This is a genomic window from Bacillus sp. PK5-006, from assembly GCF_054161415.1.
Genome location: NZ_CP096414.1, coordinates 2,356,543 through 3,279,288, shown reverse-complemented (window position 1 = coordinate 3,279,288; position 922,746 = coordinate 2,356,543). Strand labels below are relative to the sequence as shown.

Here is a 922,746-nt window from a genome sequence, read left to right as displayed (position 1 = left end):
AATGCTGCGGCGATCGAAGAAATCACTGCATCCACAGACGAACAAGTGACAGCCATCTCAAATGTGGCAAAAGCAGCAGAAAGGCTCAATGAACTAAGCATGCGATTGAATCAGGACATTGCGCGTTATCGTCTTTAAATCATTTTGAAGATGTATCACTTGTCAAGTATGATGAAGTTAATCAAAACCTTGCTCACGCAAACAAAAGGAGTGTTCCGGTCATGAAAAAGAAGATATTGATGTTCTTACCTTGTGGCTATGGATACTCATTTTGGTTTTATTTTTCATTAATAAAAAAAGCTATCCATAATGGGACTGACCCCCGTTTTTGAGACAGGGATCAAAACACCTTTATACAGCCAATTGCCGATAGTTGATCGGTGATTGGTTGTTTAGTTTTGTTTGAATACGAATGTTGTTATAATAATAAATGTATTCTTTGACAGTGCGTTCTACGATGGTGGTCGTAGTTCGATCAATGCTGTTAAGATAGAACGTTTCAGACTTTAGCGAGGAATGAAACGATTCGATGGAGGCATTATCAGCGGGCGTCCCTTTACGGGACATGCTCATGGTAATGCCTTTTATATGAACAGCTTTCTGATACTCGTAAGATGTATACACAGAACCTTGGTCGCTATGTAACACACAGTTTTCAGGCAGTGCTGGGAGCTGATCAAGTGTGTTTAAAATAAAGTCTGTGTCCTGCTTATCACCAATCGTAAACGCAATCACTTCTCCATTATATAAATCCAATATACTGGAAAGGTACAATTGTTTCTGTCCATAAGGCAAATACGTGATGTCCGTTACTAGTTTTTCAAGAGGACGATCAGACTGAAAGTTCCGATCCAGTATATTACCGGCCACGGCATAGGGCTGCCCATTCTTCTTACGCTTTTTCATTTTAACCCGGCACTGCCACTGGTTTTTCTGCATGATACGTTGAACAGTTTTATGGTTAATACGCATTCTCACTTTTAGTAAGGCTGTGATTTTTCGGTATCCATATCGATACTTGTGCTCTCGGCACAACGTGCCGATTTGCTTCTCTAGTTGTTTTTTAGAATGATTCTGAGTCAGATCTTTTTTCCATCTATAGTACGAAGCGCGAGAGATGCTTAAATGGACACAAATGTCCTGTACTGTCATCATTTTGCACAATTCTTCTACTAGTTTGATTGACGTTTCCTTATCAACTTCCTTTCCAATTCGTTGTACTTTTTTAAAACTTCATTCTGTTGACTCAGATAGCGATTTTCTGCCTGCAGTCTCTCTAATTCGGAAGAGTACTCGGGACCCTTTCCATAGGTATATTGTTTTCCAACAGGCTGTTCGAACCGGTGTGTATCCCCAGCCTTATGCCACCTCACCCATGTCTGAACCTGCGTTTTATTTTTGATATTCAATTCCTGCATGATCTCTTTCATAGATACGCCTGCCAATCTCATGTCTACAGCCTTCTGCTTGACTTCAACCGGATAACTCACTCTTGTCCCCATAGAAAAAACACCTCCATGTTTTATTTCGGATTACAACGATCCGTTTTCAAACTTGAAGGTGTTTTTTATTTGTCTCATCTTATGGGGTCAGTCCCTAATAAAGGATAGCTTTTTTTAAGGATACGAATATCAATCGCTTATGGAAATATATTTAAAAATTTCCCTTGACTTGGTGTTCACTCCAAGTAGTAATCTGTGTTTACTATCGGAAACACAGAAAGGAAGAATAAAATGAACGAACAAAATAAAGTGGTATTGATTACAGGAGCCAACTCTGGGATTGGATTGGAACTGACGAAAAAGATTCTATCTCAAGGATGGGAAGTAATTGCTGTAATTCGTTCTGACTTTCCAAATGATCAACCAATAATTATTGATGCTCTTAAAAAGAAGCTATTAAGAGTATATAAAGCTGATTTAGCCGAATTCTCCAGCCTTAGAAACGTACTTAGCCAGATTAAGAAAAGCGAGACCAAAATTGACTTGATTTTTAACAATGCAGGAGTCAGTTTTGCTGAATACAAATATTCCAAACAAGGGCGTGAAATTCATTTTGAAGTTAATACATTAGTGCCTTATATCGTTACAATGGAACTTAAAGAACTGTTACTACATGGGCAGGAGAAAACGATCATTAATACGTCTTCCAATTCTTTATTATTTTTGAAGCGATTTGACTTAAATACAGTAATCGATCCTAAGACAATTCCATTTAAAAAGATTATAGGTCCATATGCGAACAGTAAATTAGCCCTTACCCTGTGGACGAATGGAATTGCTCCGAAGCTATTGACCGAGGGAATAAAAATTCGCAGTGTCTGCCCAGGACCAAACAGGACGAAGTTGACCAAAGGAAAAAGAATGCCCAGTTATATTCTTCCCATAAGGAACCTTATTTTTTCTCCTCCAAGCAAAGGGGCATCTCGCTTATATGAAGCTGCTTTCAATTTCAACAACGAAATTACCGGGATTTTTGTAAACAAGGGCAAAGAAACTGCAATCAAATTCTCTGGTTATGAGGCACAAGTACTTAATCAACTGATTGATATTTACCAAAACGAGTTTCTCGTTTAGATTTTAATTAATCTATCTGTAAACAAAATTAGTAGGTGATGATGTGAATGCTTATTCTATCAAGCAAGCTTCCAAGAAAACCGGATTAACTGAAGATGCGATCCGCTATTATGAAAAAATCGGATTGCTTCCTTATGCAAAAAGAAAACGAAATGGACATCGAATATACGATGAAGAAGACATAGAGCTAATGGAACTGATTATTTGTCTGAAAAAAACAGGAATGTCATTAAATGAAATGAAAAATATTTTACAATATCCTGTAAAATATAAACTTAGTTCTGTTCCCGAATTAAAAAGAACCCTTTTAGAATATAAAGAAAAAGTGATGAATCAAATACACGATCTTCAACGTATTGTGGAGTTTATTGATTCTAAGCTAGAAAACGATGAGACCCTTTTTCGGCCTCAAAAAAATAAAGGTAACAAAAACGGTTAGTGTATGATTGGTATTTTAACTGTAGTTTAGGTATGAAGCTACCCTTATGGGCTATTACTTAATATTTTGTTTAAATCAATAAGATGCTTCAATATAAGAGTATTTTAGTGCAAATTAGCACTTAAATGAAATGAAAAATAGCTCCTAAAGTGATAGACTGGGACCATCTATATCCTCAGTGGGATACGATCTTCAAAACAGCTTACCCATCAATGACGGTTGCTTATGTATCAGCTTTAGGATGGCCTGAGCTGAAAATTGAAATTGAACTATGGTGTGCGGATATATGATTCAAAAAAAGAACAGTGGAAACTGTTCTTTTTTACTTGAGCCGCTTTGTGATCCATCCAGCAAGGAACGTAAAGACGGTATAGACAATCACCCAAATGAGAAAGGATTCATTCCCGTCAATATAAGTGAACATGAAGATCATGCTCGCTAACAGCACAATCAAAGTAGGCATCCATACATTCTTCAAAAAGAGCGTGCCAAAAATGCCAATCAGCACAGAGAGAATAGGAAAGCCAAATACAATGAATAGAATAAAAACAGCCATAAGACTAACTCCTTTTAACAAGTGTTTACATCAAAACATAAAAGACCGACGCAGCCATGTGTGGAAGTGCAAAAATCATCACAAGAAAAGCCGTATCAAGGCGCCACATGCGGTGTTCTTTTGTTTCAGAATGATAGGCTGCTCGTGTCTCTTCTCCACTTGTCCAAGCACCCATTAGCACCCCAGACATCACGACCCCAATAATTGAGATGCCGCCACTGACAAACCCAATCCATTCAAGGTGCTGCAACAGGATAGCGGCGCTGCAAATCACAATCATTGAGCAAACACCGGCGAAAAAAGCATGTTTTTTTCTCATTCTGGTTCACTCCCTTCAAAGACAATTAGGAGACCGCATCACATATTTCAATGAAATGACCATCAGGATCAGACACATAAGCGACTGTTTGACCCCATGGTTTTTTTGCAGGTTCTTTGATGATCGGTACCCCTTTTTCTTTCATTGATGCAATCGTTTGCTCCACATCATCCACAACAAAGCCAATTTCAAACGTTTGAGATGTTTGATTTGTTTCAGGGACAGGCAATCCGAGTGCTTCTTTGACATCCTGGCGTGAATTAATCGATAACGTCACGTCTCCAGTGTCAAACTCAACATAGGATTCAACCCTCAATTTTATTGGGAAACCAAGTACATGCTGATAGAAATGAATACTCGCCTCCACAGCGTTTACATATAAAATGGTATATTTCATTTTCATGTGAAAAACTCCTCTCTTCATATACGTGTCAAAAACGGAAAGGTTTCCCACTCATTGTACCATATAGGATATAAGGTGTATTTCATGCCAAAAAAACCAAAATATTTAGCTCAATAGTCTTGAAAAACAAAAAGTGGTGACATATGATAAAAATGTAAAATTAGAAAAAATAGGGGGATTTTACATGTTGAAAAAAATCATGGTGGCTGTCCTGTCTTTAGGTCTTTTGCTAAGCTTTACACAAGTCGACACCCACACAGCAGATGCAAAAACGGTCAAGTCTTACAAAAACTGCAAAGCGCTGAACAAAGTGTATAAAGGCGGCGTAGCAAAAAGCAAAAACACGAAAAACAAAGGTGGAAAAACAAAGTACAAGCCTTATGTATCTAAAGCACTTTATCAAAAAAATAAGCACCTTGACCGCGATAAAGACGGCATTGCGTGTGAACGCTAAGCACATGTGAAAAAGACCTGCAACAAGGTCTTTTTTCTATGGGATCAAACTCGTCCCTTTGTGCCTTCTTCCTCTTTATATTAAAATAAAGATAGTTTCAAAAATCGATACAAAGTGGGGTACTCAATTTGTCAACACAAGCTCATAAGAAAGACATCCGATTGATTGCCATTGATATGGATGGCACGCTGTTAAACAGTGAGCACATCATTCCAGAGGAAAATAAACAAGCCATTAAAGAGGCTGAAGCAAAAGGGGTCCATGTGGTCATTAGCACAGGGCGGACACTGATGACATGCCGAGAGCTGGTTGAGCCGCTCAAGTTATCGTCTTACCTCGTGACAGCAAACGGAAGTGAAATCTGGGATTCAAACTTCCAGCTGATCGAACGGGATCTGCTGCATCCTGATCACGTCCAAATGATGTGGGATTTAAAAAATAGGTACGAAACCGATTACTGGGCTTCGACTGTGGATAAGGTGTGGAGAGGTGAATTCCCTGAACGAATTCATGACCATGAATGGCTGAAATTTGGCTTTGATATTCATGATGATGACGTTCGTGAGGAAGTCCTCAATACATTGAAAACAAATAAGCACCTAGAGATCACAAACTCAAGTCCAACGAATATTGAAGTGAATGCAGCCGGCATTAACAAAGCGGCAGCTCTTGCAAAAGTAGCTGAACGCATTGGCTGTACGATGGATAACGTCATGTCACTTGGCGACAGCCTCAATGATATGGCCATGATTCAAGAAGCCGGATTAGGCATTGCGATGGGAAATGCCCAGGAAGTGGTGAAAGAGGCCGCTGATTGGATTACGGCTCCTAACACAGAACACGGCGTGGCAAAAGCCATCCAACATTGGGTGCTGTCTAAATAAGGTGCATTTCATTACAGAAAAAGTGAGAGGACTTTACCTCTCGCTTTTTTTGTTTTCTCCTAGTTCGATTGTTATATTTTCTGACAATTTCATGTGCAGTCTATCCAAAGTTGGTATAATCAATATAAATTCGAATATTCGGACTTTATATTCCGTATTTCGGAACAACAAGGAGGGATTCTATGTATCAAGTGGATATCAACTGTGATTTGGGAGAAAGCTTTGGTCAATACACAATCGGTGCAGACGAACAAATCTTAGAATATGTCACCTCAGCCAACATTGCTTGCGGTTTTCATGCAGGAGATCCAACGGTTATGAGAAAGACAGTCAGAATGGCATTGGATAAAGGGGTCAAAATTGGTGCACATCCTGGTTTGCAAGATTTGGCCGGCTTTGGCAGACGTCCAATGGCTATCTCCGCAGAGGAAGCCTATGATCTTGTCATCTATCAAATTGGCGCTCTATCAGCCTTTCTCAAGGCCGAGGGCGGTACGATGCAGCATGTCAAACCACACGGAGCTCTCTACAACATGGCGGCTAAAAATACTGAATTATCTGAATCGATTGCGCAGGCTGTGTATGATGTGGACCCAAACCTTGTGTTATTTGGTCTGTCAGGCAGTGAACTTGCGTTAGCAGGTGAACGAATAGGTTTGCAAGTGGCACATGAAGTGTTTTCTGATCGGACGTATCAAACAGACGGGACGCTGACATCGCGCCGCGAACCACATGCACTCATTGAAGAGGATGAGCGGGCCGTCCAGCAGGTTGTTCGTATGGTGAGAGAAGGCAGGGTTCGTACAGTTCAAGGAGAAGATATCGAGCTCAAAGCAGATACGGTCTGCATTCACGGAGACGGCAGCCATGCGCTTCAATTTGCGAAAACCATTACAGCGAAGCTAAAAGAAGCCGGTATTCATCTCAAGGCCTTTCAATAAAAATTGTCATCAAAGGGGGAAACAGCATGAAAACAGAGAAAGTCAAACACATGAAGGCTCCAAAGGGGAATCGGTCTATGCTGATGGGCGCTGCCTTTTTAATGGCGACGTCCGCGATCGGACCGGGATTTTTAACACAAACAACCGTCTTCACACAGCAGCTTGCGGCTAGCTTTGGGTTTGTCATTTTGATCTCCATTTTATTAGATATTTTTGCACAAACAAATGTATGGCGCATCATTGCCGTTTCAGAAAAACGAGGTCAGGATATAGCGAATATGGTGCTCCCGGGTCTCGGCTATGTGCTGGCCTTTTTGATTGTCATTGGAGGACTTGCCTTTAACATCGGAAATATCGCTGGAGCTGGTCTCGGTTTCCAGGTGATCTTCGGAGTCGATCCGCGAATCGGTGCAGGGATCAGTGCTGTCATTGCCATTTTGATCTTTGTGATTAAAGAAGCTGGGAAAGCAATGGACCGTTTCACACAAATAGCAGGTTTTGTCATGATTGGCCTGATGCTGTACGTGGCGGTTTCAACAGCACCGCCCGTTGGAGAAGCAGCGCTCAGAACATTTGTCCCAGAAGAAATTGATATTTTATCAATAGTGACACTTGTCGGGGGAACAGTTGGCGGCTATATCGTTTTTGCTGGTGGGCATCGTCTATTGGATGCTGGCATTAAAGGAAAGGATGCACTTCCTCAAGTGACAAAAAGCTCTGTTTTCGGCATTCTCATTACATCTGTGATGCGTGTCGCTTTATTTTTGGCCGTTCTAGGAGTGGTCTCAAAGGGCTTACAGATTGATCCAGCCAATCCGCCTGCTTCTGTATTCCAATTGGCGTCTGGAAATGTTGGATATAAAATGTTCGGCATCATTATGTGGGCTGCGGCGATTACATCAGTTATTGGCGCGGCTTACACGTCTGTTTCCTTCTTTAAAACCTTCTCGCCAAAAATTGAACAAAATCAGCGTGGGATTATCATCGGCTTTATTGCTCTCTCGACTATTTGTTTTATTACGATCGGACGACCTGTGAACATATTAGTTTTAGTGGGGGCGCTCAATGCATTGATTTTACCGATCGCACTTGGCACTTTACTTGTAGCGGCTTATAAGAAAGACATTGTCGGGGATTATCGACATCCATTCTTTTTGACAGTATCAGGCGCATTTGTCGTTGTCATCATGGCATTGATGGGCGGGTATACCATTATCAATGAAATTCCAAAACTATGGAGCTGAATCGAATGAATATCTATCAAACATACGAGCCTTCACAGATCAGAGAGTTGATTCGTAAAAAAGAAATCACAGGACCAACGGCTGGCTTTGCAGAAGGGTTTGCTCAAGCCAATTTAATGATTGTCAAAAAGGAACTTGCCTTTGATTTTCTTTTATTTTGCCAGCGGAATCCGGCTGCCTGTCCATTGCTTGATGTACTGGACCCAGGTGATCCAGTACCAAGACGGTCGGCGCCTCAAGCGGATATTCGTACGGACTTTCCTAAGTACCGTATTTACCGAAAAGGGATTCTTGAAGAAGAGGTGACAGATATCACTGCTTATTGGGAGGATGATATGGTTGCCTTTCTCATTGGATGCAGTTTTACGTTTGAGCACGCGCTTATGCTGAATGACATTCCTGTCCGCCATATTGAAGACGGTCATAACGTACCCATGTATCAAACGAATATAGCTTGTGAAAAAGCAGGAGTCTTTCATGGCCCAATGGTGGTCAGCATGAGACCCATTCCGGCGCATCAAGTCACAAGAAGTGTTCAAGTGACGTCTCGATTTCCATCAGTCCATGGCGGGCCAATTCATATAGGGGACCCAGCGGTGATTGGCATTTCCGATGTGAATCAGCCTGACTTTGGAGAACCATCTGTGATCAAAGAAGGAGAAGTCCCGGTGTTTTGGGCATGTGGTGTGACGCCGCAAGCCATTGTCATGCATACAAAACCCGACATTGCGATCACTCATGCACCCGGGCATATGTTCATCACAGATCGAAGAGATCAAAAGCTAGGTGTACTGTAGAAAGAGAGGTGTCCTCAAGTGGCTTTTTTAACGATAAAAGATTCCATCACCTACCACCCGTTGGGAGATGCAGCGATCGTCATCCAAGCTGGAGCTGACATACGTGAGGAGATTCATGCACGTGTTGAGCAGCTGTTTGCATGTATTGAACAGCACCCATTTGAAGGATATGTAGAAGCGGTTCAAGCCTTTACAAACGTGACTGTTTTTTACGAGCCTTATACTGTTCATCAATCGGCCCGACTTCAACAACATGACCTGTCTCCGTATGAATGGGTCAAAGGCTATATTGAACAACTTCTTGAAGACAAATGGCAGGAGGGAGTTCAGGTAAAGCGCCGCATCGTTGACATTCCAGTCTGTTACGGGGGAGCGCTGGGCCCTGATTTAGAAGAGGTTGCCCGTATCAATGGTTTAACGCCAGAAGAAGTCGTGCGTATTCACACTGCCGGCACGTACCTTGTCTATATGATTGGATTTGCCCCAGGGTTTCCGTTTTTAGGCGGGCTGTCTGAAAAGATCGCAGCACCACGCAGAGAAACACCACGGATGTCCATTCCAAAAGGCTCTGTTGGTATTGCAGGAAAGCAGACAGGCGTTTATCCAATTTCCACACCCGGGGGCTGGCAGCTCATTGGACAAACCCCGCTGCCGCTTTTTCGCCCAGACGAGGAAATTCCGAGTCTATTGAAAGCAGGGGACGAGGTCAGATTTGTCCAAATGTCTGAAAAGGAATTTTTCAGCATGAAGGAGGCAGAACGTTGAGTATTCATGTCATCAAGCCAGGGATCTACACAACCATTCAAGATAAAGGGCGGCAAGGCTATCAAAAGTATGGCGTCTTAACGAGCGGCGGCATGGACCCGCTCTCACTTAGAATCGCCAACATTCTCACCGGCAACCAAGAAAACGAAGCCGTGCTGGAAGTGACGTTGATGGGGCCGGGGCCTGTGCTCACTTGTGAGAGGGATCAGCTCATTGCATTCACTGGTGCTGATGTTGAGATTGATATTGATGGAGAGCGGGCACCATTATGGAAGCCGCTCTTTGTCCGATCAGGAAGCACGATCACCTTTGGTCTTTGTAAGAGAGGCTGCCGCGTTTATCTTGCTGTGGCAGGTGGATTTGATGTGGAACCAGTCATGCAGAGCAAAAGCACCTATGTCAGAGCAGGGATCGGTGGACTGAAAGGACGACCGCTTGAAAAAGGCGACGTTCTGCCTGTTGGAGAGCCGTCTATCGTAGCGGATCATTTGTTTGATAGGCTGAAAAATAAAGTGAAACAGGCGGGATACGGCGCACCCGATTGGACAGTGAGTCGTGATCATTTTTTACCGCTGCGGAAATCACCAGTGATTCGTGTGCTGGCAGGGAGGCATTTTTCTCATTTTCAAGAAACATCTCAAACCGCATTTTTTGAGCAGCCTTATCAGGTCACACCTCAATCAGATCGTATGGGCTGCCGGCTAAAGGGAGAGCCGGTTCATTTAAAAGAAAAGCTGGAATTGATCTCAGAAGCGGTCGCCTTTGGATCTATTCAAATTCCTCCTGATGGCCAGCCGATTATTCTGCTGGCAGATCGGCAGACGACAGGCGGATACCCGCGTATAGGAGAAGTAGTGACTGTTGATTTGCCGCTTATTGCACAGGTGATGCCTGGGGCAAAGCTGTATTTTGAACAAATAGATCATCGGGATGCAGAGCAGGCGTTATTTAAGCAAGAAGCAGAACTGAGGGAGCTGGCCGCAAGAATCAAGCTGGAAGCATTCTCGTTTAGAAAAGGTGAAGAAGATGCAAAACACAAATAAAACGGTTGTGAAATCAATGGAGATTTTGCGGCTGTTTATCGCTCACGATCAATTAACATTAAATGAAATGATCGAGCTTTCCGGTATGCCGAAAACATCTGTCCATCGCATGGCGAACTCTTTAGCCGATATGGGACTGTTAGAAAAGCAAGAAACAGGTGTTTATCGATTAGGCTTAATGTTCCTTGAATACGGTCAGCTTGTGGCGGACCGCCTAGATATTCGAAGGATTGCAAGACCATTTATGGAAAGCTTACGGGATGAAGTAGGAGAAGCTGTACAGCTCATTGTTCGTGAGGCCGACGAAGCCATTTACGTGGAAAAGATTGAAGGTACGCAGCCTGTTCGACTCTACACCGCCGTTGGCAGACGGTCTCCCCTATATGCGGGTGCCTGTGCGAGAAGTATTCTTTCCTTTTTGCCAGAGAGCGAGAGACTTGCCTATATTGACTCAATTGAGCTGGGGAAGATCGGAATTGGGACCATCACAGATAAAGAGGTTCTAAGAAACATGCTGGAAGAATCAAATGCGCGGGGATATACGCTAAGCTATTCTGAGCTTGAAAACTATACAGCTGCGATTGGAGCTCCTATTTTCAATCATCTAGGGGAAGTGGCAGCAGGTATTAGCATTGCAGGATTTGAAGCAGGATATCAAAAAGAACGCTTACCTTACTTAATTAAACAGGTGAAAAAAGCCGCCAGTGATATTTCGAGAGAATTAGGTTTTTCTGAACAAATAAAAAGCCAATGACCGTAAAGATCATTGGCTTTTTGTGTGCAGTTGATTAGAAAGTTTTTCCTAAAGCTTTCGCACGTTCGATTGCATCTGCTTTAATTTGTTCTGCTTTCGCAGGCTCAGCATTGTGGCCTTCAACGATAAGACCTTCGAAAGAAGGAATTCCGAAGAAGCTAGCGATTGTACCAAGGTAACGATGACCTGCTTCAAGTTCAGCAGCAGGACCTTCAGAGTAGTATCCGCCACGTGCTTGGATGTGAAGAGCTTTTTTGTCTGTTAATAATCCAACAGGACCTTGCTCAGTGTATTTGAATGTTTTACCAGCTACAGCAACAGAGTCGATGTATGCTTTAAGAACTGGTGGGAATGAGAAGTTCCAAAGTGGTGAAACAAATACATATTTGTCAGCAGAAACGAATTGATCACTTAATTCGTTTAGACGAGCAACTTTCGCTTGCTCTTCAGCTGAAAGTGTATCGAAACCAGCGCCAGATTGAAGTTTGCCCCAGCCAGCGAATACATCTGCATCAATGTGAGGGATGTTTTCTTTGTACAAATCGATATGTACAACCTCGTCACTTGGATTTGCTTCCTTATAAGATTCGATAAATGCCTTAGCAGTAGCCATACTGTAAGAAACTGTTTCATCATGCGGATGTGCAGTGATGTATAAAACTTTTGCCATGTTCATTCAATCCTTTCTGTTTCGGTTATTTTTTTAGCGTATCCCAAAGGTACACTGAATATGTGGCATCTTTAATCATATTGGAATGCTATGAAAAAGATGTAACAAGCACAGTTACATGAAAACTGATATTTTCATTGTAATCACTATGTAGTTTGAAGTCAAGGTAAAAAGTCTCGAAATCAAGATAAAAAGTTTGTAAATTTTTCTGGAACGCGTAAACACGCAGTTTTCAGCGCAAAAAGCCTATTCTTATTGAACAAAAAATTGATCGATATCGCAAGTAAAGAGTTTGTAAAGGCGCTGCATCTCAAAAAAAGATGGATGCCCCTAAGTCATCTGCTACAAGCATCTGTTCTCCGGTTTCGTATATATAAGAGAAGGCAGGAGAGAGTGAGGGATAAGAGTGGGACGATCCTATGTTGCGATTGGAGATTCCTTAACAGTTGGTGTGGGGGCACGTTTATTTGGCGGAGGATTTGTTCAGCGGTTTTGGTGGATGCTTGAAAAAAAGACGCATGCACCAGTCGAACTGTCCGTATTTGCAAAATCAGGGTTAACGACCGAGCAGATTTTACAGCTCTTCAAACGGTCAGAGGTGAGACGTTCGATTGCGGCAGCTGACATCATCACCATCACAGGCTGTGGGAATGACCTTGTTCAAGCTGTTCAGCAGTATGAGGAAAGTGAAGATGAAAAGAAACTGCTGCAAGCAGTCATACATTGTCAGGCGAATTTTAGCAAGATGATTCAAGAAATCGCTCAGATCAAAAGAGGGCAGCATCAGCCCTACTACGTGTATTTCATGAATTTATATAATCCATTTCCGCAAATACCAATAGCCGGTCGGTGGCTTCAGCAATATAATCAACAGCTTCGTTTGCTTGCTGCGAATCCGCATGTAGAAGTTGTGGATGTGTACCGGGCGTTTGAAGGACATGAAAGAGCCTACTTATCGATTGATCAATTTCACCCGAATCCTAAGGGGTATGAAGCGATGGCAGAAGCATTGTTTAAGGCATACTGTAAACAGCTGTAATCCGGTGGGATTGCAGTTTTTTTCATCCTTTTCAATATATGACGGTTTCGATATGATAAAAGAAACGAAGGCGAAAGAGGTGTGCAGGCATGGAGGAAATCAGTGCGTTTTTTCAAAAGATGACAGGAACGGCTTATGAAGTAGGAAAACAGCAGGCTGTCTGGCTTAAGGAGAACCCGTTTCTAAAGACACAATATATTCGAACAGAACCGGTAACACAACAGGCTGTGAAAGAAACGAAGCAGTTGATCCGTCCCTTTCTTCCTCAATTAGATGAAGAGATTGCTGGATTTTGTGATGAAATGCAATTAGATGAGCGTTATTTGACCTTTTTCTATTCATCTCATCTTCAGCCTGGCTGTTCCCATTGCGTGAGGCAGGGGAATATGGCGGCAGGCCAACAAACGGTCATGCTGCGTAACTATGATTTCTCCCCGATTTTTGATGATATGCGTCTTGTGACGACACATGTGAAAGGCTCGGCATATCATACAGGCTCGTCGCTGCTGTTGTTTGGCAGATCTGATGGAATGAATGAGCATGGTCTTGCTGTGACTTTCTCTGCTTGCGGTCCGCCGGTTGGCAATGAACCCGGTTTAAAGCCTCCAGCCGTCGCCGGTTTGCAGGTGTATCATGTGATTCGCTCTGTTCTAGAATCCTGTCCAACGGTCGAGGAAGCCATTCGCTGTATCGAGGAAATGCCCGTTGCCTCAAATGTTCATATCATGCTTGCCGATCGAAAAGGAAAGGCGGCTGTGATTGAAATCATTGATGGTCAAAAAAGGGTGAGGAGACCGGAGAGAGGTTATATTGCCGCAACGAATCATCCGGTAGTTGATCAAACAGCAAAAGGGATGACCAAACATCATTCTGTTGTCAGATACGATATGTTAATGGAAGCTTTAAAAGAGCAACGATCAAGTGATTCTCTTGTGAAACTGTTCCAGACAGAATATCCTGATGGTCTGGCTGTGCACAATTATGAGGAGCTGTTTGGAACGATGCGAACCGTCATGTTCCGTCCAGAAGAAGGCACAATCGATTATTGCTTTGGCTCTCCCGTATACAATCCGACTTATTCTTTAAAAGCCGGAGGTTCACTGCCTTTTCAAGAACAAAAGGTTCAATTTCATCAAAAGGATTATGGACCGTCATTTTGGAGAAGCGTCTGATGAAACCCTTGTTTTTAATTTTGTCATAGCCGCTGTGCCAAAGTCAGATCAACTTAAGATTGCATCGCTTGTTGAAAGCGTTTTATATTAAGGTGTGACAATAGACCTATTTATGCAGAAGGAGGCATTTCATGTACATAACGGCACGAGAACAGAAAGTCATTAAATACATCATTCAGCAAAATCGTTATGTCACCATTCGTGAGATAGCCGATTCTGTTCAGGTAAGTACTAGAACGATCCATAGAGAACTAAAATCCATTAAACCAATATTGAAAGATTATCATCTTTCGTTAGATAAACAGCCGGGGAAAGGCTTGAAGGCAGTCGGCGAACAGGAGGATAAACAGCGGCTTCTTGCTCATATGTCAAATGAGGATCAAATCGAATATAGCTCAGATGAACGAAAGCTCTTAATTCTATGTGCGCTGCTTGAAGCGAAGGAACCGGTGAAATTATACACACTCGCAGCTGACTTGCAGGTCACAAATGCGACGATCAGCTATGATTTAGATGAACTAACGGAGTGGATTGCTCCATACGGTTTGCAGCTTATCCGCAAGCGCGGGTACGGCATTGAATTAAAAGGGCCGGAGGAAGCAAAACGAAAAATTGTCGGCAATCTCATTGTTGACCGGCTCGATATTCAATTATTTTTAGAAACGATTGAAATGAATATCAAACATCGAACGAAAGCAACGGAAAAGGTGTTTGGCGTTGTCAGCAGAGGACAGCTGCTAAAGGTAGAAAGGCTGCTCTTTCATTTGAAAGATCGACTGTCACTCTCATTATCTGATAGTGCCTATATTGCACTTGTTGTTCACTTAACCTATGCTATCGAACGTATTCAGCTTGGGGAAACCATTCGAATGGAAGAGGAAGAGCTGCTGGAATTAAAGAGGACGAAGGAATTTGAATCATCACTTCGAATGGCAAGGGCGCTTGAACGCATGTTTAATGTGGAGATTCCTGAAGCGGAGGTCGGATATATGACCATCCATCTTCGCAGTGCAAATCGCAGCTTTGGGGCAGAATACCGTATTGATGAAATTGAGCTGGATATAGCGCTGAGAACGAAAAAGCTCATTGATTTTATTTCAAATAAAACCGGCTATCATCTCAATGAAAATGATTCATTGTATGAGGGGCTCGTGTCTCATCTTGAGCCTGCCATGAACCGTCTAAAGGAAAAGATGAGAATCTATAATCCGCTCACACAACAAATAAAAAAAGACTACTTTTTGCTGTTTATGGCGATTGAAGAAGGAGTCGAGCGTTTCTTTCCAGAGATTGAATTTCCAGAGGATGAAATTGCCTTTCTTGTGCTTCACTTTGGCTCAGTGCTTGAAATCAAAAAAGAAGAAACAAAAATTCATGCGCTCGTTGTTTGCTCAAGCGGGATTGGTTCCTCGAAAATGCTTGCCTCCCGGTTGAAAAAAGAATTGCCGGAGATCGCCAAATTCGATCTATCCTCCTTGATGGAGCTAAAGGAAATCGATGCATCGAGCTATGACATGATTGTCTCGACCGTTCCGATTCCCTATGAGCATATCGATTACATTATGGTCAGCCCCCTCTTAAACGAGGATGATGCCATGCGTGTGAAGGCTCATATTAAACGGAAGATTCCTTATATCATCGAGAAAAAAAGAACAAAAGAATCTCCTAAAGAATTGGTGCAAGAAACCGTTGATATGATGGCGGTTGCAGAGCAGGTGACGAATTATATGTTTGTGATTCGCAGCATCCTGTCCCATTTTACCATCGAAAAAAGAAAGACGATGCCGCAGCATGATGAAACTATCAGGCAGCTGCTTCGTCAGCTTGAAGAGGAAGGGTTTATCATACATGCGGATGATGTGGCGGGCGGCCTTCTGGAACGTGAACAGCAAGGCGGCTTAGGCATACCTGGCACTGAGTTTGCTCTTTATCATTTAAAGCATACATTCATCAAGGAACCAATCTTTCATATTTATGATCTTGATGAGGCATACGAGGTTAAAAGCATGGATGGCGGGCAGCAGCAGATGTCACGAATGCTCATGATGCTTGCGCCGCAAGAGCTTGGCAAGGAAGGATCAGAAATGTTTAGTCTGATCAGCTCATCCATCATTGAAAGTGAAGAAAGCATGGCGCTTTATGGACAGGGGACAAAGGAAGACATTGAACAGAAATTACATCAGCTTTTCTATCAATTTGTCAAAGAGGCAAAGTGGTAAGAAAAAGGCCGAGAGCTTATTCGCTTCTCGGCTTTTTTGCTGTGACACAGACAGCAAGGGTAGGACGAATTTGTTCATACTCAATAGAAAATTGGTCAAACCCGGCAAACTGCAAGTCGTTTAATATGTTTTTACCCATCTCTTTTGTCCGCTTGGCGTCAGCTCCTTTTTCTCTTGGCTGCATCACAATAACGAGTGTTCCGCCTGGTTTCAAGGTGTGATAAAGATTGAGTAATCCCGTTTTTGGATCATCCCAAATCGTAAAATTGTTAACAGACAGCACTTTGTCATACTGCTCTCCGGGAAGACGTGTTTTCTCGATTTTTCCGACATACAGCCGAACTTGTTTGTCTTTTGCCCGTTTGCTGACGCGTGACTGTGCTTGCTCCTGCATGGTGGAAGAAGCATCAAGCCCATCAATGTGAAGATCTTCATAATGCTTGAGCATATGTTTAATGCTGTAGCCGGGTCCATAGCCAATTTCCAAAATGTTTTCACCATCTGTCAAATCTAAGTGGCGGATGGCCCACTGATTCAATGCTTTATTTTCATTTGCCATAATGAGTCCAGCAATGCTTCCGAGCCAGCCTTTTGGTCTGCTAAAGGTTTTCGAAATAGACAGCATGTGAGAACGCTCCTTTTTGATGATCATGTAACCGATTTTTCCCCTCTTCAAACATGCTGATTTTCGGGAACACATCTGTACAGCTTTATGATGTTTGAGTGAAAAAATGAGGTGGTAATGAAAGGATACATCAACAAATCAAGGAGGAGCTTACACATGGATTTACGTGAATATTTAACAAATGGCATTCCGCGCCAAACGCAGGATCAGCAGCCAGGCAGTGAAAGAGAAATGAATCCAGCGCCGATCTTTGAGGATGAATCATATCAAGGTTCTGGCAAGCTAAAAGGAAAAGTGGCACTGATTACAGGTGGAGATAGTGGAATTGGACGGGCAGTATCTGTTGCCTATGCAAAGGAAGGGGCACATGTTGCCATTGTGTATTTAAATGAACATGAGGATGCAGAGGATACGCAAAAACGTGTAGAACAGGAAGGCGTTAAATGCTTAACGATTGCAGGAGATGTCGGTGACGAAGCCTTTTGTGAGAAAGCAGTAGAAAAAACAGTTGAAGCCTTTGGTCAATTAGACATTTTAGTAAATAATGCGGCTGAACAGCATCCGCAAGAACGTATTCAAGATATTTCGAGTGAACAGCTTCACCAAACCTTTAGAACCAACTTCTATTCCTATTTCTATTTTACGAAAAAGGCACTGGATTATTTAAAACCGGGAAGCTCCATCATTAATACAACATCAATTAACCCATATCGAGGAAACCCAGTGCTGATTGATTATACGGCGACAAAAGGAGCCATTAACGGCTTTACGCGTTCTATGGCACAATCGCTTGTGAAAGATGGGATTCGGGTGAACGGTGTAGCGCCAGGTCCAATTTGGACGCCGCTCATTCCATCTACATTTGATGAAGACAGTGTGGAAAGCTTCGGCGCAGAAACCCCAATGGGAAGACCAGGACAGCCTGTTGAGCATGTCGGCTGCTTTGTCCTGCTGGCTTCTGACGAATCGTCTTATATGACAGGACAGACACTCCACGTCAATGGCGGTTCCTTTATGAATACATGATCTACCGCGGCACCGCCCAGCTTTGATTGGGCGGTGATTTTAGTATTTCTTGCGATTTTTCTGCACAGATATGACAGACCATACGATAATGCCTACAACAACTGCCGCAATGACAAGTGAACTCAAATGGAACATCGTTTCATGATGCATGTTCAATTTCTCCCTTCATTGAACCTGTTTTCTATAGCATCAGCCAGAAGGTCGCTTTTTATGAAAAACACATTTCTTTGTTTAATGAATGGGCTGTCGTGGAAACCTACGTATACGGATGAAATTTTGAAGGAGTGAAACGATATGTCTCAAGAAGAATTAAAACAAAAGGTATTAAACCTATTAGATGAACAAAAGGTCGGGACACTAGCGACTGTTGAACAGGATAAGCCGCATACCCGCTACATGACGTTTTTCCATGAAGGTCTGACGTTATATACACCAACGAGTAAAGAAACACATAAAGCAGATGAAATTGAAAAAAATCCGAATGTTCATATTCTTATTGGATATTCAGGCGAAGGATTCGGTGATACTTATGCAGAGATTGCAGGCACCGCAGCATTAACCGATGATCGGGAACTGATCGACCGTCTTTGGTCTGATGAGATGGAGAAATGGTTTAAAGGAAAAGAGGATCCGAATCTAGTGATTCTGAAGATTGAACCAACCTCCATTCGTTATATGAATGAAGGAAGCCGTACACCAGCAGAATTATCACTTTAACACTTGCGTAAGCAGGGGGAATGTGTTATAGTTTTATATTAGTGTTGAAATAAGCAAATAAATAAAGAAAGTAAACTTTCTTTTTTCTATGACATAATGAGAAGCAATAGAGCTTCTACTTGATAAGAACGAGACGCTGTCAAAGCGAACAAACTTATTCTTTTCCTTCTGCACCCGCCCCCTATAAAAGCGGAAGAATGGAAAAAAGACGTTTTGATTTACAATTCACACTGGCACGGCTTCGGAGCCGTAAGGACGAATGAGAGGTAGGGCTTTCGTTGTCTTGTTATCCAGAACTTCCATGGCGTTTACTTTCAAACGTAGGTTCACTCGGAACACATATGACACACTGATATGATCGAATCTTAATTCATACACTCCGTAACGGAGATTAAACATTGATTATTTATTTGCATGAAAAGAGTAAGGAACAGGCTGCCATCTATTTGGCAGCCTTTTTCATTAGGTCAAACAATAGAACCCCGAAACCAATGAGCACAAGAAAAGGAAAAACAAAGGTCGCAACCATTCGCATAGCGTCCGCTCCAAAAGGGTTTGACACTAACAGCAGGCCGATAAATGCACAGATCATCAGAGTGAATAAAGCGGGCTTCATGATCATTTACTTTGTCCTTTCTTCCTATACCGCCAAATTCGTTCAATAAAAAAGAACATGACCGCAAACAAAATAGAAAACATGAACATATCCAGCAGTGTCACGCCTCTATTTGGGTGCACAAGACCAAACCAAACGAATTGCAGAACAAAAGAGATCACAAAATAAAGAATGGATTTTTTCATTATTGTCCTCTTTTCACTTATTTTTTTGTCCCTTAAGCCACATCAGCCAAATGATAAAGGAACCAATCACACATGAGAGCAAAGTGACAGGCGGCAAGGTGTGCCAGCTAGTCAGCCCCTTTACAAAACACATATAAAAAAAGAAAATGGAAATGGATACGAGTACCCATTGCTTGAACCAGCGAGGGACACGCAGCCAAGCTGCTAGAATGATTGATGATAGCTTATCCAATGAGATAACTCCTTTTTTGAATCTGATTGGATTTTATCGTAAACAACAAAGTTTGTAAAATATGGATTTTAGGGGCTTTGATGGTATTCTTCTAGCATGAAACATTTTCGCTGTACTGACGTATAAGTGAAAGGAACCTCATGAAAGGAAGCGATCAAGTGAAAAGAATACCAGTCATTTTCCTCAGGTATATTGTCTTCTTTATTCCAGCAATCATTCTTAGTTTCTTGGTGTGGAACCACTACCAAGATGATTTGTCAGCAGGGAAAGCGACGCAATATGACGTCAGACGAATATTTACATTTGATGAAGGGAAACGAGTGGTGAGTGCTGTATCAAAAGACCAGCAACTCCATTTTGTAATGTATGATCCTCAATCAGGAAAAATAATCAGTGAATGGACCACGGAAAGCGATACGTTTAATGAAATGGTGCCATCCATTCAAGGTAACAATCTCTTACTTGCTTTAAAAAATAAAGAGGGGCAGCTTTTGATCGAGAAACTAACGCCTAGCGGAGAAAAAAAAGAGCTCATTAAACAAAACTTGCAGATACCCTCGTTTTTAAAAACGAATACATATCAATGGAATGGACGGCTTGTGTTTACAGGAGAAATGGAAGGTGCCGCTACAGTCCTAGGTGAGCTAAAGAATGGTCAGTTTTTTCATGTGCACAATCTCAACAAACTGAAGCTGCCAGCAAGACCCGTTTCCATCGATGCCGTCATGAACTCCTTTAGAGGCCAGACGCCTATACCTATATTTGAATTGACTTTAAAAAATGACCAGAAAGCATATGTCAGCGGAGTCTCAAACGATAAGCATCAGCTTGGGGTCTATGTCTCCAAAAACGCTGAACCGTTTAGCCTCATTAAAGATAAAGTGGAGAAGCAGCTAGCAAAAACAATCGGAACATCCCAAAACTTTGCCGTCGCTGTCGAATCTAACTATCCAAAAAGACCAAGGAAAGTGAATGCAGATGGAGGGCTTGGTGAAGTCGTCCCAACACCAAAACCGATTTATCAAACCTTTATTTACCAGCTTAATGAAGAAGAAGTTCTTCTTGCAGGCTCTACAGCAAAGGACGAAGCAAAAGGCAAGCTGATTGGTTATATTTACAACCACCGCACAAATAAGACGACGTCTGTCAGCAAGCTTTTTCAGTCGTTTTCATATGAAATTTTAAACAGAGAAGGACTATTTTTTCATAAAAATGTGAATAGTGATTGGATCTATTATTCATTCGAAAATCAATTAACGGGTGCATTTGAGACGAAAAGCAAACAGCTAAAGGAATTTCCTTTGCAAAAAGTCATCTCAATCGAAAACGCAAGCCCTGCTCACCAAACATCATTTGACACCTTTATGCAATATGTCATGAAAGGCGGACCGCTCATTCTCAACTGGGCAATATGGCTGTTTATTCCATTGCTGTTATTTGTACTAGCCATCTTCCTGCCGCCGATTTTGAGATTGGTAAGAAACAACAAAATCAAAGACAGTGTCACATTAGAAGCCAATATTGTATCTGTCAAAGAAACAGGCACCTACCTCAACGAACAGCCGATTATCAAAATGCAGCTGCAATTTCAATATGATGGGCAAAATATCGAGAAGACGGTTAAAACGGTTGTATCTTATACCCAGATACCACAGCCAGGTCAGCGTATCGCCATTCTCTATAATCCGCAGAAGAAAAAGGCAATGCTCTTAAAAGAGGGTGACTTCTCACAGCCAAGTCAGCCAAAGTTCATCAAAGGCGCTGTTTTAAGAAATATAGAATCATATGGAACTGTAGGACGAGGCACCGTCTTATCACTCACATTTGAATTGGACCAGAAAACGTATATCATTCCAATGATTCAAGCCGCTGGTTTTGAATTTACAACAGGAGAAAAAGCCGATCTCGTCGACATCAACGGCCAGCTCAAAATGGCAGCCTATGGCCATGAAGTGCGGAATCGATCGGGGAAAGATGTGACGTTAACAGGAACGATCCAGCGTGTGAAGCAATATCCAATTGCCATCCATGAACAAAAGCCTATTCAGCTTGATGTGACGGTTTCAAACGGAAATGAGTCCATCACAAAAACGGTCAGCCAGTTTATCCCTGATCATATGCAGGTCGCAGCGGGCACTCAAATCACGATCCAGACAAAGAAAGAAGAGCTGGATAGAGAAATGGGTCTCATGCAAGAGAAACAAGGAAGTGCAAAAGTGACCAATGTTGAATTTGGGGGCGTCATCGGCAATCTGCCGTTAGCGATCATTCAGGTTGAGAGAAATGGCATGATGTATGAAGTGAAGCAGCCAATCGATCCAATCACTAGCGTCTTGCCTGGTGATGAATTATGGGTGGCGTATCACGACATGACGCGTCGAGCAGCCATTGTGAAATATGCATCAATATAAAAAAGCGTTCCTTTATCAGGACGCTTCAGCGTGAAGACTAGGGGCTAAAACGAATGTCGTTTTAGCCCTTTTTGATTAAGCTTTTGTATCATATTGGCGGAGCACCTTATCGTAGGCGAAGTTACCGAAAGGAATGAAAGCCGCAAAAAAACCAGCGATGGACCATTTCAAATGCCAGCGAACTTTAAAAGTCACATATGCCAAAATGAGCATATAGATGACAAACAATGCGCCATGAAGAGAGCCTACAATAGTGACTGCCATCGGAATATCCGCAAAATATTTTAGAGGCATGGCAATTAAAAGAAGGGTTAAAAGAGACATACCCTCAATAAAACCCGCCTGTCGAAGACGGCTAATACTTGTATGCATATACAAATCCTCCTGTATAAAAGCTAGTTTCTCATCTTCTAATATAAACGAAAGATCGTCTGGACATGCTGAAATCTACGAAAAATTCAAAATATGTTCATGGAATGCTTAAAAAATGGGAAAAGTCCTTTACTCTTTGTTTGTTTTAGAGAGTACTTGCTTTAAGTGCATGACATCATGTAATAAATGCTCCCTCATTGCTTGAACAGCTTCTCTGGAGCGGCGCTCTTTTATTTCAGAATAGATGGCTGTATGCTCCCTTTGAATGGTTTCAGCACGGGCCCCGCCGCTAAAATGGAAGATGCGGCAATAGTGAATGAGTGCATTCACGTGCTTCAATTGTTTGGATAAACGGTCATTGTGACTCGCTAAAATGATTTTTTGGTGAAAGGCTACATGTAACTGGACGATCTCTTTAGATGGCAGCTGCTGCTTGATTGTTTCATCCGCCTGCGTGAGAACCTTCTCAATTTCATCCATTTCTCTTTGCGAGGCTTCCCTGCAGGCAAGCTCAACAGCAAGTGTTTCTAAGGCCACCCGAATTTGATAAAGCTCCTCAACATCTTTTTCTGTTAACGTATAGACGGAATAGCCTGAGCGATGATCCGCGATTAAAAGCTCGTCTTTTTCTAACAGCCTCATGGCCTCTCTTACCGGTGATCGGCTTACGCCAAATTGCTTGGCAAGCTGTGTTTCGTTGATGCGCTCGCCTGGCTGAAACTGGCCATCAAAAATCATTTGCTTCAGCTGTTCATAAAATTGCATGTGATACGGTGCTGGTTTTTCCAACTCGAATGAATTCATTCCATCGTTCCCTCTTTTATACATCATCTTTTGTCTCATGTTATCCAAGTTCTTCCCTCTAGGCAAGCCTGCATCGAAAAGTCAATATCGTACAATCCAAGAGAAAAAGGGTGTGCTACACTTATGATCAGTTCAGTGAAAAGAGGGATCGACATGAACACACAAGAGGAACGAACTGTACATTTTGATCAAAACTTGCAAATAGAAGCGTATCGCTTTCATGGCATCATGCAAAAGTTCCCGAATCATTTTCATACATATTATGTGATTGGATTTATTGAAGATGGTCAAAGACGTTTGATCTGCCAAAATCAAGAATACATCATTGAAAAGGGTGATATCCTTCTTTTCAATCCGTATGATAATCATGCATGTGAACAAATTGATCACAGGACACTCGATTATCGCTGCTTAAATATTGAAGCAGAGGTGCTAGAGAAGGTCTTTCAGCACAAACCGCATTTTAAAGCCCCTGTGTTTTCACAAAGTGAACTAACAAAGCCATTATATGATCTACATCAAATGATCACAGAAGAAGCTCCTGCTTTGAATAAACAGGAAACCTTCTATTTCTTTATGAAACAATTGATTGAAGCCTATGCTGATACATCAGAGGAAAAAGCATCACCCGCACGTGCCAACGAACAAAAAGTCCAAGACGTACAGCAATATATCGAAACTCACCTCACAGAAAATATCTCGTTAGATGAATTAGGTGAGCTTGTGTCTATGAACAAATATTCATTGCTGCGTGCTTTTACAAAGTTCAGAGGCATCACGCCGTATCGTTATTTACAGACAGTCAGGGTGAACTATGCGAAGGAGCTTCTTGCCCAAGGAGTAAAGCCTGTAGATGCGGCTGCCTCTGCTGGATTTTCTGATCAAAGTCATTTGACACATTTCTTTTCGGAATTTATTGGGCTTACGCCAGGGCAGTATCAGCAAATTTTTGTAAAGCAGGTAACTGCTGATGAAAAATAAACAGCTGCTTGGTCATTTGGCGGCCATGTTCACCATTTTTTTATGGGGATCTACCTTTATCTCTACCAAAATATTATTAACGGCTTTTTCTCCAACAGAGATTTTATTTTTCCGTTTTTTTATAGGGTACTTGGTTCTGATGATCATCTATCCAGTCACCATGAAGGTGCGAAGTAAAAAGCATGAAGGGATGTTTGCGCTGGCAGGTTTATGCGGTGTGGTCTTATATTACTTTTTAGAAAATGTCGCACTTACTTATACATTCGCTTCAAATGCAGGTGTCATCAGCTCCGTTGTCCCATTCTTCTCCTTTTTATTGGCTTATTTTTTATTAAAAGATGAGCCGCTGCACAGCCGGTTTTTCATAGGCTTTTTCATCGCAATGACGGGAATCGTGCTGATCAGCATGAATGGAATGACCACGTTTCAATTGAATCCACTCGGTGATGCGTTAGCTTTAACGGCTACCATCGTCTGGGCATTCTATTCCATTTTATCGAAGATGATCAACCAATATGGCTATCATATCATTCAGGTAACAAGGCGTGTCTTCTTTTACGGACTGCTATGGATGATTCCACTGATCTGGCATTTTAAAATTCGTTTAGACTGGGAACGATTGACGAATCCATCGTTTGCCTTCCATTTACTGTTTTTAGGCCTTTTCGCATCTGCCATTTGTTTTCTGACATGGAGCTTTTCTGTGAAAACGCTCGGTGTGGTGAAATCGAGTGTGTATATTTATGGAGTGCCCATTATTACGATGGTCATTTCAATAATCGTTCTTCACGAGAGATTGACCTTCATGTCTGCGCTTGGAACGGCACTGACCTTAGGAGGCTTGCTGCTTTCAGATAAAAAAAGTACGGGAAGAAAGAAACAGGAGCCCCGTATGCTGATGCAGGATAAAAAGGCGCTTTGATCAAAAAAGCGTCTTTTATCCATTGTAAGAACAGACACTCTCTAGTAAACTCGAATTAAATGGTCGACGGTCGACCGATGACGAAGGGGGAAAAATCAATGAAGCATGTTTCAATTGCAGCAATACCAGGAGACGGGGTTGGAAAGGAAGTTGTACCTGAAGCCATCCGAGTTTTGAAAGCGATATCAGATGTGCATGGCGGTCTGTCTTTCACCTTTCAGGATTTTCCGTGGAGCTGTGAATATTATTTAGAGCATGGCGAAATGATGCCAAAGGATGGATTGGAACAACTGAAAGCCTTTGACAGCATTTTCTTAGGGGCAGTCGGAGATGCCAATTTAGTGCCGGATCATGTATCGCTTTGGGGATTGCTGATTAAAATTAGACGTGAATTTGAGCAGGTGATTAACGTTAGACCTGCAAAACAGCTGAGCGGTATTCGCTCCCCGCTTGCTCAGCCAAAGGATTTCGATCTTCTTGTTGTAAGAGAAAACGGTGAAGGTGAATATAGTGAAATCGGTGGCCGCATCTATCAAGGGGAAGATCAGCTTGCCATTCAAAATGCTGTTTTCTCCAGAAAAGGGACAGAGCGAGCCATGCGCTTTGCTTTTCAATTAGCAGAAAAAAGACGAAAGCATGTGACAAGTGCAACCAAATCGAATGGAATCGTTCATACAATGCCATTTTGGGATGAAGTGTTTCAAGACGTATCCAAGGATTATCCAGAGGTGACAGCAGACTCGCAGCACATTGATGCGCTCTCAGCCTTCTTTGTGACAAGACCAGAGAAATTCGATGTGATTGTTGCCAGCAATTTATTTGGCGATATTTTAACTGATCTTGGGGCTGCGATTATGGGAAGTATTGGCGTGGCGCCTGCCGCCAACATCAATGTGAATGGCAAATATCCATCCATGTTTGAGCCTGTACACGGATCAGCCCCAGACATTGCAGGAAAAGGAATCGCCAACCCAATCGGTCAAATTTGGACCGCTAAACTCATGCTTGATCATTTCGGTGAGGAAGAACTGGGTACACACCTGCTTGAAATCATCGAGTCAGTCACAGCAGACGGCTTTTTAACGGCAGACATCGGCGGGGCTTATCAAACACAAGAAATCACAAACGAAATCATCAAGCGCTTGAAGAAATAATCCGTCATTAGAACCACATCTCCACGTCTGCTATAATAAAAGGATGGATAGAAGAAAGAGATGTGAAATTTAGTGTCAAAAACAGTTGTATTAGCAGAGAAACCTTCAGTAGGACGTGACTTAGCACGTGTACTGAAGTGTCATAAAAAAGGAAATGGTTTTTTAGAAGGAGATCAATACATTGTAACGTGGGCCCTTGGCCATTTGGTCACACTGGCTGATCCAGAAGGCTACGGAAAAGAATTTCAATCCTGGCGTTTAGAGGATTTGCCGATCATTCCAGAGCCGCTAAAGCTTGTCGTCATGAAAAAGACAGGTAAACAATTTCAAGCAGTAAAAGCACAGCTTACAAGAAAAGATGTAAAAGACATTGTCATCGCAACAGATGCTGGACGTGAAGGGGAGCTTGTCGCAAGATGGATTCTTGAAAAAGCACATGTGAAAAAGCCCCTAAAACGACTATGGATCTCATCTGTTACGGACAAAGCCATTCAAGAAGGCTTCAAACGACTAAAAGACGGCAGAGAATATGATAATCTGTATCGCTCAGCGGTTGCACGTGCAGAGGCAGACTGGATTGTAGGGATCAACGCAACAAGGGCGCTGACGACCAAATTCAATGCACAGCTTTCCTGCGGACGGGTACAAACACCAACGATTGCCATGATCGCCAAACGAGAAGAAGACATTCAGCAATTCCAGCCGAAGCCGTTTTATGGAATGACTGCACAAGTAGATGGACTCACCTTGACGTGGCAGGATGCCAAAACAAAGCAAAACCGCACATTCCAAGAGAATATTATAAAAGAGCGTTTGGCAGGCTGCAAAGGAAAACCAGCAGTGATCGATGCATTGAAAAAAACAGCGAAAAAAGCTTTTGCTCCAGGGCTGTACGACCTGACTGAATTGCAGCGTGATGCGCATAAACGCTACGGATTCTCAGCAAAAGAAACATTATCTACGCTTCAACGGTTGTATGAGCAGCATAAGCTTGTGACATATCCGCGTACAGATTCACGATTTATTTCAGCGGATATCGTTCCTACATTAAAAGATCGTTTAAAAGGAATGAACGTCAGACCGTACGCACAGCATGTGAACCGCATTTTACAATCAGGCGTGAAAGCGCACAAAGGCTTCGTCAACGATGCAAAAGTGTCAGATCACCATGCGATCATTCCAACCGAGGAAGAGCTGTATCCTGGTGCATTAAGTGATAAAGAGCGTAAATTGTATGATCTTATTGCAAAACGATTCCTTGCTGTACTCATGAATCCTTTTGAATACGAGGAAACAACGGTGATCGCCAAAATAGGCAGTGAAACATTCACAGCAAAAGGAAAAACCGTGCAATCAGCCGGCTGGAAAGCCGTGTATGATGAATCCTATGAAGACGAGGAATCAGCTGAAGCAGATCAGCATCTGCCGGTACTTTCTGAAGGGCAATCACTTGAAGTGCGCCAGCTGAAAGAAACAAAAGGAGAAACGAAACCTCCTGCTCGTTTTAATGAAGCAACCCTGCTATCTGCTATGGAGAACCCAGCGGCATTTATGCAGAATCAGGAAAAGGACTTAGTGAAAACCCTTGGTGAAACAGGCGGACTAGGGACAGTAGCCACAAGAGCCGATATCATTGAAAAACTGTTCAACAGCTTCTTAATCGAGAAAAAGGGCAAAGATATTTTCATCACATCGAAAGGGAAGCAGCTGCTCTCCTTAGTGCCTGAAGACTTAAAGTCTCCAGCATTAACAGCAGAGTGGGAACAAAAGCTTTCTAAAATCGCAAAAGGACAGCTGAAGGCTTCTCAATTCATGAGTGAAATGAAGTCCTATGCAAAACAAGCCGTATCTGAAATCAAACAGACGAACCAAACCTTTAAGCATGACAATGTCACTGGCACCCATTGTCCGGACTGCGGAAAACTTATGCTGAAAGTGAATGGAAAACATGGCACAATGCTCGTGTGCCAAGACCGAGAATGCGGCCACCGTAAAAATGTGGCGAAGAAAACAAACGCACGCTGCCCGAACTGCCATAAAAAGCTCGAGCTACGCGGAGAAGGCGATGGCAAAATCTTCGCTTGTGTGTGCGGCCATAGAGAAAAACTGTCTGTTTTCGAAAAACGCAAATCACAAACCAATCAAAAGAGAGCCAGTAAGCATGATGTGTCTAAATATATGAAGAAACAAAAGAAAGTGGAAGAACCAATCAATAACGCACTGGCTGAGCAATTAAAGAAATTAAAATTAGATCAATAGTATTATAAAAACCCATGCGGAAACGCATGGGTTTTCCAATGTAATCAAGCATATCGACATATTGTTTTTCTGAAAATGGGAATGTCTATGCGAAAAGACTCGTAATTTGGTATAAAATATTTATTTAAATTTAAACAGAAACAATCTATAATAAATCGTTGGAATGCTAAGAGAACGGGAGTTGAAAGGGGACACGAATGGTTACAGCCATACATCGCACGGCTATTGTTTTACTCATTGTTTTTTTATTAGGCGGATGTACCTGGGAACAGCAGAAGGAATCAGCTGATCCAGTATCTCCACAGCCTGTATTGCCTGGAGAATATTTTATCACTCATCACCTCATGACAGATCAAGGCATGATTCGCACTTCATTAGCAGAGCAGCATATCTACTTATCTGAATCGCTTGGGCTTTGGATGGATTATCTTGTTCGAAAAAAAGACCAAAATTCTTTTGACCAACAATTTGGTGTCCTGCAAGATGAATTTTTACTAGATGATCATCTTCTCAGCTGGCAAATCGAATCTGATCAAAAAAGTAAAGCCAATGCTCTAGTTGATGACTTACGGGTAGTGGCGGCACTTCAAAAGGCAGATCGTTTATGGAAGAATGCAGCGTATCAAACCACAGCAAAAGAAATCGCACAAGCGTTAAAAGACAAAAATATGTATAGAGGCATCTTGTCCGATTATTATGATGCATCAACAAATCGAACTTCACACACAATCACACTCTCATATTTAGACCCAAAAGCAATCAAAGAATTGGAATCCCTCAAAATATTCACGAAACAAATGACGAGTAACCAATTGACCATTCTAAAACAAGCAACGAGAAAAAAAGGATTCTTTCCTAAATCCTATGACATAAAGAAAAAAGCCTATTCATTTGATCGAGAAATCAATATGATTGATCAACTCTATACGGCTTTACATGCTGATCGTGCAAAGGTGAATACTTCCACGATCATGAAATGGCTTAAAACGACTTTTAAAAAAGAAGGAAAGCTGTACGGTAGATATAAACTGAGCACATTGCAGCCATCAGTGACGTATGAATCTCCTTCTGTATATGCGCTAGTCATTTTGTATGCTCTTAAACGAAACGAACCGGAATTCGCAAAAGAGGTGTATGACCGCATGAAAGAATTACAAATTCAAGATCCACTTAAGGATTATTATGGAGGATACATGAACGAAAAAGACACACACTCATTTGACAACTTATTGCCTCTCATTGCAGAAAGGGAGCTTTTTAATGAATCGGTTATTCAGTAATACGTATCGTTTATATTATACTCTGCTCCTCACGTTTGCAGGGCTTATTTTGTTTATGGGCTACCTAGGCGTACAGGATGCAGAGAGCTTTATGATGATTACACTGACTTTTGTCGTGTTAGGATGCGGGATTTTATTTGGCATCTTACCAGCATTAATTTTTACCTTGCTGATGTTGTTCTTTATAGGAAGTGCTATGTTCTTTACAGAGCTTGGCCACACAAATCCCTTCTTTTCCAATCAAACATTGCAGGATGTGGTGATTTGGGGTGCAGCTCTTCTCTTTTTCGCGATTTCAGCAGGAAGCTTGCATGAGCGAATCAAGACGATGCGTCACACCATAGAACAACAAAAGCAGGCGATGAAACAATTTGTGGCGATTGACTCGACAACTGGATTTGACAATGCAGATCGGATGAAGCTGGAATTATCCGAGGAAATGAAACGGGCAGAACGCTACAAACAGCCATTCGTTTTTATCCTTCTTCATATCCATTATGCAGCGGAATTTAAATCATTATATGGAGAAAAAGAAATGCAGCACCTATTTCAGCAATTAAGTATCAAGATTCGCGAAAGTGTCAGAGAAACCGATAAGAAATTTCGATTATCCGAAGAACGGATAGGCTTGCTGCTTACTCACACACCAGAAGAGAATGTCTCTGTCGTCCTTGAGAAGCTAAAAGATAAATTGCAAAAGCATGTGCTGTTAAACGGTCGTGAAGTCACCCTAACTTTTCATGTCTGTCATTTAACAAGCAGTTCAGATTATCGTACGCCAGAGCAATTTTTAGAAGAACTAGAAAAAGAGATGATGATGAATGAACTTTAATTCTTTGATGAAATGCTGTTTGATGATGGCTCTTTTTTTGATTCTTTCGTTTCGATACATGGCTTCAGCCGACGCTCTTGCCAAGCCAGATACCCTGATCGTTTATTCAACAGAATCGGGAGAAGCGACTCCAGCAGTGCATATGCTGGATCTACTCGCCGGACATTTTTCCAAACAGACGACGATTGTATCTGATGAACATTTGGCTGAAAAGAAGATCAGCGAATTTCAGCAAGTCATCTATCTAGGGGAAATAAAGAGAACCTTACCAAAACAGGCCATTCGTGTAATGAACGACGCACATAAGATCATAGCCATTGGATACAATGCGGACCAGCTGCGCCCATTTTCCAAGCTTACTTTTCATAAACAAGAACACACGAGTCAAATCAAATATACAGATGATTCCACTTGCCGTCAGCTAGAGAAAAGAATCAGTGCGTTAACGGTTCAAGGGGCAGACTTGCAAAGAGAATTTCTATTGAAGAAGCATGAAGCTGATCTTCCATTTGTGATTCAAACAAAGGAAGGTGCCGCCTATATTGGAATCTTAAATGTCGTGCAGCACAGCGAGCTTCTTGCAGAAGTGCTAGAAAAAAACCTGCCTTCTTCTAATCAGCTGACCACAAAGTACTTAAGCCTTGGGAACATCAGTCCTGTCACTGACGAAAAGAAGCTGCTTGAGCTTGGACAATATGCATCCACTCGGCATATCCCGTTTCTGATAGCGGTAACTCCTGTTTGGGTGGATCGAACTACAGGCGATGAAGTGACACTGAGTGACCGCCCGAAGCTCGTAAAAGTGTTAAAACAATTGCAAAGCGATGGAGCCAGCATTATTCTTCATGGATTTAGCCGTACGTATCGAACAGAGGATTCTGGTCAGGACTTTGAGTTCTGGGATGCAAAGAATGATCAGTCCATTACGTCAAATGACCCAAAAAAAGCCGAGAAGAAGCAAAGTGAAAGCCATTTTTCGAATGAGAAAGATTTCCATGCTTATACGAGATCGAATCAGCAGCAAGAAACCATCTATACAGAAGAAAAACTGACAAAAGGTATTGAGTTTCTTGCGCAGCAAGGTCTCTATCCACTGGCATTCGAGGTGCCGCATGATGCCATATCTCAACAAGGCTATGAAGTGATATCAAGGCATGTGTCCAGTCTGTTTGGACAGGTACAGCTGTCGGACCATACGTGGAAAACAGCCGGTGCTCCGCCACTCGTGACGAAACCCGCCATGCTTCATGGTATGACCTTATATCCTCAGCAATCAGTAGAGCCAGCGTCTGACCAAGAAGGTTCAAATATTTTAACAGAGCAAAAGATTCAATCCATCCAGCATCTTCAATCACCCGCAATCGGGCTGTCCTATGATGTGGAATCCGGAATAGATGGACTGCAGAATCTGATGACGCTGATGGATGCAATTCCTTCTAGTGAATGGCTGGATTTAAAGAAAACAAAACAAACAGTCCAAACACCACATGTACAAATCAAAACATCAGGAAATGGACATATTCAAGTAGAACAATCCAATAGAGCAGAAACCAAAACAGTTAAACGAAGCGGCATGGAAAATATGCTGCGAATTCTCACCGTCGTGGTGATGCTGTTTATTGCGGCATTTGCTTTTTACACATTGTATTTAAGGCTGACAATGAAAAAACGAATTTTTAAGGAGAGAAAATTAGGTGGCTGATGTCTTATTTTATCTTTCATTAATATTGATTTGGATCATGCTCCTATACCACATGTTTCTCATGCAGGGCGGCTTTCAGCACTACCTGACCTACGAAAAAGTGCTGCCTGAATGGACGAAACAAGGGAAAGAGCTGCCAACTGTCAGCATTCTAATTCCTGCTCATAATGAAGAAGTTGTCATCCGGCAAACGCTAAAAGCAATGGTCCAGCTATCCTATCCTAAACATCTTCTTGAAATCATTGTGATTAATGACAATTCCTCTGATGGCACAGGGGACATCGTGCAGTCATTCAGTGAGCAATATGATCATGTCCATATGATTGAAACGAAGCCGCCATTTGCAGGAAAGGGAAAATCCACTGCACTGAATGAAGGCTTAAAGGCTTCAACAGGAGAAGTCATCTGCGTATACGATGCAGATAACATGCCTGAACAAAAGGCCGTCTATCATTTGGTTCTTGGTTTATTGAATGATCCGAAGGCAGGCGCTGTTGTCGGGAAATTTAGGGTTATCAATGCAGCCAAAAATCTCCTGACCAAATTTATTAATATTGAGACCATCTGCTTCCAATGGATGGCGCAGGGCGGAAGATGGAAGTGGTTTGGAATTGCGACAATACCAGGCACCAACTTCGCCATCCGCCGGCACATTTTAGAAGAGCTTGGCGGCTGGGATGTTCATGCGTTGGCTGAGGACACCGAATTAACGATTCGAGTCTATAACCTTGGCTATGTCATTCGATTTTTCCCGGCTGCGATTACATGGGAACAAGAGCCTGAGACGTGGAAAGTCTGGTGGCGGCAAAGAACACGTTGGGCACGAGGCAATCAATATGTTGTACTCAAATTTTTAAAACAGTTTATGAAGCTGAAACGAAAACGAATGATTTTTGATTTGTTTTATTTCTTCTTTACGTATTTCTTATTTTTCTTCGGTGTCCTGCTCTCAAATGGGATCTTTATCGTGAACCTATTTGTTGACCTTCACTTATCTGTAGGAGCTGTTGCACTGATCCTGTGGGGATTGGCCTTCTTCCTCTTTCTAACAGAAGTGATGATTACACTAAGTATTGAGAAGACAGAGCTCACCAAACAAAATATACTCATTGTGGCGCTCATGTACTTTACTTATTCTCAAGTATGGATTGCGCTAGTCGTGTACTCCTTATGTGTAGAGGCAAAGAGCCGATTATTCAAACAAGAAGTAAAATGGTACAAAACTGAGCGTTACGATCAACAACAAAAGAAAAGCGGGTGACAAATTGAAATCGGTAAAATGGATGATTTTTATATTGATGCTATCCCTTGCCATTCAGCCTTTTTTCATGGCGGGTCAAGCAATGGCGCAATCAAATCGAGTACAAGTGAAAGATGACTGGATTCGCTCATCAAAAGGAAGCCAGACAGAAACGCAGCACTTATCAGAAGATGTAGTGACCTTGTATGGACAAGAAGACCGCACTGAATATTCTTATCAAATAGAAAAAGAAAAAGTAGAGTCTAGCACCCTTACATTGAATATAGAGGCTTCACCATTACTCATTTCGCCATCTTCGTTCACAGTCATGATCGATGGAGAGATTGAAAAGACCATTCCCGTATCAGGGAAAAACCAAAAGAAATCGATTCAAATCAAATTGCACAAATCGCAATTGAAAAAAGGTTCTCATCAAATTCAGCTCGCATTTTATGGCGTGTTAAAAGAAGGTGTGTGTATCAACCAAGAGACACCTGCCAACTGGCTGAAAGTATATCCTGAAAGTGAGCTGGCTTTCAAAGGAACTCAAACGAAAGACGTGACGTTAGACAGCTTCCCTTCACCTTTCATTCAAACAGGTGATCAGAAAGAACAAACAGATATTGTGATTCCAAGTTCACCGGAAGCAGCTGAATTAGAAGCGGCTATGAAAGTATACCGTACGTTGAAAAACAAAGACCGCCAAGCAGACCTCAAAATTGTCCAAGAAAAGGACATCAAGCAAATCGCGCATCCAACCATTGCTGTGGGAGCAAAAGGAAACTGGGATGGACGAGTGAAATCGATCGAGCAAGCAGCGAAAATGAAAACCGCAAGCGATCAGCTCACATTAGCGGTGAGAACCTTGACAGGAAAGAAAAAAGAACAGCCCATTTTATTTGTTACTGCTAAGCAGCCAAAAACAATTGCTGAAAAAATCAATGTCCTAACTCAACCAGAACTGACTGGTCAGCTCACTGGTAGCGATTTACTGCTTCAAAAGGTTACGGCTAAAGCATCAAAACCATCTCATCAAATTCGTTTAAAAGATTTTGGTGGTGATGATGTCACGGTTGGAACCAAAAAGACGGCATCTGATCATTACTATTATCCAAAGGCATTGATCGCTAATCAAAAATCAGGTGCAAAGCTAAATCTATCATTTAAAAAATCTGATATAGCGAACAAAGCGGAACGCTTAACAGTCATGATCAATAACGAGCCGCACGATGTACCGTTAACAAAACTAGGAAACAAAGATGAGAATGGATTCTATCATGTGTCAATTCCAGTAGATTCACAAGTACTCCAAAAGAACGAATATATTGATTTGCAATTTGTTACTACAGGCTTTAAAAACATGGAAACCTGCAGACATACGGATGAAGAAGGCTGGATTTACATTGATAAGAACAGCTCTCTTCAAATACCAGAAGGTACTACTAGTGATACACCGGATTTAGCCGCATGGCCGCTTCCTTTCACATCAAAAACTCAGCAAGGAAAAACATTGATCGTCATTCCAGATCAAATCAAGCAAGAAACGATCAATCAAATGGCGATGCTGACAGAATCATTTAGTCAGCCGGAAGCTGCCCAATATCATTTGATCAAAGCTTCAAATGTGACAAATGATCAATTAAAAGATCACTCTCTCATTTTCATCGGGGGCATTCAAACGTTCTCTCTTTTAAAAGAAAAGGCAGGCGATCTCATCGTTCCAGTGAAAAAGGATCAGTATGATGTATCCTCCTTTGGCATGATCAACGAAACGACTGCTCGTATCGTATGGACGCAGCCATCTGTATGGAATAAAGAACAGACAATGACCGTCTTTTCAGGAATGAATGCAGCTGACGCTGATCTTTCACATGAAGTGCTTCATTTCCTGCAAACAAATACGGAAACGGCAACAGTCGCAATCGAGAGCAAAAACAAAGACATGTTCTCTAATCATCAAACGGTCAGCAGCACAACAAATGATCTCCAAAAAGGTGAAAAGCAAGGCATCGATGATTCTTGGATTTACTTTGCATGTATCGCTGCATTGATTATTTTTGTGGTCGGGCTGATTATTTATTTCGTGCGAAAAAACCGCAAAAAGACTGATTGATAAACGATCAAAAGACCTTGAAAAAATGTCTTTACTTTGGTGTCAAACGGGAGTATGATCTCTTTTATAAAAGACCAATCGCTGAATCATTTCAATGAGCGGGGGAACCATTAGTGGTGCAGGACACCACGTGGGGTGAATCCTTTTTAGGTAGGGCAAAGTCTCATGCGCCCGAATCCGTCAGCTAACCTCGTAAGCGTTAAAGAGAGCAAAGACCAACCTGTGATCTAAACAATAGACGCAGGGGCATTCTATTGCCTCTGTGTCTTTTTGGCGATCCATCTTTTGTAACTTAAATCGTTTGACACTAAAGGAGCGGGCATCACATGTACAGTTTGATGAAGCGTATTTTAATTGGGAAACCATTAAAATCACAGGCAGCAGGAGAACAAAAACTATCAAAAATCAAAGCGTTGGCATTATTGTCATCAGACGCATTGTCATCCGTTGCATATGGTACAGAACAAATCTTGATTGTTCTTTCAGTCGTTAGTGCAGCAGCATTTTGGTACTCACTCCCGATTGCAGGTTGTGTATTAATTCTTTTAATGGCGTTAATTTTATCTTACCGCCAAATTATTTATGCTTATCCAGAAGGCGGAGGGGCTTATGTCGTCTCTAGCAGAAACTTAGGTGAAAAGCCAGGACTGGTCGCTGGCGGATCATTGCTTGTAGATTATATTCTGACTGTAGCAGTGAGTATATCAGCGGGTACTGATGCCATCACATCGGCTTTTCCGGCACTATATCCATATCATGTGTTGATTTCAATTGTATTGGTCATCTTGATTATGGTGCTTAACCTTCGTGGATTGACAGAATCAGCATCTATTTTGGCTTATCCCGTATACTTGTTTGTATTATCACTCCTTATACTAATTGGAGTCGGAGGCTTTAAATTGTTAACAGGAGGCATCCCGCCAGCACCTGAGCATACAGCGATCGGCACACATGTACCTGGCATTACATTATTTCTTTTATTAAAAGCATTTTCGTCTGGCTGTTCTGCACTAACTGGGGTAGAAGCCATTTCAAATACCATTCCATCCTTTAAAAAACCAGCTGCACAAAATGCAGCGAGAACATTATTGATGATGGGTGGATTACTAGCTGTTTTATTTGTGGGTGTAACATTGCTTGCATTTGGTTTTGGCATCTCACCAAAGCCAGAAGAAACGGTTGTATCACAAATTGCATCAGATACATTTGGACGTACATTTTTCTATTATGTCATTCAGGCTGTCACAGCTTTAATCTTGATATTAGCGGCAAACACCGGCTTTTCCGCCTTTCCTTTATTGGCGGTCAACTTAGCAAAGGATAAATATATGCCGCGCATGTTTACTGTAAGAGGGGATCGACTCGGTTACTCTAATGGCATTATCTTTTTAGGTGTAGCTTCTATGCTGCTCATTTGGTTGTTTGATGGGAAAACGGAACACCTTATTCCGCTATATGCTGTCGGTGTATTTATTCCATTTACCTTGTCACAGACCGGCATGTGTGTGAAGTGGATTCGTGAAAAACCGCAGGGCTGGAAAACGAAAATGCCTATCAATATAGTCGGAGCACTGATTTCTTTCACGGTTCTCATGATTCTCATTTTGACCAAGTTCCATCTTGTATGGCCAGTATTTGTTTTCATGCCAATTGTGCTATTGATCTTTCATTCCATAAAAAAGCATTATCTGTCTGTCGGAGAACAACTGCGTTTAATGAGTGAAACAGAGCCTGTTGAGATTAAAGGAAATGTGGTCATCGTGCCAATAGCAGGAGTAACACGTGTCGTCGAGCAATCTGTTCAATATGCAAAATCCTTATCAGAGCAAGTCATAGCAGTTCATGTATCTTTTGATAAAGAAAAAGATAAGAAAATTGAAGCGGATTGGGAAAAACTGAACAGTGGTGTGCGGCTTGTGATATTGCATTCGTCTTATCGAAGTCTTATTCATCCGCTTGATAAATTTCTTGAAACGGTTGAGGCTAAAGCAAATGCGCATCAATATAAAGTGATGGTGCTTGTGCCTCAATTTATCCCGAAAAAAAGATGGCATACGATCTTGCATAACCAATCTGCCTTTTTATTAAGATTCCGTCTATTATGGAAACGGGATATTGTGGTCGCCACCCTTCCATATCATTTTAAAAAGTAGCAGCAAGTTGAAACGTTTGATCAAAAGGGTGCGGTGGTATGGAGTAAGAAAAAAGGAGTTTTCTCACATGCCGCAAAGAACCGCAGGAAAAGAAGTAACAGCGCTACTGGAAGAGTGGGGCGTAAAACATATTTATGGAATGCCCGGCGACAGCATAAACGAATTGATTGAAGAGCTTAGGCATGAATCAAGCCAAATACAATTTATACAAACGAGACATGAAGAAGTGGCGGCACTCTCAGCGGCGGCTGATGCCAAACTAACAGGTAAGCTCGGTGTCTGCTTATCCATCGCTGGACCGGGTGCTGTCCACTTATTAAATGGACTATACGATGCAAAAGCAGATGGCGCACCCGTTTTAGCAATTGCAGGGCAGGTTGCATCGAATGAAGTAGGAAGAGACACATTTCAAGAAATCAAATTAGAGCGGATGTTTGACGACGTCGCTGTCTTTAATCAGCAGGTACAAACAGCAGAATCTCTGCCTGATTTATTAAATCAAGCCATTAAAGCAGCTTATACCCATAAAGGGGTGGCTGTTCTCACCGTATCAGATGACTTATTTTCTCAAAAAATTAAGCGTAAGCCAGTTTATACATCTCCTCTTTATGTTGAGGGAGAGGTACGGCCAAAGAAAGATCAACTGCTAAAGGCAGCACAGCTAATTAACAATGCGAAGAAGCCAGTCATCTTAGCAGGTAAAGGATTACGAAATGCAAAAGAAGAGCTTCTTTCATTTGCAGAAAAGGCTGCTGCACCTATCGTCATCACACTTCCTGCAAAAGGGGTTGTGCCAGACAGGCATCCATACTTTTTAGGAAACCTAGGTCAAATTGGAACGAAGCCAGCTTATGAAGCGATGGAAGAGTGTGATCTTTTAATTATGCTTGGAACTTCCTTTCCATATAGAGACTACTTACCAGAGGACACACCTGCCATTCAACTGGATATTAAACCAGATCAAATCGGTAAAAGATATCCAGTAGACGTAGGAATCGTGAGTGACAGCAAGAGTGGTTTGCAGGAACTGACCTCCTACATTGAATATAAAGAGCAGCGTGGTTTCCTTGAAGCTTGTACAGAGCATATGATGAAATGGCGAGAAGAAATGGATAAGGAAAAATCCGTTGCCACATCACCACTTAAACCGCAGCAAGTTATTGCTAGACTAGAAGAAGCAGTTGAAGACGACGCCATTCTTTCTGTTGATGTAGGGAATGTAACGGTATGGATGGCCCGCCATTTCGAAATGAAACAGCAGGATTTCATCATCTCCAGCTGGCTTGCCACAATGGGCTGTGGTTTGCCTGGAGCGATCTCTGCTAAGTTAAATGAACCGAATCGTCAAGCGGTTGCTGTCTGCGGCGATGGTGGCTTCACAATGGTCATGCAAGACTTTGTGACAGCGGTAAAATATAAACTGCCGATCGTTGTTGTGATCTTAAACAACAACAACCTTGGAATGATCGAATATGAACAACAGGTAAAAGGAAACATCAATTATGGTATAGAGCTGGAAGATATTGATTTTGCTAAGTTCGCAGAAGCATGTGGCGGCAAAGGAATCTCCGTGTCATCACATGAAGAACTAGCTCCAGCCTTTGATACAGCCTTTCAATCAGATAAACCCGTCATTATTGATGTTGCTGTCACCAATGAACCGCCGTTACCTGGGAAAATTACGTACACACAAGCAGCTGGTTTTAGTAAGTACTTACTGAAAAAATTCTTCGAAAAAGGCGAGCTGGATATCCCTCCACTTAAGAAAAGTTTAAAACGCTTTTTCTAAACAAAATGTAGTCGGTCCTCTCAAAAGAGGACTGACTTTTTTGTGATGAAAGGAAAAAACATTTCAATTATCACTTGTTTTATTTCCTCTAAAAATATATGGAAATTATTTTTGTAACTTATAGCCTATTTTTCCAATTCACTGAGAAAGGTAAAATAGACTTTATGATCAATAATGGAGGGAGTGACTTCTTCTGGGCAAGATACTTGATGCAAAAGCACTAACCAGTGCCATGGACACAAGGGCAAAACACTATCAGGAACTCCGCGAACAAATGGTAGATTTAAAAAAGGCATTACAAGGTGTGGCCAATCTCGGTGATGATTTCACTGGGAAAGGTGCAGATAATATTAAAAGTTTCTATAAAGAGCTGGCTGGAAATGTAGACATGTTTATCAGCTTCATTGATAAGCAAAAAGCCTTTCATGATGGTGTTCCTGGGACACTGGATGATACAAACTTTGGCGGCGATACCTTTGTAGAAGAACACTTTTTAGACAACGCAGTACATATGGGCATCAAAAACGCCAAAAGCATTGTGAAGGATCAAAAAAAGGCACTCAAAACGATTTTTCAAGACATTGATGACCTCATTTCCCTAGAGGTATTTGATAGCCAAACCTTTGATGAAAAAATAGAAGATGCGGAAGATGAACGAAAAAAGACGGTCAAAGAACTAAGAGAACTTGATCAAAATTTAAAAGATGAATATGCTTTGTCAGAGACGGAACAGCAAGCTACAATGGCATTGTACGCTGAAATGATGAATGCGACAAATGACGGAAAAGCGATTTCGCCTATGAATTTTGACAAGAAAGCGTATCAAAATAGCGAAATCTACAAGGCAAAAAACGATATTGAAAAACAAACTTCTGAATATCTGAAAATCAAAAAAGAACAAGAAGAAGCCCGCAAAATCGCAAAGGAACAAGAAGCACTCGCCAACCGCCCTTGGTATGAAAAAGCGCTCGATTATGGTGGAAACATCGTCAATGAACTGACTGGTGTGAACGATGCAAAACGTGCCGCAACAGGCGTTGATCCAATCACAGGGGAAGAACTCACCGCAGGACAGCGAGTCGCGGCAGGTGGCATGGCAGCAGCCGGTTACATCCCTATCGTGGGTTGGGCAGGCCGCATTTTCAAAGGCGGGAAGGCTGTCTATAAAACGACCCAAGCCACATCAGCCGCAGTCAGGGCAGTTGACATCTATAAGACATCACAAAAATCCTTTGACGCCCTGAAAACATCGCAAAAAGGTTTATATGGACTCACCGCCACCAACGGCTTCAGCGAAGCAATTACAGGCCGAGACATGTTTGGAAACAAGATCTCAAAAGAACAGCAGGAAGCGAGTATGAATGCGGCTCTTGGAATGCTTTTGCCGTTTGGGGCTAAAGGGTTTCATGGGAAGATGGGGATTAGGAGTACGAGAGAACTTAAGCATCCAGTTTTAGATAATCCACGAGTAGGTAGTGCTTTAAAAGATGATTTTTATCATAGCTTTAATGATATAATTGACAACTACGCAGTTCATTCTAAGAGATTTGATTTACCAAATAGAAAAGGCCATATGGATTCGTTGTATCAAATAGAGGGCTCGGTGGTTAAGTACGAAACCAAATATGTAAAAGTAAAGAACAACGCCCCAGAAATGTTACAGTCGAAAGAAATAAGGAATGGCGTGTTTGAATGGGTGGTAGATCCAACAACGAATACAGTAACCCATAGAACTTTTATACCTGGTGGCAAAGTGACAGGAAAAATAAATCAATGGGGGAAATAGAAAATTGTATAAAACGGATATAATCACGAAAAATGGTTTTGATTGTAACTGGTCTACACTGTTTGTTGGTAGACAGTTTAATTTAATTTCGGCAATAGAAGTAACAAACTATGCTGTTAAATATCTAGAAAACAACCCTAATGCTAACAATGAATTAATCCTTGAATTAGCTTGGGAACAAGAAGAAGTTAAAGTAGATCATATACTTGAAAGCATAGTCTCTGACAAATCATCGGAAGACATGAAGAGAGAGTATCATAAGTGGCTATATAGCACTATGAAAGAAGTTTATACTAATTCAACTGATGAAAACATATTTGAAGAAATTGAAAATATTTTTTCAATCTTTAATACACCCGAAAATATGTATGATTTTTTTAGAAAAGTTTCAGACGCATTTTATTACCCTCACGATTCACAAAATACAATTAAAGAACTTGTAGAAGAGTTTTTAGAAGATGAAAAGGAATTGATTTTATAACTAGAGAGTTTAATAGAACGATGGACTAATGGTCCATCGTTTTCTTTCATTCTTTGCTGGTAAAGAGATTGGTATGATAAAAAATAAAGTAGATTTGTTAGATCTCGAAAGCAATTGAGGAGAAAACAATGAGTGACCATAAAATAAGCATCCTGTCTGAGAAGTTTGAAAATGAAAATACTGGTGAACTCGTAGAAGGAATTACGATTATGATAGACGATAAATTAAAAAGATGCTAAAAAATACAACAAACCTGAATGAAACAGTCACCTTGATTTTTACCTGCACAAGCCATTCCATTCCCGTCAGAAATTAATGTGTTAAAATAAACCAATAAAAAGGAGCTAAAACCATGCTATGGATTTTCACACAAAACCAGCAAAGTTTCGTTCATGTCCACGAAATCACAGTAGCCGGCAAAAAGATTGAAGGGATGATCGCAGGAAGCGATACTTGGGTCAAGACGCTCGGTAAGTATGACTCAAACGATCGTGCAGCAGAGATCCTTGAAGACATTGTGAAAACAATTGAAGCCAATCAAGATGCCACCGCGACTTACAGAATGCCAAATCAATAAAAAAGAAACCACCTTTCCATTGCGAAAAGGTGGTTTTTGTTTATGATGGTGTTTTTGTAAAGGCTAAAAATAAAGGGATGCCTGTGCCGACAAGGGTGGTGGCAAATAGGAACATACCGCAAATGAATAGAAAATGACTGGCTGAAAAGACAAGTGCCAGAATAAGAAAAACGATGCTGAGTCCTGCCATGCTATATGATGGGACAAAGCGGCGTTTGTATGTGGCTTTCTTTGTTAAGAATGAGAAGAAAATGCCAAATAATAATGGGACAATCCATAAGTAAAATAAAATAATAAGAGACATACTTCATACCTCGATTTTTCCTTCTATTTTATCAGATGCTGATCGCAATCGATACTACAAAGCTTCACTTTGTAAAATAATTCATGCAATCGACACAATTACGTGGGCTGATTCATAGAATGCGTTTTTTCTTTCATATATTCAGGCTGCAAAAGGGCGTATACACAATGATCCGTAAAGCGGTCGCCCAGCCATTCACATTGTCTCAAAATGCCTTCAAGCGAAAAGGATAATCGCTCTGCGATGCGTCTGCTCTTCAGGTTATCGACAGCAGCCCTGATTTCAATGCGGTGCAGTCCACAATCTTCAAATAAATAATGAATGACTGCTTTGCACGCTTTTGTCATAATGCCTTTTCCTTGATAGCCTTCTCCGAGCCAATAGCCAATTGAAACAGTTCTGTCGATCCAATGAATTTGGTGGGTGCCGATGATCCCGACAAGTTCTCCATGTGACCAGATGCCCGCTTGAAAACCGTTGTTCTGCATGGCTTGCTGCATTGCGCCTTGAATGAACGCCATGCTGTCTTCTTCTGTTTTCGTTGAATCCACCCAAAGCATCCATTCACGTAAATGCTCTCTTGACCGCTGAATGAGCAAATATAGACTTCGTGCGTCTCTTGGCTCAAGCAGCCGCATGGATATCTCTTGATCTTGATAAAAAAACATGTGCCCACATCCTCTCAGGGGAATTTTACCATAACCATATGAAAAGAAAAAGACAGCATCACTACTGTCTTTTACATAAATGTATCCACAATTAAAAAGAGATTGAGTGCGACAACAAGAGCTGCTATCACCCAAGATATTCCTGTTACCCAGCGGGCATTCGTTAATTCGCCCATAATTCGTTTTTTACTTGTAAATAAAATGAGCGGAATTAAAGCAAAGGCAATACCAAAGGATAAGACCACCTGACTCATCACAAGTGCGGATGTCGGATTCACCCCAGATGCAATGATCACAATAGGGGGAATCATAGTAATCAGCCGGCGGACATACAGTGGAATGCGGTATTGAATAAAACCCTGCATAATGATATCGCCTGACAATGTACCGACAGAAGAGCTGGATAGTCCGGCTACAAGCAGGCCTACACCAAATAAGATAGCTGATACAGGACCTGCGAGTGTGCTAAAATGCTGGAACGCAACATCCAGATCTTCAACAAAGAGACCATTTTTATAAAATAGAGCGGCTGCCACAATCAACATACTGGCATTGATGGCTCCAGCGACTAGCATCGCAATGAGGATATCTAAAAACTCAAAGCGGAAAATCTGTTTTTTCTCCTTTTCCGTTCTGCCGACGACTCTTCTTTGGGTTAATGCTGAATGTAAATAGATCGCGTGCGGCATCACAGTGGCACCTAAAATTCCAGCTGCAAGCAGTACACTATCTGTGCCTTCAAATTTTGGAATGAAAAGCCCGCCTGCGACACTTCCTATATCAGGCTTGGCGACAAAGGTTTGCACAGCGAAAGCGATCACGACAACGAACAGCATGCCGGTGATGCCGGCTTCTAATGCTCGATATCCACGTCTTTGCAATTCTAAAATCGCAAATGATCCGATGGCTGCAATAATAGATGCTTCAAGCAAAGGAATCCGAAAGAGCAAGTATAAACCAAGTGCCGCTCCAATAAACTCAGCTAAATCTGTGGCAATAATAACGAGTTCTCCCTGAATCCATAAACCGATGGAGACGGGTTTTGGAAACTCTTCACGTGCGATTTCAGGTAAGTTTTTCCCTGTCGCTATTCCAAGCTTTGCGGATAAGGATTGGATGAGCAGCGCCATGAGATTTGATATGAGAATGACCCATAAGAGAAGATATCCATATTTAGAGCCAGCCGCAATGTTGGTGGCAAAATTCCCTGGATCAATATATGCAATGGCTGCGATAAAAGCAGGGCCTAGAAAAGGAAGAAGCCTTCTAAATCCTTTGACCTTACCTTCAAGTGCACGCTCAGCTGCCGCTGACATGTGTGCCTGTGCCTCGATGTATTTGTTTGTCATATGTCATCACCTAGATTCTACAAAGTTTTGCTTGGGCACAAAAAGTTTCCTTCATGCAATTTTTAATCATCATATGCCCATCTTCATGAAAAGTCAACTATCTGAACTAATAGGTTTGTTTATCATATGTAAGTGAAAAAAATAGATACCTTGTCAACGCGCAACATAAAAAACACCGTCCCTTAGACGGTGTCCCTACTGCTTCCTCTTTTATTTGTTTTTTTAAGATACCCTTGATCCCACGCTGCGGAAGATCAGGCTTAAAATAATGACAAAGATGGCTGCTCCTAAGATCGCTGGAATGATCGCAAAGCCTGCCAGACTAGGACCCCACGTTCCAAGCAATCCATGACCAATCCAAGCACCTGCAAGTCCTGCAATCATTGAACCGATCCATCCTCCTGGTACACTACCTCCAGCGAGTGCACTCCCAATGAGACCAATGACAATCGCCACAACTAATGAAATTAGAAATCCTAACATGTTGATCACTCCTCTTTTGTTTGTTTATTAAGCAATAACCGTTTTGAAAAAGATTAAAACCTTTCGGAACCGCTTCAATGTTCTATACGTATGATGGACAAGGATTGTGTATAATAACAGACAAATACTTCAGCGGCATCTAAGGAGGCATATGGCATGGAGGAAAGAGAATGGCTAAAAGCACAATTAAAGGAGATCGAAAAGTGGGAGAAAGACCAGCAAAAGGTATGGTTTTGGGAGAAACTCAGCCGCCTTCCATTTCAAATGCTGGACAAGCTGACGCCTGCTTTTATTCAGAAAAAAATCGGTGTGCTACTTGATGAAATGGGTCATTACATTCAATCTGGCGGTGCCTATTTGACATCGGAAAAAGGCATCATTCATCAATTTCAAAAGAAGTGTGCAGACGATTCCATTCAGCGTATAGAGGATATTGGAAAGGCCCCAATCGAAATGATGGATGCCATTAGTGAACATATGGGGAAAAACAGAACGAATCTCGCGACGGTGCAAGGGGCGACAACTGGTGTCGGCGGAATGTTTACGCTAGCCGCTGATATCCCTGCGGTCCTGGGTCTCTCCCTGAAAACATTACAGGATATTGCCGTTACCTATGGCTATGATCCTAAAAACAAAGACGAGCGGGTCTTCATCATTAAATGCTTGCAGCTGAACTCCGCGGATGTCGTTGGAAAGAAATCGATTCTAAAAGAACTCAAAAGCTATCATGCATCCGAAGGGAAACATGAAAACATGATTTCCCAAATCCAAGGGTGGCGTGAGGTCGTCTATAATTACCGGGATTCGTTCGGCTGGAAGAAACTATTTCAACTTGTTCCCATCGCCGGAATTTTGTTTGGTGCCGTTTCAAACCGCTCACAATTAAAAGGAATTGCCGAAACAGGCATGATGCAATACCGAAAGCGAAGAATTTTAACAAGATTAGAAGAGCTCACGCAGCAAGAACAGAGTGAGTCCGGCGCATAAAAAAATCCCATATCAAAGGGATTTTTTATTTGCTCTCATCCTCTTCCTGAAAAGCATGAATAGGTGAGTGTTCATAACGTGCACGCAGTTCGCGGATCTGTTTGATGAGGGTGGAGCCGATCGTTTTTTCGGCTTCATCATACAAAGGATCAAGGGCTTTCATCCATTTTTGTCTTTCAGCTGGCGTCAATTCATGAATGGCAATCGGCGATTCACGTTTAATGTCCTCCAGCTGATCTTTGTTCATCTGTTCTGCATGCTTTTCATTCCAAGCCGTTGTTTCCTCCATGGCTTCAAGTAAAATTCGCTTCGTTTCGGGTGTCTGGCGGTCAAAGAAGGATTGATCTGTTAAGACCACATAGCCTAAATACCCGTGATTGCTGATCGTCATATAGTCTTGTATATGATAGAATTTTTTTGAATAAATATTTGAAATGGTATTTTCTTCACCGTCTACTTTTTTGGTTTCTAATAGCTGAAACGTTGAATTAAATGATTCCTGATAGGGCTTTGCGCCAAGGAGTTTGAATTGTTTTTCAATCATGTCGCTTTGCATAATGCGGAGAGACTGTTTTTTTAAATCAGCCGGCTGTTTGATTGGCCCTTTATTAGAAGTAATTTGCTTAAAGCCATTTGTCCAATAAGCCATTCCCTTTAACCCATCTTTTTGCAGCGTGCCAAACAACCTTTGTCCAATTGCACCTTGCAGGCCTTCTTGAACCGCATTGTAATTTGAAAAAGCAAAGGGAAGATCAAGTGCCAGCCACTCAGGGGACAGCATGCCGAGCTTCGAGGTAGACGGAGCAATAAATTGAACTTGATTCTCTTTGAGTGCATTTATTTCTTCAATATCAGAATAAAGGCTTCCATTGGAGAAAATTTGAATGCTGATCTTTCCATCGGATTTTTCGTGCACGAGCTCAGCAAATTTCTTTGCGGCAAGTCCTTTAGGTGTATTGTCTGCCACGACATGACTGAATTTGAACACAAGCTGGTCCTTCAGTCCTGTCTGTTCATCATCAAAGGTTGTCGCTGATTTTGGCATCATATGATAAAAACCAAAGTATAAAGCGGTTACAAAACCGATCATGAGCAATAGTGTATAAGCGAGTAAATTCTTCATGCGTCAGATCCCCCTTATGTCAAGCATACTTGACAGAGGAAGAATCCGTAAAGATACAGGTGAAAAAAATGATGAGAAATCGATTGAAATTACAACAATTATCTATTAGATGGAAGCTTACCATCCTCACATATTTCGTTGTCATTTTCGCCCTTTTAATCGGAGGAATTGTTCTCGTTGGGGGAATTCAGCAGACAGAGGAACGGGAGCTTCGAAAAAGACTCATGAACACGGCGAGAACCGTGGCTGAGATGAATGAGGTGAAGCAGGCGTTAGCTGATCAGACAAAGGATCGTGATCAATTACAGCATGCAATCGAAGAGATTCGGATTATTCAAGATGCTGACTATATTGTCGTGATGGATATGGATCATGTGAGATTAACGCATCCAGTGAAAACGAGGATTGGCCAGCGCTCAGAAGGAACTGATGAAGAGCCGGCTTTTGCAGAGCATATTTATTTCTCAGAAGCAGAGGGAGAGCTTGGAACAGCCATCAGAGCTTTTTATCCAGTCAAGGATGATCAATTTAATCAAACTGGGGTTGTGCTTGTAGGAAGAACTCTGCCAAGTATGGCAGATATATTAGGAGAAATGAAGCAGGATATCCTCATGATCCTCCTGCTGACGCTCAGCTTTGGGCTTGTGGGTTCATTTTTGCTCGCCCGTCATATTAAACAGCAAATGTTTAAGCTGGAGCCGCATGAGATTGTCAGAATGCTAGAGGAACGCACTGCAACCTTTCACTCTATTAATGAAGGGGTCATCGCCATTGATAATCAGCACATGATCACCATTTTTAATGAGAAGGCGAAGCAGATTTTTGGCGTAACAGGTGATGTCGTGGGCCGGAATATTTGGGGTGTGCTGTCTGATACGAGACTTCCTGAGATTATTGATCGCGCAGAACCCGTCTACAATGAAGAAATTCATATGAGCGGAAAGCGGATCATGAGCAGCCGGATTCCGATTGTCATGAAAAAGAAGATCATCGGAGCGGTCGCCATTTTTCAGGACCGGACAGAAGCAGCAAAATTGGCGGAGGAGCTCACAGGGGTTAAGAACTTTGTGGACGGTTTGCGGGTGCAAAACCATGAACATATGAATAAGCTTCATACGATTGCCGGGCTGATTCAGCTTGGTAAAGCCGATCAGGCGCTCGATCTAGCCTTTCAAACGACAGAGGAGCAGGAACATGTGACGGACTTTCTTCATCGCGTCATAGAGCATGATGCTGTCGCAGGGTTATTGATGAGCAAAATCAGAAGGGGCAAGGAGCTTGGCATCATGGTCGAAGTAGATGAACATAGCTGTCTGCGTGATTTCCCTGAACGGCTTGATCAGCATGATATGACAAAGCTGCTCGGAAATCTCATTGAGAACGCCTTTGCTTCGTATGATACTGTAGAAAGAGACACAAAAGTCATTTCCATTAGTATCGATCAAACGGAGGATGTTCTCGCAATTTTAATTGAAGACAATGGATCCGGGATCGAAGAAGAAATGATTCCTTCTATTTTCGATAAAGGCTTCACACATGGCAAAGAGGGCGGAACAGGCTATGGCCTGTACATTGTAAAAACGATTATCGACAAAGGGATGGGAAATGTAGAGGTCACATCAAGCATCGGTATTGGTACCACCTTCTCAATCGAATTCCCAATGACCATAGAGGAGAGAGACAGATGACACAGATTAAGGTGCTGTTAATTGAAGATGACCCGATGGTGCAAGAAGTGAATAAAGAGTTCATTATGAGTGTTCCTGGCTTTCAAGTAGCAGCTGTCGCTGGGAACGGGGAGCAGGGCATCCAGCTGATCAAAGAAATTCGTCCAGACCTCGTGGTACTTGATGTCTATATGCCAAAAAAGGATGGCGTCAAAACGCTGCAAGACATCAGAAAACAGAAAATGAAAGTGGACGTAATTGTCATTTCAGCAGCGAAGGACAAAGAGACCATCGGAGTCATGCTTCAAAATGGCGCGCGGGATTATATTATTAAACCATTCAAATTTGAACGAATGAAAGAATCACTTGAAAGCTATAAGGCGTTTAAATCAAAAATTCGAACAGCAGCAGAATTTTCTCAAGAGATGCTCGATGATATCATACGAAAGCCTGCTGTTAAGCAGGAAGATACTTGGCTTCCTAAAGGGCTGAATGTGCATACGATGAACGAAATTAAAGCGTATATGGGCTTGCAGGAAGGCGCGCAGTCTGCAGAAGAAGTCGCCAATGCACTTGGCATTGCCCGCGTCACGGCACGCCGGTATTTAGACTTTCTCGTTAAAGAAGGCGAGCTGAAATTAGATATGCAATATGGCGGGGTAGGACGGCCTGTGAATAAATATATCGTACATTCTGACTAAAGACCAAAAAGACCAAAATGTACGATATGTCCATAAGCTTCACAGCCTTTTATGAAATCGCTATCATTTATCTACAGATAATAGTTAAGCGTTTACATAAAAGGGTGAGGGAGTTGATTTTTTATGAAAAGGATTTTGAAGAACCTGACATTTCAGGTAATTGCAGCTGTCATTATCGGGATCATTGTCGGGATGGTTTGGCCAAACGTCGGAAAAGAAATGAAGCCGCTTGGTGACACCTTTATCAATGCCGTTAAAATGGTCATTGCACCAATTATTTTCTTAACCATTGTTCTTGGTATTGCCAAGATGGGTGATATGAAAAAGGTTGGGAAAGTTGGGGGAAAAGCATTTATTTATTTTGAAGTTGTCACGACACTTGCTCTAGTCATCGGTCTTTTTGTGGTGAATATCATGAAGCCAGGTGCAGGTCTTGACTATAGCAAGCTTGAAAAAGGGGACGTTTCACAGTATACCCAAAATGGGGGACAGGGTATCGACTGGATGGAATTCGTCACACACATCGTTCCTTCTAACATGGTAGACGCCTTTGCGAAGGGTGATATTTTACAGGTCTTATTCTTCTCTATTCTATTCGGTGTCGCGCTCGCTGCTCTTGGCGAGAAGGGGAAAGGCATCATCGAATGGCTTGATAAGCTGTCACTTGTTTTCTTTAAAATCATTGGTTATATCATGCGTGCTGCGCCTCTTGGTGCATTTGGGGCGATGGCTTATACGATCGGACACTTTGGAGTGTCATCGATGAAGCAGCTGGGATTTCTCATGCTGTCTGTTTATATGACTATGTTTCTTTTCATTTTTGTTGTACTATTTAGTATTTGTAAATTATATGGTTTCAGCCTGTTTAGCTATCTGCGATTTATCAAGGATGAAATTTTGATTGTTCTTGGCACAAGTTCTTCAGAATCCGTGCTGCCAAGAATGATGGATAAAATGGAACGCTACGGGTGCTCTAAGTCTGTTGTTGGTCTTGTCATTCCAACAGGTTATTCCTTTAACCTAGACGGAACTTCCATTTATTTATCGATGGCCGTGGTCTTCTTGGCGCAAGTGTTTGGCGTAGACCTGTCCATCGGTCAGCAGATTACCATTATTCTTGTGCTGATGCTCACATCCAAGGGAGCGGCTGGGGTGACAGGAAGCGGATTTATCGTGCTCGCATCTACACTTGCTGCAATTCAAGTTATCCCCATTGAGGGGCTTGCACTGCTGCTTGGGGTTGACCGATTCATGAGTGAAGGAAGAGCAATTACAAATCTCATTGGTAATGGAATCGCAACAATTGTTGTCGCGAAGAGTGAAGGTGAATTTGACGAAGCGAAGAGCAAAACAGCACTTCAGGAAATGCGGAATATGAAGCAGGCTGTTTAGTATAAAAACAACCAAAAACCGAAACCTTATGTTCTACATGGGTTCGGTTTTTTTGTGTAAAAAAGAAAAACCGATAAAATTAATACAAATCGTAAGACCTCTTTGACCTTTTATTATATAATTTACAGAAAGATCCGATATAATGTATATCAGATACGATGAAAAATAGACTTTAGTCCTGGCAGGTGTGTAACGTAATGACGGCATTTTTAAAATTGTTCGAAAAACCCGGTGTTAAGCGGTTTTCAGTATTTGTAGTATTAGCCACAGCATTATATCTATTAAGAGGAATGATGAATTTAATTCTTTTGACCTTCATTTTCACCTTTTTGATGAATCGGTTGGAAGAGGTCATTAGAGGCTTTTTAAATCGCTTCCTGAAAATAGGACAGAAATCGGTCATTACCATTTTGTATATTCTTCTGGCTGGTGGATTAACATTTGGCGGATTCGTTTTTGTACCAATCATCGCCAAACAGGTAGAGCAGCTATTCCATTTAGGAAAGAAAATTGCAGATCACCCACAAGATTTACCCTTCTTTGACGTCATCACGAACGTATTCGGAGATTTCAAAATATCAGCTTTCTTTGAGAAAGGGTTTAATTTCCTCTATACATACATAACCGATTTCAGCACTTTCAGTATCCAGGTCATTATGTCCTTAATATTAAGCATGTTCTTCCTGTTCGAAAAAGAACGCCTCATTCAATTCATGAACAAGTTCAAAACGAGTAAAATCTCCGTATTCTATCATGAAATTGCCTTCTTTGGACGCAAATTTTCCCGAACGTTTGGAAAAGTACTCGAAGCACAGTTTATTATTGCAACCGTTAATTGTGTGCTAACGACCATTGCGCTAGGCATTATGGGCTTCCCGCAGTTATTTGGATTAGCGGTCATGGTCTTTTTGCTAGGCTTAATCCCAGTAGCGGGTGTGGTTATCTCTCTTATTCCACTCAGCATCATTGCGTATACACTCGGAGGCGGAATGTATGTCCTGTATATTGTGCTGGTGATTGTGATTATCCATGCTATTGAAGCATACTTCTTGAATCCGAAGCTCATGTCAGCTAAAACAGAACTCCCTATTTTCTTCACGTTTATTGTGCTGATCTTCTCTGAACACTATATTGGCATTTGGGGACTTATTATCGGTATCCCAATCTTTGTGTTTATTTTAGATATTCTTGAAGTGACAAATAGGGAAGAAAGTAATTAAAAAGTTCATATGAACCTGTTTACAATTTTCTAAAAATAAGGTATAAATGGTATGAAAATATCATATATCCACACGCTTAATCCTTCTAAAGGAATGGGGGACCCATGTTTTTGGGGTGAATTTTTCTTATCTGAGAAAAAAGGACATCTCTTCGTCCTAACCCGTCAGCTAACCTCATCAGCGTGAAGAGAGTAGACAGTGGTACACGTATGGACACGCAGGCCCGCGAGAAAACTCTCTCGTGGGTCTTTTTGACGAGGAAGGGGAGATTTTATTGAAGCTGGCGACAAAAATTATTATTGCCCTTATTGTAGGTGCAATCACGGGACTTTTGCTTAACATTTTCGCTCCAAATGTATTCAAAACGTTAGACCCTTATCTATTCACACCTCTAGGTCAAATCTTTTTAAATCTAATCAAAATGCTAGTTGTACCGATCGTCTTCTTTTCCATTACACTTGGTGTGGCAGGCCTCGGCGATCCAAAAAAGCTTGGCCGAATTGGCGCAAAAAGCATCTTATATTTTCTACTGACCACAACATTCGCTATTATCATTGCGATGTCTTTGGCATTATTGATCAAACCAGGTTCCTTTGGTTCATTCGATACGAAAGGGGCAGAATACAAACCTCAAGAAGCACCATCTACGACCGACACTTTATTAAACATCATTCCATCAAATCCAGTTCAATCTTTAGTCGAAGGAAATATGCTGCAAATCATTGTATTCTGTGTTTTCTTAGGACTAGGAATTGCAGTGTTAGGTAAAAAGACAGAAGGATTACTCAAAATATTAGAACAAGGCAATGAACTCATGATGTACCTTGTAGGTGTGGTCATGAAATTTGCTCCATACGGAACATTCGGCTTAATTGTGACGGCGATTGGGAGTCAAGGTCTTGATGCCATTAAAGCCATGGGACTTTATTTTACAGTGGTGTTAGTAGCGCTATTGGTGCATTTCTTTCTCACTTATGGCTCAACGTTAGCTATATTTGCAAAAAGGAATCCATTTACATTCTTTAAAGACTTTTCACCTGCGATGGTCGTAGCCTTTAGTACGTCCAGCAGTAGTGCAGTTCTCCCTGTATCAATGGAAACCGCTCAAAAGAAATTAAAAGTACCTGAGCCGATCTCTAGTTTCGTACAGCCGTTAGGCGCTACGATCAATATGGATGGGACAGCGATTATGCAGGGGGTTGCAACCATTTTTATTGCTCAAGTGTTTGGTGTGGAGCTAACGCTGATGCAAATGCTCACAGTTGTATTAACGGCAGTATTAGCCAGTATCGGGACAGCCGGTGTACCAGGCGTTGGCTTGATCATGCTTGCGATGGTCTTGAATTCAGTTGGACTTCCTGTCGAAGGTATTGCGCTTATTCTTGGAATCGACCGCCTACTAGATATGGCAAGAACCGTTGTCAATATTACAGGTGACGCAGCATGTGCGGTGATCGTGACAGAAACCGAGAAAAAACATGAGAAAGATACAGCTTCACCGAATCTATCCATGTAATGTGAAAGAAGGGCTGACTTGATCAGCCTTTTTTTCATGGAGTCCCTTGTCCTGCGTGATATACTTTTAACAGAATGAGTGGCCATACATGCCGACATAGGTTTACATCAGAAGGAGGAACCACTTTGCAGTCTGCTGTTTTAAAAGTAGAGAAAGTCGATAAACAAATTGGCCGGAAAATGATCTTGCAGGATATTTCTATAGACATTGGGCAAGGAGAAATTGTTGGATTACTTGGACCCAATGGGTCTGGAAAAACAACTTTGATTCGATTGATCGTTGGCTTGATGAAAAAAAACAATGGCAACATCATGATCAATGGATATTCACAAGATGAGGATTTTCTTAAAGCGATGTCATCTGTTGGTGCGATCATAGAAAACCCAGAATTTTATTCGTATTTAACAGGCTTTGAAAACCTTGAAATGTATGCAGCGATGCACGATGGCGTGACGGAGGAACGCATTCAGGAAGTGGTGGAAAGAGTTCGTCTTGAGGATGCCATTCATCAAAAGGTCAAGACGTATTCACTAGGGATGAAACAAAGGCTTGGGATTGCACAAGCTATTTTGCATCGGCCAAACCTGCTCATTTTAGACGAACCGACAAATGGACTGGACCCCGCAGGAATGAAGGAATTCCGGGAGCACTTACAAATGCTTGTAAAGGAAGAAGGAACCTCGGTGTTATTTGCGACGCATTTATTGCATGAGGTAGAGGAGCTATGTGACCGCATGATTATCATTCAAAAGGGACAGATCAAAGCCAGTACTCATCTCCGGGATATGGAGGGGAAAGAGCAGGTGCTGATGAATATTCAGCCAGTAGAAAAGGCGGTCTCATGGCTTGACGCACACGACTATACATATGAACGAAATGGAGCGCGTGTACTGCTTCAACTGAACAAAGAACGTGTGCCAGAGCTGAACAAACAGCTTGTGCTGGCGGGGTTTGATGTACTTGAACTGATGCCTCAAAAGCAGTCAATTGAAGAGGCATTTATGAAATGGACGGAAGGCGGGACGACAGATGCTTAACCTCATCAAGAATGAGCATAAGAAAATCATGAAGAAAAAGATCACATTCATTGCTCTTTTATTGATCGTTGTATTTCAACTGGCCATGGCTCTAACCTTGAAACGAGTCATATCAAGCTTTGGTGGACAAGACACAGTCGCGAACTATTTTGCTTATTCAACGAACGTCGTGTTTATTTTGCAGGTACTTGCTGTTGTTATTGGCGCGACCTTGATCTCAACAGAGTTTCAGAAAAGGACGATCAAGTTTCTATTGATCCGGCCAAAAACAAGACTGCACATTTTTCTGTCAAAATACATCACACTTGTGCTGACAGTCATTTATTTGTTTGTTTTTTATTATGTTTTGGCTTTTCTATTTGGTCTTATTTTCTTCGGTACTGATTTTGATGAAAGAACGGGGCAATTATTTCAGCATACGTTTGCCGTCATTGGATCTCAGTGGGTGGAAGTGATCATGATGGCAAGCTTTGCTTTTATGTGTTCCAGTTTGTTTAGAAACAGTCTTGTTGCCCTTGTGACCTCGTTTTTTGTTTTATATGCGGCGAAATCACTTGTACCCATTATGTCTCTCTTAGAAAATCAGTGGGGGAAAATCCTCCTTTTTGCGAATACGGACTTTACTCAGTACAGCTTTCAAGGACCGCCGCCTTTTCATGGGATGAGCATTTTGTTTTCTCTATTTATAGTAGGGGCGCATTTTGTTTTCTTTATTGGATCGGCTTGGATTCTTTTTTGGAAACGTGATGTAAATGTGTAAAAATTGTGTCAAATAACAAGAAAAATTCGTGACATCTTTGTGAAAACGAGTCTGTATTTCACGATAACCGGCTGATTTTGTCTTATAATAAGAAGGAGTCATGGAGGTGGCACTATCGTGAAAAATTTCATTACGGCTTTACCAATTTTGTTGCTGCTGTCGTTTTCGTTTGTGTCTTTTGCCTTCCAGTTTGATCACCTTGTTTATTTCAGACTAGCGCTGGGGATCTTTTCGTTAGCGGGTCTTTTCTTTCTGTATACACTTAAAAGAAACATGAAATGGTTCATGGTCTATTTATATGCGAGCTGGATCGTTCTTGCTGCCGTCACAACATTTGAGGAACCAGTCTTTTCTCAATTTTTCTTCGGTGGTTTAACGATGACAATGGGTTATCTCACATATATGCTCATTTATTTAGGAATGAAGCAGGACCGTGTAGCGAAATCACATTAAAACAAAAGCCGATAAAATCGAATAACAGATTTTATCGGCTTTTTTATTTAGTTGAAGCAGACAAAAGAGCAGTCAGTGATGACTGCTCCTCTAATAGTTATGATTCACGCCCAGCAGCTGCAAGCTGCTTCTGGTGTTTTTTGTCGATGGTTTCGTAAATACTTTCCATCATTTGAGGATCGCGCATGATGGCCTTTTTGTTCTCTTCAATCAATTGCTGGTAGGTTTTAATTTTCTTCTTAGACATGTGACTCATCGCTCCTTAATAAGAATGGACGTCTATAGGATTTCACATAGATGAAATTGATAATCATTTTCAATTAGCAACTCCATTATACAAAGACAAATGTCAGAAGTAAAGATTCAATTCAGAAAATTCACGTAACCGACATATTCCAAGCTGGTTCGACGCTGCATTCTTTCCCAGGAAATAATTTTGTCATGACTTGTCGTAAGTGAAACATCAATTTGAAACGTTTTGGCTGTGCAGCTCGTCTTATGAAGAGATTTAAAAAGAAAAAAGACATCAGCAAGTGTTTGCTGATGTCCTTCGTTTCATCAATTAAGAAACGTGTTCTTGAAGAAATTCTGTCACTTCTTCAGGCGATTTTGCATTTGCACTGTGTAAATGACCTGTTTTTTCACCATTTTTGAAAATTAACAGGCTTGGAATGCCCATTACCTGATACGTTTCAGCTAATTCTGGGAAATCATCTTTATTTATTTCAAACCATTCATGGTGAGCATAAGCTTCTAGGATGTCTGGAATGAACATGTCCATTCTTGTGCAGTCAGGACACCATGTTGCAAAGAATTTAACGATGACTTCTTTGTCTGATTGAATAATTTCATTGAATTGTTCAGTACTTGTGATTTTTTTCAATTTGTCACAACTCCTTTTCAATGTCATTTTAATATAAAATAAAGGCGAATGACATACAAATGCTCGGGAGGCGCTTACAACCTTTACAAATCATTTCAATTACGTAACAACAAAAATTAATTAGAGCATTTTTGCTTGAAAGTGATAAGATAGTAAAGATGAATTTTAGTGGGGGGAGTATCCATTGAAAATAAGTTTAGGATTGATTTACGGCGGAAAGTCAGCCGAACATAATGTATCACTGCAAACAGCCCTTGCAGTTACAAAAGCACTTAACACTGAGAAGTTCGATATACATCCAATTTATATTACAGAAGAGGGTGAATGGTTAAGAGGAGAAAAACTCACTGAACCAGTATCAAACGTCAAAATGCTTCAATTTGAACAGACCGCAAAGACGTTTTTACCAACTTCTTTAAATGAAAGCATGTTTCCACAGCCTGCATCGGCTGATGAGAAAATTGATGTTGTCTTCCCGTTGCTGCACGGACCAAATGGAGAAGATGGTACAATGCAAGGATTACTTGAACTGTTAAATATCCCGTATGTCGGCAACGGCGTTCTCGCGTCTGCCGCGGGTATGGATAAAGTCATGATGAAAGATGTTTTTGCACAAGCAGGACTTGCACAAGCAAAGCACCTTTCTTTCAATAAAAAAGACTACGAGAAAGCGACACGAGACAGCTTAGAACAGGTGGAAAAAGTACTGGGCTATCCATGCTTTGTGAAACCTGCCAACATGGGATCAAGTGTTGGAATTAGCAAATGCCGCAGCAAAGAAGAACTGCAGACTGCATTTGACCTCGCTTTCCAATATGATCGTCGTGTGGTCGTAGAAGAAGGCGTCATTGGAAGAGAAATCGAGATTGGTGTATTAGGCAATGATGAGCCGAAATGCTCTGTCGTTGGTGAGATTGCACCTAAAACAGATTTTTATGATTACAAAGCAAAATATGAAGATGGCGATACAGATTTGATCATTCCGGCGAGTGTGTCAGAGGATGAATATAAGACGATTCATGACATGGCGATTAAGGCATTTAAAGCCCTCGATGGATCTGGTCTCGTACGTGCAGACTTCTTCCTGACAGAAAAAGGTGAAGTGTTGATCAATGAAGTGAATACAATGCCTGGATTCACACCATTTAGTATGTTCCCATTACTTTGGAAGCACACTGGTGTAGAGTATCCAGAGTTAATTGAAAAGCTGGTGTCACTTGCAATTGAACGCCATCGAGAAAAACAAACCATTAAAACAACTTTTTAATGTGAGCAGCAAGCAGACACTATCCTTAGGTAGTGTCTCTTTTCCTTCAAACGTGAAATGAGAAAGAGAGGCGAAAAATCATGATCAAACGTACAGTGAAACAAATCGCCCAAATGGCTGGTGGAACCCTATCTAATCAAGCTTTTGGCGAAGAACAGATTCACGGAGTGACAACAGATACACGAAAAGTATCAAACGGCGCCCTGTTTATCCCGCTTATCGGAGAACATTTTAACGGTCACACATTTGCTTCAAAAGCAGTGGAGCTAGGAGCCTCAGCTGTTCTTTGGAATCAAAAAGAAGCCAATCCGCCAGAAGGCGTTCCAGTAATTCTTGTAGAGGATACACTAGCTGCGCTTCAACAGCTGGCGAAATCATACTTAAAAGAAGAAAACCCTCGTGTTGTCGGTATTACAGGAAGTAATGGGAAAACCACAACGAAAGACATGATTCATTCCGTCTTGCAAACAGCGTATCAAGTTCATAAAACAGACGGTAACTTTAATAATCATATCGGTCTTCCGCTCACCATTCTTGCAATGCCAGAAGGAACCGATATTGCGGTTTTGGAGATGGGTATGAGTGCAAAAGGCGAAATCGAATTTTTATCAGATCTTGCTGAGCCGGATGCGGCAGTCATCACAAATATCGGGGAATCTCATATGCAAGATTTAGGATCAAGAGAAGCCATTGCTGATGCAAAATGTGAGATCGTCAAAGGGTTAAAAGAAGACGGCATCTTTTATTACCTAGGTGATGAGCCTTTGCTTCGCGAAAGAGCAAGTTCACTCTCTCAGCGTGTAAAAACCTTTGGAGAAGCAGAGGACTGTAATATCAAGGTAACGCACATCAACCAGCTTGCAGAAGGAACAGAATTTCAGGTCGAAGGATATGCCCAAGGTTTTCTCATTCCTGTATTAGGGAAACATAATGTGAAGAATGCACTTGCTGCTATTGCTATTGGCCAGCATTTTGGGCTGAATGAAAGACAAATAGCCCAGGGACTGATGCAAACGAAGTTGACGGGGATGCGTCTTGAGCTGTTTAAAACAGATAAAGGAATCACTGTCATTAATGATGCGTATAATGCAAGTCCTACTTCTATGAAAGCAGCCATTGATCTTGTGGGAGATATGGACGGCTTCGCCAATCGTATTCTTGTACTTGGAGATATGCTCGAAATGGGCAGCGAAGAAGAAACGTATCATTATGAACTTGGCCGTTACATCAAGCCGGAATTTATTGATCATGTCATGACGTATGGCCGTCTAGGTGCATTCATTGCTGAAGGAGCGAAAAAATCATTCGGGGCTGAGCACGTATTCTCCTTTATGGACAAAGAGGATCTGAAGAAAAAACTAGCTGAAGTGGCAGGGCCTGACGATGTTGTGCTTGTCAAAGCCTCACGCGGTATGAAATTGGAAGAAGTCATTACTGCACTATAAAAGTGAGAAGGTGACAGAATGATTGGCTGTTTATGTATCCACGGTTTTACGGGTGCCCCTTATGAAGTAGAACCGCTGGCGCAATATTTAAAACAGACGGCAGATTGGGAAGTGCAGTCTGTCACGCTTCCGGGGCATGGGGATGAGCTTCAGTTAAAAGGCATTCTTTATCAAGAATGGATAGCGACAGCTGAACTCGAACTTCTATCCCTTTATCGAACTTGTGACACCGTGTATTTGATCGGCTTTTCTATGGGCGGAATGATTGCTTCTTACTTAGCAGCGAAGTACCCAGTTGCCCGTCTCGTCCTATTAAGTGCTGCGGCTAAATATGTGAACCCAAAACAAATGATGCAAGATACAAGGCAGATGGTGAAGGAGTCCCTGTCAGGGATCATTGATACAAACCCTTTATATGATCGATATCGCCATAAGCTCACAAGCACGCCGCTGTCAGCCGCGATAGAATTTATGAAGCTGGTAAAGCAAACGAAGAATTCGCTTGAGAAGCTTCATCTGCCTGTGTTAATTGTTCAAGGTGAAAGCGACGGAATTGTACCTGCTTCAAGTGCAGAATTTATTTATCATAAAGTCCCGTCTCGCCAGAAAGAAATGTTTTATTTGCCCGATTGTAAACATCATGTTTGTCATGAGCCATGTGCCCAGCAATTGTTTGAGAAAGTAGAACATTTTCTAAAAAAAGCAATTTAATATATAGAAAAGCTAAATTGTGGCTAAACTAATATAAATTGAATCCCACTTGTTAAAATTTGCATCATTTTTGTCGAATGAGTGACAGGCATATGGTACAATAGGAAAGAAAAGGTGGTTGATTCGGTTGTTTCAATATGACGGAAAAACCTTTATCCCGCAGTCTAATTCGAGTAACGGAGAAGTATCAGCAGGAACCATATTTCAATATCGTCAGGACGGGAATATATTAACGGGCACATATCAAGGCGGCAGTATCATATCTGGCGTACTTGTAGGAACTGTGAATGAGGATGGAACACTTCATTTTAGATACCACCATGTAAGCAAGGACGGCAGTATGAGAAGCGGGACTTGCAATTCCACTCCAAAGCAGCTGGATAACGGAAAAATTCAACTGTTTGAAAAGTGGAAATGGATGGACGGAGATCAAAGTGAAGGTGAATCTGTCATTGTAGAACAGTAGATATATCCATTTCTGTCTTGTTGAAAAACAAATAGTGTAATGGTAAGATATAAGGTAGGGTAATTCGGGCTTTGTATATAATGGACCTGTCCTTTCAGAAAAGGGCAGTTTTTAATGATCATTCACGAGATTACTGAAACAGCAATTAGAAGGAGTTTGAATAAATTGACTATAACGTTTCAAGATTTTCAATTAAGCGAAAGTCTCATGAAGGCTATTAACCGCATGGGATTTGAAGAAGCAACACCGATTCAAGCAGAAACGATTCCTCTCGGTCTTCAAAATAAAGATGTCATCGGACAAGCACAAACAGGAACAGGAAAAACTGCAGCATTTGGTATTCCTCTGGTTGAAAAAATCGACCCAGCGTCTCCAAATATCCAAGCGATTATCATTGCGCCAACAAGAGAATTAGCGATTCAAGTATCTGAAGAGCTATATAAAATCGGCCAAGACAAGCGTGCACGCGTACTTCCTATTTACGGTGGACAAGATATCGGCCGTCAAATCCGTTCGCTCAAGAAAAATCCTCATATCATCGTAGGGACTCCAGGACGTTTACTCGATCACATTAACCGTCGTACAATGCGTCTTCAAAACGTTGAAACAGTTGTGCTAGATGAAGCAGACGAAATGCTAAACATGGGTTTCATCGAAGACATTGAAGCGATCCTTTCAAATGTACCAAGTGAACACCAAACACTTTTATTCTCTGCGACAATGCCTGCACCAATTAAGCGCATTGCAGAGCGTTTCATGACAAACCCAGAACACGTAAAAGTAAAAGCGAAAGAAATGACTGTATCTAACATCCAACAGTTCTATTTGGATATTCACGAACGTAAAAAGTTTGATACATTGACTCGTCTTCTTGACATTCAATCACCTGAGCTTTCAATTGTCTTCGGCCGTACGAAACGCCGTGTTGACGAATTGACTGAAGCACTTAACCTTAGAGGGTATACAGCTGAAGGAATTCATGGTGACCTGACTCAAGCAAAACGTATGGTTGCGCTTCGTAAATTCAAAGAGGGTTCAATCGATGTGCTTGTCGCAACAGACGTAGCAGCACGTGGACTTGATATCTCAGGCGTAACACACGTGTATAACTTTGACGTACCGCAAGATCCAGAAAGCTACGTGCACCGTATTGGACGTACAGGACGTGCTGGACGTACAGGTATGGCGATGACATTCATCACACCACGTGAAAAAGATATGCTTCGTGCGATTGAGCAAACGACTAAACGTAAAATGGATCGTATGAAAGAACCTACACTAGATGAGGCGATTGAAGGACAACAGCAAGTAACAGTTGACCGTCTACGCACAATCATCAGTGAAAACAACTTGAACTTCTACATGACAGCTGCTGCCGAATTGTTGGAAGATCATGATTCTGTAACAGTGGTTGCAGCTGCGATCAAAATGATGACAAAAGAGCCGGATGCAACGCCTGTTCGTTTAACAGATGAAGCACCGATGATTTCTAAACGTCATCGTAACAACCGCAGCTCTTCTAAACGCAGAGACGGCGGCGGTGGCGGAGGCTACCGTGGAAAAGGCAAGAACAGCCGTTCATCTTATGGTGATAAAAAGCGTTCTTCAAATGACCGCAATCGTTCTTCTAGCGATCGTCGTCAAAAGAAATCTTATAACAACTAACATACAAGAGCGAATCCTTTGCAGGGTTCGCTTTTTTTTAACAGGCTGAAATTGAAACTTTTTAGGCTTTGTTACGTAATATATTGATAGAAAAGTAAGAGAATGGGGGAAGAATGTGAGAAAACAGCCGCAACGTCAAATTAGTTTAAATGGTTTAAAGGTATGGCGTCTTCAAAATGGAATTATCTCATTGATTTTCTTACTCATCATCATTGGGGTATTTGTTGCCAGCTACTATTTTCAATGGCCATATTGGATTGGAGCGATTCTTTCTGGTTTATGGGTCTTACAGGTCATTTTTGGCATATGGCTCATACCAAAAATCCGCCACCACATCTGGCGCTACGAAGTATTCGAAAATGAAATTGAAATACAGCATGGACTCATTCGCGTCACACGTGTCATTGTGCCGATGGTTCGTGTTCAGCATGTTGATACATCTCAAGGGCCGCTTTTAAGGCGCTACCGTTTGGCCTCTGTTCAAATTTCGACTGCTGCCACAGTTCATGATATACCGGCGCTAGAATTAGAAGAGGCAGATGAGCTTCGTGATTACATATCTCGTTTAGCAAGGGTGACGGAAGATGATGTCTGAACCAAAACGTGTACATCCCATTTCGATGTTCATTGATTTTATATCAGATGCTGTATCCATGATCAAAAACTTCATTATCCCTTTTTTCGTGTTGATTTTTGTGAACTCGAATTCGAGCATTCGCTTTTATGCATTTATCATTCTCGGTGTGCTTCTTTTATGGAAAGCCGTTTTTACCATTTTAGAATGGAGACGATTCACTTACCGGATGGAAGACGATGAATTTCGTGTGGAATCGGGTGTGATTACGAAAAAGAAAAAATATATCTCGTTAGAACGAATTCAAACGGTTAATACAAGTGAAGGCATTTTTCAGCGGATTTTCGGTTTAGTGCGGGTTCAAATCGAAACGGCAGGCGGAACGGATGGTCCAGAAGTGAGCCTGACCGCGATTACAAAAGCAGAAGCGGAACAATTAAAGCAGTCGATTTTCAACCGGAAGAAAAGCTTGCAGGAAGAAGAAATGACGGATGAAGCAGGTGATCTGATTGGCCATTTGACTGCGCAAAAACCTATGCAGGAAGAAATCAATGTCTCCTATCGTATGGGTGTGCCAGAATTGCTTTTGGCTGCGACCACTTCAAGCGGTATCGGTGTCATTATCTCAGGGTGTCTCGCCATCTACACGCAAATAGATGAAATTCTCCCTTTGGACGGGTTCTTCAAGCAGTTCTCTTTTTTAAGCCATGCGAGCATTGAAATCTATGCGATTTTGATATTTCTTGCCGTATTGATCGCTTGGATCTTGAGTGTTGGGGTAACAGCACTTCAGTATGCGAATTTTGCTGCAAAACGAAAAGGGAATGACATCATCATTACAAGAGGGCTCATCGAGAGACATCAAATGACCATTCCACTTGCGAGAATTCAAGCAGTGAAAATCAAAGAGAATATGATCCGTGAGCCTTTTGGTTTTGCGACAGTGATGCTTGTTAGTGCAGGAGGTTCGATTACAGAGAAAGAAACCTCTTCCGTCTTATTTCCGCTCATTCGGAAGAAAAAAATAAATGAATTGCTGACACAATTCACCGATCATTATCATGTAGCACCAGAAACAGAGCTGAAAAAAGTGCCAAAGCGTTCACTCAAACGCTACCTGATCTCATATGGCTTTGTGCCGTTACTTGCAGGTGTCATCCTGTCGGTACGCTTTCCGCCATGGGGGTATTTGGGACTCATTCCGTTACCGCTTGCTCTATTCTTCGGCTATTTAGCTTATAAACAATCAGGATATACAATCAAAGATTCATTGATTCAAATGACATCAAGAGGCATTGGCAAGACCACTGGCATTGTCCTTAGAAAACGAATGCAAAACTATACGATGACGCAATCTTTTTTCCAAAAGAAAGGCCGGGTCGCAAGTATTCACACCTTTGTGAAATCCTCTGCGCTGCTTGATTCCTTTGGTGTGCATCACCTTGAGGAAGAAGATGCGGCACGTGTATTTGATTGGTATTCATATGAAAAAAATCAATCGTCTTAAACGAAAAATGTCGATCAGCTCCAGCTTAAGGAGGATCGACATTTTTTATGAGATTAATAGCGTCTTTTTTTCGAATGGAAAAGCAGCGTAATCGGTGCTAGAAGCATACCGCCAATCAATCCAAATAAGTGAGCCATGATATTGATGTTCGAATTGACGAACGTCATGATAACAGAAACAGCAAGAATCGTTAAAATCACTTGTGAATTGCCGCGGTCCATCATGTGCGGTTTAAATAGGACAAGGTATAAATAAACCCCAAACAAACCGAAAATCGCACCAGAAGCGCCAACGTGTACATACTCCAAAGGCTCCACCCAATAGGTTCCGAGATTGCCAATGAACCCTGCACCAAGATAAATGATCAGAAATCGAACCTTCCCAAGCAAAAGTTCAAGCGCTGGGGCGAATAAGAAAAGGGACATGGAATTAAATAAAATATGCGTGAGACTTCCGTGAAGAAAAATAGGTGTAACGAGACGCCACCATTCCCCAGCCGCTACACCATAATTGAAACCGACGAGATGATCCTGTCCAAGCTGTATAATAGGGATAGGAACCGCAAATATAAGCCACAGGCCAATTTGTAAAGCAAGGATCGCTGTTACGATTGGATACGATCTAATAAATTGTTGAAAGCTCTCCGTTCGAATAAACATAACAAACCCCTTTTGACTAGATAATCGTAAGTTTATAGTAACACGTTTATGAAGCGAACACTTAAATTAGTACGAGTATCATAGGAGGTACCTCATGATTAAAGGAATAGGCATTGATATTGTAGAGATCGACCGTCTTTCGCGAGTGCTCAGCAGACAGCCTCGTTTACCGGAACGCATTTTGACTTTAAGTGAACAGGACGTCTTTCGTACACTGAGTGAAAAAAGACAGCTGGAATTTTTGGCAGGCCGCTTTGCGGCAAAGGAAGCTTTCGCTAAAGCATACGGAACAGGAATCGGTCAGCATTTAAGCTTTCATGACATAGACATTCTAAAAGACGATAATGGAAAACCCTTCATCAAAAGCGAGAAAGCGGAGGGAGATCAGGTTCATGTGTCCATTACCCATACAAAGGAATATGCTGCTGCACAAGTTTTAATTGAAAGGTTGTCAAGCTAGTCTGCATATTGTTTGTCCCCCCTTCATATATTGGGTAGTGCGATAAGGAAGGGCGAGTTGCTAACAGGCTTTGATGGTTCGCGGTACGCAGTTAACTCTTGAGGCGTACTGTTAAAGTCAAACAAGCGGTTTCTTCCTTTTAACACAATTAACGAAGGGGTTGAAAAGGGTGAGAAAAAGCTTTGTTTTGCTTGTAACGGGAATCCTTTTTGTACTGATTCTCTCCGCATGCGGTCAAAAATCTCAGCAAGATATCGTTGGAGATTTAAACAAAAAGGCAGAGGAAATGACATCATACAAAGCCAAAGCAAAAATGACCATTGAGACAGGAAATGACCCGCAGGAGTACCAGGTAGAAATTTGGTACAAAAAGCCGGAGCTTTACCGTGTCTATTTAGAAAATCCGAAAAAGGATCAGAGTCAAGTCATTTTAAGAAATGGCAATGGTGTGTTTGTGCTGACACCTTCATTGAACAAGAGCTTCCGTTTCCATAGTGATTGGCCGAATAATAGCAGTCAGGTCTATTTATTCGAATCACTTGTGAAGGATATTAAAAATGACAGCGCAGCTCAGTTCAAAGCGAAAGAGTCAAAGTATGTGTTCGAAACGAAGACCAATTATCAGCACAACCAAATGCTGCCTACCCAAGAGATTACCTTTCATAAGAAAACAATGGCGCCTGCCAGTGTGAAAGTGCTGGATAGCGACAAAAAGCCAATGGTGAAAGTGGAATTCTCTCACTTTGAATTCAATAAATCCTTTGACAAAGATGCATTTGATGAGAAGAAAAACATGACACTCTCTCAAATGGATGTTGCCACAAGTGCAGACCCATCTGACAGCTTTGCGGTGAAAACACCAGTTGATATGCCAGAAGGCGTGAAGAAGATGGAAGAGAAAGAAATGACGACAGATGCTGGGAAGCGTTATGTGATTACGTACGGCGGCAAGAAATCCTTCACACTCATTCAGGAAAAAGCGCGAGTAGCTGAAGCATCTACGCCTGTCACGATGAACGGCGAGCCGGTCGATCTTGGTATGACAGTAGGGGTTCTGACAGATCAATCCCTCTCATGGACATCTGACGGAGTTGACTACTTAATTTCCTCAAGTGATCTATCGAAAGAAGAGCTGTTGATGGTCGCAAAGAGTGTAGAAGGCCAGTCAGCTAAATAAATGAGATTCTCAGGCAGAAAGCCATGATAAATGAAGCATCAGCCCTGTGCAAGGGCTGATTTTCTTTGATTTGTTTCACATTATTCTTGATTTTTAGTATCATATGAAGGGATTGAATCATTCAATAGGGAAGTGTGACTGATGGACACAAATGCCTTTTATAGAGACACATGGGCAGAAATTAATTTAACCGCAATCAAGCACAATGTTTCACATATGAAAGATCATATCGGTCAAAATGTTCAATTGATGGCCGTTGTGAAAGCCAATGCATATGGACATGGAGATATAGAAGTGGCAAGAGCTGCCCTCAAAGCAGGAGCAGACTTGTTAGCTGTCGCCTTTTTAGATGAGGCCATTTCTTTAAGAAATCAAGGCATTAAAGCACCGATTCTTGTACTCGGCGCAGTACCGCCGGAGTATGTCAAAACCGCTGTTCGATACAATGTGATCATGACCGCTTACTCCATAGAGTGGCTGAGGGAAGTCGCCCATATGGTGAAAGGGCAGATGGGACAACCCATTCGTTTTCATTTGAAAATAGACAGCGGAATGAACCGTTTAGGTGTGAAAACTTTAGAGCAAGTCAGCGAAGTAAAGAAGCTTGTCAGCGAGCATTCTTATTTACAGCTGGAAGGTGTATTTACTCACTTTGCGACCGCGGATGAAAAGGATGAGAACTATTTTGATCGGCAGGTCGACACCTTTCAAACCCTGCTTCAGCCTCTTCATACGGAAAAGCTGCTCGTTCATTGTGCCAATAGTGCAGCGGGTTTAAGGTTTAAAGAAGTGTTATTTAATATGGTTCGCTTCGGCATCAGTATGTACGGGCTGTCACCATCAGAGGAAATCAAAGATGAACTTCCTTTCAAGCTGGAAGAAGCCATGTCTCTTCATACAAAGCTCGCCCATGTGAAGCTCATTCAAAAGGGTGAGAGTGTCAGCTATGGGGCGACGTATACAGCCAATCAAGATACATGGATCGGTACGGTACCAGTCGGCTATGCAGACGGGTGGATCCGGAAGCTGGCAGGCACGGAAGTACTTGTTGGCGGAAAGCGCCGGAAGATTGCCGGAAGGGTATGTATGGATCAATTCATGGTTGAACTGAAAGAGAACTTTCCAGCAGGGGAGCCAGTCGTTTTGATTGGTGGACAAGGTGAAGAAATGGTATCAGTCGATGAAATTGCAAAAAGGCTTGAAACCATTAACTATGAAGTCACATGCTCCATTGGCCACCGCGTCCCAAGAGTATATATAGAGGACGGCAAAAAGGTGCATGTGCGGAATCCGCTGCTTCAAGGCGGGTCAAGCTTTTTCTAAGCAGTTTTCACAGGAACGATCGTCAAACTGACATCGTTCCTTTTTATTCTACAAAGAAGGGGTAAACATTCTCCCTTTTTTAGAGATTTTGGAAATACCGTATGATTTTCGAAAAAAAGCGTATAATGTGAAAGAGGAACTCCATTATCATCTTTGATTTACGGGTGAACAGCCGCTTCATGTTCTAATAAGAAATCATGAAAAAACAGCTTTGCTTGCGCATTGAATAATGGTATGATTAGTCTTGGAATGGATCGAAACGGTATCCGTAAGTTTTGTGGAGGTGTATGTTTTTTGTCTGAATCCAGCGCAACAAACGAAATGAAGATTCGACTACCGGAGGCTTTGATGTCTGAAATCGAACGAGTAGCAGAGCAGGATAAGGTAACAAGAAATGAATTGATCTACCGAGCGACAAAAACGTATATTCGTGAACGTAATATTCGACAAAATCGTGAATCGATGAGACGCGGCTACATGGAGATGGCGAAAATTAATCTGAATATCTCTTCAGAGGCACAATACGCAGAATTTGAGGCTGAGAATACAGTTGAGCGATTAGTCAGCGGGGGTTAAACATTTGATTGTTAAACGCGGTGATGTTTACTTTGCTGATTTATCTCCTGTTGTTGGCTCCGAGCAGGGCGGGGTTCGCCCAGTATTGGTGATTCAAAATGACATTGGAAATCGCTTCAGCCCGACTGCTATCGTTGCAGCCATAACAGCCCAAATACAAAAAGCGAAATTACCGACTCACGTCGAAATTGATGCAAAGCGCTACGGCTTTGAGCGAGATTCTGTCATTCTCTTGGAGCAGATTCGTACAATCGATAAACAAAGATTGACAGATAAAATCACACATCTTGATGATGAGATGATGGAGAAGGTTGATGAAGCCTTACAAGTTAGTTTGGCTCTTATTGATTTTTAATATGGTGAGATTTGGTTGCTCTCTTGGGAGCAACTTTTTTTTGTGTTCAATTTTTATTAACGTTATAATGAAGAAAGACTAAAAGAAGTGCTGTTTATGTACGTAGGGGGTAAAACATGTCGAATCATATCGTGTTAGCTTTTGCAAGAGAGCATCGAGAGGAATTACAAAAAGAGTGGACGGACATTTTTAGACGACTCGGAGAAAAAGAAACGGACATGATGCTGAACGACAATATGTATGAAACCATCTGTTCGGAATATGTTCAATTAATCATTACATCTCTTTCAGAAGGGTATGCTGAAGATTTTGAAGAAAAAGTACAAACTTTTGCTTTAAAAATTGTTCAAATGGGTATATCACTTAAGTTACTGGCAAATGGTCTAACAGAAATCCGTTCACATTTATATCAAAAAATGAACGATGACAAAGATACAACAGAAGAAAGTCATGACCTCATCTGGCAAATTGATCGATTCATCACACCTATTCATAACGAGATCTTAAACCAGTATTCCATCTCATGGGAGAAAACAGTCAACCTTCAAAAAATCGCGCTGCAGGAACTTTCTGCCCCGCTGATCCCAGTATTTGAGCACATTACCGTCATGCCGCTTGTTGGAACAATTGACACAGAACGTGCCAAAAAAATTATGGAGAATCTGCTCAACGGTGTCGTCAAACATCGCTCACAAGTCGTCTTAATTGATATTACGGGTGTACCTGTCGTTGACACAATGGTGGCGCATCATATCATTCAAGCATCAGAGGCTGTGAGATTAGTAGGTGCGAAGTGCTTGCTTGTCGGTATTCGTCCAGAAATAGCCCAAACCATTGTGAACCTTGGAATTGATTTATCTCAAGTTACAACAAAGAATACCCTTCAAAAAGGAATTCAAACTGCTTTGGAAATGACAAATCGAAAAATTGTTTCATTGGAGGGATAACCCAGTGAGAAATCACCCGAAGATTCCAATCTTAAAACTATATAACTGTCTTCTGATTTCGATACAGTGGGAGCTTGATGACCAAACAGCTCTCCACTTTCAAGAAGACTTGCTGAATAAAATTCATGAAACAGGAGCAAACGGTGTTGTCATTGACCTCACATCCGTTGACATGATTGATTCCTTTATTGCAAAGGTATTAGGTGATGTGATCACGATGTCCAAGCTCATGGGGGCAAAAGTTGTATTAACAGGAATACAGCCGGCAGTCGCTGTGACGCTGATTGAACTTGGAATATCGCTTGAAGAAATTCAGACAGCACTAGATCTTGAACAAGGGCTTGAGACACTGAAGCGGGAATTGGGGGAATAGATATGAAAGACCAATCCTGTGTAAGAATATTGACGGAATGGGACATAGTCGCAGCAAGACAATTGGGGCGCAATGTTGCAAAAGAACTTGGATTTGGAACAGTTGACCAAGCAAGAATTACGACGGCCATTTCAGAATTAGCTCGAAACATCTATTTATACGCTGGTAAAGGTCAGATTTGTATAGATGAAGTGATGGAGCGCGGAAAGCGTGGACTCAAAGTCATCGCAGCCGATGAGGGGCCAGGTATCATGGATATACGTAAAGTAATGGAAGACGGATTTTCAACATCAGGCGGGCTCGGAGCAGGTCTTCCGGGCGTCAGACGACTGATGGATGAATTTAAATTAGATTCTGCACCAGAACAAGGAACGGAGATACAAGCTGTTAAGTGGCTTCGCTAGGAGGGAAACCATGGATTTTAAGGAGGTAATGGAGCAGCGGTACCATCAGCTGCTCAGTCGTTATATCAGTGATTTAACTGAAACATCGCTTTATCAAGCTCAAAAATTTAGCCGTAAAACCATTGAGCATCAAATACCTCCTGAAGAAATAGTGAGTGTTCACCGAAAAGTGATTCAGGAGCTTTACCCTGATTTGCCGGAAGATGTTTTTCATTCACTAGACTTCTTAATTGAAGTCATGATTGGGTACGGACTTGCCTACCAAGAACATTTAACACTCAGAGGCATCCAGCAAGAAATAAAATCTGAAATCGAAATTGCTGCAAATGTTCAGCAAACCCTTCTGGAAACGAAAATTCCAGAAGGAGATACCTTTGATATTGGTGCGATTAGTGTACCGGCAAAACAGATGAGTGGAGATTATTACCACTTTGTGACGGATCACGATACAATCAATATCGCGATCGCAGATGTCATTGGAAAGGGAATCCCGGCTGCGCTCTGTATGTCGATGATTAAATATGCGATGGATTCCTTGCCAGAGTCAGGGAGCGGCCCAACAAAGGTGCTGAAAACCCTGAATCGTGTAGTCGAGCAAAACGTAGACCCAAGTATGTTTATCACGATGTTCTATGGCAGCTATAATAAAGAAACGCATGAGTTTAAATACGCATCGGCTGGTCATGAGCCGGGCTTTTTCTATTGCAAAAAAGAGAACACATTTTACGATTTAGATGCAAAAGGGCTTGTCCTTGGGATCGCACCAGACTTTGACTACAGACAGTACGAGAAGCATTTGGACGCAGGAGACATGGTGATCTTATTCTCTGATGGGGTCACAGAATCCAAGTCAGAGGATGGTTTCTTAGAGCGGGAGGACATCAAAACACTCATATCTGAGCACCTATCCTACTCAGCTCAAGAAATGGTGGATGCCATCTACGCCAGCTTACTCAAACTGCAGGATTTTCAGCTGCACGATGACTTTACTTTACTTGTTCTCAAAAGAAAGGTTTAGAAAGTGAACATGCGGGTATATAAAACTTTAGGAAACAAGAATTTCGAGGTGAATGCATAATGAATATGTCTGTAAAAGAGCATCAAATAGATCAAAAAACGAAAATCAGTGTCAGCGGAGAAATTGATGTGTACTCCGCTCCTGAGCTAAGAGAAACGCTCATGCCTAAAGCTGAGGCGGGAGAGCATCTTGAAATCTGTCTAAAGGATGTTACGTATATGGATAGTACAGGTTTAGGTGTATTCGTTGGGCTGTTTAAAGCGGCTCAAAAAGCAGGTGGCACATTAAAGCTTGAGAACTTGTCAGAACGGCTTGTAAGGTTGTTTGAAATCACTGGATTAAAGGACATCATTGACATTTCTGCAAAGTCAGAGGGTGGGGTACAATGAACGAATCAGTAGATCTAATCGAGATGAAAATACCGGCGAAACCAGAATATGTAGGCATCATTCGTTTGACTCTGTCAGGCGTAGCGAGCCGGATGGGCTATGCCTATGAAGAGATTGAGGACTTAAAAATTGCCGTCAGTGAGGCCTGTACAAATGCAGTTCAGCATGCCTACAAAGGTGAAGACGGCGAAGATGGAGAGGTGGCTGTTCGCTTTCTTGTCTACGAGGATCGTCTAGAAATCATTGTCGCTGACAAAGGCGGTAGCTTTGACTTTAAGCAAAAACAGGAAGACCTCGGACCGTACACATCTGCTCATACGGTGGATCAATTGGCAGAAGGAGGTCTTGGTTTATACTTAATGCAAACATTGATGGATGAAGTCGAGGTGCAAGCAAACTCCGGAGTTACCGTAGCGATGACAAAGTTTTTAAACAGGGAGCGAGTTGACCATGACACAACCATCCAAAACTATGAAACTAACTAAAGATGAAGTAGACCGCCTCATCCAAAGCTATCAAACCAATCAAGACGAGCAGGCGCAGCTCACGCTGGTCGAATGCTATACAAACTTGGTTGATATGCTGGCGAAAAAATATTCTAAAGGAAAAAGTTTTCATGAGGACCTTAGACAAGTTGGAATGATTGGTTTACTTGGCGCCATTAAACGATACGACCCGCTCGTCGGTAAATCATTTGAAGCCTTTGCCATTCCAACCATCATCGGGGAAATCAAACGCTTTTTACGAGATAAAACATGGAGTGTCCATGTACCAAGGCGGATTAAAGAGCTTGGACCAAGAATTAAAATGGCAGTCGATCATTTGACAACAGAGACACAGAAATCACCTAAAGTCCAAGAAATTGCAGAATACCTAGATGTAACAGAAGAAGAAGTACTTGAAACCATGGAGATGGGCAAAAGCTATCAAGCACTGTCTGTTGACCAAGGCGTAGAGGCTGATTCTGAAGGAAGTACTGTGACGATTTTAGACGTTGTCGGCTCACAGGAAGAGGGCTACGAACGTGTGAACCAAAAATTGATGCTTGAGAGTGTGCTTCATGTGCTGTCGGATAGAGAAAAAGAGATTATCAATCTGACTTACTTGCAAAATAAGAGTCAGAAAGAGACAGGCGATTTACTTGGTATATCCCAAATGCATGTATCGAGACTGCAGCGGAAGGCAGTGAAAAAACTGCGAGATGCATTATCAGAAGATGCGTCTATGGAGCTAGGGTAATGAAGCAGATTGAACAGCATGAGCATGTAAACGCCATTATCTATCAATCGAATAAAGAAGGGAAGTCATGCTGCGGGGACAGTTTTTTTATTAAAGCAGATGATGAAGAACTAATTTGTGCTGTAGCAGACGGATTAGGCAGCGGCCAGTACGCCAATGAATCATCTTCTTTAGTCAGCGAAATTGTCGAAGAATATGGACATGAGGATGTGGCGGCCCTCATCGACAGATGCAATCAGGCTATGAAAAATAAACGCGGGGCCACTGTGGCCATATTAAAGGTGAATTTTTCCCAGCAGCAATTTACCTATTGTTCGGTTGGTAATATTCGGTTTATCTTGAATGCACCTTCTGGCGATTATATTTATCCATTTCCGACATCAGGATACTTATCAGGGAAACCTAGAAAATATAAAACATACACCTATTCCTACGAAAAAGGATCGATATTCATTATGTATTCAGACGGACTGAATGTGCCAAACATGCGCATGTGTTTAAAGCATGGACATTCAGTTGAAGACATCGCCAAACAGCTTGAAACATACACACAAGACAAAAAGGACGATCTCACCTATGTACTTGGTCAGCTTACGTAAAATAGCTGACCTTTTTTCTGTTTTGCCGGTTTTTTTGATACACTAAAAGAGAAGACACAGTGAGAGGATGCAAAGTATGAAGACATCTGACTTTTTATTGAAACAAATTGCGACAGAATTAAAGCTTTCAACAAAACAAATTGAAAGTGTGATCAAGCTTTTAGAGGATGGCAACACCGTCCCGTTTATTGCCCGTTATCGGAAAGAGCAGACAGGCTCACTGGATGAGGTGCAAATTCAAACCATTTCAGAGCGCTATACATATATCCAAAATGTCACGAACCGAAAAGAAGAAGTCATTCGCTTAATTGCTGAACAAGACAAACTGACCGATGAATTAAAACAGAAAATTGAACAAGCTCATAAACTGCAAGAGGTCGAAGATTTATACCGGCCATTCAAACAAAAGCGCAAAACAAAGGCGAATGTAGCCAAAGCAAAAGGGCTGGAGCCGCTGGCGGAATATTTACTCACGCTGCCAAGCGATCAGATCGAGAAGAAAGCAGCTGCTTTTATTAACGAAGAAAAAGAAGTGACAAATGTAGAAGAGGCACTTGAAGGTGCGCAGCACATCATTGCTGAACAGCTGGCAGATGATCCTGATATGCGAAAATGGATTCGCAGTGAAACGTACCAAAAGGGCAGTCTGGTCACATCAGGAAAAGACGTCGAAAGCGATGAGAAAAACGTCTATGAAATGTATTACGATTATCAAGAGCCAATCAAAAAGATTGTTCCGCACCGTGTACTAGCGGTCAACCGCGGGGAGAAAGAGGGCATTTTAAAGGCAGCCATCGAACCACCTGCTGAAAATATTCGCTTCTATCTCGACAAACAAGTTCTAAAAGGCAAACAGACGACGGCGAGACCGTTTATTGAAGCGGCAATCGATGATGCGTATAAACGCCTCATTCAGCCTTCCATCGAGCGAGAAATACGAAAAGAGCTGACAGAAAAAGCAGAGGAACAAGCGATTCATATTTTTGCTGAAAACTTAAGAAAACTGCTGCTTCAGCCGCCGATGAAAGGGAAGCGTGTACTTGGAGTCGACCCCGCATTTCGGACAGGCTGCAAATTAGCCGTCGTGGATGATACGGGAAAAGTTCATCATATTGGCGTTATTTACCCGCATCCGCCCGTGCAGAAAAAAGCGGAAGCGAAACAAAAAGTCAAAGAGATCATTCAATCATCAAACATCGAAGTGATTGCGATTGGAAACGGAACAGCCTCAAGAGAGACAGAACAATTCATTGCAGACTTGATTCAAGAGCTGGATCAGCCGGTGTCCTATTTGATCGTGAATGAAGCTGGAGCAAGTGTTTACTCCGCATCAGCGCTGGCGCGAGAAGAGTTTCCAGATCTGCAAGTCGAAGAGCGAAGCGCCATCTCAATTGCTAGAAGATTACAAGATCCTTTAGCAGAGCTCGTGAAAATTGATCCGAAGTCTGTCGGTGTGGGCCAATACCAGCATGATGTCAGCCAGAAGCAATTAAACAGCTCGTTAACCTTTGTGGTAGAAACAGTCGTCAACCAAGTCGGTGTGAACGTCAATACAGCTTCACAGGCGCTGCTGCAATATGTATCAGGCCTTTCAAAAGCCGTCGCAGGGAATATCATCAAGCGCCGCGAAGAGATTGGGAGATTCACAAGCAGAAAAGAATTGAAGGATATCCCAAGGCTCGGTGCTAAGACATATGAGCAGTGTATCGGTTTCCTTCGCATTACAGATGGACAAGACCCGCTTGATCGTACAGGTATTCACCCTGAGAGCTATAAAGAAACAAAACAGTTTTTACGCATGATCAACATGACGCCAGACGATCTTGGCACAGAGCAGTTAAAAGAGAAAATTGCTGAAGTGAAACTGGACGAAGCAGCCCAGCAGCTGGACATTGGGACAATTACACTTCAAGATATCATTGATCAGCTGACAAGACCTGAGCGTGATCCGCGGGATGAAGTGCCAAAACCGCTGCTCAAAACAGATGTGTTGAAATTGGAAGACTTGAAGCAAGGAATGGAGCTGCAAGGAACGGTGAGAAACGTCGTAGACTTCGGCGCATTCGTTGATATTGGCGTAAAGCAGGATGGGCTTGTGCATATTTCCAAACTAAGCAATCGTTTTGTGAAGCATCCGCTTGACGTTGTATCAGTTGGTGACATTGTGACCGTATGGGTGGACTCCGTTGACCAGGCAAAAGGCCGCGTTGCCCTCTCCATGCTGAAACCAGAGTAACAAAAAAACGAGGCGCACCTTAGGATGGGGTGTGCCTTGATGTGACTGAATGTTTTTTTCTATAGAAGTACCAGCATTGATTTAGCAATTTGATTTGATAATGATTTTTCTCATAAAATGCCTTCTGCATCTGATTTTTCAGCCAGTTGGGCATCGCCCATTCCTCCTTTGATCGAAACAGTGGATGTACCTTCAATGTATGCATAGGGGAAATTGTCCCGTTCGAGGTTTTTATAGAAAGGAACGATCTTGATTGAACGAGAGAGAGTTACAGCAGTTAACAGAGCACATTTCCCAGCAGTTCTTTGGCAAGGCATTCCGCCATCAGGCTGTTTTTAATGACCGTCTAAAAACGACAGGCGGGCGATATTTACTTGGTACACACAACATCGAACTGAACCGCCGATACCTAGAGGAGCATGGACGAGAAGAATTAATCGGGATCATCAAGCATGAGCTGTGTCATTATCATCTGCACCTTGAGGGAAAGGGCTATCAGCATCGCGACCGTGATTTTAAATCCTTATTAAAAAAAGTAGGAGCCCCGCGTTTTTGTACACCGCTAAAAACCGTACAAAATAAGCGCCGTGCGGAGAAACGCCATGAATATATTTGCACAGGATGCGGCCGGTCTTTTATAAGGAAAAGACGGTTTGATACCTCTCGTTATGTATGCGGCGTCTGCAAAGGGAAATTAAAGTGGCTGCGCACAACCGATTCATTGTGACAAGCATTCCTCTATGGGGATGCTTTTTTTGTTTCTATAGATGTGTGGACATATTGAGACAAAAAGAGACGCATGTCTCATTTTGTCTCTTTTTTCATCGGTATGATTCGTTCAAAACCTAAGTGTTCATGCGTCGTCATGTTGGCACGATTTTTGCTTGTATAGAAGTGCAAGCAAAAAAGATAGGAGGTTTTATCAAATGGAAATGGCATTGACTAAAGAAAAAGCCGTATGGATGTATCAAAAAATGCAGGAAATCCGCCAATTTGAAGACCGGGTGCACACGCTTTTTACAAAAGGAATCTTGCCGGGGTTTGTCCATCTTTATGCTGGCGAAGAAGCTGTTGCCGTAGGAGTCTGTGCTCATCTGAATGAAAAAGACAGTATTACAAGTACACACCGGGGCCACGGCCATTGTATAGCGAAGGGCTGTGATCTAAAAGGAATGATGGCAGAAATCTATGGGAAAGCAACAGGTCTCTGTAAAGGCAAAGGCGGATCCATGCACATTGCAGATTTTGATAAAGGAATGCTTGGTGCCAACGGAATTGTTGGAGGAGGCTTTCCTCTTGCGTGCGGGGCAGCCCTCACAGCTAAATATAAAAAGACAGAAAATGTAAGCGTTTGCTTTTTTGGGGATGGTGCAAACAATCAAGGGACTTTCCACGAAGGAATCAATCTCGCGGCCATCTGGAAACTGCCCGTTATTTTCATCGCAGAAAACAATGGGTACGGGGAAGCGACACCATTTTCCTATGCTTCAAGCTGTAAATCAATCGTAGATCGAGCCGCCGGTTATGACATTCCTGGGATTCAAGTAGATGGAAAAGATGTGATGGCCGTTTATCAAGCTGCAGAGCAAGCAATTGAACGAGCAAAAAATGGAGAAGGTCCGACATTGATTGAATGCATGACATATCGAAATTATGGCCATTTCGAAGGAGACGCCCAGCGTTACAAAACCAATCAAGAAAAAGCAGAACACCAAGAAGAGAGAGATGCGATCGCTCTTTTTAAAAATGAATTGATCAAGCAGCAGCTGCTGACGAATGGGGAGCTATCAAATATTGAAGCGGCTGTAGCAGAAGCGATAGATGAAGCCGTTACATTCAGTGAAGAAAGTGAATATCCAGATCAGACCGAATTATTGACCGACGTGTATGTTTCGTATCAATAAATCAAAGGGGGAGAGGAAAATGACAAGAGAAATCAGCATGTCTAGTGCATTAAATGAAGCGATTAAACTTGCCATGAGAAGAGACGAGGATGTCATTTTAATGGGGGAAGATGTGGCTGGAGGTGCTCATGTCGATCACTTACAAGATGATGAAGCATGGGGCGGTGTGCTTGGTGTAACGAAAGGAATCGTTCAGGAGTTTGGGCGTGAGCGAGTTCTTGACACACCGATTAGTGAAGCTGGCTATGTAGGTGCGGCCATGGCAGCAGCTTCCACAGGGCTAAGACCAATTGCAGAACTCATGTTTAATGATTTTATCGGCACCTGTCTGGATCAAGTGCTGAATCAAGGAGCAAAATTCCGATATATGTTTGGCGGAAAAGCAGAGGTACCGATCACGATCAGAACGACACATGGGGCGGGTTTTAGAGCAGCTGCTCAGCATTCGCAAAGCTTGTATGCGCTATTTACAAGCATCCCTGGATTGAAAGTAGTGGTGCCTTCTTCACCATACGATGCCAAAGGATTGCTGCTGGCAGCCATCGAGGATCAGGACCCTGTCATCTTTTTTGAAGACAAAACGCTTTACAATATCACAGGAGATGTTCCAGAGCGATACTACACGCTGCCGCTTGGCAAAGCAGATGTGAAAAGAGAAGGCTCAGATGTGACCATTTTTGCAGTAGGCAAACAAGTTCATACAGCACTCGAAGCGGCCGAGCAATTAGCTGCCCAAGGAATTGAAGCAGAGGTGATTGATCCAAGAAGCTTGTCACCGCTCGATGAAGAGGCCATTCTAACTTCAGTAGAAAAAACAAATCGGCTTGTCATTGTAGATGAAGCAAATCCGAGGTGCGGAATTGCCGCAGATATTTCTTCTCTGGTTGCGGATAAAGGGTTCGATTTACTTGACGCTCCAATCAAAAAAGTGACGGCTCCTCATACACCGGTTCCGTTTTCACCACCGCTTGAAGATATCTATTTGCCGACACCTGAAAAGGTTGTGAACACCGTATTAGAGATGGTTGGAAAGAGTCATGACAAGATCTTGAACTAAAGAAAGGAGAGAGGGAGATGGCTGTCGAGGTTGTGATGCCGAAATTGGGCATGTCAATGAAAGAAGGAACGGTATCTGTCTGGAATAAAGAGGTCGGAGAAACTGTAAATAAAGGGGAAAGCATTGCAAGCATCAACTCTGAAAAAATTGAAATGGAGATCGAATCACCTGCTGAAGGAACCATATTGGATATAAAAGTGCCTGAGGGAGAAGGTGTTCCGCCTGGCACGGTCATCTGCTATATCGGTGAAGGAAATGAACAGATCGAGGAAAAGAAGGAAAAAGACCTGACGCCAAAACAAAAGAAAGAGAGAAAGAAAATCTCCCCTGTGGCACGTAAGATTGCTCAAAGCGCTAATCTGGACATTCATACTTTAGTGGGAACAGGTCCAGATGGGAGAATCACGAAAGCGGATGTGCTTCGGGCACTTCCTGATGAAAAAGAAAAACAACACAATGAACCAACAAAGCCTCAGCCAGTCAGCATGATGCGGAAAACCATTGCCTCGCGAATGATGGAGAGCCTGCAAACAAGTGCACAATTAACAATAACGATGAAAGCGGATGTGACAAAGCTGACAGCATTACAGTCTGAGTTGAACGAAACAGCCGCAGCACGACACGATATAAAATTAACTATGACCGATTTTGTAGCCAAAGCAGTGGTTCTTTCCCTGCTAGAGCATCCTGCAATGAACAGTCAATATCAGAATGATAGAGTCGAAACTTTTGAGTATGTTCATCTTGGAATCGCTGCTGCTTTAGATCACGGTCTGGCAGTGCCTGTTATTCAGCACGCGGAAAAACTTTCACTTATTGAGCTGGCGAAGAGCATCAAATCGTATGGCAAAAAAGCACGTGAAGGCAGACTTCTCCACGATGAAATTGAAGGCTCTACCTTTACAATCACTAACCTAGGCGCCTATGGTGTGGAACATTTTACACCGATTTTGAATCCGCCGGAAGCAGGTATTCTTGGCGTTGGCAAAGCGGATCACATGCCTGTATATCATGGGAATGAATTATGTAAAGGGACGATCCTGCCACTCAGTCTGACATTTGACCATCGCGTGCTGGACGGGGCGCCGGCATCACAATTTTTATCAACTGTTAAAGCGTATTTAGAAAATCCAGTATCCATTCTTTTATAGGAAGAAGGTGAAATGAATGACGCTTGTCATTATAGGAGGCGGGCCAGCAGGATATGTGGCGGCAATAACAGCCGCCCGTTTTGAAAGAGAGGTTGTACTAATCGACCAAGGCCTGTTAGGAGGTACCTGCCTGAATGAAGGCTGTATTCCAACGAAAGCACTTTTGCAAAGCGCTGATATGTACGAGCATGTGAAATCAGCTGGACATTTTGGAATTGAGCTTCCAGGGAAGGAGCCTGTCATTCATTGGGATGCCGTTCAAAGGCGGAAGCGGTCAGTCGTCAAGCAGCTGACTGATGGCGTTCGTTATTTGATGAATAAAAACAAAATCAGCGTGTTAAATGGGAAGGCATCATTTCTTTCAGCACATGAGCTATTGATAGAAAGTGAAGGGAAATCTGAAATCATTCAGGCAAAACAAATCATTATTGCTTCAGGATCAGAACCTGCTGCTTTACCTTTCGCCCCATTTGACAGAGAGTGGATCATTGATAGTAAGGATGCGATGACGCTCCCTTCAATACCAGATTCGCTTTGTATCATTGGTGGAGGGGTGATCGGCTGTGAGTTTGCAAGCATCTTTAGCCGAATGGGATCAAAGGTTGTCATGGTGGAACAGGCAGCACACATTTTACCTGAAGAAGATCACGATACGGCTAAATGTCTTCACGATCAGCTTCAAAAAGCAGGTGTGGAGATTTTGACATCAACCGCAGTCAAACAGCTTGATGCAATTTCAAAAAAAGTGGTCATTGAGAAGGATCATGGGGAGTGCTGTGACATCCAGTCTGATCATTGTTTAGTCGCCATTGGCAGAAAGCCGAGGCTGGGAGAGCTGAATCTTGAGCAGATCGGCATTGAATTTGATAGGAACGGCATCTGCGTGAATGAGCATATGCAAACCAATCTTCCGCATATCTATGCGTGCGGTGATGTGACAGGCGGCGTTCAGCTTGCTCATGCTGCTTTTCATGAAGGAACGATTGCGGCATCACATGCATCAGGTGAAGATGTAAAGGTCAATGAACAAGTGATTCCAAGGTGCATCTACACGTCTCCAGAAATCGCGAGTGTCGGTTTAAATGAAGAGAGTGCTAGAAAACAATATGGGGAGATTCGGATAGGGAAATTCGCTTTTTCTTCTAATGGAAAAGCACTCATTTTAAATCAGCCAGCTGGTCAAGTAAAGGTCATTGTTGAACCGCAATATCAAGAAATTTTAGGTGTATCCATTATCGGGCCGAATGCAACAGAATTGATTGGACAAGCGGCGGTGATGATGCATACAGAGTTGACAGCTGATACATTAGAGCAGTTTATTGCGGCACATCCGACACTCTCTGAGGCGATACACGAAGCCTTGCTGCAAACAAATGGGCGAGCGGTGCACTGCTGATAGAGAAACTTTCTATCCGAATGACTTCCTGGGTCAGCCAATAATTGAAAGCGCTTTTATAATTATCTATAATGGATAAAAAGCCCCCAGAGGAGAGGATGGAATGAATCCGACGCCTTGTTATTTAAATACTTGGAAACGTTTTGTTCATGAAGGTTTGCTTGATAGGTCTCGTCTGGATAAGAGAGTGATGGAGTCATGGCACAGATGTAAACAGGCAAATGTGAATCCGTATTTAGATAAAGGACAGTCGTTGTTAGAAAAGGAATTATTCAGTGTTCAAAAAAAGAAGTACTCACTATTCCTAAATGCAGCTCTTCCTTACTTAAATAAAATCAGTCAGCAATTAAAAGAATCTGACATGATGGCATTACTTATCGATGCAGATGGTTATGTGCTAAGTCTGACAGGAAGTCAAAGGACGCTGGTCGAAGCGAAAAAAATAAATTTTATGGAGGGCGCGCGCTGGACCGAAGCCGATGTGGGAACGAATGCTATTGGAACGGCACTGGTCATTGGGGAAGCCGTAGCCATCAACGGAACTGAGCATTTTTCAGTCGCTTCCCACCATTGGAGCTGTTCAGCGGCCCCTATTCGTGATGCAGACGGCACGATCATAGGAGTCATTGATATCTCCTGTATGGCGGATCAAAATCATCCTTTTATGCTTGGAATAGCTTCAACAGTTGCATATGCCATAGAGAGAGAAATTCAGGTCCAGCAAAAAAGGAAAGAGATGGAGCTGATCAGTCATTGTCTCCAGCAGGTAGAAGCGGACGAACCATATGTTGTCTGTAATGAGAAAAAGCAGATTGTTTTGGCAAGTAAGCCGATTAGAGACCGATTTTCAGACTGGTACGGAATGGATGTTGAGCTGCTCATGGACGATACATTTGTTACACGGGACAAGCAGATTATTCAGTCAGAACAAGACGGAAAGCTGCTTGGGATGTCTTTTTCTCTTGAAGAAGCAGCGAAGAGTAATATAACCGTTTCTTTTTCTCAATTTCCCGGGGAATCTGGAACAAGTGCGGTATTTCAGCAGACGCTCAGCGAATTGAAACGAGCGGCACAAACAGATGCAAATGTCTATATTTGGGGAGAAACAGGTACAGGAAAAGAACTGGCCGCTCGAGCGATTCACTTAGCTAGTGAAAGACATAAAGGACCGTTTATTGCCGTGAATTGTGGAGCCATACCTGAAAGCCTGTTAGAAAGCGAACTATTTGGTTATGCTGAAGGGGCTTTTACAGGGGCAAAACGTCATGGAGCAAAGGGGAAATTTGAACAGGCGCATAAAGGAACGCTCTTTTTAGACGAAATTGGCGAAATCCCTTATGCGATGCAAGTGGCGCTTCTTAGGGTCATTGAAGAAAGGAAAGTCGTACCGCTCGGCGGGACACACGAAATCCCTTTGGATATTAGAATCATTACAGCGACACACCGGAATATGAACGAACTGCTGAGGGAAGGTAAAATACGAGAAGATTTGTATTACCGTCTTCATGTCTATCCAATCAACATCCCGCCGCTTAGGGAAAGAAAAGAAGACATTGTTGCTTTATATCGTTATTACCAAAAGAAACACCAATGGAATGCGACATTTCCTGAATCTTTTTTTCGTAAGCTGGAAGCGTACCATTGGCCTGGAAACATACGAGAGCTTTTTAATCTGTTTGAACATATAAGGGTTCTGTTTCCTAAAGGAGGATGGATTGGTGAATCGCAATATACGGCGGTATTAGAGACGATGGATCAGAAAAAGCAGAAGCTGCCTCCAGTAGAATGTACCGAGATTCCAAAAGAGCTCACGTTTAGGGAACGCATTCAAAAGCAAACAGTGATAGAAGCACTGCACAAAACAAAAGGTCATGTGTCAGAAGCAGCGAGGTCAGCAGGGGTGCCAAGAAGCACCTTTTATAAGTGGATGCGAAAGTATAAGCTGTCATGAACCTATAGGGAGCGCAGCAGCAAGGAGACCTTGGTCTTTCAGTTAGAGGTCGGGGTCTTTCTGTCATGTCTAAACAGAAAACAAAAAGGAAGGAAGAAAGGCTTGACTGTTATATTAGTATATGTTAAATTATAAAAGCCGTCGCTAATGAGACAGGAATGAAACACTTAAAAATTCTTGACACATTTTTCTGGCATAGATATAATGAAACATGTCTTATTATTCCGCAGTAGCTCAGTGGTAGAGCTATCGGCTGTTAACCGATCGGTCGTAGGTTCGAGTCCTACCTGCGGAGCCATAATGGAGAAGTACTCAAGTGGCTGAAGAGGCGCCCCTGCTAAGGGTGTAGGTCGCGTAAGCGGCGCGAGGGTTCAAATCCCTCCTTCTCCGCCATTATTGTATGGCCCGTTGGTCAAGCGGTTAAGACACCGCCCTTTCACGGCGGTAACACGGGTTCGAATCCCGTACGGGTCATGTTTTGTTTTTTGATTCGTTGGGCTATAGCCAAGCGGTAAGGCAACGGACTTTGACTCCGTCATGCGTTGGTTCGAATCCAGCTAGCCCAGCCATTTTTTATATATGTTTTTCTGCATAGCAGATGAGCCATTAGCTCAGTTGGTAGAGCATCTGACTTTTAATCAGAGGGTCGAAGGTTCGAGTCCTTCATGGCTCACCATTGTCACGCGGGTGTGGCGGAATTGGCAGACGCGCTAGACTTAGGATCTAGTGTCTTTATGACGTGGGGGTTCAAGTCCCTTCACCCGCATTGTTTTTTCAAACAGTGCACTTATGAATATATGAGCACATCATACACGCGGTCGTGGCGGAATGGCAGACGCGCTAGGTTGAGGGCCTAGTGGGTGAATAACCCGTGGAGGTTCAAGTCCTCTCGGCCGCATCAATGATACCAAGGGTTTATAGACCTTTGGTATTTTTATTTATTTATAGTATTTCACGTAAATGCCCAAAACGTGCCCACTTACTTTATCTAAGTGGGCATATTTTGTTTGAATTTGATATTTTTAAATAATGTCATCTAATTTATCAGCCATGGATTTTTGTTTGTTTGGAAATAAGTGTCCATATACATCTATTGTTGTTCTTATAGATGCATGCCCTAATCGTTCTTTGATTGTGTGATATTCCTCTCCTTGATCAATGAGTAGTGCAACATGTGAATGTCTTAAATCGTGTAATCTGATTACTTTTAAATTCTCATCTTCTTGACAGAAATATTTAATTTTTCGTGAGAAAATATCTTTTCTAGATGGTGTATCTTTATATTGAAAAATGAATGTTTCGTCTGAATGAGAAATACCTAGATCATCAAAAAGCTTTTCTTGTTCTTGTCTCCATTGATCTAATAAATCTAAAAGTTTCTTGTTTATGCTTATTCGCCTTATAGAGGTTTTTGTTTTGGGTTCAATTAAAACATGTTCTCCATTGATAAATGTTGAGGCTTTGTTGACATCTATCTCTTTTTTATATCTGTCAATATCTATCCATGTAAGACCCAACAACTCTCCACACCTCATTCCAGTTAAATAAGCTGTTGTATAGAATGTTTTGAATAGTAATTGATCTCCAGGGATTAGGCTAAGAAAATCTTTAAACTCTTGTGGAGTCCAAAATTTCATTTTTTTATGTTCTTTGGGTAATCTTTTTATATTGTCGCAAGGATTAGATGTCAAAGCCTCTTCTAAAATTCCAACGTTGAAGATTTGATTTAATATGGTCATGATATTGTTAATTGTTTTATTACTTAATTTTTTTTCTTTTTCTGTTTTAGATTGAAGGTGTTTTCTAAAGTTTAGTATGTCTTTTTTTCTTATTCTTTGTAGAATGCTTTTTTTAAAGTAAGGAAGAATATGCTTTTTTATAGAGTACATCATATTTTCGGGATAAGTTCCTTTGTGTGCAGCCTCACTATATTCATAAAACAGATTCAATAAATCGCAGAATTCCATTTTTTCTTTCTGAACAAAATGATCTTTTTCGTACTCGCTTTTGATTCTTACTTCTAAATCTTCAGCTTCTTTTTCTGTCAAAACTTTACGTCTTGTTCGAATTCTCTCACCAGTAATAGGGTCAATACCAAGACTTACATCTACAAGCCACTGACCATTATCGAGTTCTTTAATCAATAAAACCAACCTCCGTTAAAAGGCGAGGTTAAAATAATTGTTAGAACGGTTCTCAGTTCGTTTTTTCGATAACAATTGCATTTGTGAATATTTATATTGAATAGCTGTAATAGGTAATTTGTAAAAGGTTGCTGCTTGCTCTAGAGACCAGCTTTGAATTTGAGGATAAGCATTCATAACCATTTCATCTGTTAAAAGTAGCTCAGTAGCGAAAATGTCAGCCTGGTGTTCTAATTTATCTTCAAGTGCAGTTGAACAATTAGATATTCTAAAGGTGTTTAAGGTTTTATGAAGAAAATAGTGTCCGAGTTCATGAGCTATGATGAAATCTTTTTCTTCTAAATCGTTATTTATATGGATTAGATAGACATCTTGTTCCTTGTAGTATTGAAGGAATCCGTTCGCGTTTCCTAAAGGATGAGTAAGAATAGAAATATTTAATTGTTCGCAGATGGTATACACATTATTTGTTTTAAAATCTTTTAATAGCGAAATAACCTTGTGTTTAATTCCTTTAGTAGTATAGATATGCGATCACTCTTTCTTTTTCATTTCATCTACAAGTCTAATTCCATTTTTTAAAGCTTTTTTTATGAGAGTGGCTGTTTCAGCATCTATATTGCCACTTTTCATCAATAGTAATGTATCTTCATCCTTTAATTCCTCAATCGCTTCTTTAAAAGCTGCACTTAAGACCGGATCACTAATATCTTCATCTTCATCTCTGCCTAATAAAAAATCAGTTGAAACGTTATAAATTTCGCTTATTTTCTTTAATGTGTTTGTATCTGGGTCTCTGTAATTTCTTTCATAATTGGATAATACGGCTTTTGATATACCTATTTTTTCAGCAGCATATTCTTGACTCCATTTTTTTTGTGCTCTAACAAATTTTAATCTCTCACCTAATGTCATTATTTTCACTCCACGAAAAGTTGATTATGATTTATATAATACAACAAAACGTTTATTTTCCCATTAAAGTAAACGAAAAGTTTATAAAAAGTGTTGACGTAAACTAAAAGTTGTTTTATTCTTATTACATAGTCAACTAATCGTTTACAAAATGGGATGAAAAAACATATAAACTCCACGAAAAGTTGTTTTTTTATATTGAAGTAAACGATTAGTGTATTTTAATAAAGTATTTACACGAAGGGTTGATTTTATTCTGGAAGAGGTGAAAAAATGAAAGACTTTTTAACAGCCAAGGATATTCAACAAATCCTCAAAGTAAAACAAGCAAAATCTTATGAAATTATTAGAGAGTTAAATAGGGAAATGCAGAAGCAAGGTTATAAGGTAATTAGAGGTAGAGTAAATAAAGCTATCTTTGAAAAGGCTTATTTCTATAATGAGGAAGTAAAGACTGGGTGATAAACATGAAGTTACAAGATACTCACAAATTTATGAGTAAAGCTGTTTTACTCGCAAAAACTTTAGAAGGCAACTGGTCGGCAAGAATGAAAATGGCACTAAATAATGTGTACATAGACCATTATTTATCACAGCCATTGACACGAGAAGTAATTGAAAAGTTGTTACTAAAAGGGATGTCGTTTCGCAGAATCAAAAAACATTATAATGTCGGAATGCAAGAAATTTCTTCTCTTCTCGCTAAATGAATAGTGTGAGTTTACACCACTATAAAGCGTGAGAGATAAAAGAGAGGTTGTGAAGTAATTGAGCCTTTTAGAATTTTTCAATCAATCCTTAAAAAGGTTTGAAAATGAAAAAGAACCAATTACATTTGCTCTAGCAGCAGTAATTCAAAAAAAGATTGATGAGTCACTGCACAAAGAATATGAGGAATTTGATCAATGGTTTAGACAGACGTTTTATTCAGAGGGGAAGCCGACGAATTATTTTAGGATGCCTCTTGTTGACGAATCACCAGTCATATTTGGTGGTAAACCAAAAGTTATTCTTTTGAATGGCCCATATGTAAGTGGAGTATCTGTTTAAAAAGGAATGATGTTCCTTGAAAAATACATACAGACAAAAAAAGCGCCCTTGACTGAATCAAGAACGCCGATAATAAAACCTAGACAATTTTATTATAAGGCTTCTTGAATGAAATGTCATGCGTGAGTATTTGACGATTAACGGCAATCATGTTTAATAATGCCGCAGCAGGCTAGAAGAAGCGTGCGAAATAGCTGTAAGCAGCTTGATGATCATAAATGGTCTACTAGGTTGCCATGACTGGCTATGCTATGAGCGACTGATAAGCGCCATGATGACGAGGTCGGAGCGATTCTTTTTTAAAATAAAAAATCGTGATTAACACGTAAAATGAGGAGACTTATATAATGAAATTTAACTTTATCGTACCTAACGAAGAAATGACTTTTGGAAAATTAAGATTCATGGGATTAAACCGCGAGCGCTATACTTACGTTGATGGAAAAAGAACTGATACCATTGAATCAAGAGTGTACAATATTGCTTCTAGCGTGCAGGGGGGTCAAGTTGAGGTAACGTTACCTGGTCACATTGAGCCTAAAGATTTTACTGATTTTGTTGAAGTTGATCTTGTTGAACCTAAGATCACAGCAATGGCGATGAGTTCAGGAAACTTTGCTAGTGTTACTTGGAAAGTGGAAGCTGCTGACATTGTATTGAAAGGTTCATCATCCAAAGTTGCTTCAACAGCAAATAACGAGAAGAAGTAGCAATATGATGGAATTACATGAGAAGTATACATGTCCTCATTGTAATAATCCTATTATTTTTAAGGAAATTGAAACAACACTTGATTATTATGTTGATGAAGAAGGTAATAAATCCTTTATTGAGTCGTTCGAGTGTCCTTGTTGTGGAATTTTATTAAGCCAATAGAACAGGTGCATTAATAGTGTGCTTGTTTTTTAATTGGAGGGGTTTTAGAAATGATTTTTGAGTGGGTAATCTAAAATGTTGTGGAAATATAAAGGGATTAGGATAAGACCGAGGCATAAAAGAAACGTTTTGAAAACAGGTGCATTAATAAGTGTGCCTGTTTTTTTGTTGCTCATGATACTGTTTTGGAAAGATCACCTTTGGAGTTTATATGAAAAAGGGATAGAAAATACATTTCAACACTTCGCTTTTAATGTTCCTTTAATCGTTACAAGTTTATTAGTGTCAATTATAGTGCCTATTGCTTTGATATTAGTTTGGTATTTCATTTTTCATCAAAGTTACAAAAAAATTTATCACAGACAGAAAATAGCACGTATGATATTTTCCAATAAGTATTACGAATCAAAAAGTGTTAGGAGTAAGATTACAGAAAAAACCGTTCAAAAAATATCGTATTTCCCAAGATTCTATTATCGAGTAAAAGACAATCATATCATCATCAAAATTGCTATGGATATGAGTCGTTTTCAACAAAGATTTATGGAATTAGGTAGGGAGTTTGAAAACGGTTTATTTTGTGATTTGGTATCAACTGATATGGAAGATGGTTTTTTTACCTACAAACTGCTTTATGATGCAGGGAGAAACCGAATAGGGATCAATGAAGCATTAGCTGAAAAAGGGTCAATGACTTTAATGAAACATATTAAATGGGAGTTTGATAAACTGCCACATATGCTCATTAGTGGTGGTACAGGTGGAGGAAAAACATACTTCATTCTTACTCTTGTAAAGTCTCTGGTTGCATCTGGGGCAGATGTGCGTATATTAGACCCCAAAAATGCTGATTTAGCTGATCTTGAAGAAGTTTTGAAGGGAAAAGTGTATTCAAGAAAAAATGGCATCATGATGACTTTAAGGAAGTCTGTTGAGGACATGATGCAAAGAATGGATGATATGAAAAATCATCCGAATTATAGAACTGGTGAAAACTATTCCTATTTGGGATATGAGCCTGTTTTTATCATATTTGATGAGTATGTGGCGTTTATGGATATGCTTACTTTTCAGGAGCGAGAAACTGCAATACAGGATATTAAACAAATTATCATGCTTGGCAGACAGATGGGCTTTTTTCTCATTGCAGGCGCTCAACGTCCAGATGCGAAGTATTTTGCGGACGGAATACGGGATCAGTTTAATTTTAGGGTCTCGTTGGGTCAAATGAGTGAAACAGGCTACGGTATGTTGTTTGGTGATACTGAGAAGTCATTTGTAGATAAAGGTATTAAAGGCAGAGGGTATGCCTATGCAGGTACAGGAAACATAATGGAATTTTATAGCCCTTTAATACCCAACGGTTATGATTTTATAGAGGAAATCCGACTGGCTGCCAAAGGAACGCAGGGCGCGCAGGCGGCGACAGCCGCAAGCGGCAGCGATAGCGCCCAAGTGAACTGGGAGGAAGGAATGAGCGAAGCGAATGACGGGGAAAGTGAAACCCCCCCACGCTAACAGGGGGGTAGTACGCAATAATGAAAAAGATGAAGAAAATTTAACATCAATGGTCGACTATGTAAGAGTTAGTTTTAAGACTCATGATGTAGATCATATCATTCAAAATATCTTACATATTCACAAAGATTTTATGACAGAGAAGCCGAAAGGCTTTTATGGATATGTTGGAACGTGGGAAATGGATATGATCAAAGTCATGTACAGTGCTCCAGATGATGAAAGGGGCACACTGATTGAATTTTCCGGTAAGGGCTGTAGACAATTTGAATCTTTTCTTGAATGTAGAAAGAAAACGTGGTTCGATTTCTTTCAAGATTGTTTAAATGAGAAAGGAAGCTTTACAAGATTAGATATAGCAATTGATGACAAACGAACTTATTTCTCTATACCCTCTCTTTTGGAAAAGGCTCAAAATGGATTATGTGTTTCGAGATTTCGTAAATCTGATTATAATGGATCATTTGATATTGGTGATGGTCGACTTGGGGGAACAACGTTATATTTCGGCTCTAAAAAATCAGATGCTTATCTTTGTTTCTACGAAAAGAATTTTGAACAGGCTGAAAAATATAACATACCCTATGATGAAATGGAAGATTGGAATAGGTATGAAATAAGGTTAAAAAATGAACGTGCTCATTCTGCTGTCTGTGAACTAATTAAAGATAGGAATTTGACCAGTATCGGCATGGCTATCATAAACAACTATGTTCGCTTTGTAGAAGAAGATGGGCCAGAAGAAAAAAGGATGAGAGAAACAAGTCCTTTTTGGTTAGAATTTATCGGTGATGTAAAGAAGTTGAGGTTGTATACAAAGCCGCAAACAGATTTCTATGAAAAGTCTCGCAATTGGCTAAAAAATAGCTGTGCGCCAACTATGAAGATGATTCTTGAAGCTGATAGAGCCTTAGGGAAAAACGATTTATCAGACATGATCATCAATGCGGAATTGCAAGAAAAACATGAAAAAATGCTAGACACCTATTTAACGCCAATTCATGAAATGGTGGTTTGAATTTTAGGTGCTTGCTGCTATTAAACACAGGTGATGCGTATATGGCTTGTGTCAACGGTAAGCGCACCGCAGGGAGCATTAAGGAGTTGAAACAATCAGCGCCCCCAAACCCTTTTAAAGTCTCAAAAGGTCATCACACCTTTTGAGCTGCCTACCGGCGAGGGAGTCCCCCGAAGAATCGGGGGAATAGGGGGATGAGTTTTTCAAGGATAGTCAAAAGACTGTCCTTTTTGTTTTGATAAAAGGGAGGGATTATTTTGGATGAAACAGTACATGACCTTAAAATAATGCCGCAATATTTTTGGGCAGTAAAAACAGGGATAAAGGGTTTTGAAATTCGCAAAAATGACAGAGATTTTCAAGTAGGCGATATAGTACGCTTGCGTGAATATAAGGATGGACACTATACAGGAAGGCTTGTTTTGGGGAGGATCACTTTCATAACTTCTTTTGAACAGAAAGAAGATTATGTTGTCTTGAATTTTAAAAGACTTAAATTGGATCAAGCTGTGTGAGGTAATATGAGCCAATGGAAAGGGTTAGATCATAGGCTGAGTAATTTGGGTTTTATGGTTGGTGTTCCTTCTTTGGTGTATGAAAGGCAATTGAGTCGTGAGTGGTTTTTGATTGTAGAGGGGGAACGTATAAAAGGATTTTCGGAATATAGATACTCCTTCTATAAAACTAAGTTTATGAAAGATGGAAGGATGACCAGTACCAAGGTATTTATAGAAAGAACCAGTGTGAGACAGGTGTATAATAAGGTGCTAAATTACATCAATTATTTGGAAAAAAACTAAAGTTTTTGATGTAAAATACTACAAAAAATGGTATAATTGTATTAAGAGTAAAACGAAAAAAGAAGGAGTCGGGGAGACTATGAAAGCGAAAAAAGTTGTAATTAGTCTAGGGTTGGCGGGCGTCTTAGTTGGTGGAACTATTTGGGGGTTCTCTGCTGCTAACGCAAAGCAGGAGACACAAGATAAAAAGCAACCAAAAACAGCAATTGTAAAAGAAACAAAGGCAGAAACTAAGAAACCTAAACCGAAAAAAGAACAAGTGAAGAAGAAGGAAGTAAAAGAAATAAAAGAGGTAAAAGCAGCTAAGGAGAAAAAGCCTGAAAAGGTAAAGAAAGTTGAAAAACAGCAAAAACAGGTCGTTAGTGAGCAGCCGCAACAAAAAGAAAGAATTGTTGCTGCCAGTGAACCGAAAAAGAATAACAATAGTAGTGTTAGTAAAGCTCCTGTGAAAAAACAACAAACGAAAGTATATAGAAATACAACTGGTTCTTCTAGTCCTTCTAGTCCTTCAAAAAATGTTCAAACAAAAAAGAAATACGTGAGTAATGGCGGTTCAAATAGTAAATCCAGTGCGCCTAAAAAATCCACTGCTGCCCCTAAAAAGTCTCCTTCTGGTGGAACATCTGCAACCGGTAAAAGAACTGGTGGCGGAGACATTAAGAACCATGGAGGTGACCGTTCGGGAAGAACTTATAACGAGTACACTGTAGATGCAAATGATTTAGATGGTGTTCCGTGGGATGAACTGAATAAATAAACTTTCATGGAAAGGTATCTTTTATAAGATGCCTTTTTATTATGAGAAAAAGTGAGGTGTCATGATGAATAAAAATTCGCCAGTCTGGAGTAATAAATATCTGGCGGTCATACTACTTTTACTTGTTTGTGCGCTATTACCTCAAAACAATTCATTGAAGACTAATGAGGGAATAGAGAGTTTTGGTGTTAACAGCGAAGGCTTCTTGGAATTGAATGGTGAAGTTCTTTACATGTTGGTTGATGGTAAGCGTGAAAAGGCTACGATGGAAGGATTGATTAAAAAGGGTGACGCCAATCAAGTGCTTTTAGGGGAAAGTGATATTCAAACCCAAAATAGTTTTGTGTCTAGGTTATTTTCATTCTTGATGCCAATTTCAGCAAAAGCGGCAGATGTGAAGATAGAATATAAAGGTGCTATTTCCTTTCGTGGTTCAGTTGTCGGAGATTTTAGAGTGAATGGTTTGCAAGCTTTTTGTTTTCAACACTCTAAGCAGTCACCTCCTACTGGTTCTAAATATAAAGAAGCAACGCCATATGATAATGCCAGAGTGCAGAGGGCTTTGTATTATGGTTGGGGTGGAGAGGAAAACATCTTTAAGAATAAGAATGAAGGAATTGTTACTACTTCATTAATTCTGGATAGGATATATTCAGGTGGAGATTCCGGCAAAAATTTACCTAAATATGATAAGCTTTGGGACTTAGTGGTGAATGGTGAAAGTCTAAATTCAGATGTTGATTTTAGTCTTAAAAATCTGTCGGTTAGTGTTAAGGGGAATAAACAAATCTCTCAATCTACTACTTTAAAGGCCATTAAGAAAAATAGTGTTGAGTTGAATATTCCTAAGGGAATAACAATGGTGAATGAGACTACAGGTAAAAAGGTGACTGGTGGTAAAGCACGTGTCTATGGTGGTGAAAAAATTCACTTAGAAGCAAGTCTGAATAAAGCCTTGGCTTATACTATTGGAAAGTTAAAGAGTGATATGAAAACGTTTCAGCCTATGATTACAAAGCCGCAAGGTGGGAATACACAGGTTTTAGGTTTTATTAAAGTTTGGGATGATCCTGTCAAGTACACTTCTCTTTCAGCAAAATTTGAAGTGCGCCAGAAGAAAATCAATGTGCAGCACATTGATAAATATTCTGGAGAAGTCTTGGAAAAGGAGAGCTATACAAGAAACATAGGTTCAACGTATTCATTTACGCCTAAAGCGTCCATTGCAAAAGGGAAAGAAAAATTTATTCCTGTGAACACAAATAAGAAAACAGGCACATTAGGCAGCAAGGATGTGACCATCAAGTTTTATTACAATTTGGAGCGATCTATAACTGTAAATTATTTTGATGATCGCACAGGTGAAAAGATAAAAGAATCTAAGAAGTACAAAAAGGTGCGTGGTGAAAAGTATACTGAAAAACATCCTACAATTAAGGATGGTGAATACACGTATCGTTATGTAAAGACAACAGGAGACAAAGAAAGTGGAACGATTGGCGGTAAGAATATCGTTATCAATTATCATTATGATAAGCCATTAGTAAAGTTATCATTTGATAAACTACAAATTTATACAGCGCAATGGGAAAAGGGTCTTCCTGTCAAAGTGTATTTATCAAAGGAATTGAATTACAAGTCTAGCTTGAAAGATATGGCTGACAAAAAAATCACAGTAGGGCTATATCGTGGCTCAACAAAGGTCACGTCAAAAACGTATACTGCAAAAGATTTGCCTAAGAAGATTGAAATGACGGTTCCTGCGAAGTATTTAAAAGTGAATGACAAGGCTCATTACGCTGTGAAATTCACAGACTTCAACAAAAACGATTTTAAAATTACTGCTGCTGCATCCGAATTAAGTACGGATGGATATGCAGCAAGCGAAAAAACGATCAAGGCAACTTCTGAAAAGCAAAAAGAATTGTCATACAAAGGCGTTGTGATGACTGAAAAGACGCCATCAGCAGGAAAGGTCTATTATGAAACACTTACTTTCCCATTAGCGAAAATTGAAAAGAAGAAAACAGGCTATGGATTCGAGCGAAAGGTGAATCTTCATTATGAAAATGAAATTGGCGGCAGTATTAAGCCATCATTTGACTTTGAAGTTCCCACACGTTTAGTCGATAGTTATTTGTCGTATAAAAAAAGCGGCGATAACTCCATGATTACTATGGAGCAAACGAAAGCGACTAACAAAAAACAGGGCGAAACGTCAGTCTATGACCTTGTGTATGAGCTTCCGCATATAAACGTTGAGCGACACACAGGCAACCTATTCAGCGATCAACAGGTGAATGATAAAGACAAAAGAATTTCTTATGAATTGATTGACGGAGGTCGAAGATTTTACACGCCAATTTGGTCAGACTTGGGGAAATACGAAACGAAAATCAAGTCAAAGCCAATGGGTGTAAATTTAATAAAGACAGAAGTCACCGAACAATTGGAGCTTTATGCGTCCATGTATGCTCACATGGATTCAAAGACGAAGGATTTAGATGAAGTCCTTTTGAAGCCTGTGTATGCTGACAATCCATTTCCTAATGGTCTGCCAGAAGGATGGACTAAAAAGGATTTAGATTGGGTTATGTCTCGTTAAACTCTGACCACTAATAAACACAGGTGGTGCGAATGTGGCTTGTGTCAACGGTACCGGAACGAAGTGAGGATAAGGAGTTGAAACAATCAGCGCCCCCAAACCCTTTTAATGTCTCAAAAGGTCACCACACCTTTTGAGCTGCCTACCGGCGAGGGAGTCCCCCATGAGTGGGGGAATAGGGGGATGAGTTCTTTGAGGATAGTCAAAAGACTGTCCTTTTTTGTTTCTAAAAAAAAGGAGGAAAACCATTGGAAGTATACTTGGAAAACATGACACATTTTGAAGAAGATTTATCCGATATTGAAAAGAACACAGGTGTTATAAGCGAAAATATTTTTTTTGAAGTAGCTAAACAAATAATGTTTTCTAGCAGCATTGAAGAAAGTATTTCTGTTCTTAGGAAAATTATGCTGGAAGACCAAGAAAGTATTTTAAAGGTGGATTTTCAAGTTAAGTCTCCAGAACAAAGAGACGGAGTAATGTATGTAGGCGTACTCTATTCTGGACATGAAGTCCAAAAGTGATCTAAAGAAAGGAGAATAAAAATAAATGTCATTTGTTTTTGAAAACATATCTACTTTCCAAAAAGAGCTGCAAAGGGTTGGTTCTCAATCGCCTAGCGGCTCTTTTTTAAGAGCTTTACGGGAGAATGTTGCAAGTGGGGCTGAATCATTTGAGGTTGAGGGCAACTTGGAAGAAGGAGAAGACTCTTATGTTTTGCGAGTCTTCTTTACAATTGATGGCTCGAATGAAAATGCTGAAACGCCTATAGCTGCTTTACCAGTGTGTCGCTTTGATTGTTTGTGGCTGGAAAAAAAGAATGAAGATTAAAGATAAATAAGGAGGTATTGAAAATTGAGCTATGACTTAAAGAACCAAAATGACTTGGTAAACGAGTTAGAAAGAGTCGGATGTTTAGGAGTCTATCACAACATAATGATGGAACTCGATTATTTTTCGGCAGATGAGAATGCGACCGTTGTTGAATTTGTCAAAATTGAAGGAATTCGCCATAGACTAGCTGTCACTTTCGTACGCAATGAAGGAAAAGGAGATCATCTTTGGCGATCATGGTCATTTGATCATTTGATCTTAGAGAAAAGAGAGTGAGGGAGCTAGAAAGGAGATTAACGATTATGCAGCATAACTTTATCAATTACGGCGCTTATCAAAAACAAATGTCTGAAATCGGCTGTTCTTCCTTAGCAGATGATTTGTATATTCAATTTGTCGAACGTATAAAAGGTGGAGAAACTGGAGCTATTGATCTTACAGGAAACATCACTTTAGGTGATAAGGACAATGAAGGTAATTACAAATTAAGCCTTGTGACTGTTTCTTTCAATGCTCATATGAATGACGATGGGGTATGTGAAATGTCTTTTGAACGTGTCAATGTCTCGGAAGTTGATTGGTGAAAAATGTTCCTTGAAGGGAGGGAGGGGATTTGAAGGAATTACCCTTAAAAATGATCATACTGGTGTTTTCATTTTTTGTTGTCGGTGTTCTCGTCTATTACTATTCGACTGATTTTAGGCAACATAGCATTATAATTTCAATGAACGAATCAGCAACCATAGCAAGTCTTAAAAACGTGGACAACAGCATTAGAGTTGAAGAAGGAAAAGTTGAATTATCGGAAAGAGCTTTTGAATTGAATTTTGAAAGCTCGTTAAATGAAAAATCCAACGTGAATCTAGGTAAAACTTCTTTCAAATATCAGTATTTGAAAGATGCAGACGGAAAGATGAAAGCTGTAAAAATTGCTTTGACTGATGAAAAAAAGAAAACCTATCGAACAACATTGGTTGTTGATAGACCGAAAGGGGAACGTAAATGAATAATGCTGCGGTAGATGAACGAAAACAATTGGTGGATAAGGTGAGGACACATCTGAGACGAAACTATCCATCTGAATTTCTCAAAGCTTTTGTTGATGTGGGAGCTAGAAGGAAGATCAGTGAAAAAGTCAAAAATGATTTTTCTGCTCTTAATCAAGATGAAGTTTCTTATGTCGTAAGTGAAATCGTAGGTTTAGGCATCATTGAAACGATCGTTAAAGAATATGAAGATGTAACGGATATATCTTTTAATGGCACGCACCTTGAAGTTGAAACGCTTAGGGGAATGCATAGACATGGAGAAATGGATGAAAAAGATATTGTTAAGATTATCAAAAAATTTGCGAATGCTGTTGGAGAAGAATTTTCTCCAAAGTCTCCAATTATGGATGCCACCTATTCGAATTTGCGCTTGAATGCTGTTCATAAGGACATAGCTCAATATGGCACTACAATTGCATTACGTATTGTTGAGCCACGATTGGCGCTGCATGAAGATAATTTTGATGCATTTGCTCCCAAGGATGTTTTTAAATTATTTGAAGCGATTATTGCATCAAAATCGAATGTGACGATCAGTGGTGAGACAGGAACAGGAAAAACAGAGCTTCAAAAATTGTTACTATCACATGTGCCTTATAAAGAGAAGGTAATAATGATTGAAGATACGCCTGAAAGTCATGTGAAAATCTTATACCCTGAAAAAAATATTAAGTCATGGATAACTAATTCTTCTGTAAGTATTGAGGATTTGGTGAAAGCGGCTTTAAGAAATAACCCTACATGGTTACTTGTATCAGAAACTAGAGGACAGGAAGCCTATGAAATGATGCAAGGGATTTTAACTGGTCACAAAATTATTACCACGCTGCACGCTGTGAATGCACGTGCCATTAAATCAAGATACATTAATATGATGAAAATGGGTTACCAGATCAATGAAACATCCATGTTGGAAGACTTGAGCAAGTATTTAGGGTTTGGAGCGCATATTGAGAAAACAGAAGAAGATGACGGCTCTACTAGAAGGTATCAACAAGAAATCGTGGAGTTTTTGCCTAATGGCGAAACCTTGACGGTTTTTAGGTGCGATCTAACCAATGATGGTCTTAAGTATCACTATGGAAAATTGAGTGATCTTTTCTTCAAACGAATGATGGAAAGAAAAGTCCCTTTGGAACTTCAAGACCAGATTAAAGCAAGGTGGGGGGTTTATGAAACCATTTCGTAAGAAAAAACTGTATAGATTAGATGAAATCCATGCTATGTCCCAAGCGTTTGGGCGACCAATGAAAGGGGTGGCATATGCAAAATTCGCTTTAATTCCATTTCTTTGCTTTGGTGGATTTTCATATCTCTTCTTTCATTTTCTTTGGGCGGCTTTGATTTGCGGCTTTATTGGCAGCTTGTATGGTTGGTTCTTTTTATTGCAGAAGCAAGTAAAGAATGATTACGAAAAAGATGCCTTATATGAAAGAAACAGATTTCTAAATAACATCACGCAAATGCTAACCAATGAGAATATGACATTAATAGAAGCGTTTTCTATATCTTCTGGTTATGCAGAAGGGGAGTTGAAACAAAAGCTAATTGACTTACAGACTGTTTTAGTTGATGGGTCTGAAACAGAAATAATTGAGGCTTTTCGTGAATTGAGAGATTTTTATAAAAGTGATGTGCAATTCGATCAGTATCTAGAACAATTGGCTATTATGTTTGTAGAAGGACGTACACCTATAAAGTCTTTGAAAGATACTAAAGATCATCACAATCAAATTTTGATAAAGCAGGATAAATTTATTCAGTTGAAAAAAGCTCGTAAACGTGATTTCAATACAATGATCTTTTACTCTGTTGGGTTTATTGCTGCTTTAATGTTTTCGTTTACCTTGCAAAAATTCATCGACATTTATGCACATACTCCCTTTGGAATGATTACAAGTTCCTTGTATCTGTTGATCATCTTTGGAATCTATCACTCTTTTAACAAAAAATTCTTTGACGATTCCATAACGGAGGTGAAAATTTAAAACATGAAAAGTAAAAAAAAGAAACGAAATTCAGACGGTCGATCCAAGACGGTCTTTTCTTTTTGGGAAAAAATCGCAGAAAACGATTTAAAGGACATGGTTGACTACTTAAACGAAACCAATATTAAAACTTTCCAAAAGAAGCGTTTGTTTAAGGCAGGCATATTTTTGCTGTTGGGTATTCCTGTATTCCCTTTGAAACCATTCCTACCTTTGGTGTTTTTGGGTCTTGCTGCTGCTGTATATTACTTGGAGTATATGAAGGTTAAATCAAGATATAATGTTGCTCGCTTTCAAAAAGAGCTAGTCTTCATAAAGTTTTCTAAAGAGATTTATATTTATCTATTAGAAAACAAAACAACGATCTATAAGGCGTTTGAGAAGATGGAAGAGAGGGTGAAGGAAGGCTTTTTAAAAGGCGCTTTGCGAGACCTGTTAATAGACCTGCATGAGCGTCCCGATGATGTTCAACCATTTATTGATTTTGCCAAAAGAACGAGTGGCAGCGATAGGTCAAAGCTCTTTATGATAACGCTCTTTGAGTATCATCAAAATTCAAATGACGATACGATCATTTACCATCTTGGAAAGATGACAAGCGAACAATCCTTTATGGTGGTAGACGACATTATAGAGTTTAAACATAGCAAGTTCTTTAACTATCCAATGAAATTAACATTGCCTGTAATTGGTGTAGTGCTTGTCTTTTTTATCTCGCTTCTGGTGGATAGTATCATGTCTATGCAATTTGGGGGCGGTTAAATGATAGATGGGTTATTGATGACATTTGTAAAAATCTATATTGCGTGCATGTCAGTCATGTTGATTTTGGATGTAGCGGGTTATTGTATTCGATGGAACCAGACCAATGACTTCAAACAACAGGTTAACTATCAAATTGAAAGGAATGGGGGTTTGAACTCAAATGCTCTTAAGGAAATTGAGAAGAAGAACAAAGAGTCGTATGGGGGCAGTTTTCAAATTCAAAGTGATGCTTTGAATAAGACATTACCTCATGGAAGTGAAGTCTCTTATGAAATTAAAACAATCTATGTTGCGCAGATTTTCGGTATTAAAAAAGAAATCGAAGCAAAAGGAGGTGCGCTATCTCGAATTAGATAAGGGGTGAGGTAAATGGGTGGTCACATCATTAGAATCGGAATGCTCTCCGTTTGGATTAGCATTTTAGGAATATGTCTTTATATGTTAGAAATCCATTACCCTGATTTTAAAACAGGTATTCAAGTAATGGTGGAGCGTGTCACAGAAGGTATGTATTAAAAAAAGATAATTAAAGGAGAAATGAAAAATGACAGGACAACATACTACAGAAATTGGTTATGGAGCAGTAGCAGCGGTGTTAATCGGAGTCGCTTTGGTGGTATTAAAAGGTTTCTTCCCAGAATTTTTTGAAGATGCATTAGGCATGGCGAAGGATATGTTTTTAGGATTTTTTAAGAAATAATACTGTTTAGGGCAAGTCTTTCGGGGCTTGCTCTTATTTATTGAAAAAAGAAAGTTGGGTTATTATGACTTTTCCGAAGTGGATTGCCACCATTGCTAGGTATATTTCACTTGCTTTATTGTTTTTCATAATACTTATTGCTTTTGGTGGTTCTCTATATAAATTGTTTACTCATGAATCTATTGTTATACGTCACTTTGTTTATACTTCTGCTGGTTTTGCTTTGGTAATACTAGCTCTTTACTGCTTCATTTGTTTGCTCAAGTGGTCAATTAATGTAAAGGATGGAAAAAATGAAAAAGAAAAAGAATGACGGTAGGATATCCACTGAAAAAAATCCATTACTTTTAGCTTTTAAGAAGAAGCTAAAAGGTGTTAAAAAGCCAGAAAAGAAACCTAAATCAATTCCCAAAGATCGAACAAAGATGATTGCCATAGGTATATGGTCAATGATTGCAACACTCATCTTTTTTGCTTTCTTGGCGGTCTTACTGTCTATTAGCAATAGGTCAGCTTTGAACGATCTGGCGAGACAACAAGAACAAAATAGTAAGCAGAAAGAGGAAGTTTCTATTGTGGCAGGAGAACGCTTCTTATCTGGATTCATTGAGCAGTATATCAATGTGAAAAATGAAAGGTCTGCTGCTGAAAAACGTCAAAATTCCTTGATGAAATATCTCATTAAGGATGATGAGACAGATCAAGAAACATGGTTTGATACATCTGGTGCGCAGGGGGACCGAATTTTAAATGATTATGTCCTCTACAATGTTAAAAAAGGTGATGGAGATTCACTTTTTCAATATAAGGTGAATTATGCGAATGTTGTAAAGGTCAAAAAGAAAGAACACAAGATTGATAAATCAGCATTATTAAATATCCCAGTGAAACATAAAGGTGACGAATTTGCGGTGAGTGGTACGCCTTATCTTTCAGAAATATATGATCTTAAAGGTGATATTGCTAGTTCCATAGAGGAACGGGAACGTGAGGAATATGACGGGGATCAGTCAGCAACGATTAAAGAATTCTTGGGTACGTTCTTTCGAAAATACGCCGAAGAAACAAAAGACGAAATGTCATATGTCATGAAGAAACCAGAGACATTAAACGGTCATCTGGTATTTGGCGATGTCGAAAATATCCAAATTTATAAAAAAGGTGATGGATTTGAAGTGTCGTCCATTGCTGTTTTTAAGGAGAAAGAAACGAATTTACCAGTAAAAGAACGTTTTACATTATCCGTAGTGAAAAACAGCGGTCAATATTATGTGAATCAACTAAAACATCAATAGGAGTGGTATTTATGGAATTCTTAGATTTTCTTGTGTTAGGTGCAAAAGCAGGGTCAGATTTACCGACATTAGGTGACTTAAAAAGCTGGGCAAAGCAGGTTGTGGAACAGGCTATTTATATTGTTACCATCTTTGTTGTTTGTAAATTTCTAATCAAGATGAGTATTGGGAAAATCGTTGGCATTATTGCGCTTGCAAGTGCCTTAGTTTTTGCCGTTCGAAACTGGTCTATGGTTACTGGATGGGGTGGAGCATTACTTAAACTCTTATAAGAGGTGAAAGAATGACTAGAATGGTCTTTAATTACAGAAAGGCAATGCGCGAACCAAAGAAAATACAAAAGATTACGGATAATTTCAGTTTACCTTTCGCAATAGAGTTGATTCCTATGATCAACTACTTTATTTTTGTCGCAATTAGTTTCGGTTTTTTCTTAGGTGTTAGGAAGATATTTCCTAGCGCCTTTGAAAATACATTTTTAATCGTAATTTTTGGAATCCCTTTAGCTTTAACTATTTTTGTTAGCAAGGTTAAACCAGAGGGGAAAAATATTTATTTGTACTTCTGGGGGGTTTTTAAATATTTGATTATGATTAAGTTCCCAAAAAAGAAATTTTGTAATGATCGTGAAGTTCCATTTATTAACCAAAAAGAAATACGATTTAAACCATTAAGGGAGGTGCAGAATTTTGAATCTGGAAACACCAATGAAGAGTATATTCAACAATTTGATCTTGACGAGATCCGGTGATGTTTGGGCGTATTATCGGATCAAAAGCAGTTCCATTCCATCACAAAACCGAAGTAAGATAGAAGAATACAAGGATAAATGGACTTCATTTTATGAAGATATAACAGAGTATGAGGATTTTCATTTGATGATGTACCCAAGCGAATTTGACTTGGAAGGTCGTTTAAATGTTTTGAAAAAAGACATTCATGAAGATGCTTTTGATGTGGCTTCATACTATATGCAAGAAACAGTCAGTGTAATGGATCAGCGTTTAGGGAGATTGACCAAACCCGATTTCATTATTGGTATTAAGTTAAACAAAACACTTCTTAGTATGGATGCAGATATGAAAGACAACCTAGTTTCAATGTTTGATACGGCTACTGATACAGTAGTGAACATGTTGGGGTGGGAACAAGAAATTTCCTCAGAATTTTTTAAGAAATATATAGAAATTGAAGATGACTTGGCAAGTACAGTTACATCAGTATTTGCTGAGAGATTGAAGGAAAGTGAACTGAAATATATTAATCGCTATCATTTTGTTAGGGGTCTATATCATGATGTTGCCGAGGAAAGTGAAAGTGGAGACATTCAATCCATCACGAATACAGTCATTGATCCAACCATTCCAGGTGCGTTAAAACTCATGAGTGATCAAGATGAAGGCTATATATCTTTTGTTGTTGTTGATGAGTATTTTGATAATATGGTCAACAGTGATTTGTTTTTTGAAGTTCAAGCACTACCCTTTCCTGTAGAAGTTGATATTAAAGCGAAAGTTGAAGGCAAAGGAATGACAAAGGCTGCTTTAAATATCAAACATCAACAACTAAAGGAAGAGCAAAATGAAAAGCATAGTCTCGGTGACGAAAGTGATCAGTCAACAATGACAAGTGCATTTCTCGTCAAGGATTTACAAAACAAGATTAAGAAAGAAGAAGTGTCTTTAATCAACTGGCTTGCGGTTGTGGTTGTTGATGGAAGAAACAAAAAGGAATGCACTGAAAAGGCACGAGTGGTTGTCAGACACCTAAAAGGAGCTGGAATTAAATGCAGGATACCTATTGCTGATCAACTGTCTCTATTTTATAAAATGCTTCCTGCTCAAAAGCTCGATCTTATGGACAAAAACTGGATTCAAAAAACGACACAAAATGGACTCGCTGAATGTTTATTAGGTGTTGATTCTTTTGTTGGTTCAAAGATTGGCTTCTTTTTAGGATGGGGAGATAGATTTGATAAACACACTGACTTAGAAAGCGCTATTAGATCAAGTCGTGATTTTGTTCTTTATCATCCGTTCTTAGCGAACCAACAAATTAAAGGCTCTAAAACCCGATCACCGCATTGTTTAATCACAGGTGATACGGGGAACGGAAAGTCTTTCCTTGCGAAGCTACTGTTTCAATATATTTCGTTTATGGATGTTAAAGCGTTATATATTGATCCTAAAAAGGAAATGAGGAAGTGGATCACAAAAATTATTAACAATCCACAGACACGTAAAGACTTCCCACTCTATATCAATCATCTGGAGAAGTACCACTTTATAACGCTTGATCACGAGAAAAAAGAAAACTGGGGTGCATTAGACCCTGTATCATTTATGCCAGCAAGTAAAGCCAAAGATTTAATAGAAGTCATTTTTGAACAAATTTATAATTTTAAAGACAAGGATACTATAAGTACGGCTTTTTTAAGAGCGATCTCAAATGTTCTTGAAAGAAAAGAACGTGGTGAGCAAGTTGGGTCACTCCACATCATTTATGAAATGCAGCAGCACAAAAATGAGATTGTGAGAGAAGCAGGAGACAATCTTTTTGAATCTGTTAAAGACTCAATCATGAAATTACTTATTCACGACGGTTCGAATCCTTCCTTATCATTAACAGAGAGAATGACGATTTTAGAAATTGAGAACATGGATTTGCCGGAATTCGGTGAAAGAATTGAGAATTTCACGAAGTCACAAATGAAGTCTAGTGCGGTCATGTTTGCAGTCGGTAAGTTTTGCGAATTGTTCGGGATGAATGCAGATGAAAAAACAGCTGAGTTCATAGACGAAGCATGGATATTTACAGCTAGTCCTCAAGGTCGAAAAGTTGAGCGTCAAATGCGAAGAATTGGACGTTCTTATAATAATGCTGAATTCTTTATCTCACAATCAACAAAGGATACTTTACATGATGATGACAAAGGAAACTTTGGTGTCGCATTTGCATTTGATGAACCAAGTGAAAGGGAAGATGTTTTGAAATGGATGAATCTTGAGCCAAGTGAAGAAAATCAAAAGATGCTTGGATCAATGTTTCAAGGTCAATGCCTGTTTAAAGATATTTACGGGCGTACCTCTAAAATCTCAATTGAATGCCTGTTTGAAGAGTGGATGGGTGCTTTCGAGACCATCAATAAAAGTGAAGTGGCATATGCTGAAGAGATGTATTTGTAATTTGTTGTTTTGTTGATGTATTTATTTTTGCGTTATTTGTAATTTGTATTTTAATGATGCTATAATGAACTTGTATTAAACAAAAGAATTGCAATTTAAGCACAGCAAATAATTGCTCCTACACTTCCAATGAGGTCTGCTTTAAGTAGACTGAGGAAATAAAGAAAGACCCGATTATCGGGTCATCTTTGAAGACTATGCTTTCTTTCGTTTAAGTATAATGTATATCGTTGCAAGCGATGCAACTATACTTAAACATGTCGCAACAATATTTAAAGTAAGCATAGAATTTCACCTCCCTTATATGAGGTGTGGGAATACATGCTATTGCAGTAGCTTGTATTCCTTTTCTTATTGTACCTTTTTTCAGCTATAGTTGAAACCAAAAAAAATGTCTGTGTGATTAGCAGAATGTTATAACCGTAATTTGGTTTAAGAAAATGCAAATTTAGTTAGGAGAAAAAGGTGAAAATGGAGATTAATAGCTCAAACAAATGATGTTTGCTATCTCACAGATAAACATTATATTTCCTAACTAGAATTGGCCAATTTGTAATCAATAAGCTTGATCAGTAAAAATTAACATGCTACAATTTATTTAATTAGATTAGAAGAATTCAAAAGCCCAATTTAACTTGGCAGAGTTAAACTAGGCTGGTCTTACAGTTAATTCATTTTTTAAATGAAATATTGATGTTTATCGTTTTAATGTTTATTTGAATCAACAAAAGAATTACCATCCATGCAATAGACATATTGAACTCACCATTTCCTTTCCGAGACTATTCACGATAGTCTCTTTTTTTGATACTATGTAACTGTTACACTATATATAGTATATTGTATTTCATCAAAACACAACATATAGATATTCGAAACGAAAAAAATCAACCAATTAACACGAACAGAAGGGGCACAAGTACGGCGTTCAAAAATAATTTCATAAAAAAAGAGATTTGAAAATTAGTCGTTCATATTTGAGCGGCTTTTTTTATTGAGAATTTAGGAGGTTGAAATGAAGAAGAGAAACTTAATAATAACTTTCTTAGCTCTAGTGATGTTGGTTTCTTCTGTAACTTTGGTCTTTGCGGATGATAAAGAAGGAGACAAAACGGTTAAACCAAAGATTGAAAAGGTTGGAGGGGTCGATCTTGAAATAAGTCGTTTTCCGTTGGAGCATTACCAAGCTCACAATCAAGCGGAAGACGGAATGATAAAAGGTGCTATTGTTTCTCTATCCAATGTAATGCTAGGTACGACACAAATAATTGTTCTTGTCGTTGATAAGGCAATGGACTTGTTTATGAGTGCCGAACCAATTGATAACTTTAGTGATGCTATTACGAGTGTCTCTAAAGATATGTATAAAGTTTTGAAGAAAAGCTTTGGAGAGATAATTTTTGTGTTTCTGATAGGCTTTCTAGTCTATCTATTTTTCATAAGAGGTAATTTTAAGGAGGGCGTGAGACGTTTCGCTTTGTTTTTCCTTGTCATGATTGTGGCTGGGCTATGGGTAAATAAAGCGGGATATTGGGTTGAATCTCTTAATGCTTTGTCTATTGAGGGGCAAGGCAAACTTATTGCGGTTGGAAATAAATTAGTTGACTCCTTTTCTGGTAAAACCGATTCTTCTTTGAGTATGGATGATGTGAAAAAGGGGCAAGAACTCAAAGGAACAACAGCGGTTTTAAGAAATTTTTATTTTGATGCAGCGCTGAAAAGTCCATATTTGGTTACTAATTACGGTACGCCAAATGAAAAAACAATATTGAAAAAAGGCGATGGAAAAGGTGGTCTGGATCGTATAGACACGCTTCTTTCTTTCAAGTTGACAAGTGAGGGGCAAAGTGCAAAAAAGAAATTTATTAATGATAAGGAAGTCAAAGAATATAAAAATCAGAGTATTGCAGAGGGAAGTATTTACGCACAGTTAGGCTACTCGTTTATAGGCTTGCTTGCTGCTATTTCTCTAGGCGTACCATTCTTTCTAATTCCTTTTCTTAACTTCTTGATTCAGATTATTGTACTTGCGATTGCTTTGTTTCTTCCAATGGCGTTCATTCTTTCATATGTACCCCAATTTGCTTATAGCGGGTTCGTGTCGCTAGGGAGAATGCTTGCTTTATTTGTGATGAAAGCTATGCTCACATTTGTTTTGATATTTGTTTATGCAATTTGTGTCATTACAAATAAAACCATTCCGCCAACAAATTTAGGGATGTACTTTTTAAATGTGGCAGCTATATCAGCAATTCTTATTGTTTCTTTCTTGAAACGTGATAAGATTATCAAATTTGTGACTGCTGGTAAAGTTCAATCTGTGGATGCTAAACTTCTTGAAAATACAAGAAAACAGGTGGTACAGCCTTCATGGGAAGGTGCGAAAAAAGTTAGTAGTGGTATTGGTGAATGGAAAAAGAAACGTGATGCTGCAAATGCTTCTGCCGAACAATCTTTGGGAGATAATAAACGAAGTGCGCCGCACAATCAATCTGTTGGAGATTCTAAAATTGATAGGACTTCACAGAATAACCCTATTAAGGGGGATGCAGCGGCGAAAAAAGAACTTGAAAGAAAGCGTCAATTAGCAGCCTCTAATCAATTGGCGGAGGAAAACAAAGATAATACAGATGCTTCAAATGTTATGCCGAAAGTGGATGTTGAAAGAAGTGAACAGCTTGCTAAAGATCAACTGAAAGAGGAAGGTGACAGTAATACAAGTGCTTCGAATGTCATGCCAAAAGTGGATGTTGAAAGAAGTGAACAGCTTGCTAAAGATCAACTGAAAGAGGAAGGTGACAGTAATACAAGTGCTTCGAATGTCATGCCAAAAGTGGATGTTGAAAGAAGTGAACAGCTTGCTAAAGATCAACTGAAAGAGGAAGGTGACAGTAATACAAGTGCTTCGAATGCCATGCCGAAAGTGGATGTTGAAAGAAGTGAACAGCTTGCTAAAGATCAACTGAAAGAAGAAGGCGACAGTAATACAAATGCTGCAAATGTTATTCCTAAAATTGATGTAGAGAGAAGTGATCAAATTAAAGAACATATTGCCGAAGAAGAAAAGACCAATAGTCCGAATTCTTCAACATCAATTCATGAGGTTGATGTTGAAAGAAGCGATCAAGGCATTTCTGAAAAAACGTTAACAGAGGAAAATATCAGTAATCAAAATTCTGTGAGTCCTGTTCCTAATACTAATGTAGCAAGAAATGAACAAAGACAATCAGAAGAAAAAGTAAGTGCATCTGTTCCAAAAACTGAAAATGAAACAGTTAAGACGTCAAATACACAACCAAAAACTAGAGTTATTCAGCAGCAACCCAAACACGTAAAAATTGAATTAGATCAGATAGAGAGTCGTCAAAGCAAAAGTGATCGAGGTAATCGAACATGAAAAAGCTATTGACGGCTTTTTTTAGTTCACTCCCAATTATCTTTTTTGGGGGAATGCTGCTTGTTGTTGTATTGGTTTTTGGTGGGAGTAACCAGAACCAAGAAATTGAGGGTGGAGATGAAGAGTTTGTGACGAATGGCATTGCGCCAGAGATTGAGAGGCTCCGTCACGTCTTTGAAAAATATGCACGCAAAGAAGGTGTTTACGATCAGTTGAACATCATTATGGCGCTGACAATGCAGGAGAGTGGGGGCAGATACTTGGATATCATGCAATCAAGCGAATCAATAGGTTTGCCGCCTAACTCTATAACAAGTCCAGAGTATTCCATTCAAGTAGGGGTGAAACACTTTGCGGCTGTTTTTAAAAAGGCAGGCGGAGACGTTCGATTAACATTACAGTCTTACAATTATGGTGGCGGGTTTATTGACTTCGTAAAAAAACGTGGAGGAAAGTACACAAAAGCCCTTGCGTTAGAATTTAGCAGATTTCAAGCTCTTAAATTAGGTTGGCGAAGCTATGGTGATCCTAATTATGTTGATCATGTCATGCGCTATTTGAAGGGTGGAGGCACTGTAAAGCCTGTCAGCGGCGCTATGGAGGGATATGAAACTGTAATGAACGAAGCTCTTAAGTATGAAGGTAATCCATATCAATGGGCTGGTTCAAATCCTAAAACAGGTTTTGATTGTTCGGGCCTTGTGCAATGGGCTTACAGAAAAGCGGGTATTTCATTGCCTAGGACGGCACAAGAACAGTATGGTGCAACGAAAAAGATTGCAGAAAGTCAGGCAGTACCAGGAGACTTAGTCTTCTTCACAGGTACGTATCAAGGTAAATTTATTACTCATGTGGGAATTTATGTAGGAGAAGGAAGAATGTATAATAGTAATGATAGTGGCATCCAATACTCTGATCTTAAAAAGGGATATTGGCGTGAACACTTGGTGTCGTTTGGAAGAATAAAAAATTAGGGGGATTTTATGAAAAAAGTATTTTGGGTATTGGGTGGTGTGATTTTGATTTTAGGGATTACGAGTTATTACATGACATACAGCAAGTTAAGTGCTGAAAAAAATCAAGCTCTAAAAGAAAAACAAAGGATCGAGAATAAAGTGAATCATATGACGAATTCAGAAGCTGCGGACATGAATCAAAAGTTTTTTGAAGCGTTCTTTCAATATGAAGATGCGGATGATCGAGAAGGTGCAGTTAGAAAGCTAGCAACCGATAAGGCTATGAGTTATGCGTTTCCTTCAAAGAGTCCTGAAAAACATAGTGTAACAATGCAGGGAGATTTGTTATCTCTCGAAAGCTATTCAAAGAAGGTAGATGAAGACAGGGAGCTTTATTTGAATGAAGCAAAAATTGCGCTTACTGTGAATGCTGTGACAACTAAACAAGAATTGATTATTCAAACAGAATTGAAAAAAGAAAAAGATGGATGGATTGTTGATAACGTTCAAGTGAAAGGAAGTAATTGAAATATTTACATGAATGAGAACATGAATATGCTTAAAGTTTTACTAAAAATTTCATTTATGTAACTAAATACCCTTTTGGTGGATTCAATTATTTGTCATAATTCCGTTAATGACAGAAAATTCATTTATTTTAAGGGGGGGATTGCTTGATTTCTAGCAAAATTCCATATGATTTAGTGTCTACACGTTTAAATTTTTGGTATACGGCAATTAAAAACAACTTAATAAATGAAGCGAAAGAAATAAAAAGAGAAGTTGAGCAGCTGATAATTAATATGGAAGAAAACCAAGATGTATTGTTGTATTATCAGCTGTTGGATTTTAGACATGAATTAATGCTCTCTTATATGAATGCAAAGGGATTAAAAGAAGTTAATGAAACATACGAACAATTGCGGCAAAATGAAGGGAATCTCACAGGCATGTTGGAATACTATTTCTTCTTTTTTATGGGGATGTATGAATTCAGAAGGCGTGAGTTAACCACTGCCATAAGTGCTTACAGAATAGCGGAGACCAAATTAAACGATATTGAAGACGAGATTGAACATGCTGAATTCTACTTTAAAATCTCAGAAGTTTACTATTATATGAAGCAAACTTTCTTTTCTTTAAATTATGCAAAGAAGGCTCTAAGAATCTACAGTAAATATGATACCTACCATGATCATATTATCCATGTTCAATGCATTATAGCTGGAAATTTGATGGACATCTTAGATTATGAGGGAGCTCTTATTCAATTCAAAGAAAATCTGAGGATTGCCAGAAAAATAAACAAGGAGTATTTAGTAGGTACATCTTATATGAATTTGGGGATTTGCTGTAATGCTCGTGGAGATTATGAAGCAGCAGAAAGATATTTAAAGTGTGCACTTGAAATTTTTGAAGAAGGGAATCACAGCTTTTTGCCGAAAACAATATTTAATATGGCTCATGTTTTATGCAAGGATAACAGAAGGACTAAAGCTAAGGTTTATGTAAAAAAGGGTGTTTCTTTGGCTCAAATGAATAATGATGTTGAGTATATTTCTAAATTTAATATTCTTCAAGGTCTGTATATAAAAGAAGATAAGCATTTGTTAGACCAATGTTTTGGATTCTTTAAAAGTAGGCAAATGTATGGTGATATTGAAGACTTTGCATTAGAAGCAGCTGAACACTTTAGAAGAACTGGAAGATTTGAAATGGCTAGTGACTATTATCATATTGTCAATCTAGCTAGAATAGAAATTAAAAAAGGAGAAATCATATATGAAAATAAAAATGATTATCTTAGCATTGATGATAGTCGGGAGCGTAGCTATATCGGGTGAATTAACAAAAAGTGAAAATGCTTATTTTGAAAAGCCGTTTAAGGAGAATTTTAAAACATTAGCTGAGAGAGTGGGAAGTTAAAGTAAACCTGATCTTTATATAAAAATCTTAATGTCTTACTTCTGCCACTAATTATTGAATGCATCTTATTTTTAATAAGGTGCATTTTTATTTTGAAAATTTAAAAGCTCAATAAAATACCCGATATTAACTCTATGGAAGTTGTGATTTTTTTGAAAACTTTTATAAAGAGGGAGAAATTATTTAGAGCTTTTAAGGAATTTGTTAAGACATCACGTTTTTTAATTTCTCTTTCCAAATTTTTGGGAGGAAATGAATAATATGACGAATGTAAGAAGGTACTTTGATAGTATTCATCACATGGATATTAAACAAAAGGAAATTAGGGGTAAAGCAAATAACAATGCATCAATAGAGAGATTTTTAAAAGATCTTATGTACGATATTTTATCAAAAGATGACAAACGTTATTATATTTTTAACACTGAAACAGTAGAGGTATCCACGTTAATGTCTAGAGTTTTTAGCCTAGACTTAACTCAAGACTCTTTAGATACTGATATTCTCATAGATGTCTGTAATACTATTGCTCAACGAGCTCTTGAAAAACATATCGATGCTCAGGAGAAGCATAAGATGACAAATATTCAAGAAGGAAGCTTAATTCAATCTTTGATTGAGTATGAATCGGAATTATATTTTCTAATTACAAAAGTTGAGCATGAAAACTTTTTGGATGCAAATAATTTCGAAGAGTTTGAGGGGGTTCCTTACAATAAAAAAACAAGAAGTTTAAAATCTTGTTTAATAAAATTTGAGGATGAAATCACAGATATTATAGTTACTGATACAAATACAACAATTGCTTCATACTGGTATAGAGATTTTCTAGAGCTGAAAGAAGTGAATACAGATGAACGTAATACGAGTAAAGCTTTTACTGCTTTCCATAGTATAATTTCGAGAAATGTATCAAAACATTCAGAGGCTGATTATACTCAATTACACAATAGTCTACTTGGTTACTTCAGGAATCACCAAAATTTCTCTATAACAGGTGTCATAGATGAAGTTTTATCGGAATATGTACCAGAGAATAAACAAAAAATTAAGACGGAAGACCTGATTAAAAAATTTAAAGACGAAATGAAAAAAGAAAAATTTGATACAAAGTTTAAGATAGAGAAAAAAGCAATTAAAAACAGAATGAAGAAGACATATAAGGTGAGCGATAAAATTGAAATCAGAATTAGTGGATATATTGAAGATCTAAGTGATAAAATATACGCATCAAAAGATGACGATGAAAACAGAGTAATTGTTATGAAAGTTGAAGACGAAGAAAAATACAATGAAACGTATAGACGCTTTAAATTTCGTGAATAAGAAGGTGAAAGTTTGGATGTCATATTATATCTTAAAGAAAAATTTGACCTTTCAATTGTCAAAACATCTGAAGATTTTAATAGGTGCGAAGTTTATATAAAAATCGATTATGAAACAGCAGAAGAGAATCTGGGTTATTTGGAGGAATTTTTTTCTCGTGTAAATGAAAGGGATAAGGTCGTAATTGATCTTAAAGTGGATGGTAATACATTAGAGTCTGCACGGAGTACAGAAGAATTAGATGATTTGACCGATGTGATTAAATATGCAGCTAAATCGAGTAATGAGTCAGAATGTATTGTCGTTGTTACAATTAAAAAGAAAATTGTTGATGATTCAATTACTGTTTATAATTTTAATTCTTTTAGAGAATATTTAAGTAAACTGAATTTAAAAGCGACGTTTTCAAAACTAAATGAGTTAATAAAGCAAAAAAACAGATTAAAATTTGAAGTTCAAAATGAGGGAATTGAAGGTGGTACAAAAAGCTTTTATTTCTCTTCAACAAATAACTTTCCAAGCGAATTTTTATTGGAAAGAAATGAAATAACTTCTTTTAGAAATAAAATTAGTAACATTATTAACAATAATGCATTAGATTTAGTACCAGAGGATTTTAAATTAATACCAAATTCAACTGGTTTAGGGAAAATGGAAGAAATGTTCAATGATCTTTATTTAATATACTCATTTGCTTTTCTTGCTAATAAAGTCATTATGTTTAGCAATGACACAAACAGTGTTGATTTAGAGTTTTCAGGGCATAGAGACTTAACCTTCAAATTAAACTATAAAGATATGTCTGTAGATGCTGATATTGTAACTTCAATATATCAATGGGTTTATGGGGGATTTCATCCGTTTGAAAAGATTGGTTTAGCCAGAGATACAATTACAAAAGATTGCAAGATAGTAGAAGGAGAAATTAAACTTGATGAGGAAAGTTTCAGCTCATTGCAGACTAGTTACCAAATGTTCCAAAAAGAAAATTTGGAAGAGTATCTAAAGGCTAAAGATACATTATCTGAAATGCTTATTTCTTTGACTAATCAAACTAGCCAAATAGTAAGTGGTTTGGCTAACTCTTTAAAAAGTAATCAGTTGTTGATTATTACTTTTTTTACCTCAATTGTTATATTGAATGCATTCTCAGAGGGACGATTTGAAGGGATCTTCACAAAAGATATCACTGTCATTTCATATGCCATTTTATTAATATCATTTTTCTTTTTATTATCTTCAAAATGGTATGCATGGATGGAACACCATAGATATAAAGTGCAATATAAAAGACTTAAGAAAATGTATAAGAATATTTTAAGCCGAGAAGAAATCAAAGAAATCTTTGACTCCGATGAGCCTTATATGGAAGATTTAAGATTTGTGAGCTTTAAGATTTGGTTATTCACTATAACTTGGCTTTTGGAAATTCTGATAATTTTGGGAGTAATACTATACTTAAAAATCTGCTTTTAACTTCTCAATTTATTTAGGAAGTTTTAGCAGATTTTTTAAGTTCATAAGGTATAGGTTAAATTAATACACATCGATTTCAAAGATATTGTAATATAAAATTATAGACATGTTAAGAATGACCAAGAAATGTCCAAACTAAGTGAATACAAATGTAAGCTAACCAAATTAGGATAAATAAATGTAATACCATCAACTTTTCGGAAGTGACAACTTTTATGCTCTGGGTTGAGGGCCTAGTGGGTGAATAACCCGTGGAGGTTCAAGTCCTCTCGGCCGCATCTAAAAAACCAAAGGTGGTAGACCTTTGGTTTTTTTATTTTTTATAACTTCTAAATGAATCTGTCCACTGATCTTAAGTAAGTGGGCTTTTTTTGTTTGAGGTTGATATTTTTATATAATGTCATCCAATTTTTCTTCAGCCATAGCCTTTTGTTTGTTAGGAAATAAGTGAACATATACGTCTATTGTTGTCCGAATAGAGGCATGTCCTCTTTCTTTGATTGTATAATATTCTTCTTCTTGAAATTAATAAAGCAACATGAGAGAGCCTAAGATCATGCAGCCTAGCCTTATTTTCTTTGTTTTGGGCTCTATTAGTACATGATGTTCTCCATTAATAAATGTTGAGGCTTTGTTGACATCAATTTCTTTCTTATATCTATCGTGGTCTATTTTGTCACAAGAGTTTGCTGAATATCGTTACACATTTTACAAGACAAGTTATTTGCTGGATGGTCTAATGACGAGCTTAAAAATTTATATTGAGAAGCAAAAGATAAAAGGGTGTTACTTCGTGTAGCGTCCTTTTTATCTTGGAAAGAATGAAACAAATTGAAAAGAAGAAGAGTGGAAAAGATTTTAATTGTATTAGGGGACTTTGATAATAAATATTTATGATAAACTGATGTCATCAAAATTTTCTAATTGAAATGAATCTTAACGTAGGAGCAGTTGCTAGATAATGGAGGTATAACATGAAACAGATAGAAGCAATTTTTTTAGATAGAGATGGAACAATTGGTGGTGATGATACTATTCATTATCCCGGAAAATTTGAACTCTTTCCTTATACAGCAATTCAAATCAATAAACTAAAAAAAGATAATGTGAAAATATTCTCTTTTACAAATCAACCTGGTATATCAAGTGGATTTGCTAAAGTAGAAGATTTTAAAGAGGAATTGAAAGGTTTTGGTTTTGATGAAGTATATATATGTCCACACGGTCATAATGATGGATGCTCTTGTAGGAAGCCTGGCATAGGAATGTTAATGGAAGCTCAACAAAAACACGATTTAACTCTCGAAAATTGCGTCGTAATTGGGGACCGTTGGAGTGATATTGTTGCAGCTGATAAAGTAGGAAGTATTAAAATTTTGGTTAGAACTGGGGCTGGTGAATATTCACTTCGTGAACACTTTGATAAATTAAGTGGGATTAAAATAGATTATATAGCCAATGACCTTAATGATGCTATAAACTGGTTGTATAAAAATTCTTGTTTAAATAATCAAGTGTAATATTACCCTGCTAATGAGAGCTGTCAATACAAACAAGGTGTTTCAACATGTAGCATCTTTTTTTGAAATAAAAAGGTTACGAGTCCTTTCATAAACAGAGTGTTGAGGTCGTTGGAATTAAGGTAAACCAGTAGAAGTGATGGTGACGGAATTAAAACAGACCGAACTATGAAAAATGACAAGAAACATGAAAGCTAACCAGGGGGAAATTGCTTAGAAATCTATGAATGGAGAGTGAATCGAATTGCTCCATAAAAGAAAAACAAAAAGCACCTCGTGACCGGTCGAAGCTGATTGCAGTTACATTGTGGTCTTGTGTTGGGAGCCTGCTGCTGAAAACTTTCTGTCAGAGTTTATTAATGAAAACACCAGATTATGAAGAAGTAAAGGCAATAAGGACAAAGTTAGAGGAGTAGACCCACTTATCAAGGCCAAAATTAAAAAACATAGCATATAATTAATATGCTATGTTTTTTCTTGTTACACTAATGCACCCATTACTTTAATTGCTACATAAGGTTATCTTATGATGGAATAAAAACAAGTGTCAGTCAGCTTGTTGCCATCTGCGGATAAATCATCATTTCTTAAAGTGCCTTCAAATACAAAGCCAAGTTTTTCTGGGATAGCCCGACTTTTAAGGTTTGTAGATTCACACCTTATTTCAATTCTTCTAAATTTGATATTGTTTAATCCGAAGTCAGCTAATTTCTCCACTGCTTCTGTCATATATCCATTCCCACTAAATTTAGTATTTACCCAATACCCAATCTCACATTTAGGAATGGTCCAGTCAATCCTCTGAAGGCTAGTTGTCCCAATGAAGTGATTGCTGTTTTTATCAAAAATAAGAAAACGGAAACTTTCCCTCTTTAAAAAATTGATATGAGCATTTCTTAAATTGATCTCTGTTTCTTCAGCAGTAGGAAGTTTTTGAGCGAATGGCAACCACGCTTTTAATTCAGAAAAGGAATCCTTTATTGCTTGGTTTACAATTTTCCCGTCTCCTGTTTGGTGTGGTGCTCGAAGAATGAGTCTTTCTGTTTCTAACTGTAAAGGAATATCTAACAATAAAGGGTTCATTTCATTTCTCCTCTCGGAATTTTATATTTTAGCGTGTATGGAGAGTATTTAGTTCATACTGTTCGTTGTCAATTTATTGTAGCAGATACTTGATCGATTCTTTAGAATATGAAGGTGCATCTTAAGTAAGTGGAATTTTTGTTTGAGATTGTTCTCTGTTTAGTTATTTAAAATTTCCAACTGAACAACAAAATCATAAAGTGGGGTTGAGTAAATGCTTGGATTACCAAGAGGGGAAGTTTTTTTAGTTCCTTGGTTTGCTGAATGGGTCAAAGAATTTGATATGGAAAAGAAACGAATAGTAGAAGTTATCGGTCAGTACATAGTGAATGTCCACCATATAGGAAGTACAGCAGTAAATGGTTTGAGTGCGAAACCCATTATTGATATAGCGATCGAAATCAATCATTTTCTTGACGGAGAACAGTGCGTAACAGCTTTGCAAGGGCTGGGTTATTCTTATAGAGGGATCAATGTGTTACCTGAAAGACACTATTTCAGTAAAGGAGAACCACGTACACATCAAATCCATATGTATCAAACGGGCAATAGATATCTACTCGAACAAATAAATTTTAGGGATTACCTGAGAAGTAACGAACTAGCAAGAAGTGAGTACCAACAGCTTAAACTTAACCTAGCAAATGTAAATAAAAATGACAAACACAAATATGCAGAGGGAAAAACAGAATTTGTTAAGTCGATTTTAGATAAAGGTTCTCTTTAGGTGCTGAAAAAATTGATTTTATGCACAAGAAAAATCGCTGCAAAGAAGAGTTTCTTCTTTCTAATCAACAAATTGCAATTATTACCGATTCATGCTATAATGAAAAGTAATTATTTTTGTTCGGCGTAAAGGATAGTATGAAGATTGACTTTTCGTCTTGAGGGTACTTTGGGCAAGGATAGTATAATACATTGTGTGGTAAACGCACGAGGAGGCAACAATCATGGAACAAGGTACAGTAAAATGGTTTAACGCAGAAAAAGGTTTTGGATTTATCGAACGTGAAGAAGGCGACGATGTATTCGTACATTTCTCAGCTATCCAAGGCGACGGATTCAAATCTTTAGACGAAGGTCAAAAAGTATCATTTGACGTAGAGCAAGGTTCTCGTGGAGCTCAAGCTGCTAACGTTCAAAAAATTGCTTAATCTTCATTCTTTTAAAACAGGTTCTCTACGGAGAGCCTGTTTTTTTTGCATGAAAAAACCCTACTCAACGTACAAGTAGGGAGATGGTACAAGGTATTCGTAAAAATTTCATGCTTCAAAGGTTAGTTTAGTATAACATACTGGATTGACAATATGCGGAATTTCCATAAATTAATTTCTTTTATTTTCTTTATAAAGCGGACTGTTCAGTCATTCTGTTATTAAGAAAGATTGAAATGAAGTCATAATTTACTTATTAATCAATTAAATGAATATTTTTCCGGAGTGGAATATGGTAAAATCATTATGTTCTTTCTATAAAAATTGGAAATGTGGTGAATATATTGAAACGTATTTTGGGATCTTTTGTTTTTATATTTATCTTCAGTTTTTCTTTTGTTTTATTCGCAAGTGCAGAAGAGGTGAACATGTCATCTGGAGTCTCCATAAATGGAGAATTGAAATCCAAAAGTTCAATGAACCGATACAATTTTACAACGAATGCTGATGGAGAAGTATACATCAGGCTAGATAAGGCATCTGCCTCTTTTAGTATTACTCTATATGATTCGAAAGGGAATAAGATAGATTCTAATGAATCTTCATTTCCTGGTGAAGCTCTGGTTATCGATAATAAATTGAAAAAAGGGAATTATTATATTGAAGTTATGCCCAGTGAATGGGAAGGCGTAACTAAAGGTACATATCAACTAAAGGCGACATATCCAGGTGCTTTTAAGCGTAATTTAACAACCTTTGAACCAAACGACACTTTTGAAACAAGCATGAAGGTATCTAATGGTACCTATTATAAATCAACGATTGATAGTGAAATTGATAAGGATGTTTATCAGTTCACTTCCAACAAAGATGGTGAGTTATATCTTACTTTAGATCAGGAAACATCTGAATTAGAAGTCACTGTCTATAATGAGAACAAAAATGAAATTGTATCTGACTATACGTGGAATGCTGGAGAGAATATTGTCATTCACGAAAATATAAAAAAAGGAACCTATTATGTCAAAATAAAACCATACACCTCTAATTGGGAAGGAATATCAAATGCTAAGTACCGACTTAAAGTGACGTATCCAGGTTCTTTTAAAAGAGATTTAAATACTTACGAACCAAACGACACGTTTGAAACAGCAAGTCCGCTCATCTCAAATCAATATTACAAATCAAAGCACGAATCGGATTTGGATAGAGACGTATATCAATTTTCAACAGTGAAAGATGGAAAAGTGAAGATTAATCTAGATAAAATAACAGAAGGAGCCTCTATCGCTTTATACGACAAGAACGGTAATGAAATCACTAGGGAATATTTACCTGATATCTTTGGGACAAGTCCAGTTATTGATTTAAATCTAAAAAAGGGCAAATACTATATTGTTGTTGAGCCTAGACATTGGGATGGTGTATCCAGTCAAACATATCGTTTAAAAGCATCTTATCCAGATAAAACACCAAGCATAAACACAGTAACTGATCAATCAACAAATATCGTAGGTAATGCGGAAACGAATGCCAAAGTTTTCGCATATATTGGTCAGAAAAAATTAGGCTCTACAAATGCAAAAAAAGGGAAATATTCAATCAAAATTCCTAAACAAAAAGCTGGAACTTTAATCACTGTGTATTTAGTAGATTCTAATGGAGCGAGAAGTGGCAGTAAAACAATAAAAGTGTTAGATAGAACGCCTCCCGCTATACCAAGTGTTAATAAAATCACAAAAAATACAACGGTTATAACAGGTAAAGGTGAAAAATATGCTACAGTGTACGTTTATCATAAAAACAAGAAGTTAGGAACTGCAAAATTAAATAAAAATGGACAATTTAAAGTGAAAATAAAAAAACAGAAGAAAAATGCATTGATAACCGTTTATTTAAAGGATGCTGCCGGAAATAAGAGCAAATCTAAAGTGGTAAAGGTTTATTAGTGGACAATGTAAGACAACTTAAGGAGATATTGAAATGCTAAAACGATTCTTATTTATTTTTTCAACGCTCCTCATGGCGATTGCAGTATTGTTCATCGCCGCAAAGGATTCACCGGGTAGGAACACGATTTCGTTAGAGGACCCATTACCATTTATGCTGTCAGTAGGGATGGTGGTTTTCTTATTTATTCCTCCTTTGGTGATGTCGTTTTTTGATCATATTGTGGTTAGAGTAATATCTGGAATCTATCAATGTTTTATTGTGTTCTCATTCCTTGTCTTAATCCCTATAGGCTTTTTTATTCCGAACGGGGGAATGACTATTTTGATTTCAATTTTAGGCTTTTTGGTTAGCTTGTCCAGTATGGTCGTTACATTTATGCGAGGTCATCATAAAGAAAAAGGAGTTAGCATATAGCGATCCATAAAAAAGCCACGACTCAATAGAGAAGTGGCTTTTTTTACGTTTGATAAAAAATCATAGAATTCTCTTCGGTCAGTCATAAAGTAATAAAATACTGCCATTTCAAAGAATATCAATCATAACGTCGAAATATCAATCACAAACCGGTAACGCACATCACTTTTCAGCACCCGTTCATACGCTTCATCAACTTGATTAGCGTTGATGACTTCAATTTGTGGTGCGATGTTGTGAGCAGCTGCGAAATCGAGCATTTCTTGTGTTTCTTGGATGCCGCCAACGAGTGAACCAGCAATGCTGCGGCGGCCGGAAATTAATGAAAAGACGTGGAATTGATCCGGCTTAGGCGGTGCACCGACGTTCACCAAGGTTCCATCTACACGGAGTAAGGACAAATAGGCATCCACATTAATGTTGGCAGAGACCGTATTGAGAATAAGGTCGTACTGACCGGCTAGTGTCTGAAACGTATCAGGATCACTTGTAGCAAAGTAGTCTTTTGCGCCAAATGACAGTGCTTCTTCTTTTTTATTCAAAGAGCGGCTCAACACCGTCACTTCAGCACCTAGAGCGCTCGCGAATTGAATGGCGACATGACCGAGTCCGCCCATTCCGACGATAGCAACCTTTTTACCAGGACCTGCCTTCCAGTGCTTTAATGGTGAATAAGTTGTAATGCCAGCACAGAGAAGAGGGCTTGCGGCATCAAGAGGCAGTTGATCAGGAATGCTGACGACAAATCGTTCAGTTACGACAATTTTTTGACTGTAGCCGCCATAAGTCGGCTCCCCGTCATAGTCACGGCTGTTATACGTTTGGACGACTCCTTTTGTGCAGTACTGCTCGTCTCCATTTTGACAATATTCACAGGTGCCGCAGGAATCCACAAAGCAGCCAACGCCTACACGGTCTCCGATCTGAAACTTCGTCACATCATCCCCTACAGCTGCAACGACCCCAGTAATCTCATGACCTGGAACCATCGGGAAAATGCCGCCGCCCCATTCATCAAAAGCGCTGTGGATATCTGAATGACAGATCCCGCTAAATTGAATATCAATTAAAATATCATGTGGACGAAGTGCTCTTCGTTCAATGGTCGTCCGTTCAAAGTTTGCTTTGGCGTGTGATACACTTAAAACGTTTGATTGGTGCGTCTGACACATTCTTGATCATCCTTTCAAAAATAAGATTCGATTCTTTCTTCTATACTGTACGTCTTAAAGTGAACTCTAAGTCAATAGAAAACCCTCTCCAGGCTTTTAATATAAGAATTGAGCCAAAAGCATCTTGCTTTCTTTTTCAAAATGGAGATGATGAGGAAAGGGAGATCGGAAGGTAAGAGAAAGAAGGAGGGTACAATGAAAATAGCACAAGCAGCAAAACAGCTCGATTTATCCACTGCGACACTTAGATATTACGAAAATATTGGTTTGATTAGGGAAATCAAGCGTGACGATCATGGGATTCGTGATTATACAGAGGATGATCTTCAATGGATTGAATTTATCAAGTGTATGAGAAATGCAGGGCTCTCAATTGATGCGCTTAGAGAATATACAGCCTTATTTTTTGAGGATGATGATCATACGTTATCTTCGCGAAAAAACATTTTGGTCAATGAACGAGAAAGACTCGTCCAAAAACAAAAGGAAATCGAAGAGACCATTAAACGATTGGATTTCAAAATAGAAAGTTATGAAGATATTATCCACAATCATGAGAAAAAACTCGCCCATCAGCTGAAAACTCATTCTAATTAAACGAAGAAAAACCTGTGACTTGTCACAGGTTTTTTTGATAGAGTTATCTTTTTGTGTAACGCACCCAGTTATAATGTGCGTGGAGCGGGGTAACACCGTTGTAGGAGCCGAGCCATTCATCGACACCTGCACCATTCCACAGGTTCATCATAATTTTCCCTGGTGTTTGAGGAATTTGAGTGGTGGCGGTATGTTTTAATTGTCCATCGACATACCATTTAATAGAGTTTGGCTGCCAGTCAAATGCATACGTGTGATAAGAGTTCGCTGCATCGAAACCAAGGTTGACGATCTTTTCATGATTTCCTACACCATTGGTATAGTAGTTAAACTGTACCTTTGTCGTATCTTTTCCTAGAAATTCAATGTCAATCTCATCCCAAGGCGTGCCATCAGTCGGTCCCGTATAAGTGAAGAAAGAAGAGACGATCCCCACATTTTTGGCTGGCTTCATGTTGACTTCATATAGCCCATAGCCGTACGTTTGAACGGAGCGGTTTTCTCCGCAGTCAAACTTGTTATAGGCAGGACTTGTGAGCGATAAACGCATTTCACCTGATGATGTCATCGACACGTTATTTGCACGCCACGTACAGTTAAACATGTTTCCATTCGAGTATCCATCGGCTTTTTGCCATAACCCCGTATTATAGTTATTAAAAGGTTCATAAAACGATCCACCCGTTTGTGCCGAGGCACCCGCTGTAAATGTGGACAAACTCAAGACTAATCCAGTGACAACCAGCATCAACATTCGTTTCATACGGTACATATTCGCATTCTCCTCTCCTTTTATGGAAGCGCTTTCTTTATTGATCATACATGATTCTTTCAAAAGGGAAAATCGGTCTAATATATGATATTAAAAGAGACTTTTTGATAGATTCTTCTCTTCTTTCATGAGAAGTTATGAAAGAGAATAGTATAAACAGAAAAAGGCCAAAAACTCATAAAGGATAGTTGAGTTTTTGGCCTTTTTTATTTTAAAAAACTTTTGCTTTTTCTTTAGCTTGATCAACTGCCGCTGTTTTAATCTCTTCGGCTAAATGGGGTGTGTAAGACATGCCTTCTACTAAGATCTTGTCAAAGGAAGTTACACCGATGAAGTTTAAAACGGTTTGTAAGTGTCTGCTGCCAATTTCCTTGTCCTGCTGGGGTCCGGTCGTATAGATGCCCCCGCATGCCTGAATGTGAATTGCTTTTTTGTTATTTAATAGTCCAATAGGTCCATGTTCCGTATATTGAAAGGTTTTACCACGCATACAAATGGCATCAATGTAGGCTTTCATGACAGGTGGATGTGAAAAATTCCACATAGGATTGACGAACACGTACTTATCGGCCTGACAGAATTGATCAAGCAAATGTGCAAGGGCCTCTAGTTTTTTCTGATGATTTGGCTGTAATTCGTCAAATGATTGTCCAGATTGCAGCTTTGCCCAAGATTCAATCACATCTTGATCAATTTGCGGGATGTCTGTTTTATATAAATCAAGGCGAACCACTCGATCTTCTGGATGTGCTTCTTGATAGGCGCTGATGAATGCTTCTCCAACAGTTAAGCTGTATGATTCAGAAGGACTGCTTGGGTGTGCGGTAATATATAAAAGGGTACTCATAATGTTTCTCTTCCTTTCAAATGTAGTTTAAAGAGCAAATTGTGCAATTCCGTCTCCATAAGACCAGTTATCCTGGGTTACTTCGATCAAATTGATAAATAGATCTTCTGTTCTTACGTTGGCGGATTGGTGCAATTGTTTGCTTAATTCTTTATAAAATTCCTTTTTCATTTCTGTTGGACGGCCAATATTTAAAAATATTTGTACGATCAACAATTCGTCAGATCGTTCAATTTCTAAACAAGTCGGATGAAAATTGAAGTTTTCTTTCTCGAGTTCCTCTATAATTAAAAAACGATCATCACTAGGAACCTTTAGATGGTCAACAATGACCTGTCCAATTATGTCTCTTATTTCGTTTTTAGCCTCAAGGGAACGACCTTTGATCATAGATACACGGGTTAAAGGCATATTCATCACTCCTATTTGTTTGATGGGTACATGATGATGTTACCGCTAGAGAGGAATTTTAAGAATGTAGGTTAGTTCGTGTTTGTTCGTCTGAATAAAAGAAAATTGAATCTGGGTGATAAAATGACAAACCATGAAGCTTGGATTGATCAACTCATAAAACAATTAAGGACAAGACCGGCCCGTAATGCCAGTACAAAAATGAGGCAGATCGATTTAGCAAGGTTGATCGGTGTAGATACTAGAACTGTACAGTTATGGGAAAACGGTGACCGTATGCCAAGTGTAACGAACTTAAAAAAGCTCATTTATACCTTTTTGATAGAAGAAAAGTTTATAGAGGGTCAAGAAAAACAAGAAGCTCAACACCTTTGGGGAGCAGCAAAACGAGCGTTTGAGGCAAATTCTTTATCAAACCGCTCCTTTCCTTCATTCGATGATGTTTGGTTTGATCATCTGCTCACTCAGCCTGAGATAAGTGATCTGAACCTGATTGACACGCCAACGGAGACTTTACATACAGCTTCATTACAAACTGTGATGGGAAAAAGAATGGACCACTTTATCGGCAGAAACAAGGAAATAGAGGATCTACATCGTTTTCTAGCGACGCCTCAATGTGTAACGATTGTAGGTCCTGGAGGAATTGGCAAGACATCTTTAGCGATGAAAACAGCACAAACTCTGTCAAATCTATATGAAGATGGTATGTATGTATTGGAGCTCTCCTCACTTCAAGATGCAGCTTTATTCACACATTTTCTTTATTCACAGCTTGAAATAAAAGAAAGATCCAATCAGCCAGAATTACAATCAATCCTCGAGTTTATCGGGCATAAGAAACTATTGTTCATTTTTGATAATTGTGAACACCTAATTCAAAAATGTGCGGAACTCATTGATCAGCTTCTGTCTGCTGCACCAAATATCAGTATTATCGCAACGAGCCAGGAGCCGTTAAATATTCAGGGAGAGCGGGTATATCGGCTTTCTCCATTAACAAAACCAAAGAAAGATGAAAGCTATCAGATGGAACATCTACTAGAATTTGAAGCGGTTCGTCTTTTTATTGAACGTGCGAAATCCATTGTTCCTGATCTCGTTATCTCTCAACACAATATACAACTCATCGCTGATATATGTACTAGGCTGGACGGGATACCATTAGCTATTGAATTAGCTGCTTCCCGTCTGAATATTTTGACACTAGAACAGATCCTAGAGAGGTTAGATCAATTGCTCTCCTTCCTAACACAAGGAAAACGAACGGCAGCCCCGCGTCAACAGACTTTAAAGGCTGCGATTGAATGGAGTTATCAATTGCTGACACAAGAGGAGCAAAAATTACTTAGAAAAATAAGTGTGTTTGTAGGTAGTTTTACTTTAGAGGCCGTTGAAGAGGTTTGCGGATCATCTTCTCTAATAGAGGGAAAGAGTGACGAAGTGTTACATTTGGTTTCTAGCTTAGTGAATAAGTCATTGCTTTCGATTGAACAGTCAATTGACGGTCGTCGAGTGAGGTACTTTTTATTAGAAGGAATTAAACAATATGCACAAGAGCAGTTCAATGCATTAGAAAGTGAGGAATGTAGAAAAGTCATTCGTTTTCAATATGTGACGTACTATCAACAGTTTGTTCTTGAAATGGATAAGAAGTTTAGAACATCAAGCCGAGATATTATTCTAGCATCCATCAGAGATGAATATGCTCATGTTCTTCATATCCTCACATCCTGCTATGCACAGACTAATGAACAAGAGAAGAGAATAGGTTTGAGTATAATTGGGGCGATGTATTGGTTTTGGGTGCATGAAGGCAGCACAGATGAAGGAGCCCTTTGGTTTGAGCGTTTTCTTAGTGTACTGCCAGCAGGTGATGGGCATGATTCATTGCTGGCAAAAGTATATCATGGACAAGGCGTCCTGCTCTTTATTTTGGGGCAGGATCATCAGTCACTGATCAGTGCATCTAAAAGTTTAAAAATAGCCCGGAAATATAAAATGTCTTCTTATATTTCATCTTCTCTGCGCTTAATGACCTATATATCTTTAAAGACTCACTCCTTAGAGACAGCCGAACGTTATATTAAAGAAAGCATAGAGGTAGCTACAAGGGCAAAGGATGTATGGAATATAGCTAGTTCTTATAATGCGTATGGTTTGATTCAAATGAAGCAAGGAAATGATGAGCAAGCAGCTAAACTGTTCAAGAGCAGTATTGAGTACTTTGAAGAAGTAAACGATAAGTGGGAGCTGTCAGCACCATATGAGAACCTAGGTTATCTAGCTTTGAAACAAGGTCATACTAAACAATCTATTTTGTATTTTAAAAAGGTCCTGATGCTGGGATTAATGTATCAAGGTGCGTGGATTTTCACTCGTGGATTAATAGGAATCATTCTTTCATTAGTGGCAAGACAATGCTATCACGAAGCAAGTATCATGATTGGCGTGTTTCAAAAAATAAATAGAGCTTCATTTCAACAGCCTGTGACTGAAGATTATCAACAGGCACTCATTCTTATCAGACAGAACCATGATCACCATCTGATAGAAGAAGCAGTAAGGTATGGGGAACAGCTTCATAAGGAGGAGCTCATCACATGGTTGGTTGAATATGAGAATAAGACAAAGGGCTAAAATAAAGATCATTTAGCCCTTCATCAAATATCTGAAAAGGTCATTGTCTAAGGCCTTTTTTGTATGCTATTTCATGTTTTACTGTGGCTGGGCAATGTCAACTAGGCACTCCACAAACTCTTTCTTTCGCGAGTAGAAAGGAAAATGATCAGCATCAAGGGTATAAATACGTTCAAAAGATCTAGTGGCATACATCTGTCTTTGCAAGTCAATCGGAATGGAGCGGTCTTTTGTTGTTTCAATATATACGCTAGGCACATGTCCAAAGCGTATATTTGTTAGAGAGACCTTATCTTCAAAAGGCTGAACAGGCTGTGGGCGTATATTCCTTTTGAACAATCGCAGATCTTCCTCCGAACTTTCGTTGAGCATATCCTCTGCAATGAATTCTTCTATTAATGTAAGGGTCTGATCCTTTTCGTTCAACGCTGCTTTAGGACCACCTGATGCAATATCACTGACGGCTTGTCCATTCTCTGGGACAAAGGCGCAGACGTATACAAGTTTTTTGATCTTCTCTGGTATTTCCTCTGCTGCTTGTGATATGACCATTCCGCTCATACTGTGTCCTACTAAAATGACAGGCTGGTCTATTTTTTCAATTGTTGAAACAACTTTTTTTACATAGCTTTTTAGTGATACGTCCTGTGGAGGCGTAACATCTTCGCCGCTGCCAGGTAAATCAATAGCAACTACTTTATGACCTTTTTGTTGAAGAGCAGGTGTTATTTGGTCCCAGCACCAGCCACCTTGAAATGCACCATGAACGAATAGGAATGTATTCAATGAGATCACCTCTATTGTTTGATGTAACTATTATAGTTACACTTAGAAATACAGTCAAATGATATCGATTAAAAAAGAATGATTGACAAAGCGGACAGTTGTCCGTAAGATAATACCGTTACAATTGTCCTAAAGAGAAGCAAAGAAATTTGATTTAACACATAGAGATACGTGCAATGTGGATGAAGGTAAAGAAGGTGAGCATGGTGGAAAAGGATATTGGGGAGGAAATTGAAGAGATCGCATTCTCCTTGTTTCAAGAATTTGGTGTAGAAAATGTCAGCATGCATAAAATTGCGAAAACAGCTGGTGTTGGGCAGGGCACTTTATACCGCCGCTACGCCAATAAAAGTGATTTGTGCCTTTCTATCCTTGGGGAGAGATTTGAACAGCTGATCCCAGCTTTGCATCTTTACTTGAGCAAAATAAGTGATCAGCCGGTCCGTGAACGTTTGCGCTACGTTCTCGAAGAAATTCATCTGATCGTCGGTCACCATTTAGACTGGATTCGAATGCTCACAATCTCTGGGAATTTAGAGCAGACAAGTAAAGTGTATGAGAGTCATTACAGTCAATCACTTAGACAAATCATTCGTGATTTGCTTGAAGAAGCGAGAGAAAAGGGAGAAGCGAACATACAGGATATAGAACTGACAACGTTATGTATGTCCTCTCCAATGACGCCTGAGCTCATGTTTTATATACATGAATCTGGCTATTCAATCGAAAAAATTGCTCAATTTGCTGCAGAAAAACAGATTTTATCCGTCTTTCAATAGACATGAAAGTGGCTCATTTCTGACCACCCTGACTTCCTAAGGTTCATCTAAATTGAAAAAGAAAAGGAGCCAACTTAATATGAACAAACAGAAAGCAGCAGCTTCTGAAATTCGAACGCTGCCCATTATTATTTCTTTTATCACGGCTGGATTTATTGGCTTGTTCAGTGAAACGGCATTAAACATGGCGTTGAGAAGTTTAACGTTAGACTTTGGAATTGAAGCGACGACTGCTCAGTGGCTGACAACAGGATATTTATTAACACTTGGTATTCTCGTACCGATTTCAGGACTCATTCTTCAATGGTTTACGACAAGACAGCTTTTCATTACATCGCTCGTCTTTTCAATCATCGGAACATTTATTGCGGCGGTTGCGCCGGTCTTTAGTATTTTAATGGTAGCACGTGTCGTGCAGGCAGTCGGCACAGCATTGCTTCTGCCGTTGATGTTTAATACGATTTTGGTCATCATCCCGCCTCATAAACGAGGCAGATCGATGGGGATTATTGGTCTTGTGATCATGTTTGCACCAGCTGTCGGTCCAACCGTCTCTGGTCTTATTCTGAAATCGCTGACGTGGCATTGGATTTTCTGGATTTCACTTCCTTTATTAATTGCTGCACTCGTATTTGGTTATATCTTTATGCAAAATATTACAGAACCAACAAGACCGAAAATCGATATCTTATCAATTGTGCTTTCAACCATTGGTTTCGGCGGAATTGTGTATGGCTTTAGCAGTGCCGGAGAAGGCGGCGGCTGGAGCAGTATGCATGTCATCGTGGCAATTGTCGTTGGTGTCATAGGGATTCTCGTGTTCTCCTTAAGACAGTTGAACATGAAAGAACCAATGCTGAACTTAAGCCCGTTTAAATATCCGATGTTTGTCATTGGGTTACTTCTGATTTTAGTGTGTATGATGGTGATGCTGTCTGCTATGATGATTTTGCCATTGTATCTGCAAACGTCCTTGGCGCTTTCTACATTTACAGCAGGTTTAATGCTATTGCCAGGTGGAATTATCAACGGACTGCTATCCCCAATCATGGGTGGTCTATTTGATAAATTTGGTCCAAAATGGCTTGTCATTCCAGGTCTTGTCATTGTCGCAGCGACGATGTTTGGCTTTACGAATCTAAGTGTGAATACGTCGATTGGATTCATTGTAACCCTTCATATTACATTAATGATCGGAATCGCGATGATCATGATGCCTGCTCAAACAAATGGATTGAATCAGCTGCCGCCAGAGCTATATCCGCATGGTACAGCGATTATGAATACATTGCAGCAGGTGGCAGGAGCCATTGGTACTGCGATCGGTATCTCGATCCTTTCATCAGGAGCCCGCAGCTTTATGGAAAATGTGTCTGATCCCTCAAATCCGATGAATCAGCTGCTCGCCTTTACAAATGGCGTCCAGCATGCATTTATCTTTGCAGTGATCATGACGATCATCGGTTTGATTATTGCCTTCTTCATTAAACGAGTGAACGTAGAACAACAAGTATCATAAGAGAAATGAAAAGCACTGTGGACATAGCGCGGGACTGACCCCCGTTTTTGAGACAGGGATCAAAACACCTTTATACAGCCAATTGCCGATAGTTGATCGGTGATTGGTTGTTTAGTTTTGTTTGAATACGAATGTTGTTATAATAATAAATGTATTCTTTGACAGTGCGTTCTACGATGGTGGTCGTAGTTCGATCAATGCTGTTAAGATAGAACGTTTCAGACTTTAGCGAGGAATGAAACGATTCGATGGAGGCATTATCAGCGGGCGTCCCTTTACGGGACATGCTCATGGTAATGCCTTTTATATGAACAGCTTTCTGATACTCGTAAGATGTATACACAGAACCTTGGTCGCTATGTAACACACAGTTTTCAGGCAGTGCTGGGAGCTGATCAAGTGTGTTTAAAATAAAGTCTGTGTCCTGCTTATCACCAATCGTAAACGCAATCACTTCTCCATTATATAAATCCAATATACTGGAAAGGTACAATTGTTTCTGTCCATAAGGCAAATACGTGATGTCCGTTACTAGTTTTTCAAGAGGACGATCAGACTGAAAGTTCCGATCCAGTATATTACCGGCCACGGCATAGGGCTGCCCATTCTTCTTACGCTTTTTCATTTTAACCCGGCACTGCCACTGGTTTTTCTGCATGATACGTTGAACAGTTTTATGGTTAATACGCATTCTCACTTTTAGTAAGGCTGTGATTTTTCGGTATCCATATCGATACTTGTGCTCTCGGCACAACGTGCCGATTTGCTTCTCTAGTTGTTTTTTAGAATGATTCTGAGTCAGATCTTTTTTCCATCTATAGTACGAAGCGCGAGAGATGCTTAAATGGACACAAATGTCCTGTACTGTCATCATTTTGCACAATTCTTCTACTAGTTTGATTGACGTTTCCTTATCAACTTCCTTTCCAATTCGTTGTACTTTTTTAAAACTTCATTCTGTTGACTCAGATAGCGATTTTCTGCCTGCAGTCTCTCTAATTCGGAAGAGTACTCGGGACCCTTTCCATAGGTATATTGTTTTCCAACAGGCTGTTCGAACCGGTGTGTATCCCCAGCCTTATGCCACCTCACCCATGTCTGAACCTGCGTTTTATTTTTGATATTCAATTCCTGCATGATCTCTTTCATAGATACGCCTGCCAATCTCATGTCTACAGCCTTCTGCTTGACTTCAACCGGATAACTCACTCTTGTCCCCATAGAAAAAACACCTCCATGTTTTATTTCGGATTACAACGATCCGTTTTCAAACTTGAAGGTGTTTTTTATTTGTCTCATCTTATGGGGTCAGTCCCGCGCCGCAGTGCTTTTTTATTTGCTCAATGCTTGTTTCAAAGAGAGAGAAAAAGGGGAGATAGGTAAAAAGTGAACCAATGAAAACTGCTGCTGATTCAGTAGGAGGAAAAGAGGAAAAGGAAACGAATGAGTAACTAAGAAATGAATAAGATAGGAGTCTGAGATCATGAACTTAGAAGAACAAATCAAAATCGCTGCTTCATTACGCCAGCCATCTGAAGATTCATTAGCGAGTCAATCGGAACTAAAGCCAGTACATCCTCCTGAAGTGAACAAAATGGAATATGATATTCCAACAAGTGCTGGCGAAACAAAGGTGTGGGTATTTAAGCCAGTGAACGCATCCAAACAGCTGCTTCCTGTTTTTGTGAATTTACATGGCGGCGGATTTATCATGGGCAGTGCTGAAATGGATAATCCATGGTGTCCAGTCATTGCAGACCGGGCGCAATGTATCGTTGTCAATGTCGAGTATCAGCTTGCACCCGAGCACCCTTTCCCAGCCGCTCTTCATGAATGCTACGATGTACTGAAGTGGCTGTATGAACATCCTGATGAGCTTCAAATCGATCGGAATGCATTAGCCATTGGTGGACATAGCGCAGGAGGAAATTTGGCAACGGCTGCTTGTCTATTGAATATTCAAAAAGGAAATACACTCCCAATTGCCTATCAAGTGCTTGATTATCCGCCGCTTGATCTTGCCACTGATCCAGCACAAAAACCAGCGTTTGAAGAAGCGATCCCAGTTGAATTGGCGAGACTCTTTAATTCCTTCTATCTGCAAGGCCAAGATCCGCACAATCCGCTCGTTTCTCCGGTTTTTGCAGATCGTTCATCCTTAGCACAAATGCCTCCAGCTCTCGTCATCACAGCAGAGAGGGATTCGCTGGCTGAAGAAGCGGAGCAATATGCTGCCAAGTTAAAAGAAGCTGGGGTAGACGTCACGTACAAACAATTTAAAGGTGTCCCTCACGGCTTCACGCACGCCGGAGATTTAGCCATAGCTGAAGAAGCTTGGCATCTGATGGGGGATCAACTAAAGAAGGCGTTTGAATAAAAAAGCAGAGTGATTCAAAAGCACAGGAGACAATGGGCCTGTGCTTTTATTACTGTTTCTGAAAAAGAAAAGTGAATGTAAAAAGGGTCAGATATCTTTCCTCAAGGAATTATCCCTGGCTACTATATGAATAAGACTCATTGGAATTCCATTTACCTTGATGCAGACATTTGTAGAGGAGTTAATTGAACATTCCTACCAATTGGTTTTTCAAAAATGAACAAAAAAATCTCAACATGACCTCCTCCAAAATGATTCAAAAGGAAGTGACTGCGGAGTTGTATGTAAGTTAGACATAATGCCATCATTTGACTCTCTTCAAAATTGACTTGAGCGAAACGCTGTCGTTATAATTTAACCAGTTAGAAGACGCGAATAGGGGGATATAAAATGGGCTATACAGTCATTACAGGAGCAAGCTCAGGTATTGGATATGAGGCGGCTCTCGCCTTTGCAGCAAGAGGGAAAAATCTTATATTAGCTGCACGTCGGCTCGATAAACTCCAAGAATTGAAGAAGAAGATTCATGATCAATATCCCGATATCAAAGTAGTCATACAGTCAGTCGATTTAACAAACATAGAGCAAGTGTATTCATTTTATGAGTCATTGTCAGATTATGAGCTGGATACATTCATTAATAATGCAGGGTTTGGTCACTTTGGCTCTATAGGAGAACAAGATTTAAGTAAAATTGGGGCTATGCTTCATCTGAATATCGAAGCATTAACGATTCTATCCACCTTATTTGTTCGTGATTATGAGCAAGTAGAGGGAGCGCAGCTCATTAACATTTCTTCACGAGCCGGCTATACAGTCGTCGGCAATGCGGTCACCTATTCAGCAACGAAGTTTTACGTGAGCGCCTTTACAGAAGGGCTGGCCCTAGAGTTGAAAGGAAAAGGAGCCAAATTACAGGCAAAAGTATTAGCGCCATCCGCGACAGAATCAGAATTTGCAAAGCGTTCATTGGATGTAGACGAATTTGAATATGAAGGCAATTTCAAGAAATATCATACATCAAAAGAAATGGCAGCTTGTATGCTTGAGCTTTATGACAGTGAAAAAACAGTCGGTATTGTGGACGGAAAGACATTCGAATTTGAATTAAAAGATCCGATCTTTTCACATGCTGGTACAGTTATGAAATAAAGATTCCATCACTGAGGGAGATATCCTCAGTGATTTTTTTATGGTGTGATTGACTGTGTGGTCAAGCATAGGAGGAATGTAACAAGTGAAGGCGATGAAGCATCACAAAACAGAACAGGATTTTGTATGTCCTAGGAAGATCGCTCAAAATGGATTCCGACTATTTGATGAGAAAAAGATAGACATGCTTTAAAGAAACTAATGAAAAAACACCTTCGCATTAGGTGTTTTTTTCATACATTCTTTGATAAAACAAAGAATCACAAGTCCAGTAGATAAGACTGCTCATGATGATGATGGGTAAAGACGCCTTACTCCCAATTCCATCAATGAAAAAGAGCATGACAACCATTGCAATCAGTAAATAAGTAGCTAAATAAAGAGGATGGAAAGCCTTTGGCTGTAAAGAAAACAATAACTGCAAAGGAACCGCAAAGACGAAATAAAAAACAAAAAAGATAGGAATATAAAATATCAGAAACGCAGGCTCAGCTTGAATAGGTGGAAATAAGCAGACAAACAAGCCGAGTAAAATAGAGCTGATGAATAGTGTGATTAGGATTTTGTAAAAGGCTTGAAGCGAATGCAAAATGTATACTCCTTTTTTGTAAAATTCACTATATTTTATCATAAATTCATTATCAAGCATCTATTATTTTTAAAATACGCCACCTTCAATACTCAACTTAATTACAGCAAATTTAGGTAATAAGAATTGAATAAATCATTAATATAACGCCCTTTTTACCTTTATTTGGTTCTATATCTTTGGCCTCATGTCGATGAATGAAGGTATGGTATAAAGTAAAGCCTATAGAAAGAGATTTAGCCATGAAATCCATCAAATGAGGAAAAGAGATGATCCAATGAACATGACAAAATGGTTAGGTGCTGTCCTTCTTTCTGTTTTATTATTGGTGACAGCAGCCTGTGCGAACACAGGCACTCAAGAGAATACTCAAAGCGAAAAAGAAAACGTATCCAATGAAACAAAAGAGAAAAACAAGGCGGTTGAAACAGGGAATAAGTCCTTATCAAATATTAAGGTATTAGCCACGGGCGGGACGATTGCTGGCAGTTCAAACAGTGATACAGATACGACGGGCTATAAATCTGGTTCACTCGGCATTGATAAAGTCATTGCTTCCGTTCCACAGCTGAAGGATATTGCAAATGTCACGGGTGAGCAGGTTGTGAATGTCGGCAGTGAAAATGTTGATAACGCTCTTCTTTTAAAATTAGCCAAGCGAGTGAATGAACTATTAAAAGATGATCAAGTAGATGGCATTGTCATCACGCATGGAACAGATACACTTGAAGAAACAGCTTACTTTTTACATCTGGTTGTTAAAAGTGATAAGCCTGTGGTGGTCGTTGGCTCAATGAGACCAGCATCGGCAATCAGTGCGGATGGTCCGCTGAACTTGTATCATGCGGTGAAAATTGCATCAACCAAAGAAGCAAAGGGCAAGGGGGTCATGGTCACATTAAATGACCGAATTGCTTCGGCTCGATTTATTACGAAAGCAAACACGACCACAACCGATGCCTTCAAGTCTCTTGAACATGGCTATATTGGAGAAGTTGCGGGTGAAGTGGTTTCCTTTTATAACGAACCGATCAGAAAACATACATCAGAAAGTGAATTTGATGTTTCAAACATAAAAGAATTGCCACAAGTTGATATTTTATACGGCTATCAAAATGACCAAAAATATCTGTATGATGCAGCAGTAAAAGCAGGTGCGAAAGGAATTGTTGTAGCCGCAGCAGGAAATGGAACGATGTCAACAGAAGCCATCAAAGGGGCAACAGATGCAGTGAAAAAAGATGTGGTTCTTGTGAGATCAAGCCGCACGGGTAATGGAATTGTCACCCACGAAAAAACGGATGATGAACATCACTTTGTGTCGTCTGATTCATTAAACCCGCAAAAAGCACGTATTCTGCTCATGCTGGCACTGACGAAGACAAAAGATCCAGTTAAAGTGCAAAGGTATTATGAACAATATTAATGAAGAAAAAGACCCGAGGTATATTGGGTCTTTTTTTATGCATGTTCCTGATGTTCAGCACGCTCCTTTAAAGAGAGTAAAATATCTCGCCAAATATCGTCTACATCAGTAAGAAAGTGCCCTGCTTGATCTATATAATGGGTTTTGACGTTTGGAATCGCCTGAGCTATTTTTTCTATTTCTACAAATGGAGCCATTGTATCTTCTTTTCCGTGCCAGACATCAACAGGGATTTGAATATCTTTCATAGCGAATGCCCATGGTTTCGAGAGTAAAATGGGTTCACGAATACATTCATCCACCGATTGACGAGTCGCTTCGTATAAATGTGTCATCATCATCTCTAACTGCTCATCGGTTTGAAGGAATTGCCGATCCCACGGATGTAAATGCTTGTTCCCGTTTTTGGCCAGCTTCTTAAATTTCTCTGGTTTGTTCTCAATCATTTTCTTCTGGGAACGATAGCTTGCTTTCAATAGCCAAGGAAACTTCTTACTAAGGAAAAAGGCTAATTTATTTTCTTTCAGCATGTTTTTCGGCGGTTTCCCGTTCTGAAAATGGGTTGTACTTGAGATCAGAGCGGCTGAAAGGATGCGATCCGGCAATTGATAGGCACAACCAGCTGCGAATGCACCGCCTCCAGATACACCCATCACTGAAAAATGTTGAATACCAAGATCATCTGCCACTTCCAGCACGTCTTTTGCCCAGTCTAAAATTGTACGGTCAGGTAGAGGGGTAGATAAACCAAATCCAGGTCGATCCAAACAGATGAGACGAATGCCGAGTTCTTGAGAGATTGGATCATCATCTAAAAACATCACTCTTGATCCAGGTGTCCCATGAAAAAAGAATACTGGAAACCCCTCAAGATCACCGTATTGAGTCAAACCGATGTGACGGCCATCTTGTAAATGAATGCTTTGCATATTTTCATCCCCTTAATATTTTAGATAACTTAAATGTTGATGAGAGAAACACCGTATTAAGGCGTTTCTTTTGCAATCTGATAGATTTTTTCGTATAGAGATAGTAATGTTTTTAAATCTTCTTTTGGAAGCTTTGCATAATATTTTTGTATAAGGTGCAGTTGAATGTCTTCCGTATTCTTGTGATAGTCATGGCCCTTTTGAGCAAAATCAACAATAATTTCTCTTCGGTTATGTGGATTAATTTCTCGTTTGACATAGCCGAGCTTCTCAAGCTTTGATACAAGCTGGCTAGCTGCGCTGGCAGAAATCGAAAAGTAATCAGCTAATTCATTGATTGTTCTCGTTTTTGTGCGCAGTAGCTCAAGTGTCAGCTCTTGTTTGGCTGATAAATCTGCATACTCATGTTTTAAAAATCGCTGATACTCTTCTACATAAATTGAGCCTAGTGCATTCGAGTATTCAATGATCTTTTTACCGTAATGAATGATTTCCTCATCCAATGACATCACCTCTCTTCTATTATAGGTAATCTTTATATTTAAGTGAAGTTAAATATAAAGAAAAGTTAAATGAATGACGGATATACTGAAAGGGAGATCATCGGTATATCCACTTTTTCATCAAAAAGGGACAAAGAATACTTCCCATGATTCCCGCACATTCATAAAATGTCGTTGGCTTGAATTTGAACACGTAGTACGCCAAAGTAGCCATGAAAAGGTCGCAGAAGAAAAATACGTATAAGTCCTTTTTGGTGATAGCGCAAATGACTGTTCTGTTTGTTTTCACATGAATCACTCCTTATGAAGTCAATGCCTTTTTCATTGTATTATGAGGAAAATCCATTTATAATAAAAAAATAAACCAACTGGTCGGTTTTATTTTGTCCGTATGAAGAAATGCAGGGTAGAAAGGGATTGTGACACATGACAAGTACACAAAGCGGGGCTGGAAAGAGTGAGAAGACGAAGCAAAAAATCGTCACCGCTTCTCGTGATTTATTTGCGAAAAAAGGATATTCAGAAACATCCGTGCGCGATATTTTAGAGGCTGCTGAGGTGAGTAAAGGCAATCTCTATCATCATTTCAAAGGAAAAGAGTTTTTGTTTCTTCATATTATGGAAGAGGATCACCGTTTGATGATGGAAACATGGCATGAGGAGAAGAAAACACAGCACCGGGCTGTCGATAAGCTCGCTGCATTTGCAGAGATGCTCAGTCAAATGGGCATTAACTACCCATTAATGAGAGCGAGTGAGGAATTTTGTGCCAGTGCTTTTACATCAGACGAAGTCATGGAGCGGCTGAACAAGATTGATGTCGATTTTGATGATGTGATGAGAGATATCTTACTTGAGGGAAATGAAGATGGCAGCTGGTCGATCCAGCATGTGGAGTCAAAAGTAAAAATATTACTTTCCGTTTTTTATGGATTAGACGTGTTATATAAAAATGACACCATTGAGCAGAAGAAAGAGTTACAAAAAGAGGCGATCTCATTGTTTATTCACGGAATCAACCATCATGAGTAACAAGTGAGTCAGTAAAGGGGAAACAAACATCATGCAAAAACCGATTCGTGAGCAAAAAGCAGTACTCGTGATTTTATTAAGTAATATATTTATTGCGTTTTTAGGCATTGGTCTCATTATTCCTGTCATGCCGCTATTTATGAATGTGATGCATCTAACAGGGAGTACGATGGGATACCTTGTGGCGGCGTTTGCCGTTGCCCAGCTCATTGCATCACCTATTGCAGGGAGATGGGTAGACCGCTACGGAAGAAAGATTATGATTGTGTCTGGGCTGTTTCTATTCGCGTTATCAGAACTCGTTTTTGGTCTTGGTACACACGTGTATGTTCTGTATTTTGCAAGGCTTCTAGGCGGTATTAGTGCGGCATTTATTATGCCGGCTGTCACTGCATATGTCGCAGATATTACGACCGTTCAAGAAAGATCAAAGGCGATGGGCTATGTCTCTGCGGCTATTAGTACCGGTTTTATCATCGGCCCGGGAATTGGCGGGTTTATAGCAGAATACGGCGTACGCCTGCCATTCTTCTTTGCGGCAGGGATTGCGTTTATTGCCGTCATTTCGTCTATGTTTATGCTGAAGGAGCCTTTAACAAAAGAAGAGCGAGAGAAGCAAATGAATGAAGTGAAAGAATCGACTTTCTTTAAAGATTTGAAAAAATCAATTCATCCAAGCTACCTCATCGCCTTTATCATTGTGTTTGTCCTCGCATTTGGACTATCTGCATATGAAACAGTCTTTAGCTTGTTCACAAATCATAAGTTTGGATTTGGTCCAAAAGATATTGCCGTCATCATTACCGTCAGTTCGATTGTGGCAGTCATCATCCAAGTACTTGTGTTTGGTAAACTGGTAAATGCCCTAGGAGAAAAAAGAGTCATTCAGCTATGTCTGATTATCGGGGCTGTCCTTGCTTTCGTTTCAACCGTTGTTTCAGGCTTTTTGGTTGTTCTGATTGTCACATGTGTCATTTTCCTTGCGTTTGATTTATTGCGTCCAGCATTAACGACCTTCTTATCCAAAATCGCTGGCAACCAGCAAGGATTTGTCGCAGGGATGAACTCTACCTACACAAGCCTAGGTACGATTTTCGGGCCGGCACTTGGCGGCATTTTATTCGATCAAAATATTCATTTCCCATTTTTATTCGCAGGTGTTGTCTTATTTCTTGGATTAGGCTTAACCCTGATATGGAAGGGGAAGGTGACAGAAGAAGCATCAGCAGAATAATATTATCCAGAGTATAAGAGACCTTTTAAATGAGGTCTCTTTTTTTAAATGGCGCCTTTGATGCAAAATCCCTTTTTTGGCAAAGAATTCTCTATGTCAGCAGCTTTTTCTTTATAATGGAAGGAAAGGAGGAGAAATCGTGCATCTATTGAAGCAGCAAATGACACCATTAATGAAAAAAGGAATTCGGCAGATTGATCCGGCATATCCAGTGTTTGTAGATGCGGTCATGGATGGCATGATACAAGGACATCTTTATGTAGATGATGAAGCGCATCCGCTTGTTTATTTTCTCGAAGCTTCATGCGGCATTTATTATGTGGCAGGAAGGAGTGAAGCGGAGCTGTTGCGCTGTTCAGACTTCATTGTGGATGTGTACGAAAGGCAGAAAAGACAAAACGGCCGATTCACCTTATTTTCAGCAAATCCATTCACAGATGCGATGATGAAAAAATGTCTTGGGTTACATCTGAATGAAATGGAAAGACATGCGTACGTTTATTCACAGGCATATTCTCATGCCACTCAGCCTCATCCAGGCTATAGAGTAGAGCGGACAAATGAGCAGGTGATGACTGCAAGCAGTGCTTTCCCTTCTAGCTATTACGAAGCCTATTGGGGAGAAACAGCTCGTTTTCTATCAAAGGGAATCGGGATTGCCATTTTAAATGGAGAGAACGTGGTCAGTGAATGCGTCTCTATTTTTTCAAGTATGGATCGTGCGGAGATAGATATTTGGACAGATGAGTCTTATCGCGGAAAAGGTTTGGCGCTGCTGTCAGCTCAGCATATGATCAGCACCTGTCTTGAAAAAAAGAGGACACCGCATTGGGATTGCGATGTCCAGCACCTAGCTTCAATCAAACTGGCAGAGAAGTTAGGCTTTCAGAGGCTCAAAACCTATCGATTGTTTTATGGTTCAAGATGAGAAGGTTTTGAGATACCAAGCATCCATTGCAGAATGCTCAGAGCCTTCAAGCGGTTCTGAAAGAAGAGAAAAGCCATATCGCTGATAAAGGCCTATAGCTGCTGTTAATTCCCGGCGGGTTTCTAAATAACACGCTTCGTAGTATGCAGAGGCATATTCCAGCGCCGTATCCATCAGTTTTTTGCCCGCACCTTTTCCTTGTGCTTTTGGACTTAAATAAAGCTTTTGTAATTCACATACTCCCTTTGTAAATGGAGCAATCCCTACACCGCCCACAATCTCACTCTGCTCTTCAGCAATCCAATAGGCTGCATGAGTCAATGATTGATAGTATTCGAAAAGCTGGTCAAGTTGGGGATCAGTGTAGGCTGTTCCTTCAATCGCTAGATTCGCTGATTCTAGTGACTGGCGGATAATCGCTGCGATATACGGGTTGTCTTTTTGCTCAATGGGTCTAATGTTCATTTGAAGTACCTCCATTGTTATGGGTTAGGAGTTGATATCACATGTTCTGGCTGCAAACCGCCTTTTTTACAATCGTTGTCTTGTGTCTCTCATGGTGGGCAGGGAAAAGACGCCGGCAGCGCCATGCGGGGTTCATTGTCCCAATATGCTTGATTTTATTTGGTTTGGTTTTATTGATTGTTAGTTTTTTTATTGGCAGATGGGAAGGCATGGTGCTTAGTCTAGCGAGTATCTCTATCGTTCTCGCTTCCATCATTTGTTTAATCATCGTCACTGGAATTCAATTTTTTAAAAAAGATGACCCTTCTTAAGCAGGAGCATCTGTATTCATCATGTTTTTATATTCTTCACGAAGGATGCCCATGATGATGACATCTGAGTATGTACCGTTGAAATAGAGCGCTTGGCGTCTTTTTCCTTCGTATTGAAATCCGGCTTTCTCATAGCTTCGAAAAGCCCTTGGATTGTGGGAAAAGACTTCAAGCTCAAGCCGGTTGAGTTCTAATGTGTCAAAGGCAAATGCTTGAACCATCCGAACAGCTTCAGTGCCATAGCCTTTTTGAAAATACTCCGGCCCGTGAAGCGCAATGCGGAAGCTGGCCGTATGATTGATTGGATCAATGTCCACAATCGCCGCATCTCCAATCATCTCTTTCGTGTCCAGCAGACAAATGGCGAAATCTCGTCTGCTGTCATCCTGCAAAAAGCGGGTATAGGCGGAGCGAATTTCTTCTAGTGTGAACGTTTTGCGTGTGCCAGTCATATAAAGTGTTTCTGCATGCTGGCATCCTCTTTGAATACCAGGATAATCTTGCTCTTCAATCGGTCTCAAAAATATACGAGTCATGACGGATCACCCTCCTCTATATATCGAGAGATTTCAATTAAATTCAGATCAGGATCACGGATATAAACAGATTCAATTGGACCTAATGTACCTGTGCGTCTGACCGGCCCCTCTTCAATGGGGACCACTTGCTTCCGGAGGTGCAGCAGCAAACTGTCCATGTCTAAATCGGTGATAAAGCACAAATCATGAGATCCAGGAAGAGGATGAGCTGCTTTTGGCTCAAATTCATGACCAGCTTCATGAAGGTTGATCTTCTGTAAACCAAAACGAAGCGCTTTACGGCCTTCACCAAAAGTTTCTTCCTTCATCCCTAATACGTTTGTATAAAAGCGAATGGTGTCCTCCATATGTTGTACAGTCAACACGATATGATCAAGTCGTCGTATCATCAGTCTCTCCTCCAAGTATGATCATTGATTGAACTGACTCTATTATATCATCACCTGAAGAGGATACCTTATTTAATCACGGTTTTATAGCTCCAGCTTTCCAAGGACATTTCCTTTCCGCGCAGTACCCTTTCATCAAACTCCATCCAGCCATTTTTTCGGTAGAACTGACGATTGGCCTCGTTGTGTGTCATCAGTGTAAACAGTCCGCCGCCTTGCCGGGCGATAAAGGGAAAAAGGCATTGCTTTAACATGCGGCTTCCGAGTTTTTTTCCTTGCTGGTCTTTTGCCACGACAAGTGCTTCTAAATACCAGTAAGGCTGCTTTAAGGAAGAACATGCTTTTTTCGCCTCCTTTAACACACGGAACACATGCTGAACCGCCGATATACCGCCAATGAAGAGCAGCTTTAACCCACCTGATAACACATAATCCATGAAGCCTGGTTCAGGAAGACGCGGATGCTTTAAAAGGGCAGCAGACACAATGTTCTCGTTTTCAACCCCGACCAAACAGATTTGATGCTGAAAATACACCTTTGTATTGACCAAATGCAGCTGACGAGCGAAAGCAGAACGGTTTGAGACCTTTTCACATAATAGGTCAAAAAATGAATAGTCCTGAAACGAATCATCTAACAACTCTGCCACTTGAGGTAGTTCATCCTCTCTAGCAAGTCTAAAATGAAACATATAATGGTCCTCCTTTACTGAACACATATAGATTATTGAACATGTGTTGATTATAATAAGAAGTAAACCAATCGAACATCGGCAATGGATGAGATCCTGTTCATAAATAGACATTTGGCGCCTGATTGTTCAGCAATGGAGGGGATGTCATGAAGGACAGACGAACAATCAAAACAAAAAGAGCCATTCGTGAAAGCTTCCTTGAGCTGTTAAAGGAAAAGGAAGTGCAGCAGATTACGGTATCAGAGCTATCAAGGAAAGCGGATTTAGGCAGGGGAACCTTTTATTTGCACTATCAAGATGTGTTTGATTTATATGAACAGCTTGAGAAAGAACTATTCGATCAGCTCGGGGGGTTATATGATGAAACCTTTCCAAGTCAGGACCCTCTTGATATGCTTTCCTTTTTAAACAAAACGACGGAGTATTTGAAAGAGAATCAATATATGTTGACGTTATTTGTAAAACCAAATGGTCCAACGACAAACCAATTCAAAGCATTTTTCAAAGAAAAAATCATGAAAGAGTGGCAGCTTGATCAGCGGCCGATTACAGAGAATGAGCAAATAGAGGCCTCTTTTGTCGTGTCTGGTGTCGTGGGTGTACTCGAGGAATGGATTCACGAAGAAATGACCATTGATGCCGGCAAGCTCGCGCATAAATTATACGAACTTCTTCTCAAGGTGGAACAGGAATCGTAAAAAGTTATGTAGCCTTTGTCTTTCCTTTTTGATAAAATAGAATATATGTTCTTATTTGAAGTAAGGGAGTGGTGGGAGTGAGTGAGAAAAGGAAGCTGCTTTTTTATGGGGCGATGAGTATCGATGGATATTTAGCGAGAGAGGATCACCGGCTCGATTGGCTGATAGGGACAGAGGGCGAAGAAGAAACGAGCTACGACACCTTTTATGCGTCAGTCGATACGCTGATCATGGGGCGCAATACATATGAACAAGTGCTTCAGCTGTCACCAGATGAGTTTCCTTATGAAGGAAAGACATGTTATATCATGTCACGTACGTTACAAGACAGTCTGGAAGGAACCCATATCATTCGCGAAGATGTCTTATCATTTGTGAAAAAATTAAAGAATGAAACAGGCCGGAATATTTGGATTGTCGGCGGCGGGGGACTGCTTCAATCTTTCATAAAAGAAAGATTGGTTGATGAGCTTTTTCTTCAAATCGTACCTGTCATGATTGGAAGAGGAATTCCTCTCTTTTCGCCGGCGGATCTGGAATCTAGGTTCTCATTACAGGAAGTACATCAATATAAACAAATTGCTGAAATGCATTTTATCTTAAAAGAAGAGGATCACTGAACCAAGGTGGTCTTTTTTTTATGAAATAAACTCGTTGACAAGAAAATATCCTAGTGTTAGGATAAATTTATCCTAGTTTTAGGATTTCTTGAAAAAGGAGTAGTTGCCATGGTGCAGCATGATCATGAATTAGATTTAAGGCTATTCCGCGTGTGGATGAAAGCCTATCAAGCCCTTTTTACAAATATCCAAAAAGACATTGAACGTTATGATATCGGATTTGAAAACTTTCAGATCCTTGAATTGCTCTACAGTAAAGGGCCTCAGCCTGTTCAAAAAATTAGCGACATCCTGTCAATCCCAAGTGGAAGCATAACATATGTCGTGAACAAACTAGAAAAACAAGAACTGGTGAAAAGGCAATGTGCGCCTACAGATAAGCGGGTATTTCATGTACGGCTGACGGAAAAAGGGAAGCAATTGTTTGACGACATTTTCCCTAAACACACAGAGGTCATTTCGCAAAATCTAGCCTTTATTGAAAAAGAAGAAAAAGAGCAGCTCATTGAATTACTGAAAAAAATCGGTTTAGGTGCAAAACAACTTCGCGAAAAGGGGAAACAAGATGACACTCAGCTTTGATACGTTGGTACGTGAAAGACGATCCGCATCTAATTTTTTGCCAAATATCTCGATTTCGAGAGAAGAGCTTAACAGCATATTTGAAGAGGTCAAGCTGGCACCATCTGCTTTTAACTTACAGCATACACAATATGTTGTCGTCCAAACAGAAGAGCTGAAAGAACAAGTAAGAGAAGCGGCATTTGGACAATATAAAGTGCACTCTGCTTCAGCTGCGATCATCGTACTCGGAGACCCAAAAGCTTATGAGCACGCAGGGAACATATATGAAGGCCTAAAAATGCTAGGCATTATCAATGCGCAGCAATATGAAGAAATGGTCAGAGAGACCATGAGCTTTTATGTGCAGAGAGGAGCCGATTTCCAGAAGGAAGAGGCGATCCGCAATGCTTCCTTATCTGCCATGCTGTTTATGCTTGCCGCTAAAAATAAAGGCTGGGATACTTGCCCGATGATCGGTTTTGATCCCGAAGCAATGAAAAAGGTATTAAACATTCAATCAGATTTGGTTCCTGTGTTAATGATTACACTTGGAAAAGAAAAAGTAGAGAGCAGACAAGCGAGAGGCTACAGAAAGCCAGTTTCTGAATTTGTGACATATTTATAAGACAGGGGGTTCCCATCATGGAACTAGGAATTAGTACATTTGTTGAAACAACACCCGATTTTCAAACAGGAAAAACAGTCAGTCACGCACAGCGTATTCGAGAAGTAGTAGAGGAAATTATTTTAGCAGATCAAGTCGGTCTCGATGTATTTGGCGTAGGTGAGCATCACCGTGAGGATTTCGCCGCATCGAATCCAGCTGTCGTCTTAGCGGCTGCAGCCACACAAACAAAAAATATTCGTCTAACTAGTGCAGTGACAGTCCTTTCATCAGCAGATCCTGTTCGTGTATTTCAGGATTTTGCAACCTTAGATGGACTATCAAACGGACGTGCAGAAATTATGGCAGGCCGTGGTTCATTTATTGAATCATTCCCGCTCTTTGGCTATGACCTTGATGACTATGAAGAATTATTTGAAGAAAAGCTTGATTTGCTGTTGAAATTACAGCAGTCAGAGCGTGTAACATGGAGCGGAAAGCATCGCCCATCCATTCAGGATGTTGGGGTGTACCCAAGACCTGTTCAAGATCCGCTTCCAATCTGGATCGGCAGTGGAGGAAACCGTGAATCTGTCGTACGTGCTGGATTACTAGGGTTACCGCTTGTACTTGCCATTATTGGCGGAAGTCCTAGACAGTTCGCACCGCTCGTTCAGCTGTACAAGCAAGCGGCAGTGCACGCTGGACATGACCCTGAGAAATTAACTGTAGCATCACATTCTCATGGATTTGTTGCGGCAGAAACAGACCTGGCAGCAGATCAATTCTTCCCATCTACACAGCATGTGATGAACACATTAGCGAGAGAGCGCGGCTGGGGACCTTATACTCGTTCTACGTTTGATGCAGCGAGAACTTTAGAAGGCGCGCTGTATGTAGGAGATCCAGATACAGTGGCAGAGAAAGTCATTCACCTTAGAAAAAATGTAGGCATCACACGTTTTATGCTTCATGTACCGGTTGGTTCAATGCCGCATGATCAAGTGCTGAAAGCCATTGAGCTATTTGGAAAAGAAGTGGCTCCTAAAGTAAGAGAAGAGGTTGCCCGCTGGGAAGCAGAGCAAAAATAAATAAAAAGGCCGATCAAGAGAATAGGCTTGATCGGCCTTTTCTTATGCTTAAGGATCAATAACACATGGTTTCACTGTAGGGCATGAAGCAGCAGAAGCAAGTGGTGTGGTCGTCAAGGTGAAGAGGAAAACAAGTTGAAAACAGATGAGCCATTTTTTCATGAAATCACCTCCGTTCACAATTGTTTCACTAGATTGAGATGAGGATAAAAGCATAGAAGTATGTAACGCACTCTATCCAGCATAAGACAATGATATCATAATTTTCAAAAAAATGAAAAAATAAACTTACAAAAGTTCTAAATTATGGTATAGTTTATATGTTCAACAAAAAAGGGAGGGATTTTTTTATGAAAAAGGTCATGTCTTCTGTTTTGGTTGGAGCAATTGTCTTAACGGGTGCTGGAGTCACAACTGCCCCAGTGGAAGCAAAGGAGCAAACAAACAGTGAAATAACGGCTCAGGCCAGTCGAACTGTTTCAGTAACAAGAACATATACGACATCAAACATCCCAGAAAGTATTGTATATGCAGAGGATGGCTGGGTAGGGGTTTTAAAACAAACCTCTATTGAAGAATTAGGATTAGGAAAATATAGAGTCACATTTACTGGAACAGTGGTACGCGATCCGGGATTTAATTAAATAAAACGCAAAGCTGACAGGTGGACAAGCCTGTCAGCTTTTTTCATGAGGATAATAAAGAATCATTTGCATCCGTACCATTTGTTCTCCGGTTTGTTTATACGTGTGCGTCCGGTCCGCTTTAAAACGAATAGAGTCTCCGGCTTTTAAGGTGTATTGTTCATCACCAATGGATAAATCAAGGACTCCCTCAAAAACAGTGATCAATTCCTCTGTTCCCCCAATGTGTTCACTCGCACGAAGCGACCCGCCTCGATCAATTTCCACTCGGTACATTTCAAATTTCCCCCGGTCGTCAAAAGGGAAAGTCGTGTATACACGATATTTTCCATCATCTTCAGTTAAAACCTGTGCATCTTCCTTGCGTACTACCTTGATTTCAGGCTGTGGTGCGTGAATGAGCTCACTAAAAGATACCTTTAATCCGTTGGCGATTTTCCACAAAGTCGTGATGGTAGGGGTCGATTCTCCTCTTTCAATTTGTCCAATCATCGTCTTGCTGACACCAGTTAATTCTGCCATCTTTTCGAGGCTTAATTTTTTTTGATCTCTCAGAAGCCTCACATTTTTAGAAATAATCGATTGTACGTCTTCCATGAAAAAAGCTCCTTTCTCTATTTACTTTATAAAGACCGAACGTTACAATGAAACGTAATGTACGCAATAAAGTAATTAAAGTCTAAATAACGTATAAGGGAGGCGGCATTTTGATTGTATCCATGTTGATTTATGCTTTTGTTAGCAGCTTTAACCCAGGGCCCAACAACATCATGGCCATGGTCTTTACGAATAAATATGGGGTCAAGCAAACATTTCGATTTTGTTTAGGTGTAGGTATCGGATTTCTCGTCATTTTGTGTTTGAGCTGCTTCTTTAATCTCATCCTTTATCAAGTGATGCCGAAAATAGGATGGGTCATGGCGTTCATCGGAGCTGCATACATGATTTATTTAGCGGTCAAAATCATGAAAAGTAAAGGCGGGGATGACGAAACACTTGATCGCTACAATCATTTTATCCCTGGTATGATGCTGCAATTTATCAACCCAAAAGCGATTTTGTATGGATTGACTGTGATTTCAACATTTGTTTTGCCATATGGACAATCTAATATGCAGTATGTCATATGGACGCTGATTCTCGCACTCATTGGCTTTCTTGGTACATTCAGCTGGAGCTTATTTGGCTCTTTGTATAAGCGTTTTTTGACTGCTTACGAAAAACCGTTCCAGTATGTGATGGGGCTGCTTCTGATATACAGTGCGATTTCGATGATATGGGGCTATGTGATGTAAGTAGTCAGGAGCTTGGCAGCTGTCTGCCCATCACAACAGTATCATAATATAATCCGTCACTCAGCCGTTTATCGTTTTTTAATACGCCTTCAATCAAAAAGCCGTGGTTCTCATATAACCGAATAGCTTTTTTGTTCGTTTCCAGCACTTGAAGTGACATCTTCTGTATACCCTGCTGATCTGCCCAGTCGATTGAAGCGGCTAAAAGCTCTTTCCCGATGTGATAGCCCCAAGCATCTTTCTGGATGGCGACGCCAAATGTCACTTTGTGAGCAGAGCGCTTGAGTGAATGGCCCTCGCATCTTGAAAAACCGACAATTTTTCTTTCAATAGCAGCGACCAAAAATAAATGCCGGCTTTGCTTGCTATCCTCTTGAATCAAAGCCTCAAATGCTTTTTCATCAAGAAAGGCTTCGCCCGATTCACGGTCTAAATACTCTGTTTCACCATCGATTTTCAGTCTGAGAGCTGATAACTGTTTGGCATCGGCCGCTGAAGCGGACCGAATATGATAGGTCAACCCACGAACTGTGAATATTTTTTCAGAGACGATCATGAAATAGAACACCAACCCTTCTTCTAATGTCTATCATACCTGAAACGTGTACATCGCACACTCAGATGTTTTGTATCTTTCAAAAAGGCTAAATGAATAGTATCAAACGTGGAGGTGGAACAAATGAGTAAAGAAAAAGGACATATGGATAAAGCGAAAGGAAAAACAAATCAAGTCAAAGGTCAAGTCAAAGAAAAGCTTGGTGAAGCAACCGATCATCAAAACTTGAAAGCAGAAGGGAAAAAGGATCAAGCAAAAGGAAAGCTTCAAGATAAAAAAGGGGATGTCAAAAATAAGCTGAACGAGTAGAACCGAAACAAGTGCGTTGCTTCATGTATTCCTCATCACATGTCTTTCATCAAAAAAATGAATAGATGTGTGAAAAGAATTGATTATACGTTCTCACGATCATCATGTAGACTTGAGAGAGAAGACATGATCAAGGGAGATGGATGAAATGGAGCACGTGTGGGGAAAAGTTGACGAGTATATCACAGACAAGTTGATTCCTAAAGATGATGTATTGGAGCAAACCCTTACTCATAATAAGCAAGCGGGTCTGCCAGAAATTGATGTGTCACCAGCCCAAGGGAAAATGCTTTATTTATTAGCAAAAACGAAGAATGCAAAGCGCATTTTAGAAATCGGGACACTCGGTGGATACAGTACTATTTGGCTGGCCCGTGCTCTTGAAGAAGATGGGGAACTCATCACATTAGAGGCTGTCAGCCATCATGTACAGATCGCACAGCAAAACATCAGCAGAGCGGGCTTATCAGAACGGGTGAGCATTTTGGAAGGAAAGGCATTAGATACGTTATCTCAGTTAAAAGAGAAGGCTGCGCTTCCATTCGATTTCATTTTCATTGATGCAGATAAACCGAACAATCCGAAATATCTGAAGTGGGCGTTACATTTCTCGAAAAAGGGAACAGTCATTATTGCAGACAATGTCGTCAGAAATGGTGCAGTCCTTCATGACTCTGATGAGGATGAACGAGTACAAGGAACTCGTGAATTTTTCGATTTACTCAAACAAGAGCCGAGAATAGAGGCAACAGCGATTCAAACTGTTGGGGAAAAAGGTTATGATGGATTTGTATACGGAATCGTCAAATGAAACAAAGCTTAACCACATGTGGTTAAGCTTTTTCTTTTAGAAAAACCATCTAGCAGTGCCCATCAGCATGACGCCGGCAAGAACAGTAAGTGACAAGCTTTTTGTCCAAACAGCAATGAGTACAGTAGGAATCAAGACAGCAAGATACATCCAGTGAATGGTGACGCCTGTGCCTGTTGATGTATGGATGAAGAGATGCTCTGCAATCAAGGCTGTAAAGATACAAATAGGAATAAACGATAACCATTTCAGCACCACTTCAGGCAGCTGAATACTCCTTACAAATATAAAGGGTACGACTCTCGGAATGACGGTGACGATCATACAACCAACAATGAGCCATAACATAAAGCTGCTAATCATTTATCTGTCACCACCCCAATAGTTGCGACAAGTACAGTTGCTATGAGAACAGCCACATGTGATGGAACAAAATGAAGCAGAACAAACATAGCAATGACCATATACAACACAAGCGACAGGCGATGAGTTAACTTATTTTTGGGTACTGTCTGTAACGAAAGGACTAACAGTGCAGCAAACATCGCTGATAAAGCAAAATCAAGACCAAGCGCTTCAGGATTTGAAATCCAATGTCCAAAAATGCCGCCAAGTATGCAGGCCGCAATCCAGCATAAATACGCCGTTAAGTTCAGTCCGTGCATCCACCTGTTATTCAGCTTTCCTTTCTGCGCTAATTTATTTATCGCTACACCGAAGGATTCATCAGTCAGCAATAGACCGAATCCTATATTTTGTTTCACAGAGTAGCGTGTGAAATGAGGAGCAAGCGTCAGGCTGAGCAATAAATGCCGCAGATTGACAATAAATGTGGTGAAAATAATAGCGGAAAGGGGACTCCCTGTCACAAGCAGTGCACAGATAATAAACTGTGAAGCACCTGCGTAAATAAAAATTGATAAAAGCGCAATATCCCATATACTTAACTGTGCGCTAATTCCAACAATTCCGAAGGCAAACCCAATACTCATATAACCGAGCAGGGTTGGCACACAATCTTTTATTCCCTCGAGAAACGGTTCATGTTCCGTGCTGGGAATGTGTTTCCTCGCTTCAATATCCAACGTCCTCTACTCCTTTTCTCCGTGGCCACCTATAGTTTTACTTACTATATGAAAACGAATTCAGCATGTCAATACCCGTTTATCTTCTATTATATGAAGAAAAATGGTGACAAAAAAGGATTGAAGTCAACCAGAATTTGTTATAAAGTAGTCTGAAAATAAAAATAAATGAGGTGACGACAATGCTATGGAAGCCTTTATTTGAACATGATGTACCAAACACCCTCCGTCCATAACGGAGAGTGATCTCCGTTTGTGGATATGGCGATCAATATATCCAGTAACGGAGGGGAAAAGATGAAGGAAAAATATATAGGCGCCCTTTACCTAGCAATCGCTGCAAGTATTTGGGGCGGCATGTACGTTGTTGTCAAAGTAACAGTAACGGTGGTTCCGCCGCTTGAGCTTGTATGGATGAGATATGCTGTAGCAGGAATCGTGCTGGTATGCACCATTTGGCGGTTGGGCTATTCCTTTCGATTAGATAAAAAAGATATCCCGCTTGTTGTCATGATCGGATTGATCGGAAATTTCCTATCAATTGTGACCCAAGAAATTGGCACCATGTATACGTCGGCACAAATGGGGGCTGTGATTACATCTGCGACCCCTGCTTTTATGGTGCTGTTTGCGTTCTTTCTATTAAAAGAAGCCATGACTGTTCGAAAGTGCGCATCCATCCTGCTTGCGACAGCAGGTGTATGGCTCATGATTGGACCAGTCGCAGTGCACTCAGATGAATTTGTTGGCGGTCTTTCATTAGTTTTCGCTGCTTTAACTTGGGCACTGATGTCTGTTTTGCTGAAACGAGTTCCAGGAAAATACCCTCAAGTCGTGACGACCACATATGCGATCATCATTGCATTCATTGTCTTAACACCAGCTGTTTTATTTCGCTTACCTCATCTAGATGTGGAGCAGATGGCAAGGCCAGAGATTTGGGGCGGCATTCTCTATCTAGGCATCATCTCAACAGCTTTAGCATTCTTTTTGTGGAATAGAGGGCTTCAATTGATGGATGCCTCGAGCGGCGGTCTGTTCTTTTTCTTTCAACCGATCGTAGGGGCAGCTCTCGGCTGGCTGCTTTTAGGTGAAGAGATGGGGATACGCTCATTCATTGGGATTCTATGTATCTTTGCAGGAGTCTATACTGTACTGCGTCAAAAGGAATAAGAAGAGATGTCCCTTATAAAAGGGGCATTTTCTTTAAAATGGACAGGGGAGAGAGTAGAGGTTGGGGGGAAGCAGAATGATACAATTTCCGCATTTGCAAAAAGGACAAACAATTGGCGTTACAGCACCTTCCTCAGGTGTACAGCCATCTTTGCATGACATGTTTCAGCTTTCATGTGAACGAATGAAACATAGAGGATACGATGTCATATGTGGAGAGACGGTCTGGCAGCAGGAAAAGGCAAAATCTGCCCCTGCGATAGAACGAGCAAACGAACTTCAGTACATGATGACATGTGAGGAGATTGACCACATCATCCCACCATGGGGAGGACAGCTGCTTATGGAAGTGTTAGAGCACCTTGATTTCTCATCCATTCAAAAAAAGTGGATTCTAGGTTACTCAGATACGAGTGCACTCCTGCTGGCGCTCACATTAAAAACAGGCATTGCCACAGCGCATGGACCGAACTTAGTCGATCTAAGAGGAGAAGAGCTTGATCAAACGACTGCCATGTGGGAGCGAACACTTTCCGCAAAAGGGGAGACGGAGATAACCCAGTTTTCTTCATCTATGTATCAAAAGGAATGGCAGCATGACAACCCGAGTAAACATGTCTTTCATTTAACAGAACCTACCGCTTGGCATACGGTTGATCAACAAGAAAAGATGGTAAAGGGCAGACTGCTGGGTGGCTGCATTGATATTATACGTCACTTAGCAGGGACACCTTATGGGGACGTCAAAGCTTTTCAGAAAACATTCATAAAAGATGAACCGATTCTCTGGTATTTCGAAAACTGCGAATTAAATGCTGCAAGCGTGAAGAGATCGCTTGTTCAATTAAAACTAGCAGGTTGGTTTGATCACTGTTCAGGTATCATGTTTGGGCGTAGTGCAGTAAATGTGCCTGTTGAAGGGTATCAGTATCAGGATGTATATGAGGAATTACAAAAGGAATTACAAATCCCCATTTTTTACGACATAGATTGTGGGCATGTCCCGCCGCAAATGACGCTGATTAATGGGGCATATGCAGAAGTACAGCTGCATCCTCAAGGAAAAGCCGTACTAAAGCAAACATTTTTAGCATAAAAAAGGAAAGGGCGAACCCTTTCCTTCATATCACATTACATCCCTTTTGTTTCTTCACCTGCTTTTGGAACTTCCCACGCCGACTCACGGAATACTTTTTCCCATTTAGATACGACAATACATGCAACGGCATGCCCTGGAACATTCACGCCTGTTCGTGCCATATCCATAATTCGGTCAACACCGGCTATGATGGCAACGCCTTCTGCGGGAAGACCGACAGCATGAGCGGTTGCCAAAAGAACAACGAGTGAACCGGATGGCACAGCTGCAATACCTTTACTCGTTAACACAAGAACAAGCATCATTAAAAGCTGCTGTGACAGACTCATGTCGACACCAAACGCTTGTGCAAGGAATACGCAGGCAACCGATAAATATAAACTTGATCCGTCACAATTGAGAGAAAGACCAGATGGAATCACAAAGGAAACGATTCTTTTTGGACACCCGTATTTCTCCATTCGTTCCATCAATTGAGGAAGGACAGTTTCAGTACTCGTAGTAGAGAAGGCAACAAGGAACAAATCCCAAATCATTTTTAATACTTCGAAGTAGTTAAAACGGAAGATCAGTGCGACCAGAGGGAATAAAGCAAAGAGAATAATGAATAATCCTAAAAATACTGTTCCGACAAGCTTCATCATTGGGATTAATAAAACAATGCCATATTGGCCGACAGAAGCAGCCATTAATGCAAGAACCCCAATAGGTGCTGTCACCATCACCATCTGTGTGAGCTTAAACATAATTTGTGCCACTGATTCAAAGAAGGTGAGAACAGGAGCAGAAGCTTTACCGATGCCGCTTGCCGCTACACCAAATAAGATGGCGAAGAAAATGACAGCAAGTAAATCATTCTGAGCCATAACATCGACGATATTGGTTGGAATGATATCTAATACCATTTGTTTAAAGTCAACGACCTTCTCCGTATAACCATCTAATTCCCCAATATCTTTCTTAGCTAATTTAGAGAAATCGAGGCCAACGCCAGGCTTTAGCCCATTTGCCAATAATAGCCCGATCCCAAGAACAATGGTTGTGATGACCTCAAACCAAATGATCGTTTTTAATCCAAGGCTGCCCATTTTCTTCATGCCGCCGCTGCCGGCTGCACCAATAACAATGGTAGAGAACACGATTGGAACAACGATCATTTTAATCAGCCTGATGAATCCATCTCCAATTGGCCTGAGGGCCATTCCGAAGTCAGGGAAGAAATGGCCGATAAGAGCTCCTATCACCAAAGCGATCATGATTTGAAAAGCGATAAACTTTTTCATCATCTCTTACCTCCTTTAAATGCTTGGAAAAATATTAAGAATTTTCCAATAAATAAAAATTCTATGTGGCCATGTTTTGTCCTCCTTTGTATTTAGAAAGATTTTATTTAAGAATCATTGGAATTATGAAGAAAGAGAAGAAAATAGGGCTATTACATGTCTATTGATCTAAGAAAAAATCAATTTTAAAAAACATGAAACTTTTTTAGAAAAATGTATTGACCCTTTTATGTGATTCATGGTATATTTTTATTCGTCGCTGATGACGTATTTGAAACACAGACGTTCACACGCATGCGGCAAACAAATTTTAAAAAAGATGTTGATTTAATAAAAACGATATGTTAAGATAATTAAGTCGCCTGATTAAGCGCCCGTAGCTCAATTGGATAGAGCGTTTGACTACGGATCAAAAGGTTAGGGGTTCGACTCCTCTCGGGCGCGCCAATACAAACCACGCGGGTGTAGTTTAGTGGTAAAACCTCAGCCTTCCAAGCTGATGTCGTGAGTTCGATTCTCATCACCCGCTCCATTTTTGAACATGATCTTTGAAAACTAAACAAGACAAAACGTACCTGTTAATTCGAGTTTTTATAAAAAAATCCTATGATACTTCATAGGTAGTCAGTCAAACTGGCGAGGCAGGAAATGATCACATGCTAAGTTCGCTACATCGTGTAGCAACGCATGTGTGATATGCATCCTGCATACCTCGGAGAGTTTGATCCTGGCTCAGGACGAACGCTGGCGGCGTGCCTAATACATGCAAGTCGAGCGGACAGAAGGGAGCTTGCTCCCGGATGTTAGCGGCGGACGGGTGAGTAACACGTGGGTAACCTGCCTGTAAGACTGGGATAACTCCGGGAAACCGGAGCTAATACCGGATAGTTCCTTGAACCGCATGGTTCAAGGATGAAAGACGGTTTCGGCTGTCACTTACAGATGGACCCGCGGCGCATTAGCTAGTTGGTGGGGTAATGGCTCACCAAGGCGACGATGCGTAGCCGACCTGAGAGGGTGATCGGCCACACTGGGACTGAGACACGGCCCAGACTCCTACGGGAGGCAGCAGTAGGGAATCTTCCGCAATGGACGAAAGTCTGACGGAGCAACGCCGCGTGAGTGATGAAGGTTTTCGGATCGTAAAGCTCTGTTGTTAGGGAAGAACAAGTGCGAGAGTAACTGCTCGCACCTTGACGGTACCTAACCAGAAAGCCACGGCTAACTACGTGCCAGCAGCCGCGGTAATACGTAGGTGGCAAGCGTTGTCCGGAATTATTGGGCGTAAAGGGCTCGCAGGCGGTTTCTTAAGTCTGATGTGAAAGCCCCCGGCTCAACCGGGGAGGGTCATTGGAAACTGGGAAACTTGAGTGCAGAAGAGGAGAGTGGAATTCCACGTGTAGCGGTGAAATGCGTAGAGATGTGGAGGAACACCAGTGGCGAAGGCGACTCTCTGGTCTGTAACTGACGCTGAGGAGCGAAAGCGTGGGGAGCGAACAGGATTAGATACCCTGGTAGTCCACGCCGTAAACGATGAGTGCTAAGTGTTAGGGGGTTTCCGCCCCTTAGTGCTGCAGCTAACGCATTAAGCACTCCGCCTGGGGAGTACGGTCGCAAGACTGAAACTCAAAGGAATTGACGGGGGCCCGCACAAGCGGTGGAGCATGTGGTTTAATTCGAAGCAACGCGAAGAACCTTACCAGGTCTTGACATCCTCTGACAACCCTAGAGATAGGGCTTTCCCTTCGGGGACAGAGTGACAGGTGGTGCATGGTTGTCGTCAGCTCGTGTCGTGAGATGTTGGGTTAAGTCCCGCAACGAGCGCAACCCTTGATCTTAGTTGCCAGCATTCAGTTGGGCACTCTAAGGTGACTGCCGGTGACAAACCGGAGGAAGGTGGGGATGACGTCAAATCATCATGCCCCTTATGACCTGGGCTACACACGTGCTACAATGGACAGAACAAAGGGCTGCAAGACCGCAAGGTTTAGCCAATCCCATAAATCTGTTCTCAGTTCGGATCGCAGTCTGCAACTCGACTGCGTGAAGCTGGAATCGCTAGTAATCGCGGATCAGCATGCCGCGGTGAATACGTTCCCGGGCCTTGTACACACCGCCCGTCACACCACGAGAGTTTGCAACACCCGAAGTCGGTGAGGTAACCTTTATGGAGCCAGCCGCCGAAGGTGGGGCAGATGATTGGGGTGAAGTCGTAACAAGGTAGCCGTATCGGAAGGTGCGGCTGGATCACCTCCTTTCTAAGGATATATGGAGCAGCGTACGTTTTCGTCTTGTTTAGTTTTGAAGGATCATTCCTTCAAAACATGTCTCTAGCGAGACAGGATTGTTCTTTGAAAACTAGATAACAATAAGTAATACATTCACATTGAATGCAATGCAAAGTTCATCACACATAGTGATTCTTTCTAAAGTAAGAAATGGTTAAGTTAGAAAGGGCGCACGGTGGATGCCTTGGCACTAGGAGCCGATGAAGGACGGGACGAACACCGATATGCTTCGGGGAGCTGTAAGCAAGCTTTGATCCGGAGATTTCCGAATGGGGAAACCCACTGCTCGTAATGGAGTAGTATCCATACTTGAATACATAGAGTATGAGAAGGCATACCCGGGGAACTGAAACATCTAAGTACCCGGAGGAAGAGAAAGCAAATGCGATTCCCTGAGTAGCGGCGAGCGAAACGGGAACAGCCCAAACCAAGAGGCTTGCCTCTTGGGGTTGTAGGACACTCTATACGGAGTTACAAAGGAATGATATAAGCGAAGAGGTCTGGAAAGGCCCGCCAAAGAAGGTAACAGCCCTGTAACTGAAATGTCGTTCTCTCCAGAGTGGATCCTGAGTACGGCGGAACACGTGAAATTCCGTCGGAATCCGGGAGGACCATCTCCCAAGGCTAAATACTCCCTAGTGACCGATAGTGAACCAGTACCGTGAGGGAAAGGTGAAAAGCACCCCGGAAGGGGAGTGAAATAGATCCTGAAACCGTGTGCCTACAAGTAGTCAGAGCCCGTTAACGGGTGATGGCGTGCCTTTTGTAGAATGAACCGGCGAGTTACGATCCCGTGCAAGGTTAAGCAGAAGATGCGGAGCCGCAGCGAAAGCGAGTCTGAATAGGGCGCATGAGTACGTGGTCGTAGACCCGAAACCAGGTGATCTACCCATGTCCAGGGTGAAGTTCAGGTAACACTGAATGGAGGCCCGAACCCACGCACGTTGAAAAGTGCGGGGATGAGGTGTGGGTAGGGGTGAAATGCCAATCGAACCTGGAGATAGCTGGTTCTCTCCGAAATAGCTTTAGGGCTAGCCTCAAGGTAAGAGTCTCGGAGGTAGAGCACTGATTGGACTAGGGGCCCCTACCGGGTTACCGAATTCAGTCAAACTCCGAATGCCGATGACTTATCCTTGGGAGTCAGACTGCGAGTGATAAGATCCGTAGTCGAAAGGGAAACAGCCCAGACCGCCAGCTAAGGTCCCAAAGTATACGTTAAGTGGAAAAGGATGTGGAGTTGCTTAGACAACCAGGATGTTGGCTTAGAAGCAGCCACCATTTAAAGAGTGCGTAATAGCTCACTGGTCGAGTGACTCTGCGCCGAAAATGTACCGGGGCTAAACGTATCACCGAAGCTGCGGACTGTTCTTACGAACAGTGGTAGGAGAGCGTTCTAAGGGCTGTGAAGCCAGACCGGAAGGACTGGTGGAGCGCTTAGAAGTGAGAATGCCGGTATGAGTAGCGAAAGACGGGTGAGAATCCCGTCCACCGAATGCCTAAGGTTTCCTGAGGAAGGCTCGTCCGCTCAGGGTTAGTCGGGACCTAAGCCGAGGCCGAAAGGCGTAGGCGATGGACAACAGGTTGATATTCCTGTACCACCTCCTCACCATTTGAGCAATGGGGGGACGCAGGAGGATAGGGTAAGCGCGGTATTGGATATCCGCGTCCAAGCAGTTAGGCTGGGAAATAGGCAAATCCGTTTCCCGTAAAGGCTGAGCTGTGATGGCGAGCGAAATTTAGTAGCGAAGTTCCTGATTCCACACTGCCAAGAAAAGCCTCTAGCGAGGTGAGAGGTGCCCGTACCGCAAACCGACACAGGTAGGCGAGGAGAGAATCCTAAGGTGATCGAGAGAACTCTCGTTAAGGAACTCGGCAAAATGACCCCGTAACTTCGGGAGAAGGGGTGCTTCTTAGGGTGTTAAAGCCCCGAGAAGCCGCAGTGAATAGGCCCAGGCGACTGTTTAGCAAAAACACAGGTCTCTGCGAAGCCGTAAGGCGAAGTATAGGGGCTGACGCCTGCCCGGTGCTGGAAGGTTAAGAGGAGCGCTTAGCGTAAGCGAAGGTGCGAATTGAAGCCCCAGTAAACGGCGGCCGTAACTATAACGGTCCTAAGGTAGCGAAATTCCTTGTCGGGTAAGTTCCGACCCGCACGAAAGGCGCAACGATCTGGGCACTGTCTCAACGAGAGACTCGGTGAAATTATAGTACCTGTGAAGATGCAGGTTACCCGCGACAGGACGGAAAGACCCCGTGGAGCTTTACTGCAGCCTGATATTGAATGTTGGTACAGCTTGTACAGGATAGGTAGGAGCCTTGGAAACCGGAGCGCTAGCTTCGGTGGAGGCATCGGTGGGATACTACCCTGGCTGTATTGACCTTCTAACCCGCTGCCCTTATCGGGCAGGGAGACAGTGTCAGGTGGGCAGTTTGACTGGGGCGGTCGCCTCCTAAAATGTAACGGAGGCGCCCAAAGGTTCCCTCAGAATGGTTGGAAATCATTCGCAGAGTGTAAAGGCACAAGGGAGCTTGACTGCGAGACCTACAAGTCGAGCAGGGACGAAAGTCGGGCTTAGTGATCCGGTGGTTCCGCATGGAAGGGCCATCGCTCAACGGATAAAAGCTACCCCGGGGATAACAGGCTTATCTCCCCCAAGAGTCCACATCGACGGGGAGGTTTGGCACCTCGATGTCGGCTCATCGCATCCTGGGGCTGTAGTCGGTCCCAAGGGTTGGGCTGTTCGCCCATTAAAGCGGTACGCGAGCTGGGTTCAGAACGTCGTGAGACAGTTCGGTCCCTATCCGTCGCGGGCGCAGGAAATTTGAGAGGAGCTGTCCTTAGTACGAGAGGACCGGGATGGACGCACCGCTGGTGTACCAGTTGTTCTGCCAAGGGCATCGCTGGGTAGCTATGTGCGGACGGGATAAGTGCTGAAAGCATCTAAGCATGAAGCCCCCCTCAAGATGAGATTTCCCATTCCGCAAGGAAGTAAGATCCCTGAAAGATGATCAGGTTGATAGGTCTGAGGTGGAAGCGTGGTGACACGTGGAGCTGACAGATACTAATAGATCGAGGACTTAACCTATATTCTAATGTGAAGCTTGAACATTGTTATCTAGTTTTGAGAGAACATTCTCTCCATCAGGTTTGGTGGCGATAGCGAAGAGGTCACACCCGTTCCCATACCGAACACGGAAGTTAAGCTCTTCAGCGCCGATGGTAGTTGGGGGTTTCCCCCTGTGAGAGTAGGACGCCGCCAAGCTTGTTATCTTTATATCATCGCGGGGTGGAGCAGTTCGGTAGCTCGTCGGGCTCATAACCCGAAGGTCGCAGGTTCAAATCCTGCCCCCGCAACCAAAATGGTCCGGTAGTTCAGTTGGTTAGAATGCCTGCCTGTCACGCAGGAGGTCGCGGGTTCGAGTCCCGTCCGGACCGCCATTTTTATGACTTGTAAACGAAAACGTATAGTTTCGTTTTTTTTTATGTCTTTTTCTTTCTAGAAGTACCCAAGATGCAATGAAATGATGTGTGTTTGGATACAATATAAGAAAGAAAAGATAGATTATTTCAACTCAGCCTGGTTTTTTCACACCAGGCTTTCTTTATATCATTTTTAGTTGGAACTGAGACTTATATTCGCTACACTAATACTAACTGTGTTTGACCTCATGTCTACTTAACCAATTGATTGCAAGAAGGGGCTGTCTTTTTATGGATGAATTTGATCTTATTCGCCGAATCACACCTAAAGATACATATCAGCGCTCTTTGATCATGGGCATCGGTGATGATGCAAGTATTTATCAACCTCATTCACATTGTGAAGAGGTCGTTTGTGTTGATACAATGGTGGAGCATGTTCATTTTCGTTTTGACTTTTCAACACCATTTGAAGTTGGCTTTAAAGCACTGGCAGTCAATGTCAGTGACATCGCTGCAATGGGAGGGACCCCAAAATATTATCTTGTTTCAATTGCAATCCCGCCTCATGGTGATGAGACAATTGTTACGGAGCTTTACGAGGGAATGAAAGCGTTGGCTGACTCCTATCATATGGATTTGATTGGTGGAGATACAGTGGCCACCCGCAGTGACTTTGTCATTACCGTGACGGTCATTGGTGAGGTTTCAAAGGGAAAAGCTTGTTATCGTCACAGTGCTCAGACTGGAGACATTGTCTTTGTCACAGGTGAACTTGGTTCATCAGCTGCTGGGTTATCAATCTTAATGAACGAAGCAGCCCCTTCTAAGGCGGTCGATGCTGATTTTTTTCTTAAGCGTCATAAAATGCCTCAGCCTCATATTGCTGCTGGACACATTTGTTCAAGTTTCCCGCGTGTGTCCTTGAATGATGTGAGTGATGGATTAGCGAGTGAGTTAAATGAGATAGCCGAAGCGAGCTGTGTGATGATCGAGATAGAAGCTGATAAGCTTCCAATTCATCCGGATTTACAGGTGCTGCGCAAAGACTGGCTTGAATGGGTGTTGTTCGGGGGAGAAGATTTTGTTTTAACTGGTACGATACCAGAATGTGATTGGGAAAGCTTTGAATCGCAATGTCAAAAAGAAGGCATTCAGGTCACACGTATTGGACAAGTCAAAGATGATCAAGCAGCCAGTGTTATGTTAAAAGACAATGATCAACAAACAATGTTAATGAAAAAAGGATATAATCATTTTAAGAAATGAGGTGACATCAACGGTGAAATTAACATGGACGACAAAAGGTGCGGATGAGACGAAACGAATTGCCGCTGCATTGGCCAAACTTGTGATGCCAGGCGATGTATTGACATTAGAAGGAGATTTAGGTGCAGGCAAAACCACTTTTTCAAAAGGTTTTGCGGAAGGCTTAGGAATTACCCGTATCGTCAACAGCCCCACCTTTACAATTATTAAAGAATATACCGATGGCAGACTGCCACTATATCATATGGACGTGTACCGCATGGAAGATGCAGAAGAAGAGATCGGCCTCGAAGAATATTTTGAGGGTGAAGGTGTATGCTTGGTTGAATGGGCCCATCTTATTGAACCTCAATTGCCTTCTTCCTATTTAAAAATTGAAATGCTGAGAACAGAACGTGAAGAAGAACGGCATCTCACGTTTGATGCAAAAGGGGAGCGTTATGAGACCCTTTGTAAGGAGATGAAAAAATTTGACCATACTGGCCATTGATACATCAAACCATACACTAGGAATTGCTCTTGTAAGAGATTTCACTGTAATAGGCGAGAGCATCACATACTTAAAAAAGAACCATTCCGTCCGAGCGATGCCCACTGTTGAAGCATTGATGAAAGAATGTGGTGTATCACCAAGCGAACTAAGCAAAATCGTTGTGGCAAAAGGACCTGGTTCTTACACTGGCGTCAGAATCGGGGTCACCATAGCAAAAACACTTTCTTGGACGCTGTCTATCCCGATATCGGCTGTTTCGAGTTTAGAAACACTTGCGGCAAATGGTCAATATTTTGATGGGTATATTTCACCTCTATTTGATGCGAGAAGAGGACAAGTTTATACCGGACTTTATTCGTTTGAAAAGGGTAAGATCAAAGAGGTCGAACCAGATCAAAATATCCTGCTCACGGATTGGCTTCATGAACTGAAGCAGGCAGGAAAGCCTGTTCTATTTCTTGGACAAGATGTGCATCTTCATGTAGAGAGCATTCGCTCTATTTTAGGAGAAACGGCTGTACTGGCAGATGGGACATTTCATAACCCAAGACCTTCAGTGCTTGCATTTTTAGGCGCAGATCGTCCTGCTGAAGATGTCCATCAGCTTGTTCCTAACTATATTCGTTTGGCAGAAGCGGAAGTGAAATGGCTTGAAGGACAAAAATAATCTTCACATAGCAAAGATACGACAAATGACAGTAGCGGATATTCCAGAGGTGTATACGATTGAAGTGCATTCGTTTACAGCGCCTTGGAAAAAGGAATCGTTTGTCTATGAGATTCTTCATAACCAATACAGCCATTATTTCCTCATTGAAGAAGATAAGCAGCCTGTTGGGTATTGCGGGGTCTGGATTGTCATGGACGATGCACAAATTACGAACATTGCGATTCTCCCTGAACATAGAGGAAAAGGCTACGGGGAAGCATTGCTTCGATATGTCATGGAATTTTGCAAAGAAAAAAAGACAGATCATCTTTCTTTAGAGGTGCGGGTTTCAAATACACCAGCACAATCCCTCTATGAAAAGCTCGGTTTCAGACCAGCTTCTATTCGAAAGAATTATTATACGGATAATGGAGAAGATGCATTAGTCATGTGGGTGAATATAAATGAGTGAACAAACAGATCGATTCATATTAGGTATAGAAACAAGCTGCGATGAAACAGCTGCGTCCATTGTCAAAAATGGAAATGAAATCGTGGCGAATGTGGTGGCCTCGCAAATAGACAGTCATAAACGATTTGGCGGAGTTGTACCCGAAATTGCTTCAAGGCATCACGTGGAGCAAGTCACCATCGTATTAGAAGAAGTGATGGCACAGGCGGGTATGAGCTTTAAGGATTTAGATGCGATTGCTGTCACAGAAGGACCTGGCCTCGTGGGTGCCTTGCTGATTGGTGTCAATGCAGCAAAGGCACTGAGCTTTGCCCATCAAATTCCTCTTGTTGGTGTTCATCATATTGCAGGGCATATTTATGCAAACCAGCTTGTTGATGAATTGGAGTTCCCATGTTTAGCTCTTGTTGTCTCCGGCGGACATACTGAGCTTGTTTTAATGAAGGAGCATGGATCTTTTGAGGTCATCGGAGAAACTTTAGATGATGCAGCTGGAGAAGCGTACGATAAAGTGGCCCGGACGATGGGTCTCCCGTACCCAGGCGGACCTCATATTGATCGGTTAGCACATGAAGGAGAGCCGACAATTAAGCTTCCTCGTGCATGGCTTGAAGAAGGGTCTTATCACTTTAGCTTCAGTGGTTTAAAATCAGCTGTGATCAATACCTTACACAATGCGTCACAAAAGGGAGAAACGATTGCCCCAGAGGATTTGGCCGCAAGTTTTCAAGCAAGCGTCATTGAGGTGCTTGTTGGGAAAACATTGAAAGCGGCTGAAGCCTATGGCGTGAAGCAGGTCGTTCTAGCTGGAGGAGTCGCTGCCAATAAAGGACTAAGAAAAGCTTTAACCTCAGCATTTACGAAGCTGCCAGAAGTGAAAGTCATTATTCCGCCATTATCTCTTTGCACAGACAATGCAGCCATGATCGCTGCCGCTGGAACCATTGCGTTTGAAAAAGGAATCAGAAGCGATATGGCGATGAATGGCCAGCCAGGATTGCCGCTAGTCTCATATGAATAAAAACTCCTGTGGATGACAGGGGTTTTTATTTTTTATGAAAGCGATTTATTCACATGTAAACGTTATATATCCACAATTGTTAGAAAATTTTGTTTTAAAATGAAGAGGATGTGTATAAATATGATCTTTTTTGTGGATATGTGATTAAAACTCTGTGGATAAAGTGGATAAGTCTAATGTGTTTAAGAATAATCAAGAAGTTATTGTGGGTATCATTGTGGATAATAAATTTTCTTTGAAAGAAAAAGAGTACCTTTTAGGGCACTCTTTAAGCTTCTGAAAGCTCTTCCCACTCCGCAAAAAGTGATTCCAGCTCTTGATTGAGCGTATCATTTTCTGTTTGAATGGATTGGACCTTCTCGTGATCTTGAAAAATATTAGGATCACATAGCAGCTGTTCATTTTCACCGAGCTTGTCTTCGACGACAGCAATGCGTTCTTCAATTTCTTCGATTCTGCGCTGCTTTTGTCTTTCTTTCTTTTTCAGTTCTTTTTCTTCCGCATAAGAAAGCTTTGCCTTTTCTGCTGGCTGTGCAGCTTGTTTTTTAAGCGGCTCATTTTCTTGAAGTGCTTCCAGCTCTAATTGTTCATTTTTCTTTTCAAGATAGTAGTCATAATCACCGAGATATTCTCTTGTTTCTGTAGGCGACAGCTCAAATACTTTCGTAGCAAGACGATTGATAAAATAACGATCATGCGAGACAAATAAGATGGTTCCTGGATAATCGATTAGTGCATTCTCTAAAATTTCCTTACTATCTAAGTCCAGATGGTTTGTCGGCTCATCAAGAATAAGAAAATTGGCTTTTTGGAGCATCAGCTTTGCCAGTGCAAGGCGTGCTTTTTCTCCACCGCTTAATGCATGGACAGGCTTTAAAACGTCATCACCGGAAAAAAGGAAGTTTCCTAAACATGTCCGAATTTCTTTTTCATTCATATGAGGATAGTCATCCCAAAGCTCATTGAGCACTTTTTTCGAGGATGTCAGTTTGGCTTGCTCTTGGTCATAGTAGCCGATCGTGACATGAGATCCAAAAGTGATGTCGCCTTTTACTGGTGTTAATGTGTTCGTTAACGTTTTTAAAAGGGTTGATTTCCCGATCCCGTTAGGACCAATGAGTGCCACACTATCCTCGCGTTTAATCTGAAAAGAAAGAGAGGATAGGAGCGGTGTTTTTTCATCATAACGAATATCGAGATCATGTACCTTCAGCACATCATTGCCGCTTTGTCTCGTAATATCAAAATGAAAGTTTGCGGATTTTTCGTCACCTAAAGGCTTATCTAAACGATCCATTCGTTCGAGCTGCTTGCGTCTGCTTTGAGCGCGCTTTGTAGTTGAAGCTCTTGCCAGGTTGCGATCCACGAAATCCTGAAGCTTTGAGATCTCTTCTTGCTGCTTTTCGTATAGTTTCATATCCCGCTCGAGCTGCTCTGCTTTCAGCTCAAGATACTTACTATAGTTCCCTGCAAACTTTTTCATCGAAGTTCTTGAGACTTCATAGACGTGGTTTACGACTTTGTCTAAGAAATAGCGGTCATGGGACACGATGAGAATGGCACCTGTATAATTTTGCAAATACTGCTCCAGCCATGATAAGGTATCAATATCTAAATGGTTGGTCGGCTCATCCAGAATTAAGAGTTCTGGTTTCATTAACAAGAGCTTTCCAAGCGCTAGACGGGTTTTCTGACCGCCGCTTAAGGATTGGACGGTTGTCTCATCTTCAAAATGACTAAAGCCGAGTCCATGAAGAATGGAGCGGACATCTGCTTCATATTGATAGCCGCCTTGATCTTTAAATTCCTGCTGAAGCCTGTCATAGGTTTTCATAAGGGCTTCCAGCTCAGAACCTGTGGAGGAAGCCATTTTCTCCTCAATGGTTCTCATCTCTTGTTCCATTTCTTTTAAATGATCAAAAACCGATAATAATTCGTCTTTTAGCGTACGTGTAGACGTTACATCGGTATGCTGTGCTAAATAGCCGATCGATAGGTCTTTTGGTTTGATGATCTCACCTTGCTCGTAAGACATTTGACCGGCGATGATTTTCAAAAGCGTGGATTTGCCTGCGCCGTTACGACCTACAATGGCAATGCGATCCCTTGCTTTGACTTCCAATTTTATATTCGTTAAAACGGTATCAGCGCCAAACGATTTGGACAGCTGATTCACTTGTAGAATCATCATGTAACTTCACCTCTGCTATAATATGTTAAGTGTAGCTTATCAGCAGTAAACCGGCAAATGTTACATACAATCGCCATATTCAAATGAAAGACAGATAGGAAAAAATAGTGTATCATTTGAGTGAGGGAGCGTTGAAAGATGAGTCAATTTAGCCACTTTAACGAACAGGGAAGAGCAAAGATGGTCGACATTAGTGACAAATCGTCTACAGTGAGAACCGCCGTTGCTGTTTCAAGTGTTCGTATGATAAAAGAAGTGTTTCATAAAATAGAGCAACGTGAAATTGGAAAAGGAGATGTGCTGTCTGTTGCACAGGTTGCTGGCATCATGGCAGCAAAGCAAACATCTACCATCATTCCAATGTGTCATCCGCTTGCACTAAAAGGCGTGGATATCTCCTTTAATTGGGAGGAAGACGGAAATGCGCACATCCTGAACATACAAGTACAGGTAAAAACAAAAGGAAGTACGGGTGTGGAGATGGAAGCGCTCACTTCTGCTTCAGTATGTGCACTGACCGTTTACGATATGTGCAAAGCGATTGATAAAGGCATGATCATCGGTCCTACCTATCTAATTGAAAAGACAGGCGGGAAAAATGGTGATTTTCACAGAGCATCTGATATTTAAGTTGGAGGACCTTATATGAATATAGATCAGTCAAAAATTCCACAAGCGACAGCCAAACGTTTGCCGCTATATTACCGTTTTTTAAAAAATCTGCATGCATCAGGAAAACAAAGGGTGTCATCAGCTGAGCTTAGTGATGCAGTCAAAGTGGATTCTGCCACCATTCGCCGAGATTTTTCGTACTTTGGTGCACTTGGGAAGAAAGGGTATGGCTATAATGTCGATTATCTCTTGACCTTCTTCAGAAAGACCCTTGACCAAGATGAAATGACCAATGTCATGCTCATCGGTGTCGGGAATTTAGGGACTGCTTTTTTACACTATAATTTCATCAAAAATAATAATACAAAAATTTCAATGGCTTTTGACGTCAATGAGAGTAAAATAGGAAGTGAGATAGGCGGCGTGCCTGTCTATGATTTGGATAAGCTTGAAGAGCATGTTCAAGAGGTAGGAGATATCCCTGTTGCGATTTTGACAGTACCTGCCGTAGCAGCTCAATCCATTACAGATCGTTTGATTGCCCTTGGCATCAAAGGAATCCTTAACTTTACGCCGGCTCGATTGAATGTGCCGGAACACATTCGAATTCATCATATAGATTTGGCGGTTGAACTTCAGTCTCTTGTGTATTTCTTAAAGCATTACTCTGTTACGCAGGAGGACTGACGAAAAGGGGTAAAGGGGGTGGAGCAAATGGGTCCGATCGGTCCTGGGAGTTTGATTCTGATTGCGATTGTAGCGCTCATTATTTTTGGGCCGAAAAAGCTTCCTGAATTAGGAAGAGCAGCAGGAGATACATTACGTGAATTCAAAAATGCCACAAAAGGCTTAGCTGATGATCAGGAAGAAAAAAAGAAAAAAGAAGATCAGTAGAATAGGATGAGCTTCATGAATGTCAAAGATATGCCGCTTATGGAGCATATTGTGGAACTGCGAAAACGTTTAGTGATCATTGCGATGTTTTTTGTCGCCTTTATGGTGGCTGGTTTTTTTCTCGCTAAGCCGGTCATTGTGTATTTACAAAATACCGATGAAGCGGCAACACTCACGCTGAACGCATTTAAGCTTACAGATCCACTGTACGTGTTTATGCAGTTCGCATTTGTCATTGCTTTGGTTTTGACGTGTCCCGTTATTTTATATCAGCTGTGGGCGTTTGTGAGTCCTGGCTTATATGAGAAAGAAAGAAAGGTGACACTTGCTTACATTCCGATTGCACTGCTTTTATTTTTGAGCGGTGTGGCTTTCTCTTATTTTATTTTGTTTCCGTTTGTCGTCGACTTTATGATGCGAATGTCGAATGATTTAAATGTAGAGCAAGTCATTGGGATTCATGAGTATTTTACATTTCTGATGCAGTTAACACTTCCATTTGGCTTTTTGTTTCAGATGCCCGTCGTGTTGATGTTTCTCACAAGACTTGGCATCATCACACCGATGTTTTTATCAAAAATACGAAAGTATGCCTATTTTGTCCTCCTTGTCATTGCCGCACTCATTACACCGCCAGAGCTTGTTTCTCACCTCATGGTCACCTTGCCAATGCTCGTTTTATACGAAGTGAGCATTATCATTTCAAGAGTGACCTACCGCAAAATGCAGCAAACAGAGGAGAAAGAAAGTCACTATGTCTCATAAAAAAGCATCATGATCCAATGAGGGATCACGATGCTTTTTCTATTGCGTAAGAAATTGATTGATCGCATGAAAGAGGTGCTCATAATAGGCGGGCTCATGCTGGACAAAATCATGAACACCCACTTCGATGCTTTCCTCACGTCGTTCTTCGTTTGCATCAACTTGAAAGCCCTTGATTCGAATTCTTTCACATGTTCCTGTTAACAGCTGCTGTGCATCAAGCAGCTTGGCTCTGTACAGACCAGCGACTTCTTCTTTCTGTAGATAAACTTCCATGTGCTCTTCTTGATTCATATAAAGGTACACATGGCAGAACTCACGGTCGATGAACGAAGGCATATGGATTTCATCCTGTATGAGACCTGCAAAGGTGAGGTCCTCAAAAGGGATAGAAAGACCAAGTTCTTCCTCTACCTCTCTCAAGCCATCAGAAGGCTGTTCATCTGCGAGAAGATGGCCCGCTGCGGTGATATCAAACATAGAAGGAAAATCCTTTTTTGCGGGACTTCTTAGCTGAAAATAGAGATATACGGTGCCATGCTCTTTTTTAAGAAGCCAAAAATGAAATGTTTCATGCCAAAGACCTTGGGAGTGGACATCTGAACGAGCGGCAGTTCCAATCGTTTCATGTTGATCATTGAAGATGCGAAGTTTTTCATGTTCCATGAAGACACGTCCTCCATAAAAAAACCATTTTCCAAACGCGGAAAATGGTTTTTGATTTATTTTTGCTGCTGTTTTTTGAGTTTGACAGAGAAGGCAAACATTTTAAGCGCGATATTGATATTATAGGCCGCAAACACCATCAGCAAAATGCTGTAAAATGACCACATGTCACCTGGGTTTTGAATGGCCATATAGGTGAAAGCGACACCTACGGCAAAATAAATGATGCCCCATACGACTGGGTTTCTCATGAGAAAAAGCCTCCAATAATCATTTGCATGGTTTGAGATTGTTCTTCAATCATTTTTTTCACTGGCTCAATCTGCACAAGAACAACAAGTGAATTCATCAGCATATGAGCGCCGATTGGAACAATGATTCGTTTTGTTTTCGCATATAAAAAGGCAAAGGTAAAGCCCATTGCGGTATAGAGCAAGATATGGGGAAAATCATAGTGTACAGCAGCGAAAACCACTGAACTGGCAAGTGCTCCAAAGAAGAAATTTGTTTTTTCATAAATCACACCAAAGATGATTTTACGGAAAATGATTTCCTCTAAGATTGGACCAATCAGGGCGATGACGATCACAAGCCAAGGAACGGCATCCATAATGGATAAAATGGTTTGCGTATTTTCTGACTCACGGCCAATGCCGAATGCATATTGTTCAATCGCCCCCGCAATCGATTGTGCAAAGAGAGAAAGAAAGAAACCGCCAATGATCCATGCGATAGCAGAACCGATTGAAACTGGCGCTTCATTTCGCAGTGAAGCTTTTGGGACGGTTCGAAGGATGAGCAGAATAATGATCAATCCGATACAAAAACTGATGATTGTCCACGTTCCTGATAATTTTGAAAGCTCTGTTTGAGTCATCGGTGATTGAATGAATCCCAGCCATTTCATAATGAGCACATAAGGAAACGCAGAAACCTGCACCAATATATACGTTAAGATGATGTACCAATATTGTTTTTTCAAGTAACGAAAACCCCTTTACTAAAAGAACTAGATTTATTGTAACACAAGTCTCCTTTTTCGATGAAAAGGAAAGAATCTGAGACCAAAAAAGATCGTGAAAGCGTAAAAATTTTTAAAGGTTTTCACTTGAAATTGCAGAAGACATTCTTTATTATAATAAATGTGTTAGCACTCGCTGGTGATGAGTGCTAAAAAAGACTACATATAAAAATTGAGGAGGTTGTTTCTTATGTTAAAGCCATTAGGCGATCGCGTAATCATTGAACTCGTTGAATCTGAGGAAAAAACCGCTAGCGGTATTGTTTTACCGGATTCTGCAAAAGAAAAACCGCAAGAAGGTAAAATTGTTGCAGCAGGTTCAGGGCGTGTACTTGAAAGTGGTGAGCGCGTTGCGTTAGAAGTAAGCACAGGCGACCGCATTATCTTCTCAAAATATGCAGGCACTGAAGTGAAATATGAAGGCAAAGAATATTTAATCCTTCGTGAGAGCGACATTTTAGCTGTTATTGGTTAATCACATAAAAAACATTGAGATAAATTTTTAAAAAGACTGAGGAGGTTTCGTTATTATGGCAAAAGATATTAAGTTCAGTGAAGAAGCACGTCGCGCGATGTTACGCGGTGTAGATGCACTTGCAGATGCTGTAAAAGTAACTTTAGGACCTAAAGGACGTAACGTGGTTCTTGAGAAAAAATTCGGTTCTCCACTTATCACAAATGATGGTGTAACGATCGCAAAAGAAATTGAATTAGAAGATGCATTTGAAAACATGGGTGCAAAACTTGTGGCTGAAGTTGCAAGCAAAACAAACGACGTAGCTGGTGACGGTACTACGACTGCAACAGTTCTAGCTCAAGCGATGATCCGTGAAGGTCTGAAAAACGTAACAGCTGGTGCAAACCCTGTTGGCGTTCGTAAAGGGATCGAAGAAGCAGTGAAAGTAGCACTTGAAGGCTTGCACGAGATTTCTAAACCAATCGAAGGCAAAGAATCAATTGCTCAAGTTGCGGCTATTTCTGCAGCAGACGAAGAAGTCGGCAGCCTAATCGCAGAAGCAATGGAACGCGTAGGTAACGACGGAGTTATCACAATTGAAGAATCTAAAGGATTCACAACTGAGCTAGAAGTGGTTGAAGGTATGCAATTTGACCGCGGATATGCTTCACCATACATGGTGACCGATTCTGATAAGATGGAAGCGGTTCTTGAAAATCCTTACATCTTAATCACTGATAAAAAGATCACAAACATTCAAGAAATCCTTCCTGTACTTGAGCAAGTTGTACAACAAGGAAAACCATTATTGCTTATTGCTGAAGATGTAGAAGGCGAAGCACTTGCAACTCTTGTTGTGAACAAACTTCGTGGTACATTCAACGCAGTAGCAGTAAAAGCTCCTGGATTCGGTGATCGTCGTAAAGCAATGCTTGAAGACATCTCTGTTCTAACTGGCGGAGAATTGATCACAGAAGACCTAGGACTTGACCTGAAATCAACTGAAATCGGTCAGCTTGGCCGTGCGTCTAAAGTCGTTGTGACAAAAGAAAACACAACAATCGTAGAGGGCTCAGGAGATTCTGCTCAAATCGCAGCACGTGTGAACCAAATCCGTGCTCAAGTAGAAGAAACAACTTCTGAATTCGATAAAGAAAAATTACAAGAACGTCTTGCAAAACTAGCTGGCGGCGTCGCTGTCATCAAAGTTGGTGCTGCAACTGAAACAGAACTAAAAGAGCGTAAACTACGCATCGAGGATGCACTGAACTCAACTCGTGCAGCAGTTGAAGAAGGTATCGTATCCGGTGGTGGTACAGCACTTGTGAATGTATACAACAAAGTCGCTTCAATCGAAGCAGATGGTGACGTTCAAACAGGTGTAAACATCGTTCTACGTTCTCTTGAAGAGCCAATTCGTCAAATCGCTCACAACGCTGGTCTTGAAGGATCCGTTATCGTTGAGCGCTTGAAAAACGAAGAAATTGGCGTAGGCTTCAACGCAGCAACAAACGAATGGGTAAACATGATCGAAAAAGGAATCGTTGACCCAACAAAAGTAACTCGCTCTGCACTTCAAAACGCAGCTTCTGTAGCAGCAATGCTTCTAACAACTGAAGCAGTCGTTGCTGACAAACCAGAAGAAGGCGGCTCAGGCGGCGGAATGCCAGATATGGGCGGCATGGGTGGAATGGGCGGAATGATGTAACACCCTCGAAAACCCCTTGAAATATAGGGGTTTTTGTTATGTCTTCATGATTTTGGTCACATGCAATAAAAAGTATCAGGGATGATGAATTGAAACCCTTACTGTTTCTCAATCGTTAAAATATAATCAAGTGATTTCATGGGTCTTTACCGATATGGTATTTTAAAAAGAAAGCGGTGATCATATGGGCTTCACTACGTGGGTGGCGATTATTGTTGCACTGGCTGTCGTGTTTGGATTGTTTGGATCGAAGAAGCGTGATAAATAAGGAAAGAGTTGAAAACCCACTTCCAATTAAGGAGTGGGTTTTTGTTGCAAATACAACTTTTATCAGTTATATTAGCTATAATTAATTGTTGTAAATACAACAAAAGGAGTTGGAATACATGAAAGAAATATTGCGGGAGATCGGTGTGATAGCTCGCGCGCTTGATTCCATAAGTAATATTGAATTTAAAGAGTACGATTTAACGAAGGGGCAGTATTTATATCTTGTGCGTATTTGTGAGGAGCCTGGTATCATTCAGGAAAAGCTGGCGGAAATGATTAAGGTGGATCGAACTACGGCTGCTCGGGCTATCAAAAAGCTAGAACTGCATGGGTTTATTGAGAAAAAGAATGATCGTGTGAATAAAAAAATCAAAAAGCTGTTTCCAACTGAAAAAGGGGAAGCGGTCTACCCAATGATTAAACGAGAACATGATTATTCAAATCAAGTGGCGCTGGATGGCTTTTCTAAGGAAGAAGCGGAACAGATTTATGAGTATCTTCTCAGGGTGCGAAAGAATATAGAAAAGGACTGGGAAGGTGTGAAAAAAGGGATAAAGAGAGACTACTAATTAATAAGGAGGGACGACTTTATGACCGTCACTTTCATTCGGTGCAATGAACAACATGTAAAGGAGCTTCAGAAAATTGGAACCGATACATTTAAAGAAACCTTTCTGGATCAAAACAAAGTGGAACATATCGAAGCGTACGTGAAGACAGCTTTTCACCTAAACCAGCTGTTAAAGGAATTACAGCACCCTTCTTCACAGTTTTATTTTGTTCAAGTGAATGGGGAAGTAGCTGGTTATTTGAAGATCAATATGGATGATGCCCAATCAGAAGAGATGGGGAGTGACGCGTTAGAGATTGAAAGAATTTATATCAAGCAGTCCTTTCAAAAGCAAGGGTTAGGCAGATATTTAATCGATCAAGCCATTGAAATTGCGAAAAATCATCATAAACAGGATGTTTGGCTTGGGGTGTGGGAGCACAATAGAGCGGCCATCGCTTTCTATCAAAAGCTTGGGTTTGTTCGAACAGGGGTGCACGCCTTTCTCATGGGGGACGAAGAGCAAATGGATTTCATTATGACCAAAACATTGAGCTGATCAAAAAGGAGGAAGGGTAAATGCATATCCCATCATTTTTTCGAGTGAAAGATATGGAGAAAATCAAATCATTTATTCAATCTCATTCTTTTGCTACAGTTGTGACGACAATGAATGAAAAGCCTATTGCGACACATATTCCAGTGAGTTTTCATCAAGTTGGAGATTCGTATGTGATCTCAGGGCATATGGCGATTGGAAATCCTCAGTGGAAAACGTTTGAAGAGAGCGAGAAGACGCTCGTCATTTTTCAAGGGCCACATGCCTACATATCTTCTTCATGGTATGAAAAAGAAGCAGTACCAACATGGAATTACCAGGCTGTTCATGTTTATGGAAAGGCGGAACTGCTTGAAAAATCGGAACTGGTTAAGGAATTAACCACAATGCTGGAGACATACGAAAGTCACAGAGAACAGCCGGTGCTATGGGATACGTTGTCTGAGGAACTGTTAGAGAAGCAAATGAAAGGCATTGTAGGCTTTAAGATCATCATTGATGAAGTTCAGGCTGCTTTTAAATTAAGCCAAAATCGCCACGAAAGGGATTATATCCGCATCATTGAACAGCTGGAAGCAGAGGGTGAAGTGGAAATGGCTGAGGCGATGAAAAAGAGTTCCATTTAAGAGACTTCTCGAAAGATTAGTTATCCTTATGGAGTAATAAAAAGAATGAAACGTTACTTATAAACAAAAACACTTTCTTCTAGGAAAGTGTTTTTTAGTGGTGATAAAAAAAGCCCTCATCATTCAAGGGCATGAGTGAAAGTTTATTTTACTTTAACTGTGAATGTCACGTCTTTACTATTCATGTAATCGTCAGTTGTGACATTTCCAAATTTCAGTTTTAATTCTTTGATGTTTTTAATGTTGATCTCTTTGCCTTCAGGAGCTAAGAATTGAATAACACCATCCTGTTTAACGCCACCTTCAACTTCGCCACCAATATCACCGTCAGTCATAAACATATTCGCATCTAATTGCATGCTTCCAGCTACAACTTTACCTTGATCTGGATAGAAATTTAGGACTTTACCTGTCGTATTTTCGATATTCATTCCAACATTGATTCTATCCTTCATAATTTTAATTTCACCAAGGTTTACTTTCATTCCTTGAGCAGTTGTTTTGTGTTTGCTCGCATTTATTTTCTTTGAACCATCGTCTTTTTTGTTTTTTGATTGTGTTTTTGTGCTTGTAGACTCTTTTTCTTTAGATGCACCTGTAGACACATCTTCTGTTGAACCGCAAGCAGCCAGTGTAAATGTTAGCCCTAAAGCTAAAAATAAAGCATAGAATTTCTTCAAAATGAAAATCCCCTTTTGTTTAATTTATATAAGCGCCTTGTGCTTATACATTGATCATGACTATTATAATAGGATAAAAGTACTTGTAAATCAACAAAAAATGATAAAAATAGAAAATAATTGTTTTTGAGTGTTTTTTTATAAACCAGTTAGCTTAAAATTACATAAAATCCACTTCTTGTGACTTAAAACGAACTTGAATTTCCTTATAATAGAATTATTATAAGGGATTGGGAGTGATTGAGATGGAAGGTTCGTCAATCAAGACGGTTAATAGAGAGGATCAACATGAATTCTTGTTTCTGAATATATCTTCAAATACAGTTGGGGCTCTTTCAAAGGAATCTGCTGAGAGGATTCTAAGTGATAGGGATACCGATGAAATACACCAATTGATGTATGTTCCTATTGAAAATCATGAAGACCTCAAATGGCTGATTCATTCTTTGCATAAAGCCATCATGGATGAAAAAGATGTACGTGTCGTTCTTGAATTGGCTGATCTATTCTATTTCTTTGTTGTCCCTGCTTACAAAGAAGAATTGATGAGCCAAGAAGATTTGTCACACATGGTGAATGATATATTATTTATGTTGGATCTTTGGATAGATGAAAACATAATAGAGTTAGTTGATGCCATTCAATATGAATTACAAAGAGTAGAGAGAAAAGGCTTGTAGAGCAATCCCTACAAGCTTTATTCTCTATTCTTATGCAGTTGTGTTATTGACGACAGGCTCTTTTCTAAACACGCCCATGCAGCCTGCAATGATGATTAATACAGCTGGAAGGATGAAGAACATAGAAATAGAAATAATGCCGCCTACAGCAGATACTAATAATAAAATTCCACCAAGCTTTGCTTTTTTCTTTACGATGACAGATGCGACAATGGCAAGAATAGAGAAAAGCATTGCTGCCCAGCCTAACCCCGTAATTTCACTTGTGCCTGAATCGCTAAATGCCGCATCGATTCCTCCGAAAGCAAGAGCAAACATTGCGCCGAAAAATCCAAAAATACCTCCAATTAAACCTAAAACAAATTCTGTTGTTCTTTTCATAATACTTTCCTCCGATATGTAAATAAGAATTATTGGTACTTAAGAACCAACACAATCTTACTAATCGGCATTCTTTTCATAAAGTTAATAGTTTTGTTAAAAAAAACAAGAAAATCCATAAAGGATTTTCTTGTCCAATTATTGGGCTCTTTCCCAAGTAATTTTTGTTTCATTTGTTTTTTTCGTTCCCTTTGCCAGCATCTTGCCGTTTTCTTGTTTCACGGTGATGTTTAGGTCATAAAAGGAATAGAGGGCACCGAGGCTGTCATTTTCCGGTTTATGAAGATTGTTTTCTTTTTCAGTTGATGCTCCAATGGCCAGCGTTTTTGCAAAGTTTAAACCAATGACTTCAGCGTAATCACTATTGGTATCAGAGGAAGCTGTTACGTTTAAAGAAATGATTTTTTTCTTTTGATCAACGGTGATGTCAGTGTCTTTGATGAGCTTAGACTGCTCCATCACTTCTTTTGTTTCCTTTTGAATGCGTTCATTAATTGTTGGAAGTGCCTTCGTTTCTGTTTTTTGTTCTTTTGTATTTGAGCAAGCTGCTAGGATGCAGAGAATTGCAGCTAGACTCATGAAAACAAGTAGACTTTTTTTCACGTTCGATCTCCTTTTTTCTTCGAAGTATGTATGCTTATGTTACCACGAATCGTTGTTTTGATTAAAAGAGAAGTGTTGATAAGCTGTGAACAATAAAAAGCACCCAATGGAGGGTGCTTTATTTCTTATTGTGCTGAAAGGCTTGTACTTAATGGGATAGAAGAAATGACGGTGAATTTAGGAGCTGCGGCACCGGATTCTAAATTTTTACGTAAAAGTGACGATTTGATTGACCCGTCCCAATTTTTATAGACACTTCCTGATGTATTTGCACGAAGCTGTACATTCGAAAAGCTTGCTTGTGAATAGCTGTTTGCTCCATTATCCTGTACGCCATGTACCATTTTGACAACATCAAGGTTTTTCAGACGGCTAGGGTTGTAAACAGGCTGCTTATAGCGCAGTTTCCCGTTGACATATAGTGACACCGTGCCATCACCATTGTTGATGAGCTTTAAGTTGACACGTGCACCATCTTTAATACTTGAATCGTATTCGCTGTTCCAGTATTTACTGCCGCCTTGTGAGCCGCTGCCCAGAAAAACTTTATAGCCAGAAGACGTTTTTGAAATACCGCTCTCTACAACAGCAGAGCCGAGACCGAGATACCAGTCCGCATAGCCGTTTTTAATGGTGGCTGTTTTCGGCAGGACAATATCAGCAGAGATACCTGACCATTTGGCTTCATCTGTTTGCGTCACAATAGCGCCGTGACGAGGACTAGCCGCTGAGGCAGGAAGACTTGAAAACATCAAAACGAAGGCCAAACTTACAATCAAAACGGTGAAACACTTTTTCATGAAAATTCCCCCTTAAATTTGATTCACTTTTATTATATAAAATGAAAGAGGGGGGCTGCTTACAATGTTCTGACTGTTTATGGTAGTATTTATGAACTTTATCGGTCATAAAGTGGTCAACTTGTATTTGAATTGTAATGTGTCTGTAAAATAACTGGGTTCATCTTCATGTATAATGAGTGCAGAAACCAAAAACGGAGGATTTCTTAATGAATAAAAAGCTTATCACGACAATCGTAACAGTAGCTAGTTTATTTTTAGCATTCAGTTTCTCACATGGAGCAAGTGCAAAAAAAGTAAGCGGCAATATTACTTGGTATAATGGTGTCGGCAAAAAAGGCGCAGATGGAAAAAAACTCGGTCATTGGGATGCAGCAACTAAAATGGGCTTTGACGTACCGAAAAAAGGTACAAAACTAAGAGTGACAACAAAAGCGAAACCACATAAAGTGATTACAGTATATAAATATGATGTAGGCAGAATGCCAAATGCTGTATTAGACGTAAGTCCAAAAGCATTCAAAGCACTTGGGTATAAAACAAGTAAAGGTGTCGTAAAAGGGCATTACACTTATTAATACATAGGCATGCAAAGAAGCGGGAAAAGTTCATTTTCTGGCTTCTTTTCTTGTAGAGAGGGTCTGAAAGGCAATGAAAAAATCAACATGGTGGATCATCACAGTCATTGGCGTCGCAGTGATTGCGGCAGTTATTTTCTTCATGATGAAGCCTGGGCAAGAGGCGAAACATACAGGAAAGGTCAAAACAAATCAAGATGCAAAAGACGAATTGCTCGTTTCATTTACAGATCAAAAGTTAAACAATACTTATTACTTGCATGATCGGGCGCTTCATACGGAGAAACTGACAGCATATCCTTCGATTGCTTATGATTCTACGAAACAGGTTTTATATTACACGTATACGGATGAAGACACGCAAAAGGTGAGTATTCGGGAATTAAATGTGAAATCTGACGAAGAAAAAACACTGTTTACGAGTGATGATTCTATCGACAGTATGAGACTGACTGGTGACGGAAAGAAGTTATTTCTAAGGTATAACAAGGATTCTGGAGAGCAATTTTATGTCGCATCTTTTGATTTGAAAACACACAAAATGAAAGAGCTGTATCCGGAAAAAAGCAAGGATGATACGGTGAGTTCTTTTGCATATGATCCGACTTCAAATGATTTGGCAATCCAGCATTATTCTTTAAAAGAAGATTATCAAAAAACCGATGAAGCAAATGAAAAGGGCAGAGATCCTGAACCAACAACCATGAAGATCACCCTTCAAACAGGTGAGAAGGGGAAACGCATTGCACGTATCTCACAAACGATCAATGATATTTCATTTTCTCCAGATCATAAGAAATTGATTTATACAGAAGTAAAGGTTCGTAAAGAAAAAGAAATATCCTCGATTAAGTTGCTTGATGTAGAAACAGGAAAAACGACGACACTCGTTAAAAACAGCCAGGATGTTCATATTTTAAGTGCTGCACAGCCGCAATTTTCTACGGACGGGTCGTCTGTTTATTTCTTAGGTGTTGCAAAAGACGCAGAAGAATTAAAGGATGACACCGGACGAAAGGCGAAAGTAAGAACGATTTTTGAATACAATATGAAGAAGAAAACAGTGGAAGCCGCTTGGGAGAAGGATGGCGGAATCGTTAATAATTTCACTGTCAATCGATAAAGGAAACGTTCAGTTATTTATATAACTGGACGTTTTTTTATTTTGTCACTTGATATGCTGGAGAAATGGTGGATTTATAGAAGGAAAATCAGTTTTTATGCAGGGATACGAGTGCTATTTTCTTATTTTGCTTATGTGACAGAGGAAAAGAAAAAGAGTAATATGAGTGAACATAAAAAAACGAGAGGACTGATGACATCTCGTTTTCTCTGTTTTATTTGTTTTCATCTAATAAGTTTTGAAAGATAAACAGGGCATTAATGGAGTGAGGGAAGCCAGCAACCTTTGTACAGTGTTTAATAATCTCCATAATCTCTATAACAGAAAGTCCGATATGTAATGCTTGTTCAAAATGAGTCTTTAAGTCTTCATCACAATTGCCTTTTGTGATGAGGGAAGATAATGTGCTGATGGCCTTTTGTTTTTCATCTAATATGAAGTGATTGAATTCTTTTTGTTCACTGAGTTCAATGGTTAGTTGTTCAATGTTTGACCGAATGCTCTCGTTTTCATAAATTGAAAGCTTCTCTCTGTTACCTGCCGCTGTTTCTTGTTTGACCTGGCAAGTCTCTTTTTCTTCATTCAAATTGAACTCCTCCGTTTTTTATCGCAATTTTCCATTTGTTCGTTCATTATGGCTTATGTGCCTTTTGATAGATGTAATGGGTATATAGTAGTATTATCGGTTGCTGCGTCAACTTTTTAAGTATGGAACGCTCTTCAAAGGAATGATTCATGCGATTTATTTTTCCATTTTGAAATGGATCATAAAAGGGCTAATGACTGGATGTCCGTTAGCCCCTTTGTAATCAGCAGTTTCATAAGTTCTACGCATTTAGTGGAAGAGTGGTTTCATTTTTACTGAATGATATCCATAGGCCTCATCATGTCATAATCTTCATGCTCTAAAATATGACAATGCCACACATACCGGCCGCTGTATGGAACAAATCGAGCAACGATCCGAATGACTTCACCTGCATGCGCCTGAATGGTGTCCTTGTAGCCTTGTTCATGTAAAGGAGGCGCTTCGTTTGGTCCGGTATACACGATTTCTCCTGTCGATTGATAGACTTCTGTATCAAATGGTCTTCTGTCTAAAACCCTAAATTGAACAAGATGCAAATGAATAGGGTGTGTTCCTCTGGTTGGATTGACAATAGACCAAACCTCTAGACTGCCAAGACGAGGATTTTCTGTGACAGGGTCATTCCAAAATTGGTTATCGAGCAATAGGATAGGGCGGCCGTATTTATCCTGTGTGCCGGTAAGTGTGAGTGTACGCTCTCTATCAGCTCGACTTGGCCGAAGCGGCGGCAGCGGTTTGAAAATCGGACGTAATGTTTTAGGTACTCTCCCTTTTAGCGGACGTGTGACTTTGAATTGCATAATGTTCGCATCTGTTTCAGGGTTCACATCCTGTCCGCAGCCGGCTGTATTTTTGAGAGTGATCGTTTTGTTTTCGTAAGCTGAAAAGTCGATGATGACATCGAAACGTTCAGCAGGCGCGATGCTAAAGGATTGATGGCGAACGGGTCTTGGCAAAAACCCCCCATCGGAACCAATTTGCAAGATTGTAGCGTCATTATCTAGATGCAGCTCGTAAGTTCTAGTATTGGACGCATTTAAAATACGAAAACGGTATTTTCGCGGCTCTACTTCTAAATATGGCCATACTTTTCCATTGACTAAGATCGTTTCTCCACAAAAAAAGGGCACGATGGATGGGTCTGGTATGTCACTGTCCTCTGGTGTATCGTTTGGTCTGCTAGGATAAAACAGTGAGCCATCCTCCTGAAACGTCCGGTCCATAATCATTAAAGGAATGTCATAGTCATCTTTCGGAAGCTCTAAAGACTTTTCAAATGCATCTGAGATCAAATAAAATCCAGCTAAACCGGCGTACACATTTAGTCGTGTCAATGCCATCGCATGATCGTGATACCACAATGTGCAGGCTTGCTGATGATTTGGGTAGACGTAAGTCTCTCTTTCAAAAAAAGGGCCGGTTGCTTCAAAGTCCCGTGAAAACCAGGCCTCTGGGTAGCCGTCACTGCTTGCTGGCGTGACGCCGCCATGCAGATGAACGACTGTTTTGACCTCTGGTTCATCGTGATGACCGGAGTGGATGGTGTGATCGACAGGCAGAAAATGTTTCAATGGCAATTTGTTCATCCATTTCACTTTGACCTTTTCATTTCGATTGGCTTTAATGGTTGGTCCAGGCAAGCTGCCATTATAGGTCCATAGCTTGGTTGGGGGCAGGTCTCTATGAACTTTTAAGAATACCTCCTCCATAGCAATTTCATAATACGTTTGTCTTGGGTTCTTTTTGACGGGCTCCGCGACTTCTGGAATTGGAAGCTCGTCAACAAATTTTTCTAGGTTCATGTTGACTAATCCTCACTTAAATTCAATTTGATACAGTATAAGTGCGGACATCCAAATAGGTGAATAAAATAAAAAAACCCGCTTTTCAGCGGGAGAATTACGGGTGTTTATTTTCAAGCGCCGCATTTGCAGGCACTTTTTTATTCGGTTTAAAGATGAAATAAGCAGCCAGTACGCCAAAGGTAATGATACTCGTCAAAATGAGCTGTGGCCGCATGGATTCGATAAACAGCATCGATGCCAAGATGGCGCAAATGACCAAAATGGTAAAGTACGTGAGGTATGGGAACAGCCACATTTTGATTTTGAGCTGTTCTGGATTTTCTTTTTCGATTTTGCGTCGCATTCTTAATTGTGAAACGGCAATGACCAAGTAAACAAGAAGGGCAATGGCACCAGATGCGTTGACTAAGAACAAAAAGATGGTTTCAGGATAAAAGTAGTTCATCATGACGGCAATGTAGGAAAAGAAGGTACCTGCGACTGTAGCCGCTACAGGAACACCACGTTTGCTGATTTTCATAAAGCGTTTTGGCGCTTCGCCTCTTTCTGCTAATGAATAAAGCATTCTGGACGTTGTGTACAAACCGGAGTTTAAACAAGATAGAACAGCTGTTAAGACAATGACGTTCATGACTTGAGCGGCTGATGGAACACCAATGTATTCTAATACCGCAACGAACGGGCTTGTTAAAATACTTGCGGAATTCCAAGGAAGCAAGGTGACAACGACAGCAATTGATCCAACATAGAATACGATAATACGCCATACAACAGAGCGGGTGGCTGTCGTCACAGATTTGACTGGGTCTGCTGATTCACCGGCCGCTATGGCCACAATCTCCGTTCCCATGAAGGAAAAGATGACGACGACGATTCCGAGTAACACAGAGCTGAATCCATTTGGAAGAAAACCGCCGTTCCCTGTTAGATTGGCAAGACCTGAAGTATGATGACCGCCAAAACCAAAGATAAATGCAAAACCAATGAGTAGAAAGAGAATGATGCTGACGACTTTAATCAATGAAAACCAATATTCAAATTCGCCAAAAGATTTAACAGAAAAGATATTTGTTAATGTTAAGAGGATTGTGAGGATAAGACTTGTGAGCCAAACAGGTGCATCTCCATACCAATATTGAATAATGGCAGCACCGGCAATGGCCTCGATGGCGATGACGATCACCCAGAAGAACCAGTAAAGCCAGCCGATTGTAAAACCGGCCCATGGACCGATGGCATCGCTCGCATATTGTGAGAAAGAACCGCTTGTCGGATAGGCACATGCCATTTCTCCAAGCATTCTCATAATAAAGATCACCAGAAGTCCGGCAAAAGAATAGGAAAGAATGGATCCAGGCCCTGCAGAATGAATGACAGCGCCGCTACCAACAAATAGCCCTGCCCCAATGACCCCAGCAATGGAGATCATCGAAATATGTCTTGTTTTAAGGTTTTTTTGAAGACCGTTTGTCATGTTGGACATTTCTTTACCTCCAAACACTTCTCTTTAATAGAGAATTTGTTTTTAGAATATTTTAAATTTTATCACACTGAATTGTCATTCAGCATTGGACAGGTTATCAAACTGACATTTCAAACCTCTTAACATGATGTTAAAAAGTAGAAAGGATTTGAGAGATTATGTTCCCTCTTTTCCCTCTGTTTATTTTTAAAATAGCATAAAAAAGGAAGGGGGGAAGTTGTGTCTCAAAATAAAATTATTCTGATAATTTACCAGAGAAGAGTGATTTGACGATATGTCCATTTCGAAGAGAATTGGAAAAAGGTTGATGGGAGTAGGTCTTGAGGTCATTTGACCTTGTAAAAATAAGTTTACTTAGGTCAACACATTTCTATTTATCCTATTTTGCTGACATAAGCGAATCATGTTGCTGTAGACCCACACGGGCTTTGCTTTGTAAGATAAATAATAGAAAAGTGATGTGTGAGGAGGCGCGGTTCAACATGGAGCGCTATAACGAATTAAGACAAGGTGAAACAGGTGCTTGGGTCAGCATCATTGCCTATGTGATCTTATCTGCGGTCAAACTCATTATTGGGTATGTGTTTCATTCAGAGGCTCTTTCAGCAGATGGATTGAATAACACGACGGATATTATTGCATCCCTTGCTGTGTTGATTGGGCTGCGTATTTCTCAAAAGCCGCCTGATGAAGATCATCCATATGGTCATTTTAGAGCGGAAAATATTGCGTCTCTTGTGGCTTCCTTTATCATGATGCTTGTTGGACTTCAAGTTTTGCTGAGTGCAGGCCAGTCGCTCTTCTCATCTGAGCATCAAACGCCGGATATGATCGCGGCTTGGACGGCAGCAGGAAGTGCTGTTGTAATGTACGGTGTGTATATTTATAACCGCAATCTGTCCAAACGAATTAATAGCCAGGCTCTCCATGCGGCAGCTGCTGATAATAAATCAGATGCGTATGTGAGTATTGGAACATTTGTAGGAATTATGGCCTCTCAATTTCAGCTGGCATGGATTGATACGCTAGCAGCCTTTGTCATTGGCTTAATTATTTGTAAAACTGCGTGGGAGATTTTCAGAGATGCCTCTCATTCGTTAACAGACGGTTTTCATATCAAAGATATGTCTAAATATAAAGAGACCATTGAAGCAACACCAGGAGTAGGCGATTTAAAGGATATAAAAGCGCGTTATCTTGGAAGTACAGTCCATGTGGATGTAGTGGTTGAGGTCGAACCTAACTTGAACATAGCAGAAAGCCATGATATTGCAGATGAAATTGAACGAAGAATGAAGCAGGAGCATGATATTTTACACTCTCATGTTCATATGGAGCCAGCAAGTAAGTCAAAAGAAGAGAAGAAGTCTTTCCCATCGTGAGAAGGCTTCTTTTTTATACGTGCTGATGTTATATGCAAATGCGCGTTGTATGGTAAAGTTAGACTATATGAAATTTGACAGAAACGTGATAGGAGGATCAGGATGGCATTTGATGAACCGATGCATTCAGATTTACAAAAAATCGTAGATAACATCAATAAAGTCATGGTTGGGAAAAAAGACATTGCGATATTAAGCCTTGTTGCGATTTTGGCGAAGGGGCATGTGCTGCTAGAGGATGTGCCTGGTGTAGGGAAGACGATGATGGTTCGTGCTTTGGCAAAATCCATTGGCTGTGAGTTTAAGAGAATCCAATTTACTCCTGACCTTTTGCCTTCAGATGTAACAGGCGTGTCGATTTACAATAAAAAGACAAATGAATTTGAATTTAGGCAAGGACCGATCATGGGGCAGATTATTTTAGCTGATGAGATCAACCGGACTTCTCCTAAAACACAATCAGCATTGCTTGAAGCGATGGAGGAAGGCAGTGTCACAGTGGACGGAGAAACGATGCCGCTTGCGGATCCTTTTTTCGTCATGGCGACCCAAAATCCAGTGGAATATGAAGGAACTTATCCGCTGCCAGAAGCGCAAATGGACCGGTTTTTATTCAAACTGCAGATGGGATATCCGACCATGCTCGAGGAGCTGGAGGTGCTCAACTTGCAGGAGAAGCAATCCCCGATTGATACGCTCCAAGCTGTCATGACAAAGGAACATATCCATGCGTTGCAGCAGGCTGTTCAGACCATTCATGTGGATGCATCCATTAAAGAATATATTGTTGAAATTGCTCAAGCGACGCGTAAACACCCATCTGTTTATCTAGGTGTGAGTCCAAGGGGATCGATCGCCTTGATGAAAGCGGCACAGGCGTATGCACTTTTGAATCAGCGCGATTATGTGATTCCTGATGATGTACAGTATTTGGCGACTTATACATTACCGCATCGTATGATTTTGACATCAGAAGCGACATATGAAGGGAAGAAGGCGGAGACACTGCTGCGGCAAATGCTTGAGCAAATTGGCGTGCCAGTTCAAAAGTCGATGACTCAATGAAGTCACGTCATCGTGTAGCAATTTCATTATGGTTAAGGGTGATGATGCTCATCATTCTCACTGCGGCAGCCTTTTGTTATGCCATGTTTCAGGGAGGGTTTGTGAGTTGGTTCCTTTTTTATGCATTTTTACCATATGCTTTGTATGCATTGCTGTTTGCACTTATTCCGCTTCGCGCGACAGCCAAGAGGACAATACAGCAAACAAGCTTAAAGGCGGGGGATGTGCTGTCCGTTGACCTTGAAATCAAGCGGACACATCCATTTCCGTACGTTTACGTCATGATAGAGGATGCTCCGCCAGATACCTTTCACTTACAGGAACAGATTGAAATGAAGCAAATGCTTTTTCCTTGGTTTCGGAAAACTTGGCGATTTTCCTATCAATTGAATGATGTCATGCGGGGAGAGCATCATTTGACAGCGGTTAGAATCAAAACGGGTGATATGTTTGGGTTTGTTGAAAAAGAAATCATCATTCCGTTAGAGAAAAAGCTGCTTGTCTACCCAAAAGTGCTGGATATCCCTGTAGAGCCTGCTGAGTCAGTGAGTGAAAATGGAGGCAAAGCGGTTCACTCGTGGTTCAATGAACCGGCCCATGTGACAACAGGCGTACGGGAATACCAGCAAGGAGACCGTTTTGCTTGGGTAGACTGGAAGACAACGGCCAGAAGAGGCCAGCTGATGACGAAGGAATTTGAACAGAATCAAGCAAAGGACCTTGTCGTGTTTGCTGATTTTACTGATCAAGCTGTTTTTGAAACAGTCGTCTCTATTGCGGCATCTGTTCTTCAAACGGCTGTGAAAAAAGGCGTGCCGTCAGGTCTTGTCCCTCTAGGAGATCAGCATGCCTTTCGAGTCGATCAAGGAGAACTTCATTTACAGGACATGCTTTATTATTTAACAAGGGTGCAGCATCAGCCTTCCCGCGCACTAGAATATAAACCGTTAGCAGCGAGTGAGTACCAGCACTCAGGAAAATATGTCGTCACAGGTCAGCTGCAGGAGGAGCTTGCGGCAAGTCTCTTTGGAAATCGAAACAGAAAGAACATCACCGTGCTTTTAGTGAAGAAAGCCGTTGACCATTTCACGACAAAAGAAAAACAGCTTGTAGACCGGCTCAAGGCCTCTGGAATACGCATCACCCTTTTATTTGAAGACCGGCTGCACGAAAGAACTGTGAGGTGACAAACATTTATGCTGCATTCGCATCTGCGGCAAAGCCGTTTTGAATTGTTCATCTATTATGCTGTAGCTTTTCTGCTGCTATGGGAGTGGCTGCGTCCACTTCAGGATTTTACAGAGACGAGCCATACGTCTTATTTCATCATTTTTATCGGGCTTACGTGTTTGTTTACGTTCTTTCGTCTGAAGTGGTATGTGACGTTTCCTATTTGTGCTGGACTGATTTTGCTCGCCTTATATTTGATCTTTTATCAATCAGCGCCAGGTTATCCGGCTGCTTTGTTTGCTGATATCAAGGATAATATCACGTTAATGAGCATGGGTATGTGGAGTGATATGTACCCGTCTTTCCGCACATTGTTGTTTTATATTTTGCTGTGGCTGCTTGTCTACTTGCTACATTATTGGGTGGTCTATCAGCAGCGTATCTTTTTCTTTTTACTGATGACGATTGTGTATGTCACGATTCTTGATACGTTTACGCCATATGATGCGACTTTTGCAATTGTTCGTATTATGGTATTTGGCTTTTGTTTGCTTGGATTGCTGTATTTCGATCGACTGCGTTCAGCTGAGGGTGTTCGGGTGTCACAGAAAGCGCGTCTAAAGTGGTTTTTGCCCATGCTGGCGCTTGTCCTTCTATCAGCGACACTCGGTGCTTCTTTGCCAAAGTCTGATCCGAAATGGCCCGATCCTGTTCCGTTTTTTAAGGCGGTCACGAATCAAGATGGGACAGCCGGGCAGAATAAAGTGGGATATAGTGCAGATGATTCGGCGCTAGGCGGACCGTTTAGTGAGGACCGCACTCCTGTTTTTAAATGGAGCGGAAAGGAGCCATCTTACTTTCGTGTAGAAACAAAAAGCATTTACACAGGAAAGGGCTGGGAGGATGCTTCAAATGATACGAAGCCTACTCGGCTAAAGGACGACACTGTGCCGAATCGGTGGTTTACTGAGCGAGTGAAAACAGAGGAGCATGAAACAAGAATTGATATAGAATCGGATTATCGATTTAATCATGCTGTTTATCCTATTGGAACGATCATGCTGACGCCAATGGAAAACATTCCGTTGCAAATCATGGGCAAAACGGAGAAAATTGTCCCGTCTATGCAAAACCCACCCAAAAATTTAGGGAACTATCAAGTCAGCTTTTTATCTCCTACATTTATCCTGGAGGATTTGCAGAGAATCAAAGTACCGACAAAGAAGCAGGTGAATCAGCAGGTTGGCCGTGAATACTTGCAGCTTCCATCGTCACTTCCAGAGCGTGTGAAAACTTTGGCAAACAGCTTAACGGAAACGAAGGATAATATGTATGATAAAGCGAAAGCCATCGAGGATTATTTAGGATCTGCGAAGTTTTCATATGAAACGCAGAATGTCGCTGTGCCTGGTCGTAATGAAGATTATGTGGATCAATTTTTATTTGATACGATGATTGGCTACTGTGATAATTTTTCAACCTCTATGATTGTAATGCTTCGTTCGATCGGAATTCCGGCGAGATGGGTGAAAGGGTATACGTCTGGCCAGTTATATGAAACACAGATGGATGGAAACAATGTGTATGAAGTGACCAATAACAATGCGCATTCATGGGTAGAGGTTTATTTTCCAAACAGAGGCTGGGTCACCTTTGAACCGACAAAAGGATTTACAAACCCAGAGACATTTACGAATGAAGCTGTTTCAAGCGATCAAACGGATGATCAAAAGGAAGAAAAAGATCAGTCTAGTTCTGATGCAAGTGAAGAAAAGCAGCAAGACCAGCCGCAGCAGCAGGAGACAGAGCAGCCGGCACAACCAAAGGAACAAACAGCGCAGGCAAAGCCAAATATGGTGCATGTTGGTTGGGTTATAGGTTATGCCGCAGGAGCTATTGTCCTGCTTGGTTTCATCAGCTGGATGCTTTATCGATTTAGAACAAGATGGCTGCCATTCTTTATTGTAAGAAAGGTGAAACGTCTGCCAGAGGATGAAGCATTCTTCTATGCGTATGCAGCTCTATTAAAGCAGCTAGGGCGCAGAGGAATCGAGAAAAAGCCAGGTATGACACTAAGAGAATTCGCTTCTTTGATCGATGAGAAGGATGGAGATCATCACATGTCAGAGCTGACGCAGTTTTATGAACGTGCGCTCTACCGACGAGAGGATGCCTCGGCGCTTTGGCAGCAATCGGCAAAGTTATGGGAAAATTTAATAAACAGGAGATAGTCTTGACCGCGTACCTTCCTGTTGTTAGAATAGGTGAATATTAAAACCTTCTAAAATACATGAAATTGAAGCGTTCGGATGTGAGTCTGGGCGCTTCAAAAGCGTGATTCACTCTGAGAGCAGGTTTTCTCCTCTCATTTTTTCTGTGCGTTTATAAAAAAACTATATTGGACATAGAGGTGACACCATGACAAATTTAGTAAATGAAATGATTTTGGTTCTCGATTTCGGCAGTCAGTACAATCAGCTGATCACACGCCGTATTCGTGAATTTGGTGTGTACAGTGAGCTTCATCCGCACACTTTAACTGCTGAAGAAATTAAAGAAATGGCACCTAAAGGAATCATCCTTTCTGGTGGACCAAACAGTGTTTATGATGAAGGATCTTTCCGCTGTGATGAAAAGATCTTTGATCTGGACATTCCGGTTCTAGGCATTTGCTACGGCATGCAGCTCATGACTCACTATTTAGGCGGGAAAGTAGAAGCGGCCAGCCAGCGTGAATATGGAAAAGCAGATATCCATATTAACGGAACACCTGCTTTATTCAAAGACCTTCCAACTGATCAAGTCGTTTGGATGAGCCATGGTGACCTCGTTGTTGAAGTACCAGAAGGCTTTACAGTCGATGCAACAAGTGCACATTGTCCAAACTCAGCCATGAGCTTAGCTGAGAAGAATTTCTATGGCGTTCAATTCCATCCAGAGGTTCGTCACTCTGAGTACGGAAATGACCTATTGAAAAACTTTGTCTTCGGCGTGTGTGATTGTGATGGCAAATGGTCAATGGAGAACTTCATTGAAATCGAAATGCAGAAAATCCGTGAAACAGTAGGCGACAAGCAAGTATTGTGCGCACTAAGCGGTGGTGTGGATTCATCTGTTGTGGCGGTATTGATCCACAAAGCCATCGGCGATCAGCTGACATGTATTTTCGTTGACCACGGTCTTCTTCGCAAAGGCGAAGCAGAAGGGGTTATGAAAACATTTAGCGAAGGTTTCAACATGAACGTGATTAAAGTAGATGCGAAAGATCGTTTCTTAAACAAGCTAAAAGGTGTGTCTGATCCTGAGCAAAAACGTAAAATCATCGGTAACGAATTCATCTATGTATTCGATGACGAAGCGGACAAGCTAAAAGGAATCGACTACTTAGCACAAGGAACACTTTACACAGACATCATTGAGAGCGGAACAGCAACGGCACAAACAATCAAATCTCACCACAACGTAGGCGGTCTTCCAGAAGACATGCAGTTCGAATTGATTGAGCCACTCAATACGCTATTCAAGGATGAAGTCCGTGCCCTAGGTTCAGAGCTTGGCATTCCTGATGACATTGTCTGGAGACAGCCATTCCCAGGTCCAGGACTAGGTATCCGTGTACTAGGTGAAATTTCTGAAGAAAAACTAGAAATCGTCCGTGAATCGGATGCGATTCTACGCGAAGAAATTGCCAACTTCGGCCTTGAGCGCGACATCTGGCAATACTTCACGGTTCTCCCAGACATCCGCAGCGTAGGTGTTATGGGTGACGCAAGAACATACGACTACACAATCGGCATCCGTGCTGTTACATCTATTGATGGTATGACGAGTGACTGGGCAAGAATCCCTTGGGACGTACTAGAAAAGATCTCAACTCGTATCGTCAATGAAGTGAAGCATATTAACCGCGTGGTGTATGATATTACGAGTAAGCCGCCTGCTACGATAGAGTGGGAATAAATGTAAAAGAGCTAAAAACCTTTGTGTATCAAGGGTTTCTAGCTCTTTTTTATTTTTAACTGCACTTTTCCCTTCCATTTTAATGTGTTAATGAATCATTCCATCCCTTACACACATCAATCCATTGTGAATAACCGGAGTGTTTTTCTAATTGTTTTATTGTGAGTTCAATAGCACTGTTACTGCTTCCGCAGGCTGGATAGACTGTTTCAAAACGTTTGAGTGAAATATCTAAATAAACAGAAACGCCATTCTTTATAGCAAAAGGACATACTCCGCCAATTTCATGACCGACCAATTCAACGACCTCATGAGGAGAAAGCATTTTAGCTTTTGTTTTAAAATATTCCTTGAATTTTTTGTTATCAACTTTTGCATCGCCAGAGGTCACAATTAAAATAGCTTGTCCATTTATTAGAAAGGATAGTGTTTTTGCGATTCTTTCAGGTTCGCAGCCCAATGCAGAAGCAGCCAAGTCTACAGTTGCACTAGATACTGAAAACTCTTGAATTCGAGTATCCATATCATATTGTTTAAAATAATCTTTTACTTGTTTGATGGACATTATCATTTCTCCTCTTTATTATCTATTATTTAATCGATATTGATGTGGTGTTAGGTGATACTTTCTCTTAAATAAACGAATGAAATGCTCTACATTTTGATAACCAACGGCTGCCGCAATATGATCTACTTGTGAATGGCTGCCAGTGAGCATTTCGCAGGCTTTTTCCAATCTTATTTCTTGTCGAATCTCACTAAATGATTTGCCAAGCTTACGAGCTATATATTTTGACAGGTAAGACTGTGAAAGGTTAAATTCCTCTGCCATCTCCTGGATGGTGATATGCTCACAACATTGCTGAATATATTGGAGCATTTCAATAATACGTATATCACGATATTGTTTGACCTGATTTACGTTCATATGACTTGGTTTGAATCTTAATAAGAGACATAATAATATCTCAAACAAATTATTCACAATCAACTGGTAACTAGGGAACCGATTATAATTTTCTGTAAATAGTTGAAGAGAGCAGTCTAACAAATGTTTATCCAAGTGACTATGGAAAATAAGAATATTTTTATTTTCTTTTATATACAATGCATTCAAAAAGAACTCTGAAATGACATTATTTCCTTTTAACATTTTAAAAAACACTTTTTGAAAAGTACTCTTACGGATCATGATTTGCATGGCGATTGTATTCTCCATTACAATTGGCTTGTGTATGGTGTCAGGTGGAATAAAGGCAATATCTCCTGATTTTAAAGTCATTTTTTTATCTTCCACTTCTACATACATCTCATTTTCCAGAACATAGATCATTTCAAAGAAATCATGGATAGCCGACAATTGAGGCATAAAACGGCTATACTTTCTCACTTCGATATCTTTCTCCTGACCTAACCACATGGTATCTTCCTCTTCAAATTCGTTCTGCCCTTTTTGCAAAAATTCTTCTATATATATTTGCTTATGCATTAAATTGTGTTTATCATAATCCTTCAAAAATAATTGCAATGATTGATTGTCATGCTTTTTCTGTTGGTATTGTTGATAAAAGATTTCTTGCTCGTTATATTCTCTTAAATATTGCATCACTTCATGTTTTTCAAGTTTATCTTTTTCCATCTACATCCAAACCTCTAGTTTATTTACTGCAACCACCAGGGCCTTCACTGTTGCTTCTATAATATCTTTATCAATTCCAGCACCCCAATGCATTTTTCCTTGATATGAAATTCCAATTTGTGCACAGGCTTTTGCTTGGGAATCCTTGCCCAAAGAATTCTGTTCATAGACTTCCAAAACATATTCGAGATGAAAATATGCTTTTAACGCATTACTAATTGCATCTAAACTTCCAGTGCCAGTTCCTTGTATTTCAATTTGTTGATCATCTCTCAGCAAAGTTAAGGTAACTTCCTGCTTCTCTCCTTTATGAAATTGATAATCAAGCAGCTGGAAATGAGGGTGATAATCAACATACTGTTCTTTAAAAACATGATATATTTCTTCGACAGACAATTCCTTACTTGCCTGATCAGATACTTTCTTCGCTTCATATCCCATGGCTTCATTCATTTGATAAGGAAGTTGAATGCCATAATTTGTTTCTAGTATATAGCCTATGCCGCCTTTTCCAGACTGGCTGTTGATTCGAATCACATCCGCTTGATAATTCCTCCCCAAGTCAACGGGATCTACTGGGATATACGGAACGTCCCATTTATCAACTTTATTTTCTTTTCTATATTTCATACCTTTAGATATTGCATCTTGATGTGACCCAGAGAATGCGGTGAAAACCATCTCGCCAGAATATGGCTGTCTCTCAGGAACAGTGATTTTTGTTAGTTTTTCATATTTTTTACGAATCGCTTCTAGGTTATTGAAATTCAATTTTGGATTATAACCTTGTGAATACATATTCATCGCCAAGGTAATCAAGTCAACGTTCCCTGTACGTTCACCGATACCAAATAATGTACCTTCGACTCTTTCTGCGCCAGCCAGAACACCAAATTCTGCATCACTCACCCCAGAGCCGCGGTCATTATGAGGATGAACAGATAATGTCACACTGTCTCGGTAAGACAGATTTTTGTGTATATACTCAATCTGACTTGCAAAGATATGAGGCATTGAATATTCAACTGTTGTCGGAATATTGATGATGGCTTTATGAGTTGGTGTCGGTTTCCAAATATCTAAAACACTATTACAAATATCTAACGCATAATCAACTTCTGTTCCTGGAAAGCTTTCTGGACTATATTGAAAATAAATATCACTATTTGTTTTTTCGGCAAGTTCTTTTACTAAAATAGCTCCATCAATGGCAATTTGTTTAATTTCATCTTTTGTTTTCTTAAATACCTGTCTGCGCTGCGCTTCTGAAGTCGAATTATATAAATGAACAATCGCTTTCGGTACTCCCTTAATGGCTTCGAAGGTTCGGCGGATAATATGCTCTCTCGCTTGTGTGATCACCATAATTGTGACATCGTCTGGAATCATATGATGATCAATCAGTGTCCGTAACAGCCTAAACTCCGTATCAGAAGCAGCTGGAAATGCGATCTCAATTTCTTTAAAACCGATCTCTACTAATAACTGAAACATTTCCAATTTTTCTTCTAAGTTCATAGGAATAGGTAATGCTTGATTACCATCCCGCAAGTCCACACTGCACCATATCGGAGCACTTTCTAATGTTTCTTTCTTCACCCAATCATAAGTAAGCTTCGGTGGCAAAAAGTATTTCTTTTCGTATTTTTTGTGGTTAAACATCATCGATTCCTCCTAGAAAATAGAATATAAAAAAAGCCTTTCATCCCCAATATTTACCTTGGAGACGAAAGACTTCTTCTTACGCGGTACCACCCCTGTTTCATGATAACCATACATTATCATGCCCTTATTCGGATACAGATTGTTTGATCTGTATCCTTCCCATATAACGGTGGGGGGCCGTCCTTAACTACATCAATACTTTTCATTTCACTAAGGCTACTCTAAGGTGAGTTCCCTGCCTTTTTGTTATTGCTTCTCATCAGCCAGCAACTTTCTGAAAACATTTCGGCAAGTACTATTCCTTATCATCGCATTCTCATTTTTCTGATTTTTTCTATTATACCAAGTCTACAAAAAAGAGATAGTGATAGGGATATCTTTTTTAATTGATTTTTTATGTTCTATGGGTGCTTATCTTTAATCCTCTTCACCAAATAAAATTCCAAGGCCACAAATAAAGGTGAGTGAATTCATAGCGAACAATAAAATCGCACCAATTTTTTTCATGGCTTGAACCTCCTCTTAAATCAGTCTGCTAGCCTTCAAAATTTAAATTTACTGGTTCATCCTCTAAATGATCCACAGTATTTTCTTCTGTCACTGGCACACTTTCATCTACAATTTTAAAACTAAGTTCGTCCATCCAAATGTGACCTTGACCATGTAGTAATATGCCAAACGCAATGACTTCACTTTTGACTGGAACATCCAATACTACACTAAAATGATTCCAGCCGTTTGTTCCTGTAATGGGACGGTTCATCATGTTGTCAAACGCAAGAACTTCACCTGAAGAATGGTCAATCCTCATCCATAAACCAGCTGAACCTTTCACATCTTCGCTTTTGACAAAAGCGGAAAATTGAAGACGTTCTCCACGGTAACGATCAGACTTAATTTGCTGCATTAAGGTCGCGAATCCTCGTGCTTTTTCATCTTTTGATTTTAAATAAGCGGAGTTAGTACCACTGTGTACAATTCTGTTATCCAAACCTGTTTCATAGTCAGATGGGGTGTCCCCCGTCATAATCCAGCCAGTAGGTGTGTTCTGATTTGCAGCCATATTCGTTTCCTCCTTATCAATGACATTCCTTAGTAATTTCCGATAACGTGCGGGTGACATGTCATATATCTTCTTAAAGGCTCTAGTGAAGGATTCCTGTGAACCAAAACGATACTGCAATGCGATATCAATCGCCCGTTGGTCCGTATGAATTAAATCCTTCGCCGCTTGGGTCATTCGACGTTCCCGTATATAATCAACAACTGACTTCTTAATCACTTTTTTGAACATACGGTGAAAGTGAAACCTAGAATAACCAGCATGTTTCGCTAGAGTTTGGAGCGGTAAATCATCTTTCAGATGCTGTTCAATATAATTTAATGTTTCTTGAACCGTTTTCTCATGTTCTTGATAGGACAACCGAGCACCTCCTTGCCTTACGAGTTTAGTATAGCGGAAATGCTCTTTAGGAAACTTGACTTTTTGTGCTGTGTTGCAATTATAGAATGGACCTTATAGTCCTAGGTTCAGGACTGGGTATCCGTGTACTGGGTGGAGTTTCTGAAGAAAATCTAGAAATCATCCGGGAATAAGATTTAATTCTACTCGAAGAAATTTCCATCTTAGGCTTTGAGTGAGACATCTGACAATATTTTAAGGTTCTCCCAGACATCCACAACAAAGGTGCCATGGATGACGCCAGAATATACGACTAAACAATTGGTATCGGTGCTATCACTTTGATTAATTACAGTTTCAGCAGAACTGCAAAAAATATTTAATTAGATAAATGTAGGTTGAGGGATATTGAAGGAAAATCAGATGTGAAGGGGATACAATGAATGAACAACTTAAAATTATTATTGATCTCATAATTAAAGCAGATAATACAATTGAAAAGAATATCATATTCGAAAAATTTTTTAATAAATCAGATCATATAAAAATATTCAAATATTAATGAAAGTTTTAAAAATAGGGAAATTAACGGTTATAAAATATTTCTCCTGACTATACAAAAATGTGGATTCTTGATAGTAATTATATTGGAGGGGATTACCGAAAATAAAAGTTGGTAAAGTTGTACATTTTGATTTGAATATTTTGACGTATTTAAACAGGTTATTAAATGATTATAGACAAAATATTCAGAAGAATGAATTTCTCGATTATCTAAATTTTTTTAAAAATAATCAATTCAATTATAATATTACTACTGCATTAATGGAACGCTCAATGTCCGATATAAGTGGTGTTGATAAGAATATTTGGAGGGTACTCTAAAAAAACTGTTGAGCCCATTTTAAATACAGTTTGGGATATTTACCATGTAAGATTAATAGAACAATCTTTTTTTATAGATAATAGTAATAAGGAAGAGATATTTTTATCATAATTTCAGTTCAAGAGATGATGCTTTTAATGAGTTATCTAAAATAAATCAAATAAAGGTTTTTGTAATTAATGATGGAAGACCGCTTGCAATTCGAGATATAGGTATAAAAGATATTTGTAACGACGAATTTTACAATGAGCTTTCATTCTTCATTTTTATTGCTATTTTTGGGCATTCTTCTCTGTTTTGATTTATTAGCCATATCGATCCTACAAATATAGACATCCCAAACATCTTTAAAATAAAACTTGTCAAAAATGTATATCCTTCGATTTCAATACCTAGCATAATTGTGGCTATTATGATTCCTATAAAACCAGCTAAGAAATATAAAATCAAAAATACACCTCCTCTAAAAACATCCTACTAAAACATTGAAAAGAACCCCTAACCAGGAGTTCCTTTCTCTATTCAATATTTTCTTAATGGGATATTTCCAATAAAGTTTTTTAGTGAAATTTTATAATGTTGTTCAATGTCACGTCCAAGGTTTTCATGTAATACCTTCATTTGTTCAATTATATAATTAAGATCGAATACATTATATAACTGTTGAGTTTCCCAAATAGTGGTGAGTCGAGCCTTATTATCAAATGGTATTACTGAAATAATGGGGTCGTCTTCCTCATACTCCATTGTGTAATATCTATACTCTGTAACTTTGTTTTTTTTCTTTATCTTTTTAATCCAGTCGTGCAAAGATGCATAAAATTCTAATAAGGCGATATTTTCTTCAAAATATACTTCGCCATTTATAACTATTTTAAACTCTCCCTCTACTCTTAGAGCTGTTGATGGATCTTTCTTCATGTTCTTTGGAATATCTTTCTCATCAGATGTGAACATATAATCAAATTCTACTTGATTGGATAAGCTGTCCATATTTTACCATCCCAACCTATAACTATTTTTATTTTTGTCTCACCTTTTGTTCCGATTTTCTTTTTCAGATTTGCAGTGATGACAAAGGATAGTTTTTTATTATTGTTTATAGTAAACGAAACATTTTTAGATTGTAAAGCTTCTTTTATCCATTTATTTACTGTGCTCTTGCTTTTGGTATCAAATTTTCTGTATCTACCTTTTGCATTACTAAGATGTTTGTTGCTAACAGAAAACTTAGAAACTTTTTTTATACCTTGTTTAATTACCTGTTTTTTAAAAGTTTTTATTATTAGCTTCTTTCCGTATTTTTTAATAGCATATTGAATACCAAACCTAGAAACAATTCCAACTATTATTGCTGGAACAATTGATGACTGAGCTTCTATGGTGCTAACTTTATACTCTTTTCCTGTTTCATCATCCACAAAGGTTGCTGTAAAATCATTTCCTTCAATCTCTTCAATTAACACGTTGAATTTGTTAGTTTCTTTTTCCCCATTTTCTAACTCTGTAATACCATCAACTGTGATTTCACCTGTCTCATGATTAATTTTCATGTCAGTTTGGACATTCATACTCTCAGCTTCAAGCTGAGTAGATATATTAACTTCATCTAGGCTTTCCTTAACTTCCATTAACATATCTTGTTCTAGCTCTATCCCCAATTCTTTTTCAACATTCACTTCATATTCTTTACTAGCATTCTCTTCTATTCTTAAAGCATCAGAATCAATTTCGCCTGATTTTGCACTTGCAAATTCAGGAACAACTCCACACAAAAACAATGTTAACACAAGAATTTTTATTAAAACCTTTTTCAATCTAATTCTCTCCCTTGTTACAAATAATCATCCCATTGCCATACTCTCTGTCATAACCTAGCTTTCCAAGATCAACTGTATTTTTCTTGAGTGTTTGATGAACATTCTCTTTAGATTTGTATTTTTTAGAATACAAACAGCCTATAGCACCTGTTGCAAACGCAGTTGCAAAGGATGTACCTTTTACCTTTGTATATCCTCCGTGTATATCAGTTGTTTTAATATTTACTCCAGGCGCAGAAAAGTCAATTTTTCCTTTTGCTGAAATTGGATCAATTTTTAGTTTTTCGTTAAGTGAGGATATCGATAAGACGCCTTCATATTTTGCAGGGTATTCAACAGTTAGACCTAATGTATTTCCAGAAGCAGCTGTAATTGTTATATTGTTATCTAAAGCAATTTTTATAACATTTCGTAATTCATCGTAGTCTTTTCCAAATCCGAAACTTATATTAATTATGTCTACCTTTTGCTCAATACACCATTTAATCCCTTTGACAACATCTTCAACTTTTCCTTTGCCATTTTTATTTAGTACCTTGACATCATAAATAATGGGATTCTGTGAAATACCTTTTATTTCTTCACCAGTTGCAGCGATTATTCCGGCAATTGCTGTACCATGACCATAATCATCTTCGATAGATTTTTTTGGTTTAATAGCATTGTACTCATAAAAAGTTAAATCTTTAAACTCTTTATGTGACTTATTAATACCGCTATCAAGGATAGCAATTTTGACATAATTCTTATGATTATTAGGTTTTTCATGACCTATAACTTTATATCCCCATAGCAGGTCTTTTTCCTTCTCTGTCTTGTATGATTTACTATTATCCTCAGAAACATCGCCAGATAGTCCCCAACATAATACAATTGCAAGAATCACTAGGCACGAAACAAATAGTAATAAGGCTTTTGACTTTTTCATTCAAGCTTCCTTCTCACATGCAGTATTTAGAATTAATACAGAATATACCTCCCTTCCCTTTTTATGAAATGCAAGAATATATTAACCTATATTTATTTTGATGTAAATGTTATTTAAGGTAATATATCCTTATATATTTAAAATTTCCCATGCGTGTACTACTGTAAATATGCCAGTTCTTCTTCTTGACTCGTTTACTTAATAATTATCTATGATTTTTTGATTAAAAATGTTTTGCCACTGCCAACTATGACCTGATAACACAATGAGTTTATTCATTACTTGTTGTAACCTCACTCCAACTCCACATGTCCAACGTTCTCCAAAATTGAAAGCGAAACAAGTAAACGTAAAAATAATGTCACTAAAATAGATTTTGAAAATGAAAAATCTAAATTAATCAGTGAAATTGCAAATGGACAAAAGCTCTTTTTTTGGAATATGAATTATTCCAACTAAAACAGATTAAAGAATAGGCTATTTTTATTTGAATCTTGTACTTAGAAAAGAAAAGTAAGTGAAATAGTGTAATTACTTAAGTGTGGATCTGCATTTTGTTCAAAAATTTTTACTATTACTGATACTATAATTATAGAAAGGGTGTTGAATATTGCTGGAATTGTAAGTAAATTAGAAGGGTTACCATGCAAAGAAACTCTAGTCATAAACTTGACTAGAGGTTTCTTACTGGGTAATTGTGCAATTTTAATTCATTCACTTTAACGCTTCTGTTTAAAAATCATTCAGTTTATTTGAAATCCCTCTTCAAAATCGAATAAATAAACACATCATCAAACCCATTCTGACCAAGATCATACTCCCTCAATAAACCCTCTCGTACAAAATTAACCTTCTCCAATAATTGAACAGAAGACGTGTTTGCTGGATCAATAATCGCTTCAATCCGATTCAGGTTCATTTCCTGAAACCCGTATCGTAACACCGCTGCAATCGCTTCGCTCATGATGCCTTTTCTCCAATGATCGTGATGCAATTCATAGCCAATTTCCGTGCGGCAGTGCTGTTTTTCCAAGTTAAGAAATCCACAGCTGCCGATGATCGCAGGATCATCTTTTAAAGAAATGCCCCAGCGGATGCCTGTTTGTTCTTTGAAGATGTTGTCATACCACTTGATTTCTCCTTTTGTGTCTTCAATCGTTTCATGAGCATCAATGCCCATGTAGCGGCACACGGTTTCATTGGATAAGTAGATGTGCATATCCTCAGCGTCTTCGATTGTTGCTTGTTTTAAGATTAGTCTTTCGGTATGTATGGTTGGGAATGATTGCGGGAATATCAGTTTATGTCTAGTCATATTTTTCTCCTCGAGCAATTTTATTTAAATTATACCTGTACTGGTCGTTTTTGTGTAATGCTTTGGTATAATATGAGAATGTGATTGTGGGAATAATTCACAAACAGAATTCGATAAAAGCAAAAGAGGATAATTGAAATGGGCATTTTTCTAATTATGGTCGTCATCGTGATGATCATCGTATCTTTAGCGATCTATTTGTTTAAAAAGGGAATCATCCATTCTAAAGTTTTAGTGATTGTTGGGTCTATTTTAGGAGGAACCGCACTATTTGTTTGGGTGGCTATGTTTTTTAATTTTCACTCTGTATCTTTAACAAATGAATCGCTAGGTCATTTTAAGATCGGTGAGAAATTTGAGAGAGATCATACTTTTGTGGAGAATACTCAATTCTCCCATCCTAAACAGAGGGTCTATATGGAAAAAGAAAATCAAGATTTTGTAGTATCAGTTGATCAACATCATCGAGTTACATCTATTTACAATCAGTCAAAACAGAAAAAACTCAAAACATCTAAGGGAGTCACTATTGGAGACGATTATTCATCTGTGATACAAACATATGGAGATCAATTCAAGAAGCTCTGGTTTGTCGAAGGGTATAGCAAAGGTATACAATATCAAGATCAATCAAACGGTATCATTCTGGAGTTCTTTTTCAATGACAATAAACTAGCACTCATTGAACTTCGTAGTAAGCGGAAATAAAAAAGTAGAAAGTAAAAACAAGCATTTCAATTGAAATGCTTGTTTTTATGTTTCTTTTCCATAACATGTCTTACAATAAAAAACCCCTTCATTCCTGAGCCAAGCCTTTACCTCTGTCATTCCTTTTCTTTTTGGATAGACCAGCTTGACGTACACTTCTTCGTTTCCTTCTATCTTTTTCTGACAGCTAGCACACGTGGGTTTTTCAAATAGAAACAATCGACTTACTCCTTTTTGTACATATTTCTTCCATTATATCAAATGTTCGACATGTTCTTTGCGGCCCGTTATTCACTTTTTCTATTTTTGTCCGACATATGCTAAGGAAAAGAAATTTCCATTTGTTGAAACCGTTTGTGAGAAACCTTGCTCTAACAGGTGTAGGAGGTGTGGATGAGATGAAGCAAGTGCGTCTAATTAAAAAAGCACAAAAAGGGAATGTCCCGGCATTTGAGAAATTAATGCTGATGTATCAAGAGCGTTTATATAAAACGGCTTTTCTCTATACAAGAGATAAAGAGGATTCGTTAGATGTTGTTCAAGAAACGGTCATTAAAGCGTTTAAGCATCTATCTGGATTAAAAGAACCGGCTTATTTTTCTAGCTGGCTGACGAGAATTTTGATTCATACAATTTTTGCGATGAAGAAAAAACAGCAAGATGTTGTTCCGTTTGAACAGCAGCACGAAAGCGTTGAGCGCCATGATTTTTTGGAAGACAAGCTCGATTTAAAAAATGCACTTGAAGTGTTAGATGAGCAATACCAGGTGGTCATTCAGTTGTTTTATTTTCAAGATTATTCAATTTCGATGATTTCTGAGCAGATGGGTGTGCCTGAAGGAACGGTTAAAACTCATTTGTATCGAGCAAGAAAGTTATTAAAGCAAACATTGGAGAAGGAGGAGAGTGTTGATGGAACGAAAAGAAATGAAAAAGCTTTATGATGAGATTGATGTACCAACGGTGGAAGTGACCTCTGCGATTCGCCAAGCCATTGGGGATGTGAAAGCGGAACAGAAAAGACATTGGTTCAAATGGAACTGGAGAACGCCAATATACTCTGTCCTCGTTCTCATCGTCCTTTACTTTTCATCAGGTTTCCTTTTTCCTTCTCTTAATACAGCAATGGCTCGTGTACCGATTATTGGGCAGTTTTATATGATGTTTCACGATAAAGTAGGAATGTCTCTTTTTCAGAGTGATTTGGTGAAGCATGTCAATGAGGGGGCTGAATCAAGAGGGGTGACTGTGAAAGTAAACAGCGTGTACTATGATGCCGGGCGGCTTGTTTATACGTTCACGGTGGAGAATCTCCATACAAAAGAAGATTCTGTTTCGTTCAAAGTGAATGCAGAAAAAATCGATGGAAACTTCCAACTTAATTATGATAAAACAGAGTTGAAAAAATTAAAAGATGGCCGCTATGTTGGGCAGACGGAAGTCTATACAAATGGACAAACGATCAAACAAGGTCAGCAAGTGCCACTTGTCATTTCGAAGATTGGGGATATTGCAGGGAATTGGCGTTTCAAGTTACCTGTGGTCAAGCAAAAAACCACCTTACTAGCGGGACAAAAAGACGTGTCTATTTTAAATGGACGTTATCAAATAAGAAACGTAAAGGTAGAAAATGGAGTGAATGGCTCTGCTATTCAATATGCCATTGATTACAATGGTTTTGCCAAAGATGATAGAGTTAGTATTGATAGAATGAAGGATAATTTAGGGAATGAGTATGAGCTTGAGATTGGAACCGTTTTAAGAAAAAAACAACTGACTTCTGACAAAACTAGAAAAGATCATTTGACAATTTTGAATCAGCCGATCAATCCAAAGGCGACTGAATTGACATTTTACACAGATGTGAGATACGAACGAGAATACAGCCACATCATTCCTCTCAAGACAAAGCTGCCTGTTCAGTTCAAAACAAAACACCATGGCATCGGAATCAAAATCATTAAGATAGAGCAAAAAGACCGTTCTGTGATTGTTGATTATCAATTTACTGGGGTAGATCAAAAAGAATTAGATCAGGATGTGATGGAGAATATAGGTGAATTCATTGGATTAGGCGATGTTGAAAAGATGAAATCATGGCCCGATCCACAAGCAGACTATGAAAGCGGATATTACTTGAAGGGGAACCATGCGAAGATGACGAATTTAAAGACAGCTTCGATGCAATCCACCTTTGAATTTGATAATAAGGAGTTAGAGACTTTATCATTAAACCATTTTTCTTTTAAAGATTATGGGCTTTACCTTGATTTGTCAGAACTGAATATGTTGGCACCACAGAAAGAGATAAAGGTAACCATTCCAGTCAAAAAAGAAACTTCAAACGCTAGTCAATAAATAAGAGAGCGAACATGATTACACATGTTCGCTTTTTGTCTGTTGTTCCACCAGTCGATGACGATTAAACGAATACCGAATCAACATCAACGCCACAAAACTAGCTAATCCGCCAATCCAGCTTAAGTTCGTGACATTTGTATACTGTATAATCACACCGCCCATAGACGATCCAAGCATCATGCCGATGTTCATAATCGCTGTATTAAAGCTCAGCACGGTTTCTGATGCTTGGGGTTTAAGGGAGATCAGATAAAATTGCTTCGCTGGTGTTGTTGTCCATGTGGCGATGCCCCAAATGGCGAGTGTGATCAAGACGCTAATTGTAGAGAATTGCGTAAAGAATAAGGCAAAGAGAGCGAACATCTGGATCATGATGCTGATCGAGATGGTTCGGTTTGGTCCCCATTGATCGACGGCGAAGCCGCCAAAGCGTGAGCCAATAAAAGCAGAAATGCCTAAGACGAGCAAGGCCATGCTTGTCATTTCAAGTGAAAAGCCGGCGGTCTGTCGTAATAAAGGAGAGATATAAGCAAAGACCATCGTGTAGCCTAAGATCCAAAAGACCGTCGTGGCTAATCCGCTGATCACTCTGCGGTCTTGAAGGATGTGTAATTGCTGCTTCAATGGCAGATGAGAATGTCCCTCTATGCGTGGCAGCAATTGATAAAGAAGCAAGAAGAGACAAGCAGTACCTAGTGCAATGATGAGGAAAATATAGTGCCAATCCACGTGACCTGATAGAAATGTTCCAATCGGCACACCAAGTACCAGTGAAACGGTGAATCCTGTAATGACAGTCGCCATTGCGCTTCCCTTTTTTTCTGGCGGGGCGATCTGCGCTGCATAATTCGTGGCGACGACAATATATAAGCCGCCGCTCATGGCCATGATGATCCGAGAGAGCAGAAGCAACACAAAATGATGACTGAAAAAGGCGAGCATATTGCCTAAAATAAACACAAAAATAGCTGATAACAAAACCTTTTTTCGGTTCAGCTTCGACGTTGCCATGACTAAAAAGAGAGCGCCTACTGCATAAAAAAGAGAATAGACGGTGATGAGCTGTCCGGCAGCAGGAATAGAGATGTGTAAATCAACAGCAATGATATCTAGAATGCCTGACACGACGAATTCTGACGTGCCTGTGACAAAAGAACCGACAGCTAAAAGAACAATCAATAGCTGATGAGAAGTATTTTTCATTTTGAACCCTTCCTTCATGTTGATACGTTGTCTTTAGTTTAAATTCCGTGCTAACATAAGTAAAATTGATGTTTTTCATGAAGGAGATGAGTAAATACTCATGAGCTTTGTTCGCTTTGATATTATCGCAAAAGTAGTGGAGCTTGGCAGTTTTACAGCAGCAGCTGAAGCATTAAATATGACGCAGTCCGCTGTCAGTCATGCAGTGGCGAATTTAGAGTCAGAGTGGGGTGTGTCTTTATTCATTCGCGACCGAAAAAAGGGCATTATGCTGACGGACATTGGTCAAACGCTTCTCCCGCATATTAGAGAAGTGTTAAATAGAGTGGAGAAAATTCAGCAAGAAATTGCGTTAACGAAAAATATTGAAACAGGCTTGATTCGTATCGGCACATTTGCCAGTGCCTCGGCTTGTTTATTGCCTAAACTGCTTGTGAGCTATCAGAAAAAACATCCAAAAATTGAATTTAAATTTTATGAGGGAACGTATGAAGAAATATTGGAGTGGCTGGATTCTGGCATCATTGATGTTGGATTTGTTGTAAAAGGCCATGCGGATGAAGCCTTTGATTTACTGCCGCTTATGAAAGATGAGATGGTCGTCGCCTATCACCCAAATCATCGATATGAACAGCAGCCCATTGTAGATATAACAGATTTGGCGGGTGAACCATTTATTATGCCGACTGGCATGTATCAATCACATGTAGAGGATATTTTTTCGGAGGCGCAAATGAAGCCAGCTGTTTTATTTGAAGTTCATGATTGTACGACCATTGCCCGTATGGTAGGGGAAGGACTCGGCGTCACGATTGGTCCGGAGTTGTTTTTAAAAACGCAGCAGCTTGTGCATATTCGTCACCTGAATGTCTCTCATCATCGTGAGGTTGCGCTTGCCTGTCCGTCGCTCTCTCAAGCTTCTCCGGCAGTGAAAGAGTTTTTCCATGTAGCCGAAGCGGTTTTTGCAAAAGAGAAGGATTTGGGGAAGGGTGTATAAAGAACTAGATGTGAATTTCCAAATTCGTGTAATAAGACGAATGAAACGGACATTTCTTTGAAAAATGTTCGCTTTTCGTATTGTGTTTTAAAAATGAAGTTGGTACAATAGACACAGAAATCAAATAGATAGAAGTCGTATAATCGCGGGGATATGGCCCGCAAGTTTCTACCAAGCTACCGTAAATGGCTTGACTACGTCAATTCACACTCGTTTGATATAAATCATGCATTGTTCTTGTTTTATGTCACAGTCTGAATTCACATATGTAGTCAAGCGTCCCAAAATTGTTGGGGCGTTTTTTATTTGACTAGTGAATGGGGCAGGCTAAAGCAAAAGGACATGAAGGGAGTCAGTTGGCTTGAAACAGTTTTTTCAGTTTGATGAGTTAGGTACGAATTACCGCAGAGAGATCATCGGTGGTTTAACCACATTTTTGTCGATGGCTTACATTCTGTTTGTTAATCCGATCACACTTGCATTAGTGTCTGTGCCGGATTTTCCAGATAAATTACGAATTGATCAGGGGGCAGTCTTTACAGCAACGGCGTTAGCTTCTGCTGCAGGGTGTATTCTGATGGGATTGATCGCCAGGTATCCGATTGCGATTGCACCAGGTATGGGTCTGAATGCGTTCTTCGCCTTTTCGGTTGTACTTGGCATGGGCATTAAATGGGAAGCAGCACTTTCAGGTGTGTTTGTTTCAGGATTGATTTTCGTTGCTCTTTCTTTAACAGGTTTCCGTGAAAAAATCATCAATGCCATTCCGGCTGAGCTGAAGCTGGCAGTTGGTGCAGGTATTGGTTTGTTCATTACGTTTGTCGGTCTTCAAGGCTCTGGCATTATCGCCAATAATGATAATACACTCGTTTCGATTGGAAATATTCATAGTGGTCCGGTTCTGTTAACGGTGTTTGGTATCGTAGTGACTGTTATATTAATGGTTCTTCGTGTGAATTCAGGTGTCTTCATTGGGATGCTTGTGACTGCTATTGCCGGGATGATTTTTGGTCTTATACCAGTACCGTCTCAAATTGTGGGAAGTATTCCAAGCTTGTCTCCAACCTTTGGTCAAGCCTTGATTCACTTACCAGAAATATTCTCCATTCAAATGCTTATTGTGATTTTAACGTTCCTTTTCGTTGGATTCTTTGATACAGCTGGTACGCTTGTAGCTGTGGCAACACAGGCTGGTTTAATGAAAAATAATGAGCTGCCACGTGCAGGAAGAGCGCTTCTGGCGGATTCTTCGTCTATTGTTGTAGGTTCTGTTCTAGGTACATCTACAACCACATCTTATGTTGAATCTAGCTCAGGTGTTGCTGCTGGTGCGCGTTCTGGTTTTGCAGCTGTAGTCACAGGGATTTTCTTCTTGCTGGCGATGTTCTTCTCACCGCTTTTATCCATTGTTACACCTAATGTGACAGCACCTGCTTTGATTATTGTTGGTGCACTGATGGTCGCTCCGCTGGCGAAGATTGCATGGGATCGTTTTGAAATTGCGGTACCAGCTTTCTTAACGATGATTATGATGCCACTGACATACAGTATTGCAACAGGGATTGCGGTTGGCTTTATTTTCTACCCGATTACGATGATCTTTAAAGGGAAAGCGAAAGAAGTACATCCAATTATGTACGGATTGTTTGTCATCTTTATTCTATATTTTGCTTTCTTAAATCATTAATTGAACATTTGAAACAGCAGCTCATGGAAGCTGCTGTTTTTTGTTAAAAAAATCAAAACATAGTTGACTTATAGGAATTATGTGTTTATGATAAAAAGACATAATTCGCTGATTGGATCACCAAAGGCGCTTTGATTTCCTTTTTTAATAGAAGGTTTCAGGGTGCCTTTTTTTCTTGCAGACATTCAAAAGGGGAGGAGATGTCTTTTGTCACGCTGGCTTCGACAGGTGATTGAACGAAAAAAGCAGGTGCTGATTCAAAAGCTCCTTTTATGGGGGCATGAAGAAAAGCAGGAAGCGCTCATGCATTATACAATTCATGAGCTGGAAAATGAGGTTCTCTATTTAAAAGAGCGAAAACAAAAATAGGGGGATGAGCGATGGATGAACAAAAGCTGAATTATATTTTATCTGCCTTAAAAGGGATCGACTATGGATCAGTGGTCATCACCATTCATAATGGACATATTACACAGGTTGATACGACCAAGAAGACTCGGTTCCCCGCTCATCAGGAGAATCTCCGGGTCCAGCAAGGAAAGCGGAGTCAATATCGTTGACCATGAATTTCAACATTGATAAAAAGCTGATGGAGGCCGTCAGCTTTTTTGTTTTGTCTTATTTTCTCTCCATTTTAAAACCTCTGCTGCCTTTTATCCGTCTATTCGTATGAACGTCAAGGAATCTTGACTGAATAGAGAGACTCCGCTACTTTAAGAGGAGTCATCCGAACAGTTCATGCACTTTTAGCACTGTAAGGATTGGATAGGAGTTGATATGAGATGTTAGAGAAAGATCAAGATCAGGGGACATCTGAAAAGAAAAACGAAGAGTCATCAATAGATCAAGAAACAAGGCAATCCCGCCTCAGCCGCAGCGCTGCAAAACGAGGAAGAACCTCAAAAACAGCGGATGATGAGCGTTCAGCTATCCAGCGTATACTGCAAGGTGTAGGAGGCGCGTTTAAGCGTTATGGTTCATATGGACTGGCGATGTTAAAATCACCGAGCCGGGCCATTAATCAAGCGGAAACATTGCGTATGAAGTACGCCTGGATCTCGATTGTGTTATTCAGCGTGTTTTTTGCTTTAGGCAACTATGTTCAATTAAAGGCGTCAAAGACCCGTTTATTAGGCTTTGGCATTCATTATTCTTTTGGTGACGCCTTTTTGAGAGTGGCAGTCTTTACGCTCATTGTGTTGACATTGATGATGCTTACCGTCTGGCTGCTCGGAAAGTACATGCTAAAAGGAAACATATCACTGAAAGAAGTGATCATGAAGTTTGGTGCTGCGCTTGTGCCGGTGTTGGTTTTATCCATCCTTTGGCTTGTATTTGCCATGCTGAATATTCCATATGTGACCGTCATAATATCCGTAATGATGTTTGTCGGCCTCCAGTTGATTGCGGTCGTGCTCTTTCGCTCGATTCAATCGGAGCATGATGCCGTACGTGGAGATTTGATGTATGCAGGCTGGGTCTTTTTATTGGTTGAGCTTGTCATCATTGCGCTGCTCTGGGGCATAGTCGGGGAGTATTTGATTCCATCACTTGTTCCTGTTCGATTTGGATAAAACACACTGAAAACCTCCTTTTTTGAAAAAGGAGGTTTTCATGTTGAGAAAAGAAAAAAACGGGTAAACTCTTGGTAACAAAGACCACCCTTGTTGTCGAAAGATATATGTGTTTTGATCGCGTAAATTTGATTGTATCAAGGTATGTTCTCTAGTAGAATATGGGGTGCTTTATTTGATTTTTTAGTGCAGGGGGTTCGAATCGTGCTTCAACAACTTTTATCCAATGCGTTCACCATGGTTTTAATCATTTTAGTGATTAATATTGTTTATGTTTCTTTTTCCACCATGCGTTTGATTTTAACGATGAAAGGCAGACGGTACGCAGCTGCTTTTGCGGGTACGATCGAAATGCTCATTTATGTCATTGGGTTAAGTATCGTTTTAGATAACTTAGATCAAATACAAAATGTCATTGCGTATGCGCTAGGTTATGGGATGGGGATCATTGTCGGGATGAAAATTGAAGAGAAGCTGGCACTTGGCTACACAACTGTTAACGTGATCACAAAAGAATTGGATGTCGATCTCCCAAGACAATTGAGAGAAAAAGGATATGGTGTCACCAGCTGGGTAGCAGGCGGTCTTGAAGGAGACCGGACAGCATTGCAAATTTTAACACCGAGAAAATATGAACTGCAATTATATGAAACGATTAAGACGCTGGATTCAAAGGCGTTTATCATTTCATATGAGCCCAAATCGATTCACGGCGGCTTCTGGGTGAAGGCTGTGAAGAAAAGGAGAATTAAAGAATGACCGCAAAACCAAAGAAGAAAAAATTCTATGTGGAAGACAACATGACGATTGATCAAGTGTTGTCCCAGATGGCAGCGGAAGGCTACTCGCCTGTCCGTCGAATGGAGGAACCGATTTTTCAAGAAAAGAAGGAAAATGGGTCGATTCAGATCATTCCGATTGGGAAAAAAATCGTATTTGAAGGAAAAATAGTCTAAATCCGAACATTAAAACGACGACTTCATAGATTGTTCGATAAATCCGTTGACATCATGAACATCCGTTGTTAAGATAAACATGAAATCAAAACACGAGCCTCATATAATCTTGGGAATATGGCCCATAAGTTTCTACCCAGTTACCGTAAATGACTGGACTATGCAGGATAGTGAACAAAACTGACATGGCGTTTCAAAAGCGAACAGCGCTTACCATGGCCCGGTTTGTGTTGCTTCCTAACATTGCAATACAGACCGGGCCTTTTTGTTCGGCGTTTGACAAGCTGCTTAGGTTTGGGAAGCGTGTCAAACGATACAAAATCGAATAACAGCTTAAAGGTGGGGACAAAATGAAGCCGCTTGTAGGTGTCATCATGGGAAGTACATCTGATTGGGAAACAATGAAAAATGCGTGCGACATCTTAGAGGAATTAAACATTCCGTATGAAAAACAGGTAGTATCTGCACACCGGACACCTGACTTGATGTTTGAATATGCGACTGAAGCAAGAGGTAAAGGACTAAAAGTCATCATTGCCGGTGCTGGAGGCGCAGCACATTTACCGGGGATGGTCGCAGCAAAAACGACACTGCCGGTCATTGGTGTGCCTGTACAATCAAAGGCACTAAACGGGCTGGATTCCTTATTATCCATCGTTCAAATGCCAGGCGGTGTACCAGTTGCTACAGTAGCCATTGGCAAAGCCGGTGCAACAAATGCAGGCCTTCTTGCCGCACAAATGATTTCAGCATTTGATGAAAAGGTCGCAGCTCGCCTTGAAGAAAGAAGAGAGCAGACAAAACAGACTGTACTAGAAAGCAGTGATCAGCTTGGCTAAGCAGACCATTTTTCCAAACGCAACCATCGGGATCATTGGCGGCGGACAGCTTGGCAGATACATGGCTGTCAGCGCAAAGCAAATGGGGTACCGGGCAGCAGTTCTAGACCCAGTTGCACAATCTCCTTGCGGACAGGTTGCCGATAAAGAAATCACAGCCGCATATAGTGACCTTGAAGCGATTCGAAAGCTGGCAGACATCAGCGATGTAGTGACTTATGAGTTTGAAAATATTGATTATGATGCACTCAATCAGCTGAAGGAAGAAGCCTATTTACCACAAGGAAGCGACCTTCTCCTTTTAACTCAAAATCGTGAGACCGAGAAAAAAGGAATTGTAAACGCAGGCTGTGAAGTAGCGCCTTACCGCATCATTCATGATGAAAAAGAGCTAGAAGACGCAGTGGACGTGCTCGGTTTGCCAGCCGTGCTGAAAACATGCAGAGGCGGCTACGACGGAAAAGGACAGTACGTCATTAAAGAAAAAGAACAGCTTCAGGAAGCAGCTGCACTGCTCACACATGGAACTTGTATTTTAGAAAGCTGGGTTCCATTTCAAATGGAGCTCTCGGTGATCGTCACTCGTTCTGTTCATGGAGAGATTGCAGTATTCCCAGTCGCTGAGAACATTCATAAGCATAATATTTTGTTCCAAAGCATTGTGCCTGCAAGGGTAGAGAACCGCATTCAGGAGAAGGCGAAAGAATTGGCAACAACACTGGCTGAAAAGCTGGGGCTGGTTGGTACTCTTGCTGTAGAACTGTTCCTGACAAATGACGGAAAGCTGCTCGTCAATGAACTGGCACCGCGCCCGCATAATTCTGGTCATTATACACTCGATTTATGTGAGACAAGTCAGTTTGAACAGCACGTCCGCGCTATATGTGGTTTGCCGCTTGGCGGTACAGCCCTTTTATCAGAGGGAATGATGGTGAATTTATTAGGCGATGAAGTGGACATTCCAAAAGAGCATCCTGAGCTTCTCAAAGAAGCGAAGCTTTATCTATATGGAAAGCATGAAGTAAAAGCCGGCCGCAAGATGGGGCATATGACGTTTATGAAACAGCTCGATGATGAGTGGATGACAAACATCACAAAGATATGGACTGAAAGAGATGGAGGAAACGGGAAATGATCGAACGTTACGCACGACCAGAAATGTCAGCAATCTGGACAGAGGAAAACAAATTTAATGCATGGCTTGAAGTAGAAATTCTCGCATGTGAAGCTTGGGCAGAGCTTGGCGTCATTCCGAAAGAAGACGTTGTGACAATGCGCAAAAATGCAAACTTTGATATTGGACGTATTTTAGAGATTGAACAAGACACGCGCCACGACGTGGTTGCCTTTACGCGTGCTGTCTCTGAATCTCTAGGAGAAGAAAGAAAGTGGGTTCATTACGGGTTAACATCGACAGACGTAGTGGATACGGCGCTTTCATATCTATTAAAACAGGCGAACGATATCCTGCTCAAGGACATTGAGAGATTTGTTGACATACTAAAAGAAAAAGCAAAAGAGCACAAATATACCGTCATGATGGGCCGTACACACGGTGTACACGCTGAACCGACAACATTTGGCCTGAAGCTTGCTCTTTGGTACGAAGAAATGAAGCGTAACCTAGAACGTTTTAAACAAGCAAAAGCTGGCATTGAATATGGCAAAATCTCTGGAGCTGTTGGCACATATGCGAACATCGACCCGTTTGTTGAGCAATATGTATGTGAGAAGCTTGGCATCAAAGCTGCACCAATTTCAACCCAAACCTTGCAGCGTGACCGCCATGCAGATTACATGGCTACTCTTGCTTTAGTCGCAACGAGCATTGAGAAATTTGCTGTTGAAATTCGTGGTCTTCAAAAGAGTGAAACACGTGAAGTAGAAGAGTTCTTTGCAAAAGGACAAAAAGGATCATCAGCGATGCCGCATAAGCGTAACCCAATCGGCTCTGAAAATATGACGGGAATTGCCCGCGTGATCCGTGGATATATGCTGACAGCTTATGAAAATGTACCGCTTTGGCATGAGCGTGATATTTCTCATTCATCTGCTGAGCGCATCATTTTACCAGATGCAACGATTGCACTGAACTATATGCTCAACCGTTTCTCAAACATCGTGAAAAACTTAACGGTTTTCCCTGAGAACATGAAACGCAACATGGACCGCACACTTGGCTTAATTTACTCACAGCGCGTTCTTCTTGCATTAATCGATACAGGCATGGCACGTGAAGAGGCATATGACACGGTTCAGCCAAAGGCAATGGAAGCGTGGGAGAAGCAAGTGCCGTTCCGTTCATTAGTAGAAGCAGAAGAAAAAATCACGTCACGTTTAACACCGGAACAAATCGCTGACTGCTTCGATTACAACTATCATTTGAAAAATGTCGATATGATTTTCGAACGTCTAGGTCTTGCGTAAGAAATGGGCCGCCTGCTTGCCAGGCGCCCAATCCTGAAAATTGCCAACATTCAAATTAGGAGGCCAACCTGAATGACTGTGAAACAAGAACTTCTCTACGAAGGCAAAGCGAAAAGAATCTATCAGACCGATGACGAGCATATTTTATATGTCGAATATAAAGACTCAGCTACAGCATTTAACGGCGAAAAGAAAGCAGAAATCGAAGGCAAAGGCAGACTGAACAACGAAATTTCGAGCTTAATCTTTCAAATGCTTCATGAGAAAGGGATCAACAATCACTTTGTGAAACGCCTTTCTGAAACAGAGCAGCTCATTCAAAAGGTACAGATTGTTCCGCTTGAAGTGGTTGTACGAAATGTAGTGGCAGGCAGCATGTCAAAACGCCTTGGCATTCCAGAGGGAACGAAACTGGACACACCTTTGATTGAGTTTTACTACAAAGATGATGCGCTCGGCGATCCGCTCATTACAGAAGATCATATCCGCATTTTAGATGCAGCGACACCAGAGCAGGTCGAGGAAATGAAACAGATCACAAGACAAGTGAATGAAGAGTTAAAACAAATCTTCTCAGACTGCCATGTGAATTTAATTGATTTCAAGCTTGAATTCGGAATAGATCACGAGAATCGTATTTTGCTAGCTGATGAGATTTCACCTGATACGTGCAGGCTTTGGGACAAAGATACAAACGAAAGGCTTGATAAAGACGTGTTCAGACGAAACCTGGGCGGCTTAACGAATGCATACGAAGAAATTTTCAAAAGACTTGGAGGCCATAAACATGTATAAAGTGAAAATTTTTGTCAGCTTAAAAGAGAGCGTTCTTGATCCACAAGGAAGTGCCGTGCAGCACGCTTTGCACAGCATGTCTTATCAGGAAGTAAAGGATGTCCGTATCGGAAAATACATGGAGCTTGTCATTGAAAAATCAGATCGTGATTTAGACACAGTCGTCAAAGAAATGTGCGAAAAATTACTTGCCAACACGGTGATTGAAGATTACCGCTATGAGGTGGAGGAGGTTGTCGCACAGTGAAGTTTGCAGTGATCGTCTTGCCTGGCTCTAACTGTGATATCGACATGTACCATGCGATTCAAGATGAGTTAGGTGAACAAGTTGAATATGTATGGCACGACGAAACGAGTCTTGACGGATTTGACGGTGTACTCGTACCAGGCGGTTTCTCTTATGGGGATTACTTAAGATGTGGTGCGATCGCCCGCTTCTCAAACATCATGCCGGCGGTGAAAAAAGCAGCTGAGGAAGGAAAACCTGTTCTTGGTGTTTGTAACGGGTTCCAAATTCTTCAGGAGCTTGGCATTCTTCCGGGTGCGATGAGACGAAATAAAGACTTGAAGTTTATCTGTCGCCCAGTTGAACTCATTGTAGAAAACAACGAAACGCAATTTACAAGCGGTTATCAAAAAGGCGAATCCATTACGATTCCTGTAGCGCACGGTGAAGGCAACTTCTACTGTGATGAAGACACTTTAGCGAAGCTCATTGAACGCGGCCAAATCGCTTTCACCTATGGAGACGATATTAACGGCAGTGTGAATCGTATTGCAGGTGTAACGAATGAAGAGGGCAATGTACTCGGCATGATGCCGCACCCTGAGCGCGCGGTTGATTCATTACTAGGCAGCGCAGACGGACTTAAATTGTTTCAATCTATCGTGAAAAATTGGAGGGACACTCATGTCACTACTGCTTGAACCAAGTCACAAGCAAATTAAAGAAGAGAAATTGTATCAGCAAATGGGATTGAGTGATGAAGAATTCGCTTTAATCGAATCCATTATTGGCAGGCTGCCAAACTACACAGAAACGGGCATTTTTTCTGTCATGTGGTCAGAGCATTGCAGTTATAAAAACTCAAAGCCTGTTTTAAGCAAATTCCCGACAAAAGGAGAGCACGTCCTTCAAGGTCCTGGGGAAGGCGCTGGAATCGTTGATATTGGAGACAACCAAGCGGTTGTATTTAAAATCGAATCACATAACCATCCATCTGCGATTGAACCGTATCAAGGAGCGGCGACAGGTGTCGGCGGAATTATCCGTGATGTATTCTCCATGGGTGCGCGTCCAATTGCTGTATTAAACTCTCTTCGTTTTGGTGAACTGACTTCACCGCGCGTGAAGTACTTGTTTGAAGAAGTAGTGGCAGGGATCGCAGGCTATGGAAACTGTATCGGAATTCCAACAGTCGGCGGAGAGGTTCATTTCGATCAAAGCTATGAAGGCAACCCGCTCGTAAATGCAATGTGTGTTGGATTAATCAACCATGAAGACATCAAAAAAGGGCAGGCAAAAGGTGTCGGCAACACGGTCATGTACGTTGGTGCCAAAACGGGACGTGACGGAATTCACGGTGCAACATTTGCATCTGAGGAATTTTCTGATGAATCAGAAGAAAAACGCTCAGCAGTTCAAGTCGGTGATCCATTCATGGAAAAACTGCTGCTTGAAGCGTGCCTTGAAGTCATCAAAAACGATGCACTCGTTGGAATTCAGGATATGGGAGCGGCTGGCTTAACAAGCTCAAGTGCGGAAATGGCGAGTAAAGCAGGTTCTGGTATCGAGATGAATCTAGACCTTATCCCGCAGCGTGAAACAGGCATGTCAGCATACGAAATGATGCTGTCTGAATCTCAAGAGAGAATGCTTCTGGTCATTGAAAAAGGCCGTGAACAAGAAATCATTGATATTTTTGAAAAATACGATCTTGAAGCGGTATCAGTCGGACATGTGACAGACGATAAAATGCTTCGTTTACTTCATCAAGGTGAAGTAGTATGTGAGCTTCCTGTTGATGCCCTTGCAGAAGAAGCGCCGGTTTATCACAAGCCGTCAAGTGAGCCTGCATACTATCGTGAGTTTTTAGAAACAAAAGTTGAAGCACCTGCTATCACAGATGCAGCCGAAACGTTAAAGCAGCTTCTCCAGCAGCCGACAATTGCAAGTAAAGAATGGGTTTATGACCAATATGACTACATGGTTCGGACAAATACAGTCGTTGCACCAGGCTCTGATGCGGGCGTTTTAAGAATCCGTGGAACGAAAAAAGCCCTTGCGATGACAACCGATTGTAACGCACGTTATCTCTACCTTGATCCAGAGGTCGGCGGGAAAATCGCAGTCGCAGAAGCAGCACGTAACATTGTGTGCTCAGGCGCTCGTCCGCTTGCAGTAACAGATAACCTGAACTTCGGTAACCCAGAAAAACCAGAAATTTTCTGGCAAATTGAAAAATCTGCTGACGGTATTAGTGAAGCGTGCCGCAAGCTAAGCACACCAGTTATCGGTGGTAACGTCTCTTTATATAACGAATCAAATGGAACAGCCATTTACCCAACACCAGTTATTGGGATGGTTGGTTTGGTGGAAGATACAGCTCATATTACGACGCAGTCATTCCAGCAGGCTGGCGATGTGATTTTCGTCATTGGTGAGACGAAGGAAGAATTCGCAGGCAGTGAGCTTCAAAAGATGACAGAAGGCCGTATTTACGGAAAAGCACCAGAAATTGATTTGGATGTAGAGCTCACTCGTCAGGAAGCCCTTCTTGCTGCGATTCAAAACGGACTTGTTCAATCAGCTCACGATGTGTCTGAAGGCGGTCTTGGTGTTGCACTTGCTGAAAGTACATTTGGAACAGACGGTCTTGGCGCTCATATCCAAATTGATCTAAACAGCGAAGCTTCATTATTCAGTGAAACACAGTCACGTTTTGTCGTCACAGTGAAACCAGAGCACCGCGAAGCGTTTGCTGCGGCTGTCAAAGATGCGAAAGAAGTTGGAACGGTCACAAATGATGGGGTATTCACTGTCAAAAATCAAGAAGGACAACAATGGATTCATGCAGCGGTCAACGAGCTTGAACGCGCATGGAAAGGAGCGATCCCATGCTTGCTGAAATCAGAGGCTTAAACGAAGAGTGTGGCGTCTTTGGGGTTTGGGGACACGAAGAAGCCCCGCAAATCACATATTACGGATTGCATAGCCTTCAGCACCGAGGACAAGAGGGTGCGGGAATCATTGCAACAGATGGTGAAAACCTGACGGCACATAAAGGCCTTGGACTGATTACGGAAGTCTTTCAAAACGGTGAGCTAAAGGATTTGAAAGGAAAAGGTGCGATCGGACACGTTCGGTATGCGACAGCAGGCGGAGGCGGCTTTGAAAATGTGCAGCCCCTCTTCTTCCGCTCGCAAAACAACGGCAGTCTTGCCCTTGCTCATAATGGGAACTTAGTGAATGCAACGCAATTAAAGCAGCAGCTAGAGAACCAGGGGAGTATATTCCAAACATCTTCTGACACTGAGGTGCTCGCTCATTTAATTAAGCGCAGCGGCTATGTTGAATTGAAAGAGCAGATCAAAAATGCCCTGTCCATGCTTAAAGGCGCATATGCTTTCTTAATTATGACGGAAACAGAAATGATTGTGGCTCTTGATCCGAACGGCTTACGTCCGCTTTCACTTGGTATGCTTGGGGACGCGTATGTTGTTGCTTCCGAAACATGTGCATTTGATGTTGTCGGTGCCACGTATTTACGAGATGTGGAGCCTGGAGAAATGCTGATCATTAATGATGAAGGCCTCAAATCTGAACGCTTCTCCATGAACATTAACCGCAGCATGTGCAGCATGGAATACATTTATTTCTCAAGACCTGACAGCAATATCAATGGCATCAACGTGCATAGTGCGAGAAAGAACCTTGGCAAAAAGCTTGCCGAGGAAGCGCATGTCGAAGCAGATGTTGTGACAGGTGTACCAGATTCGAGTATTTCTGCAGCGATTGGATATGCCGAAGCAACAGGTATTCCATATGAGCTCGGTTTAATTAAAAACCGTTATGTCGGCAGAACCTTTATCCAGCCGTCTCAAGCATTGCGTGAGCAGGGCGTGCGCATGAAGCTGTCAGCTGTGCGCGGGGTCGTCGAAGGAAAACGTGTCGTGATGGTGGATGATTCCATCGTACGCGGAACTACGAGCCGCCGCATTGTGACGATGCTAAGAGAAGCGGGTGCGACGGAAGTCCATGTACGCATTAGTTCACCGCCTATCGCACATCCATGTTTTTATGGAATTGATACGTCCACACATGAAGAGCTGATTGCTTCTTCTCATTCAGTGGAAGAAATTAGACAGGAAATCGGTGCAGACTCCATTGCATTTTTATCCGTAGACGGTTTAATGGACGGGATTGGCAGGAAGTATGATGATCCGCAGCGCGGTCAATGTTTAGCATGCTTTACTGGGAAATATCCGACTGAAATTTATGAAGATACTGTTCTTCCGCATGTGAAGGAAACAGCACTGACGAAATAATCGAATAAAGGAGCAGCAGTCAAGATGATTTGATATGCTGCTCTTTCATTCTGCTGAAAATAAATGGAAGAGAAGCAGCTAAAAGGAGTGAATGGGATGTCAGAAGCATATAAAAACGCCGGTGTCGACATCGAAGCAGGATACGAAGCCGTCAAACGAATGAAAACACACGTAGAACGTACAAAAAGAGCAGGTGTCATGGGTGCTCTAGGTGGATTTGGCGGTATGTTTGATTTATCTGAGCTGCCATACAAAAAGCCCGTTCTTGTCTCAGGAACAGATGGTGTCGGAACGAAATTAAAGCTTGCCTTTTTAATGGATCAACATGATACGATCGGCGTCGATGCCGTGGCAATGTGTGTGAACGATGTGCTGGCACAAGGGGCAGAACCGCTCTTTTTCTTAGATTACTTAGCAGTTGGAAAAGCAGATCCGATAAAAATTGAATCAATCGTCAAAGGTGTGGCTGACGGCTGTGAGCAGTCTGGTTCAGCGCTTGTCGGCGGAGAAACAGCAGAAATGCCGGGTCTTTACACAGAAGATGAATATGATATTGCTGGTTTTTCAGTAGGCGTCGTTGAAAAGGATGAAATCGTGACAGGAGAGAGCATCAAAGAGGGGCACTTGCTTATTGGACTCAGCTCAAGTGGAATTCATAGCAATGGGTACTCTCTCGTTCGTAAAGTATTGCTGGAAGACGCTGGTCTGGATCTGCATCAAACGTATGAACCTTTTACAAGACCGCTTGGAGAAGAACTTCTTGAACCGACCAAAATTTATGTGAAGCCTGTTCTCAAACAAGTGAAAGCCGGCAAGATTGACGGCATGGCACATGTGACAGGCGGCGGCTTTATTGAAAATTTACCGCGTATGCTGCCTGAAGGGCTTGGCGTTGAGATTGATAACGGCTCATGGCCAGTACCGCCAATTTTCTCCTTTATTCAAGAAAAAGGACAGTTAAAGGCAGAAGAAATGTTCAACGTGTTTAATATGGGCATTGGTTTTGTCTTAGCGGTAAAAGAAGATGACCTTGTCGAAGTGATCAGAGGACTTGAAGAAGACGGAGAGAAAGCATTTCTCATCGGCCGTGTTAAAAAAGGAGAAGGTGTCACATTCGGCGGTGGAAGCCTCTCATGAAGAAGTTTGCGATCTTCGCCTCTGGAAGCGGGACGAATTTTCAAGCCATTATAGATACATTAAAAAAAGAACAGTGGCAGGCAGAGGCCGCCATTGTAATTTGTGATAAACCGGGTGCAAAGGTGCTGGAGCGTGCTGAGAAAGAGGGCATTCCCTCCTTTGCCTTTACACCGAAGGCTTTTCCGAATAAAGCCGCTTTTGAACAAACGATCATTGAACAGCTTAGGCTGCATGAAGTGGAATGGATTTTCCTTGCTGGGTATATGAGACTGATTGGTCCGACATTACTTGAAGCATTCAGAGGGAAAATTGTCAATATCCACCCGTCCTTGCTGCCAGCCTTCCCAGGGCTGGATGCCATTGGACAAGCTTATCAAGCAGGCGTCAAAGTGGCAGGCATCACCGTCCATTTTGTCGACGAAGGTATGGATACCGGCCCGATTATTGACCAAGCCGCGATTTATATCGAACAAGGGGAAGAGCTTGAATCGATTGAAAAAAGAATGCATGAACTAGAACACACACTATATCCAAAAGTGATCAAATCACTTTTAGAATTATCTTAATGAGGTGACGAAGGCATGACGATCAAACGCGCATTAATCAGTGTTTCCGATAAAACGAATCTTGTACCTTTTGTGAAAGAATTAACAGAACTTGGCGTTGAAGTGATTTCAACTGGAGGTACACATAAGCTTCTTCAAGAGAACGGCATTGATGTCATTGGAATTTCAGAAGTCACTGGATTCCCTGAAATCATGGACGGACGACTCAAAACACTTCACCCGAACATTCATGGCGGACTTTTAGCAGTGAGAGAAAACGATGAGCATATGGCACAGATTGAGAAGCATGGCATTCAGCCGATTGATCTTGTTGTCGTGAATCTCTATCCTTTCAAAGAGACGATCTCAAAAGACGATGTGACGTATGAAGAAGCGATTGAAAACATTGATATTGGCGGACCGGGAATGCTTCGTGCGGCATCAAAAAACCACCAAGACGTCACAGTGATTGTCGATCCTCGTGACTATGATACAGTCATCCAGCAAATCAAAGAAGGCGGCGTGTCACTCGAGAAAAAACGTGAGCTCGCTGCAAAGGTATTCCGTCATACGGCTGCATACGATGCTCTGATTGCGGATTACTTAACAAATTTTGTGGGCGAAACAGAGCCAGAACAGTTCACTGTCACGTTTGAGAAAAAACAATCCCTTCGTTATGGAGAAAACCCGCACCAAGCGGCGACTTTCTATGAAAATGCTCTTCCAGCCAAAGGTTCTTTGGCTACTGCAAAGCAATTACATGGAAAAGAACTTTCCTATAACAATATTAAAGATGCAGATGCAGCACTCCAAATCGTACGTGAATTCACGGAGCCGGCAGCTGTCGCAGTGAAGCATATGAACCCGTGCGGCGTTGGTACAGGAGAAACTATTGCAGAAGCATTTGACAGAGCATTCAAAGCAGATGAGACGTCTATTTTTGGCGGCATTGTGGCACTTAACCGTGAAGTAGACAAACAAACGGCTGAGGTGCTGCATACGATTTTCTTAGAAATTGTCATCGCCCCATCGTTCAGCCAAGAAGCGCTTGACGTGTTAACGGCGAAAAAGAATCTTCGTCTATTAACATTAGATGTAGAAGCGGATCTCGGGAAAAAAGAAAAGCAGCTGACAAGTGTCCATGGCGGACTGCTTGTTCAGGATATTGACACGTACGGCTTAGAGGAAGCAACGATTTCTATTCCAACGAAAAGAGAACCAACAGAAGACGAATGGAAAGACTTAAAGCTTGCTTGGAAAGTAGTCAAGCATGTGAAATCAAATGCCATTGTCCTTGCGAAAGATCAAATGACAGCAGGAATCGGTGCTGGTCAAATGAACCGCGTGGGCTCAGCTAACATTGCAATTGAGCAAGCTGGTGAAAAGGCAAAAGGAAGCGCACTAGGCTCTGATGCATTCTTCCCAATGGGCGATACAGTGGAAGCTGCTGCAAAGGCAGGCGTCACAGCGATCATTCAGCCAGGCGGATCTATTCGTGATGAAGAATCGATTCAAAAAGCAGATGAATACGGCATCGCCATGGTCTTCACTGGCGTTAGACATTTCAAACATTAAGGGGATGACAGTGTGAACGTATTAATTATCGGCAGAGGTGGAAGAGAGCATACCATCGCATGGAAAGTGAATCAAAGTGAACTTGTCAGCCAAGTATTTGTCGCACCCGGCAATGATGGAATGACAGATGCTGCGAAGCTTGTACCAATCGACGAAGGCGATCATGAGTCATTAATTCGTTTTGCAAAAGAAAACGAAATCGGCTTAACCATTGTCGGTCCAGAGGTCCCTTTAATCGCAGGTGTCGTTGATGCATTTGAAGAAGCAGGTCTAAAAGTATTTGGACCGAATGCAAAAGCTGCGGTCATTGAAGGCTCAAAGGAATTTGCAAAAGACTTAATGAAGAACTACGATATCCCAACAGCCGCTTACGCTGCCTTTACATCGTTTGAAGAAGCAAAGGCATATGTGGAAGAAAAAGGTGCGCCGATTGTCATTAAAGCAGACGGGCTTGCCGCAGGAAAAGGCGTCACAGTGGCTATGACGCTTGAAGAGGCGGTCGATTGTCTGCATGATTTCTTAGAGGATGAAAAGTTTGGCGATGCAAGTGCATCTGTTGTCATCGAAGAATTTTTAACAGGCGAAGAATTTTCACTCATGGCTTTTGTCAACGGGGAAAAGGTGTATCCGATGGTGATTGCGCAGGATCACAAACGGGCCTTTGAAGATGACAAAGGGCCGAACACTGGCGGAATGGGCGCTTATTCACCAGTTCCGCAAATTTCAGATGAAGTGGTTCAGAAAGCCGTGGAAGATGTTGTCAAACCGGCAGCTCGCGCGATGGTGCAGGAAGGGCGTCCATTTACAGGCATTTTATATGCAGGTTTAATGCTGACACCAGAAGGCTCAAAGGTGATTGAATTCAATGCACGCTTTGGCGACCCTGAAACGCAGGTGGTTCTCCCTCGTCTTGAATCAGATCTAGTCCAAGTATTCCTCGATATTCTTGATGGAAAAGATGTGGACTTACAGTGGAAAGACACTGCGGCTGTCAGTGTGGTTCTTGCATCAGAAGGATACCCAGAAGACTATGCAAAAGGCACACCGATCGGTGCCTTGCAAACGACTGTGTCTGATGTTGTGACCTTCCACGCAGGAACAAAAAAAGAAAACGATCAATTCGTCACAAATGGCGGCCGTGTAGCGAATGTAACCGCATTTGACGACACATTTGAAGCGGCAAGATCAAGAGTGTATGAAGCGGTTGAAGAAATCATTCAGCCAGGTCTATTTTATCGCCGTGACATCGGTGCCCGTGCACTGAAGGCTGCGGGGAAAAACGTTTAATCAAAACACCTTTCTATCTGACGAGATGGAAAGGTGTTTTTTGTTCATGAGAAGGGATGCCGGCGGAATATGAAGAAGTAGTATGGGATGACGAGTTTATGAGGAGGCAGCATGGTCATTCAAGGAATCATTCTATTTGCAATCGTGTTACTTATTTTATTTGTACTGTTCTCAAATCTCATCATGTATGAAGCGAGAAAGCAAAACAAAGCCAAAAAAGGCTCAGCCATTCGGTATATGATCATGTCGATTTTTTCTGGTATCGTCATTGTTTCATTTTCCATTTGGATTTTTTTTATTAGCTGATTTATAAGAGAGGATGAGTATATGGTGCAATTGAAGGAACTTGCGAACGAGCGTTTTTCTGCCTCGATCTGTATTGATTCATTTAATGAGCGAATCCGTTTGGATGACTACAGCGGCAGGGTGCGGGATGTGATTCAGTCGGTTCTTCAGGAAGCTGCAGACTCCAAGGCTTCTAAGGTCATTGTGAAAGTCAGGCGTGAGCATATGCCTCTTTTTTTAGAAAAAGGCTTTCGGCTTGAAGGCGTGTTTTCTCATTATTTTCTTGGAAGTGATGCGTACGGCATGTCGCTCTTTCTGACGGAGGATCGGATGAACAGCCCGTATTGGCTGAAGGAAGATGAAATTGTTGCGTCTATTCAGGAAAAGCCTCTCAAAAAAGACCAAGGCACGTGGCAGGATGAGTATGTGATGAGGAAAGCGGATACGCAGGATATTCACAAGCTGGCAAAGCTCTATGATACCGTTTTTGAAACGTATCCTACGCCAATGAATGAGCCAGATTACATCCAAAAGGTGATGGAGGAAGGGACCGTCTTTTATGCCGTTGAACATGACGGTCACATTGTGAGTGCAGCATCCGCTGAAATCAATGAGCCGTATGGTCATGCGGAATTAACAGATTGTGCGACCCTTCCATCATACAGAAAACTAGGATTCATGCATCATTTGATTCTAGCACTCGAAAAAGAACTTCAATCCATGCACATCTATGTCTTTTATTCTCTCGCACGTGCACTGTCCTATGGAATGAACCAAGTGTTTTATCAGCTCGGCTATACGTATACCGGGCGTTTCCAAAACAACTGCTATATTTTTGACAAAATTGAAGATATGAATCTATGGGTGAAAACGCCAAATGAATCATGAAATGGTTCTCATCTGATCAAGCAGACCAGATAGGCGGTACGCCATGATACTGAGCTGCAGCTTCATCCGATCATCTGTGGATTTGAGGCTGCAGCCTGTTCTCGTTTCAATTTGTTTCAGCCGGTAGCTTAATGTATGCCTGTGAATAAACAATTCTCCCGCAGATTTTTGAATATTTTCATTGTGTGCCAAATACACTTCGAGTGTATGGATCAGGTCAGCCCCCTGTTTTTTCGTATAAAGCAAGGGACTCAACAGCTCCACGTAAAAGTCATGCAAATTCATACCCGCTTCATTCATTTCAAGCAGCATCCCGTATAAGCCGAGCTTTTGATAATGAATGATGCATTCGTCTGTCTTTAAAAGCGGAAGAAGCCTTGCTGCATACTGCGCTTCCTTTGCGCTTTTTGAAAAGAGACCGATCTGGTCATAGGCTCTCCCAATGCCAATCACAATCGGATGGACGGGAAAAAAATAAGACCAAGTGCTCCGGCACTCTTCTGCTGCACGATACCACTCTGCTTCTTGAAACGCTTTTTTTTCTGCTGGTGTAAGAACAAAAATAGAATCGAGCCTTGTCTTTAGTAAAAAAGGAATATGTCTGCGTTCAAATATCGACGTGAGCAATTGAGATAGACGCTGCATCATTTGGTGATCGAGCTGTGTGTGCTGATGCTGAAATTGAAAGTAGATGACCACCTGCTCATCGCTCATATCGTATTGCAGCTTTGTTGCCTGTTCGACCACATAGCTTTCTTCTGTGTATTGCTGCTGCAAAATATCATCTAACAAATGACCTTGCATTTGGTTTTCTGTATCTTGAATGGCTTTTTGCTTCAGCCATTCAATCGCATACACCGCCCCGGCATGCTCGATGGCAATCGCATCGAGATGATGCCATGCTTCCTTTTTCTTCAAAGACACAATAAACCCGAAAATATCACCCATCGCAATCACCGGACATGCAGCAAGGACAAACGCACCGCACGTGTCATAAACGAGCCTTCCTTTCTCCTCAGCCTGCTTGAGAAGAGGCATCGTTTCGATTGGTTCATGATCTGTCAAAAAGCCAACAGCAGGAGAGTACGTCACTTCATCTTTTATGAGATGAGCTGCGGTTTGATGTAAAAAAACATCTAGCACAACGATGTTCGCCGAAGTGAGGTGTGCCAGCTCATCTGTAATTTGTGTGACATTTTTATTGCTGACATTTAAATGGGTTAGTCTTTGGTGAATGGCTGAAGAATATTTAAGCTGATGGAGCTGGCTGCTGACGATTTGCTCTAGGACGGCTTTTGTAATGTCTGAGAAGTTGACATGTGAAGGAATCTCGATGAGTGGAATGCCGCTGTTTTTGGCAGCTTCGATCAGTGATGCCGGAATTTCCGTTAAGTATACGCCTTTATAAATCGCAATGGCCGATAGACGTTGAGATTGAATCAGCTCCTCAAGCCGGGTGCGCCTTTCCTGATTGTCTGCAAGCCCAAAGCCGGTTGTGACGAGCAGTTCCCCTTCTGAAAGCCTTGAAGTATCTTCGATAATTTCCACGATGGTCACCCACTGAATGAGGCGGTCCAGTCCATTTTCCCCAGCAAGCAGCTTTGTTTCCTTCATGATATCGAGCGAGAGTGCATCTTTGACGAGAATCGCCATAGACTCATGACCTCCTTTTGAACACTCTTATACACGATGTATAAAAAATGCGTGTGAAATTCGGGCATGTGGCGAATGGAGGATGACTGCCCTCTTGATTAAGCTAATCTTATAACAAGTATACAAAATTTTCTTGCGATTCATGAAAAAAGAAAGATGCAGCTGCTGACGAGAGAGGGAGGAATGACAAAGTGGAGACCCGGGATTACTTAATCAAACCGATGTTGAATCAGCATTATCCTGTGGCTGTGAAAGGAGAGGGAATTTATTTATATGATCGGGACGGGAAAAAATATTTAGACGGCTCATCGGGTGCTGTCACGGCAAGTATTGGACATGGCATACGAGACATCATTGATGCCATGACAGAGCAAGCGGAAAAGGTGAGCTTTACGTACAGGTCACAATTCACAAATGAACCAGCAGAAGAACTTGCCTATGAATTGAGTACGCTCTGCCCAGGGAACCTGAACTGGTCTTTTTTTGTCGGAAGCGGATCAGAGGCAACAGAGACCGCCATGAAAATTGCCATTCAGCATTGGCAGGAGCAGGGGAAGGCTGAGAAGAATCACATCATTTCAAGATGGATGAGTTATCACGGCATCACACTCGGTGCGCTGTCGATGTCAGGTCATATTGCAAGGAGAGAGCGCTTTGAACCACTGCTCGAAAAACACCCGGTGCTGTCTCCGCCATACAGCTACCGTTCGTGGCTGCCAAAGGAAGAAAGCAAGCAGGTCGAATGGTATGTACAGGAATTTAAAACCGTCATCCAGCGTATAGGAAAAGAGAGGATTGCGGCTTTTATTGCAGAGCCGATTGTTGGAGCAGCGGGCGCGGCGCTTGTTCCGCCAGACGGATATTTTGCGGCGATGAAGCGAGTTTGTGAGGAAAACGATATTTTAATGATTGCAGATGAAGTCATGACAGGCTTTGGACGAACTGGGAAAATGTTTGCCATGGAACATTGGGGCGTCGTACCAGACATCATGGTACTCGGAAAAGGCATGAGCGCCGGCTATTCACCGATTGCTGCAGCTGTCTCAGCGGATCATGTGATTGCACCGATTCTCAGTGGTTCGGGCTCTGTGATGGCAGGCCACACTTATAGCGGCAATCCGCTTTCAGCAGCCGTCTCACTGGCTGTCATTCGATATATGAAAAAACATCAGCTTTCAGAACGGGCTGATCTGTCTGGCCGATATTTAATGAATGCTTTAAAGAATTTGCAAACAAAACATTCCATCATAGGAGATGTGAGAGGAAAGGGGATGCTCATTGGCATTGAATTTGTCGCAGACCGATTATCGAAAACACCATTTCCTGCCCATGCTCAAATGACACATTTAGTTGTGGAGACGGCCAAGCAAAATGGTTTGCTTGTTTACCCAGCAAGCGCTGGAGAGGATGGTGTGGGAGGTGCAGCGGTCATGATCGCACCGCCGCTTTCCATTACGCAGCAGGAGATGGATGAACTGATTCATTTATTCGGGCAGACAATGACGCAGGTCGAGCAAGAAGTCATCAATCGAGGGTTTTTCCCATCTGCCATGTAGGGAGGAAAGATGATGAACAAAACAGCGAACTTTGATCAAGTCATCACACATTTTAGAGACGGAATGACCATTATGTTTGGCGGGTTTGGCGGTGTAGGCTCCCCGCCATCATTGATCGATGCCATTCTAGAAGCCAATATTAAAGCCCTGACATTGATCGGGAACGATGCAGGCTTCCCGCAAATCGGTGTTGGCAGGCTGATCACAGAAGGAAGAGTGAAGAAAATCATTGCTTCACATATTGGCTCTAATCCAATTGCCGGGCAGAAAATGCAGGCAGGGACACTAGACGTTCTTTTTTACCCGCAAGGCATCCTAGCGGAAAAGATCAGGGCAGGCGGGATGGGTTTAGCGGGCATTGTGACAGATGTCGGCATGGATAGTCTCAATCTTGATGAGAAACAATTGGTTCAGCTGGATGGAAAGAAGTATATCCTTGAGCCTGCACTGACTGCGGATATCGCGATTGTGAATGCCCTCAAAGCAGATGAAGCAGGCAACCTGATTTTTGATAAAAGTGCACGGAATACAAACCCGATTGTGGCGATGGCAGGAGACTGGACCATTGCGGAAGTAGAAGAGATTGTGCCTGTGGGCGGGCTTCATCCAGAGGAAATCGTCACGCCAGGCGTATTTGTGAACCAGATCGTGCAATCAAAAGGAGTGAACTGGACATGGGCATGGGAGACATCGATTTAAGACACCGCATAGCCAAACGCGCGGCACAGGAAATTGAAGATGGCATGATTGTGAATCTTGGGATCGGCATCCCGACCCTTGCAGCTGACTACATCCCAGCACATTACGAGGTGTGGCTGCATGCAGAAAACGGCATTATGGGAGCAGGCGCTTCACCAGCACGAGGGGAAGAAGACCCGAATTTGTGCAATGCCGGGGGTTTTCCCATTACGTTAACAAAAGGCGGATCATATATGGACAGCACAACCGCTTTTGGCATCATTCGCAAAGGGATGCTGGATATGACCATTTTAGGTGCACTTGAAGTCAGCAGTCATGGGGATCTTGCCAATTGGATTGTGCCAGGGAAACGAGTGCCGGGTATGGGTGGAGCCATTGAACTTGCGCAAAAAGCGAAAAAGGTGGTGGTTGTGATGAGCCACCTTGATAAACATGGACAATCTAAGATAAAAGCAGCCTGCACGCTGCCTTTAACTGCTAAGTCTTGTGTAGATCTGATTATTACGGATATGGCAGTCATTGAGGTCAAATCACAGCTGCTCATTTTGCGTGAAGTCATGCCGCCGTTTCAGCCGGAAGATGTCATGAGGGCGACAGAGGCGCCGCTCATTTTAGCGCCTGATGTCAAATCTGTTGTGTAGAAAGGATGACCGACTTGCAGCCAACCACACGTATCAGAAGCTGGATGAAAGAGCATAAGGAGGAAGCCATGGCGCTTCTTCAGCAAATGGTGCAATGTGACAGCACACAAGGAAATGAGCAAGAAGTACAGCAAATCGTAGCAAATAAACTTTCTGCCATTGGCTTTGATGTTGACGTATGGGACATTGGCGGGGATGACTTGCTGAACCACCCGTATTTTTATTCCCCGAGGCGTTCCTTTAAAGGAAGTCCCAATGTCGCCGGACGATTGAAAGGTAAAGGCGGAGGCAAATCTATTTTATTAAATGGGCATGTGGATGTTGTCCCGGCAGGTGATCACAAACAATGGACATATCCGCCCTACAGCGGGCATATCATAAACGGGAGACTTTATGGACGCGGGGCAACAGATATGAAAGGTGGAAACCTTTCTTTACTCTTTGCACTTGAAGCACTGCATGCGCTTCAGATTCCGCTGAAGGGAGATGTCGTGTTTCATAGTGTTGTCGAAGAAGAGAGCGGCGGCGCAGGCACCCTTGCAGCCATACTGAGAGGATATACAGCAGATGCAGCCATCATTCCAGAGCCAAGTCATATGAAAATCTTTCCGATTCAGCAAGGATCTAAATGGTTCAGACTGCATATTAAAGGAAGGGCTGCTCATGGCGGAACAAGATATCACGGCGTTTCGGCTATTGAAAAGAGCACGATAGTCCTTTCACATATAGCGGAACTTGAAGAAGAAAGAAATCAGCGAATCACTGAGCCGCTGTTTCAGCATATCCCAATCCCGATCCCAATCAATATCGGGAAAATTCAAGGCGGTGATTGGCCATCCTCCGTAGCAGACCTTGTCACAATGGAAGGCAGGCTCGGGGTGATGCCGGGTGAAACGGTAGAACAGGCAGAGAAGGAATTAGAAAATTGGATGGCAGGACTCGGAGAAAAAGATGAATGGTTTCAAGAGCATCCTGTTGAGGTCGAATGGTTTGGTGCAAGATGGCTTCCGGGTTCAATCGATACGGATCATCCGCTTTTAGATTTATTGAAGGAACAATATGAAGCGGTCATGAAGCAGCCGCCGAAGATCGAAGCCGCCCCTTGGGGAACGGATGGCGGATTACTGTCACAGGCGGCTGGTATTCCGATCATCGTGTTTGGACCTGGAACAACGGAGCTTGCCCATTTTCCGAATGAATCTATCGACATTGAGCATGTGATAGAAGCAGCAGAAATTATTGCAGGGACAATAGTAGAATGGTGTGAAGCAGCGGAATGAGATGAAAATGATCACAAAAAAAGAAGGCTGCCTTACTCAGCCTTCTCTTTATGTGTGTCCTGCTGCTCACACATGTATGTCACTGGACAAAAACGAAGAATGCCAGATCCCAGTTTCATACCGCCAAACATGATGCCCAAAAGCAGCATTTTACTCCATGGTTTTCTAGCATATAAGGATCCAGCCGCAGTACATATTGTCATTCCGCAGGCAATTCTAATGAGCGCTTCCATTAAGCCGAGATTAGGTTTCATTGAAGGTGAATCTCCTTTTTTAAATTATTTTAAGTGTGATTTCAAGAAATTGTAACGTTTCATTAATGCGTAACGTAGTTCGTTATGTTACGATAGGGCTAATACAAATGAAGGAGAGTATGTGAATGTCCGAACGTACTTTTAATTGGAGAAACAATGACATCCGCACACAAATCGATGTAGTCGACTCAAAAATAGTTCCAACACTCCTTTTAACGAATGGACTCGTGCTTAACCCGTTTTTGAAGCAATGGGTGAAGGCAAATATTTGGATACATGATGATCGAATTGTTTATGTCGGAGCAGAGCTTCCTCAAAATAAATCAGCTAAACGTGTGATTGATTGTGAAGGGAAATACATTGTGCCTGGGTATATAGAGCCTCACGCGCATCCATTCCATATTTATAATCCCCAATCACTTGCAGAATATGTGTCTCAATTTGGCACAACAACGATGGTCAGCGATAACTTATTTCTTCTTTTGCAAAGCAATGAAAAGAAAGCGCTTTCCACTCTATGTGAATTAAAAAAGCAGCCATTTCAGTATTTCTGGTGGTCTAGATATGATCTTCAAACGGAAGTCAGATATGAAGATGAGATGCTGCCAGTCAACTACCGGAAGGAATGGATTGATCATCCTGACGTCCTCCAAGGCGGCGAATTAACAAGCTGGCCAAGATTGATGGACGGTGATGATCTCATTTTATATTGCATGCAAGAAACGAAGAAGCAGAGAAAACGAATTGAAGGGCATTTTCCCGGAGCTTCTGAGAAAACGCTAACAAAAATGAAGCTGTTTGGCGCGGACAGTGATCATGAAGCGATGAATGCGGACGATGTGTTAAAACGATTGTCCCTTGGCTATCATGTTTCATTGCGGCATTCTTCCATCCGCCCAGATTTAGTGAACATTTTAAGAGAACTGCATGAGCGTGATTTTAGACACTATGACCACTTTTTCTATACAACAGATGGTGCTGCTCCTCACTTTTATGAGGAAGGCATGATTAACCGTTTGATTTCGATTGCCCTTGAAGAAGGCGTGCCGATCATTGATGCGTATAATATGGCGACATTTAACATTGCAAAATACCATCAAATCGATGATTTATTAGGCGTTGTTGGCCCAGGCCGGCTGGCTTCTATAAATATTTTAGATGATCCAATGAACCCAAATCCTGAAACGGTCATATCTAAAGGGGTTATTCTCAAATTAGATGGCGAGAACCAGCATCAATTCCAAGAAACAAAATGGGAAAATGGCGGGCTTCTTCCATTAGATTTAAGCTACGACCTCACGATGAGTGATTTGCAATTCTCTATGCCGCTAGGTGTCAAGATGAGAAATGCCGTCATCATGGAGCCTTATACAGTGGAAATTGATAACTCAATCAACCAGCTCTCATGTGACCATGATCAAAGCTTCTTTAGCCTGATTGACCGAAAAGGCGAGTGGCGTGTGAATACGATGCTAAAAGGGTTCGCAAATAAAGTGCAGGGCTTTGTTAGCTCATTTTCGCTCACCGGTGACATTTTAGTGATCGGGAAAAATAAAGAAGATATGATGCTGGCACATAAGCGGATGAAAGAAATTGGCGGAGGAATCGTACTCACAGAGAACGGGAAAATTTTGCACGAAATCCCGCTGCAATTATCAGGCTGTGCATCGGCTGAACCATTTGAGACTGTTCTTCAGCAGGAACAAACATTACGCGAGCTGCTCATTGAGCGCGGCTATCCATTTGACTGTCCAATTGATACACTTGTCTTTTTCCAAAGTACACATTTGCCGTATATTCGAGTGACACCAAGAGGAATATTTGATGTCATGAAAAAAACTGTACTCTTTCCGTCTATAATGCGTTAAAATATAACAGAGTGGAGCTGTATCATCTTTGCTGGATTTCTGACTGCTGTTATAGGGCAGAAGTGAGCCATGGTTCTCTTCACTGCCATGTAAGTGATCATGATCTTATGTGGAGCTGTTGACAAAGCAGAGGGCTTTGACATGACGAATGAAGTACTCTAATTGTAAAATGAATTTGCCGGTTACGCTGACCGGCCAACATATTTTGAATAACCCGAGCAAGGCGGGGCGCATATTTGTGGTCTCGCCGAGCTTTCTGCAAAGCCTGTATATGAGGGCAGAAGACCTAACCAAGCAGAAGTCATCTTTATACTGGAAGCAAACAAGTTTGTCAGATTGTCATACAAGGAAAATGACAGAACTTGTCGAATTTGTTTACGATAAAGAAGCTTCGGCTTACGAAAGAACCTGACGGCATTTTCAGCGTAGAACCAAACCTGTCATGATCTGTTCAAAGCTCATTGCTAAGGTTTTAAAAAAATTAGTCAGGAAAGATACCGCTTTCTTAGAAGAAGATCGTGCGAAGCGGTGTGGCAATAGTAAAGGAGAAGATGTATTAAGATGCAAATTGATAAATTAAGGGGCAAAAGCTTAGATCAGTTATTCAACTCCATCTTATCCCTTAAAGACCTGGAAGAATGTTATCGATTCTTTGATGATTTATGTACCATCAATGAAATCCAATCTTTATCACAGCGTCTTGAAGTAGCGCGTATGCTTCGCGAGGGAAACACGTATCATAAAATTGAGACGGAAACAGGTGCAAGCACTGCAACTATCTCACGTGTCAAACGCTGCTTGAACTACGGAAACGATGCCTATACGATGGCTCTTGACCGCGTAGCAGAACAGCAGGAAAATAACGAAACAAAATAAAGCAGCTTTCACTGTAAACAATCCTTTTTACGAAAAATGGACTTGTTTGCAGTTTTTTTATGAAAAGGCGGGCAGGGGCTGATAAAGTGTCCCTGTTTTTTACTTTAGCTCGCCCATAAACCATCTTTCTCCCTCATAGGAGATGCCATCTTCGCTTGAGATGATTTCCTTAAACTCTACTGCTTGCTAACTTTATACGAAAAATGTCTATAAAAAAAGGTGCGTTTCCGCACCATTTCGAGCTAGACAGATGGCTGTGTGCCTGAGAACATCGGCACTTCGCTTGTTTCACCATTCTCTTGTCTAAAAATAATATGTTTTTCATTAAAATGAATAGGCGATTCTATTCCCGCAGCTGCGGATAAGTTAAACAAACCTTCTCTAAGAGACAGGATATAATTGCACACTCGGTATTTTTTTTCTTCAATTGATAAACCCTTTTGCAGCTTTGGATCAGTCGTGGCGACCCCGACTGGGCATTTATTCGTGTGGCAGACTTGGGCGCGAATACATCCAACTGAAAACATGAGACCTCTGGCAATATTCACAAAGTCAGCTCCCATTGAAAGGGCAATCGCAATTTTATCAGGCGAGAGAAGCTTGCCAGAAGCAAAGAGCTTCACTTGATCTCTGACACCGTATTCTTTCAATATTTGATGAACCATGGGGAGTGCCGTGAAAATCGGAAGCCCTGCGGAATCTGCCAATTCATGAAAGGACGCCCCTGTACCGCCTTCTCCGCCATCCACTGTAATGAAATCAGGGTGTTTTCCGCTTTTTTTCATATAGCTGGCAAGCTCTTCAATATTTTCTTTATGTCCGACAACAAGTTTGATTCCAACTGGCTTTCCGCCTATGCTTCGCAGCTGTTCAATGAAATCAAACATGTCAGGAATGGAGTGAAACATCTCAAAGCGGTTTGGGCTGTCAATGGATTGGTGAGGCGGTAATTTACGGATATTCGCTATTTCTTCCGTCACCTTTTCGCCGTCAATATGACCGCCGCGTGTTTTTGCTCCTTGTGCCAGCTTGAGTTCAAAGGCTTTGACTTCCTCGTGTTCGCTTTTTTTCTTGAATTCTTCAAAGGAAAATGCGCCATCCTCTGTTCTAACGCCAAATAAACCGGGCCCAATCTGGCAAATGATATCTGCGCCGCCTTTGAGGTGATAAGGAGAAAGCCCGCCTTCACCTGTGTTCATCCACGTCCCGCCGGCCATTTTTAATCCTGAGGATAGAGCTGTAATCGCCCTGTCGCCTAAGGAGCCGTAGCTCATGGCAGATTGACCGATCAGTCCTTTCACATGAAAAGGCTTTTGACATGTGTGTTCGCCAATGACTTGTACATCCTCTTGATGGAGAAAGTAAGGATTTGCTTCGACTTCTTTGAAATGTTCACTTCTTCGCAGTAAATTGTCTTGATCAATCTGATACACTTTTGTTTTGATTTTTTCTGATTGATCGATTCGTAGTTCATCTCGCTGCTTTGGAAACAGGACGTTTCGAATGTAATAGCCTGGCTTGTCAAAATCACGTTTTGATCCAAAGCCCATCGTCCGGCTTTTGTACTTCCCAGACATGACCGCCTGCTCGTATTCTCTTCTTGAGAAGGGCAGCTCCTCTCGGTCATTCAGAAACAGATATTGGCGAAGCTCAGGTCCTATTTTTTCAAAGATAAACCGCAGCTTTCCAATGACCGGATAATTTCGCAGAACTGAATGTTCCTCTTGTTTTTCATCCCTCATCCAAATCCAGATCAATAGAATGATTGGGATGATCAAACAAATGACTAGCAATGTGCCGATGACAATTAAAGTTGTTGTCACGAAGATCCCCTCTTTTCTCTTTCATTGCTGTTGTTATTCCACTTTTTAATGAAAGAGAAACCACACCAGCATATTGTGACGTTTAGAAATGAAAAGGCGGGGTAACTTACAAATAAGATCATAAGGGGAGGGAACATACATGAATAAGCGTCCAAATGCGTATGTACTTGCAGGATTAGGGGTTGGAGGAGCTGTGTTATTAGCGGTAAAAAATAAACAGCATCTGAAAAAATGGGCAAGCATGTTCCGGTCAGATGAAAAGATTCCTGAAAAAGCCGGCCACCCAGATCCATTAGATATCCAAGACAACAAAATGGTCGACGAAGGGGCCATGACATCCGTCCATTATTTTAATGAAGTGAGACAATAGTTTGAAAAAACCGTTTTGAAAGATCAAAACGGTTTTTTTCTTGTGATGTTATAGCGAAGAGGATCGACAATAGTAAAACCGATCAGCTCATTGTGATCAGGTGTTGAGAATTGGAATTCAACGCCTGACAGTTGATAGGTTGAGAGAATTTCCTGATCCGTCAAACGTAAAGAAAGCTCATCCTCATAAACCGGTACGTTCCGCAGCACTTCGGATTCTTGTGCAAATAACTCCAAGCCAGCCACTCGGCCCTCTTGATCGATATCTACATTGACACATTCATTGACATCTAATTCAATGGTTTCTTTGATTTTCATATGCTCCGCTTGCGGGGTGATATAGATGTATCCGATGTCTATATTTTGTTCATATGTAATCGTTCTTTTCAACTGAATCACCTCTGCTCAATAGATGGTTTTTAAATCTATAGTAAAATATTCCTTTATTGTATAATAGCATGTGACAAAGTGCCAAAATATCAACCTCTTTCAGCTCCTCTTCTAGTGGATTTTTTATCTATTCTCCAGCAATTTTATGTAAAGTCACAATCACCCATTTTCAAAAGAATGAAACTTTTAGCTAAAGGAGGTTACCCATTTTTTGCAGACACTGATTTTGTTATAATATTTAAATGGAATGAAACGAATGGAGGAACGTTTTTCATGTATGATGTTACCGAGTGGAAGCATGTCTTTAAACTCGATCCAAATAAAGAAATTTCTGATGAACAGCTAGAAGCGATTTGCGAATCTGGGACGGATGCCATATTGATTGGCGGAAGTGATCATGTGACAGAGGACAACGTGCTTCAATTGATGTCAAAAGTCCGCCGGTTTCTAGTGCCATGTGTGCTCGAAATCTCTACACATGAGATGATTGTGCCTGGCTTTGATCTGTATTTCATCCCAACCGTCTTAAACAGCTCTCACCCTGACTGGATTGTTGGGCTTCATAAAGACGCGATGAAGGAATTCGGTGATTTGATGTCAATGGAAGAGATTGTGCCTGAAGGTTATGTCATCTTAAATGAAGATTGTAAAGCGGCCAAGCTCACAGAGGCAAATACAGCGCTGGATATCGATGACGTCAGGGCATATGCAAGAGTGGCAGAGCATTTGATGAAGCTGCCCATTTTTTATCTGGAATACAGCGGAACGCTTGGAGACATAGAGCTTGTCAAAGAAACAAAAGCAGTGCTTGATGAAACAGTTCTTTTTTATGGCGGCGGCATTAAGAACGCTAAGCAGGCAAAAGACTTCTCCCAGCATGCAGACGTCGTGGTTGTAGGAAACGTCATTTATGACAATTTCAAAGAAGCATTAAAGACAGTCGAAGCAGTCAAAAAGTCATCATAGTCAAATAAGACGAAACGGGTTAAAATAGAACATAAGTTCGAATTGGCGGTGAATGGAATGAATGAAATATCGAATCATCTATTAGAAGGGCTGAATGACGCACAGAAAGAAGCAGTCAAAGCAACAGACGGTCCTTTATTGTTGATGGCAGGAGCAGGAAGCGGGAAGACACGGGTGCTCACACATCGAATTGCCTACTTAATGGCAGAAAAGCATGTGGCGCCGTGGAACATTTTAGCGATTACATTTACAAATAAAGCAGCACGTGAAATGCGTGAACGTGTCCAAGCTATTTTAGGGCCTGGCGCTGATGACATCTGGATCTCTACGTTCCACAGCATGTGTGTCCGCATTTTAAGACGTGATATTGACCGCATTGGTGTGAATCGCAACTTCTCTATTTTAGACACATCTGACCAGCTTTCAGTCATCAAAAACATTTTAAAAGAACGGAATATCGATCCTAAAAAGTTCGACCCGCGCAGTATTTTAGGATCAATCAGCAGTGCAAAAAACGAACTCATTGACGCAGAGGAATACGCCAAAACAGCTGGTGATTTCTATGATCAAGTGGTCAGCGATGTCTATACAGATTATCAAAAGCGTTTACTCAAAAACCAATCACTCGACTTTGATGACTTAATTATGATGACAATTCGTCTGTTTGAGCGCATTCCTGAAGTATTAGAGCACTATCAGCGGAAATTCCAATACATTCATGTGGATGAGTATCAGGATACGAACAGAGCACAGTACATGCTTGTGAAACTGCTCGCGCAGCGCTTTCAAAATATATGTGTTGTCGGTGACTCGGATCAGTCTATTTATCGCTGGCGCGGAGCGGATATTACAAACATTCTCTCCTTTGAAAAAGATTATCCATCCAGTGAAGTGATTCTGCTTGAGCAAAATTACAGATCGACGAAACGCATTTTGCATGCCGCAAATACGGTCATTCAAAACAATGCAAACCGGAAGCCGAAAAATCTTTGGACAGAAAATGATGAAGGAGCGAAGATTGCCTATTATCGTGCAGATAATGAATTTGGTGAGGGTCAATTTGTCGCAGGAAAGATTCGTCAGCTTCATCAGAGCGGAAAGCGCAAATTATCCGATTTTGCGATCCTTTACCGGACAAATGCCCAGTCTCGTGTCATAGAGGAAACGTTAATGAAAGCCAACATTCAATACAACATTGTCGGCGGCACAAAGTTCTATGACAGAAAAGAGATCAAGGACATTTTGGCATACTTACGCCTAGTGGCAAACCCAGATGACGATATTAGTTTTGCACGAATTGTCAACGTACCAAAGCGCGGAATCGGTGCGACATCTGTTGATAAAATTGCAGCATATGCAGAGATGAATGACCTGTCTATGTTTGAAGCACTTGGTCAGGTGGATTTCATTGGACTGAGTGCACGGGCAGCCAATGCGCTTGATGAATTCAAACAGCTCATTGATCAAATGACGAACATGCAGGACTATTTATCTGTCACTGAATTAACAGAAGAAATTCTAGAGAAAACAGGCTATCGTGAAGCGCTGAAGCTCGAAAAAACGATTGAAGCACAAAGCCGCTTAGAAAATATTGACGAGTTTTTATCCGTCACTAAGAACTTTGAAGAACAAAATGAAGACAAGTCACTTGTGACCTTCCTGACAGATCTCGCCCTCGTCGCAGACATTGATAAGCTGGATGAGAATGAAGAAGAAGATCAGGATGCTGTCATCTTAATGACACTTCACGCCGCAAAAGGTCTAGAATTCCCTGTTGTTTTCTTAATGGGAATGGAGGAAGGTGTCTTCCCGCACAGCCGTTCATTAATGGAAGATGCAGAGATGGAAGAAGAGCGCCGCCTCGCTTACGTAGGCATCACACGGGCTGAAGAAGAGCTTTATTTATCAAGTGCAAAAATGAGAACACTTTTCGGCCGGACAAACATGAACCTTGAATCTAGATTCATTCGAGAAATACCAGCCGATTTATTGGACAACCTAAATGAGAAAAAAGAAACAAAAACACCGTTTGGCCAAACAAGAGAAAGACCGCAAAGACGGGGACCTGTCTCACGTCCGCAAACACAAACGATTCAAAACACAGGCGGCGGCAGTATTGGCTGGGCTGTGGGCGATAAAGCGGCCCATAAAAAATGGGGCGTTGGTACGGTTGTCAGTGTGAAAGGCAGCGGAGACAGCACAGAGCTTGACATTGCGTTCCCAAGCCCTACAGGCATTAAGCGTCTTCTCGCAGCATTTGCACCAATTGAGAAGCAATAAACTGATAGGACAAAACGGATGAATTGAAAGGAAGAAGCAGATGGATAAAGAAGCAGCGAAACGCCGGATCGAGGAACTGCACCAGATTTTGAATCAATACAACTACGAATATCATACACTTGATCGTCCAAGTGTTCCTGACGCTGAATATGATGCGCGGATGCGTGAGCTGATCTCTCTGGAGGAAGAACACCCTGACTTAAAAGCAGCGGATTCTCCTTCACAAAGAGTAGGCGGCGCTGTTTTAGACGCCTTCCAAAAAGTGCGTCACGGCACACCGATGCTCAGCCTTGGGAATGCGTTTAATGAACAGGACCTTCTTGATTTTGACCGCCGGGTTCGTCAAGCAGTCGGTGACGATATCGCATACAATGTCGAGCTGAAAATTGATGGACTCGCTGTTTCTCTCCGTTATGAAAATGGCGTGTTTGTCCGAGGAGCGACACGCGGAGATGGAACAACGGGGGAGGATATTACAGAAAATCTCAAAACGATTCGTTCCATCCCGCTTAAAATCAAACGCCCTCTGTCGATTGAAGTGAGAGGCGAGGCATTTATGCCAAAACCTTCTTTTGAAGCATTAAATGAAAAAAGAATTCAAAACGAAGAAGAGCCGTTTGCAAACCCGCGTAATGCGGCTGCAGGTTCACTTCGTCAGCTTGATACGAAAATTGCAGCGAAACGAAACCTTGATATATTCGTCTACAGTATAGCGGAGCTTGATGAAATTGGTGTTGAAACGCAAAGCGCAGGACTGGATCTTCTCGACGAACTTGGCTTTAAAACAAACAAAGAAAGACGGATGTGCCAAACGATCGAAGAAGTCATCGACCTTATTGAAACATTAAAAGTAAAGCGTGCCGATTTTTCATATGAAATCGATGGAATTGTCATTAAAGTCAATTCACTGGCTCAGCAGGAAGAACTCGGCTTTACAGCAAAAAGCCCGCGCTGGGCGGTTGCGTACAAGTTTCCGGCTGAAGAGGTCGTAACGAAGCTGCTTGATATTGAACTAAGCGTCGGGCGAACAGGCGTGATTACACCAACAGCGATTCTTGAGCCTGTCAAAGTAGCAGGGACGACAGTGCAGCGTGCATCTCTTCATAATGAAGATTTGATCAAAGAAAAGGATATTCGCTTGTTTGATCAAGTGATTGTGAAAAAAGCCGGCGATATTATTCCTGAAGTCGCAGGTGTCCTTGTCGATCAGCGTACAGGCGAAGAAAAACCGTTTCACATGCCAACTGAATGTCCAGAGTGTCATAGTGAGCTGGTGCGAATCGAAGGCGAAGTAGCCTTGCGATGCATCAATCCAGAATGTCCTGCCCAAATACGTGAGGGACTCATTCACTTCGTTTCCCGTAATGCAATGAATATTGATGGGCTTGGCGAGCGGGTCATTACACAGCTCTTCAAGGAACAGCTAGTCTCTCGTGTGTCCGACCTTTACCGATTAACGAAAGAAGAGCTGATTCAGCTTGAACGAATGGGCGAAAAATCCGTCGACAATTTACTGCGTTCGATTGAGCAGTCGAAAGAAAACTCTCTTGAGCGTTTACTATTTGGACTCGGCATTCGATTTATTGGTTCAAAGGCGGCAAAGACCTTGGCGATGCATTTCGAAAACATCGATCAATTAAAGCAAGCAACGAAAGAACAATTACTTGAAGTCGACGAAATTGGTGAAAAAATGGCTGATGCCGTCGTCACGTACTTTGAGAAAGAAGAAATACTCGATCTGCTGAACGAACTAAAAGAGCTTGGAGTCAATATGACCTATACAGGACCGAAGCCGGTAAAAGCAGAAGAAAGTGATTCCTACTTTGCAGGAAAAACCATTGTGCTGACAGGAAAGTTAGAAGAAATGGCGCGAAACGATGCAAAAGCAGCGATCGAAGCGTTAGGCGGCAAGCTGGCAGGTAGTGTGAGTAAAAAAACAGATCTAGTCATTGCCGGAGAAGCAGCGGGGAGTAAGCTGACAAAGGCAGAAGAACTCAATATTGAAATTTGGGACGAAGCTAAAATGCTCGAGGAGCTAAAGAAATAAGAGGAGTGTTTTCTATTGAAAAAGTTGTTATTGCTGCTGACAATGCTCACACTGGTATTGTCAGCGTGTGCACCTTTTGGGGGAAAGGAAGAGGAAGAGGTCACACAAAAAACGGATGAAACGAAGGAAACAAAGGAAACAGCCATCATCCCGATGTACAATATCTCAGACTCCTATTACAAAATGGTGCTGCCGTTTAAACAAGGAGCTGCGAGAGGTTTAACAGCGGAGCGTCTCAACACACGCTTGGACATTGATGAATTTGAAACAGGACTCATGCGCCTCGCAACAGAGTCATTTAATACAAACGACTATCTTTTCCAAGAAGGACAGCATTTAGATGAGGACACCGTTCTCAGCTGGCTGGCACGCAAAAAAACAGGCAGTGATCTAAAAAAGGCAGAAAAAGAAGATAAAGACTTTAAGAATCTAGGCTTAAATCCTGCTCTTCCAAACTCAGGTTCAACAAAGTCTAAAAATGAAAATAGTCCCATCTACTTAGCTTCGATGCTAGAGCATAATTACTTAATTCGAAAAGACAAAAACAGCTTACAGCTTGGCGGAGTTGTCATTGGTCTTGCACTGAACTCTGTTTATTATTACCGTGAAAAGATCGGTGACCCGCAGCAAGAGGTGACCATCGACTCATCGAAAAATTCAAAGAAACTTTTGGCAGAGGGTGAAAAAATCGCTGAACAAGTGATCAAGCGCATTCGTCAAATGGACGGACTGCAAAAAGTGCCTGTCATGATTGCCCTTTATAAGCAAGCACCAAAATCATCTATCGTTCCAGGTAACTTTATCGCCAAAACGGATGTGAAAGCAGGCTCTGCTGATATCGGAAAGTGGGATACGATCGAAGAGGAGAATGTATTCTTCCCTTCAGATAATGCGAAAAGCAGCTACAAAGATGATTCAGAGCGATTTGACCGCTTCAAGACAAAGGTCGAAGACTACTTCCCGAATTACACTGGTGTTGTAGGAAAAGGCTTTTACAAAAACGGCAACCTGCAAAAAATGAAAATCGAAATTCCAATGCAGTTCTATGGAAAAACGGAAGTCGTAGCCTTCACACAATATTTAACCGGTGAAGTCATGGATTACTACAAGAGTACCAATATCGAAATCAACATTACATCTTCTGATCAACAAGAAGCCTTGATTACGAAAAATGCTGAAGACAAAGAACCGACTGTTCATATATATGACTAAATAAAAACCGCCTTTTGGCGGTTTTTTAAATTAGTAAAAATGTATCAAATTATGAAAATATTGTTATAAAAAGTAGAAGTGTAGAAAATAATGTATTATTATGGGTGATAATGAAGAGAAAATGGAGATAAATATGAAAAACAAATCATTTTACTTTTTATTAGGGGGACAATCCCTAGCTAATTTCGGGGATTCACTATATGTCCTCGTTCTGACCATCCTGACATACCAATTAACAAATTCTACACTAATTGCTTCAATGGTGGCTGTCTCCCAGTTTGTTGGACAAGCACTTGGAGCGGTACTCATTCCTTTCTTTATGTATCAATTTAAGCTGAAAAGACTCATTATCTATTTGCAAATGTGTCAAATTGCTTTCTTCGGTTGCTTGATTTTCATTTATATTTTACAACTATCAACATTTACTATTCCTCTCTTTTTTATCATTGTATTTTTCCTTTCTTTGATAGATGGGGGAACCATTCCTGTTCGAAATTCGATGATCCCGCGTTTAGTAGAAAAGAACTTTTTACTAAAAGCCAATAGCTATATCTTAACTTCTGACCAAATTGTCCTTTTACTAGGATGGCTTTTAGGAGGGCTGTTTATTGGCATTCTTGGACCGCAGTTTCTCCTCATTACGACACTTGTTTTATATAGTTTGTCGCTCATATCTATGCTCTTTATCATTGATACTGGGGCTGCAGCTAAACAAGAGCAACAGTCTGAATCATTTGGTACACGAATCTTTTCAGGCTGGAAGATCATGTATGAAAAGCCAACCATTCGAACATTAACGATTTTAGAAATGCTGTCCATGAGCGGCAGAAGTATCTGGACTGGTGCTATTATTCTTGTGTATGTCACTGAAGTCTTACACCAGCCTGAAACATGGTGGGGCTTTATTAACGCAAGCTATTTTGGCGGAACCATTCTAGGCGGTCTGCTCGTGCTGCGGTTCGCAAAGCATGTGGAACAGCGTTTGTTTGATCACATTTTTTACAGCTCGGTGATCGTAGCTCTGCTAACCCTTTGCTTAGGGTTGAATCATTCAGCATGGATGAGTTTATTGTTTGTCTTTTTATTAGGGCCGGCTTTTCAGCTTCGCAGTATTTCTATTCGTACCTATGTACAAGATACACTGAGTCAAATTGAATTGCCTAAAATACTATCAGCTCAACATACACTATCGACTTTTATATATGGAATGTCCATCCTCGTTATGAGCACCATGACCGATCTCTTTGGGGCAAGAGTCGTCTTTTTTATCAACGTTGTCCTGTTTACTGTGTCGGCTTTCCTAGCGTCTAGATTAAAAAATGAACAAATTTAGACAGTTTATCTCAATTATTTACAAAAATACCATTATGTGATTTAATAAGTTCGTAGAAATGTTAACTATATGAAAAGTAGAGGTGGCGTAATTGACTAGTAGTTTAGTATATTGGCCATTAACACATCCGCAGCGGCGCGTGATGAACATGGAAACATTTTATCCAGAAACACCAATTAATCATATTGGCGGTATTATTTTCGTCAATGGGCCGTTGCAGCTCGATAAACTGAAGCAGGCCATTGCAACATGTATCATGACGACAGAATCTCTTCGTCTCAAGCTAGTAGAGAAAGATGATGAGATGCTTCAATACGTTGATCCAAACGCCGATCATCATATTCCTGCCTATGAGTTTTCCACACATAAAGACATGCTGGAATGGGCTGAAAAAGCCTTCAAAACACCATTTCAATTACTAGAAACCTCTCTCGCCGAATTTGCTGTATTAAAAATCGGTGAACAACAATCCGGTTATTTCATCAAATGCCATCATACAGTAGCAGATGGATGGTCGATGAAAGTAATCATCGATAAAATTAGCCAGCTTTACACTGCTCTTACACAAAGCTCCTCTATTGAACAAGAAGCAGACAATCATTCTGTTTTTATTGATAAAGAATCAAAATATATGAACTCCCCAAGATTTAAAAAAGATCAGCAATTTTGGAAAGAAACATTATCTGATGTGTCTGACAGTTATTTGGTACAGGGAACTGACCAAATCAAAGGCCATCGGCAGAGCCATTACCTTGATCGACAACTCTCAGAACGAATCTATGAATTTATAGATACCCATCATTGTTCAATCAACTCTTTATTTACTTTAGGACTCTTCGTTTACTTGCATAAAAGATACCAGCAAAAAGATTTTATTATTGGGACGCCAGTTCTCAATCGTTCCGGGCAAAAGGAAAAAGCCACGTCCGGTATGACCGTTAGCACAATGCCATATCGAATGAAGATGAACCCTCATTTATCTCTATTAGAAAGTTTGTCAGACGTTCAAAAAAGCTATAAGACTTACTTCCTGCATCAGCGTTATCCCTATGATGCACTTGTCAAGGATTTAGAGCTTGCAAAGGCAGGATATGATCAGCTTTTTCAAATCTATATCAACTCCTACAGCACAAATATGGTGCAGGAGATGGAAGGATACAAAGTGGAATACATGGAGCTTTACAATGGATTCCAGCCATATGGCTTGCAAGTAGCTGTGAAAGAATGGGATGAAAAAGGGCAAATCGAGCTGCAATATGACTACAAAATCTCAGATTACAGCAATGAAGACATCAACTTTCTACATAAAAGGATGCTTCTCTTTGTCGAGAACATACTTACCCAGCCCAAGCAGCTCTTAAAAGACGTACTGCTTATGACAGAGGAAGAGGAACATCGAGAGCTATATCAATGGAACGACACAGGCGTGCTATTCCCACAAAAGCAAAAAATTCATGAATTAATCACAGACATGTCAAAGACTTCTCCTGATCGAATCGCGATTCAGGACGGCTCTCATATCATGACATACGGTGAACTTGAGAGAAAAACCAACCAAATGGCGCATTTCCTGCAAACACATGGCTTACAGAGACATGACTTTGTTGCAATATGTATGAATCATTCACCAGAACTGATTGTACTATTGCTGGGGATTTTAAAGGCTGGAGGTGCATATGTACCGATTGATCCTGAGTATCCGCAGGAACGCATTCAGTTTATTTTGGATGACAGTCAGGCAAAGCTGTTTTTTACAGATCATGCATCTGCATACCATTTTAATGGTGATACGTACAATATCTACAACGTGTGGGATCAGTTGGATCCGTATGATGTGGAACATTCATTCATTGGAGATGATGAAGACGTCGCATACATGATTTATACGTCTGGTTCTACAGGACAGCCAAAGGGAGTGATGATTGAGCATCAAAGCTTAGTGAACTATATCATGTCTGCCAAAACAAACTATACAGATTCAGAAGATGACCATTTTGCTCTGTATTCGTCCATTGCATTTGATCTAACCATTACCTCCATTTATACGCCATTGGTTATTGGCAGTACAGTAGTCATCTATCGTCAAGAGGATCAGCCAGGCTTTTTATTAGAACATATTTTGTTTGATCAAAAAGCAAAGGTGATCAAGCTGACACCAGCTCATATGGCACTGTTAACAGATGCTGCACTGTCTCAGTCAGTGGTTAAACGGATGATTGTAGGAGGAGAACAATTATCGACTTCTTTGGCTAAAAGAATTACTGAGGCAAGTGATGGAAGGATATCCATCTTTAATGAATATGGACCAACTGAAGCAACCGTTGGCTGTATGATCCATCAGTTCCATCAAGATGATGGCGGGACATCGGTGTCAATTGGAGTGCCGATGCCGAATACAGAGATTTATCTTTTAGATGAAAATCAGCAAGTGGTGCTGCCAGGGACGATAGGAGAAATATATATTTCAGGCGCGGGTGTTGGAAGAGGATACTGGCAAAGACCTGATTTGCAGAAATCACGTTTTCTGCCCAATCCATTTGTAAGTCATCGCCGCATGTACCGAACCGGTGACATTGCGAAACGTGCAAGTGATGGAAAGATTGAATACATTGGCCGGATTGACCATCAAATCAAGCTTCGGGGCTACCGGATAGAGCTGGGTGAAATCGAACTTGCGCTTATGGCAATCGATGAAGTGGATAAAGCAGCTGTCATTGATCTAACTGATGAATCTGGAGAAAAACAGCTGGCTGCTTATATTGAATTGAAAGATGAAGAGCTAACCTCCTTTTTACTAAGGAAGAAATTATCAGATCAGCTGCCAGCTTATATGGTACCTGCCTATTTTGTTGTATTACAAGAACTCCCGCTCACCCAAAATGGAAAAATCAATCGGGCAGCACTGCCTGATCCATTGTTGTCTCAAGTGGAAACAGCCGTTGAATGGTCGAAGGAAACAGCGGACATTGAAGGGATCATAGTAGATACAGCAAAAGCCATCTTAGGGCATGAAAAGGTCGAACCGGCTGATCATTTTTATCAGCTTGGCGGCGATTCCATAAAGGCGATTCAATTTATTGCGAAGTTAAAAGACAAAGGTCTCTATTTAAAAACCAAAGATCTATTTACTTATCCCATTTTTAGAGAAATGGCACAAGTCGTTCAGCAGGAACCAGTCTTACATATCTCACAAGAACAGGCTGTGGGCGATGTGAAATCGATCCCAATCATTGAATGGTTTTGGTCCCAGCGGTTAAAAGATAAACATTTCTGGCATCAATCTATCATTGTTCATTCAAAGAAAAAAATGGATGAAAGAATCGTGCAGAGTGCTTTAAAAGAGCTGGTCATTCATCACGACGGATTAAGGTTAAAAGTACATGAGGCGACAAATACACTCTATTATGATGAAAACATTCAGGATATCCCGCTGACGATACACGATTTTACGGCATTGTCAGAAGAGAAGGTGGAAGAAGCGCTGCAAGAAGTAGGATGTCAGATCAAGCAAAGGACTCATCTTTATCAAGGACCATTAATTCAGGCAGCGCTTTGTCAAACTGCTTCTCAATCACATCTCATTTTTGCCGCCCATCATCTTTTAGTTGATGGTATGTCTTGGCAAATTCTTGTGGAGGATTTGATTCAATTATTTCATGCAGAGAAGGGTTCAGCAGAAGTGCTTCCGCCAAAAACTCATTCATATCAAACATTTACAGAGCGGGTTAACGAGTATGCAGTATCAGAAGATGTAAAAGAGGCGTTCAACTATTGGAAAAATGCGGTGCAGGGTATTCAGCCTCTGTATCAAGTTTCTTCTAATGAGGGATATGTCAAAGACGAAGTCAAATTAACGAAGGCTTTATCAGTGGAACTGACGGATCAATTGACCAATCAAGCGAATAAAGCGTACCAAACGCAGCCTCACGAACTGTTAATTTCAGCCTTAACGCAAGCCTGTTATCAGCAAACGAATCAAAAACGGATTTCTCTGGAATTAGAAGGTCATGGCAGAGATGCTGTGGAGGAAAATATTGATGTATCTAGAACGTGCGGCTGGTTCACCACCATGTATCCTGTGAATGTTCATGTTTCTGAATCTCTCTCAGATCACATACGGGCTGTCAAAGAAACGATACGTGAGGTGCCGAATAAAGGTGCAGAATATGGGCTGTTGTCACTCATCAATAGGCAGCTTCCTGATCATTCAGCGCCGCAATTACGGTTTAATTATTTAGGTGAAATCGATCAGGTGCTTAAACAATCATCTGATTATGAGATGTCTTACTTTACATCGGGGATTGATTCGTCATTGGATAATCCGTTAACAACCGTCATCGATATGGTCGCTACCATCAAGGGCGGTCAGCTGATTTTCCATCTTTCTTTCAGCGAAAAACAGCTGTGTGAAACAGATATGATGCAGCTATTGCAAGAGATAGAACAGCAAATTGAGCGTATGGTACAGCATTGCTTAGAACAAGAAGGGATCGAATTTACACCGTCTGATTTTGAAACAGTTGATATGTCTCTTGAAGAAATGGATTCATTATTTACATGAGGAAAAATCAGCATGTTATCTACATTTCATTTTTGTTAGCTGTCTTATGGATAAGCGGCTTTGCCGGGGGGGCACATGCAAAAGCAGTGATTTCATCTAAAGCCATTGATCAAGTGATAGAGGAACAGATGGAGCTTGGGCGCATTCCCGGCATGTCCGTTGTGGTTGTGAAAAAAGACGAAGTGGTGTACCAAAAAGGGTTTGGCTATGCGGATCGAAAGAAAATGAAGAAAGTGACAGCCAGTACTTTCTTTGAAATTGGTTCTACATCAAAGGCGTTTACCGCTCTTGCTATTGTGGAGTTAGAAAAGCAAGGGAAACTTCATTTGAAAGAACCGGTGAGCAGCTATATTCCAGGCTTTTTTCCAACATACCATGGAAAGCCTCAGCGTTTGACGGTGGAGCAATTAATGCATCACACAAGCGGCATCCCCTTTCAATCCATTGCGCTTATCCAGCCAGATCATGCAAAAGATGCGCTAAAGAAAACAGTCCATCAACTGAAATCAATTGAGCTCCATCACAAGCCTGGCAGCTCCTTTGAATATGCCACCATCAACTATGATGTTCTTGGTCTCATCATTGAAAATGTGACAGGAACGTCATATGAGGCATATATGAAAGGACTGTTTAAAACGCATCATCTTAACCAAACAGAAGCTGGGCTAAAACGCATGAAATCTGGTGTTGTTTCAGAAGGATTTAAACTGCATTTCCTTGCTCCACATGCTTATGAAGCACCAGAATATCGAGGCAACACCCCTGCAGGCTATATTGTGATGAATAATCAGGATGTGGGGACTTGGCTGCAATATCAATTGACCGATTCAACTTGGTCTCGTTTTGTAAAAAATCCTGATCAGTTAACTGTGAAAGTCCCAGAAGAAGGGGAGCATGTCTATTACAATGCCGGCTGGTATATAGAAAAAATGCATGGGCAGGTGGAATCATTATTTCATGCTGGATCTAATCCGAATTATTCGTCATTTTTTCTGATCCAGCCAAAAGAAGACGTTGCTATCGGAGTGTTAGCCAACATGAATAGCAGCTACACAGAGAAAACGGCACGTCTTATTGCCAAAACGATGACGGGTACAAATGAAGAAGCAGAGTCATCCATGGATCCATTTCAGCTCATTGATCAATTGAGTGTGGCAGCCACATGTCTTTTTATTTTGCTGCAAATAGTGTCAGTCGTTCGTTTTATCAAATGGAGGAAACGTGTAAGAAATGGCGTTCTGGTTCGCAGGCACATTTCACTTGGCGTATGGCTGAAAAGTATCGGCTGGGTACTGCTCCTAATTGGGATATTGCTTCTGCCAATGATTCTTTCACAACTAGCCTTTAAGGGACTGCCTTGGAAAATGACTTTTGTATGGGGACCTTTCTCTCTCATTGAATTAGCGATTTCTTATTATTTGTTTTTCATTTGGTTTTGTACGATTGGTTTCATCAAAGGATTTATGGTGACATCTACTGCTGGAAAGAGAGGACAAGAAGATGACCGTCAAACAGATTTCAGGCATTCATCCTTATAATGATTTGTTTTATCGCAGCTGTTTCTTCAATTGCTTTTTTCCAATTGTGATGCTGCATGGTCAAGAAGTCGCTCCATATTTATTAAATGATCAATTTGCATATCGACTTACAGAAGACGGTTTGCTGCAGATTGACTGGATGTCGGCACACGATCCAGAAAAGATTATGAATTTACAGGGCATTCAAGTTGAAAAAATGACGCATTGTACCCATCTCATTGAAAAGGTCAAACAAGATGTGAGGCGTGACCGCCCGGTGATTGTATGGGTAGACCCTTACGTTCAGCGAGGTAGAAAAGAGTATTTGACAACACATAGCCGTCATTCGATTTTAATCACGGGTTTTCATGAAAATCAGCAAACCTTTCAGGTATTAGAGAATCGTCATTTAGATAATTTGTCGTATGAGCATCAAGTGCTGTCATATGGAGATGTGCAGAAAGGGTATGATACCTTTCATGATCATTTTCAGCCGAATGATCAATTCCATTCCTATGCGGCCTTCCACTTTGATCCGGTCAAGGTCTCGACTGAATTATTTGATCAAAAAACGGCTTATTTCCTGAGAAATATGCATGGTCAGATTGACGCAATCGAAAAAGGAATTACAGCTCTTGAAACATTTTATGAACAGTTTCCTCAATGGGATGATATCGAGAAGCTCGTAGCATCTTTCAATCAGATCATCAATACGAAGAAAGTAGAGATGTATCGACTGAGACTCATAAAAGGCGATCTACCTGAGCTGTTTCAATGGATGGAAACTATTTTAGCAGAATGGGAGAAAGCGAGGCACCAGGCAGCAAAACTCTTTTTTTCAGGGGAAATGTCTAGTCGGTACCAAGCCAACATTAAAGCTTCCTTACAACAAATCATCCAAGATGAAAAAAAATGGCTGGAAATGTTGAAAATCAAATGCAAAAGGGAGTGTGGCGTGTCGTGAAGTTATTTTGCTTACCGTACGCAGGTGGAGCAAGTACCGTATTCAGTAAGTGGAAATCATATATAGACCGGTCTATAGAAATTCATGCCCTTGAACTCCCTGGGCACGGGACAAGAATGACAGAGCCTGTGCTGACAAATTTACAGCAAGTCGCAGATGATCTTTATCTACAGGCGTCCTCTTCCTTAAAAGAAGGAGAACCCTATGCCATTTTCGGTCATAGCATGGGAGCTGTACTTGCATACGAATTACAAAAAAGAATGAAAACAAGATTAAACAAAGAGCCTGGCCATGTTTTTTATTCTGGACGCTTTCCACCACATATTCCAGAGAAGAAAGTCTATCATCAGCTGTCAGATGCCAAATTAAAAGAGGCGATTATTGCGATGGGGGGCGTTCCTGAGGAACTTGCCGATAACCATGCAGTGCTTGATTTCTTTCTGCCGATTTTAAGAGCAGATTTTCAGCTTTTGGAGACTTATCAGTGTGATGAAGTCGTTCCAGCTGCATGCCCAATTTCTATTTTTTATGGTACACGTGATCTGCCTTCTGTGCTGTTTGATTTAGACGATTGGGATCAATATACAAGCAAAGATTGTGCGTTTTTTGAATTCGATGGAGATCACTTTTTTATTCATTCATTAACAAATGAAGTCGTAGAAAAAATCAATGTCATTTTAAAGCGAATTGGAGTGTTGGAGAAATGAACACGAAACACGTAGGCGTGATTGGGGCAGGTGTGATGGGGGCTGATATGGCATTAGACCTTTCAGCAAATGGCTATCAAGTCACATTGGTTGATGTCACAGAAGAAAAACTAAACGAAGCACTAGAAAAGATCAAGAAAACCTATCAATTGGTGCAATTTGTGAGAAAAAAGAAAATCTCATTGTCCTTAGAAGACGTATTGTCTCAAATTCAGCTATCGACTTCATTTGAAGGCTTACATGACGCACATATCGTCATTGAAAATGTGACGGAAGATTGGGAGATAAAAAAACCCATTTATGAAGAGCTGCGAGATATTTGTTCGAAAGAAACCATCTATTTTGTAAACACGAGCTGCATTTCCATTACAAAGGTAGGGTCCCTGATGCATCATCCTGAAAAAGTTATTGGTGCACATTTTATGAACCCTGTTCCTCTTAAAGCGTTAGTTGAGGTGATTAGAGGAAAAGCAACTTCTGATGAAACAGTTGAAACGGCAAAAGGTTTCTTGAAATCCTTTGATAAAACACCTGTTGTGGTGCATGATCTTCCAGGGTTTGTTTCCAACCGTGTGCTCATGCTGACAATCAATGAAGCGATTTGGGCGGTGCAAGATCAAGTCGCGACACCAGCTGATGTCGATAAAATTTTCCGCGGGGGCTTCGGCCATAAAATGGGGCCGCTTGCGACAGGAGACTTAATTGGGCTTGATACGATTTTGAATTCATTGCTTGTTTTATACGAGAGCTACAAAGATCCGAAGTTCCGCCCATGTCCTCTGCTTGTCAAAATGGTCGATGCTGGTGAGTATGGCAAAAAATCAGGTAAAGGCTTTTTCCAATATGACATGTGAAAGGAGAAAAACAAATGGCTAAACAAATCAAGTGTGTTGTCTGGGATTTAGATCATACATTATGGGATGGAATTTTACTTGAATCAGATGAAGTGACGTTAAAGCCATCGATGAAGGAAGTGCTAACAGAACTAGATGAGCGCGGTATCCTTTTATCCATTGCAAGCCGGAATGATGAAGCTGCTGTGAGGGAAAAGCTCTCCGCCTTTGGGATCGAACATTTCTTTCTTTATCCAGAGATTCATTGGAATGCCAAATCTAGTTCATTAGAGAGAATCAGCGAGCGCTTAAATATTCATAAAGATACCATTCTCTTTATCGATGATCAGCCATTTGAACGAGAAGAAGTGAAGGCGGTTCATCCAGAGATTACTTGCTGGGATGCGGTGGATTATATGACATTGCTCACAGATGATCGACTGCGACCAGCTTTTATCACAGAGGATGCAAAACGGCGCAGAGAAATGTACATGGAAGCAGATCAAAGGCAGCAGGAAGAAGAGAAATATGAAGGGCCGCCTGAAAAATTTTTGGCCTCTTTAAATATGAAATTCGTTATATCAGAAGCAGGAGAACAAGATCTCCAGCGAGCCGAAGAACTTACCGTTCGAACCAATCAATTAAATGCAAGCGGGAAAACCTACGATTATGCAGAGCTTGATTATTTCCGTCAATCAGACAATCACTTGCTTCTCGTCTGTGAACTTGAAGATAAATTCGGTTCATATGGAAAAATAGGACTCTCTTTAATAGAAGAAACAGGTGATACATGGCATGTCAAACTACTGCTTATGTCTTGCCGTGTTATGTCACGTGGAGTCGGGACCATTTTACTGACAACGATTTTGCAAGAGGCGAAAAAGAGAGGGAAACGGCTTGTAGCTGATTTTAAACAAACCGATCGAAACCGCATGATGTATATCACTTATAAGTTTGCGAATTTCAAAGAGATCGAGAATGGGGAAGATGGCTATATTTTGTTCGAAAACGATTTAAGCATGATTCAGCCCTTCCCAGAATACGTAGATGTCAACATTGAGATAAAGCAGAAGGACCCTGCCAAATAAAAAAGCGAAAAGCGAGGAGATTGAATGATGAACCTACACGAACAAGTAAGAGCATATATCGAGCAAAACCTAGTGGTATTTGATGAGGAAATGGAGCTTGGAAATGATGATCATATTTTTGAACAAGGCTTTGTCAATTCACTATTTGCGATGAAACTAGTGAACTATATTGAACATGACTTTCACTTCCAATTAGACAATGAAGACCTCGACATTGCTAATTTTAGTACGGTCAACCGTATTGTCGCCTTAATTGAGAAAAAACAACAGGGGGCGGCTCTTCATGAAAACAGCTGAACAAACAATCGATGCCATTGAAGAAATACGACAATATTGCAATGAACATATCCGTCCATTTGCCAATGAATTCGATGAGACAGAACATTTGCCGGAGTCGCTGATTCGAGATATGGCGAAAAGAGGCTATTTGGCGGCAGGTATCCCATCCTCCTATCAAGGATTGGGGCTTGATCCGATTGCATATGGACAATTCACGGAACAAGTGGGGAAAGCTTGCTGTAACGTACGGACATTATTAACAGTGAATTCACTCGTAGGGGAAGCCATTCTTCGTTATGGAACAGAAGAACAAAAACAAGGCTGGCTCGTTGAATTAGCTAAAGGGGAAAAAATCGGTGCCTTTGCTTTGTCAGAGCCGAATATTGGCTCAGATGCCAATCATGTTGAAACTAGCTATCAAAAAAAAGGACAGTCCTATGTATTAAATGGGAAGAAAAAGTGGATTTCCTTCGGAGCGATTGCAGATTTCTTTATTGTGATTGCACGAGACGGCGAACAGGTCACGGCATTCCTTGTCGATCGAGATCAGACGGGTGTAGAGATTGAGAGAATTACTGGAATGATGGCAAATCGAGCATCTTATTTAGCAGAAATCACTCTTGATCATGTGCAGGTACACGAAGACTGTGTCTTAGGGCCAGTTGGGGGCGGTTTTAACCACGTAGTGTCTCTGGCTTTAGACCATGGAAGATACAGTGTTGCCTGGGCAGGGCTTGCCATTGCACAAGAAGCCGTTGATTCTCTCGTTACGTATTCACGCAAAAGAACTCAGTTTAATGAAAAACTATACAAGCATCAAATGATCAAAGGAATGATCGGAGATGCAGTCACTCAGCTCCATGCAGCGAGAGCTTTATGCCTAAAGGCTGGAGAAATGCGAGAAGCGAATCATCCTGATGCGATCACAGAAACATCCATTGCAAAATATTTCACCTCCAAAATTGCTGTCGACATTACAAATACAAATGTCCAAATCCATGGTGGGAGTGGATTTAGCCGGGAAAACTCAGCTTCAAGATTATATCGTGAAGCGAAGGTACTTGAAATTATTGAAGGGACTTCGCAAATTCAGCAGCAGGTCATTGCTAACTATGGTTTACGCCATTATTTCGTGAAACATTCTTAGAAAGAAAGGAGATGATCCCATGGCATTACAGCCGAAGAAGCTGGATAAACAGAACATTGAAAATATGTTAGGTATCACTACGATCCAAGAAGGACTGCTTTTTCATCATTTAATGCAACCGGACGGAACGGCTTATTTTGAACAACTGCTGATCCAAATAGACGGGCCGGTTGAGCGAGATCTCTTTGCACATTCATGGATGCATGTCACCAAACAGCATGAAATGCTTAGAACATTGTTTAGATGGCAGGAACTCGCAAGGCCAGTACAAATTGTGCTGAAGCAGCATCAGCCTGACATTCGATACCGTGATTTGACCCAAGCTGAGGAGCCTCTTCATTTGCTGAAAGAGGAAATAACAGCACAGGATCGAGAGGAACGATTTGATCTACAGGAAGTTCCATTTCGCCTGACATTATGTGAAGTAAATGAAGAAGTCAGCTGGGTTCTCATTAGCTTTCATCACATTTTATTGGACGGGTGGAGTCTTGGGATTGTATTAAGTGATTGGATGAGTGCATATGAGCGCTTATCAAATGAAGACCAACCTCTTCTTGAAAAAAGACCGTCCTATCAATCATTTGTTAAATGGCAGCAGCAAAATCTTCAACAGACAGAAGCGCAAGCTGTCTACTGGAAAAATGTTTTCGATGGCTGGAGTTATGCAGAACTGCTTCCAAAGTCAGGCGGTGCATATGAAGATTCAGGTGCTTTTCATCAATATGAACATCAAGTGGATGCTTCCATTGCGGAGAGGCTGAGCAAATTCACGAATCAACATGATGTGACATTGGCATCTGTCATGTATACGCTGTGGGGAGTTTTGCTATCTAAGTACGCCAACCAAGATGATATTGTCTTTGGAACAACAGTTTCAGGAAGAAATGCGGATGTTCCTCAAATTGAAAAGATGACAGGTTTGTTTATTAACACATTACCGCTGCGTGTCTCATTCGAACAGGATCGACCGATTGTTGAACAGATGCAGGAAGTGAGTCGGGAAATCGCAGTGAGAAATGAATATGAACATACTCCGCTATCCGACTTAAAGAAATATGCAGGAATGACGGCAGAGCAATCATTATTTGATTCAATCGTCGTCATTGAAAACTATCCACTAGATCGAATGCTCACGAAAAGCGATCAGCCTGTGCGTATTCGCAGATTTGAGATGAAAGAACAGACGGAATTCGATCTCACGCTTAGTGTACAGGCGTTTGATGAACAACTGCATTTTTCATTGGTGTATAACCCCGTCAGCTTTTCTGCTGAACAAATTGAAAAGTGGTGTCAGCATTTTCTTCATCTCCTGTCTGATGCTTGTGCTCACCCACAAAAATCTGCTGCTCAGTTACAGCTGCTATCAGAAGAAGAGATAGAAAAGCAGTTAACAGTTTTTCAGCAATATGGCGGGGCAACGTCTATCAATGAACCAACGGTGATTGACCTATTTGAAGAGCAAGTGGAGCGAACGCCAACGGCAGCCGCAGTTGAGTTTGGCGGTACGACGGTTACATATGAACAACTCAACAAGAGAGTGAATCAGCTCGCACGCTATTTACAAAATAAAGGGGTCAAACAGGAGCAGCGTGTCGGCATTTTAGCAGAGCATTCCATTGAAATGGTGATAGCATGCTTAGCTATTTTAAAAGCTGGCGGGGCTTACGTGCCAATTGATCCTGAATACCCGCAGGAACGAATAGAGTATCTACTAGAAGACAGCGGAGTAGAATGGCTCCTAACTCATCCGATTAAAGGACTCACCTATGCCTATAACGGAGAAAAAATTGATATCACACAGCCGGATCTATATACCGGATCATCAGATAACTTGGCAGAAGCCATCACCTCAGACCAAACAGCCTACTGCATTTATACATCAGGAACGACAGGAAGACCTAAAGGTGTACTCATTCATCATCTTGGTTTAGCCAACTATATTGATTGGGCGAAACAAGTATATGTTCGAGGAGAAACAAGGCATTTTGCTTTGTACACATCATTGTCATTTGACCTGACAGTTACTTCTATTTTCACACCGCTCATTTCAGGAAATACCATCATGATTTATCACCATGAAAACCGGCAGCTGCTTGTCGAAGATATCATAAAAGATAATCGCGTACATGTGATGAAACTGACACCATCTCATTTACAGTTTATTAAGCACCTGTCTTTCCCAGAAAGCCAAATGAAATGTTTTATTTTAGGCGGAGAACAGCTGGAAACATCTTTAGCGAAATCCATTCAGCAGTCATTCCCGCAGCCTATAGAAATTGTGAATGAATATGGACCAACTGAAACAGTGGTTGGCTGCATGATTCATCGATATGACCAGGACCTTGATCAAGACGTGTATGTACCGATTGGAAAACCTGCACAGCATACAGATATTCTTCTTTTTGACAGACATATGAATCTTATGCCGGAAGGAACCATCGGTGAATTATATATTGGGGGGAAAGGTGTTGCAAAAGGGTATTTGAATCGCCCAGAGCTGACCGAAGAGCGGTTTGTCGATCATCCTTTCCAGCCAGGTGAAAAAATTTATAAAACAGGTGATGCAGCCCGCATTCTGCCTAATGGGCTCATTCAGTTTTTAGGCCGAAATGATGATCAAGTGAAGCTGAGAGGCTATCGTATTGAAACAGGTGAGATTGAATTTTGGCTGAATGAACAGCCAGGGGTCAAAGCAGCAGCTGTTGCTGTAAAGCCAGATGTTTCTGGTACACCATGTTTAGCCGCATATGTTGTCACGACAGCCATACTCGATCAAGCTGCAATGAAACAAGCACTAGCCGATCAGCTGCCAGATTATATGATTCCAACTCACTTTGTTCAATTGGATGATATGCCGCTGACTGCCAACGGCAAATTAGATAAACGGGCTTTACCTGCTTTGAAACAGGGGCAACAAATGAAAAAGCAGGCGGGCTCTGACAATCTTTCTGATACTGAGAAAGTTATTCAAGACATCTGGAAAAAAGTCCTCGGCTTAGATGAGGTAAGTGTTCATGACAAATTCTTTGACATTGGCGGGCATTCTCTAAACCTGATTCATGTCAATCAACAGCTCGCTAAGCAATTGAATCAAAGCATTCCAATGGTCGAAATGTTCCGCCGTCCAACGATTAGAGAGCTAGCTGCATATTTAAGCGGTGCAACAGAGCAGAAGGGATCTGGCACACAGCCTGCGAACCAAAAGAAAAGAAAAGCCAACGAGCCGATTGCGATTATTGGAATGGCAGGTAAATTCCCTGGTGCAGAAAATGTTGAGACATTTTGGCGAAATTTGAAGAATGGAGAAGAATCGATTTCATTCTTTTCCGATGAAGAATTGCTAGAGGCTGGAATTGACCGCCAAACCTTTGAGCGTTCCGATTATGTAAGAGCAAAAGGTGTGATTGATGGACCTGATTTATTTGATGCATCCTTCTTCGGCTATTCACCAGGTCAGGCAGAAATGATGGATCCTCAAATACGGCTGCTGCATGAGTACGCCTATAAGGCGCTGGAAGATGCGGGGTATGTGCAGGAAGATTATCAAGGTAAGGTCGGTTTGTTTACTGGGTCCACATCCAACTTTCAATGGATTCAGCGTTTTGCATCTTCGCTTGATAGCAGCATGTCAGAGCTGTTTGAAGTGGGCTCGCTCAATGATACGTATACCGTGAGTACAAGAATTGCCCATAAATTGAATTTGAAAGGACCAGCGCTCACATTGCAAACCGCTTGTTCGACTTCTTTGGTCGCCTTGCATTTGGCCTGTCAATCCATTGCAAATGGTGATTCAGATGTAGCGCTTGCGGGAGGCGTGTCGATTTTACACCCAGTGAAATCAGGCTACATTTATCAGCAGAACATGGTGAAATCAAGCGATGGTCATTGTCGTGCCTTTGACGATCAAGCAGATGGAACTGTTGGCGGAGATGGTGTGGGTCTTGTTGCTTTAAAAGCACTTAGTGAAGCCATAGAAGATGGTGACCATATTTATGCTGTCATTAAGGGCTCTGCCATCAACAATGATGGTGATCAAAAGGTTGGCTTCAATGCTCCAAGTGTTGAAGGTCAGACAAGGGTCATCCAGGATGCCTTACATCAAGCAGATGTTTCACCAGATACGATTGAATATATAGAAACACACGGAACTGGAACGTCACTTGGAGATCCGATTGAAATAGAGGCGCTCACAAAAGCTTTCGACACAGAGAAAAAACAATTTTGCCGCATTGGGTCTGTGAAATCAAATATTGGTCATTTGGATGCAGCGGCAGGAGCAGCTGGCTTGATTAAAGCTGTGCTTTCTCTTCAGCATCACACATTTGTGCCTAGTCTTCACTTCAAAAAAGCCAATGAAAACATTGCATTTGAGCATAGTCCTTTCTTTGTAAACACTGAGCTGACCGACTGGAAGCAGCCAGTATCACATTTGCGGAGGGCTGGTGTGAGCTCATTTGGAATGGGCGGAACCAATGCGCATGTCATATTAGAAGAAGCGCCGCAAAGAGATCGTCAGCAAATGCCTCGTTCGGCTGAACTGCTTGTCCTTTCAGCAAAGAGCAAAACGAGTTTGGAACGAATGAAAGACAACCTTGTGAATCAGTTGGAAAACACGCCTTCTCTCAATTTGGCAGACGCAGCTTATACCTTGCAAACAGGCAGGCAGTCCTTTGGATTCCGTCAAGCCTTTGTTGCGGCCAGCAGAGAAGATGCATTGCGTGTATTAACAGAAAAGCAAGGCAAGGGTATTGGGAAGCTCATGCATTCACATGTGGAGAAACAAAAGATTATTTTTATGTTTTCTGGACAAGGCAATCAATACCTCAATATGGGATTAGATTTGTACCGGGAGGAGCCTTACTTTAAGAAGCAAATGGATGCTTGTTTTCAAGCATATGAAGAAGCAACAGGGCAAAGTCTTGCCCGCATTCTTTATCCATTAGCGGCTGAAACAGAAAAGGCACGCGAAAAATTGGCAAGCACTCAATATGCACAGCCAGCCATTTTTGCCATTGAATATGCCCTTTCCATGCTCTTCATTGAATGGGGGATTCGTCCTGATGCAATGATCGGCTATAGCTTTGGCGAATTAACGGCAGCCGCTATATCAGGCCTTTTCAGCTTAAAGGAAGCGATGTCGATGGTCGCCTGCCGGGCGAATGCGATGCAGTCGTCGCCAGCTGGCATCATGATGAGTGTTCCATTACCTGAAGCAGAGTTAAAACCGATGCTTCCAAAAGATATTTCTCTCGCTGTTGTCAATGATTCCTCATGTATCGTGTCAGGTCTTGAAGCAGCGATAAGTGAATTTGAACAAGAGCTGAAGAATAACAGATTGATGTGTATGCGATTAGGTGGAACCATTGCTGCTCACTCACATGTCATGAAGGAAGCAGCGGAGCAATTTGGTGAAAAATTAAAGGATATTAAAGCCAAGCAGCTACGTATTCCATTCATTTCGAATTTGACAGGAGATTGGATGACAAGTGCGAGTGCTCAGGATATGTCCTATTGGAAAAGGCATATGACCGATACGGTTCGTTTTGCTGAAGGCATCACAAATATTTTACAGCAGGACAATATTCAATTAATTGAGATTGGACCAGGTCAAGATTTAAGCGTGATGGTCAACCGGTCACTGAACGGCATGAATCAGCATGTATGTCATGTGCTCAGACATGCAAAACAAGATGTGACGGATACTGAATTTTTACTTGGGCAGATTGGACGTCTCTGGACACACGGAATAACCATCGACTGGAACAGGTTCCATCTAAACCGTCAGCCGCAGAAAATGCCGCTGCCAACGTATGCGTTTGATCAAACCTCCTATTGGTATGATGCATCAGACCGTGTAAAACGCGATAAACCTAAGCAGTCTGGACGAAAGGAGCAAATGGATGAATGGTTCTATACCCCTTATTGGGAGGCGGACCTTTCCCCTTATGTGTCATCAGATGATTCCTCTTTTGGAGCCTTGCTTTTGTTTGCGGATTCATCTGCCTTTGGAGAGAAGGTTGCAGCCGAGCTTCTGACGAAACGGAACGAGTTCGTAGTGGTTCAGAAAGGAAATGAATTTACGAAGCATGATGAAAAAAGCTACACCATTCGGTCACATAAGCCTTCTGATTATGAAAAGCTCATATCAAATCTGGCAGATGACCAAATCAACGTGTCAGAAGTTTGTCATCTATGGGGGCTTTCAGAACGACAGCCGTCTCAATCGGAAGAAGAATGGGTGAAACAAACGCAGCAAGATGCTTATTACTCCTTGCTTTATATCGGACAGGCTTTGAAAAAATCTGTTTTGGACCAAAAAGTATCCATTACAGTTCTTTCCTCATTGACGTATGCCGTTGGCGGTGAGTCTATCCTTTATCCTGAAAAAGCAATCCATCTTGGACCTGCCATGGTTATTTCACAAGAAACACCGAACTTGCGTTACCGCATTCTTGATGTCGATCGCCCGGTGGCAAATGGGGTGCAGGAAAAGAGGTTGCTGAAACAAATTAGCGATGAGTTAGATCGAACATCTGGACATCTTCTCACGGTCTATCGACGAAATAAGCGATATGTGAAAAAGTATGCCAAAGCTCTAGTTCCCGAAACAGGACATACTCAGTTGGCTAAAAAAGATGGTGTATACATTTTAATTGGCGGTCTTGGGTTTATTGGATTGAATATTGCACAGTCTTTGACCGAGCAAACGAAGGGAACGTTGATCTTAACGAGCAGGTCTGGACTGCCTGATAGAAGCAAGTGGCAAGAGTGGCTTGCTACGCACGATGAACAGGATCCAACTAAGAAAAAAATACAAAAGGTAATGGCACTTGAAGAGGCTGGTGCAGAAGTTCTCATAAAGAAAGTAGATGTTCGCCACAGGGAAGATATCCAGCAATTGATCAACACGGTGGATGCGGCCTATGGACAGATTGACGGTGTGATCTATGCAGCTGGAGTGACGGGTGATCAATCCTTCAGAGTGATGGAGCAAACAGATGTCACATTCTCAGAACCCCACTTTGAAGCGAAGATGAATGGTGTACTTCATCTTGATGCCGCCTTAGGTGACCGATCACTTGATTTCTGTTTTGTGCTGTCATCTTTGTCACCGATCTTAGGCGGACTCGGTTTCACAGCCTATACAGCTGTGAATCATTTCATCGATGCGTACGTGTATGAACGAAATCTTCGTTCAGAAATGCAGTGGTCTGTCATTAGCTTTGACGGCTGGGAATTTGAGCAAGGAAAGCAGCTCGATCTTCCAATCGGAGATGATGTCACCGAAACATTAATTACAGAAAAAGAAGGAAAAAGAATCTTTGAACGATTGCTTTCACTGGATCAAGTGGAACAAATGGTTATTTCAACAACGTCTTTACATGATCGAATTCACCGATATGTAGACCGTTTATCCCGTGAGGAAGAGAGTGCCGGAGAGCATGCACAAGATGGAAACTTATATTCTCGGCCAGCACTGTCAACGAATTATGTTGCACCTGAAACGGAGCTAGAGAAGGAACTAAGTCAGCATTGGCAAGCTTTCTTTAAAATTGATGAAATTGGCATAGATGATCATTTCTTTGAAATGGGTGGAGATTCTCTAAAGGCGATTACTTTCATTGGCATCATTCATCGCGCATTCAGTGTAGAGCTGACGCTGCCACAATTCTTCCAAATACCAACGATCCGATTAATGGCAGAATATATCGACCAAGCAGACACTGCTGCTTATCATGCGATTGAAAAAGCCGAAATGAAGAAGCATTATCCTCTGTCGTCTGCGCAAAAACGGTTGTATCTCATGCAGCAAATGGATGTAAGCAGCACAGGATACAACGAATTTAAAGCAGGACGAATTAAAGGAAGACTCGATATCAGCAGGTTGGAATGGGCATTTCAGCAGCTTATAAAGAGACACGAAAGTTTGCGGACAGCGTTTGTACTAGAGAATGGCGTCCCTTATCAAAAGATTGAAGAAGAGGTACCATTTGCAGTCACATTGTTTGACCTCACAGAGGGATCGACACAAGGATCTGAGGAAGATCAAAAACAAGTGATTGAACAATTTTTGACTGCCTTTACGTTAAGTGAGGCTCCATTGATGAGAGTTGGTGTGATGAAGCTGGCAGAAGAGGAATTCGTGCTCATGCTGGACATGCATCACATTATCTCGGATGGTCTTTCTCAAGATATTTTGGTCAACGACTTTATGCAGTTATACGACGGCAGGACGCTTGAGCCTCTCGCTTTGCAATATAAAGATTTTTCAGAATGGCAAAATGACATACTTGCGTCTGAAGCATTGAAAGAATCGAGTGATTACTGGAAAAACCGGTTAGAAGGTGCCCCGCTGCTTGATCTGCCAACAGATTTCGATCGGCCAGAGGTGAGACAATTCCGCGGCGGACATTATACGTTCCGTATAGAAGAAGCGGAGCTGAACGCGTTTAAGCAGGTGATTTTAAAGGAAGACGCAACATTGTTTATGGGTCTGTTAAGTCTGTATCAGATTTTGCTTCATAAATTAAGCGGACAATCAGATATCACGGTCGGGGTTCCGGTAGCAGGTAGAAAACAAGAGGAGCTGCAGCAAGTAATTGGTATCTTTGTCAATATGCTGCCACTTCGTTTATATCCTAAAGCAGAGCTGACTTATCAGCAATTCCTTCAGGATGTAAAGGCGCATGTGATCGATGATTTCGGTCATCAAGAATATCAATATGAACAAATGGTGCAAGACCTCCAGCTGAGCCGGAGTGTCAGCCGGAATCTATTGTTTGATGCTGTGTTCGCCTTGCAAAATATGAATCAGCCAGAACTGAAAGTTGGCGGTTTAACCTTTAGTGATTATCCATACGAGACAGGAACGTCGCGATTTGATTTACTCTGGATTGCGTATGAACAGGAAGACGGTCTTTCTTCAACGATTGAATATAATACTGAGCTTTTCACAGAGGAAACCATAGAGCGGATTGCAGGTCTGCTGAAAGACATCATGCGGGCTGTTTCAGTAGATGCGGTGAGAATAGAGGAAATTGAACTGACTTCTTCATTCAAGCAATTAGACGACGTATCTCTTTTCGAATTAGATGACTTAAAAATATAAGCAAAGAGGTGAATGGAAGAGTGATTGAACATGATGATTTTCAACTGAAAGCAGCGGCGAAGGAAAAGGTGAGGGAAAGAGCCTACTGGACATCTATTTTATCAGATGTTCAGCTGGATGGCCGCATTCCTCATACGGTTTCACAAGCCAAGCCTGCTGCTATGAACCGATCGCTTCATTCGTCCTTCCCGATGGCTGTAAACCATTCGTTAAAGCAATTATGTGGAGATTCTGATTTGCGCTTGTTTATCGTGCTGACCACAGCCGCTTTTGGCTTGCTTCAGCGTTATAGCGGAAAAACTGAGTTGATGGTGACTGTTCCTACAATGGAACAGTCCGCCAATCAATCCACTATTAATCATATGTTGCCGCTTAAGGCAGAGATTGATCCTCATATGAGCTTTAGCGCAGGGTTAGACGCAGTGAAACAATCGTTTCAGGAGGCAGTGCGTCATCAAAACTATCCTGTTCATATTTTAATGGATGAGCTTTGGCATTCAGTAGGAGATGACAAGAAGCGTGTCAATCTGGCATGTGCGTTTGAGACATTGCATGGGCATACGGACCGAGAGCAGCTGCACGCGGATGTGCTCATTGTTTGGAAGAAAGAACAAGATCACCTTCATGCTGAAGTTCACTGGGATGCTTCCATTTATGACGATCAAATGATGGAGCAGTTCTCTAGACATTTCATGACACTCACAGAGCAATTTCTTAAAACGCCTGAACAAGCGATGAGCACACACTCATTTTTATCTGATGTCGAGAAAAGTCAGCTGTTTGATTCGTTTCAAGGTGAGTCGCTCGCTTATCCAGTGGATCGTGATATTGTGTCATTATTTCAACAGCAAGTCCAATTGCATTCAGCACGAACGGCCGTTGTGTTTGGCACCACCTCCTATACATATGAAGAGGTTGATGATTTATCGGATCGCATTGCGCTTAGACTGTCTCAAAGTCAGATCACACGTGAGACCCCAGTTGGTCTCAGAATGAATCGGTCTGCTGAACTGGTCATTGCCATTCTTGGCATTTTAAAGGCTGGCTATGCTTACTTACCGATTGATGTCCATCTGCCGATTGAAAGAATCCGGTATATGCTCAAAAACAGCGGCGCTACAGCCATAGTATCGGACGAAGACGGACACGAAGGTTTGGATGTCGAGGTTCATGTTATTCAAGACATGCTTCAAGAATCCCCCATTACAGAGAATCTCACTTGGTCTATTTCGCCTTCGGATATGGCGTATGTCTTGTATACATCGGGTACGACTGGGCATCCAAAAGGGGTCGTTATTGAACATCGTCATGTCATTAATTTGGTATACGGAATGAAAACACGCTTTTTTGATCTACTCCCTGATGATTTGCAAGTAGGGATGCTCGCTTCTCATATTTTTGATGCATCTGTTCAAACCTTGTTCCCGGCATTGCTGCTAGGGCATACGCTGCATATTGCCAAAGATGAAGTCCGTATGGATGGGCATGCGTTATGGTCATTTTATCGAGACAACCACATTCAACTGTCAGATGTGACCCCCTCTCATTTAAAGCTGATGAACAAGGCAGCAGCGCAATCGAAACAAGACTTGCCTGCTTTGAACATGCTGCTTGTGGGCGGAGAAGTGTTCACAAAAGAGCTGATGGATCAATTTTTACAGCATGTATCAGGTGAAAAACTCATGATGATTAATGCATATGGGCCTACTGAATGTACGGTTCAGTCGTCATCCTTTTTGATTCCTCATGACTGGGATGAGCAAGTCATCCCTATTGGGCAGCCGATGCCAAATGAGCATATTTTCATATGTGACAAGCAAGGTGAGCCGGTGCCGATTGGTGTTTTTGGCGAATTGTATATAGCAGGTGCTGGTGTAGGCCGTGGGTACATCAATCATCCTGATCTCAACAAGGAGAAGTTTATCAAAAAAACAGAGCTGAGCAGCGGTATGTTATACGGTACGGGAGACCTTGCAAGATGGCGGTTTGATGGTTTATTAGAATTTGCTAAAAGAAACGACGGCCAAGTGAAAATCAGAGGATATCGAATTGAGCTCGAGGAAATCCGTAGAGCCCTTCTTGATGATCCAAGCATACAAGGACTGGTCCAAGATGTCATTGTCATCCCTAAGGAAACGAAGGATCAGGACCAATATATTTGCGCATATATCATGGCAAAACAAGTGATAGATCAGCGCGCACTTCGACAATCTTTAAGTAAAAGATTACCAGGTTATATGGTGCCGAGGCATGTCATTCATGTAGAGCAATTTCCTCTGAATCTATCAGGGAAATTGGATATTCAAGCACTGCCGAATCCAGAAGATCAGTTAGAAGGCAAATCAGAGCCGGTAACCATTCAAGTTCACAATGAAACAGAGCAGAAGCTTGTTCGTATTTTCGCGTCTATATTACAAGTCCCTGCTTCGCAGATTCGTATAGATGAACCGTTTTTTGATTTAGGCGGGAACTCTTTTAATATCGTTGAGCTGTCCAATAGAGTGAAAGAGGAATTTCAACAGGAGCTGACTGTGATGGAGCTGTTCCAATATACAACGGTTTCACAAATAGCTGCTCAATTAAAACACAAAGCATCAGGGCAAGAGCAACAAACAGAGGATGATGGAGAAAATGAAGCGGATGACTTAGAAAGTGCCGCACAACTGTTAGGCGGGATGATAGATGAGTAAGTTCACAGGATTAGAGGTTGCAGTGGTTGGGATGGCATGCCGTTTTCCGGGAGCGAAAAATATTCATCACTTCTGGGACAACCTTGCAAATGGGAGAGAGTCCATTACGTTCTTTTCTAAAGAAGAGCTGTTTGAGGCAGGAGTTGAACAAGAAGCATTAGATCATGATCAATATGTACGTGCCAAAGGAGCAGTCGATCAGCATGATCACTTTGATGCAGATTTCTTTGGTTATTCACAGCGTGAAGCAGAAGTAATGGACCCGCAAATCCGCATGTTTCATGAGGTCGCCTGGGAATCCCTAGAAGATGCAGGCTATAACCCTGAAACGTATCAGGAGCCGATCGGTTTATTTGGAGCTGCTTCTGCTAATTTATACTGGCAAGCTGCTTCCATGCTGATGAGATCCAATCACTCATCTGAACAATTTGCGGCTGTTCAATTAACGGATAAAGATTTCATGAACACAAAGGTATCCTACAAATTGAATTTGAAGGGACCGAGCGTAGCTATTGATACAGCTTGTTCTTCCTCTTTGACTGCAATTCATATGGCGGCCCGCGCCCTGATTACTGGAGAATGTAAAATGGCACTCGCAGGCGGCGTCACCATTACGATCCCTCACAAAAAAGGATACATGTATCAAGAGGGCATGATCATGTCGCCGGATGGGCACTGCCGGGCTTTTGATGAACAGGCGGAAGGAACCGTTGGCGGTGAGGGCTGTGGAGTTGTTGTGCTCAAATCATTAAAGCAGGCACTAAAAGATAAGGACCATATCTATGGCGTGATTAAAGGGTCAGCCTATAACAATGACGGTGGGCGGAAGGTTGGCTACACAGCGCCAAGCATAGAAGGACAAAGCGAAGTGATTAAAAAGGCGCTCAACATCAGTCGTGTAGAAGCTGAGAGTATTTCTTATATTGAAGCACATGGCACAGGGACGACTCTTGGAGATCCGGTTGAAATTGAGTCGCTGAAGCAAGCCTTTCAAACAGATAAAAAACAGTTTTGTGCGATTGGGTCTGTGAAAACCAATATTGGTCATCTTGACTCAGCCGCAGGGATTGCAGGTTTTATCAAAACAACACTTAGTCTGTACCATCAGATGCTGCCGCCAAGCCTTCATTATAAAAAACCTAATCCGAAAATTGATTTTGAATCAAGCCCATTTTATGTGAATACAACACCTGTACCATGGAAGAAATCAGAGACCCTACTGCGTGCCGGTGTCAGCTCATTTGGAGTGGGCGGAACGAATGTACACTTGATCATGGAAGAGGCACCCGCCGCCGATAAGCCGTCAGCAGACAGAGGTCATGAACTAATGGTGATTTCGGCAAGATCGAAGCAAGCGGTACAAAAGTCTGCTGAACAAATCACATCTTATTTAACAGAACAAACGAGCGTCTCACTATCCGATGCAGCATTTACGCTGCAAGAGGGACGAAAACATTTTCCTTATCGCCAAGCTTTTCTTGCAGGTCCTGACCGCACATTCCAGTCAGCCGGCCAGCCGCAAAAGGCCTTTCAACAGCCTGCGGTCGTTTGGATGTTCTCTGGACAAGGTGCTCAGTATGTGAATATGGGCAAGGATTTATATGAGAAAGACCCTGTATTTAAACAAACGCTTCAGAAATGTTTTGCCATCATTTTATCCTTATCAGGTGTTGAGATCGAGAACGTGTTATATCCAACAACCGAAGAAGAGTTTATAGAAGCTGAACAACTCATGCAGCAAACGTCATATACACAAATCATCTTGTTTAGTTTTGAGTATGCGCTTGCGTCGAAGCTGATGGGACTAGGCATACGTCCGCATTATTTCATTGGTCATAGTATTGGAGAAATCACGGCTGCCTGTGTGGCTGGTATGATCCATCTTGAAGATGCAATCCGTATCGTTTTAAAAAGAGGCAGTTTGATGCAAAAAATGCCTCCAGGTGAAATGGCCGGTGTGTCACTCCCTGCCGAAGAGATTAAACATGATCTTCCAGAAGGTGTCGAGCTTTCTGCTGTGAATAGCTCACAATTATCCGTTGTTTCCGGTCCGTCAGATCGGTTACAGGTATATATCGAACAAGCTGAAAAAAGAGGAGCTTCTGTCCAAATATTGAAAACCTCTCACGCCTTTCATACGAGTATGATGGCCGAAGCGTCCGAACAGTTGAAGAACGTTCTCTCAGAGATCACCTATCAGCAGGGAGAGGTACCGATCCTTTCGAATGTGACAGGGAGCTGGTTAACGAATGAACAAGCCGCATCACCTGATTACTGGGCATCTCATATCAGGCAGCCTGTTTTATTTAGTCAAGGATTAGAGACATTACTTGGACTCGGAGAGATGGTTTTCATTGAAGTGGGGCCAGGTCATACGTTAACTCAATTCGTGAGACGCCATGATCACTATGATGTGAACAAAGCAGCAGCTGTTTCATTGGTGAGACATCCAAAAGAACAAGCAGCTGATGATGAATATATGGAAAAGGCCATAGGGAAACTGTGGAGTTATGGAGTGGAGCTAAACTGGAGCGCTGTCAGAAAAGCAAAGGCCTCATATCGAGTTTCACTGCCAACGTATCCATTTGAGCATCAAATATTCCCTTCACCGCAGTTTAAAGCTGATCAGATGATGACTGCTTTAACGCCAGAAAAGATGAAGAAACGATCAGTTGATTTTCAAGACTGGTTTTACATTCCGGTATGGGAGCGCTCTTCACCTGTACTAAAGGAGCAACATCATCAAGGAAAACGCATCTTGGTATTTGAAAAAAATGGTCATATTGGCGCCTATTTGAAAGAACGGCATGCAGAAGTGATCAGCGTATGTCAAAGTGATCATACGATGAAAGAAAATGACCATTTGCTGAAGGCTGACGTTTATATGCTGTCACACTTAGAGTGGGTTATGGCTGAATTGCAGCAATCTGGATTTATACCTGAAGAGATCATCTGGATGCATGATGAACTGACGAAAGATACCGATGATCAGCCAAACTACTTATCTGTGCTCGATCTCGTCAGACTAATCAGCCAGTATCATAACACAAGCATACGTCTTCACCTCGTGACAAGCCAGGCACATGATGTGATCGGCATGGAGAAGGTCAATCCACTTCAAGCAACATTTACAGGGCTAGCTTTGACCATTCCTCAAGAATATCAGCATATTGAGTGTCAGCATATTGATGTATGTGAGGATACAAAGGCGAATTGGCCGCTATTCCTTTCATACGAGATTGCAATGCACGATCAAGAAGCAGTCGTTGCGTATCGCGTGAACAGCAGATGGATTCGAAAAGCTTCGAGAACACCTTTAAGAAAAGAGGGATCGTCCAAGCAGCCTTTCAGGTCTAATGGCGTTTACCTCATTACTGGCGGTATGGGCGGTATTGGCTTCACACTAGCTCAACATTTAGCAGAAACGTATCAAGCAAAACTTGTGATCATGAGCCGTTCGCAAATACGTGAACGCGCTGCCTGGCATGAGCTGCGTGATGCAAGTGGGAAAGAAGCTGAGATCGTGAAAAAGCTGATGACTCTTGAAGAGTTAGGAGCTGATGTACAAGCTGTACAAGGTGATGTGTCAGATAAAGATGCTGTACAGAAAGCGGTTCAGCTGGCTCATACGGCATTTGGTCATTTGCATGGTGTCATTCACGCGGCAGGAGAGGCAGATGGGAAAATCATTCAAGCAAGAACAGCAGACGATGAAATTCGTATGTGTCAGGCAAAAATCAATGGAACCTATGTGCTGAATGAAGCCCTCAAGGATGAAACGCTCGACTTCTTTTTACTTTGTTCCTCTCTTGTCTCCTTTCTTGGAGCGGCTGGACAAGTGGCTTATGCAGCTTCAAATGCTTTTCTGGACAGCTTTGCTCATGCAAAAAGGCAGAAAGGGCAGCCGGTTATCTCCTTAAATTGGGATCGGTGGGAGAAAGTCGGCATGGCACACGACTCGGCATTAGCGGCCAAAGTCAATGACATGATGGCGCTCGAGGAACAGGATGGAATTTCACCAGAACAAGGAATAAGGGCCGTCCAGGAAGTGCTGTGTCTAGATTATCCGCAAATTCTTGTATCCGTTCAAGATATGGGAGAGAGAATGAAACAACGCTTAACCTCTCTGCAGCAAGAAGAGCCGTCTCAAGAGATATCTCAGATCATAGATGATCGTCTAGAAGCATCCTTAAGTGATGTACTCAGCTCCTTTTTTCCTCATGAGCCGGATGTGAATGAGAATTTCTTTGAAATGGGTGCGACATCCCTTGATTTATTGCAGATGAGCGGTCAAATCAAATCAATTTATGGCATAGAGGTTCCGGTGGTCATGATGTACAGCCATCCGACCATCGCGGCATTGGCAGCAGAACTAAAGAAGATTCATGGAGTAGAAAAGCAAGAAAAGCAAGCTGTTACTGAATCAACCAATCTCCGAAAACAGGCGATGGCAGAAGGAAAAAATCGACGTAAACAGAGATTAAAACGAAAATAGATGGGAGAAATGCAGCGTATGTCTGATCAAGAGCAATGGATCGAATCTGGACTTGAAATTGCAGTCGTAGGATTAGCAGGTACGTTTCCCGGAGCACCGAATGTCCAATCGTTTTGGGAAAATATATCGCAAGGGAAAGAATCCGTTACGTTTTTCACTGATGAAGAATTAAAGGCAGCGGGTGTAGATGAGACGCTGTTAAAACGGTCTGATTATGTGAAGGCGAAGCCATATTTAGAAAATGCATCTTCTTTTGATGCAGACTTTTTTGGCTACTCTCCGCGAGAGGCATCCATTATGGACCCGCAAATTCGATTGATGCACGAATGCACGTGGCATGCGCTAGAGGACGCTGGCTATGAGCCTGAGCAATACGAAGGGTTAATTGGCCTTTATGCCGGGGCATCTAGCAATTTATCGTGGATGGGGCAGCATATGTCGTCTCTTGAAAAGAATGAAGATGTGTTTCAAATCATGCATCTCAATGACCCCTCCTTCGCTTCCCGGGTTGCCTATAAATTAAATCTAAAAGGCCCAAGTGTATCAGTGCAAACGGCTTGCTCCACGTCGCTTGTTGCTATCCATATGGCCTGCCAAGGATTAATCGGCGGCGAATGTGACCTTGCACTAGCGGGGGGCGTCACACTCCATCAGCCACAGATCACAGGATATCAATACCAAGAAGGAATGATTTATTCCCCTGATGGACATTGCCGTCCGTTTGATGAAAAGGCAAAAGGGACCATTTTTGGTGAAGGTGCAGGCGTTGTTGCACTAAAACGGTTAAAAGATGCGATAGAAGACGGAGATTTTATTTATGCCGTTGTAAAAGGATCTGCAACGAACAATGATGGAAGCAACAAAGTCGGCTATACAGCCCCAAGTGTCAGTGGACAGGCAAGTGTCATTGAATCTGCTTTAGAAATGGCCGAAACAGGGCCAGAGACAATTTCATATATCGAAGCACATGGAACAGGTACGCCTGTTGGAGATCCGATTGAGATTGAGGCACTTACTCGTGCTTTTCAAACAGAGCAAAAAGGCTTTTGCCGACTTGGGTCAGTCAAAGCTAATATTGGGCATTTAGATGCCGCCAGCGGTGTCGCTGGTTTTATCAAAACAGTCATGATGCTGCATCATCGACAATTTGCTCCAATGCCGCACTTTGAGAAGCCGAATCACCGTATTCCATTTGATCAAACGCCATTTTATGTTGGAACAGATAAAGAGGAGTGGAAGACGTCTCATTTGCCAAGGAGAGCTGGAGTCAGTGCCTTTGGTATAGGGGGAGCAAATGCCCATGTCATCTTAGAAGAGGCAAAGCCGAGAGAAGCAAACAGCACGACCTCGTCCAAAGAATTAATCGTGCTGTCAGCCAGATCAACGCATGATTTGAAGAACATGACAAAAAACTTGAAGGAATATGTCTCCTCACATCATGAACTCTCACTTGGTCAAGCAGCTTATACCTTACAAAGGGGAAGAAAAGCCTTCAAATATCGAAAAACGCTTGTCTGTTCCACACGTGATGAATTATTAGAACAGCTGCATGTGCTAAACGAAGAGACGCCAGGCAGAGAAAGTCTTCTTTATAAGCGGATAAACATGAGGCTGACTGGTTTTCATGAAGCAGGATTACGTGATTACATCAAGCTGTATGAGAAAGATCTTTCATTTAAAACAGAAGTGGATCGTTTAATGAGCCTCGTCCAATCCGTGATACCTATTAAAAAAGACGATCTGTTCCATTTCAAACAAAACGGTCACGCAGAAGTGGCTATGCTGATCATGACATCGGCTTTTGCCAGTCAGCTAAGATCACTCGGAATTGAACCAGACGTATGGATTGGAGAGGGCAGCGGGGTGTGGACAGCTTTATGTGCAGCAGATGGACTTGAGCTAACAGAGGCGGCATCTATTGTATACCGCCTTCATGACAACCAGATGATCAATCAAAAGCTGGCTGCATTGCCTCAGAAGACACTCCAACAGCCTGTTTACATTGCGCAGACAGGGGAGGAACTAACTGCTTTCGATCCATCATCTGCAATGCGTTTCCTTGATATAGAACAGCCTGTAAAATCGCCTTTGTTCAAGCAAGAATCAACAGCCTTGATGATTGATCTTTCAAAGAAACAAGGAATTGTGGTTGAAAAGGGAGCAGAAAAAACAACCGAACCACTTGATGGAGACCTGATGCAAGTCGCAGGTGTTCTTTGGGAAATGGGGGTCGACTTAGCTTTTCCTTTAACAGAGGAGAAGAATAGGCAGCGCATTCCGCTTCCAGGCTATCCATTTCATAAAACAGATTTCTCTGTACAAACAAAAACGATGGCAGCTATTGAACCACAAAAGCCGAAGGCTGTGAAGCGTGACTTTCCTTCACTCGCCTCTTTACAAAAAGATATTCACACCATTGTTCAAACTCATTTTGGATTTGATCAAATGGATGATGACTCGCCATTTTTTGAATTTGGTGCGACATCACTTGATATATCTCAGCTTGCAGCAAAAATCTCTGAGCGATTGGATCAACAAATTGACACTGTTCAATTGTATCGATTTGCTACAGTTGCAAGTCTTTCTGAATACTTATTTAAAGAACAAACGGAACGTGAGCAAACACCAGCTTCTTTCCCAAAAAGAAATACATCACAGGAAAATTCAGATATTGCGATTGTCGGAATGGCAGGAAGATTCCCAGGGGCTTCATCGCTAGAAGACTTTTGGCAGCGTCTTGTGAATGGCGAGGAAATGATTCACTTTTTCACAGAAGAAGAACTCAAGAAAGCAGGGCTGGATGCGTCAGTCTATCAGCATCCGAATTTCATTGGAGCAAAAGGACGTTTACAAGAAATTGAAGGTTTTGATGCAGATTTCTTCAACTATTCTGCTAGAGAGGCAGAGCTAATGGATCCACAATTCAGGCTCTTGCATGAATGTGCTTGGGAAGCGCTGGAGGATGCTGGCTGTGACCCTGATAGAATGGCAGGGAAAATTGGAGTTTATACAGGAACAAGCCCAAATCATGAATGGCTGACACGCTTTGCACATCAAATGGAAGCAACCGAGCAATTCAGCGCAATGCTGTTAAATGATCGTGAGTTCTTTAGTACGCAACTTTCTTATAAATTGAATCTACACGGGCCTAGTGTGACGATGCAGACAGCTTGTTCGACCTCACTTGTCAACATTGGCATGGCCTGTCAAGCATTATTGAATCAAGAATGTGATGCAGCACTGGCTGGAGGTGTGACGGTTAGTTCTCCAGAAAATATCGGCTATATTTATCAAGATGGAATGATTCAATCAAAAGATGGCCATTGCCGTCCGTTCGACCAAGAGGCGAGCGGAACCATTTTCGGAGATGGAGCGGGGATCGTTCTGTTAAAACGTTATGAAGATGCGATAAGAGATGGCAACCCGATTCATGCGGTCATCAAAGGGGTTGGCGTAAACAATGATGGCAGCCGAAAAGCTGGTTTTACCGCTCCGAGTGTGGAAGGGCAGGCAGAGGTATTAAAAGAAACGTATGAAAAATCAGGTATAGATCCCGCGTCTATCGGTTATTTAGAAGCGCATGGTACGGGGACAAAAATGGGAGATCCAATTGAAGTATCCGCCCTTAGCCAAGTGTTCAAAGGAACAGAGCCGCTGACAATCCCAATCGGTTCAGTTAAAAGTAATGTCGGACATTTAAATAGTGCGGCAGGGATTGCAGGTCTGTTTAAAGCCATTTTGGCTATTCAGCACAAAACGATCCCGCCAACCATTCATTATGAATCACCCAATCAGGAGATTCCTTTTAAAGATACACCGTTTTATGTGAATCAAAAGGCGCTGTATTGGAAGGAATCAGATAAGCCGAGAAGAGCAGGGGTTAGTTCTTTCGGTATCGGCGGGACAAATGCCCATATGATCATAGAAGAAGGCATACGAGTGAAACAAAAGTCAGCTTCTAAGCAAAAGCAGCTGCTCGTTTTATCTGCAAAAACGGATACCGCTTTAGCGAAAATGACAGATCAATTAAAGCAGTATGTGATACAGCATCCTGAAGTTCCGCTTGAAGATATTGCTTATACATTGCGTTATGGCAGAAAGCAATTTCCATACCGAAAAGCGATCGTGCTTGCGTCTGCTGATGAATGGCTGCAGCAAAAACAGCTTGAAACCAGTGTGTTCCGAAGCAAAAAATGGCGTAAAGCTACCTTTATGTTTTCAGGTCAAGGTGCTCAATATGCTGGCATGATGCGCGAATTATACGATGCAGAACCAGTGTTCAAATGGGAAGTGGATAGATGCTTCAAATATGTAATGGAGACGGAGCAAGTTGATTTAAAAGGCATTGTTTTTCCAGAGGATGAAACGAATGAAGACATCACAAAAACGTCAAATGCTCAGCCGCTTCTCTTTATATTTGAGTACGCATTAGCAAAATTACTTCAGCATAGCGGTGTTGAGCCAGAATCAATGATTGGGCACAGTATCGGCGAATATGTTGCCGCTTGCTTGTCAGGGGTCTTTTCTCTGGAGTCAGCATTAACACTCGTAATGGCAAGAGGCAGATTGATGCAAGGAATGGAAAAAGGCGCCATGCTTAGTGTGCAATTACCCGAGGCGGAGCTGAATTCGATCATCGATGAATCGCTTTCGATTGCTGCAGTCAATGCAAAAGACCTTTGTGTCGTTTCTGGTAAAGAAGAGCATATCACCGCTTTTGAAAAGAAATTACAGGACAAAGGAATTGTGACAAGACAGCTCCATACTTCTCATGCTTTTCATTCCTATATGATGGAGCCGATGCTTGAGGCGTTTCAACAATTCGTAGAGAAAGTAGAACTGCATGAGCCGACGATCCCGTTCATATCAAATGTGACAGGCACTTGGGCGACAAATGAAGAGGTGATGACAGCATCTTATTGGACCAACCATCTGCGTGGAACCGTTCGTTTTCATGAAGGTTTATCACAGCTGTTAACCGATGAAGTACGAGCTCTCATTGAGGTCGGACCTGGAAACAGCTTGACGGCATTAGCGAAACGTCATGAAAACAAAGAGTCTCATCATGATGTCCTAAATATGGTGAGGCATGCAAGGGAACAAGCGGATGACCATGCGTATTTCTTAAAACGTATAGGAGAGCTATGGGCAGGCGGTTATGAGGTCAAAACGCAGCCGCGTCCAACTCAAGAGGAACGACAGCTTGTATCGCTTCCCACATATCCATTCGAACGAAAACGATATTGGATTGAAGCAGGAAAGCCCGCTTCTCAGCAGCTGTCCATTCCTAAGGAAACGAAGAAAAAAGAGATGGAAGAATGGTTCTATCTGCCTTCATGGGAGCAGCAGCCGCTAAAACCAGTTTTCGAAAAAGAACCAGAAGAGCAAACGTGGCTCATTTTCAAGGAACAGGATGCCTTTCATGAACTGTTTGCACAATCATTCAAAGAACAAGGAATTAAGGTCATTTTTGTCACAAAGGGTGAGGTCTATCAAGAGCTGGAGCAGGCGTTTACGATCAATCCGGCAGAAGGTAAGCACTACAGAAACATGCTAGATTCATTGTCTAATAAAGGTATCAATATCAATCGGATTCTGCATTTATGGGAATCTGCGAAAGAAGAGGACGGATTGAATCGCCAAGCTGCCTTTCAGACGCACATTGAAAAGGGCTATTACAGCTTAATTTTCTTATCTCAAGCGATTGCTGCACAAAAAAATATTCGAGAATGCCGTTTGTTTACTGTCACTAGCGGAATTCAGCCAGTTACAGGGAATGAGATGATATGTGCAGAGAAAAGCGCAATGCTTGGGCCGGTTAAAGTCATTTCACAGGAATACCATCACATTAAATGCTGGAATATCGATGTGGAAGATGTGCCGGATGTTATGACTTGGAAGGAACAGGAGCTTGTCGATCTTATTGGACAGGAAATTATGCAGCCTGGAAAAGACCAGCTTGTAGCGTATCGCAATCGTCAACGCTGGGTGCAGAGCTACAAACGTTTGCCGCTGCAAAAAGATGATGGACTTCCGAAACTGATCAGGCCAAATGGTGTGTATCTCATCACGGGTGGTTTAGGCGGCATTGGATTTGTTCTATCAAAGATGCTGGCGAAAGAAGGAAATGTTCATCTTTATTTAACAGGAAGAACGGCATTGCCGCCAAGAGATGAATGGGCGTCATATGTTCAACAAGAGAATGCCGATGAAGCGCAGCGTACGAGAATTAAGAAGGTACTCGAGCTTGAACGATTAGGTGCAACAGTAGAAGCGGTGCAGGCGAATGCAGGAGATCTTAAGCAGATGAAACATGTTTTTGAAATCATTCGCAAAAAGCATGGCGGCGTTGATGGTGTGTTCCATGCGGCAGGATTACCAGGAAGTACATCCTTCCGAGCCATTAAAGATATCCCATCTACACTGGCGCAGGGAGAGGATCAATTCCAATCAAAAGTGAAAGGGCTCGATGTGCTAGAGCAGCTGCTGGAGCAAGAACAAGCGGATTTTTGTCTCCTCTTTTCATCCATAAGTGCACTGCTCGGGGGCTTAGGATTCTCTGCTTACTCAGCAGCTAACTTATATATGGACGCATTTGCAGCTAGACTCAATCAAAATAGTCAAACTCCATGGATGTGTGTGAACTGGGATGCGTGGAATTTCTGGGGTGAGCTAGAATCCACAATTGGTGAATCGATTAATGAGCTTGCGATTTTACCAGAAGAGGGTGCTGAGCTGTTCCAATATGTTCTGTCTAACCGGCAGAATCGTCACATGCTCGTGTCCACAGGAAATCTTGAAGAACGGATAGATCAATGGCTGTCATTAGAATCGAAGGCTGTAGTGAGTGCGGATTCATATGAAGTGTCTAAGCACGAAAGACCAGAGCTGGGCAATCCGTATGTGGCTCCTCGAAATGAAACTGAAAAAGTGATCTGTCAAGTGTGGCAGGATTTTATGGGCATGGAGCAAGTGGGCATTCACGACAACTTCTTTGATTTAGGTGCAAGCTCGCTGGATATTGTTCAAGTGACCAATCGGTTAAACCAAGCACTTCAAACAAATGAAGCCGTGGTGACCTTGTTTACGTACCCATCTGTCGCAGAGCTTGCAAAATATATTCAGCCTTCTGAGGAATCGAAGGAAGATACGATGGAAGAAGAACTAGCCGTCGTCACATCAGGTGATCGAAGAGCTCGTTTTAAACAGCAACGGAATAAAAGATTGAGAGGCGGAATCGAGAATGAATGATACAACGAATCACTATCATGGCGCAGAAATTGCTGTTATCGGTCTTGCAGGTCGTTTTCCAGGTGCCAAAAACGTAGATGAATACTGGGAGAATCTGAAAAAAGGAAAAGAAACAATCTCCTTTTTTACAGAGGAAGAATTACGAAGTGAAGGTACAGATGAAGCCTTATTGAAAAACCCTCGTTTTGTCAAAGCAAAAGGGATGCTTGACGATGTCGATTTATTTGATGCGGATTTCTTTGACTATACTCCGAAGGAAGCGGCTATGATGGATCCGCAGTTCAGACTGTTTCATGAATGTGTTTGGACGGCACTTGAAGATGCTGGGTATGATCCGTTTGAATATAAAGGGCAAATCGGTCTTTATACAGGTGCAGGAATCAATACAGAATGGGTCATGAGAGCACTTCAAGGGGCAGCTCAAGGTGAGGATTCAAAAACGCTGGAAGCTGCTGTTCTAAATATGCGTGACTATTTGGCGACGATGATTTCGTATAAATTAAATCTAAAAGGACCGAGTATGGTGGTGCAAACCGCCTGCTCGACCTCGATGGTGTCGATTCATTTAGCTGTTCAGGCTTTATTAAGCGGAGACTGTCATATGGCTGTTGCAGGCGGTGTGTCCATTCGCCTGCCGCAAAAATCGGGTTATCTATATCAAGAAGGAATGATCCATTCTTCCGACGGTCACTGCCGCGTTTTTGATAATAAAGCAGATGGAACCGTTTTTGGAGATGGTGCAGGAGCTGTTATTTTAAAAAATTTAGAGGATGCAATTGAAGACGGCGATCACATTTATGCTGTCATTAAAGGATCTTCTATTAATAATGATGGAAATAGAAAAGTAGGGTATACGGCACCGAGTACGAAAGGCCAAGTATCAGCTATTAAGACAGCACTTCGAATGGCCGAGGTTGAACCTGAATCCATTTCTTATATTGAAGCACATGGAACCGGAACAACACTAGGAGATCCGATTGAAATTGAAGCACTCAAGCAAGCGTTTGATACAGATAAAAAAGGCTTTTGCCGCATTGGTTCTGTCAAATCAAATGTTGGTCATTTGAATGATGCATCAGGTGTCGCTGGCTTTATTAAAACCGTATTAAGCTTAAAGCATCAAGTGATTCCGCCAACGATTCATTTTGAAACACCGAATGAAAAAATTGAATTTGCTGATTCTCCATTCGTTGTAAATACGGATTTGACGCCATGGAGCGAGCAGGCCTCTCCTCGCAGGGCAGGTGTAAGCTCATTTGGGATTGGTGGAACAAACGCTCATGTCATTTTAGAAGAAGCACCTGCTGCACGTGTCCCAGCAGATCGCACAGAAGATAGTGAACTTCTTTTATTATCTGCGAAAACACCGGCAGCCCTTGAAAAAATGACGGATCGCCTTGCTGACTATTTACTTCAGCATCAGCAGCATATCCGTTTAAGCGATGTCGCCTATACGCTGCAAACAGGGCGCCATCATTTCCCGCATAAACGTGTCATTCTTGGAAGTGATACAGCTGACATGTTACAGGCGCTGAATCAAAGGTCAAAAGAGGTGGTCAAGACGGCCAGCTCTCAAACATCGAGCCGGCCAATCGTCTTTCTTTTCCCAGGCCAAGGATCTCAGTATGTGGACATGGGGCGTCAGCTTTATGACAAGTATCCAGTTTTTAAGGAAGCGCTGGATCAATGCTTGAATCAATTCAAACAGCATGTCTCAGTTGACCCGTTCAGTATTTTATTCTCAACAGAAGCAAGTGATGATCCTCAATTGATTAACCAAACCGAATATACACAGCCGCTTCTGTTTAGTATGGAATACGCTTTGGCTAAATTGCTGATGCATTTTGGCATCAAACCGCAGGCGATGATCGGTCACAGTATTGGAGAATACACTGCTGCTGCCGTATCTGGTTTACTGTCTGTTGAAGATGCCGTAGATCTCGTCTGTTATCGCGGACAGCTGATTAGCCAGCTTCCAAAAGGCTCTATGCTGAGCGTACCTTTGAGTGAACAGAAAGTGCTGTCATATTTGACGGATGACCTTTCACTTGCGGCAGTAAATGGACCTGAGTTATGTGTGGTGTCTGGTGAGACGGCATCTATTGATGCACTCGCTGAGAAGCTGGAGGCAGCTGGACATGGGTGCAGAAAGCTTCACACCTCTCATGCCTTCCACTCAAAAATGATGGATGATATCCTGCCATCATTCAAAGAAAAGGTAGCTGAGTATCAATTGAATGCGCCATCTATCCCGTATATTTCTAACGTCACAGGTACGTGGATTGAACATGAAGCAGTGCAAGATCCAGCATACTGGGCTGATCACTTGCGGCAAGCAGTTCGTTTCCGTGATGGAGCAGAGACATTATTAACGGAGCTTGATCCCATTTTTATTGAAGTTGGACCGGGGAATACGTTAAGCGCCTTTATTCGTCAAGTCTCAAAGGATCACCATCAGCAGCCGATTCCATTGATGCGTCACCCGAAAGAAGAGGCAGCAGATGACCGCTACCTGCTGGGAAGATTGGGTGACATCTGGCTTCAAGGAGTGCCTGTGGACTGGACAAAATTACGAAAACAGAAATCGAATCAAAAAGTATCCCTGCCAACTTATCCGTTTGAACGACAAAGATATTGGATTGAAAAGGGAGATACAGCCGCGTTATCCTCGCCTTCAGGTGTGCAAATGGTTGTGCCGAAGGAAAACAAAGGGCAGGAAATAGAAGAAAGCAATCAATATCAATCCACTGAGGCGAATGGTATAGAAGCAACATTACAGCGGATGTGGAAAGATATTTTAGGTATTGAAAAGGTGGGAAGAGACGATCACTTCTTTGAGCTTGGAGGACATTCGTTAAATGCGACCGGTCTTATTTCTCAAATTCACAAAGAGTTTGGTGTAGAACTAACACTCACAGATATGTTCAACAATCCGACGATCGAGAAGCTCCAAGCATTCATTGAAAAGGCAGAGAAGCATCAATATTTCAAAATTGAACAGGTGGAACAGAAAGACACGTACCCATTATCCGCCGCTCAAAGACGAACATTCCTCATTCATCAGCGTATTGGTCAAGTGACTTCATATAACATGCCAATGGCTCTGAGATGTAAAGGTGAAATCGACGTCGAGCGCTTTGAACAGACCTTTAAGCAATTGATTGATCGTCATGAAACCTTGCGAACGACCTTTGAGTTAAAGGATGGAGAACCTGTTCAGCGGGTCCATGATGATTTTCAATTTGCTGTTGAAATGACTGAGGCTGATGAACAAGAATTAGAAGCACAAATCGATGAATTCATTCGTCCATTTGACTTAAAGGCTGCACCATTGATTCGTGTGCGTTTTGTGAAAATTGTAGAAGATGATCATCTTTTATTAGTTGATATGCATAATATTGTCGCTGATGGAGCGAGCATGAACATCTTTATTAAAGAATTTACTGAGCTCTATCGCGGGGAAACCTTGCCGGAACTTACTGTGCAATATAAAGATTATGCAGTGTGGCAAGACAAATATTTCCGCAGCGAGATGTTTCAAAAGCAGCAGGATTATTGGAAGGAGCAAATGGGCTCAAATGTTCCGACTTTGACAATGCCATATGATTTTGAACGAAAGGAACAATCCTTTTTGGGAAGAGCGATCAAATTTAATATTGAACCGCACATCGTTGAGAAAATTGAACAGCTCGCTGAACGATATCAGCTGACCAATAACGTCATCTTGTTCCAGCTTTATGGCCTGCTGCTCTCACGTTATGCCGATCAGCAAGAACTGATTGTCGGTTCTCTTGTGGCTGGAAGACGTCATGCAGATATTGAGCATACGATTGGGATGTTTACGAACTTCCTGCCAATCAAACTAGACATGGCACAAGAAGCATCCTTTATAGAACAATTGGTACAGACAAAACAAGTTCTACTCGATGCGTACGACCATCAAGAATACCCGTTTGACCAAATGGTCGAGCATTTGAATCCAAAAACAAGGCCGCATCGCAATCCATTTTTTGATACGATGCTTATCTATCACAATGAATACGATCCGAATATTAAAATTGAAGCTGATGGACTGACCTTTGAAACGCATGAGTTTGCAAAGGGAATTTCCAAACTCGATATGAAAATGGATGTTGTCAGAGAGGTAACGGGTGAGTTAAAGTGCGTCCTTCAATACAACCTTGCTCTGTTTAAACATGAGACGATGCAAGCTTTCGTCAAGCACTTCCAGCACTTGATCGAACAAGCTGTTCAAACACCAGATCAACTGCTCAAGGATTTCGCTGTGCTTTCACAGGAAGAAGAACAAGCAGCAAAAGAGAAAAGAGATCGTGCAGAGAAAAAAGAACCACTTGTGCTCACTATCAGCTCGACATTTACAGCAGATCCAGTTGCTCCTTACATTCAGTATTGGACCAAGCAGTTTGATGTGCAGTTCGATATTCAGTTTGCACCGTATGGGCAGGTGTATCAGGAGCTGTTAAATGAGCGTAGCCTTATCTCACAGAAGAAAAACGGTGCAAATCTTCTCCTCATTCGTCTAGAGGATATCGCTGGTCCAGCCCATCTCTCACTGGATGAAAAGAAAAAACTGGCTTCAGAGCATGCAGAAGAACTTGTAAACGTTCTGAAATCAAAAACAAAACATAACCTATATTTTGTTGGTATTCTCCCGATAAGTGCGGCTCTTAGGGACACGTTGCAAGACGTGGAAAAAGAGTGGATTGCTCAGTTATCTGAGATAGGCGGTGTTCAGTTGATCGACTGTCGTCAGCTTGCTCAGCAATATCAGCTCGATGACATTTTTGATGAAAAAACAGAGCAAGCCGCACATCTCCCATTCACTGAAGTCTTTTGCGGTGCCATCGGTACAAAAGTCGCGCGAGAGATTGTGGCATGGAAAGGTGCACCATTTAAAGTAGTGGCCATTGATTGTGATCATACGCTGTGGAGAGGTATTGTTTCAGAAGACGGTGTGGAAGGCATCGACATTACGCCAGAACATCAAATGCTTCAGCGCTTCTTAAAGCAAAAACAACAAGAGGGAATGCTGCTTGTGCTAAGCAGCAGAAATAATGAAGAAGATGTGTGGCGTGTGTTTGAAAACCACCCAGATATGGTCTTACAAAAAGACGATATTGTCGACTGGCGGATCAATTGGGAAAGTAAACCGGGACATCTAAAAGAAATGGCAGATTCACTGAACCTTTCATTATCTCAGTTTATTTTCTTAGATGATGACCCAGCTCAGTGCTTGCGAATGAATGAAGAGCTGCCAGAAGTGATGACATTGCTCTTACCTGCCAATGAAAAAGCCATTCCATTATTTGTTGAGCATGCTTGGGCTTTTGACCGTTATGATGTGACGGATGAGGATAGAGGGCGAACCATGAGCTACAAGGCTGAAAAAGCTCGTCAAAAAGAGAAAGCAGAGTCGCCGTCAATGGAACAATTTTTACAAGATTTGAACTTGCACTTGAATATAACAGAGTGGGGAGAGCAGCACCTTGCGCGTGTGGCACAAATGAGCAGCCGCATTAACCAATTCCGCTTAAATGATCAGCACTTTGATGAACAGCAGCTGAAAGAGCGGATGGAAAATGCGCATGTTCAGGGCTGGCTCATTGAGGCAGCAGATCGCTTCAGTCATGAAGGGATTGTAGGAGCGATCTTGGCTCATCATGCAGGCGACACCTTGAAAATTGATGCATGGATGCTAAGCTGCCGTGCTCTAGGGAAAGGGATTGAGCAAAAATGTCTGACATGGCTCGCCGAATACAGCCGTCAGCACCAGCTTTCTTCCATTGAATTTACGTTTGTATCGACCGGACGTAATGAACTATTCAAGTCATTTATGGAAGAGCAACAGATCCAGAAGATCGAGGGGCAGCAAACGTATCGTATACAAGTGGCGGAAATCGGTTCATTGAGTGATCACATTCAAATCGCCGGTCACCTGTCACCTCCTCAGCACTCGACTGAAGAAAAAGAGGGTCACAAGATGGAGGCAGCAAGTCATCTCGCTTCTAAAGGTTTTACATGGGAAACGGTTCAAACAGATCAAACGCTGCATAGCGGTTATGTAAAAGCCCTTGAGGTACATGATGAAGATAGTCTACGTTCATTATTAACGACAGAAGTTACACAGGATCAAGGACTTTATGCACAGCCAACCAATGAACGTGAGGCATTACTTTTAGACATTTGGTGTGACATTCTTCATGTGGAAAAAGTAGGAATTGACAACGACTTTTTCGATTTAGGAGGAAATTCTTTACTTGCTGTCAAAATGGAAGTAGAGATTGAAAAGAAGGGTTGGTATGTTGATGATTTGAATTTTGCTGAAAAACACACCATTCGCGAATTAGCAAAATATATGAAGAGGGAGAATCAGCATGCATAAAGATGTAAAAGCCATATATGAAGAATCAAAAATTTTAGATGAGGCTACTCATTTATACGGGGTCAAGCGAAGTGATATCCACTTTATCGCAGATGCAGAAAACTATGTGTATGAACTAAAAAAAGATGGAGAGTCTTTCATTTTAAAAATTACTCATACCATCCGCAGATCACCTGATTATATTTTAGGTGAAATGGAATGGCTGCATCACTTAGCGAAGGGCGGACTTTCCGTTGCGAAACCAATTGCTTCATTAAATGGCCGTGATATCGAGCAAGTAGACGATGGGCAGGGCGGCGCATTTCTGCTTCGAGTCTATGAAAAAGCACCAGGTCGTAAAGTCGAAGAGGCGGACTGGAACGATGAATTATTTTATGCCCTTGGACAGTACACAGGTCGCATGCACAAACTGACAAAAAGCTATCATTTGTCAGACCCGCGTTACAAAAGACAAGAGTGGGATGAAGAGGAGCAGCTGAAACTGCGTAAATATGTACCGGCAGATCAGACCCTTGTTTTCGAACAAGCGGATCGGTTGATGGCAAAGCTGGCAAAGCTTCCGAAAAATCAAGATACGTACGGATTGGTTCATGCGGATCTTCATCACGGAAACTTCCACTGGGATCAAGGGAAAATTACGACCTTCGATTTCGATGATATTGGGTACAACTGGTTTATGAATGACATTAGTATTTTGCTATACAATGTCTTGTGGTACCCAGTAATTCCATACGAAGACAAAGCTGCTTTTGCAGGAAACTTTATGAAACAGTTCCTAAAAGGCTATCGTGAAGAGAATGAACTTGGAGATGAGTGGCTTGCCTATATTCCTGATTTCCTTCGTTTACGTCACATGCTGATCTATGGCTTGCTGCATCAAGCATTTGATTTGGCTGACATCGGAGAAGAAGAAAAGGCGATGCTCGCCGGCTTCCGTTCCGACATTGAAGAAGCAGCACCTATAACGACGTTTGACTTTACAAAGCTAAGTCAATCTTAAAATGAACATCCCCGCCTATATGATGAGGCGGGGATTGTTTTTATGGACGATAGGTGGATGGTGATTCAATGATTTGGAACAGGTTCTTTCCTTGCTTTGTATTATCGATCCAGCCCTGGAAGGCTGTTTTTCCAGGTCCGTATGCATAGACAGGGACATCCTCACCTGTATGGGCAAAGGTTGTCCAGCCTGAGAAAGAACGCTGATCGAAAATATGTTGAATGCTGAGTTGGATCGTACTGGCCTTTCCTGACTGTGCTGCTTTTTCTACCTGTGAGATTTCACCTTCTGTGAGAGAAACTTCAATATAGGTCTGAAGGACATCACGTACAGATTGTCCGTCTACGATTTTCTTAGCCATATAAACAGGTGTTTTCTTAGCAGCTAAGATGGGCACTGGGTCCCATTTGTAGCCAGTCTCACTTGTCATCCCATCTGTGCCAAACGAAAAACCGCCAGTCGCATGATCTGCCGTGATGACGACAAGTGTTTCTTGATCTTTTTTCGCGAACTGGAGAGCTGTTTGAACTGCTTTCTCAAAATCCTCCATCTCACTCATTGCGCCAACCACATCATTTTCATGTCCTGCAGAATCAATGGTACTGCCTTCAAGTAGCATGAAAAAACCATGCTGATTATCTTGATTCAACTGGGTGAGTGCTGCCTGCGTCATGTCTTTTAACTTAGGCACATGCTTCGGACGGTCGATGGCTCGATCCAGCTCGTCCTCCTGGAATAAGCCGAGCATTTTCGAAGATGATTGAGAGGTTAGATCATCTTTTGATCGCAGAATGGAATACCCGCTCTTCTTAAATTCTTGAACTAGATTACGGTCTTTTCGGTCAAAATATTGCATTCCGCCACCTAGAAGGATATCAACTTTGTGCTCTCCTCCTATTTTCTCATCAAAAAAGTGGTCTGCAATTTGTTCTTTATTTTTTCGGGAGACGTTATGTGTACCAAAAGCGGCAGGTGTTGCATCGGTGATGTCAGATGAGACAACAAAGGCTGTTTTCATTTTTGCTTCCTTTGCTGCTTCAACGACACTTCTAAGAGGTTGTTTTTCATGATTGACGGCGATGGCATCATTGTATGTTTTTTTTCCAGTCGCCATGGCTGTTGCTGCGGCAGCTGAGTCAGTAATATTATCTCGAGGATCATCTGGATGTGTGGTCTGCATCCCGACTAAATAAGGGTCCCAGACGGTTTTTCCTTTTACAGAACCATGCTTTTCCTGCTTGAATGTACGGTAGGCTTTGATCATGGGCATCCCCATTCCATCACCAACGATAAAAATAATATTTTTTGGTGTTTTCGTTTGTTTCTTGTCTGCTGCATTCGTTGATACGGGAGTGACATAATGTGAGGTGAAAAGGACAGCTAATAAGAGTACTGCTAGAATTCCGCTGAAAAAAAATATACGTTTTTTACGATCCATAGAGCCCATGAAAAATCTCCTTTTATCATTTATTTCATAATTTGTATTTTATTTGAATGTTCAAAATGGTTCAACCCCTTATCCCATAAAAAAGGTGATGAGCCTTTTGTCTCATCACCTTTTATACCGTATCACACTTCACGCCAACGACGCCTTCTAGATCTTTAATATCAAAGTACACATCGGTTGTATAGCGGTCTTTATGCACACGTACGCGTACTTCCATGATCGGATAGTCCTTTTCTTTTAAATCATCAATTCGTACAGAATGAATGCGGATATTGAGGGCTTTCATTTCTTTTAAAATATCGGTCATGCGGTTTCGGTCAGAAAGAGACATTCTGATGCGGATTTCTTTTTCCTGCAGGCGAATCGGTCCGATCCGCTGGAAGAGCCATGGTAGAAATTCGACACTAATGAGAATAAAGAAAAGACTCAGGAAGGCTTCTTTATAAAACCCTGCACCTGTTGCAACCCCAAGTCCTGCTGCTCCCCAGATCATCGCAGAAGTCGTGAGTCCTGAGATGACATCATTGCTTTTTCGAAGAATTACACCTGCTCCAATAAAACCAACACCAGATATAATTTGCGCCGGTAACCTGAGTGGGTCCATTTGAAGCTTAGAGACTCGAGGGAAATTGTAGGCTGCATCAATGCTGATGATGGTTAAGACGCAGGAGCTGACAGCAATGACAATACACGTTTTTAAGCCGAGGGGCTTTTTCTTCAGCTCTCGTTCAAGCCCGATAATCAGACCGATTAAGGTGGCCACGGCTAATTTTAAGACTGTATCCCATTCAATTGTCCAAAACATGCGTATCGCTCCTTTCACTTCATGTACGTTTCACAACATGTATATGATCTTCTCACAGCCCATATGGCTGCACAACTCTTATTTTATTCAGTTTCTGAAGAAAGAAAAGCTTTTTATTTTATTTAAAAAGAGAGTCATCCGCATAGGGCAGATGACTCTTCATGTTCTTTATTTTGTTTCTTCTTCAAGATGATTTTCCATTTTGGTAAACAGCTTCTTAGAAGCTTTTGATGGTTTATTGGTCAAGAGGCTGACAATGATGGCAGTCAAACCACTCAAAATAAATCCTGGAACCATTTCGTACAAACCAGTTGTATTATTCAAGCCGGTTGAAATCCATGTTAATACTACAACTGCCCCTACAACCATTCCTGCAAGTGCACCGTGATGGTTCATTCGCTTCCAATATAGGCATAGAAGGATAACTGGACCAAATGAAGATCCAAACCCTGCCCAAGCATAACCAACAAGGTCAAGAATGGTATCACTTGGATTAAGTGAAAGACAAAGCGCGATAATGGCAACCACCAATACAGACATACGCCCAATCATCACTAGTTCTTTGTCTGACGCTTTTCTTCTAAAGAAGGTTCGATATAAATCCTCTGTCATTGCACTTGCAGTCACAAGCAGCTGTGAAGAGATCGAACTCATGATCGCAGCTAAAATAGCAGAGAGTAAAAATCCAGTAATATACGGATGGAATAACACCTTAGAAAACACAATAAAGATGGTTTCTGGGTCTGCTAAAGTGGTACTAGTCTCATGTACATAGGCTACACCGACTAATCCAACAGACAGTGAACCAATAACAGACACAATCATCCAGCTCATCCCGATTCGACGTGCTGGCTTTAAATCCTTTACAGTCGTAATGGCCATGAATCGAACAATGATGTGCGGCTGTCCAAAGTAACCAAGCCCCCATGCTAAGAAGGAAATAATGCCAATGACGCTCGTTCCTCTGAATATATCAAGCAATTTTGGATCAATTTGTTGGATATCTTGATACGTGGCAATTGGGCCACCTAATTGAGTAAAGGCAACGATCGGCACGAGCACTAATGCTAAAAACATAATGGCTCCTTGAACAAAATCAGTTAAGCTCACTGCCAAAAAGCCACCGAATAAAGTGTATAAGATCACGATACTAGAGGTTAAAATTAAACCAAAGATATAATTGGCACCAAACGCAGATTCGAATAAACGACCGCCAGAAACCATACCTGATGAGGTGTACAGTGTAAAGAAAATCATAATAATAACTGCTGAGACAGCTTTTAATAAAGTAGAAGAATCTTTAAATCGTTTGTCAAAAAAGTCTGGAATGGTGATCGCATCATCAGCAACCTCAGTATACGATCGTAAGCGGGGAGCTAAAAATAGATAATTCAAGTAAGCCCCACTAATCAAACCAACAGCAAGCCATCCTGACGAAAGCCCTGTTGTATACATCGCGCCTGGAAGTCCCATGAGCATCCAGCCGCTCATATCTGAAGCACCAGCAGATAGAGCTGTCACGTAAGGACCCAGCCCGCGTCCGCCCAGCATATAATCATTCAAGTCATTTGTTTTTCTAAATGCATACCAGCCAATCGCCAGCATTCCAATAAAATAAATAGCTAGAGAAATTCCAATCTCAATACTCATGTTTCCATATCACCTTTTTCGTATTAATTTGACATCACCTCATTCAAAATATACAAGAACATCCAATTCCTATGGTTGCTCACTGCTATGGTTACTTAACCTATCAGAGTATTCCCTGCTGATCAACCTTCTTAAACCTCATTCTTACGTAAAAAAATGCGTAAATGATTGATGAGAATCTATGTGTAAGCGCTACCAAAAACATTTAAAAGAAAAAATTTTCTGATAAATATTTAATCTCTGATACAAATTATTTTCATACTTTCTGGTTTGGGGTGAATGGCTACCTTCTCAAGCCTGTGTAAAGTTGCTTTAGAACAGTAAAATTTGATATGATAAAGTGTATATGACTTATGATCATGACCACGAGTAAGCATCATTTTTGGAGGTGAACCTGCATGTCAAGAATTTCAATAGAAGAAGTCAAGCACGTTGCGCATTTAGCAAGGCTTGCGATTACAGAAGAAGAAGCTGAGATGTTTACAGAACAGCTTGATAGCATCATTTCATTTGCAGAGCAGTTAAACGAGGTAGATACGGAAAACGTTGAACCTACTACACACGTATTAAAAATGAAAAACGTCATGAGAGAAGATGTTCCGAATAAAGGTCTTTCCATTGAGGCAGTCGTCAAAAACGCGCCTGATCATAAAGACGGCTATATTCGTGTGCCATCAATTTTGGACTAAAGGAGGCCCGAGACATGTCACTGTTTGATCACAAAATTTCTGAATTAAAAGAGCTTTTACATAAAAAGGAACTGTCTGTTTCTGATTTAGTGGACGAGTCTTATAAACGAATCAATGAAGTAGACGGAAAAGTACAAGCATTCCTTGCACTGGACGAAGAGAAAGCACGTGCGTATGCAAAGGAATTGGACGAGGCAGTAGGTGAAAAGGACGAGCTTGGCCTATTGTTCGGTATGCCGATCGGTGTGAAAGATAACATTGTTACAAAGGATTTGCGTACTACAGCTTCAAGTAAAATCCTGCAAAACTTTGATCCAATTTATGATGCAACCGTTGTGAACCGCCTAAGAGACGCTGAAGCAGTCACAATCGGTAAATTAAATATGGACGAATTCGCAATGGGATCTTCTACGGAGAACTCAGGCTTCAAAGCGACGAAAAACCCGTGGAATTTAAACACCGTTCCAGGCGGATCAAGTGGTGGATCAGCAGCTTCTGTTGCAGCAGGTGAAGTACCGTTCTCACTTGGTTCAGATACAGGCGGTTCAATTCGTCAGCCAGCATCATTCTGCGGGGTTGTCGGTCTTAAGCCGACATATGGCCGTGTATCCAGATACGGATTAATCGCATTTGCTTCATCATTAGACCAAATTGGTCCGATTACACGTAATGTAGAAGACAACGCATATGTTCTTCAAGCGATTGCAGGTGTCGATCAAATGGACGCAACAAGTGCAAATGTCGATGTCCCAGATTTTCTTTCTTCATTAACTGGCGACATCAAAGGCTTGAAAATTGCTGTGCCGAAAGAATACCTTGGCGAAGGCGTTGGCGAGGAAGCAAAAGAATCTGTTCTTCAAGCGTTAAAAGTATTAGAAGGACTTGGTGCTTCGTGGGAAGAAGTGTCTCTTCCGCATTCTAAATATGCGCTTGCGACTTACTACTTACTGTCTTCTTCAGAAGCATCTGCAAACCTTGCTCGTTTTGATGGCATCCGTTATGGCTACCGTACAGATAATGCAGACAACCTGATTGATTTATACAAAAATACTCGTTCTGAAGGCTTTGGAGACGAAGTGAAGCGCCGCATCATGCTTGGTACATTCGCGCTAAGCTCAGGATATTACGATGCGTACTATAAAAAAGCACAAAAAGTCCGTACATTGATCAAAAAAGATTTTGAAGATGTTTTCGAAAAGTATGATGTCATTGTAGGACCAACAACACCGACTCCTGCATTTAACATTGGTGAAAAGACAAGCGACCCGCTAACCATGTATGCAAACGATATTCTAACGATCCCTGTTAACCTTGCAGGCGTTCCAGGAATCAGTGTGCCTTGTGGATTTGCAAATGGCCTTCCGTTAGGACTGCAAATCATCGGCAAGCACTTTGACGAAGGAACAGTGTACCGCGTGGCTCACGCTTTTGAGCAAGCAACAGATCATCATAAAGCAAAACCTGAACTGTAAGGGGTGAATCAGAATGAACTTTGAAACGGTAATTGGACTTGAAGTCCACGTAGAGCTAAAAACACAATCGAAAATTTTCTCAAGCTCGCCGACACCTTTTGGTGCAGCTGCCAACACGCAAACAAGTGTCATCGACCTTGGATATCCTGGCGTATTGCCTGTACTGAACAAGGAAGCGGTGAACTTTGCGATGAAAGCGGCCATGGCGCTGAACTGTGAAATCGCAACAGATACAAAATTTGACCGTAAAAACTACTTCTATCCTGATAACCCAAAGGCGTATCAAATTTCTCAATTTGATAAACCGATCGGTGAAAACGGCTGGATTGAAATTGAAGTAGAAGGCAAAACAAAACGAATCGGTATTACGCGTCTTCATTTGGAAGAGGATGCTGGGAAACTGACGCACACAGGCGACGGTTACTCACTCGTCGATTTCAACCGCCAAGGAACACCGCTAGTTGAAATCGTATCTGAGCCAGACATTCGCACGCCAGAAGAAGCGTATGCTTACTTAGAAAAATTAAAATCCATTATTCAATATACAGGCGTTTCTGACTGTAAGATGGAAGAAGGCTCACTTCGCTGTGATGCCAATATTTCTCTTCGCCCAATCGGCCGTGAAGAGTTTGGTACAAAGACAGAGCTCAAAAACTTGAACTCATTCGCTTTCGTACAAAAAGGCCTTGAATTCGAAGAGAAGCGTCAAGAGCAAGTATTGCTTTCTGGCGGCTTGATCGAACAGGAAACCCGCCGTTATGACGAAGCGTCTAAAAAGACGATCCTGATGCGTGTCAAAGAGGGATCTGATGATTACCGCTACTTCCCAGAACCAGATTTGGTGGAACTGTACATTGATGACGAGTGGAAAGAACGCGTAAGAGCATCGATTCCAGAGCTTCCAGACGAGCGCCGCAAACGCTATATCGATGAGCTTGGACTCCCTGCATACGATGCAATGGTACTCACGCTGACGAAAGAAATGTCTGATTTCTTTGAAGCGACCATTTCAGAAGGTGCAGAAGCGAAGCAAGCATCGAACTGGCTCATGGGTGAAGTGTCTGCTTACTTAAACTCTGCTCAAAAAGAGCTGGACGATACAAAGCTAACACCGCAAGGACTTGCTGGCATGATCAAGCTCATTGAAAAAGGAACAATTTCCTCTAAGATTGCGAAAAAGGTATTCAAAGAGCTCATTGAAAATGGGGGAGATGCAGAAACAATCGTCAAAGAAAAAGGACTTGTCCAAATTTCTGACGAAGGTGCGCTGCTTAAACTCGTTACAGAAGCACTTGATAACAACCCGCAATCCATTGAAGACTTTAAAAATGGTAAAGACCGCGCGATTGGCTTCTTAGTCGGACAAATCATGAAAGCATCGAAGGGCCAAGCTAACCCGCCGATGGTGAACAAGATTCTCCTTGAAGAAATCAAAAAGCGCTAAATCGCAAAAAACCGCCTTATGTAATAGGCGGTTTTTTTTTGCTTGAAATGACAGGGTCTTATCATAGATTCAGACCACCGCCGTATATCAATTTAGAGAATCTTTTCTTATAATGAAGCATAAGCGAAAGTGCACATTCGAAGGGGAAAAGGTGAGCTAAATCGAAAACAGCACGTCATGTTACTGAAGAAACAGCTTCAATTGCTCAACTGCTCTAAGAACAGCAGGGTCCTCACACTTTTCTAAATTCGTCAGCATCCCTTTGATGACTGGCTTACGAGGTTCAGCTTTTGCCAGCTCTTCTTCAATCACTTCAATGGATACAACAGTATCATCTGAAAGCAGATGCTCAAGCTTTAACGAACGAAGCTCCTCTTGAAGGGAAGCAGCACTCGGCGCTTCATCATCCCAAATGGTTTGCTTCAAAATCGGCTTCGACTGAGAACGAAGCAAGCCGTGGACCAGATCATCAAACCGTTCGAGTATAAAGGATGAGAGCTCATCAAATGATAATTGCATTTGATCCTGTAAAAGCAGAACCTGCACATATGATTGGATAATGCCTTGGATCATGACTGACAGGTCAGTTACATATGGTTCGATCTCCTGTCCATAAGTGGTCAAGATGGAAATTTGAATTTCATCGTTCATTTGCTTTTTCACAGTTTTTGAATACTTTTTAATCTGCTGGTTTTCCGGAATAATGTTCTCGCTGAGGATCAGAATGATAAAATCCTTGTTCTCAGCAAAATGCTGGAACTGTTCAGCGATTTGTTTCTGAAAGATCTCTCTCGGCGCGAGATGCTGATTCTCTTTTCGAATCATTTCGATAGTTTGCATCGAAGTGTCGATATAATATTCAAACGCTCGGTTGAAAAGCTGTTCTTTTGATTTGAAATGTAAATAAAATGCGCCTTTTGATATTCCGCATTCATCTGCAATTTCCTGAATGGTCGTAGAAGAAAAACCCTTTTTCGCAAACAATTGGATGCTTGCTTTAATGATTTTTTCTTTTTTTTCGTTCATGAAATAAGGCCCCTTCAGCTTTAGAATGTTACGTCAAACGCAAGTGAAATGGTTGACGGCATTGTATATCACCGTTTATTATGATATAGAATGACCAGTCAGTCAATACATAAAGGAAAATGGAGGATATAATGAATTCGATCATCAATTTTGTATTAAAGAATAAGTTCGCTGTATGGCTCATGACGATTATCGTAACAGTTGCTGGTCTATATGCCGGATTGAATATGAAACAAGAATCAATCCCGAATATCAACACGCCAGTCATTACGGTTTCTACAACGTACCCTGGCGCAACGCCGGACGAAGTATCAGATAAGGTGACAGATCCAATTGAAAAATCGATTCAAAACCTCAATGGGGTCAGCGTGGTCACTTCTAATTCATTTGAAAATGCATCATCCATTCAAATCGAGTACGATTACAACAAAGACATGGATGAAGCAAAAAAGGAAATTGAAGATGCGATTAGCAATATCGATTTCCCTGAAAATGCAGAAAAACCTAAAATCGCACGCTTTAGTATTAATGCGATTCCAATCCTAGCCCTTAGTGTCTCTGGTGATAAAGAATCATTACAAGACCTTACACAAAAAGTAGAAAATGATCTCGTTCCTTCACTTCAAGGATTAGACGGTGTCTCTTCTGTCGAAACTTCAGGACAGCAAATCAAAGAAGTAGAATTTTCATTTAAACAAAAGAAATTGAAAGAATACGGTCTAGATGAAGATACCGTCCAAAACATGATCAAAGGCTCTGATGTGAATGTACCACTAGGTCTATACACATTTGGCAACAAACAAAAATCAGTTGTCGTGGACGGCAATATTTTAAGCGTCAAAGATTTGAAAAACATGCGTATTCCAGTCACACCAAGTGCAGGCGGCGGTGCGGGAAGCGCTGGAGCTGGAGCACCTTCTAACGGTTCAGAAAACCAAGGTGCGGAGCAGCAGGCTGGAAGTGCAAGTCAGCAGCAAGCAGGTGGAGGTGCAGCAAGCAGTCAATCTGTAGAGCTGCCGACGATCAAGCTATCTGAGATAGCAGATATTAAAGTCGTAAAAAATGCTGAATCGATCTCTAGAACGAATGGAAAAGACAGTATCGGTCTGCAAATTGTTAAAGGCTCTGATGCCAACACAGTGAGTGTAGCAGAAGAAGTGACAAAAGAGCTTGAGAAATTCAAAAAAGACAACAAAGGTATTAATGTAAGCACCACATATGATCAAGCAGAGCCGATTAAAGAGTCTGTCAGCACAATGCTGAACAAGGCGATCATCGGAGCGATCTTTGCGATCATTATCATTCTATTGTTCCTGAGAGATATCAAATCAACATTAATCTCGGTCATTTCCATACCGTTATCTCTGTTGATTGCTGTTTTAATATTAAATCAGCTGGATATCACGTTAAATATCATGACACTTGGTGCCATGACCGTCGCCATCGGGCGTGTTGTCGATGACTCGATAGTGGTCATAGAAAACATCTATCGACGAATGGCGTTAAAGGATGAACCGTTAAAAGGCAAGGCACTCGTCAGAGAAGCCACAAAAGAAATGTTTATCCCAATCATGTCTTCGACGATTGTGACAATTGCGGTATTCTTACCGTTAGCATTAGTAGGTGGAATGATTGGTGAACTATTCATCCCATTTGCCTTAACGATTGTGTTTGCGTTACTTGCTTCACTGCTTGTCGCTATTACAATTGTTCCAATGATGGCACACACTCTATTTAAAAAGAACTTGTACGGCACAGCGAAAAAGGTAAAAGAACATAAACCAAGCAAGCTTGCTGGCGGTTATAGACGTGTACTTAATTGGACACTCAACCATAAATGGATTACATCAGGGATTGCCATTCTTATGCTTGTCGGAAGCTTATTCTTAGCACCACTTGTCGGTGTCAGCTTCTTACCACAGGAAGCAGAGAAAACGGCCATGGTGACATATACACCTGAACCTGGACAAACGAGAGAGCAAGCAATTGATGAAACGAAAAAAGCTGAAGAATATTTGATGAAACGTGACCATGTCAATACAGTTCAGTATTCACTAGGCTCTTCAAATGCTATGACCGCAAGTGTTGGCGGTAACTCTAACGGTGCGTTATTCTTCGTACAATATGATGATGACACGCCAAACTTTGATAAAGAAAAAGACCGCGTGGTCAAAGCCCTTCAAGACAAAGCGTCTAAAGGGGAATGGAAATCACAAAACTTCTCATCTGCTGGTGCAAATAATACCGTGACATACTATGTGTACGGGGACAAAGCAAGTGATATTGAAGGCACAGTAAAAGATGTTGAGAACATCTTAAAAGATGAGAAAAACCTGAAAAATGTCAGCACAAGCTTATCTGAGAAATACGACGAATATACGTTTAATGCAGATCAAGGAAAACTGGCGAAACTAGGTCTAACTGCTTCACAAATCGCTCAAGCGATTGCACCTCAAAATAGTGAAACAACACTGACGAAAGTCACAGAGGACGGCAAAGAACTTGATGTGAAGCTTCAAACGGAAAAAGATGAATATAAGAGTAAAAAAGATTTAGAAAACAAAAAGATCACCACACCAACAGGGCAAGAAGTCCGAATTGGTGATGTCGTCAAAGTAAAAGATGGTACGACAGCAAATACGGTGACAAAACGTGATGGAAAGATCTACGCAGAAGTGTCTGGTGACATGACAACAGACGACGTCTCAAGTGTAACGCAGGATGTTCAGAAGAAAGTCGACAAGCTTGACCTAAAATCTGGCGTAACGATTGACACAGGCGGCGTAAGTGCGGATATCCAAGAATCCTTTACACAGCTTGGCCTTGCAATGCTAGCAGCGATTGCCATTGTGTATCTCGTTCTCGTCATCACATTTGGCGGAGGTCTTGCACCATTTGCGATTCTTTTCTCACTGCCATTTACGATTATTGGTGCGCTCGCTGGATTGTTTATAGCAAAAGAAACCATCAGCTTAAATGCCATGATTGGATTGCTCATGCTGATCGGTATCGTTGTAACTAATGCCATTGTCTTGATTGACCGAGTGATTCATAAAGAACAAGAAGGTCTCTCAACAAGAGAAGCGTTACTTGAAGCAGGTACAACAAGATTACGTCCAATCTTAATGACGGCACTTGCGACAATTGGTGCACTGCTGCCACTCGCATTAGGATTTGAAGGCGGAAGCCAAATCGTATCAAAAGGACTTGGTGTTACCGTCATTGGCGGTTTAACAAGTTCTACACTTCTCACATTGGTTATCGTTCCAATCGTGTATGAAATGTTAAGCAAGTTTAGACGTAAGAAAAAGTACGCAGAAGAAGAGTAAGAGGAAGCCCCGCCAATGAGCGGGGCTTTTTTTATTTTGAAATCTGACAAACAGCTTTTCTCATAAGCACTTCAAATGCGTGGAAAAAGGCATCACGATCGACATGGTCAATCACTTGAATTGATTTTCCATCTGGATGCTCTTCAGTGCGACCTTGTCTAGGCGTTTCGGTATAAACGATTGCGTTCACTTCTTTTGAGCGAGTAAATGAAGAGGAAGCAAGAGTGATCGTTGTCAGCACGTCCCATAAGTAGTAAGTCGAGTTCGTTTCATGATGAATGAGCGGCGGACAAAAGGCGTAGCACTGTCCGATAAAATCTATTCCAATATGAGAACGAAGAGAAGCCCAGCGCTGACGTACATCAAGTGTAAGCGGGACTTGATTTGTACTTTCAAGCGCGACCATTTCAATAGGAAACGGTTCCTGAAAGACAGTGCTGACAGCATAAGGGTCCCAAAAGGCATTCCATTCTGCTGTCCCATCATGCTCGGGTTCTTCAACATTGCCTTTTTCAAGGAACGTGCCACCCATCCACACCAATTTCTCAATTTTATTAGAGATCGCAGGATCTTCTTCTAAAGCGCGTGCAAGATCTGTGAGCGGACCAGTAAAGAGCAGGGTGACAGGTTCTTTTGCTTTCTTAACCGTTTCAATCAGGTGAAGGTGTGCTGGCAGCTTGGACAACTTTGTATCAACAGTACCTTTTTCATTTAAAATTGGCAGAGCATCTACATAAAAAGCATGCATACGCCACTCCTTTGGAAATGGATTGACGCCTCTAGAAGTTGAAGCAGCAACTTCAATTTCATAAGGACTAAAGCGATCAATGATTTTTTGAGATGCACTGAGAGCAGGCTCTAAATAACAATCAGCAGGAATCACAGACATTCCGATGACTTTCACATGTTCCATTTGAAGGAGAAGAAATAAAGAGACGAGGTCATCAACACCGCCGTCATGATTAAAATAGACAGGCTTTTTCATCGCATATCATCCTTTACAGCGTTTTCTTTTATCTTATCAGAATGCTTTCTTGCTGAGGGAGATTGGCTAGGAGATTTCACATAATTAGGTGGTTGTTTTGTTGCCATTTTCAAATCTCATAGTATAATTAAAGGTTGTTAGTGGTGAAAATAGATTGCATAATGAATATAGGATGATGATGAATGAAACGTGCTCGAATTATATACAATCCGACATCTGGGCGTGAACTCTTCAAGAAGAATTTACCGCAGGTTTTGCAAAAATTTGAACAAGCTGGCTATGAAACTTCTTGTCATGCGACGACATGTGCAGGAGATGCCACGCAAGCAGCAGAAAAAGCCGCACAGAGAGATTTTGATTTAATTGTAGCAGCAGGTGGAGACGGCACGATCAATGAAGTCGTCAACGGACTAGCACCGCTTGAAAAAAGACCAAAACTAGGAATTATTCCAGTTGGAACAACAAATGACTTCGCAAGAGCACTTGGCATTCCACGAGAAGGTGTTTTGAAAGCGACAGATGCCATTATTGAGGGTGTAGCGAAGCCGCTTGATATCGGTAAAGTCAATGGCCATTATTTTATTAATATTGCTGGCGGCGGCCGGTTAACAGAGCTCACCTATGAGGTGCCTAGTAAACTGAAGACCATGCTTGGACAGCTTGCTTATTATTTAAAAGGCATGGAGATGCTTCCTTCTATCCGCCCGACAGAAGTCGAAATTGAATATGACGGCAAATTGTTTCATGGAGAAATCATGCTGTTTCTTGTTTCACTCACAAACTCAGTAGGCGGCTTTGAAAAACTAGCGCCAGATTCCATTTTAGATGATGGGATGTTTGACCTGATTATTTTAAAGAAGGTCAATCTAGCAGAAGCCATCCGAGTGGTCAGCCTTGCACTCAGAGGCGAGCATATTCATGATAGCAATGTCATCTACGCAAAAGCGAATCGCGTGAAGGTAGATGTAAAAGATAAAATGCAATTAAATTTAGATGGTGAATACGGCGGCATGCTGCCAGGTGAATTTGAAAACCTGTATCGCCATATTGAATTTATTGTGCCAAAAGCAACAGCTGAAAAAATAGGGTGAAGACTGAACTTGGTTCCTTATGGCGGCCAAGTTTTTCTTTGCAAATGAGGTGATAAAGTTGGTGAAAATGAAACCGCCTGTTGAAAAGAATGAATACTACAATGTAACCTTCGAAGACTTAACGCATGAAGGTGCAGGTGTAGCAAAAATTGAAGGATTCCCTGTCTTTGTACCGAATGCCCTTCCTGACGAACAAGGGAAAATCAAAGTCACACGAGTCAAAAAAGGATTTGCTTTTGGACGACTCATGGAGCTGACAAAGGAAAGTCAGCACAGGCAAGATGCGCCATGTCCCATTTACAAACAGTGCGGCGGCTGTCAAATTCAGCATATGAGCTATGAAGGCCAGCTGCTATTTAAACAGAAACAAGTAAAGGACGTTTTAGAGCGGATCGGCAAGCTTGATATGAGCCGTGTAAAAGTTCATCCTGTACTCGGCATGGAAGACCCTTGGAATTACCGAAACAAAGCACAAGTTCCAGTTGGCGAACGAGAAGGCGGACTTGTTGCAGGTTTTTATCAGCAGCGTACCCATGAAATCATTGATATGGAAAAATGTTTGATTCAACAGTCAGAAAACGACGAAGTGGTACAGGCAGTAAAAGACATATGCAATGCGTTTGGCATCAAAGCATATAACGAAGAGCGGCACAAAGGATGGCTGCGTCATGTGATGGTTCGCTACGGAATGGCAACAGGTGAAATGATGGTTGTGTTTGTTACTAGAACGGCTGACTTTCCGCAAAAGCAGCAGGTGATTGAGCAGATTATAGCACGCTTCCCACATGTTCGGTCAATTGTGCAAAACGTGAATTCAAAGAAAACAAATGTCATTTTCGGAGACGAAACAACCGTTTTATGGGGCGAAGAATACATTTATGACATGATTGGCGACATCAAATTTGCCATTTCGGCCCGCTCATTTTATCAAGTGAACCCAGCCCAAACAAAGGTACTTTACGACAAAGCGCTTGAATATGCAGAGCTGCAAGGCGAAGAAACCGTCATCGATGCCTATTGCGGAATCGGTACGATTTCCTTATTTCTCGCACAAAAAGCAGGCAGAGTTTATGGGGTTGAAATTGTTCCAGAAGCAATTGAAGATGCAAAACGAAACGCTGCCTTAAACGGAATCGATAATGTTGAATTTGCAGTCGGCGAAGCAGAAACCGTCATCCCAAACTGGTACAAAGAAGGCATCAAAGCAGACACGCTAGTTGTCGATCCGCCTAGAAAAGGCTGTGACGAAGCACTGCTTGACACCATTTTAAAGATGAAACCAAACCGTGTTGTTTACGTCTCCTGTAACCCAGGAACGCTAGCTCGTGATTTGCGCATTCTTGAAGATGGCGGGTATGTGACAGAGGAAGTGCAGCCTGTGGATATGTTTCCGCATACCTCACATGTGGAATGTGTAGCAAGTCTTGTGATTAATCAGTAATGTATTGTGACATCCCGATTCTGTGAAAAACATTGATATCGGGATGTTTTTATTTTTGTATGTTCAATCGGCCTAAAAAATGATATTTGGAAGTGGAATTAATATTTTTATCCCGCAATTCATCTCCAAATGTCCTCTTTTGCAATTTTGCCCGGTTCATATTAAAGTATATATGATAAAAATTGCTGAAAGACTTTATAGAAGGACATGCCCTAAAAGGCGCTATGTCATGAGAGGAATTGGATGAAAGATGAGTAAAAATTTCTGGCGTGATTTACCGCGGCCATTTTTTATATTAGCACCAATGGAAGAAGTGACAGATGTTGTGTTTCGTCACGTTGTGAGTGAGGCGGCGAGACCGGATGTGTTTTTTACAGAGTTTACGAACAGTGAGAGCTATTGCCATCCTGATGGTATTCAAAGTGTGAAGGGGCGTTTAACGTTTACAGAGGATGAGCAGCCGATTGTTGCTCATATTTGGGGAGACAAGCCTGAGAACTTTAGACAAATGAGCATTGGAATGGCGGAAATGGGATTTCAGGGGCTTGATATTAATATGGGCTGTCCTGTCCCAAATGTCACGCAAAACGGAAAGGGCAGCGGCTTGATTCTTCGTCCAGACGTTGCGGCAGAGCTGATTCAAGCGGCAAAAGCAGGGGGATTACCTGTCAGTGTGAAAACAAGACTTGGTTTTACTGAGGTCGATGAATGGCGCGGGTGGCTTAGACATATTTTGGAGCAAGATATTGTGAATTTATCAATCCATCTTCGCACAAGAAAGGAAATGAGCCAGGTGGATGCGCATTGGGAGCTCATTCCTGAGATCAAAAAACTTCGTGATAAAGTAGCACCGGATACTCTTTTGACGATCAATGGTGATATTCCCGATCGTCAAACAGGCTTAAAGCTCGCTGAACAGTATGGAATAGACGGCGTGATGATTGGGCGCGGGATTTTCCATAACCCATTTGCTTTTGAAAAAGAGCCGAAGGAGCATACAAGTGATGAACTGCTTGGTCTTTTAAGGTTACATCTTGATCTCCATGATCAATACTCATCACTAGGCTTGCGTCCATTCAAAGCACTGCACCGTTTCTTTAAGATTTATGTAAAAGGATTCAGAGGAGCGAGTTTCTTAAGAAATCAATTAATGAACACATCATCAACAGATGAAGTGCGTGCCATGTTGGATGAATTTGAAGCGAGAAATCAAGAACAATCATGACCAACAAGAGGAGGAGGGGGAACCCTTCTCTTTTTTATTAAACAGGACTATTAAACTAGTTCTCTTAAATGGTAAAATAATATAGAAATAACAATTGGAGGTATTTTATTTGAAACCATTTTGGGATAAAGATAGAGAAAGCGAAGAAACATTTAAGAAAATCAATGAGAAAGGCATTGCAAAAGCGGAAAAGAAGCTAGGCGTTATCCTGCCTGATACATATAAGCAACTGATCCTCGAACAAAATGGCGGGTATACATTGCATAATGCTTTTCCAACGGATCATCCGAATGGATGGGCAGAGGATCATGTGTCATTTGATCATTTAAGAGGAATTGCCAAAGATGAAGGCATTATGGATAGTGATTATTTAATAGAAGAATGGGAATTGCCTGAGGGACTTGTACTCATTTGTGGGGATGGTCATACGTGGATTGCATTGGATTATAGAGAAACAAAGGAGCATCCGACGATTCACTACTTTGATCTAGAAGATGAGACGGATTTTAAATTAGCGGATTCGTTTGATGAACTGCTTGCTGGGCATTATAACGCTGAATAGCATGAATAGGAAAGGCAGCCGCAAGTAGATATATTTCATTAAAACCGTTGTTATACAGTATTTTTTGAGAGAGACAAAAGAGTCTCTCTTTTTTTTGTGAAGCAACATTGAATCTCTCTCCAAAACTGTATCTGTTATGTTTAAGTCTTATTATTCAATTGGTTCACTTTCCACTCACTAAATTTTCTGACGATAATATCTGCCACAATGTAAAATGGCAGAAAGCTGGAGTTGTCCACTTTGTTATATAAGTGAAACGGGGTGCTGCTTACATAGATGTTAAACATGGCATTTTGTGCAAGAAGGTTATTTCTTAATGTGGTCATGCTGATAAATTTGATATGTCTCGTTTTCACCAATTGAATGATTTCATCTAAATTCTTCGATTCACCCGATAAAGAAATGATAAATAAAAGGTCATCCTCACCAAATTCAATGATTCCATCTGTTAAGTCCCGCTTGCTTCGTAATACTTGAGATTTCTTATGCAGTGACCATAGCTGCCGCTGTATATCATTGGCCAAATCGAGCTGTGCTGTTCCTGTCCCATAAATATAAATATACGGTGCACGATCTATCAGTTGATTTAATTGATGAAAGTCGAGCTGCTCCATATATTTTCTTGTCTGGCGGATATCTTGATCAAGTAGCTGCATTAAATCCTGTGTGGTCTCTTCAGTGAAAGCATTTAATTTCACATAAGACTTTAAGTCACTGTAGCCGTCGAACCCTATTTTCTTGGCAAGCCGATGGATGGATGAGATGGAAGTATGAGCATAACGGGCAAGGTCCTGAATTTTCATTGTCTTCATTTCTTCAAGATGATCATGGATTGTTTTAATAATGTGCAGGTCATTCTTGTTTAAATCTTCGAAGTGTTTATTAACCAGCTTGTCCAGTATCATGCGATGTGCCCTCCAACATGAAAATATTTTCTTCCTGTGAAAATATAATCTAATGTTACAACTTGATTTCTAAATACGTCAAACCTATTGGTTTTTGTAAGCGCTACCTTTACAGTGATGATATGGATCAAGCAAAGGGGTTATGCTTATGAATGCAATCAAGCGGTTTGGCAGTGCTATGGTAGTTCCTGTACTTTTATTCGCGTTTTTTGGTATTGTTGTCGGCCTCGCGACTTTATGTAAGAATCCAGCGATTATGGGAGAAATGGCTGGAGAAGGTACGATGTGGTACAAGGTTTGGTCACTGATTGAAAGCGGGGGATGGACGATTTTCAATCATATGGAATTAGCCTTTGTGATTGGATTGCCCATCTCACTTGCAAAAAAAGCGCAAGCACGTGCGACGCTCGCAGCTTTGATGATTTATCTTGTATTTAACAATTATATTCATGCTATTTTGACACTTTGGCCGTCTACTTTTGGCGTTGATTTATCGCAAGGTGTCGAGAACGTAGCGGGTGTAAAAGAAATTGCGGGTATACCTACGCTGGATACAAGTATCATTGGTGCGGTGATGATATCTGGAATCGTCATTTGGATCCATAATCGTTTTTATGATCAAAAGCTGCCTGAAATGCTTGGGATTTTCCAGGGGCTTGTATTTGTTGTCATCATCGGATTCTTTGTGATGATTCCTATTGCTTTTATCGTTGCTTTTGTATGGCCCTATGTTCAGCAGGGGATTCAATCTCTCCAAGGGTTCATGGCACAGTCTGGTTATATTGGTGTCTGGCTGTTTCATTTCTTGGAAAGGGTGTTAATTCCAACAGGACTTCACCATTTTATTTATACACCTTTTGAGTTTGGTCCAGCGGCTGTAAATGGGGGGTTAAAACCATATTGGATTGCTCACTTAAATGAATTTGCGTCCTCCACTTCTGATTTGAAGGATCTTTATCCATACGGATTTTTATTGCATGGGAATATTAAGATGTTTGGCTGTTTAGGGATAGCTTTAGCCATGTATTTTTCAACACCGAAAGAAAACAGAAAAAAGGTTTTGGCATTGGTATTACCCGCCACATTAACAGCGGTATTTGCCGGAATTACAGAACCGCTTGAATTTACATTCCTATTCCTCGCGCCTTATTTATTTGTGATACATGCACTTCTTGGTGCGACCATGGTGACAATCATGAATATGTTTGGTGTTGTCGGAATGATGGGTTCCGGGTTTATTGAAATAGCTGCATTGAACTGGATTCCGCTCTCTTCAAATCATGGAGGGACTTATCTGATCCAAGCGATGATTGGACTTCTTTTTACAGCAGTGTATTTTGTCATATTTAGATGGATGATTGTGAAATTCGATATTCCATTACCAGGACGAAAACATGAGGAGGAGACGAGGCTATATACAAAACAAGATTATGAGAATGCTCATAAAAAAGGTCATGACCAAAAAGAAGCGCCCGTTTATGCGTCTGAGTATGAAGAGAAAGCCGTGTATTTCTTAGCAGGCCTCGGCGGTAAAGAAAACATTAAAGATGTGACAAACTGTGCCACACGTCTGCGTATTACAGTGATTGACCCTAGCTTGGTGAAAGATAGGGACTACTTTACAAAAAATAAACTGGCCCACGGCATGGCGAAGAGTGGTCAAAGCATTCAAATCATTGTTGGCTTAAGTGTACCGCAAGTAAGAGAGTCCTTTGAGACAAAACTTTCATTAGATTAAAAAAGGAGCTGGATATCATGAAAAAATTTAATATTACCATCGCTGGAGGCGGAAGTACATTTACACCGGGGATCATTTTGATGCTGTTAGACTATCTAGATGAGTTCCCAATTCATACAATTAAACTCTATGATAATGATGAAGCTAGACAAAAGACGATTGCAGATGCATGTGAGATTATGTTAAAAGAACGGGCACCAGAAGTGCGATTACTGGCAAGCACGGATCCAGAAGAAGCCTTTACTCAAGTCGATTTTGTGATGGCACATATTCGTGTCGGGAAATATGCAATGCGAGAATTAGATGAGAAAATTCCATTGAAGCATGGAGTCGTCGGACAGGAAACATGCGGCCCAGGCGGGATAGCTTACGGAATGCGGTCCATTCCAGGTGTATTAGAACTTGTCGATTATATGGAAAAATACTCACCTGAAGCTTGGATGTTAAACTATTCGAACCCTGCAGCGATAGTCGCAGAGGCAACACGTAAGCTAAGACCGAATGCCAAAATTTTAAACATATGCGATATGCCAATTGGCATTGAAGAATTAATTGCAAAAAATTTAGGCTTATCTTCGCGGAAAGAACTAGAAGTCGATTACTATGGTTTGAATCATTTTGGCTGGTGGACAGATATTCGAGATAAAGCAGGAAATAGCTTAATGCCTGAGGTAATTAAGCATGTAAGCCAGCATGGTTATGCAACAGATGGAACATCTGAGCTAGAACAGCAGAAGAGCTGGAACAGCACATTAAAAAAGGCCAAAGATATTCAAGCGCTTGATCCAAAAACGATACCGAATACGTATTTGAAATACTATCTATTTCCAGATGAAGAAGTGGCACATTCAAATATCGAGTTCACGCGTGCCAATGAAGTGATGGAGGGGCGGGAAGCTTTTGTTTTTAGTGAATGTCAGGCCATCATTGATAAAGGAACTGCAAAGGAAACAAAGCTGACCATTGATGAACACGCTTCCTATATCGTTGATTTGGCACGAGCCATTGCTTTTAATAAAAAGGAACGGATGCTGATGATCGTAGAGAACAATGGCGCTATTAGGAACTTTGATCCAACAGCCATGGTCGAAATTCCTTGTATTGTTGGCAGCAATGGTCCAGAAAAATTAGTAGTTGGAGAGATTCCTAGATTTCAAAAAAGTCTTATGGAGCAGCAAGTTGGCGTAGAAAAACTAGTAGTAGAAGCATTTGAAGAAGGGTCCTATCAAAAATTATGGCAGGCCATCACATTATCGAAAACGGTGCCGAGTGCTAAAGTAGCAAAAGATATTTTAGACGACTTAATTGTGGCAAATCAAGCATTTTGGCCAGAGTTAACATAACACGAGAATAAGCAATATGGGCGTGACAGCGCTCATATTGCTTATTTGTTTTTTCAACCGATGTATTGTAAAAAGCCTCCTTACCAAAAGGGGGCCGCCATTCCTTACTCTGCGGTCTCCTCAACCTCACGGCTATCCTCTGTTTCACCAATATAAATAGGGCCGTTTGCGTGGTCGATTCGGATTGGCCACTCGTACGGAATTTGAAGACGTCTAGCAATGGCTCTCCAGAATTTTGTGGAATCCATTTCGAATTCTTGAAAGTCTTTTAATAAGTCTTTGTAAGACGAGCCATCAAATTGAATGAACATATCTTGAAGGCGCATGAACGCGACATGTCTCACTTCAAGTGCTGCTGCGGCATCCATTTCTTCTTCTGTTGCTTCTCCGATGATTGTACCTGCGGGCGGAAGCATGTCGTATACGTTAAATTCCTCTTCTTCTTCGTGTGCTGCATTGTGCTGTTGATCTGACATTTTTCTTCACTCCTTCTAGTTCTCAATCAAAACTTTATTTCGTGCTTACTTCTATTATCGGAAGGAAATGTGAAATGTGGAATGAAAAGTGGAGCAGATTCACAACTCTTGCTTTTTTCTCTTGAATCATCTATGATCAATTACAGATATAAAAGGTCTATAATAGATAGAAAGGGGTTTCCTTATGAAATATTCTAAAGCAACCAACTATGCGCTGCATACGATGGTGTTTTTAACTCTTGCGTCAAAGGGTAAAGCGATTGGCGTTGAGCCTCTTGCTAAGATGCAAGACCTTTCACCAACCTATTTATCAAAAATTTTAACAAAGCTTGTGAAGGCGGGATTGATTGAATCAACTCCTGGTGCAAAGGGAGGTTATACCCTTATCAAACGAAAGGAGGACATTTCGTTTTTAGATGTCATTCAGGCTGTAGAAGGACAAACAAATTTATTTCGCTGCTCCTTAGAGCATGACTCCTTTATGCCTCATGATGGCTGTTTGATTGAACAAGTTATGCAGGATGTTGAAACGAAAATGCAGGAGACATTAAGTAAAAAACGGTTAATTGATATTGCGAGCCAAATTGAACAGACAGAAAAAAATCCATTTTTCAACATGTGATTTTTTTGAACTAATTATAGATATTAAGAGTCTTTAAAGTCTTGGATAGAAAAGGAGAGATTGATATGTTATTAGATTGTGCCATTATCGGAGGCGGGCCAGCCGGATTAAGTGCAGCACTTGTTGTAGGGAGAGGCAGAAAGCAAGTCATTGTATTTGATGATGAGCTGCCAAGAAATCGAGTGACGCAGGAATCACATGGATTTATTACAAACGATGGAATGACACCGATTGAGATCAGACGAGCGGGAGAGGCAGATCTTCAAAAATACCCTAATATCAAAATCAAACGAAGTCGAATTGTTGATATACAAAAGAAAGAGGAAAGCTTTACGTTACTGACACACGAGGGGGATACATTCGAAGCGAAAAAAATCATTTTAGCAACAGGACTTCAGGATATTCTCCCAGAGATCGAAGGAATTCATGATGTGTACGGAAAAACGTTGTTTAGCTGTCCTTTCTGTGATGGATGGGAATTAAAGGACAAAGCACTTGCCCTCATTGCAGAGAATCAGCGAGCCTTGCATATGGCTAAGCTTCTTTCCAATTGGACAAAGGATTTGATCGTGTTTACGAATGGGCACGTGTTGGCTGAAGAGGACAAGGTACTTCTGACCGCACATTCTATTCAAATCATTGATGTGCCAATTGTGTCGATTGATCATGACAATGGGCAGCTGCGCTCTCTCCAGCTTGCAAATGGGGAGACAGTGAAAAGGGAAGGCGGTTTTGTCGCAAGTGAATTCAAGCAGTCAGCCCCATTTGCCGAAAAGCTTGGCTGTCAAATGACGAAGAATGCGGGTATTGAAACAGATATCCTTGGACGTACAACCGTCAGTGGTGTCTTTGCATGTGGTGATAATCTAGGCGGTCCTGCTCAGTTAGTTCTCGCAGCAGCAGCTGGAAGCCAGGCAGGAATGGGTGTCATTCATGAACTTGTGCAAGAAGAGTTTCAAGATAAAACATCTCTATGAAAAGAGATGTTCAGCGATGAACGGTTTTCCGTTTTGCTAAGACGTGAGCTGTCCATTCAAAAAGTGCGTAGATGACAAAGAAGATCAGGATCCAGCTGCTGACATCGACTCATACATTGGTGATCTGAATGACGTTCGCCTGATCAAGTCCAGCCTGTATCCACATGGTGATCAGTGCTGTAAGGAACACTTGTAAAAACCATTTTGATGTTTTCAATTGACCACACCTCCATCTCTTTCTATCATATAAGAAATGACAGTTTATTTCCAATTTGTTTCCCTATATGTTTCAACGGTAAAATGAAAAATAAAACGAGTGAAAGGAAAGCAAATGAGTGATCAAACAAATAGATTTTTAAAAAATCATTTTCCTCATCTTATCCTCACGCCGCCTCTTTTTTATGAATGGCCTATTGGGCTTCGGTTTGAAGTGGCAGATTGGTCATTAGGAAAAGAATCGATTGTATTAGAAAAAGCGGGAGATCGTGCTTTAGAGATTGTGAAATATGCTTTTGATCCAGAAGACGAGATGCTGCTTGTGACGGATGTGTATACAGATCATGAACATGAATTAACGAAGCGTAAGCTCCTTGTCTATCAAAAATATGTGCATCGGCAAGTAAGGAACAGATTGCGCCACGAGCTTTTGACTTATGTACGTCCAGAAATAGAAGATTCACTGACATTAGAGAGATTTACACTCAAATGCCAGCTGCAAGACATTCGATTGCGTCCGCTTCTCCATGCGATGTGCCAGGAGGACTTCTATACGCCGAATCAAATCTTGAAGGGAAAACTAGGGTATGAAATTTACCTAATGAATCTCTCAAAAAAAATGATTTTTCACTTATATGATGATCGAGGCTGTGATCTCATTGCGGCAGATGCTGAGCGTCTACGCCCAGTCTATGAAGGCTTACAGCACTGGCTATTAGACTATGATCGTCCTAAGATGGACCGGCTGTTTGCAGCCAAATAAAAAAACCGCACTTTCGACAAGTGCGGCTTCTTTTTATGCTTCTACTTTATTGAAGAACTGTGGCAAATATTCTTTGTGTGCTTCGAGCATTTCATCGAGGATGCTTTTTGCAATGGCATCTGATGGAACAAGCGGGTTGATGGTCATTGCGACAAGTGCTGTGTTGTAATCGCCTGTCACGGCAGCTTCAGCAGCTACACGTTCAAAGGATTTAATTTGAGAAATAAGTCCTTTGACAGCGACCGGCATTTCACCAACAGCGATTGGTTTAGGACCGTCTTTTGTGATCACGCAGTTGAGTTCAACCGCAGAATCATTTGGAATGTCACTAATAGCCCCATTATTAATGGTGTTTACAGGCTGAATGTCATGCTTGTCGTTATAAATGGATGCAATCAAGTTACAAGCCGCATCACTGTAGTAGGCACCGCCTCGTTTTTCAAGCTGTGGCGGCTTGATGTCGAGATCAGGGTCTTTGTAAAGCTCGAACAAATCATTTTCTAATGCGCGAACGACTTCAGCACGAGTTCCTTCATTTGCTGCTGCTTTCTTTTCCTCAGCCAGCATATCACTTGTTTTGTAGTAGTAACGGTGATAAGGACAAGGAATGACGCCAAGCCCTTTTAAGAAATCAGCATCCCACGGAATCGCTTGAATGTTGTTCATCGACATGCTGGAGTTTGGATCAGCCATGTCTTCAATGACTTGATCCATGATGCTTTTGCCATCTAAGAATACATTGAGCCCAAAGACCATATGGTTTAATCCAGCAAAGCTGACTTCGACTCTGCTTGCGTCGACACCAAGCCCTTTGGCGATTCCCATGCGAATGCCGATCGGCACGTTACATAAACCAACGACTTTACGATGGTTTGAATAACGAAGAACGGCTTCAGTGACCATACCAGCTGGATTTGTGAAATTCACAAGCCATGCATTCGGGCAAAGCTCTTCAATATCTTTGACAATATCAAGAATGACAGGAATGGTGCGAAGTCCTTTGAATAGACCTCCTGGACCATTTGTTTCTTGACCTATGACATCATATTTTAAAGGAATGCGTTCATCCTTCATACGTGCTTCAAGAAGTCCGACACGGAATTGTGTTGTGACAAAATCAGCATCTACAAGTGCTTTCCTGCGATCTAATGTTAAATGAACCTCGATTGGAAGCCCTGCTTTTTTGACCATGCGTTTTGCAAGATTTCCGACGATCTCAAGCTTTTCTTTTCCCGCTTCAATATCAACGAGCCACAGCTCGCTAATCGGAAATTCATCGTATCGTTTAATAAATCCTTCTACAAGCTCTGGTGTATAGCTTGATCCTCCGCCAATTGTGACAACCTTTAATCCTTTTGCCATGTTCTGCACCTCCGAATAATGTAACGCGCAATGTTATAATAGAGAAAAGTCTTTTTTCTTGTTTGTACATCTATAGCTTATCGTGAGAGCATCATGTGCGTAAATGACTTCAGCGTCTTTAGGCAAGGGTGCCCTATTTAGAGATTTGTTACATAAAAGAAACACATTGTGACATGTAGTTGGAGAAAGGGGAAGTCAGATGTTTTCAAGTGAGGTCATTTCCAGCTTTAATGAACTAGAAAGCGCTTTATACCGATATATCATGGAAAACAGTGAAAAGGTCGTGTACATGAGAATTCGAGATCTTGCAGATGCTGCACATATTTCCACCTCGTCTGTCCTTCGCTTTTGCCGAAAAGTAAATTGTGAAGGCTTTTCAGAGTTTAAAGTGAAGCTCAAAATGTATTTAGAATCAGAGCAGACACCTTCTTTAAAAAGCACACAGCACTTTCTATATGAATTTATTGAACGAACATTGAAGGGAGACTTTGAGGGGAAAATTAAGGAGGCAGCGAAGCTCATTGCTGAGGCAAAAAATGTGCTGTTTATCGGAACTGGAAGTTCTGGCATTTTGGCGCAGTATGGGGCGAGGTACTTTTCCAGTCTTGAGAAATTTTCATTTTACATCAACGATCCGTTTTTCCCGATGAATATGCAGTATTTAGACAATAGTGTCACCATTGTGCTGTCTGTATCAGGGGAGAACAGTATTACGATTGATCATATTTCGAAGTTAAAAAGAGAAGGCAGCAAGATCATTAGTATTACGAATAACCAGCACTGCACGATTTCGCGCATTTCAGATTTAAATATTGCCTACTACGTCACAGATGAGCGGGTCCACAGAGCGAATATCACCACACAGACGCCAGTTGTGTATATTTTAGAAGCCATGGCCCGTGACATGTTTGCGATGTTAAAAGAAAAGTAAAAGAGCCGCTGCATACATCAGCTGCTCTCTTTTTTCTGCTTCATAAAAGCAAGGATGGCAATGCCGGAACAAACGAGCACAAATAGACCGCCCAGCAAATACACAGACCTCGCCCCGTATACATCTGCAATCAATCCAACAAAGAAAATAGATAAACCGACCGATACTGAAGAAAGGACGTAGTGAGCCGAATACACCTTTGATAAATCATCTACTGGCGTTTCCGTTTGAAGAATGGTTTGCTGCGAAACATCTCGGATTTGGTAGGCAGGCCCCATCAAAATACAAAGCACCAAAGCAAGCCACGGAAGGCTGTTCAGTGAATAGACAATGGTCAGCACTGCATAAATGAATGAACCAGCTGCCATATAGAGGAGAAGCTGTTTTTGAATAAACTGACTCATCCATGCAGCTAAGAGCCCGCCTATGATGGCACCTGTATAATAAGCGGCATTGATAAATCCCCACCATTCCTCACCTTGCTTTAAATCATGGCTGACAAAGGCAAGCGTAATCGCCCCGATCCACACAGCACCCGCAATATTTTCACAAACATCCATAAAGGTCAGGGTGCGCACCGTTTTATTTCTCCAAATGATCGTCCAACCATCTTTGAAGCTGTTCATCTTATTTGTTTTTCGAACCGTCTCTTCTTGCTTGAGAAGAGGAAAGACAGGGATGAATAATAGATAAGACAACACAATCATGACACAGGTGATCCACATTAAATAAAATGGCCCGATCCATAGGACGAGCATTCCAGTGAACGAATAACCGGCGATTTGAACCATTTGATGAAAAATGGAGGCTGTACTGTTTGCTTTCACAAGCTGATTTGCTGGTACAAGCATCGGCATGATGGCCTGCATTAAAGGACTGATGAACCCGCCTGTGAGGGAAATCAAAATAAGCGCACTAAACAACCAGACCATATGCTGCTGAAAGAAATGAAATTGGGCTGTAAACACGATGAGCATCCCAAGACGTAAAAGCGGGACCCATTTCAATAGCCGGCCAGCTTGAAAGTAATCGGTTAAAACAGGAGAGAAGAGCCCAGCCAATAGCTGGCATATTGTTCTAATCAGCGGAAAGACAGCCGCATAGGCAACAGATTGTGTATCTTGATAAATGACAAACGTGATCGTCATCACAAATAAAATATCACTCAGCATGAGAAGGCTTTTACTGCTTGTATAACACCAAAACTTGTTTCCCATATCAAACCGGCTCCTTTTCAAAAACAAGTTCAGTATAGCATGGTGATGGTGTGTCCAGAGGCTTTTCATTGAAAAATACATCTTAAGGATGAGAAGATTGTGATAAGCTAAATGAAGGACATTGTAAGGAAAGGGGTTCAATCGATTGAAAAAATTACCGGCACATGACTTTTTGGACAAACATGGCATCCCATATGAGGTCAAAACATTTTCTGCCGAAACAGAAAAGGGAGCAGCAAATGTAGCAGCAGCTCTTGGTTTTCGTGAAAGACAAATGATTAAAACATTGATTTTTGAAACAGGAGAAGGAGAGCAGCTGCTTGTGATGGTTGGCGCTGACCAGCATATTAAGTCAGGGAAACTCAAGAAAGCAGCCGGCTCCCGTAATATTAAAATGGCTTCACCGGAGAAGGTTCTTGAAGTGACGGGCTATCGAATTGGTTCGATTCCGCCGTTTTGCTGGCAGCCAGAAGGATTCCGCACCATTATTGAGGCTTCGTTATTAGAAGAGGAAATATTAGGTGTTGGGGCAGGCGAATGGGGAAATGAAATCCTCATCAACCCAGAACAATTGGTGAAAGCCTCAAAAGCTGTACCGTTTGACATCGTGCAGCCAGCTGAATAGAGAAAAAAAGTGCCTGTTTCAGAAGCAGGCACTTTTTTAATTGGCAGCAGGCGTAGTAAATGGACCGATACCTTTCATTTGCAGGAAGGCATCCACGGTTCTATTTTCTTCAAGATCATTCGCCCGTTTGCACACAACAACCGGTCTGACGATCTCAATGCCTTCAATGTACACGCGCCCAATTTCTTGCCGCTTGAGACTGCCATGAACCGCATCACGGGGAACAAGTGTGATGCCATATCCAGCTTTGATCATTTGAATCGCTTCATGAACACCGCTGAATTGTAAATCAACGGTCGGTTTTTTGATTCCTTTCGAGGTAAAAAGAGAAAAGAGCTTATCTCTTGTGGAACTGCCTTCTTCCCGCATCAAAAAAGGCTCCTGACTCAGGCGCTCCAGCGGGACCGTTTTTCCGTTCAACGGATGGTCAGCCGGCACAATAAAATCATAGCTTAAATTCGTTAAATGAGAAGTGAGGATCTCCTCATGGTGCAGATCCTCGATCACAGCGATGGCCACATCTGATTCATATTGAAGCAGGCTCTCTAAAACTTGAGCGGAGTTTCCGCTTTTTAATTCAATTTCTGTCTGTGGTGAAGATGTTTTAAAAGCAGCAAGCCAATCTGGCAGTAAAAAGTTGAGTGGTACATAGGTAGAAGCGATGCGGAGCCGCCCCTTTTTTCCGTTTTGTAAAAGTGTGATCTGATATTCTACTTCTTTTTCAGCCTCGAACACTTGCCGGGCATAAGGGTATAGAATTTTTCCCATTTCCGTAAGTGTAATGCCTCTGCCATTTCGTTTAAAAAGACGGAAACCGATCTCACTTTCAATGCTTCTAAGCTGAGCCGTCACAGCTGGCTGTGTCAAAGATAGCACGTCTGCTGTTTGTGTAACGCTTTTTGTCTCTGCGACCTTTGCAAAAATCCGAAGGGCATGTAAATTCAACTTTGCACCACCTATTAATTATTTTGATGGTTTAATCAAAAACATTCATTAGATTTATTATAAGGCATCCCTTATTGTAAAGATAGCGAAGGGGGAAGGAAAAATGGATCATCGTCAAAAGCAAGTGGTGTCAATATCGCTTATCACAGCATTTGCACTGATTGGGGATTCAATGCTTTATATTGTTCTTCCGATCTATTGGAAAGAGGTTGGTTTATCATCTATTTGGGAGGTCGGGCTGCTGCTGTCCATTAACCGATTCATCCGCATCCCGCTAACACCTGTCGTTTGGTGGCTCTATCGGTTTGTCCCAATGAAGACCGGTGTATTGATCGCTATTTTGATTGCATCAGTGACCACAGTGCTATATGGTGTGAGCGGTTTTTGGCTCCTGCTGATCTGCCGCTGCGCTTGGGGGCTGGCATGGACGTTATTGCGTATGAGTGGAATGAGATTAATTGCTGAGATGGAGGAAAGCTCTCAAGGGCATTATACGGGCATTTATAATGGCCTTTACCGGCTTGGCAGTTTATTCGGCATGTTATGTGGCGGAATATTCGCCAGCCTGATCGGCTTCCAGTTCATGACGCTTGTTTTTGGTTTACTCTCATTACTAGGAATCATTTTTTATGTCTCTTTGGATGAGATTGAAAAGGGAGAAGAGGGGCAGGTGTATCAAGTCATCAAACAGAGGTGGCTTGCACGAGATGTTGTAAAAGTATTAATGACAGGTATGCTGATCGCACTTGTGATCCAAGGGTTATTCGCATCAACCCTCAGTCATGTCATTGAAGCAAGGATCGGTCATGGTGAATTTGCTCTGTTCGGCTTTGTTATCGGAGCTTCGGCTTTAAGTGGAATCATTCAAGCGCTCAGATGGGGGTGGGAACCATTTGTCGCACCGAAAACGGGCAGATGGTTTGATGGGCTTGTAATGAAGGAACGAACGCTTTGCTGGATGTTTCTTTCATTTGGAGGTCTCAGTTTTCTGGCGGTCATGCTGAAGGTAAGCGGCTGGTTTCTTGTGATGCTGCTTTTGATCCAGCTGCTCTCAACAATCTTAACGACATTAACGGATACGCTTGCTTTTCAAAAAGCGTCTGCTCAAACAGATAAAAACCGCTTCCTCGCAAGCTATTCCTTTGTTCAAGATATGGGAGCGGCTCTAGGACCCTTGTGCGGATATACGATGATTCAGTTTTTTGGGTCAAGCAGCGTCTTTTGGCTGATGCTCATCATAAGCTTATTGCTTGTCAGCATGTGGGCAAGAGGCAGGGAGCTGCATGTTTCTTCTGATCCAGCGTAATAAATCAAGCGTTATACAAAAAAACTGCCTCATGCGCTGAATGCAAGAGGCAGTCGTGTGTTTTTATTCTAGATCTGAATCATAGGCTTTTTGCGTCAGCTGGCTGACCACCTCTTTTAACCCATTTGGTTTATGAAACTCAACAGGTGTGCTTCCTTTTTCGAAGACGATTTGATCTGCTTCAACGAGCACGACATATCGATTGTTGAGCTTTGCAATATGGATCGAGTGGCCAAAGTCTGCTAGAAGACCTTTGATTTCCGTTTCGCCTAGACGCATTTTCATTGTGATATCAGGGGTTTGTTCAACAATATGGGAGGCCGCTTGTGTGACCTGCTCTGTATCGAGTGTTTCTCTAATTTCTCGCTTTTCACTCGCTTCCCATATTTCAAGATCCTCTTCAAACTGCTTTAATTCTTCACTTTCATCCTGTAATGTTTCAAAAACCTGTTCCTGTACCATATTCATAACCTGTGATTTCATAATTTCAGGCATGGATTCACCGTATTCGACGAATTTCAAAAAGTCCTCAAAATAACGAGCGTGTGAAGATTGGTGAATTTTCACTTCAGCTTCCTCAGTCATTCCCTCTTCTGGCATAAACGGGTATTGAATCGATTTCATGTTTTTTGTCGTAATAGCCATTTCGACTTTTCTAATCAAGGTAGATGTATCAGCGATAGAAGCCACTTTTTGTTCGAAATCGCATTTCATAATAAAGACAAAGGAATCATCGAAATACTTTTTAGGAACAGCAGAAGCAACTAAAAAAACGCCGCCTCTGACAGCACTTGTATCTAAATATGTGCGAACAAACTGTTCACTGCATTCATTAAACAATTCTTTTGTATCTGCAAATCTCGTTTGATGAAATAGGTTGTAGTTTGGGTTTGAATCGAGCTCATGACCGGGTTCTACAATAAATCGGCCAATTTTGGTCGGTACTTGTTCAGATTTAGGGTGTCTGTCCACTTTTCGTTTGACGATTTTTTTCAGTTCACCGTCTAAAAAGTCCTTCAGCTCACTTTGTTCAAATTCTTCTTGATCTAGTGTTTGATAATGTTTAAATCGTTTATTTGCTTGTTCATCTTTGCCTTCGACTTCCACGACAAAGAATGATAGAAAACGTATCGTAAAATCCATTGATTGGTCACCACTTTTTCTTCTTCGGATATGTTGAGTATAGAAAAAGGAGTGAAAATCGTCAACGAATGGAGAAATATCGTGTCATTATTTCCCGAGAAATGTTTATTGAAAAACACTTGATAATAATTATCATTCTTGATAGAATGATAAAAGAAAAGAAGGAACCTGCCAGTTCCTTCATCTCAGAGAAAAATAGATTATTTTGTTTCAAATGTTTCGCAATCAGTTTCAGTATTGCGAGTCACTTCAGTCATCGTGTTTTTACCAATTTTAATGGTAGAAGCGGTACAGCTGTTTTCAGCCCAAAAACGGCAAGAGTTCACTTCACAAAGAACGTTTTGTGCCAAGGGAATTCACCTCCGTGATTCATATTGAGAATGAAACAAGCTGCCACTTGAATTCATTCAATCTAGTAGTCTCTTTGTAGAAAGAGGCTGTTTGTGCTGGTTATGCACATGTTTATCATACCATCTACCCTGAAAATATACAATTTAAACTTTGGAAGAGCGAGAATATGAATCTCGCTCTTTTTTTATTTGTAAAAATAGTTAAATGCTAGGTGGCACACTCTCTCATTTCGACATATGAATAGAGTAGATTCAAAACCTGATGTCGGACAAAGTATGGGGGTACATGTACTGACTTTCCGCATAAAGATAGGGTTTTTAATCAAAAAATCTTCATAGAGAGATGAGGGGAGAAGATGAAAGCAGTCATTCTCTGCGGAGGAAAGGGAACGAGAATGAGTGAGGTCACACAAGCGCTTCCTAAACCACTTGCTATGATCGGAGATCGGCCTATTCTATGGCATATTATGAAAATCTATCAGTATTACGGTGTAGACGAATTTATCCTATTGCTTGGATATAAAGGAGAGAAGATCAAAGAGTACTTTCTGAACTACGACTGGCAGCATCACAGCATGCAGCTCGATATGGCGACAGGAGAAATGAAGCTTTTAGGGAAAAAGGAGAACTGGAAAATCACCTTTTTAGATACAGGTGAAGATACGATGACAGGCGGACGTTTAAAGCAGGCACAGGATTACATTGGTGATGAGACCTTTATGATGACGTATGGTGATGGACTGGCCAATATCAATATGTTTCATTTGCTGAAACGTCATCAGGATCTTGGAGCAGCTGCGACTGTCACAGGCATTGAAAAGAAGTCCCAGTACGGGACACTGAAGGTGTATAACGGGATGGCACAATCCTTCTCTGAGAAGACAGACAGTATCGGGATGATCAATGGAGGATTTTTTGTGTTGTCTCCAAAGGTATTTGATTATTTGACAGATGATGATCAATGCGTGTTTGAAGCGGAGCCTCTTCAAAACTTGGCGGATGATGGAGAGCTTGCCGTTTATGAGCATCACGGATTTTGGACAGCAATTGATACGTATAAAAACCTGAAGGAAATCAACGACATGTGGACAGATGGAAAACAACCATGGAAGGTTTGGTGACAGCATGAGCGGATTTTGGAATGGAAAGAACGTATTTGTAACTGGATGTACAGGGCTGTTAGGGAGCTATCTCGTTAAGGAATTGATTGATCAAGGGGCAAACGTGACTGGACTTGTGCGTGATCAGGTGCCTCGATCGAATTTATATCAAGGCAGTCAGTTTGAAAAAATGAATGTGGTGCAAGGCGCATTAGAGGATATGCAGACGATTGAACGTGCGTTAGGAGAATATGAAATTGACACCGTCTTCCATTTGGCTGCCCAAGCCATTGTTGGGGTCGCAAATAGACATCCTGTTTCTACATTTGAAGCGAATATTTTAGGGACATGGAATGTGCTGGAGGCTTGCAGAAGACAGCCGCTGATCAAACGAGTGATCGTGGCATCAAGTGACAAAGCCTACGGTGATCAAGAGCAGCTGCCATACGATGAAGACATGCCGTTAAACGGGAAACATCCGTATGATGTCTCGAAGAGCTGTGCAGATCTCATTTCTCATACGTATTACAACACATATGGTCTTCCGGTTTGTATTACACGCTGCGGTAATTTATATGGAGGCGGAGATTTGAATTTCAACAGAATCATTCCGCAAACCATTCAGCTTGTGTTAGAAGGAAAGGCGCCGGAAATTAGAAGTGACGGGACATTTATTCGTGATTATTTCTACATTGAAGATGCAGTGAAGGCTTATTTGCTGCTAGCTGAGAAGATGGAGGAAAAAGGGCTGGCGGGAGAAGCCTTTAACTTTAGTAACGAGATTCAGCTGACAGTGCTTGAGCTTGTGGATAAGATTTTAAAGGCAATGGGAAGTGAACTGAAGCCTCGTATTCTCAACCAAGGAACACATGAAATTAAACATCAATATTTGTCAGCAGAGAAAGCGAGAAAGCTGCTTGATTGGAAGCCTGATTACTCCATTGATGAAGGCTTAGAGAAGACGATTGAATGGTACCGCGAATTCTTTCAAAAATAGAGGTGTAAAAAGATGAACAGCATATATTGTACGGTTCTTTCAAGTGGAAGACTTTATCAAGCCATTGCGTTTTTCTTATCGTTGAAGCAAGTAGAAGATGATGCTGTCATCAAGACGTTATGCATGGATGATGCTGCATTTGATTTGCTTCATCAAATGAATTTTCCGCATGTGGATCTTATTCATGTACGGGAGCTCGAAACACCAGAGCTGCTGGAGAAAAAAGAGGAACGGGATGCATCGGAATATTGCTGGACCTTAAAGCCGATTTGGATTGAGTGGTTATTTGAACAGGAGCAGGCAGAGAGCGTGACCTATCTTGATGCGGATTTGTTCTTTTATGAGAGCCCTCAGGTGATTTTTCAACATCAGCCGAATGCTTCTGTTTTAATTTCGAGAGGGGATATTGTCATTCCAAGCTTTGATGCAGAGGAAGTGAAGATGCTTCAGAAGCTTTTAGGACGCTATAACTCAGGCTTTCTGCATTTTAAAGGAGATGAAGCCGGACGAGAATGCCTCAGCTGGTGGAAAGAAGAATGCTTAAAAGAATGTAAAAATGCACCGGGAGAAGGCAAGTTTGGTGATCAAGGATATCTAGATCATATGCCGAGGCTGTTTGACAAAGTAGAAGATATTGAGACAAAAGGCGTGAATATTGGTCATTGGAACTATGGGCAGCATTCTTATCGGGAGGAGAATGGACGTATTCTTCTGGAGGATGGGCACCCGCTCATTTGCTATCATTACAGCGGCTTTCGGATTGTGAGCAAGGATGAGATGCAGCAAATTCATGAAAAAGGACGAAATGACCTGCCGTTTTTCCAAGAAGCCTATCGGCAAGTGCTTCGCCATGTGATTGAATCTGTGGAGCAGGTCGACCCGCTGTTTAACGGCTATGCCAAACGGGAGGAGGATGACGCATGAACGAAAAGCCAAAGGTAAGCGTCATTATTCCAAGCTATAATGCCAAAGAGCGTTTAGAAGGAAGCCTTTTTTCCTTAACGCTTCAGGAAACAGATATTCCATTTGAGGTCATTGTTGCCGATAATGGCTCAACGGATGGCACGATGGAAATGCTCGAGAATATTGAGGTGAACTTCCCATTTAAAAAGGTGCGTATTCCTGTCAATCAAGGGATTGCAAAGGGGCGTAATCATGCCATTCGCGAGGCGGAGGGAGATCTGCTCATTTTTCATGACAGTGATATGCTGGCAGAACCGAGATTTATTCAAAAGCATGCAGAGGCTCATGCTGACAGGGAGGATCTTGTCATTTGCGGTGTGTGCTGGAAGCGGATTTATCGCTATTTTTACAAAGCCTTTGATAAGGATCATATGAAGCGGTTGAAAAAGCAAGGACTGTATAAACGGAAAATGGAGGACAAAACACCTCTTTTATCATTGGAAGAAGTCGAAAATGGTGCATTTTTAGAGAAAAGCTTCGATTTGCAGTCTGAGTTTATTGATATTCTGAAAGACATTTTGGAAACGTACCACTATGATTTAGGTTCTTATGAGCTGCCATGGCGATTTTTTATTACAAATAACTCCTCTGTTAAACGTAAGCATGTCATGGCATTAGGGATGTTTGATGAAAATATCGTTCGGTACGGATTTGAGGATTATGATTTAGGGATTCGATTGAATCAGCTTGGTCTCTCCTTTGAATTGCGAGAGGATATCATGAGTGTGCATCAAGAGCATCCAAGTAATTTAACGTCATTTGATGACATCAAATACAACATTTTGTATATGTGTGAGAAGTATAACAATATTGATTCCATTGATGTCCACTTGGCTTTCTCTGGTCCGTTTTCTCACACTGTGACAAATGATATTGTGAAAGAAGTTCGGCAGCTGCGTGAGAATCCAGCATTTGATGACCTGTTATCCTATTTTTTAGAGCTGCTTCATTTGATCACAGAACGGAATGTAGGCATCAAGCGGGATAAAAAAGATATGCTGACAGCCAAGCATGTTCCTTTGAAAAAGCTGGCAGAAGCTGCGCAGCTTGCAAGGCAGGAATATGGCTGCACGGTACTTGTAGAAGCCATTCAAGGGCTGACGAAAGAGCTGTTGCGCGTTGATTTGTTCCAAGTGGATGTGTTGTAAATGGCGTCTTATCACTTTACAACCATTGTGTCGAATACCCATGTCTTTAAGCTTTTGGCGCTGATTCATTCGCTTGAGAAAAACGCCCATGCATTCAAGCTGTCGGTTTTATGTGCAGACCCTTTGGCTTACAAGGTGTTAAAGGAGTTCCCTCACCCGAATGTTCAATATGAACAGCTTGAAGACATTGAGGATGACTCCCTGCGCAAGGCAAAAGAGGATCGTACGTTTCATGAGTATTGCTGGACGTTAAAACCTGCTTTTCTGCTCAACATTCTTGAGTCCTCAGATGCGGATTATCTTGCCCATCTGGATACAGATTTGTATTTTTATCATGATCCAGAGGCGATTTTTGCAGAGAATCCAAGCGCTCATTTATTTTTAACGGATCATATGAATTCCAAGCGGTTCTATCATTTTTACGAGTTGTCTGGCCGTTTTAATACTGGGTTTGTAGGCTGTCGTAACACAGATGTTGCCAAACAGGCAGTCACGCAATGGAAAGAAAACTGTCTTGCACATTGTACAGTAGAAATGGATACAGAAAAAAAGACGTACGGAGATCAGCGGTATGTGGAAAGATGGGTTGATGATTTTGAAGGGGTTCATATCGTTGCATCTAAAGGAGCCAATGCGGCGATTTGGAACATTGAAAACTACAAGCTTTCAGTTGTAAAAGGAGAGATGTATCTCGACGAATGTCCACTCTTGTTCTATCATTTTTCTGCTTTTACGATCATTGACGAGAATACCTTTAACCTTAATTGGTATTACTATATGAAAGAACAGAAGATTGTGGATCATTTGTATATTCCGTATGCGGACTTGGTTCATCAAAAGATTAAACAGGTGCAAAAGGTATTTCCAGAATTTAAGCAAGGATTTATTGCGAAAAAGCATGTTCCTGACACGCATTTTTATGAGAGATGAAAAAACCGCTCATTTATTGAGCGGTTTTCTTTTTATGATTCATTCCATTTGGAGATGGTTTGGTCGCTGGGAAGTAAGAAGGCTAGGATGCCTAATATCGGTAAAAAGGCAACACCGATCATGGTAGGCGTTAAGCCGAAGGCATCAATGAATGAGCCGAGGGCAACCGATCCGATTGCGCCCATACCAAACGCAAGCCCAACAGTTAAACCAGACATTGTGCCAATTTTCCCGGGAAATAGTTCTTGGGCATAAACCACGGTGACAGAGAAGCTTGATGTCAAAATGAGCCCGATCAGCCCGAGTAAAACATAAGCAAAAACCGGTCCGGCAAATGGCAGCAGCAGGGCAAGCGGGAATGATGCCAATAAGGAAACTAAAATCACGTTTTTCTTGCCAAAGCGGTCTGCAAGCGGCCCGCCTAAAAATGTCCCAATTGCACCTAGAATAAGAAATAAGAAGATATAAGTCTGTGATTCTTTAATCGTCAAACCGTATTGTTCAATCGCATAAAACGCATAGAAATTCGAAATGGCATTTCCATACCAAGAGCGGGCGAAGATGAGAAAGACGATAATGCCAAGTGCAATGAGTGCTGATTTACGATGAATATCAGATCTGACAGCTTTTGCAGGAGCTTTTTTCGCTTCGGCCCGAATGGTTTGAAGCCTTCCTGCGTACCATCTTGAAATATAAAGAAGGAAACCAACCGCCAACATTCCAACAATCGTAAACCAAGCCACGCCTGTCTGACCGAGCGGGACGAGCATTAATGCAGCGATAAGCGGAGCAAAGGCTTGACCTGTATTCCCGCCTACTTGATAGATGGACTGGGCAAGACCTCGTCTTGGACCAGCTGCCATGTTGGCAACACGGGAGCCCTCTGGATGGAAGATCGCAGAGCCGAGTCCGATAAAGACAACGCAAAGCAGAATGGTGGCAAACGACGGAGCAAACGCGAGTCCGAATATACCGACTGCACTTGAAAATAAAGCAATCGGAAGTGCATAAGGCATCGGCCGTTTATCTGTGTACCACCCAATAGCTGGCTGCATCACGGAGGAGACCATATTTAATGTAAAAGCAATCAGCCCTAATTGTGTAAAGGTCAGCCCCATTGAGCGTTCCAAAATAGGGAACATCGCAGGAATAACGGCTTGCAATGTGTCGTTCAGCATATGACAAATACCAATAATCAGTAAGATGGGATAAACCGTTGAGCCGGTAACAGAATGTTGAGGTTTATCCTTTGTACGAGCAGCAATGGCCAATGAGACTTCCTCCCTTCATTTATCTGTTTTCTGTTTTTTTGCATTCTTCTCATTTTATTCATAAGGTGAACTATAAAACAATAGCAAATTGTCATGATTTAGAAAAAAAGAGACACAAGCGCTTGATGAAGCGTGTGTCTCTAAAGGGTTATTTATAAAAAGAAGCGATCACAGGCTTCATTTTTTGAACGACGAGTCCACTGCCGCCGCGGTTTTTCACACCTTCGATCATACCGACGAGGACGTAATCTTCTTTTTTAGGATTAAACGCAAGTAAAAATCCATTTTCAGTGCCGTCTGTTGCACCTTGTTTGCTCTTTAATTCTGCCGTTCCCGTTTTAGCGGCAATATCCGCTCCTTCGATTTGTAAGGAGTGGGCTGTTCCGTTTGGACTGGTCACGACCTTAGTCAATGCGTCTTTCACTGTGTTTGCCGAGCCTTCTTTGATGATTTGTTTTGGTGATGCTGTTTTTTCATCTTGAATCACCCGTGGGTAGACAAGCTTGCCTCCTGTGGCAAATGGAGAATAGGCATGTACTTGTTCAATCGGTGACATGAGTAATTCGCCTTGCCCATACGCCGAGTCAGCCAGTAAGATATCCGATTGAATGCCATCGTTCGATACTTGTGCAGGCTTCATTGTAAATGGCATGTGTAAGTCTTCGCCAAATCCAAATGCTTTCACTTTTTTCTCGTAGGTGTCTTTGCCGATTTCGAGTGCTTCCTGTCCAAAATAAATATTGTCTGAGTACACAAGGGCATCGACCATATTTACTTTTTCTTTATCGTGAACCCGTGTGATGCGATAATTTCCCCAAGATTGATCCTTCTGCCATTTCAGTCCGTGAATGGTGCGCACTTTGTCAGGCTTTGTGACACCTGTTTCCAGCCCAATGGCTGCTGTAATGGTTTTGAATGTGGACCCTGGCGCATACCGGCTCGCATATCGAGCTTGGAATGGAAGGTCTGGATTTTCACTGTATGCCTGATATTGCTTAGGTGTAATCCCGTTTGTCATGAGATTGACATCGTAGGAAGGGGTGCTGACAAGCGCTAATAGATCGCCTGATGATGGATTCATGATTGAGACGGCCCCTTTTTCGCCTTTCAACTGATCATAGGCTTTTTTCTGTAAAGAAGCATCAATCGTCAGCTTCACTGTTTTTCCATCTTTTCGATCTGATTTTTGCAATGTTTCTTCAATACCTGTTTCATCATGGACGATGAGAATGCTTCCGCCATCTTGTCCGCGTAAGTTTTTGTCAAATGTAAATTCAAGGCCGGTTTTGCCGATGATTTGATCTGCCTTTAATGCTGGATTTCTTTTGATATCATCCGCATTTGCTTTTCCGACATACCCGGTGAGATGAGCGGCGGCTTTGTTATATGGATAGTAGCGCATTTCCTTCGTTTGATAGGTAACGCCATTTACGTCCTTTGGAATCGGCTCCTGTTTTAACATCGATTTGAGCGGGACAAACGTGTCGTCTGTGACCCATGCTTGTTTCAATTGATTGTTGATTAGTTCTTCCTCTATATCAAAAGCTTTGCTGATCTTTTTGATATTGCGTTCTTTTTCTTCTCCTGTTCCGAGCTTTCCTGGGATGATGCCAAGTGCGTTTCCACCAGTTGTTTCTGCCAGTGTACGTCCTTTTCGGTCGACAATGTTTCCGCGGACAGCAGGGTCAGCTTTGACCTTGATGGTATCTCCTTTCTCCATTTGCGGGAAGATGAGATTTGGCTTCCAGTCCACTTTCCACTTGTCGTCCTCTTCGGAAAGAACGCCCTTGTAAGACAGCTTATGCAGCTTGCCAAGAGACGTTTTCATCGTTACATCATAGGAAAATTGATACCCATTTCCTTTGTCCTGTTTTTCAACGTTGAGCTTTGAAATGTTCAGGTCATAAGCACCAATACCGTTGAAAATATTGTCGTATTTTTCGGCTAGTTGTTTTTTTGAAAAGTCATTGGCTTTCAAAGATGCACTTGTCACCTCATCTGCCAGCTTCGTAAAGTCTTTCTTCTTCATATGTTCCGTAAAGTTTTGAGCGGCTTTTAAAGCTTCTTTTTCCTTAGAGAAAAGAGTATCTTTTAAGAAAAAGAAAGCAGCAGCAACTACGATGATGCTAAGAAGAGGGATGATGACTTTTTTCTGTTTCCAAAATGATTTTTTTTGATCCGTATACAATGAAAACACCTCAATTTTTGATTAGATCCTCTATATTTTACAGTGATTGGTCGTGATTTGTATAGTTTCTCCTATGAAAATAGACCAAGGGATCATGTCAAGGTTTGGGTAATGGGGTTAAAAAACAGCTATTTCTAATGAAATATATCTTCATTTTTTCTTTTGATTTAAAGGATTTATTAAAAGATCATCGAATGTGAAAAATTAGAAAAAATATGACAAGCGCTTTCATTAGGGGGAATTGTTATCGTTTATAAAAAGGTGAATTTGATTGGACTTGTTCTTGGACCGACACTCTTTTTGCTCATTTTTTTTCTCATACCTGAAGATGAATTGACCTATGCTGCGAGGGTAGTCTTGGGCATTACGGCTTGGACGGCCACATGGTGGGTGACTGAAGCACTTCCCATTCCTGCTACATCTTTATTGCCCATCATCTTGCTGCCGACACTTGGCGGGCTTTCTATGGAACAGGCATCAAGGTCTTATGGAGATCCGATCGTCTTTATGTACATGGGAGGATTTATGATCGCAATTGCCATTGAAAAATGGAAATTACATAGAAGAATGGCTTTACACATTTTAAGGGTGATTGGCACAAGAAGTGATCGCATTGTCTTAGGTGTCATGATCGCGACTGCATTTTTATCTATGTGGATTTCGAATGCAGCGACAGCACTCATGATGCTGCCAGTGGCCCTTGCAGTGATTAAAGAGGTCAAGACAAATGAAATCTTATCTGGCCCATCTCTTGATCGATTTAGTAAAAGCATTTTATTGTCGGTAGCGTATTCAGCGTCAATTGGAGGTTTGGCGACACTTGTCGGGTCTGTGCCGAATGCAGTGTTTGCTGCGATGTCAAAAAAACTGCTAGATCGAGAGATTATGTTTTTCGAATGGTTTTTGTTTGGTTTTCCTGTTGCGATGATTTTGCTTATTCTCTTATTTTTGTATTTGACGAGGGTACAGTTCAAGGTAGAACACAAAGGTGAAATGAGTGCAGCGTTCATTCAAAAGGGATTAGAGGATTTAGGAAAAATGAAAAGAGAGGAAAAATGGGTATTTGTTGTTTTTCTCATGACGGCGTTCTTATGGATTTTTAAGCTCTTTTTGTTTGGAGGGATGACCGTATCTGATACGTCTATCGCCATTTTCGGTGCCATGCTGTTATTTCTCATCCCAGCAACAAATGGAGAGAGAATATTAGAATGGCAGGATATGAAAGAACTGCCGTGGGGACTTTTGCTTTTGTTTGGAGGAGGGCTTTCGCTCGCTACGGGCTTTGCAGAAACCAATTTAACAGGATGGATCGGAGAAAATTTACAGCATTTAAACGGGCTTTCGTATATCATGCTGTTGATTATTTTAACGGGAGCGATTCTGTTTATGACTGAAATTATGTCTAATACGGCTGTCGCCAATATGATTATTCCGATAACGGTAGGGCTTGGTCTTGCGATTGGAATCGAGCCATATGGGTTAATGGCCGCGGCTGCTTTGGCTTCCTCCTGTGCGTTTATGCTGCCGATTTCCACACCGCCAAACGCCGCTGTCTTTAGTGCGGACGTGCTGAAAATATCTGATATGGTCAGGGCGGGTTTTTGGTTAAATATCATCAGTATTGTGGTGATTGTTCTTGCGGTCTATTTCTGGCTGCCGGTCGTGCTGAAAAGCTGAGCGCTTTAAGAAGATGAAGGCTTTGATCGAATCGAGACAACCGGTGTTTTTGTTTCTTTTGGTTTCGGTGTTTGTGTGGATTTTTTGATGCATGTGTCCTTTGGCGTGTAATAGGTTGCCCCAATATTGAGCCTGCCTTGAAGCTGGTCAATAGAAAGCTCCCCAAATTCTAAATGATAATCAATTTTGTCCACGCGCAGGGATTCAATATGGATGTGTGTATCCTCTGAGACAGGAGCAGCTGGTGCAGACATTTTTTGCTCAAGAGCGGCGAGTCTTTTTTCTAGCTCAATGACAGATGGGGATGGATTGGATTCAGTTTTTTTAAAGAGTGATTGAATGAAATATTTCAAGTAGACCACAACCTTTTCTTCCGCCTTACTCTAGTCTATGGAAAAGCTATCTGATATATACTTATAGAGATGACAAGAAAGGGGAGACGCACATGCTGCCTACTCAGATTCACATTGCTCATATGAAAACGAATTCGATTGGCACAGGATCATCTATGACGTTTGGCTCGACGTTTGTTCGCAATCATTGCAGTACGATCAAACGAAACAATGGCTTTGGGGAACAGAATGCTGAGGGCGTGATCACGATCCTGCCAATTGAAACAATTGATGATCGTGATCAAATAGACGCAGTGAGTATCAATATTCGTCATCTATGATGATAGCCGTCGCTTTTCCTTCATCTTTTTGCAGGCGGATGTAAAGTACACCGTCTTTAAAGGCAGCATTCATTTGACCGAGAATCATCTCTGGAAGGCGGATTTTCTTTTCAAACGGACCATACTTCCCTTGTTTTTGGCGAAAGTCCTGCTCGTTAAAAAAGGAAAAGCGCTGTCCTTTCACAACCAAATATTCACCATATGATAACACCTGAACGTCTTCCTTTCGGTAGCCAGGCAAGTAAATTAAGTATTGAATTTCTGCATGGGTTTCCACCATGTCGATTGGAGGAAACGACGCATCTGATCCCCGCTGATCCTGCTGTGTGAATGTAAATGGAGATGGACCGTTTGCCATAAAGGGGGATCTTTGCTCATCATCGAAGATCATTTTCCAAAAATCATCTCCATGCATTTGCTGGGCAATATCCATCCACTGCTTCATTTTTTCGAAGTCCATGTGAAGACCTCCCGTTAACATACTTGATGGGTGCTTGCATATACCTATAAAAAGGAGGTTTATCTGTGGTTCAACCAACTCCGTATATCAATATTAATATTTTCATGTTAAAAATTAATTCCTTTGAAAATGCGTCGGCGGTGAATGTCGGACAAAATTTGTTAGCAGAGTGGCAAAACTCAGATAAAAAAAATCAGGGTTACGGACAGAATTTTGGAGATGCCAGCGGTTTTGTCGGTACAAAAAGCCATGTAGATGATCGAGATCAAGTGGACTCACCTGCCTCTTTTTCGCCAGCAGCTAAACCCATTCAAAGGAAGTGATGTGTGATGTTATTTTCACCCTCAGTTGTCAATGTCGGTGCTTTTAAAATCAATACAATGGATCGGGGTGCATCACTGACGCTAGGACCTTATCAGCAGATTGATTATTTTCTCTCAATGAAATTGAACCAAGGTTTTGGTGAGGACAATGGAGATTGTTCACCGCTTGTCATTCCGATTTCAAGCGTGTTAGATCCAGATATGGTGGACTCAAATTCAGTCAAAAACAGCGTGATTTAAGCAAAAAAAAAGAGACCGGGAACCCCCCGAGTCTCTTTTCTAATGTGTTTCGTTGAGATGGCTTTTTCGTCTTGCATAGGTGAAATAGACAACAACACCGATGACGATCCAGATGAGGAAGGCTCTCCATGTTTCCCATTTCAGTGTGAAAGCCAAGATCATACAAATGACCGCACTAATTATAGGAAGGACAGGGACAAAGGGTACTTTAAAAGCTGTATTCATATTCGGATGTTTTTTCCGGAGTACGATCACAGCGATAGAGATCACCGTAAAGGCCGCAAGTGTACCGATGCTGACTAAATTAGCAAGTGTTGATAAGTTGACGAATCCAACGATACATGACGCAACAGCGCCTGTCAGCCAAGTGTTGGCAACCGGTGTCTTAGATTTTGGATGAACGTTTGAAAAGATTTTCGGCATGAGTCCATCTCGGCTCATGGCAAAGGTTAAACGAACCTGAGCGTAGACAAGTGCAATTAACACTGTCGTAATCCCGATAATAGCACCTGCGGATATAATACCAGCGACACTATTCAGGCCAACCACTTGAAGAGCAAAAGCGACAGGATCACTGACATTCAGCTTCGTATAGTGAACCATGCCTGTTAAGACGAATGAAACCCCGATGTATAAAATCGTACAAACACCGAGCGCACCGATGATTCCAATTGGCATCGCCTTTTGCGGGTTTTTGACTTCTTCAGAAGCATTGGCGATTGCATCAAATCCAAGGTAAGCAAAAAAGACAGTTGCGGCTCCAGCAATCACGCCATGGAAGCCCATTGGCATAAACGGTGTCCAGTTTTCAGGTTTGACGTAAGCAAAGCCTGAGATGATAAAGAGTAGGACGATGGCAATTTTGATCAGAACAATAATGTTATTCAGCTTTGTGCTTTCTTTGACGCCTCTTGAGACGATAAAGGTGATGAGCAAAATAATGAGTGCGCCTGGAAGGTTAAAGACGGCCCCGTCAGCGGCTCCAGGTGCAGCTGATAAAGCCTTCGGTATGTGCAGGCCAAATCCGCTGAGCAGTGATTGAAAATAGGACGACCATCCACTTGCTACAGCAGAGAGCGCAATAACATATTCCAGCATGAGATCCCAGCCCATTAAGAAGGCGAGAAATTCCCCAAGTGTTGCGTAGGAATACGTATAGACGCTTCCTGACACAGGAATGGATGAGGAGAATTCAGCGTAGCAAAAAGCAGCAAGGGCGCATGCGATCGCAGCCAAAATAAAAGATATAATAATCGCAGGTCCCGCATCATTTGCCGCAGCAACCCCCGTAATGACAAAGATTCCAGTCCCGACCACACAGCCAATGCCAAGCAAGATTAAATCAAACGTATTCAACGAACGGCTGAGCCGCTTTGTTTGACTTTCAAGCATGAGCTGGTCGAGAGATTTTTTTCGAAATAAAGAACTCATGTTGACCTCCTAATGGATAAATCTTTTCGTAAGACGAATGTTAGTATATGCGCAAATGACAATTTAGTCAATTGGTTGAAAAACGCTTTAAATCACTAAAGTGTTAAACGTCACAACCGAATAAGTGTATAAAAAGAGACATCCGCCGGGAAATCGAAGGCGGATGTGGTGACAGACGATCTATGTCTGTTCAGCAAATATTTTTTCATTGTACAGCACACTTGGATGAGTGGGATGATGGGCGAAGGAGGCATGGTGATGTATTTTGGCTTTTTCCAGGTCGCCGAGCTGATAATAACAGTAGCAAAGCTGAAGGTGAGGATACCACGTTTTATATTGTGTAAGTGTGAAGGCTGTTTCGTTTTCAGGCGCCTTCAGCGCCTGCTCATACCAAAAGATGGCCGCCTGATGTTTATTTTGTATTTTTAGATGATCTCCGATCCGGCAGCAAAACTCTGGCCGGGGCTGATCATATAAGAAGGATCGTAATAATGAGGATAAGGCCGATTCCTCGAAACCTACCGCATAATAGCAGTCCGCTAAATATTGGCATGTGCGAATTTCGTCCTCAATCCAGCACTGTTTTGTGTTTAAAAATTCATGATAAAAACGAATCGCCCTGACATGCTGCCCGTTGTCTCTTAATTCATTGGCAAAATAAAAGAGATCACGGGGTGTCATATCCTCTCCTTTTGCCAGCATGTCTTCATAAATTCGCAAGTTGCGCCCAGGCTCACCAGCAGTAGTTTTCTTGCGCTTTTGATGTGTGACAGCGATATCGGCTGAGAAAATGTTTCCATACACTTGAAGAAACTCATGAACGGCCCCGTACCACTGAAAGTTCAACGAACGCTTCACAAGGCGATTTCTTCTATATTTGAAATTGACTTGACCGTTTTCATCGAATCCCACATGATAAAACATTGAGACAGCATCCACCGAAGGATCAAGTGTTTTCTTAAGCTGAAGCAATTTTTGGCGGTCTTCTTCAAGCAGAACATCGTCAGCATCGAGCCATAAAACATACTCTTTCGTTGCATGTGAGAAAGCAAAGTTGCGTGCTTTTGCAAAATGCTGCACCCATTCAAAATCCAGTACCTTTGCTGAAAAAGAATGAGCGATCTCCTTCGTTTGATCTGTTGATCCCGTATCAACGATAATCATCTCATCGACAATGTCTTGAACAGAAGAAAGACAGTCCGCCAGCACTTCCTCTTCATTTTTCACAATCATACATAAGCTAATGGTTATCATCTTTAGATCACCTCTTCATAGTGTATCGAGCATCAAAAGGAAACATTCTTTTCAGCATCGGGTTTTTTAAAACTAGTTTTCTGCTACTGGCTGATTTAAAATAAAGGAAGAATCTATGTAAGGGCTGATAAAATGAGTTTATTGAATGTTGAAGGATTATATAAAACCTATGGCGAGAAAACGCTGTTTGATCATATTTCGTTTCATATAGAACCGAAGGAGCGCATCGGATTGATTGGACCAAATGGTACAGGGAAGTCAACGCTTCTAAAAGTCATCGCGGGACTTGAATCGTTTGAGGAAGGTGACATCACGAAAGCAGGGACACTTGATATCGAATTTCTTGAGCAAGATCCTGAAATGAGCGGAACTGAAACGATTCTTGACTACATTTTTTCTGGAACGGCACCAATGATTCAAACGATGAAGGCGTATGAACAGGCACTCGCTGATTTAGACCATGACCCGCAAAATGAGGCAAAACAAGAGGCGCTGATGCGCATGCAAAACCGAATGGATCAGGAAGACGCTTGGGATGCGAACCTTTCAGCAAAAATGATTTTGACAAAACTTGGCGTGAAAGATGTGAGCCGCTCTGTCCATGCATTATCAGGCGGACAGAAAAAACGTGTCGCCATTGCTAAAAATTTAATTCAGCCTGCAGGTTTGTTGATTTTAGATGAGCCAACCAACCATCTTGATAATGCCACCATTGAATGGCTTGAAGGATATTTAAGCCAATATAGCGGTGCTGTCATTCTCGTGACGCACGATCGTTATTTCTTAAACCGGGTGGCCAATCGGATTTATGAGTTAAATCAAGGTCAGCTTTATACGTATAAAGGAAATTATGAAGTCTTTTTAGAAAAAAGAGCGGAGCGGGAAGCAGAAGCTCAGGTGAAAGAAACGAAGCGTCAAAACTTGCTTAGACGAGAGCTTGCATGGCTGAGACGAGGGGCAAAAGCAAGAACGACAAAGCAGAAAGCACGTATCGGCAGAGTCGAAGAGCTGAAAGATCAAAAAGGGCCTGATGCGAAGGGAGAGCTTGATTTTGCCATCGGCTCGCACCGCTTGGGAAAACAAGTGATCGAGGCAGAAGACTTATCGATTTCATTTGCTGGCCAGACCCTTGTGGAGCGGTTTACAGATTTAGTCGTGCCGGGTGATCGTATCGGATTCATCGGACCGAATGGAGTCGGCAAAACCACTCTGCTGAACTGTTTAGCGGGTAAAATCGAACCGACCTCAGGACAATTGACCATTGGACAAACCGTTCGTATTGGCTATTACACGCAGGATCACAAGGAAATGAATGATGAGCTGACTATCATTGAGTATATCAAGGAAACAGCTGAGATCGTCAAGACGTCTGATGGCGCCATTGTCACAGCAGAGCAGATGCTGGAGCGCTTCCTTTTCCCAAGATCGATGCAGCGGACGTTTATCCGTAAGCTGTCAGGGGGAGAACGCCGCAGATTGTATTTATTGAAGGTCTTAATGGAAGAACCGAATGTTCTCTTTTTAGATGAGCCGACGAACGACCTTGATACAGAGACCCTCAGTATTTTAGAGGATTATTTAGAGCAGTTCCCTGGCGTCGTCATCACCGTGTCCCATGATCGTTATTTCTTAGACCGAGTGGTTCACCGCCTGCTTGTCTTTGAAGGAAATGGCCGCATTTCACACTTCCAAGGTGCTTACAGCGATTATATGGAACAGGAAAAAGAGCAGAAGCGGACAGAGGCAAAGCCTGCTGAAAAACAAGTAGAAGCTGCGCCGAAAAAGAGAAAAAAACTTTCTTATAAAGACCAGCTTGAATGGGACGGGATTGAAGACCGGATACAGGCATTAGAAGAAAAACATCAGCAGCTCGAAGACAGCATTGCAGAGGCAGGCAGTGATTTTGGAAAAATTCAAGAGCTGATGGACGAACAAAAAGCCGTTGCGGAAGAATTAGAACAAGCAATGGACCGCTGGACAGAACTATCTCTTATGATTGAGGAAATGAATGAATAAAGATGTGGAAATAAAAAACCTGTAGAGCGATCTACAGGTTTTTTTCATAAGAGCATTTGGCATACGCATCATGCTGGTGGATGGATTCCTCATTACGGCACTCAACTTGAATGCCTTTAATCCATGGCTGTTCATATAATTCAATGGCAATTAATCTTGTGATATCTTCTACAAAGCGCGGATTTTCATAAGCCTCTTCTGTCACTTTCTTTTCATCAGGTCTTTTGAGTACGGGATAAAGCGGTGCGCTCGCATTGGACTCAATGATATGTAAAAGAGCGGCCTTGATGTCGTCAGGAAGCGATGCTTGTTCAAACAACTCTACGTGAATGGAAACAGATCCGCGCTGATTATGTGCACCATATTCACTGATTTCCTTGGAACAAGGACATAATGTCGTGACCTGTGCATCGCAGCCCACATGACAGGTCCATCCGTCCTTTTCATGAAAATGGACGTCATATTTGATAGTCGCATGCATCAAGCCTGACTGCCCGGTGACTGGGCTCTGTTTTTCCATGTACCATGGAAAGGAAACTTGAACGGAAGCAGAGGGTTGACTCATTTTCCGGGCGATCGCTGCCGTCAATTCTTTTAGGGCATTCACATCAAGCGGCTTGCTGCTCTCATAAAACGAGTGCAGCTGTTCAGTGAGACGGCTCATATGAATGCCTTTTTGATGAGCTGGCAGGGAAGTACTCAGTGAAAATTCAGCAGTAGTTGTCTGGCGCTGTGGTGCTGTTTTAGATACGATATGCACCGGATAGGACATGCGGCAGATCCCGACTTGTTCAAGATGAAAATAAAAGTCCTGCTCTGTTTTTTGAATGTCCGTCATGTCCTCTTTTTGCCAAGGCTTTGTGCCAAGACTTGGCGGTACAGATCCGAATAGCTGGTGCCGCTCTTCTTTAGATGGAAATGAACGCATATATTACCTCCTATAAATCGTAATTATTACTATTTATTCTGCGATAAAACAGGAAGGAAATCAAGGGTTAAAACTTTAACGTTTACGTTAAGGTTATAAAGGTGTATAATAAAACATGAATTGATGAGCAGGAGGCACTGGTGATGGAATGGATGAAAATTGATCAAGTGGCGAAAAGAAGCGGACTAACAAAACGGACGATTCGTTTCTATGAAGAGATTGGTTTATTATCAGCACCAAAGCGGACAGAGGGCGGAGTCAGACTTTACTCAGAGGACGACATGGAAGAGCTAGAGAAAGTGATGCAGGCAAAAGAGGTACTCGGCTTTTCTTTACAGGAGCTTCAATCGTTTATGGAAATCGGAAAGCAGCTAGAGCTGAATAAAGAAGGCTACTTGCTGTCGCTTGATCCGAAGGAACGATTAGAGAAGCTGTTAGATATTGAGGCGCAGCTGACTGTGCAGCATCAATTGATTTCAAAAAAGCTTGAAACCATTCAATCCTTTAAAAAGGATCTTGAAGCGATGAAAGAAAGAGCGGCTCATGCAATTGAGCAATTACAAAAATAAACACCTCTGCGTGTTTATTTTATTTTGTCAACATTTGAAGGAAAGGTTCTGATGGAATGAAGGAAGAAGAAGTGTTGAAACAGCGTACAAGTTTGCTTAGGCAGCCAAAAGCCGTTTGGGCTGTTGCCTTTGCGTGTGTGATTTCGTTTATGGGAATAGGACTCGTGGATCCGATTCTGCCAGCCATTGCATCGCAATTACATGCATCTCCAAGTCAGGTGTCTCTTTTATTTACAAGCTACTTACTTGTGACCGGCTTTGTGATGTTTTTCACCGGCTTTATTTCTAGCCGGATTGGTGCGAAATGGACATTATTAGTAGGACTCATTTTTATTATTGTTTTTTCTGCTTTAGGGGGTACTTCTTCAACGATTAATGAATTGATTGGCTTTAGAGGCGGATGGGGCATTGGGAATGCTTTATTTATTTCAACTGCACTCTCTGTCATTGTCGGTGTATCTGTTGGAGGAAGTGCGAAGGCCATTATTTTATACGAGGCAGCATTAGGTCTTGGGATATCGGTTGGACCGCTGCTTGGCGGTGAGCTTGGAACAATTTCTTGGCGCGGGCCTTTCTTTGGCGTTGCCGTGTTAATGCTCATTGCTCTTTTAGCGATTACCTTTATGCTTCCACCTATGCAAAAGCCGCAGAAAAAAGTGAAATTTTTCGAGGCTGTTGGGGCGTTAAAATATAAAGGACTTTTAACGATGGCATCTGCCGCTTTCTTATACAATTTTGGTTTCTTTGTGCTTTTAGCGTATTCACCATTTGTGCTCCATCTTGATGAGCATGGACTTGGTTATGTCTTTTTTGGTTGGGGGCTATTTTTAGCTGTGACCTCTGTCTTCTCAGCGCCGGTCATTCATCGCAAACTTGGGACATTGACCTCACTTGTGGTTCTGTTTGCTTCGTTTGCTGTAATTTTATTCGGCATTGGGATATGGACGTCTCATGTTGTGGTCGTGATATGCGGAATTGTCATTGCTGGGGGAATTCTCGGTATGATCAATACAGTGCTCACAACAGCTGTGATGGGGTCAGCACCGGTTGAACGTTCAATTGCTTCATCCTCTTACAGTGCTGTACGGTTTATTGGGGGCGCGATCGCTCCCTGGATTGCCGGAGTTCTCGCTGAATCCTATACAGCAAGTACACCTTATTATGTCGGGGCTGCTGTTGTTCTTCTAGGCATGATTATTTTGCTCCTTGGACGTAAGCATTTGGTGAATATCCAAGCAGGTCATTAATTAGAAAAAGGCCTTATATCTTTTGAAGATATAAGGCTTTTTTGTCGTTATAATACTTTTGTCGTCCAAGATTCGCAATTCCAAGTTTCGGTTGCCACATCTTGATAAAATTCAGGTTCGTGAGAAATCAATAAGACGCTGCCTTTATATTCTTTTAAGGCGCGTTTTAGTTCTTCTTTTGCATCGACATCTAAGTGGTTTGTCGGCTCATCGAGAACAAGTAAGTTGGTTTCTTCGTTGATCAGCTTGCAAAGACGGACCTTTGCTTTTTCTCCTCCGCTTAAAACAGACACACGGCTTTCAATATGTTTTGTCGTTAATCCGCATTTTGCAAGAGCGGCTCTGACTTCATATTGCGTGTAAGAAGGGAAGGTGCTCCATACTTCTTCAATACAAGTATTGCTGTTTTGCTCTTTTACTTCTTGCTCAAAGTAGCCAATATGCAAGAATTCTCCACGTTCCACCTCACCAGAAATAGGTGTGATTTCCCCAAGAAGACTTCGGAGCAGCGTCGTTTTTCCGATACCGTTAGCACCGTACAACGCAATTTTTTGCCCGCGTTCCATTTTCAAATTCAATGGGCGAGAGAGCGGTTCATCATAACCGATGACCAAATCTTTCGTTTCAAAAATCAGTTTCCCAGACGTACGTGCCGGTTTAAAGTGGAATTCTGGTTTTGGTTTTTCTGCTGCCAGTTCAATCATATCCATCTTATCCAGTTTCTTTTGACGGGACATCGCCATATTTCTTGTGCTGACACGTGCTTTGTTTCTTGCGACAAAATCCTTTAGTTCAGCCACTTCCTGCTGCTGTCTTTTATAGGCTGCTTCAAGCTGCTGCTTCTTAACTTCGTACACTTGTTTAAATTGATCATAATCGCCAACATAGCGCGTGAGCTCTTGATTTTCAACATGATAAATCAAGTTGATGACACTGTTTAAAAACGGAATATCATGTGAAATGAGGATAAACGCATTTTCATACTCCTGTAAATAACGCTTCAGCCATTCAATATGCTGCTCATCCAAATAGTTGGTCGGCTCATCGAGAAGGAGAATTTCAGGTTTCTCTAACAGCAATTTTGCTAGCAATACCTTCGTACGCTGACCGCCGCTGAGCTCCGTCACATCACGGTCTAATCCAAGATCCGTTAACCCAAGACCTCTTGCAATCTCCTCGACCTTAGAATCAATGATATAGAAATCATTGTTTGTCAGTGCGTCCTGAATGACGCCAACTTCCTCTAACAGCTTTTCCAGCTCATCAGGATCGGCTTCACCCATTTTGCCATAAATGTCATTCATCGCGGCTTCCATTGAAAATAAATAATGGAATGCATCCTGAAGGACCTCACGGATCGTTCTTCCCTTTTCTAGCACGGTATGCTGATCAAGGTAGCCGACACGGACATTTTTCGCCCATTCGACTTTTCCTGCATCTGGCTCCAGCTTGCCAGTAATAATATTCATAAACGTTGACTTTCCTTCACCGTTGGCGCCGATTAAGCCGACATGCTCGCCTTTTAATAAACGGAAGGACACTTCGTGGAAAATGGCTCTGTCGCCAAAGCCATGACTTAAATCTTTAACAGATAATATCATTTTTTACACCTCAAATAGATTCAAAACGGCTAGTGCCTCTCATGATTATATCGAACTGTCCGGCTCGATAAAAGCATCAAAAGAAAAATTGCGTTTCAAAGCTGATTTTGAGATACTAAAGGATAGATTGAATGAGGATAAAGGAGATCGACATGACGGAAAATTGGGCATTTTTGAAAGAAGCAAAGCCATTTATTCAGGAAAATTTTCAAGCGGCTGGCTTCGAAAAACCAACAGCTATACAAGAAAAAACAGCAGAGTGGATTACGGAGAAGCGTGATGTGATCGCAGAATCGCCAACTGGGACTGGGAAGACACTTGCGTATGTACTGCCGCTTTTAAATAAAATTGATGTCAATATCAAGCATCCTCAAGTCTTAATCTTGGCACCTTCAAGAGAGCTTGTGATGCAAATCTTTGATGTCGTGCAAGAGTTCAAACAAGGATCAGACATCAAAGCGGTCTCCTTGATTGGTGGAGCGAACATCAAGAAGCAGCAAGAAAAACTAAAGAAACATCCGAACATCGTTGTGGCGACACCGGGCCGAGTACAAGAATTAATCAAAATCAAGAAACTGAAAATGCATGAAGTCAAAACGATTGTATTGGACGAAGCAGATCAGCTTCTTGTGCCAGAGCATATGAAAACGATCCAAGGGATCATTAAGTCCACATTAAAAGAAAGACAAATCCTTTGCTTTTCTGCAACGTTGAAAGAAGAAACCGTTCAGCTGATCAAAGAAATGACATCTGAACCAGAAGTATTGAAAATTGCTAGAAGCGAGGAAGAAGCGCAGAAAGTGGGTCACTATTATCTGTTATGTGATCAGCGTGACAAAGTGAAACTGCTGCAAAAGCTCTCACGGCTTGAGGACATGCAGGCGCTCGTTTTTGTGCGTGACATTACGAACTTAAGCATTTATGCAGAGAAATTAGCGTACCATCATGTCGACCTTGGTGTCCTTCATAGTGAAGCAAAAAAAGCTGAGCGTGCTGTGATCTTAAAATCATTTGAACAGCGTGAATTCCCGCTCCTCCTTGCAACAGATATTGCAGCAAGAGGAATCGATATTGATGATCTCCCATATGTGATTCATGCAGATATGCCAAATGAAGAGGGCTACATCCACCGTTCAGGCAGAACCGGACGCGCAGGAAAAGAAGGCGCAGTCATCAGTCTTGTCACACCTCAAGAGCAATCAATGCTGAAAAAAATGGCGAAAAAGCTGAATCTTTCGCTTGAAGAAATTGTGTATAAGCAAGGCCAGCTGCACCTTGCACCCAAGCAGGCATAAGAAAAGGACCCTCCATTATTGGCAGGGTCCTTTTTTGTTATGAAATTTTGACAAGCTGTTTTCCGACATTTTCTCCTTTGAATAGTCCAAGGAATGCGTCAGGAATGTTGTCAAAGCCTTCAATGATTGTTTCTTTATATGTGAGTTTGTCTTCTTTTACCCATTGTGCGAGATCCTTCGCTGCCTCTCCAAAACGATCGGAATAGTTGGCAACGATGAAGCCTTGCATCAATGCGCTTGTTTTGATGAGTTTTGTTTGCACACGCGGTCCGATGTCCTCGCTTGCGCTAATGTTATAAGAAGAAATGGCGCCGCATACTGGAATGCGTGCAAACCGGTTCAAATGATTCATCACCGCATCTGAAATCTCGCCGCCTACATTGTCAAAGTACACATCAACGCCGTTAGGACAGGCTTTTGCAATGGCATCATCTAAATCATTTGTTGTTTTATAATTAATCGTTTCATCAAAGCCCAATTCTTTTAAATAAGCGAGTTTATCGTCAGATCCGGCAATTCCAACGACGTGTGCGCCTTTGATCTTAGCGATTTGACCCACAACGGAACCAACGGCGCCTGCGGCTCCAGAAATGACAACCGTCTCGCCTTTTTTTGGCTGGCCAATCGTAAGCAGGCCGAAGTAAGCGGTTTGCCCTGGCATGCCCAAAATCCCTAAATAATAGGACAATGGCGCAATGGACGGATCAATTTTAGTCAGAGATTCAGCTTTGGCAGTGGAATATTCTTGCCATCCAAGGAATCCAAGGACAAAATCACCTTTTTCAAATTGAGGCGATTTCGACTCAACGACTTCTCCGACAACACCGCCCTGAATCACTTCATTTAGCTTGAACGGAGGTGTATAGGATTTTGTATCCTGCATTCGCCCTCTCATATAAGGATCTACAGAAACATATTTCGTTTGAATCAAGACCTCTCCATCTTGCGGCACAGGTATATCTACTGTTTCAAAATGAAAAACATCTTTTGTAGGTAATCCTTTTGGACGTTTGGCTAATTGAATTTGCTTTTGTTGACTCATGTCAAATCCTCCCTTTCACTTACAGCCTAGATTTACATTAACATGATGCTTCTTTTCGTTCAAAACATACGGACTTTTCAAAACCCACATAAAAAAGCAGCCGCCATCTTATCGAAGGGACTACTTTTTCTGAAAAGATACAGAGAGGAGCGGCGGGAGACAGCCAAACAGCTGATACACATCCGCATCACGTTCTTTTAACAAATATTCGTTTGCATTTTGCATGGAGGCTTTCATCATATCGCGCGTCACAAAAGGGAAAAGGATATTCAAGTATGAGGACAACAGGTCTTGTGGATCTTGTTCAATTGACTCGATATCTCCAATGTTAATAATGATGGAAAAGAGATAATCAATGGAGATGTGAAAGTGCTGTTCGGCAAACAATGTAAGCGGCTTTGTATTTGCTTCTTCAGGATTCCACTTTTGAAAAAGCTGTTTCACCAAATCACTGACAACCCAAGCATTAAACTGCTGCTCCGCTGAAAAGTAATACATCAGCTCTCCCTCATTTCTAGCCTCCAGTATAAGAATTGTACAACAAATCAACAGGATTGAACATAATAATTCAGAAAATTTAGTCATTTTTACAGGCTTTTTGTCAAAAATAAGTCGATAGACATGGTACGTCGATCAAGCAAATTGGATGTGCTCGTGGAAGGTTTAATGTCAAAAGTGACGGGTAAAAGATTCGTAAGACGTTAAAGGAGGAATATAAAATGAAACCTGTTGTAAGAGAGTATTCAAATGATGAAACACTTCAAAAAGATGTAGAGCAATTAAAGGCACTCGGTGTTGCAAGAGAGGACATTTATGTTCTGTCCCATGACGATGATCGAACAGAGCGTATTGCAAATAATGCAGATGCCAATACGATTGGCTCAAGAGAAGTTGGACTCAAACATGCGGTTGGGAACATCTTTAGTAAAAAGGGCGATGAGCTTCGCAATAAAATTCATGAAATTGGTTTCTCAAAAGAAGAAGCTGAGACATTTGAAGAACATTTAGACGAAGGGAAAGTCCTTCTCTTTGTCACAGATCATGAAAAAGTGAAAAACTGGGCGTAATCGCCAATCGAAAAAGCCTCTTACTTTTGTAAGGGGCTTTTTTTCATGCTTCTATGTCTAAAAGAGAGACATATATCTTTTTTACGATAATAAGTAAATACATAAGTATGGAATAAATAGTAAACTTTCTAATTGAAAATGCCGTTATACCAATGAAAATCATGAAGAATCAGAAAAAAATAGTCGAAATATCACAAAAAACCATTCGGGAAATAATTATTGTATCTTTCTATTTTGATTTAAAATTAAATAAAAAACTTGTGTAATTTAGTAGATAAATTTCTTAGTTCTATTGGTTTAAGTTGTATTTTTGTGTAGAAATAAGTATTTTAAGGTCAAAAAACCACGAAAATTACCTGTATTTTCAATTAGAAAATTCATTTTAATGTTTAGGAAATAATTTGTTGACAAAATAAACTAAAAACAATATATTTGGCTTAATCCAGTCATTATGGAATTAGTTGTTAAATTTCCGGCGGGTTTATTCGAAGCATAATCTAGTGAAAGGGGGTGGCAAGAACCAAAGCGTAAGCGCCTCTTAGATACAAAAATGTCTACTAGAACTGAACAAATCGTCGTTTACTTGAAGAAAAAATGATCGCCATTCTAAACAGTAGATTGATCTTTCTACTAAAAGCACAGTGTAAGAGATTGTCCAAAAGACGTTAAGTCCTTATAAAAAGAGAAAGCGGTTTCAATAAGAAATGTGAGTTGATCGAACGGTAAAGGAGGTGAACTCATATGAAAAAAAGAGAGAACAAGCTGAGGCGGTGCGGCCTTCGAAGGGCTGCATATGAGGATGAATGCTGAAAAAGAAGAGTAAACATGTGGGGTGCTTCTCTTCTTTTTCAGAAAAACAGATTTTCCTAAAAAATCCATCTTTCATTTTAACATAAGGTTTTTGGCTTGAAAACCACCTTTGCCCGAAAAGAAGATTGTGAATTGAAGGAGGTTTCATGATGAAAAAGGCTTTGTACCATGAAGACAGTGGATTGTATTTAGAAAAGATGCGCATGGCATTCCAAGAGCATTATGAGCAAAGAACAGATATGTGGTCTACTGATCCATCCTTAACAGACGCAGCAGTGATGTCATTAAAGGCATGGCGTTCAAGGGAAAAGAATGCACTTGCTTCTGTGCTGGATATCGGGTGCGGCAACGGCCGTGCACTAGAACATTTAAGCGGGCTTTCCGCATATGTCGGTATCGACCTGTATGAGCATGAGGAGTGGGAAGGGTTACAGAAAAGAGAAACAGTTCCTGTCCATTTTGTTCATCAAGATTTTATGTCATGGTCCATGGATCAGGGACGCGGGATGCAGTTTGATTTAATTTTAGATCATGGCTGTTTTCATCATCAACATCCTGATGATCATGAACGTTATTTAAAACAGGTCTCTTCTTTACTTCATGAAGGCGGTGTCTTTTCGCTTGTTGTCTGGGGAGAACAGTGGAAAACAGGATTAATCGGAGAAGATGGCCGTTTCCATTTTTCATTCTCAGATTCTCAGCTTGGCGAAAAAATTTGTACATCAGGTCTTGAGCTTGTATCCATATCACCGTTACAAGCGAAGGCTGGAATAAGCCAGCATCATGTCATTGCCGTCAAAATCTAGTACAAAGGTGAGTGATTCAAAGCTAGCAGAGGAGTTCATGGGAAGAAAGAGCGTCTGCCAATCAAGAGCGTTTGCTGCTCTGACAGAAAATAAAGCATATGAACCAAAATTTCTGCTCCTTTGTACTGGAAAAGGACAAGGTCTAAAGCAATGAGAGACATCGCACATCCATTTTCTTCTGCGGGAGCACACAAGCTGAGGGGTGCGTACACATATTCATCACTCCATCACTGCGCTATGGGAGTCGATTTGGGTGCAGTGATGAATAGGGGGGAGACTAATGAACAAGTTTGTAGATGAATTACAATCAATGATTCATCATTTTACCTTTCAAGATAAACACTATTTGCTCGTGGGGCCTGTGAACCTGCCAATTTCCATTCAACATGAAGAAGTGCCATTTAAGTGGTATGCCTTCGCGCCTGTTGAACGGGATACAAAACCAACGATCGAATCGATTGTCCAAATGAGTACCGCGCAGCAAACCTTTTCCTCTTGTCTCTTATTTGGCGACTTTGAAAATGAACGGCCGCCGCTTGTGCGAATCCATAGTGTCTGCCAAACAGGAGATGTGTTTGGGTCACTGAAATGTGATTGTGGTCCACAGCTTGCATTATCGCTGAAGAAAATCACCGATTACGGAAAAGGCATGCTTGTGTATATGGCCAATCAAGAAGGTCGGTCTATTGGGCTGATGGCAAAAGCGTTGACGTATAAATTACAGGAGATGCAGCTGGATACTTTTGAAGCCAACCGCCTGATCGGCTGCGGGGATGATGATCGGCATTACGAGGAAGCAGCAGCTGTTTTGCACTATTTAAACAAAGGAAAACCATTGCATTTACTAACGAACAATCCAGATAAAGTCGATTCTATTGCAGCTTATGGTCTTCCTGTTTTGCGGTTTGATCATACGGTCGAAGCCTCTCTCTACAATGAAGCCTATTTAAAGGCAAAAGCAGCCTCAGGGCATATGGTCGATGAGAAGAAATTAATTAATCAATAGACGAGTTTATTGAAAGAAGGCGGGAGAAAAGCGTGAAACCTGATATCAATTGGATTCAAATCCCAAGCGGCTATGCAACGATTGGAAGTAATGAAGAAGATATGAAAAAGGCAGCAGAATTCTGGAAGGACAAGCTGCTCAATCCAACCTACGGCCGTGAGAAAAAATTTCAAAAGTGGCTGTACAAAGAATTTCCATCCTATCAGCCGTATATCAACGAATTTTTTATCTCAGATACGGTCGTCAGCAATGAACTGTATCAAAGCTATTGTGATGAAACAGGCCAGACATACCCGGAGAGTTTAACGAACGAAGAGCTTGGCGGGGGAAAAGATCATCCAGCTTGGGGCATGGACATTGAGGATGCCTTCTCGTTCTGTCAGTGGCTGAGCGGGAAACTTGGGATTGATGTTTCGATTCCTACTGAAGAAGAATGGGAGTATGCTGCCCGGGGAAACACGAGAAATCAATACCCGTGGGGAGATGAGTTTGATCCTTCTTACTGCAATACGCACGAATCAAATATTGAAAAAACGACGCCTGTCCGTCATTACGAAAAGGGCCGATCCTTATTTGGTCTTTATGATATGGGGGGCAACGTCGAGGAATGGGTCAACACCAAATATCACGTTTATGAAGGCGGCATCGAGGTCGTCGATGATTTAACGGAAACACTCGGAAATGATTACTATATTTTAAAAGGCGGCTCTTTCGCAAGAGGTGGAGATTTATGCAGAGTCGCAAGAAGACACGGGAAGCACCCAGATCCCGTTTTTCGATTTACTGGTTTTCGTTTAGTGACTCGTCAAAAACAACATATAAAGGTGGGAGTGTAAAACTATGCATAGAGGACCAATTACATCTGTTTTATCAACTCAGCACGACCAAATTGTTTACACTGGCGGCTATGACCGCTGTATTTATCAGTGGAACCGGGCGACGGGAGAAGGAACGTTTATTGGCAGTCACGAGCATATCATTAACTCTTTATCTCTTTCTGAAAACGGAAAGTATTTAGCGAGTGCATCGTCAGACTATACGATTCAATTGTATGATACAGGCACACATACCCGAATCCGCACGTTGTTTGGTCATGCAGATGATGTAGAAGCCGTCGCTTTTGCGAAGCAGGATACTTTACTTGTATCTGTGTCCAGAGATAGAAGATGCTTAGTCTGGGATATCGAAACGGGCGCTATTTTAAGAGAATTCCATGGCCATAGCAAAGATGTATTAGCTGTATGGATACATGGTGATAAAGCTTATACAACAGGTGATGATGGATATGTCCTTGTATGGCTGTATGAAACCGGAGAAATTGTAGGGGAAATCGGCCCGTTTGATTATGAGCTCGATACGATCAGCGGCAGCAATCAAAAAGAAGTTTTCGCACTTGGCAGAGATGATGGCACCGTTATTATTTACGATGCAGCGACTTTACAGGAGAAGAAAATCATCAAAGCCCATTTACAGGGCGTCAAGCGCGTGAATTTTTCTCCAAGCGGCAATTACTTGCTGACAGCGGGCTACGACCATTTAATTAAGCTGTGGAATTATGAAACAGGTGATTTAGTCGATACACTGCTGCCTCATAAATATCAGTGGGAGCGCTCACTTGTCTGGACAGAGGATGAGAAGTCAATACTAGGAGCCAGCTTTGGAAAAACATATTGTGAATGGTCAATCGAAAAGGGCAAAGTCGTATCAGATGAGATCGAAATGGCGACACCATCTATCAATGATATTGCGCTGACTGATGCAGGTGATATTATTACCGCATCCGATGATGGAAAATTCAGAAAAAACGGGATTGAAATTGCCAAATCGACGGGCGTTTTAACAAATGGAGTAGCTGTTGCACGGGATGGAAGCTATTATGCGTGGGGAGACCATGCAAGTCAGGTGCATATTGTTCATGAGTCATTACAGCAAATGGTTTCGTTTGATCTCAACACAGGTCCGGTCAACAGCGTGTATTTCCACGAGGAGGATCGTCAATTTTATATTGGAACTTATGGCGGTTATGTCCATGTCATTTCGACAGAACACTTAAAGGAAATCGGCCGTTCCAAAGCACACGATTGTGCAGTTAAAGCATTAAAGGTAGAAGGAGATCTTATCATCACAGCAGCAGTTGAAGGAACCATCTGTCTTTTAGATAAAAAGAGTTTGTCCTTAAAAGCGGAATACATTGGTGCGACAGAGCTGTTAAATGATGTCTTTATTGATAGTAAACGAGACCGTATCGCCATTGTCAGCCGCGACAAGAATGTGAGATTGTTTGATTTGCATACAGGAAGAATTTTAGACCAGCATAACGAACACCAGTATTCGATTAAATCGGTCACAGTCACAGACTCAGGCTATATTGTAAGCGGTGATTATTGGGGCTATATCGTTGTGTGGAATCCAGAGCTGGATGTCAACACCGGCCCAATTAGAATTGCCCAAAATGGGATTAGTGCCATCAGACAATTAGGCAATGATGTATATGCAAGCTCATATGACGGCGGGATTTATCACGTTCGAGAAGATGGGACGCATACCGAAGTACTACGCTTATTTGAACAATTTCCGAAAGAAGTAATCTCTCATTAAGAAAAAGAATGTAAGCGGGGGATTCTCATGATAAGTGTTTGCAAGGAACATATGAAAAAAGGTCTGTCTGTACTCAATTGTCCGCATGTGCTCCTCATTAATAAATATGAATGTCGCAAATGCTGTTTTTGTAAACAACGAGCATCTTATAAACTTTTTTATTCCTTGCCTTACTATGATCGATCTGAAAAGAAACGGATGGAAAAAATATAGCACATGAGAATAGAACTCCTTCATTCCCTGAAGGAGTTCTTTCCCTTGAAAGAGAGGAAAGGAGACTTACATGAAAGACGATGTTTTTTATATGAAGCTAGCGATTGCCAACGCAAAAGCGATGAAAGGGCAAACTTCGCCAAATCCGCTTGTCGGGGCAGTGGTAGTCAAAAAAGGTGAGATCGTTGGAATTGGTGCTCACATGAAGGCGGGCGAGCCGCATGCTGAAATTCATGCGCTACAAATGGCAGGAGAAAAGGCGAAGGGGGCTCATATGTATGTGACGCTCGAACCTTGTTCGCATCATGGAAAAACAGGCCCTTGCTCAGAAGCCATTATAAAGAGCGGGGTGAAACGTGTGGTCATTGCCACTGGGGATCCAAATCCGCTTGTAGCAGGTAAAGGGGTCACGATGTTGAAACAAGCAGGGATAGAAGTAGAAGAAGGGGTATGTAAGCGGGAAGCGGACAGCTTAAATCTTCCTTTTTTTCATTCGATACAATCAGACCTTCCGTATGTCATATTAAAAACAGCCATTTCATTAGATGGGAAAATTGCAACAGCTCATCAAGAAAGCAAATGGATTACAGGGACAGAAGCGAGGAATGAAGTGCAGCAATTACGTCAAGAAGCAGATGCTGTGATAACAGGCGTTGAAACCATTATTCAAGATGATGCAGGTCTTATTGTAAAAGATTCAATCGTGACACAGCCCATTCGTGTCATTTTAGATTCCACATTAAGGATTCCGCTTCATGCGAAATGTTTAAATGATCATATGGCAGAAACCATCATTTGTACCTCAAACAAGTACGATCAAAAAAAATACCATCAACTGGTGCAAAAAGGACATCAAGTATTTGTCACAAGCGGAGAAAATCGGACAGATCTTCATGCGGTGTTACGTATGCTGAAAAGGCGCTCTGTGATGTCGGTGCTTGTAGAGGCGGGAGGCAGTGTGAGCGCATCCTTTTTAGAAGCGTCACTTGTGAACGAAGTCATTATTTATATGGCACCATTATTAATTGGAGGGAAAGATGCACCTACTTTCTTTGAAGGAGAAGGTACGAAATCATTAAAAGAAGCCATCCGTCCGGTAGATATGGATTATAGTATGGTAGGAAAAGATTTAAAAATGACGATGAGACTTTAATGAAAGAAGGACCTTGTGCATAAAGTGCAAGGTCTTTTGATTATCTTAAAAAAATAAAAGTGTACATACACCTTTCCCAGTCATGATGAATACGATGGATGGGGGTGATTCCATGAAAAGATGTAGGCAATGTGGTAAGACATATCCAACTCATTCGACAGACCACTACCAAAAAGGAAGCTGGTATGATGCGTATAAGGATGATGGCTGGGAATGTGATAGTTGTAAAAAAGGGATATCAGAAAAGCCTAGGAAACCAGTAAAAAATCCTTGCTGCGGAAAAGATCCTTGTGTTTGTGTGATTCAAGGTCCGCCAGGCGGGAGAGGAAGAAGAGGCCCAGCAGGTCCAGCGGGTGCAGTGGGTCCGGCAGGCCCAGCAGGTCCAGCAGGTCCAGCAGGTCCAATCGGTCCAACAGGCGTAGGTTTAACAGGCATCTTGGCATTTGATCCAGCAGTAGCACCAACCTACCCAGTAGGGCAAGTGGTGACATACGATGGCAGTACGTACGTCGTCAATTCAGTACCACCATTAGGTACACCGGATACGTCGGCAGATTATACATTATTAGCTGCAGCGGGGGAAACAGGTACAGGGCCAACAGGTGTCACAGGAGATCCAGGTCCAACTGGAGCCACAGGAGCCACCGGCGTGGGTTTAACTGGGGTTGTACCGTATGATGCTGCAGCAGCACCAGAATATCCATTGGGGCAAGTGGTGACATATGAAGGTGGAACGTATCTTGTGAATACAGCATCACCAACAGGTACACCAGATACATCACCAGATTATACGCTTTTAGCCGCTGTAGGCGCGACTGGCGTTACAGGCGCTACCGGTACGGGTGCAACAGGAGAAATTGGTCCAACCGGAGCCACCGGCGTCACGGGAGCAACAGGAGAAATTGGTCCAACCGGAGCCACCGGCGTCACGGGAGCAACAGGAGAAATTGGCCCAACCGGAGCCACTGGTGTTACAGGAGCGACTGGAGAAATTGGTCCAACCGGAACTACTGGCACAGGAGTCACAGGAGCAACGGGTACCACCGGTGCAACCGGAGCAACCGGTGTCACAGGTGCAACTGGTGATACGGGAGCAACCGGAGCAACCGGTGCCACAGGGATTACAGGAGCGACGGGAGTAGGTCTAGCCGGCGTCACAGCGTTTGATCCAGCGGCAGCGCCGACATATCCAGTAGGTCAAGTGGTGACATATGAAGGAGGAACTTACCTCGTCAATACGGCGCCGCCAACAGGTACACCTGATACGTCACCAGATTATACGTTATTGGCCGCTGCAGGAGCGACTGGCGTTACGGGAGCAACAGGAGAAATTGGCCCAACCGGAGCCACTGGTGTTACGGGAGCGACGGGGGAAATTGGCCCAACCGGAGCTACTGGCACAGGAGCAACAGGGATCACAGGCGCGACAGGAGCAACTGGTGCAACCGGCGTCACAGGAGCAACTGGTGCAACTGGGATAACTGGTGATACAGGGGCAACAGGAGTGACCGGAGCGACAGGTGTCGGTTTATCTGGAGTTGCAGCGTTTGATCCAGCAGTAGCGCCAACCTATCCAGTAGGTCAAGTAGTGACATATGAAGGTGGAACATATCTGGTCAATACAGCGCCGCCAACAGGCACACCGGATACTTCTCCAGACTATACGTTATTAGCAGCCGCAGGCGCGACAGGTGTCACGGGAGCGACAGGAGCAACTGGGATAACCGGTGATACAGGAGCGACCGGAGCAACCGGCGTCACAGGAGCCACCGGGGTAACAGGAGATACGGGTGTAACCGGCGTCACAGGCCCAACTGGAGCAACTGGGATAACTGGTGATACAGGGGCAACAGGAGTAACCGGTGTAGGATTAACTGGTATTCTGACATTTGACCCAGCAACAGCGCCAACCTATCCAGTAGGTCAAGTGGTGACATATGAAGGTGGAACCTATGTTGTGAATACAGCGCCGCCAACAGGCACACCGGATACTTCTTCAGACTATACGTTATTAGCAGCCGCAGGCGCGACAGGTGTCACGGGAGCGACAGGAGCAACTGGGGTAACCGGTGATACAGGAGCGACCGGAGCAACGGGCGTCACAGGAGCCACCGGAGCAACTGGGGTAACGGGTGATACAGGAGCAACGGGCGTCACGGGTACAGGAGCAACCGGTGCAACTGGAGATACAGGAGCAACCGGCGTCACAGGAGCCACCGGGGTAACAGGAGATACGGGTGCAACTGGAGTAACCGGAGCAACTGGGGTAACGGGTGATACAGGTGCGACTGGAGTCACAGGAGCTACAGGTCTCACCGGAGCAACTGGAGTCACCGGAGCGACAGGAGTGACCGGTGCAACTGGATTAACTGGATTAACTGGAGTAACCGGAGCAACCGGTGTCACAGGAGCCACAGGCTTAACCGGAGCAACTGGAGTAACAGGAGCCACGGGAGCCACAGGTTTAACCGGAGCAACTGGAGCCACAGGTTTAACAGGAGCCACGGGAGCCACAGGTTTAACCGGAGCAACTGGAGTAACCGGAGCCACGGGAGCCACAGGTTTAACCGGAGCGACAGGAGTAACAGGAGCCACGGGAGCCACAGGTTTAACCGGAGCAACTGGAGTAACCGGAGCCACGGGAGCCACAGGTTTAACCGGAGCGACAGGAGTAACAGGAGCCACGGGAGCCACAGGTTTAACCGGAGCAACTGGAGTAACCGGAGCCACGGGAGCCACAGGTCTAACCGGCGCAACCGGAGCAACTGGATTAACTGGAGTCACCGGAGTTACAGGTCTCACCGGCGCCACCGGAGTTACCGGCGCAACGGGTCTAACCGGTGCAACAGGCGCCACGGGAGTCACAGGTACAGGAGCCACTGGCGCTACAGGTCCAACAGGAGTGACAGGATCGAGTGCGATCATTCCGTTTGCTTCAGGTACACCTGCTGTCTTGACGACAGTTGCAGGCGGTCTTGTTGGAACATCCAGCTTGATTGGATTTGGTAACTCAGCGACAGGTGTCAGTATTGTAGGCGGAATCATTGATTTAACCGGCGCTGCAGGCACTTTACTCAACATGGCGTTCTCAGTTCCGAGAGCTGGAACGATCACGTCATTTGCAGGCTATTTCAGCACAACAGCAGCTCTTTCTTTAGTCGGCACGAGTATTACCGTAACGGCTAGTCTATTCGCTTCACCGACACCAAATAACAGCTTCACACAAGTAGCGAGTGTCACATTAGCCCCAGCTTTAACCGGAGTTTTAACACTGGGTGCTATTTCAAACGGTATTGCGACTGGTCTAAATGTACCAGTCACACCGGAAACACGATTGCTTGTTGTATTCTCCGCATCAGCTACAGGTCTATCCTTAGTCAATACCGTAGCAGGCTATGCGAGTGCTGGTTTATCGATCACGTAATAGGCATACAGGGACGACTCGATTTTGAGTCGTCTTTTTTCTTTGAAAGAATTTTCTCTTAACTTAGTAAGAAAAAATGATATCATTTTCTTAGAGTCTATTCGGGTGAATCTACTGAATTAGGGGTTGTAGCGGTGAGAATGGGCAAAAGGAAAGTCACTTTACAAACGAAAATTTTGGGATTAATTATCGGGCTTTTGCTTGTTGTCATTGCATTATTAACTATTTGTTTTGGTTTTTTGCAGACATCAGAAAGGCAGGCACAAGCTGAACAGCTGGCGGTGCAGACCGCTAGAACGATATCATATATGCCGCCCATTAAAGCATCGGTGGCTCTATCAGCGTCCCAAAATGAAGAACAGGCAGTGCTTGAGCAAATGAAGGAGCAAGTAAGAGCTCATGCCATCTTCATTACCAATCGAAAAGGAAAGGTCCTTGTTCATACGAATCATGAGGACGTAGGAAAAACCATCAGTGTTTCGGAAGGAAGAAGTACTCTCTTATTTGGAGGAACCTCCATATCAACTGATGATTCTAATGGTGAAACCGTTGTCAGAGGCAGTGCACCCATTATGAAAGAAACAGAGGGGCATGAAGAAATTATCGGCACAGTCACCGTCGAATTTTTAAAAAAGGAAATTGATCAAGCGACAGCTCATCAGCTATTGAAGCTTAGCTATATTGCCCTTCTCGTGCTTTTGCCTGGCATATTCGGTGCGATTTTTTTAACGAAGAGTATTCGCAAAGATACATTAGGGCTTGAGCCGCATGAAATTGCTTCGTTGTATCGAGAAAGAGAAGCGATGCTGCTCGCTATAAAAGAAGGGATCATTGCGTTTGATCAGAAAGGCGCGATTACGATGATGAATACATCAGCTGAGCACATGCTGCGCGTCTCATCAAAGCTGACCCTTCATATTGATCAAGTCTTGCCAAATGCCAAACTTCTTCTCTATTTAAAGGCAGAGACGATTGAACCTAACATCGAAACCGTCGTGAATGATAAAACCTATGTCTTAAATGTGAAAAAAGTAATGCAGGATCATCGAGTATTCGGAGGGATTGTGAGCTTCAGAGAGAAAACAGAGCTGACGAAGCTGCTGGATACATTAACAGAGGTCAGCCAATATTCAGAAGACCTGAGGGCCCAAACGCATGAATTCTCAAATAAGCTGTACGCCATCTTAGGCCTGCTTGAGCTGAAGCAAGTCGATGAAGCCATCGACTTAATTAAAGAAGAATATCATCTGCAAAACCGTCAGCACGATTTACTCATGAAGCAGATTCGGTCTCCTAAAATACAAGCCATCTTACTTGGCAAGTTAGGGAAAGCATCTGAGAAGAAAGTCCATTTCCACATTGATGAAAATAGCTCACTTGAGCCGCTCCCAGCTCATTTAAGTTTATCTCACTTTATCACCATCATTGGCAATCTCGTAGACAATGCTTTTGAAGCTGTATTAAATAAGGAGAAGCGCGAGGTAGACCTGTTCATCACAGATATTGGGTTTGATATTATCATAGAAGTGTCAGATTCAGGTGATGGGGTGAATAAAGAAGAACTGTCACAGATTTTCACAAGAGGCCATTCGTCAAAGGGAGAAGGACGAGGCTATGGGCTTGCGAATGTGAAAGAAGTATTGGACGAGCTTGGGGGCTGGATTGAAGTTGCGAACCAAAAAGAAGGCGGTGCCATCTTCACTGTATACATACCGAAAGGCACAAAGGGGGAATAGATGGTGATTAAGGTACTCATTGCGGAGGATGATTTTCGAATCGCTGCCATTCATGAATCTTATATACAAAAGATAGAAGGATTTAAGGTCGCTGGAAAGGCAAAGAGTGCAAAGGATATGTGGGAGGCGCTCCAGAGGGAACAAGTGGATCTCATCTTGCTTGATGTCTATATGCCTGATGAGCTCGGCACAAACCTGCTGCCGCTTTTAAGAGAACGCTGTCCTGAAGTAGATGTGATCATTATCACGGCTGCAACGGAAACGACGCTTTTAAGAGATGCGCTTCATTACGGAGTGGTTCATTATTTAATCAAACCGGTGACCGCACAAAAGTTTGCACAAGTTTTAACCGAATATAAAGAGAAGAAAGACATCATCAATTCAAAGGATGAAGTCAATCAAACGATGATCGATCTGTTTTTTGGACAGATGCAGGAAGAGCCAAAACAAAGGGATGACAGAGATCTCCCCACAGGCATCAATTCACTGACCCTGGATAAAGTGAAAACATTGATGGCATTAGAGAATAGCGGAATTACAGCAGAAGAACTCGGGGAAAAGATGGGCGCATCACGTACAACTGCGAGACGGTACGTAGAGTATCTCGTGACAACTGGGGAATGCCGGGCAGAGCTTGCATACGGAATTATTGGCAGACCTGAACGTAAATATTACCCTGCCAAACAAGCGGAGTCTTAAAAGATGAAAAAAGGAATACTTTTTGTGATCGTGCTCTGCCTATGTATGACACTCACCTTTAATGAAAAAAAAGCTGGAGACTCTTTCCTTCAGCAAAACTCCTTATATATTGTGGTGTCGGGTGTACCAGAGGGGGGATTTGACCAAACGGCCCAGGTGATGAAATCAGTGCTTGAACAAGAGAAGCTGGTGAACCGGCCTGTGAACATTCTTTATCAAAGAGGAGGAACGGTGGATAAAGGATGGACATACATGATGGAGCGAGAAGCCAACTATATCAGTTTAAATTCAAGCTTATTGTTAAGCCGTAATTTACTTGGCAGCAGTAACGTGACGATGAATGATGTGACACCGCTGGCAATCCTTGCAGAAGAGTGGCAGGTCGTCGCAGTCCCGATGGATTCTCCTTTTGCAAATGGGAAGGAGCTGTTACACGCCCTCAAGAAAAAACCAGATTCCTTAAAAATTGGGTTTGCGCCTGACTTTGGAAATGATGATCAAATCTCATTCGCCCGGGCAGCAGAAATGGCAGGGATTGATCCATATCGCATTCAATTTTTGAAATTTGACAGTGCAGATGATTTATTTCAGGCGCTCATCAACCATGAAGTGGATGCAGCAACGACTACCATTACAGAGGTTCGTCATGATTATGAAAAAAAGAGGCTGAAGCTCGTTGCGACGACAACCAGCCAGCGCTTAGATGGATTTGAAGATGTGCCGACATGGAAAGAGCAGGGCATTCCGCTCATCTTTTCCCATTGGCGAGGTGTGATGGGCCCTAAACAAATGAGTCAGCATGACATTCGTGAATGGGATCAGCTTCTTCAAAAAATGACGGAAACGAAGTCCTGGAAAAAGCGATTAAAGCAAAAGGGCTGGACAAGTCGTTATATGAACAGCAAAGAGGCAAAGATCTTTATGGAAAATCAATTAAGGCAATATGAGCAATTGATACAAGGAGAACAAGCGGTCGAGTGAGACCGCTTCCAGCGTGTAGACAAACCCTTGCATTCGTTGTCATTCCTGCGTGCCGGTGCTCACGAATCTCATATTCGCTCCGCTCCAGTACTCGTCTTTCCTAGACTTCAAAGGTTTTCTATCACGCTGAAAAGAAGACAAAGGGCTAAAATAAACCCTTTGTTTTTTTCATAGAATCAAAAAGCCCAATGTTTGAACAAAATGAACAAAAAGCATTTATCGACCGAAAAAGAATTAAAATTCATAATATTTACTTCAATTCTCACCTCAGATATGATGACAAAAAGGGTTGGAAATGGGATACCAACACATTAATGAAAGCGTATACAACATAAGGGGTGAACAATATGTTAGCAATCTTAGGATTTCTTATGATGATTGTATTTATGGTTTTGATTATGACGAAACGTATGTCTGTTTTAACGGCATTGGTGTTAACACCGATTGCATTTGCTCTTATTGCAGGTTTTCATTTTACTGAAATTTCAGACATGATTGTCAAAGGCGTGCAGCAAGTCGCACCAACAGCGGTCATGATCATGTTTGCGATTTTGTACTTTGGCATTATGATTGATGCGGGTTTATTTGATCCAATGGTGGCGAAAATTTTAAAAATCGTTAAAGGCGATCCATTAAAAATCGTGGTCGGAACAGCTGTCCTGACGATGCTTGTTGCACTTGATGGTGATGGAACAACAACGTATATGATTACAACAACAGCGATGCTTCCACTATTTACGCTGCTTGGCATCCGTCCAATTATTTTAGCGGGTATTGCCGGGGTTGGCATGGGGATTATGAATACAATTCCATGGGGAGGCGCTACACCTAGAGCGGCGAGTGCACTTGGCGTTGACCCTTCACTTTTATTTGGACCGATGATTCCAGTCATTGGTGCAGGGGTTCTCAGTATGATTATTGTTGCTTATTTTCTTGGAAAAGCTGAAAGAAAACGCCTTGGTGTGATTGAACTTGACCAGCCGATTCATGCAAATGAAATGGCAGCGGCACTGCAAGATGACATCAAACGGCCAAAGCTTTGGTGGTTTAACCTGGCATTGACTTTGTTATTAGTGCTGCTGCTTGTATCAGGTAAAGTCAGCTTAACTGTTCTATTTGTTCTTGCTTTCTGTGTGGCAATTATCGTGAACTATCCGAACTTAGATCAGCAGCGTGAGCGAATTGCCGCTCACTCAACAAACGTTTTAGCCATTGCTTCGATGATTTTTGCGGCAGGTGTTTTTACAGGTATTCTAACTGGAACGAAAATGGTCGATGAAATGGCGATTTCGATTGTATCTGCAATTCCAGAGCAGCTTGGCGGCTTTATTCCAGTCATTGTCGCATTAACAAGCGGGATCTTTACTTTCTTTATGCCGAATGATGCATACTTTTATGGCGTACTGCCGATCCTATCAGAAACAGCGGCAGCATACGGTGTCGATAAAATTGAGATTGCCAGAGCCTCTATTATTGGTCAGCCGATTCATATGTTAAGTCCACTTGTTCCATCGACTCATTTACTTGTTGGACTTGTTGGCGTATCACTGGATCAGCATCAGAAATTTGGGATGAAATGGGCTGTGCTGGCAGTCGTCGCTATGACTGTCGTGGCGGTTCTCATTGGGGCCATTTCCATCTGGTAAATAAAAAAGTGTCTGCTGCGGGCAGGCACTTTTTTTAGGTCATATTGCCGGGCAAGCTCCATTCATTTGCCCTAGACAAAGATATGCCTGTTCCTCCTCCAAAAGATTTATTTTTGAAAAATACTGACACTTTTGCTGTTTTTTTCTTTATAATGCAAATCAACGAAGGGAGAGGATAGCATGTCCAAACGAAAAGGCACGATTCTTTTTGCTGCTGTATGCTTCTTGGCAGGCAGTTTGTCGATGGTGAGCCCAACTTCAGCTCATGCAGAAACCCCTTATTATGGAAAGAGTTATGAACAACCGGCTTCAGTGAAAAAGCTATACCCTAAGCCTGGCGAGACGTTTGAAACCCCTGCCTTTCAGAAAAAAGGAGAAGCATTTACGACACAAGAAGAGCTTCAAGCTTTCTTAAAAGACATTGTCCGCAAAAGCCCATATGCCACGCAGAAACAGATTGGAACATCCATTGAAGGCAGATCCATTCCGGCCCTGTACTTTACAAAGGATCGCTCCATTACTCCACTTTCAAAAAAGCCAACCATCTGGCTCCAAGCACAAATACACGGAAATGAACCAGCCTCCGGTGAATCTGCTCTCGTCATTGCAAAACGATTAGCAGGTGAAGAAGGAGAGCGTATACTCAATCATGTCAATATCATCATTGTTCCAAGAATCAATCCTGATGGTTCTTATGCGTTTGACCGCAGACTGGCAAACGGATTAGACGGAAACCGTGATCATATGACATTAGAATCTCCAGAACTGGCAGCCCTGCATCAAGAATTTAATCGGTATGCGCCAGAGGTAGTTATTGATGCCCATGAATACGATGTGGGTCAAAAGCAGTTTGAAAATATCGGTTCATCAGGCGCTCTCAAATATCATGATTTGCTTATTCTTTCAGGGAAGAATTTAAACATTCCTGAAAGCATCCGGCTGACATCAAATGAGTTATACGTTAACGGAGTTCGTGAAACGCTGACGAATAAAGGATTTTCTAACGATTTGTATTATACAAACACAAGAGGAAAGGATGGAAAGATCGACATCTATGAAGGTGGTACGGATGCGCGAATTGGCCGTAATGCCCTTGCACTTTCGCCAGCCCTGTCATTTCTTGTAGAAAGCAGAGGGATTGGGATTGGAAGAGAGGATTTTGCCCGCCGCGTCGCTGCGCAAGTAGCCACCCATGAAAAAATCATTGAGACCACGGTGAAACATGCGAAACAGGTGAAGCAGCAAATGGTGACGGAGCGGTTGAAGCTGGTCAAAAAAGGACTGCAGCCAAATGATGATGATCAAGTGGTCATTCAAGATGATTTCCAAGCACCTGTCAATGACTCGCTGGAAATGGTTGATATTGAGAAGGGACAAACGACTCAAGTTCCTGTACGCTTTCACAGTGCGAGCGATGCTGTGCCTGTCTTAACAAGAGAACGGCCGACAGCTTATCTCATTCTTCCGGGGCATGAAGGAGTAGAAAAGAAACTCAGAACATTAGGATTAAAAAGTGTCACATTGCCGGCTGGCATGAAAGTGCCGGTACAAGCCTATCAGGTGACAAAGCGAGAGGAAAAGAGCAAAACAGATATTCAGCTTGAAACAAAACTCGTTGACAAGAAACGTCAGCTGCCAAAAGGAACAAAGGTATATGTCACGGCACAGCCGCAAACCAATTTGCTCTCACTTGCCCTTGAACCAGAATCAAAGGACAGCTATATGTCATCAGGGTTTATTGCTTCAAAAACAGGTGATGAACTGCCAGTCTATCGTTTCGTGCTTCCTCAAAAGACGCTCGGCATTCAATAAAAAAGGACTAAAATGATTTTAGTCCTTTGTCTTCTTTTCAGCGTGATAGAAAACCTTTGCAGCCCTAGAAAGGACGAGTACCGGAGCGGAGCGAATTGTACATTCGTGAGCACCGGCACGCAGGACTGACAAAGAATGCGAGGGTTTGTCTACACGCTGAAAGCGGCACTTGGCGTGCCGCTTTTTTATTTTCGTCCAGCTCTTATTTCATCTGTCATGCCTTCATATGGTGCTTCTGCGATAATGGTTTCGTCATTCACACCTGCATGATGGATATACGTAATGTCCGCAAATTCTGGGACAACATATTTCGGATAGGTTTCGTATTTTTCACGAGATTCTTTCATGAGATCGATGTAGTCATTTTGATAGCAGACGGTGATGTCTGGACGTTCATGCACCCATTTAGGGAAGAAGATGACGCCATGCATGCGTTTTTCTTCAGGCATAAAGTTCAGAGAGACGTCTGTTCCAGTTGGTTCTGTCCAAGAGACTTTGTATACGCCTTTTGTCAGCTTCACAATATTTACTTCTTGATCACGGACCCAGCGTCCTCCAACCATTCCGCTATGAATGCGGTAATCAATGGTGTGATCATTTTTAATGTAAATCTCATATTCCCAGCCATTTTCATACGTATAAATCATATGAAGTCCAACGAATTGATCCATGTTTATTCCTTCTTTCATTAGAATGATGTTTTTTCAAACATGTTGTGATTTACATGTTTATTTTAAAGTCTATGGTATACTATTGTCAAAGAATAAGCGTTGGAGGCCCATCATGAGAGTACTAAAATATGCCATTCTTGGCTTGCTGGATCAGCGTGAGCTGACGGGATACGATATCACGAAACATTTTAAGGATTCCCTTGGACAGTTTTGGAGTGCGAAGCACAGTCAGATTTACCCTGAGCTGAAGCGTCTCACAGAGGAAGGGTTTATTGAATTTGATATTCACATACAAGGAAAAAAGCTGGAGAAGAAGGTCTATCAAATCACAGCGGCAGGAAAAGAAGAATTGCGTCAGTGGTTAAGAACAAAAGATCCGATTCCGGAAACAACAAAGGATGAATTCATGCTCAAAACCTTTTTCATCTCCTCCATGGACAAAGAAGAAGCGGCTGACCTGTTTGCCTATCAACTTTTAGAGCGCACCAAGAAAGTAGATGTGCTGGAACAAAAGCTGCACGCTTTGACAGAGGAAGACCCTTCTGCTGAACAACTGCATTCAGCGCAATTTGGGCATTACTTAGTGCTGACAAGGGCAATCGAAAGGGAAAAAGGCTATGTCCGCTGGCTCCAAAAGACCCTTAAACGTATTGATTCATCTATGATCTAAGGACAATGGTCGGATGATTTGATAAAAAATGGTTTGAAACGAGTGAATTTATCAATAGAAACCGCTACAATGGATATATTCGTATTAAAGTGAGGCGAGTATGTTTGAGTAATCAAGAAGCGTTGTGGAATGAAGCAGAAGCTTTTATTTCTGTATGCTATGAAGAATTAAACAAGTCAAATGAAGAGAAAGCAGCACGTCTGCATGAAATAAAAAAAGAAATTGAGTTTGAAGGAATTTATACGCATACACTAGAGGAATTAGCTCACGGGGCGAAAATGGCATGGCGCAACAGTAACCGCTGCATTGGCCGTTTGTTTTGGTCGACCCTGCAAGTGCATGATTGCCGGCATGTAAAGACAGAGGATGAGGTGAAGGAGGCGCTCTTTCATCATATTGAGTATGCGACAAATGGCGGGAAAATCAAACCGTCCATCACGATCTTTCCCCCAGAGAAAAACAGACAGAAGGAAGTCGTCATTTATAATCATCAGCTCGTTCGTTATGCAGGCTATGAAACGGAATATGGCATCATCGGCGACGAGGCATCTCTTGAATTAACAAAATTATGTGAAGCACATGGCTGGAAAGGGGAGGGCACACATTTTGATATTCTGCCTCTCATGTTTCAGCTAAAAGGTCAGCCGCCTGTTCTGTATGAGCTTCCGAAAGAAATCGTCCAAGAGGTAGAGATCACCCATCCTGAATATGATGGATTCCGTGATTTGGGACTAAAATGGTATGCGGTCCCGATTATTGCTGATATGAAATTAGAGATTGGCGGTATTCATTACAATGCTGCACCGTTTAATGGCTGGTATATGGGCACAGAAATTGGCGCACGCAACCTAGCGGATGAAAACCGCTACAATATGCTGAAAAAAGTCGCTTCTCTTTTAGGACTGGACACAACCAAGAATGCGTCCCTTTGGAAGGATAAAGCCATTGTCGAATTGAACGTGGCGGTTCTCCATTCTTATCGCGAAGCAGGGGTAACCATTGTCGATCACCATACAGCAGCACATCAATTCAAGCAGTTTGAAAAGCAGGAAGAAAAGGCTGACCGCAAGCTGACTGGGGACTGGACATGGCTGATTCCGCCAGTATCACCAGCTGCTACCCACATATTCCACAAGCATTACGACAATACCATTGTGAAACCAAACTATTTTTATCAGGACAAGCCCTATCACAGGACAGAAAAAGCCTAGCGAGAGTTATATGTAATTCCATAAAAAGATGTCTTTTATCATAATACATGTGTCCTCTCATATGGTGTTGAACATTTAAATTGATTAAAAAAAAAGGGATAGATATCTATCCCTTTTTATTTATGATGACCACAAAAGATCTCTTCCTTACTACAACAATGGGCGAAAGTTTACGCTCTCGCATTCCACTTCTGGATGACTTTCTCACCCTGGGGCTGTTTATCCTTTTGCATTCCCTGCCAAGTTTGATCCCATGAGGACCATTCCTTGATATTAACAGTTGTTATAACATTCAACTCCAATTTTTATTTTTTGTTTGAATTGCTTGTACTCGGTTCATCCAATTGCTCAGAATATCTGAGTCGCAGACTTATAAATACTAAAACCAATGCAATGACCATTAGGAAAACCCCCAGCAATCGGAATCCTGTAAAGGTGAACGCACCTCCCATAATGACACCTGTCAACAGTGAAGATAAAATTGTTCCCAAGTATCTCGATGTATTAAATAGGCCAGATGCTACACCAGCAATTTCTTTTGGAGAGCTTTTAAACAAAGCTGCCTGCATACCAACAGCGTTTAGCCCGTTGCTAAAACCGAACGCGGCTAACGCCAGGCACACACTGATGACTGGTGAACTTTGCGTCCATGTCACGATCCACACTGCCCCTACTACCATCAGTAATGAGGATACAATCAATGCAGGTCTGGGTCCTGATTTACCGACCCATTTCCCTGCTATTGGCGAAGCTGCAATCGAGCTCAAGCCTAAGGTTAACATAAGAATCCCTGTGTGGAATGCACTGACATGACGTACCATTTGCAGGTATGATGGAATCCCAAAAAAGAGTGAATAATAAAGGAAGTTAACTAGCAAGTATTGTATATTGACCCAAGTCATCCCTGGATATTTGGCGAAGGTACGTAAAGGAATAAATGGCGACACTGTTTTTAGCTCATGTCGTACGAATATTCCCACCGCAACGAGCCCGATTAGCACAACAACGATATTCCACATAGAGAAATGCCCAGATGATTTCGCTGCCAGCAAGCCAACTAGAAGGGCAATCAGACCCACCGCAAAAAGCAGAATTCCTGGCACATCAATCACACCCAGTAATTTTCGAAACGACATGTCACATGAAACCGTTGCTGCTGGTCCATCATTAGGAATCATTTTCCAAGATAATATAAAGCTCGCCACTACAAACGGGGTATTGACGATGAAGATCGCTGGCCAGTCCCACCATTGAATAAGTACTCCTCCGGCAAAAGGTCCTATAGCTGCCGCACCGGATAGGAAAATTGATAAACCTGCTAAAGCATCTGATTGTTTTTCTGTAATATGAATGCGTATTATAGCTGTTCCAACTGCAATCAGCATACTAGTTCCGATGGATTGTACGATTCTGAACACAATAAGCCATCCGAAATTTGGAGAAAATGGAGCCAGAATAGAAGAAACTAAGGATACAACAAGACCAGCCAGAAATATCTTCCTCCGGCCGAATAAATCACTAGCCTTCCCCATGACAGGTTGGGCGATAGAACTAGCGATATAAAATGAAAACACAATCCAGGAAACAGCAGTAAAATCAATGCTATACACATGTTGCAACCTAGCAATAGCAACAGAAATCATTGATGAATTTAAAGGGTTTAATAATATTCCTAGTCCAACGGATATCATTAACCATCTGCTACGAGAATTCATTTTTTCTCCCCCTTTAAATTTGTTATATTGATATCTTACTTGGGATTTTACATTCATTCCAACGCATTTAAAGTTATGATATCATTGACCAAAAGGAATGATTGGAGAAAAAATGAAATGGAACTCCTTCAACTACAATATTTTCTAGAGGTAGCTCGATTAGAGCATGTAACCGAAGCTGCACGAAGCCTCCACGTTACGCAATCGTCGCTTAGCAAAACAATTCAGCGTCTGGAAGAAGATTTAGGGGTACCTTTATTTGATCGCACAGGCAGGAAACTGCGATTAAATGAATTTGGCAACAAATTCATTCGTCGCGCGGAAAGGGCTTTGTTTGAGTTGGAACAGGGAAAACAGGAGATTAGCGATTTGTCTAGAGGAGAATCTGGTACACTAAAGCTTGCGGTAACCACAGCAAGCACTTTGCCTCAGATGATGCGAGAGTTTCGTAAAAAACGTCCTAATATCCAATTTCATGTGCAAATGCTGACCACACTGGAAATGGTCACGCTTTTACATCGAGGCGAAGTCGATTTTTGCTTGTCGTCCTCTCCTTTTCAAGGGGAAGACATCGAATGTCAAGTTGTCTTTGTTGATCCCATTCTTGTAGCAGTTCCTAATGGGCATCGACTGGCAGACCGAACTAGCGTATGTTTAACAGAACTTAAGGATGAATGCTTTGTCGGTGTGAAAAGAGGATACGGCACTCGTGATTTAGTAGACTCTGTATGCAAATCGGCTGGAATTGACCTTAAATATGTGTATGAGGGCGATGAACCTACACGTTTGATCAGTCTTGTAGAAGCTGAAATTGGACTTGCCTTCATACCAAGCACAGCAAAAATATCATGGGGAAAGATTAAATATTTGCAAGTTGAGAATCATGAACTTGTACGTGATATCGCTTTATTGTGGCATACAAGTCGATACATGACGCAAGCTTCATTAGAATTCCGCAAAGTAGTTCTAGACTATTTTGAGGCAATATCGAACCAGTCCAATTAATCTTATGCATGACTCGTACCGATTCGATGTTATAGAAGATCTAAGTCCCAACCAGCCTCAAACATATTCCTACAAGTAGGTGGTGAACAGTTTACTTGAGAATCAATGTCCCACGCCTCCGTACGTTCTACCCTGGCTACTGATAGATTAAATCTAAATAAAAAAAGTTCAACCAGAAAATTCTGGCTGAACTATATCATACGAAAGCTCCGTCTAACTATCATGAATAGGAATAATGTTTACATATAGCTAGGTTTTTTATGACCGTATTCGAAAATCCTGATAATGAGCAAGCTCGGTGAGCGGCTCCATTTGCATGTCGGTGACTTTTGAAAAAGGACTTCCTTTCCGGACAGTCTCTAAGAAATCAATCACTTTCTGCTGCTCACCCTCTACCTTTAACTCGACATGACCTTCATCTGTGTTGCGTACCCAGCCTTTGATTCCACGATTGACGGCTTCTCCCTGAACAAAATAACGAAAGCCGACTCCTTGCACACGTCCTTTTATAATGGCGTGATAATGAATCATGGTCATCTCTCCTTTTTTCACATCGTACCATAGCCTGCATCTGATCTTCACGCCTCGACTATGATTTGATTGTCAAACGATGTAAAATAAAGGCCAGTAGACAACCAAAGGAGATGGCCATCGTGGGACAAAAGAGATACGACATAGAAGGAATCCAAGTGGGACAACCTATCATTACATATGCGAATGGAAAAGAAATCAAAACAGCCATCAACAAAAGGCGCATTCATGAGCCTGTGTATTTAAGTCAGATCAATTTTGAAGGAGATGGTCAAGGGGATTTGGTTCATCATGGGGGTTATGATAAAGCTGTCTGTGTCTTTCCGTATGATCATTATGCTCACTTTGAACAATTTTTAGGGGTACCATTACAGGAAGCTGCCTTTGGCGAGAATGTAACAGTACGCCAGCTAGTCGAAACGAATGTGCATATTGGCGATGTGTTTCAGCTTGGAGATGCATTTGTTGAGGTGAGCCAGCCAAGACAGCCTTGTGTGAAATTGTCTCTTAAGCATGGCAACATGAAGCTTGTAAAGGAAGTGCAAAAAACAGGGTATACAGGCTTTTATTTACGTGTATTGAAAGAAGGCATGGTGCCGCCTGATGCATCGCTTGTACTAGTAGAAAAAGCGTCCCATCACATTACGGTCCATGAGGTCAACGAAGTCAAATATCGTCAAACAAGTCCAGAGAGACTGAAAGCTGTTCTTGAAGTAGATGCTTTAGCAGATGTGGTGAGGAAGTCTTTAGAAAAACGAATTCAGCACATTTAAAAAAAAGCCGTACATCATCTTAAGATGTACGGCTTTTCAGCGTTTATGAGCTGCGTTTCTTTTGCTCAAGAAGATTTGCAAGGAAATATGTTTTTAAGCTTTGAAGCTTTCTTCCTTCATGCTTAGTCACACCAAGCTTCTTTAATTCTTCGACATACCAGCCTTTGCTACCATAATGCATGATAGAAAACTCCTTTCAATTGAAACTGCCTGCATTGTAACATCTCAAAAAAGGACGTGAAAAGCGTGCAGGTGTCAAGAAATGAAAACTGATTCTATCTGCCTATGATCCATGTATATGCTGGAAATATTGATTTATGAATTTGGCGGGTTGAGGGTAACGAGGATCATGCCGACCGTCATAATCATGATGACAACACCAAGATAGGTCATCATGGATTGTTTTTTCTTAATCCCTACAACCGTTAAGATAATACTTTCGATGAAAAAGATAACACCTATGATGATGAACCACATATCAAATAAGACCCCTTTCACATATCTTTGCCTATTTTACCACAGGCTTTTTTGTTTAGTCGTGACAGATTCGTGAAACGGGCATGAAAAAATCCCCTCTCAGTGAAGGAGGGGACCCGCTGCTTACAGCTTTGTTAAAATAATCGGTTCGTCTTTAGTGATCACAATGGTATGTTCAATCTGTGCGACTAGACTTTTATCTGGTGTTTTAAATGTCCAGCCATCATCAGCCTGATAAATCGATTCAGCATTTGTTGAAATGAAAGGTTCAAAGGCAATGACTGTGCCATTTTTAAACAAAGCATTATCGAATGGATCATAGTAGTTCAAGATATGGTTAGGTGCTTCATGCAGATTCTTCCCAATGCCGTGTCCTGTCAGGTTTTTAATGACGGTAAATCCTTGTTCTTTCGCTGTATTGTAGACCGCACGGCCAATTTGGTTTTGTCTTTTACCGGCTTTTGCATGTTTTAATCCTTCAAGGAACGCATCTTCCGCACACTTACATAATGCTTCAAGACGAGCATCACCTGTACCTAAAACGAATGAAATGCCCGTATCGGAATAATAGCCGTCCAGTTCTGCTGAGATATCAATGTTCACGAGGTCGCCCTCTTGTAAAATGGTTTTTTCACTTGGGATACCGTGTGCAACTTCATCGTTCACGCTGATACAAGTGGTACCAGGGAAGTCATATTCCTTTTCAGGTGCTGAATTGGCACCGTGCTCTTCTAATATTTTTTTCCCAATCAAATCTAATTCTTTTGTAGACATGCCTGGTTTCGCTTGGCTTTTCATTTCTTCTCTTGCCAAAGCGACAATTCGGCCGACTTTTTTTAAGGCTTCTAACTCATGATCATGTTTGACAATCACTGTTCATTCCCGCTTTCTATATCTTCATTCTATTCAATAGCTTACCACATTTTACGCAAAAAGAGTAAAGAGCGGAATTCAAATGGATGTGGACAAATTGGTATAGATAACTAGACGTGCATATGATATATTTTTTATGAACATCATGAATGCTTTGGTCATGATGATGACAAAGGGGGGAAATCAGATGGTGTTTCAGTTTTTTCAAAAGCTAGGAAAATCATTTATGCTTCCAATCGCTGTACTTCCAGCAGCAGGGATTATTTTGGCCATTGGGCGGGAGGATGTATTCAATATCCCGTTTATTCATGCGGCAGGGAATGCAATTTTTGCGAACTTGGCTTTAATTTTTGCAATGGGTGTAGCGATTGGTATTTCAAAGGATGGGAACGGGGCAGCGGCATTATCAGGAGCGATCTCTTATTTTATTTTGTCAGCCGGTACAACGTCGATTAACTCAACCAACAATATGGGTGTATTGGGCGGTATTTTATGCGGGCTTTTGGCAGGTTATGTTTACAATAAATTTAAGGATACGAAACTGCCGGAATACTTAGGTTTCTTTAGCGGAAGGCGGCTTGTGCCTATAATGACCGCACTTTTCACCATTCTATTAGCAGCCGTTTTCGGATATGTATGGCCGCCGATTCAAAGTGTAATCAATGATTTAGGAGAATGGATTTTAAGCCTTGGTGCAACAGGTGCAGGGCTGTTTGGTTTCTTTAACCGATTGCTCATTCCATTAGGACTTCACCATGTCTTGAATAACTTATTTTGGTTTCAATTCGGTGAATTCAGCGGGGCAACAGGGGATTTAGCGCGATTCTTTAAAGGAGATCCAAGTGCAGGTGTCTTTATGACTGGATTCTTCCCAGTGATGATGTTTGGTCTGCCAGCGGCATGTCTAGCCATGGTTGTAACTGCAAAACCTGAGAAACGAAAAGCAACAGCTGGTCTGATGATTGGGATGGCACTTACATCATTTATAACAGGGATCACTGAACCAATTGAATTTTCTTTTATGTTTTTATCACCACTTTTATATGGTGTCCATGCTATTTTGACGGGGCTTTCGCTTTTTATTGTGAACACTCTTGGGATTCATAGCGGTTTTGCCTTTTCAGCAGGTGCGATTGATTACGTCTTAAGCTTCGGTATTGCGCAAAAACCGATCTTGCTTCTTGTAGTAGGAATCATTTATGGCGTCGTGTACTTTGTCGTTTTCTATTTCCTCATTAAACTATTAAAGCTGAAAACACCAGGCAGGGAAGATGATGACATGGAAGATATCGCAACGGATGATGCGGTGACGGCAGGTGGGGCGAGTATGCTCGTAGAGGGGCTTGGCGGCAAAGACAATATCACCAACATTGATCATTGTGCCACACGTCTTCGCTTAACAGTAGAGGATACTAATTTATTAAATGAAGGTACATTGAAAAAAGCAGGTGCCAAAGGGGTGCTGACTTCTGGAAAAACATCCGTACAAATTATTATTGGAACGAATGTAGAATTTGTCGCAGACGATCTCCGTAAGGTAGTCGATCGAGATTAAAAAAAACGTTCAGCCAGGTCAAATGGGCTGAACGTTTTTTTGTTTACGCTGTTCGATCACTAGCACAATACTGATCACAACGAGTAAGAACCATGAGCTGATTTTCCCTAGATGAACAATGGACCAAGCATGCTGCTGATTTGGATATTGCCATGCGCCTAAAAAGGTGGTGACATTTTCGGCAATCCAAATAAAAAAGCCAATCAGGAGAAATGAAGCAACAAGCGGCATTCGAAAGGAAGATGGACCAACCTGAAACGAAACCGATGTTTTCCGAAACACAACAACAAGCAGACATGTCAGCCACCATCTGACATCATAGAGCCAGTGATGCGTAAAGAAATTGAGATAAATGCACAAACTGATGCCAATTGAAAAAAATGGATGAGGCCAGTCGGCCACTTTTACATGAAGTCGTAAAAATGCCTGATAAATATAACTAGCCACACTTGCATACATAAAGCCGCTATAAAGTGGAACCCCAAATATTTTTGTATAAGCTTCTTCTGGATAGGACCAAGAGCCCATATGTACTTTATACACTTCTAAACAGATTCCTATGAGATGAAATAGACAAATGACCTTTAGCTCCGCCCAAGTCTCCAGCCGCAGCGTCAGCATCAGGATCTGAGCCGTGAGGCAAAGTAGCAGAATGAAATCATACCGGTGAAGAAAAGTAATAGACACCGTCTTTGATAGGGCAAGCGCCGCAAAGATCATGACGGGGAATAGACATGAGATGGCCTGTAAATAAGCAAAATGAAATAGTGTTTTCATACAATATTAAACCCCTTTTTACGGTCTGAAATGACTTAGACGGTTTCAGCAAGGGAAAAGTTTACCTCAATTAGATATTCATGAACAATTTGTGAATATATATGTGAAAAAGATCACAAATTAGATATAGCATAGTATAATAAGATCATAAAGAAAATGTGAAATATTTCACATAATTTAAAAGGAGGCATCATCATGTTTACAAAATTCTTACAAACGAATGTATGGGCAGCCGTTATCCTTTTGGCAGCAAGACTTTATATCGGATGGACTTGGCTGACATCTGGTATTGGAAAACTAACAGGTGGATTTGATGCATCAGGCTATTTGCAATTTGCGATATCTGAACCTGTCGTCAAAGATGGTCATCTTGTGTATCCGTTATATGTATGGTTTTTAGAAAATGTCGCTTTGCCGAATGCCGGATTATTTAGTGCCATGGTCATGTGGGGAGAAATCTTAGTAGGCCTAGGATTAATTGTCGGATTATTCACAACAACGGCAGCCTTTTTTGGAAGCGTGATGAATGTCTCTTTCTTACTAGCTGGAACTGTCTCTGTGAACCCGCTGCTTCTTTTGATCGCAGTCTTCATCATGGCAGCGAAAGGAAATGCCGGAAAACTTGGTCTTGATTATGTAGCAGGTCCAGTCCTCAAACGAAAATTGAAAAGAAAGCCGCAATTAGAAGTGGCATCATAATAAAAGAAAAGCATCCTGAGTAAACGCTCAGGATGCTTTTTTATTTAAGAAGTGGCTTTTATCAAGTTGATATGCAGCACGGTGAGTTCATGCTGGCTGATATCAGGATCATGTCCAACGATAAATTCGAGCTCATAATCACCGGTTCGATACACATATTTTTTCTCTTTTGTCTGCGGAATGGTGCTCACTGAATCCGCTGGTCCAAGCTGTTTCTTTAGTAACGAAGGGGTCATACCGCCGATATTTGTTTCTTTTTCTACATTTGTACCGAAATAACGGATTTCATCAATTTTGCCTTTTGCATCATAGTGAAAAGCAAATCCGGGATTCCCCATTTCCGCATGATACAAATCAAAGCTGCTTTGACCTGTTTCTGGGTATGGATTTCCGAGCTTATGATGAACGTCTTTTTTTGTTTGAACGCCTATTTTCAGTCCCTGAGCATAGTAGGGCATTTGTCCTTTATGTGCCAGCTTATAAATGTTGTTAAGTGCGGCTTTTGGACCTTGAGGAACGGATTGCTCTGCGACCATGGCGTGTGCTGAGACAGCAGGGCTGAAAGCGAAAAGGGCAGACGAAGCAAGTGAGGCAGTCACGACAAAAGCTGCTGATTTCTTCATGATATATCCCTCCTTCTTCTCCTATACCCGGAGTAATCATGATCAAACGTAAAAAGAACCAGCTGATCAAGGATCGGCTGGTTCTTAGCATGAGAACGTTATTTTGAAGAAGAGCTGGATTCATCTTTGGCGGAAGAGGAATCCTTTTCATCCTGTACTTTCTTTGTATAGTCATAATCATTGCGGTCAATCGGTGTAAAGCCTTTAGGCTTGTAGAAACGGAGTAAATCTTCGGTGACAATCTTATCAGATGTCTCCAGCATCTTTTTCACCGTTTCATTTTCTTGGGATGCCTTATCAGTTGGCTCGATTTTCTCGCCTGTTTTGTTGCTGTAATAGTTATTGCCTACTTTCGTGTAGTCCTTAGACACGAAGTCACCATTTCTAAATGGCACAAGCTCTTTAAAGTTCTTCGATAAGATATCAGAACCAGACATTAAATAGTTCTTCGTATCATCGCCAAGCAGGTGCAGAAGAGTTGGTGCGACATCGACTTCACCAGAGTATTTATGAATCTGTCCGCCTTTTACGCCAGGAACATGGATAAAGAGCGGCACACGCATGAGCTGCGCATTTTCATAATCTCCAATTTTTTGTCCTGTCACTTTTTCCATCGCTTCATTATGGTTTTCAGAAATACCGTAATGATCTCCGTACATAATGACGACTGTGTTGTCATAAAGACCTGACTTTTTTAGATCATTGAAGAACTGTTCAATCGCTTCATCTAAATAATGAGCCGATTGGAAGTAGTTATCGACGACAGAGTCACCGAAATCACCAGGTTGGAAATCAGTATCACCTTCGTCCATTCCAAATGGGAAATGATTCGATAAGGTAATGAACTTCGAATAAAACGGCTGCTTCAAGTTTTCAAGCATTGGCATCGATTCTTTGAAGAACGGTTTGTCTTTCAGTCCATAGTTCTTCGTATCCTGCTCGTTCATATCGTAGTACTCAGAATCGTAAAATCTGTCATACCCAAACGACTTAAACATTTCATTACGGTTCCAGAAGGTTTTCGTATTGCCATGGAATTCTGCTGACGTGTACTGATCCTTCTTCAGAATGCCAGGAAGTGCTTGATACGTGTTTTGCGCTTTGTTAATAAAAACAGAGCCCTGTGATAATGGGAATAGCCCAGTATCCATCATAAATTCAGCATCAGACGTTTTTCCCTGTCCTGTTTGATGGAAGAAGTTATCAAAGTAAAACGTTTTGTTGTCGTGTGCCAATGAATTAAGGAATGGCGTTACTTCTTTTCCATTCACCTTATAATCAATGACAAAGTTTTGCAGAGATTCAAGAGAAATTGTAATGACGTTCATGCCTTTCGCTTTCCCGTAATAAGCAGGGTTAGGATCAGCACTGTTCGCTTTTAAATAGTTCTCTACATCTGTCACGTCATTTGAATTTGCCAGAGCACGCTGGCTGTTTGATTTCACATTTTGAATGGCATCAAACACAGTAAAGTTATAAGCACCTAAATATTTAACTAAATAATTGCGGTCGAACGATCTTGATAAAAGCTCTGGACGATCGATCTCTGCAGCAACTAAGTTTAAAACAAAGATCACAACAGAGGACACAAGGACGAGTCTAAACGATTTTGACTTTTGAACAGGTACAGTGGCTGTACTTGTTTGCTGCTGCCTTTTCATGCGGACTGCAAGTACAATCAAAATGATTGTATCAATAAAGTAAAACACATCAGTCCAACGCATGAGTGAAAATGCACTATCACCTAATTGTCCGCCATTCGTTCCTGCCTGCATCACTGTAGGCAGCGTGATAAAGTCATTGAAGAATCGATAGTACACGATGTTTGCGTATAGTAAAAAAGACATGAAAAAGTGAATCACAATGATAGCGGCAGGCTGCCATTTTTTCTTGAACAATAAAGCAAAGCCAAGAAAGAACAAGCTGGAGCTAATAGGATTCACGAAAAGCAAAATATGCTGAAGCACATTTGATATACCAAGTTTAAATTCGATTAAATACGCTGAATACGTTTTGAGCCATAGTAAGATGGCTGCAATCAGAAAGAAGCCGAGACCTCTTTTTTGAATAAATGTTTTCATATAAACACTCCTTTTCTCCGTTAAACGGAAGAGGCGGAACGAAAGAAAACGAACCATTAGAATATACCACGAAATGCACAAATAGAAAAGTCATAACCAGTGAAGAGCCTTTGCAAGCCTGTCCGAGCAATAAAAGGAGAGGAAATGAAAATATTCGCCCATCGAAAAACTTTTTATGAAAATTGACCTATTATTGACAGAAAATTCAGCAATTTTCCAGTTGCTATATCAATAAAACAGGTAAAAAGATACAAGTCTAAAGAATTAATTTAATTTCTACAATGGTCATTTAGAGAGTATTTCCATTGTTTATTAATGTTTATGCAGGTTAAACAAAAAAAATGAGCCATGTAATAGAATAAGACGATGGATAAAAATTCCTCCTATACAATATATCAATATATTTTTGTGTTTCGTGAACATAATGGTTTTCATGTGTTTTTTAAGGGTTTCATTTATTTTAATAAGTGAACAAATTATCTAAATATACTTAAGTGAACATATCGAGACTATAAACTTCTGAATTGGGGTCGATATAGACAGTGACAGGAAATCTTCCATTGAAAGGATTGATAGTATATGACTGTACGAGCAGAGAACCTCGTTCAGAACTGGTTTCCGAGTGAGGATGGAAATGCAGGAGAGCGTAAAGAACTCATCAAATTGATGGAGCAGATCATTTCAGGGGTCGATGACCTGAAAGATCCCAACCGTGCACACCTTAAAGGTGAAAAGAATCGTGGGGAGGATTTTTACAAAAAGCTCACTGAAACAAGTCAAATTCCGATGAACGGCCAGCAAGCGGAACTTGTGAATGAAGAATTACTGAAGCTTTTACATAACCATCCATACCACACCAAGTATTTCTTCACGAACATTTTGCCAATGGCAAGTACACCAGGAATTTTAGGCATGCTGACAGCTATGCTGGTAAACGGAAACAACCTTTGGGATGTTTATGGACCAGCAGGTGCGGAAGCTGAGGTCAGAGTGGTCTCAATGATGTCTAAGCTCATCGGATATGATCCAAATATGAGCGGGGGATATACAACATGGGGAGGTCAAGGAGCGATTTTTTCAGGACTTCGTTTAGCGATCGCAAAAGCTGCGCCGGAGTCACTGCGAAAAGGAGTTCCACAAAATCTTTATGCGTTTTGTTCTGATGCTGCACATTACAGCTTATTTAAGTCAATGGAAGCAACAGGACTAGGCACAAACAACTTAATCAGAATTAAGACGAATAAAGATCATTCAATGGATATGGAAGATTTGCGTTGTCAAATGGAACGTGTTGCACAGGGTGGCGGAATTCCCGTTTATATTGTGGCAACAACCGGAACAACAGATGCCATTGCAATTGATGATGTCAAAGGGGTACGTGAAACAGCAGAAGCGATTGCTGAAAAGTATGATCTGAAGGTGCCGCATATTCATGCAGATTCGGCGCTGGGTGGATTCTTTGCTTTCTTTAATGAGTATGATGTATCAGAAAACCCGCTGCAATTCTCAGTCGGTGTTCTTCGTATGCTAAAAGAAATCAAAGCGAAATTCCAGCATCTTTCTCTTGCAGACTCGATGTGCTTTGATTTTCAAAAGCTTGGCCAAACACCTTACACATCCAGTTTATTCTTAGTGAAAAACGCTGCTGACTTAAAGCGTTTGGACCTGGAGGAACAAGAGACACCATATGTTGGCCATAGAGGCTACGGTGAATACCATACGGGTTATACACTTGAGTGTTCAAGAATGGGAAGCTCAATCAGCATGCTGAGTGTGCTCTTAACGTTTGGGGTTGAAGGCTATCAGCGCTTGCTCGGTCAATTCTTAGAAGTGAACCTTGCCTTCAGAGAAGCACTTAGTCGAGAAATTCCGCAAGCAGAAGTCGTGAATGATGACAACGTCGGAATGGCTACATTATTTAGAATTTACCTAGACGGCTCACCGCGTTTTCAAGAAGAGATTTCTGGCGAAGCGACTTCAATGGAAATTGAGCGAAACAATGAATTGAACAAAATGCTGTTTGAAAAACTTGGAGAGAAAAGAGATGAGATGTTCTTTGGCGATACAACGAAGTTTTTACTTGTCAACTCAAAAGAAGGTCAAGAATTCTATCTAAGTGTTAGTAAGTTTTTTGTCATCTCACCTTATACGTTACCAGAGCATATCCCTCATATCGTATCTTATTTAAAAGATGTGATTGCATCTGTTTGTGGTCAATTTGAAAATGTACATGCTTAAATCAAATCTGAGAGTGGAGATGTAGGAAAAAATGGCGAAACAAAGGAAATTTGGAGGATACACGATATCCTCTAAAATCATGTCAGTCGTTACCGTAACATTACTCGCAACCGTAGCATTATTCGTTCTAACCTTTTATCTAGTGAGCCAGGATTTATCATCCCAGTTATTAAAGCAATTTGATTATCGATTAACAACAGATATTGATACCGCCAAAAAAGAAATCGATAACATCGATGGAAACGTACTCAGCATTAGCGGGAAGGATGATCCTATTTATGCTGAGATCAAAACGAAATTCGCAGAGCTTCAAAAAGATCATACGCTTGAGAACTTATACGTGTTATCTAATAAAGGCGGCAAAGAAAGAATTATTATACTAACCGGTGAAGAAAATGACTTTGATCAAGATTATGCTTTTTCAGAAGAGATGAAACAAGCGCTCTCTGAAGATAAAATGGTCAAAAGTGATATTTACAAAGATTCATTTGGTACACATAAATCAGTCTTTTTGCCAATCAAGGATTCAGGCGGTGAGCTGACAGGGATTTTAGGCATTGATTTAGATGCGTCTGTCGTGCCTCAAACAACGCAGAAGTTGATGATCTATATCACAGTGGCATCTGCCATTGTGCTTATCGGTGGATTACTCTTCTCATACTTCATGGGAAGAAGAATTGCAAAACCAGCACGTTCCTTGATGGAATCAGCGAATCGAATTGCTGACGGTGATTTAACTGGTATGGTAGAGGTTGAAAGTAAAGATGAGATCGGCCAGCTTGCCGCATCCTTCCAAAAGATGCAGGGACGGATTAAAGAGCTCATTTCGAAAATCTCAAACTCATCTAGTGAAGTGTCGAAAATGTCTTCACAGCTTCGTACGGTGACGACCGAATCAAGTCAAAGTGCGCAGCAAGTATCAGAAGCTATGACGAATATGAGTGAAGGAATCAATGATTCTGTCGCAAATATCACGGATTGTACGACATCCGTTGCAGAGATCGATACTCAAATCGAAGGCGTCACAAAAGAAGTCGACGAAATGAAATCTGTTTCATCTGACGTACAAAAGCAATCAGAATCTGGTCAAAAATTAGTGAACCATGTGCTTGATCATCTGAATATGCTACATGACAAGATGACCAACTCAAAGCAGGCAGCAGAAGAATTACAATCTCATTCAACGGAGATTGAAAGTGTCATCTCAATTATTACGGACATTTCAGCCCAAACGAATCTGCTTGCACTGAATGCTTCAATTGAAGCGGCACGTGTTGGAGAAGAAGGAAAAGGGTTTGCTGTTGTGGCAGATGAGGTGCGCAAGTTAGCTGAGCAATCAGCGGATGCGGCTAAAACCGTTTCAGACCTTGTCATCGGCACACAGGAAAACAGTCAGCGCGTTCTTGAAAGTGTAGAGGAAAGTAGTAAAGCAGTGGAAGAAGGACGTGAGCAAATGGAAGGCACGTCACAAAATTTCGCTTTGATTTACGACGGTGTATCTCAGTTTTCAAGAAGAACGAACAATTTGCTTGCTTCTATTAAGCAAGTTGAGCAAGCATATCAAACGATTTCTACATCGATTGAGCAAATTTCTGTTGTATCGGAAGAACATGCAGCCAGCTCTCAAGAAGTGGCGGCAGCAACAGAACAGCAAAGTGCTGGTATGCAGCAAATTTCAAGTGCGATTGAACAGCTCTCTGACATGTCAGAGGACTTAGCACAAATGGTCTCAACCTTCAAAGTCGACAATAAATAACGAGAAAGGGCTAAAATATTTTAGCCCTTTTTCTCTTTTCAGCGAAGAAGGGACGAGCACCTGAGCGCAGGATAGACACCGAATGCGAGGGAGTGTCTAGATGCTGAAGCTGACTCTTGTGAGAGAGCCAGCTTTTTTGCTATGCTTAATCAAATACTTGCGGCGAAAGGAGAAACGCTATGGATTTTGCGCAGAGATTATCAGAAGAACGGATCAAAAAAGCGATGGATAACGGGGCTTTTGAAGGATTATCTGGCTTTGGGAAACCTCTGCCAAAAGATGATGCTGCTCATGTACCAGAAGAACTTAGAATGGGCTACCGCATCATGAAAAATGCCGGATTTGCCGGGGAAGAAACAGCGCTGAAAAAAGAACTCATGACTGTCAAAGAATTACTTCAATCAAGCATAGATGGAGAAGAAAGAAAGAAACTGTCTCTTATCTGTGAAGAAAAACAAAAACGTCTGGATGAACTTACATCTAAGCGCCAAACTTTTGCCCGCCCAGCCTCCTCCTTTTACAAAAATAAGGTCTACGAGAAATTAACGGAGCATAAAAAAAGAGGATGACACGCTGCCTCTCCCTGAGCACATTGAGGGAGCTTTTTTTATGTAAGCGTTGCATTTTGTTGTTGACTACATGTATATACAAATATAAAATATAAAGTAACATGTATATACAAGTTTTTTGGTTCTTTTTTCTTATATAAAAAAACGATCTCGGAGGGGATAGTATGGCTGATTATCAGGCAGCAGCAGATCAGATTGTGAAAGCCATCGGCGGCAAAGAAAATATTGATCAAGCGACACATTGTGTAACAAGGCTGCGCTTTGTGCTGAAAGATGAAGGCAAGGTGGATGAGAAAGCACTTGAACAAATTGATGAAGTGAAGGGATCTTTCTCAGCGAACGGTCAATACCAAGTGGTTATCGGCCAAGGGGTCGTCAATCGAGTATATGCCGAAATGGTCAAAAGGACGGGGATTGGGGAAGCCACAAAAGAAGACGTCAAGCGTGCCTCTGATCAAAAATTAAATCCATTGCAGCGTGCTGTGAAAACGCTTGCGGATATCTTTATACCAATTCTTCCTGCCATCGTCACAGCCGGTTTATTAATGGGGATTAATAATATTTTAACAGCTCCTGATATTTTCTTCGATCAAAAATCGATTGTGGATGTGTATCCGGCATGGGCTGATTTAGCGAATATGATCAACTTAATTGCAGGCACTGCCTTCACCTTCCTGCCAGCATTAATTGGCTGGTCAGCTGTGAAGCGGTTTGGGGGAAATCCGCTTTTAGGAATGGTCCTTGGACTGATGCTTGTACATCCGGACTTGTTAAACGCATGGGGCTATGGAGCGGCTGAGAAGACCGGTGACATTCCTGTTTGGAACTTGTTTGGACTTGAAGTGCAGAAGGTAGGCTATCAAGGACAGGTTCTTCCGATACTCGTTGCTTCCTATTTACTTGCAAAGCTCGAATTATTTATCACAAAACGGACACCTGAAAGTATTCAGCTGTTAGTTGTTGCACCGATTACGTTATTAGTCATTGGATTTTTATCATTTATCGTCATTGGACCAGTTACCTTTGCAATCGGTAATGTTTTAACATCTGGACTTGTAGCCGTCTTCCAGCAATTCGCAGCACTTGGCGGTCTATTATACGGCGGACTGTATGCAGCATTAGTCATTACAGGAATGCACCATACGTTCCTTGCTGTGGATATTCAATTGATTAACTCAAAGCTGCACGGCACGTTCCTATGGCCAATGCTTGCACTGTCCAATATCGCACAAGGATCAGCTGCATTGGCAATGATGTTTGTCTTAAAAGATGAAAAACAAAAAGGACTTTCGCTGACATCAAGTATTTCTGCTTATTTAGGAATTACCGAACCGGCGATGTTTGGGGTCAACCTGCGTTATCGATTCCCATTTATTTTTGCACTGATCAGCTCAGGATTAGCCGGTATGTTTATCGCCTCTCAAGGGGTGCTGGCAAGCTCAGTTGGTGTTGGAGGCATTCCAGGAATCTTCTCCATTATCCCGAAATATTGGGGGGCATTTGCAATTGGAATGGTGATTGTACTCATCCTCCCATTCATCGGAACTCTTTTATATGCAAAACTAAAAAAGAAGAAGGATTTTTCAGAAGAACTTAACTAGTGGTGGTGAAGGAAATTGAATCAGCAATCAAATGAACCATGGTGGAAAAAAGCGGTGGTCTATCAAATTTATCCGAAGAGCTTTTTAGATACAACGGGCTCTGGTACAGGGGATATCAATGGCGTGACGAAAAAGCTTGATTACATTAAAGAGCTTGGGGCGGATTGTATTTGGCTCACGCCAATGTATGAGTCCCCGCAGCATGACAACGGCTATGACATTAGTAATTATACAAAAATCCATGACATGTACGGCACAATGACAGATTTTGAACGCATGCTGAAAGAAGCGCATGAGAGAGGAATACGAGTCATCATGGATCTAGCCGTTAACCATACATCCATTTTCCATGAGTGGTTTCAAGCCTCGCGTGAGTCAAAGGATAACCCTTACCGAGATTATTATATTTGGAAGGAGCCAAAAGCGGACGGATCTCCGCCGAATGATTGGCAGTCGAAATTTGGCGGCCCAGCCTGGGAACTAGACGAAGTAACAGGAGATTATTATCTTCATTTATATGATGTCACTCAGGCGGATCTCAATTGGGAGAAGGATGAGGTGCGCAGGCAAGTATATGACATCATGCACTTTTGGTTTGAAAAAGGAATTGATGGGTTCAGGCTGGATGTCATCAACAACATCTCAAAGGATCAGCGCTTCTTAGATGATGCCGGACAATCTGTGCAAGGCGACGGCCGCATGTACTATACAGACGGGCCAAGAATTCATGAATTTCTGCATGAAATGAACCAGGAGGTTTTTTCGAAATACGATAGCATGACAGTTGGAGAAATGTCTTCAACGAATATCGCAGACTGCATTCGGTATACAAGACCTGATCGGCAGGAGCTGGATATGACGTTCAATTTCCATCATTTAAAGGTGGATTATCCAAACGGCGAAAAATGGGCGATCGCACCATTTGATTTTCAAGAATTAAAGTCGATTCTGTCTGAATGGCAGACGAAAATGCATGAGGGCGGCGGCTGGAATGCGTTGTTCTGGTGCAATCATGATCAGCCGCGTATCGTCTCAAGGTATGGTGATGATGACACGTATCATCAGCAATCAGCGAAGATGCTGGCGACCACGATTCATCTGATGCAGGGGACTCCTTATATTTATCAAGGTGAGGAAATTGGCATGAAGAATCCTCGCTTTGAGGACATTTCGTCTTACCGTGATATCGAATCACTCAATATGTACGAAGTCATGCTTGAAAAGGGAAAATCAAAGGAAGAAGCACTCGCCATTTTACAGGTCAAGTCAAGAGATAATGCGAGAACACCAATGCAGTGGACCTCAGAGAAGAATGCAGGTTTCTCAACAGGAACACCTTGGATTGAGCCAGCCCATAACGACATTTCGGTCGAAGCTGCGTTAAAAGACCGGACGTCCATTTTCTATCATTACCAAGCCCTTTGCAGACTGCGTAAAGAACTTGATGTGATCACATATGGTAGCTTCTCCTTACTTTTAGCAGAAGATCCAAAGATTTTTGCTTATGTTAGAGAAAGCAAGGATGAGAAGCTCCTCGTGATCAATCACTTTTATCCAGGGGAGGCGGACTTTACGCTTCCTGATGAGCTTGTGCAGGCTGTAGATGAGATGGAGAGGCAAGTCCTGTTATCCAATTATGAGGATGTGCCGGCACATATCAAGGGATTTACGTTGCGCCCATATGAGTCAATCGTTTATCATTTAACCAAACGCTAGAAAATGGGGCGGAGGGAAAATGAAAGAGAATAAGTTTCGAGTGATTTATGATCAGCTCGCAAGACGAATTGAGCAAGGTGAATGGCAGGATAAAGGCATCCTCCCATCAGAACATGAACTTTCTATCATGTACGACACGTCCCGGGAGACGGTGAGAAAGGCATTAAATATTCTTGTACAAAATGGCTATATTCAAAAAATCCGCGGAAAAGGCTCTGTATTGCTGAATCGGGAGAAAATGCAGTTCCCTGTATCAGGTCTTGTCAGCTTTAAAGAGCTTTCCCAAACGCTTGGCCGAAAGACAGTCACAACGGTTCATGAATTTGGCTTAATTAAACCGGATCAGTATATTCAATCTCAGCTGAAAATTGATGAACAGACAGACGTTTGGAAAGTCATTCGATCTCGTAATATTAGCGGGGAAGAAGTGATTTTAGACAAGGACTACTTCTTGCAAAAGCATGTTGAAGTCTTGACTAAAGACATATGCGAAGGATCCATCTACGAGTATATTGAGGGAGAACTAGGTGTATCGATCAGCTATGCTCAAAAGGAATTTGTGGTAGAGCCATGTACAGAAGAGGATGCGAAGTACCTTGATTTGAAGGGATTTGACCATGTTGTCGTGGTAAAGAATTATGTGTTCTTAGAGGATACTAGTCTATTTCAATACACAGAAAGCCGTCACCGATTAGACCGCTTCAGATTCGTCGATTTTGCTAGAAGAGAAAAAACGGACAGAGCATAGGCTCTGTCCGTTTCAATTTTTGGAGAAGCGGGGATATACAACGACAAGATCATGATTTATAGGAGGAAAAATGATTAAACTGAATCGACCACTAAAATTACGGGATTTAGAAATTTTTAGCGTGATGAAAGATCATCGAATATTATGTTACGTGATCATTGAAGATACTCGAAAACCGTTTACGGAAGAAGATCGAAAACTAGAGCCATTATGTTATATGGATGAAGAAGATATACAAGCGATTTTGAATGTGTTTCATATTTCAATTATTAATGATGAAAAGTTAAGTGAAGAGGATTTAACTCTTGTAGAGGATTATTTTGCTGATTTTGTGAATAATACGAACTTAACGAATTTTATTATAAGAGATTATGTTCAAGAGGATTTATATGCCATCGATGATGAAGATGATATCACGTTCTTCAATAGAATGCTGCGTCATATAGGATCAGATAATGTGAAAGAATTTGATAAGCGCAATTGGATTTATTTATCCCAAGATTGAGATGAAAAGAAGACAAAGGGCTAAAATCAAGATCATTTTAGCCCTTTGTCAACAATATGAGGACAGAGCATACGCTCTGTCCTTTTTTAGGATGATACATTTTTTCTTGTACGCTTGCGCTGGTAGTAATATAGGATACCGCCTAAGGCAAGCATAAGTACACCAATCAATACAGCTGTATACATCATCGTTGCTGTATTAGGCAGTGTTCCGCCTGGGAGTCCGGTTCCATCTTGGTTTGGATCTGTACCTGTACCTCCGCCTGGCGCTGATGTACCGCCGTCTCCGCCAGTTTGATCTGGCGTTGTTCCAGCTGCCCCGCTTTGGTTGAGTACGGTATATTCGCTGAAGTGTTCAGTTTGACCTGATACGACCCCATTTTCGAACGATCCGTTACTTGTTTTGGCATAACGGTTTTTCTTGCGGTCTACATAATATACACCAGGTTTCTTCGCCTTTTGAGGCTCATCTAATGTAAAGGATAGTGTGACAGGATCTTTAAAGGTAGAAACCTTTTTCTGATCTTGTTTGATTTGGAAATCATACGTATCCGTTAATGCATTTTTCACCTTATTCGTCTTTTTCATCCATATATCTGCGCTATTTTCGGACAAATTAGAGAGCGGTAATGCGAGTCCCACTTTGTCATGATAGATGGTGACGTTTGGATCTTGCTCTCTTTTCTTCAGCTCGGCTACCTGCGCTTTTGATAGAGACAATTGAACGTTTTTCGCTTCGCTTGCTTTGTCTAAATAGAGCAATGCTTTGTTTGTATGCTGCACATACGTTTGGAATTTCTCATCATCTTGAATGTCATAGGCGCCTTTTCCTTTCGCACGCGGAAGGAACACTTCTTTCACTCGATGATCGATGACAGGAGAAATATGCCCGCCGTCTGCCTGTTCAATTTGCTCTTTGAAGATTTCATAGTCAACATAGCCTAAGTCTTCGCCGTGAGAAGCTTCTGTAAAGACGCTGTAGCCATCTCCGCCTGTGCCGACAAATGCGTTTGTCGCCACGCGGTATGTTTTCTGATCATCAATGTCTGTTAGTTTGCCGTTTTGGTCTTTCAGTTTGACATCAATGAGTCTGCTGCCAGCTGGTTTACTCAGTGTAAACGTATATTCAATGCCGGCTACATGAGGGAACGCGCCGCCGCCTTCTTCAATCCCTGAAAGCCCTTGTTCGAGTGCTTTCTTAATTTGGCTGCCTTTTAAATCTGCGACATAGAGTGTGTTTCCGAATGGCATGACCGTTAAAATATCACCTAATGTGATATCTCCTTTTTCAATGCTGCCTCGAATACCGCCGCCGTTTGTGATGGCAAGGTCAGCACCAGCAGATTCTTGTGCTTTTTTCAGCATGCCGTCAGCAATAAAGTTCCCAAGGTTCGTTTCCTTCGCACGGACATGCTCGCGTTGTCCATCTAAGAGGACATCGGTAGACCCGACTTTTTCCGTTTTTAAATCTTGAATATCTGCCTTGTACTGATCGAGGATTGCTTTTGCATCGGCATCTTCTTTGACGGAGTCATCGATGGTGATGAGGTCAAAAGAAGATTCCTTTGGCTGTACGACTCCTTTTTGATTAAAGGCCACGTCTACTTTTCCTAAGAATTGTCCGTAGTCTTTTACCTGTGCGACAATTGTTGGTTCTTTCTTATTGACGACCTTTAATTTTTCAACAAGGGTGTGCGTGTGACCGCCAATGATTAAATCAATCCCGTCTACTTTTTGAGCAAGCTCAAGGTCACGGTTATAGCCAATGTGTGTTAAAGCAATGATTTTGTTGATTTTTTCTTTTGTTTGAATGGTGTTGACTGTTTCTTTTGCTTTCTTGTACGCATCCTTGAATTGAATGTTAGGACCGCTGCTGGACGTAATGGCCGTGTCTTCAGTCGTTAAGCCGAATACAGCCACTTTCTCACCGTTTACATCAAGTAGGATGTATGGGTAAATCCCAGCTTCTTTTTTCTCACCAGCTTTAAATGTGGCTGGCTTTTTCACTAAGCCGCTCAATTGTTTTTCCTTAGAGACATCAACGTTTGATGACACAATTGGGAATGCAGGCTTTTCAAATTGATGACGGTTTTTCGCATCTACATCTGATGCATCACCTGTCAGGAATTGACGAAGAACAGAAGGACCTTTGTCAAATTCATGATTACCAAACGTCATGGCATCATATTTCATTAAGTTCATCAGTTTTAGGTCGGCAAGTCCTTGCCATTTTGTGAAATATAGGTCACCAGAGAAGACATCTCCAGCATCTAATAAAATGTTGTTTTTGCTTTCGGCTCGAACTTCTTTAATCTTTGTTGCACGTCTTGCCGCATCATCAAGGTGTGCGTGTGTATCGTTTGTATGCATCACCGTTAAATTCCAGTTATCTGATGCAGGCGGTTCTGTTGTGCCATCCTCTTTAAAGGCTAGCTTGTACACGCCAAGACCATCTGTGCTGGCGTTACGAACAAAATCTACGCTGCTTGATTTTTCAGCAAACGGCTTAGCTAAAAGAGAAGATTCGAATGTGACTGTTGCGCCCTTGACTGGTGCAATGGACCAGTTTTGATCCGCACTTGGATTGATGGTTTTTTGTTCGATAATATAATCCATCAGCACTTGGCGGTTCTCATCAGCTGAGGCAAGCACCACTTTATCTTGCGTCAGATGCGGGAAGCCCCCGCCGCCAGAAGCTCGATAGTTGTTCGTTACGACTAAAAATTCTTGATTGTCAGAGACTGGCTTCCCATTGTAGGACAAGTTTTTGATGCGGTTTGCATTCGCATTAACAAGAGTGCCTGTTGTGCTGTACTTAGCAGGCTGCGTCACATCGACTTGATAGGTGACACCATCGATCACATCAAAGTTATACGAGCGGTATTCTTCGTTTAAAATAGGCTGTTCATTTGAATTGTTTGGTTTGATCTGATTAAACTGTCCAGCAGACATCTCAAGCCAGTCTTTCAATTCACTGCCTTTCAGTTTGACAATCTGCACGGTGTTATCGTAAAGGTAGAGATCGCCGATGTTTTTAATGGCTAAATCACCTTTTGCGATATTTGTATAATAATTTACACCGTTTCGGCCGCCAGCTTTAAACGGGGCGCCTGCAGATAAAATCGGTAAGTTTTTGTATGACGTGTCCTTCATTTTTTCTTGTGCATACCATTTTTGTGCATCAGTCACAATTTGAATAGAAGGGTCATCCATCACTTGAGCAAAAAAGCTGTTAATGTCTGCTTCTGTTTTACCAACAGGTTTTCTCACATACTCAAGTGTGTTTTGATGCGTTGTTTGAATGGCATCTTTCACAGTGCTGTTTTGAGAGGTGACTCCTGCAACAGATTCAATCTTTCCTGTTCCGTCTGTGACCTTCCATTTGCTGCCGTCAGGCTCTAATGTTAAATCAATGACTCCGAGGTAGCTTCCCCAGTTTTTTGACATGACGACTGGAATGCCGTTGATGGTTCCTTTTGAGACATCGAATTTGTCGACGCCGCTATATTCAGCGCTTGGGAATGTGCCGTGCTGGTGGCCGGACACGATCGCATCGATGCCTTTCGTTTTTGTGGCAAGGTCAAAGATCATATTTTCTGATCCTTTAGGTGAAGCGGTTTTTTCAATTCCTGTATGGGCAAGAGCGACGATGATATCTGCGCCTTTTTCCTTCATTTCAGGAATGGTTTCATTGGCAGATTCGACGATATCCTGCACTTGAACTTGTCCATCTAAATGCTTTTTATCCCACGTCATGATTTGCGGTGGAACGAATCCTATGTAACCGACTTTCACAGTTTGTGAAGCTCCGTTTGCATCTTTAAATGTTTTTTCTTGGATCACATAAGGCGTAAAACGGTGTTCTCCATTTAACTTTTTGACGTTCGCATTGACAATCGGGAAGTTAGCCCCGGCAATAGTACCGTCAAGGAAGGATAATCCGTAGTTAAATTCATGATTGCCAAGTGTGCCTGCATCGTACTTTAGTTTGTTGAGTGTATGAATAATGGGGTGAACCTTTGTTTGATTGATGATACTGTCTTTTTCATTTTTGTAAACGTATTCTCCAAGAGGGGTTCCTTGAATCAGGTCTCCGTTATCAACAAGGAGTGTATTTGGATTTTGTGAACGGTGCTTTTCAATCAGCTCGGCTGTTTTTGCCAAACCAAATTCATTTGTTTCTTTGTCGCTGTAATAATCGTAATTCATCATGTTCGCATGGACATCCGTTGTGGCTAAGATGCTTACTTTTACGGCATCGCCGTTTTCTATTGCTGCATGAGTAGGTACTGCTGGGAGAATGAGACTAATCATCATAATGGAAGTGAGCAGAATAGACAGGTTTTTCCTTCGTTTAGACCTATGTGCTTGCTTCTTCACCTGATCTCCGCCTTTCTAATTTTTTTGACCACAATACCTATTGTAGAAATGTTTCGTTAACTTTTGTAGTTATTTTTTGCAGATTATTGTAAAGATAACATAAATCATACGAATTACCTTGTTGAGGAAATATAAATAAGTCTAAATACTTATTTTTATCATAAGGGGTTTTCTGATCGGGATAGGATGTTTGATTTCAATCTCCCCGGGTATAGTGTGTAGTGTAAACGATAATCAAGCAGGAGGGTTTCTACATGGGTAAGAAAATTGCAGTTGTATTAACAGATTACTTTGAGGATGTTGAATTCACCGAGCCTGCAAAAGCCTTTAAAGATGCAGGCCATGAGATCACAGTAATTGAAAACGAAAAAGGAAAAACAGTGAAAGGGAAGCAAGGAGAAGCAGAAGTGAGAGTGGATGCGTCCATTGATAACGTGAAGCCTGAAGACTTCGATGCACTGCTGATTCCTGGCGGGTTCTCACCAGACATTCTGCGTGCAGATGATCGCTATGTCCAGTTCACAAGAGCATTTATGGACGAGAAAAAACCAGTATTTGCGATCTGTCACGGGCCGCAATTGCTCATTACAGCAAAGACGCTGGAAGGCAGAGGCGCGACTGGATATACATCCATTCAAGTAGATATGGAAAACGCAGGCGCAAAATTCAAAGATGAAGAAGTTGTTGTTTGTCAGGATCAGCTTGTGACAAGCCGTACACCTGATGACATTCCAGCATTTAACCGTGAATCATTAAAACTGCTCGCAAAATAAGCAGTTTTGACAGGATAAACAAAGCCAGCACCTTGCGGGGTGCTGGCTTTTTCTGCGCATGAATGGAAGAAAGCGGCGTAAACCGCAATCTTAGTTTCCTTTGCACGATTATTTTCTTAAGTTTTTTAGCTCGCTTGCGATGGCTTGCATTTCACTTGGGCTGAATGAAGATTTTTTCATCACCATTTGGTGTAGAAATTCAATATCTTCGTACTTGTCTGGACTGAAGTCCTCGGCTTTGATGACTCCAATGTTCAGCATATTTAACTTTTGCGAAATGTCTTCAATCAGCTGATTGACTTCAGCCGCTTTTTGCTCTGACAAGGGCGGCACGTCCTTTCCTGCATATGTGTTGAATAATATGTCTATTTTAACAGAAAAGCAAAAGAATAAAAGGGCTATTAAGACGACACCGAGATGTTTTTCTCTTTTTTCTCCTGTTTAATTTTTTCAATGATTCGTTTTGATTCAAATACGACAACGCCCGATAAACCAATAAGGCCAATTAAGTTTGGAATGGCCATCAGACCATTCAACATATCTGCTACGCCCCATACGAAGTCATTCTTAAACACAGCACCAAAAAAGACAGCCATCACAAAGACGATGCGATAATACATGACGTACGAATCCTTCGCCAAATATGTAAAGCATTTCTCTCCATAATAGGACCAGCCAATGATGGTTGAATAGGCAAACAAGAGCAGTCCGATTGCCACAATGGTTGAGCCAGCCGGACCGAGGAAGTGAGCAAAGGATAACGAAGTCAGCGCATCACTTTTCACTGTTAAATACATATCTGCCATGACAATGGTAATGCCAGTGATAGAACAAACAATGATGGTATCAATAAACACTTGCGTCATAGAGACGAGTGCCTGGCGTGCAGGCATATCCGTTTTCGCAGCTGCAGCAGCAATTGGTGCTGACCCAAGACCTGCTTCATTGGAAAAAACTCCCCGTGCGACACCCCAGCGAATGACAGTCCCAATTGCACCCCCTGCTACGGCTTGACCAGTAAAGGCATCTGAGAAAATAAGACTGACTGCGCCTGGAACAAGATCAGCATTCATAACAAGAATGATTAGACCGCAAATGACGTAAAATAAAGCCATGACGGGTACAAAGATAGATGTGACCCGGCCAATGCTTTTGATTCCGCCTAAAATCACAAGTGCTGTAAAAGCCGTGATGATGATACCTGTTACCCATGTTGGAATTTGAAAAGTAGAATTCATGACGCCTGAGATGGAATTAGACTGGACCAGGTTGCCGATCCCAAAGGCAGCACTGGCGCCGAAAACAGCAAATAGCACCCCTAGCCATTTCTGTTTTAATCCATGCTCTAAATAATACATAGGTCCGCCAGACATTTCGCCTTTTTCATTTTTGACTCTGTATTTTACAGCAAGAACAGCTTCTGCAAACTTGGTGGCCATCCCGAAAAATGCAGCAAACCACATCCAGAAAACTGCACCAGGACCACCGGCTATAACAGCGGAGGCCACACCGACGATATTCCCTGTACCGACAGTTGCAGCAAGAGCCGTCATTAACGCTTGGAAATGTGAAATATCTCCTTCTGACATTTTGTCTTGTTTTGAAAAAGCGAGCTTTAAAGAATAAGGAAGTAATCTAATTTGAATGAAGAGAATGCGAAAGGTGAGGTATATTCCAGTACCAACAATTAAAATCAACAGGGGAGGTCCCCACAAAAAATTGTTCATCGTCGTGACAAACTGCTCAATTATTCCCATCTAATATCCCCCTTTGTTTGTGTAATTCTCCTAAAGTTTCTCCTGTTTTTGTGTATTTTGTCAATGGCGATGAGAGCTTTTCTTGCAAAGTTTCCAAAAGAAAAAGGGCTTGATATGATAGAGAAAAGGTTTTCGAAAGCAGTTCTTAGGGAAAAGATAGGAGGAGAATGAAGGATGATTCATGTATTATTCGTATGTCTTGGCAATATTTGCAGATCACCGATGGCAGAGGCCATGTTTAGAAAACGAGTAGAAGATGAGGGGCTAAGCGAGCACTTTGTCATTGATTCAGCAGGCATTGGCGGCTGGCATCAAGGCAGTCCTCCGCATGAAGGAACACGAAAGCTGCTTGATGAAAAAGGGATCAGCTATGAAGGGATGTCCGCAAGACAAATCATAGATGAGGACATCACAGCATACGACTATATCATTGCGATGGATGCTGAAAATGTAGGGGCACTTCGCAGTATAGCCGGCTATGGGAAACATCACTTTATTGGCCGTCTTCTTGACTTTGTTGAAGACGACGATCGAGATGATGTGCCAGACCCTTATTACACTGGAAACTTTGAGGAAGTACATGATTTAATTGAAAAAGGAATTGATCGTTTTTTGACGTATGTAAAAAAAGAGAAACACCTTTAACTGAAAGGAGATCAGACGAGATGGAAGAAAAAAATCAAATCATGCTTCGAGGAGCTGTGATAGGAGCAGCTTGCGGTGCACTGCTGACATTATTTCATCGGCCAACGAGAATCGCGCTCAAAGACAAATGGGATGACTGTCAGGAAAAGCTGGCGGAATACCGTCAGGAGCCAGCCAGAATTTCTGCTTGTATGAAAGAAAAAATGGAAGAAACGAAGCAGCTGATGCGAACAGTCTCAGATGATTTGTCATTTTTAAATGAACAAGTCAATCAGTTAAAGGAAACAACCCCAAAAGTATTAGAGATTATTGAAGAAACAAAGGATCACTTTCGATCGAAATAGAAAGATTGATCATTGGAGATGAGGCGTATGGGTTTTATCAAAGCGTTAATTGAACGCTTTTTGCTGCATGAAGGACCGGCAAAATCTGCTGAGCTTGCTTACTTCTTTTTGCTTTCATTATTTCCGTTTCTCATCTTCGTGCTGACGCTCGTTGGATATTTGCCGCTGACGTCGAAGGATGTCCTAAACGTCATCTCTGGTTATGCGCCAGAAGGAGCGCTTTCGATGATTGAATCCATTGCCGAAGAGACACTGAACAGCCGTAACGGCGGATTGCTGTCATTCGGGATTATTGCCGCCCTTTGGTCTGCATCTAACGGGATTAATGCCGTCGTCAGAGCATTTAACCATGCTTACGAAGTTGAGGAAAATCGTTCCTTCATTCTCGTACGTTTAACATCAATCATCTTAACCATCGCAATGGTTCTCACGATTATTTTTGCCTTAATGCTGCCTGTCTTTGGAAAAGAACTTGGCTTATTTCTCGCTGAACTAGTCGGGCAGTCAGATGCCTTTCTCACCATTTGGACGGCCATGAGGTGGATCATTAGCCCGCTGATTTTATTGATTGTGTTTACAGCCTTGTACTATTTCGCCCCAAACATTAGACTGAAATTGAAATTTGTTCTGCCAGGCGCGATTTTTGCATCGATTGGTTGGATTTTGGTCAGCATGCTGTTCTCATTTTACGTAGGCGAGTTTGCCAACTACAGTGCGATGTACGGAAGTATTGGGGGAATCATTATTTTAATGATCTGGTTCTATTTAACCGGCATCATGATTATCCTTGGCGGCGAGCTCAATGCGCTTTTACATAAGCGTAAAATCGTACCAGGCAAGGTGTGAAGAAATCCGGGCATCCTAAAGAAGAACGAACATGTTCAATCTTGATGGATGGGGGAATCACGTATGTCCAAACAATCGAAAAAAGGCGGAAGCAATACGAAACAAAACAAAGGCCATCAGCCAAAGCACAAAACAAGCGGAAGTGCGAACGGGCAAAATGGTTATCATTAAATGAAAAAACTCCTCTGCATAGGTGCAGGGGAGTTTTTTTAATTAGAAATGGATTCATTGGGACTTTCCAGCACTGCCTGCGTTCTCCCAAATCGAACGCAGCAAAACACAAATAATATCACGATGCTGACAAGGTAAAGTAAATTCATTCCTTCAAACGTTTGCACAAAGAATCCTCCGAGTACCGGCCCGAGAATACTGCCTGCACTAAACGCCATCCCGCACATCAAATTCCCGGCGGGAAGCAGATGCTTTGGCAATAAGTCGGTCATATAACTGATGCCAAGTGAGAAGGTAGAGCCTACAGCCATTCCGGCAATAAAGAAACAGATGGCAACAGCCAAAACGGATTGAATGAAAATACCTGCCAAAAGGAAAAAGAATGATCCAGCGAGTGTCACACATAAAATGATGCGGCGCCTGCCAAACCGGTCACTGAGCATCCCAAGAGGAAGCTGAAAGACAATGCTCCCTATGGCAAACGCAGGTAAAATAAATGCAACCGCATCTACTGTCACACCGCTTCTTAGCGCATATACAGGGAAGTTACTATTGAGCGTTGTTTCTAAAAAGCCATAGCAAAATGGCATCATAAAGGCAACCCAGCCAAATTGAAAGGCTTTTTTGAAGCGCTTTAAACTGTTTGTCTGCTCTGACGTTTGCACTTCGCCTGTATCTGGATATGTATTCTTTAAAACAAACACAAGCAGCCAAATACATAAACTAACGGCACCAGAAACAATAAAAGGCAAGGCTGGATTGATCTCAATGAGCGGCGTTAAAAAAGGGCCGGCGGCAAAACCGAGTCCAAATGATAATCCATACAATGAAATATTTCGTCCGCGATTTCTTGATGATGAAGCATAGGTCACCCACGTCTGTGTAGAGAAATGCAGCATATGGTCACCAATCCCGATCATGAGCCGGAGGAAGAACCAGACGACATAAGATTCAAAAAATACAAAGCTAAACAAGCTTAAAAAGACAGCGGCGCCTCCAATGACGATTAATGGCTTAAATCCAAAACGGCGAAGCGGGGCTTCCATAAAAGGAGACGCAAGCAGTACACCGAGATATAAGCCTGTGGCATGCAGGCCGTTTAACGTAGGAGAAGTACCGGCATGTTCAAAGATAATGGAAATGACAGGAAGTAATGCTCCCTGTGAAAAACCAGATACGGATACAAGTAAAATTAAAATCATAAAGTGAATTCTCGACATAAGATGCTCCTTACAAGTTCATGCTTTCATCGTACAATGGAACCATAGGGGTTTCAATAGAAAGGTGGAAAACGAATGACGCTGACATACAAAAAGGATCATTGGATCGCACATATTGAGGACAGGCAGCTGCCTATTTCAGGAACAGAAGAACTGGGGTTCCGCCCATCTCAATTGTTCACCTCAGCCATTGCAGGCTGCTTTGGAGAAATGCTTATTCATGTATGCCGTAAAAAGCGAATATCCTATGAAGGGCTGACGATCACACCTGAAACGACAAGGGCAGGAGCTGTAAACAAAATTTCCTGCATTCATTTACATATCTTATTTGAAGACATCAATACATCTGATGAACAAATCGATAAAGTGATCACCCTTGCATTGAAGCATTGCTCTATGGTGCAGTCCGTGAAAGGGAGTATTGATATCACTTTCTCACACGCGCGAATCTAAAATGTATACGATGCCGGCACTCACGAAAGAATAACAGTCAGACATATGTAAAGGAGAATGGCTGTATGAATCGTTTGTTTCTTGTAATTGTCGCAATCGGTGTTCCGCTATCGGTGATTGGCAGTTTTCTTCATTTCCCGCAGGTCATCATGTTTACCGTTTATTGTATCGCCATTATTGGTCTTGCTAGTTTTATGGGAAGAGCCACAGAAAGTCTTGCCATCATTGCGGGACCTAGAATTGGCGGACTTTTAAACGCCACATTCGGAAATGCAGTGGAATTAATCATATCGTTTTTTGCCTTAAAGCAAGGACTGACGGCCATCGTACTTGCTTCATTAACTGGATCAGTCATCGGAAATTTACTGCTTGTGGCGGGGCTGTCTTTTTTTGTTGGTGGATTAAAATATAAGCGCCAAGTGTTCAATGTCCATGATGCAAGGCACAATTCAGGCTTGCTCATGTTTGCCATCATTGTAGCGTTTGTCGTTCCAGAAGTGTTTTCGGTGGAGATGGCAGAGAATAAACAGTTTGTTTTAAGCATTGGGATCAGCATTGTGATGATTTTGCTTTATGTTGCGGCGCTTTATTTCAAACTAGTCAGCCACCGCGGTGTTTATGTTGCCAAGCAGGAGAGCGTGCAAGGTGAAGCGGAGACGGAAGAAGAAACACCTGAATGGTCTGGGAAGTTTGCCACCGTGATTTTGCTGCTTTCGACGATCGCAGTTGCGTACATTTCAGAGCGCCTTGTTCATACATTTGATACGGTAGGAGAACAGTTTGGCTGGAGTGAGCTGTTTATCGGTGTCATTATTGTGGCCATCGTCGGCAATGCCGCAGAACATGCCTCAGCTGTCATCATGGCGTATAAAAACAAAATGGATGTAGCAGTGGAAATTGCCTTTGGCTCCACGCTTCAGGTTGCCATGATGGTTGCGCCAATCCTTGTCATCAGCTCGCTATTTTTTGATAAGCAGATGCCGCTCATTTTCTCCTTGCCAGAGCTCATTGCGATGGCATCCTCTGTGCTGCTCACGGTGATTTTATCAAATGATGGGGATACAAACTGGTTTGAAGGCGCCACATTACTCGCTGCCTATTTTATTATGGCGATTGGATTTTTCCTTTTATAATCTTTTGTGGATAAGGGACGTCTTTGCGGAAAATACTATGGAAAAATGAATGAGAAAGAGTGATGATATGAAAAAGATGCTCCGCATCATGTTTGTTGTTCTCTTATCCTTAAGTTTTCTATACAGCTTTCCAGTAGAGGCGGCAAAGCCATTTAAAGTGCCATCCTCTGTCGCCAGTATCTCCAAGGAGAATACGTATCCAAACGCGTCACAGGATCAGCCGCTGCTCCAGCCGAGCGAGCTGACTGCTGAATTGTTCAAGACAACAAGTGTACCGATTGAGAATACTCATTTGATTAAAATGCTGAATGAATCCAGCATTTCAGGGACGCCATTAGCTGTTGGATACCGTGCGACCATTTTCCTTGGGAGATGGGCGCTGAGCTACGATTCAAATGAAACGGTCGCCAACTGGGAATACAAAAAAGTGAATACGAACCACATTGATAACAGAGGCGGCAACAAAACAGCCATTGGAAAATACGTTCAAAAGCAGCAAGTGAAAGTAAGCGGCGGCCTCACAGCAAAAGTGCCGAACCCAGAAGATGTGAAAACATTGATGATGCAAAAAGCGATTCAAAAAACAAAGCTGCCTCTCGCTTTTGACACCGTGATTGGTGCAGGAACAAAACGAGATCAGTCATACCACGTCTCTCCGAAAAAAGCAGCATCGCTTCATGCCTATGCACCAGCGATTAACGAAAAAGGTAAGGTCACATACGGGGAAGTGTACCTTGTACTAAAAGGAAATAAACGAAAACTCGTCGTAAAAAACGTGACCTCACAAGGAATCGGCGCTTGGATTCCTGTTCAGGATCACCTGACGTTTGGGTTTCAAGGGATGAATTAAAACAGTCATCTCCTCTTATCAATAGAGGAGATGACTGTTTTTTGCTAATAGGGTTTCTCTTTTTTTCTTTTTAGTTCATTTTTGTAAAAGTCAAAGGCGTTATATAAATACCAAATGATAAAAAGAAAGAAGATAACTTTAGTCAATATCGGTAAGTTGTTGAAAATAAGCCATAGGCCAAGATAAGGGATGATCATAAATCCATAATAAGAAAACCACCATGTTTTAAAAATGAAACTCATCTCCTTGAAACTTTGTAGACATTAACATCTTATACATATATTACATTTTTTCGAGAAAATAAAAAAGCCATAGTAGAAGTTGAATGAACTCAACGACTACTATGGCTTAAGTTTTTTATTCCCCTAAATCCACATTATGATAAACCTGCTGCACGTCTTCAAGCTCTTCTAATACATCGATCAGCTTTTCAAATTGTGCTTTCGATTCATCATCTAATGTCACTTCGTTTTGAGGGAGCATTGTGATTTCAGCGACAGTGAATTCTTCTACGCCGGCTTGTTTGAATGCTTCTTGTACTTGATGGAATTGATCTGGTTCAGCGTACACAATCACCGTTTCATCTTCTTCCATGATGTCACGTACATCAATGTCTGCTTCCATTAAAAGCTCAAGCGTTTCTTCTTCGCTTTTCCCTTCGACACCGATGACAGCTGTTTCGTCAAACATGTAGGCAACAGAGCCGCTTACGCCCATGTTTCCACCGTTTTTCCCAAATGCTGCTCGAACATCTGAAGCTGTACGGTTCACATTATTCGTGAGGGCGTCAACAATCACCATTGATCCGTTTGGACCAAATCCTTCGTAGCGCAGCTCATCGAAGTTCTCTTCCGCACCGCCTTTGGCTTTTTCAATGGCACGGTCCACAATGTGTTTTGGGACACTATATGTTTTTGCACGTTCTAGGACAAAACGAAGTGCTTGGTTTGATTCTGGGTTTGGCTCACCTTGTTTGGCAGCCACATAGATTTCACGCCCGAATTTTGCGTAAATACGACTTGTACTGGCATCCTTTGATGCTTTCTTTTCTTTAATGTTGTTCCACTTACGACCCATCTTATTCACTCTCTTTCACTTAGAAAATACACAGTATGAGGGTCCCCATGCTGCATGAAATCATTCTGCTATCTATTATACATGAATCAGTCAAGAGGATAGAAGTAAGAGGGCTGGAATGAAAAGAATTGTTAGCGAATGTTCAAGTGTTCCAAGTTTCTCGCAAGCCCGGGTCAGCGCGGCAACTTGTATATAAAAAAATAACCCCATCATAAATGAGGTTATTTTGCAGGCTGGGGATAAGCGAGATCCTCAAGCAATTTGACATCATGCTGATGAAGCTGTTTGATCATTTCTTTTCGCACAGCGAGGGCGGCTTCGAAGTAATTTTCGTCTTCGACCATTCCTTTTACTGTGATTTCAATCCCGCGATTCAGCTTATTCAAGCCCATAATTCCATGAACCTGAAAGGGTTCAATGGCGTTTTGGAATTCATCTTTTTTAAGAAAATCATGATGCATTTGATTTAAATTGTCACATGCTGATTCAAGTGCTTGGAAGGCGATATCTGGGTTTTGATTCGCGCTAATTAACACAGATTCCGTAATCCGCATGTAGTGCATGTTATAGTTTTGGATTTGACGGATATCCCCGTTAGAAATGGTTAACAGCTTGCCGCTCCATTCTCTAATTTGCAGAGAGCGGAGACCAATCTCTTCAATGGTTCCATTAAAGAGGTTATTCACCGTCACATAATCCCCTTTATGAATCTGTCGTTCATAAATGAGGAAAACACCTGCTAAAATATCACGAATCAGCGTCTGGGCGCCAAAACCAATGACGATCCCAGCGACACCAGCACCCGCAAGAATTTTCCCAAAGTCATGAAAGAAAAGAGAAATGACATAGAGCACAAAGCAAATCGAAGCGGTGTATTGCGTGACCGATTTGACCAAGCTCTCGATCGTTTGCTTCTTCTTGTCCTCGATAAACTCAGTTCGTTTAAAGAAAATTTGAAGAGCTTTGTTAATCATAAAGACGGCAAGCCAAAGAATGAGTCCAACAAGGAGAATTTCAATGTATTTGTTTTTGACCACTGTCAGAAATGTATCGTCCATCTATTGGTTACCCCCTGGCTGTACGAGAAGTAAAATCAACATCTTGATAATAGCTGTTTTTCACTAAAACATTCGGACCGAGGCACTGCACGCTTGGGCAATGACAATTCAGTTCTTTTGCTAATTTCGTGTCCATCCAGCGTGTATAGGCTGATTGCAATGTATCAGTTGCAATGTTTCCAAGCGGCGGAGTATCGCCAAAGTCTGTCACAATAATATTCCCATCAAAAATATTCACATTCAACCGTGAGCGTCCATCAGGGTCATTTCGTACCGTGACATTTTTCTCCTGGCGCAATCGGTTGAGGAGTCGCTGGTCTTCTTCATCTGTGCTGCATGAATAAAATGGCAGGGTGCCAAACAGCATCCATGTGTTTTGATCACGAATATCAAGCAGCTGATGAATCGCATCCCGCATTTGCGGAAGCGTCAATGATTCAAGGGCGCTGGCGAAATCACTTGGGTACATCGGGTGAACTTCGTGGCGCTGGCATTTCATTTCCTCGACGATTTGCCGGTGGATGTGTTCGATATATGGAAGCGTGCGCTTATTCAGCATGGTTTCAGCGGATACGGTTACGCCCGCTTTGACAAGTGCCTGACTATTTTCAATCATACGGTTAAATAATTTCTCGCGCTGCTCAAAGGTTGGTTTTCGATCCATCATGGCAAAACCGACCGTTGCAAACTCTTCGACAGTGCCCCAGTTATGTGAAATGTGAAGGACATCTAAGTATGGAATAATTTCTTCATACCGCGCCAAATCAAGGGTTAAATTTGAATTGATCTGTGTACGGACGCCGCGTTCATGGGCATACTTTAATAAAGGGACGACATATTCCCGTACAGATTTAAGAGAAAGCATGGGCTCTCCGCCTGTAATACTAAGTGAGCGCAGAAGCGGAACTTCATCTAAACGGCGAAGTAACAAATCAATCGGCAGCGCATTCGGATCCTTAGGCTGTAAGGTATAGCCGACCGCACAATGCTCGCATCTCATGTTACACAGCGTTGTTGTCGTAAATTCAATATTTGTCAGCTTCATTTCTCCGTAATCCTGCACATCGAGATAGGCTTCCCAGGGGTCGTATGCAGGTGTAATCGGACGAAGTGCTGTTTTTTGGTTCATGGTATCTATCTCCTTTTCATTCGGGCAAACGTAGACCCGCCAACAGTTAATTTTAAGCCTCATCACGGTTATACGCAAGGGGGACACAATTGATTTGCAAGGGAAAAAAAGATAAGCTATAAACAAACGCTAAAGGGAGTGTATCGATGGGTAAGGCAGCAGACAGCAAAGAGCAGCAGGTTGATTATTTAAAGAACCGATTAGATATGTTTATGAATGTGATTGATTCATTAGATCCCGAATCAACAGACGTTGAGGATATAGACAGACTGATCCAGATGATTGACGACCTGGAAGCGAAATATGAACGGTTTAAAAACGATTGGAAGGAAGAATAGCTCGCGTGATGCGGGCTTTTTTCTTTAAATTGGCAGGTGAATCGGTGTATGAGTCTCGGTCTTATTCTGCACAATAGAAGAAAAACCGGGAAGTGACGTAAATGAAAAAATACATGCTGATCTGTTTATGTGCGCTTTTTGTTTCCATGCCTCTCTCAGAAGCGGAAGCCGTGTCTAATAAGCCCATCCACTGGGGATTTGCGAAAAGTAAAGAGCACAGGCCGCCGGATGCGGGCAAAGAATTGACGGCACTGTTAAAAAAGTATGATGCGTTCTATTTAGGCAACACGAAAAAGAAAGAGATTTATTTTACCTTCGACAATGGCTATGAAAATGGGTACACACCCAAGATCTTAGACGTGCTGAAAAAACATCAAGTACCAGGCACCTTTTTTGTGACAGGTCACTTTGTAAAGGACCAGCCCGGGCTTGTCAAACGTATGGCAGAAGAAGGTCATATCATTGGCAACCATTCCTATCATCATCCAGATTTAACAACAAAGAGCACGAAAGAAATCAAAGAAGAACTGGACCGTGTCAATGAAGCTGTGTACAAAATCACAGGAAAACAAGATAACCTCTATCTTCGTCCGCCGCGCGGTGTGTTCAGTGAACGGGTATTAAAAGAAACAAAACAGCTCGGCTACCAAACCGTTTTCTGGTCAGTGGCATTTGTAGACTGGCACATCCATCATCAAAAAGGAAAACAGTATGCTTACGATCAAATGATGAAGCAGGCGCACCCAGGAGCCATTTACTTACTTCATACCGTCTCAAGAGACAATGCCGAAGCGCTGGATGATGCCATCACCGCTCTGAAAAAACAAGGATATTCCTTTAAAAGTCTAGACGATCTCATGCTTGAAAAAGTATGGCATCTGCCACAGCTATAGAAAGAAGCCTGCAGAAGACCTGCAGGCTTTTTGATTAACCCTCTCTGATTTTACGCTGAAACAAAAGAGGATGATGACGTGAAAAAGAGTCAATCAAGCCCTCGCCGAAAACTGTGATGCTTTGCTCCCAAGGATGTCCTAGCAGACCCCAATCCATTTCTTTTGATAAAAAGAAATAGTAATCCCCATTAGGGAGAACAGGAACTTTCCATTCTCCAAATTCATCTTTTTCAAACAAGCCATATGGTGTGATCCAGTAGCATTCGTGCTGCCAATCAAGTGCCAGCATATATTCGTCCGTTCCGGTGATATTCTCTTGAAAAGAGAGCAGTGCCTTTTTTTCAAGATCTTCATCTGTATGTAGAAAAGAAGAGTCCTCAAAATAAGCAGAGATATCATATGTGATGTAAGGAGAGGGTGCTTGAAAAGCGGGAAAGCGAGAGATGCTTGGTTTAAATTCGAACTCTCGAGCAAATGTCTTCCAGGCGAATTTTAATTCTTTGTCTTTCAGTGGAATCCAGTTTTCCATATGATCTTCCTCCCAAGCACTTCTCAAAACATTATTTAAAAATCCTAAACCACCCTTTATGTTTAAACCACAAAAGCATCCCCGAGACGAGGAGACCCATGAATATCAGCACGCCAAAATAGCCGTATTTCCAGTGTAATTCAGGCATGTTGTCAAAGTTCATTCCGTACACCCCAACAATAAAGGTCAGTGGAATAAAAATGGTCGACACAATGGTCAATGTCATCATAATCGCATTCATCCGGTTGGAATTCAGCGTCTGATAGCTGTCTCGTAAATCGGCTGTCATATCACGGTTTGACTCAACAATTTCGGTTAGTTTTAATAGATGATCATAAATATCATTAAAATACGCCTGGCGGTTTGTATCGCTTTTCATCATATTTGTGTTCACAATACGATATAAAAGGTCCCTCATCGGGATAATCGTTCTTCGCAGTTTAAGTAAATCTGAGCGAATCCCGAATACTTCGTTCATCAACGTGCCATACGTTTTATGCCCTTCTTCATCCTCAATTTCATTCAGCCTGTCTTCAATTTGATAAATAATAGGGAAATAATCATCAACAAGCTGATCAATCAGCATGTAGGCTATATGCTCAGGTCCGCTGTTTCTCGCTTTATCAGACCCTTTGAGCTTTCGAATCACACGTTCAACGTACGGTGCTTCCTTCAAATGAAAGGTCACGATATAGTTTTCACCAACAAACAGATCGACTTCCTCAGAACGAAGCGTTTTTTGATTAAGGGCATGCAGCACGAAAAACAAATACCCTTCATAAAAATCAAGCTTGGGCCGCTGTAAATAATGAAAACAATCTTCAATCGCGAGTGGATGGAAATGAAAATATTCCTTTAAAAGCGCTGCTTCCTTTTCCGTTGGCGCATGAAAATCAATCCAATACCAGGCGATATCGGGGCTTGAAAGCTGCTGCAATGTTGCATGTTCAATCAAGTCGCCGTTTTTTGTCACTGCAAGTTTTCTCAGCATGTGCACCCCTCCAGACTTGCATTATATCATGAAGCAGCACCGGTGAACTTATACGTTTTCTTCATAAAAAAAAGCCGATCTCATTTTTGAGATCGGTTCAATGTGCGTGTATGATTGATGGATAAAACCGAGAATTAAGGACGACGGAAGTTGACGAAACCACCATTACGGTCGAACCAGCCTCTAAATGCCCAGTTGATGTAGCCGCCGTCACCTTTGTTTGTGAAAGATCCATTTTCGAATACCCAGACTCCGTACGTAATACTTCCGTATTTCACAGTAGCAAACGTTTTGACGCCGTTGAAACGAGTCTCATAACCTTGGCTTAAGTTAAATACCATGACATTGTATTTTGCGCCAGCAGCATAGAAAGCAGACTCCATTAATCCTTTGACAAAGCCTTCACGGTTTGTGTTAGCATTTGCAGCATTAATTAATGCATTTGCAATACCAAGTACATCAAAGTTAATATTAACGTTTCCTGCAGTTGTAGATGCTTTACCTTCAGCAGCTTTGTTTAAGACAGTTTGCTGAAGTGTAGTAGAAACAGGTGCTGAAGTTTTTGGCTCAGCAGCGTCAGCGAATACTGGCAGTGTCGAAGAAACAGCAGTGGCAAGGGCAACAGAAAGAATTGTTTTTTTCATTGGTCGGATCTCCTTTGTTTTTAAATTTTGGGTCTTCTTTTTTGTAAAATGTGAAACTAAGTGAAGCCGGTCATCAATGAGGTAAATATGTTCCTGCAAGATAAAACAAATGATTGCCTAATCCGCTAATTTCTTTGTTCACCTCCTTGATATGTAATAATTATACAAATTTTTTTGGAATGGAAGATATCACCCAGAGGTTCTATTTCTAATTTAAGGAAAATGAGCCTAAAATGTTGTAGGAGGCTGTCGAATTTTAGCTGAATTCGACTAAAAACTTTCGTCTATCCAAAAGGAGAATGACCACAAATAAGGAAGATATAACTGATAAATTCTTGTACTCTTTATGTTTAAAAGTATTCAATCTAGAGAATCATTCATGCAAAATGAAACAATCACATCTGCGTATGTTTGCAGAAAGGAAGAGGACATGTATGTGGGAAAAACAGCTGGTGGTAGAGCCGCCGTATCATTTCGATCAAGTGCTTAGACGCTTATCAAGTGATCCATTAAAAGCAGTCGATTTGAATCAAAGAGAAATCAAAGTGCCGATCAGATTAAAGCAAAAACCTTATGTGGTCATCGTTCAAGCTACTGGAACAAAAGATGCGCCTACGTTCCGGGTGCGGGCAAACGGTCCCGAGGAACCCCTTCTTTCTGAGGTGAAACGGATATTTGGCATGGAGCATCAATTACACATAATTCAAGACCATTTTTCTCAAACCAATCTAGCGCCCATTTTTGAGCAGCATATCGGAACGCCGCTCATGCTGGATTTCCATTTATATCATTGTTTAATGAAATGTATCATTCATCAGCAGCTTAATCTTTCGTTTGCTTACGAGCTCACGAAACGATTTGTCCATACGTACGGAGAGCAAATAGAAGGTGTATGGTTTGATCCTTTACCAGAAACCATTGCCTCTCTTGAAACAGATGATTTGAGAAAGCTTCAATTTAGTCAGCGAAAAGCAGAATATGTCATCGATGTATCGAAACGAATTGTGAGCGGCTCACTTTGTTTAGAGGAATTACACGATTTATCTGATTTGGAGGTGGAAGAGCGATTGCTTCCGATTAGAGGGATCGGACCTTGGACGGTTCAAAATGTGCTCATGAATGGGCTTGGAAGACCAAATCTTTTTCCGATGGCAGATATCGGCATTCAAAATGCAATCAAACGGCACTTCGACCTGCCTGAAAAACCGACAAAAGAAGAGATGTCAGCGCTAAGCAAGGAATGGACCCCATATTTAAGCTACGCTTCTTTATATTTATGGAGAAGCATTGAGACAGATAAATAAATGAAAGGCATTTTCTCTCTTTGTCTAAGACGTGGTATACTAATGAGATGGAATAAAATGAAGACAACCTATTAAGGGTTCAAATAGAACGGAGAGAATAAAGTGAAAGAAAAACAGCAAGGTGCCCTTTTGCAAAAGGGACAGCAGTTCCCGCTTACCATTAAACGCCTTGGCATTAATGGTGAAGGGGTCGGTTATTTTAAAAAGCAAGTGGTCTTTGTCCCAGGTGCACTTCCAGGTGAGGAAGTGGTCGTTGAAGCAACGAATGTCCAAGCAAAATATGCAGAAGGTACAGTGAGGAAAGTGCGAAAGCGCTCCGAGCATCGAGTCAAACCGCCATGCCCAGTATACGAACAGTGCGGCGGCTGTCAGCTTCAGCATTTGGCGTATGAGCAGCAGCTAAATGAAAAGCGTGATATTGTCATTCAATCAATGGAGCGCCATACAAAGCTATCGGTTGAAAAGCTTGATATTCGGCCAACGATCGGTATGGAAGATCCGTGGCATTACCGAAACAAAAGTCAGTTCCAAGTAGGTCGTTCTCACAGCGGAGACATCATTGCAGGACTTTACGGATTGAATTCTCATAAGCTTGTTCCGATCAAGGAATGTATCGTGCAGCATCCAAAAACGAACAAAACAACGGGCGTTGTCCGCAAAATTTTAGAGAAATTCGGCGTATCTGTCTACAATGAACGGACAAGAAAAGGCGACGTACGCTCGATTGTCGTGCGTGTCGGCTTTGAAACAGGTGAAGTACAAGTCGTTCTTGTCACATCAAAACCTGAATTTCCAAAGAAAAAAGAAATCGCAGAAGCCATTCAAAAACGACTGCCTGAAGTGACGTCTATCATGCACAATATCAATGGTGAAAAAACATCAGTCATCTTCGGCCATAAAACATCTCACCTAGCCGGCAATATGGTCATCCAAGAATTTTTAGGAGACGTCTCCTTTGAACTAAGTGCACGTGCTTTCTTCCAATTGAATCCAAAGCAGACGCTAAAGCTTTACGATGAAGCGAAAAAAGCGGCCAAACTGACAGGAAAAGAAAAGGTTGTCGATGCGTATTGCGGTGTTGGGACCATTGGGATGTGGCTTTCAGATGGCGCCAAAGAAGTACGAGGAATGGATGTCATCAAAGAATCGATTGATGATGCCAAGAAAAATGCCAAAAAACACGGCATGAAAAACGCGACCTATGTAACAGGAACAGCTGAACATTGGCTGCCAAAATGGGTCAAAGAAGGCTTCCGTCCTGACGTCATCGTCGTCGACCCGCCAAGAACAGGCTGCGAGCGCACCTTCTTAGACACCGTCAAACAAGTCAAACCAAAACGCTTTGTCTACGTCTCTTGCAACCCATCCACACTAGCAAAAGACCTTCAATACATGTCAAAAGACTACAAGATCGAATACATGCAGCCAGTTGATATGTTTCCGCATACGGCGCATGTAGAGACCGTTGTATCAATGGTAAGAGTGTAAAAAAGTGAAGTGAATAAAACTGTCCGTGATTTGAATACTGGTGTCTAGCTGGTAGGATAATCACGGATTTTTTTATATACTGATCCGTAGGTGTTGATCAGAGTAAACCATATGAATGAGGTAGAGGAGGATGGAAATGAGTCAATTCGAGATTCTAACAAAATACATACCGATGCTCCGCGAGGACCATATCGGAGAATGGGTGATCGATCAAGAAAATGATGGAACAGCTGAACGCCCAATCCAGATGCCTTTTGTGCATTATTCTGAAACGGTCCAACGCTTTATCGAAGATGTCTATATCTTTGCGGAACAACATCAAGAGCTGGAGCTTATCCGCTACAGAGAAATCCTCAAAGAAAATGGCATTGAAGGTGGATTGAACGATATCGAGAATGTGGACCTCTCACATTTAAATGCGCAATGTATACTTGCCTTCATCATGGGAGTGGTGAGTGCTGAGCGGTTTTGCGATGGTGCCATATTGGGTTCTTTTAAAAGTGGAGACATGTTAAAGTATCTTGAAAGATTGGATTGTTTGGAGTAAGAGCGGTGAGCGGTTTATTTCAATTTTTGGAGTGATCATATGAAAAATAAAACAAATGTAGCCGATACTTTTCCTCCTATGAAAATAGAAGAAATTGATCAAATATTATTATATGATCTTGATGCAATAAAAATTGAAAAAGAAGATGAACGTATAAAATTCATCTTACAAGATCCCTATTGTCCTGATAAAAGTCATATTCACAGTGTGTATGTCATTTATAAGAAGTCTATACTCGATTTACTTGAAGGTAGGATTCGTTCTATTCATAGTCATGAATTCATTAATGCTAATAAAAAGGATCGAACGATTTCTAAAGAAGATATTGAGTATGTATTAGAGATGGCCACAGTTGTGGTTCTTGCAAGTGAAAATAGTGGAGTTCTGACAAATTATTTTTATAGTGGAGTCGGTGAAAGGTTAGATCGTATTTTTAATATATGCTTAGGTTATTCTACAGACTTACAAAAAGAGAATAAATTAAGTTTGGAACGATTTATGAATGATATGAAGATTGTTGAGCAGATGGGATTGTTAGAAAAAATTTTAGGATAAGAGGCAAAGCCTAGATTTTAGAGAAATCTAGGCTTTTTGCGCTTTTGAAAAATTTATTCAACTTCATCAAATGATTATGCAAATGAAATTCTTCTGTTGACTTTCCCCTTTACTGAAAGGTTTATACTTTGATCAGATCAACAAATCGGAGGAGATGCAGGATGTTTAAAATCGGTGATTTTTCTATGTTAAGTAAAGTCCCTGTCAAAACCTTAAGGTATTATGACCAAATAGATTTATTAAAGCCTAAGCAGATCGATCAAGATTCCGGATACCGGTATTATTCAGCTGAGCAGCTGCTTGAGGTCAATCGGATTTTTCTGTACAAGGAATTAGGTTTTACGTTAAAGCAAATGGGTCAGCTTCTTCGTGAAGATATTTCTGTCGAGCAGATTCAGGGCATGTTTCTCTTGAAAGAGAGTGAGATTCAGCAATTGATCGAGAGAGAACAACAGAAATTAGCGCGTATTAAGGAGCGGATGCACCTCATCAAACGAGAGGGGTGTGTTGAAAAAGAACAGGAGGTCATCATCAAATCAGTTGAAAGCAAACGTATCATGTGTTTTCAATCCCATGGAACTGTTGACGAAATCCCAACATTCTTTCAAACGTTTCATCATTTGTTACATAAACATCCGCAAGAATTGAACTCTGAGCCACAAATCGTGCTGTGGAGGGAATCACTTGCTAAAGAAAGTGAGTTCGAATTTGAGGTTGGGTATTCCGCGAAAGCGCTAAGGGGCTCTCTGCCTAAGGGCATCACGATACGTACGTTACCAGCTGAAGAAACCATGGCGACGCTCTTATTTCATTCAGATTCTCCATTTGCACAAACTGCTTGTGTTGATCTGGCGACATGGATTGAACATAACGGATACCGCGTGAAAGAAGATCAGCCGGGCCGAGAGATTTATTACCCGTTGGCTGAAAATGAAGAAGGCAGACTCATTGAAATTCAAATTCCTATAAAAAATGAAGTCAAATCGTAAACATTGTCCAAAGGAGAAAAGCCACGATGAAAAATAAAGCCGTTGTCTATTTACTTGCTTTAGCAGCCTTTTTAATTGGAACGATCGAATATATCATTACAGGCATTATTCAAATGGTCGCAGATGATTTACAGGTCACGACATCTGCTGCTGGTTTATTGGTCACATCATTAGCGCTCTCAGCAGCAATCGGCGCGCCGATTGTCATTGCACTGACCATCAATATCGACCGTAGAAAAATATTATCATGGATGCTGATCATTTTTGCTTTAAGTAATATCATCACAAGTGTCAGCCATTCGTTTGAAATGGTGCTGATGACTAGGGTTTTACAAGGAATTAGTGGGGGGACGGCCATTGTGGTGGCAATGGCAGTGGCCACTCGTCTTGTCGAACGAGAAAAAAGAGGAACAGCGATTGGCATCATTTTAATGGGATTAAGCAGCTCCTTAGTTTTAGGTGTGCCAATCGGGACATTTCTAAGCAGCATGATTGGATGGAAAGCATTATTTGCAGCCATTGGATTGATCACGCTCATTCCGCTGATAGTTGTGTATAGGCGCATCCCTTCTATGAAAGAACAAGAACCGGTGACGCTAGGTATGCAATTATCGATATTAAAAGATAAGAGAATTTTGCTTGCAGTGGCAGTTACACTCTTTTATGTAGGCGGATATTCCACTTTATTTACCTATTTAACGCCATTCCTGCAAGAATCAGCAAACCTTAGCATCACAGAAATCAGCGGCATTTTATTACTAGCGGGAATATGCAGCTTTTTGGGCTCTAGTCTTGGAGGGGTTGCAGCAGATAAAAAAGGCCCAACATTCACGATTTTCTCCGGAATTATTCTACAAATCATCATGCTGATGCTGCTAGCATTTGTGACAGGGAATCTCGTGGTCATGGTGGCGGTGATCATGATATGGATGATTGCTACATGGAGCACATCGCCAGCTCAGCAGCTGTATCTCGTCACACTTGTACCCAAATCTCCTGATATCGCATTAAGTGTCAATACATCGTTTATTCAATTCGGATTTGCTTTAGGCTCGGGGTTAGGAGGGCTTGTATTGAGCAGGACATCTATATTGAACCTGAGCTGGATTAGCGCTGGAACGGTTCTTCTCGCTTTGCTCATGACCGTCTTGATGGTGGCGTTTGACCGAATCTCTCAGCAGAAGAGTTTGAAGGTGATGGAGCAAGGAAGGTAACATATTCAGTTTTGTATTGTGGGAACTACTTCTTTCGGGTAGTTCCTTGGCCCATTTTGTGGGCTTTTTTTTATAAAAATTCTTATCTCTGCACTTCTGCTTTATTACTTCTGTAAATACCTGATCTCCTTGTCATACTTTTGAATGAAATTGACTCAATAGAATTGACGCAAGAACCATGAATAGGTGAAGATGAAATAAACTGTAAGATAAAGGGAGACGAATAATGATACATATCATATTTGGGGCGGCAGCTGCCGGTAGTTTAAAACAAGCAGTACGTGAAATGAAGCAAGATCAAATAGATGATATCATCGCTTTTGATGATATTTATTCGATTGGACCACTTCTACATTTACACGAAGATGAAGGACAAGCGAACCGTATAGAGTGGCTGCGTAACGTGATGTCAAATGAATATGGCTATTTTGACGACATGGTCAACGATCAGCACAGAATGCTTCAGCAAATAAAAGAGACAACAGCAGGCAGTCGTATTCTCATCTGGACAGGCAGTAATGCACATGAGCAAATTGGTTTGCGATATGCCGTCTATTTATTAAAAGAGAAAAGCATAGAATTGTCTGTAATCAATACAACGACTGCATTTGATCAGCTGTTCAATACTAATACAAGAAGAATGGATATTCGACATTCCGGGGAAATCACATCTGAAAAATTGAAGGTTTTGTACAGAAGTAAAGAGCATATTCACACAGTATCAACAGAAGAAAGAGAAAAATTACAAAACGAATGGCTTTCATTTGCTAAAGAAAATCATACGCTGCGGATATGGAAAAAAGGACAAACGATCAGCGTACCAGAAGATGAATTTGATGCTTATTTAGTGAAAATGGCTAAGCGGCTTCATCAGTCCGCGCCAGAAGACGAGTACATTGTAACTCCACGTTTAATAGGAGAAGTCATTGGTCATTTAGATCAGTATATCGGCGATGATTTTATTGAATATCGAATCAAGAAATTAATTGATCAAGAGATTTTTGATATGAAAGGTAAACTAACTTCCATGCGTTATTACTCAATTAAACTGACGGAGTTCGGTCAGAACTTCAAAAAATGGGTATGCTGTCGAGAGTTTGTAGATCATCCTTTTGTGAAAATTGAAGGAGATTACGGTGAACCTTTTCAGTGTGGGTATTGCGAATGTCATTTAGAAAGAGATGATGTACCAATGAGTGATACTCTTTTCTCAAAGATATGGAATTGGAACATACAGTATGGCCGCTGGTTTGACGAAGAGACCGATGATTTGCTGCCAAATGGCGTAGACATGGAAAGGAAGTTCAATCAAGAAGGAGAGCGTATCACTGAAGAAGTGAAACGAGCCTTGTCTCCTGCGTTTCAAATTGAATACAGCCCAAGTGAATACGCGCAATATTACATTTAAAGAATGAATTTTCTTATCACTGCACAAAATAAAGCTTTACACAATCCATCATCATCATGTAAGATATGGAGAAATTAAAAGCGAAGAAAAGGACATGAGCAATTTTTTACTGGTTACCAGAGAGGGAAGTGACGCTGAAATCTTCCTAACGCAGGAAAGTTGTCTTACCACCTTTGAGCTGTATTGGGGAAATCACAGTATCCAATATCGTTTACGCCACGTTACGGCACCAGAGCCATAAAGCGAATGCGCATTATGGGAATTTGGGTGGAACCACGGATATCACATTCGTCCCTTTATGAGGGATGGGTGTGTTTTTTTTGTACACTCATATAGGATCATTGCTTTGAAAAGGACATGAGCAGCTTTTACGGTTACCAGAGAGGGAAGTCACGCTGAAATCTTCCTAACGCAGAAAAGCGGTCTTACCACCTTTGAGCTGTATTGGGGAAAATTGCAGTATCCAATACCGTCAATGCCACGTTACGGCACCAGAGCCATAAAGCGAATACGCATTATGGGAATTTGGGTGGAACCACGGATTACACATTCGTCCCTTTACGCGGGATGGATGTGTTTTTTTATTTCAAAAAATAGGAAAGGTGTGTCGGTTATGAGAGAAAACATGGTGAAGATTCAATTTCCGGATGGAAAGATAAAGGAGTTTCCCGCAGGTACGACTGTCGCAGATGTTGCCTCCCATATTAGTCCGAGCTTAAGAAAAAAAGCAGTGGCAGGTAAGGTCAATGATCAAATGGTTGATTTAAGTGAGCAGCTATACAGCGATGTTCGGCTGTCTATTGTCACACTAGATTCAAAAGAAGGGCTTGAAGTGCTGCGCCATACATCTGCACACGTATTAGCTCAGGCTGTGAAAAGGTTATATGACAATGTCACACTGGGGATCGGACCGGTCATTGAAAATGGATTTTACTATGATATGAAGCTCGATCAATCATTAAGCGTAGAGGATTTAGCAGAAATTGAAAAAGAGATGAAAAACATCATAAATGAGAATCACCCTATCCAAAGAAAGGAAGTCTCTTACAAAGAAGCTGAAGCGCTGTTTGCACATGATCCATATAAGCTGGATATTTTAAAAGATTTACCCTCTCAAGAAGCCATCACAGTTTATCAGCAAGGAGAATTTGTAGATTTATGCCGCGGGCCGCATGTACCTTCTACAGGGTACGTAAAGTCATTTAAACTAACACGTGTTGCAGGGGCTTATTGGCGGGGAGACAGTCATCAGGATGTCTTGCAGCGAGTGTATGGTGTGGCGTTTCAACACCCAAAGCATCTCGCTGAGTATCTTCATTTCATGGAAGAAGCAAATAAACGTGATCACCGGAAATTAGGGAAACAGCTATCCCTCTTTATGTTTTCAGAAGAAGCGCCAGGTATGCCGTTTTATTTACCAAAAGGACAGATTGTCAGAAATGAATTAATGGCCTTTTCAAGAGAAGTGAGAGGCAAAGCGCAATACGAAGAAGTGAGTACACCGTTTATGATGAACCAAGAGCTTTGGGAAAAGTCAGGGCACTGGGATCATTATCATGAAAATATGTATTTCTCGGAAGTGGACCATACAAGCTTCGCTTTAAAACCGATGAACTGTCCAGGGCATATGCTCATGTTTAAAAACAGCTTATATTCCTACAGAGACCTTCCGATTAGAATGGCTGAGTTTGGTCAGGTGCATCGTCATGAATTTAGCGGAGCGTTAAATGGTTTGTTCAGGGTCAGAACATTTTGCCAAGATGATGCCCATATTTTTTTAAGAGAAGATCAAATCGAAGCTGAAATCAAACGGATTTTCCAATTAGTTGATCATGTGTATCGGACATTTGGATTTGAGTATTCAGTCGAGCTATCCACTCGTCCAGAAAAAGCATTAGGCAATGATGCTATTTGGGATATATCCGAAACAGCGTTAAAAAATGTGCTTGATCGTCTAAAGGTCGACTACCAGCTGAATGAAGGAGATGGCGCATTTTATGGTCCAAAGATCGATTTTCATATTAAAGATGCCCTGCAGCGGAGCCATCAGTGCGCCACAATTCAACTGGATTTCCAAATGCCAGAGAAATTTGGTTTAACATATATCAACGAAAAAAATGAAAAGGTTCGGCCAGTTGTGATTCACAGTGCCATTTTTGGTTCTCTAGATCGTTTCCTAGGTATTCTCATCGAGCATTTTGCAGGCGCTTTCCCATTATGGCTAGCACCGGTACAAGTGCAAATCATCCCTGTCTCAACTGTTCACCTTGATCACTGCTTAGAGGTGCAGCAGCAATTAAGAAGTATCGGAATAAGAGCCACAATCGATGAGCGGGATGAAAAACTTGGCTATAAAATGAGAGAAGCACAAATGCAAAAAATCCCTTATATCGCGGTCATCGGCGATAAAGAAATGGAAGACAACACACTAAATATTAGACAGCACGGAGAAAAGACGTCAAAAAAGCTGTCTATTGAGGACTTTAAACACATGGCTGCTAAGCAAATCAAAGACAGATCGGCTGCTCAGATATGATGTGATGATTTTATGAAGAAGGACCAGACGTTCATTGAATGATGGGCGTCTTTTCATTTGCGAAAAAAGCCGAATTGACAGTAGAAAGGGAAAATATTGAAACATTTTTTCGGTAAAATCGTAATAAAGATAGAGCGTTCAACAGAAACCGTTTAAAACGGAGAGGAGTATTGCATGGAACAAGCAGCACTGAAAAAGATGAGATCGAAACAAGTAGTTACCTCTAATTTACTATTCGGCATGTTGATCTTGATTTTTTTTATTTTGATTCAAAATGTTGAAATTCAATTTACATATTTCTTTCTTTGTTTAGGAATCTTCATGCTCCTTCAAGGTATTTACGGCTTGATCAAAAAAGGATCAACAAAGTCTATCATTCCCATATTTGAGCAGGTAGCCATTTATGAAAAAGAGAAATTGGGAAAAGAGTGGGAGAAAGAACAAAGAGTGGAGAATATTTGGAAATTGATATTGAGCGGGCTAATGTTCTTCCAATCATTTAGTTTTCAAACGATGCAAGATCCATTTTTTCATATAGAACCTAAGTTTCTCATTTTCTTATTTGTTATGGCTCTAGCCATTAACAATATAAGCATGCTTTTTCGCTTTAGAAAAATTGACCGGTCGACGGAAGCTCATGAATTAAAAGGCTTTACAAAGGAATCAAACATGATGGCAATGGCTTTAGGATTATTATCAGTGATTGTCATATTCGGATTTATCGTTATCTTTTTTCTTCCATAAAACTGAATTTTGAGGTGAAACAAATGAATGCAAACATTCAACAACTGATCGATCAGACAAAGGCGAAATTTGGTTTAGATCTTTACTATTTAAAAAGACACAGTTTTCATCGCTACGTCAATATGTTCAATGAAACGGTTTATACATTGAATATGGAATGGTTTCCCTCTCATGAAGCTGAACCCGAGGACGATGATCTAAACCCGGACGGCACAGCTGTGATTGACGTGAACTTAAATACAGGCCAGATTGAAACGGTCATTTTTGTCATGGACAAAACCTTCGCGAAGAATGGTGTCACATTTAAGAGGCCTTATCCAGCTCATGTCATTCAATGGATCGAACAAGAAACAGGATTGGTCTATGGTGAGCATTTTCATATGCATCAAAAGGAGGAAGGGGAACTTTTTTTCGAAGAAGCAATAGATGGTGTGAAAGTGACGCCTTCAGGCAGAATCGAAGTGAAATGGGATGAACATGGGCAGCTCATTCACTTTACACATCATGGGCCATTTATGGCAAAAAACCTACTAAGAGCTGAAGAATATGCGCTCTCTATTGATATGGTTGAGAATTTAGCCCAGCAGCAAGTGCAGCGGTTTGATTGGCCATCCTTCGAGCAGAATCGAATCCGCCCTATATATGCGTTAGAAGAAATTTATGTGAAGAACGATGGAACAGGAACGATACCGTTTGAAATTGGACGTGAAGAAACGCATTGTATCCACATGCATCAGGTCATGGAGTGGAATGAACCGTTAAACAAAGCTTTTGAAAAAAAGGAAATCGATATAAACGAGGACATTACTGCTGAACAAGCCTTCTCACTGGAGCCTTCACCGGATACATTCCCGATCTCAAAAGAAGAGCAGGCTGCGTGTATCAAAGCGGTTCGAACCTTTTTGGCGCAAAAATATTCAAAGGATACAGGGAAGTGGGTGCTAAAAACACTCCACCGTGATCATGGCTACATCGAAGCGATATTAAAAACGAATGAGCAAGAAGGCTGTGGTTTTATGGATAAGATCAAGGTCTTCATTGATGCCAGCACTTTTGAAGCTATTAATTACATAGATAAAAAAGAGATGTTTCAAGTATGCGGGATACTCAATCCATCTCAAACAGTTAGTGAAATCACCATATCTCAGAAAGAAGCCTTTGAAACATTGAGAGAACACCTCGAACTTACACCCATCTACGTCTATGACGATGTGCAAAAACAATATGTTTTATGTGGCAAGCTCGACTGTCATGATGGTGTTGATGCAGTGAGCGGTGAAGTGTTCTCTTTGACAGACCTTTCATAACTTTTAAAAGAACAGTGAGCAACTGTTCTTTTTTATCCCATTTTCCTCTTTTTAGAATAAAAATGGAATTTTGTAGAAGGAAGTTGTCGTTTCATCACGAAAGAAACAGATAAGAATATGATCATAGGTCCATCGATTGGAATTCGTATTTCATATAGTAAACGTCATACATATTGAAAACCCATTGCAGTCAAGTTGATCTACAAATCTTTTAGAAGAAAAAATGAAATCATGTCTCTAGTAGTAAGCGAAAATAGGCGGACTGAGATCATAGGATGAGTTGAACATGTTTGTTTTTAGGTAAGCTTAAAGCCATAAATAGAAGAAAGTGAGGATATCTACCTTGAGTACATTGGAAGTGTTTCGTCAGTTTTTGGTTGACCATTATCCTGCGTTACAAGATGAGCTTTGGCTAAAAGATGTTGATACCCTTCGAATTTCTCCTATTCTTCATCCTTTTCTGAAAAGCAAGCTGCCAGAAGGAATCGAAAAATTCACTTGTGTTCTATTCACGCAGCAGACAGATCAAACCGCTGCACCGCTCAAAGTCTACCTTTTATTAGATGAATATGAGCAATCGCTTTACGCCATTGATTTGATGAATGAACAAATAGCGCTTCATTAATACAGAAGCAAAAAAGCTGCTTGAGAGCTCCTCAGCAGCTTTTCTTGTGAATATTAGTTTGTCATATCAACCAATCTTGAGTGCAAGTTGTCCACTTCTTTCTTTGTTGGAAAAGAGCTGATCAGCAGAGTAGACCGTCCTAATTGATTAGGAAGCTCAGTATCGGTCACAACCATATCAATCCCAAGTTGATCCATTGTCAGTTCATTTAATGTATTTTCTGGACTTGTGAAAATATGAATGAGAGGAGGCAATCTTAATTTAATTAAATCCGCAATAAACAAACTATGATTATAACCTAATGTTGAAATGACAAAAATGTTCAACACGTTTCTCCGATCCATTTCCAAATGAACAAGCCCCCTCCAGTTAGAAGTAATGATACGAATCAATTCTCGTTCATTTTTCACAAAAGAAGCAAGTATATCGTCTGTTTTTAACTCTTGGATGATATGAGTAATCCTCGAATAGAAGTAAGGAAGCTGTTTTTTTACCTCTGATAAATACCTCGATTTCTTTTTGAAAAGGAATCCATCTCTTACGGTAATTTCCCTAGAATACACATAATATTGGAGCAGAATCAGTGTCATCGCCTTGCGATTAGCCACCTCTTGATGAAAAATCAACTCCAATTGATTGATAAAGGAATGAATGGCTTCGAAGAGGTGTGGTGTATGCGATTGAAAGAACGTCAATTTTTCTTCGACAGTTTCAATTGATTTATAATGGCCAATAGCTGGTTCAATCAATAGTAAAAAGACAAATTCGTGACGATCCAACGTAACACCAAAAGTGTCCTTTGTCATTTGGCAGACGTGTTCTTCTAAGTTTTTGATTTGTTTATAGATACCTTTAGCTGTAGATGTTTGTTTTTCCTGATCCATTGAGTATCTATAATTGCGTCGTATGGTAAAATTTTTCCTCACTCGGTGTATGGAAACGGCGAGCCATAGGCAAAATTTATCTCTAGCCACATCAGGTAGATTGACTTCGAGCACCTGAAATAGCTTTTGTAAAAAATCAACTGCATCTTGCTTTTGAATATCTTCGAATGGCCAAAGCCTGCTTCCATACACTTCAAACAAAAATTCCACAAAAAATTGACGAATCTCCTTCTCATTTCCATGGAACTGCATACTATCTGGTCGTAACTCAATGTCATACGAGATAAGAAGCGAATTGATTTTATGAATGGTGTTATACAATGTGGATCTACTGATATTCAGCGTGTCCATCCATTCATAGAAAGACCTGTTTTGTTCAAAGAAAACGCCGTCAATCAATCGAATTTCAATCGTATCTTTTAGAATTTCTTTGATATAGTAGTCGACTCGTATCGTCTGTGTATAACAAATGGATATGCCTTGTCTTGGCTTTATGTGGATTAACGGCTCTCCGTTCTCTGTTTGGAACGACTTCATTTGTTCTAAATCGCTTTGAATGGCACGAACCGAACCGATTTGTTCATTCGATATCTCTTGAAGGCTCCACCACTTATCTTTTGATACAAGCAGTTTTAAAATTTTTATCCATCTCTTTGATTTATTATCAATGAGCTCCATTAAACAACTAACTCCTTCCCTTGGCTTGCCTCTATATGATGAAGTTCACTTAAAGAACATTTGATTTTCTAAATAGGCATAAAATGATTTTAATGTTTAGGCTAAATCGTTTTGTCTTCACTTTTCATGATAAAAGAGAAAAAAATTAGACGAAAACAAATGTTATTCCCTGATTCTCCATATATTTCTTTTAAAAGGTGGTAAGTAAGCCATGAATCCTATAAAAATGGATCATTTTAGATATTTAAGTTTATTTTTTTGCTGATGAAACGGTAAATGTAAGAATAAAACGCAGCAGCTTTTTGATTACCATATGAAAGGGAGTAGAAAGGAAGGCGATTTATATAATGCTGAACTGACGCACCTTACATACGATATGATACATGCTTGTTTCATATGAACGAACAATATGTGAATACATGCTTATATATGCATGTACACATCATTTATTGTTCATTCCAGTATAAATATAAAAATTCACATTTAATCTTTTCACGATCCTCTCACTATTCCCCATTTCTATAGACCCCAATCCAGTTACTCTATCCACTACTCATGATGACCTTTCAAGCTCATGATTGATCAACTCATTTTATTCATAGGGTCTTAAGGTGCCATTTTTAGAAAATATTGATCAGAAGCGGAGTGATTGATCTGACAGTATACAAATGATTTTTTTATCGTTGTTGAAAAATAATTTTAGAAAAGGGTGGATGTATTGAAAAGAATATTGTCGCTGGCACTCATTACAGTGCTAGTCATACAGTCTAGTATATTAGGAGTCTTGCCTTTAGCAGGGGCACAAGCAAAAGAAATTCAAGAAAACATTTATGGGGATATTGAATTTGCTGATAGCGAAGGCAATAAGTTATCAAGCATGGAAGATCCGCAAGTAAGAAAGGCCACTGTGCATTGGTCTATAAAAGGAATTGATCTAAAAAAACAATATCCGTATGTTCTCACTCTTCCTTCAGCCATCCAGGTAGAGAAGGAGCAGAAGGAACCCATTACTGTGGGTGACATACCTGTTGGCGAGTATACCGTTTCAAAACAAAATGAAGTGACGGTGAAATTTAAAGAAGATGTTGAGATCGATCCAAATTTAGAAGGATCAATTGACATCGATGTCACCAGTATAACTCAGCAAGAAGAGAAAACAAAGCAAAATAAGGGTGAAGAAAGCCTTCCAAAAGATGACTCAATCTCATCTGAGAAAGATAAAGCTTCTAACAATCAAGAAGCCGCTCAAACGAAACAAAACGATGAAGATGAATTACTAAAAAACAAAGTGAGCGTGTCTAAGCGTGCAGGGCTGCAAAGTGTTTCAAAACAAATGCAGATACAAGAAAATCTCCTCACTGATGCGAAATTAATCTTTGAAGATCAGGAAGGAAATTCAGTTGAAAAGCCTGATATTAACTCGCTGATTTCCATTAACTATGAGTGGGCCATCCCGAACGGTCATAGCTATAATGGCGGGGATGAATTCCATTTCAAGGTTCCAGAGGAATTAGTGATTTATGAAAAAATCGATCGTCTTGAGATGAAATTTAATCAGGCAACCATTGGTTATTTTTCTGTAGATGAAAGCGGAAATGCCTCCATCGAATTCACTGATTTTATTAAACAATATTCAAATATCCATGGAACACTTCAAGTGTGGACGCAATTAGATAAAAAAACTGTCATTACTGAAGAAAAAGAAGTGGTCATTACCCCGATTGAAGGAAAGGATAAAATATCAATCCCGATTCAATACATTCCAAATGGCCCAAACGTCTCTAAAAAGGGAGAACCAAATCGTTCTTACAATGCTGAAACCATTCAATGGACAGTAGATTTTAATATGGATTTAGAAGATGTGAAACAAGCGAAACTGTTAGATCCGATTCAAGAAGGTCAAGCGTTAAAAAAAGATTCAATCAAGCTTTATCGTATTGATACAAAGCTAAATGGTGAAACATCGATTGGTCAGCTGCTTGACGAAAACCACTACACAATTGGCCAAACAGCAGATGGTCAAGATTTCACGATTGAATTTAAAGATGACGTGCATCTAGCTTACCGTTTAATGTATGAAACGGATATTACGAATCAGGATCAATCTGCGTTTCGTAATAAAGCGTCCCTTGTTTCTGGTGATAAAGTGATCAGTTCAGCAGAAGGAACAGTGAATGTGACAAGAGGCAGTCCTTTAAATAAAAAAGCCGCGCAATACGACCCAGTCACACAAACAATTACATGGGAAATTCGTTATAACTATAACGAAAAAAAGCTGGCTCAAAAGGATGCTTTGTTAGAAGACTTCTTTAACGGCACACAGGCGCTGATATCTGATTCCATTCAAGTCAAAGAAGTCACAATTGATCAAAATGGCAACGAAGCAGGAAAAAAAGCGTTTGAAAATTATGTGGTTCAACCTCAAAAAAAGGATGAACAAAACGGGTTTACCTTGCAATTCAATCAAGATATTCAATCGGCTTATCTCATCACCTATCAAACAAAAGCAACCGAGCGGATTTTTGAAGCTGAAGAGATTATCAATACGGTAACAGCTGGCAAAGAGAGCAAACAAGGGAAGCAAAGAATTGACCAGCAAATCCTAACGAAAAATCATGGAACACCGAATTACAAGTCCAAGACCATTCCATGGCGTATCACCTTCAACAAAGATCAACAAACGATGAACAATGTGACATTAAAAGATACGTTTACAAACGAAGGATTGACGCTGCAAAAAGATAGTTTAAAAGTGACGACAGGTAATACAGTGCTTGAAGAAGGCACAGATTATCAAATCGTTGAACATGCAAATGGATTTGATATTCAATTTACGAAAGAAATAAAGACAGAACATACCGTCACATATACAACGTCTTTTGATTATGAAAAAAGAGCAGATAAAGATCAAAAGAACTTGCGTAATCATGTAAAGCTCGAATGGGTAAATGAAGATGGCAAGGATTTGACGAAAGAAAATCAATCTGTCTTCACGCCTGACACATACACGCAGTCAAATGGTTTCAAAAACGGAACTTATAATGCAAAGAAAAAAGAAATCACATGGAATATCGGTGTGAACTATAACTTGAAACATTTAGAAGAGGCGAGAATCGAGGATTTCATTCAAGGAAATCAGCGTTTGCTTAAAGATTCGATCACTGTCTATTCGCTTGATTTACAAGGCGGGGAAAATGGTGCGGAAGAAAAAGAGGTATTAGCGAAAGAACATTATGACATCAAATTCCTTGAAAATGAAAAGGGAGAAACAGGCTTCGAAGTGATTTTCAAAAAAGCCATTGATTCTCCATACAAAATCACGTATCAAACAAGTGTTGAAGGAATGGATTTAGTACAGAAAACCTACGATAATAAAGCGACCCTTTATGATGGGCAGACAAAAGAATCTGATGTGAATGCAGTGGTGTCCATTCCAAATGGGGGGAAATACACGAGCAAATCAGGAAATCAGCAAGGGAAAGTCATTGATTGGAAACTGAATATCAACTTTGGTCAATCAACAGTCCAAGATGCGACGATTATAGACCATCCAAGCAGTAACCAAGCCATAATAGAAAACTCATTTCATCTCTATTCGACGACAATAGATGAAAAGGGGCAAGTGACAAAAGCAGAAGAGCTGGAAAAAGGGAAGGATTATGAGCTAGACCTTGAATTTGATCCAGATTCTTTTCAAATTAAATTTAAAGAAGAAATAACAAGACCATATATTTTAGAATACCAATCTCTCATTTTAGATAAAGTGGGAAGTACACTTCAAAACGAAGTAACGTTTAGAGGTGAAAATGTAAAAGAGATCAAAAAGGAATCTGAAGCTTCAATTGTGGTGAAACGCACCGCTGGTATGGGAGATGGCACAGGATCGATTGGTGCTTTAACCGTTAAAAAGGTAGATGCGAGTAGTGGAAAAGCGCTAAAAGGAGCAAGCTTCTCTCTGACAGATGCTGCGAGCGGCATCGTCATTGGTACAAAGACAACAGATGAAGAAGGAGCTCTTCGATTTGATCGTCTTCTGTATGGTGATTATATCGTGACAGAAGAGAAAGCACCTGATGGTTATATTAAAACGAAGGAACCGATCCATGTCACGATTGATCAGCCTTACGAATCAGGAGATCAAGCGAAAACAGGAAATAGCATGACGGTGCAGAACCAAGAAATCCGCCAGCATGTCAAGTTAACGAAAAAAGACAAAGAGACGGGTGCAGCATTAGAGAATGCAGAATTTGAACTGAAAAATGAATCTGGAGAGACCGTCCAAACCGATTTGAAAACGGACGAAAAAGGAGAAATCCTTTTCAAACATCTTGAGCCAGGTTCCTATTATTTTGTTGAGACAAACGCACCGAAAGGCTATCAATTAAATCAGCAAAAATGGCCGTTCACCATTAAAGAAAATCAAACAGAAACAACAATTGTAACTGCAGTAAATGACATCATCAAAGGCTCAGCAGAATTGAGCAAAATAGGTGAAGGCGGAGAGCGACTAGAAGGTGCACAGTTCAAGCTTTTAGATCAAGATGGGCAAGAGCTGCAAAAGTCGCTTGTCACAGGAGAAAATGGCAAGATCACGATAAACGAACTAAGGCCAGGTACGTATCAGCTCATTGAAACAAAAGCACCAGATGGTTATGTATTAGATGAAACGCCAATCAAATTTGAAGTACCACTTGATCCAAAGGAACCAGTCGTCATTTCGCAAAAGAACCTATATGAAACAAGTGCATTAGAAGTGATGAAAGAAGGGGAAGATGGCAAGAAGCTTCAAGGTGTTCGATTTGAAGTCTTGGATCAAAATGACAAAGTTGTGCGTAAAGATTTGACAACAGATGAAGATGGGAAGCTTTTGGTCGATAATCTCAAACCGGGCAAATATCAGCTCGTGGAGACAGAGAGTGTTGATGGTTACCAAAAGAATAATAAACCATATCCTTTTACCATCGAAGTCGCACAAAAAACACCAGCAGAGATCAAAGTAATCAATGATCTTAAAACTGGAGCTGTCCAGCTCACGAAGCTCGGTGAGAAGGATGATGTGCTTGAAGGAGCAGAATTTAAGCTTGTAGATGCAAATGGAAAAGAGATAAAATCAGGTCTCGTCACTGATCAAAACGGGAAGATCATCGTCAACGATCTGAAACCTGGAACGTATCAGTTTGTTGAAACGAAGGCTCCATTCGGTCACGAGCTTGACGAAACACCTGTCACTTTTGCTATTCCATTTAACCCTGAGAAACTGGTTAGTGTGACAAAAGAAAATAGCCGCATTACAGGCGGAGTGCTGATGCACAAAAAAGGCGAAGATGGGAAATCATTAGAAGGGGTTGTCTTTGACCTATCTGATGATAAAGGAAAGATAGTGGCAGGAGGAGAAGGGGTTACAACCAATCAGGATGGAAAGATCACCTTCACAGGGCTAAAACCTGGAACCTATCAATTTGTTGAAAGAAAGAGTCTTGAAGGCTATGAATTGAGTGCGAAACCACTTGTCTTTGAAGTTGAATTAGGTCAAAAAGAGTTGATTCAAGTGGAGGCGATCAATCAGCTCAAGAAAGGTTCTGTAGAACTCACAAAAATAGGGGAAGAAAAAGAAAGATTGAAAGGCGCAGAATTTACCCTTTTCAATGACGATGGTAAAGAATTGATGTCAGGTTTAACAACCAACGAGAAAGGCATCATCACTGTCAACGATTTGAAACCAGGCGCTTACCAATTGGTTGAAACGAAGGCTCCTTTTGGACATAAACTAGATGCAGAACCAGTAGACTTTAAGATTGATTTCAATCCAAAACAACTGGTGAAAGTGACAAAAGAAAATATTCGGACGACAAGTGCTGTGCAGCTTCAGAAAAAAGGAGAAGATGGTCAGTTACTCAATGGAGTGACCTTCGATCTGCTTGATGAGCACGATCAACGTATAAAGAAAGACTTAAAGACAGACAAAAATGGTCAACTAACAGTCGATCAACTGAAGCCAGGCACCTATCAATTTGTCGAAACAGCAAGCATTGCCGGCTATGAACTGGATCAGACACCTGTCTCATTTACGATTCGTTTAGGTCAAGACAAACCAGCAAAAGTAGAAATGATTAACAAACTGACGCCGGGAGCAGTGGAACTGACCAAAGTGGATGATGAGGGACACACGCTGGAAAATGCAGAGTTTGCTCTTCTGAGTAAAGAAGGAAAAACGTTGAAGAAATCACTTGTAACGGACCAAAAAGGAAAGCTTCACATCAATGATTTAAAACCGGGACAATATCAATTCGTTGAAACGAAAGCACCTCAAGGCTATCAATTGGATGATAAGCCGATCCTGTTCACAATTGAGAAAAATCAGCAGAAGCCGCTTCAATTAACAGCGAAGAATCACTTGATCTTAGGAAGTCTGCGTATCATAAAGGTAGACCAGCAGACAGATAGAACCTTAAAAGGGGCATCCTTTGACATTCGTACAAAAGCCGGGAAAACCATAAAATCTGTGACAACAGGAAAAGACGGAGAAGCTATTGTCAAAGGGCTTAAACCTGGAGAGTATCTACTCACAGAGACGAAAGCTCCAGATGGTTATGTAGTTTTAAAGAAGCCGCTCGCTTTTACAATTCAAATGGGCGAAGTGGAGATCAAGACAATGATTGTGAAAAATGCACCAGTGAAGAATGAAGAGGATCACACGAATCCTCCAGCCTCAGATAAAGGGGATCAGCATCCGCCTCATGGCTCAAACGGTGAGCTGCCAAAGACTGGTGAAGAATGGCTGCGTTATTTGATGTATGCAGGGATTTTACTAGTAGCTTCTGGAACTGTTCTTCTTGTTGTCAGAAGAAGAACCATTCAGTAAAAGGAAGGAACGAGTGTATTGATGAAAAAAAGAACCTTATTAGGCAGCTTTTTGGTGGTCACGGGGCTGATGCTCATCTCCGTTCCTTTTCTATATGAGTGGCGAACTTCTCAAGAGACAGCAGCAATGGAACAGGCATTAAAGATGATTGAAGAAAATGACAGTGATGCCCTTTCTTCTATTCCACATTTAACTGTGTCAGAAGAAGACCTGCGAGATGTGATGGAGCTAGAGATCCCGTCAATTAATTTAAACGAAAAAGTGCTTCCTGTTACATCAAAAGAAAATTTAGGTATAGCACTGACTCAAATTAAATCTCATCAAATGCCAGGTGAAGGTAATTTCACGATTGCAGGGCATAGAGGGTATAGAGGTGACCGGCTTTTCCGGCAGCTGCCAGAGGTGCCTAAAGGAGAAAAAGTTGTCTTACATCATCAAGCTGAAACATACGAATATAAAATTGTCAGCTCAGCTACAATTGAACCGACGGATGTGGATGTACTAAAGGATCGTGGGAAAAATGAACTGACATTGATCACCTGTACACTTGATGGTCAGAAACGATTTGTCTTAAAAGGAATACGAATCAACGCTTCAAAGGGTGAGCAGCCATCCGATGTATAACACCAACATACTAAATGATGGATGCGATGGAAAAGCAGCGCTCACGACCGATATGTTACACCAATTGTTATCAGAGCATTATCCAACTTTAAAAAACGAACGTTGGGAAGTTGATGTAGATACAATTCGGGCTTCACCTATTCTTCACCCTTTATTAAAAAGAAAGCTGCCAGTTGGTATTGAAAAATTCACCTGTGTTTTGTTCACGCAGCAGACAGCAGCTTTTGGAGAGCCTTTGATTGTGTACTTTTTATTGGATGAGAAGAGCGAATCGATTTACGCAATGGATCTCTTGCTCGAGCAGCAAGACACCCATTAAACGAGAAATAAATTAGCGGGTTCGATTTTAAGGTGGAAAAATAAAATCAGTTATATCATGAGGACTCTAATTCGTATATGAATTAGAGTTCTTTTATTTGTTTATATATAGTCGTCTTACTAACTTTATTATCTACTAAGAAGGCGCTGCCTAGCAGATAGTCTCCAATGTTTAGATGATAAAGATTTTATAAAATGGATTGAAAACAGAGGTCATAATCACGATTGGCGACCAAAGAAGATCATCTAGTTTTTATCCTTTCCCTGAAAGTGCTAAAGATAATCATGTGTTGACTCCAAAATACTGATAAAATTTATATAGATATTCCTTAATTATAGGTGTGGAGGTAAAAGCATGCGAAAAGAAGACCCCCAATATATTTTTCATCATGATAAACGACCAGAAGTTGTTCATGATTTAGCCGATGTAGATGAAAATTCCACTGAGTTGTTAATCACAGGAAAAACAAAAAATATTGAAAGGTTGAAATCTTTTTCTAACCTGACGAAATTGTGGATTTACAAAGTGAACCAAAAGGAGTTCAATACGATCTTAAGCTTAGTTAATCCCAAAATGCTCTTTGTGCATGAACTGAGAGTAGAAGATTTATCAATCATCAGTTCTCTTAAAGATGTTGAGGTATTGGCACTTGAATGGAATACAAAGGCACAAAGTTTATGGGATTTATCAAAAAACACGTTTTTAAAATCTTTATCCATAACAGATTTTTCAAAGTTGAATGACATAGCCCCTTTGCAAAAAAATACTGGTTTAGAATTTCTACAATTGTCAGGCGGGATTTGGAATACATTAAATATAAATACTCTTCAACCTTTAAGATACCTCAAGAATTTAACATATCTGTGCTTATCAAATATAAAAGTGAAGGACGAGTCTTTGGAGCCGATATCGGAATTAGAGGGACTCAAGGAACTTGAAATTTCGAACCAATTCCCGACAGAAGAATATGCCAGGTTATCCGTAACCCTCCCAAATACGAAGTGTGATCGTTTTGCGCCATACATCTTTTTATCAAGTCCTATTGTAGATAAAGATGTGATGGTGATTGGAAAGCGAAAACCGAAATTAAATTCAAAAGTTGATGGGGAAAAGTTGCAAAAATACGAAGAACAATTTAAAGCGTACCAAGAAAAGTATATAAATTAACTGAAAAAGCAATGGAAAATTAATTCCATTGCTTTTTCTTTCTTGTTATTCAATCAAGCAAACAACTTCAGCCCAACCACTCCAATGACAATCAGCAGCAAGCTGAGTATACGAATCATGTTTTTTGGCTCTTTAAATAGAATCATATTAAACAAGACAGAGCCCGCCGTTCCAAGTCCAATCCAGACCGTATAGGCAACAGATACTTGAACGGAAGAGAACGAGGCGTATAAAAACAAAAAGGATAAGGCAAACCCGCCGACAAATAAAATGCCTGTCGTGATTTGCTTTTTCTTACTAAACATATTGAGGCCAATGGTTCCGCCGATTTCGCAGGCAGAGGCCAACAGTACAAAAAACCAGCCCATTTATACCGCTTCTCCTTTCTGCTCATGGGCATCTCCATCAGACACTTTCAGTCCAATAATCCCGAGAATTAAAATGCCCATAAATAAGAGCTTTTCTAATGAAAACGAACCGCCGAACAGTGCATAATCCATCAAAGACGTACCAATCGTTCCAACTCCGGCAAACACGGCGTACACGGTTCCTGTCGGCAGCTTTTCGCAGGCTTTCATTAAAAAGTAAAAATCAACTGGGATCAGGCAGATAATGATCGCCCATTCCCACAGAGCATCTGCTCTATTTAAACCAAACACCCAAAGTAATTCGAATAAACAAGTGAGTGCAACATACATCCAGCTTTTTTTCATCGTATTTCCTCCTAAAACTTAAAAATGACGATTCGTCATTTTGAACCCAAAAAAGAGCGTACAGCAAGTGCTGTACTCAGATTGTCGACAAAGGGCTAAAATGAACTTGATTTTAGCCCTTTGTCTTCTTTTCAGCGTGATAGAAAACCTTTGCAGTCTAGGAAAGACGAGCACTGGCGCGGAGCGAATTTGACATTCGTGAGCACCAGCGCGCAGGACTGACAAAGAATGCGAGGGTTTGTCTACACGCTGCGTACAGCAAGTGCTGTACTAAGTTAATGTGTCTCTATGCCAAGCGCGTAAAGAAGAAATTGCTTCACCTCCCGCTTTTGAATCAGAACCTCTTCTGTATCTGTTTCCGTAAATAAGTACATTTGCTCAGCAGACGATTCGAGTAAACCGATAATGAATTTAGCTGCATATTGACAGTTCAAATTCGCACGGACTCTTTTGTCCTGCTTTGCTTTTTCTAGAAAAGCAGCGACCCATTTGTAAATCGGCTCATAAATATCTTCCCATTCCTTTAAATGCTCGGTGGCGGCTAAGCCTGAGTAGGTCAGGGCAAGGACATCACGGTATTGTCTTGTAAAAGCAAAGATGAATTCAACAAGCGCATCTGCTTGATCGAGGACATCTGCATGCTGAGTTAATTCCTTTTCAATTGCAGGCACCATCTGTGCGATAAGATGTTCTGCGATAGCAGGCATGACGGAAAGCTTTGAAGGAAAATATAAATAAAAAGTTCCTTGCGCTACTCCTGCTGCTTTCACAATATCCGAAATGGTCGTCTTTTCGATTCCTTTTTCTTTAAACGCATCAATCGCAGCAAGCATAATCTTTTCTCGTTTCGACATATCATCACCGACCTTAAATGACTGAATGTCATTCATTTTAGCGGGGGAATGACGATTTGTCAATATGGTTTTCTCTTCATTGAATGTGAGAATAAGTGATGAATAGATGCGGGCAAGCCTGAATAAGCTGTAAATATGGTCAAGCATCATCATATGAGAAAGGGGCAGCTCTCTGTATGACATCCAGTGCTATGTTTTCCATTGCTTATTTTCTCCTGCTCGTCCCGCTCTATTTACATATGAGATACAGACAGGCAAAAAAGCACAATCGTTTTATCTATTTGCGGACAGAATTGGTCCTTGCCAGTCTGTTTATTTATACGAATGTTTTACTATATTTGACGGTCTTTCCAAATCGTTTTTCCGCCTCTAGGGATCAGGTGAGTGTTAATCTCATGCCTTTGCAGTCCATTTATCAAAATCTTCACGCCTACCATCACGGCTATCCAAATCTCGTCTTTCTAAATTTAGCAGGGAACATTTTGTTATTTGTCCCACTCGGTTTTTTTCTTTATCAAGCCTTTCGAACTATGCGCTGGCAAAAGGCGGTTCTTGGGGGCTTTCTCCTGTCAACCATGATCGAATTGCTCCAATGGATGTTCTCTCAATCTGGTATCATTACAAGAAGCAGTGATATTGATGATATTCTCTTAAATACACTCGGCACAGCGCTAGGCTGTATCGTGTATCGGATGTATCGACGAAGGAAGGAGAAAATCAAGTGAAGCGAGTTTGTATCATTCCATGTGGCGCGAAGAAAATTTGGGATGTCGATCCAGAAGCAGGGAGCCAGCCAGCGAACCATGTCTATTTAAGTCCCCTGCATCAGCGTACGAAAAGCTATGCTCAAACGTTCTTTTCAGACTGGATGATCTTATCAGCAAAGCACGGCTTCTTAAAGGCAGATGATATCATTCACGAAAATTATGATGTGGCTTTTGGTACACCGCATGCTGACCAGATCACACGAGAAGAACTGAGCCAGCAATTTCATCAAAAAAATCTTTTCGCATATGATGAACTGGTGGTACTAGGTGGAAAGAAATATCGAAAAGTGATCGATCCTTTATTACAGCCTTATCAAAAAGCAAATTATCCGCTGGCTCCATATAAAGGAATTGGCTACATGCTTCAGGCGTTACATCAAGCAGTGGAATCAAAAATAGAACTTCCGCCGCATATTTAACACATTCACATCTACCGGTAAGCAGGGTTTTGATCATTAAAAAGAGAATAATTGAAATAGCGATGCTGATTGTTTCATATCTTTTCAGCAGCCACTAGGATGCCCGTATCGCTCGGGTGAAGTGGCTCAATGAAAAAGGAGGCGTATGAACATGACAACCATCTATTTAGCTGGTGATTCGACCGTTTCATCTTATCCAGATCGTCCTGTTCAAGGAGGATGGGGAGAGTTTTTACACCGCTATACAGCGCATGGGGTTAACGTCGAGAACCGTGCCATTGGTGGAAGAAGCTCCAAAACATTCATTGAAGAAGGACGCCTTGATGACATATTGGCTGACATTCAGCCAGGAGACTGGCTTTTCACGCAAATGGGGCACAATGATGCTTCCAAGGAAAAGCCTGAGCGGCATACAGATCCTTTCACAACGTATAAAAGCTACCTGTCTCAATATATTCATGGAGCAAGAGCAAAAGGGGCAACACCACTTTTGTTAACGCCAGTCTGCCGTTTTCATGAAAAAGACGGGGAATTTATCAATGATTTTCCTGATTACTGTGCCGCTATGAAAGAATTAGCCGATGAAGAAGAAGTTCTTCTCGTTGATTTAAATACCGCAAGCCTTCAGTTTTATCAAATTTCCGGCATAGAGAAAACGACCTCTTATTTTATGCTGTCAACAGGAATTGAGGATCGCACGCACTTTACAAAAGAAGGCGCAGATGCGATTGCAAGACTTGTTTCTCTTGAATTAAAAGACCTTGGTTTAACCATTGTGTGATGAATGACAGGACGAGTGAGCGCTCGTCCTGTTCTTTTTTTGCAGAAAGCTATTGATTCCCCTCACTAGAGTAGACTACAATAGATACATATGATAATGAGAATCAATATCACTGAAAAATAGATCATTCGATGGAATACTGGAGGGACTCAAATGACAGAGCAGCTTGAATTGTTTGACGTCACCATTATTGGCGGCGGTCCAGCAGGCATGTATACCGCCTTTTATAGTGGGATGCGGGACTTAAAGACGAAGGTACTTGAGTACAACGAAAGCCTTGGCGGGAAAATCCTTCTGTATCCTGAAAAGGTCATTTGGGATGTCGGCGGTTTGCCGCCAACAAGAGGAGAACAGCTGATACAGCAGCTGGAAACACAGGCGAAAACTTTTGAACCAGAGATTGCACTGAATCAAAAAATCACGTCATTTGAGCGAGATGAACATAATCACATCTTACTGACGGCTGAAAATGGTGATCGTCATTTGACAAAGACCCTCATATTAGCGATGGGTCACGGCATTCCAGTTCAGCGGAAACTTGAAATCGAGCATGCAGACCGCTATGAAGTGACAAACCTTTATTACACTGTCCAGGAGCTCAAGACATTTGCAGGGAAGCGGGTTGTGATTTCTGGAGGCGGCGACTCAGCGGTTGACTGGGCCAATGCCCTTGCACCGATTGCTGAAAGTGTCACCGTCGTGCATCGGCGTGACATGTTTGGCGGACATGAGAAAAACGTCGCCAACATGAAGGCAACTTGCAAACAAATTTTAACCCCGCATGAACTAACAGAGCTGCATGGTCAAGGCGACAAAATTGCTGCGGTCACCATTCAAAACATAGAGACAGGTGAAAAAGAACGAATCGAAACAGATGCTGTGATTGTCAATCACGGAATGAAAGGCGATCTAAGTGTGCTATCAGAATGGGGCCTTAAGCAAGGTGAATGGGGACTGATCGAGGTCAATGAAAAAATGGAAACCAATTTACCGGGCGTCTATGCGGTAGGCGACTTGTGTACACATAAAAGCAAGGTTCGCTTAATTGCCGGCACGTTTGTTGATGGAGTCAATGCACTGAATAGCGCAAAGCTGTACATCGAACCAGAAGCTGAAAAAGTGGCATACGTTTCCTCTCATAATGAACGCTTTAAAGAGAAAAACAAAGAATTACAAACAGCTGGAGCTCGTTGAAGCATTCAAATAACATAGCAAAGTGCTGCCCGTATGTGGCAGCACTTTTTATATGGGTCCATTAATTGCGAGGCGCAAATAACATCACACTGACTCCAGCCAAACAGATCAAAGCACCCATCCAGTCATATAGATCAGGTGTTTTTCGATCGACCCACCAGCCCCAAAACACAGCAAGAATGACAAAAACACCGCCATAGGCAGCATAAACCCGTCCGAAAGTCGGGAACTGCTGAAAGGTTGGAATGATGCCATATACAACCAAGATGAGGCTGCCGGCGATCCCGAAGCTGACAGGTTTTGCTTCACGCAGCCAAAGCCATACCAAATAGCCGCCGCCAATTTCTGCTAAACCTGCTAATAAAAAAAGAACAATCGTCACCATCATATACGGACACTCCAATTTCTCCAATTTACACCCTATTATGACATGAGGAAAGAATGCGTTCTACCTCAATTAAATGGAGAGGGAGATGAGAGTTTACTAAAATCAACTGATCAGAGAGTGGTCACACATGGATTCGGTGATCCAAATGGTCTGTTATGTCGTAAAGTAAGTACATTCTCATGAGGAGCACACTTCCTATTTCAGCGCTCTTTTTTTCTCCTTGAAAAAAGAGTAAAGTACAAGGTAGGCTTATTTCAGCAAATCGAGTGATAAGCAATACGTGAAGGATTTCATGATGGATGCGCATGCTCTTTCTCATGAAAAAGGAAGGAGATGACCATGGACACATTGCAAGATTTTGAGCTGTATCACAAGATCAAATATGATCGTCACAAGCCCTCGCTTGAAGTGCTGTACGATCGTTATGAACGTGTATTATATTCGTTTATTTATAAAATGACTGGCAACCGTGAGCTCGCGGAGGAAGTACTTCAAGAGGTCTTCATCAAGCTCTGGCGCGGCATAGGAGAATATCATACCGATAAAGGGAAATTCTCCTCGTGGTTATTCATGATGTCACGCAACACGGCCATTGACCTTTTAAGAAAGCATCGGAATGAAACGGCTTTGGAAGATGAGCATATTGAATATTTAGCTGATCATCAAGAAGATGTATCAAAAGAAGTGGAATGGAACGAGGAAAAACAGAACATACGTGAAGCAGTATCTACATTGTCAAAAGAACAGCAAACCATTATAGAAGATGTTTATTTTAAAGGGATGACACAAAAGAGCATCGCCGAAAAGCTGGGCATCCCTATTGGTACGGTAAAGGGAAGGGTTCGATTGTCATTGAAGCATTTGCGATCGAAACTGTCGCGCGGTGGAAAGGAGGAAGAGGCATGAATCAGTGTAAACATCAAGTAATTGATTATTTTAATGGGCATTTACAAGGAGAAGAAAAAACGCAATTTGAAGCGCACATCAAGCACTGCTCAGCTTGCAAAGAAGAGCTTGAAGAATTGACATCGCTCATGTCTGACATTCCATTTCTAGCCGAAGACCAAATACCTCCAGCAGGGATGAAAGACCGTATTTTATCCCAGGTGTTTGAAGAGGAGACAGTCGAAGAAAAGAATAGCCATAAAAAAGAGCTCAAGGCTGCACCTGAGCCAAACGAAATTAAAACGCTGCAAAAGAAACGAAACCAGTGGCTCTTACCGCTCGTTGCGGCACTGCTTCTCATATCAGCAGCTGGAAATGTGTATTTCTTATCGAATGGAAAAGAACAGGCGGAAGAACCTGTCAGGGTTGTTGCCACAAAATCACTGGCATCGGCCGCATCACCAAAAACGACGGGTGCTTTTTCAGTGATAGAGCATAACGGCAAAAAAGAACTTGTGGTGAGTGCAGACGGCTTAAAGGGTCAGCTTGATTCATCTGCTGTTTATCAAGTGTGGCTCATTAAAGGAGATCAGCCGGTTCCAGCCGGTGCCTTTAAAACAGATAACAAAGGGGAAGGAACCGTCACCTATGCGTTATCTGAAAAAGAAGCAAGCGAATCATGGGATACCGTGGCTGTGACCCTTGAACCAAAAAAGGATAACAAGCTCCCACAAGGTCCTGTCGTACTAAGCGCTGCTTTTTAAGCTTTATTCATGAAAAGGATGCCTTCTTGGGGCATCCTTTTTTTGATAGCGAAGGGGAACATTTTGGCAATTAAAACGTAGTACATATGGAGGTGAAACACATGAAAACATCTATAGAAAAAGACCTATTTCTCTTATCAGTCAGACACGCATGTATTGCCATTTATTTTCTTGTCATTCCATTTTTAATCCCATTCTTTTATCACCCATCGCCTTTATTCATTGCGCTCATTGTACTTTTTATCACTCATAACTTAGCGGAAAGTATCATTTGGTTTTATAAATCGAGAAAAATCAGAAAGCATCAGTCTGGTGATCTATCAAAACGAGGACATGGCTTGACCAAGATCGTGCAAAGGCTTGAACAGCTGATGATGATCAGTTTTGTGGTGTTTTTTATAAACGAATGGATCCAGGGGATAGCAGATATGTCTAACCTCTTTTTCATTACTTTTTTCATCATCATTGTTTTCCTGCAACACATCCAGTTTTACTACGTTCAGCTATTTTTTAAATCCAACAGTTGGTTTACTTATGTTCCTTCTTTGCAAAAAGCACGTCCTTCATACATCGCGAGGGAGCGAAAGGCCCTGAAAAGGTCATAAATGTGCCATCACTCGTTTGATCCAGCCATAAACATCAGAAAATTATGATAAAATGTGGAAAGAAAGAATAGAGAAAGGGAGTGCGAGCGAGTGAAAGCAGTTGGACTATTGGAGTATTTGCCGATTGAGCATGAGCAAAGCCTGATGGATCAGGAGGTCGAAAAGCCTAAGGCGTCTGGCAGAGATGTACTCGTGAAGATAAAGGCTGTGTCAGTGAATCCAGTTGATACAAAGGTGAGATCACCGAAGGATCAGAAGGAAGAAAAACTGAAAATTCTAGGCTATGATGCAAGCGGTACGGTTGTTGAAGTGGGCGAAGCGTGTACATTGTTTCAGCCAGGTGATCACGTATACTATGCGGGAGATATTACGCGTCAAGGATCGAATAGTGAATATCAGCTTGTGGATGAACGTATTGTGGCGAAAAAGCCTGCCAATCTATCCTTTGCAGAAGCAGCCGCGATGCCCCTTACAACAATTACGGCTTATGAGGCTTTATTTGACCGGATGCATATGAAGCGGAATGCTGAAGGTTCAACCTTGCTGATCATTGGGGGTGCAGGCGGTGTTGGGTCTATCGCCATTCAACTAGCCAAATTAGCGAAGGCAACTGTGATCGCTACCGCATCAAGACCAGAAACAAAAGAGTGGTGTCTGTCATTAGGTGCCGATCATATCATTGATCATCATCAGCCGCTTTTAGCGCAGCTCGAAGAAAAAGGAATCGGCGAAGTGGATTTTATTTTATGCTTAAATGATACAGATGGACATTTCAAAGGCATGGCAGAAGCGATAAAACCGCAAGGCACGATTTGTACCATTGTCGAAAATCAGCAAAACCTAGACATTCAATTACTCAAAAATAAAAGTGCGGCATTTGTATGGGAATTCATGTTTACACGTCCTATGTATGAAACAGCGGACATGATCAAACAGCATGAGCTTTTGACAGAGGCGGGTGAGTTATTTGAGCAGGGAAAAATAACGCATACCTTAACAAAGGTTCTCAGTCCGATCAATGCTGCTAACTTGAAGCAGGCACATCAAACGCTTGAGCAAGGAAAGATGATTGGAAAATTTGTGCTTGAAGGATTTGAGAGAGGAGAAAGCGTATGACGTCATTACAATATCCGATTGGCTTATATGAACCGGTTGAAACAAAAACGAAAGCACAGCTTGAAGCATGGATTGATCAGCTGGCTGCAATCCCCGAAGAGTATGAAGCGGTGACCGCACCGCTGACAGATGCTCAGCTTGATACACCTTATCGGCCGGGAGGATGGACTGTTCGTCAGCTCATTCACCACGTAGCAGACAGCCATCTGAATGCATACTTACGATTCAAGCTTGCTCTCACAGAAGATACACCGGACATACGTCCATATGATCAGGAGGGATTTGCCTCACTTCCTGACAGCAAGGCACCCATCAGTTTATCCCTGCCTTTGATCAGCAGTCTGCATCGCAGGTGGGTCACTTTACTGCGGGGAATGTCAGAGGAAGACTTCAACGCTTCTTATTATCACCCAGCCGATCAACAAACGGTGTCCTTATATGATGCAACGGGAATGTACGTCTGGCATTCAAAGCATCACCTTGCCCATATCACGGAATTAATCAAAAGAAATCAGTGGAATTAAAGGAGTAAACGCATGTCTGGAAGAAGAATTGTCGGCGCCATGTTTATCTGTATGGCGGGATTGTTTTATATAGCGAAATATGTTCTTTTTGAGATTCATTTTTTTAGAACGAGCTTTGATGATGAGGTAAGTAAATTTCAGCTTCTTGAAGAAGTGCTCCCTGGCAGTACGTGGATCAGCATTTTTTTCCTCATCATTGGCTTAGCCTATCTTTTATGGGATGACAGGGAAGTGATTCGTAAAAATCTTTTCACCCCAGATCGGCAAGTAGAAGAAACAAAAAAGACGGACTCCAAGTGACCGTCTTTTTTCCTTTTAACCGCGTTCAGGACGCAGTGCTTTTTCTAAGATAGCAAGGCCTTCATTGACTTTTTCTTTTTCCTCGTCATTGAGCCGCTGCAGGGAATTTTTGATTTTTTCGTGTCCTTTTTGATAAATACTTCTGAAAATATTTTTCGCTTCCTCTGTCAGTTCTACGACAATGATTCTCCGGTCACGCTCAGAGTGCTTTCGCACGACAAAGTTAGACTGTTCTAACCGGTCAAGCAGACCTGTCATATTGGACAAAGAAGCGCCCATTTTTTCAGCGATTTCGGATACTTTGAGAGAGCCATGGTTATTGAGCAGCATGAGCACCTTCATTTGAGGCATACTCATATCAAGCTTCATCCATTCAGAAACATCTCCAAGACCTGCAGCTGTGAGCACTTTCATATAAAGAACCCATGTCTTTTTTTCTTCTGGAGATAAAATCTCTTCTTTTAATACGGTGGTGTCATGAATATTATATTCCACGCTTGTTCACTTCCTTTAAGCGGCTCTTTTTCTTTATATTACTGATTTTTACTTCTAATTGAAAGGTTCGTCAAGCTTTTGAATGTTAAACTGCATGAATCAAGTGGTATTTGTTGTATAATAATGTTCAGTTGAAATAATGAAGCAACCTAGAAAGTTGGGAAAAACATGTGGAACAAAAAAACGGGTATGACGATCTTAAAAATGCTTTTTCCGATCGTCATTATCCTTGTCTTGATTTTTGTCGCGAAGCAGGAGCTGAGCGGACTTTCCATTAAAAAGACGTTTTATATTATTGACAGCTTGAACCGAATGGACTTGTTTATTCTTGTCTTTCTTGGACTTGTCGCGGTTTTATCGATGTCCTTATACGATTTTATTTTACGAAAAAGCCTTGATATGCCCATCAGCGGCTGGAAAACGATACGCATTTCCTGGATTGCGAACTCCTTTAACAGTGTTCTTGGATTTGGCGGTCTATCAGGAGCAGGGCTTAGAACGCTTCTCTATAAGGAGTACATAACAGATACGAAAAAATTGCTGAAAGGCATTGCCCTTTTGACTTCCTCTGTCCTTTTGGGCTTATCTATTTTCAGTGATTTGATCTTGGTCAGGGTGCTTCCAGTTGAAAGTATTATCAGCCAGGAGCCGTGGCTATGGGCATTTGTCATTATCTTTGCCTGTATTGTACCGATTTATATCGTCATGGCATCCATTCGAAAAAGCTCGATCGAGAACGGTGAAAATGGACTGAAGCATCCAATTTACGCTTATATCGGAGCATCGTTTTTAGAATGGCTGGCAGCTGGACTTGTCATGTACATGGCTGTCGTCTCCATGGGGATGAATGTCGATGTCCGAATAGTCTTAGGTGTATTTGCGATTGCGTCAATCGGCGGTTTAATCAGTATGGTTCCGGGCGGATTTGGTTCGTTTGACCTTATCTTTTTACTGAGCATGCAATACATTGGTTTTGATAAAGAGATGGTGCTGACGGCGCTCGTCTTGTATCGCTTCGTGTACTCGATTTTCCCGTTTATCTTAGGGCTTTGTCTAGCTGCTTACGATTTAACGGGAACGACGCTTAGACGTCTTGAAGGCAATCCGAAAATGGCCCCTGCCATTGAAACAACGAACGTTTTAATTGTTTTGCACCGTGCTTTATTAATCCGTTTATTATACGGATCTTTATCGATTTTAACCTTTGGAAGCGGCTTGCTTATCATGGCATCTGTTGTGCTTCCAGTCGACCGATTAGGTGTGATTACCAGCATTCCGCGCTTTTTGTTATCAGGATTTAATGGTCTTTCTTTAATGTTCGGAATCATTCTGATGATTTTGTCCATTGAAGTGTATAAAAGAACGAAAAGATCATACGTGCTGACAATGATCTCTTTAGCAGGCGGTTTTGTGTTTACTTTGTTAAAGGGGTTTAATCTCAGTCTGATCTTTATTTTGCCAGTCATCATGGCTGTGTTTTTCTCTCTTCGAAATCAATTTGTAAAGCAGCAGGCACCTTATTCCTTGTATCAGTTTGTGACGGCTGCCGCTGGTTATTTACTCGTGCTGTTTAATTATAATGTGATTGGCAACTTTATTTGGACAAAAATCGGGCATTTCTTGAGTAAGGATTACTTGGTGCATAATGAACGGCATATCACGATGACAAGCATGATTGCTCTCATCGGTGTCCCGCTTTTCTTCTTCATTAGTAAATTGATTTTTAATAAGAAAGCATTTCCGATTGGAGAAAAAGCAGATGAGGAAAAACTAAAAACGTTTTTAGAAGAAAAGGGCGGAAATGCCCTCAGTCATCTTGGCTTTTTAGGCGACAAAAAACTATTTTTCTCAAGTGATGGAGAAGCGATGCTTCAGTTTGGACGAATTGGCCGCTGCGTCATTGTGCTCGGAGATCCATCTGGACGTGAGGCGTCTTATCCGCTTGTACTTGAAGAGTTTTTACAGGAGACAGAAAAAGCCGGCTACCGCGTCGCTTTTTATCAAGTAGAACGAGAAGGGATGGCTCTTTATCATGACTTAGGCTTTCACTTCTTTAAGCTTGGGGAAGAAGCCATGGTCGATTTAGAAACGTTTACTCTGTCAGGTAAGAAAAAATCAAATTTACGAGCTGTGGCGAATAAATTTGAACGAGAAGGCTACACCTTTGAAATGCTGGAACCTCCCTTTTCAAATGAGTTGATCTCAACCTTAAAACAGATCTCTGACAGCTGGCTCGGAAAGAAAAAAGAAAAAGGATTTTCGCTCGGTTATTTTCAAGAAGACTATCTTCAAAAAGCACCGATTGCGATTCTAAAGGATGAACAAGGGCAGATCATTTCCTTTGTATCATTGATGCCGATGTATCAAGAAGGGGAGATTTCCATCGATTTAATGCGTCATATGCATGATGCACCGAATGGGATGATGGATGCGCTGTTTATCCACCTATTTCAATGGGCGAAAGAAAGAGGCTACAAATCGTTTAACATGGGAATGGCACCTTTATCGAATGTGGGGACGTTCCATCAGTCCTTTCTTACGGAGCGTTTGGCGAGTGTTATTTTCAACAATGTCAGATACATGTACAGCTTCAGCGGTTTACGGTCATTTAAACAGAAATATAAGCCTGAATGGCGCGGGAAATATTTAGCGTATAAAAAGAATACGTCACTGCCTGTCACAATGGTACTTGTCACCAAGCTGATCGGGATGGACCCAAATCGAAAGCGCCGTCCATAAACCAAAAGACCTTTACCTTTCACTAGGTGAAGGTTTTTTTAGACAAAAGAATAGCAAAAGTGGTAAAGTTGAAGGGTAAGGGGGATGTTCATATGACATTAAATGAATGGTTTACAAAGGGATTAGCTGAACGTACATATGTACACAACATGGAGAAAAACCGGGAAAATCTGCTCACGGTGTACAACCAGTATGCAATTCATCAAAAAGAAAAAGAGCTGCTCCAAAAGCTGCAAAAGAAAAAGCTCAGAGCACTTGTCATCACAGCGGATTGGTGCGGAGATGCGATGGTCAATGTTCCAATTTTCATGCGTATTGCAAATGAAGCACTCATTGATGCGCGCTATTTCATTCGAGATGAGCATCTAGACCTGATGGATCAGTATTTAACGAACGGGACCGCAAGATCGATTCCGATTATCGTCATCATTGATCAGGACGGGAATGAAGTGGGCAAATGGGGACCTCGCTCAGCAGAGGCGCAGCGCTTTGTCGACGAGAAAAAACCGGACAAAGATGCACCTGATTATGAAGAAGCTTTTCAAGTATTTGCGAAAGAAGCCGCACATCACTATACGACAGACCGCTACTTATGGAAAGATATTGAGAAAGAAATAGTAGAAGTTTTGGCAAAAATATAAACCAAAAGACTACTTCGCCGCAATGGGAAGTAGTCTTTTTTTATCTTGTTTTTGCGTTTTACCTACAAAACCACCGCATAAAGATGTAGAAAACCGCAGAATTCTATCAAATACCGCAGAAAACCGCAAAGCACCACGATTTTCCCAACCACTTTTAGTTGAAAAACCTCATATATGCTATGAAATCAATGATTTTGCCCTTATCCAAAGGCTCATATAACGCACAACGGTTGGCTTTTTCCCAATACAAGAGGCCCAGCAACTATAGTAATCTAGTTGTAATCTCCTTTGAACGAACTAAAAAAATGATGGAAAAGGACAGGCGATCAATTTATGAAAAAAATCATTTATCTCGATCAAGAAAAAAAGAAGCTCGCTGAATCGAAAAAAAGAGAACAGCGTTCCATTAAATCACTGAGGCTGCTTGTGTTTTATGACGGACAAAGCCCTGCATGTGCAAAAACGATTGATGTGTTAAGATCACTCGATTGGAAAAATCGGATTCACTTTGAATCCTTTAGACACTCCCAGCTGCTCAGGCTGAATAAAATCAGTGAAGAGAAGGCGGAAAAACGAATTGTGTCTATTTCCCTAGCCAAAAATCAAAAGAATTCAGGGATTTATACTTGGCTGCGTATGGCCTGCCATATCCCTGCTTTATGGGGAACGGTCCCATTCATCGTGCTCAGCATCTGGCTTGGCTTTGGACAGCATGCGTACGATTTCTTTGCAAAAAGACGGTATATTCATTCTGTCAAACGGGTGAACCATCATGATACAGATCAACAAGAGACCATTTAATAAATAGAAAAAGCATGACCTTCGATCGGCAGAAGGTCATGCTTTTTTGTAATAGGGAAGATATACTGTTAAATGATCGAGCAATTTCTTTGTATAGGACTTATAGGCCTGCTCATCAAGCTCAGCACCTGCGTAGGTAAGTAAGGTTCTAAGAGCAAACAAATATTCACTGTGCAGCTCATTGTGTTCAAAGTAAGGAAGGGCTGCTTCGACCAAATAGGTTTTCAAATCAAGAGGGTTTTCCTCAATCATCAATTTATAGATTTTGATCATATATAAACAGTTTGGCTGAATACGAGGCTGTTTTAACAACTCGTGTATGTAGGGAAGTGCTTTTTTGCGGTCATATTCAGCGTATAGTGTCGCAATTTCATATAGCGTTTCACAGTAACGATCTTCTATCTGTTCTTGATTAAAATAATTGAGTGAATCTAGTAAATAAGGCACAGCTGAAGAAAAATCACCTTCACGTTTTAAGAGCACCCCGTAATAAAAATAAGCGGACATTTTAATATAGGCATCAGGATGAAGGGACGTGTGCAAAATCACTTCCTTTATATATTTCTTCGCAGTTTGATAGGCTTTTAGTTCAAGTGAGATCACGCCGTGAATGAGTGTACAGTGAATAATCCGCTTGAAATTGTTCTTTTGTCTATATAAATCCATCGCTTGATGTGTCGCTTCAAGCGCATCACCCAGCTGTCCCATGTTTCCAAGTGCTTTTGCATAGTGATAATACAAATCACTTTGTTCGACTGAAGCGTAGGAAAAGCAGCTTTCAAGCTTTTTGAGCCCATCTTCAAGCTGACCAATTTTAATTTGATGAATGCCGTCAAGATATTCAAAAATTTCTTTTTCCGTTTCAATAAAGGTTTTTTCGAATTTTTTGAGCACGCGGTGTGTTTTTAAGGCAAGCGGCTGTTTATCCGTTAATAAATAAAATTGAAATAAGGACAAATGATACTGAATGCCTAAATCGAGCGAAAAGAACTGCTCCTCGTGCTGAATGATCATTTCTGCATTTTGTTCAGCCTGATCGAGAGCATAGAAATACATATTCATTTGAAACTCATCCAAAAGTGACAGCAGATGACGCGCCTTTTGTGACAGCTTTTCTTGGCTGATGCCAAGCCGCTCAAGCAGCAAATTGATCGTATCTTGATTGGCCTCCTTTGAGCCATTTTCAATTTTACTTAAATGAGAGACAGAACAAATTCCTTCTGCCAATTCAGATTGGGTCATATTTTGTTTATAACGGTAGAGTTTAATGATTTGTCCAATATTGATTTTCATTCCATCCAGAAGCCTCCCTTCCAATCATGGTTGAAAGCCTTTTGACAAAAAAACCAGATCAGACAAAATGGGAATACTTGAAAATCATTTCATCATCTTGGCTTTTTTCTCAAAATTTGTTTAAAACGTAATATGATTGTAACATTACTTGAAAAAGTCAAACAACTATTTAGCAGACGGGGAGGAGTGATACTTGATTTGCAACTGCACGCGATGACGTTTATAATGTGAATGAGAATCAATTTCAATTAAGTTGATTGAAAGGATGACATATATGCCAGAAACGAAACAACAAACAGAAGCGTTAACAGTTCGAGACGCTGTCAGATATAGACGATCGATTCGAAAATTCAAAGACACACCGGTGACGATTGAGCAGCTTCAGCCGCTATTAGAGGATGCAGTCTATGCACCTAATCATAAAATCACGGAGCCATGGCGCTTTTTATATGCGGTGACGGATGAAGCGAAAGCGACTTTTGTAGAGCGCTTTATTGCTTTCTTTCAGCGCAACAACCCAGATGCAAAAGAAGAAAAAATCAATCAATATAGAGATTACTTTTCTAAGGTCCCAGCGCTTTTACTTGTCGTACTAAAAGAAGACGAGAACCCTGTGGTGAGAAATGATGATTTTGCCGCCGTGAGCGCGCTCATTCAAAATCTCCAGCTGCTTGCGTGGGATCAAGGGATCGGTATGGTATGGAAGAGCGGACGTATTTTATACGATAAAGGCTTTCAACAAGACATGGGATTAAAGGAAAACGAACGGTTTGCTGCGATCCTTCATATAGGTTATCCAGAAGAGGTGCCAGAGGAAAAATCACGCCAGAAAGCATCAAGTCTTCTTACTGAAATCAAATAAAAGAAAAGCAGACCGCTGAATAAGGTCTGCTTTTTTACTTATTGTTTTTTGGCGCGCTGATCGGCCGCTTTCATACGTGCCATTGCTTTTACGTCATTCGGATCTGCAAGTTCTTTGGAAAATTCAACATATTCGCCATCCGTCTCTTGTGCCGCGAGCTCGTGGTTGGATTTTTTGTGTTGGTCTTTTTTCAAAGCCTTTCCCTCCTTTACAAGATCACTTTAGTTATGTGCTTGTTGGAGGGGAATATCCGTCTTATTTGTTTCTTTTTTCTGCTGCTCTTTCCGCTTTTTTGAATTCCTGCTGATACAGGACTTCTTGGGTTTTCTTCAGCTTCGAAGTTGGCTGGTGTTCTTTTTTCTTCATCAAAATCGCCCCCTCATATCATTTCTAATAGGATGGGTGTTTTTGACAACATTTATTCCTTAGAATGCAAAATCGCTTCTTTTAGTTCAGGGTGCAAAAAGTCATAAGAAGAGAGCAGTGCTTTTTTTGGCAGAGCACGCTGACCTTCTAAAACAAGTAATGACATTTCACCAAGGGCTGTTTTGATCACAAAAGATGGCACCTTCAGCCAATGGGGGCGGTGAAGGGCAGAAGCAATGGTTTGTCCAAGCTGTTTCATTTGAACAGGATTCGGTGATGTCACATTGAGCGGGCCTGAAAGGTCGTCATTATGAATCGCATAAGCAATGAGATGTGCCACATCCTCAACATGAACCCATGAAACCCATTGCGAGCCAGAGCCGATTGTCCCGCCGGCAAACAGCTTGTAAGGAAGTGTCATCAGCGGCAGTGTCCCTTTTTCGCCTAACACGACGCCAAAGCGGGTGTAGACTGTACGAATGCCGAGTGCTTCAATTTTTTGCGCCTCAGCTTCCCAAAGTTTTGATGTATGACTTAAGAAATCAGTATCTGCAGGAGGTGACTCCTCCGTAAAATCGCCTGTTTGAGATGTGCCATAAATTCCGACAGCACTTGCTTGAATCAGCACAGATGGTTTCGATTCCTGCGCTTCTATAATGCGTCTTACCTCTTGTGTTGATTTGAGACGGCTGGAGAGGATGCCTTCTTTTGCCTTATCTGTCCAGCGTGTAAAAATGGATTTTCCAGCAAGGTTAATCCATACATCGATGGCAGGCAATTCATGCTCGGGTGCAGCACCTTCAGTCAGCCACTGCACATAATGTAAATGATTTTGTTCGGATTCCTTTGGATTTCTTGTTAAAATATATAGATGATGTCCCTCAGCAGCGAGCACTTTTGTGACATGCTGGCCGATAAAACCGGTTCCTCCGGTAATGGCGATATTCAATTGACATCTCTCCTCTCATATACATACCTATATCTTTCACGATTTTGAATCAGAAGAAACATCCTGACTGTTTTGGAAAAGGAGTGATCACAGGATGCCCTATATTACAAAAATTTCTGCTCAGAAAAACAATACCGAGCGGGTCAACATCTTTCTTGATGAAAAGTACGCCTTTAGCGTTGATTTAGATGTGCTCGTCCAGCACGATTTGAAAAAAGGAAAAGAGCTGGACGAAGCAGATATCATTGAGATTCAATTCGGTGATTCAGTAAAAAAAGGATTTCAGCAGGCCGTTGATTATTTATCCTACCGCATGAGATCAGTGAAAGAAGTCACCGATTATTTAACGAAAAAAGAAATCCCTGCACCTGCTATTAGTGAAATTATACACAAATTGAAGCATTATAAGTATGTAAATGATCTTGAATTTGCAGAAGCCTATGTCAGCACCCACCGCAAAACGAACAGCAAAGGACCGTCCGTCCTAAAAAAAGAATTGAAGCTCAAGGGGATAGACGATGACACGATTGAACAGGCGCTATCCCAATACCCTGATGACTTACAGCTCGAGGAAGCCGTAAAGCAGGTTCTCAAGCTTGTCAAAAAAGAAAAAAATCGTTCTGCAAAAGAGATCGAGCAGCGCATCAAGCTGCAGCTGCAGCGAAAGGGATTTTCGTTTGAGATCATTGATAAAGCCCTTCAAGAAGCCTATGATGGACAAGAAGACGAAAAGGAAGAAGAAGCCCTCCTTTATATGCTGGAGAAGGCAAAACGCAAGGTAGGATATGACGGATCATTTGAAAAGAAGATGAAAGTAAAGCAATTTTTATTCAGAAAAGGCTTTGATCTCGATACAATTGATCACGTTTTAGACAAAGGGGAATGACAGATGGAAAAACGCTATAGTGAGATGACAGAATACGAATTGAAGCAGGAGATTGCCGCCCTTTCTGAAAAAGCACGAAAGGCTGAGCAGCTTGGCATTGTGAATGAATACGCAGTTTTAGAACGGAAAATCGATATGGCGAAAGCCTATTTATTAGATCCAGCCTTGATTCAAACGAAAACGACTTATCAAATCAAAGACACAGAAGAAGAGTTTTATGTGGAATATTTAAATGGCGTGTTTGCTTGGGGATACAGAGTATCAGCTCCAAATAAGGAAGATGCCCTGCCGATTTCAATGCTGACGCAAAAGGACTGATCCTAAAAGATCAGTCCTTTTCTTTACTTCGAACGCTGTTTACGGACGTTGTTCTGAAGTACGATGTCGTGCTGCGTTTGCTGCGTTTCTCCGTTGACCTGAGAGGCAGAATGCTTTGCATTTGCCCATGGTTGAGGGTAAGCGGTTGTCCTTAATTGAACAAAGTCTGCCATATACGATTTCCCATTTGAACTCATATCTCAAGCACTCCCTTTGGAAAAATTAGCGTTTCCCTGATGCCCTCATACGTTCCTGTGGACGTGTATTCGTTTCACCATTCGGCCGTTTAGACGCATAAGCATCTCTAGCGCCTGGTTCGCCTTCAAACTTGTGATTTACCTGATTTGGAAAGCCTTTTGCTTTATTACGCATATCGATTCCCTCCAAACAATACAAATCATTTGCGTCTTTTGAAGACGTAAGGGTAGTATATGAAAAAAGAAGTTTTTTTAAAAAGGCACTTTCTGCTAGATGAAGGAGGAATACACATGGAACAATACTTTGAGCGACTAACAGAACAACTTATGGAAAAAAACAATATGCTGACATATGACGAAGCACGTACATGGGTAGAGCTGCTTTGGAGTGATTTTGAAACGACTTATGCAAAGGCTGGCCGCAAGTATAAAGGACAGGAAACAACAGAACGAATTGTCCAAGAGTGGATCGAGAGCTACGGCGCGCAGCTGCATTTATTTCAAAATAAACAATCAAAGGCAAACGAGCATCTGCAACAAAACAATCGAGGGCTGCTTCACTAAAAGGTTGCCCTTTTACTTCCATTCATCTTTTTCAATAATAAGGAAAATATACAAATGAACAAATAACTTTATGAAACAATACCCAGTCTGTGATCGAAATTACAGGCTTTTTACAATGATTAAACTTAAAATTACATTAAATTCATCCTGCTGAAAATCACTGGAAATAAAACTCTGATATAATGAAACGATTGAAGAGACATGTAATTTATGGATAATAAAAAAGGGTTTCGTTTTCTGACAAAAAAGGAATAATGATCATATCAGACTATGTGAAAAAAGTGAAGAGAAGGTGCGATATGGAACGGGAACTGCTCTCTGTTATAATTCCTTCTTACAATGAAGGTGAAAACATCAGACGAATCTTTGAGGCACTCGAGGAAGAGTTTCGCGATTTTCATTATGACTTTGAAATCATCTTTGTGAATGATGGAAGCAAAGACAACACGCTTCAATACATGAGAGAGCTCTCTCGCAAAAGTGCAAAGGTTAAATATATTTCCTTTTCGCGTAACTTTGGAAAGGAAGCCGCTATTTTGGCAGGTCTTGAACATGCAAAAGGAGCCGCTGCGATTATTATGGACGCCGATCTGCAGCACCCGACGTATTTAATTCAGGACTTTGTCAGAGGGTATGAAGAAGGCTATCATCAAGTCATTGCCAAACGGAATCGTAAAGGTGACAGCAAGCTGCGCTCTTACCTGTCATCCATGTACTATAAGGTGATGAACAAGGTAGTAGAAGTGGACTTGCGTGATGGCGTCGGGGATTTCCGTTTAATTTCACGCCAAGCCATCGATGCACTTCTCCAGCTGAAAGAGGGAAATCGTTTTTCGAAAGGGCTTTTTTGCTGGATTGGGTTTGAAGAAAAGGTCATCTATTATGAAAATGTAGAAAGACAGCATGGTGATACAAAATGGTCACTGAAGAAATTATTTAACTATGGCATAGATGGCGTCATTTCCTTTAACAACCGCCCGCTGCGAATTTGTTTTTATACTGGCATACTGATCTTATTTCTCTCATTGATTTACATCGTGGCCACCTTTATTCAAATCGTCAGAACGGGCATTATGGTGCCAGGTTATTTTACTTTAATATCGGCTGTGCTGTTCCTCGGAGGTGTCCAGCTTTTGAGTCTAGGCGTGATTGGAGAATATATTGGCCGTATTTATTATGAAACGAAAAAGAGGCCGCATTATTTAATCCAGGAATCAAATGTGATGGAACAAGAGACAAGCTCAAAGGAACAAGACCGAGTGTTAACACAGTTATTTAAATAACGTGGAGTCAAATAACCGGCAAGCACGAATCGCTTGCTGGGTTGTTTTGTTTCAAAGAATAGTGGATCTTTTGTGGAAAGGATTTAGATGATGAAACGTAGATGGATACTAATAGGAATGTGCCTCATTCTCGCTTTATTAGGACACTCCTTTTTCTTATATGAATATACCCAAGGCCGGTACATGACAGGAGATGGAGACGGGATCTCACAAATGCTCCCATTTAAAAAGCTGCTGTACGATGAATACGTCAAAGGGAACTTCTTTTATTCCTATCAATTCGGTCTAGGCGGCGGTACATATACGCAATTAGGTTATTATTTCACAACGTCGACTGTCTTTATGGTCACGGTCGCTGTCGTCTGGCTGATGAATGCGTTTCATCTTATCCAGTCAACGGACATCCATTTCTGGGCAAATGCCGTCATTTGGCTGAGTGTGATCAAGCTGACGCTCATTCTGTTCATCGCTTACCGTGTGCTTCTTTCAATGGTTCAGCATAGGCTGAGCGCATTAACAGGAGCCGCAATTTACGGATTGTCTATTGTGTATTTTCGGCATCAAACGTTTTGGGAGTTTTTCACCGACAGTATGATGTGGCTCCCGCTGCTTGTACTTGGGGTTGAACGGATTTTCAAAACGGGTAAGCCGGCTTGGTTTATTGCGTCGTGCAGCCTGATGCTCATCAACAATTTTTACTTTGCTTATATTCATTTTATCTTTTTAGCGATCTATCTTGTCTTCAGATATATCATCAAGCTTCGAAGTGAGGAGAACGGGTGGAAGGTGTTCTGGACGCTGGCGGTCTCTACGCTGTTATCCTTTGGTATCAGTGCTGCCTTTTTTGTCCCGTCTGTCTATGGATTTCTTCATAATATAAGACCGCCATATGATCAATCTATACCTTGGTTTGATCTGCATGATCATCTGCTGTTTACAAGCAGGGTGTATTTATTACCTGTTATTTTTCTCATTTGTATGTTCCTCGTTCCGCTTTACCGGAACAGGTGGTTTTTCATGTTTACATCGATCAGCGTTCTGCTCATTGTTTTTCATTACAGTCCAAAGATGGCGAGCGTGTTTAATGGTTTTTCAGCACCACAGTACAGGTTTGAATACATTCTTGCCTTTACAGTTGGAGCGGTCGCAGCCATCACCATCAAGCATTTCTCGCAAATCGAGTGGAAGTGGAAAAAGCGTGCGGTCTTAGGCGCTTGGATCGTATTTCTTCTCGCAGTCATCTTATCAGAACGAGCAAAGGGAAATATGGATGTTGTTGTATTTACAGGCATAGGACTGCTTGTGATCAGCTTGTTTTTCCTTATGATTCATGCGGAAAAACGCCAGCATCTTCGTCTCTTTTCAGCTGTGCTCATCGCTTTCAGCTTACTGACAGCAGGCGTGTACCAGCAGGGCTATTTATCTGAAAGAAGCAATATTAAGAGCGTATCAGATACGTATCTGAATAGTGAGGCGTATGCTGGACATGAGCAAATGAAGCTCATTCAGCAGATTCAAAGCCGCTCCTCAAAAGATCCGCTTGCTCGGATTGATTGGATGAATGGCGTGCGCAACAATACCCCGTTATTTGAAGGCTTTCAAGGCATGAGTGCGTATTCAAGTATATTGAATCAGCATTTGCTCAATTTCTACTGGAATGACCTGCAAATCGATATGGGACGAGAAAGTGTCAGCCGTTATGCAACAATGGGGGACAGGGCGAATTTATACAGCCTGACCTACGGAAAGTATTATATGAGAGACAATACGATGCCTTACTCACCGCCAGCTTATTTTAAGCCAATATTGGAAAGCGAGCATTATAAAGTGTATGAAAATACACGGCCGCTGCCATTTGCAAGAACAACAAGCACCGTTTATTCAGAAAAATCCTTAAAAGATGCCTCAGCACTAGATAGGGAGCATGCGATGCTGCAAGGTGTGATTTTAGACAAAAAAGGAAACGCTGAAATTGAGCATGCGCCAGATCGAGTCAAGGATACAAAGATTCATACGGAACAAGCCGTATACGAACACGGCGTGCTTGATGTATACGGAGAAACAGGCGGTCTGAATATCACGCTGCCAGATGATATGGCCCGCGCTGGGGATGTGTATGTGAGCTTTTATGTGAAGCGGACAGACCGTAACGAAGGATTTCAGTTATCCGTTGACAACTACGTCACCTCACGAAAAAGCAATACATCCATCTACAAAACAGGCGTCAATGAAGTGACGATTCGAGTCCCTGCAGAAAAAATCCTTTCCATTCGAGTACCAAAAGGGACGTATGAGCTCAATCAACTGAGGCTGTATCAAGAGCCTTACCGCATCCTAGAAAAGGCATATGAAAAAGAAAAACAGGATGATGGCAGCCAGCAAGTAAAGCTCGAAAACAACCGCTTTACGATTTCATATGATAACAAACGCGGCGATGATTATATGGTTCTCCCAGTACCATATGAAAAAGGCTGGGAGCTCACGGTAAACGGAAAGCAGACCGATATTGAACAAGCCAATTACGCCTTTATCGGTTTTCCAATAGAAAAAGGCAAAAACGAGATTGTGCTAACCTACTATCCGCCTTATATCAGAATTCTCGCGTTGATTTCACTCGTCAGTTTGATCGGTGCGATCCTATATGCACGAAGACAACACAAGAAACACCACTTTTCATCATAAGTGGTGTTTTTTATCTTCCAAGGTCTGATCGAACACGATATCCATCATATGAAGCAAATCATTAAGCTTCTTTCTCAAACGAAAACGTCGCATAATCAAACAAAAAATGAAACAACCAAAGGCTTAGAGCAAAGAGGATTTCCTCAGAAGTAGACAGTAAAATGCCGCCTACCAATTCATCTGATAAATAGACAGCACCCCAAATAAACAAAAGATGAATGGAAATGGCATAGAAAACGATGGAGCGTTTTTTGGAACGGCATTTTCTAACAACTCTCATAAGCACATGCTCCACATGCTCAAAGGATATCCCAAGTACCACATAGATGCCCATAAATAAAAGCATCGATAAAATCGATTGATAAAAAGCACCCGTTAAATGAAAGAACAGTACACAAAACAACAAAAATATGTAACAGACAGCCGACGCCGCCATGAGCCATTTCAGCCCTTGCCATAAAGCGTGAACAGATTGCTGCATAGGTGAACAAACACTCCTTTACATGAAGATACCTGCAAAAAGGACAGCCTTTTTGCAGGAAGTTATATGTTAATCCTCTTTTTTAGGCGCAGCGATCACAGGATGTTTTTCAGTATCAAGCAGTTTTAAGAAATCTTCACCTTGATCTAAATGATCAAGAACAAGCTGTTTCGGTGTGACCGCAAGCCACTGATTGAGTGAAATGTCTGCATAATGATCGCTCTTAAAGATTTCTAAGAAATAAAGCGGTTCGTCGCCTGTATTTTCTACATAATGCCCCATCGCAAATGGGACATATCCAACGTCTCCCGCCTGATAGTTGAAGGTTCTCGCATGTCCATCAGAAGCAAATACCGTCATTCGTGCTTTTCCAGAAATGAAATATTGCCATTCATCCGTATTTGGATGCCAGTGCAGCTCGCGAATGGCACCTGGATCAACTTTCACAAGAGCAGATGCAATCGTTTTAGACGCTTTGAAATTGGTAGAGTCCGCAATCCACACTTGTCCGCCGCTTGACGTAATCGGCTCCTGTTTTAACAGCTCATATTTAAAGGAATTCGGGACTTCTCCTTGCTCTGTTTTTACCTTGTCACATTCAAGGGAACCAGGAATTCCTTTTTGGAAAATATACTTTTCTTTCTCTGGCAGCTTGTCAAACTGCTCCTTTGTCATACCGAAGTTCTTAAGCACGACTTCCTCTGGCGTATGGGCAAGCCAATCGGTTACTTGGAACGTACTATTTTCTGAGAATGACCCATCATCAAACACAAGCAAGAATTCAGCTCCCGGTTCAAGTGCTTGGATAGAGTGCGGCAGGCCAGAAGGGAAGTACCACAAATCACCCTCAGTCACATCCTCTGTAAAATTGCGCCCCTCTGCATCAACCGATGTAATCCGGGCTTCCCCATAAATCATGTACGCCCATTCCGCTTCCTTATGCCAGTGAAGCTCACGAATCGCACCAGGCTTTAACCGCATATTAACAGATGCAAGACTTTTAGAGATCGGCAGTTCGCGGACTGTTACCTCTCGGGCATAGCCGCCTTTTTCTAAACGATTGTGTGTATCAGAAAAAGAATATTTCAGGTTGGAGACCGTTCCATGATCGGTTTCTGGCGGCGTGAGCATATCTGGATTTTGTCTGTCCCGCTCGAGATTACGTGGAATTTTGACCGTTGCTCCTTTTTCTCCTCGAATCGGCTGTGGTATTCCATTTTGCTTTTCACTCATGATAAAATCCCCTTTCAACATCGTATTGTGTGAGGTGACAAAAGGCCTTTCATTTCGCCCTCGTTTTCATAAGGTGAAACGAATCAAGCAGATGTCAATCTGATTCATCATTTTTTTGAGCAGCGACTAATCGTTGGATGAGCTTGCTTAATTCATCAAACTTTCGTTCAAAGCGTGTCAGCAAGTAAACCGTCAAAATGGCAGGGAAGCCAGCTTGACCGAGCTGCTTCAACCATTCCTCTGAAAAAAAGGTCTCCATTTGTCTCACCTCCCAGCGGATACTCGTCTTCTATATAAGTGGTATGAAAGAAGAAAAAGGAAAGCAGAGGGGGAGAAAATGAATCATTAGACCCGTTTCACGAAGTTTACTTTTTTTAACTTTTGTCCACTTAATGCTAGTAGAGGGAACAAAGGGGAGGATGCACATGGATTATCGGCTGTTATTGAAAGCAAAATGGAAAGAAATCATTGATCACCCGCTCATTCAGCAGTTTTTAAGCAACCCGAAAAACGAGCAGCTGCTCCGGCAAGTCATGGAAGAGCCAAACGAGGAAAATGCCAAAAAACTAGATTCCGAGTTCAAACAGTTCTATCAGAAAATCCGCATCATCAAGTATATCTCCACAATGATACGCATCTTTTCAGTCGACTTTGACAAACGAGTAAAAAAGAAACAGCAGCGTTTTCCGCTCATACTCGATCATCCTGATACACAAGAAGTGAAAGACCCTGTTCAAACAGATACGTATGAAGCCGTGCTCTTCAACCAGCAAGACTTAGGAGAGCATCTGCAAGACCAAACATTGTACAAGGCCTACCAGCTGCTCACAGACAAACAAAAAATGGTCTTAACTCAAATTTATGTCGAAGGCCAAACGATGAAAGAAATAGCCGATCAGTTAGGCGAAACAAGACAAAACATCTCAAACATACACAAAAAAGCGCTCAACAAACTAAAAGAAGAAACAGGGGGAGATGTCCGTGCAAGAAGACAAAATGACCAATGGAGAAATGGAAGAACTCATTGAAACCTTCACACCCATGATCAAAAAGAAACTACAAAACACGGCATATCAAGAAAGAGAAGACCTCGAACAAGAACTCTATATCAAACTCATCGAAAAAATAGACCGGCTGATCTACCAAGAAGGACCTGGATTTTGGGAGTTTATTGTGGAATATATGACGAAGTTGTAAAAGTGAAGCACAAAAAAAGACTCGCTCACACAGAGCCGAGTCTTAATTTTTTTTGCAGTTTTTCTTCACTGAAAATCCAGCCGGTATAGGAATTTTTGATTTGGTGGTCCATGTCGATATGGCAGATTGCGACAAAAGGATAATGACCTTTGCTTCGGTATCGCAAATCAATGAACCGCACTTCATAATGATCCTTGAATTTATCCACTTCCCACCGATAGACAGGGGAGAAGGAGAGAAAGGCTGAAATGTTTTCATCTTGTTTGGCAATTTTCATAATTTCAGTATCCGGGACCGGCACACGGTTAAACGTGTCTAAAATGACGACTTCTCCATTCATGCTGCGCCCAACATGGAAAGAGGATTTACATTTCACGGCAATGCGCCATTGTCTGAACTTCATTGTAGGCGAAATGATAATCTCTTCAATTTCATCGAATCGTGCACGCAGTTGACGTTTAATTTGTAGCTGCATAATGACCCTGACGATATAGTAACAGAATATCACCGCGTACAGCGTTATGAACGTATAGCCGGGATGACCGCCAATCGCCCAAACGACAATAGCGACAAGGTGTGTAAAAAAGATAAACGGATCAAACGTATTAATGATTCCAAGTGCTACCCATTTCTTTGAAAATGGACGAATGGCCTGCGTACCGTATGCATTGAAAATATCGACAAACACATGAAGCACAACGGCTAATAGTGTCCATAACCAAAGGTGAAGTAAATCCGCCCCCGGCACAAATGGGAAAATCACAGCCGGAATCAGCAATGACCAGAACAGTACAGCCGGAATGGAATGTGTAAATCCTCGGTGATTTCTTATATAAACCGCATTATTTTTTAGTTTTAGCACAGTATCAATGTCTGGTGCTTGGGAGCCGGCGATTGTCGCGATCATCACGGCGTGTGCCATGTGTGGATCTGCGCTGACGGCTGGATCTAAAAGTGCAAGTCCCCCAAGAGAAATGCCCATTACTACATGAGTACCAGTGTCCAATTGATTACCTCCTAGTTGTCATGCTTAGGAACAATCATACAAAGTATACGTCTTCAATCAAGACTATGTGCAAAATCACTTTTGCTTTATCCCGATTTAATGTAACATGTTAACGTATCTACAAACAGTATACAACAAATAAGGTTCTATTCAGAACGTTAGCCCTCGGTCCAATGAGAAGGAGTATAGATATGAAAGACATTCAAGAAAAGCTGGACCGCAAAGATATTGCGGGCTTTCAGCATGATTTAATTGATTGGTATGAAAAAGAACAACGAACATTGCCATGGCGTGAAAATCAAGATCCATACCGCGTCTGGGTATCAGAAGTCATGCTTCAGCAAACGAGAGTAGATACGGTCATTCCGTATTTCAACCGGTTTATGGAGCAATTCCCGACGGTGAAGGATCTCGCTTTAGCTGACGAAGAAAAGGTCATGAAAGCATGGGAAGGTCTTGGCTACTACTCAAGAGTGCGTAATTTACAGGCAGCTGTGAAAGAAGTATATGAAACCTACGGTGGCATTGTCCCTGATACAAAAGAGCAATTTTCAAAGCTCAAAGGTGTAGGCCCGTATACGAGTGGCGCAGTGCTGAGTATCGCCTATAACAAGCCATATCCTGCGGTAGACGGCAACGTTATGAGGGTCATTTCTCGTATTTTGTCCATATGGGATGATATTGCAAAACCAAAAACGAGAAACATTTTCGAATTTGCGGTCGATCAGCTCATTTCCCGGGAAAAGCCGTCAGAATTTAATCAAGGGCTGATGGAGCTAGGTGCGCTCATTTGCACCCCAACATCCCCAGCCTGCCTCATTTGCCCTGTGAACATGCATTGCTCGGCATTCGAGGAAGGCGTTCAGCATGAGCTCCCAGTGAAAAGCAAAAAGAAAAAGCCGACTGCAAAATCAATGGCAGCAGCGGTGTTATTTGATGACGCAGGCAACCTATATATTCATAAGCGGCCAAGTACAGGCCTGCTTGCGAATTTATGGGAATTCCCTAACATGGAAACCATGAAGGGAAGAAAAACGGAAAAAGAGCAGCTGATTGATTTCTTAAAAGAGGAGGCGGGTGTACAAGCGGAGCTTGGTGATTTAGAAGGCACCATTCAGCATGTATTTACCCACCTCATCTGGAATATTTCTGTTTTCTTTGGACGAGTTACCTCTGTATCTGATGACACGAAGCTGAAAAAAGTCACAACAGAAGAATTTGAGGCATATGCTTTGCCAGTCTCACACCAAAAAATTTGGAAGCTGGCACTTGAGCAACCTAGTCGTATTTAACCGTTGTCCCGTGGGTATAATCAGCTTCATTTCGGTGCAGACCCCCGCGGTCTTCGATTTCAGAAATGATTTCTCGATACTTAGATTGCCCTTCTTCGTTCAAATAAGGTAAAATTTGTTGGAAAGCATGATGAAAGTAAGCAAGCTCAGTATCTTTCCATTGATCCTTGGACATCATGCCAAGCTGGCTTAAATCGCGTCCGACATACATGAATGTAACCTCCTAATAGGAACTTTCCTATTAGTGTGAAGCGAATGAACGAAAACTATTCAAATCAGGAGATGAACCATAATGAGTCAACGTAAATGTGCATTAATTACAGGAAGCAGCAGAGGAGTAGGGAAAGAAGTAGCCCTCCGACTCGCTGAAAAAGGATATGACATTGTCATTAACTATGCGAGAAGCAAAAAAGCCGCACTTGAAACAGCGGAAGAAATTGAAGCGATGGGTGTCAAGACATTGGTTGTTAAAGCCAATGTAGGCCAGCCTGAGAAAATCAAAGACATGTTTCAGCAAATCGACGAAACCTTTGGCCGTTTAGATGTATTTGTAAACAATGCGGCATCAGGTGTTCAGCGTCCAATTATGGACCTTGAAGAAAATCATTGGGACTGGACAATGAATATCAATGCGAAAGCCTTGTTATTCTGCGGACAAGAAGCGGCGAAACTAATGGAGAAAAACGGCGGCGGACATATCGTCAGCATTAGTTCTCTTGGCTCTATTCGCTACCTTGAAAATTACACAGTAGTCGGCGTATCAAAAGCAGCACTAGAAGCTTTAACACGTTACCTTTCTGTTGAGCTTTCACAAAAAAATATCGTCGTCAACGCTGTATCAGGCGGCGCGATCGATACCGATGCACTTAAGCACTTCCCGAACCGTGAAGAGCTTTTAGAAGATGCGAAGAAAAATACACCTGCCGGCCGAATGGTGGAAATTAAAGACATGGTCGACAGCGTGGAATTCCTTGTATCAGGCAAAGCAGACATGATTAGAGGCCAGACGATTATTGTAGATGGCGGACGTTCTTTGCTTGTTTAAAAAAATCATGAATAGGATGTACACCTTCTGCACAAATTAATGTGCGTGGAGGTGATAATGATGGATCAACAACAAAACAAAACAAACGCACAACAAGTGAAGAAACAAAACCAAGCTGCTGCACAAGGTGGTCAATACGGCACTGAATTTGCTAGCGAGACTGACGCACAGCACGTAAAAAAATACAACCAAAAAGCTGAGCAAAACAAACAACAAAACAGCTAATCACTGAAACAAAGGAAAGCACTTCATATACGAATGAAGTGCTTTTCTTTTTGCCTCTCACCACCATCCGACAAAACCTGTAAAACCTCTACATAAACAGTCAAAGGATTTCCTTCTTCTTTCAAGAAATGGTATACAGACAAAAAGTGGATTCGATAAAAAGGGAGGAGTTAGATGTCTGATTTCGATCAGCTTGTAAAAGAACAAATGCAGCTCATGGATCAGCTGCTCGATGTGCAGGGAGAACTCGATCTATGCTTAGAAACAGAAAAACAATTGCTGCAGGATGAAAAAAAAGAAGAGTGGCATAGGCTTTGTGATCAGATCAAACAGAAACGTGAGGAACTGCAAAAAGTGCAAACCTTATTTACAAAACAGACAGAAGAGGTCATCAACTCATATAAACAGATGGAAAAGAGTTCTAGCGCGATGTAAGTCAGTGTGCCGTTCAATTGGTTTGAATGGCTTTTTCATTTCATTTTTTAATGATGTAACGGTATAATATAATAGAGACATGTTTAGTTGGGAAATTAGGTCTTTGGACTGTTAGGTTTGTTTGTTATAGAAAGTAGGGGAGAAAATATGGGCTATCCCAAGGAAGGAGAAACCATCCAAATTCAAAGCTATAAACATAATGGCTTGATCCACAGGATTTGGAATGAAACCACCATTCTGAAAGCAACGGAATTGTGTATCATTGGTGCAAACGACCGTACAATGGTGACTGAATCCGACGGCCGTACTTGGATGACGAGAGAACCGGCTATTTGCTATTTCCATGCAAAACAATGGTTTAATGTAATTGGGATGCTTAGAGATGATGGGGTATATTATTACTGCAACATCAGCTCTCCTTTTGCGACAGATGATGAGGCAATTAAGTATATTGATTACGATTTAGACGTCAAAGTCTTTCCAGACATGACGTACAATATTTTGGATGAGGACGAATATGCAGATCATAAGAGGCAGATGAATTATCCAAAAGAAATCGATAGTATCTTAAGAGAGCATCTGAATACATTACTGCATTGGATTCACCAGCGGAAAGGTCCGTTTGCTCCTGAATTTGTGGATATGTGGTATGAACGTTTTTTACATTATACAAAATAAGCAAGAGCATCGAAAAACCTGTTTGGCTTTTTAGGCTAACAGGTTTTTGACTGCGTACGGATAAGAGGCACTGATAGATTGGGAAGGAGATTTACATGGGGGTCATTAAACGCTACATGGCTTTTGTAACACCGTATAAAAAACAGATTGCATTGACAATGGTCATCGGAATGATTAAGTTCTCGATTCCCTTAACCTTGCCTCTGCTTTTAAAATATGTCATTGATGATGTCATTCAAGGCTCGGGGTCAGCTGAAGAAAAGACATCAACTCTACTGATCATAATGGGAATCATGCTCGTATTATTTTTAGTGTTGAGGCCGCCTGTTGAATACTATAGACAATACTACGCTCAGTGGACAGGCAGTAAGGTTTTGTTTGATATTCGGGAGAAGCTGTTCTCGCATATTCAAAAGCTAAGTCTTCGTTATTATGCCAACACGAGAACAGGAGAAATTATTTCAAGAGTGATCAACGATGTGGAGCAGACAAAGGAATTTGTCATCACAGGGCTCATGAACATTTGGCTGGATATGATGACTGTACTGATCGTGATCGCTATTATGTGTACACTGGATCTGAAGCTCACCATCGTGTCTGTCATTATTTTTCCGCTATACGCGTTTGCAGTAAAGTATTTTTACGGACGGCTTCGTAAGCTGACAAAAGAGCGGTCACAGGCGCTGGCTGAAGTGCAAGGGCACCTGCATGAGCGAGTACAAGGAATGCCGGTCATTCGAAGCTTTGCGATTGAAGAATATGAACAAGAGAATTTTCATGATGAAAACAAAAATTTCTTAAACAAAGCAATCAACCATACGAATTGGAATGCAAAAACATTTGCTGTCGTCAATACCATCACTGACATTGCACCGCTGTTAATCATTGCATTTGCTGGCTACACCGTAATTAACGGGTCGCTTTCGATTGGGACCATGATCGCCTTTGTCGGCTATATTGACCGGATGTACAATCCGATTCGACGTCTCATTAACTCATCCACGACGTTAACTCAGTCCGTTGCATCAATGGATCGGATCTTTGAGTTTATTGATGAGCCATATGAGGTCACAGACCGGCCGAATGCAAAAGAAGCCAATCATTTAAAAGGAGAGGTAGAGTTTAAAAATGTGTCGTTTCGTTATGAACACACGCAGGAAGAGATTCTGCACAATATCTCCTTGAAAGTAGAAAAAGGACAAACAGTTGCCCTTGTAGGAATGAGCGGTGGAGGAAAGTCGACACTCGTCAGCTTAATTCCAAGGTTTTATGATGTCACAAACGGGTCACTTGAAATTGACGGCATTGATATCAAAGAGTACAAAGCAAGAAGCCTTCGAAATCAAGTCGGAATGGTGCTGCAGGATACATTCCTATTCAGTGACACGATTAAAGAAAATATTGCGGTTGGTGACCCTGAAGCATCTTTTGAAAAAATCGTGTCGGCTGCAAAAGCGGCAAACGCCCATGATTTTATTATGTCTCTTCCTGAAGGATATGACACGAAAGTAGGAGAACGGGGCGTGAAGCTGTCAGGCGGACAAAAACAGCGGATTTCCATTGCAAGGGTATTTCTAAAAAATCCACCGCTTTTGATTTTAGACGAAGCGACGTCCGCACTTGATTTAGAAAGTGAGCATTACATTCAAGAAGCGATGCAAAAGCTGGCGAAGGATCGCACAACTTTTATTGTCGCACACCGATTATCAACCATTACACATGCTGACCAAATTGTGGTCATGGAACAAGGCGAAATAGTGGAAAAGGGAACACACGAAGAATTAATGAATCAAGACAGCCACTATCGTCATTTATTTACCATTCAAACATTAAATTAGTAGAAGCCTATCCGATTCTAGCGGATAGGCTTTTTTATGCTTGTCAAAAACATGACATATTTCCCAGCTTGTCTCAATACAATTTTAAAAAGTATGACGGGGTGGTGAATATGTGAAAGAACAAGACGTGCTGCTAGATGTCAAACAGCTGTCCATTGCGTTTCAGCAGAAAAAGCAAAAAGTGCCCATCGTCCATCACATATCGTTCTCGATTCAAAAAGGGGAAACGTTAGGAATTGTGGGCGAATCTGGCTGCGGGAAAAGTATTACAAGCATGTCATTAATGGGATTGAATCAGCAAACCGAAACAACGGGTGAGGTTCATTTCGAAGGGCAAAATCTGCTGTCACTTTCAGAGAAAGAGTGGCGAGAGATAAGAGGAAATGACATTTCGATGATTTTCCAAGAGCCCATGACCTCTCTGAACCCATTAATGACCATCGGCAAACAAATGACGGAAGCCCTTTTCACACATCAAGCAATCGGTCAGAAAGAAGCAAAAGCGAAGGCAGTTGATCTTCTTGAAACAGTTGGGTTGAAGCAAGCGGAATCGTTACTTAAAAAATATCCACACGAATTATCAGGCGGTATGCGCCAGCGAGTCATGATTGCGATGGCAATGCTTTGTCACCCAAAGCTCATGATCGCTGATGAACCGACAACTGCACTTGATGTAACCATCCAAGCGCAAATCCTTCGTCTGCTCAAAAAACTGAACGAAGAATTGGATACTGCTATTTTATTTATTACCCATGATCTAGGCGTGGTGCGGCAAATATGCCAGCGAGTCATGATTATGTATGCCGGTCGAATTGTAGAAGAAGGAACCGTTGACCGTATTTTTCAAAAACCTCTGCATCCCTACACGAAAGGTCTTTTCGCCTCAGTCCCATCGTTTAAAGAGAAAAAAGAAAAACTCATCTCTATTGCAGGTCATGTGCCTAAGCCAGGGGCCATCCGGTCCGGCTGTCAATTTGCACCACGCTGCCCATATCAAATGGCGCAATGTCTTGAAAAAGATCCAGCCTTACAATCCATTGAACAGAATCATCGCGTGGCATGTTTTCTAATGGAAGGAGGAGAAGACACTGAGTCACCCACTCTTGCAAGTGAATCAGCTGACAAAACGGTATGACACAGCCGCTTTTTTTTCTAAACATAAACAATCGACTTTGGCTTTAAATCAAGTGTCCTTTCACGTGAAGGAAGGAGAAACGCTTGGCATTGTTGGTGAATCAGGCTGCGGTAAATCAACACTTGGCAAAAGCCTAATGAGATTGACTGAACCGACGTCAGGCTCTATTCAATTAAAAGGGCAGGAGATCACCCTTCTAAAAGAACGAGACATGCGTTCCTTAAGAAAAGATATTCAAATGATCTTTCAAGATCCATATGCTTCTTTAAATCCGAGAATGAAAATCAAAGATATTTTAGAGGAACCACTGATTGTCCATCAGCATGGGACGAAAGCAGAAAGACGGAAACGGGTAAAAGAGATGCTGCACATTGTTGGATTTGATCCTTCCTACGGGGAACGTTATGCGCATCAATTCAGCGGCGGACAAAGGCAGCGTATCGGTATCGCAAGAGCACTTATTACGCACCCAAGTCTTGTCATTGCCGATGAACCAGTTTCGGCTTTAGATGTATCCGTTCAAGCGCAAATTTTGAATTTGATGCTTGAATTACAAAAGACGCTTTCTCTGACGTATTTGTTTATTTCTCACGACCTTGGGGTTGTCAGGTATATGAGCGATCGGATCGCCGTCATGTATGCTGGGCGCATTGTCGAGATGGGGCCTGCCGAGGATGTGTTTCACAGCCCGCTTCATCCCTATACATCGCTGCTTCTGAAATCCATTCCACATATGGATCACGTACTAGAGGTGCAAGATGTGGCAGCAGAAGAGACCACAATGACGGAACGCGGCGGCTGTCCTTTCTACAAAAGGTGTCCAAAGAGATGGGAGAAATGCCTGAAAGCAGTTCCTGCTTTGTATGAGGAGGCACCGGGGCACGCGGCCGCGTGTTATTTATATCAAAAGGAGGAACACAATGAAGAAGACATGGTTATTCAGTAGTTTCATTTTTGTGCTGGCACTGGCGCTCTTTTTAGGGGGATGCTCGTCTTCACCGACATCAGAAGAAAAGGCAACAAAAGATACCCTCGTATTTGGCAGAGGGGGAGATTCCACTTCACTAGATCCAATCACAACAACAGAAGGCGAAACCTTCAAGGTCACAGAGAATATATTTGAAAAGCTTTTGAATTACGGTGAGAAAGACACGACCATCCATCCTGGCCTCGCATCAGAATGGGATGTTGCAAAGGACGGAAAATCATACACGTTCTACTTAAGAAAAGGTGTGAAATTCCACGATGGTACAGACTTTAACGCAGAAGCAGTGAAATTCAATTTTGAGCGCTGGATGAATGGAGACGCAGAAAAGTTTCCTTACTATGGTATGTTTGGCGGCTATAAAAAAGATAAAGGGCATGTCATTAAAGACATCATCGTCAAAGGCGAGCATGAAATTGAATTTCAGCTAAAGCGCCCGCAGGCGACATTCCTCAAAAACATTGCCATGTCACCATTTGGCATCGCCAGTCCAGCCGCAGTTGAAAAAAGCGGCGATTCATTTAGAGAAAATCCAGTGGGGACAGGGCCATTCAAGTTTAAAGAGTGGAAGCAAAACGACCGTATCGTGTTAGAAAAAAACGAGGATTATTGGCAGAAGGATAAACCAAAGCTGAATCAAATCATCTTCCGCTCCATTCCAGAAAACTCTGCTCGTTTAAATGCCCTTAAAACAGGCGAGATCGACTTAATGGATGGCGTGAATCCGTCAGATTTAGATGGCATTAAAACTGACAAAGCACTCCAGCTCATTGAAAGACCATCGATGAACGTAGGCTATATCGGACTGACCGTCACAAGAAAGCCGCTTGATAACAAGCTGGTTCGTCAGGCACTCAATTATGCGGTCGATAAAGAATCGATTATTGAGTCATTTTATGGCGGACTTGCTGAGCCAGCAAAAAATCCATTGCCGCCAGCTTTAGAAGGCTACAATGACGACATTGAGCCATATCCGTATGATCCAGAAAAAGCGAAAGAACTATTAAAAGAAGCAGGCTTCCCTGATGGATTTCGCATCAAGCTTTGGGCGATGCCTGTACCACGTCCATACATGCCAGATGGGATGAAGGTAGCAGAAGTCATTCAGTCAAATTTTGAAAAGGTCGGCGTCAAAGCAGAAATTGTCACATATGACTGGGCAACCTACTTAGATAAAGCAAGTAAAGGGGAAGCAGATGTGTTCTTATTAGGCTGGACAGGGGACAATGGTGATCCTGATAATTTCATTTACACATTGCTGGACAAAGACAGCATTGGCGGTAACAACTATACATTCTTCGAAAACGATAAAATGCATGACATTCTTATTGAAGCGCAAACAGACACAGATCAAAAGAAACGAAATGAGCTGTATAAAAAAGCGCAGGAAATCATTCATGACGAAGCGCCTTGGATTCCATTGGTGCATTCGATTCCAATGCTTGCCGCTTCTAATGATTTAAAAGGCTATCAGCCGCATCCAACTGGTTCAGAAGCTTTAACTGACGTGTATTTCGAATAAGCAAATAAGGGAGATCATGTATCTCCCTTATCAAACAAAGATAAAGGCGGTGAAAGCTGTTTGTTTGCTTATTGTATGAAGCGGGCAGGAATGCTCATCCCAGTACTGATCGGAATGACATTGGTCGTGTTTTCAATTATTCGTTTTATACCTGGAAATCCAGCGCAGGTCATCTTAGGACAGCGGGCAACGAAAGAGGCTGTAGAACAATTAACGATCCAGCTCGGTTTAGATCAGCCATGGTACGTTCAATACGGTCATTATATGCTTGGCCTTTTAAAAGGGGATTTAGGGACTTCCATTCGAACAGGAGCGGCTATTGCCCAGGAAATGAAGCCTTACTTATTTGCGACGTTAGAATTGACCTTTTTTGCCATGGTGCTGGCGATTGTCGTGGGAGTGAATGCCGGAATCATTAGTGCTTGGTTTAAGCATTCCTTCTTTGATTATGCCGCGATGTTTATTGCACTCATCGGAGTGTCCATGCCAATTTTCTGGTTAGGCTTAATGGGGCAGTGGCTGTTCTCGATCGAATTAGGTATTTTGCCGACAACGGGCCGAGAAGACGTAAGGAATCCAGTCGAATCGATTACGTATATTCATACACTGGACACGCTTTTACAAGGCCGGTTTGATCAATTCGCTGACAGCATCAAGCATTTGATCTTACCAAGTACAGCACTCGCCACAATTCCTGCTGCGATTATTGCGAGAATTACAAGGGCAAGTATGCTGGAAGTGCTTCATTCCGACTTTATTCGAACAGCAAAAGCAAAAGGAGTACGTTCATTTTTTATCATTTATCAGCATGGCCTGAAAAATGCGCTCATTCCGATCTTGACGATTATTGGTCTTCAGACAGGACTCTTGCTTGGTGGAGCGATTTTAACAGAAACCATTTTTGCTTGGCCGGGAATTGGGCGGTATATATATGACGCCATCAGTTATCGTGATTACCCAGTCATTCAAACAGGTATTCTCGTCGTTGCGCTTATATTTGTCCTGATCAATTTCATTGTGGACATCTTGTATGCGGTCATTGATCCAAGGATTAAATATTAGGGAGGGAGAGTGACAATATGGAAGCACAAAAAGAACTTGAACTACCTCAGCCAAAAGATGAACGCTCTCAATCATTGATTCTTGAATCAATGAAGCAGTTCTTTCAGCATAAGCTGGCGGTCATTGGTAGTGTGATTGTTTTTTTATTTCTGATCCTAGCGATCTTTGCGCCGCTCATTGCTCCTTATGGAATCAATGAACAATCACTCGGTGAGCGATTTAGTGCCCCTTCAGCTGCACACTGGTTTGGTACGGATGATTTCGGCAGAGATATATTTTCAAGAGTTGTGCATGGAGCACGGATTTCCTTATGGGTCGGTTTTTTCTCGGTCCTCGGGTCTGTCATTTTAGGTACACTGCTTGGATTGATAGCAGGCTATGGCGGAAGAGTGTTAGATGCTGTGATCTCCAGATTGTTTGATATTTTACTTGCTTTTCCTAGCATTCTATTAGCGATTGCTATTGTCTCCATCCTAGGCCCCTCCTTACAAAATGCCCTTATTGCCATTGCGATTATTAATGTCCCAACCTTTGGACGGCTCGTTCGTTCAAAAGTGCTGAGTATTAAACAAGAAGAATACGTGCTGGCAGCAAAGGCGGTGGGGATGTCACACCGCCGCATCGTTCTGCGCCACATCCTGCCAAATAGTATGGTGCCGGTCATCGTACAGGCAACGCTAGCGATCGGAACGGCAATTATTGAGGCAGCCGCTTTAGGCTTTTTAGGATTGGGGGCACAGGCGCCAAGTCCAGAATGGGGGAAAATGCTCGCCGATGCGAGGCCTTATCTCGTTCAAGCCCCTTGGACATTATTCTTCCCAGGAATAGCGATCATGCTGACTGTTTTAGGCTTTAACCTGATGGGGGATGGATTAAGAGACACATTAGATCCTAAAATGAAGAAAATAAAATAAGACCGATTCTCAGAATCGGTCTCAGCGCGCGGGCAAACCCTCGCATTAAGTGTCAGTCCTGCGTGCCGGTGCTCACGAATACTCAATTCGCTCCGCTCCGGTACTCGTTCTTCCTAGACTGCAAAGGTTTTCAAGTCACGCTGAAAAGAAGACAAAGAGCTAAAATCAAGATCATTTTAGCTCTTTGTCAACAATTTAAGACCGATTCTAGGAATCGGTCTTTTCTGTTTATGCTTCTTTTTCTTCTGTCTCAATTTCACTATCTTTTGGGTGATACGTCTGGAAGCTTGTAATCAATGTATCTAAATGCTCTAATTCATCACGGTATTCGATGATGCTGGACATGACATTCAGCATGTTGTAATCGAGCAGGTCATTTTCTTGGTTTTGCTGATGCTGAATAAATGATTTCGTTAACGTCTCAAGGCGAAGAGAGCATTCATTTTGAAATTCATCGTCCTGCGGTTTCATTTTTCCGACGAATTTCATCAAGGTGCGCTCATGCCAATACAGTAAATAATCAATTTCATCCGTTAAGCTTTCCCTGAAATGCTCTGGCATCAAATGAATCTCATTTTCTAATTTATGAAGCTTTTTCAGCAAATACAGAGCACGATTTGAAGTCATAATGGCCTGCCTGAACAAAACAAGCTTTCTTGATTTGACATAGGTGGTTTTCTTTAAATAGCTTCGTTCCTCTTTGTATAACAAGTAAATATGATCTAATTTGATCATGCGTTCTTTTATTTGATCGATGTCATCCTTTAATGTGGAATGATCAGTAGACTGTCTGGAGGTCAGACGAATCCATTTTAAAATCTCCTCCGTATTTTCCATAATGTGATGAACAAGCTTTGTTTCATACTTTGGCGGCAGGAAGATTAAATTCACTAAAAATGAAGAGAGAACCCCTAACACCACAGTAGCTGTTCGAATTAAGGCAAAGGAAAGGAAATGATCCCCTGCACTTTCTAAAATCGCGATGACTGTTACAAGTGCAATTGGAATTGTGTGTTCAATCTTCAGCTTTAAATTAATGGCGATGACCATGACGGCGGTTAAACCGATAATGACTGGTCCTGTGCCAAAAAGCAGACCGAACGTAATGGCAAGCGCTGCTCCAATAATATTGGCTTGCACTTGATCAACAATGGTTAAAAAAGATCGATAAATTGATGGCTGGATAGCAAATACAGCTGCAATTCCCGCGAAGACGGGCGTTGGCAACCCAAGCCATGTTGCCAGGTAAAGCGCGAGTACAATGGCAATACCAGTTTTTAAAATACGGGCTCCAAGTTTCATTGGTTTTGTCCCTGCATTCCTTTCTTTTCGATAATAGATGATCACTCGTCATTTATCATTCATATTTTGATGAAACAACTAAGTAATATACAGCGGTCTTCCGAAATATTCAAGTGATTTTTGAAAGTTCATGAAAACATCTAAAGAAGGTATTGAGAAGAAATGTAACAGATTCGCACGCTTTTGACAAACAAGAGTTGGTCAATAAAAAAACAGGCGCATGTTTTTACGCCTGTTTTTGGACTTCATTATGATTGTTTTAGCTGTGCAAATGCATGATCTACTGCTTTTAGCGTCTCAGAAATATCTTTTTCAGTATGTGCGATCGTTAAGAACCAAGCTTCATATTTAGAAGGAGCGAGGTTAATGCCTTGGGCGAGCATTAATTTGAAGAAACGGGCAAACATTTCGCCATCAGTATTTTCAGCCTGCTCGTAGTTCACAATCGTTTCTGTTGTGAAATAAATTGTGAGCGCTCCTTTTAAGCGATTCACTGTAATATCTACTTGATGCTTTTTGGCATGGGCTAAAATGCCTTCTTCTAACATAGCGCCAAGCTGATCAAGACGCTCGTAAACACCGTCTTCTTTTAACACTTCCAAGCAGGCAATACCTGAAAGAATGGATGCAGGATTTCCTGCCATTGTGCCAGCTTGATAGGCTGGTCCAAGCGGGGCAACTTGTTCCATAATTTCTTTTTTACCGCCGTAAGCTCCGATAGGAAGTCCGCCGCCAATAATTTTTCCTAATGCAGTGAGGTCAGGTTTTACTTGAAGCAAGTCCTGTGCACCGCCATACATAAAGCGGAAAGCGGTAATGACTTCATCATAAATCACAAGTGCGCCTTTTTCATGTGTGAGGTCATTGACCTGCTGCAAGAAACCGTCCTTAGGCTCTACGATGCCGAAGTTCCCGACAATTGGCTCGACAAGGACAGCTGCTACTTCATCACCCCAGCGATCTAATGCTTCTTTATAGCTGTCAATATCATTAAATGGAACGGTAATGACTTCATTAGCGATACTTTTTGGTACGCCCGCAGAATCAGGTGTTCCTAAAGTGGAAGGACCAGAGCCGGCTGCCACAAGCACAAGATCAGAGTGGCCGTGATAGCATCCGGCAAACTTAATGATTTTTGTTCTGCCTGTATATGCGCGTGCCACTCGAATCGTTGTCATCACCGCTTCTGTACCTGAATTGACAAAACGAACTTTGTCCAAAGCAGGCATGGCTTCCTTCAGCATTTTAGCAAAAGTGACTTCATGTTTCGTTGGTGTTCCGTAAAGGACACCTGTTTCAGCCGCTTTTGTGATGGCTTTTGTAATATGAGGGTGGGCGTGTCCTGTAATAATTGGACCGTATGCTGCCAGGTAATCGATATAGCGGTTTCCGTCAACATCCCAAAAATAAGCGCCTTCTCCTCTTTCCATCGCAACGGGTGAACCTCCGCCTACTGCTTTATATGAACGAGACGGGCTGTTGACACCTCCAACAATGTGCTCCAGCGCCTCTTGATGTAATTTTTCTGATTCTGTGAATTTCATAAATAGCCTCCTATCTCAACGTATCACGTCGTCTATCATTATTTTAACATGCCGATGCAAGCGTCCTTAGTTGAATATCCTTTCAAAATTGGATAGGCTAATTAAAAAATAGGTTGGAGGGATTGTGTCATGACAATCGAAGTAGGGCAGCAAGTACCTGACATTGAATTAACCGGTGACAACGGGGAGAAAGTAAAGCTTTCTGATTTTAAAGGAAAACATATTGTCCTTTATTTCTATCCAAAAGATATGACACCAGGCTGTACAACAGAAGCATGTGATTTCCGCGACCGCCATCAAAGCTTTGCAGAATTAGATGCTGTCATTATCGGTGTAAGCCCAGACAGTCAAGACAAGCACCAAAAGTTTAAAGAAAAACATGATTTGCCGTTTATGCTTCTTGTAGACGATGAACAGAAATTGTCTGAAGCCTTTGGCGTATGGAAGCTGAAAAAGAACTTTGGCAAAGAATATATGGGAATCGAGCGTTCAACGTTTCTAATTAATAAAGAAGGCACGCTTGTGAAAGAATGGCGAAAAGTAAAGGTGAAAGACCACGTAGAGGAAGCGCTTGAGGAATTGAAAGCTCACGCTTAATATCCTCACAGGATGAGATCGGCAGTCATGCCGGTCTTTTTTGTAAAGAAGAATAGGTAAAAAAGAGGATTGTAATTGACAAAGTTTCGGCTCTGGGGGTACACTATTTATAAAGATTATAATATAAGAATATTTTTGAAGAGAGGTGCATGATGAAATGGCTGCTCACGAACTAAAAGACGCTTTAGATGCTCTAAAAGAAACCGGTGTTCGAATTACTCCGCAGCGCCATGCCATCTTGGAGTTTCTCGTAAATTCTATGACTCACCCAACCGCGGACGATATATATAAAGCACTTGAAGGAAAATTTCCAAACATGAGTGTCGCAACGGTTTACAACAATTTACGAGTCTTCCGGGAATCTGGATTAGTAAAGGAATTAACGTATGGTGATTCCTCAAGCCGATTTGATTTTGCGACATCTGACCACTACCATGCGATTTGTGAAAACTGCGGAAAAATCGTGGACTTTCACTATCCTGGCCTTGATGAAGTTGAACAGCTTGCATCCCATGTGACAGGCTTTAAAGTCAGTCATCATCGCTTGGAGATCTATGGAACTTGTCAAGAATGTGCGAAAAAAGAAAATCATTAATGAAAAAAGCTGACCGGTTAAATGGTCAGCTTATTTTTATGACTTTTTTCGATTGTAGGATTCATCAAACTCTTTACCTTCTAATGCTGGATCAAGTGTAAGCGGCTCTCTGCAATGCATGCACATGTCCACCCGCCCAAGCACTTTTGTTTCCTTCTCACAGCCTGGACAAACGACACGTACTGCCTTCGTAGAAAGCATACCAATCCAAAAGTAAACGGCTGTACTTAATCCAATCGATAAGACGCCAAGCAGCATAAAGAAAGTCGACAGCCAGATCGATTCCTTGAAGAACACACCGATATACATGATCAGAAAGCCAACAAAAACCAAACTAAGTGCAAATGTTCTGATTTTATTAATCTTACTGGAGTATTTCGCCATCCCTAGTCCCCCTTATCTCCAATATAGCACATTTTACCTTTCCGTTTGAATTAGTTATAGAGTTTTGTGAATAAATTGCTTATAATGATTCAATGATCTTTTTTCATGTATTGAAGGAATTTTGATTCTATGAGGAGAAATACATAGCATTAGAGAAGAACTTTACACCCGAGTATTGGAGGAATCACTATGGAAAATCTTCTCCGTCCTATTTATCAAGAGAGAGCAAGCCATCCAGACACATTAGCTGTGATTATAGTAGAAAGAAGACATAAAGTATCTTCTGAGACGGATAACTTTGATGCAGCACTTTTAGTCATCGTAAAAGAAGCGGAAGAGCCGTTATTTATCAAGCACTATGAATCCGATCACCAAACAGCTTCTTTAAACGTTGTCACAGATGATCAACTGAAGGAATGGATTACCCTCGGTACTAACCGCCGAATCATCGATTGGATTTTGAATGGCAAAGTCCTGTTTGATCGAAATGAATATATCTTCAACTTAATTGATGAACTAAGTACATTCCCGTTTTCAAACCGCAAACTCAAAATCGGTTTAGAATATGGCAAGCTCATTCGCAGATATATAGAAGGAAAAGCATTTTTTGAGTCAAATCAATTCCTTGATGCATATAATTCCATTGTGCATGCCCTGCATCACTTAGCACGTATTGAAGTAATTGATAAAGGCTTCCACCCAGAAGTGACCGTTTGGAACCAAGTGCGTCATATGGAGCCGGAAGTATACAAACTTTATTCAGAACTGATTGAAAGCCATGAAAGCCTGCATAAACGTTTGGAACTTTTATTTTTAGCAAATGATTTTTTGATCCATTCAAAAGCAGAAATTGGTGCCGCTCATTTGCGTCATGTCATGGAACAGAAGGATATATGGCTTTTTGGTGAGCTTCTTGCACACCCTGATCTAAAGTATTTCACGCCTGACCTTAGCGTTATGATTGATTTCTTTGTGGAAAAAGGAATTGTTCAAGTGGAGCCGATTGAGACAAAGGGACAAAAAATCTATCATCGAGGATATTTTGTGAAAAAAGATATTGACGCATGAATATTATGATGGTATATTATTAAACGTCGCTAACGAGCAACTGAGTTGCTTTGAAAGAAAAGCTGACAAAAAGAAATTCTAAAAAACGCTTGACGCACACGGTGCTCAAATGTTATATTAAGAAAGTCGCCTCTGAGCGATAACGAAGATGATCTTTGAAAACTAAACAAGACAAAACGTACCTGTTAATTCGAGTTTTTATAAAAAAATCCTATGATACTTCATAGGTAGTCAGTCAAACTGGCGAGGCAGGAAGTGATCACATGCTAAGTTCGCTACATCGTGTAGCAACGCATGTGTGATATGCATCCTGCATACCTCGGAGAGTTTGATCCTGGCTCAGGACGAACGCTGGCGGCGTGCCTAATACATGCAAGTCGAGCGGACAAAAGGGAGCTTGCTCCCGGATGTTAGCGGCGGACGGGTGAGTAACACGTGGGTAACCTGCCTGTAAGACTGGGATAACTCCGGGAAACCGGAGCTAATACCGGATAGTTCCTTGAACCGCATGGTTCAAGGATGAAAGACGGTTTCGGCTGTCACTTACAGATGGACCCGCGGCGCATTAGCTAGTTGGTGGGGTAATGGCTCACCAAGGCGACGATGCGTAGCCGACCTGAGAGGGTGATCGGCCACACTGGGACTGAGACACGGCCCAGACTCCTACGGGAGGCAGCAGTAGGGAATCTTCCGCAATGGACGAAAGTCTGACGGAGCAACGCCGCGTGAGTGATGAAGGTTTTCGGATCGTAAAGCTCTGTTGTTAGGGAAGAACAAGTGCGAGAGTAACTGCTCGCACCTTGACGGTACCTAACCAGAAAGCCACGGCTAACTACGTGCCAGCAGCCGCGGTAATACGTAGGTGGCAAGCGTTGTCCGGAATTATTGGGCGTAAAGGGCTCGCAGGCGGTTTCTTAAGTCTGATGTGAAAGCCCCCGGCTCAACCGGGGAGGGTCATTGGAAACTGGGAAACTTGAGTGCAGAAGAGGAGAGTGGAATTCCACGTGTAGCGGTGAAATGCGTAGAGATGTGGAGGAACACCAGTGGCGAAGGCGACTCTCTGGTCTGTAACTGACGCTGAGGAGCGAAAGCGTGGGGAGCGAACAGGATTAGATACCCTGGTAGTCCACGCCGTAAACGATGAGTGCTAAGTGTTAGGGGGTTTCCGCCCCTTAGTGCTGCAGCTAACGCATTAAGCACTCCGCCTGGGGAGTACGGTCGCAAGACTGAAACTCAAAGGAATTGACGGGGGCCCGCACAAGCGGTGGAGCATGTGGTTTAATTCGAAGCAACGCGAAGAACCTTACCAGGTCTTGACATCCTCTGACAACCCTAGAGATAGGGCTTTCCCTTCGGGGACAGAGTGACAGGTGGTGCATGGTTGTCGTCAGCTCGTGTCGTGAGATGTTGGGTTAAGTCCCGCAACGAGCGCAACCCTTGATCTTAGTTGCCAGCATTCAGTTGGGCACTCTAAGGTGACTGCCGGTGACAAACCGGAGGAAGGTGGGGATGACGTCAAATCATCATGCCCCTTATGACCTGGGCTACACACGTGCTACAATGGACAGAACAAAGGGCTGCAAGACTGCAAGGTTTAGCCAATCCCATAAATCTGTTCTCAGTTCGGATCGCAGTCTGCAACTCGACTGCGTGAAGCTGGAATCGCTAGTAATCGCGGATCAGCATGCCGCGGTGAATACGTTCCCGGGCCTTGTACACACCGCCCGTCACACCACGAGAGTTTGCAACACCCGAAGTCGGTGAGGTAACCTTTATGGAGCCAGCCGCCGAAGGTGGGGCAGATGATTGGGGTGAAGTCGTAACAAGGTAGCCGTATCGGAAGGTGCGGCTGGATCACCTCCTTTCTAAGGATATATGGAGCAGCGTGCGTTTTCGTCTTGTTTAGTTTTGAAGGATCATTCCTTCAAAACATGTCTCTAGCGAGACAGGATTGTTCTTTGAAAACTAGATAACAATAAGTAATACATTCACATTGAATGCAATGCAAAGTTCATCACACATAGTGATTCTTTCTAAAGTAAGAAATGGTTAAGTTAGAAAGGGCGCACGGTGGATGCCTTGGCACTAGGAGCCGATGAAGGACGGGACGAACACCGATATGCTTCGGGGAGCTGTAAGCAAGCTTTGATCCGGAGATTTCCGAATGGGGAAACCCACTGCTCGTAATGGAGTAGTATCCATACTTGAATACATAGAGTATGAGAAGGCATACCCGGGGAACTGAAACATCTAAGTACCCGGAGGAAGAGAAAGCAAATGCGATTCCCTGAGTAGCGGCGAGCGAAACGGGAACAGCCCAAACCAAGAGGCTTGCCTCTTGGGGTTGTAGGACACTCTATACGGAGTTACAAAGGAATGATATAAGCGAAGAGGTCTGGAAAGGCCCGCCAAAGAAGGTAACAGCCCTGTAACTGAAATGTCGTTCTCTCCAGAGTGGATCCTGAGTACGGCGGAACACGTGAAATTCCGTCGGAATCCGGGAGGACCATCTCCCAAGGCTAAATACTCCCTAGTGACCGATAGTGAACCAGTACCGTGAGGGAAAGGTGAAAAGCACCCCGGAAGGGGAGTGAAATAGATCCTGAAACCGTGTGCCTACAAGTAGTCAGAGCCCGTTAACGGGTGATGGCGTGCCTTTTGTAGAATGAACCGGCGAGTTACGATCCCGTGCAAGGTTAAGCAGAAGATGCGGAGCCGCAGCGAAAGCGAGTCTGAATAGGGCGCATGAGTACGTGGTCGTAGACCCGAAACCAGGTGATCTACCCATGTCCAGGGTGAAGTTCAGGTAACACTGAATGGAGGCCCGAACCCACGCACGTTGAAAAGTGCGGGGATGAGGTGTGGGTAGGGGTGAAATGCCAATCGAACCTGGAGATAGCTGGTTCTCTCCGAAATAGCTTTAGGGCTAGCCTCAAGGTAAGAGTCTCGGAGGTAGAGCACTGATTGGACTAGGGGCCCCTACCGGGTTACCGAATTCAGTCAAACTCCGAATGCCGATGACTTATCCTTGGGAGTCAGACTGCGAGTGATAAGATCCGTAGTCGAAAGGGAAACAGCCCAGACCGCCAGCTAAGGTCCCAAAGTATACGTTAAGTGGAAAAGGATGTGGAGTTGCTTAGACAACCAGGATGTTGGCTTAGAAGCAGCCACCATTTAAAGAGTGCGTAATAGCTCACTGGTCGAGTGACTCTGCGCCGAAAATGTACCGGGGCTAAACGTATCACCGAAGCTGCGGACTGTTCTTACGAACAGTGGTAGGAGAGCGTTCTAAGGGCTGTGAAGCCAGACCGGAAGGACTGGTGGAGCGCTTAGAAGTGAGAATGCCGGTATGAGTAGCGAAAGACGGGTGAGAATCCCGTCCACCGAATGCCTAAGGTTTCCTGAGGAAGGCTCGTCCGCTCAGGGTTAGTCGGGACCTAAGCCGAGGCCGAAAGGCGTAGGCGATGGACAACAGGTTGATATTCCTGTACCACCTCCTCACCATTTGAGCAATGGGGGGACGCAGGAGGATAGGGTAAGCGCGGTATTGGATATCCGCGTCCAAGCAGTTAGGCTGGGAAATAGGCAAATCCGTTTCCCGTAAAGGCTGAGCTGTGATGGCGAGCGAAATTTAGTAGCGAAGTTCCTGATTCCACACTGCCAAGAAAAGCCTCTAGCGAGGTGAGAGGTGCCCGTACCGCAAACCGACACAGGTAGGCGAGGAGAGAATCCTAAGGTGATCGAGAGAACTCTCGTTAAGGAACTCGGCAAAATGACCCCGTAACTTCGGGAGAAGGGGTGCTTCTTAGGGTGTTAAAGCCCCGAGAAGCCGCAGTGAATAGGCCCAGGCGACTGTTTAGCAAAAACACAGGTCTCTGCGAAGCCGTAAGGCGAAGTATAGGGGCTGACGCCTGCCCGGTGCTGGAAGGTTAAGAGGAGCGCTTAGCGTAAGCGAAGGTGCGAATTGAAGCCCCAGTAAACGGCGGCCGTAACTATAACGGTCCTAAGGTAGCGAAATTCCTTGTCGGGTAAGTTCCGACCCGCACGAAAGGCGCAACGATCTGGGCACTGTCTCAACGAGAGACTCGGTGAAATTATAGTACCTGTGAAGATGCAGGTTACCCGCGACAGGACGGAAAGACCCCGTGGAGCTTTACTGCAGCCTGATATTGAATGTTGGTACAGCTTGTACAGGATAGGTAGGAGCCTTGGAAACCGGAGCGCTAGCTTCGGTGGAGGCATCGGTGGGATACTACCCTGGCTGTATTGACCTTCTAACCCGCTGCCCTTATCGGGCAGGGAGACAGTGTCAGGTGGGCAGTTTGACTGGGGCGGTCGCCTCCTAAAATGTAACGGAGGCGCCCAAAGGTTCCCTCAGAATGGTTGGAAATCATTCGCAGAGTGTAAAGGCACAAGGGAGCTTGACTGCGAGACCTACAAGTCGAGCAGGGACGAAAGTCGGGCTTAGTGATCCGGTGGTTCCGCATGGAAGGGCCATCGCTCAACGGATAAAAGCTACCCCGGGGATAACAGGCTTATCTCCCCCAAGAGTCCACATCGACGGGGAGGTTTGGCACCTCGATGTCGGCTCATCGCATCCTGGGGCTGTAGTCGGTCCCAAGGGTTGGGCTGTTCGCCCATTAAAGCGGTACGCGAGCTGGGTTCAGAACGTCGTGAGACAGTTCGGTCCCTATCCGTCGCGGGCGCAGGAAATTTGAGAGGAGCTGTCCTTAGTACGAGAGGACCGGGATGGACGCACCGCTGGTGTACCAGTTGTTCTGCCAAGGGCATCGCTGGGTAGCTATGTGCGGACGGGATAAGTGCTGAAAGCATCTAAGCATGAAGCCCCCCTCAAGATGAGATTTCCCATTCCGCAAGGAAGTAAGATCCCTGAAAGATGATCAGGTTGATAGGTCTGAGGTGGAAGCGTGGTGACACGTGGAGCTGACAGATACTAATAGATCGAGGACTTAACCTATATTCTAATGTGAAGCATGGACATTGTTATCTAGTTTTGAGAGAACATTTTTAAAATATCTCTTGATTTATTTTCAATACATAGTATAATATCTTTTGTCACTAAATTGTCTGGTGATGATGGCGAAGAGGTCACACCCGTTCCCATACCGAACACGGAAGTTAAGCTCTTCAGCGCCGATGGTAGTTGGGGGTTTCCCCCTGTGAGAGTAGGACATCGCCAGGCTTTCTTCATTCCGCAGTAGCTCAGTGGTAGAGCTATCGGCTGTTAACCGATCGGTCGTAGGTTCGAATCCTACCTGCGGAGCCAATTTGGAGAGCTGTCCGAGTGGCCGAAGGAGCACGATTGGAAATCGTGTAGGCGGTAACCCCGTCTCAAGGGTTCGAATCCCTTGCTCTCCGCCACAATTTACATAATAAAGGGCCCGTTGGTCAAGCGGTTAAGACACCGCCCTTTCACGGCGGTAACACGGGTTCGAATCCCGTACGGGTCACCATTTTTATAGAATACACACCAGCATTTTTTATTCGGAGGATTAGCTCAGCTGGGAGAGCATCTGCCTTACAAGCAGAGGGTCGGCGGTTCGAGCCCGTCATCCTCCACCATATCTTTTATATCGTCGCGGGGTGGAGCAGTTCGGTAGCTCGTCGGGCTCATAACCCGAAGGTCGCAGGTTCAAATCCTGCCCCCGCAACCAAAATGGTCCGGTAGTTCAGTTGGTTAGAATGCCTGCCTGTCACGCAGGAGGTCGCGGGTTCGAGTCCCGTCCGGACCGCCATTTTTCAAAAGAATACTTGGCTCGGTAGCTCAGTTGGTAGAGCAACGGACTGAAAATCCGTGTGTCGGCGGTTCGATTCCGTCCCGAGCCACCACTATTTGCCGGTGTAGCTCAACTGGTAGAGCAACTGACTTGTAATCAGTAGGTTGGGGGTTCAAGTCCTCTTGCCGGCACTGTTTTTCAAAAGTGGAGGGGTAGCGAAGTGGCTAAACGCGGCGGACTGTAAATCCGCTCCCTCCGGGTTCGGCGGTTCGAATCCGCCCCCCTCCACCATTTTTTGTTTTCATAGGGGCATAGTTTAACGGTAGAACAGAGGTCTCCAAAACCTCCGGTGTGGGTTCGATTCCTACTGCCCCTGCCAATTATATTTTATAATTCATTACATCTATGGCGGTTGTGGCGAAGTGGTTAACGCACCAGATTGTGGCTCTGGCACTCGTGGGTTCGATTCCCATCAATCGCCCCATTTTATTATTGGGCTATAGCCAAGCGGTAAGGCAACGGACTTTGACTCCGTCATGCGTTGGTTCGAATCCAGCTAGCCCAGTTGATATGCGGAAGTAGTTCAGTGGTAGAACACCACCTTGCCAAGGTGGGGGTCGCGGGTTCGAATCCCGTCTTCCGCTCCAATAATGGCGGCATAGCCAAGTGGTAAGGCAGAGGTCTGCAAAACCTTTATCCCCGGTTCAAATCCGGGTGTCGCCTTTTTTGAAAAGACTGCCGGGGTGGTGGAATTGGCAGACACACAGGACTTAAAATCCTGCGGTAGGTGACTACCGTGCCGGTTCAAGTCCGGCCCTCGGCACCATTGTTTTTTAATATAAGATGCGCTCTTTAATGATCATGCCGGTGTGGCGGAATTGGCAGACGCGCACGACTCAAAATCGTGTTCCTCACGGAGTGCCGGTTCGACCCCGGCCACCGGTATCTAGTTTTAGATATTCTTTATTATCGTCAATCACAGAAGAATTAAGGAATATCAACGTTTAAAACGTCTTTCTACAAATTGTAGGAGGGCGTTTTTTATTTGTTTTTTAGCTGATTTTTCACACGCAAAATTACTTCAAATCGTGTTCACTGCTGAAAGGGGACCTAGCTAAATGGCAAGACGTAAAAATATTTTAGACCAAGGTGAATTGGCAATTTTAGAAAAGGAAACTAAGTCTTATGTTGAATCATTTCGGGAAGCTATTGAATTATTTGTTTAGGACTGTGAGTAATAAATTTTTAAGGCGTTTCTTAATTCCCTAACAGCAAAAGGAATAAGTATTGCTGAATTAAAGCCTTACGATATGACAGAGGAACATATTAAGGAGATTACTTTTACTTTATTGATGGTTACCTTATGATTAAACTAAAGAGGCAGGATAATTGAAGAAGGATTGGATATAAATTGTACATAAGAGGTGTTGTCATGATTACGGTTAAAAATGCTGAACGTTATTTTAAAGATAGCATTGGTGAAGATACCGATGATATAAAAAAGGTTTGGGAAACATTTAAGGCTTTTTCAAAGGAGACAGTTGAGGGCGAAGAAGATAAAGAAATTTTATTTCAGTGTGGTGTCTATGATTTTACAGGAGAGGAACTATTTCATTTTGACTTTGTACGTCAGTTTACAGTTTATGAAAAAGATGATTATTCTCACATGGAACAACTACACTGTGAATTTTTATTTAAACCAACAAGCGAGTTAAAAAAGTTAAAGGTGGTAGAAGAATGGTCAATGGATTATGACGATATCGAGCATTTTTTTCATCATATTGAAAGTATTCATGAGTTTAAAATACCTTTGAATTTAAAGCCGATAAAATCAGAAATATATCAGGAAGAGCTTTAATTCTTAATTCATTAACGTGTGCTTTACTTTAAGAAGGTATACCTTGCCTTTTTGGAATAATTTATCACGGAGTGCAGGTTCGACCCCGGCCACCGGTATCTATTAAAAGTTTCATGATTGGTTTTACCATGAACCTAACGTTTCACCCTCGTGGTAAAACGTTTTTTTGTGGTTTAAATGAGTTGTTTAGATAAAAATAGAAACCTATAGAACATAATGAGTATGTACTTCTTTTAGCAGAATAATCTTTAGATGATTTGCAACATTTGATAAGATACATTTAACCATGTAAGGAAACAAAATGGAGCAGCACATTCACTTAAAACAGTTGTACTACCTTTGAGTAACTAAATGAATATTTGTGGGTACATACACATCTTTAGCTGACATCAACATGGTGACCCAGTTTAAGGGGAGAATTTATGAAAAAACAAAATGATCATGAAGAGTTATTGACAGGTGGAAATGTCTCGAACGTATATCGTTCGGGAGATACGGTTCGCCGAGAAGTAAAGCCAGACAATATCAATATACGAAAGCTGCTACAGCATTTAGAAAAAAAGAATTTCTCCTATGCTCCAAGGTATTTAGGGATTGATGAACAAGGTAGAGAGATATTGTCCTTCATTGAAGGCGTAGCCGGTCATGATCCTTTAAAAGAATACATGTGCTCTCACCATGCCTTAAAAGAAATAGCGAGAATGCTTAGACTGTATCATGATGCTGTTCGTGATTTTCCCATTTCAGACGATTGGGAACGAATGGACAATACGCCTGTCGAAATAGAGGTTGTGTGCCATAATGATTTTGCAATGTACAACATCATTTTCAATAATGAAAAACCAGTGGGTATCATTGATTTTGATGTAGCTGCTCCTGGTCCAAGACTTTGGGATATCGCATATACTTTGTATACATGTGTACCTATCAGTAGGTTTTTTCGCACCAAAATAGGAGACATCGTGAACTATCATTCATTAGACCATGCATACCAGATAAAGCATAGAGTGAAACTGTTTTTTGAAGCTTATGGTGAGGAAATAGCAGAAGATTATTTGGATATGGTGCTGCTGCGTTTAGAAGGATTATGTCAGTATATGAAACGAAAAGCGAGTGAGGGGGATATCGCTTTTCAAAACATGATTCAAGAAGGACATCTTGAACATTATCAAAAAGACATTCAATTTATTCATGAACATAGAAAAGAATGGATGTAAAAAGGCGGCGTTGTGATCATGCAAACGAAGACGATATTACAGGCTATCATTCAAGACGAGGGAGTAAATGATTATCCTCTTTTTAGACAGTACTGTGTGAGAAAAGAACAGGGTCTGCGTAAAGATGCGCTAAACGTTCTTCAGGCCTTTATTGAAGAGATGAAAGAGAACGATTTTGAAGTACAGCGGGAATTTGCTGCTTGGCTGTTTGAGTGGATTGAACGGTTTGAGGATGGTCATCATCTGCTTGTGTATCCGCTGGTAAATGGGGTAATCCAGCCTGTTTTTCAAACGTGGGAGAATGTTGATCCATTGGATGTGAGACCGTATCGCTGGCAAGGTTTGTTTGTACATCAGGGAGAAGGGCTGCCCTATTTATTGAAAGCGCTAGAGCTTGGAGGCAGAAGTGAGCAGCGTGTGATTGTTCAAATTTGTGAAGTCTATTTATCGGCATTGTGGTATTCGTTTCATCATATACATGAAGATCTTTATTTAAGCACCTATGAGAAGGATCAAGAGAGAATTCAAGGGATTGAACGTGTTATGATGCTGATTCAAGATCAAAGAACTCGTACGAATGTTCAAAAACAAGCTGTCTATTATGACCAGCTTTTAACGGACTGGATGACGTTTCAGCAGACGGAGACAAGGGGCTTTATGAAATGGTGTGCGGAGCGTAAGAAACCGTATGAGTGGGTAGAGTCCTTTTATTATCAGCAATAGATGAGAAAACGGCAGAGTTCATTCTGCCGTTTATTTATGCCATATTCGTTCTATTTCTACATGATTTGGTTTGAAATATCTCAGGGTATAGACATCTGGATTGCTTAGTTTCTTCCACTCCTCGAATCCAAGCGTTGGATCGGCATGTTTAAGAAGCAGGCTCATGATATTGCCATGTGTGACGAATAGGGTATGATCTGTTTCTAATTTTATTTGTTCGTGGAGTGCTTCTACAATACGATTCATGGCTTCTTGGCTCGATTCTCCGCCTTCACAGGTCATATGTAAGTCTGTAAAACTGAGCTTTAGTTTCTCATACCAATCGTCTATTGGTTTGCTGCTTAATACACGTTCAGAGAGGCGCTGATCGATTTTTATCTCGAGCTGTTTTGCATGAGCAAGTGGCTCAGTAGTTTGGATCGCTCGTTTATAAGGACTTGAGATAATTTGATTGAGATGAATGCTGGAAAAAAACTGTGCCAGTTCATGAGATTGAGTGATGCCTTGTGGTTTTAAAGCTGCATCTTTAGATTGTCCATCTGCTTGGCAGTGTCTGACGATATAATATGTTTTCATTGGATACACCTTTCATTGAGTATAAAAAAATCATCCAGTATTGGATGAGGATTTACGAAGATCTAGGTAAGCTTGTTCGTATCTGTTTCTTTATAGGGATCTATGAGCTTGGAGGTCAGGTCTAGATTGAACAAAAAATCATCGACGGTGTCTGTGCCAAAGGGAAGTGTGGAGAAGTCGATTGGGATGCTGTCTTCTTGCTTTTCTGAAGTGATTTGCTGTGCAGGCTGCTTTTTTCTCCAGTTCTTAAACAAGCGCATGTGAGGCCTCCTTTTCTTTGAAAAAGATGGATTTATACATAATATACGGGGAGAGTTGTCCAGGCGTCAAATGTTTTCTTCAAAAGGAACGATTCAATTGATAAAAAAGAGCCACAGGAAAGTGCGGCTCTTGTTGTCAGCTTACATTGCGCGTTGTAATGCTTGCAGTAATTTACGTTCGCATCTTAAGTTGTAGCGCTTCTTATGGAGTTTCTCCGTTTTAAACTTGCCTATGACACGTCGAACATCGGGATCATAAATGATGAGCTCTCTGCAAGTTTGATCATGTAATAGTGTTTGAAACCAGTAATATTTTTTGAGATGTGCTGCGTTCCTCGAGATATCCTCTTCATCCACTTGTAGAAAAGGGATATACACAGCAAGTGAACAGATGTCTAAAATGAATCCCATTTTGCTTCCTCCTTTCATTGTTATTCATTACGCTTAGGAGAAGGCAAGGTTTCATTCAATAAACGTTAAAAACAATCCCAGTGCATAAACCATTCTTTTGATTCTTTGTCATAATAGAAATACATCGTGCCGTTATCACCAATCATGAAACGAGGTTTTTCTTCTGAGGCGATTTGCAGCATGAATTCGCCTTGTTGTTGATGGGGCGGGGATTGAATATACGCCCCATATCCACCGATTTTTGTGAACGAATAATTTGTGTATTGATTAAAGAAGTGGTTTGTCGCTTCTTCACTTTCGTTGACTTCTGATAAATCGACGTATGACCATGCTTCTTCCCAGCAAGGGAAGTCCCTTTGCTCATTTTCGTTCCATTGGATTTGAAAGGCTTTGAGCCCTCTCACTTCTTCAGGAGTTTCAGCTACTTCTAAATCTTCGATTGATGCATATTCAATGAGCTTCCAGCCTTCTCCGTTTTTGGTGATATCAATCGGAAGTGTTTTCTGATTAAGAAAAATTTGAATCAGCTTACATTCATTGAAGCCGTTCATTCCTCCTGGCACTTCTGGTAAATAAATTTGTAAAATCGGAATCATGGCTCCATCTTGATCTGTCGGCCAGCCTTGATGAGGATCGATGAAAAAATGACCTGCAAACCAGCTGTGTACAGCTGGATCAGGACGGAAGCCGCCAATTTTGGCGATGGCTGGCGTTTTCCCGATTAGATTTAATTCTTGAAAAGCTTTGATTTCCATGGGTTATTCCTCCAGCCTTTAGCCTGCAATGTGTGCATCATGAAATGTGCCCTTTATATTTCCTGTGACAATAATGACATGACCCCAAAATAAATCACCGTCATGATAGTAGACTTCAAACTCTCCCTCAGGGTAAACATGCAGGCTTTCAAGTGAAATGCGGCTCATAAATTGATTCAGTGTGAGTTCTTCTTGCTTTTCAGCTGATTCGTCTTGTTCCTGCCAATCCTTTGCTAGATCTATCAGCTGATTCGCGGCAAATGATTTAATAGAAGAATCCCATTTGGCTTGCTCTTGCATGAGTCGGTTTGCTGTTCGAAGAGAGTCATTTATTTTTTCATCTTCTTCGAGGTTGAAGTAGAGAAGGCACTCTTCATTGCTCCATTGGATCGTTTTTTCAAATAAGTCTAGTCCTTTTACTAACTCAAAGGTTCCAAGTATGTCATCATGATAATACACAGGCTTTTGGGCTTCTTCTAAAATTTCTTGAAGCGCTTGATCCTTTGTGTCTGTATTGATCAAAGATACAAGCATGAATTCACCTTCGCCTTTTCGAACCTGAAGTGTAACGATTGATTCTTTATGTAATTGTGCCTGTTTTTCTCTTAATCCTTCGTCATCTGTTAGCCAGCAAAGTCTTACATTTTCGGTTATAATATGACCGTTTTCTTTCCAAGCAATCAGTGGAATAGAAGCGGTCCAAAGAGGTTCCTGTCCTGCTTTTCCTGCCCCTACGCCAGAAGGTCCTGTAACAGCAATGATAGTGACTACATCTTCTGAAAATCTTTCTTCAAAAGTGTTGATTTGTTTGTTAATCTTCATGTGATGTCCTCCAGCCTGATTTTTTTGTTATGAGCATATAAGTGTTGTGATCAAGTTCTACCTCTTTATCACACCGCACATCAGTAGGGGAAATCAAGCTTTTTTTGTTTAAAACTGTTTTTTTAGGGAGGTACATGGATTAATGGAGGTTGAGTCACAATAAAAGAAGCATGGATCGAATTTTGTATAAATTTGGGTAAATGAGTCGAAAAGCCTAGGTGATTCTTCCTTTTCTTTATAATTACTTTGACACGAATAGATGAAAAAAGTAAAGTAATACTGAGTGATTTACAAAACCTTCTTCATCCACTAAAACATGAAGTGTGCGTAAATTTAATGTAAATGGATATTTTTCCTTTTATTTACTCGTATTTTTTTTGAAACTTATGATGCCTCTCATTCGTTATATTAAAGGAGCGCATGTATCCGGCGGAGACAGAGCATCGGCATGCTTGGCGAAGAAGATTTACATTTGCAAAATGAATGTAAATTTTTTATGATTTCATTTATATCAGAACGATGATAAGAAAGAAGAGGTTTTATGAAAAAAATATTTGCAAACAAATATAGCTTTTTTGTTTTGGCTGTCCTTTTATTCTGGGCTAAATCGTACACAGCCTACAAAATGGACTTTAATTTAGGAGTAAAAGGTTCTTTTCAAGAGGGGCTTCTCTTATTGAATCCATTTAGTTCAGCCATCGTGTTTTTTGGACTTGCTCTCTTTTTGAAGGGGCGTAAATCTGCCATTGTTTTAATTGTTATTGATTTTATTATGACCGCACTTTTATATGCAAATGTAGCGTATTACCGTTTCTTTGATGACTTTTTGACTTTCTCAACAATGAAGCAGGCAGGAAATCTTGGGGGAGGCATGACTGGCGGTGTGCTAGCAAGCATTAAGCCGCATGACCTTTTATACTTCCTTGATATTATCATTTTGATTGCGATTGTCATTTGGAGACCAGAAGTGAAGAAGTTCCAAATGAAAAAGACGTTTGCACTGCTGATTGTAGCTGCAGGTATTGGACTGTTCTTTGTAAACCTTCATTTGGCTGAAAAGGATCGTCCAGAATTATTAACGAGAACCTTTGATCATAAGTATGTTGTCAAATACTTAGGTGTTTATAACTATACAATTTATGATGGGGTACAAGCAGCACAAAACGCAACACAGGTAGCCAATGCAAGCAGTGAAGATTTAACGGATGTTGTGAACTATACGTCCTCTCACTATGCGAAGCCAAATGCAGAGTATTTTGGTAAAGCAAAAGGCAAAAACATTATTAAAATTCATTTAGAAAGCTTCCAGTCTTTCTTAATTGACTACAAATTAAATGGAGAAGAAGTGACTCCATTTTTAAACAAACTGGCTCATGGGAAAGATGATTTTACGTATTTCGATAACTTCTTCCATCAGACTGGTCAAGGGAAGACATCAGATGCTGAGCTGATGATGGATAATAGTATGTTTGGCTTGCCAGAGGGAGCAGCATTTGTGACAAAGGGTGAAAATACCTTCCAATCACTACCTGCCATCCTAGATCAAAAAGCAGGCTATACGAGTGCAGTACTTCACGGGGACTATAAATCTTTCTGGAACCGTGACACGATTTATAAACATATGGGAATTGATCAATTCTTTGATGCTTCCTATTACAACATGGATGAAGAAAACCTTGTGAATATGGGTCTGAAGGATAAACCGTTCTTCAAAGAATCAATTCCAATGCTAGAATCAATGAAAAAGCCATTTTATGCACATTTAATGACACTGACAAATCACTATCCATTTAATTTAGATGAAAAAGATGCGACAATCGCTAAGGCAACAACTGGCGATAAAACAGTCGATAACTATTTCCAAACAGCAAGATATTTAGATGAGTCATTAGAGCAATTCTTCAAAGACTTGAAAAAATCAGGTATGTATAAAGACTCAGTCATTTTATTATATGGTGACCATAACGGTATTTCTGAGAACCATAACCGTGCAATGAGTGAAATTCAAGGGAAAGAAATTACTCCTTATCAAAATGCACAAAACCAGCGTGTTCCGCTCATGATTCGTATTCCTGGTAAGAAGGGCGGCGTGAACCATACGTATGGTGGTGAAGTCGACGTTATGCCAACACTTCTTCACTTACAAGGTATCGATTCAAATGAATTCGTGAATTTTGGAACAGACTTATTCTCTAAAAAGCATGATGAGACTGTTGCCTTCCGTAATGGAAACTATGTGACACCGAAATACACACTTGTCGATAATACCGTTTATGATACGAAAACGGGTAAAGTGGTGAAACAAAATAAAAAGACAGAGGCGATTAAAGCCCGTGTTGATAATCAGTTAAGTCTTTCAGATAAAGTGCTCTATAGGGATCTTCTTCGATTCCATAAGTTATCTGATTTCAAACCAGTGAATCCATCGGATTATTTCTATGGTAAAGCAAACAAAGAAAAAGAAGCGGATTCTTCTGCTAACTAACTGAGTTTTGGGCAAGCACAGAAAGGTGCTTGCCTTTTTCTCTCTCTTCGCTTGATTTGTTGGCAAAATATGTTTATATTTAGGGAGAAACAAGCGTGACGCCGGCTGGCAGCTGGTGACACACATTTCGTCCTTGGGGAATTCAGGAGGAGCTTATGACAACAAATACAAAAACACAAAAAAAGAAATCAGAATTATGGGGCTGGATCAAAGCCATCTTAATCGCATTTATTGCTGTTTTTATCATTCGGAACTTTTTATTCGCGCCATACATTGTCAAAGGATCTTCCATGTATCCGACATTGCATGATACAGAGCGGGTGTTTGTGAATAAAACGGTTGATTATTTCGGTGATTATAAACGGGGACAGATCATTGTTCTTGATGGGGAAGACCGCAGCACTCATTATGTCAAACGATTGATTGGTTTACCTGGTGATAAAATTGAAATGAAAAATGATCAGCTATATGTTAATGGAAAAAAAGTGGCGGAGCCTTACTTAGCGTCAAACAAAAAGAAAGCAGCTGCAGATGGCACTTTGCTGACACCTGATTTTGGCCCTCTGACTGTTCCAAAAGGAAAGTACTTTGTCATGGGGGACAATCGCCAAAATTCAATGGACAGCCGCAACGGCTTAGGTCTTTTTACAAAGCGTGATATTCAAGGAACTACCTCATTTGTATTTTATCCTTTCCAAGACATTCGATTACTCAATCATTAATAAACAATAAAAAAGCACACAGCCGTGTGCTTTTTTCTATGTCATTCAGACTGACTTTTTGTAATCGCCTGTTCAAGATCTGCAAGAATATCTTCAATCGCTTCTGTTCCAACAGATAAACGAATGAGCTCTGGTGTGACACCTGTCGCTTTTTGTTCTGCTTCGCTTAATTGCTGATGCGTTGTGCTGGCAGGGTGAATAATGAGGGATTTTGAATCACCCACGTTTGCGAGATGGGAGAAAAGCTGCACAGAATCAATGAGCCTTTTACCTGCTTCGCGTCCACCTTTAATACCGAATGTGAGGATTGCGCCTTGTCCTTTTGGTAAATAGGTTTGAGCAAGCTCATATGATTCGTGACTTTCAAGGCCCGGATAGCTTACCCAATCGACAAGAGGGTGATCCTGTAAGAATTGTGCTGTTTTCAAGGCATTTTCACTATGCCGCTCAAGACGAAGATGTAATGTTTCTAAGCCCTGCAGAAGTAAAAATGAGTTGAATGGCGACAGAGCTGCCCCTAAATCACGTAATAGCTGTACTCGTGCTTTTGTGATATAAGCCGCTTCTCCAATCGCTTCTGTATATGTCAGACCGTGATAGCTTGGATCTGGTTCAGTCAGTCCTTTGAACTTCTCACTGTCAGCCCAAGGGAATCGGCCGCTATCAACGATGACACCGCCAATTGATGTACCATGACCGCCAATAAATTTCGTCGCTGAGTGGACGACAATGTCTGCCCCAAACTCGATAGGTCTTAATAAATAAGGGCTGGCGAGTGTATTGTCCACAATAAGCGGGATATGATGCTTGTGTGCAATGGCTGAGATGGCTTCAATATGTAAAATGTCGCCTTTTGGATTCCCAATGCTCTCTGCATACACTGCCTTTGTTTTGTCTGTGATCGCCGCTTCGAGTTCTTCAAGGTTGGATGAATCGACGAATTTTACTGTAATTCCAAGTTTTTTGAGTGTATGGGCAAATAAATTGTAGGTGCCGCCATAAAGACTGCTTGAGGAAACGATTTCATCTCCGGCTCCTGCAATGTTTAAAATAGAATAAGTCGTCGCTGCTTGTCCAGAAGAAACAGCAAGTGCACCAATTCCACCTTCAAGCTCAGCGATACGCTTTTCAAATACGTCATTTGTAGGGTTCATAATACGTGAATAAATATTACCCGGTTCCTGAAGACCAAATAAATTCGCTGCATGCTCACTGTCTCTAAAACCAAAGGAGCTCGTTTGGTAAATAGGTACGGCTCTTGAATAGGTCGCTGAATCAAGTTCCTGACCTGCGTGAATGGCTTTTGTTTCTAAACGAAATGGACGTTCTTCTGACATGTGTGTATCCTCCTTTTGTTAGATAAAACCAACTGTTTTGATAAGAAATATTTAATAAGACTATAAATCTTGTTCCCTGCTCGGTCAATCATTTTTTAGATAAATCTGAAAAAACAATAAATATAGTTGACAGGTAGGAATAGTGTGTATTAACATGAGCATACTGAAAACACGAACAAGAATGGCTGATCGGTCAACCGAAGGCTCTATCACTCAAGCATGAGTGAAGAGCCTTTTTTTATTTGAATAAGAAAGGATGATGAAGATGGAAAAAAAGAAAAAACGAAAAAAGTACAGAAAACACATGGATCTCACACTAGACATCTTGATTGAGCGGAACAAATATGAGATTTACAGCAGCAAGGAACGAATAGAAGCGATTTACGATCGGATCGATGAAAAACATACAAGGACAAAATAACCATTTTATAAAATTGAGTTGATTTATATGATTAGTATGATTTAGGATGGTGCTAACAAATCAATATGATTAGCTGATCGGACAACGCGAAGGCTCTTATCTCTTTTTTGGGATAAGGGCCTTTCTGTGTATTTATCTGATCACAAGAGGAGTGAAGGTTTCAATGACGATTTCAATTGATATTGTGGATAAATCCTTTTGGAAAGACAAACAGACCATTCGGGTACTCGAAGACTTGAGATTGAACATCATTCCTGGTGAATTTATAACAGTAATAGGTCCGAGCGGATGCGGGAAAAGTACGTTGCTAAAAATCATAGGCGGGCTCGACACAGCGTATGATGGGCAAATTTTGATAGGAGACATACAGGTCACAGAACCAGGAATGAAACAGGGCTTTATCTTTCAGGAACACCGCCTGTTTCCATGGCTGACGGTCGAAGAAAACATAGCGGCCAATTTCAATTTAAAACAACAGGATGTACGCCGCAAAGTGGATGAACTGATTGAAATTGTTCGTTTAAAAGGATTTGCACACGCTTATCCACATGAGCTCTCCGGAGGAATGTCACAACGGGTTGCCATTGCGAGAGCACTCCTTCGTGATCCGGAGATCTTATTGCTGGATGAACCATTTGGTGCGCTGGATGCATTCACACGAAAACACTTGCAGGATGTGCTGCTGGACATTTGGCAGGAGAAAAAAACAACGATGATGCTTGTAACTCATGATATTGATGAATCGATTTATTTAGGAAATGAGATTGTGCTAATGCAAGCGAGACCTGGCCGAATCCATAAGATTCTTCCTGTGAATCTACCTTTTCCGCGTGATAGAACGTCAACCGCTTTTCAACATTTAAGGCAAAAGGTGCTTTCAGAATTTGAGAAAACAGATGAATTGTTACTAACCGATGGATCAGGGATTTAGGGAGGGGAAATTGCATGAAAAAGAACCAAATGATCGTTATCTTTTTGAGTCTTCTCCTTGTTTTAGCAGGGTGTGATCAAGCAGCAGACGGATCGGAAAACAAGGTGAAAGAAATTCGGATTGGGATTCAGCAAAGTTTGAGTCCGCTGCTTTTAGCAAAGGAAAAAGGTTGGTTTGAACAATCATTTGAAAAAGAAGGAGTGAAGGTAAAGTGGGTGGAGTTTCAAAGTGGTCCTCCCCAATTTGAAGGACTTGCTGCAAATCAATTAGATTTCTCGCAAGTTGGAAACTCACCTGTCATAGCAGGTCAGGCAGCCGGTATTGATTTTAAGGAAATTGGTTTATCTCAGGATGGGCTGAAAGCGAACGGTATTTTAGTGAATAAGAACAGTGAGATTCAAAAAGTAGAAGACTTAAAAGGGAAAAAAATCGCTGTCGCTAAAGGGAGCAGCGGCTTTGACTTTTTATACAAAGTATTAGATCAGGCAGGTTTATCTGCGAAGGATGTTCAGATTATTCAGCTTCAGCCAGATGAAGCGATATCAGCATTTGAAAATGGGTCCGTTGATGCTTGGTCGATCTGGGAGCCGTTCTTATCACTTGAAACGATAAAGAAAGGAGCAAAGCTGCTGGTGAATGGGGAAGCGACCGATTTATATTCTCCAGGTTTCACACTTGTTCGAACTCAGTTTGCTGATCAGCATCCTGAACTAGTAGTGAAATTCTTAAAGGTATATGACCATGCAGTGAAGTGGCAAAAAGCACATCCAGAAGGGGCTGTTACGCTATATGCGCGTTTAAAAAATTTAGATAAGAAGGTCGTCACACAAGTATTAAACAATACGGAACCACTTAATAAGCCCATTTCGAAGAAGATCATCAATGCTCAGCAGCATACCGCTGATTTTCAATATCAAACAAAAGCGATCCAGCGGAAAATTGATGTCAATCAGGTTGTAGATAATTCGTTTATTGAAAAAATGCTAAAAGAGGAGATGAATAAATGAAAGCTATTTCGAACCCGGCTTTAGCATCTAAAATTGAGCGGTCAAAGAAAAAAAGGAGAAAAGCTTCTTCTTTATATAAGTTAAAGGGATTGGTATTACCTCTCCTACTTATTGCAGTTTGGCAGATCATAACTGGTTCTCAATTCGTTTCTTCCACTGTACTTCCTTCGCCTGTCTTAATTGCAGAATCCTTTCGAGAGTTGATTCGTTCTGGTGAACTGTTTGGCCATCTATACATCAGCCTTTATCGAGCGATATGTGGATTTTTACTAGGGGGAGGCTTAGGTCTTTTGCTGGGCGTATGCGTAGGATTTTCTAAAAAAACAGAGCAGTATGTAGATCCGACATTGCAAATGTTGAGAACCGTTCCACATTTAGCGGTCACTCCTTTATTCATCCTCTGGTTTGGCTTTGATGAAACGGCGAAAATTTTATTGATTGCACTTGGGGCTTTTTTTCCGATTTATATTAATACTTTTCTAGGTATTCGCAGTGTAGATAATAAGCTGTTTGATGTGGCCCGCGCCTTAGAGTTTAATGTGTATCAAAGCATCACAAAGCTGATTTTACCGGCTGCTCTTCCTCATATTCTTCTGGGCGTGAGACTGTCATTAGGAATTGCTTGGCTTGGTTTAGTGGTAGCTGAGTTGATGGGTTCAAGCAGCGGGGTAGGCTATATGATTATGGATGCAAGGCAATTCTCTCAAACGGATAAAGTGTTTGTAGGAATTATCATCTTTGCAGTAGTTGGTAAGCTGACAGATTCATTTGTACGTCTGTTAGAAAAGCGTCTGCTCAAGTGGCGCACTAGTTATCAAGGTGAATAATAACAGGGGGCGATGTGATGAATATTTTATGGTTTATTCCAACGCATGGAGACGGCCGTTATTTAGGATCAGCAAAAGGGGCAAGACAGGCAGACTATCCATATTTTAAACAAATTGCTCAAGCAGCTGATCAGCTTGGTTATACAGGGGTCTTACTGCCTACTGGGAGATCATGTGAAGATCCATGGCTGACGGCAGCTGCTTTAGCTGCAGAAACCACTCATTTAAAGTTCCTCGTGGCTCTTAGACCAGGGCTGATGCAGCCGTCTGTTGCTGCTAGAATGACTTCTACATTAGATCGTCTTTCAGGCGGGAGACTGCTGATTAATGTGGTAGCAGGGGGAAGTAAAGAGGAGCTTGAAGGGGATGGGCTGTTCATTTCTCATGATGAACGCTATGAGGCAACAGAAGAATTTTTGACAATTTGGAAGCGGTTATTGAATGGAGAAAATGTACAATTTCATGGCAAACATCTACAAGCGGAAAATGGCCGTCTGTTATTCCCACCAGCTCAAACACCCCATCCACCAGTCTTTTTTGGCGGATCATCAGCAGCAGGAATTCAAGCAGCCGCCAAGCATACAGATGTCTATTTAACTTGGGGCGAACCGCCTGCACAAGTAAAAGAGAAAATTGCACAAGTGAAGAAACAGGCTGAAAAGGAAGGAAGAACGGTGAAGTTTGGCATTCGTCTTCATGTGATTGTGAGAGATACCGAAGAGGAGGCATGGGAGGCAGCGGAACATCTGATTCGTCATTTGGATCAAAAAACAATTGATGAGGCGCAAAAAGTGTTACAGGGGATGGACTCAGTAGGTCAAAGACGAATGATGGAATTGCACCAAGGGAGGAAAGACCAACTTGAAATCAGCCCAAATCTTTGGGCAGGCATTGGTTTAGTACGCGGCGGTGCAGGAACAGCACTCGTCGGAGACCCGCAAACAGTAGCAGAACGTATCCTAGAATATGAGTCTCTAGGCATTGATACATTTATATTTTCTGGCTACCCGCATCTAGAAGAAGCTTATTATTTAGCAGAGCTTGTTTTCCCGCTCCTTCCATTCAAGAGATCAGGGGCTACAGGACTCTCTGTGCCAGCTGGTGAAATCATTGGGAACAATCATTTCCCAGATGCAGCCTCTGCTGCTAGTTCCTCTTAAATATGAAAAAGCAAAGCAGTCTGCGATGGCTGCTTTGCTTTTTTTCATAGAATAGCGGGAGTCTTATGTTGTGTACTGCTGAACAAAGTAAGGGCTTTTTTCCCAATCGCTTTTCTTGTATATACACATTTATAGAGTCAAGAAAAGAAGGGAAATATGCCCACTCTTTTATCAGAATGATCAGTAAATTTTTCATAATTGGCGTTATTACGACATATAATCAGGACTTTTTTATCTGATATATCGGGGGAATTCTTTCTATCTCACAAAAAAGAAAGAATAAATATGATTGATGATAAATATGGACTATTTGAAAAAAAGGAGAAAAAAGATGGTGGAAATGACATTAAATGGGTATTGTGGTTCTTATGGGGTGTTAAAATCTAGTAAATAAGAGAGGGTTTAAACAGATGAAAGTGAATAATTGAATAAAAAGTCACATTTTAATCAAATGTATGTTCGGTCAAAAATGGGATGTTCTGTAGATGTTTGGAGTGTGACGCCTATGATACGATCATCATAAGCTGGGAGGTGAAAAGTATGACTTATGCAGCGCCGCAAGTTGACTATTCCACTATGGAACCTGCTATTATGGACCAAGCTTGGTTCTTAGTATTTGTTGCTGTCCTTCTTGGATTGGGAGCAACAGTTGTTCTAGGAGCAGCAGTTTGGTGTATCGCAAACGGCAAGGGTAGCTTTACAGGAGCCGTTCAGTGGGAAAGTGGCTTAAAAGTCCAAATTGAATGTAAGTAGCTATACTTAGGATTCATCTTTTTACTTCTTAGATAAGACACCAGGGCTAAACCGTCTGTGGCGGGCGGTTTAGCCTGATCTGTTTTTAAAGAATATGCAGACACTTGGAGGTTATATGTTTACGATCGAGAATTTAACCAAGACGTATAAAAATAACGTGACTGCTGTCAATGATTTTCATTTAAAGATCGACCCTCATCAAATCGTTGCTGTTGCTGGACCGAATGGTTCGGGTAAAACAACGATGATTAACTGTATACTCGGCATTATTAAGCATACAGAAGGAAGGATTCACTTGCAGGACGTCCCAAATGATGAACCATCCTTTAAAAAACAAGTAGCCTATGTTCCAGATGACCTGCTGCTCCCTGAAGCATTGACTGGTGCTGAATATTTAGATTTTGTTTCTTCTATGTATGAATGTAAAACAATTCACAGAAGAAATCAACTAATTGAACTGTTTGATATGGACTCGGCTTTATCAAGACCGATCGAAACCTATTCACATGGAATGAAAAAAAAGACACAGCTGATTGCTGCATTTATGCTTGATAGTCAATTGGTGATCATGGATGAGCCCTTTAGAGGACTTGATATTGAAGCGGTTATAAACACAAAGAAACTGATGAAGCGGTATGCCGAGCACCATGGTGCGATCTTGCTTTCAACGCATGATATGCTTTCAGCGGAAGAGCTGTGCCACAAAATCGCCATTATTTCTAAAGGAAATAAAATGGATGAAGGGACGGTCTCAGCCTTAAAGGAGAAGTATCAATCAAGCACACTGGAACAGGTGTTTCTGAAAGCTTCAATGTTAAGTGATAGGGGTGCACATTTTGATGAAATCATTAATCATTTCTAAAATGATGCTTAAAATGTGGCAGCAGGAGATGTATAAGCTCTTTGATACTCAAACGAAGCGGATCATTGTGGTCTTATTCTTTTTGTTTGCCGTCACAATGGGAGCCATTATTGGATACAGCTTTACAGGTGTCTTTATGAAGGCTTTCTTAAATGGAGATGAACATTCACTTGGATTACTTGTCGTGTCAATGGCGATCAATGCCTCTATTTTTACAAGCTTGTTATTCGTTTTGATCAAGGTCAGAACACCTGAACAAGACCGGTTTTCTATGCAGCTCAGCTGGTTCCCGCTCTCTACCTTTCAGAAAAGTTTTGGATACTTCATTCCGATGGTGACAGTGGTGGCAGGGCTTGTTTTATTTTTTATCGGCATCCTGCTTTTACCTAATTTTATTGCCCAGGGAATAGGTATTTTCTTTATCTTCACTTTCTTTTTGATGGTGCTTTTGCAGTCGCTTTTTGTCTTAATGCTGCTGCAGTTTATTTACAATATCACTTATTTGCTCGTTTTGAAATTAAGATTACCGTTGCAAAAATTTGCAGCGATATTTGTTTTATTGGCACTGGTTGTCACGTATGGATTGACGCACTTTGATATTAGCCAAATTCAGCAATCATATATTCAGTTTGATTATCATTTGATGTATTTGACAGCTCCGTTTTTCCTAGCGGCACAAGGAATGCCTCCTGAAGAGGTGAATTATGCCATCTTGATTCTGATCATCCTCTTATCGGCAGGCGGCGCATTTGTTTCTCTGGCGATGATGCCGATTATGGCAGAGAAAAAAGCGTTAACCTTTTTACACAAGCTGCCATTCTCTTCTTCAAAAAAGTGGTCACTTATTGTGAAGGAAATGAAATCACAGGTGCGAAATGAAGAAAATATTTTAAATTTTCTTATTCTCCTTATTGTGATCTTATTCGTTCGTTATCAGTTTGGATTCCGATTTGAAGAAGAAGCGTTTTTTGTTCTTTGCGCTCTTGCTGGATTAACAGCCTTCAATTCGTTTGGTAATGATAAACGAATGCTGGGCATGTATAAAACATTTGGTCTGAGATCGTGGGAAGTGGCTTTGTATAAGTTTATCGGCCTTCTGCTCGTAGGTGTACTGCAAATTGTTTTATTCATGCTGACAACGCTGACGCTTCCTGATCAGATTTGGCACGCATTGATTGGTGCCGCTGTGTTATGCAATGCGACTGCGCTCTTTTATATGGTAGGTATTTTACTTCCTCTTGATCGAAACAATCCCTATACAGGCATTTTTTCATTTGGAGCGCTTATTTTACTCATGATTCCGATTGTTTTTATTGGAAACTATGTCATAGGGGCGTCGAGTCAAACGCTTCAATGGCTGCTTGTGGCTGCATTTGAGGGTCTGCTCATCTTTGCCATATACAAAGGTTTTTCATGGAGGTATTCACATGATTCAACTTCTTAACAATAAGCTAAAGATTGAGCGGGTACCGGCACTAGCGCCGTATGTGACCTTACAAAAGAGGCATCTCACGGATACGCAGTATGGAAGCACACTCCCGATCAATGAAAGTGCCTATCATATGTTAACGAAAGTGGACGGTAAAAGAACAGAAGCGAGTATTACCGCAGAGCTCGCCGATTTGTTTCAGGTCGATGAGTCGGTGATTGCTCGTGATTTTTATCAGCTGATGATGGGATTGAATCAGCATCACTTGCTGTCTATTCATTATCATTCACCATATCGGATTGTGACAGCCTGCTGCCAATTTTTCAAGCAGTATCAAATCAAAATGAAGGAACGATTTGATTGTACTGGTCACTCGTTCCTTCACATTTTTGGGACGGCTTTGCTCATGGTGACGCGTAAAATCATCTTTTTCTGGATGCTTTTCATGGTGATGGCAGGGATCGCTTTTTTATTCATTCCTGATCCCTCGATTGCAGCCATTGCGATTTATTTTACGATTATTTATTTCGGGTTAATTACCGGAACCGCCTTACATGAGGCGGCACATGGCTATGCGCATCGAAAATTTGCAGGACGGGATGGTCCTCAAGGCTTTTTTGCGAGTGACATGATGTCAGTGAAGTTTGTAAGGCCCGTATTAGATCCATTTCAGAAAAAGCAGGTATGGATTACGCTGCTTGGACCGCTTGTTCCCGGTGTGATTGGCGCAGCAGGCATCATTGTGACCATTTTATTTCTAAAAGAAAACCCGGTTTCGACAGCTTTTTTCCTCTTTTCAATCACGTATTTTATTCAATTACTCTATCTTCTTCCGTTTATGGGGGATGGTAAGTCCATTATGAAGCAGCTATTGCTTGGGGGAATGGGAGGACAACGATCATGAACGTTCAGGCGATGAAACAAGGCGCGATAGTTGGTAGTTTTCTAGGATTCTTAGGCTTTCCGATGCTGACAATCGGTGTACTGTTCTATCATTTATTTCAATCAAAAACGAATGATGCTTTATTATTTAACAGTCTCGCTTTTGAGATGGAAGGCTCGTCCGCATTTACTTTTCAGATCAAGCCAAACTTTTTTATTTATATGATGGTGATTTTTGCTGTGAGTTTTCTCATTGTGGCATTCCTATCAGCCATGAAACAGAAAAAAGCAAAAGGTTAGGAGGATTCTCCTAACCTTTTTTGTATTCCGACCAAATTTTAGTATAATAAGAAATAAAAAACATCAAAGGGGATCACAATGTTTAAAAAATGGAGCATTCTTTTATTCACAGTTTTTCTATTAGCAGGATGCGGCGAGAAGGCCGAAGAAACCACGACAACCGAAAAGACGGTTTCGACAATAAAAACAGAGTCTGCCACTAAAAACCAAGTAACCATCGAACAAATGAAACTCTCAAAAAAAGAAAAGAACTTACTAGAAGCAGCAACGACTAATGAAAAGGTGGCTCTGACACTGAAAGGATTAACGAAGAAGAATAAGAGTATTACGTTTATCGGGAGTCATTACAAAAATGGACGATTAGTGAATAAGGAAGCATCATCTGCTACCTTTACTTTACACCAGGATGGAACCGACCAAACGGTGGATGTACTTCTTCAATTACATCATGAGAAAGATACATATGAATCACAATTTAGTATTTGGTCAAATAAAAAGAATGATGGAATGACGAAAGCGACATCAAGCTTTCCGTTCAAAGTAAGTGACTATGTATTTTCTGCACAATCTGAAACTGTCAAAGTTGCTTCTGGAGGAAAGGCACTGATTGCGTATACAGCGGCAATGGGGAAGGATGGAAGTTCACCAATGCTTGAGGAAATTCAGAAGAATCCAAAGCAAGCGCTGAAAAATAAGTCACAGGCATACTTATTTTATATCCAGCTAGATAAATAACTATCGTAATATATACGGAGAATATGAAATTTTTTGACGAAAAATCTTCATATTCTCTTGACGAATTGTTAAGAAAGTTGTAACATAATAAAAGTCAACGCGATGACGTTGCTTTTAAAAGATTGATGCGGGTGTAGTTTAGTGGTAAAACCTCAGCCTTCCAAGCTGATGTCGTGAGTTCGATTCTCATCACCCGCTCCAATACATAATTTTGTTTATAACGCAGTATTTCGTTTCTTAGATAAACGAAGTGTTGCGTTTTTTATTATGTCAGTATAATGTGAAAAAGCACTGTCAGGCTACAGTGCTTTTTCAATGAGTTCATATTTGCTTTCTCCGCCATGTATTTGTACAAACATCTTCGTCAAGGATTGAATAAGAGCTTCACTCTTTTCCCGGGAAATAGATGGCGGGAAAAGGATGATTTGAAGAATGTTCTTTGTGTCTTGAGAAATTTTTGCTTTACTTGCTTGAGAAAATAATCCATTCAGTCCTGCGCTGTCCTGCCATTCGATGTGACCAGCCTCATGTTTTGCCAGTGAAAGCGGTCCTTTGATGCGATCGGCATCTAAAGTCAGGATAGGTAAGAAATATTTTAGTGAGAAAAATATCGACAAATCCTGTACGGAATTGGTCGAGTCAATAAATTGTTCCTTTTGGATGTTAGAAAGAAGTGGAAGGAAAGGAACGTCTTTTAAAATATCCGTCCATTCTTTGATGGCTGGTACTTCTTCTAAAACTTTATCTTCGTATTCAAAAAATAAAGATTCTTGAAACAGGCGTAAGCGGCCTTTTAACATTTGAGGTGATGTACCCACTTCAATATGCGAATATTCAATCTGTCCAACATGGATAGACGGGTTTTGAGGATGAGAAATTTCCATATGTATCTTCACAGTGACTCACTCCAATCGGTCATGATACACTCGTATTATACTGAAAACAACAGAAGAAACAAAGAAAGGAGGTTTGCAAGGTGATTCATGTTGGAGAATTAAAAGAAGAATTGATTCAATATGCGAAAGAAATTGGTGTCGATAAAATTCGATTTGCAAGTGCCGATACATTTGATTCATTAAAGGACCGCCTCATCTTACATGAATCGTTAGGGTATTTGTCAGGCTTTGAAGAACCTGACATTGAAAAACGGACAAACCCTTCTTTGCTTCTTCCGAAGGCCAAATCAATTGTTGCGATAGCGCTCGCGTATCCTTCCAAAATGAAAGATGCTCCTCGAAGTACAAAGGATGCGAGACGGGGGATTTTTTGCCGGGCTTCATGGGGAACGGATTATCATGTTGTGCTGAAAAAAAAGCTTGATATGCTCGAAGAATTTTTGCGAAGCAAACATGTTGATATACGGACAAAATCAATGGTGGATACAGGAGAATTGTCTGATCGTGCTGTAGCAGAACGTGCTGGCATTGGTTTTAGTGCAAAGAACTGTATGATTATCACGCCAGAGTTTGGATCTTATGTGTATTTGGCTGAAATGATCACAAATGTCCCATTTGAACCGGATGAGAAAATTGAAGATCAGTGCGGAACTTGTAATAAATGTGTGGATTCGTGTCCAACGGGTGCGCTGGTGAATCCAGGGCAGCTGAATTCTCAGCGGTGTATTTCATTTTTAACGCAGACAAAAGGCTTTTTACCTGATGAGTTTCGTTCGAAAATAGGGAATCGATTGTACGGGTGTGATACATGTCAAACTGTCTGCCCGATCAATAAAGGAAAAGACTTTCATCTGCATCCTGAAATGGAGCCGGACCCTGAAATTGCGAAGCCGCTGTTAAAGCCGCTTCTGACGATCAGCAATCGTGAGTTTAAGGAAAAATACGGTCATGTTTCAGGTTCATGGCGGGGGAAAAAGCCCATTCAGCGGAATGCAATTTTGGCACTCGCTCATTTTAAAGATACATCTGCCTTACCAGTATTAATTGAGCTGATGCACAAGGATCCAAGACCGGTCATTCGGGGAACGGCTGCATGGGCAATTGGCAAAATTGGCGATGATCAGCAGCTCCCAGAGCTGGAAAAGGCCCTTGAGCGGGAAAGTGATGAAGAAGCGAAAGAGGAGATTGTGAAAGGGATTGAGCTCCTGCAGACACCTTTAAATACTAAATAACATCCCTGTGAACATAGAATGAACCAAACAAAGATTTTAAAAAATGTTTGGTGGTGTCTGTGTGAAACAATTATTAGAGAAAACTTTAGAAGACAGGCTGGCGTATTTAATCAATGACCGTGCAATCAAACAGCCGCAGCTTATGTCTGATGTGGAAGCAGTAGAGCGGAAAAAAGAGCTTTTTGCTAGAAGACAGGTTGAGATTGTGAAGGCGAAAGCAAAAACAAAACTTCTCGATTCAGCCCTTCAAGATGATGGGGCTCAGCATGTGCAGTACCTTGCTCATCTCACATATGTATGCAAGGATGTAGACGATTCTTTTTATTTAGAGGAACAGGTGGAAAAAAGAGAAGCATTTCTTTATAACAACATGCTTGTTAAAGATCGGATGATGTTAGAAGAGCGGCAAAGCGAAGAGCATATGGATGAGCGCTTTCAGACCGAAGATCAATTTGGGAGAGCCTTTCATTATGACCGGCGGGCTGCCGTGAAGTATGCGGAGACATATTGGAATAAACGGAATCCAGCCTATAAAAACTTTGAAGATAACTGTACAAATTTTATTTCACAATGTTTGAAAGCAGGGAATGCGCCAACGAGAGGGTATCCGAACCGCGGGTCTGGCTGGTGGGTGCGTCCGCATACGTGGAGCTATAGCTGGACGGTGGCTCATTCGATGAAAAATTATTTAGCGAATTCAAAAGCGGGTTTGAGAGCAAAGAAACTCAAAGAAGCGCACGAGCTTCAAATTGGTGATGTCATTTGCTACGATTTTGAAGGTGATGGAAGGTATAATCATACAACCATTGTCGTTGATCATGACAAAGGCGGAATGCCTCTTGTGAATGCACAGACGTATGACTGCCGCATGCGTTATTGGTCATATGAGGATTCGACTGCCTATACACCTGCTATTCGATATATGTTTTTTCACATTTTGGACGATGCCGCGAAGGATAGTTAGTGGTATAATGTTGAGCGGAAAAGAAAATTAGAGGTGAACTTTTTTGGGACTTCATGTCGTTTTATATCAACCAGAGATTCCAGCTAATACTGGAAATATTGCGCGTACATGTGCAGCAACAAATACAACCCTTCATCTGATTCGTCCGCTTGGTTTTTCGACAGATGACAAAATGCTGAAGCGTGCAGGACTCGATTATTGGAAATATGCCAATGTGGTCTATCATGATTCACTTGATGAATTGTTTGAGGCACATCCGAAGGGGCAATTTTTCTATATCACTAAATTTGGCCAAAAGCCGCACACAACATTTGATTACTCTCAGCTGGATGAAGACTATTTCTTTGTGTTTGGAAGAGAGACAAGTGGATTGCCGAAAGATTTGATTGAACAAAATATGGACCGTTGTCTTCGTTTACCGATGACAGAGCATGTTCGTTCTCTGAATCTGTCGAATACGGCAGCCATTCTTGTATATGAGGCACTTCGCCAGCAGCAATATCGCGATCTCACATAAGATCATGATAAAAGCCGAGATACTGAACTCGGCTTTTTTATGTGAAATCACTTTTTTTGACATGTTGAAAATGAAAAGGATGTTCCGCAAATGGAACATCCTTTTTTTCATTTACCAGTCTTGCCTTCGTAGCCAGCAGTGAAAATGGATACTAAAAACGTAATGATGACGCCCATCATAATGACCGTTCTCATATAAGCTCCCCCTTATCCCTTTGTTCCGTTCGCTGCCTGTTTCATATGATGTGAAGTTCACCTTGAAAAGCAGGAGAAGAAAATCATTTTTCTCCTATTTTTCCTTTATTATGAAGGGTCTTGCGGATGGTTGTCAATTCAGTTTGCCAATTCGTCATTTTGAAGAACGAAAGCATGTAATAGGACGCCTCCGCATAGATTGTAAAACAGTATCTGATTTCTAGCTTCAATCTTGAAAGAGGAGGTTCATATGGATATTTTAAAGAAAATCGAACAGCACAGAGAAGAAGAGCAGCGTCTCAAATGGGAAGGCACATTCAGCGATTATTTAGACATTATTAAGGAAAATCCACTTGTCGCTCAATCTGCTCATTCTCGCGTTTATCATATGATTAAAGACAGCGGGATTGAAGAGGAGAATGGGGTCAGAACCTACAAATTTTTTGATCAGGAGCTGTTTGGGTTAGAGGAATCACTCGAAAGATTAGTAGAGGAATATTTTCACCCTGCTGCAAAGCGGCTAGACGTCAGGAAGCGTATTTTATTACTGATGGGACCAGTAAGCGGGGGGAAATCGACGCTTGTCACTAGATTGAAAAGAGGACTTGAAGAATATTCATTAACAGATCATGGCGCAGTTTATGCGATCAAAGGCTGCCCTATGCATGAAGATCCGCTTCATCTCATTCCGCAAAATCTGCGGGAGGATTTCTATAGAGAATATGGGATTCGTGTGCAGGGGAATTTGTCGCCTCTGAACATGATGAGACTGGAAGAGGAATATGGCGGCAGAATTGAGGATGTAAAGGTCGAGCGGATCTTTTTTTCTGAAGATAAACGGACCGGCATTGGTACCTTTAGTCCGTCTGATCCGAAATCTCAGGACATTGCCGATTTAACAGGCAGCATCGATTTTTCAACCATTGCTGAATTTGGATCAGAGTCAGATCCCCGCGCCTACCGCTTTGATGGAGAACTCAATAAAGCAAATCGAGGGATGATGGAGTTTCAGGAGATGTTAAAGTGTGATGAGAAATTTCTCTGGCACCTGCTGTCATTAACGCAGGAAGGGAATTTTAAGGCAGGAAGATTCGCCTTGATTAGTGCAGATGAATTGATTGTCGCCCATACAAATGAAACCGAGTACCGGTCGTTTATTTCAAATAAAAAGAACGAGGCTTTGCATTCAAGAATTATTGTGATGCCAATTCCTTATAACTTAAAGGTCACAGAAGAAGAACGCATTTATCATAAAATGATTTCAGAAAGTGATGTCTCAGATGTGCATATTGCCCCGCATACGCTGAAGGTAGCTGCGATGTTCTCCATTTTGACAAGATTGAAAGAGCCGAAGCGTTCTGATATTGATTTGGTGAAAAAAATGCGTCTGTATGACGGAGAAAGTGTCGAAGGCTTCCAATCAGTCGACATTGATGAGATGAAAAAGGAATTTCATGACGAAGGGATGAGCGGAATTGATCCGCGGTATGTGATTAACCGAATTTCATCTACCATTATTCGAAAGAATATGGAATCGATCAATGCACTGGATGTTCTTCGCTCCTTAAAAGAAGGGCTTGATCAGCATCCGTCTATCTCCAGCGAGGACCGGGAGCGTTATTTGAATTTCATTTCAGTCGCGCGAAAAGAGTATGATGATATTGCGAAGAAGGAAGTGCAAAAGGCATTTGTGTATTCCTATGAGGAGTCTGCGAAAACGCTGATGGATAATTACTTAGATAATGTCGAGGCATACTGCAATAAAAACAAGCTGCGTGATCCGTTAACCGGTGAAGAAATGAATCCTGATGAAAAGCTCATGCGTTCAATTGAAGAGCAGATCGGTATTTCTGAAAACGCCAAAAAAGCATTTAGAGAAGAAATTTTGATTCGTATTTCGGCTTATGCGAGAAAGGGAAAACGCTTTGATTATAATTCGCATGAGAGATTGCGGGAGGCCATTCAGAAGAAGCTGTTTGCTGATCTAAAAGATGTGGTGAAAATCACGACATCGACGAAGACACCGGATGAACAGCAGCTGAAGAAGGTCAATGAAGTAGTGGCTAGATTAATTGATGAGCATGGCTATAATTCAACAAGTGCAAATGAACTTTTAAAATATGTAGGCAGTCTTCTGAATCGTTAATAAATGAAGGAGGCATTATTGGCGCATCAGCACCGGTAATGTCTTTTTTAGAAATGATCGTCAACTTGGATGACGAGCAGCATAGGATAAAGGAATCGATGGTTAGAAGAATTGTGCAAATAGGTGAGGAGGGGGATGGATGTCCCGGCAAGAAAAAAGTCAGTTTATTGTGTCTCAGGAAGACTGGTCCCTCCATCGAAAAGGCTATGACGACCAGCAGCGTCATCAGAAAAAAGTCAAAGAGGCGATTAAAAACAATTTGCCGGATCTTGTCACAGAAGAAAGCATCATCATGTCGAATGGAAAAGATGTTGTGAAAATTCCGATCCGTTCATTAGATGAATATAAAATTCGGTATAACTATGACAAAAATAAACATGTGGGTCAAGGCGATGGAGACAGCGAGGTTGGCGATGTAGTTGGGCGTGACGGCTCAGACAGCAAGCAGGGTCAAGGAAAGGGGCAGGGTGCTGGAGATCAAGCTGGTGAGGATTATTACGAAGCAGAAGTCTCATTAATGGATCTCGAGGAAGCACTGTTTCGTGAACTGGAACTGCCAAACCTCAAGCAAAAGGAGCTTGACGACATCATTGTTGAACAAATTGAGTTTAACGATATTCGCAAAACCGGGTTAACAGGAAATATCCACAAAAAACGAACGATGCTGTCGGCATTTAAACGAAATGCGATGACAGGCAGTCCCTCCTTTTATCCAATCTACCCAGAGGATATCAAGTATAAAACGTGGAATGAAGTGACCAAACCAGAGTCGAAAGCCGTCGTTTTGGCGATGATGGATACGAGCGGAAGTATGGGGCTTTGGGAAAAATATATGGCGAGAAGTTTTTTCTTTTGGATGACACGTTTCTTACGGACAAAGTATGAGACGGTCGATATTGAATTTATTGCCCACCATACAGAGGCAAAGGTGGTAGACGAAGAACATTTCTTCTCACGGGGTGAGAGCGGGGGGACCATTTGCTCGTCTGTCTATCGAAAGGCACTAGAGCTCATAGACGAACGATACCCGCCGTCGCGATATAATATTTATCCTTTTCATTTTTCTGATGGTGACAATTTGACCTCAGACAACGCCCGGTGTGTGAAACTTGTTTCTGAAATCATGAAAAAAGCCAATTTATTCTGCTATGGTGAAGTCAATCAATACAACCGGCATTCTACGTTAATGTCAGCATATAAGCACATTCAGGATGAGAAATTTAAGCATTATATTTTGAAGCAAAAATCAGACGTTTTTCTCGCACTAAAAAAATTTTTTCAGCAGGAAGAAGTTCTTTCATAACGAGCACATTTGAAAAAACCTTTCAGCATAAGGGCTGAAAGGTTTTTTGTGTGGAGAAGGAAAGGATCGCCAAAAAAAAAAGTAAAACTTTCTCTTTGACATTTCAATTTTCATTTATTAATATTTAATCTTGTTAAATATAAGTTTTTCAAAAAAGATGCCGATCGTCTTTTCTTCTTTTTCTGCTCTTTGCTCATAAGTGAACAATAAGTATAAATGGGCTGCACACCATGATAGGGGCGGGAGTAGATGAAGGGAAAAGGACAGATTGTTGAGCTTGTTTCATATTCTGTCAGATGATGGGCATTCTAAGTTTGCTAAAGCAGATGACACTATATTTTTATACATGAAAGGAGAAACAAAACATGAACAGAGGGCGTTTATTGCTAACGAACATTATTGGCCTTATTGTGATTCTTGCCATTATTGCCGGAGGTGCTTATTACTACTACGAAAGCACAAACTTTGTTAAAACAGACGAGGCAAAAGTGACAGGTGACATGTACCAAATTACAGCACCAGCAGCTGGACAAATCAAAGGCTGGGATATCAACGAAGGTGACGAAGTAGAAAAAGACAGCACAGTTGCAAAAGTTGAAGGACAAACAAAAACAAACATTAAAGCAGTGGCTGATGGCACATTAGTCAAAAAAGAAGTACAAAACAATCAACAAGTGCAGCCTGGTACAGTTCTTGGTGAAACAATTGATTTAAGCAAGCTTTACATCACAGCAAATATTAAAGAAACAGATATTAAAAACATTGAAAAAGGCGACAAAGTCGACATCGTTGTAGATGGAGATCCTGATACAACATTTGAAGGAACTGTTGAACAAATTGGTTATGCGACAAACTCAACATTCAATATGCTGCCAGCAACTAATTCAAGTGGCAACTATACAAAAGTAACGCAAAAAGTAGCAGTGAAAATTTCAATTAAAAACCCATCAGACAAAGTACTTCCAGGTATGAATGCTTCTGTCAAAATTTCATCTTAATGATGATTGATATCAAAAAATGAAAGGAGGTTGTCTGAGATGGCAAATCAACCTGCAGCGACAAAACAGGGAACAGGCTCCTTGTCTTTACTGATCATTTTAATGGCCGGTTTGTTCGTAGCGATTTTAAACCAAACGCTTTTGAACGTAGCCATGCCCCATTTAATGACAGAATTTAATGTGAGTGCAACGACGATTCAGTGGCTGACAACAGGCTACATGCTTGTCAACGGTGTGCTGATTCCGTTGTCTGCGTTTTTAATCACACGTTTTGGGCAGCGCAGCTTATTCCTAGTGGCTATGATCTCGTTTACACTAGGTACATTTATTTGCGGCATTGCGCCAAACTTTTCAACGATGCTCATCGGCCGTTTGATTCAGGCTGTCGGCGGCGGTATCTTACAGCCGCTCGTCATGACAACAATCCTTTTTATTTTCCCTCCGGAAAACAGAGGGAAAGGAATGGGGATTTTCGGTCTTGCGATGATGTTTGCTCCTGCAGTAGGACCAACATTATCTGGTTACATTATTGAACATTATTCTTGGCGTATTATGTTTTATGGACTTGTGCCAATCGGTGCGATTGTCATTATCGCGGCTTTCTTTATGTTTAAAAATATTGTAGAGCCTAAAAAAATCAAGCTGGACAGTCTTGGTGCGATTCTTTCAATCGTCGGTTTTGCTTCCCTTCTATACGGAGTGAGTGAAGCAGGAAGTGATGGTTGGACAGATCCGATCGTCTTATCTACGATAATTATTGGTGCGATTGCGATCATTCTCTTTATTTTCCAACAGTTGAAAGTTGATAATCCGATGCTTGATTTCCGCGTATTTAAATACAGCATTTTCTCATTATCAAGTGTCATTAACGTCATTATTACGGTTGCCTTATATACGGGGATGTTCTTACTTCCGATTTATCTGCAAAACCTCGTTGGGTTTACGGCATTGCAATCTGGGCTATTAATGCTTCCAGGGGCACTTGCGATGCTCATTATGTCCCCGATTTCAGGAATCTTGTTTGATAAATTTGGACCTCGTCCGCTTGCCATTGTGGGGATGCTCATTACCGTTGTCACGACATATGAGTTTACAAAGCTGACCATTGATACTTCCTATAGTCACATAGTGCTCATGTATGCAGTACGTGCATTTGGTATGTCACTCTTGATGATGCCAGTTATGACAGCAGGGATGAACCAATTGCCGCAGCACTTAAACAGCCATGGTACAGCGATGTCTAATACATTAAGACAAATTAGCGGTTCCATCGGTACGAGTTTGATCACAACGATTTATACGAATCGGACGACATTCCATTATTCCAATATGGCGGATCAAACAAATACAGCGGACCCGTTCTTTATGAATTCATTCCAGGCGGCTGTATCGAATGTGATGCATCATATGGGTATGACAGCAGAAGCTGCTCAAAAATATGTATCCACCCAGCTCTTTACGAAAGCACAGATCGATTCAAACGTGATGGGTATCAATGACGCTTATATGTGGGTGACATTATTCTGTGCGGCTGGTGTCATTCTCAGCTTGTTCCTGCGAGATGTTCGTAAGGATAAAAAGCGAAAAGAACAGCAGCATAAGAAACAAGAAATATCACTGCTTCCAGCACCTAAGGAAGCAAACCAAGATGCAAGATAAGTGTGGAGGGACCGTACATGAAAATTTATGTTGTATACGATAGTGAAGGTGACCATACAAAAGCACTTGCAGAAGCGATTGCAGCAGGCGCGGGTGAAACAGAGCAAGCTGAAGTATTCATTGATCACGTGAAAGATGCGGATATTCGCAAGCTTGATCAAATGGATGCGATCATTTGGGGCTGCCCTGGTCACTTTGGTACCATTAGTTCTGGGTTAAAGACATGGATTGACCGTCTCGGCTACTTATGGGCAGAAGGAAAACTAATCGATAAAGTCGGTGCTGTTTTCTGTACAACTGCTACAACACACGGCGGTTTAGAAATGACAATGCATAATTTGATCACACCAATGTTCCACCAAGGAATGCTTGTTGTCGGCCTTCCTGGAAATGTTCCAGAGAATGCTTTATACGGCTCTTACTATGGAGCTGGTGTGACATGTCCGATCGATTCAGATGAATTGATTTCGACTGAAGGCATTGAACTTGGAAAAGCACTAGGAAGACGTGTAGCATCAGTCACTGCATCATTTAAGCGATAAGGAGAGGGTTCTTTTGGCGACGATTATTGTAGCGTTAGTAGCTGCTGTTCTAGTCATTATTGGATTAGTAGCGTTCAATGTCAGACACGCATCAGCCGATAAGGAAGAGATCAAAGAAGATGTCTCCAATCAGCCTGACGTGCCGCATAGCGAGCCAGAAGCTGTGGCGAGACATGTAGAGCCTGAAGTTGAAAAAAAAGCGTCAGAGCCTTCTCAAACGGATGATGCTGCGTCTGGCGACGATTTCTATAGACAGGCGCTTCAAAAGTTTAAGCAGCCAGAACCACCTGTCAAAGAAGAAGAACCAGAGACAAAAATGAATGATGATATGTATCGTTCTGCTTTGCAGAAGCTAAAGCAGAAGGACAAATAAAAAAGAGAACCTCTCATCAGGTTCTCTTTTTTTATGGCACAAAAAAACCGCCGGCAGAAGCCGAGCGGTTTTCCTTCACTCTATAAAGTGCTAAAAGAGCAGATGCTCTTAAATTACGCTTTGTTAACGTTAGCAGCTTGTGGTCCACGGTTACCTTCAACGATTTCGAAAGAAACTGATTGACCTTCTTCTAAAGTTTTGAAGCCTTCGCCTTGGATAGCAGAGAAGTGAACGAATACATCGTCTTGACCTTCTACTTCGATGAATCCGAAACCTTTTTCAGAGTTGAACCATTTTACTTTACCTTCTAACATGAAATTTCCTCCTAAAGCGATCTTAACGCTTAAATTCACTATTCTTGCTCTTACACAAACTTCAAAGACGAAAACTCTTTCAAAACTTTCTTCTTAAAGATGATACGAACAAAAATAATTACCTTTACTTTACCAGTGTTTGCGGGAAAAAACAACTGTTATACGAAAACTTTTTTAAAAATAATTAGTGCTAACAAATTGAGGAAAATGCCTATGTCAAAAGGTCTTTTTTTCTCTCTGAAAAGCTCACTTGATTTCGGCCGGACTCCTTCGCTTTATAGAGCTCCTGATCAGCTATAATCGGTAATTGCTTGATGTCTGCACCAGTTCCATGAGAATAAGCACATCCAATTGATACCGTAGTGTGAATGGACAGACCGTTTTTTAAATAAATCGGCTGATCGGCTATTTTTTTTCGCAAGCGTTCTGCAATCTGCCATGTTTTTTCAATTGTACAATTTGGTAGAAGGACAGCGAATTCTTCACCGCCAATCCGACCAATATAATCAGAGCTTCTTGTGTTTTTAATCAGTCTTGTACCGATTTCTTTTAAAACAATATCTCCCTCATGATGCCCATATTGATCATTGATGGTTTTGAAGTAATCGATGTCTAGGTAAATAAGGGACATTTGATGGATAGGCTGCTTCAACTTCTTAGTAAAAGCATCACTTAATACCTCATCGAACTTCCGTTTATTTAAAACACCTGTTAAAAAGTCATAATGAGCTTGGAATTTATACAAATTTAACAGCTGATATGCTTTTGTTTGATGCTCAATGACATAAAAGTTAAACAATCCAGCAATATATGAGAAAATCCAATAAGTAGAATGCAGCTGAAATGATGTCTCATGCACGATCAAGATGAACAGGCTTGTGGCAACCACATTACCAATCGTAATGGATAACAGCATTTTCACAACATGATTCATATGACGCTCTGCAATCAAAAAAGAAGCGGCTGCGATAAACATCATGGAAAAAATATTGATGGAAGAAGCGATATTGGCTTCAATTAATAATCGGCCAATGATCACAACAAAAGCTGCAATCATTGTTTGGGCGATGCCTCCATAAAAGGCCGTTAAAATAAGGGGAATATGTCTTAAATCGATGATCGCTGGTCCTGTTTTAATAGAGAAGAACATTAAAAGGACACCGAGTAACCCAGAAAGCATGCCTTTGCATATTTGTCTGAGCAAGGTATCTTCTTTCTTTAGAAAATTCTCTTTAAACACAAGTATAAATAAGTAATGGAAAGTGACAAGAATTGTTAAATTAATAAAGAGGTCTCTTAGCAAAATAGAATCACCTTTTTAAAATTACTAAAATTTGTTGCAAAAGAAAAGGGGAAAAAAGATAATTAATAAAAATTTTAATGATGAGGAATTGAAGAAAATGCGAGGAAAACGCTTTCCAGATCAAACGGACTGGCTTTCTTTTTTTGAAAAAATACCAGATGCCGGATTTGAAAAAGAAATGCCGGTTGAATATCAAGATTTGACTTTTCGGTTCGAGAATCAAGAGGAGCGATTTGTTGTGAACATGTCGCTTGCTATGAAGGAGTTTAGCTTAAACGTCGTTCGAAAAAAGACCGAAGCTGTTTTGGGAATATATGATTTTAAAACAGTACAGCATGTAGAAATAAAAAAAGATCAGAAGGAAAAAAAGGAACTTTTGCTGATATTAGAGCATCATGACGACTTCATCACAACAATCGAAATGACATTTTTACCTTCCTTTTGTCTTATGGTCAAAGAACATTTTTCAGGAGAATAAACAGGAGCCTCTATTTATGAAGGCTCCTGTTTTTATTATTTGTGCTCAATGTCATTGATGACTTGCTGGATCGATTCATCATCCATCACATTCATCACATTTTCATCAATGTGAAGAGATTGCGCATAAGACTCTCTTGGCTGATGGGTTCTTGATGGTGATTGTTGCTGGTTCGATTGATTTGGCTGGACAGCTGTGAATGCTTGCTTGATCATTTGTCCAACTTCACCTGTTCCTTTTGATTCTTTGTGTGAGTGTGACTCATGGCGAGATGAGTCTTGGTGCTGATGGCTTGCGCCTTTCATCATTGAAGACATATTCATTTGTGTCATGCTTTTCAGCCTTCTTCGTAAAACCGGGGAGAATAATGCAATGATAGCTGTTGATACTGCGATCATTGCGCCAGTGCTCATACCTTTTCTTTTTCTAAACAAACGAATCCCTCCATTTGATCGTGATGATCTTTCATCAAGTTTAGGATGACCAAACAAAGCTGAATTATGAATTCATTTTGCGGAAACAGAGGATGTGTGCATAAAAACCCGGCTGGATGAAAAACCTATGAGCAAAAGGAGGGAATAATTGATGAATAAGAAATGGATGCTATCTTTACTGCTCGTGCCAACATTAATCACCGCTGGGTGTGGAATGAACAATCAAGGCGATGAGCGTAGAGGAACAATGAAAAGGCAATATGAAAATGTCACATATAAGAATGACAACATGAGACAGGATCAGCCAGATGTTCAAACACCTCAGAAGGTCAAAGTGGCAGATAAGGCGTCAGAACTTGTAGCGAATATGCCTGAAGTGAAAACAGCGAACGTGCTTGTCACAGGAAAAAACGCATTTGTTGCCGTTGTACTTGAAGGCAATAAAAGCGGTGATGTAACGGACGATCTGAAAAAGAAAATTTCAGACAAAGTCAAATCAACGGATCAACAAATCGACAACGTGTATGTATCTGCTAATCCAGACTTTGTCGATCGTATGAAAGGTTACGGAAAACGTATTAAAAGCGGAGAGCCAATTTCAGGATTCTTCGATGAATTTACTGAAACGGTTAGACGTATCTTCCCTGAATCAAAATAGCTACGACAAAAGCCGTATGTCATATGCGGCTTTTTTGTTTGGAACCGCACCTCGCGCACCTGACTGCATAAAGTAAAAAATATATCACCTCTTGTTGATCTTTGTTTCTTCATAGAAAGAGAAAGAGGGTGCAGGATGAATTCAGGTGGGGAGCAAATGAAAGCCAAGCCGTCATTGATTCATAAAAAACTTGTAGGCGGAATGATTGCAGCAGGTCTGATTTTTTATGCTTTCACCGCGTACTTGATTTATGTTGCGTTTCAGCTGACAGGCCAATATTTGGAGCAGTCTTCTCCTAAAACGGTTATCACGGAGGTACTCAATAAGCAAGTCTATGAACATATTCGAATCTACTATGCAGAGGAAGAGGATGCTTTTGTTGATCTGACCATAGAGGCCATGAAACAGGCAGAGAAGAGAACATCGTCAGTGTTTCAGTTTGAAGCTGACAGACCTTTAGACGTTATTTATTTTGATGATAAAGAGACGATCGAAAAAATGGCTGGAATTAAGCATATAACCGGATTTTACTCCGATCATGATCAAATGATTGGGTTATATCCAGATAAACGGGAAGCATTATTGAAGAAAGAGACACTTCCTTTATACTTTTTCAATTCGCTTTTTATTCATGAGTATGCTCATTTTGTTTTCTATGAAAAGGTCCATTCATATGAAGTATCTCCAGGCATTTTTCCGCTTTGGTTCCACGAAGGAACAGCAGAATGGACGGCCTATGACGTGTTAAATGCTACGTCTGAACGCTTCGATGTAATTCCTTTTCAATCTCTTCATTCTGATCAAGACTGGCAGAACTCCCGGGTAACGTATGAGACAGATGTCTATTTACAAAGCTATTATATGATCTATGAGCTGGTGCAGCTTTACGGACGAGATGTCATACATGAGATCATGGAGGAAACTGCGAAAACGGGCCAATTTGCTAGAGGCTTTGAACAGGCGACGGGGGAGAGGCTCACAGATTTTGAAGAACAGTTTAAAGTGATGTACCAAAGAAAAAACGGCTGACCAGAGAAGGGGTCAGCCGTTTTTTTAATGAAGCGGTTTTTGTTGATCTGCCTTGCTAGGAGGCATTTGAACCTGCCCCTGAAGCGGTGCAAAAGCTGACGTCATGGCTGTCATATCTTGTTTGGAAAGCTGAGGAACTTGATAGTAGCCATGCTTGTTTTGATACAAGAAAATTTCATAGGCCATTTCGATAAAGTTCGGGATCTGCGCAGCAAGCACACGTCTGACGACAGGGTTTGTAACTTCTAATGCGGACATGGAAAGTAACCCAGCGTGTGATTTGACTAGGCTGAGCATATGTCCTGTGATGCCTAAGTCTTTTACATCCTGTAAGGACTGATTCGGCTTCTTCGGCTGAGAAGGTTTGATTCCGTATGTCACTTGTGTGTGTTCTTTCATCATATAAGTAGCGGTTTCTTCACTAGGCTTTTGGCCTGTAGAAAAACAATCTACAGTGACATTGTACTGGGATAAAACGAATTGATATTGTCGATCCAGGATGTCGGATAATGCAGGATCTTGAATAAATTGCCGCAGGATCATATATTGATCCAAAATATTAATCGTGCCGGCTAAAATTTCATGTAAATCGAATAATTCATGCCCGCCATGGTTGAGTTCAGGCTGCTGAGCGCTTCCTTGAAACATTGGCTGCTGATCGTTTTGCATTGAGATTCCTCCTTTTGTTTATACATTCTGTTTTAATGTGAGGATGTTTTCTCGTTTTCATGCAAAAAACATTATTTACAATTAGAGGGTTTTCTTTCTTTTTGTCGAAAAAAAGTATCAGACGAATGAACATGGGGGTACCAGATGCAGGACAAAATCATTAATCGTTTGATAGAAGACGAACATGTGCAGGCACCAGTGATCGGCATCGGTGTTTCGCCGTTTGAACAGCATCATCTTGAGGCTTTTTTTCAATCGTTGCCACCTGAATTAAATGCCTCTTTTATTGTTGTACAAAATCATGTGACAGGCGATTGTATAACAGATTTAGAAGCACTTGTTTTACCGATTGGCTACCGGGCAAAAACGATTAAACATGGTGAGAAAGTCATGAAGAAGACCATCTATTTTTGTCCGCAGCATGCGGCTGTAACGTTAACAGAAGATCATTGGCTTCATGTATCAGAGCAGCTGCCAACAAACAAGGCATGCTCTGTCGACTCGCTTTTTAAGTCACTTGCCAGTGTTCAAAAGGAAGAGGCGTTTGCGATCTTTTTTCAAAAAGGCCATTGTGTAGGGAGTGGATTGCTTCGGTTGGTTGAGCAAGGCGGTACAGCCTTATCATGCAGTGAGGTAGAGAGTGGTTTTGACAGCATGTATCATCACACATTCAAAAATCCAACCACCCTTGCAGCTTATATGGCCAATATCATCAATGTCCCGCATGCGGATGAGACGGATCCAGCTTTACTAAGAATCATTGAACGTCTCGAAAGGTATAAAGGGATTGCCTTTTCAGCCTATGAAAAGAAAAGGCTGCTTTCTGTTATTCAAAAACGCATGCGCACTGCAAACGAACCGATGTCATTATTAACAGAGTACGATCGTTTATTAGAAAGAGAACCGGATGAGCTTGACCGCCTGCATGCCCAGCTCCTAAGCGGGACGACTGCTTTCTTTAGAGATATGGAGGCTTTTCGAGTATGTGAACAGAAGGTGATCCCGTCAATCATTGACCATTCGATGAACAACGGGAAATCTCGATGCCGAATTTGGATTGCGGGATGTTCGACAGGGGAAGAAGCTTATTCTTTTACGATTTTAGTTTTAGAAGAAATGAAGCGAAGAGATGTGTCCATTGAACTTCAAGTCTTTGCGACAGATATCAACCGAAAAGCCATTCAAATAGCTAGTAAAGGTCTTTATTCGATAGAGTCTATGGCAAGCATACCGGAAAAATGGCGGGCGCGATATTTCGAAAAAAAAGGTGACGCTTTTATTGTGAAGCAGTCGCTTAGAAAACATATTGTTTTTGCTCCTCACAATTTATTGATTGATTCACCTTTTATCCACCTCGATTTTATCAGTTGCCGAAATGTTCTGATGTACTTTGAGCCAGAAGTACAAAAACGAGTATTATCCCGATTCCAATATGCTTTAAAAGAGCAAGGGGTGTTAATCTTAGGGCCAAATGAAACTGTTCCCAATATTCCTCGATTGTTTCAATTATTCAATGAGAAGTGGAACATTTACACCTATTCAAATGTTCCTGCATCTAGTGTCCCTTGGGTATATGACGCTCGTGATGCCGAGTTAAAAAAGCGAGCTGCACAATATATGGAAGAAGTGAGCGGAGAATATGACGCATGCATGGTGATCAATGATTGTGACAAAATTCTGGCGATGTCAAATGGGGCCTATACCTTCTTAGACCGTACAGAAGTGTCAGATCAATCATGTGAATATGTCACACCTGATTATTTGAAAGAGATGTTGAGTCAAACCTTTCAAAAGGTATGGACGGACGAGACAGAGGTTGTGTTTCAGCATGTTCTCATTTCGGAAAAAGGAAAAAAGCAGTATGCGGATTTTATTGTAAAGAGTTTTGATCACCGTTTTAAAGGGGTATACGTCATTCTCATTCGAATGAATGAGAGAGGGAAAATTCAAAAGAACAGCAGGGAAAAAGGGATGCCAGATCAGAATTCAGTTTATCAACAGCGTATTGTCGATTTAGAAAATGAACTCAATGAAATTAAACAAAAAGAGCAGGAGGCAAGGACTCAATTAAAAGTGAAAAACACGCAAATAGCGGAGCTTGAGAAAAAACATGAACATTTTATTAATATCATAAACAACTTAAGGGTAACAAGGGAAGAACTGTATAGACCTTCTGTTAAGCCCCAGCTTGCGACGTTGTTTGTGGACCGGGACATGAATATTCGCTATTACACTCCTACAGCCGCCTCTTTATTTACTTCAGCTCAAATAAGGCAACAGCAATCCTTTCAGGCGATGGCTAAGAAGCTTACGCAGGAAACGCTCTATCATGACATACAATCGGTTATCTCGGACAGGCGCGTCATCGAACGGGAAATTGAAACGAATGAAGGAGAACAATTCACTGTTCACATCACACCTATCTTTGATCAAGATCATGAGGGAGCGGTGATGACGTGGATTAAAATGACGGAAATGACAAAAATCAAACAGTCACTCCATCTAGCGGTAACAGCACTGGATAATAGCCATATCCATATTGTTGTTGCAACTGAGGAAGGGGTCATCCAATGCGTGAATCAGCGCTTTTGCCAGTTTGTACAGCAGCATGAATATGACCTGATCGGCAAAGATATTTTTTCTGTCTATCATTCGCTGTGTCAATGTGATGATTTAGAAAAGCAATGGGACGTTTGTTTAAAAGAAGGCAGCTGGACTGGTGAGCTGTACTTTCAGGATTTATCAGGCCGTGAACGATGGGAGAGAGTCTCTCTACACCGAATTGATGATCCTGACAAAATGCAGTCAACCGTGATGCGGATTTCAGAGGACATTACCAATCAAAAGCAGTCAGAGAAGATGCTGATGAAGTCAGAGATGCTGTCCGCAGTTGGTCAGCTTGCAGCCGGCATCGCCCATGAGATACGGAACCCGCTGACGTCGTTAAAGGGATTTTTACAGCTGATGATTCAAAGTAAGAAATATCAGAAGGATTATGCAGATGTGATGATGTCTGAATTTAATCGGCTTGAAGCGATTATTAATGAATTCCTTGTGCTCTCTAGAAGCAAATCGGTGAAATTTGAGCCGGTACATGTCAATCTTCTGCTCGAAGAAGTGATCATGGTCGTTGAATCACAGGCGGTTTTAAAAGGCGTGTCTATTCAGAAGAATTTATCTCCGTCGCTGCCAAACATTCAAGGTATACCGAATGAGCTGAAACAAGTTTTCTTAAACATTCTTAAAAACGGTATTGAAGCGATGGATGGTGTGACAGGTGTCATTCAAGTCACATCCGTAATGGAACATAATCAGATGATGCTGATTTTTGAAGACCAGGGAAAGGGCATACCAGAAGACGAAATAGGGAAACTGGGTGAACCTTTTTATACAACGAAAGAAAAAGGGACTGGCCTTGGTTTAATGATGACGATTAAAATCATTGAAAGCCATGGCGGCAGCATTCGTTTTGAAAGCAAAAGCTTTGAGGGGACACGAGTGATTATTACGTTTCCAATGAGCTGACAGACATAAGATTTACAAGAAATCCATCTACCATCAATATTTACTTAGTACACTATGAGAGAAAAAGCTCGGAAGGGGAGGGTCTAATGAAACGTGTTCGATCCATTCGAATGATCTGCTGTCTGGTTTTAGTGATCTTTAGTCTGCAATCCTTACTGCCTGGCATGATCACAGCAGAACAAGCCATTGCGTCTGAAAAGAAGGAAACGGTTTGGAACCAAAAGAAGCCAATGAAAATCAAGAAAGCCCGTCAGCTGATCGGAGAGACGGTGACGGTGAGTGGAATTGTGACAGCAGACCAATCGGCTATAGGCAATGGGAAACTGTCAACGTACATTCAAGACAAATCAGCTGGAATCAATATTTATTCAGCACAGCAAAGCAATTTCCCAGAACTAAAAGCAGGCATGAAGGTGACAGTAACGGGGAAGATCACGTCTTATAAAGGATTGATTGAAATTGTGCCGGATCGAGACCGTCTGAAGATCGATGGTGTGAATCAAACTTTGCCAAAACCGAAGCGAGTCTCCGTGAAACAACTAGAAACGGATCAGGCACGTAAACATGAAGGAAAACTTGTGAAGGTCAAAGGCTATGTTGAATCAAAACCAGAGCAGCCGGCTGGCGGTGGATACAATGTAGTAGTCATTGATAAAAAATATCACAGCACCATCCTTAGAGTGATGGCGGATACTAGTGCCATTGATGAAGTAAAGACAGGGAAATGGTATGAGTTTACAGGAGTGTTAAGCAGATATGATACGCTGCAGGTGCTTCCAAGACACAAAGGTGATGTCAGTCTGCTGAAACGCCAGCCGAAGCCGCCAAAAATGAAGAAAGAATACGAGGCAACGATTGACCGGGTGGTAGATGGAGATACGATTCATTTAAAGAAGCCTGTGCTTGGTACAACAAAGGTGCGCTTTGTGAATATGGACACGCCGGAAACGTACCATAAGCCAAAAAATGAATTAGATCAAAACCAGCTGCGTTTTGGACAAAAGGCGGCGGACTATTTAAATACGCTTCTTTCAAGCGGAGATAAAGTCACATTAAAGATTGGTCCTGAAGCGAAGGACGCCTATGGACGTCTTTTAGCTCAAGTGAAAACTAAAAAAGGGGTCAATACGAATTTAGAGCTTGTGAAAAAAGGATATGCCCCTACGTATTTCATCTGGCCGGTTGGAGATGAAAAGGACTATCAGATGTTCCAAAAAGCTGTCAAAGAGGCAAAAGAAAAAGGGCTGGGTATTTGGAATGAAGCGGATCCGCTGCTGGAACAGCCGTTTGAATTTAGAGCACGTGAACAGAAAAAAGGACTGACACGCTACGTCGGTGATTCATCAGCGAAAACGTACGTATCGCCTGACAGCTGGAAAGAAATCGCTGTAGATAAACGCATCTTTTTTGCTTCAAAAGAAGAAGCAGAACAGGCTGGCTATCAGCCGGCAGAGGAAGCTGGGGAAGTCCCGTTAACCATTTTAAGCATGAATGATTTACACGGAAAAATTGATCAACAATACGAGCTGGATCTAAAAGGTGATGGCAATAAAGGAACGTACGGACGGATGGATTATGTGGCGGCTTATATGAAACAGAAACAAGCAGCAAACAAAAATACGATCACAGTCCATGCTGGAGATATGATAGGCGGCAGCTCTCCAATATCGTCTCTTCTGCAAGATGAACCAACAGTTGAACTCATGGAGAACATTGGCTTTGATGTTGGCACGGTCGGCAACCATGAATTTGATGAAGGGGTGGACGAGCTATTACGTATCATAAATGGCGGAGATCATCCTAAAGGCACAAAGGGATATGACGGGCAGAATTTTCCGCTCGTTTGTGCAAACTGTGAATACAAGGATACAGGCAAACCACTTTTACCTGCTTATGAAATCATGGATGTCGAAGGAATTCCTGTAGCATTTATCGGTGTTGTAACAAAGTCAGCCGCAGGAATGGTCATGCCAGAAGGGATTAAAGACATTCAGTTTACAGATGAAGTCAAAGCCGTAAATGAAGCCGCTCAGGAACTAAAACAAAAAGGGATCAAGGCCATAGCGGTTTTAGCTCATATGACAGCCTCACAAAATGGAGACACCATCACTGGAGAAAATGCGAAGCTTGCCAAAGAAGGCGATGATGAAATTGATGTCATCTTTGCGGGGCATAATCACGAAGTGGTAAACGGAGAGGTCAATGGGAAATTAATTGTTCAAGCCTTTGAATATGGGAAGGCCATTGGTGAGGTCAATGTAACACTTGACCGCAAAACGAAGAATATTGTCAAAAAGAGTGCAAATATCCAGTATGTAGACCAGTCTGGTATTGAAAAGGACAAGGAAGCAGCCGGCATCTTGGCTCATTACGGGAAAGAAGTTGAGCCGATTATTAGTGAGGTAGTTGGAGAAGCTGGTATCAAAATGGAAGGCGGCTATTCAAATGATGGAGACACGCCGCTCGGTAATTTGATTGCTGATGGCATGAGGTATTCTATGAAAAGTGATTTTGCCATGATGAATGGCGGCGGCATCAGACAAAACCTTGAAAAAGGGCCGATTACGTGGGGAGATCTGTTTAATATTCAGCCTTTTGGCAACGTATTAGTTAAACTTGAGATTAAGGGGAAAGACTTGGGTGAGATCATTGAAGCGCAAATTTCTCCTCAATTTGGACCAGATTATAGCATTTCGGGCTTTTCATATTCCTATGATCCGGTAACATATAAAGTAGTCGACTTAAAGCTGCCAGATGGATCAGCCGTTGCGCTCGATCAAACATATACACTCACGGTGAATAACTTTATGGCAACTGCAACTGGCAGTAAGTATGCACCGATAGGAAGGCTGGGGAAAAATCCTGAAACAGGCCCAGAGGATTTAGAAGCCACTGTCGCTTTTGTGAAGAGCTTTGAAGGAGCTTCCATTGTGTATCAAAAAGAGGGACGCATTCAAAAAGCAAAACAAGAAGAAAAAGCAGCAAGCTAAAGAGCGTATCATCTAAGAGAAATGTAACAGGTAAAGGAGTTTAAGCATGAAAAAGTGGCTTGCACTTACTGTGATGACAGCAGGAATTGTCTTGCTCGGCTGGGGAATTTGGCAAATCGCCTCTACGCACCTTCAAACAGCACAATCATTAGAAGACGCGAAGAAAGCGGTAGCGGACGATCAGGGGATGTCAAAGAAGCAGTTTTCTCCTGATGTGGGGAAAGCCTCTGGCATCCTGACGATTCCGAAATTAAAAGCAGACCTACCCATTGTCGAAGGGACAGATGCGGATGATCTTGCCAAAGGAGTCGGGCATTACAAAGGCAGTTATTACCCTGATCAAAAGGGACAAATCGTCCTATCTGGCCATCGTGACACGGTATTTCGCCGAACAGGTGAATTGAATATTGGCGATCAGCTGAAAATCACTGTGCCGTATGGTGAGTTTGTTTATGAAATCACACATACGAAAATCGTGGATCAGCATGATACATCCATTATTACTTTGCAGAATAAAAAGGAAGAGCTCGTGTTAACGACATGCTATCCATTTCATTTCGTCGGCAATGCACCAGAGCGGTACATTATTTATGCAAAAAGAGCATCTGTCTAATGAAGAAAGAGCCTGCATTTAATCAGCAGGCTCTTTTTTAATGAATGATCTCGTCCATGAGCTGGGACATATCTAGTGGAAGCGGTGCTTCTATGCTCAGTTGCTCACCTGTAAAAGGATGTGTCATGTCTACTTGTTTGGCGTGGAGAGCGCATCTGTTGATATGATGACGAGCTCCGCCATAAAGTGTATCTCCGGCTAAAGGGTGCCCAAGACTGCTAAGATGGACTCGAATTTGATGTGTTCTTCCCGTCTCAAGTTGCAGCTTGACGGCTGTCATTTGCAGGCGTTTATTGATGTCCATGACCTGAAAGTGAGTGACAGCATTTTGACCAGTAGGAGAGATTCTTCGTCTGACGGCATGATGCTTGTCACGACCGATCGCTGCCTCGATAGTACCTTTCTTTTTCTTGAAAAGTCCTTCTGCGATAGCGATGTAGGTTCGGCTGATCGTTTTTTTAGAAAGCATTTGATCAAGCACAGCATGAGCTAATCTGTGTTTGGCAAAAATGACCGTGCCGCTTGTGTCTTGATCTAGTCTGTGAATATGTCTCACTCGCTTTTCCTCGCCATTTGCTTGAAAATGAAAGGCCACAAGGTTTGCCAGTGTGCCCGTTTGTCCCTTTTCATTCGGGTGCGTTGGTCGTCCAGCGGGCTTTTGCACAATCAATAAGTGCTCGTCCTCAAAGAGCACCTCTAATTCACCATATTCTGGCGTCACATCACTTTCTTCCGTTTCAAATAAATCGATCAGGATGTGATCGCCTGTACTGACTTTTGCCGCGTGATGGGCAGGCTTTTGATTTAAACGTATTTTTTGATGCTCCATCCAAAAATGGATAATCGGTTTTGAGGCCGACACGGCTGTTTTTAAAAACTGACTCAGTGAAGTGTCATGATCCTGCTCACCTGCTTTTAGCGAGAGCGTGTGTCCGTTAATGTTCATGATATTCGTTCCTCTCTTTGGGTATATATAGGAAACACTTACCTTGGCGAACGCCTTTTTTTCTGTGCTATTCTGAATGGAGAAATAACGACAGAGAGGTAGATGCCACGTGAGAATAATGAAAGCTGCTACAGACCTGCAAGAGCAGGCAATTGAAGAAATATCAAAGGATGTTGAAGATCTTCTATCCCATGCTGTCGGTGAAAACCCAGCTGCGCGTCAACAAGAACGCCCGCTGACCTTTGTTGAAGGGGTTTATAACGGAACGATGGACGATGCTTTTCGTATTTTATCGGGACTTCAGCTATTACATACCATTATTGTAAAACCTAAACGCCATATTACAAAGCGTGATCGTGAGCTATTCGAGCGAAACCGTGAGCAGGTCAATGCATGCGGCTTTTCTTTTCCATTTGATTTAGACGATTTTGCCAGCCGCCGTCTTCAAAATGCGTAAAAGTTGGTGTGAACTTCCTTGTTAACTTACAAGGCTGCCGCACATACTATTTTTAAGGGAACGGAGAAACCTTTAGATCTGTAATACCAAACCCGCTCTTTTTCAACATTGCCTATTTCTCCACGAATCGGAGCGCTTGGATCTCTTGCAGAATAAACCGAACACGGGTAGGAGCCTGACAAAATTGGTACAGGCTCCTTTTATACATAATTATTTTAGCAGACATTCATCTTTGAAAGTCAATTTTATTCACGATATGATAGCATTGAGTATTATATTAAAGACTTTCGTAAAAAAAAGGAGTGGCCTCGTTGGTAAAGGCGATTATATTTGATTTTGACGGATTAATTTTAGATACAGAAACACATGAATATGAAGTTTTACAAGAAATGTTTGCAGAGCATGAGTCGGAGCTGCCTCTTTCTGTATGGGGCAACGTTATCGGGACGCAGGCAGGCTTTAAGCCTTTTGAATACTTAGAAAAGCAGCTAGGAAAGACGCTCGATCATGAGGCACTCACAGCGGACCGGCGTTCTCGTTTTCAAAAGAGAATGAAGGATGAATCAGCACGACCTGGCGTAGAAGCTTATTTACAGGCAGCGAAGGAGCTTGGAATCAAGATTGGACTTGCTTCCAGCTCAGACTATAAATGGGTGTCTGATCACCTGAAGCAAATTGGTCTTTTCGATTACTTTGAATGTATCCGCACGTCAGATGATGTGGAAGAAGTCAAACCAAATCCAGAGCTTTATTTGAAAACCGCAAGCTGCTTAGGTGTAGAGCCAAAGGATTGTGTGGCATTTGAGGATTCAGTGAATGGATCAATTGCTGCCAAACGCGCAGGCATGAAATGCGTCATCGTCCCAAACAAAGTGACGAGCACGCTGCAGTTTGAAGAATATGATGTCAGATTAGAATCCATGGCTGAAATCGAATTGCTCCAGCTATTCCATCAGCTTGAAAAAGAGGATCAGTAGGGGGGCAAAAACATCATGGCAGAAAAACTCGATTTAACGCGGTTTGAAAAAAGAATGGTGATTCGTAATATCCGGGAAGAAGATATTGACCGAATCATCGCCTTGCAGGAGGTATGCTTTCCGGGCATGGACCCTTGGAAACGAGAGCACCTTGAAAGCCATCTTGAGCATTTCCCAGAAGGTCAGTTTTGTGCTGAATTTGAGGGAGAAATCATTGGCTCTTGTTCAAGTTTATTAATTAACTTTGATGAATACGATGACCGTCATACTTGGCAGGACATCACAGATGATGGGTACATCACTAACCATAATCCAGATGGGATGAATATGTATGGAATTGAAGTGATGGTTAGTCCTGAATACCGCCGTATGAAAATTGGCCATCGTTTATATGAAGCAAGAAAAGACTTAGCGAGAAGATTAAATTTAAAAAGCATCATCATTGGCGGACGCATCCCGAATTATCATAAATACCAAGAGGAAATGACGCCTCGTCAATATGTGGAGCAGGTCATGCTTCACCAAATTTATGATCCTGTTTTATCTTTTCAGCTGTTAAATGAATTCAGCCTCATGCGGATCAATCCGAATTACTTGCCGGATGATAAGGCATCGAGCACATATGCAACGTTAATGGAATGGAACAACGTCGATTATCGTCCGCAATCGAAGAGATATTATAAATCGGCATTCCCAGTTCGTATTTGCGTCATTCAATATGCGATGAAACAAATTCATTCCTTCGAGGAATTCATGAATCAGGTGGAGTATTATGTTGATGTCGCTTCAGATGCGTCAGCTGACTTTGCCGTATTCCCAGAAATTTTTACAACGCAGCTCATGTCTTACTTAGAGGAGCGCTCCCCAAGTCTTGCAGTGCAAAGGATCACAGAATATACCGAGGACTACATTAATTTGTTCACAGACCTTTCTGTGAAGTACAACATTAACATCATTGGCGGATCCCATTTCGTTGAAGAGGAAGGGAAAATCTACAATATCGCTTATTTATTTAGACGTGATGGAACAATTGAAAAGCAATATAAGCTCCATATCACACCGAATGAAAGAAAATGGTGGGGGATTTCAGCAGGTGATCAGGTTCGGGTATTTGATACAGACTGTGGTAAAATTGCGATCCAAATTTGCTACGATATTGAATTTCCTGAGCTTGCTCGAATTGCAGCTGATAAAGGAGCGAAAATTATTTTTACTCCGTTCTGTACAGAAGACCGCCAAGGCTATTTAAGAGTGCGTTACTGTGCACAGGCTAGAGCGGTTGAAAACCAGATTTATACCGTTATCTCAGGAACTGTCGGAAACCTTCCGCAAACCGAAAATATGGATGTCCAATATGCACAGTCAGCGATTTTTGCCCCATCTGACTTTGAATTTGCAAGAGATGGGATTGTAGGAGAATGTAATCCGAATATAGAAATGGTTGTCGTTGGCGATGTCGATTTAGAAATTTTAAGAAGACAGCGGCAAGATGGAACGGTACGTCAGCTCAAAGACCGAAGAAGAGACGTGTACCATATTGAATATAAGAAATAATGAAAGGAAGTGCCTGTCACAAGGCGCTTCAGCGCACAGACAAACCCTCGCATTCGGTGTCAGGTCTGCGCTCCAGTGCTCACGAATGTTTCATTCGCTCCGCTCCGGTGCTCGACCTTCCTAGACTGCAAAGGTTTTCTATCACGCTGAAAAGAAGCGCCTGTCACAAGGCGCTTTTTTTTGATTAAGAGACACAGTAGCAGCACGAGCGCTGCTACCTGTTCAAGATTCATCATCATTTTTTGCTTAAATAAGGTGGAAAGCTTATTTTTTCATGCGATAAAGGGATGCCGGAGCAAAATCTGAATATACTGAAAGGAGATCATGTGTTCAAAAAGGAGAGGAACATGGGACGACAAGCTAAACATTTGTATATCAATTTACCGGTAAAGCATGTCAAGGAATCAAAGGCTTTTTTTGAGCAGCTGGGTTTTGACTTTCAAGAGCAGCTGACGAATGATCAGGCAGCTTGTTTGGTCATTGGTGACACCATTACGGTTATGCTGTTAACCCATAAGCATTTTCAAACCATCTCAGAAAAACAATTGGTGGATGCAAGGCAGGGATCAGAGGTCATTGTCTCAATGCGGGTTGATTCACGAAAAGAGGTCGATGAGCTGGTGGAGCAGGCGATGGCAGCAGGCGGGTCGCCGTTTAAGGAAAAGCAGGATCATGGGTTCATGTACGGTTGGAGCTTTCAGGATCTTGATGGTCATTTGTGGGAAGTGTTCTATTTGGATGAGGAGAGAAGCGGCCTTTCATAAGGGTGCTTCTTTTTTATTGTTTAACAGTGGTATGATTATGAGGAAGAATAGGAATTCATCTAGAGAAAAGCAGGTGCAGCATGGAGTTTTTACTTGTCTTACTGCCAGTGTTCGGTATTTTCCTTATCGGGTATATTGGGCAGAAGGCCATTGGTTTTGACATACATACGCTCTCATCAATGTCTTTATATTTAATGTCACCATTTCTTGCGTTTGAAACCTTTTATCAAAACAAAGTGTCGATGGACTATGTGTACCTATCTATTTTTGTCGTCGGACTTTGTCTTTCACTTGTCTTATGTGTCTTTATTTTATCTCGTATTTATGGTTATTCGAAGGAAATGTATTGTGCCATGATTCTGTCGTCAGCATTTATGAACAATGGGAATTACGGCACGCCTGTTGTCCTGCTTGTCTTCGGAGCAGCAGGTTTAGATATTGCCATCGTCTTAATGGTGCTGCAGCAGCTTGTCATGAGTACGATCGGTATGTATTATGCAGCAAAGGGCGGAGAGGATGCAGGGGATGGGAAGGTCGTGCTGAAAAAAGTGCTGCGTATGCCGGTTGCATATGGGGCACTCCTCGGTCTATTATTTCAGCTGATGGATCTTACACTACCTAAAGAGGTGATGACGGGTGTCCAGCTTGTGGGAGATGCCGCCATACCGACGATTATGCTTATTTTAGGCATGCAGCTCGCCGTCATTTCTTTTAAGCAAGTGGATTATCGCAATATTTCTTATGCTGTATTGCTGAAGCTGTTTATTTCACCACTCATCGCATTTGGCTTTACACTCATTTTACCGGTAGATGATCTAGTGAAACAAATTATGATCTTAGTTGCAGCCATGCCGACAGCAGCAAATACCACCCTGATGGCTGTACAATTTCGAACGAAGCCTGAGTTTGTCTCAAGCACGACATTTCTCAGTACCGTTTTAAGCATCGTGACATTACCAGTTTTATTATGGATTTTATCTATGCACCCTCTGGGATAGGGGATAGGCGGCAAACAAAGGGGGACATATCAATGAATGCAGATGTTCATTTTCAAGTGAGTGATGTGTTGAAAACAAAGTATTTTGCCCATGCAAAAGTGTTAGCAGGAGAAAAGGGATTGTTTCGGCAGGTCAAATGGGTCCATGTGCTAGAAGTGCCTGCTGTAGAAGATTTGTTAAATGGGGGAGAGCTCATCCTAACAACAGCCGCAGGCTTTCATGATCAATTGGATGTGTTTCAAGTATTTTTAAAACAGCTGATCGATTCTGGTGCGGCAGGCTTATGTATTGAATTTGTTCCGCTCAGATTCGATGTGCCGGAAGAACTGATTGCGTATGCAGAAGAAAGAGATTTTCCGCTGATTTTGTTTACAAAAGAAGTGAAATTCGTCAACATCACACAGCATCTCCATACGATGATGATTGAACGCCAGTATCAAATGATGGCTGATTTAGAAGCACTATCATCAAAGCTGAATGAGCTTTTGCTGACTCCCCATCCGCAGATGGATATTTTGGATCAAGTGTATCAGCACGTAAGGGGCATTCTTTTACTCATTCCTGTTCAGGGGGAGCCGATTATTTTATGTGATTCCTCCAAACAAACCGAAGAGCTGGTCATGAATTATTTACAGTTTGCTTCCTTGCCAAAAGGATACGAAGTGACCAAAAAAGAAGTGCTTGCACTCAAGCAGACATTTGCAGACCTTGTGCTCATTCATCAAACAAACACACTCTCAGAATTCGAACTGCTCGTAATGGATAAAGGGGCAAATGCTCTTGCCCAGCAAACGCTAAGAGAGCTTTATACAGAAGAGCTGAAGAAGACAAAAGAGAACGAATGGCTGCAAAAATGGTTCCAAGAAGAGCATACAGAAAGAGATGTTTTAGAGCATCTTGAAGAAACAGAAGGATTGAAAAAGCCAACCGGCTGTGTGGTGATGCTCTTTCAAAAGCATCATCAAATCGAAGAAATCGCAGGAAATCTTTATTTTCTCGTATCTTGCCGCTCTATCTTTCAGCGAGCGGGTTTCCATTTGATTCCTTATGAGCATCAAGGACAAACCTTGTTTATTTTATTGAACACGAGAAAGAAGGAGGATTGGAAAGAGCGTGCAGAGAGGGCTGCGAGCGATATCAAACAATTGTATGAGCGCGAGCAGCCCCGCGGAACTGTGATCAATTTTGGCATCGGTCCATATTGTGAACAGTTTCAGCATATGAGAAAAAGCTTTCAAGCAGCCAAAGAAGTGCTGCATTTAAAGAAAGTGATGCCCCAGCGTGTGGAAAGCCCATTTTATCAAGATTTGCATATGCTCCGTCTCATGCCTGTCATGAAGGAAAGCGGACTGCTTGAATGTATGGTGAAAGAGTATTTGGAGCCTGTCATTTTATATGATAAGCAAAATAGCGGCAGACTTTATCAAACGCTGAATATCTTTTTACAGACAAACGGTTCTAAAAAGGAAACTGCAAGCCAGCTCTATATTGTCAGGCAGACGCTTTATCATAGACTAGATAAACTGCAAGCATTGCTTGGCGAGGATATGATGCAGGCACCGAAACGACAGGCGCTTGAATTTGCGATTCTTGCATATGAATTCCTGCAAGGAAATGACCGTTAACGAGGTATGTTAGATTTGCTAAGCATCCGAGTAGAGTGTCTTACCGTTCTTTTCAATCAGTTGACGATCTGTCTAATGTAATGGGCCCGGCCCCTTTTTTATAATGAAAGTAATGGTTGGTTCTCTCTTACGGGCGGCCTAGTTTCAGTTTCATATGCCTCCCTTTTCAGCCATATAATGAATAGAGGGGCAATGTGCTGCTGAACCGGTTTAAGCTTCTTTAATGATGAAAACGGATACATGGGGGTCGGGAAGATGAAAATACATGAGCAGGCTCAAAATCTTCAGGCGAAAGATGATCAGTTGATCTGGCATCATATGAAAGGGACAAACAAGGAAAATGAAAGCATGGTCATTCACAAGGCAGAAGGCGCATGGGTGACTGATATTCATGGGAATCGCTATTTAGACGGGATGTCAGGTCTTTGGTGTGTAAATGCCGGTTATGGCAGAAAAGAGCTTGCAGAAGCGGCATATGAGCAGCTAAATACAATGCCTTACTATCCGCTGACGCAAAGCCATGTGCCAGCGATTCAGCTGGCTGAAAAGCTAAATGAATGGCTTGGCGGGGACTATGTCATCTTCTTTTCTAACAGCGGTTCTGAAGCCAATGAAGCCGCTTTTAAGATCGCCAAACAATATCATGCGCAAAAAGGAGAGAGCACAAGAACAAAGTTCATCTCCAGGTATCGGTCGTATCACGGTAATACCGCAGCAGCTCTTGCTGCAACGGGGCAGGCGCAGCGTAAATATAAATATGAGCCATTAGGTCAAGGCTTTATCCATGTCGCACCGCCTGATATGTATCGTCATCCTGAGGATCAAGAGACTTTGGCAAGTGCAACGGCAATCGATCAAGCCATGACGTGGGAACTAAGTGAGACCATTGCTGGGGTCATTATGGAACCGATTATTACAGGCGGCGGTATCTTAATGCCGCCAAAAGGGTATTTGAAGAAGGTCAAAGACATCTGTGAGGCTCATGGAGCGCTTCTCATTGTGGATGAAGTCATCTGCGGCTTTGGCCGGACAGGGAAGCGGTTTGGTTTTATGCATGAAGATGTAAAGCCGGACATCATCACAATGGCAAAAGGGATCACAAGCGGCTATTTACCTCTTTCTGCAACGTGCGTGAAACGAGAAATCTATGAAGCCTACGCAGGGGAAGATACGTATGACAGGCTGCGCCATGTAAATACATTTGGCGGTCACCCTGCTTCTTGTGCGGTGGCCCTTGCCAACCTAGAGATCATGGAAACCGAGAAATTAGTAGAACGGTCTGACACACTTGGGCAAGACATGCTTGAACGTTTGCAAGAGTTAAAAGAGCATCCATTTGTCGGTGATGTCAGAGGGAAAGGCCTGCTGTTTGGTATTGAACTTGTTCAGGATCAACAGTCTAAAAAACCGGCTGATCCACAGGTGGTCGGTCAATTGATTGCAGAATGTAAAAAACGCGGACTGATCATCGGGAAAAATGGTGATACGGTTGCCGGCTATAATAACGTTGCCCAGCTTGCACCGCCGCTAAATATAACAGCCGAAGACGCTTCATTTATTATCAACACGCTAAAAGAAAGCATGGCAAAGTTATAGCAGAGAGATTTCTCTGCTTTTTTCTATGGGAAGATCACATACATTAAGATCTGCTAGGTGCAATCGGCATTGGATACACTAGGTGTATTGAAAAATAGAAGAGATTCTATTACTGTTAGGAGAAGACTGAACCAATACACTTTAGAAGGAGACGGCATATGAGTTTTCATGATCAACCCATTCTACCTGCTGTTCGCAATATGAAGCAATTTGAGGAATTTTTAAAAAGTCCATTTACATATGGGGTCTTACTTGATGTGCATTTAGGCCGGCTAAAGGGCATTATGAATGAGGCAAATGCCCATCATAAAAAAATGTTTGTCCATGTCGATCTCATTCATGGGATCAAACATGATGAGTATGGAACGGAATTTATTTGTCAGGAAATGAAGCCGGCAGGAATTATTTCTACTAGGTCTTCTGTCATAGTAAAAGCCAAGCAAAAAAAGGTATATGCCATTCAGCGAATGTTTTTACTTGATACAAGTGCGATGGAAAAAAGCATGGAGTTCGTAGGAAAACACCGCCCAGATTTTATTGAAGTATTGCCAGGAGTCGTACCGGATTTAATTACAGAAGTGCGCGAGCGAGCTGGGATTCCAATATTTGCAGGCGGGTTTATCCGTACAAAAGAAGATGTAGAAAGAGCGCTTGAAGCGGGAGCTACAGCTGTGACAACATCGAATACAGCCCTTTGGAAAGCGTTCCAAAAGTGAAAAAGATAAAATGTGAAAATTGATTGACAACGTTTTCATCCTCTGATACTATAGCACTAAGTTAATATCATGTGATGGAGAAACGGAGATCCACAACAGCGCTTTACTAGGTGACAAATGACCCTGATGTAAAGTATGTTTGTTGTGGATCTTTTTTCTTTATCTTTTTTTACACATTCATAGGGGATGGCAACTGAACCAGAGGAGGAATTTTCATGACACCATTTTGGGGTGAAGTCGTAGGTACAATGCTTCTCATTATTTTTGGAGGCGGTGTATGTGCGGCAGTCAATTTAAAGAAATCGCTCGCATATCAGTCCGGCTGGATTGTAATCGCTTTCGGATGGGGATTTGCAGTAGCCATAGCAGCTTATGCAACAGGTGGAATCAGCGGAGCACATTTGAATCCAGCACTAACAATTGGGCTTGCACTAGAAGGAAGTTTTCCTTGGGCTGATGTACCAATGTATATTGCCGGTCAAATGCTTGGCGCATTAATAGGAGCTATTATTGTCTTTTTACATTACTTACCGCACTGGAAAGCAACAGACGATCCCGGTGCAAAGCTGGGTGTATTCTCAACTGGTCCTGCGATTCCGCATACTTTTGCAAACGTACTTAGTGAAGTCATCGGTACATTTGTATTGGTTCTAGGAATCTTAGCGATTGGTGCAAATAAATTCGCAGACGGAATCAATCCGCTGATTGTTGGATTCTTAATTGTCGCAATTGGTCTTTCTTTAGGTGGAACAACTGGTTATGCAATCAATCCTGCACGTGATTTAGGTCCGAGAATTGCACATGCGATTCTGCCGATTCCAGGTAAAGGTCCATCGAATTGGAAGTATGCTTGGGTGCCAGTCGTTGGGCCAATTTTAGGCGGCGCATTTGGCGGTGTTTTCTACAATGCAGCTTTTAAAGCGAACATCACACCAGCCTTTTGGATTGTAAGCGTTATTTTAGTTGTGGTATTGTTAGGACTCTATGTCTCTACGAAAAATCAAACAAATGCTGTAAATGAAAGTATGTAAGGGGAGGAAAACACCATGGCAAAAGAAAAATATATTCTCGCTTTAGATCAAGGGACAACAAGCTCAAGAGCGATCTTATTTGATCAAGAAGGCAAAATTGCACATACAGCTCAGAAGGAATTTAATCAATATTTTCCGAACCCAGGCTGGGTAGAACATAATGCAAATGAAATTTGGAGTTCTGTTCTATCCGTCATTTCAACTGCTTTAATTGAATCAGGCATTGAAGCAGATCAAATCGCCGGTATCGGAATTACGAACCAGCGTGAGACAGCTGTTGTTTGGGATAAACATACAGGCGCACCCGTTTATAATGCAATTGTTTGGCAGTCTAGACAAACGTCTGGCATTTGTGAAGAGTTAAAAGCGCAAGGACACAATGAAACGTTTAGAAATAAAACAGGTCTTCTCATTGATGCTTATTTCTCAGGGACAAAAGTAAAATGGATTTTAGACAATGTAGAAGGTGCTCGTGAGAAAGCAGAAAATGGCGACTTGCTGTTTGGCACAATTGATACATGGCTCATTTGGAAGATGACAGGCGGTCAATCACACGTCACAGATTACTCCAACGCGTCAAGAACGTTAATGTTCAACATTTACGATCTGAAATGGGATGAAGAATTACTTGAGATCCTTGGCGTACCTGCTTCTATGCTTCCAGAGGTGAAACCATCTTCACACATCTATGGTGAAACAACAGACTATCACTTCTTCGGCAGAAATATCCCGATTGCAGGAGCGGCGGGAGACCAGCAGTCTGCACTATTCGGTCAGGCTTGCTTTGAAGAAGGAATGGCGAAGAACACGTATGGCACAGGATGTTTCATGTTGATGAATACAGGGGAAAAAGCAATTAAGTCGGATCATGGTTTATTAACGACAATTGCATGGGGCATTGACGGTAAAGTTGAATATGCTTTAGAAGGAAGTATTTTCGTAGCTGGTTCAGCGATTCAGTGGCTGCGCGACGGACTGAGAATGTTTAAAGACTCAAAAGACAGCGAAGCCTATGCCGAGCGCGTTGAGTCAACAGATGGCGTATATGTCGTTCCAGCATTTGTTGGTCTAGGCACACCATACTGGGACAGTGATGTCAGAGGCGCTGTATTCGGATTAACACGCGGTACTTCTAAAGAGCACTTTGTCCGTGCAACGTTAGAATCACTTGCTTATCAAACAAAAGATGTTTTAGATGCGATGGAAAAGGATTCAAACATCTCATTAAAAACTTTGCGTGTGGATGGCGGAGCTGTAAAGAATGATTTCTTAATGGGCTTCCAAAGTGATTTGCTGGATGTACCAGTAGAGCGTCCAGAAATTAATGAAACGACGGCACTCGGTGCGGCCTATCTTGCGGGAATAGCAGTTGGCTTCTGGAACGACCGTTCAGACATTGCAAAACAATGGAACCTTGACAAGCGCTTTGACCCTAAAATGGAAGAGGACAGCCGTGACTCGTTATACAGCGGGTGGAAAAAGGCTGTAAAAGCAGCTCAAGCTTTCAAATAAACCAAAAGTATGGTATACTTCAAGTAAGTTAATAGAACGGTTGGAGAACTGGAGAGACCGCAGGCACCGAAGTGTAGAAATACGCTTTGGGTGTTTGCGGTCTCTTTTTCTTTACCGTACAACATGGGAGGAACAAGAGATGACTTTTTCTAGCTTAGAAAGAGAACAAATGCTTCAGGAAATGACAAAAAAACCATATGATGTGTTTATCATTGGTGGGGGTATAACAGGCGCTGGTACAGCACTTGACGCGGCTTCACGCGGAATGCGTGTCGGTCTTGCAGAAATGCAGGATTTCGCAGCAGGTACGTCCAGCCGCTCAACGAAACTAGTGCACGGCGGACTTCGTTATTTAAAACAATTTGAAGTAAAAATGGTCGCAGAGGTCGGTAAAGAGCGTGCCATTGTATACGAAAATGGTCCTCATGTGACAACGCCAGAATGGATGCTTCTTCCGATGCATAAAGGCGGGACATTTGGTAAGTTTTCAACCTCTATTGGACTGAGAGTGTATGACTTTTTAGCTGGCGTAAAGCATAGCGAACGCAGAAGCATGCTAAGTGCGAAAGAAACACTTGAAAAAGAACCGCTTGTCAAAAAGGACGGCTTAAAAGGCGGCGGCTACTATGTTGAATACCGTACAGATGATGCACGCCTCACAATTGAAGTCATGAAAGAGGCTGTGAAATTCGGAGCGGAAGCGGTCAACTATGCGAAAGTAAAAGAATTTATTTATGATAAAGGCAAAGTGGTTGGTGTAGTCATTGAAGATGTCATGACGCATAAAACATACGATGTGTATGCGAAGAAGATCGTCAACGCGACAGGTCCATGGGTAGATCAGCTGAGAGACAAGGACCACTCAAAAGAAGGAAAACACTTACAGCATACAAAAGGAATTCACTTAGTATTTGACCAATCGGTCTTCCCATTAAAACAAGCGATTTACTTTGACACGCCTGATAAACGTATGGTCTTTGCCATTCCAAGAGAAGGCAAAACGTACGTTGGAACAACAGATACAGTGTACAAAAAACAGCTGGAGCACCCGCGTATGACAAAAGCCGATCGTGACTATGTCATCCAAGCGATTCAGTACATGTTCCCTGACCTCAATATTACAGAAAAAGATGTAGAATCCAACTGGGCCGGTCTTCGTCCGCTCATTCATGAAGAGGGCAAAGATCCTTCAGAAATTTCTCGTAAAGATGAAGTGTGGACATCATCTTCAGGCTTAATCACCATTGCTGGCGGTAAATTAACAGGCTACCGTAAAATGGCTGAGCATATTGTCGATCTAGTACGTGATGGATTGAAACAGGAAACGGGCAAAGATTACGGACCATGTAAAACAAAGCATATGCCAATCTCAGGCGGCCATGTAGGCGGATCTAAAAACATGGCAGCCTTTGTTCAAGCGAAAACAGCAGAAGGCGCATCTGTTGGTTTAACAGAACCGATTGCACAAAAACTAGCTGAAAAATATGGTTCAAACGTCAGCAGTGTCTACAAACGAGTAGAGCAGCTTCAAGGGGAAGCAGACAAACGAAACATTCCAGCATATGTGCTGGCAGAGCTTGTCTATGCGATCGAAGAAGAACTAGCTGTAACACCTGTCGATTTCTTCTTAAGAAGAACAGGAAGCCTATTATTTAATATCAATTGGGCAAAAAAATACGCACAGCCTGTTGTTGACTACATGGCAGAGCGTTTTGGCTGGGATGAAGCAGCAAAACAGAAACATCAAACAGAATTAGATCAACTATTCCATGAAGCAGTCGTACCGCTTGATGCTGAATAAAAAGAAAAGCCGATCATGCATCGGCTTTTTTTATTTGTGCAACATTTTTTCCAACTGCTAATGATATAGCATGACATAAAGGATGATTCCATATAAAATAACAGTAGATGTTATTTTATTGATGATAAGAGCTGGGGAGGACGACCATGAGTTGGAAGACGAATTATGAGCGATGGATCAATGAGAAGCACCTGGATACTGAACTAAAGGAATGGCTGGAGACGCATCAAGATGACCACCAGGCACTTGAAGACTGTTTCTACAAAAACCTTGAGTTCGGCACTGGAGGAATGCGCGGTGAGATTGGTGCAGGCACGAACCGAATGAATGTGTACACTGTTCGTAAAGCATCAGCAGGTCTTGCTGCGTATATTGCGAAACATGGAGAGGATGCAAAAAATAGAGGCGTCGCGATTGCATATGATTCACGCCATAAATCGCCTGAATTTGCGATGGAAGCAGCCAAAACACTTGCTTCACAAGGCATTCAAACGTACGTATTTGATGAATTGCGTCCGACACCAGAGCTCTCCTTTGCGGTTCGTGAACTGCATGCATTTGCTGGAATCGTCGTGACAGCAAGTCATAATCCACCAGAATATAATGGCTATAAAGTGTATGGTGAAGATGGCGGGCAGCTGCCTCCATTTGAAGCAGATCAAGTCATTCAAGAAGTAGATGCAATTGAAAATGAACTGTCGATTTCAGTTGATTCTGAAGAAACGTTGAAACAGCAAGGGCTGATCAAAATAATCGGAGAAGAAATCGACCATGCTTATATTGAAAAATTAAAAACCATTAGTGTGCACCCTGAGCTGGCACATGAGGTCGATGTCAAAGTCGTGTTTACTCCGCTTCATGGGACAGCCAATCACCCTGTCAGAAACGGGCTGCAGGCTCTTGGATATCAGCATGTCACTGTTGTGCCTGAGCAGGAAAAACCAGATCCACAATTCTCAACAGTGACCTCGCCGAATCCAGAGGAGCATGCAGCATTTGAGTACGCCATCAAGCTTGGTGAAAAACAAAATGCCGATATCCTCATTGCCACAGACCCAGATGCTGACAGGCTAGGCATTGCGGTCAGAGATCATGAAGGAGAATTTACCGTCTTAACAGGCAACCAAACAGGCGCTCTGCTGCTTCATTATTTATTGTCTGAAAAACAAAAGCTGGGTCAGCTGCCGCCTCGTCCCGTTGTAATGAAAACCATTGTTACAAGTGAGCTTGGGCGCGCTGTAGCATCAGCTTTTGGTGCCGACACGATAGACACACTCACTGGCTTTAAATTTATTGGAGAAAAAATTAAGCAGTTTGAAGAGAGTGGAGAATACACGTTTCAATTCGGTTATGAAGAGAGCTATGGCTATTTGATTGGTGACTTTGCCCGAGATAAAGATGCGGTGCAAGCGGCACTTTTAGCCGTTGAAGTCGCTGCTTTCTATAAAAAGCAGGGCAAGTCCTTATACGATGCGCTTGTCGATATTTTCAAGCAGTTTGGATTTTACCGGGAAGGATTAAAGTCGTTAACCTTAAAAGGAAAAGAAGGAGCAGAGCAGATTTCAGCGATCCTTCATACCTTTAGAACAAATCCGCCAGCTGCCATCGCAGGGCAGCGCATCACAGTGATTGAGGATTATCAATCAAGTCAAAGACAACTTGTGGCTGAAAAGAAAGAGGAAACCATTCACCTGCCAGCATCAAATGTGCTGAAATATTTCCTTGAGGATGGTTCGTGGTTCTGCTTAAGACCTTCTGGCACTGAGCCTAAAGTGAAATTTTATATTGCAGTCAAAGGCACGTCTTTAACAGATAGTGAAGAAAAGCTAAAGCATTTGTCAGAAGAAGTGATGAAAGTCGTTTATGATATTGTGGAAGAAACAGCGAAATAACGAAAGACAAGGCCGTCGTGTATGAATACATGATGGCTTTTTCTCAGCCAAAAGGATGAGAAGAAATCATTCTTTTGGAGAAAGAGCGACGAGGGGGCTCATGGTATAATGAGCGTAATAATAAGTGAAGGCTGCAAATGCCGGGGGTAAACAGTATGGGAGAATACCAAGAGAAGGTTGAAACATTAAAAATGTTAAAAGAAATTGCTGAAAAGCTTAATGAAGGCATGGAAATGAAAGAAACGCTCCATGAAGTGCTCCATATGCTGATGGATGTCACAGGCTTTCATTCAGCATGGATTTATTTTATAGAAAAAGACGGGTCATATGAACTGATGGCAGAGGTTTCCTTACCTGAAGCACTTGCAAAGCATCAAAAGCAGCTCATGTGTCAAAATGATTGTTATTGCATCAACCGATATACAAAAGGTTCACTGCAATCAGCCACCAATATTATTAATTGCAAACGGATTGAAACGGCAATAGAAGAAAAGCTTGGGGATACAGAAGGAATTACTCATCATGCGACCGTACCGCTAAAAGCGTGTAAGCGTACGTTCGGCTTATTAAATGTGGCGGCAAAAGGAAAAGTCACGTTTACGCAAGAAGAGCTGAATTTGCTTGAAAGCATTGCACTTCAAATTGGCACCGCCATTCAGCGGATGAAGCTTGTGCAAAATGAACAGCAGCACGCACTTCTGGAAGAAAGAAACCGGCTCGCACAGGACTTGCATGATTCTGTCAACCAAATGCTGTTCTCTGTGAGTCTGACGGCAAAGGCTGCACGGCAAATGACAAGCGATCAGAATTTAGGAGAAATGATTGATTTTATTCAGCATTTGTCACAAGACGCTCTGATTGAAATGCGGTCACTCATTTGGCAGCTGAGACCAAGAGGCCTTGAAAAGGGGTTTACGACAGCAATTGAAGAGTATGCACAGCTTTTAGGATTACGCTGCAGCTTATCTTTATTAGGCTGTATAGAAATGGATCATTCACACAATGAAACTTTGTTTCGGGTATGTCAAGAAGCACTGAATAACTGTCAAAAACATGCGGAAGTAGAAGAAGTCGAGGTCAAGCTTGAGCAATCAAAAGACACGTTGGAGATGAAAATCATTGACCACGGAAAAGGTTTTCAATATGACGAGCAGATGAGCCTTCCTTCACTTGGGCTGAAAGGGATGTCTGACCGCATCCAAAGAGCAGGTGGTACATTTTGTATCCATTCAGAATTAGGTAAAGGAACCACGATTCATGTAAAAGTGCCATTTTCACAAGAAAGGAAGGGATCGTCATGAGAGTTGTCATTGCAGATGATCATCATATTGTGAGAAAAGGGCTTGTGTTTTTCTTGCAGACACAGTCTGATGTCGACATCGTTGGTGAGGCGTCCAATGGGCAAGAGGCATTAGAGGTTGTCAGAGAAACCCGGCCTGACATTGTCTTAATGGATTTGTCTATGCCTGTCATGAATGGCATTGAGGCAACGAAACAAATGACGCTGGAAATGCCTGACTCCCGTATTGTGATCCTGACAAGCTATGCGGATAAAGATTATGTCATTCCCGCCATTCAAGCAGGGGCGAAGGCCTATCAATTAAAGGATGTAGCACCAGAAAAACTGCTATCAACCATGATTGAAGTTCAAAATGGCACCTATCAGTTAGATGGTCATATCACGACCTTTCTCGTGCAGCATCTGACAGAGCCAAAAGAGCAGAAATGGGCATTGATGAAAGAGCTCACCAATAGAGAGCGAGATGTCTTATTTGAGATTGCAAAAGGCAAAAACAACAAAGAAATTGCCTCATCGCTGTTTATTTCTGAAAAGACTGTCAAAACGCACGTATCCCATGTATTATCAAAATTAGAGCTGGCAGATCGAACCCAAGCCGCTTTGTATGCAGTGGATTATCAAAAAAATCAGCCAAAAGAGCTGCTATGACAGACTAAAACTTTTAAGCGCACATTCAATTCAGTGAATTGAATAAAAAAGAGCACAGATGTTGGTTATTTGACGTGCCCTTTTGCGTAAAAAGAGAAGTATGAACAGCCTAATTTCTAATTGAAAAACAAATAAAAGACTTGATGAGAGTATGCTCATCAAGTCTTTTTTTATTTTAAAGGAGGTGATGAGCTGGTCAATCAAAGGTGAATGTAAAATCGGAGGGGATCAAGTGGCATATGAATTAGTAAGTGATGACAAATTAGAGCTTTAATAAGCTTGTGGTCCATACATTATCTCTAACGCTTCCGTCTATTTCATGTCAGCCACTTTATGTTTCCCATCACAGCGCACTGCTAATTGTATGGAAAAGGGAAGGGCTAAAAAAATTCATTTTAGCCCTTTTTCTTTATGTGTACATCGGTTGTGAATAAACTTCAGCGGCAGCAGCCTCTGAAGCATGGTCAATGTACTGCAGGAGCCCATATAAACATTTTTCAACATCTGCATCGTTCCGGTTAAATTGATACGCATGTAAGAAATGCTCAATACGTTTCGAGAGCAAATCATCTTGCGTACGTACCATAAGAATAAGTAAATTATCCCATTGCGAGCGATGCGTATAATAAAGTGCTTTATCATAATCCGCCACATTCATTAAACCTTCTCCTTTCCCTTGAGAAGTCCTCATTAGTTTGCTCGGATCATATCGACTTTTTCAGGGGAAAAGTTGGTGTCCGCATCAATCGTGTACCGGGAATTATAGGCTGAATAATTGCTTCATGTATGAAAAAGGACCGGCCAGCTAAACCTAAACAAAACATATATGAAAGTGAGTTCAATGATATCATGCAGCCGAAATGGTGGATGCTTATTGCAGCAGGAATCGTTTTGCTTGGCAGTTTGATGATTCATCCTGCATCAAAAGCAGCGGTGCAGCCGTTTGAAAATTGGGAAAGACTTGCGTACACAGCGCTGAAAGATGAATATAAAGGTGCCGCTTTAAACGATTATCATTACATTGGCCGTACAGAAGTGAATGATGAGCAGACAAAAGATGTGTTTCGCGTCACTGTAAAGGAAGGCTCAACTCGCTTTGCCGCACATGCAGAAATTTATTTTCATCCGGTGACCGGTCATTTGATTAGTATTAACGTGTTTCGATTATAAAAAAGCCCCTTTTTTTGTAAAGGGTGCTTGAGGCGTTCAGTCAAAAAAGACAAAGGGCTAAAATAAAGATCATTTTAGCCCTTTGTCCAACAATTTTTTTTCGAAATGGAATTACTTCATGCTACCTTGAAGATAAGCACGAATATCCACACCAAGTGAATCTGCTAATCGCTGGCCGTAATCTTCATCGGCACGATAGAAGTTGCAGATTGCAAGTAATTTTGTTTGGTCATTAACATCTTTCAAATCAGCTGTTAGGTTTTTAATCAATGCTTGTTTCTCTTCTTCAGAGTAGCTTCGATATTTTTCTCCAGCTTGTTTGAAATCGTTCGGTTTTTCAATTTTTTGTCTCACCATACGGTCACCGTGAAGAACTGGCTCACTTTCTTTGTAGTGAGGGTTTTCTTTTGGCTGATCGGCATAACGGTTTGGTTCATAGTTAATATGACCGCTTGGACGAGTCGTTGTCATAAAGCCATCCTGCTGGTTATTGTGTACAGGTGCATAAGGGCAGTTAACCGGAATGCGCATGTAGTTCGCACCAAGACGGTGGCGCTGCGTATCAGGATATGAGAACAGACGGCCTTGAAGTAGTTTATCTTCAGATGCCTCAATTCCTGGAACAAATGCACTTGGCGTGAAAGCAGACTGTTCTGTTTCAGCAAAGAAGTTCTCAGGATTGCGGTTGAGTGTCATGCGTCCTACTTTTTGAAGCGGGTAATCTTCCTCGCTCCACGTTTTTGTTGGGTCACATGGATCATAATCAAGGTCATCATAATCGCTAAGCGGCATAAGCTGAACATATAAGTCCCATGCTGGGAAGTTGCCTTTTTCAATGCGGTCATATAAATCTCTTGTCGCATGCTGGAAATCGTTTGCTTGAATTTCCGCTGCTTCTTCCATAGATAAGTTGCGAATACCTTCAGAAGGTCTCCAGTGATATTTCACATATTTTGCTTCGCCGTATTTGTTCACCCATCTAAATGTATGCACACCAGAACCGCGCATTTCAGCGTAGCTTGCAGGGATTCCTTCGTCAGAGAAAAGCCATGTGAGCATATGAGTGGATTCAGGCGTTAAGGTCATAAAATCCCAATAACGGTCAGGATCTTGAATATTGGTTACAGGATCTGGCTTGAGAGAGTGAACCATATCAGGGAATTTCAATGCATCACGAATAAAGAAGATCGGCAAGTTGTTACCAACGAGATCATAGTTGCCTTCTTCTGTATAAAATTTGACAGCAAATCCGCGCGGGTCACGCAATGTTTCAGGTGAACCTTTCGGATGAATAACGGTAGAGAAGCGAACAAAAACGTCTGTTTGTTTTCCTTCTTCACTTAAGAAAGCTGCTTTTGTATGTTTCTCCATGCTGTTTTCTACTTCAAACACACCGTAAGCGCCGGCGCCTCTTGCATGAACGACGCGCTCTGGAATACGTTCACGATCAAAGTGTGCGAGTTTTTCAATCAAATGGTAATCATCAAGAAAGGTAGGTCCGCGGTGACCAGCTGTTCTTGAGTTTTGGTTATCGCCAACAGGCACGCCTTGGTTCGTTGTCAAATTTTTATGATTTGAATTTGTCATTCTTTTCTCCTCCTGTAAACAAAAAAGTGTTTTCTAGCAATCTATATACCCTAATTATATTGAATCAAACATGATAGTCAATATTTATTTATAATAATTTTAAATAAATTATTATTACAAGAAGGTAAAGAAAAAGACGAAAGAATAAATTCTTTCGCCTTAAAGCAGGAGCTCTCTAAGAGCATCTTTGTTTTGTGTTAAATCGTTTAGTGTGTATCGGTCTAGAACGCTTAAATAAGCAGTGAGTGCTTCATGAAGTACATGCTTTAATGAACAAATTGGGGAGATGATGCAGCTGTTTTTCTTTGGATCAAAGCATTCAACCATGACTAAATCATCCTCTGTATAACGGACAACCTCTCCAATATTGATGCTTTCTGGGCTTTTTCCAAGCCTGATCCCGCCATTTCTTCCGCGAATTGTTTCCACATACCCGCGTTTTCCAAGATGATAAATCACCTTCGTCAGATGATTTTTAGAAATGCCATAAACATCGGCGATCTGCTGAATATTTGACAGTTCATTATTTTCTCTCGAAGCTAAATAAATGAGTACCCTTAATGAGAAATCTGTGTAATTCGTAAGTTTCATTTTGACGACCTCTAAACCTAATAGAGTTTTGTATCATCGTAACACATTTTAGACAAAAACTGTTCGAGAAAGTGTAAAATGTGACAACATTTAAAACATGTATTATAAATATTGCTTTTAGAGACTGTCATCTATTACGATAAAGATGTATTTAAAATACTTCTTTTGAAAGAAGGAATGACGATGTTATCTAAAGATCAAATGAATGCAATAAAGCAATCAGCTCCTCTACTAAAAGCCGAGGGAACCAAGCTTGTCACTGTTTTTTATCAAAATATGATTCGCCAGCACCCGGAGCTGCTCAATCAATTTAATAAAACAAATCTGATGAACGGAAGTCAGCCAGAGGCACTTGCTGCGACACTATATCAAGCTGCACTGCACATCGATCGATTAGAGGAATTACTTCCTGCGGTCAAACAAATTGCCCATAAGCATGTCAGTGTCATGGTCAAAAAAGAACAATACCCAATTGTCGGATATCACCTGATTGAAGCGATGAAAGAGGTGTTTGGTTTAAGAGAAGAAGATGCCACTTTATTAGCTTGGAAAGCTGCATATGACAACATTGCGAATATTTTCATGACCATAGAAGCAGAAATGATGGATAAAAATGTGAAACAGACAGGCGGATGGGCAGATGTGAAGCCGTTTGTAATTAAGAAAAAGAAGCAAGAATCTCCTTCGCTTATCTCTTTTTATTTAGTACCAGAAGATGAATCAGAGCTGCCAATGTATAAAGCAGGCCAATACATTACGGTTCAGGCAGATATGCCAGGAGAAGCCTATATGTGCAGCAGACAATACAGCTTATCAGACGAGCATCATCCATCTTATTATCGTATTACAGTGAAGCGTGACGGTCATGTGTCTACATTTTTGCATGATGAAATGGAAGAAGGGGACGTTCTTCAAGTGAGTATGCCGCAGGGAATGTTCTGTTTGCAAGATGACATAAAAGAGCCTGTTTATTTCATCAGTGCTGGGTCTGGTGTCACTCCAATGATTGGTTTAGTGAAAACTGCCGCACAAAACAGCCAGACATTCACGATGATTCATGCAGATCGATTAGAGGATGTCATCGCTTTTGAAAATGAGTTTGAACGCGTTCTAGCTTCAGCTTCCTATGGACGCATCATCCTATGTAACGAACAATTTCCGCAGTCTGGAAAGGGTGAACTTGTTGAGAAAGCGGCTTCCCGCATTGACCGTCCATTTCTTCAATCGGTAATCGGAGAAGGGAAAGGCCAATTTTATCTATGCGGTTCCCCGGTGTTTACACAGGAGATCATTCATCATCTAAAAGAGCTGGGAATTCCAGCACAACATATTCATTTCGAATCATTCGGCGGGCAATCCACGAAAGAAATAGAAGTCGTCTAAACGATTGGCGGAACATCATGTTTTTTTACATACGCTCATATAGTAGGGATAAGTCCGATGAGGAGGGATGGTTTCCTTGAGCGTATCTGAAAAACGTCTTTTACAAAGAGCGATTGATGAAATTACAGAAATTGCAGAAGGATTTGGTCTAGATTTTTATCCGATGAGGTATGAAATCTGTCCCGCGGAAATTATTTATACGTTCGGTGCATATGGAATGCCAACACGATTCAGCCACTGGAGCTTTGGAAAGCAATTTCATAAAATGAAGCTTCATTATGATTTAGGGTTAAGCAAAATTTATGAACTGGTCATCAATTCAAATCCTTGCTACGCCTTTCTACTTGATAACAATACGCTCGTTCAAAATAAATTAATTGTGGCTCATGTATTGGCACACTGTGATTTCTTCAAAAATAATTGCCGTTTCCAAAACACAAAACGAGATATGGTCGAAAGTATGTCAGCAGCGGCAGAGCGGATCAAAGAATATGAGCATATCCATGGAACAAAAGAAGTCGAGTCCTTTTTAGATGCCGTATTGGCTATCCAAGAGCATATTGATCCATCTCTTGTTCGATCAAAATTAAGCTGGAATATGGACGATGAAGAAAGTGAAGATGATAAACCAAAACGTCAAACGCCATATGATGATTTGTGGGGAATGGATGAGCCGAAAACGCGTGAGAAAAAGAAAACTGTTAAGCAGTTTCCGCCAAAGCCGGAAAAGGATCTTTTACTCTTTATTGAGGCGCATTCCCGCGAGCTGGAGCCGTGGCAGCGGGATGTCCTTACCATGCTGAGAGAAGAAATGCTCTATTTTTGGCCGCAGTTGGAAACAAAGATTATGAATGAAGGCTGGGCATCGTATTGGCACCAGCGGATTATGCGGGAGCTTGATTTGGATTCAAGTGAATCGATAGAGTTTGCGAAATTAAATGCAGGTGTGGTGCAGCCATCTAAAACAGGCATCAATCCTTACTATTTAGGGCTGAAGATTTTTGAAGATATCGAAGAGCGCTATAACAACCCGTGTGAAGAATTAAAAAAAGCAGGGGTCACAGAAGGATCTGGCCGCAGTAAAATGTTTGAAGTCAGAGAAATTGAGTCAGATATTTCCTTTATTCGAAACTACTTAACGAAAGACCTTGTGATGAGAGAAGATTTGTACTTGTTTCAAAAGCAGGGGAGGGACTATAAAGTCATTGATAAAGAATGGAAGGCGGTTCGTGATCAGTTAGTCAGTATGAGAGTGAATGGCGGCTTTCCGTATTTGACCGTGATCGATGGCGACTATTTAAAAAATAACGAACTTTATATCAAGCATTGGTATGAAGGCATTGAACTTGATCTGAAATACTTAGAAAAAGTCCTTCCGTATTTATATCAGCTGTGGGGAAGAAGTGTGCATATCGAGTCCGTCCTTGAAGAAAAAGAAGTGATGTTTTCTTATGATGGAAAAGGGGTTCATAGGAAATATCTTGCATGAAAAAGACCAAAAAAGATGTCTCTTAGCAGACATCTTTTTTGTCCATTTTATTGGTTTTTCAGCAGTTTGAAAATGTGTTTTGCTTGATCGGTATTTTCCATTAGACCTTTTAGCTGCTGGCTTGTTGGGCCATACGCAAAGAATGGAACTTCATCACCGGTATGACCAGATGTTGTCCAGCCTGTATGTGATCTTGTATTGATCACTTCTTCAATCGCATCATCAATTTTAACAGTATCCTTTGTTTCAACGGCCTTTTGAATAGATGCTATTTCTTCTTTTGTGAAATCAAGATTGATATATTGTTTCAGGGCTGACTCGACAGGCATGCCGCTGACAATTTTGTTTGCGATAAAGTCAGGCGTTTTTTTCGCTGCTTTTACCGGTTTGTAATCCCAGCTGCCTGAACCGTCTGCTCCGAAGGAAAGTCCGCCAGTTGAATGATCCGCGGTCGTGATGACTAACGTGTTTTTATCCTTTTTCGCAAAACGAATCGCTTCTTCAAATGCTTTTTCAAAATCTTTCATTTCACTCATCGCACTGACAATATCATGATCATGTCCAGCCCAGTCAATTTGACTGCCTTCGACCATAAGGAAAAATCCTTTTTTGTTTTTAGACAGCTGTTTGATGGCTGAGGATGTCATGTCTTGCAGGGAAGGGATCGTTTGATCACGATCAATGGCTTTATCGAGACCCCCATCGGCAAAAATGCCTAACACTTTTTCATTTTTGTTTTTTTGTAAGGCGGCTTTATTGGTGACATAATCATAACCGGCTTGTCTGAATTCCTTCGTCAGATCACGATCCTTTCGGACAAAGTCGACAAGTCCTCCGCCAAGCATGACATCGACTGTATGCTGTTTTCCGATTTTCTCATCGAAGAAGTCATCGGCGATGGCTGCAGTGTTTTTCCTAGACACATCGTGAGCGGCATACGCAGCAGGCGTAGCATTTGTTAATTCAGATGTCACGACAAGACCCGTCGATTTTCCTTTTCGTTTGGCTTCTTCTAAAACGGTTTTTAGTTTTTTGCCGTTTTTGTTTACACCAATGGCATTGTTGTATGTCTTTTTACCAGTAGCCATGGCTGTACCAGCTGCTGCTGAATCGGTAATGTTATTTTTAGAGTCGTCAGGGTATGTTTTGTGCATGCCAGTGAGGTAAGGGTCAAACGCTGTTTGCTTTGAAAGGTCACCGTTGTGTTTAAATGAGCGGTAAGTTGAAAGATAAGGTGTTCCCATGCCATCTCCAATCAGCACGATCACATTTTGCACGTCATTTTTCGGCTTCTTTTTAGCCTCAGCTTTGTCAGCTTGTCCAAATTCAATCCCTGAAAAAATGCCAATCGATAGCACAGATGCTGCTGCCACTGCAGCGATTTTCGTTTTCGAGCTTTTCAACACACTCATTCATTTTGCCTCCTCATTGTTTATGTATCGCTCTTACGTTTACAATGGTAGAGCAGAAGTGTGGATTCCTTTTTACAGCACCGTAAAGTTCACTTTAAAATTGTAAAGGTCCACTTTACATAGAATGAACCAAAAAGAGAAATGAATGTATCATTTATCCATGACAAGATGCGATTATTTTGTCATGATTGTGTAATAAAAATGAAATAAAAAGAACCCTAAAAAAAAATAAATTTTGCCGAATTAATAAGCATAATGTCGTAGGAAGTCAAGACTATTTCTTCTGGTATTTGATCCTTATAATAGGGAGTAGATAAAAATTCGGATCAGATAGATACATACAGGAGGAACAAATGAAAAAACAATTGATCACAGCTGCAAGTGCAGTTCTACTTGGGACGACATTATTTGCCGGAGCTGCCTCAGCACAATCAGTAAAAGTTCAAAAAGGTGACTCTCTTTCTGTTCTAGCGAAAAGATACAAAACAAGCGTGAGCAAAATTAAATCAGACAATAAGCTGAAATCTAACGTGATTTATGTTGGACAAACCTTAAAAGTGAATGGCACTTCTTCGAAAAAAGCAGTGAAGACATCAAAAACAACAACAAAAGTAAAAACGGCTTCAGCAACTGCCACACATAAAGTTGTCAAAGGTGATACATTATCTAAGATTGGCAAAAAATACGGGATGACTGTGAAAGAGCTGAAATCGTTAAATAAACTTAAAACAGACCTCATTAAAATCGGGCAAAAGCTAAAGGTGAAAAAGACGTCTAAAGTAAAGACGAAACCTGTGAAAGAAAAAACAGTCTCTACTTCTTCCTTAAACACGTCTAAACTCATAGCAGATGCTAAAGCGCAAAACGGTACTCCATATAGATGGGGTGGAACGACACCGAAGGGCTTTGATTGCAGCGGATTTATGTGGTATATCATTAACAAACAAAAAAAGATTTCAAGACAAACAACTGAAGGTTTCTGGGGATCGATGAAAAGTGTATCCAAACCAAAGGCTGGAGATTTTGTCTTCTTTACAACGTATAAATCGGGTCCATCTCACATGGGTGTCTACCTTGGGAACAATAAGTTTATCCATGCTGCTTCTGACGGTGTAACGATCAGTGATATGACATCAAGCTATTGGAAGCCTATTTATCTTGGAGCGAAAACATTTGTAAACTAATTCATTTTAAGAGACTGCTATGAAGCAGTCTCTTTTTTCATATATCATTTGTGCCGCGGAACTGGTCTTTTCTCATAGATCACTATCAGTCTAAAGACTTTAAAATAACATAATTGTGGACCCGCTTTTAAAAAAAGGGTCTTATTTTTGTTGAATAATAAGTATATGAAAAAAATATAATCTTCCATGTTGTATAATAAATAGAGGGAGACAAACTATCAATTGAATAAGGATTGAAGAAAATCTAACCGTTTTATTGACAATATTTTCGTTGATATATAAGAATTTTCACTCTATTTTTAAAAAAAGTGTTTTCATTTTTTAATTTTCATATATAATAATTTTACGCCACCAATTTATTGCGCTAAATTTAATCTAAATATTCAGAAAATATTGTGAATTATATGAATGTGGCGTCTTTAGACTGATACTAAGTTTTGGGAGTGATGGTATGAGCAATTCGTTGTTTAGAAAAAAGAGCATTTCAGAGCTCATTGCGGCAACACAAGGGGAAAAAGCATTAAAAAAGGAATTGGGTTCATTTGATTTAACCATGCTTGGCATTGGAGCCATAATCGGGACAGGGATATTTGTTCTAACAGGTACAGGAGCCGTCACTGCGGGGCCAGGACTTGTGCTATCATTTGTCATCGCAGGTCTTGCTTGTTTGTTTGCAGCACTGTCATATGCGGAATTTGCTTCCACAGTGCCTGTATCAGGGTCTGTGTATACATTTACGTACGCATCAATGGGGGAATTTCTAGCGTTTATCATTGGCTGGGATTTAATATTAGAATATATGTTGGCCGCTAGTGCCGTTTCAGCGGGCTGGTCAGGCTATTTTGTGTCATTTTTAAATGGGATAGGGATTCATATACCAGTTGAGTTAACAGCAGCACCAGGTGGTTTAAAGGGGCAAGTGACATATTTTAATCTTCCAGCATTTATTATTTTAATGGTCATCACCTTCCTGCTGTACTTTGGTATTAAAGAATCAAAACGAGTAAATAACATCATGGTTATTATGAAAATTGCTGTGATTCTGCTCTTTATTTTAGTCGCTGTGAAATATGTAAAACCTGAAAACTGGACACCATTCGTACCATTTGGGACATCAGGGGTCTTAAGTGCAGCAGCCCTAGTATTCTTTGCATTTATCGGGTTTGATGCAGTTGCTTCTGCGGCAGAGGAGACAAAAAATCCATCACGCAACCTGCCTAGAGGGATTATTACTTCCTTATTGATTTGTACACTGCTTTATGTCATTGTTAGTGCGATTATGACGGGCATTGTTCCTTTCATGAATTTTGAAGGAGTATCACATCCAGTGTCTCTCGTTTTACAAGTAGCCGGACAAAACTGGGTGGCTGGTATTGTGGATGTCGGAGCGATTCTAGGGATGACAACCGTAATGCTTGTCATGCTGTACGGCCAGACACGCGTGATGTTTGCTATGTCTCGTGATGGCTTGGTGCCAAAGGTATTATCAAAAGTTCACCCAAAGCATAAAACTCCTTACATCAATACACTGTTCTTCGGTACATTGTCAGCATTAATGGGTGGATTTATTCCACTTGATGAGCTGGCAAGCCTAGTGAACATCGGGACACTTTCAGCATTCATTTTGATTTCAGTGGCGGTCATTGTGATGAGAAAAACGCAGCCGGACTTACCACGAGCTTTCAGATGCCCAGCAGTTCCGCTCATTCCAATCTTAGCTATTCTATCTTGCGGATTGCTCATTTATAAGCTTGGTGCAATCACCTTTGTTCGTTTCTTAATCTGGCTTGCCATTGGGCTGGTTGTGTATTTCTTATATTCAAGAAAGCATTCAGAATTGAATAAAAAGTAAATGAAAAAAGCCCGTGCTGCTTGGCATTAGTCAAGTAACACGGGCTTTTGCTTTTGAGTGTTGATTAAAAACCTAACTGAAGATCGACATCGATTGATACGATGGCATAGACACAAACAATGACAAAGATATTCAGTACGACACCGAGGAAACCTGGACCCGTACGACCTTTTTTAATGAACAGTTCAATAATGCCAAATGGAACTGCGGCCATTGCAAAAGGAAGCATTTGAAAAGAATAAAATGTCACGTTGCTGATAATGGCGAGGTTTAGCATGAGCAGGGATAATATCGCTGTGCCGACAGAAATCCAGCCAAATACATTATGCTCTTTAAAAATTCTTACCAATTCCATAATTCCACCTCGCTCACTTTTGCCGTTTTAATGCGTTTTGTCTTTACAAATTTCTCAATTTCTTTAGAAGGTCCAGTGACCACAGAGCCATAAACGGTGACGCCATTTTGATCGATATAGCGTATACGATTAGACAGATCAAGATCAGGTCTGCCAGAGATCGTTGTTGCCCATGTCGGGTGCTGATTAACATAAGCAAGGGCATCTTTGAATTGATCCACCTCAGTTTTTGATGTGTGCTGAAGCTCTTTTAAAAATTCAGAGTCCTTCCCAGGAAAGCCGATAGGCCGCTGATTTCCACTTAATGAATCCTCTGTTTTAATCGCATTCCACAGCACTTTCATATCATATTTTTTAGCAAAGGAATAAATATCCTTTGGTGTGTAAGCTCTATCATAGGATACATACACTTCACTTACTGTTCCTTCAGGAAGCTTGTCTAACGTAGTGAGTGTTTGTTTTTTTGAGGCATCTGCCTGCGCCGAAGGATGGGTAAAGAAACCCTCCGTTTCGCGTGCGCTGTCACCATAATAAGAGATAGTAGGCTGCTTTAATTTATCGAAAAACATCTCGATTTGTTCACTGCCAATGGCTTCTGTTTTATTGCCAATTTGTTTTTGCAGCTTCAATTCGGTGTTCATCCCAAAAAGCTTGACCTGACCTTTTAAATCCTTCATATCAATGGCCACGTTTGGTTTGGTCAAAGCGACTGTGACAGCGGCTGTTTCCATGAAGTGATTGCCTTTGCTCTCGGCTCCGCCAACGCCGTAGTATAAATAACTTCCTAATGTACAAAGCGGTAAAATAATGAGTGTCGATATGACAGCAAGTACGGAAATACGTAAATATGACTTTCTCTTTCCGTATTGTAAAATGGCTTTTTGCTTCTCAGGACTGATGGAAAAATCTGTCCAATCCGAGTCGTTCAGTTCCTGGCTTAAGCGTTTTTCGTTTTCTTCAAGCTCTTCCTCAAACGCTATCATTTCTTCCTCATTCATCTCACCATTATTATATTGTTCCCATCGCTTGTTAAACTCTTCATTCATCATTAACACCTCTGTTGTAAAGTGCTTTTAGGCGCTGCCTTGCACGAAATAAAACACTTTTGAAATTTGCTTCAGTAATATTCATGACCTTGGATGCTTCCTTGTAATTTAGTTCTTTTAAATAATACAATGTCAACGCTTCCTTGTAGTTATCTGGAAGCTGCTCTAAATACATGGTGAGGACTTCCTTTATTTCAACCTGTTCAGCAGGGCTTTGTACAGACGTTTGTAAAAGACCGCCAATGAGGTCATCCGATATGGTCACTTCTTTTTTATGTTTCCTGACATAATCAATAAAAGCATTTCGTGCCACCTGAAATAACCAAGGTTTCACTTTGCTATGGTCGTAGGAATGAATATGTATATACGCACGCATAAAGGTTTCCTGCAATAAGTCTTCTGCCAAATGTTTGTCTTTTGTCATGGAGAGCAGAAACCTGTAAACATCGTTCATATACATTTGATAAATTTCATCGATCGTCACTGATTTTTCTCCCCTCTATGTTATACACGCATAAGAAAGGCATAAAGTTGCACGAAACTTCTCATTACCGTACATTACTCATTTCTTTCGCCGAATCAAAATCATTTCTCCTTATCATAGCGAAATTTGCATCATTTATAAAGTATTTTCAATAGAACAAATCAGGAAAAAACATCGAAAAACGACAAAATTGGACACAATTCCTATTCTATTCTCCCCTAAAACCTTGTGCTTGAATACAGGCAGAACGTTCATTTTTAAACGAAAAAAATAGGGAGGACTGGACTGTGTACAAATTTTTAGTACCAGGTAATAAAAAATTTGTTATAATAGAGACAAATCCTTCATTCTTCAAACAAAGGAAGTGCACTATGTATAAATTTTCAGGCTATACCGTCAAACTATTATTTGGTCTCCGAGGTGGAATCAAAGTATATCAAAAAGAGAATCTGCCAACTGATCGGGGGTTTGTCATTGCTTGTACACATGAGGGTTTTGTGGATGTTCTTGCATTAGGCGCAGGAATTCTTCCGTTTGAGATCCACTACATGGCGAAAAAAGAATTGTTTGCAAATAAATGGATCGGTGGATTTTTAAAAAAGATTCATGCCTTTCCTGTTGATCGAGAGAATCCTGGGCCAAGCAGTATTAAAACGCCCATTAAATTATTAAAAGAGGGAAAGATCGTTGGGATTTTTCCAAGCGGAACACGTACAACAGAGGATGTTCCTCTAAAAAGAGGGGCGGTTACCATTGCGCAGCTCGGTAAAGCACCAATTGTTCCAGCCGCATACAAAGGGCCTTCAAATGCGAAAAGCCTTTTCAAAAAAGGGAAAATGCGCTTAATCATCGGTGAACCGATTGAGCTGTCTGAATTTGACCATCTGCCGCCAAAAGAAAGATTAGGTGCCATGACAGAAGTATTAAACACAAGAATCAAAGAGCTAGAAGCTCAATTAATGGAAAAGGCATAAGAAAAACGACCGCTTGCTTAGGCAAGGGTCGTTTCAGCGTGTAGACAAACCCTCGCATTCGGTGTCAGTCCTGCGTGCCGGTGCTCACGAATGCTCAATTCGCTCCGCTCCGGTACTCGTCCTTCCTAGACTTCAAAGGTTTTCTATCACGCTGAAAAAGAAGACAAAGGGCTAAAATAAAAATCATTTTAGCCCTTTGTCCACAATGTGAAACGCCCACTTGCTTAAGCAAGTGGGCGTTTTTTGTTACGAAGCGCCTTCTTCAGCTGCTTCTAATAATTGTTCATTTAACTTTTTTACTTCGATGTATGCCACATGGTGTCCATCGACTTCATTAATAATAAATTCATAGCCTTGTTCACGAATGGCGTCATTTTTCTCTACTTCATATTTCTGAGTAAGGAACCAGCCGCCGATTGTGTCGACCTCTTCATTATCAAGCTGTGTACCTAATAGCAGGTTGACTTGATCAACAAGAACCTTGCCATCAAAGATGTAATGGTCTTCTCCAAGTTTACGCACTTCGTTGATTTCATCAATGTCGAACTCATCACGAATTTCACCAACGATTTCTTCAAGGATGTCTTCAACGGTCACAAGACCTGCTGTACCGCCATATTCATCTGATAAAATGGCCATGTGTACACGTTCACGCTGCATTTTGAGCAGTAAATCATGAACAGGAACCGTTTCAATCACATGAATAATCGGATTGACAAACTTTTCGATCGTATCGCTTGTAGAGCACTCACCGCTAATGCAGGCAGTGAGAACCTCTTTAATATTGAGAACACCGATAATGTTGTCTTTGTCGCCATCTTCAATTGGATAACGTGTGTATTTCTCTACCTTTGTTACCTTCAGCATTTCCTCAATGGTAATATCATACGGGAAGCTGACAACTTCGGTACGAGGAATCATAATTTCTTTCGCCAGACGGTCATCAAATTCGAAAATTTTATTTACATATTTGAATTCAGACTGGTTAATCTCGCCGCTCTTATAGCTCTCTGATAAAATAATCCGCAATTCTTCCTCAGAGTGCGCCATGTCATGCTCAGATACTTGCTGAAGACCGAACGCTTTCGTTAACAAACGAGCAGATCCATTTAATACCCAAATGAACGGGAACATCACTTTGTAAAAGATCATCAGTGGTCTAGCAAAAAGAAGGGATACTTGCTCAGCCTTTTGAATGGCGAGTGTTTTCGGTGCAAGTTCTCCAACGACAACGTGTAAAAACGTCATGATACTAAACGCAATAATAAAAGTGACAATAGAACTAGCTGATTGAGGAATGGACAACTCTGCAAAGAGCGGCGCAAGCATATGCGCAATTGTTTCTTCCCCTAACCAACCAATACCAAGGGCGGTAATGGTAATACCAAGCTGACAGGCTGATAGGTACTCATCAAGGTGAGTCGTTACATGCTTGACAGCAACTGCTGTTTTATTACCTTCTGCGATTAACTGATCAATTCTTGAGCTTCTTAAGCGAATGATCGCAAACTCTGATGCAACGAAAAACGCGGTTAAAGCTATAAGTAAAGCAACTATGAGTAAATTAACTATGTCCAATTAAGGCCTTCGTTCTGACTTTGAGAACGAAGGTAACACCTCCTGTTTAGTAAAAATTTTAACTTAACAGCAGTAAAAATGATTGGACAGCCGTCATTTTTTCAGGAGTAAGCTGCTCTTTTAGTTTTTCACGTTGCTCTGGCTGAAGCTGCTTACAACGTGCCAAAATGCGGTCCATATGCTCATTCATCCGATCGATATCAGAGGTTAAATGGACAAGTTCATCATGATCTTCCTTTTGAGAAGGGAATTGTTCATCTAATCTGGATTTGATGTCAGAAAGAGCCAATCTCTGCTGTTTGCAAAGAACGATTAATTGTAATCGTTTTAAAGCATATTCATCGTAATAACGATAATTTGAGCAAGATCTAACAGGCGCAAGCAAACCTAGATTTGTATAATAATCTACAGTTCGTTTCGTCACCTGTGCAATCTGTGCTAGTTCACCAATACGATACTTTTTCTCAGCCCCATCTGAACATCTCCTCCTAACCGTCACGTTATAGTTTATGAAAATAGTTTAATATAATTCTAGTCTGAAACACAAGTTAATTGTTCATATTTCCTGCCAATAAGAAGAAACAGAGGAGGATTTCCCTCGATTTAGTCAGTCATGTCAAAAACAGCATGATGATACAGGAATTTTCAGATTATTTATGGTAAGATAAAATGAATACCGTTTCATATATATGTAGAGAGGCGGAATTTTACGTGAACCGGAGGTGGTTAAGTGGGGCCCTCAAAGTCGTCTTATTTAATCAGTTAACCGTTTTGCAAAACATAACATCATCAATCAGGAGGTGACTCCTTGTTCTTCTAAGAAAGAGCAAGGTTAAATGGACGATATTGTTAATCTGAGTATAGTCGGTGTTTTGATTGCTTTAACAGCTTTCTTTGTTGCATCTGAATTTGCCATAGTAAAGGTGAGAAGTTCAAGAATTAATCAGCTTGTTGCCGAAGGGTCCAAAAAGGCCATCATGGCGAAAAAGGTGACATCAAGGCTAGATGAATATTTGTCAGCCTGTCAGCTCGGTATTACAGTGACATCCCTTGGTTTAGGGTGGATAGGTAAGCCGGCTGTGAAAGAACTTTTGGTTCGAGGTTTTGGTTTGACAAACATTCCTGATTCAGCAATCAGCCTGATCTCAGCAACACTTGCGTTCTCTATTATTACCTTTTTGCATGTAGTTGTAGGTGAGCTTGCACCAAAAACGCTTGCCATTCAAAAGGCGGAAAAAATGACGCTATGGCTGTCAGGCCCGCTGCATGCATTTTATATCCTTATGTTCCCTTTCATTTATGTGTTAAACGGGTCAGCCCGTCTGCTAACTAAAATGATGGGCATCGATATGGGATCTGAAAAAGAACATTCCCATTCTGAAGAGGAATTGAAGATTTTATTATCTGAGAGCTTAAAAAATGGGGAAATCAACCCATCAGAATATAATTATATGAACAAGATTTTCGATTTCGATAATCGAATTGCCAGAGAGATCATGGTACCGCGGAGAGAAATTTGTGCGATTCCAGAAGATATGCAGTTAGATGATATCCTCGCCATCATGACGCAGGAAAAGTATACACGTTTCCCTGTGTTTTCAGGAGATAAAGACCATGTCATCGGCATGCTGAACAAAAAGCAGCTCTTTGCAGATCTTGTGTATCAAGGTGAAAAAGATCAACTGAAAATTCAAGATTATATATATCCAGTGATTGAGGTTATCGACACGATTCCTATTCAAGAGCTTCTCGTCAAGATGCAGCGTGATAGAATGCATATGGCGATCTTAACTGACGAATATGGCGGAACGTCTGGACTTGTCACAACGGAAGATATTTTAGAAGAGATTGTCGGAGATATTCGAGATGAATTCGATGAAGATGAACAGCCAGTTATTCAAAAAAGAGCCGATCATCATTATGTTTTAGATGGCAAAGTGAGATTAGATGAAGTTCAAGATTTGATCGAGATCTCTTATCATGATGAGGAAATTGATACAATCGGCGGACTCATCTTAAAAGAGAATATTGATATCAGAGAAGGACAATCCGTCTATCTTGATGATATTCGAATGAAAGTGCTGGAAATGGATGGACGCTACGTTAAAAAGATCGATTTGAAAAAAGGCGTCACAACGTCAGAAAAAAGCAGTACACGCACTGGACTTGATATAAAGGAGCCGCTGCTAGTAAACGAAATGACCTTGAGCGAAAAATAAGCTCAAGGTTTTTTAGGTATTTAGTCTCTTTTGAACGAATGTATGTTCGGTATATAATAAGAACAAACGTTCGATATAGGGGGATGGACATGCTTTGGTATGAAACAGCAAGTATCACGGAGAAAAAAACCTCAATGAAACGAATTGAGTTTCATTTAAAGAATTTCAAAAATTATCAAGCAGCAATCTTAAATATCGAAAGGCAGCTTGAAAAAAGAAGCCCGCATCATCTCGACCACATGACACGGAAAAAGTTAGAAGAGCAAAAAAATCAGTATGAACTCATCGTTGCTTGTATTGAAACGGCATTAAAAGAGTTGGACGAAATAGAGCAGCAGCTCATCGATTACAAATATTTTCGAGATTGGCGGATGGCAAAGTGTGCTATGGAAATTGGCTATAGTGAAAAAACACTCTTTTTGATGAAGCGCCAGCTCATGGATCAGCTGCTCATCAGCTTAGCCGCCATCACCAATATTTAAAGATGCTGTCCTATTTGATAAAACGCAGCAAAGAGACATAAAGATCCGATGATTGTGACCAATAAGTAGACAGCAAGTTGTCCAATTTGCCGCTCATGCAGCATGGCCGCAGCCTCTACACTAAATGTAGAGAAGGTTGTAAAACCACCGAAAAAACCAGTCCCAATGATCATAAGTAGCGGATTACTGTCAGTCACTGCACCTGTCAGTAAACCTAAACCGGCAGCGCCGAGTAAGTTGATGAGAATAATACTATACGGAAAACGAGTATGAAACTTGGTTTTCTGAATCGATTGACTGAGGAAAAAACGAAGGGCACTGCCCATCCCGCCGGCAACAGCTGTATAAAATACAATCATTTATCTGCTTCCTTTCGGCTGCTCATCTTGTTGAAAGAGGCGCTGAGCGGTGATCAGTCCACATAAGGCAGCGCCCACTCCAGCAATCACTGAGAGTACAATGTACATGATACTTGATGTGAACAGTCCATCCTGTAATAAGAGAACCGTTTCTTTAGAAAAAGTGGACATTGTCGTAAAACCACCGCAAAATCCTGTTCCGATCAAAGCAGCAAGATATTTTTTTCCTTTCCGAAACATAAAATAACCTGTTGAAAAGCCAAGAAGCAGACTGCCTGTCATGTTTTCAATCAGTGTTGCATAGGGGAATGTCTGGCTGACAACGGATTGGCTAAGTACATATCTGCAAAGAGTACCAACCAATCCACCGATAAATACGGCGAGATATGCTTTCATTTACATCATTTCTCCTTTAGAAAAAATGGCGGGTGATCCGTCACCACTCCATCAATGGGGTATGTTTTCATCCTGTCGGCTGTTTTTTGATCTTTCACTGTCCATATAAAGACATCCATTCCAAATGAGTGGATGCGATCAATCCACCATCTGTTGATCATCGTTTTCTTCATATTAAGGCAATCCGCAAAGGAGCTGTACTCCGCTAATTTCCTTTTCGTCAGTTTGAAGGCAGAGGGTTTTATAATAAAAGCTGTTCGAAGAGAAGGGGCGTAAGCTTTGACTCTTTGAAGTGCATTGGCATCAAAAGATTGAACCATGATGTGACGAGAATAGGCAAACCGGTTGATGATGTCGACAACTGCCTTTTCAATCCCAATCTGCCGTTTTGGATGCTTGATCTCAATCAGTATCCCGACACGCTGACTGTATCTTTCAAGAATTTCCTGTAAGGTGGGAATTCGTTCGTTGGCGTACTGAGAATCAAACCAGCTTCCTGCATCCAGTTTCTTCAGCCGATCAAGTGTATAACCTTTCACTAAACCGCTTCCGTTACTCGTTCGATCAACAGTATCATCATGGATGACGGCTACGTGCTGATCCATTGTCAGCTGGACGTCCAACTCAATATAATCCGCACCCTGCTGAACGGCTAAATCAAATGCGGCGATTGTATTTTCTGGGGCAGCGCTTGAAGACCCTCTATGCGCGATAATATACACATGCTCCAGCTCCTGACATAAGTTCTGGTCTTATCATATCAAATTTTTGCAGTTTTTCCTTCTTTACTATATGGTACGAGGGAGAGCTGTATGTAATGGAACATGGCATATGGTGAGTAAGCATCGTGTATGAAAGGTGAAAAGTTGCAGGAATATCCCAAGCTCTTATTGAGTAAATCTGAACTACATCATTTTTTCTTCGATCAATTTTGTCCAAATCGTCAGCGTTCGTCAAAATATTAGTGCTTTCGTCATGTTGACTGAAAATTCTGATGTTTTATAATGATGAAAAGGAGGCGAGATGATTGGGTAAAGGGAGAATTAGAGTGGAAGAACGTATTAAGGCCGAAACGGATGCTGAAATGTTTAAAGCGACTCTCCTTGATCAGGCTCAGAAGAAAAAGTAGTTTGCTGCCCGTCGATATGTCTCTAGCCAAAATTTCATATTTGAACTTCATGCCTCGGGATCAGTCCCGAGGCTTTTTATGTAGAGGTCAGACATTTAAGAGAGGACATGAACGAAGGTTATATTATAAACTAGAGAGGATTGTTTTAAAGGAGAGAGACAGACATGTTTACACAAAAATGGCTGGATACATATTTTACAGTAGATATTGCGATCCAAATTGGTATTAGCCTTTGTATTTTATTGCTTTTTTTATTGCTTCGGAAAGTATTTACGAAGTATTTATTTCAGCTTCTGTTTAGGCTGACGAATCGGTCTAAAACGGAGGTCATTAACCAAATTGTTGTGGCATTTGAAAAACCAGCGAGGCTGTTTTTCGTGGCACTTGGTTTATATTTTGCGTTAAGACAGGCACCATACTTTGAGCATCATATGGATGTCATCATTAAATTGTATAGATCTTCTATTATATTGATGCTGACGTGGGGGCTTTGTAATTTAACCGCTGCATCTTCTTTCTTGTTTCAAAAGGTCAATTCGAAATTTGAATTAGATATGGATGATATTTTAGCACCATTTTTATCAAAGGTACTTCGCTTCATTATTATTGCACTGAGTATTAGTGTCATTGCACAAGAATTTAATTATGATGTCAATGGACTTGTGGCAGGTCTTGGTTTAGGTGGTCTAGCCTTTGCGCTTGCCGCTCAGGATACAGTGGCTAACTTTTTTGGAGGGATTGTCATCATTACAGAGAAGCCTTTTACGATGGGCGACTTTGTGGAGACACCAAGTGTTCTTGGGACTGTGGAGGACATTACATTTCGAAGTACAAGGTTTCGAACACCTGCTGAAGCCGTCGTGACCGTTCCGAATTCTACGCTTTCAAAGGAGCCAATCACAAACTGGACAAGAATGAATAAACGTCAGATTACGTTCTCTGTTCGCGTTTCCTACAATACACCAAAGGAAAACATTGATCAGTGTATTAAGCGTCTCAAACAGATGCTTCACGAGCATGATGGTGTGCATAAGGAGACAATCATGGTAAACCTCGATGTACTGGCAGACAGCTATTTGAACTTGTTTTTCAACTTTTACACAAACACGACAGCTTGGTCTGAAAACCTTGATATTAAGCAGGATATTAACTATCGCATCATAGATATTTTCCACGAGGAAGGCGTAGAATTTGCTTTCCCTGGTCAGGCCATTTATATGAAACAAAAAGGTGAGAAGCAGCTGGGTGAATAAAGGAGGAATGGTGCGTGGACCAAACAAAGGTGGATGTGTTAAGAGAGAAATTATCGCAGGCTTCACATATCACAGTACTCTCAGGTGCAGGTATGAGTACAGAATCGGGTATTCCTGATTTTAGATCAACGGGTGGTCTGTGGACAGAAGATACTTCCCGCATGGAGGCGATGAGCCGGTCCTACTTTTTATCAAACCCTCATCAATTCTGGCCAAAATTTAAAGAATTGTTTCAAATGAAAATGAGTGGAGAATATGAGCCAAACAGCGGGCATACCTTTTTAGCCAGCCTTGAGCAACAAGGGAAGCATGTGGATATTTTTACCCAAAATATTGACGGTCTTCATAAAAAGGCGGGAAGCCAGCATGTATATGAACTCCATGGCTCCATTCAAACGGCCACTTGTCCATCGTGTCAGGCGGTATATGATCTGCCTTATTTATTAAAAGAAGAGATGCCGATCTGTCAAAGGGTTACCTCAGACGGCAGTACGTGTGGACGTGTGCTAAAGACAGATGTTGTCCTATTTGGCGATATGGTCAAACATTTAGACCAAGTGGAGACATCACTTCAGAAAACGGACATGCTCCTTGTCATGGGGACTTCCTTGGAGGTAGCGCCAGCAAGATATATTCCAGAAGATGCAGCTCATGATCCTTCCATCTTCATGGTGATGATGAATTTGAGTGAAACAGAATTCGATCCGCTTTTTGATCTTGTCTTTCATGAGCGAATTGGCGATCTCGTGAAAGCTTTATAAATCATTAAAAAACCCGCATCCTAAAGGTGCGGGTTTTACTTTATTGCTGCAGCGGCTTCATTGTTTCATCAAGGACTTCAAATGTATAGCCCTTTGCCTTTAGCTGCGTAATTAAGCTGCTTAAGTATTTTGCCGTCGCCGGCTGATCATGCATTAAGATGATTTTTGGTTCTTTTGGATTTTTTGTCTCCAGCACTTGCAGCTGATTTAATACCTCTGGTACATATTTTGAGCTTTTATATTTCCAATCAAGACTGTCAATGGTCCAGTCCCAGTAGACAAAGCCTTTTTGTTTTAAACGTGCTTTTTGCTGATCGGTTAAATTTGGGGTGCTGCCATAAGGTGTTCTCACAAGATGGGTATACTCACCTGTGACAGAAGCCAAAATGCGCTGATCTTCCTTCATCTCGTTAACAGGAGAATCTTTTTTTTGATAAAAGCGTTTCACATCATGGGTGATGCCATGAAGCCCTAATTGATGACCTTCTTGATGGAGTCTTTTCACAGCTGCCGGGTGTTCTTTAATCTGCGGTCCGAGCATAAAGAATGTGGCTTTCACTTGATGCGCTTTTAGCACATCTAACAGCTGATTTGAAGTCGCTGATGGACCATCATCAAAGGTTAAAAAGATCGTTTGATCCGTTATATGTTTATCTGAATTGATCTTAAAATGTGCATCTAATGTTTTCCGAGAAGCATCTTTTGCTTTCATACTAGTGCTTGTGTCTCTAAATTGACTGCTCGCAGATAATTTCGCCGGCTGATCTGCTGCCTGCATATTGGTTTTGGACATATCCCAAATAAAAAAGAGGATCAGTGTCAGGATGACAAAACCAATCGCCTTTGAGAGCAGCATTGTGTTTGAAGGTGTCTGTTTTTTTTTAACCCGTTGCATTACAATCGCTCCAATAAATCAAAAATTTGTGTCGAATCATGTAGTGGATTCTGTCTTTTTCCGCTGTTTTTTGTCGTGTTTATATGGAGTAAGTATACAGGAAAAAAGAGCCTATGAATATAGAAGATGCTAAAAAATTGGAATCTTTTTGGTTATCAATCTATATTTGTTACAATGAAAGGTTATCCATTTCATATGATGTGAAATAATTCTGAATAATCATTGAAACGAACCCATTTATCCGCTAAGATAGCATCAGATTCAACCATTATTGCAAAGCGAAGGGGAGATTCCATATGAAAATATTGTACAATGGAGATTTCATTGAAAAAAAGGATGCACATGTTGATATTGAGGACAGAGGCTATCAATTTGGTGACGGAGTCTATGAGGTCATCCGTGTATACAATGGTACTTTGTTTACGTTAAAGGAACATACAGAGCGTCTGTTCAAGAGTGCAAAGGAAATTGGCATTCATCTGCAAGGTACAGTATCAGATATGGAAGAAAAGTTACAACAGCTCGTCGCTCACAATCAATTAACAGATGGCGGTGTGTATATTCAAGTCACGCGGGGTGTCGCCCCTCGTAAACATCAATATAGTGATTCTCTTACTCCTCAAATCACGGCATATACGTTCCAGGTGAAAAAGCCTGTTCAAGAGCAGAAAGCTGGTGCAAAGGCCATATTATCTGAGGATCTTCGCTGGTTAAGGTGTGATATCAAAAGCTTAAACCTTTTATATAACGTCATGGAAAAGCAGAAAGCATCTGAAGCTGGTGCGTTTGAAGCAATCCTTGTGAGAGACGGTTTTGTGACCGAGGGAACCTCCTCGAATGTATATGCCGTGATTGATGGCGTGATTCGTACTCACCCTGCAAACAATCTCATTTTAAACGGCATTACTCGTAGAAAGCTGCTGGGGGTATGTGAGGAAGAAGGGTGTACTGTTGAAGAAACTCGTATAAGCAAAGAAGAACTGCTGCGCGCTCAGGAAATTTTCATCAGCTCGACGACAGCTGAAGTCATTCCGATTGTTGAAATAGATGGCGAGCCAGTAGGGGAAGGCGTTCCAGGCAAGTTGACAAAGCGCGTACAGGTAGGCTTCCAGCAAAAAATTAACCATGAAAGTGAAGCATCGATCTCTTCATAAATAAAAAAAGGCTGTAAACTAATGTTTACAGCCTTTTGTGATGCATTTATTTCACAATAAGCACAGGTATATCTGATTTTGTTGATAACTTTTCACTCACACTGCCAAACAGCATTTTTTTCAATCTGCTTTGGTCACGTGCTCCCATGACGATGAGGTCTGCTGATATTTCCTCCGCATATTCGATAATCGCTTCCGCTGGTTCTCCCTCTACAATTTCAATGGCAGCCTCAAACTGCTCCTCATTTAAAAGCATTCTTGCTTCCGCAACGACCTCTTCTGTATGGTCTTCAAAAATCAAGGGACTTTGCTGTTCATCATGAGGTACATATACAGGGGGTGTTTGAAGATCTGCCGTACCGCCGCCGATATAAGCTCCGCCAGTCATTGGGCGCGGCACATCAAACACCTGTCTGTCTGTTTTGCCATCATGTGCATAGGTAACGGTCAGCTTGGCATGTAAGGTTTTAGCTAAAGCGATTGCCTTTTTTAATGCTTTCTTACTGTCTTCATGTCCATCAAACGCTACGACCATCCGATCAGCTTGAAACAATGTCCTCATTCCTTTCAAAAGGAGTCTTTACACTCATGGTATACCCGTTAATAGAAAAAGATACACATGAAGGAGAATGATTTTTGTTAGAAAATTTCATTTATTGAAAAATATTTATTGACAAAATAGTGACAGCCACTATAAGATAAAAAAAGATTCAAGAGCCAAAAGGAGGAAATGTCATGTGCAACATTGGAAGAATGAAATCAAACTGCATGAATGGGTTGATTCACGTGACAATTACACCTTCATTGGTCATTGAAAAGGAACTCGTCTGTTCCAATTGATCGGATGAATCAAGGCGTATGTTGCGTATTTGTCAACATGCGCCTTTTTACATGACGAAAAGAGGCGTACCAGCAAGCTGGTGGCCTCTTTTTTTGTTGAATTCATTTCGCATTTCGAAATAAAGGGATGAAAAACAACAAGTAAATGAAGAGGAGTGAAAGCATGTGAACAAGCCAAAATCAAGACAAATGACAAAAGCTCAAAAAACGAAACAAGGTGACTTGCAGGAAAATTTAGAAAGCGGCTAGCTTGAAAAGGAGAGACAAACATGTTTTCAGTATTTGCGAAATTAGGCTGGTTCTTTAAACAAGAGTGGAGGCGTTATACGATTGCTATTACGCTCCTGCTCATTGTGAATGTGCTTGAAATGCTGCCGCCAAGATACCTTGGCCAGGCAGTTGATGACATTCGTTCTGGTCAATTTACAACATCCAGTATTGTGTTTTATGTGACCATTTTTTGCTTACTAGGTGTCGTCGTCTATACACTTACATATTTTTGGATGTATCAGTTATTTGGCGGCGCAAATGTCATGGAGCGTGTGATGCGTGGGAAACTGATGCGCCACTTGCTTAAGATGACGCCTACTTTTTATGAAAAGAAAAAAACGGGCAACTTAATGGCATTAGGTACAAACGACTTGAATGCTGTGGCCTTAACAACAGGCTTTGGCGTTCTGACCTTGGTTGATTCCACTGCTTATATGCTGATGATCTTCTTTACGATGGGGCTGACGATTAGCTGGAAATTAACCTTAATGGCGATTATTCCTATGCCGCTGATGGCGCTCTTGATTGCGTTTTATGGAAGCAAAATCCATGAGCGCTTTACAGTCGCTCAAGATGCATTTGGTGATATGAACGATCGCGTTCTTGAATCAGTGGCAGGTGTCCGGGTCATTCGGTCTTTTGTGCAGGAGAAACAAGATGTCGAACGCTTTCGCGACATGACAGATGATGTATTTCAAAAAAACATGCGAGTGGCGATCATTGATTCTTTGTTTGAGCCGACAGTGAAATTACTTGTGGGGATCAGCTACTTAATCGGAATCGGCTACGGAGCCTATCTCGTGTTCCAAAGTGATTTGACCATTGGGGAGCTTGTTGCATTTAACGTCTATCTTGGCATGATGATCTGGCCAATGTTTGCGATCGGCGAATTGATTAATATTATGCAAAGAGGAAATGCGTCGTTAGACCGGTTGAATCATACACTCAGCTATAAGCCGGACGTAACAGATGCTGCTCAGCCAAAAACGTTACAGGAGCCTGGAGATATTGAGTTTGATCATGTGACATTCAGATATCCAACCTCATCTAAAGATAATCTCATTGATGTGTCCTTTACCGTTCGAAAAGGGCAGACAATTGGGATTACAGGCAAAACAGGAAGCGGCAAAACGACCATTGTCAAACAGCTTCTGCGCCAGTATCCAGCAGGTGATGGGCAAATCTTGCTATCAGGTGTCCCGATCCAAGACATTGAATTAGATCAGTTATTTCAATGGATCGGATATGTACCACAGGATCATATACTTTTCTCAAAAAGCGTGGAACAGAATATGCGCTTTGGTCATCGTGACGCGAAACAAGATGAGTTAGCACAAGCAATCAAAGATGCTTACTTTGAAAAGGATTTACGCCTTTTGCCAGAGGGTCTGGAAACCATGGTTGGGGAAAAAGGTGTGGCGCTGTCAGGCGGACAAAAACAGCGAATATCCATTGCACGTGCTTTATTAATTGATCCAGACATTTTAATTCTGGATGACTCATTGTCTGCGGTAGATGCAAAAACAGAAACCGCTATCCTAGAAAATCTAAGACAAAACCGTCATGGCAAAACGACGTTTATTACAACTCATCGCCTATCAGCTGTTGAACATGCCGATCTCATTCTTGTCATGGAAGAAGGACGCATTGTCCAAAAGGGCACCCACAACGAGCTCATCCAGCAGGATGGGTGGTACAAAGAACAATTTTTGCGTCAGCAGCTAACAAATCAGCTGGAAGGAGGGGATGAGGCATGACAACAGGAAGAAGACTCCTTGCCTACGCACTCCTATATAAGAAAGTATTGTCTGTTGCCTTAATCTTTCTAATGATTGCAGTTGGTGCTGAGCTGACAGGGCCGTTTATTGGGAAGAAAATGATTGATGATCATATTTTAGGTGTAGAAAAACCGTATGTCGAGGTCAATGAAAAGACAGACAAAACCGTTTATTACCAGGGAAATAACTATATACGAAGCGATCGATTAAATAATGGAATGGATTCTGGAAAGCAAATCAATGTAGTGCAAGTCGGGTTCGGTTACTATTTTGTGAATGAGCCGATTCGTTTTGATGGAAACAGAAAAATATCGGGAGATCAGCTCACCATTGATAATGGGAACGAGCGTGAGACCTATGAGGTACAGCGTTTATCAAAAGAGGAGATTTTCGCTTTTTATCAGCCAGAAATCAGTGGTTTGGTGCAGCTTGTTCTATTTTATCTAGGACTGCTCATCGTTGCGATTTTCTTTCAGTATGGGCAGCATTATTTGCTCCAGAGGATTGCAAATCGAATTATTCAAAAAATGAGGGTAGACGTATTTGAGCACATCCAAACGCTGCCGATCCGCTATTTTGATAATTTACCGGCTGGAAAGGTTGTCGCAAGGATAACAAATGACACGGAAACCATTCGTGATTTATATGTAACAGTCCTTGCAAATTTCGTGACAAGTGCTATTTACATGATTGGGATTTACATTGCCATGTTTTTATTAAATGTGAAGCTGGCACTCATCTGTTTGGTCGCTGTACCGATTATTTTCCTATGGTCGATGACTTATAGAAAGTTTGCATCGGTGTACAATCACCGCATTCGTTCGATCATCAGTGAAATCAATGCCAAACTAAATGAAGCCATTCAAGGGATGACAATCATTCAAGCCTTTCGTCATGAAAAAGCGACGCAAGAGGAATTTGATGAGCTGAACAACAATCACTTTCGATATCAGCGAAAGATGCTGCATTTAAATTCACTTCTTTCACATAACTTGGTTAACCTGCTGCGAAATTTAGCATATGTCGCACTCATTTGGTATTTTGGCGGTGCGTCGCTAAGTGCGACAGGCATTGTGTCCATTGGTGTGCTCTATGCGTTTGTCGATTATTTAAATCGATTGTTCCAGCCGATTACAGGCATTGTGAATCAGTTCTCTAGGTTGGAATTAGCAAGGGTTTCATCAGAAAGGGTTTTCCGATTATTAGATGAACCAGGAACAGAAGTGGAAGAACCTGTTCAGAAGAAGCTGGAGGGACACGTTCAGTTCAAAGATGTCACCTTTGCTTATAATGAAGGGAAAAATGTCTTAAAGAACATTACGTTTGAAGCGAAGAAAGGTCAAACGGTTGCACTTGTGGGGCATACTGGTTCTGGGAAAAGCTCGATCATGAACTTGCTGCTGCGTTTTTATGACATTCAGCAAGGAGACATTTTCATAGATGGCGAAAGCATTTATGATCAGTCGCGCCAAACGCTGCGTAAACAAATGGGCATTGTGCTGCAAGACCCGTATTTATTTTCTGGAACGATTGCTTCCAATGTGAGCTTAGGAAATGAAGACATCAAAAGAGAAACGATTGAATCCTCATTAAAGCAAGTAGGTGCCGCAGAGTTATTGAAGCACCTGCCAGAAGGCTTTGATGAACCAGTCGTTGAAAAGGGAAGCACCCTTTCCTCAGGGGAACGTCAGTTGATTTCATTTGCGCGCGCATTAGCGTACGATCCAGCGATTTTAATTTTAGATGAAGCCACCGCGAACATTGATACAGAAACAGAAGCGATCATTCAGCGGGCGCTTGATGTAGTTAAAGAAGGACGAACAACTTTTGTGATCGCTCACCGATTATCCACTATTAAAAAAGCCGATATGATCTTGGTGTTAGAAAAAGGTGAAATCGTCGAGCGTGGCAGTCATGAACAACTCATGCAGCAAGAAGGGCTGTATGCACAAATGTATGAACTGCAAAAAGGTGCTGTTGCAAACAGCTGATGAATAGTAGAAAAAAAGAGCCTCATTCAATTGGAAGAGGCTCTTTCCTTTGCATGAAAAAGTCGAGGGTACTGTCCTCGACTTTTACTGGTTATATTGTTTGGACAGGCATCATCATCAATAAGCGATGCCGACGCGTTGATGTACAAACTCCTTCGAATTTAACTGCTGATATAAAAAGTGTGCGGTATCTTCAACTGAAATTTTCTTTCCATCTATAGGGAGAAAATCTTTCTCATAGCGATATGACCGTGTCACTTCTCCATCTGGTAAATAGGTTGGACAAATAATGGTCCAATCTAGATCAGTCGATTGAAGGATTTCAAACGCTTTCGCATGCTCTTTAGCTGCTCGGGAAGTGGTCCGCTTTGATTCATTTGTTTCAAAACGGTAAAGCTCCGGCTGCTGCCTTGCTTTTAAAATACCTGCTGTACCAATTGTAATAATTCTTGATGTATTTGTTTGCTTCATGGCTTGTACGATATGCTCCATTGAAACAGATAATGTATCATCACCATCTGTTGATAGACAGCTTACAACAATATCTGCTCCTTTAATTGTCTCAAGCACATCTTCTCGATTTCTTGAATTGCCGGTGACTTGAAACATACCCGCAAGCATTTCTTCTCGGTTTGTCCGAATCAATGAACGAACCATGTAACGTTCATCTACTTGAACGAAACGAAGAAATGCTTGTCCTACACGTCCATGAGCACCGAAAAGAGCTATTTTCATCTGTTCGATCCCTCCACTACATACTATAAGTGAAAAGAACCCAAATTGGTACAACTTTTATGTGATGCTTTTTTTATAAAGATGAAAGGACCGAATACTATGAGCATATTCACATAATAGAGAGATCCCTACAAATTGTAAAAGTTCAAAGTTCATACCAGAAAAAATGTCCATGAAGATCCGCTCCTTTCTACTACATGATATGAGCTGAAAGGAGTTTGGTGAGGGATAAAAACAAAAAAAGAAGACACCATAAGAGGTGCCTTCTATGATCCAGATATGAAATTAAGCTTTTGTTCCGCCAAGGTTTTGTTGAGCGAAAGACACAAGACGTTTTGTAATTTCTCCACCAACTGAACCGTTAGCACGAGATGTTGTTTCTGCTCCAAGATTTACACCAAATTCAGAAGCGATTTCGTATTTCATTTGATCGATCGCTTGCTCTGCTCCAGGAACTAGTAATTGGTTTGAACTATTAGAATTAGCCATGATGTGATTCTCCTTTTTGTATATGATTTGTTTTTTTGGTTGGGTTTGCTGGAATCGCACCAGCGAAATGATCAAGTCATTTGCCACTTGGCGAAACCCAATGCAGTAACTGCTTTGTACTAAGTATTATGGTTATTTCCGAAAAAAACATACGAAAAAAGAACATGGTAAATGTTGTGTTAACATACAAAAAACCATCACCCAATGATGAGTGATGGTGCTGCTTATATATCTATTTATTCTGCTGAGCGGATGCGCAGCTCCGTATCCGAATCAAAGAAATGGGCTTTGTTCATATTAATCGCAAGAGGGATAGACTGTCCGGCCTGTACATCGGTACGAGAATCCACACGTGCAATAAACGATTGACCATCGATAGAAGAATAAAGCATCGTTTCTGCCCCCATTAATTCAGCTACTTCTACGTCAGCATGAATTTTTGTGCCTTCAGACGCCTCTATAAATACTGGTTCATCGTGAAAATCTTCTGGTCTGATGCCTAAAATGACATCCTTTCCAATATAGCCTTGGCTGCGTAATACTTTCATTTTTCCTTCTGGTACACGAATATGAGTTTTTCCAACCGCAATGGCACCGTCAGAGAGCTTTCCTGTAAAAAAGTTCATCGCAGGTGAGCCGATAAATCCACCTACAAACACATTCTCTGGGTTTTCATATACATCTTTCGGCGCTCCTACCTGCTGAATAAAACCATCTTTCATGACAACAAGGCGTGTTGCCATTGTCATGGCTTCAGTCTGATCATGTGTCACATAGATAAATGTTGTTTGCAGACGCTGATGAAGCTTAGAAATTTCAGCACGCATCTGAACACGGAGTTTTGCATCTAAATTAGAAAGCGGCTCATCCAAAAGGAAAACCTTTGCATCACGTACAATCGCTCTGCCAAGTGCAACACGCTGTCTTTGACCGCCAGACAGTGCTTTTGGTTTTCTGTCTAAATATTGCTCAAGCCCTAATATTTTAGCGGCATTTCGAACCCGCTCATCAATTTCTGCTTTCGGAAACTTCCGAAGCTTTAATCCAAAAGCCATATTATCGTATACATTCATATGAGGATATAATGCATAGTTTTGGAAAACCATTGCAATATCCCGGTCTTTCGGCGCTACATCATTCATCCGTTTTCCATCTAACAGAAAGTCTCCTTGTGATATTTCTTCTAGACCTGCAATCATGCGAAGGGTTGTTGATTTTCCGCAGCCTGATGGACCAACAAACACAATAAATTCTTTATCTTCTATATGTAGATTAAAGTTGTCTACTGCTGTTACTTTGTTATCGTATACTTTATAAATTTGATTGAGCATCATTTCAGCCATTAGATGTCAGCCTCCCCAGTCCCTCTTTTTTTGAAAGCGCTTTACTAGTAAATAAAGTGTATAAAATGAGGAAGAGTCTGTAAATGGACAACGTGCACAACATCCTATGTTCATTTTTGGGCAGGGTGCTCATGTTTTCATTCTTTATGAAAGATCGAGTAGAGTCATCATCAAATAAGCAGCGGATGCTTCTGGAAAATGTCGTATATCTAGCCCAGTGCGCTCAATAAATTTATCAATTCGATATTGAAGACTGTTTCTGTGAACATATAACGCTTTTGCTGCCTTGGATGCGTTTAAATTACATTGCATATAGGTCATGAGAGTTCGGTAAACATCTCGGTCAAAGACCGTTTCTTTAAAAGCATCTGAAATAGCATGAGAGAGTGCGGATGCATCATAACAAATGAACGAAGGCAGGCATTGATAAAATGTGGCAGCCCCTGATCTAAGCTTTTCTTGCTGCATATGGTATAAAAATAGCTGTTGTTCATTTAATAACCTCATCTGTAAATGGTCATTTGGCAAATGCAGCTGTCCTTGTATAAAGACTGAGTCTGTTAAAAAATCACTTGTAATAGCTAGAGACAAATCATTTAACTGATCTAATTGACTGTTTTCTGATGTGGCATTTGGTTGAATCAGCATAGCTGTTTCAGGGCCTGTCCATATGAAATGAGTATGTTCGAGGCTGTTATTCACAGCCTCTTTTATTTGCTGTCTTTGTTCTTCTTGATGGATCATTTGAAAATAATAAACACGGACGGGATGTTGGACAGTTAGTGGTTTGTTTTCAAAAAGATAGCTGAACCATTTTTGTTCATCCTCGGTCTGCGCTTTTTGAAATAGATCAATTGGTGTAAGAAAAGAGTTGAGAAGAAGTGTTTCTCTTTCTGAAAGCTCCGATTTGTTTACTCCAAATATTTCACCTTCGTCTGTTTGATACCAAAGAATTTGTTTGTCATGAGTAGGTGTGCTGATGATATGGTCTCCGTAAACAAGTTTTAATTTTTCTAACATGGCGGGGCTCCTTAAACAGTTTAATCATAGACATGGAACAGCATTAATTCGTGGATTTCTTCTTTTAAAGTTGGTTCTACTTCATGGGGCGGAAGCTGAGAGCCCCATTCAATGTCACCTGTTTTGTGGTAGATGCCTTCATAGTGTGCACCATTGTGGAAAAAGGATATTTTCCAGCCTGGCAATTGTGCTTTCTTAAAAAGGGGTTTCCATTGAAAATGAGAAATCATATCATCATTGCCTCCTTGCTTTTATTGATGAAACAATAAACAAACACGACAACACGGAAACAACCTTGAACTTGATTTTATTGTATCTCATCTCATGAAAAGAGCATAGAAAAAGCATAGATTTAAGAGCACTGACATGTGACAAAAAAGCGTCAGTAGACGTTCGCGTGATCTGAAGTGGTGAGTGCCGTTTTTGAAAGGTAAGATGCGTAATCCATGATTCTTTTTCCAATCAGCCATTCTGATTTTTTCAAAGAGACATGCTGGAAAATCTCTCGGCCAGGGCGAGAATTTGCTTCGAACATCCAAATTGCACCTGTTTGATCAATGCCTAAGTCAAAACCGATTTCACCAATATGCCCGGTCATTTTTTTATCTATCACCTGGCTAAGCATGATGGCAGTATGAGAAAGCTGCTGTAAAATCTGCAAACGTTTCTTTTCTTCTGGAAAGACAGCATAAAGTGTTTTCACCGTCCCCCCGTGTAACTGGTGAGTCGTAATGGTATGATCTCCAGAAACCTTTGCTGCTGCTGCTGTGACTGTCCAATCACCTTCTTTATTTTTATTCGTATGAACTCTGAAATCCATCGGTTGATTGTCTATTTGAAGAAGCTCAATGCCTTGTTGTGCAATAAAATCATGAATTGCATGATCCTTTCGCAGCCTTTGAACAAACTGATCTATTGAATCATATGGAATAGAATTTCCGAAATTTGAGGATACAGTGATTCCGTCGTTTTCCTTTTTTAACTGATAAATCCCGTCTCCATGACTTCCGTTTGTTGGTTTTAAGTATATAACTTGATGCAGATGGAGGAGTGTTTCAATTTTACTAAGAGCGTCCACGGGATCTAATTGTACAGAATGTGGGAGAAAGGACCATGTTTTTTCATCTGTTAATAGCTGTTCATGAATCTCCCATTTATTAAAAAAGTAAGGGTTGAACCAAGGGATATCATAGTCTTGGGTGAGCTTTCGCTTCGTTTCTTGAATGAGTGCCGACTGAGCAGCTTTTCTATTTGGAAGCCGGTCATAAATGACTGACGGAAGGGGAAGCTGTTTTTTAACCCATGAATCTTCGTGGTACAACAGTCCTTCTACAATTCCTTTTTCCCAATCAATAGAATGTGACCCAAAAAGATAGGCAAAACCAGGATGCTGCCTGAAAGAGTGCAGCAGTTTGATAAAAAATTCTGATCTCGTTCCTAATGGCTGTGTACTTTGCTCAAAACCTGCAGTGAAAATGCCAACCAACGGCCCTATAAAAAGTGTATGGTCAATGATGATCACATCAGCTTTTGATTGGTAAGGAATCAGTAAACCTCTGTATAGATCTTCAGATAATAAAATTTTATTTGGATGCTGATGATAGGAAATGTTGAAGCCATCTACTAAACGAGACCCTAGAGCAAGAGAATAGATGGCATCTTTCTGTTTATAATGGACGGGAAGATGAATTGTTTTTTCACTTGTAAGGTGTGGGGCGATGATGCAACGCTTTCTGTTCATAAGAAACCTCCTTCGGTTGAGACTTTATCGATTGCGCATGTTCAAGAATGATACGAATCAATTCATGTTCCTTCTCAGGATAAACATTTAAAAAAGCGGACCGCCCTGGCTTTGATCTGATATTTGATATGAAAAGTCTGCCTTCACTTGTATGAAGTAAGTCTACTGCGAATTCAAAGCAAGGAGAGTAAGTTTTATCTATATAAGCTGGGAGTGATGCCTGAATGGATGCAATATCATCTAAAAGGAGTTCCTTGATGTGTGGCTGCAATGTATTTAGATAGTGTTCAAAGCCTATCACAGGAGCTGATTTTTGTGTATGACTTAAAAGACAATTTTCTGCAGGTGATTTTGTGTGAATTCCCATGCGTTTCCATTGATTTTGTGAATCTTTCATAAGGAAAATCTTGATTTCATTGAATAAAATTTCTTTTTGATCATTCGTGTTGAAAAATTGAAGGAAATACCGGCCTGCATATTTTTTGCACCAGCGCTCCAGCTCTGACGTACGAGAAAATGTAATGGTTTGATTGGAACTTAGTTGAACAGTAAATGTTGATTTGCCATCAAAGGAAATGAAGTAAGTAGATGCTGCATGCTGAGGGGAGAGAGGCTGCATTCTACAATAACCGCCAGCACCGTACTCCCTTACCATATTGATCAGGTCTGAGGGCTCTTTTAATAAAAAGCAGCCAGGTAAATATGGCTGTAAAGCAGAGAGGAGACGGAGCTGCTCAAATAGCACCATTTTATTTGAAATGCCGGTATTCAAAAAAACTGTTTTTGGATATTTTTTTAGCCATTCCATGATGGGTTTTGCTTTTTTAGATTGTGCGTCATGCCGGTAAAGACATCGGTCATAAATCAAGTCGGGAATCGGAAATTGTGCGTCGGCAAACCCTTGGCCATTCGTATATGCTTGGCCTTGTATCAAATTTGAAGCCGGCTTTAAATCAAATGGTGTAAAACGAACAACCTCTAAACGATAAGAAGAGGCAGCTTTGGCGAGCTGCCGTGTGAATGCCTCTTCATACTGCGGAGAAAGGCTCGCAATACCTAATGTTGTCATTAAAAAACACCTTCTTTTCAACTTTTTTTTTTACCATCAAAAAACATTTTTTTATGATTTTACATAAAGCTTACGCTCCTTTATCATTACGACAGATCGCTTGATCATATGTCTCGCTGCATGCTTCATTTGCTTGGGAACTTGACAACAACTATAATACGTATAGATCAAAACAATAAACCTCGGGTGTTGTTTGAAAGGTAGATGACGACTTTGAATATATTCACAACGTTTATCTTTATGATTGTTATCGGCGCAGTCATAGGAGCAGCGACAAACCATCTTGCAATTAAAATGCTTTTTCGGCCTTATAAGCCATATTACTTATTCGGAAAACAGCTTCCATTTACACCAGGCCTTATCCCTAAAAGAAGAGACGAAGTAGCCAAGCAGGTTGGTGTCATGGTTATGGAGCATTTGCTCACGCCAGAAGGTATTCAAAGGCGATTTGAATCATCGGAGGCAAAGCAGGAGATCCTGCGTACATTCCATCGATATATTGACAAAGGCGCAAATATGGAGATCACCGTATTCTCACTGCTAGAAAAATTCGGCTTTTCACAGGCTGATGTCAAAGCAGATAGATGGCTCCATCAGTGGTCTGACCAGAAGCTCGCTTCATTGCTTGAAACATATAACGAGCAAACTTTATCTGAATTGCTCCCGGTAGAAGTGGAAACCAAAATATCATCAAAAATTCCAGATGCAGCAGATTATATTTTAAAGAGAGGCATTCATTATTTTGAAAGTGATGAAGGCAAAGCCAGGCTTGGCAATATGATTGATGATTTCTTAAAAGAACGGGGAATGCTTGGCAGTATGGTCCAAATGTTTCTAGGGAATTCAAGCTTAATTGACCGTGTGCATCCAGAAATTATCAAGTTCTTAAGAAATGCAGAAACAAAAAGATTTTTAGCAGATTTACTTGTTCAAGAATGGGACAAGGTGAAGCAATTTTCTCTTTATGAGCTTGATGAAAAATGGAATGTGAAGGAACTTATTTTTAGTGTGAAAAATCAATTGCTTTCTCATTTTTCTACAAAGCTGATATTAGACAAACCAGTTGGAACATATGTCAGTGCTGTAGCGGATGACCTTAAAACACATTTTGCGCCAGTGTTGATTGATAAGGGGATCGAAGCGGCTTCAAATGCTTTAGAGAGTCTGCTTGCAAAGCTGCAATTTGAAGATATCATTCGTGAACAAATTGAACTTTTCCCGCTTGAAAAAATGGAAGAGCTTGTAGTCAGCATCTCTAATAAGGAGCTGAAGATGATAACATTTCTAGGCGGTCTTTTAGGCGGGATGATTGGTGCTATCCAGGCTGTTTTTGTGGCGCTATTCTAAGACAAGCTATAGAAATTTTAATGAATTCATTGTATATATGTGAAACGAAAGCCATAGTTTGTTATAGTGGAGTGGTGTCCGCCGATCATATCGGTGATAACGGATAGAAAGGAGACATAACATGTCTGTAAATCTTTATGATGTTGCATATGACCTTGAAAAAGCATTGCGTCATAGCGAAGAATATTCAACTTTAAGAAATCTTTATGATGAGGTAAACGCGGATGAGTCCTCTAAAAGAATGTTTGAGAACTTCCGTGACATTCAAGTAAACCTTCAACAAAAACAAATGACTGGTCAAGAGATCACACAAGAAGAAGTGGAGCAAGCTCAAAAAACAGTTGCTCTTGTTCAGCAGCACGACAAAATCTCTCAGTTGATGGAAGCAGAACAACGTGTGAGTGTTCTTATCGGTGAATTAAATAAAATTATCATGAAGCCACTTGAAGAGCTTTATGGGAATCCAGAAGAAAACTAATGGAAAGGGCGATGTCATTCGCCCTTTTTTGTTTTATCTTTTCTCCTCATTATCTTTTAAAAAAAGGTTGTCGAAGCACATAAATTCTGCGATAATACTTATATTGAAAGTGCTTTCAAAAAGGCGCTCTCAAGGGACAATTGGGTGCGTTTCACTTGGGATTTATGGCGTTGAGCCAAACGAGAGAGAAGCGCTTCTGGGAGAAACGCAAAGCATCATAAGGGGATCTGATATAAGCAATGCTTTGGTGTGTAAATGATAAGGGGATCATGGGGAGCTTCATCACTCCATTGTAACGCATCCAAACCATACATAAAAAAAAGCCTAGGGGTAGGCTTTTTTTATTTATCCATCTATTCATAACCTAGGGCTCTTTCAACTGCATGTTCTAAAGCACCAAGCTAGGGCATATCCTCATCGTAAGTACAGTCATCAAGAAGGGGGATGCCTCAGTGTCAAAAAAACTACTTGCACTCAATATAGATGGGACGTTACTTCGTTCCAATGGTAAAATCCATTCTGCTACAAAAGAAGCTGTTGAATATGTAAAGAAAAAAGGGGTTTACGTGACGATTGTCACCAACCGGCATTTTCGTTCCGCTCAAAAAATTGCCAAGGCGTTGAAGATTCCAACATCAACCCTTGTGACGCATAGTGGTGCATTTATCGCCGATAAACTCGATGAGCCGCTTCATGTGAAAAAATTAACGGAAGAAAAGACATTTAATCTTGTGCAAATCCTTGAAAGCTTCGATTGTAATGTCCGCTTGCTGCATGAAAAATTCTCGATCGGCAACCGGAAAAAAACGCAGTCTCAGCTGATGGGAAAGACGCTCATTCATCCGTCTGATCCCATTTTCTATCCCGTCCAATTTGTTGAATCGTTAAGTGATATGCTGATGGATGAACCAGTCAGTACTCCAGTGATTGAAGTATATTCGACCGCGGAGCTTCAGCCTGAAATTCACAGGACCATTCAACAAGCATTCCCATCTGTTGATCTTATTAGGATCAGTGATGAGAAAATGAATATTGTATGCAAAGGGGTTTCGAAGGAAGCGGGACTTTCTCTTTTAACCTCTGCACTCGGTTTTACTTTAGAAGATACGGTTGTCATTGGTCATGGAACAGATGACATTCCAATGCTTGAATTGGCTGGTTTAGGCGTTGCTATGGGAAACGCCCCCAATGATGTCAAGCGTAAAGCCGATTGGGTGACGCGCTCGCATGATGAACAGGGTGTGGCTTATATGATCAAGGAATACTTTAGAATGCAGCAAAGAGAAGGATTTTTACATCAATTTGATATTAAGCGATAATACAGTGAAGGCCCTGTCAATCAAGAAATGACGGGCCTTCGTCTTTTCCCTTCATTGCTTTTCCTACATGAATTTTGTAAAATGAAACAAGTTTGAAGATAAAGGTGATATGATGCGAATTTTAATTAAAGGGCTGTCAGATGAACGATTTCATCGCCCGCTTGTCAATATAGCCAATTTATTTGAAGAAGATAGTGAAGTGATGTTTGAACCAAGTGAACTGGATGATGGTTTGATCATGGAATTTAGCTGGAAGGAAGAAAATGGCATGGTGGAAGCATCTGGTCATATCGATGGATCAGACATCACCAGTCGTTTTTCGCGGGATGTTCCAGAGAGCTTGAACGATAAGGAGCGCTGGAAACAAATCAAAAACACAGTGCTGTCTGTTTATTTACACTTGCTTCAGGAGCACACAGGAATGACACAAAAGTGGGGGATTCTCACAGGAATACGTCCGACGAAATTGCTTCATAAGATGCTGAGAGAGGGCATGTCAAAGGAAGATGCACATGCGGCGTTAAAGCGTGATTACTTGATTCATGATGAAAAAATCAATTTGATGCAGGAGATTGTCGATCGTCAGCTTAAAGCCATTCCAGATCTGTATGACCTTCAGCAGGAAGTGAGTATTTATATTGGCATTCCTTTCTGCCCCACAAAATGTGCTTACTGCACGTTCCCTGCTTACGCCATTAAAGGACAAGCTGGCAGAGTGGGAACGTTTTTGTTTGGTCTGCATTATGAAATGCAAAAAATGGGCGCATGGCTAAAAGAACACGGGATCAAAGTGACGACCGTTTACTTTGGCGGAGGCACGCCAACGAGCATCACAGCGGAAGAAATGGACTTGCTGTATGAAGAAATGTATCGCTCGTTCCCTGATGTGAAGCATATACGGGAAGTGACTGTCGAAGCAGGGCGTCCTGATACGATTTCCCCTGATAAGCTAGAGGTGCTAAACCGCTACAATATTGACCGGATTAGCATTAACCCGCAATCGTATGAGAATGAAACACTAAAGGCTATTGGCAGGCATCATAGTGTGGAAGAAACGATTGAAAAGTATCACTTATCAAGACAGTACGGCATGAATAATATCAATATGGACTTAATCATTGGATTGCCGGGAGAAGGGCTCAAAGAATTTCAGCACTCCTTGCAGCAGACTGAAGAGCTCAAGCCTGAATCTTTAACCGTGCATACACTCTCCTTTAAAAGAGCATCTGAAATGACGCGCAATAAGGAGAAATACCAAGTAGCAGACCGAGAAGAAATCACGCGTATGATGGATGAAGCGGTCTCTTGGACGAAAGCACATCAATATCACCCGTATTATTTATATAGACAAAAAAATATTTTGGGAAATCTCGAAAATGTCGGGTATTCATTAGATGGACAGGAAAGTTTGTATAATATCATTATCATGGAAGAAGTACAGACAATCATTGGCATTGGATGTGGTGCAGCAAGTAAATTCATTGATCCACGATCAGGAAAAATTACGCAGTATGCCAATCCAAAAGATCCAAAATCGTATAATGACCGGTATGAACACTATACAGAAGAGAAGATTCAATTCCTTGAATCATTATTTATTTCTCACGTTTAAACACTGCGATGACGCAGTGTTTTTTTCATTTGTAAAAGGGTATATAAGTGATAAAAAGGTAAAGCAGGTGTACATATGATAGATGTGATCGGAATTGGGATTGGGCCCGCCAATTTAGGATTGGCCGCTTTGTTAGAGGAGTATGAGGATGTCTCATGCTGTTTTTTTGAACAAGAGTCTGAGTTTGCTTGGCATCCTGGTATGCTGATCAAAGGAACGGATTTGCAAGTTTCCTTTTTAGCAGACCTTGTCACAATGGCGAATCCAAGGAGCAGGTATACATTTTTAAATTATTTACATGAATCAAATAGACTTCACCGGTTCTATACATTTGAACAGTTTGATATCCCTCGGAGAGAATTCAATGAGTATTTATCATGGGTGGCAGGAGAATTAGACAGCTGTCAGTTCGGGATGAAGGTAGAAGAAGTGACGGACTGCCAAGATGGCTACCTTGTGAAAGTCAGACGGCTGAAAGATGGAGCGCTTTCTGAGTATCGTGCAAAGCATGTCGTGTTAGGCACAGGAAGCAAACCAATGATTCCAGTCGATGTGCCTGAAGCAGCATACCCATATGTGACCCATAGCAGCCGTTATTTAGATCAGCAGAAAGCACTTCACGAAGCTGAGTCGGTGGCGGTAATCGGCTCAGGGCAGAGTGCAGCTGAAATTTTCTTAGACCTGCTTCAGCATCAAAAGAAAGGACAGCAGCTTTCATGGTTTACACGTTCTAGTGAATTTAGAGAGCTGGAGACGGCAGAACTTGGCCAAGAACTTTTTACACCAAAGTATGTCGAGTATTTTCATTCGCTTCCTTATGAAGAACGTATGAACACATTGCCTAGGCTGACAGGATTAAGAAATGGCATCGATGCATCAACGCTTTCGCGCATTTATCAGGAGTTGTATCATCGCTCCGTTTCAGGTGAAGAGCCATCTGTGCTCATTCAGCCAATGACCGAGCTTGAAGCGATTCAAAGAGGAGAGCATCAGCCTTTGGAGCTGCATCTCAAACAGTGGCAGCTGAAGAAAGAAAAAAGCATAACTGTAGATCATGCTGTATTGGCTACAGGATACACGCCGAATATTCCTGAATGGTTTAGTGCATATGAACCTTTGATTGAATGGGAAAGTGATGAGCATTTTAAAGTGACAGACGACTTCAGGCTTGTGTTCAAAGACAAACGCTCAAATCATTTCTTTACATTCACGAATCTTGATCATTCTCATGGAACGGCGGCGACCAATTTGAAACTATCGATTTACCGCAACCAGAAAGTCATTCGAACCATTCGCGGGGCCGAGGAAGCGCCAGTCAAGCAAGAAACTGCATTTCAGCAATTTGAATAAGACATAAAAAAGGGCCCAAGCATAGGGCCCTTTTTCATTAGATCGTCGTTTCTTTTTTTACTTTTGGTTTTTCAGGTTTCCATTTGAAGATTTTGTTTAGGATTTGATAGATTTTCTTAGATTCTTTCGTTACGAGCGGTCCTAAGATCGCAAGGATTAAGACATACAATGCAGCAAAGGGCTTCAAAGTAGCGGCAAGTCCGCCGGCGATGCCAAGCTCGGCAACAATGATTGAAAACTCTCCTCTCGATACGATGGTTAATCCAATATTAGAAGAGGCTTTATGAGAAAATCCAGCTCTCCGTCCAGCGAACATTCCGGCAGTGAAGTTCCCAATTAAGGTAAGAATCACAGCGCCGATCGCAAGCCAGAAGGCATCACCCAATGTAAACGGATCGATACTGAGACCAAAGCTGAAAAAGAACATCGCTCCAAAGAAATCTCTAAACGGAACCACGAGATGCTCGATGCGGTCTGAGTGCTCTGTTTCTGAGAAAACAAGACCAAGTAAGAGAGCTCCAATAGCCTCTGCTACATGAATTGTTTCTGAAAAACCAGCGACAAAGAACAAAGCGGCAAAAATCACAATGATGAACACTTCGTTTGAACGGATATCAAACAACTTATTTAATAGTTTTGGCAGCTTCCGCGCAATGATAAAGAAAAGCATCATATAACCAAAAGCGATTAAAATCGATAATAAGGCACCGCCAACAGTAGTGGCATCTCCAAGAACAAGACCTGATACGACGGATAAATATACGGCAAGGAAAATATCCTCAAACATAATAATCCCTAAAATTAACTCTGTTTCAGGATTTGCCGTCCGTTTCAAATCGACAAGGACCTTGGCCACAATGGCGCTGGATGAAATGGTGATCACCCCTGCCATAATGAGAACCTCAAGGAATCCAAACCCTGTGATAAAACCGTAGAGCAGTCCTAAGCTGAAGTTGATCAAAATATAAATAGAACCGCCGACTGCAATAGATTTACCCGATTTAATGAGTTTTCCGACAGAGAACTCAAGTCCAAGATAGAAAAGAAGGAACAGGACGCCCATTCTGCCAAAAAACGAAATGATCTCCGTGCTTTCGATAAATTTCAAATCAATGATCCCGATGGTTGGAGCATGCGGCCCAACAATCATTCCGAGGACGATGAGAAAAGGGATGATAGAAAATTTAATTTTATTGGCGATTAAGCTGGCGATGGCGATAAGAATTAGCGCCGTCCCAACTTCAAAGACTAAATGATCCATTCATCACTCTCCCCCTCTAGAAAGAAAATCACGTACCAATCGTTTCAAGTGTTTTCTTTCGCCCGAAATGACCATCGTATCATTTGCTTGAATAATTGAATCGGCACCAGGGTTGAGTAATTTTTCATTTGTATGTTTAATGATCGCAATCACGGTGACTTCATAATTTTGTCTCACATCTAAATCACCGAGTGTATGTCCAACCGCTTTTGCACCTTTTTCCACCTTAAACCATTCAATGATCAAGTCGTTGAAGGCCATTTCAATGGTTTCTAGTGCCTGCGGTTTATACACCATACCGCCGATAATAGCAGCGATTTGCCGGGATTCAGCATCATCGAGTGAAATGGTAGACAGCACTTCATCTGGATCATCATCGTCAAAACGATAAATTTCCCGTCTGCCATCATCATGAATCACAATCGTCATCTTTTCTCTATTTCTCGTTTCAATTTCAAATTTCTTTCCGATCCCAGGAAGATCATTTTCTTTAATGTTCATTTTATCCCTCCGAATTTGATAGTCTGTGTTTTTTATATAGTAAATGCGGATGAAATAAAATGAATCAGTAGAGGTAATTAGATTGATACATAACGGGGATCGCACACTTCATTTCCAAAAAACATAGATCAATGGACAATGCAGCTGATGGGGCAGGCTTTGGTAGAAAAGTCTTGGCATCCATCATTGATAATCTGTCCTTCAACAGAATGGATGAAGCATGTTTTTTTGAAAACGAAGGTGTCTTCACAGCATTGATTTCTTCATCATAAATGGATGGAGAAATCAGGCTAGGTGTGCTCGCTTCTGCCTGTGAAGCAAAAACGACATTTGAAAAAGGAGAAAACATGACGATGAAGCTAACCAATATCATGATGGAACATCTGATCAATCATCCTCCTCCTTTCAAATTTATTTTCTTTCTTTTTTTACTATATAAAAATATATTTCTTGTTTCAATCATTATGCTTATTTTAGTATCAATTGATCTTGAAATTTTTTATTTAGAGAAAAAGGTTTTACATGATGGAAATGGAAGTATGTTATGAGCTTTTAAAAGAAGAGGGGGATGGATGATGACATATATCAATTGTCAGTTAGACGGGGATGTTTTTGAAATCGTTTTCAATAGGTCTGAAGCTTATAATTCTTTTCATGTGGACATGTTTGCTGAATTCAAAGAAGCATGTGATGCAGCGGAGGAAAGCAGTGCAAAAGTCGTTGTCATCAAGGGAGCGGGAAAAGGATTTTCAGCAGGCGGAGATATTGGGATGATGCTCAAGCAGGAAAGTGAAGAAGATTTCCATCGTGTGATGGATTTGATCGAGGGAATTACACTTTCTCTAGCTAGTATGAAAAAAGTGACGATTGCGCTTGTCCACGGGTCAGCAGCAGGCCTCGCTTTTAGCTTTGCTCTAAGCTGTGACTACTTGTTTATGCATCAGGATGCAAAACTCGCCATGAATTTTAATGGAGTAGGATTAATTCCAGATGGCGGGGGGCATTTTTTCCTCACAAAAAGAGTGAGTGAGCAAACCGCTAAACAATTGATTTGGAGCGGACAAAAGCTGCCGGCTGAAGAAGCGTTAAAGCTGCGCCTTGCAGACGGGGTGTTTCAGGATGAGGTCGATACGTACCAAAAAGTGTGTGTGAAGCCATTTATGAACATGCCGCTTCAAGCCTTTATCGAAACAAAGATGATCTATTTTCAGCAGTCAGAATCAAAGCTCTTAGCAGTTCTTCAAAAAGAGAGAGCAGCACAGGCAAGACTGAGAAAAAGTCATGATCACAAGGAAGGTATACAAGCCTTTTTAGAAAAAAGACGTCCTGTCTTTCAAAAAGCATAAATGAACATGAGGCCGGCGAAAGCCGGCTTTTTTAACGTTCAAATAAAAGCAGCTTTCCTGCTTGATCAACGAGTCGATGAGAATGCTTTGTGTATTGCTGTTCTATTAAGCGATGGCGTCCTAATTCCTTTGCTTTCTTGTCATTATCCGCTGTGATTTTTTCATTTAATAAAGTCTCACCCGACCGGTCAAATACGGTTAAAAAGTATGTCTTCTCCATGCCTCATCTTCCTTTCCTCTGTTTTTTAATGTAATTAAACATGGAATAAGACAAAACCTCTTTTTTAGTCCTTAAAAATGTGTTTTTTAGATTGAGAGTGATAGAACGTGCATTCGTAAAAATGGCATGATAAAATATGGACAATGACAGTATCGGACAAGGAGATAGACGTTTGACTAAGCTCACCTTTATTCATGCCGCAGATTTACATTTAGACAGTCCATTTGCAGGAATGTCGACGATACCTAATTCTATATTTAAGCGGCTCAAAGAAAGTACATTCCAAAGTGCTAAGAACATCTTTGATCTTGCCGTTGCGCGGGCGGTAGACTTTGTGCTGCTGAGCGGAGATTTATTTGATGAATCCAATCGCAGCTTAAAAGCACAGCTGTTTTTAAGAAATCAGTTTGTAAGACTGCAAACGCACGGAATTGAAGTCTTTATTATTTATGGGAATCATGATCATTTAGGCGGGGAATGGACACCGATTGAGTGGCCCGAGAATGTACATGTCTTTTCGAGCAGTACACCAAGTGAGCACTCCTATTATCGAGGGAAGCAGCTTGTCGCGAGTATTTATGGGTTTAGCTACAAAGAGCGGGCTGTCTATGAAAATATGACATCTCATTATGTCAAAACAACAGATGCTGCCTATCACATTGCGATGCTTCACGGCACTTTAGCCGGACAAGAAGGACATGATGCATATGCCCCATTTCAGCTTCAGCAGCTCATAGCACGGGATTTTGATTATTGGGCGCTCGGACATATACATAAAAGAGCCCTCCTTCATGAAGACCCATTTATTATTTACCCTGGTAATGTGCAAGGCAGACATATAAAAGAAACGGGAGAAAAAGGCTGTTACTTGATTCACCTCTCCGAAGATTCTCTGGCAGCGGATTTTATCAGCTGTGCTGATATCATCTTTGATACACTAGCAATAGACATCACAGAAACGGCTCATATGACGGATCTTGTCACACTTGTGGAAGGCAAAATCAATGAGCTGAAAGAGGAAGGCGTTCCTCATTTTGTGAGAATTGAATTGACAGGTGATGCACCTTCTTACTTTGAGCATACGCAGCTTGAGGTCCTCGAAGAGCTGATGACAGTTTTTCATGAGCAGGAGGAAGATGAAGACGTGTTCGTTTGGGTGATGTCAATTGACTGCCGAACAAATGAGAATGTGATCTATCCAGAGGATTCCTTTTTGAAGGAACTAACGGCAGAAATTGCACAGTTTGAGTCATATGAAGAGCTGCTTTTACCGATCAAGCGTCACCCAATCTACAGGAAGTCAGGAAAAGCGCTCACAAAAGAGGATGAATTGGATATAAAAGAAGAAGCACAAAGGCTGCTGACGGAACAGCTGAAGCAATTATGAGAAAAGGAGAGGTATGATGAAAATACGTTCACTCCATATAGCGAATTTCGGGAAATTTTCAAATCGAACCTTTCACTTTTCTGATGACGGTTTTCAGCTAGTTTATGGCCTGAATGAATCGGGGAAAACGACATTGAAGGCGTTTATTGAGTCGATGTTATTTGGTTTTTCAAAAAACAAGATATACAAGCCGAAACAAGGATCTTTCTATGGCGGCTCCCTCACTTGCTTAGATGAGGAGTTAGGTGTCATTCACATTGAGAGATCGTCCGATCGAGGCGGTCAAGCACAGGTGTTTTTACCGAATGGTGAAGTGAAAGATGAAGCATTCTTGCGGACTCTATTAAAGGGAACAGATCGCAGATTATTCCAATCAATCTATTCATTTGATGTGTTTGGACTGCAAAATGTCCAAGCCTTAAACGAAGATCAAATCGGTGAATTCCTCCTTTTCTCAAGTTTATTTGGCTCAGATGCTGCCTCTAAGATGGATAGCAGGCTGCTTAAGCAGCAGGAGCAGCTGTTTAAACCAAATGGACGCAAGCCGGAATTAAACCAGCAGCTTGATCGTTTAAAAGAGCTGGCTGCCCAGCTGAAACAAGCTAGATTGGCAGAAGGCCGTTATACAGAGAAAAAACGGGAGCATTCTGAATTAATAGAGAATATCGCAGCGCTTCAAAAGGAAATGAAGCAGACAGAAGAACAGATTCAGCAGTTAAACGAACACATTCGACTTTATCCCATGATAGAGAAGAAGATGGAGTTAAAAAAAGAATTAGCCCGTTATCCAGAACGAGTCAAACGCTTTAGAGCAGAAACAGAGCATGAATTGGATAAATTAGAATCACACCTTCACCCGAAAAAGGCTCAAATGACTGCACTAAAGCAAAAATTAGATCATTTGCAAACCTCGCTGGCACAAGTTCAACCGCTTTATGACAAGGATACATTACTGGAGATGAAGCGTGTCGTTGATGAATCTTCTCATGCTGAACGTGTCAAAAACCGCTTAGCTGAATGTAAAGCAGAACGTGATTCATTGAAACAAAAAATGGACGAAGCCGCAGCGAAGCTAAAGTGGCAGCGTTCACTCAAGCTTGATCAGATTGACGACTCCCTTGAATTTGAGTGGGAATTAAAGGAGGCTGTCAGCCAATACGTTCGTTTAATGGACAGAAAGGCACAGCTGGATGACCGGTTTGATCATGCAAGACATGAGCTGGAAGAAGCGGAAACCGCTTTAAAAGGATTAAAGGAACAGCAGGCCAAATCGCACAGTACAGTGGAAACTGGGGAAACAAGAACAAAAGAGAAACAGGTTCATTCCCGGGCGTGGTTATTTCCTGTGATGGTGACGTTTGATGCTGCATTTCTGCTTGTCCTTTTCTTTTTAACAGAGTGGTGGGTTACTTTCTTATTTGCAGGGTTTTCTGTTTTTGTCTTCTATTCTATTTACCCATTTTTGAAATCGACACAGGTGAAACAGGGAAGCGGCTGGGGAACATTCGATTCCTTCCAAGTGCAGGCAGCTTCAGCTGAAACGCTTGTGAGGCAGAAGGAGCTTTTGTACGAAAGGATCATCCGGCAATATGAAGACTGGGAGCAGGAGCTGGAACCTGTCCAGCAGCAAGTAGAGGAAAAGAAAAGACAGCTGGGCTTGTCCTCAGAGCTTTCTTTCCTAGTAGAAGCCTTTCTTATTCTGAAGCAATTAAAAACGGATACAGCGGAATATGAGGAGCTTAGCCGGGAAATAGACGACCTTGCCGGCCAGCAATCCAATTATGAGCAAAGGGTGGAAGCGTTAAGCAGTCTTCTGCAACGAAAGGAAGGCACCATTCAAGAGAACATCTCGGCCTTTCAAGAGATTTTGAAAGATGAGGCGAAAAGAGAAAAAGAACGTCAGACATTGGGTGTATCGATTCAACATGTGAAACAGCAGATCACGGCGCTGGAAGGGGAAATTGACTATTACGAAAAACAAATGAACGCGCTTTTTCGTCAAGTAGAGGCAGAGTCCAAAAAAGATTACCAAATTCTTTCCCATCTATCGAAAGAATATCGGGAACGGCTTTCCCATTTGCAGCAGCTGAATCAAGAGCTGCATAGAAGCGGCTGCTTTGATGAGGAAGAATTGATTGTTCGTAAAGGATTGCGTCTTCTTGAAGAAGAGTGTACGGAAGCAAAGCAGCACCTGAATAACATACAAACGAATGCGGCGAAAATGGAAAAACGTCTGGCAGAACGAGCAGTGGAAATCCGGCAAATAGAAGCTTCAGGTACGGTGTCTGATTTGACTCATCAGCTTTCAGCTGAGCAGGAGCATGCAAAGCACCTTGCGAAAAAATGGGCGGCGGTTCAGCTTGTTCGCTCCGTCATTCGAGAAAAATTGAATGAACATAAAGAAAAAAGGCTGCCAGCACTGCTGCAAACAGCTTCCCGCTTTATTCAGCCGTTAACAAATGATCGATATGAAGCCATTTTATTTTCACCCGAGGATGACCGGCTGATCGTGAAAAGGATGGACGGACGAATATTCCGCCCAGAAGAGCTCTCACAAGCAACCTGTGAACAAGTCTATCTGGCCATTCGTTTTGCACTCGCCTTGTCTCATCAGCATGAATGTCAGCTTCCGTTTATGATGGATGACAGCTTCGTTCATTTTGATCATGTTCGTCTAGGAAGAGTGCTGGAGTTGATGAATGAACTCACGCGTTTTGAAACACAGCTGTTTTATTTTACCTGTCATCAGCATATGACGCAGGCAGCAGAAGATGGACAGATTACGAGTTTAGCAGTTGAATGATTGACAAATAATGACTTATGTTATACTTATATGAGCAGAAACATGGAAGGAGCTTTTATTGAATGGCTAAAGGGATCATGACCTATGATGTCGGCGAACAAGTTGACCTGCATTTATTAATTAAATCATCTACTAAAGGGATTGCAAGTAATGGCAAACCATTTTTAACGCTCATTCTTCAAGATCAAAGTGGAGATATTGAGGCGAAACTATGGGATGCAAAGCAGAATGATGAAATCACCTACGGCCCGCAAACCATCGTGAAGGTAGTAGGCGACATTCATCATTATCGCGGGAGGAATCAGCTGAAGCTTAGGAATATACGCCCTGTTGCTGAAAACGAGCAAATTCGAATTGATGACTTTCTCGAAACAGCTCCTATTCCAAAACACGATATGATGGATACGATTATGCAATATATCTTTGATATGAAAAACCCTAATATTCAGCGTGTTACAAGGCATTTGCTGAAGAAATATGGACAGGAATTTGCTGATTATCCAGCAGCGACAAAAAATCATCACGAATTTGTCTCTGGACTCGCCTACCACGTCGTGTCTATGCTGCATTTAGCAAAATCAATTGTTGACCTATATCCATCACTAGATCGAGATCTTTTATATTCAGGCATCATTCTTCATGATTTAGGGAAAGTCAAAGAGCTTTCGGGTCCAGTCTCCACGACATATACTGTGGAAGGGAATTTAATTGGCCACATTTCCATTATGGTGACAGAAATTGCGAAAGCTGCGGAAGAGCTTAGCATTGATTCAGAGGAAATTCTCATTTTACAGCACTTAGTCCTGAGTCATCACGGAAAAGGAGAATGGGGCAGCCCGAAACCACCAATGGTGAAAGAAGCTGAAATTCTTCACTATATTGATAATTTAGATGCGAAAATGAACATGATGGATCGTGCGCTTGAGCATGTGAAACCAGGAGAATATACAGAACGTATTTTTGCACTTGAGAATCGTTCGTTTTATAAACCAACCTTCCATCACGAATAATCATGTCAAAACGTCCGTTTATGCGGGCGTTTTTTTCATAACTTGTCTCCTTTTCGCATAAGCATGTAACACAAAGGAAGAGAGGAATTGTCCTTAAGAAAAGGAGGCGATGAAAAAATGTTGTTTTTTCCGTGGTGGGTGTATGCATGTATTATCGGCATTATTTTCTGTGCGTATAAATTAATGACAACAGCCAAAGAGGAGCAAGAAATTGATCAATCCTTTATTGAAAAGGAAGGAGAAATATTTATCGAGCGAATGGAACAGGAAAGAGAGCGCAGACGCCAGAATCAGCAGGTGAAAAGATCACAGGATACTGCGGCACATGAAGATCATTCAATTGCTTAATCTCGTCATACAAAAACCCCTCTGCACGATTACGGCAGAGGGGTTTTTTGTGATTACTGGTTCTGTTGTGTCTGCTGATTTTGTGCAGGCTGTTCAGATTTTTCTTTGAACGTTTTTTGAAGCTCTTTATCTTTTACTTTCACATCAGCATCTTTTACTAATTTGTTTAAGATGTTTTGGATTTCATTTGTGTCTGCTTGTTTTTGGTCAAGCAGTTCTTTTTTCAAGTCTGCTTTCATGTCATCATATTTACCGCGTTCTTCAGTCTTTTTAATGATATGGTAGCCGAATTGGGATTTTACTGGCTTGCTGATTTCATTTACTTTTAGTTTGAAAGCAGCTTTGCTGAAGTTCTCGTCCATTTGGCCTTCTTTTGCGAACCAGCCTACATCGCCGCCTTGTGCTGCTGAAGCAGTATCAGTTGAATATTCAGAGACAAGGGAATCCCATTTTTCACCCTTATCTAATTTCTTTTCCACTTCGTCAGCTGTTTTCTTATCAGCTACTAAAATGTGGCTTGCACGGATTTTTCCTTTAAGGTCATCGTAATACGATTTTACTTCTTTATCAGTGATTTTGATGTTAGCTTTGGCAGCCTTTTGAGTCAGCAGCTCATATTTCACTTGATCTTTGATGTAATCTTTACCGAATTCATCTTGAAGCTGTTTTAAACGATCTTCACCAAGTGTCTTTTTATATTCTTCCAATTTCTTATCAATTTCTTTATCAGATACTTTGTATTTGTCAGCAAGAACCTTTTGTTGAACAAGTAGGTTTAGAGCATCTCCACCTGCTTGTTTCTTAAGAGTTGTATAAAGCTCTCCTTTTGTGACATCTCCTGATTTCGTTGTGGCGATCACATCTTTATCACCGCTACTGCATGCGCCAAGAGTTAAAACACTTACTGCTGTTACAGCTGCTAAAGCCATTTTTTTCATTCAAAAAACACTCCTAATCTTTCCAATTTATTTATCATTGCTTGTATCATAACATATTGTGACACGCTGTAAAAAGAAATGCAAATGGAAGGGCATTCGTCTAGTCAAAAAATTGCGCGCGACATACACATATAGTGATCACAAAAAGGAGGCTGAATTATATGGGAGCAGGATATTCTAATGGGTTTGCTTTATTGGTCGTGCTATTCATTTTGCTGATCATCGTTGGTGCAGCATATCTTTACTAATTAAATCGCTGTGACAGAAGGGAGCCGTCCTGCCGTGCGTGAGGGCGGTTCTTTTTTCAAACGATGACAGGTGCCTAAACGTTTTTTATTTTTCTGCATACACTGAGCTTAGAACAGAGGAAGAACTGGCAGGAGGTGTTTTCACATGGGAGGAGAAGTCTTTGCTGGCGGTTTTGCACTAGTCGTCGTATTATTCATTTTATTGATCATCATCGGTGCATCTTGGATTTGCTAATTAAAATATACACAAAAAGCTGCCCTCAAACTGGCAGCTTTTGCTTTGATCTTAAATGGAAATGGTAATTTCAACAAATGATGAGATAAGTAAGATCAGTATTGATACATTGATAAAGCGAAACACCTTATCTTGCCGTTCTTCAGGAATCTCTCTGACAAGGCATAATGTATTAGTAAGCCTGTTTATTGAATACACAATAAACGCGGCAAAGACGATGAAGTAAAATAAAACTATCGGAGATCCCCCCTCTCTATGCTATTCCCATACTACATTACCAAATTTTTTATGAAAAAGATAGAAGTTGGCTTTAAAAACCTCATGATGAGGAAGTTTGGTCAACTAAAATATCAAACTCGTCTTGAGCTTGATCGATGATGCAGGATTTAGGTGCTTTGAGCAGCTTCCATGCAAATAAAAAGTCAGGCAAACAATAGCCTGCATGTATACTTGCGATGATGATAAAATAGTGTGCGTACATAGGAAACGCCACGCCTAACACAAAGTAAACCGGTGAGATGACACAAAACGGGCTGAGAAGTGAAAAAAGCATCACTTTCTTAGGCACGCGCTGCCAGCAATTTCGTTTCATCAATAGCGTCATTTTTTTCTTATTTTTCATCACTGGGATCAAGTGAACCACACGGTGGACAAGCAATGTCACAAGTAAGAGCACGGCAAAAAGCGGTGCGTTATGGCTGCTTAGCCTCGTTTCAGGATGAGTCAGTTGAAAACATAAAAATGCCATAATGAAAAAAAGGATAGCAAGACTTATGGCAGAAATCATCATTCTCGTATAACCATAATCCTTTTCAAGATTAATGGTCTTCCAACAATTCATTTTTCATCCTTCCAATCTAAAAATCGAATTGAATATCTCAAGATAATTTACTCTTCCTGAGGATAAAAATCAATGGTTTTGATGAAAAAAAATAAAATGGTGCCTTCATATGGAATAAAGAGAGGAAACTTTGGATTTTTCAAGAAAAAAGAACTGAAGGGGGAGGTTCGTCTCTTTCGTCAATGAGTAATTTCGGCTAAAATAGAAGGACTAAGAGAAAGAGGGAACGTACATGAGTATTGAGGAACGAATGAGCCAGCTTGAATATTATATGGAACTTTTATTGACGGCAGCCGATATGAGCCGTTATCCATATTATGCGTTATTGATCAGGCAGCGTGTATCGAAAGAAGAGGCAGAGGAAATTGAGCGTATTTGTGCTGAGCTTACAGAGGAAATGGATAAGCAAAAAGCACAAGGCTACGTCATGTTTGACGATCTCCTTGCGCTCTTTGCGGGACAGTTAATTGAAAAGCTGGATGTTCATGAGACGATATTTGCTTTGCATGATCAAGGGCTCTTTCAGCCGCTAATGAATGAATTTATAAAGATCATTAAACAATTTGATTTGTTTTAGACGCTTTTTCTGCTGCCTCAGCTGAGTTTTCAAGTTCCTCAGTCTTTTTTGTGACTTTTCCTTGCTCATTCAAAAAGTCCTTCTCAATGTTTGAAAACGATTTCTCAAAAATCTCCATGAAATCCTCACCATAAATGTTACGGATGATACACATCATTTCTAAAATCTCAGGGAACTTTCCGTAAATGTCATGAAGCGGCTGTGCGCCTTTGACAATACCAGTTCGGGCCGGGTCATAATCTTCGAGTAGTTTATGGAATGTCTCTTCGCCTTTTGGCGTTAGCTCAATATACGTATTGCGCTTATCGTTTAACTTTTTAGAAAATTTTAAAAATCCTCGTTCCTCCAGTTTCTTGGAGAAGTTAAACGCCGTTGATACATGCATGACGCCAAACTTTGCAATTTCTGATATTGAAGCTCCTTTTAATTGATACGCAATCCACAAAATATGATGTTCATTGATATTTAGGTTATACGGTTTGATCCACTGCTGCCAGTCCTTTTCAATGGATTTCCAAAGAGCTTTGCTCAATTGGGCCATTCTTTGACTGAATAAAAGTGCTTCTTTTACATCGAAAGGCTGTTCCGAATGATTCATCCATTTCACCTACTTCTCTTTTTCTTGTAATTCTATTATGCCAATAAAATAAAGATTAATAAAGCTGAAAATTCAAGAATTTTTAAAAGTCATGAAAAACATTGTCAAAATAACCTTTTTTCAACAAAAAAAGTGCGGGATACGCACCCCGCACACTTTTGTAAACGAATATTTTTTTGTGAGTATATTAGTTTTGTAAGGTTTTCTCCAGTTGTTTGAGCTTTTCCTCAATTTCCTGAATTTCCTTTTGTAAGTCCTGCTGATGAGGTTTGATTTCTTCGCGCCATTGCTGAATCGATGTTTGCAATTCAGACCCGACTTCTTTAATCACCTCTGCGCTTTCTTTTGCTGTTTCCACAATTTGCTCTTTTAAAGCTTGTCCATCTCTTTTTAATTTTGTCAGCGTATCTTCGAATTTGTCATAGCCGTCTTTCACTTTTCCGCGCACATCTCTGCCAGAAGAGGGAGTCGTCAGGAGCACTGCCGCACCTCCGAGGAGACCGCCTACAAATAATCCTGTTAATAAAGAACGTCCACTAGCCATTCAAATCACCTCTAGTCAAATTTTACACATTCGCATGTTCTCTCTGAGCTGATGATCAGCTTCATTGAACTTCCATACATAGCTTGCTTTATTTTAGCATACTTTTGAAGAAAAGGGAGGGGAGAAGGTTGTCTGTCTTTCTGTTCGTTTTTATGTGTATCGTCATCGTTTTTACAGGTGGTTCTATTCATTATGCAAGACAGCTTGGGTATGCAGGGTCTTATCCGCCAAAACATGTTTTAAAGCAAAAAGCACTTGTGTGTGCGGCTGGTGCAGGAATTTCGCTCCTCATTTTGCTGCTGACCCTTTTTCTTTTATAAAAGCATGAAAAAAACCTCTTCATCTATCATGAAGAGGTTCCAGCGTGTAGACAAACCCTCGCATTCTTTGTCAGTCCTGCGTGCTGGTGCTCACGAATATCAAATTCGCTCCGCGCCAGTACTCGTCCTTCCTAGACTTCAAAGGTTTTCTATCACGCTGAAAAGAAGACAAAGGGCTAAAATCAAGATCATTTTAGCCCTTTGTCAACAATCTGAAACCTCTTCATCTACCATGAAGAGGTTCGGTTATTCGTTAAGCAACTTCTATCATTCTTGCACGTCTCAGAATGGACTGAGCAATTGGGAAGACAAATACCATAGCGATGGTATTAATCACGGCTGCTGGCAGGACAACACCCACAAGAAGTGCCGGTAATGCAGCTGGCAGTCCAGTGATCAGTAAAGCGGCAGATAAGAAAATCACGCCGGATACGATGGTTCCAATCGCAGTTAATACAGCGGTCAGCACGACTTTGTTCTTTATCTTCAAGCAAGATAAGAAAAGGGCTAAGAAGATAAAGGCTGTCACTGGCTTATCAATCATATTCGGAATTTGTCCGCCTGGGAATCCCGTTGTTAATGCAGAAATCACGCCAGTCACTAGCGCAATCACGACAACATGCTGTACCTTTGGGAAAAGGATGATGCTTAAAAACATCATGACCAGCATCATATCAGGTTTCATTCCGAAAAAGATGGGCGGGAAAATCGTATGCAAGACAGCTCCCATTGCTGCAAGCAATGACATAATCACTAATTCTTTTGTTTTCATTTCTATGCTCTCCTCTGCTAAGCTCTTATAGGACTCTCCAATAATATGGCTCATCATTTATTGCAAGAGTCATGACTTTATATTTCTCGTTATTATAACAAATTTATTTCCCTATAGAAAAGCCTTTTTACTCATTTTCTTGCTGGAACTTTTTCATAAAGTCCGCAAGCTTTTGGCAGTCTTCAATTGAGACCGCATTGTAAATAGATGCTCTGCATCCACCGACAGAACGGTGGCCGGCAAGTCCAACCATTTGCTCTTGCTTTGCTTTTTCCACAAAGGAAGAAGTAAGTGCATCATCGCGAAGAGTAAAGGTGACATTCATATGTGAACGGCTGTCAGCGCGCGCATGTCCTTGATAAAAGCCGCCGCTTTGATCAATGGTATCATAGAGAATACCTGCTTTTTGTTCATTGCGTTTTTCCGCTGCTTCTACACCGCCAGCTTGTTTGACATGCTCAAGGACAAGTGACAGCATATAAATCGCAAAAGTCGGTGGTGTATGATAAAGAGAATTGGCTTTTGCGTGTGTTGAATATTTTAATATTTTCGGCGTGCTGCTTTTCTCTTTCTCTAATAAACGTTTGCGTGCAATCACAATCGTGATACCTGAAGGCCCTAGGTTTTTTTGTGCCCCAGCATAGATGAGATCAAATGAAGAAACGTCTATTTTTTTGCTGAGAATATCACTGGACATATCCGCAATGAGCGGGAGTGACGTTTTCGGGAACGTTTTCCATTGAGTGCCGAAGATCGTATTGTTCGATGTGATGTGTAAGTAAGCACCATCTGTTAAACCGGAAGTATCTACTTCTGGAATATACGAGTAGTTGTCATCTTCACTTGAAGCAAGCACAGATGTCTGACCAAACCCTTTTGCTTCTGACAATGCTTTTTCTGACCAAGCGCCTGTTTGAATGAAATGAGCTGTTTCGCCTTCATGTAAGAAGTTCATAGGAATCATCGCAAATTGAAGACTAGCTCCGCCTTGTAAAAAGAGGACTTCATAATCTTCTGGAATGTCCATCAGTTCCACCAAAAGCGCTTTTGCTTTATTGTGGACTTCTTCATATTCACCGCTGCGATGAGAAAGCTCCATCACAGACATCCCAGTTTGTTTAAAATCAACAAGTTCTTCCTGTGCTTTTTGAAGCACTTCTAGCGGCAGTGCCGCCGGACCAGCATTAAAATTTGTCGTTCGCTTCATCACAATCTCTCCCTATTTCTCGCGTTAATGGATCAAAAGATAAAACCATCCTATCACAAATTTGAAGCATTTGGACAAAAAATTTGAATCGTTCAAAATATCTTACTATTAGGGAGATGGAAGCAATGAAAAAGGGGCAAAAATAAGAAAAACCTCATCTGTTAAGATGAGGTACAGATTGTTGACAAAGGGCTAAAATGATCTTTATTTTAGCCCTTTGTCTTCTTTTCAGCGTGAAAGAAAACTTTTGAAGTCTAGGAAGCTCGAGCACTGGAACGGAGCGAATTTGACATTCGTGAGCACCAGCGCGCAGAGCTGACAACGAATGCGAGGGTTTGTCTACACGCTGAACCTCACCTGTTAAGATGAGGTAAGCCGCGTGTGGATAGCAGAAGAAATGTCTTTTAAATCCTCTGACGTGTATTGATCTTGGTGTGATTTCCATACGGCACCAAAGCCATCGCCTTTTCCGTAGCGCGGAATGATATGCATATGGTAATGGAACACCGATTGACCGGCTTTTTCACCATTGTTGTTCAGGAGGTTTAACCCAATTGGTTCAAACTCCTGTTTGATCGCCCTTGCAATTTTCGGAATCGCTTGGAAGTAGTGGTTAGACACTTCTGGTGTCATCTCATAGATGTTTTCTTTATGTATTTTCGGGATTACAAGGGTATGTCCTTTTGTTACTTGGCTGATATCAAGAAAAGCCAATACATGCTCGTCTTCATATACTTTTGCACATGGAATGTCTCCATCAATGATCTTGCAAAAAATGCAGTCGCTCAAGCCATGTCACTCCTCATTATTTTTCCTTTATCGTATCACAAAAAGAAGCAAAAAAGAAAACAGGACAAGCGAACTCCTTTGGTCGCTCATCCTGCTCCTGCAGAAGAAATGCTGATGCTTTCATTCGAATGCCTTTTGAATTCTCTATTTACTGAAATAAAGAATTCATGTGCCTGCTATTTCTGCCGTAAACACCTCATTTGACGTTTTGGTTTGTCGAATACATATTGTATAGGACACAAAAATCAAGAATCAGTGAAGCAAAACAGAAGCTAAGGTTTTTAGATGAAAAACCAACTTGTCATGCGGTTCTTTGCCTTTAACAAACACCTCATTTACTTATTGGTCATCAAGTTCATTTCTTCTACATACATTATGATGACCAAAGCGCCTATTTTTTATTCATGACTCGTCTATAGGTAAACATTTCAAATTATCATTCGTTTTTGTTACTATAAAGGAAAAAAGAAAGAAAGGAACGAATTCATGTCCCTTCTCACTGTAAAAGATGTAACGGGCGGATATACGAAGAATCCCGTTCTAAAAAATATTTCATTTGAATTAGAAAGAAATCAAATCGTCGGTCTCATTGGCTTAAACGGGGCGGGGAAAAGTACAACCATCCGCCATATTATCGGGCTCATGAAACCGCATAAAGGTGTCATTGAATTGAATGGACGAACCCTTCAAGACGACCAAGAGGCGTATCGTTCACAATTTACATTTATTCCTGAAACACCTGTTTTATATGAAGAATTAACGTTAAAAGAGCATTTAGAGCTGACAGCGATGGCTTACGGTCTATCAAAGGAACAATTAGACGAACGCCTGCCATCATTGCTGAAAGAATTTCGAATGGAGAAAAGGCTGAAATGGTTCCCTGCTCATTTTTCAAAAGGAATGAAGCAGAAGGTCATGATTATGTGTGCATTCCTTGTGGAACCAGAGCTGTATATCATCGATGAACCTTTTTTAGGGCTTGATCCTCTTGCGATCAATGCACTGCTTGAACGGATGAATGCTGCGAAGAAAAGCGGCGCTAGTGTCCTGATGTCAACGCATATTTTGGCGACAGCTGAACGCTATTGTGATTCCTTCATTATTTTGCACGAAGGGGAAATCAGAGCGAAAGGAACACTGACAGAGCTGAGAGAACAGTTCAATATGAGAGATGCGACACTCGATGATCTTTATTTGGAATTAACAAAGGAAGAAAGCTATGAGTAAAACAACGCAAACCATTTGGAAATCAAGATTAGAGGAACACGTACAAGAAACAAGAAAATACTTAAAATACATGTTCAACGATCATCTTGTCATTGTGCTCATTTTTTTCCTTGCAGGCGGAGCAAGCTGGTACAGCAGCTGGCTCAAACATATTCCGGCTACCTTCCCATCCTACTGGGTGATGGCAGTTGTTTTCTCATTAGTACTTACAAGCTCATACGTACGTACGTTGATTAAAGAAGCCGATCTCGTGTTTTTGCTTCCTTTGGAAGGGAAGATGGAGCCTTACTTAAAACAAGCGTTTAACTTTAGCTTCATTTCTCAGCTGTTTCCTCTCATTGCTGTATCCATTGTCGCACTTCCGCTTTATTCGGCGGTGTCTTCAGGAGGCATCACGGGGTATGTGCTAATACTGGCGCAAATGATCTTAATAAAGGGCCTTAATACAGCCATTCAATGGAGAATCACTTATTTTCAAGGAAAACACGTAAGATGGCTCGATGCAGCCCTTCGTTTTCTATTGAATATGTTGTTGATCTACACCGTTTTACAGGCAGCCTATGCGATTGCAATCGTTTTTTATATTATCTACGGTATCTATCTCGTCTACTTAACAAATGCAGTGAAAAAACAGCCCTTTCAATGGGAAATGCATATTTCTGATGAATTAAAACGGAAGCAGCGCTTTTATCGTTTGGCCAACTTATTTACCGATGTGCCTCACTTAAAGAAACAGGTGAAAAGAAGAGCATACATGGACTGGCTTATGAAGTTTGTTCCTTACGATCAGCGTAAAACTTTTTCTTATATGTATGTGAGGGCGTTTGTACGCTCAAATGACTATTTTGGTCTCGTGTTTAGATTAACGGCCGTGTTTGTCCTAATTATTTTGTATACAGGTGCAGCAGGGTGGGTGGGTGCGCTGCTTGTCTTGTTCACGGTATTTATCACAGGTGTACAGCTTGTGCCGTTAACGAAGCACTTTGCTCATCTTTCATTACAGGCACTTTATCCAGTTTCTCATAAAGAAAAGGATCGAAGCTTTTTTGTTCTCGTCCGTAATGTGCTCATCATCCAATCGATATTGCTGAGCTGTGCGGTACTTTCAGCAGGGGGCTGGCAGGGAAGCGGACTTGCCCTTCTCATTTCTGTAGCGTTTGTGCTTGTCCTCTTTAAGCCTTACGTACAAAGCAGGTTAAAAAAGATGAGATAAGTGGAGATTACAGCGAGCGTATGATGACATCAAGGAGGGGACCGGATGAATGCAGCTGAACGGGAGTTGTATGAAGAAGCCATTCTTTTTCAAACACGTTTTTTAAGAAAACCTTCAAAGATCGAACGGTTTTCAAAAGGAGTTCAGCAGCAGGTGAACCGCCGAATTCCTGCCAGGTTTCATCAAGTCATCACAAGTGCAGTCAAAACAATGGTTGAATCCACCGTATCAGGATCACACTTTACTTCATTTTCAGTGATTGATGAACAATTATCTATTGTAGAACGAAATGAACTGGCAAAGGATAAAGTGAAGTATTACCAAAAGGCGGCTGCTATCGAAGGGATTGGAACAGGTGCAGGCGGTTTATTCCTCGGTATGGCAGACTTTCCGCTGCTGCTGAGCATAAAGATGAAATGCCTTTATGAGCTGGCGTGTATTTATGGCTTTGATTTATCTCAAAAGGAGGAAAGACTCTTTTTGCTCTGTATATTTCAGCTCGCCTTTTCCAGCAGTGCCCATCGTCAAAAAATGATGAAGATCATAGATGATTGGGAAACGAGCCGCGAGGAAATGGATTGGTACAGCTTTCAGCAGGAGTATCGAGATTACATTGATCTTGTAAAGCTGTTTCAATTAATGCCGGTCGTCGGAGCCGCTGTTGGCGGGGTGGCAAATCATCAGCTGACAGGACAGCTCGGAGAGGTTGCACGCCATGTGTTTCACTTGCGAATATTGAAAGAAATGAAATAGAAAAACCGCTGATGACAGCGGCTTTAGATTGTTGACAAAGGGCTAAAATAATCTTTATTTTAGCCCTTTGTCTTCTTTTCAGCACAGCGTGATAGAAAACCTTTGCAGTCTAGGAAGGACGAGCAGCGGAGCGGAGCGAATTTGACATTCGTGAGCACCGGAGCGCAGACCTGACACCGAATGCGAGGGTTTGTCTACACGCTGAAACCGCTGATGACAGCGGCTTTTTTTTATTCATTGTAGGAAAGAACGGCGTTAGCGAGAACCTTTGCTGCGATAGGCATTGCTTTTTCGTTGATATCAAACTTTGGATGATGATGTGGATACACGTCCTGGCTGTTTTCGGGCATGGCGCCTGTGTAGAAGAAGGTACCAGGGACATGCTGAAGGTAGTAAGCAAAGTCTTCTCCGCCCATTTGGGTTTCCGCTTCTTTTACTTCTGTGACACCTTCTGTCTGGTTTGCGATGCCAGCAATATATTCAGTCGGCTTTGGATGGTTTTTGACAGCTGGGTATCCTCTTACGTATTCATATGTGTAGGCAGCATCATGCATCTGGCATACCCCTTTTACCACCTGTTCAATTTCTCGTTCGATGATATGCCGTGCACTTTCTTCAAAGGATCGTGCAGTACCCGTTAAAACAGCTGAATCTGCAATAACGTTAAAGGCATTCTCCGCTACAAAACCTCCAACAGAAACAACAGCAGAATCAATTGGATTGACTTTACGTGCAACGACTTGCTGCAGGTTTGCGACGATTTGTGAACCGATGAGTACGGCATCTTTGGTTAAATGAGGCTGGGCGCCGTGTCCGCCTTTCCCTTGGACTTGAATGGAGAAACGATCGGCCGCTGCCATAAAGTTCCCGCTTTTATAAAGAATCGTGCCACAAGGCTCTGAAGACCAAAGGTGCGTACCAAATATCACATCGACCCCGTCTAAACAGCCGTCTTCAATCATTGGTTTTGCACCGCCGGGAGCATATTCCTCGGCATGCTGATGAATGAGGACGATCTTTCCTTTTAATTGATCACGATGCGTATGCAAGACTTTTGCTAATACAAGAAGTGTCGCAGTATGCCCATCGTGACCGCACGCATGCATCACACCAGGCTTTGTTGATTTGTAAGGTACATCTTTTTCATCGTGGATGGGAAGTGCATCAAAATCAGCTCTGAGGGCAATGGTTGGTCCCGGAGAAGCTCCTTCAATAAAAGCGAGTACGCCATGACCGCCCACCTTGGTGCGCGTAGGTATTTGTAATGTATCATAGTAGCTGGCGATGAAAGCGGCTGTTTCTTCTTCCTGAAAAGAAAGTTCAGGATTCATATGGAGATGGCGTCTAATTTCAACCATTTCCTCATAATGTTCATCAAGACGTTCATTGATGCTTTTTTGTAAAGTGGATATTGTCATTGAATCGAAAACCTCCTTCATGCTCTTTTACTGATTGTATGGTAATTGTTAGAATCTTTCAACAGAAGAGGATTTCGTGGTCAGTATCAAAAGGTCATTTTACATAAAAGTCGAAGTTGATATGAAGTAGGGAAAGGGAGGAGTAGCGTTGGGAAGCTGTCCAAATTGTTCAAAAACATTTTCTTTCGTCGAAAAATTTCATTTATCACATACGAAAATGATGATGTGTCCAAGCTGCCGGCATCAAATCAAAGAAACCTTTGTCTCAAAAATGAGTTTTTTTATGATCTGCTTGATTCCACTATTGGTGCTGCTGATTCAATTGAAAGGTGCTTCACCTATGTTGAAGTGGCCGGTCTTATTAGGGTGGATATTGCTGAATTTCTATGTGCTTCAGCCGATCATTCATCGGTACGAGCTGAAATCAAGTTCATAAAATGAAGAGCCCAGGCGACTGGGCTTTTTTTGATGAAAAAAAGAAGTGCTGAGAGCAGCACTTCCTTAATTGTCTGTGACGGCATGGTAGGATGTGAGGTAAGCTGGACGAGAGAAAATGGAGCCTGTATCTTCGTGTGGCTGAAAGAATGCTTCTGATTCTTGAAAGTCTTGAAATAAGTCCTCTGATTCCCAAAGTGTCAAAATCAAATAAACTTCTTCATCTTTTTGAGGTCTTAAAACGCGAATAGCCTGGAAGCCGCGCTGATGTTCTGAGATGTTCGTCTTTTTCTGAAAGGTGGATTCAAACAGTGCTCTGCTTTCAAGCTTAACAGGGATATGATTCAAGGTGACGAAACCAGATTGGACAAGCTCGCCTTTCGCATAAATCACATCATAGGCATGAGGGGCTTTAAATACAGTCTCACCCTCCGTTTCATGAAAAAGAGCTGCTTGTTCTTTTCCGACCATATAAAGCAGATTTTCCAGATGGTGTTTCTTTGCGATTTTATGCAAAAAATCTGCTGTTCCATATGTAATATAAAAATTCATCTAAACCGCCTCCTGCTTGATAGTATAACAAAAGAATGATATATAATTCTTTGGCAGTCAATCCATAAAACATATTATGAAGCAATACATCCCATACTATCCGTATAAAGGAATGAGGTGACCTAATTTGAAGAAAAAGAAGATAATCATTCCATTAGTCATTGCAGGAAGTACAATCGTACTCTCATTCATTGGCTATCTGACGATTTTATTTTTAGGACATTATGTCATAGATGAAAAGAAGCTTGTTTTTCACGCTTCCTCCAAAATCATTGATCAGAATGGAAAAGAACTCACAAGCATGTATTCAGAAAATCGGGACCCTGTGTCATTAAAAGAGGTGCCTGATAAAGTAGCAAAAGCTTTTGTGGCTGTCGAGGACAAGCGTTTTTATGAGCATCACGGAATTGATGCACAGTCTATTTCAAGGGCGGTTTATCGAGATATATTAGCAGGAGGGAAGGTAGAGGGCGGCAGTACAATTACCCAGCAGCTCGCAAAAAATATTTTTCTCACAAATGATAAAACCTTTCTTCGAAAAACGAAAGAAGTCATTATTGCCATTAATTTAGAGAGAGATTATTCAAAGGATAAGCTGCTAGAGATGTATTTGAATCAGCTTTACTTTGGCCATGGTGTTTATGGTATTCAGGCAGCAGCCAATTATTATTTTAGTAAGGATGTGAAAGATTTAACGGTCAGCGAAGGTGCCACACTCGCTGCGATGCCAAAGGCACCATCTTCTTACTCGCCTGTTTTACACCCTGATAAAAATAAACAGAGGCGGGACACCATCCTGAATTTAATGAACGAACAAGGATATTTGTCTTCAACAGAAACAGTAGAAGCAAAAGGGAGAACACTAGGCATTCATTTAAAAAAGAAATCAGAAACGCCTTGGGTGGACAGCTATGTTGATCTCATTATTAAAGAAGCAGAATCAGAGTATGCCATTTCGCATGAACAATTGCTTCAAGGCGGCTATACCATTACAGTTCCGATTGATATGAATCTGCAAAAAACCGCTTATGATGCGATGAAGAACAACCGTTATTTCCCGGGAAAAAGCGGTTCTCCGGAAGGCAGCGCCGTATTCATTGATAACGAGTCTGGTGGAGTGAAAGCAGCCATCGGGGGACGAGAATATCAGGCAAGAGGCTACAACAGGGTGACAGCTGTTAGGCAGCCGGGATCTGTTTTTAAGCCGATCGCAGTCTACGGCCCGGCAATGCAGGAGAAAAAATTCAGACCTTATTCACTGCTTGAAGACAAAGAAAAAAGCTATGACGGCTATTCACCTAAGAATTACGATGGGCAGTATGAAGACAGGGTCACAATGGTGGAAGCCCTCATGAAAAGTAAAAATACCGCTGCTGTGTGGACATTAAGCCAGCTGGGCATTGATACGTCGAAATCATATCTCGAGAAAATGGGGATAGATATCTCGGATAAAGGCTTAGCTATTGCACTTGGCGGTTTAGAAAAAGGAGTTTCTCCATTACAGATCGCTGGAGCCCTTCATACTTTTGCAAATGAAGGTGTATATAAAAAGCCTTTCTTTATTCAAAAAATCACCAATGATGAAGGAGAAACTGTAGAAAAGAATCGTAGTCAGCAAGAACGAGTATTTAGTGTGCAGAATGCTTGGAATATGACAAGAATGCTCCAGCAAGTCGTCAAGGGCGGAACAGCCCAGAGCGGTTCATACGCTGGAGATTTAGCAGGTAAGACAGGTACGACCACATATTCAGGTGTGAAAGGTGCAACAAAGGATGCTTGGTTTGCCGGCTATACGCCTAGTACAACGGGTGCAATTTGGATGGGGTATGACAAAACAGATAACAGCCACTATTTAACTGGAGGCAGTCAATACCCTGTGCAGCTGTTTAAAGATATTTTAACAGCAGCTCAAATCACCAATGAAACGTTTGAAAAACCAGAGGGGATTAAAGAGCTCGAGTCGCCCATCCATTTAGAGGGATTATCAGGATTTGAAGCTCGCTATGCGTTTAAAATCAAAGGCTTGTTTACATTAGAGCTGTCTTGGGACAATCAGGAGGATAAACGCATTGAATACCGCATCTATGAAAAGAGAAATGGAAGCGAGACGCTGATCGACACAGTGACAGGCGTGGACAGCTATACAATGCCGTATGCCAATGTATTTTCAAATGCAGAGTATAAGGTTGTTCCATATAATACCCAAACGCAAGAAGAAGGAGAAGGCAGTCCATATGTCAAGCCAGAGGCTTTTGGACGTTAATATTCGGCGATTTTTTGAACATTGAGCCGCTTTAGTATACCGTGCCTTGAAAAAACGGTATAGTAAAAGCAGGTTTGAGCCTTGTACAAAAAGAGAGTATAAGGCGAAAGGTGGAATGAAAGGTAATGGGAAAAACGAAGGTTTTTAATGACACGTTCTTAAAGGCGTGTAAAGGGGAAAAAACAGACCATGTACCAGTGTGGTATATGAGACAGGCAGGACGCTCACAGCCTGAATATCGTGCCCTTAAAGAAAAATACGGGCTATTTGAAATTACGCATCAGCCAGAGTTATGTGCTTATGTAACAAGACTTCCTGTAGAACAATATGGTGTAGATGCCGCTATTTTATATAAAGATATTATGACCCCGCTTCCGGCTATTGGAGTGGACGTAGAAATTAAAAATGGAATTGGACCTGTGATTGATGCACCGATTCGATCTAAAGCAGATATTGAACGTCTTGGGGAACTTCATCCTGAAGAAGACCTGCCATATGTGCTTGATACCATTCAGCTTTTAACGAAGGAGCAGCTGAATGTTCCGCTTATCGGTTTTGCTGGCGCACCATTTACGATGGCAAGCTATATGATTGAAGGCGGTCCATCTAAAAATTATCATAAAACAAAGGCGCTGATGTACAGTGATCCTGAGGCGTGGATGCTGCTCATGAACAAGTTAGCTGATATGACGATCACGTACATACGTGCGCAGGTAAAAGCCGGGGTCAGTGCATTTCAAATTTTCGACTCATGGGTTGGCGCTTTAAATGCAGCAGATTACCGGACATTCATTAAGCCTGTCATGCAGCGAATTTTCACAGAGCTGAAGTCTGAAAACGTCCCAATGATCATGTATGGAGTTGGTGCAAGCCATTTAGCGAAAGATTGGCATGACCTGCCGCTTGATGTGGTTGGACTGGATTGGCGTATGAGTGTAGACGAAGCAAGAAAAGAAGGGCTCACAAAAACGTTACAGGGGAACCTTGATCCAACTATTTTACTTGCTCCTTGGGAAGTCATTGAAGAGAGAGCAAAAGATATTTTAGATCAAGGAATGAAATCAGATCACTTTATCTTTAACTTAGGTCATGGGGTATTTCCAGATGTTTCACCAGATACGTTAAAGAAGCTGACAGATTTTATTCACGATTATTCAGCGAAACATAAAAAATCATCCATCTAAACTATTTCAAATGATCTGAAGGAGTGTTGGTTGTGGAGAAAAAGAAAATGGGACTTCTTGTCATGGCATATGGCACCCCATATAAAGAAGAAGATATTGAGCGTTATTATACACATATCCGCAGAGGCAGAAAGCCGGAGCCAGAGATGCTGCAAGATTTGAAGGATCGCTACAAGGCAATCGGCGGTATTTCTCCTTTATCAAAAATTACCGAACAGCAGGCAAATGGTTTGTGTGATCATTTGAACGACATCCAAGACGACATTGAATTTCATGTCTACATTGGCTTAAAGCATATTGAGCCGTTCATTGAGGATGCAGTTGCAGAGATGCACAAGGACGGCATCACAGAAGCAGTGAGTATTGTTCTTGCGCCGCATTTTTCAACCTTTAGCGTGAAATCGTATAACAAGCGTGCACAAGATGAGGCAGACAAGCTTGGCAATCTGAAGATGACGTCTGTGGAAAGCTGGTACGATGAGCCGAAGTTTGTGGACTATTGGGTGAAACAAGTGAAGGATACGTATGCATCAATGAGTGAAGAGGAAAGAGAATCAGCCGTACTCATTGTGTCTGCACACAGCCTTCCTGAAAAGATTATTGCAGCAGGAGATCCATATCCTGATCAGCTCGCACAATCTGCCAAAATGATTGCAGAAGGTGCAGGAATTGAACATTATGAAATTGGCTGGCAAAGCGAAGGCAACACGCCTGATCCATGGCTTGGACCAGACGTTCAAGACTTAACACGGGACCTATTCGAACAAAAAGGCTATAAAACGTTCGTATATGTGCCTGTTGGGTTTGTCGCTGACCATCTTGAAGTGTTATACGACAACGATTATGAATGTAAAGTCGTGACAGATGAAATCGGTGCAGCCTACTATCGACCAGAAATGCCAAATGCGAAACCAGCATTTATTGATGCCCTCGCAACTGTCGTATTAAAGAAGCTTGACGAAAGCAAGTAATTATATAAAAGAAGGCGATCCTATGCATGACAATCAAAAACACCTTGTCATCATTGGCGGTGGCATCACTGGTTTAGCCGCCGCCTTCTATTTGGAAAAGGAAGTCGAAGAAAAAGGTCTTCCCATTCAAATATCTCTTATTGAAGCGAGCCCTAGGCTAGGTGGAAAAATCCAAACATTATATAAAGACGGCTACATCATTGAACGTGGACCTGATTCATTTTTAGAAAGAAAGGTCAGTGGACCGCAGCTGGCGAAGGATGTGGGTCTCGCAGATCAGCTCGTCAATAATGAAACAGGGCAGGCATATGTACTAGTCAATGAAACCCTTCACCCGATGCCAAAAGGCGCTGTCATGGGTATTCCAACTCAAATCAGCCCATTCATCACAACCGGTCTTTTTTCAGTTGCAGGAAAAGCGAGAGCCGCAATGGATTTCGTCTTGCCAAAAAGCAAGCAAACAGAAGATCAGTCGCTCGGTGAATTTTTTAGAAGACGTGTCGGTGATGAAGTAGTTGAGAATTTAATCGAACCTCTTCTATCAGGCATTTATGCAGGTGACATTGACCGTCTCAGCTTAATGTCCACCTTCCCGCAGTTTTATCAAACAGAACAAAAGCATCGCAGTTTGATTCTTGGGATGAAAAAATCACAGCAGCATGCGAAAGCGCAGCAAGTGACAGCGAAAAAACAAGGGCAGTTCCAAACGATCAATCAAGGACTTCAAGCGCTTGTTGAAGCAGTAGAAAGCAAGCTCAAGCTGACAACGATTTATAAAGGGACAAAAGTGAAGCAGATTGAAAAAACAGATGGGGGCTACGGTGTGCAGTTAGACAGCGGTCAAACGCTTTTTGCTGATTCAGCCATTGTGACAACTCCGCATCAATCGATCTATTCCATGTTTCCAAAAGAAGCGGGGCTTGAGTACTTGCATGATATGACATCTACTTCTGTTGCAACGGTTGCACTCGGTTTTAAAGAAGAGGATGTTCATAATGAATATGACGGTACTGGTTTTGTCATCTCAAGAAACAGTGATTTCTCTATTACAGCCTGTACGTGGACGAACAAAAAATGGCCGCATACAGCTCCTAAAGGAAAAACGCTATTGCGTGCTTATGTAGGGAAGGCTGGCGACGAATCAATTGTCGAGCAGTCAGACCATCAAATCGTCAGCATTGTGCTGGAGGATTTGAAGAAAATTATGGATATTAAAGCAGATCCAGAACTGACGACAGTGACTCGCTGGAAGACGAGCATGCCGCAATATCACGTCGGTCATCAAAAAGCCATTTCGAACATGCGAGAAACGTTTAAGCAATCATATCCTGGTGTTTATATCACAGGTGCTGCTTTTGAAGGTGTCGGAATCCCTGATTGTATTGATCAAGGAAAAGCGGCCATTTCAGAGGCTGTATCTTATCTATTTTCATAAAATAAACTCCCTTTTCTATCAAGGAAAGGGAGTTTTTCATGTTCGAATAATTCAAAAAGAGTTGTGAATCATAAAACTGAACAAAGTTGTTGCATCTGGAGAAAAGGATATGGTATATTACTTTCTGTACTTAATGACCAAAACGTTCAAATAGTCATTTTGGGAGTGAGATCATGAGTGTTGATAGGAGACAAATGATTTTAGACGGGGCTACGAAGGCATTTACTCAATTCGGGTATAAAGCCACCACAATGGACCTTGTGGCGAAGCTTGCCAATGTCGGAAAAGGAACCATTTATACCTTTTTCAAAAACAAAGAAGAGCTGTTCGATGAAATTTTTACATCCCTTTTAATGGAGATGAGGAAAATTGCGGATGAAGCAATGGATGAGGAGAAAAGTTTCTCTGAAAACCTTCATTTAGCACTCTTTGCAATATTGGAATTTCGAAAAAACCACCAGCTCACAATCAAAATCTTTCAGGAAAATGCGGAGCTTGGCACGTCAGCGGTCAAGGAAATGATTGAGAAGATGGAGCAAATGATCATTCGCTATATTAAAACGAAAGTAAAAGAAGCGATTGATAAAGGCGATATTAAGCCATGTGATCCTGAATTGACTGCATTTGTGATGGTGAAACTATATATTGCACTTATTTTTGATTGGGAAAAGCGATACGAGCCTTTAACAAAAGAAGAGGTGGCCGAGTCGCTGGAGCTTTATGTACTCAAAGGACTTTTAGCCGCAACATAATTTTTTTTAAGTTCAAATGACCAAATTCTAAATTTAGTCATTCATCTATGGGAGGAAAACAGCAATGAATTTAATTCGGAATCAATGGAAAGACATTGTGACGAGCAAAAAACTACTGATCCCGATTTTCGCTGTCTTATTTATTCCGCTGATTTACAGCGGCGTATTTTTAAAAGCGTACTGGGATCCATATGGTACAGTTGATCAATTGCCTGTAGCGGTTGTCAACTTGGACGAAGGCAGTCATTATGACGGAAAAACACTGCATGTCGGCGATGATTTAGTGAAGGAATTAAAGAAAAATGATAATTTCAAATGGAACTTTGTCGATAGTGAAGAAAAAGCCTTGAAGGGATTAAATAACGAGGATTATTATCTCGTCGTGGAAATACCAAAGGATTTCTCGAAAAATGCAAGTACAGTCCTTGATAAACATCCGAAAAAATCGAATCTGAAATATTATACGAATCCAGGCGCCAACTATGCGGCGTCACAAATTGCGAATAATGCCATTATCAAATTAAAAGATTCGGTTTCAAAGGAAGTCACAAAAAATTACGCAGAGGTCATTTTTGATAACTTCAAAACGATTGCAAAAGGCTTAGATCAAGCAAGCGATGGTGCGAAGAAAATTGATGACGGAACAAAAAATGCAAAAGATGGCAGTAACAAATTAAAAGAAAATCTAGCAAAATTGGCTGAGGGAACGTTAACCTATAGCGAAGGTGTTCATCAGTTTGCTGGTAAAATGGGTGAACTGAACACAGGGATACAATCTCTTGACAGCGGTCTTGGCCAGCTCTTAACAGGCTATCAAACCATCGATCAGAAATTTGGAGAGCTTGGTACAGGGATTGATACATTGACTGAAGGGCTAAACACAAGCCGCGAAGGTCATCAGCAGCTCGCTTCTAAAATGCCGCAATTTACAGCGGGTATTGAGCAGCTAAACAACAAAGCACAATCTTTTTCAGAAAAAATCGAAGCAGTAGAAAAAGTCTTGTCGTCACCAGAATTAGCGAATCTTGAAAAGATGGCGCCTAAACTTGATCAGGTGAAAAAAGACGCAAAAACGTTTAGTACAAAACTGGCTTCATTAAAAGAAGCGTTATCGAATCGAGATGCTAAAGTAAAAAGCATCATCCAAAACAGCTCAATGACAGATGAAGAGAAAAAGGCGGCAATGGATCAGCTTGACAGTCTGCCTAAAATCGAACTGCCTGATCTATCTGGACTTGAACAAAGCTTAGCGGCCTTGCAGGAACTGCCTGATGCAGGTGAGGTTCAATCTGCGGTTGCTTCTGCAAAAGCTCAGCTGCAGCAAGTCAAACAGCTGCCAAAGAAAACGGAACAGCTGTACACGTCTACATTCGCGATACAAAATGCGATTGATCAAATGACATCTGGTACGAATAAATTGTATCAAGGTGCACTGAAGCTCCAAACAGGTCAAGGCCAATTACAAGATGGTCTGCAAACAGCAAATGGAAAGCTTGATACAGCGAAAAACGGTGCAGATAAGCTTGCGAATGGTTCAAGCCAGCTTAGTGCAGCGTTAAATAAGCTGGAAAGTGGTTCAACGAATATCCAAAGCAACACATCTAAGCTTGCTGAAGGTTCAAAATCACTCGATAAAGGATTGGGAGATTTAAAGAGCGGTACAGGTAAGCTGTCTGATAAATTAAAAAGTGCCGCAGATGAAACAGGAGAAATTGATGCGGGTCAAGACAATTACAATATGATTGCGAGTCCCGTGAAAACAGAAAATGATACAGCGAAAAAGATCGATAATTATGGTACAGGGCTCACACCTTATATTTTATCGATGGGACTCTTTGTAGGGGCTCTCATGCTCACTGTTGTATTCCCAATGAAAGACCCTGCTGGACGCCCTAGAAATGCGTTTGAATGGTTTTTCAGCAAATATAGTGTGCTCCTCTTTGTCGGTATCCTGCAAGCAGTTATTGCAAGCTCCATGCTCATCTTTGGGCTTGGTCTTGAGGTGGAAAGCCTCTGGCGCTTCTATCTCTTTGCGATTATCGTCAGTCTGACATTCTTAGCGATCATTCAGCTGCTGGCGACAACTATGGGGAACCCAGGACGCTTCATTGCCGTTATTATCTTGGTTCTTCAGCTCGCAGCAAGTGCTGGTACATTCCCGCTTGAGCTTGTGCCGAAATTCTTCCAAGTCATTCATAGTCTACTTCCAATGACGTATACCATCAACGGGTTTAGAACGATCATTGCAAGCGGTGATGACAGCTATTTATGGCACCAAGCAGCGATCCTTGGAACAGTTGCGATCATCATGATGGCAGCAACAACAGCATACTTTGCTTGGAACGTAAGAAAAATGAAACAGGACGAAGCTTAATCTATGAATCCTTCCTCTTTATAGAGGAAGGATTTTTCATTTGAAATTAGACATCTCGAACCTGAAGCGATATATTTTAAGAAGAGATGCTGAAAAAGGCATACATGGAAGGAATTGCTTTCAGACAAAGGAGGAAATGCCGAATGACAACTGAAGTAAACGAAACCGTTCAGCTGATTCAAAAGCTCGTATCAATCCCAAGTCCATCAGGCAATACAGAAAAAGTGATCGGCTTTGTTGAACGTTTTTTACAAGATTTAAATATTGAGACAAAACGAAATCGAAAAGGCGGATTAATTGCCACCATCAAAGGGACAAATGACAAAGAACACCGCATGCTGACAGCGCATGTTGATACGCTCGGTGCGATGGTTAAGGAAATTAAATCAAATGGACGGCTTCGTCTTGCACTCATTGGAGGCTTTCAATATAACTCAATTGAAGGCGAATATTGTGAAATTGAAACAGCATCAGGCCATACATACACAGGGACCATTCTTATGCATCAAACATCCGTACACGTCTATGCGGATGCTGGAAAAGCGAAACGAAATCAAGAAAATATGGAGATTCGTCTCGATGAAAAGGTGAAAAATGCAGACGATATCAAAGCACTTGGCATTCAAGTAGGGGACTTTATTTCATTTGATCCGAGAGTGGAAGTGACGTCTTCAGGGTTTATTAAATCAAGACATCTTGATGATAAGGCAAGTGTTGCGCTGCTTTTGCGTCTCATCCACCGGATTCAAAAGGAAAAGATCACATTGCCGCATACGACGCATTTCTTAATTTCTAATAATGAAGAGATTGGCTACGGCGGCAACTCGAATATTCCAGAAGAAACAGTGGAATATCTAGCTGTAGATATGGGTGCGATCGGTGACGGTCAATCAACAGATGAATATAGTGTATCGATTTGTGTAAAGGATTCGAGCGGCCCTTATCACTATGGATTACGCAAGCATTTAGCTGCATTAGCAGAAGAGAACAACATTGATTACCGCCTTGATATTTACCCTTATTATGGCTCTGATGCATCAGCAGCCATTAGAGCAGGGCATGATATCATTCATGGACTGATTGGTCCTGGTATAGACTCCTCGCATGCTTTTGAAAGAACACATGAAGATTCACTTATCCATACAGCGGATCTCCTTTACTACTATATTCAATCACCATTAATCACAGCATAAAAAAAGAACCCCTGATAGATGGGGTTCTTTTTGATTAGCTTGAAAGCTGTGTTGGCTCAGGTGCCTCTTGTCCAGTCATCACACGATGTCCTTTTTCAGGGTCATACTGCCCTTCCCATTTAGACATGACAACAGCTGCAAGTGCATTTCCTGTTAAGTTTACAACTGTCCGCGCCATATCCATGATACGGTCCACACCTGCAATAAATGCAAGACCTTCAGCAGGTACACCGATCGTTCCTAATGTCGCGAGTAATACAACAAATGAAGTACCAGGAACGGCAGCCATTCCTTTAGATGTAACCATCAGCACAAGAACTAGTGTAAGCTGCTGGACGATCGTAAGGTCAATGCCATATACCTGTGCAAGGAAAAGCGCAGCAATGGCTTGATACAAGACGGAGCCGTCCAGATTAAATGTATAACCGATTGGGATAACGAACGAAACAATTCCTTTTGGACATCCGATGCGCTCCATTTTATCCATGACTCTTGGTAAAACTGTTTCAGAGCTGGATGTACTAAAGGCAAGAAGCATTTCGTCTTTCATGTAAGCAAGAAATCTGAAAATATTGACGCCAATCATCTTTCCGATAATTCCGAATACAACGATAAGGAAGAGAGCGAGCGCAAAATAAACAAGACCTACAAGCTTACCTAATGAAATAAGAGATTCAAGACCAAATTTTGATACGGTCACACCAATGAGTGCAAATACACCAAATGGTGCAGCTTTCATCACAACATTGACGACATGGAACATGGCATGTGATACACCTTCGAAGAAGGCGAGCACTGGTTTACCGCGTTCCCCAATCGCTGAAACGCCAAGTGCAAATAGCACAGTGAAGAAAATAATCGCAAGCAAATCACCTTCCGCCAATGATTGGAAGAAGTTCGTTGGAACGATATGAAGGAACGTATCAGCAACTGATTTGCTGCTTTGCTCTTTTTCCGTTTCAACATACTGGCTAATATCTTGTTTTTCTGCATGTCCAAAGTCAACGCCTGCACCAGGTTGTACAAAGTTTGCAAGGACAAGACCAAGGACAATCGCAAATGTTGTGATAATTTCAAAATAAAGAATGGTTCTAAAACCTAGTTTCCCTACTTTTTTACCATCACCCGCACCTGCAACACCTAAAATTAAGCTGGATACGACAATTGGTATGACAATCATCTTGATGAGTCTTAAGAAGAAGTCTCCAATTGGTTTTAAGTATGTCTCGACACCTGGGTTACCGAAAAAGATTGCCCCAACAACGACACCGAGAATAAGACCGATTAGGATTTGAGTAGCCAATCCAAATTTTAATTTTTTCATAGATTTCCTCCCTAACATATTCATTAAAGGAATATTCCCATCATATTAAGTTTTAATATATGAATTAAAGTATAACTAAAATTAAAGAGGTTCGTCCACGATAAAATTATATTAAGAAAATACAAAATTGTTAGAAAAAATAGACATTTAGAACCCCCTTCATTGCTTCGAGTCAATAAAAAGTGTCTTCAGAACTAAAACTCATCATATGAAAATACTAAAAAACCCTTTTGTGACAGGGGTTTTACCTTTTTACCTATTTTTCAGAAAAAATAAAAAGCACTTTTGACTCCAACTGACGAAGGAGGAAAAAAGTGCTTTTTTATTCAATTTATTTCCTTATTTAAGATAACTTACTTGTGAGCATTCCTCACATTCATTACCATAACACTCGTGCTGTTCCATTAAATCATTTCCACATTTTGTGCATTTTTTTGAGGGCAAATTTCTAAAAAACTCTGTGATTTTTCCTAGCATTTGTCATCCTCCTATACGTTTTGTTGCTATTATTGTATTATAACAGATTAATAATTGTCAATCTGTTTTGTAACAATAGGCAGGAAGAATGCTTTTTTCATGAAAAATGGGTATATTGTAAGAAGGGGATTTTTAGAAAAGGAGGGAAAAATGACGATGAAATTAACCGTAATTGGATGCTATGGAGGGTTTCCGGCAGCTGGTGAAGCGACATCAGGCTACCTTTTTGAATCAAATGGCTTTCGTCTTCTTGTAGACTGCGGAAGCGGTGTTCTTTCAAAGCTTCAGCAATACATTGATATAGAAGAACTAGATGCTGTTCTCCTTTCTCATTATCACCACGATCATATTGCAGATATCGGACCACTCCAATATGCGAAGCTAGTGGGATATCATTTAGGAAAAAGCAGCGGCCCGCTTCCGATCTATGGACATACTGGTGATCAAGAAGCATTTGGACGGCTTTCTGATGATGTACATACAAAGGCAAAGCCTTATCAGCCGGAAGAAGGGATTCAACTCGGACCCTTTCAAATTGATTTTTTGAAAACGGTTCATCCAGCAGAATGCTATGCGATGAGAATTCAGGCAGAAGATGCTGTGGTCGTGTATACAGCAGACTCAAGCTATCAGGAGGCATTTATTCCATTTAGCAAGGGGGCAGATCTGCTCATTGCCGAAAGCAATTTTTACGCTGGACAAGATGGATCAGGTGCTGGACATATGAACAGTACGGAAGTAGGGAAGATTGCAAAGGAAGCAAATGTTGGGGAACTCATCATCACTCATCTGCCCCATTTTGGTCGTCATAAAGACCTAGTCAATGAAGCACAGGCGTTATATACTGGCAGTATACAGCTTGCCCATTCAGGGCTTAGATGGAACAAGGAAGGAAGATAGAGATGCTGTTTATCGATAACGAACAACATTATGATCCAATGATTAATTTGGCAATTGAAGAATATTGCTTAAAATATTTAGATCCAGAAGAAACCTATTTGCTGTTTTACATTAATCAGCCGTCGATCATTATTGGAAAGAACCAAAATACAATAGAAGAAATCAACACAAAGTATGTGGAAGACAACGGAATCAAAGTCGTGCGCCGCTTATCCGGCGGTGGTGCAGTTTACCATGACAAAGGGAACTTAAACTTCAGCTTTATCACAAAAGATGATGGAGACAGCTTCCATAACTTTAAAAAGTTCACAGAGCCAGTCATCAAAGCGCTTGAAAAGCTGGGCGTTAAAGCTGAATTGAGCGGCAGAAATGACATCATGGCAGATGGACGTAAAATTTCTGGAAATGCCCAGTTCGCAACAAGAGGACGTATTTTCAGCCATGGCACACTGCTATTTGATTCAGAAATTGAACATGTCGTTTCGGCTTTAAATGTGAAAAAAGAAAAAATTGAATCAAAAGGCATCAAATCGATTAGAAGCAGGGTTGCCAATATCAGTGAACTGATGGATCAAAAAATGACAACAGAAGAATTTAGAAAAATTCTTTTAAGCTACATTTTTGATACAAATGGGGACGTTCCTCAATATCGCCTGACTGAAAAGGATTGGGAAAAGATTCACGAAATTTCTCGAGATCGTTATCAAAAATGGGAATGGAACTACGGCCGTTCACCGAAATTTAATTTGCAGCATTCTAAGAGATTCCCTGCAGGCTCCATTGATTTGCGATTAGAAGTGAAAAAAGGGATGATCCAGGATTGCAAAATCTTTGGTGATTTCTTTGGCGTAGGGGATATTGCCGATATTGAGAAGCGGCTCATCGGACAGCAATATGATCGTAAAACGATCAGTGATGTCTTAGAAGATATGGATATGCGCCACTATTTCGGCAACGTATCAAAAGAGGATTTTCTTGATTTGATTTATTAATTCGAGAAAGCACGGCTAGAGATAGCAGTGCTTTTTTGATTGAAGGAAATGAAAGCGATTTACATTTGATCTTGTGGATTTTTTCGATTGTCTATTATAATAGAAAGGAGGAATGTTCGGCCATAAAATGAATGGTCATTCATTCATTGATGACATGTAAGGGGTGGGAGAATGGATTTGATCAAAAATCTTCAGCAGACGGCGATGACGAAGGGAGAAAATATCGCACTGATCTTTGAAGGAAAGAAGTGGACCTATCGAGAGCTGATGACAAGTATCGAGCGTTTTGCAGATGGATTAGTCAACGAAGGGTTTCAAGCCGGGGATCATATCGCGCTTATTTTAGGAAATTCACCGCATTTTGTCATTTCTTTTTTTGGCGCATTAAAGGCAGGGCTTGTCGTTGTACCTATTAACCCAACGTATACACCTAGTGAAATTGGATATATGCTCATCACAGGCGATGTGAAAGGTATTGTGGCGCCTGAACAGCTTCTGCCAGTTTACGAGCAGGTGTATGAGCAGCTTCCGTCCATTGAAAGAGTCATTATTTGTGCAGAAAATGAATCGGCGTGCAGATCAAGCTTCAAGGAAGTATCTGATCGACTTGTTTTCTTTGGAAAACTTGTGTCAGGTGCTGCGAATGAAAACGTACATCCTTCCATTCAGCCAGATGATACTGCTGTTATTTTATTTACATCTGGCACGACAGGAAAACCAAAAGGTGCCATGCTGACTCATTTCAACCTTTATTCAAATGCCAGAGATGTCGCTGAGTATTTATCGATTGATAAAGAGGACAAGGTTATTGCCGCTTTGCCAATGTTCCATGTATTTTGTTTAACAGTCTGTATGAATGCGCCGTTGATTCATGGTGCGACGATTTATGTCTTGCCGCATTTCAGCCCGTCAGAGCTTTTGCGCATGATGGAAAAAGAGAAGCCAACGCTATTTGTTGGAGTGCCCACCATGTATAACTATTTGTACCGCCAGGAGGGGCATGAGGAAGCGATGTCATCCGTGAGGATCTGTATATCAGGTGGTGCCTCAATGCCTGTTGCCTTACTCCATGGCTTTGAGAAAAAATTCGGTGTTACGGTCCTTGAGGGCTATGGGCTATCAGAGGCATCTCCAGTGACTGCATTCAATCCTCTTGATGGAAAAAGAAAACCAGGTTCTGTCGGGACTGACATTATGAATGTGAAGAATAAAATTGTGAATGAACTAGGAGAAGAAGTCGGTCCAAATGAAGTCGGAGAACTGATAGCAAAAGGGCCAAACATCATGAAAGGCTATTATCAAATGCCAGAAGATACAGAAGCTGCACTAAGAGACGGCTGGCTGTATACTGGCGATTTGGCGAGAAGAGATGAAGAAGGATATATTTATATTGTCGATCGGAAAAAGGATATGATTCTTGTTGGCGGTTATAATGTTTATCCAAGAGAAGTAGAAGAAGTACTCTATCAACATGAAGCTGTAGCAGAAGCCGTTGTCATCGGTGTGCCAGATCCGAACACGGGAGAGGCAGTCGTCTGTTACATTTCCCCTAAGAAACATGCTCACATCAATCAAAAAGACATCATCACACATTGTTCACGCTATTTAGCAAAATATAAGCAGCCCCAAACGATCCATTTCATAGATGATATTCCTAAAAACACAACAGGTAAAATTTTAAGAAGAGCGCTAAGAGAAAAGTATCAAGCAGAAGAAAGTAAATAAAAAAAAGGAGTCTCTGATGAGGAGACTCCCTTAGCATGTAGACAAATCCTCGCAATTCAAAGTTTTCTTTCAAAGATCATTTTAGCTCTTTTGAATGGCTTCTTTTAACTGTCTCTGAAAAGAATTCGACTGTTTTTGATTCAGTTCATAAAACGTTCCATCAACTAAAAAAACGACCTGTGATCGGTTGGTCCAAAGCTGGAAGGTGGTGCCGTTTGTTCGTCCGAACATCACCTTGGCGATATAATCGGGCTTTTTTAAATTTTTCTTGAGATGATTGCTTGTTTGTTTGCCTTTATTTAATTCTTCAATTAAATCTTCTACTGTGTCCTTATCATCTATTTCATAAGAGATGGATTCATTCGCAGGTGAGAGCAGCAATTTTTCAGCTCGATTCTCATCAAAGATTTCGCTCGTCCGGCTGAACACATAAAAGAAGGTGATTAATAAAAGTCCAAAAATCACAACTCCTGCAAGGATTTTCTTCATTTTGATCCTCCAACTTACTGTTTTACATGTAGCTTCTCCGATTTTTGAGTCGCATAATCATTTTTTTCGCGAAAGCTTTTTCTGATGGGGCATGCTATGATGGAGCCACATGAGACAGGTTCTAAACGAAAAAATGCGTGACTAGAATAGAGAGAGGGATGGAAAGGAGGCTGACCTGTGCGAGTACGTAAATGGATGGCTCTTGCAACAGTAGCATACATATTGTACGGTCTTTTTATTTATTCGTATCTGTTTCTAATGGGAGATTCATCGGTACCTGAAAGTGTAAAAGGGACAAGTGCAGATCCGCATACCTTTATGACAAGTCATGAGCTTGTGATCAGCGAGAATTTCTCGAATATACGGAATCTGCTGTATTTCATCACCATCCCATTAGATTGGTATGTCTTTTTCCTTTTGCTCATTTCAGGGTATTCACGGAAAATAGCAGACTGGAGCTTGGCAGCAGCTCGTTTCAAGTTTTTAAGCAAACTTGTGTATGTGTTTGTGCTGTCACTTCTAACAATGATCATTTCATTGCCAATTAAGTGGATTGGCTATCAGCTTTCTTTGCACTACGGAGTATCTGCACAAAGTACGGCAAGCTGGTTGAAAGATCAAACACTGGATTTTTGGATTCAATATCCGCTTCTTTCCCTTTGTGCTATTGTGTTCTTTTGGTTGATACAAAAGAGAAGAAAACGCTGGTGGCTGTATGCGTGGTGTTTGACAGTCCCAGTTACGCTGTTTCTCTTCTTTATACAACCGGTCGTCATTGATCCGTTATATAACAATTTTTATCCACTAAAGGATCAAGCTCTAGAGAAGAAAATATTAACGCTGGCAGACAAAGCGCATATTCCGGCAGATCATGTATATGAGGTCAATATGTCTGAGAAAACGAATACGATGAACGCTTATGTCACAGGAATTGGTGAAAATAAGCGTATTGTCTTATGGGATACAACACTGCAAAAGCTGAAAGACCAAGAAATTTTATTTATCATGGCGCATGAAATGGGACATTACGTCATGAAACATGTCTATATTGGATTAGCAGGATATTTAGTGCTGTCATTGGCCGGATTATTTGCGATCGACCGTCTTTATTTTTATCTTTATCAAAAAGGAGCAGCCACATTTCGTCTCAAGGTGTCACACGACATTGCTGCTCTTCCGCTTCTTTTAATCATCGTATCGATGCTGTCTTTTGCAGCTTCACCTTTTACAAATGCAGTGTCAAGGCATCAAGAACGGGCAGCCGACGAATATGCGGTGAACATGACAAAAGACGGGGAGGCAGGCGTAACGTCTTTTCAAAAGCTTGCAAAATCAGGGCTGTCCCAGGTAAATCCACCGTTTTTAGTGAAGATCTTCCGCTATGGACACCCAACCATGATGGAGAGAATCATGGATATGGAAAAAGCGGCGGAAAAAGAGAAAACGCCGAAAAAGCAGTAATAAATAAAATCCGGCTGGATCAGCCGGATTTAGATTGTTGACAAAGGGCTAAAATGATTTTTATTTTAGCTCTTTGTCTTCTTTTCAGCGTGATAGAAACCTTTGAAGTCTAGGAAGGACGAGTACCGGAGCGGAGCGAATTGAGCATTCGTGAGCACCGGCACGCAGGACTGACACCGAATGCGAGGGTTTGTCTACGCGCTGAATCCGGCTGGATCAGCCGGATTTTTTTATCACACTTGGTTAGTTAGAAGCAGCTTGAACGTTGATTAACCCTTTTCCATAATAGAATGAGTCACCAAGCGGTGTCGCTGTATTTTCTAAGCGCTGGCGAACCTGTGAATTTGTTAGGTTCGGGTTTTTAGAAAGAATAAGCGCTGCTGCTCCTGCTACATGTGGAGATGCCATAGATGTTCCAGTATAAGAAGTGTATCCACTGCTTGGCACTGTACTTAAAATAGAAGTACCAGGTGCAGAAACATCTAATTCAGGACCTGCGCTAGAAGATGAGTTTCTGACATTGTTACTGTTTACATTGGCAACAGCAATTGTTGACTCGTATTTGGCTGGATAGCCAACTGTACTTCTAGAGCCACTAGAGCCTGAATTACCTGCGGCGGCAACAACAACGACTCCGCGGTTGTTTGCTGTATCAACGGCATTTTTAAGTGCTGTTGAACCGCTTGCTCCGCCTAAACTCATATTGATGACATCCATGTTATTGGCAACAGCCCATTCAATACCGCTAATAATCCAGCTGTATTGTCCGTCGCCATTGCGGTCTAATACTTTCACAGCATATAGGGAAGCGCTTGGAGCGACCCCAAGAACACCAATTGTGTTATCAAGGGCAGCAATGGTTCCAGCTACGTGAGTTCCATGTGATTGAAAGTCTTGGGTGGCATTTGGCTCTGAAGGGACGAAGCTCGCACCGCCTGCAACATTTAAGTCAGGGTGTGCAGCGTGGATTCCAGTATCAAGGACAGCTACTTTGACATTAGCACCTTTATAACCTTGAGCGTGTACAGCTGGAGCTTTGATTTGAGGGATTCCATAAGGGACGGTTTGTGCATATGCTTCTGCTTTATGGTCTTCTTCTACGTAAGCAATGCTAGGGTCATGTTCAAGTTTTTTGGCGGCTTGTTCGGACATTTTCACTTGTGCAGCATTAATGAGGCGGTATTGTTTTTCTAGTTTTCCACCATTTTGAATGACAGCTTGTTTCTTAGAGCTGTTTGTGGTGGCAGAGGCTTTAAAACCAACAATATAGCTTTTTTCACTATCTGTTTTGGAGACCGTCTCGGCATTTGCCATGGAGCCTCCAAACCCTGCTGAAAACAGAAGAGGGACAGCCAATAAAACACTTGTCATCACATTTTTCTTTTTCACGCACATTCCACATCCCTTTTTCTTATTTCAGAATAATCATCCGTAGTCTATAAGAATGATCCGTTTGATTATTCTGTATATTCAGTTTAAGGGAAGTAGGCAAATAAGAGTAGACCCGAATTTTTGTGAAAGTCCTAGCGAAAATTGGGGAATTAAGTCACTTGGAACTGGTGGTAAAATATGTTTATTCTATCATTTCAGCGATGATCTATTAAAAAGGGAGTGTGCTTTTTTTCTCATCATCCATTTCCGGTTAAATATTCGATACCCGAAAAGCCATAAAATAGGTAGAATCGTCTAGCATCTATTTCGAATTTCGATATAAAAAAATATTATTTTATCATTGTTTTTGCCATAAAAAAGAACCTGCTAAGATAACAGGCTCTTTAAGAAGGGGCGGATTGAGTTAAATGGCTGACCACGTTGTAATCACGGACCTTCCATTTACCATCTGACCATTCCACATAATTTAAGCAAGCATTAACAAGTCTCGTGTTCTGTAGACCCATATGTTCATCAGCCAAAGAGGTGAGTAAAGCATGGATAGCAGCGCCGTGAGCCACGATCAGGACATGTTGATCTGGATAGGCGGCTCTGACTTTCTCAATACCTTCCAGCATTCGGTTTTGAATCGTCTCAATTGGTTCCATATTTGGATATTGTTTATCTGGAAACAGCTTTTGACGCTCCTCAAACGACATGCCTTCAGCGTCACCATAATCTCGTTCTATAAAATCATCCATGATGACAAGTGGGGCATGGACATGATTTAAAATCAAGTGTGCCGTTTCTTTTGCCCTTGTTAGTGGACTGGAAATGACAACATCCCAATGGACATCCTTTAAGTAAAGTCCAGTTTGTTCAGCCTGCCATTTACCTGTGTCGTTTAAAGGGATATCTGTTCGTCCTTGAATTCGTTTCGCTGCATTCCAATCTGTTTCCCCGTGTCTGACTAGGCAAATTGTTGTCAATCAAATCCCGCCTTTTCTATCTTTTCTTCTATTATACTAAAGCAGAAGAAAAAAGACTGTATTAGCGATTTGTCAGGCTTGTTAAGGATTCGACGGAGCTTGCGACTTGAGACACCGTTTGTTTGACTTCCTTCAATTCGTTAAGGAAGGTCTGAAGGTCAATTTCAATTTTTCCGTTTTGGTTTTTGCTTAAGTTCATGCTGCTGACGATATCATCAAAGAGTGAATTGATTTGTGTCATTTTTTCTTTACTGTCTGTCACAAGTAAATTCACGTCCGCAATGTGCTGAGAAACAATGGCGATTTGTGAATTCGTATTGTTGACAAGTTCAGATACAGTTGAAACCGTTTTCTTGGTGTCCTCTGATAATTTGCGTACCTCGTTTGCAACGACAGCAAAGCCTTTTCCATGTTCACCTGCTCGTGCAGATTCGATTGAAGCATTTAAAGATAACAAGTTCGTCTGCTCTGCAATGCCTGTGACAATCCCAAAGATTTGTTCAATTTGTTTGGCGATTTCTTCAAGGCGTTTAATTTCTGTTTCAATCTTTGTCATGCTGCCATCAATTTGGTTCATTTGTGTTTGCTGAATTTCTAATTCTTTTTTACCGCCGATTGATTTTTCTTCGACCTGTGCTGAAATTTGTGTTCCAGCTTGTGACATGTCCGCCATCTCATCCGATTTTGAGACAAGCTTGTCGACTGCACTTGTTGTGTTTGAGAAGAGCGAAGCAAGCGAATTTGAAGTCTCTGTGATTTTTGTATGAAGCTCCTGCTGCTGCTCTTCTGCTTCATCACGAATTTTAGAATATTCATTTTGGAATGTATCTAGGACTAACTGCTGCTCTAAATTTAAAATTTTCGTCGTCGCTTTGACCGCTGTCTGATATTCTTTGAAATCTTGGATATGGTTAGCGAATAAATCCATAATGGATAGCAGAAGGTCTTGGAATGCTGCCATGTACCATTTAGGCTGGAGCCCAATCCGTAAATGAACTTGCGCGATTTTAATGCGTTTTGCCACATAGGCTTCGTCAATCACACCTGCAAACATTTCGCTAATATGAATGCGGAGTGTTTTTTTCAAACGATCGACAGAACTATTGTCTTGAATGATATGCATCAAGGAAGACTCGACTTCTAAATTTTTATAAAACTTATCAACAATATGGGCAATATCATCCTGAACAATTGGATTGAGCTGTTTTAATAACAATAGGTCATGCTGTGTCAGGTCAATCATTTTGATTTGTTTGGCGATGTCCGTATTGTTCGAGAAGTTGATTCGTTTTATCCCATCATCCTGCTGTGTGAAAAAAGCAGTGTTTTTTCTTTTCGGTTCTTTTTTAAATAACAATGTGTTTGTCCCCCCATAATCATCAAAAATATCAGACTTTATGTTTTTTATCGGATAATATTGGATTTTTTAAAGGGGGAACGAGTGAAATTTTACTGTTCTTTATATGACCTTTTTAGTGGTTTTTTAGCAGGGCCTTCTACTACTTCTCCAGTAATGGAAAAACGTGAACCGTGACACGGGCAATCCCAAGTGCGGTCACTATTATTCCAAGCTACTTCACAGCCTAGGTGAGTACACGTTGTATCGACTAGAAAGACATTCCCATCCTCTGATTTATAGGCGCCGCACTTTTTATGTTCATACGAGATAATGCCGCCCTCGCCTGGTTTTAAATCATCGATTGTTTGATCAGTTCGTTTAAATTTACCACTGATCAGCTTGGCAGCGACATTGGCATTTTCTTTAACGAAATCTTTGACGAAAGAGTTAGTAACAGGTCTTGATGGCGTAAAGATTGATTCATATGGATTTGATTTTCCTTCAATTAAATCACCGATAAGAGTGGCTGCGACGTGGCTTGTGGTCATGCCCCATTTTCTAAAGCCGGTTGCTACAAAGATATTCTGGTGGTGTTTGGTCAGGCGGCCAATGTAAGGGATTTGATCCATTGTGACCATATCGTGTGTCGACCAGCGATACAGCACTTCTTCTATTCCAAGGGTGGCATCTCCAAACGTTTCTAGTCCTTCATAGTGAGCGGATTCATCTCCGCCTTGTCCTGTTTTATGGCCTTCTCCTCCGATGAGGACTACTTCTTCACCGTGCCATTCTGCCGTTCTTAAAGAGTGAGCAGGCTGGTCAATTCCTAGGTACATTCCGTCTGGGAGTGGTTTAGTTGTTCTAGCTGCTACGACATAGGATTGCTCTGGATGAATTCGGGTGAAATAAAGTCCTTTTCCATCATAAAAAGGAAAGTGTGAGCATGAAATGACATAGCGCCCTGTCAGATGATGTCCGCTTTTTGTGACGACAGCAGGCCGGTTCCCTTCTTTTACATCAACAGCGGTTGTTTGTTCAAAGATACGTACACCTCGCTCTAGGAGCTTGTCGATTAGCGCATTGAGATAATGAAGGGGATGAAACTGTGCCTGATTCGTCATCGCAAGGGCTGCTTTGATGTCAGCGTCAAAAGAAAGCTTTGTTTTCCATTCCCGGTCAATACCAAGCTGTTTGTAGGCATCTAATTCCTTCTTTAACTTTTTTACACCGCTTTCTTCCTTTGTATAAAGGTAAGCATCTTTTATCTCTAGCTGACAATCAATGTCGTGCTCTTTGATACGAGCTTGAATGAGGTCTTTTGCTTTCTCATTTGCTTCTACATACAAACGTGCTTTTGGCATCCCAATTTGTTGAATCAGCTCATAATAGTACACATCATGCTGTGAGGTGATTTTAGCCGTTGTGTGTCCGGTTGTGCCTTGCAGCAATTGTTCGGCATCGATGATGATCACATCTAGTCCTCGTTCTGTCATTTCAAACGCCGCAGCGATACCGGTAATACCGCCGCCGACAATGATCACATCTGCTGTGAGATCTTCACTGACAGCAGGGAAAGAATATTTCTGACTGTCCGCCAGCCATAACGATTTTGCCTGTTCCATTCCTTTATGTTCTTGTTCCATGTTGTCGCCTCCACTTGACTTGTTGTGTATAATTTTTCCACAATGCTGAAAATCATACATCTGAAAGGAAACAGGGGCGCCATACATAAAAAAGCCGCCAGCACATAAAAATAAACAAGATAAAAGGAAGGAGTGGACTACGTGTCAACAAAGCAGCCGAAGAAAACATTGCCGCCTCAGCACCAAAATGAACGTCCGGGTCTTGAATATAAAATGAACCCTAGACCTGTCTTTGATCGTGAGGTGAAGAACAAAAAGTTAGCAGGAAAAACAGCCATTGTGACAGGTGGAGACAGCGGGATCGGAAGAGCAGTCTCTGTCTTATTTGCGAAGGAAGGTGCGAATGTCGCCATTGTTTACTTAAGTGAACATCGCGATGCCGAGGAGACGAAGGACTATATTGAGAAAGCGGGAGGCCGTGTCATCTTAATTGCAGGTGATTTAGGGGATGAGGCTTTTTCGAATGAGGTCGTCAAAAAAACAAAAGATGCCTTCGGTTCCATTGATATTTTGGTGAATAACGCCGGGGAACAGCATCCGCAAAAAAGCATTGAGCAAATTACCTCGCATCAGCTTCTTCGGACGTTTCAAACGAATATTTTTGCCATGTTTTATTTAACAAAGGCTGTTCTTCCTCATTTAAAAAAAGGAAGCAGCATCATTAATACAGCATCTGTCACCGCCTATAAAGGACATGAAACATTGATCGATTATTCATCCACAAAAGGGGCCGTCGTAACCTTTACGAGATCATTATCCTTATCGCTCATTAAACAAGGGATTAGAGTGAATGGAGTAGCTCCCGGTCCTATTTGGACACCGCTGATTCCCTCAACCTTTACGGAAAAAGAAGTCTCTGAATTTGGCGGAGATGTCCCAATGGAGCGTCCTGGTGAGCCAGTAGAGCTTGCGCCAAGTTATTTATTTTTAGCGAGCGAAGACTCTTCTTATATGAATGGACAAATGCTGCATGTGAATGGCGGGACCATTTTAAATGGATAAACAAAAAACTTGCGGTAAAGAGACGAGTTGCTGTCTCTCTGCCGCAAGTAAAATCATCATGATTGATGTAAGCAGTGTTCTGCATATTGAGCTGACAGGTCATTGAATCGCTTTTCATCACGCTGATCCAGTGCCTTATCAATCTCTTCTCTTAAGAAGGTTAAGCGCTGTTTATAAAGCGCCTCATCTAAAACCATTTGAATATAGATGTCTAAAATGGTGACGCCGTTTTCTTCGGTTTTTTGGGTGTTGCGGGACTTCATGAGCTCAGCATACGTTTTTTTCTCTTTCATAAAGAATCCCCCCGATGCCTTTTTTATAGTATATGGATTGGCGGAGAAAAAATCAACAAGAATTTATAATTTTTAGACAATTTATTTTTGAGCAGAATCGACACCTCTTGTCCAATCGACAGGATGTGATATATCTTTAAAAATGGCTTTTCGATAGATCGAATGGACTAAAAAATATGATAAAAAGATGATTTTTAATAAATTTTGAAAAAATCCTGTCGTTTCTTATATGTTGGTGATAGATTAATAGTATCTTAAATAACCAAATATTAACACAGGAGGAAATGAAGTGTCAGGAATTAGTGAAACACCTTTAGATTCATACGTCATTAATCAAACAACAATGGCGGTCCTTCCAGTTGAAGAAGGAAAAAGAGTATATTCAAAAGTCATAGAAAGAGAGACAAGCTTTTACGTTGAATTAAAGCCCCTGCAAATTATTGAACGCAGCTGCAGATTCTTCGGCTCAAGCTATGCAGGCAGAAAGGCGGGAACATACGAAGTAACAGGAATATCTCATAAACCTCCAATTGTGATTGACTCATCCAATCATCTGTATTTCTTCCCAACTTATTCATCCAACCGTCCTCAGTGCGGCTGGATCTCCCACAAATACATTCATACCTTCCAAGAATCATCCCTCGGAGACACGGTGGTCACCTTTACAAATGAGCAAACCGTCAAACTTGATGTCTCATATAAATCATTTGAGAGTCAGGTGCACCGGACAGCATATCTCCGAACGAAATTTCAAGATCGTCTTGATGGCGGTCTTCCGAAGAAACAAGAATTTATGCTGTATCCAAAGGAACAGCAGCTCAATCTCGTATACGATTTTATATTAAGGGAGCTTCGTAACAGATATTAGTCAAAAGCCAGCGGCAGAGCAGCCGCTGGATCTCTTATCAAGCATGAATGCAATGTAAAAAGACGCCGCTACATCATAAAGATGAATTCATTGAAACCAAATACGTATGTCTTGTCGTCTATTGGTTGTATTGGGAAATGACAGGGAAATGTGGATCCTTTGACGTATTTTCATCCATTTACTCATAAATCACAGAAGTGACACGAGCTTGTCTGTTACAATAAAAGAAATCTTATGTGGTAAAGGATGCTTATATTTGACCGATATGAACGAATGGGATGAAGAAATGGAGGCTCTGTATGAAAAAACAATCACATTTGGTGCTGCTATTTATCCTAACTTTGACATTACTAGCAGCCTGTCAGCAAGCAGGTCAGCCGCCTTCAAAGCAAGACACAAAAGAAGCTGATTATGAACAATGGGTGCAGTCTTATATGGATGAGTTAAATAAAGCATATGAAAATATGACAGATCAGTTTATCTCAGATGGACATGGAAAGATCCAAACAAATAAAAAATTGACAGAAGCGACGAAAGCATTTGATCGTGTGATTCAAAAAGGGCTGGATCATCAAGAAGTTCCAGCCGCTTATCAAAAGGCCGATGAACAATTAAAGACAGGTCTTGCTTCCTTTGAAAAAGGGATCAGTAAGGTGGAAAAGCTCTTGAAGCACCCCGATCAAGAGAAGCTGTTTATTTCCGCTACCCATCATTTTCAGGATGGCTTGCAGCAAACAGCCGCATTTATTGAAGAAGTAGGTCAAATTCAGCAATCATCTTAAAAAGCTTGGAAGTAAACCTTCCAGGCTTTTTTAAATGTGAAGGATTTTCTTTAAACGGCGGACGCCCTCTTGAATCATGTTTTCGTCCGTACAGGCGAATCCTAGCAGTAATCCCTTTCGATTGCTTTCAAAACAATAAGGACTTAACGGATAAATGCCAACACCAGCTGCTTTTGCTGCCTCAATGCTTCCTTTTTCATCAAAGTCTTGCGCTCCTTCTAAAAAGACATGAAGGCCCGTATCGGTTCCATAGATACGGAAGTGTTTGTCAAAGTGATGTGTCAAAAGGGCATCCATCATGGCTGCCTGTCTTTTTTTATACAGCTGTCTCATTCGCCTGACATACCGCGTGAATTCCCCTTCTTTGAAAAAAGAGGCGAGTGTGATTTGTTCCATAATGGGCAGCTGCCTTTGAATGAGTGATTGCAGTGCGGCAATTTCTTTCATGACTGCTCTGGAGCCGACAATGGCAGCTAAGCGGATGCCAGGTGCCAGCACCTTTGAGAAGCTTAAGATGTAAATGACATGCTCGGGAGCTTCTGAAAATAGGGAAGGGAGCGGCCCGCCATGGTAACGATAATCTCCATCAAAATCGTCCTCTAATATATAAGACTGATGGCTGACAGCAAACTTCAGCAGCTGCTGCCTTCTGTTTACACTCATACATACTCCAGTTGGACGCTGATGGGAGGGCGTCACAGCAATCAGTTTTGTTCGCCGGGGCAATGTATTCACCACCATTCCTTCTTCATCAACTGGTGAGGGGTGAATGTTCATTTCGCGATGCATAAACGACAGCCTTGCCCCAGGGAAACCTGGATCTTCAACAGCCACTGTATCACCTTTTTTTAGCAATACCTGTGAAATCAAATCAATGGCTTGCTGCGTGCCACCTGTTAGCACCATTTGATCTTCCTCTACATCAATCCCGCGTTCAACAGATAAATATTGGCGTATTTCTGAACGCACCTCCCATAATCCATGCGAAGAGGAATAGCCCCAATCCTTCATATCTAATCGCTGTAATGCTTTCATGAGCGAGCGCTTCCATATGTTTTGAAAGTGTGCATCGATGGCTGGCTCCTGATGACGAAAATCAATATCAAGCTTCTCATGAAATTGATTGGCTGACAGCCAATGATCCATTTGTTTTTCGGCCTCTTCAAAGTGAGGTCTTGTCGGAGGTGAGAAAGGCGGTTCACTTTGATGGGGAGGGGAAGCTGTATATTGATCGCTTGAAATGACCTTTGTACCACCTCTTCTAGATGTGCTCACGTAACCCCTTGCCAGCAGCTCATCATAGGCAAGCTGTACGGTTGATCTTGATACATTCAGCTCCTGTGCTAACACTCTTGTCGGTGTTAACTGATCGTCAGGATGCAGTTTTTGTGTATGAATTTTTTGAATGATCTCAGTCACGATTTGCTGCCAGAGCGGAGTAGCGCTTGAACGGTCTAAATGAATATACATCGTGCACCTTCTCTCGTTTTCACATCATAAGTTGATGATGACACGGAATTATGGACTGGTCAATAGTGTCATTTTTGGATGTAGGAAGTAAGCCAAATGGTGTGTACACTGTTCTCATATGCAATGACATAGAGGAGAGAGTCAAATGATTTCAGCATCCAAAGAAGAAACGGCACACCTATCCATCATCCCGTTTATTTTCGTTTTACTTGGTCTTTTTATGATTACGATTGCTGTGAATCTGCAAGTGCCCCTTTATACGGCGTATGCAGAACAAGCAGGGTACGGAAAGGCGGCAACAGCACTTGTATTTGCCGCGTATGTCTTCGGACTTATTCCAGTTTTGCTTTTTCTTGGCGGCATTTCTGACCGAGCTGGACGCAAACCGATTTTATTGGTTGCGCTTGGCTTTTCGTTATGTGCCACCTTGTTGATGATTGTACACCCTTCCATACAGGTGCTCTTTGCTGCCCGGCTCTTGCAAGGTGTCGGACTTGGTCTTAGTGTTGGAACATGCACCGCATATTTGATTGCTTTATATCCAGAGAAGTCAGGCTGGATTCCAACTTTTATTGCACTATGCAGTTCGGTTGGATTTGGGGGCGGTGCTCTTTTTACAGCACTTCTTTCTTTTCAGCGTGTGTCGCTCACGCCGCTTAGCTATTGGATTGTGCTGGCCTTTTTAATCTTAACCATGATGGGTGTCTTCTTATTTGTGCCGCCTGTCCAAGGAGATACAGGCAAACCGATGATGAACATGCCAAGATTTCCAAAAGGAACAATGCCGGCGAATGCAGCCATTGCTATCGCATGGTCGGTGTGCGGCCTTGTCATTTCGATCTTGCCAGCACAGCTTAAACTAAATGGTTATGAATTGTGGGTAGGGCCAGCGCTCTTTTTAATTAATATGGCAGGTGTCCTGATGCAGCCCTTTGTGCGTAAGATGAATAGCAGCACAGCGCTCCTTTTGGGGTTTATCTGTCTTCCATGCGGATATGGCCTCTTACTATACGGTGCAAACAGCGGATCTATTTTCCTTGTGCTTGCCGGAACGATGCTGGCGGGTACTGCCTGCTATGGATTTACTTATTTAGGTGGCCTTCAGCTCATTGTTGAGCGAGGGAAAAAGGAGGCGGCTAGAGCCGTTGCAGGATATTACTTGTTTGCCTATTTAGGGCTTGGTATTCCGAGTGTCTTTGTTGGCCTCTTCGCTGATATGTATGGTACTCAGATCGTGTTAACCCTCTTTTTCTTGATCGTTTTGGCTGCCTGCCTCATTCTCTTGATCTCAGGTATCAGGCAGAAACAAAAGTAAGATGTCCATCTTTCTCTTTCTCCTCCAATTCGTTTAAAATATAGAGAGGAGAGGGGAAATGAACATGAAAAAAGTGCAGCTTGACGGTGCAGCGTGCAGGTCGCAAGAAGAGCTTCATGACCAGCTAAAAACAGTTTTACACCTTCCTGACTATTACGGAAAAAATCTTGATGCCCTTTGGGACTGTTTGACAGGAGAGGTGGCTCTTCCAGTAGAACTGACATGGGTGAATTTTCAAACGAGCAAAGACGCTCTTGGTGATTATGCTGAGAACTTGCGTCAGTTATTTCAAGAAGCAGAAGAGGAATTGAAGGGACAATTTCAATTGAATATTCAATCATGATGAAAAAAGCAGCCGCTGCCGCAGGCTGTTTTTTTGAGTTTGCGTCTTTTTCATACCGCTATTGAATATTTCACTAGATGTGATAATATATGAACTGTCGCTTAATTGATAATGATAATCATTTGTGGCGGATAGAGCTTGATAGAAAGAGAGAAACCTGTATGAAATTGTATCAATTAAGTTTGTTATTTGTATGTTTGGCATGTATATCTCTGTTTGTCGGTGTACAGGATCTGTCCATTTTACAGCTGTTTCATTTAACAGATGAACAAGTGCACACGTTAGTTTCAAGCCGCCTCCCGCGTCTCGTGAGTATTGTGCTTGCTGGTATGAGCCTTAGTTTATGCGGCTTTATTATGCAAAGCATGACGAGGAATAAATTTGTTTCACCAACCACTGCAGGAACGATGGATTGGGCGAAGCTTGGTATTTTAGTAGCAATGCTTGTTTTTACACATGTGAATCCGCTTATGAAAATGGGGATTGCGTTTCTATTTACTTTAGCTGGGAATCTTCTTTTCTTAAAAATCCTGCGGCATATTAAGGTGAACGATACGATTTATGTACCATTAGTCGGCTTAATGTTTGGGGGGATTGTCAGTTCAATATCTACGTTTATAGCCTATAAATATGATTTGATTCAAAACGTATCCGCATGGCTTCAAGGAGATTTTTCTCTTATTGTCCAAGGGCGTTATGAACTGCTCTATGTGAGCGTTCCACTATTGATCATTGCGTATTTATATGCTGACCGCTTTACAGTGGCAGGCATGGGCGAGAGCTTTGCCGTTAACTTAGGTTTAACGTATAAACGTGTGATGGCGGTTGGGTTGGTGATCGTTTCAATGATTACGTCTGTCACCATTTTAACTGTCGGAATGCTGCCATTCCTTGGATTAATCATTCCGAATATTGTATCGATCTACCGCGGCGATCACTTGAAAAAAAGCCTCCCGCATACAGCTTTACTAGGAGCTATTTTTGTTCTGATTTGTGATGTGCTCGGAAGGGTGATCATTTATCCATATGAAATATCAGTTGGACTCATGGTAGGCATCATCGGAAGTGCGATCTTCCTGTACATGTTATTAAGGAGGAAACGCTATGCATAAGAAACGTATATTATGCCTGATTGCAGCCATTGCAGCCGTGTTGATCGTAATTTTTATTACCTTTCAAATGGGGTACTGGCCGTACACAGTCCCAAGTCGTTTAAAGAAAGTGCTTGCGATGACATTAACGGGAGGCGCGATTGCCTTTTCATCTGTTGTTTTCCAAACTTTGACCAACAATCGAATCTTAACGCCGAGCATATTGGGTTTAGACGCACTGTACTTGTTTTTGCAAACAGCGATTATTTATGTGTTTGGGTCGACTCATTTAATGATCGTCAATAAGAATTTTAATTTTTTCCTTTGCGTTGGGCTGATGATTCTATTTTCTGTGCTGCTGTATACAGTCATGTTCAAACGCAAAAATAAACATATTTTCTTGCTTCTGCTTGTTGGAATTGTGTTTGGGACATTGTTCAAAAGTCTTTCTTCGTTTATGGAAATGCTGATCGATCCGAATGAATATCAAGTCGTACAGGATAAATCCTTTGCAAGCTTTAATCACATGAACACGGACATCTTACTGATTGCTTCTGTTTTATTTGCGGCGCTGTGTGTGTACATTTGGACATTCCGCTCCAAATTAGATGTCATGTCTCTTGGTAAGGAGCATGCGGTGAATCTAGGCATTGACTACGACAGTGTCACAAAAAAGATGCTGATCGTAATAGCTGTCCTTGTGTCTATCGCAACGGCACTTGTCGGACCGATTACGTTCCTCGGCTTACTCGTCGTAAACGTCGCACGAGAGCTTTTTCGGACATACCGGCATACATACTTGCTATTAGGCTCTTTTTTTATTAGTGTGATTGCCCTTGTAGGCGGGGAATTTCTTGTAGAAAAGGTATTTACTTTTCAAACGCCGCTTAGTGTGTTGATTGATTTAGTCGGCGGACTGTATTTTATTTATTTACTGTTAAAGGAGAGTCGTTCATGGTCTTGATGAAGGGCGTCAGTAAGACGTATAACGGAAAAACAGTGCTTCACGACACAACAATCAGTGTGAAAAAGGGACAGCTGACCTCTCTCATTGGTCCGAATGGTGCGGGGAAAAGCACGCTTTTATCCATTATGAGCCGGCTGATTCAGCCAGACTCAGGTGCAGCTTATTTAGAAGACAACCCATATAGCGCATACCCTCCGCAGGAACTTGCGAAGAAGATGAGTATTTTAAAGCAGGCCAATCATATGAATGTGCGGCTGACCGTTCGGGAGCTTGTCAGTTTTGGCCGTTTCCCTTACTCACATGGCCGTCTGACTAAAGAGGATGAGAAGATGATCGATGTGTCCCTCCAATACATGAAGCTTGCTGATATCCAGCATCAATATGTAGATGAACTGAGCGGTGGACAAAGACAAAGAGCCTTTATTGCAATGGTGCTGGCGCAGGATACAGATTATATTTTCTTAGATGAGCCTTTAAACAATTTGGATATGAATCATTCTGTCGAGATGATGAAGCTCTTTCAGCAGCTCGTCAAAGATCTTGGGAAAACAATTGTTGTGGTTCTTCATGATATTAACTTTGCTTCTGTGTATTCCGATCATATCGTCGCCTTAAAAGATGGACAGGTTATTAAAGAAGGTGGAGTGGACGAAGTGATTCAAACAGATGCACTTGAACAAATTTATGACATGCGCATACCGATTGAAGTTATTCGCGGTGAGCGTATTTGCTTATATTTTTCTTAAAAAATAAAGAGGTGATCACGTATGAAAAAATGGATATGGATGATGACTGTATTAACAGCGATCGTGGTACTCGCTGCCTGCGGAAATCAAGGAAAAACAGAAGGAATTAAAGAAGAAACTGTGACGGTAAAAGACATGCTGAATAAAGATGGTGTAAAGATCAAGAAAAACCCGAAAAAAGTGGTTGTGTTTGATATGGGAAGCCTTGATACGCTAGACAAACTAGGTGTGAATGTAACAGCTTTACCGAAACAAGTGGTGCCTAAATATTTATCTAAATATGAAGGAGACAAATATGAAAATGTCGGCGGATTAAAAGAGCCGAACTTTGAAAAAATTGCAGAAATCAAGCCGGATTTAATCATTATCCAGCACCGTCAAGCAGATGCATTCGATGAATTTTCTAAAATTGCCCCTACGATTTATATGGATGTAGACAATGCCAATTATATGGAATCATTTAAAAAGAATGCCACAACTTTAGGCAAGATTTTTGATAAAGAAGACAAAGTCAAAGAAGAACTAGCTGCCATTGATCAAAAAGTGGATGCTTTAAAGAAAGAAGCAAAAGAGTTAAAGAAAAATGGACTGGTAATCATGGCGAACGACAGCAAAATGACAGCCTTTGGTCCTAAGTCAAGATACGGTCTCATCCACGATGTGTTTGGGATCACACCGGCAGATCAAAAGCTTGAGCCATCTGATAAACACGGACAAAGCATTTCGTATGAATACATGGTCAAAACGAACCCAGATTATCTATTTGTCGTTGACCGAGGCGCAGCGATCGGAGAAGAAACGTCTGCGAAACAGCTTGTTGAAAATGATTATGTGAAATCAGTGAAAGCAGTCAAAAACAACCATGTGGTGTATTTGAACTCTGACATGTGGTATTTATCTGGCGGCGGTCTTGAATCATTCACTGCCATGATTGATGAAGTAAAACAAGGAATTAGCCAAAAATAATGGACGAAAGCTGCTCATCTTGAGCGGCTTTTTATTGTGGATTCATAAAAATATGTTGCATGCAGGAAACTTTCATCAAAATATGTTATAGTGGAACCTACATTGATAGACTAAGATAGAGTGAGGGTTCGGAAAGGATGAAGGAAAAAAGAGCAAAAAGAAGACTAAGGCCTTGGGTAAAAGCCGTGCTGTTTATCATGGCATTTGTCATGGTGATGGCAGTGTCCGTGACTGGATACGCATACTATAAAATTTCAAAAGCGTCGAATAAGGCGCAAGTATCATTAGAAAGAGGAGACACCTCGCAAAAGCGTGTGAAAGCTTTTGATCCAGGAAAGGACAGCTTTTCGGTGCTGCTGCTTGGAATTGACAGCCGTCCAGGTGAAACGGTAGACGAAGCAAGAAGTGATGCGGTCTTACTGGCGGCGGTGAATCGAACAGACAAAACCATTAAGCTTCTCAGTATTCCTCGTGATGCTTATGTGGATATACCGGGGAGAGGATATGATAAAATTGCTCACGCCCATGCGTTTGGGAGTGCAGATTTGTCAGTCAAAACGGTCGAAAACTTGTTGAACATTCCTGTAGACTATGTGATTTCAGGGAACTTTAAGGCGTTTCAAGACATTGTGGATGAGCTAAATGGAATTGACGTAACGATTAAAGATGAAGGTATCGCAAAACAAATGGAAAAGGATTCAAAAGGGAAAGTTCATGTGCAAACAGGAACACATACGTTAAATGGTGAAGAAGCTTTAGCCTTTGTGAGAACGAGAAAAGCAGATAGTGACCTCATGCGCGGAAAACGTCAAATGGAGGCACTTCAAGCCATCTTCGAAAAATCTAAATCGATTTCTTCGATCCCGTCATATGACAACATCATTGATACGCTTGGTGATAATGTCTCAACCAATCTTTCCATGAAGCAGTTCATCGGTCTTTTTCCATTACTGAGCTCATTGAAATCAGTGGATACGATTCAGCTAAAGGGCCATGATTATCAGCCTGGGAATGTGTATTACTTTGAGTTAGATGGACCAGGATTAGAAGAAGTTAGAACAGAGCTGAGAAAACAGCTTGAATTATCATAAATAAGAAGGAGCCTGCCGCCGCGGCAGGCTTTTTTCTTTGCATGGGTACCACGCCGCATTTTAGCAAGAAGTTAATTTGCTTGATGCAGAAAATATCCAGTCAGCAGTTCCTCTACCCGGTGACGTATACGCGGATTAAAGTATTTATGCTTTTCTTCATAGCCATTTATGATAAATAGATACGTTGTAAATCCTTCATCGTGTTCAATTTTCTGTACCTTCATATTTTCTTTACGTAAATGCTGCTTCAGTTCGTAAAGTGCTTTCTGTGCTTCCTTTAACACGGAGGTCACAAGCTGAATGTATGGTTCATTTAATTTAAATGTTTGATGTTTTTTTAAGTGTGTCAGATCACGATTGAGGATGGAGATGACCATTGGGAGAAAGATGGCCTGTTCCATCATCTGAAGCTGTATTCTTGATAGTCTCGTCATGTCCAAGCCTGCTTTCTTTAAAAATAGAACAAATGTTCTTATTTATTATATCGAATGAGTCAAACAATCTCAAGGGGGCGAGTGGGATTCATTTGTATATTTTTATGTTTTCCATGTAAAATGAAATGTAGACAAACCTTGAAGGAGTCAAACAAGTTGACATCATTTCTTTCTCTATTTACTCATGAAAATATCACATCATTTTTTGAAAGCTACAAGGCCTTTGGACCAATTGTCGCTATATTGCTTCCTCTGATTGAAGCATTTCTTCCGTTTTTACCACTCGTGGCGTTTGCGGTGGCAAATGCGAATGCATTCGGCCTTTGGGAAGGCTTTTTATTAACCTGGATCGGTGCAAGTGCAGGTTCTATTCTTGTCTTTTTACTGATCAGAAAATTTGGACAGATGAGAATGCTGAACTTTATCAGCAGACACCCTTCCATTAAGAAATTAATGCTTTGGGTGGAGAAGCGGGGATTTGGTCCGTTATTTATTTTACTCTGCTTTCCTTTTACACCTTCTGCGGCTGTCAATGTTGTCGCAGGCTTATCAAGAATTAGCATGTGGCAATTTTCATTAGCTGCTTTAGCTGGTAAGTGTGTCATGCTCTTTATCATTAGTTTTATTGGTTATGATCTTTCTGCTTTAGTAAAGAATCCGTTAAGAAGTGTTTTTGCGGTTCTAGTTATCGTTTTATTATGGTATGTTGGAAAGAGAGTAGAAAATAGGTTGAACATTCGAATGAGCAAGCGTGAGGACAAAGGAGGCTCTTAATGAAAAAGAAGCCATTGCTATGGTTGATGATTATTACATGCATCGTCTTATTGTTCCAGGTAAAGAATTTCATGTTTGTGAAGTATAAAGTAGAAGGGGTTAGTATGGACCCCACATTTACAGATGGAACAGAATTATTAATCAACAAGTTCTCGCCAAAACTCACGAAAATTAGCCGGTTTGATTATGTGTTATTTCACGGCCCTAAAAATCAAATTTTGATCAAAAGGGTCATTGGGCTCCCAGGAGAATCGATCAAGTATGTAGATGATCAGTTATTTGTTAATGGGGAAAAATGGAAAGAACCCTATTTAAAAGAGCAGAAAAAACATAAAATGGGGAATGTCCTGACAGGAGATTTTCAGCTGAAAGCCATCACAGGACAAGATAAAATCAAAAAAAACCATTACTTCGTAATCGGAGATAACCGAATACATAGCTTCGACAGCCGGCATTTTGGAACGATTTCAAAGGATCAAGTAGTTGGTGTCAAAAGAAATCAGGATGAATAAAAGAAGAGGCGCTCTGCACATGCAAAGCGTCTCTTTTTTTATTTTGCGGCTTTATATTCAGGATGTCTTTTTGCCCAGACATGATGTAAGAATCGAAAAAACGGTGGCAGCATCGCAATGACAAGAATGATTCTAACGACTTGTACAGCTACTACAAAGGTTGAGTCCTCATGGAGTGTGACTGCTGTTGTTGCCATTTCTGCAATACCGCCAGGCGAAAAGGCAAGAATGGCTGTAATGACAGAAATGCCTGTGACCTCTGCAATGGCAATTGAACTGAGAACCGTTGCAGCAATCAATCCAGCTGAGCTGACGACGGCTACAATTAACGTGTTTTTTAGCCCGACAAACATCTGTTTATTCATTTTTGAACCGATGGTTGCACCGAGAAATACCTGTGATGCGATATTCGCTTGTGCTGGCCAATAAGGAATCAAATCATGACCTATGAGCGCACCTGCACCTACTTGAAGAGCTGCAACTCCTAACATGCTGCCAATCAGCCAAGGGGCAGGGAAATGAAGCCGAACCGCGAGGCGTGACATAAGCCAGGCACCTAAAATAAGTGCAGCAGTCCACGAGATATTTGACAGGGTGAAAACGCCGGATGAAAAGGCGCTCCCTTGCACGCCTGCAGCTGCATCCGCTGGATTTTTTGTATTTAAATAGAACACCGTAAATGGGATGGTGAGTACCACCATTAATACACGTGTTGTTTGTACGAGACTGACAACGGCTGTATTTGCTCCAACCTCTTGGGCAATCCCTGGCATAGCAGATAAACCGCCTGGGGCTGTTCCGACAAAGCTGGTCAGCATATCTGTTTTACTCAGCTTCCATAAGGCAAAGCCAGAGAGCATCGCCAGTAGAATAGAAAAAACGAGCATGAAACTCACAGGGAGCCAATGTTCAGCGAAAATATGAAGAACTTTCATGTTCATTTTCTGTCCGAGTTCGATTCCGAGAATGAATTGACCAAGGAGTAGCCATCTGCTGTGAATACGCAAGGTGTTGTTTCCTTTACGCTGAAACAGGGTGGGACGTCGCATGGCAATAAATGCAGCTGTGATTAATGTACCGACCATCCAGCCAATAGACATTCCTGTTAAAGACAAAAGAAATCCACCTAAACCGCTTATCGCGATCAAAATGAGATCGGTTCGAAGGCTGTTTCCTTGTTTCATCACATGTAAACCTTCTTCCTATAAATTTGTTCAGTAAGTGAAATGTTGTTATCTTTACTATAATACAAAAGTCTTTATAAATAAAATACGAATTTTTTTACCTTTTTCATAAGATTATCTTATCAAAGGCGAGATAGCCTCTTGATAAAAGTAAAGATATAATTTTTACCAAAAACAAAAACAATATACAACGATTTTCCCCTATTTTAGTTATCAGTTGACTATCATTTTCAATTGCACTACAATGCTTAGTGTGTGAGGTGATTACATGAAAATTCCTTCTTTTAAATATAATGAAAAGGGATTGAATCGTTTTTTCGGTCCTTTAGAGGGAAGAATTATGGAAATCCTTTATCAAGGTGAGGATATGCCGATTAAAGAAGTGCAGCAGAAGCTGTCAGATGAAAAGCCGATTAATTTCAACACAGTGATGACTGTGCTGAACCGCTTAACCGAAAAGGGAATTGTCGAGAAGAAAACAAAAGGGCGTTCATCTATTTATAATCCCATTTTAACAAAAGAAGAATTTCTAAATGAGCAGACAAAATGGATTACGCAAGGGCTGATGGACGATTTTGGTCCACTGGCAGTGAATCATATGGTGGATGCAATTGAAAGTGCTGACCCTGAATTACTCAAAGTGCTTGAAGCAAGGCTGGCATCCAAAAAAGAGGAGCAGCAAAATGAATAAAATGAAATCGAGCCTGCTATTTTTAAGCGGTATATTGATTGGTTTAACGATTTTTTATCAGATGGGGTATTACGTGCTTTCAAGCTTTTTTGGCTGGAATCAAGCATATAATCTCATTCATGTATGCCAGTCTGTTCTCGAATTCTATGGATTCACTCCTTTGAAATATTTTCTAGATGCTTTAGTCCTCTACACACTGGGATTTGCAATTTTTTATATGACGAAGCAAATCAAAACATACATTCAATTCAAGCAAAATCTGATGCTTGCAGTCGATTACCAGTCGACCGAATCTTTATCTGAAAAATATGCAAATGACATCATTGTGTTTCATTGTCATGAACCGCTTGCTTTTGCCATGGGGATGCTTCATCCAAAGGTCTACTTATCAACATCTCTCATGGACATGCTGGATGAAGAGGAAATTGATGCTGTTGTTCATCATGAATTGCACCACAAATACAGCTACGATCCTTTAAAGGCTTTCACATTCTCAATGCTTACAAAAGTGATTTGGTACATTCCAGTGTTAAAGCATATGAGACAAAGCTATTCCGTTTTTCGTGAAGTGATCGCAGATGACTACGCGATTCGGCAGACAGGCACTGAGCTTGGAGTAGGGCAAGCCCTTTTGAAACTGATTAAAAAGAGAACGCAGTTTCAAAAACAAACGAAGTTTGCGGTATCCTTTGGAGATCGGGCATTGAATTTAAGAATACAGAAGATCTTAAACCCAACATACAATATTCCTTTCAATGTACCCATCATTCCCATTGTCACATCAACGATTCTCATGGTGGCCTTAATCATTATGCTTAATCTAAATTACTAATTTTTTTTACTTATTAACATTACATTATGTAGTGTAAAAACAGGAGGAAATCACTATATGAAAACAAATCAAGAAATAGGAACACTTTTCGTACGTGTTATTTTAGGTATCATCTTCTTTCTACACGGACTTCAGGCATATCAAGGAGGTCTGGGAGGAACAGCGGCATTCTTTGGACAAATCGGTATACCGGAATTTATGGCCTATATTGTGAAGACAATTGAACTGGTCGGTGGTATCGCCTTGATTTTAGGTCTAGGAACACGTATTTTCGCAGCCTTATTTGTACCCATTATGGCTGTGGCGATTATGACGGTTGGTTTTTCTAAAGGATTTGTGGGCGGTTATGAATTTGAACTATCGCTGCTTGTCATGGCGCTTTATTTAACACTTAGCGGCAGTAAGATGCTGTCCATTGATGGGATGCTAAAACATCAGCAGCAAAGCAATGAAGCAAAATTTCATTAAACGATCATGAAAAAAACTCCTTCTGCTATTTGTGGCAGAGGAGTTTTTTATTTATCAAATTGTCGTTTTCACGTTTGAAAAAGTGAAAGAGATGAGAGGTTTGCTGAGAATCCTTCCTTTATTTTATAGATTGAATGAATAAAAAGACAATTTCATTTTTTGACGGAACATACGATCTCCTATTAAAATAGGACTATCTAAGACACATGGTGCGTTAAAAGATATAAAAACCATACAGCATGCTGCTGTTCATCTTGAGCGATACGTTTCATCAGCTCTTTTGTTCCTTGATCCCGGACATAATCTGATATCGTTAAGTAAAAATCGACCGTTCTTTGTTCATCTTTAAATGCGAAAAGAAGCCCTTCTCTAAATTGATCTGGACAAGGTTCTGTTATGCTTGGTTTGTGGTTTTTACCTGTTAAAGAATAATATAGCTTTGAAAATAGTTGATAGTGTCTGACTTCATCCTGGCGTATTTCTTGAATGATTTTTTTTGCCTCAGGAGTTTTTGCTCTTTGGGCAAGTTTTTCGTAGCATTGGATCGCAGAATATTCACCATTGATTGCTTTTTCAAGATCTGAAATGATTCTTGTGTTTTGGCGCATGTCATATGGCGAGTAGTCATAATAACTGTAATACATGATATTGCCAGCCTCCTTTGAGTTCATGATGGTTTATGATATGAGAAGAGTAAGGAAAGGTGCCTATATCTTTTTAGGAAGGAGAAGGGGAAAATAGCTATTTACTTTTATTTTCGCTAGAATATGAGTACATAAGAAAGGTGTTGTGGAGCGTGGAGATTCAGTTTTTAGCAGGCAGATCGGGGAGTGGAAAAACGACTGCAATCTTAGAGGAAATCAAAGAACAGCTTCGGCTTGATCCGTTGGGTCCGCCAATCATTTTTTTAGTCCCGGATCAAATGACATTCTTAATGGAATACGAGCTTGCAAAAACGTCTGAAGCTGGCGGGATGATCAGGGCAAAAGTATTTAGTTTCACGCGTCTTGCTTGGTCTATTTTACAGCAGACTGGCGGAGCGAACCGGCAATTTGTGACAAGCACAGGAATTCAAATGCTTTTAAGAAAAGTGATTGAAGAGGAGAAAGAAAAGTTTAAGGTATTCAAAAAAGCGAGTGATAAGCCGGGGTTTGTGGAGCAAATCGAAAAGACGATGGCTGAGTTCAAGAGATACTGCATGCTGCCGGAGGATATTGAAAAAATTTCATTATCGAGCATGCATTCAGAGTATACAGAAGAAAGACGGGCAGCCGAGAAATTGCATGATCTGCATGTTCTTTATCAGCAGATGGAGCAGCATTTACAAGATGAATATGTGCACTCAGAAGACTATTTGACACTTCTCACGCAGCAAATTCCTTTATCTGAAGAAATAAAAGGAGCACACATTTATATAGATGGTTTTTATCAATTTACACCGCAGCAGCTTCTCGTCATTGAACAGCTTCTGCTGCATGCTGAGAAAATAACGGCTGCTTTCACAGTGGATCGTTCCTATCATGATAAGCTGCCAAATGAACTTGATTTATTTCGTATGACAGGTAAAACGTATTTCCAGCTCTATCAGCTTGCCAAAGAGTGCGGAGCGGCCATTTCTGAGCACATTTTGGAGAGAAATAACCGTCATCTTCATACGCCGGATCTTGCTTATTTAGAACGGCAATATGAGCAGAGACCGGTGCAGCCATATCAGGAAGTCACTCCTCATCTCACAGTATCTAAAAGTGCGAGTAAACGAGCTGAAATTGAGGGAGTAGCGAGAGAAATTCTTCATTTAGTGAGAGAAGAAGGACTTAGACTGCGAGATATTTCGATTGTAGCGCGGCATGTAGACGACTATAAAGATACGTTAAAAGAGGTTTTTCGAGATTACGATATTCCTTTTTTTATTGATGGAAATGAATCGATGCAGTATCATCCGCTCATTGAATTAATTCGTTCGAGCTTGGATGTCATAAAAGGAAACTGGCGGTATGAGGCCGTGTTTCGATGCGTGAAGACAGAGTTCTTATTTCCGCTCGAACTTGCCAAAAACAAAGCGAGAGAACAGGCAGATCAGCTTGAAAACTACTGTATTGCTTATGGTGTAAAAGGAGAACGCTGGACAAACGGTTCCCGTTTCCATTACAGGCGGTTTCAATCCTTAGATGAGGATTTTGGACAAACAGATCAAGAAATTGAAATGGAACAGATGCTGAATGATGTAAAGGAATGGATCGCACCTCCGCTTTTCCAATTGCAAAAAAGGCTGAAAAAAGCGCAAAAGGTAAAAGACATGGTAGAGGCAGTCTATGTCTTTTTAGAGGAAATACAAGTGCCGGATAAACTTGAAAAGGCTAGGCTGGAAGCTGAAGAAGCAGGTAGATTAGCTGAAGCCATGCAGCATGGACAAGTATGGGAAGCTGTTATTCAATTAATGGACGAATTTGTGGAAATGCTCGGTGAGGAGGAGCTCTCATTTCCTTTATTCCAACAGATGATGGATACAGGATTGGCCTCTTTAAAATTCGCTTTAATTCCGCCTTCACTCGACCAAGTATTTATCGGAAGTATGGATTTATCCAGAATGTATCAAGTGAAGTGTATGTTTATCATTGGGGTAAATGATGGCGTTATTCCCGCACGCCCTTCTGACGAAAGTGTATTGTCTGAGGATGACAGGGAATGGTTAAAACGAGCAGGAGCAGAGCTGGCAGAGACAGGAAAGGAACGGCTGCTAGATGAGCAATTTTTAATTTACCAGGCGCTGTCGAGTCCATCTCATCATTTGTATCTGTCTTATTCAGTGTCAGATGAAGAGGGGCGCTCTCTATTGCCTTCGACTCTTATCAAGTATTGTCAGGAGCTTATGCCAAATCATGAGCATGCTTTGTATGTGTTAGACCCAGAACAGCTGGATGACAAGGAGCAATTAAAATTTGTAGCGAATGAGCATGTCTCGTTATCGTATACTGTCTCGCAGCTGCAGCAATGGCTCAACCAATATCCCATTAGTGGTGTATGGTGGAGTGTCTATAATTATTTGATGACGTCATCTCATCGGGATGTATCAAAAAACATCTTGTCGAGTTTGTTTTTTACAAATCGAGCGAAGCGCTTAAAACCAAACGTCACAAAAGAACTTTATGGTGATCACATTCAAGGCAGTGTTTCAAGAATGGAGAAATTCAATGCGTGTGCATTTTCTCACTTTGCTTCCCACGGGTTAAAACTAAAGGACCGGCAATTTTATAAATTGGAAGCACCCGATATCGGCCAGCTGTTTCACTCGGCCTTAAAGCATATTTCAGATACGCTTGTTGAACAAAAAAAGGATTGGAAAAACCTAACGAAGGATGACTGTGTCAACTATTCAAGACATGCAATCGAACAGCTTGCTCCGCGTCTTCAAAAGGAAATCCTATTAAGCTCTAACCGGCATGCTTATATTAAAGAAAAGCTCCAGAAAATCTTGATTCGAGTCTCTTCTATATTAAGTGAGCATGCAAGAGTGAGTGGATTTTCTCCCGTTGGGCTTGAGTTAGGCTTTGGCGGCCAAGGACCACTTCCACCGTTTACTTTTCAATTGAAAAATGGCTGCACGATGGAGCTTGTTGGAAGAATTGACCGGGTGGATAAAGCAGAAGGTTCAAAAGGGCTGCTGTTGAGAATCGTCGACTATAAATCGAGTGAGAAAGGTCTTGATCTAGCAGAAGTATACTATGGGCTGGCCTTGCAAATGCTCACATACTTAGACCTGGCCATTACGTATTCGAAGGAGTGGCTCGGTGTAGAAGCAACACCAGCTGGCATTTTATATTTCCATATTCATGATCCGCTCATTCAAGCACCGATTCCGCTTGCAGAGGATGAAATTGAGCAGGAAATATTCAAGAAATTTAAAATGAAAGGTCTATTGCTTGAAGATGTAGAAGCGGTAAAGCTAATGGATCAAACGCTTGAATCAGGAAGATCACAAGTCATTCAAGCCGGCTTGAAAAAGGATGGGTCTTTCCGTTCTGACTCTGCTGTTTTAAGTGAAGATCATTTTCATATACTCACACAGCATGTTCGGCGCACGTTTGAAGAGGCAGGCGAAAGAATTACAAATGGCGAGGTAGCCATTAATCCATATAAATTGAAGGATCAAACACCATGCCGCTTTTGTTCATTTAAGTCTATTTGCCAATTTGATGAATCGATAGAAGATAATGAATTTAGAGTGCTTTCATCTGAAAAGGATGATGTTGTGATAGACCGGATCAAAAAAGAAGGGGATCAGTATGCAAATACCAAAACCGAATAACAGTACTTGGACGGATGACCAGTGGGAAGCCATCGTTTCAGAAGGACAAGATATCCTTGTTGCGGCGGCGGCAGGGTCAGGTAAAACAGCTGTTTTGGTTGAACGGCTGATTCGAAAAATGACCCGGCCTGAAGATCCAATTGATGTGGATCGTCTGCTCGTTGTGACTTTCACAAATGCATCTGCGGCAGAGATGAAGCATCGGATCACAGAAGCACTTGAAAAGGAATTAGCCCAAAACCCCGGGTCCCTTCATATGAGAAGACAGCTGTCGCTCATGAATCGTGCCAATATTTCCACCCTGCACTCCTTTTGCTTGCAGGTTTTGCGCACCTTTTACTATGAGATTGACCTAGATCCAGGCTTTCGTTTGGCTGATCAAACAGAAGGAGAATTATTAGGTGATGAAGTGTTAGATGAACTGTTTGAGGATGAATATAAGGCTGGAAAGCCAGCGTTCTTTGAACTGGTTGATCGTTACACTTCTGATCGTCATGATTTAGACTTGCAATGGCTTGTGAAGAGAATTTATGAGTTTTCCAGATCTCACCCTTCACCTGAGCAATGGATGAGGGCATTCCTTTCTCTTTATGATGTAGATGCTCAAACAAAAGTAGAACAATTACCGTTTTACCCATATATCAAAGAGGACCTTTCTCTCGTTTTTCGAAGCTGTCTGGAACTGCTCGAACGAGCCCTCACCCTATCAAAAGAACCGGGCGGTCCGGCACCGAGAGCAGAAAATTTTATAGATGATTTAGAGCAAGTCAATGAATTAATCAGGCACCAAGATGATTTTGAGAAGCTTTACGAGCTTTTGCCAAACATCAATTTTAAAAGGCTCAAAACATGTAAAGGGGACGAATATGACCCTGTGCTGTTAGAAAAAGCCACAGATGCACGCAATCAAGCAAAAAAACAATTAGAAAAGCTTAAAGATGAATACTTTATGCGCAGTCCGGCCCAGCACTTGAAAAGCTTAGCTGAAATGAAGCCGGTGGTCGAGACACTTGTGGAGCTTGTCATCCAATTTGGACAGCGTTTCGAAAGAGCGAAGCAAGAAAAATCAATCGTGGATTTTTCGGATTTAGAGCATTATTGCTTACGCATTTTAGCAGAGCAGGACGCGGAAGGAAATTTGATCGAAACAGAAGCGGCCAAGTACTATCAACAGCAGTTTGAAGAAGTGCTCGTTGATGAATATCAAGATACAAACCTTGTGCAAGAAACGATTTTAAAGCTTGTATCTAAAGGGGAACATGCTGCAGAGGGCAACCTGTTTATGGTTGGTGATGTAAAGCAGTCCATATATCGTTTTAGACTGGCTGAGCCCATGCTCTTTTTAAACAAATATAAACAATTCACACCAGACGGCAAAGAAACAGGGAAGAGAATTGATTTAAATAAAAACTTCCGCAGCCGTTCAGATGTGTTAGACAGTACGAACTTTTTGTTCAAACAGCTGATGGGGGAAACAGTTGGAGAAATTGAATATGATGAACAAGCTGAATTAAAGCTTGGAGCGAGTTATCCAGAAAGCGAAGATACAACGACAGAAATGCTTCTTGTACATTTAGATCAACAGGAAGCAGAAACTGACGAAGAGCGAGAAGAGCTAGAAACCGTACAGCTTGAAGCGAGAGTCATTGCTAAAAAAATAAGACAATTGGTGGAGCAGCCATTTCAAGTGTACGATTCAAAACAGCAAATGACTCGTAACTTGCAGTATCGAGACATTGTGATTTTGCTTCGCTCCATGCCGTGGGCACCGCAAATGATGGAGGAATTGAAGAAGCAAGGAATCCCTGTGTATGCGAATCTTTCCTCTGGTTATTTTGAAGCAACAGAGGTGTCCGTGATTCTTTCTCTGTTAAAAGTCATTGATAATCCATATCAAGATATTCCGCTTGCAGCTGTATTAAGATCACCAATTGTTCATTTAGACGAAAATGAAATGGCACTGATCCGCACGAGTGATAAAAAAGGCACCTATTATGATGCTGTGAAAGCATTTATGAGTGTGACTCATTCAGATCACCCTACATGCAAAAAACTAGAACGATTTTTCAGGTTGCTGCGTAAGTGGCGTGATTTCTCTATGAATCATTCAGTAGCGGAATTGATTTGGGAAGTATACCGCGATACGCAGTATCTAGATTACGTCGGCGGGATGCCTGGAGGCAAACAGAGACAGGCGAATCTCCGTGCTCTTTATGATCGAGCGAAGCAGTATGAAAAAGCTGCTTTTAGAGGGCTGTTCCGTTTTCTTCGCTTTATCGAAAGAATGCAGGAGCGTGGAGATGATCTTGGGGCGGCAAAAACGTTCAGTGAAACAGAGGACGTTGTTCGCATGATGACGATCCACAGCAGTAAAGGATTAGAATTTCCAGTCGTCTTTACCGCAGGACTCGGCAGAAACTTTAATATGATGGACTTAAACCAGTCCTACTTACTTGATAAAGAATTAGGCTTTGGAAGCAAATATATTCATCCAGAGCTGAGAATTAGTTATGCAACATTACCGCTTGTTGCGATGAAAAAAAAGATGAGGAAAGAGCTATTATCTGAAGAGCTGAGAGTTCTATATGTAGCGCTCACAAGGGCTAAGGAAAAATTATTTCTTGTCGGCTCTGTCAAAAATCAGGTGAAGGCATTAAGCAAATGGCAAAATGCTGCAACCGGAGAGGACTGGCTCCTCCCTGATTTTGAACGTTATCAATCGAAAACATACTTAGATTTTATTGGTCCTGCTCTCATCCGTCACCAAGCAATGTCATCTATTTTAGAAGAAACAGGTGATGTTGTTCTTTCGCACCCATCAGCATTCACAATCTCATTTACTCAAGCTTCCGATCTTCTAAAAGAAGATATGTCACTTGAAAAGAAGCAGCAAGATGAGGTGGTACAAGCATTGATGGACGGCTTACCTGTTGAAGGATATGGTGATGCTGATGAGAAAGTAGCAGAGAGACTTTCATGGAGATATCCGTATCTAGCGGCTTCACAAGTCGGCACAAAGCAGTCTGTTTCAGAGATAAAGAGAATGAAAGAAATACAGGATGAGTACAGTGTTCCTTCTTCTCTTAGAAGAGCTCATGCAACGTTGTATGACCGGCCGGCTTTCATGAAGAAAAAAGCACTCACTGCCGCAGAGCAAGGCACCGCAATGCATACAGTCATGCAGCATATTCCGCTTTCTTCTGACGAGCCCCTCGATGAAATCCATATACATCAGCTGCTCGATTCCTTACAGCAGCGGGACTTGCTAACAAATGAGCAAGTTCAGTCAATTGATCAAGAAGGAATTTCCGCTTTTTTCTCTACTTCTATTGGGCAAAAGCTGCTGAAAGCGGACTGGGTGAAACGAGAAGTGTCATTTAGTATGGTGTTACCTGTTAAAGAGGTATACAGCCATATTGATGCAGAGGGGGAGCCTGTCCTTATTCAAGGGATGATTGACTGTTTATTTGAAACGGATGGAAAACTATATTTACTAGATTATAAAACAGATAGAGTGCAAGGCAGATATACAGGCGGTCTTGAAGCAGCTGTACCTATTTTGAAAAAGCGCTATGAAACTCAAATAGCGTTATATGCAAAAGCAGTAGAACGTTTAACAAACAGAACATTAGAGGAGAAAATTCTTTATTTCTTTGATGGGAATTTAGAAATTTCATTATAAATGTATCGGAATGAGAGGTGAATCAAATGAGGATTCTGCATACGGCAGATTGGCATTTAGGAAAAACCCTTGAAGGCCGGAGCCGGCTTGATGAGCAAGCACAGTTTTTAGATGAGCTGTATCAAATCGTAAAAGACGAACACATTGATGTCATTGTCATGGCTGGAGACGCCTTTGATACAGTGAATCCGCCTGCTAGAGCAGAACAGCTTTTTTATGAAAGTCTATCTGCCTTATCTGATAAAGGAAAACGTCAGGTCGTGGTCATCTCAGGCAACCATGATAATCCGGATCGACTATCTGCCGCATCTCCTTTAACAAATGATCAGGGGATTCATTTAATTGGATATCCGACAAATGACATCATCCGCGTCGATGTTCCTTCTTCGAGTGAACGTTTATCCATTGCAGCACTCGCTTATCCGTCTGAAGCGAGACTTAACGAGGTGCTGGCTGAAACATTTGAAGAGAAATTGCTTCGTGATCATTACAATTTAAAAATACAGCAAGCGTTCCAACATTTAAGCGCTCAATTTCAAGCCGATACGGTCAATATCGCAACAAGCCATATTTATGTGGCAGGAGGAAGTCAAACAGATTCAGAAAGACCGATTGAAGTAGGCGGTGCATATACCGTTGCGGCTGAAAGTCTGCCAGAAGCAGCCTGCTATGTGGCCCTTGGTCATTTGCACCGCCCGCAAACCATCAAACGTGCCAAAACGATTGCCCGCTATTCCGGGTCCCCTCTTGCTTACAGCTTTTCTGAATCAGGATATGCCAAATCAGTCACGATTGTAGAGGCAAAACCTAATGAAAAAGCAAGCTGGAAAGAAGTGTTGTTATCAAGCGGAAAACCACTTGTGAAATGGAAGGCAACTGAAGGATTGAGCCAAGTACACGAGTGGCTGGATGAAAAACGGGATCTTCAGGCATGGATTGATTTAGAGATTCATTTAACAGATCAGCTCTCCATAGAAGAGATTCATCAGCTCCGAAAGCAGCATAGCGGGTTTGTCCATATTAGACCGAAATTTAAAGAACTTCAGCAAATGGAAGAACAAAAGCAAGTCGAAAAGCTCTCAATCGAAGAGCGGTTCGTGAAATTTTATGAGCGCCAGACAGGCGGCGGTCTTCCTGATGAAAAAACAGTCAAGCTGTTTTTGGAGCTCGCCAATGAAATGCAAGAGGAGGAAGCGACTTGAAGCCGATTACACTAACCATTAAAGGACTTCATAGCTTCAGAGAAGAACAAACAATTGACTTTAGCTCATTATGTGATGCAGGTGTGTTTGGCATTTTTGGACCGACAGGAAGCGGAAAGTCGTCCATATTAGACGCCATGACCCTGGCACTTTATGGCAAAGTGGAACGTGCGTTAAATAATACACATGGTATTTTGAACCAAGCGGAAGAGAAGCTGTCAGTTTCCTTTACGTTCGCTTTGCAAAAGGAACATCACATTTCTTATAAAGTAGAACGTGCTTTCAAGCGGGCAGATGAAATGAAAGTCAGAACGACACTATGCCGTTTGATTGAAATTGGTGATACGCAGACAGTTCTTGCAGATAAAGCGAGTGAGGTCAATCGTAAAATAGAAGAATTACTCGGGTTAACCATTGATGATTTTACGCGAGCGGTTGTCTTGCCCCAAGGGAAGTTTGCAGAATTCCTTTCTTTAAAAGGAGCCGATAGACGACAAATGCTTCAGCGTTTGTTTAACCTAGAGAAGTATGGGGATCAGCTCGTTAAACGTTTGCGCGCAAAGGCGCAGAATCAGTATGGACAAAAAAATGAACTGCTTGCTGAGCTGAATGGTTTAGGTGAAGCTGGTCCAGAGGCGCTCGCAAAGGCAAAGGAAGCGGCAGAGCAGGCAAAGGCTATTTTTCATGAGAAAAAACAAGCGCGGGATGAGGCGTTCACTGCTTTTACAAAGGCGCAAACAATTTGGCAGTATCAAAAGGAACAAGAAGCTTATGAGACGGAACTAAACCATCTGAATCAACTGACACCATCAATGGAAGAGAAAAAGGCCAAGCTTCATATTGCTGAGCAGGCAGAGGCATTAAAGCCTTATGCGGATGCATTAACAAAGGCTGAAAATCAGCTTTCTCAAGCATTAAAAGAGAAGCAGGAAGCAGAAAATCAGCTGCTGCATCAACGAACGATCTATGATCAAATGACACAGAACTATGAGCAAGCAAGGCAAAAGAAAATAGAAACTGAGCCAGAACTTCTTCAAAAGAAAGAGCAGCTGCTTCAGCTAAAGGAAATTGAACGGAAAAAAGAGGCGGCTCTTCAGGAAAAGACGGCAATCGAACAGCGAAAAAACGATACAGCACAGCAATTATTACAAAAGAAAGAAGAAGCAGACAATCTCCAATCTTTGTTAGAACGTGCACTGACAAAACAAACACAGCTGAAGCGTGAGCTGGAGCAATTACAAGTCTCTGTAAAAGAACGGAAAAGTGTACAGGATGCTTTGCGTTTAAGCGAAAATATTCAAAGAATACACCAAAGCATACACAAGGAAGAACAAAAGATGGAGGAGCTCAAAAAGCGATCAACACAGACCGCAGCAGCATATGAAAAGCTTCAAAAACAGCAAAAAGACCATCATGAAAAAATAGACCAATCGTTTCAAGCGATTGAACAGCTCTATTTCTATGTATGTGAATTTGAACGGGCTTTTACAGAATGGAGTAAAAGAGAACAAAGTCAGAAGCTCGAAAAATTAAAACAGCGTGATGCTGTTAGGGCGGCAGAATTAAGAAAAGAATTAGCGGCAGAGCTCGTAGATGGTGAGCCATGTCCTGTTTGTGGATCGATTCATCATGACCCAAAGGCACTGGAAAACAATGACCATGAAGAAACAGTGGCACAAATCGATGAAGTGATTCAACGGATGGACATAGAGCTCAAGCAGGCAGAGGAATATACAAGAGACATGTATGCAGCCAAGCAGTTATTGGAAACGCACGCCAATCAATTAGTAAAGCAGTTTGCCTTTTTATCTCAGAAAGCTCCAGGTGCGGAAGTTGCAGCAACAGTAGAAGCAGTGCAAAAGCCGGAGTCCTTGCAGTATCTCATGCAAGAATGGAAAGGCTTGAAACAAGATATTCAAGAAGTTGAACGTAAACGAGCTCGTTTAATGGATGAAACATATGATCAAGCAGCAGAGATAAGCAAGATGAAAGATCAAATGACATTTGATCAGCAGCGTATCGAAGAATTAGACGGGCTGATCAAGGAGCTTCAATCTGAGCTTTCAGAGCAAACGTCTCAATTTGAACAGGCTTTCCCGCACTTTACATTGCATCAAGTACAAGAGATGCAAAAGCAGATCGATGAAAAGGACCAGCAAGCGGAAGGCTATAAAGAGCGTATTGAGAAAAGTATTTCATTTTTGGAAGAAAAACAGCAGGCAAAAGAACAGCTGCAAACAGCCATATACGATGTAGAGAAGGAACTTGATAAACTAGCGCATCAGCTAGAAAGCCAGCAGCAGCTCATTCATCAATATGAAACAGATTTAGGGAGATATCCATTGAAAGCTGTCTCTATTTCTGAAGAGCTGATCGAGGTTGAACACACGCTTGCTCGTCTCAATGAAATGGAACAGCAATCGTACAAGCAATTACAGCACGCGCAGGAGCTCTTTAGTGAAGCACAAAGTCATTTTTCAAGCTGTGAGCGTCAGCTTCAAGAGGCTGACCGGAGAAAACAAGAGGCAAGTGAAGCATGGACTAAAGAATCGGAGTCTTCTCCTTTTGATAAGCCTCAAGAGATTGAATCTGCTTTCATGAATCAATCAGTACGTCAATCTGTTAAACAAGAAATTGACGAATTTGAGGATAAAAGAAAGCAATGTGCCGCAAACTTAAAGCGAATTTCTGAACTGCTGAAAGATGAGTCACTAGATGAAAAGCAATGGACTGACATTCAACTGAGGAAAGAAGCGGCAGAAAAGGCATTGGAAGAAGCAACAGTGATGAGCGGCTCTGCATATGAACATCTGCGTGTAATGGAAGAAAATCACCAGCGATTTGCAAGTATTCATGAACGCTTGGCGGAGCTGCAGCAAGAAATTGATCGGCTCGATAAGCTGCAAACTGTGTTTAAAGGAAATACATTTGTTGAGTTCTTAGCAGAAGAACAGCTGGAAAGTGTCAGTCGTGATGCATCTGCCCGTCTTGGTATTTTGACAAGACAAAGGTATGCGATTGAGGTTGATTCAGAAGGCGGTTTTGTCATGCGTGATGATGCGAATGGCGGTGTCCGACGTCCAGTGTCCAGCTTGTCCGGCGGGGAAACCTTCCTGACGTCGCTTGCGCTTGCGCTAGCTCTTTCAGCGCAGATTCAGCTGAGAGGTGAGTTCCCGCTGCAATTCTTTTTCCTTGATGAAGGCTTTGGTACCCTTGATCAAGACTTGCTTGATACAGTGATCACTGCATTAGAGAAATTACAGTCTCAAAACTTAGCTGTTGGTGTCATCAGCCATGTGGAAGAATTGAAAATGCGGCTGCCGAAAAAACTGATTGTCCATCCGGCAGATCCAAGCGGGAAAGGGACAACAGTCTCAATGGAATTAATGTAAATATTGAGGTGATGACACGGGTGGCAAAGCAAACAATTGGATTATGTGAGATGTGCGGAAGACAAGATGTCCTGCTCACAGAACATCACTTAACCCCAAGAGAAGAAGGCGGGGCTCTTTTACCGACTGCCTACCTATGCATCCCTTGTCATAAACAAGTACATGCCCTCTATACAAACCAGGAGCTTGCCGCACGTTTGAACACAATTGATGCACTGAGGCAGGATGAAAAGCTTGCTTCGTACATCAAATGGATTCGGAAACAGCCGGCAAGCAAGCTGGTCAAAACAAAAAAATCGAGACAGCGCAGAAAGAAATAAGCATAAAAAAGCGCTCCTCTATTTGAAATGGATGCAGAGGAGCTGCTTTATGCATTGCCTACCATATTCTGATCGTTTAAGTCAGGATCCACATAGTTGGTGGCGCTAATGCCATTATTTAATATCAAGAAATCTCCGGTATTCCCCGCTCCAGAGCCTAAAGCAGATTTTGACGAACTTTTAGGCGACAGGTAGAATGAGTCACCGACGTTTACGACGCCTCCAGAAATAGAGTTAATGTAAATGGGTCCGACAATTGCTGGCATAATCGACATCCTTTATTCGAAGTCATATCACCATCATATGCGCAGGTAGGTCCATTTGTGAGTTTTGCGGACTTTCATCATTGCTAAACAGCTCTCTAATATGCTTCACTCGCGCAACGCCATTCATTCTACAAGTAGAGCCGATTTGATAGACAGAGGACGATGATACCCCTTCTACATGGATTGAAGACACTTTAATCACAGGCTTTTCATGGTAAAATGCTGTTCTCACTGATCGCTCTGGCAGCATCAAAGGAATGGGCTCATAATACACTTCAAATTCTTTCGCATCTAAATTTTCTGCTTCATAGCCATAAAACAAACTAATGGTTCGTTGAACAGCTAATACCTTGACTTTCGGGCATAGCTCCTGAGTATCACCAATTTGAACCACACTCGAAATCCCGACAGAATTCACCTTTGAGAACTTCACTTGAGATGTGCGTTTGATCATTATCGAGGCGCCAGAGGAACAAACGGGCCAATAATCAGAGATTCTGGCGGTGTATCAAAAATTGAGGATAATTGTACATGGTCTGTGTCCCCGATGATAAACAGGGAAGAAGACGATACCCCGACTACTTTAATGCTTCCAGTCTCGATGTTGCGGTTGACAACTGTGAAATTCATCCGTTTTCCTCTCCTTTCGTTTCACTTGGAATATGGGCTAAAAAGTGCTCAATCGCCCGCTTTACATCATGCTTCACATATTCAGCAATTTGCTCTGAACGCTGCAGCGGTGTCATATCTTCCCGGTGTGGCAGCTGTCCCGCATAGTATTTGATCCTGCTGTCAATTTGCTTGCGAATATCCTCAATGATATGGTGTTTGTTGCTTTCATCGAGGGACCCTTCGTATCGCTGTTCTAGTTCTTCAAGAAGTTCTGGTGCTTCTTCATTTAAAAATGCATCGACAAGCTGCCGTGTTTGATTGAAAAATTGACCAGCCATTTCTTGCTGCATCATTCCAATTCCCGGGGTTGTTGTTTGGCCCACTTCAAAGTTTTGAACACTGTTTGGATCAGATGGATTGAGGCCGATATTCAGCGTTCCTTCCAGCCGTTCGATTTTCAGTTGATCAAATTGATAATCAATCCGTTCAATATTCGTTGTCGGTTTATCTTTGATCATTTGTATTTCCTGCTGAAGCTCGTTAAGCCTTTTTTCAAGCATCATGATTTGTTGCGAGTGTTTTTGAATGATGCCATATACTTGTGAAGCGTTGCTCTGATAATCATACATTTACATACACCTCCGGGGATTGCAGATGGCTTAAGTTGTTGGTGACTGAAGCGGTACAAAAGGTGCTGTGCTTGCGCCTTGAGATTCTTCAATACCTTGTGTACCTGCTGCGGCAGGCGCTGCTTCTACATAGCTTCCCGTGTTATACAGGTTGGAAAGGGCCTTGATGGATCCAGCACTCCCAATTTGCAGAACAGAGGAGTTACTCACAGACTCTACACGTAAATAATTAATTTGTATCGCTTGATTAATATAGAAGTTCAACGGATCCTCACTCCTTACAAGTTACCAACAAGCGGTTGATCAATGACATCACTGTCGTACGTATTTGTCACACTTTTGTAGTTGCTAATTTGTAATTGATCACCTGTATTAAAACTGCCTGCGCCAGCAAACGTTTTAACCTGACTATTTGGAGAAATGGTGATGCAGTCTCCAACATGAACGACTCCGCTCGTTCCGACGGCATTTACTTTAAAGGCTCCCACAATAGCCGGCATAGCGGTGCACATCCTTTATAAAATTAGGGCACTTGTTTTGGGCGTTTCACCATAGCTTATGATGGGTCTTTTAATGTGTGATTGTCTTTTTGAAAGCTTTTGATGAGAGGAATTAGATGTATGGCTTACCCTTTTTTTGAGCAATCTTTAGAGGTGGATTTGATGCCTTTATTTAAGAGTGTGTCAAGCTCTTGACTGCACCTGATCGTTTCTTCGGCATTCATCCCGAATTTTTTCGCAGTCTCAATTAAATGTAATCTTTTTTGTTCAATTTCATAATTGATCATAACGGACGCCAACTCTCACATTTTTTATCAAATAGAAGGATATGGTTAGTATACCCTATTTTTCTATAAAAAAAGCTGTTTCGTCAATATGAGTAATAAAGTGACAAAATTCGAAAGTGTTCTTACGTACCAAATATCTCTTTTTTGATCTCAGTCTGTAAATAGCGTCGTCTTTTGTTGATATACTGCCGAATTAAGTCTCTTTCAGACTGCAAGATGTCTTTTCGATCTTTCGTATATGGATCATCTCCAATTCGATCCTCAATCGATTCATGCCATTTCTCGATGATTGGGCAGAGCCGGTCTTCTACAAAATGTGTATCGAGTACATGCTGGAAAAGTGTGTAATAGGCTCTTTTAAACGAAGGGATATCTAGTAATCTAGCAGTTAATGTATTAAAGCCGTTTACTGGGATATAATCAAACGGCATTTCTTCTCCATGAATGTCACGACCCCATGTTGCATCATAATCCCAAGGAAGTACTTGAAATCTCCCTTGTTCATTTACATAAAGAGCGTAGTTATGAACAAAACCATCAAAGTTTTGTGTGCATACCACACCGATGAGCCAGCGGAAATATTGTGTCACATCTAGGTATTGTTCAATTTTTTCTGCAAAAGTGTCATCTTTCGCTGTGTTGAGAAAGTAAATAAATTCACTCAGCTGCTGATCATGTTGAGAGGTTCCCGTTTTTTTCTCGTATCCGAGAAGAAGGTGCTTTTTTGGTTTTTTATCAAAAGAACTCAAAAGGGAGAAGTTCGCGTCATCATCAACCGCATAATAAATGCCGCCTCCTGAAAGCTGCCGTTTTTGAAGAAAGAACTCATCGACGGATTCTATTTTCAAATAAATCCCTTCTTTTCTTCCATTTATGGTGAGAAACACATGAGAAGCAGCGGGGCTATGCACCCCCATCTGCTCAAAGAAATAAAAGGACAGCCTGTTTCGGATAAACGAAGGATCATTGTACTCTGCATTTAAATGAAAGATCGATTCGCCCTGTCTTTGTTTCGGCTTTCGATATTCAATTTGATAGGACTTTTTCTTAAGCTTTCTAATGTGTGATCCGCGGTATGAAGCATAAATATGTGATTTGGTTTGGCCTGTTTTTAGAATAGCTTCAACAGGTTCATCGTTCCAAATGTCTTTTTTTAATTCAATCAAGTCCTTTGGATGAATCCACATATCAAGTTGTTTTAAAGGTTCTGTGTTCATACGTTCATCAGCCTCCTATATGCTCTTCTTTACAATATGAAAGTGAAGGAATGTCCTGTACCGCTGGTAGGTATTCATGGAGTTTTAAAGGAAAGAGGCATTCGTCACGAACACTTGTCTACCGAGTCTCGTAACATAAAGCAGAGAAGATAAACAGCTTTGTCTGTTTGTTTTGTCGAAGCATAGACTGGGAGGGGAATTGTTCGTGAGTACATTTGATCATTCACACATTGAACATGCAGTGGCTTCACTTCGAAGTGAGGGACGTGATCATCACTTAGATCGTGAACCAGAATCGAGACGTTCGCACAAGTCAGCTCGTTCTCGTCATTCAAGTCGCGGTCATTGGTTCTTTGGCGGTGGTGGACACCGTAAATCACGTCGCAGTAAAAAAAGCTACAGAAGCTATCGTTCAAAGAAAAGTTATCGCTCTAAGAAAAGCTATCGTTCGAAGAAAAGCATGAAGAGCAAAAAGTCATGTAAAAGCAAAAAATCTTACAGAAGCAAAAAGAGCGAACCGAAAAAGTCATGTCGCAGCAAACACAGATCGCATCATAAGAAGAGCTGCCGCAAGTCACACCGCAGCAAATGCAGATCGCATCATAAGAAGAGCTGCCGCAAATCACATCGCAGCAAGCACAGATCGCATCATAAGAAAAGCTGCCGCAAATCACATCGCAGCAAGCACAAATCCCACAATAAGAAGAGCCGAAAGTCACACCGCAGCTATCGATCTAAACGTTCTCATCACCATAAACGTAGCCGTTCTTGCCATAGATGTGGAAAGAAGAAGCATCGTTCTCGAAGAACAGGAAATGTTGAGCGTAAATGGGATCAAGGGAATATGTGGGAATATCGCCGTTTCCGCTAGGCATTCAATCATCATTTTTGAAACCCTTTTTAAAAGAGAGTATGATAAAAAAGGGTTTTTTTTATTTCATAGAGAAATAAAATGAGACATCATAACTTAGCGAAATGAAGATTGTGAGGGGAAGACATGAAGTTTTTTACAGGTGAAATACATAGCAGCATGTTTATTGGGGTAGTCATTGATGATGAATGGGTGATGGACGTCAAAAAGGCAGAAGCCAAATTATTTGAGCTTGAGACACTGCCAAACTCTTTATCTGAGTGTATTAAAATGGGGGACAAGTTTGTTGAACATGTCGGGCAGCTTCTTGATTGGGCTGAGAAAAAAGAAGAAGACCGCGGTTCTTATGTATATCCGCTTTCGGACGTGAAACTCCATGCCCCGATTCCAAAGCCGTCTAAAAACATCATGTGTGTCGGAAAGAATTATCAAGATCATGTGATGGAGATGGGAAGTGCGGCGGATATTCCTAAAGACGTGATGATTTTTACAAAGGCACCTACTTCTGTCATTGGACACGAAGCGGACATTCTCCTTCATGAAGATGTGACAAATGAATTGGATTATGAAGGAGAGCTTGCCATCGTGATGGGCAAATCAGGGAAAAACATTGCTCCTGAAGAGGTCCAAGATTATATTTTCGGTTACACCATTTTAAATGATGTGACGGCAAGAGATTTGCAGAAAAAACATAAACAATTTTTCATTGGCAAGAGCTTAGATACTACCTGCCCAATAGGACCTTATATCGTTCATAAGTCAATGATCGAGGATCATGGTGCGCTTCATGTGGAAACAAAGGTAAACGGAGAGGTTCGTCAATCTGCCAGTACGGAATTAATGATCTTCACAGTTGAGGACATTGTCTCCACTCTTTCAAAAGGGATGACATTAGAAGCGGGTGACATCATTGCAACAGGTACACCTTCTGGGGTAGGGAAGGGCTTTGAACCGCCTAAGTTTTTAGCTTCTGGAGATCGAATTGACATCACGATTGAACCGATTGGAACGCTGACAAATCACGTCAAATAAAGCGCGTGATGACACAGGATTGTCGCTTTGTGTTCGACTTATTTCGTGGTACGATGAGAAGGTACTTGTTCTGATAAAGGGGGAAATCACAAATGGGAACACATTTACATATCACAGCATGGGTGCTGGGGATTATTTTATTCTTCGTAGCCTTTGCTCTAGCAGGTAAAAATGACAAAGGCGCTAAAATTGTGCATATGATCGTTCGTTTATTCTACTTGATCATCATTGCAACAGGCGTAGAGCTGTATGTTCGCACAGGAATGAAAATTCCAGGTTACGGGGGCGAGTATATTGGAAAAATGATTCTTGGTATCCTCGTGATCGGTTTCATGGAAATGGTCCTAGTGCGCAAGAAAAAAGGAAAATCGGTGACTGGTGTGTTGATTGGTTTTATCGTATTTGCGATTGTGACCATTCTTCTCGGTTTACGTCTGCCGATCGGTTTCCATATCTTTTAATATAAAAAGGACATTGCTTATACGAAGCAGTGTCCTTTTTATGTGGCATCAAATTGTGAAACGATCCGTTGTCCGTCTGAAGTGGTCCATTCAAAACGAATGTGACTGGCGGCTGGCTCATAGTGACATTGAAGTGCAAGTGATTGCGTATCTGCCGAAAACTGAAAGAAAGAGACGCGCTGCAATGAATGAAAGGAAGAGAAAACACAATCATAGACGGAAAAACCAAGCTGCTCTATCTGGTCAAGGATGTGATCAAAAACGTTTTCCGGTACGAACATGAGAAGATCAAGCCAGCCTTTGGCAAGAGACGTCGTATATTGAATGTTTTCTCCTCCCTGTACTTCTATTAGCTGCCCGTTTTCATGAAGAATCATAGAACCGAGCAATTCCCCTTTTGTCCATTGGTCATTTTCCTTCAAACAGATCATTGTGCTTTGAAGACTTTCTGGCAGCATGATCTCTCCTTCATCATCTTCAATCAGGCAATGCCCGTTTTCAATGAGCAAATACCCATTACACCATCTTCTGCTGCAGCGTTCAAGCTGCCTCATTCGATTCTCCATTTGCAAAAGCTCCTTTCCTCTTTCTTTTCTTACCAAATCAAGCTTGTCCTATACGCCGGGAAAAAAGGACAAATCAACTATCAAGGAGACGATGCATAAACTAAGAAAGGCTGAATGAGAACACTTGAGGAAAAACGGATGGGAGCTGATGATGATGTGTGGAATTACAGGCTGGGCAGACTTTAAAAAGCAGCTCATCCAACAGGATCATGTAATCAATCAAATGACAGATACATTATCTAAAAGAGGGCCAGATGATACAAATACATGGAAAAGTGAGCATGTTCTTTTCGGGCATAAAAGGTTAGCGGTGGTAGATGTAGAAGGCGGAAAGCAGCCGATGACATATACACATCAAAACCATGCTTATACGATTGTATACAATGGAGAGCTCTATAACACGGAGGATATAAGAAAAGAATTGTTAAAAAGGGGGCACCGCTTTCTTGGGCATTCTGATACAGAAGTTCTTCTTCATGCCTATACAGAATGGAAGGAAGAGTGTGTCTCTCATTTTAATGGCATTTTTGCATTTGTGATCTGGGATAGTGAGCGTGAGTTGTTATTTGCAGGGAGAGACCGGCTTGGCGTTAAGCCATTTTTCTATACAGAACGTCATCATTCCTTCTTATTTGGTTCAGAGATCAAAGCACTTCTTGCTCACCCTGATATCAAAGCAAAAGTCGATCATGAAGGGCTGTCGGAGATATTTGGCTTAGGGCCGTCAAGAACACCAGGTCAAGGAGTGTTTAAAGGGATAAAAGAGCTGAGACCTGCACATGCCTTGACCTTTTCAAAAGGTGGTCTGCGCGTGTGGAGATACTGGAATGTCAAAAGCAAGCAGCATACCGACTCACTTGATGACACCGCACAGCACATTAAGCATCTCTTTACAGATGCCGTGACAAGACAGCTCGTCTCTGATGTGCCTGTATGTACATTTTTATCTGGGGGCGTTGATTCTAGTGCCATTACTGCCATTGCCGCTAAGCATTTTGAGAAAATAGGGAAAGCACCGCTTCATACGTATTCTATTGACTACGAAGGAAACGATCAATTCTTTGAGGCAAATCAATTCCAGCCTAATGCTGACGGTCCTTGGATTGATCGAATGACCAAAGCGTTTCAAACGAATCATCACAGCTGTGTCATTGGACAAAAAGAGCTTGCTTCGTATCTGAAGGAAGCGGTTGAGGTTCGAGACTTACCGGGTATGGCAGATATTGATTCTTCCTTACTTTGGTTTTGCCGAGAAATTAAAAAGGATTTCGTTGTTGGTTTATCAGGTGAGTGTGCTGATGAGATTTTTGGCGGCTATCCTTGGTTTCACATGGCAAATGAAACAAATAGTTTCCCTTGGATGAGATCGACAGAAGCAAGAACGCAGCTCCTGCAAGACTCTTGGCAAAAAAAGCTGTCACTTAAGGAATATGCACAAAGCAAATATGAAGAAACGGTGGCCGAAACGCCTCTTTTAGATGGAGAAACTGGAGTCGATAAAGCCCGGAGAGAACTTTTTTACTTAAATATGATCTGGTTTATGACAACATTGCTTGATCGAAAAGATCGAATGAGTATGGGTGCTAGTCTTGAGGTGCGTGTGCCATTTGCAGATCATCGCCTTGTCGAATATGTGTGGAATATTCCTTGGGAAATGAAAATGCATGGAAATCGTGAAAAAGGGGTTTTACGAAAAGCATTAGAGGGAATTTTACCGAATGAAGTGCTTTATCGAAAGAAGAGTCCTTACCCGAAAACACATCATCCAGCCTATACTCAGGCTGTGAAAGAGATGCTAACAAACTGTCTCGCGCAAAAAGATTCTGTACTTCACGAATTTTTAGATCCGCATCAATTAAAGCAGCTGATTGAAACGGAAGGAGCTTCCTTTCATGTGCCATGGTATGGCCAGCTCATGAAGGGCCCGCAGTTGATTGCCCATCTAGCACAGATTCATCATTGGTTTGAAACGTATCGAATTGATATAGAAGCGTAATACAGGGTCGGCTTTCTTGCACTTGTTGAAAGGAAGCCGGCTTTTTTGATACATAACATAAGACTTTTTGAGCACATCAAAAGTTGATCTAGTCTTTCTAATTTGTATAATTAACTTAAAGTGAATTAATTTGGAGGAAAAAGGATAATGAAAATCATTGTGATCGGAGCGGGACCAGGGGGACTTGCGGCAGCTATGATGCTTCAAAGCAAAGGACATGATGTTCATGTATACGAAAAACAGCCCTTTGTTGGCGGGCGTAACGCTAAGTTTCAACTTGGTGATTTCACGTTTGATACAGGTCCTACCTTTCTCAGCATGATTCATATTGCAGAGGAGCTGTTCACCTTTGCTGGTAAAAATCTTTATGACTATATTGATGTGATTGAATTAAAAGAGATGTATAGATTAATATTTCAAGACAATCAGCTGGATATGATTCGAGATCGTGATGAAATGTACAAACGATTAGAAGCCTTTGCACCGGGTGAGGGCGAAGGGTATTTAAGGTTTATGAAGGATACAAAGCGCAAAATGGATCGTCTGACACCAATTTTACAAAGTAAAATGGATCGCTTTCATCATTACCTTCGTCCGAAGGTGATTAAAGCACTTCCACAGCTTTCTCTAAATAAAAGTTTGTATGATGTACTGTCAGACTATTTCTCGAATGAATCAGTAAAATATGCCTTTACATTTCAATCAAAGTACTTAGGAATGTCGCCGTGGGAATGCCCTGGTGCGTTCTCGATCCTTTCGTTTATGGAACATGACTCAGGTGTTTTCCATCCGAAAGGCGGTGTCAATCAGCTGTCAGAAGCGATGGCAAAGGCGGCGGTTGAAGCTGGAGCAGCGATTCATCTGTCAGCTGGCGTCGAAAAGCTGCTCACGGAGGGAAGGAAAGTAAAAGGCATTCGTTTAGAATCTGGGGAAGAAATACAGGCAGATGAGGTTGTCGTCAATGGAGACTTTGCACATGTGATGACAAGGCTTGTCGAGCCAGGTCTTTTAAAGAAATACAGTGAGAAAAAACTAAAAAAGAAAAAATTCTCATGCTCTACCTTTATGCTCTATTTAGGATTGGATACCATGTACGATGAGCCGCATCATACCATTGTTTTTTCCGATGATTATGCTAGATTCGTCAAAGGCATTACGAAAACATATGAGCTGCCAGATGATCCGTCTATTTATATTCAAAATGCAAGTGTAACCGATGACTCACTTGCTCCAAAAGGAAAATCAGCTCTTTATGTGCTGGCTCCAGTTGCCAATAACCAAAGCGGTATTGACTGGGAAACGCATCAAGATGAATTTAGAGAGCTTGTGTTGGATACATTGGAGCGGAAAACCGGCTTTCAAAATGTGAGGCAGCATATAGAAGTTGAGAGGATGATCACACCGACACAATGGGAGGAAGACCTTTACGTATATGAAGGAGCTACATTTAACCTTGGCCACCAGCTCACGCAGATGATGGTCCTAAGGCCGCACAATGAATTTGATGAATTAAAGCACTGCTGGCTCGTTGGAGGAGGCACACATCCAGGAAGCGGGCTGCCAACCATTTTAGAATCAGCGCGTATCACGACAAATGCCATTCTTTCAAAAGAGAAACATTCACACAAAACAATGCGGCATCAAGAAAAGGGGAGCGCCTCATGAAACAACATATATTGATTGCTGGCGGTGGTATTGGCGGAATGATCTCAGCGCTTTATTTAAAAAAAGCGGGACATGATGTCACCCTTGTCGAAAAAAATGAACGGCTTGGCGGGAGACTTGCATTTGTACGTGAGAAAGGATATAAAGTAGATGAAGGTCCGACCATTGTCCTACTTCCTGACATGTTAAAAGGCATTTTACATGAGGTAGGAATTGACGATTCATCTCTTGATCTGTTGCAGCTTGATCCGCTGTATACCATTCAATATCAAGATGGAACCTCCTATACGAAATACTCTGATGCACGTCGTCAGCTAGATGAAATCAGACGTGTATTTCCAAAGGAAGATCAAGGGTTCCAGAGGTTTATGGAAGAAATGACGGATCGGTTTCAAGAAGGGCAGAAAGCTTTTCTAGAAAAATCATTTCACGAAAAACGTACATTTTTTACAAAAGCCAATATGAAGATTTTAATGAAATTAAAGGCGTATCGAACGGTACAAAGCGCTCTGAAAAAATATTTCTCAGACGAACGCCTGCGAGATGCATACGCACTTCAAACTCTCTATGTTGGGGGAAACCCGTATGAAGCATCGGCCATTTATTCGCTTGTTTCATATAGTGAGCATGCACATGGTATTTACTATTTAAAAGGCGGTTATGCAAGTTTAGTAGATATATTGGAAGGGCAGCTCATCAAAATGGGTGTGCATGTAAGAAAAAATGAAGAAGTCACGCAATTGATGTTTGAGGGAAAACGGGCAGTCAAAGCAAAGGTGAATGATGAACATGTAGCCGCTGATGCATTTGTGATCAATGGAGATTATCCAGCTGCGTTAAAACAGTTTGGTTTATACGAACAAGATCGCCGGAAATACGTGCCGTCCTCTGGCTGTGTGATGGTGTATCTTGGGTTAAACAAGATGTATCATGAAGCACCTGTTCATCAATTTTTTATGGGAGAACACTTTGATCAGCATATGAAAGAGGTTTTTCAAACGAAAACGATTCCTCAAGACCCGTCGTTTTATACATTTAATCCATCGATCATTGATCCATCTCTTGCCCCAGCTGGCTGTAGTGTTTTATACATGCTCGTTCCCGTTCCTTCAGGTGATCATATCAACTGGGAAGAGGAGCCAGAGTTTGTCGAGAACATGGTGGATGTCCTTGAGAAAAGAGGCTTTCCGAGATTGCGAGAGTCGATTGTTTGGAAAAAGGTCAGAACACCAAATGATTCCTTGCGAGAAGGATTGTTTGAAGGCGGCAGCTTTGGACTTGCGCCTAATTTGTTTCAATCAGGTGTCTTCCGCCCGCAAGTGAAGGTCAGTGAGACAGACAATCTTTATGCGGCAGGTGCTTCCATCCATCCGGGCGGAGGAGTGCCGATCGTGATGCAAAGTGCGAAGCTCATGGCTTCTGTACTACTAAAAGATTTGAATGATAGAAAGGAAGTGAAGCTAAGTGGTTGATGTACAAACAGCATTAAAAGTGTGTGAGGAAACCATTCAAACCCATTCCAAAACGTTTTACCGGGCCTTTTCCATGCTGCCTAAAAAGAAAAGACAGGCCGTCTGGGCCGTGTATTCTTTTTGCCGGAGAGCAGATGACATTGTAGATGAGTCGCCTACGCCACAAGAGGACCTTGCATCCTTTCGGGAGACGTTTGATCGATTTTTACAAGGTGAGGTAGACCGGAATGATCCGATATGGGTGGCGCTAGAGCATACATTTCAAGAGTTTCGGATGGATGAAGCCCCGTTTCGTGACCTGCTCCAAGGACAGGAGATGGATTTAGAGCAGCAGCGATACGAAACGTTAGATGAACTGCTCATCTATTCCTATCATGTTGCTAGTACCGTTGGACTCATGCTCCTTCCCATTATTGCACCACGTAAAAAAGAGCAGCTAAAAGAAGCAGCCATTTCGTTAGGGATCGCTATGCAGCTAACCAACATTCTTCGAGATATTGGGGAAGATCAGGCTGAAAGAGACCGCATTTATTTGCCAAAGCAGGTGATGGATCAATTCGGGTACACAGAGCAAGAATTGCAGGAAGGGATTGTCAATCAAGCCTTCCAGCACGTCTGGGAGTACATTGCCTTTGAGGCAGAGGCATACTACGAGGAGTTTTTTGACCATCTTCATGAATTCCCCCTATATTCACGTATGCCGGTGAAAGCAGCAGCCCACTTTTATAAAGCCATTTTAGATAAAACAAGAGAAAACGAATATCGCGTCTTTACAGAGCGAGCATTTATTTCAAAACAGGAAAAAGCACTTATTTTAGAAGATATTAGATAAAAAAAGGACTGCACCCGCAGTCCTTTTTATGTGGAAGAAAAACGATACTCCGTCCATACTCTGGAACGCCAGCGCCTATACATGAAGATGCCTCTGACCCATTCATCCACGATAAAAGAAATCCAAACTCCGATGAGACCCATTTCAAATTGAATGCCTAACAAATAAGCGATCGGAAGCCCAATTCCCCACATTGAAATCATCGCCATATACACTGGAAACTTCGCGTCACCAGCAGCCCGCAATGAATTAATAATGACCATATTAAAAGAGCGTCCCGGCTCTAAAATGATCGTCAATAGGAGAAGCGTAGCGGCGATTTGAATGATTTCACGATTGCTAGTGAAAAAGGTAAGCAAATGCGTCGATGATAAAGATAAAGCAGTGGAAGAAAGAAGAGAGATCCCAATGGCCCAGTATAAGCTTTTCATACATCTGCGGTAGGCAGCATCAAATTCTTTCGCTCCAATATGGCGCCCGATTAAAATCTGTGTCCCTTGGCTAATCGCTGCACCAAACAACATAATGAACATCATCAAATTTTGAGTGTAGACCTTTGCGGCTAAAGCCTGCGTTCCCATAAATGTAATAAACAGTGTAATGATCATTTGGGAGCCGTTATAAGAAAGCTGCTCTCCAGCAGAAGGAATGCCAATTTTCAGCAGCTTCTTTAAATGCGTCCGCTGAATGTGAAACATACTCTTCAGCGAAAAATGCAATCCAATGCGGCGGCGGGCAATGAGGATCATCGCCATCAATCCGATCAACCGAGCCAGTGAGGTTGAAAAGGCAACACCCATGACACCTAATACAGGAAAGCCAAACGGACCAAAAATGACCAAATAATTACCGGCAACGTTGAGCAAATTCATTCCGATGGTGACATACATCGTGTCTCTTGTATATCCGTAGCTTTTTAAAATAGCACTATACGTCATAATGAGTGCTTGAATAAAAGAAAGCAGGCCGACAATTTGTAAAAAGACCGCCGCATCCGGCATGAGTTCACTTGATAAGCCCATCATGTTCAGGATTGGAACAGCTAAAATAAACATAAGGAGACTAATGACAAAGCTGATCAAGAAGTTGGTTCCTAGTGAGACATAGGCGACTTGAGCCGCTTCCTGCTTGCGGTCAGCTCCTAAAAGCTGCGCAATCACAATGGTCGTTCCTGTTGTAATGAAGCTGAACATGACAATTAATAAATTCAGGAGCTGGTTGCTTACACCTACTGCGGCCACACTGTTATCGGAGTATTGGCTGAGCATGAGTGTATCAGCGCTCCCCATGAGCATATATAAAGAGATTTCGATAAAAATAGGCCAAGTTAATGCAAATAATGAAGGGTGTGTTTTCTCATCTTTTGCTTGAACCTTTTCATATGACAGGGTTTGAGATTTCATCACATAGCCCCCTTTCGTATAAATCCGATTTATAGTGTACCGTGCATCGACTATAATAAGAAGAGACGAAACCGAAACTTATTGGAGAAATCCGACTTCATAAGGGGATGAATATGGATCGATTTATTACATTTACTGTACCGCCGTTTCCTACTTATATTGCATCAGGTAAAGGGGTATTTCATCAAGGAGAAAGACATATCTCAAGAACCTTCACTGTATTTGATCTGCTCTATGTCACAAAAGGTGAACTATGGATGACAGAGGGCGAGGAGGCTTTTCATGTAAAAGAAGGTGAATATACGATTCTCTCACCGGGCCTGTCTCATGGTGGACATCTGCCATGTGAAGAGGAAACCCACTATGAGTGGCTGCATTTCTCAATTGACCGATTTGAGCTGACGAACCGGCTGAGAGAACACTGGATTGATATGAAACAAAATCAAGCTACCTTTGAAAAGCCGGCAACCTATGAATTTAGTCTGCCCCGTTTAGGAAAAGTGAAAGGACGAAGTGTGTTAGAAAAACACCTTTCAGCGATGAGAGCACTAAATCATGGTGCATCTGAACTTCCGCTGAAAAAACAGCTTCTATTTGAGGAACTGCTCATTCACCTGCAAAAGGAAGCATTCCATATTCCAAGTGCAAAGGAGACCGTCGCATCAGAAGTGGTTCATTATCTTGAGCATCATTTTATGGAGAAATTACACATGGAGCAGCTTGCAGAGAAACTGCACTATCATCCTGACTACATGACAAGATGTATGCAGACGGTATATGGATTGACGCCAAACCAGTACAGCCATCGTCTCAAAATCGAAAAAGCCAAAAGCATGCTGGCGTCAACGAATGAAAAAATCGCTGCTATTGCAGATCATGTAGGTATTGACGACCCTACTTATTTTTCTAAGCTGTTTCGGCAAAATGAAGGCATGACGCCGATCGAGTACCGTCATTTAGCAAAAAGAACGACAAAGTAAAGGAACGTGAACAGATGAAAAGTGAAAAGGAAGAGCTTGTGAACATACGTCCATTAACCGAAACGGACTTAGAGACGGTGTGGCATTTAAAATTTAAAGCATCAGACCAGTCCTATCGGAAATGGAATGCCCCTTATTTTTATGAACACGAAATCCCGCTTGCTGCATTTAAGAAACGTTACTTACAGGAAGAATCCATTCCCCAAAAGCTATATGGCATTGAAATAGATGGTGATATCAAAGGCACCGTATCATATTATTGGGAGAATGAACGTACGAGGTGGCTTGAATGCGGCATTATCATTTATGACTCACGTTTTTGGAGCGGGGGTATTGGGACAAAGGCATTAAATCTATGGATTGATGTGTTATTTACGCATATTGATATCCCTCGAATTGGTTTAACAACTTGGTCAGGGAATGAACGGATGATGCGGTGCGCAGAGAAATGCGGATTTGTCCTTGAGGGGAGACTGAGAAAGGTCCGTTATTATCAAGGAGAGTATTATGACTCTATGCGCTTTGGGATGCTGAGAGAGGAATGGCAAAGCCTCCCGCGCAATATCCTCTGAATCATTATTTTTTAGGACAAAAGTATCATATAATGGAATAAACTGAAGAAGAAGGTTGGCAGATGAATGTGGGCTGGATAACTGGATGGTTTGTTTCTATTTTAGTCGCAATCTATCTATTGATAGATGCACCAAAACATGGGAAAAATAAATGGTTATGGTCTATTTTAGGTCTTTTATTCGGGCTCTTTGCATTTGGGATATACCTCATCAAAACAGGAAGAAAAGGATTGGGCTGGACAGTTCTGATCGTGTCCATCATCATCTATTCTATTGTTATACTAGTCTTTGTCTTTTACTTCCTGTTGCTGATCTTCGGATACTCAAACGCATCATAGAGAGCGCGTATACATAAGGGGGAATTTAAATATGAGATTAACGGGTCTATTCGTTTCACTTGCTGTTGCCATCTATTTATGGTTTGATGCGCCAAAGCACAACAAAGACAAATGGCTGTGGGCCATTTTAGGCGTGCTATTTAGTACCATCGTACTCGGTATTTATTTGATCAAGACAGAGAGGAAGGGGCTGGGCTGGACGATCTTGATTTTAACCATCTTGTTTTATCTCATGCTGCTCATCTCTGTTTTGATCGGTGTTATTCTTTTTTATCAGGCGCCCTCATGAAGAAGGGCCTTTTTCTTTTACCTTTTGAGCCGGTACACCAGCAATGACGATCTGCTCTTCATGAAAGGAACGATTCACTACGGCATTTGCTCCGATTGAAATATGATTTGCAATATAAATGTCTCCAAACAGCTTAGCACCGGGGCCAATCCATACGTGATCTCCAATGGTTGGTACATCCTTTTCGGAATGGTTTTGTCCAATATTCACCCCTTGATGAATATCACAAAATGCCCCAATTTTTGCGTGCTTATTCACAATTAAGAGACCACTATGATTGATTCTAAGGCCGGGGCCAAAGACGCCAATCGGAATATCAAAGCCAAGCTGCATGCCTTTCTTTTTATGTAAATAGCGATAAAACCATTTGCGCAGTAGAGCGCCGCTATTAGAATAGTATTCATATTTTCGCAAATACCTTTGATATTTCCATATATCGTCCCCAAACCACTTTGGTCTTCTGCGCGTAATCGCTAATGCTTTCTTATCCTGCATTAAGTAATGGTGAAGATCGTGCTTTGTAAAAATCATCAAATTCCCCTCCATTCCTTTATGTTTCAGAGAAATTATACCATCCAAACCATTTATATCAAGAAAAAATGGTGTTACTTCTTCAATTTTCTACCTTCATTTCATCCAAATTTCTTCATAAAATGAGCGCTTTGAGTTGAATAGAACAAAAGAACCAGGAAGAATGATTTGTAATTTTTTTCAATATCAAACCGTCTCATGCGTTCCATCCCCTTATGGCAGTAAGGTTTGTAAAAATTACTCGAAAATACTCATTAAAAAGAGAATATTGCATTCATATGCTTTTTGAATCATCTTTTTGAATACAATTGACTTTCCTATCTCACATCCTCTAGGCTAATAAATGAAAATGATAATCTTTATCAATTGGAGGAGTGTTTTATTATGTCCATCAAAACCGTTTCTAAAAATCAGCAATTTTTAGAACAGCAAAGTCAAAGAGAATCTAATGCAAGGTCTTACCCGAGACGGTTCCCATTAGCCATGCAAAAAGCCGAGGGTATGATCGTGACAGATGCAGATGGCAGAGAGTTTTATGACTGTCTGGCAGGCGCAGGAACACTTGCACTTGGTCACAATCATCCGGTTGTTATAGAAGCTATTGAACGTATGCTTCATGAAAAAAGACCATTGCATACGTTGGACATAACCTCAGAAATTAAAGAAGAGTTTGTGAATGAAATTTTTTCTCACCTGCCAGAAGAGTTTGCAAAGAGAGCAAAAATTCAATTTTGTGGACCAACTGGCGGTGATGCCATAGAAGCTGCGATTAAATTAGTCAAGACAGCGACAGGTAATCGTTCCATTCTTTCTTTCCACGGTGCTTATCACGGTGCGACACATGGCACGATGTCATTAAGCGGAAATTTGTCTCCAAAGGAAAGAGTGCAAGGGTTAATTCCAGATGTGCATTTCATGCCTTATCCATATGAATATCGCTGCCCATTTGGCATTGGCGGTAAAGATTCACACCGTATTTCCAGTTCTTATATTGAGCGTGTATTAAATGATCCTGAAAGTGGTATTCTTCCGCCAGCAGGTATGATCTTTGAAGCTGTGCAAGGTGAGGGAGGCTCAATTCCAGCATCTATTGAATGGATAAAAGAAATGAGAAGAATCACAAAAGAAAAAGGCATTCCGCTCATTATCGATGAGGTTCAATCAGGCATTGGCCGAACAGGTAAGATGTTTGCCTTTGAACATGCAGGAATTGTGCCAGACGTTATTGTATTATCTAAAGCCATTGGTGGAAGTCTGCCGCTTTCAGTTGTGATTTATGATCAAGATTTGGATCAATGGAATCCAGGTGCACACATTGGCACATTTAGAGGAAATCAAATGGCGATGGCTGCAGGAACTGCTACGCTTAAATTTATAAAAGAAACCAATCTGCTTGATCATGTAGACCAGTTAGGTAATCGCATGCAGGCTTATTTAAAAGACATTCAAAAAAATGTACCTGCTATCGGTGATGTTCGAGGAAGAGGATTAATGATTGGTGCTGAAATTGTCAATCCAAATGAAAAGCAGGATGTGGATGGAAGTTATCCAGCAAATCCTGAGCTAGCAAGTCTCATTCAAAAGAATTGCTTCGACAAAGGCTTAATTGTAGAGACAGGAGGCCGTTTCGGCAGCGTCATTCGATTCTTACCGCCATTGATCATGACAGAAGAACAGCTTGAACAAGTCATCGCCATTTTCAAAGAGGCCGTTTACGATGCAATCAACTAAAGCTTCTGTGGATTCATTATTTATCAATCAAAGCCAGCTTGGAAGAGAGTCCTTCCGAGCGGCTCTTCATACATCTATCGACAGCTTACTGGATCAGTGGCAAAAAGACCAAGGACCATACAGCGGAATATTGCCTGGGAAATTAGCGGCTAGTGTCGAATCCTTATTTCAGTTTCAACCGTCTGGCGAATCAATGGAATCTGTCTTTCAAGATATAAAGCAGCATCTTTTGCCGCATCTCGTTGATGTATCGCATCCTAAATGCTTGGCACATTTGCATTGCCCGCCGCTCATACCTGCTCTTGCCGCAGAGGTGATGGTAAGCTCCTTTAACCAATCAATGGATTCCTTCGATCAAAGCGGTATTGCATCTTTGGTTGAGGAGGAAATTTTAAAGTGGCTATGTGCGAAGTTTTCTTATGGAAATCTAGCAGATGGGACATTTACGAGCGGTGGCACCCAATCTAACTATATGGGACTGCTTCTTGCAAGAGATGCATTTTGTGAAAACACATGGCAATGGAATGTTCAGCAGAAAGGCTTGCCGAGTGAGGCTCACCGCATGAGAATTCTTTGCTCTAAGAATGCTCACTTCACTGTGAAGAAATCTGCATCACAGATAGGCTTAGGGGAGCAGGCAGTTGTTCTAGTAGAGACAGATGAGCATCACCGCATGGACCTCAACGATTTGAAGAAGAAACTTGTTGAGTTAAAGGAACAGGATCTCCTGCCTTTTGCGGTAGTGGCGACTTGCGGGACAACTGATTTTGGCAGTATTGACCAGGTTCGAGATGTGTATGACATCGTCAAGCCATACGGTCTATGGATTCACGCAGATGCTGCTTACGGAGGTGCGCTTATATTAAGCGAAACCTACGGGTGTAAATTAGACGGTATTGAGCTTGCTGATTCAATCACGATCGACTTCCACAAACAATTTTATCAGCCGATCTCCTGCGGGGCATTTTTGCTGAAGGATAAAAGACATTTTGGTTTGATCAATTATCATGCAGATTATCTTAACCCAAAGGAAGATGAACTGGATGGAATTCTACATCTCGTCAATAAATCTGTCCAAACGACGCGCCGGTTCGACGCACTGAAATTGCTTCTTTCTCTTCGTCTGATTGGAGAGGAGGGGTTTGGTGACATCATTGACCATACCATTGATTTTGCGAAGGATGTGGCAGCACTTATCGAGAGAAATGATCACCTTGAAGTGATCAATCCTGAGCCAGAAATCAATGCAGTTGTGTTTCGATTTAAGGATGACCAACGAACGGATGACATCAATAAAATCATTCATCGAACGTTATTCAAATCAGGAACTGCTGTCATTGCGAAAACAGTGGTGGATGGTCAAACATGCTTAAAATTCACTTTGTTAAATCCGAGAACGACAATTACACATATTGAGGAAATCCTTTCTGACATCGTTGATATCGGGATCGCTCATATTCAATCCGGGAGGGTACTACGTTGAGTCAATATAAACAAATGGCTGAAAATGCAACTATGCAAAGCTTTTTAAACTGTTTTTTACGTGAAACAGGAATCGATCGATCTGCAAAAAAAGAGACGAAAGCAGATGGATCGCTTGTATTCGTGGCAAAACTAGCAAAGCAAGACCTTGAGCTTGTGATTCCGATCCGATATTTTTCATCTGTAGGCCGCCATCTCTTTGATTTTCCGATTCGCTTTCGTCCAAGTGGCAGCGAAAAAGAGGGAACGGTCGTCGATTACACGACACTTGTTGCTTTATGTTCAAAGGAGCTTCTCATTGCATATGGCCGTACAGATGCAGAGGATGAATTCATGCTTCGCATCATTTTAAGCTGCCGAAATATTGAACGATTCTTAAAGGAGAGAGAAAGTGATCAAGCTGCTTTATCTCAAGCTGATTTTGAGTACATCGAGGCTGAGCAGTCACTTCTCCTTGGACATTTAACACATCCTACACCAAAAAGCAGACAAGGGATGACAGAAGAAGAGGAAGCCGTCTATTCTCCTGAGCTGAAAGGAGCTTTCCAGCTTCATTACTTTAAAGCGCACCATTCGATTGTGCTTCAGGATTCGTCTATTTCACAATCTGCGGCAAGCCTCATGTTAGAAGAGCTTTCGCGTCAGGTGCCAGAAGAAACAGAGAGGCTGAATAGGTTAACAGAAAACGGAGAATATGTGCTCATTCCGATTCATCCGCTGCAAGTCAAAGTGGTCATGGAGAAGGCATTCGTGAAGCGTTATATAGTGGAGGGGAAACTGACTTATTTAGGACCGCTCGGGTCTGAATACACAGCGACCTCATCCTTTAGAACGGTCTATCAAAAAGATTCTGCTTACATGCTCAAATTCTCTGTTCCTGTGAAAATTACAAACTCGTTACGCATCAATAAACAAAAGGAACTGGATCGAGGAGTAGAGATGTCCCGCATCTTAAAAACAGAATTAGGCGTTTCTTTATATGAAAAATTCTCTGGATTCCGGGTCATTGAAGATCCTGCATATCTCTCTATTCGAGGAGATGAAGCGGAATCTGGCTTTGAAGTGGTTATTCGTCAAAATCCATTCTTGCATCGTGAAAAAGGCGCAAGCTTAATTGCTGGGCTGTGTCAGGATCATGCGTATGGAGGAAAATCGAGATTAGCAGGAATTATTCATAAACTTGCAGGCGCAGAAGGCAGGTCAACAGAAGCGGTCAGCCAAGATTGGTTTAAACAATATTTGACTATTTCGTTAAAGCCGATGCTCTGGCTGTTTGAAACGTATGGTCTTGCACTCGAGGCCCATCAGCAAAATGCTGTTGTGCAAATGAAGGATGGTTATCCAGAGACCTTCTATTACCGTGACAACCAAGGCTACTATTATAGTGAATCGAAAAAGGATAAGCTCGCGAATCTAGTTCAAAACTTGAGCGTGAGAAGTGAAACCATTTGTGCAGATGATGTAGCCGTTGAGAGACTTCGTTATTATTTCTTCTTTAATCATCTATTTGGTCTCATTAATGGCTTTGGCACGGAAGGCCTTGCAAAGGAAGAAGACTTGCTGGCACTTGTGAGAGATACATTGCTCGCTCATGAGGAGACGTACGGAGCATCTGATCTGACTAACAGCCTTCTCCGCTCAAAAGAACTTCCTTCAAAAGCGAATTTGCTGACACGATTTGAAGATATGGATGAGCTGACCGGATCTCTGGAAACACAATCTCGTTACACGGCTGTCTTGAATCCGCTCTTTTTACATAAGGAGGCGTTGATTGGATGAGGCATCGTATTAGGTTTATTCGCGCTGAATATGAAAGAGACGTCCAGCTTGTCCATAAGTGGATGCAAGAAGAGTATGTTCACCCATTTTGGCATTTGAATATTCCGTTTTCTGATTTTGAAAAGCATTTTTATCAGGCGATACATGATCCGCATCAAACCCTTTATTTAGGCACGATTGATGGGACACCAATGAGTTATTTTGAGGCTTATAACGTCAAAGGGGATATCATTGAATCCTACTATGAGCCTTCTCCGCATGATCAAGGCATCCACCTGTTAATAGGGGAGCCGGATTATGTGGGGAAAGGATTTGCTGCGCCGCTCCTTAAGGCAATGACAGCATTTCAATTTGAGCAGAACAAACGAACAGAAAAAATCGTCGCTGAGCCGGATATTCGCAATGAAAAAATGATTCATGTATTTGAAAAATGCGGCTTCGAACGTGTAAAACCAGTCACATTACCCGATAAAACAGGTCTTTTGATGTTTTGTGATCGAGAACGATTCGAAAGGAAGTATAACCATGACGCGGTTCAACAAGCAAAATAATATAGTGGATGTAATTGGGATCGGCATTGGCCCGTTTAACCTGGGGCTTGCCGCATTATCTGAAGAGGTAAATGAAATCGACGCTTTGTTTTTTGAAAGAAGTGAAGCCTTTCACTGGCACCCAGGGATGCTCATTGAAGGGACGACACTGCAAGTCCCATTTTTAGCGGACCTTGTCAGCATGGCAGATGTGAAAAGCAAATATAGCTTTCTCAACTATTTGCAGGAACAAAACCGTTTGTATTCATTTTATTTTCTAGAGGACTTCCATATCCCGCGCAAGGAATACAGTCATTATTGCCGCTGGGTCGCTGACCAGTTAGATTCCTGCCGATTTGGCATGAACGTCGAATCTGTCTCACTGATTGAAAAGGCAGGGGAAAAGCGCTATGAAGTGCATGTCCGTCATGTAAAGGACCAAACTGTAGAGGTGTTTGAAAGCAAACATCTCGTCTTAGGAATTGGCACGCAGCCGGCGATACCCGCATCGCTCCAGCCAGCTTTAGGAGAGAAGGTTTTTCACTCAGCTGACTATTTAAAACGAAAAAAAGAAGGCTGTTTCAAAGGGAAATCTGTAACAGTTATCGGCTCTGGTCAAAGTGCGGCAGAAGTGTTTTATGACATTTTATCAGATGATGAGGCAAAGGATATTCACTGGTTCACACGGTCAAAAGGATTTTTCCCAATGGAATATTCAAACCTTGGACTTGAGTATTTCTCCCCTGACTATATTGATTTCTTTTATGAGCTTCCGCAAGCCAAAAAGGATGCGTTATTAAAACAGCAAGACCTGCTGTATAAAGGTATCAGTTCGGCGATGATTCGTGATATTTATCATTTGCTTTATGAACGTTCCGCCTGTGGAAAGCAGCTGAACACAGTGCTTCAAGCCATGACAGAGGTTAACTTGATTGAGGAAACAGCGGGCGGGGTATCACTTTCATGCACGCAATGGGTCAAGGAAGAATCCTTTACACATGAGACGGATATTGTCGTATTGGCGACTGGCTATCAATCCGTTCTGCCGCCATTTATCAACCCTATTTCTCATCACATTCAATGGGATGATCAAGGGAGATTCCAAGTTGAACGTGAATATCGTTTGAAAACAAATACGATGGGTGAAAATGATATTTTTGTACAAAATGCAGAGCTTCATACACATGGGGTCGGCGCACCAGATTTGGGACTGGGGGCTTATCGAAACAGTGTGATCATCAATGAACTTGCTCGTCAAACTGTGTATCCACTTTATCAAAAGTACGTTTTCCAGACATTTGGTACACACAAGAACGCACACACATTTGAAGAAATCAAAGGATAAGGAGGATGAAGCGATGAGTGTACAAGATGAATTGAAAAAAGCGGTGAATCCTGCTGCTTGGAAAAAGGCAAACCAGCGAATGGTGGCTAAAATGCTGTCTGAATATATGTATGAGGACATGCTTCATCCTGTAGAGCTGGATTGTAAGGATGGCATCGCGCAGTATGAATTAATCATTCACGAACATAAGAAATATCGTTATCTGGCAAAACCTCGGTTGTTTGATAGTTTTGATACAATCGCTGAATCAATTGAGTACTGTCAAGATGGAAAATGGTCAAAGGATGTCAGTGCTATTGTGTTTTTACTAGACATTCAGCCGATCATTCCAATGTCTTCTGACACAACAGGCCATCTTATCAAAGAGCTTCACCATACTTTGTTAGCCGATGTCCATTTGCTGTCGAAAAAAGCACTTCGTGCGGATGAACTGACAGATACGGATTATGCATGGATTGAAGGAGAAATGACAGGCCATCCTTGGATTGTGTATAACAAAGGACGTATAGGATTCAGCTACGATGATTACTTAGCCTATGCACCAGAACGGCAGGAATGTGTGCAGCTGTCTTGGATTGCTGTACATAGAGAGCTTGCGACATTCCATGCAGTCGATCATGAAAACTATGAGCAGGTGATCGCCAAAGAATTAGATGAAGTCACGATTCGTCAATTTCAGCGTGTGCTAAAGGATGAAGGACTGAATGCAGCTGACTATTATATGATGCCTGTTCATCAGTGGCAGTGGACGCATATGATTATTCAGCATTTCCCTGAAGATTTGGCCTTGCGCCGGATTGTGTATTTGGGAGAGGGGCTGGATCAATATATCCCGCAGCAGTCGATCAGAACCTTTACAAATATCTCAAATAAAGACAAGCATCATATTAAACTGCCAATGAGTATTTTAAATACGCTCGTGTACCGTGGACTCCCATCAGAACGTACGGTCATTGCCCCGCGCATTACAGCGCATATTAAAGGGATTGCCGATCAAGACTCATTTTTATCTGATGTGTGCCGCGTCATTTTACCAGGTGAAAATGCAAGTATCAATGTCGATCATCCATACTACAGCAAACTGCCTGGTGCGCCGTATCAATATCTTGAGATGCTCGGTGTCATTTTTAGAGAAAGCATTTATACGTACTTAGAAGAAGGGGAGAGCCCTGTTACACTTGCGGCACTTACTTACGAGGATCATGAAGGTGAGCCGTATATCAAGCAGCTGATTGAAAAATCAGGTCTCTCAGCAAAAGAATGGATGGCGAAGTTCTTCCATGTCGTGATGCCGCCGCTGCTGCACTTTATGTATCAATACGGCACAGTCTTTTCACCGCATGGGCAAAATACAATTCTTGTGTTAAAAAATCATCAGCCGCATCGTTTGGCGATCAAAGATTTCGTTGATGATGTGAATATAAGTGACCAGCCGCTGCCTGAATTAGCTTCACTAGAAGAAGATTTAAAAGAAGTGCTGCGCAGTGAGCCGCCAGAAGGTCTGGTGCAATTTATCTTTACAGGATTATTTATTTGCAATCTGCGTTATGTATCCAACGTATTAGACAATCACAATCTGTTAGATGAAACGACTCTTTGGCGTTTGCTTGCGGAAGAAATTCAGCAGTATCAAAAGCAATTTCCGCAGCTAAAAGACCGTTTTGAATTATTTGATCTATTCCAGCCGAAGCTGACAAAGCTTTGCTTAAATCGTAATCGAATGATTGATTATGGCTATGGAGATGGTGATGACCGCCCGCATGCATCAGAGCATGGGAAGGTCACAAATGCACTCGCTCATGTTCTTTCGTCAGTTGGGGAGAAGTAATAGAAAAGCTGTAGACATTAAGTGTCTACAGCTTGTTTGTTTTTTAAGAAAATGCTTGAGAGGCAAGAAAATAGAAAAGGGCGGGATCATTTAGTTTTTCTTTCCCGCGAATCATCATAAAATGGGCTACGTTTGTTTTCGTAAATCCTGCTTCAACAAGTGTTTCATGCAGGCGTTCAGCAGTTTCTTCCTGCATATCTAAACGAATTGCCCCTGAATAAGACGAGATGAGTGATTGGATGAGCGAGAGAGCGGTTTGTTCATCGTTTGCTGTAAGCGGTCCAATCATTAGATTAGCAGGGGTTTCGATGCCAAATGCAAAGCCAGTTGTTTCATGATGCTCATTCTTTGCGATCAGCCGGAACAATGCTCGTTCCATTCGCTTTCTTATAAAGCTTGATCGATTGGTGCCTGCACCTTTTTCGTCAAGTGCTTCAATAGACGGAAGGTCCGCTTCATCAGCAGGAGAAAGGTGAATCCCGCCTGACACACGAAAAGCCGATGGATTCGTGGTCTGTGCTTTGTATGTATGAATATAGCCGGCCGTTTGAAATCCGATTTTTTCGTAAACGGGCTGTCCTTGTACAGTAGCAGTTAAAACGACAGGAACACTTTGATCGCTCCGGCGAAGCAGGGTGTCAATCATTTTCCGCGCAAGGCCTAAGCCGCGATGCGTCTCAGATACAATAACGGCACCAATTGATGCTGCTTTATCATATTGGAAAAGTCCCGCACATGAGATCACTTGTCCATCTGTTGTTGAAAAACCTGTAAAATATCCGTTTGTTAAAAGAGATGTAAGCTCATCCTCATTGTAATCAGGCCAGTCGACCTCTTTTGACAATGCGATAAGATCGGGTATGTCATCAAGTGTTAAAGTTCGTTGTACAACGTTTTCCAATACAATGCAACTCCTTCTTAGCTGATTTCATCTATATGTATCGTACCATATGAAGGCATAAGAAAAAGGAAAAGGAAGATCCTTTTCCTCTCAGCGTGTATCAAAAAAGAACCCCCAATGACGGAGGTTCTAGTCTTAATGAACATTAAAATATCGAGCTTCAGGGTGGGAAACGACGATCGCAGAAACAGATGCTTCAGGTTCCATCATGAATCCTTCTGTCAGATGGATGCCGATTTTTTCAGGCTGAAGCAGCTTGAACAGCTTTTCCTGGTCCTCAAGATTTGGACACGCTGGATAACCAAAGGAATAGCGCTGTCCTTGATATTTCGCTTGGAATCGCTTTTCCATTGTAAAATCGACTGGGTCAGGGAATCCCCATTTGTCACGAATCACTTGGTGGGTTCTTTCAGCTAATCCTTCTGCAAGCTCAAGTGCCAGAGCTTGGACAGCATGCATTTTTAAATAATCTCCTTCCTGCTTAAATTGCTGCGCGACTTCACGTATACGCGCGCCGGCTGTGACGGCGAATAAGGCAATATAATCTTTCTTGTTTTCATCACTTTTCCGTACATAATCAGAAATAGAGCGGTACGGGAGCTTCTCCTGCCTTGGAAATTGGAACGTTTCAATGATGCGGTCAGGTTCTTCGGGATCATAAATATGCAAATCATTTCCGTCTGAACTGGCAGGGAAGAATTGATACACAAATGCTGGCGCAAACCAGTTTTTCTCTCTGCCTTCGTTTAGAAGAGCTGTGACAAGCTGTTTTAATTCCAATGCTTTTGGGTGCTTTTCAGCTAATAAGGTTTTGACCTTTCCCTTTAAACCGAGATGATGACCAATGAGCATTTGTTCATTCACATATGGCATAATATGATGCAAATCGATGTCTCTCACATAATGGCGTATGGTATTTTCTGGTGTAAATACCGGTGCCTGCGGGAGAGATGCGCGTTTTTCTAGTAATTCAATGACAGCTTTCGGCTGCTTTCCTTCTTTCTCCTTGATAGGTGCCGCTGGCTCTTCTGGCGGCTTTGTTTGAAATTGCAGTGGATTTGCTTTTAACTCATTGGCTAATGACAGTCCGTCCATAGCATCTTTTGCATAAAGAACAGGCCCATCATAATGAGGCGAAATTTTCATTTTTGTAAATTTACGAGAAAGGGCAGCACCGCCGACCAAAATAGGAACAGAAATGTTTGCTTTTTGTAAATCCTGAGCGGTTAGTACCATTTGCTGTGCGGACTTTACAAGTAAGCCTGATAATCCAATCATATCTGGTTTTTCCTTTTGCACAGCTTCAATCAATGTTTGAGGTGTCACCTTGATACCGAGGTCGACCACTTGAAAGCCATTATTGCTCAAAATGATGTCGACAAGGTTTTTCCCGATATCATGGACGTCTCCTTTTACAGTCGCAAGAAGAATCTTTCCTTTCCCGCTTGCATGCTGCTTTTCCATATATTGCTCAAGAAACGAAACAGATGCTTTCATGACCTCTGCCGATTGGAGCACTTCGGCTACGATCAGTTCGTTTTGATTAAAAAGACGACCAACTTCAGCCATGCCCTGCATTAACGGGCCATTGATGATATGAAGCGGCGATTCATAATGCTCCAAAGCAAGGGCTAGATCATCGATGAGACCTTCTTTCGTTCCCTCGACGACGTAGAGTGCCAGCCTTTCATCAAGTGATAAGGAGACCTTTGGTTTTTTCTCCGTTTTCTTTTTGCCGCGGTAAAATTGGGTGAATTCAGCTAGTGTTTGATCATTTGTTTCATAAAGCAAGGTTTCAGCTAGTTTGATTTCTTCCTTTGGAATGGAAGCGAAGCGTTCAAGCTTTTCTGTATTGACAATGGCATAGTCAAGCCCTGCTTGCACGCAGTGATACAAATAGACGGCATTTAAGATTTCTCTGCCAACAGGCGGAAGTCCGAAAGATACGTTGCTAATGCCTAAAATGGTGAGGCACTCGGGCAGGGTTTCCTTGATCATTTTAATGCCTTTGATCGTTTCTTCAGCGGCGCCAATATATTGCTCGTCTCCAGTGCCTACGGGAAAGACAAGCGGATCAAAAATGATATCACTTGCGGGAATTCCATATTTCTTCGTTAGCAAATCGTGAGAACGTACAGCAATTTCAAGCTTTCGTTCTGCTGTCACGGCCATTCCTATTTCATCAATCGTGCCAACAACAAGTGCACCGCCATATAGCTTCACAAGAGGAAGAATCTCTTCAAAGCGTTCCTCGCCATCCTCAAGGTTGATGGAATTGATGATGGCTTTCCCTTGAGAATAGGTGAGTGCCTTTTCAATCACGTGTTTATCCGTTGAATCAATGACAAAAGGAGCTTTCACCTTTTTCATGGCTTCTTGTAAAAAGCCTTCCATGTCTGCTGCCTCATCACGGTCTGGGTCGGCGAGACACACATCAACGACGTGAGCGCCATTTTTCACTTGAGCACGAGCAATTTCTGCTGCTTCTTCAAACTTTTGTTCCGCAATGAGCCGTTTGAATTTGCGAGAACCAATGACATTGGTCCGTTCGCCTACAAAAAGAGGACGCATCGAATCCTCATAAATAAGGGGCTCAATTCCTGATACGGTATGCTGCGGTGATTCGCAATTGATACGACGCGGCTGAAGCGTGCGTACTTCATCTGACAATGCTTGAATATGCGCAGGTGTAGTCCCGCAGCAGCCGCCGACGATATTTAACCAGCCTTCCTTTGCAAAGGCGGCGATTTTCTTAGCAAGAGAGGCAGGGGATTCATGATATTGGCCTTCTTCATCTGGGAGACCAGCATTCGGATAGCAGCTCACCGCTGACTTTGCGATGGAGGAGAGCGTGCGGATATGGTCTGTCATAAATTCTGGACCAGTCGCACAGTTAAGGCCCACACTGATGGGTTTCATATGCTCAAGAGAGATATAAAAGGCTTCAATATCCTGACCAGCAAGGGTGGTGCCCATCGGTTCAATTGTTCCTGATACCATGAGTGGTAATTGAATGCCCGTCTGCTGAAAGGCTTCCTGAATCCCTTTGAATCCAGCTTTTACATTCAGCATATCTTGGCTTGTTTCTAAAAGAAGGGCATCACATTTTCCGTCAATCAGAGCGCGGGCCTGCTCTTCATAGTTTCTGACGAGCTCACTGAAGGTTGTGCCGCCTGTCACAGATAATGTTTTCGTTGTCGGGCCCATTGCGCCTACAACAAAACGAGGCTGCTCCGGTGTAGAGAAACGATCTGCTTCAGCCTTAGCAAGCTGCGCAGCTCGAACATTGAGTTCATAGGCAAGATGGCCAAGCCCATATTCATCAAGGACGAGCTCTGTCGCGCCGAACGTATTTGTTTCAATGAGGTCAGCATTTGCTTCGAGGTACTCCCTATGGATCTTAGAGATGATGTGAGGGGCTGTCACATTCAAATACTCGTTACAGCCCTCATACTCTTCTCCGCCAAAGTCCTCTGCTGTCAGGTTGGCGTTTTGAATCATTGTGCCCATTGCCCCATCAAGGACGAGGATGCGTTTTTTGAGCTGTTCAGTGATAGTTGACATGGACGTTAGACTCCTTTTCTTTCTGATGGATGTAGGTGGTCAGTTCTGCTGTTAAATCTGATCGAAGGAAAGGAGTAATTAAATAAATGCCATTAAACAATTCGCAGGCTGTATCTAATAAAGAGCGGGCAATCGCTAAGCCTTCTGCTCGCTGCTTTTCTTTATCCTCGCCAGCTTTGGCCATAATGTCACGAATAGAATCAGATAATTTGATGCCTGGAATTTCGTGATGAATAAACTCGGCGTTTCGGCTGCTTGTTAACGGCATAATGCCGATGTAAATCGGTTTATCCAAGTGGCGGCTTTCCTCATGAATTTTCACAAGCTGTTCCTCAGAATAAACAGGCTGTGAAATAAAATAATCAGCCCCGTATTCGATTTTTTTCTCAAGACGTTTGACTGCTTTATCAATATGACGCACATTTGGGTTAAACGCGCCAGCCACTGAAAAATTGGTCTTTTTGCCAAGGGGTTTTCCTGAGAAAGAAAGGCCTTCATTAAATTGTTTGATGAGACGAATCAAATCAAAGGAGGTTAAATCATAGACAGATGTTGCACCTGGGAAGTCTCCAATTTTAGATGGATCGCCTGTGATCGCTAAAATATCGGTTAATCCAAGGGTGTCGAGCCCCATTAAATGAGATTGAAGGCCAATCAAATTACGGTCGCGGCATGTGATATGAACAAGAGAACGCATATCGAGCTGCTGCTTTAATAATGCGCCGCAAGCGACATTGCTAATGCGCGGAGTCGCAAGAGAATTATCGGCTAACGTCAATGCATCAATGCCAGCATCCTTTAATTCATTTGCAGCAACGAGAAATTTTTCGAAGTTCAGCTTCTTCGGCGGATCAAGCTCTACGATAATCGATCGTTTTTTCACAGCCAGCTCATCAAGACCTGGCTCAGTGCGCTGATCTTGGATGGAAATGATTTCTTCTTTTAACACCTTCACTTCTTTTTCAGTGATCGGTGCTAAATCTTTGACCGCTTCAGCCATTGCGCTAATATGCTGAGGTGTTGTTCCGCAGCAGCCTCCGATAATACGTGCGCCCTGATTTCTAAATTCAAGTGCACTTTTTCGGAAATAATCGTTATCGGTATCATAGACGAGTCTGCCTGCTTCAAGAGAGGGGAGACTGCTGTTAGGATAGACAGATAAGTGCGAATTTTCCAAAAGTGGAACGCCTTCTAGTGCCTGAATCATGTGATAAGGGCCCAGCCGGCAGTTGATGCCGACAACATCTGCACCAAGAGATGATAACTCAGATAAACCATCCTTCAGCGGGGTACCATCCTGCAAAACGCCTTGTTCATGCATAGAGACGTTCATGACAATCGGAAGAGTCGTTTCTTTGCGGGCAATTTGGAGAACAGCCTTTGCTTCTTCTATGTCATAATACGTTTCAAGCAACAATCCGTCAGGTTCTTCATTTAATAGGATGTACAGCTGCTCTCTAAAGCTTCGTTTGATTTCTTCTATAGAGTAGGCATTTTTGTTAAACGTCCGAATGCCGCCAATTGTTCCGAGTACATAAGCAGAGCCTGCGGCTGCTTTTGCAATTTGTACCGCTTTTGTATTGATGCGTTTCGTTTCTTCCTCTAAGCCGTAGCGGGATAGTTTAATATAATTCGCACCATATGTGTTCGTTTGGATGATGTCAGCGCCTGCCTGCACATATGCTTCGTGCACGCGTTTCACTTCATCCTCTTTCGATAAATTTAATTCTTCAAAGCAGCGGTCAATGCCGTAAGAGTATAAAAGTGTTCCCATCGCTCCGTCAGCTATCAGTACGCGGTTTTGTAAGTCTTGTAATAGGCCCATTGTATTCCTCCTTATTTCTATGTAACAAAAAAAGCCTTCTGATAAGAAGAAGACTTTTTGGCTGTATCGTAATTCTTCTCCTTATCTTCCAAGCAGTTGCTTGCTGGATTTAGCACCTTGGTCATAGAAAATAGATTTCTACTACACCGGTTGCTGAGGCTTCACAGGGCCAGTCCCTCTGCCTCTCTTGATAAGAAAGCAATATGAACATGTCAATGAATTGAACTTCCATCAACTGTAACGAAAAATGCAGAAATAATCAATGGAAAATTTGAAATTTATCGAAAATTTATAAATTGGACATCAATCGGCAAATCAGCCTTGCGCATAAGAGAAATCACCTCTTGTAAATCATCTTTATTTTTCCCTGTCACACGCACTTGGTCATCCTGAAATTGTGATTTCACTTTGATGCCAGACTGCTTGATAAGCGCGTTAATCTTTTTGGCGTTGTCTTGATCAATCCCGCTGATGAGCTTCGCACGCTGGCGCACTGTACCGCCTAGGGCATGCTCAGTTTTTCCATAATCGATATTTTTAGTTGGAACATTTCGTTTGATCAGTTTTGTCACAAGCACATCTTTTAGCTGCTCAAGTTTGAAGTCATCATCAGAGATGAGAACGAGCTCTTCTTTTTCGAGAGAAATATCACTTTTACTTCCTTTAAAATCATAACGGTTTTTAATTTCTTTCAGTGCTGCTTGAACAGCGTTTTGCACTTCAGGCAGTTCAACCTTCGATACAATGTCAAATGAGCTTTCTTTTGCCATCACACATGACCTCCAAGTTTAGATATTGCGTCTATTTTATCATGCAAATAGCAGAAGAAGAAAACTTTATCAAAGAGTACAGCCGCCAGCCGTATAAATCGTGTCCAATTTGTCCACTTTAGCTAACAGAACTAGAGATGTTCATGCGGGGAGAAGTATAGTAGAATAGAGTGAATCAAAAGATGAACGAACGCTCTTTTATGGGCAGATAGGAAGGAAGAGAACATGAGACCAGGTGAGCAACTGACCTTGCAAATAGAGAATGAAATGGAATACGGCTACTTTTTGACAGACGGTGAAGATTCGGTCCTCTTACACCGCAGTGAAATGACAGAAGATATTGGTGACCGAGATGAAGTAGAGGTCTACTTATATGTAGATCATGAAGAAAGACTCGCTGCCACGATGAAAATACCTACAATTAACGCACATACATACGGCTGGGTAGAAGTCGTGGACGTGGTAGAAGACATGGGCGCATTTGTCGATGTTGGGCTGTCAAAGGATGCACTTGTTGCAACAGAACATCTCCCGCCTTTTGAGGAAGCATGGCCGAAAAAAGGAGACAAACTCTACTGTATGCTGAAAGTCACGAGCTACGGCAGAATGTTCGCAAAACCAGCCACAGAAGACGTGATCAGTGAATTGTTCACTGAGGCACCAGAAACCTTAATGAACAAAGAAATCACTGGAACCATTTATCGTTTAATTGCAACAGGTTCCTTTATGCTGACAGATACAGGCGTGCGAGGGTTTATTCACCGCACGGAACGAAAGGAAGAGCCAAGATTAGGATCGACCGTTACAGGACGCGTCATTGCAGTGAAAGAGGATGGAACCGTAAACGTTTCTCTGCTTCCTAGAAAACAGGATGCATTATCTGTCGATGCAGAAGAAATTTTAACCTATATGAGAACAAGAAACGGTGCCATGCCTTATGGAGACAAAAGTGATCCAGAGGATATCCGCGAAAGATTTCAAATGAGTAAGGCAGCCTTTAAACGAGCACTAGGTCATCTCATGAAAAATGATCTAGTTTACCAAAAAGAAGGCTGGACATACGAGAAAAAGTGAGCATTTGCTCACTTTTTTATTTTTGTCTTAAATAATGGATTTTTTCTATGAAAAAAGTCATGAAAAACCTTCACTATATCATTGAAACAACGCCCCTCAAATCCGATAAAAAAGGAGTAAGGATGATAAAAGGAGTGTGTTTTTGGATGAAAGTGAAAATATCATTACTTCTGATGGCAGCCATGCTTATGGTGCTCGCCGCATGCGGTAATCAACAGGAAGGGGCGCCAAAATCAACTGCGAAGCATATTGGCGTTATGCTCACAGATGACGGTCTTGGTGATCAATCATTTAACGATTCATCATTTAAAGGATTAGAAAAAGCACGTGATGAGCTTGGCATTGAATTTGATTATAGAGAAATTGCAGAAACTGATACATATGAAAAAGGGCTGACAGAGCTCGTAAAAGAAGGCAATGACCTCATCATCGGTGTAGGCTTCAGTATGCAAGAAGACCTAGAAAAAGTCGCGAAGAAATATCCGAAGAAGCAGTTCCTGCTTATTGATGCCGTATCTGAGCTGAAAAATGTGACCTCTGTGACGTTTAAAGAAGAGCAAGGCAGCTATTTAGCGGGAGCACTTGCTGCAATGACAACGAAAAGCGATGTCATTGGATTTGTTGGCGGTGTTGACGCAGATGTCATCCATCGTTTTGAAAAAGGATTTCAAAAAGGCGCCAAATCAATCAATCCGAAAATTAAGATCTTATCCACCTATGCCGGTACGTTTAGTGATGCAGGCAAGGGGAGTAAAATAGCCAAAGACATGATCAAAAAGAAAGCAGACGTTCTATATGCCGCAGCCGGCTACTCAGGTGTCGGTGTATTAAAAGAAGCGCAGTCACAGGGTAAATATGCTATTGGTGTAGACAGCGATCAGTACTATACTGCTGAAAAAGCGGTCATTTCGTCTATGGTGAAAAAAGTCGATGAAGTGGTCTATCAATTCAGCGAACAGCTCGTTAAGAACAATCAAATGAAAAGCGGGCATGTTGTCTATGACTTAAGCAATGATGGAATCGATATGGCAAAAATTCGGATCCTGAAAAATGCTGAGACACTGACCAAAAAATTAAATGGTCTGAAGCAGACGCTTCTAAAAGAAGAGGGGGACGCATCATGAGCTTACGCGTCAAAATTTTACTCAACTCACTTATCTCACTTCTTTTAGCAGTAGGCGTTATCGCCTTTATCATTGTCAGCATGACAAAAATCCAATCATCAAATGAGACAGATGTCCAAACCTTATTAAATGTACAAAAAACGAAGGCAGGCTTTGAAAGTGTCGAGCAAGCCATGACCAATTATTCGATGACACTCTCAGATGAACAGCTAGAGATCGTTCAAAACGATATTTCTACAGCAAAAAAACAGCTGCAAACGTTAAACAAACATGCAGGAAATATGAACAAAGAGGCATTAACAAGGTTAAATTCAAAATATGACACGTGGACCAAGGAAGCAAACAATGCCATTGGTGAAAAAAACGCATCGGATGCAAGACGTGTGGCAGCAAGAATTGATGGCGTTTTAAACGATGTGCATACGATGAATAAAAGGGCAGAAGAAGCGTATAAACAAAATCTAGAGGCTGCAGCAGACAATGTCCAATGGATTATCACAAGTGCACTCGTCTCAGCCCTCACACTGATTGTCATTGCCGTCTTTTTGAATATTGGATTAACGCGATCCATCGTGACACCCATTAAATCACTATCCTACAGAGCAAAGCAGATCGCAGAAGGCAATCTTGCTGTGGAGCGGATGGATATTCAGCGCAAGGATGAAATCGGCGGCTTGAATGAATCCTTTAATCAAATGACAGATCAGCTGATTAGTCTGATTAAAGAAATCAGCAATGTCTCAAGCCGAGTAGAGACATTCTCGATCCATCTAGATGATGAAAATAAAAAGATGATGGAGTCTGCAAATCAAGTATCTGTCTCAACAGACGAAATGGCCAATGGGTCACAAGCGATTTCAGAAGATCTCCAGCACGGCGTCAGCTTGATTGAGAAAATGGACCAGCATGGACATAAAAATTCCGAACGCTCACAAACGGTCATCCGCAGTACAGAGGATGCCATCGAAGCCGTAGAAAGCGGAAAGCACACGTTAACAGAAACAAAAAAAGCGATTGAAAAAAATACACATGCGACGAGACAAATCGAAGAGTCAGCAGGAGAATTCACGCAATACGCCAGCGGAATCTCGGCCATGGCCAAAACGGTTTCTGACATTGCGGACCAAACAAACCTGCTTTCCTTAAACGCAGCCATTGAAGCGGCAAGAGCAGGCGAAGCTGGAAAAGGCTTTGCCGTTGTAGCAGATGAAATTCGTAAGCTTGCCGATGAATCGTCTAATGCAACAAGACAAATCTTTGACATGGTCAGTCATATTGAAAGAGGCATTCAATCCATTAGTCAAACTGTTCAAGAAGGGGTCAAGCTTTCACTTCAGCAGCAGGATGCGATGGACAAAACCTCACACTCCTTTGAAGATATAGAAACAAAAGCACAGCATATTAAACAAGAAATGGCGGTCTTAAATGATCAAATTATGCAATCAACAGAACTTGGCGGACAAGTACTGCACTCGATTGAAAATATTAGTGCAGTGGTAGAAGAAACAGCAGCTGGCAGCGAAGAAATTTCTGCCTCGGCCAATGAACAGCTGCAATCGTTCCATCAAATGAACAAACAGGTCGAAGAATTGATGAGTATGACGGCGAGGTTAAATGAAACCGTGCAGCGATTTAAACTTTCATAAGAAAAGCACCCTTCCCGTGTTGTGTCAGGGAAGGGTGCTTTTTATGATCATTTGCCTGTAAAAAAGATCGCAAGCGTGCTAGGTCCTGAATGGGACCCAACAGCGGCGCCGATGATCTGAATATCAATTTCCTTTGGATGAAATTCGGCTTCGATCAGCTGTTTCATGTCTTCCGCCAGTGCAGGATCATCACCATGACTAATACCAACCGTTTGGTTCGACCAATCCGTTCCGCGTTCTTTCATTAGTTCAATAATGCGTTTCAGCAGCTTTTTACGTCCGCGGATTTTTTCGAGCGGGATGAGTTTTCCATCTTCGACATGTAAAATGGGCTTAATGCTTAACAAACCGCCAACAAATGCGGACGCTTTACTGATTCTTCCGCCTCTTGCTAAATACGATAAATCGTCTACAGTAAAAATATGTTGTAAAGATTCACAAAAATGCTTTACAGACGTTTCAATTTCTTGTATTGTATTTCCGTCAATGGCAAGTGATTGAGCGTGTTTGACAGCAAGCCCATAGCCGAGTGAAGCGCATTTAGAATCAATGATTCGTAAATCAAAATCAGGGTATTCTTCCTTCACTTCGTTTGCCATCATCACAGCTGTCTGGTATGTACCTGAAAGCTCTGATGAAAAAGCGACATAGATGGCAGATGTATGGGTTTGAGCGGCGGAAACAAAGGTTTCCTTGATCCGGTTTGGTGAAGCCTGTGACGTTTTTGGACTGGCTCCTTGTCTCATCGCATCAAATACTTGTTTTGGTTCAATGGTGATCAAATCCTCAAATTCCTGCTCGCCAAGTAACACGCGTAGCGGAATGAGCGTTATGTTATGTTCATCATAATAAGAAAGAGGCAGATCAGCAGCACTGTCTGCTATGATATGAACAGTCATATAAATCCCTTCTTTCTAAAAAATAAGCCATATTTTACATCTTTTTAGCCTAACTATATCATAGAAATCATCTTTTCGTGTTCAAATTCTAAATTTTAGGGAAAACCATAGAGAGAATGGTAAGTGGAGGAATGACAACATGTTCATTGGAGAAGCAAAAAAACTCATTGTCGTCGTTATTGGTGCATTACTCAATGCGATTGGACTGAATTTATTCTTAATCCCAGCTGACGTATATGCGAGCGGTTTTACAGGGGTAGCCCAGCTGTTATCCAGCTTAATCGATCAATATGCGCCATTTTATGTATCAACAGGGATTCTATTATTTATTTTAAACATTCCAGTCGGCATTTTAGGCTGGATGAAAGTTGGCCGTTCCTTTACTTTGTACAGCATCATCAGTGTTGCACTGACGACCATTTTCCTTGGCATTTTACCAGAAACGAGTGTTTCCCACGATATTTTATTAAATGCTGTGTTTGGCGGTGTCATATCCGCAGTAGGGATTGGAATCACGCTCAAATACGGGGCTTCGACAGGCGGACTTGACATTGTTGCTATGGTTTTAGCGAAATGGAAGGATAAACCAGTTGGCACGTATTTCTTCATTTTAAATGGAATCATCATTTTTACAGCAGGATTATTACAAGGTTGGGAGAAAGCATTATATACCCTTGTCACATTATATGTGACCACAAGGGTCATTGATGCCATCCATACAAGACATGAGAAGCTGACCGCGATGATTGTCACGAAGAAAGCAGATGAAATCAAAGAAGCCATTTATGGAAAAATGGTCAGAGGCATTACGACTGTACCTGCAAAAGGCGCATTCACCAACGAACAAAAGGAAATGATGGTGATCGTCATTACAAGGTATGAGCTATATGAACTTGAACAAATTATTAAAGAAGTCGATCCAAAAGCCTTTACAAATATTGTGCAGACAACCAATATTCTTGGATTTTTCAGACGAGATTAAAAGGTGGGTAGCAGATGAAAAAAGGGTTGGTGCTTCTTCTCATTCTATTGGTTTTAGCCGCTTGTGGACAACAAAAAAAGGATGAACCAGACAAGGAGGTATCCGGTCAAATGGGAGAAAAAACGGTTGAGCTCACAGTAGACCCCGTCCAGAAAGGTTCTTCAGTTCAATTTAACATGTCACTGAAAAATGAATCAGATCGAGATATTGAATTTACCTTTAACACAAGCCAAAAATTCGAACTTAGTGTGTATGACGAAAACGGAAATGAACAATACCGCTATTCGAAAGACCGTATGTTCACACAGGCCATCCAATCTTTCGTACTGAAAAAAGGCGAGGCCTATGATTTTCAAGATACGTGGTCAAACGGAGTAAAGCCCGGAACGTACGAAGCAGTCGTTACGTTTAAAGGAAAAGCAGAAGGGCTGAAACAAATCACGGAGAAGAAAACGTTCCAAGTCAAATAAGTGCAGGAATCAGAAAAAGCTGTCCATCTATTGTGGACAGCTTTTTTATGTTAGAGATCATCGAGCAAGTCTTGGAAGGTATGCAGCTGGTTTCTTTCTGCATCTGTCGAATTGGCAAATGCAGACGATACGGCGTTTTTCGCCCGTTTCACTGCCTGCTGACGCTCTAACCCAGATGAAAATGAAGAAGTAAGAGCTTCTTCAGTAAACGATTTGGCTTGATCAAAAAGTTCGTTTCTCACAATGAACCTCCAGAAGCATCAGTCTTCATATTTCCTCTGTCTGACGCTTCTTCAAGTGTCGAACGATAAGGAAAGCGTGCGTCATGAAGACTGACTGAATCTTTACCTTGTTGTATAAAGCGTTTCGATTTGCTTCTTTTACCCATTCGGAATCCGCCCCTTTACACAAGCTGACAGGACAACCTGTCTAACGGTAGTATGCCCGCTTCCATCTGCTATGTATGAATGGAAAAATTAAAGCGAGAAGTAATTCGTTAGAAACTTCGCAATCCCGTCTTGTTCATTTGTATCAGTGACTTCATTTGAGACACGTTTCACGGCATCAATGCCGTTGCCCATTGCTACACCGCAACCAGCAAATTCAAGCATTTCTAAATCATTGTCTTCATCTCCGAATGCCACAATCCGCTCCTTAGGAACACCGTAATAATCACTGATCTTTTGCAGTCCAACGGCTTTGTTCATGCCTGTTTTAATGATTTCAATCACGTGCCACGGGGCAGCCCAGCGCCTGTGATCAATCACTTCTGCATGGACATCTGATAAATAGCTTCGAATAGCTCCGACGTCCTCTTCTTTTGCATGGATTAACACGCTCGTCACATTCTCTCCAAGGTTGTCCCTAAGGTCTCCAACAGTAACTTTGTTTGCATTCATATTAAAGATATCAATGAGTTTTTCATCATGATAATGGAAATACAAATCGTCTAACACTTCAGCCAACACATTGTGCACTTTATACTCTTCACTAATGTCTACAAGCTGTTTGACCACTTGAAGATCAAGTGACGTATGAAATCTGCCCCATTTTTCATCAAGAGGATGATGGACAAACGCTCCGTTAAAATTCACAATGGGTGAATCAAGCTGTAATTGCAGATAATAAGGAGAGCTGGATCGAAATGGCCGGCCTGTTGATATACAGACATGATGCCCGCTGTCTCTCACTTTTCGAATGACGTCAAGTGTATGCGCAGAAATGGTTTTATCATCTTTTAATAATGTGCCATCCAGGTCAAGTGCGATTAGATAAGGTTTAGTCTCCATAAAATCTCCTTTGATCTGTAAGTGATAGGAGGCAATTCATGTTAACGCCTCTATCTATAGTGTATCTTTATCACATCTTTGTTGTCTACATGTTAAAATAAACAAAGACGGGAATGATAAAGGAGGATTCATAGGCTGTGATCACCATTGATGAGCAAATTACGCGCGATATTCCATTTTTACATATCGTAAAAGCTGAAAATAAAGACAAACCGCTGCCGCTTGTATTTTTTATTCATGGATTTACAAGTGCACGCGAGCATAATTTACACTTCGCCTTCCATTTGGCGGAAAAAGGCATGAGAGTCATTTTGCCTGACTGTGCTTATCATGGTGTAAGATCAGAAAACCTCAGCTTAGAGGAACTGGCATCAAAGTTCTGGGAAATTGTGCTGAACGAAATTCGTGAAATCGATATACTTAAAACATACTTTCAAGAAAAACAATTGATTGAAGCCGATCTGATAGGCGTTGCGGGTACATCCATGGGCGGCATCACCACCTTTGGTGCACTTGCCAAGCATGATTGGATCAAAGCCGCTGTCAGCTTGATGGGAAGTCCAAACTATACGACGTTTCTAAAAGCACAAATCATGGACATGCGTCACAAAGGGTTAATGAAAGACATTACAGACGAAGAGGTTCATCTGCAATTAGACGCCCTGCGCCCATATGATTTAACGCTGCAAACGGATCGATTAAATAAAAGACCGCTCTTATTCTGGCATGCAGAAAATGATCCTGTCGTCCCTTACCGGCACGCAAAATCCCTATATGATGAGTTAGCGGCCACACAATATAAGCAGGATCCGCATCTGATTCGCTTTATTACTGATGGACAAGCAGGCCATAAAGTCTCAAGACAAGCGATGTTTGAAACGATTGACTGGTTTGTGACACATCTGAAAAGCACAAACGTTTAGTCAGAAGAAAAAGTACGTTATACTAATGGAAAAAGGAGTGGATATCATGGATGAAGCATTGAAAGAAAATATTTTAGGCGCCCTAGAACAGGTGATTGACCCTGAGCTGAATGTCGACATTGTCAACCTTGGACTTGTCTATGATGTCGATCTTGATGAGAATGGAAAAGCGGATATCACCATGACCTTAACATCAATGGGTTGTCCTCTTGCACCAATTATCGTGGATGAAGTCAAAAAAGCATTAAGTGATCTTCCAGAAGTAAAAGAAACAGAAGTTCACATCGTATGGAATCCGCCTTGGACACGAGACAAAATGTCAAGATACGCAAAAATTGCGCTCGGTATTCAATAAGCAAAAATGCCTGGTATGAGTTAAACTCATGCCAGGTTTTTTTTATGAAAAATTAAGGTGGAGGAAGAGAGTAGCTTGATATAATGGATGTTTTTCGCCAGCAGTTTGATATTTCCTTTTACATTATTTTTATTAAAAATGTTGAATCAAGCTATTCACAGTTTGGTCTTGCCTAAGGTGTGTTTGGTTTAAGCGGTCCTCACAACAGAGAACAAACGAATGAAAGAAGTCGGTCACTATCATTTTTGGACAGCCCTATTTTCATCCATTGCCATTATGCTTGGCGGCCTGTTTGCTGATTTCTTTACCGTTTACTTCATTTTTTATGCAAGCTCCATATTATATTTATGCAGTGCACTCATGGTCCTCTATATCAAAAACGAAAGATAAATCCGCATGTCTCATGAAGATATGCGGATTTTTTGTTGAAAAAAAATGAAAACAAATATTAAATATACAATTGAATTAATTTTTATACATGTTATAATGTTAAATAATTTCACAAAGATCAAGAGGGTGTATTGACGTTGAAAATAGGTATTATAGGTGCTACAGGGTACGGTGGTGCGGAATTGGTTCGTATCTTCAAGCATCACCCGCATGTGGAGGAATGTATATTGTATTCATCAAGTGGTGATGGGCAATCATACAGTCAATCTTATCCGCATCTAACAACGATTACTGACCAAACATTAAAAGCCATTGACCCGGCTGCCATTGTGCGAGAGACAGATGCTGTGTTTTTAGCGACACCAGCAGGCGTATCAAGTGAACTGACGCCAAAGCTTATGAATCAAGGAGTGCCGATCATTGATTTATCAGGTGATTTGCGCATTCATGATGGAGCAACCTATGAAGCTTGGTATAAACGAAGGGCAGCGGATACAGCATCTGTTCAACAAGCGGTGTACGGTTTATCCGAACTGAATCGTGACAAAATTCAACAGGCTGAAGTGATTGCCAATCCGGGCTGCTTTCCTACCGCAGTTCTTCTCGGTTTAGCACCGCTCATCAAACAGAATGTCATCGATGAATCCATGATTATAATAGATGCAAAAACAGGGGTGTCCGGTGCCGGACGATCTGCCTCACTTGGCACGCATTTTTCAGAACTAAACGATAACTTTAAAATTTATAAGGTGAATGAGCATCAGCATACGCCAGAAATAGAGCAAATATTAAGAGAATGGAACCCGCAGACGGCGAACGTCACATTTTCTACGCATCTTGTCCCGATGACAAGAGGGATTATGGCGACGATGTATACACAATTAAAAACAGATGTCACAAAAGAAGAATTGATGAAGCGAATGAAAGACTTTTATGAAGATTCCTATTTTGTCAGAGTGAGAGATCACGGCGTTTATCCACAAACGAAAGAAGTATACGGCAGTAACTTCTGTGATATTGGCTTTCATTTAGATGAGCGAACAGGGAGACTGACAATCGTGTCGGTCATAGACAATCTCATGAAAGGTGCGGCCGGTCAAGCGGTTCAAAACTTCAACATCATCAAAGGCTTACATGAAGAGGCGGGCCTCACAATGACACCTCTTTATCCATAAGAGAACAGGGGAGACAACAAACATGATCGAATTGAATGAAAAAAGCATTGTCAAAATAGACGGTGACGTATCATCACCAAAAGGCTTTGAAGCAAAGGGGATTCACATTGGCTTGCGCTATTCAAAAAAAGACCTTGGCCTCATCGTCAGCGAAGTACCAGCAGTAAGTGCAGCCGTCTACACACAAAGTCACTTTCAAGCTGCGCCTCTCAAAGTCACACAACAAAGCTTAAAAAAGACAGGACAATTAAAAGGTGTCATTGTCAATAGTGCCATCGCCAATGCATGTACTGGTGAGCAGGGATTAAAAGACGCATACGACATGCAGGCAGCCTGTGCAGATATGTTAGGTGTAGCACCTGATTATATTGCTGTTTCTTCTACAGGTGTCATTGGGGAATGTCTTGAGATGGATAAAATCAAAAAGGGCATCGCCGAGTTAAAAGAAGCAAAAGCCGAAAAAGGCCATTTTGAAGAAGCGATCTTAACGACAGATACTGTCATTAAAAATACAGCATACACCCTTACGATAAACGGAAAAGAGATCATCATTTCAGGCGCAGCAAAAGGCTCTGGCATGATTCACCCGAACATGGCGACAATGCTTGGCTTTGTCACAACAGATGCAAATGTCGAACAGGAAGCCTTACAGCAAGCGCTTCGTGACATTACGGATGTGACTTTTAATCAAATTACCGTCGATGGAGAAACTTCGACAAACGATATGGTGCTTGTGATGGCAAATGGAATGGCACAAAACGATGCACTCAATGAAGAGCATCCAGAGTGGCCATTGTTTAAAGAAGGATTAAAACTAGCTTGCGAGGATTTAGCCAAAGAGATTGCGAGAGATGGAGAAGGCGCAACCAAATTAATTGAAGCAAAAGTCGCTGGTGCTAAAAATAACTTGGAAGCCGGCATCATTGCAAAAAAAATCGTTGGTTCAAGTCTTGTTAAAACCGCTGTATATGGTACAGATGCCAACTGGGGCCGAATCGTTGGAGCTATTGGTCATAGCGCAGCTTCCGTCACACCGGAAGAGGTAGAAGTCTATTTAGGCGGACAATGTTTATTCAAACACAATGAACCGCAGCCATTCTCAGAAGAGGAAGCAAAAGCATATCTAGAGCAGGATGAGATTACGATTTTCATTCAAATGAGTGAGGGGAATGGTGAAGCTGCAGCATGGGGCTGTGATCTTACCTATGATTATGTGAAAATTAACGCGAGCTATCGCACATAAAGAAGGAGATAGACATGAATAAAACGATCGTGTTCAAGTGTGGAGGCAGTGTCATTCGAGAACTTTCAGATACATTTTATGAAAATGTCCGCTCACTTCAAGCTGCTGGATTTAAGCTGGCTATCGTGCATGGCGGAGGACCTGAAATCACCGACATGCTGCAAAAATTAGAAGTGAAAACAGAATTTGTTGATGGTCAGCGTAAAACAACGAAGCCTGTGTTAGAGGTAGCCGAAATGGTTCTCTCAGGAACAGTCAATAAATACTTTGTGTCAGAGCTCGCAAAGCATGATATATCATCTGTCGGCGTATCCGGTAAAGATGGGCAGATGCTTGTCGCCGATTTCCTTGATCAAGACGTTTACGGGTACGTTGGTGAAATCAAAGAAGTTCATCCAGAAATGGCAGAAGCACTCATGGAGAAACAATTCATTCCTGTGATTGCGCCGCTGTCTATGACGGAAGAATGCCAAACCTTAAATGTGAATGCTGATTTAGCTGCATCAGCTGTCGCCGGAGCTATGAAAGCTGATAAGCTCATGTTTGTCACAGATGTTGAAGGCATTTTAAAAAATGGTGAACTATTAGATGTCGTCACAGAACAAGAAGCCCTTTCACTCATTGATGAAGGCATTATTTCCGGGGGAATGATTCCAAAAGTACAATCCGCTTTGAGTGCTTTATCAGGTGATGTAGATGAAGTGATGATCGTAAATGGCAAAGGCAGTATCTTTACAGGAGAAACCTTTAAAGGAACAAGAATCGTGAAACAAAAGGAGGCGGTCCTGTGAGTCATCTTTTTCAAAACTATGGACGGTGGAATGTTGAAATTAAAGAGGCAGCAGGTTCTTGGGCAATCGATACAAATGGAAAAAAATATTTAGACTTTATACAAGGCATTGCTGTTACAAATTTAGGCCACAATCATCCAAAGGTCAATCAAGCCATCAAGGAACAGCTTGACCACGTCTGGCATGTATCGAATCTATTTGAAAATGGACTGCAAGAAAAAGCAGCAGAAAAGCTGGCAGCAAACAGTTCAGGGGATCTCGTGTTTTTCTGTAATAGCGGGGCAGAGGCAAATGAAGGTGCCATTAAATTAGCACGTAAAGCGACAGGGAAAACAAATATCGTCACATTTTTGCACTCTTTCCATGGGCGCACGTATGCTGGTATGGCTGCCACAGGTCAAGATAAAATCAAAACTGGCTTTGGCCCTATGCTGGAAGGCTTTCACTACGTACCGTTTAATGATCCAGACGCTATGTCAGCCTGTGCAGTCGATGATGTGGCAGCGGTGATGCTGGAGGTTGTGCAAGGTGAAGGTGGAGTGAATCCAGCGACACCAGAATTCCTTGAAGCCGTTCAAGCATTTTGCAAAAAGCATGAAGCACTGCTGATTGTAGATGAAATTCAAACGGGCATCGGTCGTACAGGAACAGCATTTGCGTACGAAGAGACATGTCTTGACCCTGATATTATCTCAGCAGCAAAAGGGTTAGGAAACGGCTTTCCAGTTGGTGCAGTCATAGGGAAAAAAGCTCTAGGAGATGCATTCTCTCCAGGTTCACATGGTACAACATTTGGTGGGAATATGCTCGCCATGGCCGCTGTGAATGCGACACTCGATGTCATTTTCAAAGAAGAGTTTCTTTCAGAAGTGAAAGAAAAGGGTGATTACCTGTTAGAAAAGCTGCAAAATGTCAAACAGCTGAATATCGTAAAAGAAGTGCGGGGAAAAGGATTGATGGCAGGTATTGAATGTGATCAGCCAGTCGCCGGCTATATCACAGCTCTTAGAGAACAAGGGCTACTGGTGCTTCCAGCTGGTCCGAATGTCATTCGTTTATTACCGCCGCTGAATGTGAAGAAAGCAGAGCTGGATCAAGCGATCGAAGCAATTGTTCAAGTATTAGCCAATAAAACAGTTTCGGTGTAAATTTTTTTACAAACGAACGTATAAAAATACATTTGTATCATTAATTATTCAATTTTTGGGGTGACATAAGCATGAAAGGTTATTTAAATTTAGAAGATGGAGCCTCTTTTGAAGGAGATCTGACAGGAGAAGCTGGCATCACAGGTGAAGTGGTCTTTTTTACAGGTATGACAGGTTATCAAGAGGTGCTCACAGATCCTTCCTATAAAGGTCAGATCATTGTTTTCACATATCCGCTGATCGGAAATTACGGCATTAACCATGAAGACTTTGAGAGCAAGAAGCCTCAAGTAAAAGCGGTGGTTGTGTACGAGGCAGCAGAGCAATTTTCACATCATCTTGCAGCGGTCAGCTTAAAAGATTATTTACAAAAGTGGAATATCCCGCTTCTGACACATACAGATACGCGCGCAGTCGTGCAAAACATCCGGGCAAATGGAACGATGAACGCTGTGCTCAGTGTAGACGAAAACGAAACACCGCCTGCAATGAAACAAGACAATGTCGTCGCACAGGTGACAGATAGTGAGATTTACACACAAGGCAGCGGTGAGGAGCATGTGGCGCTCATTGATTTTGGCTTTAAAAAATCAATTGCAGATTCGCTTGCAGCACGCGGCTGTAAAGTAACCGTCATTCCATATAAACAAATGGAAAAGGTATTTGAGATTAAGCCGGATGCGATCCTCTTGTCAAACGGACCTGGAGACCCGAAAACCATGACACCGTATTTAAAAACAATTCATGACATCATGATGTCATTTCCGACACTTGGGATCTGCCTAGGTCACCAATTGATCGCTCTTGCACTTGGCGGAGATACGTATAAGCTGCCATTTGGCCACAGGGGAGCGAATCATCCTGTCCAGGATACAGAGTCAAAACGTGTATTTATGACAAGTCAGAACCACAGCTATGTTGTGAATGAAAAAAGCATGAATGACAAAGAAGTGGATGTGAAATTCCTTCATGTCAATGATGGATCTGTAGAAGGATTCATTCATAAAGAAAAGCTGATTATGTCAGTTCAATTTCATCCAGAAGCACACCCAGGGCCTGCTGAAAGTGAATGGGTATTCGATGATTTTATTGAGAAAGTGAAACAAGCAAGGAGAGAAGTCGCACATGCCTAAAGATCAAAGCATACAAACCATTCTAGTCATCGGGTCTGGTCCAATCATCATTGGTCAGGCAGCAGAATTTGATTACTCAGGAACACAAGGATGTATGGCCTTAAAAGAAGAAGGCTACAAAGTCATCTTAGTGAATAATAACCCAGCAACCATTATGACAGACGAGTCATTTGCTGATGAAATCTATTTTGAACCGCTTTCAGTTGATTCAGTGACAAGAATCATTGAAAAGGAAAAACCAGATGGTCTTTTAGCCAACCTTGGCGGACAGACGGCTTTAAACCTTGCTGTCGAGCTGGAAAAAGCCGGTGTGCTGAAAAAGCATGGGGTGACCCTGCTCGGAACGTCAGTTGAAACCATTGAAAACGGTGAAGATCGAGAGAAATTCCGTGCTCTCATGAAGCATTTGAACGAACCTGTGCCAGATAGTGAAATTGTGGATAATGCGGAAGATGCTCTTCAATTTGCAAAAGAAGTCGGCTTCCCAGTTATCCTAAGACCAGCATACACACTTGGCGGTAAAGGCGGCGGAATCGCTCTAACAGAAGAGGCGTTTAAGCCGCTCATTGAAGGAGCTCTTTTAGCGAGTCCAATTCACCAGTGTTTAGTTGAAAAAAGCATAGCTGGCTTTAAAGAAGTCGAATATGAGGTCATGAGAGACCGTCAAAATACGTGTATCACGGTATGCAACATGGAAAATATCGATCCAGTTGGTGTGCATACAGGAGACTCGATTGTCGTTGCACCTTCCCAAACATTAACAGATCAGGATTACCAAATGCTCCGTTCTGCAAGCCTGAAAATCATTTCAGCGCTGGATGTAGTCGGCGGCTGCAACATCCAATTTGCCCTTGATCCACTCAGTAAAGAATACTTTGTCATTGAGGTGAATCCTCGGGTCAGCCGTTCTTCCGCTCTTGCATCAAAAGCAACAGGCTATCCGATTGCGAAAATGGCAGCTAAGCTTGCGGTGGGTTATACGCTAGACGAATTGAAAAACCCGCTCACAGGCACAACCTATGCTAGTTTTGAGCCGGCACTCGATTATGTTGTCGTGAAATTCCCGCGCTGGCCGTTTGATAAATTTAAACAGGCAGACCGTCAATTAGGCACAAAAATGAAGGCCACTGGTGAAGTCATGGCGATTGATCGGAATTTAGAGTCAGCCATTCAAAAAGCAGTTGCATCACTTGAAATTAAAACGAAGGGCTTCCACCTTCCAGAACTGAAAGAGCAATCGACAGAACAATTATTTGAACTCATCAAAACACCAGACGATCGCCGGTTTTTCGCTGTTATGGAGCTTCTTTCAAGACAAGAAACGGTTGAAACGATTCATCAAACGACGAAAATTGATCGATTCTTCTTACATGTGTTCCAGAATATGATTACGCTCGAACAAGAATTGAAAGATCATAAGGGGACGCTATCAAAAGATACCTTGAAAAAGGTAAAGGAAAAGGGTTTCCTTGATGAAACGATTGCTCTTCTTACGGGTCACACGGAAGAGTCAATCAGGCAGCTTCGTCAAGAATACGGTATTGCTGCTTCATTTAAAATTGTTGACACATGTGCGGCGGAATTTGATGCAAAAACGAATTACTTCTATTCCACCTACTTCGGCAAAAGCGATGGTGAACATCAAGAAAAAACAAAGCAGCGTGCACTCATCATTGGCTCTGGTCCGATCCGAATCGGGCAGGGGGTCGAGTTTGATTACAGTGCCGTTCATGGCGTTCTGACCTTGCAAAAGCTTGGATTTGAAACCATCATGATGAACAACAATCCAGAAACAGTCAGTACTGATTATGAGATTGCCGATCGTTTATATTTTGAGCCGATTACATTAGAGCACATCCTAAACGTTGTGGAAGCAGAACAGATTGATTTTGTCATTGTCCAATTTGGCGGACAGACTGCGATTAACGTCGCAGAAGGCTTGGAAAAAGCCGGTGTCACGTTGTTAGGTACGTCCTTTGATACGCTGGATGCACTTGAAGACCGTGATTTATTCTATCAGCTTCTTGATGAACTGAATCTTCCTCACGCAAAAGGAGATACGGCTCATTCAAAAGAAGAAGCACTCGTACATGCGAAAAGCATCGGTTACCCTGTATTAATTCGCCCATCGTATGTCATTGGCGGAATGGGAATGATCGTTGTTCAGTCAGAAGCACATTTGGCGTCACTGCTTGATCAGCCAGATCATTTGCCATACCCAATCTTAATTGATGAGTACGTCACTGGAAAAGAAATTGAAGTCGATCTTATTTCTGACGGAAAAAAGGCGTTCATTCCAACCATCGTAGAACATATTGAGAAAGCGGGCGTGCACTCAGGTGACAGCTTTGCCATTTTACCAAGTATCTCAATCAGTGAAGACATCAAACAGCAGGTGCATACTGCGTCTGAACAAATAGCGAAGAAATTAGCGTTCAAGGGCATTATGAATATCCAATTTGTCATCAAAGGGGATCAGGCGCTTGTATTAGAAGTGAATCCGAGGGCAAGCCGGACTGTACCAGTCGTCAGTAAGGTAATGGGCATTGATATGATCCCAATGGCCACTCAATTATTAGCTGGTGCATCGCTTGAAGAACTAAACCCTGCAACGAAAAACAAAGGGGGGACAGCGGTCAAATTCCCAGTGTTCTCATCACATGCCATTCAAGATATCGACCTCAAGCTGACACCTGAAATGAAAGCGACAGGAGAAGGAATGTGTGTAGGCAAGAACGCCGAAAGCGCCTTGAAAAAAGTGTTTGCGCCGATCTGGAAGCAAAAAGGAAGCCTTTTTATACAAGGCAGCGAGCAATTGATAGATGAAGCGAAGCATGCAGGCTTTGACGTCTGGACTGGCAGCTTTGAATCTTGGCTGCAGAATGAAGATAAATCCCTTCATATTCATTTAGGAGAAGATGAAGAGGCAAAAGAGCAGCGTGTAAAAGCACTCACACACGGCGTTCAAGTCCTAACCGAATATGAAACAGTTCAAGCATTCCTGCAAGGGAAAAATGGAGATGTATCACCAGTATCGCTCCATGAATTATATAAAAAGGAAGTGACGGCATGAGTCAAGTCGACGTGCAACCGGCATTATACGGAAAAGACTTTTTATCATTAAAAGATTTCTCAATCCATGAGATTGCTTATTTAATTGAAAAAGCGGAAGAAATGAAACAAAACCCATATCAAGATTTATTCAAAGGAAAAACGTTAGCGATGATCTTTGAAAAATCTTCAACTAGAACCCGTGTCTCGTTTGAAGCGGGGATGACGCAGCTAGGAGGACATGCGCTCTTCCTCAGCTCAAATGATTTGCAAATTGGCAGAGGAGAAACCATCAGTGATACAGCGCAGGTGCTGTCTGGTTATGTCGACGGTATTATGATTCGAACCTTTGAACATGAGAAGGTTGAAGAGCTTGCACAATACGCGTCTATTCCAGTCATTAATGGATTAACCGACTACTCACATCCATGTCAGGCGCTTGCTGATTTATTAACCATTAAAGAAACAAAAGGTACTTTAAAAGGAATCAAAGTGGCCTATATCGGTGACGGAAATAACGTGGCGCACTCCTTGATGGTCGGCTGTGCGCAGCTAGGCTGTGACATTGCGGTTGCATCACCAAAAGGCTATGAACCACTTCAAGAAGTAACAGACACTGCCCGTGAGTTTGCAAAACAATCAGGCGCAGAAGTGACCGTGACAACAGATCCTGTTGCAGCTGTAAAAGATGCAGATGTTATTTATTCAGATGTGTTTACAAGCATGGGGCAGGAAGCAGAAACAGAGAAACGTCTTGCTGAATTTAAAGAATATCAAGTCAATGACGAACTGATGAGTCATGCAGCAAAGGACTATATTTTCCTTCATTGTCTCCCGGCACATCGCGGGGAAGAAGTGACGGCAGATATTATTGACGGGCCGCAATCAAAAGTATTTCAACAGGCAGAAAACCGCCTGCATGTGCAAAAAGCGTTAATGAAAGAACTTATGTATCAACCATCCAAATAAATCCAAGTGTCCCTGACTCGTATGAGCAGGGACTTTTTGCATAAAGGATTGGAGAGCCAAGGGACGGGACATAATAACATCAATCGAGAAAGGAGGATGAAAATGGGTCAGCAGCATCAGTTTAAATCAGGGAATAAAGCACCGAATAATGGTGTGTATATCGAGATCGGCGAAACTGGAAGTATGGTGAAAGATCCTTTAAAGATTAAGCTTAAAGCAGGCGATGTCTTTCCTGATAACTCGAACCATAATCGTGTTTGGACCTACCAAAGAAAGCCGTAAGCAATTGACTAAGAGTCAGCAGGAATAAGACTTTAGAGGCATGTGTCATGCCTCTTTTTTCTTTATAATAAAAAACAATTAAGTTCAAATTTTCAAATAAATAGTATGAAAAAAAGAGAACTTAAGGTAAAATATGTAATATATTGTTGAAAGGATTTGTGTGATGGAAAAGATGAATCTCAGTGAAAGTGTTTGGAATAAACGCTTCACCTCATTATTCATATCAAGACTCATTAAAAACACAGGGGAAAGTTTTGCTTTTACATCCGTCCTTTGGCTATTGATTTTAAGAGGGGATGGAGCGCTCGGTACAGGACTTCTTCTAGCAGTAACTGTTCTCCCTTCATCTTTGTTAGCCCCAATATTAGGACCTCTTATGAAAAAGCACCATTTGTCTAAATGGATGTTCGCTTCAGATGTTGTTCGAGCAACAATTGTACTCATTATTCCACTTCTGCACTTTTCGCATCTATTGCCTCTATGGTTATTGATTTCATTAATGGTTATTCAATCGGCAACAGGTGCAGCTTATAATCCAGCTTCGGTGGCGATCTTACCGCAGATTGTTCCAAAGCATCTCATTCAAAAAGCAAATGCAATCCTGCAATCTTCTTTTGAGATTGTTGCACTTGCAGCAGTCATGGTGGCAGGTCTTTTGGTTAAATTAATTGGACCTGCAGATACTCTGCTGATCACCACTGCTTTATTTGTGATTTCTGGTCTGTTTATTATCGGGGTCAAACTAAAGAAAACCGATGAAGAAAAAGCAGCGGGCATTAAACAAGCGAAGAATACATATTTGTATAACTTAAAAAGAGGTTTTCTCGTTGTCAAAAACCATCACATTTTATTTGCGCTCACGCTGTATTGTATCTTAATGAATGTCGCAGCAGCTCCGTGGCAGGCACTGTCAGCGGTATACGTAGCAGAAGCGCTGCAAAGCGACTCCATGGTGTATTCCATTTTAAGAGGTGTTGCCGCAGTTGGCGCGTTTATGATGGGCTTTGCTCTGGCAAAAGTGAAAATTAAGAGATTTGGTTTGTTCTTTATTGTCGCTGGCATGATTGAAGGGGCTGCATTCTTTATTACAGGGATGAGTACATGGCTGCCGGTTGTTCTGCTTGCTTCCTTTATTTTCGGAGCTGCTGTCAGTGCGATCAATGTGCCGGAAATGGTCATTATTCAAACATCTGTTGACCAAGAGGATCAGCCGCAAGTATATGCTGTGATCAATGCCTCATCAAATGTCTTTCTCCCGCTTGCAGCTGTCGTATCAGGCGTCCTGGCAGAAAGATTTGGAGCGGGACCTGTCATTGCTGGCGGAGGAATCCTTGAAATTTTATCAGGTATCGCGATCTTCCTGTTTACAGGGCTTGCGAAAAGCCATTTGACAGCGGACAAACAGAAGTCCGAAACCGTCGAGGTATAAACAATAAAAACCCCCTGTATGTTTAAGGCAGGGGGTTTTAGCGTGCCGCAATCACTCTGCAAAAAGAAAAAAGAGCTAAACATCAATTTAGCTCTTTTTCACAAGTCATATTAAGAATGTTTTGTTGAACTTTCCGTTTCTTTCATTGGACTTACTTCAGCAAAGATGAATAAAATAACCGTAAACACAACTGCAAGAATGGAAGTGAGCGTAAAATCATAAGCAGCTCCATTCATAGAGGCAACGATGTAACCAGCCATATGTGTCAGCAGAAAAGTCCAAATGAGGGTGATAATATAATGCATAATCCCACCGTCCTTTATGTAACAATCTATTGATTATCATACCATAGATGCAAGTGAAGGGAAAAGACTGTTTTCCGCCTTTATGTGACCATTTTGAGACCTTCTGCGATAAAAATAAAAAGAATTCTTCTGTCTTTAGGGGATTTCCTTATTCCTACAAGAGTTGTTGTTCATATCATAGAAAGCAGAATCACTGAAAGGAGGCTGGCCATATGGGTGTAAGCGAACGTTTTTTCCAGCTTGGTTCCCAGTGGAACATCATTCACCTTCCTCAAAAACCAAATGGCTTTGGCATTCTAATCCTCGGTGACCGAAATCACTTTGTGCAGGAAAATACATCATTCTGGCTCCAGCATTATGGAAGAAACCAGCTTTTAACTGCCTTAAAGGATGAAGGATATACATTGTTTAATAGTCATCTTCATGGGAATCACTGGGGATGCGAAGATGCTGTTTTTAGTGCCAAGCAGCTCGTGCATCACACACTAAAACAAGAAATATTAAACCGGGAAATTCATGTGCTCGCAGAGGGAATGGGTGCACTTGTTGCCATGAGCCTTGCTGAGGAGATGCCTGAAGTACTAAGGTCCATTGCGATGGTGAATCCATGTCTGAATCTGGATGCACAACGAGAAAGAGAAAAGGAACACAAATTCTTTTATAAGCAGCTGCTCAAAGAGTTAGCAGAGAGCTATGGCTGTTCTGAAAAGGAAGCTGAAACGTATCCACTGCCTTCTTGTCCTGTTCATTCTGCTCATGTGCCGATTCATATATGGCAAAGGCTAAACGGCGCACCTTATGCATATGAACTTCACGCAAAGCCTTTTATTGATCAGCATATGAAAAATCCAGAACATTGTCAGGTCGATCTCACGCTGCATATGTTTGATCATCCGAGAAGAATCTTTCAATCCATTCACAAGTTTTATAAATCGCATGAAAGAGAATTGTGATGAATAGGATGATAACAGCCCTTCATAGAAAGGGCTCTTCTTTTTATTCGATATTAAAAAAGGGGACGTGAACATGGAAACAGGACTGATCATAGGGGCAGATGAGTTTTTTGGCCTGACACTTTGTGAATATATGATGAAAGAGGGCATTCAAGTGGATATCACGCGTCCTCATGATCTTAAAGAAGAACAAAAGGCACTGTTAGAAGAGCGGATGATGTGGCTGGGCAGAAATGATCTCGTTCGTGTCATTGACCTTCAGGATAGCAAGGACACGTATGACCTCATTTTTATTCAATCAGAGGAACCGCATAACAGGCAGAAAGACATCAAAGCAGAGCATGGCATGTACCAGATTCTTTATGAAAAACCTGAAAACGAATCAGCGAAACAGAATGTGCCGGCAGTGATTCTTCCTCGCATGTTCGGACCATGGACACTCAATGAAGATCAAACAAAGCGTGCAGATTCACTTTTTGTAGAAGATGTGGCAAAGGAATTGTTACAATGGGCATCGGACACAGGTCAAAGACAGGACATGACGTATGAATTGAAGGTAGAAAGCCAAACAGATGACAAACAAGCAGAAGACATGATTGCAGAATGGAAAAGACAAAACTCAACATTTTTCGACAAAAAGCAAGAATGATCTTCCATCTTATCTTTTTTCAGTATAAAATAAACCTATATTTAACATACAGGTTCATCACTGCATGTTGTAAAAGGGAGTTGAACATGGCATGAAGTACCAGCGGCTTGTCATGATCTTTTCGTTCCTTCTTCTATTATCTGCCTGCTCGCAGGCGCCTTTAAAAGGAAAAATTGAGAAGGTGGGTTTACTCGTCCCCGATACGATCAATGATCAAGTTTGGGGAACGAAAGGTTATAAAGGCTTATTAAGTATCCAATCAACATTTGGTGTAGATGTTTATTATAAGGAAGGAATGGTCGACAAGGAGAAAATCGTTGATGCCATTGAAGAATTCCATAAAAAAGGAGTCAATTTGATTATTGGCCATGGCAATGAATACAGTGAAATTTTTAACTTGATCAGTGAAGATTATCCAAACATACAATTTATTACGGTCAATGGAAACAAGCCTCAGGCGGGCAATGTCACAAACGTGACGTTTAAAGGTGAAGCGATGGGCTTTTTCGGAGGCATGACAGCTGCACATATGTCAAAAACAAAAAAGATTGGTATTCTTGCTACATATGATTGGCAAAGTGAAGTAGACGGCTTTATCAAAGGAGCAAAATATCAAGATGAACATGTACAAGTATTAGCAGAGTTTGTCGAAAACTGGGATGATGCTGACAAAGCGGTGGAGCTCTATCAAAAATTAAAAAAGCAGGGCGTTGATGTTGTGTATCCAGCAGGTGATGGTTATAATATCCCTGTCATTGAACAAATCAAAGCCGATAATTTATCAGCGATCGGGTACGTCACCGATCAATCCAACCTCGGCAGCCATACAGTTTTAACGAGCACTGTACAGCATGTTGATAAAGCGTATAGTATCATTGCAAAGAAGTTTAATGAAGGCAAGCTAAATGAACAAGATGAGTACTCCTTTGATTTTAAAGAAGGAGTGGTCGAGATGGGGAAATTTAGTTCCACCATTGACGACGCTTTTGTGAAAGACATTGAAAGTGATATTGCGTCATACAAAAAAACAGGTAAACTGCCAAATGAAAAGTGAGGAGACGACGACATGCAGCACGAAAAATCGATGGAATTTTTACAAATTGCCATGAAGTATTTTCCGCAGGCGAAGGAAGAGTTAGATAAAGCAGGGATTCAGCTTGAGCCTGAAGCACTTCAGCCGCTTCTAACATTATTTACATCTGTCATGCAAGAAGCATACGAGCTTGGAAAAGCAGATGCAGAATCAGAAAAAGCCACAGAATAGTGGCTTTTTTTATGATAATTTTTTCTTGAAGGCACTAATCATAGGACCAACATCTTTAAACACAGGCTTCAGCTCATCGATGGAGTTCATAATGTTCCCAATTTGATTCATGACATGCATGTAGTCAATTGAGTCATCACTTGAAGATGTCTCCGCACGTTCCTCCTTTGCCTCTGTCTTGCTTTTCTCCTTTTCAAGCGGCTGTCCAAACATCATTGCTGAGAAAATATCTTTTTGCGCCATATCACATGTTCCTTTCTACTATTGGTATATATCATTAATCTATGAAAAAAGTGAGAGGAAAGGTTAGACGTTTGTATTGCCAAGAAGAAAAAAATAAGGTAAAATTAGTACCAGATACTAATATAAGATCACAATATCACATGCTCGTATGAGTAAAAGGAGTCTTATTCAATGAATGCTGGAATTATTGGCCTTGGCCGCTATATACCTGAAAAAGTATTAACAAATCATGATTTAGAAAAAATGGTTGAAACTTCTGACGAGTGGATTCGTACTAGAACAGGTATAGAAGAAAGAAGAATTGCATCTGATGATGTCAATACATCTCATATGGCGCTTGCTGCTGCAAAAAAAGCATTAGCTGACGCAGATGTGGCTGCAGAAGATATCGATATGATTCTTGTGGCGACAGTCACGCCAGATCAAGCATTTCCGACAGTTGCTTGTATGATTCAAGAGCAGCTCGGTGCACATAAAGCATGTGCAATGGATATTAGCGCTGCGTGTGCTGGCTTTATGTATGGGCTTGTTACTGGAAAACAATTTATCGAATCAGGAACTTACAAACACGTGCTTGTCGTCGGTGTTGAAAAGCTTTCTCGCATTACCGACTGGGATGACCGCAATACAGCTGTTTTGTTTGGAGATGGAGCTGGAGCTGCTGTGCTGGGAGAAGTCAGCGAAGGTAAAGGAATTCTATCATTTGAACTTGGAGCAGATGGAAGCGGCGGGAAGCACTTGTACTTAGATGAAAAAGATCATACAATCATGAATGGACGAGAAGTATTTAAATTTGCTGTAAGACAAATGGGCGAGTCAAGTGTAAATGTCATTGAAAAAGCTGGACTATCAAAAGAAGACGTTGATTTCTTGATCCCGCATCAAGCAAATATTCGCATTATGGAAGCAGCACGCGAACGCTTAGAGCTTCCAGTTGAAAAAATGTCGAAGACTGTCCATAAATATGGAAACACATCAGCAGCATCCATTCCAATTTCACTATGTGAAGAAATCGAAGCCGGAAAAATTCATGACGGCGATGTGATTGTAATGGTTGGTTTTGGTGGCGGATTAACTTGGGGCGCAATCGCTATGCGGTGGGGCCGATAAAAGAGTGGGGTGCACAAATTAATGGATAAAAAACGAGTAGTTGTTACAGGATTAGGTGCTTTGACACCACTTGGCAACGATGTAGAGTCAACATGGAAAAATGCTTTAGCGGGTGTATCAGGGGTTGGACCTATTACACGTGTCGATTCAAGTGAATATACCGCAAAAGTAGCGGCAGAACTAAAAGATTTTAACATTGAAGATTACATGGAGAAAAAAGAAGCGCGAAAAATGGCACGCTTCACGCAATATGCAGTCGTTGCTGCTCAAAAAGCGCTGGAAGATTCACGTCTTGAAATCACAGATGAAATCGCACCGCGTGTTGGTGTATGGGTTGGGTCTGGTATTGGCGGACTTGAAACATTTGAAGAGCAGTTCGAAGTGTATTCAAATAAAGGGGCAAGACGCGTCAGTCCATTCTTCGTCCCAATGATGATTCCTGATATGGCGACAGGCCAAATTTCTATTGCACTTGGCGCAAAAGGGGTTAACTCTTGTACAGTGACAGCATGTGCAACAGGAACAAACTCAATTGGTGATGCATTTAAAGTTATTCAGCGCGGCGATGCAGATGCGATGATCACAGGCGGAACAGAAGCGCCATTAACAAAAATGTCGTTTGCAGGTTTCTGTGCGAACAAAGCCCTTTCGACAAATCCTGATCCAAAGACAGCAAGCCGTCCATTCGACAAAAACCGTGACGGATTTGTCATGGGTGAGGGTGCAGGGATTATTGTTCTTGAAGAACTTGAGCATGCCTTAAAACGTGGTGCGACCATTTATGCAGAAATCGTTGGTTATGGTTCAACTGGAGATGCCTACCATATAACAGCACCAGCTCCAAATGGAGAAGGCGGCGTCCGTGCAATGAAAGAAGCGATTCGAGATGCAGGTTTGTCTGTGGAAGACATTGATTATATCAATGCCCACGGTACAAGCACACCTTACAATGATAAATTTGAAACAATGGCGATTAAAGAAGTGTTCGGAGAGCATGCGAACAAGCTTGCGATCAGTTCGACAAAATCAATGACAGGTCACTTACTTGGCGCAGCAGGCGGAGTAGAAGCCATTTTCTCTGTTCTTGCGATTAAAGACAGCGTCCTTCCTCCAACGATTAATCTTGAAACACCGGATGAAGAATGTGATCTTGATTATGTAGCAAATGAAGCACGTTCAAAAGAAGTACAAGTGGCTTTAAGTAACTCACTTGGTTTTGGCGGGCATAATGCGACAATTATTTTCAAAAAATACGAAGCATAATACTTGCTGAGAAAGCGGCGGTCGATAAACAGATCGCCGCTTTTTTGCATATGATGAAAATGGAGGTGTTCAGCGGTATGGGTCTGATCAATACACAATATCTCATTCATCAATCATCATCATTTCAGGAGCTTGCAGCGCGCTTTGTTCCTTATTTTAAAGGGGCCGAGGAAAAAGAATGGTCGTCTATCCTCGCTCACCTGCAGCATCACGGGATGGTTCGGTCTTGGAGCTCGTGCAAAAACATGATCGACAAGCTCAAGGAAAAAGGGTACTTCAAGCTTGTCATGAAAGAATATCAAACGCTTCAAAAGCAGTGGGAAGGTCCAGACATTCCTGTGTTTATTTTACCTGTCAATGAGAGCAGCAGAGAAATCAGAGAGCAATTTTATTATCAATCCGGCATGGCATTTGATGACAAGGTCTTTCTTTTTTTGTCTCCAAATACCCCGAAGGAGCGAATCGGTACATTGCTGACTCATGAATATCACCATGTATGCAGGCTGCATTTTCTCTCAAAAGAAGAAAAAGACTTTACATTCCTCGATACAATCATGATGGAGGGGCTCGCTGAATATGCTGTGTATCATAGATATGGAGAAAACTATACAGCGAAATGGACCACCTTCTATAGCGAAGAACAGCTTCAGCGTATGTACAAGAAATGGGTATCCAGTCATCTTGATCAAAGAGTCCAGGACGACGAAAGGCTGATACAGAATCTTCTTTATGGAAAAGGGAACTACCCTAAAATGCTTGGTTACGCTACCGGGTTTTATATCGTGAAAAAATATTTCAATGAGCACCGAATCAGCGAGGAATCTATGATTGCAGAGCCAGCAGAAACCTTTTTAAAGGCAATAGAATCACAAAGTGAATAATTCACATAAAAAGAGACATATTACAAATTTACTAAATACTTCTTGATTTCGTCATAACGATGTAATAATATACAAATAATTCTTTTTATTTTTAAAATACAGAATATTCAGGTTCGATTCTATTGATCTAAGGAGAAAGGGGCGAATGAATGAGCACGCTGCTTGAAGTGCAAAACTTAAAAACCTATTTTTTTCGAAAAAAGGAACCGATACCTGCTGTGGATGGCGTTGATTTCAGCATCAACAGAGGAGAAACTGTCGCATTAGTCGGTGAGTCTGGGTCTGGCAAAAGCATTACGTCCTTATCCATTATGGGTCTGATTCATGGCACGGGCGGGAAAATTATGGACGGTTCCATCAAACTTGATGGAAAGGACCTTGTTACATATAGTGAAAAGGAATTATGCAGCATCCGTGGTAATGATGTATCTATGATCTTTCAGGAACCCATGACCTCACTTAATCCCGTCTTACCCATCGGAGAACAAATAACAGAAATCCTCATCTATCACAAAAAACTTTCAAAAAAAGAAGCGGTCAAAAAAGCGGTTGATCTGCTGAAGCTTGTTGGTTTTTCCCGCCCGGAGCAAATCATGAAAGATTATCCGCATCGTTTATCAGGCGGCATGCGGCAAAGAGTGATGATTGCCATAGCGCTAAGCTGTGATCCGAAGCTTCTCATTGCAGATGAACCGACAACTGCCCTGGATGTGACCATTCAAGCACAGGTACTCACTTTAATGAAAGATTTATGCTCTACCTTTGGTACATCTATTCTTCTTATCACACATGATTTAGGTGTCGTGTCTGAAGTGGCAGATCGAGTGATTGTCATGTACTGCGGACAGGTTGTTGAAAATGGGACTGTCGAAGAGTTGTTTGAACAGCCGCTTCATCCTTACACAGAAGGGCTGCTTGAATCGATTCCTGTCATTGACGGAGACATACAGCCGTTAACAGCCATCAAAGGAAATGTTCCTGCGCCAGATCAGCTTCCAGCCGGATGCCGCTTTGCTCCTAGATGTCCGCAAGTGAAGGAACGCTGCCTGGGAGAACTGCCTAAGCTGAGAACATTTGAAGATGGCAGAAGCGTCAGATGTTTCTTATATGAGGAGGCAGACCACACATGACACTTGCTCAAAATCAAACACAAATAACAGACTTACCAGAGAAAGAAACGATCCTTGAACTGAAACAGATTCGAAAACATTTTCCGATTAAAGCGGGCGTCTTTCAGAAGAAAGTCGGTGCAGTGAAAGCTGTTGACGGCATAGACTTGAAGATTTATAAAGGTGAAACGTTAGGTATTGTCGGGGAGTCAGGATGCGGGAAATCCACCCTAGGCCGGACAATGATTCGCCTATACGAACCAACCGACGGTCAAATCTTTTTTAAAGGGCAAGACATCACGCGCGTGTCAGAATCAAAGCTAAGACAATCTACACGAAAAAACATCCAAATGGTTTTTCAAGATCCCTTTGCATCACTCAACCCTAGAAAAACACTTCGAAGCATCATCAAAGAACCCTACAAAACACATCACTTATATTCCTTAAAAGAAAGAAATGAAAAAGTAGAACAGCTTTTATCAAAGGTAGGTCTTCATCCAAGCTTTGCGAACCGCTATCCCCATGAATTTTCAGGCGGGCAGAGGCAGCGGATCGGCATCGCTCGTGCGCTTGCCATGAATCCCGACATGATCATCGCAGATGAGCCTGTATCAGCACTTGATGTATCTATTCAGGCGCAGGTTATTAATCTGATGGAGGAGCTTCAGGAGGAATTTGACCTTACCTATCTATTTATCTCTCACGATTTAAGTGTGGTCAGACATATTAGCGATAGAGTCGGCGTCATGTATCTCGGCAAAATGATGGAGCTTGCCGATAAGCACAGTCTGTACGATGAACCGCTCCATCCGTATACACAGGCTCTGCTTTCTTCCGTTCCTGTCACCCGTAAAAAAGGGCAGGTGAAAAGAGAACGCATTATGCTGCAAGGCGATTTGCCGAGTCCTGCAAATCCGCCAAAAGGCTGCGTATTTCACACAAGATGCCCGCATGCGAAAGAAATCTGTAAAGAAAAAGTACCAGCATTTCAGGAGTTAAAAACGAACCACTTTGTTGCCTGCCACCTCTACAACGCTTGATCAAGCTTGTATGATCTCATCTTTGAGAGGGGGGATGAAACAGGATTCGGTCATTATTTTAAAAAAAGAATAGGGGGAATTGTCTATGAAAGGTAGAAATAGAAAGTCCATTCTGGTCAGTTTATTGCTGATTTTTACATTAATCCTTGCTGCTTGTTCTGGTGGAAATAAAACGTCTGGAGACAGTGAAAAGAAATCCACAGGTAAACCGGTACAAGGCGGCGATCTTGTCATCGGTTCAATTGCAGAGCCAACATTATTTAACTCGCTGTATTCTACAGATGTGGCAAGCTCTGATATTGAGGAAAGAATCTACAGCTTCTTACTTCAAACAGACGGAAAGCTCAACCCTCAGCTATCGCTGGCAGAGGATATTAAAGAATCGGATGACGGCAAGCAGTTTGATGTTACCATTAAAAAAGGTGTGAAGTTTCATGATGGTGAAGAACTGACTGCTGATGATGTTGTGTTTACATACAGCATACCAATCAATAAGGACTACAACGGGGAGCGCGGATCAGGTTTTGAAGTTTTAGAGTCTGTTAAAAAGACAGGGGACTACTCGATCGAATTCAAGCTCAATAAAAAAGATCCTTATTTTTATAATGTCACACTAGGAAGCTACGGTATTTTACCTAAGCATATTTTAGGTGATGTGCCTATAAAAGATCTCGGTGAAAACGAATTTAACCGAAAAAAACCGATCGGTTCAGGTCCATTTAAATTCGCAGAATGGAAAGAAGGAGACTACGTCAAACTAGAAGCCTTTGACGATTATTGGGATGGACGTCCTTACCTTGATACTGTCACCATTAAAACCATTCCTGATCAGAATGCAGCGATTGCCCAGCTGTCAGCAGGAGATATTGATTTCTTTGCTGTACCAGGATCCGAGCTGCAAACAGCTGAAAAAGTGAGCAACATTAAAATCGAATCTGATCTAGGACTCAATTATTCATACATTGGCTGGAACCAGAAAAATGAACTCTTTAAAAGTAAAAAGGTCCGCCAAGCGCTGACACATGCCATTGATCGTCAAACGATTGTTGACCAAGTGCTAGATGGAGACGGCAAAGTAGCCAATATTCCAGAAAGTCCGCTGTCCTGGAACTATCCAAAGGATGAAAATGTTCCAGTGTTTGAGTTTGATCAAGAAAAAGCGAAAAAGATGCTGAAAGAAGAGGGCTGGGAGGATACAGATGGAGACGGCTATCTTGATAAGGATGGCAAGAAATTCTCCTTTGTCATAAAGACCAACCAAGGAAATAAAGTTCGCGAGGATATCGCGGTCGTTGTCCAGCAGCAGCTCAAAGAAATCGGTGTGGAAGCGAAGCCGCAAATTGTGGAATTCAGTGCGCTCATTGAGCAGACGACACCGCCTAAGTGGGATTATGATGCGCTGCTGCTCGGCTGGAGCCTTGCGACATTCCCTGATCAATTCAGCATATTCCACTCAAGCCAGTCAGAAAAAGGCTTAAATAACATCTGGTATAAAAATAAAGAGGTCGATAAGCTGTTAGTTGATGCTAAAAACTTAAGCGATCGAAAAGATTATTCAAAGGCATATGAAAAAATTTATAAACTGATCGCAGAGGATCAGCCGTATACGTTCCTTTACTATGCTAACTCACATCGTGCTATGCCATCTAATCTCCAAGGCTACTCTTACCACCCGAAAGATGAATATTACAAAATCGAAAAATGGTGGCTTGAACAGTAGGCTGATAGTGAAGAAGGGGGGGATTCTCCCCTTTCACCGTGAGAACAATCCCTTGCATTCGGTGTCAGTTCTCTGCGTGGGTGCTAAAAAGATCACTTCGTTCGCTCCGCATCAGCACGAGAATTCAAGGGTTTTCAGATCACGCTGAAAAGCAGACAAAGGGCTAAAATACCATCATTTTGGCCTTTTTTTCACAGAATGGCGATCCGATGAAAAAGGAGTTGTGCATATGGTTACATATATCATTAGAAGGACATTACTCTCCATTCCCATTTTATTAGGGATTACCATCTTGTCCTTTGCCATTATGAAAGCAGCACCAGGCGATCCGATGTCACTCATGATGGACCCTACCATTAGTGCGGCAGACCGGGAAGCCTTTATTGATAAGTACGGCTTGAACGATCCTGAATATGTCCAATATATGAAATGGCTTGGCAATATGCTTCAAGGTGACTTTGGCACATCCATTGTCAAAAAGGGAACACCCGTGGCTGATTTGATTTTTGCCCGGCTGCCAAATACCCTCATCCTCATGATCTTTTCTACATTAGTTGCCCTGCTGATCGCCATTCCATTTGGTGTCCTTTCAGCAAAACGTCCATATACAAAGCTTGACTATGGCATTACGGTTACATCTTTTATCGGACTGGCTATTCCAAACTTTTGGTTTGGTCTCATCCTCATTATGGTTTTATCCGTGAACCTGGGTTGGTTTCCAACTGGCGGAGTTTCTACCTTGCATGCCGATTTTAATGTGTTAGACCGGCTCCATCATATCATTTTACCTGCCTTTGTTTTAGCAACTGCTGATATGGCAGGGCTGACCCGGTACACAAGGTCGAGTATGCTTGATGTGATGAGGCAGGATTACATCCGCACAGCAAGAGCGAAAGGCTTTAGAGAAAACAAAGTCATTTTTAAGCATGGTTTAAGAAACGGTCTTATGCCGGTTATAACGATTTTCGGATTAATGATACCATCTTTTATTGGCGGCGCAGTCGTGGTGGAACAAATCTTCACCTGGCCTGGACTTGGAAAGCTGTTCATTGATTCTGCTTTTTCGAGAGATTATCCGGTCATTATGGCAATGACCGTTATTTCCGCAGTGCTTGTGGTGGTTGGAAATTTAATAGCGGATATTTTATATGCGATCGTTGATCCGCGTATTGAATATTAGAAGGGAGCTGAAGCACAATTGGCACAGCCTAATATGGGAACACCTCCTGTTGATATCAAATTAAAGGAGGGCCTTCCGCCAAAGCCTGAGACGATGCTGCGTTTGTTTTGCGAGAAATTTTTCAAAAATAAATTGGCGGTTGCCGGCTCCGTGATCTTATTGATCATTATTTTTTCTGCCATTTTCGCTCCAGTGATCGCTCCATATGCACCAGAGCATCAAGATTTATTGAAGCGGCTCCAGCCGCCGAGTGCTGAGCATTTTATGGGCACTGACAAGTTTGGCCGCGATATTTTCTCAAGGGTGCTATATGGCGCGCGGGTCTCTTTGTTGGTTGGTTTCGTTTCAGTGGTCGGAGCAATCACCATTGGCACTGTCGTTGGCGCGGTCGCGGGGTATTTCAAAGGGTTTATTGACTCCTTGTTAATGAGATTTGTGGATGTCGTGTTGTCGATTCCAGACATTTTTCTATTGATCACGCTTGTCACCATTTTCAAACCGGGCATTGATAAATTGATTTTAATCTTTGCTTTGACAGGCTGGACAACAACGGCCAGGCTTATCCGCAGTGAATTCTTATCACTTCGAACAAGAGAATTCGTCCTCGCGGCGAGAACCATTGGAACGAAAAATCATGTCATCATCTTTTCGCATATTTTACCGAACTGTATCGGTCCTATTATTGTATCAGCTACATTAAAAGTAGGCTCCGTCATTTTAGCTGAATCAACGCTCAGCTACCTTGGCTTTGGTATTCAGCCGCCAACGGCAAGCTGGGGCAACATGCTCCAAGATGCACAAAATTTCTCGATTATGGTGCAAGCATGGTGGTATCCGCTTTTCCCAGGTTTGCTGATTTTACTAACGGTCTTATGCTTTAATTTCTTAGGAGATGGGCTGAGAGATGCGCTTGATCCTAAAAAGCTGAAATAAAGTTTAAAGGGGCTCTGCGGTTCCTGAACGAAAGAAAGACATGGAGCCATCATTTACTCAGCTTGAAGTTTTGATAAAGTTGGAATAATTTCTCTATCCCTTGCCCATACTGTGGACAACAGTTTTTATAAAGTGAGGGATTGGTTATGTTATTTCTTCATGACGTATGGGTGAATTGGTTTGAAGGGGAAGAAAATGGCTACAATGTGTGTCATTTTCATGAGTGGCGTAAGGAGGACAGCGTTGAATTGTTAGATCAAGTGCCTTTACTTAAGGTGCAGAGCCCTTTGTTTGATTACATAGAGAATGATCTTTCAGAGCTGCCGAAGACGCTGCTAGAGTCTGTATTTGAGAAATCATATATTCGAAAAAATCATGAACGCCGTAAATTAGAGTATTGCTTTGTGGTCACAGACGGCATTCGAATCATTGCTGTAGATACGATCGGGTATTCCATTCCAGTGAGAAAAAGCCGCTTGATCCCAAGGCAGGAGCAATTGGTGTATGAAATGGTGAAAGATGTGAAAGCAGAGGAATATGAATTTTCTAAGGACAGTCTTGAATCGACGAAGGAGTACCACATTCTATCACTGCCGCCGCAGCATATCAGCGGATTAACGAGAAAAGAAAGACAGCTGAAACAGTTGATGTTTATGGCGCTCGATCAATTAAAGGGGCTCCAAAACAGGGCGGAGATTGCGTATTGGTATACGGAATGGAACCCGCGCATGTACAACCAAATCAAACGAATGTCATTCGAAGAGATTTGGAACATGCTTTACAATGAAACGATTGATGGGTGGTCAGAGAATCATTTAGCCTTCTGTGAAAAAATGATTAAAGGACAGCCATTTTTCGAAAAACTTTGGGAAATGGAAAACGAATCAAAAGTAAATTAGAAAAAGCTTGCAGCGAGTCGTGCTGCAAGCTTTTTTTATTTGCGTTTTCTGCCAAGACCCATCGCATTCTCCATTTTTTTCAGCATTTTGTTTGCTGCGCGGTTTGCTTTTTCAGCACCTTCGTCTAGAATACGGTCAAGCTCGTCTGATTCAATGAGTTCATAGTATCGATCTTGAATTGGTTTTAAAGCATCAACGACAACGTTCGCAAGATCTCCTTTAAACTCACCATATCCTTTTCCTTCGTATTTTTGCTCCAGCTCTGCAATGGATATGTTGCCTAATACAGAATAAATCGTCAGCAAGTTGGCAATTCCAGGCTTGTTCTCTTTGTCATACTTGACGATGCCTTCTGAATCCGTCACAGCACTTTTAATTTTCTTTTCAAGCTGCTTTGGTTCATCTAATAAGGTAATGAAAGATTTTTGGTTCGGATCAGATTTGCTCATTTTTTTCGTTGGATCTGTTAAAGACATAATCCGCGCGCCTTCTTTTGGAATTTTCACTTCAGGCACAGTGAAAATGTCATTGTACTTTCGGTTAAAGCGTTCAGCGAGCGTTCTAGTCAATTCAAGATGCTGCTTTTGGTCTTCTCCAACAGGGACTAAATCAGTACCATATAATAAGATATCGCCAGCCATTAATGGGGGATACGTTAATAGGCCTGAAACAACTGCTTCTTTACCAGCTGATTTGTCCTTAAATTGGGTCATTCTTTCTAATTCCCCAATATAAGCAACACATTGAAGCATCCATCCTGCCTGGGCGTGAGCAGGTACCTCTGATTGGATAAACAATGTCGCTTTCTCTGGATCAAGACCAACAGCTAAATAAAGAGCTGCTAAGCTTCTAATATTTTGACGGAGAGCTAATCGGTCCTGACTCACTGTAATCGCATGTTGATCGACGACACAAAAATAGCCATTATAGTCATGCTGCAAATCGACAAATTGCTTCATTGCTCCAATATAGTTCCCTAATGTGACAGAACCGCTCGGCTGAATGCCTGAAAAAATTGTCTTCTTTGTCATACTAAAACCTCTTTTCTTCAATATAAAAAGGCCCACCCATCACTTTTCAACAGAAAAGGGACGAATGAACCGTGGTACCACCCTTGTTATTTCACATAGAAATCACTCAAGACGTTGATAACGGAGACTGCTCCGTCTAAGCCTACTCACTTTTTTAGAAGTGTTCGGTTAGCTGCTCCAAAGCCCATTCCATACATGCCATTATCTGCTCACACCGGCCGCAGACTCTCTGTAAATGGTGAATATATGTACTCTTCTTTTTCATCGCAACAATATGTCTATCTATTATAAAGGATGACCATGAAAAAGTCACGAAGCCTTTATGTGACCTTCTCATCATGCCTATTGACACTTAAAATTTTAGATAAAATACTAAATATCTGTCAGAATCTTTTAAAAAAGGATGATTAATTATATGTATAAAACATTATTCCTGCTGAATTTGTTAAATTATTTTAATCAATTTACGCTTTAATTTGTTGAAGTGATTGAGACTTTAGTTTATAAAAATCCCTCTTTATCCCCATTTACGTTTTTAAAAAATATATGAAATTGATATTGCAATAAATTATTCTATTCATTATAATGAATTTGTTCACACGTTTGTGCTAGGCTCTTTACATAGTGAAAATTCAGAAAAAACAAAAGAAATAGAAAGTAAGCTATTTAGGGACTTTTTTACGCTATTTCTTAAATCTGAATCTCATCTTCTATCGAGACCTTTGAACTAAAAACATATTATAAGGGGGAATACAGTTGAAAAAGCGTTGGTCTGTTGTTACTTTAATGCTTATTTTCACACTTGTATTAAGCGCTTGTGGTTTCAGCGGAAACAAATCAGGCGACAGCACGAGCAGTTCTGGAGAGGCTAAAACAACATTAAATGTGAATATCTCCACTGAGCCTTTTTCTCTACATCCGGGATTGGCAAATGATTCAACTTCAGGTAGTGTCATCCGTCAGACTTTTGAGGGATTAACAAGAATTAACGCTGAAGGAAAGCCAGAAAATGCAATGGCTTCTGATATCAAAACAAGTGCTGATGGTAAAACTTATACATTCACACTTCGTGATGCAAAATGGTCTAATGGTGACCCTGTAAAAGCAGAAGATTTTGAATATGCTTGGAAATGGGCATTAGATCCTAAAAATGAATCTCAATATGCTTACCAGCTTTACTATATTAAAGGTGCTGAAGCAGCAAACAAAGGGAAAGCGAAAGTTGCTGATGTTGGCATTAAAGCTAAAGACGACAAAACGCTTGTAGTTGAGCTAGAGAACCCAACACCGTTCTTTACTGAACTAACTGCATTCTATACTTATATGCCAGTCAACAAAAAAGTGGCTGAAAAGAATAAAAACTGGTACACAAATGCTGGTGAAAACTACGTATCTAACGGACCATTCGTTCTTTCTAAATGGAAACATGGCGGTTCGATCACGCTTGAAAAGAACAATGAATACTGGGATAAAGATACTGTGAAATTGAAAAAAATCAACATGTCTATGATCAAAGATACAAACACTGAACTTAGCATGTTCAAAAAAGGCGAGCTTGACTGGGCTGGTTCTCCGACTGGAAGCCTTCCAACTGAGTCTTTAAAAACATTGAAAAAAGAGGGCGGTCTGAAAATCCAGACGATCGCTGGTATCTATAACTACAAATTCAACACAGAAGTAAAACCTTTGAACAATGCAAACATCCGTAAGGCCCTTGCATACTCAATCAACCGTCAAGCGATCGTTGACAAAATTACGCAAGGTGAACAAGTTCCAGCAATGGCAATCGTTCCACCAACAATGGAAGGTTTCACAGATAACAAAACTGGCTACTTCAAAGATCATGATGTAGATACAGCTAAAAAGCTTCTTGAAAAAGGTGCGAAAGAATTAGGTTATAAGTCTGTTTCTGATCTTCCAACATTGAAACTTTCTTACAACACAGATGAAGGCCACCAAAAGATTGCACAAGCAATTCAAGAAATGTGGAAAAAAGATTTAGGTGTGAAAGTTGAACTTGATAACTCTGAGTGGAACGTATACATCGACAAAATCCACAGCGGAGACTACCAAATCGGACGTATGGGCTGGTTAGGTGACTTCAACGATCCAGTGAACTTCCTTGAGCTTTACAAAGATAAAGACGGTGGAAACAACGACACTGGATGGGAAAGCAAAGAGTACAAACAATTGTTGAATGATTCTGCAAAAGAAACAGATAAAACGAAGCGTGAAGAAATGCTGAAAAAAGCAGAAGAAATCATCATCAACGATATGCCTGTAGCACCAATTTACTTCTACACTCAGCTTTGGGTACAAGATCCAAAACTTAAAGGTGTAGTTGTATCTGGACTAGGTGATGTTCAATACAAATGGGCACATTTCGAAAAGTAAGAGTCATAGTGTAAGAGATCTACGGCAAGGATCTTAAGGTATATGGAGGATGTCTCTCCATATACCTTTCTTGCTGATTAGAGAAATTGTTGTAAAATCATGGAGGTGCAATTCCGTTGCTTAAATATATCGGTAAGCGATTAATATATATTTTAATCACACTGTTTGTTATTGTAACTGCAACTTTCTTTCTCATGCAGGCAGCACCTGGTGGTCCATTCTCTGGTGAGAAGAAACTTCCTGCTGAAATTGAAGCAAACCTAAACGAGCACTACGGATTGGACAAGCCCTTATTTGTTCAATATGTAAGCTACCTAGGTTCAGTTGCAACATTAGATTTTGGTCCCTCATTTAAATATAAAGGACAAACTGTAAATGACTTAATCAGTTCTGGATTCCCCGTTTCCTTTACCCTCGGAATTGAGGCAATTCTCCTCGCATTAGCATTTGGTGTATTGTTTGGGGTCCTTGCAGCGCTCTATCATAACAAGTGGCAAGACTATACGATTGCCATTTTAACGATCTTTGGAATTTCAGTTCCAAGTTTCATTTTAGCGGCGCTACTACAATATGTATTTGCATCTGAGGCAAGTATTATAGCGATCTTCCCAGTTGCAGGATGGGAGTCTTGGGCAAGCACCGTACTACCTTCTATTGCACTTTCCTTCATGCCAATGGCATTTATCGCTAGACTTGCACGGTCAAGTATGCTTGAAGTACTAAATAGTGACTACATTAGAACGGCTAGAGCGAAAGGATTAACAAAATCTGCTGTGACGATCAAACACGCCATCCGAAACGCATTGTTACCTGTTATCACATACATGGGACCAATGGCTGCTTCAGTTTTAACAGGTAGTTTTGTCGTTGAGAAGATTTTTGGTATCCCTGGATTAGGCTCTCACTTTGTCACAAGCATTACAAACCGTGATTACACCGTCATCATGGGTGTTACAGTCTTCTACAGTATTATTCTATTAATCAGTATTCTAGTCGTTGACGTCCTCTACGGTATTATCGATCCTAGAATTAAACTGACGAAGGCGAAGAAAGGGGTCTAACACATGGAAGAGATGAGAAAAGATTTATTTGTGCCTGCGACAGCTGACGCAGCAGAATCTGAAAAAATTTCTAAACCTAGTCTATCTTTATGGAAGGATGCCATGCTTCGCTTCCGTGCCAATAAACTTGCAATGGTTGGACTTACAATCATTTTTATTATTGTGATGCTGGCCATCTTTGTTCCGATGTTTTCTAAATATGATTACTCCACGACCGATTTGCTGAATGCTGACCAGCCGCCTTCAAAAGAGCACTGGTTTGGTACAGATGATTTAGGACGTGACATGTTTGTCCGTACATGGGTCGGGGCAAGAATTTCGATCTTCATCGGTCTTGCTGCAGCGGTCCTTGACGTGATCATCGGTATTATTTGGGGAAGTATTGCTGCGTTCAAAGGCGGCCGTACAGATGAAGTAATGATGCGTATCGCAGACGTTTTATGGGCAATTCCAACACTATTAATGGTTATCTTAATGATGGTTGTTCTGCCAAAAGGATTATTAACGATTATCCTCGCCATGACAGTCGTAGGCTGGATTAACATGGCACGTATTGTTCGGGGACAGGTTTTACAATTAAAGAGTCAAGAATACGTTCTTGCAGCACAAACATTAGGTGCGAAAACATCTAGACTTTTATTTAAACACTTAATTCCAAACTCAATGGGACCAATTCTTGTGACGATGACATTAACGATTCCTTCTGCTATCTTCACAGAGGCATTCCTAAGCTACCTAGGGCTTGGTGTACCGGCTCCGTTAGCGAGCTGGGGAACAATGGCGTCTGACGGAATTCCAGCCATGACGTACTACCCTTGGAGATTATGGTTCCCAGCCGCATTTATCTGTATTACAATGTTTGGTTTTAACGTGGTTGGAGACGGACTAAGAGACGCTTTAGATCCGAAGTTGCGTAAATAAGGAGTGATTAGGATGGAACGTGAACGTATTCTAGAGGTGAAAGACCTTGCAATCTCATTTAAAACATATGGTGGAGAGGTTCAAGCCATTCGTGGTGTGAACTTCCACTTAAATAAAGGCGAGACACTTGCTATTGTAGGTGAATCTGGCTCTGGTAAAAGTGTGACATCACAAGCGATCATGAGATTAATTCCGATGCCGCCGGGTTATTTCAAGCGTGGACAGATCCTGTTTGATGGCCAAGATATTGTCAAGAAAACTGAGAAACAAATGCAAACCATTCGAGGAAAAGATATCTCAATGATCTTCCAAGATCCGATGACATCTTTGAATCCAACGATGAAAGTCGGGAAACAAATTACAGAAGTGCTGTTCAAGCATGAACAAATTTCAAAAGAAGCGGCTGAAAAAAGAGCCATTGAACTATTGGAGCTCGTTGGAATTCCAATGCCTGAAAAAAGAATTAAACAATATCCGCACGAATTTAGTGGCGGGATGAGACAAAGGGTTGTCATCGCCATGGCGCTTGCAGCAGATCCAAAGCTGCTGATTGCCGATGAGCCGACGACTGCACTTGATGTAACAATTCAAGCACAAATTTTAGAATTAATGAAAGAAATTCAGCAAAAGGTTGACACTTCGATTATCTTTATTACGCATGATCTAGGTGTTGTTGCCAACGTCGCTGATCGTGTAGCTGTTATGTATGCAGGACAGATTGTGGAGACAGGGACTGTCGATGAAATTTTCTACAATCCTAAGCATCCGTATACATGGGGACTTTTAGCATCCATGCCGAGTCTTGACACAGATGGCGGAGATGAAGGAAAGCTGACTGCCATTCCAGGAACACCACCAGATCTGACAAACCCGCCGAAAGGAGATGCATTTGCACTCCGCAGCGATTATGCAATGAAAATTGACTTTGAACAAGAACCGCCAATGTTCAAAGTATCAGATACGCATTATGTGAAATCATGGCTACTTCATCCGAATGCACCTAAAGTTGAACCGCCTGCTTCTGTAAAGGCGAGAATGCGTGAACTAGAAGGTAGCTACGAAAAACCTGTATTAGTAAAAGAGGGTGAATAGCATGGCAGAAAAACTGTTAGAAATCAAAAATTTGAAACAGCATTTCCATACAGCAAGAGGAACTGTGAAAGCAGTTGATGGGGTTTCATTTGATATTTACAAAGGTGAAACGCTTGGTCTTGTAGGTGAGTCTGGTTGTGGTAAATCCACTACGGGCCGTTCGATCATTAGACTTTATGATGCGACAGATGGTGAAGTTCTTTATAAGGGAGAAAATGTACACGGGAAGAAATCAAGACAAAAAATGCTTGAGTTCAACCGTCAAATGCAGATGATCTTCCAAGATCCATATGCTTCACTCAACCCTAGAATGACAGTGCTTGACATTATTGCAGAGGGCATCGACATTCATGGCCTTGCAAAAACAAAACAGGCGCGTAAAGAGCGTGTGTACCAATTACTTGAAACTGTTGGCTTGAACAAAGAGCATGCGAACAGATACCCGCATGAATTCTCAGGCGGTCAAAGGCAGCGTATCGGAATTGCACGTGCATTAGCAGTAGAGCCGGATTTCATCATCGCCGATGAACCAATCTCTGCATTAGACGTGTCGATCCAAGCGCAGGTCGTCAATTTATTGAAAGAGCTTCAAGAGGAAAAAGGTTTAACGTACTTATTCATTGCCCATGACTTGTCCATGGTAAAATACATCAGCGATCGTATCGGCGTGATGTATTTCGGAAAATTGGTTGAGCTGGCACCAGCGAATGAATTATACGAAAACCCGCTTCATCCATATACAAAATCATTGCTGTCTGCGATTCCGCTTCCAGATCCTGATTATGAGCGTAACCGCAAACGAATCAAGTATGATCCATCTGTTCACAAAGGAACAAACACCGAGTTCCGTGAAGTGAAGCCAGGTCACTTTGTGAGCTGCACAGAGGAAGAGTTCAAAGAGCTACAGGCGAAACAATCATAAGAACGAAGAAGCACTGCTAAGTCAGTGCTTCTTTTTTTATTTTACAAAAAAACAAGATGATGGTAATTTTTAGTTAAGTACAAGCAGATACCGGAGGAAATCAAATGTTAAATTGGAAAACCTTTCGTTATTCATTGCTTCATGTTCTCATTGTATTTATGCTTTTTTCAACGTCTTTTTTCAGAAAACCAAACGGAGGAAAGTGGATGCTCGCGTTTATGGTGCTCATTGGGATTGTGACTTTTTCAGTGGAATATATGCTTAACCGAAAGACAAGCGGTCAGAAGCAAGAAGCACGGCGCGTAAAATATCTTTATTTCATCATGCTTCAAATTGCGATGACACTTATCCTGTTTGTCTGCATTCAACTCGTCATGAATCGTTCGTTATAAAACTTTTTTTGCGTTAATTGAAAAAAAGTGAAACTACTTTAGACTTTGCTGCGTCTTACTAGTACAGGCGTTTAAATAGCAGGAAATCGGGAATATCTAAGGAAGTGGTTCTTAACTATAGCATAAGGAGCAGATCCATGAATTGGTATGAAAAGCTCAGTGAATACTTCCCGATAGAAGAAATGAAGTCAAAAGAGCATATGGAAGCTTTATTAAAGGAAAGAAGTGATATTTATCATAAGGAGGAAGGACCTCATCATGTGATGATGTACGCCGAATTTGATTCTTTCATCTTTATTGATTATTTATTTGTTTCCAAAGATGCAAGAGGTGAAGGCCTCGGGTCAAAGCTTATTCATAAGCTGAAGGAAAAAAAGAAACCGATCTTGCTTGAGGTCGAGCCTGTAGATGAAGATGATGCAGATACTGCAAAACGCCTAAAGTTTTACCAAAGAGAGCACTTCAAGCATGCAGAATCAATCGGTTATAAACGCAGGTCACTTGCAACTAATGAAGTGAACCGCATGGAAATTCTTTATTGGTCGCCTCTTACAAATCATGAGGAAGAGATCATGGAAGCCATGAGGAAGACCTATGAACGAATCCATACGTATAAAGATGAAGAATGGTATGGACAATCGTATGAGGACGTTGATGATGTATTGAAGATCATTGAAAATAGAAAGCAAAAAAATATTTTCGATCATCTCGACTAAATGAGAATGTTCAGACATCAAGCAGCACCACAAAATGAATGAAATTGTCTAGTTTTTGTCACAAAAATTGCAAGAAAATCTGTTCACACTTACTTTTTTATAGTATAATCACTATAAAGATTACTTATTTAGAACAATTTTAATTTAAGAATACAGATCAATATTCATTCTACAAATTGAGGAGTGAAGATTTATGGTAACATTATACACATCACCAAGCTGTACATCATGTAGAAAAGCAAGAGCGTGGTTAGAAGAGCACAATATCCCCTATCAAGAGAGAAACATTTTTTCTGAGCCTCTTTCAATCGATGAAATCAAAGAAATTCTTCGAATGACAGAAGACGGTACAGATGAAATTATCTCAACACGTTCAAAAGTATTCCAAAAACTAAATGTCAATGTTGAGACAATGCCGCTTCAACAATTGTATAAACTAATCAATGAGCATCCAGGTCTTCTGCGTCGTCCAATTATTTTGGATGAAAAAAGACTACAAGTTGGATACAATGAAGATGAAATTAGACGTTTCTTACCAAGAACGGTTCGTACATTCCAACTAAGAGAAGCTCAGCGACTTGCTAACTAATAGAAAAACGAAAAGCTGCCGATCATTTGGCAGCTTTTTTTATTTGTTTTCAGCCGTTTGTTCGTAAAAAAGGCTGGCTAATATGACCGCTATGACGGTTAAAAACGGAAGCATCAGTTCAAGCGTGGCATGCTGTGCCATAAATTCAGTCAATTTCACATCACGCACAATCATTTCGCCGCCTGTAAAGGCCAAGAGCGCACTTCCTCCGTATAAAAGAAACGGAAATTTGGTTAAAGCTGCATGAATCAGCTTGCTTCCCCAAATAATAATCGGTACAGAAATCATGAGGCCAAACGCGGTCAGAAGCATATTGCCTTTTGCTGCACCTGCAACTGCGATGACATTATCAAGTGACATAAAGAGGTCGGCAATCACAATGGTTTGAACCGCACGCCAAAGGGAGCCGCTGCTCTTAATCCGAATGGATTCCTTCTTTTGTTCAATTAACAGATTGTATCCTATATAAAGGAGAAAAAGACCGCCAATAAACTGCAAATAAGGGATAGTCAATAAATAAACTGCGGCACCCGTCATTGTAATTCTCATCAGAACGGCCAAAAGAGTGCCGATCCAAATGGCTTTATTGCGTTTGTCATGTGATAAACTGCGACTGGCCATCGCAATGATGAGCGCATTATCTCCGCCTAAAATCAGGTCTATGCCAATAATCATCAGTAAGGATACGATCCACTCTGTTTCCATCTATTTCACCTCTTGTCCTAATAGAGCTCGTACAACCAATATATGAGGACAATTCAAATATATGTTTCTGCAAGTTTTCTCTGCAAAAAATGCGTTTTTATTTCTTTTATTCATGTTTTATCATAAAATAGACAGTACGAAGCAATACCTCAATTCTTTAAACGGTTAACATGTAGACGGAACGGGTAAAGTGTAGTAAAGTACTATTAATTGGGAGCTTGTATGTCCCTTCAACATCTTATATAGAAGGGAAGGTTGGCAAAATGGAAATCGAAAGAATAAATGAACATACAGTAAAATTTTATATTTCCTACGGTGATATTGAAGATCGCGGATTTGACCGTGAAGAGATTTGGTATAATCGTGAGCGCAGTGAAGAGCTGTTTTGGGAAGTAATGGACGAAGTGCACGAAGAAGAAGAATTTGCAGTAGAGGGGCCGCTTTGGATTCAAGTACAGGCACTTGATAAAGGTCTTGAAATTGTCGTGACAAAAGCCCAACTTTCTAAAGATGGACAAAAGCTCGAATTGCCGATTCCAGAAGATAAAAAAGATCAAACAGATGAAGAAAGCTTAGACGCACTGCTTGATGATTTTCATAAAGAAGAGCAAGATCAAGAAGACCATAATGAGAAGGACAAAAAACTTCAACTTCAATTCGTGTTGAAAATGGATGACTTTGAAGATTTGATTGCACTTTCTCAATTAAATATGCAGGATTTTACCACAAGTTTATATTCGTTTGAAAACCGTTATTATCTATATGTTGACTTCCACGAGGATTTGTCAGATGAGCAAGTGGAAAATAAGCTCAGCATTTTGCTTGAATATGCTCATGAATCAGTGGTCAGCATCTACAGACTGAAAGAATACGGTCAGCTGATTATCGAAGGGAATGCCCTTGAAACGATTCAACAGCACTTCTCGTAACTAACAAAAAGTCGATTTCTATAGAGGAATCGGCTTTTTTATCTGAATGAATAGGTAAATAAAGAGATCGGCAAGGAGAAAAATGAAATGAGAAATGTAGTCAAAGTTCTATTTTTTCTAATCATTACGATAGGTGCTTATTTAATCATCCAATTGATTGCCGGTGATTTAGCGGTAAGTGTATTAAGTTCTGTCAGTGTTCTATTTACTTTATCGATTATTTTCATCGGATTTGTTATTTTCTTGGAGAACCGGAATCCGTCTCAAACGATTACATGGCTTGTCCTGCTTGGCAGCTTTCCGTTATTCGGCTTTTTGTTCTACATTTTCTTTGGACGCAATATTAAAAAGCGCCGACTGTTTGAAAAGAAGGCGGTATTGGACGAGAAGTTAATCCAGGAAGATGAAAATATCCATAGAGAAGCAATTGAAAAAATGACGCATATGGGTGATCATCAGCAGCTCTTATTTAAGCTGGCCCACAGACTTGGACATACTCCTATTACATATCGCACGTCCTCTAAAGTCTTAACCAATGGTGAAGAAACATTCTCTCATATTTTTGAAGAGATTAAAAAAGCAACACATCACATTCATTTAGAATATTACATTCTCCGCCACGATGACCTTGGCCAAGAATTAAAGGACATTCTCATTGAAAAAGCGAAAAATGGCGTGATTGTCCGCTTTTTATATGACGATGTAGGAAGCTTAAAACTTTCTCGTCAATATATTGCTGACCTAGAAAAGGCTGGCGTTCAGATCGTTCCGTTTTTACCAGTAAGGCTCCCCCTTTTAAATAATAAAATCAACTTCCGAAATCATAGAAAAATTGTCGTAATTGATGGGGAAGTGGGATTTGTCGGCGGGCTTAACATTGGAGACGAATACATGGGCAGAAGCAGACAATATGGATTCTGGCGTGATACTCATTTGATGATTAAGGGCGAAGCTGTTCGTGACCTCCAGCAGATTTTCATGCAGGATTGGTATTATATGACGAATGAAAGATGCTCTGGTGTGGACTATTTCAAAGATTTCAGCCACCTTGAGAGTACAACAGAAGGCGTACAAATGATTGCTGGCGGGCCTGACAAGCAGTGGGAGGTCATTAAAAATCTCTTTTTCTCCATGATCATCTCCGCCAAAAAATCCATCTGGATCGCTTCACCGTATTTTGTGCCGGATGATGATATTTTGTCCGCATTGAAAATTGCCGCATTGAGCGGAGTAGATGTACGGATTATTGCTCCAAAGAATCCAGATAAACGGATTGTTTTCCATGCGTCTCGTTCTTACTTCCCGGAGCTTCTTGACGCAGGGGCAAAGGTGTACGAGTATGATCAAGGCTTTATGCATAGTAAATTTATTATTGTGGATAGCGAGCTGGCTTCGATAGGAACGGCAAACATGGATATGAGAAGCTTTCATTTGAACTTTGAAGTGAATGCCTTCCTCTATAAAACAAAAAGCACCGAGAAGCTCGTCAACGATTTCTTAGGTGATTTAGAGCAGTCACATGAAATTGTTCCTGAAGAGTTTGCAAAGAGACCTTTGGGGGTCAGACTGTTTGAATCAACAGCAAGATTATTATCACCACTTTTATAAAGATTGTATTTTCCCCCTTTTCTATAAGGGGGATTTTTAATTTTCCTGAAGAGATGATCATTAAAATCATCTTTTGACACGGTAAAAATTCATTTTGCCTTTTCGCTTCCTTATAGACGAACAAGCTATAATACGGTCATCAAAGAGCGAGGGGCGAACTGAATGAATACAGCAATGATGGATAACGGTAAGCTTATCCGAATGACACATCATTTATCGAAAAGCCGTCTGGAGCATGTAAGAAATACGTGCAAATTTTATTGTCCTGAGTGCAGGGAGGAGGTGCAATTAAAGCTAGGGGAGCATCGTGTCTATCATTTTGCGCATAAACAGCTGACAGCATGTCCGTTAGCCTCTGGCGAAACGGCTTATCATCAGGCGGGAAAGGAAGCTATTATGAATTGGCTGAAGGGGCTTGGACATAAACCGGCGCTGGAAAAGTATATGTCAAAGATTCATCAGCGTCCTGATGTGACCGTCTCTATAGGAAATGAAACCTATGCAATCGAATTTCAATGTGCAAATATTTCCCGGCAAGAGCTTCGCAGAAGAACAGCAGGTCTCCGCGAGGCAGGGCTCTTTCCCATATGGATGATAGGGGCAAATCGTTTAAACCGAAAATCTGCCCAGCTTTTTTCTTTCTCCTCCATTCATTGGGGAATTTTAAGGGAATCAGAGGAAAGGCGGTTGATTTTTTTCTGCCCGATCCAGAATAAGTTCATCCATCTTGATCAATTCCTTGTGTTTCAATCAACGAAAATATGTGCGGCAATGACTGTCAGACCACCTTCAGCATACCGCGAAATTCCGGCATTTCTATCTCCGCCTTCAAGCAAGCGTCAAGTAAACCAACAATGGATTAAATGTATACAGCAATTTAGGTTGCGTCCTCCTCGCATTTTATCAAATGAAAGCAAACGTTTGAGAAATATTTTTTATGAGCATCATCAAACAGCATTCCCTTTCTTGCCAACTGAATTATTTATTCCAGTGCAAGAAGCGTATATTTTTACAAGTCCCGTGTATGTTTGGCAGGGGTGTCTCTATGATTGGATGATGAGGAAAAAAGGAAGCGGAAGAGTGACAATTCAGCAGCTAATGATGGAAATCAATCGATGTGTGCAAATGAAAGAAGTGAAACTCCGATATGGCGATGTTTCAAGAGAAGAAATAAAAGAGGTGGTCACTGCATATGTAAATGCGCTTGTAAGACAAGGGTTTTTACATATGACGAAAGAGGGTAATTATGAAGTATCGTCGAATCAAATGCCTATACGAACACTAGATGAAGTGTTAAAACGAGATGCTTTCTTATTTCATTAGCATGTTTCATCATCACTTTGATCATGATAAGAAAAAGGTGGTGCTGCTATTGAATCAAAAGAAACGCTTTTTTCTCATTTTTTTAGTCTGTTTGGTATTTATTTCTGCATATGATTTGACAAATATAGTTCAAAACAAAGAAGATAAATACAACACCAATTTCTTTCACTTTCCGAAAGGTTGGTTCAACACAACTCAAGCAAGGGGGATTCATATGACTTCACAAAACAAAAACAATCATCTACCAGACAGAAGCGAAGTAAAAGAAGAAAACAAATGGCGTCTTGAAGATATTTTTGAAAGCGTCGATGCATGGAACAAGGAATTCGAAGCGGTCAAAAAAGAAATTCCGAAGCTGGCTCAGTTTAAAGGCAAGCTGGCCCATTCTGCTGATGTCCTGTATGAAGCCCTAACCTTTCAGGATCAACTTTCTGAAAAGCTTGGCAAGCTTTATACATACGCGCACATGAAATACGATGAAGATACAACGAACTCATCCTTTCAGGCGTTAAATGATAAAGCCTCGAATCTATTTACACAGCTGTCTAGTACATCTGCTTATATTGTTCCAGAGATTTTATCGATTCAAGAAGATAAATTGCAGCAATTCATACTAGAAAAAGAAGAATTAAAACTGTACTCACATGCTCTCGAAGAAATTAATAAAGAGCGTCCACATATTTTAAGTGAGGAGCAAGAAGCTTTATTAGCGGAGGCCTCTGAACCACTTTCATCTTCATCTACTACTTTTAGTATGTTTAACAACGCCGACATTTCTTTTCCTTCTGTAAAGGATGAGAATGGGGAGGAAAAGAAGATTACCCACGGCAACTTCATCACATTTTTAAATAGTGATGATCGTGAAGTGAGAAAGAATGCCTTTAAAGCTGTGTATAAAACGTATGATCAGTATAAGAATACACTTGCTTCTACACTGAGCGGTTCAATTAAGAAGGATAATTTTTATGCAAAAGTACGAAATTACAAATCGGCAAGAGAAGCAGCATTATCACGAAACAGCATCCCGGAAGAAGTGTATGACAATCTAATTGATACAGTTCATCAATATTTACCGTTATTACACCGTTATATTGAATTACGTAAAAAGGTATTAAAGCTTGATGAAGTGCACAATTACGACTTGTACACACCACTTGTGAAAGATGCTGGCATGAAGCTCACCTACGATGAAGCAAAGGATTATATGCTGAAAGGGTTAGCCCCATTAGGAGAAGAATATGTGTCCGTGTTAAAAGAAGGACTCGAAAATCGCTGGGTAGACGTTTATGAGAATAAAGGGAAACGAAGCGGTGCTTATTCATCTGGGAGCTATGGTACAAATCCATATATCCTCATGAACTGGCAAAATAATATTGATAATTTGTTTACACTGGCTCATGAATTTGGGCATTCTGTACACAGCTACTATACAAGAAAGCACCAGCCATATCCGTATGGAAACTATAGTATCTTTGTAGCTGAAGTGGCTTCCACTACAAATGAAGCGTTACTAGGCGAATACCTGCTTAATCATTTAGACGATAAAAAGCAGCGTTTGTATGTATTAAACCACTTGTTAGAAGGATTTAGAGGAACGGTATTTAGACAAACGATGTTTGCTGAGTTTGAGCATCTTATTCATGTGAAAGCACAAGAAGGAGAGGCTTTAACGCCAGAATTTATGACGAACCTTTATTATGACCTGAACAAGAAGTATTTTGGTGACGGTATGGTGGTTGATAAGGAAATCGGATTAGAGTGGACGAGAATCCCTCATTTCTATTACAACTATTATGTGTATCAATACGCGACAGGCTATAGCGCGGCGCAGGCATTAAGCAAGCAAATATTACAAGAAGGAAAACCAGCGGTAGAGCGCTACACCGATTTCCTTAAAGCAGGAAGCTCTGATTATCCAATCAATGTGTTGAAAAAAGCAGGGGTTGATATGGCTTCTAAAGAACCAATCGAAGCAGCATGTCAATTGTTCGAAGAAAAACTAAAAGAAATGGAAGAGCTCATCTCCAAAACAGGTGAGTAATGAAAAGACTTCTGTCAGACGTGTGAGTGCTATCTCATCTTTTGACAGGAGTTTTTTTCTCATAAAAAAAGACCTCTTCAGATGTCGAGGCCGTTCCATGTCAATATCAACCTTTAAAACCTCTAAAGGTCTTACGGTGATTCATTCGATAAAGCGTAAAAAGAATCGAAGCAAATAAGAGTGGAGACGTCAAATAAAGAGGAAGCATCTTCATTAAGCCTAATATATTTAAAAAGAAACATAAGCCAATGGCAACAAGTCCAATAGTTGTGCTGCGCATGCAGATCCCCCCATTTTTTTGTTACTTTTACTATATGAAAGTGACAACCCTCTTATGTTTTGTGACAAAAATATGAACATATAGTATATCTGTTGTCATAAGTCGACAAAATTTGATATACTACAGATGTGAAATTAATCACATACAAACATTACCCCTTTGTTTGACCGTGAAAAATTTCTCCCATCCCCTTTGTTGTCGTTAAGACATAGTGAAACCGCGCTTATCCCGGCGCGGTTTCTTCGTATTTATAAACAGAACAAATGTTCTTGGTGAAGGTAAAGAAAAACATGGGTCAGCACCCATGTTCATTTTCACAGCGATAGACATCAAGATCTGTATGGTGGTCATTCTCTTTATAGCGCCAAAACATTTCTTGCTGCACTTGGACACGTTCTACCTTTTGAGCGAAAGCCAGCTTCTTCATTTCTCGTTCAACTTCTTCAAGCGTCAGGTCATAGACAACGGCTATCTCTTTTGCGGAAGCAAATTGAAAGTAAGCAATAAACCATTCAATTGGAGGCCGTTCTGATGGTGTTGGTTTTTCACCAATCATTTCAAAAAGGATTTCTTCGTAAATATCATAAGAGTAGGCACCTGAAATTTTTAATCCTTCGTCTCCATTTACGGTATTAAAAAAGGCGAAGGTCGGAAGCTCAGATACGTCCATTTCAGCTGCAATTTTCATATCACATTGCAGTGCTTTCACAGCACTTTGAGAATGAATGTCGCGCTGGAATTCCTCGATGTCCAGTCCAGCACTTTTTGCATTTTCTATCAGCACCTGCTCACTTGTGACATCTTGCTGATGGCAAAAAAGTGATTCTTGAATGAGACGCAAAAACTTCATTCCGCATTTTCTGCCTTGAAGCTCCGCTGCTTTTAGTGCGAGTGAGGCGAGGTAGGGTGATGTCACAATTTGTTCAGACAGCATTTGTTCTTTTTTGGTCTGCGTTTTAGTGGCAAATTTCCCCCATGCTTCAGTCAGTAAATGTTTCTTTCTTTTCCGATTCAAAGCATTAATACTAGAACTTGTTACCGTTCGTAAAGTGAAAAAACGGCCATATTTCATTTTCAACTTTTTAATGGACGGCTCTAATAACCAGCAGTCAGGGCTTAGAGGATCAATGAATACATAGATTTCAATCGGCTTTTGAGGATGTCCGTGACAGTGTGAGAAATATTGATCGTGCGTATTGCAGCTCAAGATCGTCCATCCTTTTCAGGTGTTTGGTTGACCATATGACGAGCCGTCAGAGAAAGCCGTTCAAATAAAAAGTCACGAATATCGCCGGTTAATCCTACTTGATCCATTGCATCCTCCATGCATTCAAGCCATGCGTCAGCCCGCTCCTCAGTAATCGGAAAAGGGAGATGTCTCGCCCGCAGCATTGGGTGGCCATGCTCTTCTGTATAAAGCGGCGGTCCGCCTAAATATTGCGTTAAAAACTGTTTTTGTTTTCTTGCTGTTTCTTTTAAGTCATCCGGGAAAATAGGATGAAGCAAAGGATGACACTTTACATTTTCATAAAAAGTATCAACAAGTTGCGATAGAAGTTCCTCTCCAACCGCTTCGTAAGGTGCGTTAAACGATTGTACCATGTTGACTACTCCTTTTACTCGTAGTTAATAGGATGACTCACCCTATTGCGTATTTCATTTATTTCAAAAGTGATATTCAGTTTGTTCTATTTTATTGTTTCTATTCTTGTACTTATTTTAACAACCTCATCTCAATTCCACAAACAAACCGCTTTGGTCTGCTCGAAATAAAGAGAGAATCGGATTCTGTGATCAATTGACCATATCATAACACATTCAGTCAAAAAAGGGGGAAAAGCGACATACAAAAAACCGAAGAGGTTATTCTCTTCGGTTTAAGCGAAATATTGAGCTGTGATTTTCTTTACATAATTTTGTGTTTCTTTAAATGGAGGAATGCCTCCGTATTTATCTACATTTCCTGAGCCTGCATTATAGGCAGCTAAGGCGAGTGAGATATTTCCGTTATATTTATTGAGCATTTGTTTTAAATACTTCGTTCCGCCTTCAATGTTTTGGGACGCATCAAAAGCATTGTTGACGCCAAGTGATTTAGCAGTAGATGGCATGAGCTGCATGAGTCCAAGCGCACCTGCATGGCTGACAGCATTTGTGCGGTAGCCGGATTCCTGCTTGATGACCGCGTGAATCAGCTTTCCGGGAACGCCATGCTTTTGAGCCATTTGTGACACGATTTGATTAATCTCTTTTGATGATGAGCCGCTGGAGACAGCCTTTTGAAGCGGCGGCGTGTAGCTGTTGTTTAAGACATTTCCAATGCCATTCGCTGTATTTAATTGGTTGTCATTTGCATACAAAGATTGGGCCTCAAGCTGATCACTGCCGGAAGTGACAGATAAATATGGATTTGTACGCGCATATTGCGTGTTCGGAGCCGTTGATGGGTCCGTGCCCATAAAAGCAGAGATGGAAAGCGGGAGACGTGATAATTCTGATCCGCCTAAAAAATCTTGCAGCAGCGACTGAAATGAAGCTTGGGCATTTGATTCTTGACCCGCAGACATTTGCGTTTGTGCTGGATCTGTCTGTAACGTTTTAAGCGCTTGAAGCTGCATAAAGGATTGAAGTTGATTGACGTTCATCATGTTCCTCCTTCAAGGAATTCATCTATTCTGTGTTTTCATTTTTTCTTCATAAAAACGAACGACTTTGTTTTTCGTGTTTCGTACTGGAATATGAAATTTGCGGAGCAATGCGGAGAAAGCGGCTTGTCCGATTTCCAGGTCGCTCACTTCAAATTCAAGTTCATAGTCCTCTACTGTTAAATATCGGCTGTGATCCAAAACAATTAAGCCTTCTTGAATCATTTTTTCTGCTCTTGACGTTTCAAGTGAACCAAAGTACACAATTTGATCCTTTTGAATGTTCAGGTGGTCTAATCTTTCCGCAACTTCACCATCTGGCAGCTCAAAATCGTCAAGTTGAGATGGGGGAGCGATCGTTTGGTGGGTTTCGAGCAAGCCTATTTCGTGAGGTTCCTTTAATGTGAGCACCCATTGACCGTTTTTTTCTCTCATTCTTAATGCAGCCAATTGAGATTTTATATCAAATTGAGGTGTATCAAAATAATAGTTGGTTTGCGTATGGAAATCCGCTTCCTTCAATTGAAAATGCTGTTTCAGCTGTTCAAATTCTTCTTTCATTAATAATTGCTTTAGTTCGATTTCAATTTCCTGTGCCATTTTGACATCAACCTTTCATTAGAGGAAATATGATTATTGTACATGAAGTGTGTTCACCATGTAAAAGACTGTTTTTTTCTCTCTATTTTCAATTTAGGTATGGACCAAAATGAATGAAGAATCTTGGGAAAGGATCATTTAAAAGAGAAAAACAGGATTTTCTCAAAAAGTTCGGTTTATCAATATTGAACTTGATATGATAAAATAAAGCTGTACTTTGTTGTAAAGGAGATCATGATGCAAAACAGAATTGAAATCACAGAAGCAACTTTAAAAGAAGACAGGCTGATTTTGACAATCCAGTCAGAAGAGCAAATCCAAAAAGCAAAAGCATCAGGACAAATGCTTGTTGATTCTGATCACTTTGCGTTCGTTTACATACTTGAAACCGAGGAGTCCTTTTCGTATCTTATTTTAGGGGAACATACATGGGCTCCATTAAAAGAAGCAATGAATCGTGACATCCCTGTCTATTTGGCATCGGATGAATATTCGCTGGAACTCATTCAGCTTCAACAGGAATTACATTATTTAATCGACAATATTAAAGACAATGCCAATTACGGAGATATGGAAGAGAAAGTGAAAAGCACATTCCTCTGAAATAATTAGGTATATGGAATTGGGGGAAGTTTCATGGACAAAAAACAATGGGATCAATTCCTCGCACCGTATAAACAAGCAGTCGAAGAATTAAAAGTGAAACTAAAAGGCATTCGAAAGCTGTATGAATTCGAGGATGACCATTCACCAGTAGAATTTGTCACAGGCCGAGTGAAACCCGTTGCCAGCATATTAGAAAAGGCAAAGCGTAAAAACATCCCGATGCATGAGATTGAAACGATGCAGGATATTGCTGGGCTTCGCATTATGTGCCAGTTTGTAGAAGATATACAAGTCGTGAAAAAAATGCTCCAGTCACGTAAAGATTTTGTGGTTGTAGATAAACGCGACTATATTGCAGAACATAAAGAAAGCGGATACCGCTCTTACCACCTTGTTGTGTTATATCCGCTGCAAACCGTAAGTGGAGAGAAACAGCTCCTCGTCGAAATCCAAATTCGTACGCTTGCGATGAACTTTTGGGCGACCATTGAGCATTCTCTGAATTATAAATATAGCGGGAATATCCCGGAGAAGGTCAAGCTGCGCCTTCAAAGAGCATCTGAGGCAGCATCTCGTCTCGATGAAGAAATGTCCGAAATCAGAGGGGAAATTCAAGAAGCACAAGTGGCATTTTCCCGGAAAAAGAAAAACGACAGCTGAGCCAGTTTGATCAAATATGATGCTGCCCTCTCATAGCAGCAAGGTGAAAAAGGAGAAGAATTCATGAAATTTGCAGTTTCTTCAAAAGGGAATTCTGTATCTGACACACTCAAAAGTAAAATTCAGACCTACTTATTGGATTTTGGTATGGAACTAAATGAAGAGGAACCCGATCTTGTCATTACGGTTGGTGGAGACGGCACCCTTCTTTATGCGTTTCACCGTTATAGCGACCGTCTAAATGAAACAGCTTTTGTCGGTGTTCATACAGGTCATCTTGGCTTCTATGCTGACTGGGTGCCGAGTGAAATTGAAAAACTCGTCTTAGCCATTGCGAAAACGCCTTATCATATTGTGGAATATCCGATCTTAGAAGTTATTGTCAGATACAACGACGGCGGCAGAGAAGAGAAATATTTAGCAATGAATGAATGTACGATTAAAAGCATGGAAGGGACACTTGTGGCAGATGTTGAAATTAGAGGCCAGCTGTTTGAAACATTTAGAGGTGACGGCCTTTGTCTGTCTACACCATCTGGCAGTACGGCCTATAATAAGGCACTGGGTGGCGCCATTATTCATCCTTCCATTAGAGCCATTCAGCTGGCGGAAATGGCTTCAATCAACAACCGAGTGTTTCGGACGGTCGGTTCACCGCTTATTTTGCCTGACCATCATACTTGTGTGATTAAACCGAGGAATGATGTCGATTTTCAGGTGACCATTGATCATTTGACACTGCTTCATAAAGACGTCAAATCCATTCAATGCCGGGTGGCAGACGAGAATGTCCGTTTTGCCAGATTTAGACCGTTTCCGTTTTGGAAAAGGGTGCAAGATTCCTTTATCGGAAAAGGAGAATAAGAAAGAGGTTGTTCCCGCTGGAATACTTTACGTTAAACAAAACCATAACAGCCAAAGAAGAAGGGCTGCTTTTAAAGGAATATTTAATTGATCTTGGTATTTCGAAAAGAATGCTGACGGATATTAAGTTTGATGGCGGTGACCTCCTCATTAATGGAGAGCATGTTACCGTGAAGTGCGAGCTGCATGAAGGGGACAGACTCACCATTTTATTTCCCGAGGAAAAAGTGAGTGAAGGGCTGAAGCCTGCACCGATTCCACTTGATATTATATTTGAGGACGAGCATGTCCTTGTGCTGAATAAAAGGCCGTATATTCCTTCGATCCCTTCTCGGGAGCACCCTGAGCACAGTATTGCGAATGGATTACTGCATCATTATGCCAAGCAGTCTGTTAGGCATACGGTTCATTTGGTAAACCGTCTTGATCGTGATACATCTGGTGTCATGCTTGTGGCGAAGCATCGGTTTGCCCATAGCCTTTTATCAAAGGCGCAAAAAAGTGGAGCGGTTAAACGAACATACAGAGCCTTTACACATGGCATGATCACAGAAAAACATGGAACGATCGCTGCAAAAATTGCCCGGAAAGGGGATAGTATTATCGAGCGGATGGTTGATGATGCTGGGCAGGAGGCAGTAACGCATTATTCCGTGCGAGCGGTAATCGCTGAGTTGAACATGTCGGATGTGTCTCTCTCACTTGAAACCGGGAGAACACATCAAATTCGTGTTCATATGCAATTTCTTGGGCATCCGCTCATCGGAGATACGCTGTATGGCGGAACGACCGAGCGGATAGACCGGCAGGCACTGCATAGTGAAACCCTTGCGTTTCCTCATCCGATGACAGGTGAGCAAATGACATTTTCAGCCCCGCTTCCTGATGATATGAAATCATTGCTTTTTTAACATAGAGAAACCCGGTCACCTGCAGCGCAGGGCCGGGTTTTTTTATGATGTGAAATGCTGAAATCTAGAATCGTCATAAGGCATGGATGAAGGAACGGAGACCGTTTTAAGCTCAGGGTATGTGAGGGCAGACAGCTTGTTGCCAAATACGCAGCCTGTATCAATATTGACCGTTCTGCCAACGAATCGAGGTTCTTTCACTGGTGTATGGCCATACACAATCCACGGTTTTCCGTGATATTCCTTTGCCCAGTCCTTGCGAACAGGCCGCCCATCTGGCCATGTTTCTCCTGTGACGGCACCAAATAATAAATAGGACCGCATTTGTTTATTCGGCTTTTTTCCAATATCCTTTTCCTTCATCGCTGCGTGTGCAATGATCAGCTCATCAGGAATGAGTACATCATAAAGCGGAGCCTTCTCGAATAACTGCTTAAATTCATGTGACAATTTGTTTTGTTCATGGATTGGCAGTTTTTTTATTTCGTGCACTGTGGTTTCGATGCCATGAAGCAATTTGACGGGATTTCCTTTTAAGTAGCGATAAAGCTTAAAGCAGTGGTTGCCAGGTACATAACGGATTGCGCCGTGTGAATAGGCATGAATGACAAATCGCATGACGTCTACTGACCGAGGTCCACGATCTGTTAGATCACCAACAAGGGCCAGCGTTCTCTTATCAGGATGGACGGGTAATCCATGTTTGAGTTCGTATCCTAGTTTGTGTATGAGGGTAAGCAGCTCTTCGTAGCAGCCATGGATATCACCAATAATATCGAATTTCATAAGGTTTCCTCCTGATTTTTTCATCCATTCATCGGATATAAAGAAGTTTGAATTTTAGAAAATATAACGAATGGCTTTCATTTCATTTGGGCAATTGTTAGAATCAATGCTTTAACGTAAGACTTAAAAAATTAAACATGAATGTTAGGAGGCTTTAGCCAATGGAGCATACATCTGTTTCATCACTCGTTGTCGTTATAATTGTCGCCTTTTTCACCCCTATTTTATTGCACCGATTTAAGCTGACCATTCCGGTCGTTGTAGCTGAAATCATCATGGGGCTCATCATTGGGAAAAGCGGTCTTCAACTGGTTGTCGAACATGATGCGTGGTTAGATACATTATCCATGCTCGGTTTTATTTTTCTGATGTTTTTAAGTGGACTTGAAATAGATTTTTCTTCTTTTGAGTCAAAGAAGAAAGCACGAGAACTCCCAAATGGTTTAAAAGAACCAAATACATTTAAAGCAGCCACCATGATTTTTCTTGGGGTATTTTGTATGTCTTTTATCCTGTCCTATGCGTTTGTACTCGCAGGGTTTATCCAAAATGCCTTTTTAATGACGCTCATTATCTCTACCATTTCATTAGGCGTAGTGGTGCCAACCTTAAAAGAGGAAAAGTTGATGCAGACGAATATCGGTCAAATCATTCTGCTTGTAGCTGTCATTGCCGATTTGGTCACGATGATTTTGCTTGCTGTGTTTTCCTCCATTTATGGAGATGGAACAGGGAACATGTGGCTCCTGCTCTTATTATTTGCTGCAGGCATTCTTCTTTATTTATTTGGCCGCGTATTTAAGACTAAGTCAATTTTTCAGTCGATGTCTAAAGGAACCGTGCAAATTGGGACAAGGGCAATCTTTACTCTCATTATAGTCTTAGTTGCCTTATCTGAATCACTCGGGGCTGAAAATATTCTAGGGGCGTTTTTAGCTGGCGTGCTTGTGTCCCTTCTTTCGCCAAATAAAGAACTCGTTCAGCAGCTGGACTCATTTGGCTACGGATTTTTAATCCCGATCTTTTTTGTGATGGTCGGAGTGGATCTAAATATATGGGCACTGTTTAAGGATCCGACGATTATGATCATGATTCCGCTTCTGTTTATTGCACTGCTTATAAGTAAGCTCATCCCGATTCTTTATTTGAAAAAATGGTATGACATGAAAAAGGTCATTGGCTCTGGCTTTTTATTAACTTCAACTTTATCTCTCGTCATTGCAGCTGCGACGATTGGTGAGCGGCTCGGTGTCATTGATCATAAAATGTCAGGAGCGCTGATTTTAGTTGCTGTGTTAACAAGTATTTTAACACCTGTTTGGTTTAAAGCGCTGTTTAAAAAAGAACAAGCGGCAAGCCATAAGAAGCGTGTGACCTTTATTGGTGCAAATCAGCTGACTTTACCTGTCACACTTGACTTACATCAGGATGAATATGATATTCGGATTTTGCATGTATTTCAAGAAAATAAGGAAGCGCTGCTGGCAGACTCTATCTTTGAAGTCGAATCAATTGAACAATACGATGATGAGACGCTGAGAAAGGCAGGCGTCGGCCAAGAAGATGTTCTTGTCGTCGCAACAGGCAGTGAGACGAAAAATAAGGAAATTGCTTTATTTGCAAAAGAAGAAGGTTCAAAACAAGTCATTGCAAGTGTCAACAAAGCAGAGGCAGAGCTGATATTGAAGGAAGCGGGAATTGATACGTTTTCTACTTTCCTGTCATCTAAAACGGTGCTAAGAGCTTTGATTGAAGCACCTGATGCGATTCGATTGCTAACAAATGAGGATTCTTCTTTGTATCAAATTCAAATGAACAATCATCGTTATCATAATGTCATGCTGAGAGAATTTCCTTTCACCGGTGATTTGGTATTTGTCCGCATTTTTAGAGGGGTAGACAGCTTAGTACCGCATGGCGATACGACACTTAGAAGCGGCGACCGTGTGCTTGTATCGGGCTCCCGAGAGTATGTGGCAGGACTAAGAGCCCAATTAGAATGACAATGAACCCTTGACCAATGAACAATTCCTGATTAAGATAGAGGTACAACATCATATATTTGATCCACTAGGGGAGTCCTTTAAAAGGGCTGAGATAAAAGTGTCGACTTTTAGACCCTCATTACCTGAACAGGTTCATACCTGCGTAGGGAAGTGGTGCGGTTTTTGACTATGCTTTTTACAAATTCCAAGCCACTTTCCACGCGGAAAGTGGCTTTTTTATATGGAAAAACAGGAGGAGAGGAACATGACGTTTTCAACAGAATGTAAAGAGGCTGCAGCAACATGGTGGAATGGAAGCTTTACACATCCTTTTGTCAAAGGGATTGGAGATGGCACACTTTCACTCGATCGTTTCACCTATTACGTGATGCAGGATTCTTATTATTTAACTCATTTTGCAAAGGTGCAGGCATATGGAGCGGCGATAAGTGATGACTTACATACGACGGGCAGAATGGCGTATCATGCCCAGGGCACGTATGAAGCAGAGCTGTCGCTGCATAGGAAATTTACAGAGCTTCTGCAAATTTCTGATGAAGCCATTGAGAACTTTAAGCCTTCTCCCACTGCTTATGCGTATACCTCTCATATGTACCGATCTGTAAAAAGCGGACGGTTTGAAGAGATTTTAGCCGCATTATTACCGTGTTACTGGCTCTATTATGAGGTAGGTGAAAAGCTGAAACAAACAACACCTGACCATCCAATTTACCAAGAATGGATTTTGACATACGGAGGCGATTGGTTTAAGGAACTCGTCTTCGAACAGGTGAACCGCTTTGATGAACTAGCAGAAAAAGCACCAGACCATGTACGGGCCAATATGAAAGAAAATTTCGTGATTTCAAGCTATTATGAATATCACTTTTGGGAGATGGCGTATCAAAAAGAAATGTGGCAAACAGCATGCTTAGATGGGGTTGGTGCAAATGGAACTCCACGCAGTGACAAATGATTCCCTTCCTGCGGGTGAACTGATCAAACAAATAAAAGTTATAGCGTCTGAAGTGGATTTTATTCATATTCGTGAACGGTCTAAAACTGCGAGTGAGCTTGTTGATCTCGTGAAGAATCTCCTTTTAGAAGGTGTACCGAAAGAAAAGCTCGTGATCAATGACAGAGTAGACGTTGCACTGCTTACCAATATTCACAGGGTGCATCTCCCAGGCCACAGCTTTTCGCCAAAAGAACTGCGAAAAAAATTTCCTCATCTTCATGCGGGAGTATCTGTCCATTCGATAGAAGAAGCGAAAGCAGCAGAGAAAAATGGAGCAGAGTATGTCATGTTTGGGCACATATATGCTACCTCTTGTAAACCAGGACTTCAGGCAAGAGGTGTACAGCTTGTGAAAGAACTGACTTCTGAACTAACAATTCCAGTGGTGGCCATCGGCGGGGTGACCCCAGAACGAGTTCCAGAATTGAAACAAGCAAATGTGAAAGGAATTGCTGTCATGTCTGGGATTTTTGCTCATCATCAGCCGCGTATGATGGCACAAGCATTTTTTGAAAAGGTAAAGGAGAATCCTTATGAAAAAGCATTATGACGTTGCAATCATTGGTGGTGGAATCATAGGGGTCTCCATCGCCTATCACCTTGCAAAAGCAGGAAAACAAGTGGTCTTATTTGAAGCGAATGAGATAGGGAAGCAAACGACAAGTGCGGCTGCCGGGATGCTCGGTGCACATGCTGAAGGAGAGGGTCATGAGGATGTTTTCTTTCAGGCAGGCAGAGCAAGCCAGGCATTGTACGAAAAATTAAAAGTCGATCTTCTGCATGAATCAGGCATTGATATTCGAACTTCAGCGGGCGGTATCATGAAGGTCGCCTTTACAGAAGAAGAGAAACAAGCCCTTTGCCGGATGCAGCATTTGTCTACATTTAAATGGCTTGACGCAAGCAGCGTAAAAAAATGCATGCCTCAAGTTACAGATCACATGCTGGGAGCAGGTTTGATTGAAGAGGATGTGCATGTGGAACCTTACGCTGTATGCAGGGCTTTATGGCAGGCGGCCGTCCGGTACGGGGCAGATGTGAAAGAGTGTACACCTGTGATCGAAGTGAAGCGGGACAAAGAAGCGTTAACTGTCAGAACAACGAAGGGCACATTCACATGTGATGATCTGACAGTCGCAAGTGGTGTATGGTCTGGCCGTTTTTTTGAAGAACTCGGATTATCGCATTCTCTTTATCCAGTAAAAGGGGAATGTGTGTCTGTATGGAATAATGGTCCGGCGCTCGCACACACCATTTATCATGATCATTGTTATATCGTTCAGCGAGATAGCGGAAAGCTTGTTATCGGCGCAACAATGAAGCCAAACGAGTGGCAGGCTGTTCCAACGCTTGGCGGCATGGAAGCTGTGATTCAAAAGGCGTCTCAGCTTATGCCTTCTATTAAGGAGATGCCGATTGAAGAGTGCTGGGCAGGCCTTCGTCCGGCGACAAACGACCGGCATCCTTATATCGGAAGACATCCAGAAGACAAGCGTATTCTTTTTGCTGCAGGGCATTACAGGAATGGCATTTTACTTGCGCCGATTACTGGAGAAATCATTCGTGACCTGATATTAGGCGAACCGGTCAAAGAGGAATGGCTTCACGCGTTTCGTATTGGACGAAAGGAGGCACTATTCGTATGAAGATTCAATTGAATGGCAGAATCGTTGATTTCGATCAAGAGAATGGAACGATCTATGATCTGCTATCAGCCTATCAGCTTGAAAACCGTGTGGTGATCGTTGAAAAGAACCATGAAATCATTGATAAAGAAGCGTTTCAACAAGTAGAAATTCAACCAAATGACACGATTGAAATCGTTCATTTCGTAGGAGGAGGATGACCCAATGCTGCACATTGGCGGAAAAACATTCACATCAAGACTATTACTCGGAACAGGAAAGTACCCATCATTTGAGGTTCAAAAAGAAGCGGTGAACGTATCGGAAGCCGAAATTTTAACCTTTGCCGTCAGAAGAATGAACATATTCGAAGCATCTCAGCCTAATTTTTTGGAGCAGCTTGATTTATCAAAATATACGCTGCTTCCGAATACAGCTGGAGCAAGTACAGCAGAAGAGGCAGTGCGTATTGCCCGTTTAGCAAAGGCTTCTGGGCTTTGTGACATGATTAAGGTAGAAGTCATTGGTTGTTCAAGGTCTCTTCTGCCAGATCCAGTTGAAACATTAAAAGCATCTGAAATGCTGCTCGAAGAAGGATTTATCGTGCTGCCATATACATCTGATGATGTGGTGCTGGCAAGAAAATTAGAAGAACTCGGTGTCCATGCTATCATGCCTGGTGCTTCACCGATTGGTTCAGGCCAAGGCTTACTAAATCCTTTGAATCTCTCATTTATTATTGAGCAGGCGAAGGTGCCGGTCATTATTGATGCTGGCGTAGGTTCTCCGAAGGATGCAGCTTATGCGATGGAGCTTGGAGCAGACGCTGTATTACTAAATACCGCTGTCTCTGGTGCAAAGGATCCTGTGAAAATGGCAAAAGCAATGAAACTCGCGATTGAATCAGGAAGACTAGGCTATGAGGCAGGACGTATTCCGCTGAAAAACTATGGGACAGCGAGCAGTCCACAGGAAGGAATGCCGACATTTTGAGCACTCGTTATTCACGCCAAGAGCTTTTTCAGCCAATTGGAACAGAGGGACAAAAGCGGCTAAATGACTCAAAGGCGGTCATTATTGGAGCGGGGGCACTTGGAACCGCAAGTGCTGAAATGCTCGTTCGTGCCGGCGTTGGATCTGTCACCATTTTGGACCGAGATTATATTGAATGGAGCAACCTTCAGCGTCAGCAGCTTTACACGGAGCAAGACGTGAAGGATCGACTGCCAAAAGCTGTGGCGGCTGAAAAAAGACTCAAGCAAGTAAACAGTGACGTGCACATCAAAGGAATCGTAATCGATGTGACTGCTCACAATATTGACGAACTTGTCAGTGAGGCTTCAATCATTGTCGATGCAGCGGATAATTTTGAGGTAAGAATGATAGCAAATGATGCCGCTGTCAAACATCAAATACCGTTCCTTTATGGGGCCTGTGTCGCCAGTTATGGCATTCAATTCACAGTGATCCCTGGTGAGACGCCGTGTTTACACTGTCTGCTTGAACATTTGCCCGCCCAAGGCATGACATGTGATACAGCAGGTATCATTAGTCCAGTTGTGCAGCAGGTGGCGGCATATCAAGTGGCAGATGCACTTAAATATTTAACAGGACATCAAGTGACGCCAATTTTAAAATCCTTCGATTTATGGAAAAATGAACGCTCTGACATTCGGTCGGCCGCGTCTTTAAAGAAGAAGCAATGTCCAAGCTGTGGACTGAAGACCTATCCATTTCTTTCATATGACAAGAGAGCGAAGGCAGATGTACTATGCGGCCGCAATACGGTACAAATCCGCAGTGCAGCAGAAACACCGCCGCCTTTACATGAAGTAGCTCTTCGGTTAAAGAAAGCAGGAATGGATGTGCTTGAGAATCCATATTTGCTTTCGTGTCAAAAGGATGAGTTTAAGCTTGTCTTATTTAAAGATGGCAGAGCGCTTGTACATGGTACGAATGATATTGCCAAAGCAAGAACCATTTATCATCAATGGATTGGCTAATGAGAGGTGTGAAGAAATGACGATCAAAAAAGCATTCACAATCGCGGGTTCTGATTCTGGCGGCGGAGCAGGTATTCAGGCAGATTTGAAAACTTTTCAGGAGCTCGGTGTGTACGGAATGTCTGCGATCACAGCGATTACTGCGCAAAACACACTAGGTGTTCACGGGATATACCCGCTTTCAATTGAGGCGTTAGAGCGTCAAATAGATGCAGTGGCAGAAGACTTACCGCCAGATGCCGTCAAAACAGGGATGCTGTGGAGTGCAGACATGATCAAGATTGTAGCTGAAAAAACGGTTCAATATGATATGAAGCTGATTGTAGATCCAGTCATGATCGCAAAAGGAGGGGCCTCTTTATTAAATGAAGATGCGGTCGCTGCGATGAAAACACACTTGCTGCCTGTCAGCTATGCTGTAACGCCGAATCTTCCTGAGGCAGAAGTACTGACAGGGATACAAATTCAGACGAAAAAGGACCGCTATGTGGCAGCGGAGCGCCTTTATGAGCTAGGTACGAAACATGTCGTGATTAAAGGCGGCCATGGTCCATCTGATGGGATGATTACAGACCTGCTGTATGATGGAAAAGGCTTTATTGAAGTCACAAATGAACATATTGATACACCGCATACACATGGCACAGGCTGCACGTTTGCAGCAGCATTAACAGCTGAAATTGCGAAAGGATATTCGATGCAGGAAGCCTTTGAAACAGCAGAAACCTTTGTTCATGAAGCCATTAAATTCCCTTTACGTATTGGATCTGGACACGGACCTACGAACCATTTTGCTTATCAGCAAAACAGAATCAAATGATAAAGGAATCGAACCGTCTTCACTTATGAAGACGGTTTTTTCGCGAAAATGAAACTTTCTTTCAGCGGAAATTGTCATTCTCTTATGATCTGTGATAATATTATGATCAGGTACTAATACTATGTCTTGAAAAAATAGGAGGCTTTATTACATATGAACTTTTCTTTAGAAGGCCGTAATATCGTGGTTATGGGTGTTGCCAATAAACGAAGCATCGCTTGGGGAATTGCCCGCTCACTTCATGAAGCTGGAGCTCGTTTGATTTTTACTTATGTTGGAGATCGTCTTGCTGAATCGGTAAAAGAGCTGGCAAGCACACTTGAGCGTGATGATTCTATTATTCTTCCATGTGACGTGACAAGTGACGAAGAAATCGAAAAATGTTTCGCTGCAATTAAAGAAAAAGTACAAGTCATTCATGGCGTTGCGCATGCCATTGCATTTGCAAACAAGGAAGAGCTTGTAGGCGAATACTTGAACACGAACCGTGAAGGTTTCCTTTTGGCACACAACATTAGTGCATACTCATTAACTGCTGTAGCAAAAGCAGCACGTCCATTGATGACAGAGGGTGGAAGCATTGTGACGCTTACATACCTAGGCGGAGAGCGTGTTGTATCAAACTACAACGTAATGGGTGTAGCGAAAGCATCACTTGAAGCAAGTGTGAAATATTTAGCAGCTGATTTAGGCGCAGAAGGTATCCGCGTGAACAGCATTTCTGCTGGTCCAATTCGTACGTTATCTGCAAAGGGCATCAGCGGCTTTAATACCATTCTGAAGGATATTGAAGAGCGTGCACCGCTCCGCCGTACAACAACTCCTGAAGAAGTTGGCGATACAGCTCTATTCTTATTCAGTGATCTATCTCGCGGCATGACAGGTGAGAATCTGCATGTTGATTCCGGCTTCCATATCATTGCCCGCTAAACGAATACATGACTTGCAGCATACCAATGAAGGGTATGCTGTTTTTTTATTTTTCTTCTGATTTAAGGCCTCCGTTCATATATATAAGGAATGAATCATTCGGGAGGGATTAGTATGTCAAATAAAGGTGATGAGAATCAAAAGCCGCTGATGTATATTGTTCAGCCGAGCTATCAAGAATCAAAGCCGGCCATGCAAAATATTGTGAGAAAGCGAAAGAAATCAGAAAAACAGCCAGAAAGTGAGACCAATGCAAAAGATGTAATCAAAGAAAGCACGCAGGAGGAACCTGCCGCTCAAGAAATAGAGCATAAAAAAGAAGCTGAGCCGCCTAAACTTCAACAAGAACGAGATATGACAAACGAATCTGAGTTTACAGAAGAACAAGAGATCACACAAGAAGCAGAGGCTACACAGGAACAAGAGGATACACAAGAAGCCGAACGTACACAGGAACAAGAAATCTCGCAAGAACCAGAGCTCATACAAAAGCGAGAGCCTCAAGAAGAAGAGGGAAATCAGCCAGAAGGTGTCTTTCATGAAACAAAAGAAGAACCAAGAAGAAAACGAGTGAAAAAGCCTTTAAGTCAGATGAGTATTGATGAAAAAGTCGATTTTCTCACAAGACTGCCTCATAATATGCCAAGAGCTCTTTGTCTGATTGAAGCTGATGGTAAAACATATAGAGGAATCATCATGGATCGAAAAGATGATACTGTGATCATTCGTACAGCAGGCGGGGGAAATCCAGTCGAATTAGCGATTGCTGAGATTACTTCCATCCATCCGCTAGGTTTTTAACTAATAAAAAAAGTCCCTTATAGGGACTTTTTTTGTTAGCAGTTACGATTGATGAGTCGTGGGTTTAGGCACTCGATTGCGCAGAAGCAGTCAAGGTCTACTTCAATGCAATATTTCGATTTTTCTAATCGGAACACATCACATAAGGAATCTTTATCTGTAAAATCTAAAATATGACGGTCTTTGTCAAATGCGATAAGCAAGCTGAGTGTTGCGCAGTGATCACAGATGTGTTCGACTCTGAAAAATGCAGTGCTGAAGCAAGGACCTGGATCTACTTCTCCGACGTTTCCGAATGCGACGAATGGTTTTGATTTGGATGTAAAGAGAACAAACGGGACAGTGTCACCTAATGAATGTGATGGAGAAAGGAGATTGCTGTAACAGCTGGTCGGGCACTCTTCTTTGACAGCATTTTGCAAGTCGCTAATGTTTTCAACAGCCTCTGTTACACAGCTCCATGAATGGTTGCGGCTCATATTCAACCCTCCTATACTAGGAAATTTGTTTGAGTGTTTGAGCACTGTCATCATCTACAAGCTATCTTTGCCGGCTCGTGCTTCTACTTTTAACCAATGCGGAAGCGGCCGCTTCTTATGCTGACTGCTCCGCATGATTGGCTGTCATTCGTGAGGAAGGGGATGCTTTGACTCATGACAAGTTAGATCAGCGGCCTGTTGATTTAGCCGTGGTGATGATGCTTTTTATCTTTCGATGGCATGACTCTGTCGACAAGCTCTGGGTTTAAGCATTGGATTGCGCAGAAGCAGTTTAAATCAACCTCAATACAAAAGTCCGTTTTTTCTAGACCAAAGAAGTCAGGGTCACAAGGGTGACACACGCTCAGCGTATGTCCGTGTACATCAACTGGTCTTAATACAGATAACGTAGCACAGCAGTCGTGTAATTTTTCAACCCGGAAGAAAATAGATTCGAAGCATTGGCAATCGTCAACGAATCCTCCAATGTTTCCGAAAGTAGAGAACAACCCGCCCTTTTTATCAAAAAGTAAAAACGGAATCGTATCTTTTCCAGAAACTGTTGGGCTTAATAAATTACTGTAGCAGCTCGTAGGACATTTATCTTCTACAGCTTCCTGCTCTGCTAAAATCTTATCAACCGCATCGCATACACAGTTTTCATCATGTCGGCCATGGTGTTTTCCGCAGCTCATGGATTTCAGCTCCTTTAACAAGGTATTTGACTTTAGTCCTTAACAACATATGTATGCGCCCTCTAGTTGGTGTGGGTAAATGACCATTTATATTTGTTGTATTTTTATAAAAGGAAAAGCAGAGCTTTTCGCTCTGCTTTTGGACATTAGAGGATGCCGATTGCAACGATTGTCGCAACAAGAGTTTGTGTAAGTGTTTGGATTGCGATAGAGATGTCCGCATCGATTGTAGAGACTGTAACGTTTCTTGAATTTTCGATGACAAGTTTTTGGCGGTTTGTTTGTTTGTGAGTAGCAGCTTGTAAGAGATCCTGCGTGACGCGGTCTGCCAAATCACCGTCTGCGATTGAGATATTTGTAATGGTGATGATCGCTGTTTGAATCGCTACTTGGATAGATGCTGCAACCTGTGCATCGACAGAAGATACGTTAATGTCACAAGAGTCTCTGACGATAATGACTTCCTCAGATGTCTGCTTTGTGAAGCTTACTTGATCCAAGTCTTGTAAGATATCTTCATCATCATAATAATCGTCACAAAGTGCTTTTCTTTCATAGTTGCAATCGTCGTGGTGTTCGTGGTGTCTGTGGTGTCCGTGGTGTGTACAGTTACGATCTAGAGCGACCCAAGAATATGGTTTAGAATCCATTTCTATTCCTCCTTCCGTTTACTTTATTAAATGCTGGAATGCGTGGTTTTGTCTCGGGCATTTACCCTAGCAGGCAACCCATTTTTATTTAATCGTTATTACGCTGCGCATTACGACGCTGCTGAATACGATTTCGAAGTGAGTTTCGATTTGGACGTACTTTTGGTTCAGGCACTACTTCTTCCGGCTGTTTTGCTGCCTCAGCCTGCCTTTTTTTCTCCTGCTGCTGTTCTACGAAATCATTTGCTTTCTTTTGTAAGTCCTCGACTAATTTCAAAATCATTCTTCTTTGATCGTCTGAAATTTTTGCTTTCTGATCATCAGTGATATTGTTTTTGTTTAACACATCACTGACAAGAAGACTTGTTAATGGATCAATATCCGTATTGATTTGAAACTCCTTTTTTTCGTTCTCTTCAGCCACGATGATTTCACCTCTTTCATACGTCATTAGAAAAAGAAAGGGTCAAAGAATGCCGACTTCAACTAAGAGCACATTCAATGTTTGAGTGAGAATTTGGACGGAGTTCATAATGGATGCATCTGATAATGTTATCGTAATGTTATAGCAGTTGATGATTTGAATCACAGTTTTCTTTTGGACTTCCACTTGTTGTGTGGATAAAAGCTGGTCTGTGATGTCAGCAGCCAATTCATCGTCTGGTACAAGAATTTGGATTAAAAGAGTAATGATTGTCGTTACGGTCGCTTGAAGGGAGAGTGCGGCTGTTACATCTGTTTTATGAATTGTGACATTTTCGGAATCTTTGATCTCAATGAAATCATCATAATTGCTGATTAATTCGTTTAACAGTTGTGTATACAATTTTTCAGCACTTTCTTCAATAGACAATACTTTCACTCCTTTCTTATCTATACATTATTTAATGCAACAAGGACGCAAGGTGGAATCGGAAAGTGTGAAAAAGTACAACCCAATTTTATTTCCGCTCGATTCATCATGTCGGTCTTTTTTCTTGCATATATAAAGAAAGGACGGAAAAAGAAGAAAGAAGGAGGTGGAGGCTTCTGAGCGGTGCTTTGTCATTTGTCGTGTTTGCCCTCGCATCCTTTAGACTGACGAGACTGATTGTGTTTGATACCATTACTGCGCCATTCCGCCGTCTATTTCATGAAGAACAGGAAGAGGTAAACGAACAAGGTGAGGTCGAAACATATATCATCATTAAAGGGGAAGGACTGCGGTCTTGGATTGGAGAACTGTTAAGCTGTTATTGGTGTACTGGCATATGGTGCACTGCTGCCTTACTTCTGATATACATACTTTTTCCTGTCATCAGCATGTGGCTTAATTTACTATTAGCGATTGCCGCAGCAGCAGGCATCATTGAAGCGGTTGTCTCGAAGCTTGTGAAATAAACAGGCATTCTGATCAGACACGCTTTCAATAAATGCATATACTATCATGGAATAGGAAAGGAAGGGTTGCGATGAAACCAACTGAAACGCCGTCACATATGCTTCAAGGTTATCCAGCGCAGTCAAATCAACAATCAGTATATACGAAGAAAATCAAGAAAAATGGCTGCGGCTGTGGAAACAAAAAGAAACCTCAATAATAGAAGAGAAAAACAAAAGCCGGATTTATCCGGTTTTTTTGTTGCCCTTTTTTTGAGTGATGCATATGTAAGAGAGAAGGGGTGACCAGAATGGATGCATTCGAACAATTAATCGGTTCTTTGTTCACTAAACCGCATGATGGGAAAGAACAAGCGCACGAGAAGGCTGAAATGGATCTAACGGATAAAGCGAATGATCTTGAGGAGCACTTAAAAGCATTTGGCGTGAAGATGGAGGCTTTTGCGAAAGAAACAGAAGCATTCATGATGCGTCATACAGAGGCAGATTACGTCTTTAAACAGCAGAAATAAAAATTCCGCACTTTTTTATGTGATCGTCCAAACCATTTCTTGCATTTTTCATACTTTGTAAGGGAGAAGAGGAGGTGCTTAAATATGAGTTACGGTTACGGTGGCGGTTGTTGCGGCGGCTACGGTGGTGGCTACGGCGGCGGATATGGATCAACATTTGTTCTTGTCGTAGTGCTTTTCATCCTTTTAATCATCGTTGGTGCTTCTTTCTTTAACTACTAAAAAGTAAGAAGGTGAGGGAAGCAAGGGGGAAGCCTTTTGCTTTCCTTTCTCTTTGGTCAAACAAGGCTTTAGGATAGGCACATATCCCGCCTATTTTCATATAGTAAGGTGATTACTCCACAAAGAGGAGGCAAATGAATGGATAATAAATTCTTTAAAAGCGTAGAAAACAAAACCGGTGTGAATATGAATGATGTGTTTAAACTTGCAGGTTCTTTGCAAAATGCCAACTTTAAAGATGAGAATACCGTTCGAGGTGTCATTAAAAAAGTAGCACAGCTTGCGAACAAACGTGTACCTAAAGAAATGGAAGACAAAATCGTTCAATCGATTACAAGTGGAAAAGAAAAGCTTGATTTCAATACAATCGCTAAAATGATGAACAACAAAAAATAAGCAACAGGCTCTCCGTTTAAAGGGGGGCCTGTTGTTTTTGCGTAAATAATTCACGGTTTTTCTTTAGAAGAGGATACAAAAAACGAGAACGATGAGCCGTTTTTCCTCGTCTAAATGAAGGAACAGACAGATAAAGAGATTGTTCAGCTCTTGTCATGGCCACGTATAATAAACGGCGCTCTTCTTCGAGCGCTTCTTCATGACCGTTTCTGAGTTCATCCAGTGAGAAATCATGAGGCAGTGCTCCGTCGACCACACAAGTGATGTATACTGTCTGGAATTCAAGTCCCTTTGCGCGGTGGATCGTCATGAGCTGAACACCGGGTTCATCTGTTTTTTCCTTTTCGGCAGACTTCATATGTTCGGCATGTGCGAGAAAGGCTTCAATCGTTTCAAAGCGTTTGGCGGCTGTTTTCACATCACGTACATCATCCGCCCCTTTTTCAAGTACATTCGTATCGTTCACCCGTTTTTTTAAGTAATCACCGAGTCCCATCTTTTGTTCAATAAATGTCACCGCGTCTGATGGCTTTAATGTTCGTAATGTTCGGAACAAAGGAACGATTGATTGCAGCTTTTTCTGTTGAAACGGCTGTATATCTGTCAGTTTTCCGAGCGCTTCTACCATTGAGCAATCTTCTGTGATGGTCAGTGCCTTTAGTGTATTCAGGGTTTGCTGCTTTAAAAAGAAAACCGGCAGCAGCTGTTTTATGGCGGCCACATCGTCTGCATCCTGACTTAAGGAAAGAAAGGCGAGAAGAACCCGAACCATTCGTCTGCTGTAGAAGGCTTTGACGCCAGCATCCGTCTCATATGGAATCGCCGATTGATGCAGCCGTTCATAAATCGCACGGCCGCCTGTATTTGTTCGAAACAGCACGCAGAAGTCATTCGGCTTTGCACCATTTTTAATTTTCTCCTGAATATCTGCGACAATCATGGTCGCTTCCTCTTCTTCATCATATGGATAGAAGAGCGTCGGAGGAATTTTCTCCGCGCGCACGGCTTTTAACGTCTTCTCATAACGATGCTGATTTTTCTTAATAATCGCATCAGCACTTGCGACAATTGTATGATGAGAGCGGTAATTCGCATGTAAATGGACGATCTGAGCCGAAGGATAGTCCTGTTTGAATTCAAGAATGAAAGCTGGATTGCTCCCTCTAAAGGCGTAAATGGCTTGATCATCATCCCCTACACAAAATAACTGCTCTGATTCTCCGGCTAAAAGCTGAATTAATTGATATTGCACTGGATTAATATCCTGAAATTCATCCACTAAAATATACTGGAATCGTTCTTGATACCGTTTTAGCAGTTCTGGCTGTTCTGTGAGCATATGTAAGCAGGCAATCGCCATATCATCAAAGTCAAATTGCTGATGATCTCGTTTTTGCTGTTCATATGATTGATAGATCGTCCACATGTGTTTTTCCTTTTCATCTTTCAAATCAGGAAGTTCACCTGGTAAAAAGGCATTTTTCCAATAGCCGATCGATTGCAGTACTTGATCGGTAGGGTAGTCTTTCTCATCAAGTCCCTCATTCATAATGGCTTTTCGAATGTATTGCTCCTTTTGCCAGTCAAACTTGATCAGATGCTGGCCGTTCCATTTGTTTGCGTCATCGTGAAGCAGCATTTTATAAAAAAGACTGTGGAAGGTACCTGTCACCACTTGGCTGGCTTGTGAAGGATGAAGCTGGTATTGCTTGCGCAGCCTTTCTTTCATCTCACTGCTCGCTTTGGTCGTGAAGGTCACGAGTAAAATATGGTGAGCAGGAATATGATGATGGGACATGAGATAAGCTGCTCTAGCCGTCAAGACTCTTGTTTTCCCGCTGCCGGCACCAGCCAGTACAAGCATCGGACCATCTTGATGTGTGACAGCTTGAAGCTGCGGTGTGCTAAAGGTGATATGCGGGAAGAGGTCGATCGTATGAACTTCTTCATTCTCTTCTAAATGTAAGGCGTCGCTAAATTGAATCGACCTTGGTACCTGCCAGTCATATGATTCGCTCGTTTGCGAGATGATCTGTTTGCCGGTTGGGAAACGGAAGCCGCCAAGTTCTTTATAGGAAGCCTTTTCCTCTTGTTCAGCCGTTTGATGATGATCTGCTTGTTCTTCAGCTTTTTCACAAATCTCTTGCTGAGATATGTGCTTATGAATAAAGGCAGGTTCATCATGTATATTTAATCTAAAAAAGACCGGTTGTCCGCAATATGGGCAGAATAATTGTCCTTTTTTTCCCTCGTCATGGAGGAATTGATAGTGTTCTCTCGAATACGTATGTAATGAGATCGTTCGATCATGTCGTCGTGCGCATTTCAAAGCTAGTCCTCCAGTAGTCAATCAATCTTAAAATGAAACACATCTAATCATATCAAATGAGGCGTGTTTCAAACAGTCATAATTAGGGAATAGTAGAATAGAAGAGAAGCAAAGGAGGCGTTCTTGATGGGATATATAGCCCCGATTCAGCCGGATCTGTATTTTCAATATATCAATCGTCCAGCTCCTCAGGATAAAGAAGACTATGCGAAAGTAACAAAGGTTTCTCGCACCTTTCATGACAAGATATACAGAGAGCTGGAGAAAAAAGAGGACTTAGTGACAGAAGCGGAAACGAATATACAGCAAAAAAAGCGGGAACGCTTTGTACGAGATATGTTTATGGAGGAAGGCAAGGGCATTCATATCAATACGTATATATAAATGATTGCGCTTTCCTCCTGTGACGAACGATAATGAAAAAGAAAAAGCCAGGGCATCTTGAATGCTCTGGCTTTTTCTTTTGGTCAAACAGACAGTGTTTTTGTCATTTTGACATGTGTGATTCCCGCTTCTTCGAACGGTTCAGAAACCGCTTTGTAGCCTTTCTTTTCGTAGAAAGGAAGCGCTTGGACTTGGGCATGCATAACGGCTTCTTTTGCTCCATTAGCAATCGCTTCGGTTTCTAGCGCCTCTAATAGTTTGTGGCCAAGGCCGAAGGAGCGCGCCTCTTTTAACACACAAATGCGTTCAAGCTTTGCCTTTGATCCCTCAATGATCCGCAGTCTAGCGGCCGCCTGAGGCTTTTTATCATCATTGTAAATGACAAAATGGGTGGCTTTGTCTTCTAGTTCATCTATTTCGATCTCTATTGGAACTTCTTGTTCTTTGACGAATACTTCTTTTCGAACGTAGTATGCATCTTCTCGTTGTGTTTGTTCTGTTGCGATGACTGTTTTCAAATGTCTTTAACCCTCTTCTCCTAAAATAAATGTTTCATAGACGGTCCAAGATCCGTTCTCTAATTGATATAAAAGGTGGAAGCGATCCACTGTTTCTTCATGGTCAATCTTTCTCAGCTTTAATGTGCCAAGTACGTCTGAATGCTCATCATCGGATAGTTTTTGAGCGACTGTCACATGCGGAACAAAGGCATATTCAGGTGTACCAGCAAGTGGATCGGCGTACAATCTTTCATTGAGCGCCATGATGTCCTCGTTCGGTTCTACTTTCATATAAATGACGTTGTTTACAGGAGCGAATGAACTGAATTTTTTAATACGTAACGTAATAGGAGAAGCATTTTTTGCATAATCTCTTAACGTTGAGACGACCTCAGCCGCTTCTAGATCCGTTAATTCAAAAGGTGTTCTTAATGTTAAATGAGGCGGTATGAGTGCATAGTTCGGATCATAACGCTTCCGGTAAGAGTTCGCAATATCTTGCAATTTTTTTGATGGAAATATAACAACTCCGTATTTCATCATGTTCCCTCCTGAATAAGAAAGTATTTATTATTGTTTATTATAACAAAATTCAGTTGATTAACGAATATGGGAGCATTCTTTTTAACGAAGGCGCAATGAGCGGCTGCCAAAACGTCCATTTATGATCCCCTTCGAATGTCTCAAATAAGTAATCCGCACCAGATTGTTCAAGAAGGGCCTTTAAATCTTCGTTCGGCTGAACAAAATCAAGCACCTGGCCATCTGTTGTTTTCACAGCGGTTTCCTCAAGCCCAATTTGATGGATAATGGCATAATGAGAAAGGGCTGTCGACTGTTTGACGGCTTCTAGAACCGACTCGTCAACGTAAGGGGACTGCAAAATCAGCCCGCCAAATAAAGAAGGATAATCAATGGCTGTCATGAGAGAAATCGTCGCACCAAGTGAATCACCAATAAACGTACGTCCTGATCCAATTTGATAGGTTGGAAAGTGTTGATCAATATAAGGAACCAGTTCATTTGCTAAAAAGCGTTTATACGCTTCAAACTTTGTACCGTCTGGATGATACGTGTTCCGTCTTTCCGTGACATTTTCATAAGGAACACCAATGATAATCGAGCGTTCCATTTCTTTGTTTTGCATCAATTCTTCTGCCTGTCTGCCTATTTTGCCTAGGCGGAAATAATCATGACCATCCTGGGCAATGATGACATGATATGTATAAAGGGGGGAGTAATTGACTGGCAAATAGATCAAAATGGTCATGTCCGCCCCAAGTTCTTTTGACTGTAAGGTTTCTTCTTGAATGATTCCTGTTTTCTTCACCATAATCCATTCCTCCAGCTAACCAAATTCATCATAAAGTGAAACGTTTCCATTCATTGTAACATGAAAAACAGCGTTGTTCCTATATGCTAACATGCAATCAAACCGTATAACATCGATTCTGTTATAAAATACAGAAAATTTTAATTAATCATGACATTTCCCCTTGAAAAATGAGATTTAATGGGTTACAGTATTAAGAATTAGAACAGACAGACAACACATTCTTATCGTGAGAGGTGGAGGGACTGGCCCTTTGAAACCTCAGCAACCGGTATGCATCACTTCATGTGATGTACCAAGGTGCTAAATCCAGCAAGCAGCTTTTTTGCTTGGAAGATAAGAGGAAGCGATTAAACCCCTTCTTCTTATGAAGAAGGGGTTTTCTGTTTTGAAATCAGATTTTTACTTAGGATGGTGTCAAATGACAGAACATGTGGAAACGAAATTAGCGCAGATTGGAAACCGTAGCGAAGAGGTGACTGGCACTGTCAGTCCTCCCGTTTACCTTTCAACGGCATACAGACATAGAGGTATAGGGGAATCTACAGGATTTGATTACATTCGAACGAAAAACCCAACAAGACAGCTCGTAGAGGATGCAATTGCTTCACTCGAAGAAGGGACGGCCGGTTTTGCCTTCAGTTCGGGAATGGCGGCAATCCAAACGATCATGGCTCTATTTGAAAGCGGAGATGAACTCATCGTCTCATCAGACCTATATGGCGGTACATACCGTTTGTTTGAAAACGAATGGAAAAAGTACGGCTTACGTTTTCTTTATGATGATTTTTCAGATGAAGACTGTTTACGCTCTAAAATCACGCCAAACACAAAAGCGGTCTTTATTGAAACACCGACAAATCCATTAATGCAGGAAGCAGATATTCAAAAAATAGCGAAGATTGCAAAAGAATATGGCGCTTTGGTGATTGTCGATAACACCTTTTACACACCAGTCTTGCAAAAGCCGATTACGCTTGGAGCGGACATTGTCATTCATAGCGCAACCAAATATTTAGGCGGACATAATGACGTTCTTGCCGGGCTTGTGGTCACAAAAGGAGAGCAGCTGTCTGAAGACATGTTCCAGCATCAAAATGCAATTGGAGCGGTTCTATCACCATTTGACTCATGGCTTTTAATGAGAGGAATGAAAACACTGGCTCTTAGAATGCGCCAGCACGAGGCAAATGCGAAGGAGCTGGCTGAGTTTTTAAAGAAACAGCCAGAAATTCAAGATGTGCTTTATCCAGGAAAGGGAGGCATGCTGTCATTCCGAGTAGCCAAAGAGGACTGGGTCAATCCATTTTTGAAACAGCTGAAAACGATTTGTTTTGCTGAAAGCCTTGGCGGAGTTGAAAGCTTCATTACGTATCCTGCAACACAAACGCACATGGATATTCCAGAAGAGATTCGCATTGCAAACGGTGTATGTAACAAGCTGCTCCGTTTCTCTGTTGGCATCGAGCATGTAGATGACTTGAAAGCAGACTTGAAACAGGCACTATCACAAGTAAAAGAGGAGGTACACGCCAAATGACCACACACGATTGGACACTCGAAACACAACTCGTTCATAATGCGTTTAAAACAGACCGTTCAACAGGTGCAGTCAGTGTACCGATTCAGCATGCATCCACATTTCATCAAAGCAGCTTCGATGAATTTGGCCAATATGACTACTCCAGATCGGGAACTCCGACACGTCAAGCATTAGAGGATACGATTGCAGCGCTGGAAGGAGGAACGAGAGGGCTTGCCTTTGCATCAGGCATGGCAGCCATTTCAACCGCTTTTCTTCTATTATCAAAGGGAGATCACGTCCTTGTCACAAGAGATGTATACGGCGGGACTTTCCGAATGATCACCCAAGTTCTTTCAAGATTTGGAATTGAGCATACCTTCGTGGACATGACGGATTTGAATGAAGTCAAAAGAGGCATTCAATCGAATACAAAGGTCATTTACATGGAAACACCATCAAATCCAACACTAGGGATTACAGATATTGAAGGTGTTGTACAGCTTGCAAAAGAGCATGACTGTCTGACTTTCTTAGATAATACGTTTTTAACACCTGCGCTTCAGCGTCCGCTGGACCTTGGTGTTGACGTTGTTCTGCACAGCGCAACGAAATTTTTAAGCGGCCACAGTGATGTGCTGTCAGGCTTAGCCGTGGTGAAAGATGAGAAGCTCGGAGACGAACTCTATTCGCTGCAAAACTCCTTCGGTGCGGTCCTTGGCGTGCAGGACTGCTGGCTTGTGTTAAGAGGGTTAAAAACCCTTCAGGTGAGATTAGAAAAAGCAAGCCAAACGGCCTTCGAACTAGCTTCATTTCTAAAAGAACATCCTGCGGTGAAAAAAGTATACTATCCAGGCTTAGACGATCATCCTGGGGCAGATATTCAGCGCAAGCAAGCAAGCGGAGCAGGAGCAGTTCTCTCATTTGAACTAGAAAACCAAGCGGCAGTCAAAGAATTGGTGGACGCTGTCACATTACCTGTATTCGCCGTCAGCCTCGGCGCCGTCGAATCCATTCTGTCGTACCCAGCCAAAATGTCACATGCGGCTATGCCAAAAGAAGAAAGAGAAAAAAGAGGGATTACAGATGGGCTGCTTCGTTTGAGTGTCGGAGTTGAAAACGGAGAAGACCTCAAACGCGACTTCAAACAAGCACTCGATCAACTAAAGCCTGTTCTTGTGAACCAATCATAAAGAAGGAGAGAAAAAAGCCGGCACGGCCGCCGGCTTTTTGACCTTTTTTGAACAAAACCATTGACGGCTCATGATGATGGTTATATAATAGAGACTGTCAGTAACAGAAAGCCCAGAACTGATACATAACCCGATTCCGTAGCTCAGCTGGGAGAGCGCTACCTTGACAGGGACTGGTTGGAATAATAAATATGCGGTGTTAGCTCAGCGGGAGAGCACTTGCTTGACAGGCAAGGGGTCACTGGTTCAATCCCAGTACATCGCATCCATATTTGATTTAATAACTACATACATAAAGCTTGAAAAGTGCTGAAGTACTTCCATCAAGTTTTGACTGCAACACTCCGTTTATTTTGTTGAAAATATACAAAATGAATGGGGTGTTTTTTGTTATGTCTTTAGGATATTTTGACGAAAAGAAAAAAGTGAAAAAAAGGCAGCCACACAAACGCAGTGCGGAAAAACATATCAAAAGGGAAACATTAAAATCAATTTATCAACGATTCATGGAATTTAAAATAAAGCAAAATCTCAGAGCTGGAACACTAAATAAATTTGTCGTTACTTATAACAGCATTGAAAAATATCATGCAACTTTTAGTGACCATCCATTTTATTTGGCAGACCTAACAACTGATTTCATAAGCGATTATGTATATTGGCTCAAGCATGATTGTGTAAAGTTCGAGGGAAACGCATATATGCCCGACACAGCTAAGACAAAAGGACTTTCGGACGCTTCAATTGAAACTCGCTTAAAAAACTTAAAAACATTTATGGCTTGGTGTATTAAAGAAGAGCTTATACTAAAAAATCCATTCGATAAATTTGAAGGGTTTAAGAAGGACGAGCACAACATTGACATTCTTACTCGTGAGGAATTGAATCGTTTGCTTAAAGTAGCTAAAGAACATTCCAAAAAATCATTTAAGCACTTTAGGGATTATGTTCTGCTTCATGTTCTGATAGATTGCATGTTTCGTATAACGGAAGCTTTGTTGTTAGCTCCATCAGATATTGACCATGTGAACAAAACTATTATTATCCGTCCTAACAACGCCAAATCACGTAAAGCTCGCATTGTACCATTGTCTAATAAGACCTATCGACTATTGGTGCAATTGTTGGAAGAAAACGAAGCGTTTGAAGGTGAAGTTGATGATTTAATATTTTTGTCGCTTTCAGGTCGTGTGTTAAGCAAAAATAATGTTCTCCGAGATTTACGGAAATATGCGGAGGAAGCTGGAATAACTAAGCGTTTTTATTTGCACCTAATCAGACATTCGGCAGCGACTCATTATCTGGAAAGTGGCGATATTGAATCCTTACGAAAAATACTTGGTCATAGTGACCTGAGAACTGTTTTGATATACGCACACATGGCAGATAACACCGTAGTTGAAAAACATTCCGAACATGGATTTTTTTCAACAAACAACACGACTAGCCGAAAGCGTGGTAACAAAAGAATTTGAGCGATTCACAAATGTATTTAGAAAAAAATAAGCTCGTGATAGTATAGAAAAGTTTACAAATAAAAAAGAAATGCCTTCCTCAAGTTTGGCGACCAGAGAAGGCATTTCACAAAATATAACTGACTTTATTTTAGCATTTTTGCTTGATGAAGTCCAAAGGAGCCTATTTCTAATGAGTGGAATTATTAAACGTAGAAAAACATCGGATTACGCACAAATACATAATGGAGCTTTACAACAACTTGAGGATATTCGTTCTATCGGATTGATTTCTCATTTAATGTCATTGCCCGAGACTTGGGAAATCAAGAAGATGCAACTTTATAAAAAGTTTGGTCGTGGTCCGATTACAAATGCAATTGCAGAATTGGAGGCGAAAAAATACTGGGTAACGATTCAATATCGAGACGGTAAAAAAACTTTATATTATTACAACGTCAGTGACGTAGCTTTCACCGATAGTGAAGTTTTAAACATGATTCAAGAGGTAAATCAAGGTGGGTTTAAAATAACTGATATATCGGAAAGCTTTGCACATTTACTTTCCATTGGTGAAAATCAACAATTGAAAACCGATGACAATCTTTCTGTGGACTCTTCAATTGTTGAAAATGAACAATTGATGGTCAACACTTCACTTTCAACAGTTGAAAATCGACAACTATTAAATAAATATAAAGAAACAAATAATTATAAAAAAAATAAGAATAAAGAAACATTGGTAATTAACAAGGAATTACCACCAAACGATTTTAAAATTTCTTTAACCAATTCATGCAATGATTTTTACAACGAGTTTTCACCTTCGAGATGGAATAAGAAACAGTGGAATACGCTTGTAGAAGCTTTTGTTACTGAAACCATTTCGGAAGGTAGATACATAAATGTTCCAGCAGATAAAATACAAGGGTATGCTTATCAATCCTTGAAGAATATCGCATATAAATTTGACTTGAAAAACGAAAGGATTGATTTCGAGAACACAGCCACAAAACGCAAGTTTCCGTTTTACAACTGGCTTGAAGCCGATAACGATGAAGAAATGCCATATTAAAAAGCCACTCCTACGAATAGGAATGGCTAACCAAGGCTTCTTTACTTTGGGTTAAAGGAATGCTTGCTGCACTCATAGAAATATGTTCATCACTGCCCAAAGTATCTCTATGGCAACGATGGGAAGCTTAACACGAATGTTAATCTCAAGTTCCATCGGGACAACACCTCACTGAAGAGGCAGGATTAAGGTTACTAGTGCCACCTTGGTAGACACGTTCGGCTTTTCCTCTTCGCCACTCATTGTGCAAGCAACCAAATTATACCATAATGGCTATTAAACTACCAATTGAATATTAATATTCAAAAAACAAGAGTTTGGGGGAATAATATTGAAGGAAACTACTGATTCTCAGATTATCGAAAAATATCATGATTTATTGGACGAATTAAAAAGCAGAAATCTCATTAGGTCAAATAATTTAGTAGGAGATTGGGGCGAGCAATTAGCAATAAGTTTTTATAACGAGAACCCACAGTTACCGAATTTGGAAATAGTTCGTGTAGGAGCAAAAAATGTGGACGCCATTAATAAGGACTTTGAGCGCTATTCAATAAAAACAATCACAACCAAAATAACAGGTGTGTTTAATGGACTCAATGACGTTGATTCAGAACTGCCACAAAAGCAAAAATTTGAGTATGTAATCATTGTCATGCTTAATAAGGATTTATCCTTGAAAGCAATATATGAGCTCGACTGGGAAAATTTCTTGTCGCTCAAGAAATGGAACAGTTCAAAAAAAACTTGGTATTTAATCATTTCTAAAGTGTTAAAAAGTAAAGCGAATATCCTTTACGATACCGAATACATAGACCATAAATTAAAATAACCAAAAAAATAAGATTGGAGCTCCATTAGGAACTCCCTGATTATAATGAGAATTTTACTTATTGTCTGCTATGTGTTTTTCGTATAAATCAAACAAAAATTCAACACGTACTTCATCTGTGCGAATCTGCTTTTTAAATTGATATGCCTTGTCAACTTCTGAATCCAATTTTTCATGGGCCTTTCTTAAGTCTACAGGCATTATCAATGGGTCGTATAAATCAGCAAGTGTAGAATTATTTTCAACATATTTGCTCCGAATTTGCAGAATATTGTTCGCTTGCTTCTCAATTGCTTTTACTTGTTGTTCAGTAGGTACTGGGAAAATAAAGTTGTTATAAATTAAAGAATTTGAATAACGATAGTCACCTTTTAAGCGTCCACCGATAATTTTCATCCAAGCCATGTGCATTGAAGAATTTAAAATGCCAAACAAGTATGGTGTTGCATTAGGAACTTGGAAAAGCTGATTACTACTTATATATTCTTTAGTATAATAAGCAATAGGTATTATTTTTCTGTTTTCAGAAGATACAACAGGAATACCTAGAAAATCTTCATTTACAACTCTATTTTCACCGAACAAAGTTGGATAATCTGCTAATTTAACATATCGTTTTTTTCCTTTACGGTACTCAGCTACTTGCTTTACAACTTCAAGTACCATAGGCATTTTTCGTAATTCTGCAGGTGGGCAATCTTTTAAGTATAAGCAATAACGCTGAATACTATTAATTAGCTCATACCCTCCAACATATGGTCTAAAATATTTTTCAGCAAGTGGTTCTTTTGCTACAAATTCGTTCTTTCCTGCTTCGCCAAATAGAAAAATTTTCCCATCGGCTGGAATTGAACCATATATCATTTTTTCTTTTGCAGAAAGTGGCTCTGTTCTTTTTGAAATGAAAATCTTAGGAGCATCTACTAAATACTGATTAATATTTTCTGCTTTTGTTGCAACGGGGTCTCCTGAAATATCAGGATATGTATAAATTGTAGCGTTTGATGGTTTATCTTGAGCAAACCCAACAATTATACAATATACAGCCGCTTTTCCTCGTGCTTCATTTGTCCACTTAAAAGTTTGATGTGCATAATGGATATGATGACCTCTTATATTAAAAATGTATTTCCATAGGATTGCCGCTTGTCCACCTTGAACAATAGAGTTTGTTGATACGAAAGCAGTTTTTATTTTAGTTCCTCCAGTGTAATCAGCCGCTTTTAAGAACCACCCAGAAACAAAATCCAAATCATTAATACCTTGAAACCCTTCTTTCACTGATTGAAGGTCTTTTTTTTGAACATCAGACATAAATCTTGCTCCGATGAAAGGTGGGTTTCCCAAAATATAATTCAGCTCATGCTTTGAAACAACTGAGTCCCAATTTATTCTAAGTGCATTATCATTAACAATATTCGGTTTAGATGTTAAAGGTATCCTTACGAAATACTGACCAAATTCATAGCTCGCTTGCATGTTCATTTGATGGTCAATCAGCCATAAAGCTACTTGTGCAATTTGAGCTGGAAATTCATCAATTTCAATACCATAAAATTGCTCCACATTGACTTTTAAGAGAAATTCTAAATGGAGTGCCATTTGCCCTTTAGTTAATTCACGCAATATGTCCATTTCTAACAGTCGCAACTCACGATAAGCAATGATAAGGAAGTTTCCACAACCACATGCTGGGTCAAAAAATTTTAGGCTTGAAATTTTCTCATGGAAAATTTCTAACTTTTTTGTGCTTCCTTTAACTGATTCAAACTCTTTTCTTAATTCATCTAAAAATAGTGGTTGAATGACTTTCATGATATTTTGTTCGCTTGTATAGTGAGCTCCTAATTCTCTTCGTTCCTCAGGTTTCATTACACTTTGAAACATAGAACCGAAAATTGCAGGTGAAATCTTACCCCAGTTGAGTGCACAACATTCAAGGAATAAATCACGCATTTCTGTATTAAACGCAGCTAGCGATAACCTTTCCTCGAAAAGCTTTCCATTTACATATGGAAATTGATTTAGTGACTCGCTTATTGTTTTTAATCTTGCTTCTTTTGGTTTATTTAAAGTATCAAAAATAGCGTCTAGGTGATAAGCTAAATCACTGCCATCTTCCTTAGTGTTCTGTTCGATGTAATCCCGAAATATATTTTTTTCAAAAATACCTGTATCATCAGCAAAGAGGCAAAACAACAACCTAACCAAGTAAACTTCTAATTCATGCCCAGCATAGCCGACTTCTTTTAGCTGGTCATGAAGTTTTCCCATTTTTTCTGCCGCTTCAATATTAACAGGGTCTTGCTCTTTAAATTCCTGTTTTTGATGATAACCTGCAATAAAGCCGAATAATTCAATATTTTGATGAAACTGCTCAATCGTAAATGTTCTTTTATCACCTGTTTCTAAATCATAAAGGGCAAACTTCGCAAAATCTGATACCAATATGTATTTCGGAAGTTCAGCTTCCTTCAATCCTGGAAAATAGTCCTTCGCTTGTTTATATGCCCTTTCTAAGTCTTTTCCTCGTGATTTGTGTTCAATTAACAGAACACCTTTCCATAATAGGTCAATGTATCCGTTACGACCTTCTAACGTTTTAACTCTTTCTTCAAATGTTGCTACACGTTTTCTAGAAATTCCAAATACGTTAAAGAAGTCATTCCAAAAGGACTTTGCTTCTGCATTTTCATTTGTTTCATCTTTCCATTCATTCGTAAAACTGATAGCCCTACTTCTTATTTCTTTCCAATCTAACATTGCCACATTTAACTGCCCCCATTTTGCTTTTTTAATGTAGATAGTTAAATTCTACTACAAATTTTTCCACTGCGCTTCCCATTTAATATCGAATGTCGAATTTATTTATAAACACAAAAAATCGGGAGCCACAATGAAGTGACTCCCATTTTTTATGATGAAATTTCGATTTTATTAGTTAATTACAATAGGTCCAGTACGAATGATTTTTGGACATTTTGGATTGGTTAAAGCTGTAGTATAATCAATCGCAAAACCTTTATTAATTAAATCAGTCGCTAATGCAGTGGCTACTTCATAAGTCTGACCTAAAGCTAAACTTGGGTACGCAGGTATACCAAAATTAGCTGACGTTCCACCAATGGATTGAATAGCAATAATTTTCGCCATCATTATTCACCTTTTGCCTTTCTTGTTTTTGTTGACTTAGCTTTGACAATTGGGTTTTCTGTTTCAACTGGAGAATCAGCTTTTAAAGAAGCAACTCCAACAGTTAAAATTTTGATAGCTGAAGGATTAACAACCATACCTGAAGCCATTACACTACCGTACACTGAAATAGCACTTTTCTTCGCTAATTCAGTATCATCAACAATGGTATCCAATTCAAAGGTCTTTTGACTGACTGAAACAGCGTAAGCATCTTCTCTCATTAAAACCGCAAGACCTTTACCATTCATGTTTTGAACACGTACTGGGATTCCTTCAACTGTTCCGATGGTGCCATCTGCTGAAATTTGGCCTTTAAATACTGCATTCCCAGCAGCATCTTTCAAACTTCGAGCCACAGAAGGGCTGTCTACAACCAAAACAGCTTCATTTAAATTTTCTGCTTTAGAAACAAAATCGTCATACATAGCACCAAAATCAGTGAATGTAGCAATATCCTCGATTTTGTTTACATAACTATTATATTGGAAAATGTCTTGGAATTGCTCATCACCTAAACCATCAACATTTCCTTGTCCAAAAGCTTGAGCTTGAATTTTCCGTAAAAAACGGGGATTCAAACTGTTTTTAGCTACTTCTACAACATCAAGTGGAGTATTGTTAATCAATTTTTTTGAAATCAATACTTCAACAGATACGGATTTTTGTTTAAAATGGATTTTCTCGAAAATTAAATCCTTATCAGGCAATGCGGAAGCGTCAAGTGCAATATCAGCTTCATGGTCATCGTAAGTGAAAAGAAAATCTTTTTGTCCATGTGATTCAAAAATATTAAATTTGCTAGCCACATAGGGATAATTTTTTATCGTTTCAATAAACGCTAATCGAATTTCGTCTGTTACATTAGTCATTTTAAAAATGACCTCCTTTAATTAATTTCAATAAAAAAAGAGAGCTGAAATTTCAGCTCTCAATTAATCCGCCATTTTTAATACTGTAAAGCATTCTTCATTTAAAATTTTTCCATCAAGGTATTTATCTAGCACAAGTAAATGTCTGCGCTTTTGCTTAGAAATTCTGTCCTTGTAGATATGTTGTAAATGGAAATCTTTTTTCACGATTGTGGCATATCCTTCACCAAAGTTTCCAAAAAGGATTGGAAATTTCCCAGCACTGATTTTTTCCATGCTGTCACAGAATACGATTGGTTGACCAAACAATTCGTAAATTGGAGCTTCTGTGATTTTGTCTTTTAAAATCAAAGGTTTGCCAGTATCGTCTTTAATCTTCAGCAAATGTCCAAAGGTTTCCCAATGCATTAACCAAATACCATTTTTGGCATATTCTTCATGAACTGACATAATCATTTCTCGCAAATCATCAAAATTAATTTGTGTTTGAGAAATTGATTTAAAAACGTCATCCGTAGCAATTTTATAAGGAATAACACCTTGAAAATCTAATGATGAACTACCAATATTTTCTCCCCATAAAATTCGTTCATCAATATAATTAGCCAATCTTTTAGCGAGTATATTGGTTGCAAGCTTTAAAATATCAATACCTGTATCATTCACCAAATCATTTGATAACTCGATAGCAGTACCAACACGTTTTTGGTCAAGCTTAACTTTGTTCATTGTGAAGTCGTTTGGTGTGAATGGAGTATTTTCGCCAACGAATCCAGCAGAACCATGAAAACCTTCTTTAAGGATTTCAAGGAATCCATTTACAGGTTCAAATACCTTTGAACGAGAGAATAGTTTAGCGTTGTCATGAACTTTTTCCACGATGTAATCGGCAATTGATGTGGGAACTAAATAGCCATTTTCACCTTGTGTTAAAGTTCGCACTTCATCATTTTTTAATTCGCCTTTGATAATGGATTCGATAGCTCGTTTTTCGGCTTCAAAATCAGTTTGTGTAAGCTGTTCATTGAAACTAGCAAACTCTTGTTTTACAACATTTGAAGTATTTTTTCTAGCTTCTTGTTTATCAAAACTTTCTAACTTTTGACGATATACGTCAATTGTATTTTCATTAAACATTTTATTTTCGTTCTCCTTTGATAAGTTAATTTGCGGGTCGTCCACAATGTCAATGCTCCTAGCACTGATGGTGGACTGAACGTAAGCTGGATTACGAACAGCGCTTACTTCAGCAAGCAAAATATCGCTGATTGAACGCTCGTAGGTACCGTCCGAAAGCTTTTTCCAACTGTCTTTTAGCACTTTCATTCCGAAGCTCATGTTTCGGATAATTCCACTTTTAATAAGCGTGTGATAATCTTTGCCATAGCTAGTTGGTTCGATTGTTGCGGACATAAAAAGTCCTTGCTCATCTTCTCGAAGTTCAAGCGAACTATTACGAGTAGAAGCAAGGATTTTAGTTGGGTCGTGTTCAGCATAAAAATGAATTTCATTACCATTCTGTAAAGCTTTTCGGAAAGTGTTTGGAAGGATACGTTCCACAAACTTTTTACGAGAGCCAAGCGTTTGACTCCATTGGTTGGTTTTGTTTACATAGCCACTTACTCGTAAGCCACCTTCAGATTCAGTTCCTGTTAGCTCTGAGTTAAGTAAGCGTAATTCGAATTTTTCTTTCATTTTGTTCACCTCTAAGGAAATTTCGGACAATAAAAAAGCTAAACCGAATTGGTTCAGCTGAATGTTCAAAAATGGGAGTGGCTTGAATAGCTTCAAACCACGAAATTTGGAAAAATTGAATCCGTTTCGTTGACGCTGATAAGACAGCTCATAGAAAGGAATCAATCAGATGCAGTGCTATAATAATCACAAAATTACAATGTCTAGTTTGTTATAAGAGGTTTTATTTTCCGTTCATTTCGGCAAATAAGAAAGGTGACATTGTAATTTACTGCTTTCTAAATAAAACAAGTGTGTAGCGCTCGTCCTTGCTAAAGGGAGTCTTGGCGCCACTATTATTTGTTTTTTTGATATGAAAGTTACTAAGAACTTTTTAATACAGGCTTTCACTTGTACCAGTAACAGCCGATGAACACAGAAAGGAAAAAAGAAATCCATCGACTGTTAATGCTACAAGTGAAATTGTGATTTTATAATTGATTTATTGTCTTTTTCAGCCAATAAAATGTATAAGGTTTTTCGTCATTCTCAATTCGTGTAGCATTGATTCGCTCCAGCATTTGTTTTTGGCTAATTTTTTTACCCTCACCAATTTTTTTAACTGTTTCGTTATGGTCGACCATTTCCTGAAGTGTCATTCGTGATTGTAAACTGAAATATTTTTTCTTACCGATTACTGGAATAATACTCTCATCTAATACAGCCATATTATGTTCACGCTCCATTTTGATTTGATTTAAAAAGTCTACTTTTCGTAGACCGCTTATAGTTTATATGTACACTAGCGATAGAAAAATCAGCTACTTTTAGTAGACTTTCTGATATTATTTTATTAAATAGAATTTCAGTAAACGGAGTTGAAAAAATGGAACCAGTTAATTACCTTAAGGACATGTTAGGAATAGTAGAAGGTACAATTGTAGACACAGCAATAGACGTTGGATTGGGTGCTGCCCCAACTATTGGACAAATGTATCAGTCTTACCAAATAAAAAAGCTTGAGAAAAGAATGAACGCCCATGAGCCGCAATTTCAAGTTATTAAGGACAAAATTGAAAAGAAGGAAAATGAAGTTTTTTATAAGCAAGAAGTTTTTCCTTTAATCGTGAAACAATTGATGAATGAAGACCAGGATGAAAAAGCAAAAGTTATTATTGATGGGTTTGAATATGTAATTGACAATGAACTAAATGAAATTGAACGAATTTATCATTACTATGATGTGCTATCTGAATTGAGGTACAGTGACATACTTATGTTAATTGAAGATTATATGCCTTATGAAATGAGAAAAAATCCTACTCTTAATATTAAGCTCCCAACAGAAGAAGAACTGCGTTCAAGCGAATATCAAGAAGGAGAAACAATCAAAACATATCAAAAAAATAAAATGGTTCGATTGGGACTATTAGAAAACAGAGTGGTTAATGTAGATGGTGGCGATTTTAATGACGAAGGGAAAATGAGTCTAATCAAAGAAAAAACAGTAATTACCCCTTTTGGAATACATTTTTTAATATTTTTTGCTCTAGAGGATGCTGAAGAAGAACAAGATTAAGCTCAAATAGGGGAATGCCATCCTTGTCGTTGACATTCCCATTGAAATTAAGCAATTTCACGCCAAAAGGTCAATCAAAAAACACGTTATTTTGCATATGAAATTCAAGGAAAACCAAGGCTGGCTTGTGTTGGTCGTATGTTTAGCTCATTTCACATAAAAAAGTCCATTAGGTACCTCTGGTGTAAGGAAAGGTGGGACTGGTCCTTTCTCCCTCAACCTATTTTAAATGGGGGTATAGGGGGGGGAAAGAAAATTTCAACAAAAAACCAACTGACGCATAATCAGTTGGCTTTCGCAAGTCGGTATTTAGCGTGCATATTAATACCTCCCCAAATACATGCTTCGATATGAAGCCTATCAATCATTTCATCATCGTCATTTTCAAAAGCAACCTGACCTTGATGACCTAATAAAGCGCTAACGGCATGACCTAACGAATAGTACTTATCACCGTTCATGTATTCTTTATGCTCAGCCAGATACTCCATAATCAGCCATTTGTTATTACGGGTATAGAATAGCACATGCTTAACATTTTGAAACTGTTGTAGCACATGTTTGTAATGTTTATCATCACCGACATAAGCCAAATCATCGAATTGCCCGTCTTTTATTTCCTTAATCACATCAAAAGCTTTCTCGACTTCCTGTTGCTCTTGTTGTACATCATTGAATCTTTCTCTTAACTTTTTCATATTAAATAATCATCCTTTTATTTTATTTTTTTCATAAGCTTGCTGACGATGATTTTTCATTAATCATCGTCTCCGATGAGTTCATCTACATAATTCATCAACTATCAACTCACTTCCTTGATTTCTCCACGATAATTCACACACTGACATACATGTAGCAATTCATCATAGCTCAATTCGTTATAATATGATTTAGTCATTACGACATATTTATCAACCGAACGAGCTTCATTTACAGTCGTGTAAGTGAAACCTATGTAATCAAAAGCTTCACGAAATGTTCCAAATTGCCCCACCATTTCAGCTTTTCGGGTTAATACAACAGTTGGAACAACTTTAATTTTCATACGATTTTCTTCCCAAGCTTGCTGCATATTGCCGAGTTGGGTATCCCAGCGTAAATTGTCAACACAATTATTTTTAGGATTGTTGTTATTATGTGCAACAACTGGCAGATTTTTTGGATTTCGAATAAACGCTTTAGCAACCAATCTGCTAACATGCTCGACACGAGTGCTAGTTATGTTGATATATGGACGACCTGTATTAGAAATTTTTTGCGTCTTGATTCTTTCTACTTTATTTAGTTTTGTAACGGTTTTAATTCTACCGTAATCCGAAACCAAGAAAATTTTTCGTTGTCCTTCGTGGAACTGTTTCCACCGTTCGCCAGCAATATCATTAGTATCTAAATTTAAATAATGTTCCATTGTTAAAATCTCCTTTTGAATAAAATAAAAAGGAATCACCAACAGCGATTCCTTGAGTTCCGTTTGATTTAATTTGATTGAGCCCGCATTTCATGAGCTCACATTCCTCCCAATTTGAGACCTTCCAATTTAATTTGTTTGCTCCGATAATCAGGTTCCTCGGATTCATTGAAATCAGGCATTTCATCTTCATCAATGCCACCCACAAACTGCTTAATCGCTTGTTTTTGCTTTTTCGTTTCACGAGCCTTTTCACGAGCTGCCTTATTTTTCGCTTTCTGTTCATCAGACAATTTTTTACCGATTTCTCTTTCGTCAGTGATTGCTTTTTCATCGTTTTCAACCACGTCTGGGAAGGCAGCAAAATATTTGTAAGATTTCTTAATGCCTTGAGAACAAGCATAAACAAGTCCCAAACTTTCAAGCTTTTCAACACATTTTTGTATGGTTTTGCGTGAACCAATATTGGTTTTTTCCATTAACTGTTCTTGATTCATATAGCAAAAAGCGTCTCCGTCTTCATCAAATTGCTTAGTGTTGTTGCGGAAAGTTACTTCTTTTAAAATAGCTGCATAAACTCTTACATCATTTGACTTGAGAATTTCGTATTTCCCTAAGCCAAATAATATTTCATTAGGAACTTGTGTGAAGTTTCCTTTGGGTGCTTTATTTTTCGCATTTAAATACTTCAATGCGGGTTTTTCTTTTTTAGTTTTCATGAACAATAACTCCCTTGAACAAATTAATTTTTTAATGAGGATAATTGTTTATCAAACCGATTAGTTTCTCATTATCCTCAAAATGAAAAACTAATTTGTCCCGATTTTTTTTATCTGAAGCAACGTGTAATAAAGTTGCGCCACTTTTAAGCAAATAATTTACCATTTTCGTAGAGAAAACTGCTTTTGTTTTCAATTTGACTCACTCCATTTGACTTGATTATTGAATATTAATATTCAATTACTGTTTCTCATTTAAATCTTTTTCGATTAAGGCATCTACATAAGAACTGAATGTTTTACCAGATTTCTTCGCTTTCGCATTTGCTTTGTTGCGTCTTTCTGGTTTCAATCGCACTGTATATGCTTTGGTTTCAATGACTTCTTTCATTTATAAAACTCCTTTCCTATTAATCACCTACATTACATATGTGTTTAGCAACACAAAAAGTAAGTGTTATTTTTCAACTTTTTTTATATTTTTTTAACGTTAATAGAATTATATTGATTGTATTTAATATGTAAGGACCTTCCGAAGGAAAACAGTTGCGCCATCTGAAATGCGACAACGGAGCATTTCTAGGGCAACGATTCGTGCGAATCGTTTCACGTTATATTGTTATGTTTTCTTGTATATTATCTGTGAGCAATTTTTGCTCGTCAGATTGGTTCTGATGAGCATTTTTTACACATCAAATTTATTTGATGAGCAATTTTTACTCGTCAAAATCTGATGAGCATTTTTTGCTCATTAAAACTATTAAATTTGATGAGCAAATTTTATACATCAGATTTTAAATTGTCTCTAGACGTGCCAATTTTGCCGTCTTATGATGGAATAAATACCAATTATTAGGGAGTGGTTAGCATGGAATATGTATTCGATATGGCACGCAATAAAGCTGTGAGATTGGAAAACGGAATTGCTTTTGATGATGTAACTGGGGAAACATTCACAATAACGCTAGACGATATGGCAGAATTTCAATCATTACCGTATAGCATCTATGAGACGGTTGTTATTAATCTAACTCATTGGCACGAAAGCAACATGACTGAGCCAGAGTGGATTGAAGAAATTAATGCTAAGTTATTGCCTTATGGGATTTAGGGCGAGAGTATCGCCTTCATAGGGTGCGGTGGTAACCGCAACCTTCACAACATGTAAAGCATCTGACTTTAGTAAAGTTAGCAGGTGAATAAAAAAATGCGTCAGGTCTGAATGAATAAATTCTTCATTTAGGTTGTAGTGATATTATCCCTACAACCATCACCGCTATATTATAGCGGGCATATCCGTTAAAAGTATTAACGGTAAAATGGTCATTCCATGAGTCGCTATATACATTATATATGTCGACAATAATAACACCGTACGGCCAGTACGGTATTCTCGTAGCCAAAAATACCAAACCGGAGATGATTCAATGGAAGAGAAATTGCCAGTAAAGCTTATTTACAAAAAAACTTTGTTCGTTGAGCTTGTGAGATTGGACAATAATTTTTTGTATTCTACTAGAAATCGAAATAATGAGCGTTGGCAAGTATACGCCTTTCAGGACACACCGAAATTACGTCAGGATATTGCCGAGCTTAACGGTCAATCATACATTGAAGGTATTTGTAATGAACAACATTAAAACGATAGCCACGTATATTGGCTTGACCGTAGTGATGTGTATAATGATAAGCGTTATGATGATTCAATTTCTAAAAGTTGCATTACCGAAAAACCCAGTGATGGAAGCTAAAATACCGATAATGAAGGAACGAGCTGAACAACGAGCAGAAGCGTTGAAACAATTACAAAAAGATTATATGAAAGAACATCACTAAACGCACAGCTTTTACCGCTAGTGCGTTTTAATTTATATCATGACACTTACTATTACTTTGCAGGAAAAAATTCCTAGCTGTCGAATGAGTAATTGGGAGGTGATAATATGAGCAACAAATATCCAAAACTCAACATTACTGATGAAGCATTAGCCAAACTTAACATACCCAGAATTGTAGAAAGTAACCAAAATTTAAATGCAGCCATTAGAAATACCACTGCTCATTTAAATGAAATTTACAATCAAGTACAAGAAACGAATCGTGCCAAATTTCAACGAGAAGAAGAAAGCCATGAAGCACTATTACAAATTGCTGAAAACACTAAAGGAATAGAGCAAATTATTTCATTAGTACGGAAAAACAATGAGATAAACGAGCAAACCTTTCAATTGCTCCAAGAAGTTTTCACTGTAATTACTGCTGAAACTCCAGAACAAGCAGATGGAATACTTAGAAGTGCAATGGATAAAGCAAACCAAGCCAATGAAAGTTGGGGAACAATACAAACTGTAATTGGCTATGGAAAAATGCTTGGAAAATTAACATTTCCAGAATCAAACTTATTCGATTAACGTCCTTTTGAGGACGTTTTTTTATTCGTTTCAAATTCGCATTTGCATAGGGTAAATTTCAATTTTAGCTTTTTCAACGTACTACGGATTAAAACACCGTATAAACGCAATTTGCAGCCCTATGCAAATTAGCGAGAAATACATACTAATTGAATATTAATATTCAAAATCACGAACGATTTGCTATTAGTATTTTCATATAGTTCGGTTTTTGCTGAAAAAATTTGTAAAAACATGTTGACTAAGTTCGGATATGGGTGCTAATATACAAATACGCCCAGCAGGGTAGTACTCAAATGGAACAATTACATAAAACCCTCCTAATTACATAATGAGCATATACACTATGGAGGTATGAACAATGATTAACAGATTAATTTATAACGGAAAAGTATATTACAAGGTGGCTGACTTAGCACAGCTATTTGACGTTTCAATATATAAAATTAGAAAGATTGTTAAAACACAGGACATCAGAACAACTCTTAAAGGTTATGGTCGTGCGGTATTTGTGCTTGAAGAGAATGTTGCTAAAATCGAAGTTCGTAACGAAGTGAAAATCCTTGAGACTAAGTTCACTGCTGACCCAGTTAAAAAATCAAAAGTCGTGAAGGAACCTGTGGTTGATGTAAAAAAATCTAAGAAACCTAGCAAAAAAGTCAAAAAGGAAATTGCTAATAATGTAGCAAAATTTCCTGAAGAAAAGGTTGAGGTAGAAGCAACTCCAGAATCAGTCGAAAAACTTCAAGAAGAGCATGAACAACTGATAAACAAAGGGAATGCTCTAGGAGTGAAATTGGCAAAAGCCGATAAGTTTAGTATTTGTAGGGAAATTACGGAAAAACATTTGGGACAAGGAGCTGTTTTCAGAAACGCTACTTTAGATGATATTTTAGGAATGCGGGCAATTGTTGCTGACTTAGAAGTGGAAGTTGTTAAATTGAAAGGTTCGCCAAATGTAGTTGCGGAAGTTAAAATTTCTAATTTGTCCAATGAAATTGAAAATGATGAATTAATTGAATCGCCAAGCGAAACTGAATCAATTACGGAACAGCAAGTAGGTGCTTGGTAATGAAGTACTACGTTTATGTTCACAAAATACCACGTACAAATATCATTTTTTATGTTGGTTCAAACTGGCAAGGTGGAAATCCAGAAAGGGCTTATGAAACAAGGAATCGTCCAGTTAAATGGCATGAAGTTGTGGTCAATTATTATGGTGGGTTTAATGTCGAGATTGTTGCTCGTTTTGACAATCCCGAGGAATGCTATCAATTTGAAATGGAGTCAATTGCTATTTTGCAAGATGAATTTGGTTATGCTTGGTGCAACAATGAAAGGAAAACCGAAGAACTAAAAACTAGATTGCGAGAAAATACTCCAAGCAAACAAATAGTTGCAATCAAGGACAATGAGGAAGTGGTTTTCGATTCCGTCCGATATGCCAGTCAGCAACTAAATATTAAGCGACCAACAGTACATCATTATTTGAAAACGGGCAAAGTACATTCGTCTGGATACCGATTTGAATATGTTGGCAAAAATGGTTGATGAGATGCAGTCATTTCTGTATAATTGGGGTAACAAAATGAACGGAGAAGTTGTTAAATCAATATTTTGACCCCTCTTGACAAACAGTTGGGAGAGCATTACCTTGACAGGGTAGAGGTCGCTGGTTCGAGCCCAGTCGGAATCATCGTTGAAACCCTTGCTACGCAAGGGTTTTTTGTTTTTTGGGCAACAAATATTTGTTCTGTTTCTTTTGATTGGGAGACGAACTTTATTCACCAGATGGTTGATTTGAACGAAATTGAATGGTTTTTTAAAAAGATGCAATATCACATTGAAAAAACAAGAGATGAAGATGATCTTTATGACGTAGCTTCTACGATTAACAACGTTCTCTTATTGAATCCCAATATGCCAATCAACGATAAAATTAATGGAAATTTAAATCAAATTGCTAAATTTTTAGAAAAAAATAAAGATCCACTTAAAGTAAATCTCGGAGAACATATTGCTATGAAAACAAGTTTCCTTTAGTAAGCTTGGGCACAAAAAACAGGCCATACTAGTGGAAGATTTATTTGGAGTATCATCAAATAATAAAAGGCATACCAGAGAGGTGAATTCGTCTCTCTTTTTTTGTTCTTTTTTGCGGTTTCTTTTCGGTGTGGAATATTCAAACGGATGATAATATATGTAATTATAGGGAAAATAAAGGAATGGACAGGGGGAGGTTTGTTTGGGAGAAAAAGTAGCAAGCCCATTTGTTGCTAAAATGATCGGTGATTGGTACGGATATATAAAGAAACAGGACATTCTAAAGGCTGAAAATAAGAGAAAAGAGATCGTAATAGCCTTTGAAAATATGGAAGAAGATCAAAATGTCTTATTATACTTTAACTTGATTGATTCCAGATACAAAATGTTGGCACAGGAGTTTGAGGGATCAAAAGATATATTGAAGCAAATAGACATTGAAGAGAAGCAGAAAACGGATGACATGATTCAGTATTATTGTTTCTTCTTCAATGGCATGTATGAGTTTTATAAAAAGCGCTTTTCAGACGCTATCAACTATTATCATATTGCAGAGACCCGACTTCGAAACATTCCTGACGATTTAGAACGTGCTGAATTTAATTATCAGCTTTCAATTGCATACTACGAAATCGCACAAAATCATTTCTCCATTAACCACGCCAAAAAAGCTTTAGAAAGCTTTAAATCAGCAGATTTACAAGAGAGTCGAGTTGCTACTACTCTAATGGTAATCGCATCAAATAAGATGGATTTAAACCAATTTGTACAAGCTGAATCCACCTATAAGGATGCTATTAATTTAGCAGCAGAATCTAAAGTTGATTTGCCACAAGCGCTAGGGTATTTCAATCTTGGGATATGTTATGAGCGTCAAGGAAAGCTTCAGCAAGCTTTAGAATGTTTACAAAATGTCTTTTCGGTTGAATTAAAAAAGCCACACAAACCACTGTATATGAGAACAAATTACATGTTAGCGCGTGTACTCTTCCAGTTAGATAAAAAAGCTGAAGGGCTGGATGCACACAACGAGTCACTCATGTTAGCGAATGAATTAGCTGACAATGCGTATATTGCTAAGTTAAATATCATACATTTAATATATGTAACAGATGATGAAATTCAGCTCGACGCAGCTCTTGATGTACTGAAAAATCAAAAACTTTGGACAGATGCCGCAGAATTGTCAATTATGGCAGCAAGATTTTATAAAAAGCAGGATAATTACAAACTGGCATCAAAATACTTTGATGAAGGTTTGGAATCACAGGCCAAAAAATTGACATGGATGGAGGAGGAAGCTGAATGAAGCACTTGAAAGTTATGATATTAAGCCTTACCTTATTAATGGGGATTACAACCACTGTACATATAAATTCCTCAAATGATTTTCAAACCGCAGAAAACGGCTACTTTGGTTAAGCATGAAGTCTATTAATAAAAAAGCCCTTTTTGGGGCTTTTTTTATTTGAACATTATCTGCTATTTTCATTGCTGTTTCAATTGATCAAAACACAACTTCAAAACGTATAGGCAAAATAAAAACAGACCCTGCAGGGTCTGTTTTTATTGGGACGGATGGGGCCTAATCATTACTATCTTTTTCATTAAGATTAGAAGTTCCCTATACGCTCCATTGCTTTATCAAAAGCTGCTTTTCTTTTGTCTCTTCATAGTCAATACTTTGAATTATGTATACAAAAAGAATTTAATTACTTCGATTTTTCTCTCCCCAATCACATAACTGTTCTAAAATTGGTAAAAGTGTTTCTGCCTTATCTGTAAGACTGTATTCCACTTTAGGGGGGACTTGTGGATATTCCTTTCGTATAATCATCCCATCTGCTTCCAAATCTTTAAGTTGTGCACTCAATGTTTTAAAGGTAATCGTTCCAAGTCTCCTTTTCATATCATTAAAACGAACGGGTTGATTTTCCGAAAGGAGATACAGAATTAGCATTTTCCATTTGCCTCCTATAACTGATAAAGTATATCCAAAAGGTGTCTCTTGGATATTACCCGTTTTTCTATAATCAGCCATACTCATATTGACACTATCCTTTCTGATAGTAGCTATCTAAATAGTGCGTACTATTTTTTTATTTATATTCATTTTATACTGAAATAAAGGAGAGAAAACAATGACTAATATTAAAACCTACAATCACAATCTATGGGATCACGGTATTACCCAAGGATATAGCGTTAAAGGAACAATTTACATTTCAGGTCAGTTTTCATACGATAAAAATGGTATGTTCGTTGGTAAAGAGGATATTGAAGTTCAGACTCTACAAACATTTGAGAACCTTGATCGGGTATTGGTGGAATTGGGAGCCACGAAATCCAACATTGCATATGTGGAAATTTTTCTAACAAATCCACAAGAACACTCCGAAACGGTCATAGATCTATTCAAGGAATACTTAGGTCAACACAGACCAGCTGGCAGTCTCATTGGTGTGACATATCTGGCTTTCCCAGAGCAATTGATTGAAGTCAAGGCTATCGCACACACTGATTAAATACGTTATCAGATTAATTTGACCAATTCTTTATACAGGGAAAGGGTAGAATCTTTATCCGGTTTATTATTTTATAATTTAAGCAGAATAAGGCTTCGAGCTAAACAATCAAAAAACTATAACTGAGGTAGCCCAATCGTAATCATCGTTGAAACCCTTGCGTAACAAGGGTTATTTTTTAGAAGCCTCAACCGTTTCTGGTATTTTAGATAAAATGAAAAAAGCTGACTTAATTGAACGCACAATAGATCGAAACAATCGAAGAAATATTTTAGTAGAGGCTACTCAAAAATCTTTAGTCATTAGAGATCAAGTTGAAGCAGCAACAATTGAGCTGAACAAGACAGCGCTTCAAAACTTGTCAAATGATGATAAGGTTGTACTAAAGAAAGCATTAAGTACCATTATAAATAATTTTCAATGGTGTACTTTTATAAACAAGTTTCATATTAAATCCATAAATGTTGTAATTGAAGAATCATTAATGTCGTTTAAACGTGCCGGATGCGATGGCATCTTGACTTATTTTTGCTTTAGATATGGCTCGGCGACTGAGAGATGGAGAATCTCAAAACATATGGGCAAAATGAAAACAGACCATGCATGGTCTGTTTTTTTATGAAGACGATTTGAGGAAATTCAGAAAAAGTATTGATGGAAGAAAATCCTTTTTCATACTGATTTCACACCTTTTAATAGTATCAGCATATTCACTTTAAGAGGTTACTTACAAATTATTTAGAATTTTTTTGTAAAAATTCTCCTAAATGTAATATGAACTTTACATATTTTCTATTTGTCTATACTTTTCATATCGCTGTTGTAAAAGCTCTTCCGAGGATAATGGTATCAATTTTTTTAGAGATGATTCGATTACAGACTCAATCATTTTTGCCTGTGATTTTATATCATTTTGTGCTCCACCTTTTATTTCAGGGATGATTTCATCAATCATTCCTAACTGTTTTAAATCTTTTGCCGAAATTTTCATATGTTCAGCAGCTTCTGGAGCATACTTAGCGTCCTTCCATAGGATAGATGCTGCTCCTTCTGGCGAAATGACCGAGTACCATGAATACTCTAACATATGGATATGGTTACCGACACTAATGCCAAGAGCTCCACCACTTGATGCCTCTCCAATTACAATACAAACAATTGGCACTTTAAGCGTAGCCATTTCAAATAGATTTCGAGCTATCGCTTCAGAAATTCCACGTTCTTCAGACCCTTTCCCTGGATAGGCGCCTATTGTATCAATAAATGTAATAATAGGGCGATTAAATTTATCAGCTTGTTTCATCAGTCTTAGCGCTTTTCTATATCCTTCTGGATGAGCCATTCCAAAATTTCTCTCTATATTTTCCTTTGTACTTCTACCTCTTTGATGACCAATAACCGTAACGGGCATTCCTTTAAATTTTGCAATACCACCTATCATTGCTTTATCATCACCATATAATCGATCACCATGAAGTTCGAAAAAGTTTGTAAACAATAAAGGTATATAATCCAATGTCGTGGGCCGGTTACGTAGCCTTGCAATTTGAACTCGTTGAAAAGGTGTAAGATTAGAATAAATTTCATCTTGCATTTTATTTAAACGTTTTTCTAATAAATGAATTTCTGACGATAAATCTACATTATTTTCTTTCATCATTTTCTTTAATTCATCAAATTTCTCTTTTAGTTCAATAATAGGACGTTCAAAATCCAAACTCATTTTATCCTCCAAAGGTTATGATTTACCTCACTCTAATCAAAAGACTTAGAAATAGAATTAATAAATAATTCAAAACCATCCACAACTATTTTTTGTTCTGATTCTGATAAATTATTGAGGATGCGTTGATAAAATGTAAGGGATTGTTCTCTTAAACGATTAACAGTAATGTGACCTTTTTCTGTGAGGTGCAGAAAAAGTTCTCTTCTATTTTTTTCATTTACTTCACGATAAACAAGCCCCTTTTTTACTAACTTATCTACCAATCTACTTACAGTTGAAGTCTCTAATCTAAGTTTATTGGATAGTTGCCAAACAGTTAATCTTTCCACCTCTAGTTCCTCTAACGCCATCATTTGAGAAGTTGGTAGAGGTTTTTCAAATGGTCCATTCGGCAAATTTTGAGATTCGAAAACCCCAGTTAATATAATCATTTTCTTAATATCTGTTCTTAGTTTTAAGGCATCTTCTCTTTTCAAAAAGGTCACCCTCCTACAATTCATGCATCATACATCAATTGTATTATACATGAATATGTTTTTTTCACAAGCTTAACATAAGCCAATGTGACAACATAGACGAGATATTACTTCTTGTTAAATGTGTCTAATTTGTGAAATTAACAATTTCCACAAACTAAAATATATGGAAGTTCAGTCTATAGTAGGTAACATAATATTCATTGTTATGGCGGGTATCTAGTCTCGTAAAAGTGACAAGACTAATCATTTTGAATGAATAGAAGGAGGTTTCATGATTATTGCCATAACTGATGTTACATACGGTAGTAAAGTAAGAGAGCCAAAAGGTGCTCTGCGTTACTACTATACACATGCCTTAGAAATCGAAAATTCTAAGGAAGAGCTTCTCATCCAAATGGACTTTACAGATAAGCTCTCTAAAAAAATTACACGGAGGTAATAGGAAATGAGAATTAACCACAATATCGCAGCACTTAACACATTAAACCGTTTGTCTGCAAACAACGGTGCGAGCCAAAAGAACATGGAGAAACTTTCTTCTGGTCTTAAAATCAACCGTGCAGGAGATGACGCAGCAGGTCTAGCGATCTCTGAAAAAATGCGTGGACAAATCCGCGGTTTAGAAATGGCTTCTAAAAACGCACAGGACGGTATCTCTCTTATCCAAACAGCTGAAGGCGCATTGACTGAAACTCACTCAATCCTTCAACGTGTTCGTGAACTAGTTGTACAAGCTGGAAATACTGGTACACAGCAAGGTGAAGACTTAGCTGCAATTAAAGATGAGATCACAGCGCTTGTTGAAGAGGTCGATGGTATTTCTAATCGTACTGAGTTTAACGGAAAAAAATTATTAAATGGTACGTTTAATGGAGTAGGTACACCTGGCACACCAGCAATTCCGCCGACAGATCCAGATGATCCAAGTACAGGTACACCTGCAGTCCCAGCAACTCCTGGTGATGCTTTAGTATTCCAAATTGGTGCAAATGCTACACAACAAATTAAAGTCAGCATTCAAGATATGAGCGCTGCTGCTTTAGGCGTTACAGACGCAGATGGTGCAGTTGAGACAGGTAAATCTGTTAAAGACATCGATGTTTCTAAATTTGAAACAATCGCAGCTGATGACGATGGTGGATTTGATGATCAGTTAGCAATCGTTGATGGAGCTATTAAACAAGTTTCTGCACAACGTGCTAAACTTGGTGCAGTTCAAAACCGTCTAGAGCATACAATCAACAACCTTGGTGCTTCTGGTGAAAACTTAACGGCTGCTGAATCTCGTATCCGTGACGTTGACATGGCAAAAGAAATGAGTGAGTTCACTAAGAACAATATTCTTTCTCAAGCTTCTCAAGCTATGCTTGCACAAGCAAATCAACAGCCACAAAACGTACTTCAATTATTACGTTAATAAACCAAAAGCCCCTATATAAAGGGGCTTTTTTGTTTGTCTTTATTCGCTTCGATGTCTTATTTTATAGATCGTTCTAAAAATCGTTCTAAAAATCGTTCTAAAAGACGCTTCAACGCCAATGAATACGACAAATAATAATACTATCCAACTAACCAAATATTCGAGAGTGGCTTTTGTATTTCTCAGTGTTGGTCATAATCCTGTTTTTAACAAACAGGGAGCTACATAAAGCAGCTCCCTGACAAGTAATCAATCTTTCTTTTTTTTGTAGTCTTTTATTAAGCTTGAAACAGTTAAACCCATTACACCAAAAGCTACTACATAAAATAAAATATTTGTTACAGGTGTATCAATTTTTCCTAAAATCAACACAATTGCGATAATAGCGGCGGGTAAAGTAATTAACAAACCTTTGGATGCCTTATTTTCCTGTGTCACTAGCCGAGCACCTCCTTGTTGTTTTCCATTTAGGTGTGTTTTAGTTCATTTTAAAAAACGAACAACATGATGGTTTTAGCAACCCACCATGCTGCATTTTCACTTCCAGTCACTTTAAGAGCGCCTAAGTAAATACCATGTTCAAGAGCGCCTGTATAGTGTTCGAGAGTGATTAGAATGGTTTCTAACCCTGTTACACCGCCTATCATTACTTTCAGTTTAGTTGGTAATTGGTCATAAGCTCCTTTTATTGCTTTTATAGCCGAAGTGAATTTACCGTGTAAAGTAGCTTCTCCATATGTTTTTGATTGAGCTTCTTTTATTACTTTTTTGAACTTTACTGTTTCTTCTTCATTGAGATTCCAATACTGTGCAATCTCATCTATTGTAGGCTCTTTTGATTGTTCAAAAGAAAATTTTACAGATGAATAAGAAAAGGGCTGTTCTTTTTCGAGAGCTTTAGTAGCATTTGCTTCTGCAAAAGGTGTGAATATAAAAACAGAAATTCCTGCAACTGTTGATAAGATTAAACCTTTAGAAGAACTTAGTTTTTCCATAATAAACTCCTACTTTTGAATATATTTTAGACATTAGGCTTTCAAGGAATGTAAGGCTTATTTAGTAATGCAATATTTTGTTTTAGCTGTTAGAAATATTCCTCCTACTCTAATGAATGTTATCATTTGTAAATAAAAGAAGTAAATAGGTTATTTGTTATAAGGTTTGAACGGTACAATATGCATGCATATTGATGAAAAACATGATTAACAAAGAATTTAAACAACAAAGATTAAGAATAAAGAGGTAACATTTTTAGTTCTTAAAAAACGAAGGAATACCGGAGGATAAAAAGCTTATGTAGTAACGGTAGAAGTGAATTAGAAGGTGTCACTGGTAATGACAGAATTCTATACCTCTACCTTGACAGGGTAGAGGTGACGGTTCGATCCAGCTCAAAGAGACCATTGTAAAGAACCCTTCTCTGTTAAAGATTAAAGAAGCAATAAGTAAAAAATATGAAACTATTTTATTTCCTCATCCATCACTTTCTTATATTTTTCAAATTCAGAATCCTTCATTTCTCCGTTCATTTGAAGCAGGAAGTTCCCTTTTGAATATGTGTGAGAGAAGAACATAGATCCAGCATTGCCCAACTCATCATAGTAAGATTTGGCCTGGTTAAGGTCAGTTTCATTTCCAAATTTAAAAATCCTTCCACCAGCATTTTCACCTAAAGAAGGAATGAGAATCCTTTTTCCTTCTTCTCTTATATTTCCAAACTCTTTTTGTTCAAGATCAGTTGGTTTTTCTGCTTCAAGTCCAGCACTTTTGAACGCTTCAATCACGTTGTCTGTTGTGAGCTGTTTTTTAGTAGATGCTGCACTGCTACAAGCTGTTAACAATAATAAACATGTAAAAAATAATGCAAAATATTTCTTCATAAGTAGATCCTCCTGATTGATAGATGCATAAGGATCTTACACTAAGTAATTCCTTTTTACTATCCTTTCGACAAAAGTAGACAAATATGAAAAACAAAGTAAGGCTAAAATGATAACGTTCAGGTGAATACACATTTGATAAAATAATTAGCGAAGGGGAGAAAAATATGAAGTCATTTTTACTAATTGGACAATCAAATATGGCGGGGCGAGGCTTCAAACATGAAGTGCCGCCAATTTATAATGAAAGAATCATGATGCTGCGAAATGGTAGGTGGCAAATGATGACTGAACCGATTCACTTTGATAGACCGGTAGCTGGTGTAGGATTGGCGGCTTCCTTCGCGGAGTCTTGGTGTAAGGATCATGAAGGAGAGAAGATTGGCCTTATTCCTTGTGCAGAGGGGGGCAGTTCCATTGATGAGTGGTCACGAGATGGAGCATTATTTCGTCATGCAATAAGTGAAGCTAAATTTGCAAAGGAAAATAGCGAATTGGCAGGGATATTATGGCATCAAGGAGAAAGTGACAGCCAAGATGGGAAATACAAAGAATACTATGAAAAAATAATAAGATTATTTCATGAACTAAGAACTGAATTATCTGTACCTAACATTCCGCTTGTAATAGGAGGCTTGGGCGATTTCTTGGGAAAAACAGCATTTGGCGCAGGGTGTGTGGAATATGAACTGATGAATGAAGAACTAAAAAATATGCACATCATCATGAAAATTGTTATTATGTTACTGCCAAAGGCCTTGCACCTAACCCAGCCGGAATTCACATCGATGCGATGTCTCAGAGAATATTTGGTATAAGATATTATGAAGCATTTCGAAAAAAAGAACATATACATGAACCATTACCAAATGAATATGAGTTAGTGAATGAATGTCATAATAGAATGCATACCTCAGCGGAGAAAACATATATAGCACTAGAAAAATTCACGTTGGGCAAGATGACTTACGAAGAGTTGCTGAAGGTTTTATCGTAGGCTAAGTGATAGACTGAAATATAATATATCTCTTGAAAGGATGATTGTGGTGGTGAAAGCAGATAAAGTTTCCTCCTGAATACAGTAAATCACATTCAGGAGGAGATAAAAATGTTTAAACAAATAGACGAAAATTATCCGAGAAAAGAGCACTTTCATCATTATATGAAGGTAACCCGATGCTCATATAGCTTGGTGATCGATCTAGACATCACGAAACTGCATTCAATATTAAAAGAAAAAAAGTTAAAAGTATATCCTGTGCAAATTTATTTGTTAGCAAGAGCTGTGCAAAAAATACCGGAGTTTCGGATGGATCTAGTAAACGATGAACTTGGTCATTGGGAACTTCTCCATCCTAGTTATACGATTCTAAATAAAGAAACAAAGACATTTTCAAGTATTTGGACGCCTTATGACGAAAACTTTGCTCAGTTTTATAAAAGCTGTGTGGCCGACATTGAAACATTTAGCAAAAGCAGCAACCTATTTCCGAAACCTCATATGCCAGAGAACATGTTCAGTATTTCAAGTCTACCTTGGATTGATTTTACTTCTTTTAACCTTAATGTATCTACAAAAGAGATTTATTTACTGCCAATATTTACGATAGGCAAATTTAAAGTGGAAGAAGGGAAAATCATTTTGCCCGTTGCGATTCAAGTACATCATGCTGTTTGTGATGGCTATCACGTCGGTCAATATGTGGAATATTTGAGGTGGCTTATTGAACATTGTGACGAGTGGTTAAATGATTCAATGCCAATTACCTGAAGACAAAAGGTATGCTCATGGAAATCTAGAAGATGAAGGCAGACTGAAATGAGTCTGCCTTTTTGTTTTATGATGAGAATGAAAATGTTCCAAAGGTTTACTGAGGCTATATTTGTTCTTTTTGCGGTTTCTTTTCGGTGCTTTGTAAATTCTTGTATGTGATAATAAATGTCATATAAGGGAGTTCAGTGGAAGGGGAATAAGGGATGGAGAAAGTTCTTTCTTCACATGTAGGTGTGAAAATAAATGAATGGTATAAAATGATTCGGCAATTCAGTGTACCAGATGCAGAGATTTTGAAAGCTGAGGTCGAACGAGAAATTGAGCGAATGGAAGAGGATCAAGACCTACTCATTTATTATCAATTAATGTGTTTTCGACACCAGCTTATGCTCGATTATATTAAACCTTCAGAAAAACGATCGCCTTCTGTTTCTGATTTGGTTGATAAAATTGAAAACTCAAATCATCAACTTTCTGGCATGCTGCAATACTATAATGCTTTTTTTAGAGGAATGTATGAGTTTAGTAAGAAAGAATACATACAGGCTATCCAATATTATAAGATCGCTGAAAGGCAGCTCGCATTGGTTGTCGATGATATTGAGCAAGCGGAGTTTCACTTCAAGGTGGCTGAAGCCTACTATATTATGAAACAAACTCATGTTTCTATGCATCATATTATAAAGGCCTTAGACATCTATAAGCAGCATGAACAATATAACGTTCGCCAAATACAAAGCTTGATTGTTATTGCAGGAAATTATGATGATTTCAAGCGATATGACAAGTCATTAGAGCATCTAAATACAGCTTTTTCTATAGCAGAAGAGCTCGCCGATAATATGTTAATTGCTAAAATTCTATTGAACATAGCAAATACATATGATCGACAACAAAAGTACACTGAAGCAATCATACGCTACAGAGAAGTTTTAGACATTATTACACCACGAAGTATTGATATAAAACCAATCACCCTATTTAGTTTAAGTTGGTCGTTGTATAAGTCTAGTCAACATGATGAAGCCGCTCCACTCGTAGAAGATGGTCTTAAGTGTTCCTTAGAGAGAAATGATTCGTTGTGTTTGATGTTATTTAAAGCTTTAAAAGCGATTTATATAAATGCTAATGAGAAAGCCATTCAAGAAGTGCTAGATTATTTTGAGGAAAAGCAACTATATGTCTATGTCGAGGCATTTGCTCAAAGTATAGGATTATCTTCTGAAAAAAAAGGGGACTTTGAAAAAGCTGCCGAATATTACAGAAAGGCTCTTAAAGCTCAAAATGATATTCAAAAAGGAGAGTGTCTGTATGATTATTAAAAAATTACTAGTCATTGTATCCATTGTATTGTTAAGTGTTTCAACAGCAGAAACTTTGAAAATCATTGGAACAAAATCAATTCGAAATACAACAATGGAGGAACAACAAAAATCAAATCGAAATACGACTATAATTGATCGAAATACAACCTCTGAAAACGTATAGACAAGATTAAAACAGACTTTAATAGTCTGTTTTTTTATAGAGTAGAATGAGCAAATGAATAGTTGGTCAATGTTATACTTATCTCAATAGATATAGGGAGGCATCCACTTTGGAACCTTTTTGGGAGAAAGAAGAAGCGAGTCCTTTCACGTTAGAAAAGATAGATGAGGAAAAAATTCGTGAAGCAGAGGGAAGACTTGGTGTCGCTTTACCTGATACATATAAAAAGCTCATCTTAGAATGGAATGGTGGCTTTACAGTTCGTAATGCGTTTCCAACGGAACAACCGAATTCATGGGCTGAGGATCATGTTCAATTTGACCATCTAAGAGGAATCGCCAAAGATGATGGCATCATGAATAGTTCCCAGTTAAGTGATGAATTGGAGCTGCCGGAGGGACTTGTGATCATCAGCGGAGAGGAAGATACATGGATCGCAATGGATTATCGAAAAACGAAGGAACACCCGCCTATTCACTATTTTGATTTAGAAATGGGAGTCGATTTTAAGCTGGCGGATACTTTCGATGATTTTATTGAGCAGTTATATACAGCTGAAGATGTGATGGTCGAGGTAGTAGAGATTGATGAGGAATCCTCGGATTTGTATATCAGTAAAGAAGAGTTTGAACAAATTTTTGAAAGACAAGACCTTCGTCAGCAGAATCTTTTTAAAATGGCACATTATCCGATGGAAGAAATTGAAGAGATTGAATGGTTTTTCGATCGTATGAAACAATGCATCAAACAGATAAAAGATCAAAATGTCTTGTACGAAGCAGCCACGACTGTTCACTCCATTCTTTTGTTAAATCCTGATATGCCAAGGAATGACCGTATCAATCAAGAGCTGAAAGAAATAGCGGAGTTTCTAGAAAATAGTGGAGAATCTCTTACCACTCTTTTAGGCGAAGACATTCATCCAGTGAAAAAACCATAGTAAAATCAAAAAGCCCTTAAAAGGGCTTTTTGATTTTAGTTTGGGATTTCTTTTTATGTAAAGTGTTGATGATTAATAATGCAATAAAAGAAGTAATGAATGAGAATAAAGTGTAAACAATGGCCCAGCCTAAAAAGGAGGTATTAAAAAGTGTAAATGTCAGGATGAATAATATCATAAAGCTCAAAACTGGCATGAAATAAATCTTTTGTATAAATAATGTGACGATAAATGAAACGACGATAATACTTATTGGAAGCAAGCCGAATGCGAATTCTAAATGAGTCATATCAATTCTCCCTTTAGATTACTTAAATCATTCTATATCTCTAAAAAAACTCATGCTGACTTCTCCCATATGTGGGGATTTTGAGTTTAATTGCGAGAAATAAATTAATGATTTATATCATAACATTATTGATGACATTTATGTATTAATAAACTTATTATCTAATGATCTTGAACTCTCCTTACCTAGCTACAGTGATCATCGTACTTGTATTCAGTCTGTAAGTATGCAATTAGCCATCTTACGGAAAGTATTGAGAGCATTATAGAAAAGGTCTTTTTTTATATAGTAGGTTGATTAAAAGCGGCTTTGAATTTTTTTATCTGTCTTGAGGTATAAGTTACAATCTATCCAAAATCCATTAGAATAAAGAAAATGGATAAAGGAGCAACCACATGAATTTCAATTTAAATGAAGCTTTGGATATGTTGAGTCGCACTCCTCACACGTTAGAAAGTCTTTTGTCGGGTTTATCGAAGGATTGGCTTCACAGCCGTGAAGGGAAGGGGACGTGGAATCCAGTTGAAGTCATTGAACATTTGATTGAAGCAGAGAAATTCAATTGGATTCCTCGATTAAATGTGATTCTTGCTGATGGAGAGAATACACCATTTCCTGCGTTTGACCGCTACTCCCATTTGAACCATTCTGAAAGAGAGATAGAACAAGTACTATCTGAGTTTCATCATGTGCGGATGGGGAATGTGGCATACATTCAGCGTATGACACATTCAGGCCTTGATTTAGAGAAAAAGGGCGTTCATCCGGAGTTTGGGGTCGTGCAAGTGAGCGAATTACTTTCTGCGTGGGTTGTCCATGACTTCACACATATGTCCCAGATTGTTCGGGTCATGGCGGAACGATATCGAACCGATGTGGGTCCATGGAGCGCTTATTTAGGAATTTTAAATAGGAAATAAATGTTTAATGACGCTTAGCGGCCCACTCAGATTGAAGCATGGCATATTGATATTCATCGACCCAATGCCCCTTCGACATATAATTTTGCAGCAAATGTCCTTCGCGTCTCATGTCTAAACGTTCCAGCACTCGAATGGATTTTTCGTTGCGCACATCGGTAAAGGCAATGATTTTATGTTTGTTCAGTTTCATAAAAATATATTCGATGATTGAACTGAGAGCTTCGTGAATATAGCCCATTCCTTGGTATTCAGGCGCGAGGGTAAATCCTATTTCAACGATTCTAGGTTCGCTGTCAAGTGTATGAATGGCGCAATCTCCTATCAGCTGATTGGACTCAGATAAGGCAATAGCGTATTGAAACCACGTCCCCGGTTGATTAGGTTTTTGTGTCATTTGATGTTGAACAAATGATTCAGCATCTTCGTATGTGTAGTTTTCCCAGGATTGAAATTTTGCAATTGTGGGATTTGCTCGGTATTGATAAAATGCTTCAATATCCTGTCTATCGAATTGGCGAATAACAACTCGGTTTGTTCTTGTAAATATGCTGTTTGCATTCTTCATGTGTTAACCTCACTTTTTAATTTGTTCTTGATTTGAAAAAGTCTATCAGCCATTCAGATAGCTGCTGCTGTGCTTTGCTGACAAATCGATCTGCATAATAAATTAATTCCAAGTGCCGGACAGGTGCTGGCTCAGCAATAGGAATCGAAACAATATTGGGCCATGTCGAATGTTGTTTTAGTAACCCTCTTGGCTGAATGGTTGCACCGATCCCGGCTTCAACCAGCTGCAATAGCGAAAACGCGGACCCAACCTCCATGGCAGTGTTTAGTTCAACCCCCTGTTCTTTACATACGTCATCTACTAAATCCCTTCCTAGATATCCCTTTGGATACATGACCAACGCATGCTGAGCCAGCTCTTTTAATGTCACTTCACTTTTTTGGGCCAAATCACTTTCTGAATGAACAAATAATTCGTAAGGCTCACTTCCAAGTGGAATTTGAACGAGCCGCTTATCCGCAGGCCCTCGCAGCCCGATGCCGAGATCCACTTTATGCGAAAGGACTTCTTCACGCACGAAGATATTTGAATATGCCTTCAGATTGGTTTCGGGGTAAAGTGTTTTAAATTCTACAAAAAGTGGCACCAGCTGAAAATCAAGATCGGAGGGGAGTACTGCGAGACGAACGGTTCCTCGTTTTTCTGATAATAGTTCTTTCATCGCATTTTTTGCATCTCTTTCAGCTTGAAGCATTTTCATGCCATATTGATAAAGCAGCGAACCAGCTTCGGTGGCCACGACTTTTTTGCCGATTCGATCAAAGAGCGGCATCCCAACTTCTGCTTCAAGCAGTCGAATTTGCTGGCTAAGTGTAGGCTGTGATATGCCTAGCTGCTCAGCAGCCTTTGTAAAATGCAAATGATGATATACAGCCATAAAATAGGTAATATGCCGGGTATCCATTTGTCCTCCTTTCATAAACGATAGTCTTTTCCTATCATCATAATACGATTTATTGTATTGATCAATGAATGCAGCAGATTTATACTCAAAGTAACCTTAACAAGATGAGAGAGAGAAAGAAGGGTATTAATGAAAAAAATATATTATTTAGCCGCTTTATTTTTAGCGGCATTAAACTTACGTCCGATCATTACTTCCGTAGCTTCCATGATGAGCATGATCCAATCGGAGCTTGGCGTAAACGCACTGACAGCAAGTCTTTTGACCACTTTGCCTGTTCTTTGTATGGGAATATTTGCTCCTGTTGCGACGATACTCAGCCGGCGTTTTGGTTTAGAAAGAACGCTGTTTTTCTCAATTCTGCTTATCACGATTGCCACCGCACTGCGTGGTACAAGCCAATCGGTTGCTATCCTTCTCATGACTGCGTTTGCAGGAGGGGTAGGGATTAGCTTCGCGGGTCCTTTATTGTCTAGCTTTATTAAAAAATATTTCCCGAGAAATCCTGGTATCGTCAGTGTGTATTCAATTTCGATGACAATAGGTGCAGCGCTCGCTTCCGGCTTTACCATTCCAATTTATTTACGCAGTCAACATCACCTTACGTTTGCCTTGTCCTGCTGGGCTCTCCTAGGGGTGATTGCCCTTATTCTATGGATAGGTTTAGTTCGCAAAAATGAGCAGAGTGATCATGTAACCTTGCCGTTAAAATTGCCGCTGAGAAATAAAAAGGCCATTCAATTCACCTTGTTCTTTGGTTTTATGTCCAGTATGTTTTATTCTTTGACGGCATGGATTTCACCCATTGCTCTTAGCTTTGGAAACAGTCCGCAATTTGCTGCCATGCTATTGACCATATTTACACTCATTCAGATACCGGTGGCACTACTCGTTCCAGCGGTCGTTACTCGATTAGGAAAACCGAAATTATTTCTCATCTTATGCAGTCTGTCTGAACTCATTGGACTTATCTTTCTTCTTCTGCCAATGCCGATCTTGCCAGCCGTCATTTTCCTAGGTATGGGTGCAGGTGGATTATTTCCTTTAGCGCTTATGCTCCCGATTATGGAGACTAGTACTCCGGAGGAAGCTGGAACATGGTCCGCGATGTCGCAGATGGGCGGGTACATCGTGGGTGGATTCGGTCCGTTTTTCATTGGCTTGGTTTTCGATCTAAGCGGACATTTTTATGCTTCCATTGTGGCGATGCTTGTCATCGTCTCGTTAATGATTGGCGTTCAGTTATCAATGAAACTTGGTAGAAAAGCAGGAGAAGTGTCGAGTTAAATAATGCTGCTTCACATTTCAATAAAAACGGGGGAATTCTCTTGCTCATTCGAGAAGCAAAAACGATCGATTATCCACAATTAAGGCAAATTTATTTAGAATCACGGCGCCAGACCTTTCACTGGCTCAATCCAGAAGAACTCAATCTGCAAGATTTTGATCAAGATACGCAGGAAGAGCAAATTTTCTTAGCTGAGGAGAACAATAAAATCCTTGGATTCATTTCTCTATATGTACCAGATCGTTTTATTCATCTCTTGTTTGTACATCCTGAAGCTGCTGGTCAAGGGGCTGGCGATCTGCTGCTTAAACAAGCGATAAAAGTTTTGGGAACACCGGTCACCCTCAAATGCGTCTCTGAAAATCACAAAGCTTTATCTTTTTATCAAAAAAGAGGCTGGAAGGCTGTTGTAGAAGAAGGAGAACCTGGGGCGGAATACTGGGTGCTTATTTATGAATAGAAGTCTTTTTATCTTATCATTCACAGGGCCCTTTATAGGGCCTTTTTGCGGTTTCTTTTCGGTGTCGAATGGTTCATAAAATGATAATATATGTCATTATAGGGAAAATAGAGGAAGAGGTAAGGGCTGATGGAGAAATTGCTTTCTTCTCACGTCGGTTTGAAAATCAATGAATGGTATTATCATATTCAAAGATTTAACGTACCGGACGCCGAAGCATATAAAGAGGAAATCAAATCAATGCTTGATCATATGGAAGAAAATCAAGATTTATTATTGTATTTCTCACTCATGGAGTTCAGACATAAATTAATGCTTGATTACTTGAATCCTTTAGAAAATGGGAAAGAGCGGGCCAACTTCAAGGAGCTCGCAATGAAGATCAAAAGGGACCAAGAGAAATTAACAGGATTACTCGAGTATTACTTCAATTTTTTCTACGGCATGTATGAATTTGAAAACTATGAATACCTAAATGCGATTACCTTCTATAAACGGGCAGAAAAAAAGCTGTCTCTTGTCAGTGACGATATTGAACGGGCTGAGTTCAATTACAAGATGGCTGAAATCTATTACCACATGAAACAAACCCACATGTCCATGCATCATATCGCACAGGCGATACAATGTTATCGAGAAAAAGATACATACACTGTAAGAGAAATACAATGTTCTTTTGTGATCGGATTAAACTATATAGATATGGGCTGCCCCGAAAAAGCAATACCCCATTTTCAACACGCACTAGAAAAAGCCGCCGACAACTCAACAAAACGATTAAAAGGATCAGCACTCTATAATTTAGGGTTGAGTTATTTTCATAATAAAGAAATAGCACAAGCAATTATTCATTTTAATGACTCAATTCGAGCATTTAGAGAACAGGGATACGAACATTTAAATAGAATCTTAGACCCGCTCATTATGTTGTCAAAAGCCTACTTCAAAAAGAAAGAACAGGATTTAGGTATATATGCTTTAAATAACGGAATAGAACTATCTGAAAAGCTGAAAGATCATGTGCTGTTATTGATATTCAAATTTTTAAGGTCACTATACGTTGATAACAATTTTGAGCAGTTGGAAAAAATAATGGAATTGCTAGAAATAAAGTCAATGTATCCTGATCTTGAAGATTTAGCAAAAGATGCTGCAAAATATTATAATGAAATGGGAGATAAAGACAATGCGATGCATTTCTATGAAAAGATTCTTTATTTCCAAACTCAAGTGAAACGGGGGGACTGTCAGTATGAAATTTAAAACGTTATCAGTCGTATTCGTGATGATTAGTGTCATCAGTATTGTTGGTTATTTTACATCTGAAGTGACAGCAAGTCATGATGAAGCTAGGAGAGGTCATACTGCAAGTATCGGTTATACAGCTTAAATAAAAAGCCCCTTAAGGGCTTTTTATTAAGTTTATCTCATGCATTTAAATGATCTAGGATTGCTTGCTTTAAATATCGATATTGATCATCATTCGTATCTTCAAATGCTTCTTCTCGATTAGAAGGTACATCCATATAAACGATTTCATCAGAGAATTGTGAAGAAGTAAAGTCGATTCTTTTTCCATTCACTACGTTGTAAAAGTGCCATCCGTTGGGTAATGCGGTTTTGTTTATTTTTCCGCCTAAAAGATCATGGACGACTAAAGAAGTGACGCCACATTGTCCGTTTGCCGGGTTGTCTTTACTCCATTTTGAGCTAGATTGAGAAGACCATGCTTTAAAAAGAGCATCAATGATTTCGTCTGTCGTGTAGAGGTTCATCATAAAAATCCTTTCTATTTAAAAAGTGAAATGAATGTAGTATCTGTTTAGTCTATAGTAGATTTTTTTTTCAATCAAAATCCAGATGCTATACTATGGCTAAACCAATATAACAATGAAGATTCATGACAGGAGGAGCTCGGTGTGGTATTCATCATAGGTATTGTAATCGCTTATATTGTTGCTATTTTAGGCTTTACTGTTTTCGTAGATGTAGGGAATGGGTTGGGGACGGCTCTCAGCATCATCGGGGGAATGGTCATTTTATTCATAGCTGGTAGATTACAAAGACAAAAAGAAAAGAATGATCCAAACATATTATTAGATAAAATGATGATGCTTTTACAAGAAGACGGTTTTCAGGCATCAACATATATCTTTTCACAAAATGTTGATAAAGGCTTTGCGATTGATGATGAGCGAAAAGTAATGCGCTTTATTACACACCAACCTGGCGGCTCATCTCGAAAATTCAGGTTTGAAGTCACTGAGCTTTCCTTGAAAGAGTTGAAACAAGTTGACATGTTAGAAGATGGTGTACCGATTGAACAATCTACTGAGAGTGATAATAATGAAGAGATCTCGACACTTGAATTAAGATTAACTATGAATGATCAGGAATCATCAACGATCACGATCACCTTCCTGCAATTTGATGTGCCAGTTCATAAGAGCGACGCCGAATATTTGACTGAACGAGAAAATCTGGAGGAATTTTATCATGAAATTGATTCAATGATGAAATCTGCGGATTAATGAAATGCCTGTTCATAAAGAAGAAATCACCATTTGAGGTGGTTTCTTTTTTTATGTCAATCAAGACAAGGCTGGTTCAATCATTGCGGTTGAATGTTTTTCTCAAAAATGAATAAAGATAGACTAGATACGAAAACGAACATTGATATCGAAATGACTGGAGGAAACATACATGCAAAAGCTTTGCAGGGAAGTCTGGATCGAGGTCAATCTTGACGCGATTAAAAGAAATATCGAAGCCATTCAAGCGCATATTCCAAGGAAAAGCAAGATCATGGCTGTCGTGAAGGCGAATGCTTATGGACACGGTTCAGTGGAGGTTGCGCGGCAGGCACTAGAAAGCGGTGCGACAGAGCTTGCAGTTGCTAGCTTAGAAGAAGGCATTGTATTGCGGAGAGCAAAAATTGAAGCACCGATTCTGGTCCTTGGATTTACCCCTCTCGACTGTGTGAAAAGGGCTGCAGCTTGGAGAATTGACCTCTCCGGCCTTCGAGAAGGCTGGATTGTTCAAGCAAATGAGATCTTAGCGGAAGAAGAAAGTCAGCATCGCCTTGGGATTCATGTCAATGTTGACACAGGGATGGGACGATTAGGTGTACGGACAAAGGAAGAGCTGTTAGAGGTGGTGGAGGCGCTTGAAGAGAGTGAAAACCTGAGATGGGATGGAATATTTACGCATTTTTCCACTGCGGATGAGCCTGATCCTGATTTCACACTGCTGCAGCACAGCATTTTTATTGATTTTCTTCGTTTCTTAAAAAAACAAGGTATTACACTGCCGACAGTACATATGAACAATACAGCGGCTGCCATCGCATTTCCTGAATTTAGCGCAGATATGATTCGGCTCGGCATCGGATTATATGGACTGTACCCCTCGCAATACATTGAGAGTTTAGATGCTGTTAAGCTAGAGCCCGCTCTCAGTTTAAAAGCAAGAATTGCGTTCGTGAAAGAAATGGTGACAAAGCCAAGGACCGTCAGCTATGGTGCAACCTATGTAGCAAAGCCTGATGAAGTTATTGCGACCATACCGATCGGTTACGCAGATGGGTACTCACGTGCCTTATCCAATCGAGGATTTATGCTTTTCCGCGGAAAACGAATGCCGATTGCTGGCCGAGTCACAATGGATATGACCATGATCAGTTTAGGAGAAATGAAAGCAAAGCAAGGCGAGGAAGTTGTTATTTACGGCCGTCAAAAGGGCGGAGAAATTTCTGTCGATGAAATCGCCGAAATGCTCAATACGATCAACTACGAAGTCATCGCCACCTTAAGCCGCCGCGTCCCAAGATTTTACCGTCGCGGCGGGAAGATTATTAAAATATCGACACCGGTGATGTATGTGTGATCTCAATTTAAGCAGACTGCAAAATTCGATTAGCCCCCTTTACATGGCAAGGGGGCTAACTTTCACGACTTAAGCACGATACTCTTTATCTAAAATAAGAATTGGTTTAATCGTAGACCCATTTTTAGAATCTTCAAAGGCTTGTTCAATGTCTTCTAATTCGTAGAATTTTGCTAGTTTCTCAACTGGGAATTGTCCATTTTTAAAGAATTTCACTAGTTTAGGAATAAGTAGTTGTGGAACGGCATCCCCTTCTATCACACCTTTTAATGTGAGGGCATTGATCATTAGGTCATTTGTTACATTAAATGTTAAATCACGCTTTCCTACTGCTACTGTTGCACAAGTCCCTTTGACACGCAAGCAATGAAGGGCAGCTAGAGTGACTTCTGGTACACCAGTTGTTTCAAATGAGTAATGTGCACCTTTGCCTTCTGTTATTTCCTTAATTTTTTCAGCTGGATTCTCATGCTTACTGTTGATGATATGTGTTGCACCTAATTCTTTTGCTAACTCAAGGCGGCTATCATGAATATCAACGGCAATAATCGGATCACAGCCAGCGATTTTAGCTGCCATTAACCCACTTAAACCAACAGCACCTGTACCGAACACTACAAAGCTTGTACCTGGTGCTGGAGCAAGTGAATTTAAGACAGTACCGCTCCCGGTCATTAAGCCGCATCCGAATGGGCCTAAATAACGTAAATCGGTTTCTTTGTCTACTTTCACCACATTTTTCTCATCAACCGTGGCATATGTACCAAATGACGATTGACCAAAAAATTGCGATACATCTTGGTGATCATGTGTATGAAGTGGCGTTTCATTATGCTTATTACGACCAGAGAAATTCAAAGGCATCATGTTCTCACATCCACCTGCGTTCCCATCTAAACAATTATGACAATGACCACAATAAGAGAAACCTAGTACAACGTGGTCTCCTTCTTGAACGGTTGTGACATTAGAACCTGCTTTCACTACAATGCCAGAACCTTCATGTCCTAATAAAGCAGGACGTGGGACAGGAAGCGTTCCATCTAATACTGTCGCATCAGTATGACAGACGCCAGATGCAACAATTTTGACAAGCACTTCATCTGCTTTTGGGTCATCTAGTAATAACGTTTGTTTCTCGAAATCTTTTTCATTTGTTGTGACCATCGCTTGAATTTCCATATCATGTGCCCTCACTTTGTATAGTATAATATTTAATAAAGTTAGATCAAATGTCACAAAAAATTCATTTCTTTATGACTAATTTGATTGTAGGACGAAAGATTTTTCGTTTCAATCAGCAAAAAAACTTTTTTGTATAGGTTTTCAACACACAGGAATTTATGTATCTCTAATCAACATTTTTTAAAAAGTGTCTAAAGGAGGGGCCAATGATCAAAAAAGAGGATCGCCGTGTTGAGCGAACAAAAGAAACACTTCGGCATACATTCAAAATACTAGTAAAAGAAAAAGGATATTCGCATGTAAAAGTAAAGGATATTGTGGAAAATGCAAACTATAATCGGACGACGTTTTATGTGCATTATGAAAGTAAAGATGAACTAGCAGCAGATTTTATTTATCGAGAAATGGAAGATTTCGAATATGAATTTTGTAAGCCGACTCGTGAAAATCCCCTGTTAGACTTAACTCGCATGAAACCAGAGGGCACCTATGTATTTCAATATATCGTCGAAAATCGCGACTATTATGATTTATTAGTTATGGAAGACCGCATCCCGCAAATACAAGAACAATTGCTTAAGAAAATACAATACATCTTCCAAAATAGAATGTCGTTTGTGAGTGATCAGTATGCAGAAATCAACGACAGTTATTTTATCCAATATCGTTCATACGGCATCTTTGGTTTTATCATTGAATGGATTAGAAATGACTACAATGCGTCCCCCTCTGAAATGGCACGCCGCATTATTAATTTATTATATAATCAATCCTCACTTATGATTGAGCTGAATGGCGATGAACCGATTATTAAACGTGATGCTTAGAACATATCTTCACCACACAATATATTTTAATGATTGAATGAATGACTTATTGATTTATTGAATGAGAATGAAGCCTTTAAAGTTCCATTGAAGAAGATGTAAAATTATATTTTTTGCATTTGAGGTACTCATGTGCTTTATCAAATTAAGAATTTAAGCTTTTTGTTCAAAAAAGATAAAGTAAGCCGGAGAGGTCTTCATTTGCGTTCATTGAAAGATATGTTCAGAGAGAAAAATACAGATAAATTTGATATATGTAGAAAGATATTAATAGAAATGTGTGCATCCTGAATTTATTATGGGACACAATTGTAAAATTTAAATGTTATTACAAATATGTCGATAAAAGGAGGGACATTTAAATATGGAGGAAAGAAACGATGAAAAAAGGTTTATTCTTAGTGCTTTTGACCATTTTTATGATGGTCACAATTCATCCGTTAAAAGCTCATGCTGCTGAAACAAATGGGTGGACGAAGCGAGCGGACTTACCGGAAGAGCGTATCGGAGCAAGTGTAGGAGTAGTTGAGGGGAAAATATATGTATTCGGTGGGGCAAGTCAGCAGTCTAAATTCAACAATTCGACATATATGTATGATCCTAAAACTGATTTGTGGTCAGAAAAAGCAAGTATGCCTAGATTAAGAACAGGAGCTGCCTACGCAACAGTAGGTAAAAAAATCTATGTTATTGGCGGTCTTACTGATACAACTAAAACAGTTCACAAAACCATCGATGTTTATGATACGGAACTAGATCAATGGACAGAAGAACCGATTCAGATGCCTGAGAAATTTATATATACATCCTATATAAATGGTTCCTTAAGAGCAGTTACAGTTGGAGAAAAAATTTATATAGTGGCATCTTTATCAAGCTCTCAAGTAAATTTTTACTCCTATGATACGGTGAGTGGAGAGTGGGAAAGCTTAGATAATTCTCAATTAACTTCTCGTCAAGGGAGAAGTATTGCAGAGATAAATGGAAAGTTATACATTGCTGGTGGTGAGGCTAATGTTAGCCGAACGAATGATAAAAATATTTTAGAATATGATATGACGCTAGAGAAGTGGCAACGCTTAAAGGATATTCAATTAAATTCTTTTGCTTATGAAGCTGCATATGCGACATACAATCATAAATTATTTATGATTGGTGGTCAGAGAATTGGAGATAGATCGAGTAAATTATTAAAACAAGTCCAGATATTTGATCCAAAAACTAGTCAAGTCCAAGATTCTTTATATGAAATCCCTGAAGGAAGAGTTGGATCTATGGCAGCTATTGCTGATGATCAATTATATGTTATTGGTGGAAGAGATTATGCTGAATCAATTGGTAGTTATTCTGTCAAAAACAATTTTAAATCTGTTATCTCTATTCCATTAAAAAATCTGCAAAAAGTGTCAAAGGATCAGGATGAAACAAAACCAGATGATGGCACAAGCGAAGAACCGAAAGATCAAGACGGAACAAAACCAGATGATGGCACAAGCGAAGAACCGAAAGATCAAGACGGAACAAAACCAGGTGATGGCACAAGCGAAGAACCAAAAGATCAGGATGGGACAAAGCCAGGTGATGGCACAAGCGAAGAACCGAAAGATCAGGATGGGACAAAGCCAGGTGATGGTTCAACTGAAGAACCAAAGGATCAAGACGGAACAAAACCTGGTGAAGAAGCAGCAAAAGGCATACTTTCAATTACGATGATAAACGGGCTGCAAAAGGATTATTTGCTTTCAATGAAAGAAATCAACGATTTTCTTAACTGGTATAAAGAAAGAAGCTTTGGAATTGGTATGAACTTCTATGAAATCAATGATGAACACAATAAAGGTCCTTTCACAAGTAAGAAGGATTATGTGGTGTACCAAAATATCTTAATGTTTGATATCAAGCAATACTGAAATTCATAAATGTTAAGCTGCTGATAAGAGATCAGCAGCTTTTTATTTTGATAAAATTGTTAAAATTAGGATTAACGTCATGAAAAAATAAGATATTTTTTTAAAAATCTGCTAAACATCCTATAAACACATCCGATAATAGAATTGTCAGGGTTGATAAGCCCTAGAATAAAGGACTTTTTTCAGACAAGGACGTCTGTCAGGTCCCACATACATGGAGGTAATAGGAAATGAGAATTAACCACAATATCGCAGCACTTAACACATTAAACCGTTTGTCTGCAAACAACGGTGCGAGCCAAAAGAACATGGAGAAACTTTCTTCTGGTCTTAAAATCAACCGTGCAGGAGATGACGCAGCAGGTCTAGCAATCTCTGAAAAAATGCGTGGACAAATCCGCGGATTAGAAATGGCTTCTAAAAACGCACAAGACGGTATCTCTCTTATCCAAACAGCTGAAGGTGCATTGACTGAAACTCACTCAATCCTTCAACGTGTTCGTGAACTAGTTGTTCAAGCTGGAAACACAGGTACACAGGATAAAACTACTGATCTTCAATCTATTCAAGATGAGATTAAAGCTCTACAAGAAGAAGTAGATGGTATCTCAAATCGTACAGAGTTTAACGGTAAGAAATTGTTAGATGGTACATTTAAAGCTCCTGCTGATCCTGCAGCACCAGCTGCTGGTGAGCAATCTTTAGTTTTCCAAATCGGTGCTAATGCAACTCAACAAATTTCAGTGAACATCGAAAAAATGAGCACTGATGCACTAGGAGTTAAAGATCCAGCTGATACAACTGGAAGAACAATCTTAGCTAATCAATCTGTAAAAGATATTGATGTAACTAAATTTGCTGATAATGCAGCAGATGCAACAGATGTTGGTTTTGATACTCAATTGAAAATCGTTGATGCTGCTATCAACCAAGTATCTGCTCAACGTGGTAAACTTGGTGCAGTACAAAACCGTCTAGAGCACACAATCAACAACCTTAGTGCTTCTTCTGAAAACTTAACAGCTGCTGAGTCTCGTATTCGTGACGTTGACATGGCGAAAGAAATGAGTGAGTTCACTAAGAACAACATTCTTTCTCAAGCGTCTCAAGCTATGCTTGCACAAGCGAACCAACAGCCACAAAACGTACTTCAATTACTACGTTAATGACAGGCCCCTATATGGGGCTTTTTTTTATGCTTCTTTTCTTCACATTTTCTTCAGTCTTATGATTCTTAAATCCCTCTGTTAAATCATGATAAATGACCTTTAATTTTGGCATACTCTAGCGAAACGATCATAGTTAATGAGACTTTATCCTTATTTATTCCTTTTTTGTTAAACATATTCCAGTTAAGTTCGATAAATGGATTGTAAGGCTTACAAAAAAATTCTAATTTAGAACTTTTGGATAAGGACGTCCAATTGGTTCAAACACACGGAGGTCATTTAACATGAGAATTAACCACAATATCGCAGCACTTAACACATTAAACCGTTTGTCTGCAAACAATGGAGCAGGGCAAAAGAACATGGAAAAGCTTTCTTCTGGTCTTCGAATCAACCGTGCAGGAGATGACGCAGCAGGTCTTGCCATCTCTGAGAAAATGCGTGGACAAATCCGCGGATTAGAAATGGCGTCTAAAAACGCACAAGATGGTATTTCTCTTATTCAAACAGCTGAGGGTGCATTAACTGAAACACATGCGATTCTTCAACGTATGCGTGAATTGACAGTTCAAGCGGGTAACGTGGGTACTCAACAAACAGAAGATTTAACAGCTATTCAAGAAGAACTCGATGCTTTGGTTGAGGAAATTGATGGTATTTCTCAGCGTACAGCATTTAACGGAAAGCAACTGTTGGATGGTACTGTTGAGGATGGATTCCAATTTCAAATTGGAGCGAACATTGAGCAAAATATCAATGTAAAGATTGGTAAAATGGACGCTGAAACACTGACTGTCAAAGATATTAAAGTAAATGAAGAAGGCTTTAACTTTGACACTGAAGTAGCAAAAATCGACGTAGCAATCGGCGCTGTATCTAAACAGCGTTCAGCTCTTGGTGCAGTCCAAAACCGTCTAGAGCACACAATCAATAACCTTGGTGCTTCTGCTGAAAACTTAACAGCTGCTGAGTCTCGTATTCGTGACGTTGACATGGCGAAAGAAATGAGTGAGTTCACAAAGAACAACATTCTTTCTCAAGCATCTCAAGCAATGTTAGCGCAAGCAAACCAGCAGCCGCAAAACGTACTTCAATTATTACGTTAATGAAAAAGCCCCCTTTAAAGGGGCTTTTTTTTGTTTCAATCGAATGACAGCAAGTGCTCTAGACGAAAATCAGGAACCGCTTCATGGAAAAAAGCTCGGTTGCCTTCATCGTTCTTTTGATCCCATTGCTTCCACCATTCGGCGGTTTCTCCTGAGGTGTCAGCTTGAATCATGTCGTTCAGCTGTTCTAAGTTGATGATTTCTCTCGGTTCTGTTAAGAAAGAATGCATCCGGTGATACGCTTCAAGTCGTTTAAGCTGTTTTGTGACAATGGCGTATTGTACGTAGCGATTTAAAAATTCCTGTACGAACGTCAAATGGGGGATGGTTGTTTCTCCTTTTAACTCGACACCGTCCCACGCCATATCAGCAATTGCACAAAGCCACCAGCCAAGTTCACTCGCTTGCTGCATTTGTTGTAATGTGTCCTTTTCAAAAGACAGCCGCTCATTTTTTTGTGCTTGTTTGAGCATACGGTGAAGTGTTTGTGCTTCGAGGGCAGCCTTTGTCATGCCCTGTCCATGAATGGGATCTAACGTACACAAGGCATCGCCCATCACCAATAATCCACTTGGCCAATCCTGCATTTGTTCATAGTGATGTCTCACGCAAGAAGGAACTCTAAATCCTTTTGGTTTTGTAAAGGGCGTTAAATGGGTGATGGCTTCTGCTATCGCGGGATGGGTCAGTCCAGCGGTTTCTGAATCAAATTGATCTGCATCCGTTGTGGGATAATGTGAACCGCCGGCTGCTGAAAGAAGCACAGCTACTAAATCATGATCAACCCGTTCAAACAGTCCTGTTGGGATTTGCTTGTCTGGCTGGCCAACTACAACCATTGATTGCAGGGGTGGCGCACCTGATGGTATTTGATAATATCTTGTGCTGTAGCCTAGAAACACACTTAACTCATCAGTCTGTGGCAAGGTTAATCCAGCGTCTTTCAACCATTTTGGCAACTTAGACATTCTTCCAGACGTATCGATCACTAAGTCTGCTTTCATTTCATGAATGCTGCCAGGTTTTACTTGCCGGTTCTTCACGATGAGCCCCATGACATGATTTGTTCCCTCTATAAACTGAAGAGAGATGGCTTCATGTTTTTCTAAAAACTGCACATGTTCCTCTTTTACCATTCTTTGCATCAGCACCCACTCTAGCATCGCGCGTCTTGTAACGGCGGTTTCTTCTGTATCAGTGAGCGTTAACTCGCCATCTTTTGTGATAAATCGAGAGGTTTGATGCATGGTATTAAATCCGCCCATTGCCAGTAACTCTTTTGTATAACCAGGGAATAGACGTTCAACGATTTGCTTGCCAAGTGGCAGCATTCTATGTGGATGAAAGGCTTGAGGAGTGCCGAGACGATTCTCAGGAGAGTCTGGCAGTTCATCCTTTTCAATAATCAAAACTTGATGATAAAACGTTGATAAAACTTTTGCAGCGAGCATCCCGGTGATACCTCCGCCAATGACGATTGCCCGCTCATATTTCATGGGTTGTGTCACAACATGCGCCTCAAATAAATATACAAAATGGTTACATGACCATTTCATCATATGTCGATTCATTAATTATAGCAAATTTACGTTTGAATATAGAAAGGAAAAGTACTTCTTTTTACTCGTAAATATGAAGAATTTCTTCTAATCATCATCATTATTTTTAAAAAAGTAACTATTAAATTAAGAAGAACGACCGATAAACTATATAAGGGGGTAGGGAAATTGGATATACTACAGAGTATTGTGACAGCAGCACCTTATATGATGCAGATTTTAAAAAACGAAGTGACGATGGGTGTCATTGATCGAGAGAAATTCTTGCTGTATTTGCCATCGAAAGATGTGGATTTTCAAATTCGTGCTGGAGAACCCATTAAACCAGATGATTTAAATATGAAAAAAGCGCTCAGAGGTGAAACATCAAGTACGTTTGTACCTGAATCGGTCTATGGAATACCGTTAAATGCAATGGGTCTGCCAATTTTTGATGAAAATCAACAGGTTATCGGCGCACTCGCTTTAGGTTTTCCACTTAAAAATCAATTAGAGCTTGAAGCGTATATGGAGTCATTAAATGACATCATTCAAAGTATTCAAGAAAAGGTGCATGTGGTGGCGGCGCATTCGGAGGAGCTTTCTGCGACAAGTGAGGAAATGACCTTACAAACGCAGCAAACACTTGAAAGCTCGAAAAAAACATCTGATATTACAAAAATGATTAAGGGCATTTCGAAACAAACGAGTTTGCTGGGATTGAATGCGTCAATCGAAGCAGCCAGGGCAGGAAAAGAGGGGGCTGGATTTAGTGTTGTAGCCAGTGAGGTTCAAAAGCTTTCAAGTGAAACTTCACGTGCAACAGAAAATATTGAAAGTTCACTGCAAGGAATTTCCTCTAATATACATACATTACTTGAGAGTATGGATCATATGAAAGGTTCATCATCAGAGCAGGCTTTACTTGTGACAGAGTTTAGTGAAATTGTGGAACGACTGACGAGCGTAAGTAAAGAAATGAAAGAATTCATGCAGCATGTGATGTCAACGTAAAAAACGAATCTAAGAGGGATTCGTTTTTTTGATACGCTATTTTCATTTGTTCCGGTCAAAGCGATAATCGTATGTTTCTCCTTTTACCACATTTAAAAATTCATGCCCAATTTGAACAAGCTGTCCATTTTTCCATTTGATGAGAGGGTCTTTGTCAGGGTATTTCCAGTAAATCGTTTTCTTTCGGTGGGTGAGTTTGTTTTCAATTTCTGCTCTAACTGCGTTCTCCTTTAGTTTCCCTCCGCTATGTCGATAGGTGTTGATGATATATGTTCCGTCAGGTGATGTCATCGAGCGGATAAAGGTTCCGTGAGATACGCCTTGAAGAGAAAAGCATTTCCAGTAAATGATGCCAGCGAAGCTAAGGATTAAGATGACAAAGGTGATGGTGGTTTTCTTTTTTAACATGAATTCCTCCAGATGTAGATCACAATATTTCTAATTTATGAGAGAGAATGCAAAAAGATTCATATAGTCCAAAAGTTCTATTCATTTCAATTATCGGTCATTTTTTCTCAAAATTCAACAGATAGCCGAAAAGATAAGGAAAATTTAAGGATGTATTAAGTCGATAGGTCATGCGAAATCCCTTTACAAAAGAATTTAAGATCAGTAGACTTATGCTCATATAGAGAAATGGGGAAGATGGAATGACGCAAATCATTGATACATATCAAAGTTATGAAGAGCTTTCCGCTCATGAAAGAGAGGGAATCGACTATCAAATTCTTCACGAGCGGAAAGGAGATCAGCTTTTGGTTTTGTCCCCTCATGCTGGGGGAATTGAATCTGGCGTGAGTGAGCTCATTCATGAAATCGCAAGTGATGATTCTATGTATTTATTTGAAGGCCTTAAAGTGAAAGGCAATCATGTGCTTCATATTACAAGCACACGTTTCAATGAGCCGGTCTGCCTTTCTCTAGTGCATGCCCATCATTACACGTTTGCGCTCCATGGCTACGGGGAAACGGAGGTGCTTCAAACATTAGTGGGCGGGACAGACAGAGAAAAAGCGGCAGAAACAGTGAAACGTTTAACGCTTAATGGATTTCCCGCAGTGCTGCTATCTGAATCTGATCGCTATTCTGGAACACATCCTCACAATATTAATAATCAATGTCTGACCGGAAAAAGTGTACAACTTGAAATCAGTCAGGCGCAAAGAAGAGCATTCTTTCAAGACTTCAGACGGCGCTATCGCCGTGAAACGCAAAATGAGCAATTTTATCGGTACACAAATGTACTCAAGCAAGTATTAAATCTTTATGGATAAACCCTGTCGCCCTATGCAGAAGAGGCTTACGTTTGATAAACAGCTTCTTTTTCCGCGACCTTCTCGGCTTTCATTAAATAAGATGTAAACTCTTGTTGGAAGCGAATGCCTGCTTTCCGCTGTTCGAACAAGGCGAGCCGCTTTTCAGCGAAAGCCCAGGTGACGTGAAATGTTTGCGCAATGTGCAAAATGGCTTGCTGCCGAAGGTTTGGAAGCTTCATTTGCATCAGCATAAAGGTCGGCACACAAAAGTGATACATGAATTGTTTAGCCTGAAACTCTTGCAGTTCTCGAAAGAGTTTGTGCATCTTGAAATGATTGCCTGCATGCTTCAGCACATGACAAAGCTCGTGGGCAAAATCCTGCCATTGTTCCTCTGACGATAGAGATCTGTTTAATATAATACTGTAAAGACCTTGATGTTTGATCATCATGCTGCCAGTATCCTCATAGTGGACCCATACATGAAATTCAGAAGCGATCCTTTGCATGTCTCTATAAGCAGGACCGCTTATTTGTAATTTGGCATATAACCGCTTAATCTCTTCTTCTAAATGGGTTAAAAAACCAGTCATTTAAAAACCTCCAAGCAAACGTATGTTCTGTTTTTGGCGTAAAAGAAAAGTCCATATAGGACTAAATAGCTAATGAAGCTATTACTTACTTTTAATATCGGCTTATTTTTAACAATTTTAACATAAAATCAAGGAAAAATGGAATTAATTCCTGTTTTTTTCTTCATTTTTGCGTTTTCCATTACTAAAAAGAGTGGATTGAATTCAAATTTTACCATAGTCTTCTCACTAAAACAAACACAAGTTGTCTTACGAACGCCACCAATTGATGAGAAAGATCAATTCAATTTAGCAAAAGGGAGTGCAGAACATGGTAGAAATTTATCAAGATTTTATTCCAGTTGGAAACGGGAACCGCCCAGGATACGCCATGACACCGATGTATGTGACGGTGCATAACACAGCAAACACGTCAAAGGGAGCGGATGCAAAAAGTCATGCGGCATATGTGAAACGCCCAACGACAGCGGAAAGCTGGCACTTTACAGTGGATGATCATGAAATCTTTCAGCATCTGCCGTTAAATGAAAATGGCTGGCATGCAGGGGACGGAAATGGAAATGGGAACAGAAAGTCGATCGGGATTGAAATTTGTGAAAATGAAGATGGGAATTTCCAGCAAGCGGTCAAACATGCGCAATGGCTCATTCAAAAGCTGCTGAAAGAGCATCATATTCCACTAGCGAATGTGGTCACACATCAGCACTGGTCTGGAAAAACATGTCCGCGTCTGCTTCTCGCTACATGGGATGAATTTAAAAAAGGAATTGAAACGGCAGGAGACCCTGAAACGGTCATCACGTATGTCGTCAAAAGCGGGGATACGTTAACGAGTATTGCCAAAGCTCATGACGTCACAGTTCAAGATCTTCAGAAGTGGAATAACATTAGCGACCCGAACAAGATTCAAATTGGACAGGTTCTCAAAATTTATCGAAATGATGGAAAAATGATGTATGAGCTGCCAGATGGGATTTTAAAGGTGACTTCGCCTCTAACGAAGGGAGAGCACGTACGCCTCGTCCAAAAAGCGCTTGCTGCTGTTTATTTTTACCCTGATAAATCGGCTGCAGATAAAGGCATCGATGGTGTTTACGGAGAAAAAACGGCGAATGCCGTAGCGCGCTTTCAGCTGGTGAACGGTCTGACAAGTGATGGGGTATACGGTCCTAAAACGAAGGAGAAGCTGCTTAAACTGTTAAATCAGTGAGTGTTTCTGTTTGTATGATTGGATGGCTGTTTCACTCTTTTCAATTAAACGCTTAGTATATGGGGATGGCTGATATTCAGCAAACTGAACATATCTCAGTTGTTTGATTTTCTTTTTCATTTTGGCACCTCAATCGTTGCAGCGTATAGTGTATTGTATGCAAGTCTATGTGAAAATGGAAGCAGGACGCGGATTTCGTTCCGCGTCCTTTAGTGTAATCAAGCCTTTTTATTTTTATACTCATCCAGAAGCTGTTCATTCTTTTTAAAAATTCGCTCAGTATGGGGGCTTACCTTATAATCGGCCATACTGATATGGCGTTTTTTCTTTAAAATCTTAAAAGGGTTTTTCTTAGGATTGTTGTTATCCCCTTGAAGTGCGTGGTCCATCTTCATCACCTTCCTCTTCGTCAGGCAAGATTAGGTCATAAATTGTTGTAAGTGATGTCATTAATAAATAGTCGAACTCCGTGACAATCTCATCGGAGGTGAGCTTAATGACAAAATGAGCATCTGCTACAGAAAATGGGATGAGCACCAAATGACCGAAATCATCGTAATATACTTCCTGCCTGTCAAGCTTCGCCTGAATAAGAGCCCGCTGGTCAAGTGTCCGAAGCAGGTCGTCTTTTTGTTCCTGCATATCGTATGGACAAAGCACCGCTTGAATATTCATCTTGTCGGCAAAAGAATAAATCAGCCGCTCAATTCCCTCTATATATGCCTCTACACTTCCATAATATACATGGATCGGTTCATTTTTCAATAGGTATTGGTACGTTTTTAGTTTATTGAGGTAAGAATGAAGCAGATCGTTATTTTGTTCAAGGAGTTGATGGGTGTCGGTTTCCAGCTCATGATTTCCGAGTTTCTTAATATAGGAGCTAAGAAAGATGAAGGCATCAGTTAATGCGAAAAATACGGCAATGATCAAGTAGTGCATCCAATCGGTGAAGATAGAAGAAGGGTCATTTGTCCAGTACACAACAGCACCCGCTACATAAATCCAATACCACGTTTTACGAATGGCAAACATCTTTTCTTTTACTTTTTGTTCAAAGCGCCAAACTGCAAATACATACACTGCAAGAGCACCTAGCAATAACCATACAGTCAATTGAAAAAATAATAGCATGTTCTTCTCTCCCATAGACAGATGAATACTTGTTTATTTCTATGGATATGATTGGAAACCCTGCTTCATGAAAAAATGTCCTGCAGGAAAAGGGTTTTTAAGTGTGCGGGCAAATAAAAAAAGACCTGTTAGACAGGTCTTTGATATTAGAGAATCGCATTTAACACAAAGTATATAAGAGCTCCTAGAGTTCCTGAAATCGGTAATGTAATCACCCAAGTGACAAGCATACGTTTTGCCGTACCCCAGTTAACCCCTTTGACTCTGTGTGCAGAACCTACACCTAGAATAGAAGATGAGATCACGTGAGTCGTACTAACAGGTAAGTGAATAAACGTCGCACCGAAGATAATAGCTGCACCCGTTAAGTCGGCAGATACTCCGTTTACTGGACGAATTTTCATAATTTTACCGCCGACTGTTTTGATAATCTTCCAGCCGCCGATAGAAGTACCGAGTCCCATTGCGAGCGCACAAGAGAATTGTACCCAGAAAGGAATGTCGTCTGTTGTATGCAAATTACCTGCAATTAAAGCCATCGTAATAATTCCCATCGCTTTTTGCGCATCGTTTGTCCCATGGGTATACGATTGCAGTGCAGCCGTTAAAATTTGAACACGTCGGAATTGTTTATTTGTTTTTGCGAGATTGTTGTTTCTAAATATAATTTTGATAATGGTATACACGATATATCCCAATACGAAAGCTAGGATAGGTGAAAGCAAAAGTGCTTGAATGATTTTAATGAATCCCGAATAGTTTAAAGCGCCAAAACCGGCAGAGGCAATAACCGCTCCTGCAATTGATCCGATTAATGCATGTGAAGAACTACTCGGAATCCCGTAATACCAAGTAAGCAAGTTCCATGTGATGGCCGCAATTAAAGCAGCCAAGATCACAACAGAGCCGTTTTGAAGTGTAAATGGATCTGCGATATCTTTTGTAATGGATTTTGCCACACCTGTAAATGTCATTGCTCCTAAGAAGTTCATGAACGCTGCCATGATGATCGCATGTCTAGGCTTTAATGCCTTCGTTGAAACTGAAGTCGCAATGGCATTTGCTGTATCGTGGAACCCGTTAATGAAATCAAAAGCAAGTGCACAAATGACAATAAGTATGGTAAGGATGAGTAATGTGTCCATGTTTAACTAACCCCGTTACGCATTCTTCATAATGATTGTTTCTAGATTGTTGGCAACACTTTGACAGGAATCAGCGATTTCTTCAAGTGTTTCGTAAATTTCTTTGTATTGAATCACTTTAATTGGATCTGTTTCTTTTCCAAACAAGTTCTTTAATGATTTACGATGAAGATTGTCACAATTATGTTCAATCTCTTTGATCTTGATTGCGTGCGGATGAATATCTTTCAAGCGATTTTCAGCTAGTAGATCAATTGTGATTAAAATTTCTTTCGCACACTCTCTGATGTAGTGGCTGAATTTGTCGATATGTTCGTCAGAGCTTGTAATTGAGTAAATTTCTAATGTTGCGGAAAAATGCTCAATTCCATCTAAAACATCATCGAGGCTATTCGTCAATTGAAGAATGTCTTCACGTTCAATCGGTGTAATAAAGGCTTTGTTCAGCTCTTTAATCATGGTATGAACATGATTATCACCTTTTGTCTCATATTCCTTCAATGTGTCAGAAAATTCTTTCAGAGTGGTTTGATTTGTTACTTTATAGCTAACAAAATACTCAGCAGTTTCATCTAAATTTTTAGCAATTTCCGTTAACAAGACGGAAAACTTGTCTTTTTTCCTTTTTAACATGTAAAAACCCTCCATTGTATAAATGAGACAATGCACACATCAAATAATTATATATTCTTTTGTCGAAAAAAAACAGGTGTAGTCGAAAATTTCTTCACTTTTTCTATTTGATCTTATTCTGACCTAAAGATGTGATCTCAACACACCTTTTTCTAAAAGGGGAAAAGCAACGAAAAAAGCGGGCCATATTTGGCGCCGCTTAAAGGCTAAGAAGCTGAATGAATCAGCTTAAACCGTTCACAAACAAGAAGCATATCCTCTTTGAATTCTAAACCGTATGATTGGAGTGCTTCTGTGAAAAATTCTTTATGTTCTCTGTACCAATAGTCATAAGATAAGTCGCCTTCACCTTCTGCTTGTGCAAATGATACGGGGACTTCATTCATTGGCATGACATCAACATGTGTAATTTCAATGATGGCTTTTGGCTCTTCTTGGCTGTCCAAAATGACCGCATATTGTCCGGGTTGTGGAAGCGGCTCCTGTTCCTTTTCATAAAAAAGGTGTCCAGAACAAGTGGCTGTTTTTTTTCCTTGCTTTACAAGATCAAGCAAATGATCAGGATCTGAGCCGAATGCCCACGCCGAAACAAACGCGTCAGCAGGTGCTTTTTCTGATTTCTCTTTCCAATAGTCTTCCCAAAATAATCTGCATTTGTTGTTCAATGTTTTTCCCCCTCTTTGTTGTGTTTATTATACCTTGAAGCTGAATCGTTGGAAATGATGTGTCTTTATTCCTAATGAGTGAGTGCGTCATATGTTTTGAAAAACAATGTTTGATTTGGGAAATGTAGGATGATAGGATGAAAATTTTTGAAATTTTAGAATAATCTATTGTATTCTGGTCAAGAAGTCGGTAAGGTCAAAGTAAGAATATGGAAGGGGTGTTGTTCATGAAACGCATTTCTCTAACTGTTTTGTCCATATGTCTGTTTGTTTTCTCGTTTTTTCTGCCTGTCAGCCAAGTCAATGCGAACGAATCTCATGGGAGTAAAGTAGCTGTTGGTAAAGATGGCATGGTGGCTACTGCTCACCCACTGGCATCAGAAGTAGGTGCTGATGTATTGAAGAAAGGTGGAAACGCAGTGGATGCTGCTGTTGCCATCCAGTACGCACTGAATGTGACAGAGCCAATGATGTCTGGAATTGGCGGCGGTGGTTTTATGATGGTTTATGATGGAAAGACAAAAGAAACATCCATCATCAATAGTAGAGAACGAGCACCACAGGGCGCAACACCTGACATGTTTTTAACGGATGAGGGAAAAGTCATCCCATTTGCTGAGCGATCCACACACGGTAATGCGGTTGGTGTTCCAGGGACAGTAAAAGGTCTCGAAGCAGCATTAGATAAGTGGGGAACCCGTTCGATGAAGGAATTGATTGAGCCTTCCATTCAGCTTGCAGAGGATGGATTTGAAATCGATTCTGTTCTAGCAAAAGCCATTGAAGATCATCAAGAAAAGCTGAAAAAAACGGCCGCAGCGCCAATCTTTCTTCCAGATGATCAGCCGCTCAAAGAAGGCGATCTGCTTGTACAGCCAGGTCTTGCGAAAACATTTAAGCTCATTGCAAAAAAAGGAAGCAAAGCATTTTATGAAGGAAAAGTAGCAAAAGCACTTGCAAAGACAGTCCAAGATTTTGGCGGAACGATGACAACTGATGACCTTGGTCGTTATGAGGTCAAGACTGACAAGCCTATCTGGGGGAACTATAAAGGATACCAGCTTGCAAGTATGCCTCCACCAAGCTCAGGCGGTGTGTTTATGCTGCAAATACTCAAAATACTAGATCACTTCAATCTATCACAATATGACCCAAAATCATTCGAAAAATATCAGCTGCTAGCTGAAACAATGCATCTCTCCTATGCTGACCGTGCTGCATATGCAGGCGACCCCGAATTCGTAGATGTTCCACTAAAAGGACTACTAGACGATGATTACATTTCAAAAAGAGCTTCTCTCATTCAATTAGATCAAATGAACAAAAACCCGAAAGAAGGAGATCCATGGGCGTATGAGGAGGAAAAAAATCCATCCCCAATTGTCCCGCAGCCAGAGGATAAAACCATTGGCGAGACCACTCATTTTACTGTTGCCGATCAGTGGGGAAATGTCGTGTCATTCACAACAACCATTGAACAGTTATTTGGTACAGGGATTCTTGTTCCGGAATATGGCTTTTTCTTAAACAATGAACTAACAGATTTTGACGCAAGACCAGGCGGAGCAAATGAAGTCCAGCCGAATAAGCGTCCATTATCCAGTATGACCCCGACCATCATATTCAAAGATAACGAGCCGGTCATGACTGTGGGTTCACCTGGTGGAACGACTATTATTGCTTCTGTTTCACAAACCATCCTAAACTTACTTGAATACGACATGGAGCTGCAAGATGCGGTGGAAGAGCCGCGGATTTATACAAACAGTACAACTTCTTACCGTTACGAAGTAGGTGTTCCCCTTGATGTAAGAACGAAGCTAAATGATATGGGTCATCGTTTTGGCAGTTCACCTATTGATATAGGAAATGTGCAAGCCTTACTCATTGATCGAAAAGCAGGGACATTTACTGGAGTAGCTGACTCCTCGAGAAATGGAACCGCTGTTGGTGTCAATTTAAAGCTTTCTGCCGATTAAAAACAATTTCCCGGGAAAAGAAGCGCCTCTTCAAGATGGTGTTTCTTTTTTTGTTTAAATAAAAAAACAGAGTTGACACCTGTGAATAGTTTGAATAATATATAGACTAACATCAATCATACATAGCTGATCGGACAACCGAAGGCTCTTGGCAATTTGAAGTACAGGACTGTGATGTATTTCAGGTGGCTAAGGGTCTTTTTTGCGTATGAAACGGCAAGGTTGGTGTCACTATTTTTGATAACGGGGGAGCGGGATAACATGAAAAAGTGGAAATGGGTCTGGATCGTGACCATTATATTCGTCTTGGCTGTGACGAGTACTGCATGCTCAAACGCAAACGAAGCTTCAAAGCAAAAGGGAAAGGTTGAGCTGTTAAATGTTTCGTATGATCCTACACGTGAATTGTATCAGGAATACAATCAAGCCTTTCAGACGTATTGGAAAGACAAAACAGGTGAGGATGTCACGATCAAGCAGTCTCACGGTGGATCAGGAAAGCAGGGAAGATCGATTATTGATGGACTCGAGGCAGATGTGGCAACACTGGCTTTAGGGTATGACATTGATGCGATTGCAGATCGCGGACTGCTTTCAAAAGATTGGCAAAAAGAATTTCCAAGTCAGTCAACACCGTATACATCGACCATTGTGTTTCTTGTGAAGAAAGGGAATCCCAAAAATATTAAAGATTGGGACGACTTGATTCGGCCAGGAGTGTCCATCATTACGCCAAATCCGAAAACGTCCGGCGGTGCGAGATGGAATTACTTAGCTGCATGGGCCTACGCCGATAAAACATTTCATGGGAATGAAGAAAAAACAAAGGATTTTGTCAAAAAGCTATATGAACATGTCGAAGTCCTTGATTCAGGTGCACGCGGAGCCACAACGACCTTTGTTGAACGCGGACTTGGGGATGTGTTAATTGCATGGGAGAATGAAGCCTATTTAACGCAGCACGAACTAGGCAAAGACAAATTTGAAATTGTCACCCCATCAATTAGTATTCTAGCGGAGCCGCCTGTTGCGGTCGTAGATCAAAATGTGAAACGTAAAGGAACAGAGAAAGTGGCGAAGGCTTATTTAGATTATTTATATTCTAAAAAAGGGCAGGAAATTGCGGCGAAAAACTATTATCGCCCTAGAAATCAAGAAGTCTTAAACAAATATAAAGACCAGTTTAAAAAGATTGATATGGTGACGATTGATCAAGCGTTTGGCGGGTGGAGAAAGGCGCAGAAAAGATTTTTTGATGATGGCGGATTATTTGATCAAATATACAGCGGACAAAAATAGGGGGCGATGTGATGAAGAAAGCACATGCAGCCGCCAATAAAAGAAAACGTATATTGCCTGGATTTGGGCTGAGCCTTGGGGTGACGCTCGTTTATGTGAGTGCGATTGTCGTCATTCCTTTATCCATGGTATTTATTTGGACGGCTTCATTAGGAGCAGAGGGGATTTGGAAGGTTTTTACCGATGCAAGAGTATTGAAGTCTCTTCAGCTGACCGTGACGACTTCCTTTGCAGCTGCTCTCATCAATGCAGGGTTTGGTGTACTAATTGCCTGGGTTCTCGCCAGGTACACATTCCATGGAAAGAAAATCTTAGATGCTCTCATTGATTTGCCTTTTGCTCTCCCAACAGCTGTTGCGGGTATTGCCCTGACCACCCTCTATTCTCCTAATGGATGGATTGGTCAATTTTTGCATATAAAGGTGGCGTACACACCGATTGGGATTATTTTGGCACTGATTTTTATTGGCATTCCATTCGTTATCCGAACCGTTCAGCCTGTGATAGAAGGGCTGCAGCAGGAAGTTGAAGAGGCTGCGGCGATTCTTGGTGCGACAAGGAGACAGACCTTTTTTCACGTACTGCTGCCGGCCTTGTTTCCTGCGGTGATGACTGGATTTTCACTTGCGTTTGCAAGAGCGCTAGGTGAATATGGCTCTGTTGTGTTTATTGCTGGAAATATTCCGTTTAAAACAGAAATTACACCGCTGATGATCATGTCCAAGCTTGAACAGTATGATTATCATGGTGCAGCAGCGATTGCATGCTTGATGTTGCTTCTTTCGTTTTTCATCCTGTTATTGATTCACGGCATTCAGTGGTATGTTGAGCGGAGAAAACAAGTATACGTGAGGTGAAACCATTGGAGAGAGAGCTTAGTCATCAGCACCATGTTCAGTATAAAAGTCCTGTAACCGAATCTAAAGGGGTGAAAATCCTCTTGATTACGGTCGTGTATGTTTTTTTGATTTTATTTTTACTCATACCGCTGATCGCCGTTTTTTCAAAAGCATTTGAGAAAGGATGGAGTTCATACCTTCTGGCCATCTCACATCCAGATACACTCGCGGCGATCAAATTGACTGTTTTCATTGTCGTCGTCACCTTGCCGCTTCAAATGATCTTTGGGGTGAGTGCTGCATGGCTTATCACAAAATTTAATTTCCGCGGAAAACGTTTGTTAACGACTGTGATTGATCTCCCGTTTGCCGTTTCGCCTGTGATTGCTGGACTTGTATTTGTGCTTTTATTTGGTTCAAACGGGCTTTTAGGACCTTGGCTTATGGCGAATGGATGGAAAGTCATTTATTCTGTACCAGGCATGATCCTAGCCACCATATTCGTTACATTTCCGTTTATTGCTAGAGAATTAATCCCGTTTATGCAGCATGAAGGCATTCATGAGGAGGAAGCATCGCTCACACTTGGTGCAAACGGATGGAAGACTTTTTTCTTTGTGACACTGCCGAATATCAAATGGGCTCTTTTTTACGGTGTCATTTTAGCCGGGGCAAGAGCGATTGGTGAATTTGGTGCCGTGTCGGTTGTATCAGGTCATATTCGAGGCATGACCAATACGATGCCGCTTCATATCGAAATTTTATACAATGAGTACCAATTTCAAGCCGCTTTTGCTGTGGCGTCTCTCATGGCGTTTGTGGCAGTCATTACTTTAATCATTAAGCAAATCATTCAGCAGAGGGATCACCGGCTTGGCAAGCGCTCAACATAAATGGAGGGATCGGCCTTGGGGATTACAGCAAAACAAATATCAAAACAATTTGGTCAGACAAAGGTTTTGCAAAACGTGGATTTATCGATAAGAAATGGTGAATTGATTTCTTTATTAGGACCGTCTGGCTCTGGGAAGACGACGTTATTAAGAATCATTGCAGGTCTTGATTACGCCAATAACGGGCAGGTTTTATTCGGAGATCAGGATTACACACACATTCCAGTACGAAAACGGCAGATCGGTTTTGTATTTCAGCAATATGCGCTTTTTCGAAATATGACGGTTTTTGAAAATGTGGCATATGGGCTGAAAATTAAACCTAGAGGAGAAAGACTGCCTAAAAAAGACATCAAAGAGCGGGTACATGAGCTTTTAGAGGTTGTTCAGCTTTCGCAGTTTGAGCAGCGGTATCCAGATCAGCTGTCAGGCGGGCAAAAGCAGCGTGTAGCACTGGCGCGCGCACTTGCCGTTCAGCCGAAGGCTCTCCTCTTAGATGAACCCTTTGGTGCACTTGATACAAAGGTGAGGAAAGAATTAAGGCATTGGCTGAAAAAAGTTCATCGTGACTTTCAAATGACCACCATTTTTGTGACACATGATCAAGAAGAAGCATTCGATATTGCTGATCGTGTTGTGGTGATGAATGAAGGAAGAATCGAAAAAATTGGCACAAAGGAAGAAATGGCAGTGCAGACAGACAATCTATTTGTATCTGAATTTTTAGATATAGGAAGCCACATTTAACAAGCATTATAGAAGATTAGAAGGAAGAGACGCGGTGATGACTGCGTCTTTTTTTATTTAAATTTCCCTAGGGACATTGACTTATAATTTTGAATATTATAATATCTTTACAAAGGTAACAGTATTGAACATTTTTTAGAACTCATAATTGTAAGCGCTTTATAAAAGGTTCTATTCTAAAAATATTCTTTCTTTTGTTACATGTGTTCATATTTATACCAAATGAAAGGGGTGGTTGTTTGAACAGCTTGTTTGAGTTAGATGAACAACTGATTAAGCTGCAGTTCGAAGCATCTTCGAGAGAGGAGGTGACCACATATTTAGCAGGGCGGTTAGAAGCTGGAGGGTACATTAAATCGAGCTTTTTACCAGCAGTGCTTGAAAGAGAAAAAACATATCCTACAGGCCTTCCACTGGCAGCGTTTGGGGTAGCGATTCCGCATACAGATCCTGAGCATGTGAACAAACCAGCGATTAGTGTAGCTACTTTAAAGGAGCCTGTCATTTTTCATAAGATGGGAAGCCCTGATGAAACAGTGCAAGCCAAAATTGTGTTTGTCCTAGCAATCTCTGAGCCTAGCAAACAGCTTGTGATGCTGGAGAAACTGATGACACTTTTTAGAAAAGAAGAGGTGATGACAAAGCTCTCACACATGACATCTTATGAAGAAGCAGTTGACGTGCTTCAGCAAGAACTAAACCAATAGTTATTCTCGAAAATATGTAAGCGCTTTATCTGAAAAATTCAGGAGGTGGATGTATGATCAAGCAAGCCGTCGATTTTATATTAGACCTTGGACCAACTATTATGCTCCCGATTATTATGACGCTTTTCGGTATGATTTTAAGGCAGGGCTTTAAGAAATCCTTCAGGGCCGGTATTACAATCGGAATTGGATTTGTCGGTGTCAATCTTGTCATTAATTTGCTCGTGAGCGGTCTTGGGCCAGCAGCAAAAGCCATGGTTAATTCCCTTGGGCTAAAGCTCGATATTTTGGATGTTGGATGGCCGATTGGAGCTGCCATATCCTTTGGTACACCCGTTGCCCCGCTCATGATTCCTCTTGTGCTTTTATTAAATGTCATCTTATTGTCCGTAAACTTTACGAAAACGCTGAATGTGGATATTTGGAACTTCTGGCATTTGATTTTCGCAGCCTCTGTTACTTACTACGCTTATCATAATATGTTCTTGGCTCTTGCTGTTGGCTTGATCGTCTCTGCGATCACGCTAAAATTAGCCGATTGGACGGCGCCGACAATCGAACACCATTTCGGATTAAAAGGCGTATCGATGGCTCATGCTGAAACGGTCAACTTTGCCCCGCTCATGTATGCGTCCAACCGCATCATTGATAAGATCCCTGGTTTAAACAAAATTCATGCTGATCCAGAAACATTGAAGAAACGCTTTGGCATTTTTGGCGAACCGCTTGTGATGGGTCTCATACTTGGTATCATTATTGGTCTTCTCGGCGGCTATGATGCAAAAGGTGTGATGACGCTCGGTATTCAAATGGCAGCAGTTCTTGTCTTAATGCCAAGAATGGTTGCGCTATTAATGGAAGGGCTCATTCCAATCTCTGAGGGCGCTCGTTCTTATATTCAAAAGCGTTTCCCTGGGAAAAATGTCTATATTGGTTTAGATACAGCGATTGTGATTGGTCATCCAGCGAATATGGCGGTAGCCCTTTTAATGGTGCCGATTACGATTTTGCTCGCAGTTGTCCTGCCTTACAATGGCATGCTCCCGTTTGCTGACTTATCGGTTCTGCCATTTACAGTTGTCTGGGCAGTAGCAGCCGCTCGTGGAAATATTATTCGCGGTCTTATTAACAGTATTTTTACATTAATGATTGTCTTCTTTATCGCAACGAACCTTGCACCGCTTGCGACAACCATGGGGAAAGCAGTCGGCTTTGATTTCCCAGAAGGGGCAAACATGATTTCAGGTATTGACCTTGGTTCTCACGTTATTCCTTGGATCATGGTGAGACTTCTTGATCCGAGCAACCCTTACTTTATTGCAGCGATTATCTGTGCTTTGGCTTATGCGCTTCTATGGTACTGGGTGCGAAATGATATTAAAAAACAGTATGCAAAAGAAATGGGCTTAGATCAAAAAGAACAATAAATGAGCTGGAGGGATTCTAATGGCGAAGAAAATATTAGTATCATGCGGAACGGCAGTTGCAACATCAACGGTTGTGGCTAAAAAGGTAGAAGAGACATTAAAGGAAAAAGGATATGATGTCGTCGTGGAACAGTGTAAGGCATCTGAAGTCCCGCAAAAAGCGGAGGGTGCAGATTTAATTGTGACAACAACGCCTGTGAGTGATACAAAAGGGACACCTGTGATTCAAACATTATCCTTTTTAACTGGATTTGGTATTGAAGATGATATCGAGAAAATCATCGATCATATCAAGTAGAGAGTTATTGCATGGAGGAGCTTTTGCGGCTCCTTCTAGTGATCTGAAAGGAGGAAGTCTCATGCAGCATCATGCTTATAGCCGAACGTCTGCACTGTTGTCTATTTTTCTTCCGGCTGTGCTCATTTCTCTATTTTTTCTCTGGTCTCTTTATACGTTATGGTCAGCAGGACCTGAGCCTTTAGCTGTATTAGGCGTTTATACGCTGCCTATTCTCATGCTTTCTAGTATCACGGGACTGAACCAGCCGACAAACGTCATCATTAGTGAAGATCAACTGAAGATAGGGGCTTTTGGCAGATGGCACACATATGCAGTTTCTGATATTAAAGGAAAGCTTTTTTTAAAGCCTTATCCTCATATCGGGAAAGTCTATGTCAGGGTGGGGCCAGCTCGTATATTCGGAGGGCGCTACTGGATATCCAGTGAGATGAGTGAGTACAAGCAGCTTGTTCAAACACTACAGGATTTAGCGAAGGGTGATGAAAAGGAGGATGCTGCTACATGAAATCAGCTGTCTTTTATTCTTCAGAGGACATTCGGTATGAGGAGCGGAACCGGCCAGTCATCGGTGATGATGAAGTTCTGTTAAAGCTGCGAGCCTGCGGCTTATGCGGAACGGATATTTACAAAGTTACACATGAGACAGTACCTCCTGGGACGGTGTTAGGACATGAAATCGCTGGTGATATTGTCGAGACCGGCAAGCGTGTGACAAATGTCCAGACGGGAGACAGGGTTTATGTGGCGCATCATGTGCCTTGTTTCACCTGTGACTTTTGTCAAAAGGGGTTTTATACGATGTGTCCGCAGTTTACAGCCACAAATGTAGAGCCGGGCGGGTTTTCAGAATATATCCGTGTACCTGCTTTGCATGTCAAGCACACGATGGGTAAGCTTCCAAAAGATGTATCGTATGAGCAAGGGGCGATGGTAGAACCGGTCTCCTGCTGTCTGCATGGGTTTGAGCGAGCTCCTGTTCATCCAGGAGATTCCGTCTTGATCCTTGGAGCGGGGCAAATTGGCTGTATTCAATTGCAGCTCGCCAAATATTATTTGGCTGGGAAAGTGATGATAACAGATGTGAATGAGAACAGGCTGCTGCAAGCGAGGAGTTTAGGTGCAGACGCCTCCTTCCATCCAGCAGCTGAGCCGGTTGAAAACCGGGTGATGAAAGAAACAAATGGAAAGGGAGCAGACCTCGTCATTATTTCTGTTGGGAGCAGTGCGCTTTTAAAAGAAGCGTTTCAGGCTGTAGCGCGAGGCGGGACGATTTTGGTGTTTGCTCATTTTCCAAAGGGAGATGTGGCCATTCCTGCTGAACGATTTTTCAATGATGAAGTGAAGGTAGTAGGAGCCTATTCCTCGCATCCATATCATTATCGTGAAGCCCTTGAGCTTTTGAAAGCAAAAGTGGTCAACACTGAAAAGATGGTGACGCATCGTTATCCGTTAAGCCAGCTGCTTCAGGCGATAGAATGTGCGAGGCATCCTGAGGGTGAGAGCGTCAAAATCATGATGTATCCAGATGAATGAGTATATGAGATTAAAAGAGAAAGAGAAGTTCTTTGGAAAAGGGCTTTGCCTTTCTCTTTTTTTCTGATAAAAGATGAAAACGCTTAAAAATGAGAGAGAAATGCTTGACTTCGATGACACTTAAACGTATGATAATTACAAATGTAACACATAAGAACAAATGTAAAGGGGAGAGAAGAAATGCAAAAACAAATCACTTTGCCTGAACAGATTAGTCATGAGAAATTAGCAGATTTATATAAACAAATGTGGTTAGTGAGATATTTTGATGAAAAGGTCGATCAATTCTTTGCAAAAGGACTTATCCATGGCACCACTCATTTATGTGTTGGACAGGAAGCGTCAGCTGTTGGATCGATTGCCGTATTAGAAGATAAAGATAAGATCGTCAGCACACACAGGGGACACGGTCACTGTATTGCAAAAGGGGCCGAGGTTAATAAAATGATGGCTGAATTGTTTGGACGTGAAACCGGATATTGTAAAGGAAAAGGCGGCTCCATGCATATTGCGGACTTAGAAAAAGGAAATCTTGGGGCAAATGGAATCGTTGGCGGCGGTATCCCGCTGGCAACAGGTGCAGCGCTCACATCTAAAATGAAGCAGGAAGGCTTTGTTGTTCTTTGTTTCTTCGGAGATGGTGCCACAAATGAAGGCAGCTTCCATGAAGCATTAAACCTTGCGTCTATTTGGGATTTACCAGTTGTATTTATTTGTGAAAACAACCAGTACGGCATGTCTGGCCCTGTGAAAGAAATGATCAACATTGAAGACATTTCAACAAGAGCAGAAAGCTACGGAATGCCAGGAAAAACGGTTGATGGAAATGACATGGTCGAAATTATGAACACAGTTGATGAAGCAGTCAGCCGTGCGAGAGCGGGAGAAGGCCCATCACTCATTGAAATGAAAACATACCGCTGGAAGGGTCACTCTAAGAGTGATGCGAAAAAATACCGTACACGTGAAGAAGAGACAGAGTGGAGACAAAAAGACGGAATCAAACGCTTTAAGTCTCTCTTAATTGAACTGAATGTTTTGACAGAAGAGCAGGCAGCAAGCTTACAGGAAGAAGCAAAGCAGGAAATTGAAGCGTCTGTCGAATTCGCCAAAAACAGTAAAGAACCGTCAATTGACACACTATTAGAGGATGTATACGCCTAATTAGGAGGGGAATCACGTGACAAAAACAACAGTGAGAGAGATTTCATATTTAGAAGCCGTTCGAGAGGCTATGAGTCAGGAAATGAGAGAAAACCAGGATGTCTTCATTTTAGGTGAAGATATCGGCGTATATGGAGGTGCTTTTGGGGTCACGCGCGGCATGATTGAAGAATTCGGTCCAGAGCGCGTTCGCAATACACCTATCTCAGAGGCTGCCATCGCAGGTGGGGCAGTCGGAGCGGCTTTAACTGGTATGCGTCCTATTTTAGAACTTCAATTCTCTGACTTTATCACAATCGCAATGGATCAGCTTGTGAACCAAGCAGCCAAAACACGATACATGTTTGGCGGAAAAGGAAAGGTGCCGCTTGTCGTAAGAACACCAGCAGGTTCAGGAACGGGTGCAGCGGCCCAGCACTCACAAAGCTTAGAAGCGTGGATGGCACATATTCCAGGACTTAAAGTGGTTCAGCCTTCAACAGCCTATGATGCAAAAGGACTTTTAAAAGCGGCGATGGATGATGACAACCCTGTCATTTTCTACGAGCACAAGCTTTTATATAAAACAATCGGTGAAGTGCCTGAAGAGCAATATTCCATTCCTCTAGGGAAAGCAGATGTGAAAAGAAGCGGGAAAGACGTCACGATTGTAGCAACAGCGATTATGGTACACAAAGCGTTAGAAGCGGCGAAGGAACTAGAAGCAGAGGGAATCGATGTTGAAATCATTGACCCAAGAACACTTGTGCCATTAGATGAAGAAACGATTATCGAATCTGTGAAGAAAACAGGTAAATGTATCGTCGTTCATGAAGCGGTAAAACGAGGCGGCTATGGCGGAGAGATTGCAAGTATGATAGCGGAAAGTGAAGCCTTTGACTACTTAGATGCTCCAATTAAACGACTTGGCGGTCTTGCGGTTCCAATACCATACAACCCGACGCTGGAAAAAGCGGTCATTCCACAAGTGCCAGATATTATTGAAGCAGCAAAAGAGCTTGTGCGCTCTTAAGTAAAGGGGAGAAGATCATGCCAAAAGAGATATTTATGCCGAAGCTAAGCAGTACGATGGAAGTCGGCACCTTGCTTCAATGGTTTAAAGAAGAAGGAGATTCGGTTGAAATCGGTGAGCCTCTTTTTGAAATTATGACAGACAAGATCAATATTGAGGTGGAAGCCTATGATGATGGTATTTTTCTAAAGAAATATTATGAAGCCGATGATCAAATTCCAGTTAATGCTGTCATTGGATACATCGGAGAGGCAAATGAACAGGTGCCAAGTGAACCGCCAGCACAATCAGATGAAGATTCACCAGGCAGCAGCGAATCGTCTTCATTAGAAGCGGCTTCATCCAGTTCTACTGAAGCCCCAAAAACACCTAATGAAAAAGTACGTGCCACACCTGCGGCGAGAAAAACGGCAAAGGATCATCATGTAGCGATTCATGAGGTATCTGGCACAGGACCTAAAGGCAGAGTTCAAAAGCGTGACGTCGAGGCGGCCGTCCACTCTAGTGAGAAAGATCAGCGCGTGTCACCACTTGCAGAAAAAGTGGCTGCTCGTGAAGGAATCAATTTAGCGAATGTTGCTGGATCTGGTGCACACGGAAAAATTATGAAGAGTGATGTAACGGCAGCAGCTGCACAAACAGCAGAGTCTTCTCCAGCGAAAACACAAAAACTAGCTGGCATGAGAAAAGTGATTGCTGACCGCATGTCACAAAGTGCCTTTACAGCACCGCACGTGACATTAACAAGTGAAATCGATATGACAAAAGCGAAAGAAGTACGCAAACAGCTATTGCCAGCGATTGAAAAAGAGACAGGCTACAGACTGTCGTTCACAGAAATTATCATTCATGCGGTCAGCAACGTACTCACACGTCACCCGCATATCAATATGACGTTTGAACAAAATGAGCTCCATTTCCATGACGATGTGCACATTGGTCTCGCTGTCGCTGTAAAAGATGGCTTAATGGTTCCAGTCATTTCTCATGCGAACCAAAAAGGGTTAAAACAGCTGACAAAAGAGGCGAAAGAAATCGGCCGAAACGCACGTGATCAAAAACTGCTGCCAGACCAGCTGAAAGGGTCCACTTTTACCATTAGTAACTTAGGGATGTATGCCATTGATACCTTTACCCCGATTATTAATCAGCCAGAAGTGGCGATCTTAGGGGTTGGGCGCATTCAAGAAAAACCTGTTGTAGTAGATGGAGAAATTCAGGTGCGGCCGATGATGGGCGTTAGTTTATCGTTTGATCACCGAGTGGTAGATGGCGCACCAGCGGCTGCCTTTTTAACAGATCTTAAAAAAGTGCTTGAACAACCATTTGAATTGCTAATGTAGGAGATGAATCGGATGACGAAAACGTATGATCTGACAGTCATTGGCGGAGGGCCTGGCGGGTATACTGCCGCCCTTCAAGCAGCTGAGCGTGGACGGAAGGTCGCATTGATTGAAGAGGATTTTCTAGGCGGTACTTGTTTAAATCGGGGCTGTATTCCTTCAAAGACGCTGCTCAAACATGCAGAAGTCATTGAATCAATTGAGAAGGCGAAAAGCTGGGGAATTGAAACAGGTGATTTGGTCCTTTCCTTCGATAAAATGAGAAAGCGCAAAGATGACGTCATTGAAAAGCTCAGAGGCGGAATTGCCTTTTTATTAAAGCAAGGAAAGATTGATGTATATAACGGCAGAGGTACAGCTGTTACAAAGCACCGGATTGAGATTGAAAAGCAAGATGGGGCAGAATCGATCGAAACGAAAGAACTCATCATTGCTACTGGATCTTCACCTGCCGTTCCGCCAATACCAGGCCTTAAAGACATTCAATTTGACACAAGTGATACGATCTTTGACATCCCAGATATTCCGGCTTCTGTCGTCATCATTGGCGGCGGTGTCATTGGACTTGAGCTGGCTTGTATCTTCCAGAGTCTTCAATCAAAAGTCACGATTATCGAAGCGGCTCCGTCTATTATTCCGCAAGAGGATGAGGAAGCATCTAAGCTGCTAGAAAGAGAATTAAAGAAAAAAGGCATCCATATCGCGAAAAAAACCACTGTGACAGAGGTGACGGAAAGCGAAGGAATCAAAGCGGTTCATGCATCAGACGATAAAGGAGAGACGCATATCTTTACGGCTGAAAGACTGCTTGTTTGTGTAGGAAGAAGACCTAGCGTTTCTGCTGTCAGCCAGCTTGACCTTCAGCTGGATGGTCCTTTTATCAAGGTGAACGACAAGATGCAGACAAGCGTGGAAGGTGTCTATGCAGTTGGGGATGTCGCTGGCGGCTATCAGCTTGCTCACGCAGCGATGGCAGAAGCCGCTGTTGCGGTCAGTAATATTTGCGGTGTGTCTGAAAAAATGAACGCTGATATCATGCCTAGATGTATTTATACATTACCAGAGGTAGCAAGTGTCGGTCTGACTGAGAAAGAGGCAAAAGCCAAAGGACTTAACGTGCGGGCAGAACGATTTGATTTAGCAGCAAGTGGTAAAGCACTAGCGGCAGGCGAGCAAACAGGTTTTATTAAATTGGTATACGATACAGCCTATGGTGAAGTGATTGGTGCGACGATGGTTGGCCCGCACGTCACAGAGATGATTTCAGAAGCTTCCTCCTTTATGTATTTAGAAGGAACAGCAGAAGAGATGGCGAAAATGATTCATCCGCATCCGACCATCTCAGAAGGTTTTTATGAAGCAGCACTTGATATCGTGAGTAAGCTGAGAAAATAATGGCCAAACAAGGGATAGGGAGGAGATGCATGTGCACGTCCAGCTTCATCAGAAAGCGGCACTTGTGACATGTAGCACAGATGGATTTGGAGAAGCCATCTGCCTGGCTTTAGCCCGGGCAGGTGCACATGTTTTTTTACACACGTTTCATGATGAATCAAAGGCTAAAACCATTCGTGAAGACATTCAAAAAATGGGCGGTCAAGCGAGTATCATTCAGAACCCGCTGGAAACGCCGCGTGATGCCACACGGATGCTGAGGCAAGTGATTGATACATGCGGTAAACTGGATATTTTGGTCAATCAAGCTGAACAAGGAGCAGACGCGGAGCTTGATGACGTGAGCCCAGATGAGTGGGTAGATGAAGTGGAATCGGCTGTGAATACCGTCTTTCTTTCCAGTCAGGCTGCTGTATGGCATATGGTTGATCAGAAGCAAGGCTGCATCATTAATATATCGTCATCAGGCAGTATCACAGGTGATGGCGGGATCTCACATGCTACATCGAATTCTATGCTGAATGCCATGACAAAAGGGTTAGCGAGAGAATTTAAAGACAAAGGTATCCGGGTGCTTGCGCTGCTGCCGCCGCCTCTCGATTTGGTTCCTGATACAGAGCAAATCAAGGAGACTGTGGCCCATATGACGGTGTTTCTCAGTACATCCTATGGTGCATTTACAGATGGCGCGGCGATTATGCTTGATGGGGGTGAGAGTGCTGGCTAATGTGCAAAAACCAGTTCTCATCGTTGGCGGAGCCCAAGGGATCGGAAAAGAAATTGCTGAGCGATTTTTAAAAGAAGGGCACCAAGTCGCCGTGTCAGATATAGACGAAAAGGGACTTTCGCTCTTAAAGACACAGTATCCCCAGCTGCTGATATTTCAAGCTGACGTTTCATCGTGGGAAAGTGTTCAGCAAATGATATCAGCAGCTGAAAGGGAGCTGGGCGGTATTGCTCACCTTGTGTATTCAGCAGGAATGACAAAATCACTGCCTTTTTTAGAAGTCGATTTTTCACTTTGGAAAAAGACACTGGCTGTGAACTTATATGGTCTTTACTATTGCATCAAAGCGTTGGCACCCTATATGTGTGAGCGGCAGGAAGGCAGTGTTGTCATTATTGGATCGGGATCGGCAATCACCGGATCAGGCGGCGGTATTCAATATTATGCATCAAAAGCAGGGGCTTTTGGATTGATGCGTTCGCTCGTAAAAGAACTAGGCTCGCATCATATACGCATCAATGTGATTGCCCCCCGCGTCATTGAATCTCAAATGCTTGATACGCTCTATCCTACTGTAGAGGAGAAACGGCAGCTGCAATCACTTATTCCCATCGGAAGATTAGGAAAGCCTGAGGATATTGCAGGACTCACTTTATTTCTCACACGTGGCGAGGGGAGTTATTTGCACGGACAAATTATCCTGTTAGACGGAGGGAGAACGTATCAGCCGAAATATACTGAGGGAAAAAGAGCGGAGAGTTAATCGCTCTTTTTGTCATTTTCATAACAATTGTTCCAATTGGAAACGAATGTTTGGTATACTGGTAATCATAGTATATTAAAAGGATGATGTCACATGCTGAATTGGGAAGAAAGACGACAGCTCGTCAAAGTTGCTCATCTTTATTATACAGACGGGTGGACGCAGCAGGAAATTGCAAAAAAGCTCAATGTCTCAAGACCAGTCATTTCAAAGCTCTTACAAAAAGCAAAAGATGTGGGAATCGTTGAAGTGTACATTAAAGACGAAAGCATTCATACGGTGGAACTTGAAAAGCAGCTAGAAACAACCTTTCAATTAACAGATGCGGTCGTTGTTCCAAGTGTCGGGACAATGTCTGAGATGGTGAAGCGGGCAGTCGGTCAAGCAGGCGCCTATTATTTGTCTAAAAACATGAAAGATGCGGAGAAAATCGGTATTTCATGGGGCACGACGCTTGCTGAGCTTGTCAAAGAATATCCTTTTGAACGAAGAAATGATGTGAAGGTCATTCCTTTAGAAGGCGGAATGGGCAGGCAGGCGGTCGACATTCATGCCAATCAGCTGGCATATGAGCTGGCAAAGAAAATGAACGGCACGTGTTCCTATTTATATGCCCCTGCGATTTTAGAAACAGAAGAATTAAAAGAACGGCTTATGGCGATGCAGGACATAGAAGCTGTGCTTGAAGAAGGCAGAAATGTGGATATTGCCCTCATCGGTATTGGCAACCCGCATAAAGGGTCAACTTTAAAAACAGTCGGTTATTTAAAAGAAGAGGACTTATCTGGTTTAAGGCAATCAGGGGCTGTCGGTGATATTGGCTTTCGTTTCTTTGATGGAGAAGGAAAACCTGTCCAAGATGAACTGAATCAGAAGGTCATTGGCTTATCGCTGGAACAATTAAAGAGCGTCAAAACGGTCATCGCTGTTGTAGAAGGCACCCATAAAGCTGAGAGCATTTTAGGGGCTTTAAATGGCGGCTTCATCCAAGTACTGGTGACAGACGAACTAACGGCGGCAGCCATTTTAAAGGAAGCATCCGTTCAATAAAAGACTGGCAGCGTTCGAATGATATAACAAGAGCAACATCAAACGAGAAAGGAGCTGTGTATCTTGAAGCAAACCGAAATGGAAGCAAACCTACACTGTACTCGGTGCCAAGAAGAGACCCTCCACAGCATCGTTTATGTGAATGATCAGATGAAAAGCGTTGAGTGTACAGAGTGTCATCAAAAGATCAGTGTGCAAGTCGACATCATGAAGGAATTTTACAAGGAAGTATACGAGAAAATAGCAACAAAGCCAAAGCGGATCACGCAGGAATATAAGTCGAACCTGAATGGATTTATCTCAAGACTCCCAATCCGCGTGCTTAGTAAGCCATACCGGCTCATGAGATATTTAAACGAATCATACAAAGTGATCAAACAATATAAAAAATGAAGCAGAGACCGTTTAGCGCTCTGCTTCAGCGTGTAGGCAAACCCTCGCATTTTTTGTCAGGCCTCTGTTCCTGTGCTCACGAATGTCAAATTCGCTTCGCAAAGGTAGCCGTCTTTCCTACACTGCAAAGGTTTTCTATTACGCTGAGAAGAAGGAAAAAAAGCAGAGCACTGATTAGTGCTCTGCTTTTTTTTGTGCTTTTTTCATATAATAATAAATAGGCAGTCCGGCCATCCCGATCAGCATGGAGATCAGGCAGCTTTTCCAATCGGTGATCATGGTGCTGATTAAAACGAATAATGAACCGATAATCGCAATGATCGGTGTCAGCGGGTAAAGTGGTACACTGTACGCACGCTTCATTCCGCTGTTTTGTTTTCTCAGCTTAAAGACGGCGAAAAAGGCCATGACATAAAAGATGTAGATCATGAAAATCGACACCTCAGACAGCTTCTCTGGATTACTGACGATCATAAACACAATGGCGATCAAAATTTGCACAAATACAGCGATCCAAGGTGTTTTAAACGTTGGGTGAATCCGCGAAATCGCGTTGGCGAAAGGAATCTGCTTTCGCTCTGCCATCGCAAAAATCACACGTGGGAATGAAAGAACCTTTCCGTTCAAACAGCCAAAGATACTGATGATGATCCCAATACTAATGATTTTCCCGCCAATTGGTCCAAAGAGCATGGTAGCAGCAGTGCTTGTCGCATTTTCACCTAACTGGACAATTTGATCAGCTGGCAGTACGTGCAAAAGTGCGACATTAATAAAGAGATAACAAGCCGTCACGATTAAAATTCCGCCTGCCATCGCGCGAGGAAGCAGTTTCTCAGGGTTTTTCATTTCACCACCAAGCGCAGCAAGTAAAATCCAGCCATCATAGGCAAACAGCGTAGCCAAAATCGCTGCACCGAAGTTCATTTGAGCGATACTATCGTTGACGGCCATGAAGATGTTTTCGTTACCTTTCCATATGCCAAACACAATAATCGCGGCAATTGGGACAAGCTTTCCGATAGTGGTCAGCCCCTGAACAAATCCGCCGTATTTTGTTCCCATGATGTTAATAATACATAAAAATAAAACGGTGATAATGCCGATCGTTGTAGACCATAAAGTCGATAGAGAAAATAAATTGGCTAATAATGAACCAAAATAAAGACCAAGTGCACCAATGATGGCAGGTCCGTAAATAATAATCTGCACCCAGCCGCATAAGTAGCCCCAAAATTCACCATACACTTCTTCAAGATAGGCGTACAAACCGCCGGTTCTCGGGATTTGTGTACCAATTTCAGCGACAGTCAGTCCGCCTGCAAGGGTTAAGATTCCACCTAACAGCCAAGCGAATAATGCGATGTCTGAGCTTCCTGAATAGGAAAGGACGTTGCCTGGCTTCATAAAGACGCCTGAGCCGATAATGGTCCCGATGACAAGAGATAGGGCGAAAAATAAGCCGATGTCTTGTTTTAACGCTGGTTGTTCTTTGTTCATTACACACGACCTCCTGCATCACTTTCGTACGTTACTGTGACATGTATTTTGTTCATTGTAATACGATTTTAGGAAAACAAGAATTAAAAAAATTTTCTGATTTTCGTATTTGTATTTAAAAGTGTTCATTTATTGGAGATATTAGGGTAAATGTTGTGTTAAAAACGAACAATGAAAGTTTATTTTTGATTTAATGTTAATTTAATGACCGGAAACCGAACATCCAGTAAACGTGCAGCCAAATGGTTGACTTTTTTTGAAAAATGAACTATTTTATTCATAAGGATATTATCTCGAATTCGAGATATTTTAAAATAGGAGTGAAAATAATGAAAATCAATGGGATTCACCACGTATCTGCGTTAACAGCCAATGCTCAGAAAAATGTTGATTTCTACCGCCAAATCCTTGGCTTAAAACTTGTAAAGAAAACAGTCAATCAGGATGACCCGTCTATGTATCATTTGTTTTATGGAGACGAGGTCGCTTCACCAGGAACAGAGCTAACATTCTTTGAAATTCCAATGCTTGCCCGCCGTTTGGAAGGGACAAATGCGATCACAAGCACAGGTCTTCTCGTTTCTTCTGAAGAGGCACTCACGTTTTGGGAAAAGCGGTTTGAAGATAAAGGCGTGCAGCAAGAAACAGCTTCCTTGAGAGGCGGAAGACCTGCTTTGCGTTTTAAAGACCCAGAAGGACAGCAGCTGTTTTTAACAGTAGAACCGAATACGCAAGAGGCAGGCTCACCGCCAGTGCATGACGATATTCCGGCAGAGTTTGCGATTAGAGGTTTAGGTCCAGTTGAATTAACTGTTGCAGAAGCTGATAAGACGATCCGTGTTTTAACAGACATCCTTGGATTCACTGAAAGAGCACGTGAACAATCAAATGATGGTGAGATCGTGACCATTTTTGAATCAGGAAATGGCGGTGCTGGAACAGAAATTCATGTGATTGAAAAAACAGAAGGGCCTTCTGAACGTTCCGGCAGAGGCAGTGTGCATCACGTCGCATTTCGCGTGAAGGATGCAGAAGAGCTTGAAAAATGGTATGAAAAAATCTCAAAAGCAGGCTTTACGAACTCTGGTGTTGTAGAACGTTTTTACTTTAAAGCTCTTTACTTTAGAGAGCCAAATGGTATTTTATTTGAAATTTCAACAGATGGTCCTGGGTTTACAGTCGATGAAGGGGTGGATGTACTTGGCGATCAATTAGCCCTTCCGCCGTTCCTAGAGCATAAACGAGCAGAAATTGAACAAAGATTAACGCCAATTCAGTCGTCATAAAAAAAGCAGCTCATCAACTGAGCTGCTTTTTCATTAGGAACTGACCTGCTTAGATTCAGATTGTGTTAATGTGACCTGCTTTGTTTCTTGTTTTCCGTTTCGAATGAGGGTGATGCTCACGGTGTCTCCTACTTTTGCATTCGTGTATAGCTCATGACGTAATTCGCTGCCAGTTTTGATTTGTTTTCCATTGATGCCGGTAATGACATCCTCTGACTTTAAGCCAGCTTTGGCGGCAGGTGAACCTGCGGCGATATCTTTGACATACACGCCTTGATTGAGCTGACTGCTTTTAAGTCCGAGAGTTTCTTTTTGATACACATCTGGAACTTGTTCGAGATCCAGCATGCTGATGCCGATATATGGACGTTCAATTTTTCCTTTTGTGAGAAGCTGATCAGCGATTGGTTTGACATCATTGATTGGCAGTGCGAACCCAATGCCTTCAACACCTGTTTCAGAGATTTTCATACTCGTGATCCCCACAACCTTTCCGTCTGTCGTCAGAAGCGGACCGCCGCTGTTACCAGGATTAATAGCTGCATCTGTTTGAATGACATTAATGCTGCTTTCGCCTGCTGATGTGTTCATAGAGACTGTTCGGTCGACGCCGCTGACAATTCCTTGTGTCACTGTTCTTGAAAGATCTTCACCAAGCGGGTTTCCGATCGCAATGACGGTTTCCCCAGCACGCAGTGAGGAGGAATTGCCTAATGCCGCAACCTTTGTCACATGACTGCTGCTAATTTCCACAACGGCTAAGTCAGTGAGCGGATCAGCTCCAACGAGTTTTCCTTCAATGGTTTTGCCATCGTGTAAGGATACGGTTAGTTTATTTGCCCCCTCAATGACGTGGTTGTTTGTTAAGACATAGGCTTTATTGCCTGATTTTTTGAAAATGACTCCTGAGCCTGTACCGGTTTCTTCCTCTTGACTGCTTTTGTTTTGCTGTGATTCATCGAAAGGCGTACTGAAATCGCCAAAGCTCGTGTCTGTTTGAGTTTGCGCTTGGTAGTTTGTAATGCCGACAATAGCTGGTGATACATTTTCGACCATGCTTGAGATGCTGCTTGATGAATTTGATGTTTGGACGGCTGTTGCTTTTGACGAATTCGTGTGATTTGTCGATACTGCTTCTGTTTTTGCTGCCGAATCATTTGCGGTGCTGTCTGATGAATGCTGAGCATATGGCGTAAGAACGTAGACACCTAACGCTAATGTACCGCCTACAACACCGCTGACAAATGGCTTAAACCAGCCGTTTGGCTTTTTCTGTTTTTGAGGTTGTTCAATTATTTGTTTGTCATCTTTGTGCTCTGTCATTTCAATCACTCTCTTTCAATGATTTTTCATGTATGTGTTTGGGTGTTTTACCGTATGTGGTGGGGACTGACTTTATCGTATGAAAAAAGTGTGGGATAAAAATGAAAACATTGTGGGAAATTGTTAAAATAAGTAGTGAATCTAAGCAAGATAGAGGAGATTAAACTGTGGAGACAATTGGAATCATTGGATATGGAAGTATGGCTGATATGATGGTGCAAAAGTGGCTGGAAAATGGGGTGCTGGATGCTCATCAAATCATGATCCATACAAGAAGTGAAACGGAGCGCCTTCATCAGCTCAAAGAAAAGCACCAAGAAATCAACATTTGTTCATTAGATGAACTTTCTGCGTCATGTGATATATTGTTTGTCTGCGTGCCGCCGCTTGCTGTACTAAATGTTCTGGATCAGCTGCCTTCTAAAGGGAGAGCGGTACATATTGTGTCAGTAGCAGCAGCTGTGACATTAGAAAAGTTACAGGCGCATACAGCGCAGCCAGTATCCAGATACATCCCAACGCTCACGTCAGCTGTTGGGACAGGCGTGTCCCTTGTTGCGCATGGTGCAGCCGCAGGACGTGAGGACAAGGAGCGTTTGCACCGGCTGCTTTCAGCTTTTAGCATCGTCAGGGAAGTAGAGGAAGACCGGTTTGATGCGGCGAGCAATTTGACAAGCTCATCTCCTGGTTTTATCGCTGCTCTTTTTGAAGAAATGGCGAAAGCGGCTGTGAGAAATAGTGATCTTTCCTTAGAGGAAGCGAATGAATTTTTAACGTATGCCCTTTTAGGAACTGGCCAGATCCTCGTAGAACGAGGCCTAACCTTTGCTGAAACTGTCGATAGAGTGGCGACAAAAGGGGGAATTACAGGAGAAGGTGCTGAGGTCATTCAACAGCAGGCACCTCAGATGTTTGATGATTTATTTACACAAACCATGAAGAAATATGAACAGCTGAAATCGCAGATTAACGAAGCGGATAAACACCACTAAAGACATAGTCAGTGGTGTTTTATTTGTTAAAAAAATCCTTTCTAAAAAAGCCGTTTGACCTGTATTATCTGAGTCTAAACTCCTTATTTTCGGACATTGTATTGAAAAATCAATCAAGTTCTCATATAATTTTTTAGAAAATTTAGAAAAATATACACAAATTTTATGTTTAATTAAAGGGGGATGGGAATGAAGCTCTATCTATCTGTCGATATGGAGGGAATTACTGGTCTAGCTGATCATACATTTGTTGATTCACGCCAGCATAACTATGAGCGTGGCAGACGCATTATGACGGGTGAAGTGAATGCTTGTGTAGATGCACTTCTTCAGCATGGTGCCACCGACATTTTGGTGAATGACAGTCATTCTAAAATGAATAATCTTTTGATCGAAGAACTGCATGAAGAGGCAGTTCTCATATCAGGTGACGTAAAGCCTTATTCAATGGTGCAAGGATTGGATCAAACCTATGATGCAGCTGTTTTTTTAGGCTATCATGCAAGGGCATCAATGAAAGGTGTGATGTCACACAGTATGATTTTTGGGGTCAGACATTTTTACATAAATGATCATCCAATTGGTGAAATGGGCTTTAATGCGTATGTTGCAGGCTACTATGGTGTGCCGGTGATTCTTGTTTGCGGGGATGATCAAGCAGCACTTGAGGCAGAAAAGCTGATGCCTGGTGTGAAAACAGTGGCAGTGAAAGAGACAATCTCAAGATCTGCTGTGAAATGCTTACCTCCTGCCAAAGTCAATCAACAAATCTCGCAGCAAGTGGAAGCCGCGATGAAACAGATTGATCAAATGAAGCCGCTGACGCCTCCTGATCAGCCGCTGCTTAAGATTGAGTTTGCCAATTATGGACAAGCTGAATGGGCAAATTTAATGCCGGGTACTGCCATCATAGAAGGAACAACGACGGTGACGTACCAGGCAGACAATATATTAGAAGCCTATCAAGCGATGCTTGTCATGACAGAGCTTGCCGCACGTACAACATTTTGTTAAGCGAGGGGGAGACAGCAGATGGCCAGCTTTTTGCTCAAGCGTTTTATTGCGATGATTGCCACGATCTTAACGATTACGACTTTAACGTTTATTTTAATGAAGGTCATCCCAGGATCGCCTTTCAATGAAGAACGAAATACAAACGAAACCGTCCAGCGAAACCTCGAAAGCTACTATCACTTAGACGAACCACTCTATGTTCAATATGTCATCTATTTAAAATCCATTGTTACCTTTGATTTTGGTCCTTCCATTAAAAAGCCTTCTGAAAGTGTCAATGATCTATTGGCGAGAGGCTTCCCAGTCTCATTAGAACTTGGTCTTATCTCAATATTGATTGCTGTCATCTCTGGCATTCTGCTAGGGGTTATGGCTGCCCTCCGGCATAATGGTTTGATTGATTACATCGCCATGACGATTGCTGTATTCGGTATATCCATTCCAAACTTTATCTTTGCTACCTTATTAATTCAGCAGCTTGCTGTCAATTTGAAGCTCTTTCCTACAGCGATGTGGACAAGTCCAATGCATATGGTGCTGCCTACAATCGCCCTTGCTGTCAGCCCAATGGCCATTATCGCCAGGTTAACGAGGTCGAGCATGATTGAAGTGCTGTCGCAAGACTATATCCGTACGGCCAAAGCAAAAGGACTTTCTCCCTTTAAAATTGTATTTAAACATGCGCTTCGGAATGCACTATTACCCGTTGTGACCATTCTTGGAACACTTGTCGCAAGTATTTTAACAGGAAGTTTTGTCATTGAAAAAATATTTGCCATTCCTGGAATGGGAAAATACTTTGTCGAGAGCATAAACAACCGTGATTATCCTGTCATCATGGGAACCACTGTTTTTTACAGCATTATTTTAATCACACTTCTCTTCATTGTCGATGTGGCGTATCGTCTCCTTGATCCAAGGATTCAGCTGCATCAGAAAGGAGGAAAGGCATGAGTATACACCTTCAGCATGATCCACCGAACAGGCATCCTGAAGTGCCGGACGAATGGTTTTCTCCACGAGAGCAAAAGAAAACAGAAGCCCATGCCATTAAAAGACCCTCTCTTTCCTATTGGGCAGATACATGGAGGCGGCTGAAGCAAAATAAGCTTGCGATGTTTAGTCTATCGGTTCTGATTTTTCTTTTTGTCATGGCAGTCTTAGGCCCATTGCTTGCGCCAAATAGTGTGACAGAGCAGCGTCTTTCGATGCAAAATCTGCCGCCCTCAGCTGCTCACTGGTTTGGAACAGATGAGCTTGGACGAGATGTGTTTACTCGTACTTGGTACGGAGCACGCATTTCGTTATTTGTGGGTGTCATGGCAGCCTTGATTGATTTTGCCATCGGTGTGATTTATGGGGGCATAGCCGGCTATAAAGGCGGACGCTATGACCATGTCATGATGCGGATTGTCGAGGTGCTCTACGGACTTCCTTATTTACTTGTCGTCATTTTATTGATGGTGCTGATGGGTCCAGGGCTTGTCACCATTATTGTAGCGCTCACTGTCACCGGATGGATTGGAATGGCAAGAATTGTGAGAGGTCAGGTTCTTCAGCTGAAAAGCCAGGAATATGTCCTTGCCTCAAAGACCTTTGGTGCCAAAAGCCTGCGGATCATTCGCCGCAACCTGCTGCCGAATACGATGGGGCCGATTATCGTTCAGATGACCCTGACTGTGCCGACCGCGATATTTGCTGAAGCGTTCCTAAGCTTTCTCGGGTTAGGTATTCAAGCACCGTTTGCAAGCTGGGGCGTGATGGCCAATGATGCTTTGCCGACTGTGCTGTCAGACAATGGACATTGGTGGCGTTTATTTTTTCCGGCATTTTTTATTTCACTCACGATGTTTTGCTTTAACAATTTAGGTGATGGCTTGCAAGATGCGCTTGATCCAAAGATGAAGAGGTGATGGCGCTTTGAAAAAAGTTCTACAAATCATCGATCTGCACGTCAGCTTTCGGACATACGGCGGTTCAGTTCAAGCAGTACGCGGAGTGAATGTCGATGTATATGAAAAAGAAACCTTAGCCATTGTGGGAGAATCAGGCTGCGGAAAAAGTGTGACATCACAAAGCATTATGAGGCTTCTGCCTGCATACAGCGCGCATGTCGATCAGGGAGAAATCTGGTTTCAAGACCGCAACTTGCTGTCATTATCTGAAAAAGAAATGCGCGCCATACGAGGTGTCGATATTTCGATGATCTTCCAAGATCCGATGACGGCACTGAACCCTACCTTGACAATAGGGGATCAGCTGATGGAGGCGGCGAAAGAGCATCAAAAGCTGACGAAAAAAGAAGTGAAAGAAGCCGCCATAAAGATGCTTGATTTGGTTGGTATTCCGCAGCCGAAGGAGAGATTAAAGCAATACCCGCATCAATTCAGCGGGGGAATGAGGCAGCGGCTCATGATTGCCATGGCACTGATTTGTGAGCCAAAGGTGCTGATCGCAGATGAACCGACGACCGCGCTGGATGTGACCATACAGGCACAAATTTTAGAACTGTTTAAAGAGATTCAGAGGAAAACAGGGGTTACCATTATCTTAATCACACACGACTTAGGGGTCGTAGCCCAAGTTGCCGACCGGGTAGCAGTCATGTACGGAGGGAAAATGGTTGAAACCGGAACAAGGCAAGATATTTTTTACAGTCCGCAGCATCCTTATACAAAAGGACTCCTGCAATCCGTTCCAAGACTTGATATGAAAGATGAACTGATTCCGATTGAAGGAAGCCCGCCTGATTTATTTGCACCGCCAAAGGGCTGTCCGTATACCGATCGCTGCCCGGCTGCCATGAAAGTGTGCGATCATATCATGCCGCACGAAACGCAGCGGTCACCTACTCATACAGTGCATTGCTGGCTCCAGGATGAGCGAGCGAACCAAGCGATGTTATCTTCAACACAAAGGGGGAGTTTTTGATGAGAAAAAAAGGGTGGATCATTAGTGTTTGTTTGTTCATCATCATGCTGCTCGCAGGATGTACAGCCAATGAGCAAGCAGGTAAAGGATCATCAACCAACAAGAATGAAAAGAAAGTATTAACCTTAAATAACGAAAACGAACCGACGTCATTTGACCCGCCGATTGGTTTTAATAATGTATCGTGGCAAGGTCTGAATAACTTAATGGAGGGATTAACAAGACTGAATGAAAAGCACGAACCATCTCCTGCAATGGCGGAAAAATGGGAAATTTCAGAGGATGGAAAAACGTACACATTTCATTTAAGAGACGGCATCAAGTGGTCGAATGGTGATCCAGTGAAAGCGAGTGACTTTGAATATGCGTGGAAGCGTCTGCTTGATCCGAAAACAGGCTCTTCTGCATCGTTCTTAGCTTACATGATTGAAGGCGGAGAGGCATTTAACAGCGGAAAAGGAAAGAAAGAGGATGTAAAAGTCAGTGCTGAAAATGACAAAACGCTAAAGGTCACACTGGCATACCCGCAGAAATCGTTCTTAAATATGACCGCAAACCCTGCCTTTTTCCCTGTCAATGAGAAGGTAGCAGAGAAGGATCCAAACTGGGCAAAGGATGCCAAAACCTTTGTTGGGAATGGACCGTTTCAGCTGACAGAATGGAAGCATGATGAGAGCTTCACTATGGAAAAAAGTGAGACGTATTGGGACAAAAAATCAGTCAAGCTGGATCAGGTAAAGTGGCTGATGATCAGCGATCGAAACACTGATTATCAAATGTATCAATCGGGAGATTTAGATACTGCCTTCGTCCCAGCAGAACAAAGTGAAAATTTGCTGAAAAATAAAGATGTACAAATTGAAGATCAGGCCGGACTGTTCTTTTATCGTCTGAATGTGAACATGGAACCTTTTCAAAATAAGAACATTCGCAAAGCCTTTCAAATGGCGATCAATCCGCAAGATATCGTGGATTATGTAACGAAGAATAAAGAGAAGCCAGCCCGTGCCTTCGTTTCACCGGGGATTCTAGATTCAAAGGGTGAGGATTTCAGAGAAGCTGGCGGTGATCTTGTCAAACAAGATACGAGTGAAGCTGCGAAGCTATTAGAAAAAGGGCTGAAAGAAGAGAACTATTCAAAGCTGCCGCCTGTCACATTAACATATAGCACAAAGCCTGAGAACAAGAAAAAAGCTGAAGCCATCCAGCAGCAATTAAAAGAAGCGCTGGGTGTGGACGTGAAGCTTGCAAACATGGAAGCCAATGTATTTGCAGAAGATCAAAAGGCACTGAAATTCCAATTCTCACAAAGTTCATTTTTAGCAGACTATGCAGATCCGATCAATTTCCTAGAGAGCTTCCAAACAGGGAATGCGATGAACCGGACTGGATGGTCGAATGACACCTATGATCAGCTGATGAAAAAGGCAAGCCAGGAAGCAGATGAACAAAAGAGGAACAGCATCCTTCATGATGCAGAGGCACTTCTCATTGAAGAAGCACCGATCATTCCAATTCATTTTTATAACCAAGTTCATTTGCAAAAAGAGGGCGTGAAGGGAATTGTCCGCCACCCTGTTGGGTATATCGAATTGAAATGGGCGCAAGTAGATGGAGAGTAATTGAAGGGAATGAGGAACACGGACGCTTTGAACAAAAGCGTCTCAGCGCGCGGACAAACCCTCGCCTTCTTTGTCAGTCCTGCGCTTCGGTGCTCACGAATGTCAAATTCGCTCCGCTCCAGTGCTCGTACTTTCTAGACTGCAAAGGTTTTCAGGTCACGCTGAATAGAAGACAAAGGGCTAAAATAAAGATCATTTTAGCCCTTTGTCAACAATATGGGACGCTTTGAACAAAAGCGTCAGTTCCTTTATTTGTTCATGTTATGGAGAAAATGCCCATAGATTGTAAGAAATAAAGAGAAAGAGGGGATTGGCATGAACCAGCTGCCAGCGGCGCTTCAAACAGGGGATACGGTGGGGATTATCGCACCAGCAAGCCCGCCTGATGAATTGAAATTAGCAAAAGGGATTGCCTTTTTAGAGAGCCTTGGGCTGAAGGTGAAAAAAGGGAAGTATCTCGATTCACGGTACGGGTATTTAGCAGGGCGTGATCATGAAAGAGTGGAAGATCTTCATGGCATGTTTCAAGATCCAGAAGTCAAAGCAGTTATTTGTGCCTGCGGAGGGTACGGAACTGGAAGACTTGCGGAAGCCATTGATTATGACCTCATTCGCCGGAATCCAAAAATCTTTTGGGGTTATAGTGACATTACGTTTTTACATACGGCCATCCAGCAGCAGACCGGTCTTGTGACCTTTCATGGTCCAATGCTTTCCTCTGATGTGGGACTTGAAGAGGTCCATCCGTATACGAAGGATACCTTTTTACAGCTGTTCACGCCGAAGGCCTTTACGTATACGCATCACTTGTCACCTCTTCATACCTTCTACCCCGGCACCGTTTCAGGTGACATCATAGGAGGGAATCTTGCTCTCATCGTGACAACACTTGGGACACCTTTTGAAATTGATACGAAGGGAAAGCTGTTGTTCATTGAAGATATTGACGAAGAGCCTTATAAAATCGATCGCATGATGCAGCACCTCACCTCTGCTGGAAAATTGGATGATGCGGCTGGATTCATCATTGGAGATTTTCATCAATGTGAACCAAAAAAGAAAGACCAGTCCTTAACCTTGGAACAGCTGTGGGAAACCTATATTGTTCCGCAAAAGAAACCTGCACTCGGCGGCTTTCGGATCGGTCATTCATCACCGAACTTTGCCTTTCCGATGGGTGTGCAGGCTGCACTAGATGCCGCAGGGAAAAAACTGCACATTTCTCCAGGCGTTGCAGCGAAAGAGGCGATCAAATGAAAATTGTCGATGTTCGTACATGCAGAACGAGTGTACCGTTAAAAAAGCCTTTCAAAACCGCTTTAAGAACGGTGTATGACGCAGCATCCTTGATCGTCATCATCACATATGATCAAGGTGACGTCAGTTACGGCGAGGCAGTTCCCACATCGGTGATTACAGGAGAAACGCTGGAAAGCATCGACTATGCCATTTGTGAAGTAATCAGACCCATTTTGCTCGGGGCTTCTTTGACAGAATATGAACAAATCTATTCTGCTATGAACCGCGTGCTCGCAAGCAACACAAGCGCAAAAGCTGCAATCGATATGGCCATTTATGATGGGTTAGCAAAGCAGGCAGGGCTTCCGCTTTATCAATACCTTGGCGGATATCGTCATCAGCTCGAAACCGACTATACGGTCAGTGTAAACCGTCCGCTTGAGATGGCAGAAGATGCGAAGCAATACGCAGCTGAAGGCTTTCAGACGTTAAAGATCAAAGTAGGAAAAGATGATATACACACGGATATTCAGCGGATCAAGCGGATTCGAGAAAAAGTCGGGCCGGATATTCAGATCAGGCTCGACGCAAACCAGGGCTGGACGTGGAAGGAAGCGATCACAGCCATTCGAAAAATGGAAGCGCTGAATATTGAATTAGTAGAACAGCCAGTGCCAAAAGAAGATATTGAAGGCTTGCGCCGTGTGACGGAAGCAACTGAAACATTGATTATGGCAGACGAAAGCATTTTCAGTTTTCATGATGCGATCAAGGTGCTTGAAACGAGAAGCTGCGATCTGATCAATTTAAAATTAATGAAATCAGGCGGCATAAAAGAAGCATTAAAAATCAATGCCCTTGCCGAAGCATACGGTGTTCAGTGCATGGTTGGCAGTATGATTGAGTCAAAGCTTGGCATTACAGCAGCGGCACATTTCGCCGCAAGCCAGCCGAATATCACCCGCTGCGATTTTGATGCCCCGCTTATGCTGAAAGAGGACATGATAGACGGAGGAATCGTGTACAAAGGAAAAGATATATTTTTACCGCTGCATCATGGGTTAGGCATTCAAGGGGTGAAAGGAGTCTCATGATGATATACGAATCAAAGGTTCCAGTCGCTAACGTATGGACAGCGCCGCATTCGCCGAGAGAAATCGATCAAAAGGTACTACAGGACTCCATCAACATCAAAGAATGGATTGACCAGCAAACATACGAAGACAAATTGGCTTTATGTGAAGAAAATTTGATTCAATCTCAAATACTGCTCGGCGAACGAGTGATTGGATTAGAAGAGACAGATGGCTGGATGAAAGTCGTCATTCCGCAGCAGGCCAGCCGGAAACATCCGCAAGGCTATCCAGGCTATATGCCTGCTGAGCAATTAAAACAAGTAACAGAGGGAAGTGCGTCAGGTGCATCTCTTATCGTTTGTCAGAAAAAAGCCACACTCTATCAAAACGGGGAACCTGATATGGAGATTAGCTTTTTAACAGAGCTGGCAGCCGCCAAAGAAACAGTTGATCAATTTCATGTTGTCACCCCATTAGGAATAAGAGAAATCAACAAAGCGGATGTACGCCCAGTATCGCAAGCTTTCTCTATGACCGGCAAAGATGTCGTAGACGCAGGAAAACAATTTATTGGCCTTTCTTATTTATGGGGAGGCATGAGCAGCTTTGGCTATGATTGTTCAGGCTTTGCTTACAGCATGTACAAAGCGTGCGGATATCTTTTGCCGAGAGACGCAAGTGACCAAGCAGTTCAAGGAACGCCGGTTACATCAAGCCATTTAGAACAAGGCGACTTGCTGTTTTTTGCAAATGAAAACGGTAAGGGAGCGGTCCGCCATGCAGGGATCTACGCTGGGGACGGGATGATGCTTCATTCGCCTAAAACCGGCAGACAAATTGAGCTTCTTTCCCTTTCTGGCACTTCATATGAAAAGGAATGGGCAGGTGCAAGGCGGTATTTACCAAGTGAGAGGAGGAGCGAACATGACAGTTGAACCACTTTTACAAGTAAACAACCTCAAAAAACATTTTCATCTATCGAAAGGGAGAACCTTAAAAGCGCTGGATGGTGTCTCTTTTCAGCTGAAACAAGGTGAAACCTTTGGTCTCGTTGGTGAGTCTGGCTGCGGCAAATCCACACTTGGAAAAGTGCTCATGCGTCTTTATGAACCAACAGATGGTGAAGCCTTATATGAAGGGAAAAGTCTTCACCACCTTTCTAAAAAAGAATCATTTGATTTCAACCGGCAAATGCAAATGGTCTTTCAAGATCCGTATTCCTCGTTAAATCCAAGACTGTCAGTAAAAGATATTATGCTTGAGCCAATGGAGATTCATCAGCTTTATGGGAGTCAAAAGAAAAGGATTGCCCGCGTGAAAGAACTGCTCGAAGCGGTAGGATTAAGCTATGATTTTGCCACCCGCTATCCGCACGAATTTAGCGGAGGACAGAGGCAGAGAATCGGCATTGCAAGAGCACTTGCCTTAGCGCCAAAATTTATTGTGGCAGATGAGCCGATTTCTGCACTAGACGTCTCCGTTCAAGCGCAGGTCGTGAATCTGCTGAAAAAATTGCAAAAAGAGGAAGGATTAACATTTCTCTTTATTGCACATGACTTGTCAATGGTGAAATATATTAGCGACCGGATCGGTGTGATGTATTTAGGCCATCTCGTCGAGTTGACGACAAGTGATGCATTATATCAAACACCGCTTCACCCATATACACAAGCCTTGCTGTCTGCAATCCCCATTCCAGATCCTGACGTAGAGGACAAGCGCAAAAGGTTTATTTTAAAAGGAGAAATTCCAAGTCCAGTGAACCCGCCAAGCGGCTGTGTATTTCGAACAAGATGCCCTGCCGCAATGGATGTGTGTGCTGAAAAAAAGCCGGCATTACAAGCGGTGGAAGAAGGACATGAAGTCGCCTGTCATTTATATAATAGAAAATAGGACAAGCTAGACAAAAGCCAGCAAGTAGACAAGCTGTTCTACATGCTGGCTTTTTTAATAGATGAACGCCGAATAGGCAATGTGCAGCATCTGAAAGAGCCGCCAGATTTAATAATTTCAGAAAATTCCACTTCAATAACGGTGTATCCGTGAGCGGTTAACGCAGCATTTGTTTCTTGGTTGCTGGGCAAGCTGATCACTTTTTTCTGCCCAATGGATAAAACATTTGGTCCAAGTGTGAATTGCTCTTGTTCACTGATTTCAATCAAATTATAATACGTTTTGAGCAGCTGAAGGTCCTTTTGCTTGAGCGCTTCAGGGTAAATTAATAACTCATCATGAGACAGAATATTCATCACACAATCAAGATGCAAAATGTGAGGAGGAAGGTGAATCGGAATAATGTCATGATCAGGCAGTTCCTTTTTGAGCTGATAGATAGCGGCTGGACTGGTTCTTTTGCTCGTGCCAACAAACACACGGTTCTGATCTACAAGCACATCGCCGCCTTCAATCGTTCCGTCTGTCAAAGTGACAGCTGACCACCCTTTTGCGTGTGCCCATTCTTTTAGGTATTGTTCTTCCCCTTGCCGAACCGGAGCGGCCATACTTGAAACAAACAGTGTATGTCCAATCGTAAACCCAATATCCCGAGTGAAGACTTGCTCAGGGAAGCGGTCATTCGCCGGGAGCAGGATGGGCCGTACTTGATTCTCTTTAAGGGTTTGGATCAATTGCTTATGCTGAGCGACTGCTTTCATTTGAGAAATATTTTCTTTCGCAAAATGTTTCTGGGTTTCGTTAATAATTTGTTTGATTTCCATATAAATAGGACTGCATAAAAGAACTTCTTCTAAATCGTCGTATTCACTCATGCATTGGGGCATTTTGTATAATTGCTCTGCTCTCATAGAATCCATCAAATGGCCTCCTTGTTCATTCATAGTTCTATTATTCCTTCTTCTAGCCATGGTTGAAACATTTCCGAAAGAAAATCTCTCACATAAGACTAAAGCTAAAAGTTTAGACAAACCTAAAAGAATAGTGTTTAATAAAAGTCGTTCCGCATCCACGAAAACAGCAAGAAGGAGCTATGATGATGAGTGAAGAAAATTTCAAATACTGCAAGGAATCGAAAGTTGTTAAAACCAGCAGGGTGTTCCCTCTCGATACGAATAACCACCAAACGTTATTTGGCGGGAAATTAATGAGTTATATAGATGACATTGCCTCCATCTCGGCTGCAAGACACAGCCGCAGTGAAACGGTCACAGCTTCAATGGATTCTGTTGACTTTTTAGAGCCGATTGGACAAAAGGAGTCCGTATGCTTGGAATCCTATGTCACATGGGTGGGTACGTCTTCTATGGAAGTGTTCGTCAAAGTCATTAAAGAAAACTTGATGTCTGGAGAGCGCAGACTCGCAGCAACTTCATTTCTGACATTTGTCTCATTAGATGAAAACGGAAAGCCTAAACGAGTCCCGCAGGTGATGCCGGAAACAGAGGAAGAGATCATGCTTCATCAAACAGCGAAGCAGCGGGCAGAGGAAAGAAAAAGCCGCCGAAAGCATAGTAAGGCGCTTGCTGACGCACTTGGGACAGATAAGCCTTGGGCGTAAAAATCACCCTTTTAGCGGTGATTTTTTTCTGTGCCAGTATCTTGCATGGCAAGATAGTATGTGGTAAGATAAAGCTATCTTGTGATGCAAGGTACTGGAATCGGAGGAACAATCATGACAACATCCACACAAATGCTAAAAGGAATTTTAGAAGGCTGCCTGCTGTCGATTATTTCTGAGGGTGAAATTTATGGGTATGAAATGACGAAGAAGCTCGCGCATTATGGGTTTGATCAAATAAGTGAAGGCAGCATCTATCCGATTTTGCTGCGTATGCAAAAGGAACAGCTGGTGACCACCGTCACAAAAGCGTCAGCGACCGGCCCGAAAAGGAAATACTATACGCTCACACAAGCGGGAGAACAAGCGCTCACAGAGTTTATTGACCGCTGGAATGAGCTTTCAAAAAATGTAAACCGCTTATTACAAAAAGGGAAGTGAGATTATGGTATCAAAAGAAACAAGACACATTCTACTAGAGCTGCAACTTTATCTCATATCAAAGGGAAAAAATCAGGGTGAAATCGATGAGCTGATGGACGAACTGACAGCACATGCGGTTGAGGCTGAAAAAGACGGCAAAACAGGTGAGGATGTGTTCGGCGGAGATCCGCGGAGCTATGCTGATGAACTGGCAAAAGAGCTGTCAGGGAACCATAAAGACTGGGTGCCATTCGTCAGTGCTTTCTTAATTGGATCGCTTTTTTACATGATTTTAGCAGATGCAATCAGCCAAAACTTATCCTATTCTTGGTTTGCTTTGATTGGATATCCGCTCGTTTTAGTGGCCAATGTCATCATGATCATTGTGATGTTTAGAGCGTCCGCTTTTCAAACAAGCAGCCGGGTATTTCTCTACTTTTGGATGTTAGGAATCTTTCAGCTGACAGCGATGGTCACAATCAAACTATTGGATCAAAAAGTCGGCACACCACTACTTGTCCTTACTTCTGGTCAAAGGTGGGGCGTCATTTTGCTCATGCTGCTATGTATCGTTGTATTTAATGCAATCTTAAAGGCGAATGTCGTTTCATTGATTCCGATTATCTTTTTCGGACCGCAGCTCATATTCGAATGGATTGGCTGGACGTCACCAAGTGTGATTTTGCTGCAAAGTCTGCTATCTATTGTGATTTTAATAGGGCTTATATTCATTGTACTGCGCCGGACAAATAAGAAAAATGAAAATACGAATGTAAACTGAGCACATCCTATCCGATGTGCTTTTCTTTTTCTAAAAAAATGTAGAAATGGGATTGTCTTTTTCATTACAATGGGGAGAGGACAAAAATGAAAAGGGGTTCTGTTTTTGGATATTGTATGGGGATATGTACTCGTTTTTGTATTGGCTGCCTTGCCTTTTTTTGAAGTGATTGGTGTCGTTCCATTCGCAATCTTAAGTGGGCTGCATCCTGTGACAACGGCTGTGATTGGATTCATCGGCAACTTTTTGACAGTCTTGCTTCTCATTGTGTTCGTCGATCGGTTTAAAGCATGGTGGTTAAAAAGAAAAGAGGAAAAAGGTGATGAAAAAGGAGAGAAAAAGCAGCTGCGCGCGAGAAAAATTTGGGAACGATACGGTCTGCCTGGGTTAGCGCTCATAGGACCTTTTATCATCGGCAGTCATTTAGCAGCCTTGATGTGCATGAGCTTTGGAACGAAAAGAAAGCAAGTCGCGGTGTGGATGACCGTCAGTTTAATGATGTGGACAGCGCTGGCTGCAAGTTTAACCGGTGCGGGCTTCCATTACTTTGCCCCAGATTCAAATGGTTTGTTCGGAGATATTTTTAGCAAGTAAAAAAGGGGGGATCATCAATGACAGTTCAAACAAGAACAGTATTTGAAACAGAGCGCCTGAAACTGAGAACGATGAATGAACATGATGCGTCATTTTTATATGACGAGCTGTTCCAGGATGAAGAAGTGATGAAGTATTATCCTTCTTTGAAGGATGAACAGCAGACAAAAGAGTGGATTGCATGGAATCAAAAAAATGACCGCATGTACCACACCTCTCTATGGATCATTGAAGATAAAGAAACAAATGAACGACTTGGACAAAGCGGCATTGTCCTGCAAAACATTGAAGGACAAACCGAGCTTGAGATTGGCTATATGCTAAAGAAAGCGGCGTGGGGGAATGGCTATGCTGCTGAGGCTGCAAAAGGCTGCCTTACCTATGGATTTGAAGAAATGAAGGTCAGACGGATGGTCAGCCTAATTCGTCCTGAGAATGAAGCGTCGGTGAAGGTCGCTTTAAAAATGGGCATGAAAAAAGAAAAAACCATTTCAAAATGGGACCAAATCATTGATGTATACAGCATCACCCGTAACGGAGAAAACGGCTCGCTTACCGAATAAGCAGAGCCGTTTTTTTATGCACGCTGTTCTAACTGAAGCAAATATTTCTTCCGTTCAATCCCTCCGCCGTAGCCTCCAAGCTCACCACTTGTTTGAATCACGCGGTGGCAGGGAATGATAATCGCCAATTGATTGGCACCATTTGCATTACCGACAGCACGAACCAAATGCGGATCGCCTAGTTTCGTGGCTAGATCTCGATAGGATCTCGTTTCGCCTGCTGGAATGCGTGAGAGCTGGTCCCACACCTTCATTTGAAAAGGGGTGCCATGTAAGGAAAGCGGTACAGTAAACTTGGTCAGCTTTTTCTCAAAATATAAGGCCAATTCCTTTGCTAATTGCTGATGGACGTTTGTTTCTCCAACTAAAATGCGGGCATGATGCTTCTTTCTTAATGTTTCAATTTCTTTTTCGAGTCCCCGCCTGTCCATAAACTCCAGTAAATACACATGTGTGGCATCTGTCACACTCATCATCCGCCCGATCGGTGTGGAAATAAAATTAGCATAGAGAATGTGAATCTGCGCTTTTTTGGGAGGATTTCCCATGATTTTCGTAAATGCATCATTGAAGGCACTTGAAGATTCATAGCCGAAAGTGACCTGCTGATCGATTACTTTTTTTCCGTTCAAAATTTCTTTAAAGGCAAGTCCCATTCGGCGTGATCTTGCATATTGAACAAAGGTCATGCCGTAAATGTCTTTAAACTTTCTTCGAGCTGTGGCAGAGTGAATCCCTAATTGGCGGAAGTCCTCTTCCTTCCAGCGTTTCTCAGGATTTTTTTCTACTGCTGAAACGAGTGTTTTGACTTCTTCAGGAATGCTGTTAGGGTATGTTAATGGTGTGCAGCGCTTGCACGGGCGATACCCTGCCAGCAGTGCTTCCTCCGCTGTAAAGAAAAACTCACAGTTTTCAAATTTTGGCTTTCTGGCCGTACATGTGGCATGACAGAAGATACCGGTTGTCTTAATACAGGCAAAGAATGTGCCGTCATATTGCGGATTCTTGTCAACAAGTGCTTGATAAAATTCATGTTTTTGTTCATCGGTCATCATCATATGAAGCCACCTCTTGATTTTCTATAAAATGTTTTTCAGCATTGTTTGGGGTACGACGGATGATCTGTAAATACATCATCCTAAAGTTGAACGTTCATCGCATCAATCTGATTTCATTATATCAGCGATGTGATCATTGACGTATCCGTGCTTTAAGGAATGCGGAATAGATCCTTTTTACAATCAAGCATCATAAACATGTCAATCTCCTCCTTTTCTCATTCCTGTTTTAGTTCATATACTTTAGTTGCTTCTGTTTCATTTCTTCATAAAATGCTTCAACTTCTTGTTCGTAAAGTACGGTCTCCATGTCCTTGTATTTACGCTTGATCGTCAATGTCATAAAAAATAAATGGATTGTCATATACGCTCATTTCCCTTCAGTCCGCTGCACGCGAAACAGCCCGCAAATCTTCTTTATCAGTTGACCTGCTTCTAACACTTAGTATACGGCGGTTCCATAAAAATTCTTTCGAAAAATGAACAAGTATATTTGCATGTGGAAAGCAAAGCGGTAGACCGGTATTTCGGGGTGTGATACAATTTTGACACACAGAATCTGCTTTAAGTCAGATCTGCTTATTAAGAAATGGTTTTCTAGGGTTCCGTGCGGGTGGCGCAGTCTGGACCGAGAGAAAACACATAGGGTCTAGACAATAGACCGTATGGACACGGAGGGATAAAAGCCCGGGAGATTTGATCAAACGATCGATTTCCGGGCTTTTTTTATTGCTTGGAATCGTTCAGAAAGGAAGAGAATCGGATGAAATGGGGAAATGTATTGATTGCAGCCATCTTTGAAGTTGGCTGGGTGATGGGGTTGAAATATGCTGACTCTTTATTGGAATGGGCCGCAACCATCGTTTGTATTGTCGTGAGCTTTTATTTACTCCTGAAAGCCACCACTGTACTGCCAGTTGGCACACTTTATGCCGTTTTCACCGGACTTGGGACAGCAGGTACTGTCATAGTAGGTATGGTACTGGGAGAGCCAGTACAGCTGGTGAAATTACTTTTAATCATGGTGCTTTTAAGCGGTGTATTAGGGCTTAAACTAACCACAGGTGAAAAGAAAGGAGAGACTGAATCATGAGCTGGCTTTTACTCATTGGTGCAGGCATTTTAGAAATGCTTTGTGTCACCATGATGAATCAATTCCAGAAAGACCGGCATGTCAAATGGATTTTATTCATTGCAGCTGGATTTTCGCTGTCCTTTCTCATGCTCTCTCTTGCGATGAATACAATTCCGATGGGAACGGCATACGCCATTTGGACTGGCATTGGAGCTGCTGGAGGAGCCATTGTCGGCATGCTGTTTTACGGTGAGTCGAAGGACGCAAAACGTATATTCTTTATCGCACTGATTTTATCTGCGGCGGTCGGGTTAAAAATCATTGAATAAGAAAAGGCTGTCATCTGTCTGCCAGCCTCAGCATGTAGACAAACCCACACATTCTTTGTCAGGCCTGCAATGGTTTTCTATCACGCTGAAAAAGAAGAAAAAGGGCTAAAATAAAAATCATTTTAGCCCTTTTTTGTTACATCGAATGATGATTGGAATCGTTTTCATTTTTGCGGTAAAGCTGACTCACTAGAAGAAAACAGACACCAAATGTGAGCAAAGGAATGAGTCTCTCACCGGCCATAAAAAGATAAATACCTGTGATCAGACATACGATGCCGAGCCAAAAGCTCACTTTACCAAACAAAGTCATGCTTTTCATCTCCATCACTCCTTTTGTGATAAAAGGTCTACTCACATTATATCACGCTAGGTGCAGAATTGAATGAATATTCAATAAAAAATGGACTCTTCATTGCTTTTTCTCTTTCCAGTCCAGTATAATATTTCATTAGAATGAAAACGCAAATGAGGTCATGATACATGAGAACATTGATTACAGAGAAACTTGAATTACACAGACAAAAGCACGAGCAAAAAGGCAGATTACTTGTCAGCTGCCCAGATCAGCCTGGTATTGTATCAGCTGTTTCTTCCTTTTTATTTGAGCACGGAGCGAACATCATTGAATCGAGCCAATACACAACCGATCATGAAAGCGGCCGGTTCTTTTTAAGAATTGAATTTGATTGGAAAGACATCTCGGCGAATATGGATCAATTGAAAAATAGTTTTGAGCCAATCGCAGCATCATTTCAAATGACGTGGAGCATGTCGCGTGCAAGTGAGCTTAAAAAGCTGGCAATCTTTGTCTCAAAAGAGCTTCATTGTCTGCATGAGCTTCTGTGGGAATGGCAAAGCGGAAATTTAATGGCTGAAATCGCAGTTGTGATCAGCAATCATGAAACGGCAAAAGATACAGTAGAATCGCTTGGAATCCCATTCCATTATGTAAAGGCGAACAAAGACATTCGCAAAGAAGCTGAAAAAGAGCAGCTCGCCTTATTAGAAGAGTACGATATTGATGTGGTTGTGCTTGCTAGATACATGCAAATTTTAACGCCTGGATTCATTGAAGAGCATCCGAACAAAATCATTAATATCCATCATTCCTTCCTGCCAGCGTTTATTGGTGCAAACCCATACAAGCGGGCATATGAGCGGGGAGTCAAATTAATTGGTGCGACTTCTCATTATGTCACCAATGATTTAGACGAAGGCCCGATCATTGAACAGGATATTGAGCGGGTCGATCACCGGGATGATGCGGAAGCCCTAAAAAATATTGGCCGGACAATTGAGCGCAGTGTGCTTGCACGTGCTGTCAAATGGCACCTTGAAGATCGCATTATTGTTCATGAGAATAAAACGATTGTCTTTAATTGACCGCTTGACTTTTCTTTAGCAATTGGTGATAATATAAAAAAATTAACGAGCGTTGAAAAGGAATAGTAAGCAGGAACTGATGCGTAAAGAGAGCAAATGATGTGCTGAAACATTTGCCGCAGACAGCTGCTGAACCTGCCCTTTGAGCCTTAGAGGAAAAATCTAAGCGCGTGCCTGGCGTTACAGGAGTTGAGTGGAATAAGCAGATCGCATGCTTATTCAATGAAGGTGGTACCACGGAAAATCCCTTTTCGTCCTTTACATAAGGAGAAATAGGGATTTTTTTGTGCCTAATGGTATAGCGGAGGGAATCAAGGATGAAAAAGCAAAGGATCGTCATAAAAATTGGCAGCAGTTCATTAACAGAGCAAAAAGGAGCCATTGATGAACAAAAGATGCAGGATCATGTAAGAGCCATAGCAAAGCTCAAAGAAGCAGGTCATGAAATCATTTTAATTTCATCAGGAGCCGTTGCAGCAGGATTTGGCAGTTTAGGCTATCCATCAAGACCTGTGACCTTAAAGGGGAAACAGGCAGCTGCCGCCGTTGGACAGGGTTTGTTAATGCAGAAATATACAGAGCTTTTTTCACAGTTTCATATGACACCTGCTCAAATGCTTTTAACACGTAATGACTTTTCAGATCGAACAAGATATCGAAATGCGTACGCAACGATGATGGAGCTGCTTGAAAGAAAAATCTTGCCGATCATAAACGAAAATGATTCAGTCTCCATCGAGGAGCTTACCTTTGGGGATAATGACATGCTGTCAGCTCTTGTCAGTGGATTAATCCATGCAGACCAATTGATCATATTAACAGACATCAATGGCATTTATGATGCAAATCCAAATGAGCATCCTGAGGCGAAGCGATTTGATGTCCTGACCCACATTTCAGAAGAATTGTTTTCATATGCAAAGAGCACCGGTTCAAAGGTTGGAACAGGCGGAATGAAATCGAAGCTCTCAGCTGCACAAACGGCACTTTCACTTGGCGTGAAAGTCTTCATTGGCACAGGCACTGGGGAAGACAAGCTGCTTCGCATACTTGCGGGTCAAGGCGACGGAACGTATATCGGTGAACAGGATTTATCAGCTGTGAACAACCGCCGTCAATGGATTCAATTCCACTCACCGGTCTCTGGGAAGATCATGATTGATGCAGGAGCGGAAGCGGCGATTTTGCATAATGGCAGAAGCCTTCTTCCGGCAGGAGTTATTGATGTCGCTGGTGACTTTTCTAAAGGAGAAGTCGTAGAAGTCGTCGGTCCAAACGGATTAGTTGGTAAGGGACAAACCTTGTACGCCTCCGATGAGCTTCTCGGCATTAAAGGAATGCGAAGTGACGAGCTTGCAAAAGAGAAGCCTGAGGTCATACACCGAGATCACTGGGTACAGCATGTACAAAACTGAGGAGGGAATACGATGAATGAAGTTCTTGAAAAAGCAAAAAAAGCAAGTGCAGCCAAAGATCAGCTGCTTCTAAAAACGACGGAACAAAAAAATGCTGCCCTGCACGCCATTGCCAGTGCACTAAAAGCATCTTCAGCTTATTTAATAGAAGAGAACCAAAAAGATGTTCAGGCTGCTGAGGAAAAGCAGTTCACGCCATCTGTCATTGACCGGATTACACTCACGGAAGAGAGAATTGAAGCCATTGCAGATGCGACCCTTCAACTCATTCAGCTAAAAGATCCAATTGGTGAAACGTTAGAAACCATTCAGAAAGAAAACGGTCTGTTCATCGAAAAGGTTCGTGTACCGCTTGGAACGGTTGGAATGATTTATGAAGCAAGACCAAACGTGACAGTCGATGCTGCGACCCTTTGCTTGAAAACTGGGAATGCTGTGATTCTGCGCGGAAGCTCCTCTGCTATTCATAGTAATAAAGCAATTGTAAAGGTGATTCATGAAGCGCTTCATACGACGGATATTCCAGTAGACAGTGTGCAATTGATTGAAGACACAGGCCGTGAAACGGCGAAAACGCTGTTCACTTTAAATGAATACCTGGATGTCCTCATTCCGCGCGGCGGGAAGAATTTAATTGATCTTGTAGTGAGAGAGTCAACTGTGCCGGTGCTTGAGACAGGTGCAGGAAATTGTCATATCTACATTGATGAAACAGCGAAAAACGAAATGGCTGAGCGGATTGTGCTGAATGCCAAAACTCAAAGACCTTCTGTTTGTAATGCAATCGAGAGCATTGTCATTCAAAAAAAATGGGCAAACAACTACGGTGCTTCTTTATTTGAAGCCCTTCAATCCAATGGGGTAGAAATACGCGGTGATGAAGCCGTTTGTGCGCTTGCTCCTAGTGCTGCATTAGCGACAACTGAGGACTATGCAACGGAGTTTTTAGCACCGATCGTCAGTATTAAAATTGTAGAAAACATAGAACAAGCGATTCAGCATATTCAAACATATAGCTCTAAGCACTCTGAGGCGATCATTACGGAAAACGATGAGCATGCAGCCCTTTTCTTAACAGCTGTCGATGCTGCCGCTGTTTATCATAATGCCTCTACTCGTTTCACAGATGGCTTTGAATTTGGCTATGGAGCGGAAATAGGTATTAGTACGCAAAAACTTCATGCAAGAGGGCCAATGGGTCTGCCAGCCTTAACGTCTGAAAAATTTGTCATTCGTGGTCAAGGACAAATAAGAGAATAACGAATTTAAAAGAGAGTCTTGTGACAACAGGCTCTCTTTTTCCTTTCATTTTTGTATTTCTCCGGTCAAGTATGATAAAATATGGTAATGTTTTATATTTTGAGAAGATTGGAGAAGGCAACGTATGGCGAAAATCATTCCCTCTTCGGATATTGGAGTGAAAATCAACAAGTGGTATGAATTAATCCGCAGATTTGATTCCGAACAAGCAGAACAGTTAAAGCAGGAAATTCGCACCTCTCTTGATTCAATGGAAGAAGATCAGAATTTGCTTCTCTATTTTTCTTTAATGGAATTTAGGCATGAGGTCATGCTCGATTATTTAAAGCCATTAAAGGAAGGAAAGCTTCGCGCCAACTTTTCCGAGCTTTCGAAAGAAATAGATGAGCATCAAACGCATGTCACAGGCATGCTTGAATACTACTATCATTTTTTTAGAGGCATGTATGAATTCGGGCGGAGGGAGTATATTGCTGCCATATCGTCTTATCAAAAGGCAGAGCATAAGCTTTCTTTTGTATCAGATGATATTGAACGTGCGGAATTTCATTTTAAAATGTCAGAAATATATTATCACATGAAACAAACTCATATCTCGATGCACCATGCTAAACTAGCGCTGGATGTTTATGTTCAGCATGAACTGTATGCGCTTCGCACGATTCAGTGTGAATTTATTGTGGCCGGTAACTACGATGATATGAGAAGGCATGAAAAAGCATTACCACATCTCGAAAGAGCACTTGCGAGATCAAGAGAGTTTCAAAATGTGCGTTTTATTGCCTCCTCTTTGTTTAATATGGGCAACAGTTATTACCGAATGGGAGACTTGGGCCGCGCACTCGAATTAATGAAAGAATCCATCTCGTTATTTGATCAAAATCAATCCGATCATCTTCGTCGATCTATAGACCCTCTTTATACAGCCGCTCAGATATTATACAAACAAGGAAAACACGAAGAAGCATTACACTACAGAGAAGAATGTATGAAGAGAGCAGAAGCTCTTCAAGATGACATTCATATTCAGAAAACCATATTTCTAGAAGCATTGTATTTAAGACAAGATGCTGAGCATATTAAACGGATTTTCCATTTTTTAGAGTCTGCCTATGCATATCCAGATATAGAGGAGCTGGCATTAGATACCGCAAAGTATTATAATGAAATGGGGGATTATGAAAAATCTTCCATGTTCTATGGGGAAGCGGAACATGCTCGAATCTATATTCAGAGAGGGGATTGTTTATATGAATTTTAAAAAATGGGCAGTCGTCTGTACAAGTATCACCATTATGGCATTGTGGCTGGCAGCAGCAAATGCCGACCCAGATAACAGAAACCATACGCTAGAACAACCGAATCCGCAGCATGACACGATCTAAAAGCCCTTTTTAAAGGGCTTTTTTTACTGCCTAACAATTTCCGGACATACTCATAAAAAGGGTTCAGGCAGGAAAACTTAAAAAAGAGTATTTATTGATTGACTCTGTAATTTAAATTGTGTACAATTCAATTGTAGAAAACATTATTGGAGAGAAAGAGGGTTATATTCATGTCAGACGTTTTATTTACAGCAACGGTATCAGCTGTCGGAGGAAGAGAAGGAAAGGTTGTTTCAACAGATGGTGTACTTGAACATGATGTAGCAATGCCTGGAACACCAAGAGCAAAAAAACTTGAAAAAGCAACAAATCCAGAGCAATTATTCGCAGCAGGCTACTCTGCATGTTTTGATTCAGCCCTTCAAATGGTAGCAAGACAAGAGCGTATTCGCTTTGAAAGTGAAGTTACAGCACATGTCAGCTTATTAAAAGACAGTTCAGATGGCGGCTTCAAACTAGGCGTTCAATTAGAGGTAAAAGGAACTGGCATTGAGCAGTCAGCATTAGAAGAACTTGTTCATAAAGCACACGGCGTTTGCCCATATTCAAAAGCAACTCAAGGAAACATCGAAGTAGAACTAGTAGCTGTCGCACAATAATAGACATTATAAAAGGCTGAGGGAACATTCCCTCAGCCTTTTGATTGTGTTAAATTTTGCAAAAGCTCATGTAAAGAGGCACGCAGTGTTTTTAGCTCTTCTTCCGATCTGCCTGTCCCAGTCAGCATGTGAGACGGAATCGCAGTGGCCTTTTCTTTTAGCTGCTCTCCATATTCCGTTAAACGAATTTGTACAGACCGCTCATCCTCTTTCGAACGTTCTCGGATAATGAGTCCATTTTGCTCCATTCGTTTCAGCATGGGCGTGAGTGTACCGGAGTCTAAATAGAGAAGCTCTCCCATCGTTTTCACATTTAATGTTCCATGCTCCCACAATAAAAGCAGTGCCAAATATTGCGGGTACGTAATATTTAATTCTTCTAACAACGGTTTATACTGCTTCGTCATCTCTCGTGAACTTGCATATAACAAGAAACAAAGCTGATTTTCCAGCTTCATATGTTCAAATTCATTTGTCATGTCAGTCACCAACTATTTTTTGTCATACTTATCATTGTATAAGATTTTCTTCCTTTTTAAAATAAATACAGACGAAAAATGAAAAATTCTTCAATGTGCGATAAATGTTTGAGAAATGAATAGAACGTGAAAAGGATCAATAGATGAAGGAGGAGATGAAGATGAAACCATTATTCACAGCAAAAGTAAAGGCGCAGCATGGAAGAGCTGGACATGTTCGTTCAGAGGATGGTGTGCTCGACCATAACATTGTCATGCCTAACGCAAAGAAAGATGGAGAGACTGGTACAAACCCAGAGCAATTATTTGCAGCAGGCTATGCAGCTTGTTTCGGAGGAGCACTTGAGCACGTAGCGAAGAAGCAAGGGACAGAAATAGAATCGGAAGTAGAAGGACATGTCAGTCTTTTAAAAGATGAAAGCGACGGCGGCTTTAAGCTTGGCGTAAAGCTGATTGTGTCTGCGAAAGGTCATGATCATGACAAAGTGAAAGAGCTTGTCCATGCTGCCCATGAATTCTGTCCATATTCAAAAGCAACAAGAGGGAACATTGAAGTAGAGCTTGAAGTGACGGAGTAATAGTAGAAGACACCTGCTTACGAGCGGTGTCTCAGCGTGTAGACAAACCCTCGCATTCTTTGTCAGGTCTGGGCTCCGGTGCTAGACTGCAAAGGTTTTCTATCACGCTGAAAAGAAGACAAAGGGCTAAAATAAAGATCATTTTAGCCCTTTGTCAACAATCCGCAACACCTGCTTACCGCAGGTGTCTTTTTTTAATATTCTTTCTTTTTATCGTATGCTTCCCATGCTTCAAATGGCGCAAGGGTTTTTTGAGGTGTCAGTTTGTAAAATGGTATATTTCTTGATTCGTATTCTTTGTTGATTTCTTCATAAATAAATGAGTCATCAAAACCAGAATCCGCTGCATCCTGATGTCCAGCAGCAAAATACACAGCTTTTGGTCTAGCCCAGTAAATAGCGCCAAGGCACATCGGACAAGGCTCGCAGCTTGTGTATAGAATGCAATCTTCCAATTGGTATGTATGTAGAGTTTGGCACGCTTTGCGAATGGCTGTGACTTCTGCATGTGCGGTTGGATCGTTACTTGTTGTCACGTTGTTGCTGCCCTCTGCAATAATCTGACCATCCTTGACAATGACTGCTCCAAAAGGGCCGCCAGTACCACTATTGACTCCTTCTACTGCAAGATCAATTGCGCGTTGTAAAAAATCTTCGTGATTCATTGTCTTCCTCCCTTTGTTCGACTGACTTCTCTAGTATAAACGAATCATGCTAGAAAAGAAATCATCATAGTAGGAGATCGAACAGGCCAATTTGCGCATAAAAAACCCCTGCCGAGTTCAGCAGGGGAGAGACATTCAATTAAGCGTGCTGCGCCAGCTTTTTACGAGCGACTTCAGCAGCTGTGACCATGTTTTTCAAAGCAGCAATGGTTTCAGGCTCTTGTCTAGTTTTTAGACCACAATCCGGATTCACCCAGAAGCGATCTGTTGGACAAACGTTCAGCGCATCATCAATAATTTCGCTCATTTCTTCAACAGATGGAACACGCGGGCTATGGATGTCATAAACGCCTAGTCCAAGGCCTTTCAAATACGGGTGTTTTTCTAAGTAATCGAGGAATCCGCCATGACTGCGTGAATGTTCAATTGTAATCACGTCAGCATCCAAGTCTTCGATTGTATCGACAATATCCTCGAAGTTACTGTAGCACATATGTGTATGAATTTGTGTTTCATTTTGAACGGATGATGTGGATAAACGGAATGACTCTGCTGCCCAGTTTAAATATTCTGCCCAATCACTTTCTTTGAGCGGAAGTCCTTCTCTTAGCGCAGGCTCATCCACTTGGATCACTTGAATACCAGCTGCTTCTAAAGCTTCTACCTCTTTACGCAAAGCGAAAGCGATTTGGAAAGCAATGTCTTTGCGAGAGATATCCGTTCTTGGGAAAGACCAGTTTAAGATGGTAACAGGTCCTGTCAGCATGCCCTTGACTTTTTTCTCTGTCAAACTTTGTGCGTAAACCGTCTCTTTCACTGTCATTGGCTCTGTAAACTCTACATCTCCATAAATGATTGGCGGCTTCACGCAGCGTGATCCATAGGATTGAACCCAAGCAAATTTTGTAAAGGCAAATCCGGCTAGCTTCTCACCGAAGTATTCAACCATGTCTGTACGTTCAAATTCCCCATGTACGAGCACATCCAGACCAATTTCTTCTTGAATATCAATCCATCGTTTTGTTTCTTTTTTAATAAACTCATCATACTCTGCATCTGTCCACTCATTTTTGCGCCACTTTTGACGAGCACTGCGCACTTCGGCAGACTGCGGGAAACTGCCAATTGTTGTTGTTGGAAGAAGCGGGAGCTCAAGAGATTCGTTTTGGATACGAAGGCGTTCTTCAAAGGCAGCTGGACGTTTAAAATCTTTCGATGAAAGATTGTTGCGTTCCGCTGTTAGATCCGCATTTGTTCCTTTTGCGAACTCTTTTAAGGTAAGAAGTGCTTGTGCTGCTTCGTTAATATCAGCATCAATGGCAGCTGCTCCTTTTGTTAAACCTTCTTTTAGCAGTGTTAATTCAGCCAGCTTTTCAGTAGCATAAGACAGTCCGTTTAATAGTTTTTCTTCAAGCTGTTCGCTTGGGTGTTTGGCAACTGGCACATGCAGCAAGCTGCTTGATGGCTGCAGCCACACTTCTTTCGGCTGAACGTCAGCAATGACTTCAGAAATAAAGGATAATCTTTCGCCAAGGTCTGATCTCCAAATATTTCTTCCATCAATGACGCCTGCTGCTAAAATTTTATCTTTCGGGAAGCCGTGCTTTTTCACTTGATCAAGGTTGCGCCCTTGATCATGGACAAAATCAAGACCGATTGCTTCAACAGGATATGTGACAAGCTCTTCATACGCATCTACTGAATCAAAGTATGTTTGAAGAAGAATGTTCAACCCAGGTACGGCTTCTTTGATCGTTTGATAGATTTCTTTTACTGCTTTTACGTCTTCACTGGAAGCTGTGACAAGTGCAGGTTCATCAATTTGAACCCATTTGACGCCTGCTTCTTTAAGTTCTTTTAAAAGCTGAGTATAAAGCGGCACTAGACGCTGCTGGATTTCTTTTACTTCATTTGCTTCATAACCTTTAGAAAGTGAGACAAATGTATATAGACCAAGTACAACCGGTTTTGTTTCAACACCAAACGCCTTTTTCACCTTTTCGTAAGCTTCAAGCGGTTTGTTGTGTGTGAGTTTAAATTCTGTGCTTTTTTCGTATTCTGGAACGATGTAGTGATAGTTTGTATTAAACCATTTTGTCATTTCACTTGAGACGGCATCTTTTGTTCCTCTTGCCATCGCGAAGTATGTATCTAGCGGGTCTTTTAAGCTGCGGAAGCGCTCTGGAATCCAATTGAACATAACAGCGGTATCCAGCACGTGATCATAGAAGGTAAAGTCTCCAGAAGGAACAACATCAATTTGTTGATCGATTTGTGTTTTAATGGCAGTTAAAAATTGTTCATCCAGTGTGCTTAAGAGGGTTTCGCGGTCTGTTTGACCTTTCCAGTAAGACTCAAGTGCTTTTTTCCATTCTCTGTTTAAACCAATTCGCGGAAAGCCTAGATTACTTGTTTTAACAATTGTCAATTCCAATTCCTCCTCTAAATATAAAAAGACATTTACGCTCATGATCATGATTGATGAGGTAAATGTCTGGTTTAAAAGACAAAATGTGTGTGCGAAATAAGGCGTGAGTATCACTGACGCTTTTCCGACATCTCCTATCAACCGTAGGGGGTTTGATGTGATAGAGCGGCTGGTATCCTGGCTGGTGAATCTGCAAGCTTTTCATCCTTCCCATCCTCATGACAGTGGATTCCTGAGAAAAGCTCTCCTCACTCACAGTGGCGGGACCGCGCCGGATTTTCACCGGTCTTCCCAATTAAAATTCGACGTGTAATCGAATTACCGACTCTCAAACTATGAATTTATTGTGTTCGATTATATAACGTTCACTTCATTTCGTCAAAGTAAATTTTGAATAATTTTAATTAAAAAAATCCTGAGAAAATTCTATCTTTTCTCAGGACCTCTATTTAAGCTATAGAGATAAAAGATCTGCTTCCAATGTTTTTTCTAAAAGGACATCAGGCGCAGTTAAATATAAAAATCCATTCCCTACAAGGGCTTTCGACTGCTTTAATGGAAGGGTTCTTCTGACAAGCTGAGCATAAACCTCAGGCTCTGTCAGCTTGCGCTGGAACGCTTCTTCTTCAGCATTTTTAATAATGGCTAGTGCACCGCTTACGTGAGGGGCAGCCATTGAAGTTCCTGTGAGCCTGCCATATTTATGGTTAGGGAGAGTGGATAAAATGTCTTCTCCTGGAGCGACGAGGTCGATTTCTTTATTGGCGTTAGAAAATTCAGAGGATTCTCTAGCAAGGGAAACAGAACCGACGGCAATGACTTCATTGTATGCTGCTGGGTAGGAGAACTCTTCCGTACGCTCGTCCCCGTCCCCTTCATTTCCTGCTGCGCACACAACAAGCACACCGCTTTTTACCGCATTTTGAATGGCTTCCTGCAGGGCAGGCTCATTGCTTGGACCACCGAGAGACATGGAGATAATATCCACCTTCTGCTCTGCGGCATAGTTGATGCCATCAATGATCCACTCATATTTTCCGCTGCCATTTTCACCGCCAAGAACTTTCACGATGAGAAGCTTGGCTTCAGGGGCAACCCCTAAAATTCCGCCATTTTGATCTGTTGCGGCAATCGTTCCTGCTACATGGGTACCATGCCCATTGTAGTCTTTTACATTTTCAGCATCTCCATCGTCATCATCGGTAAAGTTCTTCCCACCGATAATCTGATCTTTTAAGTCGGGATGCTCTGTGTCACAGCCTGTATCAAGGACAGCAATGGTTATGCCTTTTCCTTTGAAGCCACTTGACCAAAGTTCGGGTGCTTTAATCTCCTGAATACTTTCCGGCGTCTCTTTCGCTTCCATCACATTGGCTTTTACTTCATACGGAATTAAGCGAATTTCACCTTTCATAAGAAAGCCCTCCTTATTTTGTTTTCAAAGTAGATTCAGGCTGCATAATGTTATTGTATAAAAGAAACTTTTGATCGGAAAGGGTCAATTGTAATAATTTTTCAAATAATCAATCTATTATCAAAAGTGCAGTTCTCCTCACATATTGACGAAAGAGCTCACCTTTTGAAGAAAACTCTTGATATCATATGAAAAAGAAGGAAAAGCTGCATAGTGAGGTTGCACCTGTACAGATGAAAATGGGTGAATAGAACTAAAAGAGGCAGACTAAAAAATAATGAGATGAAGTAACAAATTGAGAAGAAGGCTCAAGTTAAATGTTTTTTCTCAAAAATAATTCCCTCCATAAAAAAATAGATGTGAAGATTGTGACTGTTCCAAATAAGAAAGGCAACATATAATAATGGAAAGACAAGCTTGCCTTTTAGATAGGAGAGATAGAGATGAACAAAGGGAAGATACTCGTAGTCGAAGATGAAAAGAAAATCGCAAGGGTGCTGTCACTTGAGCTTGAATATGAAGGATATGAGGTGACGGTCAAAGAGACAGGAATAGACGGGCTTCAGGCTCTTGAAGAAGATAGCTTCGATTTGGTGCTGCTTGACGTCATGCTTCCAGAGTTAAGCGGTCTTGAAGTGCTGAGAAGGGTTCGGAAGACAAATACAGCGACACCTATTATTTTGATTACAGCAAGGGGAAGTGTTCCTGATAAAGTAAGCGGGCTCGATCTTGGGGCGAATGATTATATAACAAAACCTTTTGACATAGAAGAATTATTAGCACGAATTCGCGCACAGCTAAGGTTGAATATACATGCACAAGAAGAAAAGGAGACAGAGCTGAGCATAGCAGACTTAACGGTCAACGAGAAAACAAGAGAAATACAAAGGGCTGGGCAAATGCTTGAACTCACACCGAGAGAATATGACCTGCTTGTTCACTTACTGAACCATCAGCAGCAAGTGCTCACAAGAGATCAGCTTTTAACAGCGGTTTGGGGTTTTGATTATTTCGGTGATACAAACGTGGTAGATGTCTATATCCGTTATTTAAGGAAAAAAATCGATTACCCATTCGAAAAACAGCTGATTCACACAGTGAGAGGTGTGGGTTATGTGATGAAAGGATAAAGAATGAGATTAAAAAATAAGATTCAGCTTTATACGTCGTTGTCTTTGTTTTTAATGGTGCTCTTGTTTCATACAGCCATTTATTTTATTTTTTCGATGACCTTGACGCAAAAAGATATGTCCCGCTTGTCTGAGGTGGCTGAAAATATTGCGATTGCTTTAAAAAAATCAGAGGAAGAGGGTCTTCCGTCCTCGGAGCTGCTGAAGGCGTACCTGCCTCAAAATGGTATGATCCGTGTCGTGACAGAAACGGGAGAGTCAAAACTGACTGTCACAAAGGAATCAACGTTTAGCTCACTGCCTTTTACATACGAATCTGGCCAGACAGCAGAAATCAAAGAATACAATAAGCATATGATTGCGTTCGCTGCTATTCCGGTCATTTGGACAAATGGTGAGATTATGTCACTTCAAGTATATGAAGAAATCGAAAATACGGAAGAGAACTTAGCGTTATTAAAAATGATTTTAATCGCTACCGGCGTTTTGTTTATTGTGCTTTCCTATTTTGCAGGCCACGTTTTAACAAAGCAAATTGTCCGGCCGATTAGCAGAATGACGAATACCATGAAGGCAAGTATGAAAGAGAAGGCGTTTAAACGAATTGAATTAACAGGCGATTCAAAGGATGAACTATATCAAATGGGACAAACCTTTAATGAAATGTCCGAGATTCTCGAGAAGCATTATGAAAAAGAACAGCAATTTTTGCATGATGCCTCCCATGAATTGAAGACACCGATTACCGTCATTATGAGCTACAGCAATTTACTCAAACGCTGGGGGCAAACACGTCCAGAGGTTGTAGAAGAATCCTCCCAAGCGATTCATGATGAAGCGAAAAAAATGAAAAGACTGACAGATCAATTACTGACATTGGCGAAAAACGGCCAGCCGTTATACTTGGATATGAAGCCGGTTGATCTTGGTCATTTGTGCAAGCAGCTATGTCATACACTTGAAGTGGCCACCAATCGAACGATTCAATCTCATGTGCAGACAGATCAGCCGCTGATCGCAGAAGGAGACGAAGAGAAAATCAAACAGCTTTTGACTATCTTAATTGATAACGCGGTCAAATATAGCAGAGAGCCAGTTGATGTGACCTGCGGATGGGCAGGAGACAAGCCATTTATTTCAGTGATTGATCAAGGAATTGGCATAAAAGAAGAGGATCTGCCGAAAATCTTTGACCGCTTTTTCCGTGTGGATGAAGCGAGAAACAGTGAGACGGGCGGAACCGGACTCGGTCTTTCAATTGCGAAGCAAATTGCAGAAGAACATGAGGCCGAGCTGAAGGTAGACAGCCGTATCGGCGAAGGGACAGCCATGACCATTCTTTTTCAGAAATAAATGGGTCTTTTCTCATCAATTTCTCATTTCCTCCTTATAAAATAGGAAATAGGAAGGAGGCGCTGCATGTCTAGAAAAACGAAAATGGTGCTTGCGCTCGCAGGATGTCTTGTGATTCTTGCGGCCTTTGCAATGCTCATGATCCAAACCATTGATCAAAAAATATTAAGTGAAGCAGAAATGAAAAAAATGATCTCAAAAGACTATAATGGAAACATTACACATATTGATTTAATCAATCATAAACAGGACTACACAATGACGCTGGAAAATGCAAATGGCATCTATCAAATCATTGCATCTTCTGCAAGCGGTCAAATGAAAGAAATTAGACAGTTAAAAAGCTATCAGAAGCCAAATGAAAAAAATGCTGAGCTCCAGGCAGAAGAGGCGGCTGTTAAAAAGGTGAGCGGAACCGTCATTCAAAAAAAGGAGACGTCAGATCGTTTCATTTTTACCATCCAATCAAAAAAAGAATTGTATCAAGTTGAGGTCGGCAAACAGTCATTTAAGGTGCTTGAAGCAGAAAAGAAAAAACCAACCTCTAAAGAAAAGAAGCTCACGAAAATCACCGTCGAGGAAGCTATCCAAATTGCCGTCAAAGAAGTTGGCGGAACAGTGGATGATGCTGATCTTGAAACATTCAGCGGTATGCTCGTATTTGAGGTGGAGCTGGATTTGCCTGACGGCAGAGAGGCAGAGGTGCTTGTGAACGCCTATACAGGAGACATTGAGGGCATTACGTACGAAAACTAATCCTTTTCTCATGATATTCTCATGTTTCTTTCCTTCCTTTATCATCTTGTTTTCTTAAGATATAGAAGAAATCAAACAGAGGAGGAAATGAACATGATGAAAAAAGTACTAGTAGCTACAGCATTAACGGGAACTCTTGTCGCAGGTGGTTTCACACTTCAAGCGCAAAATACAAATCAAACAGCAAACGCCGAGCAAGTCGTGCAAAAGAAATCGTCATTTGTTTCAAAGAAACAAGCTGAAAAAGCAGCCTTAAAAGTGGTGAAAGGCTATGTGGATGATGTGGATCTTGAGCGTAAAAAAGGAAAATGGGTGTATGAGGTCGAGATCAAAAAAGGCGGCTTTGAATATAAAGTATATGTCGATGCAAAAACTGGAAAAGCGTTGAATGATCCAGTCAAAGAAAAGAAACAGAACGTGAAGATCACGAAAAAACAGGCTGAAAAAATTGCTCTTGCAAAAGTAAAAGGCACAGTCACTGATTCTGATCTAGATAAAGAAAATGGTGTGTACATTTACGAAATTGAAATCACAACACCAAGCGGCGAGGAAGTTGATTTTGAGATTTCTGCTAAAACAGGCAAAATCCTGAAGCAAGAGTGGGATGATTAAGCTATGACCAAACCTTACACTTTCATGTGTAAGGTTTTTTCATTGGGACAAACTACGGGAAAGGAGGCGAGAGAATATGAAGAAAAAAGAAGAAGAGCAAACAATGGATCACGCGGAATACGTTCCGCATCCTGATGGAGAAGGATATGCTTTGTTTTTGCATGATTCCTTTCATCTCCTCTCCCAAGAGGATATGAATCAGCCGGAAGAGGAATAAAAAGACATGAAAAGGGCGATGGCTGAGCTGTCTATCGCTCTTTTTTTGAAAAGTAAGCGAATACATAAGGATACTTGGCATCTTGCTTATTGACATCATTCCGCTTTTTCTGTAATCTCAGTGTGTTAACAATATGAGACTTCGTTAGGTGAGGCTCCTGTATGGAGATACGCTGCTGCCCAAAAATGTCCAAAGACGCCAATGGGTCAACAGAAATCATCGACATAAGGTGATTTTTAATGCAGCTGGATTTGATCCTATGCCATACAGTGCTAAAGCTCTACGATTGAAGGAGCAAGTGTTTATTTTGTCATGCTTACAAAGCGCCTTCATTCGGTTGAAGGTGCTTTTTTATGAGAAAAGGAGGTGTGGGGATGGATCATCCCGATTCGAGACACATAAAGAGTATGTCAAAAGATCAGATTGACGCATCAGACAGAGGAGATCCTGACCCCCGCACATTCTAAGGGATTCGGGTATCTCCTGACTTTGGGGAGGTAACAGCGATGATACAGAACATTACGTACGATGAACTCATTTTAAGAATCATTATTTTATTAAGAGATGGCAAACGCAAAGAATTTAAAAACATTATGGAAGAACTTCAGCCATATGATATGGCCTATTTATTTAAAGAACTTCCAGAAAAACACCGCGGCCGTTTCCTCAGCTTTTTAACAATCGATGATGTGACGGAAATGATGGGTGAGCTTGAGCGCGAATACCAAGAAATTGTGCTTGAAAAAGTAGGAAAAGACAAAGCCACCTTCGTCACAAACAAAATGGATAACGATGACCTAGCCAACTTGTTTGATGAAATGGATGATGAGCTGAAAGACCAGCTTTTATCAAACATGGAGGCGGAGGAATCAAAGGCCGTCCAGCTTCTCATGAATTATCCTGCTGAGACAGCAGGCCGGATCATGACCAACCGGTACGTTTGGATTCCTCAGCACTATACGGTTCAGGACGCAGTTGTAAAGCTGAAAAGCTTTGCTGAAATTGCAGAATCGATCAACTATTTATATGTCATTAATGATCAAAAGCAGCTTGTAGGGGTTCTGTCGTACCGGGATCTCATTTTAGGTGAACCAGATGAAAAAGTGCAGGATCTTATGTTTACAAGAGTCATTGCCGTTGGAGCTTTTCAAGATCAGGAAGAAATCGCAAAGCTGATTGAACGGTATGATTTTCTTGCCATTCCTGTTGTAGAAGAGAACAATGTCCTTGTCGGAATCGTCACAGTCGATGATATCATTGATGTCGTCATTCAAGAGGCAGGAGAAGATTATGAGAAGTTCGCTGCCTCTGGTAAAGATATTACATTCGACACGCCCGCTTTTGTTGCGGCATACCGCCGTCTCCCGTGGCTCATTTTGCTCTTATTCATTGGGCTGATTTCAGGCAGTATTTTAAATTACTTTGAAGATACCCTTCAGCAAGTCGTCGCCTTAGCCTTCTTCATGCCAATGATTGCAGGAATGACAGGGAATACAGGCACACAGTCGCTTGCCGTCGTCATTAGAGGACTTTCAAAAGAAGAATTAACGAAAAAAACCATTATGCGCCTGATTTTTAGAGAGCTCCGAACAAGTATTTACATTGGGATTGTCTGTTCCATCATTATTACAGTCGTCGCAATGGTGTGGCAGGGCAATATGATTTTAGGATTTGTTGTCGGTTCCTCACTGCTTGCCACACTGATTATTGGAACGATGGCAGGTACGATCGTGCCTATTATTTTACACAGATTAAACGTCGACCCTGCGATTGCATCTGGGCCACTGATTACAACATTGAATGATATTTTATCACTGCTCATCTATTTTGGTATTGCGACAGCGTTCCTTCATACACTTATGTAGCAAGAAGACTGTAAAACATGACGTTTTGCAGTCTCAGCGCGCTGACAAACCCTTGCATTCGGTGTCAGTCCTTGCGTGCCGGTGCTCACGAATGTTCAATTCGATCCGCTCCGGTACTCGTCCTTCCTAGACTTCAAAGGTTTTCAGATCGCGCTGAAAGGTAGACAAAGGACCATCCTTTGTCCACAATCTAAGCCTGTAAAACATGACGTTTTACAGGCTTTTTTTGTATAAAGATTGCATATAGCGCTTCCATCCTTTACATTTTAAGGAGAAGGTGGGAGAGAAACATGAAGAAATTCTTATTCGTTTTGATGTGTATGTTTTTGCTGAGTGCATGTCAAAGGGAGGACGAGGGGAAAGACCGAAGGCTAGTGGCTGCAGAGCATATGCTTGAAGCCATCACCGAAGGAAATAAAAGAAAAATGGAAGACATCTACGTCGAAGGTGCGGTTCCGAGCCCGGATGACATTCTGAAACTGAAAAAAGAATGGGGCATAGACACGCTTTCTTATGAGGATTTTCAATTGGAAGAAGCCAGCATTCATGTGTTCCATGCGAATTATGAAGATGCAAAAACCGGGAAGAAAAAGGCACTTGCCCTGCGGGTGAATGAAGACCCTGAAAGAGGCGGCGTGCTGATTGACTTTGTAGGGGTTGTAGAAGGTACTGAAGCTTCCTCTAAATAAAAAGAATCGTTCAAAAGAGCGATTCTTTTTTTGTTTAACGATTTTTATACCGAAAGTGTGCGTTAATCTGGCCTTCCAGCATTTTTTTCTTAAATTGTCCGCTTTTTAGCGCTTGTTCTTTTTTCTTCATGTCCTTTAAAATTTCAGCTGTCTGCACACCGTCTTCCCGTTTATTGGCGATATCCATCAAACGTTCAACATCTGCAAAAGAATATTTCCGTGTGCCTCTTGTTGAGCGCTGGGGGTAAATGAGTTTACGTTCCTCATAATATCGGATTTGCCTGACGGAAAGCCCTGTTAGCTCACTGACAATCCCGATTGAAATGACTTTTTTATCTTTATAAGATACATCTTCCTGCGTCATATACTCACCCCTGCAAGTCTTTTCTTCATATTATATAGAACGAGAAGTGAAAAAACCTATCGTTTGTTAGAAAATATAACACAAAAACGAAAAAAATGAAAAAACCATGGGAGGAAAGATTACAGGGAGTGTGCAATAAATCTTACGGCGGCATATAATCATGGTGAATTGACATAGGAGGAGGAGCATATGATGGAGGAAGCACAGATCATTCGTATGGCAAAAGAAATCATCGCATTAGATGTGAAGAGGGATGAATTGCTCGAGCAATTCATGCAGGCTGCAGGTCAGAATGCACATGCGCTTCTAAGAGCCATGCAAAATGATTTGTATAAGAAGTCTTCATAAGCACCCGATCCAAATCACTTGATAGGAGGGATAATCGGTGCGGCGTATATTAAAAGAAGCTTTAGCAAAGGAAAGACATTATTATACGAAGCAGCTATGTTCATTAGGGGTTTACAGCCCTGATGCGGCCAAGAACATGACAATTAGTGACTTAAAAAAAGAGTATCATTTCTTTTTCAACAAAACAGAACGCTGTCTGTAAAAATCCCTTGAAATGTGCGTATGTCACATAAAGGGTTCTTTTTTTTGTTTAATATTATAGCAATATTGAATTTTGTAGAAATTTGGCGAATGAAGTGCAAGAAACCATAGATTCTTTACAGATTTTGTTAAAGTGTGTCGCATCTTGATGGTTTGCTGAAAAAGCTTTTTTTCGAGATGATTGTGAAAAATAAGAAGGATTTTAAAAGTTTATATCGAAACCTTATACATAACACGAATGGAGTCACTTATGTGGTTGAAAGGGTTTTCAAAAACGTACTTCTATTTTTTACGAAAGGCTCCAACTGCACCGCAAGACAGCCTTGAAGTTAAAAAAATATTATAAGAGGTAGATATGTGATGAGACTATCGTTTAATGAAGAAGAAGTAGAACGCTCAATGACGCTTTACAAGGTTTTTGCAAGAGCATTTAAAAGCGTTTCAGAACACAGTATTAGAGACAGCAAAGAGCATGGGTTTAATCCAACTGAATTTGCCGTTCTTGAATTACTGTACACAAGAGGTGCTCAAAAGCTTCAGCAAATCGGCTCAAGACTCCTGCTTGTCAGCGGGAATGTGACGTACGTAATTGACAAATTAGAACGAAATGGTTTCATTGAAAGAGAACAGGACCCCAAGGATAAACGGTCGGTTTATGCCCATTTAACGGAAAAAGGGCGAAGCTATCTTGACAAGATTTATCCGATCCACTCTCTTCGGATTGCGCGTGCATTCTCTGGTCTGACACGTGAAGAGCAAGAGCAATTGATTAGTCTATTGAAAAAAGCAGGTATTCACAGTCAGCATTTATTATTTAGATAAAACGAAAAGGTGCCAATAATGGCACCTTTTAAATTGTTGACAAAGGGCTAAAGTGATCTTTATTTTAGCCCTTTGTCTTCTTCTCAGCTCAGCGTGACAGAAAACCTTTGAAGTCTAGGAAGGACGAGTACCGGAGCGGAGCGAATTGAGCATTCGTGAGCACCGGCACGCAGGACTGACACCGAATGCGAGGGTTTGTCTGCACGCTGGAAGGTGCCCTCATTGGCACCTTTTTTATGTGTCAAGCAGCGCCGGATAGGCGATGAATTTTTCAATATCGCTTGCTGGCAGCGGTTTGGCATAATAAAACCCCTGCAGGTCGTCACAGCCCTGGGCAGATAATAGCTGAGCCTGTGCAAACGTTTCAACACCTTCTGCTATCACTTCGAGAGATAACTGGTGTCCCATCGCTATAATAGCCCCTGTAATCTGTTCAGACTTTGAATCACTTAAAATATCCTCAATAAAGGATTTATCAATTTTCAGTCGATGAATCGGTAAATCCTTTAAATAGCTTAATGAGCTGTGGCCTGTACCGAAATCATCAATACTAATGCGGACGCCAAGCTGTTTTAGCGATGTTAACACCTGTTTTGATTGCTTGATATTGTCCATTGTCATACTTTCTGTGACTTCAAGCTCCAAGAGTGACGGTTTCAGGTCGTATTTTTTCAGTGTGAGCTTGATCAAATCAATTAAGTCTTCAGAATTGAATTGTTTCGCAGATAAATTGACAGCCACAGGAATCTTCAGCCCATCGTCATACCACATTTTTGCCTGCTTGCCAGCCGTATCAATGACCCATCTGCCAATATCAATGATCAGACCTGATTCCTCTGCCAGCTCAATAAAAGCCTCAGGTGATTTTAAGGAACCATCTGGTGCCTTCATTCTCAAAAGGGCTTCAACCCCAGTCATCTTTCTTGTTTTGGCACTGACTTGCGGCTGGTAGTGAAGGACAAATTGCTCTCTTTGAATGGCATCCCTCAGCTCCAGCTCCCGGTTTAACCTGTCCTCACTTAATCTTTCCATGGATTCGGTAAAGAACTCATAACGGCTTTGCTTATGTTTTTTGGATAAATACATGGCCATATCGGCTTTTCTCATCAGCTCCATCCCGTCTTTGCCATTTTGCGGAGAGATGGCGATCCCAATGCTGATCGATGTAATGAGCTGATGGTTCTGGATGAAAAAAGGACGTTCAAATTGATGGATGATATTTTTAGAAAATTGTTCGACTTTATGTGTATCATGATCCATGTGGGGAAAGATCATTAAAAATTCATCACCGCCAAGTCTTGCGATAAAGCCATTGTCCGGTAAACATTGTGTCAGTCTATTTGCGGCAGCTTTCAGCAGTAAATCTCCGATGTTATGCCCAAGTGCATCATTAATAATTTTAAAACGATTTAAGTCAAGAAACAGAACCGCTGTTGATGTTTTTGACTTTTCTTGAGCGGAGAGAACATCATTTAAATGATTGATGCCGTGGCGGCGGTTAGGAAGCTCTGTTAGTGCATCATAATGTGCCATCACATGAATTTCTTTTTCTGCAATCCGCTGCTGCGTTAAATCTTTTAAAACAAGATAAATGCTGTCGAGTGAATTGTTCACATGAACAGGTATGTAAGTGACATGATAATAATAAAAACGATCTGCTGCTTTCAGTTCTGCTTCGCGTGTGATAGCTTTTTTTGACTGAGAAATAAATTCTTCCCACAACTCAGTCGGCATCACATATTGGCTGACATCATCACCAATCTTAGAATTGCACAACTCTAAGATTTGTTTACCAGAGTCATTTGCAGAAAGAACCTTTCGATCGACAGATAACACGATAATGCCGTCTATATTATGTTTGATAAGCGATTGAAACCGCTGTTCATTTTCTTTCAGCTGATCTGACTGCGTCATGATCCGGTGATCAATATAGGCACCAAAAATCATCAGTGTTTGGACTATAAGTGTCATTAAGCCGACAAAAATCGACAGACTGAATGGCGACATTTCAAGAGATCCACCTATAGCAGCCTGTCCATTTGAATGATAAAACATGGTAGAGGCAGCCATACCAGTATAATGCATACCTGCTATAGCACCGCCCATCAACATTGAACCAAGACCCTTTAAAAGATAATTCTCCCGTTTACTTTTCGTGCGGTCAACACGAAAGAAGAGTTTCAATGAGAAGTAGGAGGTAATGGCAGCAATGAAAAACGAAAGAAAAAAGAGGACTGGATCATAGCTGATTGAGACATTGGCCATTGATTCCATTCCAAGATAATGCATGCTGCAAATAGCTGAACCCATGGTGATTGAACTAATGAGCAGCCGTCTTCTAGAGAGCTGCTTTTGAATGCATATTGAAAAAGCGATCAAGGAACCGATAAATGAGGCCAAAATCGATAAAATCAGTAAGTATGTATCATATGTGATGCCAACACGCATTTGAAATGCCATCATGCCAATAAAATGCATCGACCATATCCCCATTCCCATGATCATTGCACCAATGAGCAGCCATACCTTTTTCTTTGCACCGCTTGATTGTGCTACCCTGCTGGCTATATGAAGAGCTGAGTAGGAGGCAACAGCGGCGACAGCGATTGACAGAAAGACAAGCCATCCATTGTAGCTTCCTGTTAAATGGGTCATGTAAGAAAACCTCCTGTACTTTAAAACAGACATATACTTAATATATCGGATCGAATGGCTTCTGTGTTCACCTTTCCTTCACTTAAATACAATAATCAACGTTTTTTTCACCCTTCTTTTATAGTAAAATCAAATTTAATGTAAAAAACGACGAAAAGCGAATCGTTTCTTCGGTTTTATTCGTTTAATATATGGTGTGATTCTAAAAGAGATAGAATCAGTCAAATGATTATGTTTGAAAGGGATTGATAAACATCGAAGATTTTATTATTTCTTTAGCTGATGCCTTTAAGAACTTGTCATACTTTGGCATCTTCCTCGCATTATGCATTGAATTTGTACCTGCTGAAGTGGTTTTGCCTCTTGCGGGTTACTGGGTCTCAGAAGGGGACATGGCTTTTATCGGTGTTGTGGCGGCTGGCTCTATTGGCGGCGTGGCTGGCCCTTTGACCTTGTACTGGTTAGGACGTTACGGCGGCAGACCCTTTTTAAATAAATATGGAAAGTACTTTTTTATAAAACCTGAGTCGCTTGATAAATCGGATGCTTTTTTTGAAAAGCATGGCGGATTCGTCGCATTCAGCGGCCGGTTCATACCAGGAGTCAGAACGTTGATCTCCATCCCGTGCGGTATTGCCAAGATGAATGTGTGGGTCTTTTGCCTGTATACGTTTTTGGCAATTACACCAATTACGTTTGTGTATGTGTATCTTGGGTTTATGCTTGGGGAGAACTGGAAAGAGGTTGGCGCCATGATAGATCCTTATCTTTTACCAATTGGGATCGGTGTTGTGTTATTGTTTGTTCTCTACTTATTGCTAAAACGAAGAAAAAGAAAAACAGAAACGCCAACTGCCTAATCAATGGATCGAAGTGAAAGTCACCTGTTGACAATCGAGTGTCTATTGATTATGATATAAGTAATCTAAATATTCTAAATCCCGCCAAAGGGGAGTAGCGTCCGGTTTTTACCGGAAACAAAGTCGTCATTACATGGACTGATGTTCATCGGCTTTGTTGGCATGATTCTGCATATCACATGTCTAGCAAGACCTTTGCCATTACAGGCAAAGGTCTTTTTTGCATTCATAAGCCTTTGTCTGTTGTGGGACAATAGATAAAAACAAGGAGGAATGATGATGGATGCAGCTATTATTTTAGAGTACGGGTGGGTTCTGCTCGTACTGATTGGATTAGAAGGGATTTTAGCAGCTGATAACGCGCTGGTCATGGCCGTGATGGTCAAACACCTTCCTGAAAAACAAAGAAAAAAGGCATTGTTTTACGGACTTGCAGGTGCGTTTGTCATGCGGTTTGGTTCTCTGTTTCTTATTTCGTTTTTAGTGGATGTGTGGCAAGTTCAAGCCATTGGTGCAATTTATCTTCTTTATATTTCCATTCACCATATTTTAAAATCGCACGTATTTAAGAAAAAGGAAACTGAAACAAATGTGAAACAAAGCGGCTTCTGGGCAACAGTCGTGAAAGTAGAGCTTGCTGACATTGCTTTTGCCGTAGATTCAATTTTAGCGGCCGTCGCTTTAGCTGTGACACTGCCAAAAACAAGTCTTCCGCAAATCGGTGGACTCGATGGCGGTCAATTTATTGTCATTCTTTTAGGCGGTATCATTGGTCTTGTTATTATGCGATTTGCAGCAACGGTCTTTGTGAAACTGCTCAAAACAAGACCGAGCCTAGAAACAGCAGCATTTGTCATTGTCGGATGGGTGGGTGTGAAGCTCACGCTTTATACACTGTCACATCCAGCTATTGGGGTCGTATCGTCTCATTTTATCCATTCAGCATTATGGAAAGTCATTTTCTGGACAGTGCTTCTCGCAATTGCAGCATTTGGCTGGTTTTTATCAAGTCCATCAAGAAAAGGCGGGCAGGAAAACGAGGAGAAGCAAGAGGCACGCCTGGGAGAGTAGGTTTTTTGAAAGAAATATCATTTCATTTTCATAACACGTATATTACAAATAAGGGGGAGATACCCCCTTATTTCTTTGCTTTTAGACGAAACATTGTAAAGTAGATGGTGACATACATGTCATAATTGAGTAACAGGAAATGAATTCCTCATTTCTTCCTTTGCGCTTCCCTCATAAATTAGCTATCATAAATGAGTAATATAGGGAGAACTGAGGTGAAACCATTGCTTAGCCTTTTGTTTAAAAAAGGAAAGAAAAAGCAAACATTAGAGCAGTCGGCTATCAGTATTCAACAAGGTGATATCGAACTGCAAAATGCATTAATAGAGCAATACAAACCATTTGTCGCTAAGACGGTTTCATCCGTTTGTAAACGATATATAGATGAAAAAGATGATGAATTCAGCATAGGCTTAATCGCCTTTAATGAAGCGATAGAAAAATACTCTGCCGAAAAAGGAAACTCACTGCTTGCTTTCGCAGAATTAATTATTAAAAGAAAAGTGATTGACTATATTCGAAAAGAAGCAAGAAATGCGCCAACGGTTCAAATGGACCTGCAAGAAAGTGAGAATGGCGAATACTCTCAAAGCATGATTGAAGCCGAGCTCTCTGCAAATGAATACAGGCGTTTAATTGAACAAGAACATAGAAGAGAAGAGATTGAACATTTTAAAGAACGATTGAAAGTATACGGTCTCACGTTTCAAGAGCTGCTTGAGCATTCACCAAAGCATGCAGATGCCAGGCAAAATGCCATTAAAGTAGCCCATACACTCGTTGAACACGATGAGCTGAGAACCATTTTATTTCAGAAAAAACAATTGCCCGTCAAACAGCTGGAAAAGCTAGTGGAAGTCAGCCGCAAAACGATTGAGAGAAATAGAAAATATATCATTGCGATGGCGATCATTATGACAGGTGATTATGTGTATTTGAAAGATTACCTTAAAGGGGTGCTTAATTCATGAGAAGAGGCATTATAGTAGAGAAAAACAAAAAATATGTCACGCTGCTGACCCCTGATGGACAATTTCTGCGGACAAAATATGAAGAGCAAAACTATGAAATCGGCCAAGAAGTGACATTTCCGAATGAATCACGTCTCGAAAGAAAAAGAGCCGGTTTTTTTGACCTGCTTCGTTTACGTCCGTTAAATGCAGGAATCCTATCGATAGCAGCGATTATTGTCGTAATTTTTACTATGATGCCATCTTTCTCAAGTCAAAAAGCATATGCGTATATGACAATTGATATTAATCCAAGCTTTGAGCTGAAGCTTGATCATAATTATCAAGTGATCGGTGTCACACCGCTGAATAAAGATGCAAAGCAAGTACTGGCGAGTATGAAGGATTTAGAAAAAAACGACATGACCAAAGTCGTGCAGGAAATTATAGATGATTGTGACAAAAAAGGATATGTGAACAATTCTAAAAGTATTTATATTTCAACCGTTTATGAAAACAAGCAGGACAATACATATAAAACAAACGTAAAAAGCAAAATTAACACCATTTCTGGTGAATATCAAAAACGCAATTATAAGCTGGAAACTGTGGAAAGTGACATGGAAACAAGAGAAAAAGCTCAAAAGGCAGGCATTTCAACAGGAACATATATTAGAAATCAAGAAATGCAAGATAAAGAACATGAAGACATCAAAAAGGATGAAGACGGAGCAGATAACGATGCTGTGAAGGAAGAAAATCCTAAGAAACATGATGAAGAACAAGCAGATAAAGACAAACAAGAAGACGTAAAGACAGACGATAGCGAAGAGATGCAGCCAGATCAAGAGGCTCCTGAAGCTGAGGACAAAGAGCAGAAGGAGGCAGAGAGGGAAGAGCAAGGATCTGTTCAAAAGCCTCAAAAACCTGATGATGCAAGCAAAGACAACAACATAAAGGAAGAAAAGGATCATTCTTTCGATAAAGAGCAAAAAAAAAATCAATCAACTGATCCTGATGAAAGAAGACACTGGAACGGCACATCACGTGGTGATGCGGAAAAACATGCAAAAAAAAACGGCAGGGATCAGAACAATCCATCCGCTGAACAAAAAAGAGAACATGTGAAGCAAAAAGGGAAAGGTGCACCGTTTCCTTATCGCGAGAACCGGCATGAGCACACATATGAACAATAAAAAACGCCAGAATAGCTCCGGCGTATTTCACCATGTCATTATTTTGATTGATTACCCATTTGTGATTGAGCCTGTTGAACGAGTCTTTTTGTGATTTCACCGCCAACAGAACCGTTTGCACGTGAGACTGTATCTGAACCGAGAGTGACGCCAAATTCTTGCGCGATCTCGTATTTAAATTGATCTAAAGCTTGTTCTACTCCAGGAACAAGAAGTTGATTTCGATTTGCCATGTTCATATTCCTCCTTTCACCTCATGTTTGTTGCGCCTTCTTATTTTGAAAAAAAAGCCGCACATTTATGCTGGCAATTGCTGTACAAAAAAACCGAGATGATGAAGGTCACCTCGGTTCTTATTTATCCCTTATTCAGATGCAGCGTATTATACATCATTTCTTGAGCTGTACTTTGCAAATGAGAAGTAAATACAGAGAAGACGGTAGAACTGATAATTCCTTTAATCAAATGCCATTGGCTCTTCGTCAATTCTGTAAACTCGTCATGGAGCTTATCTGTCTGCTCCTCAGTTATTTCTCGTAAATTTGTTTCCTTTAATGGAAATTGTGTATGGTGATAAATAAAATCAAGGACGTGCGCATATGCTTCATAAAAACGGATTGGACTAATAATATCATCTGTTCGATCTGTGATGGTGTTAAATAAGGCAGATAAGATCATACGAATGCTATCGAAGTCAAAAACTGATTTTAAATCCCTGACAATTAATAAAATAACGACCTGATCAATAGAGTACTTCTTGCCAAGCTCTGGATGGCCAATCATATCTTTAATATCACGTTTGATCCAATTTTGAATCGCCGTCGATTTAAGAGAAGTCAGCTCACACAAGTTGCCAAGCTCAACAATTTCATTTGTAGAAAGACCATGCTCTGATTTTTGCTTCCGCCGTTCAAGCTTCTCAAAAAAAGACGGGATCTTTAATTCATCATAGTCATGACCCTTGCCATTTTTTACAGATAGTTTCAAAAGCTGAAGCGGAGTCAGATCTCCCTCTCCTTTTAGAGAATATAGAAGTCTTGTCATGTCAATTCTCGTTAATTTAAAAGTAACCATGTTCCACCTCATTTGTACGTCAAAACGTGATTATTGATCTAATTCAACATCATAGTCTCTTTTTGATGAAAATGCAAAATAAACTCATATTCAGACCTGTGCGTCACAATTTATTCACTTTTCTGCTGGGGCAAATGTCGTAAATATTGATGTGATGGGGCTTTAGCCGTTATGATAAACAGAGAAAGTGATTCCTTTTTCCTTGCAATTTGAGACGTTTATTTTTATAATTTTATTAATAAGTTCATTTGAACTTAATATGACAGCGGAGGTTTTGTATGGGTAAGAGAATATTTCTGTTTATATTAACGAACATTCTTGTTATCACTACGATTGGTATTGTACTGTCGGTTATTAGTGCAGCAACTGGTGTTGGTTCTTATATAGGAGCAGACGGAAGACTTAATATCCTTTATCTTCTTGTATTCAGTGCAGTTGTCGGTTTTGTTGGCTCGTTTATGTCACTTGCAATGTCTCGCTGGATGGCAAAAATGATGATGGGTGTACGCGTGTTAAATCCAGAAAAGGATTCATTAACATATGATGAGCAGCAGCTTGTTGACCGCGTGCACAGACTTTCAAGAGCAGCAGGCCTTTCTAAAATGCCTGAGGTTGGTATTTATCAATCATCTGAAGTCAATGCATTTGCAACAGGTCCTTCTAAGAGAAGATCACTTGTTGCGGTATCAACTGGATTGCTTCATGAAATGGATGATGCAGCAGTTGAAGGTGTCATCGCCCACGAAGTCGCTCACGTTGCGAATGGTGATATGGTGACGATGACGCTGCTTCAAGGAATCGTCAACACGTTCGTTGTGTTCCTTTCAAGAATTGCGGCATGGATCGCAAGCCGTTTTGTTTCACGTGAAGAGCTTGTGCCGATTGTTCACTTTATCGCTGTGATTGTCTTCCAAATCATTTTCTCTATCCTAGGAAGCCTTGTCGTGTTTGCATATTCTAGACACCGTGAATTCCATGCAGACCGCGGCGGAGCCGACCTTGCAGGTAAAGATAAAATGATTCATGCGCTTCGTTCACTTGAGGCGTACACGTCAAGAATCAAAGACGATGATCAAACAGCAGTCGCTACGCTGAAAATCAGTGGTAAACGAAAAGCTTCTCTTTTCTCAACACACCCTGATTTAAACGAAAGAATCAGAAGACTAGAAGCAAAATAAGAAAGAGGAAAAGACATTCTTTTACAGGATGTCTTTTTCTTTTTGATGAAAAAGAAAATAAAGCATAAAATAGCTTTAAAATCATGTCTCTTTTCATTAAAATGATAAAGGTATTCGAAAAGATAGATAAAAGAAGGAATGACAATGAATCCTATAAAAAAGCTAATTGACCGGCTGTCAGCGTTTCAGTTGATTGCCCTTTATTATTTTCTTGCTGTAACCGTATCGTTTATTCTTCTCAGCCTTCCAGTGGCTCATCAAGAGGGAGTCAAATGGACATTCATTGATGCCTTGTTTACAGCGGTGAGTGCGGTAAGTGTTACAGGACTGACTGTTGTCGACACCTCACAAACATTTAGTGTCACAGGGATGTGGATCCTTGCGTTTGTTCTGCAAATTGGAGGCATAGGCATTATGACGCTCGGTACCTTCGTATGGCTTGTCATGCGAAAAAGAATTGGAATTAAAGAAAGAAAGCTCATCATGGCAGATCAAAATCAAAGCAATTTATCTGGAATTGTGAAATTAATGAAGCAGGTCTTATATTTAATTTTGCTGATTGAGTTTGTCGGCGGGCTGATTTTAAGCATGTATTTTCTCAAATATTACGATGTGCAAGGAGCTTTCTTACATGGCTTCTTCTCGAGTATTAGTGCGACAACCAATGGAGGCTTCGATATTACAGGGAGCTCTCTTATCCCTTACAAAGATGATTATTTCGTTCAGTTTATTACGATGCTGCTGATTATCTTTGGGGCGATTGGTTTTCCTGTGCTCGTGGAAGTGAAGGATTATTTGTTCAATCAGGACCGAAAGCACGCATCGTTCTCATTGTTTACAAAAATCACAACGCTCACGTTCGGCTGCCTTGTCGTTGTTGGAGCGATTGGAATCTATGCACTTGAAGCCGGGTTTAGCTTTGTAGGGAAAAGCTGGCACGAAATCTTGTTCTATTCTTTGTTTCAATCGACTGCAACAAGAAGCGGGGGGCTGACAACGTTAGATATTACACAGCTGACCGAACCGACGCTTTTATTTTTATGTATGCTCATGTTTATCGGGGCTTCCCCAAGCTCTGTGGGGGGCGGAATTCGGACAACTACGTTTGCCCTTAATTTACTCGCATTGTTTCATTATGCGAGGGGAAATAAGTCCATAAAAATCTTCAAGAGGGAGCTTCATCAAGCGGATATTAATAAATCCCTTATGGTGACCATGATGGCCTTTATTTTGGTTTTTGGCGCTACGTTCCTGTTATCCTTAACAGAGCATAATACACTTCTTGAAAATTTATTTGAAGTTTGCTCTGCTTTCGGAACAACGGGGCTGTCGCTTGGGATCACCTCAGATCTCACTGTGTTTGGTAAATGTATCATCATGGTTGTCATGTTTATTGGACGGATCGGCATTCCAAGCTTTTTATATTTAATCGGCCGAAGAGAAAGCGAAGCAAATTATCATTATCCGAAAGAGCGCGTCATTATTGGTTAAACAGCATTCCATTTGAATGCTGTTTTTTTATTTCCATTATCTAACTGGCTAAATCATATGGGATGTTCGCAATCTATAGGTAAGAGGTGAACGAGACGTGCTGGATGTGTTATGGAAAGCAATTGTCATGCTGCTAGTTGGTACCTTGCTGCTGAGAATAGCAGGGCCTAAATCCATTAGTCAATTAACTGTACAACAAACAGTCATCATGATTTCAATCGGATCGATTATTATCCAACCCTTTATTGAGCATAATTTACTTGAAACCATTTATGCAGCTACCATCTTTATTGTGGCACTTGTCATTATGGAAAAGCTGTCGATTCAATCGGATTTTTTTGAAAAATTGCTTTCAGGCAAATCGGTTGTGATTTTACAAGATGGCGAAATGCTTGATCATAAGCTGAAGAAAACAAGGCTCACAAGGGATCAATTTAAAATGCGTTTAAAGCAGCAAGGCATCACTGACATCAGCTGTCTCAAAAAAGCCACGCTAGAAGCCAATGGGCAAATTGGCTATGAGTTAAAACCTGAGGAAAAGCCAGTGACGGTCAAGCAAATGAAAGAACTCCTTGACCAATTAAGAGAAGAACTAAACCTGTCAAAAAAGGACTGAATGCAGATGAAAAGAAAAGCAGCGAAAAATGAAGCATTAACAAATAATATGACGCCGACAGAAAGCATGGCACATGATCAAGGACAAACCCAATTTGACGAACAATCAAGAGATCGTCAGGCAAACCGAAATTCTCATAAAGGAAAACAAGGGGGAGCATCTCGTGACTAAGAAACATATGAAGAGCAAAGAGATGAAGGACCATAAAAAGCCAATGGACCCAGATATTTTAGAAGAGGAATTTGGCAGTGAGCTTGGAGATATTAACAGCAGCAAATGGATTGATACATTGGTGAAGCCAAAGAAAGATGCTGCATGTCAGCAGAATAAGAAATAGAAAAAACGATCCATTAAGGATCGTTTTTTATTTGATATAACTGCCTTGCCTGCCGGTGATCGTTCGCATGAAGTTGTTCATTTTGAGCTCAATCACTGGCTGTGCAACGGTTTTGACAAAAGTGCTAGACAGGGTAAAGGTTAACAAAATGGTCAGCAGCAATAAAATGAGTACACTTGCTGCATTTAGCGCCCAGTCATCAAACCAAGTGGTTCTTAGCAGTTTGATCACAAAGCCATGTAATAAATAAACATATAACGTTCTTGTTCCCCATTTTGTAAAGAAGAAACGGCGTGTTGGAACTAATGCAAAGAAGCTGAATGTAGCGCCAAATGCAAGCAAATACCATGCCATTCGTTTCATCGCCGCAATCATTCCTTCATCTCCAAGAGAAGCATACGACTTTGAGCCAAATAAGAAGGAATAATCAAATTCATAGAAGTAGCAAAACAGGAACACAGCCATTAATACAAAAAGTGCTGCCAGCTTTCCTTTGCTTGTACGGATGAATTCAAAATGCTGCTTTTTTAAATAGAATCCAGCTAAAAACATAGGCAAAAAGACAAACGTACGTGATAAGCTGAGTGTATCGCTGATGCTGTCCACATAACCGACAAGTAATGCAATCGATAAACTGACAATCATCGCCCAGTGGAACGGCAGTTTTGAAAAAGGAATGAGCAGCAAGTTCCAAAAGAATAAACTAATTAAAAACCATAAGGACCATTGCGGATCAATTGGATTTAAATTGGCCATGCTTTGATCCTGTAATAGATAATAGTAAATCGAATAGATCACCTGAAAGATTAAATATGGGATGATCAGCTTAACGGCGACTTTTTTCATAAAGCCCGGTTTTCTAAACCCTTTTGCAAAAAAGCCAGAAACTAAAATAAAGGCGGGCATGTGAAAGGTATAAATAAACTTGTATAAATAGAGCATCCAGTCATTATCATGAATGAATGATCGTAACAAATGACCAAAAACAACTAGAAAAATCAGAAGGAATTTCGCATTATCAAAATAACTATCTCGTGAAGATGCCATAACATCACCTTTCCTGCTCGTTTTCGAACATAAATGTTCTAAGTGCACTGTTCCCTTATTTGCCTCATTCTAAAATACATTTTGGCTTAATTCGCTATTTGATGTGAAATTGTAGAACGGTTGTAAAAGAAGCGTAAGAAAAGTGAATCGTTATACAATCCTGTCATCCAAATGAAATAAATGAGACAGTCTTCGTGTAAAAAGTTATCTTTTTTTATGAGTCGAATGAAGGAACAATGAAAATATTGTAGAAATATTGTAGAGGAATGAGGCTGGAAAAGGAGTGTAAGAGAATGACTGAAACGCTCGATGGCAATAGGTTAACCCCTGCGGGAGATATCAGAAAATTAGAAAAAGAGAACGAATATTTGCGAACTGAGTTGATGCAGCAAAAAATGCTGTTAAATAAGACGCTCGATGCCATTTTTATATTTGATCAGCACCTCAACATCATCCAAGCCAACGAAGCAACATGCAGGCTTGTCCAGACACCGAAAGAAGACCTCCTCAATAAATCCGTTCTAGATTTCCTATACGGCATCCCGAAAGATAAAGTTGAATGCTCACTCGATCTATTTTTTCGAAAAGGTACGTTAAAAAGAGAAATCTCCATTCAGCTGGAAAATGGCGAAACAAAATACATTGAATTTGTCGCAGAGCACGACACCATGAATCAGCAGTATATAGTGGTTATGCGAGATATTTCCTCAAAGAAAATATTAGAACGAGAACGCTCCATGAATGAGCAGCTGTTCAAAGATTTGTTTGACCGAGCGATTGACGGGATGGTCATTTTTGATCAGGATGGCTGTATGATTGATGCGAATCATTCTTTTTGTCAGAGCTTTGAGCTGCAAAAGACTGATTTAACCGATCGCTATTTACATGAATTTGTCGAAGAAGAAAACCTTCCCGCCTTGCAGCATCTTTTAACGTCACTTAAAGAAACAGGGAAAGCAAAAGGGGAGCTTCCTGTTACCCTTCAATCTGGCCAGCAAAAATTATTTGAACTCACCATTACATCAAATGTGATGAGTGGTTTTTATATGTCCATCATGCGGGATATTACAGAAAAAAGACTGATGGAAGAGAAGCTGTTAAAAAGTGAAGAACGCTTTAGAGAAATTTTCGAAAATGCAATGGATGCCATCATCATATGGGCGGACGATGGAGAGATTGTGAAAGCCAATGAATCAGCCTGCCGAATTTTTGAATTACCTATGCACTCGCTGATTGGTAAAAAACTTACCGACTTTCTCGTCAAATCTGATAAGAGATATAGACCAACAAGAAGACGCTATATCCGGAATCATGAAATAAGGGAAGAGCTATTGTTCAAAATGGCAAATGGACAGTATAAAGAGCTTGAGTTTACATCAAAGCATGCGGTATTAGAAGGACAGCACTTAACCATTTTACGTAATGTAAGTGATCGAAAAAGAATGGAGCAGGAGCTGCGCGAAAGTGAGCTCAAATTCCGCAAAGTATTTAATGGATCAATGGACGGCATTGTTCTTTTTGATAATCAATACCGAATCATTGAAGTCAATCCATCTGCCAGCGAGCTGCTTCAATTGAAGGACGATCATTTAACAGAAATGAATCTTTTCCACATTCTTGCCCCTTATCAAATAGAAAATTTGGCTCAGCCCGCCGAGGCGATGTCATTAGATGAAATGGATAATGAGGTTCCGTTTGTACTGAACCATCCAGATCAGCGTATACTGGAATTCTCTTTTAAACGCAACATTATCCATAATATGAATTTGGCGATCTTTAGAGATGTGACAGAGCGGAAGGAATTAGAAGAGCGGGTGAGAAAATCAGATACCCTTCATGTGGTCGGAGAGCTTGCCGCTGGAATTGCTCATGAAATTAGAAACCCGATGACAGCCTTAAAAGGCTTCATTCAGCTGTTAAAAGGAAATATAGAAGGGGAGTATTCGCTCTATTTCAATGTCATCACATCAGAGCTGAAAAGAATTGAATCCATCATCACCGAATTTTTGATTTTAGCGAAACCGCAAGCCATTGTATATGAAGAAAAAAATGTGGTGCAGATTGTGAAAGACACGATGGATCTTCTGCACGCACAGGCGAATCTTGGCAATGTTCAAATGCATCTCAATGTGCTGGATGAGATTCCGCTCATTTATTGTGAACAAAACCAATTAAAGCAGGTCTTTATTAACATTTTAAAAAATGCAATTGAAGTCATGCCGCGCAAAGGAAATGTCTATGTGAGCATTCAGCGGAAGGGTGAGGAGCATATTGTCATTTCACTGCGTGATGAAGGCTGCGGAATGGCAGAGGATAAGCTAAAGCGTCTAGGTGAGCCTTTTTATACAACGAAAGAAAGAGGAACTGGACTTGGCTTAATGGTTAGTTATAAAATTATTGAAGAGCATCAAGGAACCATTGAGGTAGAAAGTGAGGAAGGCGTAGGAACCGTCTTCCATCTCACGCTGCCACTTAGGCAGCAGAAACAAGAAGGAGAGCAGTAACGTGTATTATACCGTCTATCACGCACCTATCGGGGAATTATACATACTAGAAAAGGATGGTGCCATCATCGAGGTGATGTTTGATGATGAACCGTTTTTAGCAAAAAAGCAGGCAACGAATCTAAAGCAAGCAGATACGCCTGTCTTACAAGAAGCGAAAAAGCAGCTAGATGAATATTTCAAGGGTGAGCGTCAAGTATTCGATCTCCCGCTTAAGCAAGCAGGTTCCCCGTTCCAAGAGCAGGTGTGGGGAGCATTGTCGGCCATACCATATGGTGAATCAAAAAGCTATGCAGACATTGCAGAAGCGATTGGCAATCCAAAGGCTGTAAGAGCCATCGGACAAGCTAACAGACGAAATGCATTACCTATTTTTATTCCATGTCACAGGGTGATTGGAAAAGACCGGTCTCTGACGGGCTATGCAGGATCGAAGACAGACATGAAAGCGGTCCTCCTTGAATTAGAAGGCATCCCATTTGTTCAAAAATAAATCGATTGACCTGTTCCAAATGTTTGTCAAGCGACATATCCTTTTATTAAGCTAAAAAAGTTGGTTGAGGGAAAAAGGAGGGCGCTGGCATGTTTTGGGGCAAAAAAGGTAAAATGTATGCCGTTACGTCACTATGTGTCAAAATGAACGTTTTGACAGAAGAACAAAAAAAAGAAATCTTAACAAAAACGAATCAAGAAACAAAAAAGCGCGGTGCTCTTAAATGACAAGAACACGGCGCTTTTTTGCGATCATTGGGAGATGCTTTCGGCGAAAAGAGCATCAATCTCTTCTGCATAGTTCGATGTGATAATTCCCTTTTCTGTAATGATGCCTGAAATAAGATGATGAGGAGTGACATCAAAGGCGGGATTGAATACCTGAACATCAGGCGGTGCAATGGGGACGCCGTTTAATTCCTTTACTTCCAGCGGGTCGCGCTCTTCAATTGGAATATCTGACCCGTCGCGGGTGGATACATCAAAGGTTGAAAGCGGTGCTGCTACAAAAAACGGAATGTTAAAATGCTTGGCTAGAACGGCAAGACCTAACGTTCCAATCTTATTTGCTGTATCTCCATTACGGGCGATACGGTCAGCTCCAACAATGACAGCAGAAATTTGCTTTTCCTTCATCGTATGGGCTGCCATGTTATCTGTAATGAGCGTCACATCCACGCCGCCTTGCATAAGCTCCCATGTTGTCAGACGAGCACCTTGAAGAACAGGGCGTGTTTCGCATGCATAAATGTGAAGATCAAGATTTTTCTTTTTGGCTAAATAAAAGGGAGCAAGGGCTGTTCCGTACCGGCTCGTTGCGATGGAGCCTGCATTACAAATGGTCATGATACGGTCACCTGATTTAAAGAGCTGAAGAGCATTTTGACCGATTTGTCTGCATGTTTCTTCATCTTCAATTTGAATTTGAATGGCTTCATGGACAAGGTCTGTTTTGGCTGCATTCACTGATGCTGCACGCTGAATGCGCTGCAGCAGCCGGTCTAATGCCCAAGCGAGGTTCACAGCGGTTGGACGAGCACTGTTTAAATATTCTTTGATTCGAATGACTTCTTGTTTAAACACATCCATTTCTTCTGTCTCAATGGCTTGCGCACTAAGCGCCAGCCCAAAAGCTGCTGTAATGCCAATCGCAGGCGCTCCGCGTACTTTTAATGACACAATCGCATCATACACATCTTCTTTCGTATATAAATGCTCAAATACGGTTTCGGCCGGTAATTTTTGCTGATTTAAAATGTGAATACGGTTTTCTTCCCATTCGACAGAACGGGGGACTTCAAATTCTTTTGACAAAACCCGTCACTCCTTTACAGATGGCTGGAATAATGCGACGAGATCAGACGCTGTTTCCACTGTATGATATTGTTTGATAAATGTTTTTCCAAGTGTCAGTGCTGCTTTTTTCTGCTGAATCCGTCTAGTTGGTGATGGAATCGCATCAAGATCAGCGGCATGAGCAAGACCGATTGTTCGGCGGACAAGCTCACAGCCGGCAAAGCCTGTCGCTTCTTTTAAAATCCGGTCAAAGGTTGTTTCTAAAAAGCTGTCCGATACACTAAACGCTTCAATGCTGTCCTCTTTCCAAGCTTTTGTGAACACTTCTTTGAAGGTTGCCCATACATTGACGACATGGTCAAAAAGGTGCTGCTGCTCGTGTTCATTCTCGCGAGATAAAGCATTCAGGAACAGATTGGCGATAAAGTGGCCGATATCGAATCCAAAGGGGCCGTAAAACGCGAATTCTGGATCAATGATTTTCGTTTCAGTCTCATTTGCAAAAATACTGCCTGTATGAAGATCTCCATGAACCAATGTTTCAGCTGATGTCAGGAAGATACGCTTCAATTCCGCTGCTTTGGCTTGCAGCTCAAGATCTGCCCAAAGCGCTTCTGCTGATTCTCTTAATTCTTCTTCGAAGTCATTTGTTTCACTATCAAAGAAAGGGTCTGTGAAGACGAGTTTTTCTGTAATATCACACAGGTCAGGGTTCGTAAATTGCTTCACAAATTGTTTTTTGATTTTAGGATTTGTAGCAAAGTCAGATGTGTAAAAAAGTGTTTTTCCTAAAAATTCTCCAACATGATCAGATAAATGCGGATATTGTTTTCTGGCAATTAGCCCTTTTCTGACGATTTCTAAGTGAGATAGATCCTCCATGGCTGTCACTGCAAGAGCTGTATCTGAATAATAGACTGCTGGTACGAGGTGCGGCGCATATTCTGACTGCTTGATCAGGGCGGCACTTTCAATTCTTGCCCGGTCTAATGTAAGCGGCCAGCTCTCCCCAACCACCTTTGCATAAGGCAGCGCCTGCTTGATGATCAATCCTTTTTCTTGTTTGTGATCATAAATATGAAAGACGTAATTTAAATTCCCGTCACCAATTTCAGTACATGTCAAATGACTGCTTTCTTGGATCAAACCAAGTCTAATTGCGAGTGCAACTGCCGAGCTTTCTGTTAGTTCTTCATATGATGCCGTAAGTGTAACCAATTGCTTCCCCTCCAAATCATATAAAAAAGCCTCTTTCTCCTGAGAGAAAGAGGCTTGATGGTGTGTATGCTCAAAGCCTCTCTTATCTCTCAGCACATACGTCTGATGGAATTAGCACCGTGCCCTATAAGACAATTGTCTTGGCGCGTTACTTGCTGCGCCCCACTTCACAGTGGTATTAACGGTCGGTTGCTGTTGGGGTCAAAAGGCCAAATCCCTCGCCCAACTCTCGATAAGAGAAATCAATATGTAATTGTTTCGTGTCTGTTTGCATTTCTTAATTCAAGATATTATCAGAGCGTTGCTTTACATGTCAATCTTTTTTCAAAATTGCTTTACAATTCATAAAACAATCCATTACAGTGATTGTATTGTCACGTAACTTGAATAGAAGGTGAAGAAATGGAATTCCAGCAATCAGATGTGTTGAAACAATTACCGAAACAATTTTTTGCGTCCCTTGTCCAAAAGGTGCAGAAAAAAGTGCAGGAAGGGGCAGATATCATTAATTTGGGGCAGGGAAATCCTGATCAGCCAACTCCTCCGCACATTGTAAAAGCCATGCAGAAAGCGGTAGCAAAACCTGAAAATCATCAATACTCCTCATTCCGTGGAACAGCGAAATTAAAAAAGGCTGCTGCCGCTTTTTATGAAAGAGAATATGGCGTCACACTTGATCCAAAGACGGAAATTGCGATTTTATTTGGCGGGAAAGCAGGGCTTGTTGAGCTGCCGCAATGCCTGCTGAATCCGGGTGATACGCTTCTTGTCCCTGATCCTGGCTATCCTGATTATTGGTCAGGCGCTGTGCTTGCTGGAGCGCATATGGTAACCATGCCACTTCTTGAAAAAAATGATTTTTTACCTGACTACGATTTGCTGCCTGAAGATGATAAGAAAAAGGCAAAATTAATGTATTTAAATTACCCCAACAATCCGACGGGGGCTACGGCAAGCCGTTCATTTTTTGAAGAAACCGTTACGTTTGCGAAAGATCACAAGCTATGTGTTGTCCATGATTTTGCATATGGCGGCATTGGATTTGATGGAGAAAAGCCGCTCAGCTTTCTGCAAATAGAGGGAGCGAAAGAGACGGGAATAGAAATTTACACATTGTCTAAAACGTACAATATGGCAGGGTGGAGAGTAGGATTTGCAGCTGGAAATTCATCTGTTATTGAAGCCATTGAGCTTTATCAGGATCATCTGTTTGTCTCCCTGTTTAAAGCCACTCAAGATGCAGCAGCGGAAGCCCTATTAAGCGATCAAACGTGCGTACAGGTGCAAAATGATCGATATGAGAAAAGGCGGAATGTGTGGATTGCTGCCTGCAAAGAAATTGGCTGGGAAGTCAGTGCACCAAAGGGATCATTTTTTGCTTGGTTAAAGGTGCCGGAAGGATATACATCTGAAGCCTTTTCTGACTTATTATTAGAGAAGGCACATGTTGTTGTTGCGCCAGGTAATGGCTTTGGTACTCACGGTGAAGGGTACGTGAGAGCAGGGCTTCTAACAAGTGAGGAGCGGTTACAAGAAGCTGCTCAGCGCATCGCTGCCTTGAATCTGTTTGAAAAAAAGCCATTGACAACATAAAAAAATGGTGCGATAATTCAGGCAATATTTAAGAAAATTGAATATTCTTATCAAGAGTAGGCAGAGGGACTAGCCCAATGAAGCCCGGCAACCGACTTCCATGAAGCACGGTGCTAATTCTTGCAGCAAGCGCTGAGAGATAAGATTCGGACGAATGACACGAAACAACCTCTTTAAGGCGCTCAAGAAGCACTTGAAGAGGTTTTTTTTATTGAACATATGCATGACGCAATCGAAAGGGGATTCCTAGTGAGTGAATTACTGGCAACATACGTATTAACACATCGAGAGGATGAACAAATAAATCGAAAAGCGGAGCAGATCGCGCTTGGTTTAACAGTTGGATCATGGACGGATTTGCCGCAGCTCAAAAAGGAGCAGCTTCAAAAGCATAAAGGCCGAGTTGAAAAAGTATTAGAAAAGGCTGCTCCAGCCGAAAATGGTCTTTATCAATCAGAGGTGACGATTGCTTATCCTGAGGCAAACTTTTCAGCTGATTTACCAGCTGTTTTCACGACGATTTTTGGAAAGCTTTCACTAGACGGAAAAGTGAAGCTAGTCGATATCCAATTTTCTGAAGAATTTAAAAAAAGCCTGCCAGGACCTGTATTTGGAATTGATGGCATTCGAAAAAAGGTAAATGTGTTTGATCGTCCATTATTGATGAGTATTTTTAAAGGCGTTATCGGCCGTGATATGCAGGATTTAAAAGAGCAGCTCCGTTTACAGGCATTAGGCGGGGTTGACTTCATCAAAGACGATGAAATTTTATTTGAAAGTCCATTAGCTCCTTTTGAAGAGCGAATCAAAGAAGGAAAAGCGATTTTAAAAGAAACCTATGAAGAGACAGGACACCGCACGCTGTATGCTGTCAATTTAACGGGCAGAACCTTTGACCTGAAGGATCGGGCGAGAAAGGCCGCTGAACTTGGGGCAGATGCGCTCTTATTCAATGTCTTTGCTTACGGCCTGGATGTTATGCAAAGCCTAGCTGAGGACCCAGACATTCCACTGCCGATTATGGCGCATCCCGCTGTGAGTGGTGCTTTGACATCCTCTCCTGAATATGGATTCTCGCATTCTCTTCTTTTAGGCAAATTAAATCGATATGCTGGCGCTGATTTGAGCCTTTTCCCCTCACCTTATGGGTCGGTTGCACTTCCGAAAAAAGATGCCCTTGGAATATATGAAGCTTGCGTGAAAGAGGATACGGTTCAAAAAACATTCCCTGTCCCGTCAGCAGGCATTCATCCAGGAATGGTTCCAGTATTGATCAAAGATTTTGGAATTGATCATGTGATAAATGCAGGTGGAGGCATTCACGGACATCCGCGGGGAGCCATCGGCGGAGGGCAGGCATTTCGTTCGATCATTGATGCCGTGATATATGAAGAGTCCATCCAAGATAAGGCGGCTTCCTGCCAAGACTTAAAAGCGGCACTTGATCTTTGGGGAAGGGTAGCAGAATAATGAAAAAACCAATTGTATGTTGTGATTTTGATGGAACAATTACAAAAAATGATAATATCATCCGCATCATGAAACAGTTTGCACCAAGTGAATGGACGAAGCTGAAGGATGGTGTCCTGTCAAAGGAAATCACCATTCAAGAAGGCGTCGGGCAAATGTTTCAATTGCTGACAAGTGATCAGAAGGATGCCATTCAATCATTTATTTTAGAGGATACAGAGATTCGAGAAGGATTTAAGCAATTTGTGTATGAGGTAAAAAAAGCAGATATTCCTTTCTATGTACTTAGCGGGGGGATGGACTTTTTTGTCTACCCTATCCTCGAAGGAATTGTCGATCGAGACGATATTTATTGCAACCATGCATCATTTGGGGAAGACCATATTCAGATTGAATGGCCGCATGCCTGCGATACGCAATGTCAAAATGGCTGTGGATGCTGCAAGCCCTCAATCATTCGAAAGCTGACTCGTGAGGATGACTTCATCATCATGATCGGAGATTCAGTGACTGATGTGGAGGCGGCGAAGCATGCGGATCTTACGTTTGCACGAGACTACTTGCTCAATGAATGTCAAGAGCTCGGGCTCGTACATAAGGAGTATGAAACATTTATTGATCTACACGCGCAATTTGTTCAAATAAAGGAAGTGAAGGAATGGCAGACGCAAAGAGCAAACGCTGGCAGGAGCTAGCAGACGTTAAACGGGAACTGGCCCAAAGAGATTGGTTTTTCGGAACAAGCGGTAATTTATCGATCAAGGTGTCGGATGATCCAATCACGTTTTTGGTGACGGCAAGCGGCAAAGATAAACGAAAAGAAACAAACGAAGATTTTGTGCTAGTAAATGCAGCAGGCCAGCCCCATCATCCGAACGAGCCGCTTAGACCATCAGCTGAAACACTGCTTCACACGTACGTGTATGAACGGACGAAAGCAGGCTGCTGCCTCCATGTCCATACAATCGATAATAATGTGATGTCAGAGCTGTATGGGGATAAGGGAGAGATTCGTTTTAAAGGCAACGAAATCATCAAAGCGCTTGGTTATTGGGAAGAGGATGCAGAAGTGTCGATTCCGATTATTGAAAATCCAGCTCATATTCCGCAGCTTGCAGAGCAATTTGCCAAACATCTGACACTAGAGGCGTCATCTGGTGCTGTACTCATTCGCAATCATGGCATCACGGTCTGGGGAAAAACAGCCTTTGAAGCAAAACGAGTATTAGAAGCATATGAATTTTTATTTAGCTATCACTTAAAATTAGCGCTTTATCAACAGCAGCTTGTAAGATAAAAAGGAGGAAAAGCACATGGCGACGATTTTGATTCATAACGAAGAGAACACATTACTTGAGAACGAACAAGAGGTAGCATCATATTTAGAAAACCAAGGGGTCATTTATGAGCACTGGGATATTGAAAAGCTGCCAAACCGTTTATCAGAAAAGTATGATTTAACCGATGAGGAAAAGGAAGAGATTTTGACTGTTTTCCAAAAGGAAATCCAAAGTATTTCTGAAAAAAGAGGGTACAAAGCGCAGGATGTCATTTCATTGTCTGATGCCACTCCAAATCTTGATGAGCTGCTCCAAAACTTTAAACGTGAGCATCACCATACAGATGATGAAGTACGCTTTATTGTGAGCGGGCACGGAATCTTTGCTATTCAAGGCAAGGATGGCGTCTTTTTTGATGTGAGATTGAATCCAGGTGATTTAATTTCTGTGCCGCCAAACATTCGTCATTACTTTACACTTCAAGAGGACCGCAAAGTGGTCGCAGTTCGCATATTTGTCACAACTGAGGGCTGGGTGCCGATTTACGAGGAAGAAACGGTTTAATGATAGAGCTGATCATTCCGCATGAGGCGGAAGATCAGCTTTTTTTTAGGAAATTAGACATAAAATGAGAAAGAAAATAGTTGATTTTGATCTTCTGTATAGGATAAAATTCTGTTTAATCAATGTGTCAGTCCTGTCCAAATTTGAAGTTTACCCCCAAATTTGATTGGGTAAAAGGTCTTTAGGCTGTAAAAAATTAAATAAAATAAGCATATTTAATTTAATTTACAAATAAAGTATAATTTTGGTGTCGGATCATTTTGAGCATAGACAGTCGAATTCATTGCGGGAGCTGAGATCATGAATATTTATGTAAGGAAAGAACAATTGCTGATGTCCATTGATGAGAAGAGAAAACAAATGGTAGAAGCTGCTCAAGTGGAAGGGTACACTGGTGAGAAGACAATTAAATATAGTCAAGAACTGGACAACCTGATGAATGAGTATCAGCATCTTCTTTTTCATGAGAAACAATCTGCCCCCTCCTTTCATGATCTTGTGTCTCAAATGAGTCTTTTATCTGTGAACCGCCCCTCTTATTGACATGAAAAACCGGTCTTGCATAAGCAAAACCGGCTGACATCTTCAGTTATGCTGAGTGAGCAGAAGGAAGCATGATCATAACAGTCGTTCCTTTATTCACTTCGCTATGAATATCAATTGTTCCGCCATACATCGAAATGATTCGTTTACACACGACAAGCCCAAGACCTGTGCCTTTTTCCTTCGACGTAATAAAGGGGAGGAAGATGTGCTTTAACATCTCTTCTGGTATGCCTTCACCTGTATCCTCTACTTTAATGATGACATGTTCTTTTTCAGCTTCGATCACAATCTTCAAGTGACCGCCGTTTGGCATCGCTTCTAAAGAGTTCTTTGCTACATTTAAAACGACTTGTTTAATATGATCCTTTGTGCAATACACGCCCACATCTTGAATCGTATTGATTTGCAAATCCACTTCCACATTATAAAGGTTTGCCTCAGAGAAAACGATCGGCATGATCTCACTTACAATTTCTTTTACAGAGTTATTCTGCCATTTTTCTGCCGTTGGTTTTCCTAATACAAGAAATTCACTGACGATTTGGTTGATCCGTTTAATTTCTTCCTCGATGACAGAAAAATAGAGCTGATCTTCTTCTGAATGATACTTCTTTTGCAATAGCTGGATAAATCCGCTAATCCCTGTTAATGGGTTGCGAATTTCGTGTGCTGTACTTGCTGCGAGTGTTCCGATCAATTCAAGCTTTTGCGCTTCATTTTCATGACGCTCCTGCTGAGTTTGCCGCCTTAACACGATATATTGGACGAGTGTGAATAAAATATTTAATAAAATAAACGCACTGGATAAAGGGATGAGCATCACAGACAGCACTTCACTAGTTGAAGCACGCTGCGGAAAGACCTCCAGCTTCCAGCTGTTTTCATCTAAATATGTAGACACGGTGCTGCCGCCCTCGGGTACTGGCTGTGGACCGCTTGTAAATACAACATGTCCATTTTGATTCAGCATCTTAAAATGAAGATCAGGGTTCAATACATTCATAATATTTCTTAAATAATCAATTTGAATGGCGGCAATCAGTACATTGGTGACCTCTTCGTTTTCATCGAGAACAGGCACACAAATGGAGAGAATCCGCTGTTTTGTAATTCGGCTCACATAGTTGTCTGTGATCACGGTCTGCTTGGTCACTTGAATGCGTTTAAAGTAATCTCTGAATGATAGGTTGATTTTTTCCTTTAACGGGGTGGTGCTTGCTGTTACATTTCCTTTTTTGTCTAGGAGATACAGACCTGAAAAACGAGGTTCTTGTTTATAGATTTTCTCTAGGATGTTTTGTACTTTTTTCGTCTCAAGCGGCTGGTCAAATCCCATGGCAAGGGAAGTTAATCTCGCTTCTGTCTCACTTATTAAATAATTCATTTGGTTTTTGTGAATATTTAACATAAGTGTAGCGGTTTGTTTGTTCTTTAAATCGATTTTTTCAGTTTCTTTTTCGTAGATAAAATAACTAATGATTAGGGTTGGAAGCATGACCAAAATAAGGTAAAGCCTGATCTTCTTCCAAAACCCTTTCAGTATACTCATCATTCATCGCTCCAACGTATTACCTAATAGACTTATTATAGCATTGAACCTATCTTTATTACGATGACTTGTGTGATTTTTAAAAAATTAGGTGATTCGTTCTGGTCTCATTTTCATGCTAAAGATGGATCAAAATGTTGACATTTTACTTATTGTTTATTAATGTCACATTAGTAGGTTGCATTTCATAAAGGATGATAAAAAATGGAAAATCATAATGTTGAAAAATCATTGAAACTATTTATTGTATTATCACGTGCCTATCGCTCAATTAATCATCACATGAACAAACATATTGTGAAGCACGGGCTGAATCCAACTGAATTTGCTGTGCTAGAATTGCTATATCATAAAGGTGATCAGCCGCTTCAGCAAATCGGTGATAAGATTTTACTTGCAAGCGGCAGCATCACGTATGTGGTCGATAAATTGGAGAAGAAAGAACTTCTCAGTCGCAAGGCTTGTGCAGAAGACCGCAGAGTGACATTTGCGCATATTACCAAGCAGGGACGAGCTTTGCTTGATGACATCTTCCCAGATCATGCGAAAGAAATTCATGAGATGATCAGTGTCCTGAGCGAAGAAGAGAAAGATGTCTGCATTGATATGCTCAAACATGTAGGGCTGCGTGCAAAGCATTTATATGATCATCAAGACTAAATAAAAAGGAAGCCGCTGGCTTCCTTTTCAGCGTGCAGGCAATCCCTCGCATTCGGCGTTAGTCCTGCGTTCCGGTACTCGTTCCTAGACTGCAAAGGTATTCTATCACGCTGAAAAGAAGACAAAGGGCTAAAATAGAGATCATTTTAGCCCTTTGTCAACAATCTGTAAAGAAGCCCCTGGCTTCTTTTTTTATTTCGCTTTTTTCTCAATCGGTAAAATGAGTACTTCTACACGCCGGTTTTTACTTCTGCCTTCTGCTGTATCGTTTGAGGCAATCGGTTTGAATTCTCCGTATCCTTTTGTACTAAAGTTCTCTTGGTTTAGATTGCTGTTTTCAAGAAGAATATTTAAAAAGTTCACAGCGCGAATGGCGCTTAAATACCAGTTTGATTCAAATTCTGAATTTCTGATCGGTACATTATCTGTATGTCCGCTAATGACAATGTCACGTGCGGGATTAATGACGAGCAGTTTTGAGATTTCTTTTGCTAACGGGACATCTTGAGGGCGAATAACTGCCCGCCCAGAATCAAAGAAGATACTGTCTTCAATCGTAATGAGAAGTCCTTCATCCGTAAGCTTTGTTTCGAGCTTGGCACCAAGTTTTTTATTTGCAATGAATGAATCGACCTGCTTTTTGACCTTTGTGAGAACCGCTTGGTCCCTAGCCTTTGCTTTGGCTTCTTCATCTTTCTCTTCCTCGGCTGCTTTCTTGACCTGGTTGCTGTTTTCAGTTTCTTCCGTGCTTTGCATGCTGGATTGATCCATAACACCGGTACCGCCAGTAAAAACTACATTAAAAGACTTAGCCATCTGTTCATATTTTGCCGCATCAATTGAACTAGATGCAAAAAGCACAATGAAGAGGGCGAGAAGAAGCGTCAGAAGATCGGCATAAGGGATAAGCCAAGATTCATCTACATGGTCTTCATGATCATGGTTTTTACGTTTCCTAGCCATTTTGATTTTCTCCTTCTTCAATGACAAGATTTGCACGCTCTTTTGCTGGTAAGTACATAAGAAGTTTTTGTTCAATGACTTTTGGAGACTGACCTTCAAGAACAGACAGAATACCTTCGATCATAATTAGACGAAGCTTTACTTCTTCCTTTGATTTACGCTTCAGCTTGTTGGCAAATGGATGCCATAATACATACCCAGTAAAAATCCCAAGCAGTGTGGCGACGAAGGCAGCACTGATTGCATGTCCAAGTGCCTCAATATCTCCCATGTTGGCAAGTGCGGCAATAAGTCCGACAACGGCGCCAAGTACCCCTAGCGTCGGAGCGTATGTACCAGCTTGTGTAAAGATTAATGCACCTGACTGGTGTCGTTCAGACATGGCGTCAACTTCTTCTGTTAAGACGTCTCGAATAAATTCAGCACTTTGGCCGTCAACTGCCATGCTTAACCCGTTCTTTAGAAAATCATCATCGACTTCCTCAAGACTTGCTTCTAATGCCAAAAGACCTTCACGACGCGCAATTTGTGCCCAGTTTGAAAATAGAGGGATCATTTCTTGAATCGTTGGAAGCTGGCTGTCTTTGAAAATTTTTCCGAACAATTTTGGTGTTTTCTTAATTTCACTAGAAGGGAATGCGATGACAACAGCTGCAACCGTTCCAACAATAATGATTAATATAGCCGCCGGGTTGAGAAGAGCAGTTAGACTCACACCTTTCAAAACCATACCGACACCTAGTGCAATAAATGCTAAAATAATACCAATTAACGATGTTTTGTCCATTATCTCACCAAATCCTTTAACTATCTTTTTCTATAGTTAATATCGGTGTGTTCTAGAATGGTTTTAGTCAGAATATAAAATTAAGACAGTTTCTGTGAAGAATTTTTGACGAAAGCGCTTTCTAAATATGTAAAAGAAGAAACTCCCTCTCATATAAAGGGAGTCTCCATTTAATCGTTTTGAGCTGGTTCATCTAAATGAAGCAGTTCTTTTAATTTTTCTTCATATATGATTTTGACAAGATCGTAGCTCCAATTCATCATGTGATCCACCTCTTTTTCTTTTATCGTAAAGGAAAAGAGGCGGGGGAGCGTCGGCGTTCAGATGGAACTTAGACGCCGCAACATGATGGAGGTGCATATCATCCTGAAGATGTAGTTATCCTTTTTTTACGACGATTTCGTCATGTTCAACATCCACAGTAAATCCAGAAAGCTGCTCCTCTTCAAGCAGGATCTCCGTCATTTGGTCTTCAACGTGCTCTTGGATGGTTCTTCGAAGTGGACGAGCACCAAATGCAGGATGATATCCAAGCTCTGCGATCTTTTCTTTTGCTTCATTTGTGACATGAACTGTTAAATTCTGCTCTTTTAATTGCTCTGACAGCTCATTGAGCAGAAGATCAACAATCTTCACTAAGTCCTCTCTGTCTAGTGAATCAAATTGAATGATGCTGTCAAAACGGTTCAAAAATTCTGGTTTGAAGTAGCTGCTCAGTGAATCAATGAGTGATTGTTTCTCAAACGCTTCTTCCTGATCAGATTGGAAGCCCACTTTGACTGTTTTATCTGCGGTGCCTGCGTTACTTGTCATGATAATGACTGTATCTTTAAAGCTGACCGTTCTGCCTTGGCTGTCTGTTAAGCGGCCGTCTTCCATGATTTGCAGGAACATGTGCTGTACATCTGGGTGTGCTTTTTCGATTTCATCCAGCAAAATGATGCTGTATGGTTTTCTGCGCACTTTTTCAGTCAGCTGGCCAGCTTCATCATGTCCAACGTAACCAGGAGGAGAACCGATGAGTTTGGACACAGAGTGTTTTTCCATGTACTCACTCATATCTAAACGAATGATCGCATCTCTTGAACCGAATAATTCTTCAGCTAACGTTTTAGACAATTCGGTTTTCCCGACACCTGTTGGTCCAACGAAAAGGAAGGAGCCTGTTGGTCTATGTTTCGATTTTAATCCAGCTCTGCTTCTTTTCACGGCTTTGGCCACTTTATCAACCGCATGCTCCTGCCCAATCACTCGTGCTTTTAGACGGACGTCAATTTCTTTCATTTTGGTTTGTTCGTCTGCTTGGAGTTTCCCGACAGGAATGCCTGTTTTTTGTTCCACAATGGCCTGAATGTCCTCTGCTGTAACGATATGCTCTTTTTCAGTTGTTTTGTTTTGAAGTCTTGCTTCAATGGCTTCTTCTTCATCGCGAAGCTTCGCTGCTTTTTCATATTGTTCTTCTTTTAGCGCAGCTTGTTTTTCCGCGGCAATTTCCGCTAATCGATTTGTCAGCTCATCTTCACTTGCTGCATCAATGGAGAGGTTCGCTTTTGAACCAGCTTCATCCATTAAATCAATGGCTTTATCCGGTAAATGACGGTCTTGAATATACCGCGAAGATAATTGAACACACGCTTTGATTGCTTCATCTGAATAGGTGACACCATGATAGGCCTCGTATTTATCTTGAATGCCTTTTAAGATGTCGATCGCTTCATCTTGTGTTGGCTCATCTACGATGACGGGCTGGAAGCGCCGTTCGAGTGCAGCATCTTTTTCAATTTGGCGATATTCTTTTAATGTCGTCGCACCTACTAGCTGCAGTTCACCTCTTGCAAGGGCTGGTTTTAAAATGTTTCCAGCATCCATTGATCCTTCTGCAGATCCTGCGCCCACAAGAAGATGGATTTCATCTACAAATAAGATGATATTTTTACGGCTTTGCAGTTCTTTGATTAACTGCTTCATTCTTTCCTCAAATTGACCGCGTACACCTGTGTTTGCGACAAGTGAAGAAACATCTAATAAATAGATTTGTTTGTTCTTTAATTTATTTGGCACATCGCCGCTCTCAATTTTGAGCGCGAGTCCTTCTGCGATCGCTGTTTTCCCAACACCTGGTTCACCAATAAGAACAGGGTTATTTTTATTTCTTCTATTTAAAATCTCAATGACTCTTGCGACTTCTTCATCACGGCCAATGACTGGATCAATTAAACCAGCATTTGCTCCATCTGTTAAGTTACGGCCAAGCTCATCGAGTAAGCCTTTTTGCTTTGGCTGCTCCATGTTTGGGGCATGACCTGCTGCCTGAGAGAAGAATGAACTTCCTCCAAAGAGCTGCGGTCCCATTTTCATTTTTGACTGCTCCATCAAAGAGGTATAGCAGTCTTCACATAAAACCATTTGGCTCCGGGACGAATTTACTTGCATATTCAGGCGAATAGTTGCTTCATTTACTTGACAATGTTGACAACGCATTTGCCATGACCTCCTTAAAATAAAGTTTGACTTTATTTGACCAATGAATGTTAAAGAAAATGGTCTATTGTTTGACCATCTTTGACTATAGTATACTCTGACCTATTTTGACTTTCAACTGTTTTGCTCAAAGGGGAATAAAAATCCTTTTTTGCATTTAATCATGGTTTGTCCTTCTTTTCAAGGAACTTGTCTCATAGGATAAAAAAGGAACAATCGAAAGTGATGGGTGCGGAGGGGTCACATGAAACGTTCAAATGAATCCGCTTTTCAGCTTGCCTTTGTATATGTAGGAACAGTGGTTGGAGCTGGGTTTGCGACAGGAAAAGAAATCGTAGAATTTTTTGTTCGTTTTGGCTGGATTGGACTATTAGGAATCCTGATTAGCGGTGTTATTTTTACTGGTCTTGGTGCAAAAATGATGCTGATTTCGAAACGAATCGAAGCAGAATCTTATCAAGATATGAACCGATTTTTATTTGGCGCAGCTGCGAGTCGATATATTAATATTGTCATGTTTTTTATTTTACTTGGTGTCACCTCAGTGATGATTTCAGGCGCAGGGGCTATTTTTGAAGAACAACTTGGTATATCGAAGGAATATGGGATCTTTTTGACGATCATTCTGAGCGTCATTGTACTCTTTAAAGGTTCAAAAGGGCTATTTGGCGTCAACGTCCTTGTCGTTCCAATGCTGATTTTCTTTTCAATGATCGTGTTTCTTGATTCATTTGTGTTTAGCAGCAGTGAAAGTTATGTTCTTGCGCTGCAAATGGGTGAGGGCGAGTGGATATTATCAGCAGTGTCATATGGTGCCTTTAATTTAGCACTGTCACAGGCAGTGTTAGTACCCGTCGCAAATGAAATGACCTCTGAAGCAGTCATTAAAAAGGGAGCGGTGCTTGGGGGTGTCATGCTGACACTCATTTTGCTTGCTTGCTTCTTATCTCTTTCTTCATTAGATATGCTGGAGGCGTTTGATATTCCAATGGCCCAGGTGGTGTATCAAGTTGCAAACTCGATACATCTCATTTATTTATTTGTCATCTTCGGTGAAGTTTTTACATCCGTCATAGGCAATTTATACGGGCTGGAGAGACAAGTGAGGGCATATATCCGAATGAACAGCATCTTTACGATATCCCTTATTCTCATATGCTGCTATGTGATTAGTAAAATTGGTTACGGTACACTGATTTCAACGGTTTATCCGGTTTTTGGCTATGTCAGCATCTTTTTTATCTTCTTTCTTTGTCTAAAAAAAGTGCCTGCACCGCTAGATAAGTAAAGAAAGGATAGCCTGTATGAAAAATATGTGGTACACTATCCTCTGTGAAAATTGAACAAAAATCCGTGAAGACGGGAGAGGTTCTAGCAAAACCCTCTATAAAAAACTAAGGACTTGCCGTATCCTTGGATGTGGCATTTTTTATTTTTTATGGCTGGGACACCTCATACACATGTAAAGGTGTCTTTTCTTTTGAGAAAAATAAGGGTTTTCAGGAGCCTTTCAGATGCAGTGTTGTACGGTTGTACCATCTGCAAAAGGAGGAGAACAGAAAATGAAATATGAAAAAGCAGTCGTTGTCTTTAGCGGGGGACAGGACAGTACGACCTGTTTATTATGGGCACTTCAACAATTTGAAGAGGTAGAAACAGTGACCTTTCATTATAATCAGCGTCATCAAGAAGAAATTGATGTCGCCAAAAGAATCGCTGACAAATTAGGAGTGAAGAATCATCTATTAGATATGTCACTTTTAAATCAACTGGCACCTAATGCTTTAACAAGAGATGACATTGACATTGAGGAAAAAGAAGGAGAGCTTCCTTCCACATTTGTACCAGGAAGAAACTTAGTGTTCTTATCCTTCGCCTCTATATTAGCGTATCAAATTGGAGCAAGACATATTATCACAGGTGTTTGTGAGACAGACTTTAGCGGCTATCCAGATTGCCGTGACGAGTTTGTGAAATCTTGCAACGTCACAGTGAATTTAGCAATGGAAAAACCATTTGTGATTCATACACCACTGATGTGGCTGAATAAAGCAGAAACATGGAAGCTGGCAGACGAGCTTAATGCGCTGGATTTTGTGAAAAATGAAACGCTCACTTGCTATAACGGCATCATCTCTGATGGCTGCGGGGAATGTCCTGCGTGTAAGCTGCGGAAAAATGGCTATGACACTTATATGGAAATGAAGGAGGCAAAATAAATGCTTTCTCAGATCTATCCACAAACCGATCATCCATTTTCATTTGAACTAAATAAAGATATGCATGTATCTGCTGCCCATTTCATCCCGCGAGAAGATGCGGGCGCATGCAGCCGTGTTCATGGTCATACGTACACCATCAATATCACGATTGCGGGAGACGAGCTAGATGAATCGGGTTTCCTTGTCAATTTCAGTACATTGAAGAAGCTCATTCATGGGCAGTACGATCACACGCTGCTCAATGATCATGAGGAATTCTCATCAAACGATCGATACGCGATGCCAACCACTGAGGTGGTGGCAAAGACCGTACATGACAAAGTCGCAGCGTATTTATCGACTTTAGCGAACAAGCCGACATGTGTTCAGGTCTTTGTCAGAGAGACACCAACAAGCTATTGCATTTACCGTCCGAAACGAGTTGAGATCAATGGCTAAAGCGATTCCCGTATTAGAAATCTTTGGTCCAACCATTCAAGGAGAGGGAATGGTCATTGGACAAAAAACCATGTTTGTCAGAACGGCTGGCTGTGACTACTCGTGCAGCTGGTGTGATTCCTCTTTTACATGGGATGGCTCAGCGAAGCATGACATTCAGTGGCTTGAGGCAGAAGACATTGTCAAAGAATTAAAAAGAATAGGCGGACAGGCTTTTTCTCATGTCACCATTTCAGGGGGAAACCCGGCGCTTTTAAAACAAATGGAATCCCTTATTGATTTACTGCATGAAGAAGGAATTGATACAGCGCTTGAAACACAAGGGACGATGTATCAGGAATGGTTTTTGAAAATTGATGATTTAACCATTTCTCCTAAGCCGCCAAGCTCGAATATGAAAACAGATTTTACGAAACTAACACGTATTATAGATGAGCTGAAAAGCGGGAATAGATTGCAGCATGCTAGCTTGAAAGTCGTGATTTTTGACGATCGTGATCTTGCGTATGCGAAGGATGTTCATGCGAAATATCCTGAGCTTCCTTTTTATTTGCAGGTAGGAAATGATGACACAACGACAGGTGATGATGCGTACTTATTAACGCATTTATTAAAGAAATATGAAGCGCTTGTGAATCAAGTCGCGCAAGATCCAGACTTAAACCGCGTAAGAGTGCTGCCGCAGCTGCACACGTTATTGTGGGGAAATAAACGAGGCGTATAGAAAGGAAGAGATGACATGACGACAAGAAAACCAGAAGAATTAGAAGGTGTCACGCTACTAGGAAACCAAGGAACCAATTATTTGTTTGATTATGCACCACAAGTGCTTGAAACGTTTCCGAATAAACATACAAATAGAGATTACTTTGTGAAATTCAATTGCCCAGAATTTACATCACTTTGTCCGCAAACAGGTCAGCCAGATTTTGCGACAGTTTATATCAGCTATATCCCAAATGAAATCATGGTCGAAAGTAAATCACTAAAATTATATTTGTTCAGCTTCCGTAACCATGGTGACTTCCATGAGGACTGTATGAACATTATTATGAACGACCTGATTGAATTGATGGACCCAAGGTATATTGAAGTTTGGGGCAAATTTACGCCAAGAGGCGGTATTTCCATTGACCCGTATACGAACTACGGGAAACCTGGCACGAAATATGAGGAAATGGCAGAATACCGTATGATGAACCATGATATGTATCCGGAGACGATTGATAATCGGTAATTATTCCGCTGTATGAAATGAATTGGTGTCACATTAAAGTGGAAAAAGTCACACCTGAAAATACTCATGGGAATTGTATGAAAAAGTGTGACCTGAGGTGCAACCTGAACTGTGACTTTTATGCAGTGAAAAATTGATAGTACAGAAGCAGATGAAGGCGTACAATTTGTACGTCTTTTCTTTTTTATCCGAAAGAAAAAATGCCTATTTAGAGATCTTAGGCATTAAATATTATGATCATATCTTCATTTATTGTTTGGCTAAGTTACTGAACCTTCTCTTTAACATTGGAAACAGCTCATTTTTGAATTTCATCAAAGCTCTCCTGAATATGTCCATGACACTTCTGATTAGAACTTCACTTTCAAAATTGACTATCTCATTTATTTCTGACTGTTCTTCATCTGAAGGTGATGGTATTGAAGTTGTTTAGCATTTACTTCAGCAGCTACATCTATCCTAACTTTAGTTGTTCTGGTTGTACAATTTCATATTCACCTTCTGCATACTCTTGCTCCGCATATTGGCTCCCCCATTGACAGAGCTCCTGCAAGATAGGTTTAAGAGATTTTCCAAGTTCAGTGGATGAATATTCAACCTTCGGCGGTACTTGATTATACATCTTTCTGGTCACAAGTCCACTGGCTTCAAGCTCTCTAAGAGTTTGAATCAGCATTTTCTGAGTTATATTTGGGATAATGCGCTTTAATTCACTCGTTCTCTTTGATCCATTCATTAAAAAGTATAATACAAGTCCTTTCCATTTTCCGCCAATCACTTCCTTTGTCACTTCAAACCCACAGCTAAATTTTTTCATGTCTAAAGCTCTCCATTCCACATTTATTACTTTTTAGTTACTATATCACAAAAAAGTGGGTACTTCCGATAATGTGCTTACTGAAGGATACTATTACTTGTAAGTTGTTCTTCAAGTACTTAAAGGTACTAGACATAAAATAATATGAATTCTAAAGGAGTGTTAAGTATGGGTGAATTTGAAGGTAAAGTAGCGCTTGTAACGGGTGGAACAAGTGGGATTGGTCTTGCTGCAGCACAAAAATTTGTAAACGAAGGTGCATATGTTTATATCACGGGACGTAGACAAAACGAACTTGATAAAGCTGTTAATCAAATTGGCAAGAACGTAACCGGTGTTCAAGGTGATATTTCTAAGCTTGAAGACTTAGACAAACTATATGACATGATAAAGCAGGAAAAAGGTAAGTTGGACATCCTTTTTGCTAATGCAGGCATCGGCAACTTCCTTCCATTAGGTGAAATAACTGAAGAGCAGGTTGATAGAACGTTCGACATTAACGTGAAAGGAACCATTTTTACTGTTCAAAAAGCGCTATCACTATTCCCGGACAAAGTAGGTTCTATTATTGTAACAGGCTCTACTGCTGGATCAATTGGCAACCCAGCATTTAGTGTATATGGAGCATCTAAAGCAGCATTAAGAGCACTAGTTCGGAACTGGATTCTTGACCTAAAAGGTACTGAAATTCGTGTAAATGTGGTAAGTCCAGGAGTGATTCTTACACCTGCATACGATGAGCTTTTTGGTGATGCACTTGAAGGAGCGATGGAATATGCCAGAAATACTGTTCCAGCTGGAAAAGTTGGGACACCTGAAGAAGTAGCAAACGCTGTATCTTTCCTTGCATCAGACGAAAGCAGTTACTTGACGGGTGTTGAATTGTTCGTAGATGGCGGGCTAACACAGGTATAATGTCACTGCGAAGGGATTACAAATCGTCCTTAATGGGGATTTCCTTGAGTCGTATTAAAAAAGTCGTTTTCCTTATGTCCTGAGTAACCATAAACGCTGCAAACTAAGTTTGATGATGGATATGTAAAATGAGAAAAAAGGAAAAGACATGCCGGATGCATGTCTTTTTTTGCGAATCAACCATAAAAAAAGAGAAGAGTCATGTCACTCTTCTCATACGAATGGGAATAGAACTTGCTAGGACGGCTGGGGGCTACCAGCTCGTAAACATATTATACATGACAGAACGTATGTTTGTAAAGAGGGATGATGCTTTTTTGCTTATCTCATTTGATGTAAGATAAAATAGAGGCAATGAATGATAAACGGAGGCGTTTGAGTTGGCAAACAAAGAAGAGCGGGCAGAGCAGCTGCTAATGGAACTAAAGGAAGAGCTTCAAATGCTTGAACATCAAAACAAAGAACGGTATAAATGGAGTGCCTCCACATTGCTTGGAGTGATTGCCCTCTTGATTGATAAAGGAGTGATCACACCCGAGGAAGTCGAGATGTACAAGACGAAGGCGGAAATGCAAACCTTTCATACGCAAAAAGACTGACCCCTCTTTAAGTGGTATCAGTCTTTTTCATATGTGATTGTTCAAATAGAGCAAAGTTGTCAAACGAGCCAAATTTGCTTTATATATACGTATGTACCGATCGTCTGAATTGAGGATTGCAAATTAATGTACGGAGTCTTTGATGATTTTATAGTTTTTATGATTAACGACTGTTAGTGAATCCAGTTCTAAATCTCTATAGTTGTCCATAATGGTGACATCCACAATGACAGAGTTTTCATTCACTTTTTCAACTACACCTGTTAAACCATTTCTAAATTCGATCACATTTCCAATTTTTGCAATCTTCAACCGATCCCTCTCCTTTAAAAACAGATTTCATTCCCTATTAAAAAGTATTTTGCAATATTTTCATACCAATGTAAAGGATAAAGACGTTTTTGTTTTGTTTTCGTTGTATGCTCTTCTAACGAATGGTATATTTAATAATTGATCATGGCTGAAAAGGAGCGGTTTTTTTGACTGAAGAACAAATCCTCACCATCCTCGAATCTTTACGGAATGGGACGGAAAAACAGGTGACCATCCAAAAAGATGACTTTTTAACGTTTCGTTCTGTTTTGGTGAATCAAGATGATTTTAAACATTTTCGCGGGATTGCCAAACATGGTGGAGATGTTATTTTTGAATATCTTACAGAAGCAAGAAGCTAAAGCTTTTTCTCATTGATGAGAGAAAGCTTTTTTATTTTCGTTCTTTTGTCACACTTCAAACCACTCTGATACATATGAAAAGAAAATGTAATAACCCATAATCAGGAGCATAAGGATGATGATAGGTGAAAAAGGGATCTTTTTAAGCGCTAACAATTCCATTTTATGAGCGCCTAACTAGGACATGCCATTTAATGACGGAATTTGGACAGGCATGTAAATCTTTGTGCGTGAAAATAGAATGAGCTCTTGTTAGAGTGGACAAGTATCTTACAGCCTACTTTTGATTAAAGGAGGAAAAAGGCGAATGATTAAAATTCATACAGCTCTTTTTGTCATCCTTATGCTCGTTGCAGCAATGAAGATGGACAATATACAAGAGCAGCAAGGCACATTAAGTCACGAACTTTCACAAGCACCTGTTAAACATCAGCTTTCATATATAGATCAAGACCACGATCAAGTCATACCGGCATTTTCTGAAGAAAAGCGTCAGCCAAAAGTGAAATTACTAAGTACGTCAACAGAAGAAAAGTCTTCAAAACCGAAGCAAAAGAAAAAAGTAAAATCTGAAACGACGAATAAGGCAAGCGGCAAACAGTATTCTAATGAAGAAATGGATTTGCTTTCTCGATTGGTACATGCTGAAGCGAAAGGTGAATCTTACAAAGGGAAAAAAGCGGTGGCAAGCGTTGTTTTAAACAGGGTGGAGCATCGATCTTTTCCTGACAGCGTTAAAGGTGTGATTTATCAGCGAAATGCCTTCCAGCCAGTATCAAATGGAAGCATTCATGATAAGGCAGATCAAGATTCGATTAAAGCGGTGAAGCAGGTAGTAAAAGAGCATGACAGAACAACAAAGGCTATCTATTTTTATAATCCAAAAACGGCAACAGATCATTGGATTCGTTCCCGCAAAATTGTAGAACGTATCGGACGTCACGTGTTTGCCGTATAAAGAAAAAGAGCGATCAATGAGATTGCTCTTTTTTTGTCTTCAATTATTAAAATATTTTTTGGACTTGTCTCATAGAATGTGAAAAGAATTTGCTTTAGACAAGGGGAGGCTACATGAATCGATTTGTAAAAGGGGTCATTCTGCTATCTGTCGCAGCTTTTATTGCGGAGTGTATAGAGTTTTTAGTCAATATGATTTTAGCGAGAGAGCTTGGAGAACATGGAATGGGTTTATATATGAGTATCCTTCCAATCATCATGCTTGTTCTTGTGATCGCCAGTTTAGAGCTGCCAGTCTCCATTTCTAAATTCATTGCAGAATCACATGAGCGTCTCCACAAAAGCATGCTCCGTCATGCCTTTAAAATGACACTTGTGGTGACAAGTACAACAACAGCTATAGCAGCCATTGTACTGCCTTTCATTCCAGTGTTTCAGTCGTATCATCCGCTGATGAAGGGCCTAGTGCTGTCACTTATCCCGATTATTGCGTTTACCTCCATTGCCCGCGGCTATTTTATGGGAAAGCAGCAAATGGGCAGAATTGCTTTAGCCAATATGCTGAAGAAAACGATCCAGCTTATCTGCTTGTTTTTGTTTTTTCATTGGTATTCGTTTGATATTGAAACAGCAGTACTCATCGCCATTGGTGTCATTGTTGCGAGTGATCTTGTTGTCTTTATTTATTTATACTCCCAATACGTCATGGCAAAAAATGCTGTGAATGTCAGGTCTGTTGAATTAAGAGGAAGTGATGTGCGAAAGCGCCTATTAGCCGTTTCCATTCCGACAACGGGCATGCGCATCTTTCATGCGATTGCCAATGCGGTTGAACCATTTTTAATCAAAGGAGCGCTCGTGGCAGCAGGCATTTCTGGAACACTTGCTGTTGATCATTACGGCATGCTGGCTGGTGTCGCAATGTCGATCGGTTTTTTCCCGGCGTTTATCGCTCATTCCATCATGATTGTGATGATTCCGAGTGTCTCTGAAGCCTATGCTTTAGGTCAGTATGATCTTGTGAAAAAACGTGTCAGACAGGCGATTCTCATAACGTTTGGATATGGGGTGCCGGCAGTGATGATCATGTATTATTTTGCTTACCCGCTCACACAGCTTTTTTTTGATTCACCGCAAGCTGCTGTCTATTTACAGCTGCTTTGGCCATACTTTTTATGCCATCTGTTTGTGATGCCTTTTCAAGCATGTCTAATCGGAATGGGGCTCATCAAAGATGTGTTCCTACATAATATATGGGTGCATGTCGTCTCTTTTTCTATGGTGTATTTCCTTGGTTCAATTGAAAGCTTAAATATGATGGGGGTCATTTTAGGGATGAACACAGGCATGCTGCTGTTGACTGCGCTGCATTATGCGACGATATGTAAGGAGCTCGGCGTTTCAATGTTTCTTACATTGAAAAAAGCTTGAATGTCATCGTCATCGAGAGGGCAAGCTATAAGAAAACTGGGAAGGAAGATCCTGATGAATCGTAAACATCTACCCGCCAGTCTTCTGATGATGAGCATGCTTCTATTTCTCATGAGCGCAGCAGCAGAAGCAAAAGAGCCTGTGATGGCGCCAAGGATAGAGGCGCCGACATTAAATGGTGACATGCAGATGGTTCCCGAAAAAGGGAAAAAGACCATTTTGCATTTTTGGACAACATGGTGCCCGTCCTGCAAAATGGAGCTGCCCGAATTTGAACAGATTGTGAAAGAAAATCAGAGTGATGTTGACATATTGACCGTGAATTTACTAGGTGCTGAACAAAGTAAACATGCTGTTGCCCAATTTGTGAAAGACAGAAGGTTTACATTCCCGATCATCCTAGATGAACATGGAGAAATGATGAAGAAATATCAAATCATCACCATCCCAACGACCTTTTTGATTAACGAAAAAGGAGAAGTGGTGAAAAATCATGTAGGTCCACTGACGAAAAAACAAATCAAAGAGTGGACAAATTCGTAGAACAAATCCTTTATGTGAAAGAACCAATTCTGTTGGTTCTTTTTTGTGTTCGTTTGCTTTTCATCTGAATACACTGTGCTCAGAAGAAGACGGAACGATCTATATCAATAATGATAATTATTATCAAAAAGAAATTATAATAATTATTAATTGAAAATTGATCAGAACCTGTTATAATGAGTTACAGACCAATAAAAAGCTTGAAATAGCAGAAAATATAGATGGAAAAAGAAACGGGTAACGATTGATAATGTGAAAACGATTATCAATTAGAGAGGAGAAAACAATCATGAATGAGAATACAGCACTTTACCAAACGACAAATCAAAAGGAATCGAAATGGTCCTTACATAAATGGGCACAGCACGGAGAATTAATTGCAGCAGGAATCTCGGGGATTCTCATTTTAATTGGATGGATTCTAAAGGATCAGAGCATGTGGAGCATTCCTCTTTTCATCCTAGCATTTGTTATTGGAGGTTTTGCAAAGGCGAAGGAAGGAATTGAAGAAACGATTTCGTCGAAGACCTTGAATGTGGAACTTTTAATGATTTTCGCAGCAATAGGCTCAGCTCTAATCGGCTATTGGGCAGAAGGCGCTATCTTAATTTTTATTTTCTCACTGAGTGGTGCGCTTGAAACGTATACGTCAAATAAAAGCAAGAAAGATTTAACAGCATTAATGAGCATTGCACCAGATGAAGCAACTTTAATTGAAGAAGACGGTACGACCATTCAAATCGCCGCTTCTTCATTAACACCAGGTGACCGGATTATGGTCAAAGCTGGGGAACGCATTGCAGCAGATGGTGTCATTTTAAGCGGGAGAACAAGTGTGGATGAATCTGCCCTCACAGGCGAATCTATTCCACAGGAAAAAGGGCAGGGGGAAGACGTATTTGCAGGAACAGTGAATTTAAATGGTTCCTTAACAGTAGAAGTCACGAAACATAATGAAGAAACGTTATTCCATAAAATTATTAAACTTGTTGAATCCGCTCAAGAAAGTGTTTCGCCAAGCCAGGCATTTATCGAAAAATTCGAGGGTGCCTATGTAAAAGGTGTGCTGATCACCGTTGCGATTTTAATGGTTCTGCCTCATTTTGTCCTCGGCTGGAGTATGAGTGAAACCTTCTACCGGGCTATGGTGTTTATGGTCGTTGCTTCACCTTGTGCTCTAGTTGCATCCATCATGCCAGCAGCATTGTCATTGATCTCAAATGGCGCAAGAAATGGAATGCTTGTTAAAGGAAGTGTCTTTTTAGAAAAACTAGGCACGAGCAGCATGATTGCTTTTGATAAAACGGGGACGATTACAAGCGGGAAGCCAGCCGTAGAACAAGTCATCATGGCTAAAGGGCAGGATGAATCTGCTTTCTACCAGGCACTCTATCAAATTGAGAGTCAATCAAACCACCCATTAGCGAAAGCAATTTCTGATATGGCAAAAGAGCACCAAACAGAAAGAACTGTCCATGTCACCATTGAAGAAACCTCTGGTTTTGGTGTGAAAGCACAATTAAATGGAGAAACGTGGCGGATTGGGAAGAAAGACTTTGCGGGTAAGGCGTCAATCGACCGCGAGATTGAAGAGATAGGTGATGACCTTTCCGCGCAAGGATACACAGTGGTCTACGTTCAAAAGGATGAAAAAGTTGTTGGCTGTCTTGGCCTTAAGGATCAAATCAGACCTGAAGCCAAAAAAATGATTCAAGAACTAAATGATTTAGGCATCCAAACCGTCATGCTGACAGGAGATCAGCAAAAAACGGCTGAAGCGATTGCGCAGGAAGCCGGCATCCAAACCGTAGTGGCTGAATGTCTTCCAGATGAAAAGGTACATGAGGTCAATCAATTAAAAAAACAAGGTAATTCAATCATCATGGTAGGAGACGGAATCAATGATGCACCAGCGCTTGCCACAGCAGATGTTGGGGTTGCGATGGGCGGAGGCACAGACGTTGCCTTAGAAACAGCGGATCTCATCTTAATGAAGAACAATTTAAATAACCTAACAAAGATGATCCGTCTTTCAAGAAAAATGAATCGAATCATTAAGCAAAACATTATTTTCTCATTAACGGTGATCTGTCTGTTAATTTGTGCGAATTTCTTACAAGTGCTTGATTTGCCTTTTGGTGTCATCGGGCATGAAGGAAGTACGATTTTGGTCATTTTAAATGGTCTGCGTCTGCTTCGTGCATCTTAAATCAATCATCAGGGCGCACTGGATTCATGCCAGTGCGCTTTTGTGCGAAATAAAGCAAAAACTGATACAATAGACTAGTAGTAAAACGTGTGAGGAGGATCATGATGAACCGAATGAAGAGCTTGTCTTCTTGGCTTAAGAAAGAAGACATTCAAGGTGCATTTATACATACAAAGGAAAATGTGTTTTATCTATCTGGATACTTCACAGAGCCGCATGAAAGAGTGATGGGGCTGTTTGTGTTCCAAGAGGCAGAACCATTTTTTATTTTGCCTAAAATGGAAGTCGAGCAGGCAAAAAATGCAGGATGGTCCGGCGATATCATTAGATATGAAGATCATGAGAATCCATTTGATTTCATTCAATCAGCGATAGAAAAACGAGGTATTCAAGCGGCGCGTCTTGCGATTGAAAAAGAATCGATTCCGCTTCAAAGAGCAGAAGAGCTCCAAGCTGTTACCGGGGCAGAAACGTTCGTCCGGGCTGAAGATGCGCTCAATCAGCTCAGACTGATTAAAGATGAATCTGAAATTGCTACACTCAAAAAAGCGGCTCAATTGGCAGATGAAGGTGTAAAGATTGGGGTTAACGCCTTAAAAGAAGGAATCACAGAAACAGAAGTGCTCGCTGTCATAGAATATGAACTAAAGAAAAAAGGCATTCAAGGTATGTCCTTTTCAACTATGGTTCTCTTTGGTGAAAAATCAGGCGAGCCTCATGGAAATCCGGGACAGGCAGCCTTAAAAAAAGGTGATTTTGTGTTATTTGACCTTGGCGTCATTGTCGATGGATATTGCTCAGATATCACAAGAACATTCATCTATCAGGAAGCTTCTGAAAAGCAAAAGGACATGTATCAAACCGTCTTAAATGCAGAAATGGCAGCACTTGAAATGAGTAAGCCAGGCGTGAGAATCGGTGATCTTGATTTAAAAGCTCGCGGACTGATCACAGAAGCAGGGTATGGTGAATATTTCCCTCATCGCCTTGGACATGGGTTAGGGGTTTCTGTTCATGAGTTCCCTTCTATGAGTCAGGCAAATGACGACCTTCTGCAAGAAGGTATGGTGTATACGATTGAACCAGGAATTTATGTCCCAGGAGTCGGCGGCGTAAGAATTGAAGATGATGTTCTCATTACGGCAGATGGTCCAGTCACCTTAACCAATTATCCGAAAGAGCTGACGATCATCAAGTAATGAAAAAAATCACGATGAACGTCCAGGTATTGGAAGTGTCATCGTGATTTTTTATCACTCTTCTCGATCCTTATCAACAAAAAAATCATCAATTGATTGAAACGATTTGATTTTATGTTCTTTTCCTAAAGGATGTAATGCAAAACGAGCAGAAAACAAAACAGTCATACATAATATAATCCATATGATGAAACCCATCTTGAATTCCCCTTTCCATCCAGTGATTTGTTCAGCTCACATACATCTTAAAGTATGAAACGCTTACCATATCAAGAGAAAGTAGGAGAAAAAATGGCAAACATAAGGGAGATTGCGAAAAGAGCGGGCGTATCTGTGACAACCGTATCACGTGTGTTGAATGAGCATCCTTATGTTAAAGAAGAAAAAAGGGAACGTGTTCTACAAGCGATGAAAGAGCTCAAGTATACGAGAAACATCCAGGCGGTCCATTTAGCGAAGGGCTATTCGAATATGCTTGGCATTGTCCTTCCAAACATTGAACACTCTTATTTCAGCGCTCTCGTCACAGGTATTGCAGAAAAAGCACAGGCGCGCGGCATGCATTTTGCTTTATTTCAAACAGGATATGACCCATTAAAAGAAAAAGAAGCGTTAATGAGTTTAAAAGAGCGCCGTGTAGATGGTTTAATATTTTGTTCAAATGCGTTAAGTGATGGTCACATTTTAAAATGGCAGGAATCAGGGCCGATTATATTTTGTCATCCTGTGCCGCACGATCAATGCTCAACCGTGTCGATTGCGCATGATCAAGCATTTAAGGAAGGGCTGCATCATTTGGCGGCATGCGGCCATCAACGAATTGCGATCGTTCTCGCCAGAACAGAAGGAGCGAATAGCGAGTCGCGACTTCAGGCTTATCAAGACATGATGCAATCGCTCGGGCAGACCATTGATGAGGATTGGATCATCGAAGGGAAGTTATCTCTGCTTGATGGGAAGCAATTATTTGCAGAATGGCAGGAAATGAAAAATCGTCCTACAGCTTTATTCATTACAAATGACGAAGTCTCTGCCGGCTTTTTATTAGAGGCGCAGCGTCATGACATAAAAGTAGGAGAATCACCAGCCATACTCAGCTTTCAAAATAACCAATTGAGTGAGGCTTTGGGGATTTCCAGCATTCATATTCCCCTCAAACAAATGGGACAGGAAGCGTTTGACTTGTTCGATCGGGCATTAAAGGGAGAGAAATCAGAAAAAAGAATGCTGCCATTTCGCCTGATTGAGCGAACAACAACCGTTTTGAAAAACAATCGTTGACGCACGTTTCATCTGTTTTGTACGATAAGAGGGATTGAATAAGAAGGAGGTGGGGATGTTCATGGAATCCTTCACCGTTGATAAAGCGTTAAATAATAATGTCATCATCGCAAGACACCCTTCTTTGGGCGAAGTGGTTCTGATTGGGAAAGGGATCGGCTTCGGTAAAAAATCGGGGGATCTTCTCGATCAAGACGTGTTTGAAAAAATGTTTGTGTTAAAAAACACGAAGGAACAAACAGAATATAAACAACTGCTTCATCATATTGATGAGAACATGATCGAGCTTGCCAATGACGTCATTTATCATATACGAGAAAAAATGGGACAACGATTGAATGAGCATATACATGTTGCACTGACCGACCATATTGCGTTTAGTTTTAAGCGGGTGCAGCAAGGCTATGATATCACGAACCCTTTTATGCTTGAGACGCAATCGCTTTACCCGAAAGAATACGAGGTTGCAAAGGAAGTCGTTGAACTGATTAACGAGCGGCCAGATGTCGAAACGAAGCTGCCAGAAGGAGAAATTGGCTTTATAGCGCTCCATATCCATTCAGCTTTGACGAATCGGCCATTATCTGAAGTGAACCGTCATTCGCAGCTCATTACACAAATGGTCCAAGTCATTGAAGATTCATTTCATATGAAAGTAGACAGAGAAAGTATTCATTATTTACGCTTATTACGCCATATTACGTTTTCAATTGAGCGTATTAAACGGGGAGAATCATTAGAGGAGCCAGAAAAATTGCTTCATCTATTGAAAAATGAATATCCTTTATGCTACAATACTGCTTGGAAAATGATCAAAATTTTGCAGCATGCATTGAAAAAGCCTGTACAGGATGCTGAGGCAGTCTACCTGACACTTCATCTGTACAGATTGACAAATAAAATTTCATAGTTTCCTTGAAACGTGTAACTGATTCGATCAGGCATGAGTGACTTAAGGTAAATACAGGATAAGATCCTGTTATTTGCGCAACCTTATATCACCATGCCTTTTTTTGCGTTTGAAAGTGAAATGTAAACGGTTAATTATGAAATGTACGTCAGGGAGCATCCCAAATGTATGTTGTAAGCGAAAACAAAAGGAGGTTCAACCAGTGTTTAAATCACTTTTTGGTGTGTTGCAAAAAATTGGACGAGCACTCATGCTTCCAGTTGCGATCCTTCCTGCTGCTGGTATTTTACTGGCACTTGGGAATGCGATGCAAAATCCGCAGCTGATTGATGTAGCTCAATTTTTAAGCAATGATACAATTCAGCTTGTTGCAAGTGTCATGGAGAATGCGGGGAACATCGTCTTCTCGAATCTTCCGCTATTATTTGCCGTAGGGGTTGCCATCGGTCTTGCCAATGGAGACGGAGTGGCAGGGATTGCCGCTATCATCGGTTACCTTGTCATGAACGTCACGATGAGTGCCGTATTAATGGCTAACGGATCCATTCCATCTGATTCACTCAAACTGGCTAAGTTCTTCAAGGAAAGTCATCCAGCATATATTAATATGCTCGGCATACCGACCTTGTCTACCGGCGTTTTTGGCGGGATTATCGTCGGGGTATTAGCAGCTTATATGTATAATAAATTTTACAAAATTGAGCTCCCGCAATATCTTGGCTTCTTTGCTGGTAAGCGTTTTGTTCCAATCGTTACTTCTATTTCAGCACTTATTTTAGGGCTATTGATGCTAGTCATTTGGCCGCCAATCCAAGGTGCACTGAACTCATTTTCAACAGGACTGCTCGCAGCGAATGAGCCGCTGGCTGCCTTTGTATTCGGTGTCATTGAACGATCATTAATTCCGTTTGGTCTGCACCACATTTTCTACTCACCATTCTGGTATGAGTTCTTTAGTTACAAGAGCTTATCAGGAGAGCTTGTCCGTGGTGACCAGCGTATTTTCATGGCGCAAATCAAAGATGGTGTACAGCTGACAGCTGGTACATTCATGACAGGGAAATATCCGTTCATGATGTTCGGTCTTCCAGCAGCAGCACTTGCGATTTACCATGAAGCAAAACCAAAGAATAAAAAGCTAGTAGCAGGAATTATGGGATCAGCGGCCCTTACTTCTTTCCTTACAGGGATCACTGAACCGCTTGAATTCTCATTCTTGTTTGTTGCACCAGTATTATTTGCGATTCACTGTGTATTCGCTGGATTATCCTTTATGATAATGGATATTCTAAACGTGAAAATCGGGATGACCTTCTCAGGAGGGTTAATCGACTTCTTCCTATTTGGTATCCTGCCAAATAGAACCGCTTGGTGGCTCGTCATTCCAGTAGGTCTTGTACTTGCTGTCATTTACTACTTCGGATTTAGATTCGCTATTCGCAAATTTAATCTGAAAACACCTGGCCGCGAGGATGAAGCAGCAGACGGAGCGAGTGAGGCGAAGTCTGAAAAAGGTAATGACTTGCCTTATGAAATCCTTGAAGCAATGGGTGATCAAGAAAACATTAAGCACCTGGATGCTTGTATCACGCGTTTACGTGTCACTGTGAATGATCAGAAGAAAGTGGATAAAGACCGTTTGAAAAAGCTTGGCGCTTCTGGTGTTCTCGAAGTAGGGAACAACATCCAGGCCATTTTCGGCCCGCGCTCTGATAACTTAAAAACACAAATGCAGGACATCATTGCAGGCCGCACGCCTCGTCCAGCGAAAGACCCTTCTGCAAAAGAAGAAGTCAGCCAGCAGGTCGAAGAAGTTATTGCAAAACCGCTTCAAAATGAGCAAGGGGAAGAAATTTTTGCTTCACCAATTACAGGGGAGCTTCATCCAATTACAGATGTACCAGATCAAGTATTCTCAGGGAAAATGATGGGTGACGGTTTCGCCATCTTGCCAACAGATGGAACGGTTGTTTCACCGGTAAGAGGGAAGATCTTAAATGTGTTCCCGACGAAACACGCCATTGGCCTGCAGTCTGATGGTGGACTTGAAATTTTGATCCACTTCGGAATTGATACGGTCGGCCTCAAAGGAGAAGGGTTTGAAGCATTTGTACAAGAGGGAGATCAAGTAGAAATCGGTCAAAAACTTTTAGAGGTTGATATTGATAAAATTAAGTCTGAAGTACCATCTTTGATGACTCCAATTGTATTTACCAACTTAAGTGAAGGACAATTTATTGACCTTCAAGCATCCGGTGAAATCAAAGCTGGACAAGAAAACATCATGAAAATTTCAAAATAATTTTCATAACTGCCGTTCTTGTTAGATGACAAGCTCGGCAGTATGATATAATATTGTGGATGTATTAATTGTATAAAAAGGAGATTGATAAAAATGGCTCAACAAACATTCAAAGTAACTGCAGATTCTGGAATTCACGCACGTCCTGCAACAGTTCTTGTACAAACTGCTAGTAAATATGATGCTGATATCAACTTAGAATATAATGGTAAAACAGTGAACCTGAAATCTATTATGGGTGTAATGTCTCTAGGAATTGCGAAAGGTGCTACAATCACAATCTCTGCTTCTGGTTCTGATGAAAATGATGCACTTGCTGCGCTTAAAGACACAATGAAAAGTGAAGGCCTAGGCGAGTAATGCAACAACTGAAAGGAATCGGTGCTTCAGCAGGCGTTGCGATTGCAAAAGCGTATCGTCTGGAAGAACCAGATTTAACAGTTCACCAAAAAGACATCAATGATCCAGAGACAGAAGTGAAGCGTTTTGAAGAAGCAATTCATGTTTCTAAACAAGAACTTGAAGCAATTAAAGAGCATGCGCTAAAAGAGCTTGGCCAAGACAAAGCAGATATCTTTTCTGCCCACCTTCTTGTGTTAAGTGATCCTGAACTGCTAAACCCAGTAAAGGATAAAATCAAATCTGATAAAGTAAATGCTGAGTTTGCTTTAAAAGAAACAGCGACAATGTTTGTCACAATGTTCGAAGCAATGGACAATGAATACATGAAGGAACGTGCAGCGGATATTCGCGACGTAACGAAACGTGTGACTGGCCATTTGCTAGGCGTTGACATTCCAAACCCAAGCATGATTTCTGAAGAAGTCATCATCATTGCTGAAGATTTAACACCTTCTGATACTGCTCAGCTGAACAGACAATTTGTCAAAGGCTTTGCAACAGATATCGGCGGTCGTACTTCTCACTCAGCGATCATGGCAAGATCTATGGAGATTCCAGCAGTTGTTGGGACAAAAGAAGCAACAAAAACGGTGAAAAACGATGATCTGATCATTGTGGATGGTATTAGCGGCGACGTCATCATTCAGCCTTCTGAAGATGAAGTGAAAGCGTATCAAAAAAAGCATGAAGACTACTTAGCTCAAAAAGCGGAATGGGCGAAACTTGTTGACCAGCCAACGGTTACAAAAGACGGCGTTCACGTAGAGCTAGCTGCAAATATCGGAACACCTGAAGATGTAAAAGGTGTACTTGAAAATGGCGGCGAAGCAGTCGGATTGTACCGTACTGAATTTTTATACATGGGCAGAGACCAGCTTCCTACAGAAGAAGAGCAGTTTGATGCCTATAAAACAGTTTTAGAGAAGATGGAAGGGAAAGCAGTGGTTGTCCGCACACTAGATATTGGTGGCGATAAAGAACTTCCTTACTTGCAGCTTCCAAAAGAAATGAACCCGTTCCTTGGCTATAGAGCCATTCGCCTTTGCCTGGAAGAGCAGGAGATTTTCAGAACACAACTACGCGCCTTACTTCGTGCAAGTACATATGGAAACTTGAAAATCATGTTCCCTATGATCGCGACGTTATCAGAATTTAGAGAAGCAAAAGCCATTTTACTTGAAGAAAAAGAAGCATTGGTTGCCGCTGGTACAGACGTTTCTGATTCCATTGAAATCGGAATGATGGTAGAAATTCCATCAACAGCTGTCATCGCAGACCAATTTGCAAAAGAAGTAGATTTCTTCAGTATTGGAACGAATGATTTGATTCAATACACAATGGCTGCTGATCGAATGAACGAACGAGTGTCTTACCTTTATCAGCCTTACAACCCAGCGATTTTACGTCTTATTACGCTTGTGATCGAAGCAGCGCATAAAGAGGGTAAATGGGTCGGTATGTGCGGTGAGATGGCAGGAGATGAAATCGCAATCCCGCTTCTACTTGGATTAGGATTAGATGAATTCTCAATGAGTGCAACATCCATTCTTCCAGCTAGAACGCAGCTAAGCAAGCTTTCTAAAGAAGAAGCTGCATCATTTAAAGAGCATATTTTATCACTTAGCACAACAGAAGAAGTGGTTGATTTCGTCAAGAAGACGTTTCAACAGAACTAAGTGAATGAAAACCAGACAGGTGAAACTGTCTGGTTTTTTTGTCGAATTTTATCATATTGAGTCATATTGGGCAGTGAGAAGGGCACCCTATAATTAAAAAATGGAGGTGACCAGATTGCCTTTCTCAGACTACAAACCGGGTGATCAAGTATATGTGATTTATCGAAATCCACATGCTGCAAACGTAGCACAAATTAAAGAAGCAGAAATTGTTTCACATCCATACAACGAAGAAGAGCTTGCCCTCTTTTTACTTGAAACGTATCATCCACTAGCACCTGATGATGCTGTGTTTCCAACATATGAAGAAGCAGAAGCTCTTTATCAAGACTTGTTTGAATAAGGGAGATTTTAGAAAGGATAAAAGCCATCCTGTGCGGTTAAAGTAACGGTATGAAAACCTTAAAGGTAAGGATGTGCTTAATATGATCAAACCTTTCGTTCCCCAGCTTGTTTACATTGAACCCCGGGCGTTAGAGTACCCGTTAGGACGAGAGCTGAAGGAAAAGTTTGAGGGTATGGGAATCGAAATAAGAGAAACGACTTCACATAACCAGGTCAGAAATATTCCGGGAAAAAATGACTTGCAAAAGTATCGTAATGCGAAGTCAACGCTTGTTATTGGTGTGAGGAAGACATTGAAGTTTGACTCGTCTAAACCATCTGCAGAGTATGCGATCCCATTTGCAACAGGATGTATGGGACATTGTCATTATTGCTATTTGCAAACAACAATGGGAAGTAAGCCGTACATTCGAACTTACGTCAATGTAGAAGAAATATTAGATCAGGCAGAGCAATACATGAACGAGCGGGCGCCGGATATCACGAGATTTGAAGCATCATGTACTTCAGACATCGTAGGAATTGACCATTTGACACATACACTCAAACGAGCGATTGAATACTTTGGGCAGACAGACTTAGGAAAGCTTCGCTTTGTCACGAAGTTCCATCATGTTGATCATCTGTTAGACGCAAAGCATAATGGCCGGACAAGATTCCGTTTTAGTATCAATGCCGATTATGTCATTAAATATTTTGAGCCCGGCACATCACCGCTAGATCAGCGGATTGAAGCGGCTGTAAAGGTCGCAAAGGCAGGCTATCCTCTAGGCTTTATTGTTGCTCCAATCTACATCCATGAAGGCTGGCAGGAAGGATATAAAGTTCTTTTTGAAAAGCTTGATGCAGCTCTTCCTGAAGATGTGAGAGACGATATCACCTTTGAGATGATTCAGCATCGCTTTACAAAACCAGCAAAGCGTGTGATTCAAAAAAACTACCCAAAATCAAAATTAGAGTTGGATGAAGAAAAAAGAAGGTACAAGTGGGGAAGATATGGAATAGGAAAATATATCTATCAAAAAGATGAGGAACAAGAACTAAGAAAGACTTTAGAGTCATATATAGATCAGTACTTTCCTTCTGCAAAAATTGAATATTTTACTTAAAACAAGCCAATAAGGCTTGTTTTTTCTATTTAAATTTTCTTACAACTATTGAATGCGGTATCATTTTGCCGATATATAAATTAAGGTGTGAAAGTAGATGTAGGGGTGATGAGATGTTTAAGAAACTTCAAGTGAGAATAGCTGTTTTCATCTCAGTTATTTTAATTTTAACTGTCGTGGCTGTTCAAGTGGGTTCCAACTTAGTGTTAAGACCACTGAT

Annotated in this window: 901 protein-coding genes, 29 tRNA genes, 6 rRNA genes, 11 pseudogenes, 14 riboswitches and 5 other annotated features (2 of these 966 cut by a window edge); of the genes and pseudogenes, 666 read left to right on the top strand and 281 right to left on the bottom strand. The window is 41.2% G+C overall.

Annotation, left to right across the window (positions count from 1 at the left end):
• Positions 1-138, top strand: partial view of a methyl-accepting chemotaxis protein gene (locus tag M1D84_RS16915; RefSeq protein WP_103132447.1) — the end only. It extends 1,611 nt beyond the left edge of the window; the window shows 138 of its 1,749 coding nt (coding positions 1,612-1,749); the start codon falls outside the window, past its left edge; it ends in the stop codon at positions 136-138.
• Between the two features lie 213 nt (positions 139-351).
• On the opposite strand, the gene M1D84_RS16910 is transcribed toward M1D84_RS16915, so the two are convergent.
• Positions 352-1,502, bottom strand: a protein-coding gene (locus M1D84_RS16910; protein WP_206534229.1) for an IS3 family transposase whose coding sequence is annotated in 2 segments (ribosomal slippage) — positions 352-1,229 and positions 1,229-1,502 — 1,152 coding nt in all. Because the reading frame shifts where the segments join, the coding sequence is not laid out codon by codon here.
• Between the two features lie 231 nt (positions 1,503-1,733).
• Between M1D84_RS16910 and M1D84_RS16905 the strand changes: the two genes are divergently transcribed.
• Complete coding sequence (locus tag M1D84_RS16905) at positions 1,734-2,576, top strand: SDR family NAD(P)-dependent oxidoreductase (RefSeq protein ID WP_163114308.1); 843 nt, start codon at positions 1,734-1,736, stop codon at positions 2,574-2,576.
• A gap of 43 nt (positions 2,577-2,619) precedes the next feature.
• Positions 2,620-3,015: a MerR family transcriptional regulator gene (locus M1D84_RS16900; protein ID WP_073203836.1), complete on the top strand. Its 396-nt coding sequence runs from the start codon at positions 2,620-2,622 to the stop codon at positions 3,013-3,015.
• 322 nt (positions 3,016-3,337) lie between these two features.
• Here M1D84_RS16900 and M1D84_RS16895 read toward each other — a convergent pair whose 3' ends face one another.
• From M1D84_RS16895 to M1D84_RS16885, 3 genes are read right to left on the bottom strand one after another with little or no spacing between them, the layout of a single operon-like run.
• On the bottom strand, positions 3,338-3,571 hold the full coding sequence (locus M1D84_RS16895; protein ID WP_073203838.1) for a DUF2651 family protein: 234 nt from the start codon (positions 3,569-3,571) through the stop codon (positions 3,338-3,340).
• Between the two features lie 25 nt (positions 3,572-3,596).
• Positions 3,597-3,890, bottom strand: a complete 294-nt coding sequence (locus tag M1D84_RS16890) for a DUF5316 family protein (RefSeq protein WP_073203842.1) — start codon at positions 3,888-3,890, stop codon at positions 3,597-3,599.
• Positions 3,891-3,915: 25 nt separating this feature from the next.
• Complete coding sequence (locus M1D84_RS16885) at positions 3,916-4,293, bottom strand: VOC family protein (protein WP_073203845.1); 378 nt, start codon at positions 4,291-4,293, stop codon at positions 3,916-3,918.
• Positions 4,294-4,477: 184 nt separating this feature from the next.
• Between M1D84_RS16885 and M1D84_RS16880 the strand changes: the two genes are divergently transcribed.
• The 8 genes from M1D84_RS16880 (at position 4,478) to M1D84_RS16845 (ending at position 11,175) form a co-directional block, all read left to right on the top strand.
• Positions 4,478-4,747, top strand: a complete 270-nt coding sequence (locus M1D84_RS16880) for an excalibur calcium-binding domain-containing protein (RefSeq protein WP_080652949.1) — start codon at positions 4,478-4,480, stop codon at positions 4,745-4,747.
• Between the two features lie 176 nt (positions 4,748-4,923).
• Complete coding sequence (locus M1D84_RS16875) at positions 4,924-5,631, top strand: Cof-type HAD-IIB family hydrolase (protein WP_044335092.1); 708 nt, start codon at positions 4,924-4,926, stop codon at positions 5,629-5,631.
• A gap of 182 nt (positions 5,632-5,813) precedes the next feature.
• Positions 5,814-6,572 (top strand): LamB/YcsF family protein, encoded by a 759-nt coding sequence (locus M1D84_RS16870; RefSeq protein ID WP_073203848.1) that lies wholly within the window; start codon positions 5,814-5,816, stop codon positions 6,570-6,572.
• 26 nt (positions 6,573-6,598) lie between these two features.
• Positions 6,599-7,816 carry an NRAMP family divalent metal transporter gene (locus tag M1D84_RS16865; RefSeq protein ID WP_332285566.1) on the top strand — a complete coding sequence of 406 codons (1,218 nt, stop codon included), beginning with the start codon at positions 6,599-6,601 and terminating at the stop codon, positions 7,814-7,816.
• Positions 7,817-7,821: 5 nt separating this feature from the next.
• A complete protein-coding gene (locus M1D84_RS16860; protein ID WP_133744777.1) occupies positions 7,822-8,613 on the top strand; it encodes a putative hydro-lyase in 792 nt (263 codons plus the stop codon).
• Positions 8,614-8,631: 18 nt separating this feature from the next.
• Positions 8,632-9,378 carry a 5-oxoprolinase subunit PxpB gene (gene pxpB, locus M1D84_RS16855; RefSeq protein ID WP_212052575.1) on the top strand — a complete coding sequence of 249 codons (747 nt, stop codon included), beginning with the start codon at positions 8,632-8,634 and terminating at the stop codon, positions 9,376-9,378.
• The gene (locus M1D84_RS16850; RefSeq protein WP_458106338.1) at positions 9,375-10,421 is read left to right on the top strand and encodes a 5-oxoprolinase subunit C family protein; all 1,047 of its coding nucleotides are present in this window, start codon (positions 9,375-9,377) and stop codon (positions 10,419-10,421) included. Before pxpB ends, M1D84_RS16850 begins: the two co-directional genes overlap by 4 nt.
• Positions 10,405-11,175 carry an IclR family transcriptional regulator gene (locus M1D84_RS16845; RefSeq protein ID WP_151040633.1) on the top strand — a complete coding sequence of 257 codons (771 nt, stop codon included), beginning with the start codon at positions 10,405-10,407 and terminating at the stop codon, positions 11,173-11,175. Before M1D84_RS16850 ends, M1D84_RS16845 begins: the two co-directional genes overlap by 17 nt.
• Positions 11,176-11,209: 34 nt before the next feature.
• On the opposite strand, the gene M1D84_RS16840 is transcribed toward M1D84_RS16845, so the two are convergent.
• Positions 11,210-11,845, bottom strand: a complete 636-nt coding sequence (locus M1D84_RS16840) for an FMN-dependent NADH-azoreductase (protein WP_034283819.1) — start codon at positions 11,843-11,845, stop codon at positions 11,210-11,212.
• Between the two features lie 406 nt (positions 11,846-12,251).
• Between M1D84_RS16840 and M1D84_RS16835 the strand changes: the two genes are divergently transcribed.
• The 3 genes from M1D84_RS16835 to M1D84_RS16825 all read left to right on the top strand — a co-directional run bounded on the left by M1D84_RS16835 (position 12,252) and on the right by M1D84_RS16825 (position 16,275).
• Entirely contained in the window at positions 12,252-12,884 is a 633-nt protein-coding gene (locus M1D84_RS16835; RefSeq protein ID WP_044335074.1) for a GDSL-type esterase/lipase family protein, read from the top strand.
• A gap of 89 nt (positions 12,885-12,973) precedes the next feature.
• Positions 12,974-14,056: a C45 family peptidase gene (locus tag M1D84_RS16830; protein ID WP_332285572.1), complete on the top strand. Its 1,083-nt coding sequence runs from the start codon at positions 12,974-12,976 to the stop codon at positions 14,054-14,056.
• A gap of 131 nt (positions 14,057-14,187) precedes the next feature.
• Positions 14,188-16,275 carry a BglG family transcription antiterminator gene (locus M1D84_RS16825; protein WP_212048888.1) on the top strand — a complete coding sequence of 696 codons (2,088 nt, stop codon included), beginning with the start codon at positions 14,188-14,190 and terminating at the stop codon, positions 16,273-16,275.
• 16 nt (positions 16,276-16,291) lie between these two features.
• On the opposite strand, the gene M1D84_RS16820 is transcribed toward M1D84_RS16825, so the two are convergent.
• Positions 16,292-16,900 carry a class I SAM-dependent methyltransferase gene (locus M1D84_RS16820; protein ID WP_212048890.1) on the bottom strand — a complete coding sequence of 203 codons (609 nt, stop codon included), beginning with the start codon at positions 16,898-16,900 and terminating at the stop codon, positions 16,292-16,294.
• Between the two features lie 156 nt (positions 16,901-17,056).
• Here M1D84_RS16820 and M1D84_RS16815 point away from each other — a divergent pair, with 156 nt between their 5' ends.
• Positions 17,057-17,926, top strand: coding sequence for an SDR family oxidoreductase (locus M1D84_RS16815; RefSeq protein WP_024425561.1), 870 nt, complete (start codon positions 17,057-17,059; stop codon positions 17,924-17,926).
• Between the two features lie 294 nt (positions 17,927-18,220).
• The gene (locus tag M1D84_RS16810; protein WP_044335067.1) at positions 18,221-18,643 is read left to right on the top strand and encodes a pyridoxamine 5'-phosphate oxidase family protein; all 423 of its coding nucleotides are present in this window, start codon (positions 18,221-18,223) and stop codon (positions 18,641-18,643) included.
• Positions 18,644-19,261: 618 nt separating this feature from the next.
• Here M1D84_RS16810 and M1D84_RS16805 read toward each other — a convergent pair.
• Both M1D84_RS16805 and M1D84_RS16800 read right to left on the bottom strand, forming a co-directional pair.
• Positions 19,262-19,444, bottom strand: a complete 183-nt coding sequence (locus M1D84_RS16805) for a hypothetical protein (RefSeq protein WP_332285577.1) — start codon at positions 19,442-19,444, stop codon at positions 19,262-19,264.
• Between the two features lie 13 nt (positions 19,445-19,457).
• The gene (locus tag M1D84_RS16800; protein WP_034283837.1) at positions 19,458-19,676 is read right to left on the bottom strand and encodes a hypothetical protein; all 219 of its coding nucleotides are present in this window, start codon (positions 19,674-19,676) and stop codon (positions 19,458-19,460) included.
• A gap of 158 nt (positions 19,677-19,834) precedes the next feature.
• Here M1D84_RS16800 and M1D84_RS16795 point away from each other — a divergent pair, with 158 nt between their 5' ends.
• Positions 19,835-22,087, top strand: a complete 2,253-nt coding sequence (locus M1D84_RS16795) for a hypothetical protein (protein WP_332285579.1) — start codon at positions 19,835-19,837, stop codon at positions 22,085-22,087.
• Positions 22,088-22,162: 75 nt separating this feature from the next.
• Here the strand turns inward: M1D84_RS16795 and M1D84_RS16790 are convergent, their stop codons facing one another.
• Positions 22,163-22,459, bottom strand: coding sequence for a DUF3817 domain-containing protein (locus M1D84_RS16790; RefSeq protein WP_008347156.1), 297 nt, complete (start codon positions 22,457-22,459; stop codon positions 22,163-22,165).
• A gap of 129 nt (positions 22,460-22,588) precedes the next feature.
• Entirely contained in the window at positions 22,589-23,263 is a 675-nt protein-coding gene (locus M1D84_RS16785) for a GntR family transcriptional regulator (protein ID WP_332285581.1), read from the bottom strand.
• 153 nt (positions 23,264-23,416) lie between these two features.
• Here M1D84_RS16785 and M1D84_RS16780 point away from each other — a divergent pair, with 153 nt between their 5' ends.
• The 14 genes from M1D84_RS16780 (at position 23,417) to M1D84_RS16715 (ending at position 42,532) form a co-directional block, all read left to right on the top strand.
• On the top strand, positions 23,417-24,244 hold the full coding sequence (locus M1D84_RS16780; RefSeq protein WP_283859881.1) for an AraC family transcriptional regulator: 828 nt from the start codon (positions 23,417-23,419) through the stop codon (positions 24,242-24,244).
• Positions 24,234-25,166 (top strand): DMT family transporter, encoded by a 933-nt coding sequence (locus tag M1D84_RS16775; protein ID WP_283859882.1) that lies wholly within the window; start codon positions 24,234-24,236, stop codon positions 25,164-25,166. Before M1D84_RS16780 ends, M1D84_RS16775 begins: the two co-directional genes overlap by 11 nt.
• Positions 25,167-25,264: 98 nt before the next feature.
• A complete protein-coding gene (locus M1D84_RS16770) occupies positions 25,265-26,320 on the top strand; it encodes a tartrate dehydrogenase (protein ID WP_024425569.1) in 1,056 nt (351 codons plus the stop codon).
• 72 nt (positions 26,321-26,392) lie between these two features.
• Positions 26,393-28,579, top strand: a complete 2,187-nt coding sequence (locus M1D84_RS16765; protein WP_024425570.1) for a DNA topoisomerase III — start codon at positions 26,393-26,395, stop codon at positions 28,577-28,579.
• Positions 28,580-28,776: 197 nt separating this feature from the next.
• Positions 28,777-29,859, top strand: coding sequence for a glycosyl hydrolase family 8 (locus tag M1D84_RS16760; protein WP_332285586.1), 1,083 nt, complete (start codon positions 28,777-28,779; stop codon positions 29,857-29,859).
• Complete coding sequence (locus M1D84_RS16755) at positions 29,840-30,691, top strand: GGDEF domain-containing protein (RefSeq protein WP_073203894.1); 852 nt, start codon at positions 29,840-29,842, stop codon at positions 30,689-30,691. Before M1D84_RS16760 ends, M1D84_RS16755 begins: the two co-directional genes overlap by 20 nt.
• Positions 30,681-32,393 carry a DUF2334 domain-containing protein gene (locus M1D84_RS16750; protein ID WP_458106337.1) on the top strand — a complete coding sequence of 571 codons (1,713 nt, stop codon included), beginning with the start codon at positions 30,681-30,683 and terminating at the stop codon, positions 32,391-32,393. The genes M1D84_RS16755 and M1D84_RS16750 overlap by 11 nt, the downstream gene beginning before the upstream one ends.
• A 37-nt stretch (positions 32,394-32,430) precedes the next feature.
• The gene (locus M1D84_RS16745) at positions 32,431-33,654 is read left to right on the top strand and encodes a glycosyltransferase family 2 protein (RefSeq protein WP_175579069.1); all 1,224 of its coding nucleotides are present in this window, start codon (positions 32,431-32,433) and stop codon (positions 33,652-33,654) included.
• Between the two features lie 4 nt (positions 33,655-33,658).
• Positions 33,659-35,746 carry a cellulose biosynthesis cyclic di-GMP-binding regulatory protein BcsB gene (locus tag M1D84_RS16740; RefSeq protein WP_073203901.1) on the top strand — a complete coding sequence of 696 codons (2,088 nt, stop codon included), beginning with the start codon at positions 33,659-33,661 and terminating at the stop codon, positions 35,744-35,746.
• A 69-nt stretch (positions 35,747-35,815) separates the two neighbouring features.
• Positions 35,816-35,960: riboswitch (cyclic di-AMP (ydaO/yuaA leader) on the top strand.
• Positions 35,961-36,072: 112 nt separating this feature from the next.
• Positions 36,073-37,899 carry an APC family permease gene (locus M1D84_RS16735; protein WP_073203905.1) on the top strand — a complete coding sequence of 609 codons (1,827 nt, stop codon included), beginning with the start codon at positions 36,073-36,075 and terminating at the stop codon, positions 37,897-37,899.
• Positions 37,900-37,966: 67 nt separating this feature from the next.
• Positions 37,967-39,688: a pyruvate oxidase gene (locus M1D84_RS16730; protein ID WP_151040646.1), complete on the top strand. Its 1,722-nt coding sequence runs from the start codon at positions 37,967-37,969 to the stop codon at positions 39,686-39,688.
• Between the two features lie 232 nt (positions 39,689-39,920).
• On the top strand, positions 39,921-41,474 hold the full coding sequence (locus M1D84_RS16725) for a ribonuclease YeeF family protein (protein ID WP_458106336.1): 1,554 nt from the start codon (positions 39,921-39,923) through the stop codon (positions 41,472-41,474).
• A gap of 4 nt (positions 41,475-41,478) precedes the next feature.
• Positions 41,479-41,955 carry a DUF2247 family protein gene (locus tag M1D84_RS16720; RefSeq protein WP_212049115.1) on the top strand — a complete coding sequence of 159 codons (477 nt, stop codon included), beginning with the start codon at positions 41,479-41,481 and terminating at the stop codon, positions 41,953-41,955.
• A 352-nt stretch (positions 41,956-42,307) separates the two neighbouring features.
• Positions 42,308-42,532 (top strand): hypothetical protein, encoded by a 225-nt coding sequence (locus tag M1D84_RS16715; protein WP_073203917.1) that lies wholly within the window; start codon positions 42,308-42,310, stop codon positions 42,530-42,532.
• A gap of 40 nt (positions 42,533-42,572) precedes the next feature.
• On the opposite strand, the gene M1D84_RS16710 is transcribed toward M1D84_RS16715, so the two are convergent.
• From M1D84_RS16710 to M1D84_RS16695, 4 genes are all read right to left on the bottom strand, one after another.
• Positions 42,573-42,836 (bottom strand): hypothetical protein, encoded by a 264-nt coding sequence (locus M1D84_RS16710; RefSeq protein WP_008346966.1) that lies wholly within the window; start codon positions 42,834-42,836, stop codon positions 42,573-42,575.
• Positions 42,837-42,934: 98 nt separating this feature from the next.
• A complete protein-coding gene (locus M1D84_RS16705; protein ID WP_024427358.1) occupies positions 42,935-43,504 on the bottom strand; it encodes a GNAT family N-acetyltransferase in 570 nt (189 codons plus the stop codon).
• Between the two features lie 71 nt (positions 43,505-43,575).
• On the bottom strand, positions 43,576-44,853 hold the full coding sequence (locus M1D84_RS16700; RefSeq protein WP_073203919.1) for an Nramp family divalent metal transporter: 1,278 nt from the start codon (positions 44,851-44,853) through the stop codon (positions 43,576-43,578).
• Between the two features lie 222 nt (positions 44,854-45,075).
• Entirely contained in the window at positions 45,076-45,336 is a 261-nt protein-coding gene (locus tag M1D84_RS16695) for a GlsB/YeaQ/YmgE family stress response membrane protein (RefSeq protein ID WP_003214275.1), read from the bottom strand.
• Positions 45,337-45,492: 156 nt separating this feature from the next.
• Between M1D84_RS16695 and M1D84_RS16690 the strand changes: the two genes are divergently transcribed.
• A complete protein-coding gene (locus tag M1D84_RS16690) occupies positions 45,493-46,323 on the top strand; it encodes an EcsC family protein (RefSeq protein ID WP_103132672.1) in 831 nt (276 codons plus the stop codon).
• A gap of 25 nt (positions 46,324-46,348) precedes the next feature.
• Here the strand turns inward: M1D84_RS16690 and M1D84_RS16685 are convergent, their stop codons facing one another.
• On the bottom strand, positions 46,349-47,446 hold the full coding sequence (locus M1D84_RS16685) for a DctP family TRAP transporter solute-binding subunit (RefSeq protein WP_103132673.1): 1,098 nt from the start codon (positions 47,444-47,446) through the stop codon (positions 46,349-46,351).
• A gap of 68 nt (positions 47,447-47,514) precedes the next feature.
• On the opposite strand from M1D84_RS16685, the gene M1D84_RS16680 reads away from it, so the two are divergent.
• From M1D84_RS16680 to M1D84_RS16645, 8 genes are all read left to right on the top strand, one after another.
• A complete protein-coding gene (locus M1D84_RS16680) occupies positions 47,515-49,134 on the top strand; it encodes an ATP-binding protein (RefSeq protein WP_029706899.1) in 1,620 nt (539 codons plus the stop codon).
• On the top strand, positions 49,131-49,814 hold the full coding sequence (locus M1D84_RS16675) for a response regulator (protein ID WP_103132674.1): 684 nt from the start codon (positions 49,131-49,133) through the stop codon (positions 49,812-49,814). The genes M1D84_RS16680 and M1D84_RS16675 overlap by 4 nt, the downstream gene beginning before the upstream one ends.
• A 123-nt stretch (positions 49,815-49,937) precedes the next feature.
• Positions 49,938-51,206 (top strand): C4-dicarboxylate transporter DctP, encoded by a 1,269-nt coding sequence (dctP, locus tag M1D84_RS16670; RefSeq protein WP_254806207.1) that lies wholly within the window; start codon positions 49,938-49,940, stop codon positions 51,204-51,206.
• A gap of 197 nt (positions 51,207-51,403) precedes the next feature.
• Positions 51,404-52,426, top strand: a complete 1,023-nt coding sequence (locus M1D84_RS16665; protein WP_024425375.1) for an AI-2E family transporter — start codon at positions 51,404-51,406, stop codon at positions 52,424-52,426.
• A gap of 63 nt (positions 52,427-52,489) precedes the next feature.
• Positions 52,490-52,623, top strand: a riboswitch (cyclic di-AMP (ydaO/yuaA leader).
• 77 nt (positions 52,624-52,700) lie between these two features.
• A complete protein-coding gene (locus tag M1D84_RS16660) occupies positions 52,701-53,942 on the top strand; it encodes a dicarboxylate/amino acid:cation symporter (protein WP_041107474.1) in 1,242 nt (413 codons plus the stop codon).
• Positions 53,943-54,067: 125 nt separating this feature from the next.
• Positions 54,068-54,979: an ABC transporter ATP-binding protein gene (locus tag M1D84_RS16655; protein ID WP_332285604.1), complete on the top strand. Its 912-nt coding sequence runs from the start codon at positions 54,068-54,070 to the stop codon at positions 54,977-54,979.
• Positions 54,972-55,739: an ABC transporter permease gene (locus M1D84_RS16650; protein WP_024427365.1), complete on the top strand. Its 768-nt coding sequence runs from the start codon at positions 54,972-54,974 to the stop codon at positions 55,737-55,739. Before M1D84_RS16655 ends, M1D84_RS16650 begins: the two co-directional genes overlap by 8 nt.
• 117 nt (positions 55,740-55,856) lie before the next feature.
• Positions 55,857-56,192: a hypothetical protein gene (locus M1D84_RS16645; protein ID WP_017366657.1), complete on the top strand. Its 336-nt coding sequence runs from the start codon at positions 55,857-55,859 to the stop codon at positions 56,190-56,192.
• Between the two features lie 97 nt (positions 56,193-56,289).
• Here M1D84_RS16645 and fbpB read toward each other — a convergent pair whose 3' ends face one another.
• Both fbpB and M1D84_RS16635 read right to left on the bottom strand, forming a co-directional pair.
• A complete protein-coding gene (fbpB, locus tag M1D84_RS16640; RefSeq protein ID WP_065215285.1) occupies positions 56,290-56,439 on the bottom strand; it encodes a Fur-regulated basic protein FbpB in 150 nt (49 codons plus the stop codon).
• A 315-nt stretch (positions 56,440-56,754) separates the two neighbouring features.
• The gene (locus M1D84_RS16635) at positions 56,755-57,075 is read right to left on the bottom strand and encodes a thioredoxin family protein (protein ID WP_012008983.1); all 321 of its coding nucleotides are present in this window, start codon (positions 57,073-57,075) and stop codon (positions 56,755-56,757) included.
• A 184-nt stretch (positions 57,076-57,259) separates the two neighbouring features.
• Between M1D84_RS16635 and M1D84_RS16630 the strand changes: the two genes are divergently transcribed.
• From M1D84_RS16630 to M1D84_RS16600, 7 genes are all read left to right on the top strand, one after another.
• The gene (locus tag M1D84_RS16630; protein WP_332285612.1) at positions 57,260-58,342 is read left to right on the top strand and encodes a D-alanine--D-alanine ligase; all 1,083 of its coding nucleotides are present in this window, start codon (positions 57,260-57,262) and stop codon (positions 58,340-58,342) included.
• Between the two features lie 80 nt (positions 58,343-58,422).
• A complete protein-coding gene (locus M1D84_RS16625) occupies positions 58,423-59,787 on the top strand; it encodes a UDP-N-acetylmuramoyl-tripeptide--D-alanyl-D-alanine ligase (RefSeq protein ID WP_034622596.1) in 1,365 nt (454 codons plus the stop codon).
• 18 nt (positions 59,788-59,805) lie between these two features.
• Positions 59,806-60,498: an alpha/beta hydrolase gene (locus tag M1D84_RS16620; protein ID WP_024427369.1), complete on the top strand. Its 693-nt coding sequence runs from the start codon at positions 59,806-59,808 to the stop codon at positions 60,496-60,498.
• A gap of 127 nt (positions 60,499-60,625) precedes the next feature.
• On the top strand, positions 60,626-60,964 hold the full coding sequence (locus tag M1D84_RS16615; RefSeq protein WP_046313963.1) for a glutamate synthase: 339 nt from the start codon (positions 60,626-60,628) through the stop codon (positions 60,962-60,964).
• A 165-nt stretch (positions 60,965-61,129) separates the two neighbouring features.
• Positions 61,130-62,629 carry a degradosome RNA helicase CshA gene (gene cshA / locus M1D84_RS16610; RefSeq protein WP_024425382.1) on the top strand — a complete coding sequence of 500 codons (1,500 nt, stop codon included), beginning with the start codon at positions 61,130-61,132 and terminating at the stop codon, positions 62,627-62,629.
• A 115-nt stretch (positions 62,630-62,744) separates the two neighbouring features.
• Positions 62,745-63,224 (top strand): PH domain-containing protein, encoded by a 480-nt coding sequence (locus tag M1D84_RS16605; RefSeq protein ID WP_024425383.1) that lies wholly within the window; start codon positions 62,745-62,747, stop codon positions 63,222-63,224.
• The gene (locus M1D84_RS16600; RefSeq protein ID WP_206534072.1) at positions 63,214-64,710 is read left to right on the top strand and encodes a PH domain-containing protein; all 1,497 of its coding nucleotides are present in this window, start codon (positions 63,214-63,216) and stop codon (positions 64,708-64,710) included. The genes M1D84_RS16605 and M1D84_RS16600 overlap by 11 nt, the downstream gene beginning before the upstream one ends.
• Positions 64,711-64,763: 53 nt before the next feature.
• Here M1D84_RS16600 and M1D84_RS16595 read toward each other — a convergent pair whose 3' ends face one another.
• A complete protein-coding gene (locus M1D84_RS16595) occupies positions 64,764-65,369 on the bottom strand; it encodes a rhomboid family intramembrane serine protease (RefSeq protein WP_206534071.1) in 606 nt (201 codons plus the stop codon).
• Between the two features lie 94 nt (positions 65,370-65,463).
• On the opposite strand from M1D84_RS16595, the gene acpS reads away from it, so the two are divergent.
• From acpS to M1D84_RS16525, 14 genes are all read left to right on the top strand, one after another.
• Positions 65,464-65,829: a holo-ACP synthase gene (gene acpS / locus M1D84_RS16590; RefSeq protein ID WP_024425385.1), complete on the top strand. Its 366-nt coding sequence runs from the start codon at positions 65,464-65,466 to the stop codon at positions 65,827-65,829.
• A 160-nt stretch (positions 65,830-65,989) separates the two neighbouring features.
• On the top strand, positions 65,990-67,006 hold the full coding sequence (locus M1D84_RS16585) for an outer membrane lipoprotein-sorting protein (RefSeq protein WP_087975235.1): 1,017 nt from the start codon (positions 65,990-65,992) through the stop codon (positions 67,004-67,006).
• Between the two features lie 141 nt (positions 67,007-67,147).
• The gene (alr, locus tag M1D84_RS16580) at positions 67,148-68,329 is read left to right on the top strand and encodes an alanine racemase (RefSeq protein WP_458106335.1); all 1,182 of its coding nucleotides are present in this window, start codon (positions 67,148-67,150) and stop codon (positions 68,327-68,329) included.
• A gap of 294 nt (positions 68,330-68,623) precedes the next feature.
• Positions 68,624-68,905 carry a hypothetical protein gene (locus tag M1D84_RS16575; protein ID WP_003214273.1) on the top strand — a complete coding sequence of 94 codons (282 nt, stop codon included), beginning with the start codon at positions 68,624-68,626 and terminating at the stop codon, positions 68,903-68,905.
• Between the two features lie 4 nt (positions 68,906-68,909).
• The gene (ndoA, locus tag M1D84_RS16570; protein WP_024425388.1) at positions 68,910-69,260 is read left to right on the top strand and encodes a type II toxin-antitoxin system endoribonuclease NdoA; all 351 of its coding nucleotides are present in this window, start codon (positions 68,910-68,912) and stop codon (positions 69,258-69,260) included.
• A 116-nt stretch (positions 69,261-69,376) separates the two neighbouring features.
• On the top strand, positions 69,377-70,207 hold the full coding sequence (locus M1D84_RS16565; protein ID WP_098677664.1) for an RsbT co-antagonist protein RsbRA: 831 nt from the start codon (positions 69,377-69,379) through the stop codon (positions 70,205-70,207).
• Positions 70,208-70,211: 4 nt separating this feature from the next.
• A complete protein-coding gene (gene rsbS, locus M1D84_RS16560; RefSeq protein ID WP_003214235.1) occupies positions 70,212-70,580 on the top strand; it encodes an RsbT antagonist protein RsbS in 369 nt (122 codons plus the stop codon).
• Between the two features lie 2 nt (positions 70,581-70,582).
• On the top strand, positions 70,583-70,984 hold the full coding sequence (locus M1D84_RS16555; RefSeq protein ID WP_024425390.1) for an anti-sigma regulatory factor: 402 nt from the start codon (positions 70,583-70,585) through the stop codon (positions 70,982-70,984).
• Positions 70,985-70,994: 10 nt separating this feature from the next.
• On the top strand, positions 70,995-72,002 hold the full coding sequence (locus tag M1D84_RS16550; protein WP_024425391.1) for a PP2C family protein-serine/threonine phosphatase: 1,008 nt from the start codon (positions 70,995-70,997) through the stop codon (positions 72,000-72,002).
• A 59-nt stretch (positions 72,003-72,061) separates the two neighbouring features.
• A complete protein-coding gene (locus M1D84_RS16545) occupies positions 72,062-72,391 on the top strand; it encodes an anti-sigma factor antagonist (RefSeq protein WP_024425392.1) in 330 nt (109 codons plus the stop codon).
• Entirely contained in the window at positions 72,388-72,876 is a 489-nt protein-coding gene (rsbW, locus tag M1D84_RS16540) for an anti-sigma B factor RsbW (protein ID WP_024425393.1), read from the top strand. The genes M1D84_RS16545 and rsbW overlap by 4 nt, the downstream gene beginning before the upstream one ends.
• Positions 72,842-73,630, top strand: a complete 789-nt coding sequence (gene sigB / locus M1D84_RS16535; protein WP_024425394.1) for an RNA polymerase sigma factor SigB — start codon at positions 72,842-72,844, stop codon at positions 73,628-73,630. Before rsbW ends, sigB begins: the two co-directional genes overlap by 35 nt.
• Positions 73,630-74,229, top strand: a complete 600-nt coding sequence (locus M1D84_RS16530; protein ID WP_024425395.1) for a PP2C family serine/threonine-protein phosphatase — start codon at positions 73,630-73,632, stop codon at positions 74,227-74,229. Before sigB ends, M1D84_RS16530 begins: the two co-directional genes overlap by 1 nt.
• Positions 74,230-74,305: 76 nt before the next feature.
• Entirely contained in the window at positions 74,306-76,465 is a 2,160-nt protein-coding gene (locus M1D84_RS16525; RefSeq protein WP_041116761.1) for a Tex family protein, read from the top strand.
• 19 nt (positions 76,466-76,484) lie between these two features.
• On the opposite strand, the gene cmpA is transcribed toward M1D84_RS16525, so the two are convergent.
• On the bottom strand, positions 76,485-76,619 hold the full coding sequence (gene cmpA / locus M1D84_RS16520) for a cortex morphogenetic protein CmpA (RefSeq protein ID WP_008346893.1): 135 nt from the start codon (positions 76,617-76,619) through the stop codon (positions 76,485-76,487).
• 99 nt (positions 76,620-76,718) lie between these two features.
• Here cmpA and M1D84_RS16515 point away from each other — a divergent pair, with 99 nt between their 5' ends.
• The 13 genes from M1D84_RS16515 (at position 76,719) to M1D84_RS16455 (ending at position 84,822) form a co-directional block, all read left to right on the top strand.
• Positions 76,719-77,192: a SprT family protein gene (locus tag M1D84_RS16515; protein WP_044334710.1), complete on the top strand. Its 474-nt coding sequence runs from the start codon at positions 76,719-76,721 to the stop codon at positions 77,190-77,192.
• A 199-nt stretch (positions 77,193-77,391) separates the two neighbouring features.
• Positions 77,392-78,369 carry a thiamine pyrophosphate-dependent dehydrogenase E1 component subunit alpha gene (locus M1D84_RS16510; RefSeq protein ID WP_034622611.1) on the top strand — a complete coding sequence of 326 codons (978 nt, stop codon included), beginning with the start codon at positions 77,392-77,394 and terminating at the stop codon, positions 78,367-78,369.
• A gap of 19 nt (positions 78,370-78,388) precedes the next feature.
• Positions 78,389-79,426, top strand: a complete 1,038-nt coding sequence (locus tag M1D84_RS16505; protein ID WP_034622614.1) for an alpha-ketoacid dehydrogenase subunit beta — start codon at positions 78,389-78,391, stop codon at positions 79,424-79,426.
• A 17-nt stretch (positions 79,427-79,443) separates the two neighbouring features.
• A complete protein-coding gene (locus M1D84_RS16500) occupies positions 79,444-80,577 on the top strand; it encodes a dihydrolipoamide acetyltransferase family protein (RefSeq protein ID WP_034622617.1) in 1,134 nt (377 codons plus the stop codon).
• A gap of 16 nt (positions 80,578-80,593) precedes the next feature.
• A complete protein-coding gene (lpdA, locus tag M1D84_RS16495) occupies positions 80,594-81,973 on the top strand; it encodes a dihydrolipoyl dehydrogenase (RefSeq protein WP_458106334.1) in 1,380 nt (459 codons plus the stop codon).
• Positions 81,974-82,076: 103 nt separating this feature from the next.
• On the top strand, positions 82,077-83,924 hold the full coding sequence (locus tag M1D84_RS16490; RefSeq protein ID WP_458106333.1) for a sigma-54-dependent Fis family transcriptional regulator: 1,848 nt from the start codon (positions 82,077-82,079) through the stop codon (positions 83,922-83,924).
• Positions 83,925-84,147: 223 nt separating this feature from the next.
• Positions 84,148-84,222, top strand: a tRNA-Asn gene (locus tag M1D84_RS16485).
• A 4-nt stretch (positions 84,223-84,226) separates the two neighbouring features.
• Positions 84,227-84,317, top strand: a tRNA-Ser gene (locus M1D84_RS16480).
• A gap of 9 nt (positions 84,318-84,326) precedes the next feature.
• Positions 84,327-84,398: transfer RNA gene (locus M1D84_RS16475), tRNA-Glu, on the top strand.
• Between the two features lie 20 nt (positions 84,399-84,418).
• Positions 84,419-84,493, top strand: a tRNA-Gln gene (locus M1D84_RS16470).
• Between the two features lie 31 nt (positions 84,494-84,524).
• Positions 84,525-84,600: transfer RNA gene (locus M1D84_RS16465), tRNA-Lys, on the top strand.
• Between the two features lie 7 nt (positions 84,601-84,607).
• Positions 84,608-84,690 (top strand) — tRNA-Leu (locus tag M1D84_RS16460).
• A gap of 48 nt (positions 84,691-84,738) precedes the next feature.
• Positions 84,739-84,822: transfer RNA gene (locus M1D84_RS16455), tRNA-Leu, on the top strand.
• A 124-nt stretch (positions 84,823-84,946) separates the two neighbouring features.
• On the opposite strand, the gene M1D84_RS16450 is transcribed toward M1D84_RS16455, so the two are convergent.
• From M1D84_RS16450 to M1D84_RS16440, 3 genes are all read right to left on the bottom strand, one after another.
• Complete coding sequence (locus M1D84_RS16450) at positions 84,947-86,068, bottom strand: tyrosine-type recombinase/integrase (protein WP_268414721.1); 1,122 nt, start codon at positions 86,066-86,068, stop codon at positions 84,947-84,949.
• Positions 86,069-86,083: 15 nt separating this feature from the next.
• A complete protein-coding gene (locus M1D84_RS16445; protein WP_081106425.1) occupies positions 86,084-86,530 on the bottom strand; it encodes an ImmA/IrrE family metallo-endopeptidase in 447 nt (148 codons plus the stop codon).
• 72 nt (positions 86,531-86,602) lie between these two features.
• The gene (locus M1D84_RS16440) at positions 86,603-86,983 is read right to left on the bottom strand and encodes a helix-turn-helix domain-containing protein (protein WP_019743978.1); all 381 of its coding nucleotides are present in this window, start codon (positions 86,981-86,983) and stop codon (positions 86,603-86,605) included.
• 273 nt (positions 86,984-87,256) lie between these two features.
• Here M1D84_RS16440 and xis point away from each other — a divergent pair, with 273 nt between their 5' ends.
• From xis to M1D84_RS16285, 31 genes are all read left to right on the top strand, one after another.
• The gene (xis, locus tag M1D84_RS16435) at positions 87,257-87,445 is read left to right on the top strand and encodes an ICEBs1 excisionase (protein ID WP_019743979.1); all 189 of its coding nucleotides are present in this window, start codon (positions 87,257-87,259) and stop codon (positions 87,443-87,445) included.
• Between the two features lie 5 nt (positions 87,446-87,450).
• Positions 87,451-87,693, top strand: coding sequence for a hypothetical protein (locus M1D84_RS16430; protein WP_080563256.1), 243 nt, complete (start codon positions 87,451-87,453; stop codon positions 87,691-87,693).
• A 58-nt stretch (positions 87,694-87,751) separates the two neighbouring features.
• Positions 87,752-88,033, top strand: a complete 282-nt coding sequence (locus M1D84_RS16425) for a hypothetical protein (protein ID WP_019743981.1) — start codon at positions 87,752-87,754, stop codon at positions 88,031-88,033.
• Between the two features lie 347 nt (positions 88,034-88,380).
• Positions 88,381-88,743, top strand: a complete 363-nt coding sequence (locus M1D84_RS16420) for a DUF961 family protein (RefSeq protein ID WP_041092957.1) — start codon at positions 88,381-88,383, stop codon at positions 88,741-88,743.
• A 241-nt stretch (positions 88,744-88,984) separates the two neighbouring features.
• Entirely contained in the window at positions 88,985-90,427 is a 1,443-nt protein-coding gene (locus tag M1D84_RS16415) for an FtsK/SpoIIIE domain-containing protein (RefSeq protein WP_268414724.1), read from the top strand.
• A complete protein-coding gene (locus tag M1D84_RS16410) occupies positions 90,396-91,445 on the top strand; it encodes a replication initiation factor domain-containing protein (RefSeq protein ID WP_268414725.1) in 1,050 nt (349 codons plus the stop codon). The genes M1D84_RS16415 and M1D84_RS16410 overlap by 32 nt, the downstream gene beginning before the upstream one ends.
• A 257-nt stretch (positions 91,446-91,702) precedes the next feature.
• Complete coding sequence (locus M1D84_RS16405; RefSeq protein WP_268414726.1) at positions 91,703-91,960, top strand: ASCH/PUA domain-containing protein; 258 nt, start codon at positions 91,703-91,705, stop codon at positions 91,958-91,960.
• Positions 91,961-91,966: 6 nt separating this feature from the next.
• Complete coding sequence (locus tag M1D84_RS16400) at positions 91,967-92,245, top strand: hypothetical protein (RefSeq protein WP_268414727.1); 279 nt, start codon at positions 91,967-91,969, stop codon at positions 92,243-92,245.
• A 79-nt stretch (positions 92,246-92,324) separates the two neighbouring features.
• A complete protein-coding gene (locus tag M1D84_RS16395; RefSeq protein ID WP_268414728.1) occupies positions 92,325-93,002 on the top strand; it encodes a hypothetical protein in 678 nt (225 codons plus the stop codon).
• A 64-nt stretch (positions 93,003-93,066) separates the two neighbouring features.
• Positions 93,067-95,607 (top strand): MucBP domain-containing protein, encoded by a 2,541-nt coding sequence (locus tag M1D84_RS16390; RefSeq protein WP_268414729.1) that lies wholly within the window; start codon positions 93,067-93,069, stop codon positions 95,605-95,607.
• A gap of 248 nt (positions 95,608-95,855) precedes the next feature.
• On the top strand, positions 95,856-96,131 hold the full coding sequence (locus tag M1D84_RS16385) for a hypothetical protein (RefSeq protein ID WP_268414730.1): 276 nt from the start codon (positions 95,856-95,858) through the stop codon (positions 96,129-96,131).
• Between the two features lie 25 nt (positions 96,132-96,156).
• Complete coding sequence (locus tag M1D84_RS16380) at positions 96,157-96,438, top strand: hypothetical protein (protein ID WP_268414731.1); 282 nt, start codon at positions 96,157-96,159, stop codon at positions 96,436-96,438.
• A gap of 24 nt (positions 96,439-96,462) precedes the next feature.
• On the top strand, positions 96,463-96,717 hold the full coding sequence (locus M1D84_RS16375; protein ID WP_268414732.1) for a hypothetical protein: 255 nt from the start codon (positions 96,463-96,465) through the stop codon (positions 96,715-96,717).
• Positions 96,718-96,743: 26 nt separating this feature from the next.
• On the top strand, positions 96,744-97,025 hold the full coding sequence (locus M1D84_RS16370) for a hypothetical protein (RefSeq protein WP_268414733.1): 282 nt from the start codon (positions 96,744-96,746) through the stop codon (positions 97,023-97,025).
• A gap of 29 nt (positions 97,026-97,054) precedes the next feature.
• Positions 97,055-97,447, top strand: a complete 393-nt coding sequence (locus M1D84_RS16365) for a hypothetical protein (RefSeq protein WP_268414734.1) — start codon at positions 97,055-97,057, stop codon at positions 97,445-97,447.
• Positions 97,444-98,679: an ATPase, T2SS/T4P/T4SS family gene (locus M1D84_RS16360; RefSeq protein WP_458106332.1), complete on the top strand. Its 1,236-nt coding sequence runs from the start codon at positions 97,444-97,446 to the stop codon at positions 98,677-98,679. Before M1D84_RS16365 ends, M1D84_RS16360 begins: the two co-directional genes overlap by 4 nt.
• Positions 98,663-99,478 carry a hypothetical protein gene (locus M1D84_RS16355; RefSeq protein WP_458106331.1) on the top strand — a complete coding sequence of 272 codons (816 nt, stop codon included), beginning with the start codon at positions 98,663-98,665 and terminating at the stop codon, positions 99,476-99,478. Before M1D84_RS16360 ends, M1D84_RS16355 begins: the two co-directional genes overlap by 17 nt.
• A 3-nt stretch (positions 99,479-99,481) precedes the next feature.
• A complete protein-coding gene (locus tag M1D84_RS16350) occupies positions 99,482-100,240 on the top strand; it encodes a hypothetical protein (RefSeq protein ID WP_268414737.1) in 759 nt (252 codons plus the stop codon).
• Positions 100,241-100,600, top strand: a complete 360-nt coding sequence (locus tag M1D84_RS16345) for a hypothetical protein (RefSeq protein WP_268414738.1) — start codon at positions 100,241-100,243, stop codon at positions 100,598-100,600.
• Positions 100,601-100,612: 12 nt separating this feature from the next.
• Positions 100,613-100,759 (top strand): hypothetical protein, encoded by a 147-nt coding sequence (locus M1D84_RS16340; protein WP_268414740.1) that lies wholly within the window; start codon positions 100,613-100,615, stop codon positions 100,757-100,759.
• A 28-nt stretch (positions 100,760-100,787) separates the two neighbouring features.
• The gene (locus M1D84_RS16335) at positions 100,788-100,943 is read left to right on the top strand and encodes a hypothetical protein (protein WP_216927811.1); all 156 of its coding nucleotides are present in this window, start codon (positions 100,788-100,790) and stop codon (positions 100,941-100,943) included.
• 293 nt (positions 100,944-101,236) lie between these two features.
• Positions 101,237-102,238, top strand: coding sequence for a conjugal transfer protein (locus M1D84_RS16330; RefSeq protein WP_268414745.1), 1,002 nt, complete (start codon positions 101,237-101,239; stop codon positions 102,236-102,238).
• Positions 102,239-102,249: 11 nt separating this feature from the next.
• On the top strand, positions 102,250-102,510 hold the full coding sequence (locus tag M1D84_RS16325; protein WP_012009116.1) for a hypothetical protein: 261 nt from the start codon (positions 102,250-102,252) through the stop codon (positions 102,508-102,510).
• Between the two features lie 11 nt (positions 102,511-102,521).
• On the top strand, positions 102,522-102,989 hold the full coding sequence (locus M1D84_RS16320; RefSeq protein WP_045035163.1) for a conjugal transfer protein: 468 nt from the start codon (positions 102,522-102,524) through the stop codon (positions 102,987-102,989).
• Entirely contained in the window at positions 102,928-105,423 is a 2,496-nt protein-coding gene (locus M1D84_RS16315) for an ATP-binding protein (RefSeq protein ID WP_458106330.1), read from the top strand. Before M1D84_RS16320 ends, M1D84_RS16315 begins: the two co-directional genes overlap by 62 nt.
• 1,015 nt (positions 105,424-106,438) lie before the next feature.
• Positions 106,439-108,820 (top strand): CD3337/EF1877 family mobilome membrane protein, encoded by a 2,382-nt coding sequence (locus M1D84_RS16310; RefSeq protein WP_458106329.1) that lies wholly within the window; start codon positions 106,439-106,441, stop codon positions 108,818-108,820.
• Positions 108,817-109,794 carry a bifunctional lytic transglycosylase/C40 family peptidase gene (locus M1D84_RS16305; protein ID WP_268414748.1) on the top strand — a complete coding sequence of 326 codons (978 nt, stop codon included), beginning with the start codon at positions 108,817-108,819 and terminating at the stop codon, positions 109,792-109,794. The genes M1D84_RS16310 and M1D84_RS16305 overlap by 4 nt, the downstream gene beginning before the upstream one ends.
• Before the next feature lie 9 nt (positions 109,795-109,803).
• The gene (locus M1D84_RS16300) at positions 109,804-110,304 is read left to right on the top strand and encodes a hypothetical protein (RefSeq protein ID WP_268414749.1); all 501 of its coding nucleotides are present in this window, start codon (positions 109,804-109,806) and stop codon (positions 110,302-110,304) included.
• Positions 110,305-110,450: 146 nt separating this feature from the next.
• On the top strand, positions 110,451-111,620 hold the full coding sequence (locus M1D84_RS16295; RefSeq protein ID WP_268414750.1) for a Rap family tetratricopeptide repeat protein: 1,170 nt from the start codon (positions 110,451-110,453) through the stop codon (positions 111,618-111,620).
• 343 nt (positions 111,621-111,963) lie between these two features.
• A complete protein-coding gene (locus M1D84_RS16290; protein WP_268414751.1) occupies positions 111,964-113,028 on the top strand; it encodes a nucleoid-associated protein in 1,065 nt (354 codons plus the stop codon).
• 12 nt (positions 113,029-113,040) lie between these two features.
• Positions 113,041-114,504, top strand: coding sequence for a hypothetical protein (locus tag M1D84_RS16285; RefSeq protein WP_268414752.1), 1,464 nt, complete (start codon positions 113,041-113,043; stop codon positions 114,502-114,504).
• Between the two features lie 390 nt (positions 114,505-114,894).
• On the opposite strand, the pseudogene M1D84_RS16280 reads toward M1D84_RS16285, so the two are convergent.
• Positions 114,895-115,069, bottom strand: a pseudogene (locus M1D84_RS16280) (tyrosine-type recombinase/integrase); the annotation flags it as partial.
• 120 nt (positions 115,070-115,189) lie between these two features.
• Here M1D84_RS16280 and M1D84_RS16275 point away from each other — a divergent pair.
• The 3 genes and pseudogenes from M1D84_RS16275 to M1D84_RS16265 all read left to right on the top strand — a co-directional run.
• Positions 115,190-115,329: pseudogene (locus M1D84_RS16275) on the top strand (hypothetical protein); the annotation flags it as partial.
• A gap of 149 nt (positions 115,330-115,478) precedes the next feature.
• Positions 115,479-116,024 carry an HAD-IIIA family hydrolase gene (locus M1D84_RS16270; protein WP_008346879.1) on the top strand — a complete coding sequence of 182 codons (546 nt, stop codon included), beginning with the start codon at positions 115,479-115,481 and terminating at the stop codon, positions 116,022-116,024.
• Positions 116,025-116,278: 254 nt separating this feature from the next.
• Positions 116,279-116,356 (top strand): annotated as a pseudogene (locus M1D84_RS16265) (hypothetical protein); the annotation flags it as partial.
• Positions 116,357-116,543: 187 nt separating this feature from the next.
• Here the strand turns inward: M1D84_RS16265 and M1D84_RS16260 are convergent.
• Positions 116,544-117,107 carry a GNAT family N-acetyltransferase gene (locus M1D84_RS16260; protein WP_008346769.1) on the bottom strand — a complete coding sequence of 188 codons (564 nt, stop codon included), beginning with the start codon at positions 117,105-117,107 and terminating at the stop codon, positions 116,544-116,546.
• Between the two features lie 214 nt (positions 117,108-117,321).
• Here M1D84_RS16260 and M1D84_RS16255 point away from each other — a divergent pair, with 214 nt between their 5' ends.
• The 4 genes from M1D84_RS16255 to M1D84_RS16240 all read left to right on the top strand — a co-directional run bounded on the left by M1D84_RS16255 (position 117,322) and on the right by M1D84_RS16240 (position 120,628).
• On the top strand, positions 117,322-117,834 hold the full coding sequence (locus M1D84_RS16255) for a GrpB family protein (protein WP_008346767.1): 513 nt from the start codon (positions 117,322-117,324) through the stop codon (positions 117,832-117,834).
• Between the two features lie 223 nt (positions 117,835-118,057).
• Positions 118,058-118,261: a cold shock protein CspC gene (gene cspC / locus M1D84_RS16250; protein ID WP_008346765.1), complete on the top strand. Its 204-nt coding sequence runs from the start codon at positions 118,058-118,060 to the stop codon at positions 118,259-118,261.
• A gap of 344 nt (positions 118,262-118,605) precedes the next feature.
• A complete protein-coding gene (locus tag M1D84_RS16245) occupies positions 118,606-120,210 on the top strand; it encodes a PPC domain-containing protein (RefSeq protein ID WP_008346763.1) in 1,605 nt (534 codons plus the stop codon).
• Between the two features lie 34 nt (positions 120,211-120,244).
• Entirely contained in the window at positions 120,245-120,628 is a 384-nt protein-coding gene (locus tag M1D84_RS16240) for a hypothetical protein (RefSeq protein WP_008346761.1), read from the top strand.
• A gap of 122 nt (positions 120,629-120,750) precedes the next feature.
• Here M1D84_RS16240 and M1D84_RS16235 read toward each other — a convergent pair whose 3' ends face one another.
• Complete coding sequence (locus M1D84_RS16235; RefSeq protein ID WP_008346759.1) at positions 120,751-121,800, bottom strand: NAD(P)-dependent alcohol dehydrogenase; 1,050 nt, start codon at positions 121,798-121,800, stop codon at positions 120,751-120,753.
• 195 nt (positions 121,801-121,995) lie between these two features.
• On the opposite strand from M1D84_RS16235, the gene M1D84_RS16230 reads away from it, so the two are divergent.
• Positions 121,996-122,397, top strand: coding sequence for a MerR family transcriptional regulator (locus tag M1D84_RS16230; RefSeq protein ID WP_008346757.1), 402 nt, complete (start codon positions 121,996-121,998; stop codon positions 122,395-122,397).
• 43 nt (positions 122,398-122,440) lie between these two features.
• On the opposite strand, the gene bglS is transcribed toward M1D84_RS16230, so the two are convergent.
• The 3 genes from bglS to M1D84_RS16215 form a co-directional block, all read right to left on the bottom strand.
• A complete protein-coding gene (gene bglS, locus M1D84_RS16225) occupies positions 122,441-123,169 on the bottom strand; it encodes a beta-glucanase (protein ID WP_044335107.1) in 729 nt (242 codons plus the stop codon).
• Positions 123,170-123,380: 211 nt separating this feature from the next.
• Positions 123,381-124,016 (bottom strand): FMN-dependent NADH-azoreductase, encoded by a 636-nt coding sequence (locus M1D84_RS16220; protein ID WP_008346753.1) that lies wholly within the window; start codon positions 124,014-124,016, stop codon positions 123,381-123,383.
• Between the two features lie 27 nt (positions 124,017-124,043).
• The gene (locus tag M1D84_RS16215) at positions 124,044-124,427 is read right to left on the bottom strand and encodes a tautomerase family protein (RefSeq protein WP_008346751.1); all 384 of its coding nucleotides are present in this window, start codon (positions 124,425-124,427) and stop codon (positions 124,044-124,046) included.
• 123 nt (positions 124,428-124,550) lie between these two features.
• Here M1D84_RS16215 and M1D84_RS16210 point away from each other — a divergent pair, with 123 nt between their 5' ends.
• Positions 124,551-127,067, top strand: a complete 2,517-nt coding sequence (locus tag M1D84_RS16210) for a helix-turn-helix domain-containing protein (RefSeq protein WP_175580542.1) — start codon at positions 124,551-124,553, stop codon at positions 127,065-127,067.
• Between the two features lie 78 nt (positions 127,068-127,145).
• On the opposite strand, the gene M1D84_RS16205 is transcribed toward M1D84_RS16210, so the two are convergent.
• A complete protein-coding gene (locus M1D84_RS16205) occupies positions 127,146-127,862 on the bottom strand; it encodes an alpha/beta fold hydrolase (protein WP_225315572.1) in 717 nt (238 codons plus the stop codon).
• Positions 127,863-128,056: 194 nt separating this feature from the next.
• On the opposite strand from M1D84_RS16205, the gene M1D84_RS16200 reads away from it, so the two are divergent.
• Together M1D84_RS16200 and M1D84_RS16195 are read left to right on the top strand one after the other, a co-directional pair.
• A complete protein-coding gene (locus M1D84_RS16200) occupies positions 128,057-128,632 on the top strand; it encodes a TetR/AcrR family transcriptional regulator (protein WP_206698596.1) in 576 nt (191 codons plus the stop codon).
• Between the two features lie 79 nt (positions 128,633-128,711).
• Positions 128,712-130,151, top strand: coding sequence for a DHA2 family efflux MFS transporter permease subunit (locus tag M1D84_RS16195; RefSeq protein ID WP_024425407.1), 1,440 nt, complete (start codon positions 128,712-128,714; stop codon positions 130,149-130,151).
• A gap of 70 nt (positions 130,152-130,221) precedes the next feature.
• On the opposite strand, the gene M1D84_RS16190 is transcribed toward M1D84_RS16195, so the two are convergent.
• A protein-coding gene (locus M1D84_RS16190; protein WP_206534229.1) for an IS3 family transposase occupies positions 130,222-131,372 on the bottom strand; the annotation gives its coding sequence in 2 pieces (ribosomal slippage) (positions 130,222-131,099 and positions 131,099-131,372; 1,152 coding nt in all).
• A 262-nt stretch (positions 131,373-131,634) separates the two neighbouring features.
• Here M1D84_RS16190 and M1D84_RS16185 point away from each other — a divergent pair.
• From M1D84_RS16185 to M1D84_RS16175, 3 genes and pseudogenes are all read left to right on the top strand, one after another.
• Entirely contained in the window at positions 131,635-132,528 is an 894-nt protein-coding gene (locus M1D84_RS16185; RefSeq protein WP_024425408.1) for an alpha/beta hydrolase, read from the top strand.
• Positions 132,529-132,630: 102 nt separating this feature from the next.
• Positions 132,631-132,748: pseudogene (locus M1D84_RS16180) on the top strand (MmcQ/YjbR family DNA-binding protein); the annotation flags it as partial.
• A gap of 170 nt (positions 132,749-132,918) precedes the next feature.
• On the top strand, positions 132,919-133,680 hold the full coding sequence (locus M1D84_RS16175; RefSeq protein WP_024425409.1) for an SDR family NAD(P)-dependent oxidoreductase: 762 nt from the start codon (positions 132,919-132,921) through the stop codon (positions 133,678-133,680).
• Between the two features lie 220 nt (positions 133,681-133,900).
• Here the strand turns inward: M1D84_RS16175 and M1D84_RS16170 are convergent, their stop codons facing one another.
• Positions 133,901-134,269, bottom strand: coding sequence for a UPF0715 family protein (locus M1D84_RS16170; protein ID WP_024425410.1), 369 nt, complete (start codon positions 134,267-134,269; stop codon positions 133,901-133,903).
• Between the two features lie 277 nt (positions 134,270-134,546).
• On the opposite strand from M1D84_RS16170, the gene M1D84_RS16165 reads away from it, so the two are divergent.
• Positions 134,547-135,695 carry a type II asparaginase gene (locus tag M1D84_RS16165; protein ID WP_332285698.1) on the top strand — a complete coding sequence of 383 codons (1,149 nt, stop codon included), beginning with the start codon at positions 134,547-134,549 and terminating at the stop codon, positions 135,693-135,695.
• Positions 135,696-135,730: 35 nt separating this feature from the next.
• On the opposite strand, the gene M1D84_RS16160 is transcribed toward M1D84_RS16165, so the two are convergent.
• Both M1D84_RS16160 and M1D84_RS16155 read right to left on the bottom strand, forming a co-directional pair.
• Positions 135,731-136,624, bottom strand: a complete 894-nt coding sequence (locus M1D84_RS16160) for an alpha/beta fold hydrolase (protein WP_073204008.1) — start codon at positions 136,622-136,624, stop codon at positions 135,731-135,733.
• Between the two features lie 56 nt (positions 136,625-136,680).
• On the bottom strand, positions 136,681-137,133 hold the full coding sequence (locus M1D84_RS16155; RefSeq protein ID WP_073204011.1) for a MarR family winged helix-turn-helix transcriptional regulator: 453 nt from the start codon (positions 137,131-137,133) through the stop codon (positions 136,681-136,683).
• Positions 137,134-137,553: 420 nt separating this feature from the next.
• On the opposite strand from M1D84_RS16155, the gene M1D84_RS16150 reads away from it, so the two are divergent.
• From M1D84_RS16150 to M1D84_RS16140, 3 genes are all read left to right on the top strand, one after another.
• Positions 137,554-138,159 carry a TetR/AcrR family transcriptional regulator gene (locus tag M1D84_RS16150; RefSeq protein ID WP_122631434.1) on the top strand — a complete coding sequence of 202 codons (606 nt, stop codon included), beginning with the start codon at positions 137,554-137,556 and terminating at the stop codon, positions 138,157-138,159.
• A 31-nt stretch (positions 138,160-138,190) separates the two neighbouring features.
• Entirely contained in the window at positions 138,191-139,393 is a 1,203-nt protein-coding gene (locus M1D84_RS16145) for an MFS transporter (protein ID WP_024425416.1), read from the top strand.
• 139 nt (positions 139,394-139,532) lie between these two features.
• On the top strand, positions 139,533-140,321 hold the full coding sequence (locus M1D84_RS16140) for a GNAT family N-acetyltransferase (RefSeq protein WP_332285694.1): 789 nt from the start codon (positions 139,533-139,535) through the stop codon (positions 140,319-140,321).
• Here M1D84_RS16140 and M1D84_RS16135 read toward each other — a convergent pair.
• Positions 140,313-140,786, bottom strand: coding sequence for a GNAT family N-acetyltransferase (locus tag M1D84_RS16135; protein ID WP_024425417.1), 474 nt, complete (start codon positions 140,784-140,786; stop codon positions 140,313-140,315). The two genes, M1D84_RS16140 and M1D84_RS16135, sit on opposite strands and share 9 nt — an antisense overlap.
• Positions 140,787-140,827: 41 nt before the next feature.
• On the opposite strand from M1D84_RS16135, the gene M1D84_RS16130 reads away from it, so the two are divergent.
• Positions 140,828-141,097 (top strand): YesK-like family protein, encoded by a 270-nt coding sequence (locus M1D84_RS16130; protein WP_458106328.1) that lies wholly within the window; start codon positions 140,828-140,830, stop codon positions 141,095-141,097.
• Here the strand turns inward: M1D84_RS16130 and M1D84_RS16125 are convergent.
• From M1D84_RS16125 to M1D84_RS16115, 3 genes are all read right to left on the bottom strand, one after another.
• Positions 141,094-141,633 (bottom strand): GNAT family N-acetyltransferase, encoded by a 540-nt coding sequence (locus M1D84_RS16125; RefSeq protein ID WP_024425419.1) that lies wholly within the window; start codon positions 141,631-141,633, stop codon positions 141,094-141,096. The two genes, M1D84_RS16130 and M1D84_RS16125, sit on opposite strands and share 4 nt — an antisense overlap.
• The gene (locus M1D84_RS16120; protein ID WP_024425420.1) at positions 141,630-142,025 is read right to left on the bottom strand and encodes a VOC family protein; all 396 of its coding nucleotides are present in this window, start codon (positions 142,023-142,025) and stop codon (positions 141,630-141,632) included. Before M1D84_RS16120 ends, M1D84_RS16125 begins: the two co-directional genes overlap by 4 nt.
• Positions 142,026-142,093: 68 nt before the next feature.
• The gene (locus M1D84_RS16115; RefSeq protein ID WP_024425421.1) at positions 142,094-142,717 is read right to left on the bottom strand and encodes a GNAT family N-acetyltransferase; all 624 of its coding nucleotides are present in this window, start codon (positions 142,715-142,717) and stop codon (positions 142,094-142,096) included.
• A 149-nt stretch (positions 142,718-142,866) separates the two neighbouring features.
• On the opposite strand from M1D84_RS16115, the gene M1D84_RS16110 reads away from it, so the two are divergent.
• The 6 genes from M1D84_RS16110 to M1D84_RS16085 all read left to right on the top strand — a co-directional run bounded on the left by M1D84_RS16110 (position 142,867) and on the right by M1D84_RS16085 (position 146,941).
• On the top strand, positions 142,867-143,418 hold the full coding sequence (locus M1D84_RS16110) for a TetR/AcrR family transcriptional regulator (RefSeq protein WP_024425422.1): 552 nt from the start codon (positions 142,867-142,869) through the stop codon (positions 143,416-143,418).
• Between the two features lie 77 nt (positions 143,419-143,495).
• A complete protein-coding gene (locus M1D84_RS16105; protein WP_024425423.1) occupies positions 143,496-144,038 on the top strand; it encodes a dihydrofolate reductase family protein in 543 nt (180 codons plus the stop codon).
• Between the two features lie 108 nt (positions 144,039-144,146).
• Positions 144,147-144,620 (top strand): MarR family winged helix-turn-helix transcriptional regulator, encoded by a 474-nt coding sequence (locus M1D84_RS16100; protein WP_024425424.1) that lies wholly within the window; start codon positions 144,147-144,149, stop codon positions 144,618-144,620.
• Entirely contained in the window at positions 144,604-145,227 is a 624-nt protein-coding gene (locus tag M1D84_RS16095; protein ID WP_024425425.1) for a nitroreductase family protein, read from the top strand. Before M1D84_RS16100 ends, M1D84_RS16095 begins: the two co-directional genes overlap by 17 nt.
• A 17-nt stretch (positions 145,228-145,244) precedes the next feature.
• The gene (locus M1D84_RS16090; protein ID WP_024425426.1) at positions 145,245-146,297 is read left to right on the top strand and encodes an LLM class flavin-dependent oxidoreductase; all 1,053 of its coding nucleotides are present in this window, start codon (positions 145,245-145,247) and stop codon (positions 146,295-146,297) included.
• A gap of 350 nt (positions 146,298-146,647) precedes the next feature.
• The gene (locus M1D84_RS16085; protein WP_122631428.1) at positions 146,648-146,941 is read left to right on the top strand and encodes a hypothetical protein; all 294 of its coding nucleotides are present in this window, start codon (positions 146,648-146,650) and stop codon (positions 146,939-146,941) included.
• Positions 146,942-146,974: 33 nt separating this feature from the next.
• Here M1D84_RS16085 and M1D84_RS16080 read toward each other — a convergent pair whose 3' ends face one another.
• Entirely contained in the window at positions 146,975-147,538 is a 564-nt protein-coding gene (locus M1D84_RS16080) for a helix-turn-helix domain-containing protein (RefSeq protein WP_024425428.1), read from the bottom strand.
• 110 nt (positions 147,539-147,648) lie between these two features.
• Between M1D84_RS16080 and M1D84_RS16075 the strand changes: the two genes are divergently transcribed.
• A complete protein-coding gene (locus tag M1D84_RS16075) occupies positions 147,649-148,236 on the top strand; it encodes a LysE family transporter (RefSeq protein WP_458106327.1) in 588 nt (195 codons plus the stop codon).
• 4 nt (positions 148,237-148,240) lie between these two features.
• On the opposite strand, the gene M1D84_RS16070 is transcribed toward M1D84_RS16075, so the two are convergent.
• The gene (locus M1D84_RS16070; protein WP_458106473.1) at positions 148,241-148,792 is read right to left on the bottom strand and encodes an N-acetyltransferase family protein; all 552 of its coding nucleotides are present in this window, start codon (positions 148,790-148,792) and stop codon (positions 148,241-148,243) included.
• A 123-nt stretch (positions 148,793-148,915) separates the two neighbouring features.
• Here M1D84_RS16070 and M1D84_RS16065 point away from each other — a divergent pair, with 123 nt between their 5' ends.
• Both M1D84_RS16065 and M1D84_RS16060 read left to right on the top strand, forming a co-directional pair.
• Positions 148,916-149,101, top strand: coding sequence for a CsbD family protein (locus M1D84_RS16065; RefSeq protein WP_024427790.1), 186 nt, complete (start codon positions 148,916-148,918; stop codon positions 149,099-149,101).
• A 148-nt stretch (positions 149,102-149,249) separates the two neighbouring features.
• The gene (locus M1D84_RS16060) at positions 149,250-149,912 is read left to right on the top strand and encodes an O-methyltransferase (RefSeq protein ID WP_024425432.1); all 663 of its coding nucleotides are present in this window, start codon (positions 149,250-149,252) and stop codon (positions 149,910-149,912) included.
• Positions 149,913-149,948: 36 nt separating this feature from the next.
• Here M1D84_RS16060 and M1D84_RS16055 read toward each other — a convergent pair whose 3' ends face one another.
• Positions 149,949-150,275: an AzlD domain-containing protein gene (locus M1D84_RS16055; protein WP_024425433.1), complete on the bottom strand. Its 327-nt coding sequence runs from the start codon at positions 150,273-150,275 to the stop codon at positions 149,949-149,951.
• Positions 150,272-150,997: an AzlC family ABC transporter permease gene (locus M1D84_RS16050; protein WP_024425434.1), complete on the bottom strand. Its 726-nt coding sequence runs from the start codon at positions 150,995-150,997 to the stop codon at positions 150,272-150,274. Before M1D84_RS16050 ends, M1D84_RS16055 begins: the two co-directional genes overlap by 4 nt.
• 297 nt (positions 150,998-151,294) lie before the next feature.
• Here M1D84_RS16050 and M1D84_RS16045 point away from each other — a divergent pair, with 297 nt between their 5' ends.
• The gene (locus M1D84_RS16045; RefSeq protein WP_332285690.1) at positions 151,295-152,170 is read left to right on the top strand and encodes a DMT family transporter; all 876 of its coding nucleotides are present in this window, start codon (positions 151,295-151,297) and stop codon (positions 152,168-152,170) included.
• A gap of 76 nt (positions 152,171-152,246) precedes the next feature.
• Positions 152,247-153,266 (top strand): S66 family peptidase, encoded by a 1,020-nt coding sequence (locus M1D84_RS16040; RefSeq protein WP_024425436.1) that lies wholly within the window; start codon positions 152,247-152,249, stop codon positions 153,264-153,266.
• A 35-nt stretch (positions 153,267-153,301) separates the two neighbouring features.
• On the opposite strand, the gene gltP is transcribed toward M1D84_RS16040, so the two are convergent.
• Positions 153,302-154,552, bottom strand: coding sequence for a glutamate-aspartate/proton symporter GltP (gene gltP / locus M1D84_RS16035; protein WP_024425437.1), 1,251 nt, complete (start codon positions 154,550-154,552; stop codon positions 153,302-153,304).
• A gap of 370 nt (positions 154,553-154,922) precedes the next feature.
• On the opposite strand from gltP, the gene M1D84_RS16030 reads away from it, so the two are divergent.
• The 12 genes from M1D84_RS16030 to tsaD all read left to right on the top strand — a co-directional run bounded on the left by M1D84_RS16030 (position 154,923) and on the right by tsaD (position 164,162).
• Positions 154,923-154,999: transfer RNA gene (locus M1D84_RS16030), tRNA-Arg, on the top strand.
• An 11-nt stretch (positions 155,000-155,010) separates the two neighbouring features.
• A tRNA-Gly gene (locus tag M1D84_RS16025) sits at positions 155,011-155,084 on the top strand.
• 177 nt (positions 155,085-155,261) lie between these two features.
• A 16S ribosomal RNA gene (locus M1D84_RS16020) occupies positions 155,262-156,810 on the top strand.
• A 182-nt stretch (positions 156,811-156,992) separates the two neighbouring features.
• Positions 156,993-159,923 (top strand): 23S ribosomal RNA (locus M1D84_RS16015).
• A gap of 61 nt (positions 159,924-159,984) precedes the next feature.
• A 5S ribosomal RNA gene (gene rrf, locus M1D84_RS16010) occupies positions 159,985-160,100 on the top strand.
• The 16S, 23S and 5S rRNA genes sit together here with 4 tRNA genes alongside, the layout of an rRNA operon.
• Positions 160,101-160,118: 18 nt before the next feature.
• A tRNA-Met gene (locus M1D84_RS16005) sits at positions 160,119-160,195 on the top strand.
• A 4-nt stretch (positions 160,196-160,199) separates the two neighbouring features.
• Positions 160,200-160,276, top strand: a tRNA-Asp gene (locus M1D84_RS16000).
• 273 nt (positions 160,277-160,549) lie between these two features.
• The gene (gene thiL / locus M1D84_RS15995; protein WP_458106326.1) at positions 160,550-161,527 is read left to right on the top strand and encodes a thiamine-phosphate kinase; all 978 of its coding nucleotides are present in this window, start codon (positions 160,550-160,552) and stop codon (positions 161,525-161,527) included.
• A 13-nt stretch (positions 161,528-161,540) separates the two neighbouring features.
• On the top strand, positions 161,541-162,017 hold the full coding sequence (tsaE, locus tag M1D84_RS15990; protein WP_034622161.1) for a tRNA (adenosine(37)-N6)-threonylcarbamoyltransferase complex ATPase subunit type 1 TsaE: 477 nt from the start codon (positions 161,541-161,543) through the stop codon (positions 162,015-162,017).
• Entirely contained in the window at positions 161,998-162,687 is a 690-nt protein-coding gene (tsaB, locus tag M1D84_RS15985; protein WP_270125909.1) for a tRNA (adenosine(37)-N6)-threonylcarbamoyltransferase complex dimerization subunit type 1 TsaB, read from the top strand. Before tsaE ends, tsaB begins: the two co-directional genes overlap by 20 nt.
• Positions 162,688-162,712: 25 nt before the next feature.
• Positions 162,713-163,141, top strand: coding sequence for a ribosomal protein S18-alanine N-acetyltransferase (gene rimI / locus M1D84_RS15980; protein ID WP_024424460.1), 429 nt, complete (start codon positions 162,713-162,715; stop codon positions 163,139-163,141).
• Positions 163,134-164,162, top strand: a complete 1,029-nt coding sequence (gene tsaD / locus M1D84_RS15975) for a tRNA (adenosine(37)-N6)-threonylcarbamoyltransferase complex transferase subunit TsaD (RefSeq protein WP_024424461.1) — start codon at positions 163,134-163,136, stop codon at positions 164,160-164,162. The genes rimI and tsaD overlap by 8 nt, the downstream gene beginning before the upstream one ends.
• 268 nt (positions 164,163-164,430) lie before the next feature.
• On the opposite strand, the gene M1D84_RS15970 is transcribed toward tsaD, so the two are convergent.
• Positions 164,431-166,353 carry an ABC-F family ATP-binding cassette domain-containing protein gene (locus M1D84_RS15970; RefSeq protein ID WP_024424462.1) on the bottom strand — a complete coding sequence of 641 codons (1,923 nt, stop codon included), beginning with the start codon at positions 166,351-166,353 and terminating at the stop codon, positions 164,431-164,433.
• Positions 166,354-166,491: 138 nt separating this feature from the next.
• Here M1D84_RS15970 and moaC point away from each other — a divergent pair, with 138 nt between their 5' ends.
• From moaC to tatC, 4 genes are read left to right on the top strand one after another with little or no spacing between them, the layout of a single operon-like run.
• Positions 166,492-166,983: a cyclic pyranopterin monophosphate synthase MoaC gene (gene moaC, locus M1D84_RS15965; protein ID WP_041115989.1), complete on the top strand. Its 492-nt coding sequence runs from the start codon at positions 166,492-166,494 to the stop codon at positions 166,981-166,983.
• A 15-nt stretch (positions 166,984-166,998) separates the two neighbouring features.
• Positions 166,999-167,652 carry a redox-sensing transcriptional repressor Rex gene (locus tag M1D84_RS15960; protein WP_008355687.1) on the top strand — a complete coding sequence of 218 codons (654 nt, stop codon included), beginning with the start codon at positions 166,999-167,001 and terminating at the stop codon, positions 167,650-167,652.
• 27 nt (positions 167,653-167,679) lie between these two features.
• Positions 167,680-167,859, top strand: coding sequence for a twin-arginine translocase TatA/TatE family subunit (locus M1D84_RS15955; RefSeq protein ID WP_008355689.1), 180 nt, complete (start codon positions 167,680-167,682; stop codon positions 167,857-167,859).
• Between the two features lie 6 nt (positions 167,860-167,865).
• Positions 167,866-168,624 carry a twin-arginine translocase subunit TatC gene (gene tatC, locus M1D84_RS15950; RefSeq protein WP_073204051.1) on the top strand — a complete coding sequence of 253 codons (759 nt, stop codon included), beginning with the start codon at positions 167,866-167,868 and terminating at the stop codon, positions 168,622-168,624.
• A gap of 39 nt (positions 168,625-168,663) precedes the next feature.
• Here the strand turns inward: tatC and M1D84_RS15945 are convergent, their stop codons facing one another.
• The 3 genes from M1D84_RS15945 to M1D84_RS15935 are packed head-to-tail and all read right to left on the bottom strand — an operon-like array spanning position 168,664 to position 170,272.
• A complete protein-coding gene (locus M1D84_RS15945; protein ID WP_133744798.1) occupies positions 168,664-169,290 on the bottom strand; it encodes an NUDIX hydrolase in 627 nt (208 codons plus the stop codon).
• Between the two features lie 56 nt (positions 169,291-169,346).
• Positions 169,347-169,541, bottom strand: a complete 195-nt coding sequence (locus tag M1D84_RS15940; protein WP_003213897.1) for a YdiK family protein — start codon at positions 169,539-169,541, stop codon at positions 169,347-169,349.
• Positions 169,538-170,272, bottom strand: coding sequence for a CPBP family intramembrane glutamic endopeptidase (locus M1D84_RS15935; protein WP_283859907.1), 735 nt, complete (start codon positions 170,270-170,272; stop codon positions 169,538-169,540). The genes M1D84_RS15940 and M1D84_RS15935 overlap by 4 nt, the downstream gene beginning before the upstream one ends.
• 229 nt (positions 170,273-170,501) lie before the next feature.
• On the opposite strand from M1D84_RS15935, the gene groES reads away from it, so the two are divergent.
• The 5 genes from groES (at position 170,502) to M1D84_RS15910 (ending at position 174,481) form a co-directional block, all read left to right on the top strand.
• Positions 170,502-170,786 (top strand): co-chaperone GroES, encoded by a 285-nt coding sequence (gene groES / locus M1D84_RS15930; RefSeq protein WP_024426730.1) that lies wholly within the window; start codon positions 170,502-170,504, stop codon positions 170,784-170,786.
• 55 nt (positions 170,787-170,841) lie between these two features.
• Positions 170,842-172,476, top strand: coding sequence for a chaperonin GroEL (gene groL, locus M1D84_RS15925; RefSeq protein WP_024424467.1), 1,635 nt, complete (start codon positions 170,842-170,844; stop codon positions 172,474-172,476).
• Between the two features lie 386 nt (positions 172,477-172,862).
• A complete protein-coding gene (locus tag M1D84_RS15920) occupies positions 172,863-173,315 on the top strand; it encodes a MarR family winged helix-turn-helix transcriptional regulator (protein WP_041087006.1) in 453 nt (150 codons plus the stop codon).
• 21 nt (positions 173,316-173,336) lie between these two features.
• Positions 173,337-173,855: a GNAT family N-acetyltransferase gene (locus M1D84_RS15915; protein WP_257802947.1), complete on the top strand. Its 519-nt coding sequence runs from the start codon at positions 173,337-173,339 to the stop codon at positions 173,853-173,855.
• Positions 173,856-173,875: 20 nt separating this feature from the next.
• Positions 173,876-174,481 carry an FMN-binding negative transcriptional regulator gene (locus M1D84_RS15910; protein ID WP_044335686.1) on the top strand — a complete coding sequence of 202 codons (606 nt, stop codon included), beginning with the start codon at positions 173,876-173,878 and terminating at the stop codon, positions 174,479-174,481.
• Between the two features lie 143 nt (positions 174,482-174,624).
• Here the strand turns inward: M1D84_RS15910 and M1D84_RS15905 are convergent, their stop codons facing one another.
• Positions 174,625-175,161, bottom strand: coding sequence for an LptM family lipoprotein (locus tag M1D84_RS15905; RefSeq protein WP_073204062.1), 537 nt, complete (start codon positions 175,159-175,161; stop codon positions 174,625-174,627).
• 245 nt (positions 175,162-175,406) lie between these two features.
• Between M1D84_RS15905 and M1D84_RS15900 the strand changes: the two genes are divergently transcribed.
• Positions 175,407-175,841 (top strand): hypothetical protein, encoded by a 435-nt coding sequence (locus M1D84_RS15900; protein ID WP_073204065.1) that lies wholly within the window; start codon positions 175,407-175,409, stop codon positions 175,839-175,841.
• Between the two features lie 30 nt (positions 175,842-175,871).
• Here M1D84_RS15900 and M1D84_RS15895 read toward each other — a convergent pair whose 3' ends face one another.
• From M1D84_RS15895 to M1D84_RS15885, 3 genes are all read right to left on the bottom strand, one after another.
• On the bottom strand, positions 175,872-176,222 hold the full coding sequence (locus M1D84_RS15895) for a DUF4064 domain-containing protein (RefSeq protein ID WP_024424475.1): 351 nt from the start codon (positions 176,220-176,222) through the stop codon (positions 175,872-175,874).
• A gap of 138 nt (positions 176,223-176,360) precedes the next feature.
• Positions 176,361-176,825 (bottom strand): hypothetical protein, encoded by a 465-nt coding sequence (locus tag M1D84_RS15890; RefSeq protein ID WP_073204067.1) that lies wholly within the window; start codon positions 176,823-176,825, stop codon positions 176,361-176,363.
• 125 nt (positions 176,826-176,950) lie between these two features.
• The gene (locus tag M1D84_RS15885; protein ID WP_073204070.1) at positions 176,951-177,625 is read right to left on the bottom strand and encodes a hypothetical protein; all 675 of its coding nucleotides are present in this window, start codon (positions 177,623-177,625) and stop codon (positions 176,951-176,953) included.
• A gap of 209 nt (positions 177,626-177,834) precedes the next feature.
• Here M1D84_RS15885 and M1D84_RS15880 point away from each other — a divergent pair, with 209 nt between their 5' ends.
• The gene (locus M1D84_RS15880; RefSeq protein WP_024424478.1) at positions 177,835-178,203 is read left to right on the top strand and encodes an RlpA-like double-psi beta-barrel domain-containing protein; all 369 of its coding nucleotides are present in this window, start codon (positions 177,835-177,837) and stop codon (positions 178,201-178,203) included.
• A gap of 73 nt (positions 178,204-178,276) precedes the next feature.
• Positions 178,277-179,326 (top strand): hypothetical protein, encoded by a 1,050-nt coding sequence (locus tag M1D84_RS15875; protein WP_073204073.1) that lies wholly within the window; start codon positions 178,277-178,279, stop codon positions 179,324-179,326.
• Positions 179,327-179,540: 214 nt separating this feature from the next.
• Here M1D84_RS15875 and M1D84_RS15870 read toward each other — a convergent pair whose 3' ends face one another.
• From M1D84_RS15870 to gabP, 3 genes and pseudogenes are all read right to left on the bottom strand, one after another.
• Entirely contained in the window at positions 179,541-179,912 is a 372-nt protein-coding gene (locus tag M1D84_RS15870) for a carboxymuconolactone decarboxylase family protein (RefSeq protein WP_044335638.1), read from the bottom strand.
• Between the two features lie 272 nt (positions 179,913-180,184).
• Positions 180,185-181,717: a multicopper oxidase family protein gene (locus tag M1D84_RS15865; RefSeq protein WP_262090592.1), complete on the bottom strand. Its 1,533-nt coding sequence runs from the start codon at positions 181,715-181,717 to the stop codon at positions 180,185-180,187.
• An 89-nt stretch (positions 181,718-181,806) separates the two neighbouring features.
• Positions 181,807-183,203 (bottom strand): annotated as a pseudogene (gene gabP, locus M1D84_RS15860) (GABA permease); the annotation flags it as partial.
• Between the two features lie 482 nt (positions 183,204-183,685).
• Between gabP and M1D84_RS15855 the strand changes: the two are divergent.
• The 5 genes from M1D84_RS15855 to guaA all read left to right on the top strand — a co-directional run bounded on the left by M1D84_RS15855 (position 183,686) and on the right by guaA (position 190,780).
• Positions 183,686-184,585 carry a cation diffusion facilitator family transporter gene (locus M1D84_RS15855; protein ID WP_044335634.1) on the top strand — a complete coding sequence of 300 codons (900 nt, stop codon included), beginning with the start codon at positions 183,686-183,688 and terminating at the stop codon, positions 184,583-184,585.
• 102 nt (positions 184,586-184,687) lie between these two features.
• The gene (locus tag M1D84_RS15850; RefSeq protein WP_024424484.1) at positions 184,688-185,650 is read left to right on the top strand and encodes an AAA family ATPase; all 963 of its coding nucleotides are present in this window, start codon (positions 184,688-184,690) and stop codon (positions 185,648-185,650) included.
• Between the two features lie 101 nt (positions 185,651-185,751).
• Positions 185,752-186,837: a DUF58 domain-containing protein gene (locus M1D84_RS15845; RefSeq protein ID WP_235566801.1), complete on the top strand. Its 1,086-nt coding sequence runs from the start codon at positions 185,752-185,754 to the stop codon at positions 186,835-186,837.
• 9 nt (positions 186,838-186,846) lie between these two features.
• On the top strand, positions 186,847-189,051 hold the full coding sequence (locus tag M1D84_RS15840; protein WP_206534044.1) for a transglutaminase TgpA family protein: 2,205 nt from the start codon (positions 186,847-186,849) through the stop codon (positions 189,049-189,051).
• A gap of 187 nt (positions 189,052-189,238) precedes the next feature.
• Complete coding sequence (gene guaA, locus M1D84_RS15835) at positions 189,239-190,780, top strand: glutamine-hydrolyzing GMP synthase (protein WP_024424487.1); 1,542 nt, start codon at positions 189,239-189,241, stop codon at positions 190,778-190,780.
• 79 nt (positions 190,781-190,859) lie between these two features.
• On the opposite strand, the gene M1D84_RS15830 is transcribed toward guaA, so the two are convergent.
• The 4 genes from M1D84_RS15830 to M1D84_RS15815 form a co-directional block, all read right to left on the bottom strand.
• Complete coding sequence (locus M1D84_RS15830) at positions 190,860-191,345, bottom strand: YbaK/EbsC family protein (protein ID WP_024424488.1); 486 nt, start codon at positions 191,343-191,345, stop codon at positions 190,860-190,862.
• A gap of 18 nt (positions 191,346-191,363) precedes the next feature.
• The gene (locus M1D84_RS15825; RefSeq protein ID WP_024424489.1) at positions 191,364-192,419 is read right to left on the bottom strand and encodes a helix-turn-helix domain-containing protein; all 1,056 of its coding nucleotides are present in this window, start codon (positions 192,417-192,419) and stop codon (positions 191,364-191,366) included.
• Positions 192,420-194,081: a 2-isopropylmalate synthase gene (locus M1D84_RS15820; RefSeq protein ID WP_024424490.1), complete on the bottom strand. Its 1,662-nt coding sequence runs from the start codon at positions 194,079-194,081 to the stop codon at positions 192,420-192,422.
• Positions 194,082-194,138: 57 nt separating this feature from the next.
• Positions 194,139-194,402, bottom strand: a binding site (T-box leader).
• Positions 194,403-194,619: 217 nt separating this feature from the next.
• Positions 194,620-195,507, bottom strand: a complete 888-nt coding sequence (locus M1D84_RS15815; protein WP_024424491.1) for a helix-turn-helix domain-containing protein — start codon at positions 195,505-195,507, stop codon at positions 194,620-194,622.
• Positions 195,508-195,611: 104 nt separating this feature from the next.
• Between M1D84_RS15815 and M1D84_RS15810 the strand changes: the two are divergent.
• Positions 195,612-195,800 (top strand): annotated as a pseudogene (locus tag M1D84_RS15810) (glutamine-hydrolyzing GMP synthase); the annotation flags it as partial.
• Positions 195,801-196,612: 812 nt separating this feature from the next.
• On the opposite strand, the gene M1D84_RS15805 reads toward M1D84_RS15810, so the two are convergent.
• The 5 genes from M1D84_RS15805 to M1D84_RS15785 form a co-directional block, all read right to left on the bottom strand.
• Positions 196,613-196,822 carry a hypothetical protein gene (locus M1D84_RS15805; RefSeq protein WP_024424492.1) on the bottom strand — a complete coding sequence of 70 codons (210 nt, stop codon included), beginning with the start codon at positions 196,820-196,822 and terminating at the stop codon, positions 196,613-196,615.
• A gap of 72 nt (positions 196,823-196,894) precedes the next feature.
• Complete coding sequence (locus tag M1D84_RS15800; RefSeq protein ID WP_024424493.1) at positions 196,895-197,365, bottom strand: DUF7878 domain-containing protein; 471 nt, start codon at positions 197,363-197,365, stop codon at positions 196,895-196,897.
• Positions 197,341-198,189, bottom strand: coding sequence for an SAR2788 family putative toxin (locus M1D84_RS15795; protein WP_024424494.1), 849 nt, complete (start codon positions 198,187-198,189; stop codon positions 197,341-197,343). Before M1D84_RS15795 ends, M1D84_RS15800 begins: the two co-directional genes overlap by 25 nt.
• Before the next feature lies 1 nt (position 198,190).
• On the bottom strand, positions 198,191-199,120 hold the full coding sequence (locus M1D84_RS15790; RefSeq protein ID WP_024424495.1) for a S8 family peptidase: 930 nt from the start codon (positions 199,118-199,120) through the stop codon (positions 198,191-198,193).
• 748 nt (positions 199,121-199,868) lie between these two features.
• Complete coding sequence (locus tag M1D84_RS15785) at positions 199,869-200,435, bottom strand: GNAT family N-acetyltransferase (RefSeq protein ID WP_024424496.1); 567 nt, start codon at positions 200,433-200,435, stop codon at positions 199,869-199,871.
• A gap of 138 nt (positions 200,436-200,573) precedes the next feature.
• Here M1D84_RS15785 and M1D84_RS15780 point away from each other — a divergent pair, with 138 nt between their 5' ends.
• Positions 200,574-201,143 (top strand): hypothetical protein, encoded by a 570-nt coding sequence (locus M1D84_RS15780; RefSeq protein ID WP_024424497.1) that lies wholly within the window; start codon positions 200,574-200,576, stop codon positions 201,141-201,143.
• 45 nt (positions 201,144-201,188) lie between these two features.
• On the opposite strand, the gene M1D84_RS15775 is transcribed toward M1D84_RS15780, so the two are convergent.
• Complete coding sequence (locus M1D84_RS15775) at positions 201,189-201,362, bottom strand: hypothetical protein (RefSeq protein ID WP_024424498.1); 174 nt, start codon at positions 201,360-201,362, stop codon at positions 201,189-201,191.
• A 179-nt stretch (positions 201,363-201,541) separates the two neighbouring features.
• Here M1D84_RS15775 and M1D84_RS15770 point away from each other — a divergent pair, with 179 nt between their 5' ends.
• Positions 201,542-202,087 carry a sigma-70 family RNA polymerase sigma factor gene (locus M1D84_RS15770; RefSeq protein WP_024424499.1) on the top strand — a complete coding sequence of 182 codons (546 nt, stop codon included), beginning with the start codon at positions 201,542-201,544 and terminating at the stop codon, positions 202,085-202,087.
• On the top strand, positions 202,056-203,501 hold the full coding sequence (locus tag M1D84_RS15765; RefSeq protein ID WP_332285224.1) for a DUF4179 domain-containing protein: 1,446 nt from the start codon (positions 202,056-202,058) through the stop codon (positions 203,499-203,501). Before M1D84_RS15770 ends, M1D84_RS15765 begins: the two co-directional genes overlap by 32 nt.
• Before the next feature lie 18 nt (positions 203,502-203,519).
• On the opposite strand, the gene M1D84_RS15760 is transcribed toward M1D84_RS15765, so the two are convergent.
• A complete protein-coding gene (locus M1D84_RS15760) occupies positions 203,520-204,707 on the bottom strand; it encodes an MFS transporter (RefSeq protein ID WP_448815930.1) in 1,188 nt (395 codons plus the stop codon).
• A gap of 100 nt (positions 204,708-204,807) precedes the next feature.
• Here M1D84_RS15760 and M1D84_RS15755 point away from each other — a divergent pair, with 100 nt between their 5' ends.
• The 21 genes from M1D84_RS15755 to ablB all read left to right on the top strand — a co-directional run bounded on the left by M1D84_RS15755 (position 204,808) and on the right by ablB (position 224,247).
• Positions 204,808-205,704 (top strand): LysR family transcriptional regulator, encoded by an 897-nt coding sequence (locus tag M1D84_RS15755; protein ID WP_151863242.1) that lies wholly within the window; start codon positions 204,808-204,810, stop codon positions 205,702-205,704.
• A gap of 115 nt (positions 205,705-205,819) precedes the next feature.
• A riboswitch (purine riboswitch) is annotated at positions 205,820-205,921 on the top strand.
• Positions 205,922-206,065: 144 nt separating this feature from the next.
• Positions 206,066-207,391, top strand: a complete 1,326-nt coding sequence (locus M1D84_RS15750) for an NCS2 family permease (protein WP_151284105.1) — start codon at positions 206,066-206,068, stop codon at positions 207,389-207,391.
• 207 nt (positions 207,392-207,598) lie between these two features.
• Positions 207,599-207,760 (top strand): hypothetical protein, encoded by a 162-nt coding sequence (locus tag M1D84_RS15745; protein WP_166644707.1) that lies wholly within the window; start codon positions 207,599-207,601, stop codon positions 207,758-207,760.
• 11 nt (positions 207,761-207,771) lie between these two features.
• A complete protein-coding gene (locus tag M1D84_RS15740; protein WP_024424503.1) occupies positions 207,772-207,951 on the top strand; it encodes a YezD family protein in 180 nt (59 codons plus the stop codon).
• A 222-nt stretch (positions 207,952-208,173) separates the two neighbouring features.
• Entirely contained in the window at positions 208,174-208,965 is a 792-nt protein-coding gene (locus M1D84_RS15735) for a hypothetical protein (protein ID WP_034623017.1), read from the top strand.
• A 204-nt stretch (positions 208,966-209,169) separates the two neighbouring features.
• Positions 209,170-209,724 carry a DUF2179 domain-containing protein gene (locus tag M1D84_RS15730; RefSeq protein WP_024424505.1) on the top strand — a complete coding sequence of 185 codons (555 nt, stop codon included), beginning with the start codon at positions 209,170-209,172 and terminating at the stop codon, positions 209,722-209,724.
• Entirely contained in the window at positions 209,721-209,921 is a 201-nt protein-coding gene (locus M1D84_RS15725; RefSeq protein ID WP_012009137.1) for an NETI motif-containing protein, read from the top strand. The genes M1D84_RS15730 and M1D84_RS15725 overlap by 4 nt, the downstream gene beginning before the upstream one ends.
• Positions 209,922-210,000: 79 nt before the next feature.
• A riboswitch (purine riboswitch) is annotated at positions 210,001-210,102 on the top strand.
• Positions 210,103-210,271: 169 nt separating this feature from the next.
• Positions 210,272-210,760, top strand: a complete 489-nt coding sequence (gene purE, locus M1D84_RS15720) for a 5-(carboxyamino)imidazole ribonucleotide mutase (RefSeq protein ID WP_024424506.1) — start codon at positions 210,272-210,274, stop codon at positions 210,758-210,760.
• Entirely contained in the window at positions 210,753-211,895 is a 1,143-nt protein-coding gene (gene purK, locus M1D84_RS15715) for a 5-(carboxyamino)imidazole ribonucleotide synthase (protein WP_044335222.1), read from the top strand. Before purE ends, purK begins: the two co-directional genes overlap by 8 nt.
• Positions 211,892-213,187, top strand: coding sequence for an adenylosuccinate lyase (gene purB, locus M1D84_RS15710; RefSeq protein WP_024424508.1), 1,296 nt, complete (start codon positions 211,892-211,894; stop codon positions 213,185-213,187). The genes purK and purB overlap by 4 nt, the downstream gene beginning before the upstream one ends.
• A gap of 72 nt (positions 213,188-213,259) precedes the next feature.
• A complete protein-coding gene (purC, locus tag M1D84_RS15705) occupies positions 213,260-213,982 on the top strand; it encodes a phosphoribosylaminoimidazolesuccinocarboxamide synthase (RefSeq protein ID WP_056767528.1) in 723 nt (240 codons plus the stop codon).
• Positions 213,975-214,229, top strand: a complete 255-nt coding sequence (gene purS / locus M1D84_RS15700; RefSeq protein ID WP_003214349.1) for a phosphoribosylformylglycinamidine synthase subunit PurS — start codon at positions 213,975-213,977, stop codon at positions 214,227-214,229. The genes purC and purS overlap by 8 nt, the downstream gene beginning before the upstream one ends.
• Entirely contained in the window at positions 214,226-214,909 is a 684-nt protein-coding gene (gene purQ / locus M1D84_RS15695) for a phosphoribosylformylglycinamidine synthase subunit PurQ (protein ID WP_024424510.1), read from the top strand. The genes purS and purQ overlap by 4 nt, the downstream gene beginning before the upstream one ends.
• Positions 214,893-217,124 carry a phosphoribosylformylglycinamidine synthase subunit PurL gene (gene purL, locus M1D84_RS15690; protein WP_025092621.1) on the top strand — a complete coding sequence of 744 codons (2,232 nt, stop codon included), beginning with the start codon at positions 214,893-214,895 and terminating at the stop codon, positions 217,122-217,124. The genes purQ and purL overlap by 17 nt, the downstream gene beginning before the upstream one ends.
• Positions 217,100-218,530, top strand: a complete 1,431-nt coding sequence (gene purF, locus M1D84_RS15685) for an amidophosphoribosyltransferase (RefSeq protein WP_024424615.1) — start codon at positions 217,100-217,102, stop codon at positions 218,528-218,530. The genes purL and purF overlap by 25 nt, the downstream gene beginning before the upstream one ends.
• Before the next feature lie 96 nt (positions 218,531-218,626).
• On the top strand, positions 218,627-219,667 hold the full coding sequence (gene purM, locus M1D84_RS15680) for a phosphoribosylformylglycinamidine cyclo-ligase (RefSeq protein WP_213404870.1): 1,041 nt from the start codon (positions 218,627-218,629) through the stop codon (positions 219,665-219,667).
• Positions 219,664-220,233: a phosphoribosylglycinamide formyltransferase gene (gene purN / locus M1D84_RS15675; protein ID WP_044335230.1), complete on the top strand. Its 570-nt coding sequence runs from the start codon at positions 219,664-219,666 to the stop codon at positions 220,231-220,233. The genes purM and purN overlap by 4 nt, the downstream gene beginning before the upstream one ends.
• A gap of 15 nt (positions 220,234-220,248) precedes the next feature.
• A complete protein-coding gene (gene purH / locus M1D84_RS15670) occupies positions 220,249-221,787 on the top strand; it encodes a bifunctional phosphoribosylaminoimidazolecarboxamide formyltransferase/IMP cyclohydrolase (protein ID WP_025092624.1) in 1,539 nt (512 codons plus the stop codon).
• A 12-nt stretch (positions 221,788-221,799) separates the two neighbouring features.
• Positions 221,800-223,074, top strand: a complete 1,275-nt coding sequence (gene purD, locus M1D84_RS15665; protein ID WP_046314136.1) for a phosphoribosylamine--glycine ligase — start codon at positions 221,800-221,802, stop codon at positions 223,072-223,074.
• A 111-nt stretch (positions 223,075-223,185) separates the two neighbouring features.
• Positions 223,186-223,380 (top strand): hypothetical protein, encoded by a 195-nt coding sequence (locus M1D84_RS15660; RefSeq protein ID WP_044335234.1) that lies wholly within the window; start codon positions 223,186-223,188, stop codon positions 223,378-223,380.
• A gap of 21 nt (positions 223,381-223,401) precedes the next feature.
• On the top strand, positions 223,402-224,247 hold the full coding sequence (gene ablB / locus M1D84_RS15655; protein ID WP_044335236.1) for a putative beta-lysine N-acetyltransferase: 846 nt from the start codon (positions 223,402-223,404) through the stop codon (positions 224,245-224,247).
• On the opposite strand, the gene M1D84_RS15650 is transcribed toward ablB, so the two are convergent.
• Positions 224,242-225,900, bottom strand: coding sequence for a PucR family transcriptional regulator (locus M1D84_RS15650; protein WP_073204116.1), 1,659 nt, complete (start codon positions 225,898-225,900; stop codon positions 224,242-224,244). The genes ablB and M1D84_RS15650 overlap by 6 nt on opposite strands.
• Positions 225,901-226,091: 191 nt before the next feature.
• Here M1D84_RS15650 and M1D84_RS15645 point away from each other — a divergent pair, with 191 nt between their 5' ends.
• The 4 genes from M1D84_RS15645 to M1D84_RS15630 are packed head-to-tail and all read left to right on the top strand — an operon-like array spanning position 226,092 to position 230,076.
• Positions 226,092-227,456, top strand: a complete 1,365-nt coding sequence (locus M1D84_RS15645; RefSeq protein ID WP_213404871.1) for an aspartate aminotransferase family protein — start codon at positions 226,092-226,094, stop codon at positions 227,454-227,456.
• A 12-nt stretch (positions 227,457-227,468) separates the two neighbouring features.
• The gene (locus tag M1D84_RS15640) at positions 227,469-228,155 is read left to right on the top strand and encodes a CoA transferase subunit A (RefSeq protein ID WP_213404872.1); all 687 of its coding nucleotides are present in this window, start codon (positions 227,469-227,471) and stop codon (positions 228,153-228,155) included.
• Positions 228,131-228,796: a 3-oxoacid CoA-transferase subunit B gene (locus M1D84_RS15635; protein WP_044335241.1), complete on the top strand. Its 666-nt coding sequence runs from the start codon at positions 228,131-228,133 to the stop codon at positions 228,794-228,796. The genes M1D84_RS15640 and M1D84_RS15635 overlap by 25 nt, the downstream gene beginning before the upstream one ends.
• Before the next feature lie 14 nt (positions 228,797-228,810).
• Positions 228,811-230,076 (top strand): peptidase, encoded by a 1,266-nt coding sequence (locus M1D84_RS15630; protein ID WP_213404873.1) that lies wholly within the window; start codon positions 228,811-228,813, stop codon positions 230,074-230,076.
• A gap of 32 nt (positions 230,077-230,108) precedes the next feature.
• Here the strand turns inward: M1D84_RS15630 and M1D84_RS15625 are convergent, their stop codons facing one another.
• Positions 230,109-230,330 carry a YgaP family membrane protein gene (locus tag M1D84_RS15625; protein WP_197172077.1) on the bottom strand — a complete coding sequence of 74 codons (222 nt, stop codon included), beginning with the start codon at positions 230,328-230,330 and terminating at the stop codon, positions 230,109-230,111.
• A gap of 125 nt (positions 230,331-230,455) precedes the next feature.
• On the opposite strand from M1D84_RS15625, the gene M1D84_RS15620 reads away from it, so the two are divergent.
• Together M1D84_RS15620 and M1D84_RS15615 are read left to right on the top strand one after the other, a co-directional pair.
• Positions 230,456-232,198, top strand: coding sequence for an adenine deaminase C-terminal domain-containing protein (locus M1D84_RS15620; RefSeq protein ID WP_025092632.1), 1,743 nt, complete (start codon positions 230,456-230,458; stop codon positions 232,196-232,198).
• 561 nt (positions 232,199-232,759) lie between these two features.
• The gene (locus M1D84_RS15615; protein ID WP_024424524.1) at positions 232,760-233,074 is read left to right on the top strand and encodes a YerC/YecD family TrpR-related protein; all 315 of its coding nucleotides are present in this window, start codon (positions 232,760-232,762) and stop codon (positions 233,072-233,074) included.
• 242 nt (positions 233,075-233,316) lie between these two features.
• Here the strand turns inward: M1D84_RS15615 and M1D84_RS15610 are convergent, their stop codons facing one another.
• Complete coding sequence (locus M1D84_RS15610) at positions 233,317-234,897, bottom strand: FMN-binding glutamate synthase family protein (protein ID WP_268501594.1); 1,581 nt, start codon at positions 234,895-234,897, stop codon at positions 233,317-233,319.
• 139 nt (positions 234,898-235,036) lie between these two features.
• Between M1D84_RS15610 and M1D84_RS15605 the strand changes: the two genes are divergently transcribed.
• Positions 235,037-235,267 (top strand): hypothetical protein, encoded by a 231-nt coding sequence (locus M1D84_RS15605; RefSeq protein ID WP_003214314.1) that lies wholly within the window; start codon positions 235,037-235,039, stop codon positions 235,265-235,267.
• A 23-nt stretch (positions 235,268-235,290) separates the two neighbouring features.
• On the opposite strand, the gene M1D84_RS15600 is transcribed toward M1D84_RS15605, so the two are convergent.
• Positions 235,291-235,656, bottom strand: a complete 366-nt coding sequence (locus M1D84_RS15600) for a DUF2283 domain-containing protein (RefSeq protein ID WP_034667492.1) — start codon at positions 235,654-235,656, stop codon at positions 235,291-235,293.
• Between the two features lie 273 nt (positions 235,657-235,929).
• Between M1D84_RS15600 and pcrB the strand changes: the two genes are divergently transcribed.
• The 19 genes from pcrB to M1D84_RS15505 all read left to right on the top strand — a co-directional run bounded on the left by pcrB (position 235,930) and on the right by M1D84_RS15505 (position 285,538).
• A complete protein-coding gene (pcrB, locus tag M1D84_RS15595) occupies positions 235,930-236,622 on the top strand; it encodes a heptaprenylglyceryl phosphate synthase (RefSeq protein WP_044335900.1) in 693 nt (230 codons plus the stop codon).
• A gap of 57 nt (positions 236,623-236,679) precedes the next feature.
• Positions 236,680-238,902, top strand: a complete 2,223-nt coding sequence (pcrA, locus tag M1D84_RS15590) for a DNA helicase PcrA (RefSeq protein ID WP_024426683.1) — start codon at positions 236,680-236,682, stop codon at positions 238,900-238,902.
• 40 nt (positions 238,903-238,942) lie between these two features.
• Complete coding sequence (gene ligA / locus M1D84_RS15585; protein ID WP_149125921.1) at positions 238,943-240,949, top strand: NAD-dependent DNA ligase LigA; 2,007 nt, start codon at positions 238,943-238,945, stop codon at positions 240,947-240,949.
• A 15-nt stretch (positions 240,950-240,964) separates the two neighbouring features.
• Entirely contained in the window at positions 240,965-242,161 is a 1,197-nt protein-coding gene (locus M1D84_RS15580) for a CamS family sex pheromone protein (protein WP_411256713.1), read from the top strand.
• 133 nt (positions 242,162-242,294) lie between these two features.
• Complete coding sequence (locus M1D84_RS15575) at positions 242,295-243,494, top strand: MFS transporter (RefSeq protein WP_024424533.1); 1,200 nt, start codon at positions 242,295-242,297, stop codon at positions 243,492-243,494.
• Between the two features lie 91 nt (positions 243,495-243,585).
• Positions 243,586-248,055: an amino acid adenylation domain-containing protein gene (locus M1D84_RS15570; protein ID WP_283859922.1), complete on the top strand. Its 4,470-nt coding sequence runs from the start codon at positions 243,586-243,588 to the stop codon at positions 248,053-248,055.
• Entirely contained in the window at positions 248,052-249,593 is a 1,542-nt protein-coding gene (locus M1D84_RS15565) for a serine hydrolase domain-containing protein (RefSeq protein ID WP_122631732.1), read from the top strand. The genes M1D84_RS15570 and M1D84_RS15565 overlap by 4 nt, the downstream gene beginning before the upstream one ends.
• Entirely contained in the window at positions 249,556-250,536 is a 981-nt protein-coding gene (locus tag M1D84_RS15560) for a C39 family peptidase (RefSeq protein ID WP_341080788.1), read from the top strand. The genes M1D84_RS15565 and M1D84_RS15560 overlap by 38 nt, the downstream gene beginning before the upstream one ends.
• Positions 250,533-251,243 carry a thioesterase II family protein gene (locus M1D84_RS15555; RefSeq protein WP_212048713.1) on the top strand — a complete coding sequence of 237 codons (711 nt, stop codon included), beginning with the start codon at positions 250,533-250,535 and terminating at the stop codon, positions 251,241-251,243. The genes M1D84_RS15560 and M1D84_RS15555 overlap by 4 nt, the downstream gene beginning before the upstream one ends.
• Positions 251,240-252,097, top strand: coding sequence for a 3-hydroxyacyl-CoA dehydrogenase family protein (locus M1D84_RS15550; protein WP_024424537.1), 858 nt, complete (start codon positions 251,240-251,242; stop codon positions 252,095-252,097). Before M1D84_RS15555 ends, M1D84_RS15550 begins: the two co-directional genes overlap by 4 nt.
• A 14-nt stretch (positions 252,098-252,111) precedes the next feature.
• On the top strand, positions 252,112-253,164 hold the full coding sequence (locus M1D84_RS15545) for an HAD-IIIC family phosphatase (protein ID WP_025092642.1): 1,053 nt from the start codon (positions 252,112-252,114) through the stop codon (positions 253,162-253,164).
• Positions 253,165-253,191: 27 nt separating this feature from the next.
• Entirely contained in the window at positions 253,192-253,461 is a 270-nt protein-coding gene (locus M1D84_RS15540; RefSeq protein ID WP_024424539.1) for an acyl carrier protein, read from the top strand.
• Positions 253,448-254,590 carry an acyl-CoA dehydrogenase family protein gene (locus tag M1D84_RS15535; protein WP_103132282.1) on the top strand — a complete coding sequence of 381 codons (1,143 nt, stop codon included), beginning with the start codon at positions 253,448-253,450 and terminating at the stop codon, positions 254,588-254,590. The genes M1D84_RS15540 and M1D84_RS15535 overlap by 14 nt, the downstream gene beginning before the upstream one ends.
• A 19-nt stretch (positions 254,591-254,609) precedes the next feature.
• A complete protein-coding gene (locus M1D84_RS15530; protein WP_458106325.1) occupies positions 254,610-263,699 on the top strand; it encodes an amino acid adenylation domain-containing protein in 9,090 nt (3,029 codons plus the stop codon).
• Positions 263,700-263,719: 20 nt separating this feature from the next.
• On the top strand, positions 263,720-266,389 hold the full coding sequence (locus tag M1D84_RS15525) for a non-ribosomal peptide synthetase (protein WP_213404881.1): 2,670 nt from the start codon (positions 263,720-263,722) through the stop codon (positions 266,387-266,389).
• The gene (locus M1D84_RS15520; protein ID WP_440179643.1) at positions 266,382-270,884 is read left to right on the top strand and encodes an SDR family NAD(P)-dependent oxidoreductase; all 4,503 of its coding nucleotides are present in this window, start codon (positions 266,382-266,384) and stop codon (positions 270,882-270,884) included. The genes M1D84_RS15525 and M1D84_RS15520 overlap by 8 nt, the downstream gene beginning before the upstream one ends.
• Positions 270,885-270,902: 18 nt before the next feature.
• Positions 270,903-278,135, top strand: coding sequence for a type I polyketide synthase (locus tag M1D84_RS15515; RefSeq protein WP_213404883.1), 7,233 nt, complete (start codon positions 270,903-270,905; stop codon positions 278,133-278,135).
• The gene (locus tag M1D84_RS15510; RefSeq protein ID WP_440179644.1) at positions 278,128-284,538 is read left to right on the top strand and encodes an HAD-IIIC family phosphatase; all 6,411 of its coding nucleotides are present in this window, start codon (positions 278,128-278,130) and stop codon (positions 284,536-284,538) included. The genes M1D84_RS15515 and M1D84_RS15510 overlap by 8 nt, the downstream gene beginning before the upstream one ends.
• Positions 284,531-285,538 (top strand): phosphotransferase enzyme family protein, encoded by a 1,008-nt coding sequence (locus M1D84_RS15505; protein ID WP_024424545.1) that lies wholly within the window; start codon positions 284,531-284,533, stop codon positions 285,536-285,538. The genes M1D84_RS15510 and M1D84_RS15505 overlap by 8 nt, the downstream gene beginning before the upstream one ends.
• A 40-nt stretch (positions 285,539-285,578) precedes the next feature.
• On the opposite strand, the gene M1D84_RS15500 is transcribed toward M1D84_RS15505, so the two are convergent.
• From M1D84_RS15500 to putP, 3 genes are all read right to left on the bottom strand, one after another.
• Positions 285,579-286,985 (bottom strand): alkaline phosphatase, encoded by a 1,407-nt coding sequence (locus M1D84_RS15500; protein WP_213404884.1) that lies wholly within the window; start codon positions 286,983-286,985, stop codon positions 285,579-285,581.
• Positions 286,986-287,097: 112 nt separating this feature from the next.
• Positions 287,098-287,790, bottom strand: coding sequence for an MgtC/SapB family protein (locus M1D84_RS15495; protein ID WP_024424547.1), 693 nt, complete (start codon positions 287,788-287,790; stop codon positions 287,098-287,100).
• A gap of 168 nt (positions 287,791-287,958) precedes the next feature.
• Positions 287,959-289,440: a sodium/proline symporter PutP gene (gene putP / locus M1D84_RS15490; RefSeq protein WP_103132287.1), complete on the bottom strand. Its 1,482-nt coding sequence runs from the start codon at positions 289,438-289,440 to the stop codon at positions 287,959-287,961.
• Between the two features lie 398 nt (positions 289,441-289,838).
• Here putP and gatC point away from each other — a divergent pair, with 398 nt between their 5' ends.
• Genes gatC through gatB form a run of 3 tightly spaced genes read left to right on the top strand, consistent with a single transcriptional unit; the run spans position 289,839 to position 293,045 of the window.
• Positions 289,839-290,129 (top strand): Asp-tRNA(Asn)/Glu-tRNA(Gln) amidotransferase subunit GatC, encoded by a 291-nt coding sequence (gene gatC, locus M1D84_RS15485; protein WP_024424549.1) that lies wholly within the window; start codon positions 289,839-289,841, stop codon positions 290,127-290,129.
• A 14-nt stretch (positions 290,130-290,143) separates the two neighbouring features.
• Positions 290,144-291,601, top strand: a complete 1,458-nt coding sequence (gene gatA / locus M1D84_RS15480) for an Asp-tRNA(Asn)/Glu-tRNA(Gln) amidotransferase subunit GatA (RefSeq protein WP_041116096.1) — start codon at positions 290,144-290,146, stop codon at positions 291,599-291,601.
• Positions 291,602-291,614: 13 nt separating this feature from the next.
• Entirely contained in the window at positions 291,615-293,045 is a 1,431-nt protein-coding gene (gene gatB, locus M1D84_RS15475) for an Asp-tRNA(Asn)/Glu-tRNA(Gln) amidotransferase subunit GatB (protein ID WP_024424551.1), read from the top strand.
• A 180-nt stretch (positions 293,046-293,225) separates the two neighbouring features.
• On the opposite strand, the gene M1D84_RS15470 is transcribed toward gatB, so the two are convergent.
• Positions 293,226-294,071 (bottom strand): TetR/AcrR family transcriptional regulator, encoded by an 846-nt coding sequence (locus tag M1D84_RS15470; RefSeq protein WP_024424552.1) that lies wholly within the window; start codon positions 294,069-294,071, stop codon positions 293,226-293,228.
• A gap of 131 nt (positions 294,072-294,202) precedes the next feature.
• Between M1D84_RS15470 and M1D84_RS15465 the strand changes: the two genes are divergently transcribed.
• Positions 294,203-297,400 carry an efflux RND transporter permease subunit gene (locus M1D84_RS15465; protein ID WP_440179645.1) on the top strand — a complete coding sequence of 1,066 codons (3,198 nt, stop codon included), beginning with the start codon at positions 294,203-294,205 and terminating at the stop codon, positions 297,398-297,400.
• A 31-nt stretch (positions 297,401-297,431) separates the two neighbouring features.
• Here M1D84_RS15465 and M1D84_RS15460 read toward each other — a convergent pair whose 3' ends face one another.
• A complete protein-coding gene (locus M1D84_RS15460) occupies positions 297,432-298,385 on the bottom strand; it encodes a nucleoside hydrolase (protein WP_458106324.1) in 954 nt (317 codons plus the stop codon).
• 182 nt (positions 298,386-298,567) lie between these two features.
• Between M1D84_RS15460 and M1D84_RS15455 the strand changes: the two genes are divergently transcribed.
• The 4 genes and pseudogenes from M1D84_RS15455 to M1D84_RS15440 all read left to right on the top strand — a co-directional run.
• Complete coding sequence (locus M1D84_RS15455) at positions 298,568-299,476, top strand: diacylglycerol kinase (protein ID WP_213404885.1); 909 nt, start codon at positions 298,568-298,570, stop codon at positions 299,474-299,476.
• Between the two features lie 61 nt (positions 299,477-299,537).
• The gene (gene rlmD / locus M1D84_RS15450) at positions 299,538-300,917 is read left to right on the top strand and encodes a 23S rRNA (uracil(1939)-C(5))-methyltransferase RlmD (RefSeq protein WP_213404886.1); all 1,380 of its coding nucleotides are present in this window, start codon (positions 299,538-299,540) and stop codon (positions 300,915-300,917) included.
• Positions 300,918-301,167: 250 nt separating this feature from the next.
• A complete protein-coding gene (locus M1D84_RS15445) occupies positions 301,168-302,142 on the top strand; it encodes a tRNA dihydrouridine synthase (RefSeq protein ID WP_213404887.1) in 975 nt (324 codons plus the stop codon).
• A 109-nt stretch (positions 302,143-302,251) separates the two neighbouring features.
• Positions 302,252-302,701, top strand: a pseudogene (locus M1D84_RS15440) (SMI1/KNR4 family protein); the annotation flags it as partial.
• Between the two features lie 143 nt (positions 302,702-302,844).
• Here M1D84_RS15440 and M1D84_RS15435 read toward each other — a convergent pair.
• The gene (locus tag M1D84_RS15435) at positions 302,845-303,609 is read right to left on the bottom strand and encodes a MurR/RpiR family transcriptional regulator (protein ID WP_125587227.1); all 765 of its coding nucleotides are present in this window, start codon (positions 303,607-303,609) and stop codon (positions 302,845-302,847) included.
• 148 nt (positions 303,610-303,757) lie between these two features.
• Here M1D84_RS15435 and M1D84_RS15430 point away from each other — a divergent pair, with 148 nt between their 5' ends.
• Positions 303,758-305,347, top strand: a complete 1,590-nt coding sequence (locus M1D84_RS15430; protein WP_151863218.1) for an alpha-glucoside-specific PTS transporter subunit IIBC — start codon at positions 303,758-303,760, stop codon at positions 305,345-305,347.
• A gap of 17 nt (positions 305,348-305,364) precedes the next feature.
• On the top strand, positions 305,365-306,690 hold the full coding sequence (locus tag M1D84_RS15425; protein WP_034623075.1) for a 6-phospho-alpha-glucosidase: 1,326 nt from the start codon (positions 305,365-305,367) through the stop codon (positions 306,688-306,690).
• 104 nt (positions 306,691-306,794) lie between these two features.
• On the opposite strand, the gene M1D84_RS15420 is transcribed toward M1D84_RS15425, so the two are convergent.
• Positions 306,795-307,166 carry a hypothetical protein gene (locus M1D84_RS15420; protein ID WP_133744839.1) on the bottom strand — a complete coding sequence of 124 codons (372 nt, stop codon included), beginning with the start codon at positions 307,164-307,166 and terminating at the stop codon, positions 306,795-306,797.
• A gap of 184 nt (positions 307,167-307,350) precedes the next feature.
• Between M1D84_RS15420 and M1D84_RS15415 the strand changes: the two genes are divergently transcribed.
• The 3 genes from M1D84_RS15415 (at position 307,351) to M1D84_RS15405 (ending at position 309,744) form a co-directional block, all read left to right on the top strand.
• Positions 307,351-307,788 (top strand): Rrf2 family transcriptional regulator, encoded by a 438-nt coding sequence (locus M1D84_RS15415; RefSeq protein ID WP_133744840.1) that lies wholly within the window; start codon positions 307,351-307,353, stop codon positions 307,786-307,788.
• 65 nt (positions 307,789-307,853) lie between these two features.
• The gene (locus M1D84_RS15410; protein ID WP_133744841.1) at positions 307,854-308,765 is read left to right on the top strand and encodes an NAD(P)/FAD-dependent oxidoreductase; all 912 of its coding nucleotides are present in this window, start codon (positions 307,854-307,856) and stop codon (positions 308,763-308,765) included.
• 331 nt (positions 308,766-309,096) lie between these two features.
• The gene (locus tag M1D84_RS15405; RefSeq protein WP_283859937.1) at positions 309,097-309,744 is read left to right on the top strand and encodes a DUF3885 domain-containing protein; all 648 of its coding nucleotides are present in this window, start codon (positions 309,097-309,099) and stop codon (positions 309,742-309,744) included.
• Positions 309,745-309,777: 33 nt separating this feature from the next.
• On the opposite strand, the gene M1D84_RS15400 is transcribed toward M1D84_RS15405, so the two are convergent.
• Positions 309,778-311,106 carry a 6-phospho-beta-glucosidase gene (locus tag M1D84_RS15400; RefSeq protein ID WP_024424565.1) on the bottom strand — a complete coding sequence of 443 codons (1,329 nt, stop codon included), beginning with the start codon at positions 311,104-311,106 and terminating at the stop codon, positions 309,778-309,780.
• 199 nt (positions 311,107-311,305) lie between these two features.
• On the opposite strand from M1D84_RS15400, the gene M1D84_RS15395 reads away from it, so the two are divergent.
• Positions 311,306-312,037, top strand: coding sequence for a MurR/RpiR family transcriptional regulator (locus M1D84_RS15395; RefSeq protein WP_024424566.1), 732 nt, complete (start codon positions 311,306-311,308; stop codon positions 312,035-312,037).
• 17 nt (positions 312,038-312,054) lie between these two features.
• Here M1D84_RS15395 and M1D84_RS15390 read toward each other — a convergent pair whose 3' ends face one another.
• Entirely contained in the window at positions 312,055-313,254 is a 1,200-nt protein-coding gene (locus M1D84_RS15390; RefSeq protein WP_149125899.1) for an MFS transporter, read from the bottom strand.
• Between the two features lie 145 nt (positions 313,255-313,399).
• Between M1D84_RS15390 and M1D84_RS15385 the strand changes: the two genes are divergently transcribed.
• A complete protein-coding gene (locus M1D84_RS15385; RefSeq protein ID WP_133744844.1) occupies positions 313,400-313,879 on the top strand; it encodes an aminoacyl-tRNA deacylase in 480 nt (159 codons plus the stop codon).
• Positions 313,880-313,915: 36 nt separating this feature from the next.
• On the opposite strand, the gene M1D84_RS15380 is transcribed toward M1D84_RS15385, so the two are convergent.
• Positions 313,916-314,824 (bottom strand): LysR family transcriptional regulator, encoded by a 909-nt coding sequence (locus M1D84_RS15380; RefSeq protein ID WP_024424569.1) that lies wholly within the window; start codon positions 314,822-314,824, stop codon positions 313,916-313,918.
• A gap of 103 nt (positions 314,825-314,927) precedes the next feature.
• Between M1D84_RS15380 and M1D84_RS15375 the strand changes: the two genes are divergently transcribed.
• Positions 314,928-316,130 (top strand): MFS transporter, encoded by a 1,203-nt coding sequence (locus tag M1D84_RS15375; protein WP_185854169.1) that lies wholly within the window; start codon positions 314,928-314,930, stop codon positions 316,128-316,130.
• Positions 316,131-316,193: 63 nt separating this feature from the next.
• On the opposite strand, the gene M1D84_RS15370 is transcribed toward M1D84_RS15375, so the two are convergent.
• Complete coding sequence (locus M1D84_RS15370) at positions 316,194-317,273, bottom strand: DUF3900 domain-containing protein (RefSeq protein WP_044335001.1); 1,080 nt, start codon at positions 317,271-317,273, stop codon at positions 316,194-316,196.
• 200 nt (positions 317,274-317,473) lie between these two features.
• Positions 317,474-317,623 (bottom strand): DUF1540 domain-containing protein, encoded by a 150-nt coding sequence (locus M1D84_RS15365; protein ID WP_072367870.1) that lies wholly within the window; start codon positions 317,621-317,623, stop codon positions 317,474-317,476.
• A 356-nt stretch (positions 317,624-317,979) separates the two neighbouring features.
• On the opposite strand from M1D84_RS15365, the gene rfbF reads away from it, so the two are divergent.
• The 5 genes from rfbF to M1D84_RS15340 are packed head-to-tail and all read left to right on the top strand — an operon-like array spanning position 317,980 to position 322,761.
• The gene (rfbF, locus tag M1D84_RS15360; protein WP_024424573.1) at positions 317,980-318,744 is read left to right on the top strand and encodes a glucose-1-phosphate cytidylyltransferase; all 765 of its coding nucleotides are present in this window, start codon (positions 317,980-317,982) and stop codon (positions 318,742-318,744) included.
• Positions 318,745-318,748: 4 nt separating this feature from the next.
• Positions 318,749-319,720 carry a GDP-mannose 4,6-dehydratase gene (locus M1D84_RS15355; protein ID WP_025092661.1) on the top strand — a complete coding sequence of 324 codons (972 nt, stop codon included), beginning with the start codon at positions 318,749-318,751 and terminating at the stop codon, positions 319,718-319,720.
• A 12-nt stretch (positions 319,721-319,732) separates the two neighbouring features.
• Positions 319,733-320,644, top strand: a complete 912-nt coding sequence (locus tag M1D84_RS15350; RefSeq protein ID WP_283859938.1) for a putative nucleotide-diphospho-sugar transferase — start codon at positions 319,733-319,735, stop codon at positions 320,642-320,644.
• Positions 320,641-321,831 (top strand): glycosyltransferase family 2 protein, encoded by a 1,191-nt coding sequence (locus M1D84_RS15345; protein ID WP_283859939.1) that lies wholly within the window; start codon positions 320,641-320,643, stop codon positions 321,829-321,831. The genes M1D84_RS15350 and M1D84_RS15345 overlap by 4 nt, the downstream gene beginning before the upstream one ends.
• On the top strand, positions 321,832-322,761 hold the full coding sequence (locus tag M1D84_RS15340) for a putative nucleotide-diphospho-sugar transferase (protein ID WP_283859940.1): 930 nt from the start codon (positions 321,832-321,834) through the stop codon (positions 322,759-322,761).
• 32 nt (positions 322,762-322,793) lie between these two features.
• Here the strand turns inward: M1D84_RS15340 and M1D84_RS15335 are convergent, their stop codons facing one another.
• Both M1D84_RS15335 and pbp4 read right to left on the bottom strand, forming a co-directional pair.
• Positions 322,794-324,032, bottom strand: a complete 1,239-nt coding sequence (locus tag M1D84_RS15335; RefSeq protein ID WP_024426656.1) for an MFS transporter — start codon at positions 324,030-324,032, stop codon at positions 322,794-322,796.
• A gap of 148 nt (positions 324,033-324,180) precedes the next feature.
• Entirely contained in the window at positions 324,181-326,220 is a 2,040-nt protein-coding gene (gene pbp4, locus M1D84_RS15330) for a penicillin-binding protein PBP4(5) (protein ID WP_283859941.1), read from the bottom strand.
• A 261-nt stretch (positions 326,221-326,481) separates the two neighbouring features.
• On the opposite strand from pbp4, the gene M1D84_RS15325 reads away from it, so the two are divergent.
• Positions 326,482-327,897, top strand: coding sequence for an SLC13 family permease (locus M1D84_RS15325; RefSeq protein WP_283859942.1), 1,416 nt, complete (start codon positions 326,482-326,484; stop codon positions 327,895-327,897).
• A gap of 5 nt (positions 327,898-327,902) precedes the next feature.
• Here the strand turns inward: M1D84_RS15325 and M1D84_RS15320 are convergent, their stop codons facing one another.
• On the bottom strand, positions 327,903-328,259 hold the full coding sequence (locus tag M1D84_RS15320) for a hypothetical protein (protein WP_149125895.1): 357 nt from the start codon (positions 328,257-328,259) through the stop codon (positions 327,903-327,905).
• A gap of 83 nt (positions 328,260-328,342) precedes the next feature.
• Between M1D84_RS15320 and M1D84_RS15315 the strand changes: the two genes are divergently transcribed.
• Positions 328,343-328,570 carry a hypothetical protein gene (locus M1D84_RS15315; protein ID WP_149125894.1) on the top strand — a complete coding sequence of 76 codons (228 nt, stop codon included), beginning with the start codon at positions 328,343-328,345 and terminating at the stop codon, positions 328,568-328,570.
• Here M1D84_RS15315 and M1D84_RS15310 read toward each other — a convergent pair.
• Positions 328,551-329,030: an Hsp20/alpha crystallin family protein gene (locus M1D84_RS15310; RefSeq protein ID WP_024424582.1), complete on the bottom strand. Its 480-nt coding sequence runs from the start codon at positions 329,028-329,030 to the stop codon at positions 328,551-328,553. The two genes, M1D84_RS15315 and M1D84_RS15310, sit on opposite strands and share 20 nt — an antisense overlap.
• A gap of 65 nt (positions 329,031-329,095) precedes the next feature.
• On the opposite strand from M1D84_RS15310, the gene M1D84_RS15305 reads away from it, so the two are divergent.
• Both M1D84_RS15305 and M1D84_RS15300 read left to right on the top strand, forming a co-directional pair.
• Positions 329,096-329,353 (top strand): hypothetical protein, encoded by a 258-nt coding sequence (locus tag M1D84_RS15305; RefSeq protein ID WP_003213975.1) that lies wholly within the window; start codon positions 329,096-329,098, stop codon positions 329,351-329,353.
• A gap of 6 nt (positions 329,354-329,359) precedes the next feature.
• Complete coding sequence (locus M1D84_RS15300) at positions 329,360-329,593, top strand: hypothetical protein (protein ID WP_034623095.1); 234 nt, start codon at positions 329,360-329,362, stop codon at positions 329,591-329,593.
• 39 nt (positions 329,594-329,632) lie between these two features.
• Here M1D84_RS15300 and M1D84_RS15295 read toward each other — a convergent pair whose 3' ends face one another.
• Both M1D84_RS15295 and M1D84_RS15290 read right to left on the bottom strand, forming a co-directional pair.
• Positions 329,633-331,024, bottom strand: coding sequence for an amino acid permease (locus M1D84_RS15295; RefSeq protein WP_025092665.1), 1,392 nt, complete (start codon positions 331,022-331,024; stop codon positions 329,633-329,635).
• Between the two features lie 180 nt (positions 331,025-331,204).
• The gene (locus tag M1D84_RS15290) at positions 331,205-332,278 is read right to left on the bottom strand and encodes a tetratricopeptide repeat-containing glycosyltransferase family 2 protein (protein WP_283859944.1); all 1,074 of its coding nucleotides are present in this window, start codon (positions 332,276-332,278) and stop codon (positions 331,205-331,207) included.
• A gap of 132 nt (positions 332,279-332,410) precedes the next feature.
• Here M1D84_RS15290 and M1D84_RS15285 point away from each other — a divergent pair, with 132 nt between their 5' ends.
• Positions 332,411-334,294, top strand: coding sequence for an ABC-F family ATP-binding cassette domain-containing protein (locus M1D84_RS15285; protein WP_283859945.1), 1,884 nt, complete (start codon positions 332,411-332,413; stop codon positions 334,292-334,294).
• A gap of 31 nt (positions 334,295-334,325) precedes the next feature.
• Here the strand turns inward: M1D84_RS15285 and folE2 are convergent, their stop codons facing one another.
• On the bottom strand, positions 334,326-335,222 hold the full coding sequence (gene folE2, locus M1D84_RS15280; RefSeq protein WP_247721782.1) for a GTP cyclohydrolase FolE2: 897 nt from the start codon (positions 335,220-335,222) through the stop codon (positions 334,326-334,328).
• Between the two features lie 143 nt (positions 335,223-335,365).
• Here folE2 and M1D84_RS15275 point away from each other — a divergent pair, with 143 nt between their 5' ends.
• Both M1D84_RS15275 and M1D84_RS15270 read left to right on the top strand, forming a co-directional pair.
• Positions 335,366-335,791: a MerR family transcriptional regulator gene (locus tag M1D84_RS15275; protein ID WP_024424586.1), complete on the top strand. Its 426-nt coding sequence runs from the start codon at positions 335,366-335,368 to the stop codon at positions 335,789-335,791.
• Between the two features lie 56 nt (positions 335,792-335,847).
• A complete protein-coding gene (locus tag M1D84_RS15270; protein WP_024424587.1) occupies positions 335,848-337,038 on the top strand; it encodes an MFS transporter in 1,191 nt (396 codons plus the stop codon).
• A 47-nt stretch (positions 337,039-337,085) separates the two neighbouring features.
• Here the strand turns inward: M1D84_RS15270 and M1D84_RS15265 are convergent, their stop codons facing one another.
• Positions 337,086-338,639 (bottom strand): ABC-F family ATP-binding cassette domain-containing protein, encoded by a 1,554-nt coding sequence (locus tag M1D84_RS15265; protein WP_024426645.1) that lies wholly within the window; start codon positions 338,637-338,639, stop codon positions 337,086-337,088.
• Positions 338,640-338,791: 152 nt separating this feature from the next.
• Here M1D84_RS15265 and M1D84_RS15260 point away from each other — a divergent pair, with 152 nt between their 5' ends.
• Positions 338,792-339,934: a DEAD/DEAH box helicase gene (locus M1D84_RS15260; RefSeq protein WP_024426644.1), complete on the top strand. Its 1,143-nt coding sequence runs from the start codon at positions 338,792-338,794 to the stop codon at positions 339,932-339,934.
• Between the two features lie 37 nt (positions 339,935-339,971).
• Here M1D84_RS15260 and M1D84_RS15255 read toward each other — a convergent pair whose 3' ends face one another.
• Positions 339,972-340,976 (bottom strand): NADP-dependent oxidoreductase, encoded by a 1,005-nt coding sequence (locus M1D84_RS15255; RefSeq protein ID WP_122631755.1) that lies wholly within the window; start codon positions 340,974-340,976, stop codon positions 339,972-339,974.
• A gap of 120 nt (positions 340,977-341,096) precedes the next feature.
• Positions 341,097-341,474 (bottom strand): YfmB family protein, encoded by a 378-nt coding sequence (locus M1D84_RS15250; protein WP_024424591.1) that lies wholly within the window; start codon positions 341,472-341,474, stop codon positions 341,097-341,099.
• A gap of 221 nt (positions 341,475-341,695) precedes the next feature.
• Between M1D84_RS15250 and M1D84_RS15245 the strand changes: the two genes are divergently transcribed.
• The 12 genes from M1D84_RS15245 (at position 341,696) to M1D84_RS15190 (ending at position 358,927) form a co-directional block, all read left to right on the top strand.
• Positions 341,696-342,043: a general stress protein gene (locus tag M1D84_RS15245; protein WP_034282732.1), complete on the top strand. Its 348-nt coding sequence runs from the start codon at positions 341,696-341,698 to the stop codon at positions 342,041-342,043.
• Between the two features lie 959 nt (positions 342,044-343,002).
• Positions 343,003-343,659, top strand: a complete 657-nt coding sequence (locus M1D84_RS15240; RefSeq protein WP_024424594.1) for a class I SAM-dependent methyltransferase — start codon at positions 343,003-343,005, stop codon at positions 343,657-343,659.
• Between the two features lie 280 nt (positions 343,660-343,939).
• Positions 343,940-344,665, top strand: a complete 726-nt coding sequence (locus M1D84_RS15235; protein WP_024424596.1) for a GTP cyclohydrolase II — start codon at positions 343,940-343,942, stop codon at positions 344,663-344,665.
• Between the two features lie 32 nt (positions 344,666-344,697).
• Positions 344,698-345,501, top strand: a complete 804-nt coding sequence (locus M1D84_RS15230) for a formylglycine-generating enzyme family protein (protein WP_044335455.1) — start codon at positions 344,698-344,700, stop codon at positions 345,499-345,501.
• A gap of 4 nt (positions 345,502-345,505) precedes the next feature.
• Entirely contained in the window at positions 345,506-347,263 is a 1,758-nt protein-coding gene (locus M1D84_RS15225; RefSeq protein ID WP_122631757.1) for a WD40 repeat domain-containing protein, read from the top strand.
• Positions 347,264-347,546: 283 nt separating this feature from the next.
• Positions 347,547-348,629 carry a bifunctional diaminohydroxyphosphoribosylaminopyrimidine deaminase/5-amino-6-(5-phosphoribosylamino)uracil reductase RibD gene (ribD, locus tag M1D84_RS15220; protein ID WP_024424599.1) on the top strand — a complete coding sequence of 361 codons (1,083 nt, stop codon included), beginning with the start codon at positions 347,547-347,549 and terminating at the stop codon, positions 348,627-348,629.
• 112 nt (positions 348,630-348,741) lie between these two features.
• A complete protein-coding gene (locus tag M1D84_RS15215; RefSeq protein ID WP_283859947.1) occupies positions 348,742-352,053 on the top strand; it encodes an exosporium glycoprotein BclB-related protein in 3,312 nt (1,103 codons plus the stop codon).
• A 140-nt stretch (positions 352,054-352,193) separates the two neighbouring features.
• Positions 352,194-353,789 (top strand): sensor histidine kinase, encoded by a 1,596-nt coding sequence (locus M1D84_RS15210; RefSeq protein WP_283859948.1) that lies wholly within the window; start codon positions 352,194-352,196, stop codon positions 353,787-353,789.
• Between the two features lie 3 nt (positions 353,790-353,792).
• Positions 353,793-354,488, top strand: coding sequence for a response regulator (locus M1D84_RS15205; RefSeq protein ID WP_180992608.1), 696 nt, complete (start codon positions 353,793-353,795; stop codon positions 354,486-354,488).
• Positions 354,489-354,491: 3 nt separating this feature from the next.
• Positions 354,492-355,469, top strand: a complete 978-nt coding sequence (locus M1D84_RS15200; RefSeq protein WP_024424603.1) for a tripartite tricarboxylate transporter substrate-binding protein — start codon at positions 354,492-354,494, stop codon at positions 355,467-355,469.
• A 347-nt stretch (positions 355,470-355,816) separates the two neighbouring features.
• Complete coding sequence (locus M1D84_RS15195; protein WP_024426631.1) at positions 355,817-357,115, top strand: citrate:proton symporter; 1,299 nt, start codon at positions 355,817-355,819, stop codon at positions 357,113-357,115.
• Between the two features lie 180 nt (positions 357,116-357,295).
• Positions 357,296-358,927 (top strand): M14 family metallopeptidase, encoded by a 1,632-nt coding sequence (locus tag M1D84_RS15190; RefSeq protein ID WP_283859949.1) that lies wholly within the window; start codon positions 357,296-357,298, stop codon positions 358,925-358,927.
• Between the two features lie 185 nt (positions 358,928-359,112).
• Here M1D84_RS15190 and M1D84_RS15185 read toward each other — a convergent pair whose 3' ends face one another.
• Positions 359,113-359,598: a phenolic acid decarboxylase gene (locus tag M1D84_RS15185; protein WP_008341777.1), complete on the bottom strand. Its 486-nt coding sequence runs from the start codon at positions 359,596-359,598 to the stop codon at positions 359,113-359,115.
• 112 nt (positions 359,599-359,710) lie between these two features.
• Between M1D84_RS15185 and M1D84_RS15180 the strand changes: the two genes are divergently transcribed.
• Entirely contained in the window at positions 359,711-360,268 is a 558-nt protein-coding gene (locus M1D84_RS15180) for a PadR family transcriptional regulator (RefSeq protein ID WP_073204252.1), read from the top strand.
• A 104-nt stretch (positions 360,269-360,372) separates the two neighbouring features.
• Entirely contained in the window at positions 360,373-361,479 is a 1,107-nt protein-coding gene (locus M1D84_RS15175; RefSeq protein ID WP_073204255.1) for a nitric oxide synthase oxygenase, read from the top strand.
• A 305-nt stretch (positions 361,480-361,784) separates the two neighbouring features.
• On the opposite strand, the gene M1D84_RS15170 is transcribed toward M1D84_RS15175, so the two are convergent.
• A complete protein-coding gene (locus tag M1D84_RS15170; RefSeq protein WP_458106323.1) occupies positions 361,785-363,194 on the bottom strand; it encodes an MFS transporter in 1,410 nt (469 codons plus the stop codon).
• A gap of 117 nt (positions 363,195-363,311) precedes the next feature.
• Here M1D84_RS15170 and M1D84_RS15165 point away from each other — a divergent pair, with 117 nt between their 5' ends.
• Positions 363,312-364,199: a LysR family transcriptional regulator gene (locus M1D84_RS15165; RefSeq protein WP_073204260.1), complete on the top strand. Its 888-nt coding sequence runs from the start codon at positions 363,312-363,314 to the stop codon at positions 364,197-364,199.
• Between the two features lie 258 nt (positions 364,200-364,457).
• On the opposite strand, the gene M1D84_RS15160 is transcribed toward M1D84_RS15165, so the two are convergent.
• Positions 364,458-364,730, bottom strand: a complete 273-nt coding sequence (locus tag M1D84_RS15160; RefSeq protein WP_073204262.1) for an acylphosphatase — start codon at positions 364,728-364,730, stop codon at positions 364,458-364,460.
• 122 nt (positions 364,731-364,852) lie between these two features.
• Here M1D84_RS15160 and M1D84_RS15155 point away from each other — a divergent pair, with 122 nt between their 5' ends.
• Positions 364,853-365,503 (top strand): MOSC domain-containing protein, encoded by a 651-nt coding sequence (locus tag M1D84_RS15155; RefSeq protein ID WP_073204264.1) that lies wholly within the window; start codon positions 364,853-364,855, stop codon positions 365,501-365,503.
• A 43-nt stretch (positions 365,504-365,546) separates the two neighbouring features.
• Here the strand turns inward: M1D84_RS15155 and M1D84_RS15150 are convergent, their stop codons facing one another.
• The 3 genes from M1D84_RS15150 to map all read right to left on the bottom strand — a co-directional run bounded on the left by M1D84_RS15150 (position 365,547) and on the right by map (position 366,853).
• Complete coding sequence (locus M1D84_RS15150; RefSeq protein ID WP_064497716.1) at positions 365,547-365,684, bottom strand: YflJ family protein; 138 nt, start codon at positions 365,682-365,684, stop codon at positions 365,547-365,549.
• Between the two features lie 134 nt (positions 365,685-365,818).
• On the bottom strand, positions 365,819-365,980 hold the full coding sequence (locus M1D84_RS15145) for a hypothetical protein (protein ID WP_087978305.1): 162 nt from the start codon (positions 365,978-365,980) through the stop codon (positions 365,819-365,821).
• Positions 365,981-366,103: 123 nt separating this feature from the next.
• Positions 366,104-366,853, bottom strand: coding sequence for a type I methionyl aminopeptidase (gene map, locus M1D84_RS15140; protein WP_024424611.1), 750 nt, complete (start codon positions 366,851-366,853; stop codon positions 366,104-366,106).
• Between the two features lie 187 nt (positions 366,854-367,040).
• On the opposite strand from map, the gene nagE reads away from it, so the two are divergent.
• Positions 367,041-368,408 carry an N-acetylglucosamine-specific PTS transporter subunit IIBC gene (nagE, locus tag M1D84_RS15135; RefSeq protein WP_103132781.1) on the top strand — a complete coding sequence of 456 codons (1,368 nt, stop codon included), beginning with the start codon at positions 367,041-367,043 and terminating at the stop codon, positions 368,406-368,408.
• 18 nt (positions 368,409-368,426) lie between these two features.
• On the opposite strand, the gene M1D84_RS15130 is transcribed toward nagE, so the two are convergent.
• The gene (locus M1D84_RS15130; protein WP_103132782.1) at positions 368,427-369,185 is read right to left on the bottom strand and encodes a DUF817 domain-containing protein; all 759 of its coding nucleotides are present in this window, start codon (positions 369,183-369,185) and stop codon (positions 368,427-368,429) included.
• Positions 369,186-369,380: 195 nt separating this feature from the next.
• Between M1D84_RS15130 and M1D84_RS15125 the strand changes: the two genes are divergently transcribed.
• Positions 369,381-369,884, top strand: a complete 504-nt coding sequence (locus M1D84_RS15125; protein WP_024424614.1) for a DoxX family protein — start codon at positions 369,381-369,383, stop codon at positions 369,882-369,884.
• A gap of 44 nt (positions 369,885-369,928) precedes the next feature.
• Here the strand turns inward: M1D84_RS15125 and M1D84_RS15120 are convergent, their stop codons facing one another.
• Both M1D84_RS15120 and M1D84_RS15115 read right to left on the bottom strand, forming a co-directional pair.
• Entirely contained in the window at positions 369,929-370,507 is a 579-nt protein-coding gene (locus M1D84_RS15120) for a YjgB family protein (RefSeq protein ID WP_332285276.1), read from the bottom strand.
• 98 nt (positions 370,508-370,605) lie between these two features.
• The gene (locus M1D84_RS15115; RefSeq protein WP_212048764.1) at positions 370,606-372,588 is read right to left on the bottom strand and encodes an LTA synthase family protein; all 1,983 of its coding nucleotides are present in this window, start codon (positions 372,586-372,588) and stop codon (positions 370,606-370,608) included.
• Positions 372,589-373,167: 579 nt separating this feature from the next.
• Here M1D84_RS15115 and M1D84_RS15110 point away from each other — a divergent pair.
• The 7 genes from M1D84_RS15110 to M1D84_RS15080 all read left to right on the top strand — a co-directional run bounded on the left by M1D84_RS15110 (position 373,168) and on the right by M1D84_RS15080 (position 381,721).
• The gene (locus M1D84_RS15110) at positions 373,168-374,826 is read left to right on the top strand and encodes a pyridoxal phosphate-dependent decarboxylase family protein (RefSeq protein WP_044334637.1); all 1,659 of its coding nucleotides are present in this window, start codon (positions 373,168-373,170) and stop codon (positions 374,824-374,826) included.
• 31 nt (positions 374,827-374,857) lie between these two features.
• Entirely contained in the window at positions 374,858-376,582 is a 1,725-nt protein-coding gene (locus tag M1D84_RS15105) for a methyl-accepting chemotaxis protein (RefSeq protein WP_133744867.1), read from the top strand.
• A 179-nt stretch (positions 376,583-376,761) separates the two neighbouring features.
• Positions 376,762-377,151 (top strand): DnaJ family domain-containing protein, encoded by a 390-nt coding sequence (locus tag M1D84_RS15100; protein WP_024425281.1) that lies wholly within the window; start codon positions 376,762-376,764, stop codon positions 377,149-377,151.
• Positions 377,152-377,315: 164 nt separating this feature from the next.
• Positions 377,316-378,752, top strand: a complete 1,437-nt coding sequence (gene treP / locus M1D84_RS15095; RefSeq protein WP_122631765.1) for a PTS system trehalose-specific EIIBC component — start codon at positions 377,316-377,318, stop codon at positions 378,750-378,752.
• Positions 378,753-378,767: 15 nt separating this feature from the next.
• On the top strand, positions 378,768-380,468 hold the full coding sequence (gene treC / locus M1D84_RS15090; RefSeq protein ID WP_073204283.1) for an alpha,alpha-phosphotrehalase: 1,701 nt from the start codon (positions 378,768-378,770) through the stop codon (positions 380,466-380,468).
• Between the two features lie 19 nt (positions 380,469-380,487).
• On the top strand, positions 380,488-381,216 hold the full coding sequence (gene treR, locus M1D84_RS15085) for a trehalose operon repressor (RefSeq protein WP_034623146.1): 729 nt from the start codon (positions 380,488-380,490) through the stop codon (positions 381,214-381,216).
• Positions 381,217-381,286: 70 nt separating this feature from the next.
• Entirely contained in the window at positions 381,287-381,721 is a 435-nt protein-coding gene (locus M1D84_RS15080; protein WP_073204286.1) for a terpene synthase, read from the top strand.
• Positions 381,722-381,807: 86 nt separating this feature from the next.
• Here M1D84_RS15080 and M1D84_RS15075 read toward each other — a convergent pair whose 3' ends face one another.
• On the bottom strand, positions 381,808-386,100 hold the full coding sequence (locus M1D84_RS15075; RefSeq protein ID WP_283859952.1) for a multifunctional 2',3'-cyclic-nucleotide 2'-phosphodiesterase/3'-nucleotidase/5'-nucleotidase: 4,293 nt from the start codon (positions 386,098-386,100) through the stop codon (positions 381,808-381,810).
• 254 nt (positions 386,101-386,354) lie between these two features.
• Between M1D84_RS15075 and M1D84_RS15070 the strand changes: the two genes are divergently transcribed.
• A complete protein-coding gene (locus M1D84_RS15070) occupies positions 386,355-386,873 on the top strand; it encodes a type 1 glutamine amidotransferase domain-containing protein (protein WP_024425275.1) in 519 nt (172 codons plus the stop codon).
• Positions 386,874-386,981: 108 nt separating this feature from the next.
• Here the strand turns inward: M1D84_RS15070 and M1D84_RS15065 are convergent, their stop codons facing one another.
• Both M1D84_RS15065 and M1D84_RS15060 read right to left on the bottom strand, forming a co-directional pair.
• Positions 386,982-387,197, bottom strand: a complete 216-nt coding sequence (locus tag M1D84_RS15065; RefSeq protein ID WP_003214000.1) for a DUF1128 domain-containing protein — start codon at positions 387,195-387,197, stop codon at positions 386,982-386,984.
• A gap of 77 nt (positions 387,198-387,274) precedes the next feature.
• Positions 387,275-388,630 (bottom strand): alanine/glycine:cation symporter family protein, encoded by a 1,356-nt coding sequence (locus M1D84_RS15060; protein WP_073204292.1) that lies wholly within the window; start codon positions 388,628-388,630, stop codon positions 387,275-387,277.
• Between the two features lie 174 nt (positions 388,631-388,804).
• On the opposite strand from M1D84_RS15060, the gene M1D84_RS15055 reads away from it, so the two are divergent.
• From M1D84_RS15055 to M1D84_RS15045, 3 genes are read left to right on the top strand one after another with little or no spacing between them, the layout of a single operon-like run.
• On the top strand, positions 388,805-389,275 hold the full coding sequence (locus tag M1D84_RS15055) for a low molecular weight protein-tyrosine-phosphatase (RefSeq protein ID WP_024425273.1): 471 nt from the start codon (positions 388,805-388,807) through the stop codon (positions 389,273-389,275).
• Between the two features lie 20 nt (positions 389,276-389,295).
• Positions 389,296-389,619, top strand: a complete 324-nt coding sequence (locus M1D84_RS15050; protein WP_041106306.1) for a YtxH domain-containing protein — start codon at positions 389,296-389,298, stop codon at positions 389,617-389,619.
• A gap of 27 nt (positions 389,620-389,646) precedes the next feature.
• Positions 389,647-390,465 (top strand): YihY/virulence factor BrkB family protein, encoded by an 819-nt coding sequence (locus M1D84_RS15045; RefSeq protein WP_073204297.1) that lies wholly within the window; start codon positions 389,647-389,649, stop codon positions 390,463-390,465.
• Positions 390,466-390,674: 209 nt separating this feature from the next.
• Here the strand turns inward: M1D84_RS15045 and M1D84_RS15040 are convergent, their stop codons facing one another.
• Positions 390,675-391,856 carry an MFS transporter gene (locus M1D84_RS15040; protein WP_024425849.1) on the bottom strand — a complete coding sequence of 394 codons (1,182 nt, stop codon included), beginning with the start codon at positions 391,854-391,856 and terminating at the stop codon, positions 390,675-390,677.
• Between the two features lie 75 nt (positions 391,857-391,931).
• On the opposite strand from M1D84_RS15040, the gene M1D84_RS15035 reads away from it, so the two are divergent.
• The 3 genes from M1D84_RS15035 (at position 391,932) to M1D84_RS15025 (ending at position 394,292) form a co-directional block, all read left to right on the top strand.
• The gene (locus tag M1D84_RS15035; protein ID WP_024425269.1) at positions 391,932-392,309 is read left to right on the top strand and encodes an OsmC family protein; all 378 of its coding nucleotides are present in this window, start codon (positions 391,932-391,934) and stop codon (positions 392,307-392,309) included.
• Between the two features lie 65 nt (positions 392,310-392,374).
• On the top strand, positions 392,375-393,442 hold the full coding sequence (gene cax / locus M1D84_RS15030) for a calcium/proton exchanger (RefSeq protein ID WP_073204303.1): 1,068 nt from the start codon (positions 392,375-392,377) through the stop codon (positions 393,440-393,442).
• A 67-nt stretch (positions 393,443-393,509) separates the two neighbouring features.
• A complete protein-coding gene (locus M1D84_RS15025) occupies positions 393,510-394,292 on the top strand; it encodes a YfkD famly protein (RefSeq protein ID WP_073204306.1) in 783 nt (260 codons plus the stop codon).
• A gap of 357 nt (positions 394,293-394,649) precedes the next feature.
• On the opposite strand, the gene M1D84_RS15020 is transcribed toward M1D84_RS15025, so the two are convergent.
• The 3 genes from M1D84_RS15020 to yfkAB form a co-directional block, all read right to left on the bottom strand.
• On the bottom strand, positions 394,650-395,369 hold the full coding sequence (locus tag M1D84_RS15020) for a YebC/PmpR family DNA-binding transcriptional regulator (RefSeq protein ID WP_034283703.1): 720 nt from the start codon (positions 395,367-395,369) through the stop codon (positions 394,650-394,652).
• A gap of 221 nt (positions 395,370-395,590) precedes the next feature.
• Positions 395,591-396,427 carry a mechanosensitive ion channel family protein gene (locus M1D84_RS15015; protein ID WP_151040226.1) on the bottom strand — a complete coding sequence of 279 codons (837 nt, stop codon included), beginning with the start codon at positions 396,425-396,427 and terminating at the stop codon, positions 395,591-395,593.
• A 7-nt stretch (positions 396,428-396,434) separates the two neighbouring features.
• Positions 396,435-397,556, bottom strand: coding sequence for a radical SAM/CxCxxxxC motif protein YfkAB (gene yfkAB / locus M1D84_RS15010; protein WP_041106321.1), 1,122 nt, complete (start codon positions 397,554-397,556; stop codon positions 396,435-396,437).
• Between the two features lie 146 nt (positions 397,557-397,702).
• Between yfkAB and M1D84_RS15005 the strand changes: the two genes are divergently transcribed.
• Entirely contained in the window at positions 397,703-397,894 is a 192-nt protein-coding gene (locus M1D84_RS15005; protein ID WP_012009274.1) for an SE1561 family protein, read from the top strand.
• Positions 397,895-397,995: 101 nt separating this feature from the next.
• A complete protein-coding gene (gene pdaA / locus M1D84_RS15000) occupies positions 397,996-398,787 on the top strand; it encodes a delta-lactam-biosynthetic de-N-acetylase (protein WP_024425259.1) in 792 nt (263 codons plus the stop codon).
• 34 nt (positions 398,788-398,821) lie between these two features.
• On the opposite strand, the gene M1D84_RS14995 is transcribed toward pdaA, so the two are convergent.
• The 3 genes from M1D84_RS14995 to M1D84_RS14985 form a co-directional block, all read right to left on the bottom strand.
• Complete coding sequence (locus M1D84_RS14995) at positions 398,822-399,316, bottom strand: DUF2716 domain-containing protein (protein ID WP_024425258.1); 495 nt, start codon at positions 399,314-399,316, stop codon at positions 398,822-398,824.
• Between the two features lie 31 nt (positions 399,317-399,347).
• The gene (gene corA, locus M1D84_RS14990) at positions 399,348-400,307 is read right to left on the bottom strand and encodes a magnesium/cobalt transporter CorA (RefSeq protein WP_025093503.1); all 960 of its coding nucleotides are present in this window, start codon (positions 400,305-400,307) and stop codon (positions 399,348-399,350) included.
• Positions 400,308-400,441: 134 nt separating this feature from the next.
• Entirely contained in the window at positions 400,442-400,951 is a 510-nt protein-coding gene (locus M1D84_RS14985) for a hypothetical protein (protein WP_024425256.1), read from the bottom strand.
• 434 nt (positions 400,952-401,385) lie between these two features.
• Here M1D84_RS14985 and M1D84_RS14980 point away from each other — a divergent pair, with 434 nt between their 5' ends.
• From M1D84_RS14980 to M1D84_RS14930, 11 genes are all read left to right on the top strand, one after another.
• Positions 401,386-402,255: a DNA-3-methyladenine glycosylase family protein gene (locus M1D84_RS14980; protein WP_024425255.1), complete on the top strand. Its 870-nt coding sequence runs from the start codon at positions 401,386-401,388 to the stop codon at positions 402,253-402,255.
• Between the two features lie 102 nt (positions 402,256-402,357).
• Positions 402,358-403,743: a 23S rRNA (uracil(1939)-C(5))-methyltransferase RlmD gene (gene rlmD / locus M1D84_RS14975; RefSeq protein WP_044334675.1), complete on the top strand. Its 1,386-nt coding sequence runs from the start codon at positions 402,358-402,360 to the stop codon at positions 403,741-403,743.
• Positions 403,744-403,879: 136 nt separating this feature from the next.
• Entirely contained in the window at positions 403,880-404,290 is a 411-nt protein-coding gene (locus M1D84_RS14970; protein ID WP_044334677.1) for a DUF6508 domain-containing protein, read from the top strand.
• 39 nt (positions 404,291-404,329) lie between these two features.
• Positions 404,330-404,845 carry a hypothetical protein gene (locus M1D84_RS14965; protein WP_044334679.1) on the top strand — a complete coding sequence of 172 codons (516 nt, stop codon included), beginning with the start codon at positions 404,330-404,332 and terminating at the stop codon, positions 404,843-404,845.
• A 161-nt stretch (positions 404,846-405,006) separates the two neighbouring features.
• Entirely contained in the window at positions 405,007-405,834 is an 828-nt protein-coding gene (locus M1D84_RS14960; RefSeq protein ID WP_458106322.1) for a MerR family transcriptional regulator, read from the top strand.
• 26 nt (positions 405,835-405,860) lie between these two features.
• Positions 405,861-407,048 (top strand): MFS transporter, encoded by a 1,188-nt coding sequence (locus M1D84_RS14955; RefSeq protein WP_458106321.1) that lies wholly within the window; start codon positions 405,861-405,863, stop codon positions 407,046-407,048.
• A 226-nt stretch (positions 407,049-407,274) separates the two neighbouring features.
• Complete coding sequence (locus M1D84_RS14950; RefSeq protein WP_332285291.1) at positions 407,275-408,456, top strand: DUF1835 domain-containing protein; 1,182 nt, start codon at positions 407,275-407,277, stop codon at positions 408,454-408,456.
• A 74-nt stretch (positions 408,457-408,530) separates the two neighbouring features.
• Positions 408,531-408,755, top strand: a binding site (T-box leader).
• Between the two features lie 38 nt (positions 408,756-408,793).
• Positions 408,794-409,017: a binding site (T-box leader), on the top strand.
• Between the two features lie 52 nt (positions 409,018-409,069).
• Positions 409,070-410,992: a threonine--tRNA ligase gene (gene thrS, locus M1D84_RS14945; protein ID WP_212048784.1), complete on the top strand. Its 1,923-nt coding sequence runs from the start codon at positions 409,070-409,072 to the stop codon at positions 410,990-410,992.
• A gap of 174 nt (positions 410,993-411,166) precedes the next feature.
• Positions 411,167-411,736 (top strand): hypothetical protein, encoded by a 570-nt coding sequence (locus M1D84_RS14940; RefSeq protein ID WP_440179673.1) that lies wholly within the window; start codon positions 411,167-411,169, stop codon positions 411,734-411,736.
• A 23-nt stretch (positions 411,737-411,759) separates the two neighbouring features.
• Entirely contained in the window at positions 411,760-413,043 is a 1,284-nt protein-coding gene (locus M1D84_RS14935) for a hypothetical protein (protein WP_213405158.1), read from the top strand.
• Between the two features lie 343 nt (positions 413,044-413,386).
• A complete protein-coding gene (locus M1D84_RS14930; protein ID WP_024425245.1) occupies positions 413,387-413,668 on the top strand; it encodes a hypothetical protein in 282 nt (93 codons plus the stop codon).
• 53 nt (positions 413,669-413,721) lie between these two features.
• Here the strand turns inward: M1D84_RS14930 and M1D84_RS14925 are convergent, their stop codons facing one another.
• Positions 413,722-415,230, bottom strand: a complete 1,509-nt coding sequence (locus M1D84_RS14925) for a helix-turn-helix domain-containing protein (RefSeq protein WP_172881733.1) — start codon at positions 415,228-415,230, stop codon at positions 413,722-413,724.
• Positions 415,231-415,948: 718 nt separating this feature from the next.
• On the opposite strand from M1D84_RS14925, the gene M1D84_RS14920 reads away from it, so the two are divergent.
• From M1D84_RS14920 to M1D84_RS14905, 4 genes are all read left to right on the top strand, one after another.
• On the top strand, positions 415,949-422,092 hold the full coding sequence (locus M1D84_RS14920) for a SpaA isopeptide-forming pilin-related protein (RefSeq protein WP_458106320.1): 6,144 nt from the start codon (positions 415,949-415,951) through the stop codon (positions 422,090-422,092).
• A gap of 21 nt (positions 422,093-422,113) precedes the next feature.
• On the top strand, positions 422,114-422,716 hold the full coding sequence (locus M1D84_RS14915; RefSeq protein ID WP_149125861.1) for a class D sortase: 603 nt from the start codon (positions 422,114-422,116) through the stop codon (positions 422,714-422,716).
• Positions 422,709-423,035, top strand: coding sequence for a hypothetical protein (locus M1D84_RS14910; RefSeq protein ID WP_332285295.1), 327 nt, complete (start codon positions 422,709-422,711; stop codon positions 423,033-423,035). The genes M1D84_RS14915 and M1D84_RS14910 overlap by 8 nt, the downstream gene beginning before the upstream one ends.
• A 354-nt stretch (positions 423,036-423,389) precedes the next feature.
• A complete protein-coding gene (locus tag M1D84_RS14905; protein ID WP_216100183.1) occupies positions 423,390-424,202 on the top strand; it encodes a leucine-rich repeat domain-containing protein in 813 nt (270 codons plus the stop codon).
• 53 nt (positions 424,203-424,255) lie between these two features.
• Here the strand turns inward: M1D84_RS14905 and M1D84_RS14900 are convergent, their stop codons facing one another.
• The 3 genes from M1D84_RS14900 to M1D84_RS14890 all read right to left on the bottom strand — a co-directional run bounded on the left by M1D84_RS14900 (position 424,256) and on the right by M1D84_RS14890 (position 425,769).
• Positions 424,256-424,570, bottom strand: coding sequence for a DMT family transporter (locus M1D84_RS14900; RefSeq protein ID WP_003217878.1), 315 nt, complete (start codon positions 424,568-424,570; stop codon positions 424,256-424,258).
• Positions 424,571-424,915 (bottom strand): DMT family transporter, encoded by a 345-nt coding sequence (locus M1D84_RS14895; protein WP_024425239.1) that lies wholly within the window; start codon positions 424,913-424,915, stop codon positions 424,571-424,573. It abuts the gene before it with no gap.
• A gap of 275 nt (positions 424,916-425,190) precedes the next feature.
• Positions 425,191-425,769, bottom strand: coding sequence for a TetR family transcriptional regulator (locus M1D84_RS14890; RefSeq protein WP_122632172.1), 579 nt, complete (start codon positions 425,767-425,769; stop codon positions 425,191-425,193).
• Between the two features lie 176 nt (positions 425,770-425,945).
• Between M1D84_RS14890 and M1D84_RS14885 the strand changes: the two genes are divergently transcribed.
• The 4 genes from M1D84_RS14885 (at position 425,946) to M1D84_RS14870 (ending at position 428,930) form a co-directional block, all read left to right on the top strand.
• Positions 425,946-426,494, top strand: coding sequence for a VanZ family protein (locus M1D84_RS14885; protein ID WP_257803025.1), 549 nt, complete (start codon positions 425,946-425,948; stop codon positions 426,492-426,494).
• Complete coding sequence (locus M1D84_RS14880; protein WP_212048798.1) at positions 426,491-426,955, top strand: DUF6884 domain-containing protein; 465 nt, start codon at positions 426,491-426,493, stop codon at positions 426,953-426,955. The genes M1D84_RS14885 and M1D84_RS14880 overlap by 4 nt, the downstream gene beginning before the upstream one ends.
• Before the next feature lie 151 nt (positions 426,956-427,106).
• Entirely contained in the window at positions 427,107-427,736 is a 630-nt protein-coding gene (locus tag M1D84_RS14875; RefSeq protein WP_332285298.1) for a rhamnogalacturonan acetylesterase, read from the top strand.
• Between the two features lie 153 nt (positions 427,737-427,889).
• A complete protein-coding gene (locus M1D84_RS14870) occupies positions 427,890-428,930 on the top strand; it encodes an NAD(P)/FAD-dependent oxidoreductase (protein ID WP_133744889.1) in 1,041 nt (346 codons plus the stop codon).
• 61 nt (positions 428,931-428,991) lie between these two features.
• Here the strand turns inward: M1D84_RS14870 and M1D84_RS14865 are convergent, their stop codons facing one another.
• Complete coding sequence (locus tag M1D84_RS14865) at positions 428,992-429,318, bottom strand: YnfA family protein (RefSeq protein ID WP_103132717.1); 327 nt, start codon at positions 429,316-429,318, stop codon at positions 428,992-428,994.
• A gap of 339 nt (positions 429,319-429,657) precedes the next feature.
• On the opposite strand from M1D84_RS14865, the gene M1D84_RS14860 reads away from it, so the two are divergent.
• From M1D84_RS14860 to M1D84_RS14835, 6 genes are all read left to right on the top strand, one after another.
• Positions 429,658-430,224 (top strand): RNA polymerase sigma factor, encoded by a 567-nt coding sequence (locus M1D84_RS14860; RefSeq protein ID WP_024425234.1) that lies wholly within the window; start codon positions 429,658-429,660, stop codon positions 430,222-430,224.
• Positions 430,221-430,967: an anti-sigma factor gene (locus M1D84_RS14855; RefSeq protein ID WP_024425233.1), complete on the top strand. Its 747-nt coding sequence runs from the start codon at positions 430,221-430,223 to the stop codon at positions 430,965-430,967. Before M1D84_RS14860 ends, M1D84_RS14855 begins: the two co-directional genes overlap by 4 nt.
• 101 nt (positions 430,968-431,068) lie before the next feature.
• Positions 431,069-431,572: a hypothetical protein gene (locus M1D84_RS14850; protein WP_024425232.1), complete on the top strand. Its 504-nt coding sequence runs from the start codon at positions 431,069-431,071 to the stop codon at positions 431,570-431,572.
• A gap of 90 nt (positions 431,573-431,662) precedes the next feature.
• A complete protein-coding gene (locus M1D84_RS14845) occupies positions 431,663-432,688 on the top strand; it encodes a zinc-binding alcohol dehydrogenase family protein (RefSeq protein ID WP_024425231.1) in 1,026 nt (341 codons plus the stop codon).
• The gene (locus M1D84_RS14840) at positions 432,685-433,212 is read left to right on the top strand and encodes a YfiT family bacillithiol transferase (RefSeq protein ID WP_163115486.1); all 528 of its coding nucleotides are present in this window, start codon (positions 432,685-432,687) and stop codon (positions 433,210-433,212) included. Before M1D84_RS14845 ends, M1D84_RS14840 begins: the two co-directional genes overlap by 4 nt.
• Before the next feature lie 12 nt (positions 433,213-433,224).
• Positions 433,225-433,512, top strand: a complete 288-nt coding sequence (locus M1D84_RS14835) for a hypothetical protein (protein ID WP_332285300.1) — start codon at positions 433,225-433,227, stop codon at positions 433,510-433,512.
• Between the two features lie 15 nt (positions 433,513-433,527).
• On the opposite strand, the gene M1D84_RS14830 is transcribed toward M1D84_RS14835, so the two are convergent.
• Positions 433,528-434,007, bottom strand: a complete 480-nt coding sequence (locus M1D84_RS14830) for a MarR family transcriptional regulator (protein ID WP_024425228.1) — start codon at positions 434,005-434,007, stop codon at positions 433,528-433,530.
• 168 nt (positions 434,008-434,175) lie between these two features.
• Here M1D84_RS14830 and mprF point away from each other — a divergent pair, with 168 nt between their 5' ends.
• The 3 genes from mprF to M1D84_RS14815 all read left to right on the top strand — a co-directional run bounded on the left by mprF (position 434,176) and on the right by M1D84_RS14815 (position 438,188).
• Positions 434,176-436,746 carry a bifunctional lysylphosphatidylglycerol flippase/synthetase MprF gene (mprF, locus tag M1D84_RS14825; RefSeq protein ID WP_257803024.1) on the top strand — a complete coding sequence of 857 codons (2,571 nt, stop codon included), beginning with the start codon at positions 434,176-434,178 and terminating at the stop codon, positions 436,744-436,746.
• A 92-nt stretch (positions 436,747-436,838) separates the two neighbouring features.
• Positions 436,839-437,387, top strand: a complete 549-nt coding sequence (locus tag M1D84_RS14820; protein ID WP_024425227.1) for a thioredoxin family protein — start codon at positions 436,839-436,841, stop codon at positions 437,385-437,387.
• Positions 437,388-437,720: 333 nt separating this feature from the next.
• On the top strand, positions 437,721-438,188 hold the full coding sequence (locus M1D84_RS14815) for a thiol-disulfide oxidoreductase DCC family protein (RefSeq protein ID WP_024425226.1): 468 nt from the start codon (positions 437,721-437,723) through the stop codon (positions 438,186-438,188).
• A 36-nt stretch (positions 438,189-438,224) separates the two neighbouring features.
• On the opposite strand, the gene M1D84_RS14810 is transcribed toward M1D84_RS14815, so the two are convergent.
• The gene (locus M1D84_RS14810) at positions 438,225-439,481 is read right to left on the bottom strand and encodes a transcriptional regulator (RefSeq protein WP_024425225.1); all 1,257 of its coding nucleotides are present in this window, start codon (positions 439,479-439,481) and stop codon (positions 438,225-438,227) included.
• A 274-nt stretch (positions 439,482-439,755) separates the two neighbouring features.
• Between M1D84_RS14810 and M1D84_RS14805 the strand changes: the two genes are divergently transcribed.
• Positions 439,756-440,343, top strand: coding sequence for a nitroreductase family protein (locus M1D84_RS14805; RefSeq protein ID WP_041087328.1), 588 nt, complete (start codon positions 439,756-439,758; stop codon positions 440,341-440,343).
• Between the two features lie 38 nt (positions 440,344-440,381).
• On the opposite strand, the gene M1D84_RS14800 is transcribed toward M1D84_RS14805, so the two are convergent.
• The 3 genes from M1D84_RS14800 to M1D84_RS14790 form a co-directional block, all read right to left on the bottom strand.
• Positions 440,382-440,537: a YfhD family protein gene (locus M1D84_RS14800; protein WP_024425223.1), complete on the bottom strand. Its 156-nt coding sequence runs from the start codon at positions 440,535-440,537 to the stop codon at positions 440,382-440,384.
• A gap of 61 nt (positions 440,538-440,598) precedes the next feature.
• The gene (locus M1D84_RS14795) at positions 440,599-440,709 is read right to left on the bottom strand and encodes a YfhE family protein (RefSeq protein WP_017358836.1); all 111 of its coding nucleotides are present in this window, start codon (positions 440,707-440,709) and stop codon (positions 440,599-440,601) included.
• 52 nt (positions 440,710-440,761) lie between these two features.
• On the bottom strand, positions 440,762-441,658 hold the full coding sequence (locus tag M1D84_RS14790; protein WP_122632157.1) for a TIGR01777 family oxidoreductase: 897 nt from the start codon (positions 441,656-441,658) through the stop codon (positions 440,762-440,764).
• 94 nt (positions 441,659-441,752) lie between these two features.
• Between M1D84_RS14790 and recX the strand changes: the two genes are divergently transcribed.
• Together recX and M1D84_RS14780 are read left to right on the top strand one after the other, a co-directional pair.
• Positions 441,753-442,544: a recombination regulator RecX gene (recX, locus tag M1D84_RS14785; RefSeq protein WP_133744899.1), complete on the top strand. Its 792-nt coding sequence runs from the start codon at positions 441,753-441,755 to the stop codon at positions 442,542-442,544.
• A gap of 3 nt (positions 442,545-442,547) precedes the next feature.
• On the top strand, positions 442,548-442,862 hold the full coding sequence (locus M1D84_RS14780; RefSeq protein WP_047202061.1) for a YfhH family protein: 315 nt from the start codon (positions 442,548-442,550) through the stop codon (positions 442,860-442,862).
• A gap of 23 nt (positions 442,863-442,885) precedes the next feature.
• Here M1D84_RS14780 and M1D84_RS14775 read toward each other — a convergent pair whose 3' ends face one another.
• Positions 442,886-443,059, bottom strand: a complete 174-nt coding sequence (locus M1D84_RS14775) for a YpzG family protein (RefSeq protein WP_008360604.1) — start codon at positions 443,057-443,059, stop codon at positions 442,886-442,888.
• A gap of 25 nt (positions 443,060-443,084) precedes the next feature.
• Positions 443,085-443,234, bottom strand: coding sequence for a small, acid-soluble spore protein K (locus tag M1D84_RS14770; RefSeq protein ID WP_332285303.1), 150 nt, complete (start codon positions 443,232-443,234; stop codon positions 443,085-443,087).
• A gap of 116 nt (positions 443,235-443,350) precedes the next feature.
• Between M1D84_RS14770 and M1D84_RS14765 the strand changes: the two genes are divergently transcribed.
• From M1D84_RS14765 to M1D84_RS14755, 3 genes are all read left to right on the top strand, one after another.
• On the top strand, positions 443,351-443,623 hold the full coding sequence (locus M1D84_RS14765) for a YfhJ family protein (protein WP_024425219.1): 273 nt from the start codon (positions 443,351-443,353) through the stop codon (positions 443,621-443,623).
• 299 nt (positions 443,624-443,922) lie between these two features.
• Positions 443,923-444,906 (top strand): glycosyltransferase family 2 protein, encoded by a 984-nt coding sequence (locus tag M1D84_RS14760; protein ID WP_024425218.1) that lies wholly within the window; start codon positions 443,923-443,925, stop codon positions 444,904-444,906.
• Positions 444,907-444,993: 87 nt separating this feature from the next.
• A complete protein-coding gene (locus tag M1D84_RS14755) occupies positions 444,994-447,588 on the top strand; it encodes a YfhO family protein (protein ID WP_332285304.1) in 2,595 nt (864 codons plus the stop codon).
• Between the two features lie 61 nt (positions 447,589-447,649).
• Here M1D84_RS14755 and M1D84_RS14750 read toward each other — a convergent pair whose 3' ends face one another.
• The 3 genes from M1D84_RS14750 to M1D84_RS14740 form a co-directional block, all read right to left on the bottom strand.
• A complete protein-coding gene (locus M1D84_RS14750) occupies positions 447,650-448,069 on the bottom strand; it encodes a regulatory YrvL family protein (RefSeq protein ID WP_024425804.1) in 420 nt (139 codons plus the stop codon).
• 69 nt (positions 448,070-448,138) lie between these two features.
• The gene (locus M1D84_RS14745; RefSeq protein WP_024425215.1) at positions 448,139-449,302 is read right to left on the bottom strand and encodes an oxalate decarboxylase family bicupin; all 1,164 of its coding nucleotides are present in this window, start codon (positions 449,300-449,302) and stop codon (positions 448,139-448,141) included.
• Positions 449,303-449,396: 94 nt separating this feature from the next.
• Positions 449,397-449,561, bottom strand: a complete 165-nt coding sequence (locus M1D84_RS14740; protein ID WP_073204399.1) for a YvrJ family protein — start codon at positions 449,559-449,561, stop codon at positions 449,397-449,399.
• Between the two features lie 166 nt (positions 449,562-449,727).
• On the opposite strand from M1D84_RS14740, the gene M1D84_RS14735 reads away from it, so the two are divergent.
• Both M1D84_RS14735 and rsoA read left to right on the top strand, forming a co-directional pair.
• Complete coding sequence (locus M1D84_RS14735; RefSeq protein WP_073204402.1) at positions 449,728-450,330, top strand: sigma-70 family RNA polymerase sigma factor; 603 nt, start codon at positions 449,728-449,730, stop codon at positions 450,328-450,330.
• On the top strand, positions 450,278-450,499 hold the full coding sequence (gene rsoA, locus M1D84_RS14730) for a sigma-O factor regulator RsoA (protein WP_073204404.1): 222 nt from the start codon (positions 450,278-450,280) through the stop codon (positions 450,497-450,499). Before M1D84_RS14735 ends, rsoA begins: the two co-directional genes overlap by 53 nt.
• Before the next feature lie 25 nt (positions 450,500-450,524).
• Here the strand turns inward: rsoA and M1D84_RS14725 are convergent, their stop codons facing one another.
• A complete protein-coding gene (locus tag M1D84_RS14725; RefSeq protein WP_073204407.1) occupies positions 450,525-451,505 on the bottom strand; it encodes a metal-dependent hydrolase in 981 nt (326 codons plus the stop codon).
• A 191-nt stretch (positions 451,506-451,696) separates the two neighbouring features.
• Between M1D84_RS14725 and mutY the strand changes: the two genes are divergently transcribed.
• Complete coding sequence (mutY, locus tag M1D84_RS14720) at positions 451,697-452,797, top strand: A/G-specific adenine glycosylase (RefSeq protein ID WP_332285306.1); 1,101 nt, start codon at positions 451,697-451,699, stop codon at positions 452,795-452,797.
• Here mutY and M1D84_RS14715 read toward each other — a convergent pair.
• A complete protein-coding gene (locus M1D84_RS14715) occupies positions 452,784-453,008 on the bottom strand; it encodes a hypothetical protein (RefSeq protein ID WP_003217808.1) in 225 nt (74 codons plus the stop codon). The two genes, mutY and M1D84_RS14715, sit on opposite strands and share 14 nt — an antisense overlap.
• Positions 453,009-453,089: 81 nt before the next feature.
• Between M1D84_RS14715 and fabL the strand changes: the two genes are divergently transcribed.
• The 10 genes and pseudogenes from fabL (at position 453,090) to M1D84_RS14665 (ending at position 462,636) form a co-directional block, all read left to right on the top strand.
• Positions 453,090-453,842, top strand: a complete 753-nt coding sequence (gene fabL / locus M1D84_RS14710; RefSeq protein WP_024425211.1) for an enoyl-[acyl-carrier-protein] reductase FabL — start codon at positions 453,090-453,092, stop codon at positions 453,840-453,842.
• 75 nt (positions 453,843-453,917) lie between these two features.
• Positions 453,918-454,067: pseudogene (locus M1D84_RS14705) on the top strand (gamma-type small acid-soluble spore protein); the annotation flags it as partial.
• Positions 454,068-454,241: 174 nt separating this feature from the next.
• Positions 454,242-454,502, top strand: coding sequence for a YgaB family protein (locus tag M1D84_RS14700; RefSeq protein ID WP_044334441.1), 261 nt, complete (start codon positions 454,242-454,244; stop codon positions 454,500-454,502).
• Between the two features lie 147 nt (positions 454,503-454,649).
• Complete coding sequence (gene ntdP, locus M1D84_RS14695) at positions 454,650-455,180, top strand: nucleoside tri-diphosphate phosphatase (RefSeq protein WP_024425209.1); 531 nt, start codon at positions 454,650-454,652, stop codon at positions 455,178-455,180.
• 95 nt (positions 455,181-455,275) lie between these two features.
• On the top strand, positions 455,276-457,018 hold the full coding sequence (locus M1D84_RS14690) for an ABC transporter ATP-binding protein (protein WP_025093468.1): 1,743 nt from the start codon (positions 455,276-455,278) through the stop codon (positions 457,016-457,018).
• Positions 457,019-457,130: 112 nt separating this feature from the next.
• Positions 457,131-458,153 carry an ABC transporter ATP-binding protein gene (locus M1D84_RS14685; protein WP_044334438.1) on the top strand — a complete coding sequence of 341 codons (1,023 nt, stop codon included), beginning with the start codon at positions 457,131-457,133 and terminating at the stop codon, positions 458,151-458,153.
• A complete protein-coding gene (locus M1D84_RS14680; protein ID WP_080780840.1) occupies positions 458,122-459,099 on the top strand; it encodes an ABC transporter ATP-binding protein in 978 nt (325 codons plus the stop codon). Before M1D84_RS14685 ends, M1D84_RS14680 begins: the two co-directional genes overlap by 32 nt.
• On the top strand, positions 459,074-460,660 hold the full coding sequence (locus tag M1D84_RS14675; RefSeq protein ID WP_458106319.1) for an ABC transporter substrate-binding protein: 1,587 nt from the start codon (positions 459,074-459,076) through the stop codon (positions 460,658-460,660). Before M1D84_RS14680 ends, M1D84_RS14675 begins: the two co-directional genes overlap by 26 nt.
• 60 nt (positions 460,661-460,720) lie before the next feature.
• Positions 460,721-461,722 (top strand): ABC transporter permease, encoded by a 1,002-nt coding sequence (locus M1D84_RS14670; protein ID WP_024425205.1) that lies wholly within the window; start codon positions 460,721-460,723, stop codon positions 461,720-461,722.
• Between the two features lie 17 nt (positions 461,723-461,739).
• A complete protein-coding gene (locus M1D84_RS14665) occupies positions 461,740-462,636 on the top strand; it encodes an ABC transporter permease (protein WP_073204415.1) in 897 nt (298 codons plus the stop codon).
• 228 nt (positions 462,637-462,864) lie between these two features.
• Here the strand turns inward: M1D84_RS14665 and M1D84_RS14660 are convergent, their stop codons facing one another.
• Together M1D84_RS14660 and M1D84_RS14655 are read right to left on the bottom strand one after the other, a co-directional pair.
• Complete coding sequence (locus M1D84_RS14660) at positions 462,865-463,938, bottom strand: FUSC family protein (protein ID WP_024425203.1); 1,074 nt, start codon at positions 463,936-463,938, stop codon at positions 462,865-462,867.
• Positions 463,939-464,186: 248 nt separating this feature from the next.
• A complete protein-coding gene (locus M1D84_RS14655) occupies positions 464,187-465,482 on the bottom strand; it encodes a glutamate-1-semialdehyde 2,1-aminomutase (protein WP_024425792.1) in 1,296 nt (431 codons plus the stop codon).
• Between the two features lie 129 nt (positions 465,483-465,611).
• On the opposite strand from M1D84_RS14655, the gene bcp reads away from it, so the two are divergent.
• The gene (gene bcp, locus M1D84_RS14650) at positions 465,612-466,079 is read left to right on the top strand and encodes a thioredoxin-dependent thiol peroxidase (protein WP_073204419.1); all 468 of its coding nucleotides are present in this window, start codon (positions 465,612-465,614) and stop codon (positions 466,077-466,079) included.
• Between the two features lie 157 nt (positions 466,080-466,236).
• A complete protein-coding gene (gene perR, locus M1D84_RS14645) occupies positions 466,237-466,674 on the top strand; it encodes a peroxide-responsive transcriptional repressor PerR (protein WP_012009347.1) in 438 nt (145 codons plus the stop codon).
• A 36-nt stretch (positions 466,675-466,710) separates the two neighbouring features.
• Here the strand turns inward: perR and M1D84_RS14640 are convergent, their stop codons facing one another.
• Positions 466,711-467,058, bottom strand: coding sequence for a YgzB family protein (locus tag M1D84_RS14640; protein ID WP_024425201.1), 348 nt, complete (start codon positions 467,056-467,058; stop codon positions 466,711-466,713).
• 189 nt (positions 467,059-467,247) lie between these two features.
• On the opposite strand from M1D84_RS14640, the gene M1D84_RS14635 reads away from it, so the two are divergent.
• The 23 genes from M1D84_RS14635 to M1D84_RS14525 all read left to right on the top strand — a co-directional run bounded on the left by M1D84_RS14635 (position 467,248) and on the right by M1D84_RS14525 (position 477,662).
• Positions 467,248-468,126 (top strand): nucleotidyltransferase-like protein, encoded by an 879-nt coding sequence (locus M1D84_RS14635; RefSeq protein WP_024425790.1) that lies wholly within the window; start codon positions 467,248-467,250, stop codon positions 468,124-468,126.
• Between the two features lie 316 nt (positions 468,127-468,442).
• Positions 468,443-469,991: ribosomal RNA gene (locus M1D84_RS14630) — 16S ribosomal RNA — on the top strand.
• Between the two features lie 182 nt (positions 469,992-470,173).
• Positions 470,174-473,104: ribosomal RNA gene (locus M1D84_RS14625) — 23S ribosomal RNA — on the top strand.
• Between the two features lie 109 nt (positions 473,105-473,213).
• Positions 473,214-473,329 (top strand): 5S ribosomal RNA (gene rrf / locus M1D84_RS14620).
• Between the two features lie 9 nt (positions 473,330-473,338).
• Positions 473,339-473,413, top strand: a tRNA-Asn gene (locus tag M1D84_RS14615).
• A 4-nt stretch (positions 473,414-473,417) separates the two neighbouring features.
• A tRNA-Ser gene (locus M1D84_RS14610) sits at positions 473,418-473,508 on the top strand.
• A gap of 17 nt (positions 473,509-473,525) precedes the next feature.
• A tRNA-Glu gene (locus M1D84_RS14605) sits at positions 473,526-473,600 on the top strand.
• Positions 473,601-473,633: 33 nt separating this feature from the next.
• Positions 473,634-473,709, top strand: a tRNA-Val gene (locus tag M1D84_RS14600).
• A gap of 15 nt (positions 473,710-473,724) precedes the next feature.
• Positions 473,725-473,801 (top strand) — tRNA-Met (locus M1D84_RS14595).
• A gap of 4 nt (positions 473,802-473,805) precedes the next feature.
• Positions 473,806-473,882 (top strand) — tRNA-Asp (locus tag M1D84_RS14590).
• 18 nt (positions 473,883-473,900) lie between these two features.
• Positions 473,901-473,976 (top strand) — tRNA-Phe (locus M1D84_RS14585).
• Positions 473,977-473,982: 6 nt separating this feature from the next.
• Positions 473,983-474,055: transfer RNA gene (locus M1D84_RS14580), tRNA-Thr, on the top strand.
• A 15-nt stretch (positions 474,056-474,070) separates the two neighbouring features.
• Positions 474,071-474,155 (top strand) — tRNA-Tyr (locus tag M1D84_RS14575).
• Positions 474,156-474,169: 14 nt separating this feature from the next.
• Positions 474,170-474,243: transfer RNA gene (locus tag M1D84_RS14570), tRNA-Trp, on the top strand.
• 29 nt (positions 474,244-474,272) lie between these two features.
• Positions 474,273-474,348: transfer RNA gene (locus tag M1D84_RS14565), tRNA-His, on the top strand.
• 9 nt (positions 474,349-474,357) lie between these two features.
• Positions 474,358-474,429 (top strand) — tRNA-Gln (locus M1D84_RS14560).
• Positions 474,430-474,436: 7 nt separating this feature from the next.
• A tRNA-Gly gene (locus M1D84_RS14555) sits at positions 474,437-474,511 on the top strand.
• Positions 474,512-474,516: 5 nt separating this feature from the next.
• A tRNA-Cys gene (locus tag M1D84_RS14550) sits at positions 474,517-474,587 on the top strand.
• A gap of 14 nt (positions 474,588-474,601) precedes the next feature.
• Positions 474,602-474,690: transfer RNA gene (locus M1D84_RS14545), tRNA-Leu, on the top strand.
• A gap of 37 nt (positions 474,691-474,727) precedes the next feature.
• Positions 474,728-474,809 (top strand) — tRNA-Leu (locus M1D84_RS14540).
• A gap of 487 nt (positions 474,810-475,296) precedes the next feature.
• The gene (locus M1D84_RS14535; protein WP_073204422.1) at positions 475,297-475,722 is read left to right on the top strand and encodes a hypothetical protein; all 426 of its coding nucleotides are present in this window, start codon (positions 475,297-475,299) and stop codon (positions 475,720-475,722) included.
• A gap of 422 nt (positions 475,723-476,144) precedes the next feature.
• Positions 476,145-476,939 (top strand): phosphotransferase, encoded by a 795-nt coding sequence (locus M1D84_RS14530; RefSeq protein WP_458106318.1) that lies wholly within the window; start codon positions 476,145-476,147, stop codon positions 476,937-476,939.
• Positions 476,940-476,957: 18 nt separating this feature from the next.
• Positions 476,958-477,662: a hypothetical protein gene (locus tag M1D84_RS14525; protein ID WP_458106317.1), complete on the top strand. Its 705-nt coding sequence runs from the start codon at positions 476,958-476,960 to the stop codon at positions 477,660-477,662.
• A 30-nt stretch (positions 477,663-477,692) separates the two neighbouring features.
• Here the strand turns inward: M1D84_RS14525 and M1D84_RS14520 are convergent, their stop codons facing one another.
• From M1D84_RS14520 to M1D84_RS14500, 5 genes are all read right to left on the bottom strand, one after another.
• A complete protein-coding gene (locus tag M1D84_RS14520; protein ID WP_458106316.1) occupies positions 477,693-478,238 on the bottom strand; it encodes a histidine phosphatase family protein in 546 nt (181 codons plus the stop codon).
• A gap of 62 nt (positions 478,239-478,300) precedes the next feature.
• The gene (locus M1D84_RS14515; protein ID WP_044335926.1) at positions 478,301-478,498 is read right to left on the bottom strand and encodes a hypothetical protein; all 198 of its coding nucleotides are present in this window, start codon (positions 478,496-478,498) and stop codon (positions 478,301-478,303) included.
• A 141-nt stretch (positions 478,499-478,639) separates the two neighbouring features.
• Positions 478,640-478,909, bottom strand: coding sequence for a hypothetical protein (locus M1D84_RS14510; protein WP_270125653.1), 270 nt, complete (start codon positions 478,907-478,909; stop codon positions 478,640-478,642).
• Positions 478,910-478,974: 65 nt separating this feature from the next.
• Complete coding sequence (locus M1D84_RS14505; protein ID WP_458106315.1) at positions 478,975-479,664, bottom strand: DUF1963 domain-containing protein; 690 nt, start codon at positions 479,662-479,664, stop codon at positions 478,975-478,977.
• Between the two features lie 18 nt (positions 479,665-479,682).
• Positions 479,683-480,486 (bottom strand): DUF2262 domain-containing protein, encoded by an 804-nt coding sequence (locus tag M1D84_RS14500; protein ID WP_458106314.1) that lies wholly within the window; start codon positions 480,484-480,486, stop codon positions 479,683-479,685.
• A 541-nt stretch (positions 480,487-481,027) separates the two neighbouring features.
• Between M1D84_RS14500 and M1D84_RS14495 the strand changes: the two genes are divergently transcribed.
• Both M1D84_RS14495 and lepB (M1D84_RS14490) read left to right on the top strand, forming a co-directional pair.
• Complete coding sequence (locus M1D84_RS14495; RefSeq protein ID WP_024427404.1) at positions 481,028-482,971, top strand: LTA synthase family protein; 1,944 nt, start codon at positions 481,028-481,030, stop codon at positions 482,969-482,971.
• 155 nt (positions 482,972-483,126) lie between these two features.
• Positions 483,127-483,693, top strand: coding sequence for a signal peptidase I (gene lepB, locus M1D84_RS14490; RefSeq protein ID WP_024425343.1), 567 nt, complete (start codon positions 483,127-483,129; stop codon positions 483,691-483,693).
• Between the two features lie 41 nt (positions 483,694-483,734).
• Here the strand turns inward: lepB (M1D84_RS14490) and M1D84_RS14485 are convergent, their stop codons facing one another.
• Complete coding sequence (locus M1D84_RS14485; protein WP_268416491.1) at positions 483,735-485,030, bottom strand: homocysteine synthase; 1,296 nt, start codon at positions 485,028-485,030, stop codon at positions 483,735-483,737.
• Positions 485,031-485,295: 265 nt separating this feature from the next.
• Here M1D84_RS14485 and M1D84_RS14480 point away from each other — a divergent pair, with 265 nt between their 5' ends.
• The 12 genes from M1D84_RS14480 (at position 485,296) to M1D84_RS14425 (ending at position 494,538) form a co-directional block, all read left to right on the top strand.
• Positions 485,296-485,451: an FbpB family small basic protein gene (locus tag M1D84_RS14480; protein WP_029706872.1), complete on the top strand. Its 156-nt coding sequence runs from the start codon at positions 485,296-485,298 to the stop codon at positions 485,449-485,451.
• Positions 485,452-485,614: 163 nt separating this feature from the next.
• Positions 485,615-486,382 carry an ABC transporter ATP-binding protein gene (locus tag M1D84_RS14475; RefSeq protein WP_458106313.1) on the top strand — a complete coding sequence of 256 codons (768 nt, stop codon included), beginning with the start codon at positions 485,615-485,617 and terminating at the stop codon, positions 486,380-486,382.
• A 14-nt stretch (positions 486,383-486,396) separates the two neighbouring features.
• The gene (locus tag M1D84_RS14470; protein WP_458106312.1) at positions 486,397-487,389 is read left to right on the top strand and encodes an aliphatic sulfonate ABC transporter substrate-binding protein; all 993 of its coding nucleotides are present in this window, start codon (positions 486,397-486,399) and stop codon (positions 487,387-487,389) included.
• Complete coding sequence (locus M1D84_RS14465) at positions 487,386-488,216, top strand: ABC transporter permease (RefSeq protein ID WP_458106311.1); 831 nt, start codon at positions 487,386-487,388, stop codon at positions 488,214-488,216. Before M1D84_RS14470 ends, M1D84_RS14465 begins: the two co-directional genes overlap by 4 nt.
• A gap of 17 nt (positions 488,217-488,233) precedes the next feature.
• Positions 488,234-489,376, top strand: a complete 1,143-nt coding sequence (gene ssuD / locus M1D84_RS14460) for an FMNH2-dependent alkanesulfonate monooxygenase (protein ID WP_458106310.1) — start codon at positions 488,234-488,236, stop codon at positions 489,374-489,376.
• Between the two features lie 540 nt (positions 489,377-489,916).
• A complete protein-coding gene (locus M1D84_RS14455; RefSeq protein ID WP_012009371.1) occupies positions 489,917-490,129 on the top strand; it encodes a hypothetical protein in 213 nt (70 codons plus the stop codon).
• Between the two features lie 115 nt (positions 490,130-490,244).
• On the top strand, positions 490,245-490,991 hold the full coding sequence (locus M1D84_RS14450) for an ABC transporter ATP-binding protein (protein ID WP_025093295.1): 747 nt from the start codon (positions 490,245-490,247) through the stop codon (positions 490,989-490,991).
• Positions 490,969-492,435: a hypothetical protein gene (locus M1D84_RS14445; RefSeq protein ID WP_458106309.1), complete on the top strand. Its 1,467-nt coding sequence runs from the start codon at positions 490,969-490,971 to the stop codon at positions 492,433-492,435. Before M1D84_RS14450 ends, M1D84_RS14445 begins: the two co-directional genes overlap by 23 nt.
• The gene (locus M1D84_RS14440; RefSeq protein ID WP_103132153.1) at positions 492,419-493,324 is read left to right on the top strand and encodes a PqqD family protein; all 906 of its coding nucleotides are present in this window, start codon (positions 492,419-492,421) and stop codon (positions 493,322-493,324) included. The genes M1D84_RS14445 and M1D84_RS14440 overlap by 17 nt, the downstream gene beginning before the upstream one ends.
• Positions 493,321-493,602, top strand: a complete 282-nt coding sequence (locus M1D84_RS14435) for a hypothetical protein (protein WP_024425332.1) — start codon at positions 493,321-493,323, stop codon at positions 493,600-493,602. Before M1D84_RS14440 ends, M1D84_RS14435 begins: the two co-directional genes overlap by 4 nt.
• Before the next feature lie 78 nt (positions 493,603-493,680).
• Positions 493,681-494,337, top strand: a complete 657-nt coding sequence (locus M1D84_RS14430) for a hypothetical protein (protein WP_458106308.1) — start codon at positions 493,681-493,683, stop codon at positions 494,335-494,337.
• A gap of 127 nt (positions 494,338-494,464) precedes the next feature.
• Positions 494,465-494,538, top strand: a tRNA-Gly gene (locus M1D84_RS14425).
• 98 nt (positions 494,539-494,636) lie between these two features.
• On the opposite strand, the gene M1D84_RS14420 is transcribed toward M1D84_RS14425, so the two are convergent.
• Positions 494,637-495,233, bottom strand: coding sequence for a hypothetical protein (locus M1D84_RS14420; protein ID WP_225315577.1), 597 nt, complete (start codon positions 495,231-495,233; stop codon positions 494,637-494,639).
• Between the two features lie 83 nt (positions 495,234-495,316).
• Here M1D84_RS14420 and queG point away from each other — a divergent pair, with 83 nt between their 5' ends.
• From queG to M1D84_RS14375, 9 genes are all read left to right on the top strand, one after another.
• Positions 495,317-496,465 (top strand): tRNA epoxyqueuosine(34) reductase QueG, encoded by a 1,149-nt coding sequence (gene queG / locus M1D84_RS14415; protein WP_024427417.1) that lies wholly within the window; start codon positions 495,317-495,319, stop codon positions 496,463-496,465.
• Positions 496,466-496,526: 61 nt separating this feature from the next.
• Positions 496,527-497,429 carry an amidase domain-containing protein gene (locus M1D84_RS14410; protein WP_135032464.1) on the top strand — a complete coding sequence of 301 codons (903 nt, stop codon included), beginning with the start codon at positions 496,527-496,529 and terminating at the stop codon, positions 497,427-497,429.
• A gap of 43 nt (positions 497,430-497,472) precedes the next feature.
• The gene (gene trmL / locus M1D84_RS14405) at positions 497,473-497,946 is read left to right on the top strand and encodes a tRNA (uridine(34)/cytosine(34)/5-carboxymethylaminomethyluridine(34)-2'-O)-methyltransferase TrmL (RefSeq protein WP_024425327.1); all 474 of its coding nucleotides are present in this window, start codon (positions 497,473-497,475) and stop codon (positions 497,944-497,946) included.
• Between the two features lie 444 nt (positions 497,947-498,390).
• Positions 498,391-500,286 (top strand): PrkA family serine protein kinase, encoded by a 1,896-nt coding sequence (locus M1D84_RS14400; protein WP_185854199.1) that lies wholly within the window; start codon positions 498,391-498,393, stop codon positions 500,284-500,286.
• A 139-nt stretch (positions 500,287-500,425) separates the two neighbouring features.
• Positions 500,426-501,589 (top strand): sporulation protein YhbH, encoded by a 1,164-nt coding sequence (yhbH, locus tag M1D84_RS14395; protein ID WP_044333665.1) that lies wholly within the window; start codon positions 500,426-500,428, stop codon positions 501,587-501,589.
• A gap of 365 nt (positions 501,590-501,954) precedes the next feature.
• A complete protein-coding gene (locus tag M1D84_RS14390; protein ID WP_024425324.1) occupies positions 501,955-502,587 on the top strand; it encodes an HlyD family efflux transporter periplasmic adaptor subunit in 633 nt (210 codons plus the stop codon).
• Positions 502,588-502,626: 39 nt separating this feature from the next.
• Positions 502,627-504,246 (top strand): DHA2 family efflux MFS transporter permease subunit, encoded by a 1,620-nt coding sequence (locus M1D84_RS14385; RefSeq protein WP_024425323.1) that lies wholly within the window; start codon positions 502,627-502,629, stop codon positions 504,244-504,246.
• Between the two features lie 17 nt (positions 504,247-504,263).
• Positions 504,264-504,788, top strand: a complete 525-nt coding sequence (locus M1D84_RS14380) for an NAD(P)H-dependent oxidoreductase (RefSeq protein WP_024425322.1) — start codon at positions 504,264-504,266, stop codon at positions 504,786-504,788.
• Positions 504,789-504,801: 13 nt separating this feature from the next.
• A complete protein-coding gene (locus tag M1D84_RS14375; RefSeq protein WP_024425321.1) occupies positions 504,802-505,161 on the top strand; it encodes a hypothetical protein in 360 nt (119 codons plus the stop codon).
• A gap of 113 nt (positions 505,162-505,274) precedes the next feature.
• On the opposite strand, the gene cspB is transcribed toward M1D84_RS14375, so the two are convergent.
• Both cspB and M1D84_RS14365 read right to left on the bottom strand, forming a co-directional pair.
• Positions 505,275-505,475 carry a cold shock-like protein CspB gene (cspB, locus tag M1D84_RS14370; RefSeq protein WP_008349061.1) on the bottom strand — a complete coding sequence of 67 codons (201 nt, stop codon included), beginning with the start codon at positions 505,473-505,475 and terminating at the stop codon, positions 505,275-505,277.
• 211 nt (positions 505,476-505,686) lie between these two features.
• Positions 505,687-506,778 (bottom strand): GGDEF domain-containing protein, encoded by a 1,092-nt coding sequence (locus M1D84_RS14365; RefSeq protein WP_024425320.1) that lies wholly within the window; start codon positions 506,776-506,778, stop codon positions 505,687-505,689.
• 97 nt (positions 506,779-506,875) lie between these two features.
• On the opposite strand from M1D84_RS14365, the gene M1D84_RS14360 reads away from it, so the two are divergent.
• Positions 506,876-507,256, top strand: coding sequence for a hypothetical protein (locus M1D84_RS14360; protein WP_044333658.1), 381 nt, complete (start codon positions 506,876-506,878; stop codon positions 507,254-507,256).
• A 35-nt stretch (positions 507,257-507,291) separates the two neighbouring features.
• On the opposite strand, the gene M1D84_RS14355 is transcribed toward M1D84_RS14360, so the two are convergent.
• Positions 507,292-507,690 carry a hypothetical protein gene (locus tag M1D84_RS14355; protein WP_024425318.1) on the bottom strand — a complete coding sequence of 133 codons (399 nt, stop codon included), beginning with the start codon at positions 507,688-507,690 and terminating at the stop codon, positions 507,292-507,294.
• 151 nt (positions 507,691-507,841) lie between these two features.
• Here M1D84_RS14355 and M1D84_RS14350 point away from each other — a divergent pair, with 151 nt between their 5' ends.
• Complete coding sequence (locus M1D84_RS14350) at positions 507,842-508,348, top strand: YhcN/YlaJ family sporulation lipoprotein (RefSeq protein ID WP_042968265.1); 507 nt, start codon at positions 507,842-507,844, stop codon at positions 508,346-508,348.
• Between the two features lie 156 nt (positions 508,349-508,504).
• On the top strand, positions 508,505-509,377 hold the full coding sequence (locus tag M1D84_RS14345; RefSeq protein WP_458106471.1) for a hypothetical protein: 873 nt from the start codon (positions 508,505-508,507) through the stop codon (positions 509,375-509,377).
• A 24-nt stretch (positions 509,378-509,401) separates the two neighbouring features.
• Here M1D84_RS14345 and M1D84_RS14340 read toward each other — a convergent pair whose 3' ends face one another.
• Positions 509,402-510,046 (bottom strand): spore coat protein, encoded by a 645-nt coding sequence (locus M1D84_RS14340; RefSeq protein WP_041089559.1) that lies wholly within the window; start codon positions 510,044-510,046, stop codon positions 509,402-509,404.
• 144 nt (positions 510,047-510,190) lie between these two features.
• Here M1D84_RS14340 and M1D84_RS14335 point away from each other — a divergent pair, with 144 nt between their 5' ends.
• From M1D84_RS14335 to M1D84_RS14325, 3 genes are all read left to right on the top strand, one after another.
• Positions 510,191-513,571 carry a CheR family methyltransferase gene (locus M1D84_RS14335; RefSeq protein WP_458106306.1) on the top strand — a complete coding sequence of 1,127 codons (3,381 nt, stop codon included), beginning with the start codon at positions 510,191-510,193 and terminating at the stop codon, positions 513,569-513,571.
• Between the two features lie 86 nt (positions 513,572-513,657).
• Positions 513,658-516,561 carry a 5'-nucleotidase C-terminal domain-containing protein gene (locus tag M1D84_RS14330; protein ID WP_458106305.1) on the top strand — a complete coding sequence of 968 codons (2,904 nt, stop codon included), beginning with the start codon at positions 513,658-513,660 and terminating at the stop codon, positions 516,559-516,561.
• A 46-nt stretch (positions 516,562-516,607) separates the two neighbouring features.
• The gene (locus M1D84_RS14325; protein WP_041089565.1) at positions 516,608-517,174 is read left to right on the top strand and encodes a class D sortase; all 567 of its coding nucleotides are present in this window, start codon (positions 516,608-516,610) and stop codon (positions 517,172-517,174) included.
• Positions 517,175-517,211: 37 nt separating this feature from the next.
• Here M1D84_RS14325 and M1D84_RS14320 read toward each other — a convergent pair whose 3' ends face one another.
• Complete coding sequence (locus M1D84_RS14320; RefSeq protein WP_339241016.1) at positions 517,212-518,120, bottom strand: RluA family pseudouridine synthase; 909 nt, start codon at positions 518,118-518,120, stop codon at positions 517,212-517,214.
• Positions 518,121-518,229: 109 nt separating this feature from the next.
• On the opposite strand from M1D84_RS14320, the gene M1D84_RS14315 reads away from it, so the two are divergent.
• The 14 genes from M1D84_RS14315 (at position 518,230) to M1D84_RS14250 (ending at position 534,991) form a co-directional block, all read left to right on the top strand.
• Positions 518,230-518,577 (top strand): DUF5365 family protein, encoded by a 348-nt coding sequence (locus M1D84_RS14315; protein ID WP_024425310.1) that lies wholly within the window; start codon positions 518,230-518,232, stop codon positions 518,575-518,577.
• A 311-nt stretch (positions 518,578-518,888) separates the two neighbouring features.
• Positions 518,889-519,554, top strand: coding sequence for an HAD family hydrolase (locus tag M1D84_RS14310; protein WP_270125609.1), 666 nt, complete (start codon positions 518,889-518,891; stop codon positions 519,552-519,554).
• Between the two features lie 15 nt (positions 519,555-519,569).
• Entirely contained in the window at positions 519,570-521,108 is a 1,539-nt protein-coding gene (locus M1D84_RS14305; RefSeq protein ID WP_012009394.1) for a bifunctional GNAT family N-acetyltransferase/carbon-nitrogen hydrolase family protein, read from the top strand.
• Positions 521,109-521,455: 347 nt separating this feature from the next.
• Positions 521,456-521,872: a VOC family protein gene (locus M1D84_RS14300; protein ID WP_024425308.1), complete on the top strand. Its 417-nt coding sequence runs from the start codon at positions 521,456-521,458 to the stop codon at positions 521,870-521,872.
• A gap of 80 nt (positions 521,873-521,952) precedes the next feature.
• The gene (locus tag M1D84_RS14295; RefSeq protein WP_024425307.1) at positions 521,953-522,870 is read left to right on the top strand and encodes an AEC family transporter; all 918 of its coding nucleotides are present in this window, start codon (positions 521,953-521,955) and stop codon (positions 522,868-522,870) included.
• Between the two features lie 32 nt (positions 522,871-522,902).
• Complete coding sequence (locus tag M1D84_RS14290) at positions 522,903-524,495, top strand: PucR family transcriptional regulator (protein WP_411262583.1); 1,593 nt, start codon at positions 522,903-522,905, stop codon at positions 524,493-524,495.
• A gap of 255 nt (positions 524,496-524,750) precedes the next feature.
• A complete protein-coding gene (locus M1D84_RS14285) occupies positions 524,751-526,091 on the top strand; it encodes an aspartate aminotransferase family protein (protein ID WP_151039210.1) in 1,341 nt (446 codons plus the stop codon).
• Between the two features lie 158 nt (positions 526,092-526,249).
• Positions 526,250-526,807: a glycerol-3-phosphate responsive antiterminator gene (locus tag M1D84_RS14280; RefSeq protein ID WP_024425304.1), complete on the top strand. Its 558-nt coding sequence runs from the start codon at positions 526,250-526,252 to the stop codon at positions 526,805-526,807.
• Positions 526,808-527,022: 215 nt separating this feature from the next.
• Complete coding sequence (locus M1D84_RS14275) at positions 527,023-527,838, top strand: MIP/aquaporin family protein (protein ID WP_024425303.1); 816 nt, start codon at positions 527,023-527,025, stop codon at positions 527,836-527,838.
• Positions 527,839-527,853: 15 nt separating this feature from the next.
• Entirely contained in the window at positions 527,854-529,350 is a 1,497-nt protein-coding gene (gene glpK, locus M1D84_RS14270) for a glycerol kinase GlpK (RefSeq protein ID WP_024425302.1), read from the top strand.
• 139 nt (positions 529,351-529,489) lie between these two features.
• On the top strand, positions 529,490-531,151 hold the full coding sequence (gene glpD, locus M1D84_RS14265) for a glycerol-3-phosphate dehydrogenase (RefSeq protein ID WP_024425301.1): 1,662 nt from the start codon (positions 529,490-529,492) through the stop codon (positions 531,149-531,151).
• Positions 531,152-531,297: 146 nt separating this feature from the next.
• Positions 531,298-533,043 carry a phospho-sugar mutase gene (locus M1D84_RS14260; protein WP_103132141.1) on the top strand — a complete coding sequence of 582 codons (1,746 nt, stop codon included), beginning with the start codon at positions 531,298-531,300 and terminating at the stop codon, positions 533,041-533,043.
• 155 nt (positions 533,044-533,198) lie between these two features.
• Positions 533,199-534,344, top strand: coding sequence for a GAF domain-containing sensor histidine kinase (locus tag M1D84_RS14255; protein ID WP_151039212.1), 1,146 nt, complete (start codon positions 533,199-533,201; stop codon positions 534,342-534,344).
• Positions 534,341-534,991: a response regulator gene (locus M1D84_RS14250; RefSeq protein ID WP_270125595.1), complete on the top strand. Its 651-nt coding sequence runs from the start codon at positions 534,341-534,343 to the stop codon at positions 534,989-534,991. The genes M1D84_RS14255 and M1D84_RS14250 overlap by 4 nt, the downstream gene beginning before the upstream one ends.
• Positions 534,992-535,400: 409 nt before the next feature.
• On the opposite strand, the gene M1D84_RS14245 is transcribed toward M1D84_RS14250, so the two are convergent.
• The gene (locus M1D84_RS14245; protein WP_024425297.1) at positions 535,401-535,649 is read right to left on the bottom strand and encodes a YhdB family protein; all 249 of its coding nucleotides are present in this window, start codon (positions 535,647-535,649) and stop codon (positions 535,401-535,403) included.
• A 191-nt stretch (positions 535,650-535,840) separates the two neighbouring features.
• On the opposite strand from M1D84_RS14245, the gene M1D84_RS14240 reads away from it, so the two are divergent.
• A complete protein-coding gene (locus M1D84_RS14240; RefSeq protein WP_374756292.1) occupies positions 535,841-536,161 on the top strand; it encodes a YqzG/YhdC family protein in 321 nt (106 codons plus the stop codon).
• 111 nt (positions 536,162-536,272) lie between these two features.
• On the opposite strand, the gene M1D84_RS14235 is transcribed toward M1D84_RS14240, so the two are convergent.
• Complete coding sequence (locus M1D84_RS14235) at positions 536,273-537,748, bottom strand: catalase (protein WP_024425295.1); 1,476 nt, start codon at positions 537,746-537,748, stop codon at positions 536,273-536,275.
• A 159-nt stretch (positions 537,749-537,907) separates the two neighbouring features.
• Positions 537,908-538,339, bottom strand: a complete 432-nt coding sequence (locus M1D84_RS14230) for an Rrf2 family transcriptional regulator (protein WP_024425294.1) — start codon at positions 538,337-538,339, stop codon at positions 537,908-537,910.
• Positions 538,340-538,522: 183 nt separating this feature from the next.
• Between M1D84_RS14230 and M1D84_RS14225 the strand changes: the two genes are divergently transcribed.
• The gene (locus M1D84_RS14225; protein ID WP_270125590.1) at positions 538,523-539,722 is read left to right on the top strand and encodes a globin domain-containing protein; all 1,200 of its coding nucleotides are present in this window, start codon (positions 538,523-538,525) and stop codon (positions 539,720-539,722) included.
• 67 nt (positions 539,723-539,789) lie between these two features.
• The gene (locus M1D84_RS14220; RefSeq protein ID WP_458106304.1) at positions 539,790-541,211 is read left to right on the top strand and encodes a SpoVR family protein; all 1,422 of its coding nucleotides are present in this window, start codon (positions 539,790-539,792) and stop codon (positions 541,209-541,211) included.
• Between the two features lie 47 nt (positions 541,212-541,258).
• Here M1D84_RS14220 and M1D84_RS14215 read toward each other — a convergent pair whose 3' ends face one another.
• Entirely contained in the window at positions 541,259-542,623 is a 1,365-nt protein-coding gene (locus tag M1D84_RS14215; RefSeq protein ID WP_151039218.1) for an alkaline phosphatase, read from the bottom strand.
• 353 nt (positions 542,624-542,976) lie between these two features.
• On the opposite strand from M1D84_RS14215, the gene M1D84_RS14210 reads away from it, so the two are divergent.
• Positions 542,977-543,807 carry a C40 family peptidase gene (locus M1D84_RS14210; protein ID WP_024426592.1) on the top strand — a complete coding sequence of 277 codons (831 nt, stop codon included), beginning with the start codon at positions 542,977-542,979 and terminating at the stop codon, positions 543,805-543,807.
• A 451-nt stretch (positions 543,808-544,258) separates the two neighbouring features.
• Positions 544,259-545,659, top strand: a complete 1,401-nt coding sequence (locus M1D84_RS14205) for an amino acid permease (RefSeq protein ID WP_044333781.1) — start codon at positions 544,259-544,261, stop codon at positions 545,657-545,659.
• A gap of 64 nt (positions 545,660-545,723) precedes the next feature.
• Here M1D84_RS14205 and M1D84_RS14200 read toward each other — a convergent pair whose 3' ends face one another.
• The 3 genes from M1D84_RS14200 to M1D84_RS14190 are packed head-to-tail and all read right to left on the bottom strand — an operon-like array spanning position 545,724 to position 547,544.
• A complete protein-coding gene (locus tag M1D84_RS14200; RefSeq protein ID WP_024425288.1) occupies positions 545,724-546,014 on the bottom strand; it encodes a hypothetical protein in 291 nt (96 codons plus the stop codon).
• Entirely contained in the window at positions 546,002-547,060 is a 1,059-nt protein-coding gene (locus M1D84_RS14195) for an anti-sigma factor (RefSeq protein WP_024426591.1), read from the bottom strand. The genes M1D84_RS14200 and M1D84_RS14195 overlap by 13 nt, the downstream gene beginning before the upstream one ends.
• On the bottom strand, positions 547,053-547,544 hold the full coding sequence (locus tag M1D84_RS14190) for a sigma-70 family RNA polymerase sigma factor (RefSeq protein ID WP_024425287.1): 492 nt from the start codon (positions 547,542-547,544) through the stop codon (positions 547,053-547,055). The genes M1D84_RS14195 and M1D84_RS14190 overlap by 8 nt, the downstream gene beginning before the upstream one ends.
• Before the next feature lie 371 nt (positions 547,545-547,915).
• Between M1D84_RS14190 and M1D84_RS14185 the strand changes: the two genes are divergently transcribed.
• A complete protein-coding gene (locus M1D84_RS14185; RefSeq protein WP_024425286.1) occupies positions 547,916-548,518 on the top strand; it encodes a lysophospholipid acyltransferase family protein in 603 nt (200 codons plus the stop codon).
• Positions 548,519-548,764: 246 nt separating this feature from the next.
• Here the strand turns inward: M1D84_RS14185 and M1D84_RS14180 are convergent, their stop codons facing one another.
• Both M1D84_RS14180 and M1D84_RS14175 read right to left on the bottom strand, forming a co-directional pair.
• Positions 548,765-550,096, bottom strand: coding sequence for a hemolysin family protein (locus M1D84_RS14180; protein ID WP_024426590.1), 1,332 nt, complete (start codon positions 550,094-550,096; stop codon positions 548,765-548,767).
• Positions 550,097-550,154: 58 nt separating this feature from the next.
• Positions 550,155-550,595: a MerR family transcriptional regulator gene (locus M1D84_RS14175; protein WP_034667702.1), complete on the bottom strand. Its 441-nt coding sequence runs from the start codon at positions 550,593-550,595 to the stop codon at positions 550,155-550,157.
• A gap of 337 nt (positions 550,596-550,932) precedes the next feature.
• Here M1D84_RS14175 and M1D84_RS14170 point away from each other — a divergent pair, with 337 nt between their 5' ends.
• Together M1D84_RS14170 and M1D84_RS14165 are read left to right on the top strand one after the other, a co-directional pair.
• On the top strand, positions 550,933-552,315 hold the full coding sequence (locus M1D84_RS14170) for a hemolysin family protein (protein ID WP_212048192.1): 1,383 nt from the start codon (positions 550,933-550,935) through the stop codon (positions 552,313-552,315).
• 89 nt (positions 552,316-552,404) lie between these two features.
• Positions 552,405-552,797, top strand: coding sequence for a hypothetical protein (locus tag M1D84_RS14165; protein WP_024425732.1), 393 nt, complete (start codon positions 552,405-552,407; stop codon positions 552,795-552,797).
• Here the strand turns inward: M1D84_RS14165 and crcB (M1D84_RS14160) are convergent.
• From crcB (M1D84_RS14160) to M1D84_RS14150, 3 genes are read right to left on the bottom strand one after another with little or no spacing between them, the layout of a single operon-like run.
• Positions 552,794-553,156, bottom strand: coding sequence for a fluoride efflux transporter CrcB (crcB, locus tag M1D84_RS14160; RefSeq protein WP_103132132.1), 363 nt, complete (start codon positions 553,154-553,156; stop codon positions 552,794-552,796). The genes M1D84_RS14165 and crcB (M1D84_RS14160) overlap by 4 nt on opposite strands.
• Positions 553,157-553,552, bottom strand: coding sequence for a fluoride efflux transporter CrcB (gene crcB, locus M1D84_RS14155; protein WP_073204509.1), 396 nt, complete (start codon positions 553,550-553,552; stop codon positions 553,157-553,159).
• Positions 553,553-553,557: 5 nt separating this feature from the next.
• A complete protein-coding gene (locus M1D84_RS14150) occupies positions 553,558-554,274 on the bottom strand; it encodes a glycerophosphodiester phosphodiesterase (RefSeq protein ID WP_122631142.1) in 717 nt (238 codons plus the stop codon).
• 305 nt (positions 554,275-554,579) lie between these two features.
• Between M1D84_RS14150 and M1D84_RS14145 the strand changes: the two genes are divergently transcribed.
• From M1D84_RS14145 to M1D84_RS14135, 3 genes are all read left to right on the top strand, one after another.
• The gene (locus tag M1D84_RS14145) at positions 554,580-554,681 is read left to right on the top strand and encodes a YhdX family protein (protein WP_017360338.1); all 102 of its coding nucleotides are present in this window, start codon (positions 554,580-554,582) and stop codon (positions 554,679-554,681) included.
• A 164-nt stretch (positions 554,682-554,845) separates the two neighbouring features.
• The gene (locus M1D84_RS14140; RefSeq protein ID WP_151039224.1) at positions 554,846-555,934 is read left to right on the top strand and encodes a mechanosensitive ion channel family protein; all 1,089 of its coding nucleotides are present in this window, start codon (positions 554,846-554,848) and stop codon (positions 555,932-555,934) included.
• Between the two features lie 29 nt (positions 555,935-555,963).
• The gene (locus M1D84_RS14135; RefSeq protein WP_404841196.1) at positions 555,964-556,695 is read left to right on the top strand and encodes an NAD-dependent protein deacylase; all 732 of its coding nucleotides are present in this window, start codon (positions 555,964-555,966) and stop codon (positions 556,693-556,695) included.
• A gap of 40 nt (positions 556,696-556,735) precedes the next feature.
• Here the strand turns inward: M1D84_RS14135 and M1D84_RS14130 are convergent, their stop codons facing one another.
• Entirely contained in the window at positions 556,736-557,590 is an 855-nt protein-coding gene (locus M1D84_RS14130; RefSeq protein ID WP_024426585.1) for a polysaccharide deacetylase family protein, read from the bottom strand.
• A gap of 296 nt (positions 557,591-557,886) precedes the next feature.
• Here M1D84_RS14130 and dat point away from each other — a divergent pair, with 296 nt between their 5' ends.
• On the top strand, positions 557,887-558,744 hold the full coding sequence (gene dat / locus M1D84_RS14125; protein WP_044333766.1) for a D-amino-acid transaminase: 858 nt from the start codon (positions 557,887-557,889) through the stop codon (positions 558,742-558,744).
• A gap of 46 nt (positions 558,745-558,790) precedes the next feature.
• Here the strand turns inward: dat and M1D84_RS14120 are convergent, their stop codons facing one another.
• A complete protein-coding gene (locus tag M1D84_RS14120) occupies positions 558,791-559,297 on the bottom strand; it encodes a universal stress protein (RefSeq protein WP_024425740.1) in 507 nt (168 codons plus the stop codon).
• 556 nt (positions 559,298-559,853) lie between these two features.
• Here M1D84_RS14120 and M1D84_RS14115 point away from each other — a divergent pair.
• Both M1D84_RS14115 and M1D84_RS14110 read left to right on the top strand, forming a co-directional pair.
• On the top strand, positions 559,854-561,611 hold the full coding sequence (locus tag M1D84_RS14115) for an ABC transporter ATP-binding protein (protein ID WP_024425741.1): 1,758 nt from the start codon (positions 559,854-559,856) through the stop codon (positions 561,609-561,611).
• Positions 561,608-563,623, top strand: coding sequence for an ABC transporter ATP-binding protein (locus M1D84_RS14110; protein WP_024425742.1), 2,016 nt, complete (start codon positions 561,608-561,610; stop codon positions 563,621-563,623). The genes M1D84_RS14115 and M1D84_RS14110 overlap by 4 nt, the downstream gene beginning before the upstream one ends.
• Positions 563,624-563,740: 117 nt before the next feature.
• On the opposite strand, the gene M1D84_RS14105 is transcribed toward M1D84_RS14110, so the two are convergent.
• The 7 genes from M1D84_RS14105 to M1D84_RS14075 form a co-directional block, all read right to left on the bottom strand.
• Positions 563,741-564,358 (bottom strand): NAD(P)-dependent oxidoreductase, encoded by a 618-nt coding sequence (locus M1D84_RS14105; RefSeq protein WP_073204529.1) that lies wholly within the window; start codon positions 564,356-564,358, stop codon positions 563,741-563,743.
• Between the two features lie 285 nt (positions 564,359-564,643).
• Positions 564,644-564,847 carry an alpha/beta-type small acid-soluble spore protein gene (locus M1D84_RS14100; protein ID WP_024425744.1) on the bottom strand — a complete coding sequence of 68 codons (204 nt, stop codon included), beginning with the start codon at positions 564,845-564,847 and terminating at the stop codon, positions 564,644-564,646.
• A gap of 236 nt (positions 564,848-565,083) precedes the next feature.
• Positions 565,084-566,190, bottom strand: a complete 1,107-nt coding sequence (locus tag M1D84_RS14095) for an ABC transporter ATP-binding protein (RefSeq protein WP_024425745.1) — start codon at positions 566,188-566,190, stop codon at positions 565,084-565,086.
• A gap of 144 nt (positions 566,191-566,334) precedes the next feature.
• A complete protein-coding gene (locus tag M1D84_RS14090) occupies positions 566,335-567,210 on the bottom strand; it encodes a helix-turn-helix domain-containing protein (RefSeq protein ID WP_281237251.1) in 876 nt (291 codons plus the stop codon).
• A gap of 20 nt (positions 567,211-567,230) precedes the next feature.
• Entirely contained in the window at positions 567,231-567,440 is a 210-nt protein-coding gene (locus tag M1D84_RS14085) for a YheE family protein (protein WP_003211787.1), read from the bottom strand.
• Between the two features lie 152 nt (positions 567,441-567,592).
• Positions 567,593-568,951 carry a YheC/YheD family endospore coat-associated protein gene (locus M1D84_RS14080; protein WP_103132127.1) on the bottom strand — a complete coding sequence of 453 codons (1,359 nt, stop codon included), beginning with the start codon at positions 568,949-568,951 and terminating at the stop codon, positions 567,593-567,595.
• Positions 568,908-570,020, bottom strand: a complete 1,113-nt coding sequence (locus M1D84_RS14075) for a YheC/YheD family protein (protein WP_281237250.1) — start codon at positions 570,018-570,020, stop codon at positions 568,908-568,910. Before M1D84_RS14075 ends, M1D84_RS14080 begins: the two co-directional genes overlap by 44 nt.
• A 213-nt stretch (positions 570,021-570,233) precedes the next feature.
• Between M1D84_RS14075 and M1D84_RS14070 the strand changes: the two genes are divergently transcribed.
• From M1D84_RS14070 to M1D84_RS14050, 5 genes are all read left to right on the top strand, one after another.
• Positions 570,234-571,367, top strand: coding sequence for a DUF445 domain-containing protein (locus tag M1D84_RS14070; protein WP_133744028.1), 1,134 nt, complete (start codon positions 570,234-570,236; stop codon positions 571,365-571,367).
• A gap of 121 nt (positions 571,368-571,488) precedes the next feature.
• Positions 571,489-571,845, top strand: coding sequence for a YlbF family regulator (locus M1D84_RS14065; RefSeq protein WP_024425750.1), 357 nt, complete (start codon positions 571,489-571,491; stop codon positions 571,843-571,845).
• A 452-nt stretch (positions 571,846-572,297) separates the two neighbouring features.
• A complete protein-coding gene (locus M1D84_RS14060) occupies positions 572,298-573,164 on the top strand; it encodes a Cof-type HAD-IIB family hydrolase (protein WP_039177545.1) in 867 nt (288 codons plus the stop codon).
• A 112-nt stretch (positions 573,165-573,276) separates the two neighbouring features.
• The gene (locus M1D84_RS14055) at positions 573,277-574,776 is read left to right on the top strand and encodes a coproporphyrinogen III oxidase (RefSeq protein WP_332284680.1); all 1,500 of its coding nucleotides are present in this window, start codon (positions 573,277-573,279) and stop codon (positions 574,774-574,776) included.
• 75 nt (positions 574,777-574,851) lie between these two features.
• Entirely contained in the window at positions 574,852-576,126 is a 1,275-nt protein-coding gene (locus M1D84_RS14050) for a lysine N(6)-hydroxylase/L-ornithine N(5)-oxygenase family protein (RefSeq protein ID WP_332284679.1), read from the top strand.
• A 37-nt stretch (positions 576,127-576,163) separates the two neighbouring features.
• Here the strand turns inward: M1D84_RS14050 and M1D84_RS14045 are convergent, their stop codons facing one another.
• From M1D84_RS14045 to M1D84_RS14035, 3 genes are all read right to left on the bottom strand, one after another.
• Positions 576,164-577,387, bottom strand: a complete 1,224-nt coding sequence (locus tag M1D84_RS14045) for a cation:proton antiporter (protein WP_034282218.1) — start codon at positions 577,385-577,387, stop codon at positions 576,164-576,166.
• A gap of 3 nt (positions 577,388-577,390) precedes the next feature.
• Entirely contained in the window at positions 577,391-577,888 is a 498-nt protein-coding gene (locus M1D84_RS14040) for a cation:proton antiporter regulatory subunit (protein ID WP_024425442.1), read from the bottom strand.
• Between the two features lie 64 nt (positions 577,889-577,952).
• The gene (locus M1D84_RS14035; protein WP_224426399.1) at positions 577,953-578,279 is read right to left on the bottom strand and encodes a potassium:proton antiporter; all 327 of its coding nucleotides are present in this window, start codon (positions 578,277-578,279) and stop codon (positions 577,953-577,955) included.
• Positions 578,280-578,460: 181 nt separating this feature from the next.
• Between M1D84_RS14035 and M1D84_RS14030 the strand changes: the two genes are divergently transcribed.
• Positions 578,461-579,234, top strand: a complete 774-nt coding sequence (locus M1D84_RS14030) for an enoyl-CoA hydratase (RefSeq protein ID WP_133744027.1) — start codon at positions 578,461-578,463, stop codon at positions 579,232-579,234.
• Between the two features lie 31 nt (positions 579,235-579,265).
• Here the strand turns inward: M1D84_RS14030 and M1D84_RS14025 are convergent, their stop codons facing one another.
• The gene (locus M1D84_RS14025; RefSeq protein WP_208946546.1) at positions 579,266-579,454 is read right to left on the bottom strand and encodes a YhzD family protein; all 189 of its coding nucleotides are present in this window, start codon (positions 579,452-579,454) and stop codon (positions 579,266-579,268) included.
• A 172-nt stretch (positions 579,455-579,626) separates the two neighbouring features.
• Here M1D84_RS14025 and M1D84_RS14020 point away from each other — a divergent pair, with 172 nt between their 5' ends.
• From M1D84_RS14020 to M1D84_RS14005, 4 genes are all read left to right on the top strand, one after another.
• The gene (locus tag M1D84_RS14020) at positions 579,627-580,841 is read left to right on the top strand and encodes a metallophosphoesterase family protein (RefSeq protein ID WP_332284677.1); all 1,215 of its coding nucleotides are present in this window, start codon (positions 579,627-579,629) and stop codon (positions 580,839-580,841) included.
• A gap of 16 nt (positions 580,842-580,857) precedes the next feature.
• Positions 580,858-583,644, top strand: a complete 2,787-nt coding sequence (locus M1D84_RS14015; RefSeq protein ID WP_458106303.1) for an AAA family ATPase — start codon at positions 580,858-580,860, stop codon at positions 583,642-583,644.
• 62 nt (positions 583,645-583,706) lie between these two features.
• Entirely contained in the window at positions 583,707-584,654 is a 948-nt protein-coding gene (gene yhaM, locus M1D84_RS14010; RefSeq protein WP_024425447.1) for a 3'-5' exoribonuclease YhaM, read from the top strand.
• Positions 584,655-584,771: 117 nt separating this feature from the next.
• Entirely contained in the window at positions 584,772-585,002 is a 231-nt protein-coding gene (locus M1D84_RS14005) for a sporulation YhaL family protein (protein WP_024425448.1), read from the top strand.
• Positions 585,003-585,055: 53 nt separating this feature from the next.
• Here the strand turns inward: M1D84_RS14005 and M1D84_RS14000 are convergent, their stop codons facing one another.
• Positions 585,056-585,940 (bottom strand): peptidylprolyl isomerase, encoded by an 885-nt coding sequence (locus M1D84_RS14000; protein WP_024425449.1) that lies wholly within the window; start codon positions 585,938-585,940, stop codon positions 585,056-585,058.
• A 161-nt stretch (positions 585,941-586,101) separates the two neighbouring features.
• On the opposite strand from M1D84_RS14000, the gene M1D84_RS13995 reads away from it, so the two are divergent.
• Both M1D84_RS13995 and M1D84_RS13990 read left to right on the top strand, forming a co-directional pair.
• On the top strand, positions 586,102-586,188 hold the full coding sequence (locus M1D84_RS13995) for a YjcZ family sporulation protein (RefSeq protein ID WP_008361129.1): 87 nt from the start codon (positions 586,102-586,104) through the stop codon (positions 586,186-586,188).
• Positions 586,189-586,333: 145 nt separating this feature from the next.
• Positions 586,334-586,423 carry a YjcZ family sporulation protein gene (locus M1D84_RS13990; protein ID WP_017360317.1) on the top strand — a complete coding sequence of 30 codons (90 nt, stop codon included), beginning with the start codon at positions 586,334-586,336 and terminating at the stop codon, positions 586,421-586,423.
• 51 nt (positions 586,424-586,474) lie between these two features.
• Here the strand turns inward: M1D84_RS13990 and M1D84_RS13985 are convergent, their stop codons facing one another.
• Positions 586,475-586,660, bottom strand: coding sequence for a hypothetical protein (locus tag M1D84_RS13985; RefSeq protein WP_072368131.1), 186 nt, complete (start codon positions 586,658-586,660; stop codon positions 586,475-586,477).
• Between the two features lie 82 nt (positions 586,661-586,742).
• A complete protein-coding gene (locus M1D84_RS13980; protein WP_024425450.1) occupies positions 586,743-587,264 on the bottom strand; it encodes a DUF3267 domain-containing protein in 522 nt (173 codons plus the stop codon).
• Between the two features lie 232 nt (positions 587,265-587,496).
• Between M1D84_RS13980 and M1D84_RS13975 the strand changes: the two genes are divergently transcribed.
• Positions 587,497-587,841: a YhaI family protein gene (locus tag M1D84_RS13975; protein ID WP_024425451.1), complete on the top strand. Its 345-nt coding sequence runs from the start codon at positions 587,497-587,499 to the stop codon at positions 587,839-587,841.
• Here M1D84_RS13975 and M1D84_RS13970 read toward each other — a convergent pair.
• Positions 587,819-588,439, bottom strand: coding sequence for an HTH-type transcriptional regulator Hpr (locus M1D84_RS13970; protein WP_024425452.1), 621 nt, complete (start codon positions 588,437-588,439; stop codon positions 587,819-587,821). The genes M1D84_RS13975 and M1D84_RS13970 overlap by 23 nt on opposite strands.
• 187 nt (positions 588,440-588,626) lie before the next feature.
• Positions 588,627-588,983 carry a YtxH domain-containing protein gene (locus M1D84_RS13965; protein WP_024425453.1) on the bottom strand — a complete coding sequence of 119 codons (357 nt, stop codon included), beginning with the start codon at positions 588,981-588,983 and terminating at the stop codon, positions 588,627-588,629.
• Between the two features lie 128 nt (positions 588,984-589,111).
• On the opposite strand from M1D84_RS13965, the gene M1D84_RS13960 reads away from it, so the two are divergent.
• Complete coding sequence (locus tag M1D84_RS13960; protein ID WP_024425454.1) at positions 589,112-589,303, top strand: hypothetical protein; 192 nt, start codon at positions 589,112-589,114, stop codon at positions 589,301-589,303.
• A 253-nt stretch (positions 589,304-589,556) separates the two neighbouring features.
• On the opposite strand, the gene M1D84_RS13955 is transcribed toward M1D84_RS13960, so the two are convergent.
• The 3 genes from M1D84_RS13955 to M1D84_RS13945 all read right to left on the bottom strand — a co-directional run bounded on the left by M1D84_RS13955 (position 589,557) and on the right by M1D84_RS13945 (position 592,071).
• Positions 589,557-590,075, bottom strand: coding sequence for a tryptophan transporter (locus M1D84_RS13955; RefSeq protein ID WP_024425455.1), 519 nt, complete (start codon positions 590,073-590,075; stop codon positions 589,557-589,559).
• 127 nt (positions 590,076-590,202) lie between these two features.
• Positions 590,203-591,282 (bottom strand): 3-phosphoserine/phosphohydroxythreonine transaminase, encoded by a 1,080-nt coding sequence (gene serC / locus M1D84_RS13950; RefSeq protein ID WP_073204562.1) that lies wholly within the window; start codon positions 591,280-591,282, stop codon positions 590,203-590,205.
• 360 nt (positions 591,283-591,642) lie between these two features.
• Positions 591,643-592,071, bottom strand: a complete 429-nt coding sequence (locus M1D84_RS13945) for an HIT family protein (protein WP_024425457.1) — start codon at positions 592,069-592,071, stop codon at positions 591,643-591,645.
• Between the two features lie 486 nt (positions 592,072-592,557).
• Here M1D84_RS13945 and M1D84_RS13940 point away from each other — a divergent pair, with 486 nt between their 5' ends.
• From M1D84_RS13940 to M1D84_RS13930, 3 genes are read left to right on the top strand one after another with little or no spacing between them, the layout of a single operon-like run.
• Positions 592,558-593,298 (top strand): ABC transporter ATP-binding protein, encoded by a 741-nt coding sequence (locus M1D84_RS13940; protein WP_034624026.1) that lies wholly within the window; start codon positions 592,558-592,560, stop codon positions 593,296-593,298.
• Positions 593,291-594,511, top strand: a complete 1,221-nt coding sequence (locus M1D84_RS13935) for an ABC transporter permease (protein ID WP_034624027.1) — start codon at positions 593,291-593,293, stop codon at positions 594,509-594,511. The genes M1D84_RS13940 and M1D84_RS13935 overlap by 8 nt, the downstream gene beginning before the upstream one ends.
• A 45-nt stretch (positions 594,512-594,556) precedes the next feature.
• On the top strand, positions 594,557-595,264 hold the full coding sequence (locus M1D84_RS13930; protein ID WP_024425460.1) for an EcsC family protein: 708 nt from the start codon (positions 594,557-594,559) through the stop codon (positions 595,262-595,264).
• Positions 595,265-595,494: 230 nt separating this feature from the next.
• On the opposite strand, the gene M1D84_RS13925 is transcribed toward M1D84_RS13930, so the two are convergent.
• Positions 595,495-596,682: a M20 family metallopeptidase gene (locus tag M1D84_RS13925; protein WP_024425461.1), complete on the bottom strand. Its 1,188-nt coding sequence runs from the start codon at positions 596,680-596,682 to the stop codon at positions 595,495-595,497.
• 148 nt (positions 596,683-596,830) lie between these two features.
• Here M1D84_RS13925 and M1D84_RS13920 point away from each other — a divergent pair, with 148 nt between their 5' ends.
• Positions 596,831-597,118 carry a hypothetical protein gene (locus tag M1D84_RS13920; RefSeq protein WP_225315487.1) on the top strand — a complete coding sequence of 96 codons (288 nt, stop codon included), beginning with the start codon at positions 596,831-596,833 and terminating at the stop codon, positions 597,116-597,118.
• 65 nt (positions 597,119-597,183) lie between these two features.
• Here M1D84_RS13920 and M1D84_RS13915 read toward each other — a convergent pair whose 3' ends face one another.
• On the bottom strand, positions 597,184-597,669 hold the full coding sequence (locus M1D84_RS13915) for an antibiotic biosynthesis monooxygenase family protein (protein WP_024425462.1): 486 nt from the start codon (positions 597,667-597,669) through the stop codon (positions 597,184-597,186).
• 127 nt (positions 597,670-597,796) lie between these two features.
• Between M1D84_RS13915 and M1D84_RS13910 the strand changes: the two genes are divergently transcribed.
• The 7 genes from M1D84_RS13910 to M1D84_RS13880 all read left to right on the top strand — a co-directional run bounded on the left by M1D84_RS13910 (position 597,797) and on the right by M1D84_RS13880 (position 607,841).
• The gene (locus tag M1D84_RS13910) at positions 597,797-599,932 is read left to right on the top strand and encodes a transglycosylase domain-containing protein (protein WP_034624029.1); all 2,136 of its coding nucleotides are present in this window, start codon (positions 597,797-597,799) and stop codon (positions 599,930-599,932) included.
• Between the two features lie 125 nt (positions 599,933-600,057).
• Positions 600,058-601,116 (top strand): uroporphyrinogen decarboxylase, encoded by a 1,059-nt coding sequence (gene hemE / locus M1D84_RS13905; RefSeq protein WP_024425464.1) that lies wholly within the window; start codon positions 600,058-600,060, stop codon positions 601,114-601,116.
• A 32-nt stretch (positions 601,117-601,148) separates the two neighbouring features.
• Positions 601,149-602,087: a ferrochelatase gene (gene hemH / locus M1D84_RS13900; protein WP_024425465.1), complete on the top strand. Its 939-nt coding sequence runs from the start codon at positions 601,149-601,151 to the stop codon at positions 602,085-602,087.
• 22 nt (positions 602,088-602,109) lie between these two features.
• Positions 602,110-603,522 (top strand): protoporphyrinogen oxidase, encoded by a 1,413-nt coding sequence (hemY, locus tag M1D84_RS13895; RefSeq protein ID WP_044333704.1) that lies wholly within the window; start codon positions 602,110-602,112, stop codon positions 603,520-603,522.
• Between the two features lie 173 nt (positions 603,523-603,695).
• Positions 603,696-604,274 carry a TetR/AcrR family transcriptional regulator gene (locus M1D84_RS13890; protein ID WP_024425467.1) on the top strand — a complete coding sequence of 193 codons (579 nt, stop codon included), beginning with the start codon at positions 603,696-603,698 and terminating at the stop codon, positions 604,272-604,274.
• A 64-nt stretch (positions 604,275-604,338) separates the two neighbouring features.
• Positions 604,339-606,648 carry a YhgE/Pip family protein gene (locus M1D84_RS13885; RefSeq protein WP_458106302.1) on the top strand — a complete coding sequence of 770 codons (2,310 nt, stop codon included), beginning with the start codon at positions 604,339-604,341 and terminating at the stop codon, positions 606,646-606,648.
• Between the two features lie 143 nt (positions 606,649-606,791).
• Positions 606,792-607,841: a M42 family metallopeptidase gene (locus M1D84_RS13880; protein WP_024425469.1), complete on the top strand. Its 1,050-nt coding sequence runs from the start codon at positions 606,792-606,794 to the stop codon at positions 607,839-607,841.
• Positions 607,842-607,875: 34 nt separating this feature from the next.
• On the opposite strand, the gene M1D84_RS13875 is transcribed toward M1D84_RS13880, so the two are convergent.
• Both M1D84_RS13875 and yhfH read right to left on the bottom strand, forming a co-directional pair.
• Positions 607,876-609,165 carry a cation:dicarboxylate symporter family transporter gene (locus M1D84_RS13875; RefSeq protein WP_024425470.1) on the bottom strand — a complete coding sequence of 430 codons (1,290 nt, stop codon included), beginning with the start codon at positions 609,163-609,165 and terminating at the stop codon, positions 607,876-607,878.
• 339 nt (positions 609,166-609,504) lie between these two features.
• Entirely contained in the window at positions 609,505-609,642 is a 138-nt protein-coding gene (yhfH, locus tag M1D84_RS13870; protein WP_008359029.1) for a protein YhfH, read from the bottom strand.
• Positions 609,643-609,798: 156 nt separating this feature from the next.
• Here yhfH and M1D84_RS13865 point away from each other — a divergent pair, with 156 nt between their 5' ends.
• The 3 genes from M1D84_RS13865 (at position 609,799) to M1D84_RS13855 (ending at position 613,259) form a co-directional block, all read left to right on the top strand.
• The gene (locus tag M1D84_RS13865; RefSeq protein ID WP_087977044.1) at positions 609,799-610,542 is read left to right on the top strand and encodes an MBL fold metallo-hydrolase; all 744 of its coding nucleotides are present in this window, start codon (positions 609,799-609,801) and stop codon (positions 610,540-610,542) included.
• A 2-nt stretch (positions 610,543-610,544) separates the two neighbouring features.
• Positions 610,545-611,534 (top strand): lipoate--protein ligase, encoded by a 990-nt coding sequence (locus M1D84_RS13860; protein WP_024425472.1) that lies wholly within the window; start codon positions 610,545-610,547, stop codon positions 611,532-611,534.
• 171 nt (positions 611,535-611,705) lie between these two features.
• Positions 611,706-613,259, top strand: coding sequence for a fatty acid--CoA ligase family protein (locus M1D84_RS13855; protein WP_073204581.1), 1,554 nt, complete (start codon positions 611,706-611,708; stop codon positions 613,257-613,259).
• A gap of 81 nt (positions 613,260-613,340) precedes the next feature.
• Here the strand turns inward: M1D84_RS13855 and M1D84_RS13850 are convergent, their stop codons facing one another.
• Complete coding sequence (locus M1D84_RS13850; RefSeq protein ID WP_024426550.1) at positions 613,341-613,748, bottom strand: hypothetical protein; 408 nt, start codon at positions 613,746-613,748, stop codon at positions 613,341-613,343.
• Between the two features lie 177 nt (positions 613,749-613,925).
• On the opposite strand from M1D84_RS13850, the gene M1D84_RS13845 reads away from it, so the two are divergent.
• Positions 613,926-615,209, top strand: a complete 1,284-nt coding sequence (locus M1D84_RS13845; protein ID WP_073204584.1) for a M48 family metallopeptidase — start codon at positions 613,926-613,928, stop codon at positions 615,207-615,209.
• Positions 615,210-615,452: 243 nt separating this feature from the next.
• On the opposite strand, the gene M1D84_RS13840 is transcribed toward M1D84_RS13845, so the two are convergent.
• From M1D84_RS13840 to M1D84_RS13820, 5 genes and pseudogenes are all read right to left on the bottom strand, one after another.
• A complete protein-coding gene (locus M1D84_RS13840) occupies positions 615,453-616,598 on the bottom strand; it encodes a serine alkaline protease SapB (protein WP_044335827.1) in 1,146 nt (381 codons plus the stop codon).
• A 386-nt stretch (positions 616,599-616,984) separates the two neighbouring features.
• Positions 616,985-617,569, bottom strand: a complete 585-nt coding sequence (locus M1D84_RS13835; protein ID WP_234107695.1) for a histidine phosphatase family protein — start codon at positions 617,567-617,569, stop codon at positions 616,985-616,987.
• Between the two features lie 61 nt (positions 617,570-617,630).
• Positions 617,631-618,428: a methyl-accepting chemotaxis protein gene (locus tag M1D84_RS13830; protein WP_416232528.1), complete on the bottom strand. Its 798-nt coding sequence runs from the start codon at positions 618,426-618,428 to the stop codon at positions 617,631-617,633.
• 6 nt (positions 618,429-618,434) lie between these two features.
• Positions 618,435-618,812, bottom strand: a pseudogene (locus M1D84_RS13825) (protoglobin family protein); the annotation flags it as partial.
• A 206-nt stretch (positions 618,813-619,018) separates the two neighbouring features.
• Positions 619,019-620,551 carry an FAD-dependent oxidoreductase gene (locus M1D84_RS13820; RefSeq protein ID WP_185854214.1) on the bottom strand — a complete coding sequence of 511 codons (1,533 nt, stop codon included), beginning with the start codon at positions 620,549-620,551 and terminating at the stop codon, positions 619,019-619,021.
• Positions 620,552-620,692: 141 nt separating this feature from the next.
• Between M1D84_RS13820 and M1D84_RS13815 the strand changes: the two genes are divergently transcribed.
• On the top strand, positions 620,693-621,553 hold the full coding sequence (locus M1D84_RS13815; RefSeq protein WP_216100213.1) for an SDR family oxidoreductase: 861 nt from the start codon (positions 620,693-620,695) through the stop codon (positions 621,551-621,553).
• A gap of 56 nt (positions 621,554-621,609) precedes the next feature.
• On the opposite strand, the gene M1D84_RS13810 is transcribed toward M1D84_RS13815, so the two are convergent.
• Positions 621,610-621,846 carry an IDEAL domain-containing protein gene (locus M1D84_RS13810; protein ID WP_008348804.1) on the bottom strand — a complete coding sequence of 79 codons (237 nt, stop codon included), beginning with the start codon at positions 621,844-621,846 and terminating at the stop codon, positions 621,610-621,612.
• 289 nt (positions 621,847-622,135) lie between these two features.
• Between M1D84_RS13810 and M1D84_RS13805 the strand changes: the two genes are divergently transcribed.
• On the top strand, positions 622,136-622,714 hold the full coding sequence (locus tag M1D84_RS13805) for a competence protein ComK (RefSeq protein WP_024425481.1): 579 nt from the start codon (positions 622,136-622,138) through the stop codon (positions 622,712-622,714).
• 299 nt (positions 622,715-623,013) lie between these two features.
• Entirely contained in the window at positions 623,014-623,496 is a 483-nt protein-coding gene (locus M1D84_RS13800; protein WP_332284644.1) for a hypothetical protein, read from the top strand.
• Positions 623,497-623,526: 30 nt separating this feature from the next.
• On the opposite strand, the gene pdxR is transcribed toward M1D84_RS13800, so the two are convergent.
• Positions 623,527-624,966, bottom strand: a complete 1,440-nt coding sequence (gene pdxR / locus M1D84_RS13795) for a MocR-like pyridoxine biosynthesis transcription factor PdxR (RefSeq protein WP_216100217.1) — start codon at positions 624,964-624,966, stop codon at positions 623,527-623,529.
• 145 nt (positions 624,967-625,111) lie between these two features.
• Here pdxR and M1D84_RS13790 point away from each other — a divergent pair, with 145 nt between their 5' ends.
• The 7 genes from M1D84_RS13790 to M1D84_RS13760 all read left to right on the top strand — a co-directional run bounded on the left by M1D84_RS13790 (position 625,112) and on the right by M1D84_RS13760 (position 631,485).
• Positions 625,112-626,281, top strand: coding sequence for an MFS transporter (locus tag M1D84_RS13790; RefSeq protein WP_185854216.1), 1,170 nt, complete (start codon positions 625,112-625,114; stop codon positions 626,279-626,281).
• Between the two features lie 64 nt (positions 626,282-626,345).
• On the top strand, positions 626,346-626,624 hold the full coding sequence (locus M1D84_RS13785; protein ID WP_185854523.1) for a barstar family protein: 279 nt from the start codon (positions 626,346-626,348) through the stop codon (positions 626,622-626,624).
• Positions 626,625-626,785: 161 nt separating this feature from the next.
• On the top strand, positions 626,786-627,736 hold the full coding sequence (locus tag M1D84_RS13780) for an ABC transporter permease (RefSeq protein ID WP_024426541.1): 951 nt from the start codon (positions 626,786-626,788) through the stop codon (positions 627,734-627,736).
• The gene (locus M1D84_RS13775) at positions 627,729-628,679 is read left to right on the top strand and encodes an iron chelate uptake ABC transporter family permease subunit (RefSeq protein WP_024425487.1); all 951 of its coding nucleotides are present in this window, start codon (positions 627,729-627,731) and stop codon (positions 628,677-628,679) included. The genes M1D84_RS13780 and M1D84_RS13775 overlap by 8 nt, the downstream gene beginning before the upstream one ends.
• Positions 628,670-629,428 (top strand): iron ABC transporter ATP-binding protein, encoded by a 759-nt coding sequence (locus M1D84_RS13770; RefSeq protein ID WP_185854217.1) that lies wholly within the window; start codon positions 628,670-628,672, stop codon positions 629,426-629,428. The genes M1D84_RS13775 and M1D84_RS13770 overlap by 10 nt, the downstream gene beginning before the upstream one ends.
• A gap of 21 nt (positions 629,429-629,449) precedes the next feature.
• Positions 629,450-630,394 (top strand): siderophore ABC transporter substrate-binding protein, encoded by a 945-nt coding sequence (locus M1D84_RS13765; RefSeq protein ID WP_185854218.1) that lies wholly within the window; start codon positions 629,450-629,452, stop codon positions 630,392-630,394.
• A gap of 137 nt (positions 630,395-630,531) precedes the next feature.
• Positions 630,532-631,485, top strand: a complete 954-nt coding sequence (locus M1D84_RS13760) for an LCP family protein (RefSeq protein WP_185854219.1) — start codon at positions 630,532-630,534, stop codon at positions 631,483-631,485.
• Between the two features lie 71 nt (positions 631,486-631,556).
• Here the strand turns inward: M1D84_RS13760 and M1D84_RS13755 are convergent, their stop codons facing one another.
• The gene (locus M1D84_RS13755) at positions 631,557-631,919 is read right to left on the bottom strand and encodes a hypothetical protein (RefSeq protein WP_185854220.1); all 363 of its coding nucleotides are present in this window, start codon (positions 631,917-631,919) and stop codon (positions 631,557-631,559) included.
• A gap of 156 nt (positions 631,920-632,075) precedes the next feature.
• Between M1D84_RS13755 and M1D84_RS13750 the strand changes: the two genes are divergently transcribed.
• Both M1D84_RS13750 and lepB (M1D84_RS13745) read left to right on the top strand, forming a co-directional pair.
• On the top strand, positions 632,076-632,693 hold the full coding sequence (locus M1D84_RS13750; protein WP_024425492.1) for a TVP38/TMEM64 family protein: 618 nt from the start codon (positions 632,076-632,078) through the stop codon (positions 632,691-632,693).
• On the top strand, positions 632,693-633,205 hold the full coding sequence (lepB, locus tag M1D84_RS13745; RefSeq protein ID WP_024425493.1) for a signal peptidase I: 513 nt from the start codon (positions 632,693-632,695) through the stop codon (positions 633,203-633,205). The genes M1D84_RS13750 and lepB (M1D84_RS13745) overlap by 1 nt, the downstream gene beginning before the upstream one ends.
• Before the next feature lie 38 nt (positions 633,206-633,243).
• On the opposite strand, the gene M1D84_RS13740 is transcribed toward lepB (M1D84_RS13745), so the two are convergent.
• The gene (locus M1D84_RS13740; protein WP_024425494.1) at positions 633,244-634,389 is read right to left on the bottom strand and encodes an AbrB family transcriptional regulator; all 1,146 of its coding nucleotides are present in this window, start codon (positions 634,387-634,389) and stop codon (positions 633,244-633,246) included.
• Between the two features lie 268 nt (positions 634,390-634,657).
• On the opposite strand from M1D84_RS13740, the gene M1D84_RS13735 reads away from it, so the two are divergent.
• Genes M1D84_RS13735 through M1D84_RS13725 form a run of 3 tightly spaced genes read left to right on the top strand, consistent with a single transcriptional unit; the run spans position 634,658 to position 636,380 of the window.
• Positions 634,658-635,080 carry a BlaI/MecI/CopY family transcriptional regulator gene (locus M1D84_RS13735; RefSeq protein WP_024425495.1) on the top strand — a complete coding sequence of 141 codons (423 nt, stop codon included), beginning with the start codon at positions 634,658-634,660 and terminating at the stop codon, positions 635,078-635,080.
• Positions 635,073-635,912, top strand: a complete 840-nt coding sequence (locus M1D84_RS13730) for a M56 family metallopeptidase (RefSeq protein WP_024425496.1) — start codon at positions 635,073-635,075, stop codon at positions 635,910-635,912. Before M1D84_RS13735 ends, M1D84_RS13730 begins: the two co-directional genes overlap by 8 nt.
• 57 nt (positions 635,913-635,969) lie before the next feature.
• Positions 635,970-636,380: a DoxX family protein gene (locus tag M1D84_RS13725; RefSeq protein WP_024425497.1), complete on the top strand. Its 411-nt coding sequence runs from the start codon at positions 635,970-635,972 to the stop codon at positions 636,378-636,380.
• A gap of 197 nt (positions 636,381-636,577) precedes the next feature.
• Here the strand turns inward: M1D84_RS13725 and M1D84_RS13720 are convergent, their stop codons facing one another.
• Positions 636,578-637,024, bottom strand: a complete 447-nt coding sequence (locus M1D84_RS13720) for a ferritin-like domain-containing protein (RefSeq protein ID WP_024425498.1) — start codon at positions 637,022-637,024, stop codon at positions 636,578-636,580.
• 152 nt (positions 637,025-637,176) lie between these two features.
• Between M1D84_RS13720 and addB the strand changes: the two genes are divergently transcribed.
• Genes addB through M1D84_RS13695 form a run of 5 tightly spaced genes read left to right on the top strand, consistent with a single transcriptional unit; the run spans position 637,177 to position 649,282 of the window.
• A complete protein-coding gene (addB, locus tag M1D84_RS13715) occupies positions 637,177-640,686 on the top strand; it encodes a helicase-exonuclease AddAB subunit AddB (RefSeq protein WP_332284636.1) in 3,510 nt (1,169 codons plus the stop codon).
• Positions 640,664-644,368, top strand: a complete 3,705-nt coding sequence (gene addA, locus M1D84_RS13710) for a helicase-exonuclease AddAB subunit AddA (protein ID WP_268415748.1) — start codon at positions 640,664-640,666, stop codon at positions 644,366-644,368. The genes addB and addA overlap by 23 nt, the downstream gene beginning before the upstream one ends.
• 26 nt (positions 644,369-644,394) lie before the next feature.
• Positions 644,395-645,570, top strand: a complete 1,176-nt coding sequence (gene sbcD, locus M1D84_RS13705; RefSeq protein WP_122631156.1) for an exonuclease subunit SbcD — start codon at positions 644,395-644,397, stop codon at positions 645,568-645,570.
• A complete protein-coding gene (locus M1D84_RS13700) occupies positions 645,567-648,962 on the top strand; it encodes an AAA family ATPase (RefSeq protein ID WP_277722174.1) in 3,396 nt (1,131 codons plus the stop codon). Before sbcD ends, M1D84_RS13700 begins: the two co-directional genes overlap by 4 nt.
• Before the next feature lie 20 nt (positions 648,963-648,982).
• Positions 648,983-649,282 carry an HNH endonuclease gene (locus tag M1D84_RS13695; RefSeq protein WP_073204616.1) on the top strand — a complete coding sequence of 100 codons (300 nt, stop codon included), beginning with the start codon at positions 648,983-648,985 and terminating at the stop codon, positions 649,280-649,282.
• A 47-nt stretch (positions 649,283-649,329) separates the two neighbouring features.
• Here the strand turns inward: M1D84_RS13695 and M1D84_RS13690 are convergent, their stop codons facing one another.
• The 8 genes from M1D84_RS13690 to M1D84_RS13655 form a co-directional block, all read right to left on the bottom strand.
• Positions 649,330-649,548: a spore germination protein gene (locus M1D84_RS13690; protein ID WP_003211468.1), complete on the bottom strand. Its 219-nt coding sequence runs from the start codon at positions 649,546-649,548 to the stop codon at positions 649,330-649,332.
• A gap of 22 nt (positions 649,549-649,570) precedes the next feature.
• Positions 649,571-650,002, bottom strand: coding sequence for a spore germination protein GerPE (locus M1D84_RS13685; RefSeq protein ID WP_024425504.1), 432 nt, complete (start codon positions 650,000-650,002; stop codon positions 649,571-649,573).
• On the bottom strand, positions 650,002-650,178 hold the full coding sequence (locus M1D84_RS13680) for a germination protein GerPD (protein ID WP_003210893.1): 177 nt from the start codon (positions 650,176-650,178) through the stop codon (positions 650,002-650,004). The genes M1D84_RS13685 and M1D84_RS13680 overlap by 1 nt, the downstream gene beginning before the upstream one ends.
• Positions 650,175-650,789: a spore germination protein GerPC gene (locus M1D84_RS13675; RefSeq protein WP_024425505.1), complete on the bottom strand. Its 615-nt coding sequence runs from the start codon at positions 650,787-650,789 to the stop codon at positions 650,175-650,177. The genes M1D84_RS13680 and M1D84_RS13675 overlap by 4 nt, the downstream gene beginning before the upstream one ends.
• 30 nt (positions 650,790-650,819) lie before the next feature.
• Positions 650,820-651,053 carry a spore germination protein GerPB gene (locus M1D84_RS13670; RefSeq protein ID WP_003210877.1) on the bottom strand — a complete coding sequence of 78 codons (234 nt, stop codon included), beginning with the start codon at positions 651,051-651,053 and terminating at the stop codon, positions 650,820-650,822.
• A 14-nt stretch (positions 651,054-651,067) separates the two neighbouring features.
• Positions 651,068-651,289, bottom strand: a complete 222-nt coding sequence (locus tag M1D84_RS13665; protein WP_024425506.1) for a spore germination protein — start codon at positions 651,287-651,289, stop codon at positions 651,068-651,070.
• Between the two features lie 125 nt (positions 651,290-651,414).
• Entirely contained in the window at positions 651,415-651,576 is a 162-nt protein-coding gene (locus M1D84_RS13660; protein WP_029707539.1) for an aspartyl-phosphate phosphatase Spo0E family protein, read from the bottom strand.
• 122 nt (positions 651,577-651,698) lie between these two features.
• The gene (locus tag M1D84_RS13655) at positions 651,699-652,793 is read right to left on the bottom strand and encodes a CotH kinase family protein (protein WP_224426383.1); all 1,095 of its coding nucleotides are present in this window, start codon (positions 652,791-652,793) and stop codon (positions 651,699-651,701) included.
• Positions 652,794-652,998: 205 nt separating this feature from the next.
• On the opposite strand from M1D84_RS13655, the gene cotG reads away from it, so the two are divergent.
• The 3 genes from cotG to M1D84_RS13640 all read left to right on the top strand — a co-directional run bounded on the left by cotG (position 652,999) and on the right by M1D84_RS13640 (position 655,157).
• A complete protein-coding gene (cotG, locus tag M1D84_RS13650) occupies positions 652,999-653,664 on the top strand; it encodes a spore coat protein CotG (protein ID WP_456534641.1) in 666 nt (221 codons plus the stop codon).
• Positions 653,665-653,790: 126 nt separating this feature from the next.
• Positions 653,791-654,696: a fumarylacetoacetate hydrolase family protein gene (locus M1D84_RS13645; protein ID WP_024425509.1), complete on the top strand. Its 906-nt coding sequence runs from the start codon at positions 653,791-653,793 to the stop codon at positions 654,694-654,696.
• Positions 654,697-654,788: 92 nt separating this feature from the next.
• A complete protein-coding gene (locus M1D84_RS13640; protein ID WP_024426524.1) occupies positions 654,789-655,157 on the top strand; it encodes a YisL family protein in 369 nt (122 codons plus the stop codon).
• Between the two features lie 38 nt (positions 655,158-655,195).
• On the opposite strand, the gene M1D84_RS13635 is transcribed toward M1D84_RS13640, so the two are convergent.
• Complete coding sequence (locus M1D84_RS13635; protein ID WP_283859997.1) at positions 655,196-655,723, bottom strand: DUF2777 family protein; 528 nt, start codon at positions 655,721-655,723, stop codon at positions 655,196-655,198.
• A 154-nt stretch (positions 655,724-655,877) separates the two neighbouring features.
• On the opposite strand from M1D84_RS13635, the gene asnB reads away from it, so the two are divergent.
• From asnB to M1D84_RS13615, 4 genes are all read left to right on the top strand, one after another.
• Positions 655,878-657,719, top strand: coding sequence for an asparagine synthase (glutamine-hydrolyzing) (gene asnB, locus M1D84_RS13630; protein ID WP_073979865.1), 1,842 nt, complete (start codon positions 655,878-655,880; stop codon positions 657,717-657,719).
• A 147-nt stretch (positions 657,720-657,866) separates the two neighbouring features.
• Entirely contained in the window at positions 657,867-659,384 is a 1,518-nt protein-coding gene (locus tag M1D84_RS13625; protein WP_041089746.1) for a phytoene desaturase family protein, read from the top strand.
• Positions 659,381-660,856 (top strand): phytoene desaturase family protein, encoded by a 1,476-nt coding sequence (locus tag M1D84_RS13620; protein ID WP_103132116.1) that lies wholly within the window; start codon positions 659,381-659,383, stop codon positions 660,854-660,856. Before M1D84_RS13625 ends, M1D84_RS13620 begins: the two co-directional genes overlap by 4 nt.
• On the top strand, positions 660,849-661,688 hold the full coding sequence (locus tag M1D84_RS13615) for a phytoene/squalene synthase family protein (RefSeq protein WP_024425091.1): 840 nt from the start codon (positions 660,849-660,851) through the stop codon (positions 661,686-661,688). The genes M1D84_RS13620 and M1D84_RS13615 overlap by 8 nt, the downstream gene beginning before the upstream one ends.
• Before the next feature lie 26 nt (positions 661,689-661,714).
• Here M1D84_RS13615 and M1D84_RS13610 read toward each other — a convergent pair whose 3' ends face one another.
• On the bottom strand, positions 661,715-663,091 hold the full coding sequence (locus M1D84_RS13610) for an MATE family efflux transporter (RefSeq protein WP_342493833.1): 1,377 nt from the start codon (positions 663,089-663,091) through the stop codon (positions 661,715-661,717).
• Between the two features lie 113 nt (positions 663,092-663,204).
• On the opposite strand from M1D84_RS13610, the gene M1D84_RS13605 reads away from it, so the two are divergent.
• From M1D84_RS13605 to M1D84_RS13590, 4 genes are all read left to right on the top strand, one after another.
• Complete coding sequence (locus M1D84_RS13605; RefSeq protein ID WP_024426517.1) at positions 663,205-664,071, top strand: AraC family transcriptional regulator; 867 nt, start codon at positions 663,205-663,207, stop codon at positions 664,069-664,071.
• A gap of 14 nt (positions 664,072-664,085) precedes the next feature.
• Complete coding sequence (locus M1D84_RS13600; protein ID WP_024425088.1) at positions 664,086-664,643, top strand: GNAT family N-acetyltransferase; 558 nt, start codon at positions 664,086-664,088, stop codon at positions 664,641-664,643.
• Between the two features lie 62 nt (positions 664,644-664,705).
• The gene (locus tag M1D84_RS13595) at positions 664,706-664,981 is read left to right on the top strand and encodes a hypothetical protein (protein WP_024425087.1); all 276 of its coding nucleotides are present in this window, start codon (positions 664,706-664,708) and stop codon (positions 664,979-664,981) included.
• Between the two features lie 31 nt (positions 664,982-665,012).
• A complete protein-coding gene (locus M1D84_RS13590; protein ID WP_024425086.1) occupies positions 665,013-665,270 on the top strand; it encodes a hypothetical protein in 258 nt (85 codons plus the stop codon).
• On the opposite strand, the gene M1D84_RS13585 is transcribed toward M1D84_RS13590, so the two are convergent.
• Positions 665,265-665,801, bottom strand: coding sequence for a serine O-acetyltransferase (locus M1D84_RS13585; RefSeq protein ID WP_044334187.1), 537 nt, complete (start codon positions 665,799-665,801; stop codon positions 665,265-665,267). The two genes, M1D84_RS13590 and M1D84_RS13585, sit on opposite strands and share 6 nt — an antisense overlap.
• Before the next feature lie 384 nt (positions 665,802-666,185).
• Between M1D84_RS13585 and M1D84_RS13580 the strand changes: the two genes are divergently transcribed.
• From M1D84_RS13580 to M1D84_RS13555, 6 genes are read left to right on the top strand one after another with little or no spacing between them, the layout of a single operon-like run.
• Complete coding sequence (locus tag M1D84_RS13580; protein WP_024425084.1) at positions 666,186-667,532, top strand: aspartate aminotransferase family protein; 1,347 nt, start codon at positions 666,186-666,188, stop codon at positions 667,530-667,532.
• Complete coding sequence (locus tag M1D84_RS13575) at positions 667,519-669,015, top strand: pyridoxal phosphate-dependent decarboxylase family protein (RefSeq protein ID WP_332284620.1); 1,497 nt, start codon at positions 667,519-667,521, stop codon at positions 669,013-669,015. Before M1D84_RS13580 ends, M1D84_RS13575 begins: the two co-directional genes overlap by 14 nt.
• Positions 669,012-670,793, top strand: a complete 1,782-nt coding sequence (locus tag M1D84_RS13570) for an IucA/IucC family protein (protein ID WP_332284619.1) — start codon at positions 669,012-669,014, stop codon at positions 670,791-670,793. Before M1D84_RS13575 ends, M1D84_RS13570 begins: the two co-directional genes overlap by 4 nt.
• Positions 670,790-671,344, top strand: coding sequence for a GNAT family N-acetyltransferase (locus tag M1D84_RS13565; RefSeq protein ID WP_103132112.1), 555 nt, complete (start codon positions 670,790-670,792; stop codon positions 671,342-671,344). The genes M1D84_RS13570 and M1D84_RS13565 overlap by 4 nt, the downstream gene beginning before the upstream one ends.
• On the top strand, positions 671,319-672,668 hold the full coding sequence (locus M1D84_RS13560) for a lysine N(6)-hydroxylase/L-ornithine N(5)-oxygenase family protein (protein WP_332284617.1): 1,350 nt from the start codon (positions 671,319-671,321) through the stop codon (positions 672,666-672,668). Before M1D84_RS13565 ends, M1D84_RS13560 begins: the two co-directional genes overlap by 26 nt.
• 13 nt (positions 672,669-672,681) lie before the next feature.
• Positions 672,682-674,496 (top strand): IucA/IucC family protein, encoded by a 1,815-nt coding sequence (locus tag M1D84_RS13555; protein WP_024425079.1) that lies wholly within the window; start codon positions 672,682-672,684, stop codon positions 674,494-674,496.
• Positions 674,497-674,539: 43 nt separating this feature from the next.
• On the opposite strand, the gene M1D84_RS13550 is transcribed toward M1D84_RS13555, so the two are convergent.
• The 4 genes from M1D84_RS13550 to M1D84_RS13535 all read right to left on the bottom strand — a co-directional run bounded on the left by M1D84_RS13550 (position 674,540) and on the right by M1D84_RS13535 (position 681,556).
• Positions 674,540-675,397 carry a GNAT family N-acetyltransferase gene (locus M1D84_RS13550; protein WP_208946575.1) on the bottom strand — a complete coding sequence of 286 codons (858 nt, stop codon included), beginning with the start codon at positions 675,395-675,397 and terminating at the stop codon, positions 674,540-674,542.
• A gap of 135 nt (positions 675,398-675,532) precedes the next feature.
• Positions 675,533-678,961 (bottom strand): methionine synthase, encoded by a 3,429-nt coding sequence (metH, locus tag M1D84_RS13545; protein WP_254967642.1) that lies wholly within the window; start codon positions 678,959-678,961, stop codon positions 675,533-675,535.
• A complete protein-coding gene (locus M1D84_RS13540; protein ID WP_034621789.1) occupies positions 678,945-680,786 on the bottom strand; it encodes a bifunctional homocysteine S-methyltransferase/methylenetetrahydrofolate reductase in 1,842 nt (613 codons plus the stop codon). The genes metH and M1D84_RS13540 overlap by 17 nt, the downstream gene beginning before the upstream one ends.
• A gap of 78 nt (positions 680,787-680,864) precedes the next feature.
• A riboswitch (SAM riboswitch) is annotated at positions 680,865-680,983 on the bottom strand.
• Between the two features lie 81 nt (positions 680,984-681,064).
• Positions 681,065-681,556, bottom strand: a complete 492-nt coding sequence (locus M1D84_RS13535) for a YajQ family cyclic di-GMP-binding protein (protein ID WP_012009527.1) — start codon at positions 681,554-681,556, stop codon at positions 681,065-681,067.
• 225 nt (positions 681,557-681,781) lie between these two features.
• On the opposite strand from M1D84_RS13535, the gene M1D84_RS13530 reads away from it, so the two are divergent.
• The 3 genes from M1D84_RS13530 to M1D84_RS13520 all read left to right on the top strand — a co-directional run bounded on the left by M1D84_RS13530 (position 681,782) and on the right by M1D84_RS13520 (position 685,400).
• The gene (locus M1D84_RS13530) at positions 681,782-682,630 is read left to right on the top strand and encodes a CvfB family protein (RefSeq protein ID WP_025093387.1); all 849 of its coding nucleotides are present in this window, start codon (positions 681,782-681,784) and stop codon (positions 682,628-682,630) included.
• Between the two features lie 146 nt (positions 682,631-682,776).
• Positions 682,777-683,754: a BMP family lipoprotein gene (locus M1D84_RS13525; protein WP_458106301.1), complete on the top strand. Its 978-nt coding sequence runs from the start codon at positions 682,777-682,779 to the stop codon at positions 683,752-683,754.
• Positions 683,751-685,400: a methyl-accepting chemotaxis protein gene (locus tag M1D84_RS13520; RefSeq protein ID WP_286099032.1), complete on the top strand. Its 1,650-nt coding sequence runs from the start codon at positions 683,751-683,753 to the stop codon at positions 685,398-685,400. Before M1D84_RS13525 ends, M1D84_RS13520 begins: the two co-directional genes overlap by 4 nt.
• Before the next feature lie 47 nt (positions 685,401-685,447).
• Here the strand turns inward: M1D84_RS13520 and M1D84_RS13515 are convergent, their stop codons facing one another.
• Positions 685,448-686,299, bottom strand: a complete 852-nt coding sequence (locus M1D84_RS13515) for a DegV family protein (RefSeq protein ID WP_024425073.1) — start codon at positions 686,297-686,299, stop codon at positions 685,448-685,450.
• A 139-nt stretch (positions 686,300-686,438) separates the two neighbouring features.
• On the opposite strand from M1D84_RS13515, the gene M1D84_RS13510 reads away from it, so the two are divergent.
• Both M1D84_RS13510 and M1D84_RS13505 read left to right on the top strand, forming a co-directional pair.
• Positions 686,439-687,281 (top strand): YitT family protein, encoded by an 843-nt coding sequence (locus M1D84_RS13510; RefSeq protein ID WP_024425072.1) that lies wholly within the window; start codon positions 686,439-686,441, stop codon positions 687,279-687,281.
• 14 nt (positions 687,282-687,295) lie between these two features.
• Positions 687,296-687,751, top strand: a complete 456-nt coding sequence (locus tag M1D84_RS13505) for a BsuPI-related putative proteinase inhibitor (RefSeq protein ID WP_048238454.1) — start codon at positions 687,296-687,298, stop codon at positions 687,749-687,751.
• A 50-nt stretch (positions 687,752-687,801) separates the two neighbouring features.
• Here the strand turns inward: M1D84_RS13505 and M1D84_RS13500 are convergent, their stop codons facing one another.
• The 3 genes from M1D84_RS13500 to M1D84_RS13490 all read right to left on the bottom strand — a co-directional run bounded on the left by M1D84_RS13500 (position 687,802) and on the right by M1D84_RS13490 (position 689,040).
• Entirely contained in the window at positions 687,802-687,993 is a 192-nt protein-coding gene (locus M1D84_RS13500; protein ID WP_024425070.1) for a DUF3813 domain-containing protein, read from the bottom strand.
• A complete protein-coding gene (locus M1D84_RS13495; protein ID WP_024425069.1) occupies positions 687,990-688,139 on the bottom strand; it encodes a hypothetical protein in 150 nt (49 codons plus the stop codon). The genes M1D84_RS13500 and M1D84_RS13495 overlap by 4 nt, the downstream gene beginning before the upstream one ends.
• A gap of 88 nt (positions 688,140-688,227) precedes the next feature.
• Positions 688,228-689,040: a Cof-type HAD-IIB family hydrolase gene (locus tag M1D84_RS13490; protein WP_122631171.1), complete on the bottom strand. Its 813-nt coding sequence runs from the start codon at positions 689,038-689,040 to the stop codon at positions 688,228-688,230.
• A 137-nt stretch (positions 689,041-689,177) separates the two neighbouring features.
• Here M1D84_RS13490 and M1D84_RS13485 point away from each other — a divergent pair, with 137 nt between their 5' ends.
• From M1D84_RS13485 to M1D84_RS13430, 12 genes and pseudogenes are all read left to right on the top strand, one after another.
• Positions 689,178-689,963: an alpha/beta fold hydrolase gene (locus M1D84_RS13485; protein WP_024425067.1), complete on the top strand. Its 786-nt coding sequence runs from the start codon at positions 689,178-689,180 to the stop codon at positions 689,961-689,963.
• Between the two features lie 46 nt (positions 689,964-690,009).
• The gene (locus M1D84_RS13480) at positions 690,010-690,318 is read left to right on the top strand and encodes a metal-sulfur cluster assembly factor (protein WP_024425066.1); all 309 of its coding nucleotides are present in this window, start codon (positions 690,010-690,012) and stop codon (positions 690,316-690,318) included.
• 87 nt (positions 690,319-690,405) lie between these two features.
• Positions 690,406-690,708 (top strand): annotated as a pseudogene (locus M1D84_RS13475) (hypothetical protein).
• A 137-nt stretch (positions 690,709-690,845) separates the two neighbouring features.
• Positions 690,846-691,883, top strand: coding sequence for an N-acetyl-gamma-glutamyl-phosphate reductase (gene argC / locus M1D84_RS13470; protein ID WP_224426369.1), 1,038 nt, complete (start codon positions 690,846-690,848; stop codon positions 691,881-691,883).
• A gap of 22 nt (positions 691,884-691,905) precedes the next feature.
• A complete protein-coding gene (argJ, locus tag M1D84_RS13465) occupies positions 691,906-693,126 on the top strand; it encodes a bifunctional ornithine acetyltransferase/N-acetylglutamate synthase (protein WP_332284609.1) in 1,221 nt (406 codons plus the stop codon).
• Between the two features lie 14 nt (positions 693,127-693,140).
• On the top strand, positions 693,141-693,917 hold the full coding sequence (gene argB, locus M1D84_RS13460; RefSeq protein ID WP_025093396.1) for an acetylglutamate kinase: 777 nt from the start codon (positions 693,141-693,143) through the stop codon (positions 693,915-693,917).
• The gene (locus tag M1D84_RS13455; RefSeq protein ID WP_041110104.1) at positions 693,914-695,065 is read left to right on the top strand and encodes an acetylornithine transaminase; all 1,152 of its coding nucleotides are present in this window, start codon (positions 693,914-693,916) and stop codon (positions 695,063-695,065) included. Before argB ends, M1D84_RS13455 begins: the two co-directional genes overlap by 4 nt.
• Before the next feature lie 71 nt (positions 695,066-695,136).
• A complete protein-coding gene (locus M1D84_RS13450) occupies positions 695,137-696,198 on the top strand; it encodes a carbamoyl phosphate synthase small subunit (protein ID WP_332284607.1) in 1,062 nt (353 codons plus the stop codon).
• Positions 696,191-699,271 carry a carbamoyl phosphate synthase large subunit gene (locus M1D84_RS13445; RefSeq protein ID WP_277722144.1) on the top strand — a complete coding sequence of 1,027 codons (3,081 nt, stop codon included), beginning with the start codon at positions 696,191-696,193 and terminating at the stop codon, positions 699,269-699,271. Before M1D84_RS13450 ends, M1D84_RS13445 begins: the two co-directional genes overlap by 8 nt.
• Entirely contained in the window at positions 699,268-700,218 is a 951-nt protein-coding gene (argF, locus tag M1D84_RS13440) for an ornithine carbamoyltransferase (protein ID WP_041110110.1), read from the top strand. The genes M1D84_RS13445 and argF overlap by 4 nt, the downstream gene beginning before the upstream one ends.
• Positions 700,219-700,320: 102 nt before the next feature.
• Positions 700,321-700,500 carry a YjzC family protein gene (locus M1D84_RS13435; protein ID WP_008348517.1) on the top strand — a complete coding sequence of 60 codons (180 nt, stop codon included), beginning with the start codon at positions 700,321-700,323 and terminating at the stop codon, positions 700,498-700,500.
• Positions 700,501-700,663: 163 nt separating this feature from the next.
• Positions 700,664-701,929, top strand: coding sequence for an MFS transporter (locus M1D84_RS13430; protein WP_024426491.1), 1,266 nt, complete (start codon positions 700,664-700,666; stop codon positions 701,927-701,929).
• A gap of 110 nt (positions 701,930-702,039) precedes the next feature.
• Here M1D84_RS13430 and M1D84_RS13425 read toward each other — a convergent pair whose 3' ends face one another.
• Complete coding sequence (locus M1D84_RS13425; RefSeq protein ID WP_003211779.1) at positions 702,040-702,234, bottom strand: YjzD family protein; 195 nt, start codon at positions 702,232-702,234, stop codon at positions 702,040-702,042.
• 212 nt (positions 702,235-702,446) lie between these two features.
• Here M1D84_RS13425 and M1D84_RS13420 point away from each other — a divergent pair, with 212 nt between their 5' ends.
• The 4 genes from M1D84_RS13420 (at position 702,447) to M1D84_RS13405 (ending at position 705,100) form a co-directional block, all read left to right on the top strand.
• Entirely contained in the window at positions 702,447-703,187 is a 741-nt protein-coding gene (locus M1D84_RS13420) for a hypothetical protein (protein ID WP_024425057.1), read from the top strand.
• 73 nt (positions 703,188-703,260) lie between these two features.
• Positions 703,261-703,836 carry a hypothetical protein gene (locus M1D84_RS13415; RefSeq protein WP_024426490.1) on the top strand — a complete coding sequence of 192 codons (576 nt, stop codon included), beginning with the start codon at positions 703,261-703,263 and terminating at the stop codon, positions 703,834-703,836.
• A 91-nt stretch (positions 703,837-703,927) separates the two neighbouring features.
• Entirely contained in the window at positions 703,928-704,890 is a 963-nt protein-coding gene (locus M1D84_RS13410; protein ID WP_024425055.1) for a BMP family ABC transporter substrate-binding protein, read from the top strand.
• Between the two features lie 12 nt (positions 704,891-704,902).
• Positions 704,903-705,100: a ComZ family protein gene (locus tag M1D84_RS13405; protein WP_024425054.1), complete on the top strand. Its 198-nt coding sequence runs from the start codon at positions 704,903-704,905 to the stop codon at positions 705,098-705,100.
• A 9-nt stretch (positions 705,101-705,109) separates the two neighbouring features.
• On the opposite strand, the gene M1D84_RS13400 is transcribed toward M1D84_RS13405, so the two are convergent.
• On the bottom strand, positions 705,110-705,343 hold the full coding sequence (locus tag M1D84_RS13400) for a hypothetical protein (RefSeq protein ID WP_024425053.1): 234 nt from the start codon (positions 705,341-705,343) through the stop codon (positions 705,110-705,112).
• A gap of 171 nt (positions 705,344-705,514) precedes the next feature.
• On the opposite strand from M1D84_RS13400, the gene M1D84_RS13395 reads away from it, so the two are divergent.
• The 9 genes from M1D84_RS13395 to M1D84_RS13355 all read left to right on the top strand — a co-directional run bounded on the left by M1D84_RS13395 (position 705,515) and on the right by M1D84_RS13355 (position 715,478).
• Positions 705,515-706,453: a beta-ketoacyl-ACP synthase III gene (locus M1D84_RS13395; protein WP_024425052.1), complete on the top strand. Its 939-nt coding sequence runs from the start codon at positions 705,515-705,517 to the stop codon at positions 706,451-706,453.
• A gap of 21 nt (positions 706,454-706,474) precedes the next feature.
• Complete coding sequence (gene fabF / locus M1D84_RS13390) at positions 706,475-707,716, top strand: beta-ketoacyl-ACP synthase II (protein ID WP_024425051.1); 1,242 nt, start codon at positions 706,475-706,477, stop codon at positions 707,714-707,716.
• A gap of 77 nt (positions 707,717-707,793) precedes the next feature.
• Positions 707,794-708,597 (top strand): DUF2268 domain-containing protein, encoded by an 804-nt coding sequence (locus M1D84_RS13385; protein WP_024425050.1) that lies wholly within the window; start codon positions 707,794-707,796, stop codon positions 708,595-708,597.
• Positions 708,598-708,746: 149 nt separating this feature from the next.
• Complete coding sequence (locus M1D84_RS13380; RefSeq protein WP_024426488.1) at positions 708,747-709,727, top strand: ABC transporter ATP-binding protein; 981 nt, start codon at positions 708,747-708,749, stop codon at positions 709,725-709,727.
• Positions 709,724-710,746 (top strand): ABC transporter ATP-binding protein, encoded by a 1,023-nt coding sequence (locus M1D84_RS13375; RefSeq protein WP_024426487.1) that lies wholly within the window; start codon positions 709,724-709,726, stop codon positions 710,744-710,746. The genes M1D84_RS13380 and M1D84_RS13375 overlap by 4 nt, the downstream gene beginning before the upstream one ends.
• A gap of 85 nt (positions 710,747-710,831) precedes the next feature.
• Positions 710,832-712,466 (top strand): peptide-binding protein, encoded by a 1,635-nt coding sequence (locus M1D84_RS13370; RefSeq protein ID WP_024425049.1) that lies wholly within the window; start codon positions 710,832-710,834, stop codon positions 712,464-712,466.
• 229 nt (positions 712,467-712,695) lie between these two features.
• Positions 712,696-713,646: an ABC transporter permease gene (locus tag M1D84_RS13365; protein WP_458106300.1), complete on the top strand. Its 951-nt coding sequence runs from the start codon at positions 712,696-712,698 to the stop codon at positions 713,644-713,646.
• 33 nt (positions 713,647-713,679) lie between these two features.
• Positions 713,680-714,579 (top strand): oligopeptide ABC transporter permease, encoded by a 900-nt coding sequence (gene opp4C, locus M1D84_RS13360; protein ID WP_332284734.1) that lies wholly within the window; start codon positions 713,680-713,682, stop codon positions 714,577-714,579.
• Positions 714,580-714,725: 146 nt separating this feature from the next.
• Positions 714,726-715,478 carry a YjbA family protein gene (locus M1D84_RS13355; protein ID WP_039177811.1) on the top strand — a complete coding sequence of 251 codons (753 nt, stop codon included), beginning with the start codon at positions 714,726-714,728 and terminating at the stop codon, positions 715,476-715,478.
• 35 nt (positions 715,479-715,513) lie between these two features.
• Here M1D84_RS13355 and trpS read toward each other — a convergent pair whose 3' ends face one another.
• Complete coding sequence (gene trpS / locus M1D84_RS13350; RefSeq protein ID WP_024425046.1) at positions 715,514-716,509, bottom strand: tryptophan--tRNA ligase; 996 nt, start codon at positions 716,507-716,509, stop codon at positions 715,514-715,516.
• Positions 716,510-716,562: 53 nt separating this feature from the next.
• Positions 716,563-716,783 (bottom strand) — a binding site (T-box leader).
• A 482-nt stretch (positions 716,784-717,265) separates the two neighbouring features.
• Between trpS and M1D84_RS13345 the strand changes: the two genes are divergently transcribed.
• The 8 genes from M1D84_RS13345 to spxA all read left to right on the top strand — a co-directional run bounded on the left by M1D84_RS13345 (position 717,266) and on the right by spxA (position 724,596).
• Positions 717,266-718,903 carry a peptide ABC transporter substrate-binding protein gene (locus tag M1D84_RS13345; protein ID WP_024425045.1) on the top strand — a complete coding sequence of 546 codons (1,638 nt, stop codon included), beginning with the start codon at positions 717,266-717,268 and terminating at the stop codon, positions 718,901-718,903.
• 116 nt (positions 718,904-719,019) lie between these two features.
• Positions 719,020-719,964, top strand: a complete 945-nt coding sequence (locus tag M1D84_RS13340) for an ABC transporter permease (protein ID WP_024426481.1) — start codon at positions 719,020-719,022, stop codon at positions 719,962-719,964.
• A 3-nt stretch (positions 719,965-719,967) separates the two neighbouring features.
• The gene (locus M1D84_RS13335; RefSeq protein WP_024425043.1) at positions 719,968-720,885 is read left to right on the top strand and encodes an ABC transporter permease; all 918 of its coding nucleotides are present in this window, start codon (positions 719,968-719,970) and stop codon (positions 720,883-720,885) included.
• A gap of 12 nt (positions 720,886-720,897) precedes the next feature.
• A complete protein-coding gene (locus M1D84_RS13330) occupies positions 720,898-721,977 on the top strand; it encodes an ABC transporter ATP-binding protein (protein ID WP_024425042.1) in 1,080 nt (359 codons plus the stop codon).
• Position 721,978: 1 nt separating this feature from the next.
• Positions 721,979-722,899, top strand: coding sequence for an ABC transporter ATP-binding protein (locus M1D84_RS13325; protein WP_024425041.1), 921 nt, complete (start codon positions 721,979-721,981; stop codon positions 722,897-722,899).
• A 104-nt stretch (positions 722,900-723,003) separates the two neighbouring features.
• A complete protein-coding gene (locus M1D84_RS13320) occupies positions 723,004-723,291 on the top strand; it encodes a hypothetical protein (RefSeq protein WP_234107714.1) in 288 nt (95 codons plus the stop codon).
• Between the two features lie 137 nt (positions 723,292-723,428).
• Positions 723,429-724,007 carry a GNAT family N-acetyltransferase gene (locus M1D84_RS13315; RefSeq protein ID WP_024425040.1) on the top strand — a complete coding sequence of 193 codons (579 nt, stop codon included), beginning with the start codon at positions 723,429-723,431 and terminating at the stop codon, positions 724,005-724,007.
• A gap of 193 nt (positions 724,008-724,200) precedes the next feature.
• Positions 724,201-724,596: a transcriptional regulator SpxA gene (spxA, locus tag M1D84_RS13310; protein WP_003211421.1), complete on the top strand. Its 396-nt coding sequence runs from the start codon at positions 724,201-724,203 to the stop codon at positions 724,594-724,596.
• A gap of 39 nt (positions 724,597-724,635) precedes the next feature.
• Here the strand turns inward: spxA and M1D84_RS13305 are convergent, their stop codons facing one another.
• Entirely contained in the window at positions 724,636-725,301 is a 666-nt protein-coding gene (locus M1D84_RS13305; protein ID WP_283860008.1) for a TerC family protein, read from the bottom strand.
• Between the two features lie 263 nt (positions 725,302-725,564).
• Between M1D84_RS13305 and mecA the strand changes: the two genes are divergently transcribed.
• The 4 genes from mecA (at position 725,565) to pepF (ending at position 731,202) form a co-directional block, all read left to right on the top strand.
• Entirely contained in the window at positions 725,565-726,230 is a 666-nt protein-coding gene (mecA, locus tag M1D84_RS13300) for an adaptor protein MecA (RefSeq protein ID WP_024425038.1), read from the top strand.
• Positions 726,231-726,317: 87 nt separating this feature from the next.
• The gene (cls, locus tag M1D84_RS13295) at positions 726,318-727,838 is read left to right on the top strand and encodes a cardiolipin synthase (protein WP_458106299.1); all 1,521 of its coding nucleotides are present in this window, start codon (positions 726,318-726,320) and stop codon (positions 727,836-727,838) included.
• Positions 727,839-728,000: 162 nt separating this feature from the next.
• Positions 728,001-729,161: a competence protein CoiA gene (locus M1D84_RS13290; protein ID WP_044334759.1), complete on the top strand. Its 1,161-nt coding sequence runs from the start codon at positions 728,001-728,003 to the stop codon at positions 729,159-729,161.
• A gap of 214 nt (positions 729,162-729,375) precedes the next feature.
• Complete coding sequence (pepF, locus tag M1D84_RS13285) at positions 729,376-731,202, top strand: oligoendopeptidase F (RefSeq protein ID WP_281733681.1); 1,827 nt, start codon at positions 729,376-729,378, stop codon at positions 731,200-731,202.
• Positions 731,203-731,308: 106 nt separating this feature from the next.
• Here pepF and M1D84_RS13280 read toward each other — a convergent pair whose 3' ends face one another.
• From M1D84_RS13280 to M1D84_RS13260, 5 genes are all read right to left on the bottom strand, one after another.
• Positions 731,309-731,482 (bottom strand): hypothetical protein, encoded by a 174-nt coding sequence (locus tag M1D84_RS13280; protein ID WP_024425034.1) that lies wholly within the window; start codon positions 731,480-731,482, stop codon positions 731,309-731,311.
• Positions 731,483-731,777: 295 nt separating this feature from the next.
• The gene (locus tag M1D84_RS13275) at positions 731,778-732,689 is read right to left on the bottom strand and encodes a ClpXP adapter SpxH family protein (RefSeq protein WP_024425033.1); all 912 of its coding nucleotides are present in this window, start codon (positions 732,687-732,689) and stop codon (positions 731,778-731,780) included.
• Positions 732,686-733,084, bottom strand: a complete 399-nt coding sequence (locus M1D84_RS13270) for a globin domain-containing protein (protein WP_008355333.1) — start codon at positions 733,082-733,084, stop codon at positions 732,686-732,688. Before M1D84_RS13270 ends, M1D84_RS13275 begins: the two co-directional genes overlap by 4 nt.
• 275 nt (positions 733,085-733,359) lie before the next feature.
• Positions 733,360-734,127: a lytic transglycosylase domain-containing protein gene (locus tag M1D84_RS13265; RefSeq protein ID WP_415316221.1), complete on the bottom strand. Its 768-nt coding sequence runs from the start codon at positions 734,125-734,127 to the stop codon at positions 733,360-733,362.
• A gap of 21 nt (positions 734,128-734,148) precedes the next feature.
• Positions 734,149-734,727, bottom strand: coding sequence for a CYTH domain-containing protein (locus M1D84_RS13260; RefSeq protein WP_458106298.1), 579 nt, complete (start codon positions 734,725-734,727; stop codon positions 734,149-734,151).
• Positions 734,728-734,964: 237 nt separating this feature from the next.
• Here M1D84_RS13260 and M1D84_RS13255 point away from each other — a divergent pair, with 237 nt between their 5' ends.
• From M1D84_RS13255 to M1D84_RS13240, 4 genes are all read left to right on the top strand, one after another.
• Positions 734,965-735,330, top strand: coding sequence for a UPF0738 family protein (locus M1D84_RS13255; protein ID WP_024425029.1), 366 nt, complete (start codon positions 734,965-734,967; stop codon positions 735,328-735,330).
• 33 nt (positions 735,331-735,363) lie between these two features.
• Positions 735,364-735,993 carry a GTP pyrophosphokinase gene (locus M1D84_RS13250; RefSeq protein WP_024425028.1) on the top strand — a complete coding sequence of 210 codons (630 nt, stop codon included), beginning with the start codon at positions 735,364-735,366 and terminating at the stop codon, positions 735,991-735,993.
• A gap of 63 nt (positions 735,994-736,056) precedes the next feature.
• Positions 736,057-736,857 (top strand): NAD kinase, encoded by an 801-nt coding sequence (locus M1D84_RS13245; RefSeq protein ID WP_003211364.1) that lies wholly within the window; start codon positions 736,057-736,059, stop codon positions 736,855-736,857.
• 8 nt (positions 736,858-736,865) lie between these two features.
• A complete protein-coding gene (locus tag M1D84_RS13240; protein ID WP_073204729.1) occupies positions 736,866-737,768 on the top strand; it encodes an RluA family pseudouridine synthase in 903 nt (300 codons plus the stop codon).
• Between the two features lie 42 nt (positions 737,769-737,810).
• Here M1D84_RS13240 and prpE read toward each other — a convergent pair whose 3' ends face one another.
• Positions 737,811-738,554: a bis(5'-nucleosyl)-tetraphosphatase PrpE gene (gene prpE, locus M1D84_RS13235; protein WP_073204732.1), complete on the bottom strand. Its 744-nt coding sequence runs from the start codon at positions 738,552-738,554 to the stop codon at positions 737,811-737,813.
• A gap of 161 nt (positions 738,555-738,715) precedes the next feature.
• Here prpE and M1D84_RS13230 point away from each other — a divergent pair, with 161 nt between their 5' ends.
• From M1D84_RS13230 to M1D84_RS13185, 10 genes are all read left to right on the top strand, one after another.
• On the top strand, positions 738,716-740,557 hold the full coding sequence (locus M1D84_RS13230; protein ID WP_458106297.1) for a monovalent cation:proton antiporter family protein: 1,842 nt from the start codon (positions 738,716-738,718) through the stop codon (positions 740,555-740,557).
• Positions 740,558-740,616: 59 nt separating this feature from the next.
• Positions 740,617-740,726: riboswitch (TPP riboswitch) on the top strand.
• A 78-nt stretch (positions 740,727-740,804) separates the two neighbouring features.
• A complete protein-coding gene (tenA, locus tag M1D84_RS13225) occupies positions 740,805-741,515 on the top strand; it encodes a thiaminase II (protein ID WP_073204737.1) in 711 nt (236 codons plus the stop codon).
• Positions 741,490-742,107 (top strand): thiazole tautomerase TenI, encoded by a 618-nt coding sequence (gene tenI, locus M1D84_RS13220; RefSeq protein ID WP_151862963.1) that lies wholly within the window; start codon positions 741,490-741,492, stop codon positions 742,105-742,107. The genes tenA and tenI overlap by 26 nt, the downstream gene beginning before the upstream one ends.
• Positions 742,091-743,203, top strand: a complete 1,113-nt coding sequence (gene thiO / locus M1D84_RS13215; RefSeq protein ID WP_025093415.1) for a glycine oxidase ThiO — start codon at positions 742,091-742,093, stop codon at positions 743,201-743,203. The genes tenI and thiO overlap by 17 nt, the downstream gene beginning before the upstream one ends.
• Positions 743,200-743,403, top strand: a complete 204-nt coding sequence (thiS, locus tag M1D84_RS13210) for a sulfur carrier protein ThiS (RefSeq protein ID WP_024426466.1) — start codon at positions 743,200-743,202, stop codon at positions 743,401-743,403. Before thiO ends, thiS begins: the two co-directional genes overlap by 4 nt.
• 4 nt (positions 743,404-743,407) lie before the next feature.
• Entirely contained in the window at positions 743,408-744,175 is a 768-nt protein-coding gene (locus M1D84_RS13205; protein WP_041117145.1) for a thiazole synthase, read from the top strand.
• Positions 744,172-745,185, top strand: a complete 1,014-nt coding sequence (locus tag M1D84_RS13200; RefSeq protein WP_214755265.1) for a thiazole biosynthesis adenylyltransferase ThiF — start codon at positions 744,172-744,174, stop codon at positions 745,183-745,185. The genes M1D84_RS13205 and M1D84_RS13200 overlap by 4 nt, the downstream gene beginning before the upstream one ends.
• A gap of 16 nt (positions 745,186-745,201) precedes the next feature.
• Complete coding sequence (gene thiD, locus M1D84_RS13195) at positions 745,202-746,005, top strand: bifunctional hydroxymethylpyrimidine kinase/phosphomethylpyrimidine kinase (RefSeq protein WP_025093418.1); 804 nt, start codon at positions 745,202-745,204, stop codon at positions 746,003-746,005.
• Positions 746,006-746,158: 153 nt separating this feature from the next.
• Entirely contained in the window at positions 746,159-746,935 is a 777-nt protein-coding gene (gene fabI / locus M1D84_RS13190; RefSeq protein ID WP_024425017.1) for an enoyl-ACP reductase FabI, read from the top strand.
• Between the two features lie 114 nt (positions 746,936-747,049).
• Positions 747,050-747,736, top strand: coding sequence for a CotO family spore coat protein (locus M1D84_RS13185; RefSeq protein ID WP_458106296.1), 687 nt, complete (start codon positions 747,050-747,052; stop codon positions 747,734-747,736).
• 35 nt (positions 747,737-747,771) lie between these two features.
• Here M1D84_RS13185 and M1D84_RS13180 read toward each other — a convergent pair whose 3' ends face one another.
• From M1D84_RS13180 to M1D84_RS13160, 5 genes are all read right to left on the bottom strand, one after another.
• Positions 747,772-748,215: a CotY/CotZ family spore coat protein gene (locus M1D84_RS13180; RefSeq protein ID WP_024425015.1), complete on the bottom strand. Its 444-nt coding sequence runs from the start codon at positions 748,213-748,215 to the stop codon at positions 747,772-747,774.
• A 203-nt stretch (positions 748,216-748,418) separates the two neighbouring features.
• Positions 748,419-748,910, bottom strand: a complete 492-nt coding sequence (locus M1D84_RS13175) for a CotY/CotZ family spore coat protein (RefSeq protein ID WP_003211658.1) — start codon at positions 748,908-748,910, stop codon at positions 748,419-748,421.
• 146 nt (positions 748,911-749,056) lie between these two features.
• Positions 749,057-749,560 (bottom strand): spore coat protein, encoded by a 504-nt coding sequence (locus M1D84_RS13170; protein WP_024425014.1) that lies wholly within the window; start codon positions 749,558-749,560, stop codon positions 749,057-749,059.
• Between the two features lie 88 nt (positions 749,561-749,648).
• Complete coding sequence (locus M1D84_RS13165) at positions 749,649-749,984, bottom strand: hypothetical protein (protein ID WP_024425013.1); 336 nt, start codon at positions 749,982-749,984, stop codon at positions 749,649-749,651.
• Positions 749,985-750,026: 42 nt separating this feature from the next.
• Positions 750,027-750,422 (bottom strand): spore coat protein, encoded by a 396-nt coding sequence (locus M1D84_RS13160; RefSeq protein ID WP_238550033.1) that lies wholly within the window; start codon positions 750,420-750,422, stop codon positions 750,027-750,029.
• 167 nt (positions 750,423-750,589) lie between these two features.
• On the opposite strand from M1D84_RS13160, the gene M1D84_RS13155 reads away from it, so the two are divergent.
• The 5 genes from M1D84_RS13155 to M1D84_RS13135 all read left to right on the top strand — a co-directional run bounded on the left by M1D84_RS13155 (position 750,590) and on the right by M1D84_RS13135 (position 752,070).
• On the top strand, positions 750,590-750,940 hold the full coding sequence (locus M1D84_RS13155) for a DUF1360 domain-containing protein (protein WP_024425011.1): 351 nt from the start codon (positions 750,590-750,592) through the stop codon (positions 750,938-750,940).
• Positions 750,941-751,011: 71 nt separating this feature from the next.
• Positions 751,012-751,140: a hypothetical protein gene (locus M1D84_RS13150; RefSeq protein WP_259279657.1), complete on the top strand. Its 129-nt coding sequence runs from the start codon at positions 751,012-751,014 to the stop codon at positions 751,138-751,140.
• A gap of 90 nt (positions 751,141-751,230) precedes the next feature.
• Entirely contained in the window at positions 751,231-751,452 is a 222-nt protein-coding gene (locus tag M1D84_RS13145) for a hypothetical protein (RefSeq protein ID WP_024425010.1), read from the top strand.
• Positions 751,453-751,536: 84 nt separating this feature from the next.
• Complete coding sequence (locus M1D84_RS13140) at positions 751,537-751,674, top strand: YjcZ family sporulation protein (protein WP_024425009.1); 138 nt, start codon at positions 751,537-751,539, stop codon at positions 751,672-751,674.
• 138 nt (positions 751,675-751,812) lie between these two features.
• On the top strand, positions 751,813-752,070 hold the full coding sequence (locus M1D84_RS13135) for a stage VI sporulation protein F (RefSeq protein ID WP_008348417.1): 258 nt from the start codon (positions 751,813-751,815) through the stop codon (positions 752,068-752,070).
• Between the two features lie 16 nt (positions 752,071-752,086).
• Here the strand turns inward: M1D84_RS13135 and M1D84_RS13130 are convergent, their stop codons facing one another.
• Positions 752,087-754,399: a UvrD-helicase domain-containing protein gene (locus tag M1D84_RS13130; protein WP_122631195.1), complete on the bottom strand. Its 2,313-nt coding sequence runs from the start codon at positions 754,397-754,399 to the stop codon at positions 752,087-752,089.
• Positions 754,400-754,525: 126 nt separating this feature from the next.
• On the opposite strand from M1D84_RS13130, the gene M1D84_RS13125 reads away from it, so the two are divergent.
• Positions 754,526-754,783, top strand: a complete 258-nt coding sequence (locus M1D84_RS13125; RefSeq protein ID WP_458106295.1) for a hypothetical protein — start codon at positions 754,526-754,528, stop codon at positions 754,781-754,783.
• An 83-nt stretch (positions 754,784-754,866) separates the two neighbouring features.
• Here M1D84_RS13125 and M1D84_RS13120 read toward each other — a convergent pair whose 3' ends face one another.
• The 3 genes from M1D84_RS13120 to M1D84_RS13110 are packed head-to-tail and all read right to left on the bottom strand — an operon-like array spanning position 754,867 to position 756,616.
• Entirely contained in the window at positions 754,867-755,301 is a 435-nt protein-coding gene (locus M1D84_RS13120; RefSeq protein ID WP_044334815.1) for a GNAT family N-acetyltransferase, read from the bottom strand.
• A gap of 6 nt (positions 755,302-755,307) precedes the next feature.
• Complete coding sequence (locus M1D84_RS13115) at positions 755,308-755,823, bottom strand: YjcG family protein (protein WP_024426454.1); 516 nt, start codon at positions 755,821-755,823, stop codon at positions 755,308-755,310.
• A gap of 52 nt (positions 755,824-755,875) precedes the next feature.
• Entirely contained in the window at positions 755,876-756,616 is a 741-nt protein-coding gene (locus M1D84_RS13110) for an alpha/beta hydrolase (protein ID WP_024425005.1), read from the bottom strand.
• 221 nt (positions 756,617-756,837) lie between these two features.
• Positions 756,838-756,959, top strand: a riboswitch (SAM riboswitch).
• A 78-nt stretch (positions 756,960-757,037) separates the two neighbouring features.
• Here M1D84_RS13110 and M1D84_RS13105 point away from each other — a divergent pair.
• The 6 genes from M1D84_RS13105 to M1D84_RS13080 all read left to right on the top strand — a co-directional run bounded on the left by M1D84_RS13105 (position 757,038) and on the right by M1D84_RS13080 (position 762,692).
• Complete coding sequence (locus M1D84_RS13105) at positions 757,038-758,156, top strand: methionine biosynthesis PLP-dependent protein (protein WP_149125751.1); 1,119 nt, start codon at positions 757,038-757,040, stop codon at positions 758,154-758,156.
• Positions 758,153-759,331, top strand: coding sequence for a cystathionine beta-lyase (gene metC / locus M1D84_RS13100; RefSeq protein ID WP_044334821.1), 1,179 nt, complete (start codon positions 758,153-758,155; stop codon positions 759,329-759,331). The genes M1D84_RS13105 and metC overlap by 4 nt, the downstream gene beginning before the upstream one ends.
• Positions 759,332-759,524: 193 nt before the next feature.
• Positions 759,525-759,596: transfer RNA gene (locus M1D84_RS13095), tRNA-Val, on the top strand.
• 127 nt (positions 759,597-759,723) lie between these two features.
• Complete coding sequence (locus M1D84_RS13090; RefSeq protein WP_458106294.1) at positions 759,724-760,806, top strand: tyrosine-type recombinase/integrase; 1,083 nt, start codon at positions 759,724-759,726, stop codon at positions 760,804-760,806.
• A 172-nt stretch (positions 760,807-760,978) separates the two neighbouring features.
• Complete coding sequence (locus M1D84_RS13085) at positions 760,979-761,860, top strand: hypothetical protein (RefSeq protein ID WP_458106293.1); 882 nt, start codon at positions 760,979-760,981, stop codon at positions 761,858-761,860.
• 331 nt (positions 761,861-762,191) lie between these two features.
• On the top strand, positions 762,192-762,692 hold the full coding sequence (locus tag M1D84_RS13080; protein ID WP_458106292.1) for a hypothetical protein: 501 nt from the start codon (positions 762,192-762,194) through the stop codon (positions 762,690-762,692).
• Between the two features lie 54 nt (positions 762,693-762,746).
• On the opposite strand, the gene M1D84_RS13075 is transcribed toward M1D84_RS13080, so the two are convergent.
• From M1D84_RS13075 to M1D84_RS13055, 5 genes are all read right to left on the bottom strand, one after another.
• Positions 762,747-765,455 carry a class I SAM-dependent DNA methyltransferase gene (locus M1D84_RS13075; protein WP_458106470.1) on the bottom strand — a complete coding sequence of 903 codons (2,709 nt, stop codon included), beginning with the start codon at positions 765,453-765,455 and terminating at the stop codon, positions 762,747-762,749.
• A 174-nt stretch (positions 765,456-765,629) separates the two neighbouring features.
• Positions 765,630-765,845 (bottom strand): hypothetical protein, encoded by a 216-nt coding sequence (locus M1D84_RS13070; RefSeq protein WP_458106291.1) that lies wholly within the window; start codon positions 765,843-765,845, stop codon positions 765,630-765,632.
• Positions 765,846-765,847: 2 nt separating this feature from the next.
• The gene (locus M1D84_RS13065) at positions 765,848-766,756 is read right to left on the bottom strand and encodes a phage major capsid protein (RefSeq protein WP_458106290.1); all 909 of its coding nucleotides are present in this window, start codon (positions 766,754-766,756) and stop codon (positions 765,848-765,850) included.
• Positions 766,757-766,819: 63 nt separating this feature from the next.
• Positions 766,820-768,451, bottom strand: a complete 1,632-nt coding sequence (locus M1D84_RS13060; RefSeq protein ID WP_458106289.1) for a phage major capsid protein — start codon at positions 768,449-768,451, stop codon at positions 766,820-766,822.
• 470 nt (positions 768,452-768,921) lie between these two features.
• The gene (locus tag M1D84_RS13055; RefSeq protein WP_458106288.1) at positions 768,922-769,158 is read right to left on the bottom strand and encodes a hypothetical protein; all 237 of its coding nucleotides are present in this window, start codon (positions 769,156-769,158) and stop codon (positions 768,922-768,924) included.
• Positions 769,159-769,316: 158 nt separating this feature from the next.
• Between M1D84_RS13055 and M1D84_RS13050 the strand changes: the two genes are divergently transcribed.
• The gene (locus M1D84_RS13050; RefSeq protein ID WP_458106287.1) at positions 769,317-770,009 is read left to right on the top strand and encodes a hypothetical protein; all 693 of its coding nucleotides are present in this window, start codon (positions 769,317-769,319) and stop codon (positions 770,007-770,009) included.
• Between the two features lie 284 nt (positions 770,010-770,293).
• Here M1D84_RS13050 and M1D84_RS13045 read toward each other — a convergent pair whose 3' ends face one another.
• The 5 genes from M1D84_RS13045 to M1D84_RS13025 form a co-directional block, all read right to left on the bottom strand.
• Complete coding sequence (locus M1D84_RS13045) at positions 770,294-770,707, bottom strand: hypothetical protein (RefSeq protein ID WP_458106286.1); 414 nt, start codon at positions 770,705-770,707, stop codon at positions 770,294-770,296.
• Between the two features lie 104 nt (positions 770,708-770,811).
• Positions 770,812-771,417: a hypothetical protein gene (locus M1D84_RS13040; protein ID WP_458106285.1), complete on the bottom strand. Its 606-nt coding sequence runs from the start codon at positions 771,415-771,417 to the stop codon at positions 770,812-770,814.
• 98 nt (positions 771,418-771,515) lie between these two features.
• Positions 771,516-772,136 (bottom strand): hypothetical protein, encoded by a 621-nt coding sequence (locus M1D84_RS13035; protein ID WP_458106284.1) that lies wholly within the window; start codon positions 772,134-772,136, stop codon positions 771,516-771,518.
• 31 nt (positions 772,137-772,167) lie between these two features.
• Positions 772,168-772,332: a DUF5659 domain-containing protein gene (locus M1D84_RS13030; RefSeq protein WP_458106283.1), complete on the bottom strand. Its 165-nt coding sequence runs from the start codon at positions 772,330-772,332 to the stop codon at positions 772,168-772,170.
• A 45-nt stretch (positions 772,333-772,377) separates the two neighbouring features.
• Positions 772,378-772,527, bottom strand: coding sequence for a hypothetical protein (locus M1D84_RS13025; RefSeq protein WP_458106282.1), 150 nt, complete (start codon positions 772,525-772,527; stop codon positions 772,378-772,380).
• 477 nt (positions 772,528-773,004) lie between these two features.
• On the opposite strand from M1D84_RS13025, the gene M1D84_RS13020 reads away from it, so the two are divergent.
• From M1D84_RS13020 to M1D84_RS12985, 8 genes are all read left to right on the top strand, one after another.
• Complete coding sequence (locus M1D84_RS13020) at positions 773,005-773,247, top strand: hypothetical protein (protein WP_458106281.1); 243 nt, start codon at positions 773,005-773,007, stop codon at positions 773,245-773,247.
• 316 nt (positions 773,248-773,563) lie between these two features.
• Positions 773,564-773,776 (top strand): hypothetical protein, encoded by a 213-nt coding sequence (locus M1D84_RS13015; RefSeq protein ID WP_458106280.1) that lies wholly within the window; start codon positions 773,564-773,566, stop codon positions 773,774-773,776.
• Positions 773,763-773,972, top strand: coding sequence for a hypothetical protein (locus M1D84_RS13010; protein WP_458106279.1), 210 nt, complete (start codon positions 773,763-773,765; stop codon positions 773,970-773,972). The genes M1D84_RS13015 and M1D84_RS13010 overlap by 14 nt, the downstream gene beginning before the upstream one ends.
• Positions 773,973-774,079: 107 nt before the next feature.
• Positions 774,080-774,547, top strand: coding sequence for a hypothetical protein (locus M1D84_RS13005; RefSeq protein WP_458106278.1), 468 nt, complete (start codon positions 774,080-774,082; stop codon positions 774,545-774,547).
• 361 nt (positions 774,548-774,908) lie between these two features.
• Positions 774,909-775,619: a hypothetical protein gene (locus M1D84_RS13000; protein ID WP_458106277.1), complete on the top strand. Its 711-nt coding sequence runs from the start codon at positions 774,909-774,911 to the stop codon at positions 775,617-775,619.
• Positions 775,619-776,098 carry a hypothetical protein gene (locus M1D84_RS12995; RefSeq protein ID WP_458106276.1) on the top strand — a complete coding sequence of 160 codons (480 nt, stop codon included), beginning with the start codon at positions 775,619-775,621 and terminating at the stop codon, positions 776,096-776,098. The genes M1D84_RS13000 and M1D84_RS12995 overlap by 1 nt, the downstream gene beginning before the upstream one ends.
• An 87-nt stretch (positions 776,099-776,185) precedes the next feature.
• Positions 776,186-776,590: a hypothetical protein gene (locus M1D84_RS12990; RefSeq protein WP_458106275.1), complete on the top strand. Its 405-nt coding sequence runs from the start codon at positions 776,186-776,188 to the stop codon at positions 776,588-776,590.
• Positions 776,591-776,792: 202 nt separating this feature from the next.
• Complete coding sequence (locus M1D84_RS12985; RefSeq protein WP_044334825.1) at positions 776,793-777,899, top strand: Rap family tetratricopeptide repeat protein; 1,107 nt, start codon at positions 776,793-776,795, stop codon at positions 777,897-777,899.
• Between the two features lie 399 nt (positions 777,900-778,298).
• On the opposite strand, the gene M1D84_RS12980 is transcribed toward M1D84_RS12985, so the two are convergent.
• On the bottom strand, positions 778,299-778,637 hold the full coding sequence (locus tag M1D84_RS12980) for a winged helix-turn-helix transcriptional regulator (protein WP_024424994.1): 339 nt from the start codon (positions 778,635-778,637) through the stop codon (positions 778,299-778,301).
• Positions 778,638-778,731: 94 nt separating this feature from the next.
• Here M1D84_RS12980 and M1D84_RS12975 point away from each other — a divergent pair, with 94 nt between their 5' ends.
• Positions 778,732-779,115, top strand: a complete 384-nt coding sequence (locus tag M1D84_RS12975; RefSeq protein WP_044334827.1) for a RidA family protein — start codon at positions 778,732-778,734, stop codon at positions 779,113-779,115.
• Between the two features lie 148 nt (positions 779,116-779,263).
• Complete coding sequence (locus M1D84_RS12970) at positions 779,264-779,737, top strand: hypothetical protein (protein ID WP_458106274.1); 474 nt, start codon at positions 779,264-779,266, stop codon at positions 779,735-779,737.
• Between the two features lie 159 nt (positions 779,738-779,896).
• On the opposite strand, the gene M1D84_RS12965 is transcribed toward M1D84_RS12970, so the two are convergent.
• Together M1D84_RS12965 and M1D84_RS12960 are read right to left on the bottom strand one after the other, a co-directional pair.
• Positions 779,897-780,838: an acetyl-CoA carboxylase carboxyltransferase subunit alpha gene (locus M1D84_RS12965; protein WP_458106273.1), complete on the bottom strand. Its 942-nt coding sequence runs from the start codon at positions 780,836-780,838 to the stop codon at positions 779,897-779,899.
• A gap of 32 nt (positions 780,839-780,870) precedes the next feature.
• Positions 780,871-781,317: a MarR family winged helix-turn-helix transcriptional regulator gene (locus tag M1D84_RS12960; RefSeq protein WP_073204781.1), complete on the bottom strand. Its 447-nt coding sequence runs from the start codon at positions 781,315-781,317 to the stop codon at positions 780,871-780,873.
• A 274-nt stretch (positions 781,318-781,591) separates the two neighbouring features.
• On the opposite strand from M1D84_RS12960, the gene M1D84_RS12955 reads away from it, so the two are divergent.
• Positions 781,592-781,759: a hypothetical protein gene (locus M1D84_RS12955; RefSeq protein ID WP_181950595.1), complete on the top strand. Its 168-nt coding sequence runs from the start codon at positions 781,592-781,594 to the stop codon at positions 781,757-781,759.
• A 6-nt stretch (positions 781,760-781,765) separates the two neighbouring features.
• Positions 781,766-782,737 carry a flagellin Hag gene (gene hag / locus M1D84_RS12950; protein ID WP_458106272.1) on the top strand — a complete coding sequence of 324 codons (972 nt, stop codon included), beginning with the start codon at positions 781,766-781,768 and terminating at the stop codon, positions 782,735-782,737.
• Positions 782,738-782,989: 252 nt separating this feature from the next.
• Here hag (M1D84_RS12950) and M1D84_RS12945 read toward each other — a convergent pair whose 3' ends face one another.
• From M1D84_RS12945 to M1D84_RS12935, 3 genes are all read right to left on the bottom strand, one after another.
• The gene (locus M1D84_RS12945) at positions 782,990-783,178 is read right to left on the bottom strand and encodes a hypothetical protein (RefSeq protein ID WP_059377832.1); all 189 of its coding nucleotides are present in this window, start codon (positions 783,176-783,178) and stop codon (positions 782,990-782,992) included.
• Between the two features lie 50 nt (positions 783,179-783,228).
• Complete coding sequence (locus tag M1D84_RS12940) at positions 783,229-783,735, bottom strand: hypothetical protein (protein WP_216100266.1); 507 nt, start codon at positions 783,733-783,735, stop codon at positions 783,229-783,231.
• 465 nt (positions 783,736-784,200) lie between these two features.
• Positions 784,201-784,620 carry a stress protein gene (locus tag M1D84_RS12935; protein WP_448815911.1) on the bottom strand — a complete coding sequence of 140 codons (420 nt, stop codon included), beginning with the start codon at positions 784,618-784,620 and terminating at the stop codon, positions 784,201-784,203.
• A gap of 167 nt (positions 784,621-784,787) precedes the next feature.
• Between M1D84_RS12935 and M1D84_RS12930 the strand changes: the two genes are divergently transcribed.
• The 5 genes from M1D84_RS12930 (at position 784,788) to M1D84_RS12910 (ending at position 788,822) form a co-directional block, all read left to right on the top strand.
• Positions 784,788-785,438, top strand: a complete 651-nt coding sequence (locus M1D84_RS12930; protein WP_458106271.1) for a sialate O-acetylesterase — start codon at positions 784,788-784,790, stop codon at positions 785,436-785,438.
• A 290-nt stretch (positions 785,439-785,728) separates the two neighbouring features.
• Complete coding sequence (gene catA / locus M1D84_RS12925) at positions 785,729-786,391, top strand: type A chloramphenicol O-acetyltransferase (protein ID WP_458106270.1); 663 nt, start codon at positions 785,729-785,731, stop codon at positions 786,389-786,391.
• Positions 786,392-786,597: 206 nt separating this feature from the next.
• A complete protein-coding gene (locus M1D84_RS12920; protein ID WP_458106269.1) occupies positions 786,598-787,716 on the top strand; it encodes a response regulator aspartate phosphatase in 1,119 nt (372 codons plus the stop codon).
• Positions 787,706-787,882, top strand: coding sequence for a hypothetical protein (locus M1D84_RS12915; protein WP_034621741.1), 177 nt, complete (start codon positions 787,706-787,708; stop codon positions 787,880-787,882). Before M1D84_RS12920 ends, M1D84_RS12915 begins: the two co-directional genes overlap by 11 nt.
• Positions 787,883-787,991: 109 nt before the next feature.
• Positions 787,992-788,822: an SMI1/KNR4 family protein gene (locus tag M1D84_RS12910; RefSeq protein WP_458106268.1), complete on the top strand. Its 831-nt coding sequence runs from the start codon at positions 787,992-787,994 to the stop codon at positions 788,820-788,822.
• Between the two features lie 16 nt (positions 788,823-788,838).
• Here the strand turns inward: M1D84_RS12910 and M1D84_RS12905 are convergent, their stop codons facing one another.
• Positions 788,839-789,111: a DUF2651 family protein gene (locus M1D84_RS12905; RefSeq protein WP_411262776.1), complete on the bottom strand. Its 273-nt coding sequence runs from the start codon at positions 789,109-789,111 to the stop codon at positions 788,839-788,841.
• A gap of 395 nt (positions 789,112-789,506) precedes the next feature.
• Between M1D84_RS12905 and M1D84_RS12900 the strand changes: the two genes are divergently transcribed.
• Complete coding sequence (locus tag M1D84_RS12900) at positions 789,507-790,031, top strand: DinB family protein (RefSeq protein WP_458106267.1); 525 nt, start codon at positions 789,507-789,509, stop codon at positions 790,029-790,031.
• A 4-nt stretch (positions 790,032-790,035) separates the two neighbouring features.
• On the opposite strand, the gene M1D84_RS12895 is transcribed toward M1D84_RS12900, so the two are convergent.
• Together M1D84_RS12895 and M1D84_RS12890 are read right to left on the bottom strand one after the other, a co-directional pair.
• Positions 790,036-790,599 carry a GNAT family N-acetyltransferase gene (locus M1D84_RS12895; RefSeq protein WP_458106266.1) on the bottom strand — a complete coding sequence of 188 codons (564 nt, stop codon included), beginning with the start codon at positions 790,597-790,599 and terminating at the stop codon, positions 790,036-790,038.
• Positions 790,600-790,615: 16 nt separating this feature from the next.
• Positions 790,616-791,506, bottom strand: coding sequence for a LysR family transcriptional regulator (locus M1D84_RS12890; protein ID WP_458106265.1), 891 nt, complete (start codon positions 791,504-791,506; stop codon positions 790,616-790,618).
• Positions 791,507-791,635: 129 nt separating this feature from the next.
• Between M1D84_RS12890 and M1D84_RS12885 the strand changes: the two genes are divergently transcribed.
• The 4 genes from M1D84_RS12885 (at position 791,636) to M1D84_RS12870 (ending at position 794,644) form a co-directional block, all read left to right on the top strand.
• Positions 791,636-792,793 carry an MFS transporter gene (locus M1D84_RS12885; RefSeq protein WP_458106264.1) on the top strand — a complete coding sequence of 386 codons (1,158 nt, stop codon included), beginning with the start codon at positions 791,636-791,638 and terminating at the stop codon, positions 792,791-792,793.
• Positions 792,794-792,834: 41 nt separating this feature from the next.
• Positions 792,835-793,254, top strand: a complete 420-nt coding sequence (locus M1D84_RS12880; protein WP_458106263.1) for an N-acetyltransferase family protein — start codon at positions 792,835-792,837, stop codon at positions 793,252-793,254.
• Between the two features lie 129 nt (positions 793,255-793,383).
• Positions 793,384-794,517 (top strand): Rap family tetratricopeptide repeat protein, encoded by a 1,134-nt coding sequence (locus M1D84_RS12875; RefSeq protein ID WP_172881747.1) that lies wholly within the window; start codon positions 793,384-793,386, stop codon positions 794,515-794,517.
• A complete protein-coding gene (locus tag M1D84_RS12870) occupies positions 794,507-794,644 on the top strand; it encodes an aspartate phosphatase (RefSeq protein WP_095408252.1) in 138 nt (45 codons plus the stop codon). The genes M1D84_RS12875 and M1D84_RS12870 overlap by 11 nt, the downstream gene beginning before the upstream one ends.
• Positions 794,645-794,681: 37 nt before the next feature.
• Here the strand turns inward: M1D84_RS12870 and M1D84_RS12865 are convergent, their stop codons facing one another.
• Positions 794,682-795,029, bottom strand: coding sequence for a YunG family protein (locus M1D84_RS12865; protein WP_458106469.1), 348 nt, complete (start codon positions 795,027-795,029; stop codon positions 794,682-794,684).
• Between the two features lie 144 nt (positions 795,030-795,173).
• Between M1D84_RS12865 and M1D84_RS12860 the strand changes: the two genes are divergently transcribed.
• Together M1D84_RS12860 and alr (M1D84_RS12855) are read left to right on the top strand one after the other, a co-directional pair.
• Positions 795,174-795,785: a hypothetical protein gene (locus tag M1D84_RS12860; protein WP_122631211.1), complete on the top strand. Its 612-nt coding sequence runs from the start codon at positions 795,174-795,176 to the stop codon at positions 795,783-795,785.
• 172 nt (positions 795,786-795,957) lie between these two features.
• The gene (gene alr, locus M1D84_RS12855; RefSeq protein ID WP_458106262.1) at positions 795,958-797,139 is read left to right on the top strand and encodes an alanine racemase; all 1,182 of its coding nucleotides are present in this window, start codon (positions 795,958-795,960) and stop codon (positions 797,137-797,139) included.
• Between the two features lie 69 nt (positions 797,140-797,208).
• On the opposite strand, the gene M1D84_RS12850 is transcribed toward alr (M1D84_RS12855), so the two are convergent.
• Positions 797,209-798,321 carry an NAD(P)-dependent alcohol dehydrogenase gene (locus M1D84_RS12850; RefSeq protein ID WP_122631213.1) on the bottom strand — a complete coding sequence of 371 codons (1,113 nt, stop codon included), beginning with the start codon at positions 798,319-798,321 and terminating at the stop codon, positions 797,209-797,211.
• A gap of 209 nt (positions 798,322-798,530) precedes the next feature.
• On the opposite strand from M1D84_RS12850, the gene M1D84_RS12845 reads away from it, so the two are divergent.
• The 4 genes from M1D84_RS12845 to hag (M1D84_RS12830) all read left to right on the top strand — a co-directional run bounded on the left by M1D84_RS12845 (position 798,531) and on the right by hag (M1D84_RS12830) (position 803,336).
• Positions 798,531-799,151 carry a TetR/AcrR family transcriptional regulator gene (locus M1D84_RS12845; protein WP_283860024.1) on the top strand — a complete coding sequence of 207 codons (621 nt, stop codon included), beginning with the start codon at positions 798,531-798,533 and terminating at the stop codon, positions 799,149-799,151.
• A gap of 380 nt (positions 799,152-799,531) precedes the next feature.
• Positions 799,532-801,061 (top strand): Kelch repeat-containing protein, encoded by a 1,530-nt coding sequence (locus M1D84_RS12840; protein ID WP_024424969.1) that lies wholly within the window; start codon positions 799,532-799,534, stop codon positions 801,059-801,061.
• A 230-nt stretch (positions 801,062-801,291) separates the two neighbouring features.
• The gene (gene hag, locus M1D84_RS12835; protein ID WP_024424968.1) at positions 801,292-802,227 is read left to right on the top strand and encodes a flagellin Hag; all 936 of its coding nucleotides are present in this window, start codon (positions 801,292-801,294) and stop codon (positions 802,225-802,227) included.
• 287 nt (positions 802,228-802,514) lie between these two features.
• On the top strand, positions 802,515-803,336 hold the full coding sequence (hag, locus tag M1D84_RS12830; RefSeq protein ID WP_024424967.1) for a flagellin Hag: 822 nt from the start codon (positions 802,515-802,517) through the stop codon (positions 803,334-803,336).
• A gap of 35 nt (positions 803,337-803,371) precedes the next feature.
• Here the strand turns inward: hag (M1D84_RS12830) and M1D84_RS12825 are convergent, their stop codons facing one another.
• Positions 803,372-804,844 (bottom strand): FAD-dependent oxidoreductase, encoded by a 1,473-nt coding sequence (locus M1D84_RS12825; RefSeq protein ID WP_458106261.1) that lies wholly within the window; start codon positions 804,842-804,844, stop codon positions 803,372-803,374.
• A gap of 219 nt (positions 804,845-805,063) precedes the next feature.
• On the opposite strand from M1D84_RS12825, the gene M1D84_RS12820 reads away from it, so the two are divergent.
• Positions 805,064-805,888 (top strand): methyl-accepting chemotaxis protein, encoded by an 825-nt coding sequence (locus M1D84_RS12820; RefSeq protein ID WP_268421404.1) that lies wholly within the window; start codon positions 805,064-805,066, stop codon positions 805,886-805,888.
• A 42-nt stretch (positions 805,889-805,930) separates the two neighbouring features.
• On the opposite strand, the gene M1D84_RS12815 is transcribed toward M1D84_RS12820, so the two are convergent.
• On the bottom strand, positions 805,931-806,296 hold the full coding sequence (locus tag M1D84_RS12815) for a DUF5412 domain-containing protein (RefSeq protein ID WP_029706785.1): 366 nt from the start codon (positions 806,294-806,296) through the stop codon (positions 805,931-805,933).
• 242 nt (positions 806,297-806,538) lie between these two features.
• On the opposite strand from M1D84_RS12815, the gene M1D84_RS12810 reads away from it, so the two are divergent.
• On the top strand, positions 806,539-807,162 hold the full coding sequence (locus M1D84_RS12810) for a poly-gamma-glutamate hydrolase family protein (RefSeq protein ID WP_024424964.1): 624 nt from the start codon (positions 806,539-806,541) through the stop codon (positions 807,160-807,162).
• A gap of 26 nt (positions 807,163-807,188) precedes the next feature.
• On the opposite strand, the gene M1D84_RS12805 is transcribed toward M1D84_RS12810, so the two are convergent.
• On the bottom strand, positions 807,189-807,737 hold the full coding sequence (locus M1D84_RS12805; protein ID WP_024424963.1) for an ImmA/IrrE family metallo-endopeptidase: 549 nt from the start codon (positions 807,735-807,737) through the stop codon (positions 807,189-807,191).
• Positions 807,738-808,047: 310 nt separating this feature from the next.
• Here M1D84_RS12805 and M1D84_RS12800 point away from each other — a divergent pair, with 310 nt between their 5' ends.
• Complete coding sequence (locus M1D84_RS12800) at positions 808,048-808,947, top strand: N-acetylmuramoyl-L-alanine amidase (RefSeq protein WP_122631219.1); 900 nt, start codon at positions 808,048-808,050, stop codon at positions 808,945-808,947.
• On the opposite strand, the gene M1D84_RS12795 is transcribed toward M1D84_RS12800, so the two are convergent.
• The 6 genes from M1D84_RS12795 to M1D84_RS12770 form a co-directional block, all read right to left on the bottom strand.
• Positions 808,936-809,067 (bottom strand): type II toxin-antitoxin system SpoIISB family antitoxin, encoded by a 132-nt coding sequence (locus M1D84_RS12795; protein WP_120207232.1) that lies wholly within the window; start codon positions 809,065-809,067, stop codon positions 808,936-808,938. The two genes, M1D84_RS12800 and M1D84_RS12795, sit on opposite strands and share 12 nt — an antisense overlap.
• 98 nt (positions 809,068-809,165) lie before the next feature.
• Complete coding sequence (locus M1D84_RS12790) at positions 809,166-809,336, bottom strand: type II toxin-antitoxin system SpoIISB family antitoxin (protein WP_024424961.1); 171 nt, start codon at positions 809,334-809,336, stop codon at positions 809,166-809,168.
• Positions 809,311-810,081, bottom strand: coding sequence for a type II toxin-antitoxin system SpoIISA family toxin (locus M1D84_RS12785; RefSeq protein WP_024424960.1), 771 nt, complete (start codon positions 810,079-810,081; stop codon positions 809,311-809,313). The genes M1D84_RS12790 and M1D84_RS12785 overlap by 26 nt, the downstream gene beginning before the upstream one ends.
• Positions 810,082-810,227: 146 nt before the next feature.
• Positions 810,228-811,226, bottom strand: a complete 999-nt coding sequence (locus M1D84_RS12780; protein ID WP_017359158.1) for an inorganic phosphate transporter — start codon at positions 811,224-811,226, stop codon at positions 810,228-810,230.
• Between the two features lie 15 nt (positions 811,227-811,241).
• On the bottom strand, positions 811,242-811,859 hold the full coding sequence (locus M1D84_RS12775; RefSeq protein ID WP_024426775.1) for a DUF47 domain-containing protein: 618 nt from the start codon (positions 811,857-811,859) through the stop codon (positions 811,242-811,244).
• Positions 811,860-812,065: 206 nt separating this feature from the next.
• The gene (locus M1D84_RS12770) at positions 812,066-812,524 is read right to left on the bottom strand and encodes an ASCH domain-containing protein (RefSeq protein ID WP_024424958.1); all 459 of its coding nucleotides are present in this window, start codon (positions 812,522-812,524) and stop codon (positions 812,066-812,068) included.
• Between the two features lie 227 nt (positions 812,525-812,751).
• Between M1D84_RS12770 and ggt the strand changes: the two genes are divergently transcribed.
• The 18 genes from ggt (at position 812,752) to M1D84_RS12680 (ending at position 830,096) form a co-directional block, all read left to right on the top strand.
• Positions 812,752-814,503 (top strand): gamma-glutamyltransferase, encoded by a 1,752-nt coding sequence (gene ggt, locus M1D84_RS12765; RefSeq protein WP_122631220.1) that lies wholly within the window; start codon positions 812,752-812,754, stop codon positions 814,501-814,503.
• Between the two features lie 261 nt (positions 814,504-814,764).
• Entirely contained in the window at positions 814,765-815,802 is a 1,038-nt protein-coding gene (locus M1D84_RS12760) for a sulfate ABC transporter substrate-binding protein (RefSeq protein WP_270125287.1), read from the top strand.
• An 11-nt stretch (positions 815,803-815,813) separates the two neighbouring features.
• Positions 815,814-816,659, top strand: coding sequence for a sulfate ABC transporter permease subunit CysT (gene cysT, locus M1D84_RS12755; RefSeq protein WP_122631222.1), 846 nt, complete (start codon positions 815,814-815,816; stop codon positions 816,657-816,659).
• 5 nt (positions 816,660-816,664) lie between these two features.
• Complete coding sequence (gene cysW, locus M1D84_RS12750; RefSeq protein WP_122631223.1) at positions 816,665-817,534, top strand: sulfate ABC transporter permease subunit CysW; 870 nt, start codon at positions 816,665-816,667, stop codon at positions 817,532-817,534.
• 15 nt (positions 817,535-817,549) lie between these two features.
• A complete protein-coding gene (locus M1D84_RS12745) occupies positions 817,550-818,281 on the top strand; it encodes a sulfate/molybdate ABC transporter ATP-binding protein (RefSeq protein WP_181950597.1) in 732 nt (243 codons plus the stop codon).
• Between the two features lie 239 nt (positions 818,282-818,520).
• Positions 818,521-818,988 (top strand): PTS sugar transporter subunit IIA, encoded by a 468-nt coding sequence (locus M1D84_RS12740; protein WP_024424952.1) that lies wholly within the window; start codon positions 818,521-818,523, stop codon positions 818,986-818,988.
• Positions 818,989-819,041: 53 nt separating this feature from the next.
• On the top strand, positions 819,042-820,415 hold the full coding sequence (locus M1D84_RS12735) for a PTS galactitol transporter subunit IIC (protein WP_024426780.1): 1,374 nt from the start codon (positions 819,042-819,044) through the stop codon (positions 820,413-820,415).
• A gap of 19 nt (positions 820,416-820,434) precedes the next feature.
• Complete coding sequence (locus tag M1D84_RS12730) at positions 820,435-820,713, top strand: PTS sugar transporter subunit IIB (protein WP_003212259.1); 279 nt, start codon at positions 820,435-820,437, stop codon at positions 820,711-820,713.
• Positions 820,714-820,774: 61 nt separating this feature from the next.
• The gene (locus M1D84_RS12725) at positions 820,775-821,221 is read left to right on the top strand and encodes a hypothetical protein (protein WP_213404913.1); all 447 of its coding nucleotides are present in this window, start codon (positions 820,775-820,777) and stop codon (positions 821,219-821,221) included.
• Positions 821,218-822,249: an alcohol dehydrogenase catalytic domain-containing protein gene (locus M1D84_RS12720; protein ID WP_122631226.1), complete on the top strand. Its 1,032-nt coding sequence runs from the start codon at positions 821,218-821,220 to the stop codon at positions 822,247-822,249. Before M1D84_RS12725 ends, M1D84_RS12720 begins: the two co-directional genes overlap by 4 nt.
• 180 nt (positions 822,250-822,429) lie before the next feature.
• Positions 822,430-823,413, top strand: a complete 984-nt coding sequence (gene pdhA, locus M1D84_RS12715) for a pyruvate dehydrogenase (acetyl-transferring) E1 component subunit alpha (RefSeq protein ID WP_024424949.1) — start codon at positions 822,430-822,432, stop codon at positions 823,411-823,413.
• 31 nt (positions 823,414-823,444) lie between these two features.
• Entirely contained in the window at positions 823,445-824,425 is a 981-nt protein-coding gene (locus M1D84_RS12710; RefSeq protein ID WP_034281944.1) for an alpha-ketoacid dehydrogenase subunit beta, read from the top strand.
• A gap of 17 nt (positions 824,426-824,442) precedes the next feature.
• Positions 824,443-825,768, top strand: a complete 1,326-nt coding sequence (locus M1D84_RS12705) for a dihydrolipoamide acetyltransferase family protein (RefSeq protein ID WP_213404914.1) — start codon at positions 824,443-824,445, stop codon at positions 825,766-825,768.
• A 12-nt stretch (positions 825,769-825,780) separates the two neighbouring features.
• Entirely contained in the window at positions 825,781-827,163 is a 1,383-nt protein-coding gene (lpdA, locus tag M1D84_RS12700) for a dihydrolipoyl dehydrogenase (protein WP_213404915.1), read from the top strand.
• A 25-nt stretch (positions 827,164-827,188) separates the two neighbouring features.
• Positions 827,189-827,890, top strand: coding sequence for an SDR family NAD(P)-dependent oxidoreductase (locus tag M1D84_RS12695; RefSeq protein ID WP_243837375.1), 702 nt, complete (start codon positions 827,189-827,191; stop codon positions 827,888-827,890).
• On the top strand, positions 827,868-828,653 hold the full coding sequence (locus tag M1D84_RS12690) for an SDR family NAD(P)-dependent oxidoreductase (protein ID WP_025093463.1): 786 nt from the start codon (positions 827,868-827,870) through the stop codon (positions 828,651-828,653). Before M1D84_RS12695 ends, M1D84_RS12690 begins: the two co-directional genes overlap by 23 nt.
• A gap of 93 nt (positions 828,654-828,746) precedes the next feature.
• Entirely contained in the window at positions 828,747-829,703 is a 957-nt protein-coding gene (locus M1D84_RS12685; RefSeq protein WP_024426787.1) for a sugar-binding transcriptional regulator, read from the top strand.
• 63 nt (positions 829,704-829,766) lie between these two features.
• On the top strand, positions 829,767-830,096 hold the full coding sequence (locus tag M1D84_RS12680; RefSeq protein WP_034281483.1) for a bh protein: 330 nt from the start codon (positions 829,767-829,769) through the stop codon (positions 830,094-830,096).
• Between the two features lie 174 nt (positions 830,097-830,270).
• Here the strand turns inward: M1D84_RS12680 and M1D84_RS12675 are convergent, their stop codons facing one another.
• Positions 830,271-831,596, bottom strand: a complete 1,326-nt coding sequence (locus M1D84_RS12675; RefSeq protein WP_025092292.1) for an APC family permease — start codon at positions 831,594-831,596, stop codon at positions 830,271-830,273.
• Positions 831,597-831,925: 329 nt separating this feature from the next.
• On the opposite strand from M1D84_RS12675, the gene M1D84_RS12670 reads away from it, so the two are divergent.
• Complete coding sequence (locus M1D84_RS12670; RefSeq protein WP_034623409.1) at positions 831,926-832,882, top strand: ring-cleaving dioxygenase; 957 nt, start codon at positions 831,926-831,928, stop codon at positions 832,880-832,882.
• Positions 832,883-832,915: 33 nt separating this feature from the next.
• On the opposite strand, the gene M1D84_RS12665 is transcribed toward M1D84_RS12670, so the two are convergent.
• Positions 832,916-834,205: a S1C family serine protease gene (locus tag M1D84_RS12665; RefSeq protein ID WP_458106260.1), complete on the bottom strand. Its 1,290-nt coding sequence runs from the start codon at positions 834,203-834,205 to the stop codon at positions 832,916-832,918.
• A gap of 167 nt (positions 834,206-834,372) precedes the next feature.
• Between M1D84_RS12665 and proG the strand changes: the two genes are divergently transcribed.
• From proG to M1D84_RS12615, 10 genes are all read left to right on the top strand, one after another.
• Positions 834,373-835,197, top strand: a complete 825-nt coding sequence (gene proG, locus M1D84_RS12660; protein ID WP_073204883.1) for a pyrroline-5-carboxylate reductase ProG — start codon at positions 834,373-834,375, stop codon at positions 835,195-835,197.
• Between the two features lie 189 nt (positions 835,198-835,386).
• On the top strand, positions 835,387-836,211 hold the full coding sequence (locus tag M1D84_RS12655) for a M55 family metallopeptidase (RefSeq protein WP_151862994.1): 825 nt from the start codon (positions 835,387-835,389) through the stop codon (positions 836,209-836,211).
• 18 nt (positions 836,212-836,229) lie between these two features.
• Entirely contained in the window at positions 836,230-837,165 is a 936-nt protein-coding gene (locus M1D84_RS12650; protein WP_024424621.1) for an ABC transporter permease, read from the top strand.
• Positions 837,162-838,124, top strand: a complete 963-nt coding sequence (locus M1D84_RS12645) for an ABC transporter permease (RefSeq protein WP_024424622.1) — start codon at positions 837,162-837,164, stop codon at positions 838,122-838,124. The genes M1D84_RS12650 and M1D84_RS12645 overlap by 4 nt, the downstream gene beginning before the upstream one ends.
• Before the next feature lie 7 nt (positions 838,125-838,131).
• Complete coding sequence (locus M1D84_RS12640; RefSeq protein WP_024424623.1) at positions 838,132-839,142, top strand: ABC transporter ATP-binding protein; 1,011 nt, start codon at positions 838,132-838,134, stop codon at positions 839,140-839,142.
• On the top strand, positions 839,142-840,764 hold the full coding sequence (locus tag M1D84_RS12635) for a peptide ABC transporter substrate-binding protein (RefSeq protein ID WP_029706688.1): 1,623 nt from the start codon (positions 839,142-839,144) through the stop codon (positions 840,762-840,764). Before M1D84_RS12640 ends, M1D84_RS12635 begins: the two co-directional genes overlap by 1 nt.
• 315 nt (positions 840,765-841,079) lie before the next feature.
• Positions 841,080-842,021 (top strand): S66 peptidase family protein, encoded by a 942-nt coding sequence (locus M1D84_RS12630; RefSeq protein WP_025092301.1) that lies wholly within the window; start codon positions 841,080-841,082, stop codon positions 842,019-842,021.
• On the top strand, positions 842,018-843,097 hold the full coding sequence (locus M1D84_RS12625; RefSeq protein WP_332284525.1) for a mandelate racemase/muconate lactonizing enzyme family protein: 1,080 nt from the start codon (positions 842,018-842,020) through the stop codon (positions 843,095-843,097). Before M1D84_RS12630 ends, M1D84_RS12625 begins: the two co-directional genes overlap by 4 nt.
• The gene (locus M1D84_RS12620) at positions 843,097-844,014 is read left to right on the top strand and encodes a C40 family peptidase (RefSeq protein WP_332284523.1); all 918 of its coding nucleotides are present in this window, start codon (positions 843,097-843,099) and stop codon (positions 844,012-844,014) included. The genes M1D84_RS12625 and M1D84_RS12620 overlap by 1 nt, the downstream gene beginning before the upstream one ends.
• The gene (locus M1D84_RS12615; protein WP_024426800.1) at positions 844,004-844,972 is read left to right on the top strand and encodes an ABC transporter ATP-binding protein; all 969 of its coding nucleotides are present in this window, start codon (positions 844,004-844,006) and stop codon (positions 844,970-844,972) included. Before M1D84_RS12620 ends, M1D84_RS12615 begins: the two co-directional genes overlap by 11 nt.
• 38 nt (positions 844,973-845,010) lie before the next feature.
• Here the strand turns inward: M1D84_RS12615 and M1D84_RS12610 are convergent, their stop codons facing one another.
• Complete coding sequence (locus tag M1D84_RS12610; protein WP_056766256.1) at positions 845,011-845,892, bottom strand: dimethylarginine dimethylaminohydrolase family protein; 882 nt, start codon at positions 845,890-845,892, stop codon at positions 845,011-845,013.
• Between the two features lie 179 nt (positions 845,893-846,071).
• Here M1D84_RS12610 and M1D84_RS12605 point away from each other — a divergent pair, with 179 nt between their 5' ends.
• From M1D84_RS12605 to M1D84_RS12585, 5 genes are all read left to right on the top strand, one after another.
• The gene (locus M1D84_RS12605) at positions 846,072-846,593 is read left to right on the top strand and encodes an acyl-CoA thioesterase (RefSeq protein WP_008346212.1); all 522 of its coding nucleotides are present in this window, start codon (positions 846,072-846,074) and stop codon (positions 846,591-846,593) included.
• A 114-nt stretch (positions 846,594-846,707) separates the two neighbouring features.
• Complete coding sequence (locus tag M1D84_RS12600) at positions 846,708-847,034, top strand: PadR family transcriptional regulator (RefSeq protein WP_024424630.1); 327 nt, start codon at positions 846,708-846,710, stop codon at positions 847,032-847,034.
• Between the two features lie 4 nt (positions 847,035-847,038).
• The gene (locus tag M1D84_RS12595; protein ID WP_332284517.1) at positions 847,039-847,797 is read left to right on the top strand and encodes an HAAS domain-containing protein; all 759 of its coding nucleotides are present in this window, start codon (positions 847,039-847,041) and stop codon (positions 847,795-847,797) included.
• Between the two features lie 105 nt (positions 847,798-847,902).
• Positions 847,903-848,391 (top strand): small multi-drug export protein, encoded by a 489-nt coding sequence (locus M1D84_RS12590; RefSeq protein WP_025092307.1) that lies wholly within the window; start codon positions 847,903-847,905, stop codon positions 848,389-848,391.
• Between the two features lie 17 nt (positions 848,392-848,408).
• Positions 848,409-848,954 (top strand): GNAT family N-acetyltransferase, encoded by a 546-nt coding sequence (locus M1D84_RS12585; RefSeq protein ID WP_024424633.1) that lies wholly within the window; start codon positions 848,409-848,411, stop codon positions 848,952-848,954.
• Positions 848,955-848,968: 14 nt separating this feature from the next.
• Here the strand turns inward: M1D84_RS12585 and M1D84_RS12580 are convergent, their stop codons facing one another.
• Both M1D84_RS12580 and M1D84_RS12575 read right to left on the bottom strand, forming a co-directional pair.
• The gene (locus tag M1D84_RS12580) at positions 848,969-850,012 is read right to left on the bottom strand and encodes a bifunctional transcriptional activator/DNA repair enzyme AdaA (RefSeq protein WP_025092309.1); all 1,044 of its coding nucleotides are present in this window, start codon (positions 850,010-850,012) and stop codon (positions 848,969-848,971) included.
• 229 nt (positions 850,013-850,241) lie between these two features.
• Positions 850,242-850,376, bottom strand: a complete 135-nt coding sequence (locus M1D84_RS12575; protein ID WP_073204910.1) for a YrzI family small protein — start codon at positions 850,374-850,376, stop codon at positions 850,242-850,244.
• Between the two features lie 222 nt (positions 850,377-850,598).
• Positions 850,599-850,708: riboswitch (guanidine-I (ykkC/yxkD leader) on the top strand.
• A gap of 67 nt (positions 850,709-850,775) precedes the next feature.
• On the opposite strand from M1D84_RS12575, the gene M1D84_RS12570 reads away from it, so the two are divergent.
• Together M1D84_RS12570 and M1D84_RS12565 are read left to right on the top strand one after the other, a co-directional pair.
• Positions 850,776-851,105, top strand: a complete 330-nt coding sequence (locus M1D84_RS12570; protein ID WP_025092310.1) for a DMT family transporter — start codon at positions 850,776-850,778, stop codon at positions 851,103-851,105.
• Positions 851,102-851,416 carry a DMT family transporter gene (locus M1D84_RS12565; protein WP_024424636.1) on the top strand — a complete coding sequence of 105 codons (315 nt, stop codon included), beginning with the start codon at positions 851,102-851,104 and terminating at the stop codon, positions 851,414-851,416. The genes M1D84_RS12570 and M1D84_RS12565 overlap by 4 nt, the downstream gene beginning before the upstream one ends.
• Before the next feature lie 136 nt (positions 851,417-851,552).
• Here M1D84_RS12565 and M1D84_RS12560 read toward each other — a convergent pair whose 3' ends face one another.
• Positions 851,553-851,738 (bottom strand): hypothetical protein, encoded by a 186-nt coding sequence (locus M1D84_RS12560; RefSeq protein WP_024424637.1) that lies wholly within the window; start codon positions 851,736-851,738, stop codon positions 851,553-851,555.
• Between the two features lie 161 nt (positions 851,739-851,899).
• Here M1D84_RS12560 and purU point away from each other — a divergent pair, with 161 nt between their 5' ends.
• From purU to M1D84_RS12530, 6 genes are all read left to right on the top strand, one after another.
• On the top strand, positions 851,900-852,802 hold the full coding sequence (gene purU / locus M1D84_RS12555) for a formyltetrahydrofolate deformylase (RefSeq protein ID WP_135031931.1): 903 nt from the start codon (positions 851,900-851,902) through the stop codon (positions 852,800-852,802).
• Between the two features lie 43 nt (positions 852,803-852,845).
• Positions 852,846-853,064 (top strand) — a binding site (T-box leader).
• 55 nt (positions 853,065-853,119) lie between these two features.
• Positions 853,120-854,217, top strand: a complete 1,098-nt coding sequence (proB, locus tag M1D84_RS12550) for a glutamate 5-kinase (RefSeq protein WP_024424639.1) — start codon at positions 853,120-853,122, stop codon at positions 854,215-854,217.
• A gap of 12 nt (positions 854,218-854,229) precedes the next feature.
• Complete coding sequence (locus M1D84_RS12545) at positions 854,230-855,477, top strand: glutamate-5-semialdehyde dehydrogenase (RefSeq protein WP_151039379.1); 1,248 nt, start codon at positions 854,230-854,232, stop codon at positions 855,475-855,477.
• Between the two features lie 124 nt (positions 855,478-855,601).
• Positions 855,602-856,738, top strand: a complete 1,137-nt coding sequence (locus tag M1D84_RS12540; RefSeq protein WP_024426809.1) for a Rap family tetratricopeptide repeat protein — start codon at positions 855,602-855,604, stop codon at positions 856,736-856,738.
• Positions 856,728-856,862 (top strand): hypothetical protein, encoded by a 135-nt coding sequence (locus M1D84_RS12535; protein WP_024424642.1) that lies wholly within the window; start codon positions 856,728-856,730, stop codon positions 856,860-856,862. Before M1D84_RS12540 ends, M1D84_RS12535 begins: the two co-directional genes overlap by 11 nt.
• A 170-nt stretch (positions 856,863-857,032) precedes the next feature.
• A complete protein-coding gene (locus M1D84_RS12530) occupies positions 857,033-857,461 on the top strand; it encodes an organic hydroperoxide resistance protein (RefSeq protein ID WP_024424643.1) in 429 nt (142 codons plus the stop codon).
• A gap of 32 nt (positions 857,462-857,493) precedes the next feature.
• Here the strand turns inward: M1D84_RS12530 and M1D84_RS12525 are convergent, their stop codons facing one another.
• Positions 857,494-857,940 carry a MarR family winged helix-turn-helix transcriptional regulator gene (locus M1D84_RS12525; protein WP_024424644.1) on the bottom strand — a complete coding sequence of 149 codons (447 nt, stop codon included), beginning with the start codon at positions 857,938-857,940 and terminating at the stop codon, positions 857,494-857,496.
• Positions 857,941-858,101: 161 nt separating this feature from the next.
• Here M1D84_RS12525 and M1D84_RS12520 point away from each other — a divergent pair, with 161 nt between their 5' ends.
• Positions 858,102-858,518 carry an organic hydroperoxide resistance protein gene (locus tag M1D84_RS12520; RefSeq protein WP_122631237.1) on the top strand — a complete coding sequence of 139 codons (417 nt, stop codon included), beginning with the start codon at positions 858,102-858,104 and terminating at the stop codon, positions 858,516-858,518.
• Between the two features lie 194 nt (positions 858,519-858,712).
• On the opposite strand, the gene M1D84_RS12515 is transcribed toward M1D84_RS12520, so the two are convergent.
• From M1D84_RS12515 to M1D84_RS12505, 3 genes are all read right to left on the bottom strand, one after another.
• The gene (locus M1D84_RS12515; protein WP_024424646.1) at positions 858,713-859,183 is read right to left on the bottom strand and encodes a nucleoside deaminase; all 471 of its coding nucleotides are present in this window, start codon (positions 859,181-859,183) and stop codon (positions 858,713-858,715) included.
• A gap of 139 nt (positions 859,184-859,322) precedes the next feature.
• Positions 859,323-861,611, bottom strand: coding sequence for a 5-methyltetrahydropteroyltriglutamate--homocysteine S-methyltransferase (metE, locus tag M1D84_RS12510; protein ID WP_024424647.1), 2,289 nt, complete (start codon positions 861,609-861,611; stop codon positions 859,323-859,325).
• 150 nt (positions 861,612-861,761) lie between these two features.
• Positions 861,762-861,953, bottom strand: a riboswitch (cobalamin riboswitch).
• A 112-nt stretch (positions 861,954-862,065) separates the two neighbouring features.
• Complete coding sequence (locus tag M1D84_RS12505) at positions 862,066-863,025, bottom strand: S8 family peptidase (protein ID WP_024424648.1); 960 nt, start codon at positions 863,023-863,025, stop codon at positions 862,066-862,068.
• Between the two features lie 443 nt (positions 863,026-863,468).
• Between M1D84_RS12505 and M1D84_RS12500 the strand changes: the two genes are divergently transcribed.
• From M1D84_RS12500 to M1D84_RS12470, 7 genes are all read left to right on the top strand, one after another.
• Positions 863,469-864,155: a response regulator transcription factor gene (locus tag M1D84_RS12500; protein ID WP_024424649.1), complete on the top strand. Its 687-nt coding sequence runs from the start codon at positions 863,469-863,471 to the stop codon at positions 864,153-864,155.
• 3 nt (positions 864,156-864,158) lie between these two features.
• Positions 864,159-865,508 (top strand): ATP-binding protein, encoded by a 1,350-nt coding sequence (locus M1D84_RS12495; protein WP_076840934.1) that lies wholly within the window; start codon positions 864,159-864,161, stop codon positions 865,506-865,508.
• Positions 865,509-865,574: 66 nt separating this feature from the next.
• Positions 865,575-866,264 (top strand): PepSY domain-containing protein, encoded by a 690-nt coding sequence (locus M1D84_RS12490; RefSeq protein WP_024424651.1) that lies wholly within the window; start codon positions 865,575-865,577, stop codon positions 866,262-866,264.
• 93 nt (positions 866,265-866,357) lie between these two features.
• Positions 866,358-866,876, top strand: coding sequence for a PepSY domain-containing protein (locus tag M1D84_RS12485; RefSeq protein WP_024424652.1), 519 nt, complete (start codon positions 866,358-866,360; stop codon positions 866,874-866,876).
• 76 nt (positions 866,877-866,952) lie between these two features.
• Positions 866,953-867,093, top strand: coding sequence for a hypothetical protein (locus tag M1D84_RS12480; protein WP_003212346.1), 141 nt, complete (start codon positions 866,953-866,955; stop codon positions 867,091-867,093).
• A 133-nt stretch (positions 867,094-867,226) separates the two neighbouring features.
• Positions 867,227-867,391, top strand: a riboswitch (M-box (ykoK) riboswitch).
• Positions 867,392-867,599: 208 nt separating this feature from the next.
• Positions 867,600-868,958, top strand: a complete 1,359-nt coding sequence (mgtE, locus tag M1D84_RS12475) for a magnesium transporter (protein WP_024424654.1) — start codon at positions 867,600-867,602, stop codon at positions 868,956-868,958.
• 290 nt (positions 868,959-869,248) lie between these two features.
• Entirely contained in the window at positions 869,249-869,647 is a 399-nt protein-coding gene (locus tag M1D84_RS12470; protein WP_073204935.1) for a hypothetical protein, read from the top strand.
• A 34-nt stretch (positions 869,648-869,681) separates the two neighbouring features.
• Here the strand turns inward: M1D84_RS12470 and M1D84_RS12465 are convergent, their stop codons facing one another.
• Positions 869,682-870,011 (bottom strand): MerR family transcriptional regulator, encoded by a 330-nt coding sequence (locus tag M1D84_RS12465; protein ID WP_024424656.1) that lies wholly within the window; start codon positions 870,009-870,011, stop codon positions 869,682-869,684.
• A 192-nt stretch (positions 870,012-870,203) separates the two neighbouring features.
• On the opposite strand from M1D84_RS12465, the gene M1D84_RS12460 reads away from it, so the two are divergent.
• The 3 genes from M1D84_RS12460 to M1D84_RS12450 all read left to right on the top strand — a co-directional run bounded on the left by M1D84_RS12460 (position 870,204) and on the right by M1D84_RS12450 (position 871,382).
• The gene (locus tag M1D84_RS12460; RefSeq protein ID WP_087977671.1) at positions 870,204-870,359 is read left to right on the top strand and encodes a hypothetical protein; all 156 of its coding nucleotides are present in this window, start codon (positions 870,204-870,206) and stop codon (positions 870,357-870,359) included.
• 37 nt (positions 870,360-870,396) lie between these two features.
• Entirely contained in the window at positions 870,397-870,561 is a 165-nt protein-coding gene (locus M1D84_RS12455) for a hypothetical protein (protein WP_024426818.1), read from the top strand.
• 356 nt (positions 870,562-870,917) lie between these two features.
• Complete coding sequence (locus tag M1D84_RS12450) at positions 870,918-871,382, top strand: MarR family winged helix-turn-helix transcriptional regulator (protein WP_087975546.1); 465 nt, start codon at positions 870,918-870,920, stop codon at positions 871,380-871,382.
• Between the two features lie 234 nt (positions 871,383-871,616).
• On the opposite strand, the gene M1D84_RS12445 is transcribed toward M1D84_RS12450, so the two are convergent.
• Entirely contained in the window at positions 871,617-874,037 is a 2,421-nt protein-coding gene (locus tag M1D84_RS12445; protein WP_151039387.1) for a bifunctional diguanylate cyclase/phosphodiesterase, read from the bottom strand.
• A 245-nt stretch (positions 874,038-874,282) separates the two neighbouring features.
• On the opposite strand from M1D84_RS12445, the gene M1D84_RS12440 reads away from it, so the two are divergent.
• From M1D84_RS12440 to M1D84_RS12425, 4 genes are all read left to right on the top strand, one after another.
• Positions 874,283-874,897, top strand: coding sequence for a DedA family protein (locus M1D84_RS12440; protein WP_044331861.1), 615 nt, complete (start codon positions 874,283-874,285; stop codon positions 874,895-874,897).
• A 77-nt stretch (positions 874,898-874,974) separates the two neighbouring features.
• A riboswitch (yybP-ykoY riboswitch) is annotated at positions 874,975-875,145 on the top strand.
• Between the two features lie 31 nt (positions 875,146-875,176).
• Positions 875,177-875,968: a TerC family protein gene (locus M1D84_RS12435; protein WP_025092318.1), complete on the top strand. Its 792-nt coding sequence runs from the start codon at positions 875,177-875,179 to the stop codon at positions 875,966-875,968.
• A gap of 215 nt (positions 875,969-876,183) precedes the next feature.
• Entirely contained in the window at positions 876,184-876,939 is a 756-nt protein-coding gene (gene sigI, locus M1D84_RS12430; protein WP_003210952.1) for an RNA polymerase sigma factor SigI, read from the top strand.
• On the top strand, positions 876,936-878,114 hold the full coding sequence (locus tag M1D84_RS12425; protein ID WP_332284497.1) for an anti-sigma factor domain-containing protein: 1,179 nt from the start codon (positions 876,936-876,938) through the stop codon (positions 878,112-878,114). Before sigI ends, M1D84_RS12425 begins: the two co-directional genes overlap by 4 nt.
• A 38-nt stretch (positions 878,115-878,152) precedes the next feature.
• On the opposite strand, the gene M1D84_RS12420 is transcribed toward M1D84_RS12425, so the two are convergent.
• Together M1D84_RS12420 and M1D84_RS12415 are read right to left on the bottom strand one after the other, a co-directional pair.
• Entirely contained in the window at positions 878,153-878,347 is a 195-nt protein-coding gene (locus M1D84_RS12420) for an alpha/beta-type small acid-soluble spore protein (protein ID WP_024424662.1), read from the bottom strand.
• Positions 878,348-878,471: 124 nt separating this feature from the next.
• Complete coding sequence (locus tag M1D84_RS12415; protein ID WP_122631247.1) at positions 878,472-879,188, bottom strand: DUF1836 domain-containing protein; 717 nt, start codon at positions 879,186-879,188, stop codon at positions 878,472-878,474.
• Positions 879,189-879,466: 278 nt separating this feature from the next.
• Between M1D84_RS12415 and htpX the strand changes: the two genes are divergently transcribed.
• The 5 genes from htpX (at position 879,467) to M1D84_RS12390 (ending at position 882,810) form a co-directional block, all read left to right on the top strand.
• On the top strand, positions 879,467-880,366 hold the full coding sequence (gene htpX / locus M1D84_RS12410) for a protease HtpX (RefSeq protein ID WP_024424664.1): 900 nt from the start codon (positions 879,467-879,469) through the stop codon (positions 880,364-880,366).
• A 144-nt stretch (positions 880,367-880,510) separates the two neighbouring features.
• Entirely contained in the window at positions 880,511-881,857 is a 1,347-nt protein-coding gene (locus M1D84_RS12405) for a TrkH family potassium uptake protein (protein ID WP_080780797.1), read from the top strand.
• Positions 881,858-881,954: 97 nt separating this feature from the next.
• Positions 881,955-882,473, top strand: a complete 519-nt coding sequence (locus M1D84_RS12400) for a DUF421 domain-containing protein (protein ID WP_024424666.1) — start codon at positions 881,955-881,957, stop codon at positions 882,471-882,473.
• A 6-nt stretch (positions 882,474-882,479) separates the two neighbouring features.
• Positions 882,480-882,644: a hypothetical protein gene (locus M1D84_RS12395; RefSeq protein ID WP_087975542.1), complete on the top strand. Its 165-nt coding sequence runs from the start codon at positions 882,480-882,482 to the stop codon at positions 882,642-882,644.
• Positions 882,637-882,810, top strand: a complete 174-nt coding sequence (locus M1D84_RS12390) for a hypothetical protein (RefSeq protein WP_166644678.1) — start codon at positions 882,637-882,639, stop codon at positions 882,808-882,810. Before M1D84_RS12395 ends, M1D84_RS12390 begins: the two co-directional genes overlap by 8 nt.
• Positions 882,811-882,837: 27 nt before the next feature.
• Here the strand turns inward: M1D84_RS12390 and M1D84_RS12385 are convergent, their stop codons facing one another.
• A complete protein-coding gene (locus M1D84_RS12385) occupies positions 882,838-883,857 on the bottom strand; it encodes an acyltransferase family protein (protein WP_122631248.1) in 1,020 nt (339 codons plus the stop codon).
• Between the two features lie 293 nt (positions 883,858-884,150).
• Here M1D84_RS12385 and M1D84_RS12380 point away from each other — a divergent pair, with 293 nt between their 5' ends.
• The 3 genes from M1D84_RS12380 to M1D84_RS12370 all read left to right on the top strand — a co-directional run bounded on the left by M1D84_RS12380 (position 884,151) and on the right by M1D84_RS12370 (position 887,081).
• Positions 884,151-886,361: a PAS domain-containing sensor histidine kinase gene (locus M1D84_RS12380; RefSeq protein ID WP_024424668.1), complete on the top strand. Its 2,211-nt coding sequence runs from the start codon at positions 884,151-884,153 to the stop codon at positions 886,359-886,361.
• Position 886,362: 1 nt separating this feature from the next.
• Positions 886,363-886,854, top strand: coding sequence for a methylated-DNA--[protein]-cysteine S-methyltransferase (locus M1D84_RS12375; protein ID WP_332284494.1), 492 nt, complete (start codon positions 886,363-886,365; stop codon positions 886,852-886,854).
• Between the two features lie 89 nt (positions 886,855-886,943).
• Complete coding sequence (locus M1D84_RS12370) at positions 886,944-887,081, top strand: hypothetical protein (RefSeq protein WP_162860203.1); 138 nt, start codon at positions 886,944-886,946, stop codon at positions 887,079-887,081.
• A 24-nt stretch (positions 887,082-887,105) separates the two neighbouring features.
• Here the strand turns inward: M1D84_RS12370 and mtnA are convergent, their stop codons facing one another.
• Together mtnA and mtnK are read right to left on the bottom strand one after the other, a co-directional pair.
• Positions 887,106-888,167: an S-methyl-5-thioribose-1-phosphate isomerase gene (gene mtnA / locus M1D84_RS12365; RefSeq protein WP_024426829.1), complete on the bottom strand. Its 1,062-nt coding sequence runs from the start codon at positions 888,165-888,167 to the stop codon at positions 887,106-887,108.
• A 6-nt stretch (positions 888,168-888,173) separates the two neighbouring features.
• On the bottom strand, positions 888,174-889,367 hold the full coding sequence (gene mtnK, locus M1D84_RS12360; protein WP_332284493.1) for an S-methyl-5-thioribose kinase: 1,194 nt from the start codon (positions 889,365-889,367) through the stop codon (positions 888,174-888,176).
• A gap of 80 nt (positions 889,368-889,447) precedes the next feature.
• Positions 889,448-889,605, bottom strand: a riboswitch (SAM riboswitch).
• Between the two features lie 164 nt (positions 889,606-889,769).
• Between mtnK and M1D84_RS12355 the strand changes: the two genes are divergently transcribed.
• From M1D84_RS12355 to M1D84_RS12330, 6 genes are all read left to right on the top strand, one after another.
• Positions 889,770-890,960, top strand: a complete 1,191-nt coding sequence (locus tag M1D84_RS12355) for a pyridoxal phosphate-dependent aminotransferase (RefSeq protein WP_332284492.1) — start codon at positions 889,770-889,772, stop codon at positions 890,958-890,960.
• A gap of 44 nt (positions 890,961-891,004) precedes the next feature.
• A riboswitch (SAM riboswitch) is annotated at positions 891,005-891,106 on the top strand.
• A gap of 103 nt (positions 891,107-891,209) precedes the next feature.
• Positions 891,210-892,430, top strand: a complete 1,221-nt coding sequence (gene mtnW, locus M1D84_RS12350) for a 2,3-diketo-5-methylthiopentyl-1-phosphate enolase (protein ID WP_024424673.1) — start codon at positions 891,210-891,212, stop codon at positions 892,428-892,430.
• Complete coding sequence (locus M1D84_RS12345) at positions 892,430-893,125, top strand: 2-hydroxy-3-keto-5-methylthiopentenyl-1-phosphate phosphatase (protein WP_024424674.1); 696 nt, start codon at positions 892,430-892,432, stop codon at positions 893,123-893,125. The genes mtnW and M1D84_RS12345 overlap by 1 nt, the downstream gene beginning before the upstream one ends.
• Positions 893,089-893,727: a methylthioribulose 1-phosphate dehydratase gene (locus M1D84_RS12340; protein ID WP_024424675.1), complete on the top strand. Its 639-nt coding sequence runs from the start codon at positions 893,089-893,091 to the stop codon at positions 893,725-893,727. The genes M1D84_RS12345 and M1D84_RS12340 overlap by 37 nt, the downstream gene beginning before the upstream one ends.
• Before the next feature lie 16 nt (positions 893,728-893,743).
• Entirely contained in the window at positions 893,744-894,274 is a 531-nt protein-coding gene (locus M1D84_RS12335; protein WP_024426834.1) for a 1,2-dihydroxy-3-keto-5-methylthiopentene dioxygenase, read from the top strand.
• 300 nt (positions 894,275-894,574) lie between these two features.
• Complete coding sequence (locus M1D84_RS12330; protein WP_024424676.1) at positions 894,575-894,817, top strand: aspartyl-phosphate phosphatase Spo0E family protein; 243 nt, start codon at positions 894,575-894,577, stop codon at positions 894,815-894,817.
• Positions 894,818-894,863: 46 nt separating this feature from the next.
• On the opposite strand, the gene M1D84_RS12325 is transcribed toward M1D84_RS12330, so the two are convergent.
• A complete protein-coding gene (locus M1D84_RS12325) occupies positions 894,864-896,369 on the bottom strand; it encodes an ATP-binding protein (RefSeq protein WP_024424677.1) in 1,506 nt (501 codons plus the stop codon).
• Between the two features lie 204 nt (positions 896,370-896,573).
• Here M1D84_RS12325 and M1D84_RS12320 point away from each other — a divergent pair, with 204 nt between their 5' ends.
• On the top strand, positions 896,574-897,029 hold the full coding sequence (locus M1D84_RS12320; protein ID WP_024424678.1) for a MarR family winged helix-turn-helix transcriptional regulator: 456 nt from the start codon (positions 896,574-896,576) through the stop codon (positions 897,027-897,029).
• Between the two features lie 192 nt (positions 897,030-897,221).
• Here M1D84_RS12320 and motB read toward each other — a convergent pair whose 3' ends face one another.
• From motB to M1D84_RS12305, 3 genes are all read right to left on the bottom strand, one after another.
• Positions 897,222-897,992: a flagellar motor protein MotB gene (gene motB / locus M1D84_RS12315; RefSeq protein ID WP_024424679.1), complete on the bottom strand. Its 771-nt coding sequence runs from the start codon at positions 897,990-897,992 to the stop codon at positions 897,222-897,224.
• Positions 897,985-898,779 carry a flagellar motor stator protein MotA gene (gene motA / locus M1D84_RS12310; RefSeq protein ID WP_024424680.1) on the bottom strand — a complete coding sequence of 265 codons (795 nt, stop codon included), beginning with the start codon at positions 898,777-898,779 and terminating at the stop codon, positions 897,985-897,987. The genes motB and motA overlap by 8 nt, the downstream gene beginning before the upstream one ends.
• 378 nt (positions 898,780-899,157) lie before the next feature.
• The gene (locus M1D84_RS12305; protein ID WP_458106257.1) at positions 899,158-901,260 is read right to left on the bottom strand and encodes an AAA family ATPase; all 2,103 of its coding nucleotides are present in this window, start codon (positions 901,258-901,260) and stop codon (positions 899,158-899,160) included.
• 244 nt (positions 901,261-901,504) lie between these two features.
• Here M1D84_RS12305 and M1D84_RS12300 point away from each other — a divergent pair, with 244 nt between their 5' ends.
• From M1D84_RS12300 to queF, 5 genes are all read left to right on the top strand, one after another.
• On the top strand, positions 901,505-902,548 hold the full coding sequence (locus tag M1D84_RS12300) for a YkvI family membrane protein (protein ID WP_285708063.1): 1,044 nt from the start codon (positions 901,505-901,507) through the stop codon (positions 902,546-902,548).
• Between the two features lie 71 nt (positions 902,549-902,619).
• Positions 902,620-902,664, top strand: a riboswitch (PreQ1 riboswitch).
• Positions 902,665-902,822: 158 nt separating this feature from the next.
• Entirely contained in the window at positions 902,823-903,479 is a 657-nt protein-coding gene (queC, locus tag M1D84_RS12295) for a 7-cyano-7-deazaguanine synthase QueC (protein ID WP_056766865.1), read from the top strand.
• The gene (gene queD, locus M1D84_RS12290; RefSeq protein ID WP_024424684.1) at positions 903,480-903,920 is read left to right on the top strand and encodes a 6-carboxytetrahydropterin synthase QueD; all 441 of its coding nucleotides are present in this window, start codon (positions 903,480-903,482) and stop codon (positions 903,918-903,920) included.
• Entirely contained in the window at positions 903,913-904,644 is a 732-nt protein-coding gene (queE, locus tag M1D84_RS12285) for a 7-carboxy-7-deazaguanine synthase QueE (RefSeq protein WP_034623358.1), read from the top strand. The genes queD and queE overlap by 8 nt, the downstream gene beginning before the upstream one ends.
• A gap of 15 nt (positions 904,645-904,659) precedes the next feature.
• Entirely contained in the window at positions 904,660-905,157 is a 498-nt protein-coding gene (gene queF / locus M1D84_RS12280) for a preQ(1) synthase (protein WP_024426839.1), read from the top strand.
• Between the two features lie 454 nt (positions 905,158-905,611).
• Here queF and M1D84_RS12275 read toward each other — a convergent pair whose 3' ends face one another.
• Positions 905,612-905,974, bottom strand: coding sequence for a winged helix-turn-helix transcriptional regulator (locus tag M1D84_RS12275; RefSeq protein ID WP_306655041.1), 363 nt, complete (start codon positions 905,972-905,974; stop codon positions 905,612-905,614).
• A gap of 168 nt (positions 905,975-906,142) precedes the next feature.
• Between M1D84_RS12275 and M1D84_RS12270 the strand changes: the two genes are divergently transcribed.
• Both M1D84_RS12270 and M1D84_RS12265 read left to right on the top strand, forming a co-directional pair.
• Positions 906,143-906,889 (top strand): SDR family NAD(P)-dependent oxidoreductase, encoded by a 747-nt coding sequence (locus M1D84_RS12270; protein WP_458106256.1) that lies wholly within the window; start codon positions 906,143-906,145, stop codon positions 906,887-906,889.
• Positions 906,890-907,269: 380 nt separating this feature from the next.
• A complete protein-coding gene (locus M1D84_RS12265; protein WP_024424687.1) occupies positions 907,270-907,488 on the top strand; it encodes a hypothetical protein in 219 nt (72 codons plus the stop codon).
• A 123-nt stretch (positions 907,489-907,611) separates the two neighbouring features.
• Here the strand turns inward: M1D84_RS12265 and M1D84_RS12260 are convergent, their stop codons facing one another.
• On the bottom strand, positions 907,612-907,800 hold the full coding sequence (locus M1D84_RS12260; RefSeq protein ID WP_003211747.1) for a YkvS family protein: 189 nt from the start codon (positions 907,798-907,800) through the stop codon (positions 907,612-907,614).
• Positions 907,801-907,967: 167 nt separating this feature from the next.
• Between M1D84_RS12260 and M1D84_RS12255 the strand changes: the two genes are divergently transcribed.
• The 6 genes from M1D84_RS12255 (at position 907,968) to M1D84_RS12230 (ending at position 914,501) form a co-directional block, all read left to right on the top strand.
• On the top strand, positions 907,968-908,162 hold the full coding sequence (locus M1D84_RS12255) for a hypothetical protein (RefSeq protein WP_024424688.1): 195 nt from the start codon (positions 907,968-907,970) through the stop codon (positions 908,160-908,162).
• Between the two features lie 307 nt (positions 908,163-908,469).
• Complete coding sequence (locus M1D84_RS12250; protein WP_197172800.1) at positions 908,470-909,120, top strand: cell wall hydrolase; 651 nt, start codon at positions 908,470-908,472, stop codon at positions 909,118-909,120.
• 113 nt (positions 909,121-909,233) lie between these two features.
• On the top strand, positions 909,234-910,550 hold the full coding sequence (locus tag M1D84_RS12245; RefSeq protein ID WP_247721835.1) for a polysaccharide biosynthesis protein: 1,317 nt from the start codon (positions 909,234-909,236) through the stop codon (positions 910,548-910,550).
• 54 nt (positions 910,551-910,604) lie between these two features.
• Positions 910,605-911,093, top strand: coding sequence for an endospore biogenesis thiol-disulfide oxidoreductase StoA (gene stoA / locus M1D84_RS12240; RefSeq protein ID WP_024426842.1), 489 nt, complete (start codon positions 910,605-910,607; stop codon positions 911,091-911,093).
• 289 nt (positions 911,094-911,382) lie between these two features.
• Positions 911,383-913,302: a heavy metal translocating P-type ATPase gene (locus M1D84_RS12235; RefSeq protein WP_247721836.1), complete on the top strand. Its 1,920-nt coding sequence runs from the start codon at positions 911,383-911,385 to the stop codon at positions 913,300-913,302.
• Positions 913,303-913,406: 104 nt separating this feature from the next.
• Entirely contained in the window at positions 913,407-914,501 is a 1,095-nt protein-coding gene (locus M1D84_RS12230) for a M24 family metallopeptidase (protein ID WP_185854365.1), read from the top strand.
• Between the two features lie 54 nt (positions 914,502-914,555).
• On the opposite strand, the gene M1D84_RS12225 is transcribed toward M1D84_RS12230, so the two are convergent.
• The gene (locus M1D84_RS12225; RefSeq protein WP_172643420.1) at positions 914,556-914,699 is read right to left on the bottom strand and encodes a hypothetical protein; all 144 of its coding nucleotides are present in this window, start codon (positions 914,697-914,699) and stop codon (positions 914,556-914,558) included.
• 93 nt (positions 914,700-914,792) lie between these two features.
• Between M1D84_RS12225 and M1D84_RS12220 the strand changes: the two genes are divergently transcribed.
• The 8 genes and pseudogenes from M1D84_RS12220 to M1D84_RS12185 form a co-directional block, all read left to right on the top strand.
• Positions 914,793-915,782, top strand: coding sequence for a LacI family DNA-binding transcriptional regulator (locus M1D84_RS12220; RefSeq protein WP_024424694.1), 990 nt, complete (start codon positions 914,793-914,795; stop codon positions 915,780-915,782).
• Positions 915,783-915,837: 55 nt separating this feature from the next.
• Complete coding sequence (glcT, locus tag M1D84_RS12215) at positions 915,838-916,692, top strand: glucose PTS transporter transcription antiterminator GlcT (RefSeq protein WP_024424695.1); 855 nt, start codon at positions 915,838-915,840, stop codon at positions 916,690-916,692.
• Between the two features lie 202 nt (positions 916,693-916,894).
• On the top strand, positions 916,895-918,994 hold the full coding sequence (gene ptsG / locus M1D84_RS12210) for a glucose-specific PTS transporter subunit IIBC (protein ID WP_024426846.1): 2,100 nt from the start codon (positions 916,895-916,897) through the stop codon (positions 918,992-918,994).
• A 93-nt stretch (positions 918,995-919,087) separates the two neighbouring features.
• Complete coding sequence (locus M1D84_RS12205; RefSeq protein ID WP_003211078.1) at positions 919,088-919,354, top strand: phosphocarrier protein HPr; 267 nt, start codon at positions 919,088-919,090, stop codon at positions 919,352-919,354.
• Positions 919,354-921,072 (top strand): phosphoenolpyruvate--protein phosphotransferase, encoded by a 1,719-nt coding sequence (gene ptsP, locus M1D84_RS12200; RefSeq protein ID WP_024426847.1) that lies wholly within the window; start codon positions 919,354-919,356, stop codon positions 921,070-921,072. Before M1D84_RS12205 ends, ptsP begins: the two co-directional genes overlap by 1 nt.
• A 115-nt stretch (positions 921,073-921,187) precedes the next feature.
• Complete coding sequence (locus M1D84_RS12195; RefSeq protein ID WP_003211490.1) at positions 921,188-921,415, top strand: transcriptional regulator SplA domain-containing protein; 228 nt, start codon at positions 921,188-921,190, stop codon at positions 921,413-921,415.
• An 82-nt stretch (positions 921,416-921,497) separates the two neighbouring features.
• The gene (gene splB / locus M1D84_RS12190) at positions 921,498-922,526 is read left to right on the top strand and encodes a spore photoproduct lyase (protein WP_024424698.1); all 1,029 of its coding nucleotides are present in this window, start codon (positions 921,498-921,500) and stop codon (positions 922,524-922,526) included.
• A 113-nt stretch (positions 922,527-922,639) separates the two neighbouring features.
• A pseudogene (locus M1D84_RS12185) lies at positions 922,640-922,746 on the top strand (HAMP domain-containing protein) (its annotated part continues 865 nt past the right edge of the window); the annotation flags it as partial.

Excerpts from the sequence above, each read along its gene's own strand:
- M1D84_RS16905 (WP_163114308.1), top strand. The coding sequence starts at position 1,734 with ATGAACGAACAAAATAAAGTGGTATTGATTACAGGAGCCAACTCTGGG.
- M1D84_RS16895 (WP_073203838.1), bottom strand. The coding sequence starts at position 3,571 with ATGGCTGTTTTTATTCTATTCATTGTATTTGGCTTTCCTATTCTCTCT.
- M1D84_RS16890 (WP_073203842.1), bottom strand. The coding sequence starts at position 3,890 with ATGAGAAAAAAACATGCTTTTTTCGCCGGTGTTTGCTCAATGATTGTG.
- M1D84_RS16885 (WP_073203845.1), bottom strand. The coding sequence starts at position 4,293 with ATGAAAATGAAATATACCATTTTATATGTAAACGCTGTGGAGGCGAGT.
- M1D84_RS16880 (WP_080652949.1), top strand. The coding sequence starts at position 4,478 with ATGTTGAAAAAAATCATGGTGGCTGTCCTGTCTTTAGGTCTTTTGCTA.
- M1D84_RS16875 (WP_044335092.1), top strand. The coding sequence starts at position 4,924 with ATGGATGGCACGCTGTTAAACAGTGAGCACATCATTCCAGAGGAAAAT.
- M1D84_RS16870 (WP_073203848.1), top strand. The coding sequence starts at position 5,814 with ATGTATCAAGTGGATATCAACTGTGATTTGGGAGAAAGCTTTGGTCAA.
- M1D84_RS16865 (WP_332285566.1), top strand. The coding sequence starts at position 6,599 with ATGAAAACAGAGAAAGTCAAACACATGAAGGCTCCAAAGGGGAATCGG.
- M1D84_RS16860 (WP_133744777.1), top strand. The coding sequence starts at position 7,822 with ATGAATATCTATCAAACATACGAGCCTTCACAGATCAGAGAGTTGATT.
- M1D84_RS16845 (WP_151040633.1), top strand. The coding sequence starts at position 10,405 with ATGCAAAACACAAATAAAACGGTTGTGAAATCAATGGAGATTTTGCGG.
- M1D84_RS16840 (WP_034283819.1), bottom strand. The coding sequence starts at position 11,845 with ATGGCAAAAGTTTTATACATCACTGCACATCCGCATGATGAAACAGTT.
- M1D84_RS16830 (WP_332285572.1), top strand. The coding sequence starts at position 12,974 with ATGGAGGAAATCAGTGCGTTTTTTCAAAAGATGACAGGAACGGCTTAT.
- M1D84_RS16825 (WP_212048888.1), top strand. The coding sequence starts at position 14,188 with ATGTACATAACGGCACGAGAACAGAAAGTCATTAAATACATCATTCAG.
- M1D84_RS16820 (WP_212048890.1), bottom strand. The coding sequence starts at position 16,900 with ATGCTGTCTATTTCGAAAACCTTTAGCAGACCAAAAGGCTGGCTCGGA.
- M1D84_RS16815 (WP_024425561.1), top strand. The coding sequence starts at position 17,057 with ATGGATTTACGTGAATATTTAACAAATGGCATTCCGCGCCAAACGCAG.
- M1D84_RS16810 (WP_044335067.1), top strand. The coding sequence starts at position 18,221 with ATGTCTCAAGAAGAATTAAAACAAAAGGTATTAAACCTATTAGATGAA.
- M1D84_RS16805 (WP_332285577.1), bottom strand. The coding sequence starts at position 19,444 with ATGAAAAAATCCATTCTTTATTTTGTGATCTCTTTTGTTCTGCAATTC.
- M1D84_RS16790 (WP_008347156.1), bottom strand. The coding sequence starts at position 22,459 with ATGCATACAAGTATTAGCCGTCTTCGACAGGCGGGTTTTATTGAGGGT.
- M1D84_RS16785 (WP_332285581.1), bottom strand. The coding sequence starts at position 23,263 with ATGAATTCATTCGAGTTGGAAAAACCAGCACCGTATCACATGCAATTT.
- M1D84_RS16780 (WP_283859881.1), top strand. The coding sequence starts at position 23,417 with ATGAACACACAAGAGGAACGAACTGTACATTTTGATCAAAACTTGCAA.
- M1D84_RS16775 (WP_283859882.1), top strand. The coding sequence starts at position 24,234 with ATGAAAAATAAACAGCTGCTTGGTCATTTGGCGGCCATGTTCACCATT.
- M1D84_RS16770 (WP_024425569.1), top strand. The coding sequence starts at position 25,265 with ATGAAGCATGTTTCAATTGCAGCAATACCAGGAGACGGGGTTGGAAAG.
- M1D84_RS16760 (WP_332285586.1), top strand. The coding sequence starts at position 28,777 with ATGGTTACAGCCATACATCGCACGGCTATTGTTTTACTCATTGTTTTT.
- M1D84_RS16755 (WP_073203894.1), top strand. The coding sequence starts at position 29,840 with ATGAATCGGTTATTCAGTAATACGTATCGTTTATATTATACTCTGCTC.
- M1D84_RS16750 (WP_458106337.1), top strand. The coding sequence starts at position 30,681 with ATGAACTTTAATTCTTTGATGAAATGCTGTTTGATGATGGCTCTTTTT.
- M1D84_RS16745 (WP_175579069.1), top strand. The coding sequence starts at position 32,431 with ATGCTCCTATACCACATGTTTCTCATGCAGGGCGGCTTTCAGCACTAC.
- M1D84_RS16735 (WP_073203905.1), top strand. The coding sequence starts at position 36,073 with ATGTACAGTTTGATGAAGCGTATTTTAATTGGGAAACCATTAAAATCA.
- M1D84_RS16730 (WP_151040646.1), top strand. The coding sequence starts at position 37,967 with ATGCCGCAAAGAACCGCAGGAAAAGAAGTAACAGCGCTACTGGAAGAG.
- M1D84_RS16725 (WP_458106336.1), top strand. The coding sequence starts at position 39,921 with ATGGACACAAGGGCAAAACACTATCAGGAACTCCGCGAACAAATGGTA.
- M1D84_RS16715 (WP_073203917.1), top strand. The coding sequence starts at position 42,308 with ATGCTATGGATTTTCACACAAAACCAGCAAAGTTTCGTTCATGTCCAC.
- M1D84_RS16710 (WP_008346966.1), bottom strand. The coding sequence starts at position 42,836 with ATGTCTCTTATTATTTTATTTTACTTATGGATTGTCCCATTATTATTT.
- M1D84_RS16705 (WP_024427358.1), bottom strand. The coding sequence starts at position 43,504 with ATGTTTTTTTATCAAGATCAAGAGATATCCATGCGGCTGCTTGAGCCA.
- M1D84_RS16700 (WP_073203919.1), bottom strand. The coding sequence starts at position 44,853 with ATGACAAACAAATACATCGAGGCACAGGCACACATGTCAGCGGCAGCT.
- M1D84_RS16695 (WP_003214275.1), bottom strand. The coding sequence starts at position 45,336 with ATGTTAGGATTTCTAATTTCATTAGTTGTGGCGATTGTCATTGGTCTC.
- M1D84_RS16690 (WP_103132672.1), top strand. The coding sequence starts at position 45,493 with ATGGAGGAAAGAGAATGGCTAAAAGCACAATTAAAGGAGATCGAAAAG.
- M1D84_RS16685 (WP_103132673.1), bottom strand. The coding sequence starts at position 47,446 with ATGAAGAATTTACTCGCTTATACACTATTGCTCATGATCGGTTTTGTA.
- M1D84_RS16680 (WP_029706899.1), top strand. The coding sequence starts at position 47,515 with ATGATGAGAAATCGATTGAAATTACAACAATTATCTATTAGATGGAAG.
- M1D84_RS16675 (WP_103132674.1), top strand. The coding sequence starts at position 49,131 with ATGACACAGATTAAGGTGCTGTTAATTGAAGATGACCCGATGGTGCAA.
- dctP (WP_254806207.1), top strand. The coding sequence starts at position 49,938 with ATGAAAAGGATTTTGAAGAACCTGACATTTCAGGTAATTGCAGCTGTC.
- M1D84_RS16665 (WP_024425375.1), top strand. The coding sequence starts at position 51,404 with ATGACGGCATTTTTAAAATTGTTCGAAAAACCCGGTGTTAAGCGGTTT.
- M1D84_RS16650 (WP_024427365.1), top strand. The coding sequence starts at position 54,972 with ATGCTTAACCTCATCAAGAATGAGCATAAGAAAATCATGAAGAAAAAG.
- fbpB (WP_065215285.1), bottom strand. The coding sequence starts at position 56,439 with ATGTCTAAGAAGAAAATTAAAACCTACCAGCAATTGATTGAAGAGAAC.
- M1D84_RS16625 (WP_034622596.1), top strand. The coding sequence starts at position 58,423 with ATGATCAAACGTACAGTGAAACAAATCGCCCAAATGGCTGGTGGAACC.
- M1D84_RS16620 (WP_024427369.1), top strand. The coding sequence starts at position 59,806 with ATGATTGGCTGTTTATGTATCCACGGTTTTACGGGTGCCCCTTATGAA.
- M1D84_RS16600 (WP_206534072.1), top strand. The coding sequence starts at position 63,214 with ATGATGTCTGAACCAAAACGTGTACATCCCATTTCGATGTTCATTGAT.
- M1D84_RS16595 (WP_206534071.1), bottom strand. The coding sequence starts at position 65,369 with ATGTTTATTCGAACGGAGAGCTTTCAACAATTTATTAGATCGTATCCA.
- acpS (WP_024425385.1), top strand. The coding sequence starts at position 65,464 with ATGATTAAAGGAATAGGCATTGATATTGTAGAGATCGACCGTCTTTCG.
- alr (WP_458106335.1), top strand. The coding sequence starts at position 67,148 with ATGGACACAAATGCCTTTTATAGAGACACATGGGCAGAAATTAATTTA.
- M1D84_RS16565 (WP_098677664.1), top strand. The coding sequence starts at position 69,377 with ATGTCGAATCATATCGTGTTAGCTTTTGCAAGAGAGCATCGAGAGGAA.
- M1D84_RS16555 (WP_024425390.1), top strand. The coding sequence starts at position 70,583 with ATGAAAGACCAATCCTGTGTAAGAATATTGACGGAATGGGACATAGTC.
- M1D84_RS16550 (WP_024425391.1), top strand. The coding sequence starts at position 70,995 with ATGGATTTTAAGGAGGTAATGGAGCAGCGGTACCATCAGCTGCTCAGT.
- M1D84_RS16545 (WP_024425392.1), top strand. The coding sequence starts at position 72,062 with ATGAATATGTCTGTAAAAGAGCATCAAATAGATCAAAAAACGAAAATC.
- rsbW (WP_024425393.1), top strand. The coding sequence starts at position 72,388 with ATGAACGAATCAGTAGATCTAATCGAGATGAAAATACCGGCGAAACCA.
- sigB (WP_024425394.1), top strand. The coding sequence starts at position 72,842 with ATGACACAACCATCCAAAACTATGAAACTAACTAAAGATGAAGTAGAC.
- M1D84_RS16530 (WP_024425395.1), top strand. The coding sequence starts at position 73,630 with ATGAAGCAGATTGAACAGCATGAGCATGTAAACGCCATTATCTATCAA.
- M1D84_RS16525 (WP_041116761.1), top strand. The coding sequence starts at position 74,306 with ATGAAGACATCTGACTTTTTATTGAAACAAATTGCGACAGAATTAAAG.
- cmpA (WP_008346893.1), bottom strand. The coding sequence starts at position 76,619 with ATGCCCAACTGGCTGAAAAATCAGATGCAGAAGGCATTTTATGAGAAA.
- M1D84_RS16510 (WP_034622611.1), top strand. The coding sequence starts at position 77,392 with ATGGAAATGGCATTGACTAAAGAAAAAGCCGTATGGATGTATCAAAAA.
- M1D84_RS16505 (WP_034622614.1), top strand. The coding sequence starts at position 78,389 with ATGACAAGAGAAATCAGCATGTCTAGTGCATTAAATGAAGCGATTAAA.
- M1D84_RS16500 (WP_034622617.1), top strand. The coding sequence starts at position 79,444 with ATGGCTGTCGAGGTTGTGATGCCGAAATTGGGCATGTCAATGAAAGAA.
- lpdA (WP_458106334.1), top strand. The coding sequence starts at position 80,594 with ATGACGCTTGTCATTATAGGAGGCGGGCCAGCAGGATATGTGGCGGCA.
- M1D84_RS16490 (WP_458106333.1), top strand. The coding sequence starts at position 82,077 with ATGAATCCGACGCCTTGTTATTTAAATACTTGGAAACGTTTTGTTCAT.
- M1D84_RS16440 (WP_019743978.1), bottom strand. The coding sequence starts at position 86,983 with ATGACATTAGGTGAGAGATTAAAATTTGTTAGAGCACAAAAAAAATGG.
- xis (WP_019743979.1), top strand. The coding sequence starts at position 87,257 with ATGAAAGACTTTTTAACAGCCAAGGATATTCAACAAATCCTCAAAGTA.
- M1D84_RS16430 (WP_080563256.1), top strand. The coding sequence starts at position 87,451 with ATGAAGTTACAAGATACTCACAAATTTATGAGTAAAGCTGTTTTACTC.
- M1D84_RS16420 (WP_041092957.1), top strand. The coding sequence starts at position 88,381 with ATGAAATTTAACTTTATCGTACCTAACGAAGAAATGACTTTTGGAAAA.
- M1D84_RS16415 (WP_268414724.1), top strand. The coding sequence starts at position 88,985 with ATGTTGTGGAAATATAAAGGGATTAGGATAAGACCGAGGCATAAAAGA.
- M1D84_RS16410 (WP_268414725.1), top strand. The coding sequence starts at position 90,396 with ATGACGGGGAAAGTGAAACCCCCCCACGCTAACAGGGGGGTAGTACGC.
- M1D84_RS16400 (WP_268414727.1), top strand. The coding sequence starts at position 91,967 with ATGAGCCAATGGAAAGGGTTAGATCATAGGCTGAGTAATTTGGGTTTT.
- M1D84_RS16395 (WP_268414728.1), top strand. The coding sequence starts at position 92,325 with ATGAAAGCGAAAAAAGTTGTAATTAGTCTAGGGTTGGCGGGCGTCTTA.
- M1D84_RS16390 (WP_268414729.1), top strand. The coding sequence starts at position 93,067 with ATGAATAAAAATTCGCCAGTCTGGAGTAATAAATATCTGGCGGTCATA.
- M1D84_RS16380 (WP_268414731.1), top strand. The coding sequence starts at position 96,157 with ATGTCATTTGTTTTTGAAAACATATCTACTTTCCAAAAAGAGCTGCAA.
- M1D84_RS16370 (WP_268414733.1), top strand. The coding sequence starts at position 96,744 with ATGCAGCATAACTTTATCAATTACGGCGCTTATCAAAAACAAATGTCT.
- M1D84_RS16360 (WP_458106332.1), top strand. The coding sequence starts at position 97,444 with ATGAATAATGCTGCGGTAGATGAACGAAAACAATTGGTGGATAAGGTG.
- M1D84_RS16355 (WP_458106331.1), top strand. The coding sequence starts at position 98,663 with ATGAAACCATTTCGTAAGAAAAAACTGTATAGATTAGATGAAATCCAT.
- M1D84_RS16350 (WP_268414737.1), top strand. The coding sequence starts at position 99,482 with ATGAAAAGTAAAAAAAAGAAACGAAATTCAGACGGTCGATCCAAGACG.
- M1D84_RS16345 (WP_268414738.1), top strand. The coding sequence starts at position 100,241 with ATGATAGATGGGTTATTGATGACATTTGTAAAAATCTATATTGCGTGC.
- M1D84_RS16340 (WP_268414740.1), top strand. The coding sequence starts at position 100,613 with ATGGGTGGTCACATCATTAGAATCGGAATGCTCTCCGTTTGGATTAGC.
- M1D84_RS16335 (WP_216927811.1), top strand. The coding sequence starts at position 100,788 with ATGACAGGACAACATACTACAGAAATTGGTTATGGAGCAGTAGCAGCG.
- M1D84_RS16330 (WP_268414745.1), top strand. The coding sequence starts at position 101,237 with ATGAAAAAGAAAAAGAATGACGGTAGGATATCCACTGAAAAAAATCCA.
- M1D84_RS16325 (WP_012009116.1), top strand. The coding sequence starts at position 102,250 with ATGGAATTCTTAGATTTTCTTGTGTTAGGTGCAAAAGCAGGGTCAGAT.
- M1D84_RS16320 (WP_045035163.1), top strand. The coding sequence starts at position 102,522 with ATGACTAGAATGGTCTTTAATTACAGAAAGGCAATGCGCGAACCAAAG.
- M1D84_RS16310 (WP_458106329.1), top strand. The coding sequence starts at position 106,439 with ATGAAGAAGAGAAACTTAATAATAACTTTCTTAGCTCTAGTGATGTTG.
- M1D84_RS16305 (WP_268414748.1), top strand. The coding sequence starts at position 108,817 with ATGAAAAAGCTATTGACGGCTTTTTTTAGTTCACTCCCAATTATCTTT.
- M1D84_RS16300 (WP_268414749.1), top strand. The coding sequence starts at position 109,804 with ATGAAAAAAGTATTTTGGGTATTGGGTGGTGTGATTTTGATTTTAGGG.
- M1D84_RS16290 (WP_268414751.1), top strand. The coding sequence starts at position 111,964 with ATGACGAATGTAAGAAGGTACTTTGATAGTATTCATCACATGGATATT.
- M1D84_RS16270 (WP_008346879.1), top strand. The coding sequence starts at position 115,479 with ATGAAACAGATAGAAGCAATTTTTTTAGATAGAGATGGAACAATTGGT.
- M1D84_RS16260 (WP_008346769.1), bottom strand. The coding sequence starts at position 117,107 with ATGAACCCTTTATTGTTAGATATTCCTTTACAGTTAGAAACAGAAAGA.
- M1D84_RS16255 (WP_008346767.1), top strand. The coding sequence starts at position 117,322 with ATGCTTGGATTACCAAGAGGGGAAGTTTTTTTAGTTCCTTGGTTTGCT.
- cspC (WP_008346765.1), top strand. The coding sequence starts at position 118,058 with ATGGAACAAGGTACAGTAAAATGGTTTAACGCAGAAAAAGGTTTTGGA.
- M1D84_RS16240 (WP_008346761.1), top strand. The coding sequence starts at position 120,245 with ATGCTAAAACGATTCTTATTTATTTTTTCAACGCTCCTCATGGCGATT.
- M1D84_RS16235 (WP_008346759.1), bottom strand. The coding sequence starts at position 121,800 with ATGTGTCAGACGCACCAATCAAACGTTTTAAGTGTATCACACGCCAAA.
- M1D84_RS16230 (WP_008346757.1), top strand. The coding sequence starts at position 121,996 with ATGAAAATAGCACAAGCAGCAAAACAGCTCGATTTATCCACTGCGACA.
- bglS (WP_044335107.1), bottom strand. The coding sequence starts at position 123,169 with ATGTACCGTATGAAACGAATGTTGATGCTGGTTGTCACTGGATTAGTC.
- M1D84_RS16220 (WP_008346753.1), bottom strand. The coding sequence starts at position 124,016 with ATGAGTACCCTTTTATATATTACCGCACACCCAAGCAGTCCTTCTGAA.
- M1D84_RS16215 (WP_008346751.1), bottom strand. The coding sequence starts at position 124,427 with ATGCCTTTAACCCGTGTATCTATGATCAAAGGTCGTTCCCTTGAGGCT.
- M1D84_RS16210 (WP_175580542.1), top strand. The coding sequence starts at position 124,551 with ATGACAAACCATGAAGCTTGGATTGATCAACTCATAAAACAATTAAGG.
- M1D84_RS16200 (WP_206698596.1), top strand. The coding sequence starts at position 128,057 with ATGGTGGAAAAGGATATTGGGGAGGAAATTGAAGAGATCGCATTCTCC.
- M1D84_RS16195 (WP_024425407.1), top strand. The coding sequence starts at position 128,712 with ATGAACAAACAGAAAGCAGCAGCTTCTGAAATTCGAACGCTGCCCATT.
- M1D84_RS16185 (WP_024425408.1), top strand. The coding sequence starts at position 131,635 with ATGAACTTAGAAGAACAAATCAAAATCGCTGCTTCATTACGCCAGCCA.
- M1D84_RS16175 (WP_024425409.1), top strand. The coding sequence starts at position 132,919 with ATGGGCTATACAGTCATTACAGGAGCAAGCTCAGGTATTGGATATGAG.
- M1D84_RS16165 (WP_332285698.1), top strand. The coding sequence starts at position 134,547 with ATGAACATGACAAAATGGTTAGGTGCTGTCCTTCTTTCTGTTTTATTA.
- M1D84_RS16160 (WP_073204008.1), bottom strand. The coding sequence starts at position 136,624 with ATGCAAAGCATTCATTTACAAGATGGCCGTCACATCGGTTTGACTCAA.
- M1D84_RS16155 (WP_073204011.1), bottom strand. The coding sequence starts at position 137,133 with ATGTCATTGGATGAGGAAATCATTCATTACGGTAAAAAGATCATTGAA.
- M1D84_RS16150 (WP_122631434.1), top strand. The coding sequence starts at position 137,554 with ATGACAAGTACACAAAGCGGGGCTGGAAAGAGTGAGAAGACGAAGCAA.
- M1D84_RS16145 (WP_024425416.1), top strand. The coding sequence starts at position 138,191 with ATGCAAAAACCGATTCGTGAGCAAAAAGCAGTACTCGTGATTTTATTA.
- M1D84_RS16135 (WP_024425417.1), bottom strand. The coding sequence starts at position 140,786 with ATGAACATTAGACCCATTGAGCAAAAAGACAACCCGTATATCGCAGCG.
- M1D84_RS16130 (WP_458106328.1), top strand. The coding sequence starts at position 140,828 with ATGTTCTGGCTGCAAACCGCCTTTTTTACAATCGTTGTCTTGTGTCTC.
- M1D84_RS16125 (WP_024425419.1), bottom strand. The coding sequence starts at position 141,633 with ATGACTCGTATATTTTTGAGACCGATTGAAGAGCAAGATTATCCTGGT.
- M1D84_RS16120 (WP_024425420.1), bottom strand. The coding sequence starts at position 142,025 with ATGATACGACGACTTGATCATATCGTGTTGACTGTACAACATATGGAG.
- M1D84_RS16115 (WP_024425421.1), bottom strand. The coding sequence starts at position 142,717 with ATGTTTCATTTTAGACTTGCTAGAGAGGATGAACTACCTCAAGTGGCA.
- M1D84_RS16110 (WP_024425422.1), top strand. The coding sequence starts at position 142,867 with ATGAAGGACAGACGAACAATCAAAACAAAAAGAGCCATTCGTGAAAGC.
- M1D84_RS16100 (WP_024425424.1), top strand. The coding sequence starts at position 144,147 with ATGGTGCAGCATGATCATGAATTAGATTTAAGGCTATTCCGCGTGTGG.
- M1D84_RS16095 (WP_024425425.1), top strand. The coding sequence starts at position 144,604 with ATGACACTCAGCTTTGATACGTTGGTACGTGAAAGACGATCCGCATCT.
- M1D84_RS16090 (WP_024425426.1), top strand. The coding sequence starts at position 145,245 with ATGGAACTAGGAATTAGTACATTTGTTGAAACAACACCCGATTTTCAA.
- M1D84_RS16085 (WP_122631428.1), top strand. The coding sequence starts at position 146,648 with ATGAAAAAGGTCATGTCTTCTGTTTTGGTTGGAGCAATTGTCTTAACG.
- M1D84_RS16080 (WP_024425428.1), bottom strand. The coding sequence starts at position 147,538 with ATGGAAGACGTACAATCGATTATTTCTAAAAATGTGAGGCTTCTGAGA.
- M1D84_RS16070 (WP_458106473.1), bottom strand. The coding sequence starts at position 148,792 with ATGATCGTCTCTGAAAAAATATTCACAGTTCGTGGGTTGACCTATCAT.
- M1D84_RS16065 (WP_024427790.1), top strand. The coding sequence starts at position 148,916 with ATGAGTAAAGAAAAAGGACATATGGATAAAGCGAAAGGAAAAACAAAT.
- M1D84_RS16060 (WP_024425432.1), top strand. The coding sequence starts at position 149,250 with ATGGAGCACGTGTGGGGAAAAGTTGACGAGTATATCACAGACAAGTTG.
- M1D84_RS16055 (WP_024425433.1), bottom strand. The coding sequence starts at position 150,275 with ATGATTAGCAGCTTTATGTTATGGCTCATTGTTGGTTGTATGATCGTC.
- M1D84_RS16045 (WP_332285690.1), top strand. The coding sequence starts at position 151,295 with ATGAAGGAAAAATATATAGGCGCCCTTTACCTAGCAATCGCTGCAAGT.
- M1D84_RS16040 (WP_024425436.1), top strand. The coding sequence starts at position 152,247 with ATGATACAATTTCCGCATTTGCAAAAAGGACAAACAATTGGCGTTACA.
- gltP (WP_024425437.1), bottom strand. The coding sequence starts at position 154,552 with ATGAAAAAGTTTATCGCTTTTCAAATCATGATCGCTTTGGTGATAGGA.
- thiL (WP_458106326.1), top strand. The coding sequence starts at position 160,550 with ATGGATGAATTTGATCTTATTCGCCGAATCACACCTAAAGATACATAT.
- rimI (WP_024424460.1), top strand. The coding sequence starts at position 162,713 with ATGACAGTAGCGGATATTCCAGAGGTGTATACGATTGAAGTGCATTCG.
- tsaD (WP_024424461.1), top strand. The coding sequence starts at position 163,134 with ATGAGTGAACAAACAGATCGATTCATATTAGGTATAGAAACAAGCTGC.
- M1D84_RS15970 (WP_024424462.1), bottom strand. The coding sequence starts at position 166,353 with ATGATGATTCTACAAGTGAATCAGCTGTCCAAATCGTTTGGCGCTGAT.
- moaC (WP_041115989.1), top strand. The coding sequence starts at position 166,492 with ATGAGTCAATTTAGCCACTTTAACGAACAGGGAAGAGCAAAGATGGTC.
- M1D84_RS15960 (WP_008355687.1), top strand. The coding sequence starts at position 166,999 with ATGAATATAGATCAGTCAAAAATTCCACAAGCGACAGCCAAACGTTTG.
- M1D84_RS15955 (WP_008355689.1), top strand. The coding sequence starts at position 167,680 with ATGGGTCCGATCGGTCCTGGGAGTTTGATTCTGATTGCGATTGTAGCG.
- tatC (WP_073204051.1), top strand. The coding sequence starts at position 167,866 with ATGAGCTTCATGAATGTCAAAGATATGCCGCTTATGGAGCATATTGTG.
- M1D84_RS15945 (WP_133744798.1), bottom strand. The coding sequence starts at position 169,290 with ATGGAACATGAAAAACTTCGCATCTTCAATGATCAACATGAAACGATT.
- M1D84_RS15940 (WP_003213897.1), bottom strand. The coding sequence starts at position 169,541 with ATGAGAAACCCAGTCGTATGGGGCATCATTTATTTTGCCGTAGGTGTC.
- groES (WP_024426730.1), top strand. The coding sequence starts at position 170,502 with ATGTTAAAGCCATTAGGCGATCGCGTAATCATTGAACTCGTTGAATCT.
- groL (WP_024424467.1), top strand. The coding sequence starts at position 170,842 with ATGGCAAAAGATATTAAGTTCAGTGAAGAAGCACGTCGCGCGATGTTA.
- M1D84_RS15920 (WP_041087006.1), top strand. The coding sequence starts at position 172,863 with ATGAAAGAAATATTGCGGGAGATCGGTGTGATAGCTCGCGCGCTTGAT.
- M1D84_RS15915 (WP_257802947.1), top strand. The coding sequence starts at position 173,337 with ATGACCGTCACTTTCATTCGGTGCAATGAACAACATGTAAAGGAGCTT.
- M1D84_RS15910 (WP_044335686.1), top strand. The coding sequence starts at position 173,876 with ATGCATATCCCATCATTTTTTCGAGTGAAAGATATGGAGAAAATCAAA.
- M1D84_RS15900 (WP_073204065.1), top strand. The coding sequence starts at position 175,407 with ATGGAAGGTTCGTCAATCAAGACGGTTAATAGAGAGGATCAACATGAA.
- M1D84_RS15895 (WP_024424475.1), bottom strand. The coding sequence starts at position 176,222 with ATGAAAAGAACAACAGAATTTGTTTTAGGTTTAATTGGAGGTATTTTT.
- M1D84_RS15885 (WP_073204070.1), bottom strand. The coding sequence starts at position 177,625 with ATGAAAAAGTGTTTCACCGTTTTGATTGTAAGTTTGGCCTTCGTTTTG.
- M1D84_RS15880 (WP_024424478.1), top strand. The coding sequence starts at position 177,835 with ATGAATAAAAAGCTTATCACGACAATCGTAACAGTAGCTAGTTTATTT.
- M1D84_RS15875 (WP_073204073.1), top strand. The coding sequence starts at position 178,277 with ATGAAAAAATCAACATGGTGGATCATCACAGTCATTGGCGTCGCAGTG.
- M1D84_RS15865 (WP_262090592.1), bottom strand. The coding sequence starts at position 181,717 with ATGAACCTAGAAAAATTTGTTGACGAGCTTCCAATTCCAGAAGTCGCG.
- M1D84_RS15855 (WP_044335634.1), top strand. The coding sequence starts at position 183,686 with ATGGAGCGCTATAACGAATTAAGACAAGGTGAAACAGGTGCTTGGGTC.
- M1D84_RS15850 (WP_024424484.1), top strand. The coding sequence starts at position 184,688 with ATGGCATTTGATGAACCGATGCATTCAGATTTACAAAAAATCGTAGAT.
- M1D84_RS15840 (WP_206534044.1), top strand. The coding sequence starts at position 186,847 with ATGCTGCATTCGCATCTGCGGCAAAGCCGTTTTGAATTGTTCATCTAT.
- guaA (WP_024424487.1), top strand. The coding sequence starts at position 189,239 with ATGACAAATTTAGTAAATGAAATGATTTTGGTTCTCGATTTCGGCAGT.
- M1D84_RS15830 (WP_024424488.1), bottom strand. The coding sequence starts at position 191,345 with ATGTCCATCAAACAAGTAAAAGATTATTTTAAACAATATGATATGGAT.
- M1D84_RS15825 (WP_024424489.1), bottom strand. The coding sequence starts at position 192,419 with ATGGAAAAAGATAAACTTGAAAAACATGAAGTGATGCAATATTTAAGA.
- M1D84_RS15820 (WP_024424490.1), bottom strand. The coding sequence starts at position 194,081 with ATGTTTAACCACAAAAAATACGAAAAGAAATACTTTTTGCCACCGAAG.
- M1D84_RS15800 (WP_024424493.1), bottom strand. The coding sequence starts at position 197,365 with ATGGACAGCTTATCCAATCAAGTAGAATTTGATTATATGTTCACATCT.
- M1D84_RS15790 (WP_024424495.1), bottom strand. The coding sequence starts at position 199,120 with ATGAAAAAGTCAAAAGCCTTATTACTATTTGTTTCGTGCCTAGTGATT.
- M1D84_RS15785 (WP_024424496.1), bottom strand. The coding sequence starts at position 200,435 with ATGACTAGACATAAACTGATATTCCCGCAATCATTCCCAACCATACAT.
- M1D84_RS15780 (WP_024424497.1), top strand. The coding sequence starts at position 200,574 with ATGGGCATTTTTCTAATTATGGTCGTCATCGTGATGATCATCGTATCT.
- M1D84_RS15770 (WP_024424499.1), top strand. The coding sequence starts at position 201,542 with ATGAAGCAAGTGCGTCTAATTAAAAAAGCACAAAAAGGGAATGTCCCG.
- M1D84_RS15765 (WP_332285224.1), top strand. The coding sequence starts at position 202,056 with ATGGAACGAAAAGAAATGAAAAAGCTTTATGATGAGATTGATGTACCA.
- M1D84_RS15760 (WP_448815930.1), bottom strand. The coding sequence starts at position 204,707 with ATGAAAAATACTTCTCATCAGCTATTGATTGTTCTTTTAGCTGTCGGT.
- M1D84_RS15755 (WP_151863242.1), top strand. The coding sequence starts at position 204,808 with ATGAGCTTTGTTCGCTTTGATATTATCGCAAAAGTAGTGGAGCTTGGC.
- M1D84_RS15740 (WP_024424503.1), top strand. The coding sequence starts at position 207,772 with ATGGATGAACAAAAGCTGAATTATATTTTATCTGCCTTAAAAGGGATC.
- M1D84_RS15735 (WP_034623017.1), top strand. The coding sequence starts at position 208,174 with ATGTTAGAGAAAGATCAAGATCAGGGGACATCTGAAAAGAAAAACGAA.
- M1D84_RS15725 (WP_012009137.1), top strand. The coding sequence starts at position 209,721 with ATGACCGCAAAACCAAAGAAGAAAAAATTCTATGTGGAAGACAACATG.
- purE (WP_024424506.1), top strand. The coding sequence starts at position 210,272 with ATGAAGCCGCTTGTAGGTGTCATCATGGGAAGTACATCTGATTGGGAA.
- purB (WP_024424508.1), top strand. The coding sequence starts at position 211,892 with ATGATCGAACGTTACGCACGACCAGAAATGTCAGCAATCTGGACAGAG.
- purC (WP_056767528.1), top strand. The coding sequence starts at position 213,260 with ATGACTGTGAAACAAGAACTTCTCTACGAAGGCAAAGCGAAAAGAATC.
- purS (WP_003214349.1), top strand. The coding sequence starts at position 213,975 with ATGTATAAAGTGAAAATTTTTGTCAGCTTAAAAGAGAGCGTTCTTGAT.
- purL (WP_025092621.1), top strand. The coding sequence starts at position 214,893 with ATGTCACTACTGCTTGAACCAAGTCACAAGCAAATTAAAGAAGAGAAA.
- purF (WP_024424615.1), top strand. The coding sequence starts at position 217,100 with ATGCTTGCTGAAATCAGAGGCTTAAACGAAGAGTGTGGCGTCTTTGGG.
- purM (WP_213404870.1), top strand. The coding sequence starts at position 218,627 with ATGTCAGAAGCATATAAAAACGCCGGTGTCGACATCGAAGCAGGATAC.
- purN (WP_044335230.1), top strand. The coding sequence starts at position 219,664 with ATGAAGAAGTTTGCGATCTTCGCCTCTGGAAGCGGGACGAATTTTCAA.
- purH (WP_025092624.1), top strand. The coding sequence starts at position 220,249 with ATGACGATCAAACGCGCATTAATCAGTGTTTCCGATAAAACGAATCTT.
- M1D84_RS15660 (WP_044335234.1), top strand. The coding sequence starts at position 223,186 with ATGGTCATTCAAGGAATCATTCTATTTGCAATCGTGTTACTTATTTTA.
- ablB (WP_044335236.1), top strand. The coding sequence starts at position 223,402 with ATGGTGCAATTGAAGGAACTTGCGAACGAGCGTTTTTCTGCCTCGATC.
- M1D84_RS15650 (WP_073204116.1), bottom strand. The coding sequence starts at position 225,900 with ATGGCGATTCTCGTCAAAGATGCACTCTCGCTCGATATCATGAAGGAA.
- M1D84_RS15640 (WP_213404872.1), top strand. The coding sequence starts at position 227,469 with ATGAACAAAACAGCGAACTTTGATCAAGTCATCACACATTTTAGAGAC.
- M1D84_RS15635 (WP_044335241.1), top strand. The coding sequence starts at position 228,131 with ATGGGCATGGGAGACATCGATTTAAGACACCGCATAGCCAAACGCGCG.
- M1D84_RS15625 (WP_197172077.1), bottom strand. The coding sequence starts at position 230,330 with ATGAAACCTAATCTCGGCTTAATGGAAGCGCTCATTAGAATTGCCTGC.
- M1D84_RS15620 (WP_025092632.1), top strand. The coding sequence starts at position 230,456 with ATGTCCGAACGTACTTTTAATTGGAGAAACAATGACATCCGCACACAA.
- M1D84_RS15615 (WP_024424524.1), top strand. The coding sequence starts at position 232,760 with ATGCAAATTGATAAATTAAGGGGCAAAAGCTTAGATCAGTTATTCAAC.
- M1D84_RS15605 (WP_003214314.1), top strand. The coding sequence starts at position 235,037 with ATGAATAAGCGTCCAAATGCGTATGTACTTGCAGGATTAGGGGTTGGA.
- pcrB (WP_044335900.1), top strand. The coding sequence starts at position 235,930 with ATGTATGATGTTACCGAGTGGAAGCATGTCTTTAAACTCGATCCAAAT.
- pcrA (WP_024426683.1), top strand. The coding sequence starts at position 236,680 with ATGAATGAAATATCGAATCATCTATTAGAAGGGCTGAATGACGCACAG.
- ligA (WP_149125921.1), top strand. The coding sequence starts at position 238,943 with ATGGATAAAGAAGCAGCGAAACGCCGGATCGAGGAACTGCACCAGATT.
- M1D84_RS15575 (WP_024424533.1), top strand. The coding sequence starts at position 242,295 with ATGAAAAACAAATCATTTTACTTTTTATTAGGGGGACAATCCCTAGCT.
- M1D84_RS15565 (WP_122631732.1), top strand. The coding sequence starts at position 248,052 with ATGAGGAAAAATCAGCATGTTATCTACATTTCATTTTTGTTAGCTGTC.
- M1D84_RS15560 (WP_341080788.1), top strand. The coding sequence starts at position 249,556 with ATGACCGTCAAACAGATTTCAGGCATTCATCCTTATAATGATTTGTTT.
- M1D84_RS15550 (WP_024424537.1), top strand. The coding sequence starts at position 251,240 with ATGAACACGAAACACGTAGGCGTGATTGGGGCAGGTGTGATGGGGGCT.
- M1D84_RS15545 (WP_025092642.1), top strand. The coding sequence starts at position 252,112 with ATGGCTAAACAAATCAAGTGTGTTGTCTGGGATTTAGATCATACATTA.
- M1D84_RS15540 (WP_024424539.1), top strand. The coding sequence starts at position 253,192 with ATGAACCTACACGAACAAGTAAGAGCATATATCGAGCAAAACCTAGTG.
- M1D84_RS15535 (WP_103132282.1), top strand. The coding sequence starts at position 253,448 with ATGAAAACAGCTGAACAAACAATCGATGCCATTGAAGAAATACGACAA.
- M1D84_RS15530 (WP_458106325.1), top strand. The coding sequence starts at position 254,610 with ATGGCATTACAGCCGAAGAAGCTGGATAAACAGAACATTGAAAATATG.
- M1D84_RS15520 (WP_440179643.1), top strand. The coding sequence starts at position 266,382 with ATGAGTAAGTTCACAGGATTAGAGGTTGCAGTGGTTGGGATGGCATGC.
- M1D84_RS15515 (WP_213404883.1), top strand. The coding sequence starts at position 270,903 with ATGTCTGATCAAGAGCAATGGATCGAATCTGGACTTGAAATTGCAGTC.
- M1D84_RS15510 (WP_440179644.1), top strand. The coding sequence starts at position 278,128 with ATGAATGATACAACGAATCACTATCATGGCGCAGAAATTGCTGTTATC.
- M1D84_RS15505 (WP_024424545.1), top strand. The coding sequence starts at position 284,531 with ATGCATAAAGATGTAAAAGCCATATATGAAGAATCAAAAATTTTAGAT.
- M1D84_RS15500 (WP_213404884.1), bottom strand. The coding sequence starts at position 286,985 with ATGGGCTCTATGGATCGTAAAAAACGTATATTTTTTTTCAGCGGAATT.
- M1D84_RS15495 (WP_024424547.1), bottom strand. The coding sequence starts at position 287,790 with ATGTTTTGGACAATTGAATGGGATACAGTCTTAAAATTAGCCGTGGCC.
- putP (WP_103132287.1), bottom strand. The coding sequence starts at position 289,440 with ATGAGTATTGAGATTGGAATTTCTCTAGCTATTTATTTTATTGGAATG.
- gatC (WP_024424549.1), top strand. The coding sequence starts at position 289,839 with ATGTCAAGAATTTCAATAGAAGAAGTCAAGCACGTTGCGCATTTAGCA.
- gatA (WP_041116096.1), top strand. The coding sequence starts at position 290,144 with ATGTCACTGTTTGATCACAAAATTTCTGAATTAAAAGAGCTTTTACAT.
- gatB (WP_024424551.1), top strand. The coding sequence starts at position 291,615 with ATGAACTTTGAAACGGTAATTGGACTTGAAGTCCACGTAGAGCTAAAA.
- M1D84_RS15470 (WP_024424552.1), bottom strand. The coding sequence starts at position 294,071 with ATGAACGAAAAAAAAGAAAAAATCATTAAAGCAAGCATCCAATTGTTT.
- M1D84_RS15465 (WP_440179645.1), top strand. The coding sequence starts at position 294,203 with ATGAATTCGATCATCAATTTTGTATTAAAGAATAAGTTCGCTGTATGG.
- M1D84_RS15460 (WP_458106324.1), bottom strand. The coding sequence starts at position 298,385 with ATGAAAAAGCCTGTCTATTTTAATCATGACGGCGGTGTTGATGACCTC.
- M1D84_RS15455 (WP_213404885.1), top strand. The coding sequence starts at position 298,568 with ATGAAACGTGCTCGAATTATATACAATCCGACATCTGGGCGTGAACTC.
- M1D84_RS15445 (WP_213404887.1), top strand. The coding sequence starts at position 301,168 with ATGAGTAAAAATTTCTGGCGTGATTTACCGCGGCCATTTTTTATATTA.
- M1D84_RS15435 (WP_125587227.1), bottom strand. The coding sequence starts at position 303,609 with ATGATACTGGACAAGCTGGTTAATAAACACTTCGAAGATTTAAACAAG.
- M1D84_RS15430 (WP_151863218.1), top strand. The coding sequence starts at position 303,758 with ATGAATGCAATCAAGCGGTTTGGCAGTGCTATGGTAGTTCCTGTACTT.
- M1D84_RS15425 (WP_034623075.1), top strand. The coding sequence starts at position 305,365 with ATGAAAAAATTTAATATTACCATCGCTGGAGGCGGAAGTACATTTACA.
- M1D84_RS15420 (WP_133744839.1), bottom strand. The coding sequence starts at position 307,166 with ATGTCAGATCAACAGCACAATGCAGCACACGAAGAAGAAGAGGAATTT.
- M1D84_RS15415 (WP_133744840.1), top strand. The coding sequence starts at position 307,351 with ATGAAATATTCTAAAGCAACCAACTATGCGCTGCATACGATGGTGTTT.
- M1D84_RS15410 (WP_133744841.1), top strand. The coding sequence starts at position 307,854 with ATGTTATTAGATTGTGCCATTATCGGAGGCGGGCCAGCCGGATTAAGT.
- M1D84_RS15405 (WP_283859937.1), top strand. The coding sequence starts at position 309,097 with ATGAGTGATCAAACAAATAGATTTTTAAAAAATCATTTTCCTCATCTT.
- M1D84_RS15400 (WP_024424565.1), bottom strand. The coding sequence starts at position 311,106 with ATGGCAAAAGGATTAAAGGTTGTCACAATTGGCGGAGGATCAAGCTAT.
- M1D84_RS15395 (WP_024424566.1), top strand. The coding sequence starts at position 311,306 with ATGTTTTCAAGTGAGGTCATTTCCAGCTTTAATGAACTAGAAAGCGCT.
- M1D84_RS15390 (WP_149125899.1), bottom strand. The coding sequence starts at position 313,254 with ATGGGAAACAAGTTTTGGTGTTATACAAGCAGTAAAAGCCTTCTCATG.
- M1D84_RS15375 (WP_185854169.1), top strand. The coding sequence starts at position 314,928 with ATGGATCATCGTCAAAAGCAAGTGGTGTCAATATCGCTTATCACAGCA.
- M1D84_RS15370 (WP_044335001.1), bottom strand. The coding sequence starts at position 317,273 with ATGGATTTTACGATACGTTTTCTATCATTCTTTGTCGTGGAAGTCGAA.
- rfbF (WP_024424573.1), top strand. The coding sequence starts at position 317,980 with ATGAAAGCAGTCATTCTCTGCGGAGGAAAGGGAACGAGAATGAGTGAG.
- M1D84_RS15355 (WP_025092661.1), top strand. The coding sequence starts at position 318,749 with ATGAGCGGATTTTGGAATGGAAAGAACGTATTTGTAACTGGATGTACA.
- M1D84_RS15350 (WP_283859938.1), top strand. The coding sequence starts at position 319,733 with ATGAACAGCATATATTGTACGGTTCTTTCAAGTGGAAGACTTTATCAA.
- M1D84_RS15345 (WP_283859939.1), top strand. The coding sequence starts at position 320,641 with ATGAACGAAAAGCCAAAGGTAAGCGTCATTATTCCAAGCTATAATGCC.
- M1D84_RS15340 (WP_283859940.1), top strand. The coding sequence starts at position 321,832 with ATGGCGTCTTATCACTTTACAACCATTGTGTCGAATACCCATGTCTTT.
- M1D84_RS15315 (WP_149125894.1), top strand. The coding sequence starts at position 328,343 with ATGCTGCCTACTCAGATTCACATTGCTCATATGAAAACGAATTCGATT.
- M1D84_RS15310 (WP_024424582.1), bottom strand. The coding sequence starts at position 329,030 with ATGGACTTCGAAAAAATGAAGCAGTGGATGGATATTGCCCAGCAAATG.
- M1D84_RS15300 (WP_034623095.1), top strand. The coding sequence starts at position 329,360 with ATGTTATTTTCACCCTCAGTTGTCAATGTCGGTGCTTTTAAAATCAAT.
- M1D84_RS15295 (WP_025092665.1), bottom strand. The coding sequence starts at position 331,024 with ATGAGTTCTTTATTTCGAAAAAAATCTCTCGACCAGCTCATGCTTGAA.
- M1D84_RS15290 (WP_283859944.1), bottom strand. The coding sequence starts at position 332,278 with ATGATAACCATTAGCTTATGTATGATTGTGAAAAATGAAGAGGAAGTG.
- M1D84_RS15285 (WP_283859945.1), top strand. The coding sequence starts at position 332,411 with ATGAGTTTATTGAATGTTGAAGGATTATATAAAACCTATGGCGAGAAA.
- folE2 (WP_247721782.1), bottom strand. The coding sequence starts at position 335,222 with ATGCGTTCATTTCCATCTAAAGAAGAGCGGCACCAGCTATTCGGATCT.
- M1D84_RS15275 (WP_024424586.1), top strand. The coding sequence starts at position 335,366 with ATGGAATGGATGAAAATTGATCAAGTGGCGAAAAGAAGCGGACTAACA.
- M1D84_RS15270 (WP_024424587.1), top strand. The coding sequence starts at position 335,848 with ATGAAGGAAGAAGAAGTGTTGAAACAGCGTACAAGTTTGCTTAGGCAG.
- M1D84_RS15265 (WP_024426645.1), bottom strand. The coding sequence starts at position 338,639 with ATGATATTATCTGTTAAAGATTTAAGTCATGGCTTTGGCGACAGAGCC.
- M1D84_RS15260 (WP_024426644.1), top strand. The coding sequence starts at position 338,792 with ATGACGGAAAATTGGGCATTTTTGAAAGAAGCAAAGCCATTTATTCAG.
- M1D84_RS15255 (WP_122631755.1), bottom strand. The coding sequence starts at position 340,976 with ATGAGTCAACAAAAGCAAATTCAATTAGCCAAACGTCCAAAAGGATTA.
- M1D84_RS15250 (WP_024424591.1), bottom strand. The coding sequence starts at position 341,474 with ATGTATTACTTTTCAGCGGAGCAGCAGTTTAATGCTTGGGTTGTCAGT.
- M1D84_RS15245 (WP_034282732.1), top strand. The coding sequence starts at position 341,696 with ATGAAACCTGTTGTAAGAGAGTATTCAAATGATGAAACACTTCAAAAA.
- M1D84_RS15240 (WP_024424594.1), top strand. The coding sequence starts at position 343,003 with ATGAAAAAGGCTTTGTACCATGAAGACAGTGGATTGTATTTAGAAAAG.
- M1D84_RS15235 (WP_024424596.1), top strand. The coding sequence starts at position 343,940 with ATGAACAAGTTTGTAGATGAATTACAATCAATGATTCATCATTTTACC.
- M1D84_RS15225 (WP_122631757.1), top strand. The coding sequence starts at position 345,506 with ATGCATAGAGGACCAATTACATCTGTTTTATCAACTCAGCACGACCAA.
- ribD (WP_024424599.1), top strand. The coding sequence starts at position 347,547 with ATGAAAGACGATGTTTTTTATATGAAGCTAGCGATTGCCAACGCAAAA.
- M1D84_RS15215 (WP_283859947.1), top strand. The coding sequence starts at position 348,742 with ATGAAAAGATGTAGGCAATGTGGTAAGACATATCCAACTCATTCGACA.
- M1D84_RS15210 (WP_283859948.1), top strand. The coding sequence starts at position 352,194 with ATGGGCAAAAGGAAAGTCACTTTACAAACGAAAATTTTGGGATTAATT.
- M1D84_RS15200 (WP_024424603.1), top strand. The coding sequence starts at position 354,492 with ATGAAAAAAGGAATACTTTTTGTGATCGTGCTCTGCCTATGTATGACA.
- M1D84_RS15195 (WP_024426631.1), top strand. The coding sequence starts at position 355,817 with ATGTTAGCAATCTTAGGATTTCTTATGATGATTGTATTTATGGTTTTG.
- M1D84_RS15190 (WP_283859949.1), top strand. The coding sequence starts at position 357,296 with ATGTCCAAACGAAAAGGCACGATTCTTTTTGCTGCTGTATGCTTCTTG.
- M1D84_RS15185 (WP_008341777.1), bottom strand. The coding sequence starts at position 359,598 with ATGGATCAATTCGTTGGACTTCATATGATTTATACGTATGAAAATGGC.
- M1D84_RS15180 (WP_073204252.1), top strand. The coding sequence starts at position 359,711 with ATGAGAGTACTAAAATATGCCATTCTTGGCTTGCTGGATCAGCGTGAG.
- M1D84_RS15170 (WP_458106323.1), bottom strand. The coding sequence starts at position 363,194 with ATGAATTCTCGTAGCAGATGGTTAATGATATCCGTTGGACTAGGAATA.
- M1D84_RS15165 (WP_073204260.1), top strand. The coding sequence starts at position 363,312 with ATGGAACTCCTTCAACTACAATATTTTCTAGAGGTAGCTCGATTAGAG.
- M1D84_RS15160 (WP_073204262.1), bottom strand. The coding sequence starts at position 364,730 with ATGATTCATTATCACGCCATTATAAAAGGACGTGTGCAAGGAGTCGGC.
- M1D84_RS15150 (WP_064497716.1), bottom strand. The coding sequence starts at position 365,684 with ATGCATTATGGTAGCAAAGGCTGGTATGTCGAAGAATTAAAGAAGCTT.
- M1D84_RS15145 (WP_087978305.1), bottom strand. The coding sequence starts at position 365,980 with ATGTGGTTCATCATCATAGGTGTTATCTTTTTCATCGAAAGTATTATC.
- nagE (WP_103132781.1), top strand. The coding sequence starts at position 367,041 with ATGGTGTTTCAGTTTTTTCAAAAGCTAGGAAAATCATTTATGCTTCCA.
- M1D84_RS15130 (WP_103132782.1), bottom strand. The coding sequence starts at position 369,185 with ATGAAAACACTATTTCATTTTGCTTATTTACAGGCCATCTCATGTCTA.
- M1D84_RS15125 (WP_024424614.1), top strand. The coding sequence starts at position 369,381 with ATGTTTACAAAATTCTTACAAACGAATGTATGGGCAGCCGTTATCCTT.
- M1D84_RS15120 (WP_332285276.1), bottom strand. The coding sequence starts at position 370,507 with ATGAAGAAATCAGCAGCTTTTGTCGTGACTGCCTCACTTGCTTCGTCT.
- M1D84_RS15115 (WP_212048764.1), bottom strand. The coding sequence starts at position 372,588 with ATGAAAACATTTATTCAAAAAAGAGGTCTCGGCTTCTTTCTGATTGCA.
- M1D84_RS15110 (WP_044334637.1), top strand. The coding sequence starts at position 373,168 with ATGACTGTACGAGCAGAGAACCTCGTTCAGAACTGGTTTCCGAGTGAG.
- M1D84_RS15105 (WP_133744867.1), top strand. The coding sequence starts at position 374,858 with ATGGCGAAACAAAGGAAATTTGGAGGATACACGATATCCTCTAAAATC.
- M1D84_RS15100 (WP_024425281.1), top strand. The coding sequence starts at position 376,762 with ATGGATTTTGCGCAGAGATTATCAGAAGAACGGATCAAAAAAGCGATG.
- treP (WP_122631765.1), top strand. The coding sequence starts at position 377,316 with ATGGCTGATTATCAGGCAGCAGCAGATCAGATTGTGAAAGCCATCGGC.
- treR (WP_034623146.1), top strand. The coding sequence starts at position 380,488 with ATGAAAGAGAATAAGTTTCGAGTGATTTATGATCAGCTCGCAAGACGA.
- M1D84_RS15080 (WP_073204286.1), top strand. The coding sequence starts at position 381,287 with ATGATTAAACTGAATCGACCACTAAAATTACGGGATTTAGAAATTTTT.
- M1D84_RS15070 (WP_024425275.1), top strand. The coding sequence starts at position 386,355 with ATGGGTAAGAAAATTGCAGTTGTATTAACAGATTACTTTGAGGATGTT.
- M1D84_RS15060 (WP_073204292.1), bottom strand. The coding sequence starts at position 388,630 with ATGGGAATAATTGAGCAGTTTGTCACGACGATGAACAATTTTTTGTGG.
- M1D84_RS15055 (WP_024425273.1), top strand. The coding sequence starts at position 388,805 with ATGATTCATGTATTATTCGTATGTCTTGGCAATATTTGCAGATCACCG.
- M1D84_RS15050 (WP_041106306.1), top strand. The coding sequence starts at position 389,296 with ATGGAAGAAAAAAATCAAATCATGCTTCGAGGAGCTGTGATAGGAGCA.
- M1D84_RS15045 (WP_073204297.1), top strand. The coding sequence starts at position 389,647 with ATGGGTTTTATCAAAGCGTTAATTGAACGCTTTTTGCTGCATGAAGGA.
- M1D84_RS15040 (WP_024425849.1), bottom strand. The coding sequence starts at position 391,856 with ATGTCGAGAATTCACTTTATGATTTTAATTTTACTTGTATCCGTATCT.
- M1D84_RS15035 (WP_024425269.1), top strand. The coding sequence starts at position 391,932 with ATGACGCTGACATACAAAAAGGATCATTGGATCGCACATATTGAGGAC.
- cax (WP_073204303.1), top strand. The coding sequence starts at position 392,375 with ATGAATCGTTTGTTTCTTGTAATTGTCGCAATCGGTGTTCCGCTATCG.
- M1D84_RS15025 (WP_073204306.1), top strand. The coding sequence starts at position 393,510 with ATGAAAAAGATGCTCCGCATCATGTTTGTTGTTCTCTTATCCTTAAGT.
- M1D84_RS15020 (WP_034283703.1), bottom strand. The coding sequence starts at position 395,369 with ATGGGTCGTAAGTGGAACAACATTAAAGAAAAGAAAGCATCAAAGGAT.
- M1D84_RS15015 (WP_151040226.1), bottom strand. The coding sequence starts at position 396,427 with ATGGACGATACATTTCTGACAGTGGTCAAAAACAAATACATTGAAATT.
- yfkAB (WP_041106321.1), bottom strand. The coding sequence starts at position 397,556 with ATGAACCAAAAAACAGCACTTCGTCCGATTACACCTGCATACGACCCC.
- M1D84_RS15005 (WP_012009274.1), top strand. The coding sequence starts at position 397,703 with ATGGGTAAGGCAGCAGACAGCAAAGAGCAGCAGGTTGATTATTTAAAG.
- pdaA (WP_024425259.1), top strand. The coding sequence starts at position 397,996 with ATGAAAAAATACATGCTGATCTGTTTATGTGCGCTTTTTGTTTCCATG.
- M1D84_RS14995 (WP_024425258.1), bottom strand. The coding sequence starts at position 399,316 with ATGGAAAACTGGATTCCACTGAAAGACAAAGAATTAAAATTCGCCTGG.
- corA (WP_025093503.1), bottom strand. The coding sequence starts at position 400,307 with ATGCTGAGAAAACTTGCAGTGACAAAAAACGGCGACTTGATTGAACAT.
- M1D84_RS14985 (WP_024425256.1), bottom strand. The coding sequence starts at position 400,951 with ATGAAAAAAACAATTCTTTCTGTTGCCCTTGCCACTGCTGTTTCTTCG.
- M1D84_RS14980 (WP_024425255.1), top strand. The coding sequence starts at position 401,386 with ATGTGGGAAAAACAGCTGGTGGTAGAGCCGCCGTATCATTTCGATCAA.
- M1D84_RS14970 (WP_044334677.1), top strand. The coding sequence starts at position 403,880 with ATGAGTCAATTCGAGATTCTAACAAAATACATACCGATGCTCCGCGAG.
- M1D84_RS14965 (WP_044334679.1), top strand. The coding sequence starts at position 404,330 with ATGAAAAATAAAACAAATGTAGCCGATACTTTTCCTCCTATGAAAATA.
- M1D84_RS14960 (WP_458106322.1), top strand. The coding sequence starts at position 405,007 with ATGTTTAAAATCGGTGATTTTTCTATGTTAAGTAAAGTCCCTGTCAAA.
- M1D84_RS14955 (WP_458106321.1), top strand. The coding sequence starts at position 405,861 with ATGAAAAATAAAGCCGTTGTCTATTTACTTGCTTTAGCAGCCTTTTTA.
- M1D84_RS14950 (WP_332285291.1), top strand. The coding sequence starts at position 407,275 with ATGATACATATCATATTTGGGGCGGCAGCTGCCGGTAGTTTAAAACAA.
- thrS (WP_212048784.1), top strand. The coding sequence starts at position 409,070 with ATGAGAGAAAACATGGTGAAGATTCAATTTCCGGATGGAAAGATAAAG.
- M1D84_RS14940 (WP_440179673.1), top strand. The coding sequence starts at position 411,167 with ATGGAACAAGCAGCACTGAAAAAGATGAGATCGAAACAAGTAGTTACC.
- M1D84_RS14935 (WP_213405158.1), top strand. The coding sequence starts at position 411,760 with ATGAATGCAAACATTCAACAACTGATCGATCAGACAAAGGCGAAATTT.
- M1D84_RS14925 (WP_172881733.1), bottom strand. The coding sequence starts at position 415,230 with ATGGAGCTCATTGATAATAAATCAAAGAGATGGATAAAAATTTTAAAA.
- M1D84_RS14915 (WP_149125861.1), top strand. The coding sequence starts at position 422,114 with ATGAAAAAAAGAACCTTATTAGGCAGCTTTTTGGTGGTCACGGGGCTG.
- M1D84_RS14910 (WP_332285295.1), top strand. The coding sequence starts at position 422,709 with ATGTATAACACCAACATACTAAATGATGGATGCGATGGAAAAGCAGCG.
- M1D84_RS14905 (WP_216100183.1), top strand. The coding sequence starts at position 423,390 with ATGCGAAAAGAAGACCCCCAATATATTTTTCATCATGATAAACGACCA.
- M1D84_RS14900 (WP_003217878.1), bottom strand. The coding sequence starts at position 424,570 with ATGGGCTGGTTTTTTGTACTGTTGGCCTCTGCCTGCGAAATCGGCGGA.
- M1D84_RS14895 (WP_024425239.1), bottom strand. The coding sequence starts at position 424,915 with ATGAAAAAAAGCTGGATGTATGTTGCACTCACTTGTTTATTCGAATTA.
- M1D84_RS14890 (WP_122632172.1), bottom strand. The coding sequence starts at position 425,769 with ATGTCGAAACGAGAAAAGATTATGCTTGCTGCGATTGATGCGTTTAAA.
- M1D84_RS14885 (WP_257803025.1), top strand. The coding sequence starts at position 425,946 with ATGACATCCAGTGCTATGTTTTCCATTGCTTATTTTCTCCTGCTCGTC.
- M1D84_RS14875 (WP_332285298.1), top strand. The coding sequence starts at position 427,107 with ATGACAACCATCTATTTAGCTGGTGATTCGACCGTTTCATCTTATCCA.
- M1D84_RS14870 (WP_133744889.1), top strand. The coding sequence starts at position 427,890 with ATGACAGAGCAGCTTGAATTGTTTGACGTCACCATTATTGGCGGCGGT.
- M1D84_RS14865 (WP_103132717.1), bottom strand. The coding sequence starts at position 429,318 with ATGATGGTGACGATTGTTCTTTTTTTATTAGCAGGTTTAGCAGAAATT.
- M1D84_RS14860 (WP_024425234.1), top strand. The coding sequence starts at position 429,658 with ATGGACACATTGCAAGATTTTGAGCTGTATCACAAGATCAAATATGAT.
- M1D84_RS14855 (WP_024425233.1), top strand. The coding sequence starts at position 430,221 with ATGAATCAGTGTAAACATCAAGTAATTGATTATTTTAATGGGCATTTA.
- M1D84_RS14850 (WP_024425232.1), top strand. The coding sequence starts at position 431,069 with ATGAAAACATCTATAGAAAAAGACCTATTTCTCTTATCAGTCAGACAC.
- M1D84_RS14840 (WP_163115486.1), top strand. The coding sequence starts at position 432,685 with ATGACGTCATTACAATATCCGATTGGCTTATATGAACCGGTTGAAACA.
- M1D84_RS14835 (WP_332285300.1), top strand. The coding sequence starts at position 433,225 with ATGTCTGGAAGAAGAATTGTCGGCGCCATGTTTATCTGTATGGCGGGA.
- mprF (WP_257803024.1), top strand. The coding sequence starts at position 434,176 with ATGTGGAACAAAAAAACGGGTATGACGATCTTAAAAATGCTTTTTCCG.
- M1D84_RS14820 (WP_024425227.1), top strand. The coding sequence starts at position 436,839 with ATGACATTAAATGAATGGTTTACAAAGGGATTAGCTGAACGTACATAT.
- M1D84_RS14815 (WP_024425226.1), top strand. The coding sequence starts at position 437,721 with ATGAAAAAAATCATTTATCTCGATCAAGAAAAAAAGAAGCTCGCTGAA.
- M1D84_RS14810 (WP_024425225.1), bottom strand. The coding sequence starts at position 439,481 with ATGAAAATCAATATTGGACAAATCATTAAACTCTACCGTTATAAACAA.
- M1D84_RS14805 (WP_041087328.1), top strand. The coding sequence starts at position 439,756 with ATGCCAGAAACGAAACAACAAACAGAAGCGTTAACAGTTCGAGACGCT.
- M1D84_RS14795 (WP_017358836.1), bottom strand. The coding sequence starts at position 440,709 with ATGAAGAAAAAAGAACACCAGCCAACTTCGAAGCTGAAGAAAACCCAA.
- recX (WP_133744899.1), top strand. The coding sequence starts at position 441,753 with ATGCCCTATATTACAAAAATTTCTGCTCAGAAAAACAATACCGAGCGG.
- M1D84_RS14780 (WP_047202061.1), top strand. The coding sequence starts at position 442,548 with ATGGAAAAACGCTATAGTGAGATGACAGAATACGAATTGAAGCAGGAG.
- M1D84_RS14775 (WP_008360604.1), bottom strand. The coding sequence starts at position 443,059 with ATGAGTTCAAATGGGAAATCGTATATGGCAGACTTTGTTCAATTAAGG.
- M1D84_RS14770 (WP_332285303.1), bottom strand. The coding sequence starts at position 443,234 with ATGCGTAATAAAGCAAAAGGCTTTCCAAATCAGGTAAATCACAAGTTT.
- M1D84_RS14765 (WP_024425219.1), top strand. The coding sequence starts at position 443,351 with ATGGAACAATACTTTGAGCGACTAACAGAACAACTTATGGAAAAAAAC.
- M1D84_RS14760 (WP_024425218.1), top strand. The coding sequence starts at position 443,923 with ATGGAACGGGAACTGCTCTCTGTTATAATTCCTTCTTACAATGAAGGT.
- M1D84_RS14755 (WP_332285304.1), top strand. The coding sequence starts at position 444,994 with ATGATGAAACGTAGATGGATACTAATAGGAATGTGCCTCATTCTCGCT.
- M1D84_RS14750 (WP_024425804.1), bottom strand. The coding sequence starts at position 448,069 with ATGCAGCAATCTGTTCACGCTTTATGGCAAGGGCTGAAATGGCTCATG.
- M1D84_RS14745 (WP_024425215.1), bottom strand. The coding sequence starts at position 449,302 with ATGAGTGAAAAGCAAAATGGAATACCACAGCCGATTCGAGGAGAAAAA.
- M1D84_RS14740 (WP_073204399.1), bottom strand. The coding sequence starts at position 449,561 with ATGGAGACCTTTTTTTCAGAGGAATGGTTGAAGCAGCTCGGTCAAGCT.
- M1D84_RS14735 (WP_073204402.1), top strand. The coding sequence starts at position 449,728 with ATGGATTATCGGCTGTTATTGAAAGCAAAATGGAAAGAAATCATTGAT.
- rsoA (WP_073204404.1), top strand. The coding sequence starts at position 450,278 with ATGTCCGTGCAAGAAGACAAAATGACCAATGGAGAAATGGAAGAACTC.
- mutY (WP_332285306.1), top strand. The coding sequence starts at position 451,697 with ATGAAAGACATTCAAGAAAAGCTGGACCGCAAAGATATTGCGGGCTTT.
- M1D84_RS14715 (WP_003217808.1), bottom strand. The coding sequence starts at position 453,008 with ATGTATGTCGGACGCGATTTAAGCCAGCTTGGCATGATGTCCAAGGAT.
- fabL (WP_024425211.1), top strand. The coding sequence starts at position 453,090 with ATGAGTCAACGTAAATGTGCATTAATTACAGGAAGCAGCAGAGGAGTA.
- M1D84_RS14700 (WP_044334441.1), top strand. The coding sequence starts at position 454,242 with ATGTCTGATTTCGATCAGCTTGTAAAAGAACAAATGCAGCTCATGGAT.
- ntdP (WP_024425209.1), top strand. The coding sequence starts at position 454,650 with ATGGGCTATCCCAAGGAAGGAGAAACCATCCAAATTCAAAGCTATAAA.
- M1D84_RS14690 (WP_025093468.1), top strand. The coding sequence starts at position 455,276 with ATGGGGGTCATTAAACGCTACATGGCTTTTGTAACACCGTATAAAAAA.
- M1D84_RS14675 (WP_458106319.1), top strand. The coding sequence starts at position 459,074 with ATGAAGAAGACATGGTTATTCAGTAGTTTCATTTTTGTGCTGGCACTG.
- M1D84_RS14665 (WP_073204415.1), top strand. The coding sequence starts at position 461,740 with ATGGAAGCACAAAAAGAACTTGAACTACCTCAGCCAAAAGATGAACGC.
- M1D84_RS14660 (WP_024425203.1), bottom strand. The coding sequence starts at position 463,938 with ATGAAACTTGGAGCCCGTATTTTAAAAACTGGTATTGCCATTGTACTC.
- M1D84_RS14655 (WP_024425792.1), bottom strand. The coding sequence starts at position 465,482 with ATGAAATTCACAGAATCAGAAAAATTACATCAAGAGGCGCTGGAGCAC.
- bcp (WP_073204419.1), top strand. The coding sequence starts at position 465,612 with ATGACAATCGAAGTAGGGCAGCAAGTACCTGACATTGAATTAACCGGT.
- perR (WP_012009347.1), top strand. The coding sequence starts at position 466,237 with ATGGCTGCTCACGAACTAAAAGACGCTTTAGATGCTCTAAAAGAAACC.
- M1D84_RS14640 (WP_024425201.1), bottom strand. The coding sequence starts at position 467,058 with ATGGCGAAATACTCCAGTAAGATTAATAAAATCAGAACATTTGCACTT.
- M1D84_RS14635 (WP_024425790.1), top strand. The coding sequence starts at position 467,248 with ATGGAAAATCTTCTCCGTCCTATTTATCAAGAGAGAGCAAGCCATCCA.
- M1D84_RS14535 (WP_073204422.1), top strand. The coding sequence starts at position 475,297 with ATGATTACGGTTAAAAATGCTGAACGTTATTTTAAAGATAGCATTGGT.
- M1D84_RS14530 (WP_458106318.1), top strand. The coding sequence starts at position 476,145 with ATGAAAAAACAAAATGATCATGAAGAGTTATTGACAGGTGGAAATGTC.
- M1D84_RS14525 (WP_458106317.1), top strand. The coding sequence starts at position 476,958 with ATGCAAACGAAGACGATATTACAGGCTATCATTCAAGACGAGGGAGTA.
- M1D84_RS14520 (WP_458106316.1), bottom strand. The coding sequence starts at position 478,238 with ATGAAAACATATTATATCGTCAGACACTGCCAAGCAGATGGACAATCT.
- M1D84_RS14515 (WP_044335926.1), bottom strand. The coding sequence starts at position 478,498 with ATGCGCTTGTTTAAGAACTGGAGAAAAAAGCAGCCTGCACAGCAAATC.
- M1D84_RS14510 (WP_270125653.1), bottom strand. The coding sequence starts at position 478,909 with ATGGGATTCATTTTAGACATCTGTTCACTTGCTGTGTATATCCCTTTT.
- M1D84_RS14505 (WP_458106315.1), bottom strand. The coding sequence starts at position 479,664 with ATGGAAATCAAAGCTTTTCAAGAATTAAATCTAATCGGGAAAACGCCA.
- M1D84_RS14500 (WP_458106314.1), bottom strand. The coding sequence starts at position 480,486 with ATGAAGATTAACAAACAAATCAACACTTTTGAAGAAAGATTTTCAGAA.
- M1D84_RS14495 (WP_024427404.1), top strand. The coding sequence starts at position 481,028 with ATGAAAAAAATATTTGCAAACAAATATAGCTTTTTTGTTTTGGCTGTC.
- lepB (WP_024425343.1), top strand. The coding sequence starts at position 483,127 with ATGACAACAAATACAAAAACACAAAAAAAGAAATCAGAATTATGGGGC.
- M1D84_RS14485 (WP_268416491.1), bottom strand. The coding sequence starts at position 485,030 with ATGTCAGAAGAACGTCCATTTCGTTTAGAAACAAAAGCCATTCACGCA.
- M1D84_RS14480 (WP_029706872.1), top strand. The coding sequence starts at position 485,296 with ATGGAAAAAAAGAAAAAACGAAAAAAGTACAGAAAACACATGGATCTC.
- M1D84_RS14475 (WP_458106313.1), top strand. The coding sequence starts at position 485,615 with ATGACGATTTCAATTGATATTGTGGATAAATCCTTTTGGAAAGACAAA.
- M1D84_RS14470 (WP_458106312.1), top strand. The coding sequence starts at position 486,397 with ATGAAAAAGAACCAAATGATCGTTATCTTTTTGAGTCTTCTCCTTGTT.
- M1D84_RS14465 (WP_458106311.1), top strand. The coding sequence starts at position 487,386 with ATGAAAGCTATTTCGAACCCGGCTTTAGCATCTAAAATTGAGCGGTCA.
- ssuD (WP_458106310.1), top strand. The coding sequence starts at position 488,234 with ATGAATATTTTATGGTTTATTCCAACGCATGGAGACGGCCGTTATTTA.
- M1D84_RS14455 (WP_012009371.1), top strand. The coding sequence starts at position 489,917 with ATGACTTATGCAGCGCCGCAAGTTGACTATTCCACTATGGAACCTGCT.
- M1D84_RS14450 (WP_025093295.1), top strand. The coding sequence starts at position 490,245 with ATGTTTACGATCGAGAATTTAACCAAGACGTATAAAAATAACGTGACT.
- M1D84_RS14445 (WP_458106309.1), top strand. The coding sequence starts at position 490,969 with ATGAAATCATTAATCATTTCTAAAATGATGCTTAAAATGTGGCAGCAG.
- M1D84_RS14440 (WP_103132153.1), top strand. The coding sequence starts at position 492,419 with ATGATTCAACTTCTTAACAATAAGCTAAAGATTGAGCGGGTACCGGCA.
- M1D84_RS14435 (WP_024425332.1), top strand. The coding sequence starts at position 493,321 with ATGAACGTTCAGGCGATGAAACAAGGCGCGATAGTTGGTAGTTTTCTA.
- M1D84_RS14430 (WP_458106308.1), top strand. The coding sequence starts at position 493,681 with ATGTTTAAAAAATGGAGCATTCTTTTATTCACAGTTTTTCTATTAGCA.
- M1D84_RS14400 (WP_185854199.1), top strand. The coding sequence starts at position 498,391 with ATGGATATTTTAAAGAAAATCGAACAGCACAGAGAAGAAGAGCAGCGT.
- yhbH (WP_044333665.1), top strand. The coding sequence starts at position 500,426 with ATGTCCCGGCAAGAAAAAAGTCAGTTTATTGTGTCTCAGGAAGACTGG.
- M1D84_RS14390 (WP_024425324.1), top strand. The coding sequence starts at position 501,955 with ATGAACAGAGGGCGTTTATTGCTAACGAACATTATTGGCCTTATTGTG.
- M1D84_RS14385 (WP_024425323.1), top strand. The coding sequence starts at position 502,627 with ATGGCAAATCAACCTGCAGCGACAAAACAGGGAACAGGCTCCTTGTCT.
- M1D84_RS14380 (WP_024425322.1), top strand. The coding sequence starts at position 504,264 with ATGAAAATTTATGTTGTATACGATAGTGAAGGTGACCATACAAAAGCA.
- cspB (WP_008349061.1), bottom strand. The coding sequence starts at position 505,475 with ATGTTAGAAGGTAAAGTAAAATGGTTCAACTCTGAAAAAGGTTTCGGA.
- M1D84_RS14360 (WP_044333658.1), top strand. The coding sequence starts at position 506,876 with ATGCGAGGAAAACGCTTTCCAGATCAAACGGACTGGCTTTCTTTTTTT.
- M1D84_RS14350 (WP_042968265.1), top strand. The coding sequence starts at position 507,842 with ATGAATAAGAAATGGATGCTATCTTTACTGCTCGTGCCAACATTAATC.
- M1D84_RS14345 (WP_458106471.1), top strand. The coding sequence starts at position 508,505 with ATGAAAGCCAAGCCGTCATTGATTCATAAAAAACTTGTAGGCGGAATG.
- M1D84_RS14340 (WP_041089559.1), bottom strand. The coding sequence starts at position 510,046 with ATGCAAAACGATCAGCAGCCAATGTTTCAAGGAAGCGCTCAGCAGCCT.
- M1D84_RS14335 (WP_458106306.1), top strand. The coding sequence starts at position 510,191 with ATGCAGGACAAAATCATTAATCGTTTGATAGAAGACGAACATGTGCAG.
- M1D84_RS14330 (WP_458106305.1), top strand. The coding sequence starts at position 513,658 with ATGAAACGTGTTCGATCCATTCGAATGATCTGCTGTCTGGTTTTAGTG.
- M1D84_RS14325 (WP_041089565.1), top strand. The coding sequence starts at position 516,608 with ATGAAAAAGTGGCTTGCACTTACTGTGATGACAGCAGGAATTGTCTTG.
- M1D84_RS14320 (WP_339241016.1), bottom strand. The coding sequence starts at position 518,120 with ATGAACATTAACGGACACACGCTCTCGCTAAAAGCAGGTGAGCAGGAT.
- M1D84_RS14305 (WP_012009394.1), top strand. The coding sequence starts at position 519,570 with ATGGCAGAAAAACTCGATTTAACGCGGTTTGAAAAAAGAATGGTGATT.
- M1D84_RS14300 (WP_024425308.1), top strand. The coding sequence starts at position 521,456 with ATGGGACGACAAGCTAAACATTTGTATATCAATTTACCGGTAAAGCAT.
- M1D84_RS14295 (WP_024425307.1), top strand. The coding sequence starts at position 521,953 with ATGGAGTTTTTACTTGTCTTACTGCCAGTGTTCGGTATTTTCCTTATC.
- M1D84_RS14290 (WP_411262583.1), top strand. The coding sequence starts at position 522,903 with ATGAATGCAGATGTTCATTTTCAAGTGAGTGATGTGTTGAAAACAAAG.
- M1D84_RS14285 (WP_151039210.1), top strand. The coding sequence starts at position 524,751 with ATGAAAATACATGAGCAGGCTCAAAATCTTCAGGCGAAAGATGATCAG.
- M1D84_RS14280 (WP_024425304.1), top strand. The coding sequence starts at position 526,250 with ATGAGTTTTCATGATCAACCCATTCTACCTGCTGTTCGCAATATGAAG.
- M1D84_RS14275 (WP_024425303.1), top strand. The coding sequence starts at position 527,023 with ATGACACCATTTTGGGGTGAAGTCGTAGGTACAATGCTTCTCATTATT.
- glpK (WP_024425302.1), top strand. The coding sequence starts at position 527,854 with ATGGCAAAAGAAAAATATATTCTCGCTTTAGATCAAGGGACAACAAGC.
- glpD (WP_024425301.1), top strand. The coding sequence starts at position 529,490 with ATGACTTTTTCTAGCTTAGAAAGAGAACAAATGCTTCAGGAAATGACA.
- M1D84_RS14260 (WP_103132141.1), top strand. The coding sequence starts at position 531,298 with ATGAGTTGGAAGACGAATTATGAGCGATGGATCAATGAGAAGCACCTG.
- M1D84_RS14255 (WP_151039212.1), top strand. The coding sequence starts at position 533,199 with ATGGGAGAATACCAAGAGAAGGTTGAAACATTAAAAATGTTAAAAGAA.
- M1D84_RS14250 (WP_270125595.1), top strand. The coding sequence starts at position 534,341 with ATGAGAGTTGTCATTGCAGATGATCATCATATTGTGAGAAAAGGGCTT.
- M1D84_RS14245 (WP_024425297.1), bottom strand. The coding sequence starts at position 535,649 with ATGAATGTGGCGGATTATGATAAAGCACTTTATTATACGCATCGCTCG.
- M1D84_RS14240 (WP_374756292.1), top strand. The coding sequence starts at position 535,841 with ATGCAGCCGAAATGGTGGATGCTTATTGCAGCAGGAATCGTTTTGCTT.
- M1D84_RS14235 (WP_024425295.1), bottom strand. The coding sequence starts at position 537,748 with ATGACAAATTCAAATCATAAAAATTTGACAACGAACCAAGGCGTGCCT.
- M1D84_RS14230 (WP_024425294.1), bottom strand. The coding sequence starts at position 538,339 with ATGAAACTTACGAATTACACAGATTTCTCATTAAGGGTACTCATTTAT.
- M1D84_RS14225 (WP_270125590.1), top strand. The coding sequence starts at position 538,523 with ATGTTATCTAAAGATCAAATGAATGCAATAAAGCAATCAGCTCCTCTA.
- M1D84_RS14220 (WP_458106304.1), top strand. The coding sequence starts at position 539,790 with ATGGTTTCCTTGAGCGTATCTGAAAAACGTCTTTTACAAAGAGCGATT.
- M1D84_RS14215 (WP_151039218.1), bottom strand. The coding sequence starts at position 542,623 with ATGAGTGTGTTGAAAAGCTCGAAAACGAAAATCGCTGCAGTGGCAGCA.
- M1D84_RS14210 (WP_024426592.1), top strand. The coding sequence starts at position 542,977 with ATGAAAAAACAATTGATCACAGCTGCAAGTGCAGTTCTACTTGGGACG.
- M1D84_RS14205 (WP_044333781.1), top strand. The coding sequence starts at position 544,259 with ATGAGCAATTCGTTGTTTAGAAAAAAGAGCATTTCAGAGCTCATTGCG.
- M1D84_RS14200 (WP_024425288.1), bottom strand. The coding sequence starts at position 546,014 with ATGGAATTGGTAAGAATTTTTAAAGAGCATAATGTATTTGGCTGGATT.
- M1D84_RS14195 (WP_024426591.1), bottom strand. The coding sequence starts at position 547,060 with ATGAATGAAGAGTTTAACAAGCGATGGGAACAATATAATAATGGTGAG.
- M1D84_RS14185 (WP_024425286.1), top strand. The coding sequence starts at position 547,916 with ATGTATAAATTTTCAGGCTATACCGTCAAACTATTATTTGGTCTCCGA.
- M1D84_RS14170 (WP_212048192.1), top strand. The coding sequence starts at position 550,933 with ATGGACGATATTGTTAATCTGAGTATAGTCGGTGTTTTGATTGCTTTA.
- M1D84_RS14165 (WP_024425732.1), top strand. The coding sequence starts at position 552,405 with ATGCTTTGGTATGAAACAGCAAGTATCACGGAGAAAAAAACCTCAATG.
- crcB (WP_103132132.1), bottom strand. The coding sequence starts at position 553,156 with ATGATTGTATTTTATACAGCTGTTGCCGGCGGGATGGGCAGTGCCCTT.
- crcB (WP_073204509.1), bottom strand. The coding sequence starts at position 553,552 with ATGAAAGCATATCTCGCCGTATTTATCGGTGGATTGGTTGGTACTCTT.
- M1D84_RS14140 (WP_151039224.1), top strand. The coding sequence starts at position 554,846 with ATGTTTACACAAAAATGGCTGGATACATATTTTACAGTAGATATTGCG.
- M1D84_RS14130 (WP_024426585.1), bottom strand. The coding sequence starts at position 557,590 with ATGCAACGGGTTAAAAAAAAACAGACACCTTCAAACACAATGCTGCTC.
- dat (WP_044333766.1), top strand. The coding sequence starts at position 557,887 with ATGAAAATATTGTACAATGGAGATTTCATTGAAAAAAAGGATGCACAT.
- M1D84_RS14115 (WP_024425741.1), top strand. The coding sequence starts at position 559,854 with ATGTTTTCAGTATTTGCGAAATTAGGCTGGTTCTTTAAACAAGAGTGG.
- M1D84_RS14110 (WP_024425742.1), top strand. The coding sequence starts at position 561,608 with ATGACAACAGGAAGAAGACTCCTTGCCTACGCACTCCTATATAAGAAA.
- M1D84_RS14105 (WP_073204529.1), bottom strand. The coding sequence starts at position 564,358 with ATGAAAATAGCTCTTTTCGGTGCTCATGGACGTGTAGGACAAGCATTT.
- M1D84_RS14100 (WP_024425744.1), bottom strand. The coding sequence starts at position 564,847 with ATGGCTAATTCTAATAGTTCAAACCAATTACTAGTTCCTGGAGCAGAG.
- M1D84_RS14095 (WP_024425745.1), bottom strand. The coding sequence starts at position 566,190 with ATGGCTGAAATGATGCTCAATCAAATTTATAAAGTATACGATAACAAA.
- M1D84_RS14090 (WP_281237251.1), bottom strand. The coding sequence starts at position 567,210 with ATGTTAGAAAAATTAAAACTTGTTTACGGAGACCATATCATCAGCACA.
- M1D84_RS14085 (WP_003211787.1), bottom strand. The coding sequence starts at position 567,440 with ATGATTTCTCATTTTCAATGGAAACCCCTTTTTAAGAAAGCACAATTG.
- M1D84_RS14080 (WP_103132127.1), bottom strand. The coding sequence starts at position 568,951 with ATGAACAGAAAGCGTTGCATCATCGCCCCACACCTTACAAGTGAAAAA.
- M1D84_RS14075 (WP_281237250.1), bottom strand. The coding sequence starts at position 570,020 with ATGACAACATTAGGTATTGCGAGCCTTTCTCCGCAGTATGAAGAGGCA.
- M1D84_RS14065 (WP_024425750.1), top strand. The coding sequence starts at position 571,489 with ATGTCTGTAAATCTTTATGATGTTGCATATGACCTTGAAAAAGCATTG.
- M1D84_RS14055 (WP_332284680.1), top strand. The coding sequence starts at position 573,277 with ATGCGAATTTTAATTAAAGGGCTGTCAGATGAACGATTTCATCGCCCG.
- M1D84_RS14050 (WP_332284679.1), top strand. The coding sequence starts at position 574,852 with ATGATAGATGTGATCGGAATTGGGATTGGGCCCGCCAATTTAGGATTG.
- M1D84_RS14045 (WP_034282218.1), bottom strand. The coding sequence starts at position 577,387 with ATGGATCATTTAGTCTTTGAAGTTGGGACGGCGCTAATTCTTATCGCC.
- M1D84_RS14040 (WP_024425442.1), bottom strand. The coding sequence starts at position 577,888 with ATGAACATTAAAGAAAATGATCTTCCTGGGATCGGAAAGAAATTTGAA.
- M1D84_RS14030 (WP_133744027.1), top strand. The coding sequence starts at position 578,461 with ATGATGACATATATCAATTGTCAGTTAGACGGGGATGTTTTTGAAATC.
- M1D84_RS14025 (WP_208946546.1), bottom strand. The coding sequence starts at position 579,454 with ATGGAGAAGACATACTTTTTAACCGTATTTGACCGGTCGGGTGAGACT.
- M1D84_RS14015 (WP_458106303.1), top strand. The coding sequence starts at position 580,858 with ATGAAAATACGTTCACTCCATATAGCGAATTTCGGGAAATTTTCAAAT.
- yhaM (WP_024425447.1), top strand. The coding sequence starts at position 583,707 with ATGGCTAAAGGGATCATGACCTATGATGTCGGCGAACAAGTTGACCTG.
- M1D84_RS14005 (WP_024425448.1), top strand. The coding sequence starts at position 584,772 with ATGTTGTTTTTTCCGTGGTGGGTGTATGCATGTATTATCGGCATTATT.
- M1D84_RS14000 (WP_024425449.1), bottom strand. The coding sequence starts at position 585,940 with ATGAAAAAAATGGCTTTAGCAGCTGTAACAGCAGTAAGTGTTTTAACT.
- M1D84_RS13995 (WP_008361129.1), top strand. The coding sequence starts at position 586,102 with ATGGGAGCAGGATATTCTAATGGGTTTGCTTTATTGGTCGTGCTATTC.
- M1D84_RS13990 (WP_017360317.1), top strand. The coding sequence starts at position 586,334 with ATGGGAGGAGAAGTCTTTGCTGGCGGTTTTGCACTAGTCGTCGTATTA.
- M1D84_RS13980 (WP_024425450.1), bottom strand. The coding sequence starts at position 587,264 with ATGAATTGTTGGAAGACCATTAATCTTGAAAAGGATTATGGTTATACG.
- M1D84_RS13975 (WP_024425451.1), top strand. The coding sequence starts at position 587,497 with ATGAGTATTGAGGAACGAATGAGCCAGCTTGAATATTATATGGAACTT.
- M1D84_RS13970 (WP_024425452.1), bottom strand. The coding sequence starts at position 588,439 with ATGAATCATTCGGAACAGCCTTTCGATGTAAAAGAAGCACTTTTATTC.
- M1D84_RS13965 (WP_024425453.1), bottom strand. The coding sequence starts at position 588,983 with ATGGCTAGTGGACGTTCTTTATTAACAGGATTATTTGTAGGCGGTCTC.
- M1D84_RS13955 (WP_024425455.1), bottom strand. The coding sequence starts at position 590,075 with ATGAAAACAAAAGAATTAGTGATTATGTCATTGCTTGCAGCAATGGGA.
- serC (WP_073204562.1), bottom strand. The coding sequence starts at position 591,282 with ATGAAGCGAACGACAAATTTTAATGCTGGTCCGGCGGCACTGCCGCTA.
- M1D84_RS13940 (WP_034624026.1), top strand. The coding sequence starts at position 592,558 with ATGTCCCTTCTCACTGTAAAAGATGTAACGGGCGGATATACGAAGAAT.
- M1D84_RS13935 (WP_034624027.1), top strand. The coding sequence starts at position 593,291 with ATGAGTAAAACAACGCAAACCATTTGGAAATCAAGATTAGAGGAACAC.
- M1D84_RS13930 (WP_024425460.1), top strand. The coding sequence starts at position 594,557 with ATGAATGCAGCTGAACGGGAGTTGTATGAAGAAGCCATTCTTTTTCAA.
- M1D84_RS13925 (WP_024425461.1), bottom strand. The coding sequence starts at position 596,682 with ATGACAATATCCACTTTACAAAAAAGCATCAATGAACGTCTTGATGAA.
- M1D84_RS13915 (WP_024425462.1), bottom strand. The coding sequence starts at position 597,669 with ATGAATTTTTATATTACATATGGAACAGCAGATTTTTTGCATAAAATC.
- hemE (WP_024425464.1), top strand. The coding sequence starts at position 600,058 with ATGGGAAAAACGAAGGTTTTTAATGACACGTTCTTAAAGGCGTGTAAA.
- hemY (WP_044333704.1), top strand. The coding sequence starts at position 602,110 with ATGCATGACAATCAAAAACACCTTGTCATCATTGGCGGTGGCATCACT.
- M1D84_RS13890 (WP_024425467.1), top strand. The coding sequence starts at position 603,696 with ATGAGTGTTGATAGGAGACAAATGATTTTAGACGGGGCTACGAAGGCA.
- M1D84_RS13885 (WP_458106302.1), top strand. The coding sequence starts at position 604,339 with ATGAATTTAATTCGGAATCAATGGAAAGACATTGTGACGAGCAAAAAA.
- M1D84_RS13880 (WP_024425469.1), top strand. The coding sequence starts at position 606,792 with ATGACAACTGAAGTAAACGAAACCGTTCAGCTGATTCAAAAGCTCGTA.
- M1D84_RS13875 (WP_024425470.1), bottom strand. The coding sequence starts at position 609,165 with ATGAAAAAATTAAAATTTGGATTGGCTACTCAAATCCTAATCGGTCTT.
- yhfH (WP_008359029.1), bottom strand. The coding sequence starts at position 609,642 with ATGCTAGGAAAAATCACAGAGTTTTTTAGAAATTTGCCCTCAAAAAAA.
- M1D84_RS13865 (WP_087977044.1), top strand. The coding sequence starts at position 609,799 with ATGAAATTAACCGTAATTGGATGCTATGGAGGGTTTCCGGCAGCTGGT.
- M1D84_RS13860 (WP_024425472.1), top strand. The coding sequence starts at position 610,545 with ATGCTGTTTATCGATAACGAACAACATTATGATCCAATGATTAATTTG.
- M1D84_RS13855 (WP_073204581.1), top strand. The coding sequence starts at position 611,706 with ATGGATTTGATCAAAAATCTTCAGCAGACGGCGATGACGAAGGGAGAA.
- M1D84_RS13850 (WP_024426550.1), bottom strand. The coding sequence starts at position 613,748 with ATGAAGAAAATCCTTGCAGGAGTTGTGATTTTTGGACTTTTATTAATC.
- M1D84_RS13820 (WP_185854214.1), bottom strand. The coding sequence starts at position 620,551 with ATGGAACAAGAACATAAAGGAATGGAACAGGCAAAATCGTTATGGCTG.
- M1D84_RS13810 (WP_008348804.1), bottom strand. The coding sequence starts at position 621,846 with ATGAAAGAGAAAAAAACGTATGCTGAGCTCATGAAGTCCCGCAACACC.
- M1D84_RS13800 (WP_332284644.1), top strand. The coding sequence starts at position 623,014 with ATGAAAAAACAATCACATTTGGTGCTGCTATTTATCCTAACTTTGACA.
- pdxR (WP_216100217.1), bottom strand. The coding sequence starts at position 624,966 with ATGTATATTCATTTAGACCGTTCAAGCGCTACTCCGCTCTGGCAGCAA.
- M1D84_RS13790 (WP_185854216.1), top strand. The coding sequence starts at position 625,112 with ATGATTTCAGCATCCAAAGAAGAAACGGCACACCTATCCATCATCCCG.
- M1D84_RS13785 (WP_185854523.1), top strand. The coding sequence starts at position 626,346 with ATGAAAAAAGTGCAGCTTGACGGTGCAGCGTGCAGGTCGCAAGAAGAG.
- M1D84_RS13780 (WP_024426541.1), top strand. The coding sequence starts at position 626,786 with ATGAAATTGTATCAATTAAGTTTGTTATTTGTATGTTTGGCATGTATA.
- M1D84_RS13775 (WP_024425487.1), top strand. The coding sequence starts at position 627,729 with ATGCATAAGAAACGTATATTATGCCTGATTGCAGCCATTGCAGCCGTG.
- M1D84_RS13770 (WP_185854217.1), top strand. The coding sequence starts at position 628,670 with ATGGTCTTGATGAAGGGCGTCAGTAAGACGTATAACGGAAAAACAGTG.
- M1D84_RS13765 (WP_185854218.1), top strand. The coding sequence starts at position 629,450 with ATGAAAAAATGGATATGGATGATGACTGTATTAACAGCGATCGTGGTA.
- M1D84_RS13760 (WP_185854219.1), top strand. The coding sequence starts at position 630,532 with ATGAAGGAAAAAAGAGCAAAAAGAAGACTAAGGCCTTGGGTAAAAGCC.
- M1D84_RS13755 (WP_185854220.1), bottom strand. The coding sequence starts at position 631,919 with ATGACGAGACTATCAAGAATACAGCTTCAGATGATGGAACAGGCCATC.
- lepB (WP_024425493.1), top strand. The coding sequence starts at position 632,693 with ATGAAAAAGAAGCCATTGCTATGGTTGATGATTATTACATGCATCGTC.
- M1D84_RS13740 (WP_024425494.1), bottom strand. The coding sequence starts at position 634,389 with ATGAAACAAGGAAACAGCCTTCGAACCGATCTCATTTTGATCGCGATA.
- M1D84_RS13735 (WP_024425495.1), top strand. The coding sequence starts at position 634,658 with ATGAAAATTCCTTCTTTTAAATATAATGAAAAGGGATTGAATCGTTTT.
- M1D84_RS13730 (WP_024425496.1), top strand. The coding sequence starts at position 635,073 with ATGAATAAAATGAAATCGAGCCTGCTATTTTTAAGCGGTATATTGATT.
- M1D84_RS13725 (WP_024425497.1), top strand. The coding sequence starts at position 635,970 with ATGAAAACAAATCAAGAAATAGGAACACTTTTCGTACGTGTTATTTTA.
- M1D84_RS13720 (WP_024425498.1), bottom strand. The coding sequence starts at position 637,024 with ATGTATTACAGTTATTATGACTACTCGCCATATGACATGCGCCAAAAC.
- addA (WP_268415748.1), top strand. The coding sequence starts at position 640,664 with ATGCAAATACCAAAACCGAATAACAGTACTTGGACGGATGACCAGTGG.
- sbcD (WP_122631156.1), top strand. The coding sequence starts at position 644,395 with ATGAGGATTCTGCATACGGCAGATTGGCATTTAGGAAAAACCCTTGAA.
- M1D84_RS13690 (WP_003211468.1), bottom strand. The coding sequence starts at position 649,548 with ATGCCAGCAATTGTCGGACCCATTTACATTAACTCTATTTCTGGAGGC.
- M1D84_RS13685 (WP_024425504.1), bottom strand. The coding sequence starts at position 650,002 with ATGATCAAACGCACATCTCAAGTGAAGTTCTCAAAGGTGAATTCTGTC.
- M1D84_RS13680 (WP_003210893.1), bottom strand. The coding sequence starts at position 650,178 with ATGAATTTCACAGTTGTCAACCGCAACATCGAGACTGGAAGCATTAAA.
- M1D84_RS13675 (WP_024425505.1), bottom strand. The coding sequence starts at position 650,789 with ATGTATGATTATCAGAGCAACGCTTCACAAGTATATGGCATCATTCAA.
- M1D84_RS13665 (WP_024425506.1), bottom strand. The coding sequence starts at position 651,289 with ATGCCGGCTATTGTGGGAGCCTTTAAAGTAAATGCCGTCGGAACGAGC.
- M1D84_RS13660 (WP_029707539.1), bottom strand. The coding sequence starts at position 651,576 with ATGATCAATTATGAAATTGAACAAAAAAGATTACATTTAATTGAGACT.
- M1D84_RS13655 (WP_224426383.1), bottom strand. The coding sequence starts at position 652,793 with ATGAACACAGAACCTTTAAAACAACTTGATATGTGGATTCATCCAAAG.
- M1D84_RS13645 (WP_024425509.1), top strand. The coding sequence starts at position 653,791 with ATGAAGTTTTTTACAGGTGAAATACATAGCAGCATGTTTATTGGGGTA.
- M1D84_RS13640 (WP_024426524.1), top strand. The coding sequence starts at position 654,789 with ATGGGAACACATTTACATATCACAGCATGGGTGCTGGGGATTATTTTA.
- M1D84_RS13635 (WP_283859997.1), bottom strand. The coding sequence starts at position 655,723 with ATGGAGAATCGAATGAGGCAGCTTGAACGCTGCAGCAGAAGATGGTGT.
- asnB (WP_073979865.1), top strand. The coding sequence starts at position 655,878 with ATGTGTGGAATTACAGGCTGGGCAGACTTTAAAAAGCAGCTCATCCAA.
- M1D84_RS13625 (WP_041089746.1), top strand. The coding sequence starts at position 657,867 with ATGAAAATCATTGTGATCGGAGCGGGACCAGGGGGACTTGCGGCAGCT.
- M1D84_RS13620 (WP_103132116.1), top strand. The coding sequence starts at position 659,381 with ATGAAACAACATATATTGATTGCTGGCGGTGGTATTGGCGGAATGATC.
- M1D84_RS13610 (WP_342493833.1), bottom strand. The coding sequence starts at position 663,091 with ATGAAATCTCAAACCCTGTCATATGAAAAGGTTCAAGCAAAAGATGAG.
- M1D84_RS13605 (WP_024426517.1), top strand. The coding sequence starts at position 663,205 with ATGGATCGATTTATTACATTTACTGTACCGCCGTTTCCTACTTATATT.
- M1D84_RS13600 (WP_024425088.1), top strand. The coding sequence starts at position 664,086 with ATGAAAAGTGAAAAGGAAGAGCTTGTGAACATACGTCCATTAACCGAA.
- M1D84_RS13595 (WP_024425087.1), top strand. The coding sequence starts at position 664,706 with ATGAATGTGGGCTGGATAACTGGATGGTTTGTTTCTATTTTAGTCGCA.
- M1D84_RS13590 (WP_024425086.1), top strand. The coding sequence starts at position 665,013 with ATGAGATTAACGGGTCTATTCGTTTCACTTGCTGTTGCCATCTATTTA.
- M1D84_RS13585 (WP_044334187.1), bottom strand. The coding sequence starts at position 665,801 with ATGATTTTTACAAAGCACGATCTTCACCATTACTTAATGCAGGATAAG.
- M1D84_RS13580 (WP_024425084.1), top strand. The coding sequence starts at position 666,186 with ATGTCCATCAAAACCGTTTCTAAAAATCAGCAATTTTTAGAACAGCAA.
- M1D84_RS13575 (WP_332284620.1), top strand. The coding sequence starts at position 667,519 with ATGCAATCAACTAAAGCTTCTGTGGATTCATTATTTATCAATCAAAGC.
- M1D84_RS13565 (WP_103132112.1), top strand. The coding sequence starts at position 670,790 with ATGAGGCATCGTATTAGGTTTATTCGCGCTGAATATGAAAGAGACGTC.
- M1D84_RS13560 (WP_332284617.1), top strand. The coding sequence starts at position 671,319 with ATGACGCGGTTCAACAAGCAAAATAATATAGTGGATGTAATTGGGATC.
- M1D84_RS13555 (WP_024425079.1), top strand. The coding sequence starts at position 672,682 with ATGAGTGTACAAGATGAATTGAAAAAAGCGGTGAATCCTGCTGCTTGG.
- metH (WP_254967642.1), bottom strand. The coding sequence starts at position 678,961 with ATGTCAACTATCACTGAACAGCTCAAAAAACGCATCCTCGTCCTTGAT.
- M1D84_RS13540 (WP_034621789.1), bottom strand. The coding sequence starts at position 680,786 with ATGGGCCTATTACAAGACTTACAAAACCGCGTACTGATAGCTGACGGA.
- M1D84_RS13535 (WP_012009527.1), bottom strand. The coding sequence starts at position 681,556 with ATGGCAAAAGAAAGCTCATTTGACATTGTATCGAAGGTTGAACTGCCT.
- M1D84_RS13530 (WP_025093387.1), top strand. The coding sequence starts at position 681,782 with ATGAGACCAGGTGAGCAACTGACCTTGCAAATAGAGAATGAAATGGAA.
- M1D84_RS13525 (WP_458106301.1), top strand. The coding sequence starts at position 682,777 with ATGAAAGTGAAAATATCATTACTTCTGATGGCAGCCATGCTTATGGTG.
- M1D84_RS13520 (WP_286099032.1), top strand. The coding sequence starts at position 683,751 with ATGAGCTTACGCGTCAAAATTTTACTCAACTCACTTATCTCACTTCTT.
- M1D84_RS13515 (WP_024425073.1), bottom strand. The coding sequence starts at position 686,299 with ATGACTGTTCATATCATAGCAGACAGTGCTGCTGATCTGCCTCTTTCT.
- M1D84_RS13510 (WP_024425072.1), top strand. The coding sequence starts at position 686,439 with ATGTTCATTGGAGAAGCAAAAAAACTCATTGTCGTCGTTATTGGTGCA.
- M1D84_RS13505 (WP_048238454.1), top strand. The coding sequence starts at position 687,296 with ATGAAAAAAGGGTTGGTGCTTCTTCTCATTCTATTGGTTTTAGCCGCT.
- M1D84_RS13495 (WP_024425069.1), bottom strand. The coding sequence starts at position 688,139 with ATGGGTAAAAGAAGCAAATCGAAACGCTTTATACAACAAGGTAAAGAT.
- M1D84_RS13490 (WP_122631171.1), bottom strand. The coding sequence starts at position 689,040 with ATGGAGACTAAACCTTATCTAATCGCACTTGACCTGGATGGCACATTA.
- M1D84_RS13480 (WP_024425066.1), top strand. The coding sequence starts at position 690,010 with ATGGATGAAGCATTGAAAGAAAATATTTTAGGCGCCCTAGAACAGGTG.
- argJ (WP_332284609.1), top strand. The coding sequence starts at position 691,906 with ATGATCGAATTGAATGAAAAAAGCATTGTCAAAATAGACGGTGACGTA.
- argB (WP_025093396.1), top strand. The coding sequence starts at position 693,141 with ATGAATAAAACGATCGTGTTCAAGTGTGGAGGCAGTGTCATTCGAGAA.
- M1D84_RS13450 (WP_332284607.1), top strand. The coding sequence starts at position 695,137 with ATGAAAGGTTATTTAAATTTAGAAGATGGAGCCTCTTTTGAAGGAGAT.
- M1D84_RS13445 (WP_277722144.1), top strand. The coding sequence starts at position 696,191 with ATGCCTAAAGATCAAAGCATACAAACCATTCTAGTCATCGGGTCTGGT.
- argF (WP_041110110.1), top strand. The coding sequence starts at position 699,268 with ATGAGTCAAGTCGACGTGCAACCGGCATTATACGGAAAAGACTTTTTA.
- M1D84_RS13435 (WP_008348517.1), top strand. The coding sequence starts at position 700,321 with ATGGGTCAGCAGCATCAGTTTAAATCAGGGAATAAAGCACCGAATAAT.
- M1D84_RS13430 (WP_024426491.1), top strand. The coding sequence starts at position 700,664 with ATGGAAAAGATGAATCTCAGTGAAAGTGTTTGGAATAAACGCTTCACC.
- M1D84_RS13425 (WP_003211779.1), bottom strand. The coding sequence starts at position 702,234 with ATGCATTATATTATCACCCTCATTTGGACTTTTCTGCTGACACATATG.
- M1D84_RS13420 (WP_024425057.1), top strand. The coding sequence starts at position 702,447 with ATGGGTGTAAGCGAACGTTTTTTCCAGCTTGGTTCCCAGTGGAACATC.
- M1D84_RS13415 (WP_024426490.1), top strand. The coding sequence starts at position 703,261 with ATGGAAACAGGACTGATCATAGGGGCAGATGAGTTTTTTGGCCTGACA.
- M1D84_RS13410 (WP_024425055.1), top strand. The coding sequence starts at position 703,928 with ATGAAGTACCAGCGGCTTGTCATGATCTTTTCGTTCCTTCTTCTATTA.
- M1D84_RS13405 (WP_024425054.1), top strand. The coding sequence starts at position 704,903 with ATGCAGCACGAAAAATCGATGGAATTTTTACAAATTGCCATGAAGTAT.
- M1D84_RS13400 (WP_024425053.1), bottom strand. The coding sequence starts at position 705,343 with ATGGCGCAAAAAGATATTTTCTCAGCAATGATGTTTGGACAGCCGCTT.
- M1D84_RS13395 (WP_024425052.1), top strand. The coding sequence starts at position 705,515 with ATGAATGCTGGAATTATTGGCCTTGGCCGCTATATACCTGAAAAAGTA.
- fabF (WP_024425051.1), top strand. The coding sequence starts at position 706,475 with ATGGATAAAAAACGAGTAGTTGTTACAGGATTAGGTGCTTTGACACCA.
- M1D84_RS13385 (WP_024425050.1), top strand. The coding sequence starts at position 707,794 with ATGGGTCTGATCAATACACAATATCTCATTCATCAATCATCATCATTT.
- M1D84_RS13380 (WP_024426488.1), top strand. The coding sequence starts at position 708,747 with ATGAGCACGCTGCTTGAAGTGCAAAACTTAAAAACCTATTTTTTTCGA.
- M1D84_RS13375 (WP_024426487.1), top strand. The coding sequence starts at position 709,724 with ATGACACTTGCTCAAAATCAAACACAAATAACAGACTTACCAGAGAAA.
- M1D84_RS13370 (WP_024425049.1), top strand. The coding sequence starts at position 710,832 with ATGAAAGGTAGAAATAGAAAGTCCATTCTGGTCAGTTTATTGCTGATT.
- M1D84_RS13365 (WP_458106300.1), top strand. The coding sequence starts at position 712,696 with ATGGTTACATATATCATTAGAAGGACATTACTCTCCATTCCCATTTTA.
- opp4C (WP_332284734.1), top strand. The coding sequence starts at position 713,680 with ATGGGAACACCTCCTGTTGATATCAAATTAAAGGAGGGCCTTCCGCCA.
- M1D84_RS13355 (WP_039177811.1), top strand. The coding sequence starts at position 714,726 with ATGTTATTTCTTCATGACGTATGGGTGAATTGGTTTGAAGGGGAAGAA.
- trpS (WP_024425046.1), bottom strand. The coding sequence starts at position 716,509 with ATGACAAAGAAGACAATTTTTTCAGGCATTCAGCCGAGCGGTTCTGTC.
- M1D84_RS13335 (WP_024425043.1), top strand. The coding sequence starts at position 719,968 with ATGGAAGAGATGAGAAAAGATTTATTTGTGCCTGCGACAGCTGACGCA.
- M1D84_RS13330 (WP_024425042.1), top strand. The coding sequence starts at position 720,898 with ATGGAACGTGAACGTATTCTAGAGGTGAAAGACCTTGCAATCTCATTT.
- M1D84_RS13325 (WP_024425041.1), top strand. The coding sequence starts at position 721,979 with ATGGCAGAAAAACTGTTAGAAATCAAAAATTTGAAACAGCATTTCCAT.
- M1D84_RS13320 (WP_234107714.1), top strand. The coding sequence starts at position 723,004 with ATGTTAAATTGGAAAACCTTTCGTTATTCATTGCTTCATGTTCTCATT.
- M1D84_RS13315 (WP_024425040.1), top strand. The coding sequence starts at position 723,429 with ATGAATTGGTATGAAAAGCTCAGTGAATACTTCCCGATAGAAGAAATG.
- spxA (WP_003211421.1), top strand. The coding sequence starts at position 724,201 with ATGGTAACATTATACACATCACCAAGCTGTACATCATGTAGAAAAGCA.
- M1D84_RS13305 (WP_283860008.1), bottom strand. The coding sequence starts at position 725,301 with ATGGAAACAGAGTGGATCGTATCCTTACTGATGATTATTGGCATAGAC.
- mecA (WP_024425038.1), top strand. The coding sequence starts at position 725,565 with ATGGAAATCGAAAGAATAAATGAACATACAGTAAAATTTTATATTTCC.
- cls (WP_458106299.1), top strand. The coding sequence starts at position 726,318 with ATGAGAAATGTAGTCAAAGTTCTATTTTTTCTAATCATTACGATAGGT.
- M1D84_RS13290 (WP_044334759.1), top strand. The coding sequence starts at position 728,001 with ATGAATACAGCAATGATGGATAACGGTAAGCTTATCCGAATGACACAT.
- pepF (WP_281733681.1), top strand. The coding sequence starts at position 729,376 with ATGACTTCACAAAACAAAAACAATCATCTACCAGACAGAAGCGAAGTA.
- M1D84_RS13280 (WP_024425034.1), bottom strand. The coding sequence starts at position 731,482 with ATGCGCAGCACAACTATTGGACTTGTTGCCATTGGCTTATGTTTCTTT.
- M1D84_RS13270 (WP_008355333.1), bottom strand. The coding sequence starts at position 733,084 with ATGGTACAATCGTTTAACGCACCTTACGAAGCGGTTGGAGAGGAACTT.
- M1D84_RS13265 (WP_415316221.1), bottom strand. The coding sequence starts at position 734,127 with ATGAACGTCAATCAACTTCAATCCTTTATGCAGCTTCAAGCGCTTAAA.
- M1D84_RS13260 (WP_458106298.1), bottom strand. The coding sequence starts at position 734,727 with ATGGCACAGGAAATTGAAATCGAACTAAAGCAATTATTAATGAAAGAA.
- M1D84_RS13255 (WP_024425029.1), top strand. The coding sequence starts at position 734,965 with ATGCAAAACAGAATTGAAATCACAGAAGCAACTTTAAAAGAAGACAGG.
- M1D84_RS13250 (WP_024425028.1), top strand. The coding sequence starts at position 735,364 with ATGGACAAAAAACAATGGGATCAATTCCTCGCACCGTATAAACAAGCA.
- M1D84_RS13245 (WP_003211364.1), top strand. The coding sequence starts at position 736,057 with ATGAAATTTGCAGTTTCTTCAAAAGGGAATTCTGTATCTGACACACTC.
- prpE (WP_073204732.1), bottom strand. The coding sequence starts at position 738,554 with ATGAAATTCGATATTATTGGTGATATCCATGGCTGCTACGAAGAGCTG.
- M1D84_RS13230 (WP_458106297.1), top strand. The coding sequence starts at position 738,716 with ATGGAGCATACATCTGTTTCATCACTCGTTGTCGTTATAATTGTCGCC.
- tenA (WP_073204737.1), top strand. The coding sequence starts at position 740,805 with ATGACGTTTTCAACAGAATGTAAAGAGGCTGCAGCAACATGGTGGAAT.
- tenI (WP_151862963.1), top strand. The coding sequence starts at position 741,490 with ATGGAACTCCACGCAGTGACAAATGATTCCCTTCCTGCGGGTGAACTG.
- thiO (WP_025093415.1), top strand. The coding sequence starts at position 742,091 with ATGAAAAAGCATTATGACGTTGCAATCATTGGTGGTGGAATCATAGGG.
- thiS (WP_024426466.1), top strand. The coding sequence starts at position 743,200 with ATGAAGATTCAATTGAATGGCAGAATCGTTGATTTCGATCAAGAGAAT.
- M1D84_RS13205 (WP_041117145.1), top strand. The coding sequence starts at position 743,408 with ATGCTGCACATTGGCGGAAAAACATTCACATCAAGACTATTACTCGGA.
- thiD (WP_025093418.1), top strand. The coding sequence starts at position 745,202 with ATGACGATCAAAAAAGCATTCACAATCGCGGGTTCTGATTCTGGCGGC.
- fabI (WP_024425017.1), top strand. The coding sequence starts at position 746,159 with ATGAACTTTTCTTTAGAAGGCCGTAATATCGTGGTTATGGGTGTTGCC.
- M1D84_RS13185 (WP_458106296.1), top strand. The coding sequence starts at position 747,050 with ATGTCAAATAAAGGTGATGAGAATCAAAAGCCGCTGATGTATATTGTT.
- M1D84_RS13180 (WP_024425015.1), bottom strand. The coding sequence starts at position 748,215 with ATGAGCCGCAACCATTCATGGAGCTGTGTAACAGAGGCTGTTGAAAAC.
- M1D84_RS13175 (WP_003211658.1), bottom strand. The coding sequence starts at position 748,910 with ATGAGCTGCGGAAAACACCATGGCCGACATGATGAAAACTGTGTATGC.
- M1D84_RS13170 (WP_024425014.1), bottom strand. The coding sequence starts at position 749,560 with ATGGATTCTAAACCATATTCTTGGGTCGCTCTAGATCGTAACTGTACA.
- M1D84_RS13150 (WP_259279657.1), top strand. The coding sequence starts at position 751,012 with ATGAAACCAACTGAAACGCCGTCACATATGCTTCAAGGTTATCCAGCG.
- M1D84_RS13145 (WP_024425010.1), top strand. The coding sequence starts at position 751,231 with ATGGATGCATTCGAACAATTAATCGGTTCTTTGTTCACTAAACCGCAT.
- M1D84_RS13140 (WP_024425009.1), top strand. The coding sequence starts at position 751,537 with ATGAGTTACGGTTACGGTGGCGGTTGTTGCGGCGGCTACGGTGGTGGC.
- M1D84_RS13135 (WP_008348417.1), top strand. The coding sequence starts at position 751,813 with ATGGATAATAAATTCTTTAAAAGCGTAGAAAACAAAACCGGTGTGAAT.
- M1D84_RS13125 (WP_458106295.1), top strand. The coding sequence starts at position 754,526 with ATGGGATATATAGCCCCGATTCAGCCGGATCTGTATTTTCAATATATC.
- M1D84_RS13115 (WP_024426454.1), bottom strand. The coding sequence starts at position 755,823 with ATGAAATACGGAGTTGTTATATTTCCATCAAAAAAATTGCAAGATATT.
- M1D84_RS13110 (WP_024425005.1), bottom strand. The coding sequence starts at position 756,616 with ATGGTGAAGAAAACAGGAATCATTCAAGAAGAAACCTTACAGTCAAAA.
- M1D84_RS13105 (WP_149125751.1), top strand. The coding sequence starts at position 757,038 with ATGACAGAACATGTGGAAACGAAATTAGCGCAGATTGGAAACCGTAGC.
- metC (WP_044334821.1), top strand. The coding sequence starts at position 758,153 with ATGACCACACACGATTGGACACTCGAAACACAACTCGTTCATAATGCG.
- M1D84_RS13090 (WP_458106294.1), top strand. The coding sequence starts at position 759,724 with ATGTCTTTAGGATATTTTGACGAAAAGAAAAAAGTGAAAAAAAGGCAG.
- M1D84_RS13085 (WP_458106293.1), top strand. The coding sequence starts at position 760,979 with ATGAGTGGAATTATTAAACGTAGAAAAACATCGGATTACGCACAAATA.
- M1D84_RS13075 (WP_458106470.1), bottom strand. The coding sequence starts at position 765,455 with ATGTTAGATTGGAAAGAAATAAGAAGTAGGGCTATCAGTTTTACGAAT.
- M1D84_RS13070 (WP_458106291.1), bottom strand. The coding sequence starts at position 765,845 with ATGGCGAAAATTATTGCTATTCAATCCATTGGTGGAACGTCAGCTAAT.
- M1D84_RS13065 (WP_458106290.1), bottom strand. The coding sequence starts at position 766,756 with ATGACTAATGTAACAGACGAAATTCGATTAGCGTTTATTGAAACGATA.
- M1D84_RS13060 (WP_458106289.1), bottom strand. The coding sequence starts at position 768,451 with ATGAAAGAAAAATTCGAATTACGCTTACTTAACTCAGAGCTAACAGGA.
- M1D84_RS13055 (WP_458106288.1), bottom strand. The coding sequence starts at position 769,158 with ATGGCTGTATTAGATGAGAGTATTATTCCAGTAATCGGTAAGAAAAAA.
- M1D84_RS13050 (WP_458106287.1), top strand. The coding sequence starts at position 769,317 with ATGGAACCAGTTAATTACCTTAAGGACATGTTAGGAATAGTAGAAGGT.
- M1D84_RS13045 (WP_458106286.1), bottom strand. The coding sequence starts at position 770,707 with ATGAAAAAGTTAAGAGAAAGATTCAATGATGTACAACAAGAGCAACAG.
- M1D84_RS13040 (WP_458106285.1), bottom strand. The coding sequence starts at position 771,417 with ATGGAACATTATTTAAATTTAGATACTAATGATATTGCTGGCGAACGG.
- M1D84_RS13035 (WP_458106284.1), bottom strand. The coding sequence starts at position 772,136 with ATGAAAACTAAAAAAGAAAAACCCGCATTGAAGTATTTAAATGCGAAA.
- M1D84_RS13025 (WP_458106282.1), bottom strand. The coding sequence starts at position 772,527 with ATGAAAGAAGTCATTGAAACCAAAGCATATACAGTGCGATTGAAACCA.
- M1D84_RS13020 (WP_458106281.1), top strand. The coding sequence starts at position 773,005 with ATGGAATATGTATTCGATATGGCACGCAATAAAGCTGTGAGATTGGAA.
- M1D84_RS13015 (WP_458106280.1), top strand. The coding sequence starts at position 773,564 with ATGGAAGAGAAATTGCCAGTAAAGCTTATTTACAAAAAAACTTTGTTC.
- M1D84_RS13010 (WP_458106279.1), top strand. The coding sequence starts at position 773,763 with ATGAACAACATTAAAACGATAGCCACGTATATTGGCTTGACCGTAGTG.
- M1D84_RS13005 (WP_458106278.1), top strand. The coding sequence starts at position 774,080 with ATGAGCAACAAATATCCAAAACTCAACATTACTGATGAAGCATTAGCC.
- M1D84_RS13000 (WP_458106277.1), top strand. The coding sequence starts at position 774,909 with ATGATTAACAGATTAATTTATAACGGAAAAGTATATTACAAGGTGGCT.
- M1D84_RS12995 (WP_458106276.1), top strand. The coding sequence starts at position 775,619 with ATGAAGTACTACGTTTATGTTCACAAAATACCACGTACAAATATCATT.
- M1D84_RS12980 (WP_024424994.1), bottom strand. The coding sequence starts at position 778,637 with ATGAGTATGGCTGATTATAGAAAAACGGGTAATATCCAAGAGACACCT.
- M1D84_RS12975 (WP_044334827.1), top strand. The coding sequence starts at position 778,732 with ATGACTAATATTAAAACCTACAATCACAATCTATGGGATCACGGTATT.
- M1D84_RS12965 (WP_458106273.1), bottom strand. The coding sequence starts at position 780,838 with ATGAGTTTGGATTTTGAACGTCCTATTATTGAACTAAAAGAGAAATTT.
- M1D84_RS12955 (WP_181950595.1), top strand. The coding sequence starts at position 781,592 with ATGATTATTGCCATAACTGATGTTACATACGGTAGTAAAGTAAGAGAG.
- hag (WP_458106272.1), top strand. The coding sequence starts at position 781,766 with ATGAGAATTAACCACAATATCGCAGCACTTAACACATTAAACCGTTTG.
- M1D84_RS12940 (WP_216100266.1), bottom strand. The coding sequence starts at position 783,735 with ATGGAAAAACTAAGTTCTTCTAAAGGTTTAATCTTATCAACAGTTGCA.
- M1D84_RS12935 (WP_448815911.1), bottom strand. The coding sequence starts at position 784,620 with ATGAAGAAATATTTTGCATTATTTTTTACATGTTTATTATTGTTAACA.
- M1D84_RS12930 (WP_458106271.1), top strand. The coding sequence starts at position 784,788 with ATGAAGTCATTTTTACTAATTGGACAATCAAATATGGCGGGGCGAGGC.
- catA (WP_458106270.1), top strand. The coding sequence starts at position 785,729 with ATGTTTAAACAAATAGACGAAAATTATCCGAGAAAAGAGCACTTTCAT.
- M1D84_RS12920 (WP_458106269.1), top strand. The coding sequence starts at position 786,598 with ATGGAGAAAGTTCTTTCTTCACATGTAGGTGTGAAAATAAATGAATGG.
- M1D84_RS12915 (WP_034621741.1), top strand. The coding sequence starts at position 787,706 with ATGATTATTAAAAAATTACTAGTCATTGTATCCATTGTATTGTTAAGT.
- M1D84_RS12905 (WP_411262776.1), bottom strand. The coding sequence starts at position 789,111 with ATGACTCATTTAGAATTCGCATTCGGCTTGCTTCCAATAAGTATTATC.
- M1D84_RS12900 (WP_458106267.1), top strand. The coding sequence starts at position 789,507 with ATGAATTTCAATTTAAATGAAGCTTTGGATATGTTGAGTCGCACTCCT.
- M1D84_RS12895 (WP_458106266.1), bottom strand. The coding sequence starts at position 790,599 with ATGAAGAATGCAAACAGCATATTTACAAGAACAAACCGAGTTGTTATT.
- M1D84_RS12890 (WP_458106265.1), bottom strand. The coding sequence starts at position 791,506 with ATGGATACCCGGCATATTACCTATTTTATGGCTGTATATCATCATTTG.
- M1D84_RS12885 (WP_458106264.1), top strand. The coding sequence starts at position 791,636 with ATGAAAAAAATATATTATTTAGCCGCTTTATTTTTAGCGGCATTAAAC.
- M1D84_RS12875 (WP_172881747.1), top strand. The coding sequence starts at position 793,384 with ATGGAGAAATTGCTTTCTTCTCACGTCGGTTTGAAAATCAATGAATGG.
- M1D84_RS12870 (WP_095408252.1), top strand. The coding sequence starts at position 794,507 with ATGAAATTTAAAACGTTATCAGTCGTATTCGTGATGATTAGTGTCATC.
- M1D84_RS12865 (WP_458106469.1), bottom strand. The coding sequence starts at position 795,029 with ATGAACCTCTACACGACAGACGAAATCATTGATGCTCTTTTTAAAGCA.
- alr (WP_458106262.1), top strand. The coding sequence starts at position 795,958 with ATGCAAAAGCTTTGCAGGGAAGTCTGGATCGAGGTCAATCTTGACGCG.
- M1D84_RS12850 (WP_122631213.1), bottom strand. The coding sequence starts at position 798,321 with ATGGAAATTCAAGCGATGGTCACAACAAATGAAAAAGATTTCGAGAAA.
- M1D84_RS12845 (WP_283860024.1), top strand. The coding sequence starts at position 798,531 with ATGATCAAAAAAGAGGATCGCCGTGTTGAGCGAACAAAAGAAACACTT.
- M1D84_RS12840 (WP_024424969.1), top strand. The coding sequence starts at position 799,532 with ATGAAAAAAGGTTTATTCTTAGTGCTTTTGACCATTTTTATGATGGTC.
- hag (WP_024424968.1), top strand. The coding sequence starts at position 801,292 with ATGAGAATTAACCACAATATCGCAGCACTTAACACATTAAACCGTTTG.
- hag (WP_024424967.1), top strand. The coding sequence starts at position 802,515 with ATGAGAATTAACCACAATATCGCAGCACTTAACACATTAAACCGTTTG.
- M1D84_RS12815 (WP_029706785.1), bottom strand. The coding sequence starts at position 806,296 with ATGTTAAAAAAGAAAACCACCATCACCTTTGTCATCTTAATCCTTAGC.
- M1D84_RS12810 (WP_024424964.1), top strand. The coding sequence starts at position 806,539 with ATGACGCAAATCATTGATACATATCAAAGTTATGAAGAGCTTTCCGCT.
- M1D84_RS12805 (WP_024424963.1), bottom strand. The coding sequence starts at position 807,737 with ATGACTGGTTTTTTAACCCATTTAGAAGAAGAGATTAAGCGGTTATAT.
- M1D84_RS12800 (WP_122631219.1), top strand. The coding sequence starts at position 808,048 with ATGGTAGAAATTTATCAAGATTTTATTCCAGTTGGAAACGGGAACCGC.
- M1D84_RS12795 (WP_120207232.1), bottom strand. The coding sequence starts at position 809,067 with ATGAAAAAGAAAATCAAACAACTGAGATATGTTCAGTTTGCTGAATAT.
- M1D84_RS12790 (WP_024424961.1), bottom strand. The coding sequence starts at position 809,336 with ATGGACCACGCACTTCAAGGGGATAACAACAATCCTAAGAAAAACCCT.
- M1D84_RS12785 (WP_024424960.1), bottom strand. The coding sequence starts at position 810,081 with ATGCTATTATTTTTTCAATTGACTGTATGGTTATTGCTAGGTGCTCTT.
- M1D84_RS12780 (WP_017359158.1), bottom strand. The coding sequence starts at position 811,226 with ATGGACACATTACTCATCCTTACCATACTTATTGTCATTTGTGCACTT.
- M1D84_RS12775 (WP_024426775.1), bottom strand. The coding sequence starts at position 811,859 with ATGTTAAAAAGGAAAAAAGACAAGTTTTCCGTCTTGTTAACGGAAATT.
- ggt (WP_122631220.1), top strand. The coding sequence starts at position 812,752 with ATGAAACGCATTTCTCTAACTGTTTTGTCCATATGTCTGTTTGTTTTC.
- M1D84_RS12760 (WP_270125287.1), top strand. The coding sequence starts at position 814,765 with ATGAAAAAGTGGAAATGGGTCTGGATCGTGACCATTATATTCGTCTTG.
- cysT (WP_122631222.1), top strand. The coding sequence starts at position 815,814 with ATGAAGAAAGCACATGCAGCCGCCAATAAAAGAAAACGTATATTGCCT.
- M1D84_RS12735 (WP_024426780.1), top strand. The coding sequence starts at position 819,042 with ATGATCAAGCAAGCCGTCGATTTTATATTAGACCTTGGACCAACTATT.
- M1D84_RS12730 (WP_003212259.1), top strand. The coding sequence starts at position 820,435 with ATGGCGAAGAAAATATTAGTATCATGCGGAACGGCAGTTGCAACATCA.
- M1D84_RS12725 (WP_213404913.1), top strand. The coding sequence starts at position 820,775 with ATGCAGCATCATGCTTATAGCCGAACGTCTGCACTGTTGTCTATTTTT.
- M1D84_RS12720 (WP_122631226.1), top strand. The coding sequence starts at position 821,218 with ATGAAATCAGCTGTCTTTTATTCTTCAGAGGACATTCGGTATGAGGAG.
- pdhA (WP_024424949.1), top strand. The coding sequence starts at position 822,430 with ATGCAAAAACAAATCACTTTGCCTGAACAGATTAGTCATGAGAAATTA.
- M1D84_RS12705 (WP_213404914.1), top strand. The coding sequence starts at position 824,443 with ATGCCAAAAGAGATATTTATGCCGAAGCTAAGCAGTACGATGGAAGTC.
- lpdA (WP_213404915.1), top strand. The coding sequence starts at position 825,781 with ATGACGAAAACGTATGATCTGACAGTCATTGGCGGAGGGCCTGGCGGG.
- M1D84_RS12695 (WP_243837375.1), top strand. The coding sequence starts at position 827,189 with ATGCATGTGCACGTCCAGCTTCATCAGAAAGCGGCACTTGTGACATGT.
- M1D84_RS12690 (WP_025093463.1), top strand. The coding sequence starts at position 827,868 with ATGGGGGTGAGAGTGCTGGCTAATGTGCAAAAACCAGTTCTCATCGTT.
- M1D84_RS12685 (WP_024426787.1), top strand. The coding sequence starts at position 828,747 with ATGCTGAATTGGGAAGAAAGACGACAGCTCGTCAAAGTTGCTCATCTT.
- M1D84_RS12675 (WP_025092292.1), bottom strand. The coding sequence starts at position 831,596 with ATGAACAAAGAACAACCAGCGTTAAAACAAGACATCGGCTTATTTTTC.
- M1D84_RS12670 (WP_034623409.1), top strand. The coding sequence starts at position 831,926 with ATGAAAATCAATGGGATTCACCACGTATCTGCGTTAACAGCCAATGCT.
- M1D84_RS12665 (WP_458106260.1), bottom strand. The coding sequence starts at position 834,205 with ATGACAGAGCACAAAGATGACAAACAAATAATTGAACAACCTCAAAAA.
- M1D84_RS12655 (WP_151862994.1), top strand. The coding sequence starts at position 835,387 with ATGAAGCTCTATCTATCTGTCGATATGGAGGGAATTACTGGTCTAGCT.
- M1D84_RS12650 (WP_024424621.1), top strand. The coding sequence starts at position 836,230 with ATGGCCAGCTTTTTGCTCAAGCGTTTTATTGCGATGATTGCCACGATC.
- M1D84_RS12645 (WP_024424622.1), top strand. The coding sequence starts at position 837,162 with ATGAGTATACACCTTCAGCATGATCCACCGAACAGGCATCCTGAAGTG.
- M1D84_RS12635 (WP_029706688.1), top strand. The coding sequence starts at position 839,142 with ATGAGAAAAAAAGGGTGGATCATTAGTGTTTGTTTGTTCATCATCATG.
- M1D84_RS12630 (WP_025092301.1), top strand. The coding sequence starts at position 841,080 with ATGAACCAGCTGCCAGCGGCGCTTCAAACAGGGGATACGGTGGGGATT.
- M1D84_RS12625 (WP_332284525.1), top strand. The coding sequence starts at position 842,018 with ATGAAAATTGTCGATGTTCGTACATGCAGAACGAGTGTACCGTTAAAA.
- M1D84_RS12620 (WP_332284523.1), top strand. The coding sequence starts at position 843,097 with ATGATATACGAATCAAAGGTTCCAGTCGCTAACGTATGGACAGCGCCG.
- M1D84_RS12615 (WP_024426800.1), top strand. The coding sequence starts at position 844,004 with ATGACAGTTGAACCACTTTTACAAGTAAACAACCTCAAAAAACATTTT.
- M1D84_RS12610 (WP_056766256.1), bottom strand. The coding sequence starts at position 845,892 with ATGGATTCTATGAGAGCAGAGCAATTATACAAAATGCCCCAATGCATG.
- M1D84_RS12605 (WP_008346212.1), top strand. The coding sequence starts at position 846,072 with ATGAGTGAAGAAAATTTCAAATACTGCAAGGAATCGAAAGTTGTTAAA.
- M1D84_RS12600 (WP_024424630.1), top strand. The coding sequence starts at position 846,708 with ATGACAACATCCACACAAATGCTAAAAGGAATTTTAGAAGGCTGCCTG.
- M1D84_RS12595 (WP_332284517.1), top strand. The coding sequence starts at position 847,039 with ATGGTATCAAAAGAAACAAGACACATTCTACTAGAGCTGCAACTTTAT.
- M1D84_RS12585 (WP_024424633.1), top strand. The coding sequence starts at position 848,409 with ATGACAGTTCAAACAAGAACAGTATTTGAAACAGAGCGCCTGAAACTG.
- M1D84_RS12580 (WP_025092309.1), bottom strand. The coding sequence starts at position 850,012 with ATGATGATGACCGATGAACAAAAACATGAATTTTATCAAGCACTTGTT.
- M1D84_RS12575 (WP_073204910.1), bottom strand. The coding sequence starts at position 850,376 with ATGACAATCCATTTATTTTTTATGACATTGACGATCAAGCGTAAATAC.
- M1D84_RS12570 (WP_025092310.1), top strand. The coding sequence starts at position 850,776 with ATGAAATGGGGAAATGTATTGATTGCAGCCATCTTTGAAGTTGGCTGG.
- M1D84_RS12565 (WP_024424636.1), top strand. The coding sequence starts at position 851,102 with ATGAGCTGGCTTTTACTCATTGGTGCAGGCATTTTAGAAATGCTTTGT.
- M1D84_RS12560 (WP_024424637.1), bottom strand. The coding sequence starts at position 851,738 with ATGAAAAGCATGACTTTGTTTGGTAAAGTGAGCTTTTGGCTCGGCATC.
- purU (WP_135031931.1), top strand. The coding sequence starts at position 851,900 with ATGAGAACATTGATTACAGAGAAACTTGAATTACACAGACAAAAGCAC.
- proB (WP_024424639.1), top strand. The coding sequence starts at position 853,120 with ATGAAAAAGCAAAGGATCGTCATAAAAATTGGCAGCAGTTCATTAACA.
- M1D84_RS12545 (WP_151039379.1), top strand. The coding sequence starts at position 854,230 with ATGAATGAAGTTCTTGAAAAAGCAAAAAAAGCAAGTGCAGCCAAAGAT.
- M1D84_RS12540 (WP_024426809.1), top strand. The coding sequence starts at position 855,602 with ATGGCGAAAATCATTCCCTCTTCGGATATTGGAGTGAAAATCAACAAG.
- M1D84_RS12535 (WP_024424642.1), top strand. The coding sequence starts at position 856,728 with ATGAATTTTAAAAAATGGGCAGTCGTCTGTACAAGTATCACCATTATG.
- M1D84_RS12530 (WP_024424643.1), top strand. The coding sequence starts at position 857,033 with ATGTCAGACGTTTTATTTACAGCAACGGTATCAGCTGTCGGAGGAAGA.
- M1D84_RS12525 (WP_024424644.1), bottom strand. The coding sequence starts at position 857,940 with ATGACAAATGAATTTGAACATATGAAGCTGGAAAATCAGCTTTGTTTC.
- M1D84_RS12520 (WP_122631237.1), top strand. The coding sequence starts at position 858,102 with ATGAAACCATTATTCACAGCAAAAGTAAAGGCGCAGCATGGAAGAGCT.
- M1D84_RS12515 (WP_024424646.1), bottom strand. The coding sequence starts at position 859,183 with ATGAATCACGAAGATTTTTTACAACGCGCAATTGATCTTGCAGTAGAA.
- M1D84_RS12505 (WP_024424648.1), bottom strand. The coding sequence starts at position 863,025 with ATGAAAGGTGAAATTCGCTTAATTCCGTATGAAGTAAAAGCCAATGTG.
- M1D84_RS12500 (WP_024424649.1), top strand. The coding sequence starts at position 863,469 with ATGAACAAAGGGAAGATACTCGTAGTCGAAGATGAAAAGAAAATCGCA.
- M1D84_RS12495 (WP_076840934.1), top strand. The coding sequence starts at position 864,159 with ATGAGATTAAAAAATAAGATTCAGCTTTATACGTCGTTGTCTTTGTTT.
- M1D84_RS12490 (WP_024424651.1), top strand. The coding sequence starts at position 865,575 with ATGTCTAGAAAAACGAAAATGGTGCTTGCGCTCGCAGGATGTCTTGTG.
- M1D84_RS12485 (WP_024424652.1), top strand. The coding sequence starts at position 866,358 with ATGATGAAAAAAGTACTAGTAGCTACAGCATTAACGGGAACTCTTGTC.
- M1D84_RS12480 (WP_003212346.1), top strand. The coding sequence starts at position 866,953 with ATGAAGAAAAAAGAAGAAGAGCAAACAATGGATCACGCGGAATACGTT.
- mgtE (WP_024424654.1), top strand. The coding sequence starts at position 867,600 with ATGATACAGAACATTACGTACGATGAACTCATTTTAAGAATCATTATT.
- M1D84_RS12470 (WP_073204935.1), top strand. The coding sequence starts at position 869,249 with ATGAAGAAATTCTTATTCGTTTTGATGTGTATGTTTTTGCTGAGTGCA.
- M1D84_RS12465 (WP_024424656.1), bottom strand. The coding sequence starts at position 870,011 with ATGACGCAGGAAGATGTATCTTATAAAGATAAAAAAGTCATTTCAATC.
- M1D84_RS12460 (WP_087977671.1), top strand. The coding sequence starts at position 870,204 with ATGGAGGAAGCACAGATCATTCGTATGGCAAAAGAAATCATCGCATTA.
- M1D84_RS12445 (WP_151039387.1), bottom strand. The coding sequence starts at position 874,037 with ATGACCCATTTAACAGGAAGCTACAATGGATGGCTTGTCTTTCTGTCA.
- M1D84_RS12435 (WP_025092318.1), top strand. The coding sequence starts at position 875,177 with ATGGATGCAGCTATTATTTTAGAGTACGGGTGGGTTCTGCTCGTACTG.
- M1D84_RS12425 (WP_332284497.1), top strand. The coding sequence starts at position 876,936 with ATGAGAAGAGGCATTATAGTAGAGAAAAACAAAAAATATGTCACGCTG.
- M1D84_RS12420 (WP_024424662.1), bottom strand. The coding sequence starts at position 878,347 with ATGGCAAATCGAAATCAACTTCTTGTTCCTGGAGTAGAACAAGCTTTA.
- M1D84_RS12415 (WP_122631247.1), bottom strand. The coding sequence starts at position 879,188 with ATGGTTACTTTTAAATTAACGAGAATTGACATGACAAGACTTCTATAT.
- htpX (WP_024424664.1), top strand. The coding sequence starts at position 879,467 with ATGGGTAAGAGAATATTTCTGTTTATATTAACGAACATTCTTGTTATC.
- M1D84_RS12405 (WP_080780797.1), top strand. The coding sequence starts at position 880,511 with ATGAATCCTATAAAAAAGCTAATTGACCGGCTGTCAGCGTTTCAGTTG.
- M1D84_RS12395 (WP_087975542.1), top strand. The coding sequence starts at position 882,480 with ATGAAAAGAAAAGCAGCGAAAAATGAAGCATTAACAAATAATATGACG.
- M1D84_RS12385 (WP_122631248.1), bottom strand. The coding sequence starts at position 883,857 with ATGGCATCTTCACGAGATAGTTATTTTGATAATGCGAAATTCCTTCTG.
- M1D84_RS12380 (WP_024424668.1), top strand. The coding sequence starts at position 884,151 with ATGACTGAAACGCTCGATGGCAATAGGTTAACCCCTGCGGGAGATATC.
- M1D84_RS12370 (WP_162860203.1), top strand. The coding sequence starts at position 886,944 with ATGTTTTGGGGCAAAAAAGGTAAAATGTATGCCGTTACGTCACTATGT.
- M1D84_RS12355 (WP_332284492.1), top strand. The coding sequence starts at position 889,770 with ATGGAATTCCAGCAATCAGATGTGTTGAAACAATTACCGAAACAATTT.
- M1D84_RS12345 (WP_024424674.1), top strand. The coding sequence starts at position 892,430 with ATGAAAAAACCAATTGTATGTTGTGATTTTGATGGAACAATTACAAAA.
- M1D84_RS12340 (WP_024424675.1), top strand. The coding sequence starts at position 893,089 with ATGGCAGACGCAAAGAGCAAACGCTGGCAGGAGCTAGCAGACGTTAAA.
- M1D84_RS12335 (WP_024426834.1), top strand. The coding sequence starts at position 893,744 with ATGGCGACGATTTTGATTCATAACGAAGAGAACACATTACTTGAGAAC.
- M1D84_RS12330 (WP_024424676.1), top strand. The coding sequence starts at position 894,575 with ATGAATATTTATGTAAGGAAAGAACAATTGCTGATGTCCATTGATGAG.
- M1D84_RS12325 (WP_024424677.1), bottom strand. The coding sequence starts at position 896,369 with ATGAGTATACTGAAAGGGTTTTGGAAGAAGATCAGGCTTTACCTTATT.
- M1D84_RS12320 (WP_024424678.1), top strand. The coding sequence starts at position 896,574 with ATGGAAAATCATAATGTTGAAAAATCATTGAAACTATTTATTGTATTA.
- motB (WP_024424679.1), bottom strand. The coding sequence starts at position 897,992 with ATGGCTAGGAAACGTAAAAACCATGATCATGAAGACCATGTAGATGAA.
- motA (WP_024424680.1), bottom strand. The coding sequence starts at position 898,779 with ATGGACAAAACATCGTTAATTGGTATTATTTTAGCATTTATTGCACTA.
- M1D84_RS12305 (WP_458106257.1), bottom strand. The coding sequence starts at position 901,260 with ATGCGTTGTCAACATTGTCAAGTAAATGAAGCAACTATTCGCCTGAAT.
- M1D84_RS12300 (WP_285708063.1), top strand. The coding sequence starts at position 901,505 with ATGAAACGTTCAAATGAATCCGCTTTTCAGCTTGCCTTTGTATATGTA.
- queC (WP_056766865.1), top strand. The coding sequence starts at position 902,823 with ATGAAATATGAAAAAGCAGTCGTTGTCTTTAGCGGGGGACAGGACAGT.
- queD (WP_024424684.1), top strand. The coding sequence starts at position 903,480 with ATGCTTTCTCAGATCTATCCACAAACCGATCATCCATTTTCATTTGAA.
- queE (WP_034623358.1), top strand. The coding sequence starts at position 903,913 with ATGGCTAAAGCGATTCCCGTATTAGAAATCTTTGGTCCAACCATTCAA.
- queF (WP_024426839.1), top strand. The coding sequence starts at position 904,660 with ATGACGACAAGAAAACCAGAAGAATTAGAAGGTGTCACGCTACTAGGA.
- M1D84_RS12275 (WP_306655041.1), bottom strand. The coding sequence starts at position 905,974 with ATGAAAAAATTTAGCTGTGGGTTTGAAGTGACAAAGGAAGTGATTGGC.
- M1D84_RS12270 (WP_458106256.1), top strand. The coding sequence starts at position 906,143 with ATGGGTGAATTTGAAGGTAAAGTAGCGCTTGTAACGGGTGGAACAAGT.
- M1D84_RS12250 (WP_197172800.1), top strand. The coding sequence starts at position 908,470 with ATGATTAAAATTCATACAGCTCTTTTTGTCATCCTTATGCTCGTTGCA.
- M1D84_RS12245 (WP_247721835.1), top strand. The coding sequence starts at position 909,234 with ATGAATCGATTTGTAAAAGGGGTCATTCTGCTATCTGTCGCAGCTTTT.
- stoA (WP_024426842.1), top strand. The coding sequence starts at position 910,605 with ATGAATCGTAAACATCTACCCGCCAGTCTTCTGATGATGAGCATGCTT.
- M1D84_RS12235 (WP_247721836.1), top strand. The coding sequence starts at position 911,383 with ATGAATGAGAATACAGCACTTTACCAAACGACAAATCAAAAGGAATCG.
- M1D84_RS12230 (WP_185854365.1), top strand. The coding sequence starts at position 913,407 with ATGAACCGAATGAAGAGCTTGTCTTCTTGGCTTAAGAAAGAAGACATT.
- M1D84_RS12225 (WP_172643420.1), bottom strand. The coding sequence starts at position 914,699 with ATGGGTTTCATCATATGGATTATATTATGTATGACTGTTTTGTTTTCT.
- M1D84_RS12220 (WP_024424694.1), top strand. The coding sequence starts at position 914,793 with ATGGCAAACATAAGGGAGATTGCGAAAAGAGCGGGCGTATCTGTGACA.
- glcT (WP_024424695.1), top strand. The coding sequence starts at position 915,838 with ATGTTCATGGAATCCTTCACCGTTGATAAAGCGTTAAATAATAATGTC.
- M1D84_RS12205 (WP_003211078.1), top strand. The coding sequence starts at position 919,088 with ATGGCTCAACAAACATTCAAAGTAACTGCAGATTCTGGAATTCACGCA.
- ptsP (WP_024426847.1), top strand. The coding sequence starts at position 919,354 with ATGCAACAACTGAAAGGAATCGGTGCTTCAGCAGGCGTTGCGATTGCA.
- splB (WP_024424698.1), top strand. The coding sequence starts at position 921,498 with ATGATCAAACCTTTCGTTCCCCAGCTTGTTTACATTGAACCCCGGGCG.